This window comes from Pseudomonadota bacterium (genome assembly GCA_039818985.1).
In the GTDB taxonomy this organism is placed as follows: Bacteria; Pseudomonadota; Alphaproteobacteria; order Sphingomonadales; family Sphingomonadaceae; genus Alterisphingorhabdus.
Genome location: JBCBSU010000001.1, coordinates 115,344 through 1,038,089, shown reverse-complemented (window position 1 = coordinate 1,038,089; position 922,746 = coordinate 115,344). Strand labels below are relative to the sequence as shown.

The following is a 922,746-nucleotide window of genomic DNA, read 5'->3' as shown; positions in this document are numbered from 1 at the left end:
CAACGAAACAGCACGCACGGCACTGCCTTCGGGCTTTGCCGGGCTACAGGCTGCGATTGTGGTTTCCATTCTTGTCGGCTTGTGGACGTGTCAGCGCGCTATTGCCAAAGGCTCCATGCGATAGGCGGAGCCAGACAGTCACATCTCGCCGCGCTGACGCCGGATTGCAAACCAGCGTTCAACATTGCGGTTATGTTCTTCCAGCGTATCGGCGAAAACATGACCATTATTGCCATCGGCAACCATATAAATCGCGCTGGTCTGCGCCGGATTAAGCACTGCGGCGATAGAAGCGCGACCGGGATTGGTGATCGGTCCCTTGGGCAGACCCAGGCTGGTATAAGTGTTGTAATCGTTCACCGCATTGAGCTCGGAGCGCAATATGCGCCGTCCCAGCGGCTTGCCCCTGGTCACCGGATAGATCACCGTAGGGTCAGCCTGCAGCATCATGCCGCGTTTCAGCCGATTGGAATATAATCCGGCGACGGTGCGGCGTTCCTCGGCAACACCGGTCTCCTTCTCGACGATCGAGGCGAGCACGACCGCTTCTTCAGGCGATGACACCGCAATATCGCTGCTACGTTTATCCCACAAATCGGTCAGTGTCTCGCGCATCGCTTCCTGCATCCGTCCAAGAACCGCAGCGCGGCTCTCACCGCGTTCAAAACTGTAGCTTTCGGGCAGCACCGACCCTTCAGCCGGAATCGCGATCTCGCCCGTCAGCAGCGGCTCGGCCATCAGCGTTTCGTGTACCAATATGCTGGGCATGCCTTCGGGTATGGTGACCAGCCGCAGCACGAAATCATTGCCCTGCAATATCGCCAAAATGTCGGCATTGCTGGCCCCGGCAGGGATCAGGAATTCGCCCGCCTTGATCGGGTCGCCATTGCCGAGAATCTTTGCCCGGTTGAGAAAGGCGCTGGCCGAACGCACCGCGCCCGCCTCTTCTAGCAGTGCAGCGGCCTCGGTCAGGCTGGTGCCTTCAGGCAGGATGAAGCTGATCTCTTCTTCCGCAGGTCCGGCACCGTTCCAGCCCCAGAGGAAGTTGCCGGCGAGCACCCCTGCGCCGAGAACCGCGAGCAGCAGGATAAGGCAGCCGACGCGCCGGGCCATGAGCGTTACACAGCCTTCATGATCAGGCTGGCATTGGTACCGCCAAAGCCGAAGCTGTTGTTAAGCACCGCGCGCACTTCGCGCTTCCTCGCCTTGTGCGGTACCAGATCAACAGCTTCCGTGCCTTCATCCGGATTATCGAGGTTGAGCGTCGGCGGCACGATCTGGTCGCGCAGTGCCAATATGCAGAACACCGCTTCCACCGCACCTGCACCGCCGAGCAGATGACCGATAGCCGATTTGGTGCTGCTCATCGAAGCCCCCGCCAGATCATCGCCCAGCACCCGCTTCACCGCGGCCAGCTCAATGGTATCGGCCATGGTTGATGTACCATGGGCATTGACATAATCGATGTCGCCAGGCCCCATGCCAGCCTTTTTCAGCGCCATTTCCATCGCCAGCTGCGCACCGATACCATCGGGATGCGGTGCAGTGACATGATAGGCATCACCCGACAGACCATAGCCGACGACTTCGGCATAGATGGTCGCGCCGCGTGCCTTGGCCCGCTCATATTCCTCGAGCACCACAACACCGGCACCCTCACCCATGACGAAGCCCTCCCGGTCCTTGTCATAGGGGCGGCTCGCCGCTTCGGGGCGGTCATTATAACCGGTGTTGAGCGCACGTGCCTGGGCAAAACCGGCAACACCAAGCGGATTGATCGTGCTTTCCGCACCACCGGCCAGCATCACATCGGCATCGTCGAGCGCGATCATTCGTGCCGCATCGCCGATGGAGTGCGCACCGGTGGAACATGCTGTCACCACCGCATGATTGGGGCCCATAAAGCCATATTTGATCTGCACCTGACCGGTGACAAGGTTGATCAGACGACCATGGACAAAATGCGGGCTTACCCGACCGGGACCGCGCTCGTGGAGAACGATCGATTCCTTCTCGATACCCGGCAAGCCGCCAATACCGGCACCGATCGAGCAGCCGGTACGACGTTTCTCTTCATCGCTCATATCGGTCAGCCCGGCATCTTCAAGCGCCTGACCGGCGGCATCAATGCCGTAGACGATAAACGGATCGACCTGACGCTGGATCTTGCTGTCGACCCGTTTGTCGGGGTCGAAGCCCCAGTCATGGTCGGCCGGTTTGACCTCACAGGCGATCTTGCATTTTTGATCAACCGGATCGAACCGGGTAATCGGTCCCGCGCCCGATCTTCCGGCAATCAGGTTTTGCCAGCTGGTTTCCACATCACCGCCCAGAGGCGTCACCAAACCCAATCCGGTCACCACCACACGACGCATTGCTTGTTCTCCAAATCGCTCGGCCGGGATACCGCCTGTTCACAAGCGGTCCCAATCACAATTGCGTGATCAGCCGATAAAAAAGGGCCTTCCGCCCGACGCTATAGCCCGAAACGGAAGACCCGGAAATATCTATCAATCGATCTTCTTGGCAAAAGCCTCTCTGCGTCTGCCCGCTTGCGCGGTCGGCGAGACGCGGAAACGCAATCAGCCCTTATTGTTGTCGATATAGTCGATTGCATCGTTGACGGTGCTGATCTTTTCAGCCGCGTCATCGGGGATTTCGACACCGAATTCCTCTTCGAATGCCATGACCAGCTCGACAATATCGAGGCTGTCTGCGCCCAGATCGTCAATGAAGCTGGCATCGGTCGAGACCTTGTCCGCTTCCACGCCGAGATGCTCGACAACAATTTTCTTTACGCGATCAGCTGTATCACTCATCGGGGTTCCTTCTGGCTTGTTGATTTGTCTGTTGTTGATTGTGTTTGATTTGCAATCTGCCCTAAAGCCCTGCGCGGCCTCTGGCAAGTCCCGGCTGATATAGCAGATAGAATGCGATTGTCATCAGGCCCGGCCAAATGCCGGTATCAGAGCATCGCCATGCCGCCATTGATGTGCAACGTTTCCCCGGTGATATAACCAGCCTCATCGCTGGCGAGAAATGCCGTGGCGGTGCCAATATCGTCGCCCGAACCAAGCCGTCCGGCAGGAATTTTCTGCATCAGCGCCTCTTTCTGCGCATCGGGCAATGCATCGGTCATTGCCGACTGGATAAAGCCCGGTGCGATGCAGTTGACGGTGACCCCGCGCGAGGCCAGTTCCTGCGCCATGGCCTTGGACATGCCAACCAGGCCGGCCTTGGACGCGGCATAATTGGCCTGACCAGGATTGCCAGTGGCACCGACCACCGAGCTGATCGAGATGATCCGGCCCGAGCGCGCCCGCATCATCGGCTTCGCCGCTGCCCGCATCAGCCGGAACGCAGCCTCCAGATTGACACGAATGACATCGGACCATTCCTCATCCTTCATCCGCATCGCCAGATTATCCCGGGTGATCCCGGCATTGTTGACCAGGATGGAAAGACCGCCAAGTGTCTCGACCGCTGCCGGTACCAGCGCATCGACCGCATCCGAATCGGAGAGATTGCACAACAGCGCGACATGGTCGCCGCCCAGATCGTCACGAAATGCGTTGAGCTTCTCTTCGCTGGAACCCGACAGTGCCAATCGCGCACCACGCGCCGCCAATGCCTTGCTGATGGCGCTGCCAATACCCCCCGATGCGCCAGTTACCAGCGCGGTTTTTCCTGTAAGATCAAACATGCAGATATCCTCATCCATTGGCCCTGAGCTTGCCCTAGGGCTATTTCCTCCGCTGCGGGACTTCGACAAGCTCAGCCCGAGCAATTTGATTATCAGCCCTGTGAAAAAGCCTCAATATCGTCTGCGGTCACAAGGCTGGTGGTCGCTGCCTCGGGAGTAATGCGCTTGACCATCGGGGTCAGGACCTTGCTGCCAAATTCGACAAAATGGTCAACACCCTCATCATGCATCACGGTAATCGATTCACGCCATCGCACCATGCCTGTCACCTGTTCGACCAGCAGCTTGCGTATGGCATCGCCATCGTTGACTGCTGACGCAGTGACATTGGCATAGAGCGGAACATCCGGTGCATTGATGGCGACATCTGCCAGTGCCTCGGCCATCCTGTCCGCAGCGGGCTGCATCAGCGGACAGTGAAACGGTGCCGAAACCGGTAACGCCATGGCCTTGCGTGCGCCCGCTTCCTTGGCCAGCGGCAAGGCGCGTTCCACCGCTTCCCTGTGCCCGGAAATTACCACCTGCCCAGGCGCATTGTGATTGGCGGCAACGCACAGGCTGTTTTCCGTACTCGCCTGTTCGGTCACCGTGACCGCCTCTTCGAAACCAATGCCGAGCAACGCCGCCATGGCCCCCTCACCCACCGGCACTGCTGACTGCATTGCTGCGCCGCGCAGCTTGAGCAACCTGGCGGTGGTCGCCAGATCGAGCGAACCGGCTGCGCACAAGGCGGTATATTCGCCAAGGCTGTGCCCGGCGACACAGTCGGCATGGCCCGCCAGCGGGCCACCGGCGCGATCCAGCCATAACCGCAATGTCGCGATGGAATTGGCCATGATGGCCGGTTGCGCATTTTCTGTCAGCATCAGTGCATCATCAGGGCCGTCAAACATGATCTGTGACAGATTCATGCCCAGCGCTTCGTCGACTTCATCGAAAACCTGCTGCGCAACAGGATGATTTGTCGCCAGTTCGGCACCCATGCCCACTTTCTGGCTGCCCTGTCCGGGGAAGAGAAAAGCCCGTGTCATCGCAATGTCCTTTATCAAAACTGGCGGGGGATTACCGGCACCATGGCGATTAGGCAATAACCCAGGGCAATGATGCACAGCAGGACATCCGTGTCAGCGGCTTTCGCTTGCCCTGATTTAATCGTTCGCTTAACCTTCTTCGGACATGGATAAAAACATGCTGGGAGAGGCACTGGGCCGCTTGTGCGCACGTCTTTGGGGCGGCGATGCTGTTATCGCCGGTCTGCGCCGGCTTTCCGGTGGCGCCAATATGGAAAGCTGGAAATTCAGCTATCAGGACGAAGAATATGTCCTGCGCCGCGCGCCCGATGGATTTGCCGATATTGAAGCCGAGGATAGCGCTCTGTCGCTGGCAGATCAGGCTGCGCTGATCGATTATGCGGAAAAATCCGGGGTGATGGCACCCGCGGTCGTGGCAATACTGGTCGAGGCAGACGCCATGGGCGATGGCTTCGTCATGCGTTGCATCGAAGGCGAGACACTGCCGGGGCGAATATTGCGCAAACCGGAATTTGCCAAAGCACGACCAAAGCTGGCGCACCAATGCGCGGCAGAGCTGGCCAGATTGCACGCCTTGCCGATGGCGGAACTGCCTGTCACGCTGAGCCATATCGACACAGCGGAAATGGTCGAGCAACTCGCCGAACGTTACTCCCATTATCGCGCGGTTTTGCCCGCCTATGCGCTGGCACTGCGGTGGCTAAGCGAAAATTGTCCACCGGATGTAGCAGCCGTGCTGCTGCATGGCGATTTTCGCATGGGCAATTTGATGGTCGATGCGGACGGTCTGAGCGGCGTCCTCGACTGGGAACTGGCGCATCTTGGTGATCCGACACAGGATCTCGCCTATCTCTGCATGCCGAGCTGGCGTTTCGGCCATTATGACAGGCCGGTTGGCGGCTTTGCCCAGATCGATGATCTGCTTGCGGCCTATAGCGCAGCGGGCGGCAGCGAGATCAGCCGGTCACGTTTCGATTTCTGGCTAGTGTACAGCACCTTGTGGTGGGGGCTATGTTGTCTGCAAATGACCGAAATCTGGCGCGATGGTCGAGACACCAGCCTCGAGCGTGCGATTATCGGTCGCCGTGCATCGGAGGTGGAGGTCGACTTGCTGCTGCTGCTTGAACAGCTTATGCACGCGCCCGAAACGTCTTTGGACCAAATATCGGGTCAGACCATCCCAACCGGCCAGACCAGCGATAATGAACTGGCACAGGCCATTCGCTACTGGCTGGAAAGCGACGCACTGGAGGGGCTTTCGGGCCATCACCGGTTTGAACGCAAAGTTGCCATCAATGCCATGGGCATGATCGAACGCGCGGCGCGTGAAAATCCAAAAGCTCGACGGGCTCGGCTCGACCGCGCCACCCATTGGCAACAGCATATAGCCGCTGGCGGTGGCATTGCGCAAAATGCCGACCTTTGGCGCGATCTGCGCCGCGATGCGCTGGCAAGCTGCGTCATCGACCAGCCGCACTATGCCGGCCTGAAGGTCGCTCAACAGAAGTGGATAACTGTATGACCCCATTCGCCATCCCGCAGGACATCACCGATTATCTCACCGAACTCGACGCTTTTATCAAAGCCCAGATCAAGCCGCTGGAGCAGGCGGATGACAATATTCGCTTTTTCGACCATCGCCGCGAGCATGCGCGCACCGACTGGGACAATCATGGCCTGCCCCGCCCCGAATGGGAGGAATTGCTCGCCGAGATGCGCCGCCGCGCCGATGTCGCCGGGCATTACCGCTTTTCATTGCCCGAGGAATTTGGCGGCAAGGACGGTTCCAACCTCGCCATGGCGTGCATCAGGGAACATCTTGCCACCAAAGGTCTCGGCCTGCACAACGACCTTCAGAATGAAAGCTCGATCGTCGGCAATCTGGTCCAGCCACTGATGGTGCGCGATTTCGGCACCGAGCAACAGAAACGGGAATTCATCCCTGCAATGCTCGAAGGCCGGATGCTCTGGACCTTCGGCCTGACCGAAGAGGATCATGGCTCGGATGCGACATGGATGGACACTCGCGCCGTTCCCGAGACACGCGATGGTGTGGATGGCTGGCTGATCAACGGTAACAAGATGTGGACCACCGGCAGCCATATCGCCACCCATTGCATGGTCTTTGCGCGGCACAGCGGCAAAGACGGTGATGCTCGCGGCATTGGCTGCTTCCTCGTCCCCTATGACACGCCGGGGGTGGAAATTGGCGAATATCTCTGGACCTTCAACATGCCCACCGACCACCCCAAGGTAAAGTTCACCAATGTCTGGATTCCCGCACATGCCGTACTGGGCGATCTCGACATGGGCCTGGCCTGTGCACAGCATTTCGTCCATGAAAACCGGATCCGCCAGGCCGCATCCTCGTTGGGTGCGGCGCAATATTGCATCAATGAATCGGTGGCTTATGCTCGGAAGCGGACGCCTTTTGGCAAGCCGCTCGCCGCCAATCAGGCGATCCAGTTCCCGCTGGTCGAGCTGCACAGCGAAGCAGCGATGCTGCGCGCGCTGATCCACCAGACAGCGGCTGCTATGGACACCATGCCCAAAACCGAAGTCGCCAGGCGCCTCTCCGACCGCATCTCGATGTGCAACTACCGCGCCAACCGGCTGTGTTGCGACGCCGCGGACCGCGCGATGCAGGTGCATGGCGGCATCGGTTATTCGCGCCACAAACCGTTCGAGCATATTTACCGTCACCATCGCCGCTATCGCATCACCGAGGGTGCCGAGGAAATCCAGATGCGCAAAGTTGCGGGGCATATGTTCGGCTTTATAGGCAAAAGCGATTAGATCGGCGCACTCATTTCACTGCTGTAACCTTCGCGCAGAGCCACGCGAACCATCATTATTGCGCGCACCCGCGTGCGTCTTGCCATGCCTTATCATTTTGGGGGATTTCTCATGAACAGCCTTCTTTCCAACGGTCGCGCCGTTGCCCTGACCCTTTTTGTGACCATTGCCACGCAGATTCTTTATATCGCGACGCTGAGTGGTGTCGGTATTGTCGAAGGCTGGCCGCTACGCTCGACCATCTGGACGGTAGAAACTGTCGCCTTCACGATGATGGCTGTGGCGGCAATGGCAGCCATGGTCGAAGACCAGACCCGCCGGGTAATATGGGCGATGCTCGCCGTTTCAGCGCTGTTCAACGCCTTGCAGGCGGGGATCGGGCTTTCCATGTTCCTGCCCGCAACCCAGGCCGGAGAAGATTTCGCGCCATTGATGACGACAGTGCTGGCCGGTGCGTTTCTATTCTATTTCCTCGCCAAGGTGTTGATCGGCATGGCCGGAATCGGTTTCGGGCTGTCGCTGTGGAACGGCGGCGGCATTGCCAAGGCTCTTGCGGTTCTTGCAATCCTCACAGGCCTTGCTGCAACGGCAGTCAACATTCTTGCCCTGCCCCAGGGTCTCGCGCTTATCCAACCCGCCGGTGCAACCGGCACATTGGCTACCCTGTTCGTTGCGCTCGCGATCTGGGCTTCGCCATCGCACACCGCTTAATCGGACGCCTGGCTGCGCGCGTCTGGTAGCGCGCCGAACGGGCCCTAATCGTCCGGTCTGTCGCTGCCTTCAAGGAAGGATTTGACCGTTTCCGGCAGCTTCGCCCGCTTTTCTGCCGCGATCTTGTCCCATTTCTCACGCTCGATCAGCTCAGGCACATAGCTGCCGCCATCATCAACCTCGAACTGGCGCCCAATCTCACCCTCGCGCGGCTCACGCTCCCTCACCGTGCCGCTAAGCAGGCCCTGCATCATCTGCTGCATCCCGCCGGTGCAGAGAAATTCGGCGTCGAAATCCTCTGCCCGTTTTTCCGCTGTCAGCTCATCGAGCATCAGCACGATATTGGTAACGCTCTCTTTCTCCTCTTCGGTCAGGCTCTGGATGAATTGCATGCGGTCACCGCGCGACGACATGATTTTCAGCGAGCGGTCACTGGGTGCGGTGCGGTCGACGCAGCGCGCCCCGTCAATGTCGAAGACGATCAGGGTGTAGAGCAACATCGCCGCCGATGTAGCGAGAATCGGCCGGGCGGCATCGCCATGGTCAGAAAGCGCCTGCCACAGATAGTCACTATAGGTCAGGTTGATAAATGCCGACTGCCCCTTCAGGCTCTGTTCGCGCAGCCACAGCGCGTCCTGCTCGGCCACGGCGGCGTCACGGTTGCTGTAGAGGATTTCGGTGATCTTGCGATATTCGGCAGCGTCAAGATGGCGTTTGAGAGTGGCATAGCGCTCGTCATCCTGCTCGGCCGGCGCTTCCGCGGCTATATCCGGCGTGTCATCTTCCTGCATTTCAGCAATGGGGGCAGCAGCGGCCCCGGTGAGCATCAACAATGCAGAAACAACAAGCATGACAGCCCCTATATGCTGCAACTTTGTCAGGGCCATGACCCTAGAGATCATGGCCATGGGCAACAAGCACATTCAGCGCATGACAGCTCGCCAGATTATCCTTTGCCTCGCCATCAGCGCGTCTGACCGTACGTTCAGACCGTGCCGAACGGCACTACCTTGTTATCGGCATCATGGCCGATATCCATGGCATCAAGTAAAGCAATGCCGCTGCGTTCGCACCAGTGTCGCGCAATCTGTTCCACATCGATGCCGAAATCGATGGTGTTTTCCGGTATGGCGCTGAAGCGGCCCAGACTGATACCCCTCAATCGAGCGCCTGCCAAAGCGCTGGTGATGGCAAAAAATGCCCGGTCAATGGCATAGAGATGTTCATCCACCTCTTCGACAACCAGCACATGGCCTGAAAGGTCAGGCAACAGATCGCTGGCGGCCAGCATGGCCAATGTCATCAGATTGAACGCGGCATAGGGCGTGTCCGGCTCCAGCCCCGGCGCCAGCGCCTCGGACGCACGGTCGCATAGCCAGTCCAGCGCGCGGGTGATCGCCATATCGCCTCCGGTACGACCGATATCGGCAACCATCGGCCCATGTGCCACTGTACCAATGCCATGACGATACAGCGCCGCAAGCATATTGCCGCCATCGCTATAGCCCATATAGGTTTTGGTGCGCGCCGCTTCACCAAGATCGCCCACGGCATCGCCGGCAATGCGGCAGGCACCATAGCCGCCACGGGCGAACCATATGGCGTCGATATCGGGGTCATTGGCCAGTTCAACAAAGGCACTGCGGCGCTGTTCGTCCGTCCCTGCAAAATGGCCGTGGCTGGCAAAACACTGATCGTGAAACACAAGCTCCGCCTCGCGGTGTCCGGTCGCGGCAATGGCGAGCACATGGTCGGCGGTCGAGCGGTCGATCCGCCGCGACGGCGCACAGACACCAATGGTCATCTTCTCCACACCACACCCCGCTTCCCCATTGCCAAGTCCATGCAAAGGCAATAGCGCGACGCGGATGAACGACAAATCCTATTTTTTCTGTGGCATTGGCGGATCGGGTATGTTGCCGCTGGCCAGCATCATCGCAGCGCATGGTGGACACGTCGCCGGATCGGACCGGGCACACGACCAGGGGCGCAGCGCCGCCAAGTTCTCCTGGCTCGAGGCACAGGGCATGAAGCTGTTCGCGCAGGATGGCAGCGGCCTCAGCGATAGCGAGCAGATATTGGTAGCCTCGGCAGCGGTGGAAGACACGGTGCCGGACGTAAGTGCCGCCCGTGACCTGGGCTGCAAACGCATGACCCGCGCCGAATTGCTGGCGGCGCTGTTCAACCAAGCCGGACAGCGCATCGCCATTGGTGGCACCAGCGGCAAGTCGACCGTCACCGGCATGACCGGCTGGATATTGCATCGGGCCGGTAGTGATCCAACGATCATGAATGGCGCGGTAATGAAGGATTTCACCAGCGATGATGCGCCCTTCGCCAGCGCACGGATCGGCAAGGGCGACGCTTTTGTCAGTGAGGTCGATGAAAGCGACGGTTCCATAGCCCTGTTCCAGCCCGATATCGCGGTGCTCACCAATATCAGTCTCGACCACAAGTCGCTGACGGAGTTGCACGCGCTGTTCGGCGATTTTGCCGACAAGGCGCGACATGTGGTGTGGAACCATGACGATGCCGAGAGCCAGTCACTGATGGTCGGACGCGAGCATCCCGGCGCGATCAGCTTCGGTTTTGAAGATGGTGCAGATTTTCGTGCGGTGGACGTGATTGAGGAACCGCTGGCGGCGCGCTTTACGCTAAAAACGGCAGACACCACACTTCCTGTCACGCTGCAGGTGCCCGGACGTCACAATATCGCCAATGCTCTGGCTGCTATTACCGCTGCACATTGCGCCGGCCTTTCACCCCAACAGGCAGTGACAGCCATTGCAACATTCTCCGGCCTTGCCCGGCGCTTCGACATTATGGGCACCGCCAATGGCATCAGCGTGATCGATGATTTCGGCCATAACCCGGAAAAAATCGCGGCGACATTACGCACGGTCAAAGCCTTTCCCGGCCGGGTGATCGCCTTTTTCCAGCCGCATGGCTTCGGCCCGCTACGCGTCATGGGGCAGGAACTGGCAGCGATGTTCGCAGCGGAACTGGATGCAGAGGATCACGTCATCTTCTGCGACCCGGTCTATTTTGGCGGCACCGTGGATCGCTCGGTGAGCAGTGGCGATATTATCGCGGCCATCACCGAAGGGCCAACAGCGACCCATATCCCCGACCGCGCAGCATGCGGAGAACATATTGTGGCCGTGGCCCGCCCCGGCGACCGCATTCTGATCATGGGTGCACGTGACGATACGCTGAGAGGCTTTGCGCGGAATATTCTGGCGCGTCTGACCGGATGAAGCGCGCTAGTCTGACGGCTTGCGCGCTTCGTAATAATGGCTCCCGCCCTCATCCCTATGATCAGCCACGACCTCCATCCCGCAGCCCGAGAGGATGCGGCAATATTCCGCAGAGCCGAGCGAGAAGGACTGCTGGCCGGTGAGCAAATCATCCCAGCTACCCGTCTGTTCCGGTGCAGAGAATAGCAGCCTGCCGCCCGGCTTCACCACCTCGGCCATGCGCGGGATGAGGCGGCGCTGCGCACCCTCAGGCAACAGGAAGACCAGCCCCACCGCCACCACCGCGTCGAAGCAGCGGTCGAAAAACCGGCTGGTCTCGGCTGGCTCGCAGACAATCTCGACATCGGGGAAATTCCGGCGAAAAGCCGCAACCATATTCGGTGACGCATCGATCGCCGAGACAGAAAAGCCTTTCTCAACCAATATGCGAGTCAGCGGTTCGCCAGATCCTGCCCCGATATCAAGCACAGTGGCCTGTCGCCGCAAGGCGGCTGCCACAGTCTCGATAACCGCAACCCCGGTCGCCGACCGTACGCGGATAAATTCCCCTGCCACCGCATCCCAGCCATAAGATGTGTCATCGGGCAATGATGTTCCTTCCAAAAACTTTCGGCGCTGCCACTATAACAGCCTTTGGCCTATGCCTGATTGGCTTTTTGAAAGCCTGCTTTTTCCCTTGCACCAAGGTGCGCCGCAATGGATCATGCAGGGCAATGCCTGCCCAGTACAGCAAGCCATGCAATGTCACCCGCCTTGTGGATTGCCCGTGAGGCGGCTGTTCGTACCTAGAGCAAAACCAATTCGTGCCAATCACGCACCGATTCCAGCTATTCAACCATGCCCCTTACTGGCATGCTCCTCTGCCACCATGCATTGTGAACAGGGCGAACGGCTTTGACAATATTATCGGGTGAAACGGGGGCTTTTGTACTTGGCCCGGGCCGATGCGGCTCGACGATGCTTTCGGACATTCTGAACCTGCATCCTGACATTCTCAGCCTGTCTGAATTCTTTTCTATGCAGGGCGCAAAAAGCCTGTTGCCGGGCACAATCAGCGGAAGGCAGTACTGGAAGCAATTATCCACCCAGACGCGGTCGATGCGAGTCATGTTCACCCCCGATACGGCTCCGAGGGAATTCCTGTATCGCGAGGACATGGGGCGCTTTTCGATTGATAATGTACCGCCCCTGATGGTTTCGGCGCTGCCGCATCTCAGCGATGATCCGCAGACACTGTTCGACAAACTTGCGCAAATCGTGCCGGGCTTTCCTGTCCAGACCATTGAGAAGCATCATGCTATGCTGTTCAGGACATTACAGGAAAAGCTGGGCCGCAAAATCTGGGTTGAGCGCACAGGGCTATCGCAAATGTATGCGAAGCTTCTGCCCGGCCTGTTCCCGGGCGCAAAATTCATCTTGCTCTATCGCGACGGCAGGGATGTCAGCCTGTCGATGCAGGCCTTCAAGCCGATACGGCCGGCAATCTGGAACTGGAAATGGTCACGCAGATTTGGCCGCAGCCCTATCGATATCGATGATCCAGCAGGACGAAGCCGTTATTTGCGGTTCAATGACATGCTATTTGGCGTCAAGCCGCTCGTCAGATGGATGGTCAACACACCACCCTCGCTCAAAGACTGTGCCGGTTTCTGGAGCGATCTGATGCTGAGCAGCATCCCGGAATTTCTGTCTCTGCCCACAGAAAGCCGGCATTATCTGGAATATGAACGGCTGGTCGAAAACCCTGAGACGGAACTCCGCCATATGATCCGGTTTCTGGATGCTGACCCGGATCCGGACTGGTTGATCGCAGCGGCCGCCATCCCGAGACGTCTTGAGCCTCGCTGGAAACGTCTCGATGCAGAAACCCGGACCAGGCTCTGCAACTGGACGGCTGAGGCAAGAGACGCCGCGAAAGCCCTTGCCAAAGCGGCATAACCCCGCTAAGCGCCGCGCTTCTCGCAAAAACGGGAAATACGAAAGCCGGAGGGGCGTATGCATGGTGCTGCGTCAGCGATCGGCAACAGTGAAGGAAACGCCCATGCCGCTTTATGAGCATGTTTTTCTGGCGCGTCAGGACTTGAGTCAGGCTCAGGTCGATACACTCGCCCAGACCGCGACGGACATCGTCGAAAAAAATGAAGGTAAGGTCACCAAGACCGAAACCTGGGGCCTCAGAACCCTCGCCTACAAAATTCAGAAGAACCGCAAGGCGCATTATGTGCTGCTCAACATCGACGCGCCGACCAATGTCGTCGCCGAGCTTGAGCGCCAGACCGCGATCAATGAAGATGTTGTCCGCTATATGACCATCCGTGTCGACGAGCATGAAAACGGCCCGTCGGTGATGATGCGCAAAAATGATCGTGACCGCCGCGGCCGTCGCGACCGTAACGACTGATCCGGAAACAGGAGACAAGACCCATGGCACGCCCATTTTTTCGCCGCCGCAAATCTTGCCCCTTCTCCGGCAAGAACGCTCCCAAGATCGATTATAAAGATGTCCGCCTGCTCCAGGGCTTCATGTCCGAGCGCGGCAAGATCGTCCCCAGCCGCATCACTGCGGTTTCCGCCAAGAAACAGCGCGAGCTGTCCAAGGCCATCAAGCGCGCACGCCAGATCGGCCTGCTGCCCTTCATCGTGAAGTAAGGAGCAAGAAACATGGATATCATTTTGCTCGAACGGATCGAGAAGCTCGGCACGATCGGTGATGTTGTCACCGTGAAGGATGGCTATGCCCGCAACTTCCTGCTGCCGAACAAAAAGGCTCTGCGCGCCAACGAAGCCAATAGAAAGGTTTTCGAGGCCAATCGCGAGCGCATCGAGAAAGAGAATAAGGACCGCGCCGAAGCCGCCGCCAAGCATGGCGAAAATGTCGACGGTACCCAGATCGTCCTGATCCGCGCCTCGTCGAACAGCGGCCAGCTTTACGGTTCTGTCGCGGTGCGCGACATTGTTGAAGAGCTCAACAAGACCGGCGCCGATATCGACAAGTCGATGGTCATTCTCGAACGTCCGATCAAGACATTGGGCGTGTTCGATGTCCGCATCGCGCTGCACCCCGAAGTCTCGGTCACGATACAGGTCAACGTTGCCCGCTCGGAAGACGAAGCCGAGCTGCAGAAAGACGGTGTCGATGTAATGGCACAGATGTTCGACACGGAAGAAGCCACCGGCTTTGTCGAAAATATCGACCAGAACCTCGAACCGGGTGAAATCGCCGGTGAGGAAACCGGGGAAGAGATCGCTGCAGAAGAAGAAACTGCTGCGGATGACGCTGAAACCCCGGCAGAAGATGCCGAGGAAAAGGCCGAAGACGCCTGAAGCACAAATTCTTGCTTCTGACATCATGAAACGGGCCGGATTTTCCGGCCCGTTTTGTTTTTGCGGAGACGCTGTTATAGCGCCTGCGGTGCGCTGCTGACGGCGCCCCGGTGATAAAGAGAAACAGCATGATTAAGCAGATCCCGAACCTGCTGACGCCCCAGGAAATCAGCCAGTTGAAGGAGATGGCGGCGAGCGCGCAATTTGTCGACGGACGGATCAGCAACCCGCACAGCAAGGTCAAGAAGAACCTGCACCTTCATGACGACACGGCTGGTGACCAGTCGGCCCAGCTGCTTGAAACGGCACTGATGCGGCATGAGGATTTTCGCAATTTCGCTTTCCCGGTCGGCATTACCGCGCCGATCCTGACCAAATATGAAGCTGGCATGCGCTATGGCCTGCATCCCGACAGCGCGATCATGGTGGTTCAGGGCAAGACCTTCCGCACCGATTTGAGCTGCACCATCTTTCTCAACGACCCGGCCAGCTATGAAGGCGGTGCTTTGCGCATGCTGTTTGGCGATTCGCAGATGCGGTTCAAAGGCCAGCCGGGTTCTGCGGTGATCTACCCCTCGACCACGCTGCACGAGGTCGAGGAGGTGACCAGCGGCGAGCGACTGGTTGGCCTTTGCTTCATCCAGAGCCGCATTGCCGATACCGCACGCCGCAACCTGCTCTACGAGCTCAACGAGGTCGCCGCGCTCGAAGGACTGGGCATGAGCGATGCCAATTACACCCGACTACAATCGGTGCAATTCAATCTGCTGCGCATGTGGATGGAAGGCGAAGGCTAGAGCCGCAACACCGTCAGCCCATGGTCGGCAGCTATTTCGTAGCTGCCGTGATCTGCGCGTCATATTTCTTGGCCAGCGCCGCCAAATTGGTGAATTCCGCACGCAAATTGCCCAGATTGCTGCCATGATCGGCAATGGTATAGCGGGTGATCGATACACTGCCATTGGTGTTCATCACCGCCTTGGGGAAATCATAGCTCCGGTTGAACTTGTTGATCTCCGTGAGAATTTCCGCATCGGACATGCTGTCCGACCTGCGGTATATCACTGCAATACCAAGCCCGATGCATCGCGTCTTGTCCGGCTTGCAGCTGGACGGAACAGCCAGCATTTTCAGACCGTCATAATTGACCAGATAGAATGTACTGCCATTATTGCCGGTGCGTTCCTCGACCGTACCGCCTTTTGGTTCCATCGCATTACGGATAACCTGCCCGTCAAAATATTGTATCGGACTGCTGTCATTGCCACCGCTTTGCGCCACGGCGGTCGAGGCCGAAGCAATGCACATTATCGCGGTTGCTGCAGATGTGATGGCTGAAAGTCGCATGAATACTCCCCAATAAACACGACCCTCCACAGACGTAACACAAAAGTCCGCCTCGAGGATATGATTAATCTTCATCATGGATGCTCTGCTGCGCATTTGCGTAATGACAGCACATCATTTTCCCGATACATCGCCATCCATGCACACAATCGATACCGTTATTGAACAACTGCGCGCGCAATATGATGCCGCAGTCAGCGCCTTGCAGGATGCGCTGCAGGCCTATTGCCGCGACAAGACAATACCCGATCATGCGGCACGTACCGCCGGGCTGTTTTCCTATCCCAAGCTCACCATCCGCTATTCCGGCGATGAGCGCAGCACCAAGCCCAGCCTGTCCTTCGGCCGGCTGGAAACTCCGGGCGTCTATGCCGGCACGGTCACCCGGCCCGATGTCTTTGCCGACTATCTGCATGAGCAGTTGCAGATCCTCGCCGAGCAATATGCTATCGACATGGAAGTATCGCCCAGCGACCAGGAAATCCCCTTCCCCTATGTGCTCGACGGCATTGACGGGCTCGAGCTGGGGGATATTACGCCGCAGGAATTGTCGCGCTATTTCCCGACGACCGAGCTGGCCGATATCGGCGATGAAATTGCCGATGGCAATATCCATAGCAATGAAGAGGGCGCAGCGCCCCTGTCGCTATTCGATGGCCTGCGCACCGACTTCTCGCTGGCACGACTGAAACACTATACCGGCACCCCGGCGGAGCATACGCAGCGCTTCATATTGTTCACCAACTATCATCGCTATGTTGATGAATTTGTAAGCTGGGCCTGTACCCAGGTCGGCCAGGGACGCTATACTGCGCTTTCTGGCGCCGGCGGTCTCTATATTGAAAAGCCGACAGACGATCCCAAAAAGCTTATCGCCGACAGCGCCTGGCGCCGCATACAGATGCCCGCCTATCACCTGATGGCGCCCGATGGCAGCGGCATCACCCTGGTCAATATCGGTGTCGGCCCGTCCAACGCCAAGACAATCACCGATCATCTGGCGGTGATGCGCCCCGAGGTGTTTCTGATGATCGGCCATTGCGGCGGCCTGCGACCAACCCAGCGTATCGGCGATTATGTGCTGGCCCATGCCTATCTGCGCGACGATCATATCCTCGATACCGTCCTGCCGCCGGAAATTCCGATCCCGCCCATCGCCGAAGTGCAGCAGGCCCTGGCCGAAGCCGCCGAGACCATTTCCGGCTCCAGCGGCGCCGATCTCAAGCGCCGCATGCGCACCGGAACCGTAGTCACCACCGATGACCGCAACTGGGAGCTGCGCTACAGCGCCAGCGCGCTGCGTTTCTCGCAGTCACGCGCCGTCGGCATCGATATGGAATCAGCGACCATCGCAGCACAGGGTTATCGCTTCCGCGTACCCTATGGCACCATGTTGTGCGTTTCCGACAAGCCCTTGCACGGCGAGCTGAAACTGCCGGGACAGGCCAACCGCTTTTATGACGAGGCGATTTCAGCGCATATGCAGATCGGCACCCTGACCTGCGAATTGCTGCGCAAGCAAGGTGATCGGTTGCACAGCCGCAAGCTGCGCGCGTTCAACGAGCCTCCTTTCCGCTGATCATGGCGGACAAGCACAAAGAACTGCACCCGCAAACCGCTGCTATCCATGTGCCTGCCATTCGGCGCGACGGCGCTATGGCGCCGCCCATCCATATGGCCACCACCTTCGAGCATGGCCCGGCCTATGAAAATCTGCATGGCTTTGACTATAGCCGTTCGGGCAACCCCAATGTCGACGACCTGGAGGCACGACTGGCGGCACTTGAACAGGGCAGTTTTGCTCTCGTCTATGCCTCGGGCATGGCCACGGGCATGGCGTTGCTAGACACCTTGCCGACAGGAGCACGGGTGGTGTTCCACAACAGCCTGTATCATGGCTTTCGCGCACTGGCCGGGTTGCTGGCGGAGCGTGGGCGCATTGTTCCTGTTTTTGTCGATTGCAACGATGAAACCGCGCTCGATTCCGAACTGAACGAGGAACCGGCACTGGTGTGGATCGAAAGCCCGACCAACCCGACATTGGAGATCATTGATATCGCGGCGCTGGCCAGCAAGGCGCATCAGGCAGGCGCTGCGCTGGCGGTCGACGGCACCTTCGCCTCACCAGCGCTGCAACAGCCGCTGGCGCTGGGCGCCGATTATGTCATCCACTCGCTGACCAAATATATTGGCGGCCATAGCGATGTCATGGGTGGCGCATTGATTGCAAACAGTGCGGATCGCCGTGAGGAACTGACACTGGCGCGCAGCCTCACCGGCGCGATATTATCGCCTTTCAGTGCATGGCTCGCCGCTCGCGGCCTGCAGACATTGCATTGTCGCATGGCAGCGCATTGTTCTCATGCCATGAAAGTGGCGCAGGCGCTGAGCGGTCATGCCAGACTCAGCCATGTGCATTATCCAGGCCTTGTCAGCCACTCCGGCCATGGCATCGCGGCGCGGCAGATGCGCGATTTCGGTGGTATGGTGTCAATCGAATTGGCGGGCGGAGGCAAAGCAGCACTGGAAATGGCCAGCAAGGTGCGCCTCTTCACCAATGCGACCAGCCTGGGCGGAGTGGAAAGCCTGATTGAGCATCGCGCCTCGGTCGAAGCGCCGCATATCACTTCGCCACCAGGGCTGTTACGGCTGTCCGTCGGATTGGAAAACCCTGACGATCTTGTCGATGATCTGCTACAATCACTGGCAGACTGACCGCTTCGCCACCAAAACCGGAACGATCGGCCAGGGCAAGGGTGTATTCATGCAACAGCGTTAGGCATGGTTTAAGAGGAGGACAATATGGCCCAGAAACCCAAGAGCAAGACCCCAGCCAAAGCGGCAACCACCGATGATCTGAAACACAAGGCCGGTGAAACTGCCAAGGTGGCATCCGAACTGATCGGCAAAAAGGCGAGCGAGACCGGCAAGGTCCTCGCCGAAAAGGCAGGCAGCGCCGCTGAAACAGCCCGGGAACAGGCGAAAATCGCTTCCGAAAAAGCCGCCAGCCAGGCGCGTGAAGCCAGAGACAAATTTGTCGACAATATCCCGGCGATGAAAGAAGCCGCGCGTGATACCGCCAAAAAGGCCGGTGAACAGATGAGCAAGGGTGCCGCTGCAGCGGCCCACATGGCCAGCGATGCCGGTAAAAAAGCGGCGCAAGCCGCCAGCGACGCATCGCGCGCCACTGTCGATGCCGCGAAGCGCAATCCGGGCAAGACAGCCGCCATTATTGGGGGCATCGCCGCAACCGCAGCGACCGTCGGCATCGTCGCCTCGCAGAAACGTAAAAGCGAGCCCGACGACAACGCCGATGACGCCGACAGCAATGACGAGGTGGCCGAACGCTCGACCGAGTCATCGGAATAGAGCACAGGATGTCATATATTCACAAGGGGCGCTGCGGCGCCCCTTTTTGTGTCCGCTCCGCCGATATGCGCCGCTTTTACTGCACGTGTTGAGCGCAGTTATCAGGCAATCCTATATATTCAAATATCTGCATATACGTTGACTTAAATATATATGGTCCTTACTCTCCCGCCCGACTGAGGAGGCCGCACCATGCCGATCAGGGAAGACGAGGCCCGCGAACTTGCCGATATCTTCAAGATTCTTGCCCATCCTGACCGTATCAGGATGATTGAGGAATTGCGTAATGGCGAGCTTGATGTCAGTGCATTGGCAGTCAGGATCGGCATCAGCGCAGCGCGGATCTCGCAGCATTTGTCGCTGCTTCGGTCGCAGCGGCTGGTCAGCCAGCGACGCGATGGCCGAAATCACCACTATCGACTGACCGAGCCCGATATCGCCGGCTGGATCGCCGACGGTATAGATATCCTGTCATCACAGGCTGTGACGCTCGAATCTTCGGGCTGCCATTAATGGCCGGGATCGCCGCTATTCGAACACCATCTTGGCAAAGTCGGCGACAGCAAATTCATAGCGCGATATAACCGATTCAAAGACTGCATAGGGAATGCCCTCTGTACCGGTGACCACATCCCAGAAAATAAACGGATCGCCTTCTTCATCGAGGCCCACCGCGCCGAATCGCTTGCGGGCCGACCAGCCTACCGCTAGGGCCGCCGGAAGCGGTTCCGGACGGTCGAAGATCGCGTAGAACTGCACCGATTCACAATTCTTGTTATTGGAACAATCGTAAAACACGACCGAAACATTCCAACCGCTCATGCTCGTCTCAACCAACGGATCGCCGCTATTGTCGACCGTCAGCTTTGCCTTATATCCCGCCGATTGCAGCGCCTCGACAACGGTTTGCGGATTGGATGCGGTTACCATCCTCGCATCACCATCCGCTTGAGCCTGTGCTGCCCATGGCATGGCCAGTGCGAGAGCCAGCAAGGCAGCCTTGATAAATGTCTGTGTCATAGAATAACCCTGTCCTTCCCAGATTATGTTACCAGCCACATTGCTTGCCGGCATTCTGTTCCTTCAGCCACGTCTGCAGCGGCGCAAAATATTCCACCATCGCGGTTCCATCCATTTCACGCGTACCGGTAAACGCCTCGAGCGCGTCGGGCCAGGGTTTTGAGGCCCCCAGTTCGAGCATCGCATTCAGCTTCGCGCCGACCTCCTCATTACCGTAAAAAGAGCAGCGGTGCAGCGGTCCTTCCCACCCGGCAGCATCGCATGCTGCCTTGTAGAACTGGAACTGCAGGATGCGCGCGAGGAAATAGCGCGTATAGGGCGTATTGCCCGGGATGTGGTATTTCGCACCCGGATCGAAAGCGGTATCGGGGCGATCGACCGGCGGGACAATCCCCTGATATTGCAGCCGCAACGCGGTCCATGCATCATTATAACCATCGGGCCGTATGGTGCCCTCGAATACGCCCCAGCGCCAGCGATCAACCAGCAGACCGAAAGGCAGAAACGCCACCTTGTCCATCGCCTGACGCAGCAACAGCCCCAGATCCTTGTCGGCGCTCGGCACCTGCTCGGCGGGCAGCAGGCCGATCTCGACCAGATAATCGGGTGTGATCGCCAGAGCGATCATGTCGCCAATCGCCTCGTGGAAACCATCATTGGCGCCATCGAGATGCAGATAGCTCTGCGCCTTATAGGCCCGCTGATAATAATTATGGCCCAGCTCATGGTGGATGGTGATGAAGTCATCACCATTGACCTTGATGCACATCTTGATGCGGATATCGTCCTTGTTGTCGAGGTCCCATGCGCTGGCATGGCAAACGACTTCACGATCAGCGGGTTTCACAAATTGTGAGCGCTCGTAAAAACTGTCCGGCAGCGGTGCAAAACCGAGCGAGGAGAAGAAATTCTCGCCCGTTTTCACCATCTTCAGCGGATCATAGCTATTGGCATTGAGCAGTTCGGTAACATCATAACCGATATCGCCTGCGCCTTCGGGCGCGACGATGCTGTAGATATTGCCCCATTCCTGCGCCCACATATTGCCCAGCAGATCCGCGCGGATCGGGCCGCTGGCGGGCTGCACCTCGTCGCCATATTCCTCGTTGAGCTTGGTGCGGGTATAGCAGTGAAGATCATCGTAAAGCGGTTTGACCTGCTGCCACAGTTTTTCGGTCAGCCTGGCAAAATCATCAGCGGGCATGTCATAGTTGGAGCGCCACATCGCTCCGACATCCTTGAAACCCAGCTCACGCGCGCCCTGATTGGCGATATCGACCAAGCGGACATAATCATCCTTCATCGGCGCACCGACATTGTCATGCCAACTGGCCCACATTTCGCTGAGCAGTTCCGGATCGCGCACTGTACCCATGGCGGCCTCGATGTCGGATCCGTTGACCTCCTCACCGCCCCGGGTACCGCGACCCTTGCCATATTGCGACTGCAATTTGGTGGAGATGGTACTCAACTCTGCTGCAGCGCCTTCGCGTGTTGGTGCCGGCAGCACGATACCGCCGCGCAGCTTGTCCAGCTTGCGTTTCTCTTCGGGCGAAAGTCCTTCGACATCGGCATATTTCGCTGCTTCCAGCGCGAAGCGCACCGACATTTCCGTGCCCTTGGCCCCGGCCGCCGCCGCCAGTGCATCGGTGTCGGTCGTCAGATAGGTCGCATTGATCCAATATACCTTGCTCGCCTCGATCGAGAAATCAAACAGCTCCTTCTCGGCCTTTTCCAGAAAGGCACGTGCCTCGCCCAGCTCGCTGCTGACCACTTCCCCCTGCTGCGGCGCGCCCTCTTCGGCAAACGCCGCGTGTGGTAGCGCAGCGGCAAGCGCGAAGGCGGAAATGCTGAGCAGTTGGCGTTTCATGATAAGTCCCCGATTATATTCTTATATCTTGACCTGCACGATGCGGCGCGGCCGCGATGGCGTCAAGGCTTGCCTCAGCCTCTCCGGGAAAGGATACGAGAAGCACTATGGCCAAGGATCAGCGCTGCAAAACCGATCAGGAAGACCTGCATCTTTATGGGTCGGGCAAAGGCTGCAATGCCGGCCAGCATATCGCTGCCCTGCCCCTGTACCATCTGGACAAGCTGGCTCAGCGTTTCAGTATAATCGACCAGTGCAAAAACGATATGTGCAATGACGGCAAGCAGGCCAATGGCACGAACAGCAGCAGCACCATGTTGTTGCAGCAACCGACCACCCAATATACCGCCGATCGCGATCGCCGTAATGAACAGAAGGTCGATCACAAGCGACAGCATAGCGCTGCTATAAACGCCTTCAGCGCGCCATTGGTCATGGATGCTATTGACGGCCATAGCCGTGCCGGCTCGGCGGTGCTGTTCCATATCGATGACACTTGTCCCGGCAAGCTCGGAGGGTTGTACGAAACCGATCAGGAAAAACAGGGCCCAGCCGGAAAGCCAGAAGATCAGAAAATTCCGTTTTGTTGCTTGCGGCATATCAGCGTCCGTCCAGAAAAACCTTGATGGCGACGCCTAATTCCACCCGCGTCACACTGCTCATATGGGTGCCGGGAATCTCCATATGGCGGCCCCGTACCAACCTCTCGGCCAAGGTTGTTGGCGACCCATTGTCACGGTCCTGCTTGCCGCAGATCACCATCACCGGCGTGTCGATCGCGGTCAGCGCCTGGACGTCCACTGATCCAAAGCTGTTCAGCAGCAATCGTGCAGCGACGGGATCAATACCCTGTGTCTTCATAAACGCCGCCGCAAAAAAATGGCGGTCGCCACGTTTGACGCTGTTTCTTTTATCAATGGCGTCGATGAAAAACCGCTTGCGGCTATCCCATCCCTGCAGCCCCTCCCAGCCCATGCCGCACAGGGCGGTGCGTCGCGGTCGCAACCCCATGGTCAGCAACCTGGCCGATGTGCGCGCGCCAAGCGAAAAACCGACCAGATCAAAGCGCGCCAAAGCCAATGTGTCGATCAGATGCATCACGTCGTCGGCGAGAATATCGGTGGGATAAGCGGCCGGATCATGCGGTGCATCGCTTTCGCCATGCGCCCGGAAATCAGGCATGATGACGCGATAACCCGCATCCGCCAGCCGCGCGGCATGGCCATATTTGATCCAGTTGGTCCCGGCACTGGAAAACAAGCCATGCAGCATCAGCACCGGCGCGCCATCTTCGGATCCGGTCTGGTGCACCGCCAGTTTTACGCCGTCGGGCATGGTCATGGATGCTGTCTGCATATCGGTCATTGCGGCTTCAGCAATTCCAGCCATTCCGTCTCGTTCATCGGTTGCGTCTCAACGGTCGGAACACCATCGGGCAAAATGATCCATGGCTGCTTGCTGCCGACCCAGATATGAGCTGCCGGTGATAGGTGCTTGCTATTGTCCAGAGTACCGCAACGCAGCGAAGCGAAACCCGCTCGCCGATCATTGGTCGCATAAATCCTGGCCATGCATTTTGCACAGCCATAGACGCGAGAGACTGCGCCACTTGGCTGCACCATAGTGCCAATGGAAAGCGGCCCCTCAATATCCAGATCGTCTTCACGGAACAGCATATGCTCGCTAAACGCACTGCCGGTGCGGGTCTGGCAATCGGTGCAGTGGCAGGCATAGGGCGACAGACGGAACCCTTCACGCAGGCGATAGCGCACCGCACCACAGTTGCAGCCGCCCTCCAGTTCACCCTGAAGCAGCGCGCTCACCGCTTTTTCAATCCCGCCTGCTCCATGCGCCACAGTGCCAGATCGATACGGTCCTGACCGAAAAATGGTTCATCGTCGAATACCAGCGTCGGTACACCCCAATGCCCGGCGGCTTCAAGCTTAGCCTGATTGGCAGCGATTTCCGCATCGAGCTGTTCCGGTTCGGCGGCAACCACAGCATCAAGCGCGGCCAGATCCAGCCCCGCACGCTCGGCCGCCCTGGCAAGATGCTCACCCTGATCCCAGCCCTCGGTACCACCCCAGATCACCTGCGACACCTCATCGGCAAAGGCCAGTCCCCTGCCTGCACGCGACGCCGCCTGCCCCAGCCGCACCAGCCGGAAAATATAGGGCTGTTCCGCCGCGATTTTGCGGGTTGCGATATCCTGCACAATCGGGTCGGGCCGTGGGGGCGCCATTGTGATGCCGAGAAACTGGCTCAGCCGCATCACATCGCGCAGCGTATAGCCGAGCCAGTTCGGGTGGTTTTTTTCAAAGAAATCAGGCTCGCGCACTGCCAGCGGATAAACCACCTTGAGGTTGATGGTGAGATCATAGTCTTGCGTCATCTGCACATAGCGTGCAGTTGCGAGATAACTATAGGGCGAGCGAAAGGACCAGTAGAGGTCAGCTTGTAGAGTCATAACACCCCTTTTACCCAGCGAAATGCGCGCCGCAACTCTGCTGTTCCGTTTTCCAGATAGGGCTTGCCATGGGCCATGATTACACGGCCCGGCTGCCAGTCGATCATCTGATGCACCTTTCTGGCCAGCACACCACGCTGGCGCCAAAATGTCATACGCATATCCAAAGGCATCTGACCATCAGGATGGACAATACCCACTAGGCCGAGAAACCAGCGCAAGAATCCGTTGCGGATTTTGTCCGGTTCAAAATTCTCGATCAGATCAGTAACGATCAAAGTGCGCGACGGTCGGTGCAAAAACACCGCTTCGGCAATCACGCTGCCGCTGAAGATGATTGTCTCGAACATATCCTGCCAATCCGCAGGGGCGGCTTCGGACAGGGTTTCATCTAAGCGGATTTCCCGCTTTGCGGTGTCCGTCAGTCCTTGAACGCCATATGTGCGGGCTTCGGGATAACGCTCCGTCCAATAGGGCAGATACCAGTAATGGATACTGTTGGGGGCAACCAGATGCCGCACCAGACCAAGCGCATCGATCTGCGCAAACAGATCATCGGTCGGCTCAGTCGGCGAATGCACCCACAAATCGCCATTGGGCAACCGCGCAATCACCATCCGTGTCGGGAATGGCATTTTGAAGCCCAATGGAAAATCCATCTTGATGATCGGCCCATCGACCATCCACAGATTATCGGCCAACGGTTTCAGCTGGTTGAGCGGTTCATAGGTCTGCATCCAAGAGGAAGACATGGCAGCGCTATAGGCCGTTATTGCAAGGTGCTACAAGTCAGGGTCAAGACGACATATGGCTGTCAAAACATTGCGTGGAGCGATATCTGTACTGCGAGTCAAAACCCTAACACCCAGGTGCCCTCAAACTCCAGAAAATGATATCTACGTTCAGCCGATTGACTGCATAATCCTCAAACTCCGCACGCGTGAATTTCTTACCAGTTTGCGGGTTGTTATAGGTTAGTGTGGGTCCCTGCACCGCCATCGCAACGAGCGGTAGTTCATCGCCTAATGCCTCAAGAAACCGATAGGAATTGCGCTCCTGCGCTCGCCGATACGGGATGATATCAGGGCCGCCAATGCCAACGCCCTCAGAAACCGCAAACGCGAAAATACGCGACATATAGCCTTTACTATCGTTCCATTCGCAGGGCCAAAAGTTAACATATTGAACAACATGCGACCGAGTAAAGGCGCTTTTTGCCGCAGCAAGGTTTTCCATGGTAGCCTGGAAATAGGCATCACAGGAAAAGCCCGACTTCTCGGCAGTGTCAGGCAGCAATTCGATCGCTGTTTCGGGGAGATTTATACCGTGTATCGAACCGTCAAAACGCTTGCCCAATGCCCCAAGAAGTGCCTGATAGCGCGCCCGAACCGCCGAATTCCATTGTGCGGCAACCCAGCCGGAGCCCTTTGGCTTGCCCTCACCGGCATTATCCATCTGTCTTACCAGCCCACCTCCATATTCGGGCTCTGTCAGGATGTACTCCGGCAGATTACGATTTCCAGGCAAAAAGAACCGATCCTGTAGCTGCACAAACAGCTTCTTGTTCAGGCTATCAGCGAGGGCAAGATCGCGTTCAATCTTGGTAAAATCATATTCACCTTCACGCGGTTCCAATGCCCGCCATGAATAAATGACTTGTGCCCCATCAAATTCATCGGAGGCCAGTAACCTCCGATGCAGTTCCAACTCTTCGCCACCAATAAAGACGAAGTGCGACAGACTATCGCGGCTTGGCTGGTTTCCCTGAGCCGAAGCAGCGAAAAGCGCGACAAACAGAATCCACAGCGCGCATACCAGCCAATGTGCTCGAATCATAAACCTTACGCCTTCTGCAAATGCTTCCGCCCAAGCAACTCCGCAATCTGCACCGCATTCAGCGCTGCGCCTTTGCGCAGATTGTCAGAGACGCACCACAGCGCAATGCCGCTATCGACCGTCGGGTCATCGCGCACGCGACTGATATAGGTGGCGCTGTCACCGACGCACTCGACCGGGGTGACATAGCCGCCATCCTCGCGCTTATCGACCAGCATGATGCCCGGCGCCTCGCGCAGGATCTGCGATGCTTGTTCGGCAGACATCTCGTTCTCGAACTCGATATTCACCGCCTCGCTATGGCCGACAAATACCGGTACGCGGACACAGGTGGCCGAGAGCCTTATCTTCGGGTCGATGATCTTCTTGGTCTCGGCAACCATCTTCCACTCTTCCTTGGTCGAACCGTCATCAAGGAACACATCAATATGCGGAATCAGGTTGAACGCGATCTGCTTGGTAAAGCCTTTGGGCTCTACCGGATCACCGACAAAAATGGCACGCGACTGTTCGAACAACTCGTCCATACCACCCTTGCCCGCACCCGAGACCGACTGATAGGTCGCCACCACAACACGCCTGATGGTCGCGGCGTCGTGCAGCGGCTTGAGCGCCACCATAAGCTGCGCTGTCGAGCAATTGGGGTTGGCGATGATGTTCTTTGCGACATAGCCCGATATCGCCTCGGGGTTAACTTCGGGCACGATCAGCGGAACATCCGGGTCCATACGGTAGAGTGAGCTGTTGTCGATCACCACACAGCCCGCCGCTGCGGCCTTGGGCGCATAATCCCTAGCTACAGCAGAACCGGCGGCGAAAAGCGCAATATCCCATCCGGAAAAGTCGAAATGCTCGATATTCCTGACCTTGAGCATCTTGCCGGTTTCGCCAAATTCAATCTCGCTTCCGGTCGAGCGCGGCGAAGCCACAGCGGCGACTTCCGCCAGCGGGAATTCACGCTCGGCCATGATGGTGAGCATTTCACGTCCGACATTTCCGGTCGCTCCGACAACGGCAACACGATAGGCCAAGAAAAATCTCCAAAATCTTGCAGGGAATATCCGCGAGCCGGTTCCATGGCCCAGCGGGCAGCGGCAGACAAGCCAAATATCACAGGTCAAGTGTCGCCAGAATCGATGTATGACGCATCCTGTCAGGCGCAAGAGTGGAATGATCCGAAAGAGGAAATTTCGTTACGGCATACTGGTGCTTGATTGCTCATAGACATCATTATGCTGCAAATTGCCACGACGGCGGAACGATTTGTTCGCTCATGTCTTGGTTTTTGATATGCGATATGAATGGAAAGCCAGCGAGCCGTAACGTCGGCCATGCTGCGCCAGCCATTCCAACAACAATCATATCAGCGGCACCATCGCCGCTACCATAATCGCACCATAGGGGAGTAAAGCATGGCTCAAGAAATTGCAGCGGAAATTGCCGCCAAATTTCCGCCCGTCCGCATCAACAGTATCGACAGTGACGATCTCAACACCTCGCTGAAGGCGGGCTATCAGGACTTTCTCAACAAGCGCGGCGATCTCATCTTCATCGGCGCACTCTATCCTCTCATCGGCCTGATTGCCGCGACCTTTGCCCTTGGTGGCGCCAGCCTGCCGCTGCTATTCCCGCTGGCTGCCGGCTTGTCGATCATGGGACCGGTTGCTTCCGCCGGCTTTTATGAACTGGCACGCCGTCGCGAGGCTGGTGAGGATTCCAGCTGGACCCATTTCTTCGACGTGTTCTCCAGCGCGAATTTTCCCAATATCATGTTCGTCGGCACCATATTGCTGGCGATCTTCGCCTTTTGGGTGCTCTCTGCCTTCATCATCCATAACGTCTTCATGGGCGCAATGGTGCCGGTATCGGTCGGCGACTTTCTGACCCGGGTGTTCACCACCAGTGGAGGCTGGGCAATGATTGTTGTCGGCAATCTGGTCGGTCTGTTTTTCGCCATCGCCGTGCTGGCGGTCAGCTTTGTCTCGCTACCGATGCTGGTCGACAAGAATGTCGGGGCCGGACGGGCCATTCGCACCTCGGTCAAGGCGTTCAACAAGAACCGCAATGTGGTACTGCAATGGGGCATTACCGTCGCGATGCTGCTGATCATCGGTTCGGTGCCGCTGTTCCTCGGCCTCGCCGTCGTGCTGCCAACGCTGGGCTATGCGACATGGCATCTCTACAGCCGGGTCATCGAGCGCGATGACCTGCCCGATGCGGTGCGCGGCTGATCGACAACGCCGAAATGGCATAAAAAAGGGCGGCTCGCGGACCGCCCTTTTGTTTTGACATAAAGCCTGTACTTATTTGCTCTCGGCAGCAGCCTTGGTATCGCGACGCTCGGCGATGCGGGCGCGCTTACCGGTACGGCCCCGCAGATAGTAAAGCTTGGCACGACGCACAACACCGCGGCGGACCACGGTGATGCTGTCGATATTCGGCGAATAGAGCGGGAACACACGCTCAACGCCCTCACCGAACGAGATTTTGCGCACGGTGAAGTTGGAGCCGAGGCCACGGTTCGAGCGAGCAATGCACACGCCCTCGAAATTCTGGACACGGGTACGTTCACCCTCGACCACGCGGACACCGACACGCAGCGTGTCACCAGCCCGGAAATCGGGGATTTCTTTCTTCGCGTTAAATTCCTCGATCGCTTCCGCTTCGAGGGTCTGGATGAGATTCATGTCCCATTTTCCTTCTTGTCGCGCTGCGCACCAGAGGGCGACCGATCCGCAGCGCCCCCGTGGCGCTGCCATAAATCCGGCCGCCTTAGCCGTGTAATCGCTTCCGCCTGTTCGCGTCGCCAGGCGGCGATTTTCGCATGATCCCCCGATCGCAGCACTTCAGGGATCGTGCGCCCTTCCCACTCAACGGGCCGGGTATAATGTGGATATTCCAGCAATCCGGTCTCGAAAGACTCGTCATCTCCACTGGAAGACGCGCCCATTACACCGGGAAGCAGCCGAATGCAAGCATCAAGAAGCACCATGGCCGCCACCTCGCCACCGGAGAGGATATAGTCGCCGATAGAGACCTCCTCAATATCGCGCGCCTCGAAGATACGCTCATCAAAGCCTTCGAAACGGCCGCATAGCAGCGTAACGCCGGGGCCGGATGCGATTTCGCGGACGCGGCTCTGGGTGAGCGGTGTGCCACGGGGGGTTAGCGCGATGATGGGCGCGGTATTAATCCCCCCCGGCACGGGGGGGTGGCTCGCGAAGCGAGACGGGGGGGGCGGGCCATCATCACTAACGTCGCGGTTTAGGACAGCCCCCTCCACCGTGCTTTGCACGCTCCCCCTCCCCGTCCCGGGGAGGATTTTGTCCACCATCCGCGCGCTCGCAAAATCCACCGCCTTGCCCAAAATATCGGCGCGCAGCACCATGCCCGCACCACCCCCTGCCGGCGTATCATCAACACTGCGATGCCTGTCGGTGGCAAAGTCACGCATATTGATCGCCTCGCACGACCACAGACCCTGCTCCAGCGCCTTGCCCGCCAGCGAAGCCCCGAGCGGTCCAGGAAACATCTCCGGATACAGGGTAAGGATTTGCGCGTGAAAGGTCATCTAATTCGAGACAAGAACAGCCATATACCAATGGCGTTCCCGATACATGCCGACGCCCAGATAACAAGCATACCTGCAGAAAAAGCAAGCCAGCCCCCACTATCACATCTATCGACGTCTGGGCATAGGGGCGAGAATATATAGCCCGAGCCTGCCCCCCAAAGTAATAACAATCCGCCAACTGGAAGGAAGGCCAATGTCCACGGCGCCCAATTCAACCACCGCGCCATTAGGCATCCGCCATATGCGACTACGAAAGCTAAAAGAATGATTACAAGCGAGCCAATCATCCCACAAAATCAACCGGCAGTGAAAGTGACGTATCTTTTATATCACATACCCCAATCGGCACCATAAACGCTTTGCCATCGGGCTTTTTAATCTCGACCACATCGCCAGCACCGAAATTTTCCACCGCAATCACATGGCCCACAGCCTCACCTTTTTCGGTAACCACTGGCAGGTCGATCAGATCGGCATAATAATATTCGCCCTCTTCCAGCGGCGGCAGGGCGGAGCGGGGCACGGTCAGCTCGGTACCGCGTGCGGCCTCGGCGGCGTTGCGGTTGGTGATTTCGGCGAAGCGGGCAATGGCGCCTGCCTTATTGGAGCGCACTGTTTTCAGGGTCAAACTACCCTGATTATAGGCTTTGTGCGCTTTCAGGCTGTCCACACTCTCGCTGAACAACTTCAAACGGACCTCGCCCGCCACTCCATGCGCGCCGATAATGACGGCGAGAGTGACGGGTTTGTCTGCATTAAGCCCCTCCCGCTTGCGGGAGGGGTTTGGGGAGGGAGTGGAGGGCTCGCGCATAATTTACAGGTCCTCCCCCGGCCCCTCCCGCAGGCGGGAGGGGAGATATTGTATTAGCCTTCGGCCTTTTCTTCGGCTGCGTCTTCAGCAGGAGCTTCCTCGGCTTTAGCTTCTTCAGCAGGAGCCTCTTCAGCAGGAGCTTCCTCAGCGGGTGCTTCTTCTGCAGCCGGCTCTTCTGCCGGGGTTTCTTCAGCAGCAGCTTCTGCAGCCTTGGCTTCTTCCTCGGCAGCCTTGGCGGCTTCTGCAGCTTCGGCTTCCTTGGCTGCTTTCTCTTCAGCGCGCTCCTTGGCTTTCTCGCCCGGTTCAGCCTTTTGCGGATTGTTGCGCGCCGTGCGCTCCTTCAGACCAGCGGCATCGAGGAAACGGGCGACGCGGTCGGACGGCTGGGCACCAACGGCGAGCCAGTGCCTGGCGCGTTCTTCATTGAGCTTCACGCGCTCCGGATCGTCCTTGCCGAGCAGCGGGTTGTAGCTGCCGATCTGCTCGAGATATTTGCCGTCACGCGGCGCGCGGCCATCGGCGACAACGATCCGGTAATAAGGGCGCTTCTTTGAACCACCGCGCGAAAGACGCATTGCAACTGCCATAAATATTTCCTTCTAAGATATTCTGTAATTTGGATTAAGTGTGAGATTCCTGATTATTTCTTGAACGGCCCAGGCGGCATGCCACCGGGCAATCCGGGCAGACCCGGAGGCGCTGCACCGCCCGGTCCACCGAGCAACTGCGACGGATCACCGCCACCGCCGAACATCGCGGCCAGACCTTTCAACCCGCCCATTTTGCGAATTTTCTTCATCGCCCCGGCCATTTCCTTGTGCATCTTGATCAACTTGTTGACCTCCTGCACCGTAGTGCCGGAGCCCATGGCGATACGTCGCTTGCGTTTGGCGTTGAGCAGGCCGGGCCTGGCCCGTTCTTCCAGCGTCATCGAGCTGATGATCGCGTCCATATGGACCAGCACCTTGTCGTCCATGCCGCTCTTTTCCATTGCAGCCTTGGCCTTTTTCATGCCCGGCATCATGCCTGCCAGCGCACCAAGGCCGCCCATTTTGGTCATCTGCTGCAGCTGAGAACGCAAGTCGTTCATGTCGAACTGACCCTTGGCCATACGCTCGGCCAGCCGATCGGCATCTTCCTTTTTGACCGTCTCGACCGCGCGCTCAACCAGGCTGACAACGTCACCCATGCCGAGAATGCGGTTGGCGACACGGTCAGGATGGAACAGTTCGAGCGCGTCCATCTTTTCGCCGGTGCCAACAAATTTGATCGGACGTCCGGTAACCGCGCGCATCGACAGAGCAGCGCCACCGCGCGCATCGCCGTCCATGCGGGTGAGCACGACGCCCGTGAGATCAACCTGTTCAGAGAAGTTCTGCGCCACATTGACCGCGTCCTGACCGGTCAGCGAGTCGACCACCAGCAGCGTTTCCTTTGGCTGCGCCTCGGCGGACACTGCCCGCATCTCGTCCATCAACTGCTGGTCGACATGCAGCCGACCCGCCGTATCGAGCAGCAGCACGTCAAAGGCCTGCAGCTTCGCCGCCTGCAGCGCGCGCTGCGCAATCTCCACCGGCTGCTGCCCCGCTATGATCGGCAGCGTGGCGACCGAAACCTGTTTACCCAAGGTCGCCAACTGTTCCTGAGCCGCTGGGCGGTTGACGTCGAGCGAGGCCATCATCACCTTTTTGTGCTCTTTTTCGCTGAGCATCTTGGCGATCTTCGCGGTGGTGGTGGTTTTACCCGAACCCTGCAAGCCGACCATCATGATGATCGCAGGCGGTGTCGTCGCCAGATCAAGCTCGCTGACATCCGAACCCAGCATCTCGACCAGCGCGTCATTGACGATCTTGATTACCTGCTGGCCCGGTGTCACCGATTTCAGCACTTCCTGACCGATTGCCTTGTCAGTGACCTTGTCAATAAAGCCGCGCACAACAGGCAGCGCGACATCAGCCTCGAGCAGTGCGATCCGCACCTCGCGCATCGCGGCGCGGACATCATTCTCATTGAGCGCGCCACGGCCCTTGAGGCGGTCAAATATCCCGCCCAGCCGGTCCGATAATGTATCAAACATGGCGCGTCTCCCAAGAAAACAAAATCACGTCAGAACCTGCACAATATACGCAAAAAGAGCCGGTGGGCGAAACCTCGCTGACCGGCTTTCGCGGATACCCGCTTCTCAATATGGGTGCCCTTTGTCGGATATTCCCGCAAAAAGCAAGCCCTGTTTGCCCCATGTGCTACAGCCGGAATCGCGCAGTGCGCAAAATAAACCGAATATTTACGCTAAGTGGATAGGTGTCTGGCCAATGGGGCAAAATCATCAATGCTCTGCCACCAACGGACCACGATGATTACGGATTTGGCATCAAGGATGAAGAACCGGTTTTTCAAAGGTGTGTATATCGATGTCGTCGCCGGCGGCATTGTCTGCGCCGCGATCATGATGTTTGTCGGCACCGGCAGCTTCGTAATGCCGGAGATCATGCGCGCATTGAATGGACTGGGTCCCGGCCCGGACCAGGTACTGGCCACCGCCATGCTCATCAATATCGCGCTGATCATGTTTGGCTGGCGCCGCTATAATGATCTGCGCGTCGAAATGGTGCATCACCGCGAAGCGGAGGCCGAAGCCAAGGCACTGGCGATCACCGACCCGCTGACCAATTGTCTCAACCGACGCAGTATCAACGAGCGCACCGCCGATCTGATTGCAGAAGCCGACAAGCGCAGCATGTCGGTCGCCTTTCTGATGCTCGATCTCGACCATTTCAAGACGATCAATGACATTCATGGCCACGAAGCAGGGGATACGGTGCTGCGCACCGTTGCCAACCGGCTGCGCACGGTAATCCCGCCCAGAGCATTGCTGTCGCGTCTTGGCGGTGATGAATTTGCCGTCGCTTTCGTTTTCGACGGCAATAACCGCAACGCTGTCGAGCGTGTCGCGGAAGACATTATCGAAGAAGTGGCGCGGCCAATTGACGGCCCTGCCGGCGAGCTGGCCATCAGCACTTCCATCGGTATCTCCGCTGCCAGCCATCATGAGGAAACCGCCGAGAGCCTGATGCGCCGGGCTGATATGGCGATGTATCACAGCAAGAAGCAGGGGCGTAACCGCTTTGCCTGGTTCGCCACCTCGATGCAGACCGAAATCCAGACGCAGAACATGATCGAAAAGGGCCTGCGCCAGGGCATCCCTGCAGGCGAGTTCCTGCCTTTCTATGAGCAGCAGATTGATCTTGAAACCGGTCGACTGGTCGGCTTCGAGGTGCTGGCGCGCTGGCAGTCACCCAATCTGGGCCTGGTATCCCCCGAAATATTCATCCCCATTGCCGAGGAATGCGGCCTTATTGGTGAGCTGTCGGAGTGCATCATGCGGCGCGCGCTGAATGATGCCAAATCCTGGGACAGCAGCCTGATCCTGTCGATCAACATCTCGCCGCTGCAACTGCGCGATCCATGGCTGGCGCAGAAGATCCTCAAGCTGCTCACCGAAACCGGCTATCCGCCCGAGCGGCTCGAGCTGGAGATCACCGAAAGCGCCTTGTTCGAGAATATCACCTTGGCCCAGTCGATTATCGGCAGCCTGAAGAATCAGGGCGTCAAGATTGCGCTCGATGATTTCGGCACCGGTTACAGTTCTCTGTCGCACCTGCGCGCCCTGCCTTTCGATCGCATCAAGATCGACCGCAGCTTCGTCACCACCATGGATGACAATATGGAGAGTGCGGCGATTGTCGAGGCGATCGCCCAGCTTGGCCAGAGCCTCAAGTTGCCGATCACTGCCGAAGGTGCGGAAAGTGCCGATATCGTCAACCGGCTGCGTTCACTCGGTTGCGGCAAGGTGCAAGGCTATCATTATGGCAAGCCACTGACCGTGGAACAGACACGCTGGATGCTGGCCCGGGCCAATTTGCTTCCCGACGAGATCGGTGTTGCCGGTACCGGAGAAGCCGTGTCCAGCGATATCACAACGGACACCAAGACAGCCAGCGGGCAAACCGGCTGATCCATAGACCCGGGGCGACCCTCGCAAATACCCCGGCATATGGACAGCGCCGCAACGGCACCGTAAAGCGCGAGCCATGACGGCAACCGCGTTCACCAAAATGCACGGCCTGGGCAATGATTTCGCCATTTTCGATGCGCGGAATGCGCCGGTGCGTCTGGATCCAACACGAATAAGACAGCTGGCCGACCGGCGACGCGGCATCGGTTTCGATCAACTGATTGTCATTGAGCCTCCCGGCGACTTTCGTGGTTCCGCCGATATCTTCATGCGCATCTTCAACGCTGATGGCGGTGAGGTCAGTGCCTGTGGCAATGCAACGCGCTGCGTCGTCGCGCTGCTCGGACGGGATGCCATAATTGCTACAAGGGCGGGCCTGCTGAGCGGCGAATTGCTGGGTGACAATGTGGGCATCAATATGGGCAAACCGCGTTTCGACTGGGATATCATCCCGCTGGCGCAACCGATGGACACCGCCGACATGCCGGTCGGATGGGACAGTCTGGCGCGGCCCATGGCGGTAAATGTCGGCAATCCGCATGCGGTCTTCTTCGTCGATGATCCCTATGCGGTCGACATGGACACGCTCGGCCCGCTGATCGAGAATGATCCGCTCTTCCCCGAAGGCGTTAATGTCAATGTCGCACGCATCGCCGATGGTGGCATTACCCTGCGCGTCTGGGAACGCGGTGCGGGGCTGACCCAGGCCTGTGGCACCGGTGCCTGCGCCACAGCCGTCGCCGCGATCCGGCGCAAGCTCGTGACCGGCCCAATCACCGTGCATTTGCCTGGCGGACCGCTGACCATCGCATGGGCAGCAGGCGGCGACATTCAAATGACCGGCCCCTTTGCCACCGCCTATCGCGGCGAGGTGGAGCTATGAGCGCAGTGCAGGAAAAGGCGACCTTCATCTCCATGGGCTGCCGATTGAACATTGCCGAAACCGAGACCATGCGTGAACAGATGCCCGCTGGCGACGAGCCGCTGGTGGTAATCAATAGCTGCGCCGTCACCAATGAGGCTGTGCGCCAGACGCGACAAGCGATCCGCAAGGCTCGGCGCGCCAATCCGCAAGCCAAGGTCGTGGTGACCGGCTGCGCGGCACAGATTGATCCGGACAGCTTCGCAGCCATGCCCGAGGTGGACCGGGTGCTCGGCAATATCGAGAAGATGCAGCCCGATGCGCTCTCCTTTGACGCACCCAAGGCCGAAACCCTGGTGCAGGATATCATGCAAGTGCGCGAAACCGCGCCGCATATGGCCAGCGCATTTGCCGATCATGCCCGCGCCTTTGTCGAGGTGCAAAATGGCTGCGACCATCGCTGTACCTTCTGCATCATCCCCTATGGCCGCGGCAACAGCCGCTCAGTGCCCGCAGGCCGGCTGGTCGAGCATGTGCAAGAGCTGGTAGACAAGGGCTATCAGGAAGTCGTCCTCACCGGCGTCGATGTCACCAGCTATGGCCATGACCTGCCAGGCCAGCCCAATCTCGGCATGCTGGTCGAGCGCATCCTGAAACACGTCCCCGCCCTGCCGCGTTTGCGTCTGTCCTCGCTCGATGGGGTCGAGGTCGATGCCCGGCTGTTCGATCTGATCACCGGCGATGCGCGCGTGATGCCACACGTCCATATCTCGCTGCAATCGGGCGATGACATGATCCTGAAGCGCATGAAGCGCCGCCATAGCCGCGCACAGGCAATCGATCTGGTCGAGCGGCTGAAAGCGCGCCGCCCGGAAATTGCCATCGGTGCCGATATTATCGCCGGTTTTCCGACCGAGACCGAGGCGATGCACGCCAATAACTGCTCGATCATCCGCGAATGCCAGATCGTCCACGGCCATATCTTCCCCTATTCGCCGCGTGAGGGCACCCCCGCCGCGCGCATGCCGCAGGTTGATCGCACCATTATAAAACAGCGCGCCAGGGAATTGCGCGAACTGACCACCGCGCGGCGCCAGAGCTGGCTGAAATCGCAGATCGGCACCACCGCCAGCCTGTTGGTCGAAAAGGATGGTCTATCCGGCCATATTGCCAATTTCGCACCAATACGCCTTGCAACCCAGGCCCCTTCGGGCCAGATCAGAAATGTGAGGATCACCGGCATGACCAAGGGTCGGCTGGACGCAGAGATAATAGAAGAAAGACAGGCACGTCTATGAGTGCGAATAGCTGGAGCGACAGGCTCCGTCTCGGGTTCAGCAAGACCAGCAGCAGGCTGACCGGTAATCTGGCCGGTATATTGGGCGCGGGTCGTCTGACCGATACAGCGCTCGACGATATTGAGGACGCGCTGATCGTTTCCGATCTCGGCCCCAGCACCGCAGCGCGCATCCGCGACAAGCTGGCGACCGAGAAATTCGATCGCGACGTTACCGAAGACGATATCCGCGCCGTAGTCGAACGCGAGATTGCCGCGATCCTGGGTGAAGTCGCCGAGCCGCTGGAAATCGACGCCTTCCCGCGGCCGCAGGTGATCCTGGTGATCGGCGTCAATGGCTCGGGCAAGACCACCACCATCGCCAAGCTGGCGCATCTGTTTCAGGAAGAAGATTATGGCGTGATGCTGGCCGCGGGCGACACCTTCCGCGCCGCCGCTATCGGTCAGTTGAAAATCTGGGCCGAGCGTCTTGATGTGCCGATTGTCACCGGCCCCGAAGGCGGCGATGCGGCGAGCATTGTCTTTGATGCGGTGAAACAGGCGACCGAGACCGGCATTGACGTGCTGATCGTCGACACCGCCGGGCGGCTGCAGAACAAGCGCGAGCTGATGGACGAGCTAGCCAAGGTGCGTCGCGTCCTCGGTCGGCTCAATCCGGCGGCACCACATGATGTGGTGCTGGTGCTCGATGCTACCAATGGCCAGAATGCGCTGTCGCAGATCGAAACCTTCAAGGAAGTCGCGGGCGTTAGCGGCCTGATCATGACCAAGCTGGACGGCACCGCGCGCGGCGGTGTGCTGGTCGCGGCTGCGGAGAAATTCGACATGCCGATCCATGCCATTGGCGTCGGCGAACAGATTGATGACCTGCGGCCCTTCGACCCCGGTTTTCTCGCCAAGATTCTTGCGGGGACGATCTGATGGCCGAGGGTGACAATAACGATCAAGCCGAAGGTGCCGTCGAACTCGATGCTGCCAAGGCCCCAAAGCAGGCGCCGGGCTGGCTCAGCTTCGCAATCGATTTCGGCCCGTTGCTGATCTTCTTCCTGACCTATCGCTATTTCGCCCCGGCCGATGACGCGCCCAATACCGTTACCGCCACGCTGGCAGCAATCACCTACAGCACCGGTGCGTTCATGGTCGCGGTGCTGGTAGCGTTGGGTGTGTCACAATGGAAAACCGGCAAAATCTCGCCGATGCTGTGGCTGTCAACGATCCTGATCCTCGGCTTTGGCGCGCTGACGATCTATTTTCAGGATGAGACCTTTATCCAGATCAAGCCGACGATCATCTATGCCTCGCTCGCAACGATATTGTTTATCGGCCTGTGGCGTGGCAAGCCACTGCTCAAATATCTGCTCCACGCTGCCTTTGACGGGCTGTCCGATGAAGGCTGGCGCAAATTGTCGCGCAACTGGGCGCTGTTCTTCGTGTTCCTGGCGGTGCTCAACGAGGCCATGCGCGCGCTGCTCAGCTTCGAGACCTGGCTTACACTCAAGGTCTGGGGGGTGACCGGCCTGTCCTTTGTCTTCACCTTCACCCAGCTACCGATGCTGATGCGGCACGGGCTGGCGGTTGAGGATGACGAGGCTGACGAAAAAAGCGGATAAGCTAGTGCGCTGTTACCAATATCTTATCACATGCGCCGGTATTTTCAGCGTCGCGATAAATGCAGTGGTGAAAAAATCGGAAATCTTATACGCGCTTACGCATATCCCTGCGACGTAATATAAGACTGCATCGTGGAAATACGGCTTTGGTCCGAAGGATGCGTCGACATGAATTCGAGCGGTTGACGGGTTGCGCGCTGCGTCATGCCATCCCAGAACCGAATGGCTTCGTTCGCCCGATAATTTGCGTCGACCATGAAGTCCGCCCCCAGCCGGTCGGCTTCATACTCGTGCTTGCGTGAATAGGGCAAGATCACGCCAAAGGACACGCCCGCACCTAATATGCCGGCGATCAGTCCACGATTCTCATTGTCTGCAAGCGCCACATTGGCGAGAGCTAATCCGCTGCTCGCGGCCATTTGTTGCGAGTAGCGCTCTGCAGCATGGCGGCCGACAACATGGCCGACCTCATGCCCCATGACCGTTGCGATTTGATCGTCATTCTGCGTGATGTCGAGAAGTCCGGTGTGAAACCCGACCTTTCCTCCCGGCATCACCCACGCATTGACGGTATCATCCTCAAAAACCGCAAACTCCCAGTTTCTCTGGGTCAACCCGAATCCAGGCAGTCGCTGATCCGCGCCGCGCACGATGCGGTCGCCCACGGCCGCAACCTGGCGGCGCAGGGCGGAATTGGAAGTCTGGCGGTTCTGCTGAAGCGCCTGCGTCCAAGAGGCTGCTGCAAGCTGTTCGAGTTGTTCATCTGAAACCAGCAGTAACTGCTTGCGCCCAAGCGCGGTATTTGTGGTGCATCCTGTGACAGCCGCGCCAGAAAAGGCAACGACTGCTCCCGATGCGAGGCCAGCGATTATATCGCGCCGTGACATGGTCACAGTCGGACGATTTTGGAATTGATCCATAGTAGCGTTCCTGTTCTCGCTCACTCTATATTCCTCACATCGCAGACGCACATCGAGGCTATACCACGATGCTGATTTCGACAAGTACCGGTCAGTCGTGTTGCATATGAATTTACGATTATTGCAGGCCGTTTCCAGCCAGGGTGCTTGATTTTCCCAGCCGGCACCGGAGTAAGGCTAAACCACCGCTAGCGGCTGATGCTGACTATAAGGGTCAGCGAATTGGCAGGCAGTTGATCGAAGCGCTTGGATGAGACGATATACCACCCCTTGTCTCGATATCAGAAGCAGCAAGCATTTATGAGCGCATAGAATAGCAAAGCATGGCATTTGCCTATCCCTGCAAGCACCAAGCCAAGCTCTGCTCTAAATGCATATACCAACTTGTATATCTGATTGCGCTCTGGCAAAAATCGATCGCCGATAAGGGGCGGCCATATTTTGAAACAGACCGAGGATGCCGCGCCGACTTCCGTTCAAAAATCTTCCTGGCTGGAGAAGATACCCCATCCCTTCGCGCTGATTTTCGGTATTATCGTTGTCGCGGCGATCCTTACCCACATCATTCCTGCAGGTGCGTACGACAAGGTCACACTCGCAAATGGCCGCGAAGCGGTGGTGCCCGGTTCATTTCGCTATATTGAAGGCAATCCGGCCAGCTTCATGGATGTTTTCCTCGCGATACCAGAGGGTCTGATCAGTGCAGCCAATATCATCTTCCTGGCGTTCATCTCGGGAGCGACATTCCAGCTTCTGGAGTATAGCCGAACACTGGAAAATGCGGTCGGAAGCGCCATCCGCGTAATCGGGCGGAGGCGCGCCATGCTGTTGATCGTGATGACGACGTTCCTCTTTGGTGCGCTCGGCGTGTTCGTGGGATATGAGAGCAATATCGCACTGGTGCCAATTGCTGCGATCATCTGCCTTGCGATCCGTGGAGACCTTATCCTGGGGGCTGGCGTTTCGCTCGGCGCCATCGGCATCGGATTTGCCACTTCGCCGATCAATTTCTTTACCGTTGGTACTTCGCATATGATTGCCGAATTGCCGATGTTCTCCGGAGCCCTTCTGCGATCGGCCTTTTGCCTTACCTGTTTGTCTGTTCTCGCCTGGTATAATTGCCGTTATTATGCGGGTCTCCTTAATGGCAGGATCACCTCTTCTGTGGGTTCCATCTCAACCGAAGGACTGCAGCTTGAAAAGGATATCGATACGTACAGGATGCGCCCCCGGGACATAATGACACTCGCCGCGTTTTTCGGCCTTTTTGCATTCCTTCTCTTCGGCGTCTTCAACTATGGCTGGTATATCAATCATTTCTCGGCAATCTTTGTCATGATTGCAATCGCCACAGCGATTATTCACCGCATTCCGGTGAACATGGCTGTCGATCAGATGATACAAGGCGCCGCAGCAATCGCAGGCGGTGCGCTGGTCATCGGCCTTGCCCGTGCCATTCAGATAGTGCTCGAAAACGCGTTAGTGGGTGAGACCATAGTCAACGCTCTGGCATCGCCACTGGCAGAATTCCCGCCCTATCTGTCGGCTGTGCTCATGACCCTGGTCAATTCGCTAATCAACATATTCATTCCATCGGGCAGCGGTCAGGCGATGGTGACCATGCCCATATTGATACCCCTGAGCGATCTGATTGGAGTTACGCGCCAAACGGCGATTCTGGCCTTCCAGGTCGGCGATGGCCTGACCAACCTTCTTGTGCCCACATCCGGCGGCATGATGGCGATGCTCGCCATGGCCCGCGTGCCCTATGACCGCTGGCTGCGTTATATCTTCCCGTTAATCGGGCTGTTATTCCTGATTTCCTGGATATTTCTGGGCATCGCGACCGCAATTCACTGGGAATAGACCGGAACGAACGTCATGCCTTGAAGGCCGGACTTCTTGTCACTGGGTAGCAGGATACTTTATTTCGGCGCGAACACGCAAAGTTTGTTCCCATCCGGATCGCGGGCATAAGCGACATAATGCGTGCCTTCACGAATACCCGGTTCACCCGCATCGGAACCGCCATGCGCCAAGGCAGCGGCATGAAAAGCATCAACCGAAGCACGATCCGACGTCTCAAAGGCAAGCATTGGTCCATTGCCACTTTTCGCCGCCTGCCGGTCATGGGGCGGTGTCAGGCAGACTTTTGCACGTTCTCCCTCACGCCCGTAGCGCGTCCAGCTCGGGTCAGTCTCTTCCCGCACGCCACCTATGGCACCGAAAACGGCATCATAGAACCGGATGGATCGGTCCATATCATTGGTGCCGAGTGTAGAATAAGCAATCATGCGCCGGGCCTTTTCACGATGACTTGGGCTAGAATTTTAATCTCGTGAGAGAGCAAATGTCTATGGCAAAGATCGGCAAGGCCGCGTACCAGCGAGGCTTCCGCAGATAACCGTGGATCAGGCATCAAAGCCCAAAAAGAAGGGCGGAGCAACGCGGCACCGCCCTTCTCTGTGTCATGTCTGTGAGGCTCAGCCCTGATCGGCGCGCGAGACACCTTCGCCGTCGAGATTCTGGGCGACGAATTCCCAGTTGATCGCCTTGTCCATCACCGTGTCGAGATAGTTGGGGCGGGCATTCTGGTAGTCGATATAATAGGCATGCTCCCACACATCGAGGGTCAGCAGCGGCTTCATGCCCTCATGCGCCACCGGGCTGTCGGCATCGTGCAGCGAGGTGATTTCCAGCTTGTCGCCGTTGAGCACCAGCCAGCCCCAGCCTGAGCCGAAATGGCCCGCAGCCTCGGCCTTGAACGCGTCCTTGAAGCCGTCGACCGAGCCGAAATCGGCGGCGATGCGGTCGGCGAGCGTCGTCGGCATGGCGACATTTTCCGGGCTCAGGCAATGCCAGAAGAAACTGTGGTTCCAGATCTGGGCGCTGTTGTTAAACAGACCCTGATTGCCGCTTTCCTTGGCGGCGATGATGACCTCGGAAAGCTTCTTGCCGTCATGATCGGTTCCGGCAATCGCGTCATTGGCCTTGCCGATATAGGCATTGTGATGCTTGCCATGGTGGAAGTCGAATGTACGCGCCGACATGACATCGCCAAAGGCGTTTTTGTCGAACGGCAGGTCTGGAAGGGTAAAGGCCATCTTGCATCTCCATCTTGGGGGTAATGTTGCCACATATATAGCGCCAGATCGGGACTCTCCAACCCTGTCGCAAAGATTAACGCATGTCATTTTAATAGGTTGCGATCATGACGCCTTCATGTCGCGATATTCCACCCAATGCGCCAGGGCGGATAGCGACGGTTTTCCCCGGCATGATAGAGGCAGATACGATGGCCCGAAGGGTCGGTGGTCCAGGCTTCGCGCCATTTCCACGACTTGTGCTCAGGGTTCCCATCAAATGCCCACCCGTTTTTGCGCAGCTTCTCCACAGCCTTGTCCACATCGGGAAATTCGAAATAGAGCGCTGCGGATGCCGACACCATCTCTGCTTCATGCAGCGAGAGTGTCGCGCCATTGGGTGCCTCGAACCGGGCATAGCTCGGCGGGTCATCGACAATATGGGTCAGGCCCAGTTCGGTGTAGAAGGTGACCGAAGCATCATAATTGGTACAATCGAGCGTCACCTGATTGAACAGCGGCCCCGGCAGCACCGCATCATTGCGTACCGTCTGATGCCCCATCGGGCCGTTATCGTCGACCAGATCGGGTGCATCGTGCAACGCGAGACGGACAAAGTCGCGCGCTATCATAACGGCGTCAAACAGCTCATGCCCCTGCCCCAAACCGACCGCGATGGCGCTCGACAGGGTGCATCCAGTGCCATGTGTGTGCGGGGTTGCGATCCGCTTGCCCAACATCGCTGCCTGACCGCTATCAGTAACCAGCCGGTCCTCAAGCAGGTCGATGTCCGGCCCGGCAACAACCGGAAGGTCTTCGGGTGCGCCATGCGCTCCATGCCCGCCCTTGATCAGCAGCGCCCTGCATTTGCCTCGCATAGCGGCCTCACCACCCAGTATCTCAAGTTCAGGCAGATTGGGCGTGGTAACGGTTGCCAGCGCCAGCAGCCTGTCAAACGCCGCAATAGTGTCATCATCAGCCAGTGCGGCCCCGCTGGTCGCGACCATGACCGGATCGAACACCACAGGCATTTTGGGCAATTTCTCCAGCCGGTCAGCCACGACTGCGGCAATGGTGGCGCTGCCGAGCATGCCGATTTTGATCGCATCGACGCCGATATCGCCGGTCACTACATCGATCTGCGCCGCCACCATGTCAGGATCGGTCGGCGCTATCGCGGAAACGCCTTGTGAGTTCTGCGCCGTCAGTGCGGTAATCGCGGTCATCGCATGGCCGCCCATCATGGTGATGGTCTTGATATCTGCCTGAATGCCCGCGCCGCCGCCGCTGTCCGACCCGGCAATGCTCAGCACCCGGACAGGCTGCATCAGGCAGCAACCTCTTCGATCACACCGCATAGCCGGTTGACCAGCAACTCGACCTGTGCCGCATCGTCCCCCTCGGCCATCACCCGGATCACCGGTTCAGTGCCCGAGGCGCGGATAACGAAGCGACCATCGGCACCCATTTCGTCCTCAGCCTCGGCAATGGCGGCTTTCACACGGTCATCCTCAAGTGGTTTGCCGCCGCCAAAGCGGACATTTTTCAGCAGCTGCGGCACGCGATCGAATATGTGCAACAACTCGCTTGCCGGCTTGCCCGACTGTACCAGTTCGGCCAGTACTTGCAGCGCTGCCGTAGTGCCATCACCGGTGGTGCCATGGTCGAGCAGAATCATATGCCCCGACTGCTCACCGCCGACATTGAAATCGCCGCGGCGCATCTCTTCCAGCACATAGCGGTCACCGACCTTGGTACGCTTCAGCCGCAATCCCTGTTCGGCAAGAAAACGCTCGAGCCCAAGATTGGACATTACTGTCGCCACCACGGTGCTGTTCTTCAGCCGTCCGTCACGCGCCCAGCCAGTGGCGATCAGCGCCATAATCTGGTCTCCATCGACCTGCTCGCCCTTCTCGTCGACCACAATCAGCCGGTCGGCATCACCATCGAGCGCAATGCCGATATCCGCACCTTCGGCGACTACCCGCTGCTGCAATGCCGATATGTGGGTCGAACCGACATTGTCGTTGATATTCTTGCCATTGGGCGACACCCCCATGGCGATGACCTTCGCACCCAGCTCCCAAAAGGCCGAGGGCGCCACCTGATAGGCGGCACCATGCGCGCAATCGACCACGATGGTGAGGCCATCGAGCCGGATATGATCGGGCAGTGATTTCTTCACCGCATGGATATAGCGGCCGCGGGCATCGTCGATCCGCCGCGCACGTCCGATATCGGGCGCCGATGCCAGCACCGGCTCTTCCTGCATCAGCGCTTCGATACGCAGTTCATCCTCATCCGACAGCTTGAAACCATCGGGGCCGAACAGCTTGATGCCATTATCCTCATAGGGGTTGTGGCTGGCCGAGATCATCACCCCCAGATCAGCGCGCATCTCGCGCGCGAGGAGCGCAATGGCCGGGGTCGGCATCGGCCCGACCAGGATCACATCCATGCCGACACTGGTGAAACCGGCGACCAGCGCCGATTCCATCATATAGCCGGAAAGCCGTGTATCCTTACCGATGATCACCCGGTGCCGATGCGCACCGCGCTGGAAATGCTTGCCCGCTGCCATGCCGATGCGCATCGCCATAGCGGCGGTCATCACCCCGGCATTGGTCCGTCCCCTGATCCCGTCAGTTCCGAAAAAAGCCTTGCTCACAGGCCCTCCATTGTCTTGCGGTCGTTTTGCCTGCCCTGATTACGTCATTGCGGGTTAGCCCGCTTCATCCTAACGATAAAGACTTTATAACCAGTTTTCGGACATTCATGGCCAATCCCATTCTCGCCTTCCTGACCGATGCAATCGATGCCCTGAACAGCGCCGTATTCTCACCTATTCCCTTTTTCGGTGCAGAAATCCCTTGGATCGTGCTGTGGCTGGCGCTGCCGATGCTGATCTTCACCGTCTATTTCGGCTTTCTCAACCTGCGTGCCATTCCGCTATCGCTGCGCATATTGCGCGGCGATTATGACGAGCCCGATGCACCGGGGCAGATATCGCAATTTTCGGCGCTGACCACCGCGCTGTCGGGCACTATCGGCCTCGGCAATATCGCCGGCGTCGCCATTGCCATTGCCACCGGCGGACCCGGCGCGGCCTTCTGGATGTTCGTCATCGGCTTTTTCGCAATGACAGTGAAATGCGTCGAGGTCACAATGGGTCTGAAATATCGCGTGGTCGACGCCGATGGCAGCGTACGCGGCGGACCGATGTATAATCTCAAAAACGGCTTTGCTCTGCGCGGTCTGCCGCGTCTCGGCTTTGCACTGGGTGCCTTTTACGCGGTGATGACCTTTATCGGCGCTATCCCGCTGGTGCAGGTCAATCAGAGCATGGCCACCCTGTCCGAAGTCACCGGCTATGCGACCTTTTCCGAGGCCGGCGACCCCAATAGCTTTGCCTTTATCTACGGGCTGGTCATGGCGTTCTTTGTCGGGCTGGTGGTGATTGGCGGAGTGACATGGCTGGGCCGGGTAACGGCGGTCCTCGTGCCGATGATGGCGGCTGTCTATATCACCGGCGTGCTCACCATTATCGTGGTGAATTTCGGCGAACTGCCCGCCGCTCTGGGCCTGATTATTTCCGATGCCTTTTCCGGTGAGGCGGTCGCCGGCGGCATGGTCGGCACCTTCATTGTCGGCATGCAGCGCGCGGTCTATTCCTCCGAGGCAGGAGTCGGTTCGGCGGTGATCGCGCATGCCCAGGCGAAAACGCGCGAACCTGCCTCCGAAGGTCTGGTGGCGCTGCTCGAACCCTTTTGCGACACGGTTATCGTCTGTTCGATCGGTGCCATCGCCATCGTGCTGGCCGGTACCTGGACCGGCGAGAACCAGGATATCCGCATCACCGCCGAGGCCTTTGGCCAGATTGCGGACTGGTTCCCCTGGCTGCTCACCGCAGCGGTGATGCTGTTCGCACACAGCACTTTATGCGCCTGGGGCTTTTACGGACTGCAGGCGTTCCAGTATCTCTTCGGCAAGGGCCGTAACCGCGAGATGACCTTCAAGCTGATCTATATCTTCATCCTGCCTTTGGGGGCTTTGCTGCAGATCGATGCTGTCATCGCGCTGGTCGACAGTGCATTTTTCCTGATGGCGCTGCCCAATGTTCTGATATTATACCTGTTCGCACCGGAGCTGCGCCGCGACATATGGGGCTATATCGATGGCAAGCGCGACAATAACAGGGCACAGGAGAACAAGGATGCAGCAGCGCAAACTGGGTAGTGAGCTGACCGTCTCGGCACTGGGGCTGGGCTGCATGCCGATGGCAGGCATCGGCAAGGGCATGTATGGCGAGGCCGACCTGACGGAATCGCTGGCCACGCTGGACCGCGCCATAGAGCTGGGCGTCACCCTGTTCGATACCGCCGAGGTCTATGGCCCGCATATCAATGAAGAGTTGCTGGGGCGCGGCATTTCTGGACGCCGCGACCGGCTGGTGATCGCCACCAAATTCGGTTTCAGATTCAATGAAGACGGCTTTCAGGGTGTCGATTCCACCCCGGCCAATGTGCGCCGCGCCTGTGAAGGATCGCTGCAGCGGCTCGGCATTGACGAGATCGACCTGTTCTACCAGCACCGGGTCGACCCCGATGTCCCGATCGAGGAGACGGTGGGCGAAATGGGACGGCTGATCGAAGAGGGCAAGGTGCGCTTTCTCGGCCTGTCCGAAGCCGGGCCGGAGACCATCCGCCGGGCGCAGGCAACACACCCGATTGCGGCGCTACAATCCGAATATTCGCTATGGGAACGCGAGGTCGAAGAGGAAATCCTGCCATTATGTCAGGAGCTGAACATCGGCTTTGTACCCTATAGCCCATTGGGCCGGGGCTTCCTGACCGGCCAGATCACCTCGCGCGAGGATCTCGACGAGGATGATTATCGCCGCCGCGATCCACGCTATTCGGAAGAGAATTTCGACCAGAATCTCAAGCTGGTCGATGTCGTCAAGGACATTGCCGCCAGCCATAACCGCTCGGCGGCGCAAGTGGCGCTGGCCTGGCTGCTGCACAAGGGCGAGGATATTGTCCCCATCCCCGGCTGCAAACGTCGCGCGACGCTGGAAGACAGCATGGCCGCCGCCGATCTGGCGCTCGGCGAAGACGATATGTCCCGGCTCGACGCGGCTGCACCGATAGGCGGCACCGCCGGTCCCCGCTATGGCGAGGCGATGCTGAAGATGACGCGGCTGTAGAGTGCGATCAGGGGGCGCTAATGCCCCACAAATTGGTCCAGGGCGGGACCATGGCAAAGCCAAGGCCATGATGCGCCCAGCTGGCAATCAGCCAGACCGCGATCCCGGCGATAATGATGCCCGATCCGGGCGTAACCAGTCCCTTGCCAAAGGGCAGGAAGCTGGTCTTGTTCTGCCAGTGCTGCCAGGACAGGCCCATCTCCTCGACCTTGCGTCGATCCTGCCCCGCCGCGCCGACAACAGCCAGCACCAATATGCTGCCCATCAGCCACAAATTGGCGCCTGTCGGTCGAGCCAGGATATGCGCCAACGCCCAGATCGCGAAAGACCACATCATCGGGTGGCGGGTGATCTTGAACACGCCATCGGGTTTGCGTTCGGCAAATTCTCCTGCCTGGGGGGCGGGCATGGCCGGGTTTTTCCAGACCGAGCCAATAAACAGCACGCTGGCAAAGAACATCAGGAACGCACTGACCGCAGGCATCCAGCCGGGAACGCTCCATAAGGACGCAGTCGACGGCAGCTCGCGATAGGCATGGATCGCCAGTCCCAAGGTGGCGAAGGAAACCAGCGAATAGACAATCTGATAACCCACCGTACCGAGCAGGCGCAGCAACGTGCCGCGCAGCAGGTGGGAGAAGCCCAAATGGGTGACGACAAAACCGACCGAGCCGGCGATCAGCAATATGCTATAATCCATGCAACCCTCCGCCTTTGTGGCTTTTACAACAGCGTTAGTGCATCTCACCGTGCAGGGCAATTGCGCATAATATTCCCTGGGGAATTGACCGGCATCCCCGAAGCAAAAAGGGCGCCCCGATGGACGCCCTTTTGTCTGTCGAGAGTTGTGAACGGCTATTCCGCCGGGCGCGTCGCCGGACGGATACCCCCAGCCTGTGGCTCGGCGATTTCCTTCTGGCCGAGCAGGTCGTCATCGATGGTGTCGTCGGTCAGGGTGTCGAGGTGCATCAGCTTCTTGATCAGGGGCGATACGACCAGAACACCGACACCGATGCCGACGGCATAGAGACCGACAGTGGAATAAACGCCCAGCACAACCTGCTTGCCCGCTTCTTCACCAACGCCTTCCGCGCCGGTGGCGGCGGCGATCAGACCGGCAGCGAAATTGCCGGTAGCCGAGGCGAAGAACCAGGTACCCATGATCAGCGAGGCCATATGCGCCGGAGCAAGCCGGTTCATTGCCGACAGACCGACCGGAGAAAGGCAGAGCTCACCGGTGGTGTGCAGCAGGTAGATCAGGAAGATGAAAATCACCGGCGTGGCATTTTCCATGCCCACCGCCTGCGCGCCCCAGACCAGCACCAGAAAGCCGAGACCGACCTGGATCACGCCAAGGCCGAATTTGAAAGGTGCCGAAGGCTCCAGCCCTCTCTGGCCGAGGAACTGCCAGACAATGGCAAATACCGGGGCCAGCAGGATGATGTAGATGGCATTGATCGACTGGAAGGTCGATGCCGGGACGCCGCCGCGATCGACATGGCGGTCGGTGAACAGGTTGAGCGATGACCCGGCCTGCTCGAACAATGCCCAGAAGACGATAGAGGTCAGGATCAGGAACATCGCGGCGAAAATGCGGTCGCGCTCTTCCGATGGCAGCTTGGCCACCGCGGTGAACAGCACATAGAGCACCAAAGCGCCGCCAAAGCCGCCGAGCACATAGCCCACAAGGTCCTGAAACTGGATCGCGGCCCAGCAAATGCCGACCATGCCAATGCCGATGGCGTACATGGTCCACTCGGTATTTTTGGCCAGCGGTTTGGGCGGTTCGCCGCGACCGAGCAGCAGCGGCTTGCCCCAGACGAACACCACCAGCCCGAGCAGCATGCCGATGCCGGCAAGGCCAAAACCATAGGCCCAGCCATAGGTCTCGCCAATATAGCCGCAGAGCAGCGAACCGATGGCCGCACCCAGGTTGATGCCCATGTAGAAGATCGTGTAAGCGGCGTCGCGGCGGGTATCGGTGCGTGGATAAAGCTGACCGACGATCACCGAGATATTAGCCTTGAGGAAGCCAGAGCCGACAATGATCAGCGCCAACGCCAGCCAGAAGACATAGATTACCGGATTGTCGACATTGCCGACCGCCGGTTCACCTTCAAAGGCCATAAAGCCATGCCCCAGCGTCAACAGGATAGCCCCGAACATCACCGCCTTGCGCTGGCCGAGATACCGGTCGGCGAGATAGCCACCAAGCACCGGGGTGATATAGACCAGAGCGGTATAGGCCCCGTAGATGACACCGGACTCGCTGTCCGAGAACAGCCAGTGCTTGGTCAGGTAGAAGATCAGCAGGGCGCGCATGCCATAATAGGAAAAGCGCTCCCACATCTCCGCGAAAAACAGGACATAAAGTCCTTTGGGATGCCCCAGAAATGTACCGGCTGAATCGCCGTCCTGCTGATATGTTCCGGCCAAAGCCCACCTCCAGATATGATTATTGTCAGGCCAGCTTCACCGCAGGCCATATTTTGCAGCGCACCTTAAACAAAAATGTCATGCTGTGAAGCCAATTGTCATGAAAAGCCCACAGCGCATTGCAATTCGCTGAACGCCGAACAATATGCGGAACCATGTATAATGACCTCTCCTCGCTGTCCGGCTATCTCGCCTCACGTCGGTCCTGCCGCCCGCGCGACATGGTCGCGCCCGGCCCCGATGCCGATACGCTCGCCCGGATCGTGACGACCGCGCTGCGCACCCCCGATCATGGAAAGCTCTCGCCATGGCGCGTGGTGCATGTGACCGGCGACCAGCGTGAGACGCTTGCGGAAAAGCTGCGTCAGGCTTATAGCGCGGAAAAGCCCGATGCCGGACGGCTTGAACTCGAAGCGATGGACCTGTTCGCGTCGCATGCGCCGGAAATGCTGGTGGTGCTGTACAGCCCCAAAGCCTCAAGCAAGATTCCCGACTGGGAACAGCAGCTCTCCGCCGGAGCGTTCACCATGAACCTGCTACACGCCATCCACAGCGCCGGTTTTGTCGGTGGATGGATTACCGGCTGGCCCGCTTATAATGACCGGGTGCGCGATCTTTTCGGTACCGAACCGGAAACGATTGTCGGTTTCCTCTATATTGGCACCCCGTCCAAGGCGCTGGAAGAACGCCCGCGCCCCGGCCTCGATGCGGTTTTCAGTCAGTGGGCACCGGACGACACCTAACCGGCGATCATCGGATAACACTTGACCTGACCCGCTGTGTTATGCCAGTGATGCACTATGGCTGAAACCAAACCCGTATATCTCAAGCTGCGCGACCTGATCGCGGCATCCATTCTCGACGGCACCTATAAAGAGGGCGAAATGCTTCCCTCTGTGCGTGCTTTGGCGGCGCAGGAAGGTGCCAACCCGCTAACTGTGGCCAAGGCCTATCAGGGGTTCCAGAATAACGGTCTGGTCGAGGTGCAGCGTGGTGTCGGCATGTTCGTGGCCGAGGGCGCAGTAGCACGGCTGCGTTCGGATGAGCGCGACAATTTCTTCGAGAATGTCTGGCCGCCTGTAGTGGCGCAGATGAAACGGATCGGTATCACGCCGCAGGAACTGCTTGAAGCCGCCGAAGACTGAGTCTCAAGCCTCACTTTGCGCGGCATAGCGCTTCTTGGTCTCGTTCAGTGTTTCGCGATAGTGCGGATTATCCGGCGCCAGCGACACCGCCTTTTCCAGCAAATCGATGGCATCGCGCAGACGATTGTCGTCATCCCCCAGCACCTGGCCATAGACATAGGTCACCACCGGGTTCATCGGCAGAGTGCGGTAGGCCGTCGCTGCTGTTACCTCTGCCTGCGGATCACCGGCCATATGTTCGGCCAGGGCCAGATCGGCGAGCAACAGCGGAACATTATCGCCCAGTCGCGCCCGCACTTCTGCCAGCGTGGTGCGTGCCAGTTCCCAGCGTCCGGCATCGAGATAGGCCGTCCCCAGCATGTGCGTGGCCCGCAAATGCGCCGGGTTGTTGGCAAGGAAGCGGCGCAATATCTCGGCTTTGGCGTCATTGCGCCCCAGATTGGCCATGGCATCGTGCAGCCGGACCATGACATCGAAGGTGAAACGCAACCTGACCGCCTCTTCATAGGCAGTGAGCGCCTGATCCCAGCGATTGCCCAACGCATGAACATCGCCAACCAGCAAATGGGCATCGGCCACACCGGGGAAACGCTGCTGCAGTCGTCGCGCACGTGACAGCGCCTCCCCATTGCGCTGCAATGTCAGCAATTTGCGGATCAGCCGGACCTCGGCCCGGGCATCACCGGGCGCTGACTGCACCGCATTCTGCAATTCGGAGAGCGGCAATATCTCGGGTACCAGCATCAATGCCGCATGCGGTGCCTGCGACGCGGCATTGATATAGCGCGCCGCTGCATTGCGGTCCCCCGCCGTCTCATGCACCCGCGCCGCCAGCATTAGCCGATAGCTGTTCGGCGTAACCAACAGGCCATTTTCGGTAACCAGATCGAAGAACGGCTTGGCCTCGCTGGTTCGCGCCATGCCCTGCATCACCAGATCCGCCGCCAGCGGATTGTTGGGCTGCAGCCGCAGCACCGTCTCGCAATGCTGCTGCGCCATCGCCAGATTATCCGCCTCCAGTTCCAGCGCACAGCGCAGCAATGCCGGTGCCGCCTGACCGTCGAGCCGATCCTGTGTCTTGAGCATCAGCGACCGCGCCAGCGCATGCTGGCCAGCACGCGCGGCGAGCACCGCCTGAAGGAAATAGCCACGGTCATTGCCCGGCTCGAGTGCGATAATCCGCCGCGCTGCCGAAAGCATATCGGTCATACGGCCGGCATCACCCAGTGTTTCGGCATAGGCAATGAGCGCCGGGATATGGTCAGGATCGATCTCCAATGCCCGCTCAAACCACGGCAAGGATGGCACCAGCCCGAACTGGCTGCGCGCCAGTTCACCGCGATAGAGCAGCGCCTCGACACTCTGCGGCGCCAGCGACACGGCAAAATCGGCGGCCTCGATCGCGCCTTGCTGGTCACCGCCCATGAAACGGTAGCGCGCAATCGACACCCATAGCATCGGATCACGGTCATCGGCGGCAATAGCGGCGTCATAGGCAGCACGAGCGCGGTCACGATCACCCTCGGCAAGATTGACTTCCGCCAATATCCTCTGGGCATAGCCCAGATGCCGCCGCGCCACCGGCCCTTCGGTCAGCCAGTTGCGGGCCCGGTCAAGCTGCCCCTGCAACAGCAGTGCATGCCCCATCAGATGGCGCAATTCCTGATCCTCAACACCAAGTTCACGCGCCCGGCGCAGCTCGGCCTCGGCGCCAAGCGGGTCGCGCAGGCGCAGATACACCATCGCCTGCATCAGTCTCGCCTCGGCCCAGTCCGGATCATCAGCAATGGCGTTGAGCAATTCTATCCGCGCGGTACGGTAATCGCCGCCGGCAATGCTCTGCTCCGCCCGCGCAAAGGCTTCCTGCGCCGCGCTGTTGTCCTGACCAACGACCGGAGCCAAAACCAGCGTCGAGGCAGTAACGACAGCCAGTGCCGCCATCGGCCAGCGCATCGGCGGCTTGTGTCTCATGCGTTTGCGCGAAGCCATTGGCGGCTCATTTCACCGCTGTTTTTGCGGTGGCTCCGGGCTGCAGCTCATATTGTTTCAGCAGATCATACAGCGTCGGGCGACTGATTCCGAGCAACCGCGCGGTGCTGGAGATATTGCCCTCGCTGCGGGCCAGTGCACGGCGGATAACCTTGCGATCCGATTCCTCGCGTGCCGCCTTGATGTTGAGCGGCATGTCGCCGTCATCATCATCGGCATCATCGCCCGGCAGGTCGAGATCCTCGGCATGAACCAGCTTGCCATCGGCCATGATCACCGCACGCTTGACCCGGTTTTCCAGTTCGCGGACATTGCCCGGCCATGGCCATTCATCGATCCGCCGCAGCGCATCAGCGGCAAAGCCCTTGACCTTGGGGTTGAACTCCTGCGCCATGCGGTTGAGGAAATGGCGCGCCAGCAGGATGGTATCGCCGGGCCGCTCGGCCAGTGTGGGAATGGTGACGACAATCTCGGCAAGGCGGTAGTAAAGGTCTTCGCGGAAAGTACCGTCGCGTTGCATCTGGTCGATATCCTGGTGCGTGGCGCAGACGATACGGGTGTCGACAGCGATTGGCTTGCGGCCGCCAATGCGCTCAATCACCCGCTCTTGCAGAAAGCGCAGCAATTTCACCTGCAGCGGTAACGGAATATCGCCGACCTCGTCGAGGAACAGCGTGCCACCATGCGCCTGTTCGATCTTGCCCTCGGTGGTCTTGATGGCACCGGTAAACGCCCCCTTCTCATGACCGAAAAGCTCGGCCTCGAGCAGGTTTTCCGGAATTGCCGCACAGTTGATTGCGATAAAGGCGTTGGCCCGGCGGTCGCTATGATCGTGCAGTCCGCGCGCCAGCAACTCCTTGCCGGTGCCGCTGGCACCCAGCAGCATGACCGAAGCGCTGGTCGGCGCGACCCGCTCGATAGTATGTGCCACTTTCAGCATTTCCGGTGCTGCGGTGATGATCCGGCCAAGCACCTTTTCGCTGCCGTCCGAGGCTTCAGCCAGCCGCGCATTCTCCGCCTCTATTGCATGCAGGTGAAAGGCACGGGCAACGATATGGCCCAGCTCATCAATATCGACGGGCTTCTGGTAAAAATCATAGGCACCCTTGGCGATGGCATCGAGAGCGCTCTGCCGCGCTCCATGACCGGAGGCGACGATCACCTTGGTATCCGGCTTGAGCGCGATAATCTCCTCCAGCGTGGCAAAGCCCTCGCTGGTGCCGTCCGGATCGGGCGGCAGGCCGAGATCGAGCGTCACCACCGCCGGTTGCTCGGCGCGCAACAGGGTGATCGCTTCCTCACGATTATGCGCCTGGAGCACCTGATAATCGTCATAAGCCCATTTCAGCTGGGTCTGCAGCCCTTCATCATCCTCGACGATGAGCAGTTTGGGCAGCTGTGCGTCATGCGTGTTGTCGTTATCGCTCACTGACCTGCTCCTATGGTGCGTTTTTTATCGGAATGTGTGTCTGTCCCGACCTGTTTTGCCGGTGCCACTGGCTGTTGCTCCCCAATCACCAGTGGCAACCGCAAGGTAATGCGGGTGCCCATGCCCTCGCGGCTTTCAACATGCAGGCTGCCATCCATCGCCTCGACCAGCGATTTCGCTTCGAAAGCACCGATGCCGAAGCCACCATCCTTGGTCGAAACGAACGGCTTGAACAGGCTGGTGCGGATGAAATCGGCGCTCATGCCGGTGCCGTGGTCGACAACTTCGATACAGCCGTTCATGCCGTCCGTGAACCATTTGACCAGCACCGGCTCGGCATTGTGTCGGCTGGCATCGAGCGCATTCTGCACCAGATGCAGCAACACCTGTTCGAGTGCCGGGCGATCAGCCCTGACCGTCATCGGTGCACCCGCCAGCGCATCAACCCGGTGCGCCGGGGTCGATTTGACTGTTGTAACATGCTCCACCAGCGCCTTGGTCTCGACCGGTTCGATCTCGTTGTCGCGGGCCGTGCGATAATTGGAAAGCCGCGACAAAGTGGCGTTGAGCTTCTCCACCGTGCCCTGCAATGTTTCGACCATGTCTTTGCGAAAAGCGGGTTTGTCGGCATGCTTTTCGGCATTGCGTGACAGCAGTGCCAGCTGGCTGACAATGTTCTTGATGTCGTGCACGACAAAAGCAAACCGGCGGTTGAAATCCTCGAACTGGCGCGATTCCAGGAGCGCATTCTGCCCGCGCTGCTCGGCAACATAGCTCGCGGCCTGACGCCCGACAACGCGCAGCATGTCGAGATCTTCCCAGTCCAGCGTCCGGCTCAGCGGCGGTCGTGCCAGCATCACCAGCCCGACCAGCTGGTCGAAATGGATCAACGGTACGATGACCCAGATTTTCCTGTCCTCGATCATCCACTCGGCAATCGCCTCACGCTGCACCGCATCGGCGGCGCCTTCGCGTATCTTGTCGAGTTCGACGATATAGCCGGATTTGGAAAAGAAATTGGCCGTCGATGTGGTGCAGGCCGGAGCCGGCACATCGATGGTCGACCAGTTCCAGCGTTCCTGCAGCATGAAGCGACCGCTCTCGTCCGGCGTCAGCAACAGGCCTGCCCCGCTTTCGGTGATATCGGCGACCGCCTGGATAATCCGGCTGTGCAGCGTCGAAACGTCCTGCTCGCGCGCGCTCATGGTATCGGCAAAGCGCATCCATTCGGAACGGTAATCATAGCGGTGCTGGAAGAAATGCTTTGCGATCTTGACCTTGAACCAGGCCCGGAAGCTGTTCGACGGTAGCAGCACCAGCGCCGCGATCGATACGCCAAAGACAAAACTGACCTGGGTCAGCCGGGCATAATCACCGACAAGATAGGACAATAGCTGTACCGCCAGCGTCATCGCGGCGAGATAGAGGCCGATAGCGAAAAGCGAGAAGGAATGGAAAGCAACGGTACGCGAAAGCTGGATTCTCCATTCGCCATTGCGTTTTGCCGCCAGCGCGAAAAGCGGCATCAGCCCGGCAATAACAAGCCCGCGCAGCGCCAGCAGCTCGGGAGGCAATTCACGCAGCAGATAGGCAACGGCATAAAGGTTGAGATCGAAGAACCACAAAGTCGCCAGCGCCGCCATCGGCAAGCGGATCGCGAAACGGGCCTGTGGTGCCGATATCGAATAGAGATTGTGCACCAGCACCAGCGCGCCCACGGCAAAGATCATCCGCAATATGGTGGAGGTGTAGAACAGCAGGTCCGGCGCGCTGGCCGCATCGAAGCTGAGTATTGCACCATCGACCACCGGCTGCAGGGCCAACACCACCGCCAGAACCGCATAAAGCGCAGTCACCGTCGGCGGCTGACGCAGGCTGTCATCCGAGCGCAGCAACCGGAACATCAGGAACAGCAGAGCGGCATTGCGCAGCGTCTCGACAAACAACGAGATCGATGCTTCGGGCCCTTCCCATGCGACGGTCAGCGCCCAGAAGCTGAGCAGCGCCAGCGCCGATACCAGCGGCAATTGCTGCCAGTGGTTCTGGCGCATATTGCGGCTGAGCCACACCGCCAGGCCGCCATGCAGCGCGGCGGCGAGCAGATGACCAAAAAAGCCGGCAAGTCCGAGATAACTACCCAGCCCCATCACCGCGCTCCATCGGCCCAGAGCACCACACGCAGCGTCTGCAGCAGAATCAATATATCCAGAAACGGCGTGTAGTTTTTGGCGTAGTACAGATCATATTCAAGCTTGTGGCGGGAATCCTCGATCGATGCGCCATAGGGATAGTTGATCTGGGCCCAGCCGGTAATGCCCGGCTTGACCATGTGCCGCTCCGCATAGAAGCGCATCTTGGTTTCGAGATCAGCAACGAATTCCGGTCGTTCCGGTCGCGGCCCGACAAAGCTCATCTCGCCCTTGAGCACACTCCATGCCTGCGGTAGCTCGTCAATTCGCGTCCGCCGGATGAATCGGCCGATCCGGGTGATGCGCGGGTCGTTTTTCTCAGCCCAGACCGCCTTGCCATCACCCTCGGCATCGGTACGCATCGAACGTAGCTTGATGATGTTGAAGGTCTGCCCGTATAGCCCGACACGCTCCTGTCGGAAAAAGGCGGGCCCCTTGCTGTCGAGCTTCACCAACAGCGCGAACAGCAGGATTACCGGCAGGAAGATGACCAGCAATATCAGGCTGGCAATGATGTCGAACAGGCGCTTGGCGATGCTCGATAGCCAGCGGCCCGATGAAAAGCCGTCCGAAAATATCAGCCAGCTGGGGTTGACCGAATCCAGGTCGACACGCCCGGTCTCGCGCTCGAAAAAGCTCGACAGATCGTTGACATGGACGCCGGTGGTCTTGATCCGCAACAGATCCTGCAGCGGCAGCGCATTGCGCCGCTCCTCCAGCGCCAATACCACCTCGCTGACATTGAGGTTCTCGACATATTTGGCGAGATTGTTGATCGCCGAACGGTTGATCGCCTCGGTGATGGCATGTTCACCATCGCCCATGCCGACAAAGCCGACAACAACAAAGCCGCTATCCGGGCGTTCGCCCAGTTCCTGGATGCGCTGCGCCCGGCGACCGGCACCGAGAACCAGCAGCCGGCGGCGAAACGCACCGGTGCCCAGTATCCCGCCCAGTATCAGCCGGTTCGCGACCAGCAGCACAATAGCCATGATCATCGCGTAGAGCAGGATCGAGCGCCACAGAGTGGTGCCCGGCAACAGGAAGAACATCAGCGACAGGAATATCACCCCGAGCGACACCGCCACGGCCAGTCGCGCCATGGCGAAGCGCAGTCGTAACACCGCATCGGTGCCGTAGGTGCCGACCGCAATCATCGCCACCTGCTGCAATATGGCAAAGCTCAATACCGGAACCGCGCGATCGGCAAATGGCCCTTCATCAAGTCCCAGCTGGGCGGTACGGAACTGCCATGCTGCCTCTGCCGAAATCAGCAACAGCACAAAGTCGATAAGCCCCATGAGAACCACGGCATGCGGCACATAATGTTTGAACAGGCGAAACATGGATCGGGGCAGACTCTTTCGATGGTCTCGGGTCGAAACAAACTATAGGGCCAAGAGGTAAAGTGTCGATTAACTTTACACCTCTGCAACGATAGCATGAATCGATGCCGATCTCACTCGCCACTAGTCGGCAAAGCGGCAGAAATCGGCGATCGCGGGTCATTATGAGGCCTATTCGGAATGAAAGATAAATGGTGCCGCACGGCGGGCACGATCGTCAAACAACAAGGTTTTACCTGCTGGCGGTGTCGCGCGCTGGGTGCAGTCGGGACGATGGCAGCCGTGGCAGCCCGGGCCGATGAGAGTCGGCCCGCTCGCCTCAGCCACCCGCGCATAATGCGCGCACAGCCGACTCGCATGTTCCGCCGCAATGCCGATGCCGATGGCATAGGCCGGTTCCTCGCCGTTCATATCCGGCGTATTGCCGCGTGCCGGGCTGCTATTGCCATTCACCGTACGCGACAGGGTCAGCCATTGTTTGCCATCCTCGCTTTCGACCAGCTGCACCTGCAGGATCGATGGCCGGGCAAAGCTGTGGTGCAGATGCCATAACGGGCAGCTGCGACCGCTTTCCACAAAACTGGCACCACTCGCGCCGCTATAGCGCTTGGAAAACTGCCCTGCCCGGTCAACGCGGACCATGAAAAAGGGCAGGCCGCGCTGGCCGACACGCTGCAATGTTGTCAGCCGGTGGGCGATTTCCTCCAGCCCGGCGCCAAAGCGGCGCTGGAGAATGGCAATGTCATAGCCGGTCTGTTCACAGGCACGCAGAAAGCGACCATAGGGCATGATGATGGCTGCGGCGATATAGCCGTAAAGGTGCCGCTGGAACAGCCGTTCGGCACCGCGATTATCAAAAGCCGCGCCTGCAGCAAGCGCCTGCACCGCATCGCGCATCTCAAGCTGGGCAATCATATAGGCCGCACGAAAAGTACGCGACGAAGTGTCGAGCATCTCGGAAAGCTGCAACTGCCGCGCATGCATGTCGAGGCGGTAAAGATGGTCGGGCAGCACCTCGACCGGCAACACCCGCACCATGATCTGATGACGGCTGCGCAGCCTGTCGCTCAGTGCCGCATAGAGGTCGCTATTGGCCAACCGCAATTCATCGGCCATTTCCTCGGCCGCAACATCGAGGTCGCCATAATAGTTGCGCCATTTTTCTATCTCGCGCCGCACCAGCGCGATGGCGGGATGGCTGTTATCACCAGCATCGTCGGCATTGCCAGACACCGCCCTGCTGTCATGCAGCCGGGCAAAGGCCTGCATCAGTTCAGGCGCGTTGACCGCCCATTCGGCCAGGCGCTGGCGATCAATGGCAAGATCGGCAAATTGCGGATCGTTGAACCGACGCATCATCGCCTCAACGCCGCCACCCGGCTCATCCGCCAGCAGCAGCCGCGGATCGAAATCGAAGCGTTCGCTCAGCGCCAGCATCAGCCGGGCGGTCAGCGGACGCTGGTTACGTTCGAGCAGGTTGAGATAGCTGGCGGAAATGCCCAACGCCTCGGCCATGGCGATCTGCGTCAGCTTGCGCGACAGGCGGAGACGACGCAGCGCGGCACCGGCGAAGACTTTATCCTGAGACATGCTGATCTTTTGTAATGGTATTTACAAAATTACAATATATTCCTGAAGAAATATCATTTTGACAGAAAAATCATGTCAATTTTAGAGACACACAGCCCTGCAACGGCGTATGACAATGCCATGATGTCGCCGCAAAGGCGTCTTCCTCCCTGCAGAAAGGCAAATAACATGACTGATTTCAACACCCTTGTCCCGGCTGTTCCGGGCCGCTTCAATGGTATAAACCGTCCCTATTCCGCTGATGATGTCGCCCGGCTGCGCGGCTCGGTCGCGGTCGAATATACCCTGGCCAAGCGCGGTGCCGAGAAGCTGTGGGACCTGCTCCGCACCGAGGATTATATCAACGCGCTCGGCGCGCTGTCGGGCAACCAGGCGATGCAGATGGTGCGCGCCGGTCTGAAAGCCATCTATCTCTCCGGCTGGCAGGTCGCCGCCGATGCCAATGTCGCCGGTGCCATGTATCCTGACCAGTCGCTCTATCCGGCCAATAGTGGCCCGGAACTGGCCAAGAAGATCAACCGTACATTGCAACGAGCCGATCAGATCGAGCATAGCGAAGGCGGAGCGACACGCGACTGGTTCGCGCCAATCGTCGCCGATGCCGAAGCCGGTTTCGGCGGCCCGCTTAACTGTTTCGAGATCATGAAAGCCTATATCGAAGCGGGCGCTGCCGGTGTCCATTTCGAGGATCAGCTGGCATCGGAAAAGAAATGCGGCCATCTCGGCGGCAAGGTGCTGATCCCGACCCAAGCGCATATCCGCAACCTCAATGCGGCGCGCATGGCTGCCGATATCTGCGGTGTGGCGACGGTAATCGTCGCCCGCACCGATGCCGAAAGCGCCAAGCTGATCACCTCGGATGTCGATGAGCGCGACCACGAATTCCTCACCGGCGAGCGTACGCCCGAAGGCTTTTTCCGTCTCAAGGAAGGCACTGGCGTCGACCATTGCATCAAGCGCGGCATCGCTTTCGCCGAACATGCCGACCTGCTGTGGTGGGAGACCTCCAAGCCTAATCTCGACGATGCCAAGCGCTTTGCCGAAGCGGTGCAGAAAGCGCATCCGGGCAAGATGATGGCCTATAACTGCTCGCCCAGCTTCAACTGGGAAGCCAATCTCGACAAGGACACCATCGCCAGGTTCCAGCGCGAGCTGGGTGCCATGGGCTACAAGTTCCAGTTCGTCACGCTGGCCGGCTTCCACCAGCTCAATTACGGCATGTTCGAGCTGGCCCGTGGCTATAAGGATCGCGGCATGGCAGCCTATTCGGAGCTGCAACAGGCAGAATTCGGTGCTGAAGACAATGGCTATACCGCCACGCGCCACCAGCGCGAGGTCGGCACCGGCTATTTCGATGCCGTTGCCACCGCCATCGGTGGCGGTCAGAGCTCAACCACGGCTCTGGCTGACAGCACCGAGGCTGACCAGTTCAAGAAGGACGCTGCCTGATCACCCGATTGACCGCTGGCAGACACCGTACCGGTCACTGCCAGCGCGTCTGACCTGCTTTCCTGGGGAGGAAAGTCCGGGGTTCGCCCCACCCGCCGGAGCCACTGTGCTCCGGCGGTTTTAATGTTTGTTTACGCCCATGCGCTATGGCCACACGCCACCATTTTATCGCAAAGGGCGACCATCATATGCTCAAATCGGTTCTGATCGCTGCCGGAGGCTTTCTGGTGCTTATCGCCTTGATGGCCGACAATCTGTCGAGCGATATCAAGGTCAAGGGCAATGCGGCGGCAGCGGTTGAAGCAGCCAAACCTGCCGACGAAAAGCTCTTTGCCGCTCCGCCATCCGGCGCTGTGAGCAATGCCGCTGGCCCCAGCGCAGAAGATATTGAGGGCACCGGTGCCGATCCCGATATCAATACCGACCCGTTCGCCGCGGAAGGCTTTGCCATTGACCCGTTCAGCGCTGCACCGATCGATGATTTTGGCGAGAGCGCGGACACCGATCCGGAACCGACAATTGGCGAAAACAGCGTCGACAATAATCTCAACCAGGGACCTCGCGGTAAAGCGGGCGATGGCGGAACCGGCGGACCTGAGCCGGTCACGCTCAAAAAAGCAAATCGCAGCGAAATCAAAATCTAGGCTGCAAACCTTTAATAAGGCTGCTCAAGCCATTACTTCGCCATCAGTTTCAGCGTGGCCGCGGTCATCGCCTCGGTAGCGGTAGCCACCACTTTCTCAGCATCCGGAGCCCAGAACGGGCTGTGCAACGACGGCAATTTGCTCGCATCACCATCGGCTTTCGCCCAGTCTTCGTCTGATACACCGCCGACCCAGAAAATCAGACTCTGGATATTGTCCGGATCGGCGCGACGGAACTGGCTGAAATCTTCGCCCCCCATCACCGCCGGAGTCTGGAGCACGCGCCGATCGCCAAAACGTGCCTTGAACAGGCTGGCGACATCGCGGGTAAATTCCGGGCTGTTATAGACTGACGGGGTGAAATCGTCGTCCATCGTCACCTCAGGCATCAGCTCTTCGGGAAGGCCAGCGGCAATCGCCTGACCGCGCGCGATACGCGCAATGCCGTCAATCAGTATCTTGCGGGTTTCATCGCTATAGCTGCGCACTGTGATCAGCAGATTGGCTTCATCCGAGATGATATTATGCTTGGCCCCGGCGCGGAAGCTGCCGACCGTCACCACAGCCGGTTCCTGCGGATCGACCTCGCGGCTGACCAGCGTCTGCAACGCCATCACGATCTGGCTGCCCAGTACCACAGGATCCTTGGCGGTAGCGGGATAGGCACCATGGCCGCCTATGCCCTTAACCTTGATACTGACACTGTCGACATTGGCCAGCGCATAGCCCGGTGTATAGCCGATCATCCCGGCCGGAATCTGCGCCGCATCATGAAAGCCCAGCACATAGTCCGGCTTGGGAAAGCGCTCATACAAGCCGTCCTCGAGCATCGCCTTGGCGCCTGAACCGATCTCCTCGGCGGGTTGAAGAATCATCACCAGCGTGCCCGACCATTGATCCTTGCGCGCCGCCAGCTGGCGCGCGGCGCCGACCCAGGCGGTCATATGGGTATCATGGCCACAGGCGTGCATCACCGGGCTTTCGATGCCCTTGGAAGTGGTCGCCTTGACGGTCGAGGCATAGGGCAGCCCGGTCTGCTCTTCGACCGGGAGGCCGTCCATATCGGCGCGCAGCATCACCACCGGTCCGGGGCCATTTTCCAGAACGGCAACCACCCCGGTCCGGCCGACTTTCTCGGTTACGGTAAAGCCGAGCCGCCGCGCTTCCTCGGCCAGCTTGGCGGCGGTACGGAACTCCTGAAAGCTGAGCTCCGGATTGGCATGGAGATCGCGATACAGCGCGATCAGCGAGGGCATGTCAGCAACCACGGCATCGCGCAGTTCATCCGCCGACGCCACAGGTGCAGCTACAGTCATGGCGATCGCAGCCAATGGCGTCACAGCGGATAGCAGGATCTTCTTGATAGTCATGGTCAGACGCCCTCCAGCAGTTTCTTGTTCTATGGAATTGAAGCTAGCTGCTCATTTACAGGCTGTCAGCGGTTATCTGGCCAATCGTCAGGTAGTTTACCCCACCGTTCGGGCTGAGCCTATCGGAATCGAAGACGGTGCAAAGCACCAACCCCTGTTCTTCTCTCCACAGAAAGTGCAGCCCTTCGACAGGCTCAGGACGAACGGATGTCGCTAGTAAAATATAGAGAAACAATCGTCACTGCGCCGTCCAGCCGCCATCCATGCTGAGATTGGCGCCGGTAATCGCGCTGGCTTCGTCACGGCAAAGATAGACCACCAGCGACGCCACCTGTTCCTTGGTGACAAATTCCTTGGTCGGTTGTGCTTTGAGCAACACATCATCGATCACCTGCTCGCGGGTCATGCCGCGGGTCTTCATGGTGTCGGGTATCTGCGCCTCGACCAGCGGCGTCCAGACATAGCCGGGGCTGACCGCATTGACGGTAATGCCATGCTCGGCGGTTTCCAGCGCCAGCGTCTTGGTAAAGCCGTCAATGCCATGCTTGGCGGCGACATAGGCGCATTTGCCCGGGCTGGCGACCTTGCTGTGCGCCGAAGCCGTGGCGATGATCCGGCCCCAGCCCTTGGCCTTCATCCCTGGCACCGCATGGCGTGCGGTGTGAAAGCTTGAACTCAGGTTCAGCGCCATTATCAGATCCCATTTCTCGGGCGGGAATTCCTCGATACTGGCAACATATTGGGTACCGGCATTGTTGACCAATATGTCGACGCCGCCGAAATCCGCATCAGCCATGGCAAACATGCCGGCAATGGCTTGCGGGTTGGTGAGATCAGCATCGCTATAGGCCGCCTTGCCGCCGCTCGCCGCCGCCAGCGCCGCGCGTTCCTTTTCTATTTCATCCGCATCGCCAAAACCGTTGATAATGACATTCGCGCCTTGCGCCGCCAACGCCTGGGCGCAGACCAGGCCAATGCCCGAGGTCGAACCGGTAATCAGAGCGGTTTTGTCTTTGAGAAACATGGGAAATTGCCTGTCCTTTTGTGATGGATATTCAGGGATAGCCGCCGCGCTCAATTGCCGAGATCAAAAGCGGCGGTGCGGCCATCGAGAATATTCTTTGCCAGCAGGCCGCGTTTCTCAATCACCGCGAGCACTGCATCCAGGCCCTGAGCCCAGTGCCGCTCCATGGTCGGACGTGAAAACTCGAAATCACGCGCACCGCTCTCCCACTCATCCACCTGGCAGATGAGATGGACGATGTTGACCGCCTTCTCGCTGACCATGGCGCGCAATTTGGCGACATCCTCATCGGCGCAGACTTCGGGCGGCAATTTGTTGAGCACCGAGCAAATGGTTTCATGCTCGCGCCGCAGCTTGAGATATTGGTCGGTGACGGCGCGGGTGCGGCTGGAATAGCGAATATCCTTCATCCGGCTGAGCACATCATCGAAATCCTGCGGCAAGGGCCCGCGCGCTGGGAACAGGTCGACCTGGAACACCAGCATGTCGGTGGTCTGGTTCTCCAACACATGCGCCAGCGGCGTGTTGCTGACAATGCCGCCATCCCAATAATGCCGCCCGTCAATCTCGATCGGCGGAAAGCCCGGCGGTAACGCGCCCGAGGCCAATATGTGGCGCGCGTCGATGCGCGTCGGATGCACCGGATCGCGGGTGTCGAAATAGATGAAGTTTCCACTTTCGACATCCACCGCCCCGACCGACAGCCGCATCGGCCCGTCATTGAGCCGGTCCCAGTCGACATGGGCATTGAGCGTATCGATCAGCGGCGCGGTGTCGTAAATGCTCACTGCATTGTCGCTGCCCGACAGGGCAAAGCCGGGCGGCAGCAAATGTGGCCGGTAAAAGCCTGGAACCCCGGTAGTGGCGGCGGCAAAGGCGCCGAAGCGATGGTTGAGCTGGCGCCAATAGCCATTGTCGGCGAACAACCAGTTCGGGCCACCACTGGTGATCTGTTCCCAGAATGCGCGCAGCCGTTCCCATGCGGTATCGAAAGGATTGCCGGCGATAATCGCGCTGTTGATCGCTCCGATCGATATGCCGGCGACCCAGTCTATGCGGATATCCTGCGCCGCCAGTGCCTCATAGACTCCGGCCTGATAGGAACCGAGCGCGCCGCCGCCTTGCAGCACCAGCGCCACCGTATCGGGCAACGGGATGACCTTCTCGCCGTCCAGCCCCTTGGGCTTTTGCCGCGCCTCACGCCGCTTGCGCAACAGCATGTCATCGACGGCTTTGCTGTCATAGCCGAGATTCTTGGCCATATTCCGGGTCACCCTTGGTCTTTTGCCTGTCCTGTCCTACTGTCTTTGTGCCGACACGCAACGGGGAATCACGACATGCGGCTTGATGATTATCGCACCAGCGAAAATATCCGCGACCAGCGCGGTCGCGGTGGTGGTTTTCGTGTGCCTGTTGGCCGGGGCCGGTCGGTTGGTGGCGGGAAACTGGGTATCGGAACCATCATCATCGCGCTGATCGCAATATTTGTCTTTGGCGCCGATCCGCAGACCCTGTTGCAGGGCCTCGATACCGGCGCACAGGCGCCGGCGAGCCAACAACAGGCCGGCGGCAATACTCCGCTGGAAAGTTGTGCCGTGGACGAGCAAAGCCGGTTTGTCTGCCAGGTACTGGCCAGCACCGAGGACACATGGCGCGACATTTTCGCCAGCAATGGCGCACGCTATCAGGCACCCTCGCTGACCTTTTACGACCGTTCCGGCCAATCCGGCTGCGGTGCAGCACAGTCAGCTATGGGACCATTTTACTGTCCGGCAGACAATGGCATCTATCTCGACAACAGCTTTTTCGATGATCTGGCGCAGCGCTTCGGCGCTTCGGGCGATTTTGCCCAGGCCTATGTCGTGGCGCATGAAGTCGGGCACCATATTCAGACGATCACCGGCCGCACCGCCAATGTGCGCCGCGAACAGCAACGGGCGGGCCAGGCGCGCAGCAACGACCTGCAAGTGCGGATGGAACTGCAGGCCGATTGCTATGCCGGTGTCTGGGCGGCCCGCAATGCGGCGCGGATCGAGCCCGGTGATGTACAGGAAGGCATGACCGCGGCCAATGCCATTGGCGATGACACATTGCAGCGCAATGCCGGTCGGCGACCGATGCCGGAAAGTTTCACCCACGGCACATCCGAACAGCGCATGCGCTGGCTGCGCCGCGGGCTGGAAACCGGGGATCCGGCCAGTTGCGACACATTTTCGGCGCGCAGCCTGTAATGCCGCGCTCACCAATCATCGACGGACAGAAAGGGCTAATCATGACCAAAGCCAGGAGTTTCACGCTGATGCTCGGGGCCGGACTGGCACTCGCCATCGCCACGGCTGGACAGGCTCAGACTGCGAGTCCCGAAAAGGATGACAAGGACACTGCAATGGACGTCGCGACCACACCCGCCAATGATCTCAACCTGAAGAAAACCAAGATTCCCAAGGAATTACAGGAGATTGAACAGGCACCCTATTCGCTCGACGGGATACGCAGTTGCGGCGATATCCGCAATGCGGTGAAACGTCTCGACAAGGTTCTCGGCGATGATCTCGATGTCGTCGAGGAAGACAGCAAGGCCGACAAGCGACGCAAGACCGCCGGTTCGATCGGCAAGTCGCTGGTTGGTGGGCTGATCCCGTTTCGCGGGCTGGTCCGTGAAATTACCGGCGCTGCGGCCGAACAGCGCCGTTATGACCAGGCGGTCTATGCCGGGGTGGTCCGTCGCAGCTTCCTCAAAGGTATCGGGAAACAGCGCGGGTGCCGCTTCCCGGCAGCACCGAAAAGCTGATAAATACGCCTCGCATGCACCTGAAAGATTGCCACAATATTGCGGACTTCCGCCGCATGGCTAAGGCGCGACTGCCCTATCCGGTGTTCCACTATATCGACGGCGCCGCCGATGATGAGGTGACCAAAGCACGCAACAGCAGCGCCTATGACAGCTGCGATCTGGTGCCCGATGTGCTGGCCGGCGTTGAGGATATCGATCTTTCGGTGCGGATTATGGGGCGCGATATTGCAATGCCGCTGTTCCTCTCGCCCACTGCATTGCAGCGGTTGTTTCACTGGCAGGGAGAGCGTGCGGTGGCTGCAGCGGCGCAGGCCTTCAATACCTGGTTTGGCATTTCTTCGCTGGCGACGGTCAGCATCGAGGAGATTGGCGAGAGCATCTCCACACCCAAGATGTTCCAACTCTATGTTCACAAGGACAAGGGCCTCAACCGGATGATGATCGAGCGCTGTCAGGCGGCGAAATTCGATGCGCTGGCGCTGACCGTCGACACCATTGTCGGCGGCAATCGCGAGCGTTGCCTGCGCACCGGGTTCAGCTCTCCGCCGCGCCTGACCCCGGCATCGGCGATCAGCTTTGCGGCGCATCCGCGCTGGACGCTCAACTATCTGTTCCGCGAGAAATTCCACCTGCCCAATCTCGACACCCATGTCGCCGAGGGCAGCAATGTCGCGATCTCGGTCGCCGATTATTTCAACACCATGCTCGATCAGTCGATGAACTGGTCCGATGCCGCGCAAATCCGAGAGCAATGGGGCGGCACTTTCTGCCTGAAGGGGGTGATGTCCGCCGCGGATGCCCGCCGAGCCGTCGAAATCGGCGCCGATGCAATCATGGTCAGCAACCATGGCGGCCGCCAGCTCGACGGCAGCCGCGCGCCGTTCGACCAGCTACGCGAAATTGTCGATGCGGTGGGCGGCGAGATAGAGATTATCTGCGATGGCGGTATCCAACGCGGTACACATATATTGAAGGCGTTGAGCAGCGGGGCAACCGCCTGTTCGGGCGGGCGGCTTTATCTCTATGCTCTGGCCGCTGCCGGACAGGCTGGAGTCGAACGGACGCTGGGCAATCTGCGCGCCGAGATAGAGCGCGGCATGAAGCTGATGGGCAAGACCGCGATCGGCGAACTAGGCCCGGACAATCTGCGCTGGCGGTGATTGCAGGACGATCGGAGCAGGGCTAGAGGCTGGTGATCAAATCCACCAACGGCGGCACTGCGCTGGCGATAACCGGCGCACCCAGAAGCAGAAGCTGTTTTATGACCGTCAGCCCGGCTTCGGCCTGATTGCCATCATCCACAGCTTCATCGCCGAACAGCTCTCGCTGCAATATGCGGACCGGCATATAGTAGGAGAGAAGCACCAGGGAGAAATTGACGCCAAAATACAATCCGATGGCATTGATCAGGAAATGATATTGTTTCAGTCCGGCAGAACCGCTTTCATAGAGGAATGTCGGCCAGTGCAGCCACGCCATCAGGAAAATCACCCCGGATGCAAGATACAGAGCAGAGTGGTTGAGGTATATTTGAAGCCTTCGTCTCTGGATCACGAATATCGTCTTCGCGTTGTTTCGGCCGGTGGCCAGAGTCGATATCGTGCCCATTATCAATATCGCGACACAGGGTAGCGAGAGAGACTGAAAGACACTGATCAGTCCGCGCAATGTGGAGAGCAGACTGGCAGACTTTCCGGCGCGTGCCACGCTGCTTGCTTCAACCGCCTTATTATTGCCGCTTGCAGGAATGTCGTCTCCTGCAAGCGGAAACGATAACGCTTCATGGAAAAAACCTGTGCCGGTGTAGCTCTCCATCTTTGGGATCAGGTCGGTCCTTGCGGTGATGACGAAAGAGACGATAACTGCTCCGACGATGAGAAGACTGCCCAGTATCAACTGTTTGCGCATTTGCGGGCCGAACATGGTAGTCAATTCAAGCGCCATCACGACAATGATAAAAATCATTACGCTCATGACGAGCAAAAATGATGTGAGCACAATGGCTCTCAGGCCGGCCTCGATGCGCTCCCATCCCTGGGGAGGCAGGCTCTCTACGCGAAACTCATCATGCCATCCCAGCAGACCGTAGAGAATGTCACCGCCCAGAAACACGAATATCGGAGGCAGGGTCAGCCACAGCGCATATTTGGGCAGTTGAAGAGTGTCTTTGCGCCGGGCCACCATGTCATTTTCATATCTGAAAAGCGTTTGAATTCAAAAGAATTCAATCGGAAGTTTGCTGCGCCAGTCGGCTCATCAATATTGCCGCGCGCTTGGCCTGACGCTTGATGCTGGGCAGATGCACGGTTTCACGCTCGCTATGCGCGCCGGAGCCTGCAGTACCCATGCCCGCCAGCGCATCGACATATTTCGCCACGAAAGACACGTCGCCGGCGCCACGCTTCAACGGGTCCAGCTCTGGCTGCTCGGCCAGCCCCAGATCACGGTTGATGGCATTGAGCTCAGCCAGCAGGGCGCGATTGCCCTCAGTCGGCGCCATGGGCGGATAAGAGCCTTCATCAAAGGTGATGCTGGCTTCGGTCCTCGGCAGATGATCGGCGACAATGGCGCGCATCCTGTTACGCACCCGCTCGCTCTGCTCCTCGGAGAGCGTTCGAAAATCCCCCCGTGCCAGCGCCATGGCCGGGATGATATTGGTCTTTCCCGATGCCGCCGTATGCAGGCCGGTCTCATGCAGTTCCACCCGCGCACCACCCGATATCAGACCGACATTGAAGGTCAGATTGGGTTCGGGCAGCTCCTCGCGAAACCGGGCGATGATGCGTGCCAGCTCGAAAATCGCGCCATCGCCGGCATTTTCCGAGAAGATGCCCGAGCTGTGACCACTACGGCCGGTGGTGCGCAATTCCCAGCTGTTCGAAGAGCGCCGCGCCACTACCCCCATATCCCTGCCGTCCTGAACCGACAGCCCTTCGAAATCGAGCGCGACATCGGCCCATTGACCCCAGCGGACCAGATCGGCACGAGAGATGCTGATCGGGTCACCGGCATCTTCTTCGTCACCGGTGATCGCCACAACGATATCGGCACCCTCCAGCGTTCCTGCCACCTGCATCGCGCGCAGCGCGGCCAGAATGATGATGATGCCGCCCTTGTCGTCACCAATACCGGGACCGGTTGCGGTGTCGCCATTGCGGACAAAGGTCTGGAAGTTCGAATCCGCCTCGAACACCGTGTCGGTATGCGCGATGAGCAGCATTTTGCGGCCCTGGCCATTGCCTTCACGAATGGCGAAGAAATGCCCGGCGCGCCCGACTTCGGACTGGTCGACAATCTCGACGCGAAAGCCCAGCCGTTCAAATTCGGGGCGTAACATCGCCATTACCGCGCGATTGCCCTCGATATTGCGGGTGCCGCTATTCTGGTTGGTCAGCTTTTCCAGTAATGCGACATGATAGCCATATTGCGCTTCGACAGTGGTATCGATTGCCTGTTCGGCAGCGGTCAGCTCGGCCTGTACGGTGGCTGGAAGCATGGCCGCGGCACATAGAGCGCAAAAGCCGGTGATCCATTTTGCGCCCATCATCGTCTCCATTCCCGGTGCAATCGGGGTTCGAACCCTAGCCAATATCCAGTTCACGCACGCCGCGCTGCTGCCGCACCATCTCGACACGGTCGCGGATCTCGCCACGGATTGAGCGCGCATCGGGCACATTGCGCACGATGATCGCATTGCGGCCATCGGTCGAAAGGCTGCTCTTGTCGCTTGACGACATCACCAGATCGCCATTGTCAAACATCTGCTGGATGATCGAAAAGGTCACCTTCACATCCTTGATACGATAGAGTTCGACTTCCTCTTCGGCGCGCATGATAATGCCGCGGCGCATAAACAGCCGGTCGCCATCGAGCCAGTAGATCGAGGTACGGTTGCGCAGAAATTTATAGGTGAGATAGGGAATCGCCAGCACGGCAACAGCAATCGCGGCATAGGCGGCATATTCGAAATAGGCAGCAATGCCGAAACCGACCGCAGTGGCGGCAAGTATCTGCCAGCCCTGCCCCGATTTGAATAGCCAGGCCATGGTCGAGGAACGGAACTCGATGACCGGCAAGTGCCTGCCCTTCATCCGCCGTGGCTTGTGCTGGCGTTTGTCCTGATTGCTGTGGGACCCGTCACCGGGCAGAATAGTGGCCATTTGCGGCCTTTCTCATCATGGCTGTTTCTTGCCACAAGACTATCCCGCCCGATCACGGCTGTCCATCATTGCCCGAGACAATCGGCTTTCGGCCATGGTCAACCGTCGGGCTTTAAGTCATTGACGGGATCAATACCCAATTGCGCCAGCCGCGGGGCCGACCAATCATGATATTCGGCATAGGAAACCTTACCGTCACCGTCTCGATCGGCTTCGCTGTAGAATTCGGCAAGCTGGACAGTGTCCTGGGATGTCGTCTTTTCAAGGGCGCGTTCAATCTGCTCTTCGGCATCCAGTAAGGCGCTCGAAGTAAAGACAGCAAATTGTATGGAGGGCGATTCCGGTTGTTCGAGAAAGCCCGAACCGTCCGTGTCCAAATACTCGAACGTTCTTTGCGTAACCTCAGCGATCCTGGTGACCGTCGCTTCATCGATCAGGCGGTGCGCTTCTGTTTGTGAAGCGGATGCAGCCAGGTCACCGTCCGGGGCGGCTTGCTGATAAAGAACGAGGGCAAGTGCGGTACAAAGAAACATGGCAACTACTCCAATAGCGATAGAATGAGGAGTCCATCCATGCTTTGCCGGCACAACATTCGGAAGGTCCGTCGATTGGGCTACTTTGCGCTCGCACCCTTCGGCCTGTGCGAGCAGCCGTGCCGCCTCGAGCGAGGAACTGACCCCCAGCTTCATGCGCGCCATTTTGAGCCGCTTCTCCACCGCGTGATGCGAAACTCCCAGCTCCAAAGCGATTTCCTTGGCGGTCTTATGTTCAAGCCAGCGGCGTAGACAGTCTTTTTCCCGCTCGGTCAGTCTGGTTGTATCGTTTTCCGCCTTCATGGCATGTGTCTTAGCCCCGCAAACCGTAATCGCAAAGTACGGTCAGACCGTAAAATGCGTGACTCCCCGCATTGGCTGTTCAACGGTAAACGGAAAAGATTTGGGATCGGGTTCCAGATAGAGGGCCGGAAGACGAATGTCCCCGGCCCCATCATCACTTGCGAGTCAGGCTGTTTCCGCTACAGCCTGATCCGGCGTTGTCCCGCCCTTATGGCCAAGCCCCGACCAGTCGACATTGCGGGTGACATACATCACCGCAGCAAGGGCTACGAAGAGCAGCAGCGAGCCGACCAGCAAGGCATAGGCTTCCATGTTGAGCAGCACGTAGAGCAATGCATAGAGACCAGTCAGTATCGCGCCGACAAAACCGGCACGTCTGACCCCGCCCAGCACCGCTGCGCTATAGGCGCTGATCAGGCCGATCATCGCCGCAGCCGCGCCGAAATAGGCGAAGCTGAAACCGATCACCTCGGCAAAGGCCAGCAGCAGCACAAAGAACAGCACCAGTCCGAAACCGGTCAGCAGATATTCCGCCGCCGCAACCCGTGCACCGGCGATAATATCGAACAGCAGGAAGGTCAGAAAGGTGAAGCCGATGAACAGAAAGCCATATTTCACCGAACGGTCGACCTGGCTGTAGATATTGACCGGCTCGATCAGCGAGATAACCGGGCTGTTCTCCAGGCTCTCTGCAGAGCGTCCGCCAAAGACTTCATATTCATAATCCACCGCAGGCGCATTGTCCTCAAGCTGCACCAGCGCCTGGCCCAGCGCCAGATTGCCGATGCTGTATTTCGCAGTGAAGCCAGTGTCATCGATGCTGCGCTCATCGGGGAGGAAATCCCCTGCAAAATTGGGGTGCGGCCAGCTGGAGGTGACGGTGAAGTTCGTCTCTCCGCCACGCGGCACCAGGGTCAACCGACCGTTGCCGCGCATGCCATAGCTATAATCCAGTGTCAGTGGCTCACCATCGGACCAGTCGAGAAAGGCAAAAAACCCGGCGCCATTGCTCACCGCCAGACCATTGCCCGGACGCAGCTCGGCAACCTCGCCATTGACCATGAGGGTGTTGCCGGAATTCAGCCCGCGCGGATCGGCCACGGCAAAACGGATTTCCGCCTGGTTGAGCTTCAGCTTTTCCGGATCGACGCCATAGCGCGCCAGATCCTCGGGGATGGCAAAGCGCGCCTGCCCCTTGACCCCGGCATCATAGACAACCGACTGGTAGATGGATTTCTGCCGCACTTCCTCGGCGATATCGACACTGGTGCTGTTCTCCAGCGGCGACAGATAGAGCGAGCGGGTAACGGTGACGGTGCGCGATTTCTTGACGCCGTCCTCCTCATAGGTCTCGATATTGTCCTTGTCGAAGGGAATTACCAGCACCGGTCCGGCAACAATCTGGGCGTCACCCCAGCCTTCGGCGATAGCCTTACGCGCGGTTTCGGACTGGTTCTGCCGGTCATAAACCAGCGCATAGACCATCACCAAAGGTATGATCAGCAGTCCGCCGATCAGCACGGTTATTGCCAGTTTGAAACCCGGACTGCGCTCTTTGCGCTCACCATCATTATCTCTGCCAAAGGCCATCATATACTCCCAACGATTCGTCGCTCACACGGAACGCTTCGTCTATGGAAAGAAAGCTGAATTGGGGGTGAAGGCGATCCTGTCGCGGCGAGAAATCCACTTTTTCAGGACGCTAGGATAGAATGACAGTGGATATAAATTATCAATTGACAATAATTAATTGTCTTTTTAATCGTTTTTCCGCCATCCCTTCCCCCTAAGGAGATCCTCCATGTCCGTAAAATCTATCAAGATCATTCTCGCGCTGTCGCTTATCGCTGCTCCGCTGTCTCCTGCCGCCGCCCAGGCACCGCAAGCTGCGGACGCGGAGGATAGATCCGGCCGCATCGAACGCGCACTAGAGGCATCGGCAAAGATCATATCGTCGATGAAATCGGTCGAGGGCGTTTATGATGTCCACACCGCACGCTCGCATGACGGTGTCGAGCTGATCATGGCCTGGTTCGAGAACCGCGACGCGGTGTTGCGCTGGTTCAACCACCCCTATCATCGCAAATTGCTGCGTGATGCCGGCCGTCCGGAGGACGGCGTTGCAGCCGAGCATTTCGGTGATGATGTCGGGCCGATACTGATCATCGCCTCGGTTGCCTATCACGATCAGCCTGCATCGCTCAAAGGATCAATGTTCGATGATCCCGATGGCCGAAGGCCGACGCGCTTCAGCGTTGAATATTATGTCCCTCTGCCCGGCGGTGCCTATATGAGCGAAACATTTGCACCGACAGCAGTCACTGCTAACATTCCCGGCATGCGGGATGTCTATGATGATGACTGACACGACCGGCAACGGCGATAGCGGGGCCAGTGCGCTTGATCGCTCGGCGGCAAGCGTCGCCAGTCTCGCCCACCGCTACGCCCAGTGGACCTCGATGATCCTGTTGCTGGTAACCGCCTATTATGTCTGGGAGGAAATCGGCGAACCGGTCATCTCCTCGCTGTCGAGCAGCGGCTATTATCCCATGGACACCGCGCTAGGCCATGTCGCCAACAATCTGGCGACATCAATAGCGGTGGTGCCGCTGCTCTGGGGTGCTTGGGAGCTACGCTGCTTTCTGCACCGGCTGGCCGCCACCGAGCTGTGGGCCGCGGCGACAGCACAGCATCTGAAGCGCGTCGGCATCGCGATAGCGCTGGCAGGGCTGGCCGCGCTGTTCGTCTCACCGGTCCTTGTCGCACTGGTCCATGCCGAACCCTTCTCGATCCGAAGCATCGACTATGACCCCATCTATCTCGCTCTGATCGTGGTCAGCGCCCTGCTCTACCTCGTCGCGCGCGTCTTCACCTTTGCCTCACAGGCGGCGCAGGCACTCAACGCCGAAAACAGCCAGTTCATATGATGCAGATTGTCGTCCGCCTCGATGTCATGCTGGCCAGGCGCAAGATGCGCGCCAAGGCGCTGGCGGCCGAGATCGGCGTGACCGAGGCCAATCTGTCATTGCTGCGCACCGGCAAGGTGAAGGGCGTACGCTTCGAAACACTGGCGAAAATATGCGAGGCACTGGAATGCACGCCGGGGGATATTCTCGATATCGAGGAGCTGGCGGATAGCACCCCGGAGAGCAAAATAGTCAAGTTCGAAGGTCAGAAACCAGGCTGAGCCAGCGCTAAGGGTAGCCGCTTCCGCGAGACCCTGCCCCGATCAATATACCCGCGCCTTCGGCTCGATATACTCAGCCTCGTCCGACAGTGTATATTCATGCACCGGGCGATAGCCGATCTCGGTCTTGCCGCCATTCCCGCCCCAGCCTTCGAAGGTGATGACGCTGTGCTTCATCCAGTTCTGGTCATCGCGATCGGGATGGTTTTCATGCATATGCGCGCCGCGGCTTTCCTTGCGGTTGGCGGCGCTTTCCATGGTGCACACTGCCTGGGCCATCAGATTGTCGAGCTCGAGCGTTTCGATCAGGTCGGTGTTCCAGATCAGCGAGCGGTCAGTGACATGGACATCGCCCATGCGCTGACATACCTTGGCCATAGCCTCCTGACCTTCGGCGAGCAGTTCATTATCGCGGAACACAGCGCAATGCTTCTGCATCGTTTTCTGCATTTCGGTGCGGATTTCCGCCGTTGGCGATCCACCGCTGGCGTGACGGAAATGGTCGAGACGGGTCAGCGCCTGCTCTTCCGAACCACCTGGCAGCGGCTTGTGCGCCGTGCCCGGCTTGATCGTCTCGGCGAGGCGATGGCCGGTGGCACGGCCAAAGACCACCAGGTCGATCAGCGAGTTGGAGCCGAGACGGTTGGCGCCATGGACGGAAACACAGGCCGCCTCACCTACGGCGAACAGGCCGTGGACAATCGCATCGGGATCATCCTGGCTCGGATTGATCACCTCACCATGATAGTTACACGGAATACCGCCCATATTGTAGTGCACTGTCGGCACCACCGGCAGCGGCTCGCGGGTCAGGTCGACCCCAGCAAAGATTTTTCCGGTCTCGGTAATGCCCGGCAGACGCTGGGCCAGCACGTTGGAATCGATATGATCGAGATGCAGGAAGATATGATCGCCTTCCTTGCCAACGCCTCGGCCTTCGCGAATTTCGGTCGCCATGCAACGTGAGACAACGTCGCGGCTGGCGAGATCTTTCGCCGATGGCGCATAACGCTCCATAAAGCGCTCGCCTTCGGAGTTGGTGAGGTAACCGCCCTCGCCGCGCGCGCCCTCGGTAATAAGAACGCCCGCGCCATAAATGCCGGTCGGGTGGAACTGAACAAACTCCATATCCTGCAACGGCAAGCCGGCGCGCAGCACCATGCCGCCGCCGTCACCGGTGCAGCTATGTGCGCTGGTGGCGGAGAAATAGCAGCGGCCATAACCGCCGGTGGCCAGGGTGACCGCATGGCTGCGGAAACGGTGGATCGAGCCGTCTTCCAGGCAAATCGCAATTACGCCACGACAGACCTTACCCTCGGGCGAGTCTTCCATGATCAGGTCGATGGCGAAATACTCGACGAAGAAGTCTGCATCATATTTGAGGCTCTGCTGATACAGCGCATGCAGCATCGCATGGCCGGTGCGGTCTGCTGCGGCGCAGGTGCGCTGCACCGGCGGGCCCTCGCCCATATTCTGCATATGACCGCCAAAGGGCCGCTGATAGATGGTACCATCGTCATTGCGCGAAAACGGCACGCCGGCATGCTCCAGCTCATAGACCGCCGCCGGTGCCTCACGACAGAGATATTCGATTGCGTCCTGGTCACCGAGCCAGTCCGAGCCTTTGACCGTATCATACATGTGCCACGACCAGTGATCGGGCGTGTTATTGCCCAGCGATGCGGCAATACCGCCCTGCGCCGCTACGGTATGACTACGGGTCGGGAAAACCTTGGTGATACAGGCGGTTTTCAAACCCGCCTCGGCGCTGCCCATGGTGGCGCGCAGGCCCGAACCGCCAGCGCCAACAACGACGCTGTCATAGGTATGATCGATAATCTTGTAGGCAGGCTGGGTCGACTGATCCGTCATGCTCAGAGAGCTCCTGTAAAGGCAATTTTGGCAACCGAGAAAATGGCGAGTGCTGCACCGCCAATGGCATAGATGTTCAGCAGCATCAGCACCCCGAATTTGAGGCCGTGATCATGGACATAGTCTTCGATCAGGACCTGCAGACCGAGCCGCAAATGCCAGAAAACCGAGATTGACAGCAGGATCATCGCCACTGCCGCCAGCGGTGAGGACAGCCAGGCAGTAACGGTCACATAATCATAGCTGCCCAGTTGCAGCATCGACACGATAAACCAGGTCAGCAACAACATGTTGCCGATCGCGGTGACGCGCTGCACGATCCAGTGTTGCGCCCCATGGCGGGCAGACCCCAGTCCGCGCACCTTCCCCAATTGCGTTCCGTTACCCATGTCTCAATCCCTGTTGTCTTTGCTCTTGCTGGGCGCCTGTACCGTTACAGCAGGATCAGCGCCCAGAAACCGGCGGTGAGAACCAGCGCCAGCAGCGGTATCACTGTCGACCACATATTATTGGCGTCGACTTCATATCCGGCACCGACATCGAGCACGAAGTGGCGAAGGCCGGAGAGCAGATGCTGGAAAAAGGCCCAGCTCAGGCCGATCAGCACGACATAGCCGACCCAGCTGCCCATGATATCCTCGAACATGCCATAATATTCAGGACCGCTCGCAGCAGCGAACAGCCACCAGCTGAACAGCAACCCACCGACAATCGCCATGCCGTCACCGGTAATGCGGTGCAGGATGGAAACCGCCATCGCCGGCCCCCATTTCCAGATCGAAAGATGCGGCGATAACGGCCTGGGATTTTTTTGTGTCATGGTTCTCTCCAGTCCCACCTGACAAGCAATTGGCCTTCATGTAGCGATTTGCGGACATGTTGCAAATGGCCTTTCACCGAAAATCCGCCGCTTTCCGGACTATCGCTACGGCATCGTGCGAACGGCCCCTGCGGTTTCGCAAAAATGCCGTGTTTGCAGGGCAATAATAACCGGCTGTTAACCACAGCGGCATAGAGTGCAGGCCAGTCTCATTGTTCGAGGGTTTTCATGTCGCTACAAACGCCTGCTTCCGGCAACAAGCGCTCCAAGCATATTTCGCGCGCGGATATCGATCGCGAACTGTCGATCGACAAGCGGTTGCGCCAGTTTGACCCGGATGGTGCCCTGCCCGATCAGGGCCGCGAAGTGTTCAATGCGCTTGCGGACCGGCTGGAAGAGATCGCCGAGACATTTTGGGAGCATTATTGCCGAACCACCAGATTCGGACCGAAATTTGGCAATAATCCGGAGGCAAGAAAAGCCGGTATCCGTGAGATAGCTGACTTTACCCGTGAAAAATTCAACAATCTCGATGGTCAGAAATGGGTGCATACCGCATTTCATAATGCTGTTGTCGCCAAGGATATGGGCATCGACCATTGGCAGCTTATTGCCTCGGTCGCCCATACTTATGAAAGGGCCCATGGCATATTGTTCGACAATCTGCGCGACGAGCCGGAGAATTTCGCCCGGCTGAGCGCGGGACTCAACCAGATCCAGGTTATCGAGGTCGAAATCATGTCTTCGGCCATTGCCATGCTGGACCAGCAGGATGCCGGCAATCGCATTTCGGAAAATTCGAACCTGTTCAAGTCGCAGGTCGATGCAGAAATCCAGGCGACCGCAAGTCTGGGTGAAACGCTGCACGGCCAGGTCAATGATGCGTCGGGCGCGGCACGTGGGATGCTCAGCAAATCATCCGAGGTTGCAGCTGCCGCTGAACAGTCGGCCATTGCCATGCGCGAGGCGGCACAGACCGCTGCTGGCCTGATCCGTGCAATAGAAGATGCCCGGGTCGAAGTTGAAACCGCTGCCGACATCGCCAATCGTGCCGCCAGCGGCGCCACAGATGCGGTGGCCAGCACCGAGAAACTCTCTGCCCATGCCCAGTCGATCGAGTCGATTCTCGGCCTGATCCGGGAAATCGCAGGACAGACCAATTTGCTGGCGCTCAATGCCACCATCGAAGCGGCACGCGCCGGAGAAGCCGGGCGCGGCTTTGCGGTGGTGGCGCAAGAGGTCAAGAGCCTCGCCAACCAGACCGCACGCGCCACCGATGATATTGCCGGCAAGATTTCCGCAATACAGGAAGCCACAAAGGAAACCGTCGATTCCAACGCCGCGATCCGCGACACTGTCGGCGATGTCCAGAAATCCGCCGACCGCATCCGTGAGGCGATGGAAGCCCAGGCACAGACGGTCACGATGATCACCGCCGCGGTCGACGAGACAGCACTCGCCGCCGACTCGATGTCGGGCACCATCGCCACCATCCGCACCGATACTGAAAATATGGCAGCCGAAATGGACCGGGTCGGCGATGGCTTTACCAAGCTTGATGGCCAGCTCAACCAGCTGCGCGACCGTTCGGAGCGTTTTGCCGACAGCATCGGCTGACGCAGCATCAACACTTTCCTTTGACGGTTCAGGCGCATAAGCTTGGCCGATGGAACGCAAACAGCATATCCTGGTGACCGGCACCAGCCGCGGCATTGGTGCCGCCATTGCCGAAAAGCTCAGACACGCAGGGCATCATGTCGTCGGTCAGGCTAGAAGCGCCGCAGAAGGGCAGCTTGCCGCGAATTTCGCCAAGCCTGGCGCAGCCGCGGCCCTGTGGCAAAAATCGCTCGACCAGCTTGATGGCCGTATCGATGTGGTGATCAACAACGCCGGACTGTTTGCCGCCAGTCCGCTTGATCAGGACCATAAGGACTGGCTCACTGACTGGCAGCAGACCATGGCGATCAACCTTACCGCATCAGCGGAGCTATGCCGCCTCGCGGTGCGCCATTGGCAAAAGGCGCAACGCGGCGGTCGTATCGTCAATATTGCCAGCCGCGCCGCCTATCGCGGCGACAGCCCGGCGCACTGGCATTATGCTGCGTCCAAGGGCGGCATGGTGGCGATGACCAAGACCATCGCCCGCGCCTATGCCGCCGAGGATATCCTCGCCTTTGCCATCTGCCCCGGCTTCACCATGACCGGCATGGCCGAAGACTATCTCGCCAGTCGCGGCGGTGACAAGCTGTTGGCGGATATCCCACTGGGCCGCGTCGCCCAGCCAGAGGAAATTGCCGAAATCGCTCTATTCTGTGCCCTCACCGCCCCGCCCTCGATGACCGGCGCGGTACTCGACGCCAATGGCGCCAGCTATGTGCGCTAAGCCTAGGATATACCAATGATTATCGATGCCTGGGGCCAGCACCCGACCCTGCGCCATTCACAGGATCCGGTTTTTGACTCGCTGCGCCGCTGGACCAAAGAGGCCGCGCCGGAAACCGATATTCCGGTGGCAATAACCGTCGCCAGCATGGATCAGGCCGGCGTTGATTTCATGCTCAGCAGCGCCTGGTATGCGCCCGGTAATGTCATGATCTCCAATGACGAGGTTGCACAATTTGTCAGCGAGTCCAGCGGACGCCTGATCGGCATTGCCGGTGGTGATTATGCCAGGCCGATGGACGCGATCCGCGAGATCCGCCGCGCGATTACCGAACTCGGCTTCAAGGGCGTGCGCATCATACCCTGGCTGTGGCAGGCGCCGCCGACTGACCGTCGCTTCTACCCGATCTATGCACTGTGCTGCGAGCTTGGCGTGCCCTTTTGCACCCAGATTGGCCATACCGGGCCGCTAATGCCTTCAGAGCCGGGACGCCCCATCTATCTCGATCAGGTCGCGCTGGATTTCCCCGAACTCACCATCATCGCCGGGCATATCGGCTATCCATGGACCGAAGAGGCGATTGCGATTGCCACCAAGCATGAAAATGTGTTCATCGATACCTCGGCGTATACCGTGACGCGCTACCCGCGAGAGCTGGTACGCTACATACAAGGCCATGGGCGGCACAAGATCCTGTTCGGTACCAACTATCCGATGATGACTGCGGCAAAGGCGCTGCAAGGATTGGAACAGCTTGGCCTTGACGAAGAGGCAAGCGCCCTGTTTCTCGGCGGCAATGCGGCACGGATTTTCGGGATTGCATCATGAGCGAGAGCTGGAAAATTACCTTGCCCTGTTCGCGCGACCAAGCCGAGGCGCTGGGCATCGATGATCTGCCACTAGCCGTTGGTGGCACTTTGCCGACGCTCGTCACCCGCCGCGCCGACAGGGGCAGCGAGGATGACTGGATCATCGAAATCTACAGCGATGCCAAGCCCGACAAGGCCATGCTCGCGACACTGGACGGCATAGCTACAGACTCGGATGTGAAGCCTGAAGTGGAAAGACTGGAAGACGAGGACTGGGTCACGGTCAGCCAACAAGGGTTGGAACCGATACGTGCCGGGCGCTTCCATGTGCACACCCCTGACCATGATCCGAGCGACCAACAGGGCGTGGTCAATATCCGTATCGGTGCGGGTCTCGCCTTTGGCACCGGCCACCATGAGACCACCACCGGTTGCCTCGCCATGCTCGATCATATCCGCCGCAGCGGCGCGCGCGCCGATACCATTCTCGACCTTGGCAGCGGCACCGGCCTGCTCGCTTTTGCAGCGCATCATCTCTGGCCCCGCGCCTATGTCACTGCCAGCGATATCGACCCGGTCTGCGCCGATGTCATCGCCGAGAATATTGCCGCCAACGGCCTGAAAGCGGGTATGCGCCAGGGTGAGATCACCACCGTCATCGCTAAGGGCATGGATGACCCGCTGCTCGATGCGCGCGCACCCTATCAGCTCATCGCCGCCAATATCCTTGCCGGACCGCTGATTGATCTGGCCGGGGATATCGCTCCCGCCCTTTCATCCAAGGGCAACCTGGTGCTGGCCGGCCTGATGAACGACCAGACTGAGCACGTGCTGCACGCTTATCGCCAGCAGGGGCTACGGCTGGCGCACCAATTGGTCGATGGCGAGTGGAGCATATTATGGCTGCGCAAAAGACTGATGGTCTGAACCTGATTGCGGCTATTGCCCGACTGATCGGCAAGATAATCGCCTGGATTTTTCTCGGATGCGGTCTGTTCTACGCCGCCGCAATCATGGGCGGACTGATCGGCACCAATGCCGAGTGGCGCGAGCCGGAGAGCGGCGTCGACATATTCATCGAAACCAATGGCGTACACACTGCGATCATCGTGCCGCGTATTCATGGGGCGCATGACTGGGCCGACTTCCTTCCCTCTTCGGACCTGCCTGATCCCTCACGGCTGGGCCGATATCTCTCTTTCAGCTGGGGTGAGCGCAGCTTCTATCTCGAGACCGAACGCTGGGCCGATGTGAAACCCGGCCCGCTGCTCAATGCCGCCTTTGGCAGTGATGAGACGCTGATGCATATCTATCATTATCAATATGTCAGGGACGGCCCCTATGCCCGCCGCGTGACCATCAGTGAGGACCAATACGCGGAGCTGATCGATCTTATCAAGGCCAGGTTCGCCAGCACTGATGGGCAACGTCCCGAGCCGATAGCCGGCTATGGCGCCACCGATCTGTTCTACCCGGCACGAGGCTATTATTCGCTGCTCTATGGCTGCAACAACTGGACCGGCGGCACGCTGGGCGAGATTGGTGTCACCGTCGGGATATGGACCCCGATGGAGAGCGGCGTGATGCGCTGGTTCCCTCAAGAAGCAGCGGAATAGCCTAGCCGGCCGCGGCGACAATCTCGGCCCAGCCCGCTTCATCGGTTGTCTCAATGCCCAGTTCCGCGGCTTTCTTGAGCTTGGAGCCGGCGCCGGGACCGGCAACCACGAGGTCGGTCCTGGCCGAGACGCTGCCCGCCGCCTTGGCCCCCAGCCGTTCCGCCTGCGCCTTGGCCTCGTCACGGCTCATCGTCTCCAGCTTGCCGGTAAAGACAATGGTTTTGCCGGTCCATTCGGTCTGTTGCCGGTCATCGACAAAATCGGGCGGCGACACTTCGGCCATCAGATCATCCCAGGCGGTGACATTATGCGGCTCGTGGAAGAAATCGCCCAGCGCTTGCGCCACGGTCGGGCCGATACCGTCGATGGCGGTAACCTCAGCAGTCGCTTCTTCATCGCCTGCCGCTATTTTATGGCCAATCTCGGCTATTGCACTCATGCTTTTGAAATTACGTATCAAATCACGCGAAGTGGTGGCACCGATATGGCGGATACCGAGGCCAAAAAGCAGCCGCGCTGCGTCGGGTTCACGCTTGTTTTCCACCGCCGCCAACAGATTATCTACAGACTTGTCCTGCCAGCCATCCTTGGCCAGCAGCGCCTCGCGATGCTGTTTGAGACGGAAAATATCCGCCGGACTTTCAAGCCAGCCATAGCCGATAAATTCGGCAATGCTCTTCTCGCCTAACCCGTCAATATCGAGCGCGCCGCGCGAGACGAAATGTACCAGCCGCTGGAAGCGCTGCGCCGGGCAGATCAGGCCGCCGGTGCAGCGGACATCGACCTCGCCCTTTTCGGCCACCGCTTCGGAGCCGCATTCGGGGCAGCGATCGGGGAATATAAACGCCTCGCGCTCCTCATCGCGGCTGCGATTCTCGACCACCTGCGGGATGACATCGCCGGCGCGCTGGATCACCACCCGGTCACCCGGGCGGACACCCAGCCGCTCGATCTCATCGCGATTGTGCAGCGTGACATTGGAGACAACCACGCCACCCACGGTCACCGGGGTCAGCCGTCCGACCGGTGTCAGCTTACCGGTGCGGCCGACCTGGATATCGATGGCTTCCAAAGTGGTTTCGGCACGCTCGGCGGGGAATTTATGCGCCAGCGCCCATCGCGGCGCCTTGGCGACAAAACCGAGGCGCTGCTGCCAGTCGAGCCGGTCGACCTTATAGACCACGCCGTCAATATCATAAGCCAGGTCAGCACGTTGCGTCTCGATATTGCGATAATGCGCCAGCACTTCCTCAAGCGTTTCCACCCGGAGCAGCAGCGGCGACACCGGCACGCCCCAGCTGCGAATGGCATCGATCACCGCCATTTGCGTCTCGCCCGGCAGTGCGCTGATCTCGCCCCAGCCATGGGCCCAGAATTTCAGCGGTCGCGAGGCGGTGACACCCGGATCCTTCTGGCGCAGCGACCCGGCAGCTGCGTTGCGCGGATTGGCGAACTGGCGCACTTTCTCAGGATCGAATGTCTCGCCCTTGCGCTCCGCCTCGGCTTCACCTTCCTGCATCAGCCGGGTGTTGAGCGCGGTAAAATCGTCCTTGGCCATATAGACCTCGCCGCGAATCTCGAAGATGTCGGGGATTTCTCCCCTCCCGCCTGCGGGAAGGGCCAGGGGAGGGTCTGTATCTGGATTGGCACCATGCAGGCCCTCCCCTAACCCCTCCCGCAAGCGGGAGGGGGACAGAGTCTGCGGCACTTCCGCAATTGTCCGCACATTGGCGGTGACATCCTCACCAACCAGCCCGTCGCCGCGCGTCGCCGCCAGCACCAGCTCGCCTTTCTCATAGCGCAACGAGCAGGACAGGCCGTCAATCTTGTCCTCCGCCGTCACCGCCACTGTCTCATCCTCGGCGAGGTTGAGATAACGCCGCACCCGCGCCAGCCATTCGGCGATATCGTCATCGGAAAAGCCGTTATCGAGGCTGTAGAGCCGCTCGGCATGGGTGACCTTGGACAGCGGCGACGCCGCCACCGCGGCACCGACCTGCTTGCTCGGGCTATCATCGCGCACCAGATGCGGAAACGCCTCTTCCAGCGCGGCGTTGCGCTTGACCAGCGCATCATAGTCAGCGTCGGATATCTCGGGCGAATCCTCGGCGTGGTAGAGACGGTTGTGCCTGGCAATCGCCCTGGCCAGCCGCATCAGCTCATTTGCGGCATCGGCTTCGGACAAAGAAGAAATATTCGTCATTATGGCTTATATGCCTGCCACAGGCGTAACTTCGAAACGCTGACCAAAACCTTCTATACGGCTGCGGCCTTTGGCAATCGCCGCTTGAACCGAAGGCAGTTGCAATGATGCTGCATGGGCATCTTGGCTTTCCCAAAATTCGGTAATCCAGATTGCATTTTCATCGGACTGATCTTCAGAAATGACATAGGCCATATTGCCCGGCATATCTTTTGTACCTTCTGCAAGTATAGCAATCAGCTCATTTCGCTTGCCAGCTACGGCTCGCATTTGTCCGATAATGCCATAGGCCTTTTCTTCTTCCATTTCGCTTACGCTCCTGGTCAACACGCTATGCGGCACGGCAGCGATGATACTAGTTGTCGCCATCCAGCGCATTACATCTCTTCTGCTTTTCATACCCGCTCCAGCAACCGATCCGCCTGCGCCCGCGCCTCCTGCGTCACTTCGGCGCCCGAAAGCATCCGCGCAATCTCTTCCTGCCGGGTGGCCGCATCCAACGCCTGGACATTGGTGCGCGCGACGGTGCCGTCAGAGGCTTTGCTGATCAGCAGATGATGGTCGCCCTTGGCGGCGACCTGCGGGCTGTGGGTGACCACCAGCAACTGCGTTTGGCGCGACAGGCGGGACAGGCGTTCGCCAATCGCGGAGGCCACCGCGCCGCCGACGCCGCGGTCTATTTCGTCGAAGATCATTGTCGCCGCGCCGCCCTGCTCGGCCAGCGCCACTTTCAGTGCGAGAATGAAGCGCGACAATTCGCCGCCGCTTGCGATTTTCATCAGCGGCGCGAAATCGCTGCCGGGATTGGTCGAGATCAGAAACTCGACCGCGCTAATGCCGTTCAGCCCCCAGCGCTCCTCCGGCAATTCGCTGATCGCGGTGCGGAAGCGCGCAGCGTCCAGCTTCAAAGGCTTGAGCTCGCCTGCTACGGCGGCATCGAGCTTTTCCCCCGCATCGATCCGCGCCCGATGCAGCGCCTGTGCCGCATCGACATAATCCTGCCGCGCCGCCTCACATGCCTTTTCCAGCGTCGCCAGATTGCCACTGCCGCTTTCCAGCGCCGCCCATTGCGCCTCCATCCGTTCGAGCAAGGAGGGCAGGTCATCGCCGGCAACATCATGCTTGCGCGCCAGCGCCCGTAGCGCGAACAGCCGGGTTTCCACCGCATCCAGCCGCTCGGGATCGAACAGCAGCGCTTCGGCCGCCGCCGCAAGCTTCTCCTCGCCCTCGACCGCCTCGATCAGCGCCCGGTCGAGCGCCGAAAGCGCCTCAGCCAGCAGCGCATGATCAGGAGCAATGCGGTCGAGCCTGCGGGTGAGGCTGCGCAGCGCCGCCAGCGGATTGTCCGACCCTTCGAGCATGGCGGTGATTTCGGACAGACTTTCCGAGAGTTTCTCGCCCTTTTGCATCGTCGCGCGTTCCAGCGCCAGCGCCTCCTCCTCACCCGCTCCGGGCGCAAATTCGCGCAATTCCTCAAGGCTGTGCTGCAGATAATCGCGGTCGCGCTCGGCTTTGGCCATGGCGGTACGCGCCTCGGCCAACCTGCTTTCAGCCTCGCGCCATGTCCGATAGGCCGTAGCCACCGGACTCAGATCGGTGCGGGCAAAGCTGTCGAGCAGCTGGCGATGACCGGCAGGATTGATCAACCCGCGATCATCATGCTGGCCGTGGATTTCCACCAGATGCGCCGCGACTTCACGCAGCAGCGAGGCGGATACCGGCTGATCGTTGATATGGGCGCGGCTGCCGCCATCGGCGCGCACTTGCCGCCGGATGATCAGTGGTTCACCCGGATCGATCTCGACATCATTGTCTAACAGCAATGCAGCCAGCGGCCCGTCACCCGGATCCACCTCGAAACCTGCGGTCACCCGGGCCCTGTCGGCACCGGCGCGCACCAACCCGCTATCGGCGCGATTGCCCAGCACCAGCCCCAGCGCATCGAGCAATATCGATTTGCCGGCCCCGGTTTCCCCGGTCAGCACGCCAAGGCCGGATGCGAAATTCAGCTCCAGCGCCTCGATAATCACCAGATCGCGGATCGACAGACTTGCCAGCATGTCGATGCTTTAGCGCGTCAGGCGCAGCTTGCTAAGGAGAATTATCGGGTTATCACCCGCCGACTGAATTAGGCATCACAACCACCCAGTTCGTCATTCCGGACTTAGCTTTGCCCGGAAAACGTCAGTTTTCTGTTGGTAATGCTTGATCCGGGAAGCGTAGCTGATCGAATATCAATCCAGGGCCACAGGCGATGGCGCTTGTGGCCCTGGATTCCGGACAACTCGCTTTTCTAACCAAATCAGAGATTTGGCGAAAACAGGCTTCCGGAATGACGAGTTGAAGGTGTGCAGTCAGCTCTCGCTGCCGCCATCGCCGTGCTTCTCGACCAGCTTATAGGCTTTTTCATACCATTTCGACCCGGGATAGTTGACCCCGAGCACAGCCGCGGATTTTTTTGCCTCGTCCGGAATACCGAGCGAATAATAGCATTCTACCAGCCGGTACAGCGCTTCGGCGGTGTGGCTGGTGGTCTGATATTTGTCGATGACATTCTGAAACCGCAGCGTCGCCGACAGCCAGCGTGAGTCGCGCTGGTAGAAACGCCCGATCTCCATTTCCTTGCCGGCGAGATGGTCGTTGACCAGATCGACCTTCAAAACCGCATCGGCGGCATAGCGGCTGCCGGGATAGCGGCGGATGACCTCACCCAGTGCGGCCAGCGCCTGTTCGGTGATGGCCTGATCGCGGGTGACATCGCTGATCTGCTCATAATAGCTGAGCGCGATCAGATAATAGGCATAGGGCGCGTCCTTGTTACCCGGATGGATCGACAGGAAGCTTTGCGAAGACTGGATCGCCTTGGAATAATCGCGCGACAGATAATAGCTGTACGCGCCCATCAGCTTGGCACGACGGGCCCAGGGCGAATAGGGGTGCTGGCGCTCAACCTCGTCAAACAGCGCCGCCGAAAGCTGATACTGGTCACGGTCGAGCCGTCCCTTGGCTGCCGTGTAGAGCGTGTTGACATCACGCGCGACATAGCTGGTATCAATTTCATTGCCGCCACCGCCAAGGGCATTACAACCCGAGAGCAGGGCAAACGCGGCAATGGGGCCGAGAATATGTGTCGTTCTGATCATGGGCATCGCCATATCCGTTCATTCGCCAAGCGCCAAGGGGGTATGCAGGATATTATCCCCAAACCGTTCTCACCATGGTTATGCACTTCTAGCTAAACCTGGGCTGAATTACCATTGCGGCGGCGCAACTAGAGCGTGTCCTGAAGGGCCAGATACATTGTCATCGTGTCAGGAGGTGCGCTGGCGTCGTCACGTCACTTGCATGGGCATCTAGCCCTTCAGGACACGCTCTATCGCGGGTTGACGAGGAACACGACATAGCCCCGAAAATCGGGATCATCGCGCAACCCCGCCGGTTCGGCCCATTGGCCGTGCTGCACCAGGCCGATGCGATAGGGTATGTCGAGCCGCCCCAGATGTTTCAGATAGGTCGCATAGCCGGGAATAGTCTGCCGTCCCTGATAGGTCTGGATAACAATATCATCGACGCTGTCGCTTAACGCTGCCAGCGCCGCCGGGTCACCATTGGCGCTCCAGTCCATCAGGCCGGTAATACCGAGACGAAAGCGCGATGGCAGGCGGCGGCGCAAATCGCCCAGAAAAGCTCCATATTCGTCGAGACCATGGGTCGCGGCATCGAAATCGACCTGCAGCCCAACCAGCCGGTTACGCTGTTCCCACAACCGCAACCGCCGTTGCAGACTGGCATGGACCTGCTCGCTCCAGTCGAGCGTCTCAACCCGTACAACGATCCAGATATCGGTATCGCCCACGGCCGGAATTGCGGGACGCAGTACCGTCGGCAGCCTATCACCCCTGCGCAATTCGCTATCGAGAATATAGACGGTTTTGGCGCTTTCCAGCACCGGTTGCGGCCTGACCCCGGCCCACAGCCAAAAAGCGTCATGATCAGCGGCATCGACAATCGCGGCTTCGGGCGGTGTGGCATTTTGCGAGACATTATCGCAGGATGTCAGCGACACGCCACAGCACAGGGCGATGATCAGTCGCAGGACGATGCCCCTTCTCACCAATAATATTTCAGTTCTTTGGCCCATCGCGATTCAGGATAACGCCGCTTCAACTCGCGGAACCAGTCGCGCCGTTGATTCTCGGTAACATCCTCACCGCCGCAGCTATTGCCACCCGATGGTGCATAGCAACGCACCGCGCGGTACAACGCATAGCTGCGCCATTTTGCCGGTGCAGCTTTGTCGGCGATAATATCCTGATAGAATTGCTGCCGCGGTATTTGCTCACCGGGGAACAGCTCTTCGGAAGAACCCAGTACCGGCGATGCATTTTCCCCGCGATCCAGCCAGCGCCAGCGTCCACGCGTGCGCAGATCGAAATAGTCAAACCCGTTGCGCCGCCAGAAATCGCCAAGGCATAGTCTGCCCTTATAATCCTGTTTATTGGCCGCCAATGCCCGCGCAACATCGACAAGCGCCGGGCAGTCGATATTTTCCGATCGCTTACCGGCGCTGAACAGCCCCAGCGGAATATCCTGCTGATAGCTGATTGCGCCAACCCAGGCGTCGCTGTTACCGGCGCCTTTGAGCCGCTGCGCACTATCGCGGACAAAAGCACCATAATAGCCGCGGCTCAGCTGTTTGTAGAACAGTGTAAACAGCGCGACATCGCGCTCATTTTGCGGGCGCTTATCATTATCCACCACCCGGCGCAGCATGTCCGGGCCGGCAACAGTGGTCAGCAATATATTGCGAATAACCGGTTTGGTAATCGGTGAAGCAGGGGCAAAAACCCTGTCCAACTGGCCGTTGCGTTCATAGAAGCTGGCTAACCCCAGTTCGACAACCGCCTGCTGATAGCGCGCCTTGCTGCCACCCAGCATATCGCGCCAGAAACCGCCCTCATTACGATCCTCAAGCATCGCCAATGCATGACCGCGCAGCGCCTGACGGGAGAATTGCAAATAGGAAAAGTCTTCCTGCCGCGCCGCGTCGGGGATCAGCGTCAGCACCGAGCGATAATCGTGGGCGATGTAGAAATCATAATTGGCGAGAATGAATTCGTAGAGCGCGGTCTGCGTCCCAAATTGGTCTTTCTGGCCGGTGATAAAGGCGCGTTTCAGCTTCGGCTCATCATCTGAAACGGCGAAGCGTATCTGGAGCAATAAACGCGCCGCGCGCAGCATCGGCGGTTCATCATAACCCGGCGCGCTTATCTCTTCCGCATAAGGATCGATATGTGCGTATAACAGATTGTTATCGATCTCCTCGATCAGCCTGGCCCGGTCGGCCAAAAGGTCCGCACTGCCCAGTGCCCGATAATATGCACGGGCCAGCTTGCCAAAATCCCGTGACAGCCAATAGGCACGGCGCACCAGCCCTGACGCAGAGGCGGCATATCGCCCTTTCGGATAGTCTTTCAGATAGGCCTTGAAGGCAGCTTCGGCAGCGATGGCGTGTTGCCTGTCCGCCTTGCCAGGGTCAAAATAGCCCCATTTATCATTGGCATTGGCCTGCGCCAGATTGACCGCCACTCTGCCCAGCATATAGCGCGATGCCTCTCTGACCCAGGGGTCTTTGGCATTTTTCAGGCTTTTGAACATGGTCTGGGCACGCGCAAATTGTTCGCTGTAAAATGCCCCTGCGCCATTGAGATAGAGTAGAAATTCACGCGCCCGGCCAGGCGCAACATCGGCCTGTATCATGGAGAAGGGCGCAACCTCTTCGGGTTCTTCGCGCTGCCAGCTATAGCGGCTGCCGCCACTGCGCAACTCGCAGATGGCATAAAGCGCAAAACGCGACTCGATCAGCGTGATGCGATCCTTGGGGCTGATCCCCCGCGCCGCTTTCAGCGCCGCTTCGAAATCCTGCGTCCCCTGCACATAGCTGCCACAGCGCGTGCCGTAAAATTCGGGATATTCGCGATCCGGATCACCACGCCATAGCCGGCTCAATATACGCCAGTTGAAATAGGTCTCGCCAAACTGGTCCTCCCAGCCATTATCCGGTTGGCTGATACGGTCGCTTTGCGGATATCTGTCCGACAACAGCAGAAACAGGTTGACCCGGCTGTCATTGCCCGGTGAAATCACCCCCAAATTGGCACAATTGTCGCTGGCATTGGTGATCGCCCATTCAGGATAGCAGGTGGAATCGGCGCTGGCGCTGGCTGGTTCGCTAGCGAGGAGCAGCATCAACGCCGCCACGATTGCGTATGCACCTGTTCTGAACAGCATCGCCCCCTCCTTCGCCCCATTCCGCTTATGCAAGTCTAAGCGTAAATCGCTGCGTTGCAAAACAGCAATTTGGGAATATTGGCGAATATAAAATGAAGCGGACGTGAAAAAGGCCGCCAGATCGCTCCGGCGGCCTTCTCATGAATTCTTGCCCTGATCGTGCGATCAGTCGTCATCACCTTTGATGAAATCGGGCAGCGGGGCGTCGCCGCCCTTGTCACCACCGTCATTGTCACCGCCGCGACCACGACCGCGTCCGCGACCTCGGCCACGACCGCCTTCACGGCCACCATCACCATCGCGACGCGGGCCACGGCCGCCGCGCTTGTTCTCGCGGGGCGGACGGGTGTCTTCCAGCTCTTCGCCGGTTTCCTGATCGACAACGCGCATCGACAGGCGAACCTTGCCGCGCTGGTCGATCTCGAGAACCTTGACCTTGACTTCCTGCCCCTCGGACAGTTCGTCAGAGACCTTCTCGACACGCTCATTCTTGATTTCGGAGACGTGCACCAGCCCGTCCTTGCCGCCCATGAAGTTCACGAACGCGCCGAAATCCACCAGATTGACGACCTTGCCATTGTAGATTTTGCCGACTTCGGCTTCCTCGACAATGCCTTCAATCCAGGCCTTGGCAGCCTCGATCTGCGTGCCATCGGACGAGGAAATCTTGATCAGGCCTTCATCGTCAATATCGACCTTGGCGCCGGTTTCCGCGACAATCTCGCGGATCACCTTGCCGCCAGTTCCGATCACGTCGCGGATCTTCGCCTTGTCGATCTGCATCGTCTCGATACGCGGCGCGTGCTGCGACATTTCGGTGCGTGATGCACCGAGAGCCTTGGTCATCTCACCCAGAATGTGCGCCCGGCCTTCCTTGGCCTGGTTCAGCGCAGCCTTGAAGATTTCCTCGGTGATACCGGCAATCTTGATGTCCATCTGCATGGTGGTGATGCCGTTTTCGGTACCCGCCACCTTGAAGTCCATATCGCCGAGATGATCTTCATCACCCAGAATATCGGAGAGAACCGCAAAGTCATCGCCTTCCAGGATCAGGCCCATGGCGATGCCAGACACCGGACGCTCGATCGGAACACCGGCATCCATCATCGACAGACAGCCGCCGCAAATGGTCGCCATGGAGGACGAACCATTGGACTCGGTAATGTCTGACAAGATACGGATGGTGTACGGGAACTCCTCGGCATCTGGCAGAACCGGATGCAGCGCCCGCCATGCCAGCTTGCCATGACCAATCTCACGACGGCCCGGCGCGCCGAAGCGGCCCACTTCACCGACCGAATAGGGCGGGAAGTTATAGTGCAGCATGAAATTGCTGTAGGTCAGGCCATCAAGGCCATCGATCATCTGCTCGGCATCCTTGGTGCCCAAAGTCGTGGTACAGATTGCCTGGGTTTCACCCCGGGTGAACAGCGCCGAACCATGGGTACGCGGCAGGAAGCCGACCATGCTCTCGATCTGGCGCACTTCGTTGGTCTTACGGCCATCGATACGCTGGCCATCTTTCAGGATTGCGCCGCGCACAATGCTGGCTTCCAGCTTCTTCACCAGCTTCAGCGTGCCGAGATATTCCGCCGGGTCTGTTTCTTTCAGCGGTTCGAAATGCTCGCGTGCCTTTTCGCGCGCATCATTGATCGCATCCTGACGCGCTTGCTTGTCGGTGATCTTGTAGGCGGCTGCCAGATCGTCACCGATCAGACCGCGCAGTTCTTCCAGCTTGGCCGATTTGTCCTCGACAACGTCCAACTCCCAAGGGTCTTTGGCGGCCTGTTCGGCCAAGTCGATGATCGCTCCGACAACGGTTTTAATCTCGTTATGCGCAAACAGAACTGCGCCGAGCATTTCATCTTCGGTCAGTTCCTTGGCTTCGGATTCAACCATCATCACCGCGTCTTGGGTCGCGGCAACAACCAGATCGAGGCGACCATCTTCCAGAGCGGTTTCCTGCTTCGGGTTGAGGACATATTCGCCATCGATAAAGCCAACGCGCGCCGCGCCAATCGGGCCCATAAACGGCACGCCGGAAATGGTCAGCGCAGCAGAGGCCGCAATCATCGCAACGATATCGGCCTCGGTCTCGCCGTCAAAGCTCAGCACCTGGCAGATACAGTTGATTTCGTTGTAGAAACCTTCGGGGAAGAGCGGACGGATCGGACGGTCGATCAACCGGCTGGTCAGCGTTTCCTTCTCGGTCGCGCCGCGCTCACGCTTGAAAAAACCACCGGGTATACGGCCGGCAGCGGAGAATTTTTCCTGATAGTGGACAGTCAGCGGGAAGAAGTCCTGGCCTTCCTTAACCGAACGTGCGGCGGTGACCGCACAGAGAACAACGGTTTCGCCATAGGTCGCCAGCACGGCGCCATCGGCCTGACGGGCAATACGGCCCGTTTCCAGAGTGAGGGTTTTTCCGCCCCATTCCAGAGATACAGTTTTCACATCAAACATAGATTTTCCTTCTCAACCCGCGCGACCCTAATGCCGGGCGGGGCCTCTTTGGTTGCGGCACTGTCCGGTGCCGCGCGGTTCGGGGCGTGTTTCTGTTGCCCCATGGCATTCGCCGCCGAATTGCGTGCGATATGCCCCATAAGCAAAGCGGCCCGAAATGGGCCGCCCGCTTGAAAGTCTTATTTGCGAAGACCCAATTTGCCAATCAGGTCGGTATAGCGTTGCGCGTCCTTGCCACGCAGATAATCGAGCAGCGAACGGCGCTTGTTGACCATCATCAACAGACCACGACGCGAATGGTTATCCTTGTGGTGCGATTTGAAGTGATCGGTGAGCGTGTTGATACGCTCGGTCAGGATCGCGACCTGGACTTCCGGGGAACCTGTATCGCCCTCTTCGCGGGCATATTCCTTGATCAGTTCCTGTTTGCGTTCAGCAGTAATCGACATGGTTTCATTCCTCGAGCATCATATGTTCATATTGAAGCCGCGAATGACGCGAAGCTCGCAAGCTTCCAGCGAAACCAGCGCCAGCGGGACCATATCGCCGCCATGCACCCAATATTCGCCGTCATCACTGGCTATCCCGGTCACGACCTGGCCCTGACGGACCCGCCTTGCCTGATCGGGGGTGAGGGAAAGAGCCGGGATGCCGTCCAGCCCTGCCTCAAATGGCAAGATTATGTCTTCAAGTGGCGCGCCTTTACCGATTTCGTTGAGCTTGTCCAGCGAAATCGCTTGTTCCAGCGCAAAAGGCCCCGCTTTTGTCCGCCGCAACATGGTGACATGGCCAACCGTGTTCAACGCACGCGATATGTCGCGGGCGAGTGAGCGGATATAAGTGCCCTTGGAAACATGGGCTGTAAGGGTGATATCCGTTAATTCCTCCCCGGGACGGGGAGGGGGACCAGCGAAGCTGGTGGAGGGGGACATGCCGCTTGAATTGTGGTTCTTGAAAGCCCCCTCCGTCAGCGCTGACGCGCTGCCACCTCCCCGTCCCGGGGAGGAATTTAGGGACAGGCTGTGAATTGTCACCGCCCGCAGCTTCATCTCCACCTGCTCGCCCGCGCGCGCCCGATCATAGGCCCGCTGGCCATCGACTTTCAGCGCCGAATAGGCCGGCGGCACCTGCTCTATCGGCCCGGTAAAGCGCGGTAGTACCGCCTCAATATCCGCCAAGGTCGGACGATGAGCGCTCTTGGTCACTACAGCGCCTTCGGTATCCAGCGTATCCGTCTCCGCGCCGAACTGGATAGTGAAATCGTAACTCTTGGCCGCATCGAGCATCCGCCCGCTCAGCTTGGTCGCCTCGCCCAGCGCAATCGGCAATACCCCCGTGGCCAGCGGATCGAGCGTACCGCCATGCCCCACCTTGGTGACACCACCACCCTTGCCAGAGACCTTTATTCCGGCCTCGCGCAAATTGCGCTTCACCGCCCCTACCGCCTGGGTCGAACTCAGCTCCAGCGGCTTGTCGAGAATGATCCAGCCATGCGGTCGGGTCATGTTATTGCCCCTGCCACTCATCCCTGAGCAATCCGAAAACATGGGTGTCACGGACATAACCGGTCCAAGTGATGCGGTTCTTGCGCAGCACGCCCTCGCGCATCGCGCCCAGCTTGAGCACCGCCGCTTGCGAGCGGGTGTTGCGCCCGTCGACGCGAAATTCGATCTTTGTGAAGCCGCTGGCAAAGGCACGATCGATCATCAGGCGTTTCATGCTGTCATTCACCCCGGTGCCACGCGCGGCGGGTTCGATATAGGTGCCACCAATTTCAACGACCTTGTTGACCGCATCGGGGTTAATGTAATTGGTCATGCCGATGATTTTGCCCTGATGCAGCACCGCAAAGCGCACCCAGTTGCTGGTCCGGTGAAACCGCTCCATCGCTGCCTCGAATTGGTCATCAAGCATAGAAAAGGGATAAATCTCCCATATCTCCCGGTCACGTGCACAGGCAGCACGCAGGGGTTCAATATGATGCGCAGCCAGCGGCTCCAGCCGGACCAGTGGGTCTTCCAGCACCACCGAAAGCGCCTCAACCGTCACCGAGACGCTCCATGAAATGCTTGCGGCACAGCGCGACATAGCGGTCATTGCCACCAATCTCGGTCTGCGCACCTGCGCGGACAGGATTACCATCGGCATCGACGCGCAGGTTCATAGTTGCCTTTGCCCCGCAAAAACATATCGCTTTCAGCTCCACCAGCTGGTCTGCAATGGCGAGCAATTGTGCACTGCCGGGGAAAAGCTCGGCCTGGAAATCGGTGCGCAGGCCATAAGCCAGCACCGGGATTTTCAGCCGGTCGCAGACCAGCGCCAGTTGAAACACCTGGGCCTTGGACAGAAATTGCGCCTCGTCGATCAGCACACAGTTAAGCGACCGTCGTTCATGTTCCGCACCAATGGCGGCGAGCAGGTCGGTTTCTTCCTCAAAGCAATGCGCTTGCCGCTCCAGCCCGATGCGAGAGCTGATAATCCCCTGCCCGCTGCGATTATCGAGTGCGGCGGTCCACAACATGGTTTCCATACCGCGCTCTTCATAGTTGAATGCCGCCTGCAACAAGGTGGTCGATTTGCCGGCATTCATCGAGGAATAGTAGAAATAGAGCTTGGCCATGGGGCCAACCCATAACCGTTAGCCCTGAGCTTGTCGAAGGGCGCTTATCGATTATACACGAGCTTGCAAAACGTGCTTCGACAAGCTCAGCACGAACGGTTTGGATCAGTCCAAATCCCGCGCAACCTTGGGATCACTGAGTAGAGCCTCGACCCGGCTGGCCTCATCGAAACTGTCATCAGCGACGAATTTCAGCTTGGCCGCATATTTGGTGCGCACGCGCGACGCGACTTCGCGCTGGAAATAGGCGGTGTTGGTCCGCAATGCCTTGAGGATCGCCTCCTCATCCTTGCCCAGCAACGGTTTGACATAGACCGTCGCGTTGCGCAGGTCGGGCGTCATCCGCACCTCGGTAATCGCGATATGCGTCGCGGTCAGCATTTCATCATGCACCTCACCGCGCATCAGCAGCTCGGACAGCACATGGCGCACCTGCTCGCCGACGCGCAATACGCGCACCGAGCGGCCTTCGGGTGAGCTGTCATTATACTTTGCCATCGGGTATCCCTGTCAGCAATGCTGTGGTTGTCGAACGCACCAGCGTCACGCCCTGCATGTCCTGCAGTTCGCCTTCAACAAACACCACATTGCGGCCCATTTTGACCACCTGCGCCTTGCCGACCAACTGACCGAGCGGCACCGGGCGCAAATAGCTCATGCTCATCTCCAGGTTCAGCGGCAGCAGCCTGTTCTGGCTGTAACCAAAGGCTGCCGCCCCCATCACCTCGTCGAGAAAACCGCCAATCAGGCCGCCCTGAACGAAGCCGCGCGGGCTGGCGAACACCTCAGGCACATCGAAATGCATCGTCGCAACGCCGGTGTCACGGTCATAATCGACCGACTTAACGCCCATAAGCTCGGACGATGGCGATGCCAATGTGCGCTGTTCGGTCATCGCCCTGCCCCTGTTCTGCTATCACGCCTGATCAGAGCGTGCGCTCCTTCATCTCGACATCGAACACTTCGAGGGTATCGCCCGGCTTGATATCGTTGGTGTCTTCCAGAACCACGCCGCATTCGAGACCCGAACGAACCTCGTCGACATTGTCCTTGAACCGACGCAGCGAAGCGATAGTGGTTGCCGAGACAATGACATCCTCGCGCATGAGACGGGCATGGTGGCCCTTTTTGATGACGCCATCGAGGACCAGCAGGCCGGCTGCCTTGTCCTTCTTGCCCGCCGGGAAAACTTCCTTGACCTCGGCCTGACCGACAATCGTCTCGATCCGCTCGGGACCAAGCTCGCCCGCCATCTCGCCTTTGATGTCCTCGATCAGGTCATAGATCACATCGAAATATTTGAAGCGGACGCCATCGCGCTGGGCGATCTCGCGGGCCTTGGCATTGGCGCGGACGCCGAAGCCGATAATCGGGGCGTTCGATGCCTTGGCCAGCGTCACATCGGACTCGGTGATGCCGCCAACGCCCGAGTGCAGCACCCGCGCCTTGATATCATCGGTCGAGATATTGTTGAGGCTGCCGATAATCGCTTCGACCGAACCCTGCACATCGGCCTTGACCACCACCGGATATTCGATCGCCTTGTCGCCCAATGCAGAGAACATATTGTCGAGCGAGGCCGGTGCCATGGCGGTACGCTGTTCGAGTGCCTTTTGCTGGCGATATTCGGCAACTTCGCGGGCACGAGCTTCGTTATCGACCACGGTCAGCTTGTCACCGGCACCGGGGACACCCGACAGGCCGAGTACCTCGACCGGCAGCGACGGGCCTGCTTCCTTGACCTGCTTGCCCTTGTCGTCAATCATCGCACGCACCTTGCCGGCATGTTCGCCGACCACAAAGGTATCGCCACGCTTGAGCGTACCGCGTTCGATCAGCACCGTTGCCACCGGGCCGCGACCCTTGTCGAGCTTGGCCTCAATCACCACGCCTTCGGCGGCGCGATCTGGATTGGCCTTGAGTTCGAGCAATTCGGCCTGCAGCGTGATCGCCTCGATCAGCTTGTCGATATGGGTACCCTTCAGCGCCGATACCTCGACATCCTGCACCTCACCCGACAGCTTCTCGACGATCACCTCATGCTCGAGCAACCGGTTGCGAACATTGTCCGGCTCGGCGCTGTTCTTGTCGATCTTGTTGATCGCCACAATCATCGGGACATCGGCCGCCTTGGTGTGGTTGATCGCCTCGATCGTTTGCGGCATCAGCCCGTCATCGGCGGCAACCACCAGGATCACAATGTCGGTGACATTGGCACCGCGCGCACGCATCTCGGAGAAAGCCGCATGGCCCGGCGTGTCGAGGAAAGTGATCTTGTCGCCCGATTTCAGCTTCACCTGATAGGCGCCGATATGCTGGGTAATGCCGCCCGCTTCACCGGCGACAACATCGGTACCGCGTAGTGCATCAAGCAGCGAGGTCTTGCCATGGTCGACATGGCCCATGATGGTGACCACCGGCGGACGTGACTTGAGCGTGTCTTCCGGATCGACATCGGCTTCGGTATCGATCTCGACATCGGCTTCGCTGACGCGTTTGATCTTGTGGCCAAACTCCTCGACCAACAACTCGGCAGTATCCTGGTCGATGGTCTGGTTGACCGTCACCATCGACCCCATTTTGAACAGCGACTTGACCAGATCCGCGCCCTTTTCGGCCATGCGGTTCGCCAGTTCCTGTACTGTGATAGCCTCAGGCACGACCACTTCGCGTGACTGTTTGGGTTGCGCTTCACGCGGCTGACCCGACATTTGCGCCCGCTTTTCTTTTTCGCGCGCGCGCTTCAGCGCTGCCAGTGAACGCGCCCGTGCGCCACCATCGCCCTCGCTGAGCGCGCGGTTGACGGTGAGCTTGCCCGACTGGCGCCGTTCCTTGCGGTCACGGCTCGGCTTGGGAGCCGGTTTTTTCGGCTCGGGCCGCTTAGCCGGTGATACCGGGGTAAACTTGCGCGGTGCGGGAGCACTGGTTTTGGTCTCTTCCGGCGCCTTTTCGCTGACCGGTTCCGCTTCGGGAACAGGGGCATCGGCAGCTTTCTCGGCTTCGGCGCTGGCCTTGCGATTCTGCTCGGCGCGCGCCTTTTCCTCTTCTGCCTTGCGTGTCTTTTCCTCGGCCTCACGGCGGCGGGCATCTTCCAGCGCAGCCAGCCGCGCCTCTTCGGCTTCGCGCAGCAGCTTTTCCTGCCGCTCCTTGCGGCTCAGAACTTCGTCACCGGCAGGCTTGGCCTTTTTGGCCGGAGCCTTGGCCTCGGGCTTCTTCGCTTCCGGAGCAGGTGCGGGGGCAGGTGCCGGTGCTGGCTCGGGCTTGGCCCCCGGCTTGCCGACCAGCTTGCGGCGCTTGACCTCGACCACCACCTTGTTGGTGCGGCCATGGCTGAACGTCTGCTTCACTTCGCCAGACTCGACCGACCGCTTCAGTCCCAGCGGTTTACGGCCCAGCTTTGGCTTTTCTTCTTTGTTATCACTCATGGAACAGACTTAACCCTTCATCACTATATCTTCATGCATCCGATTGCCGGACGCATCACCGTCTGTTGGAACGGCAGACCCACGAAACTGCAACAGACGGAAAAGTATGGCTGTGACCCGGTCAGCCGCCGCGCTGTCGGTCAGAGCCAAATGCACAGTATTTTCGCGCCCCAATGCCACAGATAAGGCGGTGCGGTCCAGTGGCAAGATAATGCCTGCCTGGCCGCTGCCTTCCCTGTCACTGCCGACACGCCATGCCTGGTCGAGCGCGGCGCGGCCATTATCCCGGGCGTCGCCGGCATGGAGCAGCAGGCAAACCGCGCCGCTCCGCGCCGCTGTTTCGACCTTTTGCGCACCGCTGAGCAGCGTTCCGGCGCGCGCTTCCAGCCCCAGCCGGTCGAGCAGCGCACGGCTCAGCGCATCGTCGATATGCTGCACCAGATCATCGCTGATCACGACGTCTCCCGCCTTATAGGCGCGTTTCAGTGCGGGCAGCAATTTCCTGCCACGGATTGCGTCACGCAACAGTGCCGCGGACGGCGTCACCCATGCGCCGCGTCCCGGTGCGCGCGCGTGCACGTCCGGGGCGACATGATTATCGGGGCCAAGAGCCAACCGGATCAGAGCGCGGCTTTCGGCGCGCTCACCGGTCAGAATGCAGCGTCTTACGGGCGTATCGGCCGTATCATTGGGGAGTTTCCGCATCCGCGACCTCCCCATCGGCACTCAAGCCTTCTTCATTGGCATCACCGGCTGCCTCTTTCGCTGCCGGCTCTTCCTCATCGTCGAACCAGTGCGCGCGTGCGGCCATGATGATCTCATTGCCCTGCTCTTCGCTCAGGCCATATTCGCCCAGAACACCGACCACTTCCTCGCTGCGGCGATTTTCGCGGCGACGATTGTCGGCGCGCTTCTTGGCGATCAGCTCATCGGTGGCCAGATCAGCGAGATCATCAAGCGTCTTGATGCCTCCCTCGCCCAGCGTCACCAACATCTGCTCGTTGAGATGGACGATATCGGCCAACGCATCCTCGACACCAAGTTCACGCCGCTTTTCACGCGCAGCAGCTTCCTTGCGTTCCAGCGCCTCGACAGCACGGCTCTGCAGTTCGGCGGCCAGCTCCTCGTCAAAGCCCTCAATGCCCGAAAGCTCTTCGGGCGCAACATAGGCAACTTCCTCCAGCTCACTAAAGCCCTCGGCCACCAAAAGCTGCGACAGCGTCTCGTCAACATCGAGCTCGTTCTCGAACATTGCCGAGCGCTCGGTGAATTCCTTCTGACGCTTCTCGCTCGACTCTTCCTCGGTCATGATATCGATCGCGGCATCGGTCAGCTGTGAGGCAAGACGGACATTCTGGCCGCGACGGCCAATGGCGAGCGACAGCTGATCATCCGGAACGACCACCTCAATGCGGCCTTCTTCCTCGTCAATCACCACGCGGCTGACCGTTGCCGGCTGCAGCGCGTTGACGATGAAGGTCGCGGTATCCTCGGACCAGGGAATGATATCGATCTTCTCGCCCTGCATCTCCTGCACCACGGCCTGAACCCGGCTGCCCTTCATGCCAACACAAGCGCCGACCGGGTCAATCGAACCATCATGACTGATCACGCCGATCTTGGCGCGGCTGCCCGGATCACGCGCCGCGGCCTTGATCTCGATAATGCCGTCATAGATTTCAGGTACTTCCTGCGCGAACAGGCGGCGCATGAAATCGGGATGCGAGCGGCTCAGATAAATCTGGTGACCGCGATTTTCACGTACCACCTTGAGGATCAGCGCCCGGATGCGATCACCGACCCGGACCACTTCGCGCGGAATCTGCTGGTCGCGACGGATCACACCATCGGCACGCCCCAGATTGACGATGACATGGCCGAATTCGACCGATTTGACGACACCGGTGATAATCTCGCCGGCGCGGTCCTTGAATTCCTCGAACTGCCGCTCGCGCTCGGCATCGCGCACTTTCTGAAAGATCACCTGCTTGGCAGCCTGGGCGTCGATACGGCCAAGATCAACAGCAGGCAGCGGATCGACGATGAAGTCGCCCAGCTTGGCATCTTTCTCAAGCTTCTGCGCGCCTTTCAGATCGACCTGCTTGAAATAGTCTTCGACCTCCTCGACCACCTCGACAACGCGCCACAGCCGCAGATCGCCGGTATTGGGATCGAGCTTGGCGCGAATATCATTCTCCGCGCCATAGCGGGCCCGCGCCGCGCGCTGAATGGCTTCCTCGATCGCTTCGATCACAATCGTCTTGTCGATCATCTTCTCCGATGAAACGGCATTTGCAATTGCAAGCAGCTCAGCCTTGTTGGCAGAAATGGCGTCGGCCATGGTCAGTCTTCCTGTTCTTCGATCTGTTCTTCGGTTTCGGTTTCGATCTCGGCGTCGCCGGTGTCCAACGGCGCCGTGGCGGCAATCAGCGCGTCGGTCAAGACAAGTTTCGCCGAATGCATGATATCGAGCGGTATCAGGACGGTGTCGCCATCTGCCTGTTCGATCCCTGCAGCGGCTTTGCCATTGCGTGTATCAAGGCCGATGAGAATACCACGAAAATTGCGCTGGCCATCAAGCTTTTCGGTGACCGATATTTTTGCTTCATGTCCGGCCCATTGGGCAAAGTCCTTCTCACGCGTCAACGGCCGGTCGATACCCGGCGAGCTGACCTCGAGATGATAGGCATCCTCGATCAATATATTGCCCTGTTCCTCAGCCGCATCGAACTGTTCGGAAACGCGGCGCGAAATCGCGGCGCACTGGTCGATGACAAGCTGGCCGGTTGCCGGATCCTCCGCCATGATCTGCAGTGCCTGACCACCATCACCGGCTTCGGACGGCATGATTTTGACACGCACCAATTCGAAACCCAGGGCCTGCACCTCGGGTTCGATCAACGCTGTCAGCGTGGCAATATCGGCACTGTTCCCGGCCACAATAGTATCGCAATCCTGTCAGGCCCCGCAGGGCGGATTAAAGTGTCCAACAGGCAATGGCATTTGCGTCGGCCCCTCGCGGCGCCAACATCCCAATCACCAATATTGTCGGAATGTATATTATATAGACGCGATGGTGGCGTATGACAATGGCCGATCAGCTGGAGGGCCTATTTCTTTGCCAGTCAGCCGAGCAGGTCGTGCTTTTTCAATGCATGACGCAGCTGATCATAGCTGAGATTGAGCGCCTTGGCGGTCTGCCGCTGATTATAGCGGTTGCGCGCCAAGGCATGTTCGAGGATCGTGCGCTCATGTGCCTCAACTGCGGTTTTCAGACAGGTCACATCTTCCATCTGCTCCATCGGCAGCATCCCCGGGGCTGCCGCAGTGGCAACGCCAGCAACGGCGGCACTGCCATTGGCCTCAACCGCATCATTGGCCGTTTGGGGCGCGGGCGTTGCGGTACTGACCGGATCACCATTTTGCGAGGCCGCCGCCTCTCCCCTGGGCCGCCAGGGCGATTCGAAGGGATCGAACACCACATGGTCGACCGGCCGCGTCGCATCGTCCCAGCGATAGACAGCTCGCTCGACGACATTCCGCAATTCACGAACATTACCCGGCCATGGATAGCGTTGCATTGCCTGCAGCGCGAGATCACCAAAGCCGGGCCATTCTTCCCAGCCCAGCTCGGTGCCCATGCGGCGACCGAAATAATCGGCCAGGATCGGGATATCGCCATCGCGCACGCGCAACGGCGGCAGTGTCACCACCTCGAACGACAACCGGTCGAGCAAATCGGCCCGGAAGCGATGCTGTTCGACCAGCTTGGGCAAATTCTCATTGGTGGCGGCGACGATGCGGACATCCACATTGACCGGTCTGGAAGAACCGATGCGGGTCACCTCACCATATTCGACCGCGCGCAGCAGCCGCTCCTGGGCGCCCATGGATAAAGTGCCGAGCTCGTCGAGAAAGAGTGTGCCGCTATCGGCCTCCTCGAACCGTCCGACACGCGCCTTGGTGGCGCCGGTAAAGGCACCCGCCTCATGACCGAACAGTTCCGCCTCGATCAGTGTTTCGGGCAAGGCGGCGCAGTTCATTGTCACCAGTGGTCCATCCCATCTCAGGCTCAGGCGATGCAGACGTTCGGCGATCAGTTCCTTGCCGGTACCGCGTTCACCAATGACCAACACCGGACGATCCAGTGCCGCAGCACGGCTGGCGCGCTCGACAGCGTCGAGAAACGCCCCGGACTCGCCGATAAACTGACTTGCGCGCTCCATATTCCAACCTCAATGATGTGCCATATCATGGCAATACAGCAAATTTTCCTAACTTATAGTATATTTTCCCAATATACCGCAACTCCTACGCTGCCGAAATTTGGATTAAATATATTTATCTCATTTTATCAATAGTTTGTAGAAACTGGCACATAGCCTGCTTTACCATTTGTAAATTCGATACACTGAATTTGAGATGAGTGGAGGACAACATGGCACACAATCAGGACTTCCCGATGGATGATAACCAGCCCGCCAGCAAGGCAACCGTAATGGGCTGGATGATTGCTCCCGCCCTGCTGTTCGCCACGCTTTATCTCAGCAGCGTCGGCCCGATGGTCGTGGTTGACGATGCCGCCGATACTGGCACTAATGTCAGTCAGGTCTTTTCGGTCAGGTATTTTTCCTGACGAAATAGGGCGGCCGGGACGTTAACCCCTTGCCCCGTCCCGGCCGCTTAATTGTTTCTTACCCTGGAGTAGCACAAATGGGAATATTTTCACGAACCCGCGATATCATCGCCGCCAATGTCACCGACATGCTGGACCGCGCCGAAGACCCGGCCAAGATGATCCGCATGATCATCCTCGAAATGGAGGAGACACTGGTCGAGGTTCGCGCATCTGCCGCGCGCACCATTGCCGACCAGAAGGAAATGCGCCGACATATCGACAAGCTGGACGCATTGCAGGCTGACTGGTCCGAAAAGGCGCAGCTGGCATTGTCCAAGGGTCGTGAAGATCTCGCCCGCGCGGCGCTGGTCGAAAAGAAGAAAGCCGGCGACATGTCGGCCCAGCTGAGTCAGGAAATCCTGGTTCTTGATGATGCCTTGCGCGCGTCGGAGCAGGATATTGCCAATCTGCAGAACAAGCTGCGCGAAGCACGCAGCCGCCAGACGACGATCATGTCGCGCCTCGAAAGCGCGGAGAACCGCATCAAGCTCAAGACCATGTATAATGGCGACAAGGTTCAGGAAGCATTTTCTCGCTTCGACCTGCTGGAACGCCGTGCCGACATGGCCGAAGGCGAAGCCGATGCGCTGCAGCTTGGCCATGACGGACCGCCGACACTGGAAGACCAGATCACAGCGCTGGAATCGAGCGACAAGGTAGACGAAGAATTGGAGGCGATGAAAAAAGCGCTGAACAAGCCATCAGACAAAGGGGAATAAGCGATGGAAGATATTCTGGTACCAATCATGGTCGTCGGCATGCTGTTTATCGGCCTGCCCTGGATCATCTTCCACTATATCACCAAGTGGAAAACCGCCGCGACGCTGACCAATGAGGATGAGGGCCTGCTCGAAGAGCTGTATGTCATGGCCCGCCGCCTTGACGACCGGATGGACACAGTCGAGCGCATCATCAAGGCGGACAATCCCGACTGGCGCCCGGCGCGGCTGTCCAGCCCGGAACCCGAAGAAGACGATCCATCGATCGGTCGTATTGAACAAATGATGCAGGAAAGGGCCCGCAAATGAGCCGTCGGACAAAATTCTATCGCGACAAGCAGAATGGCAAGCTGGCAGGCGTATGCGCCGGGATAGCAGATTATACCGGCATCGATGTGGCCTGGGTCCGTATCGCCGCTGTCTGCATCACCCTCTTCGTGTTCCAGCCGCTGATCATCGCCTATATCGTCGCCGCCATGGTGACCGAGAAGAAGCCGAACAGCCTCTATGTCGATTATGACGAACAGAAATTCTGGCAGGGTGTCCGCCAGTCGCCATCGCGCACCGCCCGCGACGTCCGCTCACGCTTTCGCGATATCGATCGCCGACTCGCCGATGTGGAAATGTACTACACCAGCAACAACCGCCAGCTTTCCGACGAGATAGAGCGGCTACGCTAAGCGACAACGACGGACAGAAAAGAAGAGATCAGAAGGGAGAACAGCAATATGTCATGGGGTGGACCATCATTTGTCATATTGATTGTAGCGCTGATGACAGTCGGCTGGCTGGTCAACAACTGGATCCGTGCCAGGCACGGCTATCCGCTGGAAGATGAATGGGGCGGAAAGACCGAAAAAGGCGATATAGATTCGCAACGCAAGGTCGAACTGCTGACCTCCGAAAATGAGCAGCTCACCGGGAAAATCTCCCGCCTTGAAGAACGTATCTCGGTGCTCGAGCGCATCGCTACCGACAAGGAAGGCAGCGCTGCGAAACTGTCCGATGAAATCGAGAAGCTGCGCTAGGGAGTGCGGATATCATGGAAGCACTATTTTTCGGTATAGGGATAGGCATTGTCGGCATGAGCGCCGCCGCCTGGGGCATGTTCGATCGCTGGGTCGAGCATAAGGAAAAGCTGGCCGAGAAAGATGATGTTGCGAGCCAGAAGATCGCAGCACTGTCATCGGAAAATGAGCAGCTGAGCCAGCATATTATCGCCATGCATGATCGGGTTGCCATGCTGGAACGCATTGCAACTGACAGGGAAACCAGCAGCGCAAAGCTGTCAGATGAAATCGAAAATCTCAGGAGCTAAGGCAATGGAACCGGAAAAATTACAGGTCATCCAAACCGTTTTACCTTTTATCGCAGTGCTCGTCAGCGTTGGTGTTGCCGGCTGGGTCGCCACTACATGGCTGCGGATCAAAAATGGCTATCCGCTCGATGGTGCCTGGGGCCAGGCGGTCTATCCCAAGAAAGACCGCGAGGCGGTCGAGCGGGTCAAGCTGCTGACCCAGGAAAATGCCGAGCTGCGCGCCGAACTGGGTTCGGTCAAGGACCGGCTGGCCAATGTCGAACGCATCGTCACCGACAGCAGTCACCAGCTGACGCATGAGATCGAGGCGCTGCGCGACAGGCGGATCGAACAGAAGCGCGACGATCGCACCAACGAACCGCTGTGAGCACCGGGAGGGAAGAGAGGATTAGCCGATGAAAGAATTCGCCATATTGATCCCATTTGTCGGCATGTCGATTCCGATCATTGCCATCATCGCGACCACGGTGAACAAATGGCTCAAGGTCAAGGAAAAGCAGATCGAGGCGGTCAGCAGCGAAACCGCGGAGAAAGCCGCGCGCTATGCGGCCCAGACCGAGCGGCTGGAGCAGCGGGTGCGGGTGCTGGAGCGGGTGATTACCGACAAGGGTTACGACCTGTCGCAGCAGATAGAGGATCTGCGCGACGAGTCACTAAACTGATAAACGGCCGCACAGCGGGCCTGAAGACAGGAAGATAGAGGGAAGAGACATGAATCCGTTTGAAATGGTCATTGGCATTGTTCTGATCGTCTCGATCGCTGGCGTGCTGCGCGCCCGATACCGCGCCCAGCACGGCATTTTGGAGGATGAGGACGGCAACCAGTTCCGCTCCGACAATAGCGAGGCCAAGGCATTGCAGGCAGAAGTACACCAGCTCAAGGAACGGATCGCAGTGCTCGAGCGAGTCATTACCGATGACCGCGGATCGCGCGACCTGGCCCGCGAAATAGAAGATTTGCGCAACAGCTAAGCACCGAATGCAAGGATGAAACCTTAAGGAAGATATCATGCAGGAACCCACTACGATCTTGATTGTGACTGCGGCGGCCTTGCTCGGCCTCACAATCCTCGCAGCGACGCTGTTGCGTGCCTGGAACGACTGGATTGCGCTCAAGCAGATGGAGCTGCGCCAGCAACGCAGCGGCGATGACGAGACGCATGACCCGCACAACACCAATACCCGCATAGAGCTGGCCGATCTGCGCGAACGGCTGCGCAAGCTGGAAGCCATCGCCGCCGGGGTGGAGCTATAGGCCGGTTCTCTTGGCTCCGCCCGTCTTTCCCTCTTTCGCATCGGACTGCGTCTTGCTAAGCGCGCCGCCATGCAAAGTCTTGATGACATTGTCGACGAATATGCGTTTCTCGATGGCGACGAACGCTATCGGCTGCTGATCGAGCTTGGCCGTCAACTGGAGCCGATGCCCGATGCGCTGAAGACCGATGCGACGCTGGTGCGCGGCTGCTCGGCGGCGGTATGGGTTTATCCCACCCGCGGCGATGATGGCGATCTGCACTTCCTCGCCGACAGCAATGCGGCAATCACCAAGGGCATTATAGCATTGGTGCTAACCACTGTGCAGGATGGCACCCCCCAGCAGATACTCGATACCGACATTCCGGCGGCGCTGGAACCGTTTGACCTCAAGAACCAGCTGTCATCCAACCGTACCCAGGGCATCCCCAATATGATCGCGCTGATCCGCGAAACGGCGCAACGTTACGCGGCGTGATAGCAGATATTCACCGTCATACCGGGTCTTGAGCCCAAGTGAATTTTACCCGTTCCCTGCTGTTTTTCGGTCTGCCGGGGATCGCCATAATCGCCGGGGTATATCTCGGCGTTCCATTGGCAACCGACCATGGCATAGCGCTGATTATCAGTTGGACAGCCGCAATATGGTTGCCGATTGTCACCATGCTGGCCTGGGTGGTTTTCCAACATCGGCAAAGCGCATCGGCATTGTCCTTTCGTGAAAGATTCTGGCTGACAAAACCCACAAAAGAGGCATGGATTGCCATTTTCGCTGGTTTTCTGACTCTCCAGCTATGTGAAATCCTGCTGGCGAGTACCGGCACCTATTTTGCACAATTTCCTTTTTTTGCACCGCCTGAAATCATTCCCGAATTATTTGACCCCAGACTTGATATTTCGCAGGGGCTGGCAAGTTTTTTGGGTGTCCCCGTCCGCGGCAACTGGTGGCTCGTGCTGTTCTGGCTCGGATGGCTGGTGATCAATATCGGCGGCGAAGAGCTGCTTTGGAGAGGCTATGCCCTGCCGCTGCAGCAGCGCTATTTTGGTAAATGGGCCTGGCTGATCAACGGGCTGTGCTGGAACCTTCTCGTCCACGCATTTATGCGCTGGAATTTTTTAACGTTGATGCCGATCAGCCTCGTCATCCCGTTTCTGGTGCAGCGCTATCAGAATAGCTGGATTGGTATCGCCATCCATGGCCTTGGCAATGCGCTGGTGTTGGCGATCCTGATCCCCAGCATCGCCGGCTGGCTCTAAGCTACAATATTATTCCGGCTTCCACTCGCGCCGCTCTTCTGCGGATTTGAGCACCTGATAGCTGAGCTGGATCGCCTGGAAGCGTTCGGCGGCCTCCTGGTCGTCGGGATTGGTATCGGGATGGTTTTGCTTGGCGAGCAGGCGATAGGCTTTCTTGACCGCCGAAAATTCCACATCCGGATCGAGACCCAGCACTTCCAGCGCCCGCATCTCATCGGCCGAGCGGCTACCATCGCCAGAACCGGCCCAGCCATAATGCGATGCCTCGCTATAACCTTCGCTCTCGCGCGTTTCGTCACGGGCCCGCGCCGCCGCTTCTTCCTTGCTCAGCCCCTCGAAATAGTCCCAACCGCGATTATATTCTGCTGCATGCTTCTCGCAGAAATACCAGCGGTCGGGGCTGTTGGGTGATTTCGGCGCCGGGCAGTTTCCCGGTTCCTCACAGCCATGGCGATCGCAAATACGGACCTTTTCCGCCTCACGCGAAGCGCCATAGCCGCGCCAGCGGGGAAAACCCCAGTCAACCGATCTGCGTGAATGTGCCATCACCTGAATTTAGGCGTTACTCGCCCGAATATCCAGCCTTGAGTGACAGCATCTTTGCCTTTCTGCCCGGTTGCAGGTCCGGCTGGCCCAGCGCAAGCTCGGCCCAGAACAACGCCTCTTCGCCGGATTTGGCGACCCCCCGCCCTTCGGCATAGAGGCTCGCCGTGATGGCGCGTGAATCGGCAAAACCTGCCCTGGCCGCCTTCACGCAGTCTTCCGCCGCTTCACTGGCGCGATAATAATGGTCATAGAGCGAGCATATCCAGTGATGTCCTTCGAGATTGCCGTCACCGGCAAGCTGACGCAGCCGTGTCTCGGAACCGGTAAAGTCGTCGCCATAGGTGCCCAGCGCATAAATGGCGAAGGGATGGCCTTTATCGGCGGCCGAGCGAAACAGCGCGAGCGCTCTGGGCTTGTCATTCAGACCATATTTGCCGAGCCAGTAAAGCGATGCCAGATGCGATTGCGCCTTGGCATAACCCTGCTCTGCCGACGCATGGTACATTTGCAGCGCGGTATCGATATCTGCATCGCTGCTTTTGTTGGTGATCAGGAAATAGCCATATTCCAGCTGTGCTGCCGGATGGCCCTTTTGCGCCGCCTGGCGCAGCATGGTGCGCGCGCGTGACAAATCCTTGGGCACGCCGACGCCGAAATGATACATATAGCCGAGCAGATATTGCGCCAGCATATTGCCCGACATTGCGGCATTGATCACCTCTTCGGCTTTGAACCGGGCGAGCAGTTCATCGATGATGACCGGTTCATCGGTCACCGCAAGACGGTCTATCGTCAGTTCTGAAAGCCAGGCGAGCAATACCGGATCGATCTGGCGCGGACGCGAACCACCGATTATACCACCAAGCGCGGAACCCACAGGGTTGGGCCGCTGTTCACGCGACGCTTCAACGAAGTAGAAATCGTCGTAGAAAATGCCATAGGGAAAGGGATATTGCGCATCGGGCTGCATATCCTTGGTCAGGGCATAGACATCGCGTCCGACCGCTTTGAAGAAATAGCTCAGTTCAAGCCCCGGCGTATCGATCCGCTGAATGATCGCTTTGGCGAAGGGGCTGACCCTTGACCCTGCGGGTGCATCATCAAAGGCAGGTCTGCCTTTGGCGGTCGAATAGAAAACAACGCCACGGTCAAGCCGCAGCAGCCCGACAGGATGCACACCACCATCAGGCCCGGCCGGTTCAACATCGCGCAGCTGCACAACCGCGTCCTCGGTGCGACAGGCATCCATGAAGAACAGCGAAAATGTGCTGGCATTACTGGCGGCATCCATCACCTGCTGCAACGGTATAAAGGCGCTAGACAACTCAGCCTTGCTTGCAACCGCTGGCGCATCAACGGGAACAATATAGTTGTTGCCGCCATATTCGAAGCCATGACCAGCATAATAAACCAGGGCAGTTTCGGCGATGGCGGCCTGTCTGCCAAATACACCCAGATTTTCGCGAATGTCCGTGCTGCTGGCATTAAGCAGCAGGGTCACCCGGAAACCCGTTCCCGCCAGTGCCTTGCAGACCTGCTTGCCGTCATTGGTGGCATTGGCGAGTTGCGGCCAGTTGAAATCGGGATAGCGGCCATTGGCAATGATCAGGGCAACGCGGGCGTCTTCATTGTCGCTGCCGCATTCCAGTCTTTCACCCGCGCTGGCAATGCCTAGCTGCAGCACGCCGATGGACAGCAGGATTACGGCCCGCCAGAGCCATTTGCTCAGCCCTGATATATGCAATCCTACCCCCATGAGGACATCCCTGCCATGGTTACAGCCTAATCCGCATGGGGCATGGAGGCAATGCCGGTGACATTGCTATCGGCAACCGGCGCTTTACCGAATGGAATTACTTTCCGCCGTCATCCGTATTCAGATAGTCGGTGAAGAACTGGCGCATCGCCGAACGCTGGCGCGCCGATCGCACATTTACCGGTGCCTTGTAGAGCGCGGTCAGCAGCGCCACGTCCCAGTCACGGACGCTGAGCGGCCTGTCATCGGACCGCAATTCGGGGTCGAACAGTTCGAGCACCGACTCGATATTCGCCTTTTTCGGGCCTTCCGGGTCGGTCTGTATCAGACCGCGCATCAGCGCATAATCGGCAAGCTGCACCGTCGTCATGCCGGCCACCGCATCCTGCTCTATAATGACAAAGGCATGGCGCAATTCCTGCCGCACCGGAACGCCTATCAGCGACTTGGTGCTGGTGCGCGCGGCATTGACCGCTTCGGAACCAATGACGCTGTTGCCCCCGCCGGGAACAGGCACGCCCGCACCCAGCCGTGATCGACTGGTGCCGTCCTCATTGGAGATGGTATCGGTGGTGTGCCAGGCATAAACTGGCCCTTCATTCCGCTGCAGCCGGTCGCGCTGCCATAGCGGCATCTGGCCGAAGGCGGCGCGATACCGCCTCCGCAGCGTTCTGAGCGCCGACTTGCCGTCATCAACGATCAGTAAATGGATATTGGGACTGCACTCGGCATCGGCGACTTCGACACCGGCATGTTTGGCGACCTGCCTTATCCGCTTCTCGATGAGAGCATTATTCTCTTTCGAAAAGCCGATCGCCGAGGGGCAGACCGGATCGGTGAAGCGGGCATATTGGTCGCCCGGGGTCTCGCTGATCACCGCATCAATATAGCCGAGTATCGCCTTGCGCTGCTCGAGCTGGCCGGTGACGGTAATGGCATCGGTATCATCAGGGGCAGTGTCATCACGGGCTTCATCGCCCTGCTGCACCGTCCGTGCTTCTACAGGAGGACTCTCCTGCGCGATACCGGCTTGTTGGGCACCCGCCAGGGCAAAAGCAAGAAAAGCTGTCTTTGCAAGCATATCTCTACACATCCTTTTGGCAGCGATTACGCCGGAGCAACTATCATGATAACGGACAGGCCTGAATATCGCTCCCATCAACAAAGCATATTATTCGATCCATGCCGTTTATCGGCGGTCAGCGGATTTGGTCGAAGCCCTGTTGCGCACTCAACATGGCTACCTATGTTGCAGTGCAATATTGACAGACGAGACCGTAATGAGCCGCCAACTGACCCTTTCTGCCTTGCTATCCAGCCTCATGGTGCTGGGCTTTGTGCTGGCCAGTGTGCCTGCACCGACCGGTGTAGCTCTTGCTGCCGGTTCAGCGCCGCTGTTCCAGGCCAGCGCCGCGCGCTGAGAATATTTCCGCAAGACTATATGCCAGAGGGCCTGTAAGCCGGGTTCTGTTCCCCTGCTCCATAATATAGAGCGGGTTCGACAGCCATTCCTCTCGGCGCATCATTGCTGATACGCTCCAGCAACCAACCCGGATGGCATGGACCCGAAACCGTCCGGCAGCTTGCGCTGCCCCGCCATCCCTATTTGGTCTTGCTCCAGATGGGGTTTACCGTGCCGCGGCCATTGCTGGCGCGCGCGGTGCGCTCTTACCGCACCCTTTCACTGTCACGTGACCAAAGCCTTCGCGACCTGCTTTCTGTTGCACTGTCCCTGATCCTTCGACATGCTCAGGATCGCCGGACGTTATCCGGCATCTTTGTTTCGTGGAGCCCGGACTTTCCTCGAGCCTTTGCAAATGCGCCGGCGCGCGACTGTCCAGCCCTCTGGCTGGGTTGCGCATAACAGATCATGCTGCGGCGCGTCCAGCCTTGGTTGATTGTGCGTATGTTCTTGAATGCCTGATTACAATCCAAGAGCGGGATGGCGGTGGCGGCGGTAATTTATCCACTTGGTGCCGCAGCGATAGCTAGGTCAGTGCGGGCCGTCGGAGGGCCGGACTGGTGGTAGACGAGCGCCGATAGAGCGAGCCATACGGTGAACATTATCAGGTAAGGCCAGCGGCGCGGCCATAGCCAGACCACCAGCAGCGTAGCAGCTGCGGTGCCACCAAGAGCGATCAGGGCAGAGCTTGCCGCACGAGTGCCGGTACCGGTGAGCGCGGTCTGGATCGCAATGCTGGCCCATTGCGCCGGCAGAAGAGCTAGCAGCCAATCCGGCAACAAACCCGGTCGTGCAGAGGCTGTGAGGACGACAGCAGCCTCGCCGGCGACCACAAAGACGGCAATCCACCAACCTTTACCGGATGCGCTACGGGCAAACAGCGTGCCCCGCGCAGCGAAGCTAATGCCGGCGATAATGACAGCTAGCCCGGTTGATAGCGGGTGCAGCAAGGTTGGCATAGCTAGCATGCGCGCGAACAGTATGAGGCCGGCGCTGGTCAGGAGGGCAAGAAGGAGGCCAAACCACAAGCGCCCGGCAGCGGCCGCCCCAATCATACCGGCTCCCATAAGGCCTATCGCCAATATCGGGCCGCCAACCGGGGCCAGCGGAGTGGGAGCAGGCGCATTCACGAACCAGAACATGGCGATGGCAGGAGCCACAAACCCCGCCAGCGCCACCGACAGCCAAGCCATGAAAGGCCAGGTAAGGGTTTGAGCTTGCAAAAAGGATTTCATTGGACGGACACTGGTTCAAACACCCGCCATTGTCGAGCACGAAGCATCACTGTCTATCAGCTTTTGCAGGAGTGACGATGATTGAGCCGATTGCTGACCATCTGCTCCGAGCTGGTGAGCTTGACAAATCGGGCAATCAGCGCTGGCCCCACTAACCGACGGTCTGCTTATTGACGGCAGAAGCAACAAAGCCGCCTTTCAGCTCACGGCTCTAACAGTCGACAGGATTGCCCGCCTTGAAGAGCGACAGAGCTCTTTCAATGAAGGTATCGAGCCCGGGATCTTTCAAGTTTGCTGTTTTGCGGAAACGAATACAGCCTTTGCCGAGGCTAAACGCCGAGAGCAACGCGCGTTCGGGGTCGATGGTTTCGATATTGCCAACGTACAAGCTCACATAGCCGCGTTGCGCGTTCAAGTGAAACAATTCGATATCATCGGTGCCATATGCGAGCATCTTGAAATTGATACGCTCAACCAGTCCTGGTTCGCGATCGAGAATTTTGGCGCGTATCTCCAACAGATGCGCTTTACGCCAATCATCCTCCAAGGCAGCGAGATATTCGGACGGAGTGAGGACATCGTAAAGCATAAGGGAAAAGATAGCCCGGCTGCGGTCAGATCGCAAGAGCCCGGATGACTACAAGCTGGGTGCGATTGAGCAGCTCAACCGCCAACTTTCGGATTGACCACCGAGCATCTCAACCGCTCACCCTGGACTCCAATTCCGGATCATCGACAAGGCCCTAAATTCGAGAATATGGTTCGTCTCGCTTTCCGGCAGGATAGCCTAATCTTATGTGCGAACAGTCAGGCAGCATCGAAAACCGGTCATTCCGGTATCGACCCAGAGGCGGACATCCCCGCACACTCTTGCAATGCCATAAAGCGGCCATTTCTCGGCTATGGGAATAGGAAAAAGAAGCAAACCGCGACGCAGGTGAGAAGCATCGACACAGAACTTCCGAGGGTCAAGATCGAGACGGTGCGCTCCTTCGCTTTGGTGCTGCTAAAACCCTTTCCCGCAATAGGTAGCGTTTCGCTCGCGCCAAAGGATGCGGCCAAAACAAGACCAACAATCAGGATGGCGAATGATGCGATAAGCGAAATGGCTAAGGGCATCGCGGCCCAGCTAGCAATCTCAAGATGAGGCCAAAAAAGACCAAAGGCGATGAGCGCGGTTCCTGTTTGGACCGCAGTGGTATGCGCCGAAAGACCCATACGCGAATTGCGGAAATGCGGAATGACGGCGCCGATTGCTAAGCCCAGCGTAAAGATCACAAAGCCAGCTTTACCGAGAAGTAGTTCGATTGCGCCCATATTGAATTACCCCGATGACATGGTTATTTTTGACTGATGGTCAGTATTTATTGACCAACAGTCGGTAAGTCAAGTGGAGAGTAATGATGGTGCGGCAAGAAGAGCGACGATCGAGAACGAGGGCTGCCATACTGGTTGCGGCCACAAAGAAGTTTGGAAACGCTGGTTTTGCCGAAACAACCGTCGACGCCATCGCTTCTGATGCGTCCGTTGCGAAGGGCGCTGTCTACCACCACTTCCAGAATAAAGAGGAGCTGTTCGAATGTGTGTTCGAAGAGGTTTCAACGGACTTGGCGAAAACCGTCGCCTCTACAGCACAGACGGCACGAGACCCGCTCGAAAATTTAATGGACGCCACAAGGACCTATTTCCGGCTCTGTTCTGAGCCCTCCGTAAGTCGGATCACTCTTCAAGATGCCCCGAGTGTCCTCGGCTATGAACGTTGGAGAGCTTTGGACAACTTACATTTTGGAGGCGTTGTTGCCGGTGGACTGGGTCTTGCGATGCAAGCCGGGGCGATTGCATCGCAACCTATTGAGCCGCTTTCCAATATTGTTCTTGCTGCAATACAGGCAGCAGCCCTTGATTGCGCAGCGCAAGCCGACTTCGAAGCAGCAGCATCGACATATCTCAAAACGCTCGAAGGGCTTCTCGCTGGGATCGCAACTCGCGGTTAGGAGTTCATCGCGAGGGTGATGTCTACTTCCTAAATCTCGCAACCCGAAACCAGACTTTCCGCTTCCACCCCCAAAAGCTGACAATCATTGAGTTGCCGTTCCCGCCGATGATCGGTCGGTCAGCTTAGTCTGCTGTTTCGCAAAAAGCCGACTGTCTATTCACGACCCAATTGCGGACGCGGGTCTCTCGACCGGCTATCTTTCTGTGTGGCCGAGGGTTCTGCCGGAGCTTGCTTCACCGTCCCGCTGAGAGCAGGGAGCCAGGCCGACTTAGCCGAACATGTTAAACATGCGTTTATCGCTGATCGGGGAGCGTAAATGCCATTCTCCTGCCAGTGTCGAACGACGTTCGACAAACGCACGGAAAAGCACATTGACGCGCTGGCTCTTTTACGCATAACCGACAGGCATGACACATATATCCAAACCCACCCGCTTTTTTTCTTCCACGCTTCTTGCCGCATCGGCGCTGGCCTTGGTCACGAGCCTTGGCACGACCGCTTGCTCGGAAACGGGACTTCTCGCCACCAGCGGTGAGACCGAAAACTACTTCGCCTCGGCCAGCACACTCCCTTTCCAGGCGCCCGATTTCAGCAAGATCAGCGAAGACGATTATATGCCCGCCTTCGAACAGGGCATGGCGATTCAGAAAGAAGAAATCCAGGCGATCATCGATAACCCGGACGCTCCTACATTCGAAAACACGATCGTGGCCTATGAGAAATCCGGCCGCATGCTTAGCCGCGTCGCCCGTGTGTTCTTTCAACTCACCAGCGCCAACACTACCGACGGGATCGACGCGATCAACACCGAGGTGAGCCCGATCCTCTCCGAGCACGGATCCTCGATCACGCTCAACCCCGATCTTTTTGCTCGCGTGAAAGCGGTATACGAGCAGCGCGATGAGCTGGAGCTTGATCTCGAGGACGCCAAGCTGCTCGAGAAGACCTATGAAGACATGGTCAAAGCAGGCGCAGAACTGTCTGACGAGCAACGCGAACGGGTCAAAGAGATCAACTCCGAATTGGCCACTCTGACAACCGAGTTCGGCCAGACAGTCCGCAACGGAACGAATGATCAGCCGCTGGTGGTCGACACCGCCGAAGAACTGGCTGGGCTTTCCGAAAAGCAAATCGAGGCCGCCGCCGCGCTCGCGTCTGAAATGGGCATGGACGGCAAATACGCGATCGCGCTCCAGAACACGACGCAGCAGCCGCTCCTCCCTGAGCTTGAGAACCGCGCCGTGCGCGAGAAGTTCTTCAAGCTTTCCTATGCGCGCACCGACGGCACCAATGCCGCGTTCGATACCCGCATGACAGTCGCAAAAATCGCCGCATTGCGTGCCGAGAAAGCCGAGCTTTTCGGCAAGCCCGACTGGGCGAGCTATATCATGCAGGGCAATATGGCCGACACACCCAAACTCGCGCTCGATTTTATGGCGCAGATGGTGCCTGCGCTCGCTCAAACGCAGCGCCGTGAAGCCGCCGTGCTGAACGAGGCAATCGCTGAACAAGGCGGCGATCACACTGTCAAACCGTGGGACTGGTATCGCTTCGCCAACAAGGTGCGCCAGGAACGCTACAATTTCGACGAATCCGAAGTCACCGAATATCTGTTGCTCGAAAACGTGCTCGAAGACGGCGTCTTCTACATGGCGAACCAGATGTACGGCCTGACCTTTAAGCGCCGCGACGACATCCCGACCTACCACCCAGACGTGTGGGTCTATACGATCTTTGACGCGGATGGTTCAGAGCTCGCGCTGTTCTATTTCGATCCGTTCCAGCGCCCCTCCAAGCGTGGCGGTGCATGGATGAGCAGTTTTGTGCCGCAGAACTATCTCAATGATGAAAAGCCGGTGATCATCAACACGCTGAACGTGCCGAAAGCGGCCGAGGGTGAGCCGCAATTCATCAGCTGGGACTGGGTGCAGACCGCGTTCCACGAATTTGGTCACGGCCTGCACGGCATGTTCGCCGAGCAGAAATATCCGAGCCTGTCGGGCACCGCAACGCCGCGCGACTTCGTCGAATACCCGGCACAAGTACACGAAATGTGGCGCAACCAGCCCGCCGTGCTGCAAAACTATGCCAAGCATTTTAAGACCGGCGAGCCTATGCCGCTCGAACTGCTTGAGCGGATCGAAGCGGCGTTCAAGTTCAACCAGGGCTATGATTTTGGCGAGGTGATGGAAGCGGCGCTGCTCGACATGAAGTGGCACTCGCTTTCTGCCGAAGAAGCCGCCGCGATCGACACGCCTGAAAAGGTGATCGCATTTGAGAATAAGGCGCTTTCGGAGCTGGGCCTTGAAGTGGAAGTCGTGCCGCCACGTTATCGCAGCACCTATTTCAATCATATCTTCTCCAGCCCAACCGGCTATTCCTCGGGCTATTACAGCTATTTGTGGACCCAGATGCTCGACCATGACAGCCGTGACTACATTCTCGCCAATGGCGGTCTCACGCGCGAGAACGGCCAACGCCTGCGCGAGAAAGTCCTGAGCCGCGGCGGGACGATGGATTATGACGTGGTCTATCGCAATTACGCTGAGCGCGATCCGGATGTGAAATATATGCTCGCCTCGCTCGGCTTGCTGCGCGAATAAAAGATTAGCCCGAAAAAGCCAATGAGGCTGTGGAATGCCCCGTTGTCTCCGAACGGGTCCGCGTCCCCAGGCAGTCTTGCGTTCAGGTCACTGCAAAGGGCACCGCCTATTGCGACGTCCGGACCATCATTGGTCACTGTGCCGATCATGGGGTCACACCTTGAGGTCGAACTTGCCGGAGTGTCCGAGCCGCTGGCTAAGACCCGGATGGGCTGAAGACACTTGTGGGTTTGAAGGCGTGGCTCTGTCGCTTTGTCCGCTTTCACCCCCAGCAACCGACATTCACCCCTGACGGTATAAGCGGCCATTCGGTCAAGAAGAGGACGCCATAGGAAGCTGTCTTGAGTCCGCAGCTCTATTACACCCGTCGCAACAACGACGCGGCTGCTACAAATGTTTGACCAGAAAGGTCTCACGCGCGGTCTGTATGGTCGGGATTGCAATATCGCCGGTCGGAGCAAACCCCTGTTTCCTGTACCAGTTAAGCGGCTCCTGCTCATCGCTCTCGCATGAGGTCATGATTATCTGCGCGCCCTGTGACACCGCAATATCTTGCAAATGGCCCAGAAGCAGCGTCCCTATGCCGCTCCGTTGCAGCGCAGGCTCGACACGGATCATGTCCATATAGGGCACCTTGCCCCAGAACCAGCTCCACCGGACAAACCCTGCCGGCTCATGGTCGCGCTCGGCAATCAGATATTCGCCCAGACGAATACAGCGCCCGATCCAGGACTCATCGACCCATTTGTCCCGGGACATGAGCCAGGCCTTGTGGCGCTCTTCCGCGATGCAGATTGTGTCAGCCATGGCCCCGTATATCACAGCGCCATGCCATATGGGCCATCCCGATTGCTTACTGTCCCTGACCGAGCGAATAGCCCGGCTCGCCATCGAACTCGTAGAGATTTTCGGTCTTGATGACATCGATGCCCTGATCGACCAGACGGCCCAACAGATCGACGATGGCGCGCGGGGTAACCGGGGTATCGCCAGCGAACTGGAAGCGACAGCGCCAGTGATCGGTACAGAAGGTTGCCGGATTGTGCGCCGGCCAGACCTTGATGCCGCGATTGGTCAACATGGTCAGCGTTTCCGCATCCCGGATCGCCTTTCGCAGAGTTGCGGCCAGGTCTTCGGGGATTAGCGTACTCATCACGAAAATATCGACGCCGATGAGCTTGCGAGCCGCAAGGTCTGCCGATGCGGGGCGCTCATAGGGTGTGATCTGCACCGCGCTGTCTTCGCCATAAGCGACCGCAGCAAAGTGCTCCGGCGCGGAGCCGAGCCGTTCAATCACCGCATCGGCAAATTCCTGTGTGCCGAGGCGTGCCTTGGAAGTCTCTTCCTTGTAGATGTCGCCGGTGTGCAAGCCATCCTCAATGGTACGCAACCAGGCATTGTGTACTTTGCTTGCGACATCGCCCTGGCCGAGATGGTTCATCATCATCACGCCCGCGAGAATCAGGCCCGAGGGGTTGGCAATCTTCTGCCCGGCAATATCGGGCGCGGAGCCATGGATCGCCTCGAACATGGAGAGGGTCGCGCCGATATTGGCCGATGCGCCGAGGCCGACCGAGCCGGTCAGCTCGGCCGCGATGTCGGAGACAATATCGCCATAAAGATTGCTGGTCACGATCACGTCGAAATCCTGCGGCCGCGCGGCAAGGCGGGCCGAGGCAATATCGATAATCATATGATCCTGCTCAATATCGGGATATTCTGCGCCGATCTCTTCGAACACGCTCTGCATCAACCCGTCGGTCAGCTTCATGATGTTCGATTTGGTAAAACAGGTCAGCTTCCTGCGGCCATTGGCGCGGCAATAGTCAAACGCATAGCGGATGATCCGCTCGGTACCCGGACGGCTGACAAGTTTGAGCGTTTGGAACACCTCATGCGTCTGGCGATGCTCGATGCCGGCATAAAGGTCTTCCTCATTCTCGCGCACGATAACGATGTCGAGCTCGGGATGCAGAGTGGCGACCGCCGGGTGAAGTGACCGGCAAGGCCGAACATTGGCAAACAGGCCGAGTGTCTTGCGCAAGGTGACGTTGAGGCTTTTATAGCCCGAACCCAGCGGAGTCGTGATCGGGCCTTTGAACAGCGCATGGCTGCGGGCGAGATCATTCCACGTGTCCGGGCCGATGCCCGAAGTGTGTCCACTCTTGTAAAGTTCCTCACCCAGCTTGATCGGCAGCGTTTCGAAACGCGCGCCTGCGGCTTCGATGACACGCAGTGCTGCGTCGGTGATTTCAGGGCCAATTCCATCGCCCGGAGCAACGGCGACAATCGGTGTTTCCATATGTGCATCTGTCATGGGGCTGAGCGTATAGCGACTGAAACCGAACACACAACCGAATCTCGCCGATAATTCATCCGGTCTTTTGGCGGCTGACTATATCGGGAGCATGACCGATGTGCAGACCATTTGCGATTGCGATGGAAACCGCCTAAGCAGCATCATCAAGATATAAGATAACATTCGCACAGACATTCTTGCTGACATCGGAGAGCATCTTGAGGTTTATCGCCTTCATCGCCGCATTCGTCATGGCTGCACCCGCGCTGGCGCAAGGGATACAACAGACCAAGGGCGATTTCGAAGACAAGTTCCGCCAGCTTGACGAGGTTCTTCCCGACCCCAATGTCTATCGCAATGCCTCGGGCGCGCCGGGTCATCAATATTGGCAGCAACAGGCGGATTATCGCATTGCCGCCCAGCTGGATGAAAAGAAGCGCCGACTGACAGCAACAGCCAGCATTCGCTATACCAACAACTCCCCCGACACCCTGCCCTGGATCTGGATGCAGCTTGACCAGAATGTCTTCCGCAAGGATTCCATGGCGGAACTCACCAATACCTTTGGCGGGCCCGGTCGGCGTGGCCCCAGCGTTACCGCACCCAATGGCGACAAACCCGCGAAACTCTCGATTGAAGAACTACGTCGCCAGCAGTCCATGGCGGATAACGATTTTGGCTATGATATCGGCTCGGTCCGGTTATCCGACGGAACCGCCCTGAAATATACCATTGTCGGCACGCTGATGCGGATCGATCTCCCAACCGTGCTCGCGCCCGGGCAAAGCGTCGAGTTCGAGATCGACTGGGCCTATAATATCGTCGAGGAAAACTCGGTCTATGCACGTTCGGGCTATGAGCATTTCCCCGATGATCCGCGTCCCGGCGGCAATGATATCTTCCTGCTCGCCCAATGGTTCCCGCGTCTGGTCGCCTATTCGGACTATGAAGGCTGGCACAATAAGGAGTTTCTCGGCCGCGGCGAATTTACGCTGGAATTCGGCAATTATGATGTGACGATGACGGTGCCCGACGATCATATCGTCGCCTCGACCGGCGTGTTGAATAACCCGGAAGAGGTTCTGACAGCGACCCAGCGCCAGCGGCTTGCGGCTGCGCGCACCGCTGGTGAGCCGATGTTTATTGTTACCCCGCAGGAAGCCGCCGCCAATGAGCGTACCGGACCTTCCGGTACCAGGACCTGGCGCTTCAGCGCGGAAAATGTCCGCGATTTTGCCTGGGCCTCCAGCCGCAAATTCATGTGGGATGCACAGGGGCATCAACAGCCCGGTGCCGAAAACGAAACTGTCATGGCGATGTCCTTCTGGCCCAAGGAAGGCGGCGAGCTATGGCGCAAATATTCCACCGCTGCCGTGGTTCACACGATGAAGGTCTATTCGCGTTTCAGCTTTGATTATCCCTATCCCACGGCGCAATCGGTCAATGGCCCGGTCGGCGGCATGGAATATCCGATGATCACCTTTAACGGGCCACGCACGACGCTGAACGATGATGGCACGCGCACCTATTCGCTGTCGGAAAAGGTCTATCTGGTCGGCGTGGTGATCCACGAAATCGGCCACATTTATTTCCCGATGACGGTCAATTCGGACGAGCGGCAATGGACCTGGATGGATGAAGGCATCAACTCTTTCCTCGACTCCGTCGCCGGTTATGAATGGGATCCGGACATGCCTTGGGGCCGCAGCATCGCGCGTGACCTTATCCCCTATATGACCTCCGATCAGCAGGTGCCGATCATGACACAATCGGACAGTGTGCTGAACCTCGGCCCCAATGCCTATGGCAAACCTTCGGCCGCCTATCACATTTTGCGCGATACAGTCATCGGGCGCGAGCGCTTTGATTTTGCGCTGAGGGAATATGCCCGCCGCTGGAAGCACAAACGGCCGACTCCAGCCGATTTCTTCCGTACCATGGAAGAAGCCTCGGGCACCGATCTCGACTGGTTCTGGCGCGGCTGGTTCTACACCACCGATCATGTCGACATATCGCTAGACACCATCCACAAGTTGCGTATCGACACTGAAGACCCGGATATCGATCTGCCACGCCGCCGTCAGGAACTGGCGGATGAGCCGGAGAAAGTCGGCGTCCGCCAGAACCGCGAACAGCGCCTGCCGATCTGGGTATTGGAAAATCCGGGTGTAACCGACTTCTACGACAAAAATGACCGGTTCACCGTCACGCCCAAGGATCGCAAGGATTATAGCAAATTTCTTGAATCGCTCGATGAAGCCTGGATGCGCACTGCCTTTGACCGCGCGGTCAGGGAAGATGCCAATTATTATGTGCTGAGCTTTTCCAACAAGGGCGGGCTGGTCATGCCCATCATCCTCGGCCTGACCTTCGCTGATGGCAGCAGTGAGAAGATCACGATCCCGGCGGAAATCTGGCGTCGCGATTCGCGTCACGTCAAGAAGCTGCTGGTCTTTCCCAAAGGCAAGGAGCTGACCCAGGTTGTTGTCGATCCCGATTGGGAAACGGCGGACGCGGATATTGAGAATAATCACTATCCGCGACGCATTATCCCCAGCCGGGTCGAGGCGTTCAAGTCGCCCGATCCCAAATCACGCACCGGACGTGACCTGATGGCCGAGACACAGGGATCGAAAAAGAGCTCCAAAAAATGACGCGACTGCTGATCGTGATAACCGCGCTGCTGCTGGCTGTGCCGGTGGCGGCGCACAAGCAGAAAATCACCATCTCAACGGTGTCGCATAATCCGCGCACAGAGATGTTGGAGGTGGTGCATCGCGTGCCGCTGCATGACGCCGAGCATGCGCTCGAAGCACAGGGCAGGAAGGCGCCCGATATCATCACCGATATCGAAAGCCGTCGTGCCTTTGCCAATTATGTTGCCGAGAATTTCTCGATCAGCAGCGAGGGTGAAGTGATTGCGCTCACGCTATTGGGAACAGAGATTGAAGGCGGCAATCTGATTGTCCTTCAGGAGGGCTCTTCACCAGGACGTGGGGCAGAGTTGCTGGTGCGCGCGCAAATTCTCTCCAACATATGGTCGCGGCAGGAAAACCGGGTCAATCTGGGATCAGGCACCAGCGTAAACACGCTGATATTCCGCGCCGGAGACTCAGCGAAAAGCGCTGTTCTGCCTTGAACGGTCTGCCTGGGCAAATGTCAGACCATTAGCCGCCTCTCAATACTCCTCAACCAGCAGCGCAAACAATAACGCCCGGCATTCGCCGTCAATCACCCCGTCGACATTATCCTGCCGGAAACGTCGTTGAAAGGCGCGCACTGCGGCTGGGCCATCGGCGATGGCATAGCCGAAACGCTCCAGAGCCAGCAGGAAGGCACCGTCGCTCCAATAGGGATCAACCAGCCGCGCATCGGGTTTGGGTACCACGAGTTTGAGCCGCGCCAGCCGTTCCCAGTCGAACAGTTCGCCCGGGTCTTCCTTGCGCGCCGGGGCGATGTCGCTGTGACCGACGACATTGATCGGTTTGATGGCGTATCGCTGGACGCAATCGGCGACGAGGTCGCAAACCGTCTGCATCTGCGCTTCGGGGAACGGGCGATAGCCGAATTCATGGCCCGGATTGACGATCTCTACGCCGATGCTGGCGCTGTTGACGTCATGTATGCCGCGCCACCATGAGCGCCCGGCATGCCAGGCGCGCTTGTCCTCATCGACCATCGCGATAAGCTGGCCATCTTCCTCAACAACATAGTGCGAAGAAACCTTCGATTCCGGATTGGCCAGCCAGTTGATCGCTGACGGGCCATCCTCCATGCCGGTATAATGCAGCACCAGCATCGAGATCGGCAGGCTGCGCTCGTCATAATTGGGCGATGGTGTCGCAATCGTTTTGAGACTGGTCACGGCGATATGAGCATCCTGATTGCTGCGAATGCCCAAGGTGTATGGACATCAGCCGCGCATGGCAAGCGGCTGGTCACCCGCACCGGCTTGCCTGGGCTGGCGCTGATAGCAGCCGCGAAACTGCGAACTGACGCGAAATGCGGTGTCATGCCCGATTACCGTTTCCGCCGCGCCGAGCACCAATATACCGTCATCGCGTACCCCTGACGCCAGCCGGGCATAAGCACGGTGCCGCGCTTCGGGCGAGAAATACATCAGCACATTGCGACACAATAGCAAATCGAATGCGTCCTGTCCGGGGACACGTTGCAGCAGATTTTCCTGACGGAACGAAACCATATCACGAATGTTCTGCTGCAAGCGCCAGCTAGTCCCTTCCTGGCGGAAATAACGCAACATGCGCTCCGCCGACAGGCCGCGCTGAATTTCGAACTGGGTGTAGAGCGCCTCCTCAGCGCGGGCGATAGCATGGTGCGAGATATCACTGGCGACAATTTCTATCGTCCAGCCTTTCCAGCGGTGCCTGACTTCGTCGAGCAGAATCGCCAGCGAATATGGCTCCTGCCCGGTGGAGCAGCCAGCGCACCAGATACGCAAATGCCGCTCGCGCGCATTGCGTGCGGCGATATGGTCGAGCACCTGCTGCTGCAACAGGGCGAACAGGGCTACATCGCGGAAAAAACTGCTCTCATTGTTGAGCATCGCTTCGACAATGTCGCGAACCAGACTGTCGCTTTCCACCCCGAGCAACACTGCAGTCAGAGCATCGAGGTCAGGAATATTGTGCTGGCGCAACACCGGTTTGAGTGATGTCTCGATACGCCAGAAGCGATTGGGGGCGATCACCTGCCCGGTCCGCGCTTCGAGCAGGCTGGCAAGCACCTTGGCTGCGGGATGGGGTGGATTGTCGTCTGCGGAGGGCAGCATATTGTCCATGTCAGACATTGTTGCGCCTCCGTGTCTCGGCGGCAGCGGCAATTGCATCGCGATAGGTGGCGGCAATGTGCGCGGCTATCTGTCGCGGCGGCAATATTGCCGAGGCGATGCCGGCGCGGGCGACGACACCGGGCATACCCCAGACAACACTGGTCGCCGGATCCTGGGCATATACCCTGCCACCGGCATCGGCTATTTGCTCGACGCCGAGCAGACCGTCCCGTCCCATGCCGCTCAGGATGATGGCCACCGCCGCCTTGCCATAGCGTTTGGCGACAGAGGCCAGCATCGGGTCAACTGCAGGCATATAGCGCCCTGCTTCATCCTCGGTAATGGCGAAACAGGCGCCTGAACGGCCGGGTGCGATCTGCATATGGCCGTTGCCTGGCGCGACATAGATGCTGTCCCGCTGTACCGGCATGCCCTGCTCTGCCAGCCATACCCGGCGCGGCGTATTCTCCGCAAGCTGGCGCACCAGAAACGGCAAAAACGCCGCCGGCAGATGCTGGGTCAGCAGGATCGGCGCGCGGATATCGTCGTCGATCTCGGCGATGAATTCGAGCATCGCCGGTATGCCGCCGGTCGATGACCCGATGGCGATACAGTCGAGTGTTCCGCCGGGATCATCATATTCGCGTATCACCACCGGCTCGGCCGGGATCAGCTCGCGCGCAACCGAACGGCCGAGTGAAGTCAGTTTCTCGAGCAGAATCTCGCCGAACTGTCCGGCAAAACTGCTGCGCCCTGGCTTGGCCAATGTGTCGCAGGCACCGATGCTGAGCGCGCGAACCGCCGCAGCGCCGCCAGGCTCGGCCCGTGACGAAAGCACCAATATCCGCGCTTCGGAAAGCGCCAGCAATTCCGGCATGGCATCGAGCCCGTTGCCACAGGGCATCTCGATATCGAGGACAATAATATCGACGCTGTCGCGCTGGAGATATTCGAGCGCCGGTCCGGCGCCGGCGAAGGAAGCAACAACATCGAACTGCGGATGCGCTGAAATCACCCGGTCGAGAATCGAGCGCACAACCGAGCTGTCATCGATCAACATCACCCGGGTTGATTCAACCGCCTTCCAGTTGCGCCGGGATGGCCGGACCGAAGATGATGGCGGATGTGCGGCGACGCCGTGTGTCATCACATGCTCCGCTATGTCAGTTGGCGACTGCAGCAAGCTGCAGCTTGGACTCCAGTGTTTCCCGGTCAAAGGGTTTCATGACATATTCATTGGCTCCGGCGCTAAGTGCCGCTTCGATATGGTTGCGGCCATTTTCGGTGGTACAGAAAACCACCTTGGGGCCGTCGCCATTCTCTTCCTGGCGCAGCGCGCGAAGGAAATCCATGCCCGACATCACCGGCATGTTCCAGTCGAGCAAGATCACATCGGGCATGCTCTCGCGGCAGTGATGCAGGGCCTTCTGGCCGTCCTCGGCCTCATCGACATGATAGCCGAGTGTTTCGAGAATATGGCGGGCTACCTTGCGGATAACCTTGCTGTCATCGACAACCAGACAGTTTTTCATGCTTGCATTCCCTGTTCATGCACCCGGACGGTTTGCCATGGAAATACACCCCAATAGTAAGGATCGGCTTAACGAGCGACCACATGTATCGCGATGTTACCTGCCTGTGCTTTCGGCGATTCAGGCGGCAAGTCCTGCTGCAGCGGATGGCGGCGGATTGACGGCATTGGCGACATCCAGCACCAGCAATGACCGGGCAGCTTCAATGGCATCATCGACATGCAGCATGGTGTCGCCCAGCATGTCCCAGCCACGGCCCACTCCGCCGGTCGCAGCCACCGGATCGCTGTCTATGGTGAGGATATCGTCAACGGCATCGACCAGCAGGCCATAATGATGATTGTCTATGGTGACGACGATGGCGAGGCTGGTATCGGCAATATCGCCTTTGCTGCCATGGATAAACCAGGCGCAGTCGACAATGGTGAGTACCCGGCTGCGCAAGGCAAACAGCCCCGCTATATGCGGCGATACCGCCGGGACCGGCACGATATCCGATATCTTCACCACACTTTCGACACAGGCGGCGGGAATGGCGATATCGCGGCCGGCAAGCCGTGCCCTGAGATAGAGATTGTTCACGCTGTGGTCCCTCCCCCGTCGTCACCGGCTGACGATCTCCGGTTCGCTTGCAGCGCGCCGATCAGGCCGATACGGTCATAACGATAGATGCTGTTCGATCCCGGTTCTGCCTCAGGCTGCTGTCTCAGGCGGATGACATTGTCCTTGCCGGCCAGATCATCTGCGGCCTGGTCCGATATAACCACGACATCGGCGCGGTCAGCGGCGCTGCGGTCATGGCTGACATCATAGCCGGCGCTGATGATCAGCGGCTCGAGCATACGGCGGGTCCAGCCATCGTCGCTGTCATCGAGCACACAAAGCGGGCGTCTGCCGGCAAGCACCGGCCCGGCACTACCGGCATATTGGCTGAACAGCCCATAGCCATCGACAATCTCGACCTGCTCGCCATCGATGACAATCACCCCGGTAATGCAGGCATCATCGGCATCTGCCACTGTTCCACTGGCCAGCGAGCCGCTGCTGGTGCGGTGAATATCGGCAATATCGTCAATGGCATAGAACAGGGTGGTAATCCCGTCGCTGAGTTGCAGCAATTTGATCTGACCTCTCTGGGGTGGACGATCAATGCCGAAAACGGGATAGGTCTGTTCGCCCTTGGTCAGCCGCAACTGGCCAGCGGAAAAGGCCAACGCATCGACCGGGAAATCCTCGACCCGCTCGATAATGTCGAGCGCCAGTGCCCGTCGCCGCCGCTGGCAATCGCGGAACACCAGCATCGACAGCCGTGTCTCGTCCCCCCTGTCACCGATGTCCTCGCCGTCATGGCGGGTATCAGCAGCAGCAATCTGGCCGGCATATTGGGTAATGCCAACCTTCTCGCCGATCCCGGCGGGATCGAGCAGCAGCATCGGGCGGCCATTGTCGGGAAGCGTGGTGCCGGCAAAGATATTGGTGGTCATGATCGCCGGGGCACCCGGTCGAACGACCAGATCCTCATGATCGGTGACGCTGTCGACTGCCAGCACATAGCGCGAGGCGATATGCGCATCGATAACGATCAGTACGGTATCGACGCTGTCAGCAGCACTAAGTGCAGCCTGCTGCTCGCCGAAAACCTGCCCGAGCCTGACCACCGGCAGATGTTCGCCCCGGATGACCGCAAAATCGGCATCGCCGACATGATCGATCCGTACCTGCTGATTGACCGGCGAGGTGATTTCGCGCACCGCAGATTGCGGCAGGGCGAAGCGATGACCCCCGCTCTCGAATATCAGGCAGGAAATAATCGTCAGCGTTAGCGGTACGCGGATTACCACCTTCAGCCCTTGGCCGGGGCGATTCTGAAGATCAATCGCGCCGCCAACCCGTTCGATATTGGCGCGCACTACATCCATGCCGACACCGCGACCGGAAATCGCGGTCACCTTTTCGGCAGTGCTGATACCAGGCGCGAAAATCAGATTGAGCAGATCATTCTCGCTCATCGCGTTTATTTCGGCGCGATCATATATGCGCGCGGCAATCGCCTTTTCACCCAGATGCCCGGTGTCGATCCCGGCACCGTCATCATTGATGGTGATCAGTACCTGGTTACCCGATTGCGAAGCGCTGATTTCCAGCCGCCCGGCAGAGGGTTTGCCCGCCTGTTCACGGGTATCGGGTGTTTCGAGGCCATGATCGATGGCGTTACGGATGATGTGAACCAGCGGATCGCGGATCATTTCGATCAGTTCGCGGTCAAGCTCGACGTCCTGGCCACTGCAAAAGAGTTCGACCTGCTTGCCCAAATCCTTGCCGAGATCGCGCACGATACGCGGCAGCGGCGCAAAGATGCTGTCCATGCGCTGCATCCGGGTGCGACCGATACTGTCGCGCAGGTCACCGACACAGGCCGACAGTCGTTCAAACGCGCTGTCGAGGCCAGGGGCATCTTCCATTTCGCGGATCTGGCGAGCCACTTCATTGCGAGCCAGCACCATGTCCGAAACGCTGTTCATCATCTGGTCGAGCAGCGACAGCGGCACGCGGATGGTGCGCAATTGCTGCTCTGAACGGGCTGGATGGGTGGCGTCGCCGGTGTCGGGCTGCACCGCATCATGCTTGCGCCGGTCATCACGCTGCGCGGCAATATCATTATCATCCGATGTTGCGTCCCAGGCGATATGCAGCGCCTGAATGCGGTCGACATCGTCGCCATGATCGAGCGGCAACCCGTTTTCCAGCGCCACAATCAGTTCAGCAATACGATCAACCAGTGCCAATATTGCCGAGACAAGCTGTGATGTGATCGGACGTCTGGTTTCACGCAGCATCGCCAGCACATTTTCCGCCTCATGCGCCAGCCGCTCGAAACGCGGCAGCGACAGGAAGCCGGCACTGCCTTTCACGGTATGGAAAAAGCGGAAAATCGCATCCAGATGCTCGCCATGATCGGGTTCGCTTTCCCAGGCGACAAGCTCGCTGCTGAGAGCGTCGAGTGTCTCGCGCGTCTCCGAAATAAATTCCTGCTGCAGATCGTCCATGGTTCCACCCGGCAATTGGCGTCACACCATTTGCCGCGATCATGGTTAAAATATCTTTAAGCGCGGGCACGCTTAGCGCAGGGGATCAGCGCTTTACGCCGCCATCATCGCACCGAGAACCAGGCTGTCATCCTGCAGCGCCACCTGCACCGCGCCATCATGCTCCTCGGCGATGGCGCGTGACAGATAAGCAGCGGCGGTTCGTGGATTCAGCTCTTCCTCGTCACTGCCTTCACCGCCGGCCAGCATCGCGAGGATATGGCTGTCCGCGGCGATCTTCTGGCCGTTGGCGCGCACCACTATCTCGATGCGTCCGGCGCTTTCCTCGGCAGCGACCGCCAGATCACCACCACGCACCAGCGCCTCATTGGCGATCAGCACCAGGTTGAGCAGCAATTTTATCGCCGCCTTGGGCAATGTCTCCGCTGCGACATCCCATTGCAGCGAGGTCGAGGACTTGCCTGCAATCAGACCTATGATCAGCTGGTGCGCCTCATTGACATCGACGTGATCGTCAAAGCCGCCAGCCGCGCCAAAGGCAAGACGATAATATTTCAGCTTCTGCGCTGCGGCACGGGCACTGTCCTCGAGAAGGTCGATGCAGCGGCGGCGCATTTCGGGATCGGTCTCGTCGGCCAGCAGCTCGAGGCCGTTGTTGAGCGCACCTACCGGGCTGAGCAGGTCATGGCACAGGCGTGAACATAACAGGCTGGCAAGATTGGTTTCCGATACGGGCATAGCTGGTCCCTGTTGCAAAGCCGAAACCGGTGCGAGATGCATCCGGCTATTGTGTCATTTGACGATTTCCGCGCATCGGCGCAAGACAGTTATCGGTCCCTATCCGCCCTTTATGCCTTTGTAACCGGCATGAAGGCCACCAAGCCGTTATTATCTTGGTCCGCTACGGCTTTCCAGAACCGTACATCGCCATTGGCGATGATCGCCCATATCCGGTCATCGGGGAGTGCCTGAGCCCGGTCACACGGTGACGGCCCGGTGCGGCCATTTGGGTGCGAATGATAATAGCCGACAATATCCGCGTCGCCCGCACGTGCTGTCCGCTGCGCCTGTACCAGTACCGCAGGATCGATCAGAAAGGCGGTCTCCGACGTTTCATGAACATTGCGTGCCGGCAGGATCGCCGAAATGCTGTCGCCACTGCCAAGCAGCAGGCCGCAGCACTCCATCGGTGCCGCCGCCTCAGCCTCGCGCACCATCGCGGCGCATAGCTCGCTTGTTATTGTCAGGGTCATCGGCCATGAGCGTAGCGATGCAGGACAGCCATTCCAATCATGATCATGCCGGTATTGATGCGGCAGGCACCGTCCATACAGGCCGTTTTGGCACGGAACATATCGGACAGCGGGTCGACCAGCTGTTGCCGCTGCTCCATCCGGAACTGTCGCGGGCACGGGCCCAAAAGCTGATCCAGGCCGGGCGGCTTTCGATTGCAGGAAACACCATTACACAGGCATCGCATATAGTCCGCGCCGAGCAGGCTTATGCGCTGACCATACCTGAAGCCGCACCGCTTGATGTCCGGCCCGAGGCAATTGCGCTCGACATTATCCATGAGGATGCGGCGCTGGTGGTGGTCGACAAGCCCGCCGGCATGGTGGTCCACCCTGCCCCTGGTCATGAAAGCGGCACATTGGTCAATGCCCTGCTGTACCATTGTCACGGCTCGCTCTCGGGCATAGGCGGGGTGGCGCGTCCCGGCATCGTGCACCGCATCGATAAGGACACATCGGGATTGCTCGTCATCGCCAAGACCGACGTCGCGCATCAGGCGTTGGCAGCGCAATTTGCCGATCATTCCATCAGCCGCCACTATGCCGCCATTGTCAGCGGCATACCGGTACCCCCCAGTGGCACCATCAGCGGCAATATCGGCCGCTCGCCGCATGACCGGAAGAAGATGGCGATGGTCGCTAATGGCAAGGGCAAGCCGGCAACAACCCATTATCAGCTGATAGAGCCATTCGACAGCGCTGCGCTGGTTCGCTGCACACTGGAGACCGGACGCACCCATCAGGTGCGGGTACACATGACCTCACGCGGCCATCCACTAATCGGTGACCCCGTCTATGGGCGTGTTGGAAGAAAGCTTAACAAGCTATTGAGGAATATAGATTTCGGTCGACAGGCCTTGCATGCCGAACATCTGGGTTTTATACACCCGACAAGCCAGAAGCCGGTAGCATTTTCCAGCGACTTTCCTGACGATTTCAGGGAACTTTTGGCGCATTTAGCCGTTTAATATTTGAGTTCATACTCTGATCGAAACGTGGGCACTCTCTGCCGAATGCTTGATGAGGTTCGCATGAGCGCCTGACATATGAGGAAAATATGGCAAATACTGTACCCGCAACAATACCGGCTCTGGGTGGCGAAGCCAGCCTGAACCGCTATCTCTCGGAAATCCGCAAATTCCCGGTTCTTACCGCGGAACAGGAATATATGCTGGCAAAGCGCTATTCCGAACATGAAGACCCCGAAGCTGCAGCGCAGCTGGTGACGTCGCATCTGCGTCTGGTATCGAAAATCGCCATGGGCTATCGTGGCTATGGCCTGCCGGTTTCGGAACTGATCTCCGAAGGCAATATCGGCCTGATGCAAGGTGTGAAGAAATTTGAGCCTGATCGCGGTTTCCGCCTCGCCACTTATGCGATGTGGTGGATCAAGGCATCGATCCAGGAATATATCCTGCGCAGCTGGAGCCTGGTGAAAATGGGCACCACCGCAGCGCAGAAGAAGCTGTTCTTCAATCTGCGCCGGATGAAAAACAATCTCGAAGCGTTCGAGGAAGGCGATCTGCATCCCGATGATGTCGAGACTATCGCTACCAAATTGGGCGTATCCGAGACCGAGGTGGTCAACATGAACCGCCGCATGTCGATGGGTGGCGATGCGTCGCTCAACGTGCCGATGCGCGAGGATGGCGAAGGCCAGTGGATGGACTGGCTCACCGATGATGGTCCGCTGCAGGATGAAGTCGTCGCCGATGCCCAGGAAGCCGATGTTCGGCACGAAATGCTCGGCGAGGCGATGCAGTCGCTCAATGATCGCGAAAAGCATATTCTCACAGAACGTCGCCTGACCGACAATCCCAAGACGCTGGAAGAACTGAGCCAAGTCTACAAGGTCAGCCGCGAGCGTGTGCGCCAGATCGAAGTGCGCGCCTTTGAGAAGCTGCAAAAGGCGATGCTGCGCATCACCAGCGAACGCAACATGGCCACGCTGACCGCTTGAGTGCAGGCGTCAAGCACACAGCACCAATAATTGCAAAGGGCATGGCTCCATCGGGGCCATGCCCTTTGCGCATATGCACGTCCTTGAAACAATGAGCAGGAACCCTCCCGGTCTGTTGCGGCGTTTCATCGGTCTGGTCCTCAAGCTGATCCTCTATTTCGTGCTGTTGTCGCTTGCATTGGTGCTGCTGTTCAAATTCGTCAATCCGCCGACCACCATCACCATGCTGACCGACACCAACGGAGCGACGCGGCAATGGTCCAATATCGGCAATATCGATCGCGATATGGTTTCCGCTGTTATTGCGGCCGAAGACAGCAAGTTTTGCAGCCATAACGGATTCGACCAGGAGGCGATCGTCGAAGCCATGGAACGCAATGCCAAGGGCGGACGCCTTCGTGGCGCTTCGACAATCAGCCAGCAGACCGCAAAAAATGTCTTTCTGTGGCAGGATGGCGGTTATGTGCGCAAGGCGCTGGAGGCATGGTTCACGCTTTTGATCGAACAGATCTGGGGCAAAGAGCGGATCATGGAGGTGTATCTCAACATCGCCGAGACCGGCATCGGTACCTATGGCGTCGAGGCCGGGGCGCAGCGCTATTTCAACAAGGGCGCTTCCAGTCTCAGCCGCAGCGAAGCGGCGCGTATGGCCGCGGCGCTGCCGCTGCCCAAAGAACGTGCGGTGATCAATCCGACCGGCTTTACCCGACGCTATGGCAACACCATTGCCGCCCGGATCGCGGTGGTGCAGCGCGACAAACTCGACAGCTGCGCCCGCTGATCGCCGCAGCCGCGACAACAGCCCGCATAGAGACAAAGAAAAAGGCGCGAGAGGTTGCCCTCCCGCGCCTTTTGTCTGTGGGGTTACGGTCAGATCAGAATTCGTAACGGACACCCAGCTGGATGCGCCATACCGAAGCCGAGAAACCGATAAATTCCTGGTCGTCAGGGCTGAAGCCGCTGATGACATAACGGCCCTGATTGTCGACGGCCGGAACGTTGATACGGTCGTCAGGATCAGCGCTGTTCGGATCATCCAGATTGTTGCCGGCTTCGACCAGATCAACGAACTGGTTGCGTGTGCGGAACACATTGGCATCCGAGTCGATGAAGTTCAGGAAGTTGTCGAAGTCGAGATACAGGGTGATGCGATCGTCGACACCGAAGAACGAGCCCGGTCCGGGCAGCTCCTGACTGAAGCGGAAGTCGAGATCGAACACCCAGTCATTGCGACAGGTGTTACGACGGATCGTCATACCCGGCGTGAAGTTACACTGTTCGGCAACGCCATTGGTATTGTTGGCGAGATAGTCGACCAGTGCCTGTACCGCAGCCAGATCGGAACCGCCAATCTGGTTACCCATAGTGTCGAAAATCGGCGGTGCGATGTTCGGATCACTGATGCCCGTCGGGATGTAAAGCAGGGCATTGTCGTTACCCGAAGAGCTGTCGGCAAAGTCGCCACCGCCATCGAAGGTCAGGCTGTACGGACGGCCCGAACGTGCCTGGAAGAACAGGCCGAAGCCGGTCTGGTAACCCTCGAAGAATTCCTCCCGGAAATTCGTCGCAAAGGTGATGTTGTGACGCGTTTCGAAGTTGGAGGTCGCGTTGGCCGGGTTCTGACGGTCGAACGCCGCGGTAACGTCGAAGTTCGACGTTGCGGTCGAGCTGCCGACATTACGGAAGTTGGTCGAGTCGGTGAAGGCATAGCCGAAGCTGACATTGACACTGCCGCCTTCGGTGAAGATGCCCCGACCGAACCGCTTGGCCAGAGTGAACGAGGCCACATGGCTGTCGAAATCACGACCGTTGGTCAGCTGGATAAAGTCATCCAGACGGGTACCGAAACAGGCCGGAGACACATTGGTGTAGGTCGGCGGCGTGCCACCGGTTCCGACAAGCCGGGCATCACAACCATTACGCAGCGGATCGATTGCTGCAAGGATCGGACGGCCATCGACGGTGAAACCGTTCAGGCCCTGGGTGATGTTGGGTGTCTGGACCAGATCGACAAAGTTCAGCGGGTTGTTGAACCGCGAATAGATATAGTCGAGGGTCATATTCCAGCCGGAGAAGAAACCGGTATCCGTACCAATGGTCGATGAGAAGCCGAGATTGGCGCGCCATACGGTCGGGTTCTCCAGGTTCGGATCGGTCGACTGCAGGTCACCACCACCGGCAGCAGCGCTGTTGGACGCTGCCTGAACCGCGCATCCCGGGAAGCCGGTGAAGTTGCCGTTGCCGTCGAGAACGCTGAAGCTGCCATCCGCATTGGTGAAGCCTGCGCATTCACCGTCGAACGTATCACCATCAACCGATGCGAAACCGTCATTCGAGAAGGCGTTGGAGAAGAACACCACCGGGTCACCGCCGGTGAACAGACCAACACCTGCGGTCAGCTTGCTGTTGCTGAAGAAACCGGCATCATCGAAATTATAGGTCGCAGCCAGTCGCGGCATCAGCAGCGGATCGAGGTTACTGAACGGGTTGGCGTTGCTGAAGCCGAAGCGCTGAACGAAAGACGGGTTGTTGCGCGGGGCATCACCGTCATAGATCTGCGCACGGGCACCGATGTTCAGTGTCAGTTGATCGCTCACCTGCCACTCGTCCTGAATGTAGAAAGAGTAGATCTGACGCTCGAACAGAGCAGCCGCTTCATTGATATCACCGGTTGGCGTGGAACGAATGGTCGCACCACCAAGGTTGCCGGCAGCCAGTTCATCGGCGACATCGCCGAAAACGCTGGCAAAACCGCCGCTGGCAACGATACCGTTGCGGAAGTCATCCAGATTGCGGAAGTAGATCGTGCCCGTAGCGTTGATGGCGAACAGATTGAACACTTCGAGCAGATTGGCTTCGGCACCGATCTTCAAGTTGTGGTCGCCAAAGTCGACATTCATCAGGAAACGCGCCTGGTCGATCTGGGTGTCGAGCTGGTTGGCCGAGCGGAAGATACCAGGGCCGGTCGAGAGAACACCGTTCTGCGTGGTCTGGCCGGCAACCGGCGTGACGCCTACGGCCAGACGGGTAATCGGGTTGGCCGACTGGGCTTCACCACCACCGACCGGGCCCTGAACGTCACCGACATCGGCGCGTGACAGACGCAGTTCGGTCGAAACCGTGTCACTCCACTCGGAGAACAGACGGAGCGAGAAATAGTCGGAAACCGTACCTTCATCCTCGAAGCTGTTGAGACCGGTCAGGTTCTGGCCGCCAAAGTCATCTTCGACATTGGTTTCTTCAAGACGTTGATAGGTACCTTCCAGACGATGCCGGTCATTGATGTACCAGTCGAGACGACCGAAATAGCGGACGCTTGATTCGGGCAGATTTGTCGGGAAACCACCAGTCTCAATGCCGTATACATCACGGGCGATCTGCGAGAATTCGTCAAACTGTGCCTGGGTGACGAAATTCTCTTCATTCGGGAAACCGCTGCCGAACGGACCGTCTTCATTGGCATTGCCGAGATCGGTTTCTTCATAGCCGGCGAAGAAGAACAGGCGATCCTTGATGATCGGACCCGAAAGCGTGGCGCCCCAGCGCTGCTCTTCAAAAGGCGGTACGACGGAAGGCGAGCTGCCTGCCTGGTCGCCGCGAATATCCTGGTTGGTGAAGGTGTAGAAGGCACTGCCATGGAATTCATTCTGACCCGATTTGGTCACAACGTTGATGGCGCAACCGGTAAAGTCGGAATATTCCACGTCGAACGGCGCGAATTCAACCGAAGTTTCACGGATCGCATCGAATGGCAGCGGCAGTGAGTTACGCGCAGCGAACGGCGTGCCGTTCAGGCCGAAAACGTCAGCCTGGACGATGCCGTCAACGGTGAACACGTTGGACCGGTCATTGCCACCGAGACAGGAGATACGGTCGACCTCGTTGGCGCGGTCAAGGCTGACGCGCGGGTCGATACGGATGATGTCGCGAACGTCACGCGAAATCGACGGGAAGCCTTCCAGCGTTTCAATGCCGAAGGACTGACCCGGACCAACAGCGAGCTGCGACACATTGGCGCGCGCCGCACTGACGACGATAATATCGGCATCGGCGCCCGAGGTCAGATTGAAACGATATTGCTTGTTACCCTGCAGGGTGAGGAACTGTTCCTCGACCGACTGGCCCTCAAAGCCCGGGGCTGTTGCGGTGATGGTGTAAGGACCACCGGTAACCAGGTTGTCCGAACGGAAACGGCCATCGGCACCGGTGCTGCTGGTGCGGGTCGAGCCGGTACGCGTATCGGTGATGGTCACCGTCGCACCGCTGATGGGCTGACCCGATTCGTCGTTAACGGTACCTTCGATACCGGAAACGATCTGCTGTGCGGCAGCCGGTGTGGCCAGTCCGCAAGCCAAAGAAAGCGAGGCGGCACTGGCCGCCAGATAATAGCGTAATTGCATGTCATTTCCCCTTAGGAGGCCGACGCCCACCGCGCCGGCACGAATGAAACTCACCCGTATTTGAGTCAGGAGGCGCTCTAGAGAGCGAAAAAGACAAAAGCGATGCTTTTTTGTGACACCAATATTACAGTAGCAATATGATATATTACGCCATTGCGAAGCTTCTGTAATAATAGATTAAATACATGATTCATATGATAAATTTATATGATAGCATGCTGCTGCTGGATAGCTGCGCAAGGCGGATTATTGCACTGCGGCAAGATTTGCAGTGATGTGCGGCAAAAATACAACGCTCAGGGCTGATATGTGCAGAGCGCGTGCAAAGGAGTGTAAAATAATGGTCCCGTGCCACAGCTGGCCGCGCCTTGTCAGCGCATAGCGACCGGCCTTTACGGATAACTCTTACGCACAGGGCCAAGAAGCATGGGCATCAGATGGAATGGATTACGATATTCGAAGCACGACTCGCTCTGCCGACAAGCGACTGGCGATTCGCTGGAATAATGGAAGCGGCGCCGCTCAGGCGGCGTCGTCGGCTTCGACCTTATCCTTGTTGGCGAACACCTGCACCGGCGCCTTGCGGCCCTCGACCACATCCTTGTCGATGACAATCTCGTCGACCCCTTCCATTTCGGGCAGGTCGAACATGGTATCGAGCAATATCGCCTCGACAATCGAACGCAGACCACGCGCGCCGGTTTTGCGCTCGATCGCCTTTTTGGCAATCGCCTCGAGCGCGTCCTCGGTGAAGGTCAGGCCGATATTCTCCAGATTGAACAACTTGGCATATTGCTTGACCAGAGCATTTTTCGGATCGCGCAGGATCTTCACCAGAGCGTCGACATCCAGGTCTTCCAGCGTTGCAATCACTGGCAGGCGACCGACAAATTCCGGAATCAAACCGAATTTCAGCAGGTCTTCTGGCTCGCCATCTTTCAGCAATTCACCGACCTTGCGCTCTTCCGGTGTTGCCACATGCGCGCCAAAGCCAATGGATTTGCCTTCCAGCCGGTCGGCGATGATCTTTTCCAACCCGGCAAAGGCACCGCCGCAAATGAACAATATGTTAGTGGTGTCAACCTGCAGGAATTCCTGCTGCGGATGCTTGCGACCACCCTGGGGCGGCACACTGGCGGTGGTCCCCTCCATTAGCTTGAGCAGCGCCTGCTGCACGCCCTCGCCCGAAACATCGCGGGTGATGGACGGGTTTTCGGCCTTGCGGCTGATCTTGTCGATCTCGTCGATATAGACAATGCCCCGCTGCGCCTTTTCGACATTATAGTCGGAAGCCTGCAGCAGCTTGAGGATGATGTTCTCGACATCCTCGCCGACATAACCGGCTTCGGTCAGTGTCGTCGCATCGGCCATGGTGAACGGCACGTCAAAAGTGCGCGCCAGCGTCTGTGCCAGCAGCGTCTTGCCGCAACCGGTCGGTCCGACCAGCAGGATGTTCGACTTGGCGAGTTCGACATCATCGGCCTTGCCGGCATGGTTGAGCCGCTTGTAGTGGTTGTGCACAGCGACTGACAGCACCCGCTTGGCACGGTCCTGGCCGATGACATAATTGTCCAGCGTGTCGCAGATCTCCTGCGGGCTGGGTACGCCGCCATCCTTGCGACCGACGGTGCCCGCCTTGGTTTCCTCGCGAATAATATCGTTGCACAGCTCGACGCATTCATCGCAGATGAACACCGTCGGACCGGCAATAAGCTTGCGGACCTCATGCTGCGATTTGCCGCAAAAGGAGCAGTATAATGTGCTCTTGGAGTCAGATCCGCTCAGTTTCGTCATAACATTTCCCATGCCCGCTATATTCAGGGCCATCCGCCATCGTAAGACGCTGACGGGATATTTCAACAGATTAAGTGGCCATCACGGCCAGCGCTATTTGCTAGCAGAAGAATCTTAATCCCGGCTGATCGCCGACAGCAAAATGTGCAAAGACGGTGACCGCCAATCGCGACCAACCGCTCGATCAGGCGTCGTCATCCACCGGTTTGGGCCGCTTGTCGAATACCTCATCGACGATGCCAAAGGCCTTGGCCTCATCGGCTTCGAGGAAGGTGTCGCGATCCATCGCCTCTTCGATCTCCTTCAGCGGCTTGCCGGTATATTGCGCATAAAGGTCGTTCATCCGTTTGCGGATGCGCAATATTTCCTGTGCCTGGATTTCGATGTCCGAAGCCATGCCGCGCGCGCCGCCGGAAGGCTGATGCACCATCACCCTGGCATTGGACAGAGCGACACGCATGCCGGGTTCACCCGCCGCGAGCAGGAAACTGCCCATGCTCGCCGCCTGGCCGACACAGACGGTGCCGACGCGCGGACGGATATATTGCATGGTGTCGTGGATCGCCATGCCCGCGGTCACAACACCGCCCGGAGAATTGATGTACATGAACACGTCCTTCTTCGGATTTTCCGACTCAAGGAACAGCAGCTGCGCCACCACCAGCGAGGCCATATTGTCCTCAACGCCGCCGGTGACGAAGATGATGCGCTCGCGCAGCAACCGCGAGAAAATATCGAAAGAGCGCTCACCGCGGTTCGACTGCTCGACAACCATGGGAACAAGAGCATCGCGAATTGGCGTCATAAAATCGCCATTGTCGAAGGGATTCATGAAAGGTCCTTTTTTCTTTGATGCCTATATCTGGTGTATCGCCGATGGTATCAAGACCTGATTGGATATCCGACATTTTATAGGCGGTTATCGCCGATATTGCGGCACAGCTATTGCCCGCAGGCGGTGCCGCGCATAGATGGGAAGAAACAGCTATAAGCAAGGACCCAATAGCCATGACCGAATTGCCGTCGTCACAGCCAATCTTCCGCGCCGAAGAAGAGGAAAAGGAAGACACCGCCCTGCCCGGCGCCATGATGACCAAGTTTCTCGACACCCGCACGGTGATGATCTTCGGCGGCGTCGACCAGAAGCTGGCCGAGCGCGTATCGGCACAGCTGCTTTATCTCGACCATGTCAGCCACGACCCGATCCGGCTGATCATCAACTCCCCCGGCGGCCATGTCGAATCGGGTGACACCATCCATGACCTGGTGGCCTTCATCAGCTCGCCAGTTGCGGTGATCGGCACCGGCTGGGTCGCCAGCATCGGTACCCATATCTTCCTCTCGGTGCCGCCCGAACGCCGCTTCTGCCTGCCCAATACGCGCTTCCTGATCCACCAGCCTTCCGGCGGTGCCGGTGGCAAGGCTTCGGATATTGCCATTCAGGCTCAGGAGATCGTCAAGATGCGTGAGCGCATCGCACACAAGATTGCCGATGCCACCGGCCAGTCTTATGATCGCGTGATCAAGGACATTGATCGCGATTACTGGATGTCTACCGAAGAGGCCAAGGAATATGGCATTCTCGGCACCGTGATCTCGAGCGCGAGCGAGGTGAAGTTCAAGTAAGATATTCATGAAGTCGTCATGCTGGACTTGTTTCAGCATCTACGGGCCCGAGCTATACAGCCTGTTGTATGAGATCCCGGATCAAGTCCGGGATGACGATTACAAAAAAGGGGGCTTTAGGCCCCCTTTTCCTTATCTGTCACGATCCGCTGAGCCAACTCAGTCAGCCTTTTTGGCGGCCGGCTTCTTGGCTGGTGCCTTTTTCGCCGCAGTCTTTTTGGCCGGAGCCTTTTTCGCGGTGGCGGTTTTCGCCGCTGTCGGCTTTTTGGCGGCAGGCTTCTTCGCAGGGGCCTTTTTGGCGGGTGCTTTCTTCGCCGCTGGTTTTTTGGCCGTGGTCTTTTTGGCCGTGGTCTTTTTCGCCGCAGGCTTCTTCTTAGCCGCCGGTTTGGTTTCGGCCTCATCCTCGGCTTCGATTGCCGCTTCCAGTTCCTCACGGGTCACGGTCTTCTCACTGATCTCCGCCTTGTCGAACAGGAAGTCGACGACCTTGTCCTCATAGAGCGGCGCGCGCAGCTGGGCGGCAGCCATCTGGTCCTGCTGGATATACTGGATGAACTTTTCGCGGTCCTCGAGGCGATATTGCTGCGCCGCCTGGCTCATCAGCATCTGCATTTCCTGCTGGCTGACCTCGACGCCATTGACCTGACCGATCTCGGAGAGCAGCAGGCCGAGACGCACACGGCGCACAGCGATATCGCGATATTCGTCCCGATCATTCTCCATGTCGGCTTTTGCCGCTTCCGGATCTTCTTCCTTGACGGCTTCCTGCTCAAGCTGCTGCCATATCTGGTTGAACTCGGCCTCGACCATGCTCGGCGGCACCTCAAAATCATGGGCTTCTGCCAACTGGTCGAGCAGCTTGCGCTTCATATGGGTGCGGGTCAGGCCGTTCAGCTCCTGCTCCAGCTGGCCCTTCATCAGCTCGCGCAGCTTGTCGAGGTCCTCCAGACCCAGCGACTGGGCAAATTCGTCATCGATTGTGTTTTCGCCCGGCTTCTTTACCTCGCCAACGAGAATATCAAAGGTTGCGTCCTTGCCCTTGAGATTTTCGGCATTGTAATCCTCGGGGAAAGTCACGTTGATAACCGTCTCGTCATTGGCTTTCAGGCCAACCAGCTGATCCTCGAAGCCCGGGATAAGCTGACCCGAGCCGATGACCACGGCCATGCCTTCGCCCTTGCCGCCTTCGAACGGCACACCGTCAACCTTGCCCTCGAAATCGATGATGATCTGGTCACCCTGCTTGGCCTTGTACGTCTTGGCCGCGGTCTCGTAACGCTTCTGGCTTTCCGCCAGCCTGCCCAGCGCCTCGTCAATCGCCGCATCTCCGGGCTCGACCACCAGACGCTCAAGCGCGAGATCGTCGAGCGACGGCACAGTGATCTCCGGCAGCACTTCGAGCTCGACCGAGACTTCGGCATCCTTGCCCGGCTCATAATCATCGTTGAGATTGACCGAAGGCTGGATCGCCGGGCGCAGCCTGTTCTCGGCAATGGTGGTGTCAACGCTCTCGCGCACCGCATTGTTCAATGCGTCCTGCGCCAGCGCTTCGCCATGCATTTTGCGGATCAGGTTCGGCGGCACCTTGCCAGGGCGGAAACCCGGCATCTTGACCTGCGGCGCCAGTTTCTTGACCTCGGTCTCGACGCGGGCATCAAGATCCTTGGCGGTGATGGTGATGGTATAGGCGCGCTTCAGGCCTTCATTGGTGGTTTCAACAATCTGCATGATGTCTCTTCAGCTTTCCGTATCGTTATGCGCATCGCGGCGAGGCTGTCCTGTTCCGGAAAATCCGCGCCAGAGCAAATATGAGGTGCAGCAGTGAAATGGTGCGGGCGAAGGGACTCGAACCCCCACACCTTTCGATACCAGAACCTAAATCTGGCGCGTCTACCAGTTCCGCCACGCCCGCACACTGCCGGTCAAGCGCGTGCGTCTATACAAAGCCGCGCCAAAGGGCAAGAGGGATAGCGCCAACATGATGGCGCATTCTGTCGCCAGGGTCAGCCCGGAGTGCAATTTCGCTGGAGGGGCCGAAAATCCATGAGGCTGTGCCAGTTGAAGGTCAGATTTTCACGGTTTCGACCAAATCCCGAAACGTCTCGATATCACGGTCATAATAATGGATGACCGGTGCCACATAGGTGACCATGTAGAGCTCGCCGTCGATGATCGTGGCCACGGCCTCGCCATTGCGGCGCAGCTCGTCGCCCCTGATGGTATAGTGGAAGTTGAAGCGAACCGCGTCATTGCCAGAAAGCTTTGCCGGCTCGATATTATCGACCTCGAACAGCGCGGTATCGAGCACGATACGGCTGCTGCTCTCATAAAGATCGACAAGATCGGTCAGCAGCATGTCACCAGTGAATTTCGGCAGCGGTTTGGTCTTTTTCTGCCGCTCCTTGAAGATCGGTTCACCTTCCTGCACACCGCCGAAAAAGGCGACTTCATTGAGGCCGGTACCGTCGAGCGTCCACACCTCGACGCGCTTGCCGGGACGGCGTGTCCAGCGATTCCATTGCTGCGCTGGTGTCACCGTCATTTTCTTCTTCGCAACCTCGACCGGCACATCTTTCTCGATCAGCCGCCAGCCGGCCTGTACCATCACTGGCGTCACCATCAGCGCACCTGCCATGGCTATCGCAATCATTCCCCGCATCATGTTCTTAAACTCCCCCTGCCATCATCGACAGCATTGCCCGATCCGAGGCATCAGGCTGCCTTTTGAGATATTCGCGCAGCGCAAGCCGCCCCTCTTCCTTCTGACCATTGCGCATTTGCGCCAGCCCAAGGCCGCGCCAGTTTTCCGGAATGTCGATACCGGTTGCGATCGACTGCTGATAGGACTGGATGGCAAGCGCGAAATCGCCTTCCCGCCCGCGCGCGCGATACAGCTCGCCACGCGCAAAGGCGATGACGCCATTCTCTCCATCCTCCGCCAGCTGGTCGAGAAGGAACAAAGTGCCGCCAAAATCATTGCGCTTTATCTGGTCATCGATCAGACGCGGCCACCATTCGGCCAGCGCTGCACGATATTCGGCTTCACCGACAAAACCGCCTTCAGGCTGCTGCCCGGCAAGGTCGGCGAGATAGGTCATGCGGTCCAGAGTGTTCGGGTGGGTCGCGAAAAAGCCACCATTCTTGTCCTTGCGGCTCTTCTGCTTGCGCGCTTCGGCAGTGGCGTCCTGTTCGGCGCGCAGATTCTTCCAGATCAGCGATACCTGGCGTGAATCGTAACCAGCCTCGGTGATATAGGCGATGGAATGGATATCGGCCTCCTTCTCCATTTCGCGGCTGAAGCTGAAAATATCACCGAGAAAGAAGATCGAACCGAGACCGAGGGTGAAGGCACCGACCCACATCGCCGCATCCGATTTTGCCTTGGCTGCACGAAACTGTTTCAGCCCATGTTGCTCCTCGAAATGGGCAAATTCATGCGCCAATATCCCCGCCAGCTGCGCCTCATTCTGCACCCGCAGCAGCAATCCGGTCCACACCTGCATCATGCCATTAGGGGCCATGGTGGCGTTGAAGTCCGGGGTGCGTACCAGATAGACGCGGGTACGCTGACAGCGATCCGCCCCCACGGTGCGGCACAGCACCTGATTGACATAGTCATTCAGCGCCTCATCGCGGATGATAAAATCGGATGTCTGGAACTTCCGCTCCTGCTCATCCATGCGCATCCACAGACCGCGCTCATCCTCTCCCTGGGGGACATAATCGAACGAGGATGGCGTCGGATCAACTTCGGCCTGGGCTTCGCTATCGGCCTGCTGCGCAGCCGCAATGGGCTGTACCGACAGGGACGCTGCGATAAGTGTGAGAAACAGCGCTCTCAGCATGAGGGCTACCTTATTGCGCCGAGACGGTCAGTTCACGCAGCGGGAAGCCCTCAAGCAACTGCTTGATCCGCTTTTCCGCCCCATCCGGCTCACGGACATCGCCACCCATTTGAATATCGGCATTGATCCATATCAGATCACCGGTGCGCAGGTCGACAAGTCCGGCATAGCCGATATGCCGCGGCGGCACCCCACCCATCAGGAAACGCATGACCTTGAGACCAGCCGAGCTATAGGCGTCGTCGGTATAGACGAACAGGCCATAATCACCGCCGCCAATTTCCGCGAGGCGCGACACGCCCGGACCAAGAGTCCAGTCAAAGGCATCCTTCTTGGTCGGCAACTTGTCGGTGAATAGCTTGTGCACCACCACGGCACCGGTAACGGCGGAGAAGAGGTTCTGGTAATCGGCGAGATATTCCGCGTCCGCGCCTTCGAGTTCATCCAGGAAGATGAGCTCATTACCCTTTTCGGTCTGCGCACGTTTCAGCGATTCGGTAAGGTTGCGCCGCGCCGCTTCGGTCCAGTCGGCATTGGGCTCATCAATCCCGGCTGTGGACAGGGACGACACCGAAACATCGGGGCGAAAGACGACAATCCGTACCTCTTCATCTTCAGCAAAAGTGAAACCTTCCTTGATCGCCGTTTTCTCGGTGCCCCCGAAAAGCTGCGCCTGTGCTGCAGGCGCAACGGCAAGGCTGGCCATCGCGACCAGCACGAAAAATATTCGATGCAACATGAATACGCCCCCCGTTTCAATGCCGCCAGAATAATGCCCTGTTGGTACGGAGCAAGCCTGAATCACTGATCATGTTATATTTCTGCTTACGAAGCCGAAACGACCAGTCGGGAACTAGTCGTCATCGCAGGGTACCGGGCCTGCTGGTCAGCCCAATGCCTTTTTCAGCAGTTCATTGACGATCTGGGGGTTGGCCTTGCCCTGCATCGCCTTCATCGTCTGACCGACGAAAAAGCCGAAAAGTTTGTCCTTGCCGCCCTTATATTGCTCGACCTTGTCGGCATTGTTGGCGAGTATCTCGCCGATAGCAGCTTCGATCGCGCCTGTATCCGATGTCTGCTGCAGCCCTTCGGTCTCGGCGATTTCGGCCGGGTCGCGGCCGGTCTTGAGCAGGATTTCGTAGATTTCCTTGGCCTGCCCACCCGAGCTGCTGCCTTTGTCGACCATCGCCAGGATAGCCGCATTGGCAGCGGCGCCGTTGTGATCGAGATTGGCCTCTTCGCCCAGCGCCTTGATAACCCCCGGCGCAACCGAGAGAATCCAGTTGGCGACCTGGGTCGCGACCTTGGCCTCGGGTTTGCCGATCTTGCTCGCCGCCTCGGTCAGCAATTCCTCGAAACGCCGCGCCGTCTCGACCTCAGCGGTCAGCACTGCGGCATTATAGGCAGTCAGCCCGAGATCGCCCTCATAGCGCGCGCGCTTGGCATCGGGCAGTTCGGGCAGCGAGGCCTTGCACTCGTCAAGAAAATTATCATCGAGCTCGACCGGAAGCAGGTCGGGATCGGGGAAATAGCGATAATCATGCGCGTCTTCCTTGGAGCGCATCGAGCGGGTCTCGCCCCTGTCCGGATCGAACAGCCGCGTCTCCTGCACCACACGGCCGCCGCTTTCGAGCACATCAACCTGGCGATTGGCCTCATATTCGACGACCTGCTGCAGGAAGCGCACCGAATTGACATTCTTGGTCTCGGTGCGGGTGCCGAATTCTTCGCCCGGCTTGCGCACCGAGACATTGACATCGGCGCGCATCGAGCCCTGTTCCATATTGCCGTCGCATGAGCCGACATAGCGCAGGATCGAGCGCAGCTTGCGGACATAGGCGCCGGCTTCCTGCGGTGAACGCATATCGGGACGCGACACAATCTCCATCAGCGCCACGCCCGAGCGGTTGAGGTCGACATAGGACATGGTCGGATGCTGGTCGTGCATCAGCTTGCCGGCATCCTGTTCGACATGGATGCGTTCAATGCCAATGGTCTTGCCCGGCGCGTCCGGGTTCTTCTCGTCGAGCGAAACTTCGATCTCGCCCTCACCGACAATCGGGTGGAAGAGCTGGCTGATCTGATAACCCTGTGGCAGATCGGCATAGAAATAATTTTTGCGGTCGAAACGCGACCATTTGTTGATCTGGGCATTGAGCGCCATGCCGGTGCGCACTGCCTGACGAATGCACTCCCGGTTCGGCACCGGCAGCATTCCGGGCATCGCTGCATCGACCAGCGATACCTGACTGTTCGGCTCGGCGCCGAATTCGGTCGCCGCGCCGGAGAACAGCTTGGACTGGCTGGTGATCTGGGCATGCACTTCCAGGCCGATCACGACCTCCCACTCGCCGGTTGCGCCCTGAATTCTGTACGTCGATTCTGTCATATCTCATTCCCAAATTCGTCACCCTGAACTTGTTTCAGCATCTGGCTGACAAGCTAAGCGCTTGTGGCCGTAGACCCTGGAACGCAGTCACCGGAAGGTGAAACAAGTTCAGGGTGACGATAATGTGTTACCCAATCCCCTATGGCCCGACCTTGCCGATCGGTGTATCGTCCGGAAAATCATCGCAGCGGTTCGAGGCGAAAGAACCACGATCCCATGGCCACACCGGCGCATGATAGAATGTCGCCACACAGGCCGGCACTTCATCCTCGGTGACGCGGCCCTGCAATTGCAGCCAGGTGCATTGCGCCAGCCCACCCATGACATAGCTGCCCGTCGTGCCCTTGCGCCGCGAATAAAAGGCGTCGGCGCCCTCATCGATCATGACGATGGCACCATCTTCATCGACCAGCGTATGCGACGTCTCATGCGCGATGGTGTTGATGGCACAGCTGCGCTCGACCACATCTTCGGACGCCCATTGCGCCAGCGTCGCCGGGGGCACTTCCATGCGCCAGCCCTTGCGGTCATAGCCGGTAAAGGCGTGCTTCTTGCCCAGCATGAGCGGGGTCGCGTTAAAGCGATAATCGCCCACCGGGTCCTGAAAATTGCTCGCGGTCCAGGCCGCCGAGCGATAGCCAAGCTGCCCATTGATAAAAAGTTCGGGATATTGCCCGCTCATTGCCATGGCATTGTCGAGAAACTGGTCCGAAGTCAGCACCCGCAGCGTCTCATCAGCCAGCTTCTGCAATGCCGGTGCTGTTTCGGCAGGAACATCCTCCCCGACTGAAAGCACCGGACCATAATATTGGTCAACTTCGGCACTGCCCGCCATGGTGCCGATATGGGTCGGCCGCTGCACCAGGGTGCAACTGGCAACCAGCACGGCTGCAACAGCAATGAGAGTGAAGCGCACAGCGATCACCACCACTGCTCCGGCCGCGCGGTAAAGCCGGCGCGCTGTTCGATGGCGAGACCGGCATTGAGCACGCCCTGCTCGTCAAGCTCTCGCCCGACAATCTGCAATCCCAGCGGCAGGCCCTGGCCGTCGAGACCGCCGGGCACCGACATCGCGGGCAGTCCCGCCATCGAGGCGGGCACCGCGAAGACATCGTTGAGATACATCGCAATCGGGTCGTCGCTTTTCTCGCCAAGTCCAAAGGCGGCGCTGGGTGCGGTCGGGGTCAGCAGCACATCGCATTCGCTCCATGCTCGCTCGAAATCATTGGCAATCAGCTGGCGTACCTTCTGTGCCTGGGTGTAATAGGCATCATAAAAGCCAGCCGAGAGCACATAGGTGCCGATCATGATGCGGCGCTTGACTTCTGCACCGAAGCCGGCCTCGCGCGTCTCGGCATACATATCCTGCAGCCCTGCGCCATCAGGCAATTCACGATGGCCGTAGCGCACACCGTCATAGCGCGCGAGATTGGACGAGGCTTCGGCCGGCGCAATGATATAATAGGCGGGCAGCGCATATTTGGTGTGCGGCAGCGATACCTCGACAATCTCAGCCCCGGCATCCTTCAGCCATTCGGCACCCTGATCCCAGAGCGCGTTGATCTCAGCGGGCGTGCCATCAATACGATATTCTTTAGGGATGCCAACGCGCTTGCCCTTCAGATCGGCATTCAGCCCGCCTTCCCAATTGGGAACCGGGGCATCGAGCGAGGTTGAATCCTTGGGGTCGAAACCGGCCATGGCTTCGAGCATGATCGCGCAATCGGTGACGTCGCGCGCCATCGATCCGGCCTGGTCAAGCGAGCTGGCAAAGGCGATAATGCCCCAGCGCGAGCAGCGGCCATAGGTCGGCTTGATGCCGCTAATGCCGGTAAAGGCCGCGGGCTGGCGGATTGAGCCGCCGGTATCGGTGCCGGTCGCCCCCGGACACAGCCGCGCCGCGACTGCTGCCGAGGAACCGCCCGAGGAACCGCCCGGCGACATATCGGTATTGCCACCATCATTGCGCCGCCAGGGCGAGACGACATTGCCAAAAGCACTGGTTTCGTTCGACGAGCCCATGGCAAACTGGTCCATATTGAGCTTGCCAAGCATCCCTGCGCCCGCGGCGAACAGCTTGCCCGAGACAGTTGATTCATAGGTCGGAGTAAACCCGTCCAGAATGGCACTGGCGGCGCGCGCCTCCACGCCTTCGGTGCAGAACAGGTCTTTCATACCGATCGGTACACCGGCCAGCGGCGCCAACTCCTCGCCAGTCGCTTTGGCTTTGTCTGCGGCATCGGCGGCAGCCAACGCATGGTCGGGTGTTTCGATCAGAAAGGCGTTGAGCGATTTCGCCGCAGCGACTTTCTCGATATGCGCCTCGGCCACTTCGCGTGCGCTGAAACTGCCTTCGCGCACGCCATCACGGATTTGCTTGATGCCAAGATCTGTTATATTCGTCATCTTATACTCTCGTTACAGTCATGCTGAACTTGTTTCAGCATCTAGCCAGTAAGCCCGGAGCCTGTGGCCTGAGACCCTGGAACGCAGTCACCGGAAGGTGAAACAAGTTCAGGGTGACGAGCGGGTTTTTATTCGATCACCTTCGGCACGCCGAAAAAACCGTGTTCGGCCACCGGCGCGTTGGCCAGCACCTTGTCACGCACACCGCCAGCGGTTTGCGGGTCGGCATCGACGACATCATCGCGCAGCCGCAGCTTGTTATGGATTACCGAGGCCATCGGTTCGACACCCTCGACATCGACTTCGCCAAGCTGTTCGACCCAGTGGAGGATGTTGTTGAGTTCGGGCACCAGTCCGGCGATTTCTGCATCGGGCATGGCAATGCGTGCCAGGCTGGCGATTTTACGCACTTCATCTTCGGTTACGGACATGTTTTCTCTCTGACAGGAGGATCATTTTGCGGCTAGCATCGCGCTTTCTTCGCTTCAAGCGCAATTCATCCATGATGCGCCATTAGCGGCTTGGCCTTGCGGCCACACCCCATTATATCGCTGGCACAAACAGATGCCGACCATCTTTTCCGGAGACCCTCTTGGCGCGCAAATTCCTCTATATCTTCGCCGCATTGATCGTGCTGGTGATTATTGTCCTCAGCGCGTTGCGGCTGTTCCCCAAAGAGCTGTCGCAGCTCTATTTCGTGCCGCGCGCAGACTTTGTCGAACAGCCGCTGATGGCGGAAACCGCCTATGCCCCGGTCGATATGTGGTTTTCCCGGCCCGAGATCACCGAAAACAACCCGGTGCTGTGGACGCCCGATGGCTTTGAGGCCACCGACACACCAAAGGCCTATACCTTTTTCGTCCACCCCACCTCCTATCTCAAGGCCGATAGCTGGAACGCCGCGCTCGACGACAAGGAATCGCAGGACCGGGCCCGCATCTTCCTGCGCAGCCAGGCCAGCGTGTTCAACGGTGTCAGCCAGATCTGGGCACCGCGTTATCGCCAGGCGGCGATTGGCGCCTTCCTGACCGACCAACCCGAAGCGGGCATGGCACTGGATGCGGCCTATAAGGATATCGACACCGCCTTTGCGGAGTTTCTACGCGACATTCCGGAAGACGCGCCGGTGATTCTTGCCGGGCATAGCCAGGGCGCGCTGCACCTGACCTATTTGCTGCAGAACCGGGTCGCCGGACAACCGGTCTCCGAGCGTATTGTCGCCGCCTATATTGTCGGTTGGCCCGTATCTGTGACCAATGACCTCGACGCGCTGGGCATGAAAGCCTGTGAAGCGCCCGATGAAACCGGCTGTGCGCTGAGCTGGCAGAGCTTCGCCGAACCGGCGGATACCGATCTCATCCTTTCAGCCTATGATTCGACCATCGGTTTCGATGGCCAGCCGCGCAAGGGCCAACCGGCACTGTGCGTCAATCCGGTCAGCGGCATCGTCAATGGCGAGACGGCGGCGGAAGACAATATCGGCACGCTGGTACCCAATGAAAAACTGACCGATGGCGAGATCATTCCAGCGGCTGTCCCCGCGCGGTGCAATGATCGTGGTTTCCTGCTCATCGGCGACCCTCCCGAACTGGGCAATTACGTGCTGCCGGGCAATAATTACCATGTCTATGACTATCCGTTGTTCTGGGCCAATATTCGCGCCGATGCCGAACGAAGGGTGGCGGCATTTCTGAACCAATGATCAGCGGCACGGCGGAATTTCATGCAGCTTTGCCTGCTGGCGGGCGGCTGATGGCGCTGGATGTGGGCAGCAAGACCATCGGTGTGGCGTTTTGTGACGCCGGGTGGAGCTTTGCCAGCGCCGACAAGACGCTGAAGCGTGGCAAGTTCAGCAAGGATCTGGATAAACTGCGCGCACTGATCGCCGAGCAGGATATTGCGGGAATCGTTATCGGCTTGCCGCTGTCGCTCGATGGCCGCGACACGCCGCAGACACAATCGACCCGGGCCTTTGCCCGCAATCTGACGGTACTCGAACTGCCAATCCTGCTATGGGATGAACGTTGGTCGACCATGGCGGTCGAACGGCAAATGATCGATGCCGATATCAGCCGCGCCAAACGGGCGGCGCAGGTCGATGCCAAGGCGGCGGAATATATCCTTCAGGGCGCCATTGATGCGCTGGTGCAGAATGCACCCGAGCAGTAGGGTAGATCACTCTGTTCTTGCTGTTGGGTCGATGGATTAGACGGGGAAGTATCAATGTCCGCCATATGTTGCATATCCGGTATTGTTTTCATGCTCGCCATCGCGGGCCTGCACATATCGGGCTTTGGTGATTTCACTGCCGAGATGAATGCCAGCAATGCTTCGGATTTTCTCAAGGATATGTTCCCGATCCTCTACGCCATGCCCAGCCTTTATCTGCTTGTGCTTTCGCTGTTTGCTGTTGTCGCGCTGTTCTTGCCGGCAGCTCGGCGACCGCTTTGCTTGATCCTGGCCGCTGGGGTCTTTGCCTGTGGCGCCCTGGCGCTGATGCTCAACGAATGGATACCGATGGTGGTGATGGGCTTTGGTGCGCTATTGTTCCTTGTCTCGGCGTTTACAGGCAGTGCAGGGAAAAGCCGACAGCCTTAATCCTTGCGGTTATCATCAACCGGGCCTAATGCTCCCACTTTAATGACAGCAGCAGATTCTCCCGCCTATCCGCCCTTCCCTGAAGGTTCGGATGCCTTTCCGCACCGCAATCTGCTGGGCATTGCCGGTTTGCAGCCCTGGGAAATCCAGTATCTTCTGGCCGAGGCCGAGCAATGGGTGGCGCTGAACCAGCAGTCATCCAAGCATGATGACCGGCTGGCGGGGCTGACCGTCATCAACGCGTTTTTCGAGAATTCCACCCGCACATTGCTGTCTTTCGAGATAGCGGGCAAGCGTCTGGGCGCCGATGTCGTCAACATGCATGCGGCGCAGTCGAGTATCAAGAAAGGTGAAACGCTGATCGACACCGCGATGACGCTCAATGCCATGCGTGCCGATGCCATCGTCATCCGCCATGGCAGCTCGGGCGCGGTGCAGTTGATTGCCGACAAGGTCGATTGCCCGGTGCTCAATGCCGGTGACGGCAGTCATGAGCATCCAACCCAGGCGCTGCTCGATGCGCTTACCATCCGCCGTCGCAAGGGCGAGATTGCCGGCCTGAAAATCGCCATTTGCGGCGATATCCTGCACAGCCGTGTTGCCCGGTCAAATATTATCTGCCTGACGACATTGGGCGCGGAAGTTCGCGTTGTCGGGCCACCATCCTTGCTGCCCCGCTCTGTCGAGCAGATGAATGTCACCGCCTTTACCAATTTCGACGCCGCGCTCAATGGCGTCGATGTAGTGATGATGCTGCGTCTGCAAAATGAGCGGATGCAGGGCCAGTTCATCCCCTCCACCCGTGAATATCATCGGCTGTACGGGCTAACGCACAAGCGGCTCGAACACGCAGCACCCGATGCGCTGGTCATGCATCCCGGACCGATGAATCGCGGTGTCGAGATTGACAGTGATGTCGCCGATGATGCCAGCCGCTCCAGCGTTACCGAGCAGGTGGAAATGGGTGTCGCCATGCGTATGGCCTGTCTCGACGTGCTGACCCGCCGCGCGCGCAAGGTGGAGGGCTGGGCATGAGCGACCCGACACTCGCCATCACCAATGGCCGGCTGATCCTGCCCAATGGCAGCATCGCCGATGGTGCCTCGCTGGCCATGACCGGTGACCGGATCAGCGCGATAGGCAAAGGCATCACCACCCTCCATGCCATAGATGCCGGTGGGCATTATGTCGCACCGGGCATCATCGATCTCGGCGTCTTTGCCATCGACAAGCCCGCCTTTCATTTTGGCGGCATCACCCGGGCTGCGGTCATGCCCGACCAGAACCCGCCGCTCGACCATCCGGCGCGCGTGCGCTTTGTCGCGCAATCGGGGAAGCCCGATTTCTGGGTGCATCCGCTGGGCGGCGCGACGCGCGAACTGGCGGGCGTGGAAATGGCCGAACTGGCGCTGATGCAGGATGCCGGTGCGCGCGGTGTCGCAACCGGACGCGGCTGGATCGCCGATAGCGGCACCATGTTGCGGCTGATGCAATATTGCGCCGCGCTCGACCTGCCGCTGTTCGTCCATAGCGAGGATCAGGGGCTCACCGGCAAGGCAGTGGCCACCGATGGCGAAATGGCGCTGCGGCTGGGTCTCGCTTCGGCACCGGCCGAAGCCGAAGCCATTGCCATTGCGCGTGATCTGGCGCTGGTGCGGCTGAGCGGTGCACAGGTCCATTTCCGCCAGGTCACCACCCGTGCCGGGCTGGCGTTGATCCGTGCCGCCAAGGCCGAGGGGCTGCCCGTTACTTGCGGGATTACACCGGCGCATTTCATGCTCTCGGATGTCGCATTGGGTGGCTTCCGCACCTTTGCCAGGCTGTCGCCCCCCTTGCGCAGCGAGGATGATCGCCAGGCAGCACTCGAGGCACTGGCCGATGGCACCATTGATGTCATTGCCTCGGGCCATGATCCGCGCGGCCCCGAGGACAAGCGCCTGCCCTTTGCCGATGCCGAACCGGGCATGGCGGGTGCCGAAACATTGCTCGCGCTGACGCTCAATCTGGTGCGCGACAAGGTGCTCACTCTTGGCGATGCCATCGCCCGGCTGACCTCCAACCCCGCTGCCATTCTCGGCGTCGAGGCCGGGCAGCTGGCACAGGGCATGGAGGCCGACATCATGGTTTTCGAGATGGACCGGCCATGGATCGTCGATTCAGCCAAGATGGAAGCCGCCGCCGGCAACACCCCCTTCGACAAGATGCCAGTTCAGGGACGTGTCACCCACCTGTTAAAGGGCGGTAAGGAAATTGCCCTATAACATCCCCATATTACCGGGAGACAGACCATGGGTGCATGGGGTACAGGCAGTTTCGAAAATGATGATGCGCTCGACTGGGCTGCGCGCATCAAGGCATTGGAAGATATAGAGAAGTCCTTTGCCGCTCTGAAGGACGCCATCGAAGCTGGCGACGAAGAGCCATATTATATCGAAGCCACGCAAGCGGCGGAACTGGTCGCGGCAGCAGATACCATCGCCATGCTTATGGGTCGGCCATCGCGCGATGTTCCGGATGATCTGAAGCAAAGGCTCGCAGATGCGGGCGAGCCGGACATCAATCTTGTCGCGCGCGCGCAAAATGCGCTTTCGCTGATATTCCGCGATTCCGAGTTGGCCGAACTCTGGGCCGAGGCCGATGGTGAGATCAACCAGTGGAATCTGGCGATGACCGACCTTATCGCGCGCCTCAATCCGGAAAACGCGCCGCCACCATTATCTGTCGAGGAAATCCAGGCCGCCGCCAAAAATGACAGCCCGCCCATTTGCGTGTTCTGCAACGAGCCGATAGCGGCGGAGGAACTGCTGGAAGTCGCGGTCATCGACCATCGGCATCTGGGTACCAGCACCCATTATATGTGGGCGCATCTGCGCTGCCTCAACGCACGTGTGCATCACAGCCGGGCGATTCAGGACTTTCAATATGACCCCGACAATCTGCCGGATATCGATGATTTCTAGCGCCGCTTGATCGGCTCACAAAGTGATTTCTGGCGTATCGGGTCGATCTGGTCAAATTCACCACGATCCTTCATCAGCACGCGAATTAACGCGATGCCCTTATTGCCGGGCATCTGCACTTTTTCGCCATTGCGGTTGCCCAGCTGGTCGAAACGGCCGACGATGATGTCGATCGGTTCACCGCCCGTATCGCGGTCGCTGCGGACATAGACTGCATTGGTCTCGTCATCGAATATGGTGAGCGACCAGTAATGATCGGGAACCGGCTCGGCATGGATACGCAGTGGTGCCTTATGCAGATCAAAAGGACAGACCGAATAGATCAGGTCCGGGCTGGGCCGGACAATATCGCGCGCTGTGGCGTTGATCAGTGGCGAATACGTCATCCTGTTGGGTTCGCCAACGCGTTCAGTAACGCTATCCCAGGCACGCCCCATGATGTAGCCGGGCGCGCGATCGAACAGGCCAAAATAGCCGGCAATGCCGGAGATCAGCGCCAACGCGCCACCCATGACCAGACTGCGTGTGGTCATTCGAAACACTCCAGCAAGATAATGGTCGGCAGCGCCACGCTATCCCTGGCATCGAGCAGTTCCTCACCGGGATGGTAGGCGCGTAAAGTCAGTTCAAAGGGCTGGTTCTCGGCAACCGGAATCCATTTCTCGTCCGGATGGGCGAGCGCATGGGGGCCGACGGTAAATGACCAGTCATCCTGCTGCTCTTCGGACAGGGCGCCGCTCCCGACCGAATAAATGCCGCTCCTATTGGAGATAAGATAGCCATCCGGCGCATAGGCGGTGACACTCCACCAGCGCGCCGGCAGGCGGCCGCCACTGACGCGGTAATGACAGGCACCGTTGAGCGGCTCGCCATCACTGTCGAAAGCAGCGTTGTAATAGACCGCCTCGCTGTCGGGCAGCGCCAGCAAACCACGCAATGCAATGATCGCTCTGGTCCGCATATCGGCATCTCGGGTGCCGACATGCTGCGCAGTGCGCCATGGCCCGTTGCTGATGTCGAGAGCACTCATGCCGCTGCGCAACTGCCAGGCCGCAACACCGCCGCCAGCAGCAAGGCCCAGCGCAATGCACAGTAGATAACCCAATAAACGCAACATCGATACGCCCCTGTGCTGCCCTTAGCTTTTCAGTGCAGCCTGTGCCGCCGCCAGCCGCGCAATTGGCACGCGATAGGGCGAGGCGCTGACATAATCGAGGCCAACTGCATCACAAAAGGCGATGCTGGCCGGGTCGCCGCCATGCTCGCCGCAAATGCCCAGCTTGATATCGGGACGGGTCTTGCGGCCTTTTTTAACAGCGATTTCAATCAACTGACCGACGCCTTCGACATCGAGACTGACGAACGGATCACGCGGATAAATGCCCTTGTCGACATATTGACCGAGAAAACGCGCTGCATCATCGCGCGACACGCCCAAAGCGGTCTGGGTCAGGTCATTGGTGCCGAAGCTGAAGAAATGCGCCTCATGCGCAATATTGTCGGCCATCAGCGCCGCGCGCGGCAGCTCGATCATGGTGCCGACCAGATAGGGGATCGCCTGTCCCTTCTCCTCGAACACCGCCTTGGCAGTGTTGTCGACAACCGCGCGCATCAGCTCCAGCTCCTTGCGGGTGGCCACCAGCGGGACCATCACCTCGGGGATCGGCGCTTCGCCGGTGGCCTCGGCGACATCGCACGCCGCCTCGAATATGGCCCGCGCCTGCATCTCGTAGATTTCCGGATAGGTCACACCCAGACGACAACCGCGATGGCCGAGCATCGGGTTGAATTCGTGCAATTCTGCGACGCGACGTTTCAGCGTTTCCACACCAACATCGGCGGCCTCCGCTACTTCGGCAAATTCTGTTTCACCATGTGGCAGGAATTCGTGCAGCGGCGGATCGAGGAGGCGAATAGTCACCGGCAAGCCGACCATGATCTCGAAGATGCGGGAGAAATCGGCACGCTGTTCGGGCAACAGCCTGTCCAGCGCGGTGCGCCGGCCCGCTTCATTCTCGGCCAGAATCATCTGGCGCACGGCAGTAATCCGCTCGCTGTCGAAAAACATATGCTCGGTGCGGCACAGGCCGATGCCTTCGGCGCCGAAATCGCGCGCGGTCTGACAATCGAGCGGTGTTTCGGCATTGGTACGCACCGCCAGACGGCGCACCTTGTCGGCCCAGCCCATTAGCGTACCGAAATCGCCGACAAGCTCGGGCTGGATGGTCGGCACTTCGCCTGCCATCACCTCGCCGGTCGAACCATCAATGGTCAGTACGTCCCCTTCCTTGAACTCGCGCCCGGCAATCGCCAGCGTCCCCGCTTTGGCATCGATGGTCAGGCCACCGGCACCCGAGACACAGGGCCGCCCCATGCCGCGCGCTACCACGGCGGCGTGGCTGGTCATGCCACCGCGTGCAGTCAAAATGCCCTTGGCCGCGTGCATGCCGTGAATATCCTCTGGCGAGGTTTCGACCCGCACCAATATCACGCTGTCGCCCAGCTCATTTCGGCGTTCTGCCGTATCCGCATCGAAGACCACCACGCCCGAGGCCGCGCCGGGGGATGCCGGCAGGCCACTGGTCAGCACATCGCGCGCCGCTTCCGGGTCAAGCGTCGGGTGAAGCAGCTGATCGAGTGCCATCGGGTCGACGCGCAGCACCGCCTCCTGCTCGCTGATCAGGCCCTCGCCGGCCATATCCACCGCGATTTTCAGCGCCGCTTTGGCGGTGCGCTTGCCGCTGCGGGTTTGCAGCATCCACAGCTGGCCGCGCTCCACAGTAAACTCGATATCCTGCATATCGCGATAATGCGCCTCGAGCAGATCAAATACCCGCGCCAGCTCGGCATAGGTCTCAGGCATTGCCTCTTCCATGGAGAGCGGCTTGGCCCCGGCTTCTTCGCGTGCAGCCTTGGTGAGATATTGCGGCGTGCGGATACCGGCAACGACATCCTCACCCTGCGCATTGACCAGCCATTCGCCATAATAGGCATGGGTGCCATCGGAGGGGTTGCGGGTAAACGCCACACCGGTGGCCGAAGTCTCGCCCATATTGCCGAACACCATCGCCTGCACATTGACCGCGGTGCCCCAGTCGGCGGGAATGTCGTTCAACCGGCGATAGACCTTGGCACGTTCCGACTGCCATGAGCCGAACACCGCCGAAATCGCGCCCCAAAGCTGCTCCTCTGCATCCTGCGGAAAAGGCTTGCCCCATTCACGCTCGACGATTTCCTTATACTCGCCCACCAGCGCCTGCCAATGGCTCGCTTCCATCTCTGTATCGAGGAAGAAACCATTGTCTTCCTTGATGATTTCCAGCGCTTCCTCGAACAGATCATGCTCCAGCCCGAGCACGACATCGCTATACATCTGGATGAACCGGCGATAGCTGTCCCAGGCGAAACGTTCATCATCCGAGGTCGCGGCAAGGCCAGCAACGGTGGCGTCATTCAGGCCCAGGTTGAGCACCGTGTCCATCATGCCCGGCATGGAGACGCGCGCGCCTGAGCGCACCGACACCAGCAGTGGATCGTCCGCGCCGCCAAATGTCTTGCCGGTAATCGCCTCGATATGTTTGACGCCCGCCGCGACATCGGCCTTCAGGCTTTCGGGGAAGCGCTCGCCATCATCATAATAGCGAGTGCACATCTCGGTCGAGATGGTGAAGCCCGGAGGCACCGGCAGGCCGATCGCCGCCATCTCCGCCAGATTCGCGCCCTTGCCGCCGAGCAGATTCTTGTCATCCGCACTGCCCTCAGCGACGCCGCCGCCAAATTTGTACACATATTGGGTCATGAAATATTCCTGCGTTGAAGCGCACGGCACCGGCCCGCACCCCCTCCCGGCCCCCCATGAGTATAATCTGCGGAGGTCGGGAGGGGGTGCGGGCCGGTGTCGGATGTGAGCATAGCGAACATGGAGAGAATATTACCCCTCAATCTTCGAGAAATCGGCAACAGTGTGGATGGTATTGCGAATATCCGCCAGCAAGGCCAGCCGTGCGGCGCGTTTATCCGCATCCGGGTCGTTCACGGTCACATCATCGAAAAACGCATCAATCGGCGCGCGGAGCGAAGCCAGCGCGGTCATCGCATCCTCGAAGCGCTCTTCTTCGACGGCAGCCGCCGCAGCAGGCTTGGCTTCGGTCAATGCGGTAATAAGCGCGGCTTCGGAGGGTTCGGGCGTATAGGGCAAGTCCCTAAAGCCCTCTCCCTTAAGGGAGAGGGTTGGGTGAGGGTGTTCTGCACCTTCTGGCTTGGGACGCTCACCCCGACCCTCTCCCCGCTGGGGAGAGGGAGTTTCCTCTTTCTTTAGTATGTTCGCCGCGCGCTTATAGCCCGCGAGTAAATTGGCGCCGTCCTCGGTTTCGACAAAGCCCTGCAACGCCTTCACTCGGGCCAGCAGACGGACCAGATCATCCTCGCCGCCCAGCGCGAACACTGCATCGATGAGGTCGTGACGAACGCCTGCCTCGCGCTGTTGCACTTTGAGGCGATCAACGATGAAAGCAGATATGTCTGCCAAAGATGCTAATTCGTCCAATTGAGACCAAGTTCGACTTAGCAAATCAAGCCTTTCATTGAGCTGCGATAGGTCTTTACGAACAACTTCTACTGAAACTGGTTCAGGGAGAACCCATTCGCCTGCAGTCTCTGCTCTTTGATTAGCCGCAATTTCTTCAACAGTATCATCTGCGAGTTTTTGGTTCATCGATTGACGCCCCAAAAGACTCATTTCTGTTTTAATCTGAAATTCTAGATCTTTAAAAACGGTCTTAAAAATTACGTTGAGTGAGGCGCGATACCCATTGTTCATAAATAAAGAAATGATCGCCAGCGCTGCCCTTCTGAGCGCAAACGGATCCTTGGACCCCGTAGGTTTTTCATCAATCGCAAAAAACCCAACCAGCGTATCCAGCTTATCCGCCAAACTCACCGCCACCGTCACCGGCGCAGTCGGCACCTCATCGCCCTGCCCCACCGGCTTGTAATGGTCGCGGATGGCGGTGGCGACTTGCGGGTCGAGACCTTCTTTCTCGGCATAATAGCCGCCCATAAGGCCCTGTAATTCGGGGAATTCACCGACCATCTCGGTCACCAGATCAGCCTTGCACAGCCTGGCCGCCTGTTCGGCGAGGTCAGCGAGTTCCTCCCCGCTTGCGGGGAGGGGGACCGCGCTTGCGCGGTGGAGGGGGGTATCCACTTGCGCTGTGCCCGATGGAGAACCCCTTCCGTCAGCCGCGTTCGCTGGCGCTACGGCGCCTGCCACCTCCCCGTCCCGGGGAGGAATTATCCCCTCCTCACACAACCACCGCGCCAGCTTGGCGACGCGCTCCACCTTGTCGGCGACGGTGCCCAGCTTTTCGTGAAAGACGATATTGTTCAGTTTCTCGGCATGAGCCTCCAGCGGCGTTTTCTGGTCCAACTCCCAAAAGAATTTCGCATCGGCGAGCCGCGCGGCGAGCACCTTTTCATTGCCCGCGACCACCGCCTTGCCGCCATCGCTGGCGTTAATATTAGCGGTGCAGACAAAGGCCGGGGCCAAGTCCCCCTCTCGCCTGCGGGAGGGGTTAGGGGAGGGTTCGTCAGCCGTTGCAGGCCCTCCCCCGCCCCCTCCCGCAAGCGGGAGGGGGGCGCGGCAGATAAAATATTTCTGGTTCACCCGCGCCGTCAGCTGGATCACCTCTTCGGGAACATCGAGAAACGCCTCGTCATAGCGCCCGAGCAGCGGCACCGGCCATTCGGTGAGGCCGGCATTCTCGATCACCAGTCCCTCATCCTCGACCAGCACCAGACCGGCATCTGCGGCAGCTTTGGCTGCGCCCTCGCGGATGATGTTCTGCCGCTCTTCATGATCGACAATCACATGCCCGCCGCGCAGGCTGTCGGCATAATCATCGGCGCTGTTGATGGTGATCAGCGGCACATCGCTATGCGCTGAACTGCTGGCGGCGATGCGTTCCAGCGGGATCATATCCGCCATGTCTTCGACCAGGCGCGTCGCAGGCGCGCCATAGTGGAAGCGGTGGCCGACGGTGACGCGGTCGGCTTTGATGCCATCCACTTCGCATTCCACGACATCGCCGCCGAACAATGCGATAATGCCCTGCAAAGGCCGCACCCAGCGCAGGCTTTCGGTGCTGATGCTGGCTTTGCCCCAGCGCATTGATTTCGGCCATGGGAAGGCGCGGATAATCGCGGGGATTGCTTCGGCCAGCACATCGCTGGTGGCACGGCCCGGGGTGTTGATCACGGCGAAATAGGTCGCCCGCCCTTTAACTTCGCGCACTTCCAGCTGGTCACGGGTGACACTGTTCTTGCGGCAGAAACCATCCACCGCCTGATCCGGCGCGCCTTCGGGTGGACCTTTGACCTCATCATGTACCGCCTCGGTCTCATCCGGCAAGCCGCGCGCAATCAACGCCAGCCGCCGCGGGGTGGACCAGGTGGTAATGCTCTCGGCCTTGAGCCCGGCCTCGTCCAGTTGCGCGGTAAACAGCCGCTCCAGATCGGCCCGCGCCTTGCCCTGCATCCGCGCCGGGATTTCTTCGGAGAGCAATTCGAGGAGGAAATCGGTCATTATATATCCTCCCCGCTTGCGGGGAGGGGGACCGGCCGTAGCCTTGGCGAAGGCTGGTGGAGGGGGCCATCCACTTGCGCAGCAATAGCGATAATCACCGCCTCGAAATCAGAAAGAATGGTCTCCGCAGCGAAGCGCAAAACAGTATAGCCCTGTTCTTTCATATAGTTATCTCTGGCCGCATCGCTTTCAGGCTTTTCGCCCATGCCATGCACTTGCCCATCCACCTCGATAACCAGTTTCTTCTCGTTGCAGAAAAAATCCGCGACATAGGGACCAATGGGGTATTGCCGACGAAATTTCACGCCAAGTTTCTTGCCACGCAATGCTTGCCAGAGCTTAATTTCGGGCAGAGTCATTTCTTTTCGCAGGCGACGAGCTTTGTAAACGGTGGGCTTGCGTAAAGACGCAGCGCTCCCTCCACCACGCTTCGCGCGGTCCCCCTCCCCGTCCCGGGGAGGATTTTGCTGGGCAACCATCACACCGACCACCCCGGATATTGCTCGGCCCAGCGGTCCTTCTCCTTGGCCATATGCGCCTCGCATGAGCCCCGTGCGAGATCGCGGACGCGGCCCATATAGGCCTGGCGTTCGGCGACCGAGATCACGCCCCGAGCCTGCAACAGGTTGAAGATATGGCTGGCTTTGATCGCTTGCTCATAGGCCGGAAGTGGCAGCTGTTTCTCCAAGCAATTTTCGCATTCCGCCGTGGCTTTTTTGAACAGATCAAACAGCGCCTCTGTCTCCGCCACTTCGAAATTCCAAGTGCTCATCTGGCGTTCGTTTTCGAGGAAGACATCGCCATAGCTGGTGGGCTTATGCTCGGCGGTGGCGTCGTTGAAGGTCAGGTCATAGACGCTGTCGACCCCCTGAATATACATCGCCAGCCGTTCGAGGCCGTATGTGAGCTCGCCCGCCACCGGCTTGCAGTCATAGCCGCCCATTTGCTGGAAATAGGTGAATTGCGTCACCTCCATGCCGTCGCACCAGACTTCCCAGCCCAGTCCCCAAGCGCCGAGTGTGGGGCTTTCCCAGTCATCCTCGACAAAGCGGATATCATGCAGCAGCGGATCAATACCGATGGCGGTAAGGCTATCGAGATAAAGCTGCTGGATATCGCTTGGCGATGGCTTCAATATCACCTGATATTGATAGTAATGCTGCAAGCGATTGGGGTTCTCGCCATAGCGGCCATCGGTCGGGCGGCGACAGGGTTGCACAAAGGCGGCATTCCAGGGCTCAGGCCCCAGCGCGCGCAAAGTCGTCGCCGGGTGAAAGGTACCCGCCCCCATCTCCATGTCATAGGGCTGCAGGATGACGCAGCCCTGCCTGGCCCAAAAGGCGTGCAGGGTGAGAATGATTTCCTGAAAGCTGAGCGGCGTAGGGTCGGCCACCGGTTTATCCTTCGGCTTGCTGACGATAAAGTCACAAAATGTGAAGCCGCGCTTTGGCGGATGGCGTGCATCGGGTCAAGACGCGCACCGTGGCGATTCACCCGGTTTTTGGGAAAATTACTTGACGGATACGCTTCTGGCGCTGTTTCTGGTGTATGACAGAGATCATCAATCACAATGGGAACGCCCCGCCTATGCCGGCCATTCATCGTCTGATCACCAAAATCGCGGCCATGACGCTGGCTGTAGCACTGTTCCAGACGCCGCTTGTTCAGGCACAGGTGAAAAACGGCCCCGACCAGACGCAGCAGGGCAGCGAATTTACGCTCAAGGGTCAAGGCGACACTTCCGTTGACAGCCCGGGTGATGGCGACAGCAGCGCTTCGCGGACAGCATTTGCCGACAAGGCACGGTTGGCACTGGCGCTGCGTCAGGATTATGAACCCAATCCCGCAATCTGGCGCCTCTCCGATGACGACACCACCATCTATCTGTTCGGCACCATCCATATCCTGCCAGAGGGTTTCAAATGGCGCTCCAGCAAACTCGACGCGATTATCGAGGAAGCTGATGAACTGGTAATGGAGACCAGCGAGGATGAGGACGATCTCGACGCAATGATGATGGAAATGATCGGTACCATCTTCAACGCCACTGCCGAGCGCGGCCCGCTGAGCAGCCTTGTCGACGCCGAAAACAGACCCAAGCTGGAAATGCTGGCAGAGCAGATCGGCATGCCGAAAGACTTTATCGACATCATGCCGGTCTGGTTGCTCGGCTTTTTCAGCTTTTACGATGGTGCCGCCGATTTTGGCTCGGTCGATGAATATGGCGTTGAGACAGTTCTCGGCAAAATCTTCAAGAGCAGCAACAAGCCGATCAGCGCGATCGAGGACGGCAATGCGGTGATGGCGGCGATGAGCGCCATCGACGAAACTGCCATGATCGCCGAACTCAATACCGCGCTGAGCAAATGGGACGGCAAAGGCCCGTTATTCGGAACGCCTGAGACCAATCCGTCGCTGGCCGACCCGATTGCCTATTTCGCAGACGATCATGGCTGGGCTCAGGGCAAGACCAGCGCCATGGCATCGGGGCTGTCGCGCGAGGAACTGGGTGACGCCTTTTACGATGTGCTGCTGGTTGATCGCAATCGTGCCTGGGCTGAATGGCTCGACGACCGGCTCGATGCACCAGGGACAGTTCTGGTCGCAGTCGGTGCGGGCCATCTTGCCGGCCCCGATTCGGTGCAGGTGATGTTGCGCAAGCGCGGTCTGGAAACCGAGCGCATCCGCTAGGCCCGCATCGCACGGCAACGCGCAGACGTTTGCGCATCCCCCAAAATGTCTACAAATCATCACTTTATGACATCTACCCATGCCATAAAGACATCTCTCCATTACCAAAAGTCATGCTTACTTGACATCGATCAGAATCATCGGCATATAGTCATGGAAACCTGACATCGTGTCAGGGACTGATGACTGGGAGAAACACCATGCAATGCTGTAAACTGTCGCCGTCCAATCGCAACACCGTGTGGCTCGGTGCCGGAGCAATTATCGGTCTGGCGCTGATGAAGAAGGCTAATGAAGGTCTGATCGGCTGGTATGACCGCGGGCTGGAAACGCTCCAGCTCTTTGCCACCATGGTCGCCTGAACCATAACCACGCTACAGGGGAAATGATAATGTCTACACAAGGCCGAAACGGCTTCTGGAACAGCAAATATACCTTCCGCAACCTCAATGTGATGTTCGTGTTGCTGATGGTGATCGGTATAGTCAGCCTGATCTCCGATCTGGGCGATACCCCCGATGTGGAGCGGATAGCTGCCAATGCCGAAGCCGTGCAACCTGTCATCGCCGCTGCGATACTGATCCCGGTGATTGCCATTTTCGCGGTTATTTTCTCCATCGGCACCGGCATCGACCGGCGCTGCAGCGAGGATTATGCCTTTCAGCTTATGGCGACGGCGGCGCTGGCGACTTTGCCCACTATATTGTTCAGCCATGCTGCTTGGATGTTGCTGGCGAAATTCGGGCCGGGCATACCGGTACCCATGGGGAATGATATCATCGCACTGCTGATGATCGGTTTCTCATCGGCCTGGTTCACCCTGCGCGTGAAAGGCCTGTAGCGATGAAGAACCGGCTCAAGGTCTTGCGCGCCGAGCGCAACTGGAGTCAGGCAGAGCTGGCCCAGCATCTCGATGTCTCTCGACAGGCGGTCAACGCTATCGAGACCGGCAAATATGATCCGTCACTACCACTCGCTTTTCGCATTGCGCGGCTGTTTGGCCAGGCAATAGAAGAAATTTTCGATGACGGCGTTCAACCCGGATAATCTATGACACCACCGCCCATGTCCGGTTCATCCTTTCCCTTCCATAGGGTGCCTCACCGGATTTAACGCAGCCCAGTTTAAGGCAATGGCAAGATTTTATCCCCATTCCCCACCCATTGAAGGAAATTCGCGTGAACATCAGCTTTTTTACCCGCTCCATCCCGACACTTGGCCTGGTTATGACCAGTATCGGCGCCGCATTTGCCACCCCCGCTCCTGCACTTGCCGAGCAGGAGTCAGCCCAAGCCACACCGGAAGCCACGGATATGACCGATGTCGATCCGGCTCTGTGGATAGTACAGGATGAAGACACCACCATTTACCTTTTCGGTACGCTGCACCTGCTGAGGCCGAAACTGAGCTGGTTCGACGAGGCAGTACGCGATGCATTTGATGCCTCGGATGAACTTGTGCTCGAAATGATCGAGCCTGACCCTGCCAAGATGCAGGAAATTATCACCAGCAGGGCCATCGACTTCAACAATCCGCTGCGCGGCAAGCTGGACGAGACAGAAAAAGCCACCTTTGACCGTGCCATGACCGCCATTGGCATGCCGGTCGCAGCATTTGACAGGATGGAACCCTGGTTCGCTGCAATCAATCTTGGCGTGCTGCCACTGGTTCAGGCAGGCTATGACCTCAATAGCGGCGTCGAAAAGGTGCTGATCACCCAGGCCAAGGCCGATGGAAAGACGCTGGTCGAACTGGAAAGCGCCGAACAGCAAATCGGCTTTCTCGATAACCTGCCCGAGAAAACCCAGATCAACTATCTGATCAGCACCGCCGCCGGCGTTGACAGTGTCGCCGAGCAGAGCGATGCCATGATCACCAGCTGGGGCGATGCTGATATTGATGCGCTGGCTGCGATCATGCATGCCGGATTCGCCGATCCGCTGCTCTATGACACAATGCTCACCAACCGCAACATCGACTGGGCCGGCTGGATCAAGACCCGGCTCGATACGCCCGGAACGGTGTTCATTGCGGTGGGAGCCGGCCATCTCGCCGGCGACAAAAGCGTACAGCAACAGCTTGCCCGGCTGAATATCACGACACGGCGTGTCGAATATTGATGACCGCGCAGCACCCGGCAGGCCACCATCGGGGCAGTGCAGCATTCCCATAGGCACAACGCTCGGCTAAGGCGTCGCCATGCGCGTTCTTGTTACCGCCCTTTGCCTCGCCTTGCTTGGGCCGTTGCTCGCTGCATGTGAGCGCGAGAGTTCGGTCACCCGCGACTGGACCGATATGCCAAGCGAGCACCGCCCAGCGCTGTGGCGGATCAGCCGCGATGGCCAGAGCGGCTATCTTTTTGGTGCCGTCCACGCCCTGCCGGACCGTTTGCACTGGTATGATGATGCCATCATCGCAGCGCTCGACGCCAGTAAGACCCTGGCGCTGGAAATCGATCCGTCTCAGGAGCCCCAGCCGGTGCCGGACACCTTCAGGGCAATGGGCGCCACCCCCGGCATTCCCCCTGTCAGTCAGCGCATTGATGACCAGTGGCAGGATGAATATGCAGCACTGGCCGAAACCGCCAGCCTGCCCGACAATGCCTTTACCGGCCGCGAAAGCTGGGCCGCGGCGCTGTCACTGGCAGGCATAGCCACCAGTGGCCTCGGCGTCAGCCGGACCTATGGTGTCGAGGCAGTGCTGTCGCAATATGCCTATAAGCGCAACATGCCTATCATCGCCCTGGAAAGCGCCGCCGAGCAATTCGGTTATTTCGATCGGTTGACCGAAGCACAGCAGCTGAAAATGCTCGAGGCGGTGATCGCCGATGCGGCAACGGCACGCAACAGCTATCGCACCCTTCTGACCAACTGGCTCAACGGTGATGTGGCATCACTGGCTGAAACGACGAAATCGGGACTGCTGGCCACCGAACCGGTGCGCAATGCGCTGCTGGTCCAGCGCAACCGCGCCTGGATTGCCGAGATCAGCGGTCTCGTCGATGACGGCAAACGCCCCTTTGTTGCCGTCGGCGCCGCGCATCTTGCCGGACAGGACAGCGTACAGGCGATGCTGGTGGCCGAAGGTTTTGCCATAGAAAGGGTGCAATAGTGACCGCAGACAGGACCGAATTCGCGCTGGACAGAGCGCTTCAGCTGCAGGCGCTGGACGATAGCACAAGCCATTGGCGCGCCGGGGTCACCACCGATTACTGCAACACACCCAAAGCGGCCTTTGGCGGCTGGATCAATGCACTGGCTTACCGCGCCATAGCCAGCCATTCCGATTCTCGCGGGACGCTGCAGACAATGCAGACCAGTTTCATGGGCGGTCTCGCCGAGGGCGATGTCACCATCAAAGCCCGTCTTCTCGTCAGCCGCAGGGCCACCGATTTCTGGCGCGTCGACATGATGCAGAATGACGCTCTCATGGTCTCGGCCCAGCTCGTCTTCGGCCTCCCCCGCAAGAGCGGACCGGAGGTGCAGATCGCGATGCCTGAGGCCGCTCCTGCTGAAGAGTCACAACCTCTCGAACCTGCCCCGCCATTGACACCCTTGTGGATGGGGCAATATCGCCAATGGCTCGCCCGGGGAACGCCCTTCAGGGTCAACCCGCGCCCGGAGAGCTGGCTGTGGATCCAAGACAGGGACGAACGCCCGCTCGACCTGCCGGGGCTGATCGCGATGGTCGATGCTCCCATGCCCCGAACCTTCTTCGTCGACAGCCAGTTGCGCATGGGCTCGACGATCCAGATGCAGAACCATGTTGTCGCAACCCCTGAACAGATTGCCGCCGCCGGTGCGAAACCGATAATGTTGCGCGCGGACAGCAGCAGCATCGCCAATGGCTTTTACGATCAGCGCGTCGATGCATGGTCGGCTGACGGTCAGTTGCTGATGATCAGCAACCAGATGGCGGCGCACCGCTAGATACCGGCCTGATGCAGGCGGCGATCAGCAGGTAAGGCTTGCACAGGCGCCGCTTTTCCCCTAAGCGCGCGCATCCCTGCCATCTTGGTCATCCCTGGAGGCGAGATGGATATCAGGGCTTTTGACAACCACCGATTTGGAGACAGACCATGAGCGATCAGCTTACCCTGTCGGCCGAGCAGCGCGAAAAAGCAGGCAAGGGAGCCTCTCGTGCGCTGCGTCGCGAAGGCCGCGTACCCGCCGTGATTTACGGCAATAACGAAGACCCCACCCCGATCCATCTGGAAGAGCGCGAGCTCAACAAGATGCTCGGCACCGGACATTTCATGAACTCGCTGGTCATGGTCAATGTCGGCAAGGACAGCATCCGCACCCTGCCGAAAGATGTTGCTTTTCATCCGGTTACCGACCGGCCCCTGCATGTTGACTTTCTGCGTCTCGCCAAGGACGCCACGGTCGAAGTTGCGGTACCGGTAATCTTCGTCAATGAGGAAGCTTCACCGGGTTTGAAACGCGGCGGTGTTCTCAACGTTGTCCGGCACGAACTGGACCTGGTCTGCGATGCGGCGCGTATCCCCGACCAGATCGAGATCGACGTTACCGGTCTTGAAGTCGGCGACTCCGTGCACATTTCTTCCGTCAGCCTGCCCGAAGGCAGCGAATCGGCAATTACTGATCGCGACTTCACCGTTGCCACTGTCGTCGCACCGTCGGCGCTGAAGCGTTCGGACAGCGAAGCAGAAGCGGAAGCTGCAGAAGGCGGCGAGGAAGCAGAAGCTGAAGGCGGCGAAGAAGGCGAAGCCACAGACGGCGAGTAATCGCTAAAGGGAAACAACACCGTGCAACTCTGGGTCGGCCTTGGCAATCCGGGAGCGGAATACGCCCTCAACCGCCACAATGTCGGCTTTATGGCGCTCGACGCCATAACCGAGGTGCACGGTTTTCCCCCACCGAGGGTGAAATTCCAGGGCTGGGTCGCCGAGGGGCGGCTCAGCCTTTCGCATGGCGGATCGCAAAAGCTGCTGCTGCTCAAGCCCGCCACCTTCATGAACAAGTCGGGCCAGTCAATCGGCGAGGCTATGCGTTTCTACAAGCTGTCGCCTGAAGATGTGACGGTGTTTCACGACGAACTCGACCTGGCACCGTTCAAGATCAAGGTAAAGCGCGGCGGCGGCACCGCGGGACATAATGGCCTGCGCTCCACCGATCAGCATATCGGTCCCGATTTCCGCCGCGTCCGCATCGGCATCGGTCATCCCGGCAGCAAGGCCCGGGTGCATGGCCATGTACTGGGCAACTATGCCAAGGCCGAAATGGACCCGCTGAGCGACATGCTCGGTGCCATCGCCTCTGCGGCGCACCGGCTGGCCGAGGATGACGATGCCCGCTTCATGAGCGATGTGGCGCTGCGGCTGCAGGAGTGATAAGCTGCAAAGAAAAAGGATCAGGCCCCGTTCACAAGAAAAGCTTAGCCTGATCCGGGGAGAGCGGACATGGCCTTTGGTCAATCGATATTGCTGCTTCTTGCAGCTGGCGCCGTGCAACAGGCCTATGCGCAAGATGAACCCGGCACACCGTCACCACTCCCCGCATCTGCTGCCGCTCCGGCGCGCATGGCCCTGCCGCAAAAGGTGCCGAACCGGCGTCGGGAGCCGGTTCCGCTGATCGCGCCCGAATTGTGGATCACCACCACCGATTATCCGATGAAGGCCGCGCTTGATGGCAATGAGGGCGATATAGAGGCTGAGCTGTTCGTGTCGGACGACGGCAAGGTCACAGGGTGTGACATCATCAAGAGCTCGGGCGACAGCCGACTCGACATGGCGACATGCCGTTTGCTGCGCAAGCGCGCCCGTTTCAAACCGGCGCTCGACGAACAGCGCCAGCCCATCTCCGCCAGTTATATTTATAGCTATAGCTGGCGGCTACCGCCACCATCCTTGTCGCCTCCCTTCCGCCGCCAGGGCGAACCATAGACGTCACCACCACATAGCATAAAGGAGAATCCTTATGGCCGATATCAGTCGCCGCGACATGCTCGCAGGAACCGCCATTGCCGGCGGTGCGATAGCGCTCACCGCCTCCGGCGCAACGGCAACGCTGACCGGAGAAGACGCGGGCAGCGGCACATCAATGGCAGGCAAATCGGTACTGATCACCGGCTGTTCCTCAGGCTTCGGACGGCTGAGCGCGATGCACTTTGCCGGACTGGGGGCCCATGTCATCGCCACCATGCGCAACCTGCCGCGCGAGGAAGCCGCCAGCCTTGCCGCCGAGGCGAAGAAACAGGGGTGGAAACTGGACATAATCGAGATCGATGTCCTTTCCGATGAGCAGGTCAAAAACGGCGTCGCCGAGGCCGAACGCCTCACCGGCGGGCCGATCGACATATTGGTCAACAATGCCGGTATCGGGATTACCGGGCCGATTGAATTGCAGGACATGGAAGCCACCAAGCTGATCTTCGATACCAATGTCTATGGCTATCACCGGCTGGTGCGCGCGGTACTGCCAGGCATGCGGACACAAAAATCGGGGCATATCTTTGCCGTCTCATCCCAGCTTGGCCGCGTGATCGTGCCCGGTGCCGGCCATTATTCACCGACCAAATTCGCGGTCGAGGCCATGGCCGAGCAAATGGCTTATGAGCTGGTGCCACACAATATCGGCGTCACGGTGATTCAGCCGGGCGGATACCCCACCGATATCTGGAAGAAACGCAACGTCTATACCAAGGCGTTGCGTGACCGCATTTCAGAGGAGCGCAAGGCCGGCTATCCGGCGCTGGTGGCGCGCATGGGCACCGAGGATGGATCGGGCCGCAACGCCGACCCGATGGATATACCGCACGCCATGGCAGAAATTGTTGCCATGCCCGCTGCGGAGCGACCGGTCCGTCGCGCCGTCCATCCCGGCAACAAGCCGCAAATGGCAATCAACTCGGTCTCGGCAGAAACCCAGGTGAAGTGGCTGGGCCAGACACCCTTTGGCCCGTGGATCAACGCAGTACACAACAAGGCATAAGCATTCATGCAGCACCAAAGAATACCGGCCCTGCTCAAGGGCATGCTGGCCTTTGCTGTCCTTGCAGCCGTCGGCACATCCCCGGCGCTGGCACAGACCGCATCGCAATCGCGTGTCGACGCTACGGCTGAGACTCCGCTTTACCGTCCCGTAAAATGCAAGGAGCGCAAGGCCTATAACGGCCGCAAACCCTATTTCCGCACAATCGAGTCCCGCGCCGATTTCGCACCATTGGGCGGGACAGCATTGCCCACCGCCGATGCAGCAGCGCTGGACCGCGCCTTTGGCGAAGCGCAGCGAAATGCCAAGGCCAAGGCGATGACCGTGGCACTGGCCTGGCCCGATGGCCGCTTGTGGCAGAAGAGCAGCGAGACACCGGAAAGACTGTTCTACTGGGCCAGCGCGACCAAGACTTTTACCGCTGTTGTGGCGCTGCAACTGGTCGAGGAAAAGCGCCTGTCGCTCGATGACCGGCTGGCAAAATGGCAGCCCGACCTGCCCAATGCCGAGCATATCACCGTCCGCGACTTGCTGCAGCATACCAGCGGTCTGTTTAGCGCCAATGAAGATCCGGAATGGCGCGCGAACGGACAACGCTCGCTGACTGCGAGACAGCATGACGATATCCTGAAAGACCGTGGTGCGATGTTCTGCCCCGGCCAGTATTGGCGCTATTCCAATTCGGGCTACACGCTGCTCGGTCGCATTGTCGAAGCGGTCGAAAACCGGCCCTTTGCCGATGTGGTGCAGACGCGGATCATCGACCGTCTGGGCCTGGCGCAGACGGTGATCGTCTCGCCCGCCAATCTGGATCGCATTGTGCCGTTGGCGACTGATGGTGAGGAGCCGGTTCTCGACATTACCGGCCCCGGCACCGCTGGCCCGGTTGCCGCCAGCGCCGGCGACATGGCGCGCTTCTGGGCCGCATTGCTCAACGACCGGCTGGTCAGCGCGGAAACCCGCCAGCAAATGTTCGCCGAACTGCTGCCGATGTTCGATGTCACCACCTATTACGGTCTGGGTGCGATGCTGGTCGACGCACCGGCAGCTGTCGGGCGCCTGATCATGCTCGGCCATTATGGCGGCGCGCCGGGCGTCAGCGCGTGGATCGGCTATGATGTCAATCGCAGGATGATTGTCACTGTGGCGCTGACCGGCGACGGCTCTTCAACCGCGGTCGCCAATTACATGCTGAAAGCGGGTGAAAAAGCACAGGGCGCAAATCGATAAAACGCACTGGCAAGCCTATCATGGGAGCATGAACCAGAGCCTGACCCACTCTTATCGCGGCAGAAGCCTGTCATTATTCGGCCTGATATCGGGACTATGCGTCGGCATTGGTGCCTATCTGATGATATCCGGAAATGTACTGACCTCGGCATCGCTGGGCACCGCACTGGCATGGGCCATCGGGGCGGTTCTGGCGATCGCTTGCGCCTGTACGCGACTTGCGGAGCGAGGCTTGACAGTCCTAACCTGTATTGGCGGCGCAGCATTGACGCTGACCCTTTTCCAGTCCGGTCAGGATGACGTTACACGCTGGCTCGCCATTGGTTCGGTCCGTCTGAATGCCGCGATGCTGACACTGCCATGGATAGTGGTTGCGATGGCACAATCCGGTTTCAGAGGGCGTATCTACCCTGCCATCGCTGTGGTCCTGGCCATCATTCTCGCCATACAGCCCGACCCCTCCCAGGCATTCGCATTCGCCGCCGCAATGGGCGTAGTGGCATTGCATGAGAGGAACACAAAGGCGCTGCTGATCGCCGCAATTTCTATCGGCACAGCGCTGGTCGCGATATGGCGCAACACGCCGCTGCCGCCAATTCCCCATGTCGAGCTGATTATCGAAATGGCTTTTGAGACGTCGTCCCTGCTCGGTTTTCTGCTGATCCTGCTATTGGCTGCCGGCGCCCTGTTCCCGGCGCTGCTGGCGCGTCAATCTGGCCGCAGCGAAGGGCTTGCCCTAACCGCATATCTTGCCGTTGCTACCATCGCACCGGCATTTGGCTGGTTTCCCGTTCCATGGGCGGGCGCAGGAATGAGCTTCCCAATCGGTATCTGGTTGGCTATCGGGCTGTTGCTCTCGGCCAGTAAGCCAGATTGAAGGATTGCGAATATGGGTTTCAAATGCGGTATTGTCGGCCTGCCGAATGTCGGCAAGTCGACGCTGTTCAATGCACTGACCGAAACACAAGCGGCACAGGCGGCCAACTATCCCTTTTGCACTATCGAGCCGAATGAGGGCGTCGTCGCGGTACCCGATGACCGGCTCGACAAGATTGCGGCGATTGCCGAGAGCAAGAAGGTCATCGCGACCCAGCTGACCTTTGTCGACATTGCCGGGCTGGTAAAGGGGGCAAGCAAGGGGGAAGGTCTGGGCAACCAGTTCCTCGCCAACATACGCGAAGTTGACGCCATCGTCCATGTGCTGCGCTGTTTCGACGATGACGATATCCAGCATGTCGACAACCGCGTCGACCCGATCTCCGATGCCGAAGTGGTGGAGACCGAATTGCTGCTCGCCGATCTGGAGAGCCTGGAAAAGCGCGTCCCCAATCTGCAGAAGCGCGCCACCGGCCAGGACAAGGAGGCGAAGATCGCCGCCTCGGTGCTGGCCAAAGCGCTCGACCTGCTGCGCGAGGGCAAACCGGCGCGCCTGACCGAACCCGCCGATGCCGAGGAGGAGAAGCATCTGGCACAGGCGCAACTGCTGACATCCAAGCCGGTGCTCTATGTCTGCAATGTCGATGAAGACAGCGCCGCCAACGGCAATGATTACAGCGCCACAGTATTTGAGAAAGCGAAGTCCGAGGGCGCCGAAGCGGTGGTCGTATCGGCTGCCATCGAGTCCGAACTGGTCGCCATGGAGGCCGAGGAAAAGCAGATGTTCCTCGAGGAAATGGGGCTCAGCGAGACCGGCCTCACCCGCGTCATCCGCGCCGGCTATGACCTGTTGAACCTGCAAACCTTCTTCACTGCCGGGCCGAATGAGGCGCGGGCATGGACCGTCGAACGTGACGCCAAAGCGCCGCAGGCTGCAGGCGAGATACACAGCGACTTCGAACGTGGTTTCATCCGCGCCGAGACCATCGCCTATGACGATTATGTCGCACTGGGCGGCGAAAGCGGAGCGCGTGAAGCGGGCAAGCTGCGCCAGGAAGGCAAGGACTATGTGGTGCAGGACGGCGATGTCATGCTGTTCAAGTTCAATGTCTGACGGCTTGCCTGCAAGAAGGCTTTGACCGAGCCGGAAACGGTTCGCCGCACACTGCTCTCAAACCATCCGGGCTGCTGGCGATTCTGCAACAGCCATTCACCTGCGAGAAAGCGTCACCGTAACATTGGGTGTCCAGTGGGGTGCGAGCGCGATAATAATCGCACAATTTTCCATAAAAATGCAGGGGACTGAGCTGCCGGACGTGCCTTGGCGCGACTGGCCCGAACAGTTTGAAGGAGCAGTATAATGAGTGTCATCTCCAAACGGCCGGCAGGTCTGTTGCTGGTCACAGCGCTTGCCATGGCAGCGCCCCATGCCCTGTCCGCACAGCAGCAGGACATGCCGGGGAGCGCATCTCAAACCACGGTATTCGGTACACCGCCTGCCGACCTCAGCGAACTGACTGAAGGGCCCGAAATCGAAGGCCTTATTTCGGCACGAAATGGCGACATGCTGCTGGTAACAAGAGAAGATGGCGCGGACGAGCAGATCCGCATCAGCGACGGAACCGAAATTCGCGGCACGGGCGGTTTCCTGGGCCTTGGTCGCGACAAGCTTGCCGCGGATTCGCTGCTCAACGGCCTGCCGGTGACAGTCAGGACCGTGGAATGGGGCGGTGGCCTCGTCGCCAGCCGCATCAGGTTCCGCAACAAGGATCTGAAGACGGCATCAATGATACGCAGCGGCACCGAACAGCAATTTGCGCAACAGGGCGCCGCCATCGACCAGAATGCAGCGGCCACCGAAGCCCTGCGCGGTCGGGTCGGCGATATCGACAAATACAACATCAAGCGGACGACAAATGTCTATTTCGATACCGGCAGGGCCGTGCTGTCCGCGCAGGACAAGGCCGAGCTGTGCGCCACCGCCAGCGAAGCCGAGGCAACCGATAACGCCCTGATGCTGGTTGTCGGCTATACCGATTCAACCGGAAGCCAGGAATTCAACCAGCAGCTCAGCGAAAAGCGCGCCAGCCGTGTCGTCAACTATCTGCAGCAGGCCTGTGGCTGGAAGCCCTATCGCATGCTGACACCGACTGGCATGGCCGAAGCCGATCCGGCAGCAAGCAACGACACCATCGAAGGCAAGGCGCAAAATCGCCGCGTTGCGGTCAATGTGCTTGTCAGCAAGAGCGTCGACGGCCTTTAAGCCCGGATTGCAGGCGACCTCGGTGCGACTTCATCCGCGCCGGGGCCCGGTGCCTATGATGATTACATCGCGCTGGGCGGCAAAAGCAGCGCACATTTATGCACAATGAAGATGGTTTGACGACTTTCGCTTCAGTGCTTCTGCAGATCTCTCTGCATCACCCCTGAGAATGTCAGAATCAGAAGTGATGTGATGACCCAGCCCATTAACTCATACAGCGCTTTGAAGAATCGCCAATGCAGATAGGGGTCTGGCTGATCGCTGTCTTCTACGTCCCTGATACGACATCTCTTCCGTTGATCCAGATCAAGTAAAGGGATAAACACATCGGCCGCGTACAAAAGGCTGTTAACGCCAAGGTTGCACGGTGACGCAGCAGCAATACCCGCGGCGCCAATTTGTCGCACGTCATCATTTATACCGGTATCATCACCAATTTGGGGTTCGTAGTGAACGTCCAATACCAGAACAACATCTTGGTCGAGCCTTGTCATACCGTTCTGGCCGGAGACCTCGTGCGTCAGTGCCTGCCAATCCGTGTCATAGGACCAGAAATCTCCAGTGCGCAAACCATGAACACAAAAAGCCCCTATCAAGAGGAAAAAGCCGAAAGTGGCCAAACCACGAGAGGGTGACAAGGCATATCGGAATCCATAACGGAATATATAGGCTCCGACGCCAAAGAAAACGGCAAAGAAATGATAGATCAGAATCAGGCCGAGCAAGGTGAAGATCATTATCTGCCAATTCGAAGCGGCAAGTTCCCAGGGAGTATAACGGTTAAGCCATTCAACTCCGAATTGACGCCACCCTATCGCATAGAAAGCAAATGATGATATCGCCAACCAGAACAGCGAGGCCAGGCTGAGAAAAGGGAAACGGACGCCAAACCATTCCGTCCGTATGATCGAAAAACCTTGCTCTTCCTTGACGGGCCTAAGGAATATTCGCGTCAGCATTGTCCTCAACCATGGGGAGCGTTTGGCTGAAAAGTCTTTAAACGCCAAAGTGTTCTCAATATTTTTCCGTTCCAGCAACAACTCCTGGGCTTCTTCATTTTCCCCTGCGCGCTGGTGTGCCGCTGCAAACATATTATAGGCATAGGGGACGAATTGGTCACGGCTGACATGGGTCATACGGGCTATCGGGTTGATGAATCGGGAAAACGATTTTTCCCTTAAAACGGGTTTGGGGCTATATTGATAGGCCAACCATTCTCGACGTTTTTTTCCAGCACCGCCCAAACTGGTGCCATTACTCGTTCCGTACCGATCAGTGTTACTACCGTTGTCTCCTGCATTTTCCCATATGAAGCTCGCACTCAAGGAATTGCTCCCAGGGTTTTCTCCAGTTGCCTCGACGCGGCCACAGGACAAGCCAGCCGCCTTCAGACGCAAGCCGGGCTGAAACCGCCAACCTAGTCCATTATTGTCCTTCAGGTAAGCACAGGACATGCTGGATAAATCCACCAGATAATCTGCATCACCGCGGTTGGGAATAATAGTGGCAATCAAATACTCATATCTCTTTGATACCGCATTCCGGCAACTGTGAAAAATGCCACATATATATTCCTTAGCCCTGATATATATATTTATCTCAGTAGATATAGTTCCAAACTTTGAATTTTTAAAAAGGTCTAGATTAGCAGTAACTACGCGCTCCCTTTCCTGTAAATACTTTCGTGCCGCCTTATCTTTCTCGCTCGGGATTTTATCACGGATCCCGGAAATCAATGTTGAATAAGTATCAACCAATGTCGATATTTGCTGGCGGAGTTTCGGAACGGTCAGGCTACTGTCCGTATAGCTATTTACGTAACTCGCATGATGAACTCGCGCTTCCCTGAATCCGAATATCTTTTTGGTATTTTTGACCTCATCAAGGCCCGCTGCAATCGCGGAATCTTCGACCATCTCGATCTTTCCGTCCGGATAAAGGTGGAAATTAGCAAGAAACAGAGCGTCTGCATAATGAACTATGCCTGTGTATTTCCACCCATTTAAGCTATCTGATACTTCGTCGGAATTTGTGCCTTGATTATCTGAAGAGATGGTAATTTCATCGGTGGTGGTGTCTTGATCGTCTGGACCATTTTCATATCCCGACGCTGCGTCAGCTTTTTCCTCGATTGGCCGCAGCTCGTCATAATATGCTTTCGCCTCCAATTCATTCAGTAGTCCATCTCCCAATGCGACCGCCTCGCCCGCACCGAGCTTGAATGCCAATATATAGGCCAAACGGTCGATATCGAGATGCTTGCCCGTATCATGTTTCAGCTTCTCCAGAATATCAGGCGGCATTTCCTCATGCTTCAACTCCAGCTTCTTGGGGCGGTTCTTGCCATCAAAAATGCCTTTATCGATGCAGTCCACAATATAGAAAGGTCCGCCCTGCCCCTCAACAATGCCACAAAAAAAGGATAAATAGTCGCGTCGTTTTTTGTCAGTATTCAGATCCAGGTTACCCGCTTGTTCATTCAATGAATGAATGAGAGCAGACTTTCCTGTTATTGGATAAAATTTTTCATCATATTCTACGTATTTTATAGGATCATCTTCCTTGCCAATTTTGCCAATTTTGGTTTTTTTGTAAAAGGAGAGTTCAGCGTGACTGACAGGCCGGCCCAATTGTAAATTGCGGTGCATTTCAGACCAAATATAAGCCTCGCTTGTATTTGGTTGATCACTCGCGGGAAATGTCCAGCGCTTGATGTCGATCAGCAACACGCCCTGAATATTGCATGAAGCAAGCTCGAGAACGGCAGGATCAAATTTGGGTTCCGATTCACCAATCCTGACTCCTTGCAATATCGCTCCGTTATCAGAATTGAGTTGATCTGTGGAAGGAAGGCTTTCTACCGACTGGCTAACTTTTTTATTGCTTCGACGTTGAAACGCACCCAGGTCGATCTCAATTCCGCTGAGGCGTAGATCTCCGCTTACTTTCATCCCCCCCATTATGACTGCGCCTTTAACGGTTGAGTTGAAGTCTGTAGAGGACCAGCGTGAGGATTTTGTCCCGATCTTGATATCGCCATCGATCTGTGCACCACTCAGATCGATCGCGGTGCATATCAAATAAGGGTTTTTGGCTAGACGAACTGTCTCGATCCGCCGGCACTTTATTGAAACCTCACGGCTGATTTCTGAGCGATTCAGCATCAGCGCGCCATCCAGATAGCTATGCTCACCAATACGGAAGCCGGTGTGCAGGCTTGACTTCCAGAGGTCGATGGCAGCACGCTTTCGAGGCCTGTCCGCCTGCAGGTTCAAGGCTGCAAAATGACAATAGCTAATGTAAAAGCGACGACCGGTCTTTAAGCCCTTCGCCCTAACGGTTAACCCGAGTCCGTAAAGATGTGCCTTGCCGTCTGCGTACTGTTTTTTCCGATCCACCAACTTTTCATCGAGATCTTTCAAAGTGCGGGCGGTGCAATCCCCTTCCGTCGCCTGCAGATCGCGATTGTCCGGTGTAACATGATTGAGAAACCATGGGCAAAATAACGATTCGCCGCGCTTGTCCGTACCTCTACGACTGATGCGATTGGCTGGTTCATAGCTGACATGATGGAACTCAACATTCTTGCCTATCGATGCGTTTTCAAAACTGATAACGCCGTTGGCCAAAACCCTGTTATGGGATTCTTCAGTTGTATACCCGCCAATGGTAATGCTCTGTTCTATATTTGCTTTTGGACACCAAATTGCAGTCGCGTCTCGCGATGTTCGACAAAGCACAGCGCGAGCCACCCAAATTTCCCGTGCCTGTATTCCTATTCCGAGAATGGGGCCACGGATAAGCGTATGATCAAAGCCTTCGCGCTTTGCACCACTCTCATTTTTACGAATTCCAAGCAGCCCACCGATTTTTGTGAGTTGCAGCCTGATTGCGGGACCGAGGTCGACCTCATTATCACTGGTATCTGAAGAAAATTCCGCATCCTCACCGCCACAAAATATTCGGGAGGATTTGAACCAGATATCATCATCAATATCCGCTGACGATAAATTGATTCCTCCGAGAACAACCGACAGCGAAAAATCGATACTATCCCGAACCTGTGCGTGGGACAATTCTATCGCATAGTTGATATTCCCCTCACTCGGAGAAAACGGGTTCTTCTCGACATGATTCCGGCAGAAATTGGAATTTTGTATATGGATCGAACCCAGAACCGTTGCTGCTCGCGCGTCTAATATACAAGGGCTTATCTGACATTTTTCTGGTAGAATATGCGGCAGGGGCAATGGGTCGTTCTGCTTTTCGTTAGAAGAACCCAACGCCTTGAACATATAATAGTCAGGGACAGTGGATTTATCCGACTTTCCTTCATCTTCAATTCGCTTGTTTTCTTTCTCGTCTATACAAAACTCGAAAATCTGTCCCGAAAATGGGAAATATTCCAACTGTTCCAGCCCGCCAATCTTATGGGGCGGCGGCCCGCAAAAACTAAGATTGAGTTCACCGGAAATGTGTGCGTCGCGCACGCAGACGCCTGGAAAGCGCGAACCATAGAAGGAGACCGAACTTAGCCTTGCCTCACGCATCGTAATGATCTGCTCGAAATCACACCACTCCAGCAAAAGAGGCGGAAGCGGCGCTCCGTCATCGGCAGTCAGATGCGCCAGGTCGAGGCAGCCTTTGATCGGGACGCGTGGCGCCGCCAACCATTCAGTAGAGTTGGTCGGGTCGGCATGCGGTATGCAGGTGCCATCGGATATTTTCTTTGCTGCCCCAATATGAATACCAAATGGTGTGAGTACAACATCCTCCAAACTTGGGCGCCCAGGCTGTTTTGCCAAGTTGAGGAGCAAATTTCGTATGAAATCCGCTCGGATGTAATCATCAGGATATGAACTCAGATACTCATGGTCAGGATTGAATTTTTGTCCACGTTCAACAGCATCGACGAGCTGTTGCTCAAGACTTAGTGGAATTTCCCTAGATGAAGATTCAAACGATCTTGGGATTATCGCCTGTTTATCTTGATGAAAACTCATTTTGCCCCCTATAACAGCAAAATTTACTATAATATCATCACACAGATTTCATATTATAATCAATGAAGAAATGCGCCGGAATAACCTGGCAATATCGCTCTATTCTGTGAATACGCGATCATATCGCACAGCCATTGAAATCGCTCGGCCTCGCGCTTTACATGCAACAGCCGGGTCGCTACCCGGTCGCGTGATGTTCGATACCGCTATCCAGACTTTCACATCCCCGGTTGTCCTGTTCTTCGTGCTCGGACTGCTGGCCGCCTTTGCGCGCTCTGATCTTGCCATTCCCGAAGCGATTGCCAAAGCGATGTCGCTTTATCTGATGGCGGCTATCGGCATTAAAGGCGGTGTCGCGGTTTCAAAATCGGGGTTCGATGCAACGGTGCTCTCGGCGCTGGGCGCAGGCATAGCCGCCGGGTTCCTGCTGCCCTTCTTCGCCTATGCGGTGCTGAAGACTTTCGGCAGGCTCGACCGGATTAATTCGGGCGCAGTCGCAGCGCATTATGGATCGATCAGCGTGGTGACCTTTGTCACTGCAGTGGAAATCCTCACCGGACAGGCACGCGAGCCGGGTGGCTATATGGTCGCCGTGATGGCGACGATGGAAGCCCCGGCGATATTGAGCGGGCTGCTGCTGGCGCGCGGCCTGGGCAGCAAGGATGGCGGCGCACAAAGCACCGGCGAGATGCTGCATGAGGTGCTCACCAATTCCTCCATCGTCCTGCTGCTCGGTGCCTTTGCCATCGGTCTGGTTTCGGGCGAGAGCGGCTTTGCTGCGGTCAAACCGTTTTTCGAAGTCGGCTTCAAAGGCGTATTGTGCCTGTTCCTGCTCGATATGGGCCTGATCGCGGCGCGCAGAATCATGGATTCCCGGGCCATCACCTGGCGTCTCACCGCTATTGCGATCTTCCTGCCGATTGTGAACGGGCTGGTCGGGACTGCGCTTGGTGTCGGTGTCGGTCTCGATACAGGGTCGGCGGCGGCACTTGGCGTTCTTTGCGCCAGCGCCAGCTATATCGCGGTGCCCGCCGCCATGCGTCTCGCCCTGCCAGAGGCCGATCCCGGCATCTATCTGACCATGTCCCTGAGCATCACCTTCCCCTTCAACGTACTTATCAATATCGGTGTCATCAGTGCATTTGCTGCCTATCTCAGCAGCGGCGCAGGAGTTGTCGGACCATGATCGAAACGGTTATCCGCAAACGGATTGAAATCCTCGCCGACAAGGCACTGCAGAAGCGCGTCACCGATGCCATTGACGCGGCGGGGATCACAGGCTGGACTATTGTCCCGGTAACCGAAGGCAAAGGGCGCGATGGCCATTGGCGTGAGGAGCGGGTCATGGGCACCGACAAGGTTTTCGTTCTGACAATAGCTGCGGAAGACAGGGCGATGGCGCTTGCCGAGGCCATTGCCCCGATGCTGACCAAATATGGCTTCCTTCTGTCGATGTGGGATGTCGAGGTAATCCGGGGCGAGCGTTTTTAGCTTCGCCGCCCCCCAACATTATTTGCATGATGATGGAGCAGTAACCGCCAATGATCCATTTCGAAGACATAGAAGTCGGCGCAAGCCACAGTTTTGGCCATTACCGGGTCACCCGCGAAGAAGTCCTCGAATTTGCGCAGAAATATGATCCTCAGCCCTTTCATCTCGATGACGAGGCGGCGGCCAAGACCCATTTCGGCCGGATATCGGCCAGTGGCTGGCATACATGCGCGATGGCGATGCGAATGATGGTGGAAAATATGAAGGTCAACCGCCAGGCGGGGCTCGGCTCACCCGGCGTCGACGAGATTCGCTGGCTCAAACCGGTCTATCCCGGTGATATGCTGCGCTGTGAGAGCACGACCCTTTCCAAACGACGCTCGCGCAGCCGCCCGGAAATGGGCAGCATGCAAGGCGAACTGACGGTGTTCAACCAGAATGACGAACCGGTGATGCGGATGAAATCCATCGGGCTGATCGCGGTACGCGATCCCGAGGCGCCGATCAGCGATGAGGATTAGGGTCCGCGCCTAAGCGCCACAGCTATAGCGGCCGCCTTCATAGACGGTTGTGCCACCCTCATCCTGCGATACGCTGAGCGAGGCGGGCCATTCCATTGTCTCGATGCCCACGGTCTCGCCTTCGCTGCTGGCGCGCTCAATGGTGACGCTGAGCGCCTCGCTGGCATAGACACCGCCCTGTTGCAGCGCCCCATAGCCGCCCAGTGTTTCGGCGGTCAGTGCCACGATTGTATCGTTGAGCTTGACGGCAGCGCTGGCGGCGCTGTCGGTCTCCGTAGGTGCCGAGGCCAGGAACAGCGTCTCGTTGTCAGAGTTGATATAGGCACAGCCAAGGCCCGCTTCGACGGCATCATCGGCTTCACCCAGCGCAATCGCCTGCAAGGCCGGGCCATCGCCTTCGGACTGTTCGGTCTCGGCGGCGGCCTGTTCGTCCTCCACCGGCGCGGTATCGGGCTCATCGGTGGTGGGGCTTGGCAGATCGGGCAGACGCTGCAATTCCTCCTCGGTAATCGGCTCCTGCTTGGCGCAGGCACCAACCAGCAGGGCACCGCCCAACACCAGAGTGATCGCCATAGTCCGCATCGTCATTTCCTCCCGAACAATTTCTCGATATCATCATGCGCCAGCTTGACCCATGTCGGCCGGCCATGATTGCACTGCCCTGAATGTGGGGTCTGCTCCATCTCGCGCAAGAGCGCATTCATTTCTGCGACATTCAGCACCCGTCCGGCCCGCACCGATCCATGGCAGGCCATTGTCGCGGCGACGTGCTCGATCCGCTCGTTGAGGCTGAGCATATCGCCCAGACCAGCCAACTCATCGGCAAGGTCCTGCATCAGCCGGGCAATATCAACCTTTTTCAGCATCGCCGGAACCGCGCGCACCGCCATCGCGGTCGGACCGAAACGCTCTGCTTCCAGTCCCAGCGCCGCCATATCCTCTATCCGCGCCTCAAGCCGGTCACAGGCTGTTTCTTCCAGCTCGACAATCTCCGGCACCAACAGACCCTGAGACGGGATGGTTGTGCCCTGTTTCGCCGCACGCATCCGCTCCAGCACCAGCCGCTCATGCGCCGCATGCTGATCGACAATCACCAGCCCGTCCTCGGCCTCGGCGACGATATAGGTCTTGTCCACCTGCCCGCGCGCGACACCGAGCGGGTGTTCAATCGCCTGCGGGACGGGCGCGGTGGACGGTTCGGCACGGCCCAGCGGCTCGGCATAGACATAGCTGTCCGGGTTCTCGCAAACGGCGCCATAGCCTGGCCCCTCCTCCTCAGAGGACGGGTTGGGATGGTGTCTTTCCATTTGCACCGCGCCTGCGGAACCTTCCCACCCCCCGGTCGTCTGTCCAGAAGGCGCAGAGGAGAAGAATGACGGATCAGGCGTGACAGGCTCGCTCTGCCATCGCTCCAGCGCACTTTCCGCAGGGCGCTGGACTGCACGGAAACCGTTTTCATCCAATGCCCGGCGCAAACCGGATACGATCATGCCGCGGATCATCGCCGCCTGGCGAAAGCGCACCTCGGTCTTGGCCGGATGCACATTGACATCGACCTCGCTCGCCGGAACGGAGAGATAAAGCGCCACCACCGGATGCCGGTCACGTGCCAGCATTTCGGCATAGGCGGCACGCACCGCACCGGTGAGCATCCGGTCCTTGACCGGGCGGTCATTGACGAACAGGAACTGGTGATCGGCGACACCGCGGTTGAAAGTCGGCAGTCCAGCCACCCCGGTCAGCGTCACGCCCTCGCGCTCGAGATGGATGGCAATGCTGTTCTCCGCCAGCCCCCGCGCGGTGAGCGCCGCGACCCTTGCCAGCTTGTCCTGATCCAGCTGGACATTGATCGCGGTGCGGCCCTCATGTTCGAGGCGGAAACCGATATCGGGCCGTGCCATGGCAAGCCGCTTCACAACATCGCTGCACGCGGCATATTCGCTGCGCGGCGTACGCAGGAATTTGCGCCGCGCCGGCACCTTGGCGAACATATCGGAGACGACAATCTCGGTACCCTTCATCGCCGCCGCCGGGCCATCGGCAATCTTCTGGCCATGGTCGATGGCAATCGTCCAGCCATCGCCTTGCGAAGTGCGGCTGGTCAGCTGCATTTTGGCAACGCTGGCGATGGAGGGCAGCGCCTCGCCGCGAAAGCCGAGTGTCGTCACCTGCTCGATCGCATCATCGGGTAATTTGGAAGTGGCATGGCGCTCCAGCGCCAGCACCATTTCCTCGCGCGTCATACCGCAGCCATCATCACGCACGGCGAAGCTCTCCAGCCCGCCACCCGAAAGACGAATCGCGATGTTCTTCGCGCCGGAATCAACCGCGTTTTCGATGATTTCCTTGAGCGCGCTGGCAGGCCGCTCAACCACCTCGCCGGCAGCAATACGGTTGATCAGCGCATCGGGAAGTTTGCGAATAGGCATATTGGCAAGTGTAAAAGGACGAATCGCCTCTGACGAGTGGTGAAAAGCCTTTCGTCCACCGCTTTTCTTTGGCATTGGGGCGCAATCCGTCTATGGGGCAAATATGTCACACGGCAAGGGTTTTGTCCTGCGGGATTCCTACCCTTGCTGTGCCAGCCCTTTCATCCGATTCTTGTTTACGGAAATGTCTATCCCATGTCGTTTTTATCCAGCCTTTTCAAATTCGGTTCGCAAAATATCGCCATTGATCTCGGAACCGCCAACACCCTTGTTTATGTCGAGGGACAGGGCATCGTCCTCAACGAGCCGTCAGTGGTGGCGATGGAAACCATCAACGGTGTGATCAAGCCCAAGGCCGTGGGCGACGACGCCAAGATGATGATGGGCAAGACCCCGGACAGCATCGAGGCTATACGGCCGCTGCGCGACGGCGTGATTGCCGATATCGAAGTCGCCGAACATATGCTCAAATATTTCATCACCAAGGTGAACGGCAAGAAAAGCATGTTCAACCCGCCCGAAATCGTGATCTGCGTGCCTTCGGGCGCGACTTCGGTCGAGCGTCGCGCGATTCGCGATGCAGCCTCCAATGCCGGCGCCAGCCAAGTCTATCTGATTGTCGAGCCTATGGCGGCGGCAATCGGCGCGGGTATGCCGGTGACCGAGCCGATTGGATCTATGGTGGTCGATATTGGTGGCGGCACAACCGAGGTTGCGGTGCTGTCGCTGCGTGGCCTTGCCTACACCACATCAGTGCGCACCGGCGGTGACAAGATGGACGAGGCCCTGGTCTCCTATGTCCGCCGCCACCACAATCTGCTGATCGGTGAAGCCACCGCCGAGCGCATCAAGAAGGATTTCGGTGTCGCCCGTCCGCCTGCCGATGGCGTTGGTCACACCATTCAGATCAAGGGCCGCGACCTGGTCAATGGCGTGCCCAAGGAAATCTCGATCAACCAGGCACAGATTGCCGAGGCCATGGCCGAACCGATCAGCACCATCGTCGAGGGCGTTCGCATCGCACTGGAAAATACGGCGCCAGAACTCGCTGCCGATATTGTCGATCAGGGCATTGTGCTCACTGGCGGCGGCGCCATGGTCGAGGGTCTGGACGCGCATATGCGCGATGAAACCGGCCTGCCGGTGATCGTCGCCGACGACCCGCTGAGCTGTGTTGCGCTGGGCACCGGGCGGGCAATGGAAGACCCGGTTTATCGCGGCATATTGCAGACCGCGTAACATAGCGGCCCATGCACTAGGGGATTGGCACAAACGCCGGTGACAGGCGTTTGCTCGACAAGGCTATTGAGTCCGGAAAGGAGAACAGAATGGCGACGCCCGACAAACGGCGTCTCGGCTTTAACCGCAAGGCCCATTACCGTGCCTTTACCGGCTATGTGCTCGCCATTTTAGGCGGCTTTACCGGGCTATTCCTGCTGGTCCTGTCCTATGTCGATCCAACCGGTTTCTCGGTGTTGCGCGGCGCCGCGTCCGAAGCCACGGCACCCGTCTCCGGAACCCTGGCCAGTGCCAGCTCGGGCAGCCGCAATAGCTGGCAGGAAATCGCCGCCTATTTCGATGCCGGATCGAAAAATGCCGCGCTGCAACGCGAGCTTGAAGACACGCGCAACCAGCTGGTCGAGGCACGCGCACTGAAACAGGAGAACCAGCGGCTGCGCAGGCTGCTCGACCTGCTCGAATCCGAACCCGAACCGGTGACACTGGCACGACTGATCAGTTCCTCGGCCACAAGCAGTCGGCGCTATGCCACCATGGGCGCCGGATCACGTCAGGGCGTCGAACGCGGCCAGCCGGTGCGCTCACCCAAAGGTCTCATCGGCCGGGTGATCGAGACCACCCCCAATACAGCGCGGGTGCTCCTGCTCACAGACCCGCGCAATGTGGTGCCGGTAAAACGTGCCAGCGATGGCGTCGTCGCCTTTACCGAGGGGCTGGGCAATGGCGATATCGCCATCCGACTGATCAATGTCGGGGTCAATCCATTCGAACAGGGTGACATATTGGTAACTTCGGGCAGTGGCGGCCTTTATCGCCCCAATATCCCGGTGGCGGTGATCCGCAAGACCACCAGTGACGGCGCGCTGGCGACCCTGCTCAGCGATCCGGCAGCCGCCGACTTCGTCATGGTGCAGCGGGTCTATCTGCCCGATATTGTCGATGCCGATGGCGGTGAAACCCCTGCCTCTGCCGATAATGACGATGCAGAAGAAACCACCTCCGGCAATGGCAGCCCCCAAAATCCCGTCGCCGATGGCGTCGGCCAGAGCGAATAATGGCGCGGCGCTATGAACCCCGGATCAACCGCCAGAAATCGGGCCTGAAGCTCCGGCTCTATCCGCTGCTGTCGGTGATTATTTCCAGCGCGCTGCCGATGCTGCTGCCGTTGATCGCCACCATGCCGGTGATGCCGCCGTTCGGCTTTATGCTGCTGATCGCATGGCGGATGCTGCGCCCCGGCCTGTGGCCGATATGGATCGGTGCGCCGCTGGGTCTCGCCGATGATCTGTTCAGCGGCCAGCCATTCGGCTCTGCTATCTTTATCTGGTCGGTGACTATGGTGTTGCTTGATCTGGCCGATCAGCGCTTCCTGCTTCGCGGCTTCTGGCAGGAATGGATTATCGCCAACCTGTTGATCCTCTTCGCCATTGCCGTGGGCTATGTTATCAATATGGTCAACGGCGCCCCGATCGCGCCGGTTTTCCTGTTGCCACAGATTTTGCTGTCCATGATCCTTTTTCCGCTCATTGTGCGCCTCACCGCCCGGATTGACGGCTGGAGGCAGCGTGTATGAAACGCTTTGGGGGCGGCCTGTCCAAAAACAATGCGCCCAGAATCATCTCGGCGGCATCGCAAAATATCACCTTTAACCGCCGCTCGCTGCTGATCGGTGGTGCCCAGGGTGCCATCGGCCTGCTGCTTGCCGGACGCATGGCCTATATCGCGGTGGCGGAGAATGAGCGTTACCAGACGCTATCGGAGAGCAACCGTGTCAATCTGACGCTGGTGCCGCCGCGCCGTGGCTGGATTATTGATCGCAACGGCAAGCCGATTGCCAGCAACCGCGCCGACTTTCGCGTCGATGTCATTCCCGACCGGCTGCTCGATCAGGACCGGACATTGGACGAACTGGCGCTGCTGCTGAACCTGCCCGATGGTGAACTGGCGCGCATCCGCAGCGAGCTGAAACAGGCGCGCGGTTTCCAGCCGGTAGAAATCGCCTCGGGCCTGCGCTGGGAGGATTATGCCGCAGTCAGCGTCCGCCTGCCCGATCTGCCCGGCGTCGCCCCGATTCAGGGCTTTAGCAGGCAATATCCCATCGGCGCCGCAGTCGGCCATCTGGTCGGCTATGTCGGTACCGCCAGCGCCGAAGAATATGATGCCGAACCCAATCCGCTGCTGATCACACCGGGCTTCAAGATCGGCAAGGACGGGCTGGAAAAGCAGTTCGAGCAGGAGCTGCGCGGTGAGCCGGGTGCCCGCCGGGTCGAAGTCACAGCCCGCGGACGGGTTGTCCGCGATCTCGACAAGCGCGACGACGTGCCCGGTGATCCGGTCAAGCTGACCATCGATTCCGACCTGCAGCATTATGCCGCACGGAGGCTGGGCGAAGAGTCCGGCTCGGTCATCGTCATGGATTGCCGCAATGGCGATATATTGTGCCTGGCTTCAATGCCGAGCTTCGATCCGAACAGCTTTTCCGACGGTATCGGCTTCGACGAATATGCCATGCTGCGCGAGGACGACCATGTGCCGCTGCGCAACAAGTCGTTGCTCGGCCTCTATCCGCCCGGCTCCACCATCAAGCCGATGAATTGCCTCGCCTTTCTGCAAGCCGGAATTGATCCTGAGGAAACCATTTCCTGCGGTGGCGGCACGCGCGTCGGCAACCGTTTTTTCCGCTGTCACAGCAATCATGGCACGGTGAATATGGACAAGGCCATTGCCCAGAGCTGCGACACCTATTTCTACAAAATGGCCCAGCGCGTCGGCATGGACCGGGTGGCGGCGATGATGCGCGACCATGGCCTGGGCGAGGAATATGACCTGCCCGTGCCCAACCAGTTTTACGGCACCGTGCCGGACCCGGTATGGCTTGAACGCAAATATGACCGGAAATGGACCCGTGCCGACACCGCCAATTCCTCGATCGGTCAGGGCTATGTGCTGACCAACCCCCTGCAACTGGCGGTGATGACCGCACGCATAGCCAGCGGCCAGAAGCTCGTGCCGAACCTGCTGGTGAGCAGCCGCAGAAAGCCGCTAACAGCGATGCAGGTTGATCCGGAGCATCTGCAGGTGGTGCGCGCTGGCATGCGCAATGTCGTCCATGGTGCCGGCACGGCCCGGCGCGCGCGGCTGCCGGTCGAGAATGTCGAACTGGCTGGCAAGACCGGGACCGCCCAGGTGGTCAGCCTCTCACGCGGCGACGGTCGCAACGTGCCGTGGAAGTTCCGCGACCATGGCCTGTTCGTCTGTTTCGCCCCCTATGACAATCCGCGTTACGCCTGTTCGGTGGTCATCGAGCACGGCGGCGGCTCGGGCGCCGCCTATCCGGTGGCGCGTGATGTCATGACCTTCCTCTATGACCGCCAGCGCGCGCTGGCCGATCTCGAGGCGATGGAGGCGCAATGGGGCGGCACCATCGAGCAGCGCGCAGCGCGCAAATTCGCCGCTTTTCAGGCACGCAATGCGGGCACCGCCGCCGATAGCGACGATGGCACCGACGAGACCGGATAGCCATGGACATCTCGATCATTCCCCAGCCGATCCGGGCCCAGCCCTGGGGCATCATACTGTTGCTGGTGGTGTTAAGCGGCTTTGGCTTCGCGATCCTCTATTCGGCTGCGGGCGGCTCTGTCAGTCCATGGGCCGGGCTTCACGCCGCGCGCTTTACCGTGTTTCTCATCATGGCGCTGGTCATCAGCTATATGCCCGAAAGCCTGTTCCGATTTTCCGCGCTGCCGGTCTATGTCATATTGCTGCTGATGCTGTTGGGGGTGGAAATTCTCGGCCAGGTCAGGGGCGGCAGCCAGCGCTGGCTGGAGCTCGGCTTTATGCGCATCCAGCCGTCCGAATTGATGAAACCGGGGATTGTGCTGGTGACGGCGCGCTTTTACGCCACCCTGCCGCGCGGCATGATCCGCGGCTGGGCCGCGATCTGGCCGCTACTGGTGATGATGGGGCTTCCCGCCGCACTGGTGTTGCTCCAGCCTGATCTTGGCACCACCCTCACCATCTGTATCGGCGCGGTCACCGTGGCTTTTCTCGCCGGCCTGCCGATGCGGCTGTTCGTCGGTGCCAGTGCCGCCGCTGCCGTCGCCATTCCACTGGCCTATCTGTTCCTGCTCGAACCCTATCAGCAGCGCCGGGTAAGCACTTTTCTCAACCCGGAGAATGACCCGCTGGGCTCGGGCTATCACATCACCCAGTCGAAAATCGCCATCGGATCGGGCGGCATTGACGGCAAGGGCTTCCTCCAGGGTTCGCAAAGCCATCTCGACTATCTGCCCGAGGGCCATACCGATTTCGTCTTCGCCACCATGGCCGAGGAATGGGGCCTGATCGGCGGGCTGGCGGTGATCTTCGCCTATTTCCTGCTGCTGCGCTGGGGCTGGCGGCTGTCGTTCAATGCGCCGAACCGCTTCACCAAGCTCCTCGCCGGCGGCCTCACCATGACCATCTTCCTCTATGCCGCGATCAACATGATGATGGTGATGGGTCTGGCCCCGGTGGTCGGCATTCCCCTGCCCTTTCTCAGCCATGGCGGATCGTCGATGATGACGGTGATGATCTGCATCGGCATGCTGATGGCCATAGACCGCCAGCTCCGGCAGCGACCGGGCACCAGCACTTTCAGCTAATTTGGGCCGCCATTAAAGAAAACCCTTTTCATCGGCGCAAAAATGCCTATTTACGCCGCTCTGCCCGACGAATCGGTAGCCCCGAAACGGGAACGCCAAGTGGATAAGGACGCATAGCTCAGTTGGTAGAGCAGCTGACTCTTAATCAGCGGGTCCTAGGTTCGAACCCTAGTGCGTCCACCATCTTTTCAATGACTTATGGGTGATCAACTAGTAGGTGCCTTATCGAACTACAACTTCTGACTATTAAGCGGCTAGCTGGCTACTACGATAGATGAACAGGGCTTTGCTAATTATCAGAGGATTATAAGTCGTCTGCCACCACTCAACGTTTAGCAAGCCATCGAAAATACAGGCCCGCCATGCGGGCCATGGCGGTGACCCCTCGCAACTCCAGACCGTCCCCAGCGAAAGATACCGGTCCTTTTGGTGTATTGAGATTTAGGCCGATACGGTGCGGACCTTTACTTACATGCTGATTGATCCCCAACACCTTAAACGCACTATTAAGCCGATCTGCCTCAGGGTGTGCCAGCTCAAGGCTAACAAACTCGGGGCCATCCCCTTCGGTTAGCGCCGCGAAACGTGATCGCCATTCGATGACATTCGGGCTAACGCTTAAAAAGCCTGGACCGATAATACCGCGCGTATAATCCGTTATAGTCCCATGGACCTCGTGGGAAACGGTCTGTACTCGCTCGACCGGAGCGCCGGCTGCCTTGGCCGCAGCTTCAAAACGCGCAAAATTATCAGTTGCCACATACCAGAAAAGCGGCTGTGGCTGCTCCAGCCGACGCACTATCTCGATAAACGGATTGAATTTCCGGTATTCCGGATTCGGTCCAAGTATCTCCAAAAAGCGACCGGCGCCCAGAGGCAACGATCCACTCCAATAAAACTGATCCGGCTCAGGCTTCGTCAAGACCGGTTTATAGCCCAAGACCTCGCCTAGCTCTTCGACGCCACGCTCGGTATCAGGAACGCCAATCGCTATATGATCGAGTGGTGTCCCGCCTCTGTCCAGCACATACCCCATAGCGTCCCCCTCACCTTTTTGCGACAATCAAGACCTCATTCTGGGCCACAAGGCCCCTGCATGTTTGCGATAATCATCGTAACCCTTGCCGAATTGCTCTTCCATCATTCGCTCTTCGCGCGGCAGCCGACTAAAATAGAGCATGGCCCAGACCAGTATCACGGGCGGCCCGGCGATCCAGTTCTGGAACAAGAGAGGCTGTGCCAGTGCATAGAGCCAGAGCGCGCTATACATGGGGTGGCGGATGCGTGCATAGACGCCATTGGTGACGAGCTGATGTTCCTCGCCTATCTGTAATGTTGCCGACCATTGTTTGCCGAGATCTGCATGGCTGCGATAAAACAGCCAGAGCGAAAAGATGCTGATAATCACGCCCATCACTGCGCTGGCTGATCCAAGCTGATAATCAAAGGTATCAAGCCAGGGCGTTACGAGCCTTGCTGTTGGTAACAGAACCATGGTGACAAACACCCCGAACATGATGATCAGATCAAGGCGGTAAACATAGTCGCGGCTAACCGTGACAGAGCCAGCCTTTTTGGCGAAGGGGCCGCGGATAAACATCTGGACCAATATCAGCACTGCGCCGATAATCATCGGCCAACGTGGCGCAAAATCGCTACGCCACAGATAAATAGCAATGGCGGACAGGATAATGATCAGCGGCACGAGTGGCGTCTGACTCTTCTGCGCGCCGATGATGGCAGTTCTTCCAGAAGCAGCATCGCTGCCTCCTGTTGCAGGCTGTGTAGCGGGGTCATCCATTTCGTGCTTGATCCGCAGTCATGCCAGACGGCCGGGTTATCGGAATGACTTTTCCTGTTTCGCGTGCAAGTCGTGATGTGCAGACCTCTGGCTGCGCGGGCAGCGCGGTATCAAAAGGACAGGTGCCAGCGCTCACATAAAGCTCGGCGTTTTCAGGATCGGGAGACAGCACATCGCCCAGTGCACGCAGCACTGACCAAGCGGCACATTGTAATGCTGTTGGCAGTCCATGCGGAATGGCGCGGCTGGTGTGGATATGCCCGGCGGAAGGCGTAAGGCGCAACAACAGCAACAACGCCCGCTCATCCCGCGAAAGAGTGGGGCTGCAGCTATAGCCAGGCTCCAAGATGCGGCCAAGCAGTGCCTCGGTGAGGCAGAACAGGCTTTCACAGGCCGAGCCCAATTCCGGCGCCGGTTTGAAAAAGGCAATGGCGTTATGCATTTCCGGCAGAGGATTGCAGCCCATGCTGCGCGCCGCCGACCAGCAGCGGAACAGGCGCACAATGATTTCGCTGCGATTGGCTTCAGTATTGCGTGCCATAGATCAAAATCTGCATGAGCGTGATTGCTAATGCGAATTATTCTCATATTTTCCATGTAAGGTCAAGCATCCCCGGATAAATCTATATATTCTGTTCTATATCAATAATTTATGACAGGCTTTGCAAGATATTCGGACTTTAGGAATTGCTGTCTGGCCATCGCTGGAGGACAAGAATATCTCAATATAAGTTGTTAATGCAACTCATTCTCGTTAGTGAAAGGCGAATCCAGAATATGGGAACTGGATTACGAGACGAGATTACGAGGGGGAAATTGTGAGCAAATCTTTGTGGGCTAGTCGGCCACACTGGCTGGGTGGGACGGCTATTGCTGCTATCATTGCCGCTGCGTCACCTGCGAACGCTGAGACTGCATCCAGTGATGCGGTCGCGCTTGAAGAACTTGATACGGCATTGGCGCAAACCAACAGCGAAGAACCCGAACCACTTCAAGACAGGGATAGAGACGACGATGATGTGGTGATCGTAACTGGCACAAAAACTTTCCAGTCTATTCAGAAGACCGAAGCCTCGGTCGCCGTCATCACCGAAAAGTCAATCGAGGAACAGGCGCTTTTCGATCTGCGTGATGCCTTGTTGCGTACTGCCAATGTCTCCACCCTGGGCGGCGATGCTATCAACCAATTGTCCATTCGCGGCGTCCAGCTTGGTGGCGTCGGCAATGCCGGCACCGGAGCTACAGCACAGGTTTATGTTGACGGAGCACCAGCGAGCTTCAACGCCAATCAGGGTGTATCCAACCTTTGGGATGTAGCGCAGGTAGAGATATTGCGCGGACCACAATCGACGGTGCAAGGGCGCAATGCCCTGTCCGGTGCTGTCGTTATCAATACCGCTGATCCCGAATATGATTTTGGTGCCAGAGTACGCGGTATCGTTGGCACACAGGATACTTATCAGATTTCGGGCATGGTGACCGGGCCTATCGTCTCGGATCAGGTCGCATTCCGCATTGCTGCGGATTATCGCGAGAATGATTTTGGCGTCATTGACCAGACCAGCGGACAACGCGCGCAGTTTATCGAGGCGCTGACCTTGCGCGGCAAGCTGCTGTTCGAACCGGAATTCGCCGAAGGCCTGCGGCTCGAACTGATCGCCAGCTATGCCGATACCAGCTTCGGCCAGTTCAATATTCTGCAGTCCCCAGTGCCAGTCGATGATCCAGCTTTTGCCGATTTCGACATTTTTGGCAGCGAGACCTTTCCTGCTGCATCTCGCCTCGAATTCAATGAAGTGATCCGTGGCATCGCTGACCTCAGCTATGACATTTCCGATACATGGTCGATCAACGCATTGGCGACAGTTGAGGATGTCAATCGGACCATCGACTTTGCGCCTGCTGGCGCGGGCGACAATTTCGACCGTACCTATTCGGGCGAGCTGCGCGCCAATTTCAACTATGGTGATGTCACCGGCTGGATCGGTGGCTATTATTTCGACACCAACACGACCAGCGATACATCATTTATAACGCCACTCTCATTGATTGGCCTACCGGTCGACCCACCTGACTCAGTAGTCGATCTGGCGATTCTGCAGGGCAGCGCTACGGAAAATTTCGCAATATTCGGTGATATCAACTGGGATATCAGCGACAAATGGACGATCAATATCGGCGCACGCTATGACTGGGAGACATTCTCGTCCATCGGGTTGCAAGGGTCAGTAACCGTCGACCCACCGACTTGCACTGTCTCGCCCGTGGTCCCCTTTATTGGCGGACTGCCCTGTGTGAATATTATTCCAGTCACCAGTGAACCGCCACTCGAAACCAACTTTGAGGCTTTCCTCCCGCGCGCTGCAATCACCTATAATATCAGCGATGATGTCTCGATTGCCGCGACCGTCGCGCGCGGCTATCGGGCTGGCGGCGCTGTGTTCTTTGCCCCACCGGGTGCAACGCCGACGCTGCTCGAATTCGGACCGGAATTTCTCACCAATTATGAGATAGCGTTCCGCTCGCAATTCTGGGACCAGCGCATCACGCTTAATGCCAACTTCTTTTATTCCACATGGGATGACCAGCAGGTTTCCATTCCCGATCCGAGCGGTCTGCCCTTTTCGGCACAAACGCTGAATGCCGGCCAGTCCGAGCTTTATGGTGCGGAGATCGATCTGTTGATTGAGATTGTGCCGGAGTTTGACGTGTTCGCTTCGGTTGGCCTGCTGAGCACGGAATTTGTTGACTTCCCGTTCGCGCAGGATGCAGACGGCAATCCGCTCAACCCGGACTTCCCACAATTCGCCAATCTCGCTGGAAATTCCTTCCCCGGCGCGCCCGAGTTTAATCTGTCCTTCGGTTTCAACTACACCAGTGACAGCGGGTTTTTCGTCAATGCCAACGGTGCCTTCTCGACCGAGCAATTCTCCGAAGTTGCCAATCTCCCGGAAAACCTGGGTGATCCAATCATGCTGGTCAATGGCCGCATCGGCTATCGCAGCGACAATTGGGAGATCGCGATATTTGCCAACAATCTGTTCAACGAACGCGCACTCACCCGGCCTCTGGTTTCAACGGTTGATCCGGCCACAGGGACGCCAACGCTCAATGATCAGCCCAGTTTCACCAGCACCGACAGAAGCGTGATCGGCATATCGCTGGGCTGGCGTCTGTGATGGCGGCTTCAGGTAACAGCCCAAACAGGAGGGATAGATGACGGTAGAAAAGAAGTTGGGTGGCACATTGGCGCTTTTGCTGATGCAGGCTGGTGGCGTTCTGGCACTCATCCTTATGGAAGTTATTCGCGGGGTCGAAAAAGGGGCGAATGATCTCTCAGTGCCTCCGGTATCAATGCTGGTCGGCCTGCTTTGCGTCAGCGCGCTGCCGATCATAGCGCTGTCGACAAGCCGTGCCGCATGGGCGCGCTGGTCGGCAATGGCAGTGGCCGTGTTGCTGGCGCTGTTTCATGCCTTGCACATTCTTGAGCACGCCATGGCCAGTGACAGCGAGCTCACCATGCTCATCATTTTTACGATGTTCCTGCCCTGTCTGCTCAGCGTGATCCTGTTGTGGCAGGCACGCCGGGCTGAAAGTGCGCAAACCCCATAGCCAGGCCAGAATTTCCGTCGCGTCGGATGAAATATGCGCAAGGAGAAGAGAAAGATGCCGAGTACATCCCAATCTGTTGTCGACAAGCTATGCTGGACAAAGCCACTCGCCGACATGTCGGAGGGCCAAAAAGCGCTGATCCTCGCATTGCGCACTTGTGTTCTGGCGAATGTGGAAGGGCGTTGCTGCTGCGGCCATCTGGCGCAATATCTCGGCAGTGCGCACAGCGTTGGCACATTCATGAATATGCTACGCACCATTGTTGCAGCATGGCCGGAATCTCTCATTGTCCACCGACCTTTTTGCTACACCACGACTTATGATGAAGTGCTGATCGTCGATCTGGTCACGGCAACGATCAAGAATGACAGCCAGCGCTTTCACGCCATGCTGCGCGACATGATGCCCAGGGCAGCAATTTTTTCGATCCAGCGTACGGTCCGGGAATTTGTCGACACGCTGCCAGGGCGTGACATTGCGCCCGCTGAATCCCCTTAATTTGCATCGCATAAAGGAAGATATGCATGAAAAAATCAGAGATGTTGAAATGTGGCGTAGCCACATTGGCCATATTGACCTGCCCATCGGTGGCGGTCGCGAGTACCGGTGTTGAGGGCCTCCAGCTGCAAGCTGCAGAGACAGCACCAAGCGAAGAAGCTGCCGATACAGATGACAAAAACCTTGTTATCGTGACCGGCGAGAAGCGGGAACGCTCGGTCCAGGATACGCAGTCAAGCATCGTCGTTGTTACCAGAGATGACATTGAAAGCACATATACGCCCAATCTGGAACAGTTGCTGGACCGTATCCCCAATGTGAACAGTGCCTTTGGCGATGCCGGCTTTACCATTCGCGGCATTGCGCAAAATGGCGTCGATGCTGGTCTCAACACCATCAGTTCCAATCTGACACTGACGGTCAATATCGATGACATCCCACTGACAACAACGCAGCAGAATCTGCTCTCTCCCACGGGCGCATGGGATCTTAATCGCATCGAGGTCTTTCGCGGCCCACAATCTACCGTGCAGGGTCGCAACGCATTAGCAGGGGCTATCCTGCTTTACAGCCAAGACCCCGGTTATGAATTTACCGCTGATGCACAGGCCGTTTTTGCCAATTTCGATACGCGGCAATATTCCGCTGCAGTCGGCGGCCCTATCATCGAAGACGTTCTCGCCTTCCGCATTTCCTATGACCATCAGGAGGCCGATGGTTTCGTCTTCAACCCGACGCTCGACAGCGATGAGGTTGCAGGGAATAACGACGAACTGGCAAGGCTGAAGCTGCTGTTCCAGCCGACCGGCAATCTCTCGGTCAAGCTAACGGGTATCTATGCTGACTCTGTGGGAACGGTTTTTCAGGGCTTTGAGTTGGACACTTTCGAAGCCACTGGTGAGCGGGTGAACAGTCTCGACAGCCCGCAGCGCCGCTTCGATGAAAGCTGGCTGTTTGGCAGCCGGATTGACTGGGACCCCAGCGATACTGTGTCGCTGAGCTCCATCACCAGCTATGTCGATTCTGAAAGCGGGCGTAATCAGGATGGTGACGGCACATCGCAGCCATTGGGTTTCTTCACCCAGGACAATGAAATCGAGTCCTTCACTCAGGAATTGCGGGCCGTCTTTACACCCGCAGATGACTGGAATGTGCTGCTAGGCGGCTTCTACGCTAACATCGATGCTGCTACAGCTGTGGTGGGAGAGTTTCCCGGTTTCATTTTCGGTGCCGCGCCAGATTCCATTATCAACATTGTCAGCAATACCGATGAGGCGACTGAAAACTTCGCGTTCTTCGGTGAGGTGGAATGGCAGGCAACAGATAATTTACGGCTGCTCCTCGGCCTGCGTTACGACAACGAAACAGTACGTGTGGCCACCAGCAGCGCCACGATTATCACTCCTGGCCCGACACTTACCAACCCGGATACATTGGCCGATACCGAATTTGACGCGTTCCTTCCCAAGGCGCAGATCGTTTATGATTTTAATGATCGTATTTCGGCCGGATTCACCTATTCGCGCGGTTATCGTTCTGGAGGCGCCGAACAGAATGTTCTTGGCAACACCATAACTTTTGATGCTGAGTTCATAAACAACTACGAATTCTCGCTTCGCACCAGCTTTTTGGATGGACGTATCACCCTCAATGCGAATGCTTTCTATCTCGACTGGACCGACCAGCAGGTGCAGGTGCCGTTGCTGGCTGCTTTTCCAGAGCTTGCAGGTCAGATCCCGGACGGTCTCGATCCCAGCACACTTTTTGCCACCGTCAATGCGGGGCAGAGCGAGCTTTACGGCTTTGAAGGCGAGCTTGTTATCGTTCTAACGGACACGCTGCGTCTCAATGGTGCGCTGGGATATAACCGTACCGAATTCCTCGATTTCCCTGTCGGCGACGGCACCAATCTGGCGGGTAACCAGTTCCGCTTTTCGCCGGAATTGTCGGGCTCATTGGGCGCTCAGTTTGAGCATCCTTCGGGTATCTTTGCCAACGCCAATGTGAATTACCAGAATGGGCAATTTTCCGATAATCTGAACTTGCCGGGACAATTCTCGGAGAGCTTCGCCGTGGTCAATGCGCGCATCGGTTATCAATATGAGAAGTTCAGCATTTCTGTCTTCGCCAACAATGCCTTCGGCAATGATTTCACCACTTTCGTCAACCCGCAATTCAATCAGGGTCAAGGCGGAACCGAGGGCGTTTACGGCGTGCAGATTCGCGCAGGTTTTTGACCCGACCCAATCGGCGAGAGAAGAGATACGACAATGTGCCTGCAACACAGCCGGGTTTCTGTGACAAAATAGCGACAGAAAGACGGCTGTGTTGCAAAAAGCATGAACAAGACATCTCTCCATTGTTATTGCAAATCATTCTCGTTATTAGCTTTACCGAATCGGGAAGGCCTTTGCCCTTCACGGCCGAGTGGGAATTTCTGGGGAATTGAGTGTGTCCAAATCTGTATCAACCAAGCGCAGCTACTGTATGGCTGGAGCAGCGATCATCGCGCTGGCCGGTTTTGCCGGGACGGCGCAGGCACAGGATCAAGCTATTACGCCTATTGCTGACGACCAGCCGCAAGACGAATTTGATGATGAGAATGTCGTTATCGTCACCGGGCAGAAGATCACGCGATCACTCCAGGATACTGCCGCTTCGGTAAAAGTTTTTGATGAGGAAACCATCGACGAGCAGAACTTTATCGATCTTGCCGATCTGTTGAATCAGACTGCCAATGTGAATACCGGCTTCGGTGAAGAGGTTATCACCATTCGCGGTATCCGTAATGCTGGTGCTGGCCTGGGGGAAACTACCAGCGATACGTCAACAGTCTATATTGACGGGGTCTTCATACCCAGCGCGCTGTTTACCGCTGGCGGCGCGCTCAACCTGTTCGATGTTTCCAGCGTCGAGATTTTTCGCGGTCCACAATCGACAATTCAGGGGCGTAATGCGCTGGCGGGTGCCATTGTTATAAATACGATTGATCCGGGCAATGATTTTTCCGGTCAGGGCCAGATTTCCTATGCCGAGTTCGACACCTTTCGTGGCTCGGCGGCGCTAACTGTACCGGTGGTGCAGGACTTGCTCTCGCTGCGCGTTTCTGGCGATTACACCAGCAGCGATGGTTTTATCTTCAACCCAACGCTGAACACCGATGAGTCTGACGCACAGGAAGCCGCAACAATCCGGGCCAAGGCGCGCCTTACGCCCGCCGAAGGTTTCGAGTTTATTGCCAGCTACACCTACATCGATGCCAATCAGGGCGAGGGGCGGATAGATGATACATTTTTCCCGCCTGACCGGCTGAATTTTGAGAATATTCAGAGTCTGACCGAAACCCGTGCCGATATTTTTTCATTTGAAGCCAATATTGATATCGCGGATGGCCTCTCGCTGACGGCAGTTACCGGCTATATCGAAAGCAGCAACATAACCTTTCTAGACACCTCGCGCGATGAAACCGGCGGCGATATTACGGTTGGCAACAACAGTACAAATGACGAGGTCTTCAGTCAGGAATTGCGGTTGTCCTATGTCAGCCCTGATGATCGTTTGACCGGTCTGCTGGGTTTTTACTATTTTGACAGCAGCAGCGCATTTGAGAATACCAGTTCTGCCGTAGTCGATACCGATTTGGCACTCCCTGATGCGGGCACCATTGCCAGCCTCTTGTTTCAGACACCGGCACCTAACCCAATTCAGATTGGCCAAGGCCAGTTTGTTCGAGATACAGCAGTCGCCAGTGTTCCTAGCTTTCAGGTCGATTTTGCCGCCGACAACCCCACAGATATTGAGAATTTCGCATTCTTCGGTGAGGTCAACTACAAGTTGACCGACCGCCTCTCTATTACCGTAGGTGCTCGCTATGATGATGAGAGCATCACTCAGTCCGTGCTCAATTTCACCGGCGTACCACCGATTGGCGAAACCGGCGTTCCCATTGTTGATGGCGCGTTGCAGCTGCTTGCAAGCCAGTTCACCAGCGCTGTCACGATCAATAATGCACAGAATAATTTCAGCGCATTCCTGCCCAAAGGCGTCATTACCTATGACTGGTCGGACGATGTATCCACCAGCTTCAGTGTACAGCGAGCTTATCGCGCCGGAGGTGTATCGGTTAACGCTTTCCGCGGAGCATTGCCGATACCAGGTGGTGGCGATGCAACCGACCAGGAAGTGCTGGAAGCTAATGCGATCATCAACACCTTTGATCCTGAATTTTCGACCAACTATGAATTCTCTTTCCGCTCACAATTTGCTGATCGCAAAGTGACACTAAACGCAAATGTCTTCTTTATCGATTATTCCGATCAGCAGGTCACGGTACAGCTCTCGGCTAATCCGCTCGACAACCTTACCGACAATGCCGGGGCATCGGAACTATTCGGCTTTGAAGTCGAAATGTTTGCCCAGCCAACCGATGAGCTGACCTTCAATGTTGGCGTCGGCTTTACCGACACGCAATTTACAGAAGCCCAGAGCGATCTGGGTCCAGTCAGCATAGACTTTACCGGCAACCAATTCACCTTTGCACCACGCTGGACCATCAATGGTGGGGCACGGTACACGCATGACAGTGGCTTTTTCGCCAATGGCCGTTTTCGGTTCACCGATGAGAGCTTTGCACTCATCGGCAATGAGCCAGATGCGGTAAATGACAGCAATATGGTCGTCGATCTGATCGTGGGCTACCAAACCGACGACTTCCGCGTTGAGCTATTCGGCACCAATGTTCTGAATGAGGAATTCCTTACCTTCAACAGCGTCGATACGGTTGTGGGAGCCGTCAATATTGCAGGTCCACCACAAGTGTTCGGTGTGCGCTTGGTCGGAGGGTTCTAAGGCCTGCCATGATGCTGCTCTTCGCCACTGCGCTGCTCTATATTGGCTGCTATGCCTTTTATCAGGCAGGCAAACACCGCACGACATTTCCTGCGCTCAAAAACTCGCTGGCGGCGCGACGCGCTGTGCATGCTGCCGGCTGGGCATTTGCCATCGCAGCACTGATGACGTTGGCCGAAATTTATGGCTGGGAGCTGGGCATCCCACTATGGCTGGCGGTTTTCGTGGTCGCTGGAATCTCCGGTCTGCTGATATCGGCGTTATGGCCGAAACTGCATTTTCCCAGCACAGTTGCATCGGCGGTGATCGGTCTGGCAACCGGTGCTCTGCTGTTCATGGGAGGCGCCGCATGAGCCCGGTGGTTATTGGCATTATCGCAGCGGTGGTTCTGGCACTCGCCTTCTTCACCTGGAAAGGCCCGCGCCTCACCGGTGCCATTATCTGGGCCTTCATCACGACAATGGCCGTCTGTTCGGCCTTTGTCATGATCGGCCCATGGGGATTTGCTGACAGGGTTCTGATCGTCGCGCTGATTTCCCCGTTCATCTGGGTAGGGTTACAGTTCTGGCTCTACTGGAACCCCTCAAAATGGCGGGTTTTGTCAGTAATGATTGGCATTAGCGCTATCAGCACCGCCATAATTTTGCTAAGTGAACCGCCAGTGTAATTCATCCGACAGACCAGAGGACCGTCCCCGCCATGGCCAATCGCGAACGTCAGATCCGTATTTACGACATGCACAGCTGGACCGGCATTGCGCTCGGTATCATGCTGTTTGTGGTTTGCTTCACCGGATCGATAGCGCTTTTCTACAATGAGTTCAGGGGCTGGGAAGACCCGGCCGCGCGGATTGAGCCGACCGAGCAACCGGTCATTATGCATGGCGTTTTCACCGAATGGCTTGCCGAGAATATGGACGGACGTGAAGTCACCTATGTCGGTTTCACAGCGCCGGGCAACCGCCATCAGGACTTTTTCGAGGGCTTTCTCAACCTGCGGGGCGAGGATGGCGAGATCGAATTTTTGCGCCAGCGCTGGGACCCGAATACGGGCGCGGCAATCGCGACACGCGAAGAAGGCGCCAACCGCTTCCTCTATGACCTGCATCGGGATCTCTCATGGCCCGAAGTGCTGGGTGGCCGCACTGTCGGACGCGCCATTGTCGGCATTGTCGGCATCGCGTTCATGCTGCTCGTGCTGACCGGGATCATCGCGCACACCAAGATTACCAAGGAGCTGTTCTCGCTGCGCTATCTCAAATCGGTACGGCTGAAATGGCAGGATACGCACAAGGTCTTCGGTCTTTGGACTGTGCCTTTCTCTTCGATGATTGCCTTTACCGGGGCTTATCTTGGCGTCATAGCATTGCTGGCACCCTTGCTGGCCGCAATCACCGTCAAGGGCGATACCGAAAAGCTCGTCGAGGCCATTGGCCTGGGCGTAGCGGAAAAAGCCGGTATCGAGGCAGAAATGATGCCCGTCGATCAGGCACTCACTATCCCTCATCCCGAGACGGGTGCAAAAGCCGTTTCCATCAATGTCGAGAATTGGGGCGACGCCAATGCCGCGTACACTATCAACTACCCGGTTGATGATCGTCTGGTCTATTATGATCAGCACAAGATCAGCGCCGTGGATGGCAGAGCGCTGCCCACGCCCGAATTCCTGTCTCCCACCAAGCCATTGCCCCGCACCCTGGCGGCACTCTCACCGCTGCATTACGGGATTTTTGGCGGTATCGCACTGAAGATCGGCTATTTCCTGATGGGCATGGCGATTGCTGTCATGGCCGCGCTGGGCAATATGATGTGGGTCGAACGGCGACTGCATGGCGGTGAAGGCAATAAGAGCGAGAAATTCTATCGCCGTCTCAGCGCACTGACCACCGGCGTTTGCGGCGGCATGCCACTGGCCAGCGTCGCTATCCTGCACTTTGACAAATTCTACTGGGGCGCGGAAGCCGGTCGGATGAGCAGCGTCATTAGCGCTTTCTTCATCGTCTGGCTGGCGACACTGGTCTTCGCCTTTACGCGGAGCAATCAGTATCGCACCGCACGTGAGCTTTTGGCGGCAACCGGTCTCACCATGCTCGCGCTGCCGATCAGCAATGGACTAGCCACAGGTGACTTCCTCTGGTCCGCTTTCGGTACCGCAGCCAGCGTATCAGCCTGGTTCGATCTTGCGTTCCTCATTTTTGGTGCGATAATCTGCGCCGTCGCAATGAAAATGCCGGCCAGCCGGCCGATCGATTTGCGCCGCGCCAAAAAGGCATCAGAAATCATCGAACCTGATGTTGATCCTAGCTTACAGCCTGCGGAATAACGTAAGTTCAGTAGCCATTTGATTAAGCTAAAAGCACCGCTTCACAGCGGTGCATGTTAGTTGTTTTAATAGAGACTATTGCAGGAAAGATGCTCTTAAGCCCTTCTAGTCGTGGCTTATAGTAGAGGCCTCAAACCGTTGTTAGCTATGCGCTTTATAGATGAAATGGTCATTTAGCACTTAGATACCGATCGGCGTTCTTCAGACTTTATCACGAGATATATCTGTGTCCTGCAATGGGTCTCTCTGGGGTCACAAACTCCTGAACTTGCCTGCTTGGACCTGAAAGAGCCTGCGACAAACTGCGCACCTCAACCGCATGATTTCTGAACGAAATGAGGTCATTAACAACAATATAACAAGAGCTTAAGCCACGCTCTTAATCAGCGCGTCCTAGGTTCGAACCCTAGTGCGTCCACCATTCTTCCATATTGCATCCTCTCCGCAGATCGGCTTCAATTACCGTTTAAGTCGATAGGCAGGGACGCGCGCTTATGGGGCAGGAAATTGACGACGCGGATTTCACCGCCGCTGACCGCGAGGAATTTCGCAACCGGTTGCGGCGCGAAACGGCGACGTTGAAGCAATGGTTTGACGAGCGCGCTTTTGATCAGGACGATGTGCCCACGGTCGGGCTGGAGCTGGAAGGCTGGCTGACCGATACCGATTGCCTGCCGGCGCCGCAAAATGCCGAATTCATCGCCACCGCCGATGACCCGGACATCGTTACCGAGCTTTCCAAGTTCAATTTCGAGCTCAACGCCCCCATCCGCACCCTGACCAGGGATATGCTGTTCCAGACCCAGAATGACCTGTCACTCAGCTGGCAGAAATGCGAGCGCGCCGGGCGGCCGCATGATCTCTCCCCGGTAATGATCGGCATATTGCCGACCATCCGCAACGAGATGCTGAAACCCGACTGGATGTCGGATTCCGAACGCTATCGCGCGCTTAATCGCGAGGTTTTCCGACGCCGCGACCATCAGCCGCTGCATATCACCATCAAGGGCTATGATACGCTCGATTATGTCGCCGAGGATCTGATGCTGGAGGCGGCGTGCACCTCATTGCAATCGCATCTCAAGGTAAACCAGGGTGATGCAGTGCGGCTGTATAATGCCGGTATTCTGATCTCTGGCCCGCTGGTGGCGGCGACCGCCAATTCGCCGTTCCTGTTCAGCAAGTCGCTATGGGACGAGACGCGCATCCCTGCTTTTGAACAGGCAACCAGCATGGACAATTTCCGCGAGCCCAGCGGCCGCAATGCCCAGCGGGTGACGCTTGGCACCGGCTATCTGAAAGAGTCGTTCCTCGAGCTGTTCCTGCTCAACATGCATTATGGCGACCTGCTGCCAGCACTGTCCGATGATGACCGCAAGCTGCCGCATCTGAGACTCCAGAATGGCACCATATGGCGCTGGGTACGGCCGATATTGGGCTTTGACGGTGCGGGATCACCGCATCTGCGCATCGAGCACCGGGTAATGCCCGCCGGCCCCAGCATCGCCGACACTGTCGCCAATCTGGCGCTGTGCCATGGCCTGATGCTGGCGCTGGCCGAAGCCGAGACTCCACCCGAGAGTGAAACCCCGTTCGAGGATGCGCGCGCCAATTTCTACGCCTGTGCCCGCCATGGCCTGCACGCCGATGTCCGCTGGGCCGGGAAGACGGTGAATGTCCAGGCGCTGCTGCTCGATCACCTGATCCCCATGGCCTGTGACGCGCTGACAAAAGCGGGGATCGACAAGGGCGATCTCAACATCTATTTCAATGACATATTGGACGACCGGCTGCGCAACGGCCAGACCGGCGCCGCATGGCAACGCAGTTTTGTCAATTGCCATGGCACCAATTATCAGGCACTGACACAGCGTTATGTCGAGATGCAGCGGACGGGCAAGCCGGTGCATGAATGGACGATCTGACCCGCCTGACCCACAAAGAATAATGCACCCTGATCTGATCGATTATATTCCGCCCGAACTCGCCAATATCGGTCCGCGCGATATCAAGCAGCTGTTCGAGCGCCCGACGCTGATCGCGCTGGAGGGCGGTCGCGACGAGACGCTGTTTATCTCCACCCTGCTGCACGGCAATGAGACCACCAGCTTTCAGGTGCTGCAATATCTTGAGCAGCGCTTTCGCAATGTGAAGCCAAGACGCAATCTGATGATCTTTATCGGCAATGTCGATGCCACTGCGGCGGGTGTACGGATGCTGGAGGGCCAGGAGGATTTCAACCGTATCTGGGCACATGGCACCACCGACTATCATGCGCTGGCGCAATCGGTGATCGACATTGTCCGGCGCGGCAATCTGTTCGCCAGCATCGACATTCACAATAATAGCGGCACCAATCCGCATTATGGCTGTGTCAATACACTGCGCCCTGCCGACTTGCATCTGGCCTCGCTTTTCGGACCTTTAAGCGTGTTCTACCGCAACCCCAGCACCACCCAATCCATCGCCTTTGCCGAACTGTGCCCGGCAATAACGCTGGAATGCGGCCAGAGCGGCGATGAATCAGGCCTGGAGGCGGCGATCCGGCTGATCGACCGGGTGCTGGCGCTCGATGCCTTTGCCACCACCCCGCTTGAGGAGCCGACCCGGCTGTTCGAGACAGTGGGCCGCGTGGTGATCGCGCCCGATTGCACCATATCCTTTGATGGCGGCGACAGCTACGAAGCCGCCGACCTCAGCCTGCAGCCCGAACTGGCAGGGCTGAATTTCACCCATTTGCCTGCGGGTCATGTCTGGGGCACCAGTCGCCGCGCACAATCGCCGCTCCGGGTGGTAGACGAACATGGTCAAGACCTTACAGAAGAATTTTTCCGCTATGATGGGGGCACGATCCGGCTCAGTCGCGACAGCACCCCGTCGATGATCAGTTTCAGCCACGATGCCATCCGCCAGGATTGTCTGTGCTATCTGATGCAGGCGATAGAAGCTTGATGTGCTGCGTGATAGAATAAGGCTGGCCTTTTGACAGCCAGGGGCGAGTTTTGTAGCGCCCTGACAGTCGCAACGCACCGCCCAAAGGGACAATGCCGTGCATCCCGAAATTCCCTATCTGCGTGAAATCATCGTCTTTCTGGTCGCTGCCGGACTGGTGGTGCCGCTGGTGCGGCGGCTCGGAGTCAGCCCGGTGCTTGGGTTTCTCTTCGTCGGGCTGGTTATCGGGCCCTATGGCGTCGGCCGGCTGGTCGGGGAGACGCCGGTGCTGGAATATATGGTGTTCAGCGATCTGGAGGGCGTGCGCCAATTTGCCGAGCTGGGCGTGGTCTTTCTGCTGTTCACCATCGGCTTGGAACTGTCGGTTGCACAGCTATGGGGGATGCGGCGGCTGGTGTTTGGCTTTGGTGGCGCGCAGGTTGCCGTCAGCGCGCTGGCTATTGGTGCCATCGCTTACTGGTATGGCAATGCGCTGGTCGCTGCGACGACCTTCGGCCTGTGCCTAGCCCTCTCCTCAACCGCGCTGGTGATGCAGTTGCTTACCGAAAGCCGTCGCCTCAGCACCCCGGCCGGTCGCGCCAGCTTCGGCGTTCTTCTGTTGCAGGACCTTGCGGTGGTGCCAATCCTGTTCTTTGTCGGCGTCGCCGGTGCCACGGTCGAGGGATCAATGGCGCTGGCTGCCGGCAAGGCCATCGGCCAGGCGGTGCTGGTCATCGCCGCCATCTTCCTGATCGGGCGGATGATCGTGAGGCCATTTCTGCGCTTTGTCGGCAGCACCGGCAGCCGCGAGGTGTTCATGGCCGCGGTCGTGTTGCTGGTGCTGGTCACCGCTGCGGTCACCGCCCAGGCGGGGCTATCGATGGCGCTCGGCGCATTCCTTGCCGGGCTGCTGTTCGCCGGGACCGAATATCGTCACCAGATCGCCGCCGATATCGAACCGTTCAAGGGCCTGTTGCTCGGCCTGTTCTTCATCTCGGTCGGCATGAGCCTCGATATCGTCGCGGTCTGGACCGATATCGAGATGGTGCTGCTCTCGGTTGTCGGGCTGCTGCTGCTCAAGGGATGCATTCTCTATGGCCTCGCCCGGGCGTTCCGCCTGCCAAAAGATGTCAGCGCCGAAACTGCCGTGCTGATGAGCCAGGGCGGTGAGTTCGCCTTTGTCGTCATCACCGCCGCGCTGTCGCTGTCGTTGCTCGATCCCGATGCGGCGCGGTTCATTTTGCTGGTGGTGGTGGTCACGATGTTCCTCACGCCGTTCCTCGCCATTGCCGGCCGGCAGTTGGGCGAAGCAATCCGCACGCGCAATGCCGATATGCCGGGCAGCGATGCCCCAATCGATGACGAGCATCCGGTGATCATCGGCGGCTTTGGCCGGGTCGGCAAGATGCTGGCCCAGCTGTTAGATGAGCAGCGTATCCCCTATGTCGCCATCGACAATGACCCGGCGCTGGTCGATCGTGAACGCCAGGCAGGAGCTAATGTCTATTTTGGCGATGCCAGCCAGCCCGAATTGCTTACCCATCTCGGCATCGAAAGCGCCGCCGCCTTTGCCACCACCATGGACCAGCCGGGTTCTGCCGCACCGCTGATAAAGACGGTCAAGGGCAACTGGCCGCATGTGCCGATCATGGCCCGCGCCCGCGATGTCGACCATGCACGCCACTTGCTCGACCATGGCGCAACCAATGCGGTACCCGAGACGGTTGAGGCCAGTCTGGAGCTGTGCGAACGGCTGCTGACCAGCATCGGCATCCCCGAAGATGCCGCGCGCAGCATTGTCGATGAGCAGCGCAGCGCGATCATTATCGGGCGCGAAGGTTAGGCATCTTCTCTGTTCACGGAGAAGTGGCTCGCAATAGCTTTAGCGAAGGCGAAACGGAGGGCCTCCAATTGCGCTGTGCAGGGTTGCCCGCCCCCTCTACCGGCTTTGCTGGTCCACCTCCCCGCGAGCGGGGAGGATAGCAGTTGCACGTTCTGCAACTCACTCTTATCCTTTCGCAACGGAACTTACCGCGCGCTGCCTCGTAATTGCCGTAATGCAGCGCCATATAAGCCTGCAACGGAGATATTGCATGTTCGATGGTCTCGACGCCCTGTTGCTCGCGCGAATACAATTTGCCTTCACCGTCAGCTTTCATTTCATCTTTCCCGCCTTCTCTATCGGTCTGGCGAGTTTCCTGGCGGTGCTCGAGGGGCTGTGGCTGAAAACCGGCAAAACGCTCTATCTTGACCTGTTCAAATATTGGCGAAAGATATTCGCCATCGCTTTCGCCATGGGCGTCGTCTCAGGTATCGTCATGTCCTATCAGTTCGGCACCAACTGGTCGGTATTCTCCGACAAGGCGGGACCGGTGATCGGACCGCTCATGGCGTATGAGGTACTCACCGCCTTTTTCCTTGAGGCCGGTTTTCTCGGCGTGATGCTGTTCGGCATGGACAAGGTCGGACGCAAACTGCACTTTACCGCAACGCTGATGGTCGCCATTGGCACCTGTATCTCCGCCTTCTGGATCCTCTCGGTCAATAGCTGGATGCAGACGCCAGTCGGCTATGAGATTGCCGAAAATGGCCAGTTCGTGCCCGGTGAGAGCTGGTGGGCGATCATCTTCAGTCCCAGCTTCCCCTATCGCCTGGTGCACACGGTGCTGGCGGCCTATCTCACCACCGCCTTTGTCGTCGGCGCGGTCGGGGCCTGGCATTTGCTGCGCGACAAGGCCGAACCGCATGCGCGCAAAATGTTCTCCATGGCGATGTGGATGGCGGCTTTGGTAGCGCCGATCCAGATTTTCGCCGGTGACATGCACGGCCTCAACACGCTGGAGCATCAGCCGCAAAAGGTGATGGCGATGGAAGGCCATTATGAAAGCCATGCAGAAGGCGCGCCGCTTTATCTCTTCGGCATTCCCAATGACGACGAACAACGGCTCGACTGGGCCTTTGGCATTCCCAAATTGTCCTCGCTCATCCTCAAACATGATCTCGACGCACCGCTGGAAGGCCTCGACACCATCCCCGATGACGAACAACCGCCTGTGGGCATCGTCTTCTGGTCGTTCCGTATCATGGTCGGCTTGGGGCTGTTGATGATGCTGATCGGCGCGGTCAGCCTGTTCGCACGCTGGCGCAAAAAGCTCTATGACTGGCCATGGCTGCACAAATGGGCGTTGCTGATGGGCCCAAGCGGTTTTGTTGCTGTCATTGCCGGATGGGTGACCACCGAAGTCGGTCGCCAGCCCTATACCATCTATGGTGCGCTCACCACGGCAGAAAGCGTCTCACCACTTGATGCACCAGCTGTCGGCGCATCACTGCTGGCGTTCGTGGTGACGTATTTCATCATGTTCGGCGCCGGTACCTGGTACATATTGCGCCTGATGCACAAGCCGGTGACCGGCAAGGAAGAAGTGGCCGAAAAGGGCCCGATCCGCACCGCTGGAATGCGCTCGGGCAATAATCTGGCGGGGCAACCGGCATGAGTAGTTGCCTACGCCATCAAAACCCGTTCGTCCTGAGCTTGTCGAAGGACTGTACTTACTCGAAAAAAGAACGGCACTTCGACAAGCTCAGTGCGAACGGTAATGAGAGGTATGTGCCTTGACCATTGACCTCTCGCTGATCTGGGCGTTTATCATCGCCTTTGCCGTCTTCCTCTACGTCGTTCTGGACGGCTTTGACCTTGGCATCGGCATTATCTTCCCGACACTGAAAGACAAAGCGCAGCGCGACAAGGCGATGAACTCGGTCGCGCCGGTATGGGATGGCAATGAAACTTGGCTCGTGCTCGGCGCAGGCGGGCTGTTTGCTGCCTTTCCGCTGGCCTATGCGGTGATCCTACCCGCCGTCTATCCGCCGATTACCGCGATGCTGCTCGGCCTGGTTTTGCGCGGTGTCGCCTTTGAAGGCCGTTGGCGTGACCCAGGGCATGAGAAGTTCTGGGACTTTGCCTTTACCGCCGGATCGCTGGTCGCGGCGCTGTGTCAGGGCATTACTCTGGGCGCGCTGCTCCAGGGCATTGAGGTTGAAGGCCGCAACTATGCAGGTGGCTGGCTTGACTGGCTGTCGCCCTACAGTCTGCTCACCGGTGTCGGCACGACGGTTGGCTATGCTCTGCTCGGCAGCACCTGGTTGATTATGAAGACCGACGGCCCGATACAGGAGCGCGCCTATTGGCTCAGCTGGCGGCTGTTTCCGGCAACGCTGCTGCTGCTCGGGCTGGTCAGTCTCACCACGCCATTTCTTGATGCGGAATATTGGCGGCACTGGTTCGATTTCCCGAACATCATCTTCACCGCGCAAGTGCCGTTGCTGACGCTGATCATCACGGTACTGCTGTTTCGCGGCCTCAAAAAGCGACAGGAATATACCCCTTTCCTGCTCACGCTGGCGCTGTTCCTGATGGGAATGATCGGTCTGGGTATCTCGATGTTTCCCTATATCGTACCGGAGAGCATCACCATCTGGGATGCCGCCACCGACCCCAGCAGCCAGCTGTTCATGCTGGTCGGTACGGTCATCATCGTACCGGTCATCCTGGCCTATACCGGCTGGGCCTACTGGGTGTTCCGCGGCAAAGTATCGGACGCGGGCTATCATTAGAAAGGTTCTGATATTGCACGGATCATTAGCCCTCTCCCTCGAGGGAGAGGGTTGGGTGAGGGTGTGCCATGCTGATGGCCAGGACGCTCACCCCGACCCTCTCCCCGTCAGGGAGAGGGAGAAGCAGGCGAATCTTGCAATCTCGGAAACGCTCTAATGGCTAAACGCAATACCCCGCTACCCCCCGACCCCGCCGCCAATACGCCGCTGTGGAAGCGGCTGGGCTGGATGGCATTGATCTGGGGTGCCAGCGTCACGTTTATCGGCGTGGTGGCCTATCTGATCCGCTGGTGGATCAACAGCTAGTCTATCCATCCTCAAATCCCTCTGGACATTGCTGCCAGCCTCCCGCATTCTCCAGTTTAATCGAACGATTAAATGCACAAAAGAATCAGCAGGAGAGCATTATGTCCAAGCCGAGCGAGGCGGAGCTGAAGGACTTTGAGGCCCAGGCCGATGCCTGGTTCAAGGAGAACACCGTCACCGATCCCGGTTTCATGCTGCCGCTGACCTTTATGGAAGTCAGCACCGATGAACAGTTTGATTTCCTCTGCGACTGGCAGCGCAAGGTCTATGAAGCGGGTTATCTCGGCACCAGCTGGCCATCCGAATATGGCGGCCATGGGATGCACCCGGACTTCCAGCGCGTCGCCACCCGGGCGATGAAGAAATATGACGGCCCGATCATCCTCAACGCCATCGGCATTGGCTGGGCCGGACCGCTGCTGATGGATATCGGCAGTGAGGAAGATAAAAAGAAATATATCAAAGGGATGTTGAGCGCAGAGGACATCTGGTGTCAGGGTTTCTCCGAGCCGGAACATGGCTCCGACCTTGGCAGTGCGCAATTGAAAGCCGTGCGGGACGGCGATGAATATGTCCTCAACGGCTCGAAAATCTGGACCTCGCTCGGCGACCGCGCCAAATATATGATCCTGCTGGCACGCACCAGCAATGACGGCCCGAACAAATATGCAGGTCTAAGCTTCTTCCTGATTCCGATGAAAATCCCCGGTATCGAGACCAGGCGGATCAAGAAGCTCACCGGCGAATATGGCTTTGTCCAGACCTTCTTCACCGATGCCCGCGTGCCCGCCGAAGGGCTGGTCGGCAAGGAAGGTGATGGCTGGATGGTGGCGATGAAAACGCTCGAATATGAGCGCGGCGCCAAGGTCAATCCGGCGGGCGGCTATTATATCAAGGAACTCGACGCGATGGGCGTGGTCGATCTGGCGCGTAAAGCGGAACGCGCGGGCAAGCCTTTGCTCGACGATCCGGTGATGCGCGACAAGATGGTCGAGCAGATGATGGAAATCCAGGCGCTCAACCTCAACAACCAGCGCCGCCGCATGGCGCCGCTCAATCAGGACCGGCCCATGGGTCTGGCGATGATGAACAAGCTGGCGCGCACCGAAATGATCCGCGATCTGACCGAATTTTCTCTGGCCTTTCAGGGAAGCAGGGCCGGCTATTATGTCGGCGACGAGAATGCGGTCGATGATGGCTATTGGCACCGCAGCTATTTGAACAGCTTCTCCGCCACCATTGGCGGCGGCACATCGGAGATTCAGCGCAATATCGTCGCCGAGCATGTGCTGGGCCTGCCCAAAGGGCGCTAAAGCAAGAATCAATCGTCATTGCGAGGAGCGAAGCGACGCGGCAATCCAGTGAACCAGGCGCAAGCGACTCTGGATTGCTTCACCCTCCGGGTTCGCAATGACGGCAATAAGAATAGAACAGAGGATATCATGGAAAATCTAGGGTCTATCGGATATTCCGAAGAGCAGATCGAGCTGATGAATGTCGCGGCCAGCTTCTGCGCCGAGAAATCCCCCATCGAAAAAGTCCGCACCCTGCTCGACGATGCACAGGGCTATGACGGCGATGTCTGGCAAGAAATTGCCGAGCTCGGCTGGCTCGCCATCGCCATCCCCGAAGCGCAGGGCGGCGTGGGACTGTCACTGGGCGAGGTCGTGCCGATTGTGGAGCAAATGGGCCGCCGACTGATGACCACGCCCTTCGCCGACACCAGCTTGGCCGCACAGGCACTGGTTGCAGGTGGCACTGAGGCGCAGCAGGAAGAATATCTGCCCAGGATCGCAGAAGGCGCAGTCGCGACATTGGCGCTCAATGAAGCGCATGGTGACTGGGACCTGCACAATATCACCGCCAGCGCCAGTCAGAGCGGCGACACTGTCACGCTCAGTGGCGAGAAGCTGCTGGTGCCCTATGCCGCGCAGGCAGAACTTATCATCGCCTCGGTAACGCTGGATGGCGCGCCGCGTCTCGTCATCATCCCGCAAGACGCGCTGCCCGACAGTGCGCTGCGCCGCGAGACCATCATCGACGAAACCCGCCGTACCTATGCGCTGAAGCTGGATGGTATCACCCTGCCCGCCTCTGCGCTGCTTGACGAGGCCAAAACCAAAACCAGTTTCGAGCATATCCATCTTACCGCCGTGCTGCTGCAAGCGGCGGAAATGGCGGGCGGCACCCAGGCAGTGATCGACTACACGCTGGATTATCTCAAAACCCGCAAACAGTTCGGCAAGACCATTGGCGAGTATCAGGCGCTCAAACACCCGATCACCAATGCCTATGTCGATTATGAAAAGGCGCGCAGCCATGTCTATTCGGCGGCGCATTGCTTCAACGATCAGGGCATGGGCGAGATCGCGACGCGCATGGCCAAGGCGGCGTGCGACAAGGTCTATGGTTTCGCCGCAGACCGGGCAATCCAGTTCCATGGCGGCTTCGGCTTCACCCATGATTGCGATGCCCAACTTTATCGCCGCGCCGCCATCTGGCACGCCTCGCAACATGGCGACGGTGCCTGGCACCGTGCCAAGCTGGCCGATTTGCTGTTCTAGTACACATCGTCATCCCGAACTTGTTTCGGGATCTGGTGCGTTATGTGAGGAGATCCTGAAACGAGTTCAGGATGACGAGATAAAAGAAGTTAGGAGACCTCCAATGTCTGAAGTGCTTACCGATGAGCAGGACGGCGTCCTTGTCATCACCATCAACCGCCCCGAAGCCAAAAACGCCGTCAACAAGGCAGTAGCCGAAGGCGTACGCGCCGCGATGCAGCGGCTTGATGACGATAATGGTCTCAATGCCGGGATCGTCACCGGTGCCGGCGGTACCTTCTGTTCGGGCATGGATCTCAAGGCCTTCCTCAAGGGCGAAGTGCCGTTTGTGAAGGATTATGGCTTTGCCGGCTTCGTCCAGCAGCCGCCGGAAAAGCCATTGATCGCCGCGGTCGAAGGCTATGCGCTGGCCGGGGGCATGGAGGTCGCCATTGCCTGCGATCTGTGCGTCGCCAATGCCAAGGCGCAGTTCGGCATTCCCGAAGTCAAGCGCTCGCTGGTCGCCGCCGCCGGTGGCCTGCTCACCCTACCCTCGATCATCGGCAAGCGCATGGCGATGGAGCTGGCGCTGACCGGCGACTTCATCGATGCCCGGCGCGCCTATGAGGTTGGTTTCGTCAACCACGTTACCGAGGGTGCGGCCATCGACGCGGCTATGGAGCTGGCCGCGCGCGTCGCCGCCAATGGCCCGCTGGCGCTGAAAGCCACCAAGCGGATCATCAATGAACGCCCCGACTGGACCAGCGACGAGATGTGGGACAAGCAGGCGGCGATCACCAACCCGGTCTTTGCCAGCGAGGACAGCAAGGAAGGCGCGCGCGCCTTTGCCGAAAAACGCAAGCCCAATTGGCAGGGGAAATAGTCGACACGATTGATCACTCCTGTTAAGTTGCATTTTGCAACTATAATAGGAGAGTTTCCATGCCAGCGATCGAAGCGATCAACCCGGATACCCTGCCCGATGCCCCTTCCATGGGCTATTCCCAGATCACCACCGTAACCCCGGGCAAGATGATTTTCATCTCCGGTCAGGTGGCGTGGCAACCCGATGGAACACCGCCACCTGCGACGCTGACCGAGCAGGCCACAATTGCTGCGAGCAATCTCGGCAAGGCACTGGAGGCGGCAGGCGCTACCCCGGAGAATATCGTATCCGCACGCATGTTTGTCGTCGATTTTACGCTGGAGAGAAGCCAGCAGGCATTTGGCCCGATAATGGCTCTGTTCAACGGCCATAAGAGCGCCTTTACTGCTGTGGGTGTCACTTCGCTGGCAGCACCTGATTTAATGATTGAAATCGAGGCGATTGCTGTTGTCTAGGAGCCGAACCTATCAAATCCATGGGCCTCTTTATTGTCATTTGACTGTCTATGTCGCCGGTCCCGCACAGGCGGAGCTGACGAAACATAGTGTGAGGACCAATGGGTTCTGAGCCTGGACCATGTGCCATATAGCGGCGCCCAATCGTTGCAGCAGGGAACAAAAGCCGTCGGCCATCATTGGCTGATTACTGACTCACACGCATGAAAGGCGCATCGATGACCCATCCGGCCCCCGCCGCACCCATATGGCAGGACTATTTGCGCGCATCGCTGCTAATCATCGGCGCGGTCGGGCAGATGCTGTTTGCCTTTTTCCCCGAGCTGGCAGGCCTGGGCGAAACCATCACCAGCCGGTCTCGCGCCAGCGATACGGTGCTTATCCCGGCGGGTTATGCCTTTGTCATCTGGCTGCCGCTCTATTTCGGCTCCATCGCCTTTGCCGTCTATCACGGCCTGTCCCGCAATCTTGCCGACCCGATGCTGCAGCGGATCGGTTGGTATGTCACCGCCTCCTATTGGGCCAATCTGGTCTGGGCGATCCTCACCCCGGCACTGGGGCCAGGCTGGCTCAGTTTCATCCTGCTTGAGCTGATATTACTGCCGTTGCTCTTCGCCATCTACCATCTGCGCTCGGCTGCTGCGCTGTCGAGAGCCCGGCAATGGGCGCTGGCTCCGGTCTATGGACTGGCGGGCTGGCTGACAGTCGCCTCGCCGGCGGGTCTGTCGGTCGCGATCAATTTCGAGCAGCCCAATATCTGGATGCAGTCGGCGATGACGCTGGCGCTGGTGATCCTCGGCATATGGGCGGTGCTGGCGGTATTTGCGACGCGTTTTTCGCGCTCATGGGTCTATGCCGGCGCTGTGTGCTGGGGTCTGCTCGCGGTAGCGCTGGTCAATGTCGCGCGCGAGGAGGACATATTGGCGGTTATCGCCTTCACCCTGTTTGCCCTGATCGCGATCAGCGCCTACACCAGCCGCAGAGCCGCAATCCAGCCGGCCTGAGGACAGGCTATTGACCGACCAGACCCGCACCGTCTCTATTGTCCAGGCGGGCAGCGACTCGTTCGATACCGATACCACCATCGCAAAATTCGGTGACTGGCTGTCACAGGCCAAAGTGGTGGGCAGCGAATTGGCGGTCTTCCCTGAGGCCTTTATCGGCGGCTATCCCAAGGGCGTCGATTTCGGCGCCCGGGTCGGGTCGCGCGATGCCGCCGGGCGGGAGCTGTTCCGGCTCTATGTCGACAATGCGGTGGAACTGGGCAGCGAGCGGTTTCAGGCGCTGTCCGAGGCCGTGGCCGCCAATGACGTGGCCTGCATCACCGGGGTGATCGAGAAGCGCGGCGGCACGCTCTATTGCTCGACCTTCGGTTTTGAGAAAGACGGCAGCCTGCTCGGTGTCCATCGCAAGCTGATGCCGACGGCGATGGAGCGGCTGATCTGGGGCATGGGTGACGCGAATGACCTTCCGGTAATGGACAGCAGCGCCGGGCGGCTGGTCAGCGCGATCTGCTGGGAAAATTATATGCCGTTGCTGCGCAACCATTACTATGCGCACAACCCGGATTTCTATTGTGTCTCGACCGTTGATGACCGACCAGTCTGGCTGCCCAGCATGCAGATGATCGCGCTGGAAAGCCGCAGCTTCGTTCTTTCTGCCTGCCAATATCTGGAGCGTGGCAATATATCGCTCAGCACAGAGCAATTTGACACCATTCAGGGCAACACGCCGGAAACCGTGCTGATCTCCGGTGGGTCCTGCATCATCTCCCCCATGGGTGAAGTATTGGCCGGGCCTGTATTTGGCGCGGAGACCATTCTCACCACTGAGGTCGATCTGAATGATCGTACGCGTGGCCAGTTCGATATGGATGTTGCTGGTCACTATGCGCGCCCGGATGTGTTTGCTTTTCAGCTGCGTGACTGAATAGGTTTACCGTCAGACTCCAATAATCCCATGGACTATGATGGTGCGTTGCGGCTTGGCCAAGAAAGCGGCTGGCCCCATCAGAGAATTTTCATCCCAGAGTTCGCGCTTGGGCAAAAACAACAGAATGAAGGCGTCATACCAACTAGCCGTGATATTTGCCGGAGCACCATCTGCCGCAATGCCATCTTCCCAGATCGAGACTGCAAAGGAAGGTGACAGATCCGGTTTTCTGATAGTATAGACAGCAACAACCAGACCGACGAAGCCGCATCTCAAATGGATTATAACAGCTCCCAGAAAATCATCGCCGAAGCTCTGGGTACGGGGCTGCTTCTCGCTACGATTGTCGGTTCGGGAATAATGGCGGAAACGCTGTCCTCGGGAAACATCGCATTGGCTTTGCTTGCCAACGTCATCGCCATCGGAGCCATGCTCTACGTGCTTATAACCACGCTTGGTCCTGTTTCCGGCGCGCATCTCAATCCAGCTGTCAGCACCGTTTTCGCATTGCGGGGCGACCTTCCATGGAAAATGGCAGGCCTGTTCATTGTTGCACAGATTATTGGCGGCATAATCGGCACTTTGACTGCCCACGCAATGTTCGATCAAGCAATCATCCAAGTCTCCATCGAAGATCGCTCAGGGGTTCCGCTTATTTTCTCGGAGGCGGTCGCAACCTTTGCTTTGATATTCACAATCCTGATGACATTGCGGGCACGACCTGCCGCAGTTCCGGCAGCCGTGGCCCTTGTTATAACCGCCGCTTGCTGGTTTACGGCCAGCACGTCTTTTGCAAACCCGGCTGTCACCATCGCCAGAATTTTCACCGACACCTTTACCGGAATTTCCGCCACAGATGCGATTCCGTTTGTCCTGATCCAGTTCGTCGGGGCAGCCCTAGCATGGTGGCTGGCCGACAGAATTCTAGCACCGGGCAAGACCAAATGAACGCGATCTTTTGGCAGCTAGCGGTGAAAGTAAGAACTTTTTTGAAAACGCTGACAATAATCATCACCACGCCCATGGTACCCGCCATGCAATAAGCCTGGCGGAACACCATAATGGGCTGGATGATGCAGCTTGACCTTACGCTGCCTTGAGGAATCCACCCAGACGCTGATTGATGATCTCTTCGGCCTCGGCCATGATCCGGTCGATTAGCTCCTGACAGGTCGGGATATCGTTGATCAGCCCGGCGACCATGCCGCACGACCAGGCACCCTTGTCCATCTCGCCTTCCATCATGATCGAGGGATAAACGCCCGCCACCTGCTCGATGATATCGGTGAATTGCAGGTCGGCGCCCTTCTCCTTCTCGATCTCCAGAAGCTGTTCGACCGCAGCGTTGTTGAGCACGCGTTCGGTGTTCCGCAGCGGTCGCATGACGAGGCGGGTATCGAGCTCGGATGCGGCAACGATCGCCTGTTTCACATTGTCATGCACAGGGGCTTCCTTGGTGGCGATGAAGCGGGTGCCCATGTTCATGCCATCGGCCCCCATTGCGAGCGAGGCCACCAGCGAGCGGCCATCGGCCTGCCCGCCCGAGGAGACGAATGGAATTTCCAGCTCATCAGCAGCACGCGGCAGCAGGATCATGTTCGGCACGTCATCCTCGCCCGGATGACCGCCGCACTCAAAGCCATCAACGCTGACCGCGTCACAGCCGATAGACTGTGCCTTTAGTGCATGGCGCACACTGGTGCATTTGTGGATCACTTTGATGCCCGCGCCCTGCAGCGGCGGCAGCACCTGTTGCGGGTTGTTGCCGGCGGTCTCGACCACCTTGACCCCGCCCTCGATAATTGCTCGCACCATGCCTTCATAGTCCGGCGCATTGACCACCGGCAGGAAGGTCAGGTTCACGCCAAACGGCTTGTCGGTCATGTCCTTGCATTTGGCGATCTCGTTGGCGAGATCGGCGGCGGACTTCTGCGTCAGCCCGGTGATGATCCCCAGCCCCCCGGCATTGGAGACCGCTGCCGCCATTTCAGCGAAACCGACATAGTGCATGCCGCCCTGGATGATTGGGTTCTTGATGCCGAACATCTCGGTAATGCGGGTTTTCATGATGGGCTCCTCCCTTATGTCCTGTCTTTTCCGACTCTGCGCTAAACGAACAGTGCTACCGACTGCATGCCGGTCATGACCGGTTCGAGGCGGCTGTTGCGCACTGTCATATATTGGCTGCTGGCACCATTTTGCGCGTGATGCGTCTCAGAGGTCAACAGCCACCAGCCATCTTCGGTCTCGGGTGTGTCGGTGAGCAGGTTGACCTGCCAGTTCATCGAGCTGACCGGACCGGACTCGGTCATCAGTCCCATGGCCGAAGGCGGCAGCGCGTCACCAATGCACAGCAATTCGGTCATCACGTCATGATCAGCGTCATCGCGCAGCCGGTGCCATGCCTCAAGTCGGCTGCTGCGCTTGCTGAGGTCGAGCCGCTTGTCGGGATAGTCGAAATGATAGGTGAAAAACTCTTCCGGGCCATTGCGAAGCTCGTCCGCTGCAGGAATCGGCGGCACCTCGCTGCGATCCAGCCCGTGATATACGACATGGCTGGCGCGCGGATTCATGAAGATGAAACTGGTCATCATACCGACGCCCGCATCCGATGTGGTGCGGGCGCTGACAAAGGCGGTGTTCTTGCCCCGGCGCAGCAGTTCCACGCTGATGGTGCATTCGCCGGCAATCGGGCCGACAAAGGCGATCTGGGCCGAGCGTAGCGGCGGTGCATCGGGAAGGACCTGGCGCGCGACATGATGGCCCAGTGCAGCGGACAGGCCGCCATAGCTGGTGCGGCCCTGCATCCAGCTCGACGGTACGGTCAGGGTCGCGGCGCTGTCGCTGACGCGGACAGTCTGGAGAAGATCGGACAGTTGCATGACGCCGTTTAAGCGCAGTTTTGCGCCCTTGGCCACGGCTTTTTGTGGCCGGGCAGAGGCAGGCAGCAAGCCGTAGCGTCAGGCTGTGTGGTGAATGTCCGCCCTTGCTTTCACCCCGTGAAGCCGTCATCCGACTCCGGTAGCGCAATATGGCTGCAACATAGCGCGCGTAACGCCATCGGCATGAACAAAGGGGTTCCATTACGGTGACAGATGATCGCAACAAACGGCTGGAATTGAGCCGCCGCCACGCGCTGATGACATTTGGCAGCACAGCCATTGCCGGACTGGCGCTGGTCACGGGAACGCGTGCCATCGCATCGCCTACCTTTCTCTCCTATCCGTTCCAGTTGGGGATCGCTTCGGGCGAACCTGAAGCCGATGGATTCGTGATCTGGACCCGGCTCGCGCCCGAGCCGCTTGCCATCGGCTATGGCATGCCCGCTGCCCCGGTCGAAGTGGAGTGGGAAGTCGCCAGCGATGAGCGGATGCAGGGCGTGGTCGCAAGGGGCACTGCTGTCGCCAGACCCGAACTTGGCCATGCGGTCCATGTCGAAGTCACCGGGCTCCAGCCCAATCGGCCCTATTGGTATCGCTTTATCGCCGGACGCGAGCGTAGCGCCATCGGTCACAGCAAGACGACCCCTGCTATCGGACAGCCAGTCGACCACCTCCGCTTCGCCGTCGCAGGCTGCCAGAATTACGAGCAGGGCTATTACACCGCGCACCGCTATCTCGCCCGTGAGGAGGCCGATTTCGTCTTCTGCTATGGCGACTATATCTATGAAGGGCGCGGCAGCCGTTTCCGCAACTATCGCGAAGGCCCGGTAGAGACAGTACGCCAGCATTTTGGGGCCGAGATATATTCAATCGACGATTATCGCCGCCGTTATGCGCAGTACAAGATGGATGTCGACCTGCAGGCGGCACATGCCGCCGCACCCTGGTTTGTCACATGGGATGATCATGAGATCGACAATAACTGGGCCAGCGATGTCGATCAGGACACGACACCGCACACCATTTTCAAACTGCGTCGCCAGATGGCAATGCAGGCCTATTATGAACATATGCCTTTGCGCGCGTCAGCGTTGCCCATCGGCGCCTGGATGCAGCTCTATCGCCAGGCCCGTTTCGGCAATCTGATTGACTTCAATATTCTCGACACAAGGCAATATCGCACCAACCAGCCATGTAACGACCGATGGGGCATGGTCTGCGACGACACCTGGAATGAGGGCGCCGATATGCTGGGACAGCAGCAGGAGCGCTGGCTGTTCGAGAAACTGGGTACGTCGAAAAGCAAATGGCAGGTTCTGGCCCAGCAAGTCATGATGATGGACCTTGACCGGTCACCGGGCCCTGACCTTACCGAGAATCTCGACAGCTGGGCAGGCTATCGCACCCCGCGTAAAAGGCTGTTGGGGCAGCTGCGCGATCTGAACCTCGACAGCGTCGTTGTCCTCACCGGAGACGAGCATCAGAATTATGCCGGTGAGTTGCACATGAATGGTCAGCGACCGGAACCAAAACCGCTCGCGACCGAATTCGTCGCCACCTCGATCACGTCAGGTGGAGACGGCGAAGACCAGCGTGGAGACACAAAAGCAATACAGGCTGAGAATGAATGTCTGAAATGGCACAATGCGCAGCGCGGCTATGTGATCTGCGATGTCACCGCCGACCTATGGACCACAGAGTTCAAGACGCTCGACCGCGTCAGTTCACGCGGCGGAGCAATAGCCACACGCAAACGCATGGCGGTTGAACGCAAAGCGCCAGGCTCGCTCGCTAAAGCCTAGCCCCCGTTCGCCAAAGGACCGGTCTATCTGGAGGGGGATGATGGTGGGCGTAGGAAGAGTTGAACTTCCGACCCCTGCGATGTCAACACAGTGCTCTACCACTGAGCTATACGCCCACATGAATCATCACGGCCGTCGGGCCGGGCTGCGTCTCTAGCCAGCGCCTGCATGCTTGGCAAGCGCCTTTTTAGTTGTGTGGACCGCTTGCTGTCAAAGCGCGGACGCTAGAGTCCACTGGGGTCCATCTTGTCCAGCGCCCGGTCGACCTCGAGCACCAGATCCTTGAGGTGAAACGGCTTGGACAGCACCCGTGCATCGGGTGCCGCCTGCCCGGCTTTGAGGCTGACTGCGGCAAAGCCGGTGATGAACATCACCTTGGTCTTGGGCGAAACCCGGGCGCAATGCTGCGCCAGCTCAATCCCGTCCATTTCGGGCATCACGATATCGGTGAGCAGCAGATCATAATATTCCTGCTCGAGCAGCGGTGCTGCAGCGGTGCCGCGATCCACATCGGTGACATGATAATCGGCCTTCTCCAACGCACGCTTGAGATAGGCGCGCATCGCATCCTCATCTTCTGCCAAAAGGATTCGTTCCATGCCAACCCCGGATATCATTGCAAAATGCCGCACAATCAGGGTTGCGCGGCCCAGCCCTTATATGCCGGGACCGGTTAATTTTTTCCAGCCACAGCACGGCTTTTTCACCATCGCCGGACACAGTTTCAGCACCGCCCCTTGATAAGCACCCTGTGCTGGGCCATGTCGCTATCAATGGCCCTGCAAAGATACAGCTTTTCCGGACAAAACAGCTATTGGCGCTCGACCGACGCCGGTTTTGCGGCCGAGCGCTCACCGGTACTGCTTTCGGTGCCGCATGCCGGACGGCGCTATCCCGACGCGCTGCTCGACAATCTGCGCATCCCTGCTCAGGCGTTACAGAAGCTCGAGGATCGCTATGCCGACCTGCTGATCAGCGAAGCGCTGGAGCAGGGCGAGGAGGCACTGGTGGCCATGGCACCGCGCGCATGGATCGACCTCAATCGCCACCCCGATGACCTCGATCGGCGCGCGATCAGTGGCATCGCCGCCAGCGCCGCCATCGACCGGGTCAAAGGGACGCGGCGAAAAGCACCGAACAATCCCTATGGCAGCCAGCGGCGCGCCAGTGTCGGCCTCGGCCTGGTGCCGACACGACTCAACGATTATGGCGATATCTGGCGCAATGGCTGGACCATGGCCGACATCACCCATCGTATATCTGCGGTCCATGCCCCCTATCATGAGGCAGTGACCGAGCGGCTGGAACAAAGGCGGGCGATGTTTGGTTGTGCAATTCTGCTCGACGTGCATTCAATGCCCAGCCTGCCCGCCGAAGCCGGGCGACCCGATTCACCGGCACAGATCCTTTTTGGCGATCGCTATGGATCCAGCGCCCCCGATGCATTGGTCAGCCGGCTGGAACAGCTGGCGCGCGATCACGGCTTTCGTGCCGACCGCAACCGGCCCTATGCCGGCGGCTATATTCTCGACCGCCACAGCCACTGCGATGCCGCAGTCTATGCGGTACAGGTTGAGGTGGACCGGGCGCTGTATCTCGATCGAGAGGGCGTACCCGGTCGCGCCATCGAATCTGTGCGCAGACTGATCGCGGCGCTGTCCCGGGCCGCAGCGGACTATGCCGGCGGAGTGGAGTGGGTCGAGGCCGCCGAGTAGTTTTTCTATTGATAATCATTATCAGTTATGCCATCTCTTGATCCTCACCACGGGACAGGAGACAGCATCATGGACAGGCAGATCAATGACAACACCGACAGCGACGCGGTGACTGCAAAAAGCATTGCACAGCCTGACCCAGCCAGCGCGGACTATTATGTCGGCAATATAATGCTCGATGGCCTGTCGCCGCTCGAACGGCGGCTGCTGCTGGCCTTTCGCTTTGCCATCATGGCGGGAAAGCGTGATCTTGACGGTGTCAGGATGCTGCAGATGCGCACCGGGTCGCTGGAGACCGCAATTCAAATGAACCGACTGGTGCGTCGCCTTGGAGATCATTGGGAGGGGCCGTTCATGATCGCCCCGCCCTGCTATCAGCAACTCACTGTCGATGAGGCGGTGGTCGCACAGATGCTGCGCGCCGCCATGGCCAATGACCGCACCGCATTCAATACCGCTTTGCAACCCATGTTCAACGACCCCGTGATTACCGGTTTCTGGTGGGTCACCCGCGCCATCGCCAGAGCGGCACTCGACGCGGTCAGCTAGTCCTGCGCAGCCAGCGAGAGGGAGCAGTCAGCAAAAAGGCGCTACCGCAAGCGGTAGCGCCTTTTTGCTGTGCAGCTTAGATTAGTTGAGCTGGGCGTCGCCTGCGGTCGGTGCGTTTGTCACCTGCGGCACCTTGCCTTCGGCAACCTGCTGGGCGAAAACTTCACGCATTACCTGCAGCGAAAACAGATGCGCATGGATCAGCGGCAGCATACCGTTCTGGTTGATCTTGCGCAGCTCATCCCCACGCAGCTCGCGCAGCTTTTCCTCGCTGACCATCTGGAAGCCGCGATAGATGAACGGCTTGTCATTGCCTGTCTGCTGGATCGAAACTTCGCCGTCCATGAGCAGGTCATATTTTTTCAGCTCGGTCATGAAAGCACCGGTGCGGGCACCGGCTTCCTCAAAGCTTTCACAGAATTTGAGGATGTTTTTCGTGGTTTCGGTGGTGTTGCCGTCATCATCGAACAGCGCGTCACCATCGTCAAATTCCCCAACTGCACCGCTCGACGGATCAAAGCACAATGACAGCTCCTGCGAATCGGGCTTAAGCTTGGCAAGGAGGAATGGATAGCGGCGGATATAGGCCGGCACATAGACCGGGTTCTTCATCCTGCCATCTTCGCCCATGTAAACGTTGACACCCTCATTGAGACCCATCAGCGCCAGTGGAACCGGGTTTTCACCAACCGTGAAGATGATCGGATAATGGCGCTGCGCCTGCGGAAATTCTTCAACCGTCAGCGGGATGGCATGGGCGTTTTTCAGAAACTCGGCATTGTCTATGCCACGCACCTTCCATTTGGCGTGGTCTTTACTGCTGAGCGGAACAAGTTCCTTGAAGAAAAGCGGCAGATTTGAGGGCTGTGGCTGGCTAGCCATTATCATTCTCCGAAAATGCGATGAAATATGGCTTGGGCCTTAAGAGTTGTCGCCAGAAGACGCAAGGGGAATGAGTTTGCCCGGGTTCATTATATTGTGCGGATCGAGCGCGTTTTTGATCGCCGCCAGCGCATAAAGCCGGGCCGGGTCGCCAAGGCGCGCCAGCTCGTCGCGCTTGAGCTGACCAATGCCATGTTCGGCCGAGATCGAGCCGCGCCATTGCTGCACCTGATCATAGACCCAATGGCTGATGTCATGCGCCGGACCGGCATGCCAGCTCTCGGCATCGCTGCCGGACGGGGCGAGCACGTGAAAATGGACATTGCCATCGCCCATATGGCCAAAGGCAACGGCGCGGGTGCCGGGGAAGCGCTTTTCAACCTCGGGACTGATACTGCTGATGAAGCTGGCCATATCGGCGACGGGCACGCTGATGTCATGCTGTACTGCCGGGCCGGCGGCGCGTTCTGCTTCGGCAATGGAGTCGCGGATCTTCCAGAACGCCTCGGCCTGTGCCTCGCTGGCGGAAAGCACGGCATCGTCGATCAGCCCTGACTGCATCGCCGCAGCCATCACTGTTTCGGCACGGTCGGCCGAGGCCATGTCCGCGTCATCATCGCGCACAATCTCGATCAGGCAGTGCCAGCGATGCGCAACTGCGAGGGGGGCACGGGTGTCGGGGATATGCCGTACTACATTGTCGATACAATGCTGCGGCATGATCTCGAAGCCTTCCATATAGGCCCCTGCTTCGCGCTCCAGAAACAGCAGCAATGCCCGCGCCGCCTCGGGGCTGTCGACACCGGCCCAGGCGACAGTGCGGTCGATTATCGCCGGACTCAGCCGCAAGCGCGCGGCGGTGACAACGCCCAGCGTACCCTCGGCCCCGACCAGCAAATGGTTGAGATCATAACCGCGATTATCCTTTTTCAGTGCCTCCAGGCCCTGATGGATACTGCCATTGGGGAGCACTGCCTCAATCCCGGCGACCAGCGCCCGCATGGTGCCGTGGCGCAGCACTTGCGTACCGCCAGCATTGGTCGACACCAGTCCACCCACCGTGGCTGACCCCTTGCCGCCGAGGGTCAGCGGGAAGCGCAGGTCCATGTCCGCAACATGCTCATGCAATGTCTGCAGGATCACCCCAGCTTCGGCAATCACCGCGCGTTCGTCGGGCAGGTCGATGCGAATGCGATTCATCCGCCGCATCGACAGCAGCACTGCAGCGCCGTCGGCATCGGGGGTGGCGCCACCAACCATGCCGCTATTGCCGCCCTGCGGTACCAGCGCCACGCGGTGTTCCGCCGCCTTGGTCACCAGCCAGGCAGCCTCTTCGGTCGAGCGTGGCGCCAGCATCGCCGCAGCGCACCCATGAAACCGCCCGCGCCAATCGGTAAGCCAGGGCGCCATCGCTTCACGATCGGTGGTAATATGCGGCGCAAGATCGCTGGCGCGCAGCGCGTCGAGAAAGCCCCCTACCCTGTCTGTCACGATGGATTCATGCTGGTTCATTGTCTCATTCCGGGCAAGCGTTGCAGCGATGCAACAGTGACCCAACAATCTGAGTCACGGGTTAATCACATGTTCAAATGGCGATAGTAAAGCAAGCCGATAGTGGATGGGTAGAGCATCAAATGGCTTTTTCGGCAGCTTTGCTGCTTTTTTTCGGACTCGGAGCGGCAACAGACGAGACTGCGCCGGCGGACGCGGAAACACCACTCGTCCCCGCAGCCGAAATGGTGCCGACCGAACAGCCAGAAACCGACACCGGGCGGCAGCAGTGGCTCGAATGGATTGCCGAATGGAAGAATAACCAGCGCGCGATGCAGGTGCGGATCGAGCAGCGGGTGATTATCCGCATTCCGCGCACCAGCCGCCGACGCCTGCCCGCTGCAGACCTGCGCGCCGGGCAGGTCAGTCAGGACTGGCAGGAACGCAAGATCGGCAAATGCCTGCCGATGAACAGCATTGCCGGGGTGCAGATCGGCCGCGACGATCAGATGCTGCTCTATCTGCGCGATCGGCGCATCATCCGCGCCCAGCTGGAAAAGGCATGCCGCGCCCGCGATTTTTATTCAGGATTCTATCTCGAACAGAGCAATGATGGACGGCTGTGTGTCGACCGCGATGTGCTGCAGGCACGATCAGGCAGCAAATGCGAGCTGACGCGTATCCGCCAGCTGGTACCGAAAGACGACTGACGGGGCAGTCGATATGCCCGCCCTGCCACTGCTGTCTGCTGCGTAACAATTGACTTTTGCGCATTTAATCCGCAAAGCCCGCAACTGTGTTCGCATGCGCAGCAACTTGCCGCGCCCGATACCCATTTTTTCGGCCCATTTTTCCGGATAGACTATGAACTTCGCCGATCTCGGCCTTTCTCCAGAGTTGCTCAAAGCCGTGGATGACGCCGGCTATAGCGAGCCGACGCCGATCCAGGCACAGGCCATTCCCTCGGTGTTGATGATGAAGGATCTCATCGGCATCGCCCAGACCGGTACCGGCAAGACCGCGTCCTTTGTTCTGCCGATGATCGATATATTGGCGCAGGGCCGTGCCCGCGCGCGCATGCCGCGCTCGCTGATCCTAGAGCCGACACGCGAACTGGCAGCGCAAGTCGCCGAGAATTTCGAGAAATACGGCAAATATCACAACCTTTCCAAGGTATTGCTGATCGGCGGCGTGTCGATGGGTGATCAGGTCAAGGCACTGGAAAAGGGCGTTGATGTGCTGATCGCGACGCCGGGTCGGTTGATGGATCTGTTCGAGCGCGGCAATATCCTGCTCACCGGTTGCGATCTGCTGGTTATCGACGAGGCTGACCGGATGCTCGATATGGGTTTCATTCCCGATATCGAGCATATCTGCACCAAATTGCCGGCAACGCGGCAGACCATGCTGTTCTCTGCGACCATGCCGCCACCGATCAAGAAGCTGGCGGACAAGTTCCTCAACAATCCCAAGAATATCGAGGTGGCACGCCCGGCGACTGCCAATACCTCAATCGCCCAGGCCAAGATTCCGGTGACGCAGCGCGGCAAGCGTGCTCTGCTGCGGCATTTGCTCGACGCCGATGACATGCGCACAGCGATCATCTTCTGCAACCGCAAGACCACGGTACGCGAGCTCAACAAGAGTCTGAAACGGCATGGTTTCGATTCAGGCGAGATCCATGGGGATATGGATCAGTCCAATCGTCTTGCCGAACTGGACCGGTTCAAGGCCGATACCATCAACATCCTGGTCGCCTCCGATGTCGCTGCGCGCGGCCTCGACATCAAGGGTGTCAGCCATGTGTTCAACTTTGACGCACCCTGGCACCCGGACGACTATGTTCACCGCATCGGCCGTACCGGACGCGCCGGGGCAACCGGCAAGGCGTTCACTTTCTTCACCGACGAAGACAACGAGAATATCGCCAATATCGAAGGCCTTACCGGCCAGCAGATCGAGGAAATCCCCAACCCACTGAAAAACGCGATGCGCGCGCCCGGGGATGCCCCCAAAGGCAAGGGGCAGGACCGGGACAAGCCAAAATCCAAAGGCAAACCGCCGTCAGACGAAGCCCCATCCAGGCCGAAGCCGGAGAAGAAATCGCGCAAGCAGCGCAAGGGCAAGACAGGCGATGACTCCGCGCAACAGCATGACAGTGACGCAGATCAGGATGATGGCGGCTGGAACGGGCCGGTGCCGGACTTTCTTTCGATCCCGTTTAAGCAATAACGGTTAGCGAAATCAGGAAGCGCAAGCGCTGTTCTGCGGCGCCATCATATCGCTTTCGTCATCCAGGCACGATACCACAGAGATTGAAAGAACAGCTGCGGTGCGCCGAAACCGGCGGCCTGCAACAGCGCGGCTGTCCGGTGTGATGAGATTATCGGCATGGCCTGTATGATTCCTGGACCTGCCTCAACTTCTTCTTCAGCTAGTCCAGCAAGTGCACCATAGCGTCGAAAAACGGGCACAATCGTTTGGAAATCCTCGGCATTATCAAAGCTGACATCAGCATGCAGCAGGACTGCACCGGGTTTAAGCCGTTCTCTGATGGCATCACAATAGGCGCGCTTGCCATCAGCACCGTCATCATCTTGGAGAAAATGCATCACCAGAAGTGATGTAGCGGCATCAAAGCGGGTATCTGTAAGCGGCAAATCCGCTACCGTTCCCGTGACCAGCTCTATACGCGCACGCTGTTGGCAAATACTGGCATAATAACGCGCAATTTCGAGCATCTGCTCCGATGGATCGACACCGGTTATGGCGTAATTGCTCTCGCTCGCACCTAGATTCTCGATCTCACGCCCGCCGCCTGCGCCGACAACAAGGACTTTCGCGGCTAAAGGCAAATAGGTTTCCAGCTGGGCGCGGCAGAGTTGATAGAGCGCATCGGCTCCCGGGAGAGCCTTTTGCATTTCTCTGTAGCGTTGGACTGCAAAGGGGGCGTCATCATAATTCATGACAACACCCCCTTTGCCAGTGGCCTTAGAAGCTGACCTTCGCCGAAACCCGGAAATCACGACCGGCCAGCGGTGCGAAATCTTTGGTGAAACTTGCTGCACGACGACCGACAACATCGAAAATATTGTTGGCCGATGCCAGCAGTGTCACAGCGCCGTCGGCGCCCAGCGGCTTCCATGCAACCTGGGCGTTGACCAGGGTGAAGCCGTCGGTCTCGGTTTCGAAGGTGGCGTTGCGGTTCTGGTCATCAAACCATTCGACCTCGACACGACCGTTGAGCGTATCGCTCTGGGCTTCCAGGCCACCGAGCAGCCGCAGCGGCGGGATGCGCGGCACCGGCCCCAGACCGTCAAGCGAGGCCCGGGTATAGTCGGCAACGCCGTCGACCACGAACTCGAAGCCGCCAGAGCGGGCAAATATAGCCGAACCCTGAGCTTCAAAGCCGTAAAATTCGGCGTCGTTCTGGATGAACTGGAACACCGGCAGGCCATCTTCTTCCGCACCGGTCGGTATGTCGATGATGAAATTGTCGAAATCATTATAATAGGCGGTAATGGCGAACTGCCAGTTGGGCTGGTCAACCCGCAGGTAGATCTCACCGCCAATGCTGCTCTCGGTATCGAAATTCGGGTTGCCGATTTCAAATGCCTGGGTCGCGATGTGCGGGCCGTTGGAGAACAATTCTTCCGGTCCGGGCGCGCGTTCGGCACGCGACAGGTTGACGCCAGCCTTTACGCCCTCGGCAAAGTTGTAACCGGCGCCGATGGCGCCCGAAACGCTGTTGAAGTTGCGCTCGATACCCAGAACACTTGAATCGCTGTCTACGCGGTCATAACGCAGCGCACCCTCAATATCCCAGTCGCCGGTACTGATTTCCTGCACCGTGAAGATACCAAATTGCGACGTCAGGTTAGGCGGAACAAAGGCTTCCGCGCCAATGGCGGAGAAGTCGCGGAAGCTGTACTGGATACCGCTCGCGCCACGCCATCCATTGCGCTCGCGCTGGATCAGCTCGGCACGCGCCTCGATACCCTCATTGCTGAACACGGTACCGACTTCATCACCTTCAAATTCGATCTGCTCGAAATTGGCATAGGAGGTACGCAGGCGCAGTTTCTCGAAAAAGCCCGACAGATAGACCTCGCCGACAAAGTCCACCTTGACCTGCTCCAGGCCGATGGTGACGGGGCCTTCTTCTTCCTCTTCCTCACCTTCCTCTTCTTCGCCTTCTTCATGGGCGTGTTCGGCGCCCGGACGCTCGGGCACACCATAAAGGCTGTCGAAATAGCTGACCGACATGCCGAGCATACCGCCATCGCCAAACCAGCTCAGACCGCTGCCGAAGCTGTAGGTCTCGGTGGCGGTATTGGGGATGCGGTTGCGCAGTTCGGCCAGTTCCAGCGCTTCGGCGGCTTCGTCGAGATTGCCTTCCTCGGTTTCTTCGGCCGCCACTTCGAGCTGTTCTGCACGCAGTTCCGGCGACAGCACAAAACCGCCCACTTCCAGGTCGTCAGTGTTGCGATAGTTACCATCGACATGGAGCACGAGATTGTCGGTGATCGGAAGGTCGAGCGTTGCACCAATGCTGCGCTCATTGGCGGCGGTACCATAGCTGCCCAGAATATCGACGTGCAGATCATCGGGCACAGCGCGCGGGATACGCTTGTCGAAGCTGTTCACCGCACCGCCAATGGCATTACCGCCGTAGAGCAGGACTGCCGGGCCGCGCAGTACTTCGATGCGCTCGAGCAGCAGCGGCTCCACCGTCACGGCGTGGTCGGCCGAGGTCGTCGAAACGTCGACAAGACCGACACCATCGTTGAGCACGAGGATGCGCGGTCCCTGAAAACCGCGCAGCACCGGACGAGAAGCACCCGGGGTAAAGCTGGTTGCCGAAACACCCGGCAGCTTGGTCAGTATCTCACCGATTTGCGGCTCGAGTTCCTGGGTCAGATCATCGCCTTCGATAACCGATGTACCGGCGAGAATGTTGAGGTCGTCAAGATAGCCTGCGGAGACAATGATGTCGGGCAGGGTATGGATATCATCCTCGTCAATGTTCCTGGAACGGTCACTGCCGGGCTGATCTTCAGCAGCTTCCGGAGCGGCTGGCTGTTCCTCGGCAAATGCCGGTGTGGCAAGCGCACTGGACGCCAACAGCGCAGTAACAAAGAGAGAATGTGTGCGACGCATGGTCTGACCCCTTCAATACGGATATTTTTACAGTGGGTGTGGCGTCTATTTTTAATGTTATACTATATCAAGGCCAATTTATCGCTTTCCGATGAAAGGCGATCATATTACGATAAAAGGCGCGATATTCCGCGCCTGATGTCACCATTTGGCAACAGGCTCAAAAGCGCGACAAACGCTCGCTGCTGTCGTCAATTTCAGGATATTCGCGTGCCAATTCACCGGCCAATGCCTGCTCTATCCCCTGCCCCGCTTCGGCCAGCTGATAGAGATCTTTCAGCGCCGCAATAGTAGCGGGGGAATTGGCGATGATCTGGGTGCAGCGTTCTTGTACCAGTGTATCAAGCGCCGCTTCATCGGCGGCAGCTTCATTGGTGAGACCGATAGCGGCGGCCTCCTCGCCCGACAGCGTCCGCGCGGTGAAGGACAGTTCGCGGGCGCGCCGTACCCCGATGGCCCGAGGCAGGTTCTGCGTCATCCCCCAAGTCGGGCGGATGCCGAATTTCGCATGGGTATCGCCGAATTTGGTGACTTTGGTGGTGAAGATCATGTCGCAATGCAGCGCAATCTCCAGCGCCCCGGTAAAGCAAAAGCCATGTACCCTGGCGATTACCGGAAAGGGTGCTGCGCGCACTGCGGCGCCGAATTCGGCGCTCGGCCGATCGAAGACATCACCAATCTTGCCCGCCTCCGGCTCGATGCCCTGAAGCACCTTGAGATCGACGCCGGCGGAAAATGCCCTGCCTGCTCCGGCAATCACCGCCACACGCACATCGGACCCCGCCTGCGCAATCGCGTCGCGCATCGCTTCGAGCATTTCGGGGCGAAAGGCGTTGAGTGCATCGGTGCGGTTGAGGGTCAGCTTCAGTACACCATCCTCGTTATCGATCAGCACCATATCGGTCATCCGCCTTCTCCCGCTGTCCCGAGCCTCTCAAGCACCCGTCGCAACGCATGATCTATAGGCACCGGCCGACGGTTTTCACGGTCGACATAGACATGGGTGAACGCACCATGCGCCGATGCCTGCGGATCATCATTAGTGAACAGCGCCACGCCATAGCGCACCGCGCTGGTACCGATATGCTCGACCCGCACTCCGGCGAATATCCGGTCAGGAAAAGCCATGGGCTTGTGATAGGAACAGTGCGTTTCCACCACCAGCCCGATGGTCTCGCCGGCATGGATATCGAGCACGTCATGGCTGATCAGCAGCTGGTTCACCGCGGTATCGAAATAGAAATAGGCCACCGCATTGTTGATATGGCCGTAAATGTCATTGTCCGACCAGCGTGAGGTAATTGTGACAAATTCGGCATAATCGCTGCGCTTTGGCGGCTGCGGGCGCGCTTGCCGTTCGCCAGCTTCACCAGGCGGCATCGTAGATCTCCCGCGCCGCGTCGCGTGTCATTTCACGCGGATTGTTGACGAGCAGCCGCTCCTGCAGCATCGCGTCGTCGGCGAGCCGGTCGAGCGCGGCTACCGGAATATCGATATCACGCAGCCGCTGTGGTGCTCCGGAATCGCGCGATAGCGCTTCCAGATAGCCGATAAAGCTCTCCGCCTGCGCCGCGATCCCTACAGGTGCCGCCAGACCAAGTGCCAGTGCAAGCTCAGCATAAAGCGGCGCTGCAACCTCGAGATTGAAGCGCAGCACATGCGGCATCACCAGCGCATTGGAAAGGCCATGCGGAACATGGAAGATACCGCCTAAAGGATAGGCCAGTGCGTGCACCGCTCCGACGGGTGAATTGGCGAAGGCCTGACCTGCCAGCATCGATCCGCGCAGCATCGCCTCGCGCGCCACCATGTCATCACCATTCTGACAGGCCTGTACCAGATTGCAGGTGAGCAGCCGCAGCGCTTCCCTTGCCAGCATGTCGGACATCGGGTTTTTCTTCAGTCGACCGGTATAGGCCTCGATCGCGTGCACCATTGCGTCAATGCCGGTCGCAGCGGTGATCGCCGGTGGCAAGCCGCGGGTCAGTTCAGGATCGAGAAACGCCGCATCGGCATAAAGGCGCGGTGAAACGATCCCGGCCTTGCTGGTCTCGCCTGTGGTGAGAATGGCGATTGGTGTCACTTCCGAACCGGTGCCCGCCGTGGTCGGAACCATGAACAGCGGCAGCCGCGACGAAGTGACATTGCCGACACCATACATGGTGGAGAGTTCCTGCGGTTCAGGCCCGGCAAGCACCGCAATCACCTTGGCGCTGTCCATCGGGCTGCCGCCGCCAAGACCGATCACCGCATCGGCACCGAAATCACGCACCCTGTCGGCCATGGCGAGCACCACATCTTCGGGTGGGTCGGCAACTATGCTGTCGAACACCGCCGGTTCGCACCCGGCAGTCCGCAGCACTTCGCACAATTGTTCAACAGTGCCGGTGGCGACCAGGCCTTTGTCGGTGATGATGGCGGGACGGCTCAGCCCGGTCGAGGCAAGATGGCCACCAAGCTGGTCCGTGGCACCGCAGCCAAAGACCAGCATCGGCACCGTCTGGAAAGGAAATGAATCGGTCATGGCGCTCTCCCTGCCCCGCAAAGGCCGAAACTGTCAAAGATATTTGCACGGCCTAAAGCGCAGGGTGAGCAATAACGAAATTCCATGCAACCATGGCCCGAACGATGCGTAAGCCGGATCAGCAGCAGAAATTTCAACAGGCGTCGCAGCATTATTGCGGCGTGGCGCAACATATTGCACCGCAGCAATTCCTGCCTTTACAGGATGTAATCCGCCTGATTTAATGATGACCTTCAACACCGGCGGCTAAAGTGTGGGGGAAGCAGACGTGTATGACGAAATGTTCGGATCGGACGACACGCTGCGCGCTCCCTATGCTGACTATCAACAATGGTTCGAAAATGAGGAAGCCGACCGGCTGAAACGCAAATCGCGCGAGGCGGAGGCCTTTTTCCGCAAGACCGGGATCACCTTCAACGTCTATGGCGAGGAAGAGGCCGATGAGCGGCTGATCCCGTTCGATATCGTACCGCGCATCCTGACCGCGCGCGAATGGCGCAAGCTGTCGCGCGGCATCGAACAGCGGGTACGCGCCATCAACGCGTTTCTCTACGACATCTATCACCGTCAGGAGATATTGCGTGCCGGACGCATCCCGGTCGAGCTGATCGCCCAGAATGAGGCTTTTCTGCCGCAGATGATCGGCGTCGATCCACCCGGCGGCATCTATACCCATATTATCGGCACCGATATCGTCCGCACTGGCGATGATGCATTCTATGTCCTCGAGGACAATGCCCGCACGCCTTCGGGCGTGTCCTATATGCTGGAAAATCGCGAGACGATGATCCAGATGTTCCCCGAGCTTTTTTCTCAGGTTCCGGTTCAAGAGGTCGGCAATTATCCGCGTGACCTGCGCCGTTCGCTCGCCGCTTGCGCGCCTGCGGCCTGTAACGGCAAGCCAGTGGTCGCGGTTCTGACCCCCGGCATTCACAACAGCGCCTATTTCGAGCACAGTTTTCTCGCCGATCAGATGGGTGCGGAACTGGTCGAGGGCCATGATTTGAGCGTACGCGATGGCCGCATCGCCATGCGCACCACCCAAGGCTATCAGCCGATCGACATACTCTACCGGCGTATCGATGATGATTATCTCGATCCGATGAATTTCAAGCCGGAATCGCTGCTCGGGGTCCCCGGCATACTCGATGTCTATCGCGCCGGCGGCATCACCATCGCCAACGCACCGGGCACCGGTATTGCCGATGACAAGGCGCTCTACTCCTACATGCCGCAGATCGTCGAATTCTACACCGGCGAGAAACCGCTGTTGCAGAATGTCCCGACCTGGCGCTGCAGCGAACCGGACCAGCTGGCGCATGTACTCGACAATCTCGACCAGCTGGTGGTCAAGGAAGTGCATGGGTCGGGCGGCTATGGCATGCTGGTGGGGCCGGCCGCCAGCAAGCGCGAAATTGCACGTTTCCGTACCAAGCTGAAGAAATATCCCGCCAATTATATCGCCCAGCCAACGCTGTCGCTCTCCACCGTGCCGATCTTCACCAATGCCGGGCTGGCACCGCGTCATGTCGACTTGCGTCCCTTTGTGCTGGTGTCCCCCCAGGGAATCAGCATCACCCCGGGCGGGCTGACCCGGGTGGCGATGACAAAGGGTTCGTTGGTGGTCAATTCGAGCCAGGGCGGCGGCACCAAAGACACCTGGGTGCTGGAGGAATAGCTATGCTGGGGAAAACCGCTGGCGGCCTGTTCTGGATGTCGCGCTATCTCGAGCGCAGCGAGAACAGCGCGCGGCTGCTCGATGCCGGTTTCCGCATCGCCCTGACCCGCTCGCAATCCGCCGCTGATGAATGGGGCTCGGTGCTGACCACGGTCGGCGCGCGCGACGCCTATGCGCAAAAATATGACGACTTCACCTCGAAACAGGTGATCGACTTCCTGCTGCGCGACGCCGGCAATCCGGGCAGCGTCCTGTCGATCACAAAATTGGCGCGCGACAATGCGCGGCTGGTGCGCACCGCGCTGACCCGCGAGGTGTGGGAGGCGACCAATGAATGCTGGATGACATTACAAGACTTGCTGCGGCGCCAGGTGCGCGAACAGGATCTGCCCGATGTGCTCAACGTCATTCGCAAGCAAAGCGCGTTGGTGCGCGGCGCGGTTATGGGCACGATGATGCGCAACGATGCGTTCAACTTCTCGCGGCTGGGCACCTTCATTGAACGCGCCGACAACACCGCGCGCATCCTTGATGTGAAATATTATCTGCTGCTGCCGACCAGCGCCAATGTCGGCTCATCGCTCGACAATGTGCAATGGGAGACGATCCTGCGTTCGGTCTCGGCGCAGCGCAGCTATCGCTGGCTCAACGGACCGGACACCAACCCGGTCCAGGTGGCGGAATATCTTATCCTCAACCAGCAAATGCCCCGCGCACTGGCCTTTTGCTACAACAAGATCGACGATAATCTGGGCCATTTGGAAGGCAATTATGGCGGAAGAACCGGGGCCAGCCAGATGGCCGACGACATATGCGAAGAATATATGGACCAGCCAATCGAGACGATATTCGAAAATGGCCTGCACGAATTCCTGCTCGATTTTCTCAGCGCCAATAACCGTCTCGCCGCACAGATCGAGCGCGACTACCGTTTCCAGCCATCGGGAGGCTGAACCATGCTTCTCCATATCAACCATGTCAGCCGCTATCATTATGACACCCCGGTACATTATGCGCTGCAACAGGTGCGGCTGACTCCCAAGCGCCGCCAGGGGCAGAATGTCATCGACTGGTCGGTGGAAATAGAGGGCGGCAAGAAGGAGCTGAAATTCGAGGACCAGCACAGCAATACCGTCGATCTGATCAGCACCGAGCCGGGAACGCAGGACATTGCTGTCATCTGCACCGGCACCGTCGAACTGACCGATGGCAGCGGTATTATCGGCCATCAGGGCGGTTTTGCGCCTTTATGGTATTTCCAACGCGCCACCGACCTGACCCGGCCCGGCAAGGCAATCCGCAAGCTGGTCAGCGAAGTGCGCCGGCAGGACCTGTTCAGCCTCGATCAGGCGCATGCCCTTTCCGCCATGATCCATCAGCGCGTGGCCTATGCTGCCGGCGAGACCCATCCGCGCACCACTGCCGAAGAAGCGCTGAACCAGGGCGAAGGCGTGTGCCAGGATCACAGCCATATCTTTGTCAGCGCGGCACGGCTGCTCGGCCTGCCGGCGCGCTATGTCTCAGGCTATCTGATGATGAACGACCGGGTCGATCAGGACGCCACCCATGCCTGGGCTGAGGCGCATATCGACAATCTCGGCTGGGTCGGTTTCGACATTTCCAACGGCCATTCGCCCGATGAGCGCTATGTCCGCGTCGCTACCGGGCTGGACTATAAGGAGGCGGCACCGATTTCCGGCATGCGCTATGGCAGCGGCATGGAAAGACTATCGGTGGAATTGCAGGTGCAGCAGTGAACCGGAGCAAATGTCAGCTGGTGCTGGTCACAAGTTTGGCATCGGCTCCGATGCCAAGACCAGCCATGACATTGTCGATTTCCTGATTGAGCTCAGTAACAACCGGCGCAGTCCATTCTTTCTTGCCACCATTATTGCCCGTTACAGGCCTAGCGCCTGATTTTACGTTACTTTTCATAATGAAAAAGCCTTATAATAGAATAAATATACAAATTCTATTGTAATAATATTTGCCCGTCAGTCAATTGCCTGACTGAACTTTTACCATTGCTAACATTTGATTTTGCTGGCTTTCCATTGATATTTCGACATCCGCACCTGCACTAACCGTTATCGGCTCAAGCACCCTGTTGGCAATCATATTGCGGCAGGACGTGTGTCCGACACCGTTATTCAGCACCGTGCCGTCCGGAAATCGCATCTCGAGCCAGCGCAGCAGATAGTGGATTTCTCCAGCCGCAATCGTCGACACTGTCGTGCTTTTGTCGAAAGCTTGCGGATCGAATGTTCTGCGCAAGTCGATATCCGCGATGGCAAATGGGTTCGTCAGCGGCTTTTCTGGCAGAAATTCACGTGGGTAGGTGACCTGATGCGAGGCAAAGATCGACATCGGCGAAAAATCGAACCCATGCACATCACGATAATCCCGGGGCGCGAGGTTGCGCTGCGCATCGATATACATGCCGCACATGGTCAGAGACTCCGGCAGAAACAGGGCATTGTCCGTCAAAAGCGTATCACGGCAATAGTCGAGCAGGTGATGAATATCCTTGGACAGCGGTTCAGGCCAGATAATGTCCTGCACCACCAGATTGCAGCGCTCGGATATGTCCTCGCCCAGCCTGACATCACGGATATCCTTGCCGATAACCGTGATACGGTCAGCATAGCCGTTGCGCGCAACGATTTCACGCGCTGCCTCGGCCACCAGTGGTTCGATTTCAACAGCATAGACATGTTTCGCCCCCGCCCTTGCCGCCAGCAATGACAACAGGCCGCAACCTGCTCCAACATCCAGAACGATTGTTTCGGGTGTAACGAGGGCGTTAAGGGCCCGCTCATAAGCGGCGTTGCGCTCCGTGTCATTGAGGCAGGCAAAATGCCAACCGGGAACCGCCTTATCGAGCAGCTTGCCGGTCAGCTTCAGCACCACCGGATCATTCGGCGCGAGCCGACGCACCGCTGTTGCAAAATTATTGGCATCTGCAAGTGCCAGCTTGTCGCTCAGCACCACAGATATTTTTGCCGCCGCGCGGGCATAGTCGGCACGCCCCTCTATCGCCTTGAGCAGAGGCACGGCCAAAGGCGGTACAGTCGAAAGATCAAGATAGGGTTCTGCCATCGCCAAGCCTTGAAACACATTGCGCCGATGCGCAACATAGCCATGTAACAGCAAAATTATTTGCAGTGGAATGCGCCGTCGCGGGGCAAGGCCGGGCCCGCATTTTCTGCTAGGCATTTGCGTATTGAGAATCACTTCCGCCAGGGGACCGGAGACATGACATATTGTGTGGGTATGCGGCTGGATCGCGGGCTGGTGTTCATATCCGACACCCGCACCAATGCCGGTGTCGACAATATCTCCCGCGTACGCAAGGTGAAGATATGGGAACAGCCGGGCGAACGGGTGATCACGCTTCTGTCGGCGGGCAATCTGGGCACCACACAGGCGGTGGTCAGCCTGCTTGATGAACGCTCCAAGGCACCGGAGGAGCGCGACCCTTCGATCCTCGGCGATCCCAGCATGTTCGAGGTCGCCCGCCGAGTCGGCGCAACGCTGCGCGAAGTGGTACGCAGCCATAGCGAAGAGGGGCAGGAAGCCGCCTCCCCCTTTGGCGCGACACTGATATTGGGGGGCCAGATCAAGGGCAGCGAGCCGAAACTGTTCCTGATCTACCCGGAGGGTAATTTCATCGAGGCGGGCGCGGACAACCCGTTTTTCCAGATCGGCGAATCCAAATATGGCCGGCCGATACTAGTGCGCGCCTATGACCCTGCCATGTCGTTCGAAAATGCCATCAAGCTGTTGCTGGTGTCGTTCGACTCCACCATCCGCGCCAATGTCGCGGTCGACCTGCCCTTCGATATCATGGTCTATGAAAAAGACACGCTGCAGGTCGGACACGAACAGCGCATCGAGGCAAATGACCCCTATTTCGCCCAGATATCCGATGGCTGGGGCGAAGCGCTGAAACTGGCGTTCAACGCCCTGCCCAACTTCACTTTCGAAGACTGATCAGCGCTTTGGCGGGAACTGGCACTGCGCCGTAGCCTCATAGGTTGCACGCCAGGTGGTGTCCGTCGCTTTAAACGAGTTGGTCGGTACACTGTTGACCCGCAGCACCTTGCCCCCGGCATTTGTGCAGCGGTCACGCGCGTTTCGCTCGGCACTGCTCCGCGCCTGATTGCTGGCGGCAGACGAGCTCGACATCAGCCCCGATGTTGCCGAGGCTTTGACAAGCTCCATCTGGGGCCGGTAATCAGCCGCATTCTGCCCGGCATAACCGGCATAGCGCGCCGGTACGCGACCCGCCGCCCGGACAAATTGCTGCTGCGGTATCTGATCGGCCTTGCCTGTTGTCACAGCCGCATCGATGGCCACCATATATTCCTGATCGTCAAAGGTGGAGGTGTCACCGCTATCGAGCGAACGCGATGCGATATCCACCGCACGCACAAACTGCCCGTTCATCATGGCCGTAGCATAGCTGTCCCAGGCTTTCCGGTCCCTGGCCCAGACGGGATAGCTCTGCTCATAAGGCTGGTTGGTGATGGCATTGAGGAAATGCTCGGCGCGCACCAGTCCTTCCGGATGCATCTCCACCTTGCCATGCGGCACGGCACATCGCCCGATTTCCTCGACCATGTTCTTGACTTCCTTGTCTTTGGCCATATCGCGACTGGCAAAATCCTGCGAGACCGACATGAAGATACCACGCCATGCATCGCCATTGGCATATTCGGTGACGAACTTGTTGCCATAATGGTGGAACTGATATTGGGTATAGCCATAACCCAGCTCGCCATGGGCATAGGCAAGGTTGATGTCATAGCTGCCTGAATTCATCCCCGCCCAGACGGTGTAGAGAATCATGCAGCGGATATCGCTGTTTATGTCCGAGCGCCCATAATGGCTCTTCTTCTTGCCTTTCAGATAGGCCTTTCGCACGTCGGACGATTTGATCTTTGCCTCGACTGCAGTTGGTGCAACCACTGACGTCAGTGCCAGCGCGGCTATGATATGACGGTATTTCACTCTGCCCTCTCCCGATTTGCTCCTCAAGGAGCAAGATAACGGTTGCGAGAGACAAAAATTGTAAGAACCAGACAAATCCTGACTGGCCTGCCAGCCGAAGCTTTGGTGAATGATGGTGGACAGGGCTGGATTCGAACCAGCGTACGCTCACGCGGGCAGATTTACAGTCTGCTGCCTTTAACCACTCGGCCACCTGTCCATCAGGGGCGACTCCCGCAGTGCCGGGATCGCTCAGGCAAGGGCGGCTCAATGGCGAAAAGCGCGGGCTGTGTCAATGCCGGGAAACACTGTTTTGCCGCGCTGGCCGATCATGATTGGCATGGCGGCATGAATATGCCACAGCAAGCGCCATGAAACGGGGAAGACAGGCACGGCAAAAAAAGGCATCGCGCCAGCGCGGGCGTGGCGGATCGGCGATTGCGCCGCGCTTTTGGGGGCATCATGCGGTGGAGGCGGCACTGGCCAATGCCGACCGCGATGTGCGCAAGCTGCTCGGCACCCGTGCGGCGCTGGCGCAGTTCGATATTCCCGAGGCTATGCCGGTGCAATATTGCGAGGCCAGCGACCTGGCACTGCTGGTACCGCCCGATGCACCGCATCAGGGCGTCGTTGCCGAGGTTGCGCCGCTGGAGGATATCGGCCTGCCCGAATGTCTCGACCGCGCCGCTGGCAAGCCTCTGGTGGTGCTCGATCAGGTGACTGACCCGCGCAATATCGGTGCAATTTTCCGCTCGGCGCTGGCCTTTGGTGCCGGAGCCATCATCACCCAGGACCGCCATGCGCCCCCCGAATCCGGAGTCATCGCCAAGGCCGCATCTGGCGCGCTCGACCGGCTGCCCTGGATCCGCGTCGTCAATCTGTCGCGGGCGCTGGAGGAGATGGCCGATGCCGGTTACTGGCGCGTCGCGCTGACCGGCGATGGCGACAAGGTCTATGCCGATGCCGTGGGCACTGGTCCGGTGGCGTTGGTGCTCGGCGCCGAGGGCGAAGGTCTTCGTCCCAATGTCATGGCGCATTGTGATATAGCGGCCTATCTGCCAATCGATACGGCGATGGAGAGCCTGAATGTGTCCAATGCCGCTGCAGTGGCGCTTTATGTCCTGAGCGCTCGCGAAACCAGTTGAACGCCGTTTGCGGCCAAGAGAGGGGAGAAACAAATGACAATACGCTGGATAGCTGCACTGATGGCAGCTCTGCTCGCCACCGGCTGCATGATAAGCCCTGGCACCTTCACATCGGAGCTGATGCTTGACAAAAGTGGCCGTTTCGAATTCGCCTATCAGGGAGAAATCTCGATCCTCGGTTTCAGCAATCTGCTCGACATGGCGGCCGCTGCAGAGACCGAGGATTTCGAGGGCGAATGCATGGATGACAATTTCGAGGAACGGCCCTGTACCGAAGCCGAAGTCGAGGAACAGCGCGCCGCCAAGGCCGCCGAAAATGCGCGTGATGCAGAGATGTTCAAGGCCATGCTGGGCGGGATCGACCCGTCAAGCCCGGAAGCCATCGATACCTTTATCGAGCGGGTATCGCGCCAGAAAGGCTGGAACAGCATCAGCCACAAGGAAAATGGTGTGTTCGATGTCGATTTCCGTATTACCGGCATGGCCGATCAGGGCTTCACTTTCCCGCTGATCGAGAAGCTGCAGGGGGTCAATCCCTTTGTCACCGTCATTGCGCGCAAGGACGGCAAAGTGCGGATCGAGGCACCGGGCTTCGCCTCCGGCGAGCAGGGGGCAATGGGAATGGGTTCGCTGGCCATGCTGGCAGGCATGGGATCACCTGAAACTGGCGGCCCTGATGTCCCACCCAAACTGACATTGCCCAATGGCACCTTTACCGTGCGCACCAATGGCAGCATTCTCACCAACAATACCGAGGAAGGCCCGATGACGGAGGATGGTGAGTCGGTACTGCGCTGGGAGATCACGCCCAGTACGTCACAGCCGCCCGAAACGCTGATCGGGCTCGACTGAACCACAGCCGCTGGCAACTGCAACCGGAAGGACAAGGTCTATGCTGATCCGTATCGCCGCCACATTGCTCGGCTGTCTGCTGCTCGCAGGTTGCTTTCTGATACCCGGCGAATTTGAGGCCTATCTGGCGATAGACCCGGATGGTCGCTATCGCTTCGCCTATAAGGGACAGATGCAGCTGGTGCTGCCCGATGACCGCGAATTGCGCCCGCCAAAGCCACGCCAGTTCAACCCGGAAAATGAGGTCTGCCGGCGCAGGATCAACCGCAAGACCGGGGAGATTGATAATCCCGAAGCAGATAATGGCGGTGTAGAGCTCGCAAGAGACAGCATTGCTGTTGAAGTCGCGACAGAGCGGGGCGAATATGACGAAAACGGCGTCTATCAGCCGCTCTACCGCTATGAAAATCGCGAGTGTACCGAGACTGAGCTGGCGAAGCGCAAGGAGCGGGTCGACCTGGAAAACCAGGCACGGCAGGCGCGTTATGAGGAGCGTGTCGCGATGCTCAACGCGCTATTCGGCGGTACCATTCCGGGCGATGATGCGAGCATGGAGAAACTCGCCGAAAAACTGCAGGGCTATGCCGGGTGGAACAGCGTCGCCTATCAGGGCAATGATATCTTCATGGTCGACTATAGCGCTGAAGGACAGATTTCCGGTGGCTTCAGCTTCCCGCAACTGCCCGATGCCGCTATCTCCATGCCGTTCGTTCAAATCCTGCCAAAGGATGAGGGGCGCTATGAGATTATCGCCCCGGCACTGGGCGGCAAAGGCAGCGTCGCAGCCTTTTCGGCGCTCGACAAGGGCATGTCGCGGCGAATGGGGGAAAAGGCAATTCTCAAGCCTTCGGGTAGCTTCACGCTAACTACCAGCGGTGAGCTGCTCGCCAATAACAGCCAGAACGGGTATCGCAGCGAATATGGCCGCAAGATTGTCGAATGGACAGTCATCAAGGGCATGGAAAGTCCACGCGCGCTGATCGGCCCGGCACAATAATAATATGACGATACAGGGTAAAATAAAATGGAGCAGGGTTGCCCCTGCTCCATTTGGATGTCCGCGAAACCATATATCGCCGCGCCAGGGCGGCGATATCATTACTTGTTTACGGCGTCTTTCAGGCCCTTGCCGGCCTTGAACTTCGGCTGGGTCGAAGCCTTGATCTGCATCGGCTCCCCGGTGCGCGGATTGCGGCCTGTCGAAGCCTTGCGCTCGGTGACGGAGAAGGTGCCGAAACCGACGAGACGGACTTCACCGCCCGAGCTCAGGGTAGAGGTGATGGAATCGAATACGGCCTCGACGGCCTTGCCGGCGTCGTTTTTGCTGAGGCCACTGTGATCGGCGACTGCGCCGATAAGATCATTTTTATTCATGTTACGGGTATCCCCCCTTGATGATTTTTGCACCTGATTCGCGGGATCAGATGAGATTGCTAACCACCTTTTGGCTGTGTCTGTCAAAGGGAATCGCCAGCTTTTCCGCCAGTTTTTGCCTTTTTGTTGCGATTCTATAACACTCTTTACAATCAGTGCGGCAACTGCGGATCGCTATTGTCGGCGGCAAAGCCCGCAGGCCGCGCCGCCAGCTCGTCAGCCTCGGTCCAGTCGATCGCCTCAAGCGTTTCGATCAGCGCCTCACTAAGCACCGCATCGACATGCGACACCGGGATAATCTTCAAGCCTTCGGTAATATTATCGGGAATATCAGCCAGATCCTTTTGATTTTCCTCGGGAATCAGCACAGTGGTGATACCACCGCGCAACGCCGCAAGCAGCTTTTCCTTGAGTCCGCCAATCGGCAATACCCGACCGCGCAGCGTTACCTCGCCGGTCATGGCAACGTCCTTGCGTACCGGAATGCCAGTCAGTGTCGAAACCATCGAGGTCACCATGCCGACACCGGCAGACGGGCCATCTTTTGGCACTGCGCCTTCAGGAAGGTGGATATGTACATCCTTGCGATTGAAGATATCCGGTTTGATGCCATAGGACGGCGAGCGCGCCTTGACATAGGACCAGGCGGCCTGAACCGATTCCTGCATCACCTCACCCAGCTTGCCTGTAGTCTTGATCTGTCCCTTACCCGGAACGGTGACCGACTCAATCGTCAGCAATTCACCACCGACCTCGGTCCAGGCCAGCCCGGTAACGGCACCGATCTGATGCTCTTCCTCGCCTACGCCGTGGCGGAATTTGCGCACTCCTGCAAAGTCGGCAAGATTGTCCGAGGTGATAATCACCTGTTCGTCCTTGCCTTCGATAATCCGGCGCAGTGACTTGCGCGCCAGCCGCGCAATTTCCCGCTCAAGCGTGCGCACGCCGGCCTCGCGGGTATAGTAGCGGATCAGGTCGCGCAGCGCGCCGTCCTCAAGGGCAAACTCGCCTTCTTTCAGGCCATGCGCCTCGATCTGCTTGGCAAGCAGGTGACGTTTGGCGATCTCGACCTTCTCGTCCTCGGTATAGCCTTCGAGCCGGATGATCTCCATGCGGTCGAGTAGTGGCTGTGGCAGGTTGAGCGAATTGGCTGTGGTAACGAACATGATGTCCGAAAGGTCAATATCGATCTCGAGATAATGATCCTGAAACTTGCCGTTCTGTTCGGGATCAAGAACCTCAAGCAGTGCCGAAGCCGGATCGCCGCGAAAATCCTGTCCCAGCTTGTCAATCTCGTCGAGCAGGAACAGCGGATTGGATGTGCCTGCTTTTTTGAGGTTATTGACGATCTTACCCGGCATCGAGCCGATATAGGTGCGTCTATGGCCGCGAATTTCCGCTTCATCGCGCACGCCGCCCAATGACTGGCGCACAAATTCTCGTCCCGTCGCCTTGGCTATCGACTTGCCGAGCGAAGTCTTGCCGACACCAGGAGGGCCGACGAGACACAATATCGGGCCTTTCAGCTTGTTGGTGCGGCTTTGCACCGCCAGATATTCGATGATGCGTTCCTTGACCTTTTCGAGCGCGAAATGATCGGCATCGAGAATATCCTGCGCCTTGCTGATATCTTTTTTGAGCCGCGACTTCTTGCCCCAGGGCAGGCCAAGCAACACATCGAGATAGTTGCGCACCACCGTCGCCTCGGCCGACATCGGCGCCATGGAACGCAGTTTTTTCAGTTCGGCCTCGGCCTTGGCCTTGGCGTCCTTGGACAGCTTCAACTCGCGGATTTTCTGCGCCAGCTCAGAAAGCTCGTCGCCATCTTCACCATCGCCGCCGCCCAGTTCGCTCTGGATCGCCTTCAGCTGCTCGTTCAGATAATATTCGCGCTGGGTTTTCTCCATCTGGCGCTTGACTCGACCGCGGATTTTCTTCTCGACCTGGAGCACACCGAGCTCACCCTCCATAAAGCCGAACAGCAGCTCAAGCCGCTTCACCGGATCGAGTTCCATCAGCAGCGACTGCTTGTCTGCCACCTTGATGTTGAGGTGCGCCGCCACTGCGTCACCCAGTGCGCTGGCATCATCTATTTCCGATAGCTGCACTGCGGTCTCGGCAGGCATCTTCTTGTTAAGTTTGGCATAGTTCTCGAACTGCTCGACAACCGAGCGCATCAGCGCGGCGACCTCGGTGCCGCTTACACTGGCCTGATCCTGCGGCTTGACCTCGGCAAGACAGACGCCTTCTTCCATGCGCAGCGCCTCCAGGCTGGCGCGACGCTGACCCTCGACCAGCACCCGCACCGTGCCATCGGGCAGCTTCAGCATCTGCAGCACCGTGGCGACCACGCCCATATCATAAAGGTCGTTCTGGTCGGGATCATCGCATGCCGGATCGAGCTGGGCGACAAGGAAGATTTCCTTGTTCGCGGCCATGGCCTGTTCCAGCGCCGCGACCGATTTGTCGCGACCGACAAACAGCGGCACAATCATCTGCGGGAAGACAACAATGTCGCGCAGGGGCAAAAGTGGGTAGGTCTGGTTCATGGGGTCTCTGTGCAATCCAAATGAATAAAAAAGTTCTTCTGCAATATTGGCATTGGCCGATTGCGCTTCAACCATGGCCCGGCGCATTAGGCCCCCGAAACAGGCCCAAACGGGGGGAATATGCCCGCAGGATCAGCTGAAAGGCATTTTGAAGCCCGGTGGCAGCGGCAGAGTCGAAGACATTTTGGACATTTCCTCCTCGCTCACCTTGTCCGCCTTCATCCGTGCGTCGTTGAACGCCGCAGCAACCAGGTCTTCCAGCATCGCCTTGTCATCAGGGGTGATCAGACTGTCATCGATCGCAACACTGAGGATGCGGCCCTTGGCCGTTGCCCTGACCTTGACCATGCCGCCACCCGAAACGCCTTCGACCTCCAGCGATTCGAGCCGCTGCTGCGCCTCCTGCATCTGGTCCTGTACCGTCTGCGCCGCCTCCTGCGCCGCTTTCATCATTTCTTCCATGCTTTTCACGCGCGTAAACTCCTGTCCGGGCGGGCTCCTGACCCGCTATTGTCGCCGCTATTATCCTCGCCATTCTGCTTCAACTCGGCATCGGGAAATGCCTCCAGCGCGGCCTGCACCAGCGGTGTCTGCAAAATCGACGCCTTGCGCGCCTCTGCTGCCGCCAGTTCCTGTTCCCTTATACTCGGTTGGGCATTGCCCTCACCTTTTTCAACCTGCCAGCGCTGCCCCGTCAGACGCAACAACGCATCGCGCAATTCGGCATCGAATGCCGGGCCGACTTCGCGCGCCAGCTGATAGAAGATGCGACCCGGCGCATAATGCACCAGCCGCAGCTGATCGTGCAATATCTGCGCCAGCCGCAGGTCACCCTGACGATCAAGTCCCTGAATTATATCGACAAAGCCAAGATCCAGCATCGCCGATTCCGCAGCTTCATTAGGTGCTTCTGGCTCGGATGACGTCGGTTCGGCAACCGGAATCTGGCCAGACTGAGCGGCGCTGGCTGCCGGGCCTGTGGCCGGGGCACTGGTGCCGGGCGCGGCCTGCTCGGCGCTGCCACCGCCCTGCTCCACTGCCTTCGCCACGGCACCCGGATCGGGCAGCGAGGCGGCATAGACCAGCCGCAGCATAGCCATATCCATCGCTTCACGCGGATCAGGCGCTTCAGCGATCTCGCCATGCGCCTTGAGCAGCATCTGCCATAGCCGGTGCAGTGTGCCATGGCTCATCTGACTGGCCAAATCGCTCAGCATCGCCTGTTCTTCGCGGCTCAACCCGTTACTACCGGCCGATGATCCATCAATCTTCGCCAGAGTGATGGCGTGCACCATGTCCATTAGCGAGCGCAGCTGCGCCAGCGGTTCGACACCCAGGTCATGCTGCTGGTCGAGCAGCGTCAGCATCGCCTGATCCTCGCCGCGCAGCACATGACCCAGCAGTTCGCGCACCACAGTGCGGTCGGACAGGCCGAGCATGGCACGCACAGCAACGGCAGAGATGTGCGGCCTGTCGCCATCGCCGCCCTGCTCATCCAGCGCCATGTCGGCATGGGCAATTGCCTGGTCCAGCACCGACAGGCCGTCACGCACCGAGCCATCCGCGGCACGGGCAATCATCGCCAGGGCATCCTGGTCGGCATCGACCGCTTCTTCAGTGCAGATGGACGCAAAATGCTCGACCAGCATTTCGGCTGGAATCCGTTTTAAATCAAAGCGCTGGCACCTTGACAGCACGGTGATCGGGACCTTGTCCACCTCGGTAGTAGCGAACAGGAATTTGACATGTGCCGGTGGCTCTTCAAGCGTCTTGAGCAACGCGTTGAATGCGTTTTTCGACAGCATGTGCACTTCGTCGATAATGTAAATCTTGTAACGCGCCGAGACGCTGGCATAACGCACCGCCTCGATAATCTCGCGTACATCGTCGACGCCGGTATGGCTGGCGGCGTCCATCTCGATCACATCGATATGCCGCCCCTCGGCAATGGCGACACAATGTTCGCATACCCCGCAAGGGTCGATGGTCGGGCCGCCCTTCCCGTCCGGGCCGATGCAATTGAGCGACTTGGCGATCAGCCGCGCCGTCGAAGTCTTGCCGACACCCCGCACACCGGTCATCAGAAATGCATGCGCCAGCCGGTCACGCTTGATCGCATTGCTGAGCGTCTGGACCATCGCCGACTGGCCGATCAGCCCCGAAAAACTCTGCGGCCGGTATTTGCGCGCCAACACCCGATAAGGCGTGCTGGCTCCTGCGGCGGCGCAGCTGCCGTCACCATCACCCTCATTTTCCTCTTTTTTTACAAGTCGTTGTCCCGTTCGCGATTCGTCAATGGGTATGTCAGGCGCTGGCGACTTCTTCTCATCGACGCCGGATTCAGATGCTGGCGCACCAAACAGCGCCGATTGCCCTGCCTCTTCCAGTTCGGCGGCGCTGGGCGGCGTATCCTTGTCCGTCTCGGCATCCCGGTCAGGGGTGCCGGCGGTGACATGGCCGGTGTCTGAATCGCTCATTCTGGCAGTTATAGGACGCTGCCGGCGCACCCGTCGATAGCCATTGCAAATTAGCTCGGGATAAGATACCTCTGAAGGACTATCAGAGGTATAAAGAAAACTGCCGCAAAATTTGTGCGGTCGTGACTGTTGCATGATGACCTGATCGATTTTGGCAATAGGGGCAAACCGGGTCGTCATGAGGGACGGAGACAGGATCAGATGAAGCGGCGCTATTTTGACACGCGAGCAGCGGTGCATATCACCGGCGTCAGCCGTGCGCGGATCGACCAGATGATCTCGAAAGGCCTGGTAGCTCTGCGCAAGCCGCCAAAAACCGGGCATGCGCGGCAATTATCGATGAACGAACTGGCGGAAATCATGGTGCTCGACCGGCTGACCAAGCTCGGCCTCGACGTTGCCGGACATAATCTGCTGCACCATATGCCGCTCAAGCTGGTCTACCATGCGCCTGATCCGGCACTGCTGATCGCGCGGCTTCACGTCATGGCTGAAGAGGATGACAACCGCGCCGCCTCTCCCGGCTTTCAGACGGTGCAAAGCCTGCGCTTCACCACTGTAACCCATGCCAGGGAACTGCTTGAGGACCCCGATCTGATTGGAATCACCATCATTCCGCTAAAGGAAATACTCGATCATATCGAGCGCGCGGCAGAGGAACTGGGGATTTTGTGAAAAGGAGCCGGGCGACCCGTAGAAAAATCGTTGTGGCTGCTTCCTTCCGGACCTGACCAGGTTGGCGAAGACCACGTCCGCCCGACTCCCAAGGGCCATATGGCGTCGTGCGCAGCAAAAAGCAAGCCTGGCAAATGGCTCAAACGCGGGCGATCCGCTCGGCCGCATGGGCCGCTACTTCGGCGATCGCGGCGCTGGCCGCATCATAGCTGACAACAGCCCTGTCACTATAAATCACTAATATATAGCCTTTTTCCGGCGTTTCGAGAAAGGCGATATCGTTCACTGCCTTGGCCTCCGGATAGCCGGTGCCGGTCTTGTTGCCGACATGCCAATGCTCGGGCACACCGGCACGAATGCGGTCGGCGCCAGTCTTGCTGCCGGCCATCAGCCGCTTCAACTCATCGCGGGCATTGCATCTCAGAGCGGTGCCGAAGCAGAGATCCGCCATCAGCCGCGCCATGGCAAAGGGGCTGCTGGTATCGCGTGGATCGCCGAGGGCATTTTCGTTGAGCTCAAGCTCATACCGGTCAAGCCGGGTGACGCTGTCACCCTTGCCACGATAGAAGCGCGTCAGCTTCTGCGGACCGCCATAGACCTTCAGCAGCGCGTTGGTGGCGACATTATCGCTCAGTTGCACCGAGGCTTCGAGCAATTCCACCACGGTAAAATCGCGCTGCGCCAGCCGTGGCTCGACATAGGGCGCATAGGTCACCAGATCGTCGGCGGTAATCGTGAGCAGTGTGTCGGCGCGCAGCTGGTCAGCACCGATTGCTTCCAATATTGCCGCCGCCAGCGATGCCTTGAAGGTGGAGCACATGGCAAAACGCTCGTCAGACCGATGCAGCATCAGCGGCTTGCCGGCTGCATCAACCAGCGCAACGCCCAGTCGACCGCCAATACGCTTTTCGATGGTGCCCAGCGCCGGTTCGCCATTGGACGAGGTTTGTGGCAGCGCCGCGCCAAAGCCCGGTCCGGCGATTGTTCCTGCAAGAAACAGCGGTGTTGCGGTCACCAGTCTCCGGCGGCTGAGGAAAAATGGCCTTCTCACCCGGCTTAAGCCCCGGTCATATCGCGCACTTCGGTGGGGATTCGCACCGTCATGCCGTCCATGTCTGGCGACAGCACGATCTGGCATGACAGCCGGCTCGTCGCGGTGACTGCGCTCGCGAGATCGAGCATGTCCTCCTCCATCTCGCTTGCCTCAGGAAGCTGCAGAAAATCTTCTTTCTCCAGAATGACATGGCAGGTCGAACAGGCCATCTGCCCTTCGCATGTGCCTTCGAGCGGCTGGCCATTTGCCTGGGCCAGGCCGAGCAGCTTCTCGCCGACAATGCCGGTAGCGACCTGCTCCTGCTTGCCATCGGCGCTGACAAAGCGGATCGTTACCATGTCTGCATTGTCGCTCACATCATGCTCCTGCATCATTGCGCGTCGGCGGCGGCGTTGATCAGCGCGGCTGCGCGGATAACCTCATCATCGCTTGTATAACGCCCAAAGCCAAGCCGTATCGACGATGTAATCTGTTCGCGCGGCAATCCCAGCGCGCTCAGCACATGGCTGGGCCGTCCCGAACCGCTGGCACAAGCAGAACCGGCAGAAAAGGCGACTTGGCGCACATCGGATATCAGTCGCGCCACATCCAGCCCGTCGCGGCGGATATTAAGATTGCCCGGATAGCGCGTGTCGGTGGCGCCGTTGATCGTCCAGCCGGCAAATTGCGTCCGTGCCAGTTCTGCCAGATCCGCGACATGTTCCGCATCCTCATCACGCCGATCCACAGCCAGCTTTGCGGCCACCCCGAAACCGACGCACAATGCCGGCGACAATGTGCCCGAGCGTACCCCCTGCTCCTGTCCGCCACCATGGAGCAGCGGTGGCAATTCGATCCCGTCGCGCAACCATAGCGCGCCAATACCTTTGGGTCCGTGTATCTTGTGCGCAGAAATTGCTACCATATCAACGACTTCGGGAATATCGATCCGGCCATAGCCCTGTACTGCATCGCACAGCATCAGCGCGCCGTGATCATGCGCCAGCGCCGCCATTTCGGCGACTGGCTGGATAGTGCCAATCTCGTTATTGACCAGCATTACCGCCACCAGCGTATAGCTCTGGTCAATCATCGCCTCGGCTGCAGCCAGGTTGAGCACACCATCGGCACAAACCGGGATAATCGCGTGTTTCGCTCCAGCCGTATGGCCGTGCACCGCATCGATCACCGCAGCATGCTCGATGGCGCTATAGGCGGCGCGGCCATCATCGCGGCAGACGCCATGCACCGCCATGTTGATCGCCTCGGTGGCACCGCTGGTGAAAATCACCTGGCCGTCCGACGGCATCAACGCCGCAACACGGTCGCGCGCCCATTCGACCATCGCCGCCGCCTCGCGTCCGGCGCGGTGCGCACTGTGCGGATTGGCATGCTTCTCGGATAACCATGGCAGCATCGCCTCGAGCGCCTCGGGCGCCAATGGTGTCGTCGCCTGATAGTCGAGATAGATGCTCGCAGCCATGATCAGCTATTGGCCTTATGCATCGGCGCGTGCCCTGGCGGCGATTTGCTGCCACATTTCGAGGAAACGATAGATGCCGGCACGGCTGGTATCCGGGCCGAAACTGACACGTATTACCTCACCCGCAGACTTTTCGTCCCAGCCCATGGCACTCAGCACATGGCTGGTCTTGAGCGTGCCCGAAGAGCAGGCGCTGCCCGCGGAAACCGCAATTCCGGCAAGATCGAACTGTATCAGCTGCGCATTGGCGCTGACGCCGGGCATCTGGTAGCTACCAATGGTCGGTAGCCGATCAGCCTGTTTCGCGACCACCTTGCCACCCGCCGCCTCCATCTGGCGGTCGAGCTGATGGCGCAGATCCTGAATCCGCTGATGCCAGGGCGTCGGCTGTTCGAGCGCAGCAACCATCGCCGCCACGGCCGGCAGGTTTTCAGTACCCGCACGATAGCCTTTTTCCTGGCCGCCACTGGGATGTAACATTGCGAGATCCCTGACCAGCAGCGCGCCGATACCTGGCGGACCGCCAAATTTATGCCCCGACAATGTGATGAGATCGGCATCGGGTAGCGGCAGCTTGCCAACGCTTTGCGAGCAGTCACAGAGCCAGGCGCCACCATGATCATGTACCAGATCACCGATCTCGGCCAGCGGCTGGATCACCCCAGTCTCGTTATTGACGCTCTGCACCGCCACCAGCTGCGACCCGGCTCCGTCTTCCAACGCCCGGGCGATGCTCGACAGCACCACGCGCCCCTGCAGATCGACCGCGAGCTTCACCGCATCGGGCACCGGACGCAGCACCGCATCATGCTCGACCGGGCTGACAATGTGCCGGTCCCATTTGCCGCCCAGCGCAATTGCTAGCGCCTCGGACGCGCCGCTGGTGAAAACCACCTCGCCATCCCATAGCAGCAGCTCTTTCAGGCGTTTGCGCTGCACCTCGAGCGCCTGTCGCGCGGTGCGGCCGTCGAGATGTGGCGAGGATGGATTGGCCCAGGCCTCAATCGCCTCCGCCATCGCCGCGCGTGCCGCAGGGAGCACCGGCGTTGTCGCCGCATGATCGAGATAAAGGCGTTGGGATACAGGCATATTCGGCTCTTTAGCGTCGCATTTTCCAACTGCCACGCATTTTATTGCGTTTTTCATGTACAATTTTGTATAGGCATGCAGTTTCCAATCGAACCGGAGCGCATGGACCCAGTGTCAGCAGCTGGGGCCGGGCACCGTTTGATTATCATTTCTAGCTGGACCAGAGTTTATGCCCGAAGTTATTATTTCCGGCCCGGAGGGCCGTCTTGAAGGTCGTTTCAGCCTCGCACCGCGCCCGCGCGCTCCGGTGGCGATCATCCTCCACCCGCACCCCCAGGGCGGCGGCACAATGAATGATCGCATCACCTTCGATCTCTACAATAATTTCGCCAAGCGCGGCTTTGCCACATTGCGCTTCAATTTTCGCGGTGTCGGCCGAAGCCAGGGCAGTTTCGACAATGGCATTGGTGAGCTTTCCGATGCTGCTGCCGCGCTTGACTGGGTGCAGAGCGTCCACCCCGAGGCCGAGACCACCTGGGTTGCCGGGTTCAGCTTCGGGGCGCTGATCGGCATGCAGCTGCTGATGCGGCGACCGGAGATTCGCGGCTTCATTTCGATCGCGCCGCCGGCGAACATGTATGATTTCAGCTTTCTCGCGCCCTGCCCTGCCTCGGGCATCATCATCAATGGTGCCAATGACCAGATCGTCGCTCCGGCGGCGGTGCAGAAGCTGGTCGACAAGCTGCGCACGCAAAAGCACATCACCATCCATCATGACCAGGTTCCACGCGCCAACCATTTCTTCGAAAATGAAATGGATGACCTGATGGCCGCGGTCGACACCTATCTGGATATGCGTCTGGCACCGGATTCACCGATTCGTTAATTCTGCGCTACAGCCTCCACCGGGGCGATGCCCCGGTCGTTGGGCAAAGCCCAGATCGCGACATTGCCAAACATGATGCCGGCCAGCACCAGCATCAGCACCGGCTTGCGCGTCCAGCCTTCACGGCGTGACAACACGAGCGCGCCGATAACCAGCGCAAAGGCCAACAGCATCATTATCGAGAGAATGGTCGCCACCATGGCGGTGGATCAGCGCGCAATGGCGGATATCAGATTTTCCCGCTGAGCGCGCGCATCAAGCGCCAGATTCTGCCGGTAAATCCCGATCAGCAGCTTGGCATCCCATTCGGTGATCTGGTTGGTCGCCTGTTCATAGCTGAAGGCCTGGAGTATCGATTCGGGGCTGATCCCCGAAGGCCATGCAAACTCGGCCATCCCGACATAGGCGGCAAAGTCCGACATCGTACCGATCGACTTGCCGGCGAGCGTGGTCCTGTCAATAACCACCGAGGCATAGGTGATATCGCGTCTGTCCTCACCCTTGATGTCATAAAGCCAGAACACCGATGCACCGGAATTGGCGATCTGCTCCAGACGATTGATCGGCATATTGTCGAATAGACGCTTCTTGGTCGCACGCAGCCCGGAAAGGGTGCGGGCAAATTCGGAGGTCAGGTAGACATTGTAATTGGCGCGGCATTTTCCGCTGGCAACCGGAGCACCCACTGCCTGGGCCACCTCCCTCACACGCGCTTCGACCTGATTTGCCTGCTCGTCTGTAAAGCCATAGGCTTTCGGGCATATCGGCGTTGTCCAGCGCGCCAATGTCCGGCTTTCATTGAACAGCCCAGCCTGTTTGACCATGGCGCGCGCCTTGGCAACGCGATCTTCCTCTTCGGACGCCGCACTCACCGCAGTCTCGGCACTATCCGATGTCTGCGCCACAGCCGGTGCGGCAATGCCTGCCGCAAGCAAAGTCGATAAAAGCGTTACAAGCGTCCGTCGCACCATAACCTCCCTGTGCATTACCCTTTAAACTTGGAAATTAGCCTAAGCTCCGGGCGACCGCAAGCGGTGTACCGTCCTGTATCGGCATCGGTTTTGCGCTGAAAAGCAAAGAATTTTCGGGCTATTGACATTATAGTCTCAATTGATACATAAATGTCTCATGCAAGATTCGTTGCGCCCTCCATCAAAAACCGCCCTGATTGAGGCAGCCTTTGCCGTGCTCGCCGAAAATCCCGTCGCGTCGCTCGCCGATATTGCCGAGCGCGCCGGTGTCGGACGCGCGACGCTGCACCGCCATTTTGCCGGCCGCGATGACCTTATTCTTACCCTCGCCCGCACCGCGCTCGAGGAGATGGATATAGCGGCGGAGCAAGCCTGTGCCGATGTCGCAACCCATGGCGAGGCGCTGTACTATACGCTCGATGCCCTGATCCCGCTTGGCGACCGTTATCGCTTCCTGATGCGCGAGCCGATTGGCGACCATCCCGATATCGCCGCCGCGATTCAGCGCCAGGATCGCGAGACCCATGCCATGGTCGAAGCGGCCAAGGCCGAAGGTCTGTTCGATGCCACCATACCGACAGAATGGATCGTCCACGCCTATGGCAGCCTGCTCTATGCCGCCTGGGAGGCGGTGACGGCACAGGATCTTACCCCCGCACAGGCCAGCCGACTGGCATGGCAGACTTTGATATCCGGACTGGGACAACAGCAAGATGAACAGTGAAACTGTCGCACAATTGGCCGAATCCTTCGAGAATGGGTTCTACCTTATCGGTATCGTCATGCTGCTGATCGAAATCGGCACGCAGCTGCTATCGGGAAGCTTCAAGGGTCGCAAACTGCTCGACATCATCGCCAGCTTCTCGACCCAGATACCGACCGTACTGGCGGAGACCTTCCTGTTGTCCTTCGTCTATACCGGCTATGTCCTGCTCGACGAGACGCTGATCGGCTGGACCATGCCGATCAATGTCTGGACCTTTGCCCTTACCTTGCTGGCGGCGGATTTCATCTATTATTGGGAGCATCGCATTGCCCATGAAGTCCGGCTGTTCTGGACCCAGCATGCGGTGCATCATTCCTCGCGTCACATGAATGTCGCGGTTGCGATACGCTTTGGTCCCCTTGAAGGTGTTATCTCCGCCATATTGCACCTGCCCTTGATAGTGATCGGCTTCCCGGCAGAACTGGTCTTTGCCAGCATCATCATCGTGCTCGCCTATCAGGTGTGGATCCATACCGAGATGATCGGCAAGATGCCGCTGCTTGACGGTTTTCTCAACACACCGGCCAATCACCGGGTGCATCATGGTTGCGATGCGAAATATATCGATAAAAATTATGGCGGCATCCTGATCATCTGGGACCGGATCTTCGATACCTATCAGGCCGAAGAGGAAACCCCGCGATATGGCCTGAAGCGCGATTTCGACAGCGTCAATCCGCTGGTCATATGGTTTTCCGAATGGCCGCAACTGCTGCGCGATCTTGCCGGGGCGCGTTCGCTGCATAATGTCTGGATGCATCTCTTTGGCCCGCCGGGATGGACGCCGGACAAGCGCAAAACCCCGGCAAAGCGGAACCCCGCCTGATCGCTCATGCCCTTACACGACCGGAAACTGTCCATCGCGTCGCTGATGCGCGTCTTCTGGAAACAGGTGGCGGTCACAAATGGCCTGACCCTTGCCGAGACTGCGATGCTGGCATCGCTGCCACTGCTGCTGGGCTGGTCGATTGACGGGCTGCTCAACAATGATTGGACCGCCTTTATATGGCTTGCCGGCACCATGGGGCTGTTGCTGCTGCTCGCCATTGACCGGCGCGTCTACGACACCCGCGCCTATGGCACTGTCGGTGTCGAGCTGGGCATGGCGGTGGTACACAATACCCGCAAGCAACCGGTATCCACCATCAACGCCCGGCTGGATATGAGCCATGAACTGGTGACCTTCCTGGAAAATGAAGTGCCGGTCGTGCTCACCGCAACGGTGCAACTGGTGGCATCATTGGCGGTGCTGTTCGTCTTTCACAGACTGCTGGCAGCCATGGCTGGAGGTGCGATCCTATTGGTGCTGGCAATTTATGCGCTGTCGGGCAGCCGCTTTTTCGCACTCAACAGCAATCTCAATGAACAGGCTGAACGACAGGTATCTGTGCTCGAAAATGGCAGTGGCACCGCCATTCGTCACCATTTGTCATTGCTGCGCGGGCATGTTGTGCGACTCTCCGATACCGAGGCAATTGTCTATGGTGCAATTTTCGCTGTGCTGCTGGCGATGCTGGGGGTCAATTTGTGGTTCGCCGCAACCCAGATAACCGCCAGCGCCGGACAGATATTTGCGATTGTGGTCTATTCCTATGAAATGATCGAGTCGGCAGTCATCCTGCCCGCCGCACTGCAAAGCCTGACCCGCATTGCCGAGATAACCCGGCGGATAAACGGCGACAGCGCCTAGAGCGTGTCCTGAAGAGCCAGGTACGTTGGCACGGAACCGATTTTGGCCCAGAGCGAGGCGCGAGGAAGGAGCCATGCCACAGCATAGTGACTGACGAGTAACGAAGCACTGGGCCAAAAGCAGCCCGCCCCGCAGGGGGTCGTATCTGGCTCTTCAGGACACGCTCTAGGAAGGACAGCTTTTGCCGCTGGCACTATTATTTATGGCGGCCCCCGTTTCAACAAGAGCACAGGCCAGATCTTCTTTCTCCCGGCCAAAGACACACTCAGCCAATCTTGGGGCGTCCTCGCCTATTGGTGCGGATGTGACCGTGCAATCTATTGTGGCACCGCTTACGGGGATGAATGTTGTACCTTGGGCACCGCTTCGCACAGGTCGCGTGCTTCCAGTCCAGCTGAGCAGTCTGGCCAGTTCTCTGCGCGCCTCTGCGCCGGACATCTCGGGACAGCTATCAGGGTCATCGCAGCGATTGTCCAGCGATCGGGTGATGACGTCGGAAAGGCTGAAGTCATCAGCTTCAGAACATTTGATCGGGCCAGCAGGGCCATAAACCGCCACGGGCGTGCAGGTAAAAGTCTCTTTTGCCGCAATGCTGACCTCTTCGTCGGTACCCCCTGCTCCACCTCTGTACCCTCGTCGCTATCCTGCCAGAGCGTGCTGATAATCCAGGCGGTTGCCAGCACAGCAATCAAAAGCCCGGCACCTGCCAAAACAGGTTTGCGTTGCACCCAGGCCATAAAGTCAGAGACTTTTGTTTCGGCCCCGGAATCGAGACCTGCAGAGGCATGCGGATCGTTATTGGGCGGGCCGGGTTGCCGCCAATTTTCATTGCCTTCGGTTACGGAAGTCACTGTATTCGACAGGCTGGACTTGATGGAACTTTGCGCCGTTTGAATGGTGCTCGCTGTGTCCCTGAAGCCCTTCATGGCCGTCTGCTGTAACGCATTGAGCTGTCTGGAAAGATCGCCGTAGAGATTGACCAGCTCAATATGGCGTTTGTTCTCTGCATTTTCCGAAAGCATCTCTTGAAAATGGGCAGCAGACTGCTTTTCTGTTTTCAGATTGGAAGTCAGCTCGGCATTGTCGGACTGCAGCTTCGCCAGCTGGTTTTGCAACGCGGAAGTCGCTTCTACCTGTTGCTCATAGGCGGTGTTGGCTGCAGCAACACTATCCTGCAGTTTTTCAAACGCCCCGGGTAGTGTCTTCAATAAAGAACGCGTGAAATCAACGGTTTCCATCTTGCGATAATCATGTCTGCTGGCCGTTGCGCCGTCAGATAACATGATAAGCAAGCGCGGTGCGGACATATCTTTTCGGGAAATAAACTGCGCCTGCAAAAGGAAAGCGCATAGCTTGCTCTGGAAACGCTCATGACCGGTATCGAGATGATAAACGACATCCTTTGTAAGAGAGGATTTTGCCAGTGGCAGGCCGGCCAGCGGCTTGGGCAGGCGGCTTGCAGCGATACAATAGCTCGGCAGTGCCCCGTGTAGCAGATCATCCGCCAGAGCAGCAGCACCGGTAAAATTGCGCTTCTCTAGAGGTGGGAAAAACTCCTTGAGCGCCAGATAGACATAGTCCGGTGCAGTAATCGACTGGTTCAGCAACCAGACGCCAATGCCTTCATAATTCTCGCGATCACCAAATTGCGCATCGATCCCGCCGATATGCAGCCCCATCCATGTGACACGGCCGGCCGGCATCTCGAAACGGATAAATTCTACACAGCTGTCCTCACCGGATAGTCTGTATTTCTGCGGTAACCCTACCGCATCGATCGGCGGTGCCCAATCAGGCCGGGCGATATTGGGCAGCACCTGGCCTTTCAGACCCCCGTCATAATAATGATATTCCAGAAATGCCGTGGGTGGCGATGTGCCGCTGGTGGAATCCTGAGCCATCTTAACCGCCCGAAAGAGCGTCTAGCGCCTTTTCAAAAAACCGTATGAGTGCTGGCCTGCGTGGTGGTCTGGGAAATGGACTGACCGGCGTTTTTTTCCTGGTCTCGAGGGCGTGCTTATAGAGCCATATCCACATTTCTTCAGGATAGGAGTCAACGACATCCTTCTGATCCGACCCCTGCTCCAGGGGCAGCAAGCCATTCTCGTCCATGACACCGGAAATATAGGCCTGTATACGCCAATGCTTTTCTGAAACAGGAAGGCCCTGAAGCTCGGAATAGGCTTCGTTATAATATTCCTTGAAAAACTGGTATGCAGCCCCCTCATCCTGGGCAAGAAATTCCGGATCATCTATCGGAGCATTGGTTTGCTCACCTCTTTTCCTCGCATCCCATTTGGTAATCAGGGTGACAAAGCGATCCTTTTCACGAGAAAATTTTCTTATTCTTTCATAGCTTTTAAGAACGCCCACCAAAGCTTCGGAAGCACTTTCCAACCTGTCAATGTCACGCCCGATCCGTGCCGGCCCATGCACCCTTTCCTGGGTCGCGGGTGCGATGAAGATAAAACTGATACCGCCGCGAAACTCGCCGACAAACTGTTCGATTTCCTTTCTCATCGCGGGATAGAGTTTTTTCACACCGGTCAACTCGGCACCGGGCTCGACCAACGGGCGATACCATTCGCCATTACTCTCCATAAAAGCAAAGCGAATATTTTCTTCTTTTTGTGGTCGAAGCTCTACGGGTATGAAAAACGGCAGCTCGAAGCGTGTCACCGGAATTTTCTCGCGCCTCATGAAAGCCTTCGTCTTGATTTCGAAGGTGTGCTGGGCCTCTTCATAGAGCAGCCCGCCCGTCTCGGTATTATCGTCGAGCAGCGGCTCGCACAGAACCAGACCGGCTTTCAGCCTGTCGGCTTCATTACGCAATATGGAAAATAGCGACATCAGCAGCGCAGTCTTGCCACTGTTGTTGGTGCCAAAGATTACCACAGGGTGATAACCCTGTTCCTTGACCGACATGGCTTTCGCCAACTCCATACCCAGCCTCGAGACATCGATATCGGGCGTTTGCTGATCATCATCGGTATCAGCTCCGTCGAGCCTCCCGGCAGACCATGGTTTACTCCCGAACGTATCCGATGCGTTGCTTCCACCTGAAGGCGAGTCATCATCTTCATCGCCTGGCGGCAAGCCGGAACTATATATGGTGTCGCCCGATTTTGGTGAGGCTGACGCGGACTCATCATCGTCGAGCGGTTTGGGCTTGAACGGTTTTGGCAGGTCTTCGTCTTGCATCAAACTATCCTTGGAATTGCGGTGGTAGTTTGACACGGCTGACCTTGTTGGTTCTCACCAGCTCAAACAGCGAAACGAGAAGAAAATCAAAGCCTGCGGCCAACAGCAGATAGGCCCATGTCGAGAGATATTCTATGCGGCTCCAGATCAGCCCGGGCAGTTTGTAGATATTCCCCAAGCTCTTGGCCGCCACGATGGGGAGGGACGGCGGAATGGAACCAATATCAGTCTCTTTGCCGAGCTTTTTGCGTGTCTTGCGATAAACCGCGTCGGCATCTTCCAGGATATTGACGAACTGTTTGAGCTGTAATGGCGTGTAGCCCGACGAGACATCCTGCCGCAGATTCTCCATCTCGTTTTGTGCGCGTAGCGACACTTCCAGCACGTCCCTGAGGTCACGATTGTTCCACGACGCCCGATCCAGAAGCAGCGAGATGCGTGTATTATAGTCGGCAATGACGGGTTCAAGGTAGCTGCAATCCTGCCCCCTGCGCTGACTCCTGCCGCTACTGACGGGTCGAAACTCGGGCAGCTCATTGCGCAACTGCGAGATAATACGCGCAGCCTCTGGCCCCTCACCACAATTTCGCGGGTTGCGCATTTCACTGAAAAGCGCATCTTTCAATGATTCTATTTGCCCGACACGCTCTTCTATGCCGCTGGTCTTCAACTCGGTTTCTGCAGAACCCTCCAAAACCGCGAAAGCATCCTCTGATTCCGTTGCAGCATCAGCAAGAATTTGCTCGCCTTCAAATTGTAGCATCAATGTATTGTAGATACCGGCAGCGCTAACAATGAGCAGAACCGCCATCAGAAACCAGTTTTTGCCGCTTTTGAACGCGCCATCGGGTGTCAAACCAATGGTGCGAGCAAGCAAAAAGGCAAAACCTGATATCGCAAAGCCAATGACTACAGCGACAAACCACCCGAAGCCAAGAAACAGATTTACGTAACCGAATGTAATTCCTGCAAAAAACAGAAAAGAGAAGAGGAACAGCATGATCTGCATCCCCCGATATCGACTTATATCCTGCTCTCGTTGAGTATTCATGACTTTCCCCAGTTGTCAAAAGCCATCGCTGCCCAGCGGCCCATGAAGAGTCAACGCAGATAGAAGCCATATTAGTATCAGTTATCTATCGCTATAATTTTATGGCGATATAATGGTGTAATATCTGATGCTTTTATTGAAAACTCCGTGTTCTAAATATCGGACACTATTGAGAGAATCATGCGATCGGATGTCGAAACCAAAAAACATCCATTATGGATATAATGATATTATCGGGCTCTGGGGGCGCGAGTCTTCAGCAGGCGGCGATGAAGCCCAAAGCCAAGCCATGGCAAACCATGGGACTGGACGGCACCAGCAACCATGAGCGCTGCTACGCTTTGCCTGTTGTGGAAGGGATAATCTCACCAAAAAAATGGTACGGGTAGTCGGACTCGAACCGACATGTCCTAGGGACACCGGATTTTGAATCCGGCGCGTCTACCAATTCCGCCATACCCGCATCATATGGTCTCGGGCCAGATGCCCGCAGACGCGCTCAGATAGCGGAGCATGCTGTCTGTTGCAATCCGCTTATTTCTTCAGTTCGCGCTTGATCGTGGCCCAGGTTTTCTTGCCATAGGGTGGCTTGAACCCGGCCATGCCCGCGACATCCATGCTCGCCTGCTTGTAAACGGCGCGCATATGGCTGAATTCCCTGAAACCATCAAAGCCGTGATAATGGCCCATGCCCGAGGGGCCGATACCACCGAAAGGCAGGTCTTCCATGGCATTGTGGAAGATCACATCATTGACGGTGACGCCGCCGGAAATGGTCTTGCCGAGCACCCGCTCCTCCTCACCGCTGTCGCTGCCGAAATAATACAGGCCAAGCGGCCGGTCATTTTCATTCACATAATCAATGGCTTCATCGATGGTGTTATAGGTTTTGACCGGCAATATGGGCCCAAAAATCTCTTCCTGCATTACCTTCATGTCGTCATTGACATTGCGCAGGATGGTCAGCGGCATTTTATGGCCGTTGGAGCTGGAGAAGTCCTCATCGCCCGGATTGACTTCGATCAGCTCCGCACCCTTTTCCTTGGCATCATCAAGATAGCCCTGCAACCGATCATGATTGCGGCCATTGACCACCGAGGTGTAATCATCATTGCTCAGCAATGTCGGGTACATGGCTGTTGCCGATTGCGTGACCGCGCCGATCATCTCGTCTTCCTGCTCTTCGGCGACATAGAGATAATCGGGCGCGAGGCAGATCTGCCCGGCGTTCATCATCTTGCCCAGCGCAATACGGTCGGCCGCCTTGGTTTTGTCGGCGCTGCGGCCGATAATCGTCGGGGATTTTCCGCCCAGCTCGAGCGTCACCGGCACCAGATTTTCCGATGCCGCGCGCATGATATGTTTGCCGATACTGGTGGCGCCGGTGAAAATCATATGGTCGAAGGGCAAGGACGAGAACGCCATGCCGACTTCCGGTCCGCCGGTGAACACCGCCATTTCGGTCTCGGCGAAATATTTCGGGATCACCTCGACAAACAGCTCGGAGACCCGCTCGGTAAATTCCGACGGCTTGACCATGGCGCGGTTGCCCGCCGCCAATATACCCGCCATCGGCACCATCACCATGCCGACCGGGAAGTTCCATGGCGCAATAACGCCGACCACGCCCTTGGGCTGATAGGCTATCTCTGCCTTGGCCCCAAGCAGGCCGAGCGGAAATGTCGGCTTGCGCCGCTCGCCACGCGCCCAGCTGCTGAGATGCTTTTTGGCATGTTTCAGCGCCGAGATGCTGGGGACGATATCGGTCATCAGCGTCTGTTCTTCACTGCGATGGCCGAAATCCTCGCTCACCGCTTTGGCGAAATCATCGGCATGATCGACCAGCAGGGCAATGGCGCGATTGATCCGGTCGGTCCGCACCGACAGCGCCTCGGGCATGGAGGCGGTGAAATCCGCACGCTGCTTGTCCAGCACGGTGTGCATATGTGCGGCAGGGTCGTCCTGTTTAATCGCGGTGGCCATCTATCCTACTCCTTATATTTTCATATCGGCTATAGAACTCCTCCGTTCGCTCTGAGCCAGTCGAAGGACTGTTCTTCACTTCCAACCAGGAAAGTACAGGGCTTCGACAAGCTCAGCCCGAACGGAATTTGGTTGTTCCATAACCAAGCTTTACCGGCAGCATAGCCAAACAGGTAGCGTTTTGAAATGGGTTTCAGGAAAACAGCGCAGGAGCGTCCGCAGCGAGCAATATCCAGGCCGGGATCGCCATCAGCGTCCCGAAGGGGAATTGCGACGTGCCTGTCATGTCGCGCCCGCCGATCATCGCCACCAGCGCCAGGATCAGGCCAAGGCTGGCGGCCATGAACAGCAATACCGGCAGCACCTGCCAGCCAAGCCACAGGCCGATGGCAGCGAACAGCTTGGGGTCACCTTCGCCCAGCCCGTCGCGCCCGCGCAAGGCGCGATAGCCGATGCTGACCAGCGCTAGCAGGGCAAAGCCGCCAACGGCGCCGACAAGACGGTCGGCCAATGGCGGCGGGAACGATCCGGTCGCAGCGATGGCCAGACCGCCGAGCGCCAGCACGATCACCAATGGGTCGGGCAGCCAGTAATGGCGGAAGTCGAGCCAGGCCAAAGGCAGCAACAGCCAGCCGAACAGCGCCAATGTTACGCCCTCCCATCCGGGTGCGATAATCAGCGACAGCGCCCCGACCAGCGCCGCGATGACCTCGATGCTGATAGCGTCCGCCTCGATCGCTGCGCCGCAGCGACGGCATTTGCCACGCTGGATCAGATAGGAGACAATCGGGATCAGCTCATGCGACCGCAGTTTTGCACCACAGGCATCACAGGTCGAGCGCGGCTCGAAAATGCTGCGATTGACCGGCCAGCGGCTGACCAGTGCCGCGATAAAACTGCCAAGGACGGCGCCGAGAATGGCAGCAAACAGCGGCGCATAGACCGGGTGGGTGAGGAGTTGGTTTAAGATGAGAAGCAGCCCCTCCACTCATTACCCCGAACGTGTTTCAGGGTCTATTTCGCTACCCTGATGCCAGTGCTAGCTGCTGAACAGATGCTGAAACAAGTTCAGCATGACGAACCGTTTGACGGTATTTAGTCGTCAGCAGCGGAAATCTCGACCAGCGCCATACCTTCGCTGACCTGTGCGCCTTCGCTGGCGGAGAGGCTGGCGACGGTGCCATCAAACGGCGCGGTGAGCGTATGCTCCATCTTCATTGCCTCGAGCGTCACCAGCTTGTCGCCCTTGGCTACGCTGTCGCCCTCGCTAACGGCAACGGCGATAATTTTCCCCGGCATGGGGGAGAGGATGGTGCCGTCGGAGGCAGATTGACTACCTTGACCATCAGCCCCCCTGATTGAGAAAGCATATGTCTGACCACGCTCAGTTACAAAAATATCGTTTTCAGTGGGCATGGTCGCGCAAACGCCAAAAATATGTTGGAAGTTAGTAGTATCTCCAGAGACGGCTTGGCCCTTTGTATAAAGAGTGACCGACTTTCGTACTGGGGCATTCAGGCGAAAACCAAATTGCTTCTCTTGCAGACTGTTGTCACGTGTGAAAAGTTCTCCCATCCATCCGGTGGGTTCACGACGATAGCACCTTGCGGCTGCATCTATAGCTGACTGGCTGGGGATTTCGGCTGGCAATAATTCTTCCGCCTTAGTGCCTATAAGCCCCGTGTTCAGCTCTGCATTTTTGAATTCGTCGAGTGCGAGGCACTCATAAAGGAAACCCTGGTTGGTACTGAGTGGCGAGACATAGCTAGCCTCTAGCGCTTCCAATAGCTCCTCAATAGTTGCATCTCGCTCGTCTTGATGCGCTACCAATTTCGCTATCATCGGATCGTAAAAAGGGCTGACAAAATCCCCTTCTTCGACACCCGTTTCGATCCTTATACGGTCATCCAGCGCCAAGTCGTCAATACGCCCGGGACTAGGAAGAAACCCGCTTGCCGGGTCCTCAGCATAAAGCCGTGCCTCAATCGCATGACCTTGTATGCTCAAATCTTCCTGCGCCACCGGGATCGGCTCGCCACCAGCGACGCGTAACTGCCATTCGACCAGATCAACCCCGGTAATCTCCTCAGTCACCGGATGCTCGACCTGCAGCCGGGTGTTCATCTCCATAAACCAGATTTTGTCGGCGCTCAGCCCCGCCGAGCCATCGGCGATAAACTCGATCGTGCCCGCGCCTTCATAGTTTACCGCTTTCGCCGCGCGCACTGCGGCGCCGCAGACAGCCTCGCGGGTGGCCTCATCCATGCCGGGTGCGGGGGCTTCCTCGATCACCTTCTGATGGCGGCGTTGCAGCGAGCAGTCGCGCTCGAACAGATGGACGACATTGCCGTGACTATCGCCGAAAATCTGCACCTCGATATGGCGCGGGCTCTCAATCCATTTCTCGATCAGGCAGACATCATTGCCGAAACTCGCCATCGCCTCGCGCTTGCAGCTGGTCAGCGCATCGGCAAAATCCGCCGCTGTATCGACCTTGCGCATGCCTTTGCCGCCGCCGCCCGCGACCGCCTTGATCAGCACCGGATAGCCGATACGCTCGGCCTCGCTGGCGAGGTGGTCGGGGTCCTGATTATCACCGAGATAGCCCGGCGTGGTCGGCACACCGGCCTCATCCATCAGCTTCTTCGCCGCATCCTTCAGCCCCATGGCACGGATCGAGTCCGGCTTGGGTCCGACCCAGATCAGCCCGGCTTCGAGAACCGACTGCGCAAAATCGGCATTTTCCGAGAGGAAGCCATAGCCCGGATGGATCGCCTCGGCTCCAGTCTCTTTGGCAGCCGCAATGATCTTTGCGCCCACCAAGTAGGACTCTGCTGCCGGAGAAGGCCCGATATGCACCGCTTCATCCGCCTGTCGCACATGCAGCGCCTTGGCATCGGCATCGGAATAGACCGCAACAGTGCGGATACGCATATCGCGCGCAGTGCGGATGATGCGGCAGGCAATCTCGCCGCGATTGGCGATAAGCAGGGAAGTTATCATGATGGCTCGCGGCACTGGTTTACACGGACGGAAAAGGCGAGATTGGCGATCTTCCAGACGCCATCCTCACGCGTCAGGCTGAAATGGTTGACACCGCAATGGCTGAACGCGCCATTGCGTTTGAAGGTATAGAAGCCCCAGACCATGGCGATATTGCCGTCAATGCCCATGGCGGGGTCGGGCATGATCTCCTCATATTGGTCGGTCGAAGCGGCAATCTGCGCCGCCCATTGGTCGAAACTGATGCGCCGGACCTCGTTTGACCGTCCGGTTGCGATGGTGATGGTCGCGCCATCCTGAATATATTGGCCGATCCCCGATGTATCACGCGACGCCAAAGCCGCGAACAGCGCGTTGATGGGTACCATGATCGCATCAACCTGCGCTTTGGCATCGGGAACCTCTTGTGGCGGTGGTGGGGATTCCTGCGCGATTGCGGGCGCGGCGATCAACAATGCGGAAAGAATAACGATATATTTGGCAATATTCATGGTTATCACATCCTGAACACCCCGAACCGGGGCGCCTCCTCTACCGGGGAATTCAACGTCGCCGCAAACGCCAGGCCCAGTACATCGCGGGTCTGCGCCGGGTCGATAATGCCGTCATCCCACAGCCGCGCGGTGGCATAATAGGGGTTGCCTTCATCCTCATATTTCTGGCGGATCGGGGCTTTGAACGCTTCGGCCTCTTTCTCGCTCCATGTGTCGGCATCGCGGTGGACGGTGGCGAGGACGCTGGCCGCCTGTTCGCCGCCCATGACCGAGATGCGGCTATTGGGCCAGGAAAACAGGAAACGCGGCGAATAGGCGCGGCCACACATGCCGTAATTGCCTGCACCGAAGCTGCCGCCGATCAGCACCGTGATTTTCGGCACGCTGGCGGTGGCGACGGCGGTGACCAGCTTGGCGCCGTGCTTGGCGATGCCTTCCGCCTCATATTTGCCGCCGACCATAAAGCCCGAGATATTCTGCAGGAACAAGAGCGGGATACGCCGCTGGCACGCCAGCTCGATAAAATGCGCGCCCTTTTGCGCGCTCTCGCTGAACAAAATACCGTTATTGGCGAGGATCGCCACCGGCATGCCCCAGATATGGGCAAAGCCGCAGACCAGCGAGCTACCATAGAGCGCCTTGAACTCGTGAAATTCACTGCCATCGACCAGCCGCGCGATGATCTCCTTCACATCATAGGGCGCGCGGACATCTTCGGGCAGAATGCCGTACAGCTCTTCGGCGTCATATTTGGGGGGGCGGGGTTCATGCAGATCAATATCCGGCGCGCGGCTCTGCGGCAGATGGCTGACAATATCCCGCACAATGGTCAGGGCATGCTCGTCATTCTCGGCGACATGATCAACCACACCCGATTTGCGGCCATGCAGATCGCCACCGCCCAAATCCTCGGCGCTAATCTCCTCACCCGTCGCCGCCTTCACCAGCGGCGGACCGCCGAGAAAAATCGTGCCCTGATTGCGCACAATCACCGTCTCGTCAGACATGGCGGGGACATAGGCCCCGCCCGCGGTGCAGCTGCCCATGACGCAAGCGATCTGCGGAATCTGCTTCGCCGACATATTCGCCTGGTTGAAGAAGATACGGCCAAAATGCTCGCGGTCAGGAAACACCTCATCCTGATGCGGCAGATTGGCGCCGCCACTATCGACCAGATAGATGCACGGCAGATGATTCTGCTCGGCAATTTCCTGCGCCCGCAGATGCTTTTTCACCGTTAGCGGATAGTAAGTGCCCCCCTTTACCGTGGCGTCGTTGCAGACGATCATCACCTGCCGCCCCGAAACGCGGCCAATGCCGCAGATTAGCCCCGCACCAGGCACCGCATCATCATAGAGACCATTGGCGGCCAACTGGCCGATCTCGAGAAACGGCGACCCCGGATCGAGTAACCGCTCTACCCGCTCCCGCGGAAGAAGTTTCCCGCGCGACACATGCCGCTCGCGCGACTTCTCGCTGCCGCCTTTTGCAGCCTTGGCGACCTTGCCCCAGAGCTCATCTTTCAGCGCAACATTATGCGCCGATTGTGCGCGGTAAACTTCTGATTGTGTGTCAATTTCTGTCGGCAGCACAGGTGCGGTCATGATGGTTCCTGTTCAAGGCTGAGCCACAATCTCAGCAGATGGCGCATGCGGCTCTTTTCGGGCCAGTCTTCATAGGCGGTGCGCGAATGGATCGTCACATGGTTGGAGATAAACTGCATATCGCCGCTGGCCAGATCCATGTCGAGATGAAATTCCGGGTCCATGGCGAGCGCATCATAGCGGTCGAGCAACGCCGCGCCCGTTTCATCGAGCGGTGGCAGCCCGTCATGGCGATAGGCGGAGCGGAAATAGTCGCTGTGCCAGAAGGTTTTTAGCTTGCCATCCGCATAACAGCCCGGCTGCATCGGGAAGACCGGAGCCTCGCCTTCGGATTCCTCACCCCGACGATCAACCAGTATCGGTTCAAACATGCGCTGAGCGAGATCGGGATTATCGCGCAGCAACCGGTTGAAGATAGAGACCGAGGATGCAATGCGGCTCTCCCCGCCCTTGCGCGCCGGATAGAGACAGAGCAGACCGACCACATCGGCGGCATCGCAGTGAAAGGCAATATCGCCCGCGGTACGATAGCGGCGGACATTGGGGTCGGCATCCTCCTCGCCATAATCGCGCACATGGCCGAGCAACTCGCCTTGCGGATTCTGCGCCCCGGGGATACCGAGATGATGGCCAATGCCCCAATAGGCGCGTGCCGCCTTTTCCTCGCCCCATTGTTCGACCGGCAGGCCCGAAACCAGAACAAAGCCACGCCCGTTCATCAGCGTATCGCGCCAATCGGCAATGCGCTGCTGCAATTGCGGCAAGGGGAAATTGCTGCGGCTGATCTCTTCCATCGGCAGTTCAGACACCGCGTCGAGCGCCTGCTCGAGCTCGGCCAGATCCGCATCGCTCAGATTATATTGCCAGCTTTCCGGCGCCGCGCGCATGGCATCGGCATCCCAGGCCGCATCATGGGCAATGGGCGCAGCAGCAACATCCTCATGCGGCCGCATAAAATAATGCAGCGCCTGCGCACGAAAATCGCGATATTCGGGCATGGCATTCTCTCCTATATTTGATGCGATCCCTATTTTGACGCTATTCAGTTGGCCCCGATCAACTCCCGCCCGATCAGCATCCGGCGGATTTCATTGGTGCCGGCGCCGATATCGAGCAGCTTGGCATCGCGCATATAGCGTTCCACCGGCCAGTCCTTGGTATAGCCTGCACCACCCAGTGCCTGCACCGCTTCGCCGGCAACCTTGAATGCGCTCTCGGATGCCAGCAGAATCGCGCCTGCTGCATCAAAACGGGTCGTATTGTCGACATCGCACGCCTTGGCGACGGCATAGACATAGGCGCGTGCGGAATTGAGCGCGACATACATATCGGCGACCTTGGCCTGCATTAGCTGGAATGAGCCGATGGGCTTGCCGAATTGCTGGCGCTCGCGGACATAGGGGACGACGCAATCGAGACAGGCCTGCATCACGCCGAGTTGCAACCCGGAGAGCACTACGCGCTCATAGTCAAGGCCGCTCATCAAAACCCCGACACCGCCGCCGACCGGACCCATGACATTGTCTTCCGGCACTTCGCAGTCACTGAACACCAGCTCGGCCGTTGGCGAGCCACGCATGCCGACTTTCTCGATCTTCTGGCCAATGGAGAAGCCGGGCATGTCCTTCTCGATCAGGAAGGCGGTGATGCCGCGCGATCCGCCGCCGGGGTCGGTCTTGGCATAGACCACCAGTGTATCGGCATAGGGTGCATTGGTGATCCAGAATTTGGTGCCGTTGAGGATATAGCCACCCTGCACCGCCTCGGCCTTCAGCTTCATCGAGACGACATCGGACCCCGCATTGGCTTCCGACATGGCGAGCGATCCGACATGCTCGCCACTGACCAGACCGGGGAGATATTTGGCTTTCTGTTCGGCATTGCCCCAACGGGCGATCTGATTGATACACAGGTTGGAGTGTGCGCCATAGCTCAACCCAATAGAGGCGCTGGCACGGCTGACTTCCTCGACCGCGACGACATGCTCGAGATAGCCGAGGCCGAGTCCGCCATCCTCTTCCGCAACAGTGATGCCGTGCAGACCGAGTTCGCCCATTTGCGCCCATAGCTCTTCGCGCGGGAACCAGTCTTCGGCATCAATCTTCGCCGCCAGCGGCGCGATCTTGTCGGTGGCGAAACGGCGCGTGGTATCGCGAATCTGGTCCGCCATTTCACCCAGCTGGAAATCGAAATCGGGATAGGCGCTCATTGCTCATGTCTCCTGGGGATGCTGTCGGTCATATTGCTGGCGCTTGTGAAAGATTATTTCGCGCTCGCCAAGAGCGTTTTCTTTGAAATCTGCTTTGCGAGGCACTACGACTAAGGCATATATTCCCAACAATCGGCAGAGGCTATATCGACCAGACCGCAATCCCCAACGGTTAAGGTCGGCCGCAAGCCAATCTGCACAACAAAAAGGACACTCCCCATGGCAGCATTCTCCGAACAGGACCCGGTCGTTATACTCTCCTATGCCCGCACCCCGATGGGAGCGATGCAGGGCGCACTCGCCGATGTGAGCGCCACCGATCTGGGCGCCACCGCGGTCAAGGCAGCGGTCGAGCGGTCGGGCGTTGCCGGTGAGGATGTCGACCGCATCTATATGGGCTGCGTGCTGCCCGCCGGCCTGGGCCAGGCTCCAGCGCGTCAGGCAGGGGTTAAAGCCGGTCTGCCCAAATCGGTGCAGGCGACCACGGTCAACAAGGTCTGCGGCTCCGGCATGCAGACGGTGATTATGGGCACTGAAGCCATTGCTGTGGGCAGTGTCGACACCGTAGTTGCTGGTGGCATGGAGAGCATGACCAATGCGCCTTACCTGATGAAAAAGCACCGCTCGGGCGCGCGTATCGGTCATGATACTGCCTATGACCATATGTTTCTCGATGGTCTGGAAGATGCCTATGAGGAAGGCCGCGCCATGGGCACTTTTGCGCAGGATATGGCCGACAAATATCAGCTGACCCGCGAGGCACAGGATGATTATTCCATCGAGTCGCTGCGCCGCGCCAATGCCGCGATTGAAAGCGGTGCCTTTGCCAAGGAACTCACCACCGTCACCTATGCCACCCGCAAGGGTGAGCAGACAGTCGATGTGGATGAAGGCCCCGGCCGTGGTCGCCCTGACAAAATCCCGTCGCTGCGCCCGGCTTTTGCCAAGGACGGCACAATCACCGCCGCCACCTCAAGCTCGATCTCTGATGGCGCCGCCGCCGTTGTGCTGACCCGTCAGAGCAAGGCCGAAGCCAATGGCCAGAAACCGGTGGCGAAGATTGTCGGCTATGCCGCGCATGCGCAGGAACCATCGGAATTCACCATCGCCCCGGTCGGCGCGATCAACAAGCTACTCGAACAGACCGGCTGGAGCACCGATGATGTCGATCTGTGGGAAGTGAATGAAGCCTTTGCCTGCGTCACCATGTTTGCGATGCAGGACATCGGCATCCCGCATGAGAAGATCAACGTCAATGGCGGTGGCACCGCGCTCGGTCACCCCATCGGCGCCAGCGGCACCCGGATCATCACCACCCTGCTCGGCGCGCTGGAAACCCGCGGCCTGAAACGCGGCGTCGCCAGCCTGTGCATCGGCGGCGGCGAGGCTACCGCTGTGGCGGTGGAGCTGGTCTAGGCAGCCACTAAAGAATCAAGGTTCTCCGGTGCCGAACAAATGTTCGGCCCGGACAAAGCCTGAACGACCGTTGACATCAAAGCCGCACCAGCCACTTTCGGTGCAATCGCCCAGCTTGCCGACAACGCCGGGCTCCAGCCGCCAGGCAATCTCCGCCTCGGCGCTGGGTGCGGTGTGCATGGCCCGGATCTCGCCGATAACCATCGCGGTGCGGGTGCGGCTGAGCAGCCGGGCATGCATCCAGCCCTGCGTGCCGTCCGGATCCTCGATCTGCCGCCACACGCCATAACGCTTGATGATCTTGACCGGCAGATTCTTGCGCTCATAAACCCACATGATCTTATATTCGGTGCTTGGCCCGGTGCGGGTGCGCGCAACATCTTCATCGATCGAGGCCCAATAGGGCGGCTGGCTGGTCTGGGCCGATCCACTCACAGGTGCCGCCACCATGGCGCACAGGCTGAGCATAAGGGCGATGGATTTCCCCCATGCGCGCCGATATATCGCTTTCTGGCTCATGATGTCTGACACTCCCACAATCGGGTTGACTATCAGCACCGGACGTCTGTGATCAAGCGGGTTAGTTGACATCAGCGACGCTGCAGCGAAATTTTACCATTACACCATCGATACGAACCGCAGGGCCATCCAAGCCAGGGCTTGACCTTTGCCGGTGATCGCGCAAAGCCATGGCATATGTCGAGCAAACCAAAAGTCATTGTCACCCGGCGTCTCGCACCTGCTGTCGAGGAGCGTATGGCCGAGCTTTTCGATGTCGAGATCAATGCCGACGATAGCGCCATGGATAGCGAAGCGCTGGCCCGGGCAATGCGCGAATGCGATGTGCTGGTGCCGACCGTCACCGACGATATCGCCACATCCCTGTTCGAACAGGACGGCATTCGCACAAAGCTGATCGCCAATTTCGGTGCCGGGGTCGATCATATCGACCTGAAAGCAGCCCGCACCGCCAATATTATCGTCACCAACACCCCGGGTGTGTTCACCGATGATACTGCCGATATGACCATGGCGCTGATCCTCGGTGTGCCGCGCCGGCTTAGCGAAGGCTCGAAACTGTTGCGGTCCGGCAAGTGGCGGGGCTGGTCGCCCTCGGCGATGCTCGGTCATCGCATAGGCGGCAAGACGCTGGGTATAATCGGCATGGGGCGGATCGGTCAGGCAGTCGCGCACCGTGCCCGCGCCTTTGGCCTCAACATCCGTTATCATAACCGCAGGCGATTGCCCGAAAGCCTCGAACAGATGCTCGGTGCGAGCTATGAGCTCGATCTCGATACGCTGATTGCCGCCAGCGACATCATTACCCTGCACTGCCCGCACAGCGAAGAAACGCACGAGATGATCAACGCAGAACGGATCGCGTCGATGCGCCCCGATGCCTATCTGATCAACACCGCACGCGGCGAGCTGATCGATGAGGAAGCACTGATCGAAGCGCTGGAAAATGACCGCATCGGGGGTGCGGGTCTCGATGTCTATACCCATGAGCCGGCGATCAATCCGCGACTGCTCGAAGTCGATAACACCGTCTTGATGCCGCATATGGGCAGTGCCACCTTTGAAGGGCGCGAGGCCTCGGGGATGCGGGTGGCCGCCAATATCCGCATCTGGTCCGACGGCCATCGCCCGCCCGACCAGGTGCTGGAAGGCTGGGCCTGATCGCCCGCCTGTTGATAAGACAGCTTTTGCAGCTTGCATTAACCGCAATTTGTAGAAATCCTGTCATGACCATTTACATGCGTGGGTGATGCCGGACGGAACCGGTACAGGGGCAGGACATATCAAGATGATTGCAAAGGGTGCAGTGACACCGAAACTCTCTGTTGCGCGGATGGCCAAGACTGTGATCGGCTGTTGCGCTTTGTTCGGTGCCGGTCAGGCCATGGCCCAGGCACCGCTCGATCCGGTGCTGATCGACCCCAGCGACAGCGGCGATACGGCATGGATTCTGACCGCCAGCGCGCTGGTGCTGCTGATGACACTGCCTGGCCTTGCCCTGTTCTATGGCGGACTGGTGCGCGCACGGCATTTTCTTTCCGTGCTGCTGCAATGCGGCGCGATCGCGGCGATGGTATCGTTGCTCTGGGTGGTGGTCGGCTATACGCTGGCATTTGGCGCGGTGACCAATGGGATTATCGGTTCGGGCAACGCCTGGATGCTGATCGGTCTCGGCAATGTGCGCGAAGGGCTGACCATCCCGGAGAGCAGCTTCGTGGTGTTCCAGATGACCTTCGCCATCATCACCCCGGCGCTGATGGTCGGAGCCTGGGTCGAGCGCGCCCGCTTCGGCTGGGTTATTGCTTTTTGCGCGCTTTGGAGCCTGATTGTCTATGCCCCGGTGGCTCATTGGATCTGGGGCGGCGGCTGGCTCGCCGATATGGGCGCGCTGGATTTTGCCGGCGGCATCGTCGTTCATACCACCGCCGGGGTTTCGGCACTGGTCGCTGCGATCATGCTCGGCAAACGGCAGGATTGGCCCAAAAAACTTCGACTGCCGCACAGCCCGGCACTGACTGTTGCCGGGGCCGGGCTGCTCTGGGTCGGCTGGTTTGGTTTCAATGGTGGCTCGACACTGGGTGCCGGCGATGATGCCGCTGCCGCGATCATCAACACCCATGTCGCCGCCAGCGTCGCCGCATTGCTGTGGCTGCTGATCGAAAAGATAAAGGCCGGCAAGCCTACGGCGGTTGGTTTTGCTACCGGCGCCATTGCGGGGCTGGCGACAATCACACCGGCGGCAGGCTATATCTCCCCCGGTGCCGCGATTATCATCGGCGCGCTCGCCGCGCCGGTCTGCTATTATGCCATTGGCCTGGTCAAGAATGTCTTCGCCATTGATGACTCTCTCGACGTCTTCGCAGTGCACGGCGTGGGTGGCATTTTGGGCAGCCTGCTCGTGGCAATCTTTGTCAGCACCCTGTTCAATGGTGTCGGCTATGCCGAGGGCAGCGGCATGATCGGTCAGCTGGTGATTCAGGCCACCGCCATCAGCGCGGTCGCCATCTGGTCGATCATCGGCACGCTGATCATCGGGCTGGCGCTGAGCATGGCACTGCCGATGCGGGCGGAAAAAGACGACGAGCAGGAAGGTCTCGACATCACCCAGCATGGCGAACGCGCCTGGGAGCTGGATTAACCCGACGCGCTAAAGCGTCAGGTGCAGAAACTGGTTGAACTCGGTCCTTACATAATCGGCAAAAGCCGGTCCATTTGCGAAACCGCGTTTGCGATAAAGCGCCAGCGCTGGCTCGAACGGCTCGCCTGACCCGGTTTCGAGGCTCAGCCTCTCATAGCCTCGCTCTTTGGCGACGGCGATGATATGCTCGAGAATATCCGCCGCCACACCCCGTCGCAAAAAGATCGGATGGGTCCGCATCGACTTAATCTCGCCATGCACGGTATCGATCTGGCGCAGCGCGCCGATGCCGCTGAGATGGCTATCATCCCATGCGCTATAGACGCTGACATCAGGCGTCTTCAGCGCCGAAGCATCGAGCGCATGGACCGAGCCCGGCGGCGAATATTTCTGCATCTCGGAGAGATGTAGCGCCAGCAACTGAGTCACTGCGGCGCTACCCAGATCATCTTCACGGATATGGCGCATCAATTGCCTGCAAAAGCGCGCCAGGCGGCATAAGCAAGAAAAGGCAACCCGGTCATATCTGCGACAGCGATTGTCCGCAGCGATGGTGACATGCCGTTCATCGCGTAAATTGCGAGAAAACTGAGCACCGACAACGCCGTCACCACCGCCGCGAGTTGTCGGACCGAAGGGTCGAATGTCGCCCAGGCACAGGCGATCACTACACACCCGAACAGCGCCGCACGATGATGCAGCAGCGGGAAAGCCCCGCTGCCCGGCGCGACTGCATAGAGCCGTTCGATCATCGAAGGCGCGAACAAAGCCGCAAAGGGCGCCAGGTGGATCAGCGCCAATACACCCCAGCAGATCCGCTCGGCCATCAGGCTCAATCCCCTGTCAGGATGCGATCCACGAGTTGCTTGACCGTCGGGACAAAGCCGTTGGAGTAAAAGGGGTCGCGGCCGAATTCATAGGCCGAATGCCCGGCAAACATCAGATTCTGATGCACATCGCCACCATGGGCGATGTCCTGCAGCGATTTCTGGATGCAGAAGCTGCGCGGGTCGGCCAGACGACCAGTGGTGAAATTGTCATGGTCTTTCCATGACGAAAAACCACAATGCGACAGACATCCCATACAATCGGCCTGGTCCTTGCGGATGGTGGTGCGCTCTTCGGGCGTGACAAAAACCACGGTATTGTCCGGGGTTTTCAGCGCAGTGGTAAAGCCCAGCGCATCCCATTGCCGCGCACGTTCCAGATCGGCCGGGGCAACCCAGAAATTCTTGCCCTTTACGCCAACATCGAGCTGCGCGGTATGCTCGCCCGCCATTTCGGTCGAAAACGGTATCTGCCGCTCCGACCGCGCCTCGAGACTGCGCAGAAACGCGTTGCGCACCGCGCTCGAGTAAAAGCCGGTCGGGCTGAACTTGTGCAGCAGCACATCGCCTTCCTCGATCCTGGTCAGTTCATCCTTCCAGACATCGGGGATCGGGCTTTCCTTGGTCAGCAACGGCCGGGTGCCGAACTGGAACGCGATCTGGCCGAGCTCGGGATTGTCGATCCAGTCTTCCCAGTCGCGCAGATACCAGACGCCACCGGCCATGATGATCGGCACATCATCGGAAATACCCTGATCGCGCATCGTTTCACGCAGCAATTTGACGCGCGGATAAGGATCTTGCGGCTGTTTCGGGTCTTCGGCGTTGGACAGGCCATTATGCCCACCGGCAAGCCACGGGTCTTCATAGACAACAGCGGCCATCAGGTCGGAAACCTTGTGATAGGCGCGCTTCCACAAAGCGCGAAAGGCACGTGCCGAGGAGATGATCGGCAGGTAATTAACGTTATACTGTGCCGCGATCTCGGAGAGCTTATAGGGCATGCCGGCACCACAGGTGACACCCGCGACCATGCCCTTGGTCTTTTCCAGCACGCCGTGCAGCACCTGCTGGGCGCCACCCATCTCCCACAGCACGTTGATGTTTATCGCGCCTCGCATGCCATTTGGGCCGCTGGCCATGTCATAGGCGCGGCGTACCTGCTCAACCGCGCCGTCAATGGCATAGCGGATCAGTTCTTCATGCCGCTCCTCACGCTTGCGACCATGATAGACCTGCGGGATAACGTTGCCGTCGGCATCATAGCTGTCGGCATTGACGGCCGAAACGGTGCCGATACCGCCGGCGGCGGCCCATGCGCCCGAACTGGCATGATTGGTGGCGGATACGCCCTTGCCACCTTCGATCAGCGGCCATACCTCGCGGCCATTATACTGGATAGGCTTGAGACCTTTGAACACGCTTCGCTCCCCGGTTTATCTATTTTCGCTATAGGAGAAGTTGCGATGAAAATCGCGGGAAAAAACCCCAGCATATTCAAGCAATAAGCTGTTTCTTTGCTTCTCCGGCGTCATCAAATACGCCATTTTCCGTCATTATACCGTCACATAGCGCCGCTGCGGCACCATTGTTCAGGATGCTTCGCGCCGCGGTTTATCGGTGCGCTGTCCCTGGGCATTGCAGGCGTGAATCTCATCCGGCTCCGGCTTGTCGCCACCCGGAACGAAACGGGCGAAATAGCCCTGAATGTCGGGACGCTGGGCAAATTCAACAAGCTCGAACCCCACCGCCTCGAACTCGCAGAATACCTGTTTCGGGGAAATGCCATGGCGACCATTGGGGCGATCGACATCGACAACGATGATCTGCCCGTCCTCGGCTAGCGCATCATGCATCCGCCAGACAAAGGCATAGGGTTCGGTCACCTCATGGTACATATGCACCAGGAATATCCGGTCGAAGCTGTTGGCCGGAAGCCGGGGATCGGCAATCGCACCGGGTTTGATCGAGACATTGTCGAGCCGGTCGCGCGATACGCGCTGGCCCAACCGCGCCAGAGCATCGGCATCGATATCCTGTGCCAGCACCCGGCCGGTCTCGCCGACACGCTCTGCCAAACGCACAGTGTAATACCCTTCGCCAGCGCCAATATCGGCTACCGTCATGCCTTCGACAATGCCGGCAAGGTCCATCACCGTTTCCGCCTCATTGCGATTGTCACGCGCGGTCTCGGTAGAAAACTGGTTGCCCACCACTGTGGGGACGTCGCGCTCTGCACGGGGAAAGGCGCGGGCATCTTCGGGCCGGTCTTCATCCAGCACAACCGGCTTGCAGCCGGTGAGCGCCAGCATTGCCGTAGCCACCAATAGGATACCCGCTTTCATGCCTTTTGCCCTGTGCCGTTGCGCCATCATGGAATCGGCAATGCCCGCATGCCGCCGACAAAGACATTAAACGGCAAATCGCCCTGACGCCATGGCGATTGACGGCCATCAGTCTTCTCATTCACCTCGATTGCGGTCTTGCGGAACGTCTCATCCAATGACTGACGGCGCTTGATCTGCTGTGCGAACACTGTGGCAAAAGGACTACCCTTGCCGGGGGTTGCGCCATCTTCGGCGACATTGCCCGGATCGGTGGAAAAGAACACAACTGCCGACAGTCCGCGCAAATTGCCGAGCTGCGCAAGACCGGGACCCGCATTGGCGACATCATAGAGCGTAATCGATTCTGCCGAACGCGCTGCACCCGCAATATTGAGCGCCAGCGACCGTTTTGTCGACTGCGCCTGCTGCGCGGCCAATGGGTTGTTGCGACAGGCATCGACAATCACAATCGCGCCCCGGGCCTTTTCGGTGAGTCTGCGGATAAGATCTTCCAAGGGTATCAGTGATACGCCATCGGCAGCGAGAAAATAGTTATGTCCTTCAATCTGGAAACCATGGCCGGCATAATAGAGCAGCGCGATATCATCGGGTGCGAGGGAATTGACGAACAGGTCAAACTCGCTTTCCCAAATCCTGGCATCCGGCTCTTCGAGCAATGTCACTTCGGTCACTGCCGAGCGTTTCAGCGATGCGGTGACCATGCGTGCGTCAACCACCGGATTGGCCAGCGCCAAGCGTGGATCATCCGCCTCAATATAATCGGTGCCGATCACCAGAGCATGAACATCCGCATGGGCATGCGGCGTCACAGCAAAGATACCGAGCAGAAGGAAAAAAATGCGCTTGAACATTATAGCCGGAATGACACTCCGATATTCACACCATGATTGACGCGAGCATCGCTGAAATTGTTCTCCCCCGATAGCGGAAAAAACAGGACAGCACGATAGCGCACATCAAGAGCGATGGAGTCGGACAGTGCAAATTGCGCACCCACCGCAATATCCGGTCCGAAACTGGCTTCTTCGCCGCTACGATCGACGAAAGGCGGTGCCAGTGTACCATCGGGCTGTACCACGCTCGTCCTTGTCCTGAAGTCAGGCTGATAGCTGGCATGCACCATGCCATTGAAAAACGCTGTACCCGTCTCGGAAAACGGAACAAACGCCGTCACACCGGCACGTATGCTGAATGTTTCCTGCGTCGCCGATTCCCGCAGCATCTGCGGTGGGGTTTCTTCCGGCACCAGCGGCGGCGGCGGGTCCTGGCCGAAGGCCTCGGCCAGTCTTGTCCCAAGCAGATTATCCACGTTGAAGGTTGTGTTGAAATTGAACGCGATGGGACCGGATCTCTCCAGGCGTTCATAACGCGCACCTGCAAAGAACGCGAAGCGCTCGCTCGTCCGGCGCTGCCAGGTTACTTCCAGATCGTAGCGGTTATAATCGAATTCGCCCGTGGCCAGGGCATTGCCGAAGTCGGTTGCTGTATCATTCTGGATGGCTAGCCTGCGGCTGATCGCAATGGTCTGCTCGATACCGCCTGAACCTTCGCCATACATGCCAGTGATCGTGAAGCGGTCGCGATCATCACCGAAGTTGATCATCGCCCCCACCATCGGGATGGCGATCTGTTCGGCCAATATCCCTGTGCCATCCTGCTGCGAGCGAAAATCAACCTCGCCGGGAAAAAGGTCCTGCGCCAATTCCAGCGCTTGCTGGTCGATAAGCCCGCCCTCTTCCACCTGGCCGCCCTCGATTGATGAGGTACGCAAATTGCTATTGTCGAAAAAATAGGAAAATCTGGGACCAATAACGACATCGGCATGGGCAAGGGATGGCACCAATGCCGCCACAGCCGTGACGACGCCCGCTGCGGTATATCTGCCAGGTGGTTTAATCGACATCCTCGACCTCCACCTGCTCGCCGGTAACCCGCTGCGACAATGCTGCGGCCATGAACGGGTCGAGATCGCCATCAAGGACATCGGAAGGTGCCGAGGACGTCACGCCGGTGCGCAAGTCCTTCACCATCTGATAGGGCTGCAGGACATAGGAACGGATCTGGTTGCCCCAGCCAATATCCGATTTGCTGGCATGCTCGGCCATGGCGCTTTCCTCGCGGCGGCGCAGCTCCTCTTCGTAAAGCCGAGCCTTGAGCATCCGCATCGCCTCTGCGCGGTTCTTGTGCTGCGACCGGTCATTCTGGCTCGCCACGACAATGCCGCTGGGCACATGGGTGATGCGCACCGCGCTGTCGGTAGTGTTGACGTGCTGACCGCCTGCGCCCGAGGCGCGGTAGGTATCGATCTTGAGGTCGCTTTCATTGACATCAATGGCGATGTCATCGTCGATCACCGGATAGACCCAGACGCTGGAAAAGCTGGTATGTCGCCGCGCCGAGCTGTCATAGGGTGAGATACGGACCAGCCGGTGCACGCCGCTTTCGGTCTTGGCATAGCCATAGGCATTCTCGCCCTTGATCAGCAAAGTCGCCGATTTGATGCCCGCCTGCTCACCAGCATGATAATCGACCAGTTCAACCCTCAGCCCACGGCGTTCGGCCCAGCGGGTGTACATGCGCTGTAGCATCTCGGCCCAGTCCTGGCTCTCGGTGCCCCCGGCACCGGCGTGAATTTCCAGATAGGTGTCATTGCCATCGGCCTCACCCGCCAGCAGCGCTTCGATCTTGTCCTTCTCGGCGCGCTCGGCCAGTTTGGCCAGTGATGCCAGCCCTTCGCTGATGATCTCATCGTCGCCTTCGGCTTCGCCCATCTCGACGAATTCGACCGCGTCGTCTTTTTCCTGACTGATCTCGTTGACCGCCGATATCGCGGCGTCTAGCCGACGCCGCTCACGCATTACCTCTTCCGCCGCCTTGGGGTCATCCCACAGCGTCGGATCCTCGACACGCGCGTTCAGCTCGTCGAGCCGGCGAAGCGCCTTTTCCCAGTCCAGGAATTTGCGCACCAGCGCCAGCGCGGCGTCAATCGTGTCAACATGGGCCTGCCCTTCGGCACGCATAGTTTTTCTCCTGCCCTTTAAGGGTGTTGTCTGCGATTAGGGATTTCGCCGCCAATGTAAAGCGGGCGCTGTGGATGGTTGGGCCGGGACAAGCCGGTAAATCAGTAAATACCGCCCTGCTGTTCCAGGAAGTCATTGTCATCGCGTGGCCTTTCGGTCCGGCGCTGCCGGGTGCGTGTCTCGGCCTTGTTATGCTCGACCACTTCCTCGACCCGCACCGATCGGCGCGGCTCGGTTTCCGGCTTGAACGCTTCCCAGATAATCGATGCCCTGGGGTCGCTGGTTGGCCATTGCCCGAAAACGCGACGCCCGCTGCGTCGTTCGATCCGCACCATGCGAATGCCACGCGGCGCCACAAACTGGCGCACCGGCATATCGGGCAGAACCGCCCGGGCGAATTGCTTGAAGATCGGTGCGGCCAGCGTGCCGCCCTGGGCATAGCCACCCATGTTGCGCGGCGTGTCGAAACCCATATAAACGCCGGCCACCAGATCCGGGGTGCCACCGACAAACCACACATTGGTCGGGCCGTTGGTGGTACCCGTCTTGCCGAATACCGGGCGGTCGAGGTCGCGCAGCGTCTGCGCCGTGCCGCGCTGGACCACACCCTGCAATATGTGGATCATCTGGAAGGCGGTCATCGGATTCATCACCTGCTTGCCTACCGGCTTGAGCCGCGGCATGGGCGAGCCATCATATTCTTCCATACGGCAACCGTCGCAGACGCGATTATCGGCACGATAAATCACCTTGCCATTGCGATCCTGGACATAGTCAATCACCGTCGGTGTCAGCTCACGCCCGTGATTGACAAGGATAGAATAGGCATTGGTCATCCGCTCAACCGTGGTTTCCCCCGCACCCAGCGCGAAGGAAAGATAAGGCTGGTAATCACCGATGCCGACATCGCTGATCGTTTTGACAACATTGCGCATGCCGCTGTCGCTGGCGGCGCGCACCGTCATCAGGTTACGCGACTGCTCGATCCCCCAGCGCATGGTCTGCGAACCGGCACCGCGCGAACCGCCGAAATTGCGGAAACATTTGCGCGCTCTTGCCGCACCGTCATAGACGCAGAAAGTACCGTCGACGATCTTGGTCGCCGGAGTCATGCCATTGTCCAGCGCGGTGGCATAGACGAAGGGCTTGATCGTCGAACCCGGTTGACGTTCGGCCTGGGTCGCGCGGTTGAACGAGCTGACACCATTGTCGAAGCCGCCCTGCATCGCCAGAATGCGCCCGGTATGCGGGCTCTGCACCACCATGCCACCGGATATTTCGGGCACGCTGCGCAGGCCATAGACATTGTCACCGCGCTCCAGCGCCACCGCAATGACATCGCCTGGTTTCAATGAGGAGAAAGCAGTGCCGCCACGCCCGCGGCGCGGCATGCTGGCGGCAGAGGCGGGCAGTGTACCGTTGTCGCCATTGGCGAAGCCGATCAGCGCCTCGCGCCCTTCCTTGCGCAGCACCACCGCGATGCGCCAGTCCTTGTAATTGATGGTGATATTGGCGGAATCGAGAATACCCGACCAGTTCTCGCCAAGCTCGACGGTGTTCACCGGACCAGACCAGCCACGGCCACGGTCATAACGCACCAGCGCATCACGCAGCGCCTTGGTCGCGGTCTGCTGCATGCTGGTGTCAAGCGATGTGCGCACCCACAGACCACCGGAATAGACGCTATAAGGATTGCGGCCGTCATCAGAGCTCTCGCCATAGCGCTCGATCAGCTGACGGCGAACCTCTTCCATGAAATAGCCACCGGCGCTGGCATAGCTGGTGCCACGACGCGGGCGGGTGCCAAGTGGTTGCGCCCGGGCTGCCTGCATCTCCGCTTCGGTAATCCAGCCATTTTCCTGCATTTCACCGAGCACCCAGTTGCGCCGGTCAAGCGCGGCCTGGGCATTGGTTTCCGGGCGGTAATTGGATGGTCCCTTGGGAAGAATTGCGAGATAGGCCGACTCAGCCAGTGTCAGATCACCGACATCCTTGTGGAAATAGGCCTGCGCCGCCGCCTGTACGCCATAGGCATTGCGGCCGAGGAAAATCTCGTTGAGATAAAGCTCGAGAATCTCCTCTTTGGTCAGGGTGTCTTCAATGCGATAGGCGAGGATCGCCTCGCGGATCTTGCGGGTGATCGCATATTCGTCATCGAGCAGCAGATTCTTGGCAACCTGCTGGGTGATGGTCGATCCGCCCTTGGCTCTCTGACCGCTGCCGATCTTGCTGACATAATCGACCACCGCGCCGACAACGCCGGGATAATCAAGCCCGCCATGGGTAAAGAACGTCTTGTCCTCGGCGGCGAGATAGGCGTTGACCAGCTTTTCCGGAAAATCGACATATTGCAGCTGCACCCGGCGCTGGCGCGCAAAGCTGTTGACGATCTCGCCATCGACGCCGCGCACCATGGTCGGCACCGCCGGTTCATAGTCGAGCAACGTTTCCACCGATGGCAGGTTACGGGCAAATATCAGCCAGAATATCAATATGCCCAGCAGAATCAGGCCGAGCAGATAGACGAGCCAGCGCACCGGCCGTCGCTGCCACAACAGCCCCAGCCGCTCGCGTGCTCCCATGGCCTGCCGCTTGAGGCGATAGGCAAAATCCGATGTATCTTCGCCCCCGGGGCCGGGAGCAACAGCACCACTCTCACTCATGCGTCGCCGATTAGCACAGCCAATCTGAACGTTTCCAGCATGAATACGGATACAACCGATAAATCAGGGAAAGTTTTTACGCTACCGCCCTGTCAGCGCGAGGCCGACCACAGCCTCAGCGCATGGCCAGCTGGCGTGCGAAATAGACCTGCACTGCACTGGCGACCGACTTTGCAATCTGCGTCTGACCTTCTTTGGACTTCAGCATGCGCACATCGTTGGCATTAGTGAGATAACCGGTTTCGAGCAGGATAGAGGGCACGTCTGGAGCTTTGAGCACAACAAAAGATGCAAAGCGATGTGCTTCTGAACGGAAACGCATCCGATCGCTGCCTTCCCGCACCAGCAGTTTGGCGAAATCTGCCGACAGGTTCATGGTCTCACGCTGGCGCAGATCAATAAGGATCGGGCTCACACTTTTCGGAGTCTGAGCAAGATCAAGACCGCGTATGATGTCTGCTTTGTTCTCCCTCGCAGCCAGCTTCTCTGCTTCGCGGTCAGACGCAACCTCTGAGAGAGTATAGACCGTAGCGCCGCGTGCCCCTTGATTGCTGGCAGCGTCGGCATGAACCGAGATAAACAGGTCTGCACCCAGCCGTCGCGCAATGCTGAAGCGCTCGCTAAGCACGAGATATTTATCGCTATCCCGGGTCAACGCAACTCTGAAGCGGCCCGACGCAAGCAATTGTTCTCGAATAGCAAGCGCAATTGTAAGCGCGACATTCTTTTCATATGTGCCATCATGCGGGCTGATTGCCCCCGGATCATGGCCACCGTGACCGGCATCGATAACTACTAAAGGACGGCTGCTATCTCTGGGCCCAAGCACATCAGGTAGATCTACTTGCGATTTGGATGCAGGCAACGCGACCGTAACGCTATAAGGCTTGCGCACAGGTTTGGCGCGAAAACCGATTGGTGGTGAAAATTCTTGCGTGTTGGGCAGTTTTGCAGCCGAAGCGCCCGCATTGCCATTGCGTGCAAGTGACAGGTGCAGCTGCCGTCCATCCGACGAAAAATAGCCTGAGCTGATTACCGCTGGTACATCGAGATCGAGCACGATACGTGCGGTGTCCGGCTGGAACTGCGCTGCACGAACCGAGCGCACTGTACCTTTGGCAGTGAAGTTTTTGCTCCGTGTCGTCGCGCCGCGTACATCAATGGCAATACGATCAGGGCCGCGCAGCGTGAAACTACGGGCATCGACCACCAGACCGTCAAAGCTGATGGTCAGCTTGTCACCGCGTAGCGTTACATCCTCAACCTCACCGCCATGTGCAAGCCCCGGAGTTAGTAATGCCAATAATGCAGTCAGGATAACCATGGCTTGACCTTTATGGCGCATGGCATCGCTTTTGGTCCAGTGTAATTTCACCGCAATCCCTTCCTCGAACACGATGAAAACGCTGTTAAGCAAAAGCCTGTAAGAAGCTGTCAAATGACACGGTTAACGGCGAATTCACCGTGTTTTCCAGCTGCAGGCACCGGCGAGCATTGGCGCAAAGAAACCGCTTTGCAGGCGTGTCATTTTTGTTGCGGGACGGCATTTGTGGTGCTAGCAAAATTGTCAGGGGATGTATCCGGATACCACAAGTGTTTTGGCCAAGCCCCTCATAACGCCCTGTTTTCCAGAACGGGGATAGACAGGTTGACGCTGAATGACACTTCCCGCCCACCGCCAGCAATCGCGCTGTAATGCAGCGGCGATGATGCTCGCGGGCAGGCATGACGGCACAATGCCGGGAATGGATATTCAGGCAGACACACAGCCCCGGCATCACCATGCCGGAGATTTCCGAACCACGATCCGGCCTTTTGCCCATTTTTACCGGCGGCCGGAGATTGCCAACAGAACATCGCGCGGCAGCGTGGCAGGTCCACCTGCCGCCGCGATGTGGAGACTTTATCATGACAACGCGTATGCTGATCGATGCGCGCCACCAGGAAGAAACCCGGGTGGCGGTAATCAAGGGAAACCGCATTGAAGAGTTCGACTTTGAGTCGGCTGAACACAAACAGATAAAAGGCAATATCTACCTCGCCAAAGTGACCCGGGTAGAGCCCTCGCTTCAGGCGGCCTTTGTCGATTATGGCGGCAACCGCCACGGCTTTCTGGCGTTTTCCGAAATTCACCCCGACTATTACCAGATTCCCAAGGAAGACAAGGACGCGCTGCTGGCCGAGGAAGCGGCGCATGCCGCCGAGGAGGCCGCCTTGCGCGCCGCCGAGGAAGAGCGCGGCGAGACCAGCGAGGATGACGAGGGTGATTACAGCCGGGCCTTTGCCGATGAACTGGCGGAAGATCACGGGCCACTCGATGAAAAGGCGGAGCAGGCGCTGAGCGACCCGGAGGCACCGGAATTGCCCGACGACGATGAGGATGAAGACGAGGACGAGAACGAAAGTGGCGATGACGGTGCAAATGGCGACGCCGAAGCATCGGACACTGCCGATAGCGAAGACAGCGATAGCGGCAAGAAAAAGCGCCGTGGCGGTCGCTCGCGTCGCGGCAATCGCCGTGGCAAGGGTGCCGCTCGCGCCAGCGATGAAGTGCGCAGCAAGCGCATGGCCCTGCGCCGCCGCTACAAAATCCAGGATGTGATCCATCGCCGCCAGGTCGTTCTGGTGCAGGTGATGAAGGAAGAGCGTGGCAACAAGGGTGCGGCACTCAGCACCTATCTGTCGCTTGCCGGACGCTATTGCGTGCTGATGCCCAACAGCGCCCATGGCGGCGGCATCAGCCGCAAAATCTCCAGCGCCAGCGACCGCAAGCGGCTGAAAAGCATCATTGCCGAGCTCAATCTGCCTAACACCATGGGCTGCATTGTCCGCACCGCCGGCCTGTCGCGCACCAAGACCGAGATCAAGCGCGATTTCGATTATCTCGCACGGCTGTGGGACGGCATTCGCGACAAGACGCTCAAGGCCTCTGCACCGGCGCAGATTCATAGCGACAGCGACCTGATAAAGCGCGCCATCCGCGATATCTATAATCGCGAGATTGAGGAGGTGATGGTCGAGGGCGATGACGGCTATCGCGCCGCCAAGGACTTCATGAAATTGCTGATGCCGAGCCATGCGCGGCGGGTGAAGCATTATTCCGACCCGATCCCCCTGTTCCAGCGCTATGGTGCCGAGGACCAGCTCAACGCCATGTATGAGCCGGTGGTACAGCTCAAATCGGGTGGTTATCTGGTGATCAACCCGACCGAAGCGCTGGTCTCGATCGACATCAACTCGGGCCGCTCGACCCGCGAACATGGCATCGAGGCAACGGCCGTCAGCACCAATCTGGAAGCCGCGCGCGAAATCGCACGTCAGTTGCGGCTGCGCGATATGGCGGGTCTAGTCGTCATCGACTTTATCGACATGGAACGCAGCGGCAATATCCGCAAGGTCGAGAAGGCGATGCGCGATGCGCTGAAATCGGATCGGGCACGAATTCAGGTCGGTCGGATTTCCGGCTTTGGCCTGCTCGAGATGAGCCGCCAGCGATTGCGCACGGGTGTCCTTGAGGCATCAACCCGTACTTGCCCGCATTGCAACGGTACCGGGCTGGTACGCACCGCCTCGTCCTCGGGACTTGCTGCGCTGCGGATGCTCGAGGAAGAGGCCGCCAAGGGCAAGGGCTCGCAACTGGTGATGCACACCAGCCAGGAAGCCTCGATCTATGTGCTCAACAACAAGCGCGCCGGTATCACCGATATCGAGCAGCGCTATGGCGTTTCTATCGAGATCCTGCCGACCGGCGATGCCGAAGGCGCCAAGATGACGGTCGAGGTCAGCGGACCCAAGCCGGGTATTACCGTGGACTATGCGCCCATCATCGATACCGATGAGGAAGAAGAAGCGGCACCAGAAGTGCGCGACGATGAAGACACCGAAGATCGCCCCAAGCGCAAGCGTCGCCGCCGCAGCCGCCGTGGCAAGCGCGGTGGTCGTGATCGCCGCGAGGACAGTGCCGATAACGCCCAGTCGCAGGAATCCGAAGACGCTTCGGCCGAGGCACAGACTGTCCAGGAGGATGACGAGGCACAGCAAGAAAAGCCCAAACGTCCGCGTCGCAGCCGCCGCCGCAAGAACGATGATGCGCCCACAGCGGAAGAACAGGCCGAGAGTGGTGATGGTGAAAAGGCCGCAACCGGGGGCGCTGATGACCCTGAGGGCGAAGAAAAGCCGAAAAAGCGTACACGCCGGCGCAAAAAGGCCGACAGCGATAGTGGCGATATAATCAGTGATGAGGGCGCCAAAGCGGAAACCGCCGAGGAAAAACCCAAAAGGCGGCGGCGCAAAAAGACCGACAGCGACGCTGAGACGAATGGCTCTGCAGAGGCAGCCCCTGAGGCGGCCCCAGAAACAACCGAGGAAAAGCCCAAAAAGCGGCGCACCCGCAAGAAGGCTGCGGCCAAGAGTGCCGATGACGAAACCGGAACTGCCGAAGTTAGTGGCGAAAAACCCGTCGACGACAAACCCGCAACCGCCCCGGCGGCCAATGACGCCAATGGCGACAGCAGCGATGCCGATGGCAAGCCGAGAAAAGGCTGGTGGCAGCGGACTTTCGGCAATTGACGCAAAGGTAACGCTATCCTGCTTTCCATATCTGTCGGAGCGTGATCGCGCTTTGCTTAACCGTCATTGCGAAGAGCGAAACGACGCGGCAATCCAGAGCAGCTGCGCGCCGCTCTGGATTGTTTCGCTATGCTCGCAATGACGTGGAATATGTAGTGCTGTTATAGCTACTGCGCCGCCATCGGCGCGGCTCTGGTGGTGTAATAGGCGCCTGCGATCGCGTCCATATCGGCTTCCAACTGAGCTGCAATCGCTGCGTCATCGAGTGTTGCGAGCCGCACCATTTGCGGCATCGAAAGACCAATGCGCAGCGTTCCGGCATGACCGCCTTTGGCTATCTTGCGGCAACGCACCGGCTGGCCGAGCCGAACGCCACGTCGCATCATGCCCTGATGGATCACAGTCGCTGCAGCGAAGTCGATGCGCGCATTATCGTGATCATCGGGACCGCCATTGAGATCGAACGTGACCAGTGTCTGCATCTCAATCGGATGGGTGATCGCGTCGAGCTGATGATGCGGGGCATAGGCGAGAATCCGGTGTCCTTCTATACGGTCGATCAGCGATCCCGTCGCCTTTTGGAATATACCGACCATGCGCATAATATCGGCCATGGCAAGTTGCTGGAAACGTGTCAGTTCGAACAGTGAGGCACTGAGCCGCAGCACCAGGCCGAGATTGCCGCTGTCCGGCAATATGTCACGCCCCGGCCACGCGGTCGGCCATTCGGCACGATGGAAAATCCGGGCATAGCCCTGTGGCATCGGCGCCGCCTTGGCCATCAGCAAGGGCGGCACGACGGCAAAGCCGTTAAACGGCGGCCCACCCATGAATTTCGACCCAGTGAGCAACACCAGCATGTCGCGCTCAAGATAGGCCTTGAGCGCCGCAGTGGTAATCCGCGCCTGACAGGCATCGACGACAAAGGCAATGCATTCGCCATAATCGGCGCGCAACGCATCCACATCGTCGAGCACCGGCAGGATCAGCCCGGTCTTCGACCCGTGCACGACATGCAATACCGGCTTTTCGCCGCGCGCCAGCGCCGTTTCTACAGCCTTGCGCATTGCGACGGTCATGGTCGCGCTGTCATGCGCCAGACCATCCGCATCACGCACCGGGATTTCGCTCATCGTCACCGGCGGCAGCCCTTCGACTACATCACCCTTTCGACTGGGCAGGCCGAGTGACGTCTGCGCCGCGAAATACTGGCCCTGAGCGCTGTAGATACAGCCACTGCCGACCTCATCGGCACCGAGCAGGATATTGTGCACCGGGGCACGATCCGCCCCTGCCGCCACCAGCAGCGCAATATATTCGAGATCGGTGCCCGAAGCGGCGAAGATCACCTGATTGTCGTTCCCCAGCTGATAAGCGGCGCGCAATTCGGTGCGAATGCGCTCAAGCTCATGCGCATATTCAACACCATTGACGGTACTGTCTTTCGTGACCTGCGGCCAGCGTGACCGCAGATAGCGCCAGGCATCGCGGCTGATATCGTTCGCTGTCGACGAGGCATAGGCAATGGTGTCACGCGGATAAGGCGTGGCGAAATAGCGATTGGTACCCGTCTCCGGGTCAACCGTAATCCGTTCGTCGCCGCCTTGCGTCAGCAGATATGCCAATGGCTCCATAATGATTCTGCCCTTCTTCCGGTCCCAGTCCCGCCCTGTTAGACCGGGCGCACGGGCGAAACAATCTTCTGCGGACATAGCGACAGGCTTTCGCGATGGCCGGTATTTTCCCAAATTGCACTTTGCGCAAAAGACTCTAAATGAAGGTCCGAGGGCCGCATGCAGAATACAGCTTTACGTAGCGACCCGTCCCGATTCTGACGGAGAACATTCGAAAATGACCAGCTATCCGCAGCCGCTGCAGATCAACCCGGAAGTGCGTGAGCGCATTCGCCTGCTGTTCATCGCCAAGCATGCGCTGGGCGATGGTAGCCTGCATGCCGAAGATGGCAATCATGCAGTCTATCACCATGAGGTGCGCACCATTCTCGAAAGGCTGTTCCCACAGCTGCTGCTGGCCAACAGCTATGATGCGCTGTTCGAGAAGCCCGAGGCGGATTTCCTGTTCCCGCTGCTCAATCGTGGCGGCTTCGTCAACAGCGAGATGTTCCTGCCGCTGCTGTGTCAGCGTATCGGTCTGCCCTATCTGGGTGCAAGCCCGATCCTGCGCGGTCTCTCCGACGACAAGCATCTCAGCAAGCTGGTGGCGCGCAATCGCGGTATCCCCACCGCCGACTGGGCGATTTACCGCCATGGCGCCCCTGTCGAGGAGCGCAAATGCCCGATGGCCGAACGCATGGTGATCAAGCCCAACGCTTCCTCCGCCAGCTGGGGGGTGCAAGACGCGCATGACTGGCCCGGGGTGAAGGAAGCCGTCGCCAATATCCATGGAGAGGGCCATGACGCGATTGTCGAACCTTTCCTCAACGGCAGCGATGTCGAAGTGCCGGTGGTCACCATCAGTGACCAGCCGGTAATCCTGCCGATGATGCTGTTCGAGCAGACCGACCCGGAGCATCTGCGTACCTATTGGGAAAAGCGCGACTTGGTCGAACGGGGCCATAAATACCAGCTGGTGCATTTTGAAAATCCCGATTTCACCGCACCGATTGCGACCCATACCCTGAACCTGGCGCAGGAATTCCTGCCCTTCGACTATGGCCGTTATGAATTCCGCTTCGACGAAGCCACGGGAACGCTGAACTTTCTCGAGCTCAACCTCAATTGCAATTTATGGTCGGAGAAGGTGTTCGGCCAGTCGGTCAAGCGCGCCGGCTGGAGCCAGGAACAGCTGATCGAGACCATTGTTGCCGAAAGCCTGCGCCGCAACGGTCTGTTATAGCCGTCCCATGCCGCTACGGCGCGCATATGCGATGGCCGAGCCATGCCGATGATACGCAAAATGGGCTGGCAAACAGCGACAATTCGCCTTAGATAGCGGTCACGGACAATAACGGCAAAACCGTAGGTGACCGGTGGTTCTGCACCGGCGGAAAGACTGAGGGATCATCATGGCGACCTTTACATTGCCCAAGAACAGCAAGATTTCCGGCAAGGGCAAAAGCCATGCCGCAGGCGGCGATGGCAAGAACACCAAGATTTTCAAAGTCTATCGCTACGATCCCGACAGCGGTGAAAATCCCCGCTATGACACATTTGCCATCGATCTCGACGAATGCGGACCGATGGTCCTCGACGCACTGATCAAGATGAAGAGCGACCAGGACTCGACCCTGACCTTCCGCCGCTCCTGCCGCGAAGGCATTTGCGGCTCGTGCGCGATGAATATCAATGGTCGCAATGGTCTTGCCTGCACCACCGCGATCGAAGACTGCAAAGGCGAAGTGCGCATCACTCCGTTGCCGCATATGGAAGTGATCAAGGACCTGGTGCCCGACTTCACCCATTTCTACGCGCAATATGCCTCGATCAAACCCTGGCTGCAGACAATGACGCCGGAGCCTTCGGGCAAGGAACGGCTGCAGAGCCCGGAGGACCGGGAGAAGCTCGACGGCCTGTATGAATGCATATTGTGTGCCTGCTGCTCGACCAGCTGCCCCAGCTATTGGTGGAACAGCGACAAATTCCTTGGCCCGGCAATATTGCTTCAGGCCTATCGCTGGCTTGCGGACAGCCGCGACGAGATGACAGGTGAGCGGCTCGATGAGCTGGAGGACCCGTTCCGGCTCTATCGCTGCCACACCATTATGAACTGCGCCAATGTCTGCCCCAAGGGCCTGTCTCCGGCCAAGGCCATTGCCGAAACCAAGAAAATGGTGGCCGAACGGCATATCTGACCCAGATATGTGAGGCGCATATGCAAGACGCCACGGCGAATATCGAAGACGATCAATGGTTTATCAGTCAGCCTGTGCCCGATCGGCCGGGCTGGTCGACTTGGGCTCCGCGCGACACTGATAATTACAACGCGTTTCTCGGCATAATGCACAAGCGCGCCGGAGGTGACGGCCTGCCCGACACCATGGCGCGGGTACGGATGTTCCCTGAACGCCGGCACCGCAATCTTGGTGATGTTGTGCATGGCGGCACGATGATGGGCTTTATCGATTGCGCACTGTTCGGTGCAATGCGGGTGCTGCGGCTGGGTCAGGCGGGACCATCGGTGACTGTCGAATTGCAGACCCATTTTGTCGGCCCAGCACAAATGGACAGCCATCTGGAAGCACAGGTGGAAGTGATCCGCGAAACCGGCAGCATGCTGTTCATGCGTGGACTGGTTGTGCAGGGCGAGGATGACAGGGCGGTGGCCAGCTTCTCCGCAATCGTCAAGAAAGCGGGCGCCAGGAAAACAGACCAGAGCATATCACGGCAATCGGCATGAGGGATGCGCCGGTCTCCATCGATGCGCAATATCGCAAGATGCTCGACAATGACGAGCTGAAGCCCGATCCCGACCAGCAAAATACTGTTACTTCACTCAACCGCTTGCAGCAGGAACTGGAAGCTGTGCCGCCGCGCGGATCAATGCTGTGGCGGGTATTCGGCAAGAAACCCGAACCATTGCGCGGCATCTATATGTGGGGGGGAGTCGGGCGCGGCAAATCAATGCTGATGGATCTGTTTTACGACAGCCTCGCTATTGAACGCAAACGCCGGGTACATTTTCACGAGTTCATGCAGGAAATCCATGGCCGGATTAAGGAACAGCGCAAAAAGGCCGAGGGTGATCCGATCGTGCCGGTGGCCGAAGCGCTGGCCGGGGAATGGCGGCTGATCGCCTTTGATGAGATGGTGGTCAACAACAGCGCCGATGCGATGATCATGTCGCGGCTGTTCACCGCGCTGATCGAAGCCGGAGTCACCATCGTCACCACCTCCAACCGGCCACCCGATGATCTCTATAAGGATGGCCTCAACCGCGAGCATTTCCTGCCCTTTATCGCCCTGTTGCATGATCGGCTTGAGGTGCTGTCGCTTAACGGCCCGACCGATTACCGGCTCGACCGTATGGCCGGCAGCAAAAGCTGGCACAGTCCGGCGGACGACACTGCCACAACCGCATTGCGCGAGACCTTTTTCCGCCTCACCGACTATCCACCCGAAGATGCCGCCAAGGTGAAAACCGCAACGCTGGATATTCCTGGCGGGCGAACCCTGCATGTGCCCAAGTCGCTCAAGGGTGTTGCGGTATTCTCGTTCAAGCGGCTGTGTGGCGAACCGCGTGGCGCTGCGGACTATCTGTGTATCGCGCGGCATTATCACACGGTTCTGATCGTTGGCATTCCCAGGCTGGGGCCGCAAAATCGCAATGAGGCCGCCCGTTTTGTTACCCTGATCGACGCGCTTTACGAGCAGCGGGTCAAGCTGTTCGCCAGCGCTGCAACCGAGCCGGATCAGCTCTACACCGAGGGCGACGGCAAATTCGAGTTTGAACGCACCGTTTCACGGCTGATGGAGATGCGCTCGGACACTTATTTGGCGCTCGGCCATGGCAGCCGCGAGACGGCAGAGGTGGCCTAGATGGCGCTGGCCGAGACCATCAGCCGCAATTTCGGCAGCTGGCGCGGTTTCGGACGACTGATACTGTCCTATCCGCAGGCGCTGGTGCTGGGCCATGGCCTGTCGAGCAAACCCGAAGATGTGTCGCGGCTGGTATTTGTTTGCCATGGCAATATCGGCAGCAGCGCCTTTGCCGAAGCGGTGTGCCGCAAGCGCGGAATCAACGCCGCCTCTTTCGGCGTTGCAGCAGCAGCGGGGGAACCTGCCGACCCGGTGGCACAGAAAATCGCCCGCGACGATTTCGATATCGACCTGATCTGGCACCGTGCCAGCGACACCCGTTTTCATGCCCTGCCCGGCGACCTGCTGCTGGCGATGGAGGTCCGACAGCTCAACCGCATTGCCAATCTGCCTGCCCTTTCCATCCCGCCGCGGGCGCTGCTTGGCAGTATCATCGGCGTGCCGCATATCCATGACCCTCTGGGCAAGCCGGAAGACTATTATCGCATCTGCTTCAACCGCATTGTCAGAGCGGTTGACCGGCTGGAAACGCGCTTTCCCGGTTTGAAGGCGAAAGCGGCGGCAACACCAGTCTGAAGAGCAATATCCGAGCCCTGAAAGTGTATCGGTACAAACAGGCTATGGCAAGTAATTGCTATTAGTTCTCATTATTAATAACCGCTGTAAATTAGCCATTTTGATGGTTGAAAATCCACACAATCAACAGTAGGTCGGCTATATGTTCCAAACGGGCAATCGCCCGCAAACCGCATCATTCTGCAAAGCTGTAGTTTCTCTCTGTTTTATCCCGTTAAATGAAAGGCATAGACATGGCCCGCAACAAAATCGCGCTGATTGGCGCTGGCATGATCGGCGGCACCCTCGCCCACCTCGCCGCAATGAAGGAAATGGGTGATGTCGTCCTGTTCGACATTGCCGAGGGCATGCCAGAGGGCAAGGCGCTTGATCTGGCCCAGGCAGGCCCGGTCGAAGGTTATGACGCGAAGCTGAAAGGCACCAATGACTATGCCGATATCGCCGGTGCCGATGTCATCATTGTAACCGCCGGTGTGCCGCGCAAGCCGGGCATGAGCCGCGATGACCTGCTCGGCATCAACCTGAAGGTGATGAAGGCCGTTGGTGACGGCATCAAGGCGCATGCGCCGGATGCGTTTGTCATCTGCATCACCAACCCGCTCGACGCCATGGTCTGGGCGCTGCGCGAATTTTCCGGCCTGCCGCACAACAAGGTGGTCGGCATGGCCGGCGTGCTGGACAGTGCGCGCTTCCGTCACTTCCTCGCCGAGGAATTCGACGTATCGGTCGAGGATGTCACCGCATTCGTGCTTGGCGGCCACGGCGACACCATGGTTCCGGTCCCGGCCTATTCAACGGTGGCCGGTATTCCCATTCCCGACCTGATCAAAATGGGCTGGTCGACCCAGGAGAAGATTGACGCGATTGTCGCGCGCACCCGTGCAGGCGGTGGAGAGATCGTCAAACTGCTGGGTAATGGCTCGGCCTATTATGCTCCAGCGACGAGTGCGATCATGATGGCCGAGAGCTATCTCAAGGACAAACGCCGCGTACTGCCCGCCGCAGCGCATCTCACCGGTCAATATGGCGTCGATGATCTCTATGTCGGCGTTCCGGTGGTAATCGGCAAGGACGGCGTGGAGAAGGTCGTCGAAATCGAACTCGGCGACGAAGCGAAAGCCAATTTCCAAGTCTCGGTTGATGCCGTCAAGGAACTGCTTGAGGCGTGCAAGGGGTTAGACGCGAGCTTGGCATGATGCGTTCTGCAATAGCTGGTCTGCTGGGCCTCTTTCTGCTGTCGTCGCAGGCGTCGGCACAGTTAAGGACGGCTCCGCTGCCGCATATATTTGAGAGCTATAATGCATGCTTTGCAGCGACACCGCAGAGCGGCTTGGACCCGAAAGCACTCGAAAGCCTTGGCTGGAACAGAGCAACGATTGAAGCCGACGGAGAAAAGCAGGAAACCGGTCTCATCATTTTTGGTCATGCCGAATATGCGCCATTGATCATTCTGAGCGCTGAAAGTGGTAGCGGGATATGCTCCGTAACGGCCAAGCTATCCGACGCTGGCGATTATGACCAGTTCCTCGCAGCCTTTGGCGACGCTTTGCCCGAGGCTGACAAGGATGGGAATATAACCTTCAGAGCCCAGGGCCATTTGGTTCAGCTTGCCCGAACCGGTTCTAGAAGTGACCCTGCCATGCGGGCCATAATCCTGACACCGGAGGCAAATTGATGCCGACCCTCGCAAACCGGAACAGCAAGGTCTTCACACAGGAGGCGGCAGGCAATATCGCAACTGAAACTTGCGATGGCGTGGAGGTGAGGCTGGCGTGAGCCTGACTGCCGCTCTTTTGCTGGCGACCAGCACGCCATTGGCGGTCCAGGATGTGGCTGACCAGCCATATCCGCTGGATGCGGTATTGCAGGCTTTTGCCACGGCCTGCGCCACTGTCGAGGACCCGGCTGTCAATATCGCTGCGGTCAAGGCCGGTGGCTGGGAAGCCTATACGCCGGAGAGCGACACGATAATGGGCAGGATCATCGCCTTTGGCCGTAACGCGGTCGAGAATGAGACACTGGCAGAAGGTGAGGAGCCGACAGAAATCCTCGATAACGGGGTGTATCGCCAAGAAGTGGCAGGCCGCTCCCTCCATCTCGTCCTGTCGGGCGCGAAAGTGGGCACTGTCACCACCACCGGATGTCGCCTCTATGATTTCGAAGCAACTATCGAACCCGAAGCAACAGCCCTCGAAAGATGGGCCCGCCGCGCACCGGATGCGGAGACCCGCCCGATCGAGAACATGGCGGTCTGGACATGGAATGGCGGCATGAAACCGGGCCATTTCGACATGCAGATCTATTTTGTACAACCCGGCGCAACGCTGCCCGGAAATTTGCCGATAACGGGGCTTGTTCTCACCGCAAGCAGCATGGAGATTGAAGGACTATGAGCATCATCCGTGCTTTCCTAATCTCGCTCGTTGCGCTTGCCCTGGTTCCGGTCACATCGGCGCTGGCACATCCCCAGGGCCATCGCGATACGCGCCTTGTCGTGCTCAATCGCGCCGGTGAGAATTGGGATGACAGGGAAGAGGCCACAGAAGAAATCAACCAGCATGCCGCTATTTATTTCAGGCTCGCTGCAGAGGGCCAGATCGTTGTTGGCGGCAATCTCCGCGGCGAATCGCCGCTTGGCATTTCGATCTTCGCAAAAGATGTCGATCGCGAGGAGATACGGGCCATCCTCGAAAGCGATCCTGCGGTCCAGCGCGGCATTATCGCGCTCGACTTCCGCGAATGGGACATACAATTGGGTGAATTTCCGCAAGAGGAAAAGGATAAGAAATGAGCATTCTCGTTAACAAGGACACCAAGGTCATCACCCAGGGGATGACCGGCAATACCGGTACTTTCCACACCGAACAGGCGCTGGCCTATGGCACGCAGATGGTCGCCGGCGTGACCCCCGGCAAGGGCGGCACCGAGCATCTGGGCTTGCCCAATTTCGACACCGTCGCCGAGGCGAAAGAGGCTACCGGTGCCGATGCTTCGGTCATCTATGTTCCGCCACCCTTTGCTGCCGATTCGATCCTTGAAGCCATTGACGCTGAAATCCCGCTGATCGTTGCGATTACCGAGGGTATTCCGGTGCTCGATATGGTCCGCGTCAAGCGCGCGTTACAGGGCAGCAAGTCGCGGCTGATCGGCCCCAACTGCCCCGGCGTCCTCACCCCGGATGAATGCAAGATCGGCATTATGCCGGGTTCGATCTTCAAAAAGGGCTCGGTCGGCGTCGTCTCGCGTTCGGGCACCCTCACCTATGAAGCGGTCCACCAGACCACGGCGGTTGGCCTTGGCCAGACCACTGCGGTCGGCATTGGCGGCGATCCGGTCAACGGCACCAACTTTATCGACGTGCTCGAGCTTTTCCTCGCCGATGATGATACCAAGTCGATCATCATGATCGGCGAGATCGGTGGCAGCGCCGAAGAAGAAGCCGCGCAGTTCCTTGCCGATGAAACCAAGGCGGGTCGCTCCAAGCCGACTGTCGGCTTTATCGCCGGTCGCACCGCACCTCCGGGACGCCGCATGGGTCATGCCGGTGCCATCGTATCCGGCGGCAAAGGCGGCGCGGAAGACAAGATTGCGGCGATGGAAGCTGCTGGCATCCGCGTTTCGCCAAGCCCGTCCGAACTCGGCACCACACTCGATGCGATGCTGAAAGAGACGGTGTAACGATGATTTCCTTCTCCCTTCAAGGGAGAAGGATAGGGAGCCTCGGCCGCCGTAGCTTTAGCGTAGGTGGCTTAGGTGATCTTGGATGAGGGTGTACGATATCTCAAACACCGCACACCCTCTCCTAACTGCGACTAAGACGCTTCGCGTCTAAGTCTTCGTATTCCTCTCCCTTGAAGGGAGAGGAGAAGCAGGTTGGAAGTGAAATGACCGATTTTGAATGGAATGGCACCCAGGAACCCGAGCCCGGCCCAAGCTGGGAACGGAGCCATTGGCCGCTCGACATGGATGATGATCTGACCTCTGCGCTCGACCCGACGCAGATGGAAGCCATGGTCAAAGCCTCGGCAAAAAAGTCCGGGGACAGCATCGCATCGGCGGATCTCGCCTATGAAGCGGAAAAATCCATTCGCGCCATGATGCTGATCCGCACCTATCGCGTGCGCGGCCATCTGGCGGCCAATCTTGATCCGCTCGGTCTGTCCAAGATCGAACTGCCTGCCGACCTGACGCCCGAATTTCATGGCTTCAAGCCCGACGAGCTTGACCGCCCGGTCTATCTCGGTGGTGCCATGGGTTTCGAAAAAGTCACGGTCAACCAGCTTATTGCGACGCTGCACGCTAATTATTGCGGCAATGTCGGCCTCGAATATATGCACATATCCGATATCGAGGAGCGGCGGTTCTTTCAGGACCGGATGGAGGGTGCAGACAAGGGCATCGAATTTACCGCCGAGGGCAAGAAAGCCATTCTCTCCAAGGTGATCGAGGCCGAGCAGTTTGAGAATTTCCTCGGCAAGAAATATGTCGGCACCAAGCGTTTCGGCCTTGACGGTGGCGAGTCCATGGTCCCGGCGCTTGAAGCGGTGATCAAATATGGTGGCCAATATGGCGTACGCGAAATCGTCTATGGCATGCCGCATCGTGGCCGATTGAACGTGCTCGCCAATGTGATGGCCAAGCCCTATCGCGTCATCTTCCATGAATTTTCCGGCGGCAGCGCCAATCCCGATGATGTTGGCGGCTCGGGCGATGTGAAATATCACCTCGGTACCTCGACCGACCGCGAATTTGACGGCATTTCGGTGCATATGTCGCTGGTTCCCAACCCGTCGCATCTCGAGGCGGTGAACCCGGTGGTGCTCGGCAAGGTACGGGCACAGCAGGTCCAGCGCGATGACATTGATGACAATGATGAAGTGCTGCCCGTTTTGCTGCACGGCGATGCCGCTTTTGCCGGACAGGGCATTGTCTGGGAGTGCCTCGGCTTCTCAGGCATCCGCGGGTACAATACCGGCGGATGTATCCATTTTATCGTCAATAACCAGATCGGCTTTACCACCAGCCCGCAATTTGCGCGCTCCTCGCCCTATCCTTCCGATGTGGCCAAGGGGGTTCAGGCGCCGATCCTCCACGTCAATGGCGATGACCCGGAAGCGGTGACTTTTGCCTGCAAGCTGGCGATCGATTTCCGCCAGAAATTCCACCGCGATATTGTCATCGACATGTGGTGCTATCGCCGCTTCGGCCATAATGAGGGCGATGAACCGAGCTTTACCCAGCCGCTGATGTACAAGGAAATCCGGCAGCACCCCAAGGTGAGCAAGCTCTATGGCGACCGGCTGATCAGCCAGGGTGTTATCGACCAGCAGTGGATGGATGATACCGCCAAAGCCCAGACCGACGAGATGGAAGAGCAGTTCCAGGCCGCTAAGAGCTATAAGCCGAACAAGGCCGACTGGTTCGCAGGACGCTGGTCCGGGCTGAATATTCCGGCCGACCCGGAAACCGCGCGACGCAATGTCGAAACCGGCATCGAGAAGAAACTGCTCGACAGTTTGGGGCAGACACTGACCACTATCCCGGACAATGTGAACGTCCACAAGACACTGGCACGGATTATCAAGGCCAAGGGAAAGATGTTTGCCGATGGTGCCGGCTTCGACTGGGCCACCGCAGAGGCTCTGGCTTATGGCTCGTTGCAGAGCGAGGGCTATAATGTCCGCCTGTCGGGGCAGGATTCCGGCCGTGGTACTTTCTCCCAGCGCCATGCCGTCTGGGTCGATCAGGAGGATGCCAGCCGCTACATTCCTTTAAACAATGTGCCGCATGGCGATTTCGAGGTGCTCGACAGCCCGCTGTCCGAATATGGCGTGCTCGGCTTTGAATATGGCTATGCCATGGCCGATCCCAAGACGCTGGTATTGTGGGAGGCGCAGTTCGGCGATTTCGCCAATGGCGCGCAGATCATGATCGACCAGTTTATTGCATCGGGCGAAGCCAAGTGGCTGCGTGCCAATGGTCTCGTCCTGCTGCTGCCGCATGGTTATGAGGGTCAGGGACCGGAGCACAGTTCGGCGCGTCTGGAGCGTTTCCTGCAGCTCTGCGCCGACGACAATATCCAGGTGTGCAACATCACCACCCCGGCCAATTATTTCCATGTGCTGCGGCGCCAGATGCACCGCAATTTCCGCAAACCGTTGGTGATCATGACGCCGAAATCGCTGCTACGGCACAAAATGGCAGTCTCCAGCGCTGAAGAATTTACCGGCGACAGCCATTTCATGCGCATCAAGTCGGATACCAGCCCGCCCAAGGACGAAGATATCAAGCGGCTGGTGCTGTGTTCGGGCAAGGTCGCCTATGACCTCATCGAAGCGCGTGATGCGTCGGGTGACACAAACACCAGCATCGTTCGCATCGAGCAGCTCTACCCCTTCCCCGGCGAGCCACTGGTGGTACGTCTGAAGCGCATGAAGAATCTGGAAACCGTGGTCTGGGCGCAGGAAGAACCGAAAAACAATGGCGCATGGAGCTTTGTCGATCCGCTGATTGAGGAGTGCCTCGCCGAGGCCAAGGTCGGACCGGCCCGGGCAGTCTATGCCGGCCGCGCCGCTTCGGCTTCGCCGGCGACGGGACTCGCCAAACGCCATGCCGAACAACAAAAAGCGCTGGTCGCACAAGCTCTGGGCCATGCAGCGCCGCAATAATCGCCGCCATAAGGAAAGACTGAGCATATGAGTATCGATGTTACCGTCCCCCAGCTGGGCGAATCCATTACCGAAGCGACTGTAGGCGAATGGCTGAAGCAGCCCGGAGACGCCGTTGCCGCCGATGAACCGGTGGCCAGCCTCGAGACCGACAAGGTCTCGGTCGAAGTCCCCGCCCCGGCTGCAGGGGTGATGGGTGAACACGCCGTCGCCGAAGGTGATACCGTCGAAGTCGGCGCGCTGATCGCTACCATCGACACCGATGGAAGGGCTGCACCCAAAGCGGCTCCGGCAGCAGAAAAGACGGCAGCACCTGCCGCTGCTCCGACAGAGGAAGCACCTAGCGGCGAAGTTCCCACCCTGTCCCCGGCGGTGCGCCGGCTGGTATTGGAGCATGGCGTTGACCCGACCAAGATCAAGGGCACTGGCCGCGATGGCCGCCTGACCAAGGAAGATGTTCTCGCCGCCGCGAACCGGGCCGATGACCCTGTCCCTGGCGGATCGGCAAATGTCGCAGTAACCGATGTCGGCAATCCGCCGGACAAGCCCGGGGCCAAGCTGCGCGAGGTTGAGCGGGTGCGCATGACCCGTATCCGCCAGACCATCGCCAAGCGACTCAAATCGGCCCAGGACAATGCCGCACTGCTCACCACCTTCAACGATGTCGACATGACCGCGGTGATGGAAACGCGCGCCAAATATAAGGACCTGTTCGAGAAGAAGCATGGCGTCCGCCTCGGCTTTATGGGCTTTTTCACCAAAGCTGCCTGTCTCGCACTGAAGGACGTGCCTGCGGTCAACGCGCAGATCGAGGGCGATGAGATCGTCTATCACAATTATGCCGATATTTCGGTCGCGGTCAGCGCGCCCAATGGCCTGGTCGTGCCGGTAATCCGCAATGCCGAGAGCCTATCCTTCGCCGACATTGAAAACACCATTGGCGATTTCGGCAAGCGCGCCAAGGCGGGCACGCTGAAAATGGAAGAAATGCAGGGCGGAACCTTTACCATTTCCAATGGTGGCGTGTTCGGATCGCTGATGTCGACCCCGATCATCAACCCGCCACAATCTGCCGTACTCGGCTTGCACCGCATCGAAAAACGCCCGGTGGTGATGCCCGACGGCTCGATCGCCGCACGGCCGATGATGTATCTCGCGCTGAGCTACGACCATCGCCTGATTGACGGCAAGGAAGCAGTGACGTTTCTTGTGCGCATCAAGGAAGCAATCGAGGATCCGGCGCGGCTGCTGATTGATTTGTAAGGACCAGCACTCATGCAAAAGCTCATCAAGGCATCAACTCTCTGCGCGATATGTGCGCTTTCCCTGACGGCTTGCGGAGAAGAATTCTCCAAAGGCTTCAAGGAGGGAGCCTTGCCTGCTTTCGTTGAGACATGCACGACCGAGGCAGTAAAAGCCGGAACCCCGAAGCCAGTCGCCGATGCGCTCTGCCAATGTACAGGCGAACGCGCGATTGAAGAACTCGATATTTCCGATTTCATCACCGGCGATGAAGACAAGTTCATGCCCTTCATCGAGCAGTGCACAAGCGAGCTGTTTGATGAAGCAGGCAATTTGAAGGCTGCCAATTGATTTTGAATTTCATGTCCCAGCTCGGGCTGAGCTTGTCGAAGCCCTGTCTTTCCTGGGGATATGATGAAAAACGGCCCTTTGACAGGCTGAGGGCGAACGGAGTTAGAGATGAGCAACGAATTCGACTATGACGTACTGGTAATCGGTTCTGGCCCAGGTGGTTATGTCGCCGCTATTCGCGCTGCACAGCTTGGCCTGAAGACCGCCTGTGCCGAGAGCCGCGATACTCTGGGTGGTACCTGCCTCAATGTCGGCTGTATCCCGTCCAAGGCGTTGCTGCATGCATCAGAGCTTTACGAAGAGGCGCATAGCGGCGCGCTGGAGAAATTCGGCATCAAGTTGAGCGGCGCCAAGCTCGACCTGTCGCAGATGATGTCAGAAAAGGACAAGGCAGTTGGCGAGCTTACCGGCGGCATCGAGTTTCTGTTCAAGAAGAACAAGGTGACCTGGATCAAGGGCCTGGCCAGCTTCGAGGATGCTCATACCGTCAAGGTGGGCGATGAAACGGTGCGGGTGAAGAATATCGTTATCGCCACCGGCTCGTCGGTGACCCCGCTTCCGGGTGCCGAGATCGACAACGCCAAGGGCATCGTCGTCGACTCCACCGGGGCACTGTCGCTGCCCAAAGTGCCCGAGCATCTGGTGCTGATCGGCGGCGGGGTCATCGGGCTGGAGCTCGGCAGCGTCTGGCGGCGTCTGGGTGCAAAGGTCACCGTAGTCGAATATCTCGACCAGATCCTGCCCGGCATGGACGGCGAAGTCCGCAAGGAATCGGCCAAGATTTTCAAGAAGCAGGGCTTTGATATCAAGACCTCGACCAAGGTCACCGGTGTTACCATCAAGGGCAAGAAAGCCACGGTGACGGTCGAACCGGCCGCTGGCGGCGATGCCGAGGAAATGACCGCCGATGCGGTGCTGGTGTGCATTGGCCGCAGCCCGAATACCGAGGGACTGGCGCTGGAAAAGGCCGGTCTGGCTACCAATAATCGCGGCCAGATCGAGGTCAATCACGATTTCGCAACTTCGGTGCCCAATATCTACGCCATTGGCGATGTTATTCCCGGCCCGATGCTGGCGCACCGCGCCGAAGATGAAGGCATTGCGGTGGCCGAGAACATCGCTGGCCAGACCGGCATCGTCAATCACGACCTGATTCCCGGCGTGGTCTATACCCACCCGGAAATCGCCAATATCGGCAAGACCGAGGAAGAGCTGAAAGAGGCAGGCGTCAACTACAAAAAGGGCAAATTCCCGTTCATGGGCAATAGCCGCGCCAAGACCAATCGCGACACTGACGGCTTCGTCAAGGTTCTCGCCGATGCCGAAACCGATCGGGTTCTCGGCGTGCACATCATCTCGTCGCTCGCCGGCACGATGATCGCCCAGATAGTGCAGGCAATGGAATTCGGCGCGACCAGCGAGGATATCGCCTATACCTGCCATGCCCATCCGACGCACAGCGAAGCGGTGAAGGAAGCGGCCATGGCAGTCACCGGCAAGCCGATCCACATTTAGGCCCGATGCCATCGCATAGACATTGACATCTAGCCCCTCTAGTGTTTTACAACACTAAATCACTAGAGGGGGTTGTCATGCAATCTGTCTATCAGGGCGCTGTTGCCATGCTTCTGGCGAGCAGCATAGTCTTTACTCCCGTGTCGCTCGCAGCAGTTGAGCAACAGGCGCAGGAGCCATCACTCGGGAGTGATGTAGATGTCGCTGCACTTGCTGCGGCGGCTGGCAAAGTTGCGGAACAACCCAATGTCGGCGGCGTTGCCATTGGCGTGATCCGCAATGGCAAGCTGGTGCATACAGCTTATGCTGGCGAGGCAGCACCGGGCGTAGCGGTAACCGGGGATCATTGGTTCAACACCGCATCGGTCGCCAAAACCCTGATCGCGGAGACCGTTCTGCACCTCGTCGCGCGCGGTGCCATGGGCCTTGATGATCCGATTGGAGAGCATTTCCGCCATCCGCACCTCACTGATGATCCGCGCTACGACCTGCTGACCCCGCGCCTCATCCTGTCGCATCAAACAACACTCAGAAACTGGCCCGATAGCTATGATGACAACCGCCTCGCCTTTCTCGGCCAGCCGGGTAACGGCAAGATCAGCTATTCCGGCGCCGGGATCGAGATCCTCATGCGCTATCTCGAAGCGCGGTTCGGAACGACTTACCCCGAACTTGTAGAAACGGAATTGTTCAAGCCGCTTGGCATCACCGGGATCAGTGTTGGCCGTAGCGCCGCCGTCGAGGCCAATGTGGCGCACGGCGTCAACAGCGATGGTGAATGGCAGGATGCCTTTCGCCGATCACAGGGCGGCAGCATCATCGAGGTGGATGACTACAGCGCTGCCGACAATATGTACGCCACCGTTCCCGGCTATGCCTCGCTGATCTCAGCGCTGGTCGCAGGAACCGGATTGCCACCCCATCTCATTGCCGAGCGTCAGCGACTGCTGTCTTCGGGCTCCGAACGCGATCTGGGCTATGATTGTCCCCCCGATATCGGCTTTTGCCCGGACCGTTTCGGCTATGGCCTGGGCTGGGCGGTTTTCGAGCATGACGGCCTGACCGTACTCAACCATGGCGGCAATGATTTCGCGGAACATGCTCAGGTCTATTACAATCCGAAAAGCGGTGATGGCCTGGTGCTGTTCGTGACGGGCGGCAATGCTTTCCGGCATGGGCTGGAGATCATTGCCGCGGTTGATCCGGAGCTGCCAATGTACCGCTATTATCGCGCATTGATCGCCTCTATGCAGGCGCGGCAGGGCGGCTGACAATCGCGGCACAGCCGGGTAAATCAGGGCTGGATTTCTGGCGTCGGGCGCTTAACAGGGCGCCATGGCAACACCGCTTCCCTCCACCGAGATTATCGGCCCAATCCTGACCGCGCTCGACCTGTTCGGCATTGCGGTATTTGCCGCTTCCGGCGCGCTGGCAGCGGCGCGCAAGGGTCAGACACTGGTGACATTCAGCTTCTTCGCGCTGGTCACCGGTGTAGGCGGTGGCACCATTCGCGACCTGCTGATTGGCGCACCGGTCTTCTGGATTGTCGACAGCCGCATATTGATCGTCATCTTTGCCGTGGTCGCGGCGATCTGGATCACCCCCGAACGCTGGTGGAAGGGGCGGATGCTCGACTGGTTCGACGCGGCGGGGCTGGCCGCCTATGGCGTATTCGGCGCGGCCAAGGCGCTGGAATATGGCATCGCGCCATTGCCGGCCATGGTGATGGGCGTGGTTACCGCCTGTGTCGGCGGCGTGATCCGCGACGTGCTGGCAGGTGAGCCATCGATCCTGCTTAAGCCCGAGCTCTATGTCACGGCCGCAGCGCTGGCCGCCAGCCTGTTCGTGCTGCTCGAAAGCCTGGGCGTAATGGCCCCTGTGGCCGCGCTGATCGCGGCAATATCCGGCTTTGCACTGCGCGGCATTGCCATCCAGTTCCAGCTCGGCCTGCCACGCTATCGCGGTGGCGAAGCCGAACAGGACGGCTAAAACTCTTCCGCGCTGTTGCCGGTGCCGATCTGGACATAGTCGATCTGTCCGGCGGTGACACCGCACAGGAAGCTGTCGCGGCCATTGGGATAGGCCAGCAGTCCCTCGACCCGCCAGCCATTGCCGTCGCGGGCAACAGTGGTGATGCGGTCGATCCGGGCGTCATTGCCCGCCTGTCCCTGCACTGCAAAGCTGCACTGGTCAGCCGCCTCGCTAAGCTCGCTCGCGCCCGAACGCCGATCATCGAAGCGGCGATCATCAAAGCGCGGATCAATCCGGGGATCGGGGCGCGGCACTTCGCGCACCACGACATCGCGGTCGCGACGGCGGTTATTGTTGCTGGCGGCACTGGCAATGGCGACAATGCCACCCAGGATCAGCGCCCCCGCCAATATGTCGCCACCGCGCACACCACGGCGGCAACGACCCCAGCCGCAACGGCGCCCGCGACGCCAGCGGTCGGCGGTTTCGTCCGACGGATCCCATTGCGCGCCTTCAATCGGGTTCTGGCGCAGTTGCTGCAGGTCATAGGACTGCTGTATCCCGGCACTGACCGGTGCGGCCTGGGCCGGCGCAGCCATGGTAACCGCCGCCGCCATCATCAGTCCGCCACTGAGTGTTTTGGTAATCATAATCTCTTCCCTGTTGTCATGCCGGGGCCGGAACCGGCCCGCATTGAACACGCCCCATGGGGCAGCTTATAGCCGAACGGGGCTGGCTCTTACATGAACCAGCCCCTGCCCCCGGCCCCGTGATCTGCACGCCGCTATTGGCCATATCAGCGACCATTCCCCAAGCGCCGCAGACGGACATTGCTGACCCGGTTGCCATCGATGCGGCAGGTAAAGCGGCCGCGATCAAGGTTGCGGAAGCCGCGGAAATTGTCCTGCACGACGATGCGGCCACGGATGCGATAGCCGAAGCGGGTGCGGTCGACATCGCGGATCTGGGTCACATTGGCCGGACCGAAGATACGACCGGCGCGACGCTCTGCGGCGCGGACACAGCGGTTGATTGCGCGCCGCGGACCGATAAAGCCGCGGTTGAAACCGCGATGGCCACGGCGGAAATCACCGCGGAAGCCGGCACGTTCAAATTCATAGCCGCGGTTACGGTCGCCATCAAAGGCACCCGCCAGCGCGGCGATACCGCCAATCACCACGGCACCGGCAATAACCTCTTCCGCACCGATGCCGTCATCGGCAAAAGCGGGGGTTGCGGAAACGGCCATCGCAGCAGCAGCGGCAGTTCCAGTGAGGGCCTTGATCATCTTTTTCATCGTCAATGTCCTTTCCTTCGCCGCTCGAGAACCATTTCCGAGCTTGCAATCAGGGTTTAGTTCATATTCGATGAGGTTTTCCTGAACATCAATGTTGCCGATTGTTCAGGTTTATGGACTTTTAGATGAACACTCCCCCAGCCTAAAGTGACAAAGGTGACACCCTGTCACCTTCAGGCATTCCGACAGGCTGCTGTAATTACAGTCGTTTTCAGCCGAATTGGGAAGTTGGCACCATGAAGCGCCCGAAAACCCTCCATGCCGGTCAGGGCATCAGCAGATTTTTCCTCAAAACCGCATGGTGCCTCTTATCACCGCTGTAGGACAGGTTGCGGGATGAAGTTCGCCGCGCGCCCCAGCAACCGCGTCAGTCGCGATAGGCGCTGGTGGCGACATAGCGGTCGCTGAAATGGGCCAGCACATCATCGACCATGACCAGACGCCATAAAGACGCGCTATATTGCGGGTCGGGATTGGCGCTGTCGATCAGCGCTATGCGCATCTGCGATTCGAAACCGGCGCTATAGGTACCGGCGGAGAAATATCCCGTCTGGGTTATCTCGCGCGGGAAGCTGCGCTGCGCCAGCACCAGAAAGGCATCCTTGCCCTTTTCCTTCGCCAGCCTGGCCGCGCCATAGACCACCATCTCCTCGGCTACGACGCGCAGCGACTGATCACTGCCATAACGCACCGTCCAATGGTCCTCATCCTTGTGATAGCTTTTGCTGAAACCGCTGGCATCACCGAAGATAAGCTCCGATCCGGCATTTTCGAACAGCGGCCGCATCGGCGCGGTTTCCGCCTGGGGCAACAACCTGACCAGCGTTTCAACATTGACCGCCGATGCCTTGCGGATGCGCTCCTTGATCAGTTCCGGGATCGCCGCCAGCGCCTCTTCCGCCTCGGGATTGTCCTTGTCCGAAGTCGTGGCCGGCAGCAACAGCAGGTCAATCGCCGCCATGCGCGGCAGATTCTCCGTATCGTTCACCATTTCGCCAACCGCTTCCATCGGCATCGTCGCCGCCTGGTCACGCAGCACCGTGGCATCGCGCCAGCCCTGCACCGTGCGCTGTGCCCGCTCGACAAAGGGCAGTTGCCGCTTATAGGCCTTCATCGCCTTGCGGCTGGGCTTTTTGCGCCGCCCCTTTGGCTTTGGCTCGGTGGCCAGCTCGGCAAGCCAGTCCTCAAGCTCGGTGAACACCGCTCTTGCTTCCTCGACCTTGCCATCGGCATGCAGCGCATAGGCCGATGCACCGCCAAAATCGCTTTTCCTGATGATGGTCTGCAGCTCACGCAGGGCGGCATTGGTCATCCGCCAATTGCCGCGCATCGACGGCTCGACGAAGAAGAACTGGTCGCGATATTCCGCTGCACCGGTGACCTGATTGCCGACAAAATGCAGCCAGAACACCACCGGCAGGATATCGGGATCAAGGATCGCCTGTTCTCTCAGACTGGCCGCATAATTGTCAAAATCGTCCACATCCTGCAGGCCCATGAGCATGAACGCCGCCTGCACTGTCGGTGAGTAACGACGCACATCCCTGAGCTCGGCAAGCGTCGCCATCGCCTCTTCGGTCTTGAACTGCTCGAGCAGAATATAACTGCGCAGCATCGCGTTGGTCAGGGCCACCGATTCATCAAATGCCTCCTGCTCGGCACCGCTCAGGGCGCTGCGGACTGCATCCGACTGGGCAAAACTAGCCAGCGCCTCGTCATATTTGCCGCGCGCGGCCAGATGGATCGCCTTGCCCTGGTAAAGACTGGCCCGGCGCAGATGAAAATGCGGCTGCAGCAGCGGGTCCGCCAGCGCCTTGTCGCAGGCGTCGATGCCGGCACCGGCCTGGAATGACCCGCGCTTGGCATCCTTGGTCGTGGTACCGATACCCAACCAGCCGGATGTTACCGACAGGCCGTCATCCTTTTTGCGTGGCGCCTGAAAGCCGTCACATTCGAAAAAATGCCGTGCTGGCGGGTCTTTCTTGGCCAGCGCAGGTTGTGCCCCCGCCAGCATGGCAAGGCCCAGCCCCCAATAGAGATATTTCATCAACGCCCCCTTTGCGTCGTTACTGGTCCCCGGTATTTACCTCCAGCCCGGTATGGTGCGCCAGAAACGCATAAATGTCGGAAAATTCCTCGATGATCTTCTCGGTCGGTTTGCCCGAGCCATGGCCTGCCCGGGTTTCGATGCGGATGATCTTCGGTGCCGTACCGGTATCCGCCGCCTGCAACGCCGCAGTATATTTGAAGCTATGCCCCGGCACCACACGGTCATCGGTATCGGCGGTCGAGACGATTACCGCCGGATAGTCGGTGCCGTCCTGAATGTTGTGATAGGGCGAATAGGACAGCAGGTTTTTGAAATCGGCCTCGCGGTCGGGATAGCCATAATCATCGACCCAATAGCGCCCGGCGGTGAAGCGGTCGAAGCGCAGCATATCCATCACCCCGACAGCCGCATGGCCGGCGGCGAACAGGTCGGGCCGCTGGTTGACCACCGCACCGATCAGTAGGCCGCCATTGGACCGGCCCTCGACCGCGAGCTGGTCCTTGCCGGTAATACCCTCCCTGATAAGATATTCACCCGCAGCGATGAAGTCATCGAACACATTCTGCTTGTTGAGCAGGCGTCCGGCATCATGCCATATCTTGCCATATTCACCGCCGCCACGCAGATTGGCCATGGCGAACACGCCACCCGACTCCATCCACGCCATGCGAGTCGGCGAGAAACCCGGCGTCAGCGAGATGTTGAAGCCGCCATAGCCATAAAGCAGCGTCGGCGCGCCTTTGCTAAGGTCGATATCGCCGCGATGAACGATGAACATCGGTATCTTGGTGCCGTCCTTTGACGGGTAGAAGACCTGACGGGTGACATATTCCGCCGGATCGAAGGCCAGATCCGGCGCGGTGAACAAGGTGCTCGCGCCGGTATCGGTATCGAGCCGGTAAATCGCACCGGGCTGGGTAAAGCTGGAAAAGCGGTAAAAGGTCTCGGGATTGCCGGGCTTGCCGCGAAAACCGGCGGCAGTGCCGATGCTGGCCAGATCGATCTTGCCGACCTCGCGTCCATCGAGCGAGTAAAGTTCGGCCAGCGATTTGGCATCTTCGAGATAGCTCACAATCATCCTGTCACCGACAATCGAGGCCGCCGACAGCGTTGCTTCGCTCTCAGGGACTATCTCTGCCGGCGGCTTGCCGGTATCGGCCATGTCAAAGCGCACGACACGCAGCCGCGGCGCGCCGCTATCGGTGATGAAGTAGAGCTTCCCGTCGACGGAATCGATCAGCTGCCAGTCATGCTCGAAGCCGCTGATCAGCCTGGTCGGTGTCCAGTCATTCTTGCCGATGGGAATGACCGTGATCTCATATTTCTCGTCGGTGCCCACCGAAGAGGTGATCACCACCCATTGATTGTCCGAAGTGGTCGCGGCGCCATGTCCGGTCTTGGGTGTATCGGGGGTGGAATAGACCAGACGGTCTTCCGCCTGTGGCGTGCCGACCTTGTGATAATAAACCGCCTGATTGAGATTGAGCGACTGGAACTCGGCGCCTTCCTTCGGCTCGGGGAAGCGCGAATAGAGAAACGCATCATTGCCGATCCAGGCCATGCCGGAAAATTTGACCCATTTAATGGTGTCTTCAAGCGTTTCACCCGTGGCGACGTCGAGCACTTTCACCGTGCGCCAGTCCGAACCACCATCCTGAATGGCATAGACCAGCTTCGATCCATCCTCGGACGGCCACCAGCCGGCCAGCGCCGTGGCCCCATCATCGGACCAGCTATTGGGATCGATCAGCGCCCGCGCCTTGCCCTCCAGACCGTCACGGACATAAAGCACCGACTGGTTCTGCAGGCCGTCATTGCGGCTGTAAAAATATTTGCCATCGCGTGCGACCGGCAGACCGAAGCGCTCATAATCGTAAAAGGCGGTCATCTTCCTGGCCAGCGCCTCGCGTCCGGGCAGCACGTCGAGATAGGCATTGGTCACCGCATTTTGCTGTTCCACCCATTGGGCAACGGCGGAATCCTCGCGAACGTCATTTTCCAGCCAGCGATAAGGGTCGGCGACATCGACACCGAATTGCGGCTCCACGACATCCACTGTCCGAGTCTCGGGATAGTCGAGCTGGCCTGAGAGGATATCGATCGCCGGGGCTGTGGCGGTATCGTCATTGATGCTGTCATCATCGGCGCGCGCTTGAGACGGCGTGGCGATCATGGCAGCGCTCCCCAAAATCATGGCAAAAAAGCGTGTCGAACGCATATCGGACTCTCCTGTTTATGTTTGGGCAAAGATTAGGGCTGGGCCATGCCAAGCGCAAGGCCATGCTGATACCGACAGGGCCGGACCAAGGCTCTATCTTGATCATTTTACGACTGGTAGATGTGCGTCATGGCACAGCCCTTCATCCCACCCTGTCAGGAGAGCCGCATCAGGGCTGAAGACTGCCCTCGCGCCGCCAGGCGTGAGCCGGGACGGCGAGTGCGTGCGATCACCCTCACCGCCTGTATCCTCGCCTCTTCCATGGCGTTTATCGACGGCTCGGCGCTGACCGTGGCGCTGCCGCAGCTCCGGACCGAATTTGGCGGTAATATCACCGCCGTTCAATGGGTGCTCAACGGCTATATATTGGCGCTGGCCGCGTTCACAATGATCGGCGGCGCGCTCGCCGACAGCTATGGCCGCGCCCGGATGCTGATATGGGGTTGCGCCGCCTTTGGGCTGGCATCTTTGGCCTGTGCGCTGTCGTCCGGTGCCGCCATGCTGGTCACGGCGCGCATCTTCCAGGGCCTCGCCGCCGCGATTGTCACCCCGTCCAGCCTGGCGCTGATCGGCGAAGTCTTTGCCAGGCAGGACCGCGCGCGTGCTATCGGCATATGGGCCGGGGCATCAGCGCTGACCACGGCAGCGGGGCCGGTACTCGGCGGCTGGCTGACCGAGACGTTCAGCTGGCGCGGCGTGTTCTGGATCAACCTGCCCATTGCCGTCGCCGCGGTATCACTGCTGCTCGCAACGCGGCGCCCGGCGCTGACCAATGCCAGAGCGTTCGATGTTGCCGGGGCAGTATTGCTGGCGCTGGCGCTGACCGGCCTGGCCTATGGCCTGTCGGCACTTGGGCCGGGCGAAGGCGGGTCCGGTGAGCCGCCGGAGATTAGGCTGGCGCCGTCGGCTCTTTCGGGCTTGCTGCTTGGAGTGTTGCTATTTGTGGCATTCCTGTTCTGGGAGCGCCGCGCAACGCAACCGATGGTCCCGCCCGGGCTATTCGCTTCGCGCTGCTTTTCCGGGCTCAATCTGGCAACACTGTTGATCTATATCGGCCTTTCCATCACCTTCTTCTTGCTGCCCTTTCATCTGATCGAAAACTATAACCTCACCGCAACCCAGGCAGGCATGGTGTTCCTGCCCTTTACCCTACTGGTTGGCGTGACCTCGGGCTATTTTGGCGGGCTGGCCGACAGGATCGGCACCAAAGCTTTACTGATCGCTGGACCGCTACTGGCGGCGGCAGGATTTGCACTGTTTGTCGTCAATGCCGGACTAGATCTGGTCTATGCCGCCTTGCTGCCCATGGGCGTGGCCGGGCTGGGCTTTGCCGCGATTGTTGCGCCGCTGACCTCAGCGGTGATGAACAGCGTCGATGGGAGTGATGAAGGACTGGCCTCGGGCATCAACAACACCGCCAGCCGAATCGCCCAGATGGTCGGGATAGCGCTGGCGGCGCTGTTCGTCACGGCAGGTAGCGGCTTTGTCACCGGCATGGCCATTGCCGCAACGCTGTGCGCCGCCGGAGCGTTGGTCATCCTGCTCACACTGCCGGGGCAGAGGCAGCCCGACGCCGGACAAGCAAAAGGGGCGGAAGGATAGCCCTCCGCCCCTGATGCAATTTTCGATATTTCAAAGCCGCTTACGCCTCGGCATATTCATCTATGGCGTTCTGGTCCGGACCGCTGTTTTGACCCTTGGCGTCTTCGTCGCGATCCACCAGTTCGATCACTGCCATGGCAGCGCTGTCCGAAGCGCGGAAACCGGCTTTCAGCACCCGGGTATAGCCGCCCTGACGATCAGCATAGCGCTCGGCCAAAACGTCGAAAAGCTTTTTGAGCTGTTCATCGTCTTTGAGCCGGGCATCGGCGAGACGGCGGTTCGACAGGCCACCCTTTTTGGCCAGGGTGATCAGCTTCTCGGTATAGGGACGCAGTTCACGCGCCTTGGCCAGCGTCGTGGTGATCTGCTCATGCTTGATCAGCGCCGCCGCCATATTGCGCAGCAATGCCACGCGATGCGAAGAGGTGCGCTGCAATTTGCGTTTGCCGATTTTGTGCTTCATCTGTCTTTTCCTTCGTTCGTTATGGGCCCGTATCAGGTAGCCCGTAGCTGGCGATCCTATTCAGGCGATCGCCTTTTCCCAAAACCTTCTCTCCCCCTCGAGGGAGAGAATTTATCTTAACCCAGCAGCTCCTGTTCGAGCTTCTTGGCCATTTCTTCAATGTTTTCAGGCGGCCAGCCTGGGATATCCATGCCGAGGCGCAGACCCATGCTGGACAGGACTTCCTTGATCTCGTTCAGCGACTTGCGGCCGAAATTCGGCGTGCGCAGCATTTCGGCTTCGGTCTTCTGCACCAGATCGCCAATATAGATGATATTGTCGTTCTTCAGGCAGTTGGCCGAACGCACCGACAGCTCCAGCTCGTCGACCTTCTTCAGCAGATAGCGGTTGAGCTGGTTTGCGTCGCTTTCTTCCTGGCTCTGCGCGCCCTGATTGGCAGGGGTTGATGCTGCCAGCGAATCTTCGAAATGGACGAACAGCTGCAACTGGTCCTGCAGGATGCGTGCAGCATAGGCAATCGCGTCCTCAGGGCTCACCGTACCATCGGTCTCGATGGTCAGCGCCAGCTTGTCATAATCCAGTTCCTGGCCAACACGGGTGTTTTCCACCTTGTAGCTGACCTGACGGATCGGCGAGTAGAGCGAGTCGACGGGGATCAGACCAATCGGTGCATCGGCCGGACGGTTGGCGACAGCCGGAACATAGCCCTTGCCGATATCGGCGGTCAGTTCGGCGTTAAGCGACGCACCTTCATCAAGGTGGCAGATCACCAGATCCTTGTTGAGCACTTCAATGTCGCCGGAAACAGCAATATCACCAGCCGTGACGGTCGCCGGTCCGGTAGCGGAAAGCTGCAGCCGCTTGGGACCACCATCGCCTTCCATTTTCAGCGCGATCTGCTTCACATTGAGCACGATATCGGTGACGTCCTCGCGCACACCGGCGAGCGAGGAGAATTCATGCAGCACATTCTCGATCTTGATCGAGGTGATCGCCGCACCCTGCAGCGACGACAGCAGCACCCGGCGCAAGGCATTGCCCAGCGTCAGGCCGAAGCCACGTTCCAGCGGTTCGGCTACAAAAGTCGCCTTGCGGTTGGGATCGCCGCCAGCTTTCATTTCGAGGCTGTTCGGCTTTTTCAATTCCTGCCAGTTCTTGATGTTGACAGTCATGGACTTCCCCTAAATTTGGGCGGGAGCGGATAGCTGAATATCGGCACGTTCAGCGCGCTCCGGCCAGAGACAAGCAGGAATGGCACGTCTGCCATCCCGTTGGGACAAAGGCTGGAGGTTAGACCCGGCGGCGCTTTGACGGACGGACACCATTATGCGGGATCGGCGTAACATCGCGGATCGAGGTAATGGTGAAGCCCTCAGCCTGCAATGCGCGCAGGGCAGATTCACGTCCGGAGCCGGGTCCCTTAACCTCGACTTCCAGCGTGCGGACACCATGTTCGGCCGCCTTGCGGCCGGCATCAGCCGCGGCGACCTGTGCGGCATAGGGCGTCGACTTGCGCGAGCCCTTGAAGCCCATCATGCCTGCCGAGGACCAGCTGATCGCATTGCCCTGGGCATCGGTGATGGTGACCATGGTGTTGTTGAAGCTGGCGTTGACATGGGCCACACCAGAAGAAATGTTTTTGCGCTCGCGCTTGCGAATACGTTGCGGTTCACGTGCCATAATTACTATCCTTCATAGTCGAAGGGGGTTTTGCCATTTCCGTTTTGCCGTGAGGAAAGCTGCCTCCGGCGGAGAAGAAATAGACAAACAGTCCCCCGGACTGTCTGTTTTCCTACTTCTTCTTGCCAGCGATCGGCTTGGCCTTGCCCTTGCGGGTGCGGGCATTGGTGTGCGTGCGCTGGCCGCGAACCGGCAGGCCCTTGCGGTGGCGCAGGCCACGATAGCAGGCAAGGTCCATCAGACGCTTGATGTTCATCGCGGTTTCGCGGCGCAGATCGCCTTCAACCGTATGATCGGCGTCGATGGTTTCACGAATCTGCAGAACTTCCGCATCGGTCAGATCCTGAACCCGGCGCGTATGGTCGATACCCAGCTTGTCGGCAATTTCGACAGCCTTGGTACGGCCAATTCCGTGAATGTAGGTGAGCGCGATGATTACGCGCTTATTGGTGGGGATATTGACCCCGGCAATACGTGCCACTTAACTCGTCTCCTGCTCCACAGGCGAGGCACCATTGCCACGGCCCATCTCATAGCGTTCCATAAAAATGCAAAATACCAGCGGCGCGCAGACGCACGGGCTGGTTGATTCGCACTGTCATGTAGGGCGCGCATAGGCCGCGTACAAGGGTCTGTCAACTGCAGGCAGAATGATATCTTGTCGACGCTACAGTGTCTGGTTCAAAACGGACCTTTTCCCTTGCGAATGTGAAGGACTGTATGGTCGCACTGCCTCCCGCGGGGAATTTGTTACAGGAGATCGCCCAGAAGTTACAGGTTTCAGGCGCTTATGGTAAATATTGGTTAACCCGGAACACATATTTTTGCCCGGCTATGCGTATTATGGGCACGATATTGGCAGTGTTCGCGGCAGTCATGTTGCTGCGGCCGGACCCGGCCTATGCGGGGCGGTTGGAGGCCGGAACCTATACCGCAGGCAATACCCTGAGCGGGCCGCGCGCGCCAACCCGTATCAATTTTCAGCAAAATTTTGACACGGTTCCTGTCGTCATTGCCCTGGCTGACTCCCAGGGCAATAATTCCGCTTCCATTCGCATCACCAATATCACCACAACCGGTTTCGACTCACTCATTCTGGAACCCGATAACTGGGATGGTCGGCACATTTCGCAGATTGTGCACTATGTTGCGATTGAGCCAGGACGCCATATCCTGCCGGGTGGCACGGTTATAGAAGCCGGTCGCACCGACACCAGTGCCGTTCAGTTCGGGCCTGGAGTCAGCGGCAGCGCGAGCTTTACCAATGTCAGCTTCTCCCAACCGCTAAGCGGTATCACGACAGTGATTGCCCAGATACAGACAGCAAATAGCGAAACCCGTAACGTGCCCTCGCAAAGCTCGCGTCCGCATATTACCGCGCTCACCGTCAACCAGAACAGCAATGGCTTCCAACTCGCGCTGGAACGCAGCCAGTCATCAATTGGCACCGTCCTTGTCGAAACGGTCGGCTGGATTGCCTTCCCCGCTGGCGCGAGCGACAATTTTGAGGATATCGCCGGAAATACTATCAGCTGGGGTGCGGATAACAGCGGCAATGTGGTGCGCGGCTGGGATGATGGCTGCTTTTCGGTCGTCCTGCCGATCACATCGGCAAGCCGTGTCGTCGTGGCCAAGAAGCGCAGTCGCAACAATGGCGATGGTGGCTGGTTTCGCTATTGCAGCCTGACATCGTCGACAATCTCCCTTCGTGTCGACGAGGACCGCGCAATTGATAATGAACGCCGCGTAGCCGCTGCGGATGCAGAATCAGCCGCGATCATCGCCTTCTCCCAACCCTTTCACGCCAACCTTCGCGGTGAAATACAGGTGACCAAGACGAGCGTCACTATCGCTAATGCCGTGAATGAAGGCTTTGCCATTCCCGGCTCGACTGTGGAGTATCTGATAACCGTGGAAAATATCGGCAACGCCCCGGTCGATCAGGGCTCGCTGATCATCTCTGATCTGCTGTCGCAACACACCGCCCTGTTGGTGGGCGATATCGCCGGTACCGGTTCCGGACCGATTGAAGCGAGCGGGAGTGCCCTTGCGCTGGGGCTTGGCTATACATTTCTGGGGCTTGGTTCGGGCGGAGACAATATCGATTTTTCCGACATATCGGGATTTGGCTACACCCCCTCGGACGGCGGGGATGGCAGTGACAGCAATGTCCGGGCCTTCGTCATTGTGCCATCAGGCCATTTTGAAGGCGACAGGGGCAGCGGCGCGCCGCAGCTAAGCCTGCGCTATCGCGTGCTTATCGAATAAGCGGTCATTGCGGTCGCGCGACGAGCACCTGCCGCATCGCCGCCAGCCATTCGCTGCCATGTTGCGCTGAACCTGCAGGCGATGCGGCAAGCCCGGCGCATTCCAAACACTCTGCCTGAACATCCTGCACCGATACCAGTCGCTCCAGATCGAGTGCCAACCGACCGAACTGCATATATTGGCGCTGCGACAGTTGACCAACGACGCCCAGCGCCTCGCCTTGTGCAGCATTGTCATTGCGGAACAGGCCAGACACAAACTGTGCGAAAGGATCGGGCACAGGATCCAGATAGACCGGATGGTAATCACCATCAATACCGGCAAGTTTAGCAGCTTCAGCGAGAGCATCATCCATGCCGCCAAAGCGGTCTATCAGGCCAATTTGTCGTGCCGTACCGCCGTCCCATATACGGCCCTGGCCGATGGCATCGATCTGATCGACGGTCTTGTTGCGCGACTGCGCCACCAGACCGAGAAAACGGTCATAGGTGCTTTCGACACCGGCCTGAATCAGCGTGTTCACGCTGTCGTTGAAGCCGTTGAAGATATCGGGCTGACCGGACAGTGGTGTGGTTTGCACGCCATCGGCATTCACGCCGATATCGGCAAGCGCCCGCTCGAAGCTCGGCAGCACCGCAAACACGCCGATCGACCCGGTAATGGTCGAAGGTTCGGCAAAGATGACATCACCCGGGGTCGCGACCCAATATCCGCCACTGGCAGCGACATTGCCCATGGAGATCACCACCGGCAGGTCGCGCTCCTTGTAAAGGTTGATCGCATTGCGGATGCGCTCCGATGCCAGCACCGAACCACCGGGAGAGTCGACGCGCACCACCAGCGCCTTGAGGTTCTTGTTCTCCAGCCCTTTGTAGAGCTGGTCGGCAATGCGCTCGCCCGCGGCAACGCCCGGCCCTGCCTTGCCATCGACAATCGTTCCGGCAATGGTGACAACGGCAATGGCTTCGCCGCTGGTATCGGGGGCATTGGCCGCAAGCCAGACATCCAGCCTGGTGGCATTATAGCTGCCCGGTGTGTCTTCCTTCTCCACGCCAACGGTCTCGGCGACATGCTCGCCAAAGGCTATGCGGTCACCCAGCGTGTCGACCAGCTTGCTCTCCAACGCCGCCTTGGCAAGATCGCCCTTTTGCGATGTCGCATAGCCGGCGGGGTCCTCGGCCACGGCCTGCACCAGTGCCTGAGATCGTGCGGCTTTCACATCCTCGAGATACTGTTCCCACAAAGCATCATAGACGGCCTGCAACGCTTCCTTGGCTTCGGGCGACTGGTCCGAACGCGCATAGGGCTCGACCGCGCTCTTATAGGTGCCGACCTTGTAGATATGCGCGGTAATTTTCAGCTTGTTGATCAGGTCGGCATAGTAAAGCCGGCTGCCGCCGGGGCCGGCAAAGGCGACCCCGCCCAGCGGATCGACCCAGATTTCATCGGCATGGGCGGCAAGCTGATAGGCGTCATCGCCATAGGCCGTGGCAAAGGCATAGACCGGCTTGTCCGATGCACGCACCGCATCAAGCGCATCGCCAATCGTGGTCAGGCTGACCTGCCCCGCACCGAGAAAACGGTCGAGATCGAGCACCACGGCCTTGACGCGATCATCATCGACCGCACCCTTGAGCGCCCGGACAATGTCGCGGCGGCGATATTCCTTGATCGGCGGTGTCGCGCTGGTCAGCGCTGCAAAGGGATCAACCTCGGACTGTTCTTCGACAATGATGCCGTCAATATTGAGCAGCAGCGCGCCATCCTTGACCGCTGCAACATTGGGGCGACTGTTCAAAATGCCGAGTAGTGCAGCAAAGAACAGCAGCAACAGGAGCAGCACCAGCGCGTCCTTGATGCCCACCAGTATTTTCCAGGCGCTTTTGAAAAATGCCACGATAATTATTCCTGAATATGCGGGTATTCTACCCTGTCCCTGTTGGCGCAGATGCGCTTCGTCGCAATTTACGTGGTAATCGGGTCGGTGCAAGGCAAGAAAAAAGGGGCGAAAACGCCCCTTCCTTCGACCGATTGCACCGCCCTGGACGCGTGGAAATGCTTACCAGCGCAGAAGCTGCGGCACGATCAGGCGACCGGCAATGGCGCTGATCACCACTGCAGCGGTGTACCAGGTACCAATATAGACAACCGTATTGATCGGGCAGTAAATGCTGTAGGCAGCAGCGCCAAAGCCGCCTGCGGCGAGGCCGACAAGCCAACCGGCGCGTTCGGGCGCGGTAACCGCACCACGACGCAGCCACAGCACAATGCCGCTGCCGACGATCAGTGCTGAAATACCACTATACGTCAGGCATTCGCGGGCAACAGTGCGGGTGTAAAGCATTCGGTCGAGCTGATCGGCCGAGGGAATATCGGAAAAGATATTGACCAGCGCCAGCAGCGGGAACAGCGCCGCTATACCCAGCGCTGCGCGCCATGCCACGGTTTCCGTAGCGCGGCGCGTGGCATCGATTGCAGGACGCGCCATAGACATTGCAGCATAGCCGCTGACCCCGCCAACAAGCAGCAGTGCAGCCAGACGCATCAGGTAAATCGTCTCGATCCGACCCGAGGTCAGTCCATTGCGCAGGCCAAGGAAGAAGGAAATGCCGACGCCGACGAACAGGGTCAGCGTCAAAGCCACTGCCATGCCGTCGCGAATGCGCAGCGGATTGACCGGCGTCAGGTCATCGACCAGCTCGCTCAGGCTGAAGCCGGTATCGACCGCAATGGCACCTTTCTGTGTTGTTTCTCGATCAGACATTACGCGTATTTACTCTATCAGTTGCCACAGTTTCAATCCCGCATTGTCATCGCACATATTCCGCTGACGCGGCGCGCAGAAACACGGACTCACACTCAATTCGCATCCCCTGCATCGATGGTTACACCCATGCTATATTTTTTATCACTGTCATGCAGGCCATGCTCATGACAGCCTGCCTTATTCCGAACTTTCGACCAGCGCGTTCATCTTCTTGATGCCACGATGGATATTGACCTTGACCAGCGATTCCGACTGGCCGCTCTTTTCTGCCGCCTCGATGATCGACAATCCCTGGATTTTGACCATGCGGATCACCACCGCCTGTTTTTCCGGGATCATGTCGAGCAGACGTTCAAGGCTGACCCTGGCCGAGACCGTTTCTTCCTGCGGGTCAGCAACCAGCTCTTCCTCCAGCCCCGTCTCATCGGCGCGATAGACTTTGCGCAGCTGGTCGATCCAGCGATAGCGTGCAATCGCGGCGAGCCAGGGCAGGAAAGCGCGCGACGGATCATAGCTGGCGCGTTTGCGGTGCAGCGAGATCAGCGTTTCCTGGACGATATCCTCGAGCTGCGACGGCGCGATCTTGCGTGCATAATAGCGCCGCAGCCAGATCTGGCACTCCTCCAGCAACCGGGCATAGGCGCGCTTGTCTCCCTGTTGTGACAACGTCATCAGGTGCCGCAATTCTTCTTCGCGCGATGCCACTTGGTTCAGAGCCTTTGCTATTTCGGGAAAAACTGCCTGCTTTGGAGGCTAAAGGTCAAGGGCTAATAGATTTCACGGGCCGCGCAAGACACATTTATGTTGTTACGATAGCGCAACATTTTTGCCTTCTCAAGGCAGTCACAAAGCCATGCACACCGCTGAATCAGCCCGACACAGCAAGGGGCAGACTGCAATCAGCAGCGCCTGCCCCTTACCGTCCTGTCGCGTTTCAGCGAAGCCGGAAAGGCGTTACTTCCAGACCAGCTTGTCCGCCGAAAGCAGACCACCACCATGGGCAATCAATATGCCCGCCAGCGCGAACCAGTACAGGTGCACGGTCCAGAAAGCGTCGGGGAAGACCATCTGGATCACCAGGGTCATGACGAACAGTCCGGCAGCAGCAAAGCGTGTGCCCAGGCCGAGGATCAGCAGGATCGGGAAAAGATGTTCGGCATACATCGCTATCGGCGCTGCGATTTCCGGGTAGGGCATGCCAAATTCATTTTCGAATATCAGCACCTGCACATCGTTCAGCGTCAGCAATGTTCCCTCTTCCACCTTGGTTCTGGCCGAAAACCAGAAGGGTGCGGCAAGGGCAATACGGGCACCAAGCAGGGCCAGGGCTTTGACAAACTGGTTATCAACCAGTGCAATCAGCTTGTTGATCAGGTCTTTCATGTCGGTTCTGCCTTTATCTCTATTCGTGTGTATCGAACCACATCGTGCAGAGCATATTCCCACCTAGCCCGATATGCTGCGCTTCAGGGCACCGGCCCCGACCAGAGCAAAAATCTGCTCCAACGCGCTGTTCTCGCTGAACTGTTCGCAAGCCGTTTCGAGAAAGTTACGCATCCTTATCGATTTTTTTGCAATGGCAAAAGCCGCTTGTGCAATAGCGTCCTGCGGGTGCAACAGAACCTCGGCATCGGGACGCACCAGCAGCATCGCTTCAGCCGGATTTTCACTGTCGAAGCCGGGGCCAAGCTCGGGCGCTATCGGTGCAGACAGTCTGACATGCTGCACCGTCGGATGAAAGTGCAGCGGCAGGTCAAGCAGGCTTTGTTCATCAAGTGCGGCAATATCCTGCATTGTCAGATATTCGGCCTCGGCGGCATGATAGCTTTGCAGCCAGGCCCATTCGATGCGCGCCAGATCAGCGCTCGCGGCGTCGCTGCCATGATCGCCGATATAATCGCCAAAGCCTTCTCCGATATGGTTGAGCGGACGCGCCACCACATCATCGCGCTCGACAAAGGCGCGACTGACCTGGTTGAACGCATCATCGCCCAATCGTTCGCGGGTTTTCGGATAAGTGTCTTCCAACGCTACTAGCCGTGCATGGGAAATGGTGTTGGCATGGGCCTTGAGTCCGAGCAGTGCCCGCGCATCGCTGCCGGCAAAGACGCCATCGGGAAAAGCCCCCGGCCCCTTGCGCAATACGGTCATGAAATCACGCTGATCGGCGCTGTAACTGAGATCCGATGTGTCAGCCATGGTCAGGCGGCGTTGTTTTCCAGCGCCGGAGCGGCATGCTGCGCCATGATCGCCGCTGCTGCTTCAGCTTCGGCCATCAGCACTGCATATTCAGGAATATCGGTATCCCATTCAATCAGCGTCGGCTTGGGGCCAGCACGTTCGATGAAGCGGGCATAGAGCGACCAGCAAAGGTCATTGACCGGACTGCCATGGTCATCGATCAGCAGCGGGCCGTCATCATGCTGTTCTCGAGCATGGCCGGCCAGATGGATTTCGCCGACCAGCGCCGGATCGATGCGGTCGATATAGTTCTGCGGCTCCGGCATGGTGGTCACACCATCCAGAACGGCCATATTGGTGGCGCTGACTTCGACATTGTTGATGTCGAACAACAGGCCGCAGCCAGTCATGGTGCAGAGGCTGTGAATGAAATCGATCTCGTCCATCTCGTCACCAGCAAAGGCGAGATAGCGCGACGGGTTCTCGACCAGCATCTGCCGGCCGAGACGGGCCTGCACCCGGTCAATCTGGCGCGCCAGATGATCAAGCGCAAATTGGGTATAGGGTATGGGGAGAAGATCGGGATAGCGGTCATCCGCCTGCCCGCTCCAGCTGATATGGTCGGAAACGCTGGCGACGTCATAGCGTTCACACAACCGCGCCATGCCTTCCAGATCATCCTCGCTCAGGCCATCGGCCGAGCCGAGCGACAGTCCGACACTGTGCAGACTGAGAGGGAGATGGGCATTGATCGCGGTCAACCAGCGATGCGGTGGCCCACCGGCACCAAAATAATTTTGCGGATGAACCTCAACCCAGCCCGGAGCCGTTCCATCTTCCATGGCGGCCAGCACGTCGCGATAATGCTGCGACTTGAGACCAATACCCACCGATGCCGGCAGGCTGGGGATTTGCATGGAAGATGCTGCTCCTGTCGAGCTGACCTGGTTCATCCGCAAAGAATAGCCTAATTAGCCGCGACGCGGAACCGGCTTCTTATTGCCTTTACGAGCGGTCAGCGAACCACCCATTTTGACGCAGCTGCCCTTGTTGACATATTTCCAGGCATTGCCTTGATAGTCGACGGTCGAGGTGCCGGCGCATGAGGTACCCGGACCTGCAGCGCAGTCATTCTTGCCGGCGAGCGATACGCCATAGCATTTTTCCTTGGCGCCGGCAGCAGCGGCCGGAGCGGACGCCATCGAAGCAGCGGCGGCAATTGCAGCAGCGGCAGTGGCAATGCTGCCGATCTTGGTCATTGTCTTGGACATGGTCTTTCCTTTCACAGTAAGAAACGGGGAGTGAAATCAGCATCGACGCCGCGCGTCATTGCCTACTCTCTCCACCGTTCGTCCGCGAAAGGAGCAATGTTACAAAAGTCTGAAATTAATCCCGCCAGTCGGGGACTGGTGGGAGGTTGCTATCATCGGGCTCCAGCGCCCCGCCCTGCTGTGCACATTCGCCCAGCCCGACATATTTCCAGCTATTGCTCTGATAATCGATTACCGCCGTGCCGGCACAGCTTGTTCCCGGTCCAGCTGCACAGTCATTCCGGCCCGCCAGAGCAATTCCGAAGCATTTTTCATAGGCGACAGGCTCTGCTTCATATCCCTCGACGACATAGTCATCATCCTCAAGCGCCCCGCGCCACGGTGCGTCATATGACATTTCCCCGCTCGCTTCCGCTGCGGCGGCAGCTTCAACCGCCGCAGCCGCAGCCTCGGCTGCCGCTTCCGCTGCCTCGACAGCACTTCTGGCATAGTCATGGTCAGGATCCGGCAACGCCCCGTCCGCATAATCCCTCCGGCGCGGTACACGCTGCCGGTCGCGCGGATCGATATGCCCATATTGCCTTGCGCACTCCTCAGCCGTCACATAGCGCCAGCGATCAGGCTGGTAATCACGCGAGGCCGTGCCGGCACAGACTGTCCCTGGCCCGGCGGCGCAGTCATTTTCTGCCCTGCGGGCGATGCCATAACACCGAACCATGACATCCGGATCGAAATAGGGGCTGGGCCGGTCGCCATCACACACGCCGCGCACAGGACCAGTCAGGCAATCCCCCTGCTGCGCTGAGGCCGCTGCGAGCAATGTTGCCGCCACTGCCTGAATATAGGCCATTTCCCGCCTCTCCTGCTACCTGTTTTAGAACAGTACCGAGCTGCAGATTTTTTGGCAATTACGGTGTTGACGCAGCCTGAGTCTGCACCATATAGGGCGCCGCTAGCACTCTTATTAAGCGAGTGCTAACACAAGCATTTCGCAACACACTTAAATTCAGAAAGGGTAAGTTCATGAACTTTCGTCCTTTGCATGACCGGGTTCTGGTGCGCCGCATCGAAGCCGAAGAAAAAACCGCTGGCGGGATCATCATCCCCGACAGCGCCAAGGAAAAGCCGTCTGAAGGCGAAGTCGTCGCCGTTGGCGAAGGCCTGAAGGATGACGATGGCGATCGCATCGCGCTCGACGTCAAGGCTGGCGACAAGATCCTGTTCGGCAAATGGTCCGGCACCGAGATCAAGATCGACGGCGAAGACCTGATCATCATGAAGGAAAGCGACATCATGGGCATTCTTGCCTGATCTGACGCTTTTCCCTCCCCACACAATCAACGCTAGAGAAGGAACAATCTCATGGCAGCAAAAGACGTTAAATTCGGCCGCACGGCGCGCGAAGGCATCCTCAAAGGTGTCGATACCCTCGCCGATGCCGTAAAGGTCACCCTCGGCCCCAAGGGCCGCAATGTTGTGCTCGACAAGAGCTTTGGCGCACCGCGCATCACCAAGGATGGTGTTTCGGTTGCCAAGGAAATCGAACTGAAGGACAAGTTCGAGAATATGGGCGCCCAGATGGTCAAGGAAGTCGCTTCCAAGACCAATGATGTTGCCGGCGACGGCACCACCACTGCCACCGTATTGGCGCAGGCCATTGTCCGCGAAGGCATGAAATCGGTTGCCGCTGGCATGAACCCGATGGACCTGAAGCGCGGCATTGATCTGGCTGTCACCAAGGTTGTCGAAAACCTCAAGGGCCGTTCCAAGGACGTTGCCGGTTCTTCCGAAATCGCACAGGTCGGCGTTATCTCTGCCAATGGTGACAAGGAAGTTGGCGAGAAGATCGCTGAAGCCATGGAAAAAGTCGGCAAGGAAGGCGTCATCACCGTTGAGGAAGCCAAGGGCCTCGAATTTGAGCTCGATGTTGTTGAAGGCATGCAGTTCGACCGCGGTTACCTGTCGCCTTATTTCATCACCAACCCGGACAAGATGGTATCCGAACTGGATAACCCCTACATCCTGATCCACGAGAAGAAGCTCAGCAACCTGCAGGCGATGCTGCCGATCCTCGAAGCGGTTGTGCAGTCTGGTCGTCCGCTGCTGATCATCGCCGAGGATATTGAAGGCGAAGCCCTAGCTACGCTGGTGGTCAACAAGCTGCGCGGCGGTCTGAAGATCGCTGCCGTCAAGGCTCCTGGCTTTGGCGATCGTCGCAAGGCGATGCTCGAAGACATCGCGATCCTGACCCAGGGTGAAATGATCTCCGAAGACCTGGGCATCAAGCTGGAAAACGTCACTCTCGGCATGCTGGGTGAAGCCAAGACCGTCACCATCGACAAGGACAACACCACCATCGTCGACGGTGCAGGCAATGCGGACGACATCAAAGCCCGCGTCGAAGCCATCCGCACCCAGATCGAGAACACCACCAGCGATTATGACCGTGAGAAGCTGCAAGAGCGTCTGGCCAAGCTGGCCGGCGGCGTTGCTGTGATCAAGGTTGGCGGTGCTACCGAAGTCGAAGTGAAAGAGAAGAAAGACCGCGTTGACGATGCGCTGCACGCAACCCGTGCTGCGGTTGAAGAAGGCATCGTCCCTGGCGGCGGTACCGCGCTTCTCTATGCCACCGCAGCGCTGGACGGCGTTGACGGCGACAATGACGACCAGACCCGCGGCGTCGACATTGTTCGCCGTGCGCTGCAGTCTCCTGTACGTCAAATCGCCGAGAATGCAGGTCATGACGGCGCAGTCGTCGCTGGTAAGCTGATCGACGGCGGCAATGAGAGCCAGGGCTTCAACGCCCAGACTGACGTTTATGAAGATCTGGTGGCTGCCGGCGTGATCGACCCGACCAAGGTTGTCCGCGCCGCACTGCAGGACGCAGCCTCGGTTGCCGGTCTGCTGATCACCACCGAAGCGGCTGTCGCAGAAATCCCCGAAGACAAGCCGGCTGCTCCAGCCATGCCTGACATGGGCGGTATGGGCGGCGGCATGGGCTTCTAAGCCAACCGCTTTCCAACCGGAAAAACAAAGAGGCCGGGGCAGCAATGCTCCGGCCTTCTTCGTGTCCTGGGCAGTCGATGCGGCCATTGGCCTGAATGTTCATCTCATAGCAAGGGTCTTTAAATTACCCGTAAAATCAATTAAAATATCTATGGTCGCGCAGAATTGGCAGGGATGCGAATATGGCGGCAACGGCTTCAAACACAGCAGGGGATTCCGGTTCGGGCGAGCGCTATGTCCGCCCGAAACAGTCGGCCATTGTCCGGCTGGGCAAGCGGTTGCGTGCGCCGATGAACCGCTTTCTGGCTCGCCAGTCGCTGACCTCGACCGAGCCGGTGATACCCGCCGGGACACTTCCCGGACTGGAGAATCTACAACGCAACTGGCCCATCATTCAGGCCGAGGCGCTGGCGCTGCTGCGCGAGCGCGGCAACATCCCCGCCTTTGGCAAGATATCCCCCGATCATCGCCGGATCGCCAATGGTCCGCAATGGAAGAGTTTTTTCTTCGAAGGCTATGGCTTTCGCTCGCCGGGCAATTGCGCCCAATGCCCTGAAACCGCGGCGTTGCTGCGCCAGGTGCCGGGTCTGGTCGTCGCCTTTTTCTCGATCATGGAGGGCGATACCCATGTGCCGCGGCATAAGGGACTGACCAAGGCATGGCTCAATTGCCACTTGCCGCTGGTGGTGCCGCGCGCCGAAGGACGCTGCGAAATGCGCGTCGATGACAGCATCACCGTGCGCTGGAGCGAGGGCGAATGGCTGGTGTTCGACGAAACCTATCCGCATGAGGTGTGGAACGAGACTGGCGAGCCGCGCGTGGTGCTGATGTTGCAGGTGCGGCGACCCATGCGCTGGCCCGGGCGAGCACTGGCAAGGCTGCTCTACGAAACAGTGCGACGGACGAGCTTTGTCCAGGATATCCGCCGCGCCATCGGGGCATAGCCGGTATCTGACACCACTTGCTTGCCTCATAATCTTTTGCGTGTTACCGTTATAATACGGTAGATCATGTAGAAGGGCTTAACCCGTGTTCATTCCCTTTACCCGCCTGATAGCCGCTGCTTTGCTGGGGTTGCTATGCGCGGCGATACCATTTGCAGCCCGGGCACAAATATCCGCGCCTGCAGCCGAACTGACCGCTGAACAGGTCGCCGCCGATCTTGACGAATGGCTGCAATGGACACGCGCGACTCATCCGGACCTCGATTATTCGGCGTCTGCGCAACAGGTCGATGCCGGGGCAGCAGCGATCAAGGCCGATCTGCCCGAACGCATGAGCCGCCGCGAGGCCTGGCTCCAGCTCGCCAGGCTCAACCGGTTATTCAATGATGCCCATATAGGCCTGATGGCCCCCGATGCGCCCGATACCGATGGTGAAACAACGCCATTGGGTATCACCCTTTCGGACAAAGGCGTCTCCGTGGTCAACGGCGCGGGACTGGTTCCCGATGGCACCACCCTAACCCGGCTCGGCCCGATGACTACCGATGCGGTCATGACCCGGTTGCTGCCGCTTATCCGGGGCGAGAGCGACAGCCTGCGCCTGCGCATATTGGAACTGCGGTTCAACGCCTATCTCGACTTGCTGCTGCCAGGAGAAGAGCTACGCACCCTGACCTATCGTGATGCCAGCGACGTGGAAACCAAGATCGCGCTGACTGAAGCGGTTCGCTTTGTTCCGGCCCGTTCGGCAGACTACGCTCTGCGCTGGCAGGGCAACACCGCCATTCTCGACATACCCAGCTTCGCCCGCGACCGGGAAGAGGCGTTTGCCCGCTTTCTGCCATCGGCCTTTGCCGAGATAGCGACGCGCAATGCCGCCAGCCTGGTCATCGACCTGCGCAAAAATGGCGGCGGCGCGCATGACCTGTCGGACAGGCTGATGGCTTATCTCACCGACAAGCCTTTTGCCTCGACCTCGGCCGTGACCGCGCGCATAACAGCCGCCAATCAGGCACTGATACCGGGCAGCACCATTGGCGATGTGGTCTCGGTGCCCTTCAGTGAGACGGTGACCCCGCCCGAAACTCTGGCGGATCGTTTTACCGGTGATGTGTCGATCCTTATTGGCCCGCAAACCTATTCGCAGGCGATCGTATTCGCGGCATCGGCACAGGACAATGCGGTGGCCCGGCTTGTCGGGGCACCAACACAATCCCCGGCCAACCAAACCGGACAGGTACAGACACACAAGCTTGGCCATAGCGGCTTCACCGTGCGCGCGCCAATCTACATCATATACCGCCTATCGGGTGATCGCAGTCGCAAGCCGCTCATGCCTGACCGGGAAAATACCGAAATTCGCTGATCACTTACAGCACCAGATAGAGCAGCATTGCGCCCAGTGCGAGACCGCCGAAAAAAGTACTGAACGCACCGATGGCGCGCGCCGCGACAAAAAACCTGTTGCCAGCATCGCCATGCGAACCGGTAAGCGAGCTGAAACCGATGGCGTGGAGCGCGCGGCCAATGACAAAGACCAGTGCAATCGTCATGACGAAGCCACTCGGGGCGCCGATAATCTCGGCAAGCGCGAGCGCAACGATGAATATCCCGGCATTTTCGGCGAGATTGCCGTGCCGACGCGCCTTGCGTTCGAGATCACGATCGCCCTCAAGGCCGACAAAAACCCCGCTTTTGGTCCGATGCAGGCCGACAGCAACCATCAGCATGAGTTGCAGAATCAATATGGCTCCTGCGGCAGCAGCGGAAATAAGCGGTAATGTCATGGTGCAGGCTCCTTCATCGCGCACACATGATAAAATGCAGAAACGCACCTGAAACCCAGTTATTTTGCACATTATAGTTGCATATACGCACCACATATCTGTGCAAATCCTGCTAACAGGTAGCATGGACTGGGAAGATATTCATGTGTTCGAGGCGGTGATAAAGGAAGGCACCGTGCGCCGTGCCGCAGCTGCACTGGGTGTTCACCACAGCACCGTCAGCAGGCGTATCGAGAGCCTGGAACAAACCATGGGCACGCGTCTGTTCGACCGCAGGCCGGAAGGGTATAGAGTGACCCGCTCGGGTGAGGAGCTGGCGGCAGCGGCGACCCGCTTCTCCGACGACCTCAACGATGTCGCCCGTCATATCGCCGGTCGCGACACCATGTTGACCGGCAAAGTCACGCTAACCATGGGAGAGCCTCTGGCATCGCAGATTATCGCACCGCGCCTGGGCGAATTCTGCGCCGAATATCCCGGCCTCGAAATCACGATCAAAGAAACCTATGACCTGCTCGACGTCGCTCGCCGTGAGGCCGATGTCGCGATCCGCGTTGACAACAACCCGCATGAGACACTGGTCGGCAAACGGCTTTTCCCTTATTTTCTGTCGGTCTATGCGACACCCGATTATGTCGAGAAGCATGACCTGCATAATCATCCGGAAAATGGCCGCTGGATCGGATGGGGCGAGCAGGAAACGCCCTTCCCGCCATGGACTGCAGACACCGATTTCCCGAGAGTTCCGGTCTGGGGTGGATTTCCCAATCTTTCGACGCAGCTTGCATTGACAAAGGCAGGCGTCGGCATCGCAATGCTGCCCTGCTTTATCGGCGATGGTGAAAATAGTCTGGTGCGGATCACCGACCGACCGCCCCAGCCTTCGCGCGATATCTGGATATTGACCCATAACGACCTGCGCCGCACCGCGCGCATCCGGGCGGTGATGGACTTCGCGGAAGCCGTGTTGCGCGAGAACAACGCTGCGTTTCTTGGCAAGAATGTCGCAGAACTGTAATAACAGCAGGATAGATTGTCATAATTGCGTGCTATTACTGTTCTGCAATTTTAATGGTTGTGAATTTTGATTTGTCTTCAGTTTTCAATAAATATCTATAATAACTTTACATGATTCGGTCATGTAAATCATTTGTGGAGATTGAAATTGAGCCATTTTATTCGTATGATCGCCATAATTATCTCTATATCACTAGCTGGGACACAGTCATATGCCCAGACTACCGAAGATTACCAGCTGCGTAATTTCATGGAACTGGAACTGCGGGAATTAAGCAAGAAATGGGTAAAGAACTACAGATATGACAGTGCCGGATTCCCTGTAGTGACCGAATTATCGGATGATGGATTCTCGGCGGTAATCAAGACAGATTATCTTTACACCGATGGTAAAACAGATACCATCTGGATGACTTACAGAAATGGCAAAAGAACATGCCTTGCGTATAAATATTGGGGCGAATATTGTACGCTGCAAGGCAAGAAGGGTGGTAATGGTGCTAAAGAAATAGCAATTGCCGGTGGCATATTAGCCCTTCTGGCAATTGGTAGCAGTATGAGCAACAGTAACAACAGCAATGGCAGTAAATCAAAATCCGGCCAAAACTACAATGATGAACCTACTAACCGGGAAAAACTTCGTCAGTGCACTCTTAATGCCTCAAATGATCGCGAATATACTAACTGCCACAACAAATATGGTTATTAGAGAATATCGCGCCAGCAAATTCTACATATGATTTTAGTGATAAAGTGCAGTAAAATTAGCCAGTTTGCATAGTGTGAGCCAGCCCTGATCGCAGATCGTTCCTGCTGTATCGTAACCCCGGATTAACCGTGCTGTGCGATGAAGGTGAAACTTCCGTACAGCATGGATGCAGTATGACCGAGAAGCTGGCCATTACCAATATGTCGCCCATCCGCCAGATATGGGTGATCTCGGCCGTGGCGGTGCTGTCATCCTTCACCCTTACAGGGGCATTTTATTACAGCTATTATGGGGTGGACGACCGCTTCTGGGAGGCCATGGCCATGGCGCTGATCGTGCCCTGGGGCATCGCCATACCGATCAGCTGGTATATGATCCGCCAGCGCCAGAAGCTGGTGGATCTGACCGGTCAGCTGCGTCAGACCGAAGAGGAGCTGCTTCGGGTCAACAGCGCGCTTGCACACAAGGCGAGCTATGACGCGATGACCAACATGCTCAATCGCGATGCCTTTTTTGAGCGGCTGGCGGAAATACGCAGCCCCGACAAGCCGCACATATTGATGATTGTCGATGTCGACCATTTCAAGAAAATCAACGACAGCTTCGGTCATCTGACCGGCGACCAGGCGTTGATCCTGCTCGCCGATGCATTCCGCCGCATCCTGCGCAAGAATGACATGATCGGGCGTATCGGCGGCGAGGAGTTCGGCATCTTCCTGCCCGATACCAGCGCCATCGAGGGCCAGGTGATCGCCGAGATCATCCGTCACGAGATCGAGAGTACGGTGTTCGAACCGCATCCCGGCTTTCGTCATGTCATCACCGTCAGCATTGGCATTGCCGATGCCAGCGCCGAACATGACCAGTCGAACGTCATGCGCAATGCCGACAATGCTCTGTTCGCCGCGAAAAATAGCGGTCGCAATCAGGTGGTGCAGTTCGAGCCTGGAATGCGCGGCAAGCCCCGGCCTGTCTTCTCCGCCGCCCAGTCGGCAAGAGCCGATGGCCAGATCGACAACCAAAAGACCGCTACCAGCCTGTAAACAATACCAATAGACCGGCAGCACGTCTGTTGCGCCGTCACTCAGGCTGCTGCGGTGATACGCAATGCGGAATTGCCCATTTCGGCACGGTTGCGCCCCAGTTCCTTGGCACGGTACAGAGCATCATCGGCAGCGTTGAACGCGCTGGCGGGGTTGGTGCCATCGATCATCGCTACGCCGAAGCTGGCCGTTGCAGGCCGGTTCAACCCGGTAACATCCTGCCACAGAAAGGTCTCGAAATTGAGCCGCACCATATCGGCGAGGATCATCGCCTGGGCCGGCTCGCCTGTATTGATGATGAGGGCAAATTCCTCGCCGCCAAGCCGGTAGACGCTGTTACACCATTCCTCCGCCGACAGCGCCGCCAGCCGATGACCAATGGCCCTGAGCAATTCGTCGCCCTTGTGATGGCCGTGATGATCATTGACCTGCTTGAAATGGTCGAGATCGGCAATGATAAGCGCGCCGCCGGTACATTTGGGCAGCATCGCATCAAAGACGCGTCGGTTGGCGATCCCGGTCAGGCCATCGGTATCGGCCAGGCGTACCAGCTCCTGCTCGCGCAGCCGCGCAATGTCGCGCTCGCGCCGGATCGCCATCACCCGATAGGCCACACCACAGGCAGTGACAATGACCTCGATCGCAAGACACAGATAGAGCGAAAAGTCAAACTCTGCCGGCAGCAAATAGACATCCAGCCCGCGCAGGATGCGGTCGATCGCCGCAACCCCGGATAATATCCATCCGCCGGCAAAGAACCAGATCACCCGGCTGCCATTCTTCATGCCATATATCCCTGCCAGCAGGAATGCCGCGATAGCGGGCAGATAGGCCGCATGATAGATATTGCGTGCAAGGAACGGCAGATAGGGGCCGATGAATACGATAAATACCGCATTGGCCAGCAGCAGGTTACTCGCACCAAGCACCGCATAGCAGACCCATTTCGGCAGAATATCGCGTTCGACAAAACTGAGCAGGAAATAGCCTGCCAATCCGACAGCCACGCTGAGCGAAGAATAGGACGCCAGCATGCGATGCCAAAGGGTCAGGTCAGGTACGAAATGGAACAGCAGGCTGGACGAGCACAATGTGTAGAGCAGGAAGCCCGAGGCCATAGCAGCATGCCACATCATGAACGGGTATCGCAGCGCCACGAAGAAGGCGAGGCTATAGATGATCGGGACCACACCGAGACCGAGATAGATGGCGAACAACAGGCTGCGGTTGAACCGCTCGGTCTGCGCCCGCTGCTGTGACATGATTTCCACACCGTTGACCGCCAGCCGTGACCATGGCCGGTCGATACCCAGCCAGAGGGTTTCGCTGCGGCCTTCTGCTGTAGTCAGCGGAATGGAAAACCGCGTACCGGCTGTCCATGCCCGCATCACGTCATCAGGCAGTATCAAGCGCGACTGCAAAGTCGCCGCGGCGTCGCGATGCACGATCCTGAGCAGGGTAAAGGGCGCGCTATCGCCTTCCAGGTTGAGCAGACCGGAGGGAAGATGCGCTTTCTCCATCGGAATCCTCAGCCACAGCTGACGGGTATCCGAAGCAATGGAATAGCCATTGCACTGAAAGCGGCGCTCGCTATCGGCCAGTTCCGTTGCGTCCATGATGGTCGGACTGGCGAGTACGCAGCCTTCGGTTCCGACGTGCAGCACCGGGCTGTCATGCCGCTGGCCGAGCGACAATCCGGCGATGATCAGCATCGCCATCAGGATCGCGGCAGCAACAGCAATGGCAACCCATCCCGATAACCAGGATGTGGTATCATCCGGCTGCTGCCGGTCCGCCGCCATCTGACCGCTTGTCTGCACCCGTCAAAGCCTCGTTCAATGTCCGCAAGGGACGCTCCCGACAACAGCGGTATCAGTTTGGATTTTACAGTCGGTTAACATCGTTTGCATGGCTGGCATTCTGCAATGCAAACTGTCGTGTTTCGCCTGTCGTTCGCAATGCTCACCACATATGGAGTCATCGGTCGCCAGACGCTTTTCCGAAAGCGCTCTCCACAGCCTGAAACATGGCAGGCATCAGCCGGTGACGCCCTCACCCAACATTGCTATCCCTGTCATCATGTCTGAACAGAATCATCTCTATCTGGTCGATGGATCGGCCTATATCTTCCGCGCCTATCACCGTCTGCCGCCGCTCACCAATCCCGAAGGCACTCCGGTCGGTGCGGTTTATGGTTATACCACCATGTTGTGGAAGCTAGCCGATGAGCTGAACAAGGCTGATGGCCCAACGCATCTTGCCGTGGTGCTCGACAAGTCTTCCAAGAGCTTCCGCAACGAGATTTACGATCAGTATAAGGCCAACCGCCCGCCGCCACCCGAAGATTTGCGGCCGCAATTTCCGCTGATCCGCGATGCCACCCGCGCTTTCTCGCTGCCGCTGATCGAGGAGGAGAATGTCGAGGCCGATGACATGATCGCCAGCTACACCAAAGCAGCACAGCGCGCCGGGTGGAAGGTGACGATTGTCTCTTCGGACAAAGACCTGATGCAGTTGATCGAACCCAAGGACGACAGCGCTGTCGATATGCTCGACACGATGAAAAATGTCCGCACCGCGCGTGACGGCGTGGTCGAGAAATTCGGCGTCGGACCGGAGCTTGTGGGCGATATGCTCTCGCTAATGGGCGACAGCGTCGACAATATCCCCGGCGTCAAGGGCATCGGTCCCAAGACCGCGAGCAAATTGCTGCTGGAATATGGCGATCTGGAGAGCGTTCTCGCCGCTGCGCCGGAGATGAAAAAATCCAAGATGCGCGAGAACCTTATCGAATATGCCGAGGATGCAAGACTGTCGCGGGTGCTGGTAACGCTCAAGGAAGACTGCCCGCTGCCGATGGAATTGGACACGTTCAAGCTCGGTGATATTCCCCCCGACCCACTGGCGGAATTTCTCAATGCGCATGGCTTTTCCAGTCTGCTGCGCAAGCTGGGCGCAGAACCGGCAAAACCCAAGGCTGGTGACAGCTACGGCAAGGCGGAGGCCGGACAAGGCACCACTGCTCCGCTGCCGCCGAAAATGCCCGAGATTGACCGCAGCGGTTATGCCTGTGTCACCGATGCCGAGACGCTCGATCACTGGATCGCCCGGGCGCATGAAACCGGGCATGTTGCCTTTGATACCGAAACCACGTCGCTCAACCCGATGCAGGCCGATCTGGTCGGGTTCAGCATGGCGGTTGCGCCGAATGAGGCATGCTACGTCCCGCTGGCGCATGGCGGCACGGATTTGCTGGCGGAGAAGCCCGAACAAGTGCCGCTAGATGTGGCACTGACGAAACTCAAGCCGCTGCTCGAGGACGGCAGCGTCCTCAAAATCGGGCAGAATATCAAATATGATATCAACGTTTTGGCGCGGCACGATATCGCCATCGCCCCGGTCGATGATACCATGGTCATCAGCTTTGCGCTTGATGCCGGGCGGACGCAAATTTCCGGCGGTCATGGCATGGACGAACTGGCGCGCCAGCATCTGGGGCATGAGTGCCTCAGCTATAAATCGCTCACCGGCACCGGCAAATCGCAAATCGGCTTTGGCGAGGTGCCGCTCGACAAGGCCACCGAATATGCCGCCGAGGACGCCGATGTGACACTGCGGCTGTGGAAGCTGCTCACACCGCGGCTCAGCGCCGAGGGCGGCACGCGGATTTATGAAACGGTCGACCGCCCTACCATCGCTGTGCTCGGCCAGATGGAACGGCACGGCGTGCATGTCGACCGCGAGGTGCTGGCGCGGCTATCGGGCGAGTTTGCCAGTGAGATGCAGCGGCTCGAGGGCGAAGTGCATGACATTGCGGGTGAAGAATTCGCGCTGGGCAGCCCGAAACAGCTGGGCGAAATCCTGTTCGGCAAAATGGGCCTGAAGGGCGGCAAAAAGGGCAAGTCCGGGCAATATTCTACCGATGTCACGGTGCTGGAGAAACTCGCGCGCCAAGGCCAGTCCATTGCCACCAAGGTGCTCGACTGGCGGCAGATGGCAAAGCTAAAATCAACCTATACCGATGCGCTGCAGGCGGATATCAACCCGCGCACCGGGCGGGTGCACACCAGCTACAGCCTGACCGGGGCTCAGACAGGACGGCTGTCCTCGACCGACCCGAATTTGCAGAATATCCCGATCCGCACCGAAATGGGTCGCCAGATCCGCTTCGCCTTTACCGCCGAGCCGGGCAATGTGCTGCTCGCTGCCGATTATAGCCAGATCGAGCTGCGTCTGGCGGCGCATATGGCCGATGTCGATACGCTGAAAACCGCCTTTGCCGATGGCGAGGATATTCACAACCGCACCGCGCAGGAGCTGTTCGGCGCAATCAACCGCGAAACCCGCGGCCGCGCCAAGACGATCAACTTCGCCATTCTCTACGGCATCTCACGCTGGGGGCTGGCCGGGCGGCTGGAGGTTGACCCCGATGAGGCACAGGCGATGATCGATACCTATTTCGAGCGCTTCCCTGGCATCAACCGCTATATCTCCGACACGCTGATGCAGGCCAAGGAAAAGGGCTATACCGAGACGCTGTTCGGCCGCAAAACCCATTTCCCGCGGATCAACGCCAAGAACCAGACCGAACGCCAGGGCGCCGAACGCGCCGCGATCAATGCCCCGATCCAGGGCACCAGCGCCGATATTGTCAAGCGCGCCATGACCCGCATGACCCCGGCGCTGCGCAACGCCGGGCTCGACAAGGTGCGCATGCTGCTACAGGTGCATGACGAGCTGGTGTTCGAACTGCCCGAAGGCGATGTCGAAGCGGCATCGGCCATCATCCGCGAGGTGATGGCCAAGGCGGCGGAGCCAGCGGTCAAACTCTCGGTCCCGCTCGGCGTCGATATCGGCACCGGCCCAAGCTGGGGCGAGGCGCATTAACTCCTAATCCAGCAAGATCAGTCCGCGTGACAGCGCTCTCAGGCTGGCCTTGATACGGTCATTGACCTCCAGCTTTTCGAATATCCGCCGCAAATAGGTGTCGACCGAGGCGTTGGAGATGGCGAGGATGGTGGCGATGTCGTTGCGCGACTTGCCGGCGATGACCCAGCTCAGCACCTCAGTCTCGCGCATCGACAGCTGGGTACCGTGGTTGATCTCCTCAAGCACCAGATGCGCGGTGCGCAGATGCGTGGTCTGGGCGACTTCGCGGATGCGCCGGATCAGCGGACGGTCTTTCTGGGTAAATGGCCGTCCGATGGCAAAGGCGCTATAGGCATCGCGTCCGCCCGGTCCATAGACCGGAATGCCGATGCCATCGAGCAGATCAAACTCCGCCAGTTCGGCGCGCCAACGCTCGGCCCGTGTCCTGTTGGGACACAGCGCCAATGCCCGCTCCCAACTCATATAATCATGCTGGGCCATGATGATGTCGGGGATCGGATCGCGCTTGCGAAATTCCGGATCATTATATTTGCGCAGCCACGCTTCGGGAAAACCCAGAGAATAGATGATGGTGCGCTCGGAGGTCTGCGAATGGAAAGGCGGGGTGAAATGGTAGCTCATGCGGATGACGCCGAGATCGAGAAGGATTTGGCGCGCCATGGCATGCACAACATGGACGTCATCTTCCTGCGCCATGATGTCGACACAGTCGGGATCGGTCTCCCGCATCAGCATAAATCTGGCATCCGCCATAGCGTGCCCTGCCTTTTCTGTCGGCATTTCACCGACACACTGATGATACAGCATGGCAATAGCATATGACAATGGCCGCGCCGGATACTGCTTGCTGCAGGTGTAAATGCGAGTTGGTTCTTGTCACGCACTAACGGGACTACCGCTTTCAATAGAGCATACCTATTTCGCCTGCGTATCGAATAATCGGTCCGACATGACGGGGCGGTTTCGACGGTGGGAGTCCATGATGCTGAAGAGAATTGGGCGTATATTCAGCCCTTTACTCCGCTACCGCGTCGCACATGCGGGCGCGGCACAGCACTTTGACGGCTCCACCGTCTGACCCCAAATCGATGTAACTGAGCGCAGCATCCTGCTGGACCTGTGGATTGCTGCGGATACGGGACAAGCCATGAGTAAGGACAGATTGAAACAGAGCATCAAACTGGATGGCAACGAACATGATGTTGCCATCGACACGCTTGTCCGACTCGAGCTGGTCACCGAATGCGAACGCTCGGAGAACCATGTCACCTATTGCCTGACTGATAAGGGCAAGGCGCTGATGCAGAAAGTGTTGCGCTACCAGCGGGACTAGCGCCCGGGGCAAGGGTCTAGCCCCGCTCTCTTGCGCGCGGATAGCTGCCGAGCAGCCGGACCCATTTGCTGTGAAATGCCAGTTCCTCAAGCGCCCGGTCGACAGCCGGATTGCCCGGCATGCCCTCAATATCGGCGTAGAATTCCGCTGCGGAGAATTTCCCGTCGCGCTGATAGCTTTCCAGCTTGGTCATGTTGACATTGTTGGTCGCAAAGCCGCCCAGTGCCTTGTACAGCGCGGCCGGTATGCTCTTCACCTCGAAGGTCAGCGTCGTCATCACCGGGCCGCTATCCTCATCGGGCATGGTGCCCGTGCGTGACAGCACAACGAACCGCGTCATGTTATGATCGGCATCCTCGATATTCCTGGCGATAATCTTCAGGTCATAAAGCTCTGCCGCCATTTCCGGCGCGATCGCGGCCAGGCCAGCCTCTTGCGATTCCGCAACCCGCGCCGCTGCCCCGGCGGTGTCGGCATAGGCGATAGGCGTCATGCCGTGCTGTTTGAGATAATGTCGGCACTGGCCCAGCGCCTGGGGATGGCTCAGCACCTCATGATGCGGCCCGGCACTGCGCGCCATCAGGCAATGATGAATAGGCAGGAAGCTCTCGGCGATGATCGACAATCCGGATTCGGGCAACAGGAAGTGAATATCCGCGACCCGGCCATGCTGCGAATTCTCAATCGGGATGATGGCGCGGTCGGCGTCGCCATGCTTTACCGCATCTATGGCATCGGCAAAGGAGAAACACGGCATCGGCAGCGCAGCACTGTCATAGCGGCTGCAGGCGATATGCGAATTGGCCCCGGGCGCACCCTGAAATGCGACAGCGCGCGCCGGTTCTGCTGCGGCCATCGCCGCCATTTCACGCACTTTTTCAAGCGCAATTCCCGGATAACTTTGCATATTCTTTCCTGTCATCACGGCGATAGGCGAGCCGCCCCCCGGATGCCAAGCCAAAATGCTTGCACCCGTGTCTCTGGCGCATTAAGTGGCTCCCGTGATGGTGGCCCATTGCGACCACCATAGCAAAATTTCAATGGCATAGTTCGTCACGACAAAGGTTTACAAGCGCATGTCCGATAGCAGAAACACGATTTACGGCTGGGTTCTGGCTGGTGCCGCAACCGCACTGGGTCTCAGCATCGTGAGCGGCAAATATTTCCATGCCGGCAGTCCGGAAGCGCCTGAAAAACCCGGTTTCTTCGTTGCCAGTGCTGGCGGTGGTGCAGGCGGCGGCGAGGAAGAAGCGGTCTCGATCGGCGACATGATGGCGCTGTCGAGTGCAGATGCCGGTGCCAAGGTGTTCAGCAAGTGCAGCAGCTGCCACAGCATCGAAAAGGGCGGCGCTACCGGCATCGGCCCGAATCTCTATGGCATAATGGGCAAGCCGCATGGCGCTGCTGCCGGTTTTGCCTATTCGGATGCCATCAAGAGCATTTCCGAACCCTGGGGCTTTGAGAATATGGACGCCTGGCTGACCTCGCCCCGGCGCTATGCCGATGGCACCAAGATGAGCTTTGCCGGACTCAGCAAGGCCGAAGACCGGGCCAATATCATCGCCTATCTCAACCAGAATTCAGACAACCCGTTGCCGCTGCCCGAGCCGACGCCTGCGGAAGCCGAAGCCGAAGTGGAAGCGGCTGACGCCGCCGATGAGGCCGATCTCGAAGCAGGTGAAGATACAGCAGCGGAAGCCGCGACCGAGAGCTGAGTCCGGTTTCGCCATTTCATGTCAGTCTGGATGATAGTGCCCCACTGAATTGTGTCGCATCGGGTTGGCGCCTGATCGGTATCAACGCTTGAACAAGCTGCGCCTGTTGATAGACTTCGCGCATCTTGCAGAAAGGATATCGACTATGCGCGCCGCTTTGTTTCTGGCTCCCTTGCTACTTCTCGCCTCACCCGTCATGGCCCAGGAGTCCTGGCCGGAACTGTCAGGCCCCTATCTCGGGCAACAGACGCCGGGCATGGAGCCGGAAGTCTTTGCGCCGGGCCTGATTTCGCTCGAAAACGAACGCGAACTGAATTCCGTCTTTTCGCCTGATGGCAAGATTTTCATGTTTTCGCGCATCGTGAATGGCGTTTTCAAAATGTTTTACAGTCGGCTGCGCGATGATGGCAGCTGGCAAGAACCGGGCCTCGCCGCTCCGTCGAAAACCTATCCCGGCCATGCCGATGTCGACATGATGTTCTCACCCGATGGCGACTGGCTCTATTTCATATCCGATCGGCCGCTGGCGGGATATTCGCTCGAACAATTCAATATATGGCGCAGCCGGATCAGCCGTCATGGCCTGTCTACTCCCGAACCGCTAGGCCCGGAGATCAATACCCCCGGCCATGACCTCTATCCGATGCTGGTGGCCGATGGCAGCCTCTATTTCTCCGCCAATCGCGACGACAGCATCGGCGCGCGCGACAGCTATCGCGCGCAATATACCGATGGTCGCTTCGAAACGCCGGTCAATCTGGGGCCGGGAATCAACAGCAAGATCGACGAAGGCGATATCTATGTCAGCCCGGATGAGAGCTATATCATTCATGTCTCCGCCGCGCGACCGGACAGTCTGGGCGGTGCCGATCTCTATATCAGCTTCAAACAGGCAGACGGGTCATGGGGCCAAGGTGTCAATATGGGGCCACTGATCAACACGCCGGAGACCGACTATTGCCCGATGGTCACGCCGGACGGCAAATATTTCTTCTTCACCCGCGGCAATGACATCATGTGGGTGGATGCGGCGATTATCGAGACCTATCGGCAATAGGGATTGGCCTCATGGCCTATTCGTCGAGGACAAGGAAATCGCGGTCGATATGGATGTTCTTCTCGGCCAACCGGACCTCGAACAGAAACAGAGACAGGCCGATAATCACAAAGGCCATGGCCAGGATGAAACAGACCGAGATGGCGATCGTCAGGTCGATCTGCGCCAAACCGGTGACGAACAGCATGGCGATGACGATGCCCACCGTGATTGCACCGCACACGCCCATAAGAATTGCACCATTGACCACCGTCATCCGCCGGTCGAGGCCGCGCAATTCACAGACAATGCGTCGCCGACCGTCATCACAGCTATCGGCATGAGTGCGTGTCAGTTCGCGTGAGCGGTCAACTACCCGCCCCAGCCGTGCCGAAAACAGCTGCAGCATCGCGCCAATAGCCACCAGCAGAAAAGCCGGGGCCATGGCGAGCTGGATCAGGCTGGCAATTCCTGAAATATCGGCATTATCCATCATGGAACGGGCGCTCCGGTTGCTCGGTAACTGCCCGCGGCTATAGATCATCCCGGCTGTGCGTCAAAGCCAGTTGCCGGACCTGCCCCGCCACCAGGGCGCTGTCGGATTGCATGGCGCGTTCCAGCAATCGCGCTTGCGCCTGCGGCTCATCACTTAGATGCCGGTGCAACGCGTCGAGCGCGACACCGCGCAACCGACCGCTCGGGTGCAGGTGCAGCACCGTCTCCGCCAGTTCCAGTCCTTCATCCAGTTCTGCTTCCACTGCCAGCCGCAGCAACACATCGCTTGCGCCATGGCTCACTATGCCGTCGATCCGGTCGCTATCGAGATCATGGCGATATTGATCATACCAGTGCTGCTCGGGTGCGGTGAACATCAGGTTCAGCGATATCGACAATTGCTCGGGCGGATATTGGCAATGGACATCGCGATGTTTGCGATAATACAATATCCGACCCTTGTGCAGCGCCGAGCGCTCGATAAAGCGCAACCGCGCCGGCTCACCACGATAACCCGCCAGCGCGTCATAATCTTGCTCATAATAATCGCTGACATAGCCGGGGCCGTGATAGCCGATGGTGAGAAAGTCGAAATTATGGTCATGCGCCAGACCATAGGAAAAGGCGGTATCACCGCTGGCGCGAAGGGCATAGTCCGACTGTGCCGGCCAGATATTGGCGCGCAGAAACCACCCCGGTCGTGGTTCACCCAGCATCAGCACCTGTGGACCATAGCGCCGGTCAGCGAGGGTGCCGCTTTTGGCATTATCGCTAGCGCCATCATCGATCATCCGGTCATCAGTAAAGCCCTGTTCGATTTCTGCCAGCGCCGCATTGGCGACACATTCGCGATCGAGCGCCAGCCGCGCCATTATGCCCGCCGCGCGATTGCGCGTTTCCTCGCTTCTCACCGATGGCGGATCGGCATCAAACGCTGCCAGCACGTCGTCGAGGCGCATCATGCTGTCGGCGGCGCGGCTGATATCCAGCGCCATCAGGCGGCATCCGCTGCGGCGTTATCCGCAGACGACGTGCACTCCGCCATCTGCTGCACCAGTGCTCCTGCCATGGCGCGAATTCGGGTATCGGGATCATGATGCGCCATCTGCTTCGCCCGGGGCAATACCGCCATCACATCGGTAGCGGCACATTCGCGCAGCGCCTGCCAGCGCAGCGGTGCCAGCGGCTGGCCAGTCATGGCCAGCATGGCAGGCATAGCGTACTTTGCCTGCAGCGCGCGCAAGGCCGAGAGTGCCAGCATCTGCCGGGTGGTCTGCGAGTCCGCAGAAGTGGTACCCAGCGGACGTCCATCGCTCGCGGCATAATGGCGCTGGCGCAGCCCGTTACTACCCTGCGGCACCCATGTCAGCCGCAAAAGCAGCTGCGTCTTGTCTGTGGGATGGAGCTGGACCGAGCAGCGGTCAGTATCGATCACCCTGGCCCTATCACCCAACGCAATCGGTTCGCCCTCAGGCACGGCGCATAAACCCTCCGAAGCGCTGGTCTCGCGCCAGCTCTGGATCATGGTGGCAGCATCGTTGACCGGGGCAAAGGCCGACGCGCCGGGTGCGAAGCTTATCGGGGCCGTAGCATCGCCATGCTTCTGGCCCGGAAGGCTAAGCAGCGAGAGCGTCAGCGACCCCTTGCGATACAGCATCGCCGAAGTGCCCTGCGCCCCCATATGCACCGATAATGCAGGAACCATAAGCGGATCATCGCGGATCGCCGCCGTCCAATGTATCAGAAATGCCCTTGCAAGCGCCCTGTCCTCAACAATCGGTGCCGCCCTGCACAGCGCGGAATATCCATTGTCCGTCCTGGCCGCAGCGCCGGTTTCGTCCAACAGCTCCAGCCATGGCGTCAGCGCCGGATGCGTTCGCCATGCCTGCATATGTTGCCGGGCCTTGTCTCCCAGAGCACGTCGCCATGCCGCATCCGAGGCATAGTGCACCAGTTCTTCTTGGCGCTGCATCGCGCGACCAGTCCGGCTCAATTATGCTCGAACACATAGATTGCGATGATGATCCAGATATCGTCACCTGCAAGCATGTTCGCGCCCTCGCTTGCCATCGTGCCATAATTTCCGACAAGCTCGGGAAATTCGGGAATATCCTGCAATGTCATCATGCTGCTCCTTTGCCTTTCGCTCTTTCAATGGTCCGTTTGTGATAAACCGCTTGGATTTGACCCGGATCAGGATATGAGAGCGAGGCAATGGCGCCGAATGAACTTTGCGTCATGAATGTGAACGGCTGGCGGCTTGAAAGCCTGCGCCACGGGGAGGAAGGCAGTGATGGCGGACGCGAAGAATGGCGAGTTCGACCCCAGATTGTTTACCGAAACCATCTCCAGCCATGGCCATGGCGGTCATATCGGCCTAGAATATCATGACCATGGCACGGGTTGGGTTGAGCTGAAGCTTCCCTGGCGCGAGGAGCTGGTCGGCGATGTCGAGACCGGCATCCTCGCCTCCGGCCCGATTATCAGCATGATGGACAATGCCACCAGCCTGTCGGTGTGGACCAAATTGGGTACGTTTCGGCCGCAAGTCACGCTCGATCTGCGCGTCGACTATATGCGCGCAGCAAAACCCCGCGCCACCGTTTATGGCCGCGGCGAATGCTATCAGGTCAAGCGTTCGATCGCATTTGTCCGCGGTATCGCCCATGATGGCGACCCGGACGACCCGGTAGCGCATGTCGTCGGCACCTTCATCAATCTGGATGTCTCCGCATCATGACCCAGCATGACATGACCGAACACGACCCCGACATCGACAGCATCATCGCGATGCTGCCGCCCTTTGCGCAGCATATGGGTATGACTGTTTCCGGGCTGGAGGACGGTCTGCCGGTGATCAGTTATGATTTCGGCCCCGGTGTCACCGGACGCCCCGGTTTTCTGCATGGCGGAGCGCTTTCGGGTCTGCTCGAAATCGCCGCCTATTCGGCCCTGCGCACGCGCATTGCCCAGGACGGTGCCAAAGCACGGCTCAAGCCGGTCAATATCACTGTCGATTTCATGCGCGGTGGCCGCCAGCATCGCACCTTTGCGCTCGGCAAGATCACCCGACTGGGCCAGCGGGTTGCCAATGTCGAAAGCATTGCCTGGCAGCTCGACCGCCGCAAGATCATCGCCGCAGCACGGTTGAACTTCCTGCTGAAGCGCGAGGGTTAGGCCGGCGCGTAAAGGCTGATAATCAGCGCATCCTGATCCTGCTCGGCCCGCACTGTCTGCGCCGCTTGTATGTCCGCCGCCAGCACCATCGCATCGGCGCGTATTCTTGCCTGAATCTCGGCCATGACATCGCCATGCAGCAGCACCAGATCCGCACCGGCCAGCAGTCGCGCCTGGCGCAATGTCAGATCATCAGGGTCGTGGCTGGTCAAAAGAATATCATATTCGCCGCCGCTGCTTCCCGGTCCGTCCTGCCGCATCCAGCCGACAATATCGTCCGGGCCGGCATCGCCAAGCGGATCAAGCGTCCCGCCTTCGCTCAATGCTGCGTCGATCACTCGTCGTCGTGCCAGACCATCGGGCCAGCGCAGCTTCATCGCGCTGCGCGCTTCGGCCAGAGCTGCCGCCAGGCGGCCCAGACCTTGTGGCAACATCGCCTCGAACCGCTGGCGCAGCGCCTTGGCCAATCCGGCGGACGCGCCGCCAGTGCCGATGGCGATAGTCACGGGGTTGCGATCGACAATGGCCGGGGTGGTATAGTCGCACAGATGCGGGCGGTCGACGGCATTGACCAGCAGCCCGCGCGCCTTCAGCCGCACCACCGCCGCTTCCGCCTCGGCATCGTCCTCCAGCGCGACTACGGCAATTTTGGCACTGGCGGTCTCGTCATCGGTAAACACCGCTCCGGCGCGGGCATAGAGTCGCCGTTTGGCTTGCGCTGCCTCGCCGGTGCCGAGCAGGATCACCGTCTGTCCCTCAAGCTCGAGAAAGATCGGAAAGCTGCGCATCACACCGGCCGGATCAACCCCGGCGTAGCCATTCGGGCACACGTTCGGCAGCCATGATTGTTGCCGGGTCAATGCGGTCGGCGACCAGCGCATGGTTGCTGCCATCGACCAGCACCTCCGGCACCAGCGCACGGCTATTATAGGTACTGGCCAGCGTCGCGCCATAAGCACCTGCGGTGCGGAAAACTGCCAGGTCGCCAGCCTGCACGACATCTATCTCGCGGTCGCGGGCAAAGGTGTCGCCAGTCTCGCATACCGGTCCGACAATATGCGCCATCATGGTTTCGCCCGTCGGCTGCACCGCAACGAAATCATGCCAGGCGTCATAAAGGGCGGGCCGCGCCAGATCGTTCATTGCGCCATCGACGATAACGAACGGATGGCCCAGCGCCTGCTTCACCCGGATCACCCGGGTCAGCATCACCCCGGCATTGCCGGCAATGACCCGACCCGGCTCAAACATCAGCGTCACATCCCAGTCGCGCGTGACCCGCGCTACCATCACGCCGTAATCGGCAGGCGATGGCGGTATTTCGCCCGGAGCATAGGGCACGCCAAGCCCTCCGCCGAGGTCGATATGACTGACGGTCAGGCTCTGATCGCGCAGCGCGCCTATCATCTCGCCCAGCTTGCCGAACGCCTGTTCCAGCGGATCGAGAGACAGCAGCTGGCTGCCAATATGCACCGCGACCCCACGTACATTGAGCGAAGCTTCCCGTGACAGACGGGCATAGAGCGCCACCGCCTGGTCGATCGGCACGCCGAACTTGTTTTCTGCCTTGCCAGTGGAGATTTTGGCGTGGGTGGCGGCGTCGACATCGGGATTGACGCGCAGCGCCACTGCCGGCCGCAATCCCGTTTCGGCGGCGATGGCGGCAAGCTCAAAGCCCTCTTCCGCTGATTCGATATTGAACTGGCCAATGCCCTTGGCCAGTGCGTGGCGAATTTCATCACCGGTCTTGCCCACACCTGAAAACACGATATCACCGGCCGGTACCCCGGCTTCGAGCGCACGGTTGAGCTCTCCGGCGGAAACGACATCGGCACCATAGCCTTCATCGGCGAGGATATTGAGCACCGCCAGATTGGGATTGGCCTTGACCGCAAAGGCACAATGCACCCGCCCCGCTGGCGCCAGTGCCTCACGGAAGACCCGGGCATGGCGGCGCAACGTCGCGGCGGAATAAATATAGACCGGCGTGCCGTAAATCTCGGCAAGCGTGGTCAGCGGGATATCCTCGGCGTACAGCACGCCGTTGTTGAGCTGAAAATGGTCCATAAGCGCCTATTTCGGGGGCAGATCGAAGGGATCGTCCTCACGCACCTCCGAACGGCGCCTGAGTTCGACGGAGCGTCCGGGCCGCGCCTGCGTCGAGGGTGTCAGCAGGTCGTTGGCGGTGGGCGTTTCTTCCGCACCATAGGGTTTGGGCGGCAGCATCGAGTCGGGCGCCGGTGTCAGCTCATTCTTTGCAGCCGGGCGCAATTCACGCTTGGTGCCACAGGCGATCAGCAGAGCCGGAAGTGTCAGCACGGCGATGGCCTTGAGGGCGGCATGGGAGCGATGATGTGTCATGATGCGATCCAAGTTGCGGGCCATGTTGCAGGCGGCGAGTCAGCCTGATTGCAGCCGCGTCCGGGCAGCTGCAATCTGTTCCCTTACGCGATCCGGCGCGGTTGCGCCATAGCAGTTACGGCTGGCCACCGAGGCATCGAGCGACAGCACCGAGAATAACCGCGCATCGATACGGGCATCAATGGCCTGCAGCGCCTCAAGTGACAGCGCGTCGAGCGCCACGCCTTCGGCCTCAGCCAGCCGCACTGCCTCTCCGGTGATATGGTGTGCCTCGCGAAACGGGATATCGGCCTCGCGCACCAGCCAGTCGGCAAGGTCGGTGGCCGTGGCATAGCCGCGCTCCGCCGCTGCGCGCATCGCCTCGGGCCGGAAGCTCATGTCGCGCATCATGCCGGTCATCGCCGCGAGCGACAGCGCCAGCAGCCCCTCGGCCTCGAACACCGGCGGCTTGTCATTCTGCATGTCCTTGGAATAAGCGAGTGGCAGGCCCTTCATGGTCATCATCACCGCATGCAGGCAGCCAGTGATTCGCGCCGAATGCGCCCGCACCAGCTCGGCGGCATCGGGATTGCGCTTTTGCGGCATGATCGACGAACCGGTGGAAAAGCTGTCGGGCAGGGTGACAAAACCGAAGGGCTGGCTGGCCCAGAGGATGATTTCCTCCGCCAGCCGGGACAGGTGCAGCGCGCACTGGCTTGCCGCCATCAGATAATCCAGCGCGAAATCACGATCGGATACGCTGTCGAGCGAATTGCGCGTCGGTTTATCAAAGCCCAGCGCCGCAGCGGTCTGCTCGCGGTCGATCGGGAAACCGGTGCCGGCCAGCGCCGCCGCGCCAAGCGGGCACTGGTTGAGTCGGATACGGGCCGCGGCGAACCGCGAACGGTCGCGGTCGATCATCTCATAATAGGCCATGAGATGATGGCCGAGCGTTACCGGCTGAGCCGATTGCAAATGGGTGAAACCGGGCATGATCGCCGCAGCATGCTCCTCGGCACGATCGACAAGTACGGACTGGAACACCGCCAGCGCGGCATCGGCCTGATCAATGGTATCACGTACCCATAATCTGAAATCGGTCGCGACCTGATCATTGCGCGAGCGCGCTGTGTGCAACCGGCCGGCAGCATCACCGACAATCTGCTTCAGCCGCGCCTCGACATGCATGTGAATATCTTCCAGTGCCCAGTCCTCGGTGACACCATGAGCGGCAAACTCCTCGGCGATCTGGTGCAGGCCGGCGGTAATGGCCTCGGCATCGGCGCTGCTGATAATATCCTGTTTGGCGAGCATCGCGACATGCGCCAGCGATCCCGCGATATCCTGACGCCACAATGCCTTGTCGAACGGGATCGATGCATTTATCTCCTGCATGATGGCGGACGGCCCTTCGGCGAACCGCCCGCCCCACATGGTGTTGGAGCCCTGATTCATGTTCACGTCCCGTTTCCCGTCATTGTCGCGCATATTCTCTGCTGCCCTGTTGCCGACGCTGCTGCTGTTGCTCGGCGCCTGCGATACGCAATCGCCCGGCGGGGAGCAAGAGACCGCCGATGCAGTGGCTGGCGAAACTGTCCCGCCGCCGCCCGAACTCGGCCCCAGCGGCAAGCTCGATATCTCGAAGCGCGGCACACCGGCACCGGAAGGCAGCTTTACCGCGCCCGATGGCAGCGCGGTGTCACTCGCCGATTTTCGCGGCAAGCCACTGCTGGTCAATCTATGGGCAACTTGGTGCGGCCCCTGCGTGTTCGAAATGCCAACCCTTGACAAGCTGGCTGTCCGCGAAGAGGAACGGCTGCAGGTGTTGGTGGTGTCACAGGACAATAAGGGCGCCGAGGTGGTCGGGCCGTTTTTTGCCGAAAGGGATTTTCAGAAGCTGCAGCCCTATCTCGACACCGAAAACACATTGGGCTTTGCCATCGGCACCGGGGTGATGCCGACCACCGTGCTCTATGATTCGCAGGGGCGCGAAGTGTGGCGCATGCTCGGCGGCATGAACTGGTTCGGCAGCCGCGCGGCGACGATGCTCGAGGATACACTAGCAGGAACAGAGGCTGGGGCCGGAGCTGACGCAAAAACGGGCTGAAGAGCCGCTTCCGGAGATAGCGCAGCGGCGATTACGCTGGCAAAGGTGCATATATCGGGGAAAGATGGTGGGCGATGACAGGCTCGAACTGCCGACCCTCTCGGTGTAAACGAGATGCTCTACCAACTGAGCTAATCGCCCATCTTGCCAGCAAATGCCGGAACGAAGCCGCGTATTTAGGCGTTTTGACGCGCCGGTCAAGTGTCAACCAATAACCGAAACAGATTAATATCCGATGATGCGCATCGGTGAGGTGATTCAGATGCCGGGCAGTGCCCCCGGTTTCTTGCCATTGCCATTGCCGGGAGTGCGCGAGAAATAGCCCTGCATCGCCCCTAGTGCATCAGCGGACAATACCACATGCACCCGGCGGCGGTCGTCGGGATCAGGCCGACGTTCGAGCAGGCCCGAACGGGTCATCAGCTTGACCCAGCGCAGCGCGGTTGTCGGCGGCACCGCAGCGGCAATGCACAGGCTCGACACCGATACTGCCAGCTTCTCCAGATATGCGGCGTAGAGATCAAGCAAGATATCCCATGCCGGATCGGCGAACAGGTCGCCGGGGAAAAACGCATCACGCATACGCCTCTGGGCAATGATCTGGCGGATATCAGCGGCACGCAAGCCGCGCCCCGGTCCACTCGGCAGGCCATGGGCATAATCGCTGTCGGGGGCAGCGAAGGACTGGTCGGGGCTGGCCAGGCGCGGTGGCGATGCCCTGCCCGAAGCAAGCCCGTCCACGGCATCGCGCATCTGGCTGATCTGCTCGGCAAAACTGGCAATCTGTTCACCCAGCCGGCGCAGCTGCTCAGCAGTTTCGTCGCCTTCCTCGCGCAGGCCGGTGCGTCGCGCCAGCGTCGTCAGCGCCATGATGCGCTCGGCCGAGTCGGGTCCGACCAGCACATCGGCCTCGAGCGATTCGGCAAACAGGAACAGGTCATCGAGCGTTTCCAGGCTGCACTGTACGATCAGCGAGGGTCGTGCGGTGATCGGCTGTTCCGCAAGGGCCGAAAGTATCTTCACGCCATCGACCAGCCGCTGGTCGCATTGCAGGAATATCAGATCATAATCGCCCGACAACATGCTGGAGGCAGAGGCGTCAAGCGCGGCGCGCGCCGGTTCGGTGCCGAACACCGTATCGATATCCGAAGCTACGGCATCGCCCATAAGCGAATCATCGCTGAGCAGCAGCGTCGACAGTGCACGTGAGGCCGGAAATCTCTGCCATCCGTCGCGCGGGGAAGCGATAAGGGAAACCATATCCAACTCCTGGTGTTCTTGCCTTGTTCCGATTCTTTATCATTGGAACAAAACAAGATCAAGGATATGTTGGATTTACGGAACTGGTGGTCCTGTCAGCCACGCCCCCGATAGCCGGGTACCTCCTGTGGCGGCAGCCAGACATTGGCGGGTGGCGAGCCCGACTGCCAGAACACATCGATGGGGATCCCGCCGCGCGGATACCAGTATCCACCGATGCGCAACCATATGGGCTGCATCTCGCGGCTCAACCGTTCGCCAATGCCCACGGTGCAATCCTCATGAAACCCCTGATGGTTGCGAAAGCTGCCGAGAAACAGCTTGAGCGATTTGGACTCGACGATGGTGGCATCGGGCACATAGTCGATCACCAGATGCGCGAAATCGGGCTGGGCCGTCACCGGGCAAAGCGAGGTGAATTCCGGCGCAGTGAACCGCACCATATAGGGATTGTCGCGGCGCGGATTGGGCACATAGTCAAGCACTGCCTCATCGGGTGATGCGGGAAGCGGCGTTTCCTTGCCCAAAAACTGGGGGCTGTTCGATTGCGGGTTCGGGCTGTCGGTCATGCTGGCAGCCTTTAGCGTGACGCAAACGATCTGTCATCATCCGCAAGCAAGAGACGAGATCGCAAGCGCAGGACCGGTGATGACGGCCCATTCTCTCGTCTAAGACTAATTGAGGGGCTGCCCCCATCGCCTGTGGCGCTCAGAATATCCCGGCCGCAGCAACTGACACAATTTTGATCGCGATCAAGGTTACGACGGACAATGGCATGTAGATTGCCGATGCAATCAAGGAGAGGAGAGAGATGTTATGAACGAGATGAGCCAGATAAAGGCGGAATACACATCGCCTTTCAAGCCCCGTTACGACAATTTTATCGGCGGCGCATTTGTTGCTCCGGTCAACGGCAAGTATTTCGACAACATCACCCCGATCAGCGGCGAAAAGGTCTGCGAAGTCGCACGTTCGGATGCTGATGACGTTGCACTGGCGCTGGACGCCGCCCATGCCGCCAAGGATGGATGGGGCAGTACCAGTGCTGCAGAACGCTCCAATATCCTGCTCAAGATTGCCGACCGGATCGAGGCAAATCTTGAACTGATCGCCACCGCCGAGACATGGGACAATGGCAAACCGATCCGCGAGACCATGGCCGCCGATATTCCGCTGGCGGTCGACCATTTCCGCTATTTTGCCGGCGTATTGCGGGCGCAGGAAGGCAATATGTCGGAAATCGACGCCGACACCGTGGCCTATCACTTCCATGAACCACTCGGCGTGGTCGGCCAGATTATCCCGTGGAATTTCTCGGTGCTGATGGCGGCATGGAAACTGGCCCCGGCGCTGGCGGCCGGCAATTGCGTGGTGCTGAAGCCCGCCGAGCAGACACCGGCGGCGATCATGGTGCTCGTCGAGACCATCGCCGATCTGCTGCCCGATGGTGTGCTCAATATCGTCAACGGCTATGGCGGTGAGGTCGGCGCGGCGCTGGCCCGTTCCAACCGCATCGCCAAAATCGCTTTTACCGGCTCGACCGAAACCGGACGCAAGATCATGCGGGCGGCGACCGAGAACCTTATCCCGGTCACGCTGGAATTGGGTGGCAAGTCACCCAATATCTTCTTCAGCGATGTCATGGCCCAGGATGACGCTTTTCTTGACAAGGCAGTCGAAGGCTTTGTGCTGTTTGCCTTCAATCAGGGTGAGGTTTGCACCTGTCCCAGCCGGGCGCTGATCCAGGAAGATATTTACGAGGAGTTCATCGCCCGCGCGATCAAGCGAGTCGAGGCAATCAAACGCGGCGACCCGCGCGACATGGAGACCATGGTCGGCGCCCAGGCCAGCCGGGAGCAGCAGGACAAGATCCTCTCCTATTTCACCATCGGTGTCGAGGAAGGGGCCGAAGTGCTGACAGGCGGCAAGCTGGAAACCGTCGCAGGGCTGGAAAACGGGTTTTATATCCAGCCGACGATCCTCAAAGGCCATAACAAGATGCGGGTCTTCCAGGAGGAAATCTTTGGACCGGTCGTCTCGGTGACCACCTTCAAGGACGAAGAAGAGGCACTGAGCATCGCCAATGACACCATGTATGGCCTCGGCGCCGGCGTGTGGTCACGCGATGCCAATCGCTGCTACCGCTTTGGCCGCGCGATCGAGGCGGGCCGGGTCTGGGTAAACAATTACCACGCCTATCCAGCGCACGCAGCCTTTGGCGGTTATAAACAATCGGGTATCGGGCGCGAAACACACAAGATGATGCTCGACCATTATCAACAGACCAAGAATATCCTGATGAGCTATAATCCGAACAAGCTCGGCTTTTTCTGATTGGCCTGACGGCGGTTCACTACGACATGGCTTGAGCGCCATGTCGGTGCTGTCATGATGTGAAAGGGCGGTCGGTAAAGATTTCTGATCTTACCAACCGCCCGCTTCATGTCCATGACAGGTACACAACCCCGGCGGTCACAAGCACGGCGCCTGCAATTTTGCGGAAGGTTATCGCTTCACGCAGCGCCACCACACCCAGCAAGGCGGCAAATAATATGCTTGTCTCGCGCAGCGCCGATACGCCGCCCAAGGGGCTTTCGCTCATTGCCCATATTGCGATGCAATAGGCCAGAGTCGACAATATCCCGGCAACGACGATCATGACGCCTTCCCTGCCCCGGGGCATTACCGGCCTTCTCCGCCTGATGGCGATGAATGTCAGAGGAATCAGAAAGCCGGCGACAACAGCTTGCCAGGCGGCATATCCGGCAGCGCTGCCTGCGAGACGGACGCCCAGTCCATCGACAACCATATAGCTGGCGATGAATGCACCAGCAGCCAGCGCCGAAAGCAGTGACTGTGTGTCCGCGCGGTGGTTGCCAATCGCCAGGGCAAATATGCCGAGCGACACCAGAGCAATACCGGCCAGCCCATAGGTTCCCGGCAATTCACCGGCAAACAGCGCTGCTCCGACAGTGACAAGAAGCGGCGCGCTTCCCCTGGCAATCGGATAGACCTGCGCCAGATCACCATGATCATAAGCCCGCACCAGAAACAGGCAGTAGCCAATCTGGAGGCCAGAGGAGAAAGCAATATAGGGCAGGCTGGCCGCCGCTGGCGGCTGGAGACCAATGGCGAAGGGCAAAGCCGCAATCGCGCCGAACAGGGAAATCACCGCTATCGACCAGAGGCGGTCTTGACCGCTTTTGACCAGTGCATTCCATGCCGCGTGGATGACGGCCGATGCAAGAAGCAGCATGATAATCAACGGCGACATGACTGTCCGTCATTCCTCGTCAACAAGGCCGCTGCGATCACGCAAGAATAGTGTTCATGCAGGTTCGGGCGAGCATCTTTGTAATTTGTGCAAACGGCTCTTGTGGCAGATTGCGCAGAAACGCAATCCGTCTGTGCCAAGATGTGCGCGATCAGCCTGCTTCAGACCACCAGCCTGTCGCCGACCAGCTCTTCACTGACCTGCCACAGGCGTTGTGCGACCGCTTCGTCAAGCGCGCGCGGTTCGACATAGCTGTCACCCACCGGGCCGCGCATGTCCATCAAGCCGGTCGGGCCATAATAGGCACCGGAAATCGCCTCATCACCCGCTGCGGAAAGAACGGTGGGATAAGCACCAAGTTTGCCCGGTTGCGCCATCAGGGCGTTGGTGAATTTATAGAGTGCGTTCAGAAACCCTGTCGGCCCGGTGCTTTGCAGCTCGGTGTCGGAATAGCCGGGATGGCACGCCACCGATTTGATGTGCGAACCTGAAGCTATAAGGCGACGGTGCAGTTCCTGGGCAAACAGCAGGTTGGCAAGCTTGCTCTGAAAATAAGAGGCGCTGGGGTCGTATGATTTATCGAGCATCAGATCATCAAAATGAATTTTGCCATATTTATGCGCAATGCTCGAGACAGTGACGATGCGTCCTTGCGCCGGGTCGACCTGACCGATCATCAACGCAGTCCAGAGGAAATGGCCGAGATGGTTGGTGCCCAACTGCATCTCGAACCCGTCCCTGGTCTGCTGCTTGGGGGTCTGCATGATACCGGCATTGTTGATCAGCGCGGACAGCGTGCCAAAGCGGGGCTTCGCCTCCTCTGCCGCCGAGCGGATCGAAGTCATGTCCGCCAGATCGATCTGCAGCATCTCAGCGCTACCAGTTCCCAGTGACTCGATCGCCGCCACGGCGGTCGCGCCCTTGGTGGCGTTGCGCGCGCCGATAACCACATCCGCATTGCGCTCGGCCAGCATCTTCGCCGCTTCAAGGCCGATACCGGAATTTCCTCCGGTGATAAGATAGCGCTTCCCTGTCAGATCAGTCAGGCGATCTGGAGTCCAGTTCCTGACACCGGTGGCGTTTACGAGAGGCATGTGCAATTCCTTGTAAGTGATATGTGTCTTTGCGTAATTGACACTTTATGCATAATATGTCAAGATTGAAATATGGATCGATCAGAAGACCTCAAAGAAATTGTCCGTGTTTTCGCGCAATATGGCTTTCGCAAAACCTCGATGCGCGATCTTGCCGATGGGCTCGGTATCTCGCGTCAGGCGCTGTACAATCGCTTCAGTTCCAAGGAGGAAGCCTTTGGCTGGGCTGCGCGCTCGCTGATCGAGCAGAGCTGTGAGGATTGCCTTGCAAAGCTTGCGGATTCGGGGGCCTTGCGCGAGCGCATCGTGAACGCGGTCCATAGCTGGATCGGCCAATATGTCGATCTGCTGAAGGCGGCGCCGCACAGCGCCGAGATCGTCGCGATGGTCAGCGATGTGTCTAGCGAAGAAGCGGATCTGGCGACAGCACGCATCCGACTGGCCATGACCGATGCGCTGAACCAGGCCCTGCCCGATATATCGCAGCAGCAGGCAGAGACGCTGGCCTTTACCATCCATATGATCGCAAAGGGGCTGCTGGGCGCTGCCGGCAGCAGCGCAGAATATCGCCAGGAACTGGAGCGGATTATCGGTGCGCTGCCGCTGGACTGAACATTCGGCAGCTTGAGCCGAAAGGCCATGCCATCGGTCAAACCGGAAATCTTGTTGATTATGCAGCCCTTTGCCGCGTGACGCGTTAGGCGCTTTATGAACAATAAAGTGCTTATTCCCGTGCTGGGTGACCAGCTCAGCCATGATCTGTCCAGCCTGGCCGGTGCCGATCCGGAACACGGCATCATCCTGATGATGGAGGTCGCCGACGAGACCAGCTATGTCAAACACCACAAGGCCAAGATCGCGTTCATCCTGTCGGCGATGCGGCATCATGCCGAGGATCTGCGCAAACGCTGCTGGACGGTCGATTATGTGACGCTCGACGATCCCGATAATCGCGGCAGTTTTTCCGGTGAGGTCGCGCGCGCCATTGAGCGCCATGGCCCTGATGCCATCCGCGCCACCGAACCGGGCGAATGGCGTGTGCGTGAAATGATGGACAATTGGCAGGACCAGTTCGGCCTGCCCGTCACCATCTGCCCCGATGACCGTTTCCTCGCCACACACCAGGAGTTCGAAGACTGGGCCGAAGGCAAGAAGCAGCTGCGCATGGAATTCTTCTACCGCGAGATGCGGCGCAAGACCGGCATATTGCTCGATGAAGATGGCCAGCCCGAAGGTGGCAAGTGGAATTATGATGCAGAGAATCGCAAGCCTGCGCCCGCCAAAAACGGGGAGCGCGACCGGATGATGCCGCAGCCGATCCGCTTCCAGCCGGATGCCATCACCAGCGAAGTGCTGGATATGGTGGCGACGCGTTTTGCCGATCATCCCGGCAGCCTCGACCATTTCCACTTTGCGGTGACACATGAAGAGGCGCTGCGGCAGAAGCGCAATTTTCTCGATCATGCCCTGCCGCAATTTGGCGACTATCAGGATGCTATGCTGACCGGCGAGCCGTTTCTGTGGCACTCGCTGTTGTCACCCTATATCAACGCCGGACTACTCGATCCGGTGCAGCTCTGCCGCGAGGTCGAAGAATGCTACCATCAGGGCAAAGTGCCGCTCAATGCCGCAGAGGGCTTTATTCGCCAGATCATCGGCTGGCGCGAATATGTCCGCGGCATTTATTGGCGCGAGGGTCCGGACTATGTGACCCGCAACCATCTGAACGCGACCCGCGATCTGCCTGCTTTCTATTATGATGGCGACACCGACATGCATTGCCTGTCGCAGGCCATCGGCCAGACTCTCGACCACGCCTATGCGCACCATATCCAACGGCTTATGGTTACCGGCAATTTCGCGATGCTTGCCGGTGTCGATCCGGAGCAGGTGCACCGCTGGTATCTCGAAGTCTATGCCGATGCCTATGAATGGGTCGAACTGCCCAACACGCTCGGCATGAGCCAATATGCCGATGGCGGGCTGCTGGCGAGCAAGCCCTATGCCGCCAGCGGCAACTATATTCAAAAAATGTCCGACTATTGCGGTCATTGCCGCTATGATGTGAAGGCCAAAACTGGTGAAACAGCATGCCCGTTCAACGCGCTTTACTGGGATTTTCTGGCGCGCAATGAAGCGATCCTAAGGGGCAATAACCGCCTCGCCATGCCTTATCGCAACTGGCTGCGGAAAGGCGATGCCGAAAAACAGGCCCTGCGCGATCAGGCACGAGGCTTTCTCGAAACCCTCAATTGAGTCATGGAAAGACGCATTTCTTCTCTCGACGCCCCGGTTTCGAGTCACTAATAAATCAGAGAACACAATTCATCCGGACCAGAAGCGCGCCGCACAACCAAGTGTATGATCAGCGTGAAATTATGGGGAATATTATGGACTTGCTCGTATCTACCGAATGGCTGGCCAATGAACTCGGTGCCACCGACCTGCGCATTGTCGATGCCACCAAATTCCTGCCGGACAGTGGCCGCAACGCAGCTGCGGAATATGAAGCAGGGCATATCCCGGGCGCCGTGTTCATGGACCTGGCCGAGCTGGTCGATAACAACTCCCCGATCGAGAACACCCTGCCGCGGCCCGAGAAATTCGCCAGCCGCATGCAGTCACTCGGACTTGGTGATGGCAGCCGGATCGTGCTCTATGATGACAGCCCGTTGAAATCCTCAGCCCGCGCCTGGTTCATGCTCACCATGTTCGGCGCGCATGAAGTCGCGATCCTCGATGGCGGCATCGCCAAATGGAAGGCCGAGGATCGCCCGCTGGAAGGCGGCAAGCAGCAACTGCGCCACCGCCATTTCACTGTGTGGAAGGACGACAAGAATCTGCGCGACAAGGCGGCAATGCTGGCCAATCTGCACAGCAAGGACGAGCAGGTCGTCGATGCCCGCCCCGCCGCCCGGTTCAGCGGTGTCGAAGAAGACCCGCGCCCCGGCATTGCCAGCGGTCATATCCCCGGCTCGGTCAACGTGCCGCATATGGCACTGTTCAACAGCGACGGCACCTGGAAAACCGGCGATGATCTGCGCGCCGCCTTTACCGATGCCGGTGTCGACCTTGAAAAACCCATCGTCACCACCTGCGGCTCAGGCATGACCGCCTCGGTACTGGCCTTTGGCGCCACGCTGCTCGGCAAGGGCGATGTCGCACTTTACGATGGTAGCTGGGCCGAATGGGGCGCCGATGCGGATACTCCCAAGGCAACCGGTTAATATAGACCGTTAGCCCTGAGCCTGACTGTTAAGAATTTGGCTGAAGACAAAACACCATCCAACCAAAGACCCGCCACCCGTGCAGTCACAGCCGGGCGGCGAAAAGGCTGGACCGGGCCGGTGGTCAACACCCCGATATGGCGTGCCAGCACCCATCTTTATGACAGTGTTGCCGATCTGCGCGACGGCCCCAAGGCCAATGAAGATGGCCGCTTTTTCTATGGCCGTCGCGGTTCGCCCACCCAATGGTCGCTGGCTGATGCGCTGACCGGCATGGAACCTGGGGCACACGGCACCATGCTCTACCCCTCAGGTGTTGCCGCCATTGCCGGATCGCTGCTCGCGGTGCTGTCACCCGGCGATGTGCTGCTGATGAGTGACAACAGCTATGACCCCAGCCGCGGCATGGCCAATAGTCTGCTCAGGCGCATGGGTGTCGAAACCCGGTTTTTTGATCCGCTTGCCGGTGCCGCCATTGCCGATCTGGTCTGTGAGCGAACCCGCGCCATCTGGATGGAAAGCCCGGGCAGCCTGACCTTCGAGGTCAGTGATATTCCGGCCATGTGCCAGACGGCAAAAGCCGCCAATCCCAAAATCGTCACCCTGCTCGACAATACCTGGGCGACGTCGCACTTTTTCACCGCGATCGAAAAGGGTGTCGACATTGTGATGAACGCCTGCACCAAATATATTGTAGGCCATTCGGATGTGATGCTGGGCGCAGCAACTGCCAATGAGAAACACTGGTGGCGGCTGCGGCGCACTGCGCAGGCACTGGGCCATGTAATCTCACCCGATGATGCCTATCTCGCCGCGCGCGGCCTGCGCACGCTTGATGTCCGGCTGGAACGGCATCAGGGCAATGCACTGGCGCTCGCCCGCTGGCTGGCGGAGCAACCCGAGATAGCGCATGTGCTTCACCCCGCCCTGCCCTCTTGCCCTGGCCACGATATCTGGGCGCGTGATTTTACCGGTAGCAGCGGCCTGTTCTCCTTTGTCCTCAAAGGCGGCAGCGCTGCGGCGCGTGACGCACTGGTCGATGCACTGACGCTGTTCGGAATCGGCTATAGCTGGGGCGGCTATGAGAGCCTGGCCATCCCTGTCGATCCGACACCGGACCGCAGCGCAACGCCATGGCCACCGGCGCACTATGATCCGGGCGACCGGCATCTGGTGCGGCTGCAGGTCGGCTTGGAAGACCCGGATGACCTGACCGCCGACCTTGCTTCCGGGCTTGAGGCGTTTAGACTGGCTCTATGATGGACCAGATTACCACCCAGTTGCGATCAGCAATGATCGATTCGCCAGGTGACATCATTTATGTTCAGGGGGTTATCGCCGCCATACTGGTCATTGCCGCACTGGTTGTTGGTTGGCTGGTAAGCCGGTCCATCGGGCCCCTGCTCGGCAAATTATGGGAGCACAGGGCCGGTTATGAAAGCGAGCTGGCACAGCGGCGCATTCGCAATATGTGTCGCCAGGCCGTTGTCTTCATCCTCGCCAGCATATTTCTGTCGGTCTATAGCTGGGAAGTCATCGCCCATGTCATTTTCGCACTGACAGTGGCAATAACGGCCGGACTGTTTTCCAACAATCTGGTTCGCGGTGTGCGCATGCCCAACTGGCTTGGTACGGTGGTCGGCATCATCATAGCGCTGGGCACCGGCTTCGCGCTGGTCGAAGAGATACAGGAAATCTACATCGCGCTGGAAAGCGTCGGCATCAACATCGGCACACGCCGGATTACCCTGTGGTGGGTGGCCACCATATTGGTCACCACCGTAATTTTGTTTGCCATTGCGCGTGTCATCATCCGCGTCGCAGGTCATGTCATCAACACGACTGATACGCTCGACAGCTCGCAAAAAGTGCTGGCGCAGAAGCTGGCCACCGTAGCGATACTCGCTGTGGCTTTCGTCCTGGGCCTCAATGTCCTGGGCATCGACCTGACAGCACTGGCAGTCTTCTCGGGTGCCTTTGGCCTCGCCATCGGCTTTGGCATGCAAAAGACCGTCGGTAACCTGATTGCCGGGATCATCCTGTTGATGGACCGTTCTATAAAACCGGGCGACATCATCGTCGTCGGTGACAGCTTTGGCTGGGTCAACAAGATCGGGGTGCGCGCCGTTTCGGTGCTCACGCGTGACGGCAAGGAGCATCTGATCCCGAACGAGAATTTGATGACTACCGAGGTTGAGAACTGGTCCTATTCCGACCCCAATGTGCGGATGAAGATCCCGGTTGGGGTCAGCTATGACAGCGATATGAAGCTGGTACAGAAACTGCTGCTCAAAGCGGTGAACGAGTCGCCCCGGGTGCTGAAAAACCCCAAGCCGGTCGCGTGGCTGCTGGAATTTGGCGACAACAGCGTCAATTTCGAGATCCGCGCCTGGATCAATGACCCGCATAAGGGCGTCGGCAATGTCCGTGGCGACATCATGATGCGGGTCTGGGACCTGCTCAAGGAAAATGAGGTCGAAATCCCCTTCCCGCAGCGCGACCTGCATCTGCGCTCGGTCGATCCGGGCGCGGCCGACACGCTAATGTCAGCGCGTGCGGCGCAACAGGACCCCGACGCGGAATAAGATCTGCCGTTTTCTTTACTGGCCCTTACTGGCCACGATATCGACTTCGGTCGCGCCACCCTTCAGCGTTCGCAAAAAGATGACATAGGCTCCGTTATCGCTGTTACGGATGCCGCCCAGCATATGATCGCCATCATCGCGAACAAGATATTGCGCCGTATAACCGCCGCGCTGTGCCTTGGTGAAATAATAGTCGACAATGTCCTTGATACCGGCCGGTGAGGTGAAGCTGACGGCGCGCAGATCGCATTGGCCGTTCTCGACACCCGCTGCCTCGCGGACATTGGCCTGGGGATAGACATTGAATTCGGGCGGCATGCGGGTGGCCCATTTGGCATCATATTTCAGCTTGGCATCGCAACCGCCCTTACCCTGCTGCATTGCCGCCTTGGCACCCAGCGTCACGCCGCTGCGGCCGCCGTCACAGCCACGGCAATCCTCATCACTGGCCTTGTCGGGCCTGGGCGCGCCAAGCATGCCCTCTTCGGCAAATTCGGCATTGGCTGCTGCCACCGCTGCGCGGCTGTCGGCAGCGGTCACCGGTACCGCGCCGCTATTGGCACCCTGAGGATCAAGCGCATTATTCTGGTTCGAGCTTTCGGCAAGATCGGGATCGACCAGCAGCTCGTCTTCCAGCGCGCCTGCTACCGCCGGGTCACGTGCCGCATCGGTTTCCTCTTCGGCCTCATTGCCGACACCACAGGCCGAAAGCAGCAGCGCCATGGCACCGGCCATCAGCAGCGAGCGCAGCGGCAATGCCGGCCCTGTAGCAAATGCTACATTCCTGTCGATCATGATAGCTGTCATCGTCTCGCTCCCGGTCCGCGCTCACGGGCTACCCGATTCATCCCTCCAGGGAACAGCCCGGCGCAAAGATTAATTTTGCGTTATCCATGGCACTCAAAGTGTTAAATTACTGTTAGGCAAAATGGTTAATCTGGCGAGTAAAATCACGCAAATGTCCCATATCGGGAGGAGCAGGGTTCAGGCAAAGGCGCCGTCGGCGCTGAGTCCGTCAGGCATCTCGCCGCAGCGGATCAGCCGTGATGTTGCCACCGCCGCCTGGCGGTTGACCACTGCATTGCGGTAATCGGGATCGGTAACCATTTCGAGAAACGCCGCCGCGGCCGGATAGCGGGCGATAAACACCGCATCCCAGCGCTCTTCGTTCGGCCCGATCAGCATCGTCTCGAACGCACCGCGCCAGATGATACTGCCACCGACACGCTGGAATATCGGCGCGCTTTCCTTGCCATAATGCGCATAGGCCTCGGCCCCGCTCAGCCCCTCAGCAACGCGCGGATGATCATCGGGATAGGCAGCATGCTCACGGAAACGCAGCATGTTGATCATGTTGATCGGGGTATCGCGCGGCAGGTCCTTGAAGGCGGTGAACAGCTCGCGGCCGGGGTCGACATAATGCTCATCGGTCATTGTCCTGCTCCTGCAAAGTTCTGGCGATTGGCGCGCCATTCATCGCGTGTCTGTTCATAGCTGTCGACACGGAAATCCTGCAATGGCGGCGGCAACCGGGTCGGCCCCTTATTGGTCGAGCCCAGCCGCTCAGCCAGCTTGATCGAGGCAATGTTCTCCGGATCAATAGTGTGGATAACCTTGTCCCATTTCAGCAGATCGAAGACGAAGTCCATACAGGCCACAGCCGCTTCGCGGGCATAGCCCTTGCCGACATGCTCCAGGGCAATGCCCCAGCCAATCTCCTTGTCCGGCCAGCCTTCCGGCTCCCATGGACCGATCCGGCCGATCCACTGGCCATCGTCGCGCAACAGCACCGAGAACATCGAAAATCCGCGCAGATGCCAGGCACCCGCCATACCCGCCCAAGCGCGCCATGCCGCGCCGCGTTCCAATACCCCGCCAATGAAGCGCGTGGTTTCCTCATCGCTGGAGAATTCAGCAAAGGCTTCGAAATCTTCGGGCGCAGGCGGTCTCAGGATCAGCCGCTCGGTCACGAGTATCGGACCGTTGATCATCATCATTCCCCTTCGCGATCACAGCATTTCGGGCGGCCCGATCACTATCGCACCGCCCGATGCAGAGAGGAATGACAGAAAAGCCGATCAGCGGCAACGATATCCGTCGCGATCAATTTCACGGCCCAGAAACGCGCCGCCAACCGCGCCCAGCAGAGTGGTCAGCGTCTTGTCGCCGCGCCGGCCCAGCTCATTGCCGATCAGCCCGCCCACCACGCCGCCGATCAGCAGGCCGGTGGTGCCGTCATCGCGGCGGCAGCGAAAGCGGCCATCGCGCCCGCGCCAGATGCGGGTGTTGCGACGAATGCGCTGGTCGCGTCGGAAACGGCGGCCCTCGCGAAAACGGCGCCGGTCGCGACGATCCCAGCGGTCATCGTCATCATACCAGTCATCGTCGTCAAATGCCTGCTGCGCCATCAGTGGCAAAGGTCCGAAGGTGGCGACGCTCACAGTTTCGGCCGTCAGGCTGTGCGATGCAGGCGCAATCGTCATATCAGCGGCCTGCGCGCTCATGGGGACTACAAAAAGGGCTATCGGTGCCATCAGCCTGGGGATCACAGTCTTCATATTGCATACTCCATCGATCAGCCCTGTTCTCAATCGCCCCACATGTTCATGTTTAGCAGTATTATTATGAACAATCAGCAACTATGGCGTCAGTTTTCCGTCAAGTTGCACTTGCATCTCAGTGTAACACTGATATAATACAGCAATGCTCAATCTACTCTCCATACTCATCGGGCTTGTTGCCCTCGTTCTCGCCATTCCGGCGTTCCTGCCCTTTCTGGGCGCACTTAACTGGATGATCGTACCGATCGCGCTTTTCGGTACGCTGATCGGGGCGCTGTCATCGCAAAATGGCGGGCGCAATTTCTGCCTGATCGTCACCGCGATCTGTATTGTCCGGCTGTGGCTGGGGGCGGGAATTTTCTGATCATCTGACTTTGGGCTGCAAGAGATTATCTTGCGTGCAATATCTCTCGCAAGCGCCTAGATGGCGCTCATGGCGCGCGATGACACCCCCATAGAAACAGCGGTAGAGACCGAAGACAATTCGGCGCGTACCGGACTGGTCCATGCGCTCGCCGCTTACACCATCTGGGGTTTCATGCCGCTGTTCTTCAAACAGCTGGTGGAAATCTCCGCGCTCGAAGTGGTGGCGCACCGGATCATCTGGTCAGTGCCGCTGTTGCTGGTGATATTGTGGCTGCGCAAACGGCTCGGAGAGTTCGGCCGGGTGATGCGTGATCCGAAGACATTGCGGCTGATGCTGATCAGCGCGACGCTGATCGCGACCAACTGGCTGATCTATATCTGGTCGATCTATCATGACCAGATACTGGCCGCGAGCCTAGGCTATTATCTCAACCCGCTGCTCAATGTCGTGCTCGGCTATTTCTTCCTGAAAGAACGGTTGCAGCCGATACAGTGGCTCGCCGTCGCCATGGCGGCACTGGGGGTGGCGGTGCTGGCGGTGGAAACGCTGGAATCGATCTGGATCAGCCTGGCGCTGGCGGCAAGCTTCGGCCTGTACGGCATGGTGCGCAAGGTCGCGCCGGTGAAATCGGTACCTGGCCTGACCGCAGAAACGACGCTGCTGCTCCCCATCGCCGCTACGTTTGCCGGCTGGGCATTTCTATACGATTCCAGTCCGGGCATGGGCTATTCCCTGCGCACCGACATCTATCTGGTGCTGGGCGGTGCGATCACCGCGACACCTTTGCTGTTCTTCGCTTCAGCGGCAAAAAGGCTGTCGCTGGCGACTCTCGGCTTTGTGCAATATATCGGCCCGACCATCCAGTTCCTGCTCGGCGTCTTTCTCTATCGCGAGCCGCTGACCATGTCGCACCTTATCTGTTTCGGGCTGATCTGGACCGCGCTGATTCTCTATTCGGGCAATGCGCTGCTCATGGCGCGCAAAAGCTATCGGGCACGAACCGGTTAGGTGGCAAATTCCCAATCAATGGTATCGCCGGCATGAAACGGCACCACCACCGTCCCCGCAGCAGGCAACCCTTCCATCACCGTGACGGCTTTCCGGTTCAGCGTTATGCTGTCTGTGTTCCTAGGAAGGCCGTAAAAATCCGGGCCGTGAAAGGAAGCAAAGCCCTCAAAACGGTCGATAGCGCCTTCCTCTTCAAACACCGCCAGATAGCTTTCCAGCGCATAAGGCGCGCTGAAGATACCGGCACAGCCGCATGCCGACTCCTTCGCCTCGACTTCATGCGGCGCGCTGTCTGTGCCAAGGAAAAATTTCGGCGAGCCCGAAGTGGCGGCACGGCGCAGTGCCTTGCGATGCTGTTCGCGCTTGGCCACAGGCAGACAATAGGCATGCGGCCTTATGCCGCCTTCGAACATGGCATTGCGGTTGATATGCAGATGATGTGCGGTGATCGTCGCCGCGACATTGGGTCCTGCGGCTTTGACAAATTCCACCGCATCCTCGGTGGTGATATGCTCGAACACCACTTTGAGGTGCGGCAGTTCCTCGATCAGCGGACGCAATATCCGCTCGATAAACACCTTTTCCCGGTCAAATATGTCGATATCTGCATCGGTGACTTCGCCATGCACCAGCAACGGCATGCCGATATCCGCCATCCGCGCCAGCGCACCCTTGATATGGGCAATATCCGTGACCCCTGAATCCGAATTGGTCGTTGCCCCGGCGGGATAGAGCTTGGCCGCAGTATAAATGCCCGCTTCAAAGCCATACGCCATGTCGTCGGCATCAGCATTATCAGTCAGGTAGCAGGTCATCAGCGGCGTAAAATCCTGCCCTTCATCGAGCGCCGCGATGATCCGCTCGCGATAAGCCGCAGCCATGGCGCTGCTGGTCACCGGCGGCGTGAGATTGGGCATCACGATGGCGCGGGCAAATTGCCGCGCGGTATAGCGCGCCACCGCCTGAAGCATCGCGCCATCGCGCAAATGCACATGCCAGTCATCAGGGCGGGTAATCGTCAGTGTTTCGGTCATGACAACATGAATTGACACGAGACAGGCGAAAGTCAACTTGCATTGACGCAGTTGACGATTACTTATTCGGCATGGCTGCAACACATCTTTCCGAACGGGCGATCATCCGCCTCACCGCCAATGGCGATGACGACAATGTCGTCGAATTCCTCCAGGGACTGGTGACCCAGGATGTCGGCAAGCTGACCGCCGGTGAACCGCTCTGGTCGGGGCTGCTGACGGCGCAGGGCAAGGCGCTGTTCGATTTCATCCTCTGGGTCGATGGCGACGATGTCCTCGTCGATTGCGAGGCCGAGGCACGCGACAATCTGATCCGCCGCCTCACCATCTATCGCCTGCGCCGCGATATCAGCATTGATGCTGATGACAGCCTGTCGGTGCATTGGAGCCTCGATCCGCGCGACGGTGCTGTCTCTGATCCACGCATGCCGGCCTTGGGCTGGCGCTGGCTCGCCCCGGCTTCTGAAGACAGTGACAGCGCTGATGCGGCCTGGCACACCCATCGCCTTTCGCTTGGTGTTACCGAGGGGCGGGTCGAACTGGGCGATGACAAAACGCTGTGGCTCGAATGCAATGCCGAGGAGCTCAACGGTGTCGCCTATGACAAGGGCTGCTTTATCGGGCAGGAAAACACAGCGCGCATGCACTATCGTTCGCGGATCAATCGGCGGCTGGCCGTTGTCCCGAGCGACATGGCCGAGGAAAAACGGCTTCGTCACAGCCATGAAGACCATGGCCTGTGTGTCGTGCATATGCGCGTCGAGGATCTAACCGACCTGCCCATTCCTGCATGGCAGAAACAGGCGATCATCGATCACGAGCAGAAAGCGGATACCGGCAAGACCGAATCCTGAGCGTTATTTCGCAGTTGCACAAATCTGCATCCTGTGTTGCAAAAATGATAATTGATAAATACTCTCATTTATCATATAACTGTCGTATGACATTAGGACGGCAATGTGTGGAGTGCGGGACAAACCCGCCGGACACGCACCTTCTATGCATGCCGGGGGCAGTACGCGCAGGGAGTTTGCGCAAGGGAGTAATACATGCCACGTCCACAAATTGATCCTGACAAGATCCGCAACGAAATCATGGAAGCTGCGGAAGACCTGATCCGCCAGCGCGGTGCTGTCGACTTCAACATTTCCGAAATTGCCACTGCCTGCGGCATGTCGCAGTCCAATCTCTATCGCTATTTCGAATCGAAAGAGGCCTTTTACGAGGCCATGGCCGGGCGCTGGTTTGAAGAACTCAACACCATCATGGAAGAGGTCATCGCCTCCGACATGTCGGCCAAGGAAAAGATGTTCGCCTTCTTCTCCCGCCGCCTCGGGTTGAAGCGCAGCCGCTTCGAGGCCGATCCCAAGCTGTTCGAGAGCTATATGGAAATCGGGCACCAGCATTTCGAAGTCATTCGCGGCTATATCGACCTTGCTGATCACTATCTTTCGGTGATCGTTGCCGAAGCCATGGCCGAAGGTTATTTCCGGGACATGGAAATTGACCATGTGGTGTCGCTGATCAACCTGATGCTCCAGCCATTCTGCAATCCGGACATCATGATGAACATGTGGAATACATCGACCGACGCCAATCTGCACATTGTGCTGGATACGGTATTTGACGGTCTGCATGGCGGCCAGGACAAACCGGGGTTGAGCCAGCCCGATCTCAGAATCGCGTCCTGATCATTCCTCCTCCGCCGCCGCATCGGGCGGTAGCCAGTCAAGCAACAACCGCCCGGGTTGCGCCCGGCCGCGGCCGGTATAACGCGCGGTAACACCTGCCGCGCCTAACCGTTCGACCAGCGTTCGCGCAGCAGCGCCATCGCCGGACACCGCCACCGGCGCATCGATGCGCTGGATCGCCCATAAAGCCAACGCATAATCCTGCGGATCGGGCGTCGGCGGATCCCCTGCGGTCAGCAGCAATTCGGGCAACGCCGCTGCCGGCGGCTCAATAGTCACAGCCCAGTCGGGCTTCATCGCCGCCAGCCGCTGCTCCAGCACATAATAGCTGCCCAGCCCGGCATTGGGTAGCGGCTCGGCCTTGACCACCGCGCGCTTGGCAGTGCGATCGACCAGCACCTTTTCCGGTGGTACACCGGCGACCATTGCCATTGCGGTGACCAGACCGCTGACACGGCGGTCTTCCTCGATATTCTGTGCCTGCAAGCGGGCCGCGGCCAGCTCCGCCGTCTTCACTGCATCGTCATTGTCAATGCCGACACGATACTGGTTGATCACCACCTCGAACGGTTCGCCCAGCTCGTTGCTCAGCAGTCGCTGCACCCGCTCGCTGACATCGGGTTGCAACTGCGGGGTCAAAACGGTGGCGTTGATCCGGGTCGGATCGCTGATGAAATCGAGATCGATCTGGCTCACTCGCGCCTTGTCGCCAAACTGGTCCGCGACAACAGCGTTGGCACGGCGATAGGCATTGGCTTCCCAGGCGATCTGCTGCAGCGACAGGCCCAGAGGCACTGCGAGCAACAGGAAGATGCCGACCACCACCAATGACTGCCACAGTGTCTGCTGCGACGACAGTGACGAGCGAAAACCGTTGAGCCGTGCCATGATCGCTGCGGTGAGCGCGATGGTCATCAGGTTGGTGAAGAACAGCAACAGCGAGCCGCCCAATACCACGCCGTTTCCGGTGGCGAGACCAAAACCGACCACGGCCAGTGGCGGCATCAGCGCTGTCGCAATGGCAACGCCGACAATCGTGCCCTCGCGGCCCTTGATCATCGCATAGGCACCAGCCAGCGCCGAAAAGAATGCAACGCCAAGGTCGAACAGGTTGGGCCGGGTGCGTGCGGCGATTTCCGGCGTCACGGAGTCGAGCGGACTGAACAGTACGATGAAGGCGCAGAACAGAATCGACAATATCGTCCCTACCAGCAGCGCCCAGCAACAGGTTTTGAGCCATCGTATATCGCCAATCGCCAGTGCGAAGCCGGCGCCGATGATTGGACTCATCAGCGGTGACAGCAGCATTGCGCCGATGACTACCGCCGGCGATGACAGCAACAGTCCGAGAATGGCGATGCCAGCCGACATTGCGGTCATGAAGATATAGCGCCCGGTAATGCCCGATTCCGCCTGTACCTTGTTGATCACTGCAATGTGGTCGATTTCCTCAACCGAATCCTGCCACCAGTGCAGCAGCCAGTGCCAGGCCTCGCGCAACGGATCGGGGGATCTGTCCCGCTTGTCCTTGTGTTGCGAAGGCGCTTCTTTTGGGGTGTCAGCCGAAGCAGCTTGCAAATCCTGGTCAGCCACAAGCGCACCCATGACAGGGTTTCAGCCTGTATTCATGACAGAGCGTAGATCGCTCGTTGTAACGGGTGCATATCATTCGGCATGGATAGACCAGCGCCAAAGCGAAGGCCAGCCATTGCCGCAACGACATGTCGAATATTGGTATTTATGATTTTCCAGGGGAGGAAATGGTAATGACCACAGGCACAAAGCAACCTTCGAGCGGCAATGAGGCCATTGATTTCAGGCAATGCCTGGCCATGACCTTGGGCAGCGCGCTGCTATTGCTGATGGCGTGTACCGGGCAAGCCGAGCCGATCACATCTGCCCCGACTGATAGTTTGCGTGCGTTTCAGTCGGAAGAAGAGCTGAGCGAATTTCTCACTAGTCAGCGCAAAATGCGCGAGCGCCGTGCTGCAAAGTACAACTATGATTTCGAAGACGCCACGGAAGCGGCTGCAGATGCCTCAGCCCCCGCCGAGGAAAGCATTACCAACAACCAGACAGCGGGTGTCGATGAAGGCGGTATCGTCAAACGCAAGGGCGATATCATGGTCGTGCTGCGCCGTGGCCGCATCTTCACCATTTCGACGGCGAACGGCGATATGCGCGCCATCGACCATATCAATGCCTTTCCGCCTGATGCCGATGGCCGTGGTTCCTGGTATGACGAGATGCTGATCTCCGGCAATCGGGTCATTGTGATCGGTTATAGCTATTCGCGTGGCGGCACCGAGATTACACGCTTTACGCTGAGCGATGATGGCAAGCTGACCTATGAAGATGCCTATCATCTGCGTTCCAATGACTATTATTCGGCAGAAAACTACGCCTCACGCCTGATCGGCTCCGAGCTGATTTTCTACACACCGCTCGACCTTCACTATGGCGAGCAGCCTCTTGATGCCCTGCCCGGTGTCCGCCGCTGGGGTGGCGACAATGGCAAGCGTGCCTTCAACCGGATTGCCGGACCAAAACAGGTGTTTATCGCAGGCGACCTGTTCGATGATCCCGACGACAATGTCTCGACCCTGCACAGCGTCACCCGCTGCGATGTAGCCAGCGATGATTTCGACTGCGATGCCACCGCCGTTATCGCAGGATGGTCGCGCGAATTCTATGTTTCGGGAGATGCTGTCTATCTCTGGATGATGGACAATAGCCGGAGCAGGCAGGGTGATGATAACAAGGGCAAGACCAACGCCCATCTCTATCGCCTCCCGCTTGATGGTTCACGCCCTCAGGCGATCCGCGCACAGGGTATGCCGGTCAACCAATTCTCCTTTCTGGAAGAATCCGACAAGCAGCGCATCAATGTTCTGGTCACCAGCGAGAGCATCGATCCGGCAATCGAGATTTCGCGCGGATCGGGCGGCGTTGTCAGCCTGATCCAGTTGCCGCTTGATGCGCTCGGCGATGGCTCGAACAGCATTGCCGCCGACTATTACCGCGCCCTGAGCGATGCCAATGGCTATTATTGGGAGATGGAGAACCGCTTTGTCGGCAACCACATCGTCTATGGCCATGGCCGCCAGCAAGGCTATGGCCGCGAAACCAGACCGACCGCCTATGTGGCCTCTTTAGGCGGAGGCGATGCCGTCCGCATTCCGGTGAAACATGGCATCGAACGGATTGAAAAACTGGGCAGCGATGCCGTGATCATCGGCAGCGGCACCAGCGATAATCTGGGTTTCAGCGCGGTTACGCTGAACGGCGCAAAGCCGCATATCTCCAATGTTTTCACCATGCCGGCAGCCGGTCAGGGAGAGTCGCGCAGCCATGCCTATTTCTACCGCCCGGACAGGGACTCGTCCGATGGCGCCTCAGGGACGCTGGGCCTGCCCATTGCCCGGCAAGTGGAACGTCGCTTCCACCAGCAACTCGGGTCATCGGCGGCGATGCTGTTCCTGCGCCGCGACAACCGCCAATTCTCAATGGCGGGTGAACTCGACGCTGATCCCGGGAAATGGGTCGATGATGGTTGTCAGGCAAGCTGTGTCGACTGGTATGGCAATGCCCGACCGATCTTCCTCGGCGACCGCATCTTCGCGCTGATGGGATATGAACTGGTCGAAGGCCAGATGCGCAATGGCCGGATACGGGAGGCGGCGCGGCTCAACTATACGCCACAGCGCTATGGCCGTAAGGAACGGGGCCTGGATGGGCCAGCACTTAGCCCTTATCCTGTAGATTGAAAACCTTCCAGCTATGCCATAATCATATTCCTCTCCCCGGCGGGGAGAGGTCAGGTGAGGGGGAGTGAGGCGCAGCCGAGCGTCCAAGCTATCAGCTTTGTACACCCCCATCCAACCTTCCCCCTCCAAGGGGGAAGGCTATGGCGCAACTTCAGGGTAATGCAGTCTAATCGCGACGCGAATACAACCAGGCCGCCCAGAGCCATCCGGCGATAATCAGTGTACCGCCTATCGGCGTGATCGCCCCGAGCCATGTCGGTGCACCAAGGGCCATGGCGTACAGGGTCAGCGAGAAAATAGCCGCGCCAACCAGCAGCATGATCGCCGGACCGCGCGCTGCACGCATCACCACCAGCGCTGCGACGGCATGAATCAGCTGATAAAAACCGCCAGTCCGCAGCCATTCCGCTTCCTGCTCCCCCGCTGCGCCATGTGCCCCAAAGGCACCGGCGGCGACGGCGAGGGCCGCGGATAAAGCTGCGACTAGACCGATCATTACCCCGCCAGCTTACGCAGAACGTAATGCAGGATGCCGCCATTGCGGAAATATTCCATCTCATTGGCGGTATCGATGCGGCACAGCGTCTCGAATGTCTCGGTGCTGCCATCGGCGCGGGTCATGGTGACGGTGACCGTCTGACGCGGTTCCAGATCAGCGACACCGGTGATGGTGAAGCTTTCCGTACCGTCAAGATTCAGCGTATTGCGGTTGACGCCTTCGGCAAATTGCAGCGGCAGAACGCCCATGCCGACCAGATTGGAGCGGTGGATACGCTCATAGCTTTCCACGATCACGGCTTTAACACCGAGCAGATTGGTGCCCTTGGCCGCCCAGTCGCGTGAAGAGCCGGTGCCGTACTGCTCACCGCCGATGACCACCAGCGGCGTGCCATTGTCCTTATGGCGCATCGCGGCGTCATAGATCGGCATGATCTCGCCATCATATTTGGTGTAGCCGCCTTCCTTGCCATCGGCCATCTGGTTCTTGATGCGGATATTGGCGAAAGTGCCGCGCATCATCACATCATGATTGCCGCGACGCGAGCCGTAAGAGTTGAAGTCCTGACGCGCGACCTGGTGGCTGGAGAGATATTCACCGGCCGGGCTGTCCGCCTTGATCGCGCCTGCGGGCGAGATATGGTCGGTGGTGATGCTGTCACCGAGCAGCGCCAGCACCTTGGCATCGTTAATGTCGCTGATCGGTGCCGGGGTCATCTCCATTCCCTCAAAATAGGGCGGATTGGCGACATAGGTGGACCCGGCACGCCACTGATAGGTGTCCGATCCGGTGACGTCGATGGCGCGCCATGCATCATCGCCATCATAGACATTGGCATAGCGCGCCTCGAACATTTCACGGCTGACCGCGCCCTGCATCGCCAGCGTGATCTCGTCATTGCTCGGCCAGATGTCTTTCAGGAAAACCGGCTCGCCATCGCTGCCAGTGCCAAGCGGAGTTTCATACATATCCTCACGCACCGTGCCTTTCAGCGCATAGGCAACCACCAGCGGCGGCGATGCGAGATAGTTGGCGCGCACATCCTGGCTTACACGGCCTTCAAAGTTGCGGTTGCCCGATAGCACCGAGGCGGCGACCAGATCATTGTCGTTGATCGCCTTGGAAATCGGCGCGGGCAGCGGGCCGGAGTTGCCGATACAGGTGGTGCAGCCATAGCCGACCAGATTGAAGCCGAGATAATCGAGGTCATCCGACAGGCCCGCCTTATCGAGATAATCGGTCACAACCTGCGAACCCGGAGCCAGTGAAGATTTCACCCATGGCTTGCGCTGCAGACCCTTTTCGCGCGCCTTGCGCGCGACCAGGCCGGCGGCGATCAGCACATTGGGGTTGGAGGTGTTGGTGCAGCTGGTAATCGCGGCAATGGTGACATCACCATGGCCAAGATCATAATCCTCGCCCTCAACCACAACGCGCTTGTCGGGATCGGAAGAATCGAACACCTCGGTAATATCGTTGTTAAAGCCTTCGTCCAAGTCTTTCATCGAGACGCGTTGCTGCGGCAGTTTCGGACCCGAAAGCGATGGGACAACGCTGGCCATATCGAGCTCGAGTGTCGCGGTGTAAATCGCCTCAGGCGCATCGTCGAAGCGCCAGAAGCCCTGTTCCTTGGCATAGGCTTCGGTAATCGCAATCTCGTCTTCGCCACGGCCGGTGAGGCGCAGATAGTCGAGTGTCTTATCGTCAATCGGGAAGAAGCCACAGGTCGCGCCATATTCAGGTGCCATATTGGCGATGGTCGCGCGATCCGCCAGCGATAGTGCAGCAACACCCGGGCCATAAAACTCGACAAAGCGACCGACAACGCCAACTTCACGCAGCATCTGCACACAGGTGAGTACCAGGTCAGTCGCGGTGATGCCCTCGGCGAGTTCACCGGTGAGCTTAAAGCCAACCACTTCAGGGATCAGCATCGACACCGGCTGACCCAGCATCGCTGCTTCCGCCTCAATACCGCCCACGCCCCAGCCAAGAACGCCAAGACCGTTGATCATGGTGGTGTGACTATCGGTACCGACACAGGTGTCGGGATAGGCGACTTCGGTGCCGCCCTGATCCTTGCTCGACCAGACCCCGCGTGCGATATGCTCGAGATTCACCTGGTGGCAAATACCGGTGCCGGGAGGAACAACCGCGAAATTGTCAAACGCCTTGGAACCCCATTTGAGGAACTCATAGCGCTCCATATTGCGCTGATATTCCAAGGCGACATTGTTTTCAAAAGCCTGCGGCGTGCCGAATTCATCGACCATCACCGAGTGGTCGATCACCAGATGCACCGGCACCAGCGGGTTGATCTTCTGCGGATCGCCACCCAGCGCCTTGATGCCATCGCGCATCGCGGCGAGGTCCACCACGGCAGGAACGCCGGTAAAGTCCTGCATCAGCACACGGGCCGGGCGATACTGAATTTCAGCGGTCGATTTGGCCTGTTTCTGCCAGTCAACAACCGCCTGCGCATCCTCGGCCGAAACAGTCTCGCCGCCATCTTCAAAGCGCAGCATATTCTCCAGCAGCACTTTGAGGGTCATCGGCAAACGCGACACATCACCCAGTTTTTCCGCCGCCGCTGCCAGTGAATAATAGGCAATCTCCTTGCCACCGACAGTCATCGTCTTGCGGGTGCCAAGGGCGTCATTTCCAACAGCGGTCATAGGGGTTCTCCATCTGGGGGCCGTTCGTCAGGGGGATGCCAGTGCAGTGCGCTGCGACAGACGAAAAGCCGGAATCGTGAAATCTGAGCGCGCTTTACCGCAAGGGTGTTGACCGCGCAACGGAAAGCGGCGGCAAATCCGGGCAAAATTGGCGAGAGGTGACGGCGCTCTTTACCAATGGTTAACCATGAACACGGTAAAACCCGGATAGCCATGGGTCACAGACCCAGCCACATGAAGGACCAGATCATGTCATCGAGCCACAAGCGTCGCAAATTCGTGCCATCGGCCAATACCCTGTTCTATGCTGTAGCACTGGCTACCGCAGCCGCCACCGGCAGCCTGTTTGCCGTCAGCAGCGCGCAGGCCCAGACCGGCACCAATGTCCAGACCACCAGCGAGATCAAGATCGAGCGGGTACAGACCGACAGCAGCGGCCGCGAAACCAGAGTCCTGACCAGCCCCGAAACCGCACCTGTGGTGCCGGGCGATACCGTTGTGGTGATCAACAGCTATCACAATGTCGGCAGCGAGCCAGCCACCAATTTTGTCTCGGTAAACCCGATCAACCCCAATCTGGCCTTTGTCTCGGTTGCCGAAGACTGGGCCGAAGTCTCGGTCGATGGTGGCAAGACCTGGGGTCAGTTGAACCAGCTGACAATTCTGGCCGATCCGCCGGAGCAGGACGAAGCCGGACCGCCGGCAGCGTCACCGCCAACACTGGTACGCCGCTCTGCATCCGCTGCCGATGTGACCCATATCCGCTGGCGTTTTCCCCAGGCCATTGCGCCTGGCGAGAAGGGCAAGCTGTCCTTCCGCGCCACTGTGCGGTGATATTCTGACCGGCCCGGTCCGGCTCAGCCGGAAACCTGTCCGTCCAGCGTCTCGGGTTTCTGGTGTTCATGCGGCTGGCTGCGGGTGGCGAGATAGCAGCCCGCAACAATCAGCAGCGCCCCGACAATCACGCTCTCGCTCAGCGGCTCGGCAAAGAACAACCAGCCGAACAGCGCCGCCCATAGAAACATGCTATATTCGATCGGCACCAGTGCCTGGGTCTCGGCGCGGGCATAGGCCCAGCTCAGCAGCAGCACCGACACAATCGACAAAGCCGCCCCCAGCCCGATGAGCGGCATCGCTGCGGTAACCGGGAACACCGCAAACCATGGCGCGAACAGCACCAGCCAGAAGCTGACAATGCCATTCTGGAACAGCGCAATCTCCTCCGGTCGTGCAATCTGGGCCTGTTGCCGTTGCAGCACCAGATTCCAGGCATAAAGACAGGCCGAGACCAGTATCGCGGCTATGCCCAGCTGTGCCTCATCGGAGAAATCCTCGCCCAGCTTCCCGGCAACGATCACCCCGACCCCGGCAAGGCCAAGCAGCGAGGCGATGATGGCATAACGGCTGATCCGCTCTCCCAGCACCACCGCGGCGAGGTAAAGCGCGATCAGCGGTGCGATAAAGCTGATGGCAACCGCCTCGGCCATCGGTGTACGCGCCAGACCCCAGAAAAAAGTGAAGGCCATGACCGCGGTGATGCTGGCACGGATGACGTGCAGCTTGAGCGCACGGCCACGCGGCATCGGCCCCGGGCGCAGTAAAAACAGCAGTGCCGCCATCGCCGCTGCCGCCAGACAGCGCCACAGCAGCGCATTATAAGTGCCAATGTCGAGCGACAGCGCCTTCATCACCGCGTCCATTGCGCCAAAGGTCATGATGCCGCCGGCACAGGCGATAAAGGGGAGCAGTTTTGCGGCCGGTCGAGTCATAAGGGCGCATTACGCCCTTCGCCAGCCAAGTCCAGAAAATAGCAGTGCCCACTGGCCGGTTGCGCCGTCCCGCCCGATGGCCAGGTCGCACCGATAATGAACCGGTATTTTTACAATAGCCCCCTTTACAGACGATCTGCGGAATATATTCCGTTTTTCGGGGAGTTATTCATGAAGTCCATGATCAGGTTCTTTATCATCGTCGCTTTGTTGCTGCCGCTGTCAGCATATGCAGACGAGCCATCGGAAAGCGCAGAGCAGGCGCCAGTAACCGTAGAATTCATACCTGCTGAAGCCTTTGCCGCGCCGCAACATATTGTCGGCCCACAACTGTCCCCCGACGGCAACAGCATGGTCTATCGCGAGCGGCTCAAGGACAAGTCTTATCTGACAATCCACAATTTCGAGACAGCAAAGCTGGGCCGTCTGTCGGTACCGGAGAAGAGCCACATCAAATGGTATCGCTGGGCAGGTAATGACCGGATATTGATGAGTATCAGGCAAATCGAGATGTGGAAAGGCGACGAGCTGGCCGCAACAGTGCTGTATTACTACCAGGTATCGACCGGCAAATTTCACGAGATTGGTGGCAGATTGCGAGTCTTCGACAACGATAATGTGCTCTATGTCGCGCGCGACGGCAGCTACATGATCCAGTCGATCCGCGAGTCCTTCTTTGATTATCCCGGTGTCTATCGCGTCGATATATCCACTGGCGAAGCGACCGAGATCGTCAAGCCGCAAAAGAAGATATGGAAATGGGTCACCGATAATCAGGGCGTGGTACGAATGGGCATCTCCTACGGCCCACGCCGGGCGAAATATTATTATCGCAGCAGCGAAGGGGAAAAATTCGAATTTGCCGGCAAGGTCAAAACCAATGCCGAAGAGGACGAACGCGAGGAAGCGATAACCGATATTGTCCATGTCGTCAGCGGCAAGGATGAAGGCTATGTGCTGTCCAACAAGGAAACCGGGCGCTTTGCCCTATACCGGTTCAACTATCTCACCAAGGAAACCGGCGAAATGGTGATGGGGCATCCGGAAAACGACATTACCGGGTATAGCCTGAACGATGATGGGACGGCACTGGAAGCCATCTATTACACCGATATGCGCGACCGGGTGAAGTGGTTCGACCCGACAATGCAAAAACACTATCGGGGCCTGGAAAAAGCGCTCCCCGGTCGGGAAGTTTGGGTTGTGTCGCGCAGCCGCAACAACGCACGGATGATCATTTTCACCACATCGGCACAGGAACCGGGCAGCTATTATCTCTATGAACCGGCAAAACGCGCGATGCAGCGGCTGGGGGGGATCAATGATGCTATTGATCCGGCGCAGATGGCCGACACCCGATATGTCAGCTATGAAGCACGCGACGGATTGCGGATTTTCGGCTATCTCACCCTGCCCAAGGGGCGAGAACCGGAAGACCTGCCGCTGATTATATTGCCGCATGGCGGCCCGTTCGGCGTTCGCGACACGCTCGATTTCCACCCCGAGGTCCAGTTCCTCGCCAATCGCGGTTATGCGGTATTCCAGCCCAATTATCGCGGTTCAGAAAGCTATGGCGAGGATTTTTACAAAAGCGGTGAAGGAGAGATTGGCCGGGCGATGCAGGATGATCTGGACGATGCCATGGACTGGCTGGTGGCCGAGGGGATAGCCGACCCGGATCGTGTCTGTCTGGTCGGTGGGTCCTATGGTGGATATGCAGCACTGTTCGGGGTTATCCGCAATCCGGAACGTTACCGCTGTGCGGCAAGCTGGGCAGGTGTGACCGATTGGGGCAAAATACTCAAATATGACAAGAAATTCTTCAAAAGGAGCCGCCATTTCCGACAATGGCGGGAAAAGATACGCGGCGAGGACGGATTTGATCTCGACGATGTCGCCCCGGCGAGACTGGCTGACCGTCTGACCCGACCGGTGCTGCTGGCACAGGGCAAGCAGGACACGATCGTGCCCTATAGCCAGTATGAGAGGATGCTGGACGCCGCAAAGCAGGCGGGGAGTGACCGGCTCATAGAAACGATGGTCTCAGAGGAATCGGGGCACAGTTTCGACGGACCCGAGACAGAGGCCGAATGGTATAGGCGGCTCGAAGCCTTCCTGACCAAGCATAACCCTGCATATGTCGAGCAAGAAAGCTATAGCTCAGCAAAATAGGCAAAAATATCATCCGCATCGCGGCTGGCGGCGTTGCGCCAGCTCTTTGCGTCTTCTGCCGAGTTGCGCAGCGTGCCGTCAGGGGTAACGATCAGCACATTGGGGGTGCCGCTGATATTCTCGACACCAAAGCGCGCGGCTATGTCGAGATTGCGTCCTTCATTCGTCTGTGGGCTGCCGATATCGACATAGACCAGCTCATATCTTGCCGCGATCATTGGCGCGAAGCGCGCGCTTTGCAGATGCCCGGCAAGGCCACGGCTGTCATGGCACCAGTTCGCCCCCATGATGATCAGTGTATCGACGCCACGCATGGCGGCGCGTGCCAGCGCCGCATCGACATCGGCCAAGGCATCACGTCTTTCATCATAGGGCTTTGCTTCGGGATGCGCGTCTTCGCTGCTTTGCGCTGTCTTGGAATGGGCGCTATCCGAAAGCTCCACCCTTGCTGACGCATCGAGCGGTGATGCCACGCTCAGCGAAGTAGCAAACAGGGCAGAGAGCAATGCAGTAGCGATGACGAGGCTCTGGTCTGACATAGTGCCGGGTTCCTAGCGTCGATCTGGCATAGGCCGCAACCGAAGTGACGCCGCGCAGCCCAAAGTCATTCCGCCTAGACTGTCAGTCAATCCTATCCAGCGATTTACGCAATCACGCCGCTTCCAGCGCGTGGGTCTGCGGGCCCCAATCGGGGAAGGGATCGTCGAGATGCGCCCATTGTTCGGGCACATAATCGTCCTCATCGACCAGACAGGCATCCAGCCGCTTGCGGATCAGGGCCTCGTCCATATTGATACCGATAAACACCAGAGACTGGCGCCGGTCGCCCCATGTCTCATCCCACTGGTCAGCGACATGCTCTTCAAAGCTGCCATCATGGGGCCACTGGTTTTTCGGCACAGCCGCCCACCAGCGGCCAAGACGCGATGTCACGGTCTGGCTCCCGGCAACCGCCAGATCACCAACCCACCAGGGCCGCGTCGCGAGCCAGAACAGACCCTTGGCGCGCACCACATTGTCCATGCCACCCTGAGTCAGGAAAAAATGAAATTTGCCCGGATCAAAGGGGCGACGGGCACGATAGACAAAACTTTCAATGCCATATTCCTCGCTCTCCGGCACATGGTCGGCAAAGCCATAGAGCTCCTTGAACCACAGCGGGTGTTCCTGCGCCTTTTCCTCATCGAACAGGCCGGTGTCGAGGATCAGGGACAGTTCGACATCGCTATAATCGGTGGTCACGATCTTCGCACCTGCATTGAGCGACGCGACCAGCTTCTTCACAATCGTCAGTTGTTCAGGCGAAACCGCACTCGCCTTGTTGATGACCACGATATCGGCAAATTCGATCTGCTCGACCAGCAGCCCGACCAGCGACCGGTCATCGTCATCGCCGAGAGATTCGCCGCGATCGGCGAGAAAATCCTGGCTTGAATAATCCTTGAGCAGATTGATTGCATCGACAACCGTCACCATGGTGTCCAGCCGCGCCACATCGCCGAGGCAATCGCCTTCCTCATCGCGGAAAGAGAATGTCGCTGCGACCGGCAAGGGCTCGGAAATGCCAGTGCTTTCAATCACCAGATAGTCGAACCGGCCTTCCGCAGCGAGGCCACGTACCTCTTTCAGCAGGTCATCGCGCAAGGTGCAGCAGATGCAGCCATTGGTCATCTCCACCAGGCTTTCCTCGGAGCGCGACAGCGCTGCCTCGCCGCCGCGAACCAGCTCGGCATCGATATTCACTTCCGACATATCGTTGACGATCACCGCAACCTTGCGGCCCTCGCGATTGGCGAGAATGCGATTCAGCAGCGTGGTCTTGCCCGCGCCCAGAAAGCCCGAAAGGACGGTAACCGGTAGGCGATTGTCATTCTGCATCGCGATACGCTCCTCTGTTCAGCATGAGATTTCCAAATGATATACTGTATCATTGCGCATATGGATAGGGCCCAGGCTGCGGTCAAGGGCTGGAGGATCGATCGGCAATCCTAGCCGTGGCGCATATTTTCATCCGCCATGGTCAGCATGGATGCTGCATGGCGTGCCGCGACCTGGCGCTGGTCATGGCCATAGCCACCGCCCAGCGCACTGGCGACAGGCAGGCCGCGCCGCCGCGCCTGATACACGACGAAACGGTCGCGCGCCACGAGACCGGCATCGCTCAACGCCAGCCGACCAAGACGGTCATCCATATGCGGGTCGACACCGGCCTGGTAGAAAATGAAGTCGGGCCGGAAATCATCGATAATCGCCGGCAATTCACGTTCGAGCAGCGCCATATAATCACTGTCGCCAACGCCGTCGGGCAGGCCGATATCGCGATTGGACCGCGCCTTGCGCACCGGGAAGTTCTTCTCCGCATGCACCGACAGGGTGAACACATCCTCCCGTCCCGCCAGCAGCGAGGCCGTGCCATCGCCCTGATGTACGTCGAGATCGATCACCAGCACCCGGCGTGCATCACCCTCGGCGATCAGCCGGTTGCTGGCGACCGCCAGATCGTTGAACACGCAATAGCCCGCGCCGGTATCGTGCAGCGCATGATGACTTCCCGCGGCGCTGTTGGCGGCATAACCGTGCTGCATCGCCAACTGCGCCGCAGCCCAGGTGCCGCCATTGGTATGCTGCACGCGCGATGCGATATGCGGCGTCACCGGGAAACCGATGCGCCGCTCCTTGTCATAAGGAACGCTGGCACTGAGAACCTCGTCGACATAGTCCGGGCTGTGCACCGCCGCCAGCCAGTCGCGCGGCATCGGCTGCGGCGCATGTTCGGTAATCGGCGCGCCGCTCTGGCGCAGTTCTTCCATCACCAGATAATATTTGTCGAATTTGAATGTGCCGCGTTCTGGCCGGGGCGCCATATAATCGGCATGATGAACGACATGGAGCATATCGGCTATTTAAGAACCCCGAGCCACTTCCACCACCCTTCCACCTCCCGATTATCCATGCGCGTGCAGTGATAGCTGTCATGCGCCGATAGCAAGTCCGTTCTATACAATAACCGCAGAGTAAATAATTGCATAAGCATCGTATCGATTCGCGAAAACATGAACAATTACTATCATTTTTGATGTTTTGTCTGTGTCGCATCGATGTTGAGACGCCCTGGATGCGCCTCGAACAATAAACTCCGGTCGCAAATCAATGTGATGGCCTGCAGCCGTTCAAGCGCCAAGCCCCTGCTTGCGCCTGCAATAGGGCCATCTGGATAGAACAGGAGGAGAGAATGACTTTGTTGAACAACCCCATATTGCACCACACAATATTCCATGACACCCTGATCGCCGATCTGGTGATCGATCGGCGGATAGGCTGGTTTCGCGACTGCAAGCCGAGAATATTGATCGTTGCCGATGGCTCACTGGGCTTTGACACCAATGGTTTCGGCCTCACGCGCTTTATCGAAGCGCTGACCGTGCACAACAGCACGACCCTGCAACCGACGATCAAGCTGGCGCATCGCGGACCTGGCGCGGACACCAGCGTGACCATTGCCGGCACCACATATGATCTTGACCGGGACTTTGATTTCGCCAGTGCCTCACCATCGGTCACCACCGGCAATTATGACCAGATATGGATGTTCGGCATCAGCACCTCGGCGATCAGCAACAGCGAAGTCGAGACTATCGCCGAATTCATGAACGCTGGAGGTGGCGTCTTCTCCACCGGCGATCACGCTGCACTGGGTGCCGGCATGGGCAACCGTCTGCCACGCATCCGCCATATGCGTGAATGGGCCGGCGTCCCAATGGGTACCGAGACCCTGCCGACCGCGCTCAACCGTATCGATACCGTTGTCGACCCGGGTGCGAACGATATTTATGAATTCTCTGATCAGGGCGATGATATTCCCCAGCGTATCTACCCCAATTATTCGGTTACGGGACCCGGCGGCTCTGGTGGCTGGACGGCGACCGTCCACCCGTTATTATTGCTCTCCGGTGCTCCCTTGAGCCGTCTTAGCGGTGACCCGGCGCTGTTTTCCAACGATATGGATGTGCTGCCCGATCACCCGCATGAAAGCGAATGCTATGCAGTCACCGATCCCAATGTGCTGGACGATGACTATACCGAAGCCGGCATGAACTTTAAGGAGTTCCGCCGCCGGGCCGGGTCAACAGACCGCGTTGGCAGCGAGATCGTCGCCTTTGCCGTGTCGGGCGGTCGGTCGGTATTCAATGGTGTCTGGAAGCCGCCGGTCACACCGCGCATGTTCGGGGTGATTTCTGCTTATGACGGGCATCAGTGCAACCCCTATCCCAACCAGAATGCCCGCCCCGGTCGTATTGTCTGCGATGCGACATGGCATCACTTCGTCAATGTCAATCTGGAAGGCATGGGGACGACCGTCGGCGGCAGCTTCATGCCCGATATCAACCTGTCGAAAATCTATCGCTATTATCAGAACACAGTGAAATGGCTTATGCCGTCCAATCGGCGGCGCTGTTTCATTTTCACGATCCTGACCGCAACCCGTTTCCATTTCGAACTGATCGAGGAGATCACGACGATCGGCAAGATACGCGAGATGGAAGACCTGCTGACCATCGGTGCAGGCGCGTTCCAGATTATCGAAAACGCGATCGGACCGGGCACGGCGGAGAATATGGTCGCCGAACTGCTGCGGTCCGATGAATCGACTGCAGAAATCGGCGACCGACTGGTTTCCGCAACAAACGGCCTTGGCGCCGATGACAAAAAGCGCATCGTCGACATGACGCTGGGCAATGCAGTCGCCATGCTGGTCGAGGCGATGCCGGCGCATGACGACGAGCGTACGCTGAAGCTGATCGGAGGCGATGCGGCCGAGGAGATGGAAGAGAGGCTGCAAAAGCAGGCGGTCAAATCTGTCGAAATGGCGGTCAAGGTCAGTCGCGAGCGGCTTGAGGCCCGGGCCAAGGCGCTCGAACGGTTTGCAGGCAAGAAAGCGCGATAAAGACCTGCCGCTACGCTCTGACCTTCTCGGATCGAGCCATAGCGGCAGCAACAAATCCGGCAGCAGCGGCCAACCGCGCGATAGCGATCAGGCCGCTGCTGCCTTTGCCTGTTGTGCCTGCATGATCAGCTTCGGGATATTCTGTGCCGCCAGCCCGCCATATTCGCGGAAACGCTTCATGATTTCGGTCTTGTCCTGATCGTCCGGGCCAATGGCAGCGATGGTGGCACTGAAGCCATCGAGACGGCTCCCGAGCATCCAGTCGCGGATTTTGCCCTCCTGGGTCCAGTTCATCTGGTTGACCAGATTGCCCATGCACGCGGCGGGATACTGATCCATGGTATCGGGCAGCGGCACCGGCATGGCGAGGCGGTTACGCTCCGCATCATCTTCATAATTGGCCTCAATAAAGGCACATAAAGCCGCGCTGAATGCCGGTTGCGGAATACGCGCCATTTGCAGCACGATTTTGCCCGGCTGGTACATCGGCACGGTGTCGCGCAATTCGACAGCGGTGGCGGTACAGTCGATATAGAGGGTATCGGCGGGCATGGGGTGCCGTTCGCCATTGGCAAAGGTCAGGCCATCGGCATCGACGCTCGCCACCCGGCCCTTGCGGACGACATCGGTGATCCGACGCAAGATATCGACTTCGCCCTGCGAGATGGTGGCATAGTGGAACATGCCCGGCTCTACCCCGGGGTCGATGCGTAGCATAAAATTGGCGGCTTCGAGCCGGTGGAACAGATCGGTAATATCTTCGGCCTCGGCCAGTGCCTGCATCAGCGATGCCTGACCACCTATGGCGCTGTCGAAGAACTCGATCCCTGGCTGGGTGCAGGCACGGTTGAGCAGCCAGCTGTCGCGCGGCACCACCCAGCTGATCTGCTCGGGCGAAGCACCCGAATTCATCAGCCAGACGCCGACATCCATCGCCGTCTTGCCCGCGCCGACAATGCAGAAATGCGACGGCACCGCATCCGGATCCTTCCAGAGCTGCGGCAGATCATTGGGCGGGATACATCGGACGCCATCGGCGACACCATATTTGCGATCATGGGTCGAGGGCACCGAAGTGCCATAATGGGTGGCATCAACCAGTTTCTTCCGCACGGTAACCGACTGCTTTTCGCCCGAAAGCAAATGGGTAAAGCGGTGATCCGCACCGTCTTCGGGCCAGTGATATTCGCTCATCGGGAAATAGCGCACCCGACCCGATGGTATCAGCCGCTGATGCATGACCTTGTAGAAATAGCCGCTGACCTCGGGCCCGCTCGCAAGCTCATAATAGCCCTTGTTATAGCCCGCCTCGTCGATGCGGTTTGTACCCAGATCCATCGAATTGACACCGTAAAAGGCCGAGGGCTGGTGCAACGCAACAAAGCTGTAGGCATCATTCCAGTGCCCGCCCGGCTCACCATGACGGTCAACGATAATGATATCCGCGTCAGGGTCTTCCTCGATCAGGGTATCGGCAAAGGCAAGGCCGACAGCACCCGCGCCAATGATAAGATAGTCGGTTTCTAGAGTGGTCATGGTTAAAGCCCTGAATGAGGTTTCGCTTTGCAACCCATAACCGTAACTGGCGAGTCTGTCGAACGGCGTTTATCGCTTTGTGCAAACCTGGTTAAAAGCTAATCTACGAGGCATGCGCTCTCGTCTTCGGTTTCAACCGTCTCCGGTACAAAACCGCAGCGCAGGGCAAAGAGCAGGTCATCGACTTTCGGATTGTAATCATCGAGCGGGGACAGCTCGAATACAAAGCTGTTTTCAGGAATGATATTATAGCATTTGCTGTCATCGCTATTGAAAGAGTCACAGGGCCAGACCACGGCACGGCCAGGTTCCGAGCCGATGACGATGGAGAAGCTGTCATATTCGTTGAGATTGGCAGGCTCCAATATGTTGTCTTCGGCACATGCCTGAACCACGGCTTTGCGGACGGCTTCCATCACCGCGGCTTTGTCCAGAGTGCTGTCATCAAAATCGTTGACCGCATAGAAGCGCATTTCCATGTCAAAGCTGCACGCCTCGCGGGATGCGCTGCCTTGTGACTGCACGTCATCCTGCTGCGCCTGCAGCGCACTCGGGCATTGGCAGAGCAGCAACAGTGCAATCACCGCCTGTATCAAACGCATCGAAACCTCATTGATTACTATACATAATCGCCGACTTTATCGCTGGGAAGCTGACCAGAAGATTACTGTTCGGTAAGAGACTGGACCTCGAGCCGGTCGACCCGCAGCCGTCTGACATGCAGATCATCAATCTGCGCCTTGCGCAGCTTCAGCCTGCCGATGCTGAGCCGTCCGATAGCCAGCGCGCCTATGGCAAGCACTCCCAGTGCCACTGCACCGATGGCCAATGCGCCGATAGAAGTTGCGCCCTGCGCAACCGCATCGGTTGCACTTGCGCCCATGGCTTCCGAGCCCACCTTGACTTTAATGGCAGAGATTGCCGGCTGAATGACTTCGGTTTTCTGTTGTTCCACCATAGTCATGTCCATGTGCTGTTCACTCCGCCGCTTCCACCTGCTTTTGCGGTTCGGCATGGGGGTCAAAAGCTACGGCCTCGCCGGCCTCAATCGCGGCGGCCTTTTCCTCGACCAGCCTGACGATATGATCGAGCATATCGCCATCCTCGACCGTGTGATCGGTGATGCCGGAGAGATAGACCATATGCTTGCCCTTGCCGCCCCCGGTCAGGCCGATATCGGTCTCGCGCGCCTCGCCGGGGCCATTGACGACGCAGCCAAGGACCGAGAGCGACATCGGCGTGTTGATATGCTGCAACCGCTCTTCCAGCGTCTGCACCGTGCGGATCACGTCAAAGCCCTGCCGCGCGCAGGACGGGCAGGAGATAATCTTGACGCCACGGGTGCGGATGCCGAGCGATTTGAGGATTTCATAACCGACGCGGACCTCGTCCTCAGGCTCGGCCGAAAGCGAGACGCGGATGGTGTCGCCAATACCGGCCCAGAGCAGATTGCCCATGCCGATGGCGGACTTGACCGAACCGCCGATCAGGCCGCCTGCCTCGGTAATGCCGACATGCAGCGGGCAATCCACCGCATCGGCAAGCTGACTGTAAGAAGCGACCGCAAGGAATACGTCCGACGCCTTCACCGCCACCTTATATTCATGGAAATCATGGTCCTGAAGCAGCTTGATATGGTCAAGCGCGCTCTCGACCAGTGCCTCGGGGCAAGGCTCGCCATATTTTTCCAGCAGGTGTTTTTCCAGTGACCCAGCATTGACGCCGATGCGGATCGCACAGCCATTGGCCTTGGCTGCATTGACCACCTCTTTGACGCGGTCATCGCCGCCGATATTGCCCGGATTGATGCGCAGACACGCCGCGCCATTATCCGCGGCTTCCAGAGCGCGCTTATAGTGGAAGTGAATATCCGCCACTACCGGCACCCGCGCGGCACGGGTGATCTGCTTCATCGCCGCGGTCGATGCCACATCAGGGCAAGAGACGCGGATAATGTCCACTCCTGCCTCTTCGCAACGGCGGATCTGGTCCACTGTGGCTTTGACATCATCTGTCGGCGTGTTGGTCATGGTCTGCACCGAGACCGGCGCATCGCCACCCACGGCGACATCGCCGACCATGATCTGACGGCACTGGCGGCGCTCGATATCGCGCCATGGACGCAATGAAGGATTTCCAGCAGACATTAAAGGCAACCTTTGTTCAGTGTTACGCGTTGCCTCCCATATAGCGGATAAGAAACGGATATTCGAGACTAAAGCGGTCTGATTAGCGATATTGAAGGAGACTATCATGGCGACAGTTTTGATCACAGGCGCCAATCGCGGCATCGGTCTGGAGCTGGCAAAGCAATATGCTGCGGCGGGGCATGAGGTTATCGCCACCGCGCGCAATGTGGATGCAGCGAACGAACTGCGCGCGACCGGAGCGCAGCTTGAACAACTCGATGTCAGCGAGAGCACAGGCTATGCCGATTTCGTTACTAGGATCGGTGGCAAACCGATTGATATCTTTATTAACAATGCCGGTATTGGCGGCGCAGAAGGGGATGACCCTGAGGGTTGGCTCAACACCTTCATGGTCAACACCGTCGCCCCCTCCATGTTGGCGCAAGCGCTGAAAGCCAATGTCGCCGCCAGCGATCAGAAAAAGCTGATAGCGATCAGCTCCACTCTAGGCAGCATTGCCATGAATGATAGCGGCGGGATGCTGCGCTATCGCTCGTCCAAAGCAGCGCTCAACGCAGCATGGCAGTCGCTTGCCATCGATATGCGCGATGATGGCATCACCGTTGCGACGCTCCACCCCGGCTGGGTGCAAACCGATATGGGCGGGCCCAATGCCAGCATCACCACACAGGAAAGCGCAAGCGGCCTGATACAGGTGATTGATGTCCTGACATTCGATGAGACCGGCGCGTTCAAGGACTATACCGGCAAGACACTGCCCTGGTAACTCAACAAATAACCATACCATAAAGGAAACCGTCATTGCGAGGAGCGCAGCGACGCGGCAATCCAGAGTCTCGCACGAAACGCTCTGGATTGCTTCGCTTCGCTCGCAATGACGCGGTTAATTTGACCGATCTCGCTCGTATTTGCAGCACTTATTGCCTGTGCGCCAATCAATGCTAGACCTGTCTCTCACAAAAGGGAGTCGTGTTTATGCGCATATATTTGATCATTATGCTCGCCTGCGTCGGGCTGGTTTCTCCAACACTCGCGCAAGAGACGACAAGCGCCGCGCCTGAGCCAGAAAAACGCTGGTCGCTGGTGATCCATGGCGGCGCGGGCACCATAGCGCGCGACCGGATTACGCCGGAGCAGGATACCCGCATCCGCGATGCACTCAACCGCGCGCTTGAGGCTGGCTCTGCAATATTGGCGGAAGGCGGCGATTCCACTGATGCCGTCACCGCGGCCATTACCGTTCTGGAAAATGATCCCAATTTCAACGCCGGCTTTGGGGCGGTGTTCACATGGGACGAAACCAACCGGCTCGACGCCTCGATCATGGACGGTGCCACCCGCAATGCCGGGGCGGTGGCCGGGATCAGCGCCACCAAAAACCCCATATTGCTCGCCCGCGCAGTAATGGAGAAAAGCCCGCATGTGATGCTTGCCGGCGCCGGCGCCGATGCATTTTCGCGCGAACAGGGTCTGACCCAGGTCGATCCGGGCTATTATTCCACCCCTGACCGGCTGCGCGCGCTGCGCAAATTCAAGGCAAAGCATGCCGAAGACACATCGGTGACCGCGCTCGATTATGACCGCAAATTCGGCACTGTGGGCGCAGTGGCACTGGACATGCAGGGCAATATCGCCGCAGGCACCAGCACCGGCGGCATGACCGGCAAGCGCTATGACCGTATCGGCGACAGCCCGATTATCGGTGCTGGCACCTATGCCGACAATCGCAGCTGCGGTGTCTCGGCCACGGGTTCGGGCGAATATTTCATCCGAGTCGGCGTAGCACAGGAAATCTGCACCCGCTTGCGGCTGACTGCGGAGTCCAACGTCCTGGCTCTGCTCAATCAGGCTGCTGCGCGCAACGCAGAACCGGATCCGGAGATGCTTTCCAGCCTGCAGCGCAACCCGCTCAGCGGTGATGAGGTGCAGGATATTGCCGACAATGTGATCGGTGAAATGGGGAACCTTGGCGGTTCTGGTGGCATTATCTATCTGACCCCCTGGGGTCATGCGGGATACAGCTTCGACACACCGGGCATGTATCGCGGCATGGCGACCAGCAGTGGCTCACACAGCGTCGCCATTTACGGGGATGAATAAATATTGAAGGGAACGGAATATTTCATGCGCACAGTTTTGACCTTGTTTGCAGCCACAGCGCTGCTCGGCACCACCGCCTGCAACAAATCGCCCGGTGAAAGCGCCGCAGCCGAAGCTTCAGGCGATGCGGCCGAAGCCACCGCAGAAACCGCAGCGCAGGACCCCGGCACACCGCTGGCAGTGGGTGCCGCAGCACCGATGTTCACCACCGAGGGTGCGCTGGCGGGTGAAGCCTTCACCCTGGATCTGGCAGCGCAACTGAAAAATGGCCCTGTGGTTCTGTATTTCTTCCCCGCCGCCTTCACTTCGGGCTGTACCCTGGAGTCGAAGGAATTTGCCGATCGCAATGATGACTTTGAGGCGATGGGAGCAAAGGTCTTCGGTCTGTCGGGCGATGATGTGGAGACGCTGGCGCGTTTCTCCACCGAAGCCTGTCGCGACAAATTTGCCGTAGCGCAGGCAACACCAGAGATCATGTCAGGCTACGGCGTCGCGCTCGACCCGGCGAATCTCATCACCGCCAGCCGCACCAGCTATGTCATTGGTCAGGATGGCAATGTCGCCATGGTGCACAGCGAGATGGATTATCGCGATCACGTGCGGCTGACCTATGAAGCAGTGGAGAAGATGAAGGCGGAAAGCTGATCAGCATGGCAGGACAGAGATGACCACCAACCACTCTCCCCAGCCCAATTTCTGGGACCGGCATGTGGTGCCGCGGTTGATCTGTTTTGCCTGCGGCCAGCCGCAAATCATGAAGCGGCGCAGCCAGATCGTGCCGCTGGCACGCGGCAAGGTGCTGGAATTCGGCGCCGGCGGCGGCATCAACGCGCAATTTTACGATGGCGACAAGATCGATCATATCACCGGCATCGACCCGTCGCCGCAACTGCTTGACCGTGCCCGTGCCAATGTCGCGGCAGCACAAATCCCTATGGACCTGGTTGGCGGCATCGCCGAGGCTCTGCCCTTTGCGGATAATAGCTTCGACACTGTGCTGATCACCTTCACCCTGTGCTCGGTGCAGGATCAGGCCCAGGCGCTCAAAGAAGCACGCCGCGTGCTGCGACCCGATGGTCAGCTATTGTTCCTCGAGCATGGCGCCGCGCCCGACCCCGGCGTCCATCTCTGGCAGCGCCGGGTCGAGCCGATATGGAAGCGCATGGCCGGCGGCTGTCACCTCACACGCCCGATCGCCGATGCGGTGCGTCAGGCCGGTTTCGCGGTCGACAATCCAACCGGCGAATATATGCCCAAAACACCACGCATCCTCGGCTGGGTGGAGAGCGGCGTGGCACGGATGGTCAGCTAGTCCCGCCCACCCAATTCACAGCCGCGCGCCTTCAATATCGGCAGCATTTCACGATAGGCTGCGGGTGTCTGGTAGAGCGGGATATAGGGATGGAGATGATGCACGATATGATATTGCATCCCCATCGAGCCGATATTGCCCAATGTCGAGCGCCAGCTGCGCGTATCCTTATAGCGGCCCTGGCCTTTGCCCTGATGCGGTGCCCAGCTCAGGAAAAAGATGATGTAGCTATAGGCAATGCTATAGGGCAGCCACCACAGAAAGAAGGCCTCCAGCGCATAGCCGTTCCATGCCAGCGCAGAGAGAATAGCGATATAACCGAGTTGATAGGCCAGGGCCACAAGCAGCAGGTCTTCACGGCCTGCACGCACCAGCGCAGCGACATAGTCACGGTTGCGCTTGGCATTCGGCTGACGCCCGCGAATGGTTGCCCAGATGGCAGACCATGGCCCCGGCGCGTGGGATTCGATATCGACATCCAATTCCGGATCATTGGTGTGTTTGTGATGCTCCATATGGGTGATGCGCAGCACCTGAAACGGATAGATAAGCATCCAGCTCGTTGCATGGCCGACCAGTTCATTGAGCCAACGCAGCTTCTGGCCCGGACGCGCGATAATGTCATGCTGCGCATCGTGCGTTGGCAGATAAACCAAAGCCATGTTGATGGTGGCAATGATGAAACCCAGCCATAAGGGGATGATATCGAGCATCACCAGCGGCCACAGCGCCAGCCAGCAGACCATATTGGCAAAACCCCAAATCACGATCATCCACGGGAACATCCCGGAATATTTGCGCGCAATTTTGAGCTCCATCTTTTTCAGTTCAGCCTCGGTGAGATCGCTCAGATTCTCGGGCACGGTCACACTCTGGTGCATATTCATATCCAGCGCCCCTTAATCTGCGCGAACAAGCCCCAGCCACCGCCGACGATTAGCGCAAAAACCAGCGCCGTCAGACCGAATGGCGGTGTGATCTCCAGCGCCAGCATCATTTGCATGATCAGCGGTACCAAAAAGCCAAAAGCGAACAGCAATGGCAGGATTTTGGCAATGAAATGGGCAACGGATTGCATGGCTCTAACCTCTTCCTTCACAGGCCGCTCTATTTGTGGCTTCATCCTCTTCGAGCGCCGCCAGTTTTCCCAACAGGCTGGCGCGAAAATCGGGTGCGGCATCAGCCGCCAATACCAGGTAAAAACCGCGAAGCTGACGGCGGCGCATTTCCTGTGGGCTGATCACGCCATGGGCCCAGTCGCGCAAAGGCCCGCGATAGGAAATAAACATCTGCAGCCCAAGGATTTCGGGCGAAAGAGTGCCTTGGAGCATGCCTTTCGCCAAGGCGGCGCGGCAAGCGGTAATCGCCATTTCTGCTGAACGCTGGCCGGCTGCACCATGCGCAAAACCCATATCGCCGCGCGCGGCAAAAGCACCGGGAATTTCTTCGCTGGCGATGACGGTGGCCCGAACATAAGCCCCGTCGGTCATGATCTGATCGTAAACGGTGTCGATGATATGGTCCGCCATATCCGATGGCGATTCAATCGCTTCAAAGTCCAGTTCTGCCCAGACCTCTTCAACATTCTCGTTGATCAGCTCGCGGATGATATCCTCTTTGCCGCCGATCAGATTATACAGTGTCGGTGCCGTGACATTGGCGGCGGCGGCCAGGCCGCGCGTAGTCAACCCTTCCACCCCTTTCTCGGCAATAATAGTGCAAGCGGCCTGCAGAATACGCTCGCGCCGTTCCGCCATATTGCTGGCGCGTGTGTCCACCATGAGATGCCGTCCCTTTCTGAGTCGCACATAAGGTAAAACAAATCCGATAACTTTATCAACGATAAAATTTTATCATTGATAAAAATTTGAACCTCTTTCTCATCTGATTGGTACTTTTCCCGTTGGCGTGGCTCGGTTACAGCTTGGGCATGAGTTGGGAAAAAGAACTGGAAGAGCTGCGTTTTCGTCAGGATGCAGCCGAGAAAATGGGCGGCACTGACAAGGTCAAGCGTCAGCATGGTCGCGGCAAAATGGATGCGCGCGCACGGCTTGATGCGCTGGTCGATGCCGACAGCTTTCGCGAGATTGGCAAGATTGCCGGACGCGGCGAGTATGACGAGAGCGGCCAGTTGATCGACGCCTCACCTTCCAATTTCATCTTTGGCCGCGCCGATATGGATGGCCGTCCGGTGGTCGCCAGCGCCGATGATTTTACCGTGCGCGGCGGCGCGGCGGACGCGGCGCTGCATCGCAAATTCGTCCAGTGCGAGGCGATGGCGCACGAGATGCGGCTGCCGCTTATCCGGATGATTGACGGCACAGGCGGTGGCGGATCGGTCAAGATGCTGGAGGATATGGGCTATACCTATGTGCCCTATGTCCCCGGCTGGGATGATGTCATCCGTAACCTCGAAACGGTGCCGGTGGTGGCACTGGCCTTGGGACCGACTGCGGGCCTTGGCGCGGCGCGGACGGTGGCCAGCCATTATTCGGTGATGGTCAAAGGCCTGTCGCAACTTTTCGCTGCTGGTCCCGCAGTCGCTGCCGCGATTGGTGAGACGGTCAACAAGGAAGAGCTGGGCGGATCGGATATCCACACGCGCAATGGCGTGGTCGATGAGGAAGTCGCCAGCGAGGCCGAGGCGTTCGCGGTGGCGCGGCGGTTCCTCTCCTATCTGCCCTCTTCCATCGATAGTCTGGCCGCGCGCATAGACAGCACCGACCCAACGGACCGACGCGATGAAGCGCTGCTCTCTGCGGTGCCGCGGGAGAGCGATCAGGTCTATTCGATGCGCCGAATTATCGAGAGCGTGTGCGATACGGGTAGCGTGTTCGAGATGGGCAAGCGCTGGGGGCGCGCGGTGATCACCGCCTTTGCCCGGCTGGATGGCTGGCCGGTGGCGGTGCTCGCCAGTGACCCGAGCTATCTCGGCGGCTCATGGGAAGCCAAAACCTCCGAAAAAGCCGAGCGCTTCGTCAAACTCGCCGACCAGTTCCGACTACCGATTGTGCATCTGGTCGATAATCCCGGTTTCATGATCGGCAGCGAGGCTGAGAAAGCGGGCACCATTCGCTATGGCGTTAATGCAATGAACGCGGTCTATCGCGCGCAGGTGCCGCTCGCCTGCGTCATTGTCCGCCGCGCCTATGGCATTGCCGGCAGCGCGATGAGCAATGCGGAGAGCTTCCAATATCGCTTCGCCTGGCCCTCGGGCGATTGGGGCTCGCTGCCGATATCGGGCGGGCTGGAGGTTGCCTATAAGGCTGAACTGGAAGCCGCCGAAAACCCGGAATCGCGCTTGCAAGAGATAAAGGCACGGCTTGATGCCGTAACGTCGCCCTTCCGCACCGCCGAGAAATTCGCGGTCGAGGATATCATCGACCCGCGCGATACGCGGCCATTGCTGTGCGAATTTGCCGATCTGGCGTGGCGGAAACTCCGGGGCTGAGCCGGAACAAAGCCCAGCAGTCTGCGTTATCTGCGACATTGGATATGCCCATGAAACCGGGCAAAAAGTGACAATAGAGGGCAAAGCGTGAGCACAATAACGACCAACAACAATAGCGAACGCAAAAAGGCCATCGTTATCGGTTCGGGCATTGGTGGCATTGCCTGTGGCATAAGACTGCAAAGCCTTGGCTTTGATACAACCATCGTCGAAAAGCTCGATGCGCCAGGCGGTCGCGCCTATGTCCGTAAGGCTGAGGGCTTCACTTTCGATATGGGCCCGACGGTGCTTACCGTACCCTATTTTATCGAAGAACTGTTTTCGCTTGAACGGGATTGCGCTGCCCTCGGTGATCCCGACTTCCCACCAGAGATTATGGGCGATAATCAGCGCATCACCATTGGTGTCAGTGGCGGGCCGAATACCAGCAAATATGTCGAAATCATCCCGGTGCTGCCTTTTTACCGGGTGTATTTCGATGATGGCACCTATTTTGATTATGACGCCGACCCGGACAATCTGCGCGAGCAAATCCGGAAGCTCGCCCCGGAAGACCTTGAGGGCTATGAAGAATTCCACAAGGCGGCGCGCGCTATTTTTGATCGCGGCTTTATCGAGCTTGGCTATACCTATTTCGGCAATGTCGGTGCGATGCTCAAAGTGGCGCCCGATCTGGTGAAGCTGAAGGCAGTGCAACCACTGTTCAGCCTGGTGAAGAAGTTTTTCAAATCCGACAAGATGCGCCAGGTGTTCAGCTTTGAACCGCTACTGGTCGGCGGCAATCCGCTCAAAGTGCCTGCCATTTATGCAATGATCCATTTTGTCGAGCGCACCTGGGGCGTGCATTTCGCCATGGGCGGCACCGGCGCGCTGGTTAACGGACTGGTCCGCAAGTTCGAGGAGCTTGGCGGCACATTGCGGCTTAACGCCGAGGTCGAGCGCATTGATGTCGAAAAGGTAGATGGCAAGCGCACCGCGACTGGTGTGGCCTTGAAGTCGGGTGATGTTCTCAATGCCGATCTGGTGGTGTCCAATGGCGATTATGCCAGCACCTATCTCAACCTGGTCGACAAGAAGCACCGCAAGATCAACCGCGATGCGCTGGTCAAATTCCGCAAGCAGAGCATGTCGATCATGGTCATATATTTCGGCTACAAGAAAGCCGATGGCGACCCGGATTTGCGGCACCACAATATCATTTTGGGGCCGCGCTATGAGGAGTTGCTGACCGATATTTTCGACCGCAAGATCCTTGGCCCTGACTTCTCGCAATATCTGCATATCCCGACACTGACCGACCCCAGCCTCGCGCCTGAGGGCCATCATGCCGCCTATACGCTGGTGCCAGTGCCTAATAATCAGAGCGATCTCGACTGGGACGAGATCGGCGAGGAATTCTGTGAGACGGTGCTGCGCTTCCTTGATGAACGCGGCCATATCCCCAATTTGCGTGAGCGGCTGGTCTATAAGAGCTTTGTCACGCCCAATTATTTCCAGCAGACGCTCAATTCGCATATGGGCAATGGCTTTGGGGTTGAGCCGGTGCTGACCCAGACGGCATTCTTCCGACCGCACAACCGCAGCGAAGACATCACCAATCTCTATCTCGTCGGACAGGGCACCCAGCCGGGCGGCGGCACCCCGTCGGTGATGATGTCGGCGAAAATGACAGCCCGCGAAGTCGCCAAGGATTTCGATGTTCCCGATACCATCGTCAATGGCAGCCCACGCGGCATCGATGGCGAAGAAGTACCGCCTATCGCTGCGGAATAGTCCGGCACCTAATCGGCATCGTCAAATTTGTCGGCCCGCCTCTTGCCGAAGCGCATACCGCTTTCGAGGCGCTGGCGCAGTTGGGTATAATAGTTTTCAAGGAAAGCGCGTTCATCGCCCTCGCCCGGCTCCCAGCCCAGCTTGTTGCAGATAGTGACATAGACGGTGCGCTCACTCTCTTCCGAACCATCACGCAGCACCTGTTCCAGAGCCTGCAACTCATATTCGCCGTAAATGCCCAGCTCTTCATCGGTAAAGCGGTAATCTGAACCACGCGCGGCGGCAGCCACCATGGTTTCGCGTGGTGCCACCACCTCGGTCAGCTTCTGCTTCGGCGCCATTACCACCCACGTCCCTGCCAGCAGGTCGCCACAGCGCAGCCGGTCGCGATTGAACAGCAGAAAGGTGGCGAAGACCAATACCCACAAAGTACCGGCGATCAGCGTGAAGGTGCTGCTGTCCTGCTCGGTTGCCAGCACGATGAGGAACTGCATCGGCAGGAATATCTCGACTTCGCGTATCAGGTTGCGCGCAATCACCGCCTCGGGCGCCAGCCGCCCACCATCGCGCGCCGCCACCCGGATGCCGATAATCCGCTTGCCCCAGGTGGCTCCGCGCGGACCCAGTTCAAATGCCAGAAAATAGCCGTTGCGCAGGAGAAACAGGAAGATGATCGAGATGACCAGCAGAAATTCGACAATGCCGCTCTCGCGATCATTCTCAAGCCCCAGGCCAAAGACCAGCGCAAAAAGCCCGATCAGATAGCCGATATAGATTGCGGTGAGAAAGGTAAGGTCGAGCAGCAATGCTCCGAGGCGCGCGCCAGCACCGGCAACATGGATGTTGAGCGTCACGCCTTCGGGCGTCACCAGCCGCCGCTGTAATTTGGGCGAGAGGCCGGCAGACAGCCGACTACGTATTACAGCTGCACCCCCGATAGCCGGATCAGAAGCCATTGTTCGTCTCGCTTGCTTCACGCCGGGCCAGCATCTCGCTGCGCCGTCCGGCAAAGGCAAAATAGCCGGCCCACAGCGCCAACAGGCCATAGCCGATGAAAAAACGCGCCGATGTGCCGGTGATAAGCTGGCGTGCGTAGCCTTCGAGCAACCCGGCGAGCACCAGCATCAGCACCACCCCGGTCATCACCATGGCGCTGGTCACCCCGGCCTGTTGCAACGCTTGGAGATAGGTTTTGCGACCGGGAAAGGCCATGGCACGCCCGATATGCAGTCCGGCCGCGCCCGCAAGCGCGATGGCCAGTAATTCGGTGGTACCGTGGATTGACAGCCAGCCGGCAAATTCAACCCCCAGCCCGGCATCGTTGAACACCCAGAACATCGCCCCCAAAAGGGTGAGGTTATGGACCACCAGCAACACCGAGGGGATACCGAAGGCAAAGCCCAGCGCGAACGCAAAGATCGCCACCTGGGCATTGTTGCTGAACAGATAGGCGGCGAATACCGACATCGCCTCACTCGCTCCCTCGGCGCCACCAATAGTCTGGCGCAACAGTTCGGGATCGGCACCGGGCACCCGCCCCCCGGCGAGTCCACCGGGCACCAGCGAATAGAACCAGTCATTGTCCTGATCGACCAGCAGATAGCCGACCAGCGCCCCGGCGACCATGACCACCAATATGACAAGAATATCGAGCCAGATCGCGCGCACAGCGCCACTCCAGCCACCGGCGAAAAAACCCGCCAGCCAGCGTATGAAACCGGTGCGCGGACCATAGACCTGATAATAGGCACGCGCGGTCAGCGCCTCGAGATAGGCGATCAATCCGGCATCTAGTGAGCTTTCGCGTGCAATCGACAAGGCCGAAACGGTCTTGCGATAGAGAGTCGGCAAAGCCAGCGCATCGGCATCGCTGACCCGACGGCGACGGCCTTTTTCCAGATCGGTGATGATCTCGTCGAGCCGGATCCAGTCATCTTCACGCTCAAGGCGGAAACGATCCGAACGCAGCAATGCCATGTCGTCAAGTGCCTGTTGCGCACCCATCACCATATGCTGTTCAACCTGCAGTTCCGCCATTACAGCGACCCTCTTTTCTTGATGCGCAGATAGGCATTGAGCAGGCGGGTACCGATATCCTGATAGGGCGCCTCGATAACATCGACCCCCATGTGCCGCAGCCGGGTTATCACCAGCTGTTTCTCGGTGATCAGTGCATCGGCGGTCACGCTCTCGGCCAGACGGTCGATATCGCGCGGCGCATGTTCGGCAATGTTCTCCAGCGTCGCATCCTGCATCACCACGAACAGCACCAGATGCCGATCAACCAGCCTTCCCACTGACTCCAGCATTAATTCAGCACTGGTGGTGTCGGCAAAATCGGTCAGAATGACGATCAGCGAACGCCGCTTGAGCCGCGCCGCCAGTGTTGCCATTGCAAGGGTGAAATTGGTCTCCTGATGGCGATATTCGATCGCTGCAGCTTCGCCCTGAAAGCGGTGAAACTGACGCGTGCCGTTAACAAAGGGAGAGAAGATTTCGGGCTTGGCGGCAAAGGCCATCAGCGCCGCGCGGTCACCCGATTTCAACGCGGCAAAGGCGGTCAGCAGCGCCGCCTGCACCGCCCGGTCGATCCGTGCCAGCCCGTCAATCGGCTCACACATGGCATTGCCGCAATCGAGCGCGAAGACGATCTGATTGTTGCGCTCGGTGTCATATTCCTTGGCCAGCAGCCTTGTGTGCCGCGCCGAACCTTTCCAGTCGATGCTGCGCCTATCCATGCCTGGCTGATAGTCGGCCAGTGCGTCGAATTCGGTGCCCTCACCGCGGATCTTGCGCGCCACTATGCCATAGAGCGCATCGCGCAGGAACAGCTGCACCGTGGGGCTGCGGATCGGCGATACATCGGGCAATATCCGCACTTCGCGGTCGCATTGCCGTTCCTGTTGACGCCAGACCAGACCCAGCGGTCCGGTCCAGCGCGCACCGATATGGCTGACCAGCCCCGGTCCCCGGCGGTTCGGCGTCAAGGTGACAGTGGCAGACCAGACATTGCCGGCGTCATCCTCGACCGGCAGTGCTGCGAGATCATGATCGAGATCAAACAGTGCCCGACCACTGGCATCGACCCGACTGTCGACACCAATGAAGCCCTGCATTGTCCGATGAACCGGGCGCGATGCCAGTTCGACCTGCATCTGCGCCTCCAGCGGTTGGCCAACCTCGCCAAATCCGGGGATGTCGATGCGCATCGTCCGCATTTTCGGGATCAGCAAAGCATCGGCGAGCATCAGCAACAGGATCGTCCCCGACCAGGCAAGACCGATGCCCCAGGCTGCGGGCATGAGCGTGGCAATGACCAGCGCCAGCGGCGCGCCAGCGGCGACCAGAACAACCGCACGCTGGGTCGGCGCAATCAACGCGGTGCTTCCGTCTGTTCGATCAGGGTGTCAACGATATCCTCAATCTGGCGGCCCTCTATCTCGGCACCCGGCGACAGCATGATGCGGTGGCGCAGCACCGAGGCCGCCAACGCCTTGACATCATCGGGGATGGCATAATCGCGGCCATGCAGCACCGCGCGTGCCCGCGCCGCATTGGCCAGCATCACCGCGGCGCGAGGGCTGGCACCGTTTTCCAGTGCGCTGTCATCGCGGGTCGCACGCACCAGCCGGACGATATAATCGACAATATCGTCGACCAGCCGCACCTGGCGCACCGTATCCATGGCAGCCGCGAGCCTGGGCTTGTCGACAATCGCCTCGACACCCAGATCATTGGGTCGCTGCACCCGTGCCCGCTGGCCATAAGTCGCGACGATATTGCGCTCCTCTTCGGCACCGGGATAGCCCACCACCACCTTGAACAGAAAGCGGTCGAGCTGCGCTTCGGGCAGTGGATAGACGCCCTGCTGCTCGATCGGGTTCTGAGTCGCCACCACCATGAACTGCTCGGGCAGAGAATAGCGCTCGCCATCGATGGTGACCGCACGTTCCTGCATCGCCTCGAGCAGTGCCGCCTGTGTCTTGGGCGGGGTGCGGTTGATCTCGTCAGCGAGCAGCAACTCGCAGAAAATCGGCCCCCGTGTCAGGGTGAAACTGCTGGTCTGGAAATTGAACAGATTGGAGCCGAGAATATCCCCCGGCATCAGATCCGGAGTGAACTGGATACGACCATATTCGAGCGACAGCGTGGCGGCAAAGCACTGCGCCAGAAAGGTCTTGGCCGTTCCCGGAGGCCCTTCGAGCAGGATATGGCCGCCGGAAAACAGCGCGATCAGCAGGTGATCGATAACATCATCCTGGCCGACAATCGCCTTGGCGATCTCGCTGCGGATATCCTGTGCCAGTGCCTGCACCGCGGCGGTATCGGTCATAAATAGTCCTTCTTCCATGCATGGAGTTCCGCCGCAGCTACGGCGATGTCTTTGGGCTTGCGTGCCGCCAGCAGCCGGTCACGGCGAACGCTATAGGGCATCACGTCATCAGGAGTCTCGGCATCGAGCCGGGCAGTGATAGCATCGGCATCCATGGTTGGCGGCAGCCCCAGACGCCGGATCGCCATGCGGCGGATCAGATTGGCATAGGGCTCGCGCAGCAGATGCTCGCGCCGCAACAGCCGCATTGTCGCAGCGCTGTTGCTGACCAGCGTTTCCTTGCCGAAATCGATCACCCTTGCCGCGAGCATGGGCGGGGCAAAGCGGGTAAAGGCGACCCAGCCGACCATGAATGCAGCGACAAGAAAACAGATGGTCGCCGCGAGAAAAGGCGGACGAAATGCCAGTGTCAACAGATTGTCGGCGCGGCCCAGGCCATTGGCTGTGAGGTCGAAGACAATCGGCAGGTCATCGTCTCGATCAAGCGCCTCGAACAGCCGCAGCGCGTGCAGCGCTGTTTCCTGCTCGGCCAGCCCCATATTGTTGAAAAGATCGGGATCGGCAACCAGCACCACCGGCCAGGCGTCGTAATATTCATATTCCTCGGGGTCGCTGCCCGATGGCGGCGGCGCATGCGGCTGCAGCGTGTTGAGCCAGTCAAAACCGTATGTATCATCGACATAGCCGATTACCGGCTTCCCTGTCCTGGCATCGCTTACCATTGGATGGACGTCATCGCTGTCGAACGTAGCCAGTTTCTCCGGCGTTTTTGGGACCGCCCCCAGTCCTGTCATCAACCGGCGGTTACGGCTGTCCGCCTGGGATATGGTGGTGGTAAAGCCGATCTCATCATTGGTGATTTGCTGCTCCAGCGTATCGACGAGGCGGACCCAGCCACGCTCCAGTTGACGATCGCGCATAACGATCCATTTGGGCAGGATAACAAGCGTCGGCCCGTTAAACCGGTGGCGCGATATCAGGCCACCAACCTCTTCCCAGTCGGCGCGAAAGTCTGGTGTAACCACCAGCAGTGAATAATCACCTGCCGCCGCCGGTGTGCGCGACAGCGACACATCTGCACCGGTATCCCGCAACAGGTCGACCAGGCCATGATAGCCGATCAGGCTTTTCGATGCCGCATGACCGCTGTCACCATCCTGGTTGGAAAGCGGATTGCCAGCGCCGAGGCTGTACAGCATCGCAAGAAATGCAAGACAGCCGACAAGCACCATGGCAAGCAGTGTCGGGCGCGTAAACGGTGCCGCTACACCACCATCGCCAGCACCGGAAGTTGGGGCAGAAGCAGTTGCCTCACTCATCGCGCGTCTCCGGCAATGGCAAAGCTGTCATAGGCGCTGCGCGCTTCTTCCCAAGCCTCGCGGCCCAGCGACTGGCCAGCGAAGATGCCGCGCTCGACATGACCGGCGATCATGGTGAACACATTGCGCGCATGATCGGACAATATGGTGAAGCGGCTGATCTCGCGTGCGGTATTGGAAGGGATGATAGCGCGTGGCTCGGCCTTGGTGATATCCTCGATCGAGCGCCACAATATCAGCCTGATCGCCTCGGCAAACTCGCCTTTTGCCGCCAGCGCATCGGCTTCTTCAAGCAGCGCCCGGGCAGCCTTGGCATCGGGTCGCCAGCCGGTATCGACTGTGGCATCATCCAGCTTGCGCCTGTCGGCAATGATGTTGCTCCCGATATAGACAATCAGCGCAAACACCCCCACCGCGAGCAGCGCCAGCAGGACATATTGCAGTACCGGCCAAATCCCCGTCAAAGCAGCGCCCAATCCAGCAAATGCGTCACTGATTGATTCGCCAGTAGCTTTCAGCCATTCGGGTGTTTCAAAGGGCGGATCAGGCGGCTCGGGCGGCGGCGGCTGGTCGAACTGTATCGAACTGTCGTCACGGACACCGCGCCATGCGGCAACCGCTTCCTGGGATGCGCTTCCCGCTGCTGCACTACCCTCTACCACGCCATTATCTGTTGCAAAATCCAGTGTTGGCAGCAAGCGCTTTATCCCGCCGGACCACAGACAACAGCGGCATTTTACCTCTTCAGCCTGCAACAAAAGCCCGATAGGAGCAGCGCATGATCAGAATTACATGCGTATAGATGCGCAAGTCGGGGGCGCACATCGCCATATTGATCAGCCGTGCGTCAGAACGCTAATCGGCTTTCGTTTTTGCCGTGATGAAACCGGCAATGCTGTCGGCGACACCCGGCGCCAGAGGCATATCCGGATTTTGATAGCTCATCAGATTGGCGGCACGGTCACCGTCCGGCACAGCTTTCAAGACGTGGTTGACATCGGGCAATATGATCAGCTTCGCCCTGTCGTTGGCGGTTTTGAGTAGCTCTCCCTCTTCCTGCGTGACCTGGATATCACTGGTGCCATATAGCAGCAGCACCGGCTTATCGGTATCGGCGATAAGCGCCTGAGGGTTATAGCGCATCATGTCGATCAGGAAGGGCTGTACGCTGCGGTTGAACAGCGGTAGCAGCCCAGGATGCAGGCTGCTGTCATCAAAGGTCTGTCCAGCCTCCAGCGTATCGATAGCCTGCATTGCCTGGTCGAGTATCGGAGCATTGGCCGGATTGGCCCTCAGCTGATCGCGCAGCAAAGCGCCAATTGTCCGCCCCGGCGTTGCCACCAGCACCAGGCCACATATGCTGGCTGACCGGGCTGCGGCAAGCGCAATCAGTCCACCCTCACTATGCCCCAGCAGCCAGGCACATGGCCGCCCCGAGGACGCCATATCCTGTTCCGCAAATGCCAGCGCATCGGCGGCATAATCGGCAATGGTGACGGCGTTGGCATCTGCAATAGCCCCTTTACTGGCGAACATGCCGCGTTTGTCATAACGAATGGTGTCGATACCCCTTTCCGCCAGCGCCTCGGCCAGCAATTTATAGCTCTGCGCCCGCACTCCCAGCGGGTTGTTGCCATCGCGGTCCGTGGGACCGGATCCGGGGATGATGATCACAAGCGGCGCATCTTCGGCACTGCTGGTCGTAAGGCTGCCGATAATCGGCGCTTCAGGCCCGTCAATGCTGACCTCGCTTTGCCCCGCCTGTTTATCCTGCAGCGCCATAGCCGTGGTACCGGACAATGCCAGCACCAGCGCAATCACTCTTCCCGCCCTGATCAACATGGTCTCATCCTCCTGATGCGAAATGGACTCAGTCGTTCCAACGCCAGCGCCAACCGCCTTCGGTACGGCTATGGACAATCCGCAGCATCAGCACCGAGACAATGATCAGCAGGGCAATCCCGGCGAGAAACCGCGCTCCCCCCGAAGCCATCAGCCCTTGGGCAATGCCGATCACCACCAGCAGATAAGAGGCCATCAGCACCCAGCCCTGCCATTTGATCGGCCAGCCGGCACCATAGCCATAGCTCTTCTGGCGGAACCATTTTTCATCACCGGTAAACAGGTGGATCATCCTTTGTCTCCTTTCGCATCATCGCTCTTGCGAGATGGGCTTTCAGGCGGGTTTTTCGGTGGGCGACCACGTTTGCGCTTGACCGGCGGCGCCAGCTTGACCCCGCGCCGTGCCAGCGCATCGCGAAGCAGCACCTCTATTTGCGCGTTGACGCTGCGCAATTCGCTCGCCGCCAGCCGTTCCAGCGCATCATGCAGTGCCGGATCCATCCGCAGGGCGAATGCCTTTTTGGCCGCGAGCTTGGGTTTGTCGGGCACCGATGGCCGCCTTCCGCAAGGTTATTGATAGAGCGAGCCGGTATTGACCACTGGCTGGGTATCACGCTCGCCGCACAGCACCACCATGAGGTTCGATACCATCGCCGCGCGGCGCTCATCGTCCAGTTCTACCACATCTTTATCGCTCAGCTTTTCCAGCGCCATTTCGACCATGCCGACGGCGCCATCGACCAGCCTGGTGCGCGCCGCAACCACCGCTTCGGCCTGTTGCCGCCGCAACATTGCCTGCGCGATTTCCGGGGCATAGGCGAGATGTGTCAACCGGCATTCATCAATAATCACGCCGGCCTGACCAACGCGCTCCTGCAACTGTTTTTCCAGCTCATGGCTGACTTCTTCGGCATCGCCGCGCAACGTCACCTCATCATGCTCGATATCATCATAAGGGTAGCGCGCACCGATGACGCGCACCGCACTTTCGATCTGGATGTCGACAAATTCCTTATAGTCTTCGACATCGAAAAGCGCCTTGGCGGTATCGGTGACGCGCCACACGACGTTAGTGGCGATCTCGATCGGGTTACCACGCAGATCATTGACCTTCACCGTTTCCGAGGTGACATTGTGCACCCGTACCGAGATTTTCCTGCGGCTGAGCCAGGGCAGCCGCCAGCGCAATCCGGTATTGCGATCGGTGCCGCGATAGGCGCCGAAAAGCTGGATCGCCGCAGCTTCATTGGGGTTGAGCAGGTAAAAGCCAACGGCAACGAACAGAAAGGCAAAGGCCGATAGGACCACGCCGAGGACAAAAATGCCGCCGCCATCAATATTGACCAGGCAGAACAGCAACGCCGCCAGGAACACCAGCAGCAACACCAGCATACCATAGCCATTGCTGGTACGGGCCCGCATCTCGACTGTCGCCACCAGCCCGGTATCGCGCATGTCACTCATGCGAATCTCCTCTCCGAAAATCCAATAAATTATGATATCATAATTATATCATTTTCAGAATTTTGCAATAGCGATAGGCTGACCGGCACGAATGGAACCGGCCAGGACTGTCAGAAGGGCCCATGGATTGGCTGTCAGCAAGACAGCGCGCAGGCTTAGATATCCCCGAAATGCTTGAGCGCCGCACGGGCAATCGGCTCGCCCCATTCCTGCACGAAATGGCCGCCATCCTCGATAATCATCGGTTCGGCACAGCCTTTTATATATTTGTGCAGGCCCAGCATCGCCTCGGTGCCCAGTACCGGATCCGCGGCGCCGATGGCCATAAAGCTGGGGCCTTCAAAATCCTCCGACCAATAGGCAGCAGCCTGTTTGGAGACATCAACGCCTTCCATATCCGGCTCGACCGGCACCAGTGCGGGAAACACCTGCGCTCCGGCCTTGTAGCTGGCATCGGGGAACGGTGCATCATAGGCGGCAATCTCGGCCTCGCTGAGATGCGGTGTACCGCGCGCGATCAACGCACCAATGGGCAGGTCGGGCGTCGATAACGCATAATTCTTCCATGCCTTGAACCCCTCGGTCATGCCGCGCCCCAGCCCCAGCCCGGTGTTCATCACAATCAGCCGTGAGAAGCGCGCGCGGAATTTGGCATCGACCGGCAGCGTCAACCCCAGCAGCCCGCCCCAATCCTGTACCACCAGGGTGATGTTCTTGAGGTCGAGCCGTTCGACCAGCGCCAGCAGATAGTTACGGTGGAAATCGAAGGTATAGTCAGACTGTTCCGCCGGCTTGTCCGAGCGGCCAAAGCCAAGCAGGTCGGGCGCGATCACCCGCGCCCCGCTTTCGAGAAAGACCGGGATCATGCGGCGATAGAGAAACGACCAGCTAGGCTCGCCATGCAGGCAGAGAAAGGTGTGCTCCGCGTCTTCCGGCCCGGCATGCACATAGGCGATGCGCAACCCCTCATAGCCCGCCAAGTCATCGACATAGCCGACCGGATAGTCAAAATCGGGCAGATTGGCGAAACGCTCTTCGGGGGTGCGCAGGGCCTTGATGGTCATCGGTAATCTCCTGAAACGTGTTTTTCAGGAGACTGTCAGCCCGGCAATGGCCGGTCAACCGATTCCGGTTATTCGCCGTCCCCACCTGCGTCCGACTGTTCAGGAATGTCGGGCAGATATTCCGGCTTCAAAGAGAAATAGCTGACCCCTCCACGGCGCCTGATGGCCGCGCCACCGAGCAATGACACGGTCGATGGCTGGCTTGCTACCAGCGAGAATTTCTCCTTCATCTCGTCATCGGTCTCAAACTCGCCTTCATCATCGGCACCCGAAAGGTAATCGTGATATTTCACATTGGCGCTGTCCACGGTGAATATATCACCGTTCAGAGTGCCAGTTTCGAGGTCATATTTCTGCATCCACAGACGCAGTTCGATGCGGGCAAAAGATCTGTCATATCCCGGGATCTTTTTGGCCTTGCGCAGTCCGGCACCCACTATGACAAAGCGCTCGGAAGGCCCGCAATCGGTATCGACACCGTCCTGCACCACGCCGTTGGCAACATCGATATGGCCGGTATTCACATGATGCGTATTGCCATGGCTGAGCTTGAAGCATTTGGTAGGTTTTTCAAAATTTTCGCTGCCATCATCGCCGATGGTGACGGTTTTGATGTCGCTGTCCGAGAGCAACGCCCCTGAAAGCACGTTATCGATAGCGGCGAAATGGAGCCTGAGAGAGACCGACTTTACCGGCCTGTCCACGCCCAGAAGGGTATAGGTTGCGTCGGCCTTGACAAACTCCAGACCGATAACGGCGCAGCCATTGTCTGCAACGGCTTTGCCCTCCAGCGCGTAAGTCGAATAGCTATAGGTCTTATAGGACCCATTGCTCTGATTCTCGGGGTCGCGATAGTCGGTGGTTTCGCAGCTCTCTTTCCAGCTGAGAACATCGCTCCCAGATCTGTCCGGTTCCCTTGCCGCGCTGCTGTCGAAATCCCTGTCGACGCTGTCACTTTCGGCGATAAACGCAAAGCCATTGTCGCGCAACGTGTCGAACATCTGGTCGAATTTGTTGGTGTAGCCATCGGCCAGCTCACCATCCCATTCATCGTTGATCATCGCCTCGATCTGGTCTTGGGTAATCTCGGGCTTGTCGGTTTTTGCCCGCCATTCATCATCGGGAATGTCGCCCTGATTGTTGCGGTCGATCTCCATCATATAGCGCGCGACAAGGTTGCACTGTCCGCGTTTCACGATGTTGAGGGCATCGTTCCAGAAAAGCTGGGCCGCATAGCCCTGACTCTGGGTCTTGTGGTCGTTTGACAGCGTGTCGCAATAGAGCGCCAGCAGCGATCCGTCGGGCGCATCGGGATCGAAGCTGATCTTGTCATGGAAGTTGCGCAGATTATCCAATGCGCAACGCGATCCATCCATCTGCACGCTGGTCAGCCACTTTTCGATTTTCTGCTGGCTGGTGGTATCTTCTGCTGAAAAATCCAGCCCTGTCAGATCCTTGAAGACATTGTTGATGTTGTTGACATAGGTCTCCATCAATCCCTGTTTCTGGCCGAACAGGATCTGGTTCATGATCTGGCCCAGCGCAGCCATTTCCTCCTCATGATAGTTTTTCAGCGTGTCCATCAGCTCGGCATGACGCCTGGCGCTCTGGATCGCGCCATAGATGGAGATGCCGACCGAAACCGCCTTGAACGCCCAGCCTGCATAGGTGGCGGAAGATGCCGCATCGGCAGCGGCATTATCCGCCGCATCACCGTCGCGAAGCGATGTCATAGATGTGTTCATGTAAATCTCCCCGGATCCAAGGGACCATTTTTCCTCATAGTTTGCAAACGCGATAATTTTCGCCGTAACGCAAAAAGGCGAGCCGCAATGGCCCGCCTTTTCTTGCTTTCCTGCACTAATATTGCAGTCGTCAGCGGCTATGCCATGGCCAGGGTAAGAAAGGATGCGCCGGTTTTCAGGATAGTGGGTGTCATTTATCTGCCTCTCCAGTTTATCGCGATACTCGCGCGAAGGAAATTGCAGGGAGACTTACCCAGAAACGCGAGCCAAGGCAAAAACCGACGGCTGAACCAATCGAAATCCTGAGGACATTGGTCGATTATGTCTGGAAAAAGCCCTAATCGCCTGGCCGCTCGGCGAGCAGGCTGCGCACCAGCGGCTGCATTTTCTCGTCGAAACGTGCCAGCATCACATGTTCTTCGGCGGTCTGGATATGGCTGATCAGCTGGCGACCGTTCCACCAGTGCAGCGCATAGGATGGCGGGTCGGCAATGATCATGTCACGGCCATCAGGCTGCTCCGGGTCGATGTCCGCCAGGTTGAGCGCCACCTGTGGCGCGCTGGACGGGCAGACAGCAATCGGTATGCCATGCCAGGACGATTGTATGGTGCGATGAACATGGCCGCACAGCATGGCGACGATATTGGGTCGACCATCGAGGCACTCGCCGAGCCGCGCCACCCAGGGTTCTTCGGGATGGGTGTTCATCCAGGCAATACCGACCTCGACCGGCGGATGATGCTGCACGATCACCGTCGGTGTCTCACTGTCTTCATCAAGCCGCGCATTGAGCCAGCGCGCACGCGTCTTGCAAAAGGCACCGCCATGGCGACCTTCTTCCAGCGTATCGAGTACCAGCAGCCGCAGCGGTCCGGCTTTCACCTCATATTGCAGGAAACCGTCTGCGAATGCCGGTTTGGGAAACTGGGCAATATAGGTGGCACGCATGTCATGGTTGCCGAGCGCCATGTGCACCGGGAACGGGCATATGGAAAAGGCGTTGGCAAGACGACGATAGCTCTCGGCATCACCGCGATCGATCAGGTCGCCCGTTGCCAACAGCATGTCGGGCGGCGTGTCGAGTGACAGCATATCCTCAAGAATCCGGTCCAGCCGCTTGCGGTTGAACTCGGCTGGATTATCGGGGTCGAAGCCCAGATGAATATCGGTGACCTGCGCGATCAGCATCTGTATTTCCTTCGGTCGCCCATATAATCGTCCTTGCGCCCGGTCATCATCTTTGCGCCACGGTTTTTGGTTCCGGTCCGGTTTCGCGCCTTTGCCGTTTCTGCTTTTCCTTCTTCTGCTGGCGCACCAGCCAGGGGGCACCACCATCGGCATGATATTCATGACACAGCGCACATGTCGAGGGCACATCCTTGTCCGATGCCTCACCGCCATGACATTCGCGGCAGGTGGCAATGCCCGGCAGCAACAGGTCGCTGGCCTTGTCGGACGTTGTCGCCTTGTGGCATTCGGTGCACTCTTCTTCCTCATGCGCATCATGGGCGAACCAGCCCTTGGCCATATAGCGGTCGGTCTGCGTCACCGGGTCGATACTGTAATTCAGGCCGCCCGTCGCGTTGACGCCGTGGCAGTCGTAGCAGGCACCGCCCTCTGAGAAGACAGCCTGTATCGCCTGGCTTGCCCGGGTCGGGCGGAAACGCACGGCGCGGGCATAATCGGCTGCGGTGCGCTGGCGGTTGACCTCACCGGGGCGCTGGCGCGGCAGACTGCCAAGGTTAAGCGGGCGCGCGGGACCGGTTGAGCGGAAATAGGCGCGCAAATCGGCTTTCACCAGATCGGGCTTGCCATGCGGCAATTGGCGGAAGGTACCGTCAATCTCGTCATAGGAGAGGCTGTGGCACATGGCACAGTTTTCTTCCATGTCGACAGGCTCGAAGCGGACCCCATTGGGGTCGGGCGTGTGACAGTCAGCGCAATCGAGCGCATCGCCAAAGCCATAGCGTGCCGAGAGCCGCCGTCCCATTTGTGCCACGCCGCCGGTGCGGTCGAGATGCAGGTCGTGCGGGAATTTCAGGCCATTATCCTCACTCGGCATGCGGTCGAGCGAGATGCGCCGGCGCGGCGCCTTGTCGGGATCATTGCCCTCGACCGCTTTGATCAGCACCGCCGGGCGGAACTGCGGATGCGCCTTGCCGAAATCGGCGGCATTGAGAATCTCGGTATCGGTCAGGCGGGTATCCAGTCCGTCATGGCATTCTGCACAGAATCGTTGCGCAGTGGGTTGCATAGCACCGGCGCTTTCATGCTCGGTGTGACATTCCACACAGCGGCCCTGGGGTTTGTTGAAGGCGCTGGCTACAGCCCGCTGAAATGCGGCAAAGCCTTGGAGCTCGCCACGGGCACCGGCCAGCCGCGGCTTGGGGGCGTGGTCATGCGCATCATCGTCATGACAGGTCATGCAGGCCCGGTCACGCACCGAGACAAAAGCATCGACATGGCAGGCCTGGCAGTCATCCCTGAGACTGTTATGCGCCAGGCTGAGGCTGCCCGAACTCCAGAACTGATCGCCATGCAGATCGCCCGGACGCTTGGCATCTTCATCATAGGCAAGGTCGCGATAAGTCGCCCAGGTATAGACCGGCCAGGCAAGACAGGCGATCAGCACCAGCGCGACAAAACCCCAGGCGCTGCCACGCTTGCCGGGCAGCTTGCCCATGAGCGAGTAAATCTCGCGCTCGTCCTTCTCTTCCTCGCTGTCAGCAACGGCCTCGGTGCGTCGCACCGTCAGCGTTACCGCCGCACCATCGGCATCTAGACCAACAGCTATGCGATGGCCGCCAAAGCCCAGCTCGGCACCACGGGTCAGCTTGACGGTCGCGGTCGTGACGTCAATGCCGTCGACCTGAAATGGCTGGCCGGAAACCGCTTCGACAATGACGCTATCGTCACCATCGCGGCGGATGCTGGCATGGACCGGATTAACCGCAAGGTCGGGCAGATGGATAGCATTGTCGCTATTGCGACCGATGGTAATCTCCGCGCCCTCTGGCGTGGTTTCGCGGACAATCTCGCTGCCATCGGCCTTGAGTGCGATCTGGCGGACAATGAATGACATGCTCTATTCGCCCCGCCTCACCAGTAGAAAAACACACTGACAATATGCGCCGACAGCGCCGCGAGCAGCGCGAAGGTCATCGGTACATGGATGTAGAGCCAGATCTGCAGCAGCCCCTTGATCTGCAGATGCTTGCGCAACCGGCCCAGCGTCGCCTCCTTGCGCTCGAGCAGATTGTCGATCTTGTCGAGCGGATCATCGCCCATGCGCGGCTGATAGGCGCGGGCGCGGCGCAATTCAGCCTGGGCCGCGCGGGTGGCGCAGCCGGGATATTTGTTGGTCAGCCGCTGGACCAGCCCGCTGGCAAAGGGGTCCTGCTCGAGCGAGGACTGAACCAGCGCGGCTGCCTCGGGATCAAGTGGCTGCGCGGCATCGTGCAGCTGCCGGTCAAGCGAGCGCAGCGCCTCGATCATCTGCGTCTCGGTCATTTCATCGCGATTGCTCGACAGCGATTGTGGCAGTGTCGCATAGGCATAAATGCCGTAAATCCCGGAAATGATGACGACCATCATCAGCGCCCAGGCCAGCGTATGGACATTCCAGCCAAGCTGGAAACCGGTGTGCAGCGTACCGATGACGATCAGCGACAGGCCGAGATAGACATGCGCACTGGTCCAGGCCTTTAGCGACCATCCACCCGGCGTCATCGCGCGTTTGCGCAAGCCCAGCATGGTCAGCCACAATATCAGCAGCGCACCGATGGTGCCCAGCGTATAGCCATACCAGCTGCCGCCATTATGGCGCGGCTCGACATCGATGAGAAAATAGCTAACCAGACACAACAGGCACAGAAAAACCGCGATCTTGAGCCATTTGAAACCGGCATGGCCGAGAAAGCCGACATGCTGGCTCTGGCGCTGGCGGCCGGTGCTGGCCCGACGCGCGGGTTTTGCTGCGCTGGCCATTATTTCAACCTTCCCAAAACCAAGCCGTCCGTGTCGAGCGCAGTCGAGACACCTTTGCCTGATTGCCTGTCTCTCGACTGCGCTCGACACGAACGGTTCTGGGAGGTGGTGTTAAAACCCATCACGCATCCTCCCCTTCCAGCCGAGCGACGGTCAGAAACTCATCCGGCGCAACGCGGATTGCTGCGCCCGTCGGGCAGGCGCGGACACAGGCCGGGCCACCATTGATCCCGGCGCACATGTCGCATTTGATTGCCTTTTTCGGTTTCTCGACATCCGGGTCGCTGTTCGCACTTGCCCAGGCCTTGTCGGGTTCGCCCGGCCCCGGCCCCCAGCCGAGGAACAGCCAGCTTAGCAGGTTCGGCTTTTTCGGCGGCACCTTGTCCATACGGATCACGCCATAGGGGCAGTTGCGCTGGCAATTGCCGCAGCCGATACAGGTATCGTCAATATAGACCTCGCCATCGGGGCCGCGATGGATAGCATTGGGCGGACAGTCGGCCATACAGTGCGGATGTTCGCAGTGACGGCAGCTGGTCGGCACATGCAGATGCGCATAGGTCTTGCCCGCCTCGCGATCGAGCCGCGACAGCCCCTCATGGCTGTCGGCACAGGCCTTTTCGCAATTGTCGCAGCCGACGCAAAGATTCTCGTCGATCAGCAGCACATCAGTGGCTTCACCAATGCCCTGATCGACCAGGAAGCTGGCAACCTCGGAATACATGTCGACAACGCCGGAAAAGCTGTCCTTCTTGGCTTCTACGAAAGCGTTGACGTCCTGACGCGAGGCCATGTCGCGCTTGGCCTTTTCCATCAGGTCGGGATGCTGCGCCAGCACCTTGGCGAAAGCATCGCCATTGATCTTGATCACTTCCGACTTGATCGCCGCCTTTACCGTTGCGGTGCGCTGGCCGCCAGCGATCAGCGACATCTCTCCGACATAGGAGCCGGCGGGCAGATAGGACAGGAACACCGGCTTGCCACCGATCAGCTTCTCCACCACCATCGAACCGACGCGAATGACATAGATGTCATTGCCCTCTTCACCCTCGGTAATGATCGACTGCCCCGCGCGCACCGCGATAATCTCGCTGGTTTCCACGACCTCTTCAATGTCTTCAGGTGTCAGGCCCGAGCCGAACATCTGCAGCAATTGTCGTTCGGTCGAAATGCGCTCAATGCGTTTCTTCGCCGCCTCGGACTGCGATTGCAGCTTGAGCGCGGCAAGCCGCGAGATCTCGACACAGATGGTGTCCTCGGCAGCAACGATAGTGGCACCGCGCTTTCGCCCGGAGATCAGGCCAACCTCACCGAAGATCGAACCGCTCTCGATCGGCACCGTGATCCGTGGGTCATTCGGATCGACCTGCACATCGACCAAGCCATCGGCGATGGCAAACAGCGATGACCCGGGCGCATTGCGTTCAAATATCACATCGCCACTGCGGTAGAATCTGGCATCGCTGTCGAGCATGAACTCGCGCATCTGCAGTGGGTTAAGCCCATTCAATATGCGAATGTTCGCACGCAGAAATTCGAGCCATTCGGCAACGCTTTTCTGCCCCGGCAGATCGGCAAACTTGGCCTCGAGAATCGGTTCATCCGCCGGTTTCAACTCGGTATTGCCATTGATGAATTCGATGACATCATGGCCCTGATTCATGCAGTGCTTGATCAGCGGATAGCCTGCCAGTGCACCGATGACGAATATCCCGGGGGCGGTGGACTCGAACACGGGCGAAAGCTCGGGAAAAGCGGTACGGTCAGGCCCGGTAAAAGCAATACCACATTCCTCGACAAACATACGCGGCGGGGCAGAGCCGATACGGGCAATCACGCGATTGCAGGGAATACGCTCCTCGCCATCGCGGGTATTCAGGGTGATAAAGCCTTCCTCGATCTTCGCCGTCTCGGTTTCAAGCCGTATCGTCAGCTTACCCGCCTCATGATCGGCCTGCAGCGCCTTGACATTGGCGTCCTTGGCGGTGGCGAAATCAACCTTGCGGTTGAGAATGCTGACGGTATTGCGCTGTGCCGGGTCTTCGGCGAGGCCACGCGCATTCTCAATCCCCGCATCCCCGGTTCCGACAATGACAATATGCTCGTCAATATATTCGGTCGGGTCATCGAGTTGATATTGCACATGCGGCAGGTCGGCCCCTTCACAGCGCATGCGATTGGGGTTGCCCTGGGTGCCGATGGCCAGCACGACATTTTCTGCAATGATCGTCTCGCCATTGGTCAGCGTCAGTTCATAAGGCGGTTCATGGCGCTGGACTTCCCTGGTTTCCTTGGTCCCATCACGCTTGCGGATTTCGATGACATGGACGCTGCCCGATATCGCCGGGCCGGTGCCTTTGATCGCCTTGACCTCGGCATTATATTTCACATTGACTTTGAGCGCGGCGGTCTGCTCATCCCATGTCCCGAGTATCGCCTCGCGTTTGCCCGCCTCGAAATCCATGTCGGAGCGCAGAATCAGCTGCGATGGCGTCGCCATCACATGCTTGCCCTTCTGGTATTTGTAGATGGTATCAGACAGGTGGTCGGTCTTTTCCAGCAGCACATGGCTCAGGCCCAACTCAGCGGCGCGCCCGGCAGCGCTCATCCCCGCCGGCCCCGATCCGATAATGGCTACTTTAAAGGTTTCGCTCACCGGTTCGCTTTCCCCCAAAGCCCGGCGCACATCGCGAAAAGAAAGAGATTTTTGCGGTCTTGACGCTCACCGCAAATCCACTGGCCCTATCGCGTTGCGCGCTCAAAATGCGCTGCTGCGGTCTTTGTGCCGCATCATCTCGCGAACCCTCGCACGGACATTACGCAATATCTGTGACGATTGCCACAGGCTTTTGGCAAAATAACTGCATTACTCAGACACATGGCCCGTTGCGGGATTATTCGCGCCAGTGGGTTGCGCGGCATGGCCCGGACACGATAGGCAGTAATCGAGGTAGCACCTGTGACAGGAGCGGGATGAGGATAGCGGCAAATGGCGCAAAAGCAGGATGAGCAACAACCAGCCCAGTCCGGCGGGACGATGAGCCGCTGGATCATGGTGGGTGCAGGGGTTATCGCCCTGGCAGCCGTGGGGGTAACACTGATGCGTCCGGATGGCAGCGACAGTAATACGCAAGCAGGCGACAGTGCCGTCACCGCTGCAAATGAACAGGCACCGCCGGTAAGTGAAGTCATTGCCGCACTCGAGCAGAAGCTCCAGGAAAATCCCGATGACGCGCGCGGCTGGAGCATGCTCGGCTGGTCTTTCTTCGAGACCTCTCGCTTTGCCGAGGCGGCAACCGCGATGAAACGGGCGGTGGCACTCGAGCCCACCAATGCCGAATATCATTCGATGCTCGGAGAGGCACTGGTGCTGGCGAGCAGCGAGGGTGATATCCCCGCCGATGCACGCTCTGCATTTGACGAGGCGTTGAGGCTCGACCCGAAAGATCCACGCGCCCGCTATTTCCGCGCTGCGGCAATGGACATGGACGGTGAGCATGAGGCGGCGATCAATGCCTGGTTCGCGCTGCTTGCCGAAACCCCGGCGGACGCCCCCTGGGCTGAAGATGTGCGCAATGTCATCCGCAATGTCGCGGCAGAACGCGGCATCGATGTCGCGACGCGACTGGCCAGTGCGCAATTTGCACCGCCCACGGGCGGCGTCAAAACCGATGGCGCAGCGGTCGCCTCATCGGCCATTCCCGGTCCCAGCCGCGACCAGATGCAGGCGGCCGCCTCGCTACCCCAGGGGCAGCAGGAAGCCATGATCCGTAACATGGTCGACGGACTTGCGGAGAAGCTCAAGGCCAATCCGGACAATGTCGATGGCTGGATCATGCTGATGCGCAGCCGGATTCAGCTCGGTGAAAGCGGCAAGGCGGCAAAGGCGCTGCAAGATGCCAGTACCGCTTTTCGCAACGATGCCGACAAACTGCGGAAAGTGCGCGAAGCGGCTGCTGCACTCTCGGTCCCCGGAGCCTAGCCGCACTATTTCAACGGCTTGATTTCCTGCCCTTCGGCACTGGTGAAGGTAAAGGCCGATATCTCCGATTTCGCCAGCAGATTGACGAAGGCTTGCGCCTCGCGCTTGCTACCAAATGGGCCGGCCAGCACCCGGTTGGTGCGGTTTAGCGGCGTGGTCCAGCCTTTCTTCCCGGCAAAGGCCTTGGGTGCTGCTTTCACCAGCCGCCGCCATTCGCGGCTGAGTCCGGCAACATTGGCACCGCCCGCCACCTGGACCCAGTGACGGCTGGGATGTTTCGGTTCCTTCGGCTTGGGCGCGGGCTTCGGTTTCGCCTTGGCGGGGGTGATGCTGGTGATGTCCACCGCATCCTCATCCGGAGCCATTTCGGACTCGGGAACCGCGATATCCGCCATCAGGCTGGCAAAACTGGCCGGTGGTGATGTCTGCGCTTCGGCTGTGTCGGCCTCTGCCGCAACACTGCCAGCACCTGGTGTGGTATCAGTGCTCGCAGCACCATTGGCATCAGCCAGATCAAAGCTGCTGGTGGCCGGATCGCCCAGGCTTTCAAAGCCCGGTACCGGCACGGTTTCTTCGGCACTGGCCATAGCCTGGTCCTCAGGCTCCGGCAGCAGATTTTCAATCGCGCTGGACGTGCCCGGCGCATCGGTCGATACGCTTTGCGTCAGCGTCTCACTATCCTTGGCAGCTGCTGTCTGCTCGGGCGCAGCGATGACGTCGGCAACCACAACCTTCTCCTGCGGCGCATTCTCCCCAGCGGCTACAGCCTCGGCAGCACTGGCAGATACCCGGCGCTCGGCGGGGGAGGAGCCGCGTCCAGGGCGGCGGCGCGGTGCCCTGTCGACAACACGCGCCGGCTTCTCCCGGGCAGCATTGCCACCTCCCAGCGGTTCGCCGACCGGGATCAGTCCGGCATCGGCACGGCTGGTGCGCCTCGATGATCGCGCGCTACGGCTGGCAAATTCAGCATTGCGCGGATTATCCCGCCCGATATTCGCTTCCTGTGGGAAATGACCGAAATGCGCTGCGGCGGCCTGCTGGCTCGGCGTCAGCCTGGGGAAATAGCGCAGGAACGGACGGATGGCACGGGCACCACGCGGCTGCATAGTGGCGTCGGATATCGCAATCGCGCCGTCAATATCCTCATTGATTGCCAGCACAAAGGCACGGATGCGCCAGGCATCGACATCACGCCGGTTCAATAACGGCGTCAGCAGCGCCTCGGCTTCTTCGCGCTGGCCCGAAATGCCGAGCGACAGTGCATAGCGGCGGGTGACCTCGTCACTGCTGCGACGACGCAACGCCAGCTTGTAATCCTGTTGTGCCAGATCCTGCTTTCCCACCAGATCATAGGCGAGGCCGCGATCGGCGGCGACACGGCTGTCAGACACTCCCAGCGCCACTGCCTGATCGAAAAGGCGCAGCGCCTCATAAGGGTTCTCGCTGCCCAATACTGCCGAGGCCAATCCGGCCTTTACGCGGCCATTGCGTGGATCGATTTCGTCGGCACGCGCAAAAAATCCAATGGCTGCAGTCGGATCACCGAGCACCAGTGCCGCATTGCCGGCATCGATAAGCGCATTGAGATCGCGCGAATTGCGTGACAGGCGGCGCAGTGCATCGCTTAACTCGCGGGTGCCTTCAGGGGATTTTACCTCCAGCGAAGACTGCGCACGGCCCTGTGCTGCGGCACTGTCAAGCTGTGCCACAGGCAGCAACAGCGCGCCGACCGCCAGCGGCAGCCACGCCTTTGACAGGCCCGCTACATAGCTGCGCCCATATCTGCGTCTGTACTTGCCGGAAATATCCGCGAAAAACTGCACCATTGCCCCTATCCTATCGCAATCATGCCGCCACGGCGAGCAAAAGCACCGCCTTTTGTCGCAATTGCTGCACATTCAGGGGAAAGTGCAGGGCGTCTGGCGGCAGCATCATGCGGATATAGCAATAGTGAAGGGGCGGACCACAGCCATGCCGCGCCCGCCCCTGCCTGTCCGGTAATGGCCGATTACTGGTTGTTCTGGCGATTGAGAAAACGCGGGATATTGAGCGGCCCGCTGTCATCATCACCGTCGTCCTCTTCAGCGCGTTCACTGCGCGAAAGATTGGCCATACGCTCGAACAGCGTGCCACCGCCACTGGCAATGCGGGGCGGCTTCTTGGCCAATATATCATCGCTGCCGCTATCATCTTCATCGCTGGCCTGGGCAGCGGCTTCAGCAACCGGCGGTGTCTCCTCGACAGCATCTTCAATCGCCGCATTGTCGAGCAGCAACTCCTCGTCGCCAGCATCGGCAGACGGTGTTTCAGGAACACCGTCGCCATAGACCGCGACCGGCTCAGTATCGGCCTCGATGCTGGCTTCGGGTTCTTCGGGTGCCGCTTCCTCGCTGAGACCAAGATCAAGCGGCGTCGCCGCATCGTCGGTCAGGCTGTCATCGCCCGAAGGCGTGACCAGCGGCATCTGACTGTCTTCGGCAGAGGTTTCCGGCGTCTCCACCGGAGCGGCTTCAACCGGGGTGGCGGTCTCTGCCGGCGGAGTGCTGCGGGCGAAGGAGAATGGCCGCGCATTGTCGTCGCTGACGGTGCCATCGCTGTCGATACCGGTGGCCACCACCGAAACGCGAATCTTGCCGGCCAGCTTGTCGTTGAAGGCCGACCCCCAGATGATGTTGGCATCTTCGTCAACCAGCTCGCGAATATGATTGGCAGCCTCGTCGACCTCCATCAGACGCATGTCTTCGCCACCTGTGATCGAGATGATGACGCCCTTGGCACCCTGCATCGACACGCCGTCGAGCAACGGGTTGGCGATCGCTTTCTCGGCTGCCTCGAGCGCACGGCCATCGCCTTCGGCCTCGCCCGTACCCATCATCGCCTTGCCCATTTCGCGCATTACCGAGCGAACGTCGGCAAAGTCGAGATTGATCAGACCGGGCATCACCATCAGGTCGGTGATAGAACGGACACCCTGTTGCAACACCTCGTCGGCCAGGGTGAAGGCTTCCTTGAAGGTGGTATCGGCATTGGCGATGAGGAACAGGTTCTGGTTCGGAATGACGATCAGCGTATCGACATTCTTCTGCAGTTCCTCAATGCCGGCTTCGGCGGCGCGCATCCGGCGCGTGCCCTCAAAGGTAAACGGCTTGGTGACGACGCCAACAGTCAATATACCCTTGTCACGGGCAATCTTGGCGATCACCGGCGCGGCGCCGGTGCCGGTGCCGCCACCCATGCCGGCGGCGATGAAGCACATATGTGCGCCCTCAAGCGTCTTCTCGATCTCGTCGATCGTCTCTTCGGCGGCGGCACGGCCGACCTCGGGCCGCGATCCTGCGCCCAGGCCCTGGGTGATGTCCGGACCAAGCTGAATGCGCTGTTCGGCAACCGAACTGTTCAGTGCCTGTGCGTCGGTATTGGCGATGATGAAATCGACACCTTCCACCTTGGCCGCAATCATATTGGCGATGGCATTGCCCCCTGCCCCGCCAACGCCCACGACGGCAATGCGCGGTCTGAGCTCGTCCATTGCCGGAGGACCAATATCGATACTCATAGTCTTCACTCCCTGATCGCTGTTCTGCGATGCCCTTCTATACTTTCTCATTGCACAGAATGATTCGCCGAATCACGTAAAAAGTTAACCTTTCCCCAGTTGAGTGATCTTTGCCTCTGTCAACCGGGCATATTACTTCAATATTCCTCTTTCAACGCCCGCCACAGCCGGCGAAATGCGGCTAACCCCGAATAGCCATGCACCACCTGCTGTTTGGGCAGCATCACCCGAATATCGCGCGGATCACGGTCGGCATAGCGCACCAGCCCGGCCAAAGTGGCAAAGGCCGGGCCGCTATGCGCCTCGGGCAGCCCCTGCATCTTCAGCGGCGTGCCGATACGCACCGTCTGGCCAAATACGCCCTGGGCGTAATCGGCAATACCCTTGAGCTCGGCACCGCCGCCGGTAAGCACCACCATCTTGCCGCGCGGCGCGGAGAAACCCAGCTGTTTCAAGCCGCTGGATACTTCACCGAGCAGATAATCGAGCTGTTGCACGATCACGCTCACCAGCTCGGCACGTGAAATCCGGTCATCGCTGGCGCTGTCATTGTCGCTGCCGGTACCGGCAATACCCGCCACCGAGCGCTTGATCGGAATCATTTCGCGATGATCGGCGGGACTGGCAATGGCCGAGCCGTAAAAGCATTTGAGCCGCTCCGCTTCGGCGCGGCGGATGCCAAAAGCCGAGGCGATGGCATCCGTCATGTCCGAGGCGCCATAGGGAATGGAGTGCAAGCCGACCAGCATGCCTCCTGCATAGAGCGAGATATTGGTTACTGCGGCACCCAACTCGACCAGCGCCACACCCAGTTCACGCTCTTCGACGCTGAGACAGGCGAGACCACAGGCAATCGGTGCCGCAACCACAGCGCGAACATCGAGATGCGCGGCGCGCACGCACATATCGATATTGCGCACCGGTGCGCCATCGGCGAGCACGACATGGATATCGACACCCAAGCGATCGGCATGCAGACCTTTGGGTTCTTTCACCTTGGCCTGGCCATCGAGAGTATAGAGCGCGGGTTCGGCGTGCAGTACCATGCGGCCATCGGGCTCGATCGCGTCGCGGCCATGGCTCAACAGATAATCGACATCATCCTGCTCGATCCGCTCGCCATGCAATTCGGTCTCGACTGTGGTGATGCGGCTGAGCAGCCCGCCCGAGGTGCAGCCGACCCAGATCTGGTCGACATTGAGCCCGGCCATGCGCTCGGCCTGTTCCACCGCATTGCGCACTGCATGTTCGGTACGCTCGACATCGGTGACATAGCCGCGCTTGACGCCCTCGCTGGCATGCTGACCTGTGCCGAGAGCGATCAGCGCCCCCTCTTCATTGCGCCCGGCGATCAGCGCACTGACCTTGGACGAGCCGATATCGAGCGCGGTATAGACCTTGGTAATCGGTGGTGGATTGCTCATGGCTGCGCCTCTTTCCCAGCACCGGCATTGTCGCGCGGCAGGCGGAAATAGGCGCGATCCGGGTCGCGCAGGTCGAAATAGGTCACGCCCTTGCCGAGCAGCCGATTGATGCCCTCCATCCGCGCGAAGGTGACATAGGCCGCTTTCGATGCCTCCTCACCTTCGGGCAATGCCAGCGTCTCGCCCGACTGGAACACCAGGTCCCAGCGGCGATTGCCGACCCATTTGGCTTTGGCCACCATCGGCTCGAGCGCCGGGGCCTCATTCATCAATTCATCCAGTGCCGCTGCCTTTTCATTGGCATTCTCGCCGCTGATCAGCGGCAGATCGATACCGCGCGCATCAGCAACAACCTCGAGCACCCTGCCTTCGCGGTCAATCATCGCCAGCCGCTTGCCATTATCCCACAGTGCATGGGGCTCGCGCTCGACAATATCGACGATCAGCGTGTCAGGAAGCTGGCGCGATACCCGGGCATCGCCGATCCAGCCAAACTGCATCAGCTCGTCGCGGAGCGCATCGAGATCGACCAGCGGCATGGCACGGTCCTTTTCCGCCAGCACGATCTCATAGACTTTGAGCTCGTTGACATTATCCAGCCCGCGCACCTCGACATGTTTCACCTCAAACCCGGCCCGCCCCGCCATCTCGGCCATTTGCTGCCCGGCCCGGTCGGTGAGACCGGCAACCTTGGCAATAGCAAGCGCGCCGAGCAGAACGCCGGTGACGATGGCAAAGGTCATGGCGCGTTGCACCTGCGCCGGGGTAAAGGGCAACACCGCCAGCAGCCGATCGAACATGCTCTTGCGCTTGACCGTACGCCTGCGCGGCGCCGATTTGCGTGCCTTTTGCGGTTTACCGCGTTTTGTCTTTGCCGCCGTCATAAGGCTGCCTCCACTATCGCTTCGACCAGTGCGGGATAATCCATGCCCATTTGCGCTGCCTGTTCGGGGACGAGGCTGAGCGGTGTCATCCCCGGCTGGGTATTGACCTCAAGCAGGAACAGCCCATCCGCGCCCTTGCTGTCATCCCAGCGATAATCGCTGCGCGACACGCCCTTGCAACCGAGCAGGCGATGCGCTTCGAGCGCATATTTCAGGCACAGATCATGAATGGCCTGCGGAATATCTGCCGGACAGATGTGCTCGGTCAGGCCATCGGTATATTTGGCGTCATAATCATAGAAACCCGATTTGGCGCGCAATTCTGTTACCGTCAGCGCCCGGCCGTCATCGGCATCGCCGATCACCGCCGTGGTCAGCTCCCGGCCTCGAATAAAGGGCTCGGCCAGCAGCTCGTCAAATTCCTTCCACGGCCCGCTGCTGTCGCGCGAAACGGGGTCGCCATAATTGCCATCCGCCCTGATGATCGCGACACCGACCGAGGAACCCTCATTCACCGGTTTCAGCACATAGGGGCGCGGCAGCGGATCGGCGCTGTAAAGGCTCTCGCTGTTGACGATCTGGCCGTGCGGCATCGGGATACCATGCGGCACCAGCGCATCCTTGGTCAGTTCCTTGTCGATGGCGATAACCGATGTCGCCATGCCGCTATGGGTATAGCGGATCTGCATCAGGTCGAGCATGCCCTGGACCCGGCCATCCTCGCCCGGCGTGCCGTGCAGCGCGTTGAACACCATATCGGGCCGGATATTCTGCAGCACCATGGCGACATTGCGGTCCATATCGACGCGCGTCACCTGATGACCCAGGCTTTCCAGCGCCTCGGCAACGCCCTCACCGGACATCAGCGAAACCTCGCGCTCGGATGACCATCCGCCCATCAGCACAGCAATATGAAGTTTGGCGAGGGTCATTTAATTGATCCCATCAGATCAAAATTAAATCCGTTCATGTCGAGCGTAGTCGAGACACAGCTCTCCGCATGTAAAAGCCTCTCGACTTCGCTCGAGGCGAACGGAAGGGGAAATGCATTCATGGCTGTCTCTCTCCCACGCGCTGGATTTCCCATTGCAGGTCGACACCCGTCTGCGTTTTCACCCGCTTGCGTACCTCTTCGCCCAGCGCCTCGATATCGCTGCTGGTCGCATCACCAGTGTTGATCAGGAAATTGGTGTGCTTCTCACTCACTTGTGCACCACCGACAGTCAATCCACGGCAGCCAGCAGCATCAACCAGTTGCCATGCCTTATGGCCTTCCGGGTTCTTGAAGGTCGAACCACCGGTTTTCGAGCGTAATGGCTGTGAATCCTCACGCGCCTTGGCGATGCGGTCCATCTCGGCCTGGATCGCATCGCGCTCGCCCGGCGCAGCGCGAAACAGCGCGCTGACGACAATCGCACCTGCGGGCAATGCACTGTGGCGATAGCTGTAATCAAGCTCGGCCACATCGAGCGTCGCCCGCTCACCCGAGGGCAGAACCACACCGCAACTTACCAGCACATCGCTGACTTCGCGGCCATAGGCGCCGCCATTCATCCGTACAAAGCCGCCCACCGTGCCGGGAATACCGCGCAGAAACTCCAGACCCGCCAGACCGGCATCGCGCGCCCTGGAGGACACCAATATGCCCGAGGCCCCGCCACCGCAGCGCAGCATATGTTCTCCCGCAGCTTCGACCGTGGCAAAAGGCTTGCCGAGGCGGACCACGACGCCGCGCACCCCGCCATCGCGGATGATACAGTTGGAACCGAGGCCGAGCGGCCATACCGGCAGCGCGCCATCAAGCTGGCGCAGGAAATCGGCAAGATCATCGGCATCTTTCGGCTCGAACAGCCAGTCGGCCGTGCCGCCCGACTTGAACCACACCAAGGGTGCCAGCGGCGCATCCGCTTTCAGCTTGCCGCGTACCGATGGGAGGGTGAGGCTTTCACTCATTGCATTGCCTCCGTCACCGCATCAGGCAGACCCGCCGCCCATTTGGTGATATCGCCTGCACCGAGGCACACAATCATGTCATCGGCGCGAACGATATCAGCAAGCACGCGCGCCAGTTCATCGCTGTCGACAACCGTCGCCGCCTCGCGATGGCCGCGCTGTTTGAGGCCCGCGACCAGCGCTTCGCTGTCGACGCCTTCAATCGACTCTTCGCCGGCTTTGTAGACCGGCGTGACCAGCACGATATCGGCGTCGTTGAAGCAACCCTGAAACGCCTCCATATGATCGCGCAGCCTTGTATAGCGGTGTGGCTGACACACCGCGATTACGCGGCCCTTTGCGCCCTCGCGCGCGGCGGAGAGCACTGCCTGTATCTCGACCGGATGATGGCCATAATCATCGATCACAACCGCTTTGCCGCTATCGACCGATATGGTGCCGACTTTGGTAAAGCGCCGCTTCACCCCGTCAAAGCTGTCAAAGCCATTGCGCACAGCATCATCGCTCATGCCCATTTGCAGCCCTACCGCGACGGCGGCGAGCGCGTTCTGGACATTGTGCCGGCCCGGCATTGGCAGAGTGACGCCTTCAATGGTCCGTGTCTCGCCATCACGATCGCGCACCACCACATCAAAGCGGTTGCCGCCCGGTATCGGAGTGACATTGTCGCCGCGAATATCGGCCTGAGCCGAAAAGCCATAGGTGACGATCCGTCGATCCTTCACCCGTGGCAGCAGCGCCTGCACCTCGGGATGATCGACACACAATATTGCCGCCCCGTAAAAAGGGACATTTTCGATGAACTCGACAAAGGCAGATTTGATCGCATCGAAGCTGCCATAATGGTCAAGATGTTCGGGATCGATATTGGTGACGACAGCAAGTGTGCCATCGAGGCGCAAAAAACTGCCATCGCTCTCATCGGCCTCGATCACCATCCATTCGCCAGTGCCAAGCCGGGCGTTGGAACCATAGCGGTTGATAATCCCGCCATTGATCACCGTCGGGTTGATCTCACCGGAATCGAGCATGCAGGCAACCATCGAGGTGGTCGTGGTCTTGCCATGCGTTCCGGCAATCGCAATGGTCGATTTCAGCCGCATCAGCTCGGCCAGCATCTCGGCCCGGCGCACTACCGGAATACGGTGTTCGAGCGCATGGGCGACCTCGACATTGGTACGGCGCACCGCCGTTGACGTCACCAGCACCGCCGCTTCGCTGACATGTTCCGGATCATGACCGATATGCACGGTGATGCCCTTGCCGCGCAGCCGCTCCACCGTCGGGCTGTCGGCAATGTCGCTGCCCTGCACGCTATAGCCCAGATTGTGCATCACCTCGGCAATGCCCGACATGCCGATGCCGCCAATGCCGACAAAGTGTATGGTGCCGATATCGGTGCCGACCGCCTGCATCAGACGCTCTCTTTCTTGTCGGTGCTGTGCGCCAGCGACTCCTTCGGCCGCACCGCGCCCTGGGCGGCAGGGCGGATGCGGATGGCATCGCTGAGCGGATCACCACCGGCACTTTCAACCAGATCGGCCAGATCACGGGTGGCATTGGGATAGCCGCATTTATGCGCTGCGAGCGCCGCATTCTCCAGCGATGCCGGGTCCATGGCGATCTTCTGGATCTGCTTGCACAGCTGCTTCGCCATTTTCTGATATTCATCGGCCTGCTGTTTGCGCAGGGCATTGGCCTTGTCGCCGCCCAGCGCATCGGGATCACGGGTGGTGATCTTTGGCTGGACAATCGCGCGTGCACCACCGGCGTCAACCATCTCGCGGGCATTGGCGGTCTGATGATCATCGGTGGCGAAAGGCAGCGGCACCAGGATCGCTGGTCGCCCGGCGACGGTCAGCTCGGCAATGGTCGAGGCCCCGGCGCGACCGATAAACAGATGTGCCCAGGCCAACCGGTCGGGCAGGTCGTCAATATAGGTGGCGAGTTCCGCCGGTATCTCATGCGCGGCATAACGCTCACGCACCAAGTCGATATCTTCCTCGCGGCATTGCTGCGTTACCTGCAAGCGGCGTCGCAGATGCGTCGGCAGCATGGCAAGGCCATCGGGCACCATTTCGGACAGCACCTTTGCACCCTGGCTGCCACCGGTCACCAGCACCCGGAAAATGCCGTCGGGCAGGAAAGGCGGGAAATCCTGGGTGCGGATGTCGAGGATCGCCTGTCGCACCGGATTGCCCACGACATGCACCTTGTCGGCATATTTGCTGTCGAGCCGTTCGACCTTTTTATAGGCAGTGGCAATCGCCCCTACCTTGCGCGCCATAAGACGGTTGACCCGGCCGAACACCGCATTCTGCTCATGCACGATGGTCGGCAGCTTCGCCTTGTTCGCTGCCAGCAATGTCGGCAGCGCCGGATAGCCGCCGAAACCGACTACCGCGGTGGGCTGAAAGCTGTCGAACAGCCGCAGCGCCATTTTGCGCCCCTGCCAGATGCTGCGCAGCCCCTTCAGCCTTGCCAAAGGTCCGCCGGAAAGCCTTGCGGTCGGCAGGATGTGCACCTGGCCTTCCTCGAAAATACCGGGAATCTTTGCGCCGCGCTCATCGGTGAGCAGCGCCACACGATGGCCGCGCCGCATCAGTTCCTCGCCCAGCGCATAGGCCGGAATCATATGCCCGCCCGTGCCTCCGGCGGCGAGAACATAGTGGCGGTTGATAGTGGTCACTGTTGCCAGCTCCTGTCGAATGAGGAGCGGTCAAGATAGGGGTTTCTGCGGCTCAAGGCGAGCAGCAAACCGGCCGAGAAACACAGCGCCAGCATCGAGGACCCGCCATAGCTGATAAATGGCAGGGTCATGCCTTTGGAGGGGAAAAGCTGGAGATTGACGGCAAGGTTGATCATCGCCTGACCTCCAATCTGCGCCGCGAGACCAGTGACAGCGAGCGAAAGGAACAGATTCTTTTCCTCCTGCAACCGCAGCAGCACCCGTGCGATAAACACCAGATAGAGTATCGCGATGGCGGCGCAGGCGAGCAGGCCGAATTCCTCACCGATGACCGAGAAGATATAATCGGTATGCGCCTCAGGCAGGCGGAACTTGGCGGTGCCCAGCCCCGGCCCGGCGCCAATAAAGCCACCATTGGTCAGCGTATTGTGTGCCAGCGCCACCTGGTCATAGCTCTCGCCGCCAAACAGCCAGGCATTGATGCGCTGGGTCGCCACCGGATAGAAGAGATAGGCAGTGGTCAGCCCGCCAATCCCGGCAACAATTGAGCCAGCGATCACCTGGAAGGACAGCCCGGCGAGCAACGCCAGCACGAACCAGATGCCGAAGAAAACGATGGTACCGCCAAGATTGGGCTGGGCCATCAGGAAAAAACCGACGATGCAGGTGATGCCGAAGGTCACACTCATAACCGGCAGTTCGGGATCACGCGCCTTGAGCGACAATATCCAGGCAATGGTCACGGCAAAAGCGGGCTTGAGAAATTCCGATGGCTGAATGGTCAGGCCATAGCCGATCCAGCGCTGTGCGCCGTTCTTGGTCTCGCCAATCACCGGTACCAGGATCAGTAGCATGCCGAAAAAGACCATGGCGGCAATCGCCAGCCGCCGCGCCTGGGTCTTGGGCAGCATCGAAATGACGATCATCCCCGGAACGCCGAGGATCAGCCAGCGCAGCTGGCGATAGAAAAAATAGAGCGGGTCGAGCGTGACGCTGTCGGTCGAAAGGCGTGCCGCGGTAGCCGGAGAGGCGGCAGCCACCGCAATCAGTCCAATGGCCATCAAAATGCCGATCAGGGTCAGCGTCACCCGGTCCAGCTCCCAGAACCAGATCGCCAGTTGTGAGCGGTCCGAGCGGCCGAGCCTCCGGTTGAATCGCTTCGACAGGCCGCGTGCGACAATAGCCGGCGCAGCAGATGCCGGTGCGTTGCCCTTGTCGCTGACCGTCTGTTCGCTCATGCCACCTTCTCTCCCTCACTCTTTGTTTCAGCGATAAGCTTGTCGACCATCTTGCGGAAACACGCGCCACGCGCCTCGAAATCGCGAAACTGGTCAAACGAGGCACAGGCCGGCGAGAGCAGCACCACATCGCCCGGAACTGCGCGCTCAAAAGCCTGTTTCACCGCATTGCCCAACATCTCCGAACGGCTGATCGGCATGTGCGGCGCCAACAGCTCGGCATAATCCGGCCCGGCCTCGCCGATGACATAGGCATGCTTGATGCGGTCAAAATAGGGCGCGCAATCATCAAGCCCCTTCTCCTTGGCCAGGCCGCCAGCGATCCAGTGGATATCGCGATAGGCGGCCAGCGCCGGCGCCGTCGCAGCCGGATTCGTCGCCTTGCTGTCATTGACAAAAGTGACGCCTTCAAACTGGGCGATCACCTCCATCCGGTGTGAAAGGCCCTCAAAACCGGCAAAGCTCGCGGCAATGGCGGGGCTGCCAAGGCCCAGCGTTTCGCCAATCGATATCGCGGCGGCGGCATTCTGGCGGTTATGCGGCCCGGCGAGCGCTGGCCAATTATCCTGACCTGTGACTGAGACTGCATCGAGAAAGCGCACCATCAGGTCATCCCGGCTGCCGATCACGGCAAATTCATCCTCGGTGGCGCGGTTGACCACTGCGTGACGTCCGGCCGACTGCATCGCGAACAGCCGCGCCTTGGCGGCAGCATAGGCGGCAAAATCGTCATAGCGATCAAGATGATCCGGGGTGATGTTGAGCAACACCGCGACATCGCAATCGAGCGAGAGGGTGAGATCGATCTGGAAGCTCGACAGTTCGAGGACATAGACCGCCGGGCCTTTGTCATTCGGCTGTAGCGGCGGCTGCGACAGGATCGGCAGGCCGATATTGCCCCCCATCAGCGTGCTGTAACCGGCATGGCGCAGCATATGGTGCACCAGCGCCGTGGTCGTCGACTTGCCGTTGGTGCCGGTAATGCCGACAACCTTGTGCACCGGCAATTCACCCCGCGCCATGGCAAACAGTTCGATGTCGCCGATCAGCGGCAGGCCGAAGGCCCGCGCCCGGTCGGCAATGGGATGGCGGTTGATCGGTACCCCAGGCGAAACGATAATCGCGTCATAGCCGGTAAGATCGGTGGTCAGCGGATCGCCAAGCTGCACACCCTCGGGCAGGTTGTCGCGCGCCGCCTCTCTATTGTCCCAGGCCAGCACCTCGGCCCCCGATGCCGACAGCGTCTCTACTACGGCGCGTCCCGACCGGGCCAGCCCGAGTACGGCATAGCGTTTTCCGGAAAAGGCGCGCGCGGTAATCATCTCAGTTTCAACGTTGCCAATCCGGCCAGCGCGAGCACCAGAGAGATGATCCAGAAACGGATCACCACGGTGGATTCCGGCCAGCCAAGCTGTTCGAAATGGTGGTGAATTGGCGCCATGCGGAAGACACGGCGGCCGGTGCGCTTGAAGAAGAATACCTGGATGATCACCGACAGCGCCTCGAGCACGAACAGACCGCCGACAATCGCCAATACGATTTCATGATGCGCCGAAACCGCGATAGCGCCCAGCGCCCCGCCCAGTGCGAGAGAACCGGTATCGCCCATGAACACCGCCGCCGGCGGCGCGTTAAACCATAAAAAGGCAAGGCACGCACCGATCACCGCGCCGCAGAAAATCGCCAGCTCACCGACGCCCTCGACATAGGGAATGCCGAGATAGCCGGAGAATACGGTGTTACCGACAAGATAGACGATCAGCAGGAAGCTGCCGCTGGCGATGATTACCGGCATGGTTGCGAGCCCGTCCAACCCGTCAGTGAGGTTGACCGCATTGCCAGCACCGACGATCACAAATGCGGCAAACGGATAATAGAGCAGGCCGAGCTCAAAGGCGAGATTGCTGAAGAAGGGGACATAGAGAAATGTCCCGGTCTGGTTGAGGATCAGCCAGGTTGCAGAGCCAGCGATGACAAATTCGGCGAGCAGCCGCACCTTGCCCGATACACCTTTGTGGCTGGCCTTTCGCACCTTGTCATAATCATCGAGGAAACCGATGGTCCCGAAACCCAGCGTGACGAAAAGACAGGCCCAGACAAAGATATTGCTGAGATCCATCCACAATAGCAGCGAAGTGGTTAGCGCAATCAGGATCATCAGCCCGCCCATGGTCGGCGTGCCGCGCTTGGCCAGATGGCTTTGCGGCCCGTCCTCGCGGATAGGCTGGCCCTTGCCCTGCCGCATGCGCAGCATCATGATGAAGCGCGGCCCAATCGCCATGCCGATGAACAGCGCAGTGACAATGGCGGCGCCCGAGCGAAAGCTGAGATAGCGGATCAGGTTGAACACGCCCTCAAATTCCATCAACTCGGCGAGATAATAGAGCATTATGTTTCCCCGTCGGTGAGCGCCCGTACTACCGACCCCAGATTAACGCTGTTGGAACCCTTGATCAGAATGGTGTCACCATCGGCCATGATAGCCTTGAGCCGATCAAGCGCTACGGACGCATCGGCCACATGGTCGAAACCGCCCTGATACTCAACCGCAGAAGCGAGCCTTTTACCCAGAATCTGCATCTCCTCACCGACTAGGATGCAATGATCCACACCCGCATCTGTTACTGGCCCGGCAAGTTCAGCATGGTACCTTTCGCTGAAATCACCCAATTCTCCCATCGTTCCCAGAACGGCGATTTTGCGGCCTGCGGCTTTATCTGCGAAGGTCTTGAGCGTTGCCGCCATGGATGCCGGATTCGCATTATAGCTTTCATCGACGAGACGGACGCTGCCGCCGTCCTTCAGCTTGACATCATGGGTAGCGCCACGCCCGGCAAGCCCGGGCAGTTCGGCCATGGCCAGTCCGGCCAGCGCCAGATCGCCACCAGCGGCATGGACAGCAGCCATCACGCTCAAGGAATTCATCGCCCAATGCTCGCCCGATTCCGCGACACGATAGACCAGCATCCGGTCCAGCAGCCGCGCTGTCACCAAAGTGCCCCCCTCCATCGCAGGGACAGCATCGATCAGACGGATATCGGCCTCTTCATGCCGGCCGAAGGTCAGGATGTGCGTTGCGCAAGTTTCCGCCTTGGCACGCAAAATGGGATAATGCGGATTATCGATCGGGATGATCGCAGTACCATCCGGCTCGAGCCCTTCAAAAATCTCCGCCTTTGCGTGAGCAATACCGCTCTCATCGTCAAAATGCTCGATATGTACCGGCGCGACAGTCGTAATAATCGCAATATGCGGGCGGACAATCTGGGTCAGCGCGCTCAGTTCAGCGGCATGGTTCATGCCCATTTCGAACACGCCATAATCAGCCGCCGGGTCCATCCGCGCCAGGCTCAGTGGTACGCCAACATGATTGTTATAGCTTTTGACCGAACGATGCGCGCTGCGCGCCGGGGCACGATCGAGGCTGAGATAGAGCGCTTCCTTGGTACCGGTCTTGCCCGCCGATCCGGTGACACCGATGATCACCGCCCGGCTGCGGGCGCGGGCGGCATGGCCGAGCGCGTTCAGTGCGGCAAAGCTGTCTTTCACCAGCACATGCGGCGCATCGCCGAACGGTTTTTCGCTGATCACCCCGGCAGCACCATTGTCGAGCGCTCCGGCGATATAGTCATGGCCATCGGCCTGTTCGCCGCGCATCGCGATAAACAGATCGCCGGGACCAACCTCGCGCGAGTCAAAAGCGACGCCGGAAATAGCAAAATCGCCATGCGCCGTGCCGCCTGTCGCTTCGGCAATTTCTGCAGCGGCCCAGATTGTGCTCATACGACCGCCTCCCCGGCCACTTGCCGCGCAACCTCGACATCATCAAAGGGTAGCACCCGTTCCTCCTCGCCACGACCGACAATCTGTCCCTGTTCATGCCCCTTGCCCGCGAGCAGGATGATGTCGTCAGGCCCGGCCAGCTCTATCGCCCGGGCGATAGCGGTACGACGGTCGCCAATATCCTCGGCGTCCGGGGCGGCGGCGAGTATCTCGCCACGGATCGCCGCCGGATCCTCGCCGCGCGGATTGTCATCGGTAACGACCACCCGGTCGGCATTGTCATGCGCAATCCTGCCCATTTCGGCGCGCTTGCCGGTGTCGCGGTCGCCGCCGGCGCCGAAGACACAGATCAACTGCCCTCCAACATGCGGACGCAGCGCGGCAATGGCTGATGCCAGAGCATCGCCGGTATGGGCATAGTCGACATAGACCGGCGCACCATTGGCGCAGATAACCGCGCGCTCGAGCCGGCCACGCACCGGCTGCAACCGGGCGACATGGTCGAAAACCTGCTGCGGCTCGCCACCCGAGGCCAGCGCAATACCAGCAGCGGTCAGCGCATTGGCCGCCTGATAGGCACCGATCAGCGGCAGCGCGATGCGATAGGTCTTGCCCTCATACTCGACCATGAGCACCTGACCGAGCTGGGTCGGCGTGCGCGACTCCAACACGATGTCGTCTCCGGCTTCGCCGACAGTGAGCACCTTCAGGCCGCGTGCCTCGCAGCGTTCCTGCACCTCGATTGATTTGGGATCATCGGCCCAGATCACAACGCTGCCATCAGCATCGACCACCTCGTCGAACAGCCGCATCTTGGCCGCGAAATAAGCCTCCATGGTGCCATGATAGTCGAGATGGTCGCGGCTGAAATTGGTGAAGGCGGTGATTTTTACCGACAGGCCTTCGGTGCGATATTGCGACAAGCCATGGCTCGACGCCTCGAAAATCGCATGGCTGACACCCTGTCGTGCGAGGCCGCTCATATTGCTGAGAAAAGTCACGATATCAGGTGTCGTCAAACCGGTGCGGTTCTGGTCGAATGAGGTGGTGACGCCCAGCGTGCCGATCGACGCTGCACCATGGCCCGCCATGTGCCAGAGCTGGCGCGTCATCTCTGCGGTCGATGTCTTGCCATTGGTCCCGGTAACAGCCGCCACGGTCCCCGGAACCGGACGGAAATAGCGCGCCGCCCCTTGGGCAAAGGCCCGGCGCGGTTCATCATCGGCGATATGGGCGACACTGGCAGGCACCGGTGCATCGGGCGCAGCGACCACGGCAATCGCTCCCGCCTGGACCGCGCCTTCGATAAAATCTTCACCATTGAAGCGGCTGCCGCGAAACGCCCCGAATACCGTGCCCGGCGCGACCTTGCGATGGTCGATGGCAAAGCCGGTGACGGGCTGCTCGGCCAGGGAAGCCGGAACAGCGGAGAAGATCGTACCCAGCTTCATCAGCTTGCGTCCCTGGGCGACCAGAGCAGTGGCGTCAGTTCGGAAATGTCGACATCGCGCCGATCATCGGGGACCACACCAAGCATTGGCCCGATGCGCGGTACCAGACGGCCGACCACCGGCGCTGCGGTCCAGCCGGCGGTGCGCTGGAACGATGATGCAGCGGTTCCTTCCGGCTCGTCGAGCATGGTCACCACGACATAGCGCGGATTGTCCATCGGAAAGGCGGCGGCGAAGGTGGATACCAGCGAGCTGCGCTTATAACCGCCTTCATGCGGCTTTTCCGCGGATCCGGTCTTGCCTCCGATACGAAAGCCCGGAGCATCGGCCTTGCGCCCGGTGCCATGAACAACGATCATCCGCAGCAACTGGCGCATGCGGGCGCTGGTCGCTGCCTTGAACACGCGTCGTCCGGCGGGCACTTCATCGGCGTTGAGCTTGCGTACACTGGCGGGGCGCCAGATGCCGCCATTGACCAGCGCCGCATAGGCCGAAGCCAGATGCATCGGAGTCACCGCAATGCCATGGCCATAGGCAACGGTCATATTTGTCGCCCTGCCCCAGCTCTGCGGCCAGAGCGGCTGGCCGCGCTCGACCAGTTCGATCTGCGGCGGCGCATCGAAGCCGAGCGAACGGATCATCGCCTCCATCCGTTCACGGCCGAGATTGTCGGCCAGCCGCGCGGTGACGATATTGGAGCTGTGCACCAGCGTTTCCGGGACATTGAGATAGCGTCGCTGCGGATGATCATCGCTGATCCGGAAGCGACCGACCTGCAACGGTTCTGTGGCGTCATAACGGGTGGCGAGGTTGGTCACCGTACCGGCGTCAAGCGCCGCGGCGACAGTCAGCGGCTTGAACGTCGAGCCCAGCTCATAGACATTATAGGTAACATCATTGGTCTGGCGTGGAATGTCTTCCTTGCTGATCTTGTTGGGGTTGAATTCGGGCAGCGAGGCCAGCGCCACCACCTCACCATTATTGGCATCGAGTACGATCCCGGCCGCCCCCTTGGCCTTATAGGCCCGCATCGCCGTGCCCAGCTCATGCTCCAGCGCTGCCTGCACCCGGACATCCATGGCAAGCCGCACCGGTTCGGCGCGGCGGCCATCATCGACCAGCCTGTCGTTGAGCACCCGCTCCATGCCCATCACACCCTTGCCATCGGCATTGACATAGCCAAGCAGATGCGCGCCGAGGCCATGCTGCGGATAGAAGCGCTCATTTTCGCGCGGAAATTCAAAACCGACCTCGCCCAGCGCATGCACCTGGTTGGCAAAATCGGGCACCACACGGCGGCGCAAATAGGTCGGACGCTTGCGATTGAGCTTATCGAGGAAATCACTGGCGCTGGTGTCGGGAAAAATCTCCGCCAGCTGGCGCGCCAGCTGCGGCTTGTCGCCGATAACCCGATCCGGCACAACGCGAATGGCAAAGGCCGGAATGGTGCGCGCCAGCGGCACACCGTTGCGATCAACCAGGTCGGCCCGAGGCGGGATGTAAAGGGTGCCGGTATCGCGTGCGACCCGATGCTCCTCAAACACGCCGAGATAGAATAGCCGCGCGATCATCACCAGAACCGTGAAGCCGAGCAACAGCAGCACAACCAGTGCCCGTAAATGGGCGACGGAAAGTGCATGGGCCGACAGACTGGCGAGACGGACACGTTCCTTGCCCTGCGCAATGGCCATCATGGTTGCGGATCTTCCTTCTCGGGAGACTCATCGGTAGCGGCGGGGATTTCGGGCTCGCTGCTGGAAGAGACATTGCTGGCTTCGAGCAAGTCCTCAATAGTGGGGGCGTTGACCGGCATGGCGATTGCCCTGCCCGCGCTTGCAGTTTCGCTATCGGAGCCGGTGGTTTCAGCTGCTGCTTTGGCCTCATCAACGTTATTGGCAGCAGGGATGGCAATGCCGTCGCCAAAGGGGGAGCCGATACTGCCGGCAGCATTGTCGACGCTGACCATGGCAACCTCGACAATGTCACGCATATGTTCACGCCCCTTGCCGATATTGGCCAGCGCGCGTTCGCCGCTGATATATTGCTCTGCCTCGGGGGCCTGATAGCCATAATCCAGCGCATTCCACAGCTCGAGCTGGCGCATGCTGGCACGGGTGGCGAATTCGGTTTCAAGATAGCGCAGTCGGGCCTTGGCGGCGACGATATCGGATTCGGTACGCGCGAGGTCGCTGCGCAGCGTGGCGACGCTGAGCGACAATGGATAGAGCGAAATTGCCACCACCAGCACCAGCGCCAGCCAGCCAAGATTTTTCAGCCTTCTAATCGCGAGTTTCATGCCGCCTCCTTCCATGCCGGAGCGGCAGTACGGATGGCCGCGCGCAGAGTTGCCGAGCGGGCACGCGGATTGTGGACGCATTCGGCCTCACTGGGACGCACCGGCTTTGCAGGCTTGTCAAAGCTGGGCGCGGCGCCGGCATCAGCGACCGGCAGATGGCGCGAGCCACCGCCCTGCCCGCCAGAGCGGGTGCGCAGAAACTGTTTGACGATGCGGTCTTCCAGGCTGTGAAAGGTAACAACTGCCAGCCGACCGCCAGGTCTGAGCATGGCTTCGGCGGCGGTGAGACCAGCGCGCAACTCGTCCATTTCGCCATTCACATGGATGCGGATCGCCTGGAAGCTGCGCGTTGCGGGATCCTTTTTCATGCCCGGATGATGGCCCAGCGCCTTGCGCACCACCGCCGCCAGTTCCCCCGTGGTCTGCAACGGGCGCGCAGCGCAGATAGCGCGGGCGACCCGACGCGACTGACGCTCCTCGCCGTAAAGATAAAGGACATCGGCGATGGCGTCGGCATCGGCACTGTTGAGGAAATCAGCTGCACTGGTACCGCTTTGCGCCATGCGCATATCGAGCGGACCATCCTCCCGAAACGAGAAGCCGCGCTCGGCCCGGTCGAGCTGCATCGACGATACGCCGATATCGAAGACGATACCGTCAATCGTCTCGACTCCGGCCTGACGCAATATGCTGGCAAGCTGCGAGAATTCCGCCGGGTGGAAGCGGAAATTCTCGCCATACTCGCCAGCCAGCGCATCGGCAAATGGCCGCGCATCCGGGTCGCGGTCAAAGGCATGGACCATGCCACCCGCCGTGAGCATCGCCCGGCTATAGCCGCCGGCACCGAGAGTGGCATCGACATGCCGCTCACCCGGGTGGATGGCGAGGGCTGTCAACACTTCATCGAGCAACACGGAGATATGAGATGCAGCTTTGGGCGCGGCGGGGTCGCGGGTCATCTGCGCCCTCCTGCCTCTTCGGCAAAATGCGGGATCAGCATCTTGGCATCGAGCAGGCGCGGAATATCGGTATCATAGGCCAGCAGCACATCGGGATCCCATATCTGGAACTGGCTGCCGCTGCCGATAAACAGCGCCTTGTCGGAAATCTTGGCAAGAATGCGGGCATGCAGCGGAAAGATGAAACGCCCGGAAGCATCGAAACCGGTCTCGAACACCATGGCCGAGCTCGACAATTCGGCTACCTCGCGATCAAACATTTCGCCGCGCTGTGTTGCCAGCTCTTCCTGACGGTCGATTTCGTCGTCAATCTCGTCCTGGCGACTGAGGCCATAGCCGACAAGACAGGGGAAACGGGTGTCACGCGACAGGCACAATAGACGCTTGTCGCTGCTCTCGGTAACGGTCTTGCGGAAATCGGCGGGCAGGACAAAGCGGTCTTTCTCGCCACGGGCGGAGAAATATGTGCCCCGATACCGATATTTCGGCTTCCCGCTCAACGTCCTCACCCCAATCGTCCGGTCCCAGCGACCCAGGGCAAGCGCTCCCGTTCCGGCAAGCGCCATGCGCCAGCGGTGCTGCGATCAGCATCTGGAAACAATCCACCCTATAGTTAAGGATTTCCTAACAGCGTCTGCTGCGGGATGGAAGAGGGAATAGACGGGATTTTACGGGCTAAAAAAATATAATACTGATTTTAAATAATAATTTTACTCTGCCTTGATCGATAGTGTGATAATTCCGTAGTGATATTCTATATATGTTCTCTTCAAAAGTCTTTTTGATGCAGAATCACATGGTTAGATGCTGCTCTTTTCGAAGATTGTCGCTGCGACAAAAGCCGTGAAATCACGGGAACCCGGCCGATGACCGGGCGCGCACCATTATCCGGCGTCGTTCATCAGGGCTCCTGCCCTTCCACCGGCATCTCTTCACCAGTCCCATCGGGGGCAGCCGGGAGGTCGGGCAGGTTATCCTCGGTCAACACCTCGTCAGGGTCGGCAAGGCTCTCTTCGGGAGCAATATCGGGCACCACGCCGAGATCGACCAGCGGCTCATTAGGCTGCGCATCGGCCTCAGCCGCCTTGGCCTCATCGGCCGTGCCCTCGGTAACGGCGATATCATCCGGCATCTGGTCGCTGGCGCTGTTGAGGACGAGACTGGCCATCGCCACCATTAACAGCACCGCTATCACTCCGACCGAACCGATCTGCAGGCGCTGCAGCACGTGATTGTCGCTTTTCAGTCGGATGCGCGGCTGATCCATGATCGTCTATTCCTCTCCACCCGCCAGCCAGGGAAAAACCGGCAGGCCCTTTGTCCGCAGCCATTCGGGATTATACAGCGTCGACAGATAACGAAAACCGGTATCGCACAATATCGTTACCACCTTCGCGCTGCTGCCGCGCTCCTGCGCCAGCTGCTTGCCCAATGCTATCGCACCGGCGACATTGATGCCCGATGAAAGGCCGAGGCACAGCCCTTCTTCGGCGAGTAAACGGCGCACCCAGAGCAGACCTTCTTCATCCGAAATGCGATATTGGGTATCGATCGGCGTACCCTCCAGATTGGCGGTGATCCGACCCTGGCCAATGCCCTCGGCCACCGATGAACCTTCCGATTTCAGCTCGCCATGGGCAAAATAATGATACAGCGCCGCGCCATGCGGATCGGCAAGGCCGATCATCACCTTTTCATCGCGCTCTTTCAATCCCAGACCGACCCCGGCAATGGTGCCGCCAGTGCCAGCCGCGCAGATAAAGCCGTCAACGCGTCCTCCGGTCTGGGCCCAGATTTCCGGTGCCGTACTTTCAATATGGGCCTTGCGGTTGGCGATATTGTCGAACTGGTTGGCCCAGACGGCATTATCCGTCTCCTCGGCCATGCGTCGCGAAGTGTGCACGAAATGCCCCGGATTGGCATAGGGCGCCGCCGGCACCGTCACCAGCTCAGCCCCCAGCGCGCGCAGCGTATCCATCTTCTCCTTGGACTGGGTCTCGGGCATGACGATAACCGATTTATAGCCGAGCGCATTGGCCACCAGCGCAATGCCGATACCAGTATTGCCGGCGGTGCCCTCGACAATCGTGCCACCGGGTTTCAGCAGGCCGCGCGCCTCGGCATCGCGAACGATCCACAGCGCCGCCCTGTCCTTCACCGAAGCGCCGGGATTGGCATATTCGCACTTGCCGTAAATATCGCAACCTGCGGCTTCGCTCGGGCCTTTCAGCCGCACCATCGGGGTATTGCCGATCAGGTCGAGGGTCGATGCCAAGACCGCCGGAGAAGATGCTGTATCACTCATAGCACATGACATAGGCCGCGATAGCGGACACGGCAAGAAACTAAGCCTTACCTACCATCAAGCGCGGCTGTTGGTACGTGGTGAACCAGCGCTGGAAATCCTTGCGCTGCTTTTCGCTCATATGCAGGCCGCATTTGGTCCGCCGCCAGAGAATATCCTCCGCCGCGCGTGCCCATTCCTGGTCGATCAGATAGCGCACTTCCGCCTCGCTCAACCCGCCGCCAAATTGCTCGCCGAGCTGGTCTTCACGGTCGCAATTGCCGATGATGCGGTCAATGCGGGTGCCGTAACAGCGCGCCATGCGCCACAGCATGTCGCGCGGCATCCAGGAATAGCTTTGCTCCAACCCGGTGAAGAACGCGTCAAAATCCGCACCGGCAATATCGCCGCCGGGCAGTGGGCGAAACGCCGTCCAGCCCGGCTCTTCCGGACCGCTGCCATCCTCCAGCCCCAACGGCTCGGCCAGCTTCTCCAGCGCATGTTCGGCGAGCTTGCGACAGGTGGTGATTTTGCCACCAAAGATTGACAGCAAAGGCGCTGCACCTTCGGGTGCGTCGAGGTCGAAAACATAGTCGCGGGTCACGGTCGAGGCATTGTCAGCCTTGTCATCATAAAGCGGCCGCACCCCCGAATAGGTCCAGACAATATCCTGTTGCGTCACCGGTCGGGCGAAATACTCGCTGGCAATGGCGCAAAGATAGCCGGTTTCTTCGGCGGAAATCTCAGGCGGCCCGGCGGCAGGGTCATAAGGCGCATCGGTGGTACCGATCAGGGTGAAATCGCGCTCATAGGGAATGGCGAAGACGATCCGCTTGTCACGGTTCTGGAACATGTAGAGATGATCGCCATCATAAAGCTTGCGGGTCACGATATGACTGCCTTTGACCAACCGGAGATTCTGGCGGTCACTGCCGGGAAAGGCGCTGTTCCAGATATCGTCAACCGCAATACCGGCGGCGTTGACCACAGCGCGCGCCTGATAGCGCTGCGGCCCGGCCTCCCCTTCGGTATCGATCATCCAGTGCGCGCCCTGGCGCACCAGCCCTGTGCAGCGGGTCCGCACCTTGATATCGGCGCCGCGTTCGGCGGCATCGAGCGCGTTGAGCACGACCATCCGCGCATCATCGGTCCAGCAATCGGAAAAGGCAAAGCCCTTGACCAGCCGTTGCTTGAGGATTCCGGCATAAGGCGGCCGGTTCAGCTTCACCGTCTCTGCGCCGGGCAGTATCTTGCGGGTGCCCAGCCAGTCATAGAGAAACAGCCCGAGCCGCAGCATCCAGGCCGGGCGCAGGCCCTTGTCATGCGGTAGCACGATGCGCAGCGGCCAGATGATATGCGGTGCGGTGGTCAGCAGTGTCTCACGCTCCAGCAGCGCTTCACGCACCAGCCGGAACTCGAGATGCTCGAGATAGCGCAATCCGCCATGGACCAGCTTGCTCGAGGCGCTGCTGGTGCCGCCGGCAAGATCGCCGTTTTCCAGCAGCAGCGCCTTGAGACCTCGCCCGGCAGCATCACGGGCGATCGCGGCACCATTGATACCACCGCCGATTATCGCGAGATCATATGTCGGTGACGTTTTTTCGGCCATAATATTCAATCCCGCGCCGCGCGGATGGCGGCACCGGCGGCAATCGGTGAAATCGCCACCAGAAACAGGCTGACCGCAGCAAGCAGCAAATGGCCATTGTCACCACCCTGGACATTGCTGCCGGCACCGAAGATCAGCATCGGCAGTGCCAGCGGCAGGAACAGCAGCCCGCCAAGCGCCGTGCCCGAGCGCAGCCCGGCCATCACCGCCGCGATAAGCACCGCCAGCGCTGCCAGACCCGGGGTCGCCAGCAACAGGCCAGTGATCAGCACCACCAGTTGCGCGCCACTCTGGCCAAGCAGCGTCGAGGCAATCACCGTGGCCAGCAGCAGCGGCGGCGCAAAGCTGAGCCAGTGGGCGATGATCTTAGCCACCATCACCCATTCCTCGGCAAGCCCGCGCACCGCATAGAAATCATAATGGCCCGATTGCCGGTCGGGCAGCACCAGCCGGTCGATCGGCAGGATCGCCGCCAGCAGCGCCGCGACCCAGATCACTCCGCCCCCGGTGCGTGCCAGCAGCGGCGCATCAGGGCCGACGGCAAAGGGGTAGAGAATGGCGACAGTGAGGAAGAACAGCACCGGTAACAGGAAACCGCCCTGCCCGCTGTCACCTCCGCCCAGGCCATAGGCGCGCGCGACATCACGGCGGATCAGCCGCAGGATGATGGTGGTCAGCCCCGGCTGGCTCATAGCGTCTCTTCCACCGGACAATAATCGCCGACATTGAGCCTGGCCGCACCCAGCCCCGGCAGCGGCAGGTGCGAGGCAGCTAGGATGATACCTCCTGCCGAAAGATGCGCGGCGAACAGCTCATCGAGCAGCGCCAGCGCCACCTGATCGAGGCCATTGGCCGGCTCATCCACCAGCCAGATCGGGGCATGCCCCATCGCCATCAGCGCCAGTGACGCACGGCGGCGTTGTCCGGTTGAGAAAATCCGTACCGGTATATCGCTCAGCGCCTCCAGCTTGAGTGCCGCCAGCGCGGCATCGCGGCGAGCATCGCTGACACCATCCAGCCCCTGCCAGAAGCGCAGCGCCCGAAGCAGAGTCTGGTCGCCATCGAGCGGCAGCCGGTCATCGCACAGCGCGACAGCACCCGATATGTCCAATTCTCCGGCAAAGACCGGCAACAGCCCGGCAATCATGCGCAACAGGCTCGACTTGCCGATGCCATTTGGCCCGGTCAGGGTCAGTGCCTCGCCCGGTTGGAGCACAATATCGAGACCGCGAAACAGCACCCGGTCGCCACGGCGACAACCCAGGCCATGGCCTATCAGCCCGTGGCCTTTGGTGCTGAAATTGTGCAGATCCGCCATCATGCGCCGGGGCATGGCGCAATGCCGGTCAAAGCTCAAGCCTGTTGCTGATGGCGACCCGCCAAAAAGCGGTTTATGGTCGCCACTTGATCGATGATTCGTCTCCAATAGCCCAAGGAAGAGTGATATGGCCGAAATCAGCACGCTGAGCGAAGACGAACGCAACACCGCCCTGCGTGATTTGCCGCAATGGAGCTATGACAAGGACAGCAAGGGTATCCGCCGCAGCTGCGCCTTTGGCAATTTTGTCGAGGCGTTCGGCTTTATGACGTCCGTGGCTCTGCTGGCGGAAACGGCCGATCACCATCCGGAATGGTCGAATGTCTATAACCGTGTCGAGATTCTGCTCACCACGCACGATGCCGGCGGCCTGTCGGAGCGGGACATTGCTCTGGCCAAGCAGATTGATGCGCTGATTTAGGTTCAGGCACGGGTCATATACATAACCGTTCGTGCTGAGCCTGTCGAAGCACCGCTCTTGTTTTTCAAAGAGAAGTGCAGCCCTTCGACAAGCTCAGGGCAAACGGTTGAGGGTTTCTCAATTCCCGCCAACAACATCGCCGATATTCGCCAGTTCGAGCTGCTGCTTGCGCAGGCGGCCGGGCATCCAGCGCGACGCGAACCATAGCTGCTTGGCCATTTTGTTGACCGGGGTGTGCACCTTGTCGCCATGCACCGCGGCCCATGCGGCAGGTCCGATAATCTCCACCGGGCTGACCTCGACGCCTGCACTTTCCAGTCGCTGCTTTCCGGTCTCATTGGTGCCTTCGACAACCTCGCCGATAATCGCGGTATCGATAAAGCCCGGCATCAACGAACGCGAGCGGATGCCATATTTGCGCAGTTCGATATCATGCGCTTCGGCCAGACCGCGCACCGCAAATTTTGTAGCGCTGTAGACACTGAGATCGGCGACACCGTAAATCCCCGCAGCCGAAGCGGTGTAGAGAATGCAACTGTCGTCGCTGGCCTTGAGCAGGTCGAAACAGGCCCGGGTTCCACTGATCACACCGGTCAGGTTGACCGCAATCTGCTGGTCGATATCGGCATCGTCCATATCCTGGATCGGCCCACCGGCGCCAATGCCGGCATTATTGAACAGCACATGCATCCTGCCGCCGGTCTTCTCGGCAAATTCCGCCACCGCGCGTTTCCACTGCGCCCGATCGGTGACATCAAGCATATGGCTGGAGCTCTGGCCTTGGGGGATCAGCGCAGCGCTTTCCGCCAGCCCTTCAGCATTGATATCGGCGAGTCCGACAAACCATCCACGCTCTCCGAAATAGCGCCCGACCTCGCGGCCGAGACCCGAAGCACCGCCGGTGATGAAGATTGTTTTCTGTGCCGTTTCTTTCTGGGCCATTCTCGCTTTCCTCTCGTGCAACTCGCATTCCTGACATTTGTGTCAGTAGCTATAGACTCGCAGAGGGAAAAACAATTGCGTTCTATGAGGCGTCGCTGCGTTTCAGATCGATTTTCTGTGACGCGACCGCACCGGCTTTCACGGCAACCGGATAGCATCTTTCTATCTGTTTACCGCCCTGTATGGTCCATTGCGCTTTCAGCACCCGCATACCCGGCGAAACACCTTCAAATATACAGTTTTCCGGCACATTTTCAAAGTTTAGCGCATTTTCACCAACGGACAGCGTCAGACCATCAACCGCGCTGTCACCATTTTCCAGCTCGACCTGGATCAGACCCGGAGCATTGGCCTGGCTGTGCAGGCTCTCGGCATGCAGCATTTCATTCAATTTCTCCTGGGTATGCTGCTGCTGCTTGTCGATTTTCTCGGTCAGGGCCTGACGCGATGCGATGACGTCATCGCCCCATTTCTCAGTCTCCTGCAGCACCAGCTTGTTGACCTCCGACAGCGTCGATTTGAGCAACTCTATCGCCTCGGTCGCGACCACGGGATTGACGATATCCCCGGTGAATTTGAGTTCGATTATCGCCCAGTTCAAATCCAGTTCCTCGCAGGCGGATTTTATCTGATGTGCCACGCTCGAGCGCTTCACCCAGTTTCTGGAAAACAGGAAATGCCGGTCGAACAACATGGCTACCCCAGCAAGAATGGCAGCAAGATAGGCCCATCGATAGGCATCTTGCGAGAATTGCTGGAACCAACCCGTGTCGGCTTTCACAAGTCCGGAAAGCGCCGGAGAAATCAGTGAAATGGCCAACAGGACTATAGCGATAAGAGCTATGACATTGGCGTATTCTTTGGCCGATTTCTTGTTGGTCTCATAGAACAGATAATGCCCTGTCAGCAAGGCTTTGGTTTCATCTTTCAGCCGATTGAGCGATGTACGGGAAAGCGGGTGATCAGAAAGGACATCATGCAAATCTCGTAATTGCCGGTTTGCGGGCGCGGTCATCGTCAGCCTCCTTGAGCGATGCAAACAGTAACAGAAGCGACCGTCTTTGCATTACTGTATCACAGAAATAATGATTTCGGAATGTGCCTGAAATCCTGCATTGCGTTCTCGGTTTTTGTGCAATTCTTCATACCAAAGCTATGGAAAGACGAAGTGCATCGCTGCGGCTGGTCATCGGTGTATTTTCCCGTCTATACCGGGGCCATGTCAGTTTCGACCGAAGCTTCATCCGGGCCAGATCGGGCACCGCATGGCACCCGAATGCGCGGTCCGGCGCTGGATTATCGGGACATTGCCAAATCCTATGGCGCGACCATCGCGGTCGACCGGCTCAACAAGCGGATCGAACCGGGCGTTTTCGTGGCGCTGGTCGGTGCCTCGGGCTCGGGCAAGTCGACCCTGCTGAAAATGACCAACAGGCTGATCGAACCCAGTGCCGGACGCATCCTGATCGATGATGCCGACATTACCGCCCAGGACGCACATCAGCTGCGCCGCGCCATCGGTTATGTGTTTCAGAATATCGGCCTGTTCCCGCATATGACTATAGCCCAGAATATCGCTATCGGGCCGAAACTGGCGGGCACCGAAAGGCTTTCCGCTGCGGCGATTGGCGAATTGCTGGCGCTGGTCGACCTGCCCGAGGATTTCGCTACCCGTATGCCCGACCAGCTGTCCGGCGGCCAGCAACAGCGCGTGGGTGTCGCACGGGCGCTGGCGGGTCAGCCAGGGCTGATGCTGATGGATGAACCCTTTGGTGCGCTCGATCCGGTGACGCGTGAACTGCTGGCGCATGAATATCGCCGCCTGCATGATGCTATGGGGCTGACCACCATCATGGTGACGCATGATATGGCCGAGGCGCTGCTGATTGCCGATCGCATCTGGGTGATGGCGGGCGGGCGCATTGCCGCTGATGCCACACCGGGCGAATTGCTGGCAGGGGGTTGCGGGCCAGAAGCCGAGGAACTGGTCGCCGTACCGCGTGGTCAGGCGGAAAAGCTGGTCGAAGCTCGGCACGCGGCATTGGCTAATCGACAGGCCGCATCATGAGTGATCTGTTTGGCGAGGCTTTTATCGAGAGCTTTGGCCGCGTGCCCGATTTGCTCGCCGAGCATGTTCAACTCGCCTTTTCCGCACTGGCGCTGGGACTGATTATCGCGCTGCCGCTTGCGGTATGGGCCGCGCGCAATCCGGTGGTGGCACGGATAGCACTCAGCTTTGCCAGCCTGATCCAGACCATCCCGGCGCTGGCGTTGCTGGCGCTGTTCTATCCGCTGCTGCTCGTTCTCAATACACTGCTCGGCGATATCATCACACCGCTCGGTTTTCTCCCATCGTTGCTGGCGCTGATCCTTTATGCGCTGCTGCCGGTCCTGCGCAATGCGGTCACCGGACTGCATGCGGTGGACCCTGCCCTTACCGAAGCCGCTGATGGCATCGGCATGACCTCGGCGCAGAAATTGCGGCTGGTCGAGGCACCGCTGGCGGCACCCACCATCATGGCAGGTATCCGTACCGCCTCGGTATGGACCATTGGCGCCGCAACACTCTCCACCACCGTTGGTCAACCCAGTCTGGGCGACCTGATCTTCGCCGGACTGCAGACACAGAACTGGTCGCTGGTGCTCGCCGGATGCCTGTCCTCCGCCGCGCTGGCGATCCTGGTCGACACGCTGCTCGGCGCGGTGGAGACCGGCATCGCCAAGCGTCGACGCTGGCAGATATGGGGCGGCCTCGGCCTGCTGGCGCTGGGCCTGGTGCTGGCGCTAGTGCCACGCGGCGGTAGCGATGAAGACGCCATCGTCATCGGCACCAAGCGCTTTTCCGAGCAATATATCCTCGCCCGTGTCATCGGCCAACGGCTGGAGGAGGCCGGCTATGCGGTGCAATATCGCGAGGGACTGGGCTCGGCGGTGCTGTTCCAGGCGGTGGCCAATGGCGATGTCGATATCTCGGTCGATTATGCCGGCACCATCTGGACCAATGAGATGGACCGCACCGACCGCAAGCCGCGTAGCGAGATGCTGGCGGAAATCGGCCAGTGGGTAGAGGCGGAACATGGCACATTGCTGGTCGGCGCGCTGGGGTTCGAGAATACCTATGCCTTTGCGGTGCGTCCTGAGGATGCCGAGCGGCTGGGGCTGGAGAGCCTTGACGATCTTGCGCGTGTGTCACCGCAATTCACCTTTGGCACCGATCTGGAATTTCTGGAGCGGCCTGAATGGAAGGCGGTCAAGGCCGCCTATCCGCTGCGCTTTGCCGAGGAGCGCGCCTTTGAGCCAACCTTCATGTATCGCGCCCTATCCAGCGGTCAGGCCGATGTCATTTCCGCCTTCTCTTCCGATGGCCGGGTTGCCGCCTATGATTTCGTGGTTTTGAGCGATCCCAAAGGCGCGGTGCCGAGCTATGATGCCATGCTGATGCTTACCGGCAAACGCCGAAATAATGCCAATCTGCTGGCGGCGCTGGAACCGCTGGCCGGGGCCATTCCGGTTGAGAAGATGCGCGCCGCCAATTATCGCGTTGATCGCGATTCGGACAAACAAAGTCCCTCCGAAGCCGCACGCTGGCTCAGGCAGGAATTGGGGTTGTAGTAAAAGGAATAATCGTCATGCTGAACTTGTTTCAGCATCTGCTTCTCCGTTTTCGATGCCGTGTCAGATAGAGGAACAGACCCTGAAACAAGCTCAGGGTGACGAAAGAGGGTAAGCCATGATCGCAATCAGAACTCTCATCCTATTTCTCATCGCACCGCTGCTGCTCTGGGCCAGCGCGGCGCAGGCCGCCGTCACCATCACCTTTTACAGCCATGATTTCGGCAGCCGCTTCCCGCACGCCTTTGTCGTGCTGCAGGGCACGGTTGATGAGACAGGCGAGGTGGTCAATACCAATTACGGCTTTACTGCCGTCAATGTATCGCCGGGAATATTGTTCGGCTCGGTCAAAGGCAAGATCGAGACCAGTAAGGCAAAATATATCGCCAAGAGCGACCCGCATTTCTCGATGGTGCTGAGCGATATGCAATATCGCGCGGTCATCGCCAAGATGGTGGAATGGCGCGACCGCCCCCAGAAAAGCTATAATCTCAACAAACGCAACTGCGTCCATTTCGTCGGCGAAGTGGCGACATTGCTGGGGCTGCAGATCAACCCGAAGACCAAATACTGGAAAAAGCCGAAAAGCTTTCTGCGCGAGGTGCGCAAGCTCAATCCCGGGGTGCAGGTTGCGCCGGGTGCGCCGGACTAGCACTCCGGGCGCAGACCAGCCTCACAACGCTGCATTGTTATAGCAATGCCAGGTCAGGATCGCGATGCTGCCGCGATGCGGTGACCAGCTTTCGGCCAGTGCGCGCGTTGCCTTTTCGGACGGCCGCTCATCGAGCTTGAGGATCTTGCCGATGCCTGCCTGCACCGCCAGATCGCCCGCTGGCCAGATATCCGGACGCCCGACGGCGAACAGCAGGTAAATCTCCGCCGACCAGCGACCAATGCCCTTGATCTGGGTTAGCTCGGCAATCGCCGCCTCGTCATCATCCGGCAGATGATCGAGATTGACCGCGCCTGACAGCACCAGTTCTGCCAGCGACCGGGCATAGCCCTGTTTCTGGCGCGACAAACCGCAACCGCGCAAGGCATCGAAATCCTGCGCAATCAGCGCTTCGGCGGGACAGCCCTCGCCAAGCAGGCCTTCCAGCTTGTTCCATACCGAGCTGGCAGCGGCGACGCTGACCTGCTGGCCGACAATCGTTCTGAGCAGCGTTGCATAGCCGGTGGGCCGGATGCGCGGTTCGGGATAGCCGGCGAGATCGCGTACCCGGGCAATCTCCGGCTCCATCGCCGCGACAGCGTCAATGCCATGGCGCACCTGATCCGCAGTCAAACCCATTTCCCGTTCCCTTCGCGCCATCGGGTGATCACGATATGATCACACCCTTGCAAAAACCCTTGCGGAGCGACATATCGGCGCGACGCATGTTTGCCGAAAAGATAACGGGGTAACCAGATTATGCCACAATTGATTGTTGTCGACAGGGCCGGAAACGAAAAGGCCGTCGAGGCCGAAGCCGGACTGTCGGTGATGGAAGCCATTCGCGACAATGGCTTTGACGAACTGCTCGCCCTGTGCGGCGGCTGCTGCTCCTGCGCCACCTGCCATGTCCATGTCGACCCGGCATTTCAGGACAAGCTGCCGACGATGGACGAAGATGAGGACGACCTGCTGGAAAGCTCCGACCATCGCAACGACCATTCGCGGCTGAGTTGCCAGATCACCATGACCGACGATCTGGCCGGCCTGAAAGTCGCGATCGCGCCAGAAGACTGAGCGCCACTTCCGCTACATATTCAGTCCAGCATCTGCTCTGCCGCCCCGACAATCGCGGCGAGCGGGTTCTTGCCCATTTCCACAGCAAATGACTCTGCCATTTCGCGCGCCTTTTGTTGCGGTGCCTCGGCCTCGTAAAGCTGGCGCACGCCCTGGCCAAGGGCTTCGGCATTCAATGCACTGAGCGAGACATAGCCACCCGTGCCCATGGCGGCGATACGCTCGCCGGTGAGCCGCTTCTCCAAGTCATAATAGGTAACGATCTGCGGCAACCCGGCCAGCATCGCGGAGCAGGTAAAGCCATGGCCGCCATGCGACAGCACGATACGCGAACGCCGGGCTATATCGGCAAATGGCAATGGCTCGGGCTCATAGGCAAAGCCGCGATCAGTGAGCGCACGTGCCATGGCCGGTGACAGGCGCGGGATATGCACCCGCACCGGCAGACCCGAGCGCTGCAGCCCATCCCATAAGGAGGTCGCGGTCATCGCCCGCTCAAAGCCATAGACGAAAATCTCGTCACCCGGCCCATCATCATGCGGTTGCGGCACGGGATGCGCGACCGAGGGCGGATTCAGCGGACCGGTGCGGAAGGCCCCATAAGGGTCGAGCCGAGCAAATTCACCGGGCATTTGCTTATCGGCGGCAAAGATTGCGGGCAGTGCCTTTAGCGCCGGTTCGCCAATAGCCTTCAGCCCGTCATTGCTGCGCGACAGTGCCTCTGCTTCATCATGCACCGCCTCATTCGCCGATAGTGCCGGGAAATGGTCCATATCCGATGGCGGCACGGTAAAGCCGGTGCCCAGCTGGATTACCGGCATGCGGCCACGCGCGGCGACGCCGAGTGCCGGAGCAAAATCCCCGATTACCAGCTGCGGCCGGAAGGCGGCGAACAGCGTGTGCCAGCCCGCCACCAGCCCTGCCAAAGCCAGTGGATCATCAAGACCGAGACGGTAGAGAATATCGCCCATGGTCTGGGCTTCCCGGGGATAGGAACGCGCCGTGCTGGCCAGGAGACGCGGCCATAAAGGCGCCTGATACAGGGTGAAACTGCCAAAGCACGCTCGCGGCATCAGGCTCAGATCCTGCAGCGCCAGCGCGACCTCATGCCCCTGATCTGCAAGCGCGTCCGCAAGGGTGAGCAGCCGGACAATATGCCCGCGATTGGCCCCCAATTCCCAGCCGAGCAATATGCGCGCCATGCTGTTCCTCTCTCTGGCGACGTCTCCAACGCCTAGCGCAGATTGATGCCGCCTTCGGTCACCGGATAGCCTGCAGTATCGAGCCGTGCGGTGAGCTGCTCCACACATTGCGCCAGTTGCGCACTATCGGTGGAGCGGACCACGAAATTGGCACCGACCCGCCCGTCACGGAAAAACGGATAGCTGCCAATCTGGCAATCAGGATGGGCCGCAACCACTTCGCCAAGCAGATCGGCAACCTCGCTCTCCGCAGTCCAGCAGCCCAAGGTCTCGGAGATCAGCGGCGCACCACCTTCGAGCGTGCCGGTCAGCGCATCGAGCATGCCGGCCATGATATGTGGTACCCCGGCCATGATGAAGATATTGTCACGCCGGATACCTGGCGCCCCCGACATGCGATTCTCGATCAGCTCAGCGCCATCGGGTACCCGCGCCATGCGCAGCCGCGATTCGCTGATGCCGCCCTTGTTGGCATAGTACGCTTCCAAGACTGCCCTGGCCCGGGGATGCACCACGACATCGACAGCCAGCGCCGCCGAAATCGCATCAACGGTAATGTCGTCATGTGTCGGGCCGATGCCACCTGTGGTGAACAGATAATCATTGCGCGCGCGCAGCGCGTTGACCGCCTCGACAATCGCCGCTTCGTCATCCGCCACTACCCGCACCTCGGCCAGCCTTATGCCCTGCACATTGAGCCACTGCGCCAGTTGGGCGACATTCTTGTCCTGGGTCCGGCCGGAGAGAATTTCGTCACCGATGACCACCATCCCGGCGGTCCATATTTTTGCATCGCTCATGGCCCTGTCTTAGACGACACAATCCCCCTCGCAAAGCCGGATATAATTCTCTATATCCTTTTCCATGACACAATATGCCCAACTCGCCGCGGACGGCCCTGCACCTGTCCGTGATGGCACCATAAAGCTGCACGATGCCGCCGGTTTCGATGGCATGCGCCGCGCCGGCCGACTGGCTGCGGAGATTCTCGATGCGCTCGCCCCGCATGTCGTGCCCGGCATCACCACCGGTGAAATCGACGACATGGTGCGCGAACATATGCTTCGCGAGGGCGGCATCCCCGCAACTTTGGGTTATCGCGGCTTCACACATAGCTGCTGCACCTCGATCAACCATGTTATCTGCCATGGCATTCCGGGCGACAAAAAGCTGAAAAACGGTGATATCGTCAATATCGACGTCACGGTGATCCTCGATGGCTGGCACGGCGATACCAGCCGCATGTATCTGGTCGGTGATGTGCCGCTGAAAGCCCGCAAGCTGGTCGATGTCACCTATGAGTGCCTGATGCTGGGCATCGAGCAGGCTAAACCGGGTAACCATCTCGGCGATATCGGCCATGCGATCCAGACGCACGCACAAAGGCATCGCTATGGCGTGGTCCGCGATTTCTGCGGCCATGGTCTGGGACGGGTGTTCCATGACGAGCCCGAAGTGGTGCATCTGGGCAAACCAGGCACCGGGCCGGAGCTGAAATCCGGCATGTTCTTCACCATCGAACCGATGATCAATATCGGCAAGCCGGCGGGCAAGATCCTCAATGACGGCTGGACCGCAGTGACCCGGGACAAGTCGCTATCGGCACAGTTCGAACACAGCATCGGCATTACCGAGACCGGCTGCGAGATATTCACCAAAAGCCCTGCGGGATTGCACCAGCCACCCTATTGATGCACGGCCAATAGGCTGCACGCTTTAATCGCCCGGCTAAATTCCCTCTGGACCTTGCTCCTGTCCTCGGCATAGTCTCCCGTAAAAAGAAAACGGGAGAGAACATAATGTCAGGGAAAGGCTTGATGCGCCTGTGTGCGGTCGCCATGGCCGTGGCCATGCCGCTGAGCGGATGTGGCGATCAGACGACCAGCGACAGCGAAGACGCCAAGATCGGTGCCAGCGCCATTGACGGCGAATATCTCAAAACCGGCGGTGACGGCAGTAACTGGGCCGCAATCGGCTTCAGCTATGATGAACAGCGCTACAGCCCGCTTGACCAGATCACCACCGAAAATGTCGGCGAGCTGGGTCTCGCCTGGTATGCCGATCTGCCCGATGCGCGTGGCCAGGAAGCCACCCCTGTTGTGGTCGACGGGGTCATTTATATCTCCACCGCCTGGTCCAAGGTCTTTGCCTTCGATGCAGCGAGCGGCAGGCAGTTGTGGAGTTTCGATCCGGAAGTACCGAAATCGGTCGGCGTCAATGCCTGTTGCGATGTCGTCAATCGCGGTGTCGCAGTCTATCAGGGCAAGGTGTTTGTCGGCACGCTCGACGGACGGCTGATCGCGCTCGATGCCGGCACCGGAGCGCGGCTATGGTCGAAACAGACCACCGATCGCAACCGCCCCTATACCATCACCGGCGCGCCGCGCGTGGTCAAGGACAAGGTGCTGATCGGCAATGGCGGCGCTGAATTCGGTGTGCGCGGCTATATCAGCGCCTATGACATCACCACCGGCAATATGGAGTGGCGTTTCTACACCGTGCCCAACGCCGATGGCGAGCCCGATGGCGCCGCCAGCGATGAGGTAATGCAGCAGGCCGCCGCACGCACCTGGTCCGACAGCGGCGACTGGAAGGAATCGGGCGGTGGCGGTACTGTCTGGGACGCCATTGTCTATGACCATGAACTCGATCAGCTCTATATAGGCGTCGGCAACGGCAATCCGTGGAACCATGGCCTGCGCTCCAATGGCGAGGGCGACAATCTGTTCCTGTCTTCGGTGGTCGCGCTGAAACCCGATACCGGCGAATATCTCTGGCACTATCAGGAAACCCCGGCCGAAACCTGGGACTTTACCGCGACCCAGCCGATTATCCTCGCCGACCTCGTGATCGAGGGTGAAGAGCGCAAGGTACTGATGCAGGCGCCGAAAAACGGTTTCTTCTTCGTCATAGACCGCACCGATGGTTCGCTGATCTCGGCCGAGCCGTTTATCGAGGGGATTAACTGGGCCACCGGCTATGATCTCGAAACCGGACGTCCGGTCGAAAACCCTGAAGCGCGGTTCTACAAGACCGGTGAGCTGTTCATCTCGCTGCCCTCGGCGCTGGGGGCACATAACTGGCACCCGATGAGCTATAATCCGGGGGCCGGGCTGGTCTATATTCCGGCGCAGAAGATCGCATCGGGCTATCTCGCTCCGATCACCGAGCTTGATAGCCAGCGCAAACCGATTGGCTTCAACACCGGCGGCAGCAATGAGGGCGTCTCGATGCCCGACGACATCAACTTCATGAAGGCCGCCATCGCCGCGACCACAGGCCAGTTGGTCGCCTTCGACCCGGTCAGGGGAGAGGTTGCATGGTCTGTGGACCATCAGACACCGTGGAATGGCGGCACCATGACCACCGCAGGGGGTCTGGTATTCCAGGGTACATCGCTGGGCGAGATGCGTGCCTATAATGCCGAAACCGGAGAGCAACTCTGGTCATGGGACAGCCAGTCGGGCATTCTCGGTGGTGCATCGACATTCCTTGTCGATGGCGAACAGCATATCGCCTTTCTCACCAGCAAGGGCGGCGCCTTTCCGCTGGTCGCCGGTGCCGCCGGTGGCGCGGCCAATCCGGTGCCCAATATCCCGCGGCTGATCGTGATGAAGCTGGGCGGCAGTGCCAGCCTGCCCGATCTTCCTCCAACCGAGGCACCCGACTGGACCAGCGTTCCGGAACAGTTCGCCACCGAACCGCAAATCGCCCAGGGCCGCCAGCTTTATCTGCGCTATTGCCTTGTCTGCCATGGCGACAATGCCGTGGGTGGTGGCGTGCTGCCCGATCTGCGTCGTTCCGCCGCGACAGGCGATGCCGGGACGTGGAAGTCGATTGTCCATGACGGCGCGCTGAGCGAAAACGGCATGGTCGCCTTTTCACCGGTGATGAGCGAGGAAGAGATCGCCACCATCCGCGCCTATGTCATCAACCGTGCCGAATGGGGCCGCACTGTCGCAGAGGCGGAACAACAATAGCACCAGCAAGGTCATAACAGGCATCGGAATAAGCAATAATAGTGCTAGGCGGCACGTCAAAATGGGGGAATAACATGATAAACAGGGCCTTGGTTACGCTGGCGGCAATATCGCTGCTTGGCGGCTGCACCGTTCAAAGCGAGAAACCGGTATCGGAAGAACAGCCGATTAAGCCGCTTCCATCCGACACAGCCTCGGCACTTCGCGATTTCCAGGCCAAGCCGAGCCGCGAAAACAAGCTGGTTTTCGAACGCGGCAGCGATGGTGATTTTGCATCACGGGTTGAGCCGGTTGCCAAGGAGTTGCCGCTGGATCCTGACATCATGGCGGCCTATCCCGGCATTGTGATCTGCTATATCGGCGATCAGACCATGACACTTGTTCTCAACGATGTAGAAATGGGGACGGCATTGTGCGCCGGGGTCGCGCAACGGATGGAAATCTATATCTTCCCGAATGCCAGCAGATAACTCGCTTGCCTAGCCAATGGCTCTGCCAATATCACAACGGAGCCAGATGAGAGGCCAGTCTGCCTATTCTTGTGGCACTGCCAAGACGTAGAACGCCCAAAAAATAGGCAGGATAAGGATGACTCTGCTGTTAGACTAAAGCAATTCTGGCGCTTTGCCATTTGGCACGGTAATTGTTTGTCTAACCTGTGAGGGACTCGCCTTTTTCCGCCGCACCCTTGAAAGCCAAGTGAAAGCCAGATGAAAGATTGCCCATGAAAAAAATCGAAGCAATCATCAAGCCGTTCAAGCTCGACGAGGTCAAGGAGGCGCTGCACGAAGTCGGTGTTTCTGGCATCACCGTCACCGAAGCCAAGGGGTTTGGCCGCCAGAAAGGGCATACCGAACTCTATCGCGGCGCCGAATATATCGTCGACTTTCTGCCCAAGGTGAAGCTTGAGGTGGTGGTCGAGGATGGCCTTGCCGACCGCACCGTCGAGGCGATCGCCAATGCGGCGCAGACCGGACGCATCGGCGATGGCAAGATTTTCGTGACCGCGATCGAGACGGTTTTGCGTATCCGTACCGGAGAGCGCGATGCCGACGCGCTGTAATCGCGCCTCGGCAAATACCCAGCGTCACAGATCCGGAATATCTTTCGCCTAACATTCGAACCCCAAGCAATCACAATGAGGAAAGCCCATCATGGCCAAAAGCGCAGACGAGATACTGAAACAGATTGCAGAGAACGACATTGAATGGGTTGATCTGCGCTTCACCGATCCGCGCGGCAAATGGCAGCATCTTTCCATGTGCGCCGATGTCATCGACGATGATGCGCTTGAGGACGGGCTGATGTTCGACGGTTCGTCAATTGCCGGGTGGAAGACAATCAACGAGTCCGACATGATCCTGCGGCCCGATCTCGACGCTGCCTATGTCGACCCCTTCTCGGCGACACCGATGATGGTACTGTTCTGCGACATTGTCGAGCCCGGTGACGGTTCGCTCTATGCCCGCGATCCCCGCTCGACCGCCAAGCGCGCCGAGGCCTATCTCAAATCCACCGGCATCGGTGACACCGTCTATGTCGGCCCGGAACCGGAATTCTTCATGTTCGACGATGTGCGCTATGAGGACGGCTATGCCGGATCGGGCTTCCGCATCGACGATATCGAGCTGCCGACCAATACCGGTCGCGAATATGAAATGGGCAATATGGGCCATCGTCCCACCGCCAAAGGCGGCTATTTCCCCGTTGCACCGGTCGACAGCGCCATGGATATCCGTGGCGAGATGGTCTCGACGCTGATGGCCATGGGCCTGCCGATGGACAAGCATCACCACGAGGTCGCCGCGGCACAGCATGAGCTGGGCCTGACCTTTGGCGAGCTGGTCGAGACCTGTGACCGCATCCAGATCTACAAATATGTCGTCCATCAGGTGGCGCATCAATATGGCAAGACCGCGACCTTCATGCCCAAGCCGATCAAGGACGATAATGGCTCGGGCATGCATACCCATATGTCGATCTGGAAAGAGGGCAAGCCACTCTTCGCCGGCAATGGCTATGCCGGACTGTCGGAAACCTGCCTGCATTTCATCGGCGGTGTCATCAAGCACGCCAAGGCCTGCAACGCCTTCACCAACGCCACCACCAACAGCTACAAACGGCTGGTCCCGGGCTTTGAAGCACCGGTTCTGCTCGCCTATTCGAGCCGCAACCGCTCCGCATCGTGCCGCATCCCCTATGGTTCGGGTGAAAAGGCAAAGCGTGTCGAGTTCCGCTTCCCCGATGCCCTGGCCAACCCCTATCTTTCCTGCTCCGCACTGCTGATGGCCGGTCTCGACGGCATTGAGAACCGCATCGATCCGGGCGAGGCTATGGACAAGAATCTCTACGACCTGCCGCCGGCGGAGCTCGCCGAAGTGCCGACCGTCTGCGGCTCGCTGCGCGAGGCACTGGAAGCGCTGGAAGAGGACCATGAGTTCCTGCTCAAGGGCGATGTCTTCACCCAGGACCAGCTGGAAGGCTATGCCGAGCTCAAATGGGAAGAGGTGATGCGCATGGAAACCACACCCTGCCCGGTCGAGTTCGATCTCTATTATTCGAGCTAAACGAGAAGTCTCCCTCCCCTTCAGGGGAGGGGTTAAGGGAGGGGGCTATCAGCTAGCGCCGCGCTTGCGGAACGCCCCCTCTCCCTTCGCCGCTTCACGGCTCTTCCCTCTCCCCTGAAGGGGAGAGGGCATTATTAATCACTAAACGGATCGCGCACCAAGATGGTGTCATCACGCTCGGGCGAGGTTGAGACCAACGCTACCGGGCATTCGATCAGCTCCTCGATACGACGAATATATTTGATCGCCTGTGCTGGCAGATCAACCCATGAGCGGGCACCAGCCGTCGTCTCCTGCCAGCCTTCCATTTCCTCGTAAATCGGCTCAACCCGCGCCTGATCGGCGGCATGGGCGGGGAGATAGTCGAGCACCTTGCCATCGAGGCGATAGCCGGTGCAGATGCGCACCGTATCGAAGCCGTCAAGCACATCGACCTTGGTCAGGGCGATGCCGGTCACTCCCGACACCGCGCATGTCTGGCGCACCAAAACCGCATCAAACCAGCCGCAACGCCGCTGACGTCCGGTGACGGTGCCGAATTCATGCCCACGCTCGCCCAGCCGCTGGCCATCGGCATCGTCCAACTCGGTCGGGAACGGGCCGGAGCCGACACGGGTGGTATAGGCTTTGACGATGCCGAGAACGAAGCCTGTCGCCTGAGGACCCAGACCGGAACCACCCGCCGCGGTGCCCGATATGGTGTTCGATGAGGTGACAAAAGGATAGGTGCCATGATCGACATCGAGCAAAACGCCCTGCGCGCCTTCAAACAATATCCGCGCCCCTGCCTTGCGCACCTTTTTAAGCTTGCGCCAGGCCGGATAGGCAAAGGGCAGCACGAAATCGGCAATACCGCGTAGTTCTTCCAGCAGCGCCTCGCGGTCCACCGGCGGCTCGCCAAATCCGGCGCGTAACGCATCATGATGCGCGCAGAGCCGGTCCAGTTGCGGCGTCAGTTTATCGAGATGCGCCAGATCGCACACCCGGATAGCGCGGCGACCGACCTTGTCCTCATAGGCCGGACCGATCCCACGCCTTGTAGTGCCGATCTTGCCCTTGCCGCTGGCGTCCTCACGCAGCGCATCAAGATCGCGGTGCAGCGGCAGGATCAATGCACAGTTATCGGCGATGATCAGCGTTTCCGGGTCAACCTTCACCCCCTGCCCTTGCAGTTTCTCCACCTCAGCTTTCAGCGCCCAGGGGTCGAGCACCACGCCATTGCCGATCACCGACAATGTGCCGCTGACAATGCCCGAAGGGAGGAGCGACAATTTATAAGTGGTGCCGTCAATGACCAGCGTATGCCCGGCATTGTGACCGCCCTGGAAGCGCACCACCGCATCGGCGCGCTCGGCGAGCCAGTCGACAATCTTGCCCTTGCCCTCATCGCCCCATTGGGCTCCGATCACAGTTACATTGGCCATGCTGCATATCCTCTGGATGGATGACAAACGCAGGTTGCGTAGGGGCAAGCAGCGGCAAGGTCCAGTGGGGTTTTGAAGAATTCTTCCTCCCTGCTTGCGCGGAGGATTTATATCGCCTCTGGCCCATCCGCGCCGAGCACATAATCGCAGCACAGCGCCCGTGGATCATCGCTGCTGTCGAGCGCCGCAATGGTACGCCAGCCTTCGGCACGCAATGCCATGGCGGCGGCCCGGTCATGGCCCAGCGGCAAGAAGATGCGCTTGTGCGTCACCTGACCAATACCGGCGGCGACCAGCGCATCGGGATAGAGCGAAAAGCCGGTGGCGACTTCATCTTCGCCATGGGTGACCGAGTTTTTCTGCGACCGGATGGTATAGGTGCCGCCGCGGCCCAGTGCCGAAGGGAAGCCTTCGGCATAGAGGGTGAAGCCGAGCCAGCTCTGATATTCAAAACCATGCAGTTCGCTCGGGTCGAGCATCAGCGTCACATCGTCTGCCAGCGGCGCTGCTATCTGCTGCAGCGCCTCGATACGGCTGGCCAAGGCACCTCCGGCATCTATTGCATCAAGCCGTCCCAGTGCCTCGTCAAGCGGACCCAAGGCATAGAGCAGCGGGATATAGGCTTCTGCATCCAGCGCCGCGAGGCCACCGGCATCCTTGGTATCGAGTTCGCGCTGCACCGCCGCGACACTTCTCTCATCGGCCAGCGGAAATGCTTTGGCCGCCAGTGTCGGCACCAGATCCGGCAGGGTGAAGTCGACAGTGATATTCTCGAGCCCCACCGCTTTCAGCGCTTCGACCGCGAGGCTGACCATCTCCACCGCGGCGGCAACGGTGTCGCGGCCGATCAGCTCGGCCCCAATCTGGAACTTTTCGCGTTCGGGGTGCAGTTGCCCGGCGCTCAGTGTCATCACCGGCCCGGCATAGGACAGACGCAACGGTCGCGCCCGATCGGCCAGCCTGGTGGTCGCAATCCGCCCGACCTGAACCGTCATGTCCGAGCGCAGCGCCAATGTGCGCAGCGATTTGGGATCAACCGCGCGCACCATCCGGTCCTTGGCATAGCCATCAGTGCGGAAAGCGAGCGAACGCTCATATTCCATCAGCGGCGGTGCCACCCGCTCATAGCCATAGGACGCCAGAACGGCGAGATAACGCTGAGTCAGCAGCGCCGCTGCCTCGGCATCGGGCATCAACCTGTCGCGCAAGCCTTCGGGGAGAAGATCAGGATTCATGGCGCAGTCCTTACTCCCCCCCTGAGCCAAAAGGCAACTCTCTCACTCTAAGCGTCATTGCGAGCGTAGCGAAGCAATCCAGGGCAACACGCACCCGCTCTGGATTGCCGCGTCGCTTCGCTCCTCGCAATGACGGATTAACCAAAGCTCAGCGCTTTGACCTCTTTCACACCCGGAATCTGGCAGACATTCCACAGCACCGGCTCTTCGACGCGATTGTCGATCGAGAGCAGCAGCGCCGCATCACCGCCGGGCTCTGCATCGCGGCGTCCCAGGTGGAAGGTGCCGATATTGACATTGGCCTCGCCCAGCGTGGTGCCCAGCCGCCCGATAAATCCCGGCTCGTCGCGGTTGACGATATAGAGCATATCACCGGTCAGATCGGCCTCTACGGTTACGCCGAAAATCTCCACCAGACGCGGCCGGCCATTACCGAACAGCGTGCCGGCAACCGATTTGACGCCTTCATCGGTGGTGACGCTAACGCGCACCAGCGTGTGATAATCGCCTTCGCGGTCATGCCTAACCTCGCGCACATCCAGCCCGCGATCCTTGGCGAGGAATGGCGCATTGACCATGTTCACACTGCTCGAATAGGCGCGCATCAGGCCCGCAAGGACAGCAGCGGTGATCGGCTTCTGGTCAAGCTCGGCCGCAGCGCCCTCGACTTCAATCGAAACGCCCTGCACCTTATCGCCGAGCAACTGTCCAGCCAGTGCGCCGAGCGCGGTTGCCAATTCCATATAGGGTTTCAGCTTGGGCGCCTGTTCGGCCGACAGGCTTGGCATGTTGAGCGCATTGGTAACACCGCCCTTGACCAGATAATCCGCCATCTGCTCGGCCACCTGCAGCGCCACATTGACCTGCGCCTCGCTGGTCGAAGCTCCAAGGTGCGGGGTGCAGATCAGGCCCTCGGTGCCGAAAAGCGGGTTTTCCTTGGCTGGTTCCTCGGCGAACACATCCAGCGCTGCGCCGGCAACATGGCCCGATTCCAGCGCTTCTTTCAAAGCCCCCTCATCGATCAGGCCGCCTCGCGCGCAATTGATGATCCGCACGCCCTTTTTGGTCTTGGCCAGTGCCTCGGCATTCAAAATGCCGCGCGTCTGGTCGGTCAATGGGGTGTGCAGAGTGATGAAATCGGCGCGTTCCAGCAGTTCGTCGAGCGTGACCTTCTCGATGCCGAGTTCCACCGCGCGTTCGGGCGTCAGGAACGGGTCATAGGCGATGACCTTCATCTTCAGGCCCAGCGCGCGCTCGGCGACGATCGAGCCGATATTGCCTGCACCGATCAGGCCCAGCGTCTTGCTGGTCAATTCGACGCCCATAAATTTCGACTTTTCCCATTTGCCCTCTTGGGTTGAGGCATCAGCTTTCGGCAGCTGACGCGCCAGTGCGAACATCATTGCGATGGCATGTTCGGCGGTGGTGATCGAATTGCCAAACGGCGTATTCATAACCACCACGCCTTTGGCCGAAGCGGTGGGAATGTCGATATTGTCGACACCAATCCCGGCGCGGCCAATGACTTTCAGGTTGGTTGCGGCTTCGAGAATATCCGGCGTAACCTTGGTCGCGGAACGCACCGCAAGACCATCATAATTGCCGATAATTTCCTTCAACTCTTCCGGCGTCTGACCGGTGATAACGTCAACTTCACAGCCATTTTCACGGAAAATATCGGCGGCTTTGGGGTTCATTTTGTCAGAGATTAATACTTTGGGCATGATGAAATCCTTTTTGGGATTTCGTCATCCCGGACCTGATCCGGGATCTCGGGCGTCTGGGCTGAACCGCTCCATAATGTCGCACGAGATTCCGGCTTTCGCCGGAATGACGAGACTATGGGGAATTAGGCGGAAAACTCGGCCTGGACCTTGGCATAGGCCCATTCGATCCAGGGCAGCAGACGCTTGATGCTTTCATGGTCCACGGTCGCACCGCACCAGATGCGCAGGCTTGGCGGCGCATCGCGATAGCCATTGAAATCATAGCCAATGCCCATCTCTTCGAGCATCGAAACGATTTTCTTCGGCACTGCGGCCTGATCTTCCTCGGACAGGCTGTCATACCAGTCGCCCTGAAACACCATGCAGACACCGGTATTGGTGCGTTTGGCCGGATCAGCCACCATGTTGCGCAGCCAAGGCGTCGCCTCGATCCAGTCGAGCACGACCGCAGCATTGGCATCCGCCCGCGCATGCAGCGCTTCAAGGCCGCCGATGGATTCCGCCCATTCGAGCGAGGCGATATAATCTTCGGTCGCCAGCAAGGACGGGGTGTTGATTGTCGCGCCTTCAAAGATTGCTCGATTCAGCTTGTCGCCCTTTTTCAGGCGGAACAGCTTGGGCAGTGGCCATTCGGGATCATAGCTCTCAATCCGCTCGATAGCGCGAGGCGAGAGGATCAGCATGCCATGCGCGGCCTCAGACCCCATGACCTTCTGCCAGCTATAGGTGGTGGCATCGAGCTTGGGCCAGTCCATAGGCTGGGCAAAAACAGCGCTGGTGGCGTCGTTGATGGTGACACCTTCGCGATCCTCGGCGATCCAGTCGGTATTCGGGATTTTTGCGCCCGATGTCGTGCCGTTCCAGGTGAAAACGATGTCATCGCCCTTGTCGATGGTGGTCAGGTCGGGAATTTCGCCATAATCGGCATTCAGGACGGTCAGATCCTTCAGCTTGAGCTGTTTGACCGCATCCTGAATCCAGACATTGCCGAAGCTCTCCCAGGCAGCGACCGTCGCCGGACGCGCCCCGAGCATGGTCCACATGGCGCATTCCAGCGCACCGGTGTCCGAACCGGGCAAAATGCCGATCAAATAATCATCGGGAATGCCGAGGATTTTCCGGCTCAGGTCAATGGCGTATTTCAGCCTGCCCTTGCCGGTCTTGGAACGGTGCGAGCGCCCAAGCGATTCGGTCTTCAGAAGGTCAAGCGACCAGCCGGGGAATTTGGATGTAGGTCCAGAGGAAAAAAAGGGTCGTTCAGGGCGGAGCGTCGGCTCCGCCGGTACAGTATTGCTCATAATATTCTCTCCTTGCAGAGAGCACGCGCGGCGTTGGGACCGCGTGGCCCGTTGACGGCATTAAGCGTCTGCGGTTGCGGGGGCAAGGAGGAATTTTATCACTGCGATGCGTTACAGCTGATCACGTTGGTTAAGACAGATTTACCAACATATAAAGTATTTGGTCATTCCATGATGATAGGGCGACAGATGCAACCCCGGGATTCACATCCCCCGAACAGGAAAATGAAACAGCAATGAAGCGGCTCACGCGCGAGATTCTCAGCTATTGGCTGATAATTCTGCCAGCATCGGTGCCGTTGGTTGTCGAGCAGAATCTTTACCGCCAGACCCTTATCCAGTGCCTTTACATTGCGCTGGTTACCGCCATCATTGCAATGATCCAGCGTCGGCGGATTGCGGAAAAATATCGGCGCCAGCGCAGCAACCAGCAGGCAATTCGCGCGGTCAGCCTGATCGAGGATTTCGAGCGGCGCGGCCTCGGCTGGTTCTGGGAGACCGACCGGCATGGCAATCTCACCTATATCTCGGCCCCGGTGGCGGAAAAGATCGGCAAGACTGCCGATGAACTGATCGGCCTGCCGTTCAAGGACCTGATCGCCAAAGACGTCACACATGATGACGATCGCGAGGAGCGGACGCTGGGCTTCCACCTGTCCTCGCGCACTTCGTTCAGCGACCTGTCGCTCAAAACCGCATCGGATGCAGAGCGCTGGTGGTCGATTTCGGGTAATCCGATTGTCGACAGCTATGGCAATTTCCGCGGCTTTCGCGGCAGTGGTACCGACCTGACCGGCATCCGCGAATCGCAGGACGAAATCCAGAAGCTTGCGCGCTATGACACGCTGACCAGCCTGCCCAACCGGTTGGAAATCAACCGCTCGCTCGAAAAGGCACTGCGTGGCCCGATGGGCAAGACTGCACCATGCGCGCTTTTCCAGCTCGATCTCGACAGGTTCAAGCAGGTTAATGATACACTGGGTCACCCCGTCGGCGATGAACTGCTGAAACAGGTAGCAGAACGTCTGCTCCAGGTGGTGGGCAATGACGGACAGGTCGGACGCCTGGGCGGTGACGAATTTCAGGTGGTGGTGCCGAAGTACAACCATCAGAAGCAGCTGGCGCAAAAGGCCGATGCGATCATTGAAAAGCTGTCCCAGCCCTATAGCATCTCGGGCAGCCAGATACGTATCGGCGCCTCTATCGGCATCGCCATATCGGACGAGAAATCGAATACCGCCCCGGCGCTGGTGCGTAATGCCGACCTGGCGCTCTATGCCGCCAAGGATGCCGGCCGCGGCGCCTTCCGCTTCTATGAGTCGGACATGCACAGCCGGGCGTCGGAACGCCAGGCACTGGAAAATGACCTGCGCGAAGCGCTGAACCGCAACGAGCTGTTCCTTGTGTATCAGCCGGTGATCAACGTCGCGACCGAGACGATCAGCGGCTTCGAGGCATTGGTGCGCTGGCGGCATCCGGTGCAGGGAATTATCAGCCCCAAGAAATTCATCGCCATTGCCGAGGAAGCCGGGCTGATCTCGCAGATCGGGGAGTGGATCATCCGCACCGCCTGCGCCCAGCTGGCGCTATGGCCAAGGGATATCCGCGTTGCTATCAACGTTTCAACGGTACAGTTTGCCACCGGCAATCTGCCGCTGGTGCTGACCAACGCCCTGGCCGCAAACAAGATACGCCCCAGTCAGCTCGAGCTGGAAATCACCGAAAGTGTGTTCCTCGACGAACGCGAGAGCAACATCGATACCTTTAACCGTATCAAGCGGCTCGGTGTGCGGCTGGCGCTGGATGATTTCGGCACTGGCTATTCAGCACTCGGCTATCTGAAGCGCGTTCCCTTCGACAAGATCAAGATCGACCAGAGCTTTGTCCGCGGCGCAACCCAGCGCGGCAATATGAACTCGGCGATCATCACCTCAATCGTCTCACTGGCCAATGCGCTGGATATGGACACCACGGCGGAAGGCGCGGAGACGCTCGACGAGCTCGACCTTGTGCGTGAACTGGGCTGTTCGCACATTCAGGGTTATATCTATGGCAAGCCAATGCCGGGCAAGGACGCCACGGCGCTGTTGGCCAAAGAGGGTCGCAAGCTCGAACCGCAGGGCTTCCGCACCAATCGGGAAAAACGCCACCGCACCTATCGCAATATCCGCATCTGGCATGACGGCATGGAATATCCGGCTCTGGCGCGCAATGTATCACGCCACGGCATCATGGTCGATGGCGGGCCGGTGCTCGATACCGGGGATGTCGTCACCGTGATTTTCGATGAAACGCTGATGCTCGACGCCGAGGTGCGCTGGTCAGAAGGGATACACAACGGCCTCGAATTTCACGGCGTCCTCGACCTGTCGAAGCTCGGCAAGGAACAGCAACCGCTTACCAATGATCTGGGGGTCAATATCAAGGACCCGCACATGCGTCGGCTGCGCGGGGTGTGATCGGCAGTCTGATCTGCTCAGGGCGTTAGTCGGCCTTGCGGAACAGCACCTTGCCGCCGCGCTTGGTGACCAGCAGCTTCTCCAGCGTCACCGGATGAAAATAGGCTTCGACACGATCACCTTCGGGCGTGGTGCCATAAACTTCGTAGCAGCCGCCATCGACCTTCGACTTGCGCACCTGCCAGCCCTCCGCCTTGAGCTTGGCCTCCAGCCGCTCGCGGCTGGTCCATCCGGATTCGGGGCCGGCTTCGCATTTCATCTTGCCGGTTGCGTGCGCGGGTTCGCTCACAGCGACCTGCATCGCGGTCGCGGCTGCCACCGCCATCATCGCCTGGGTAAACTTCATAATCTTCCCTCTTCCTTCGGGCTCGTCTCCGTTTTCAGGCCGACATATTCCCCTGTCGCCATGAACCGGAATTGAACCGCCTCTTTCTCCAGCTAAGCACAAGCCTGGCGATTTCCAATATCAATAGTGGAATAAAATGCGCCGCCGCAGCGCGCCACTCATTATCGACAAAGACCCAGTGGATCGCGACCAGAATCGCCGCGCCATAGACCAGGCGCTGCAAACGCTTCCAATGACGTTTCATGATTTTTTGTGCGCTATTGTTGCTGGTCAACGCCATGGCGAACATGATTGCAAGGGCAGCATAGCCGGTCCAGATGGAGAATTGCGCCGCATCTTCGATCACCAGGTCGATACCGCCGGAGAATGCCTCGAAATCGATCAGATAGACCATCAGGTGCAACGCGCCATAACCAAAAGCAGCGACTCCGATGGCGCGACGCCGCTGCATCAGCCATTCGGTCCAGCCTCGGCGACCGAGAATCGCCCGCAACGGGCTGACCGCCATCGCCGCGATCATCAGTCGTACCGACAATTCGCCGGTACCATGTTCGAGATCAAAGGCTAGTGCCGGATCGAAACCACTGGCGGTGAGACGCCACAGATAGATCATTGCGGGCACCGCCAGCAGCGCCCAGAAGACATGGATATTGCCGATCAGCCTGCGCATCGGCGCTGCCTAGGGCATAATATGCGGTTATGCCAGAATTTGATCGCCACTGACCGGTTCAAAATCCCATGCAGCTGCAGGTTAACCATATCCGCTCGGCTGGGGTTAAGGCCAATATGGTTAAGAAGGCGGTGATGCCGTTACGACAATCCCATATGCCGCACCCGCATGGACGCATGATGCTGCTCGCACCTTTGGCGGCGCTGCTGCTCGGCGGCTGCGGCGCCATACCTCAGGTCGCAGGACGCAGTCAGGACGCGCCGCCACGCCCGGCCAGTGCCTCGGCACCGTCGGCACCGGCAGCGCGTATCGCTGCCAGCGGGCCGCTGCGCCAGTGTCACAGTGAATTGCAGAAGGCACAAGTCCAGTTCACACCGCTGCCTGATCGCTATCTTAATGGCGGCTGCACCCAGCTGGGCGCAGTGCGTATGGCCAGCCTTGATCTCAGCCGCTTTGTCCGTGGTGCCGGACGGCTGAATGTTGCCAATCTGGGCCCGGTCACCTGTCCTATGGCGCAGCGCTTTGCGCGCTGGGCGCAATATGGCGTCGCCCGCGCCGCACGCCAGATTCTTGGCAGCGATCTGGTCGAGATCGAGACCTTGGGCAGCTATAATTGTCGCAAAATTGCCGGTAGCCTGCGCCTGTCGCAACATGCCCATGCCAATGCCATCGATGTTGCCGCCTTTGTGCTGGCCGATGGTCGCCGCATCACGGTGAAGAATGGCTGGAATGGCAGCCGCGCCGAACGCAAGTTCCTGCGCACCGTGCATGGCAGCGCCTGCAAGCGCTTCGGCACGGTGCTCGGTCCGGAATTCAACGCTGCCCACCGCGACCATCTGCATCTCGACATGGCCAAAAACAAGAATTTCTGCCGCTGAATATCCTGGTCAGGGTCAATCGGTCATTGCCCAAAGCGCCGCGCGCGCCTAACTGATGCGCATGACAAAAAAGGATTTGCACGAGCGCCGCTTCCGCCGCGCTGCCGAAGACGCCCGCAGCGCCGATGAGGTGCTCTCTACCCCGCAAACCAGCGATCCGGCCTATATGCTGGCATTTCGCGACACCGATTTTCTGCTGCGCGAGGAATTGCGCCCGGTGCGGTTCCAGCTCGAACTGCTCAAACCGGACATGCTGCTCGACGAGGCAGGTATCGGCTCGACAATGGTATTTTATGGTTCGGCGCGAATTCCCGAACCATCCAAGGCTGAAGCCATGCTGCGTTCGGCCAAGACGCCGCAGGAAACCCGGGTTGCCGAGAGACTGGTAGAAAAAGCAAAATATTATGATGAGGCGCGCCAGCTGGCACGACTGGCCAGCAATTGCGAGCAGACCGAGGACGGCAAGCGCCAGTTTGTTGTCTGCTCCGGCGGTGGCCCGTCGATCATGGAGGCCGCCAATCGCGGCGCCGATGATGTCGGCAAGGAGTCGGTCGGCCTCAATATCGTGCTGCCGCACGAACAGGCCCCGAACAGCTATGTTACACCGCATCTCTCGTTCCAGTTTCACTATTTCGCGCTGCGGAAGATGCACTTTTTGCTGCATGCCCGCGCGGTGGCCGTATTCCCCGGTGGTTTCGGCACACTGGACGAGTTTTTCGAGCTGTTGACGCTGATCCAGACCGGCAAGATGGAACCGATACCGATCCTGCTCTATGGCAAGGATTTCTGGAATCGCATCGTCAACTTCGAAGCGCTGGCCGAGGAAGGCACGATTTCCCATCGCGATCTCGCGCTGTTCCAAATGGTCGAGACCGCCGAGGAAGGCTGGACCATGATCCGCGAATATTACGGGCTGGATTGCAGTTAGGGCCTAGCAGAACTCGCGCGCCATTTCTTCGTCGCGCGCCGTCGCTGCAGCCAGTGTTTGCGTGACCAGCCGCACCAGCGCCTCGTCCTGATCGAGTATATTCAGCCCAGCGCGGGTCACCCCGCCAGGGCTGGCGACCTGGTCCGCCAGCATGCCCGGATCATATTCCGAGCCCGCCGCAAGCTGCGCCGCTCCCTCGACCATTGCCAGCGCCATGCGCTGCGCCTTTTCCGGAGCGATGCCTGCCGCCTCGGCGCCCTGGCTGAGGGCATCGATAAAGCGGAACAGAAAGGCCGGACCCGATCCCGCCAGCGCAGTGGCAGCGTGCATATCGCTCTCCTGACCGAGCCAGTTGAATTGGCCGAGATACCGCATCATCACCGCCACCTGGGCACGAATGGCATCGTCATCGCCATTGCCGATAAAGCCGGTGCTGACCGATTTGCCGATGCCCACTGCCATATTGGGCATCACCCTAACCACTGCTCTTGCCTCTGGGAAACGCGCCGCAAGCGCCGCATGCTTTACTCCGGCGAGGATCGAGAGAACCACCGTATCCCGCCCGGCCAGCGCCCGGACCCAGTCGGCGACTTCGCCAAGTTTCTGCGGCTTGACGCCCAAAAGCAACCATTCGGGTAGTGGTGTGTCATCGGGCCATTGCCGATGCACCGCAATATCGCCCGGCCCGTAATCGCGGTTCGGGCTGATGAGCGTCACCCGCTGTTTCGGCAGCCCGGCATCGAGCCAGCCGCGCAGCATCGCCCCGGCCATATTGCCGCAGCCGATGAATCCGATTGAGCGGGGGAACGGGTCGGTAAAGGGCATGCATACCTCCGATACAGCGAAATCCGGAAGCTGTTTACGCTTCGCCCATGGTATCAATCAGTGCATTGGCGAGCGCTTCCTGCGGGCTCTTATCACCCCAGAGAATGAACTGAAACACCGGGTAGAAACGGTCAAATTCGCTGAGCGCGGTTTCGACCAGCGTCTGTGCCTGTTCCAGCTCGAGCAGGCCGTCATCGCCGAGCATCAGGCCATGGCGATAGAGCAGCATGCCGTTATTCGACCAGAGATCGAAATGGCCGAGCCACAGCTGCTCGTTGATCAGCCCCAGCGCCTCATAAATCGCTTGCCGCTTGTCATCGGCGATCTTGAGTTCGGGGAGCAGCAACAGCTGCAACACATTGTCTTCCTCGCGCCAGATCGCACGCAGCGAATAGCGCGTCCAGTCGCCCTTTATCTCCGCCGCGATTTCATCATCGCCATCGCGCTCGGTCGGCCAACCGCGCGCCTCGAACAGCGCGACCAGCATCTCCATTGGCGGGGCTTCCTGGCTGTCGAGGTCGATCTGGTCGGAAATCATCATAAGGTCATCCAATTGGGGAGTGTGACGACACATTGGGGCCTTGGCCTAATCATGGCTTAACCATGCGCCGGGATAGGACACAAAGGCAAGCCGTCCGGCAATTTCGCCGGGGACAACTGGAAAAGGCTGTTGAAAGGCTGTTGAAAAGCTGGGGCTGTTTATACGCTAAACGGTTCAGCTATCGCTCTTTTTTGCCGCGGTGCTGCGGCGGGCAGCCTTGGGCTTGGCGGCAGCCTCCAGTTCGGCGACGCGTTGCTTCAGCGCTTCGGCCTCTTCGCGAGCGGTTGCCGCCATCTGCTTGACCGCGTCGAATTCCTCGCGACTGACAAAGTCCATGCCGGCAAACCACTGTTTCGCCCGCTCGCGCGCGCCTTCACTGGCCTCACGCCCCATGCCGGCAAATGTGCCAGCCGCACCGTTCATGATACGGGCGAAATCGGCGAATAGCTTGTTGTCACTCTGCATGGGATCGGTCTTCCGTCATTCGATTGATCTCGTCATTATATGGGCAGGTCAGCGTTTGAAACAAGCCATATTGACGGGTGAGCCGGTTGGTTATTGCGGCGGTGGCAATGATTGTGATGGCGGCAACGCACCACCGCTCTGACTGGCTGGAACGATCAGCGTTTCGGCATCGGGATTGAGCGTGTCAATCTGCTTGTTGAGGATCGAAGCAAAGCAAAGCCAGGCGAGATAGGGCACCATAAGCCACGCCGCCAGCGCCCGGATTCGCCCGAACATCAGCGTCGTGATCATCGCCAGCACGAAGATCGCCAGCAGCAGGTAAAACGCGCTCGTTACCTGGTGCATGCCGAAAAAATAGAGCGACCAGAACAGGTTGAGCGCCAGTTGTGCAACCCAGAAGCCGACCGCGACCCAGCGCATCGGCGCATTGCGTGCATTCAGCACCAGCGACACAGCAAAGCCGATCATGACATAGAGCACGGCCCAGGCCGCGCCAAAGGCCCAACCAGGCGGCTGGGCATCGGGCTTGACCAGCGCCGCGAACCAGGGATTATCCTCGCCCGTCCCGGCAATCTGCGCCGAGGCAAAGCCAAGCAGCGCTGTCAGTGGCACGATGAACAGCGCCCAGCGCCAAAAGGCCATGCGCAATTGCCCCGGTGATGCCAGTTCGTTCATATCCGTCCCTCATCCACGCATATATACTTTCATTCGGTCTTAGGAAGAACCGAGCGATTGTGCCAGTTTGCTAAGCATCTTTTCCCGTGCCTTGTTTCCGTGCCGCGACGAGAAACTCGACATTGCCGCTGGGCCCAGTGATCGGGCTGGTGGTTACCCCCGCCACCTCCCAACCATGATCCTCCAGCCAGGTGCAGACCCGGTCGCAAACAGCCTGATGCAAGGCCACATCGCGCACCACCCCACCCTTGCCGACCTGGTGCCGTTCAACCTCGAATTGCGGCTTGATCAGCGCCGCCGCCCAGCCGCCCGCACGGACAAAGCCGAGCGGCACCGGCAATATCTTTTCCAGCGATATGAAGCTGGCATCGCATACCGCAATGTCCAGCAGCTCGGGAATATGCTCACCAGTCAATATCCGCGCGCTGGTCTGCTCATGCACGATCACCCGTTCATCCTGACGCAGCTTCCACGCCAGCTGGTTGGTGCCGCTGTCGACGGCATAGACCCGCTTCGCCCCGCGCGACAGCAGCACATCGGTAAAGCCACCGGTCGATGAACCGATATCGATCGCGGTCATGCCGGTGACATCAAGGTTGAAATGATCAAGTGCATGATCGAGCTTGAGCCCACCGCGCGACACCCAGGGGTGATCACGCCCACGCACCTCCAGCGGTGCATCCTCAGGCAATTGCTGGCCCGGCTTGTCGATGCGCTGCTCGCCGGAAAACACCAGGCCTGCCAGCAGCAATGCCTGGGCCCGACTGCGGGTTTCGGCCAGTTCGCGTGCCACCAGCATCTGGTCAACGCGCTGTTTCCTGATCTTGGGGGACTTTGCCATGGTGCCGACGCCATGGGCACATATCGGGGCAAAGTTCAAGCTTGAGAGATGATCCGCAAAGCGCCATCATATGCCCATGATCCGCGCCCTGATGCTCTTCACCTCGCTCTCCGTCGCCGCTTTTGCCATGCCACAGGCTACGCCCGAAGCGATATCGCAACCCGAAGCCGTACCACAATCGGCAGGGACACAAACCACGCTGCCCGAACCGCCCGCCGACTGGCGCATCTGGCCGCGCGTCAATGGCGCGTGGAGTTTTGACAGCCGCAAGGCGGAACTGACCGACGGTATTGGTCGCGCCGTCATCACCATTCGCTGTGACCGACAGGATGATGCGGTTTACCTGACGCGGCATCTGGTGATCGGCGACGGCAATGCGCTGACACTGATGACCAGCTTCAACGAATGGACCATCGCCGGGACCCGTGAAGGCCATGACGACGATGCCGATATCCGCATCAGACTGCCAAAAGATGACCGGTTGCTCGACCAGATTGTCTATAGCCGCGGCTATTTCGGGGTGCGGACCCCGGCTAATCAGGCGGTGCGTATCCCCGCCGCGCCGGAGATAGCGCGCATCGTCGAACAGTGCCGCGCATAGTCACAGCCTAAGCCATTGCGAAGATTGCAAAAGTCGCAGTTTAGCGGCGTTTTTCGGTTTTGCGGAAGATGCGTTTCGGGTTCAATCAGCGCGAATTCCGATTATTGTCCGCAAAAAAAATTAAATCAAGTCTTGTTGTCTGACTCGCAATGATTCACCTTGAGTCTTGTCAGGCAGTAGCGGTCCAAAACGGACGATTAAAGCGAGGGCAAGGCAATGGTTTCCATACAAGCGAAAGGAGGTGATCCGATGTCTCATGGTTCAGCAAAGAGGTCGGAGAAGTCCATTCGTGGAGATGCCTTTTAACCGGTCTTTCAAGGACCAAAAGGCATAGTCACGAAGGCGGCACTTCCGGCCGCTGACCATGCGATGGGCCGTGCGCTTGTTCCTGCAGGGACGAGTCACGGCCCCTCTCATTTTGGCTCGCAGGAAAGACGGCCGTTAGCCATCATTGAGCATACAGACAGAAGGCTCTGGCAGCAGGCCATTTTCCAGAAAGCCCTGCACCGACGCGGTAAAGCATTTTGGTGCGGTCATCAGGATGAAATGCGGCGCGCCCTTGATGGTGGTCAATCGGACTCGGCCGACAGCCCCGATGCGCCTCACATTCGCCTGCGCGCCGGGATAGGCGGTTTTCGGGTCGAGATCACCGTGGAGAACAAGCATGGGTGGTATACTCCCCGGCAATCGGGCAAAATACTCATCGCGGTCATAGCTCGGAATCCCGCCTGCAAGCAGCAATGAGGGCAAGGGACTGGCGAAGAGATAGGCCGCTTCCTCTGTTGCAATCTGCTCTGCCGTCAGGTCCGGGCGCGGATTATTCTCCGAGCGGCTGATCAGGCTGACCAGCGGCACCGAGGAAAAGCCCTGCTTAAAGGGGGCAAACTTCGCGCCAAGCCCGGCAAGCCGCGCCTTGGCATGTTCCAGCCATGCCGGATCACCAACACGCAATCCGGCAATGACATAGGGCAGCATCGCCCGGGTCTCTGGCAGGTCGAGCAGGCTGGAAAGGGTATATTTGGGCTTCGGACCGAGCATCTCCACCACTGCCGGATCGGCAAGCAGTGCCTCTAATTCGGTCACTACCGGGCCGGCAAAAAGTTTGCGGCACGCGTCGTCCTGCTCGCAATCGCTCAGCGCCTGCCGACCGACCATATCGGTCACGGCCGAGCGATGGCTGAGATCCCATTGTGTGTCATCTTCGGGCGGGATGACGGAATCGAGGATCACACCGTCGAGATTGTCCGGCGGTGCGATGGCCAGCGTCCGCAGCACCAACTGGGTGCCATAGGAGACGCCATAGAGGTAGCGCTTCTGGCCATTGTCGTGACGCGCCATGAGCAGTCTCAGATCATGCGCCGCATTGGAGATGGTGAAAGCCTTGGTGCGTGCGGCATTGGCGTTGAGGGCACCAAAGCAACTGCCCCATTCTGCGCCTGCCAGAGCCGAGCCGCCATCGCTTTCGGGGTTTTCTTCCTCGGGGCACAGCCGGGTGGAAAAGCCAGTGCCGCGATGGTCGGGAATGAACAGATCAAAGCCCGGCGCCGCTGCACGGATGGTGTCAATAAAGGGATAGAAGGATGCACCCGATTCTCCCGGACCGCCGGCCACCAGCCAGAGCTGACCCCGGGGATGGCCATCGGTCGGAAATTTTCGGACGAAAAGCCGGATATCCTCATCGCCACTCCTCTTATGGTCCAACGGAACCGTCACGGTGGCGCATAATGTGCCGTTTAGTACCGGATGTACTGCGGCATCTTCGCAGACGGCAAAATCGCTGGGGGCCGACACCGGTCTATCATCCTGGGCGAAGGAAGCCGGGGCGAGAAAAAGAGCAAAGGCAGGCACCATAAGACGCATGAGCGGTTTCATGAGCTTCTCCGGATTTGATATAGAAATAAATCAGTCAACTATGGAATGAGGATAGAATTCAGCGGTCGCGCAGCTTCTCGCCGAGATCGCTGACCAGTTCGCGGTCCTCCTCGGGCACCAGCCCTTCGAGCACACGCCAGAAACCAGTGACGCTCTCCTGCCCCGCTGCGGCATAGGCGCTCGACAGGCGCACGCGCAACGCATCGAACAGCTCAGCCTCGAGCCGCTCACCCTCAGCTGTCAGCCGCAACAGCTTCTGCCTGCGATCGACAATACCCGGACGCGTCTGGATCAGGCCGCGCCGCTGCAGCTCGGTCAGCACCCGGCCGAGCGACTGTTTGGTGATCGCCAGCAGCCGCAGCAAATGGCTGACGGTCAGGTCCGGCTCGCGTGCGATGAAATAGAGCGCCCGATGATGCGCCCGGCCCAGGCCCTGTTTGGCAAGGCCTTCATCGATGGCGCGGGTCAGCCGGGTATAGCCGAAATAGAGCAGCTCCATGCCGCGACGGATTTCCTCCTCACGCAGGAACATGGGTGAAGCGGCCGGGGCAGCAGGTGCCGGAATACGGGCAGATGGGTCAGTCATATTGACGTAATCTGCCAGCGCGCATAGAGGATTGCAACCTCAAGCGGCGATAGCCAATTGCTATGATCATGCAACGGCGATATGGCTTCGCTAAAGGCATAATCCTGGCACTAAAAACCACCCGTCCACAGGCCGCGGCCTGCAAGGAATACGGGGCAGAAGGAGCAGGACAGATGGCGCAACAGCCCGATTTTACCATTCACCCCAATAGCGACCCCATGCCTGCCGCAGAGCGCGAGGAGCGATTGAAGAATCCGGGTTTCGGTACGCTGTTTACCGATCATATGGCGCTGGTGCGCTATACCGAACGCAAGGGCTGGCACGACGCCGAGATCAGCGCCCGGCGGCCGCTGTCACTCGACCCGGCAGCGGCGGTGCTGCATTATGCGCAGGAAATCTTCGAAGGCATGAAAGCCTATAAGCAGGTCGATGGATCGATCGCGCTGTTCCGCCCCGAACAGAATGCCCGCCGCTTCCAGCGCTCGGCCGAACGCATGGCGATGCCGCAATTGCCCGAGGAGATTTTTCTCGACTCGATCACCCGCCTGACCGAAGTCGAGCGCGACTGGATCCCGCCGCAGGAAGGCGGGGCATTGTATCTCAGGCCCTATATGTTCGCCAGCGAGGCCTTTCTCGGCGTCCGCCCGGCAAAGGAATATCTCTATCTCGTGATCGCTTCGGCGGTCGGCGCCTATTTCAAGGGCGACGCACCAGCGGTCACCATCTGGGCCTCGCAAAATTATTCGCGCGCTGCGCCCGGCGGCACCGGTGCCGCCAAATGCGGTGGCAATTATGCCGCCAGCCTGCCGGCCCAGGCCGAGGCGATCGCAGCGGGTTGCGACCAGGTGGTGTTTCTCGACGCCGCGGAAAAGCGCTGGGTCGAGGAACTGGGCGGCATGAACCTGTTCTTCGTGTTCGATAATGGCGAGGTCATCACCCCGCCTCTAACCGGCACCATTCTCCCCGGCATCACCCGTGATTCGCTGATCCAGCTGCTGCGTGACGAGGGGCTGACGGTGCGCGAAGAGCCCTATGCTTTTGAAGACTGGCGCAAGCATAGTGAATCCGGGCAACTGGTCGAGACCATGGCCTGCGGCACCGCGGCGGTGGTAACAGCCGTCGGCACCGTAAAATCGGTCGATGGCGATTTCACCATTGGCAGCGGCGGACCGGGGCAGATCACCGAGAAAATGCGCGCCCGGCTGGTCGATATCCAGCGCGGATCGGCCCCCGACCCGCATGGCTGGGTGCGCCAGATCGGTTAGAACCGTATTGACGTGAAAATCGGCTGATCGGGGTCTTGCCCCTGTGACACAAAGCCGATAAGAGCGCGTTCACCGATGGTTATGCGCGGTTGCGACGGGCCATCTGCCAGCCAGATACAAGGCTGGCTGCTGGGGTGTAGCCAAGTGGTAAGGCAGCGGTTTTTGGTATCGCCATTCGCAGGTTCGATCCCTGCCACCCCAGCCATTCTTTCCTGAAACTGACACTGTCCGCAAGCGGAGAATATTTACCCCACAAAGGCCCGTTCAATCACGAAATCGCCGGGCTTGGAATTGGCGCCTTCCTCGAAGTTCAGTCCTTCGAAATACTCCGAGAACTGCTTGATCATATCCATACTGCCGCACATCATGATGCGGTCATTCTCCGGGTCGAATTGCTTGTCGCCAACAGCGAACAGCGTGCCGTCTTCGATCAGCTTGTCGATGCGGACAGTGTTGCGGAATTCCTCGCGGGTCACGGTCGGGACATAGTGGAACTGGCTTGCAGCCTCTTCCGAGATCAGCGGATCGTCCGCCAGCCGCGATTCCAGCTCGTCATAAAAGGCTAGATCGCTGACCTGACGCACGCTGTGGGTCAGGATGATATGGTCGAAACGCTCATAGATGTCCGGGTCACGGATGATCGAGAGAAACGGCGCCAAGCCGGTGCCGGTGGAGAGCAGGAACAGCCGCTTGCCGGGGCGCAACGCCTCGGACACCAAAGTGCCGGTGGGTTTGCGGCCAAGATAGAGCTGGTCGCCGGGCTGGATATTCTGCAATCGCGAAGTCAGCGGGCCGTTGGGCACCTTGATCGACAGGAATTCGAGCTCTTCAGCATAGGCTGGATTGGCCACCGAATAAGCACGCACCAGGGGCTTGCCATCAATCGGCATGCCGATCATGACAAACTCGCCCGAACGAAAGCGAAAGCTGCGCGGACGGGTGACGGCGAAGCTGAACAGCCCCTCATTCCAGTGCTTGACCCACAGAACTTCGACGGTTTCAAACGCCTTGGACTCGGGGATCAGCATCGGCGTTCTGGTTTCCATATCCATTTTTTCTTACCTGCACGCATATTATTCGGAATCGGCTTTGCGACGCTGCATATAGTCGCATTGGCGGCAAAAGCGATTATAAATATTCTACGCCCGCCCATGGCGCAGCTTTGTAATGCTGAGAGGGACAACCAGCTTGGCAGTCCTATATATTAGGGCAAGGGCTCGCCGCGACTGGCGACCAGCACATCATACCATTGGTCGCGAGTCCATTGCATCGACAGCGCTCTGGTCACATCGGCAATACGCTTGGCATTTTGCGATCCGATAATCGGGATCACTTTCGCCGGATGTGCCATCAGCCAGCCCATGGCGGCGGCGGCGACTGAGACGTTCTGGTCATCGGCAATGCTTTGCAGTGCCGCAGTGACCTCCTGTTCGTGCGCTGTTTTCGGCTGGATCAGCCGCCCACCAGCGATAGGCGACCAGGCCAGAACCGCGATACGGTGCTGCATCGCCTGGTCAAGCTGGCCGTCCTCTATCGGCTGCAGGTGCAGCGGCGAGAATTCGGGTTGCGTTGTCACTAGTGGAGCATTCAGAAATTCGCGCAGCGCATTGATCTGGGCTGTGGTGAAGTTGGAAACGCCAATAGCGCGCACCCGACCGCTGGCCACCATCGAGTCGAGCGTAATAGCCAGCTCCTGGGGGTGAGTCAGGATATCCGGGCGATGGATCTGGTAGAGATCGAGATAGTCGACATTGAGCCGTCTGAGCGAGGCATTGAGCGCCTTGTCGAGATAGTCGCGCGAGCTGTCATAAGGCACTGGCGGGGTGATGCCGCCCTTGCTGGCCAGCACCATGCGCTGGCGCAGTGAAGGATTGAGGGCAAAGACCTGCCCCAACAACTCCTCGGCCGCACCGAAGCCCTGCTCGCCAAAGCCGTAAATATCGGCGGTGTCGAACAGGGTGATGTCGCTGTCCAACGCGGTTTCCACCAGATGCTGTGCCTGCTCCACACCCTGTCCGGCAAAGCGCCACATGCCCCAGGCCATTGGGCTGACGGAAATATCTGTCCCTGTGAGGGTGTAGGGTGCGCTGTCTATGCCGAAATCTATCATGTCCTTGCGATGCCGACAGTCCTGGCCGCCGTCAAGGGATCAGACTAGCGGCTCCGCTTTGCCTTGGCGGTGCAGTTTGTGCATAACCATCGCGATGCTTAGGGGAAGCAGCCTTGTTCTTGGTGCCGTGTCTGCACTGCAGATAGTGGCCTGCCCCGCATTGGCGCAGGATGATCCAACAGCAACCGATGGCGGTCTCACACTGTCGGGCGAATATCGTATCCGCGCCGAGGGGCTGAACAACCGTTTCCGCGCCAATGCCAGTGACGATAGCGGGATTGTCGTCCAGCGTACCATCGTAGCAGCCGAATATCGCAGCGGTGATTTTGTTATCGGCGCCGAACTGATGGACAGCCGCGCGCTGATCGCCGACAGTCTCGTCCCGATTGGTAATGATGATGTCAATCCGCTCGACCTGTTACAAGGCTATATCGGCTATCGCGGCAGCGACGTTCTGGAGCGCGATGACAGGCTGGCGCTCACCGCCGGGCGCATAACGATGAATATCGGCAGTCGCCGCCTGATCGCGCGCAACGGCTTTCGCAACACCATCAACAATTTCACCGGGCTGCGCGCGACCTGGGACCGCGCCAATGGCAACCGGGCCGAGATCTTCTATATGTTCCCGGTCAATCGCCGCCCCGGAGACCCGGCCCGGCTGTTCGACAATGAGCTGGTACTCGATGAGGAAAGCGGCAATCTGCGCTTTTACGGCGCGCGCTATGTCGCCGGGCTGGATGCCGCGAACACCGATCTGGAACTGTTCGCCTATGGCCTGGACGAGGAAGACAGCGTCGCACGCGCCAGCCGCGACCGGTCTATCTGGACCCTGGGCGGCCGATTGCACCGCGCGCCCGCTCCCGGCAAGGTCGATTTCGATATCCAGGCCGCCTATCAGTTCGGCCGCTCGTCGCTTTCCGCTGCGGCAGCCACGCCCCGGCTCGACCATGATGCCGGCCTGGTCCAGGCGATTATCGGCTATAGCTTCGGCGATGGCTGGAATAGCCGCATCGGCATCAGCTATGATTTTGCCAGCGGCGACAACGATCCGCTCGACAATCGCAACAACCGTTTCGACACCCTGTTCGGTGCGCGCGGGCAGGATTTCGGCCCGACCGGCATTTACGGCCTGTTGGCACGCAGCAATCTCAATGCACCCGGCATGGTCATCACCACTCATCCCGGTAAGCGATTGCGCCTTACAGGCCGCTATCGTCCAGCATCGCTGGCATCACGCCGCGATGTTTTCACCACCGCCGGCGTTGCCGATCCGAGTGGCGCGGCGGGTGACTTTATCGGGCACGAATTTATCGGGCGCATTCTGTGGCGACCCTTTGGCGACAATGTACAGATCGAAATTGGCGGGGCATGGCTGAGCAAGGGCCGGTTTCTAGAACAGGCCCCCAATGCACCAGCACAGGGCAATGTCGCTTATGGCTTTGGCCAGATTCACTGGACCTTTTGAAACGATATCGAAACGACTTGCCAATGCAGTAGCGCAACTGACTTGTAGAGCAAGGCAGCAATGTAAATGCATGTAACGCAAAATGTAAATGCTGGTAACTTGCAGTGTTGCTGGCTGGATTCGCCACCATGTCGGGGTGTAATAGAGTATATAGAGCAACAATAATTTACATCATTTAGGACGAAAGACCTGATCCATGCGTATTGCCATTGCCGATGATGATCCGGAAATCATTACATTTTTATCCAATATCATTGAGGATATGGGTCATGTTTCGGTCTCTTTCTCGGATGGCGACAAACTTGCTTCGGCACTATTGCGCGACACCTTCGACCTGATTCTCGTCGATTGGAACATGCCGGGCAAGACCGGCATCGAAATTGTAAACTGGGTGCGCGACTCGATGGATGAGCCGCCGGCGATCATCATGATGACCAGCCGTTCGGCCAAACAGGACATTTCCGATGCGCTCAACGCCGGGGCCGATGACTATATCACCAAGCCCGAGGACGAGACCGTCATCGCCGCGCGCATTGCCGCGATCTTGCGCCGCTCGGCACCCGCTAATGCCATGGCCAAGACGGTGACCTATGGCCGTTACACCTTTGACCGCATGGAGCAGGAAGTCTCGTTCGACAGCGAGACGGTCAAACTGACATCGAAAGAGTTCGACCTCGCCGAATTGCTGTTCCGCAACCATGACCGGACATTGTCGCGCGCCTATATCATGGAGACGATCTGGCGCACCAATGCCGATCTCGCAACGCGCACCCTCGACATGCATATTTCGCGGTTGCGCTCGAAATTGTCGTTGCGTCCGGAAAACGGTTTTCGGATTTTCACGGTCTTCGGCTATGGTTATCGTCTGGAGACGATGAAAGAGACCGAAACGGTGGGCACATAAGCAAGATGCAATTTGCTGTCATGAAATCCATCCATCCGGGCGACGGGCCTGCAAGCTGATGCAGTTGCGGCTGCCCCATGTGCTGATCGTGCTGATCGCGCTGCTGATAGCGATCATTCCCCTGGCGCCCAGCTTTGCCAAGGGCGATGCCGGCAGTGACGACAGTGTTCGCTATACTGTCGAGCCCGGCGATACGCTGATCGACCTGGCCAGAGACTATTTTCGCCAACCACAGGATTACCGGGCGGTGCAAAAGCTGAACCGTATTGCCAATCCGCGGCGCATACCTGTGGGGATGATACTGACCATTCCCTATGATCTGCTGAAATATCGTCAGGAGACGGCACAGGTCGCAGCCTTTCGCGGCATGGCGCGTATTTCCGCTGATGGACAGGGCGCACGCATGCCTGAGCTGAACCAGACTATCAGCGAAGGTACCGGACTTGCCACCGGTGCCGCCTCTTCGCTGTCGCTGGCGGTTAGCGATGGCTCGATCCTGACCATGCCATCGAACAGCGTGATGCGCATTACCCGCTTGCGCCGGATCATCCTTACCGACAGCCTTGACTTTGAATATGCCCTGGACAAGGGCGCGCTGCGCTCGATAGCCGCGCCTGCCCGCAACAGCGAGGACCGCTTCCGTGTGCGCACCCCTTCGGCGGTCTCTGCGGTCCGCGGCACCGATTTCCGTACCCGCTTTGACGATGGCGCCAACCGGTCCTTCGCCGAACTGGTCGAAGGCGGCCTTGATGTTTCCGCCAGCAGTGGCGACAGCGCCCGTCTCGAACCCGGTTTCGGCGCCACTATCGGCGCCGCCGGCCTCAACACCGAGCCACTGCTGACAGCACCAGAAGTTGCGCAAGGCAGCGGCATTCAGCGTGATCCGCAACTCACCTTCCGCGTCGATACCCTGCCCAGTGCCAGCGCCTATCGTCTGCAGATCGCGCGCGACAGCAGCTTTATCGATATTGTCGAGGATGTGCAGTCAGATGGGACCAGCTTCACTCTGGATGCGCTTGAGGACGGCAACTATTTTGCCAAATTCACCGCAATTGCCGCCAGTGGCCTTGAAGGGCTGCCGGCCAATATCGCCTTTCGCCGCCGACTCAACAGCGTCAGCGGATCGGCAGGACCAAGCGATGACGGTTTTCTGTTCCGCTGGCTTGCCCTGGGCAGCGGCGAGCGACGCTATCGCCTGCAGATATTCGCCGACAATGACGCGGCACAGGCGCCAATTGTCGATGAGGCAGGTCTTGTCGAAAGCGGTATCAGCCTGTCCGATCTGCCCGCTGGAGAATATCGCTGGCGCGTTGGCACGATCGCATTTTTTGAAGGCGAAAGTGAACAGGTCTGGACTGAATTCCAGACGCTGCGCATCGATGCCGACTAGGCACAGTAACCCCGGACAGAGGCTATCGACAGCAATGTGCGGTAGCGCCGATCCGGGCTACAGGCTATAGCCCGCTCGCCATGACACTGCGCACCCGCCTTATTGCCGAATGGCTGCTGATCGCATTGTTTTCCAGCCTGCTGGTAACGGTGCTGATCCTTGGCGGATGGACCCAGCGGCTCGACAATCTGTTCTATGATATCGGGCTTTCCTTTCAGAGTATCGATCCGGCAGACGAAATCATTGTTGTCGCCATCGACGAACCCAGCCTGGCGCGTGAAGGCGGCTGGCCCTGGTCACGGGACCGCTATGTGCCGCTGCTCGATACGCTGGGTGAAGCCGGTGCCGCTGCTGTCGTCATCGATGTTCTGTTCACCGAACCCGACAGCAGTGTTGGCATCCCCAATGACGCTGCAGACCAGGGCACCCATCCCGATCAGCAATTGGCCGACGCGATGCGGCGTAATGGCCGGGTGCTGCTGCCGCTGCAGTTTTTGCGTCCGGGCAGCAATGGACGGGACCAGGACCGGATAGAACCGGTCGAACCGATATTCGGTGCCGCCGCCGGTACCGGCCATGTCGAACTGCCCACAGACGATGATACGGTTGTCCGGCGCGTCGCCCTGTGCCTCGATAAAAATGCAGACCGAAAGACCCGGCACCTCATGGTCAAAGCGCTCAACCTGCTGCGCAGCGATAGCGGGCAAGCTGCACTCGACCCGGCCTGTGACAAGACAGTTGCCATGCCGTTCCTGCCGGCATCGGCGTTCCGCACCATATCGTTCGGCAACGCTGCAAAGGGCGAAGTACCCAATGCCTTTTTTGCCGACAAGATCGTGCTGGTGGGTGTCACCGCATCGGGTCTGGGTGACCGGCACCGCATACCTGCAGTTCGCGGCGAACTGGCCCCCGGCACCATCGTCATGGCCAATGCGCTCAACGCGCTGATACAGGATCGTTTCATTGCCCCTGCTCCGGTCTGGGCCCAGATCGGACTGGCACTGCTACCCTTGTGGATATTGCTGGCGATGCTGTGGCGCGCCCGGCCCTGGACCATCATCATCCTCGCGCTGGTACTGCTCGCTCTGACGCTCGCGGCCAGCTTCGCGCTGTTGCAGATGCAGATATGGTTCGCGCCGGTGGCAACGCTGTTCGGGCTGATCCTGGTCTATCCTTTATGGGGCTGGCGGCGGCTGCAGGCCGCAAGCGACTATATGGGACGCGAGCTTGACCGCATGGACGATGGTGTCGCCGAAGTGCCGATCATCGACCGCCGCTTCCGCCCTGCGGATATCGTCACCGAACAGGCGGAGAAGCTCGCCAATGCCATTGCCCGGTTGCGCGACATGCGCCGCTTTGTCAGCGATACGCTGGCCAATCTGCCCGACCCGATGGTGGTGATCGACGAGGATGCACATATCGTCATGGCCAATGCCGATGCCGAGCAGATGCTGGGGACCGGGCTGGTGGGTGAGGATGTGCGCCAGCGGCTCACCGTATTGGCGCGAGCCGATGCGCGGCAACCGCTACTCGACCATATCGCCTCGGCCGAACAAAGCGATGAGGAGAGCGTATTCGAATTCCGCACGCGCCAGGACCAGCATTATGCGATACGGCGCAGTCCGGTGCTGTCCGACAATGGCGAACAGCTCGGTACGATCTTCTATTTTGCCGATATCACCGATATCCGCCGCGCCGGGCGCGAACGCGAAGAGGTGCTGCAGCTATTGTCACACGATATGCGCGGACCGCAGGCGGCTATCCTTGCCCTGCTCGACCAGAATCGCAGCCAGACGCCGGATACATTGCGCCACCGCATTGCCCGTCAGGCGCGGCGCACCCTCTCGCTCGCAGACAATTTCGTCGATATTGCGCGGATGACGGCACAGCCCTTCACACCGGAAGACATATTATTCGCCGATCTGGTAGCCGAAGCGAGTGAGGACCTCTGGCCGCTCGCCTCGGCGCGTGGCATCCGCTTTACCCTTGACGACCAGAGCGGCGCCGCCTTTATCGCCGGTGAGCGTGCCAGCCTGTCGCGCGCCTGCATCAACCTGTTCGACAATGCGGTGAAGTACAGCCCGGACAATGGCACTATCCGCGTCACCATCGACCGTATTGCCATTGGCACGATCGATCACGTCCGTTGCATCATCGAGGATGAAGGCGAAGGGATTGACAAGCCGATCATGGACCGGCTGTTCACTGCCTTTGCCAGCACCGGCGATACCGGCAAAGCTGGTAAGGTGACCGGCATCGGCCTGGGCCTGCACTATGTCCAGACGGTGATATTGCGCCATGGTGGCGAGGTCTCCGCCGACAATGCAACCGATGGCGGCGCACGCTTCACCTTGTTACTACCGATGCTGGCCGAACAGATGGAAGAAGCGGCCTGAGCCTGAATTTTCGCGGCTATTGGCTATTCCACACCCTTGCGGTGAACCACTCTCTGGCCACCCGGCCGACCGAAGTCCGCAAGCGCTGCAGCGACAAGGTGCGGCATGCTTTCGGCAAGCCCGGCCTTGCAATGATGTTCGGCGGCACTGCCGTTATAGGCCGTGCTGCCATCACTCTGGCGCAGCAACGATATGGTCAACCGGTGCTCGACATCCTCACAGGATTGCAGAAATTCCTGTTCCTTGGGCGTTGCGATCGTACGAGCGGTGTCATCGCCGACTGCTTTGAGACCAATGGCTGCCGACCGCTCTGACAGGGTCACCAGCAGCATATAGTCCGCTGTTTCATCGCCATGTTGCCAGCCCTGTCGTGACAGGCTGGCAATCACTTGCTGCTGCGCTGCATCCAGCATGGGAACAGTGTCGCCCGGAGCCTCGGCCAGCATATAGCGCCCCTGCTCCGGCAACGCCTCTGCACTGCGGCTGTCGATCCGGGTGGCCACCGGCCCCGCACAGCCGGCGAGCATGGCCGTGACGATAATCGTGGTTCCCAGCGTGCGTATCATGAATTGTCTCCTGCTGCGGCAATGACAATCTGAAGCCCGGCATCGAGCCCCTGCATGAATGCCTCGCGCTCGACATTGAGATATTCGTCCAGCGCATGGGCACGACCGCCACCGCCACCTGTGCCGATGGTAATCGAAGGAACGCCCAGGCTCATGCCGATATTGGCATCGGTCGATGACGCAACAAACCTTACATTATAGCCCGAAGCCAGCAATATGTCGCTGGTCTGCGTTACCAGCGGATCGGTTTCGGCGGTTCCCCCGGCAGGCCGGTCGCCAATGCGTTTTTTCTCGGCGCTGATCTCACCGGCACGATTCGAACGGGCGAGATTCTCCGCTGCTACCGCCTCATCGACTATGGCGAGAAACTGTGCTTCCAGCGAGGCCAGTTCTTCAGGATCGGGCGAGCGCATATCGACCAGCAGAACGATGCGATCGGGAATGGTGTTGACCGAGCGCCCACCATAGACAACGCTGGCCGAATAGGTGGTCTTCGGGTCACTGGGCGGTGCAATGCGATAGAGCCGCTGAACGGTATCGGCCATCGCCACCATAGGGTTGACGATGCCATAGGCACCAAAGCTGTGTCCCCCCGGCCCGTTAAACGCAATCTCATAGCGTTTGGACCCCACGGCCCGGTGCACCAGTCGTGCCACATTGGCACCGTCGACCGAAATAAAACGCGATATGCGCCCGGCATAGGCGCCCTTGGTCATCAGATGACGTACTCCGCGCAGATCACCGCGCCCCTCTTCACCAACCGTACCGACGAACAATATCGGCCGGTCGGTTCCGACATTGCCGGCATCCAGTGCACGAATCCAGCCCAGCAGCGCTGCCAGACCAAGGCTGTCATCGCCAATGCCAGGGGCCAGCAGACGATCGCCCTCGCGACGCACCGTTACGTCCGTATCCTCCGGAAAGACCGTGTCGAGATGGGCTGAAACCACCAGCAGATTGCCGTCAATGCGGCCATTTCTGTCCGGGCGGATACCGGTAACATTACCCTCGGCATCGGTGGTGACATCGCGCAGACCCAGCCGCGCAAATGCCTCGGCCAGATGACGCCCACGCTTTTCTTCGCCAAAGGGCGGCGCGGGAATCTCGGTAATGGTGATCAATTGCTCTACAATCCTGTCATAGTCACCCGCGAGCGATGCGCGCGCTTTGGCTTGCGGATCATCTGCCGCATGGACCGGAGTGCCGATCAGTGACAGCAGGACAGCGAGAAAAACAAGACCATGCCGCATGACATCACCGCGTAAGCAGAAAATAGATGATGTAGAACCAGCTGAAAAAGCCATGGATGATCGCCCAGAGCACCGACTGATGCGTGGTATAGCTGATGGCGATGGCCAATGCGCTGCCGAATGACAGACCATTACGCACCACCTCTCGCTGCACGATTACACGCCGTTCCGACATATTACCCTCCCCGGTTAAGCGGCCTCACGGGTGCGGACATGCATCTCGTCATTGAGCATTTCGGCGAGGGTAAAGGCCAGCTCCAGCGACTGCCCGGCATTAAGCCGCGGGTCGCAATGGGTGTGATAGCGGTCCCCCAGCGCATCATCGGTGATCGCCACCGCACCGCCGGTACATTCGGTGACATTCTGCCCGGTCATCTCGACATGGATGCCGCCGGCATTGGTGCCCTCGGCGCGATGCACTGCGAAGAATCCGCGTACCTCGGCCATGATCCGTTCAAATGGTCGGGTCTTGTAGCCGCTTTCCGACTTGATAACATTGCCGTGCATCGGGTCACAGGACCAGATCACCGGATGACCCTCGGCCTTGACCGCACGCACCAGTGCCGGCAGGCCCTTTTCGACCTTGTCATAGCCAAAGCGAGCAATCAGCGTGATCCGGCCCGGAATGCGTGCCGGATTAAGCGTGTCGAGCATCTTCAGCAGCGCATCGGGCTCGAGCGAAGGGCCGCATTTCATGCCAATCGGGTTACCGATGCCGCGCATGAACTCGACATGCGCCGATCCCTCAAACCGGGTGCGGTCACCGATCCACAGGAAATGCGCCGATGTGTCATACCATTCACCGGTCAGCGAATCCTGCCGTGTCATCGCCTGTTCATAAGGCAACAGCAGCGCCTCATGGCTGGTGTAGAAAGACGTCGCCTTGAGCTGCGGCACGGTGTCGGGATTGATGCCACAGGCCTCCATGAATTCGAGCGCCTCGCCGATACGATCGGCCATGGCGGCATATTTCTCCGCCCACGGGCTGCGTGCCATGAAATCATGGGTCCAGCCATGCACCTGACGCAGATTGGCATAACCGCCACTGGCAAAGGCACGCAACAGGTTGAGCGTCGCTGCAGCCTGGCTATAGGCACGCAGCATACGGCTCGGATCAGGCTCACGCTGGGCAGCATCGAAATCAATGCCGTTGATGATGTCACCGCGATAGCTTGGCAGCTCATGCCCATCCTTGACCTCTACCGGCGAGGAACGCGGCTTGGCAAACTGGCCCGCCATACGCCCCAGTTTCACCACCGGAAGCTTTGAGGCATAGGTCAGCACTACCGCCATTTGCAGGATGACCCGAAAGGTGTCACGGATATTGTTGGGGTGGAATTCAGCAAAGCTCTCGGCGCAATCGCCGCACTGCAGCAGGAACGCCTTGCCTTCGACAACATTGGCGAGGTCGGCCCGCAAATTGCGTGCTTCACCAGCAAATACCAGCGGCGGATAGGATGTGAGTGTCTCTTCCGCGTCTGCCAATGCATCGCCATTGGGATATTCCGGGATATGCAGCGCTTCAAATCCGCGCCAACTGTCCTTCTGCCACTGTGTCACTTCATGTCCTTAGATACTATGTGCCGCCGCTATGGGCGCGGACTGCCAATATGCGGGGAAATCCGGCCCAATGCAATTGGGCAGTGAAATCGGGCTGCTGCGACGGCCTTGTCTAGTCTGCGGTGCTACCGTCTGTCTCAGGCAGCACATGCCAGCGCAGGGCCGGCGCGCGAGACAGGTATTTTTGCGCCAATGCCTGCATTTCTTCCGGCGATGTCCGGGTATAGTCACCAAGCAGGGTGCGGATCGCGGTGATACGCCGCCGATCGAGCGTCGCGCCTTCAAGCTGCCACATCCAGAACTGGTTGCCAGTTGCCGCGCGGCGCACCTGCTGACCCAGCGGCTCGACCGCACGGCTGAGCTCATCGGCATCGACCGGATTCTCGACGAGATCGCGGGCAATGGCGGCGGCGGTATCCTCGAATATGCTGATCGCCGAGGGTTTAAGCTGGGTGATGGCAGCGAGATAACCGCCCTTGTCATAGCTTACCGGCCAGTTGCTGAACACTTGCGGTGCATAGCTCGCACCAGCCTTTTCACGTAGCTGCTCGAACAGACGATTGTTGAACAGGGCTGCCAATATCTCGAGCTGACGCGACTCGCGTACATTGTCGAGCCCGCCCGATGTTGGCCATGCAAGCAAGGCTGCGGCCTGTTCCGGATCGCCGCGGTGGCGGCTGACAACCGGAAGGTCGGTGATATTGCCGAGGCCGAGAACGGTTGAATTGGCTACCGGTGCCACAGCCTCTCGCGGCGCCAGGGCACCCACGGTCTCGGCGAGATAGGTGATGGTTACCTCGCGGTCGAAATCGCCAAATACCAGAACCTCGATCGGCCCCTGCGCCAGCAATGGTTCCCAGGTGTCGCGGAAGCTTTTCGGGTTAAGCCGTTCAATCTCTGTGGGTTCTGGTGTCTTGTAGCGCGGATCGCGGCCGCGCAACAGCCATTGCAGATCACGATCGATCAGCGTCGCTGGCGATGCGAGATAGCTTTGATAACTCAATTTTGTGCCTGCTTGCGCCCGTGTCACCGGCGCCGCATCCCAGCCCGGCTCGGCCAGCTTGGCGGCGAAGAGCCGAAGCTGGTCTCGCAAATCCTCTGCCCGGGTATCGGCGCTGAATTCGAACGCATCATCATCAATGCCGAAGCTGAAACCGATACGGCGTCCGGTGGTGAGCTGGTCGAGCTCTTCCTGACCAAGATCACCAATGCCACTGCCGACCAGGGCCGATTCACCCGCCCAGAGCAGTGTTGATTGGTCATTGCGCAGCGCCTGATAGCCGCGGCCGAAACGCACCCGCACCGAGACTTTGTTGACCTCGGCATCATTGGGATAGAGCAGCGCCCGCACACCATTGGAAAAGGTAACAATCTCCATGCCCAGCAGCTGGATATCCTCACGGCTCGCGACCGCTGCCGGCGCGCCGAGATCGGGCAGGTCATCGAAGCTGGCACGCGCGCGCTGTGTCTGCCCGATATCACCACTGACCGGAGCGGCGAGTGCGCTAGCCAGCCGCTGTTCCAGACCGGCCGTTTCAGTCGGCGCGAGCAGCAGCGCACGCGTTGCCGTGCCGGTGAAGAGGGCATTCACCGTTTCGCGCACCCGCTGCGGCGTAATGTTTGCTTTCATGCCGCTGAAAATGTCGAGCGCCACTTGCGGTGTCGCTATCGCCTCACGGATATCGACAGCGTTAACGATGCTGTCCGCCTGCTTGGTCGCGGCTTCGGTGTCATAGGTCTCGACCCCGATTTTGAGCGCGGCATCGAATTCCGCCACTTCGCGGGCAATGTCAGCCTCGTCAAAATCATTGGCCCTGGCGCGCGCAATCACCGCCCGGACATCGGCCAGAGCAGCCTCCCAGTCATCGCCTATGGGAACAATGGAGACGAAAGTACCATCGATCGAACGGCCGACATCTTCCTGGTTTACCGAGGCCTGGAGATAGGAACCGCCAGCCCGTGCGCGCCGTTCCAGCTCACGGTTGATCACCTGCATGGCCAGCAGGTTCATAAGCAGCTGCTCATTATAGGCCACGGTGTCGTTGACATAATTCCAGGGCCGGATGATCGCCTGATTGATGACGAAGGGCAGTGTCGGCTCAACATGTACCCGCGTCGCCGGTGCAGCGGGATCGGGATTGCCGAAATCGGGATGCTCGGGCGTCGGCCCGGCAACGTCCCAGTCGGCAAAATATTTTGTCAGCATCTCTTCAAACAGCGCCGGATCGGCATCGCCGGCAATCGCAATCACCGTATTTTCGGGCCGATACCAGCGTCGGTGAAACGCCCTGACCGCTTCGGGTGTTGCCGCGTTGAGCGTTTCCACCTTGCCGATGGTCGGGCGCCTGGCATAGAGTTGACCGGCAAAGAACAGTTCGCGCGTGGCATCGCCGATACGCGCCTGCAGCCCTGAACTCTCACGCAGTTCCGCCAGAACAACCGGACGCTCGGCAGTCAGCCCCTGCTGACTCAGCGACGGTTCACGGATCATGCCTGACAGAATCTTCATGCTTTCATCGAGGGTCTCGACGGTGAAGCTCGGAACATCGAGCTTGTAGACGGTATGGGTCGGCGTGGTTTCGGCATTGCTGTCGCTGCCGAACGTGATGCCAAAGCGCTGCCAGATGCGAATGGCCTCGCCATCGGGCACATATTTCGAGCCGCGAAAAGTGAGGTGTTCGAGCAAATGGGCGAAGCCAAGCTCATTTTCCTGCTCCATCAGCGACCCGGCATCGATGCGGATACGGATAGTGACCTGGCCCGGGGGCACACCATTGTTGCGCACGGCATAGCGCACGCCATTGTCGAGCTCTCCCCAGGTCCAGGCCGGATCGACCGGAACGTTGCTGTTCTGGTAAAGCCAGGGCAGGTTCTCATTGTCGACACCCTCGGGCGGCGGCAGCGGATTCTCCCGCTGGGCCAGAGCGACAGGGGATGACAGCGCGAAAACAAGCGCAAAGGACAGGGCGAAGGCGCGAAGCCAATGGGGAACGTTCATGGCTGATATATATGGCTGCTATTGCTGACTGGCCAGTGAATAAACCCTGCCATAATGACGGGGTTGCCGCTCTCTTGTTGCCAACTGGCGCATGACAACCATGCGGAACCACCCGGTCACGACAGAAAAAGTACGGCAAAATGAATATTTACAGCATGGCGGGCCTTGCAAATCAGACCAGATTACTCCAAATTACGAATCATGCTGATAGAAACCGAACAGACACCCAATCCCGCAACCCTGAAATTCTCCCCAGGCCGTACTGTGATGGCCACAGGGACGCGCGATTTCGCCACCCCCGAAGAGGCGGAAGCATCGCCTCTGGCGAAGGCGCTGTATGACCTCGGTGATGTCATCGGCGTGTTCTACGGCTATGATTTCATCTCGGTCACCGCTGCCCCGGGCGTTGACTGGACACATCTCAAGCCCGATGTCCTGTCCGTTCTTCTTGACCATTATTCTGCCAACATGCCCCTGTTCACCGGCGGTTCGGCAGCCGACATATCGGTCCCCGCCGAGGTCGAGACTTTCCCCGAAAACCCCGAGGACGAGGACATTATCGTTCAGATCAAGGAACTGATCGATACGCGTGTTCGCCCCGCCGTCGCCCAGGATGGTGGCGATATCATCTATCGCGGCTTCAACAAGGGTGTGGTTTTCCTGCAGATGCAAGGCGCCTGTTCGGGCTGCCCATCCTCGACGGCAACGCTCAAACATGGCATTGAATCGCTGCTCAAGCACTATGTCCCCGAGGTGCAGGAAGTCCGCGCCGCCTGATACCGGTCCATTCGGTTATCCCGTAGATGACAGCGAAACGGATTGACGCGACGGACGTTTTGCGGCCAGCATCGTTTTCCTCGTTCTTCCTGAATAGAAAGCACTTCCCATGGGCAACCCTCTTTCCGATGCCGCGCTCGATCAGCTGTTTCGCACCGCGCGCACCTATAATGGCTATCATGACAAGCCAGTCACCGAGGCGCAGCTTGAGGCCATATGGGATCTGATGAAAATGGGGCCGACATCGGCCAATATGCTGCCGGCACGTATGATCTGGTGCATCAGCGATGCCGCCAAGGAGCGGCTGGCCCAGCATGCCATGGACAGCAATGCCGACAAGATCCGCAAGGCACCAGCCAGCGTGATCATCGCCACCGACGAGAATTTCCACGAGCATCTGCCTGAACTATTTCCCCACACCGATGCAAAGAGCTGGTTTGAGGGCAACCCGGGGAAGCGCGCCAATGATGGCTTTCGCAACAGCTCGCTCCAGGGGGCCTATTTCATCATGGCGGCCCGGGCGCTGGGTCTCGACACCGGTCCTATGTCCGGGTTTGACAATGCCGCAGTGGATAGCGAATTTTTCGGCGACACGCCGGCAGTCAAGTCAAATTTCATCTCGACCCTGGGCTATGGCGATCCAGCCACGATATTCGATCGCAGCCCGCGACCGGCTTTTGACCGCTTCAACAGCATCGTTTAAAGTCGTATTTGCGTCCGATCCACGGGCGACACGGGATATACGCAGGACATCACAGGCAAATGACAAAATTGCTGGTCATTGATGCGGTAACCCCTGCCTGCTCCGTCGCTCTCTTCGCCAATAACATGCTGATCGCCAGCGATTATGCCGACCTCGGGCGCGGGCATGCCGAAAGGCTGGTGCCGATGATCGCAGCGCTCCCCGATAGGGGCCATGCCGACACTATTGCCGTAAATTGCGGGCCGGGCAGCTTTACCGGCATTCGCGTCGGTCTGTCCGCCGCCAAGGCACTGGGCATTGCCTGGAATGTGCCGGTACATGGCTATTCATGCCTGGCGCTGGTGGCACATATGGCGGCGCAATCGGGGGCCGATGGTGCATTGTCCGTGGTGATGCAAGCGGGACATGGCGAGCTGTTCGTGCAGAATTTTCTTATCCGGAAGGGACAGGCCATGACCGAACCGGAAACCGGCATTGTTTCGGTGGCGCCAGGAGAAGCGATGCAAATCACTGCAGGCAGGCCGGTTTACGGCAGCGGCATCGACATGCTCGATGGTCATCCTTCGACATTGCATGGCAAATCGCTGCTTCCCGATGCACGGCTGTTCCCGGCAATGCAGGCAGGCTTTGCCGATCAATCACCCAGCCCGATCTATGTCCGTGCACCCGATGCAAAACCGGCATCCGCAAATCCTGTCAATCGTCAGGCTTCACCACAGGCAAAATCCGCACATGGCTAAGTCACTGGCAACTGGTAATGGTGTATCGGCAGATCCCGACCCCATCGCCGAAGTCGCGGTCAGCCGGATTGCCAATGGCCCGGAGCAGCTGGCGCAGATCAATGCTGTGATGACGGTGATGGAAACAGCTTTCGATCCTGCTTATGGCGAGGCGTGGAATCACATCCAGACCCGGTCGATGCTGATGATGCCGTCGTCGAAATTGTGGCTGGCATATGCTCCCACAGACACCGATACGAGCCCGGAGCCGAGCATTGTCGGTTTCGTTATTGCATCGGGATATGGCGACGAGCAGGAGATCATGCTGGTCGCGGTCAGTCCTGAATGGCGGCTGCGGGGGGTCGGACGGACGCTACTGCAGGCTGTATTTGATGATGCCAAGCTCGCAGGGATTACCAAGCTTTTCCTGGAGATGCGGCACAATAATCCTGCCGCCCATTTCTATAATAGCCTGGGCTTCACAACCATCGGTCGCAGAAGACAATATTACACCGGCAACGACGGCCAGAAATATGATGCTGTTACACTTAAGAAGTCCACAGCATAGGTATTTTGGTTGCTTCCTATATTGCGCTTATCGAAAACCCGGTATAGTGGCGGCTGAATCATAGTATCGCAAGCTATGTACAGCACAGGGTCGCACCAAAAAAAAGTTCTGGAGAATTGAGAATGAGCACGGATACCGAAATCCTGCAGGAGACACTTATCACGCTGACATCGGATATAGTTGCGGCCCATGTCAGCAACAACAGCGTTGCCGTCTCGGATCTGCCGCTGCTGATCGGCAATGTTCATGAGGCACTGACCGGTCTCGCCAGCAGCAATCAACCTGCCGAAGAGGAGCGCCCGGAGCCTGCTGTTTCCGTCCGTGCCTCGGTCAAGCCCGATTATATTGTCTGTCTTGAGGACGGCAAGAAGCTGAAGATGCTCAAGCGCCACCTGATGACCCATTATAACATGACGCCCGACGACTATCGCGCACGCTGGAACCTGCCTTCCGATTATCCCATGGTTGCGCCAAACTATGCCGAAAAGCGCCGTGAACTGGCGAAGAAAATCGGCCTCGGCCGCAAGCCCGGCGCCCGCAAGAAAAAGGCGGGCTGATCGCCTCGATCACAGGTTTATTCGACAAAAACCGGCTTTCGCTCAAATCATTCCCATGATTTGGCAAAAGCCGGTTTTTTGTTTAGAACCAATGCTGGGCTGAAATGGTCCATGACACACTGTTAGCTTGGGGACTGTGACGCCGTATCATTATCGGCTAGACATATTTTATGAGGCAAAGAATCGATCTTGAAGCGCTCTGTGCGGAACGCGGATTGCGTATCACCGACCAGCGCAAGGTTATCGCCAAGGTACTGTCCGACAGCGACGACCATCCCGATGTCGAGAAGGTGCATGAACGTGCCGTCGCCATCGACCCGCGCATCTCCATCGCCACCGTCTACCGAACGGTACGCCTGTTCGAGGAAGCGGGCATATTGGACCGCCACGATTTTGGTGATGGCCGGGCCCGCTATGAAGCGGCACCCGAAGCGCATCACGACCATCTGATCGATGTCGAGACCGGCAAGGTAGTCGAATTTGTCGATCCCGAGCTGGAAGCGCTGCAAAAGCAGATTGCCGAGAAGCTCGGCTATCGTCTGGTCGACCACCGCATGGAACTTTACGGCGTTGCCCTTAACCGAAAAAACTGACGCTGCGGATAACGCGCAATCGGCTGATAACGCAAAGTCGACCGACAGCGCTGCCCGCCCATGGGACAGTGAACCCATGGCCTATCAGCAATGGCGAGGTGCATCGCCACTAGGCTATGTCCGCTTCGCGCTGCGCGTGCTGACCATGTTGGTGTCACTGCTGCTATGTGTACCGCTTTACTATAGCTGGCGTATATTGCGTATCTCCAATCCCTGGCCCAGGCTTTTCCTGAAAAGTGTTGCTTTTGCCTGTGGGGCGCGGGTGCGCGTCATCGGCACGCCGATCAAACGCGATGTGTTTTTTGTCGCCAATCACCTCTCCTGGGTCGATATCCCGATATTGGGCGGGTATAATGGCAGTGCCTTTGTCGCCCAGGACGGCATAGCCTCATGGCCATTTATCGGCTGGCTGTGTACGCTCAACGACACCGTATTTGTGTCACGCGCCGACCGCATGGGCGTCGCCAAGCAGATTAACCAGCTGCGCGATGCGCTTCAGGAAACCTGGGCGGTGACTGTTTTCCCCGAAGGCACAACCACCGATGGATCATTGCTGCTGCCTTTCAAGGCACCGCTCCTGGCCGTGCTCGATCCGCCGCCACCGGGCATATTGGTACAGCCGGTATTTATCGACATGGGCGAGGCCGCCCGCGAAGTCGCATGGATCGGCGAAGAGGGCGCACCGGACAATGCCTGGCGACTGCTGACGCGGCCCGGCAACTTCCATGTCGACCTGCATTTTCTCGAGCCGTTCGATCCGCAGGATTACAAGGGACGCAAACGTATTGCCGCTGAAGCGCGTGACCGGATCGATGAAGCGCTTTCAGCTTCCCTCGACGCGAAGCACAGATTATAGGCCCTGCCCTATGGCTGACACATCAGAGAATCAAAAACAGGGTAGCGCGCAAAACTCTGCCGCCAAAAGCAAACGCTATTTCGTTAAATCCTTTGGCTGCCAGATGAACGTCTATGATGGCGAGCGCATGGGCGAGATGCTCGACGCCGAGGGCATGGTAGCGACCAGTAATGCCGAGGATGCCGATGTGGTGGTGCTCAACACCTGCCATATCCGCGAAAAGGCGGCCGAGAAGGTCTATTCCGATATTGGCCGGTTGCGTCGTCCCGATGGCTCCAGCCCGACCATTGCTGTGGCCGGATGCGTTGCCCAGGCAGAGGGCGCGGAAATCACTCGCCGTGCGCCGAGTGTCGATGTGGTGGTCGGCCCGCAAGCCTATCACCGCCTGCCCTCCATGCTGGAGAGCGCCGCCAGGGGCGAGCGCGCTATCGATACCGATATGCCGCCCAATTCCAAATTCGGTGTCCTGCCCTCACGCCCGAAACAGCCACGCCCTACCGCCTTTCTGACGGTGCAGGAAGGCTGCGACAAATTCTGCACCTATTGCGTTGTGCCCTATACCCGCGGCGCGGAAATTTCACGCAAATGGGGTGCGATTGTCGATGAAGCCAAGGCACTGGTCGATGGCGGGGTCAAGGAAATCACGCTGCTTGGCCAGAATGTGAATGCCTGGATCGGCGAGGATGACAAGGGACGCGAACAGGGTCTGGATGGCCTGATTCGCGAGCTCGACACCATCGCCGGGCTGGAGCGTATTCGCTACACCACCAGCCACCCCAATGATATGACGCAAGGCCTGATCGATGCGCATGGCGAGGTCGAGAGCCTGATGCCCTATCTGCACTTGCCGGTACAGTCGGGCAGCAACCCTATCCTGCAGGCAATGAACCGTAGCCACAGCGCGGAGAGCTATCTGGCCATATTGGAGAAGGTGCGCAAAGCGCGCCCCGGCATCGCCATTTCGGGGGACTTTATCGTCGGCTTCCCCGGCGAGAGTGACGAGGACTTTGAGGCAACGATGGCGATTGTCGAGGCTGCGAATTACGCACAGGCATTCAGCTTCAAATACAGCCCGCGCCCCGGCACCCCGGCGGCGACCATGGACCAGCAGATTCCACGCGAGGTGATGGATGAACGGCTGCAACAACTACAGGCGCTGCTGAACCGGCAACAGTCCGACTTCAACGCCGCAACTGTCGGCAAGCGTACCCGGGTCCTGCTCGAACGCAGGGGCAAGAAACCGGGCCAGCTGATCGGCAAGTCGCCCTGGCTGCAATCGGTCCACATTGATGGTGCTGGCCATGCTATTGGCGATATGGTGACCGTTGATATCATCAGCGCCGGCCCGAACAGCCTGGCCGGTGCATTAGCCGAAAGGAACGCCGCCTGATGGCGAAAAGGCCTAATAAAGAGCCCCATCCTGCCGATCTGGCAATGGCCCCCGAAGAGGGCCGCGCCCATATCGAACTGACCTTTGCCGATTCCCATTTGCTCGGCCCGCTATTCGGCCAGTTCGACCAGAATCTGGTCGCTATCGAGAACCGGCTCGGCGTCTACATCTCGGCGCGCGGCAATCACATCAAAATCGAGGGCGACAGCGACACCATTGCCCGCGCACGCGATGTGCTGACCGGGCTGTATAACCGGCTCGAAAAAGGGCAGGAAATCGATGCCGGTGCGGTCGAGGCGCTGATCAGCATGTCTTCGGAACCGACGCTGGACGGGATTATCCGTAAGGAAGTCTCCGAAGCGCCGACGGTGATGATCCGTACCCGAAAAAAAACCATCGTACCGCGCTCGGCGACGCAGCTGCCCTATATGCAGGCGCTGGCGCGCGACGATATCATCTTTGCGCTCGGTCCGGCGGGCACCGGCAAGACCTATCTGGCGGTAGCACAGGCAGTGGCACAGTTGATCACCGGTTCGGTCGACCGGCTGATCCTGTCACGCCCGGCGGTCGAGGCGGGTGAGAATCTCGGCTTCCTGCCCGGCGATATGAAGGACAAGGTCGATCCCTATTTGCGGCCGCTTTACGACGCGCTTTACGACACCCTTCCGGCCGAACAGGTGGAGCGGCGCATTGCCAGCGGCGAGATCGAGATTGCACCGCTGGCCTTTATGCGCGGCCGCACACTTGCCAATGCCTTTGTCATTCTCGATGAGGCGCAGAACACCACACAGGCGCAGATCAAGATGTTTCTTACCCGCTTCGGGCTAAACAGCCGTATGGTCATCTGTGGCGACCCAAAACAGGTTGACCTTCCGCGCAGCCAGATTTCCGGACTTGCCGATGCGGTCGACCGTCTGGAAGGTGTCGAGGGCATCAGCGCCATTCGCTTCAATTCCGGCGATGTCGTTCGCCATCCCATCGTCAGTCGTATTGTCGATGCCTATGAGGGGCCGAATGCCAAAGACTAATCCACCAGCAGCGGCCCGGGCCATATCATGCTGGAGATAATGGTCGACGATCATGCAGGCTGGCTACAAAATGTCGATTGGCAGGAACTGGCACAGCGCGCAGGAACAGCAGCGCTGAGCCACAGTCCGCATGCTTCTCTTGCCAATGCGGCGATGCTGATATCGGTGAGCATCGCGCTCTCCGACGATGCCGCAGTACGGCAGCTCAATGCCCAATATCGCCAGAAGGACAAGGCGACCAATGTGCTGTCCTTCCCGATGGTCCAGCCCGACCTGCTGGAATCACTGGCCAATAGCGATGACGGCGAAGTGCTGCTGGGCGATATCATTTTGGCGCGGGAAACCTGCGCCCGCGAGGCGAGCGAGAAACAGGCCACGCTGGAGCAGCATGTCAGCCATCTTGTGATACATGGCATGCTTCATCTGCTCGGCTATGACCATATCGGCGAGGCCGAAGCCGAAGCGATGGAGGCGCTGGAAATAAAAGCGCTTGCCAGCATCGGCCTTCCCAATCCATATTTGGACCATCCACAACAGCACAGAGGTTAAGAAACCGCCCAAAATGCCCGAGGGAGACAGTAGGCGCAGCCACAATGCGCAAGACGAGGAAGACAGTAGCGGCGGATTATTGCGCTCGCTCAAGAACCTGATCTTCGGACCGGATCGTGACCAGTCACTCAGGCGTCAGCTTGAAGAAGCCATTGACGAGCATGAGGATAATGGCGGTGATACGCCGCTCGAGCCGGATGGTGACCTTTCCCCGCTGGAGCGTGAAATGCTGCGCAACCTGCTGCATTTCAGCGAACATGATGCTGATGATGTCGCGGTGCCGCGCAGCGAGGTGGTGGCGATTCCCACCAGCGCGCCCTTTGCCAAGGTGGTGGATATCTTTTCCGAACATGGCCACAGCCGGATACCGGTCTATGGCGAGTCGCTCGATGACATTATCGGCATGATCCATATCAAGGATGTCTTCGCCATCCTCGCCAAGGGATGTGAATATCCCGATGACTGGTCGGGCCTGATCCGCCAGCCACGCTTCGTACCGCAATCGATGGGCGTGCTCGACATGCTCGCCGATATGCGCGCCAACCGCACACATTTGGCCATCGTCCTGGACGAATATTCCGGCACCGAAGGGATCGTCACCATCGAGGATATTGTCGAGGAGATTGTCGGCGAGATCGAGGATGAGCATGACGAGGAGCCCGAAGCGCTGCTGCAGCCATGTAATGACGGCAGCTGGGATGCCGATGCACGGGCAGAACTCGACGATGTTGCCGAACAGATCGATCCACGCCTGGGCGAGATAGAAGAGGATGTCGACACGCTGGGCGGCCTCGCCTTCGTCCTTGCCGGGGAAGTGCCGGCTGCCGGGCAAAGGCTCGAACATCCCAGTGGCTGGACCATCCATATCATGGAAAGCGACGGACGGCGGGTCAGCCGGTTGAAGCTGGCACCCCGGCATCATGACGCGGCACCATCCACAGCTGCGCCGGAAAAGCACGCCACAGGATAGGCGTTGCTGCGGGCCGATTTAGCTTTTGGACAATCGGTCCGGCTTGTGCCAAAGCGAATCGCATCATGGACATTTCCGATCTCCGCATCGCTCTTTTCAGCGGTAACTATAACTATGTGCGCGATGGCGCGAACCAGGCGCTGAACCGATTGGTGGCCTATTTGCTGCGGCAGAATGTCGCGGTGCGCGTCTATTCACCGACCACCGACACCCCGGCGTTCGAGCCGGCGGGTGATCTGGTCAGCGTGCCCAGCTTTGCCATACCAGGGCGCGCCGAATATCGCGTGCCGATGATGCTCAGCCCCCGGGTCAAGAAAGACATCAAGGCCTTCGCGCCGAATATCGTGCATCTCGCCAGCCCGGACATTGTCGCGCACAGCGCCACGCGCTGGGCCAAGCGGCATGATGTGCCGATGCTCGCCTCTGTGCACACCCGCTTCGAAACCTATCCGCGCTATTATAATATGGCGTTTCTCGAGCCGCTTCTGGTGGCCGCGCTGCGCCGCTTTTATCGCCGCTGCGACGCGATTGTCGCACCGTCGGACTCGATGGCACAGCTGCTGCGCGACCAGCGGATGAACTATGATGTCGGCATCTGGTCGCGCGGTGTCGATCGCGACATTTTCCACTCCTCCAAGCGCGACATGGAATGGCGCCGCAGTTTCGGCATCGATGACGAGGACCAGGTCGTCGGCTTTGTCGGGCGACTGGTTATGGAGAAGGGTCTCGACGTGTTTTCCGATGCCGTCGACCGGCTCAAGCGCCGCAAGGTGCCGCACAAGGTTTTGATTGTCGGTGAGGGTCCGGCACGCCAATGGTTTGAATCGCGCCTTCCCGGCGCAACCTTTGCCGGTTTTCAAAGCGGCCCTGATCTCGGTCGTGCGGTGGCGAGCATGGACATGCTGTTCAACCCTTCAGTGACCGAGACCTTCGGCAATGTGACGCTTGAGGCCATGGCCAGCGGCATCCCCGTGGTCGCCGCACGCGCCACCGGCAGCCAGAGCCTGGTCGATGACGGCAGCTCCGGGCGGCTGATCCGCCCCGGCGCAGTGCAGGATTATGCCGATGCGCTGCAAAGCTATTGCGAAAACCCGGCACTGGCGCGCGAACATGGTGTCGTCGGCGAGAAGCGGTCCGAAAAATATAGCTGGGACCGTATCAACCATGGTCTGGCCGAGACCTATGTGCGGCTGGTGCGCCAGCGCGCCGAGGGTACCAAGCACTTGCCCTATGAGGCGCTGCGGTAGACACAGTCTACGTAATCCGTCTGCCTTACAGCCGCTCTATCTTCTGCGCCGCCTCGTCGAGAATCTCGGCAATGGCATGGCGCATCTCGTCATCCATATCGCTGCGCGCAACGCGGTTGCCAAGTGCCGACATCAGATTGCCGATCGCTCGCCCGACAGGCGCGCCCGCCTTGCGTGAGCGTTTGCGCTTGCGGTCGCCGGTGCGGTCGAGCCGTTCCATCAGACCCGCAATCGCTTCTTCCTGTTCCTCGATTTCACTACGGCCATCATCGGTTATGGCAAAGACCTTGCGCGAACCATCAGCCTGTTGCGGCGCGATCAGGCCGCTATCCTCAAGCAGGCTGAGCGTCGGATAGATAACCCCGGGGCTGGGTGCATAGCTGCCCTCGGTCATATCCTCGATAGCACGGATCAGATCATAGCCATGGCGCGGCTCGTCAGCGATCAGTTTGAGCAGCACCAATCGCAGCTCGCCGCTGTCGAACATCCGGCGTCGCCGACGGCCCTGACCGCGCCGACCTTCAGCGCGCGCGCCATAGGCCCATTGGCCACCATCCCAACCTTTGCGCGTCTTGCGTCGCCCGCTGCCGGACCAGTTTCCGCCAAAGGCATTCATGATCGCCTCGGGGATGGCGGCGATCTCCTCGGCAAATTCCTCAGGGTCGAACCCGTAATCATATCGGCGTGTCATTTTCTACTCCTGTGCATCACCCCCTGCGATACTATAAGATATATCTTTTTATATCATAATCAAGACGCACACCCGGTTTTGTCTTTGCAAGCACCGTCAACGCGGTCTAGCGTCGGGCCATGGCCGATCTTTTTGCGGATGAGGGCATACAACCGGCACGGGCAGCAGCGGCGACCGATACGGCACCGCTGGCCGACCGGTTGCGGCCGCAAAAACTGGATGAGGTGGTCGGCCAGGATCACCTGACCGGAAACGATGGTGCCATCGGCAGGATGGTTGCCGCAGGCAAGCTGTCCTCAATCATCTTCTGGGGGCCGCCGGGCACCGGCAAGACCAGCATTGCACGGCTGCTCGCCGACGCCGTAGGCATGCGGTTCCAGGCGATATCGGCAGTGTTTTCCGGCGTTGCCGACCTCAAAAAAGCCTTTGCCGATGCCGACAAAATGGCCATAGCAGGCCAACGCACCCTGTTGTTCGTGGACGAGATTCACCGCTTCAACCGGGCGCAACAGGACGGCTTCCTGCCTTTTGTCGAACGCGGCACTGTCGTACTTGTTGGTGCCACCACCGAGAATCCCAGCTTCGCCCTCAACTCGGCGTTGTTAAGCCGAACCCAGGTGCTGATCCTCAACCGGCTCGACCATGCAGCGCTGGCGCAATTGCTGGAGCGCGCCGAGGCATTGGTGGCCAAGCGCCTGCCCGTCACTGATGAGGCGCGCGATGCGCTGATTGCATCGGCCGATGGTGACGGCCGCTTTCTGCTCAACCAGGCGGAGACATTGTTCGCAGTGGACTTGCCCCGGCCACTAGATCCGGCTGGCCTTGCCGATTTTCTGCATCGCCGCGTACCGGTCTATGACAAGGATCGCGAGGGGCATTACAATCTGATCTCGGCGCTGCACAAATCGCTGCGCGGCTCCGATCCGCAGGCCGCGCTCTATTATCTGGCGCGGATGCTGGTCGCGGGAGAAGAGCCGCTTTATGTGCTGCGGCGCATGACACGTTTTGCCAGCGAGGATATTGGTCTCGCCGACCCGGAAGCGCTGCACCAGTGCCTTGCGGCCAAGCAGGCTTATGAATTTCTCGGCTCTCCCGAGGGCGAGCTGGCCATTGCGCAGGCCTGTCTCTACCTCGCCACCGCGCCGAAATCGAACGCTGCCTATGCGGCGCAGAAAGCGGCGTGGAAATCGGCTAAGGCAACCGGATCATTGATGCCGCCGAAGAACATCCTCAACGCCCCGACAAAGCTGATGAAAGATGTCGGCTATGGCAAGGGCTATAGCTATGACCATGACAACGATAAGGGCTTTTCCGGCGATAATTACTGGCCTGAAGAAATGCAGCCCGAAACCTATTACCAGCCGGTCGAACGCGGCTTTGAACGCGAGATCGCCAAGCGGCTGGCCTATTGGGAGAGACTGAGAAATGCGAAAAACCATCAGCCTGATCACCACGGCGATGCTGCTGATATTGCCGGCAGCGGCACAGGAACAGACTGAAGCCAAAAAGAGTCAATATAGCCGTACCGACCGCGCCTATGCCGCCGGGTACAAGGCGCAGTTTATCTGCTCCGGTCTATGGAATGGCGGCAAGTCTCTGAAAGACATTGAGGCCGATGAACTGACCGGCATCTATGATCGCATCGCCGATATCGTGCCGACGCTGGAACCGGTGATCAACGAGCAGGACCATATTGTCAGCGTCCCCTTTGCCGATAACATGCCGCCGCGCATGGCGCGTTGGGACCGGATGCGCGGCTGTATATCGGCACCCATTGGTGCAACCGATTTTGGCCCCTATTTCCATGGCCCTACCCGGCCCGATCTGGATGACAAGGCGTGGCCCTGGGGTGATCGCGAAGCGCAACTGCCGCGCAGCGCCGAATATGGCGCGATTGACAAGGTCGCTGCCAGCGCCTTCCGGCCAGAGGATCGCGAAGGCGGCGAGAAACGCTTTGGCGGCAAGACCAGCGCGGTGCTAATCGCCAGCAGCAGTGGCATTGTCTGGGAAGGCTATAAGCCAGGCCATGACAAGCATACGGCGCAGCGCACATGGTCGGTTGCCAAATCGATCGCCGGTACGCTGGTCGGCCATTATATCGATGACACCGGCGAACCCGCCCCCGTGCCCGCCTGGCAAATGACCAGCGATCCGCGCGCGACGATCCGCTATGATGACCTTTTGCGTATGGCCAGCGGCCTGCAATCGGATACCGCCGGCAATCGCACCGACCCGGTCTATATGGGCGGTGCCAGCGTGGTGCAGCGTACGTCCGGCTGGCCGCTGCTGCATCCGCCGGGCACACGCTTTCGCTATGCCAATAATGATACTCTGCTGGCCGTGTTGGCAGCAGTCGAAGAACGCCGACAGATGAATGCGGATGTCAACAAGGTCAGCCGTGGCATCACGCAAGAGTTCCTGTTCGATCCCTATAGCTTCTTTTTCAGGCTCGGCATGACCCGGACCTGGGCCGAGCATGACTGGCACGGTAATTACATCCTTTCCAGCCAGGTCTGGACAACGCCACGTGACCTTGCGCGGCTGGGTTTGCTCTATCTGAATGACGGGATGTGGTTTTACGACGGCAGTACTCAGGGACGCCTGCTTCCCGAGGGCTGGCGCGACTATGTCAGTGCGCCCTCCGGGCCACAGCCCGATGGCCGTTTCGGCTATGGCGCGACATTCTGGCTGATGAACAGGTCGGAAGGCATTCCTAAAGACACGATCGCTGCCTTCGGGAATCGCGGACAATATCTCGTCATCATCCCGTCGCGTGACCTGATTATTGTCCGGCGCGGCTATGATACGCGTGAAGACCGTTTCAATATAGAAGAGTTTACGCGAAACCTCGTTTTTGCGCTGTCCGGGCAAGGCTGAGCGCCTTGTTCGGGCAATGTCTCCCATGGTAAAAAGCCGGTGTTTTTGACGCGGCGAATGTCCGTCGCGCGCACCATCCTCTGGGGGAGCATAAATGGAAAATTTCAATATCATGGGCTATACGCTCGACCTCGACATATTGGTGGATTGGGGCACAAAGCTCCTTTTTGCCATCCTTATCTATATCGCGACCAAGTTCATTGCATCGGCCTGCAAATGGGCCTTTGCCAAGCTGGTCAACCGTATCGAGCTGCTGCAGCGCGACACCGGTTCAGGTAGCAGCATTGGCGCTTCACTCGGCACCATTGTCGGCCTGATCGTCTGGCTGTTCGGCTGGATTGCTATCCTGAACGTATTCCAACTCAATGAGGTTACCAGCCCGCTGAAGGCGCTGCTCGACACGGTGATGGGCTTCATCCCGAATATTGTTGGCGCAGGCATCATCTTCTTCATCGGCATGATTGTTGCGAAGATCGTGCGCGATCTGGTCACGACCTTCCTGCAGACGGTTAACTTCGATAAATGGTTTACCCGCGCAGGCGGTGATGAAGTTACTGGCAACACCGCGATCACCAGCACATTGGCGAATATCGTTTATGTGTTGATCATCGTTCCGGTTGCGATTGCCGCCCTGCAAGCGCTGAAGATTTCTTCCATCAGCGATCCAGCGGTCACCGTATTGGAAATGATCCTCGGTGCCATCCCGCTTATCATTGGCGCGGCACTGGTTCTGGGCATTGCTTATCTGATTGCACGCTGGGTTTCCGGTTTGCTGGAAGATATCTTGCCGGGACTGGGCGTCGATCGTTCGGTTAATGCCATGGGAATTCTACCAGAAGGCACCTCGGTGTCGGGAGTTGTATCCAAGCTGGTCATGATTGCAATCATGCTGTTTGCCGCCATCGCCGCAACGCGTCTGCTCAACTTCCCTGAGCTGACTGCAATCCTGGACAACATTCTCGAACTGGGCGGCCGCGTATTGTTCGGCGGTGTGGTTATCGCTGTTGGCTTCTTCATCGCCAACCTGCTCGCCCGCTTCATGGGTGCGCAGAACCCGCTCGCGGCTTCGGTCGTGCGCTATGCAGCACTGATCCTGTTCGCTTTCATGGGTCTGCAGTTCATGGGCGTCGGCAATGAGATCGTCCAGACAGCATTCACCGCACTGGTCGCCACCATCGGTGTCGCCGCTGCCATCGCCTTTGGCATGGGTGGTCGCGATGCCGCTGCGCGCCAGCTGGAGAAAATGCAGGACGGCGACAAAGCCAAAGACTAACGACAAAGCCGCAAGGCTCTCTAACACAGGGTCGGGTGCCTGAGATGGTGCCCGGCCCTTTTTCTTTGTCGCCACTGTGCCTAACTATTGCGCCATGCGCACCTTCTCTCGATTTGCCTGTTTCGACTGGTCCGGCCAGGCAGTGCAATATCCCGGCGGGATAGCATTGTCGGTGCTCGAAACAGGCGATGCGGCGACACCCCGGTCCTTCGCGCCACCAACGGGCTGGAGTCGTGAAGCGGTGCGGGACTGGCTTCTGCAGCAGGCCGTAAAGGGCACCGATATGCTGATCGGCTTCGACCTGTCACCGACACTGCCCTATTGCGACGAGGGTGCCTATTTCCCCGGCTGGGTCAAAAGCCCCGGCAATGCCCGACAGCTATGGGCGATGATTGACAGACTGGCCGGTGACGAACCGCATATGGCGGCATCAAAAATGGTCCATCAGCATTCCGAAATCCGCCGCTATTTCCGTCATGGCAAGGGCGATGTCGGTGACCGTTTCGGCACTGCGGGAACCGGTCGGCTGCGCGTTGTCGAACATCGCCAACGCGACACCGGTCAGGCGGCGAGCGCCAGCTGCTTCAATCTTGTCGGTGCGGCACAGGTCGGCAAGTCGAGCCTCACCGGCATGCGACTGTTCCATCAGCTTGCCGGACATATTCCCATCTGGCCGTTCGACCCGATACCCGAAAGCGGTCCGATGATCGTCGAAATCTATACCAGCATCGCCGCCATGGACGCCGGATTGCGCAAGGGGCAGACCAAGATCCGTGACCGGGCAACGCTGGTGCGCGCACTGGAACAGCTTGGCTGCCGGCCGCCATCACGGTTGCCCGACTATAGCGACCACCGCACCGATGCCATCATCACCGCGGCCTGGCTGCGCCGGACGGCGTCGCAACCGCTATATTGGCAACCCGAAGCGCTGACCGGCCATATTGCCGCTACCGAAGGCTGGACCTTTGGCGTAACATAGCTATAGAGCGCTGGAATCGGCGCACAGAAGCACCGGGCCGCTTTAGCTCAGCTGGTAGAGCAACCGCCTTGTAAGCGGTAGGTCGTCCGTTCGAGTCGGACAAGCGGCACCATTTCCCCATTATTTACGCTGATTCATGCTGCGCCGCAGCATCGCGCAACATCCGTTCAACGCCACGTCATGATCAGGGAATCCTTACCCGGAAACGTTGCAAATATATCACTCACGGGTGTGAAGTGCGCAATTAACAGCTTTTTTCAATTGTCGGATTCTTCAGGGAAACCTATCAGCGAAAGGTCTGAAAGGGCACAAAATAGCCCGTTAACATAATCGCGCACATCGTATCTCGGGGAGAGACAATAATGAAAATCCGTAACTCTGCAATCAAGGTTGCGCTGCTCTCGGGCGTCGGCATCGGCTCGCTGGGCTTCTCGGTCGCAGCGCATGCCCAGGACACCGGCGCTGCAGCAGCACCGCAGGCCGACGACCAGAGTGTCGACGAATTCGATGATGAATTTGATGACAACGTTCTCGTCGTGACTGCCACCAAGCGTCAGACGACGCTGCAGGAAACGCCGATCTCGGTTTCCGTGACCTCTGCAGAAACACTGGACAATGCACTGATCCGTGACGTTCTCGACCTGCAGACAGTGACTCCGTCGCTGCGTGTCAGCCAGTTGCAGAACTCTTCCAGCACCACCTTTATCATTCGCGGCTTCGGCAATGGCGACAACAACTTCGGCATCGAGCCATCGGTCGGCGTGTTTGTCGATGGCGTGTTCCGCTCACGTTCGATCGGCGCTCTGGGCGACATCGCCAATGTCGAGCGCATCGAGGTGCTGCGCGGCCCGCAATCGACACTGTTCGGCAAAAACGCTTCTGCCGGCGTCATCTCCGTCGTCACCCGCGCGCCGCAATATGAATGGGGCGGCAACATCGAAGCCGTTTACGGTAATTTCAACCAGTTCCTGATCAAGGGCGACATCACCGGCCCGATCACCGATACCCTCGCCTTCTCGGTCGACGCCAACTACAACCGTCGTGACGGTTTCTTCGATATCGAGAATCTGAACCAGGACATTAATGACCGTAACCGCTGGAATGTTCGTGGCCAGTTGCTGTTTGAACCGACCGACAGCCTGACCATCCGCGCCCAGGCCGACTATTCGCGGATCGATGAAGTCTGCTGTGCCGTCAACACCCTGGTTGCCGGGCCAACCGCGCCTGCCGTTGTCGGTGTCGGTGGTACGCTCAACACCGACTTCTTCAGCGACGATGTTTTCCTCAGCCAGGTCCCGGTCAATGAAGTCGACAATTATGGCGGATCGATACAGGTCGATTACGAGACCGGCCCGATTACCATCACCTCGATCACGGCCTATCGCGAGCTCGACAACTTTGTCGACCAGGATGTTGATTTCACCAGCGCCGACATTGTCAGCGAGATTCGCGATCAGAGAGTCCAGACATTCACCCAGGAATTTCGGATTGCATCCGATTTCGATGGTCCGTTCAACTTCCTGCTCGGCGGTTTCTATTTCGATGAATCGATCGAGCAGAACAGCGACCTGACCACAGGCCAGGTGGCGCGGCCGTTCTTCGAACTGCTGACCCCCACCGGACAGGGCACATTCCTGGGCGTGGAAAACGCTCTGGGCCTGCCGCTGAACAGCATTTTCTCACCGGGTCCGCTGACCACCGAGCGTTATACGCTGGACAACACCTCCTGGTCGATCTTCGGCACCTTTGATTTCGAACCGGTTGAAGGCCTCGTCTTTACCGCCGGCTTCAACTACACCGATGACGAAAAGGATTTTGCGCTGACCCAGACGTCCTTTGACGAACTGGCCAATGTCAATCTCGTCGATGCCTTTATCGTTGGTGGCATAGCAGGCGCAACAATGACACCGCCCAATCAGATCGGGCCTGCGGAAATCGCCGCGTTCCAGACCGCACAGCCAGATGCGTTCGCCGCAATTGCTGCTGCTGCGCTAGATCCTGGCCAGAACCAGCTTCTCGGCTTGGCACCGTTCCAGTTCCAGCCGCCTTTCCTCAACATCCCAAATTCTGTTGAAGACGGTCGCACACGGGATGACGAGCTGACATACACCTTCCGCGTCGCCTATGATGTTTCCGATCAGGTGAACGTGTATTTCTCCTATGCCACCGGCTTCAAAGCCAGCTCGGTCAACCTGTCGCGCGACAGTCGGCCGCTGTTCGGGGACTTCATCCCCGGCCCTGGCAACAGCACCATCCTGGCTCCCGCCTCACCGATCCTCGGTGCCGGTCTCGCAGTTCCGAACCTGACCACCGGTTCGCGCTTTGCCGGTCCGGAAGAAGCCGAAGTCTATGAAGTCGGCCTGAAGGCTCAGTTTGACGGCATCGGTTTCAATCTGGCGCTGTTCGACCAGACCATCGAAGGCTTCCAGTCCTTCCTGTTCACCGGCACCGGCTTCCAGCTCAACAATGCAGGCCAGCAATCGGTGACGGGTTTTGAGTTCGATGCCACGATCATACCGGCTGACGGTCTGGTATTTACATTCGCAACCACCTATCTCGACCCGATCTTCGACAGCTTTGTCGATAGCCCGGTCGGTGACCTCACCGGACAGCGCCCCGGCGGTATTCCGGAATGGAGCATCGCAACCTCGGCAACCTATACGCATGATTTCGGTGGATCGGGTAACAGGCTGATCACACGTCTCGACTATCAGCATGAGAGCAATGTCAACGTGAATAACGGCCTTCCGACATTCAACGCATCACTCGGCAACACCCAGATTTTCCGCCGTGCGGTTAATCTGGTGAACGGTTCGATGACGTTGCAACTGGACAATGGTTTCGAAATCGGTGCCTTTGCGCGTAACCTGCTCAATGACCGTTACATCCTGACGGTATTTGACGGTGTGGCCCAGGCCGGCACGGTTTCCGGCTATCCCAGCCCGCCGCGTACCTTTGGCGGTCTGGTCCGTTATCGTTTCTGATAACAGATCCATTTACCTGATACTGAAAGGGGCGTCGGCAACGGCGCCCCTTTTCTTTTGCTGACCTGAGTCACATGCGGTCTGCGCCCGGCCCATGGCAGCACAATTACAATCCGCTGCCTATCGCAGCGGTCGCAATGCTGATTATTGCTCTGATCGTCCTGTCGGCGTTTGGGAGCAGACTGAAATGGCGCAGCCAGTCAGTACTGGTGCAGCAGCAAAGACGCTGGCTTATAGGCTAACAACTCCAAAAAAAGGGCCACCCCAAAGGATGGCCCCCATGCCTTCCCGCTTTTACGGGCAGGCCCTCTCCTGCATTGGTTAGAATTTGGTGCGGATCGTCGCCCCGTAAAAGGCCGGGTCCTCAATAAAGGCACCACGCGACCGGTCACCCGCCACGCCGCGCAACGGCGTGTTGAAGGTGATACCACGGGTACGCTCATCGAAGATATTGGTGCCCCAGAATTCGATGGTGAAGCGCTCATCCGGCGAGGTAAAACCGAAGCGCAGGTTCATCTTCACATTGGCCTCCTGCACATCGAACGGAATCAGCGCCGCCGGATTCATCGGATCGGCCGGATCGAACAGGGCGGGCTCGACCGGGTTGGTGCTGGTCCGTCGTGCAGACTCATAGCGCACCGTCGCATTCGCCAGGAACGTCCAGTCGGTGCCGCTGCTGATCGGACCGTCATAGGTGAAGCCGAAAATACCTGTAAATTCAGGCGCGTTAACCAGCGGGAAACCGCACAAGCCCAGCGCCAGAGCGGCAGAGTTACCGGTAAGGCCGGCATTACAGCCTTCGCCAAATTCCGCATCGGCATAGGTGATGGCAACATTGGTGGTGATATAATCATTCCACTGACCGACAATCTCCAGTTCGGCACCGGTCGATGTCACGTCATTGACGTTGAATGTCTGGAACTGCACTCCGGTAAATTCGAGCACCTGAAAGTCCTCAATCTCGGTGTGGAACAGGGCCAGATTGGCGCGAACCTTGCCGTCGAACAATGTCGATTTGATGCCGAGCTCATAAGCATCGACAACTTCCGAATTGAACGTCGGATCGGCGCCCAGCGCAGCGGCTGTCGGGTCAAGGTTGAAACCACCCGCCTTGAAGCCGCGCGAAACACCGCCATAGATCAGATAGTCGTCACTCGGCTCCCAGGCCAGCTGCAGCGTCCAGGTGAGCTGATCATCCCGGAATGTATCGTCAAACTGGTTTGGCAGCGGCAATACTGTCGAAAGATCGACAGGCACCACTGCACCACCCGGCCCGATGGGCAGATTGGCGATGGTATTGGCCTCGGCGGCGAACGGGAAACAGGTAAGACCCACGGCGCCTGCCTGTAACGGCCCCGGAATCGCACCGGTGATCGCACCGCTGGCTACCGCGGTACAGGCATCGCTGCTGGCAGCGAGCTGGACGAAGGCGCCATCTTTCCGCTCTTCCACATAACGCGCGCCAGCGGTGAAGCTGAGTGTATCGGTAATGTGGAACACATTATGGGTAAAGATCGACCAGCTTTCGGCATCCTGGGTGAACAGGTTGTTGGCGAAGGACCCGCTGGCATTCACACCACCAGCCAGTGCCAATAGCGGATTGGGACCAAGGGTGGTGCCCACCGCCGGGAAGAAGGCCGTGCCTACGGCAGCCTGAAAGTCATCGCCCAGAGTCAGTGACTGGACTTCACGAATATCCTCATTGGCGTAAAAGCCACCAACCAGCCAGTCGATCCTGTCATCGAACAGCGATCCCTGGAACCGCAGCTCTGCGGTAAATGTCTGGATATTGGTGTCATTGGGTCGCGAACCCGCCGGATTGAAGTTGGAACCGGCACCCGAAGTAAACAGGTTGAGGCCGACAAAGTCCGACTCCTGCCGCGATTGCGCGTTGAAATCACGATAGGCAATAATGGTCGTTGCCTGTACTTCGCCCAGATCCCATTTCAACTCGCCTGAAATACCCCATTGGTCATTGGGGTTTTCAAATTGTTGCGAATTGGAGTCACGGCCTTCAAACGCCTGAAAACCGGAGGTGACGACACCGCCATTGGCCGGCAGGCCATAGGCAGCGAAAGCCCCCGCAGCAACCAGACCGGTCTCACGCAGAATGACAGCATCGCAGCATTCGTCATTGGCGTCGATATAGTCACCAATGACCCTGAGGCTGATCTCGGGCGCAGGCTCCCACAGCAACTGGCCGCGTACCAGGATGCGGTCGCGGGTACCACTTTCCGCACCGGTCACCTCGCTGGTGAGGATGCCGTCACGATGGCGATAGGCGCCGGACACACGAATACCCAGCGTATCCTGCACCAGCGGAACGCTGATACCACCCTGCACATTGATCTGGTTGAAATTGCCATAGGTGGCATTGGCAAAGCCCTCAACATCGGTGAGGCTGGGGCGTTTGGTGGTGATATTCAGCGCACCGGCCGAAGTGTTGCGGCCAAACAGCGTACCCTGCGGACCACGCAGGACTTCAAGCCGTTCCAGATCCACAAGGTCGCCCAAGGCAACGCCGGGTCGTGACTGATATACACCATCGATGAACACGCCGACCGAGCTTTCCAGACCGGTATTGTTACCGGTAGTGCCGATGCCGCGAATACGGATCGAGGTGCCCTGGGATTCGGTTTGGGATGACTGCAGGTTGAAGCTCGATGACAGCGAACCGAGGTTACGAATGTCGACAATGCCCTGTCGATCGAGTTCGACCTGGCTGACTGCGGTGACCGCAATCGGAATATCCTGAATGTCCTGTGCCCTCAGGGTTGCTGTCACAATGACGACATTGTCGTCATCGTCGAAATCGTCTTCAGCTTGTGGTGTTATATCTGAATCCTGAGCATAAGCTGTGCCACAGGCAAGCGAGGCTAACGACGCCGAACAGCATAGCCCCAGTACAGGTTTCCAAACCTTACGCATCCTCATCTCCCATGAAAGATTGCTATGTTTTGGCCACCACCTGCGAACTTTTGTCTCGTCAGATGGCAGTTGAAAGAAATTTGTCACAGATAGGGATGCGATGCAATTTTTTTTCTTGAATCTGCGGTTCTTGGCAAAATCAGAACGAATTGACGTTACGGTATAGGGACTTCATGCCGCCAATGGCATCGGGGACAAAACCGCCTGTAAAGCACTGTAAGGAAAACTGATGCGTTTGTGCAACAAGGCCAGGCGCAACCGGGCTTGCATTTCCATCATCGGCAGATAGCGTGCGCCGACGACAGGATAATGCAAAATACGACAAGGGAGAGCAACATGCCCGGCGTGCTGGATGGGGTGACGATCATTGAAATGGCCGGAATCGGTCCGGGGCCGTTTGCGGCGATGATGCTGGCCGATCATGGTGCCCGGGTGATCCGGGTCGAGCGTCCCGGTGCGCCGCAAATGCGGGATATACTCAACCGCTCGCGCGAAATCGTCACCGCCGACCTCAAAAGCGGGGAAGGCGTTGCCAAGGTGCGCGAGCTGGCATGTGATGCCGATGGCCTGATCGAAGGTTTTCGCCCCGGGGTGATGGAACGGCTGGGTCTGGGCCCCGATATACTGCACAGCAACAACCCGGCTTTGGTTTATGGCCGTATGACGGGCTGGGGCCAGACCGGCCCCTATGCCCCCTTTGCCGGGCATGACATCAACTATATCGCGCTATCCGGTGCGCTGCATGGCTATGGTCGTGCAGGCCAGAAACCGACCCCTCCGATCAACGCCGTGGGTGATTTTGGCGGCGGCGGCATGATGATGGCCTTTGGCATGGTGGCAGGGATATTATCGGCACGCCAGACCGGCAAAGGCCAGGTGATCGATTGCGCCATGACCGATGGATCCGCCATCCTGTCGGCCATGACCTATACTTTTCTCGCCAATGGCCAGTGGCGCGATGAGCGCGGCGTCAATCTGCTCGATACCGGCGCGCATTTCTATGACAGCTATGAGACCGCCGATGGCAAATATGTCTCTATCGGCGCGATTGAGGCGCAATTCTATGCTGAACTGCGCGCCCGCGCCGGTCTGGCTGAAGACGCGGATTTCGATCCGCAGATGAACCCGGCGGAGTGGCCGAAGCTGAAGGAGAAACTGGCCACTATCTTCAAGAGCAAGACCCGGGATGAATGGTGCGAACTGCTGGAGCATAGCGACGCCTGTTTTGCCCCGGTGCTGAGCCTGACCGAAGCGCCCGACCATCCGCACAATGCCGCGCGCCAGACCTATATCGCGGTCGACGGCATGGTGCAGCCGGCCCCGGCACCCCGCTTTTCCGAAACCCCGGCGCCCAAACCGCGCATGGGGTGAGATAATTTCCTCCTCGTTTACGGGGAGAGGGACCGTCAAAGACGGTGGAGGGGGGATAGCGGCTTGGTACGGCGCAAGTGGAGCCCCCCTCAGTCTCGCCTTTGCGAAAGCTACGGCGAGCCACCTCCCCACAAGCGGGGAGGATTTACACAAACACCGACCAGCCGGTTTGCTCCACCAGTGCCTCGAGCGCTATGCTGCCGACGGTCGAGGTCCCCGCATGGTTGAGTCCCGGTGACCAGACGGCAATCGCGCCATATGTCGGCGCGATCACCAATATCCCGCCACCGACACCGCTTTTGCCCGGCAGGCCGATGCGAAAGGCAAAATCGCCGCTATTGTCATAATGGCCGCAGCTCATCATCACTGCGTTGATGCGGCGGCATAAAGAGGCGGTGACCACCTGTTCACCGGTTTCCGGATCGCAGCCGTCAAACGCCAGGAACAGCGCCGCGCGCGCCAGCTGGCGGCAGGTCATGCTGATGGCACAATGGCGAAAATAGGCCGATAGTGTCTGCTCGACCTCATTGGTCATATTGTCGCAGGAGGCCATGAAATTGGCCAGCGCCCGGTTGCGGGCACCGGCCTTCGCTTCCGAAGCCGCGACCTCTTCATCAATCCCTATGCTGCCATCCTGAGCCAGATAGCGCAGCCGTTCGACAATTTCATTGACCATGGTGTCGCAATCATCATTGCGCACCAGATGGTCGGTGACGACGATCGCGCCGGCATTGATCAGCGGGTTGCGCGGAATGCCATGCTCATATTCCAGCTGGACGATGGAATTGAAGCTGCTGCCTGAGGGTTCGCGTCCGACCCGCTTCCAGAGCTCATCGCCGATCAGGCGGAGCACCATGGACAGGGTGAACACCTTGGAGATGCTCTGGATGGAAAATGGCGTTTCCGCATCGCCCAGCGTCTCGACAGTGCCATCCCTGAGGGCAATTGCCATGCCGAACTGATCGGGATCGACCGCCGCCAGAGCCGGGATATAGTCGGCAACCTTGCCGCTGCCGATATGCGGACGGGTTGCCTGATCGACATTGTGCAGAATCTGGTCCCAGTCGGTATTCATCATTGTCTCCCGGCAATATTGGCGCTGCCAGGGGAGTAGGAAATTATTGCACCCGTGTCAGGGAAAATGCAGGAGGGCGCGATGAACTGGCGCGCATTGATCCCGGACCGCTTTGTAATGGTGCTGCTGGCGACGATTATCGTTGCCAGCCTGCTACCGCTGTCAGGCGTTGCAGCGCAGGCAGGAGAGATTATCGCTGCCATGGCGATCTTCCTGCTGTTCCTCCTGCATGGCCTTCGCCTGCCGCGGACCGAGGTGCTGCACGCCATTCGTGACTGGCGCTTGCAGGCGATGATCGCTTTGTTCGTATTCGGAATCATGCCGCTGGTTGGGTTGGGAGCAGCGACGATGATGCAGGGTCTGCTCCCCGCCGGTCTGATTACCGGGCTGATCTTTGTCGGACTGCTGCCCAGCACCGTCCAATCGGCTATCAGCTATGCCTCGCTCGCCGGTGGCAATATCGCCGCATCGGTGGTGGCATCGGCGCTGCTCAATCTCGCGGCAATCATCATCACCCCGCTGCTGGTGATCCTGACCATTGGCCCTGGTGATGCGCAAGACGGCGCTGCGACCGGCGGCGCGCTGATCGGCAAGATCATGCTGATCCTGTTGCTGCCCTTCTGCCTCGGTCAACTGCTTCAGAGCCGACTTGGGGCATGGGCCAGAAAACAGGCAAGACTGCTCGGTTTCATGGACAAGAGCGCTATCGCCATCGCCGTCTATGTTGCCTTTGGTTCCGCCGTGGCCGGCGGCCTGTGGCAGCAGGTCGATGCCCGTGAACTGGGACTGCTCTGCGTTATTATCGCGCTGATGCTGATATTCGCCTTTGGCGGAAGCTGGGCGCTGAGCAGTACGCTCGATCTGGCGCGCAGTGATCGCATCTCGCTGATGTTCAGCGGATCGCACAAGAGCATCGCCACCGGCGCACCAATGGCGGCGCTGATCTTCGCCGGCCCTGAAGCGGGGATGGTGATCCTGCCGGCGCTGATCTATCACCAGCTGCAACTGATCATCTCGGCGCCACTGGCCAACCGTCTGCAAAGGCCGGTGCTGAAATCCCGTCTCTAGAGATGCCGCAATGCCTGTGCCGGTTTGGCCGCAAGCACCGGTAGTGCCCCGACCAGCCCGACGACCAGTGTCAGCAGCGCACCGCCGCCGAGGGTCAACATGACAATAGTCCAGTCGGGCGCAAAGCCGAACTGGAAGATCTGGGTCATGACATACCAGGAAGCAGCATAGCCCAGCCCCAGCGCCACCAGCGCCAGGATCAGCGACAACAGGCCATATTCCATCGCCTGCACCAGCAGGATCTGGCGTCGCGTCGCGCCCAGCGTCTTGAGGATGACGCTGTCATAGGTCCTTGCCTGGCGCGAGGCAGCGATGGCACCGATCAGCACCGCCAGACCCGAAAGGATGGTGATCGCCGCAGCCGCGGTGATCGCTGTCGCCATCTGGTTCAATATGGTGCGCACCTCGCCGATTATCTCGCTGACCTCGATCACTGTTGCCGAGGGAAACAACTCCAAGATGACATTGGACGCCTTGCGCTCCAGCAGATCATTGCCGGGATCGGACAGGCTCACCGTAGCGGCGAGATTGTGCGGCGCATCACGCAGGGCATTGGGTGAGAACACCATGGTATAGTTGAAACCCAGCGTCTCCCAGTTGATCTTGCGCAGCGACGCGATTTCGGCCGTCATCTCGCGACCGAGCAGGCTGACGCTCAGGGTATCGCCGACTTCAAGCCCAAGCACACCGGCCATCTCTTCATCGATCGAAACCAGTGGCGGACCATTATAGAGCAGCGGCCACCATTGCCCGTCGATCAACTCGCTTCCCTGGGGCAGTTCGGCGGCATAGGTCAGCCCGCGTTCGCCACGCAGATACCAGGCGCCTTCGGGCAGCTCCTCCAGATCGGCGACACGCGTATCGCCATAGGCGGTGATGCGGCCACGCAAAGCGGGCACGGTGGCGACCTCTGCATCGGCATCGACTATAGCTACACGCTCGCGCAGCTCAGCTTCGCGATCCACCGGAATGTCGAGCGCAAACAGGCTTGGCGCGCGTTGCGGCACCGACCGGGTGATCTCACCGGTAAGGCTGGTCTGAATCGCGGCGAGGATGACGAACAGCGTCAGCCCCAGGCCCAACGCTACCACCAATGCACCCGTCTGCGCGCCGGGACGGTGCAGCCCGGCCATGGCAAGGCGGACCAGTGGCTGACGCGGACGCGGCAGGCGCGCGGCAATCCAGCGGATGGCAACGCCCAACAGCGCCAGCAGCAGCAACATGGCTAGCGATGCACCGAGAAAACCCGCAGAGAATAGTGGCTCGCGCGCGGTCAGCATTGCCAATGCGACAATTGCGGCAAAAGCAATCATGACCAGCACGACCGTCAGCGGGTCGAAGCGGCGCTGGCCATCGACGAGGTCGCGGAACAGCCCGGCCGCAGGGACATAACGTGCCCGCGCCAGCGGCGGCAGCGCAAAAATGATCGCGATCAGCAGCCCGTAAAGCGCCGCCGCCAGCAGCGGTACCGGATGCAGGCTTATGCCCGGGCTGACCGGCAGCACATCGCCCAGGGCAGCAATGATCAGGGGCGGCACCAGCGCACCGAGTAGCAGCCCGGTCACAATCGCCAGCGCCGCGACTGCCGCCAGTTGCAGCAGATAGATACGGGCAATATCCCCGGTCTCGGCTCCCAATACCTTGAAAGTGGCAATGCTGCCGCGCTTGCCAGCGAGGTAGGAAGAGACACCATTGCCGACGCCGATGCCGGCAACGATAAGCGCCGTCAGACCGACCAGCCCGAGAAACTGGCCCAGCCGCTCGATAAAACGTGTGGTTCCGGGCGCCCCTTCCTCACGATCCTTCACCTCCCAGCCGGCGGTCGGGAATTGCGCTGTCAAATTTTCCGCAACTGCTGCGGGATTGGCCCCTGCCGGGGTCTTGATGCGGTATTTTGTCTCATACAGACTGCCCGGCTGGACCAAGCCGGTACGCGCCAGCCCGTCGAGCGATACCAGCGCCACCGGGCCAAGGGTAAAGCCCTCGCCTATCCGGTCCGGCTCCTCGGTGACAATATGGGTGATGGTGAATTGCGCCGTACCGAATTGCAGCCGGTCACCGATACCCAGATTGAGCCGATCGATCAGTCCCTGCCCGACCACTACCGACTGGTTATCCAACGGCGCGTCGAGCGTGCTGCCATCGGCGAAAAGCACAGCGCCATAATGCGGATAGAGCGCGTCGACGCCTTTCAGCTCGACCAAAACCCGCGACGGGCCTGAATCCGTCTGTGCATCATCACCCACAGCCCGCGCCATGGCACGCATCCGGTTGGTCTCGGAAACGCTGCCGGCGCTGTCAAAGGCGACACGCTCTTCCTCGCTGGCATAACGCTGCGATATGGCAATCTCGACATCGCCACCCAGTATCTCCTGCCCGCGCTGACTCAGCTCACTGGTAATAGAGGTCGTAAGGCTGCCAATTGTCGCCAGTGTCGCGACACCAAGGAACAAGCAGATGAACAGCAGGCGAAGACCGCGAAACCGGCCGTTGAGATCACGCCGGGCAATGGTCCAGATCCGGCCCCAGCTCATGCCGCATTCTGTCCGGCAACGGTGGAGGCAGGGGTGGAGGTCGGGGCGGAAGCGGTGGCAGCCGCGGTTCCGCTATCATCAACGATCCGGCCATCACCCATGGTGATGATGCGACCGCATTTCGCCGCCAGCGCCGGGTCATGGGTAATCATCACCAGCGTCGCCGCGCTATGGCGGTGGCGTTCGAACAAGATGTCGATGATCTCGCTGCCAGTCTCGCCGTCGAGATTGCCTGTCGGCTCATCGGCGAACAGGATATCAGGCCGTGACACAATCGCGCGGGCAATGGCGACGCGTTGCTGCTCGCCGCCGGAAAGCTGGGTCGGATAATGGCCAAGCCTGTGCCCGAGGCCGACTTTTTCCAGCGCGTCGCTCGCCCGGGCGCGAATATCTTCACCGGAGTCCAGCTCCAGCGGCACCATGACATTCTCCAGCGCCGTCATGGTTGGCAGCAGGTGGAACGCCTGAAGGATGATTCCGATGGTGCCGCGCCGTGCCCGGGCCAGTCCGTCCTCATCCATATCGGCGATCGGTGTACCGCTGACGATGATCTCGCCCGATGTCGGTTTCTCCAGCCCGGTGAGGAGCGCCATCATCGACGATTTGCCCGAACCCGATGGCCCCAATATCGCTACACTCTCGCCCCTGGTGACGGCCAGGTCGATGCCCTTGAGAATTTCCACCGGCGCGTCGGCGGCACCCAATGTGAGGGTGACATTGCGCGCTTCGAGCACTATCTCGGCTGCAGGCGCTTCATGGTCTGTTGATCGGGCCATAGGGGGCAGGCTTTCTTAAAGGATGAGTCATGACAGGTGGCAATATGAAACCATATAGCGTTCCTCTGCTGCTATGCCAGCTATCGCTGCTTCTGCTGTCGGCCTGCGGGCCATCGGCTTCGACCAACGACAATGCAGCGCGCCCTGGCACCGAGGCGACGGAAAATACAGGCTCTGGCAAGGCACTGACCGGCCCGCAAAGCGCCGAGGAGGCCGAAACGCTGGTGCTGGCTCTGGGGGACAGTCTCTATGCCGGCTATAATCTCGATCGCGGCGAGGGTTTTCCTGAAGAGTTGCAAAATGCACTGGTGGCGAATGGCCTGAATGTCTTTGTCGCCAATGCAGGAGTATCGGGTGATACCAGCGCTGCCGGGCGCCAGCGGCTCGGCTATGCGCTGGACGGACTGCCGCGCAACCCCGATCTGGTGGTGATGGGCCTGGGCGGCAACGACATGCTGCGCGGCATAGAGCCGGAAGAAACCCGGGCCAATCTCGACGCGATGCTGGAGATGCTCGCAGCGCGCAATATCCCGGTGGTGCTGACCGGAATGCTGGCCGCACCCAATCTTGGGCCTGATTATGAACAGGCCTTCAACCCGATCTTTCCCGATCTGGCGAAAAAATATGATGCCGCGCTCTACCCGTTCTTCCTCGACGGCGTGGTAACTGACCCGGAACTGATGCTGGCCGATGGCATCCACCCCAATGCGGAAGGGGTGGACAAGGTGGTCACACGGGTCGCGCCGATCGTTGCGGCGGCATTGGGTGGCAATGCCGGCGGCGGTTAACGGTCGAGCAGTGCCACCGCGACAGCCGCAATGGCGCCCAGCCCGAGACCGGTGAGCAGGCCGATCACCGGCTCACCGAACAGCGCGCCGCCGGCAATTGCGCCACCCATTGTACCCAGCGCAATAAACACGCCGCCCGCCGCCGCCGGGCGTCGCGGCGGGGTATCGGCAGAAAGCGGCTTCAGTTCATCTCGATCGGTCATGCAGCGTCAGGTGGCGATGATTACGGCCAAAGTCCAGTGATTATCTGGTGCCGCTCGATATCAACCCTGCATAGTCTGGCTAGTGGGAAACATGGCTAAAGCTGCGTTTACCAACACCATGAAAGAACCATCCACCCGCTGCTGCTACAAGCGCGACTGACAGATTCCATGAAAAGGCCCGATATGCCCCTGACAGAAAGCCGCAATGACGCTGGCCCGCTGACCAGTGTCGGACGTGCATCGCAACACGCTGCCATCACCACCAGCCGCAAGGCGTTTGAAGAGGCGCTGAACATGGTGGAGGTGCTGGCCGATGCTGCAGGCGACCAGGCTGAAGACAATGCCCGGCGCGCGCGTGATCTTGGCAACCATATCCATTTCTGCCACTGGCGCGAGGTCAGGCGGATTATTGCCACACTTGGCGCCCGGACGATCAGCGGCACCGTCAACTAGACAAAACTGATCCACCCGCGACATTGAAGAAGCGGCTGTCGCCTGGAATGGCATTGAACAGTGCATCATCGGTGCCGGTCATCCAGACCTGCGCGGGGCGTGACGCCAGCTGTTCGTAGAGTGCGGCGCGGCGACGGGCATCGATATGCGCCGCAATCTCATCGAGCAGCAGCACGGCGGGCACTCCGGGACGCATTTCCGCCACCAGGTCATTATGTGTCAGCATCAGCGCGATCAGCATCGCCTTTTGCTCGCCGGTGGAGCATTGCGCCGCTGCCGCACCCGTCTGACGCATGCTTACCGCCAGATCATCGCTATGCGGCCCATCAAGCGTGCGGCCAGCAGCCGCATCACGGCGACGTGAACTGCGCCAGATTTCCGCAAGCGCATCAAGATCCCCGACGCGGCTCTCCAGTTGCAACGCAGGTTTGGCGAATATCCCGGTTTGCGAAGCCTCGAGAAAACCGTCAAGCTGGTCGATCACCGCCGAGCGCGACGCGGCCACCGCCATAGCATGGGTCGCCATCCGTGCCTCGATCGCATCGAGCCACAGTGGATCGGCGGGTTCCTCGGTCGCCAGCAGCCGATTGCGCTCACGCATGGCGTTTTCATATTGCTGGCAATGGTGCGCATGCGTCGGACGCACCGCTGCGACCATGCGGTCGAAATAGCGCCTGCGCGCGCCAACAGTATCGACGAACAGCCGATCCTGTGTCGGGGTTAGCCAGCTGATAGCCAGCACATTCTGGAAATCGCCATGGCTTGCCGACTGGCCGTCGATACGCGCCAGCCGCCGGCCCGGCTGATCCGCCTTGATACCGGTGCCGATTGCTAGCCGACCGGACCGGCTGTCAAGCCGCACTGCAACCGCAAAGCCACCGGCTCCGCCCTGGCGCGCCATCTGTGCCGGAGGGACGCCGCGCAGGCCCCGGCCCGGCGCGAAAAGGGATACCGCCTCGAGTATGTTGGTCTTGCCGGCGCCATTGTCACCGGTGAGCACGACGATCTTTGCCAGGCCGTCAAGATGGCTTTCGCCATGATTGCGAAAATCGGTCAGGGTGAGGCCAGAAATCGTCATGGCATCAGCCTCTAGGACAAAGAAAAGCCAGCGCACAGTCCCTTTTCACAACGGCTCATTCATACACCATTCATGAAATCCCAACAGATGGGAAATTTTCCCAATTTGTAGGATTTTACAATTTGCTAAGGATGGCAGCTTTTCATTAAGCTGTTGATATATATCTATTTTATAAAACTGGCACGCCTGATGCTATGTAGTGGACAACCGGGAAATGGTTCTCGGGATCAAACAAAGAGACAAGGAATTCACTATGACCATCGATTTTTCACAGGCCGCTTTCGTTTCCATCATGACCGGCGTCGTTGCCCTGTTTGCTTCGTTCGCTTCGGTTATCTGAACCAACCCGATTACAGAAAGGACAATATCATGAGCACCATCGTTTCCCAGGCCGCATTCGTTTCCGTAGCCGCCAGCATCGTCGCCGTATTCGCTTCGTTCGCAGCGGTCATCTGAACCACATCACGAACCAACCCATTACTCGAACACAGGAGGACATCATGATGACAAGCGATATAAGCAATCTCGCTTTCACCACGCTGGTAAGCTTCGTTGTCTTTACGACAGCACTGTTTGCAGCAACGATCTGATCTATCGACACATGACCGGCAATCGGTCATTATCCGGGCAACGCAAATGCCCTGAACACAAGAGGAAAGAAAAGCATGAAGAACAAATTCCGCCTCGACAAGCAGAACGCCAAGCTGATGGGTGTATGCGGCGGTATCGCAAACTGGGCCGACATCGATGCCAGCATCATCCGTCTGCTCTGGGTACTGGCTACATTGTTCGGCGTAGGTTCGCCGATACTGATTTACCTGATCATCGGACTTGTGGCAGACTGACGCAGCCGATCACAGACCAGAATAACCGTGTCTGCTGATCGGTTGCCGCCAGAAAGGCCCGACAGATGACACACCAACTTAGAACCAGACACTTCCCCAAAAATCTTTTCGCGCTACTGACCGTTTTCCTCGCACTGTTTCCCCTCACAGCATGCGGAACCGGCGGCGCCACCCAGGACAGCCGGACAGCCCAGCCGGGCATCCCCGCCGCGCAGCGCGGCGGCAAGACCGAAGTCATCATAATCGGCATGATCCACGGCGGTCACCGCACCGCCCGCAACTATCCGCTCAGCCGCATAGAAACTGTCGTTCGTGCCATCGCTCCCGACCTAGTCCTCACCGAAATCCCCCCTGACCGCATCGATGCAGCGCTGCAATCCTGGCGCGACACCGGCCGCGTCACCGAACAGCGCACCCGCGCCTTCCCGGAATATACCGATGTCATCATCCCGCTTCAGGCAGAGCTGGGCTTCGCCATGAAGGGCACCGCCGCCTGGACGCCGGAGATCGCCGCATCGCGCCGCGCAAAGCTGCAAACCATAGAAGCCGATCCCGATCGCGCCGACCAATGGGCCGCCTGGCAAGTATCGCAGGCGCAGTTCCGTGCAACACTGGATGGCCGTGGTTCCGACCCGCTTTACATTCACACTACCGAATATGACGTTGCGGTCGAGGCTCGCTACCAGCCCTATATCCGCTATTTCGATCCTGAAATCGGTGCCGGCGGGTGGGAAGCGATCAACCGCGGACACTGGGCCAATATTGCTGCCGAACTCGATGCTGTCTCGGGGCAGGGCAAGCGCGTGCTGATCACCTATGGCGGCTTTCACAAATACTGGATCCTGCGCCAACTGGCTGAGCGTGACGATGTCATTGTCACACCGGCGCGCGACTATTTCCTGCTTGCGCCATCCTGACCGGCGAGCCGCCCGCTGCCGGGCCGATAAAAGGCGCGCAACAGGATGAACAACAACAGCGGCAGGCCGGCTGTGGCAACAATATCCTCCCAGTGCCAGGGCCAGTAAATATCGCCCCAGCCCCAGCCACGCACTGCGATCAGTTCATAGATATCGAGTATCTCGCCGAGCAGAGCGACAAAAAGAGCCACGACAAGCGGCAGCCATGATCGCGGCTTGCGCTGCGCCGCCAGCACCAGCACAAAGGCCAGCAGCCCGACGACAATATGCAACTGCATCTTGTCGAGCCCGGTCATATCCTCGATCCACACCTTGGACTCCTGAAACGGGCCGAGATGCGCCAACATGGTCGAAAGGATCATATGACGGGCCTGCGATCAGACATCGGCACGAAACGGGGTGAAATCGGTACCTTCATCATAGACATCGACACCCTCGGCGCGTTTCAGCGTGCCGACGACCCAATAGGTCACCGGTGTCAGCACCGCCTCCCAGACAACCTTCAGCAGCCAGTTGGTGACCATTACCGTGATCACCGCATCGGTGGTCCAGATGCCGAGAAAGGCGACCGGATAGAAGATCAGACTGTCGACGCCCTGCCCCACTACGGTCGAGCCTATGGTGCGGGTCCATAGCGCCCTGCCCTGCGTCCAGACCTTCATCCGCGCCATGACATAGCTGTTGACGAACTCCCCGGCCCAGAAGGCGGTGATCGAGGCGAGAACAATGCGCCAGGTGCTGCCGAACACCGATTCATAGGTTTGCTGGCAGATGGAGCCGGTCACCGCATCGGGGGCATCCGCCATGCGCAGACTGTCGCTGGCGGCACAGGCCCAGCCATCGAAAGCGGGCAGGCCAACCACGACCCAGCTCATAAAGGCGAGAAAGAGCATCGCGGCAAAGCCAGTCCAGATGACGCGACGAGCGCGGGCAAAGCCGTAAATCTCGGTCAGCACGTCGCCGATGACATAGCCCAGCGGGAAGAACAAAATACCGGCACCATAGATGAAGGTGCCATCGGGCGCAGGCCACCAGCCGTCGGGCCAGATGGCGATGTCGACATAGGTCAGCTTGGCCGCGCCGATGATATTGGACAGCAGCAGGATGGCGACAAACGCCGCCATGACAAAGTCATAATAGCGGAAATGGTGGTCGGCCAGCGCCGCCCCGCCCAGTCGCGCCTGCGACTGTGCGCCGCTATCGGAGAGGTTGTCATGCATCAGAGCGCCATATCGCAGTTTGCCACAAGCGCAAACATGGCTATGAAGCGGCGCAATGCAATGGCATTATGCGCGCCCGTAGCTCATCTGGATAGAGCGCGAGACTTCTAATCTTGAGGCAGCAGGTTCGAGTCCTGCCGGGCGCGCCATTTTTTAATCCTCGCAGCCATTGCAGCCATTCCCTTCGCTCCGCTTCGGGGCTGCTGCGGACGCGCGGTCGCGCTTGCGAACCTTTCAAGTTCGAGACTGGTCAGCCTCGAAGCGTCACCATTCGTTTGACTCTCAAAAGCCGACCGCTGGCATCCTCCAGCCTGGCTTCGCGCCAATAAGGCGCGACAGCCAGTCCTGCACAAACCGGGAAGTGACCGGTCTTGCTCAGGATATCAGGAGGAGAGGCAATAGCTTCTCCTATGCGACATGGTGCAACCTCCAGGAGCCTATAAATCGTTCCGGTCGCAAGTCAGGAATATCGCCTGAATATCAGTCATCCAGATCGGCATCGAGTATTTCTGCAGAACGCCCGCGGGTCGCCGACACGGTGGAAGACCGCACCACCACCGATACTGCCGGACGTGTTCCATTTGTCGCTACACGGACCAGAACTGCAGGCACCGCAGCCACGCTCAGCTCTGCATCAACAGGGCCCTTGCGCAGCTCTTTTCGGGCACGGTCATCCAGGTCGAAGCCCAGTCGCTCCAGCGTACCTTCCGGATCTTCCTCCAATGCCTTGCGCGTTTCCGGATCAGAAAATATTTTCTGCATCCCTTCGACATAGGCTTGTTCACTTTTCTGTATTTCCTGCATTTCTTCCTCCCATCAACAAAGCGACACTCATTGCAACCCTTCGAAATGGCGTAATGGAATCCCGACCTTTACCGGGGGTTCGGCGGCAGACTGCTTCACGGGCTCACGATATTGCGCTGCAGCTTTGGAGCCTGGACCGGCAACTTCCCTGAGGCTTGCCAGACCGTTATCCTCGATGGATTCAAGCAATCTTGGAAAATATTTCGCCACCGCCTCGGGAAAGGCATATTCTATCATCTTCTTGCCCGGATGCTGCGCCCGGGCAAGCATCAGCAACGCGGACACCTTGTCCGAGATTTCATAGATCTCCTTTGCCGGTATCTTCACTCCAGACTGGAAAAGATAATAATTGCCGAAGAAACCAAATTCGTCATACATCGCTTCGGTCACTATTCCATTGGCATGTGCCTCGTCCCAAAGCTTTGATCCCGGTATCTGGCAATACCATTGCAGCAAAATCCGGACGCCGTATTTGGCGTGCAGACCCGTGGCGAACAGGATCGTTTTCTCGATTTCCTCCCGCGTCTCCCAGGGCAGGCCGAGCACGAAGGAAAAGTCCGCACGATCCGCGATCCCGAATTTTTTCAGGATCGACGCAGCCTTGTCGAGCTTTTCGCAAGTCGTTCCCTTGCCGATCAGCTTGAGCCCGTCATCATAGCCGCACTCAGCCCCGACGAGAAATTGGGACGTGAAAGGGGCGATCGCTTCGACATAGTCTTCATTGAGCAGGTCATTGGCACGCGAATCGAACACCAGTCCCGGAGAAATACCCCGGCGGTCGATGATCCTGGCGATCTCGGTCGCCCTTTTGACATTCATCGAAAACTCATCGTCGATGATATGGACCACACCGCCCTCGGTCAGATCGCAAAAGGGCAGAATTTCCTCAAGCCGATCGACAAAGCGTTCGGAGTCCATTCCCCGCCAGGTACGGCGATAGGATGTCGAGCAGAACGAACAGTCAAAAGCACAGCCGCGGGATGACTCGATAGACAGCGCATAATAGATGTTGTCGGGCAGGCTGCTATAGTCGGGGACTGGAAACTCCGGCAGCTGTTCTTTGGGAATAAGGGTCTTGATCGTGTTTCTGACGACGCAACCTTCATCGTCTTTCCACGACAGGTTGGGAACCTCGGACAGCGATATCTTGCCGCCAAGGGCATCCACTAGCCGGCAAATGGCGATCTCGCCTTCACCCCTTACGATAAATTCGACCGGAAAAGCGCGCAGTATATATTTGTCGAACATCGTCGGATGGATGCCGCCCAGCACGATCGGAAGGTCGAGATTCACCCTGCGAATCTGCTCGATCAACGTAACCGCTGTCGGCCAGGACATGGAGGTAGCGCCTATTCCTACCAGATCAGCATCTTCAAGCTCGGGCAAATAGGATGCGATACTATTTGTGCCTTCGGCGATAAGATCGACGAAAATAACGTCATGGCCCTCTTCGCGCAGCGCTGCAGTCAACAGATACATGCCATAAGGGGGACATTCCCTGTGCGCATCCATTCCTATCGGAACGAGCTCTCCTGCAACTTGATCCATTATTGGCGGTGCGAACAGGACTACCTTCATCTCTATCTCCAGAATACAAACAACATAATGGATTAAGCAAAAAGACTCGGTATATTCACTTATATTAACATATTTTAATGATTTAATGAAATTTGCTGTAAATCAAAGCCTTATGATCTTGGATGAACGCATGAATAGAGCATTCTCTGCTTGTTACCGATGCAAGCTCCAACTATGCATGTCTTCTGCAGCCGGAACGTCAACATGCTGACCGCACTTGCTATTGGTGCGCTTTCATGGTGCATCGCAGTGTTCCTCAAAATAGCTTTATCCAAAACAGCTGTTTACAGAATGCTATCCGATGCAGGCCGTTGGGGATGCGCGACATGGGGAGCCATATCGGGTGTTTTCGAACTGGGTTTTTTCCTCATCACCGCTGCGCTTCTGGCATCTCCGAATAGCCTGACGGGCGGTGCTTGGGCCGGACTGGGCGCAGCCATTGCCGAGCTGGCCTATTTGCTGGCAATGGGAATCTGGTATCCCGATGACGACCAGGAGGCCAGGATAGCCGCATGGCAACGCGGTGCCAGACGTTCGGCCTGGGTCAGGAACATCTTTCTGGTCGAGCGGTCAAGCGCCAGCCTGATCCATATCGGCACCAGGATGCTCGCCACCTTGGCGCTCATCTCACACACTATCTGGCCGTTGCTGATAGCATTGGCCAGCTTTACCCTGGTCGATGGCGTCGCAACCTATGGCGTCAAGGCCAAATGGAACTGGTTCAATCCAATATTGTGCCGCGCCTTTTACAAATTCGTTTTTTTGTGTGGTCTGATGAACTTTCTGGCCGTTGCGGCGCTGTCCTTGTCTGCTCTGCCCGGTCTAGCCTGAGACTATGGGACAGAATATCGTCGGGTGTGCCAATTACCCATCAGAATATCGCGTTATGCTGGCCGCCGTCGATGACGATATTCTGGCCGACGATGAAACGCGCCAGTTCGCTGCAGAGAAACGCGGCCATGGGTGCAAGGTCATCCGCCTGACCGGCAAAGCCTGTTGGAATCCGGTTATTGGCGAGAAAATGCTCACGGATGACGGCAGGGTCCGGCTCGAGCCCGAAGGCCGCAGCATATTGCCCCATAATCTCGTTTGCACCTTCGGTCTGGAACATGCCGGGCAGCAAATTGTTGAGCACTACGCCGTGCTGCGCGATTTCGCGCGAGACGCTGGCGGTATAGTTGAGCAGCGCGGAGCGTGCCGGGCCGGACAATAGCCGCCAGATCATCGGATTCTTGGCCGAGAATGTGGCGATATTGACGATGCGGCCCCAGCCCTTGTCCTTCATCACCGGAATATAGTGGCGCATAATCTCTATCGGGCCGATCAGCGCGGTCTCGATGGAATCGCGCCACATATCGGGCGTGACCTGCAGGAAATCCCCATTGGGTGCGGGTGGCTTGATGGTGATCGCCAATATGTCGGGATCGGGACAGGCGTCGAACAGCGCTGCGCGCCCCTCTTCGGTCGAGGAATCAGCAACGACCGGCTCGACGCTGGTGCCATATTTCTCGGCGATCTCCTGCGCTGCCTTGACCAGCCGCTCTTCTCGCCGCGCGGTGATAACCAGATCGGCCCCGGCCTCGGCCAGCCGCTCCGCCGTTGCCCGCCCCATACCAGCGCTGCCACCGGCCATGATCGCTTTCTTGCCCTGTATCTGAAGATCCATGCCTTCTCTCCTGTCATTGTGCTTTCATCTTGCGGGCGACTCTCTCGGCGATCATCACACAGCCGAGATAGGTGTTGCCCGAGGGAATGGTCGGCATCACCGAGGCATCGACCACGCGCAGCCCGTCAATGCCGAGGACACAGCAATCGGCATCGAGCACCGAACCCATGGGGCAGCTGCTCGTCATATGGCCATAGCTGATCAGACCCCGGGCGATGGCGGCCTCTACCGCATCGTCCTTTGTCAGGTCATAGGGAATATGCGGTTCGCAGCCGGACTCCCGAAATGCCGGGGACTTTTCCCAGGCGGCGAGCTGACGGAATGCGTGGCGCAGCCGGTCGATGCCATCATCCGGCAGTGGCGGCGCGGTGACGACGGGGTCGGCATCGGGCGTATCACCGAGCTTCACCTTGCCCCTGCCCGATGACCGCAACAGAAATGCACCCATGTTGAAGTCGGTCGGGCCATCGCCAATGGGCGGCGCTATCGGGAACAGGTGATAATCGACGTCATGGCCATTGGAGGCACCGATATAGAGCGATTGCGCCGGACCGGCAGTGCCGCCGCGTGGCCCTTGATGGCGATAGGGTACGCCCGGGCCGAGATGGTCATGCAATGTTTCCCCAACCGGCAAATCAGCCTTCACCGCAATATCATGATCGGCCAGATGCTCTGCCGGGCCGATGCCCGAGCGCATCAGCAACACCGGTGACCATAAGGCACCGACCGAGACCACGACCTCATCGGCTGCAATATCCTCCCCATTTGCCAGCGTCACCCCTGCTGCCTGCTGGTCCTCGATATGAACAGCGGAAACCGGGCTTTCCGTACGGATGGTGAGGTTATCGCGCTGCCTGACTTCGGGCGTCAGATAAGCAAGGCTGGTCGTCAGGCGATTGCCCTCGGCATCCACGGTGACCGGGAACACGCCGATACCGGGCAACTGGCCAGGATCATTGATATCGGCGACGACATCGGCGCCCGCTTCGATCATTCCGTCGAGAAAGGCGATCTGCGCATGGCTCATTTCCTTGCGCCGCCAGCGGCGCACCGTCAGCGGCCCGTGATCGCCGTGAAGCGCAGCGGCGCCGAAATCCGTGTCGGTCTCGGCCGCCTTGAAGGTATCGACCACATCTTCCCAGCCCCAGCCATTAAGCCCCGAGGCGGCCCAGCCATCATAATCCTCGGGCAATCCGCGCAACGTGGCAAGGCCATTGACCGCGGATGTGCCGCCCAGCATGCGCCCCTGCAGAATGGGAATGACATTGGTCTCGCTATGCATCAGCGTGCGGGCAATGGGGCATACGCCCAACCAGGCTTCAGGCGCGCGCGCCGGATCATAGACCGAGCCATCATAGGCCGCTTCGTCAGGCCCAGCCTCCAGCAGGGTGACCTGCATTTCCGGGTTTTCGCTGAGGCGCGCGGCCAGCACCGACCCTGCGGTGCCGCCGCCGATAATGACAATATGCCGGCTTGCTGTGTCAGTCATGGATCAATCCCGAATCACTGAATAGGTAGCATTACCTAGAAATAGGTATTATATACTAATTTTGCAACCCCGACCCGCACCAACCACCATCCTCTGGGAAACCATCGCCAATGAAACAGCGCTCCGCCACCGCAAACCGCATATTGGAAGCCAGCCTGAAGATGTTTAATGCCCGTGGTTATAGCGCCACTTCGGTGACGGAAATTGCCGCTTCGCTCGGCATGTCACAGGGTAATCTGACCTATCACTTTCCGACCAAACGCGATCTTGCCATGACGCTGGAAAATGATGCGCTGCAGCTGATGAAGGACCGCCGCAACAGGCTTAACCCCGGAACCGTAGCTGATGACTATGCCGAACATCTCCTGTTCGGCATGGAGCTGACATGGCGTTACCGGTTCCTGATGCGCGATCGCATCCACTATGCTGGCGAACCGATCGGACGGCGGCCCGATTCCGAACTGACCGCAGATTATGGCGAACTCCTCATTTTGCTGAAGCGCATGCACGAAGCGGGACTGTTCCTGGCGGGCCATGACGATAATATCGAGACACTGGCCAGATCGCTGTGGATCGTCAGCCGCTACTGGATCGATCATCTGCGCGAACTGGAGGGGCTAGAGCAGACAGGATGGGCCGATCAAAAGCGCGGCATTGAACATCACATCGCCATCCTCTCCCCGTTTCTGAAAACCTCGGCCCGAGAGCAGTTGCAGGCGGCGTTGCAACACGCTCTGACGCAGAGGATGGCCGGGAATATGGCGCCCTGACCGAGGTCTGTTACGCTTTGTCCAGCACCCGACCCGCGACCGCATCCAGCCTTGCCAGCACCTCAGGATCGCGCGCATCGGGGGCGGTAATCATCGCATAGTCGAGACAGGTGTCGATCGGGCTGGTAGCGCGCTGCTGTGGCAACGCCTGTGCCAGATGGTGCAGCATCTGGCGCGCATTGGCCGCATTGGCATGCATCTGCGCAATCACCGAATCCACCTCGACCGGTGCCTCATTCTCGCGCCAGCAGTCATAATCGGTAACCATCCCGACCAGCGCATAGGGCAGCTCCGCCTCGCGCGCCAGCTTGGCCTCGGGCATTGCCGTCATGCCAATGACATCCGCGCCCCAGCTGCGATAGAGATGGCTCTCGGCGCGGCTGGAAAATTGCGGACCTTCCATCGCCAAATAGGTGCCGCCTTCAGTGACATTCGCACCTGCTTTGCGCGCCGCCTCTCCCACTTGCGCGGAAAGCCGCGGGCAGACCGGATCGGCCATCGAGACATGCGCCACCATGCCGCTGGTAAAGAAAGTCGAGGCCCGCTGTCGGGTACGGTCGATAAACTGGTCAGCAATCACAAATTGCCCCGGCGGCAATTCCTCACGCAAGGAACCGATAGCGGAAATGGCGACAATATCGGTGCATCCAGCACGTTTCAGCACGTCGATATTGGCACGCGCATTGAGTTCAGTCGGTGTGATCCGGTGGCCAGCGCCATGACGCGGCAGAAAAACGAAGCGGTGTCCTTCCATTTCGCCGATAACCAGCGGCGCCGATGGTTCGCCAAAGGGACTTTCCACCGCGATTTCCTGTACATTTTCCAGGCCATCAACGGCGTAAAGGCCGGAGCCACCAATGACTCCGATTGTCCATTCGCTCATAAATCATCCTTGCTGATAGCGCCGCGGGCAGGTTCCAGGCTGGCAATCCATTCGCGGATCAGCGCCACGCCCTGCTCGTCATTCATACTGCGACCGAGTTCGGGCATGGCAATGCCGGGTTCGGTAGTGCTCATGCGATAGAGCATGATCGAGCTGTCGGGATGCCCCGGATGTACGGCAAATTCGTGCCCGCCGCTGCCACGACCGGCGGCGACCGGACGCTTGTATAGCCCCAGAGCGGTGTTATCGCTTTCCTGATAGCTGAGATAGAGGCCGGAATTGCTCGCCGGACCCTGGCGGTTATGACAATGGGCGCAATTGATATCGAGATAGGCGCGCGCGCGCGTACCGATCGGCGCACTGTCGCTATCGAAGCGTGGCATCACCGGATAATCAGGCAATATATCGGGCAATAGTCCGGCCTGTTGCCAGCGGCCAATCTGGTTGCTCTCATCAGCCATGCCATTGTCGAGATTGCGCAGCTTGGGCCCGATTGGTGTGACCTCGCCATCACGCTCGTGACAGCCCTTGCACTGGTTTTTATTGGGCACCGAATAGGTGAATATCTGCCGCGCTCCAGCGGGTCCGACCGGAGCATCGATATCGAACCGGCCACCGGTTACCTTCAACGTCGCATCCATACCATCCGCGTCCCAGATATAGGGCAGGGCCAGCCAGCCATCGGCGCGGTGCAGCAACAACCGGGTCTCGATCGGCTCGAACACGCCATCGGCATTGTCATAGCCGAAGGTCTTTATCAGCGCGCTGCCCACGGGAAGCTCGAGCAGTCCGTCACGTTCGGCAAAGGATACTGGCTGCCCCTCAGGTACATAGAGGAAACGCCGCTTCTCCGCCTTGTCGGAGAACAGCGCGGCATTGAGCGTATAGGGGCGGACGCTGTCCACCGGGACCTGTTTTGGCAGGTCGGCGAAAAACCCGTAGTCGGAGAGCTTTTTGGGAAAGCCCTTTTCGACAATCGCCGCATCCTGCACCGGGCCCATTGCCACAGGCGCATAGGCCGCGATCAGTGCCAGCCCCGACAGTCCGACAAGCAGTCGCATCATTGCCCGACCAGAGCCTCCATGGCAGTGGGCATGACCACCGGCTTGACCGTCATCTCGGCGCTGGCCCCGCTCAGATCGGCCAGGCTTGGCTGGGCCTCGGTAATCGGCTGGTCCGGGCTGCTGAGACCAAGGGTCAGCGCGGGTACCGGATCGGCAGACGCGATACCGGTCCCGGTACCGTCCCAGACGATTGGCGGCAGAGCACCGCCCATGGCCCCTGCTAGAACATCTCCACCCGGAAAGCCCGGCGCATAGCCAGCCTTGCCATGGCTGTTGTCGGCGAGCCGGATATTCGTTGCCAGCGGCTGATAATTGGCATCGTCATAGGGCTGCTGATAGCCGACGATGATCACATTGGCGGTGCCGTGATCCTCCATGCGGTTGTCGAAAATCTCGACATCACGATTGGCCATCACCATGATCGCCGATCCGCTGGGCACGCTGGCGACAATATTGCCTGCCGGGGCGAAATTCGGGGTGTTGTTGTCGCGCAGCATATTGTCGAAAATCCGGACATTATGCCCACCCTGCTGCGGCAGGTTGGGCAGATCGAACACCAATATGCCGCCGGTATTCTTCTCGGCGAGATTGTCATGGACATCGGCATTGAAGCTGTTCTCGATCTCGATGCCCGCAACATTATAGTCGACATGGCTGTTGCGCACGATGATGTTGCGCGACTGGCCGACATAGATGCCGGCATCCGAGGCACCGGTAACACGCACCGAGTCTACCAGCACATTTTCGGATTCCACCGGATAGACACCATAGGCGCCATTGGTCTCTTTCGGTCCGCCGGTCCATTCGACGCGCAGCTGATAATAGACGATATTGTCGGCGCCCTTGGACTTGATCCCGTCGCCACGACTGTCCTGCACCGCGAAATCGCGCAGCACCACATTGTCCGACGTCACCAGCAGCCCCTCGCCACTGCCCTGCTGCCCGGAGAAATCGAGAATGGTCTTGTCAGCTCCGGCACCGCGCACAGTGACGTTATCGACGTCGAGCGACAGTCCATCGGTCAGAGCATAGGTGCCCGCTTCAAGAACAATCTCATCACCGGGCTCGGCGAGGATAAGGGCTTCCTGCAACTTTTCCTGGACATCGGCACCGGGTGAAACGCTGTGGGTCTCTGCCACGGCCGGAGCCGCCATCACCGCCAGTGATGCAGGGCACAGCAAAGCTGCCAGATAAGGGTATTTCATCGAATATGTCCTCCCGCCGTAATCTTATATGTATGTCTTGCGAACTGTCTGGTATGCATCGCGCAATTCGGTCGCAGATGCAATGCCATCACAATCGTTAGCCATCACGATTCCGGAGAATTGACACGATGTTATCGCCGACACGAATATTGCTTGCCATAATGCTGGCCGCAACACTGGCATCACCGCTCTGGGCGCGACCGGCCAGCGTCAATGGTCGCTGGCTGACCGCAGAAAAGGACGCGATTATTGTGATCAGCCAGTGCGGTAAGACTGTGTGCGGCAAGATCAGACGGATATTGGTGCAAACGCCTGACGACAATCAGAAAGATGTCAACAATCCCAACCCCAAATTGCGTTCGCGCCCGGTATTGGGGCTACCGGTGCTGACCGGTTTTCGTCCCGACGATACAAAATGGCGTGGTCGAATTTATGATCCGAAGAGCGGCAAGGATTATCGCTCGGTGCTGACGCTGCTCAAAAACGGCAAATTGAAGGTCCAGGGGTGTATCGGCCCCTTCTGCCAGACCCAATATTGGACCCGCGCCCGCTAGAGGTGCAGGACCTGTAGCCGACGTTGCAGCCTGTCACCCGGCCTGGCGTTTGAAGGTGGTTCGGCGATAGGCCGCGAGTTCACGCCTGATATTCTGTAACGCACGGGTCCTGACTGCGAGCTGGCTGATCTCGGAAGTTGGCCGATCACCATTCCCTATCGGCTGGGATCCGTGCTGCGCCATTGCGTCATCGCCAGCGGCTTCGTCCGGGCGGCTTTCCGGTCGCGGTCTGGATCCGCTTTCGATAAGGAAGCGATCAGCCCTGCTCAGCAACTCGATCAGCTTCCGCAAGCGGCTTGCCGCATCGCGATCCCGCATCCAGCCACTATCTTGCCGCAGCACCGCATAATGGCGGCGCACATCGGCATGGGCTGCACGCACAGCAGCCAAATCACCCGCCTGCAAACCGTCGGACAGCGCCTTGGCCGCCTGGCCAAGCTCACCCGGAATCGACTGCTGTATCTTCTGCTGATCCAGTTCGGAGAATATACCGGTCACACAATCCGCCCTCATCTTGCCGAGCCTGCCAACAGCGGCGGCCAACAGCTATCCATAGACGCAGTAACGGCCTGACGGATTTGCGATTAAGGGGTTTTTCCGAACTTTTTGCTGTTCCTGCAGGGTCCCATCTCAGGCACCTGCGCGCCGTGATTCAGTGCTGTTGTGCTTCGATCATGATCCCGCGCATGATGATCTCGACGGTCTGGTCGGCATAGGCATCGCGCATCGTTTCGGTGAGATTGTCCTGGTTGAAACAGTGCCGCAGCACCAGTCGCGCCGAGAAAAAGCGGTCGGCCGAGCCAGTGACGGTGAAATAGAAGAGCTGCGGATCGATATCGCGAAACACGCCCTGCTCGACACCATCACGGATCAGCGCGTCATAGGTCTCGGAAAGCGGGCGCAGATACTCATCGGCAATCTTGCCGGCGTCCTCGGGAGAGGCATCGCGCACCAGCCGCATCAGCAGGCGATTGAGATAGGGATAGTCATAATAGGTCGAAATGGTGGCGCGGATATGCAGCCGCATCTTGTCATCCGGTGACATATCCTTGGCAAGCAGTGCCTCAAGGCTGGCGAGAATACGCCGCATGTCGCGATCAAGCAGTGCCAGCATCAGGCCCTGTTTGTTGCCGAAATAATATTTGACCAGCGCGCTGTTCAGCCCCGAACGCAGTGACAATTCGCTCAATGAGATATCGACGGTATCACCCTCGCGCATGATCGCGCCCGCCGCTTCGAGCAGTTGCTCGCGCGCATTGCCGCTGTCGCTGTCGGCGCTGTTGCTGTTGGCCGCGTCGGGCTGGGGTGCGTTCTTGCTCATAGGTGCTGGCTATCACTTATAGTCAGGTTCTTCCCACCAGGGAAAGAAACTGGGCAAATCTGTCGACACCTTGTCGGGATAGCTGGCGGCACGTTTTTCAAGAAAGCTGGCAATACCCTCCTTCGCATCGGCCGAACGGGCACGGGTGAAGATGGCGCGGCTGTCGATCCGGTGTGCCATCATTGGATGCTCGGCTGCGGACAGCCGCCACAACATTGCCCGTGTCAACGCTACCGAAACAGGCGCGGTATTATCGGCAATTTCGCGTGCCAGTGCATAGGCGGCAGGAAGCAGATCATCGGGCGCATGGATCGAACGCACAAGCCCGCCGGCCAGCGCTTCCCCGGCATCGAAGACCCGACCGGTCATGCACCATTCCATTGCCTGCTGCACGCCCACCAGCCGCGGCAGGAACCAGCTCGACGCCGCTTCGGGGACGATGCCGCGCCGGGCAAAGACGAAACCGAATTTCGCCTTTTCGCTGGCCAGTCGGATATCCATCGCCAGTTGCATCGTCGCACCGATGCCGACCGCCGCACCATTGACCGCCGCAATGACCGGTTTTTTGCACTGGAATATCCGCAGCGTCAGCCGCCCACCGCCATCGCGAACGCGCTCATCCGAGAGATCGGGTACTTCTTCGCTGCTGGCAAAGACCTGACGTCCGTCATCGGGAGTAAGATCGGCACCGGCACAAAAGGCTCTGCCTTCGCCGGTTACGATCACCACCCGTACCGCATCATCGGCATCGGCAGCATCAAAGGCGGCACACATTTCCTGCTGCATTGTGCCGGTATAGGCGTTCATCTTGTCCGGGCGATTGAGCGTGATGGTCGCAATGCCATCGGCAACCGAATAGAGAATCTGGGTGTAGTCGGTCATTTATTACTCCGTCATTGCGAGCGACCAAAGGGAGCGCGGCAATCCAGAGCGATTATGATCTTACCCTGGATTGCTTCGTCACTGCGTTCCTCGCAATGACGTACAAAAACAAGATCACCGCGGTGCCATGCGGATAGCACCGTCGAGCCGGACATCCTCGCCATTGAAATAGCCGGTCTCGATCATGCACAGTGCCAGCCTGGCATATTCATCGGGAATGCCCAGACGCGGCGGATGCGGCACCATCGCGCCAAGTGCATCGCGGACATTTTGCGGCGCACCGGCGAGCAGCGGTGTATCAAAAATACCCGGCAAGATAGTGTTGACGCGGATGCCCTCTCGCGCCAGATCGCGCGCAATCGGCAAGGTCATGCCAACCACGCCACCCTTGGATGCGGAATAAGCCGCCTGACCAATCTGGCCATCTTCAGCCGCGACCGATGCGGTGTTGACCATTGCGCCACGATCGCCGCCTTCGAGCGGATCGAGCGTCAGCATGCCCGCTGCCGATTTGGCAATGCAGCGGAAGGTCCCGACCAGATTGACCTGGATTACGAAGTTGAATGCATCAAGCGGGAAATGCTTGATCGAACCATCTTCCTTGGAGCGGCTGGCGGTCTTGATCGCATTGCCGATACCCGCACAATTCACAAGGATACGCTCCTGGCCATTGGCGGCGCGGGCCTTTTCAAAACCGGCGTCGACACTGTCTTCTTCAGTGACATTAACCTTGCAGAATGTTCCACCGAGCTCAGCCGCCAGTGCCTCGCCCTTTTCTTCGTTGAGATCGAACAGTGCGACCTTAACGCCTTTTTCGGCGAGGCGTTTTGCGGTGGCTGCGCCAAGGCCAGATGCGCCGCCGGTGATGACGGCTGAAATGCTATTATTGAGTTCCATATTCATTACTCCCTTCGCCCTGAGCTTGTCGAAGGGCTGTATTTATTTTGAAAAGAAAAGCAGGGCTTCGACACGCTCAGCCCGAACGCTTTCGGAGGCTTATCCCAGCCGCTCGATAATCGTGACATTGGCCTGACCGCCACCTTCACACATGGTTTGCAGGCCATATTTACCGCCACGTGCCTCCAGTGCGTTGAGCAGGGTCGCCATCAGCTTGGTGCCCGAAGCACCGAGCGGGTGGCCAAGCGCAATCGCGCCACCATTGACGTTGAGCTTATCATGCTGACCACCGGTATGCTTCATCCATGCCAGTGGCACCGGGGCAAAGGCCTCATTGACTTCATACAGATCAATATCGTCGATATTCATCCCCGCCCGCTCCAGCGCGCGGTCCGTCGCGAAAAGCGGTTCTTCAAGCATGATTACCGGATCGCCGCCGGTCACAGCGAGGTTATGGATGCGCGCACGCGGTGTCAGGCCATGATCTTTCAGCGCCTGCTCACTCACCACCAGCACCGCCGAAGCACCATCACAAATCTGGCTGGCATTGGCCGCCGAAATATAGCCATCTTCCTTGATCGTCTTGACCCCGGATATGCCTTCGAGCGAGGCATCAAAGCGGATGCCTTCATCAACCCTGTGCATCTCCTCACCTTCAGGAGTTTCGACCTTGACCGGGACAATCTCATTGTCGAATGCGCCGCTTTCGGCTGCTTTCGCCGCACGCTTATGGCTTTCGAGCGAATAGGCATCGAGATCATCTTTGGTCTGGCCATATTTTGCAGCGATCATTTCCGCGCCATCGAACTGGCTGAACATCACGCCGGGATAAGCCTCTTCCAGCCGCTCCGACTTATAATTGCCCAGGCCCTCTTTCATAAACAGCGCCGCAGTCGAGCCCATGGGCACGCGGGTCATGCTCTCAATGCCACTGGCCAGCACCACATCCTGCGTGCCGGACATCACCGCCTGTGCGGCAAACTGGATCGATTGCTGCGACGAACCGCATTGCCGGTCAATCGTCACGGCGGGGATCGAATCGGGCAGATTGGAAGCCAGCACCGCATTGCGGCCCACATCCATGGTTTGCTGCCCGCCCTGCATGACACAGCCGGTGATCACATCATCGATCGCCTTGGTATCAAAGTCGTTGCGCTCGCCAATTGCATCGAACACTGCTGCGCCCAGATCCACCGGATGTACCCCGGCCAGCCGGCCTCCGCGTCGCCCGCCAGCGGTGCGCACGGCATCGACAATATAGGCTTCTGCCATCAAGACTCTCCTCATATGATCGTGGATTTAATCGAACGATTAAACTGCGGATAAGGAGGGGTCAACGATAAACGCCAAAGTCCTTCCTCGATAGCAGGGAGGGTGGATGGTGTGGCCGACCAGCGCATTTTCGCGCTCAGATACAGAAGATGGTTGCGAGACGGAAAAAGGGAGGCACAGCGCCTCCCTTTTCTTGCTCGACGTTACGGTGAGGCAATCAGCTATTGGGCCTGAACTCAGCTGGCTTCAGTGCAGCATAAACCACCTGGATTGCATCCAGCCTCGCACCGCTGCGTCCCTGAAAGCCGAGGACAACCGCACCATCAGGAACCGACCATGTATGCGGGCCTCCACCACCGCCGCCGCCTTGGGTCGATGCGCCGCGATTGGTGGTGATCTTGAGATTGTCGATACGACGACCGCTGCGCACATCAACCTGGGTAACAAATTCTCCTGGATCGAAGCTCAGGGCATTCTGGTCGCTGCCGCCGCCGCCGCCATGTTTCTGGGCCGCCAGATCGCCATGCATGTCGCGATAGCCGAGCGTGATGGCATCGATCTCGCTGCCCGAACGGAGGCGTATCACCCTCAGTGTCTGGCGATTGCGCAGGCTCTCCTGGATCGGCGGGAAATCAAACGGTCCGCCACCGCCGCCGCCCCAGAGAGCGGACGTCCCCTTATCGAAGGTGAGCACTGGTGTGCCCTTGTCGAGTGAAGGCAGATCGGGCGGTGTGAAATCCTGTACCGGATCGTCCTCATACGCAACGAACTGGGCACTGATAGCTTTGCGGTTTTCTTCCAGAAGATCGCGAAATTCTCTCAATCCGGTGTCGCCATCATAGCCATAAGTGCCGTAGATTTCTTCGAGCACCGCGACCGAATTCTGCAGCGAGGCAATTTTGACCAGAGGCTCGGTAAGGCCACCATCGATCCGGCTGCCGACAAAATAGCGGCGATTTTTGATGATTATTGCAAATTTCTCTTTGAACTCGGGGTCGAGGTCGGGGACATGTTCATATCCCGTAGTCGTCATGCCGATCACTACGGGTGCATCAAGCGGGATCGAAGGAAATTTGATCGCAAAATCGACCATGGTATCGCGCGTCGGCAGGACAGGATTCTGGATGCCAGAAATCTCCTGATCGAATGTCCATGCGGTGTTTGTCGTCTTGACGAAATTGTCTATCGCGATTTCCAGCGAGCCCGACGCGCTGACACCGGAATATATCCCGCTGGCCTTGAGTGACGCTTTCAGTGCGGTCTGCTCGCTCTTGGTTTCGGTAAAGAAGGTATAGACAGCATAATATTCACCGCCTTCGTCGACGGACTCGATATAGGAATCGCCATAGGCATCGACAAAGTCCGCCACCTTCATATCCTGGGTATCGACCGTCATTTTCGGGTTGCGTGCCGAACGCGAGGCATTTTCGTGTCGGGCATATACCACAATATTGATGCTGGTGCTGGTTGCCTTCTGCTTGCGCACAAATTGCATCTTCTGGTCGACCTTGGCGATGCCTGCATAGTCCACTGACAGTGACTGATCGATTTGCAGCGCCTGACTAAGCTCGACAACGCCTTCAGTAACCGAAACATTCACTTTTGAAGAAGCGCCCCCGGTTTTGGTTTCTCCCGATGTCGCCGAAGACCGGAGGCTACCACCAATTTTGTCATATCCATCAAATAATGATGCGACGGGACCCGCAGCAAGCGGTTGAGCCGTATCTGACACTGCATCTTTTTCCATATTATTACTCCTATATGACAATATGTTTTGTGAGTCGTTATAGAACTCAGACATATATCATATTTGGGTTATTCAGTGTCTATGAGTATTGATAATCGTGAATTAATCAGTCCTATTATTTAGGACCGGATTTTTTATATTTTATCTTTGAAAAATGTTGCCCTGCAGATTCTGTGACAAAATGACAGCCATGCAAGGGAGGCTATAGTGCTCGGGCTGTCAGCTTTTCGATGATTGTCGATCAGTCCCGCTTTACATCAGAGGCGAAACGCGCGGCATTTTCCTTGAGGAATTCGCTGTCATCAGCCTGCCCCCAAAAGACCGGTTGCGCTTTGGGGATGGTCAGTGCCCTTTGCACCATAGGCCGCGCGTCAATGCGGTCAAACCAGCCTTTCAGATTATCGAGACCATCAACCGAGACCTTTGCCCAGACATAGGCACGTGCCCAGGGGTAGGTTGCCATGTCGGCGATGCTGTACTGATCAGCAGCCAGCCATTCGCGCCCTGCAAGACGGGTGTCGAGCACTTCCAGCAGACGCCGGGTCTCATCGACATAGCGCTTGATAGAAAATGGCTCCTCATGCCCATTGGGCGCGGCGATACGCTGAAAATACATCGCCTGGCCCATCATCGGGCCGATGCCGCCCATCTGGAACATCAGCCATTGCAGCACTTCCGATTTCGCATTGGCGTCTTCCGGCAGGAATCTGCCGTATTTCTCGGCCAGATACCAGAGGATTGCTCCGCTTTCGAAAACCGCAAAATCACCATTGGAACGATCAACAATGGTCGGAATCCGGCCATTGGGATTGAGCTGCATATAGTCTGCGGCCTTTTGCTCCTTTTTGGCAAAGTCGATAAAAGTCAGGTCATAGGGAATTTCGGCTTCTTCCAGGAAAATGACCGGCTTGTACCCGTTCATCGTGGCGGCGGTATAAAGATGGATATCAGCCTCAGCCATTGATCGTCTCCCTTGCAAAAATGTCAGCGAGATGCGCGTCAAAGCGCTTGAAGTCATTTTCGATATCGGGATTTTTCATGACATCGAAAGCGGCAAATGTGGGCAGTGGAGTCATGTCGAAAAACTTCGCATTGAGATGCACGGGTCGCAGCAGATCATCGAGCGACATGCCTGCAAAAAACGGTTCCGTCGGGTCGTCAAACGCTTCTGCAGGCGCATTGAGTGTTGCAGAAATCATATAATGGGTGCCGGTCAGCGTTCCGCCTGTGCCATAATTGGCCTTGGGGCTTTCTGTCGTGCGACCGTCTCCGGCGCATAGCCGGCCATCCATGCCAGCCGAGTAGACGTCATCCATATATTTCTTGAACGACCAGGAAACGCCCATCCAGTTGACCGGGAACTGCATCAGCACCGCATCGGCCCATTGGTGGTTGGCGATTTCCTGCTCGACATCGTATGTCTCTGCGACATGGGTGATGCGGATGTCATGGCCTTGCGCGGACAGGAATGTCTGTGCCCTTTCGATCATCGCTGCGTTCAGTGCGCCCTTTGAAAAGGGATAAGGCTGGTGCCCATTGATAATGAAAATGTTGCGCATCCTGCTGTGCCTTTGCTGTTGGGGTTTCTTGACGGAATCACTTTGGCCGCTAATGTCTGCAAGCAGATTACGATTTGCAACCAGTATACTTTTGGTAACCTATAAAGAGTGACTTCCATGCGCGCCAGAATAGTTGAGGATGAGAGAGGACGCCGACAGGTAGAAAACCCCTGCTACCAACCCTGTTCCATCGAACGGGGCATGCGGATTATCGGCGGCAAATGGACTGGCTCTATCCTGTGGCATCTCAGGGACGGGCCGGTGCGCTTCAATGATATTGCCCGCATGATGAGCGGCGCCAGCAAGAAGATGATCACCGAGCGCCTGCGGCATCTGGAGAGGGAAGGTCTGGTCCGGCGCGAGGTTCTGGAGACCTCACCTGTGTCGGTGGAATATTCGCTGACCAGCTTTGGCGAGACGGCTCTGGTCTTTCTCGCCCAGCTGCGCGCATGGAGCGACAGCCTGCCACAGGATATCCTTGCAGAAGACAGCTAAGAAAGAGCCGCAACGGGCATGCTGACCGTCATATTATGGCCGGGCCTTGCGATAGCCCTGATTTATGCTATTGAAATCGCTTATCGAAAATCGGGATTGTCAAAGATGAAGCCTATCGAAAGCAAAAAGACTCCACGACATACTGTCGCCGGGCCATATGAACAGCAGGTCTGGTCAAGGCCCGAGCTTGTCGAGTTGAATAGCGCAACCGATGATATTGCGTTTTCCATATATGGACCCAATGCGGATTCCATAACCCGTCCGACAAGCTAATTCCCGGACTGGCAGCAAAGCCAGCCAAAGCTCATGCAGATCAGGTCACAGTGAAGCCATAGACCTCACTGTGACCTTTCGTGTTGGATCGGTTTTGCCGTGCAGCCTGGACGGTCAGGCTCCAACCGCTTCGCGCTTCACCGTTATTACCTGCGGATAGGTAAATTCCAGCAGGCCTTCCTTGCCATATTCGGCGCCAAAGCCCGATTGCTTGTGGCCACCAAACGGCACAAAGGGTGAGAGGTGCATAAATTCATTCACCCAGACAGTGCCGGTTTCCATCTGTTCGGCGACTTCGACGCCTTTATCGGCATCCGAGGTCCAGACCGCACCGGCCAGGCCATATTCGCTCGCATTGGCGCGTTCAATGGCTTCATCGACGGTGGAGAATTTCATCAGCGGCATCACCGGGCCGAACTGCTCCTCGGCAACGATGCGCGCGTCTTCGGGCGGATTGTCGAGAATAGTGATCGGCACATAATAGCCGGTGCCTGACGGGTCAGCACCTTCCTCGCCAACCAGGAATTTATAGCCATTGTCCTTGGCGTCCTGAATCAGCTCGAGCACCCGCTCATATTGTTTCTTGTTCTGGATTGGGCCAACCGCTGTGCCCTGCTCGCTGCCATCGCCGACCTTCACATGCTTGGCATATTCGGCAATCGCGGCGGAGAGATCATCATAGATATCCTCATGGATATAGATGCGCTTGGCGGCGATACAGACCTGTCCGGCATTGGTGAAGCTCGACCAGAAAAGCTGTTCGGCGACCTTGGCAACATCGGCATCGGGCAGCACGATCGAAGCGTCATTGCCGCCCAGTTCCAGCGTGATACGCTTCAGGTCTTTCGACGCGCCCTCCATGATCTTCTTGCCGGTCGCGGTGGAGCCGGTGAAGGTGATCTTGTCGATATCGGGATGCTCGGTGATCAGCGGGCCGAGGCTGTCCTCGCCGGTGATGATGTTGACCACACCGGCAGGCACCACATCCTTGATCAGTTCCGCCAGACGCAGTGTCGCCAGTGGGGTGAACGGCGACGGCTTGAGCACGATGGTGCAGCCTGCCACCAGCGCCGGAGCGATTTTCTGCACCGCCATCATCACCGGGAAGTTCCACGGCACGATGCCGCCAACCACGCCGACGGGCACGCGGCGGGTGCGCGACAGGCGGGTGTCATTATCCTCGTTGATCTCGTCTTCCAGCGTCAGCATCGCCTGTGCGCCCGACATGGCAGCGGCACCGCCAATTTCCTGTTGCGCCTGCGCATGCGGCTTGCCCTGCTCGCTGGTGAGCAGGCGGAACAGCTCATCCATATTGTCGCTGATGGTTTTGGAAATGCCCTGGACCACCTTCTGACGCTCCTCAATCGGGGTTTTCGACCAGCTCTTGAAAGCCGCGCGCGCGGCGGCGACAGCCTGGTCGAGCTCTGCGGCACCACAGCTGGGCACCAAACCAATGACTTCCTCATTGGCCGGGTTGAGCACTTCGAGCGTGGTGTCGGTGGAGACCATCTCGCCATTGATCAGATTTTTATAGAGTGTTGTCATTGTCTCTCTCCTTGGGGAATTTCAGCTTGCGGTAATTTTGAGCGGTAATGTCTTCAGGCCACCGACAAAGATCGACTTGGCCCGTTGCGGTTTACCCGCCAGTTCCAGAGTCTCTATACGGTCGAGCAATTCGTTAAACAATATCCGCATCTCCAGCCTGGCCAGATGCAGGCCGAGACACTGATGCGCACCGGCGCCAAAGGCGAGATGGCGATTGGGTGAGCGTGCCGCATCGAAACTGCGCGGATCGTCGAAAACCGCCGGGTCGTGATTGGCGGCAACATAGTTGATCATCAGCCAGTCGCCCTTGGCAATGGGAACACCGCCAATCTCGCAATCCTCTGCTGCCGTGCGCATGAAGTGCTGCACCGGCGTGGTCCAGCGGATCGCCTCTTCGACAATGCCGGGAAGCAGCGACCGGTCTTCCCTCACCCGCGCCCATTGCTCCGGATCTTGGGCCAAGGCCTGCATCGCACCGGCGGTCGAGGCGGAAGTGGTGTCATGCCCGGCGGTGGCGACGATGATGTAATAGCCCGCCATTTCGCGGTCGCCCAGCGGCTCGCCATCGACTTTGGCATTGGCAATCACGCTGGCGACATCATCGGTCGGATTGGCGCGCTTTGCGGCGGTGACCTGAGCAAAATAGGCTTCAAACGCGGTGACCGATCCGGAGACGATCTGGATAATCTGCTCCTCGGTCATATTGGCCATGCCGCTGCCCGACAAATCCTCATCCTGGCCGCCGAACATCTGCTGGGTGAGGAACAGCATCCGTTCTTCATCCTCTTCCGGCACACCCAATATCTGCATCACCACATGCAGCGGGTAGGGCGCGGCAACCTGTTTGACGAAATCGACTTCGGGGCCCTTTTCGACCAGCCTGTCCACCGTCCTTTTGGCCAGGGCGGTGATCTCGGCCTCCAGCGTGCCGAGATTTTTGGGCATGAACCATTGCTGGGTCAGCTTGCGGTATTTCATGTGGACCGGCGCGTCGAACACCACCAGCGAGTCGACCAGCATGTTGCTGCCCGTAGCCTTGCGCGAAAATTCGGTCATCTTCTTGCTGGCAAACACCACGGGACGCGGATTGTTGAGAAATCCGGCATTGTCCTTGGAGATACGCATCACATCATCATAGCGTGTGACCAGCCAGAACGGATCGAAACTGTTATCGCTGGCGACCACCCGTCCCACCGGCATGTTTTCGCGCAGCCAGTCGAAATGATCGAGCGCACTGCCCCAATCGGCATAGGTTTCAGGCAGCAGCACCGCCTCGGCATGTTCTTCTGGAATGGTAGGTCCACTGGCGGTCATGATGCTTCTCCTTCCCCGCCTTGTCCGGCGTAGAATAGCGGGTGAAAGTCGATAATCCCCTGAGGCGCCGAACGGCCCATGGGCCGCAGCTGATAATATTCTGCAGGCTCCTGCTCGGGACAGTTTTCGGGTGCCGGCGCAAAACCAAAACGCCGGTAATATTCGGGTGCACCTACCAACACACAACCGGCAGCATCGCGGCTGCGCAATATGTCCAATCCCCGGTTGATCAGACGGCTGCCAATGCCTTGATTCTGCAACGGAGGCGTAACCGAGACCGGCCCCAGCGCATACCAGCCACCACTGCCGTCAGCGGCAATGGCTGGCGAGAAGGCGACATGCCCGACCAGCTGACCCGACTGCTCGGCAACCAGCGACAGAGCCAGTGCTCCCCCATCACGCAGGGCATCGACCAGATCCTGCTCATTGCCATCGGCATAGGGCATGGTGGCAAAGGCCCGTTGCGTAAGATCATATATGGCGGCTTTGTCGCCCGGCTGTTCGGGGCGAATGGCGAGGTCAATGGCCGCCAGCCCGCTCATACGATGCGGCTGTCCGTCTTGCCCCAATATTCATCGCGCAGCAGCCGCTTGTAGAGCTTGCCAGTGGCATGGCGCGGCAGTTCCTCTCGGAAATCGATCTGCTTGGGCATTTTCACCCGCGACAGACTCTCCGCCATAAAGGCGTGCAATTCATTAGCCAGCGCATCCCCGGCATGCGCCGGATTGAGTGGTTGCACCACGGCGACCACCTTTTCGCCAAAGTCCGGATCGGGCGCGCCGATCACCGCGGCATCGGCAACCTTGTCATGCGTCACCAGCAGATTCTCGATTTCCTGCGGATAGATATTCACCCCGCCGGAAATGATCATGAAGCTCTTGCGGTCAGTGAGATAGAGATAGCCCTCCTCATCAACCTTTCCGACATCGCCGAGTGAGGTCCAGCCGTGCTTGTTGGCCGCGCTCTTCGTCTTTTCCGGGTCGTTATGGTATTTGAAGGCACCACCGCCTTCGAAGAATATCTGTCCCTCCTCGCCGACCGGGACTTCATCGCCTTCTTCATCGCAAATGCGGATGGTACCGAGCAGCGACTTGCCGACCGAGCCCTTATGCGCCAGCCAGTCCTCGCTGTTGAGAAAGGTAAAGCCATTGCCCTCGGTACCCGCATAATATTCATAGAGAACCGGCCCCCACCAGTCGATCATCGCCTGCTTGATCGGCACCGGACAGGGCGCAGCGGCATGCACCGCACAACGCATCGTCGAGACGTCATATTTGCCGCGCACGTCTTCGGGCAGCTTGAGCATGCGGACAAAATGTGTCGGCACCCACTGGCTGTCGGTTACCTGATATTTCTCGATCAGCTGCAATGCCTCTTCAGGGTCGAACTTCTCCATCACCACGACCGTTCCGCCCAGCTTGTGGATTGTCATACACCAGCGCAGCGGTGCCGCATGATAAAGCGGCGCCGGCGACAGATAAACACTGTCCCCGCTCAGCCCGAAGGCACCGATAGCGAGCATGACCAACGCATTGGTCCCGGCGATGGCAGGGTCTTCGGGCAGCGGCAGACGGATACCCTTGGGCCGTCCGGTAGTCCCTGAGGAATAGAGCATGTCCATACCGGCGCGTTCATCGGCAATCGGCACATCGGGCATGGTACGGAACACCGCATCGGCTTCGCCATCGCCCTCCGCTCCGAATATCAGCTGCTCGACATCGGGCGCGAGCTGCTTCACCTCATCGAGCACAGGCCCTATGGCCGTCGAGGTCACCAGCAGCCTGGCGCCACTGTCTTCCAGGATATAGGCGATCTCCGGTGCTGTGAGGCGGTTCGAAATGGCGACATAGACCAGCCCCGATCGCTGCGCGCCCCAGACAATATCGAAATAATGCGCCTGATTCTCCATGCAGATGGCAATGGTGTCGCCAATCTCCAGTCCGCGCGAACGGAACAGATGCGCCACCCGGTTGGACCGGCGGTCAAGCTGGCTATAGGTCACAGTCTCGCCGCTACCCGCCATGATCAGCGCCGGCTTGTCACCCTGCGCATCGGCATGCACCGAAGGATGCATTTGCGTCTCCCATATATGTCCGGCTTATGGTGCCGATTCTCATCTATATTGTTATGCTGCAATCATTGTTTAATCACGCGATTAAATCAATGCCATTATGCGCCTGTCCCCGTGACGGCATAGGCCGGACCGATAACCATGAAAAAAGGGGCCGAAGCCCCCTGATTTCCCGAATAGCAATGTGGTTGGCGACTCAGTCTCCGCTGGTCTCTGCGCTTTCGTCACCGGTTTCCGGGCCGCCCAGGCCATTATTGAGTCGGCCCTGCATGGCAATAAGATAATCGGACGAACGCAAGAACGGCTCCGGATTGACCGGCTCGCCACCAATGCGTACTTCATAATGCAGGTGACTGCCGGTGGAACGACCGGTCGAACCCATAAAACCGATCAGGTCGCCGCGCTTGACCTTCTGGTTGGCGGCAACGTTGAGGCGCGACATGTGACCATAGCGAGTCTGGATGCCGCCACCATGCTCGATTTCGATATATTTGCCATAGCCACTAACCCATTGGGCGCGGCCAACGACACCGTCTGCGGTGGCATAAATCGGCGTGCCAATCGGAGCAGCCATGTCGATGCCCTTGTGACGGGCACGGCGGCCACGGAACGGGTCCTCACGATAGCCATAACGGCTGCTGATGCGGAAATTGTCTACCGGGAGCCGCGACGGAATGGCAACCGAGCCGATGTCACCATCGCTGCTGTCGCGCCAGGATGCGAAGAGCTGGCGAAAGTCGCTGTCGGCGGTGCCGAGTGGAGTAACGTCTTCATCGGCATCGACGTGGCCGGCAATATCGGTAACGGCCGGTGCCGAAGAGCTGTTGGCCAGGGCAGGACCGGCAGCGACGAGCGTCGCAACGCCGAGCATGGCGCTCATGCTCTTGAAAAATGCAATGATCCGGCTGGATGTTTTTGTCATGCGACCCCGTGCTCTGTTCTCGGCTCTGCGTTTTCAGCTCTGCGACTTAAAATATTACGATCAAGAAACCATTTATGATCATGGCCGTAATCTGGAATGAGACGTAAAATTATATTTCACGATTGCGCAAGGGGTGCGTAATATTCTCGCGTTAAACCGGCTGCCTCGCGCGCTGAGTCGTTGAATGGTGGCTTCAAAGCCCCGCGAAAGTAGACAGAAAGCAGTTCCCGCCAGCATGTCGCGGGATCAAGATTTTGTGCTTGACAGCCATATTCAAACCACCGCGTTCCGGCCAAAACATGCCGTATTTCATCGTGATAGATGCGATTCAAAATGCGGGCCGAGATATGATCACCCTGTTTTTCGAATCGTTCAACGGTTGTCGGTGTGATGTCCAGGCCGCGCGCCTCGAGCACCATCGGCACCACGGCCAGCCGGGCCTGAACGTCGTGGCGGGTGGTAAAGGCTGCCTCCCACAGGCCATCATGCGCCGGCAGGGCACCATAATGGCTGCCCATTTGCTGCAACCGTCGGTCGAGCAACGCGAAATGCATCGCCTCATCGGCACCAACCCGCATCCAGTCGTCGACAAAGCCAGTGGGGAAATCGCCACTGAAACGTCCGACCAGGTCAAAGGCCAGATCGATGGCCGAGAATTCAATATGCGCCAGCGCGTGCAGCAGCGCGATGCGCCCGCGCTCCGACCCGGCTTTGCCGCGCTTGGGCATATGGTTGGGCGGCAGCAATTCGGGTCGCTCCGGGCGCGCCGGATGGTCGGGCATGGCGACACTGCAATCATGTTCCAGCCGCCCCAGCCGCCATTGCCGTGCGACAAAACGCGCCGCCATTACCTTGTCACGCGGATCGGCAGCCGTCAGCACTGCGCGACAGGCTTCACCAACCGATTGCATTCTTATGCGCCTCAGCCAACCAGTTCGCGCGCGGCTTCCAGAACAGCGGCGCCATGTTCCTTGACCTTCACCTTGCGCCAGGCCGTGGCGATCTTGCCCTCGGCATCGATCAGGAAGGTGGAACGCTCCAGCCCCATATAGGTTTTGCCATACATGCTCTTCTCGACCCACACGCCCATGGCCTCAGCCATTTCAACTTCCTCGTCCGAAGCCAGATCAATGGCGAGATCGTGCTTGTCGATGAATTTCACATGCTTTTTTGGCGGGTCCTTGGAAACGCCCAGAATGCTTACACCCAGCTTGTCGAAGTCAGGCTTCAGTTCGGTAAATTGCAACGCTTCCTTGGTGCAACCGGGTGTATCGTCCTTGGGGTAGAAATACAGCACCCAGGGCCTGCCCTTGTAATCCGATGCCGACACTTCGGACCCATCGGGTCGTATCATCGTCACATCCGGAACTGCCTGTCCTACCTGCTCTTCGCTCATATTCTGCTCCCTCAAAACCTAGATGCCGTCCAATGTGGGTATCGTGCCCAATATCGCAATGCGCGTCTGGCGGACAATATCCGTATATCGGCGATAATGATCGATCACCTCATCCCAGCTTGCCAGACCACAGGCCAGCGCCACCAAAGGCCGTGAGGCAATGGCAGGGCTGTTTTCCACCGGCGTGACCAGACGCGACATCACCAGCAAGCGGGTAAGGAAATTATGCGCCTCGGTCAGATCGGCTGACAGCAGCTTATGGTCGACCAGAATCTTCAGTGCGTCGCCGAGATGCGGGCACAGGCCCTCGCCATGCACGAGCTGCTGCGTGTGGATGCAGAATTCCAGATCCACCAGCGCGCCGCTGGCAAGCTTGGCATCCCACGGCCCTTTGGGTGGTTTGGCCCTGGCCATATCTCCGCGCATCGCCAGAGCATCCTTGACGATGGCCTCGGCCACACGGCCGCTGCCCAGCAAACCGGCGATGCCGTGCGAAAGACCATTGCGCGCTGTTCTTGACCCGTAAACCGGGCGGGCACGGCACAGCGCCATATGCTCCCAGGTCCAGGCCTTGTTGCGCTGATAATCCCAGAAGCTCTCGACCGAGGCCGCGAGCAGGCCCTGCATCCCCGATGGCCTGAGCCGGGTATCCACCTCATAGAGAGCACCGGTTGCTGTCGGCAGCGACAGGCCGGCACTCACCCGCTGGGCCAGACGGTTGAAATATTGTGTGGCGCTCAGCGATTTCGACCCGTTGGAACGCGCGTCATGCGGACCGGTAAAGAGGTACACCAGATCAAGGTCCGAGGCGTGGGTCAGCGCCTCGCCGCCCAGCCGCCCCATGGCCAATATCAGCAGCTCGCCGCCAGGCAATTCGCCGTGCTGCTGCCTGAACTCCTCCGTTACCTTGTCCGTCACTATGGCAATCGCCGCTTCGGCAATGCGGCTGTAATCGTGCGCTGCGTCGAGCGGATCAGTGCGTCCCTCGATAAGCTGCACACCGATGGCAAAGCGTCGCTCCGCTATATCGGTCGCCACACGTTCGAGCATCAGCCCCAGATCATCGGCGCTGCTGCGCCGTTCCAGCTCGACTATGATGGCATCAAGATCGCTCTGCCGGTCGAATATGCTGGCATCGACAATGCCGTCGAGCAGGCTGGCGCGCATTGCCAGCGCCTTGGAGAGCGCGGGAGCATGGCATAAAAGCCGCGCCAATATGCCGATCAACGCCGGGCGGGCCGCCAGCAGGTTGAACAGGTCGAGCACGCTGGGCAATTGGCGGAGCATGGCATCGAGACGGTTGATCGCACCGACATCACCGGCATGGCGCCGGATTGACGCAAAAAGCGCGCCGATCTGCTGCTCAAAGGCAGCGCGGCTTTGCGGTGTGCGTAGCGCCCGCACCTGACCCGCGCGCCAGTCGGCAATGCGTGCGGCAATCGCGGCAACATCGGAAAAACCCAGTTTTCCGAGCTGTGCGATCAGCAGCGGTTCCTCATCGGCAAGCAATAATGCGCCATCATCCCTGTCACCGGCAGCGGCCTGGTCTGGCCCGCCCTGCCGTATCAGCAGCGCGTCATAATAATGGCTGGCAGTGGCACAGACCGGATGGAGCAGTTCCAACAGCGCCGCACTATCGGCAAGCCCATGCAGCCGGGCGACATTGTCCAGCGCCGTGCCATCTTCGGGCAGCTCATGGGTCTGACGATCCTCGACCATCTGCAGCCGGTGCTCGATGGTGCGCAGCGTGATATAACCTCGCGACAGATCGGCGGCCTGGTCGGCCGGGATGATCTGCTCCGCTGCCAGCGCCGATAGCGCATCCAGCGTATTGCCAGAGCGAATATTGGGATTTCGTCCGCCATGAACGAGTTGTTGCGACTGGGCGTAAAATTCGATTTCCCTTATGCCGCCACGCCCGCGTTTGAGATCGAAGCCGGGTGTCGGTTCGTCTGGCCCCTGATGGTGGGCACGGATACGCCGTGTCAGCTCGGCAATGGCATCAATGGTGCCGAAATCGAGGCTCCGGCGCCAGACAAATGGCCCGATTTCGCCCAGAAAATACGCACCGAGTCCGGCATCCCCTGCTGCAGGCCGTGCCCGGATAAACGCCGCCCGTTCCCAGGTCAGCGCCCGTGATTCATAATGGCTGATGGCACTGCGGATTGGTAGCACCATGGGGCTGACCTCCGATTCCGGCCGCAGCCGCATATCGACACGGAACACATGGCCATCGCCATCACGCTCGGAGAGCATCGCGATCAGCTCGCGCCCGACACGCTGCGCCGCATCATGCGGCGTCTCCTTGCGGCGGGACGGTATGGTTTCCGGGTCGAAGAGGAAGATCGGATCGATATCACTCGAATAGTTGAGCTCGTGCCCGCCCAGCTTGCCCAGCGCAATCACCGCAAAACCGGTTGGCGCACAATCATAGCGCCGCGCAAAAATGCTGGTCAGCGCCGCTTCGAGACAGCGATCGGCAAAGTGCGACAGCGCCCGGCTGACCTGCTGAAAAGACAGCAGCTCAGCGAGATCACCCAGCGCCAATGCCAGCATCACGTCGCCGCGTGCCAATCGCAACCGACGAGGCATAGCCAGCGAGTCGACTTCACCAGAAGACAATCCAGCAGGCTCCAGCGCCAACGCTGCTTGTATCGCCTTATCCAGCCCAGTCTCACCGATAGTCGTGATCAGATCCGGACGGCTCTGCATCATGCGGCGCAGAAACGGCGCATGCGCGGCGGCCCGGTCGATTACCTGCTGCGCAATTTCAGACGCACCGCCTGCCATATGCTCATTCCTCTTCGGAGGCGCTTCCGGACTGCCCGGCCTCGACCCGGCCACCGCTCAATATGTCGAGTTCCGCCATGATCTCGCGCAGCGGATTGTCGCCCCGCTTTCCGGCCTGGGCCAAGCGCTGCAGATTATCGCCTTCGAGAATTTTGGCCAGTGCCGCACGTCCCCGTGCCACCCGACTCTTGATCGTGCCAAGTGCGACATCGCAAATCTCTGCGGCTTCTTCATAGGAAAAGCCGCCAGCGCCGACCAGGATCAGCGCCTCGCGCTGGCTGTCAGGCAGCAGGCCGAGCGCGCGTTGGACATCGGCGAGGTGCAGCTGGTCATCCTGTTGCCCCGATGCCGCCAATATGCGGTCGCTGGTCAGTTCATCCCACTCGCCGACAAATTTTTTGCGGCGCATCTGCGACAGGAAAACATTGCGCAATATGATGAAGGTCCAGGCGCGAATATTGGTCCCGGCCTGAAACCGGTCGCGCGCGCTCCAGGCGCGCAACAGGGCCTCCTGCACCAGATCGTCGGCGGCATCGCGATTGCCCGAGAGGGATCGCCCATAGGCACGCAGATGCGGCACGGTTTCCGCCAGCGCAGCCTTGAACTCGCTATCCGAAAGACTGGCTTTTCTGGCGTTCACAATAGTCCCCGATAGCCCCGACAGCGGGTTTGCTGCGCGCGCCTTGCACAATGCAATATGTGTCCCCGGGCGTCACCGCGCAATGGCTTGTATCGCACCGGAGCTTCTGGCAAGCCGCTCTCAAAGCCTTAAAGATAATGGATTTGTGGAGATAACAGGATGCGGACGCCCTTGGCAACTTTGGCAGCAGTCGCCCTGCTTGTCGGTTGCTCTTCCGAAACTGGCAAGGGCGGCGGCGCATCTTCCGCACTCGATATCCCCGCCGTACAAGCCGGGGATATCTCGATCGACACGATGAAGTCGGTCACCGAAACATTATCGGGCGACGATTTCGAAGGCCGGGCGCCGGGCACTGTCGGCGAGGAAAAAACATTGAAGCTGCTGAGCGAGAAATTCGCCGCTGCAGGGCTCCAGCCGGGCAATGGTGACAGCTGGTTCCAGCAAGTGCCGTTGGTGGAAATCACCGCCAATGCCGGCACCGTATCGCCGCTTACCGTTACCGGCGGCAAAAGCGGTGGCATGGCCTTTTCCTATGGTACGGAAATGGTGGTGACCAGCCATCGCGAGCAGGAGTCGGTCGCGATCAACGACAGCGAAATGGTGTTTGTCGGCTATGGCATCAACGCGCCGGAACTGGGCTGGAACGATTATCAAGGCCTTGACGTAAAGGGCAAGACGGTGATCATCCTGGTCAACGATCCGGATTTCGAGAATGCAACCCTTGACGGCGATTTTGGCGGCCGGGCCATGACCTATTATGGCCGCTGGACATATAAATATGAAGAAGCCGCGCGCCAGGGTGCGGCGATGGCGCTGATTGTGCACGACACTGAACCGGCGGCCTATGGCTGGAATGTCGTTGAATCGGGCTGGACCGGGCCACAATTCTATGCCCAGAGTGCCAATGGCGGTGCCAACCAGACCATGGCCAATGGCTGGATACAAAAGGATGTCGCAGCGAAAATCATGACCGCAGCCGGGCGCGATCTTGATAGCGAGATGGCAGCGGCAAAGGAGAAGGCTTTCACCGGTAAGCCGCTGGGTCTCAACGCCTCGGTTTCGTTCGAGAACAGTATTACCAGAACCCTGTCGAACAATGTCATCGGCATCTTGCCGGGCAGCGAGCGACCCGATGAATATGTGTTCTACACCGCACATTGGGATCATCTCGGCCGCTGCAAGCCTGCGCCCGATGGCGACGATATCTGCAACGGCGCGATCGACAATGCCACCGGCACTGCAGCGCTGGTGGCACTGGCGGAAGCACATAACAAGGCCGGTGCGCCCGATCGCTCGATCGTCTTCCTGGCGGTGACGGCGGAGGAATCAGGCCTGCTTGGATCAACCTATTATGCCAATAATCCGGTCTATCCGCTGGCGCAGACAGTAGGCGGCGTCAATATGGATGCGCTGCTACCCGCCGGACCATCTAAAGACGTTACCGTGGTCGGTCAGGGCAAATCCGAACTCGACCGGTATCTCGCCGCAGTATTGGAGCAGACCGGTCAGACCGCGACACCCGATCCATCCCCGCAAAATGGCTATTATTACCGCTCCGACCATTTCAGCCTCGCCAAGCGTGGTGTGCCGATGCTCTATGTCGATGCCGGCCCCGATCTGGTCGATGGCGGCATCGAAGCGGGCAAGGCGCTGGCCGCAGACTATACCCAAAACCGCTATCACAATCCCAAGGATGAATATGATCCTGATTGGGACTGGAGCGGCGTCGCGGCACAGCTACAGATATTCTATCGCGTCGGGCGCATGCTGGCGATGAGTGAAAGCTGGCCTAACTGGGTCGAGGGTGACGAATTTCGCGCCGCTCGCGACCACAGCCGGGAGGGTGCAGACTGATTGCCCGCCGCCTGCCCGCCGAATGGGAGCCGCATGCCCGGCTGTGGATCGGTTTTCCGCATGATGCCGAGGAATGGCCGGATCAGCTGGCGTCGGCACAGCGCGAAATTGCCGGCTTTGCCAATGCCGTTGCCGCCAGCGGCGAGGCGGTGATTCTGGTCTGTCGTGATGCCGACAATCATGCCCTTGCCCGCGCACTGATCGAGCCGGCGGTGCAGTGCCAGATTGCCAGCTATGGTGATATCTGGCTGCGCGATACCGGGCCGCTGGTGGTGCGCACCGCCCATGGCGATCATCGCGCCCAACTGTTCCGGTTCAATGGCTGGGGCGGCAAATATCCTATGGCCGGCGACGAGACCGTTGGTGCCGATCTGGCCGACATGGCCGGACTGCCCACCGACCGGCATGACTGGATCCTCGAAGGCGGTGCCGTCGATGTCGATGGCCATGGCCTTGGCGTAACCACCGAGCAATGCCTGCTCAACCCCAATCGCAACCCCGGACTCAGCCGTGAGGATATCGAACTTCGCCTGCGCAGTGCTCTCGGTATAGAGCGCCTGCTATGGCTGGGTGACGGGCTGATCAACGATCATACCGATGGCCATGTCGACAATTTGGCGCGCTTTGTTGCACCAGGCGTCCTCGCGCTGCCCGAACCATCGGGCGATAATGACCCCAATGCAGCGGTCTATGCCGATGCCCGGTCGCGTGCCCATGCCTTCGGGCTGGAGACCATCACCCTGCCCTCACCCGGAAGAGTCGAAACGGGAGGCATGGTGCAACCGGCATCGCATATGAATTTTGTCATCGGCAATCATGCTGTTTTTGTACCGGTTTACCAGACCGACTATGATGTTGCGGTCGTCGCAGCGTTGCAGCCCTTATGGCCAGGCAAGGTGGTTGTGCCACTGCCCGCTTCAGCGATATTGAGCGGGGGCGGCAGCCTGCACTGCGCCAGCCAGCCACTCTTCGCATGAGAGCGTAACCTTTTCCATTACCCGGGCGAAATGAGATGGACTCAAGCGATTAGGGAGGGATGACAATGAAACAGAATTTTCTGCGACTGGTAAATGAACTAGACGCGCTCAATACACTGAGCACGCTGACCTCGATATTTGTTTTCATCATCGGCCTTGTGCTGGCGGCCATCGCCGTGATGTTCGTCATCGACATCACCCAGACAAAGGATGCGGTGCGGCGCAACTATCCCGTCATCGGTCGTTTCCGCTATCTGTTCACTGAGCTGGGTGAGTTTTTCCGGCAATATTTCTTTGCCATGGACCGCGAGGAAATGCCGTTCAACCGGGCAGAGCGCGATTGGGTCGGCCGCGCCGCGAAGGGCGAAAGCAATACCGTCGCCTTCGGATCGACCAAGAATCTCAGCCCCGCAGGAACCGCCATCTTCGTCAACTGCCCGTTCCCGGTGCTCGATCAGGACAGCGCCAAGACTAAGCCGCTGACCATCGGTCCCGATTGTGCCACACCCTATGAGGCACCATCTTTCTTCAACATTTCGGCGATGAGCTTTGGCGCACTGTCCGTGCCTGCCGTCCGCGCGCTCAGCCATGGCGCGAAAATCGCCGGATGCTGGCTTAACACCGGAGAAGGCGCGATCTCGCCCTATCATCTGGAAGGTGGCTGCGATCTGGTGTTCCAGATCGGCACCGCCAAATATGGCGTGCGCAATGATGATGGCTCGCTCAATGATGACAAGCTGCGCAAGGTCGCAGCGCATGAGCAGGTGCGGATGTTCGAGATCAAGCTGAGCCAGGGGGCAAAGCCGGGCAAGGGCGGCATATTGCCCGGTGCCAAGGTGACGCCGGTGATCGCCGAAACACGGGGAATCCCGGTAGGTCAGCCTTCCATCTCACCCAACCGTCACCCCGAAATCGACTCGATCGATGATCTTCTCGATTTCATCCAGCATGTACGCACAGTGACCGGCAAGCCGGTGGGCATCAAGGCAGTGCTGGGTGCCTATGGCTGGGTTGAAGAGATGTGCACCAAAATCCATGAACGCGGCATCGAAAGCGCGCCCGATTTCTTCACCCTGGACAGCGGCGATGGCGGCACCGGGGCGGCGCCTATGCCGCTGATGGACAATGTTGGTCTGCTGCTGCGCGAAAGCCTGCCCATGCTGTCCGATATATTGCATCGCTATGGCCTGCGCGAACGCATCCGCATCATCGCCTCGGGCAAGATGATCACGCCCAGCGGTGTGGCGCTGGCCCTCTCCGCGGGTGCCGATTTTATCAACACCGCGCGCGGCTTCATGTTCTCGCTCGGCTGTATCCAGGCACTGAAATGCAACAAGAATACCTGCCCTACCGGCATAACCACCCATAATAAGCGGCTGCAGCGTGGCCTCAACCCGGAGGACAAAAAGGCCAAGGTCGCCAGTTATCACGCCAATCTGGTGCATGAGGTCGAGGTGATCGCCCATAGCTGCGGCGTCGGCGAACCGCGCGGCCTGCGCCGCAAGCATGTGCGCATTGTTCAGGACGACGGCAAATCGGTACCGATGGACGAGCTTTATCCGCGCCCCGAACCCTTGTCGCAATATGCGAATGGCAATTGAGCCAGAGGCCGTAAAGCCATATAGAGCCTAGCAGACCCGCTAATCCATGATATCCAGAAGAGAGGATGATTTCATGAAAGCTCTGCTTGCCCTGCCTCTGGCCTTTGCGCCTCTGGCAATGATCGGCGCTGCTACGCCACTTTCCGCCCAGCAGGCCACAACCAATGACGCCGCATTGGATGCGGCTCTGGCCAGTCCCGCGCGCGACAAGGACCGGGCGCGTGACCAATATCGCCACCCGGCGGAAACCCTGCGCTTTTTTCAGATAAAGCCTGACCAGACAGTGGTCGAATATGCGCCGGGCGGTGGCTGGTATACCCGGCTGCTCGCGCCCTATCTCGCCGGTACGGGCCGCTATATCGCGGTTGATGGCGATAGCGATGCGCGCACCTATCGTGATCGCGCCAGCGAAGGCCGCACCAAGAGCTGGCCTGAGCGCTTCCCCGGCATTGTCGCCGAATGGACAGGACTCGACGCAGAGAGCATCACCGCTTTTGAAAGCGATGAAGTCCCCGAAGACATTGCCGGCACCGTCGACCGGGTGTTGATCTTCCGCTCGATGCACGGCCTGCTTAATGGCAATCGCGCCGATGCCGAATTGCGCGCGATCCGCGCCATGCTCAAGGATGATGGCATGGTCGGCGTGGTGCAGCATCGCGCCAAGACCGATGCGCCCTATTCCGCTTCCAGCGGCACACGCGGCTATCTCAAACAGCAAAATGTCATCAACCTGTTCGCCCTGCACGGTTTCGAGCTGGTCGACAGCTCGGAGGTCAATGCCAACCCGAAAGACCCGGCCAATTGGAAAGGTGGCGTTTGGACTTTGCCCCCGGTGCTGCGCTATGGTGACGAGAATAAGGATCAGTATATGGCGATTGGCGAATCCGATCGCATGACATTGCTGTTCCGCAAGGCACAATAATCCCCATCACTTTTCAAGGATATCACGATGCGCAATCACTCCGAACTGACCCTTCTCCCGCTCCTGGCGCTGCCTTTGGCCCTCGCCGCCTGTGAACCGGTTGAAGTCAATAACGACAATGCCGACAATGCGGCGACCGCAGACGCCAGCGAAAACGCCGCACTCAATGCGGTTCTGGCTGCTGATCTGCGCGCCGATGACAAGGCGCGTGACCAATTCCGCCATCCCGCAGAGACACTGGCTTTCTTCCAGGTCGATGCTGATGACACAGTGATCGAATATGCGCCGGGCGGCGGCTGGTACACCCGCATTCTGGCCCCCTATGTCAGCGAAAATGGTAGCTATGTCGCCGTCAGCTTTGCGCCAGAGGCGGCAGAAAGCCTGGGCGAGGATTTCATGGCCCGTGTCCGGGAAGGCGGCGAGACATTCTCCGCCAAGCAGAGCGAAAGCCTCGGCATCGAGGCCGAAAAACTGCCTTTCCATTTCGGCAACGCGATCCCGGCCGATCTTAACGGCCAGGTCGACCGTGTCCTGATTTTCCGTATGATGCATAATCTGATACGCTGGGGCATCGCTGACGGCGAAATCGAAGCGCTGAAGGCCACGCTCAAGCCCGATGGCATGATCGGTATCGTCCAGCACCGTGCCAAGGCCGATGCGCCCGATGACTATGTGGATGGCAATAGGGGCTATCTCAAACAGACGGATCTGGTGGCGTTTATGGAAAAGCACGGTTTTGAACTGGCCGCCGAGTCCGAGGTCAACGCCAACCCCAATGACACTGCTGACTATCCCAATGGCGTCTGGACCTTGCCGCCCAGCTATGCCGAAGGCGAAGAGACCAAGGACAAATATGATGCCATTGGCGAAAGCGACCGGATGACGCTCCTGTTCAAGCTGGCCGATGCGGGTGGCGAAAGCACCGAGAGCTGAATTCCAATAGCGTCATTGCGAGCGTAGCGAAGCAATCCAGAGCGGCACGCACCTGCTCTGGATTGCCGCGTCGCTTCGCTCCTCGCAATGACGATGATAGCTAAGAAGTACAGTCTCATGAACGCCATCACCATAGCCGCGATGCAGCTGCCACTGGCCGGTGGCGAGATGCAGAATATCGCAGCCGTCAGCGATATGGTGGTGACCGCCGCGGACAAGGGCGCGGAAATCATATTGCCGCCCGAGCTGTTCAGCGGTCCCTATTTCTGCACCATCGAGGATGAGGCGCTGTTCGCGCTGGCACGGCCGACAGCCGACCATCCCTCGGTGAAAGCAATGCAGAAGCTGGCAAAGGACAAAAAGGTCGCGATCCCGACCAGCTTTTTCGAGCGTGACGGCCAGCATCATTATAACTCGCTGGCGATGATCGGCCCCGATGGCGAGATCATGGGTGTCTATCGCAAAAGCCATATCCCTGACGGGCCGGGCTATGAGGAAAAATTCTATTTCCGCCCCGGCAATAGCGGCTTCAGGGTCTGGGATGTCTTCGGCACCAAAATCGGCGTCGGCATCTGCTGGGATCAATGGTATCCCGAGTGCGCCCGCGTCATGGCGCTGATGGGGGCGGAGCTGCTGTTCTACCCCACCGCCATCGGTTCAGAGCCCTATGACGCCGCGCTCAACACCGCCGATATGTGGCAACGCGTGATGCAGGGCCATGCCGCTGCCAATGCCATGCCGGTCATTGCCAGCAACCGCATCGGCAGCGAGACCGATGCCAACGGTAACAGCCAGAGCTATTATGGCCACAGTTTCATCAGCAACGAAAAGGCGGATCTGATCGCCGAATTCGGCGCCGATGAGCAGGGCATATTGGTCGCCTCCATCGATATTGAGGCAGCCCGGCTGTTTCGTGCCGGCATGGGTTTCTTCCGCGACCGTCGACCAGAGCTTTACGGCCGACTGGTCGAGGATATCTGAGACCTAGCCATGCACCTCAACCAGCCAGAGTGACTTGTCGACGGCACGGACAATTTCGGTGAACAGGTCCGCCGTCGCGGCATCTCCAATTTCTTCGGCCTGCGCAATCGCCTCACGAACGCCACCGCCAAAATGCGCCAGCGCGCCCGAAAAGGCCTCGACATGCGCGGCCTGGTCGCTGGCATCGAGCGGATATTCGGGCATTTTCGTCTGCGCCGCAGTGGCGCGCACCGTAGCTGCGGTCTGACCGCCCAGCGCGACCATCCGCTCGGCCAACATGTCGGCCTGATCGAGCGTCTCGGCATGGATGCTGTCGAACAGTTCATGCAGCGCAACAAAGCTGCTGCCCTTGACGTTCCAGTGCGCCTGTTTGGCCTGGCTCGCAAGATCGAGGCTGGCGGCGAGATGCTGTTGCAGCAGGTCGATCACCGCTTTGCGGCTGTTATCGGGAAGGGTGTTTTTCGTCGGATGCATGGTGCTTTCCTTTCTGCGGACTTCGGGGTTTTGCCCGCTGCTGTCCGTTACCTTTTTCAGATGGGGGCTGATTACCGGAAGTGTAACGGTTTTTGCCAATCAGAGTGATCGGTTTTTCTGCCGCTCGCCTATTGCCAGTAAGGTTTGGCGATCATCAGATACATAGCGATCATCAGCGGTACGAAGCTGATCAGCCCCCAGGTAATCCAGATGCGCGACAATCGACGATATTCGGGGGTCAGCGAATGATCGCCATCGAATTGGCGCGCCAGCCGCGCCTGCTTGATCTGCACCGGCACCAATATGCCGAGCCATATCAGCCCGGCGGCGACAAACATGATCTGGCTCCACAACAGCCATTCGGGTTCCAGCAAGCCATATTGCGCCTCCCACACCAGGCCATAGCCGCCGACCATGGTGAGGAAGATACCGGGAATGGTGAGGCCGAAATCGGTGCCGGTCACCATCGCCTGGCCAAAGGCGATGATCCGCCAGTCTTTCGAGCGGTCGGCAAACACCTTCCACACCGCGGTGACAGTGACATTGCCGAGCAACAGCACCACGCCGAAAATATGGAGATATTTGAAGATATAATAGCTGGTCATGAGGCCGATGCTGCGTCGCGCTCCTTGGGCGAAACATAGCTGGCATCATGGGCATAGGGCAATGGCATGTCATCGCGCAATGCCGAGAGGATAGCGGCAAAATCCGTCTCCGGCTGCCAACCAAGCAGGCGCTGCGCCTTGGCTGGATCATAGACCCGGTCAATATGGTCGGGCAGCTGCCAGCCGCGCGCCGCATATAGCGCTGCCGCATCCGGGAAATAGCGCGCGATCACCGCTGGCGCGCCGTCAATAAGGTCCGCCGCTTCATCCGGCTTAAAAGGCGGCGGCGCAGAGAGGATGAATGTCTCGCACCCCAATCCAGGTGCCTGATCCAGCGCCTGCAGATGCGCCATCGCCGCATCTTCGACGGTCAGCCGGCGATTGAGAAACTCATTCGCCTTGCGGTTGGGGCCGGAAAGATCACGATGGGTATCATCTTCTTCGGGAAAAAAGCGCCCAGTGCGCAATATCGCGACATTGATCCCATGCAGCTCGTGATAGAGACGGCAGAGATGCTCGGCGGCCAATTTGGTGACACCATAGATATTGCGCGGCTTGAGCGGGCCAAAATCCTCATCAAGCCAATAGGCCTGTTTCGCCCCGCCTGCCTTGCCGGCGCGGACATCGGCGCGGATCATCAGCGAGGTGGTCGAGGTAAAGACGAAGCGGTCATGCCGCGCCGCGACCGCCGCTTCGAGGAGGTTGAGTGTGCCGGTTACATTGACATCGACAAAGCTCTGATTGGGGTAGCGGACAATATCCGGCTTGTGGAGCGCCCCGCCATGGATGACCGCCTCTATGCCATGATCGGCAAAGGCCGCGTCGATCGCGGCGCGGTCGGCGACCGAGGCGATAATCTGTGTATGCTCGCCCGGTGCAACATCCAGTCCTATTACGGTATGACCATTCTGCACCAGCAACGGTGCCAGATACCGCCCCAGCCAACCCGACGATCCGGTGAGCAATAATCGCATGATTGTTATCCTATGGCTCTGCGGTCAGAAATAACATCAGCGACACTTATAATGTCGGCTTCATGGCTGGGTTCTCGTTCGGTCTCGGCCAAAGCGGCTGCTTCCCATATCTGCATTGCCGGGTGCGCCAGTACGTTATTGACCCAAGCTTCCCCGGACGCGCCCATATCGAGGTCAAAAGTACGCGCACGATAGGCCACGGGCGCATAAAAGGCATCGACTGCAGTAAAGCTCTCGCCTGCCAGCCATGGTCCGCCAAAACGCTCCTGTCCTTCAGCCCAAAGCTCGGCAATGCGTGCGATATCGCGTGCCAATCGCGCTGGCGGGTCTTTCAGCTTTGCTCGTACGCCGACGTTCATCGGACAGTTAGCGCGCAATGTACCAAAGCCGCTATGCATTTCCGCAGCAGCACAACGCGCCCAGGCGCGTGCCCGACCATCCTCGGGCCATATGCCATCATGCCGTTCCGCGAGATACTCCGCTATCGCCAGCGAGTCCCAGATAACATCTTCACCATCATGCAAACACGGCACCATGCCATTGGGCGCAAAAGCGCGAAATTCGTCGAAATGGTCATCTCCGGTGAACAAAACCGGCTTTTCTTCAAACGCGATCCCTGCCGCCTTCATCAGCACCCATGGCCGCAGCGACCAGCTGGAGTAGTTCTTATTGCCGATGACCAATATATACTCTGACATTTAGCGCCCATGCTCCCTGATCCAGTGCGGCCAGCTTTTCCAGATACCGATGGCGTGCACCAGCCCATAGACCAGCACAATGGCCGATGACCAATAATCGAAAGCCCCTTCGGGATAGGGCACATAAAGGATCGCGGGAACCAGCAAAAGGCCGCGCAAAAGATAGATGCCAGTAATGGCCAGCAACCCAAGCCGCAACAATGGCAGGCGGCGGATCATCCCTGCCCCCGAAAGCGCATACAGGCCCCAGACCGTCAATACCGCTGTGATCCCCATAGTGAACCAGAGCAGCCGGTTATTGCCATTTTCATAGCCTGCAACCAGGGGTTCGGGCGCACCGAAAAAGCGGAACCAGTCCGGTCCCATGGCGATGCAGCCAATGTGCAGAAGCGCAGCCAGAAAGCTCAATATCGCGCCTGTTATGAGCCAGCGCGCACCGCCTGTCTGTTTCCATGCAGCGTTCAGAGCGCCACCTCATATTTCGCCGTGGTCTTTTCCGCCACCTCTTCGACAGTGACGCCCGGCGCCAGTTCGATCAACCGGAAGGGGCTGTCATGGTCGGTGCGGTGGAACACGCCAAGATTGGTGATGATCATGTCGACGACATTCTGACCCGTCAGCGGCAATGTGCATTCGGGGATGAATTTCGGGCTGCCATTTTTGGCATTATGGTCCATCACCACGATGATTTTCTTGACGCCCGCGACCAGGTCCATCGCGCCGCCCATCCCCTTGATCATCTTGCCCGGGATCATCCAGTTGGCGATATCGCCATTTTCCGCGACTTCCATCGCGCCCAATACGGTCAAATCAATATGCCCGCCGCGGATCATGGCAAAGCTGTCGGACGAGCTGAAATAGACCGATTGCGGCAATTCGCTGATCGTCTGCTTGCCGGCATTGATCAGATCGGGATCAACCTCATCCTCGGTCGGGAACGGGCCGATGCCGAGCATGCCGTTTTCCGACTGCAGCGTCACCTCCACCCCGTCGGGAATATGGTTCGCCACCAAAGTGGGGATGCCGATGCCCAGATTGACATAATAGCCATCCTCCAGTTCCTGCGCCGCGCGCGCCGCCATCTGGTTGCGGTCCCATCCTGTGCTGTCCTGAGCCATTATTGTTCCTTTTCTGTCCTGGTGACGGGCATGTCTGAAGCTGTATCGGCACCCGGTCGGGCCGTGGGTGTCATGCGAAAGAAAGCCGATCGCTCGGCCACCGCTTCCTTTTGTGGCGGGGCCGGCATGGTCTGGTTTTGCGCCTGCTCGACATTGCCGACGACAAACCAGCCCTGGCCGAAATTGCGCTCGAGGGCGATGGCATATTCGGGCTTGAGCAGATAATCGTAAAGCTCGTCGAAATCGCCGCGCGCATCGCCGGCAACGGCGAGAATGCAGAACAGCTCGGCAGTCTCCCAGCGCCGCAGCTGCTTGCGGTCACCGGGCCCGCGATCGAGCGAGAGATAATCCGCTGCGCCTTGCGGCAGCAATTCCATAGCGCGCAATTCGCGCTGCAGCGCGGGCGCATCGGCGGCATCGCGCGCCGAAAGCCAGATGACGGTGATCTTCGCCGCGCGCAATTGCTCCACCGCAGCGCGCAATGACGCGACATCCGAAGCATCGAGCATGGTGCCGTCCAGCTGGTCTCCGGGTTTCTGGCTGCCCGGGTCGAGATCGATCATCACTGCCGGCGGTTTGCCTTCACAGGATATGGTCTGCGGGCTGACCAGCGAAACATTGGGCACCAGCACCGCCGACGTCACCTCAAGGCCCTCATCGAGCCGGGTATTGCCGGCCAGCGCGAAGCGTGCCCAGTCATGATAGGGGCTGTCGAAATCGATACCAATGGCGGCACCGCCACTCTCCATCATCGCAAAGGGGTCGAGTGTACCCTCTCCGCTTTCGGCCGCTTCCGCATTGACAGTGGCTGCACCTGCCGCGCCGGGAGCGATCTCCGCCGAGGCAATCAGCCCGGCCTCGCGCCGGCGGTCAATCTCCCCCTTGCCAATCACCCCGGCCGCTGCAAGCGGCAGCGCCGCAGCGATACAGCCTGAAAGCATGAGGCTGGCCAGGCTGGACAGCAGGAGAGAAGCGGCGCGATGCATCAGGCGGCTTCGGCCTCGCGCACGGTGCGGAATTCGATCTTCTTGTCATAGGGCGCGCCGAGAAGCAGCCGTTTGACATAGATGCTGGGCAGATGGATGCAGTCCGGGTCGAGCTCTCCAACCTCGACAATTTCCTCGACCTCGGCGACGCAGATCTTGCCTGCTGTCGCCATCGGCTGGTTGAAGTTGCGCGCGGTCTTGCGGAAGATCAGGTTCCCCGCCTTGTCCGCCTTCCAGCCCTTGACGATGCACAGATCGGCATAGATGCCGCGCTCCATAATGTACGTCTCACCGTCGAATTCCTTATGCTCCTTGCCCTCGGCAACCTGGGTGCCGACGCCGGTCCTGGTGTAGAAACCGGGTATGCCCGCACCACCGGCGCGGCAGCGTTCGGCCAGCGTCCCCTGGGGGCAGAATTCCACCTCCAGCTCACCGGCGAGGAACTGGCGTTCAAATTCCTTGTTCTCGCCGACATAGGAGGAGATCATCTTCTTCACCTGGCGCGTGCGCAGCAGCTTGCCCAGCCCCTCACCATCGATACCGGCATTGTTCGAGGCAATGGTGAGATCCTTGACCCCGCTATCGCGTACCGCGTCGATCAGCCGCTCGGGTATGCCGCACAGGCCGAAACCACCGGCACAAATATGCATGCCGTCGAACAACAGGCCATCGAGCGCCGCATTGGCATCGGGGTAGATTTTCTGCATCGTCAAATATCCTTGTCTGCGGGTGGACCGGCAACGGCAACCGGGGCTGCGGCCTTTATCGCCGCCATTACCCCCGATTGCCCGCATTTTCCAGTCATAGGCGACGGCTGATAGAGAAAATCCATGCTATTTGATGCCGATCAAAGCAGCACAGCCGGGCACGACCCATGGTATCACCCACAGCGAAACGATTCGCCGGTCCCGATCAAGCGGAAGCATCGCGGAGAATCAGGATCGGACCGGCGCTCAAGCAGGGAGAGAAACGATGAAATCCATTGTGGTCTATGCCGATACCAGCCCCTCAATGGTATCGCGCACCGAAGCGGCACTTGATCTGGCTCGGGCGCACGATGCCCATATCACCTTTGCCGTTGTCACCCCCTATTCCAGCTATGTCGCGCTCGACCCGATGGGTGGCGTGTTCGTCGCCAATGCAGCGCTGGAAAGCATCCGCGAGGAGGAAACCCGGCTCGACGAGATGATCAAAAAGGAAATGGCCAATGAGGACATAGGCTGGGACGTGCTGCACTATGATGGCGACGCCGTGGATTGTGTGCTGAGCGCGTCACGGCTGGCCGATATCATCGTGGTATCGCTCGGTTATGCCAAGGACAGCCCAAAGCCGCACAGCTTTCTCGAAGTCTCCGATCTCGCCGAGCATAGCGGCTGCCCGATCCTCGCCATTCCGCACGACCAGACCCGCTTTGCCGCCAATGGCGTCGCCGCCATTGCCTGGAATGGCAGCCATGAATGCGCCAATGCGGTGCGCAGCGCCATCCCGATGCTGCGCATGGCGAGCACAGTGCATATCATCACCGCCGACAAGGAGCCGGAAAACTATCCGTCGACCGCGCTGGCGCGCTATCTGTCGCGCCATGACGTCAGTGCCGAAGTGCATGAAGTCGCGGCCGGATCGCTGTCGATTGAGGAAGCGATTGAAGGGCGGGTCAAGTCGCTCGGCGCCGAATGGATGGTGATGGGCGCATGGGGTCATAGCCGGTTGCGCCAGACCCTGCTCGGCGGCACCACCCGACATTTTCTGAGCGAGAGCAAGGTACCGCTGGTGCTGGCGCATTAAAGCCCGTCCCGTTCGTGTCGAGCGCAGTCGAGACACAGCCCTCTGACCGCACCGGCCTCTCGACTGCGCTCGAGGCGAACGGAATATTTGGAGCAAGAGTTAATCTAGCTGAATAACCGATCTCGCTATCACCATGGCCGCATCATCGGCATTTGGTCGGCGTCCTGATGACGCAGTAAAGACCAGCAGATGGTGGTCGGCGAAATAGGACCAGTTGGAACTGAACCACGGATTGCCGCCATTGTGCCAATAGATCCGCCCCAGACTGGGGTGATCCTCGACCACCATGCCATAGCCATAATGGGTCGGGGCCTTTTCGCCTTCGCGCTGCATCGGAGTGCGGGCGAGCTCGGTGGCGGCAGGAGAAACCAGCCGGTGCCCCATATAGCTTTGCAGCAGGCGGATCATATCCGGCGCTGTCGCCACCAGGCCGCCATTGCCGATCAAGGCCCAATGCGCCGTTCCGCCCCAGCTGGCCTTGTCAATCACCTCGCCTTTTGCGGTGAGCAATGAGCGTTGCGGATCGAACACGCTGTCATAGCCGGTCCGGGTGATATCCTGCCCCGCGAACAGCACATTGCGGAGATAATCTTCATAGGCCATGCCGGTGCGCGCCTCGATAATCGCCGCGACCAGCGAATAGCCGATATTGGAATAATGATATTTGGTGCCCGGCTTAAAACGTAGCGGTTCAGACATCACAGTCCGGAAAAACGCCTCCTTGCTCAAATGGATCAGATCATCGCCCGCCGAGCCTGAAAGCCCGGCGGAATGTGTCAGCAGTTGATGCACGGTAATACCGGCCTTGTCGGCGGGAACATCAGGGAAGATATCCCCCAGCCGTTCGGCGGTGGAAAGCTTGCCCTGATCGATCAGCTTCATCGCGGCGGCAGCGGTAACGGTTTTGGTGATTGAGAGAATGTCGACCTGCGTCATGGCATCGGGCAGGCCGGACGCCGAAGCCTCATCCCCGAAACCACGGACAATGGGTGTTCCGGCATCGCGTGAAACCGCGATAACGCCCTGATAGCCCTGTGCCTGCAACGCCTCCACCGCTTCGGCGATGTCGTCAACGGTGAGTTGCTCGAAAAATTCGGTTTTGCCGGTTTGCGGCAAGGCCTGTGCGGGTGTTGCCGGTTGAAATTCCTTCTGTGTTGGCGATGCCATGGCTGCCTGGCCCGAGGGCAGTACCAGAGCCAAAGTCCACGCCAGCGCATAGCCAGCCAGCTTTGCCAGTCCCGATGGATTGGGCCTGTGCCGAAGATTTTTCATTTGGTCATCCTTCCTCTATTGCGATTCGCCATGGCTTTTGGCCAAGAGCGGCGACAAAAGTCCTGAGGAAATATTTCGAGATGTTGAGAGATAGCAACGAATGTCAGACGTTCCGCAAAAAGCGTCGATGAAAGCATCACCTGTTGCGATCGGTAGCGCGACATATTTCCCGGATGCGCGGGAACTTGTCGTCGCGGACAGTGCAATGGTGCTGGAACCTCGCCTCGCCGACCTGCTGTCCTGTCTTGTCGCTGCTCCGGGTGCCGTCGCGCGCGACGAACTGCTCAACACCGTCTGGGGCGATGCCGGATCGGATGAAGCGCTGACCCAGGCCATTTCCAAATTGCGGCGGCATTTGGGGGATGAACAGCGGCCCTATCGGCTGATCCGGACCATACCCAAATTCGGCTATGCGCTAGAGACAGCGGCCACCATAGAAGAACCCGCAGATGCCGATCGAAATAGCACCGCGCCGCTAAACCATCCGGGGCGCAATCGCAGCTTCTATCTTGGCATGGCGGCCGGAGTCGGATTGATATGTGCGGTCATATTGCTCTATTCGCTGCTGAGTCGGCCAACCGTTATCGAACGGGAAATGATCCTCTGTCCGCCCGATGCACCGCAAGAGAGCTGTGCGGAAATGCTGCAGCCGCAGAACTGAAACGCATCACGCAGCCTGACCCAGTGTATCCTGCGGCAGGCCGAGCGCCCGTTCAAGATCGGCCAGGGCCTGTTCGCCACTGACAACCTTGATCGCCTGCATGCCCAGCGCCGCTGCCGGTTTGCAGTTGATGCCCAGATCATCGAGATAGACGCATTGTTCCGCCAGGACATCCAATGACTCGCACATCATCTGATAGATACGCGGATCGGGCTTGCGCACGCCCACCTTGCTGCTCTCGATCACATGGTCGAAGCGGTCCATGATCGCCGCGATTTCGGCGGCTCGAGTCTCGGTCAGCGCCATGCCTGCGCCTTTGCCCGCAGGCACATTGTTGGTGATGCATCCCAGTGCGAGGCCGCGCGCCTTCAGGTCATCCAGCGCTGCCACCATGGCCAGGCGGACATCGCCCGCCAGACAGGCCAGCACATCCTTGCCGGTCAGGCCGGTGATACCCAAGGCCTCGGCTTCCTGCGTAAACAGGCGGTCAAACGCAGCAGCATCAATCTCCGCCCGCTCAAACCGGGCCCAGGCATTGCTGTCCGGATTGGTGCTGTTGACGCGCCGGACACTATCCTTCGAGACACCGCGCTCTGCCTCCAGCCGGTTGAAGGCTTCAAAAGGCGAGGACGTAATCACCCCGCCAAAGTCGAAAATGATGGTGGTTATGGGCATCAGTAATTCAGCCGCAGCCCCGCTCGTTTCCAGTCCATTTTCAGCAACTGGCCGGTGGCCGAGAGACAGATATAGGCGGTTTGCATATCCTCGCCGCCAAAGGCGATATTGGTGGTAAAGGGGTCAGTGGTCTGCACAAACTCGACCAGCTGACCCTCGGGTGAAATCACGCTGATGCCGCATTCGCCGATAGTGGCGACGCAGATATTGCCGTCGGCCTCGACACCCAGCGAGTCGAAATAGGTGAAGCCGCCCGGGCTGTAGAGAAACTGTCCCTGCGGTCCCAGCAGCCCCTGCTCGAAGGCGATTTCCCCAGGCGAGGCGATATTGTACGCCCACAGCTTGCAGGTATAGGTCTCGGCGACATAGAGCCGCTTGCCATCGGGTGACAGGCCGATGCCATTGGGGTTTTCCGAGGGAAAAATCACCTCTTTGAGCAGGCTGCCATCGGCCCTGGCATAGAATACGCCGGTAACATCGCGCTCGCGCGGGCGGGTCTTGCCATGGTCGGTGAACCAGAAGCCGCCGGCATCATCAAAGACGATATCATTCGGCCCGCGCAGCACACAGCCAAAGTCGCCATCCTTGTACAGTATCTCGACCTCGCCAGTCGCAATATCCACCCGCTCGATGCGGCCGCCCGAATAATTCTCGGCCTGGCCATGCGGCACCAGAAACGGCGCCTCGTCCGTGCCGCCGTTAATATAATGAAAGCCGCCATTGTTGCAGATATAGAGCTTGCCATCGGGGCCGACCGCGGCACCATTGGGTCCACCGCCGGTTTCTGCGACGGTGGTTTTGGCGCCATCGGGGGTAATCCGGGTAATGCGCCCGGCCTCAATCTCGACCACAATCACCGAACCATCAGTCATCACCACCGGCCCTTCGGGGAAGCGCAAACCTTCCGCGATTATTTCCATTGTTCATCCTCTCTTTTCTTTGCGTATGAACATTGCCGGGACATGATCAACTGTCTAGATAAATCTGGGACAGTTTATAGCAGCGTCATTGCGAGCGTAGCGAAGCAATCCAGAGGGTCTCGTGCGGCCCTAGATTGCCGCGTCGCTGCGGTCCTCGCAATGACGCGTTACAGAAAGGACGGTCAGCTCCATGACCACAGCTTACCCTGAAAAACTGCAACTCCATATTGACGGCGAATGGGTCGATATTGGCAATCGCGGCGGCATTGATGTCGTCAACCCGGCAACCGGTGAGACCCTGTCGATCCTGCCCAAGGCAGAGGCCAGCGATCTCGACCGGGCGCTGGATGCGGCGGCGCGGGCATGGCCAGAATGGCACGCTACGCCGGTAAATGAGCGCGCGGCAATATTGCACAAGGCAGCCGCCCTGATGCGCGAGCGGGCTAAGGCCATTGGCGCGCTGATGACGCTGGAACAGGGCAAGCCGTTAGCGCAGGCGGTGGGTGAGGTCATGGGCGCGGCGGGCCAGCTCGACGTGATGGCCGAGGAAGCCAAGCGTTGCTATGGCCGGGTACTGGTGCGCCAACCGGGCGAGAACAGTTTTGTAAAATATCAGCCAGTTGGTCCGGTCGCGGCGTTCAGCCCGTGGAACTTCCCGGTTTTTACCGCGATCCGCAAGGTCGCGCCGGCGCTGGCGGCGGGCTGTCCGATCATCCTGAAACCCGCCGAGGAAACCCCGGCCAGCCCGCTGGAGATGCAGCGCTGTCTGGTCGATGCGGGACTGCCTGCGGGCGTCATGCAGACGGTTTATGGTGATCCGGCGCAGGTGTCGGAGCATCTCATCGCCTCGGATGTGATCCGGAAGATCAGCTTCACCGGATCGGTGCCAGTGGGCAAGCATTTGATCAAACTCGCCGCCGAGGGCCTGAAGCGCACCACTATGGAGCTGGGCGGCCATGCGCCGGTGCTGATTTTCGATGACTGCGACCTCGACAAGACGCTCGACATGGTCACCACCGGTAAGTTCCGCAATGCCGGACAGGTCTGTGTCTCGCCGACGCGCTTTTATGTGCAACAAGGAATCTACGACGCCTTCACCAAGGGCTTTGCCGAGCGCGCGGCGAAAGTCTCGGTCGGCGATGGCAGCGAGGCAGGCGTCGATATGGGGCCGCTCGCCAATCCGCGTCGCCCCGATGCGATGGCGCGGATGATCAGCGATGCCAAATCCGCCGGGGCCGAGGTGGCACTCGGTGGCGAGCAAGGCGAGGCAAATGGCGGCTTTTTCTATCAGCCCACAGTCCTGACCAATGTGCCGACCGAGGCGATGATCATGAATGAAGAGCCATTCGGTCCGGTCGCGGCGATGCAGCCTTTTGCGACGCTGGATGAGGCGATTGAACAGGCCAACCGCCTGCCGCTGGGCCTCGCCGCCTATGCCTTCACCACCCATTTGCGCACCGCCAATCTGGTCGGCGACGCGATTGAATCGGGCATGGTGGCGATCAACAACCTCACCGTCTCACCCGGCGATGCGCCCTTTGGCGGGGTCAAGCATTCGGGCCATGGTTCGGAAGACGGGCCCGATGGGCTAAAGGCCTATATGGTCACCAAGGCGATCCATCAGGCGTGACGTCACTCCCTCTCCCTTTAAGGGAGAGGGTCGGGGAGAGGGTGCACGAAACCATCAGCATCGCACACCCTCATCCAACTGCGCCTAACCGCCTTCGCCCTTCGACAAGCTCAGGGCTTCGGCGCCAAGGCTTCGTATCCTTCTCCCCTTAAGGGAGAAGAAAGAAAGGGCCAATATGACCAAACGCACAGGCGGTGAAATCCTTGCGAATCAGTTGATCATTCAGGGCTGCGACCGGCTGTTCACCGTGCCGGGAGAGAGCTTTCTCGCGGTGCTCGATGCGCTGCATGACCGCACCGCCGATATCGACACGATCGTCTGTCGCCAGGAAGCGGGCGTCACCTTTATGGCCTGTGCCGATGGCGCGATGACCGGGCAGCCGGGCATCGCCTTTGTTACCCGTGGCCCCGGTGCGACCAATGCGAGTATCGGCGTGCATGTGGCGATGCAGGATTCACAGCCGATGATCCTGTTTATCGGCGATGTCGCGCGCGGTGATCGTGATCGCGAGGGCTTTCAGGAAGTCGATTTCTCCGCAATGTTTACGCCGCTGGCGAAATGGGCCGCGCGGATTGATGATGCGGCGCGTATCCCGGAATATGTTGCGCGCGCCTATGCCACGGCGCTTTCAGGGCGGCCCGGGCCGGTAGTGTTGACGCTGCCGGAAGATATGCTGCGCGATCAGGTTGAGGCCATAGATCGCCCCAAGATAATCCGCCCGGCCCAGCCACTCTGCCCCGATGCGATGACCGCTCTGGAGGATTTGCTGCGCGATGCCACCGATCCGATTGCGATTGTCGGCGGCGCAGATTGGGATGCGGAGACCCGCGCCAATTTCCAGATTTTTGCCGAGCGTATCGGTCTGCCCGTCGCCTGTGCGTTCCGAAGACAGGATGCCTTCCCCAATGACAGCGCGGTCTATGCCGGCAATCTCGGCTATGGGCCTAATCCCAAGCTGGTTGAGCGGGTCAAGCAGGCCGACCTGATCCTTGCCGTTGGTGCGCGGCTGGGTGAGGCAACCACTGATGGTTATACGCTCATCACTCCCGATCATCCGCATCAGACGCTGGTGCATGTGCATCCAGACCCCAACGAGCTGAACCGCGTCTATCACAATGATCTGCCGATCTGCGCCGATATGTCCGAATTTGCCGAGACCGCGGCGCTTTGGGATCATGATCTGCTGAGCTTTGACGCGGGTGCAAAAGCCCATGCCGAATGGCGCGAATGGTCCACCCCGCAACCGAGCGATGCCATGCTCGATCTCGGTCAATGTGTCGCCGCGATGCGCGAGTTATGCCCGGCGGACAGCATTATCTGCAATGGCGCAGGCAATTTCTCCGGCTGGTGGCATCGCTATTGGCGCTATGGCGATATGCCCAGCCAGTTAGCTCCGACTGCAGGTGCGATGGGCTATGGCGTACCGGCTGCTGTGGCGGCGGCGTTACGTTTCCCCGACCGCTGCGTTGTTGCAGTGGCAGGCGATGGCGATTTTCTGATGAACGGTCAGGAACTCGCGACCGCCGCGCAACATGGTGCGAACCTGTTGGTGTTGGTGGTCGATAATGGTGGCTATGGCACCATCCGCATGCACCAGGAGCGCGATTATCCGGCGCGGGTCAGCGGCACCGAATTGTCAAACCCCGATTTCGCCGCCTTTGGCGCGGCATTTGGCGCATGGACTGCAACGGTCGAGAAAACTACTGATTTCACCCCAGCGCTGGAACAGGCAATGGCGCGCAATGGCATAAGGCTGCTGCACCTCAAAACCGATATCGAGCATCTGACTGCCGGCGGGGTGCGGGTGAGTGCGTTGCGGAACGCTTAGCGCCAAGACAGGCTTCACGCGAAGGCCGCGAAGAAGCGAAGAGCGCGAAGATCATATAAAGCCCTCTCCCCTTCAGGGGAGAGGGAAGAGCCGCGAAACGGCGAAGGGAGAGGGGGCATCCCGCAAATAGCCCCCTCCCTTAATCCCTCCCCTGAAGGGGAGGGAGACTGGTTTGCCATCACCGCAATGTCATGCCGCCATCGACGGTAAACTGCGATCCGGTGACATAGCTGGCCTGATCGGAGAGCAGGAACAGCGCGACCTGCGCCGCTTCTTCCGACGAGCCGAAACGGCCCAGCGGGACCATTGCCGCAATATTCTTGCTGAATGCTTCGATCTGCTCATCGGTGAGGCCCATGCCGTCGAAGAAATTGGTTTCGATCGGACCTGGCGCTACTGAATTGACACGGATATTGCGCGGCGCCAGATCGGATGCCCAGGAGCGTGTCAGCGCCGTGACCGCACCCTTGGTCGCGGCATAGACCGCGCCCTGCGCCTGACCGAGATAGGGCGCGACCGAGGCGGTGACGACAACCGAGCCGCCTTCATGGATCGCCGGGATCAGTTCCGCCATCTGCAGCACAGGCCCGCGCACATTGACATTGTTCATCGCGTCGAAGCTGTCGACTGCCTCATCAGTATTGTTGCGGAAGGTGCCGAAGCCGGCATTGAGCCAGACGCCATCGACGCCGCCCATATTCGCTTTGACCGCTTCCGCCAGCACTTTGGCAGCTTCGGGGTCGCCGGCATCGTTGATCAACCCGACGCTACCCTCGGGCAGCGCTTCAAGAGCCGCGTCCAGCCGACCCTGATTGGTACCGGTAATCGCAACGGTACCGCCTTCCTCTGCGATGACCTTCGCTCCCGCCAGACCAATGCCGCTGGTGCCACCTGTAATCAGGACTTTTTTGCCGTCAAAACGTGCCATTGTCTTTTCCTTTCTCTCATGCTGCGCTTGCGCAGCCTCCAAACAGTGATCAGCACATGGGAATGACGATGCCGTTACGCCGCGTCATTCTGCTTTGGCCATCGCAAGAATTTCTTGCCATTGCGCCTCGGTCACCGGTGCCACGGAAAGTCGCGATTGGCGGATGATCGCCAGCTCCGAGAGCCTGGGGTTGGTCTTCATCGCTTTCAGACTCACTGGATTGTCCAGTTTTCGCTCCGGCTTCACCTTCACCGCAATCCAGCGACCGGTGTCATCGGTCGGATCGGGAAAGGCCTCTTCGGACACTTTCATGATCCCGACAATCTCCAGACCCTGGCGTGAGTGATAGAAGAACACGCTGTCGCCGGTCCGCATCGCTTTCATATTGTTGCTGGCCTGGGCGTTCTTCACGCCATCCCAAATGCCCTCCCCTTCGGCGACCAGATCATCCCAGCCATATTCATCGGGTTCGGATTTCATCAGCCAATAGTGCGTAGCCATGCTTTTCAGGCTCCTCTTCTGCGGCTAGAGACGGTGGATAACATTCTTATCAGGACAATATCCATGGACAAGCTGCCCGTTCTTTCTCTCAATGACGACAAGCACAGCTTTGCTGATGCCATAGGCGCCAGCTTCCGCCAACATGGTTTTGCGCTGGTGCGCGACCATGGTCTAGATGCTGATCTCGTGGCAGAAGCCTGGGCCAAAACCAGCGAATTCTTTGCTTTGCCAGTCGAGGAGAAACTGCGTTACGACAGTTCAGCGGGCGGCGGGCAGCGTGGCTATACGGCCTTCGGTACCGAGATTGCCAAGGATGCCAAGCTGCATGATCTGAAAGAGTTCTGGCATGTCGGCCGCGAATTGGCTGCTGATAGCCCTTTGAAAGGTTCGATGCCTGCAAATGTCTGGCCCGATCAGCCTGCGAGTTTCCGTGAGGTTTTCGAGCCGCTTTTTGCCGAGTTCGACCGGGTCGGCAATATCATCCTGTCGCGCATTGCGCTGCATCTCGGCTTGGCGGAAGACTGGTTTGCACCCACGGTAAAAGACGGCAATTCAATCCTGCGCTTGCTCCACTATCCGCCGGTGGCGGATGCCGAGCCGGGTGCGATCCGTGCCGGGGCGCATGAAGATATCAACCTGATCACCCTGTTGCTCGGCGCCGAAGAGGCCGGACTGCAACTGCTGACACGCGAGGGCAAATGGATCCCCGCCAATCCGCCTGAGGGCGCGCTGGTGATCAATGTCGGCGACATGCTGCAGCGGCTGACCAACCATGTGCTGCCCTCGACCACCCACCGCGTGATCAACCCGGCATCCGACCGCGCCGCACACAGCCGCTATTCCATGCCCTTCTTCCTGCACCTGCGTTCCGATTTCCCGATCGAGACGCTGAAACAATGCATCAGCGCCGACAATCCCGACCGCTATCCCGAGCCGATGTTGGCTGATGACTATCTGCACGAACGACTGGTCGAGATTGGCCTGGTCAAGGCCTGAGCCATCTGGCACAAAAAGGGCGGCACGACCGAGATCGCACCGCCCTTTTTCAGCCATTCTTATCGAACCTATTATGCCCCGGGCATAACCACCGTATCGATGACATGGATAACGCCGTTCGAGGCTGCGAGATCGGTGGTGGTCACCGTCGATGTGCCGCCATTGGCATCGGTCAAAACCACATTCTCGCCGTCGAGCTTTGCGGTCAGCGTGCCACCCTGAACGGTTTCAACCGTAGCTTCGCCCTCGCCTTCCTCAATCAGCTTGACGACATCGGCAGCCATCACCTTGCCGGCAACGACATGATAGGTGAGAATACCAGCCAGCATTTCCTTGTTCTCCGGCTTGGTCAGCTCGGCGACCTGATCGCCCAGCTTGTCGAAAGCCGCATTGGTCGGCGCGAAAACGGTGAACGGACCTTCGCCCGACAGCGTTTCGCCCAGTTCGGCAGCGGTCACGGCGGTGACCAGAGTCGAGAAATCGTCATTGCCCGAAGCGATTTCGACAATGGTGCCGGCCTCGGTAGTTTCCTCGGTCGCGGTTTCTTCGCCCTCTACGCTGGTGACTTCTTCGGGGGAACCACAAGCGGCCAGGGAGAGCGCGCTTGCGGCGATGAAAAGTGATGTGAATATAGTACGCATAAATCCTTCCTCATTGAAACAAAATGTCTCAACCGGTTAACGCTGCACTGCAGCATGCGTTCCAACAGATATGCTATTTTCGGCAATTTTTTTGCCGGATTGTCAGCCGCCGACACTATCGGCAAGATTGAGGAAATCGGCGGCATAGCTTTCCATATGTGCGCCGCCATCGACATGGAGCATCTGCCCGGTCACGGCCTCGGCATGGGCAAGATAATGCACCGCTTCGGCAATGTCCTGCGGCGTGGAATTGCGCTGCAGCGGCATCATCGCAGCAATGCTATCCATCTGCCCGGGGGCATAGTCCTCGGTCTCCAGAGTCATCCCCGGCGCCACGCCATTGACCCGCAGACGTGGTGCTGTCGCCCGCGCCAGAGTACGGATCGATTCAGCCATGGCCTGTTTCGACAGCGTATAGGAAAGCTGGTCGCCATGCGGATTGCGCACCCGCTGATCGACAATATGGACCACCGATGACCGCCCGTCCTCGTCCAGTGACTGGAACAGCGCCCGGGTCAGCAGCGTCGGTGCCGCCAGATGGATGCGCCAGTGCCGCTCGAGCAGCGCGGCATCGAGAGTATCGATGGTATCATGCTCGAACAGCGAGGCATTGTTGACCAGCAAGGCCGGTGCAGCACCAAAATAAGCCACAATATCGGCGATCAGCCGTGCCGGGGCTTCGGCGTCGGTCAGATCGGCGGTGAACCCGTGCCATGGCGTATCATGCGCTGCCAGCGCTTCGGTCAGGGCATTATCGGGATCGGCATTGCTATGGCCGTGCAGCGCCAATGCGTAGCCCTGGGCAGCCAGATGTGCCGCAATAACCGCACCGACCCGGCGGCAGCCGCCGGTCACCAGCGCCAAAGGGGCTGATGCTGCCATTATCGCCGCCGGGTCATGGTGATACCGATCGATTCATCGGCCTCGGCTATGGCGAGCTTGACGATCTTTACCTCCACCGCGCTCACCCGTTTGTCCTGCAGGAACAGCGTGTCGATGATATGGTCGGCCACGCCCTCGATCAGGGTGAAATGCACTCCTTCGGGCAAGGCAGTCGAGGCGGCATGCTTCAGGTCCATATAATTTTTCGATGCGCTGAGCGGCGTATCGGGATCATAATGATCCTGTATTACCAGCTCGGCACGGATGGTTATACGCAGCGGCTGGGGCAGCTTGGTTTCTTCCGAATAGATGCCGGTCAGCACCGGCACCTCGAAATCGGCAACCTCCAGGATCAGCTGGTCTGTAGGGTGGAGCGTCATTGTTTTCCTTTATCTTGTGCCGCCGACCAGCGCGCAAACAGTGCGGTGGGCAGAATCAGCCGTCCGCCCTCTTCCGCCACCGCCAGCTCTCCCGCCTCGATGGTCCCGGGCAGATCGCCAAAATGCTGCCGCATCAGGGCTTCCAGCGCCAGCGGCGACATACGCACAGCGTAGACGGTGAGGAAAACGAAACGCGAATCCGCATCCACCAGCTGGCGGCAATCGGCAATCAGGCCGGGCAGGTCGGTTTCGATGCGCCAGGTTTCGCCATTCGGGCCACGCCCGAATTTGGGCGGGTCAAGCAGGATGCCGTCATAGTGCCTGCCGCGCCGCACCTCGCGCGCGGTGAATTTGGCGGCATCCTCTACCAGCCAGCGTATCGGCCGCTCGGTCATGTCCGAAAGCGCCGCATTGTCGCGCGCTTGTGCCACAGATTTTTTTGACGCATCGACATGCACCAAATGTGCGCCTGCCGCCGACAGCGCCAATGTACCGACACCGGTATAGCCGAACAGGTTCATAACATGGGACGTCTCAACCCCGGCAATCTGCTCGCGCATCCAGCGCCAGACCGGATCCATATCGGGAAAGAAGCCGAGATGACGGAACGGGGTACAGGAGGCATGGAAACGCACCTCGTCATTCCATGTCAGTTCCCAGCCATGCCGCGCACCGTCACTGTCATAATGCCAGCGCCCGCCGCCATCCTCGTCTGAGGCCGGGATGAATTCGGCATCGGCGGGCCAGCTGTCGAGGCGCGGCGACCACATGGCCTGCGGCTCGGGGCGGATGAAATGATAATCGCCATAACGTTCATATTTGCGGCCATCGCCGCTGTCGACCAGTGCGTAATCAGGGCGCGGCGCGCTGGTCATTACCATCAGATCGGGGGTGGCAGTCGTCATCAGGCAGCGGCTCCGGCGCGGGCATGCTCCAGCACATGGGCGCGTACCGCATCATAATCACTGGGCAGCTCGGCATAGCGTTCGGCACGGTCGAACAGATTGCCCATGCGCGAGGGCAGCGCCGGACGCACGCCACAGGCGCGCTCGACCGCATCGGGGAATTTCGCCGGGTGCGCCGTCGCCAGCGTCACCAGCGGCACCGCCGGATCGCCATCATCCTGATGGGCTGCGGCAAGGCCGATGGCGGTGTGCGGATCGATCACCTGGCGCGTTTCCTCATGCGCCCGACGAATGGCGCGCGTCATGCCGTCATTGTCGATGCGCGCGCTGGTAAAGCGCTCGGATATGCTGGTGCGGAGTTTGTCATCAATCGCCAGCGCACCACTGGCATCGAAATCCTGCATCATCGCAGCTATAGCCACCCCGTCACGGCCACTCAGATCGAACAGCAGCCGTTCGAAATTGGACGAGACCTGGATATCCATGGACGGGGTCGCGGTCGGGGCAAGCTCGGCGCGCGAATAATCGCCGCTGCTCAGCGCGCGGTGGAGGATGTCGTTGATATTGGTGGCAACGATCAGCCGCTCCACCGGCAGCCCCATGCGCGATGCGACATAGCCGGCAAAGACATCGCCGAAATTGCCGGTGGGCACCGAAAACGCCACCGAGCGGTGCGGCGCGCCGAGTTGCAGCGCTGCGGCAAAATAATAGACGATCTGCGCCATCAGCCGCGCCCAGTTGATCGAATTGACCGCCGACAGGGTCAGGCTGCCGGTCAGCTCGGGATCGCCGAACATGCGCTTCACCATCGCCTGGGCATCGTCAAAACTGCCCTGGATCGCGATATTGTGGACATTGGGTGACAGCACCGTGGTCATCTGGCGCCGCTGCACATCCGAAATCCGCCCCGCAGGGTGGAGCATGAAAATCTCGATAGCGTCGCGCCCCGCCACGGCATGGATCGCCGCCGATCCGGTGTCGCCCGAAGTCGCACCGATAATCGTCAGCGGTTTGTCATCCCGACCGAGAAAATGCGCAAAGCACTGGCCGAGAAATTGCAGCGCGACATCCTTGAACGCTAGTGTCGGACCATGGAAAAGCTCGAGCAACCAGTGTCGCTGATCGAGCTGGACCAGCGGCGTCACCGCCTTATGGGCAAAGCCGGAATAGGCGTCATGGCATAGCGCGGTCAGCTCCGCATCGGACAGGCTGCCGGCGACGAAAGGGCGCATGATCCGCACCGCCAGCGACGGATAGTCGAGACCAGCCATGGCGGCGATCTCCTGACGACTGAACTGCGGCCAGTGCGACGGCAGATACAGCCCGCCATCACTGGCCAGGCCAGCCAGTGTCGCGCCGCGAAAATCCTTGGCGCTCGCCGCGCCCCGGGTGCTGATATAGTCCATAGAAGAAGCGGTTAGCGGCGGATCAGGCGCGGCGCAAGAGACGCTGGCGCAGGGCAAGCGCATAGATGATGCCGGCCATCGCGGCGAACAGGAACCACTGCACCGCATAGGAGAGATGGTTATTGGGCAGGTCCGCCGGCGAGGGTTGCGCCGAAGCCTCCAGACCAGCCACCGCAGGATCGGCAACCAGACGGATCAGCGCATTGCCATCGGGCGCGATAATCCCGGTGACCGCACCGCCCTGCCATGTCGGGGTTTGCGGCTGCAGCGACCAGCCCGTCTGAAGCTGCGCCTCTGCGTCACCGGCGATGCGGCAGGTGGCGATATGCACCCATCCTGCACGTCCCTTGGCATTGCGGCCACTGGTGGAACGCCAGCTGGTCACCTCTGCACAGGCAAAGCCCGAGCGCCGATAGAGCGGCAGGTCATCAGCATCGGGCATTTGCGGCCAGTCGTGCACCGGCTGCCCCGCCGCAGCAGCTTGATAGCGTGCCAACAGCGCCGCCTTTTCATCCGCACGGCCAAGCTGCCACACGCCCAGCGCGATCATGGTGGCGATTGCGGCGGCGACGATGATGGTCGGGAGAATCGGGATACGGGTCATCGGTTATGAATCCTGGCTGCAAAGAAAAGGGCAGCCGAACCATCGTCCGGCCGCCCCTTCTTTGTTTTGGATACGCACCCGATCAGTGCACCGGCGCGCCCCAGCCGCCCCAGACATAGACCACGGCGAACAGGAACAGCCAGACGACATCGACAAAATGCCAGTACCAGGCTGCCGCTTCGAAGCCGAAATGCTGTTTCGGGGTGAAGTGGCCCATATAGGCGCGCACGAGGCAGACGATCAGGAAGATCGTGCCGACCAGAACATGGAAGCCGTGAAAGCCGGTCGCCATGTAGAAGGACGAGCTGTAGTTCAGTCCGGCAAAGGGAAACGGCGCGACGCTGTACTCATAGGCCTGCACCGCAGAGAACAGGATGCCGAGCAGGACCGTGACCCAAAGTCCCTTGATCAGGCCATCACGATCGCCATTGAGCAGCGAATGGTGCGCCCATGTGACGGTGGTGCCCGAAAGCAGCAGGATCAGCGTGTTGAGTAGCGGCAGTTCAAAGGCGTTGAGCACCTCGACACCCACTGGCGGCCATTGCGCCAGCGCAGCCGCGCCTTCCTGACCGATCTTGTTCTCGGTAAAGCCTTCCATGAATTCCAGCGGTTGCGGGAAGAGCGAGAAATCGAACCACGCCCAAAACCAGCCGACAAAGAACATCACTTCCGATGCGATGAACAGGATCATGCCATAGCGCAGATGCAGCTGAACCACCGGTGTATGGTCGCCGGCATGTGCCTCGCGCACGACATCGCGCCACCAGCCGAACATGGTGAAAAGCACCCCGGCGAGACCGGCAAAAAACACCCAGCCGCCGCCATTGGCATTTTCCGGCGACACATTGGCGCCATGCATCCACATGATTGCCCCGGCCGCCATTACCAGCGCCGACAGCGAGCCGATCAGCGGCCACGCGCTGGGCGGCAAAATATGATAATCGTGGTTCTTGGTTCCAGCCATTTTCTTTTTCGTCCCTTTGTTCCCCGCCATGCCTAGATGGCCAGGATCATACTCTCTTTTCCGATGCCTTAGCTGCCATTGTTTTCCGGGTCCACCGGGTAAAATGTATAGCTCAGCGTTATTTCCTCGATGCCCTTGGTATCTTCATCCTCGAAGATCGCCGGGTCGACATAATAGATGACGGGCATCCGCACCTCTTCCCCCGGCTGCAGCGTCTGCTCGGTAAAGCAGAAGCACTGAATCTTGTTGAAATATTTGCCTGCCTGCACCGGCGTGACATTGTAACCGGCAGTGCCGGTCACTGGCGCGGTCGACAGGTTCCTGGCGACATAGATAGCCATGTCGCGGGCGCCCACGGTCATCCGGTCCTTGGTGCGCTCGGGGCGGAATTCCCACGGCATTCCCGGCTGAACATTGGAATCGAAGCGCACCGATATCGTCTTGCTGCCGGTCTTGACCGACGCAGCTTGTGTAGCATCGGCCACCTGTGTGGTGCCGCCAAAGCCGGTGACACGGCAGAACAGGTCGTATAACGGCACGGCGGCAAAGCCGAGCGCGGTCATCCCGGCGACCAGCGCCGCCGCCATCAGGGCGGAGCGCAAATTGCGCCGCTGCATCGTCTGCGGCAAGGCCTGGGACGCGCTCATCCCCACACCCCGATCTTGACGATAGTGATCAGGAAAAACAGCACGCACAAGGCCACAAGGCCGAGCGCCATGATGCGCGAGCGCGCACGCTGACGCTGCTGAATCTGTGCGGTTTCCGCGTGCGAGACATTCTCGCCGGTAAAGCGCCCTTCGCCCGGGACCTGTGGCGTAACGCTATTGGCGCCCGACGAGTTCACCGGCTCGCTCATGCAATCAGCCCGATCAGATAGTGATCGGCGACCACGGCACCGAACAGCACGAAGAGATAAACAATCGAAAAGGCGAACAGCCGCTTTTCCGGCTTCATTTCCGACGGCTCGGTGGCGGTGTTGCGATAGACGCGAAATGCCAGCCAGACAAACAGCAGCGACAACGCGGTCGCCGGAACGCCGTAAATCCAGTCGGCCAGCCCCAGCAGCGTCGGAGCGATGGCGATCACCGCAAGCAGCACCGAATAGCCGAGAATCTGCTTGCGGGTATTTTCGCGACCGGCAACGACCGGCAGCATCGGGATACCGGCATTGGCGTAATCGGATTTGACGAACAGCGCGAGCGCCCAGAAATGCGGCGGCGTCCAGATAAAGATCAGTGCAAACAGCAGCAGCGGCATCAGCGTGACATCACCGGTGACTGCGGCCCAGCCGATCATCGGCGGGAACGCACCGGCGGCACCGCCAATGACGATATTCTGCGGAGTGCTGGGCTTCAGCCACATGGTGTAGATGACGACATAGAAGAAGATGCAGAAGGCAAGGATGGCCGAAGCGACCCAGTTGACGCCGACACCCATGAGGAACACCGACAGCGCCGACAGGCCCATGCCGAAATGCAGCGCCGATTCACGCTCCATCCGCCCGCCGGGGAGCGGCCGTTTCGCGGTACGCTTCATCTGCGCATCGATATCGGCCTCATACCATTGGTTGAGCGCCGCCGCGCCGCCCGAACCCAGCGCGATGCACAATATTGCGGTAAAGCCGATAATCGGATGAATACTGCCCGGTGCCGCGAGCAGGCCGCACAGGCCGGTAAATACCACCAGCTTCATCACGCCCGGCTTGGTGAGCGCATAGAAATCGCGCCACTCCGCCGTAATCGGCGTGGTGCTGACGCTTTCTGTAGAGGCGGTTGTCGTGTTCATCTCACTGCTTTCCCTGTTCACCCTGAGTCTGTCCAGGAGTCGTTCTTCTTTTCAAGAACAAGGCTTCGACGAGCTCAGCCCGAACGGTTTTATACATCTGTCTTTTCTGCGGCTTCGGCTCGCCTGACGGACAGACGAGCCAGAAACCTTGTCACAATCAGACCTGCCTTATTTGATCTTCGGCAGGGTCTCGAACTGGTGGAATGGCGGCGGGCTGGACAAGGTCCATTCCAGCGTGGTTGCGCCCTCGCCCCAATAATTGCCCTCGGCGCGGCGGCCCGCCATCAGCGCATAGCCGATATTGACGAAGAAGATCAGCGTGCCGACAGCCATGATGGCATAGCCAAGCGTCGAAATCTCGTTCCAGTAGCTATAGGCCTCGGGATAGTCGGGATAGCGGCGTGGCATGCCCTGTACCCCCAGGAAGTGCTGCGGGAAGAAGATGATGTTCACGCCAATGAAGAACACCCAGAAATGGATGTGGCCAAGCAGCTCGCTATAATGGCGACCGCTCATCTTCGGGAACCAGTAGTAGAAACCGGCAAAGATGGCGAACACCGCACCCAGCGAAAGCACATAGTGGAAGTGCGCCACGACATAATAGGTGTCGTGCAAATTGTCATCGACACCGCCATTGGCGAGCACGACGCCGGTCACGCCGCCCACGGTGAACAGAAAGATGAAGCCCAGCGCCCAGACCATCGGCGTCTTGAAGCTCAGCGAGCCGCCCCACATGGTGGCGATCCAGCTGAAGATCTTGATGCCGGTCGGCACTGCGATCACCATGGTGGCGGCGGTGAAGTACATCTTCATATTGACCGTCAGGCCGACGGTGAACATGTGGTGCGCCCAGACGATGAAGCCGACCACGCCGATGGCGACCATGGCATAGGCCATGCCGAGATAGCCGAAAACCGGCTTCTTGGAGAAGGTCGAGACGATGTGACTGATCATGCCGAAACCGGGCAGGATCATGATGTACACTTCGGGATGTCCGAAGAACCAGAACAGGTGCTGGTATAGCACTGGATCACCGCCACCGGCAGCATCGAAGAAGGTGGTGCCGAAATTACGGTCGGTCAACAGCATGGTGATCGCCGCGGCCAATACCGGCAGCGCCAGCAGCAGCAGGAAGGCGGTGATCAGCACCGACCAGACGAACAGCGGCATCTTGTTGAGTGTCATGCCCGGAGCGCGCATATTGAAAATGGTGGTGATAAAGTTGATCGCGCCGAGGATCGACGAAGCACCGGCTAGGTGCAGCGACAATATCGCCATATCGACCGCAGGGCCGACCGAACCGCTGGTCGCCAGCGGCGCATAGACAGTCCAGCCGGTACCAGCACCAAGGCCGGTGCCACCGGGGACGAAGGTCGAACCGAGCAGCAGCAGAAAGGCCGGGATCAGCAGCCAGAAGCTGATATTGTTCATCCGCGGGAATGCCATGTCGGGGGCGCCGATCATGATCGGCACGAACCAGTTGCCGAAACCGCCGATCATCGCCGGCATCACCATGAAGAACACCATGATCAGGCCGTGCGCGGTAATCAGCACATTCCACAGGTGCAGCGCCTCATTCTCGGTCGCCACCGAACCCTGCAGGCTGCTTGCCCACTGGCCGAGATACTGGATGCCCGGCTCTGCCAGTTCCATCCGCATCATGCCCGAAATCGCGCCGCCGATAATGCCGGCAACAATCGCGAAGATCAGGTAAAGCGTGCCGATATCCTTGTGGTTGGTCGACAGGAACCAGCGGGCGAAAAAACCGGGCTTGTGATCTGCATGGTCGTCATGCGCGTCGAGAACACCGGCATCTGCTGCAATCGTTGTCATACTCTCTTACCCTCGAATCGAATTCAGTTGGTCAGCAAAGCGGTTTCGACCGCTTCTTCGGCGCCTTCGTCGGCAGGCGCTTCGCCATCGACCGGAGCAGCATCGGCGACGGCGTCATCGCCGACAGTGCCGCCCTGGGCCAGAACCCATTGCTCCCATTCTTCACGCGGCAGTGCCTCAACGGCTATGGGCATATAACCGTGACGCGCGCCACAAAGTTCCGAGCACTGGCCATAATAGACGCCCGGCTTGTTGATCTTCATCACCTTCTCGTTGAGGCGGCCGGGAATCGCATCCATCTTGAACCACAGCGACGGCACGGCGAAGCTGTGGATCACATCGGCACCGGTGATGACCACTTTGATCGGCTCGCCAACCGGCACGACCATGCGATTGTCCACCGCCAGCTGATAAGGCTCGCCATTGGCCTTGGCGGTTTCCTCGTCGAGCATGTTGGAAACAACCTCGAAATCGCCGTTATCCGGATAGCTATAGCCCCAATACCACTGATAGCCGGTGACCTTGACCGTCACCGCGTCGGCGGGTGCCGTCTCATATTGCTTGGCCAGCAGGCCGAGCGAAGGAAAGGCGATCGCAATCAGGATCAGCGCCGGAACCCCGGTCCAGATAACCTCGATCAGCGTGTTGTGGCTGGTCTTGGACGGGTTGGGATTGGCCTTGGCACGATAGCGCAGAATGACCCACACCAGCAGCAGCAGCACCAGCAGCGAAATCACCGTGATTACCGGCAGCAGCACCGAATTGTTGAGCCAATAGGCATAGGCGCCGATATCGCTATACTGAGTCTGGAAATCGATGCCGCGATCAACCGGCATGCCGACACCCGGCTCCGGTGCCATCGGCGTGTAGGAACCGGCGGTCTCGGCAGCCGGTGCCGACTCAGCCGCAGCCTCGGCGCCCGGATTGACGGCCGGGGCGATATCGCCAACCGGCGGTGCGATGGTATCGGCTGTGGCCGGATCGGCCTGTTGCGCCGATGCGGTGGCGGGGAAAAGTCCAAGGGCCGAAGCGGTTATCATTGCCCTGGTAGAAATCTTGGTCTGGATATCCAAAAGAAACTGCATGTATTCCTCTGTATGATGACCGGGGAGCCAAGACGCGGGATAGCGTGTTACATTCTGACTCTGGCCGGGTTTCTGGCGCGGCTTATACGCAGGGTTGTCGCCAGTCTCAAGCCAATCTAGGGATATTTTTCCGCTTGAAAAGAACGCCATCCCTCCCAAATTGCGCCGACGCTACGTAAAGGATGATATTTTTATGACCGACGAGGAAATATTGGCGGAATTCCGCGCCAGCAAAGCATTGCTGGAAGGGCATTTTCTGCTCTCCTCGGGGCGTCACAGCGCCCATTATCTGCAATGTGCCCGGGTTTTGATGAACCCGATGCGCGCGGGACGCCTGGCGAGTGCAATGGTTGCAAAAATCCCGCGCGAGCTGCGTAACGGCATCGATGTCGTCGTTTCACCCGCCATGGGCGGTGTGATTATCGGCCATGAGGTCGGTCGCGCGCTCGATGTCGACGCAATGTTTCTCGAGCGGCCCGAAGGCGTGTTCCACCTGCGCCGTGGCTTCGCGCTCGAACCGGGGCAGAAGGTGCTGATGGTCGAGGATGTCGTCACCACCGGGCTGTCATCGCGCGAAGCGATCAAGGCCATAAGCGAGGAAGGCGGCGAAGTGGTGGCTGCGGCATCGCTGGTCGACCGGTCCGCGGGATCGATCAGCTTCGATGTGCCCTTCTACCCGCTGATCGCAGTCAACTTCCCCAGCTATGCCGCAGATGAGGTACCCGACGAACTCGCCGCGATTCCTGCCACCAAACCGGGCAGCCGCAAGGCGTGAGTACATGAACGGCGTATATCATCAGGCCGGCCAGCACCCGCACAGACTGAGACTGGGCGTCAATATCGACCATGTCGCCACCATCCGCAATGCGCGCGGCGGCGATCATCCCGATCCGGTGCGCGCGGCGGAAATCGTGTCGCGCGTCGGTGGCGACGGCATCACCGCACATCTGCGCGAGGACCGGCGCCATATCCGCGACGGCGATCTGGAACGGATCATGCAGGCTACCGACCTGCCGCTCAATCTGGAGATGGCGGCGACCGGAGAGATGCTGGAAATCGCATTGCGCCATGAACCCCATGCCGCCTGTATCGTGCCCGAAAAGCGCCAGGAACGCACCACCGAAGGCGGGCTTGATGCCGCCGGGCAGCACAACCATCTGGCACCGATTGTCACCCGGCTGAGCGATGCCGGCATCCGGGTGAGCCTGTTTATCGAACCCGACCCGCGGCAAATCGAAGCCGCGATCCGGCTCGGCGCTCCGGTCGTCGAATTTCACACCGGACGCTATGCCCATCTGCTGCTCGACGGTGAACACAAAGCCGCTGAGGAAGAGTTGCGCACCATATCCGACGCTGCCGCGCTCGCCGCGAAGAACGGCATCGAACCGCATGCCGGCCACGGCCTGACCTTCGAAAATGTCCAGCCGATTGCCGCGATCCCGCAAATCGCCGAGCTGAATATCGGCCATTATCTCGTTGGCGAGGCAATCTTTATCGGGCTGGAAGACGCGATACGCAAAATGCGCAATTTGATGGATGATGTGCGGTGAACGAAGCGCCACCCGCCTCTCCAGCCGGGGAACGGCTGATGATGGCCGCTGCGGCCATTCCATTCCTCGCCAGCATATTCGTGCTGGGCCTGGCGTGGAGCAACCAGGTGCTGGTGATTTTCGGCACCGCCTGGCCGCTGATACAGATCGCCGGATATGGCATGATGCTGCAATCGGCCAAGTGGCGCTTTGCCCACCCGCTGGTGACGACACAGATCGCACTGCACTGGCTGGTGATGTTCCTGCTGATCGCGCTGGTGCGGAAGGCGTTGTTGTGATGGAAAAGGTTGCCAGCCTCATCATCGAAGACAATTTTCTTGTCATCCCAGCGAAAACTGGGATCTCAGGCCAGTTGTCACTACCGCTCCGGAATAGGGCTGGAGATCCTGACTTTCGTCAGGATGACGGCCTGTGGTGGCCGTCATGATCATCGGCATGGGATCGGATTTGTGCAATATCGAGCGGATTCAGAATTCGCTCGACCGCTTTGGCGAGCGTTTCGAGAATCGTGTCTTTACCGAGATTGAGCGCGCCAAGGCGGCACGGCGGCCCTATACCCGCGCCGGCACCTATGCCAAGCGTTTCGCCGCCAAAGAGGCGTTTTCCAAGGCTGTCGGCACCGGCTTCCGGCGCGGCGTGTTCATGCGCGATATTGGCGTGGTCAACGGCGCTTCGGGCGCGCCGACACTGCATCTCACCGGCGGGGCAAAGCTGCGGCTCGACAGCATGATTCCCGCAGGCTATAGCGCCGCCATTCACCTGACGCTCACAGACGATCACCCATGGGCGCAGGCATTTGTCATCATCGAAGCATTGCGCAATGAAGGGTCATAGGCCCGCAAGCGTGATGGCTTCGCCACAATTTGCGGGATGCCATGGCCAAGGATAAAGCCAAAGACAAAGACAGCGAGCCGATCAACTGGTGGCATGAGATACGCGGCCTGTTGCTGTTGCTGCTCGCGGTATTTGCCGTCCACAGCCTGATCGCCAAGCCATTCTATATCCCCACCGGGTCGATGATCCCCAATATGCTGATCGGCGACCGGCTGATAGTCAGCAAATATCCCTATGGCTATTCCTGGGTCTCGGCCTCTTTTCACATCCTTCCCGAATTTCCCGGCAAGATCTTCGCAAGTGACCCGGAATATGGCGACATCGTCATCGTCGCACCGCCGGGAGTCAAACAGGATTATATCAAGCGGGTCATCGGCCTGCCCGGCGATACCGTTGCAGTGCGCGATGGCCAGGTAATCCTCAACGGCAAGCCGGTGCCACAGGAGGTCCAGCCCAATCTGGTGCTGCCGGTCGACAGCACCTTGCCATGCAGCGATTTCAGCTATCCCGGCGCGCGGATGACCGGCCCCGATGGCAAGGATTATTGCGAGCTGCCGATCCTCACCGAGACCCTGCCCAATGGCGCCAGCTATATCATCATCGATGCCAAACCCGATCACCGCTCGGACTTTTTCGGGCCGATTACCGTACCTGAGGGTCATGTCTTCCTGATGGGTGACAATCGCGACAACAGCGCTGACAGCCGCCTGCCGCTGGAAGAACAGGGTCTGGGCGGCCCGGTGCCGCTGTATAATGTTGGCGGTCGTGCCGAATTCATCATGTATTCGCTCGACGGCAAGGCAAGCTATAACCCGCTGACATGGTATGGCGCGCTGCGCGGCGAACGCGCCGGGATGAGCCTGCGTCCGGAGCGCAAGGAACTGCCCGCTGCAACCGCTGAAAGGCCAGCGCCTTAGCCACCGCCAATCGCCCGCGCCTTGCACCCGCCATTCCAGGTGTTTTAAACCGCCAAGCCACACAGCATGGGGAGTGACATGGCCGAGAGCGAGCAGGAACGGCGCGGCCCGACCGAGATCAGCGATCCGGTCATGCGCAACGAGGTCAAAAAAGCGGCTATCTGGCTCGGTATGGCGGCGTGCCTTGCGCTGGTGGTCATTCTCGCATCGCCGCTGCTGCTGATCATCGGCGGTCTAATCGTCGCCATAATGCTCGATGGCGGTACCCGGCTGCTCGGTCGTATCCTGCCCATCGCACGCGGCTGGCGGCTGGCACTGGTACTGATACTCGCGACCGGTTTTGTCGCATGGACACTCTATTTCACCGGATCGCAACTGGTATCACAGGCGGCGCGACTGCAGATTGTCGTCGAGGCCCAGATCGACCAGATTGGCCGCTGGGCCGCGAGTGTCGGCATTACCGCCACGCCCGATGACCTGAAGCAGCTGGGCAGCGAGATTGCCAGCCGCATCGGCCAGTTTACCGCCGCAGTCACCTCGGTCTTCGGCGCCATTGCCAGCTTCGTGTTGATGTGCGTGCTCGGCATCTTCATCGCCATCGAACCCAAGCTATATGAGCGTGGCCTGGGCTGGATGATCCCGCTCAAAAAACGCGCCTATTTCTATGGCACGCTCGATCATATCGGCTTTACCATGCGGCGGCTGCTCGCAGGTCGAATGCTGGGCATGGCGGTCGAGGGCTTTGGCACATGGATATTGCTGTGGCTCGGCGGTGTGCCGATGGCGGCACTGCTTGGACTGCTCACCGGAGTGCTCGCATTCTTGCCCAATATCGGCGCGATTGTCTCGGGCGTGCTGATCGTGCTGGTCGGCTTTTCCGCTGGAGTCGAGACCGGGCTGTTCGCCGTCGGCGTCTATCTCTTTGTCCAGATCATCGATGGCTATGTCATCGTGCCGATGGTGGCGAAGAAAACCGTCGACCTTGCCCCGGCGCTGGTTCTCGGCGCACAGCTGATATTCGGCGCCTTGTTCGGCATTGTCGGGCTGGCGCTTGCCGATCCGATCGTCGCGATTATCAAGATCGCGCTGGAACGCGGTGCCTCGGAAGGTGAAGCCGAAAGCGGCTAAAGAGGAATTGTGATGCAACAAGCCGTGCCAGAGCGTCCGACCATAGTCGCCATTGCCGGCTTTGGCGACAATGCCGGCATGTTCACGCCATTGCTGACGACGCACCTTGCGCAATCATACAGGCTGGTCCCGCTCGACCTACCGGGTTTCGGCGCGCCGAAAATGCGCGGCATCACGACTTTGGCGGCGCTGGCCGAATATGTCTCCGACCAGGCCCGGGAGCAGCAGGCGGATATCGTGCTGGCGCACTCGGTTGCGTCGATTATCGCGTCTCTGGCTGCGGCTCGAAAAGACTCACGTATAACCACCATCCTTTCGATCGAGGGAAATCTCACGCCGGAGGACGGTTATTTTTCAGGGTTGGCAGCAGATTATCCGACACCGGCTGTCTTTCGTGAAGCATTTCTGGAAAAGCTGGATGCGATGGCCCGCGACGAACTGGTTATTGCGCGCTATCGTGACAATGTTGCGCTGGCCGACCCGGATGCCCTTTGGGAGCTGGGCAATGACTCCCGGGCGTTCAGCGCCAAGCATATGCCCGGCAATGTACTGATCACATCCGCCGACATTGCCTATCTCTACAATCCGGATAATTGCCCGGCTGCAAGCCTCGCCTGGCTGGATAAACACCCGGTGCGGCGCCATGTCCTGCCCGGCGCATCACACTGGCCCAGCGTCACGCAACCGGATATGCTGGCCGATGCGATCAAGGCTGCTCTCGAGCCTGACCGGTCACCCGAAAAGGCAGGATAATAATGCGTTAGGGATGTAGCAGCGGGAAATCCGGGTCGCCCGGTTTATATGGCTTACTGGCCGGGTAACGGCTGTGGCAGCGGAACCGGCGCACCTCCCGGACCACCGGCACCCGGCGGCAGGAGCTGCTGCTGCATCTGCTGTTGCTGCTGCATCGCGCGGAATTCCGCCTCGAGCTGCGCCAGCGAGCGGAAATCGAGCAGTTCGATCTCGAACTCCAGATCCGAATTGGCCGGTATCGACGGTGTGCCCTGCGCGCCATAACCCAACTCAGCAGGGATCAGCACCCGGTAGCGACCGCCCTTCTCCATCGTCAGCATGCCCTCACGCAGGCCGGCGATAATCGGACCCGGACCGCCAGGAATCGGCGGATCATCCGGACCTGCAAGCGACAATGGTGTGCGGTCAGCACCGTCAAACACGGTACCATCGGTCAAGCGACCCTCATAATTGACCAGTGCAATATCGCCGCTGGACGGGCTTTCCCCCGCCTCACCGTCTTTCAGCGTGATTACCCGGACGCCATTTTCGGTGGTGGTGAAGGCATTGCGCACTTCAGCGGTGCCCGCCCAGGCCAGTCCGGCCCCTGCCAGCAGCACAATGATGACACCGAGCCACAATTTGGTAAGCGATCCCTTGGCAATCGGGTGAAGCGGAACACGGGTTACCGACATGGATTTTTCTTCCTGTGATCTGGTGATGATCGATACTGCGGCGCCTTTTCGGCCAGCCGCGCGGTGCAATCAAGCCCCAATATGCCTGCCGTGCAAGAAAAGAGGCACGAAAAAGGGCGGCAAAAGCCGCCCTTCATCTGCTGCCCGAATGGCAGCCTTTGGCCATCGCGCTTATTTGATGCCGTCGCGCTCCATGCGCTTGCGCTCCATCTTGCGGGCGCGACGAACGGCGGCGGCTTTCTCGCGCGCACGCTTTTCAGACGGCTTTTCATAATGGCGACGCAATTTCATCTCGCGATACACGCCTTCACGCTGCAGTTTCTTTTTCAGCGCCCGCAGCGCCTGATCGACATTGTTATCGCGAACAGTAATTTGCATAGGTCTCGTCAGCTCCAGTCAGAATATGTCTTGCCGGGCGACAGGGCCTCGGCGATGGCAATAAAGTTAATCCGATTATGTGCGATCTGCTGCATAATGCCAGAAAACCAACATTGCGTTAGCGAATCACAAATGCTCCGCGCCTGTCGGCACAGCTCATGAGCGGCGCGGCTTACAGCAATATAGGCATTTTTCAAGCATTTTCCACTGTAGCCGCTGCCAACGCGCTTGATTTCGGTGCTTTAACGGCACCTTGATCGGTGCGGACATGGTTGCCGCGCATGATTGCTTGTTCTAGACTTCGTTCTAACAATTTCCCAGTCTCAGCGAAAAATGGAGAGTTCGCCATGGCCACTGCCATCAAGACCGATAACCAGATGTCCACCGATGAGCGCGAGGCACGTAAGCTGCTCGCTTCCTGTTATCGCGTCTTCGCCATGCTCGGCTGGGACGAGATGATCTACAACCATATTACGCTCAAGGTGCCGGGTGAGGAAGATGCTTTTCTGATAAATCCGTATGGGCTGCACTTCTCCGAAGTATGCGCTTCCAATCTGGTCAAGATCAATTCCGACGGTGAGACGCTTGATGGTTCACTCTATCCGGTCAACAAGGCGGGTTTTGTGCAGCATAGCATGTTCCACCGCGAACTGCCCGATATGCACTGTATCATCCATACCCACACCACGGCGACCATGGCGGTATGCTCTGTCGAGGGTGGATTGCAGCCGACCAATTTCTATGCCTGCAATTTTGTCGGCCAGATAGGCTATCATGATTTTGAGGGCGTAACGGTACGCGAAGAGGAAGGTCCGAGGCTGGCGGCAGCATTGGGAGACAAGCGTGTGCTTATGTTGCGCAACCACGGCCCGGTGGTCATGGGCCGCACCCTGCCCGAGGCATTCATCACCTATTGGGCACTGCAGCGCGCCTGCGAAATCCAGCTTGCCACCGCTTCGATGGGCGCGCCGATTGTCGTCCCGCAGGAAGTGGTTGATGTGCACCAGCGAGATATCAGCCAGACACAGCTGCCCACCGGTCCTGGCGTACCTGATTTTGCCGCCATGGTGCGGCTGGTCGACAAGATCGACACCAGCTGGCGGGATTGATTGTACAACCCACACAAATTCGTCACCCTGAACTTGTTTCAGCATCTAAGGCATTTTGCGCCGTTCTGTTTGGCCTGAAACCCTGAAACAAGTTCAGGGTGACGATGTGCAGGATCAGGCTTATTAGCGGAGCCCGATGACCAAGCTTACCGTCAATGACCGCCCGGTCGAATATCGCATGGACCCGGAGACGCCGCTGCTCTGGGCCTTGCGCGATGCGTCGAACCTGACCGGCACCAAATATGGCTGCGGCAATGGCGATTGTGGTTCCTGCATTGTCGACATCGATGGCGCAGCAATCCGGTCATGTCTGGTCACGCTGGCCGAGGTCGAGGGGCGGTTCGTCACCACCATCGAGGCGCTGAGCCGCGACCGCAGTCATCCAGTGCAGCAGGCCATGGTCGCCGAACAGGCGATCCAGTGCGGTTTCTGCACCCCCGGCATCGTCATGGCGGCCTCGGTGCTGCTGCGCAAAAATGATCGCCCCTCGGACAGCGATATCGACGAGGCAATACAGAATATCTGCCGCTGCGGTGTCTATCCGCGGCTGCGCGAGGCGATCAAACGCGCCGCCCGTGTAGCCCGACGCGAGGAACGCATCTCCGCCGCGCCGCCGCCGGGCATATCGCCCGAAGACGCGGCGCGCGCAGTGCCGACGCTGGTGGTGCCGAGTGCTGAACCAGCGGCGCCGGAAGAATAGCCCGCCAAATAAGTCCACGAGCCGCCGATTCCGGCATTGCATGGCCCGCGCCAGCGCCATAGACAACATAGACTGATGACAGTCCAATGAGAGAGGGGTACCGGTGAAAGCGACCATCTGGCACAATCCGAAATGCGGCACATCGCGCAAGACACTCGCCATCCTGCAGGAGCAGGATGGGATCGACCTGACCGTCATCCAGTATCTCAAAGACCCGCCAAGCCGCGACAAGCTGGCCCAGCTCTACAAGGACGCCGATATGACCCCGCAACAGGGGCTGCGGGTGCGCGGATCGCCGGCCGAGGAGCTGGGACTCACGGCCGATGATGTGTCCGGCGATGCGATACTCGATGCCATGGCCAGCGAGCCGATACTGATCAACCGCCCGCTGGTGGAGACCGAAAAGGGCGTACGCCTGTGCAGGCCTCAGGAAGTGGTCCACGAAATCCTGTAATCATAAGGGACAACCGCATGTTCAGAGTTCTCAAGTGGCTGTTCGTTCTCATCGTCATCGCCGCAATCGGCATCGGTATATGGGCCTATGCACCCGACCGCGATGTTGCTGAATTGCGCGCCGAATATGGTGGCGAGCCATCGCAATTTATCGATCTGCCCAATGGTCAGACAGTACATGTGCGCGACACCGGGCCGCGTGATGCCCCGGTCCTGCTGCTGATGCACGGCTCGGGCGCGTCGCTGCACACATGGGAAGGCTGGGCCGAGGCGCTGGGCGACAGTTATCGTGTCATCCGCTATGACCATGCAGGCCATGGCCTGACCGGTCCGCATGTTGCCAATGACTATAGCGCCGCCGGCCAGTCCGACATGGTGCATATGCTGATGCAGAATCTCGGTATCGAAAGCTATATTGTCGCCGGAAATTCCATGGGTGGACGTATTGCCTGGCACCATGCGCTTGACCACCCCGAGGCGGTACGCGCGCTGATTCTGGTCGATCCCAGTGGCGCGCCGCAGCCTGCCGATGCCTCACTGCCCATCGGCTTCCGTCTGGCGCAGAACGATATGCTGAAGCCAATATTGGGGGTCATGACCCCGCGCAGCATTATCGCGGAAACGCTGAAAGGCTCGGTCGCGGAGCCGGAAGCGATTACCGATGAGCAGATTGACCGCTATTGGCATTTGCTGCGCTATCCCGGCAATCGTGAGGCGATGTTCAATCCCGGCACCGGCGATCCATCACGCAAGCACGATTCCGAGCAGATCGCCAGTATCAGCGTGCCGGTGCTGCTGCTCTGGGGCGCGCAGGACCAGCTGATCCCGGTGGAATCCGCAGAGTGGTTTGACAACATTCTGCCCGACAGCACCCTGGTGATCTATGGCGACCTCGGTCACATCCCGATGGAAGAAGACGCTAAGCGAACCGCCGGTGATGTGCGCGAATGGCTGACCGCCAGGGGTCTTGATATCATGCCACCGGCACGCACACCGGGCGGCATCATGAACGGGGCCACCGATACCGCCAAGGCGGCGCTGACCGGCAAAACCGGCGAGAATGACGGCAAAACCGCGATAGAAAATGACGCTGAAGGCCAATAGCGGGAAAAATCGTAAGATTTGTCTGCTAATAGCGGGAGTCTTGACGCAACAGAAAAGAGCAAGATGACGGTCATTGCCGTATATAATCTGAAAGGCGGGGTGGGAAAGACCAGCACCGCGGTCAACCTGGCATGGTGTTCGGCACAGATGAGTTCGCGCCGGACCCTGTTATGGGATCTTGATCCACAGGCCGCAGCCACCTTCCTTGTCGGCAAGGACAAGGAGCTGAAAGACGAGGCGCAGGCGGTGTTTTCCCGCCGCGTCACGGCGCAGAAATTGATCCGCAAATCGACAGTCAAGGGGGTGGATATTCTCGCCGCCGACAGTTCATTGCGCGGTCTCAACCATCTGCTGTTCGATATCGGCAAGAAGAAGCGGCTGAAAAAGCTGCTCGCTGCGCTCGGCAAGGATTACGACCGCATCATTCTCGACTGTCCACCGGGCCTGACCGAGACCAGTGAGCAGATATTGCGCGCCGCTGATCTGGTGATTGTTCCGGTCATCCCCTCGCCACTGTCGCAACGCGCCTTTCTCGAGGTGCAGGAATATCTCAACCGCCAATCGGGTCGCCATGCACCGATGCTGCCGGTGCATTCGATGGTTGACCGCCGCCGGGCACTGCACAAACAGGCGCTGGAGAATCATCCCGACTGGCCGGTCATCCCGATGGCCAGCGCCGTCGAACAGATGGCGAAGCGGCGCGCGCCGATAGGCACATTCGCACCATCGAGCCCGGCACAAAAAGCGTTCAGCAGACTCTGGACCGGGATTGAACGGAAAATTACCAAGCTTTGAGCCGCGCTCAGTAAGGCAGCGGCTGGCCCGCGCCAATCAGCACCAGCGCACACATCAGGCACAGCGCCATCCGCGCAGCATCGAGCGGCGTCTCGGGCAGCAGTGCCCGCATGGTTAGCGGCATGGTTTCGGCTTTTGCAGCAGTCATGGCGCAAAAATATCCGCTAAATCGCTAACAAAGCGTTAAACCGGCAGCACCATGCCCAGACTATGCGGCATAAATGTGGATAGGCCGCGCCTTGCATCTGGCGAACCGCCCGGCGATGCACTACATCGGGCGCGAAAGGGAGCCTGACCATGCACCCAGCTATGAAAATTGCCATTTCCTCCGACCATGCGGCCAATGCCATGCGAGCCGAATTGCGTATCTGGCTGAGCGAACAGGGACATGATGTCAACGATCTCGGCCCCGCCGGTGACAACAGTGTCGACTATCCCGATTATGGCTATAGGCTGGCCGAGGCGGTGGCCGCCGGGGACGCCGATTATGGTGTCGCGCTGTGCGGATCGGGCATTGGTATATCGATGGCGGTCAACCGCCACCCCGCCTGCCGCTGCGCTCTGGTCAGTGAGCCACTTTCGGCCAGCCTCGCACGCGAGCATAATGACGCCAATGTCATTGCCATGGGCGCACGGCTGATCGGCATCGAACAGGCCAAGGCCTGCCTTACCGCATTTCTCGACACCGATTTCGCCGGTGGCCGCCATCAGCGGCGCGTCGACAAATTAGGGTCTCAGCCCCAAGGAGCCACAGCATGACCAGCCAGCCCGATAATGACTTCCGCCCCGATGGATTTTTCGATTCTGCAATAGGCGACGCCGACCCCGATATCGCCACGGCCATCACCGCGGAGCTGACGCGCCAGCAGAAACAGATTGAACTGATTGCCTCGGAGAATATCGTCTCGCGCGCGGTGCTTGAGGCCCAGGGTTCGGTGTTCACCAACAAATATGCCGAAGGCTATCCCGGTCGCCGCTATTATCAGGGCTGCGCGCCGTCGGACAGCGTCGAGCAGCTCGCCATCGACCGGGCAAAGCAACTTTTCGGTTGCGCCTATGCCAATGTCCAGCCGCATTCGGGCGCACAGGCCAATGGCGCGGTGCTGCTGGCGCTGATCAAGCCAGGCGATACCATTTTGGGCATGTCGCTGGATGCCGGCGGGCACCTGACGCACGGCGCCAGGCCGGCACAATCGGGCAAATGGTTCAACGCAGTGCAATATGGGGTTTGTGAAGACACGCATCTGATCGACTATGACGAAGTTGAGCGCCTGGCTCTGGAGCATAAGCCGCAACTCATTATCGCCGGCGGCTCGGCCTATCCGCGCCAGATCGATTTTGCCCGTTTCCGTGAAATCGCCGACAAGGTCGGCGCGTATTTCCAGGTCGATATGGCACATTTTGCCGGGCTGGTCGCCAGCGGCCACCATCCCTCTCCGCTGCCGCATGCGCATGTCGTCACCACCACCACGCACAAGACATTGCGCGGCCCGCGTGGCGGCCTGATCCTCACCAATGACGAGGCTTTGGGCAAGAAGTTCAACAGCGCGGTGTTCCCGGGCCTGCAGGGTGGCCCGCTGATGCATGTCATCGCCGCCAAGGCAGTGGCTTTTGGCGAGGCGTTGCGTCCCGAGTTCAAAACCTATTCCGCTGCGGTTATCGAAAACGCCAAGGTCATGGCGGCGCGGCTGGAAGAGCGCGGCGCGGCTTTGGTCGCGGGTGGCACCGACACCCATGTCGCCCTGATCGATCTGAGGCCGCTCGGCGTCACCGGCAGGGATGCCGATGAAGCGCTCGAGCGTGCGGGCATTACCTGCAACAAGAACGGCATCCCCTTCGACCCGCTGCCACCGCTCAAGACCAGCGGCATCCGCATCGGTTCCCCGGCAGGAACCACACGCGGCTTCGGGCCGGCCGAGTTCCGCGCCATTGCCGATATGATCGCCGATGTCCTCGACGGCCTGCGGCTCAAGGGCGAAGCGGGCGATCCGGCGGTGGAAGCCGCGGTGCGCAGCCGCGTCGAAGCGCTGTGCGATCGCTTTCCGATTTATTCATAGCTGCTGATATAGGCTATATACGCTTCGACGGACGGAGTTGACTTTTCAGCGTATTATCACGATAATACACACTGAAGGAGCGTATAATAATGGCACAGACCTGCAACAACTGCAGTGCGGAACTTGAAGACGGAATGAAATTCTGTCCGCATTGCGGTGCCAAGACACCGGAACAGATCCACGCCGAGAGCGTGGTTGAGCAGACCAAGCATTATGTCGGTGAAGCTGCGGAAGAGCTATGGGGCGCGACCAAAGACGCCGCCAAGGAAACCTATAAGCATGGCAAGCATGTCGCCGATATGGATTCGGCGAAAAAGCTGGCAGGTGGTGCCGCTCTGGGTGCGGCTGCCGGGCTGATCGCACCGGTGGGTGTCGCCGCAGGTGCTGCTATTGGCGCAGGCATTGTTGCCTATCGCCATATCAGCAAGAAGCAGGAAGAAGAGGAAGAGAAGAAGAAATCGAAATAGCGCATCGGCGGCGGGCAGATGCCGGGCGCAGACAGTTTTCCGGGCAGGGGACAGGAACGGGACAGTCACATGGATTTTGAACAATGCAATGCTTGCGGGGCAACGGTCGAGGCCGGCCAGAAATATTGCCCGGAATGCGGCGCACCGCTGAGCGCAGCAGCCGATGACGGCTTTTTCGAACAGAGCAAACATTATTTCTCCGAGGCCGCCGAGGAGTTGCTCGGTGCAGGCAAGGATGCGGTCCAGGCGGTGAAGAGCCCGAACGGCAAGAAGATCGCCAGCGGTGCCGCAATCGGTGGACTGGCCGCCCTTGCCCTGCCGGTCGTGGGTGTTGCCACCGGAGCCCTTGCAGGCGCAGGCATAGTCGCCTATCGGCAGTCGCAGAAAAAATCATCCGGTGACGCTGCACCCTCATCCGTTGCCAAAAAGCCGGTCGAGGAAAAGCCCAAGGCCAGACCCAGGACCCGCAAGACATCATCGGGGCGCAGCACCAAGAAGAAGTAACATGCCCTTATGCGCTGTCCCTTTTGTGCCCATGAAAACAGCCAGGTAAAGGACAGCCGACCGACCGAGGACGGCGCCGCAATCCGCCGCCGCCGCCAGTGCGAGAATTGCGGCGCGCGCTTTACCACATTTGAGCGCATCCAGTTGCGCGAGATCATGATCGTAAAAAGCGCCGATCGGCGCGAGCCGTTTGACCGCACCAAGCTGGAAAATTCGATCACACTGGCCTGTCGCAAGCGCGATGTCGGCCCGGAGCGGATTGACCTGCTGGTCTCGAGCATACAACGCCAGCTGGAAACCAGTGGTGAATCCGAAATTCCGTCGCAGAAAATCGGCGAGATGGTGATGGACGGGCTGCGCCAGCTCGACAGCGTCGCCTATATCCGCTTCGCCAGCGTCTATCGCGATTTCAACGAGGCAAAGGATTTCGAGGAATTTGCCGCCAATGTGAAAGATGTCGGTCAGGCATGACCGCCACTTCACCGTATAAACCCATCATGGTGCTGGTACGCCCGCAACTGGGCGAGAATATCGGCAAGGCTGCGCGTGCCATGCTCAATTTCGGTCTCACCGAAATGCGGCTAGTGGCCCCGCGCGACGGCTGGCCCAATCCCGATGCCGGTCCGGCAGCGTCAGGCGCCGACCAGATCCTCGCCGAGGCCACGGTATATGACAGCGTTGCGGACGCGGTTGCCGATTGCGCCCATGTGTTTGCCACCACGGTGCGCAAGCGCGGTGTGACCAAACCGGTGCTCGATGCCGAGCAGGCCGCTGCCGCCATGGCCGCTGAGCCGGGGCGCAGCGCGGTGTTGTTCGGACCCGAACGGTCCGGCCTGGAGACTGACGATGTGGCGCTGTCGCGTTCGATTATCACCATCCCGATCAATCCGGAATTCGGTTCACTCAACCTCGCCCAGGCAGTAATATTGGTGGCCTATGCCTGGTCGCGCACCGGTACGGGCATGCCGTCACTGGCCCAGCCGACACGCGGCGAGGATGAAGCGGAATCGATGACGCCCGCACCGCAAGGTGAGCTGGACGGGATGATCGGCCAGCTGTTCGCCATGCTCGACAAGCGTGGCTATTTCTTCCCCGAGGACCGCATTGTCGCGACCCAGCGGACATTGCGGACGCTGATGACACAACCGGGATGGAATAGTGGTCAGGTCAAGACCATGCGCGGCGTTTTGCGTTATCTTGATCGCCCTGAAAAGGATTAACTCCTCCCCGTCAGCAGGGCGGGTTAGGGTCAGGAGCTAACGCCGCAAGCTGTCCCACTTTTCGAATTCATAGGCGATCGAGGCCTCGACCAGCCGCTCCCAGAAATCCTCGACCAGCGCCACCGGCAGGCCATTTTGCAGTGCTCGCGCCTTGGCATTGCCGATGACCTCGGCCTTGCGCGCTTCATCACGGACACTTTCGCGGTCGCTCTTGATGCGTGCCGCTGCCGCCATATAGCCAAAGCGCCGGGTCAGCAGGTCAACCAGCTCGGCATCGAGCGTATCGACACCGGCGCGCACTTCGGCCATGCTCTCACACTGTTCGGGGTTGCGGATTTCGCGGGTCATATCGGGTCCGGGTCGCTGCTGATATCTTGCTCGCGACTGGCTAACGGCAATCACCCGGCATGACCAGCCCATAATTGCAATTCGCACACGCCATCATTGACATTCGCCCGCATGTCCGCCATAGGCCGCGCTTCGCAATTGGCTCCGTACCCCGGTGAAGCGGCAGCCGCGCCGGAAATCGACCGATACAACGGTCCTCCGGCGGTGCGTTCCGGGACATTATGAAACAGCAAATTGGAGCATGATCCATGTCAAAGCGTACGTCCGCTAAATATAAACTCGATCGCCGCATGGGCGAGAATATCTGGGGCCGCCCGAAATCGCCGGTCAACCGCCGCGAATATGGCCCCGGCCAGCATGGCCAGCGCCGCAAGAGCAAGCTCTCCGACTTCGGTATCCAGCTGCGCGCCAAGCAGAAGCTGAAAGGCTATTATGGCGACGTTACCGAAAAGCAGTTCAAGCGCGCCTATGCCGAAGCGGCAAAGATGAAGGGCGATACCTCACAGAACCTGATCGGCATTCTCGAACAGCGTCTCGACATGATTGTCTATCGCGCCAAATTCGCGCCGACGATTTTTGCCGCGCGTCAGATCGTCAACCACGGCCATATCCTGGTCAATGGCGAAAAGTGCAATATCCCGTCGCGCCGCATCAAGGTGGGTGAGATTGTCGGCCTGAGCAAAAAGGCGCAGGAAATGGCCCTCGTCATCGAAGCCCAGGGTCTCGCCGAACGTGACATTCCCGACTATGTTGTTCCCGACGGCACCGACAAGGTAACCTTCAGCCGTATCCCGACGCTGGACGAAGTGCCCTATCCGGTGAAGATGGAACCCAATCTGGTCGTCGAATTCTATTCGCGCTGATTCTTCCATCAGACGATAGAAAGGGCGGCCCCAAAGGCCGCCCTTTTTGTATCTGCATATTGCTTATCGTTCTCTAGACCTGATGAAAGAACAGCGCCTGTGAGATCGCGGCGCGGACCGTGTCGCGCTGGAAAGGTTTGGTGATCAGGAAGGCCGGTTCCAGCTTTTCGCCGGTGAGCAGCCGTTCGGGGAAAGCGGTGATGAACACCACCGGCACATTGGCAAAGCCCAATATGTCGGCCACCGCGTCAATGCCCGAGCTGTTATCCGCAAGCTGGATATCCGCAAGGATCAGGCCCGGCTTGTCCTTTTCTGCCAGCGCCACCGCTTCATCACGGGTGACCGCGATGCCGGTCACATCATGGCCCATATCCTCGACAATGGTTTCGATATCCATGGCGATAATCGGCTCATCCTCAATGATCAGCACCCGGGTACGGATCTGCTTGTCGATCTCGCCCATCGCATCCTTGACCAGACCGTCGATATCGGGCTCGTCACGCTGCATCAGCAGCGCCGCATCGGCACTGGAAAAGCCTTCCATGGCCGTCAACAGCAGCGCCTGCCGCGCTTCGGAAGGAATCGCCACCAGCCGCTTCTGTGCCACTGCCTCGCGCAGGTCCGAACTCGGTTCCTTGTGATGGTCTTCGCCATCGCCGCCAGATGAGGACCATATCGCCTGGAATGTCCGATACAGACCGAGCCGGGTGTCGATATCCCGGGGAAACTGGTCAGGAGCGGAAACAATCGCTTCCAGCGTCGCCTTGACATAGGCATCGCCGCGCTGCTGTTCGCCGGTCAGGGCGCGGGCATAGCGGCGGAGAAAGGGCAGATGCGGTGCAAGCTCTTGGCCTAGTGACATAAACTTCATAACTCCTATTGGCCGCGCATGTTCCCAAAGCGGGCAATATGGCACGACCATCCCTGAATGGTGTTCCTTGGCATTTTTTGCAAGTCCGCTGTTCCGGCAGCGAAATGCAACGGATGTTGCAGCTTTGCGGAACCTTATTCATCGCAACGGGTTCTTGGATTAAGTTCCATTGGCTGCCGATAGTGATAACGATTATCAACTCCTGCAGGGACAGGCAGACTGAAAAGCGGAATGACGTGAACACAGGCAGTGGTTGAGTTGCCGATGATGCCGATTATATATCGGGCTTGAGAAGACAGAGCAGTTTGCATGACGCGCGAAAACAAAAAGCCAGAAAGCGGAAGCGCCGATGTCAGCGCGCGCTCCGACGCGCGTGCAGAATCGCGACCGGATCACAGCATCACCATGGGCAGCATGGGCTGTGAGGCAGAATATTCGTCAGATAATGACGAATTGATCGGCGAGGCTTTGAAATCGGTATATCGACAGACCATCGACGAAGCACTGCCGAGCGAGTTTCAGGACCTGCTGGACAAGCTGGCCTGACATTGTCACCCGCCTTGGCCCAGCACGATTGCCACTGCCATGACTGACACACCCGAATCCGGCTGGCACCCCGGCGAGGAATTCCCCCGGCGCTCGACCAGCCTCAAGCTGTTTGCAATCCTGCTGGTGGCGCTGGCACCGCTGGCGCTGATCGCCTATCTGGCATCGGAACAGATTGAGAGCAGCGAGGAAGCCGCGCGCAACGACGCGGCGGCCAATGCCCTCAATCTTGGTGCGTTGCGGTTGAACAGCGCCATAGCTTCACAACGCGCCATATTGCTGCGCGCCGCCAATGCGATTGCACTGGGCGGTGACGAGGGAGCGCTATGCGCCGATCTGCAGCAGGAGTTGCCTGCGGCAATGACGGGCCAGGTGCTGGCCTATGCCAGCCGCAGCGGCGAGTCGGTTTGCGGCCTGCAGGGGCCCGAAGGGATTATCGGCAATGCCATGCGTGCCGGTTCGGCAGGCAATGATACACTGATCGCACCGGCGCATGACGGGCTGATCATATTTTCGCAGGGTCGCGTACCCCTGACGCGCGTCGCCGCCTTTTACAGCATCGAAACGCTGATGGAGATTGCCGACCCGGAAGGTACCATGCCGCTGGCGCGACTGACACTGCACGATGGTGATTATGTGCTGACCCTGAGCGAGCTGACCGGTCGCAATGAGCGCCATTTGGGCAACAGCATCACCGCGCAGCAAAAAGTCGCCGGCCTCGACCTGACCCTGAGGCTGCCGGCAGAGCGGAAAAGCTCGTCGCAATATCTTATCCGGATCATCCCGATCATGATGATCCTTGCCGCAGCGATTATCGGCTGGCTGGTCGTCAATGGCATGCTGATGCACCCGATCCAGCAGCTGCAGAACAAGATGCGCAGCTATAAACCCGGCAACAATGTGCAGCCAATGCACCAGGACAGCATGGTCGCGCATGAGATCATCGAACTGGACGGTGTATTCAACCGGCTTGCCGCTCTGGTCCAGGCAGACAAGGAAGCGCTGGCGCACGGCCTGAGCGAACAGGTGAAGCTGACCCGCGAAGTGCATCACCGGGTCAAGAACAACCTGCAGATCATCACCAGCCTGCTCAACCTGCATGCGCGCGGCGCCGAGAATGAGGAGATTGCCCGGGTTTATGCCTCGATCCAGCGCCGGGTCAACGCGCTGGCGGTGGTGCATCGCCACCATTTTGCCGACACTGAAGCAAGACGCGGTATCTCGCTGCGCGAGTTGATCTGCGAGGTCGTGTCCAGCTTTCGCGCGCGCGCACCGGACAGCGACCTTAACAGCCGCACCACGATTCACGTCAGGCAGATGCTGGTCGACCAGGATGTCGCCATGCCGGTAACCTTCCTGCTCACCGAAATTCTCGAGCTGATCCAGAATAGCGGCGCGCCGGGGCCGATCACCATCAGCGTCACCCCGGATGACCGCGCCGGCTTTGCCCGGCTGGCGATCACATCACCCGCGCTCGGCGACAATGCGGGGATGGACGCGATACTCGATGGCGGGGTCGCCAAGATCCTTCAGGGCCTGTCGCGCCAGCTCCGCAGCACGCTCGATCAGGACCGGGAGGATGGCCGGTTCAGTCTCGCCATCCGCCTGTTCGATACGCCGGCGAGCGAACGCCATAGCGATATCTCCGCATCGGTCGCCGCAGCGATGGAGCAACAGCGCGAAAAGCGCGAGGACGACGCTCATTCACCCGAACGGTAGCGCTCCAGAAAAGCTGTCTGAAAGGCGTCGAAGCGGCCTTCACTGATAGCGTCACGTATCCGCTGCATCATCGACTGGTAGAAATGGACATTGTGCTGTGTCATCAGCATCGCCCCTAATATCTCCTTCGACCGGATCAGATGATGCAGATAGGCGCGGCTGTAATTCTGACAGACCGGGCAATCGCAATTCTCATCCAGCGGCGCCTGGTCCTCGGCGTAGCGGGCATTGCGGATATTGATCGGGCCGGTACTGGTAAAGGCTTGGCCGTTGCGGCCCGACCGCGTCGGCAGCACACAATCAAACATGTCGACGCCGCGCGCGACCGCACCGATAATATCGTCGGGCTTGCCAACACCCATGAGATAGCGCGGCCGGTCATCGGGCAGCTGCTCCGGTGCGTAATCGAGCACGTCGAACATCGCCTCCTGCCCCTCGCCCACAGCAAGGCCGCCAATGGCATAGCCGTCAAAGCCGATCGCCATCAGCTCTTCCGCCGATTGCCGTCGCAGATCCTCGTACAATGCGCCCTGCTGGATACCGAATAATGCTGCGCCTTCGGCATGGTCGCGGCCTGAATCAAAACCGTCACGCGAACGCTTCGCCCAGCGCATCGACATCGCCATCGAACGCGCCGCCTCCTCATGGTCGGCGCCATTGGCGGTGCATTCATCAAACGCCATGACAATATCGGACCCGAGCAGCCGCTGGATTTCCATCGAGCGCTCGGGGCTGAGCATATGGCGCGAACCGTCGAGATGGCTTTTGAACGACACCCCCTCTTCGGTGACCTTTGTCAGATCGGACAGGCTCATAACCTGATAGCCACCGCTATCGGTGAGTATCGGCCGGTCCCACTGCATGAAGCGATGCAGCCCGCCCAGTCGCGCCATCCGCTCCGCGCCGGGGCGCAGCATCAGATGATAGGTATTGCCGAGGATGATATCGGCACCGGTGGCGCGGACATCGCTGGTGGTCATCGCCTTGACCGTGGCAGCGGTGCCTACCGGCATAAAGGCCGGGGTTCGAATATCGCCGCGCCGCATGGCAAGGGTGCCACGACGCGCCTTGCCGTCACGGACATGGATGGTGAAAGAAAATCGTGGTTGCATGATGCGCGCCACCTAGAGTGCCCATGGCCCGCGGTCAATCTCACCGCTCGGCAGGGGAAAATATCGACTGCGTAACGATAATTGACCTAAACCTGCAATTCTGCGAATTTGTGCTTTGCACGCTGGCTATTATGCGAGTCTGCATATGAGATGGTGACCAACACCGTGGGAGACGAGAATGACCAAGACCACCCGTATGGGATCAATCGCAGCTTCAATGGTCGCAGCTGCATCACTGGCTGCCTGCTCGGGCGGCGCTTCAGGCGGCGGCGAAGAAGCGGCTTCCGGTGAAGCGGAAACCACCGAAGTGGCCAAGGCCGAAAAAGAGAAATGCTATGGCATTTCGCTCGCTGGCAAGAATGACTGCGCTGCAGGCCCGGGTACATCGTGCGCCGGCACCTCGACCGTCGATTATCAGGGCAATGCCTGGAAATATACGGATGCCGGCACCTGCGCCGATCAGGGCGGCACGCTGGAACCTCAGGACAATGACGATCCGGGCGTTCCTGCCTGATCGCAAAAACCTCTGATTACTGAAAAGGCGGCCCATCGGGTCGCCTTTTTGTTGCCGTCACCGGTTCAGTTGGCTGAGGGATTGACCCAGAGCAGCGAGGAATCGCCATAGCTGTAAAAGCGGTATTTCTGCGCCATGGCATGGGCATAGGCCGCCTTCATCGTTTCCAGCCCGGCAACAGCGCTGACCAGCATGAACAGCGTCGAGCGCGGCAGGTGGAAATTGGTCATCAGCGCATCGATCATGCGGAAGCGATAACCCGGGGTGATGAAGATATCGGTATCGCCGCTCCAGGCCGGGATATGGCCATCTTCGTCCGCGGCGCTCTCCAATACCCTGAGGCTGGTGGTGCCCACGGCGATGATCCGCCGACCCGCGGCCTTGGCCTGTGACAGACGCGCGGCGACATCGGCGCTGATCTCACCCCATTCGCTGTGCATCTGGTGGTCATCGGTATCATCCGCCTTGACCGGCAGGAACGTCCCGGCACCGACATGCAGTGTCAGCGTCTCGGTCTGGATACCATGCGCCGCAAGCGCCTCCATCAGCCCGGGTGTGAAATGCAGCGATGCGGTCGGCGCCGCCACCGCGCCTTCACGCTCGGCGAAGATCGTCTGATAATCCTGCTTGTCCTGCTCGTCGATGGCGCGCTTGCTGGCGATATAGGGCGGCAGCGGCATCGACCCGGCGCGATCAAGCAATAGCGGCACCGGCTCGTCACCCTCGAAATACAAGGTGAAGCTGCCATCTTCATGCCGCGCCTCCGCCAGCGCTGATACATCTGGACCGAAATCCACATGCTCACCGACACGTAGCCTCTTGGCATTGCGGACAAAGGCCAGCCAGCGGCGGTCATCGATCTGCTTGTGCAGCGTCGCACCGATCCTGGCATCGCCGCGTCGGCCCTCGAGCTGGGCCTGGATCACCTTGGTATCGTTGAACACCAGCACATCGCCACGACGCAGCTGTTGCGGCAATTGCCCGACGCTGCTGTCCTGCAACGCCCCGTCCGGCGGCACAACCAGCAGGTTTGCTGCTTCGCGCGGCTCGGCCGGGCGCAGCGCGATCAGCTCTTCTGGCAGATCGAAATCGAACAGGTCGACACGCACGGCTTCCCCCCATCATCCGGCCCAATAACCCGTTGGTAGCGCAGTCAGCCGATCGGCGCGTTGAGATCGTCGACCGAAATCTCCGGCTCGTCGTCTGCGGTGGCGGTGAGATCGGGGATTGGCTTGTTCTGCGATGCCAGCGACGCCTGAACGATACGCGATGGCTGGGTCGGCGGCTCACCGCGGCTGATCATGTCGACATATTGCATGCCCGATTTGACCCGACCGAAATTGGTATATTTGTTATCGAGCGAGAAACGCGGATAGAAAACGATAAAAAACTGGCTGTTGGCGCTGTCTGGATCGCTGGTGCGCGCCATCGACACAGTGCCGCGAATATGTGGCAGGCGGTTGAATTCAGCCTTGAGGTTGGGAAGCTCCGATCCGCCCTGTCCAGTACCGGTGGGGTCACCGGTCTGCGCCATGAAACCGTCAATCACGCGGTGAAAGATGATACCATCATAAAAGCCCTGGCGTGCCAGTGTCTTGATGCGTTCGACATGCGTCGGAGCGACATCGGGGTAGAGCTGGATCGTGACCCGGCCACCGGTGGAAAGGTCGAGATGCAATATGTTGTCCGGATTGTCGCGCATCGCCTTGCGCTGCTCGGGCGTGATCTCCGGTACGCTGGCTTCGGTCTCGCCCTGCGTTTCGCTTTCCTGGGCCATGGCTGCGGGCATTGCCAGGCAGATCGCCGCAAACACGGCGCATAGCCTTGCCCATAGTGATGTGCGCAACATTGCTTAAACTCTCCAAATATCTGTCTGGCGCCGGTTCATCCGATTTCAGCTGCAACGCCCGCTGTGCCCGATGCGATACGGCGTCAATGCTGTCAACATGATGAATGATGGCGCATGTCCCTTAACCGCCCTTGAGGCCCAGTTCCCCGACCCGCGCCATTACCTGTTCGCGAACCGTCGGCGTCACAAACTTGCCGATCTCCCCGCCATATAGAGCGATTTCCTTGACCAGCCTTGAGGCGATGGGCTGCAGCGCGACATCGGCCATCAGGAACACCGTGTCGATATTGTCATTAAGCTGGCGGTTCATGCCGGTGAGCTGATACTCATATTCGAAATCGGTGACGCCGCGAATCCCGCGAATAACCACCGATGCCCCCTGATCGGCGGCAAAATCCATCAGCAGCGAATTGAACCCGACCACTTCGATATCGCTATTGCCGATAGCGGCCACTTCGCGGCGCACAGTCTCGATGCGCTCCTCATCAGTGAACATCGGCGATTTGCTGATATTGGTGGTAACACCGATAATCAGCCTGTCGACCAGATTGGCCCCGCGCTGAATGATATCCATATGACCGAGGGTGATGGGATCGAATGTCCCTGGATAGACGCCGATGCGCTGAGCCATTAGCGATCCCTTTCCACAATAAACCGCGCAAGCGCGCGCAACACATTGGCTTCGTCGCCGAAATCCTGCAAATGGCCGACCGCCTGGTCGACCAGGAAAAAGGCCTGTTCGCGCGCGCGGTCGACACCGAGAAGCGAGAGGAAGGTCGCCTTGCCCGCATCTTCGTCCTTGCCCAGCGCCTTGCCCGCCAGTTCCTCGTCACCTTCGACATCGAGCAGATCATCGGCGATCTGAAAGGCGAGACCAATATCGCGGGCATAAGCACGCAGCGGCGCGCGACCCTCTTCAGGCAGGCGTCCCAATATTGCCCCCATCTCGACCGACACACCGATCAGCGCACCGGTCTTCATCTGCTGCAGCCGGGTCACGGTGGCGAGGTCGAATTGCTGTCCATCGGCGGCCAGGTCCATCATCTGCCCGCCAGCCATGCCCGAAGGCCCGCTCGACGTAGCCAGTGCCGAGACCAGCTCGACCCGCACAAAGGGATCGCTGTGCACATCGACGGAAGACAGGATTTCGAAGGCCAGATCGTGCAGCGAGTCTCCGGCCAGCACGGCGGTCGCTTCGTCAAACGCCTTGTGTACCGTCGGCTTGCCACGACGCAGGTCATCATCATCCATGCATGGCAGGTCATCATGAATCAGCGAATAGACATGGATCGCCTCGACCGCCGTAGACGCAAGCAGCGCAGCATTGCGATCGACACCGAACAGTGAAGCGGTTTCGGTGAGCAGCAGCGGCCGCACCCGCTTGCCGCCACCAATGGCGGCATGGCGCATTGCTGCGAACAGGGGTGCACGCGGATCTTCGGGGATCGGCAATATCCGGTCGAAAACCGCGTCGATATCCTCGGCAATCCCGGTAAAGGCTTCCGACAGAAGCGAAGTATCAGATAGCGCCGGTGAAGATTCGTCCGTCATATATCCCTGCTTCTAGACCCATATTCTGGCCCATATCATGGCATCCCCAAACCAGTGGCGATGGCACTGACCGCCCGCCACTGTCAGTCGTCAAACGGCTCGGTGCCAGGCTGGCCATCCGTCCCGATGGTGATTTTCTCGATCCGGCTTTTGGCATCATCGAGACGCTTCTGGCAATGGCTGCGCAAGCGCTCCCCCAGCGTATACAGCGTGATCGACCTGTCGAGCGTCGCCTCGCCGCTCTCGAGCTGGCGGACCACGGCTTCGAGCCGACCCAGCGCGTCCTCGAAACTCAGCGCGGCAATCGCCGCTTCATCCATTTCCGATATCTCTTGTGTCATGGCTCCATGCTTTGACGGGCAGGCCGGTCCGGGTCAAGGGCGGCAGCCATATTGCCGCCAATTTGCATGGCGGTGCGATCATGCGCATAGTGACCCGCATAATGTCATCACCGGGGGAAAGACATGTTCATCGGCCATTATGCACCGGCCTTTGCCGCGGCAGCGCTGGCAACAGGTGATGAAAAAGGCGCGGTCAGCACAGTGGGGCTTGGTACGATGTTCATTGCCGCCCAGCTGATCGACTATGCCTTTTTCGGTTTCGCGCTGGCCGGTATCGAGAATATGCGCATCTCGCCGGGCATGTCGATGATGAATCCGATGGACCTGTATGACATACCCTATAGCCACAGCCTGTTGGGTACGTTCGGCTTCGCCTTTGGTTTCGGCCTGCTGGTGATGCTGGCCAGCGGTAATCGCCGTGCCGCGCTGGCCGGTGCGCTGGTAGTTATATCACACTGGTTCCTCGACCTGTTGGTGCACGTACCTGATCTGACCCTGTTCGGCAGCGAGCCGAAACTCGGGCTTGGCCTGTGGAACCATCCGCTGATCGAAATGCCGCTGGAGCTCATTCTGTGTTTCGGCGCATTTTATTGGTATCTGCGCGCAACCCGGCCAAAGCCGGTGAACAGCCAGGTCAGACGCGCTTGGCTGGCACCTCTGGTGCTGGCGCTGGTCTTGCTCGCGGTGCAACTTTATAACTGGTTCGGTCCTCAGCCTGAAAGCTATGGCCCCAGCATCGCATGGACCGCGCTAGTGGCATTTACCATTCTCGCCTTGCTTGCCCATTGGGCAGCGCGCCAGCGCACCGCCTGAAAAATCAGGAACGGCTGCGGTCGAGCCATTTGTAGATGAAATAGATAAACTCGCCGAACAGCGCGAGCGAGGCCAGTCCCAGATACCAGGTCAGCAGCGTGAAATTGAAGGTCAATATGCCGATAAACACCGTTGCCGCGAAGCAGCCGAAATACAGAAAGCCGATGCTGCGATCGTTCAGATAAAGCCGGTGTATGCCAATGGCACCGAAGAGGAGGAGCAATATGATGGCCACCGGGTAATTGCGGTCATCGACCCGTTCGTAAACATTGCCCACTTCATACATCATGTCGCCATGATAATCGGCCATTGCGCACTCCCCTGTTACGACAGAAAAGCGCTTAGCATCGCATAATTAAGGAAAAGGTAATACCGGACCCTAGCAGCACTGGCATCATGCAGCTATGGAGCGACGCATGACCCAGAATCAGCCCGCGCCAGCACCCGAAATCACCCCGGAGATCGTCGCCGAACATGGCCTCGCTCGGCAAGAATATGACCGCATATTGAACGCCTTGGGCCGTGCACCCAATCTGGTCGAACTGGGCATCTTTTCGGTGATGTGGTCGGAGCATTGCTCTTATAAATCCTCGCGCATTCACCTGAAGAAACTGCCGACCGAAGGGCCGCAGGTGATTTGCGGGCCGGGCGAGAATGCCGGGGTGGTCGATATCGGCCCCGGCCCCGATGGCAAGCCGCTGGCGGCGATCTTCAAGATGGAGAGCCATAACCACCCCTCCTACATCGAGCCCTATCAGGGCGCGGCGACCGGGGTCGGTGGTATCCTCCGCGATGTCTTCACCATGGGCGCGCGGCCGGTGGCGCTGATGAATGCTTTGCGTTTCGGCTCGCCCGACCACCCCAAGATGAAGCATCTGGTGAAGGGCGTGGTCGCGGGCATTGGCGGCTATGGCAATTGCGTCGGCGTGCCGACAGTCGGCGGCGAGACCAATTTCGACCCGGCTTATGACGGCAATATCCTGGTCAACGCCATGGCGGTGGGCATCGCCGAGCAGGACAAGATTTTCTATTCCGCAGCCAGCGGCGTCGGCAATTCCATTGTCTATGTCGGCTCAAAGACCGGGCGCGACGGCATCCATGGCGCGACCATGGCCAGCGCCGAATTTGACGAGGACAGCGAGGAAAAACGCCCAACGGTGCAGGTCGGTGACCCGTTCACCGAAAAGCTGCTGATCGAGGCCTGTCTCGAACTGATGGCGACCGATGCGATTGTCGCTATTCAGGATATGGGCGCGGCGGGACTGACCTCGTCCAGCGTTGAAATGGCAAGCAATGGCGGTGTCGGTATCCGCCTCAATCTCGACCATGTGCCGCAACGCGAAACCCATATGACCGCCTATGAGATGATGCTCTCTGAGTCTCAGGAACGGATGCTGATGGTGCTGAAGCCCGGCCGCGAGGATGAGGCCCAGGCGATTTTCGAGAAATGGGAACTCGATTTCGCGGTCATCGGCGAAGTCACCGATACCGGCCATATGGTGCTGGAGCATCTGGGCGAAGTGGTGTGCGATATCCCGCTGGCGCCGCTGGCCGATGATGCGCCGTTGTATGATCGCCCGCATGTGCCGACCAAAGCCGCCGAGCCGCTCAAGGCAGAGGATATCCCTGAAAGCACCAACATCCGCGCCGATCTTTTGAAGCTGATGGCCAGCCCCAACCTTGCCAGCCGCCGCTGGATATGGGAGCAATATGACCATCAGGTGATGGCCGATACGGTCCAGAAACCCGGCGGCGACGCGGCGGTTGTCCGCATCCACGGCACCAATCGCGGCCTCGCCATCACCACCGACTGCACCCCGCGCTATGTTCATGCCGATCCCTATGAGGGCGGCAAACAGGCCATCGCCGAAGCCTATCGCAACCTGATCGCCGTCGGCGCCAAGCCGCTGGCGGTGACCAACTGCCTCAATTTCGGCAACCCCGAACGCCCGGAGATTATGGGGCAGTTCGTAGGCGCGCTGCAGGGTATGAGCGAGGCATGCAAGGCACTCGATATGCCGATCGTTAGCGGCAATGTGTCGCTGTATAACGAGACCACCGGACCGGATGGCGTACCGCGTGCAATCCTGCCGACGCCCGCGATTGGCGCGATTGGGTTGATAGACAACCTCGATCAGATGATGACGATGGGGTTTAAGGATGAAACTTCGCTACAGTACGAAGGAACCCGAAATGAGCGTGAAGTGGGAGCAGGCATTTTCCTAGCGGGTTCTTTAACCGGACACATTGAGCAGTCATCATGGTTGCGCGAGGTCCATGGGCTTTCGACAGGCCGCGCACCGAAAGTTGATCTTAAGGCTGAAAGGCGGACAGGTGAGTTTGTAAAGGCGCTCATTGCAAAAGAGCTTTTACACGCAGTGCATGATGTTTCTGATGGTGGGATCGCTGTTGCATTGGCCGAAATGTGTTTGGCAAGTAACTTGGGAGCCTTCATCCCGGGCGGCATCGAATTGGGAGTAAATGGACTGTTTGGCGAGGATCAGGGCTTATACGTTTTTAGCTCAACTGAGCCAAAAGAAAAGCTGACCGAGGCAGCGAAAGCGAACGATGTAGAACTATCCTGGCTTGGCACTGTTTCTGACCAACCAAGGCTAATTTTCGACATGCCAGGCGGCGATGTTGTTATTGATCTCGCCGACCTCTGCGCCGCGCATCAGAGTTTTTTCAAGGACTGGATGGAGGATTGACCCCTCGAGCGTCATTGCGAGCGTAGCGAAGCAATCCAGAGCATCTTGCGCGGCTCTGGATTGCCGCGTCGCTTCGCTCCCCGCAATGATGACGGTTTCATAAATGCTCCAACCCATCCTCCACTATTCCGGCCATTTTATCGCGCCCTTCCTGATCGCATGGATCATCTGGCACAACGCCGATGACCCGCGCCGCTGGTGGCAGGCGGCGCTCATCATGGTCGCCACCATCGCGATTGACCTCGACCATCTGCTCGCCGATCCGGTGTTCGATCCCGATCGCTGTTCCATCGGCTTTCATCCGCTGCACACCATCTGGGCCGCCTTGGTCTATGCCGCGCTGTTGCTGGTGCCGCGATGGTGGGTGCGGGCGATCGGACTGGGATGCTTATGGCATCTGGTGACCGATGCGGGCGACTGCGTTATGATGGTGTTATGAGCAAAGCACCACCATCCGGTTATTCCGGCACGCCGCTGGCCAAGAAGCTGACCTTGAAGGACGGGATGCGTGTCTGGTTTAACGCCATGCCCGACAGCGTCCGCGCCGAGATTGCCGATTACGAGCTGGACCTTGCCGAAGAGGCCGAGCCTTCCGATGGCCTCAACGCAGCGCATATCTTCGTCACCGAACGCGCGGTTCTGGAGGACCGCCTCACCATGCTGCGCACCACCATCGCGCCCGACGGCCAGATCTGGGTGAGCTGGCCGAAAAAGGCCGCCAAGATGGACACCGATATCACCGAAGATGTGATCCGTATCGTCTGCCTGCCCATGGGGCTGGTCGATATCAAAGTGTGTGCCGTCGATGCGACCTGGTCCGGACTCAAACTGGTGATCCGCAAGGAATTGCGCTGAGCGCCCGCTCTGTTCAGGCCGCCACCAGCAGGTTGTGCGGGTTGACCCCGGCATCGGCATAGATGCGCATTGCTTCCTGATAGCGTGTCGGCGGCACGATGTTCATCTCGGCACGCACTTCCTCTAACGGACGCGCCAGCAGCGCCGAGATATCCGCATGGCCGATATTGGCCGCCGCTTTGCCATGGCGCTGCGCCTCGCGAATGGCGGAGAATACCGGCGCCTTGGCCTTGGCCGGCATCCGGCGCTTGACCTCAAAACCCCCAGCATAGGCGATAAACAGAAAGCCGAGCGAGAAGTTCTGGCTGTAGGAAAAAGCGAGAACGCATTGCTCGCCCAGCGGGTCGCGGCCATAGCCGGTCAGCACATGCACCAGATCATGGGTGTCACGCAGCCGATGGCCGAACCATTCCAACTGGTCCGGATAGCTGGGAATCTTCGAGGCGAATTTGGCGTTTTCCTCGACCAGGCCCTGCGCCGTGATATTCTCACGCTCCATAAACTCGACATAGGCACAGCCCAGCGATCCTGCGGGCATGGCCTTCAGCGTCTCATGATCATCGAGAATGGCGACAAGGTTTTCGTTGCGTGCCATCAGTTCGCGCCCGGCATCGCTGCTGAGAAAGCGCATCGCATCGTCAAAATAGCGCTGGCTGCGCAAATTGTTGGTGATGTGGAACACCTGCTCGGTGTCTTCCTTATCGGCGATCAGCTTGCGGAAATGGTGCAGTGCCTTCAACGGCTGAAAAGCCGCGCGTTCGCGTTCGGGATGCACTAGCGGAAGGTCAGATGTCGGCATGGCTGGTCTCACATGAATACTATATGAGAAATAGCACTACTGACATTTATGTCAATAAATCGTTAGCAGCAGGGCTTTTGTCCAACGCGACACCGCGCTAGGCAGGGTGCAGAGCAACCAACCGGATACCGATAATGAAACCGCATGATACCCTGCCCTACACTCAGCTGCCCGATTATAGCGATGCTCAGCGCATCGAACGGGCACATGATTTTTATGAGGCGATAAAGACACGGCGCTCCTGCCGCTATTTTGCACCTGATGCAGTACCGCGCGAGGTGATAGAGCAAGCGCTGCTGGCGGCGGGAACAGCGCCCAATGGCGCCAATCATCAGCCCTGGCATTTCGCGGTGATCACCTCGGCGGAAAAGAAAGCCGCGCTGCGCGCCGCCGCCGAGGAAGAAGAGCGCGCCTTTTATGCCGGCAAGGCCAGCGATGAATGGCTCGAGGCGCTCGACCCACTGGGCACCGATGCCGACAAGCCATTCCTTGAAATCGCGCCCTATCTCATCGTCATCTTTGCTCAGCGCAAGGGCGGTATCGAACCGGGTGACGCCAAGCAGAACTATTATGTCAATGAGAGCGTCGGCATCGCTACCGGGATGCTGATCACAGCGCTGCATGATGTCGGTCTGGCGACGCTCACGCACACCCCCAATCCGATGAAGTTCCTCAACGAGCTGTGCGAACGCCCGGCCACCGAAAAGCCGATGATGGTTCTGGTGGTCGGCAAGCCTGCCCCGGACGCGACAATCCCGGTGCATGCGACACTGAAAAAGCCGCTGGACCAGATTTCCAGCTGGCTGTAACCATGCGCTGATACAGGAGGGTTCGGGGGAGCAACCAATGGCTACAACCGCACCGGCAGCTACGCGCTATTTCGAACTCGATGCCGTGCGCGGCTTTGCGGTTATGGGGATATTGGCGATGAATATCGTCAATATGGCGCTGCCCGGCGGTGCCTATTTCAACCCGCTATCCTATGGCTATGACAGCATGGTCGATGGCATTGCCTGGCTGTTCAATTTCATCTTTGTCGATTCAAAGATGCGCGGCCTGTTCTCCATGCTGTTCGGGGCCAGCGCGGCGCTGGTGATCGAGCGCGCAGTCGCGGGCGGCAAGTCCGCCGTCCATGTGCACTATGCCCGCATGATATGGCTGCTGGTCTTCGGCCTGCTGCATTTCTACTTCATCTGGGAGGGCGACATATTGGCGCTTTATGCCCAAGCTGGCCTGATACTCTATTTCTTCCGTAACCTTCCGGTGAACAAACTGCGCGCCTGGGCCGTGGGACTGCTCGTAGCGCAATTCCTGTTCCTGGGTGGGGTCTCCGCGATATTCTTCACACTTGAGGGAATGATCGCCAGCGGCACGGCCAGTGCCGAACAGATTGCCGAAGCACAGACCGCGCTTGCCGAGATCGAGAGGGATTTCGGCAGCAACCCGCAAGATGCTGCCGATGATCTCGAACGCCACAAGGGCGGCTATGCTGGCATTTTCAGCTATCGCACAGGCGCGCTGGCGCTGCTGCCCTTCTCCTCATTGCTAAATGTCGGCATGGAAACGCTGGGGCTGATGCTGATTGGCATGGCGCTATACAAATCCGGAATGCTGACCGGTCAGTGGGAGATAGCACGCTATCGCCGCTGGGCGCTGACCTGCTTTGCCATCGCGATACCGCCGCTGGCCGCGCTCGCCTGGCTGCAATATGCCAGTGACTTTTCGGCGGTGAGTGTCTTTGCCTCGTCGCTGGCGTTCAGCATCCCGTTCGATGTGGTGATGGCCATTGGCTGGGCTGCGGTGCTGGTGATCTGGGCGAAGACCCGTGCAGGTACCGCATTCATCCGACGCGTCGCCTGTGCCGGACGCGTGGCATTCACCAATTATCTCGGCACAAGCATTGTCATGACCAGCCTGTTTTACGGCTATGGTCTCAATTTGTACGGCGAGATCAGCCGCGCCACGCTCTATCTTTTCGTCATCGCCATGTGGGCGTTGATGCTGGCATGGTCGCAGCCCTGGCTGATGCACTTTCGCTATGGCCCGCTTGAATGGCTGTGGCGCTCACTGGCGCGCGGCAAGGCGCAGCCATTGCGCAGGGGGCAGTGACGCAAAAATAATTGCAAAAGCCTCGCAATAGCTCTTGCAAGCCATTCTCATTATCGCTATTTCTATTCCTGTAAGGAGTCGAAATATGGTTGTTTGCGTCTGCAATGCCATCAAGGAAAAGGATCTCAAGGCCGCGCTTCTCGAAGCAGGCCCGGGGCGTCCGGCAGATGTCTATGCCCGGCTCGGTCGGCGTCCTAAATGCGGCCAGTGCTTGAAATTTGCGCAAAGCATTATCAATACAGAAGCTGCGACCGCCTAGCATTATCACCTTAAAAAACCTACGTTTTCTGCGGCTTTGAGGGTTTTATTCCGGTTGCTTCGTCGCTATATAGAGCGCGAACAACAAAGGAACGGAATCTATGCGTGGCGATCAAAAGGTCATAGAACTGCTTAACGAAGCGCTCAAGAATGAGCTGACTGCGGTCAACCAGTACTGGCTGCATTACCGCCTGCTTCATGACTGGGGTGTGACTCGCCTCGCCGCATTCGAACGGCATGAGTCGATCGACGAGATGAAGCATGCCGACCAGCTTGCCGAACGCATCCTTTTCCTCAACGGCCTACCCAATTTCCAGCTGCTGGGGCGGCTGAAGATCGGTGAGTCGGTCGAAGAGATCATCGATGCCGATCTGGCGCTGGAATATGAAGCGGTTGAGATGCTGAAAGGCGCGGTCGCCTATTGCGAGAGCATTAGCGATTATGTCAGCCGTGACCTGTTCGCCGCGATCCTGACCAGCGAGGAAGACCATGTCGACACGCTGGAGACCCAGAAGGACATGATCGAGCGCATGGGTATCGAAAATTATATCCAGTTGCAGTCGCGACCGGCAGACGAAGAGACCTGATCGGGAAGGGAAACGTAACCGGAAAAGCCGACCGTCAGATACGGCCAAAGCTGTTATCGACCGGCTCTTCGGTACGACGTCCGAATGTGCGGCGCTGAACCAGCGGATTGGTTTCCTTTTCCAGCGACGCCAAAGTCTGCTCGAACAGTTGCCGCAGCACCACCACCTGTTGCAGCAGTTCGTCCGGCTCCTGGCGCAGTTCGACAAGGCGGCGCGCCGCCATCTCGATATTTTCCGACAGCAATGACAGCCGTTCAGCACCGAATTGCGCAGAATCGCCCTTGAGCGTATGCGCCGGAATCACCAGTCCTGCAGCGTTGCGCGCGCGCATCGCCTCTTCGATCTGTGCCACTGATTTGGTGCCGTCTTCACGGAAATAACCGAGAATGCGAACGAAATCCGCACCCAGCCCCGAGCGGGTGTCGGAAAATGTCGCCCAGTTCACCAATGGTGTGTCTTCGTGCGTCACCTGATAACTCCGTCATGAACGCCTGTCGTTCACCGTACGGAATGATAAATGGCAGAGGTAAAGAGAATGTTGACGAACCGCCGCTTTTGCGCGGGAAGCACAATGGGAAACCCCGCCTAGTCGCGGTCTTTCTGGCGCGTATGATAAGGATTTTTGGGGCTGCGCAGTGTCAGCCGCACCGGAACCGCATCAAAGCCCAGGTCGCGCCTGATGCCGTTTATCAGATAACGTTTATAGCTTTCGGGCAGCGCGTCGAGCCGGGTACCGAACAGCACAAAGCCGGGCGGTCGCGTCTTGGCCTGGGTGATGAAGCGCAATTTGATCCGCTTGCCGCCGGGCGCTGGCGGCGGATTGGCGTCGAGCGCATCGTCGAACCAGCGGTTCAACAACGAGGTTGGAATACGCCGCGACCAGCTGCGTCGCACCTCGAAGGCAGCAGAGAGAAGCGGATCGATACCCTTTCCCGTCATCGCCGACACGGTGATCACCGGAACCCCGCGTATCTGCGCCAGCCCGTCATCAAGCGCGGCGCGTATGCCATTGAACAATGCACTGGCATTCTCCGCGACATCCCATTTGTTGATCGCGACGATCAGCGCCCGCCCCTCCTGCAGCACATGATCGGCAATTTTCAGGTCCTGCGCCTCAAGCCCCTTGGTGGCATCGAGCAACAGCACCACAACCTCGGCAAAATCAATAGCGCGCCTGGCATCGGCAACCGACATTTTTTCCAGCTTCTCGATCACTTTGGCGCGCTTGCGCATGCCGGCGGTGTCGATCAGCCGCACCTCGCGGACGTCACCGTCCCTGTCGGTCCATTCCCAGTTCACCGCGATACTGTCACGGGTAATGCCGGCCTCTGGTCCGGTAATCAGCCGGTCCTCGCCGAGCATTGTGTTGATCAGTGTCGATTTACCGGCATTGGGGCGCCCGACAATCGCCAACTGCAAGGCCCCCAGCTCTTCCTCGCTGGGCACGAACTCCTCATCGGGCGCGTCCTCGGCAACCACCACGTCAAGCTCAGGCTTCTGCAACGCTTCAGCCGCGTCAGAACCCTGCTCCAGCGCCAGCATTGCCTGTTCCACGGGCTCACGAATAGCGCCGAAGAGATCGGCCAGGCCCTCGCCATGCTCGGCGCTCAGCGCCACCGGATCGCCAAAACCGAGCGCATAGCTTTCCAGCAGACCGCTCTCTGCGGCCTTGCCCTCGGCCTTGTTGGCGACCAGCACGATCGGCGTCTTCACAGTACGCAGCCAGCGGGCGATTTCCTCATCCAGCGGCGTGATCCCGGCACGGGCATCGACAACGAACAGCGTCGCCGCTGCTCCGGCCACCGCAGCCTCGGTCTGCTGGCGCATCCGGCCCGGCAGTGTCTCGGGATCCTCATCTTCATAACCGGCCGTATCGACGATACTGAATTTCAGTCCCAGCAGTTCGGCCTCACCCACGCGGCGATCGCGGGTTACCCCCGGCTGGTCATCGACCAGCGCCAGCCGCTTGCCCACCAGCCGGTTGAACAGCGTCGACTTGCCGACATTGGGACGGCCGATAATGACTATTTCGGGCAGCATGTTTTCTTCCCGGCAGCGTTGGGAGCGCGCGCATAGCCGCTCCCCGAGCCATCAGCGATAGGCGCTGAGCCGCCCGCTGTCATCCAGAACAATCAGCGTATTGTCGACAACGATCGGCGGCACGGTGATCGGCTTGTCGAGATCGAACAAGATGTTGATTGCCCCTTCATTGGGGGAGACAGCGGCGATCTGGCCATCCGAAGACGCGGCAATCAGGCGATTGCCGGCGAGAACCGGGCCGGTCCAGCTGATTGCACCCTGCTTGTCCTTCTCGTCGCGCCATTGCTGCAATTGCGCGATCCAGCGCACCTTGCCGGTCGACCGGGCGATACACAGCATGCGCGCATCATCGGTGAGCACGAAAAGCCATTCGCCCGCCAGTGCCGGGGTCGAGATACCGGCAATGTTGATCTCCCAGATACGCTGGCCCACCGTCAGCTCATAGGCCGCCATGCGTCCACCTTCGCCCAGCGCATAAACACGGCCGCGATCGACAATCGGGTCGGCGTCGATATCGGAAAGCGTTGCAACCGAAGTCGAAATCCGGGTCCGCGCCAGCGCGTCGGACCACAGCTCGCGGCCATTTTCATAGCGATAGGCGTTCAGTTCGCCCGACGAATAGCCGGCGATGATCGTGCCCTGACCAACTGCAGGGGCGGCAACGCCGAACACACCAGCACGCCCGGCCGTACCCTGACGGCTCCACTGCACCGAGCCATCGGTGGCGGAGAGCGAATAAAGCTGGTTGTCCTGGGTCATGACATAGACCGAGTTGAACGCCACTGTCGGTGCGCCGCGCAGCGGTCCGGCGGGTTTGACGCGCCATAGCAGTTCGCCGCTATCGGTATTCAGCGCCGCGACTTCACCGAAACCCGTGGTCGCATAGACACGGCTGCCGTCGACGCTGACACCACCGCCAAAGACGGTGTTGCTGCCATCGCCCTCGACCGAGAGGGCAGAGCTCCAGACCCGGGCACCGCTGGCGAGATCAAAGGCATAGACCCTGGCGGCGGTATCATAAACATACAGACGACCATTGGCAGACACCGGCTCCGAGGCGAGGCGCTCACGCTTGCTCGATCCTGCTATCTGCGCTCTCCAGGCTAGCGACAGGCTGTCTCCCAGCGCAACATGGCCGACCGACTTGGCAGCATTGCCACCAGGCTGGGCCCAGGCAGTGTTGCGCGCCGGTGCCGGAAGCAGTACCGACAGGCCGCTAATTGTCGAGTCCACCTCGGCACTGGCTTCGGCATTGCTCAATATCGCGGTGCGATTGCCGATAGTCGGGGTCTGTTTCGGCTTGTCGCTGCCGCCCAATACACCACATCCGGCAAGCAGCAGCGCCAGAGCGCCAGCGGCCACCGATTTAGCGGAAATCATTCTCATCCCTCTTCCTCTTGATCTGCGGTTGCAGCGCCCCCTTGATCATCCTCCAGATCGATCACCGCATCGATCCCAAGCAGCCCGGCCATCTGTTTCGATCGCTCGCGGATGGTTTCGATAACCTTTTCATCCTTCGCCAGCTCGGCGAATAATGGGCCTGCCAGCTCTGGCTTGTCCATCTGCAGATGCGCCAGTGCCACCATTTCGCCAGCACTACCGAACCATGGATTGCCCGGTACGGCCAGCGGCTCAAGGCGGCTGATGACGGTTTCGGGTTCCACCGTGTCGAACTCGATCGCGGTCTGGCGGATCAGTGCGAGATTGCGATAGGCTTCTGGCGCGTCCTCATTGGCGGCCAGCCCGGCAAAGGCAGCGACCGCCTCCCTGGTCTTGCCCTGTTGGGCCAATATTCCCGCGCTGGTCAACGCTGCAAGCGCCTGATAGCCTGGTTGATCCGCGGATTCGAGTGGTTTCAGCGCTGTCATCGCGCCTTCGAGATTGCCGCGCTTCATGGCATCGACAGCGGAGACAAACTCCTCGCTTTTGACCCCGGCCGCCTCCTCTACACTGTTCTGGTAGAACAACCAGCCAGCGAGCGCGGCGAGCCCGAGAACGACTGCCGTAATCAGCCAGCGGCCATAGCGCTGCCAGAACATCGCCAGCTCGTCGCCGCGCAGCGCGTCGTCAACTTCGCGCATGAAAACATCGCTTTGGCTTGATGCTGCACCGCCCGGAGCATTGCCCGGCTGCGGCGTATCCGGTTTACGCGCCACCTGAAATCCTTTTCTGTATGATGATGCAAATTGCTGTCATTACACGATTTACCCCTGCAAAGCCTGTATCATACCAGACGCTCGGTGCGGCATTGCAGGACAGGCTCTGCTCTGTAAACGGTTCCTTAGCTGGGCAGCGACCAGCTTTCCATGACAAATTTCCCCTGCAGGCCGGTTATCAACATTATCGCCGAAAACTACGCATCCGGGCTGAACCTGAAATGAAGCGCTCAGCCGCGATTGACCGGCAATAATGTACGGCCCGATGCGCGGTTATAGATATCGCCATAGCGGGCAATCATTTCACCAATGTCATAATCCTCGCGCGCCCGCGCCATGTTTGCAGCGCCGGTTTCGGCCCGCAATGCCGCATCGCCGGCCAGCCGGTCGAGCGCCTCGACCAGCGCCTGTTCATCCCGGGCAGGGGCAAGAAATGGCAAATTCTGTTCGGTGACGATGCTGCGCACATCACCGACATCGCTGGCCACCACCGGCCTGCCCGCCGCCATTGCCTCGACCAGCGAAATCGGGAATTGCTCGCTGTCCGATGTGAGTGCGAAAATATCAAACAGCCCGACAAACCGCTCGGGTCGCCCCAGAAAGCCGGGCATCACCAACTGGTCGGCAATGCCGTGTTGCTCGGCTTCGGCGGCAATGGCTTCTTTCTCCGGGCCATCACCGACGATCACCAATCGTATCTGCTCGCGATGCGCTGAGCGGGCGATCACCCGCACCAGCAGCGGCAGATTCTTCACCGGGCGCAACCCGGCCAGCGTACCAACTATCAGCTCGCCCTTGCGTTTGCGCAGACCGGGTATTGCGCCTGACCCGGGCTTGCGCGCATAGGCTTTGACGTCAATGCCATTGGGTATGCGATGCACCCGCGAGCTGGGCTGACGCCACACGGTATAGGCAATGCTTTCCAGCCGCCGCGACGGCACCACCAGGGAATGGGTGCGCCCCAGTGCGATCATGCGGAACCAGTTTCGGCGGCGCTTCAGCCTGACCGCTTCATCGGCGTTGAAACCATCCTCATGATGCACCAGCATCGGCAATTTGTGATGCCCGGCAAACAGCGTATGCGCCATCACTGCATCCATCGCGCCCCAATTATAGGTCAGCACAAGGTCATGGCGTTTCATCGCCTGCGCCAGCCGGTCATAGCGTCCCAGGCCTGGCCGACCGGCCAGCGCCGGAAAATCTTCGGGAAAGTCCACCTTCACATTGTTGGCAATGGCCTTGCGCGCGCCCAGCGCACCCGGAACCGCACTGACGATGCGGTGCTGCACCTTGCTGCCCATGGCGTTCATCAGGCGCACCGCCCGATCCTCCTTGCCGCCATGATCGAAGGTGCTGTGAAGATGAAGAATACGCGCAGGCCGGGGCATTATGGCGCGGTACTGTCCTGTGTCTCGACCTGACGCGCTTCATCTGGCTCGTTGGCCATGACCTCGGCGAGCAGCGCATCGATCGCCTGCTGCACCACCGGTTCATCGAGCGTCGGCGCATGGCCGCGCCCGGGCACCGTCACCAGCTTCGCCTTGTTGAGCACGGTGCGCATCTTGTCGGCGGTTTCAGGCGCAAAAATATCCGATGTTTCTCCCCGCACAATCAATGTTGGCACCTCGGCCAGGCCAGCAAGCGTCGGCCATAAATCAACCCCGGCCTCGCCGCCGGGCACTTGAAACGGTTCGGCAATACGCATGTCATAGTCGAGAACGATGCGCCCGCCGCCGCTCAGCTTCATCGTCCGCTTCGCCATGGCCAGCCATTCGGTCAGGGTGAAATCGGGGAACACCATGCCCTGCAGCTCGTTGAGCCAGCGCGCCGCATGCATCCAGGTCGGGAAGCTGCGGCCCTGGCCGACATATTCGCGAATCCGCTCCAGCCCCTCGGGCGATATGTCGGGGCCGACATCGTTGAGCAGCGCACCGACGACCCGGCCCGGACGCATCGACGCCAGCAACATGGTGATCAGCCCGCCCAGCGAGGTGCCGATGCTGACAAATTTCTCGATCTTCTCCTGCGCCAGCAATGCCTCGACATCCTGGACATAGGTCAGCGGCATATAGCTCATCGGATCCTTGGCATAGGCGCTCTCGCCACGGCCGCGAAACTCGACACAGATCACCCGCCATTCACCCGCCAGCCGCGCCGCAACATCTTCATAGTCACGGGCATTGCGGGTCAGGCCGGGCATGCACAATATCGGCGGCCGGTCGGCAGGCCCGGCATAATCCCGGAAATGCAGCCTCAGGCCGTCATTTGACCACCAATAGCCATCTTCAAAATCTGTGGTTGTAACCATCGTGCTTGCACCATGCTTGCTTCATCTCCACTAATGCCCCCATGACTTCGCAATCGCAAGCGCCGAGCGCCGAAACCCTGATACTCGCAATCGCTCCGAAACTGGCGGATGCCGTCGAGGCCGCACGTTTTCCAAAGACCACGCTTCGCTTCCGCAATGATCGCGCAGCGGCTTCGCTGGGCCTCGACACCCTCCATGATGCGGCATGGATAAACCATTTTGGCCGCTTCCAGCCCTTGCCGGACAATCTGCAACAGCCGCTGGCGCTGCGCTATCACGGGCATCAGTTCCGTGTGTACAATCCGGAAATCGGTGATGGCCGCGGTTTCCTCTTCGCCCAGTTCCGCGATATGGACGGACGGCTGATGGACCTTGGCACCAAGGGATCGGGCACCACGCCATGGAGCCGCGCCGGCGACGGTCGGTTGACGCTGAAAGGCGCAGTACGCGAATTGCTGGCGACCGAAATGCTCGAGGCACTGGGCGTCAATACCAGCCGCACCTTCTCGATCGTGGAGACGCATGAGGAATTATGGCGCAGCGATGAACCGTCACCGACCCGATCGGCGGTTATGGTGCGTCTCAGCCATGGACATATCCGCTTCGGCAGCTTCCAGCGGCTGGCGTTCGAGAGTGACGCCGAGAGCATGGCAGCGCTGGTCCGATATTGCCTGACGCATTATTATGATGATGACGAGGCCGATAATCGCGACGACGCCGACAATGCGGCACATCTGTTCGATCTCGTCGCTACACGCATGGCCCGGCTGGTTGCCAGCTATATGGTCGCCGGTTTTGTCCATGGCGTGCTGAACACCGACAATATGAATATCTCGGGCGAAAGCTTCGACTACGGCCCTTGGCGCTTTGCGCAATATTGGCAGCCCGGCTTTACCGCCGCCTATTTCGATCATCAGGGGCTATATTGCTTCGCCCGCCAGCCCGAGGCTTTTCACTGGAATCTGGGGCAGCTGGCGACATGTCTGCGGATGCTGTGTGAGGCCGAGCCGCTGATCGCGACGCTGGACGGCTTCGGCCTGCGCTATCAACAGGCGCTGATGCAACAATTTTGCTGGCGCCTCGGCGTTGTTTCGCGCGGCGATGAGCAAGACCGGGCGCTGGTCCAGGCGAGCGAAAAGCTGCTCCTGACCGAGCGTCACACCATCGATGAATTCTTTTTCCACAGCCGTCAGCTGGTGAGCGGCGGGGGAACGATACCCGATATGCTGAAGCCCATGGGCGATGATGAGAAGGACGCGGCCCTCGCCAACTGGATAGGCTGCCTCAAGCCCTATCAACCTGTCGCCAATGACTGCGCCCATGGCTATTGGCAGGGCGAGGCACCACAGGGCATGGCGATCGAGGAAGTCGAAGCGCTATGGGAAGCGATTGCCGAACGCGACGAATGGCAGCCATTGGAGCAGAAGATTGCAGCGCTGCGCGATATGGGTGCAGCGCATGGCGCTCCCCTCGACTGGAGTTGAGAAGTTAATCCTATGGTATTAGGGGCATTAGCCACTACACTATTTGCACAACTCCATCGCATTTGGGGTGGCACGGAGTCGATGCGTTGAGCGAGATCATATCCTATGCGCCCGCAACCGGCGAAGAATATTGGCGCCGTGGCACCAGCGACGTCGACGCCGAGGTCGCCGCTGCGCGCGAAGCCTGGCCGAAATGGGCCAGCACCTCGCTGACAGCCCGCATCGAACTGTGCCGCCGTTTCGTCAATGAGGTGCGTGCCCGCGCCGACGATCTGGCACATTGCATCTCCAACGAAACCGGCAAGCCGCTTTGGGAGGCCCATACCGAAGTCGAAACGGTGATGAAGAAAATCGACATATCGGTCAAAGCCTATGCCGAACGGACACCATCGCGCACACTCGACGGTGCGGTGTCGAACAAGATGGCGCTGCGCCACAAGCCGCATGGCGTAATGGCGGTGCTCGGCCCCTACAACTTCCCGGCGCACCTGCCCAATGGCCATATCATCCCGGCGCTGATTGCCGGCAATACGGTGGTGTTCAAACCTTCGGAAAGAACTCCGGCCACGGCCGCGCTGCTGGTCGAGCTCTACCATGCCGCCGGCATACCCGAAGGCGCGGTACGGCTGGTTATCGGCGGGCCGGATGAAGGCAAACAAATGACCATGCATGACGATGTCAACGGGGTGCTGTTCACCGGATCGGCACAGACCGGCATTGCCATCAACCGCGCGCTGGCGGCGCGGCCGGACAAGATTGTGGCGCTGGAAATGGGTGGCAACAACCCGATCATTGTCTGGGACACACCGAAGCATGACGATGTCGCAACCCTGATCGTCCAGTCGGCCTTTACCACCGCCGGGCAACGCTGCACCGCCGCCAGCCGGCTGATCGTCAAGGCCGATATGTATGACGACGTCATCGCCAAGACCAAGAGGCTGGCTGACCGGTTGATCATCGATGAGCCGTTTGCCAACCCGGCACCCTATATGGGGCCGGTGATCGACAATGAGACCGCCGACGGCCTGACCGAGAGCTTCCTGACGCTGATGAGCCAGGGCGGCAAGGCGATCAAGCATATGGCACGACCGAAAAACGAGCTGCCCTATCTCACCCCGGCGATCATCGATGTCACCAATATCCGCGAACGGCCCGATGTCGAGCTGTTCGGCCCTTTGCTGCAGGTGATCCGGGTGGACACATTCGAGGATGCCATTGTCGAGGCCAATGCCACGCGTTTCGGCCTGTCGGCGGCGCTGCTCGGTGGTTCGCCGGAACAATATCAGCAATTTTGGGCCAATAGCCGCGCCGGCATCGTCAACTGGAACCGCCCGACCAATGGTGCCTCATCCGCCGCGCCTTTTGGCGGCATCGGTCTGTCGGGCAATCATCGCCCCAGCGCCTATTATGCCGCCGATTACAGTGCCTTCCCTGTGGTCTCGGCCGAGGCGGAGCAGCCACGCGCCAGTATCGGTGTTGGCCTGAAGGACATTCAGGGCGAGGTTACCGCACGCTAATACAGCCAGCGGCTTCATCACAAATGTTCCGCGACAAGGCCAAAGATTATCTTCAAGCCTGTCAAAAGATAGTGTTTTGCGTGAAACGCGCCAAAGACGCACATGCACATTGTCGATCTGCGCATTGCCGCGCAGCCACGCAAATTGAGGACAGCATGGTACAGACTGCCGAAACAGGAACCGTTTATCTGGTCGGCGCCGGTCCGGGCGATCCCGATCTGCTGACCGTCAAGGCGGCACGCCTGATCGCGAGCGCGCCATTGATCGTGCATGACGGGCTGGTTCACTCGGCGATACTCGCCATGGCGCGAGACGATGCCCGGCTGATCAGTGTCGCCAAGCGCCGCGCCCGGCATACCCTGCCCCAGCCCGATATCAACCAGTTGCTGATCGATGAGGCCCGCAAGGGCCATAATGTCGTGCGCCTCAAGGGCGGCGATCCGTTCATCTTCGGTCGCGGCGGTGAGGAAGTCGATGACTGCCGCGCGGCACAAGTACCCGTCGAGGTCATCCCTGGCATCAGCGCAGCCAATGGCGCCGCTGCCGAAGCCCGGCTGCCGCTGACCCATCGTGATCACAGCAGCGCGGTGACCTTTGTTGCCGGTCAGTGCAAGGGCCTCAGCGATCAGGACTGGTCCGGCCTTGCGGGCAAGGGCCGCACTTTGGTGATCTATATGGGCGTCCATACGGCTCGCGACATCACCGAAAAGCTGATCGCCGATGGCGTTTCACCCGATATGCCGGTCGCGGTGCTGGAAAAAGGCACACGCGATGATAGCCGCGCCTTGCGCACCCTGCTCACCGATCTGCCCGATATGATCGCACGGCATAATGTGGTTAGTCCGGCACTGATCGTGATCGGCGATGTGGTGCAGCAATCCGATGCCGAAGATGCGCTGGCGGCTCTGCGCACCGAAGCAGCAGCAAGAAAGATCGGACAAAACGCATGAAAATCCTGACCGGAAACGATCTCAAGACCGGCGATGTGATCTGGTGGACCGGCTCCGACTGGTCGCGCTATGTCGATGATGCCGCCGATGTCGGCGATCATGGCGAGGAAATCCTGGCCCGCGAAGAGGCAGCGCGCCGCGTCAACGTCCCCTATCTGATAGAAGCCATTCGCGATGAAGATGGCAGCGTCCGCCCGGCGCATATCAAGGACCGGGTCCGCGCGCTCGGCCCCACGGTGCGGCCTGACCTCACATTGAAACCCAAAGACCCCGAAGCGCTCGAGTGGATCATCTAGGAGCAGCCCGCAATGTATCAGTATGACCAATATGATCAGGCCATGGTCGACGCGCGCGTCGCCGAGTTTCGCGACCAGTGCGAGCGCCGCTTGCGTGGCGAGCTCAGCGAGGACCAGTTCAAGCCGCTGCGGCTGATGAACGGCCTCTATCTCCAGCTCCACGCCTATATGCTGCGCGTCGCCATCCCTTATGGCACGCTGAATTCACGCCAGATGAATATGCTGGGCCATATCGCGCGCAAATATGACAAGGGCTATGGCCATTTCACCACCCGCCAGAACATCCAGTATAACTGGATCAAGCTGGAGGACGCCGCCGATATTCTCGAAGAATTGGCGACGGTCGAAATGCATGCCATCCAGACCAGCGGCAATTGCATCCGCAATATCTCTTCCGACCAATATGCCGGAGCCGCTGCTGACGAGATCACCGATCCGCGCCCCTGGGCCGAATTGCTGCGCCAATGGTCGAGCTTCCACCCGGAATTCAGCTATTTGCCGCGCAAGTTCAAAATCTGCGTGATTGCAGCGGATGAGGACCGTGCGGCGATGCGGCTGCACGATATTGGTATTCAGCTGGTGCGCAATGATGCGGGCGAGCTGGGCGCGAAATTCTTTGTCGGCGGCGGCATGGGCCGCACCCCGATGATCGGCCCGGAAATCCGTGATTTCGTCCCCGCCGATGAGTTGGTGCATTATGCCGAGGCGTGCCTGCGCGTCTACAACCGCTATGGCCGCCGCGACAACAAGTACAAAGCGCGGATCAAGATCCTTGTGCATGAGCTTGGTGCGGACGAATATCAGCGGCAGGTCGAAGAAGAATTCGCGCATATGAAGACGCTGGGCCTGAACCCGCCACTGGCTGAACTGGAGCGGATCAGCGGCTATTTCACCGATCCGGCCTTCGACCAGGACGCCAGCGACGACCTGGACCTCAGCGACCCTGATTTCCGCATCTGGGTCGAGCAGAATACCCACCCGCACAAGCAGTCCGGCTATGCCATCGCCACCATCAGCCTGAAGCCGACCGGCGGCATCCCCGGCGATGCGACAGCCGAGCAGATGGAGCTGATGGCCGAACTGGCGCGCGAGTACAGCTTCGATGAACTGCGCGTCACCCATGCGCAGAACATCGTGCTGCCGCATATCAGAAAGGCTGATCTTTATACCGTCTGGCAGAAGCTCGATGCCGCAGGTCTCGCGCCCGCCAATCTTGACCTGATCAGCGATATGATCGCCTGCCCCGGCCTTGATTATTGCAGCCTCGCCAATGCCCGCTCCATCCCGCTGGCGCAGAAGATCTCCAAGCGCTTTGCCGATCTCGACCGCCAGCGTGATCTCGGCGAGCTGAAGCTCAAAATCTCCGGCTGCATCAATGCCTGCGGCCATCACCATGCCGGGCATATCGGCATTTTGGGCGTCGACAAGAAAGGCGTCGAAAACTACCAGCTCTCGCTCGGCGGATCGGGCGCAGAGGATGTCAGTCTCGCCAAGATCACCGGCCCCGGTTTCACCGAAGATGGCGTTATCGACGCGATTGAGACGGTGACCAATCTCTATCTGGAACGCCGCGCAGATGGCGAACGCTTCGTCGACACCTATCGCCGCATCGGCATGGAGCCGTTCAAGGAGGCGCTTTATGGCTGATTCCAATGATCTCGGAACCTCGCCCGACGAAGTCCAGTTCCGTTTCCGCGATGATGAACCGGCCGACCATGGCACGGTCACGGTCGACGCCTGTTGCGACCAGACCAATGCCACCGCCGTGCGGATCGAACCGGGTGATGATGCCCGGGTGCTGCTGCCCTTTCTCGACCGGCTGGCACTGATCGAAATCAACTTCCCCAGCTTTGCCGATGGCCGCGGCTATTCTGCCGCACGGATTTTGCGCGAGGCGGGTTACACTGGCGAACTTCGCGCTGTGGGCGATGTATTGATCGACCAGCTTAGCCATATGCGCCGCTGCGGCTTTGACAGTTTTGCGCCCGACAAGCCGCTCGATGAAGCCGCCGCCCAACGCGCCTTTGCCACTTGGGACAATGTCTATCAGAAGACGGTCGATGGCCGTTCACCGATCTGGGAGCTGCGTCATGGCTGAACAGAAAACCTCAAAGACGGGCGCGCATACGCCCGACTGGCTCGATATCGGCCCGCGTTTCAGCGAGAGCGATGCCATTCGTCTCAACCGCCTGTTCCGCGGCAGTGAGACTCAGGATATGCTGGCCTCGGTGATCCGCGACAATCTGGTCGGTGACTTAGCGGTGGTGTCATCCTTCGGTGCGGAAAGCGCGGTGCTGTTGCATATGATTGCCGAGGTTGATCCGGCGACCCCGGTGCTGTTCCTCGACACGCAAAAGCACTTCCCCGAGACTTTGGCCTATCGCGATGAACTGATAGCGCATCTCGGTCTCACCAATCTGGTCATCCTGACACCGGATGAAGCCGAGCTGGCCACTAAAGACAAGACCGAGTTACGCTGGTCCTATGATCCCGATGGCTGCTGCGAAATCCGCAAGGTCAAGCCGCTCGCCAAGGCGCTGGCGGGCTATGATGCCTCGATCACCGGCCGCAAGGGTTTCCAGTCGAGCACTCGCGCCGGATTGCCTCGCTTCGAGATTGATACATCCGACGCGCAGGGCCGCCTCAAGATCAACCCGCTGGCCAACATGTCGGCTGAGGATATCGAAGCCTATTTTGAGAAGCGCGACTTACCGCGCCACCCGCTGGTGGAGCAAGGCTATCCGTCCATAGGCTGCGCGCCCTGCACCTCGAAGGTCGCCCCCGGCGAAGACCCCCGCTCGGGCCGGTGGAAAGGCTGGGACAAGACCGAATGTGGTATTCACGCACCGGTCGATGGCAGCGATGATGCCGATGACGGCGCAAATGATCCTGTGTTTTAGACTGTTTTCTCCCCTCCCGCTTGCGGGAGGGGAACAGATAATCGATAATCCGGCCTGTCACGATAATCACCGGCCAGGACGCTAACGTTGAATTAGATCGACGATATCATTTACGGCCTTTCCCGACCGTGGCAGATGAAAACCGTTGCTGGCCACGACGACAATCAGCTTATCAGCCGGGATGATACCTACAGCCGCATGTGAGCCAGGCGTCAACCCGGTGTGATATATGTATGTTTCCCCGTTTCGCTCTGCGATGTTGAAGCCTAGGCCATAGCCACCGCCTTCCCCATCAGCAGGGATCACTTCCGTCCATGCGAGGGAACGAGTCTCAGGCGAAACCAGTTCACCGTCCATCAAGAGCTGGAACCATCGAACGAGATCTGACGGAGACATTAAGAGCTGCCCGGCGGCTCCCACATGGCTCAGGTCAACATTTTCAGCGTGAAGAAGCACACCATCTTCTTCGTGGTAATTTTGAGCGCGGTATCGCACTAGGTCCCGCCGATCATCATTGGCTGAGTTATGCAGGCCGCGTGTCGCAAACAGTTCCTGCTCCATATAATCTGAATATGACTCGCCGGAGAGGGCTTCGATCAACATGCCCAGGAGCGTGTAATTGAAGTTCACATATTCATACCGGCTGCCGGGTTCGAACCGGACAGGAGTATCCGCGTGCATGTCGAGTATTTCCTTATTGGACATGCCGCTACGTATGAATGGGAGAATATCGGGATCGAAAACGTGATCAGCGAGACCTGAAGTGTGCGACATGAGTTGAAATGCCGTGACACGGGCCATGTGTTCGGGCAGATCGGGCATATAGGTGCCGATTGGCGCATGCAGCTCCAAGGAACCCTGTTCTGAAAATCGCAATAGCTCTATTGCGGTAATCGCTTTTGATATTGATCCTATACGATAGGCGATATTCGACCCGTTCGGGATATCGAATTCGCAGTTGGCGCAGCCACGGGCTGATTCAAATATCACATGCCCATCACGTGCGACCAATACAGATACGCCCGCACCGTCGCCCTTGTAGCGATCTTCAACATAGGTACGAATCTCTTCTGCAACCTCCGGGGGGAGGGCCTGGGCAACGCCCTCGCGCGCTGATGCCGGATAAATCGAGAACAGAGACCACAGCACAATGAAGGCAGCAAGATGGAAGTACTTCATTGCACAAACTCCTTTCGCGGCATGTCAGTCGCAAACTGGTCCAGATAGCGGTCGGTCAGTGATCGGCTGTTCAACGCTGCCTCTGCCTTTGAAATAGCATCTGCGAGATCGACGCCGATTTCATCCCAGATCAATTGGTAAACAGACTCAAAATTGGTCATCACCGCATGAACCCGCTGCGCCAGGATATGTGCTTCGTCGGTCAGGAAATAAAGCCGACGGCGTGCATCGGCGTCGTCAGTTGCGGAGCTGACCAGGCCCTCTCGCTCCATTTTTGCCAAACGAGTCTCAACCAGCTGCCGCGATAATCCGGTCTGCGATGCAAGTTCGGTGGATGTCGACCTGGTTATCTCGCCCAAAGCGATAATCAGCGAGTTCAGCTTGGCATCCACACGGACATCCAGTGCTGCATAAGCATCCCGGCCTTGCTGCCCAATTGTATCCGCGAGGCGTCGAGCCTTGAGTCCGAAAAGTTTTTCTAATGACGACATTTGGCCGCTCCATTTATGCAAATAATTGCGCATTATTTTGCATAAATGGGCAGACCGGTCAAGTCGCGCAAATTTTTGCGCTTCTCTAGTGCCAACGCACCGCACATTCGGTCGGAGCTCGCTTGGTCGGTTGACACTGTCCGTTTTCGGGCCAGAAGCAGGTGCCAGGACCTCAATCAGAAAGCTGCGCCGGGCAACGGCGTCCTCTGCTTGCTGCAGAGCGTCATGTTTCCATAAGCTGCGCGCCTTACGCCAGCAGGGTGGGCCCCGGCGAAGACCCGCGCTCGGGCCGCGGGAAGGTTGGGACAAGACCGAATGCGGCATTCATTCGCCGGTGGGTAAGGACGATGACGGGGCCAATGATCCTGTTTTCTGATCTTCCCCATTTATGGGGAGGTGGCAGCGCGTAGCGCTGACGAAGGGGGCTCCACTTGCGCTGTGCCAAATAGCCCGCCCCCTCCACCACCTGCGGCGGTCCCCCTCCCCGGAAGCGGGGAGGATTTGGGTGATCAATAATCCGGCCCGTCATAGTCATCGTCGGCCAGATCGCTGAACTTGGTGATCTTCGATTCGAATTTCATCTTCACCTTGCCGGTCGAGCCATGGCGTGACTTGGCGACCACCAGTTCGGCAAGGCCGAAGACTCGTTCCATCTGGGCCGCCCATTGCGCGTGCGCGTCGTGGATCGCCTGATCGTCATCGGGTTGCGGTGTTTTCGGCTCTTTCGACTGGACATAATAATCCTCGCGATAGACGAACAGCACCATATCGGCGTCCTGTTCGATCGAACCGGATTCCCTGAGGTCGGAAAGCTGCGGCGTCTTGTCCTCGCGCTGTTCGACCGCACGGCTAAGCTGTGACAGTGCCAGCACCGGCACGTTGAGCTCCTTGGCCAGCGTCTTGAGGCCACGGCTGATCTCGGAAATCTCGTTGACGCGATTGTCGCTGGCGCGCCCAGTGCCCTGGAGCAGCTGGAGATAGTCGACCACGATCAGCCCGATATCGTGCCGCCGCTTGAGCCGCCGCGCCCGGGTACGCAGCGCCGCAATGGTCAGCGCCGGGGTGTCGTCGATAAACAAGGGCAGGTCCTGTAGTTCCTGGCTGGCGCGAGACAGGTTCTGGAAATCGGTGCGGCTGATCTTGCCCATGCGCAACGCCTCGGAGGAAATGCCTGATTCCTGTGCCAGGATACGCGTTGCCAGCTGGTCGGCGGACATTTCCAGACTGAAAAAGGCCACCTTAGCACCGACCCGCTTGCCAGGCTCGATCCCGTCCAGCTCCTCGCGCTGCCAGCGCTGTGCCGCGTTAAACGCAAAGTTGGTGGCCAGCGAGGTCTTGCCCATGCCCGGACGGCCGGCAAGGATCATCAGGTCGCTGTCATGCATCCCGCCGATTTTCTCATTGACCGAAGCCAGCCCGGTGGTGACGCCCGACAGATGGCCGCCACTGTTGAAGGCCTTTTGCGCCATTTCGACCGCAACCAGCGTCGCCCGGCCGAAATCGACCGCACCGGAGCTGTCGCCCTCGCCTTCCATGACATTGTACAGCGCCGCCTCGGCATTCTCGACCTGCCCTTTGGGGTCGACGCTCTCGCTGGTGTCCATCGCCTCGGTCACCAGGGTGCGGCCGACCCGGATCAGCTCGCGCAGCAACGCCAGATCGTAAATCTGCTGGGCAAAGTCGCGGGCACCGATCAGCCCCGCACTGTCGCCGGTGAGGCGTGCCAGATAGCCCAGTCCGCCGAGACTTTTCAGCGCTTCGTCAGTCTCGAAAAACGGCTTGAGCGTTACCGGTGTCACGACCAGGTTGCGGTCGAGCAGCTTCAATATGCGGTCATAGATGCGGCCATGCAGCGGCTCATAAAAATGGTCGGGCTGCAACGGGATGGTGATGTCTTCGGACACCCGGTTGTCGATCAGCAGGGCACCGAGAAACGCCGCCTCCGCCTCGATATTATGTGGCAGGCTGGTTGTGTCGTCACTGTCGGTCGCACCACCATTGGCGGTGTCATTATCAGGAAATGCGGAAGCCATGCGCTCGCTATGCGGATGCATGCATGCGCTTGCAAGGGCGATGAGGACAAAGCCACTGTGGATAGCGATGATAAGTTTTTCTCTTGCCCCGTGAGACTCGGCGGCTATCCATGCACGGGATGAGCAACCACCGGATTTGTCATATCGCGCTCGACGAGGCGACGATATTGTGGCGCAATGCCGATATCGAGCAGGAGCGGCGCATTGCGATCTTCGACCTGATCGAGGAGAACAGCTTCCGGCCACTATCGGGACGCGGCGGTAATTATCCCGGTCCCTATCGGCTCAGCCTCTCGGTTTCGGAAGGCCGTCTGGTGATGGATATTGCCCGTCAGGACAGCACAGCGCTGGAAACGATCATCCTGGCACTGGGACGTTTTCGGCGACCGATCCGCGAATATTTCGCCATTTGCGACAGCTATTATCAGGCCATCCGTCAGGCCAGCGCACAGGAGATCGAGACCATCGACATGGCCCGGCGCGGCATCCACAATCAGGCGGCGGAATTGCTGATGGAACGGTTGGACGGCAAGGTTGAAGTTGATTTCCCGACAGCAAGACGCCTCTTTACCCTAATCTGCGTGCTGCATATCAAGGGCTAGGGACAACAGGGTATCGGCATGGCACAGGGGCGAAAATCGGGCGCAGCCCGCCTGATGATGGTGATGGGACTGCTCGCGATCGGCGCGCTTATCGTCTGGGTGGTGATCGGCATGGCGCGCGCATGGACACCGCCGCGCGATCAATATCCGCTACAGGGTGTTACGGTCAGTGCCGATAGCGGCCCGGTGAGCTGGCGCGCCCTGGCGGCGCAGCAAGTGGATTTCGGCTATATTGCTGCAACCAGTGGATCGGATGGTCGCGATGAACGCTTCATCGAAAATTATCGCGGCGCCCGCGAGGCCGGAATCGGCTTTGCTCCGGTGCACCGATACAGCCTGTGTCGCCTCGCCAGCGACCAGGCGGAGAATTTCGTCACCACGGTGCCACGTGACGACACGGCGATGCCCAGCGCAATTACACTGGAATTTGAGGAGGATTGTCCTTCCCGCCCGGCACAATCGCTGGTGATGAGCGAACTGATCACCTTTCTCAACCAGGTCGAAAACCATATGGGCAAGGCTGCCATTTTGCAGGTCTCGCCAGAATTCGAGGCGGAATATGGCGTCAGCAGCGCCATTGGCCGCGATGTCTGGCTCACCGGCAATTATTTCCCGCCCGATTATGCCACCAAGCCCTGGGTGATGTGGACCGCCAATGACAGCTATCGCATAGATGGCGTCGAACAACCGGTTGCGTGGAATGTTATTCGCCCGCAGGATCAGGCAACAGGAGAGGCCAGCAGCGATGAGTAATATTATAATCGACCCCGAAGCCCTGATCGCCGAGGCGCATAAGGCTGCAGCACGCGCCTATGCCCCCTATTCGCGCTTCCATGTCGGCGCGGCCCTGCTCTTCGATGACGGTTCGACCCAAGGCACGGTCATCCGCGGCGCCAATTTCGAAAATGCGAGCTATGGCCTCTCCATCTGTGCTGAAACTGCAGCCTTGCTCGAGGCCAATCATCACGGGCTGCGCACCGGGCTGGTGGCGGTTGCGATAGTCGGCGGTCCACCCTCTGATGAGGACAAGGCGACCATCATCGCCAATGCGGTGCCGGTAACGCCCTGTGGCCGCTGCCGCCAGACACTTAATGAGGTGGCGCAGCTTGGCGGCACCGACCCGGTGATCTTCTGCGCCCATGCCGATGGTTATGCACAGCATCGCCTGTCCGAACTCTTGCCACACGCTTTCGGTCCCGCCAATCTGGACTGACAGTCACGCGCACATTCCCGCGCACGTCTGCCGGAGCATTATCCTCATGGCCATTCTTTCCGACAAATGGATTCGCACTCAGGCGCAGGAAAAGGGCATGATCGAACCCTTTGTCGAGGCACAGCGGCGCGATGGCTGTATCAGCTACGGCCTTTCCTCATATGGTTATGACGCCCGGGTCGCGCCCGAGTTCAAGATTTTCACCAATGTCGACAGCTCAGTGGTCGATCCCAAACAGTTTGACCCCAAAAGCTTCGTTGATCGCGAAACCGATGTCTGCATCATCCCGCCCAACAGCTTCGCGCTGGCGCGGACGGTCGAATATTTCCGTGTGCCCGAGGATGTGCTGGTGATCTGTCTCGGCAAGTCCACCTATGCCCGCTGCGGAATTATCGTCAATGTCACTCCGCTCGAACCCGGCTGGGAAGGGCATGTAACGCTGGAATTTTCCAATACCACGCCGCTTCCCGCCAAGATTTATGCCAATGAAGGCGCGTGTCAGTTTCTGTTCCTGCAGGGTAATGAGCCATGCGAGACCAGCTATGCCGACCGCGCCGGCAAATATATGGGTCAGCGCGGCGTGACCCTGCCCAAGCTGTAGCCATCAGCCCGGAAACACTCCACATTTCTATATATATCGAAATGTCTTGACCATGATCTATATTTCGATATATATAGAAATATCGAAATGGAGTCGGAAATGGATAACATACAGGTTGTCGCAATGCTGTCGTCACTGGCGCAGGAACACAGGCTGGCGGTTTTTCGCCTGCTTGTTGAAGCCGGGCAAAGCGGCCTTGCAGCAGGTGCGATTGCACAGAAGCTCGATATCCCGTCCAGCTCCCTTTCCTTCCACCTGGCGCATCTGACCCGCGCCGAACTGCTGACCCAGGAACGCCAGTCGCGCACCCTGATCTACCGCGCCAACTATGCTGCCATGAACAGGCTGCTTGGTTATCTCATGCAGAATTGCTGCGCCGGTGACGTGGAGGCGACTGACTTTCTGGAAACAAAGGGAGCCTGCTCATGAAACGTCTGCATATTCACCTCTCGGTCGAGAATATCGAGAAATCAGTCGCCTTCTACACCCGGTTGTTCGGCACCGAGCCCACAGCGCTCAAGCCGGACTATGCCAAGTGGATGCTCGACGAGCCCCGTGTGAACTTTGCCATGTCGAGCCATGTTGGCGAGAAGCGAGGCGTTGAGCATATCGGTATCCAGGTCGAGCAACCCGATGAACTGACCGAAGTCTATGGCCGCATCAGAGAAGCCGGTGGCGCCATATTCGAGGAGGGTGAAACCACATGCTGCTACGCCCAGTCGGAGAAGAACTGGACCGCCGACCCTGATGGTGTCGTCTGGGAAACCTTCCTGACAACCGGAAATGTCACAGAATATGGCAAACGCATAAACGCCGAAGAGATCGCGGCGCAAAATACCGGTACAGGGGAATGCTGCACCCCATAGCCTTGGCACGGGACTGGCGCAAAAGAGACAAGACATGCTGGTGACAGGCGTCAGGCTGTGATCTACACGAGGGGCATGGCCAGCTATCTCTATGATCAATGGCGCAATAGCGCGCCCTTTTACGACGCAACCCATGACGCCGTAGCCGACAGCGTTCGTGCCTTTGTCACCCGGGAAATCCTGCCGCATGTCGATGCCTGGGAGCAGGCTGGCGAATTGCCGCGCGACCTGCATCGCAAGGCCGCCGATGCCGGCATATTGGGGCTTGGTTATCCCGAAGGACTGGGCGGCAGCGGCAGCGATTTCGATATTTTCCATTCGCTGGTGCAGAGCGAGGAGCTATGCCGCGCCGGTGCGGGCGGCATTGTTGCCTCACTGATGACGCACGGCATCGGGCTGCCACCGATATTGGCGCTGGGCAGCGCCGAGCTGCAGCAGCGCATTGCCCCCGACGTGCTGTCGGGTGAGGCGATAATCGCGCTTGGGATTACCGAACCCTCGGGCGGATCGGATGTCGCCAATCTCAAAACCCGCGCAGTGCGCGACGGTGAGATCTATCGCGTCAACGGCGCCAAGACGCTGATCACATCGGGCATGCGCGCCGACTATATCACCCTGGCGGTACGCACCGGCGATCCTGGCTATGGCGGTATCTCGCTGCTGCTGGTGGAGGCCGAACGCAATGGCGTCTCACGCACGCCGCTGCAAAAAATGGGCTGGCATGCCTCGGACACCGCCACCATCCATTTCGACGATGTTGCCGTCCCCGCCGCTAATCTTATCGGCCCGGAAAATCAGGGCTTTGCCGGAATTATGCGCAATTTCAACGGCGAACGGCTGGGCATGGCGCAACAGGCCGCCGCCTTTGCACGTATCTGTTATGAGGATGCGCTCGAATGGGCACAGCAGCGCGAGACCTTCGGCAAACCGCTGTCGCAGCGCCAGACCATCCGCCACAAGCTGGCTGACATGCTGCGCCAGATTCAGGCAACACAGGCGATGATTGACCGCTGCGCCTGGACGGTACAGCAGGATCGGGCAGCTCCCGGCGACTTTGCCCTGCTCAAGGTGCAAGCGACCCGCACCATGGAATTTTGCGCCCGTGAAGCCTGTCAGATACTTGGCGGTGCCAGCTATGTCCGTGGCAACAGGGTCGAGCGCATCTATCGCGAAGTACGGGTGATGGCGATTGGCGGCGGCTCCGAAGAAATCATGTTTGACCTCGCCAGTCGACAGTTCGGGATCTAGCCGACAGACACAGCAGCCTTTCGCGCCTGCATCCGCTCTTCGCGCATCTGCTTCAGCGCCTCACCCAGATGCTGCTCGAAAAAACGGTCGCAGCCGATGCAGAGATTCTCGAAATCCTCGCCTTTGGGAGTGACCGTCTTCGATTTTACGCGAAAGGCCTCGCGATCCCACCCTGCCTCCAGCCCCATGGCTTCCGGGTCGCCACGATTGAGCGCTTCGAGCGCCGGATGACCGCGCAGGCTGTCAAGCATTGGAATCAGCGGTTCCTCGGCGATATTGCCAATCGGCGTCTTGGTTTTCAGACAACAGGGATAGACTGAACCATCAGGCTCGATCGCCACCTCCGATCCGCGCTGGCCATGGTCAAGAAAATGCCGCCCACCCGAACGCCGGGCGCAGAAATTGGTGCCATAATCAGCTTTGCTCAGGCCATTGGTCCAGGCCCGGCCGCGCGGCCAGATTTCACCTATCCACAATTCGGGCTGGGCGCCGAAAAACACGAAGAACGGGCCGTCATCGGCCTCATAATCGACATCACCGGCAGGATTGCGTGGATTGGGTCCAGCGGCGAGCACCTCTTCGCGCACGCCGAATTTCTCCATCATCCGGCTGACCTTCTCCATCAGCCGCAGCTTTTTGTCGCCCTCCATGCCGACATGATAATCATCGATCGAGGCGATGCAGATCTTCCACATGCCGCGCTCGAGCATCTCCTCGATATGCTGTTCGGTAAGGATGTCGCCGGTGGTCTGGCAGGCCAGGCGTGGCGCATGGGGCGCGTCATAGCCGCCATAGCGTGCACCGATCCTCTCCAGCAGCGGGTAGAATAATGGCTCGCGCACCGCATCTATGAGCGGTTCGCCACCGGCGAGGAAGAGGCTGCCGCGAATACGGCGCGGCTCGGCATCGGCATCCGGCTTGCAGGGATCCAGATAGGTGAAATCATCGGGCAGATGGGCGATAATCCGCTCATAGGCGTGCTGCCCCTCGGCCACCACCTCGTCCAGAGCATCGCGCACATAGGGGCGGAAACGGTCATCATAGCAATGCTTGCATTTGCGGTGGCAGGCCCAGCTGATAACCCAGTAGATATAGTTCATCGGCACACCCTTATCGTGCTGTTATCGTGCCTCAGCCCCTGCTCTCACTGCCGATATCGCATATCGATGCCGCACAGACAATTGATTGATGCCATAGCGGGCGTGACAAATGCCGCCGACAGGTCCATAGACGCGGGCGAAGCTGGCGCTGGCGACTACCCGCGCGCTGCAGCCACGCCTCGAACCATTGATCATTGCACCAAGGAGCACAGCATGGCGGACCGTTCTTCGCGCGAATTTGACATTATCGTTTACGGTTCGACGGGCTTTACCGGGCGACTGGTCGCAGAATATCTCGCCAACCAATATGGCCAGGGTGCGGATGCACCGAAATGGGCAATGGCAGGCCGCTCGGAAGAAAAACTGGCATCGGTGCGCGACGAGATCGGCGCGCCCGCCGATACACCGCTGGTCGTTGCCGACGCCACCGATCCGGCATCGCTCGCCGACATGGTCCAGCGCAGCCGGGTGATTATCACGACCGTCGGCCCGTATCAGCTTTACGGTAATGAACTGATCGCCGCCTGCGCCGAACATGGCACCGATTATTGCGATCTGTCGGGCGAACCGGCCTGGATGCGCCAGAAAATCGACGCGCTGGAGGACAAGGCGAAGCAGAGCGGCGCGCGGATTGTATTTTCCACCGGCTTCGATTCCATTCCCTTCGATCTTGGCGTCTATATGCTGCAGCGCGAATGCAAGGAGCGCTTCGGCCAGCCGGCGCCGCGCATCAAGGGCCGTGTCCGTGCCATGCAGGGCACATTTTCCGGCGGCACGGCGGCCAGCCTGAAAGCAACCATGGCCGCCGCAGCCAAGGATCCGCAGGTGATCCAGTATCTTGTCGATCCGTTCTCGCTCTCGGGCGATTTTGTCGGCCCGGAGCAGCCTAAGGGCAACACCCCGGAATATGACGAGGCTTTGCAGAGCTGGGCGGCACCGTTCATCATGGCACCGATCAACACCAAGAATGTCCACCGCACCAATGCACTGCTTGGCCATCCCTATGGCGAGGATTTCCGCTATGACGAGATGATGCTGACCGGTCCCGGCGAACAGGGCGAGACCATCGCCAATCACCTTGCCACCACCGACATGATGGGCGGCGATGATGCGCCCAAACCCGGCGAGGGGCCGAGCAGGGAAGAGCGGGAAAACGGCTTTTACGACATCATGTTCGTCGCCGAAATGAATGACGGCGCGACCGCCACCTATGGCGTCAAGGGCGACAAGGACCCTGGCTATGGCTCGACCTCGAAGATGATCGCCGAGACCGCCATGTGCCTGGCACGTGACGTGACCGACAGCCAGGGAGGCATTTTCACCCCGGCGGCGCTGCTCGGCGACAAGCTGGTGGCACGGCTGGAGGCCAATGCCGGCCTCAGCTTTGCTGTTGAGGGCTAGCGTAAAAAGCTTTACGGGCCCTCATTCCCCAATATTCGAAACACCCGTACCATGCTCAAGTCACTTTTCCGCCGCAACCAGCAAGATCGTCCGCAATATTCCATCCCTGCGGGACTGCGGGTCTATGCCATTGGCGACATTCACGGCCGGCGGGACCTGCTCGACCGCATGCTCGACATGATCGACGATGATGGCGACCGGCGCGGCGAGTGCGAGACCCACATCATCCTGCTTGGCGATCTGGTTGATCGCGGCCCTGACAGCAAAGCGGTGATCGAACGCGCGATGACGCTGGCCGACAATTATGACAGCGCCAGATTTCTGATGGGAAATCATGAGGAAGTGATGCTCGGCGCGGCCACCGGCGACCCAAAGATGGTACGGTTTTTCTGCCGCATTGGCGGGCGCGAAACCATCCTCAGCTATGGTCTGCCGTCGAGCCAGTATCGCTCGCTCGAGCTGGAAGAGCTGGCCGAAATGATGCCCGAACTGTTCCCGCAGGAGCATATCGCCTTCATTTCCGGTTTCGAGGACCAGATCATCATCGGCGACTATGTCTTTGTCCATGCCGGCATACGCCCGGAGGTTCCGCTCGTCGAGCAGACCGCCAAGGATATGCGCTGGATCCGCGAGGAATTCATCATGGACAAGACGCGGCATGAGAAATTCGTCATCCACGGTCACACCATTTCCGAGACGATCGACCAGAAGCGCAACCGCATCGGCATAGACACCGGGGCCTATCTTTCCGACCAGCTTACCGCCATCGGCCTTGAAGGATCGGAACGCTGGTTCCTGCAGACGAGCAGTCAGGAATAGCCGTTACGCATATGCCCAAAAGAGAATGGGCTGGTCATTCCTCGGAATGACCAGCCCATTTTGCCCCCGGGTAATAAGCCGGAACAGTGTAACCTGTGTCAGCCGGGATTGCCTCAGGCAGCCTGGCTTTCTTCGCCCGATTGCGGGTCACGCAGCACATAGCCACGGCCCCATACGGTCTCGATATAATTTTCTCCATCACAGGCCAGCGCCAGCTTCTTGCGTAGCTTGCAGATGAAGACGTCGATAATCTTGAGTTCGGGTTCGTCCATGCCGCCATAGAGATGGTTGAGGAACATTTCCTTGGTCAGCGTCGTGCCCTTGCGCAGCGACAGCAGCTCGAGCATCGCATATTCCTTGCCGGTCAGATGCACCCGGGCGCCGTCGACTTCGACCGTCTTGGCGTCGAGGTTGACCGCCAGCTTGCCGGTGCGGATGACCGATTGCGAATGGCCCTTGGAGCGGCGCACCACGGCATGAATGCGGGCGACCAGCTCTTCGCGATGGAATGGCTTGGTAACATAGTCGTCGGCACCGAAGCCGAAGGAGCGTACCTTGCTGTCCATTTCCGAAACCCCGGAAAGAATAAGCACCGGCGTCTGCACCTTGGCGACCCGGAGCTTCTTCAGCACGTCATAGCCGTGCATGTCGGGGAGGTTGAGATCGAGCAGGATGATGTCGTAATCATACAGCTTGCCAAGATCGAGGCCTTCTTCACCGAGATCGGTGGTATAGACATTAAAGCCCTCTGTCGTCAGCATCAGCTCAATGGCTTTTGCCGTTGTGGGTTCATCTTCAATCAGTAGCACGCGCATGTGGCAGCCCCTTTTGGTTGCTGGTCCTCGCCAGAGCGAAGACAGCATATGTCTGTCCCCGCATTTAATTAACCATAAGACAGATGAAGATAAAAGGTTAATTTCGCGTTAAACCGCACAACTCCACGAGTCGCGACGAATCACTAATGGCGCAAACCCGCAGAAATGAGTCAGTTTCCAGGGCAAAGCGGTTCGCAATTTTTTTGCTTCTGAGGGTGGTCATAACTGCCCCCAGACCGGTTCTGCCGCCATGACTGTTGCCTGCGTGCAACTATTGACCCGCTGCTTCCAGCCAGGGCGTCATGTCCCAGCCGGGCCAGCGCAGGCGTGTCCGCGCCAATGTCGTCGACGTCCAGAACGGGTCGCCGGGCAGCGGGATACCGAGACAGGCCAACTGTTCCGGCGTAGCATTGTTGATGATGACGTCCCACGGCTTGAGAAAGTGGAACGGCCATGCACTCCAGCCGATCATGTCATTCCCTGCAGCCTTGTAGCTGGCGGTGATCGTGTAGCGATGGCCACCCGGGCGCGTGAGATTGGTGCCGCGATGATAGACATCAATGCCATAGGCGAAAACCGAACCGGCAACGGCCGCCCCTGAGCGTTCTTTCTCCTTGAGCGCCGTCTGCATTTCTCCGGCAAAGCTGCGAATCTTACCTTCAGCCCAGTCATCGCCCATTCCGGAATGCAATTCGGCGCCCAATGCCCCTTCCGGAAATATTGTACGATATTCGCCAACCACTTCCGCACTCTCGCTGTTCGGAACATAGTGGATCGCCCCCAGATCATCGGTCACATCGGTAACATAGATCATGAAGTTGATAGTGCGCTGCGCCGGCATATCGCCCGGAACGGTAAGCGTGTGGTTCTTGAAGTCACAATGGAAGGGCTGATCGTAATCGGCTTCACCGGTATATTTCGCCCATGCATCGCATTGATAGAGACGCACATCATCCGTGCCCAGAGCTGCCCTCGCGAATGCCATCAGCCTGGGGTGCAGACCGATCAGGTTCAGCGCAGGCGAAGTCGGAAAGGGGATGTGGTCCATATTGATGAACTGTTCCGGATCGAACACACCAATATGCCCCTCGCGCTTTTTGATGACAGCGTCTCCGGTCGCTGTCTGGCCTTTGCGTCGTTCGTTGAAGAAACTGTCACAGTCATCGCGCACCGCCATGATCTCTTCTTCATCGATAAAGCGGTCCAGAAGGACAGCACCTTCACGATGCCATGTCTTCAGCGCGCTATTTTCCATAACCATATTCCGAAACTGCCTTCCGGGGTGCGATTATGCCGCTGCGGGGCCAATCAGGCCAGTGTTTTGGCGCTGCGCGCAATAATCCCGTCGAGCGCAGCGCGAATACGCGGCGTGTTGCGCAAATCACGATGCACGCCAAGATGCACGGGCGGCGGTTCGGGCAGATCATCAATCTCGACCCTAGCCAGCCCCGGCAACAGCTGCTCGACCAGTTCCGGCAGCAGTGCAAGCCCCAGACCCAGCGCTACCGCCTGACCCTGGAGCAGCCGGTCATTACTGCGGAAGCACAGATGCGCCTCCGGGAATTGCTGATGCAGCCAGCGTATCTGCGGCAGGTGCATCTGGTCGTCCATCACCGTGACCAAAGGGACATCGCCGCCCCAGTCGCTCCTGTGCGGCTGGCGCGCGGCGCGATCAACCGAGGCATAGAGACGATGCCGCAAATAGCCGACACGACGGGTGATAACGCTCTGCCCCTCAAAGGGCGCAATGCGCAGCGCAATATCTGCCTCGCGCTTGGACAGGCTGAACGAGCGCGAACCCGGAACCAGCTCAAAGCTGATACCGGGATGCTGCTGGCACAGTTCCGCCATGGCCGGAACGACGATATGCCCCGCCAGCAATTCGACCGTGGTAATCCGTACCACCCCCTCCAGCCGCATATCGCCGCCGCTGATCGCGCGTTCGGCGGCATCCATCTGCTCTCGCATCGCTTCCGCATGCGCGAGCACGCGTTCGCCCAGCGGGGTCAGCGCAAAACCGCGCGGCATCGATTGCAACAGCCGCGCCCCGGCGCGTTGCTCCAGTGCTTTCAGCCGTCGCCCCATAGTCGGCTGGGTCACGCCAAGCCGACGTGCCGCAGCGGACAGCGTGCCCGCCTCGGCAATGGCGAGAAATGTCTGGAGGTCGTTCCAATCGAGTTTTTCCATGCATTAACGCATAGACAGTATATAGTTTTCGTCAATTCCATACATTGATAATCATCTCTATCTCCTGTGTATCGCTTCACCGCATTGGGAGACAGATGATGACACAGACAATTTCAGATGACGCAGATTATACGGCCTATGGCGCAGCGCTGCTGCGCGTCTCGCTCGGCACCATGATGGCCGCTCATGGCTTGCTCAAGCTGCTGGTATTTACCCCCGCAGGGACCGCCGCCTTTTTCGAGAGCATCGGCTTTGCCGGCTTTCTCGCCTATCCGGTCATCGCCGCAGAGATTATCGGCGGTGCCGCACTGATCCTCGGCTTCAAGACCCGGATGGTCGCGCTTGCCCTGGTGCCACTCATGATCGGCGCCACCGTGCCGCACATGGCCAATGGCTGGCTGTTCTCCAGCCCCAATGGCGGCTGGGAGTTTCCGGTTTTCTGGGCCGTTGCACTGATCGTACAGGCATTGCTCGGTCGCGGTGCCTTCGCCATCGACAATGCCCGGATCGCCTCTGCGCCACAGGCACAGGCGGCCTGAGCCGATCGATTTCCCCCGGGTGCTGGCCTCCCTACCCTCCGGCCGGCACCCACCCTTTCAACCCATCCATCCACCGAAGGAGATATATCATGTTGGAGAAACGCCCATTTGAAACGCTTGGCCATGCCAACCATGGCTGGCTCAACGCCCGTCACCACTTCTCTTTCGGTCAATATTTTGACCGGGACCGGGTGCATTGGGGCGCGCTGCGCGTGTGGAATGACGATGAGATCGCCGCCAAAAGCGGTTTCCCGACCCATCCGCACCAGGACATGGAGATTATCACCTATGTCCGTCAGGGCGCGATCACCCATCGCGACTCCATGGGTAATGAAGGCCGCACCGAAGCGGGTGATGTTCAGGTGATGAGCGCCGGCACCGGCATACAGCATAGCGAGTTCAACCTCGAGGACGAGGAAACCCGCCTGTTCCAGATCTGGATCATCCCGCGTGAGCGCGGTGGTGAGCCGCGCTGGGACGCCCGCGCGTTCCCGGGCGGTGATCGCTCGGGCAGGCTCGAGGTGCTGGCCAGCGGCTATGCGCAAGACATCTCCAATGGCGCGCTGGAAATCCGCGCTGATGCCCGGCTCTATGCCGCGACGTTGCAGGATGGCGAGAGCGTGACCTATGCCGCGCCCGAAGGGCAGGTCGCTTACGCGGTGCCGTCCAAAGGCACATTGCTGGCCAATGATGTGACGGTAAACACCCGGGACGGCATTGCCCTCAGCGGCAATAGCCCTGTCACCTTTACCGCGCAGGGCGAGACCGAGATCGTTCTCGTCGAAACCGCTGACAATATAACCATGCACTAACCACCTTCGGGGTCAGATCCAGGCCGTCGCGTAGCGATCTGACCCCGGCATTTTTGCTCGACTACCCCCCAAGGAGATTGACCATGACGATTTTGCATATTGATTCCAGTGCTCTGAATGACGGTTCTTCGACCCGGAAGATGACTCAGGCGATTATCGACCAGCTTGGCGATGGTGATGTGATTTATCGCGATGTTGCCAGGGGCCTGCCCTTTGTCACCGCCGACTGGGTCGGCGCCAATTTCACCGATGATGCAGACCGCACAGCGCAGCAAAAGGAGGCGCTGGCGCTGTCGGACAGCCTGATCGAAGAGCTGGAACAGGCCGATATCATCGTGATTGGCGCGCCGATGTACAATTTCGGTATCGCGGCATCGCTAAAAGCCTGGATCGACCTGATCGCCCGGGCGCGGAAGACATTCCGCTATACCGAGACCGGACCGGAGGGTCTGCTCAAAGGCAAGAAGGCCTATGTCGCCATCTCCTCAGGCGGCACCGAAATCGGCAGCGCCATCGACTTTAACAGCGTCTATCTGAAACATATTCTGGGCTTTCTCGGCATTGACGACGTCACCGTCTTTACCGCAGGGCAGCAGATGATGCTGGGTCAGGAGCCTGTCGACAAGGCGATGACCGATATTGCCAATATGTGATCACTGGAAAGAGACCCCATCCTGCGCACGATGGAGAGAATACAAGAATGTACTAACGCAGGATGGGGCCACAAGCTGGCCTGACAGGGATTGGCCTTTACCCCTAAAACGCCCCCCGCCAGCTCAGCGTTGCCTTGTAATTGCGTCCCGGCTGGCTGACGCCAGCTGCGACCACTTCGAAATCGGCATCGGTAACATTGTCGACACCAAGATCGAGCCGGAATCCTTCCAGCGGCCCCGAATTGGGCTGCCACACGGCGTAGATATCCGCCGTCTCATAACCGTCGCGGAACTGCAGCGGATCATCGATCTCGGTAAACTCTGCCGCCACGGTGATACGGGTGCCGATACGGGCATCGGCAAAGGGCAGCTTTACCCCGGTATCGACGAACAGCAGATCGGGGGTAAGCACCCCGACAAAGTCGCCCGTCGCACGGTCGACACCGTCAATAGTGGCAAAATTGGCGCGGATATAAAAATATTCGCTGTCATAGCTGCCCTCGATCTCGAAACCGCTGACCTCTGCATCAGTGAAGTTCACGTTCTGGCTGACATTGTTGAACGCCGGCCCCGATCCGCAGGGCGGGAAGGGCGCGCCGAAACAACCGGCGGGGATGTTGACGTCGAGGCCGATCAGATTGTCGACATCGGATTCATAATAGCTGCCCTTGATGGTCAGCCGGTCACTGCCGAAGATTATATCGGCAAAATCAACACCGGCTCCAAATTCGATGGTTTCCGATTCCTCCGGCTGAAGGTTGCGATTGGGCACAAACAGGTTGGAGACGAATTGCGGCGGTCCCGGAGGACCACCCAGATTGGGGATCTGGAAGTGCACGCCATCAGCAAAAAGCTCGTTGAACGAGGGCGCGCGAAACGCCTCGGCCCAGTTGGCGAACAGGATCAGCTCGGGAACCGGCTTCCACGATACACCGACCTTGGGGGCAAAGGCTTCATCGTCGACATCCAGCTCGCCCGGTGCCTCATTTTCGAAACGGTCATAGCGAACGCCCGGTATGAACGAGAATTGACCAATCGGGCTGTTCCAGTCGAGCTCGGCCTGGATGAAGGCACCGTAAAAACGCCGGGTTGCATCAGGCACACCACCGCGGGTCCCATCAGCTGTGGTATTGTCGAGCCCGGTCTGTTCGTCCTGATAATATTCACCGCCATAGGTGAAACGCAGACCGAGATTCTCATTCAGATCAAAAGCAGAGCGGTTGACCAGCGTGAGGCCGTAGGTTTCGACTTCGCGCGAAATCCGACGCGATGTGCCGACTTCCTGCTCACCAACGCGGTTCTTCGCATAAAAGAAGATCACATCAGCATTGACCAGATCGGTCCCGGGATTGAAATTCAGCGAAGTCTGCAGCGTATTACTGCGGATGTTGCGGTTGACGTTCAGGTTACCCGGCCCGCCCACATTGATGCCCTGGGGGTTGTTCGGGTCGAGCGTATCACTGCTGTTATGCACCCATTGGGTCGACAGGGTCAGCGTATCAGTCGGCCGCCAGGTGAATTTCGCCAGCGAGCTGAAAGCATCGCTCTGGTCGGGCAGGGTCAGGCCGCTGCCGAGATCGATATCGGACGAACTGCGAAAGGTAACGTTGCCGATGAAATCAAATTCGCCATTGGAGGACTGGATAGCGGTGGTGCCGCCCCAGCGAAACTCGTCATTCACGCCCTGATAGCCGGCAACAATGCGACCGCCGACCTGCTGGCCCGGTTCAAGATAATCCTGTGCGGTGATGGTGCGCAGCGAGATAACACCTCCCAGTGCGCCCGAACCATAGAGCGCTGAAGTCGGTCCACGCACAACCTCAACCGCTTGAAGCAATTCCGGGTCCAGGAAAACACGACCGTCATGGCCAGAGACGAAGCTCTGACGTGCGCCATCGATGAAGATCAGGACACCATCGCCGGAAAGACCGCGTACCGTCGGCACCGAGCCGGAGCGCCGTGGGCCACCATCGAAACGCGCACCCGGGATTGCCTGAAAAATCTCGGCCAGTCCTGACGCGTTAAAATCCTCAATTATGTCGCGATCAACGACCGTGACACCGCCTGGATAGTCAAAGGCCGTCGATTCGTTACGGGTAGCGAGCACTGTGATCATGTTCAGATCGCTGCGCGGCGCGGCCTGCTTTTCCTCTTCAGGAGCATCATCCTGCACTTCGGTATCAGGATCGTTCTGTGCCACACTCGTGGAGTCTGTGACCGTCTCACCATTGGCAATGCCGCTATCGGTGGAGGTTTCGACAGCCTGGGCCGGTGCGGCAAAAACTGCCATAGCCAGTATCAGCGCCAGCGATGTTTCGCTCCTGCCGACTTTGCTGTTGATATGTAACAGCATCGAGTGGGGGCTGGTAAACGGCATTTCAATCCTTCTTTGCAAATCATAATGAGAGTCGTTATCAAAATTTCATTAACGGCTTTTGCCAGCTTTGCAACTAAGAATTGTTTGCATTAAATCTTTTCCAGCGCTATTTTGTGTTTCGGAAATTCACCGAGTCCGCAAAAAGGCCCTCGGGTAGTTTTCTCACGGGACAAGCTTCTCATGTGCAAGGATATTTTACGATGAATGTAACCAGATTTCTCCATCAGCGCAGCGTCATCATGGCCTGTGCCGCAGCTGTAGCGCTCGCGCTGCCGACTGGCGCCATGGCCCATCCGCCGATCCCGGATCGCCCCGCTGATGTTGAAAAGGCAGCCTTTGAGGCCGATCGCGCCGATATTCTGGCGATGGCCGGGCATCACAAGGTGCGTTTCGATATGCAGGAATCAACCCCTTGGGTAGGCGACTATGAGCCGCGCGACCGCAAGATTTCCGGCGGCCATGAAACCGTTGTGGTGGTCGAGGACACCGGCACCAAGATTGTGCTGCAACATCTTCTGGTGGTAGAAATCGAAGGCAAAGACAGCTTCATCGTCAAGCACTGGCGACAGGATTGGGAATATGAGCCGGCAGAAATGCTGGTCTATTCCGAGCCCGGCAAATGGTCGATACAACCGGTCAGCGAGAAGCGTCGCAACGGACGCTGGTCGCAGACCGTGTATCAGGTCGATGACAGCCCGCGCTATGCTGGCCTCGGCGAATGGGAAACCCAGGGCGGTGTGCGCCGTTGGCGGTCAAACTGGACGTGGCGTCCGCTGCCACGCCGCGATGCCACCCGCGATACCCCCTATGACCGCTTTTACGGCATCAACCGTCATTCCCCTACACCTGATGGCTGGATTCACTTTCAGGACAACACCAAAATGGGCATGGTCGATGGCGAACTGAAGCCGATTGTGCAGGAATATGTGCTCAACACCTATACCCGCTACGATGATTACGACACTGCCGCAGCCGAAGAATATTGGCAGTCTACCGCGAATTATTGGGATATCGTTCGTGATGAGTGGGAAAAGCTGGCCCGCGGTGGTGGCATTGCTGTTACCGAGGAAGCTGAAACCGGTACCGTCATTTCCGCCGAGCTGCTGGAAATGGGCACCAAGATTCACAAGGGTGAGATGGACGAAAGTGCTGCCATCGCCCGGGCCAAGGAACTGATCGGCAGCGACGCCCTGCGACTTGCTGCCGTCAGCCCGAAAGCAGCCGGCCAGTAAGCAATTATACGGATCACACGCCCCGCCATTATCGGGCATGTCCCATCAAAGCCCCGCCGGTCCCAGCCGGCGGGGCTTTTTATTGCGGTTGCGGAAGCATCTGCAGCCATGTTGACAGCGGCCGGAGCCACTGACAATTTCGGCGGTGTCTTTGAAAATCCCGTCGGGATCAAGGGTTCGCAACCATGATGATTCGCCTGTTTCTGCTGTCGCTTGTCCTGCCCTTACTGGCTGTGCCGGCCGAAGCGGCATGGAGAAAGGCAAGCAGCGAACATTTTGTCGTCTATTCCGATCAGTCGGAAGGCGATATTCGCGACTTTGCCGAGAATCTGGAAAAATACCATTCGGCGATGGCCTATATCACGCAGAAGGGCGAAGGCCCGGTATCGCCATCCAACCGCGTCACGATCTTTGTCCTGCGCAACCAGAGGGCCTTGCGCGGGCTTTATGGCAACCGGTCATCCTTTGTCGCCGGTTTTTACAGCTCCCGCGCCGGTGCCTCGGTCGCATTTGTGACCCGGGTGGAAGACGGTGTCGGCACCGAATTGTCCTTCAGCGAGACGGTGATGCTGCACGAATATGCGCATCACTTCATGTACAGCTATTATGGTTACACCTTCCCGCTCTGGTATCAGGAAGGCTTTGCCGAATTCTACGCTTCGGCCGGTTTCGACTTTGACGGTTCGGTGCGTATCGGTCGCCCCAATAACCACCGCGCCGATGAGCTTTTTGACATCCGCCCGGTGCCGGTCGAAATGTTGCTCGACACCGCAGCCTATAAAAAGGCGCGCAAGGAGCAGGGACGCTATGATTCCTTCTATGTCCGCAGCTGGTTGCTGTTCCATTATCTGACGATGGACAATTTCAGCCCCAGGCCCGAGCGTAAGGGGCAGCTGCTGCGCTATCTGCAGAATCTCGGTCGGGGTATGAAGCCCATAGAGGCCGCCACCAAGGCCTTTGGCCCGCTCGACGCTCTGGAAAAGGATTTGCGCAAATATGCCCGCAGGCGGCCGATGCGTATTTTCGATGTGCCAGCAAAGGACATCAAGATTGGCGAGATTACCGTCCAGACGCTGAGCGAAGGCGCAGGCGAAGTGATGCCGCTGCTGATGCGTTCACGCCGTGGTGTCGATGCGGAGCAGGCAACCGCTCTGCTGCCGCAGGTGCGCGAGGTGGCGGCAAAATATCCCGATGACCCCTTTGTCAACGCCGCGCTGGCAGAAGCCGAATATGATGCCGGCAATGATGCCGAGGCGGTGGCTGCCGCGGATCGTACGCTGGCTGTAGAACCAGGCAATATGGATGCCCATCGGCAGAAGATATTCGCCACCTTCCGCCTCGCAGAGGCCGCCGACGGAGAAGCCGAAAAGCCGGCGTGGAAAACCGCGCTCAGGGCGATCAGCGCCGCCAATGCGCTCGAGCCGGACAACCCAATTCCGCTGATGCACTATTATCGCAGCTATAGCGCCCGCGGAATGCCCGCGCCCGAACTGGCCAAGCAGGCGCTGGAGCAGGCCCTGGGCCTGGCTCCCTATGACAAGGGCTTGCGGATGAATGTCGCCAATCAGCAGATATTTGACGGGCGCTACAGCTATGCACGGTTCACCTTGCAGCCGCTGCTGCTCGATCCGCATAATAGCGGCTTCTCCAGTCTCGCACAGGAGATGCTGACAAAGATCGAGGGCAAGCAGGACCGGGACAAGAGCAACGCGGATAATTGATGCCGCAACGCCGCTGCCGGATTCACCAACTGAAAAGAAAACCGCCGCCGGATCGCTCCGGCGGGGGTTTTCTATGGCTTGCAAAAGGCGCGAAGCCGGATGCGAACTATTCCGCCGCATCCTCCGCAACCGGCGCCTCTTCTTCAGGGGCATTGGCTGCAGCCATGGCTTCGGCCAGTTTCTTTTGCTGTGCCCGCAAAGCGGCGTCGCGACCCGAGGCGGCGATACGCTTGCGGTTCATGCCAGCACCGGTACCCGCCGGGATCAGACGGCCAACGATGACGTTTTCCTTCAGACCAACCAGCGTGTCCTTCTTGCCCTCCACTGCGGCCTGGGTGAGGACGCGGGTGGTTTCCTGGAAGGATGCGGCAGAGATGAAGGAGCGCGTCTGCAGCGAGGCCTTGGTGATGCCGAGCAGTACCGGATTGCCGGTCGCCGGTTCCTTGCCCTTGGGCAGCTTGGCGTTGATCTCGTCCATCTCTTCATGATCGACCTGCTCGCCCGGCAGCAGCGTGGTGTCACCGCCATTGGTGATTTCCACTTTCTGTAGCATCTGACGCACGATCACTTCGATATGCTTGTCGTTGATCTTCACGCCTTGCAGACGATAGACTTCCTGAATCTCGGCGACCAGGAACTCGGCCAGCGCCTCAACGCCAAGGACTTCGAGAATGTCATGCGGGTCGGGTGAGCCGGAGACCAGCGCATCGCCCTTCTTGACATAGTCGCCTTCCTGAACGTCGATAACCTTCGCCTTCGGAATGAGATATTCGACCGAATCTCCCTCTTCCGGATGGATGGCGATTTTGCGCTTGGCTTTATAGTCGCGCACAAATTCGATCCGGCCCGAAATCTTGGCGATCACCGAATGATCCTTCGGTACACGCGCCTCGAACAGTTCGGCAACACGCGGCAGACCACCGGTAATGTCACGCGTCTTGGCAGCTTCGCGGCTGGCACGCGCCAGCACATCGCCGGCCTCGACAGCCTGGCCATCCTCGACCGACAGGGTGGTGCCGACCGCCAGCATATAGCGCGCTGCCTCACCGCTTTCATCATCGAGCAGAGTCAGCCGCGGACGCAGATCTTCCTTGGCCTTGCCGCGACCGGTGGCGCGATATTCGCTGACCACACGCTGGGCGATACCGGTGGCTTCGTCCGTCTGCTCGGTCAGCGTCTTGCCGTCGACCAGATCCTGATATTTCACCACACCCGGCTTCTCGGTGATCAGCGGCATGGTGAACGGATCCCATTCCGCCAGCTTGTCGCCCTGCGTCACCTTCTCGCCGTCACCGACCAGCAGGTTGGTACCATAGGGCACCTTGTGTACCGCGCGCTCGCGGCCTTCCTTGTCGATGATCGCAATCTCGCCGTTACGGGCCAGCGACAGGCGACGGCCTTTCTTGTCGGTGATGGTCGGAATATCGCGATATTCCATCTTGCCATCAGCGACCGCTTCGAGGTTCGACTGCTCGTTGAGCTGCGCCGCACCGCCGATATGGAAGGTCCGCATGGTGAGCTGGGTGCCCGGCTCGCCGATCGACTGGGCAGCGATTACACCGACCGCTTCGCCAATATTGACCGGCGTACCACGGGCCAGGTCACGGCCATAGCATTTGGCGCAGACGCCCTGCTTGCTCTCACAGATCAGCGGCGAACGGATGCGCGCAGACTGGATGCCCATTTCCTCGATCCTCGCCACCGCGGCCTCGTCAAGCAATGTGCCTTCCTTGAACGCGATCTCGCCACTGGCGCTGTCGACCAGATCCTCGGCCAGCGTCCGACCGAGAATACGCTCGCCCAGCGAGGCAATGGTGCTGCCGCCCTGAACGATCGCCTTCATCTCCAGCGCATTGTCGGTACCGCAATCCTGTTCGACGATGACGCAATCCTGCGACACATCCACCAGACGACGGGTCAGGTAACCCGAGTTGGCGGTCTTCAGCGCGGTATCGGCCAGGCCCTTACGGGCACCATGCGTCGAGTTGAAATATTCAAGAACGGTCAGGCCTTCCTTGAAGTTCGAGATAATCGGGGTCTCGATGATCTCACCCGACGGCTTGGCCATCAGGCCGCGCATACCGGCAAGCTGCTTCATCTGCGCCGGCGAACCACGCGCACCCGAATGGCTCATCATGTAGATCGAGTTGATCTCTTTCTCGCGACCATTCTCGTCCTTCGGTGTCGCCTTGATCTCTTCCATCATGGCATTGGCCACCTGGTCGCCGCAACGGCTCCAGGCATCGATCACCTTGTTGTATTTTTCCTGCTGGGTGATCAGGCCGTCTTGATATTGCTGCTCATAATCGGAGACCAGCGCCTTGGTTTCCTCGACCATGGCGTCCTTACTGTCGGGGATGATCATGTCATCCTTGCCGAAGGAGATGCCCGCCTTGAACGCGTGGCGGAAGCCCAGCACCATGATGGCATCGGCGAACAGCACCGTGTCCTTCTGGCCGGTGTGGCGATACACCTGATCGATAACGTCGCCGATTTCCTTCTTGGTCAGCAGGCGGTTGACGACATCGAACGGCACCTTGTGCGATTTGGGCAGGCATTCGCCAATCAGCATCCGGCCTGGGGTGGTCTCGAACCGCTGCATCACAGTGTTGCCCTCGGAATCGGTCTGCGGCACCCGGGTGTGGATTTTCGAGTGCAGCGTCACCGCACCGACTTCCAGTGCCTGATGCACTTCAGCCATGTCGGAGAGCATCATGCCCTCGCCCGGCTCGCCTTCACGGTCCATCGACAGATAGTAAAGACCCAGCACCATGTCCTGCGACGGCACGATAATCGGCTTGCCGTTAGCGGGCGACAGGATGTTGTTGGTCGACATCATGAGAACACGCGCTTCCAGCTGCGCCTCGAGGCTCAGCGGCACATGTACCGCCATCTGGTCACCATCAAAGTCGGCATTGAATGCCGAGCAGACCAGCGGGTGCAGCTGGATCGCCTTACCCTCGATCAGTACCGGCTCAAATGCCTGGATGCCGAGACGGTGCAGCGTCGGCGCACGGTTGAGCATCACCGGATGTTCACGGATTACCTCATCGAGGATATCCCAGACTTCCTTGCGCTCTTTCTCGACCCATTTCTTCGCCTGTTTCAGCGTCATCGACAGGCCCTTGGCGTCGAGCCGGGCATAGATGAACGGCTTGAACAGTTCGAGCGCCATCTTCTTGGGCAGGCCGCACTGGTGCAGCTTGAGTTCGGGACCGGTCACGATGACCGAACGGCCCGAATAGTCGACGCGTTTGCCGAGCAAGTTCTGGCGGAAACGGCCCTGCTTGCCTTTGAGCATGTCGCTGAGCGATTTCAGCGGACGCTTGTTGGCGCCGGTAATGACGCGGCCACGGCGGCCATTGTCGAACAGCGCGTCAACCGCTTCCTGCAGCATGCGTTTTTCGTTGCGCACGATGATGTCCGGCGCGCGCAGCTCCATCAGACGCTTCAGACGGTTGTTGCGGTTGATCACGCGGCGATAGAGATCGTTAAGATCGGACGTCGCGAAACGGCCACCATCGAGCGGCACCAGCGGGCGCAGCTCGGGCGGAATCACCGGAATGATTTCGAGGATCATCCATTCGGGCTTGTTGCCGGATTCGATGAAGCTCTCCACGACCTTGAGCCGCTTGATGATTTTCTTCGGCTTGAGCGTGGACTTGGTTTCCTCCAGCTCTTTCAGCAGATCTTCACGCTCCTGCTCGAGATCAAGATCCTGTAGCATGATCTTGACCGCTTCGGCACCGATACCGGCCGAAAACGCGTCTTCGCCATATTCGTCCTGCGCTTCGAGCAGCTCGTCCTCGGTGAGCAGCTGGAATTTTTCCAGCGCTGTGAGGCCCGGCTCGATGACAACATAGCTTTCGAAATAGAGCACGCGCTCAAGCTGTTTCAGCTGCATGTCGAGCAGCAGACCGATGCGCGACGGCAGCGATTTCAGGAACCAGATATGCGCCACCGGAGCGGCCAGTTCGATATGGCCCATGCGCTCACGGCGCACCTTGGTGACGGTGACTTCCACGCCGCATTTCTCGCAGACGACGCCTTTGTACTTCATCCGCTTATACTTGCCGCACAGGCACTCATAATCCTTCACCGGACCAAAGATGCGGGCGCAGAACAGGCCGTCACGCTCGGGCTTGAACGTCCGGTAGTTGATGGTTTCCGGCTTTTTGATCTCGCCATAGGACCAGCTGCGGATTTTCTCCGGGCTGGTAAGGCCAATCTGGATCTGGTCGAAAGTTTCGGGCTTCTGCACCGGATTGTTGAATTTCGTGAGTTCGTTCATGTTGCTGTCCTCATCGGGGCTCTCGCCCTCAAAAAATCCTCTGGGTTCAGGTGTTCAGGGCGACCATCGCCGCCCCAAGCCCTATTCCGCAGCCTCGGGCAATTCGCCTGCGCTGTCCTCGTCCCCGTCATTGGCGTCATCGAAAGATTTGAGTTCGACATTGAGGCCGAGCGAACGCATCTCCTTGACCAGAACGTTGAAGCTTTCCGGAATGCCGGTTTCGAAGCTGTCATCGCCCTTGACGATCGACTCATAGACCTTGGTCCGGCCGACAACATCGTCCGACTTGACGGTGAGCATCTCCTGCAGCGTATAGGCAGCGCCATAGGCCTGCAGTGCCCACACCTCCATCTCGCCGAAGCGCTGACCACCAAATTGCGCCTTGCCGCCCAGCGGTTGCTGGGTGACGAGGGAGTAGGGGCCGATTGAACGGGCGTGGATCTTGTCATCGACCAGATGGTGCAGCTTGAGCATATAGATATAACCCACGGTCACCTTGCGGTCGAAGCGGTCGCCGGTGCGACCATCATAAAGGTCCACCTGACCCGAGGTGTCGAGACCGGCACGCTCGAGCATGTCCGAAACATCGGCCTCGCGCGCACCGTCAAATACCGGCGTGCCCATGGGGACACCGTTTTTGAGATAGCCGGCGAGTTCGACGATTTCGCCAGCCGAACGCTTCTCGATCTCGTCATGATATTCTTCGCCATAGACGGTCTTGAGCCGGTCCTTGACCGCATCGGGCGGGCTTGCCGCCTCCGGATTGGGATTGGCCTCGCGCCAGTCTTCGAGCGCCTGGGTCACCTGCTGGCCAAGGCCACGCGCGGCCCAGCCGAGATGGGTCTCGAAAATCTGCCCGACATTCATACGACTTGGAACGCCAAGCGGGTTGAGCACAATATCGACTGGGGTGCCATCCTCAAGGAACGGCATATCTTCCTGCGGCAGGATTCGTGAAATCACACCCTTATTGCCATGACGACCGGCCATTTTGTCGCCCGGCTGCAGCTTGCGCTTCACCGCGACGAAGACCTTGACCATTTTCAGCACGCCCGGAGCCAGCTCGTCACCGCGCTCCAGCTTGTCGCGACGGTCCTCGAACTTCTCGTTGATCAGCGTGACGGCATCGTCATATTGCTGCTTGACGGCTTCAAGGTCAGCCTGCCGCGCATCATCGGCGACAGCAAACTTCCACCATTCATGCTTCTCGACCTCGGCAAGATTGTCAGCGGTGATCTCGCTGCCTTTCTTGAAGCCCTTGGGCGCGGCAGTGGCGGCCTGGCCGACCAGCATGTCGCGCAGACGATTATAGGTCGCACGGTTGAGGATAGCACGTTCATCCTCGCGGTCCTTGGCGAGACGCTCGATTTCCTCACGCTCAATCGCCAGTGCACGTTCATCCTTGTCGATGCCGTGGCGGTTGAACACCCGTACTTCGACCACGGTACCGGCAACACCTGGTGGCAGGCGCAGCGAGGTATCACGCACATCCGATGCCTTTTCACCGAATATGGCGCGCAGTAGCTTCTCTTCCGGCGTCATCGGGCTTTCGCCCTTTGGCGTGATTTTGCCTACCAATATGTCGCCCGGATGCACCTCGGCACCGATATAGACAATGCCCGCCTCGTCGAGGTTGCGCAGCGCTTCCTCGCCGACATTGGGGATGTCGCGGGTAATGTCTTCCGGACCCAGCTTGGTGTCGCGGGCCATAACCTCGAATTCCTCGATATGGATCGAGGTGAATACATCGTCCTTCACAATCCGCTCGGAGATGAGGATCGAATCCTCATAATTATAGCCATTCCACGGCATGAAGGCGACGAGGCTGTTCTTGCCCAGCGCCAGTTCGCCGAGATCGGTCGACGGACCATCGGCGAGGATATCGCCTTCCTCGATCACATCACCGACCTTCACCAGCGGCCGCTGGTTGATGCAGGTATTCTGGTTGGAACGCTGGAATTTCTGCAGCCGGTAAATATCGACACCCGACTTGCCGGCATCGACCGCGCCGGTGGCACGGATCACGATACGCGTCGCATCGACCTGGTCGACAATACCGGCGCGCTTGGCGGCAATGGCGGCGCCGGAATCGCTGGCGACGGTCGCTTCCATACCGGTACCGACAAATGGTGCTTCGGCTTTCACCAGCGGCACCGCCTGACGCTGCATGTTCGATCCCATCAGCGCGCGGTTGGCGTCATCATTCTCGAGGAACGGAATCAGCGAGGCGGCAACCGAAACCAGCTGTTTTGGCGACACGTCCATCAGGGTGATGGCATCGCGCGGCGCGATCAGAAATTCACCCGCTTCACGCGCCGAGACAAATTCCTCGGCAAAAGAGCCATCATCATTGAGGTCGGCATTGGCCTGGGCGACGGTGTGCTTCTGCTCTTCCATCGCCGAGAGATAGACCACCTCGCTGGTGACCTTGCCGTCAACGACCTTGCGATAGGGTGTCTCGATAAAGCCGTATTTGTTGACACGGCTGAACGAGGCGAGCGAGTTGATCAGGCCGATATTCGGGCCCTCAGGCGTCTCAATCGGGCAGATACGGCCATAATGGGTCGGGTGCACGTCGCGGACTTCAAAGCCAGCCCTTTCACGGGTAAGTCCGCCGGGGCCGAGCGCAGAAACGCGGCGCTTATGGGTGACTTCCGACAGCGGGTTGGTCTGGTCCATAAACTGCGACAGTTGCGACGAACCGAAGAATTCGCGCACGGCGGCAACCGCGGGCTTGGCATTAATCAGGTCGTTGGGCATCACGGTCGAGACGTCAACCGAGCTCATACGCTCCTTGACCGCACGCTCCATGCGCAGCAGGCCGACACGATACTGGTTTTCCAGCAGCTCGCCAACCGAACGGACACGGCGGTTGCCAAGATTGTCAATATCGTCAACCTCGCCCTTGCCGTCCTTCAGATCGACCAGCGTCTTGACCACAGCGAGGATATCTTCCTTGCGCAGCGTGGTGTGCGTATCGGGCGCATCCAGGTCGAGGCGCATGTTGAGCTTTACGCGGCCCACAGCCGACAGGTCATAGCGCTCGCCATCGAAGAACAGGCCCTCGAACAGCGATTCCGCCGTTTCGCGCGTCGGCGGTTCGCCCGGCCGCATGACGCGATAGATAGCGTCGAGGCCCATGTCGCGATTTTCCGACTTGTCGGCCTTCATGGTGTTGCGGATCCATGCACCGGTGGTGACATGGTCGATATCGAGCAGCTCGAGGTTATCAACACCCGCAGCTTCCAGCTTTTCGAGATTTTCGGCGGTGATTTCGTCACCGGCCTCGACATAAATCTCGCCCGTCTTCTCGTTGATCAGATCACGTGCCGAGAAGCGGCCATAGATTTCCTCGGTCGGGATCAGCAGCTCTTCCAGGCCATCTTTGGAAGCCTTGTTGGCGGCACGCGGCGTGATCTTCTGGCCGGCGGCAAAGACAACTTCACCGGACTTTGCATCGACTATGTCAAAAGTCGGCTTCTGACCGCGCCATGTTTCGGCAACAAAGGGTACTTTCCAGCCATCACCGGCCTTTTTCGAGCCACGTTCATAGGTCACGGTGTCATAGAAATAGTGGAGGATATCCTCCTGATCCATGCCTTGCTTTACGATACGCGCAATCTTGGCACTGTTGCTGGTCTCAGGGATATCGACAGTGCCGCCAATCTCGATGGCGCCAACCGGGTCTTTCACCGTGAGCAGGTCGCCTTCGACCGCAACCACTTCGAGCGGCTTGCGCACGCCGGAGACACGCACCTGATCGCCAACCTTGAACTTGCCCTTCTGGTCGCTGAGCCTGAGCACGGCGTCACCCAGCGCGAACAGCAAAGCTGTGACCGGCAGCTTGCGCTTGCGGTCGATACGGACATTGACAATGTCCTTGGCATCGAACTCGAAATCGAGCCACGAGCCGCGATAGGGAATAACGCGCGCGGCGAACAGGAACTTGCCCGAAGCATGGGTCTTGCCGCGGTCATGGTCGAACAGCACGCCGGGCGAACGGTGCATCTGGCTGACGATAACGCGCTCGGTACCGTTGACGATGAAGGTGCCGTTATGCGTCATCAACGGCATGTCGCCCATGTAGACGTCCTGCTCCTTGATATCCAGCACCGAACGGCTCTCGGTCTCGGCATCAACCTCGAAGACGATCAGCCGCAGCGTCACCTTCATCGGCGCGGCATAGGTGATGCCGCGCTGGCGGCACTCTTCCATGTCATATTTCGGGTCTTCGAGCTCATAATGGACGAAATCCAGCTCGGCGGTGCCGGCGAAATCGCGGATCGGGAAGACGCTGCGCAGTGTCTTTTCGAGGCCCGAGACATAGCCAATCGACGGGTCCGAGCGCAGGAACTGCTCATAGCTCTCGCGCTGGACCTCGATCAGGTTCGGCATGCGGATCACTTCGTGAATGTCACCGAAGATCTTGCGGATGCGCTTTTTCGCCGTCGGGATCAGCCGTGCCGCCGGATTCTTGCCGCCGGCTGACTTTTTTGAGGATTTCGCCTTGCCCGATTTTGCTGTGGTCGCCATGGATGCTTTCGCCTTTTTTCATCGCAACTGCCGCCCGATGGCGTCAGTCTGAAGTGTTCCGGCAGACATAACATGTCGACCGGTTTGAGATTTGCGCCGATCTTTCGGCGCGTCTCCGCGCCAACCGACACTGCAATTTTCTGCGGCGTGAATACGACAAAAGCCGCGTGTTTCCATACGGATGGTTGACCCGTTAGAAATCGCAGCTTTGCGTCGTCAAAGTTTCCGAACCTCATTCCTGTGAACAGCCCCGCGCACAAGCCGCCCATGTCTCGAAATTTCGGAAGGTGCAGGGGATATAGGCAGCTGTAGGATTCGCGTCAAGGGGCAGCGCCAGCGCGATAGTTGCGTGAACACTTGAAAGCGAACCTTTATCGAATTTCGATATTTCGGATTGACAGCAAGCCTGGTTAATATTATTGATTATCAATATGTCTTATATTGAAAGTCGGAAAGATCATGCCCCCTAATCACCTCCAGAACGACAGCCTGCTCAAGACCGGGCGGCTGCTCACCAGCTTCCTGATGATTTTGCTTGCAATCGGCTTTGTCGCGCTGATTATCAGCATACCTGTCATCTACTATTTTCAGGCTGACCTCGCCGAAACCCTGCGGGAGAGCGCGCAGGACAAGCTGCCCATGGTGCTTGCCACGATCACCGGCCTGATGCTCTGGGGCATGGCGCTTTTTGCCGCTGGCTATGTGTTCCTGATGCTGCTGCGCCGGATTATCGATACGGTCGGCAATGGCGACCCGTTCATTCCCGAAAATGCGAGCCGGCTGACAATGATGGGCTGGATTACTCTGCTGACACAGCTTGCGATATTACCGGTGAAGAAGCTTATCGAATATCTTGCGACCCATTTTCCGCCTGATAGTCTCGAACTGGAAGTGGATTTTTCCCTTACCGGCATATTGCTGGCACTTGTGCTGTTCATCCTCGCCCGGGTGTTTCGCCATGGCAGCGATATGCGCGACGATCTGGAAGGAACGGTCTGATGGCGATCATGGTGCAACTTGATGACCTGCTGCACGACAAGCGCATGACGCTGACCGAATTGTCCGAGCAGGTCGGGCTGACCCTGGCCAATCTGTCGATCCTCAAGACCGGCAAGGCCAGGGCGATCCGCTTTTCGACCCTGGAAGCGATTTGTGAGGCGCTGGATTGCCAGCCAGGTGACCTGTTATCCTATCGCGAGGATGTATGATGGACAGCGCGGTTTCACATCATCGTCCGGGCGGACTTGCGGCCCTGTTCTGTGCCCTGAGTTATATTTTCGGCTTTGGCCTTTTTGCCGGCATTCTCGATCGCAACGGCTATGATGGCCTCTCGGGCAGCCTGGCCTTTGCGCTGGACAATCAGGCACTTCTGGCGCTGGCCATGATCGCGCTTTATCTCGCCTTTGGCGTGGCGCTCACCGTGCTCGTGGTTGCACTGCACCGCCATATGGCACGGGATGATGATTTCACCATGCCAATAGCCAGCGCTTTCGGCCTGATCTGGGTCGGGCTGGTACTGGCCAGCGGCATGACCGGGCTGATCGGATTGCAGACTGTCGCCACCCTGTCAGCGGCGGATGCGGATGCCGCAGCGACGATCTGGTCTGCGGTCGGCATCGTCCAGTCGGCACTGGGCGGCGGTATAGAACTGGTCGGCGGCGTATGGATGCTGCTGATCTGTGTAGTCGCGTTGCAGAAGAAGCTGCTGCCCGCATGGCTCAACTGGTCCGGCATGATCATCGCGCTGGCCGGGATCGCAACCTCCATCCCCGGCCTTGGTGACCTTGCGGCGCTGTTCGGCCTTGGCCAGATCATCTGGTTTACTGGTCTGGGCATCATCATGATCCGCCGGCCGGCCATGGTGCGTGCTACCTGACGGACAGCGTCAATGACATCCATAGAAAAAGGGGCAGCCCGCAAGGACCGCCCCTTTTTCTGTATCCCGTCCCGAAGGACGCGAGAACAAAAGCTTATTTCAGCTCGACGGTACCGCCGGCAGCTTCGATCTTGCCCTTGATTTCTTCGGCTTCGGCCTTGGAAGCGCCTTCCTTGACCGCCTTTGGCGCGCCTTCGACCAGCGCCTTGGCGTCGGTCAGGCCCAGCCCAGTGATCGCACGGACTTCCTTGATCACCTGGATCTTCTTGCCGCCGTCGCCGGTCAGGATAACGTCGAATTCGTCCTTTTCTTCGGCCGCTTCGCCACCGGCATCACCGCCACCGGCACCCGGTGCCGCAACAGCGACAGCAGCGGAAGCCGAAACGCCCCACTTTTCTTCCAGAGCCTTGGACAGCTCGGCAGCTTCAAGAACGGTCAGTTCGGAAAGCTGCTCGACGAGTTTTTCAATATCAGCCATTTTTCATATTCCTTCAAAATTCAGTGATGTTTCAAATTCGGATAGTCTTGATCCGAAGAACCTTATGCGTCCTCTTTCGCGGCATAGGCGCCGAAAACGCGCGCCAGCTGACCGGCCGGAGCCTGGGCCACCTGGGCGAGCTTGGTCGCCGGTGCGTTGATGAGGCCGACAATCTTGCCACGCAGTTCGTCGAGCGACGGCATCGATGCGAGCGACTTGACGCCGGCAACATCGAGCACGGTTTCGCCCATGGAGCCGCCAACGATCTCGAGCCTGTCATTGCCCTTGGCGAACTCCACGACAACCTTGGCCGCCGCGACCGGATCGCCCGAGCTGGCCAGAGCGGATGGACCGCTCAGCAGATCGGTAATACCGGCATAGGGCGTGCCTTCGGCGGCGCGCTTGGCAAGGCGGTTCTTCGCAACTTTATAGGACGCACCCGCTTCGCGCATCTTGGTGCGGAGGTCGGTCGATTCCGCGACCGAAAGGCCCAGATTGCGTGTCACCACAACAACCCCGGTCTCCCCGGCAAACAATGCATTCAGCTCGGCAACGGCCTGTTCTTTTTGCGAACGATCCATGCCATTCTCCTTGCTTTGGCTGCAGCGCATGAAATTGGTGCACTGCAACCACGTAACATATGCCGAAACAGGCCAGCAGCCCGGTCCAGCAACGAATGTCCGTTTGGGGAAGAGTGTGTCTGGATATCGGGAGCATTGCCCTATCCAGACAAGCGACAAGGCCGCACGGCCCATCACTGAAAACGCTATCCCCGTCTAGGCTGGACATTAAGAGGGGCCAATTCCCCTCACCAACTGTCTCGGACGGTGACCACCTTACGGTGTCGCCGGTGCCAATGGTCGCGGATACCGGAAATGTCAAGCCAAAAGCGCCGAAATACGGCGATGGCGGCAAACTGGCGGTATTGTAACCAGCGTCATCCGGGCAACGAACACAGTTCGTCCGACCGGACATCTCCTCTTACTATGTGAAAGTCATTCCCCATGACAGTATCTTTGCTGAACCACTCCGCCCTGTATCTTGCCGCGCTGCCCTTTGCTGCCGTTCTGGCCACCGGCACCGCCCATGCCCAGGATGGTGAGGACGCGGGGATATATGTTACCGCCAAAGCCGGTGCCGAGTTTCTCAATGACAGTCGCTTTGTCGGCATTCAGGCACCGGCCGGCGGTGTGCCGGGTATCGCAGGCGCGCCTGCTGTCGTCGATGTCGATTATGATACCGGTTTCTCGATCAACGGTGCGATCGGATATAATTTCGACGACAACCTGTTCTTCGATTTTCTTGCCAGCCGGGTCGAACTCGAGCTCGGCTATATCGAGGCCGATGTCGGCGGTGGCGCGTTTAACGGCGGCAATCAGCTTTTTAGCGGCGACATCAGCAACTTCACTGCGACCATCGGCGTTTACAACGACATCGTCATTTCGGAAAACCAGAAGCTCTTCCCCTATTTTGGCAGCTCCATCGGCATTGCCGTGGTCGATGCCAATGTCCTCTATTTTCCCGACAATGGCGTCGCCACCGCCCCGACATTCGGGGTGTTCGGCGAGGAAACCGCCTTTGTCAGCCGCTCAACTGTCGGCCTGCGCTATGATTTCAGCGATAATATCGGCCTGTTCCTCGAAGGTCGCTATACCAAGGTGGAAGATGGCGATTTCGAGCGCCGCTTCGTCGCCGACGGCTCGGGCGGATTCAGCGCCAGCGTACGCGACGATACCGAATCCTTCGGCGTCGGGGCCGGGCTGCTGTTCCGCTTCTAAACGGAAACGGTCTATGGCTGGATCTGCAATTTGATTGCCCGCCCGCCGATTACCATAGCAGCACAACCCGCTTTATCCGCGGCGTGGCATCAAGCCGTTTAGTCCTCACGCTCGACAAGGCGGATACGCGGTTGTCCTTTCACCAGTTCAATCGCCCAGACGGCTTCATTTTCTGCGGTAATGACGTAGAGCGGGACACGCATGGCCAGAACCGAAAAGACCTGAACCTCGGTCGGCACCGGATCGAGCAGATGGCTGATCGTGAGCGCCGCAGGCCGGTTCCCCTCATTATCGGGTTTGACCGGCAGGCTGATACAGCCCTTGGTGAAGCTGCGTTGATCAATGACTTTGCCATCTTCGACCATAAGCCGATAATGGCGGCCCAGCGGATAGACACCGTTTTCGGTTTGCGGCACCAATATATAGACCAGATCGCGTTCCGGTTTCGCCTCATCGGCAAAGGCAACCATATTGAAAGGTGCCCCGACACAGCGTTCGAGCTCGACTGTCGGTATCAGCTTAACCGCTCGGATACGCTGAATCTGGCGTTCGGTGTGCCGGGTCAACCCGGTTTCTAGCTGCATGTCCATGACCAGAAAACTTGCTCGAAAAAATTACGCAGAAAATCGTTTAAATACAAGTGAGATAGGTAGCGTGGCGCGACAATCGAGCGCTCAATTTTTTTGCGTTTTCGGGTCGGAGGTCGACCACGAATTTCACTATATGTTCTGAATTGGGGACCAAATAGCCAACATGTGTTCGGCAAGTGGTTGCGAGTCCTGCGATTGCTACGGTCTCTGAAAGAATGAGCTGCTACCACTTCCGATGACGTCAATCGCGTGGCTCCATTATGCTCCGCAGAGGCACCCAAAAACGGCCAACCGGTATGTCCGAGTCGAACCTGTCTGACCTTGATAAACGAGCGGATAGGACGCTATTGGCGCCCTGCCCAATACGCCTGAAATTGGGGACCTCTGGAGTCAGGAGGCCACTTTGGCCGTCGCATTCTTAGAGGCAAGGGAGCTGGCAAATCAGGTCCTATGATTATGGCTTCACCTGGAGCGAGCATGGGTATGAACTGGGTGGCCGCGCGATCCAGATCACCGCATGCATGTTCAATAGTATTCCGATCCTGCTCATTGATAAGGCGGTGCACAATAAGCGTGCCCAACTGGCTCAAGACATCTTGCGGAATGTCGCGCGGACGTTGTGTAGCCAAGACACAGGTGAGTCCGTATTTGCGCCCTTCCTTCGCGATAAGCCCGAAGGAATCCAAGCGCACGCTTCCGTACTCGTCACCGATCGTTCTCCCCAAGAATTGATGGGCCTCATCAAGAAACGTTACGATTGGTCTTTCTCTGAAACGACCTTCCCGCGCGACACCCAAGAGATATCGACCTATGATGTCGAGCAGGAGCTCGCGCGTCGAGTGTTCAAACCGGACCTCTTTGAAGGAAATTAGAGCAACGTCTTGATTGTCGTCCGCAAGGAATTGGTCAATTTCATCAACCAATGAGTCTCCCCCAGTTCGGAACAGGCAACTGAGTTCTGGAGAGTTGATCAGAGTAGCAATTCTGGAAACCAACGACTCGCAATAGCTAGCTCCGTTGTTGTCCGGGCCGCCGAAACAATTGGCATTGTTCTGCGACGTGGCCCAAACGCACTCCGCCTTGATTTGCTCAGACAGGCTAGCGATTTCAAAGTCACATTTGGGAGAGTGCACGGCAGCTCCATTGGCGCGCAGTGCATCGAAATAAGGAATCCGCGGCTGGTTTGCCTTTGTGACGACGCCGTTCTGAATTTGGAGCCCTTGGGGAACGGCATTACCTAGCGCTCGAACGAGTTTCAGGCTCTTAATTGCGTCCCTCAATTTTGGCCCCTGACTTTGTCCGGATGGCCGAAAGAGCGAGAACAGATCGTCCTCCGTGATCTCCGTATATGGGAAATGCACATGGCGAGCGTTCGGAACGTTTGCCTCAAACGCAAATATCGTATCGATACCGGCAGTCTCGCAGAATTCTCCGGTGGGATCGAAGATAATTGCCTTGCCTCGGCGTTCTTTTATCTTCTCGATAAGACCGGCGATGGTCCAGCTTTTCCCACCCCCTGTGGCCCCGAAAATCCCGCAGTGGCGACCAAAAATCTTTTCGGGTGGAAGTTCAACGGACACACTTTGGTTACCGGCCTCAATAGCACCAATGATGAGGTTGATTTCACCTGCCTTTGTAGCACTCTTCCCTATCATTTGGCCGAGGATTTCCGCACCAGCGAGATAAACGCCGTCACCAATCTTTGGGTAGATGTTCACACCACGGGTCAACTTGGAATCGCTATCCGTGACTGTCGCAAGCAATTGAATGCGACCTATCGGATTTGGCTCTGACTTGTTCCCGAGTTGAGGTTCAACCGACAGCCGTTCGCCGTCCGGAATCTTCACTTCCGTGATCCTGCCAAGAATTTTGGTTCGTTCGCAATCAACAAAAACGAAATCCCCGACTCCGCCCTTGGAGAGAGCGCGGCGTTCCGGCTGCGCGCTTGCATATGGAAGGTTCGCGTGAACCTGCGCAGCATTAACCTGAGTCACGGTCCCGACGTATTTGTCAGGATCAACAGGACTAATTGTCGTCATGCCTCACCCGCTGGGTTATCGCGCAATACACGTACCCTTTCGACATGTCGTTCCCTGTCAGTTTCCCCAATGAGGTCGGGCATCGCATCTACCAAGTCTTCAAACCGTCCATTGATGAGATGAATGCGGGGATCACCGGCTGCGGCCAACGATGAGATGCGTGCGAGGAAACGGTTCGAATGCGGTTGCTGCTGTAAGATCGTGTGGGCAGGCGGATCCGGATCGACGCCGCGCAGGTCGTTCTCGGACGTGATGAAACTCGGATCGCAAATGACCAACCGAAGCGTAAGGTTGGATTCGATTGCAGAGAGGATGGGACTACTAATATGATCGTCGTTGAAACCAAACCCGGCGACAATCAACGCAGTATCCGGTTCCCGTAACGCCATCTGAAAGGTACCCATCATATCGAGATAGGGCGGATCGAACGCTTCCTGATACTTACTGGATCGAGGATAGATTAGCACCGGTCGATGTTCGTCCGTGTTTTGGCGCGAACGAACTACATCAGAGCCGACACGTCGCCAATCAGCCGAACCGTGTAGCTTATAGAGCTGAAACGCGTTCGGAATGTAGTCTGGTGCCTCCTTATTCGCATCGCGGCGAACAACATCGAACTCAAAATGCTGTCGGTCATATACCTGGTCGAGCGAATGAGAGAAACCGTCAATCACCATGAACCGCAGGCGTCGCGAGGCCTCTTCAAAAGCCAAGTCATAATTTGTCGTGAATAGCTTTGCTCTTGCTTTCCTGAACCCCCGTCGCCCAATCTTCCTGATGTATCGCTGGTGAGAATCAAGGTTAGTCCCAGGGCCTACGAAATCAACCAGTCTAAGAATTGTACTTTCGGCTTTGGCCACGAAAGCTCGGACCCCAGCAACATCTTGATCGTCGTCTTGCGCTCCGTCATTCAAATCCAAATAGATTTTACAAAGGGTGAGAAGCCGCTCGATATTCTCCCCAGGCTGCGCATTTGGGAAACGAGCACGTATCGCAGCAAATTCCGCATCCCCAACTTCATTTCTGACGGCATTCCACAAATCTGACATCGATGGCGCTTGGGCACCGCCATCCTCATTGGTCGCACAAAGCGAGGCCCCGGCTCCCGTCAAAGTCGAGAAATTTGACGCGGATAGCGCGTTTATGAGGGCGCTATCAATTTGCTCTCGACTTCCTCGCTCCTCTACATTGCCCTCGTCATCGAGCTTGTCAGAATACGCGACCCACCCTCGGCCAGGTGTGTAGAGCCGAAGGTTAGTGCGGTTCGCATCAATTGCGTTCCAATAGTCCCAGATGCTCATCGCTAGTTCCCGAAATCAATCTTGGTTTTGAATTCGCCTGCTCTTGGCAAAATTCTTTGCAGTACAGCAACCGTCATGGACTGGAAAAGCGTACAATACCAAGGGGAAATTTGGGACCTTGTTTCGAAAAGTGCCCAGGGCGACCCTATTCAGCGCTGCCGCTAATGCTCTTGGTACTTTGGCTGAATTCTATCAGTCGCTCCGGCTCGGAAGCGAACCATGCGTAACTGCCCCAAGCCAGGGTTCCAACGGTCTTTCGGAAAGTTGTCGACCCGCGATCCAGGAACGCCGTTACGAATGCCACATTCTCAGGTGCAAAGCCTGCCTTGTCAGCGAGCTTGAGTAATGCGGTCTTGCGCGCGTCATTGACCGGACCGTCAGTGTGAACCACCTCGACGAAAACCAGTAGAGGGTGAGCTGGGCCGAGATCGACGAGAGTAATATCGGGCAAGCTCTTATCCGCTGGGATAGTTAGACCAATAGCTTTCGCTAGCTCATTATCCCTAGCAACCACTTTGTTCCCGCTTTCGCTGAGGGTAATCACACCCGGCTTATCAAGGAATGTAGGAGCAAACACCTCGACGACGGCTTTCGAAATATCGGAACTGGGACCCGTCGACATTCGTCGCGTTTCTCCATTCGGGAAAGTGACCAACTGGTGATCGCCTCCTCCAGCAGCTCCGCGTCGGACGATTGCGATCCGAGCTAATGCGCCCGGATTGAGGTGTTTCTTCTGCCAAGCATCCACTTTGGCTTTGAGCCCCGCCTCAGATAGCGCCGGATCAAGCAGGTCAGCAAATTCAGATTGAAGAGCGTATCGGCCAGCTGGAGAAGTCACCGCTACGCCCGGCTTGTCTAGTACAGCGCCGTTCTCAATTAGAGCATATCGGATCGTGTCATCACGAATGGATTCACGGGTGTTTACAGCATACCAACGTCCCGGAATGTCGGCCTTGCTGGGCTTCATCGAGTCCTTGGCCCATTGTTCTCTCGCGGCATCGCCTTTTTGTGCTGCCTGAGCGTCGGTCATTCTTGTGACCTGGTCGGGGCGTATCCACCGTTCTTTGCCTTCGACTGCCCCGACATACTGCATCACAAATATGGTTTTTGCCGCGATTTCCCAAATCGAATGCTCACGGTTTGGCGAACCCTCAGGGAAAATCAGCGGAAGTCGGCGATGAATCTCATCCCAAGGAGTAAGTGGCGGTAGGTTCATGATTAGAGGCCATAAATCTGTCGTAGTGCTTTTTCCAGCTTGCTGCGAGATGCGCCCTTAGAAACCAGTCGCTCAATGTTATTCATTTCCGAGGCAGAAGGCAAAGGAATGGCTTCCAGCTCGAACGCGGAAACTGCTACACTTCCGCTGATGCAGCGAAAAAGTTGATCGACCACGTCGCTATTGAGGACCGCAGCCACTGCGGCGGCGCTGATTTTGGCTGATGAGGTTGCGCGAACCATGTTTAAGTGATTTTCGACGATCACGCCGCCGTGTTTATCCACGAACTCCGGAGGAAGTTCGGCGGCGATCAAACGTCGCGGCTGCTCCTTCGCCGTCGTTCGCTGAACAAGGACCGAGGGTTGATCGACAACAAGCCAATCATCCCCGGCCTCAACCTTAAAATAGGGGGCGTGGTTTTTCTTCTCTGCGCGGAAGATAAACCGGCCATCTGCCGTTACCGCCTCGGCCCAAACTAGCGGCAATGCTCCTCGGACAGCCCGCTCACGCAATTGCGGCTTGAATCTGTTCCAAACTAGCGGACCAGTCGAAACGCGATAACCCCAATCCGATAGCCGAGCAGGCATCCTTGTAGCCGCTTTGATAATCCCAACGTGCTCGGGTTGCCGTGGCGCTAACCAGGGTACGGAAGAGTCATTGGGTAATGTTACCTTTCCGTTTTTCGTCAATCGAGCTTCCCGCTCATTGTCGACGTTCAGATAGTGAACTTGGAAAGGTCTTTGCTCACCACCTTTGCGATAAAGCGCAAGTAGAGTCTCTTGCATCACATCTTCGAAAACACCCCGGCGCGCATGGACGAAGTCGATCGCCTCTGGCGGCGCTTCGCTAGCGAGCAATCGGCGCAGAGCTGTGTAGTATTGTCCGCCGAGAACGCTGGTTGGAGTAAGGTAGGCAATGACGCCCCCTGGCTTGGCCCAACGCAGAGCAACATCGGTAAACAGTCCATAGAGATTTGCGTGACCGTAGAGGCTTCGCGCGAAGCGCTCTCGCTGCTCTGCTGAGAGGCGCACGCGGCCATAGGGCGGATTGCCGACCACTAGATCGAATTTGGGTGATGGCGTGACATCAAGTGTATCGCAGACTTCGATGATTTTTGGTGCTGGACGACCGCTCGCATTGATCAGATCGGAAAGATATATCTCAAGCGCAAGCTGCGAAAGTGCCGCCGCATTGGCGTCAATTTCCATACCGGAGAGGCGCGCCCCAAGCTGCGCCAATACAAACGCCGGTTCGCTACCATCAAGCGCGCTACGCATCCGCGAAGCAGCTTCGAGCAAGAAAGCTCCGCCGCCGCTTGCCGGATCGAGCACACGCGCAGTCGCCCAATCGATGCCGCCCTCCTCGGCAAGATCAAGCAACCGTTTGTTTAGCGATGCCGGTGTGTAGAAGGCTCCGAGCTCGCTCCTTTGCTTAGAGGGAAGGAGCGTGGTGTAGAGGCTCGTCAGGAAGTGGCATCCTTCAAGCAATGGAAGCGATGCGGCCTCGATCCCGATCGACCGAGCGAGCTGCTGGGTTGTCGTATCCAGAGAGTGGCTCTTACCCGCCAGGTGGTCGGCAAGATCTAAATCTATAGCGGCCCTCTCGGCGAATGAACCCATTGCAACGTGCGAGAAATCAGCAGCAAGTCGAGCTCGGTACTGGTCATGCAGGGTTTGCGCCCAAGCGCGCGCGACTGTCCGCGCACGTGCCAGCTCTCTTCGCTTCGATTCGAGCGAAAGCGATTGATCGGCACGTTCGACCGGGTTCAGTTTTCGTGCCGAAATCGACGTCAAAAGCCCCTCCTTTGCACTTGATTAGCAAATTTGCAGACAAAGAGAACCTAGTTTAATGTTCCATTTATGTTCCAATTGCAATAGTTCTCTTGCTGGGCTGTCAGTTGCCACTATTAGCTCCGACCAATGGGTCCCGCTCCGAGCGCTGCGTTTGAAAAAGCGGGCCTTTGTTCCGACAGGCCGTTTTGCCACAATTGACCAGCGCATCGACCAAAATCGCGCGGTTAGTCGACTTGCCTTTGACGCCGGAACACGGAAGGTCCCGTAGTGCGAGAGCTACTCGCCGCAGGCGCGCTTACACCTCAGGCATAGTCATAGGCTCGCTTAGCAGTCGATCCCGCTAGCAAGAAGGACAAAAGGGATACGCACACTCGTGAAGCAAACAGCCGGGGTAGACATCAATCGTCCCAGCCTACGCAAACGCCGCAAGGTTCGATACTTGTTTCGTCGAAGCGCCCATCGGCATCATATTCACAATAATTGCACACCAAAACCACCCCCTTGCAGGAGTTTTGTTTACCAGGATTCAAAATCTTCTCTTGGTCGCCAGTCCCTGTAATAGATCGATCGCACGTTTCTGGTGAGGCACCTTCCTCACCCTCACATCCCGATAAGCACACCGCCAATGCAAAAATCAGAATTCGCATTAGAGGCATCCGCTGGCGCTGCGAGTGACAGTTGCTCGCCCAGTAGTTGTATCGACATTCAGAGATACACCAGCGGCCCTGGAATGTATCTGGCCTGTCGGATCAGCAGGCACCGTTGGGGTGGATACCTTCGCTACTGTATCCTCCATGTATCCTCTCCACCCAGTCATTTTACAGCTTTCGGGAACCGAGCTATCGAAACTGAAGGAGATAGACTCGCCAGGAGCGAGCCCGTTTGGTGCGTCAATTGAGATCGGATCGGATGGCCTAGAACCTTTTTTGATATGTCCGATCAGTTTGCCACGCCAAGTAACTCTGTTGGTTCCACCCTCACCGAAGTTGCGTTTCTCTGCTTCGGCGCTGACTGCGACGCCATTGCCAGAACGGCTTGCTGAGGCGCCCCCGCCTCGGCCTCCGTCCTCGAACGTATATCTATCGAAAACAATATTTGGCTCATTGAACGTATAGGTTCGCGAACATGTCTTGTTGTCGCGCGTACTTCCATTAGTGCAGCTGCCATTAAATGGCTGCTCGACGATCTCTCTAACTTCGCAAATTGGGATAACCGATACTTTGGGCGTGAATAAAACAGGGTCGGCGACCGTTATCGTCGATCCAACTTCGACTCTCGAACCTAAGCACATGCCAAGCCATTTTTCACGAGCTGTAATCGAAACAATATACTGCCCAGCCCGAATGCCAGTTGGCACAATTACAGATATTTCTGCTGGGTCAGAGCCATTTCCGATCTTCAATCGCCTCCAGCTTTCTTCGTCATTTTGGGTTGCTGTCGGGATTAGGTTTGCCGTGATGTCGCAGTAGTCTTCAGAGGTAGGGAGTGACGATCCTTTGGCGACCAGTGCGTATTCCTCACCCGCAAACCTCTCCGAGTTTATTGTGAAGGGAACTCGAACCGCAGGGTCCGCTACGTAATAAATCGTTGGCTTTGTGTCAGCCAAGGGGATTGCATCGAGAGTATTCTGAATGCCCGCATTGAGGTTCGCAAGTGCGACTTCGCCCTCACCCCCCACGCATCTTGGCAGCTCCGAAACAAGAGTTTGGAGGCTTTCAGCGGAACCTAGTATCGCAAAGATTTGCCTTTGCAGCGAAGCATCAAGCTCGCTGATCGGCTTATTGATATCTTCGCCCAGTATTTGTCTTAAAGTATCGATTTGATTGGAAATCTCTAGCGCCGTACGCTGAACTGATTGATCATACTGATCGCTAGCATTCTCTATTGAATTACTAACTAAATCTTGTGCGCCTCCAATCGCTACTGCTGCCGTCACCGGATCTGACGGCCCGGAACAATTTAGGACCATCAAGCTTGAAGCTAATAGCGAGTAACTATACCAAGATTTTTTCATGTCGCCCCTCACCGTCTGTCGAAATACAAATGAACTGACGACCCGTGTTAATACGATAGCACATGGCGAAAAAATGAGCGAGTCTTGGTAGGCAGAAGCACAACAATTTAGCCCCTAGGCGCCATCGCTGCGCGAAACGCGATCGCACTTGGCCAGTGCGAGGAGAGAGGCCTACCCGCTTAGGGACCTTGAAGGTCTGCTAGTTCTCGGTAATCGAAAGCGAGCAAGTATAAGATGCGATCGCGATTGGATGCGGTAGTCAGGCGAGTTCATCTGACGTCTTTTCGAACGGCAGGAGCTAAGAAAGTAGCGATTCTACCTTGCTTCCAATCACCTGGGCCGATTCTAGCAAATAGCCATCATCGAGATGAGCGTAGCGGGCGGTGGTCTGCACATTGGCATGGCCGAGCAGACGGCCGATCATCGGAAGCGTTTCCCTTTTCACCGCAGCATGGCTGGCAAATGTATGGCGTAGATCATGGATGCGAACGCCTTTCAGCCCTGCATTGTCTCTGGCCCTGCACCAGATGCTATATACGTCCCGCAAAGGCTTGCGTTGGCTGTAATTCCAGAACAGGCGGGGAATCCCTTTGAAGCGCGGAAGCGCTGCAATGACTTCGCGGGCACTGGAACCAATCCAGACCGTTCGCGGCCCAGTTTTGCTGTCGCGCAAGTGCAGGCGATTGCCTTTGATGTCGCTCCATTCGAGTGTGAGGATTTCACTCTTTCGGCAACCCGTCAGCAACAGGAGCGTTATGGCCGCGCCAGCACATTGCTTCGTGCGATCTTCTGATGATCGCAGCTTCGCTAGCTCGGCTCCCAACCGAGCGAGTTCTGCCTTTGTCAAAAAGCGTTCGCACTGGCGTTTGCGATTGGGCCTCACCGACCGGCACGGATTGGTGTTTTCGAGCCGGTAGCCCCATTCCTCTGCTTTGTTGAGTATGTGTTTGAGAATCTCAAGAGTTCGATTTGCAGCTCCCGGACCAGTGCGATTGTTGAGGTCCGCAAACCAGCTTGTGACATGCCCTTCGTTTAGTTCGTCGATGTAGATGTCTTTGAATGCATCATCGAGATAGCGATTGCGATAGCCGGTGTGGGTTGCAAGGGTCGATGCTTTCCAATGCGGTGCCCAGCGATCCCAATACTCGCTCAAAAAGTCGGTGAAGCTTGGTGCAGAACGAATGCGCTGTCGCTCGGTCGCCGGATCGCGACCCACTTGCGCATAGGCAATGACACGGCGCGCAACCATCTGCGCCTGGTAGCGTGTGAGAACCGAAGCGGGGCCAATAGTTACCGTGCGCATCCGGCCCGCCATACGAGTCTGCACGATATAGACGTTGCGACCACTCGGATAGTGGCGAATGCCAAAGCCATGCTCGACGCCTAGCCAGGTCGTTGTGCGTGCCCTGCCTTTGGGAACGAGCTTGAAGTTAACGGTTGCGCCAACCTCGGCAAGCGCCTCCTCAACGATCCGCTTGAGACTGGCGGCGGTCATGGTCTGAGGCCAATCGCTTGGGCCAGCGAGCCGGAAACCCGCTCGGCGGCTTCGCCGATCACGTCATCAGAGAGATGCGAATACTTGGCGGTCGTCTCAACCAGCTTGTGGCCCAGCAGTTTGCCGATGGTCGATAGCGGCACGTTGTCCATGATCGCGGTTGACGCGAAGCTGTGGCGCAGATCATGAATTCGAACGTCCGGCAAAGCGCAGCGCCGCCGGAAATTGTACCACCATGTGCTGAAGTTCAGCGGGCGCTTGCCTGTCTGGTTCGGAAACACCAGGTCGCTCTCCCCGCGTCGCTCGATCCCGGCAAGGACACCCTGCGCCTGCGTGTTGAGCCAAATCACCTTGGGGCCGGTCTTGCTGTCAGGCAGCACCAGACGGGGCGGCTTCACCCAGCCCCAGCGTAGGTGAGTGATTTCGCTGACGCGCGCGCCAGTGAACAGAAGCAAGCGCGCGATGGCGACCTGGGCGGGACTGTTTGTCTCAGCCTCACGCAGTGCCGCTCCAACCCGGCGATATTCGGCTGGCGTTAAATAGCGTTCGACGCTCGGTCGCTTGTAGCGCGGCATGCCTCGGCAAGGGTTTGAACCAGGCCGACGCATCTTGAGCGCTTCGGCATATTTGAACAATGCGGACAGAACTGGGACAGCGCGGTTGAACTTCACCTCGCCCTCTCCCGCGCATCCATCGCGCCAGCGGTGGATGTCTGGTGGCATGATGTCGGCCACGCGCGTATCGCCAAACACGGGCTTGATGGTGAGCCGCCAAGCATCCCAGTTCCGCTTGGTGGTCGAAGGCTTCCAGACGCGCGAAAGATCGTCCCAATAGGCTTCTACGAAGTCGGTCATTGTCGGCGTGGCCTTGACCACTGCACGTTTAGGCAATCCATCGAGCGCGGCTTCGGCAAGGATGCGGCGTGCCTGCGCCCTTGCCAGTCCCGCGTTGAGGTCGTCGGATCGTCCAAGGGTGATACGCCGATGCTTGCCGCGATGGCGCAAGCGCACAAACCAAAAGTAATTGCCGCTGGGCCTTACACGCAACCCGAAACCCGCAAGCTCGGTGTCCCAGATACAGTATTCGCTTTCGCGAAGCGGCAGCTTGCGCCGCGCGAAATTACCATCGAGTAGTGCCCGGCGTGCGGGCTTTCGCCGCTTGGGGACCATAAGGCATTCCCCCTTACCCGAACTGACCTCAAAAGTCCCGGAATTACCGTGACTTGCGGGGACCGGGCGGCATTCAACAGCGCCCTCTCCACTGAGCACTTTCAGCGTTTCACGCACTGATTTTATTGCACTTTTTCCCAAAACACAGCAGTGCTACTGCGTACGGTGAACATGCCCTGATCGGGGGCCAGAACGTCCTGCGCAATTATGCCTTCCCCGGGTGACCAGATGGCGCTGTAAATACCGCGAAAGCTGTCACCATCCACGCCATAATAGGTTACGCGATAGCCCGATGCGACCTCATCGACGAGCCAGCCGCGCACCTCCTGCCAGCGTTGACGCGGCAGATCCTCGCGCAGCGTGTCGGTGCTATGCCATGCGGCCTGATCATGATGATAGATGCCCAGACCACGATCGAGCGCCCGTTGTACCGCTGTCTCTTCGGGCGCGGTTATGTTTGCTTCCGCAGTGTCGTCATCCGCCTGCAGCGACATGGCCGGTGTTGTGCAGCCAAGGGCCGCAGCGCCGATCATTGCCCATAACCCACGGATCATCTTCACCATCCTCACGCCATTTCGCGCTGATTGACATAATCCCAGATCTTCGAGATCACCACCGATCCTTCGCCCACCGCCGAGGCGACGCGCTTCACCGATCCGGCACGGACATCGCCCACGGCATAAATGCCCGGATGCGAAGTGGCGAACGGTGAATCCGCGCCAATGGCATCGCCGCACAGCATGAACCCCTTATTGTCCATATCGACCATATCGGCGAGCCAACCGGTATTGGGTGCGGCACCGACCATGATGAACAGCGAGGGCGTCTCCATGCGCCGGGTCTCGTCGCCGCTTGTCACCTCGATATATTCCAGATGATCATGTCCGTGCAGCGCCGAGACCTGGCTGTTGTAATGGATGGTGATATTCGGCTCCGCCTCGAGCCGGCTGCTGAGATAGCGCGACATTGACGCAGCGAGCGAATTGCCGCGCACCAGCAGATGGACATGGCTGGTCGTGCGACTGAGGAACATCGCAGCCTGTCCGGCCGAATTGCCGCCGCCGATAATCGCCACCTCCTTATTGGCGCAGAGCCGTGCCTCCATATCGGTCGCGGCATAATAGACCCCGGCGCCTTCAAATTCTTCCAGCCGCTCCAACGGCAATCGACGATATTGCACCCCGGTGGCGACCAGTACCGAACGGGCGCAGACGGTGCTGCAGCAATCAAGCGTAACGCAGAATAGGCCATCTTCGCGCTGCTCTATACTATTGGCACGACGCGGCACCGCAAAGCGTGTCCCGAACTTCATCGCCTGGACATGGCCGCGCCAGACCAGATCGGCACCGGAAATGCCGGTAGGGAAGCCCATATAGTTTTCGATCCGGCTCGATGTCCCGGCCTGGCCGCCAATGGCGGTATCATCGACAACCATGGCGCACAGCCCCTCGGCCCCGGCATAAACCGCAGCAGCGACACCGGCCGGTCCGCCACCGACGATCAACACATCGAATATATCTTCATCGGCGATGTCCTCATCCATGCCGAGAAGCTGGGCGATCTTCAGCGGGGTCGGGTCCTCGACCAGCTGGTCCTTGCCGAAGATCACCACCGGCTTGTCGAGCGGGATGCTGCAGGCATTGGCCTCTGCCGCGGCTTCATCGCTGCGCAGCGGCACCGCCTTGAAGGGGATTTTGTTGCGGCTCGCGAACACCGCGATGCGCGCGATATTCTGATCCGCTTCGGGACCGATCAGTGTCAGCGAGCTGTCATTATCCTCAAGCTGGCGGCGACGGCGCGCGGCGAATACCGAGATGATGATATCCGACATTTCGGGCGTTTTCGCCATCAGGTCGAGCATCGCCCGGCGCGGTACCTCGAGCGTAAGTGTTGGCTGCGCCGCACGCAGTGGCAAGGTCGCGGTACCACCGCTCAGAAACGCGATCTCGCCCATAAACTGGGTGGGGCCGAGCGCGTCCTTGAGATGTCGCTCATTGGTGAACGGATTGACCACCTCGATCTCGCCTTCGAGGATATAGACGAAACGGTCGATCGGATCGCCCTGCCTGATAACGAATTCACCCTGCGCATATTCGCGCTCGACCGCAATCTCGCGAATCGCTTCGACATGGCTGTCATGCAAGGGGGTGCGGCGCATCTGGCGCAGATCGTCAGCAAGCGAATCCATGTTCGGTCTCCGTAACAAGGTCGGTGCGCCGAATATGGCGACGCCAGACGCGCCACGCAAAAGAAAAACCGGAAAGGTCGCCCTCCCCGGTTTCCCCAATCCTTGATCGTCTTCGAAAAGGCTTATGCGCCCTCGATTTCCGCCAGGTCGATCTTCAGGCCCGGCCCCATGGTCGAGCTGATGGCGACCTTGCGGACATATTTGCCCTTGGCTCCCGATGGCTTGGCCTTGACGACGGCGCCGACCAGCGTGTCGAAATTGGCGCGCAGCGCGTCTTCGCTGAAGCTCGCCTTGCCGATACCGCTATGGATGATACCGGCTTTTTCGGCGCGATATTCGACCTGGCCGCCCTTGGCGTCCTTGACTGCCTGTTCGACATTGGGGGTCACGGTGCCCAGCTTCGGGTTCGGCATCAGACCCTTGGGGCCCAGAACCTTACCGAGACGACCGACCACACCCATCATGTCTGGCGTGGCGATGACACGGTCATAATCGAGATTGCCTGCCTGCATGTCTTCCATCAGGTCTTCGGCACCAACCTTGTCGGCGCCGGCGGCAGTTGCCTTGTCGGCATTGTCGCCACGGGCGAAGACCGCGACTTTGACGTCCTTGCCGGTGCCCGAGGGCAGCGACACCACGCCGCGCACATTCTGATCGGCATGGCGCGGGTCGACGCCAAGGTTCATCGCCACTTCGATGGTCTCGTCGAACTTCGAGGTTGCCAGTTCCTTGACGGTCTTGATCGCTTCATCAACGCTGTAGAGTTTTTCGGCGTCGAGCTTTTCGGCGAGCGCTTTCTGCTTCTTGGTCAGTTTTGCCATTGCTTCAGCCCTCCACCACTTCAAGGCCCATGGCGCGTGCCGAGCCTTCGATAATACGCGTTGCCGCCTCAATGTCATTGGCGTTGAGGTCCTTCATCTTGACCTCGGCAATCTGCGACAGCTGCGAGCGCTTGATTGTGCCGGCAACTTCCTTGCCCGGCGCCTTGGAACCCGATTTCAGCTTGATAGCCTTTTTGATCAGATAGCTGGCTGGCGGTGTCTTGGTCTCGAAGGTGAAGCTGCGATCGGCATAGACGGTGATCTTGGTCGGAATCGGAGCACCCTTTTCCAGATCCTGGGTCGCCGCGTTGAACGCCTTACAGAATTCCATGATGTTGACACCGCGCTGACCCAGAGCCGGGCCGATGGGCGGTGAGGGGTTTGCAGTGCCAGCGGGCACTTGCAGGCTGATATAGCCGTCAATCTTCTTGGCCATGATTGGCCTCCTTTCATTCTGTCTCCACCTCCGCGCTAGGCAAAAGCGGATCAAATCAAGCGGTACAGACGGTGGGGTCGCCCTCACCTCCCGCGCGGATGTCCCTGCACAATGTCAGAGAAGTCAGCGCACATAGCGTGCATCTCAGGATTTGCAAGCGATTCTATAAGGGTTGTATTATACATATAATACACTTAAGGCTGTTCCATTATCGACAAGGAGTCGTCACAGGAGGCCCATGGCATGCTGACCACCGGCGAAGCGCTCTCCCTATCACCCGACCAGCTGTTCGGCTGGGCCAGCAGGGCCGCAATGCTGGGCTGGATCATCCTGATATTCCTGCCGCGACGCTGGCCGGCACTGCTTTTCATTCCGCGCTATCTTATACCCTTTGGTCTCTCGCTGCTCTATGCTGGCCTGGCGCTCAGCCATTTGTTCGCCGTTGAAGGCGGCGGTTTCGGCTCGCTCGATCAGGTGGCGGCTCTGTTCAGCAAGAAAGAGGTGCTGCTTGCCGGATGGGTGCATTATCTCGCCTTTGACCTGTTTATCGGCGGCTGGATCGCGGTCGAGGCAGACAGGCTGGGACTGGCGCGATTGATACAGGCCCCGATACTGGTCGCCACCTTCATGCTGGGACCATTGGGGCTGGCGCTGTTCCTCGCCATGCGCACGGGTTATTTTGTAAAGGAAAGGGCAGAAGCATGAACGACGGCACAACAACCGTCGCGCCCGTCTCAATGCCGCTTATTCCCGCGCTGGATGATGACCATCTAACGCGGTTGCTTATGGCATTGGCGCTCTTTCTGGTAGCCAGCTTCATCGTTTTCATCCCGGCCTGGCTTATGGACCCGCGCATTCTCGACAGCGCAGCGATCTGGACCAAGCCGCAGAAATTCCATGTCTCGCTGGCGCTGCATTTCGCAACCCTGGCATTGCTGGCGCAGCTGCTGCCCCGTGCTACCCGCAGTGGCCCGGTGATGCTGCTGTTCGGCTATCTCTCGGCCATCGCACTGATCTTCGAATATGGCTATGTCAGCTTCAAGGCAGCCGAGGGTGAACGCTCGCACTTCAACACCGAAACAGCCTCGGAGCAAATTGCCTATGGGCTGATGGGCATTGGCGCGGTGCTGCTGATCCTCGTCGCGCTGGTGATGGCGGTCCAGATCTGGCGCAAAGGCGACCGCAGCCGGCGCGGTCTGTGGCTCGGATCGGTCATCGGCCTGTCGACCGGCTTCCTGCTGACACTGCTGCTCGCCGGCTATATGTCGAGCAATGGCCGCTATGTCGGTGCACCCCTTTCAGGTGGTGGCGCAACATTGCCGTTTTTCGGCTGGTCACGCGAATATGGCGATCTGCGCCCGGCGCATTTTTTTGCCCTGCATCTGATGCAAACGGTGCCGCTGGCCGGCTATATTGCCGACCGGCTGAAATGGCCGGCAGTGCCGATGGTGCTGGGCGTTACGGCGCTGCAGATCGCGCTGGCGCTGGCGCTGTTCTTCCAGGCCCGCGCTGGACAACCGATGCTGCCACTGTAGAGATATCTACTTCCCCATTGCTATAGCGCAGGAGCATCATGGCGGCGACCGATCAGGCCGAACTTAAGGCTATCACCGAAAAAGAATATGTCAGGCTGACCGGATTACTCGATACCGTCGATCCTGCCTTTGCAGTGGCAAAGGATACCGACGACATTTCGATCAAAGATGTCATCGGTCACCGCGCGCACTGGATCGACCTGTTTCTCGGCTGGTATCATGACGGTCTGGCGGGCAGGCCCGTCCACTTCCCGGCAGAGGGTTATAAGTGGAACCAGCTCAAGCCCTATAATGCGATGATCCGCGAGCAACAGAAAGATATGGGCTGGGACGAAGCGAGAGCGATGCTGGCCGACCGCCATGAGAAAATCATGGCCTTTATCGAAGCGGGATCGGATACGACGCTTTACGGCGACCCGATGCAGGGCGCAAATAATCACTGGACACCGGGGCGCTGGGCCGAGGCATCAGGCCCCAGCCATTATCGCTCTGCGGCGAAATATATCCGGGCGCGGCTCAGAGAGCGCTAAGCATCAGCCTATTGCTCGTCCTCCACAGCCCGGAATGTGGGGCTGCCATTTTCATCGAGGATCTCAATCACCGGCTCACCCTCGCTGTCGACCGCAATCCTGATGCGGGGCCTGCCTTCAGGGTCGGTAATCTCCAGCGAGGCGGTCTTGTCTTCATTGGCCAGCCAGATACGTTCAACGCCCTGACTGCTGGTGATCGTGCCTGGCGCATAGGCACGTCTGTCAGAGATAAAAAAGCCCGATTTCCAACCACTGCCATCCTGTGCTTCCTGCTTGATGATCCCGATGCCATCGGTAAGCTGGTAATTGTAATCGAAGATCAGGGCGCTCTGATCCTTGTCGCCAAGGCGGGCAACCGCAATCCCTCCGACTTCGTCACCATTATCCTTGTAGAAGACGATCCCGGCGACATCGTCTATGCTGCGCTTGGGGTAGATTTCACCGCGATATCTCAACTCCGGCGGATTGGCCTTGTTGGTGATGGCGAGCCGCACCGTTCCGTCGGGATCAACAATGTTGATGCGCTGCGCTGTCAGCGTATCGAAGGTTCCGTCATGCGCGGCATCGTCCTCCGCCACCGCTGCCGGAACCGACAGATAAGGCCAGGCGGCCAGCCCCATCGCGACAGTCGCCAGTGCGAGGGTGATATGGTTGGTGGTAAGGCGATGTCGCAATTTCATGATCCTGCTCCCGACTATACGAAAAGCAGAATGCTATGGAATAACGCCACTGGTGACAATGGTGGTTTCGATCAGGCAAAGTGCGCGGTCGCACCTCCGGGTGCTTTGAGAAATCGGGCCGCTTACTTCGCCAGTTCGACCTGTTCGAAATCCAGCTCGACCGGGGTCGCACGGCCGAAGATCGAGACCGATACCTTGACCTTGGCCTTGTCGAAATCGAGTTCCTCGACGACGCCGTTGAAGCTGGCAAAGGGACCTTCGAGCACCTTGACCTGATCGCCAATCTCATATTCGACATCGACCTTGACCCGCGGCGCGTTGGCGGCTTCTTCCTTGGTGTTCAGGATGCGTGCGGCCTCGGCCTCGCTGATCGGCTGCGGCTTGCCGCTGGAGCCGAGAAAGCCGGTGACCTTGGGCTGGTTCTTGACCAGGTGATAGACATCATCGGTCATCTGCAGCTTGGCCAGCACATAGCCGGGGAAGAATTTGCGTTCGGTCTGGATCTTCTTGCCGCGGCGCACTTCGGTCACGGTCTCGGTCGGAACCTCGATCTCCTCGACCAGCTGGGTCAGTTCCAGCCGTTCGGCATCGGCCAATATGGCTTCCTTGACCTTGTTTTCAAAGCCTGAATAGGCGTGAATGATATACCAGCGTGCCATAATGTTGGTCTTCTGCAAATTGGATGCGGGAGGATAAGGTTATTCGGCGAGCGAGAGCAGCGACTGGACAACCCAGTTGAAGAAGCTGTCAACGCCGAGGAAGAACAGCGCGAGGATGGTCATCATGATGAACACCATCACTGCCGTCACCAGTGTTTCCTGACGTGTCGGCCACACCACTTTCGAGGTCTCGGTCCGCACCTGACGGACGAATTCACCAGGAGATGTCTTTGCCATTTCGCTTCACTCGCATTTCGCTCTAACGGCCCTGAAAGGGACACAGATTTTCCTCCGCCTTGTCTGCGGAGACTCTCATATATGTCCAATGTCAGGGAATTGCGAGGGCGATAGCGCTGAGCCGCATAAAAGGCAAGCGACTTTGGGCAATCCCCGACTCTGGCGTGAATCTTCGTCCCGTCCGGTTGTTGCTTATCGGACTCTATCGCACGTTCAACCATAGAGCATTGTTCTGATATATTATATCATCTAACGCGCGCGTCAGATTTCAAACAACGGAAAGGCCGATCCCGTGAAACATTTTTTCCTCCGTTCCTTCAGTGCTATTGCTTTTGTAAGCGCCATCAGTATCGGCCCGGCAGCAACGCCTGCTCTTGCCCAGGCTCCGTCGGAGCAGGTCGATGAACGCTATGTCTGGGACCTCACCGATTTCTATGAGTCCAAAGAAGCCTGGGACGCTGAACTGGAACGGCTGCGCGGCCAGGTCGGCGGCCTCGAGCCCTATAAGGGCAAGCTTGGCGATAATGCCGCAACCCTGCTCGCCGCACTGGATGCGCGCTCGGCCTATACCAAAGAACTCGCCCGGCTGTGGACCTATGCCTCCAATTCCCGTGCTACCAATCTGGGCGATCCACAAGGTCAGGAAATGGTCGGCCGCATACAGGCAGTCGCTCAGGCCGCCGGGGCAGCGAGCAGTTTCTTCGTTCCCGAACTGGTAAGCCTCGGCGAAGAGCGCATCATGGCCTTTATCGCCGAGGAGCCCGGCCTTGAGAAACACGCGCTTTTCCTGCGCGATTCGCTGCGCCAGTCCGAGCACGTGCTCTCGCCCGAATCCGAACAGGTGCTGACCCTGCTGGGCACTGCTCTTTCGGCGTCGCAAAATGCAAGAGACCTGCTTTCCAATGCCGAAATCGAATGGCCGACCATAACCCTGAGCGACGGCACCGAGGCGGTTATCAGCAATGCGGGCTATGGTCTTTATCGCCAGGCACCCAATCGCGACGACCGGATCGCGGTCTTTGATGCATTTTGGGGTACCTGGAAGAAATATGAAAGCACATTGGGCGCAACGCTGAACGGCGAAGTGCAGGCCAATGTCGCAACCGCCAAAGCGCGCAAATATGACAATACGCTGCAATATTTCCTGTCCGGCGACAATATTCCCGAGGAAGTCTATCGCACGCTTGTCAAGGTCACCAATGACCGGATCGATGTGCTGCACCGCTATTTCGAACTGCGCGGCCGCATGCTTGGAATCGACGATCTGGGTTATCACGATATCTACCCGCCGCTGGTGGAGACCGATCTTACCTTCCCGATTGATGCAACCCGCGACAATGTCCTCGCAGCGGTCGCAGTGCTGGGCGAGGAATATGCCAACAAATTTGCAGAGGCTTCCAGCAAGCGCTGGATGCATGTCTATCCGCAGCCCGGCAAGCGCTCAGGCGCCTATATGTCCGGTGCCGCTTATGATGTGCACCCGTTGATCTTGCTCAACCATCAGGATGATTATAACAGCGCTTCGACCTATGCCCATGAATGGGGCCATGGCATGCATCAGGTGCTGACCAATGAGAACCAGCCCTATGAACTCGCCGATTTCTCGATCTTCACAACCGAAATCGCGGCCATTGCCAATGAACTGCTGCTTCAGGAGCATATGCTGGCCCAGGCCAAGACCGATGAGGAGCGGCTTTTCTATCTCGGCTATGCACTGGAGCAGATGCGCGGCACCTTTTTCCGTCAGGTGATGTTCTCTGAATTCGAGCTGGCGGTCCATGAGGCGGTCGAGCGCGGGGAAGCGCTGACCGGTGCACGCATGACGCAGATTTATGGCGATATTCTCAAACGCTATCACGGTCACGACAAGGGCGTAATGAACATTGCCGATCGCGACATGGTCGAATGGGCCTATATTCCGCACTTCTATTATAATTTCTACGTCTATCAGTATGCGACGTCGATTGCAGGCGCGGCCTATTTTGTCGATCAGCTGAAGATCGATGAAGACAAGGCCCGTGATACCTATATCGCTTTCCTAAAGGCCGGAGGTTCGAATTATCCGCTCGAAATCCTCAAAGATGCCGGATTGGATATGACCTCACCGACGCCCTATAACGCCGTTATCGACCGTATGGACAAGGTCATGGACGAGATCGAAGCGATACTCGACAAACGTGGAGGGTAAAGCGGCCTCATAAGCCCATGCTGGCCACGGTGCTTCGGATCAGGCTTTTGAGAAAATGAAAATGGCAGGGGTGACAGGATTCGAACCCGTGGCCCTCGGTTTTGGAGACCGATGCTCTACCAACTGAGCTACACCCCTACACATTATTGGCCTGCATGCCGTTGCAGGCAGGACGCCGCCTTTACCGGCTCGTCCGCGCCGTGACAAGAGCGCGATTGCACCGAACCGCAGATTCCGTTGCGCCCGGTGGTAAAGAACCGATCGAGGATGGCCTTGCGCCGGCGCTCTGTCCCGCTAACTATCGGCCTATGCTCATCGATCCCGAAGTCCTGTTGCGCGCCTATGCCGTCGGGCTGTTCCCGATGGCCGATTCGCGCGACGATGAGGAGGTGTTCTGGGTCGAGCCCAAGGACCGGGCGATCCTGCCACTCGATGGTTTCCACCTGTCGCGCTCGCTGAAGAAGACGCTGCGCCGCGATATCTTCACCCTGCGCTGCAACACCGCCTTTGCCGATGTCGTCAATCTGTGCGCCGAGGCAGCCCCCGACCGCAGGGAGACCTGGATCAACCCGACCATCCGCGAGAGCTATCAGCTGCTGCACCGGATCGGCCATGCCCACAGCATTGAATGCTGGCGGGAGGGCAGGCTGGTCGGCGGGTTATACGGCGTATCGCTGGGCCGTGCCTTTTGCGGCGAGAGCATGTTCAGCCGTTCCACCAATGCCTCGAAAGTGGCGCTGTCCGCGCTGGTTGCGGCGATGCGGCATGGCGGCTTCGCGCTGCTCGACTGCCAGTTCATGACCGACCATCTGGCCAGCCTCGGTGCGATAGAAATTGCCCAGAGCGAGTATCTGGAACAGCTCGATGACGCGCTGGAGGGCAGCGCCTATGCCCGGCCTGCCGCCAGGCGGCCCCGCCTTTATGGCAGTGTTACCGGGTCGCGCGCGGCATCGGCATCGATTGCCGGTGTTTCCGGCGGCGCGGATTCGGGTGCCGGCGGTTCGGATGCAGAGCCGTCGCTGCCCGAGGCATTTGCTGCATTATTGGCCGGCGGCGGTGACGCTTCTGCTGCAGGCGGCGCGGTATCGGGAGCCGAGTCTGCAGAACCGGGCAACGCTGCCTCCTCGCCCGGGAAGCTCATTGCGCAATCCTTGACCCAGACATCGTAAATCGGATGCTCGACAACGCTGACCGAAGGTGATTCCTTGAATAGCCAGCCGGAAAATACGCGACGCCATTTGGCGTCCTCATTGCCGCGCGCCCGGTCACGCACGGTGACCTGGACAAAGGCCCCGGTCTCGGCTGGCGATTCCCATGGCGCGGTGCGCTCGCACGCTTCCATCTTGATGATGACATTGCCGATGCGCCGCGATTCGCCCGGCTTCATCTCAAGGTCGCGGGTCTCATTATTGCGCTTGTTGAGAAAGCCGATAGTGGCGATGCGCTCGCCCATAGGTGTGCCATAGCTGTCAGGGCGCGCGATATCGGGGGACAATTCGGCAACATCCTCACCTTGGGCTTCACTCGTCGCGGACGGGTCGCTATCCGCGGCGTTGTCGGCATCATCACTCGCCTGTTCACTGCAGCTACCGAGCAGCAACAGCCCCGCAACCGCCAAGCCTGCAGCGTTTCCCAGTCGGTGAATCAGTCGCCCGGCGACCATGCTTCATAATCTCCGGTGGCCGATGCCCGCTTGGCGCCCCGTTCGAGCGCGCCACCGGGCCGATAGGCCTGGGCGGTGCCGGTCAGATTGGGTACATAATCGCGTTCCCAGATGCGCGGCGGCGGCAAATGGCTTTCCGGTACCTCATCATAGCTGTGATGCAGCCAGCCATGCCATTCTGCCGGGACACGGCTGGCATCATTGGCGCCATTGTAAATCACCCAGCGGCGCTCGCGCTCGCCTTCGGGGATTTTCTTGCTGCGATAATAGACATTGCCGAACGAATCCTCGCCAACCCGCTCGCCCTTGCGAAAGCTGTACCAGCTGGTGCCGATTGTCGCACCGTCCCACCAGGTGAAAATCTTGCTCAAAATACCCATGGCGACCGCTTACCCGCACCGGCCCGTGCGAGGCAACAGAAAAGCGATGCAAATTGCCGATTGCCGCCAATCGCTCCGGGCTATTCTCTCAGCCGCTTCACCGGATCCCAGGTCTCGGTCCATTCGACCTTGTCCCCCGGCCCGACCCCCAGTTCGGCTGCACGACCGGCAATCAGCTCTAGCACACCGGCCACCGGCTCGCCCGAAGGCACGCTTTCGAGCGAATAGGGCGTGGTGTTGGCCGCGATACTCTCGATCGTGCCATCGGCACGGATGAAGATGATATCGAGCGATATCGGCGTATCCTTCATCCAGAAGCTTGCCGGGCGAACCCTGTCAAAAGGGAAAATCATCCCGGCATCGGGGGCCAGCTCGGTGCGGAACATCAGGCCACGGGCCTGCTGGCGCCGGGTGCGAGCCACCTCAACGGTAAATTCATGCGTCTTGCCCTGGCTGCTAATGGTCAGCGGCACCAGTTCAAGGCCCGAAGGCGCTCTGGCCGGTTCTGCTGCCTCCGTCGCACTGCCCGGCTGGCGATCATTTTGTCGCGCATCGGTAGCGGCGGTGCAGGCGGTGAGCAGAATGATGGCGCCGAGAGTAAGCGTGATGAATCTGACCATGATAGTCCTTTATGCTTTGCCAATGCATCGATGTACTGCGCCAGTCTATTGCGGCGGGAGCAGCGCGTCCAGCGCGATATCAAGCTGTTCATCGCCAACGGCACGCAACTGCTCGAGACTGCGGGCGTCGACCAGTGTCGCGGCGATGGTGAAATCATGGCCAGCACGCGCCATGATCTGGATCTGCTTTTGCCGCTGCCTGTGCCGTGCCTCGATATCGGCCTCGCTTTGACGCACCTCGCCGGCATTGGCAGCCTCAGGCGCAAACGGCCCGATCCGCCGCCGCTTTGCCAGCATCAGCGCCGATGACCAGCGCCGCACCTCACCATCTTCATGGACCGCAGCCGCATCTTCGGCACTGATGCCCGCTTCATGCAGGCTGGCATCGATGCGCCGGCGACCATAGCCGCGACGCGACAGGCTCGCAGCCTTGTTCTCGGCATAAAGCGCATCGTCGACAAAACCCTGCGCCACGCAATATTCAATCAGCGCATCGACATCGGCCGCCGTGTCACCGGACCAGCCACGCTCGGCGACTTTGCGCCGCAAATAGCGGTCCAGCTTGTGCCGGGTGGTGGCATAGCGCGCGACATAGCGCAGCGCCATGTCGCGCAGCCGGGTAGCATCGAGCGGACGCGGCGCGCGCCGCTTACGCCGGCCATGGCCGGCAGCATCGGGCGGATCGGCAGTCATCAATAGCTGTCATGCCGGGTACGCCACTGCTTTTCCAGCATTATCCACATGCGAACGACACACCGTCACAGCCGCGATAATCCACAGGCTGATGCGGCTCGCCATCATTATGCCACAGTCGCGTCCAATTTGTGTCGACAGTTACCGTTTAACAGCACGTTTTAAATACGACAGTTTTGTGTATAGTTACCGGTGGTGCGCATATGGGGGGAGCGGAATCACACAATCCACTTCTCTTCACCAATTGGGAGCTTCTTGCACAAGGCTTTGTAAATACGATATTTTTCATGTTGTCATGCGCCGGTCAGGCGATGATCGGCAGATACAGGATTGATGTGAGCGAAACCTATGGATGAATTGCAGCCAACAGCAACCGAGGACAGCCTGCCGCGTATACTGGCAGAATTCGACACGCTGGGCGACGCGCTGGACTATGCTGCCAAAGGCAAGCGCGGCCTCAATTTCCATGATCCGCGCGGCACTTTGGTGCGCCCCTATCCGTTTTCCGAACTGCGCGATGACGCACTCGCCATGGCCTATCGGCTGATCGCCCGTGGCGTAAAACCACAGGACCGCATTGCCCTGATCGCCGAGACCGGTGCTGAATTTGCCGCGCTGTTTTTCGGTGTCGTCTATGCCGGTGGCTGGCCGGTGCCGCTGCCGCTGCCGACCAGCTTTGGCGGCAAAGATTCCTATGTCGACCAGCTTTCGGTCCAGCTCAACAGCTGCGATCCGTCACTGCTCTTCTATCCGACCGAACTGGAAGAGATGGCAGGCGAGGCAGCGCGCCAATGCGGCGTGGCGGCAATCGGCTGGGACGACTTTGCCGGTCACGAGGCACCGGTTGCCGAGCTGCCCCAAGCGGATCCACAGGATATCTGCTATCTGCAATATTCCAGCGGCTCGACCCGCTTCCCGCATGGTGTCGCAGTGACCCACCATGCCCTGCTCAACAATCTGTCGGCGCATTCGCATGGCATGCAGCTGATCCAGAGCGACCGCTGCGTCTCCTGGCTGCCCTGGTATCATGATATGGGGCTGGTCGGCTGTTTCCTCTCACCAATCGCCAACCAGGTCTCTACCGATTATCTCAGGACCGAGCATTTCGCCCGGCGTCCGCTGGCCTGGCTCGACATGATCAGCCGCAACCCCGGCACATCGATCAGCTATTCACCGACCTTCGGCTATGATATTTGCGCCCGCCGCATCGGCAGCCAGTCCCGGGTCGATGAGCGTTTCGACCTGTCACGCTGGCGCCTTGCCGGCAATGGCGCCGACATGATCCGCCCCGATGTGATGCAGAGCTTTGTCGATGCCTTTGCTCCGGCTGGCTTCAACGCCGGCGCCTTTCTGCCCAGCTATGGCCTCGCCGAAGCGACGCTGGCAGTAACGCTGATGCCGCCAGGCGAGGGCATTGTCACCGAGCTGGTCGAGGAAACCCGGCTGTCGGGCGTTCCCGCCGACAATGATGCCGGCAATCCGGTGCGCTATCGCGCTATCGTCAATTGCGGTGTCCCGGCCAAGGACATGACCGTGGAGATTCGCGAGGAAGACGGTACGCCGCTGCCGGAAAATGCGATCGGCAAGATCTGGTGTTCGGGCCCCAGCATCATGCACAGCTATTTCCGCGATCCGGAATCGACCGCCGCCTGCCTCGTCGATGGCTGGCTCGATACCGGCGATATGGGCTATATGTCCGGCGGCTATCTCTATGTCGTCGGTCGCGCCAAGGACATGATCATCATCAACGGCAAGAATCACTGGCCGCAGGATATTGAATGGGCGGTGGAACAGCTGCCGGGCTTCAAGGCCGGCGATATCGCCGCCTTTGCCGTGACTACTCCCGGTGGCGAGGAAACCCCCGCAGTGCTGGTCCAGTGCCGCACCTCGGATGATAATGAACGCGCGCGCCTGCGTGAGGAAATCCGCGAGAAGGTGCGCGCCATCACCGGCATGAATTGCGTTGTCGAGCTGGTGCCGCCGCGCACCCTGCCGCGTACTTCTTCCGGCAAGCTGAGTCGTGCCAAGGCCCGCAACCTCTATCTCTCTGGCCAGATTCAGCCCTATCAGATCGCGGCATAATCGAGGCCGGATCGCACAACGCACCCGCTTTGATCATGGAATGCCGGAATTTAGGGACTTTCAGGCATCCCCGAGACCGCAGAAGCGCATCGCTTTTCCATTGGCATCATATCGTACAATGGTTAGCTTCCGGCGAACAGAGGAATCGCCTGGAGGGATGTTGTGATGCGTATTCTTGCTTCTGCCGTTAGCCTTGCCGTTGTGGCAAGCGCCACCCTTGGCGCCACCGCCTATGCCAATCAGGCCGCAACAGAAGAGGCCAGCAGCAGCGAACGGGTCACGCGCGGGAATCTGGTGATGGAAGGCATACCGGATATTCCCCAGGAAGTGTCAGAGCGGCTGCGCCAATATCAGAATGTCCGTGGCCATGGCTTTCAGGACTGGACCGAAGACGGCATATTGATCTCGACCCGTTTTGGCGAGGTCAGCCAGATTCACCATGTCGCGGCACCGCTGGGTGCGCGCAGGCAGCTAACCTTTTATGACGAACCCATTGGCGGTGCCGATGCCAGCCCGGCAGGCGGCGCTTTCGTTTTTGGCAAGGACACGGGCGGCGATGAATTCTATCAGGGCTATCTGTTCGACATGGCCAGCGGCAAGATATCACAATTCACCGAGCCGGGCAGCCGCAATGGCGGTATTATCTGGTCCGATGATGGCAGTCGCGCCGTCTGGTATCGCGCTACTGAAGGTGAAGCCGATTGGGATATTCTCATGGCGAGCCCGAGCGACCCTTCATCCTTGATGGTTGTTCATGAAGGCAGCGGCGCGATGATCCCTGTCGATTGGTCCGCCGATGGTGAAAGTATCGCGGTTCAACAATATGTCTCCAGCACAAAGAGCCGGTTATTCACCCTCGATCTCGCCGATGGCGGTTTTGATGAAATCAACGCCGATGAGGATACGAGCTATTCAGGCGCTGAGCTTCTCGCCAATGGCGATGTCCTGACAGTCGCGCCGCGCGATGGCGAATTCAACAATATCATCCGGATCGATGGCAAAACCGGCGCGATCACATCCTATACCGACAGTATAAACTGGGATGTATCGAGCTGGGCCGTATCGCCCGACGAAAAAACCGTCGCGTTCACCATTAATGAGAATGGCCTGGGCACGATCAAGCTGCTTGATCTGGCCAGTGGCACCATCAGCGACGGCCCGGACCTGCCAGCAGGCATAGCTGGAGGCTTGGTCTTCAATCCCGATGGCAGCCAGATCGGCTTTACCTTTAATGGCGCAACCAGCCCCGCCGATGCCTGGTCCTTTGACCTCGCAACCAAATCACTGACACGCTGGACCGCAGCCGAAGTGGGCGGCCTCAATCCAGAAACCTTTGTCGAACCGGTGAATTTTACCTTCCCCAATGCCGACAAGATGGACATCCCTGCATTTATCTATCGCCCCGCCAGTGAAGGCCCGCATCCGGTCATCATCTCCATCCATGGCGGTCCGGAAGGCCAGTCACGGCCCGGCTTCTCCTCGACCTATCAATATTGGGCGAGCGAGCTGGGAACCGCCGTCATCGTCCCCAATGTTCGCGGCTCGACCGGCTATGGCAAAAGCTACCAGCTGATGGACAATGGCCTGAACCGCAAGCGCTCGGTAGAGGATATCGGCGCCCTGCTCGACTGGATCGAGCAGCAACCCGACCTCGATAAAGACCGCGTACTGGTGTTTGGCGGCTCCTATGGCGGCTATATGGTGCTGGCCAGCATGATCGATTATGCCGACCGTCTGGCCGGTGGTGTCGACATTGTCGGCATCTCCGATTTCAAAACCTTCCTGACAAACACCAAAGGCTATCGCCGCGATCTGCGCCGGGTGGAATATGGCGATGAACGCGATCCTGAGATCGCCGCCTTTTTTGACCGTATTTCGCCGTTGAGAAACGCTGACAAGATCACCAAGCCACTGTTCATCATTCAGGGTGCCAATGACCCGCGTGTGCCGGCATCGGAAGCCGAGCAAATCCTGTCCGCCGTGCGCGCAAATGGCGGCGAAGCATGGTATCTGCTGGCGATGGATGAGGGCCATGGCTTCCGCAAAAAAGCCAATCGCGACTTTCAGCGCGAAGCGGAGACGCTGTTCCTGAAGAAAGTGTTGGGGCTAGACCAGGTCAGATAGGCACAGCATGAATTTCCAACCCTCTTGCCAAATCTATGCTGTATCACTACCTTAATACAGTGAAAGATTTTGCAACGCGTTTCGCTTGAACCGCGCTGCATTTGCGCGCATTCTGCTGCGCAGCTTATGGACATGAAGAGGGACGAGCAATATGGCGACCAACACCAAGACAGCGGCTGAGGAAATCGGCCTGGAATTGCAGGCACCCGATCCGGTCCCGGCTGTTGCGCCAGAAAAAGCCGCCGGGCTGGTGCCGATCGATGACGAGCAAAAATCCAAGCTGGAAGCCAAGGTTGACGGCTTTATCGAAGATCTGGTGGCACAGGACGCCAATTCCCCCGAATTCGGCAAGCGTGTCGACCAGCTCACCAATATGGGTCGTAAGGAGATTGCCGAGGCGGCGGGTCAGTCCAACCGCTTTCTCGATCGCCCGGTCCGCGCCATGGACGAGAGCGAAGGTGTCGGTGCCGACCTTGCCGAATTGCGCCGTACCGTTGAGGATCTCGACCCGGGCAAAAAGGGCGATCTGCTGACCCCGCGCAAGATTTTCGGGATCATCCCTTTTGGCAACAAGCTGCGCAACTATTTCGACGGCTATAAATCGAGCCAGAACCATATCCAGACCATCCTTGCGCGACTGCAGGGTGGCAAGGACGAGCTGCTGATGGACAATGCCGCCATCGATGTCGAGCGCAAGAACCTCTGGACCGCCATGGGTCGACTCGAACAGATGATCCATATCTCCAAGACCATGGATGCAAGACTAGAGGAAAAGGCGGCGGAACTCGACTCCACCGACCCGGCCAAGGCCAAGGCAATCCGCGAGACGGCGCTATTCTATGTCCGCCAGCGCACCCAGGACCTGCTGACCCAGATGGCGGTGACGGTGCAGGGCTATCTCGCGCTCGACCTGGTCAAGAAGAACAATGTCGAGCTGGTCAAGGGTGTTGACCGCGCCAGCACCACCACTGTCGGTGCACTGCGCACCGCGGTCACCGTGGCCCAGGCACTGGTTGGCCAGAAGCTGGTGCTCGACCAGATCACCGCGCTCAACACCACCACCGCCGGGATCATCGACAGCACCGGCGAGATGCTGAAGAATCAGACCGCACAGATTCACGAACAGGCGGCATCCTCGACCATCCCGCTGGAGACGCTGCAGCGCGCCTTCCAGAATATCTATGACACCATGGACCATATTGACGAGTTCAAGATGAAGTCGCTGGAAACCATGAAAGAGACGGTCAATACGCTGTCCGACGAGGTCGAGAAGTCGAAAGGCTATATCGCCCGCGCCGAAGGCCAGGCTCAGGCCGGAGAAGGCGCGCAGGTCGAATCCATCCTGACATCGCTGGAGAATTGATCTGCGCACCATTCTCAACTCGTCATGCCGAACCTGTTTCAGCATCTCCGGCCACAGGCAACGCGCTTGCCGCACGAGGTCCTGAAGCAAGTTCAGGATGACGAAGTTTGTAAGGACATGCCGAGTTAAGAGATGACCCAGAGTAACTCCGATCAAATCATGGCCGATGCGCGCAACGCACTCAATAATGTGCGCTATGCCCGCTCCATTGGGCTCAAATCGAAAGCACTGAAGCGCAAGCATCTATGGGGCAAGATCGGCCGCGTCGCTATTGCCACCGGTGCGGTGATTGTCGGTGCCGGTATTGTCGGCGCAATCATCGGCGGCATCGGCATTGAAGGTGTCATGATCACGGCACTGGCGGTTGCCGGGGCCTCCTATTTCTTTGGCAAATACCCCCAAATGCCGATCCCCAAGGCAGAAGATCTGTTCAGGGAAAATCTCGATGTGCTGGCGGGCAAGACCGAGATCTGGCTCGAACATCAGCGCCCGGCCCTGCCTGCGCCGGCGGTGCAGCTGGTCGACGGCATCGGTGTCCAGCTCGACCGGCTGGCGCCGCAATTGCAGCAGCTCGACGAGAAGGAACCGGCGGCGATGGAAGTACGCAAGCTGGTCGGCGAGCATCTGCCCGAGCTGATCAACGGCTATAAGAAAATCCCGCCGCATCTGCGCAAGGAAGAGCGCAACGGTTCGACCCCGGATCAGCAGCTTGTCGACGGCCTCGGCGTCATCCGCGACGAGATCGACACTGTCACCCGACAGCTGGCCAATGGTGAGCTCGACAAGCTGGCCGTGCGCGGGCGGTTTCTGGAGCTGAAATATCAGGGCGCGACCGATGAGGAGCCAGCATAGGCAAGCAAGATATTGGCATATGCCCGATAGCGAGATAATATCGCTCCATGACTGAGAAAACCTACACCACATTCGCCGAATTCTGGCCGTTCTACCTGTGCGAACACAGCAAACCTCTGACCCGGGCCTGGCATTATGTCGGCACTTCGCTGGTGGTGGCCATCGGCGTCTATGCCGTCATCAGCGCGCAATGGCTGTTGCTGCTGACGATGCCGGTGGCGGGTTATTTCTTTGCCTGGATCAGCCACTGGAAGGTCGAGCGCAATCGCCCGGCGACCTTTACCTATCCGCTATGGTCGCTCGCTGCCGATTTCAAAATGTGGGGCCTGTGGCTCACCGGTCGGCTCGGGCCGGAGCTGGCAAAGGCCGGCATCGGCAACCGAGCCGCCGAAGCAGGTTAGGCTTTACCCATGAATGCGGCGATTTCGCCAATGGCCTGATTCGCCTCTTTCATCGGCAGGATCATCCATACATGCTGCATATCGGGCCAGATACGATAGGTGAATTCCACACCTGCGGCATCGGCCTTGGCCTTGAACGCCTTGGCATCGACATAAAGAATATCATGCGTGCCGCTCCACAAGCCGATAGGCGGCAAGCTGCGGATATCATGGTTGATCGGACTCACCGGAAATGCAGCGGGATCACCGCCCTCGCCGGCCCACCAGCGGCCCATGGCCTGGATACCGCCAATGCCGATAATATGGTCATGCGGCGCGATCTCCAGCTGTTCCGGATCATCTCCGAGTCCATTCAACCACGGCGATAGCAGCACAATCCGTCCGGGTAGAGGCTGGCCCTCATCGCGCATCATCTGTGCCAGCGCCAGCGAGAAACCGCCACCGGCGCTATCCCCCATGAAGCAGATATTCTTCGCCTCGGTCTGGCTCAGTAGTCCTGCATAGACTTTCGCTGCCATGGCATAGGCCGGTTTCCAGTCATGCTCCGGCGCCATCGGATAGATTGGCACGGTCATCGATGCGCCGGTCGCCTTGATCAGCTTGGCGAGATACTTCCAATGCTCCGGCATGATGTCGATCGCATAGCCACCCCCGTGGAAATAGAGCACATGATGATCTGAACCACCGGTTTTGGGCGTGAGATGATAGACCAGATGGCCATCCACTCTCTCTTCACCAATATCGCACAAGCCATGCAGTGCGCTATGCGGCTTTGCGGGGCCATTTTTGCGGTTTTCGGCGACCCCTTTCAACGCGCCTTCCTCGCTGGAAAAGACTTTCTTGATCCCCCGCAGGCGCAGGACGATATTGACGATCCTGGCGGAAAAGCTGGTCATCAGGCAGCCTTCTGCACGAACACCGTACCGGCGGAATAGCCCGCACCAAAGGAGCAGATCAGGCCCTTCTCTCCGGGTGCGATATCCTGGCTGTGCTTGTGAAAGGCGATGATCGAGCCGGCCGATGAAGTGTTGGCATAGCTGTCGAGTACCGTCGGACTTTCATCGGCGCTGGCCTCATGGCCCAGTACTTTTGCCGCGATCATCCGGTTCATATTGGCATTGGCCTGATGCAGCCACAGCCGCCGCAAATCACTGCTGTCAATGCCCAGTCGCTCCATCTGCTCGAGGATCATCTGCGCCACCATCGGTACCACTTCCTTGAACACCTTGCGCCCTTCCTGCACGAACAGCTTGTCCGCATCGTCACGCGTCTCGGGATGGGTGCGGTTCAAAAAGCCGAAATTATTGCGGATATTGTTGGAGAATTGCGTCTTCAGCTTGGTGCCCAATATCTCCCAATGCGCGGCGGGCGCGATACCCCTGTCCTCGACCAGTATCGCGGTGGCAACGTCGCCGAAGATGAAATGGCTGTCGCGGTCGCGCCAGTTGAGATGGCCGGAACAGATTTCCGGATTGATCACCAGTACCGAACGCGCGCTGCCCGAGCGGATATAATCCGCCGCTGTCTGCAATCCGAAGGTCGCCGAGGAGCAGGCAACATTGAGGTCGAAACCGAAGCCATCCTCCATACCCAGCGCATCCTGAATCTCCACCGCGATGGCGGGGTAGGCGCGCTGCAGATTGGAGCAGGCGACCAGTACGGCGTCAACGTCGGTGGCCTCGCGCCCGGCATTTTCCAGCGCCTGACGCGCCGCCTTGACACCGATCTCGGCGAGGATGGAAATGTCTTCATCGGGCCGTTCGGGCAGACGCGGGCACATCACTTCCGGATCAAGGATTGGGTCTTTCGACAGCACATAGCGCGACTTGATGCCGCTCGCCTTTTCAATGAATTCGACCGAGCTTTTCTCAAGCGGCTGCACCTCGCCTGCGGCGATGGCGTCGGCATGGCGTTCATTGTGAAGATCGACATAGCGGTTGAAGCTCTCGACCAGCTCTTCATTGCTGATCGCCTGTTCCGGCGTGAACAGGCCGGTGGCGGAGATCACCGGAACGGGTTGGGTCGAAGCTGTCATTGATGGTCCTGCAAGAGATGTTTAGGAACGGGGCCAACTCTCTATCGCGCGCCCGGCGGCGAAACAAGTCCCAGCGCCGCTGTCATCTTGCGATTGGCCGGAACAAGGGCCACATGCGCCGGATGAACAGCACTGCCCGCTCAGATCCGATGGCATTTCACGCCGGTCATGTCCGCGCAAAGGAACAGCTGGCGGCGTTCCTGCCGCGCGCCGGCAAGGCCTATGCCGACAGCCGCAATTTCGATTACGGCCCGGCGCGGCGCGAGAATATCTCCTGCCTGTCGCCCTATATCCGTCACCGGTTGATCACCGAAGAAGAAGTGCTGCGCGCGACACTGGAACAGCATGATGCAGGCGCAGCCGAAAAGTTTATCGCCGAGATTTTCTGGCGCGGCTATTTTCGCGGCTGGCTCGAACACCGCCCGGCAGTATGGGCAGACTATGCAAGGCAGGTTCCCGAATGGCATCACAGGCTGGCGGATAATAGCGGGCACAAAACCGCCTATGATGAAGCGGTGCAGGGCCGCACCGGGATTGACTGTTTCGACACCTGGGCAAGCAAGCTGGTGACACATGGTTATCTGCATAACCATGCACGTATGTGGTTCGCCAGCATCTGGATTTTCACCCTGCGCCTGCCTTGGCAGCTCGGTGCCGACTTCTTCCTGAGCCATTTGCTCGATGGCGATGCCGCATCGAATACGCTGTCCTGGCGCTGGGTCGCAGGGCTGCACACCAAGGGCAAGCATTATCTGGCCCGCTGCAGCAATATCGAACGCTACAGCGATGGCCGCTTTTCCCCTACTGGACTGGTCGAAGACGCCGCGTCGCTCAGCGAGGATGTGGAATATCCGCGTCTGATGCCGGACATGCCCGAAAATGCGCCGATCAACGGCGATTTTGCGCTGCTATTGCATGGCGAGGACTGTTCGCCCGAGACGCTGCCGCTGAGTGACAAGACTCCTAAGTTGGTGTTGGGCCTGACGCCGGGACAGACACTGCCCTATTGGACTCCGGAGGTGCCAGTAGCGCAGTTTACCGGCGACGCCATTACCGATGCATTGAAACGGGCGGCTTCGCACTGGAATGCGCCGACAGCCAGCGTCACCAATCCCGGGACGGTGATCGCTGCGATGCAGCAGTCCGGGGTCGAAATACTGGTCATGCCGCACATTCCCACCGGCCCGCTCAACGATATCTGGCACGGCTGGCGGCATTCCCTCACCGATGCAGGGATCAGGGTGCAGACCATGCTGCGCGATTATGATCGCGCCGTCTGGCCGCATGCTTCGCGTGGCTTTTTCAAACTGAAGCAGCGCATCCCGGAGATCCTCGCGACGCGCGGTCTCCTCTAGACGTTGAGACGGTAAATCTCGGTCTCGCCAACCCCCTTGAGCACCAGCGTTTCCGGTCCATCAAAATCCTTTTTCGAAGCAACCTGATAATAGGTTGTGGCGGACACGGCGATGCCATTATGTTCGGCAACACCCTCTATCCGGCTGGCGATGTTCATCGTGTCGCCCCAATAGTCATAGACCATACGGCTGGAGCCGACGACACCGCCGACAACCGGGCCGGTATGGATGCCGATGCGTATTTTGATATCGATCCCCGTCTCCTCGGCCATGCGCCGCATCGCATCGACAAGCTCGCGACCGAAATCGATCGCCGCGTCGGCATCCTTGCCGGGCGAGGCAGTGCCGCCCGAGACCGCGAGATAGGCATCGCCGATGGTCTTCACCTTTTCGACGCCATGGCGTTCGGCACATTCATCGGCGGTGAGGAAGAAGCGGTTGAGCGTCTTTACCAGATGCCCGGGAGACAGCGTTTTGGCGAGACCCGAAAAACCCACAATATCGACAAAAATGACACTGACATCGGAAAAGGCATCGGCCACCGCCTCGCCCGATTTCAATCGTAGCGCGACCTGTTCAGGCAGGACATTGTAGAGCAGATTCTCGGTTTTGCGCTTCTCCTCTTCGAGCGCCAGATTAGCGGTGAAGGTGTTACGCGCACGGCGGTCTATGTCCCAGTTGACGAAAACAGCAAAGGTGAAAAAGGTGGTGAAGTTGGTGAGGGTATAGACCTTGGACACAAAGGCACGATCAGCCTGAATCAGAAAGACGAGATAGAGCAGTAACAGGGTAAACGCCCAGGCGAGAAACAGCCGGGTGGTCGCGACAAAGCCGATACTGGCGAAGACGATCAATATCCCCATATTGATGACCGCCATGCCGAAGCGCGAGATACCGGTGATCTCCGCCTGATTGGCCAGCGCCTCTATCAGCAGCACCATCGACACCGTCAGCCCGCTGAACAGCACCACATCGACCCAGCCGCGCTCGAGATAGAAGCGCTGGAATGTGAACCAGAAATAGAGCGCAAGCACCGCCATGAAGCAGCCGGCGGCGATGGTATATTCGATCACGCCTTCACGCGGAAAATACATCGGGTTGAGCGTGAGATAGGAGATGAAGGTGACGATGCCGATCAGGATCAGCGCGCGCGTCGCCGGAATTCTCGCGTCGCGTTCATGCACCATATAGTCACGCTCGGTGGCGCTGTCCGCAAAGCGGTTGATGATGTTCATTGCCCCCCCGAATCAATCCCTGATACCTGCCATTTTACATTTACCGCCGACTTGACCAAGAGCACGCGATCACCTCTTGCCTTGGCCAGGGGAAATGCCGCATGAAATAGGCGCGAGAAAACGGACCGGAGGAGATGGCGACATGGATTTCAGCGGCAAGACAGTGTGGATTACCGGGGCTTCATCGGGGATCGGCGCGGCCCTGGCACGGGCCTTGGCCGCGCAGGGCGCAAAGCTGATTCTGTCGGGGCGTCGGCAGGATGCACTTGATGCGCTTGCTGCAGAGCTGGACACAGCCACCACCAGTATCACCTTCGACACCACCGACTGGGACGCGCTGCCTGGCGCGGTCGAAAAGGCTGTGGCCTGGCAAGGTCATGTCGATGTCCTCGTCAACAATGCCGGGATCAGCCAGCGCAGTCTGGCGCTTGATACCGAACCGCATGTCTACAAGACGATTATCGACACCGATTTGCTGGCGCCGATCTGGCTGACGCAACTTCTGCTGCCGCATATGGTGCAGCATGGCAGCGGTCATATGATTGCCATCAGCTCGGTCGCCGGGCGCATCGGCGTACCGCTGCGAACCGCCTATTGTGCTGCCAAGCACGGGTTGATCGGTTATAGCGATGCCTTGCGCGCCGAGCTGAGCCAGGCACATGGCATTGGCGTCACCACGGTGCTGCCGGGATCGGTCAAGACCAATGTTGCGCGCAATGCGCTGACTGGCGAAGGCGAGAAGCTCGGCGAATCCGACGAGGCCATCGAAAACGGCCTCGACCCGGCCGAATGCGCCCGCCAGATTCTCGGAGGCGTGGAAAATGGCATCCCGGAAGTCCTCATCGCCGAAGGCATGGAGCGCAACGCCGCCGAGCTGCGCCACAGCAACCCCGATATGCTGTTCACCATGACTGCAGGCATTGGCGCGCAGCTGGCGGGCAAGGCGGCCGAATGACCACCCCGGCAGCCCCTGCCGATCTGAAGAATGTCGCGCTGGAGGATGGCTGGAAAGCCGCACTGGCGGACCAGTTTCGCGCGCCCTATATGGCCGCGCTCAAGGCCTTTCTGCTGCGCGAAAAACAGGCGGGCAAGCGGATATTCCCCAAGGGCAGCCAGTATTTTCATGCCCTCGATCTGACCCCGGTCGACAGCGTCAAGGTGGTGATATTGGGGCAAGACCCCTATCACGGGCCGGGTCAGGCGCATGGCCTGTGCTTTTCGGTGCCGCCCGGCGTCGCGCCGCCGCCCTCGCTGGTCAATATCTACAAGGAGATGGAGCGCGATCTCGGCCTAACCCCGCCGCGCCATGGCCATCTGACCCATTGGGCGAAACAGGGGGTGTTGCTGCTCAACAGCGTGCTGACGGTACAGGCACATCAGGCCGCATCGCATCGCGGCCAAGGCTGGGAACAGTTCACCGATGCGGTGATCCATGTGGTCAATGACCGCGCGCAGCCGGTGGTGTTCCTGCTATGGGGCAGCTATGCGCAGAAAAAGGCCGGTTTTGTCGATACCAGCCGCCATCTGGTGCTGAGCGCACCGCATCCCTCGCCGCTCTCGGCACATCGCGGCTTTTTCGGCTGCGGCCATTTCAGCGCTGCCAACCGCTTTCTTCAGGATAATGGCCGCGGTGCCATCGACTGGTCGCTGCCTGAAAATCCCGACGGCTAGACAGGCATCACGGGCTGGACCGACAGCATGCCGATGACAAATGTCGCGAGGCCAAGGCCGAGCGACAAATGCCAGCGCAGCCGCATCCAGCCATTGGGCAGGACAAGGCTCTGGCCGATGGCGCGATCGATCAGCGGCGATGCGAGGATCAGCCCGCCCAGCGCGATCATAGATGGTCCCGGCCAGTCCTCGCCATAGACCCAGGGCAACCATAGCAGCAGCGCAATCAGGCTGGGCAATACCGCCGCAGCATAAATCCATTTGGGAGCCTCTCGTCGGCCCAGCGCCAGCCCCCACCAAAGGCCACCGAGAAAGCTGAAGATCAGCGCGCCATAGCCGAAGGCGACTGCCTGTGCCGCCCATTGGGTGTCACTATCGGAGAAGATCGCTGCAAGACAGGCCAGTTGCGGCAGCAGCCCGGCATAACCTAGCCAGAGCGGAAGCGGCGTGACGCCCCCATTGCTATCGGTTTCGATTGTCATGGCGACCAGATAAGAGCGAGGGCGCATAATTGCCAGCCTGTACCGCGACAAGCATGGACACCATAGATCAACGGAAAATACAGTTTGTGCCGCCCCATAGATCGGTCACCAGCGCATCATCGCCATCACCGTCGAGCAGCCCGGAGATATGCTGTCCATCGTCAAGGATATAGAATTCCCGGCCCAATGTGCTGTCGCGCTGTTCTTCGACTTGCGGATAGACTGCCTGCACCTCGCTCCAGCGCGAACCAAGGCCGATGCCGCGGTCGGTTCTCAACGCGGATTCGGTACGGAACCACCAGCCGACAAATACGCCCTGCTGGAAATTGAGGCTGACTAGGTCATAATTGACGAACACGATCGGGCCGGCGCCGCATTCCTCATTGGTGGTGATACTCAGTGGCGGGTCGAAATGCGGTTGCAAAACGGCGATGACAGCATCGCGCGGCGTACCATAGCGCAGCGCATCACCGCCAACGCCAGACAGCCCCTTATGCGAAACCGCTATGGTTTCATTCACCACCTCAGGCTCGGACGGCAAGGCGGCATTGCCATTACCCGAAGGTGCGGCGCACGCTGAAAGCGCCGAGAGCAGCAGGAGCGTCTTGAAGAGATGCATTACCCTGTCCCTTATCCAGTGCGGGCTGCCGATGACCGTTCGGCAAGCAGCCTGTCGACATAACCAAATTGTTGCGACAGCAATTCGATGCTGTCACTGACAATCATCCGCTCGACCAGGGTGGCAGCCAGCGGCACCGAGCATGTGACTTCAACTGTAGCAGCGCATCGTGTTTCGCCCGCTGCATCCTCGGTAAAGCGCAGCGTGCCGCTGCCTCTGGCCGGCTTGCCGATCGGGTCCATCATCATCCGCACCGAAATTGCAGCATCCGGCTCACCCGCACCGGCGAGGCCAGTCCAGCGCTCCTGCTGGTGCACTTCGACCCAGTCACCGGTTATCGCCCGGATCAGCGCCGGCGGATCGGCCGACACGGTGCGGATTATGGCAATATCCACCCGGTCGTCATCTTTCGGCTCCACCGTAACGCTGACATCGCGATTGCCGAGATCGACCATCATCTGGCACAATATATCGGCATCGAGGAACAGGTTGACCACATCGGCCAGCGGGTAGGCGAAATGATGTTGCAGGGACTTTTTCAACGGTCGCGCCTGCCCGTCATTCCGCCATGTCTTCAGCCGGGCCTGCATAGGTCAGCGTCACGCGGTTGCGCACCAGCCAGTCATCGGCATCGGGATTATCGACAAAGTGCACTTCTTTCAGCGTCGTGATCGTATCGCCATCGCGTACACTGGTTTCCTTGATGATTGCCGGTCGGTTATCATCCATGCCCTTGCGGGTGGCGACAATGGTCCAGTGGCTGCTGTCGCTTGCGGTGACAACCTGCAGGCTGTTGGTATAGGATACCGGCTCGCGGCCAGTACGATACTGGGTGTAATATTCGGTATCACCGGCATTGGCCAGCATGGTCAGCGTGCTGGTGCGCACTATGCCGCCCGCGCCATCGTCATAGGCGGCCAGGGTGAGATAGGTTACCGGATCGGGCAGTGCGGTTATTGTCACTGCCACGGGCAACGGGAACCATTGATCGCTCTGATAATCGCGATATTCCAGCTTGCCGGCCCATCGCCCGACCATATCAGCACGAATGGCGGTGATATCATCCGGTTGCGGCATTTCCCCGGCAAAACGGCACCGCGTTGTCAGCATGTCGTCGGTCAAAAGGCCTTCATTGCCCTTGGCGTGGAAACTGACATTCTCACCTTCATAGCGGACACCCGATGCGGAGAGTACCTGCCGCATGGCAACGGTGCTGGTCTCCCCCGCGCCGCTATCGGCGGAGCTGGTGAATTGCACCGAGGCATTGCGGCTATCCTCGGACGAGATGATGACAATAGCCTCGACATCACCCAGCGCTTCGCAAACAAACTGATCGTTGAACGAGGCATGAGCCGGGGCGACAAAGCCCATGGTCAGGGCAGCGGCCAGAACAGAGCCAATCAATAATCGGTTATACAGCAAGTGCTTTCCCTCTCATATCATCCGCCCGCTACGGCAATATCACAGCACGCTATGGCTTGCGAGCGCGAAACAAAGCTGCATTATGCCACAGCATTGACAGGAGAATATGGTCATGGTTGCAACCCATGAAGGGTCATTGTTGCGCACCTTGTGCCGCTGGCTGATGGTGGTCTTCTATTTTGCCGCCGGGGTGCTGCACCTGCTCCGCCCCGAGCCGTTTCTGATGATCACTCCGCCCTGGGTGCCGATGCCAGAATTCATCATCGCCTTTACCGGCGTGGCCGAGATATTGGGGGCTATTGGCCTGACTCTGCCACGCTTCCGACGCGCGGCAGGCATTGGCCTGGCGCTCTATGCACTGTGCGTCTGGCCGGCCAATTTCTACCACGCATTTGCCGGAATATCCGTCGGTGGCGAGACGCTCGGCTGGGGCTATCACGGTCCACGGCTATTGGCACAGCCGTTGATCATCATCTGGGCCCTATGGGTTGGCGGCGTGTTCGACCGCCAGGGCGACGGTAAGGCCGCAAATCCGGTTTAGGCTTGTGTCGGCTCGAACGAGTCGAGATGGCGCTGCACCATCGAACGGATATCGACTCTGGCCTTGAGGCGCGCCGCCAGCAGCGCGGTGCCGCTGATCTTGCGCTGCATGAATAGCGTCTCGACCGGCGGGATGTGCCAGGTCTGTCGGTCCTCGGCCATCGCCATCCCCTGATCTGCCAGCACCTTGACAAAGGCACGGTCGCCGAAATCAAACCGTCCGGGGCGATGTATTTCCTCGATAATGGTCGCTATCATCCGGTCGACAATGTCGCGATGCCGCTCGACCGCGACCGGACTCATGAAACCAGCATCGAGCGCGCCCTGCAGCACCGCCTCTGGGTCGCCATCAATCCCGGCCCTGAGCAGCTGGCGATAGGCGGTTACCGCCTCCAGGTCGACCGGGCGTGCCGCCCCGAAATCGAGCAGCACCAGCTGACCGGTTTCGGGACGATAGCGGTAATTGGCGAAGTTCGGATCAGTCTGCATCTGGCCGAAGACATACATTTCCTGCAGCACCAGATCGATCAGCGTCGTCATCACCCGATCACGCAAATCCTGACCCGCCTCGGTCAGCTTCTCGATGGCATGGCCCTCTTCGAAGCTCATCGCCAGCACCCGCTCGGTGGTGAATTCCGCATCGAGCCGGGGCACCACGAAACGGTCATCATCGGCAAGCAATTCGCCGAAACGCCGCATCTGTTCGCCCTCGCGCAGATAGTCGGTTTCCTCATGCAGCTGGCGCTTGGCCTCTTCGAGCAGGGGCGCGATGTCGAGCTCTTTCGGAACCATTCCCGACATGCGCAACAGGGTAACCACATTGTCGACATCGGAGTCGATACTGTCGGTAATGCCCGGATATTGAACCTTTATCGCCAGTTCGCGGCCATCAGGGGTGGTGGCACGGTGGACCTGGCCGATCGACGCGGCGGCCACCGGATGCGCGGTGAAGCGCTTGAAGCGGCGACGCCAGCCCTCACCCCATTGATCGTTCAGCGTCTGCTGCAACTGCTTGGGCGGCATGTGATAGGCCTTGTCGCGCAGCCGTGCCAGCAACGCCGACAATTCGGGTGGCAACATGTCGCCCGAATCCATCGAGATCATCTGGCCCAACTTCATCGCCGCGCCGCGCAAATGCGACAGCTGGTCGGCAATTCGGTTGGCATTGCCCGGGGTCAGCAGCATGTCGCGCATCTTCGGTCGCTCGCCCCTGGCAACGCGGCGCGCGCCCTCGGCCATGACGCCCCCGGCTATGCCACCGGCCAACTGACCGAAGCGCCCGAGGCGCGACAACCGTCCGCGCGGTACTGCCCGCGATTCTCTGCGCGACCCCCGGCCTGACTGCTCGTCTTCGCTATCGTCGCTCAGCGGGTGTCTCCATCAGTAAGGCATCCCTGGGGCCGGTGATGGCGGCGGGCGCAAAGTCTCTATGTCATATGGGGGCGATATAGTCAGGTTCAATCAGCGCAATTCCTGGCAATAGCTTGCCTCCACAATAGGCAGCGCAAAGCGACAATAAACTGTCCATAATGGAGCGGTTGCCCTTTGACGCTGTGTCTGGTCGCACTAATTTCCGGCTGCTCCAGAAGCGCGGGGTGGGCCAGTGCTGGGCTCACCCCGTTTCATTTGCGGCAAAGCCTTCCCGTTACGCCCTTGTCGCGCGACTGATGACGATCAGCTGCCCGCATTCCATTCGATAATGGCAAACTGGTCGATCAGAATGTCTGCCGGCGCTGTACCGCCGTTGGCGGCACGAAGTTTCAATACCGGTCGCATCGGGCGCGTCCTGTCACGGTCGTCCCGTGCCACTTTGAAATCGAAACGGATCTGCTGCCATTGACCCGATTTCAGCGATGTCTCCCCGATGGATAGCAAAGGCGCGGCTTCCAGCGCCTGATAGCGGTCCATGCCTCTGGGGCGGGTCTGGGTAAAGGCCGCAACCTCCAGATCGGATTGCGGTTTGATCCAGGCGGTGAGCGTATAGCTGTCCTGATTGAAGACCCTCAAAAACGTCTTGGGTGCCAGGGTGAACCACGCATCCCGATCATCGGGCGTCAGTTCAAGAGCATAAGCCCCGGTCTTTGCAGTCTGACTGAGAACGGCCTGCGCATTGTCGATCTGCCAGCTGCGATCATTCAGGCCAAAGATATCATGGGTCTCAAAATCGCCGCGAAAGAACAGGTCCTTGCCAAGGCGTGTGCCGGTTTTCCCGACCTCCTCATCGCCATCACTGGCCATCAGCATCATTGGAAGGTCCTGGATTTGGCCATTTTCTGCCTGGACATGGGTAATGCCCGATGGCCCCGCCTCTGCCCTATTGCCCGTTGCCGACAGCACGGCATGCCCGCCGGACAGACGCAAATGGCTGCCGCGCTCGGCGGACAGGCGCATCACCCTTTGCAGCACATAGTTGCGGACATCCGCCATCGCCGGGATCGGCCGATAATCCTTGATATGCAGCGGGATCACCTCGGCGCGATAAAATTGATCGCCGTCCATCCAGACACGCAGTGCCATCGCGCCATGGGTCTCATAGAAAAACTGGTCAAACAGGAAGTTACCGAGCGACCAGGCAATCAGCTTGCCGTTATAAAGCTCCAGCCCGTGGGTCACATGCGGGTGATGACCGATGACAAGATCCGCTCCGGCATCAACTGCCGCCTTGAGCCGGGTTTCGGTTATCTCGGTCGGGGCTTCGCTATATTCGCGGCTGCCATGATATTGGATGACGCTGACCTCACCTCTGGCTTCGGTTTGCGCAGCCGCGGCCTGCATGACCTCTTGCGTCCCCAGCGCCGCGCCGCCCTTGTCCGCTTCGGCCACCTGATTGGGTGTTACCCGGCCTTTCCAGCCGACATAGCCCAGCATGGCAAAGTCCTGACCATTGAGCGAGACACGCCACGGCGCCTCGGCCTGTGCCGCATTCAGCCCGGCACCCGAATAGCCAATGGGTGATTGCTGCAAGGCGTCAAATGTCTGCTCCAACCCGTCATCGAGATAGTCATAGCTATGATTATTCCCCAGCGAGACATAGTCGACGCCCATATACTCCAGCGCTTCCAGAGCATCGGGATGGGTATAGAAAACGACCGACTTTGGCGCATGCTCGGGTGGCTCTGCGGTTGCCAGGATCGATTCCAGATTGACCGAAGCGAAATCGGCGGTCTCGAAATAGGGCTTCATGTGCCGGGTCAGCGCCCGCATATCATCGCCGCGTGTTTCGTCGCGAACAAGCACAGGCTCATTCCATTTCGGCGCAAGATATCGGCGTCCAACCATGAAATCACCGCCGAAGACAAGTTCTACGCGTCCCTCTTTTCTGGCCACCAGCTCAATCGGGGGGACAGTCAGAACGCCAGAGGGTCTCTGGGTCAGTTCGCTCGCCGCGAAGGTCTGGACCGAGGCAAAGATATCCTCTGCCTGAAACGCAATCTGATAAATTGGTGCCTTTTCCAGTGTCATCTGGAAACCGCCGCGTTCATCGGTCGATGTATTCACTCCGTTTATGGTGACCTTTATGCCATTGGGCGAAGACTCGGCATCGGCAATTGAGACACTACCCGTGATTTCGATGCCGGACTGCGCCGGAACAAGCACATGCGCCGCCACAGGCACAGCCATGCTGATCAGTCCAAACACAACCAGTTTTGAGAGGTTTTCGACAATATCCCTGCGCATATTTGACTGTCCCATATACCCCCTGCCTCCCGGGTGTCGTATCATCCAAACGTAACGCATCAGGGCACCACAATCTTATAAGTGTTTCTTACTCGACAATAGCCCCAGGTTATATGCTCAAATGGCAATAGAATTGGAGTCACTGGCGATAATCCCCAATTATGTTGCACAGGTCAGGGGGGCTTGGTTGGCATGCATAGCGGTGGGACGCATAGCAAAAACCAGCGCGTCATCATTGTTGGCGCGGGGGTTATTGGCATGGCCACCGCCTATGCCCTGGCCAGAAAAGGCCGACAGATCGAAGTGATCGATAGCGAAGACGGCCCGGGACAGGGCGCATCCTTCGCCAATGGCGCCCAGCTCAGCTATAATTACACTGATGCCCTAGCCAGTGCCGCCATCTGGCGCAATTTTCCCAAATTGCTGCTCCGCAGGGAAGATGCGTTTCGCCTGCACCTTCGCCCGACATTCGAACATGTCCATTGGCTGTTGAAATTTCTGGGTGAAAGCAATGACAGGCGCTTTCTCGACAACACGGGTGAAGTGCTGAAGCTAGCGGCGGAGTCAAAGCAGGCGATGGAAGCCCTGGCGCACGAGCATGACCTGGAATTCGGTCTCCAGACTGCAGGTAAAATCCATCTGCACTATAGCGAAGCAGGCTTTGATCGCGCCCGGTCGCTGATTGCGCTCAAAAAGAAATATGGCGGCGCACAGAAGGTGCTGCCGCCCGATGAGGCGATTTCGCTCGAACCCGCCCTCGAATATCAGCGCGATCATCTGGCCGGGGCAATCTATTCGCCCGAGGATGCCGTGGGCGATGCCCGCAAATTCTGCGCCGGGATGATGGCATTGCTGCAAAACGAATATGGCGTAGAATTTCGGCTTGGCGAACGCGTTCGGTCACTGCATCTGGATAATGGCCCTGCCCGCCTGACACTGTGTAGCGGCGAAGAACGCCAGGCAGCCATGATTGCCATATGCGCCGGCCATGCCTCATCTGCATTGCTGCACAAGCACGGGATCAGGTTACCGATCCAGCCGATGAAAGGTTATTCCTTCGACATCAGAAGCGGCAACCAATCGCCGAAGATCAGCATCACCGACAGCAAGCGACGGATCGTTTTCACCAATATGGGCGACCGGGTGCGGATAGCCGGACTCGCTGATCTGGGGGATGCCAGCCATGATGTCGATCCGGACCGTATGCAATGCCTTGTGCAATCGGCGAAAATGTCGCTGCCCGATGCCGGAGATTATGAGACGGCGGACAATTTCTGGGCGGGGCATCGGCCGATGACGCCTAATTCGCAGCCGATCATTTCAAGGCCGCGGCAAAACCTCGCGATCAATGCCGGGCATGGCATGCTGGGCTGGACGCTGGCCATGGGTGCGGCGAACCGACTGGCGGCCCTGGTCTGAAGAACTGAACTGTTGTGAAATTGTCGTCGCCGGAGGTCAGACGTCGTCATCGGACTCATATTCCTCGACATCAATCTCGCCGGCCATGCGGCCCACGGCAACCGCGACCGTGGCGTCGCCGGTGACATTGGTCATGGTGCGCATCATGTCCATGATGTGATTGATACCGGCCACAAAGGCGATGGTCTCCAGCGGCACACCGATGGAGGAGAGCACCAGGCTCATCATGATCAGGCCCGAGCCCGGAATACCCGCTGCACCGACCGAACCCAATGTCGCGGTAAGGCCGATCAGTAAATAGGAGGTCCAGCTCAGCTCCACCCCGAAAAGCTGCGCACCAAACAACGCCACCAGGCCAAGATACATCGCGGTGCCGTTCATGTTGATGGTCGCCCCTAGCGCGACAGTGAAACTGGATACGCTTTTGGAGACGCCCAGATTGCGCTGCACACAGCGCAGCGTCACCGGTAATGCGGCATTGGATGAGGCGGTGGAGAAGGCGATCGCCTGTGCGTCAATAACGCCGCGGAAAAAGTCGATGACCGGCAATTTGGCAATGCCACGGATGATAACCGGATAGACGATCAATATGATGATGAAGCAGCCCGCATAGTTGAGCAGCACCATCTGCGCGAGCGGCAGCAATGCCTCCCAGCCAAAGGTTCCCGCCACCCAGGCCATCAGCGCAAACACACCGAAAGGCGTCAGCTCCATCACCAGCATCGTCATCTGCTGCATGATCGAGGCGGCGGCATCGACGTTGCGGATTGTCGGTGCGGCATCCTCGCCCGCACGCAACAGCGCTATACCGAACAGCAAAGCGAAGATAATCAGCGGCAGAATTTGCCCCTGCGCCATCGTCATGATCGGGTTTTCCGGGATCAGCGACAATATCATCTCGGTCGGCGAGGTAATCGCCGGTTCTGGTATCTCCGCCCCTTCGGGCAGCGTGATATTGAGGTTTTCGCCGGGCTTGAAAAGGCTGCCCATGGTCATGCCCAGCGTCACCGAGATCACACCGGTGCTGACAAACAGCAGCAAAGCCCTGCTGCCGACATTGCCGAGCTTCTTCAAATCGCCAATCGCCGCGACGCCGCTGACCAGCGAGAAAAAAATCAGCGGCACCACGAGCATTTTGATAGCCCGGATGAACAGGTCGCCAATCCATTTGATGCTCTCTGCCTCCTGGCCCCATGCAAGGCCGACGGCAATGCCAAGCACCAGGGCGCCGACAACACGCTGCCACAGCGGAATTCTGAACCAGAACCGCATCAGGACTCTCCACCTTTCTCTTGGCCGCCTCTCTGTTGGCCGCCTGCCTTTTGGCACTGCGCCGCATATGCGCTGGTGTCTTTCAGCAGCGGACGACCGGCCAGCGTGCCAGTTAGCGCACCGTCATCAATCGCCAGCTCGCCATTCACCAGCAGATAGCGGACGCCTCGCGACAGTTTTTCCGGCTGCTGATAATTCGCCACGGGCTGGAACTGATCGGGATCGAACAGGACGATATCGGCAAAATATCCTGCGCGAATAAAGCCCCGCCCCTCTAGTCCCAGCAACTCTGCCGTACGGCCTGAAGAACGGTGAACATAGCCTGCCATGTCGAACAGCTTGTCCTGCCTGACGAAACGCTGATAGGCTTTCGGGAAGCTGGCATATTTGCGCGGATGGCCGGTGCTGCCGTCCGAACTGGTCACGACCCAGGGCTGGCGGGCAAATGTGGCGATATCGTCCTCGTCCATGTTGAAAGAAGCCACCCGGCTGTCACCTGCCGCCAATATTTCCAGAGCCGCATCGAGCGGGCCGATATTTTTCTGCCGTGCATAATCGGCCAGGGTTATGCCTGTCGGCGCATCCGCCGCGCCGACAGCGCCGGTAAACAGCAAGGCAGCGGCCCCGCCCCGTCGCTTCAGGCCCTCGGCCATGCCGGCTACAATCCGCTTGCGTATCTGCGGGTCTTTCAGCCGCACACGCAGGCCATCCAGTCCGCCTTCAAGCGCCCAGCGCGGGACCAGCGCGTTGCTGATCCGGGTACCGCTGGCTTCCCATGGATATTGGTCTGCAGTAACCACCTGGCCCGCAGTGCGCGCCCTCTCGACCATCGCGACAATATCACTGCTGGCACCCCAGACGGCGGGACCGAGTGCCTTGATATGCGCGATATGCACCGGGATATTCGCCTCTCGCCCGATATGCAGCGCTTCCTCAACCGCGGCATGCAGGCCGATATTATAACTGCTTTCATCCCGGATATGGCTGTCATAAATGCCGCCCAGACCGCCCGCGACAGAGGCCAAAGCCACCACTTCATCGGTTTGGGCAAAATTTTGCGGCGTATAATAAAGGCCGGTCGAAAAACCGACCGCGCCTTCACACATGCCGCGTGCGACAAAGCCTTGCATCTGCGCCAGTTCATCGGGTGTCGGGGCGCGGTTGGTCTCGGCCAGCAACTCACGACGCACCGGACCAAAGCCGACCATGAATGCCATATTGGTGCCGGTGCCCAGTTTAGACAGCAGCCGGGCCATGGACTGGACATAATAATCGCCATAGCCATCATTGCCCAGAACAACGCTGGTCACGCCCTGGGTAAGATAGGGTGCATTGTTGCGCCGCTCCCGGTTGTCACTGCTCAAATCCTCGACCAGATGCGTATGCGGGTCGATAAATCCGGGCGCGACGATCAGGCCGGACGCATCAATGCGCCGCCTTGCCCGAGGCTCATCGGTTTGCTGTGACGGTGCAATCGAGACGATCCGGTCGCCGATAATGCCGATAGCGGCTTTAGTGCCTGCGGCTCCACTGCCATCGTAGACTGTCCCGTTTTCGATCAGGACGTCGAACTCGGCAGAGGCAGGGGTTGGCCCTTGATGCGTGGCGCAGGCAGCCAGCAAACACAGCGCAAGTCCGCATAGCCCTGCGCGAACAGCCAGTCGCTTTCCTGCCATGGTCAGGGGGCTTCGGTTTTCAGCAATGTTTCCATCATGGCAATGGCGGCTTCCCTGCCTATCCGCTCGATGCGCTTGCGGTCGGTCTCATCACCCAGCTCAAAGGTTGCGCTTGGCGCGCCAAAAGCCTCGTAGATATAGGCCTTTGACACCGGGCGGTCCGCATTATGGCCAGCTTCTATCACCACTTCATAACCCGGCATGCGGTCCTGATAGCGCTTCAGCCAGTTGGTCACCAGCATCGGCGGATCGGTCTCGAACCGATCAGGGATGGTATAGACGACATCCTTCTGGGTGGAATGGAAGTCGATGAAAAGCCGCAAATCCTTGTTCGGATCATTTTCGATGCCGACCAGCACATCACGCAACAGCCGTGTTTCGGGCTGGGTGAATGGACCCCAGTCACGGTTGAGATCGATCCCACCGGTATTGTGACGCCAATGCCCCCTGACCACACCGTCCGGATTCACCAGCGGCACCACGATGGTTTCAAACCGTTCACGATAGCGTTTTGCCAGATCGCTGTCTTCCAGCAGGGTCTCGGTAAAGACGAGATGGGCAATCGCCCCCGTGAGCTCGGGCGGATGTTGCCGGCCAATCAGCACGACCTGCTCTTTCTGGACGCCGGGTCTGGCCGAGATGGTGATCGCGTCAATGGGGCGCTTCTCAGCGGATAATCCCAGCCGCCATTTACGCACATCGCCATGCTTCTCGACCATGGCGAACCAGTCATCATAGTGTTGCGGTGTCAGAAGCTCCTGCCCGGCGATAAAAACCGGGATATCCGAAAGCCTGACTTTCAAGAGCACACGTTTTGTGCGGCCCTCATCATCCTTGACCAGAGACTGCACGGCATCCGGCTGCAACCGGTCCCAAATCCTGTTATCGGTGCTGACCTTAGGCCAGTAGCGATGGGCATATTGCGGATAGTCGATCTCGACCGCGACCATGCCGCTCTCTCCCGGCGCAATGGGCGTTAGCCGAAAGGCATACCAAGGGCTGGGATTGATCGGCGGCGCGTCCTCGGGCGCTATGATGATTCTGATGCGATCCTCGGCAACAGTCACACAGCTGGCCATAGCTCCGGCCGGGAAATCGGTGTCGAGGCTGAACTGGCTGGTCTTGCACTGTCCGGCAAAGGCCGGAGCGGCAGAGGCGATAGCCAGAACCGACACCCATGCTGCTACCCACATCCTCAATATACGAAGCATCAACCCCAATCTCCCAGTCTGTCTTGGCGACAGGATATTGCACCAAAAGCGGCGCTTTGCCGATCAGAAAGCCTTGCGGATATCAAAGGAGAATTGCCGCCCGCGTGCATTGTGCAGACTGCCATAAAAACCAAAGCTTTCATCGGCAATGGGCGGTGCCTCGTTGAAGATGTTGTTGATACCGAAACGGATGCGTGTTCCACTCAATGCGGTGTCGTTGTCGATACGATAGCTGATACCGAAGTTCATGGTGAACCAGTCATCGACCCGGAAAAGCTCGGCCGTATCATTTTGCTGCGCGCTCGGATCAAGCACGCTGCCGACATAGCGACCGAAGACATTGACCCGGACCGGCCCGCTTTCCCAACGTATGGCACCGGTAAAGCGCCATTTAGGGCGGCCATCAATCTCGAGCAATTCGCCGAAGTTGATCGGCTGCAGCGCCGCGACATCGCCGACCGAAAGCTCCGGGATATTCTGCAGCAAGCCGGTCAGCTCGGTGAAGAGCGGCTCTGCATCAGGCCCGGCAAGCTGCTCGAAACCAAGCAGGCGTGCCGCATTGAACTGTAGCTGAAATTCGCCAAGGCTGGTGTCGAAATCGTAGAAAAGGCCAAAGTCCAGACCATCAGAGGTGCGACCGTCGAGATTTCGGTAGGGATTGAGGATCTGGATGATGTCCCCGGCCGGGTTGATCCCGGTGCCGGCATAGAGATCCAGCTCTTCCTGCGTCGGTGCGGCGCGAACGACATTGGGGTTGAAACCGCCCTGAAGCCGCTCGACAAGGTCCAGAAGCAGTGCATTCTGGTTGCCGAAAATACCGATAATCCCTTCCTGTTCGACCCGCCAGTAATCGGCAGTAATCGTCAGACCGGGAATGAAGCTGGGTGTCAGGACAATGCCGAAGTTGAGGCTTTCAGTATCCTCCGGCTCCAGGTCACGTGCGCCGGAGCGGAAGTCGATGGTGCCCTGGGTGCCGCAATCCGGAACATCTTCAGAGATGCCCTGAATGATCTCGGCAACGCATTCCACCGCGCGCCGCACCGAGTTGGAACGCGTCGTGCCGGCATCGTTGATCTGGATCAGGTTCGGCGCACGGAAGCCCTGTGACCAGGCACCACGCAGCAGGATGTCACGAACCGGACGCCACGCCACCGCCGCACGCGGAACAAAAGCGCTGGATGAATCGGAAAAGTCTTCAAAGCGCGCCGCGATCTGCAGTTCCAGTTCATTGATGAGCGGAATGTCCATATCGTCGGAAACGATGGGTATCAGAGCTTCGGCAAAGGCCGAATACACCTCGCGATTGCCGCTGGTATCGGGCGACGGACTGGAACCGACCACGTCGCTGCCGAACGTATCGCCATTGACCGCGTTGGTGAAGGTGATGGTGCCATCGAGCCGTGGGTCACGATCATCCTCAAATGTCTCGCGGCGAAATTCCACACCCGCCGCTATGCCGACACCTCCGGCAGGCAGTTCAAAAACATCGGGACGGGAAACCTTGAAGTCGGCCAGCGCCAATGTCGTCTCGCCCTTGCGGAAGACATCGACAGTGATCGCATCGATGATGGCCTGGTCATTGGGAGTACAATCACCCGAATTTGAAGCAACGCCGACATTTCCGAAACAGCCGCCATTGAACGGATTATAGGCGGTGGCATCGGTGCGGTTGATGGCATCCTGGACCAGCGTGCCCGAAATGCGGTTCCGGGTCAGGTCGGTGGTGTTGGCCTGGGCATAAAGCAGGGCGGTATCATAGTCCCATCCGCCAATCTGGCCGCGCAGGCCGGCAACCAGGCGGAATTCATCCTTGGTTATGGTGCCCTGGCGCGGTCCGGCATCGATAAAGCGATAATCCTCCAGCAGCAGCGCCCGGCCTTCCGGTCCTACGCCCGGGCCAAGCCCGTTGGTGACACGGTTGGGATTGGGCGAACCATCCGCCAGCGTTTCCGGTCCCAGCGGGTTCCAGAAGGCGGTGGCCTCGATGCCGAGGGGAACAGCCGAAAGCATGGTGTTCTGTTCACGCTGGCGCGAGGCTTCCGAACGATAATAGGACCCTTCGAAGAAGAACTCGGTGCTGTCGCTCAGCTCATAGTTGAACAGCGTCTGGACGTTGATGCGCTGTTTCTGACTGAAAAGCTGGCGATCGGCGCCGATATCATAGCGGATATCCCGGTCGATCGTGCCGCCATTATCGGCGCATAGCCCGCCGCCCAGATCGATGAAGCGGCCATCGCCGGGCTGGCCCGATGGACCAAAAAGAGCGCATGGCTGAATGTGAAAGTCATCATCGCGCAACACCGTAGTATTGGATGATGTGGCGCTTGATCCCTGGATATCGAAAGCGCCAAAGGGCGAGTTGATCGAGCGGTTGTCGAACTGGGTATCGCCCTCAAATGGCGTCCCCTCGACGAAGCGCCTGAGGTCACTCGAACGGGAAAAGTCGCGCTCGGTCGCCAGCGCACCATTCTCGTAGAAATAACCGCCATAAACGGTGAAATTGGCGCGGCCTTCGGCAAAGTCAAAGCCCAGTCCGCCATTGAGCTGATAGCTGAACAGGCCGGTGCCGTCCGAGGCGCGGTAATTGCCCTGGAGGAAGCCGCCCTCGCGGTTGCTGCGCAATATGGTGTTGACCACGCCGGCAACAGCATCGGCACCATAGACCGCTGATGCGCCGTCACGCAGCACTTCGACCCGGCGCACACTGGCAGGCGCGATGGTGTTGGCATCGGCTGATACGACCGGGACGAAAAGTTCGGTCTGAAACCCCGGATTCAGAAGCATTCGCCGCCCGTTGATCAATGTCAGTGTGTTGCCGGTGCCCAGGCCACGCAGATTGATCGAGGCAATATCACCCCTGGCACCGTTCACGCCGCCCGCCGTGCTCTGTTCGTTAAATTCCACCGAACCCGCCTGGGGAATGGCGCGGAAAATCTCGTCGCCAGAAGCCGGATCAATATCCTCGATCAGCTTTTCATCAACCACCGTAACCGGCAGAACGTCATCGACCTGCGCGCCACGAATCTGCGACCCGGTAACAACAACAATGTCATCATCGGCCAGCGGTCCGTCGTCAGGCGTAACGCTGGCGCCTGCCTGCGTATCCTGTGTCTGTGGAGCTTCCTGCGCCTTTGCCGCACCGCCCATAGCCACCATAGCTGTAGTGCATAGCAATGCAGCCAGTTTACGGTTCACCCTCATATATTCCCCCATAATTCCCACTTTACCAGGCACTCATGCTCCCCAGCAGGCACCGGCAGTCAGCTATCGTCCCATAATTGATGCCAACACGCAATAATGTTGCGAGATTTGCGGAGTTATAGCAATCCCGATTATGTTATTAAGTTGGATAGAGGATATAGCCTTTGGCTATGGCCTTTTGCTCGCCATATCCCGACCGCCATTCGCTTCATCGATCAGAATATGCCGGATTTGCGCAATTGTGCGGTCAATGCTCTGGATGTCCAGATGGTTGCGCAGCGCAAAGGCGGTAATCGGAAAAGACGACGCGCCTTTGAGCGGATAGCCATATAAATCAGATCCATAGGCCGATTTTGCTGTAAATTCATCGATCACGGCAATGCCGATGCCCTTGCGCACCAGCGACAATGCGGCATGGTAGGTGTGAACCGTGACGACCTCATTGGGATGAATGCCATTTTGGTCGAGAATATCGAGCAATATCGACGCCAGGGGGCCACTGCCCTTGATACCCACAAAATCCCTGCCATCGAGAATATCCAGACCGACCTCGGCACCGGCATCACAGATCGGTTCGGGACTGACGATATGAAAATGCCCGTCGACAAGATGCTCGGTGATCAATCGCTCATCTCTCGGCGCTTCAAAACCAAGGCACAGATCGCACCGTTTCTCGAGAACCGCCTGCAGCAACTGGTCTGAATGCAATGTCGTCAACTCGAAGCTGAGGCTCGAATCCAGCGCCCGCATCTGGGCGATCGCCTCGGGCGCGATCGCCAGCCCCAATGAGGGCAGCACGCCAATCCGCAAATGGCGCCCTTTGCGATGACGGATATTCTTTGCCGTACGGTTGAACGCAGAAATCTTGCGGTAGATATCCTTTATTTCGTCAAACAGCTCATCAGCGGCAGGAGTTGGCGTCAGCCTGCCCTTCTCGCGGACAAAGAGATCGAAACCCAGCTGGTCTTCCGCATGTTTCAGAACCTTGCTGACTGATGGCTGCGAAACATGGAGATCGCGCGCTGCACCGCTGACCGAACCGGCCTTATAGACATGGTAGAATATCTCGATCTGCCGCAAACGCATGGGCACTGTCTGACCTGAAACCGGTTTTTTGGCAAATTTTTCGCACCAGACAATGATGGTGCCCTACCTTCAGGGGTATCGAACTCGGACAGTTCGCAAGCGCGACCGCACGTCCGCAGCAGCTTCGAAGCGGAGCGGAGGAAATGGCTGTGAGGATTGGGAAATGGTGCCCGGGGACAGAATCGAACTGCCGACACAGCGATTTTCAGTCGCTTGCTCTACCAACTGAGCTACCCGGGCCCATGGGGATGGCTTGGATTGCATGGTGCTATGCCTGTGAGCGAAATGCCCGGGGCACCCATGCGGTTGGAGCGACGCCTATAAGCACCCCGATACGGGCTTGTCCAGCCCAAAAAGCATCGCTGTGGGCAGCCGATCAGGCCGTCGTGCCCAGGCTAGCCATAGTCCTCCCCACCCTCGCCGCCATTCTCTCCCGACGGGATGTCGTTCTCGCTGCCGGGAAGGCAGTAATTCTCGCCGAACCAGGCGAGCAGATCACGATCACGGCAGCCGCGCGAACAGAAAGGCGCATAATCCGCGACAGTCGTCTTGCGGCACAAGGGACAGCGCCGGGTCTTCTCGGAAGCGGGAAAGGTCATCACCACCTGTTAGCCGCCGACGCCCAGCGGCTCAAGCCGATAGCCATGCTGGTCCGTGGCGTGCTGGTGTATCCCGACTGCCCGCCCACTGCGCCGCACCAGTGCATCGATCCATTGCGGCATGGCGGAGAGCAGTGTCGCACCCGCCGCATCCACCACCAGCGCGATATCACCAGGCTGGTGCCAGCGTTCAGCACAGCGCAGCAACGCCAGTATCGCGCTTTCCACCGGGCGTAGCTGACACAGCTCGGTCAGCGATGCGCCACAACGACGACGCACCACCTGCATCAACCCGAAACCGTTAACTGCTGTGCGCTCAAACGGTCCGGTCATGGCAGCGTCAAAAGCCTGTGCCACCTGTTGGCGCTCTTCGCGCCGTTGCAGCGTCGGGAAATCGATGGCGATCACGCCGCCAATATCGAAACGATGTATCGCACCGGCAGCGGCAACCGCCGCCTGGCGCGCCAATTCGGCGGGAGCAGTGGTACCATCGACATCAATTACCATCATGGCCGGGGTTGGGGTGATCAGCAGCGTGCCGCCGGGAAAAGCAACCATGCCGCTTGCGGCCTCGGAAATGAGATCGTCCCAGCCGACAATAGCCAAAGCATCGGCCGCCGGCGGCGGCACAGCGATGACTCTCTCCACCGGGTCATCGCCGGTCTCGAACCATGCAGCAGCTTCATCCCCGGTCAGCGCGCTATCCGCTGTCGCCAAATGGCCGCGTGCCGGCTTGATCCGCTGATGCAATCCACTGCGCTCGACAATCGGACCGCGCTGCACCGTCACCCGTATCGCCGCACCCTCGCTGACCCCGGTAGCGGTACGGGACAGCACCACCAGTGCACCATTGGCGAGTCTTGCCTGGGGCGGCGTAGCGGTCTCCAGCATCGCCTCGACAGTCTGTCCGGCATGGGGTTGCAGGCTGTCGCGCCAGATATGCGCCGCGACAATATGGCCATTTTCCACCAGCGCAGCGCGAGTCTCACCTATGCCGTGCTCGACCAGCCAACGGCGCCCGGCAGCATCGTTGTCGGTCATGGCCATCAGGCAGGTCCTGCAGAAAGATAGCCGGACGAGATCAGCAGATTGCGTGTTTCCAGCAGCGGCAGACCGACAACACCGCTATGACTGCCCGACAAATGCACGACAAAGGCCTCGGCATAGCCCTGTATCGCATAGCCACCTGCCTTGCCGCACCATTCGCCACTGGCGATATAACCATCAATCTCTCCGCTTGTCAGACGTTTGAACCGCACTATGGTGGTGCTGGTGCGGTTCAGTGTACGGCCATCCGGGGCGCGGACAGCGATGGCCGAAAGCACCCTGTGCCGACGCCCCGACAGCAATTCGAGGCACTGGCGCGCAGCCGCCTCATCCTCAGTCTTCGGTAGAATCCGTCGCCCGGCAGCGACCACGGTATCGCCTGCCAATGTCCAATAGTGCGTTGCACTGTCGCTGTCTGCGGGCAGCCTGACCGCTGCGGCTTTCTCACGCGCCATGCGGGCGACATACTGCGTCGGCAATTCGTCGCAATGCGGGGTTTCATCGATATCGGCAGGAATGATCGCGTGCGGTGTGACGCCGATGCGCGCCAGCAATTCGCGACGACGCGGGCTGGCGGAACCCAACACCAGATAGCGATGGATTGCCTGCGATGCGGCCTTGCTGTTAGCGGCTGCGGCTGCGGCTCCGGTCATAGACCCGGCCCCGCACTTATTTGAAGCGGTAGGTAATGCGACCCTTGGTCAGGTCATAGGGTGTCAGTTCGACCAGCACCTCGTCGCCGACCAGCACGCGAATGCGGTTCTTGCGCATCTTGCCCGCAGTATGGCCCAGAATTTCATGGTCATTTTCCAGTTTCACGCGAAACATGGCATTGGGCAGCAGTTCGACCACCGTGCCGCGCATTTCAAGAAGTTCTTCTTTTGCCATTGAGTCCGATATCAGTTTCAAAATGAATTTCGTGGGTCTCTAGCGGCATCTCGTCTAAAAGAAAAGCATATAGATTAGGTCCATTCGCAAAGCGCCCTATGTCTTCGACATATTGATACAATCCCCTGCTTGTGCGGCAGGCTGGTGGCGATCAAGAGGGCAAGATGCGGGTTATTGATCACACTCTGCGCATGAGCGCGGCGATGCTGACGGTTGTCACCAGCCTGACAGTCGGTGCCGCGCATGCGCAATCGGCACCGACACCCCAGCCCGAAGACCAGCTGGAACAAGCCGAGCCTGCAGACAATGCGGCCACTGCCCCCCAGGCGCCATTGTCCGAAGAGACCCCGGAAGAGCTTGACGTCGATGTCGTCGTTACTGCCAGCCAGCCACGGGGCGCGGTGATTACCGATATTCCGCCTATCGAAGAGCTCGATACCGACGATATTGCCAGCTATGGTGCCGCCTCGCTCGAGGAGCTGGTCGCCAATATCGCGCCGCAGACCAATTCCGGGCGTGGACGCGGTACGGGACGCCCGGCGGTGCTGCTCAACGGGCGGCGCATTTCCGGTTTTCGCGAACTGCGCGACTTCCCGCCCGAAGCAATCAAGCGGGTACAGATTTTCCCTGAAGAGCTGGCCGTCTCCTACGGCTTCCGCCCCGACCAGCGGGTGATCAATTTCATCCTGGTCGACAATTATTCCAGTATCGCCATGGACAGCGAATATGGCATCGCGACGCAGGGCGGTCGCGGTCAGGGCGAAATCGGCGCGACGCTGACCAATATCAATGGCGGCAACCGTCTGGTGCTCGATGTCGAATATCAGGGTGCGACCGCATTGCGCGAGTCCGAACGCGCCATCATCCAGCCGGAAATCGATCCGACGCTGACCACGGTCGACAGCGATCCCGACGATGCCGCCGCTTTTCGCACCCTGTTGCCAAGCCGTGAGCGCATCGAGGCCAATGCCACAGCCGGTTTCGAGCTTTCGCCGGGCACCAGCCTGACGCTGAATGCGACCTATGGTACCGATGATACCGTCGGGCAGAATGGTCTCAATGCACCCGTCTTTGCGGTCGGCGCCGACAATGTGTTCAACCCCAGCGGCAATGATATCTCACTGCTGCGGCTGCTCAACGATCCGCGCACATTGCTGCAATTGCGCGATGTCGAGACCATCCAGCTGGCGACCAGCCTGAACGGCCGCAATTCGGGCGTGATCTGGTCACTGACCGGCAATTATGACCGGGTGGAGACGACGACGCGTATCGACCGGCTGGCCGATGTCACCGGCTTGCAGCAGGCGATCACCGATGGCACGCTCGACGCCTTCACCCCGGTACTTGGTGCCGGCCTGCCGCCGCCGGAACAGGATGTCGCGCGCAGCGCGGTCGAGACCTTCAGCGTCAAGGGCACGGCATCGCTGCGTCCACTGACACTGGGTACCGGCGATGTGCAGATGACGGTCGATGGCGAATTTACCGACCTGTCGCTCACCGCCAGCGACAGCACCGTACTCGGCTTTGCCAGCAGCAATCTGGGGCGCACTATCGGCGCGGCGCTGGTTAATCTGGAGGTGCCGCTGGCCGAGCGCGACGGCATTAACGGCGCCATTGGCCGGCTGTCGATCAACGGCAATTTCGGCCTGAGCGAGCTCAGCGATTTCGGCACGCTGACACGCTATGGCTTTGGCTTCAACTGGGAGCCGCTGCCGGGATGGACGCTGCAGGCATCGTTTATCGGCTCGGAAACCGCACCCACGGTGAACGAACTGGGCGACCCGGTGATTATCACCCCCAATGTGCCGATCTTCGACTTTACCAATAACCAGACGGTGCTGGCGCAAAGCGTCACTGGCGGCAATGCCGACCTGCTGCGGGAAGAGCAGCGCGATGTCAAAATCGGCCTGACCTGGCGGCCGGAAGGCATTGATGGCCTCAGAGTCATCGCCGAGTTCTTCCGCAACCGCAGCTTTGACACCACCGCCGCCTTCCCGACGCTGACTCCCGAGGTCGAGGCCGCCTTTCCCGACCGGGTTGTGCGCGATGCAGCCGGGACGCTGGTGCAGCTCGACCAGCGTCCGGTCAATTTCGCCCAGATCAGCAGCGACAGCCTGCGCTATGGCGTCAACTTCTCGAAGCGGATCGGCCAGCGCGGCGGCCGGGGCCGCGGTGGACCGCCCGGGCGTCCACCGGGGGCGCAGCCGGGCGGAGTTCCTTCAGGTGCGGGCGCTCCTTCAGCAGGAAGCAGGCCAAGAGCCGGACCACCGGGCGGCAGACCAGCACAGGCAGGGGAACCGCCCAGAGGCCGTCGCGGCGGCGGACCACCATTTCGCCGGCCACGTTTCGGTCGCTGGAATATCTCGGTATTTCACCGTATCCGTTTCACCGAAACCGTACTGGTAGCACCGGGCATCGAGGAATTCGACCTGCTCAACGGGTCCTCGATTAGTGGCGCCGGCGGCGTCCCGCGGCATAGTGTAGAGCTGGAAGGCGGCTGGTTCTATAATGGTCTGGGCGCACGGATCACAGGCAATTTCGAGGGCGGCACCCGCGTCGATGGCGTCGGCGGCAGCGATGATTCGAGCCTTGAATTCAACCCCATCGCCACGGTCAACATGCGCTTCTTCGTCAATTTCGACAATCGCACCAAGCTGACCGAGAAATTCCCCATACTCAAGGGCGTGCGCCTGTCACTCAGGGTCAACAACCTGTTCGACGCGCAACAAAATGTACGCGATGCGCAAGGCAATGTGCCGCTGCGCTTTCAACCCGGCTTTGTCGATCCGGTCGGGCGCTTTATCGAGCTCGATATCCGCAAGCGTTTCTGACGCTGCAACAACCCTAGCCGAACCAGGGGGTACGCCGCAGCAGCTTCCATCCCAGCGCCTTGGCCCGGTTACGACCGGGATAACGGCGCGGCGGTACCGGGGTAAAACCGATGCGGCGCAACACGCTGTTGAAACCATGCGCCTCGGCCTCTTCATAGCTCCATGCCGAACGCCAGGTGATCGATAGCGACAGCGATGCTTCTGGCCCGTTGCGCACAAAATGCGGCGCCATTACCGGCACATAGACCGCATCGCCAGGCGACAGCACATAATCGGTACCATGCGCCATCAGGTGATCTGACCAGGGGAGGTTGCGGGTGTCGCCATGATGGTATTTCTCATGATGCTCGGGGCGGGCAAAGCGCGTATCGCCAGGCGGAAACTGGGTCATGGTCTTGCTGCCCTGCAATTGCAGCAGGATATTGTGCTCCGGGTCGAAATGATAGGGCGTCACCGCTTCGGGTGAGGACAGAAACACAAAGCCCTGCGGCGTCAGCATTTCCCCGGTGCAGGCTTCGATATGCGACCGGATGGTCTCGAGCAGCCCCAGCAGCAATTCGCGATAGGCCGGATTCTGCTCGATATTCTTCAGCACTGCCCAGCTATTGGCATTGTCGATATTGCGAATGGTATCGGCGATGCTCAGCCCGTTAGCGATGTCGCTTCCGGCCTCGGCAGAGGCCACCGGCAGGTCGCCGCGATTATATTCGATTGCCGCTTCGGGCAGCCGCATCGCCAGTTCGGCCAACGCCTCGCGCTCGAGCAGCGGATGTGCCGCAAGGCTGTGGTGAAGGCTGTGCGCCTGTTCGGGATAACACGCGGCGAAGCGCGTCAGCGAGGCGGCATCGAACAGCGCGCCGTCATACTCTGCGCCAGCCGAGCCCTGAGCCAGTCCGGGTGTTGCAACCGTCATCCCCGTCTCCACGCAATGCGATGGCGAATGGCATCCATGGCTTGCTCGGCCAGGTCATGCGCCTTGAGGAACATCCGTCCGCGCCAGCCGTGCAGCGACAGCGACAGCCGCTGTACATGACGCCGCTCACCCCATAAGCTGTCGATCATCGGATGCCCCTCGGCGGCGCAACTGTCGAGCGTGTCGAGTTTTAGCCGGTGCAGCATATCGAGATTTTCCACCTGCAACAGGACCCCTGGGGAAAAGCGGGCGAAGGATTCATCGAAGCAGGTCTTGAAGGCATAGCCCTGACCACCGGCGACAAAGCTGACCAGCATGGCGATCGGTGTGCGCTCAAATTGCAGAGTCGTCAGTTCGACCTGTCCCCGCTGATGCGCGGCGCGGACAATATCACCAAAAAATTCGCGGGTATTGGCATGGTCATCGAGCGCCGAACCCTGGCCGCCTTTCCAGCCCGCCGATTCCAGCTTGAGGAAATCGGCAATCCACCGGTCGATACCGATGTCATCACAGCCCTGCACCAGCGTCACTTCTCCCATATCGCTGAGACGGTTTTTCAGGCGACGCAGTTCCTTGCGCTTCTTTCCGCGCAGGGTGCGGGTATAATAATCCTCTGTCTCGCGCGTGGTTTCCATGATCGCACGCCGTTCATCGGTGACGATGGCGACATGGCGTTTCTGCAGCAATGCCTGATTCCGCAACACCGAATGGCACATCCGGTCAGTAGCAATGCCATAAAGATGCAGGAAATGGCCTGAATCGGGGCTGCTATCCAGCTCGGCGAGCAATATCTCCCAAAAGGCCACTTCATGCCCGGCGCGGATATTGGGGTTGGCCATGAAAAGATTGGGATGCTGCCAGTTGCTGATATAGCGCATCGGCCAGCGGCCATAGTGGCGCTGGAGCAGCATCGGCATCAGGCCGATCAGCTCGCCATTGCCGACAGGCCCGTCCCACAGGGTGAACAGCCGCACCTTGCCGTCGCGGTCAAATTGCTCGAGCGATGGCAGCAAGAACCAGCTCTGATAAAAGATATTGTCGGCACCGGCGGCATTGTCGAAGCGTTGCCACGCAGCCAGAATCTCGTCGTCGAGCGCACTATGTTCGAGCCAGGCGGCAGACAGGCGCGTACGATCCGTCATCCGCTGCTGCAGCGGTGCGGCATTGCCCTTGCGGGACCCAACCGCCCCCGGTCCCACCCAGGAATGCGTATCGAGGCCCGGATTATACTGGCTAATATCAGCCATAACCGAATTTCCCCCTGCTGCGCGCCTTAGCAACGCGAAGCAAAAATCAGGTTAATCCAGATTGACAGGAAAATTAAGCCCCCGGCGCACTACGGATGCAGGATGATGCAATGTGGCACAAAAAACCCGGACCGGCATTATGCCGATCCGGGTCATGGTGATGGGCGTGCGTTCAGGCCGTCAGATCATCAGCCCGCCGCCAATGCCGCCAGTAGCAGCAGCGCAACGATATTGGTGATCTTGATCATCGGGTTGACCGCCGGGCCAGCCGTATCCTTATACGGATCGCCCACAGTGTCGCCGGTGACCGCGGCCTTATGGGCTTCGGAACCCTTGCCGCCATGATTGCCGTCTTCGATATATTTCTTGGCGTTGTCCCAGGCGCCGCCGCCTGCCGTCATTGACAGCGCGACAAACAGGCCGCCGACAATCACGCCGAGCAGCAACGCGCCCAGAGCGGCAAAGCCATTGGCCTGGCCTGCGACCATGGTGATCACGAAATAGACCACAATCGGCGCCAGCACCGGCAGTAGCGATGGCACGATCATTTCCTTGATCGCCGCCTTGGTGACGAGGTCGACGGTGCGGGCATAATCGGGGCGTGATGTGCCGTCCATAATGCCCTTATCCGCCGCAAATTGCGCCCGGACATCCTTGACCACGTCACCGGCAGCACGGCCGACAGCGGTCATGCCCATGGCGCCGAAGAGATAGGGCAGCAATGCCCCCAGCAGCAGGCCGACAATCACATAGGGATTTTCAAGGCTGAAGCTGACATCGAGGTTCGGGAAGAACTCGCCAAGGTCAGCCGTATAGGCCGAGAACAGCACCAGCGCCGCGAGACCGGCCGAGCCGATGGCATAGCCTTTGGTCACCGCCTTGGTGGTGTTGCCCACCGCGTCGAGCGCGTCGGTCTTGTCACGGACACTCTCGTCCAGCTCGGACATTTCGGCGATACCGCCGGCATTGTCAGTAACCGGGCCATAGGCATCGAGCGCGACCACCATGCCGGCGAGCGCCAACATCGAGGTTGCAGCAAAGGCCAGGCCGATCAGACCCGCCAGCTGATAGGCTATAATGATACCGATCACGATTACCACCGTGGGCAGCGCTGTCGCCTCCAAAGAGATCGCCAGGCCCTGAATGACATTGGTGCCATGGCCAGTTTCGGACGATTTGGCGATCGAGCGCACCGGGCGGTAATTGGTGCCGGTATAATATTCGGTGATCCAGATGATCAGACCGGTTACCGCCAGCCCGACGATCATCGACAGGAACAGGTCCATACCATTGAAGGTGATACCACCGGCAGTAAATTCCGCACTCATATCGCCGAGCGAACGCCAGGTGACATAGTAGATTGCCGGGATCGACAACACCGCCGTGGTGATAAAGCCCTTGTAGAGCGCACCCATGATGTTTTGCGAGCCGCCAAGGCGCACCATATAGGTGCCGATGATCGAGGTAATGATGCACACACCGCCGACAATCAGCGGCAGCGCCATCAGGTTGAGCAGCATTTCACTGCCAATATCGGACACCAGCAGCGCGATCAGCACCATGGTGGCGCCGACGGTGACAACATAGGTCTCAAACAGGTCGGCAGCCATGCCGGCACAGTCGCCAACATTGTCACCCACATTGTCGGCGATGGTCGCCGGGTTGCGCGGATCATCCTCGGGGATACCGGCTTCGACCTTGCCGACGAGGTCGGCACCGACATCGGCAGCCTTGGTGAAGATACCGCCGCCGAGACGGGCAAAGATGGAGATCAGCGAAGCGCCAAAGGCCAGCGCCACCAGCGCGTCGATGACCTCGCGGCTATTGGGTTCATCGCCCAAAACGCCAACCAGCACATAGAAGAACACGGCAATAGCCAGCAGCGCCAGACCGGCGACCAGCATGCCGGTCACGGCACCGGCGCGAAACGCCACGGTGAGGCCCGATTGCAGGCTTTCACTGGCGGCCTGTGCGGTGCGGACATTGGCGCGGACCGAGATGTTCATGCCGATATAACCGGCAACACCCGACAGCACGGCGCCAATCAGAAAACCGACCGCCGAGATTGGCCCCAGCGTCACGCCGACGATGATGGCGACCACGACGCCGACAATGGCGATGGTGCGATATTGCCGGCCGAGATAGGCTTGGGCCCCCTCCTGCACTGCGCCTGCGATTTCCTGCATTTTGGCATTGCCCGCAGATGCTGCGAGCACCTGCCGGCTGGTGACGATGCCGTAAACCACGGCAAGCACACCGCAAATAATTGCGATCAAGACAATGGTCATGCCCTGCTTTCCCCTTCCCTGTAGATACTAAACGCCCCGCACTGGAGGCGGGGTTATGCGCGGTATAGGGCGGGTTTGCCGGGTTAGGCAACCCCAATAGCAGCGCTCTGCACAAGGCGGCTGCAGCCGCATTTTCAGCGATGCTGGTAACCCAGCCTGTCGGGCAGTGCCAAGGCCTTGCCGCCGTAGCGTAAGCTAAGGCCTTTGCCTGTGGCGAAATGCCCGACACAATGGGACGTGACCACAGGCGCAATATCAGGTGGTAGCGCGAACAGCAGCTGATAGTCATCCCCCCAGCTCGCCGCAGCAATGCGCGCCTCCGCATCATCACCATGCTGTGCGACACAGGCGGGAGATAGCGGCAGGATCTCAAGATCAATGGTGACGGACAGCCCGCTGGCCGCCGCCATACGGCTGGCATCGAGCAACAGGCCATCGGATATATCCATCATCGCATCCACCTGTCCGGCCAGAGCCTGCCCGGCTTCGAGCAGCGGTATCGGGCGGTGAAATGCAGCCAGAAGCGCCGGGTCGCCGGTTTTTCCCGTTTCAGCCAGCCTGTAGCCGGCGCGGGCATCGCCGAGCGTGCCGGTAACGTAGAGCCGGTCGCCTGCTTTCGCGCCGCTACGTGCGGGCACCGGGTCGCTGGTGGCGCGACCAAAGGCGGTCAGCCCCAACGTCCGTGCCGCCTTGCCCGCTGGCACCGAAACCGTATCGCCGCCGAGCAGCGGCACGCCATATTCGCCGAGTACCGCCTCCAGCCCTTCAGCAAAGCGCGCATCCCAGTCATTATTGCCCGCCAGCACAAAGCCGAGAACAACCCCCAGCGGCATCGCCCCCTTGGCCGCGAGATCGGAGAGGTTCACCGCCACCAGCTTCCACGCAATATCCGCCGAATCGGTACCGGCCAGCCAGTGCACGCCTTCGACCATCATATCATGGGTGATGACGAGCGTTTCATCGCCAAGCGGCAGCACCGCAGTATCATCGTGCAATTCACGTGCTGCAGGGTCAGTGGCGATGCGGCGCAGTTGCTCGATAAACTCCGCCTCGCCGCTTGCCATGGGTTTAACCGCGCTTCGCCTTCGCAACCGAGTCGAGCAAGCCATTGACGAACTTCGCCTCACGCGCATCAAAAAAGGCATGCGCGACATCGAGATATTCGTTGATCACCGTACCTGTAGGAATGTCCGGCATAGCGATCAGCTCAAACGTCCCGGCGCGCAAGATTTGCAGCATGGTCTTGTCGAGCCGCTCTGGCGTCCAGCCATCGGCGAGCCGTTCGAGGATGAGACCATCAATCTCGTCAATCTTTTCTTCGACACCCAGCAGCAGATCATCGAAAAACGCGCGCTCGGCATCAGCATATTGCGCATCCTCAATCTCCGCGCCGAGGCGATGATCGTGAAACTCTTTCAGCAAGCGCGGCAAGGGTGTCATTTCCATCTGCCGCTGATACAGGGCCTGGACCGCAGCGAGCCGCGCGGCAGAACGGGATTGGGAACGGGGAGCGGTGGTCATTTGACAAGCCTTTTTTCAACACTCAGCGCATGGGCGGGCAGACCCTCGGCATGGGCCAGCGCAGCGGTTGCGGGCCCCAGCTTGCCAAGGCTGGCCTCATCCAGACCTATAAAGCTGGTGCGTTTCATGAAATCCAGCACCGAAAGCCCCGAAGAAAAGCGCGCACGGCGTCCCGTCGGCAGCACATGATTGGGGCCGGCAACATAATCGCCAATCGCCTCGGGCGTATGACGGCCGAGAAACACCGATCCGGCATGGCGCACCCGGGTAAATAGCGTATCGGGCTCGGCTACTGCCAGCTCGAGATGCTCGGCCGCCAGCCGGTTGACCAGCGGCACCGCCTCGTCGAGTGAAGCGACAGTGATGATAGCGCCATTGGCATCCCAGCTTTCGCGCGCCACTTTGCGGGTGCTCAACGCCTCAATCTGCACCTGAATGCAATCATCGACATGATCGGCGAAACAGACATCATCGGTGAACAGGATCGACTGGCTGGTCGGGTCATGCTCTGCCTGGCTCAGCAGGTCGGCGGCAATCCATTCCGGATCATTGTCGCCATCGGCAATCACCACAATCTCCGACGGCCCGGCGACCATGTCAATGCCGACCACACCATAAAGCTGGCGCTTGGCCTCGGCGACCCAGGCATTGCCGGGGCCGGTTATGACATCGACCGGCACAATTTTATCCGTACCATAGGCCAAAGCCGCAATCGCCTGCGCCCCGCCAATGCGCCAGATTTCATCGACCCCGGCCAGATGTGCCGCTGCCAATACCAGAGGATTGACCTCGCTTTTGGGTGTCGGCGTCACCACCACCAGCCGCTCGACCCCGGCGACCTTCGCCGGAATGGCGTTCATAAGCAATGACGATGGATAGGCGGCGCGACCACCGGGCACATACAGGCCAGCGGCATCGACTGCGCTCCAGCGCGCGCCGAGCCGGACCCCGGCATCATCGGTATAATCGCGATCCTCGGGGAGCTGCGCCTGGTGATAGGACCGGATGCGGCTTGCGGCGAGTTCCAGCGCTTCGCGCAGTCCGGTATCAAGGCCGTCAAAGGCGCTGTTGCACGCTTCGGCATCGATCTGCCAGCCATGGCCGCTCAGGCTATGGTCATCGAAGCGCGCGGTATAGTCTTCCAGCGCTGCATCACCCCGGCTGCGCACCGCATCGATAATCGTGGCGACATCGCGACGGACATCACTATCACTGTCGCGCCGGGCATTGACCAGCCGATCAAACTGCGCCGCGAAATCGGTCTGTGCGGTGTCGAGACGCAAGGTCATGCTACCGCCTTCCCGGCATTGGCCAGATCACGGAAACGCTCGATCAACGGCGCCAGCGTGGCATGGCGAGTCTTGAGCGCGGTGCGGTTAACGATCAGCCTTGCCGAGACCGACATGATCTCGGCGGTTTCTTCCAGGCCATTTTGCTTCAGCGTTCGACCGGATTCGACCAGATCGACAATATGCCGCGCCAAGCCCAGCGACGGCGCCAGCTCCATCGCTCCGTTCAGCTTGACGCATTCGGCCTGTATCCCCAGCGAAGCGAAATAGCGGCTGGTGAGATTAGGATATTTGGTTGCCACCCGGACATGGCTGACATGGCTCAGCGTATCGGTGACCGCGCGATCCTTCGGTTCGGCGACCGACAGGCGGCAATGGCCAAAATCGAGATCCACCGGGGCGTAGAGATCGGCATAGTCGAACTCGTCAATGACATCGGACCCGACAATGCCGATATGCGCCGCACCATGGGCAACGAATGTCGCGACATCAAAGGCCCGCACCCGTATAATGTCCATATCCTCGCGGCTGGAGCCGAAACGCAGTGAACGGTCCGCCTTGTCGAAGAAATTAGGCTTCGGTTCGACCCCCGTCTGGCGCAGCAGCGGCAGCGCATCGTCGAGGATGCGGCCCTTGGGGATGGCAAAGATCAGCGGCTGTGTCATAGGTGCGGCCATGTAAGCACTGCATGGAGAAAGGGCAATAACGACATGGCCGATGAAACGGATAAGAGATTTCCCAGCGTCGCCGAGGCCTTTGCCAACCAGCTTGCCTATTGCACCGCCAATGGCGCGCCGATCACTGCTCGGGTATGCGAGGCACTGTCGGCGCTGCTGCATCAGGACGAACAGGCAGCAGCTACCGCCTTTGGCCGTCGCGTACTTGGCTGGGCCGGACATCCGCTGGGTGATGGCCTGCCGCTGCGCTGCGCCGGGGGCTTTCATGCACTGCATCTGGCGGGTGAGGAGCCTGATCTTGCTCCACTTTATGCGGGTGAAGCCACAGCGCTCGCCAATGCGGAAAAGCTGATCGGCGCAGCGCTGGCCCGGCATGAAGCGTTTCTGCTGCCCTGGCTCGATACCCCGCCCCAGACCAATGAAGCGGGTCGTTCGAGCAACTTCGCTGCCGCGATGCTGTGGCTGGCACAGCAGGCCCTGCCGCCGCGCTTCGCGCTGAACGAGCTGGGTTCGAGCGCCGGGATCAATCTCATGATGGACCGGTTTCATTTCGATCTTGGCGGTGTTGCGGTCGGGCCGGAGGATGCCGCTATAGAGCTTCGCCCCAAATGGCGCGGCTCGCCACCACCGCGGCAGGATATAGAAATCGTCTCGCTGCAAGGCGCGGATATCAATCCGATCGACCTCACCGATGAGACGGCGGCAGGGCGCTTAAAGGCTTATATCTGGCCCGAGCATCCCGACCGTTTCCACCGCATGGAAACGGCGATTGCGATGGCACGTGCCGAACCACCAGAACTGATCCGCGCCGACGCCGCAGACTTTGTCGACACCCTGCTGACAGGGCCGCAAGCGCCGGGTACGACACGGGTGCTGATGCACTCGATCGTCTGGGTCTATCTGCCCGATGCGACCCGGCAGCACATTACCGAAGCGATGGAAAGCGCTGGCGCGCAGGCTACGAGCGATACGCCGCTGGCCTGGATCATGGTCGAATCGAACCGCGACACGTTACGACACGAACTGAGGGTGCGCTATTGGCCCGGCGGTACAGACTGGACCACGCTCGGCACCGCCCATGCCCATGGCAAATGGGTGGAATGGAGTGACTAGATTGTGGCATAAATCCGTTCGGGCTGAGCCTGTCGAAGCCCTGCTCTTCTTTTCAAGGCAAATACGGCCCTTCGACAAGCTCAGGGCGAACGGGGAATCTTCTAGATTCTAGCTGCTACGCGTCCAGCGCAGCTGAAATTCCAGTTCTTCCACATCACCATTGCGCTCATGCTCAATCGACAGTTGCGCATGGGACGGGACATAAAGCCGCTCGCCATCGACCTGAATGGTATAGGCCTTGCCCGCTTTCAGGCTCTCGACCAGCCGCTGCAGCTTGGCGATATGCTCTTTTTTCAGATAGCTTTTTTCGATATCGCGATCATCGGACATGGCCATTCTCCTTTACCGGAGAATTGGCATCGCTCTATGTCACCGGCGTGACATCCCCATTCAGGAACTCGTCCATAGCATCGGTCACCGCCTCATGATTCTCCCAGGTGACAAAATGCCCGCCGGGTAGCTTTACCAGCATCAGCTTGGCAATCAGCGAATGGATGCCGTCGAGCAATGATGGCCGCAGCGCATGGTCGTCCATCGCCCAGATCAGCAGCACCGGCATTTTCAGCACCGGAAAGGGCTTGTCGAGAAATGCCTGCACCGCAGGTGGCGGCGGTCCATGATAATCGACCGGCGGAATGGTAATCGCGCTGGCACGATACCAGTTGATCATCGCGGTAAAGGCACCGGGCATCTGCCATTGCTGCAGATAGATTTGCCGTTCTTCCTCCGGAATCGGGGTCTGCACATGGTCGGCGAAATTCTCCTTATAATAGGCATCCCAGCCCTTGCGCTCGACATAGGCCTCAAAGTCAGGTCCGCGAAAGGCGGTAATATATTGCGTCGCCGCGCGCTGGTCCGGATCGGTATAAATCGCCTTCTGATAGGTATAGGGATGCGGCGCATTGGCGATGATCAGCTTCTCGACCCGATGCGGATGGGTCAGCGCCGTAGCCCAAGCGCCCGCACCACCCCAATCATGCCCGGCCAGTGCGAATTGATCCACACCCAGCGCATCGGCCAGCGCCACCACATCGCCGACCAGCTTCTGCACTGTATATTCGCTGACGCCCTCGGGCTTGGATGAACCGGCATAGCCGCGCTGATCAGGCGCGATGACGCGATGCGTCCTGGCGAAATGCGCAATCTGATGCCGCCAGGTGCGGTGCGATTCGGGAAAGCCGTGGAGCAGAATCAATGGTGGCGCATCCTCAGCTCCGGCCAGGGCGACGTCCAGTTCAACGCCTGTCGAGAGGGATATACGGGTAAGGTCGAAGGGGGGAATCTGATCGGTCATAGCCTGATCATCCGCATTCGCCCTGCCTTTTGCAAGCCCAAGATCAGACCACAGACGGCAAGCAGCAAATCAGCATTGACATTGCTGTATTATGCACACTACACACCCATCAACTACAGATGTAAACGAAAGATAATCCATGCTCAAAAACTTCCCCAAAGCCATCATCACTCTTTCCCTGATCAGCGCATGTGCGCCTGCCGCACTGGCACATAACGCCCAGGTCCAGCCCGAAGCCACAATTGCCGATAGCGACGGGGCGCGGATTGCGCGTCTTGAAACGCAGCTCAAAAATCTGCGCGAACGCGACAATCCCGATGCCGAACGCTGGACCATAGAGCAGCGCATGGAGAATTATGGTGTCCCCGGCATGGGCGTTGCAATCATCGATAATGGCAAGATCATCCTCGCCAAAGGCTATGGTGTACAATCCGCCACTTCGGGCGAGCCAGTCGATGCAAACACCGTATTTTCCGCGGGCTCTGTCAGCAAGGTCATCAATGCGGCGCTGATCCTGCGCCTAGTGCAGGAAGGAAAGGTCGATCTGGACACCGACCTAAACACCTATCTGACATCGTGGAAAGTGCCGGAGAATGAATATAGCAGCGGCCATAAGATCACATTGCGCATGCTGCTGGCGCACACATCGGGGTTCAGTCAGCATGGTTTCCCCGATTTCAAACCGGGCAAAGCGCTGCCCACTGCGCTCCAGACATTAAACGGAGAAAAGCCTGCCAAACATGAGCCGGTGCGCGTGCTGTTCACACCGGGCAGCAAAATGAAATATTCCGGCGGCGGTATCACCGTCAGCCAGGTCGTGGTCGAAGATGTGACCGGCATGCCCTATGCCGAAGCGGCGCGTAAATATGTGTTCGAGCCGTTGGGGATGACACGCAGCACCTTTGCCAGCCCGCTGCCCGAAAGCCATGGCAATATCGCCAGGGCGCATGACAGGCAAGGCAAGCCCAAGGCCCTGCCGCGAGGCTATGAATCTTTTCCCGAAATAGCCGCATCCGGCCTATGGACAAGCGCAGGCGATATGGCACGCTTTGTCCTCGCGCTGATGCAGGATGAGGACTTCCTCTCCGCTGAACTCAGAGCCGATATGCTGACGCGCGTGCCCTTAAGCTGGCATGGCCTTGGTCCGCGGCTCAATGGCGAGGGCGATATGCTTGTATTCCATCATGGCGGCGCCAATGACCATTATCAGAGCTGGATCGAAGGGCAGCCGACACAAGGCAATGGTTTTATCGTACTGACCAATGGCGAGGCCGGACGCCGATTGGCTTATGAACTGCGCATCTCAGCCGATGAGGCCTTTGACTGGCCGATTACATTTCCCGATGGCTATCGGGAACCGGATTTGGGCACATCTAAAACGGAATAGCGAGATTCCTTCAACCCCGTCCGCGTCAAGCGAAGTCGAGACGCCGTGGCAATCTCCTGTCTCTCGACTTCGCTCGAGACGAACGGGCAAGGGTGCGGTTAGGCGGGCGCTAGCCCCGCCCCCGCGTTAATGGCACATCGGGGATGGGGATGAACTCTTTCTCATCCCCCGGCACTTTGGGGAAGCGCCCGGCATTCCAGTCCTGCTGCGCCTGTTTGATGCGTTCATTCGATGAGGATACGAAGTTCCACCAGATATGGCGGCTGCTGCCAATTGGCGCGCCGCCGAGCAGCATGGCACGACCGCCGCTGATGCTCTCCAGCTTCGGTTTCTCGCCGGGTGCCAGGATATAGAGCGTGAACATCTCCATCGGCAGACCACCGATAGCGGCATCGCCCTCGACCAGTAGCAACGCGCGCTCATCGGCTTCGCTGTCAATCGGGATCGCGCCGCCCACGCCGAGCAGGATATCAGCATAGATGGTCGGGCTATAGCATGTCGTCGGGGCAGACTGGCCCCAAAGATCCCCCATGATCACGCGTGCGCTGGCCCCGGCATCCTCGATCAGCGGCAGGGCATCGCTGCCGATATTCTCGAAAGCCGGGTCAATCTCTTCCTTACCATCGGGCAGCGCCAACCAGGTCTGCATCCCGAACAGGCGGGCACCCTTGTCCATCTCGGTTCGGGGGGAACGCTCGGAATGGACAATGCCCTTGCCCGCAGTCATCAGATTGACCTCGCCGGGGCGGATCGTTTGATGACTGCCCAGGCTGTCGCGATGCTCGATCGCGCCCTCAAACAGATACGTGACGGTCGCCAGACCGATATGCGGGTGCGGTCGCACGCCCAGATCATTGCCGACCGGCAATTGCGCCGGGCCGAACTGATCGACAAAGATAAACGGCCCGACCATGGCGCGTTTGCGCGACGGCAATATCCGCCGCACCTCGAACGCGCCGAGATCATGCGTCACCGGCAGAACCGTCTCGGTGATCGGTGTCATAACCGCTCCAGATCGATGACCGTACGGTCATTGGTGACATTGCCGGTGTTCAGCGTGCTGTTCGGCTCGACCAGCAGCACATGGCATTCCTCGCTCAGCGCCTCGGGGCGATGTGGTACACCATGCGGCACCAGAATCAGCTCACCCGGCTCCAGATCGACGAAACGCTCACTCTCACCATCGCGCAGGCCCATGCGCATCTCGCCGGCAATCACCAGAAAAAGCTCGTCTTCCGTCTCATGATGATGCCAGTCAAACGCACCCTGAAACTTGGCCAGCTTGACCTGCGCATCATTGACATCAGCGGCAATTTTCGGCTGCCAATAGCCGTCGATAGTGGCGAAGGCGGCATCAAGGCGGAGCTTGTCGATGGCCAAGGCTCAGGCTCCGCCTGGTGCGCTGGCCTTGATTGCCAGCGCATGCACGCGCTGCCCCGGCAGATCGCCCAGCGCCTTGTTGACCATGCGCTGGCGTTCGAGCCGCGACTTGCCCTCGAAAGACGCGCTCTCGATCACCACGGTGAAGTGCGATTCGCCGCTGCCATCATCACCCATATGGCCACGATGGCTGGCGCTGTCATTGATGACTTCCAGCTTTTCCGGCGAAAAGGCGTCGGTCAAAAGCTGTTCGATTTCCTGCTGGACGGATATTTTTTGCATGATCGTCAAACTAGGCTCTAGCCACAGCGTCGACAAGCCAAAAGCAGTGCCTATATTATAGCATCCATGCCCATAGTCCTGACCCTCTGCCAGCATGCGCGCTGACCGCTTTCATGGCCGCCATGAAGCCTCGGGCCGTTGCTGCGACTGGCCCGGCTGCAACAAGCCCGGCGAGTTCCGCGCGCCGCCCGATGACCTGCGCGCTGGCGCCTCGCGCTATGATGGCCCCGGCGAATGGCGCTGGTTCTGCCTCGAGCATATCCGTGCCTTCAACCAGGGCTATAACTATTTCGCCGGCATGAGCATGGACGAGATTTACGAGGCGCAACGCCCGGCTAATGGCTGGGACAGCGAAACCCGCGCCTTTTCCAGTACCCCGGTCGATGCCCCGCGCTGGGCCGATTTTCACGACCCGCTCGATGCCATTGGCGCGCGATTCCGGGAGAATCTGCAATCACGCTCACAGACGGCAAAGGATGCCGCCGGGCTGAACGGCGTGCACCCCTTCAACCGCAGCGAAGAGAAGGCGCTGGCCACGCTCGGCCTGACCACCGATGCTGACCGTTCGGCGATCAGGCGGCGTTATTCAGAGCTGGTGCGCAAATACCATCCCGACCGCAATGGCGGCAACCGCGCCTATGAAAAGCAGCTACAGGCCGTGGTCGAGGCCTATCAGCGGTTACGCAAATCGGCAGTGTTTGTATAGCGGTGTTTGTATAATAGCCCTCTCCCCTGAAGGGGAAGGGAAGAGCCGCGAAGCGGCGAAGGGAGAGGGGACGTTCCATAAGCGCTGCGCAAGCGGATAGTCCCCTCCCTTAATCCCTCCGCTGAAGGGGGGGAGACCCTAATTTCACGCAAAGGCGCAAAGGTTTTTAAGAGCTAGCATCTTGATGCCATTTCTTTGTGCCTTTGCGCGATTATCAACTTCTTACAATCACCCCCGCCGCGCCGATTCAATCGCGGCGATGTCGATTTTGTTCATCGCCATCATCGCCTGCATCACCCGGCCTGCCGCCTCGCGATCCGGGTCGGCCATGCCTTCTGTCAGCTTCCGGGGCGTAATCTGCCAGCTAACGCCCCATCGGTCCTTGCACCAGCCGCATCGGCTTTCCTCACCGCCATTGCCGGTAAGAGCATCCCAATAATGATCGGTTTCTTCCTGGGTGTCAGTGGTAATCTGGAAAGAGAATGCCTCACTATGCTCAAAATGCGGCCCGACATTGAGCGCTACACATGGAATACCCGCCATGGTGAAGCTGATGATAAACACCTGACCCTCGCCATCAGCCGACGGGCCACGCTGGACCTCGCCAATCTCGCACATCGGAAAGGTCCGGGCATAATGGCGCACGGCGTCTTCCGCATCTCCATTAAAGCCCAGAAACACTGTCGCCTTGCCAGTCGGTTCGCTCATGGTTTAGCCGTTCCGCGCCCCCACCAGCGCGAAGGGCGCGCCTTGCGGGTCCACGGCATTGACCGAGAAATCGCCACCGGGAATCTCCATCGGGCCCATCATCACCTGGCCGCCCTCGGCCTTCACCGTCTCCACAGCCTTGTCGATATCGGCAACGCGGAAATAATAGTTCCACATCGCCATCGGCGCTTCAGCGGGCTTTTGCATCATGCCGGCGATGCTATAATCACCATGTTGCATCATGTGATATGTGCCCATCGGCCCCATATCCATGCTCTCGCCTGCGGCCCAGCCGAGTTGCTCGCTGTAAAAGCTCTTCGTGGCTTCCGGGTCATCGCACATCAGCTCGTTCCAGGCGCAATGGCCGACTTTCGGCTCATATTTGGAATAGGCCGGGCTGTCGCTCGGCTGCGCACCCTTCATGATATAAAACATCGCCCCCGATGGGTCGGTCACCAGCGACATCCGGCCGACATTGGGGATATCCCATGGCTGCATATGCACCGTGCCGCCCGCCTTGCCGATCGCTTCGGCGCCGGCATCGACATCATCAACCTCGACATAGCCCATCCAGAAGGGCGATGCGCCGCCGCTTTTCATTTCGTCGGTCAATGCCATCATTCCGCCAATGCCCGCATCGCCGGCGGTAAAGAAATGATAGTCGCGGTCAGTCATGCCACTATCGGCAAAATTCCAGCCGACGACCTTGCCATAAAAATCCTCAGCCGCGGCCAGATCGCTGGTCACCAGCTCATACCAGGTAAATTCACCATGGACATTATTTGCCATTGTCTTCCTCCATATTTTCAGCCTTCCGGCCGGTGCCCTTATTGTTCGAGTGCAAAAACCCTGTCAAACCCGCCCATGATCATCCGCCCGCCATCGAACGGCATGGGGTTTTTCTCCATATCAAAGCGCGGGTCGTCCTTGGCCATGTCCTGCATTTTTGCCATCCCGGCATCGCGCGTTGCCTTGTCCGGCCATTCGATAAAGGAGAAGACCACGGCCTCGTCCTTTTCGGCCTTCACCGCACTGAAAAAGTCGGTGGTCTTGCCCTCGGGCACATCGTCCTGCCAGCTTTCGACGACACGCAACGCCCCCATCTCTACGAAAATCGGGTCGATCGCCGCGGCATGATCGATAAAGGCCTGCTTGTTGGCCGTCGGCACCGCCATGACAAATCCGTCAAAATAGCTCATCGCTTCACTCCCTCTCCCTGTTATCGCTACGGCATCCTATAGCATATTTTGGTCGCCATCATGTCAGGCAAACGATGATGCGTCATAACCATGCGGCTATTGGCAAGCCAGCCCTTGCACTACCCCGCGGGGCATGACTATGTGCAGTGCGAAACACCATAACAGGCAGGCACGGCATGACCGATATCCCCAATGAGATTCCCGCAGGCACTGGCGACACGCTGATGGCGGCACCCGACAAGATGGTGTCGGCACGCGATGTCTTCGGTCTCGATAGCGATATGGAAATCCCGGCCTTTTCCGAGGCCGATCCGCGTGTGCCCGATCTCGACCCGGCCTATGTCTTCGATCATGACACCACCCTCGCCATCCTGGCCGGCTTTGCCCATAACCGCCGGGTGATGATCCAGGGCTATCACGGCACTGGCAAGTCGACACATATCGAGCAGGTGGCGGCGCGGCTCAACTGGCCGTGTATCCGGATCAATCTTGACGCGCATATCAGCCGCATCGATCTGGTCGGCCGCGATGCCATCGTGCTCAAAGACGGCAAGCAGGTCACCGAATTTCGCGAAGGATTGCTGCCTTGGGCGCTACAGACGCCAACTGCTCTGGTGTTCGATGAATATGATGCCGGTCGCCCCGATGTGATGTTCGTGATCCAACGCGTATTGGAGACCGAGGGCAAGCTGACCCTGCTCGACCAGAACCGGGTGATCCGCCCCAATCCGTTCTTCCGCCTGTTCGCCACCGCCAATACCGTGGGTCTTGGCGATACCAGCGGCCTGTATCACGGCACGCACCAGATCAACCAGGGCCAGATGGACCGCTGGAACATTGTCTGCACCCTCAACTATCTCCCTGCCGAGACCGAGGCGAAGGTTATCCTCTCCAAGGTCGGCGAGACCGACCCGAGCGTCGTCGACAAGATGGTCAAGGTCGCCGATCTATCGCGACAGGGCTTTATCAACGGCGATATCTCCACCGTGATGAGCCCGCGCACCGTGATCAGCTGGGCCCAGAACGCCGCGATCTTCCACGATGTCGGCTTCGCCTTCCGCCTCTCCTTCCTCAACAAATGCGATGAGGCCGAGCGGATGCTGGTTGCCGAATATTATCAGCGCGTGTTCGGTGAGGACCTGCCGGAGAGCGTTGTCGGAAGGTAAGCCCCGTTCATCCGAAAGCAGACGCGACAGGGGCAGTATGACCCGACCCTAGAATGACATATGGATGCCCACAATCGGTGCATGGCCGACCGTATCCACCTCGCGCTGCTCCAGATCATATTGCATGAGATAGCCAAGTTTCAGCGTCAGATTGTCGCTTGCCCGATGGACGACCGCAATCTGGGTGCGCAGCTCGGTCTTGCCGATGTCGCCGCCGGGACTGGAATTGCGAAAGGTGACGAAGCTCTCAATATCAGGGTTCAGGGTCCAGCTACCGCTCTCATCCAGCGGAATGGCCACGCCGGCGCGGGCGCGAAAACGCAGCCCCATCCTGCCGCCCGCGCCTTCGGCAAAACGCTGTTCGAGCCTGAGGCGCAAGCCGACTATCCCATATTCGCCATAAACCTGCTGCATGGTGCGAATCTCATCGCGTCGGCCATCATTGATGCGCCGCTCCACCGCACCTGCAAGCACAAGCTCTTCGCTCACCCGCTGCTTCATCCAGAGCCTGAAAAAATAGGTGTCAGGTCGACCCTGGCTCTCGCGCCGCAAACGTTGCGCTGTCTCCAGCTTTACACTGGTGTCCTCATCAAGGGCCACCGCAACAGTGGGATTGAACCAGAATTCCAGATCGTCATCGGTGGCATGCGCCGCACAGGGGAGCGCCATCAACAGGCAGGCGCACCCCAAACGGCTGATGAACAAGGCTAGATGCTGCATTTTTGTCCCCTGTGAGCCGTCACCGCCTTGCCCATTTACGCGCTTACACATTGAAACCCTGCGGTTTCAGACGCTGATCGGCGTTTGGGAGAGGCGTGGTGACAGGCGACCGCCGTGCGGAAGATTGCTGTTGCAAGCCATTTAGGACATAGCGCCCGTTAAATGAAATTGATAATCAGAACATTATCTATTAAGAAAATTAATAATGCTATCCGACGATCTCGACCCGGCATGTCTGCGCGCTTTTGTCACCGTGGCCGAATGCGGCAGCTTCACTGCTGCAGCGCAAAGGCTTAACCGCGGCCAGTCCGCCATATCGCTTCAGGTCAAGCGACTGGAGGACCAGCTGGGCGTAGAACTACTCGACCGGCGCACCCGGCAAATCGGCCTCACATCTGCAGGAGAGCGGTTGATTGACCGGGCAAAGGAGTTGCTGGCGCTGCACCGCCAACTTGTCGTCAGCGCAGCATCACCAGAGGTGTCGGGCACGGTGCGGCTCGGCGTACCGGAAGACTTTGCCACCACCCATTTGCCGGGGATGCTGGCGGATTTTGTGCGCGCCCATCCGCGCATCTCGCTCGAAGTCACATGCGAGTTGACATTGCCCATCCTGGAGCGATTCGCCAGTGGTGCATTCGACCTTGCGCTGGTCAAGCGCATGCCGGGCGCCGGCGATGGCGAAACGGTGCTGCACGAAACCCTCGCCTGGGTATCGGCGGGTGACTATGCATTGCCGGCCAGCGATGAATCGGTGCCTCTGGTGTGTGCACCACGACCCTGTGTGCTACGCGATCTGGCCACCAGACAGCTTGACAGGGCAGGACGGGAATGGCGCATTGCCTTCAGCAGCGGATCGCTGGCCGGAAATCTGGCGGCGCTCAGGGCGGGGCTCGGCATCGCGCCCTTGCCGCAAGAGATGGTTCCAACAGACCTACTGGTCCTGCCAGGCGCGGGCTTGCCCGAACTCCCCGATATCGAAACCGCCATGCTCGAGGCACCAGGTCTGGCGCCGGCGGCGCAATTGTTGCGTGACACCATTCGCACCGCGCGCCAACAACAGCGGCTTAACGCGATGCGTGCAGAGGCTTGAGGCGCAGCGTTGCGGGCCGTCGCGAACAATGAACGCTGCGGAAACACACTAACATACTGGTTTCGCGCCCATGTTGCGCCTAACAGATAATCAGGTCGCAAAGGGGATAGTGACTCATGACAAGCGAAGCCCATGGCGTGCATGATTATCTGGACGATCCGCGCAATGCCGATATCCTGATTTCCGTCAATGGTGATCTGAAACGCCGCGAGGAAGCCACCATTTCGGTGTTCGATTCGGGCTATCTGCTCGGCGATGGCGTGTGGGAAGGGTTGCGCGTCAGCAATGGCGGTATTGCGTTTCTTGATGCGCATCTCGACCGGCTTTATGCAGGCGCGAAAACCATTGATATGGATATTGGCCTGACCCGCGCCGAACTGACCCAGCGGCTGTTCGACTGCCTCAACGCCAACCAGATGACGGACGGCGTGCATATCCGGCTGATGGTGACGCGCGGCATCAAGAAGACGCCCTATCAGGGGCCGCGCTTTACCATTGGCGCGGCAACGGTGGTGATCATCCCCGAGTACAAGCAGCCGGTGCCCGCAGTGATCACGCAGGGGCAAAGCCTGTTCACCGTGCATGTGCGGCGCACCGGTCCTGCGGAGCAGGACCAGAAGCTCAATTCGCATTCCAAGCTCAACTGTATCCTTGCCTGTATTCAGGCCGACAAGGCTGGCGCCGATGAGGCACTGATGCTCGATGCCGACGGTTTTGTCGCTACCTGCAACTCGACGCATTTCTTTATCGTCCGCAATGGCGAGGTCTGGACCTCGCCGCCCGAATATTGCCTGGGCGGTATCACCCGCAGCAACATATTGCAGGTCTGCGGCGAGGCTGGCATCCCGGCCTATGAAAAGCGCTTTTCACTGTTCGATGTCTATTCCGCCGATGAGGCCTTTCTGACCGGCACCTTTGCCGGGGTCAGCCCGGTGCGCGAAGTCGATGGACGTGAAATCGCGCAGCTGGGCGGCCCGGTTTCGCAACGAATCAGCACCCTCTACAAAGCGCTGGTGCAGCACAGCCTGACGCCGATCGGATAACGCCATGACCCGCATTTACGAAAAGCCTCTGCGCATCGCGCTCTGGTCGGGACCGCGCAACCTCTCCACCGCCATGATGCGCAGCTTTGCCGCGCGCGATGACACTATCTGCGTCGATGAACCATTTTATGCGCCTTATCTGGCGCTCACTGGTCTCGACCATCCGATGCGCGACGCCATATTGCGCGAGCATGAATCTGATCCGGGCAAGGTGATCCACCGGCTGGCCCATGCCCCAGCTACACGGCCGATCTTCTATCAGAAGCAGATGACGCACCATATGGTCGACGACATTGACCGTGGCTGGATGGGCGAAGTGCATCATGCCTTTCTGATCCGCCACCCGGCGCGGGTCATGGCCTCCTATGCCCGCAAGATGGAGACCGCCAGCCTCGAGGCCATCGGCTTTCCCCAGCAATATGAACTGTTCCATCATGTCACTGGCGAGCTGGGCCAGCCGGCGATTGTCATCGACAGCGATGATATCCTGCATAACCCTGCATCCATGCTTCAGAAGCTCTGCACCGCGCTGGAGATCGATTATCAACCCACCATGCTCAACTGGTCATCGGGGGTTCAGCCCGAAGACGGCATCTGGGCATCGCACTGGTATGACAGCATTATCCAAACCACCGGCTTCGGGGCACCGCCGGGTGACCTGCCACAGCTTGAGGGCGACTATGCCACCATCGCCGAGGCTGCTCTTGCCAGCTATGCACCGCTATGGGAGCAGCGGTTGCGCTGAAAAACATCCTCGCCAAGACCGTTATAGTCAGATAACACAGTAGGGTATGACGGATATCGATTCCTATCTCGCGGAATATCGCCGCGCGCGTGAGGCCGAGATTGCCGAGCGTCAGCCATGGATGCGGCGCAAACGGCCGCTCGATGCGCTGCGCAGCTTTTTCGGCCGCAAGAGCAACGAAGATCCGTCCGCAGCGCCAATCGATTCCCCCTATTACACCCAATATGACACTACCGAGGTCCCGCCAAAAAAGCGCGGTTGGCGGTGGTGGATATTGCGCGGCGCTGGTGTTGGCACGGGGCTGTTTCTCGCGATCATTATCTGGCTGGCGATTACCGCGCCGCTGTCCAAATCGCTCGAGCCGATTGCAGCACCGGAAATCACCCTGACCGCCAGCGACAGCTCACCCATTGCGCGCAACGGCGCCATTGTCCGCGATCCGGTGGTGGCCGAGGATTTGCCCGACCATGTGATCCAGGCGTTCCTGGCGATCGAAGACCGGCGCTTTTACGACCATTGGGGCGTTGATCCGCGCGGTGTCGGCCGCGCACTATGGGCCAATATATCGGGCGGCGGCAGTACCCAGGGTGGCAGCACCATCACCCAGCAGCTCGCCAAGATCAGCTTCCTCACCCCCGAACGCAGCCTGACACGCAAGGCGCGCGAAGCACTGATCGCCTTCTGGATGGAGGCTTGGCTAACCAAGAACCAGATTCTCGAACGCTATCTCTCCAACGCCTATTTTGGCGACAATGTCTATGGCCTGCGCGCCGCTTCGCTGCACTATTTCTACCGCCAGCCGGAAAATCTGAAACCGGAGCAAGCGATCATGCTCGCCGGGCTGGTCCAGGCACCGTCGCGCTATGCGCCGACGCGCAATTGGGAGGCAGCGACAGAACGCGACAGGCTGGTGCGTCAGGCAATGGTTGCTGCGGGCTATATGACCCAGGCCGAGGTCGATGCCCTGCCGGTGCCGGTGCTCGATGTACGCAACAAGCGCAAGGCGGTGCCAATCGGCACCCATTTTGCCGACTGGGCGATGCCGCAGGCCCGCGCCGTAACCGAGACCAGCTATGCCACGCTGGAGCTGACAACAACACTTGATGCCCGGCTGCAGGCGATTGCCCAACGCGTGGTGCAGCGCGGCGTCACCGGCGACACCCAGGTGGCGCTGGTAGCAATGCGTCCCAATGGCGAGGTGGTCGCCATGGTCGGCGGGCGCGACTATAAACAGTCGCAATTCAACCGCGCGGTACAGGCCGAGCGGCAGTCGGGATCGGCGTTCAAACTGTTCGTCTGGCTCGCGGCGTTACGCTCGGGGATGCGACCCGACACGCTGGTTGATGACAGCCCGATAGAAAGCGGCAGCTATCGTCCGAAAAATGCCGGCGAGAAATATCGCGGGATGATCACGCTGGAAGAGGCCTTTGTGAAGTCCAGCAATGTCGTCGCGGTGCGGCTGTTCCAGCAGCTGGGCAGCGAAGCGGTGATCGCCGAGGCGCGCAATCTGGGGGTCACCGCCGATTTTGTCGATGGCGATCCGAGTCAGGCGCTGGGCACCGCCTCGACCAGCCTGATCGAGATGACCGCTGCCTATGCCGGCCTTGCCGCCAATGCCTGGCCGGTCACGCCCACCGCCTTTGCCGCCGAGGAGCCGGGCTGGTTCGACTGGTTCGCCAACGGACCCGACAGCTATGACAGCCGGGTCCATCGCGACATGCAGCAGATGCTGCGCGCTGCGGTCAATCGCGGCACCGGACGCGCGGCGCAGCTGGCCATCGCCAATTATGGCAAGACCGGCACCAGCCAGGACAATCGCGACGCGCTGTTCATCGGCTATGCCGGTGATCTGCCCGATGAGCTGGTGGTCGGTGTCTGGGTCGGCAATGACGATAACAGCCCGCTCGACGGCATCCAGGGCGGCGGCCTGCCGGCACGGATATGGAAGCGGTTCATGGCCGAGGCGCTGCAGGGCGCCCGGCCCGCGCGCCGCGCCAGACCGAAGACCGGGACTGCGGAGCCGGAGGCCGAAGCTGTGAAAGCCGTGCCCGAAAGCGAAACCCCGGAGCAAGAAACCCCGCCCGCCGAGGGTGATGGCGAAGAGGACGGCAAGACACGGATCAAAGCCGATGAGAATGGCGTGACCATCACCACCGAGATTGGCGGGCGTGATGTGAAGCTAAGGCTGGGCGGCGAGGAGGATTAGCGAAGCTATGCAAGAAGAATTTTGGCAATCACGCTGGCAGGAAAACAGGATCGCTTTCCATGAACCCGTGGCGCATCCCTTTCTCGAAGCCCATTTCGATGCCTTGGACCTTGATGCCGGGAACACAGTCCTCGTTCCCCTGTGCGGCAAGACGCTCGATATTGACTGGCTGCTGGCCAGAGGGGTTAAAGTCGTCGGTATTGAATTCCATCAGGCTGCGGTCGAAGAAGTGTTTGCCCGTCTCGGCCTTCTTCCCGAGCAGACCGAAGCCAATGGCCTGAAATGCTTCCATCATGGCAATCTGACGCTCTATGTCGGCGATTTCTTTGCCCTGCCCCAGGCATTGCTCGGCGATGTCCATGCGATCTTCGACCGAGGCGCACTTGTTGCCCTGCCGGAGGAAATCCGCATCCGCTATGCTGCGCAGCTGGCCGATATTACGCAAAATGCACCGCAGCTGCTGATCAGCTATGACTATGATCAGCGGCAGACCGAAGGGCCGCCATTTTCGATACCCCAATCAGCGGTAGAACAGCTTTATGAGAGCATATATCGCTGCAGCCTGCTGGCTGAACGCACCATAGAAGGTCCGCTGGCCGAAAGATGTTCGGGTATTGAATATGCCCTGCACCTCGGTCGCGATAAACGTGGCGATATTGCATGACATGTCCGTGCTTGCTTCACTCCGGCTCATCGGTCCGTTCGGAAAATTCGATCCCGAAGGCCAGCACCGCCCAGACGGAAAGTGTCGGCAGCAGCTTTGACGGAAATTCCAGTTCTATATCGGATCTGGGATTGAGGTGGATATACCAGGCGGCACCCAGAAATATCACCAGCATCAGCATGTTCCATATGCGTCTATGGGTATAGCTAACCAGCAATATCTGCATCACCAGTGCGGACGTCACCACCAGCAGAATGACATAATCCCATGTCGGTATGGTTTCGATATTGCCCAGGCTGACGCCGATAATCGCGCCGAAAAAGATATTCAGCGCGTTGAGCGCGGCCTGATATTCACGATGTGTCATCTTGCCGGGGTTGCCGATTGCACGCATTTCTCCGACCGCCCTGGTCACCCTTTCACGCACCATCTCTGTCCGTCCCTGTTATCCGAAATAATCGCTATGCTAACCGTGGTAGCGTGCATATGTAACTGTTTATGACCGAACGCACCCCGTTAGATGATCTGAAATCCGTTCTTGGCGGCGCCGCGCGTGCCATTTCGCATGAGGATGAGCTGGAGCTGGCCTTTACCGCTGATCCACCGTCGCAATCAGGCAACAAATTGCGGGTGCCGATGCCGCAGCGCACCCTGCCGGCCGATCAGGTCGCCGAGGCGCGCGGCTATGCCGATCTTTATGCCCTGCGGCTGCGCCATCATGATATCGCGGCGCATGGCCGCAATGCGCCGCGCGAAGCGGTAGCGCGCGCCGTCTATGACGCGCTCGAACAGGTGAGGGTCGAGGCGCTGGGCAGCAACGCCATGCCCGGTGTTGGCGACAATCTGGATGCGGCGCTGGAGATGCGCATGCGTTCCGACCCGATTGCCCGCGCAGTGCAGCCCGATGATGTGCCGTTGTCAAGCGCCATATCGCTCATCGCACGCGAGCGGCTGACCGGGCGACCAATCCCCGAACGGGCGCAGCAGGGCGTCGATCTGGTGCGCGGCTGGATCGAGGAGCGCGCTGGCGAAGACCTCGCGGCGCTGTCTGATGTGCTCGACAATCAGCGCGGCTTTGCCGAAATCATGGCCGACCTGCTCGAGCATCTCGACCTTACCGAACCCAATATGGACGAGCAGGAAGGCGAGGACGAGGAACAGGATCAGGAAGACGGCGAGCAGGAGGACGAATCCCCTGATGAGGGCGAGGAAGAAGCCGCCGGCGATCAGGGCCAGGCCGATGCCCGTGGCGAGCAGCAACAGGGCGAAGGCCAGGAGGGCGAGGACCAGCAGACCGAAGGCGAATTTGACGAAGATGGCGATGGCGATCCGGGCGATGCCGGTGACGATGGCATGATGCCGGTACGGCCCAACCGGCCATGGACCGAGCTGCCCGAGGATTTCGATTACAAGGCCTTTACCACACGCCATGACGAGGAAGTCCCGGCTCCTGAACTGTGCGACGAGGAAGAGCTGCTGCGGCTGCGCGCCTATCTCGACCAGCAACTGACGACATTGCAGGGCGCGGTGACCAAGCTTGCCAACCGGTTGCAGCGACGGCTGATGGCGCAGCAAAACCGGAGCTGGGATTTCGACCAGGAGGAAGGCCTGCTCGACGCCGCACGGCTGTCGCGCATCGTCGTCAATCCGGGCCAGTCACTGTCCTACAAGATCGAACGCGACACCGATTTCCGCGATACGGTGGTGACGCTGCTGATCGACAATAGCGGTTCGATGCGCGGGCGACCGATCTCGATCGCGGCGATCAGCGCCGATATCATGGCGCGGACACTCGAGCGTTGCGGCGTCAAGACCGAGATATTGGGCTTCACCACAAAGGCATGGAAGGGTGGCCAGTGCCGCGAGGAATGGCTGGCCGACAATCGCCCGGCCAATCCGGGTCGGCTCAATGACTTGCGCCATATCATCTACAAACAGGCGGATGAGCCCTGGCGCCGGGCGCGCAAGAATCTCGGCCTGATGATGCGCGAGGGCCTGCTCAAGGAGAATATCGACGGCGAGGCGCTGCTCTGGGCGCATAACCGGCTGATCAGTCGGCCCGAAGAGCGACGGATATTAATGGTGATTTCCGATGGCGCGCCGGTCGATGACTCGACTCTGTCGGTCAATCATGGCGGCTATCTCGAACAGCATCTGCGGCAGGTGATCGACTGGATCGAGAACCGTTCACCGGTGCAGCTTATCGCCATCGGCATTGGCCATGATGTCACCCGCTATTATCGCCGTGCGGTGACCATTATGGACGCGGAACAACTTGGCGGCACCATGGTTGAGCAGCTGGCCGAGCTGTTCGATGAAGAATAACGCCAATAAACGTTACTTTACAATTTGATAAATATCGTCATCATGCCCTGTGAAATACACAGGGAGGAAGACATGGGTGTTTGGAAGCTGGGCAGCAAGCCATATGATGACGGTTCACGCGACGTAATTCTTGCCGTCAATGCGACGGGGGCGGGGCCGGTTACCGGCACACTGACCTTCAAACAGGTCGAATATACAGCAAATGGCGACTGGGCTGCGTCAGGTTCGGTCCCGGGCCGGAATTACAGCGCCTTTTATGTCGGCGGCAGCGACAATCAGAGTGCACCGGAATTCATCGTCGCCGCCGGTACGATGAAAGGCTCCGGCGCCGATCCGGATTCGATCTCCATCAATATCGTGCGCACCGACTCCACTGATGGCCTGCAATATGGCTGGGACGGCGAGTTGCTGCCGATGTAATGGCTCCGCTGGCGGCGGTTACTACTACGCCGCTAGTTCTTCCGCGCTCAATGCGTAAAGTAAATCTGCGCCGCCCATAGCGGATGCCTTTAGCCCCAGAGCTTCGGGGACCATATGGTCGCAATAATAGCGGGTGGTGACCAGCTTGGCCTTGCAAAAGGCGCTGTCGCCTTCTCCGGAATCGACACGTTCCTGCGCCACGCGGTGCTGCTTTGCCATCAGCGCGCCCGATGTCGCCACCGCCATCATCGTCATATACGCATAGCTGCCCGCCAGCCGCTCATCGACCGAAGCATTAAGCATCCAGTTGGTGACCTCCTGACACGCCGCGACCAGCTCGGCGACATGCGCCTCATTGCCTGCGATATCGCGCAGTTCGTCGAGAAACTCCTTCATCGCCTCGCCGCCACGCATCGCCAGCTTGCGACCGACCAGATCGGCGGCCTGAATACCATTGGTGCCCTCATAGATCGGCATGATGCGGGCATCGCGATAATGCTGCGCCGCGCCGGTCTCCTCGACAAAGCCCATGCCGCCGTGAATCTGTACGCCGAGTGAGGCGATCTCTATGCCGAGATCGGTGCCATAGCCCTTGGCCAGCGGCGTAAGGATATCAACCTTTTCCTGCGCACCGTCCACGCCCAGTGTCGCACGGTCGACCTGTCCGGCGGCAAAATAGAGCAAAGCCCGTGCTGCCTCGGTGCCTGCCTTCATCCGCAGCAGCATGCGGCGCACATCGGGATGCTCGACAATCGCTACCGGATCGCGGCTATCTCCACCGGCACGGGCTGACTGCACCCGCTCCTGCGCATAGTGCAATGCCTGCTGCGTCGCGCGCTCGGCAATTTCGACGCCCTGCAGCCCGACGTTGAGCCGGGCATTGTTCATCATGGTGAACATCGCGCGGATGCCACCAAATTCGCCACCGATCAGCTCGCCGATACATTCGCCGCGCTCACCATATTGCAGCACACAGGTGGGCGAGGCATGGATGCCGAGCTTGTGCTCGATCGAAACGGTTTCGATATCCTGTTCCTTGCCCGGCGTGCCATCGTCATTGAGCTGATATTTCGGGACCAGGAACAGCGAAATGCCCTTGGTACCCGGAGGCGCATCGGGGGTGCGCGCCAGCACCAGATGGATAATATTATCGGCCATATCATGGTCGCCAAAGGTGATATAAATCTTCTGGCCCTTGATCTGATATTTGCCGTCGCCCAGCGGTGTCGCGGTGGTGCGCAGCGCGCCGACATCGCTGCCCGCCTGTGGCTCGGTCAGGTTCATCGTGCCCGGCCATTCGCCCGAGATCAGCTTGGGCAGATAGCGTTCCTTCTGCTCCTCGCTGCCATGGTGTTCGAGCGCCTCAATCGCACCGACCGAGAGCATCGGGCAAAGGGTAAAGGCCATATTTGCCGCGCCGAGCGAATCCAGCGATACCGTCGCCAGCGCGAAGGGCAGGCCCTGCCCGCCATGATCGGGCGTGGCGCACAGGCTGTTCCACCCGGCCTCGACATAGCCCTTATAGGCCTGTTTGAACCCTTCAGGCATCACCACCCGGCCATCGACCAGCTTGGCACCGACTTCATCACCGACACGATTGAGCGGCGCGAATTCGCCCTCGGCAAATTGGCCCACCCCTTCGACAATCGCCTGCACCAAGTCGGCATCGGCTTCGCCAAAGCGCTCATGCCTGCTCAGTTCGGATATGTCGGTGGCGGTCTCAAGCGCAAAAAGCTGGTCTTTGGTCGGCGCGGTAAAGGTCATGAGTGAGAATATCCCGTAGTATCAGACTATGTTCGGGGCTATGGCCACCCCATGGGTGATGAAAATAGTGCAGAAAAGCCGGAAATCCTAGCCTATTCCGACAGCGCAATTGACCGCGTGGTTGCCACCCTGCGCGCCGGCGAGCCGGTCGCGCTGCCGACCGAAACCGTCTATGGTCTGGCTGCCAATGCCGCATCCACCGATGCCGTAGCGGCGATCTACCGCGCCAAGGGTAGACCCGATTTCAATCCGCTGATTGTGCATGTGCCCAACAGCAATGCCGCGCGCTGCATTACCCGATTCAATGCCATTGCCGAAGAGCTGGCAAAGGCCTTCTGGCCCGGCCCGCTGACCATGGTGCTGCCGCTGAGCCACGTCGGGCATGATTCGGTGACGCCAGCGGTAACCGCCGGGCTCAACACCATTGCACTGCGCTGTCCGGCGCACCGGGCGATGCAAAACGTGCTGCAGCATTCAGGCCTGTTGCTCGCCGCGCCCTCGGCCAATCGCAGCGGCGCAATCAGCCCGACCAGCGCCGCCCATGTCGCGACCAGCCTTGGCAGCCGGATCGGGCTAATCCTCGATGACGGGCCGTGCAGCAGCGGGGTGGAGTCGACCATCATTTCGGTCTGCGATGCCGGATGGCGCATCCTGCGACCGGGGCCGATCACCATGGCGGCAATTGCCACGCTGCTCAACAGCGACCCGCTGTCCGATAGCACCGACAAGGCAATTACCGCGCCGGGCCAGCTGGCGAGCCATTATGCGCCGCAAAAACCGCTGCGGCTCAATGTGATTGAAGCGACGCAGGAGGAATGGCTGATCGGTTTTGGAGAGGTTGCGGGTGACGAAAGCCTTTCGCCGAGCGGCGATCTGGCCGAGGCGGCATCCCGGCTCTATGCGGCGCTACACCGCGCCGATAGCGGCAGCGGCAAGGCCATAGCAGTGGCTCCGGTGCCCGAAACCGGCATTGGTGTCGCGATTAACGACCGGCTGCGCCGCGCCGCAGCCTGAGCCGGTCAGCCACCAGGGCTGTTATTTGGAAATGCTGATCTGATCGGCGATGAACGTCCGGCCCTGTTTGCTAAGCACCCAGGCGCCGTTCGCCAGCAATGCAAACAGACCATAGGTCACAAAGTCGCCTTTATCACCGGTGGCAAAGGCGACAAAAAGCATCACCGAAATCGCCGGCAGAAAGGCAAAGAGAAAGACAGCATGGACATTCAAAACGCGCAAAAAAGTCATAAGCCCAGTATCCCGATGCAACACCCGCGCCATGCGGGCCAGAGAACAACATAGAGCGACAGGAAATAGGTCCGGTCACTTTCCGCGTCGGCGATCAGCAACCGGCAATCAAACAGTCCGGCAAAATGTCGAAGTTATAATAGCATAACTGTGCGTTCAAACAAGGGGACGGCGGATATTGCCGTGCCATCATCGAGAAATTTCGCAACGTGCAGAGGCACCTGGCCGCGCGTTACATCTCTTTACCCGTGCTCCCGCCAGATGCTGCTACACGCTGGGGTATAACATTTCGTCCCGCCTTTCGGGTCAAAAACAGGGGGCAGCGGAAGCGGACGAATGGGCAGTCCGGGGGCCATAACCCTCTATGGTTCCCGGACTTGCTTGACGGATTTTCCATTTTCATCGAGCTTTAAGGGCATTGATTCACGACTGAAAGGGTAGAGCAGTCCATGACACAAAGGGCATTTGCAGAATTATTGGGGACATTCTGGCTGGTATTCGGCGGCTGCGGCAGCGCGGTGCTGTCCGCCGCCTTTCCCGAGGTCGGTATCGGCCTGCTCGGCGTGTCGCTGGCTTTTGGCCTGACAGTGCTCACCATGGCCTATGCCATCGGTCATATTTCGGGCTGCCATCTCAACCCGGCCGTGACGCTCGGTCTGGTCGCGGGCGGACGCTTCCCGATGAAGGACGCACCGATCTATATCATCGCCCAGGTGGCGGGCGCGATTATCGCCGCCGCTGCCCTTTACGCCATTGCCTCGGGGGCAGGTGAGGTCAGCGGCCTCGCTTCCAATGGCTATGGTGACCATTCCCCGGGCGGTTTCAACATGATGGCGGGCCTGATTGCCGAGATTATCCTGACCGCCTTTTTCCTGATCATCATCATGGGTGCCACTGATGGCCGGGCTCCGGCGGGCTTTGCGCCAATTGCCATCGGCCTGGGACTGACGCTGATCCACCTGATCAGCATCCCGGTGACCAACACCTCGGTCAACCCGGCGCGCAGCACCGGCCCGGCGCTGATCGAGGGCGGCGTCGCGCTGCAACAGCTATGGCTGTTCTGGGTCGCGCCGATTATCGGCGGCGTGCTCGGTGCCTTGGCCTATCGCGTCATCGGCGGTGAAGACGATAAGCCGGATGTGACCGACTAATAGTCGAGCGGTGCGGCCTGAAGTTCGGCGATCTCGCGTTCGAGCTTGTCGGCATCCTCGCAGCGGCTTCGCCGGCCCTTGTCGCAATCCTTGAGGGCATCCTTGCGACGGCGTTCGAGGCTGCCGAGCTTCTCGTCACGCTCGCGCATAGCACGCCCCCGGTCTTCATCGGCCTCGGACTGGGTGGTGGTAACCGCGTCAATCGGCGCGGTGACGATCTCGGCGGCAAGACATCCGCCCAGCATGGACGCCCCGGCAAGCACAACAGCCATATGCACGATTTTCATCAGACCATCTCCCTTATAATGGCACGGACCTGGTCGGCCATGTCGTCACGCTGAAGCGCCAGTGCCAGATTGGCCTCTATATAGCCGACTTTCGAGCCGCAGTCATAGCGGCGACCGTCAAAGGTGACGGCATTGAACGCTTGGTCGCCGATCATCTGCGCCATGGCATCGGTGAGCTGAATCTCGCCGCCGGCACCGGCTTCCTGATGCTCCAGCGTCCGCATCACCTCTGGCTGAAGAATATAGCGGCCCGACAGAATCAGGTTTGACGGCGCTTCTTCAACTTTCGGTTTCTCCACCAGTCCGGTAACTTCGGTGAGGTTGCCGTTCTGCGCCCCCGGCGCGATCACGCCATAGCTGGACACCCGCTCGCGCGGCACTTCGAGCACGCTGATCAGATTGCCGCCGGTGGTGGCATAGGCATCGACCATCTGCTTCATACAGCCGGGCGAGCCGTGCATGAATTCATCAGGCAGGAACACGGCAAAGGGCTCATCGCCGACAATATCCCGGGCGCACCACACCGCATGACCAAGGCCGAGCGGTTCCTGCTGGCGGACATAGGCGCAACGACCGGGGCCAAGCCGGGTCGGCGCCAATATATCGAGTGACTTGCCGCGCTCGCTCATCGTCTTTTCCAGCTCGAAGGCGATATCGAAATGGTCCTCGATGGCGCTCTTGCCGCGACCGGTGACGAAGATCATCTGTTCGATCCCCGCCTCGATAGCTTCGTCCACCGCATACTGGATCAGCGGGCGATCGACCACCGGCAGCATCTCCTTCGGAATCGCCTTGGTGGCGGGCAGGAAACGTGTGCCCATGCCGGCGACGGGAAACACCGCCTTGCGAATTGGTTTCATCGATTTCCTCCCCGAAAGATGCGCGCCGCCTGTCGCGGACGGTCTGTAATTATCGACATGCGGTCAGGCGGACTTGACCCTGTTGGCAAAACTCTTGCGCAATTTCTGCAGCTTGGGGGGGATGGTAGCAATACAATAGGGGTTACGCTGTCCCTCACCCTCCCAATATTCCTGGTGATAGTCCTCCGCCGGATACCATGTTGTGGCTTCTTCGATGGTGGTGACAATCGGTGCGGGCCAGCCCTCCGCAGCGCGGATTTTCCCAGCCTCGGCCTCACTATGCTGGGCATCGTTGAGCGGAAAGATCGCCGAGCGATACTGGGTGCCGACATCATTACCCTGACGGTTGAGCTGTGTCGGGTCATGGGTTGCGAAGAAGATGTCGAGGATATCGCCATAGCCGACTGCTTCATCATCAAAGGTGACGCGAATAGCCTCGGCATGACCGGTCCTGCCCGAGCACACCTGGCGATAGGTCGGATTTTCGGTATGGCCACCAATATAGCCGCTCTCGACCTTGCTAACGCCGATGACGTCGTTGAATACCGCCTCGGTGCACCAGAAGCAGCCGCCCGCCAAAATCGCTGTCTGTTCGCTCATGCTTTTCCGTCCTGCCTTGCCATGTGTCGGTTATGCGCCGCCAAGATAAGATCGCGGCCGGTCAGGCTCAAGCCTTTGTCGGCGCGGGTTTGGCCGGAGCCGGTGTTTTCGTATCGCCGCCCTGGCCCGGTTCGTTGCGGGCGATCAGCAAATACATCACCGGGGTGATGATCCGCGACAGCACGGTGGAGGAAATCAGCCCGCCGATAATCACCCAGGCCAGCGGCCCGTAGAGCGACCCGCCGGCAATGGCGAGCGGGCTGAGGCCACCGACAGCGGTCACCGATGTCAGCAGCACCGGCAGGAAACGCACCTCACCGGCACGCTCGATCGCCTCGCGCAGCTTCATGCCGTCGGCGCGCAGCTGGGCAGTGAAATCGACCAGCAGGATCGAGTTCTTGATCTCGATGCCGACCAGCGCGACAAAGCCGATAATTGCCATGTAGGACAGCGAATTGCCGGTTATCAGCAGCGCGATCAGGCCGCCAAAGGTGCCCAGCGGGATCACCCCGGCAACCACGATGGTTTCACGGAAGCGGCCAAATTCGGCGACCAGCACCGCGAATATGCCGAACAGGGCGATGACGATGATCGGGCCAAAGCCGGAAAAGGTGTTGCCGATCGCTTCCGCCTCGCCGCCGACCGAGATGCGATAGCCCTGAGGCAGTTCGATTTCGGATTCGATGCGCCGCAGCGCGTCGTCGGTGACTCGCGATACCAGTGCGCCCGGTTCGACATTGGCCGTGATGTTGACGTTGCGCTCCTGCTGATAACGGGTGATCTGCGGCGGCACGCTCTCCAGCCTGGGCGAGGCGATCTGCCGCAACGGCACCGGATCGCCGGTACGGGTGGCGACATAAACCGCATCGAGCGCAGAAACCGGCTGGTTATTGTCGAGCGGTAGCCGCACCGTCACCGGATAGCTGTCGCCCTCATTGTCGCGGAATATAGCCGCCTGTTCGCCGCTCAGTGCCAGCCGCAGCGCGCGGCGCGGCTCGCCAACAGGAATGTTGAGCAATGCGGCCTTGCGCTCATCGAGACCGAGATTGAGATCGATGCGGTTGGTGCTGACCGGGTTGATGACATCGCGCGCGCCCGGCGTCTCGCGCAAAATCTGCTCAATCTCGCCGGCGTAGCGCCGCAGCGTTTCCAGCTCGTCACCGATGATGCGGATTTCGATTGGCGCGGCGATCGGCGCGCCGTTCTGGAACAGATCGACATTGATGCGCGCACCGGGAATGGCATCAAATTGCTCACGGATACGCGCGATCACATCGGGGCTGCTATTGGGGTCCCATTCGTCGAGTACCACCAGTGTCTCGCCATAATTGGTGCGCTGGCGGTTGGAGAAGACATTGTAGAATACCTGCGGATTGTCGGCACCGACATTTTCCGCCCGCGCGGTCACCGATTCCTCTTTCGCCAATATCGCATCGACCTGTTTCATGATGCGGTCGGTGCGGTCCAGACTGCTGCCCTGTTCGGCTTCGATAGTGACCAGGAAATAGCTGGTATCGGCATAGGGGAACAGACTGAAACCGATAACCGGGATCAACCCGAAAGCCGATACACAGACCAGCATCGCCCCCCAGAAGGTACGGCGCGGATTGTCGAGCGCGCGGTGCAGCAACGGGTTGTAGAAATGCTCGATCTGGCGATTGAGCCATTGCAGCACCGCATTGCCATCCGGATCTTCATGGCGCGACAGCAATCGGCTGGCGAGGAACGGGATGATGGTCAGCGACACCACCAGCGAGGCCGCCACGGTGTAGATGATGGCGAAGATGAACGAACGGGTAAATTCGCCCGCGCCCTCGGGCAGGAACAGCAGCGGGGCAAAAGCGAAGATCAGCACCCCGGTCGAACCGAGCACGGCAGGAGTAATCTCGCGGGTGGCATCGACTGCGGCGATACTTCGTCGCTTGCCCATGCGCAGGTGCCGGGCGATATTTTCGGTCACCACGATGGAATCATCGACCAGCAGACCGAGCGCGACGATGAACCCGGCAATGGTAAGCTGACTGAGATTGAAGCCGGAAAAGTCGATCGCCAGCAGCCCCGAGGCCAAAGACAGCGGGATGGAGATCATCACGATCACCGAGGCGCGCCAGCCCAGGGGCAGAAGCGTGAAGATCACCAGCGTCACCGCGATGGTAAAGTCTCGCGTCAGTTCGCTGAGGCGTTTTTCAATATCACGGCTCTGGTCGAAAATCTGGTCGATCCGTATGTCGCCGGGAAGCAGTTGCTTCTGCTGATCGAGCTCGGCGATAATCTGTTCGCGCAACCGGATGACATCAACGCCGTCCTTCTGGGTCGCGGTGATGAAGACGCTGCGCTGGCCGTTATAGCGGGCGCGATAAAGCTGTTCGCTATTGCCCCAGCTGACATCGGCAATGTCGTCAATGGTCACCACCGTGCCATTGCCGGCGCGCACCGGCAGCTCGCGGATAGTGTCGAGATCGCGAAACGCACCCCCCGCCTCGACATTGAAGCGGCGCTCGCCGCTCTGCACCGCTCCGGGCGGGAGTTCGGCACCGCCGGCGCGCAGCGCGTCGGCAACAGCGGTCGGGGTGATGCTCAGCTCGGCCAGCCTGCCAGGGCGGATCGCCACCTCAACCTCGGGCGCAGCAAGTCCGTCGAGATTGACCGCGCGCACACCGGGATAGCGCACCAGCGCATCGCGGATATCCTCGGCATATTTCTCCATCCGCCGCCAGCTTGCGGTTTCGCTGACCAGCGCCAGTTGCAGCACTGCGGATTCGGTGGTGCGAACCTTGTTATATTCGAGGCTGACCAGCCCCTCGGGCAGCTGATCGCGGATCGCGCTCACCTCGCGCACGACATCGTCGAAATACTGGTCGGCATCGCCGCCCCAGTCGAATTCCGCGCGCACCACCGCCTGACCGTCATAGCTGGTCGAGGCGATCTCATCGATATCGTCCAGCCCCTGCAGCACCTCCTCAATCGGCTTGGCAATAGTCTCTTCCAGATCGGCAGCATCGGCACCCGGCTGGGCCGCGACGACAATGACCACGGGAATTGGGAAGTGCGGGTCAACCGAGCGCGATATGCTGAGCAGCGAGCTGACACCCAGCGCCGCCAGCAGCAAGAACAGCACCAGCGACAATTGCCAGCGGCCGATGGTAAAGGCGGCAGGACTCATGCAGCCATTCTCACGGCGGGCATTATCACGGCTCGCATATCCATCTTACGCCATCACCGCCGTGCCTCATGGCGTCGCTCCGGATGCCTTTTGCGCGGTTTTGGACGGAGCAGGCTGCGACGCTATGGCGACGATATCATCGGCATGCACATCCTGATGCCCGGTGACGATAATGCGCTCGCCGGGTGTCAGTCCATCGCGGATGGTCATGCGGTCATCGAGCAGCGCGCCAATAACGACATTGCGTGATACCGCCCTGTAGCGCACCGGCTTGCCCTCTTCCTTGACCTCGGCAAGGACATAGACAAACCCTTCATCGGCGCGGACATCGAACAGCGCTTCGGACGGGATGGTCACCTGGTCGTCGCCATCGCCTTTGGGCATACGGACAAAGGCGGTGCCGATCTGCCCCGAGCGGAGATCGGGATTTTCGGGCAGCGCGAAAGATACGGTGAAAGTGCCCGAAAGCGGATCGGCGCGACCGTCAATATCGCGTATCTGGGCATCGATTTCTTCACCACCCAGCGCCGCCAGCCGGATTTTTGCCGGCATGCCGATGCTGAGTCCGGCAATGTCGCTGTCGACCACAGGAACCTCGAACACCAGGCCGCGTGATGCCTCCCCGAGGATCAGCACCGCCGTCCCCGGCTGGACGATCTGGCCCGGCTCGGCATTGCGCGCCAGGATAACACCGCTGGACGGCGCGATGATCTGCGATGTCTCGCGTGCAAAACCGGCGCTGCTCACCTGCGCCCGGGCCGCCTTGGCGGCGGCTTCGGCCTGATCGAGCCGGGCTCTTGTCACCCAGCCCTGTTTGAACAGTTTTTCGATACGCCCAAATTCGGCTTCGGCGCGCTCCAGCTCGGCCCGGGCGCTGGCAAGGTCAGCAGACACAGTGGTGGTATCGAGCGATGCCAGCAATTCGCCGCGCCGCACGTTTTCACCGGCGACATAGCGGATGCTGGCAATTTTCCCCGGAGTGGTGAAGCCTAGCGCGGTCTCGGCGAGATAGCGCACCGTCCCCGCCGCTTCGAGCGTACGGGTGGTTTCAGCCGGCTGCACCGTGGTGGTGGTCACTTCGGGCGGCTCGATAGCCTGTGCCGCATCATCGTCCTGCTCGCCACCGCAACCGGCGAGCAACAGCATCGGCAGCAGTAACGGTACAATGGCTATATGCCCTGTTTTTCTGATCTGTCCGAATATGGAAAATGACCGCACAAAGAGCCCCTATAAGACGTAACAACGCACCAAAAGGTATCTGGTTGCCAAATGCAATCGAAAAGACGGTTAACCCCGGCGAAATCGCAATCGCCTGATAGGGTTATGCGCTAGTGCGATTGGGCCAGTCGGCACGGCCTGGTCCATAGCCCCTCGCGACCCAGCGCCGCAGCATTGCGCCGCGCCGGGCGGGTCGCACGCCACATGCTGCGCACAATCCAACCCAGCTTGGCGGCTGTGGTGGTGATGGTGCGATGGTCCCATGCGGTCTCGCCGCGCTGGCGCACCTCGCGGGCAATATCACCATAGATGCCGGCAGCGGCAAGCACCGCCCAGCGTGCCCGATAGGGCAGCTTGCGCGCGCCGATGCGCGCCGATGCCTCATAACGCTCCGACTGGTCGGCCAACCGCCGCGCCAAGCGCGCCAGTGCCGAGCGGAAAGGCGGCTTCATATGCTGGCCCGGCGGAATATCCATCTCGACCAGCCATTCAACCGGCAGATAGCAACGTCCGACACTGTCATCCTCTTCGATATCACGCGCGATATTGGCAAGCTGGAAAGCAAGCCCCAGGTCACAGGCGCGGTCGAGCGTCGATTCCTCCTCAGGATCGACCCCCATGACAATCGCCATCATGCAACCCACCGCGCCGGCGACATGATAGCAATATTGGTGCAGATCGGCCTCGCTGCGCGGTCGCCATTCGGCAACATCGAGCGCAAAACCCTCGATCACATCCTCGGCATAGTATTGCGGTATCTGGCATTCGGCAGCGACCACCGACAGGCAGTCGAACGCTGGTTCGCCGGTCGGCTCGCCGCGAAACGCCATGGCGGTGAGATCGCGGATATAGTTGAGCCGCTCGCGCGCATCCTCGACCGTCTGCATGCCATGGCCCATATCCTGGCCATCGGCGAGATCGTCGCATTTGCGGCACCAGGCATAGAGCAGCCAGGCCCGCTCGCGCGTGGCCTGGTCGAACAGCCGGCTGGCAATGGCAAAGGAGCGCGAACCGCGGCCAATGGCATCGGCGGCATAGGCGACCAGCGCCGCACGGTCATGGCTGGATCGCGGTGCATGCATTACGCTGTCCTACAAATCCTTGGCCTGCATCGAAAAGATCGTCTGGATCGGGCGATAATGCGCCATCTTGTCGACCAGGCCGTCAATTGTCGCATCGATCTGGAGAATATCACGATGTTGCGGCCGGACAAAGCCGACCTCACCCATATGGCGGTTAAAGGCAATCAGATGGTCATAATAGCCGGCGACATTGAGCAGACCGACCGGCTTTTGATGATAGCCGAGCTGGGCCCAGCTGATCGCTTCCCACAGCTCATCCATGGTGCCAACACCGCCGGGCAGGTTGATAAAACCGTCGGACATGTCGGTGAACAGCTTTTTGCGCTCATGCATGCCGGGTACGACATGCAGTTCGCTGCAACCGCGATGCGCGACTTCCGCCTCGCACAACGCTTCGGGGATCACGCCGATGACCTTGCCGCCGGCGGCCAGCGCGCTGTCGGCGACTGCTCCCATCAGGCCGAGCCGCCCGCCGCCATAAACCACGGTGATGCCGCGCTGAGCTAGCACCTGGCCCACTTGTTTGGCGGTTTCGATATAGACCGGATCGGAAGGCGTGGCCGAGCCACAATAGACGGCGAGGGATTTCACTTTAAGTCCTGTATCATCAGAGTCGAACCGCGCCTCTCTAGCGGCTCATGTGCAGCTTGTCGAAGGGGGTTTCAGATTAATCCTCCCCGTTCACGGGGAGGGGGACCACCGAAGGTGGTGGAGGGGGCTGACAATCTCACACGGCGCGAGTGGAGAACCCCCTCCGTCTCGCCTTCGCTAAAGCTGCGGCGAGCCACCTCCCCGCAAGCGGGGAGGATTTTAGGCCATATCCGCAATCATCAAATCCGCCGTTGCCTTGGCGCTGCCGACAACCCCGGGTATCCCGGCGCCCGGATGCGTCCCGGCGCCGACAAAATAGAGATTGTTGATCACATCATCGCGGTTATGGGTGCGGAAGAAGGCGCTTTGGGTCAGCACTGGTTCCAGGCTGAAAGCACTGCCCAGATGCGCATTGAGATCGCGGCCAAAATCAGCCGGCGTATAATGGAATTTGGTGACCACCCGCTCATGAATATCGGGGATCAGGCGGCGGCCGATTTCATCGAGAATGCGGTCGGCCAGCTTTGGCCCTTCTGTCTCCCAGTCAATCGGCAATTTGCCCTGATGCGCTACCGGTGCGAGCGCGTAGAAGGTGCTGTGCCCTTCCGGTGCCATGTCCGGATCGGTGACCGTGGGGTGGTGCAGATAGAGCGAGAAATCCTCGGGCAGTACGCCGTTGGTATAAATATCATCAAGCAGGCCCTTATAGCGCGGGCCGAACAGGATCATATGATGCGGGATGCCTGGCCATGTGCCTTTCAGGCCAAAATGCAGCACGAACAGCGACGGCGAGAATTTCTTGCGCGAGAGCGCTCTGGCTGCCTTTTTGCCACGCGGATTGTTGCTGAGCAAATCGCGATAGCTGTGCATGATATCGGCATTGGTCGCCACCGCATCAAATATCTGTTCGCCATACGCCGCGGTCACCACGCCGGTCGCACGATCGCCATTTATGGTGATCTGCTGGATCGGCGTTGACAGATGCATGGTGCCACCGATGCGCTCAAAATGGCGGACCATCCCGGCGATGAGCTGGTTGGTGCCACCCTTGGCGAACCAGACGCCGCCCGCCTTTTCCAGCTTGTGGATCAGCGTGTAGATCGCACTGGTCTGCATCGGATGGCCGCCGACCAGCAAGGTGTGAAAGGACAGCGCCTCGCGCAGCTTCTCGCTCTTCACATAGGAGGATACGATGGAATAAACCGAGCGCCAGGCCTGAAATTTCATCAGCCCGGGAGCCGCCTTGATCATCGAAGTGAAGTCGAGAAACGCCTTGGTGCCGAGCTTCAGATATCCCTCATCATGCACGCCCTCGCTATATTTGAGGAAGCGCTCATAGCCCGCGACATCATCGGGGTTGAGCTTTGCGATTTCGGCGCGCAGCTGCTCATCATCATTGGAATAATCAAAATTGCTACCATCGGGCCAGTTGAGGCGGTAAAACGGCATCACCGGAACCAGATCGACATCTTCGGAGATATCGTGGCCGGTCAATTCCCAAAGCTGTTTGAGGCATGGCGGATCGGTAATCACCGTCGGCCCGGCGTCAAAAACAAAGCCGTCTTTCTTCCAGTGATAAGCGCGGCCGCCGGGCTTGTCGCGGCCCTCGAAGACGGTGGTCTGGATACCCGCCGACTGTAACCGTATCGCCAGCGCCAGACCGCCAAAGCCTGCGCCGATTACCGCTGCTGTTGCCATCAAATATTCCCCGCCGCTTTCAGGACAAAAGCGCCCGTATCGCCCGGCTTATCGGTATCGGTGGCTCGCCGGTCAAGATGCGTATCTTGTCATAGCGCGTTGACTGACCAGCATAAAATCGCTCGATAAGCTTTTCTGACAGGCCATAAAAGCGCTGGAACACACCATAGCGCTGGTCCGGCTCGGCACCGATAAACAGGAATTTGCCAAGCAGGCGATAATACCAGCCGCTTCGCCATTGTTTGGCGGCATAATCGGCGCTCTCGCGTGCCAGGCTGGCCCCGCCGAGATCGTTCATGGCGGAAATGTGCATCGCAAAACGTACCGCGTCGGGAAGCGAATAGCTGGTGAGGCAGTGGAAAAGACCGGCGCGCGATCCGGCCAGCGCGGTGCCGGCTTCATTGTCCTTGCGAAAGCGCTTGTAATCGCCCTTGTAGACGACCGGTAACACACCCTTTTCCTCACGCGTTATGTCGGTGACTTCCCAACCCTGCTCATCGGCATATTGGGCAATGCGCTGGCGCAATATCCGGGGGTCAAGATCGCTGCTGTCGCTATAATAGGTGTCCTCGACAAACACTTCGGTCGGGCTGAATGGCAGGCAATAGACAAAACGATAACCGTCATGCTGATCAACCGTGGCATCCATGACAATCGGATGCTCCAGCCCGTGCGGCTCGCGGCATTGCAGCAACTGGCCGGTAAATTTCTGCCAGCCGCAATCGAGCGCATCGACATTGCCACCGCCCCGGGCATCGATGACACCGCCGGCCTCTATTAGGGTGCCGTCCTCCAGCGTGACCATATGGGCGTCACTGGCGACAACATTGGCCCCGGTCATGCGCTGTTCGGCGGGAATTTTTTCGCGGATCACCGTATCGAAGCGGTCGGACAGTATGGAATGGTACCGGCTGTCCAGGCTGCGCTTCAATTTGGGGAAGCGGACGCTGTAATCATCCCAGGTGAAACAGATCAGCGGCTCGACCAGCCATTTGGCATCATCGGGGATGTCATTGGCAAAAAATGACCAGACATGGTCGCCGCCAAATGTCTCACCGCTCTCGATCAGCAACAGCCGAACATCGGGCTGGAGACGCGCTATCGCCATGGCCAGCAAGCCGCCGGCCAGTCCGCCACCCAATATTGCCAGATCACAGCTTTTAACGCTCATTGTTTTCCCATTGGGCTTTCCCATCGGGTTTTCCCGTCAGGCTTATGATTTCTCTGTGCCCCTTATTGCAGCAGCTTGCATGGTTACAAGAGCAAAGGCGATATTCGGCCATCAGGCGACCTGTAAATTGGCAATCATGGGGATAAACCCCTTTTGATTTCGCGATATTTCACGCTACAGGGGCGCATGGACATTTTTCTTGCCCTGACATTCTCCGCTCTGGCCATGTCCCTGATCATCGCGCTGCGCTATTTCGCCGCAAGCGGTCTGTTCGCCTGGATCACCTCGCGACTGCGCCCGGGCCTGTATCAGGAGCAATCGCACCAGATCCGTCGGGAAATCGGCTGGTCACTGCTTTCAGTGGGGATTTACGGCCTGCCGGCCGGCATTGTTGCCTGGGGCTGGCGCAGCCATGGCTGGACGCAGATTTACGAGGATTTCTCGGCCATGCCCTTATGGTATGCGCCGCTATCGGTGCTGCTCTACATGCTGGCGCACGACACTTGGTTCTACTGGACGCACCGCTGGATGCACCAGCCGAAATGGTTCCGCATCGCCCATGCGGTGCATCATGAGAGCCGTCCGCCCACAGCCTGGGCAGCAATGAGCTTCCACCCGATCGAGGCGCTTACCGGCGCAATCGTCATTCCGGTGCTGGTGTTCGTCATCCCGATCCATGTCGCGATGCTGGCGCTGGTGCTCACCATCATGACGGTCATGGGGGTCACCAACCATATGGGCTGGGAACTCTTTCCCCGCTGGCTTGTTAATGGCCCCATAGGGAGATGGGTGATTACAGCCAGCCATCATGAACGCCACCATCAGGCCTATAAATGCAATTATGGGCTGTATTTCCGTCACTGGGATCGTCTATGCGGCACCGATCGCGGACTGGGCGACTGGTCTGAACCCCGAAGCCGGGGCAGCCGCGCGACAGCAACTACAAGCAGAACGGCATAAACGACCGCAGCTTGATCACATCGGGTAAACTATTGGGGAAAGACATGATTCGGGTTCGGGCAGGCAGCGCAGACGCAATGCGCAAAATGATAGGCAAAAGCGCGGCACTGGCGGCAGCAAGTCCGCTTCTCATCGGTGCATCACCGCTGCAGCTTTGCAATGTCCATATCGAACTCGACAATATGCGCTCGACCAAAGGTCTGGTGCATCTTTGCCTCACCGCGAATGAGAGACACTTCCCCGATTGCGACAATGATCCAAAGGCACGCCGTATCACCGTCGAAGCGGCGAGCGGCAAGGCGCTGTTCAGCGCCATACCCTCGGGTGATTATGCCATCGCCATCGTGCACGATGAAAACGGCAATTCGCGCCTCGACAAATTCGCTGGTATCCCGCGCGAAGGCATCGGCTTTTCGCGCAACCCCAAATTCACCTTTGGACCACCCAAATTCCGCAAGGCACTGTTCAGCGCAACGCCGGTGGAAAATCGCGAGCGCATCCGGGTCAAATATTATCTCTGACCCTCGGGGCGGAGAACCAATAGCGGCATGTACGCCGCATCACCTGTCCCGGTCATCATCGGTTAATCAATTTTCTGTCTGTTATGCGTATAGACTGGCGCAAACAGGGAGATAATCTTTGCCAGCATCAGGCATCGTCACCATGATCAGGGCTGTCGGCATCGTGTCGGCACTGCTGTTCGCCGCATCAGCTGCGGCCATGGCGCATGCCGCTCCGGCAGACAATGACCGTGATCGCGACAGCGAAGTGACGTTGCAGGAGGCGCCCGAGCTTTCGATCGATGGCAGCGTTTTTGACGGCGACTTCCTGACCATCGGTGCCGGTGCCGTGGTCGCCCCAAGCTATGAGGGATCGAACAATTATGTCCTGTTCCCCGGCCCTGCGGTGATCGGCCGTGTCGAAGGCATTAATTTCATTACACGCGGCACGGGCATTTCCGCCGATCTGTGGACCAATAACCGGGATCGCGATTTCGATCTGGTACTCGGACCGGTGGCACGTGTGCGTTTCAGCCGGGTCTCGCTGGGTAGCATCAACGACCCGGTGGTCGAGGCGCTGGGCGATGTCAGCCTGCCGCTCGAACTGGGCATCAGTGCCGGTTTCCAATGGTCCAAAGTGCTCAACCCGGTCGATAATCTCACCGCCGCTCTGGAGGTGAAACATGACGTCGCCGGGGCGCATAAGGGCATGGTGGTATCGCCCTATCTCACCTATTTCACCCCGGTCAGCCGGGGCATTGCGCTCACCGCCACATTGTCGGCGGAGCTGGTCGACAATGATTTTGCCGATACCTATTACAGCGTCGATGCCGAGGGCAGCGCCGCCAGCGGCCTGCCCGAATTCGATGCTGGCGGCGGATTGAAGAATATCGGCATGTTCCTGCTCGTCGGTTTTGATCTCGATGGTGATCTGACCAATGGCGGTTTCGCCATTTTCGGTGCCGCCGGCTATGACCGGCTGTTCGAGGATGCCCGGCGCAGCCCGCTGGTGAGCCTGCGTGGCGATGACGACCAGTTTGTCGGGGCGCTGGGCATTGGCTACACCTTCTAGACGCCCAGGTCCTTACTTTAACCCCTGCACTGGCCGCTAAAACCGGCGGCAATTTACCCGTAAAGACACGCCACAAGACGCAATTTCAAATTGGTTATTGAACGAATAGTAAAGTAACTCTATGGCTCCAGCCAGCCTATAATGGCGCACATCAAGGATTTCAGACCCATGGCATTTTCCCCTACCACGTGGTCCTGCAGTAAAGCATTGTTGCGAGGCGCAGCCACTCTCCCCCTTTCCGCCCTTTGCATCAGCCTTGCCGCTCCGGCACTCGCCGATGACGACACCGCGCTTATCACCCCCGACCCGGTCACCATCGCCGCGTCCGAAGCAGAGACCGGCGAACAGCCGCTGGCGCTCATCGCCGATGACCAGCCGCAGCGCCCTGCTGCCGGACAGGGCGGTGGCAAGCCGCCCAGCCGCGAAGAGCTGGAGATGCTGCAGGCGATGGCCAATTCGGTCTTTGCCGGCGATTTCATCACCCTCGGCATCGGCGCCGGGCTGATCCCCAGCTATGAGGGCTCGGACAATTATGTGCTGTTCCCCGGCCCGCAAATCGTCGGCCAGGTCAGCGGCTTCCAGTTCGCCTCCCCCGGCGGCGGCCCCGGTATCGTGGTCGACCTGATCCGCGAAAAGCCGCTGTCCAAGACCAATATCATCGCCGGCCCGTTGGTCCGGGTCAATCTCAACCGCGCGATCCAGTCGCAGATCAACGACCCGGTGGTCGAACAGCTTGGCGATCTCGACGTTGCGATAGAGGTTGGCGGCCGTTTCGGTGTCGGCGTCAACGGCGTCTTCAGCCGCTTTGACAGCATCAGCTTTCTCACCGATATCGCCTTTGATGTCGCCGGTGCCCATTCCGGAACCGTGATCCGCCCGTCGATCAACTATCGTCGCCCTATTGGCCGCGCCGCAATCATCCGCGCCAGCGTCGCCGCCAGCTGGGTCGATAATGACTATGCCGATTTCTACTATGGCATTGACGCCGCCGGCAGCGCCGCCAGCGGCCTGCCGGTGTTCGATGCCGGCAGCGGCGTGAAAAGCGTTTCGGCCAATGTCATCGGCACCTACGACCTGTCGGGCAATGCGCTCGATGGCGGCTGGGGCATGTTCGGGCTGTTCGGCTATAGTCGCTTGCGCGAAGCCGCCGCCGCCACACCGATCACCGCGATACGCGGCGACGCCAACCAGCTGCGCGGCGTTGTCGGCATCACCTATACCTTCTGACCGGCACCGCTATTGAGGCTGTCGGGCTGATGGGCCAGCCGGTCGATCAGCCCGCGGCCCCATAATGTCAGTATGATCGAGGCGATGATCACCGCGATGCGCATGACATTGCCGAGCTGGCCGCCCATGGCATTGTCGCCGAGATCGAACAGCGTCCACAGCGAATTCAGCCCGGCATGGAGCAGAAAGGCGGGCCACAGGTTGAAGCCCCATTTCCAGTAGATCCAGCCAAACCATATCCCGCCAAAGCCGGTAATCGCGGCGATGCCCAGGCTCTCCATCAGGCTGTCGCCCTGATACATGTGAAAGACGCCGAAAAACAGCGACGGGATCAGCGCCGCGACCAGAAACGGCCAGCGGAAACGCACCATCAGCACCCCGATGGCGAGGCCGCGAAACACAATCTCCTCGAACATCGGAAACACCACGCCGCCAAAGGCAATCTCGGCGATCCCGGCCCCGGAGGAAAGCTGTGTGGCGAAGAACAATATGGCCGTCACCGGCACGAAGATCAGCGCGCCAAAGATCAACGGCGGTAATATCGGCCTGCCCAAACCGGCAATGCGCCACTGACGGCTAATGCCGACACCGCCGATCAGCCAGAAGCACAGCAGCATGACCACCATATCGGCGGTGTTGAGAAACACCGAGCGGCCATAGGGTATCCCGGCAAACCATGCCTTCGCACCCAGCGCCGTCGCAAAGTCACCGGAATAGGCGTTGAACATCAGCGCCAGCAGGATCGCCAGCAGCGCAAAGGGCCATGGCCGTGGTGAAGCGCTGTTATCGGGGGCGGCTGGGTCTATGGTCACAGGTGCAATATCCTCGTCCGTGATCGCTCCCCCAAGCGGCGCACCATAAACATATGTAGTCGCCAGAGGCAATATGGGTTTGGTTGGGGTGGGGGATTTTCGGGTTGGCGAGTATCAGGTGTGAAATGCTGAGGCGTATTACTGTGCTTTTAGGCGACAACATGCGCTTTATCACGCTTGCAATAGCCCGGCAGCGCTCACCTTCTGGCAGATATTCAACCCCGGCGCATCCAAGGGTGACGTTGAGAAGCAAGGCGCTTTGACGCGTGATGAGATTATCGGCCTGAAGGCGCAGCTAGCGGGTCTGACAGCGCTGCTTGGTGGCAAAGACCCACAACAGGCCGCCAGCTTTGCCAAAGCAGCAACGGCACTTGCCGATTCGGAAGACGCCGATGATGTCGGGCTTGCGAAGAAGATCGTCACCGGCCCCGCACAGAATGCACCCGAGCGCGTCGAGGATGCCGCTGACGAACTTATGGCAGAAGTTCATTCGGGCAAGAAACGCAATGCAGAACGCGCCCGCCAGGCGGCAAGACTCTACGCACCAGTAGCGCCCTCAAAGGCCAAGGCCGCTTATGAGGAAGCCGTCGATCTCGACCCCGAGGACGTCTGGTCATGGATCGAGCTGGGCCGTTTGCACGCGGTGTATAACAACCTTGCCGATGCGCGCCGCTGCTTTGAGATAGCACTGCAACACGTTGCCGATGATCGTGATCGCGGCGTGCTGCATGATGCGTTTGGCAGTATCTTGATCAAGGAAGGCAATCTCGGTGAAGCCATTACCGAGTTTGAAGCTGCAAATACTATTATGCAGCATCGATCTGATCATGACCCGGAAAACAGGGAAAAACTACGCGATCTATCGGTCATCTATAACAAGCTCGGCGATGTCGAGGTCGCTGCGGGCAAACATAACTGGTCATGCCATCCTTTATATGATAATGCTTCTTAATAGCATTTAAGTCGCAGATGAAGAATGGATGATGAAAGGAACAGGCATGATGGCGGATAATCCCAATCTCGTTCTCGATCGCGGCGGTGCGTCGCTCGACCATATCGCGCTGGGCGTGCCCGATACCCGCAAAGGCGCGCGCCATATTGCCGAGCTGACCGGTGTCGAACCGCGGATCGGTCCGCAACCCGGCCCGGAGCAATTTTACTGGAGCGCGGCGATCAGGCTGGGTGCCGGGCGTTTCCTCGAGATACTTGGCCCTAACCCGGACTGGACCGGCTTCCATCCGATGATCGAAACGGTGAAGCAGTTCACCCAGCCGCAGCCGCTTTTCTGGTATGTCGCCACCAATGATATAAACGCCTTTGGCGATGCCGCCGCCGCGCAACGCGCGCCGCTGGAAATGATGCAGAGCTTCGAACATACCCGCGACACAGAGACTGTCAGTTATACCAACGCAGTTATCGGGCCCGGCTTCAGAAGCACCCGCCCCTGTGTCATCCAGTGGCATACGCGATCCAAATGGATGGAAGGCGATGCCGAGCTCGGCCTGAAAAGCCTGCAACTCTCCAGCCCCATTGCTGACACGCTCAATCCGCTGTTTGCCGATCTCGGCATCGTCGAGAGGGTCAGCGAGGGGCCGGAGATGATGATGCTGGCGCTCGACACGCTCAAGGGCGAGGTGGTGCTGTCCGCACCCGGTGTGGTGGTGGAGCATATTCCCGACATGCAGGATGCCGGCGCTGCACAACCGGCAGGTTGAGGGCGGTGTATCCGCGACCGGTTGAACCCGATCCGGCTGACACCGGGCGAGGAAGCGACGGTCCGGGGGTGTATGACCCTGCCCGTACGCCACCCTTTCTGCGCTGCACCATCGCTTTGTCCGAAACTGAACCACTTCGATGATGTCATGGACAGCCCTTACAAATCTTCGTAACGCGCTGTAATCTTGGATCAGCCAAGGAGGATTTCGGGACAATGGCCGCTAGCTATAATCTGACAGCCCTGCTGGCGCTGGCCTTTGGCGGCTATTCGCTTGCCGCCGGTATCGGTCTGTGGCGCCATCCGCGCTGGGGCCTGGGCATGGTCGATGAATGCGAACGCTCGGCGGCGTTGCGTTTTCTCACCGGCTTTGTGGTGTTCATCCTCGGCACCGCCATCGTGCTGGCCCACCCCATGGGCAGCGACTGGCTGTCGATCCTGATCACCGTGATCGGCTGGATCGCGCTGGCCGAGGGCATGATCATGCTCGCCTTTCCCGGCTTTATCTGGCCCATCGCCAAGATGCTCTTCGCCTCGAGCAACACCGTTTATGCGCTGGTGTGCATCGCCATCGGCCTGTTCTTCATCATCGTCGCGCTGATGCGGCTCAACGCCTGATCGCGCGCGTTCACTTTCTGCAGTTTACGAGTCCATATAGGCCGTAACGGTGCCGATCACACTGGACGTGATGCCCGATTGCGCGTAAACTCACGGCTATCCCCGGGGAGCCAGCATGTCATCTGACTTTGGGCTGAGAGGGACAGGTTGCGCTGTCCGACCCGTCGAACCTGAACCGATTAGCATCGGCGGAGGGAGTGGGCGGCTCAACCGACTTGCGCCCGCGCTCCGCCATAAGGAGAGCGAATATGGCCGATATCCCCGCCCGCACCGAAGTCAACGTCACCACCGGACCGATCCGTGGCAGCCGCAAAATCCATGTTTCCTCGCGCGGTGACCATGGTGTCCCCGTGGCGATGCGCGAGATTGATCTGGAGCCCTCCAGCGGTGAGCCGCCGGTGCGCGTTTATGACACGTCAGGCCCCTATACCGACCCCGATGCGCATATCGATATCATGGCCGGTCTGCCCGCCTTGCGCCGCGACTGGATTATGGGCCGCGACGATGTTGAGGAATATGATGCCCGCGAGGTAAAGCCCGAAGATAATGGCCAGCTCGGCCCCGATCGCTCCGGCGGCGTGCGCCCCTTCCCCAATGTCGTCCAACGTCCCTTGCGCGCCAAATCCGGCAGCAACGTCACCCAGATGCACTATGCCCGCAAAGGCATCATCACGCCGGAAATGGAATATGTCGCCGAGCGCGAGAATCTTGGCCGCGCGCAAATGCGCGACCATGTCCGCGATGGCGAGGATTGGGGCGCCGCCATCCCCGATTTCGTCACGCCGGAATTTGTCCGCGATGAGGTCGCCAAGGGCCGCGCCATCATCCCCAATAATATCAACCACCCGGAATCCGAGCCGATGGCGATTGGCCGCAACTTCCTGGTCAAGATCAACGCCAATATCGGCAACAGCGCGGTCGCCAGCGACGTCGCGTCCGAGGTCGACAAGCTGGTCTGGGCGATCCGCTGGGGCGCGGACACGGTGATGGACCTCTCCACCGGGCGCAATATCCATGACACCCGCGAGTGGATCATCCGCAACTCGCCCGTGCCCATCGGCACCGTACCGATCTATCAGGCGCTGGAAAAGGTCGGCGGCGTTGCCGAAGACCTGAGCTGGGAGATTTTCCGCGACACCCTCATCGAACAGGCCGAACAGGGCGTCGACTATTTCACCATCCATGCCGGCGTGCGGCTTCCTTACGTTCCGCTGGCGGCGAAGCGCGTCACCGGCATTGTCAGCCGCGGCGGATCGATCATGGCGAAATGGTGCCTGGCGCATCACAAGGAAAGCTTCCTCTACGAACATTTCGACGAGATCAGCGAAATCTGCGCCGCCTATGACATCGCCTATTCGCTCGGCGACGGCCTGCGCCCCGGCAGCATCGCCGATGCCAATGACGAGGCGCAATTTGCCGAGCTCTACACGCTGGGCGAGCTGACCCACCGCGCCTGGAAACAGGATGTGCAGGTGATGATCGAGGGGCCCGGCCATGTGCCGATGCACAAGATCAAGGAGAATATGGAGAAGCAGCTGGAAGCCTGTGGCGAGGCGCCCTTCTATACGCTTGGCCCCCTCACCACCGATATTGCGCCCGGCTATGACCATATCACCTCGGCCATCGGCGCGGCGCAGATCGGCTGGTACGGCACCGCGATGCTCTGCTATGTCACGCCCAAAGAGCATCTCGGTCTGCCCGACCGCGACGATGTGAAAGTCGGCGTCGTCACCTATAAATTGGCCGCCCATGCCGCCGACCTCGCCAAGGGCCACCCGGCGGCCAAAGTCCGCGACGATGCGCTGAGTAAGGCGCGCTTCGAATTCCGCTGGCGCGACCAGTTCAACCTGTCGCTCGACCCGGATACGGCGGAGGATTATCACGACCAGACGCTGCCGGCAGAGGGCGCGAAGACAGCGCACTTCTGCAGCATGTGCGGGCCGAAATTCTGCTCGATGAAGATCAGCCAGGAAGTGCGCGAATTTGCGGCGAACAATCCCAATGCCGAATTGGGCAGCATTCCAACGAGTGCGGAAGAGGCACAAAAGGGTATGGAGGAGATGGCCGAGAAATATCGCGACGAAGGCGATCTCTACATAAAATTGAAGGAGTAGCACCCACCCCGTTCGTGCTGAGCTTGTGGCGGTTCGCGCCGTCTTCGACTCCGAAGGTCTGTTCTCCTCTTCACTAAAGGACAGGGCTTCGACAGGTTCAGCCCGAACGGATTAGAAAGTGGCCTGAAGGCGAAGCCGAATGAGGTGCGGGTCGGTGGCCGGGATGACCCGCCTGCCGGCCTGTAGCGGGATTAGGGTGCAGAGGAAACGAGCAAGGCGTATAGCGAGAAGGATGAGAAATGGGGTTTAACTCGAGCATGAGTATATTCGCACATTGTTTTGCGATTTCTTAGCGATTTCTATTCGCTCTTGTACGATCGGCGATTTCGTCCTGAGCAGCGATTACAGAGCGGTGAAGCTCTCGCATAAACTCCTCGAATAGGTTTTGACCACGCGATTTAATCAAAGGCAGAATATAGGGATTCATGACCGTGGCCCGAAGGACAAATATTCCGCTCTTCTTGTAATCTGACTGATAGTTTTTAAAGCCACTCCTCTCGAAGAAGCTTCTCAGGGCATCTGCTGGATAATGTTTTATATTGAAGGTAGTCTTGGAAAGAAAGAATGGCTGAGAATAGCTATATTCTCTCTGCCCAAGCTCCGAGCTGATGGAAAATTTTCTATAGACAATTTCGTTTAGCTCATTGAACGCGCCGATTGAGTGATTACCATATCCCTTAACCCCGAAAACTACTAGATTCGTATCCGGCGGCTGTGGTGAAAACAGGACAGTTTCATATCGTTTTTGATCAGACGTCACGTCGTTGATCGAATTCCAGTTCTTGATCCATTCATAAAGATGCCGCGTAGCAATCACCGAAGAGCGAATTACCTCACCATGGTTTTCTTGATCCAAGGGCATTGCCTTGGTTTGAAGATGAAGCGAGCACGCGGCGGAACTAGGACGTGATCCTTCGAGAGTGTAGCTTGCAAAAGCTTCAGTGCTGATCCTCGGTCGATCCATTGCGCTGGTCGGCTCAGAAGCCGTCCGGATCGGTTTATGAACGAGAGAATGCTGCCTTTCCGATGTAATATATGGTGCCTCTTGCCTTATGAAGTGTCTCACGCGGTCGTTTCTGAATGCGATAGCTCCACAAGGATAGGGGGTATATCCCATTTTGTGCGGGTCAATCGTAACCGAATCTGCGCATTTCATAAGGAAAATGGACTTGCCTACATCTGAGTCTGCCGGCCATTGCACCGGCTTCGATACTCTGAAAGTGTCGAATTCGACCAATATTTCATCAGAACAAAATGATTGAACATCCGCCACCCTGTCGTGGACTGAAATCTTAAACAAGCTTGACGATCTACACTCTCTAAATTCCCTAAGGTATTCATGCAGAGAGTTTAGGAAAAACTTATAATTTTCTTTCTGATCTGCATGACTAAACCATCCATCTATAGTATCATCACTTACTCTGGCGATTTTCCTGGCAGCTTTTGAACGTGATTTCTCTTTTAATCGATTAAGTTCACTAAAAAGGAATTTCAAATATTCTCTAGTATCAACTGCCGGATTCAAATCAGTTTGAAACGCATAAGGCGGCTTTGAGAACACATCATCGTGGAGGGCTTTTACGCGCTGAGAGAAGAGTTGCTTCGAAACCAGTGTTTCAGGATACAGCTTCTTGCCGTTGAAAAGAGAGCGGAAATATCCCCCCCAGGCTGCATCGACATGCAGCCAAAAACTGTTGGTAATCCGGTCGTTCCCGCGCTCGAGTTTCGAACGCAGAGTGAGAATTTCGTCGAGCGAGTCAACCGCCCCCTCTTCAGTGGTGCCGGCAATTGCAATTACGCCAAGCACAGCCCTCTTTTCTTTTAGCGCCTTAACTATTTTGCTCTCAAGCTTCTTTGTATCAATACGAAACCTTGAATCGAGATCGACCAGTTCAACGCATTCTCGACCAAGGCCCAAAATATCAGCGGCTTTCGCGATACTGTAGTGAGCAGCACCTGAAACAAAGATAACTGGTGGAAAGTCATTCATCTGCTTCGCGAACCCGCGTGATGGGCTGTATTTGCTTGCCCTGATCAAGTCCCAGGCTTTGTCGGAAGACGCTTCAATTTGTAGTGAGAATTTGCGGCTAACCGCCTCAACAAATCTGGCTAGCAGATAAATGCTTTCATTCGGGCGGATCGCCAAGACCTGATGCCTTGTAAGAGAGCGGAGTTCCCGGCGATTGCCATTCGGCAGTTTTACATCCAGTGATATATTGTTGGATTTACAGGCATCATGGACAGCAAGAGGAAAATACTTCACGATCCTCGCTACCCAAAGAGCTTCAATGTTTGCTATCGTACCCCCGGACGTCAAGTGGCACCAACCAAACTCTCCTTCCAATTTTTCTCGATAGTCTTTGAACTCACTGGCATGCTTGGGAGGATTTGGAGGGACCCCAAAACCCACCATGCTTAGAAGTTCGTTACAACAATCCAGTTCGAGGTCGACTGTTACGACGCCGGATTCAGGTGTTACATTATTGGCGTTGTAGAGAGTACCCGCAAGAAGGCCGGCCAAGGATGCCATTGTTGTGTCTGAATGCTGATGGCCAATATAGCGAGGGCTATATATGGGAAAGCTTCTGCGCAGGTTGGCAATCAGTTCCTGGGTTCTTTTTAAGAGCTCGTCACTTTCAGGATAAAGATCTCGTTTGTCAGCTGGGCTGATAAGTTGTTCGTCATCTGAAAAGTAGTTTTTTCGCCAATGGTTATGATCAGAGACTATCGAATCAATTAGGCTCTTGAGTTGTTGCCCATTTTCGGATTTTGGTCCCAGAAACTGCGCCAAATATCTGAATTCTTTTTCCATTTCTAAGGCCCAATTTCTGCGTATGCTCTGATGCTCCGCAGCCCCTGTTTTGTTATTGACACGAAATTATTCTACCAGAATACACAGTCAAGTTTTCATTTGGATACTTACCAATTTATTCATTCACCTTCCATTAGATGCTGTTTCCTACTCTTTCAAAATATGGCCTAAAATGGCGGATGAACGACACATCTTCACCCTCACCCGATGTTTTCCCTCTGACCCCACCGCCGCTGATATGGCGCAGCCCGCCTCTTGATCCTCTAGGCGCATTTTGACGGTGCGCAGCGGCGGCAAAGCCTGTGCCGGTTTTTGTCGGGTCCTTCCATCGCGCGGCACCGCAATGTGCCTACCAACAATGCGCAACAGGGAGGATTCACCATGCACCTATTCCGTTCCATCACCGCCACAGCCGCCGCTCTGGTGGTCGGCCTGAGCGCAGCGCCCGCGCTGGCCCAGGCCAATTATGATCTGCTGACCGCGCGCATCGCCTATGAGAAGGGCAAGTTCAGCGGCATCCGGGCGCAGACGACCGAGGAATATCTGATGTGCGCCGCTTATTGGGGCGCTGTCGCGACCGCGGCGAAGAAAGGCTATATCTCAGAGGCGGAGCTGGACGAGCTGGGCCCGGCCTTCACCAATGGCCTGCCAGAGACGCGCAGTCAGCTGTTTATTGCCAGGGGGCGCAGCGCCAAAAATGCCGAGGACGTCTATACCGGCTTTCACAACACCGCGTCGGAGCTTTATGTGGCGTTTATCAAGGGCGAACAGAAGGGCACGAAGAGACTCTTCGAGACTTTGGGCACCTGCCGTGGCAAAGACAGCTGATGCGCGCTACACCATGCCTGCGCGAACAGGGAAAAGGAGCGCAGGGTGAAAGTGAAACATATGATACATGGCGCGGCCATGGTGTCTTTGCTGGCGGCGGTGCCGGCACAGGCACAATATCCGGTCTATATCGATGCCATCGCCGCGGTGCTGGCCAATAGCGGACCGAATACCTGCATCACCGGCACCGCGCCGCCGGAAAAGGAGATTGACGAGGCGCGACTGCCGGCACCGCAGGTAATGCAGCGTTATTTTGATGCCGCGCTAAATGGCGGGCGCAAGAGCGCGGCCTTTCGGGACTCGCGCAAAACCGAATGGATAGCCGCTGGTGTCACCGTGCTGTCTGCCGATATCGACGGTGCCAGCGACCCGATCGCCATAACAGGGCATCGGCTGGAGCCGCAGCCGCTGCGTTTCTTCCGCGCCGGTGATTACCGCACTGCGCTGGGCCAATGGGCGGTTGTCAATGATGCGGGAGATATTGTCGGCGTCTATGATGGCCTGTTCCAGCGGCAACAGGGTAAGTGGAAGCTACAGAAGCTGACGGTCTATGGTGCCGATGATGTGGTGGCACCGGCAATGCAATATTGCGCGGAGCCCGGTGATGTGACCGCGCACAGACTATCGGTGTCGCAGCAGCAGCTTGAGGCGCAGAAAAAGCGCGTGGCCAAGGCAGAGGCGAGCCTGGCAAAGGCCGAGATCAAATTGGCAGCGAGCGAGGTGAAGCTCGAGGAACGGCCACAGAGCACACGGCGCAAGACTGCGGTGGAGACCGCCCAGCAGCGGCTGGAAAGCCGACAGGATAAGCTGGAAAAGCGCAGGGAAGAGCTGACCGATCTGCGCGAGTTCCACACCAAGGCCCAGCGTGACGTTGATGAGATTGCCGCGATAACGGTGGCCCCGGCAGAGACCCGGCAGTTCACCAGTTTCGAAACAACCACGCAAAAGGAACTGGCCGAAGAGAAGGCGGCGGCGGGAGACAGATAGGCAGTGTGGTTGATGGCATGCAATTGCGAAAAACGTGGCTAGGGATAGGGGGAAGATGGCCGGATGTATCGCAACGGCGCGGATTTCCATGTAAAATTGACAGGAGCATATGGCCAGGACCATTGCGTCTGAAGCGTTGCTCCCGTCAATCTTTACCAAATGAGCAGATTATCTGGCTCGTCAATGGCTGATCGAGGTCAGGACCAGCCATTGAGATGGAGTCGGAAACCGCCTGTATTGTCACTGTAGTTATCGTCATTGACACCAAAGACGACCTGTGACCGCCCGGCGCCACGCGCCCAGCCGGACATGTGGCAATTTGTGAAAGCATTGCCTCCGACAATCAGGCATGTGGCATGTGGCGGCGAACCCGGGAACGCGAAACCGCGACCTGCTCTGCCGCCTCGCGGACATGGCGTAGTATACCACGGCCAACCTCTACCAGCGCGCCAGCCAAGATTGGAAATGGAGAAATTGAAGTAGTTTGCAACAAGAGGCCTGCCGTTAATGGCCAGCCGCCAAATGTTGTTGGCCGGCAAATCCCAGTAGATACCCCGAAAAGGGCCACCGACAATGCGCCTTTCCTCGACTGCAGCTTCGATCATTTCTACCTTGCTATCCTCAGGCTGCGATAGCGACAGCTCTTCATCGGTATCGATGTGACTGGCTGCATTCTCGAGCAAAAGCTCTTGAGAATCTTGCGTAACTTTGAAACTTTCAAGTAAGTCTTCCATTGTTTCACTCCTTCTTGAAAGTCACAGCACTAAACATGAAACGCCTCGCTACGCGTGACAGCTGTCACGCCTGTCCCCGCTGTTGACTGCAGGCCTACCTGTCCGGTTTCAGCAATAGTGCCGGAGCGGCCTGGCCGGGAATATGGAGGCGACATGGTCATGCTGTGATGTTGGCGTCACGTCCCGCATCGGCCCCGGCTAATGCCAGGCCGATAGCGAGAAAGCGCAATGTGAAACGTGGGGAAACGCCTATTCCTGCCAAAAAACGGCAATTCGGCGCTTTTAAACCGGCAACAAGGAAGAGGGGCTGGCAGAAGAAGGAACCGTCACGCGACGGATAAACAGGCGCTACTGGGCGATAATCGGGCGCAGTTATAAAGGCGCGGGGGCGCGCATAGCGCTCCCCCGCATGCAATGCGCCTTGTTATTGCGCGATTGTCACTTCGACGCGACGCGCTTCTGCAATGGTCATGTTGGAGATTGTGGTGTTATCGGGTCGCACCAGAGCGGTCCGGCCGGCATCAACACCCTGCGCCACCAGAGCCGCCTGGACATTTTCCGCACGGTTCTTTGACAGCTCGGCATTGAATTCGGCATTGCCGCTCGGATCGTTAAACCCGGATATCGCGACGCTGGCGTCCGGATTGGCCTCGAGATAAGTCACCATGTCAGCCGCGGCCGCATCGAATTCGGGGCTGATTCCAGCAGACCCCGTGTCGAAATAGACAGTGAGCATGGGCGCGCCGTCGACTTCGGCCGCAGCCACGCCTGCGCCTGCCGGTGCTGCTGGAGCCGCAGCGGGCGCAGCCTCAACCGCAGCGGCGGCGGGCGCCGCCGCTTCCTCCGACTCGGCCAGGTAAGTAAGCCATGAAGCAGCAGCCATGCCGAAGAACAGCAAGCCGGCCATGCCTGCACCAGCGAGGAAGAGAGTCCCGAAAATTCCGTCATCGGCATAGGCCGGGCGACGGGCACCGGCATCACGGAAGCGGTTGGTGACTGCACCGGCGACCGACGCCGCAGCGGCGCCCGCGGCACCGGCGGCGGCATAGCCGAAGGCACCGAATTTCTCGAAATGCTTGGTGAGAAGATAATAGGCAGTCACCCGGTTCTTGTGCTCGTCTTCCTCCATCTGCTTGCCGACCTCGGCAATTCCGGCATCGAGCTTGGCATCGGATTCGGTCAGGCCCAGCATGCCTTTCAGGAAATTCTCGCGCACATCGGCTGTTGCTTCGGGATCGGAAAAGGAGAGCTGCGCACCTTCGGGGGTTCGCAACGCCAGACCGCAATGGCGGGCAATCGCCGCTACCACCCCGGGATACGGGTTTTGATCATATCTGCGGACATCCGCCAGCCACTTGAATACCATCGCCATTCTCCACTTCTGTCGGCTGCACTGTTGTGCTTGCCGAGTCTGGTGCGTTTGTCAGCCTTTCCCATGCTTCACCCGGAGGACGCACGCTCTGCGCCATAAATGTATCTAAGATAGGAAAAATGTCGACTCTATATTGCAAAATACAGCGAAATTTTTTGGCGCGGCCAAATGGCTGCCGTTGTGCGCCTGTCCTTGCCAAGATAGACTGGGCCCAAGCCAAGAGGAGGGAAAACATATGCGACAACTGACTTGCTGTATCGCCGGCATGGCGCTGATGACCGGAGCGGGCGCAGCACAGGCGCAGGACATTGCTGCGGAAGCTGTAGGAGCAGCAGAAGCAGCCGCAGAAGCCGCTCTCGCGGATGAAGAGGCAGAGTCCGGCAATATCGAACCGAAAATCTCGCTCATGCCTGAAAACCCGCGCGCCCGCGCATTTCAGGAGCAGTTCGGCTATGCCGATGCGGTGATCCATGACGAGAAGGTCTATCTCTCCGGCGTCATCGTGGTGCATGGCAACGACCCGGAGGCAGCCTATGTCGCGGTGTTCGAGAAGCTGGGAGAGACGCTCGAGCGCGCCGGATCGGGCTGGGAACATGTGCTCGACATCACCAGCTTCCATGTCGATGTCGATGACAGCCTGCCGATCATGGCTGAGGTCAAGAATCGCTATGTCAAGGCACCCTTCCCGGCCTGGACGGTGATCGATATCGACCGGCTCTACGTTCCCGAAGGCGCAGTCGAGATAAAAATCATCGCCGCCGCGCCCGACGATTGAGGCGAAGGGAAGCCATAGCGGCGGCCCTCACGCCGCTCACCGGCTGCATCGCCACCCCGCTGCCGCTGCCTGCCAGCGCGCTGGCGACCGTCCTGCCCTAATGCTGTATCTGGCGCTTACAGGCAGCTCTGATTCGGACTATCCGGCAGCCCTAGTGGCGTTGGCGTTTCCTTCACTCATCGGTGGCGATCTCGTGACGCAAAGATCTCGTGACGCAAAGGTGCGGCAGCCGTAGAGGTGAAGCGATGCATTGATGAATTTTACGCAAAAAGTAATGATATAATAAATAAATACTATATAATTCCAATCTCGCTCAGTTCATTTTGCTTCACCAAAAATCTCTTTCATTGATCGCTAAATTAAGTAATAATCATAGCCCAATCGGGAATGTACGATGGCAAATAACAGCGAGAAAAATCCTCCGGACAATCAAGACCGGCTTTCTCTTGAAGATGCGCTGAGTGAAATTCGCCACTCACTGCTTGAAGCCAGCGAAACGGCTAGAAAGGATGGCCGGGGAGCCGTCTTGCATTTGGACAGCGCAGAATTGGAAGTGAAATTCACGGCAGGCCGCGTCGCAAAAGCCGGCGGCAAATTCGCTGCAAAATTCTGGGTAATTGATGCGGGAGTCGAGGGCGGTGGCGAAGTAGCAAGCGAATTGATCCATACCCTGCGACTGAAATTTGTCCCTGCCTATAAAAATACTCCCGCCCCAGCTGGTACTATCATTCTAGACAGGCCTACCAAATCCACCGAAGAAAGAATATCGGGGCACAGCCAAGATACGAAGCCTTATATTTTACCATCCGACGGAGCCGGTGATATCTGGCGCCAAGGAACAACATTCTACCACGATACCAAATCACCATCTTCAATTGTTAACTCACCAGGTCGATTTGATACCACGTTCGATATAACCGGCAATAAGGGTAAGAAAAGCGGCTAAGTGCATCTGCTGATTACGCAACAGCGAACAATATGGGACCTTTCGACCCCGAGTCTCACGCCCGCATCTCAAATCCGGCAAACTCAAACCCCGGCGAGACGATGCAGCTGACCAGCGTGTATCCCGCACCACCTTCCACCGGCAGCGGTTCGGCTGCCTGCCAGTGATGCGCGGGGATACGGATTTGCGGTTGCTGGCCGGCGGCAAGCTCGGTGCCAAGCACGGGATGTCGCGGCGCATCGCCCCATCCAGGCTTGTGCGAAAGGGTCAACGGATCGCCAGCATGCCAGAGCCAGAGCTCATGCGCATCGACACGGTGCCAGGCGGAGCGCTGGCCGGTTTCGAGCAGAAAATAGATCGCCGTGGCACTGGCGCGACCACCGGTATAGGCAGTGTTTTCGCCCAGTTTGACATCACTGCGCCATAGCTCACGATACCAGCCACCCTCGGGATGTGGTGCCAGATCTAGCGCGGTGATGATCTCTTTGGCGGTCATTCGCGCATGCCCTTGCCGGCATCGCCCTTCAGTCCCTCGCCGCGCCGTCCGCTCATCCCTTCATAAAAGGCAAAGGCGGGGGCCATATCGGCATCATAATCGCCGGTCGGGTGGATCACTGGGCCCAGGCCGGCACGTCGGCTCCTATAGTCCATAAAGCCACAGACAATCGGCACCTTGGCTGCCATGGCGATATGGTAGAAGCCGGTGCGCCAGCGAGTGGCGGCGCTGCGCGTGCCTTCGGGCGCGATAGTCAGGATAAAGTCATCACGCGCGGCGAATTCCTCGGCCATTTGCTGCACCATATCCTTGGCCGCATCGCGATCGACCGGCACCCCGCCAACCTGACGCATGAACGTGCCCATCGGCCATTTGAACAGCGAGGCCTTGGCCATGAACCGGGTGCGCAGCCCCATTTCGCGGGTCAGGCCGACATAGTTGGGGAAATCCCAGTTGCTGGTATGCGGCACCGCGATGATGATGAATTTGCGGAATTCCGGCGCCTCTCCCACCGGTGTGAATTTGTGACGGCGATAGATGAACACCAGCAGACGGAACACCATACGTGCCAGCCAGCCCATGGGTGGCTCGCCGGGTACGGTGAAGTCAGAAGTTTTGTGCGACACCTGGGTTCAAGCTCAGCACTGGCACAGGCCATAATGACAGGCATCGATAGGCTTGCACGTCAGGGCCGTAATGACGTTGACCGCGCCGCACAGGCAGTGACCACTAATCGCTTCTGCTGCTGGCTGCTCCGTCATCGCCTGTCTCTCCATGGTGCCGATTCTGCCTGGTCCGGCATAGCATGCAAATGCGGCATGAAAAGCGGATATAACCGAGAAAGGGATGGATGATATAGCACCACCTTGATACGATTGACGCAATGAAACTGACTCTCCCGCCCATCATTATGGCCTGCCTGTTGCTCACCGCCTGTTCGGCCGCGACCGACAAGGACAATGTACCCGGGGATACCAGCGACAAGCGGCCTTATGACGGTATCGCGGCGGATGCGGTTATCCATCTCACCGGCAATGAGCCATTTTGGGGTGGTGAAATATCGAGTGACAAAGATGCCGCGCCGGAGACGCTGCTTTATACCACGCCGGACAATCCCGAAGGGGACCGGGTGACAGTTAAGCGCTTTGCCGGACGCGGCGGTCTGTCGTTCAGCGGTACTTTGGCAAGCGAACGATTGACCCTGGTGATCACCCCGGGCCAGTGTTCGGACACCATGTCGGACCGCGTCTATCCTTTCGTGGTGACATTGCAGCTCGGCGATGAAATCCGCTCCGGCTGTGCATGGACCGATAACCAGCCCTTTACCGGACCGGAGGCACCATGAGCGGTCTGCCGCCCCTGCCCGACAAGCAGGTCCTGCTGGCGCGGGTCAAGCCGGGCCGTGCTCATTGGGACCGGTCTTTCCGGCCACCCGGGGTCGAGCAGGCAGGCAAGGGTGAGGAATCGGTATGGGACTATCCACGCCCACCGATTATGGCGGGCGATATTGGCGGGCTGGATGCGCATATCCGGGTGATGCACGGCGATACGCTGATCGCCGAGACCCGGCGACCGCTGATCGTCAAGGAGACGGCCGGCGCGCCGGTGCCCTATATCCATCCCGATGATGTGGGCACCGCATTGCTGCAGCCAAATGATGGCCTGTCGGTATGCGAGTGGAAAGGGGTCGCGGTCAGCTATGACCTGCTTCTCGACAATGGCACCCGGATTGCCGATGCCGCCTGGACCTATCCCGATCCGTTTGACGATCTTGCAGAAGGCTATACCGCAATTGCCGGCTGGTTCGCTTTCTATCCGTCGAAACTCGCCTGTTTCGTCAAGGACGCCGGTGGCGAATGGGAAAAGGCACGCCCCCAGCCGGGCGGCTTTTACGGCGGCTGGATCATTGACCGGATAAAGGGACCGGTAAAGGGCGCAGGCGCCACCGGGCAGTGGTAAAGGTACCAGGGAGACGTATTTGACTGGCCATAACGCGTGGTGCCTGCTAACCGCCAGTCAGCTGACGTCAGAATTTGTGACGGGCCCATGGAGATGACGCGCCATTGAGGGATATTTTCCCAACGGCCTGTCAGCAGAATTGATCCCTTTCAGAGACTCAACGACTTACGCGACCTGTCCTGCACAATGGTGTGCCAGGCCATATATTGCTTCCTGAAAGGAAAACGAACATGCCAACCGGCAAAGTAAAATTTTTCAATACCGACAAGGGCTATGGTTTTATCGAGCGCGAAGATGGCGCCAGCGATGCCTTTGTCCATATTACCGCAGTGCAGGCCGCCGGGATGCACACATTGCAAAATGACCAGCGGCTCAATTTCGATCTTGAGACAGGCCGCAATGGCAAGGAAAGTGCGGTCAATCTAAGCAACGCCGACTAGTGGAACTCGCTGGCCGATCCCGCAAGGCGCAGCCCGGCTGGGTCGGCCACGACTTTCGCTGTATACCCTAAAACAGCCCCGGAATTTCCCGCTGCGCCGGTGTTGGCGCCTCGGGAAGCAGCAATTCGCCCGACACTCCGCCCGGAACAGGAACAGATTGCCCGCTTTGCCGTGCTGTGCTGCCCTCAACTGATGCGGTCGCACCGGATATCGGGGTGCAGCTCTCGCCCCGCAAGAAGCTCAGCGCCTGGGCAATCGACGCTTCACCGCTATTGCCGAGCGGTGTGGAAAAATCGTCACTGGCGCGACAGGTGGCATCCATCACCCCGGCCAGCCCGTTGAAATAGTCCCCCTCGCGATCGGCATTCTGGACCTGAAAGGCAACTACACGCAGCCGGTCATCGCATTCCGCCCGGTCACGGGCAATCTGGCCCACCGGCTTGCCCGATGTATTGCTGCCGATCAGGCCGATATCGGCGCCGAGATAGGGAATGAAGGCATTGGTAACCAACTCGCTGGCGGAGGCGGTGCTCGACGTAGCGATCACCGCAATTTTTACCGGAGAGATCGACTGGGGTTGCGGCGCAAAATTGCGCGTCTCGTTAAACTGTGACTGCGAGGGGCGGAATACAGTGAACGAGAAGATGTCCGAAGGAAAACGATTGCCGCCAAGGAAATCGCCGAAAAGCTCCGCTGTCGATACCAGGCCGCCGCCATTATAGCGCAGATCGAGAATGACCTCGGTCACGCCCTCGGCGCGGAATTGGGCAAAAGCGTTGCGCAGCGCATCATCGGCGGTATCGATAAAGGTGCGCAGATTGACATAGCCGACGCGGCGACCACCATCGGTGAATATCTCCACCCCGAAACGCGGCGAGATGGGTGGTGTGTCAAATTCCGCTTTGGTCACGGTGCTGGTGACAGTGTTGCCGGCGGCATCACGGAAGCGCAGCACCCGCGCGGTGCCGCTGGTCGACGGCCCCAATGCAGCAGAAACACCGCCGCTGCCATCGCTGGCGATAATCTCTGAAACATCGCGCAGATTATTCATGTTGGTGCCGATCGCCAGCAATTCGGTACCGCGATCGAGACCGGCCGCCAGTCCCGGCGCGCCTTCGATCGCATCGATGATGGTAACGCTGCCCGCTGCCGCATCGATCGACAGACGAATGCCGAAGCCGGCAGTCGCACCTGAGGCGAAAAAGGCATTTTCCTGCTCGATCGAGGTGATGAAGGTGAAAAAGCGATCACGCCCCTGCGCCCGGGCCGGGGCAACCAGCGCGTCAATATAAGCCTGGACGGTGGAAAAATCATCGGGGTTGACATTTTGCGCCAGCAGGTCGGGGAACAGGTAGAATTCGTTGAGCTGCTCCGCCACCCAGTCCTGCCGCGCACGCAACGAACAGGTCTGGTTTGTCGGTGGTGGCGAGGGGGAGGGGGAAGGGCTTGCGGTTGGTGGGGAACCGGCCGTTGGCGGACCCGATCCACCATCGCCACCGCAAGATGCCAGCATTGCGGCCATGGCCAAAAGCGCGCCTGTACGTTTTACCATATATGCTCCCCAGGCCTGTCGATGCTCATCGCTTTACCTGTCCATAAGCGATTGCAACGTCGCTGTCATAACGTTCCGCCCGCGAAACCGAAGGTAAAATCTCATCCCAGCGCGAGATAGCGCACATATTCGCCCGTTGCGACGGCGGCGGCACCCGCCGGGCGATGCAAAAGCGCATTGGCGGCGACAAGCGGTCGCAACAGGCTGCTGTCCTGATCGTCTGCCGCAGCGATGATCCGCTGCCCTTTGCCGTTGTCGCTGACAATGGCCCGGGCAAAGGTCTCACGCGGGCCATTGGCCGGGAGCGCTTTCGACGCCAGCGCCGATTGCAGCGGCAGATCGGCACTGACCGCATCGCCCGCCATATGTTCCACCGCCAGACGGACCAGCAGCTCGGCGGTGACAAAGGCCGAGGCCGGATTGCCCGGCAGACCGATCACCGGCATGGTGCCAAATCGGCCAAACCATGCTGGCTTGCCCGGTTTGACCGCCATGCGGCTGAAAATCTCTTTGCCACCCCCGGCAGTGAAAGCGGTGCGGACAATATCATGCGGCCCGACCGAGGCACCGCCGGCAATCACCAGCAGGTCATGGCCCTTCGCCTGGTTCAACACGGTCGCCATCGCCGCTGCATCATCGCCGCCACGCCCCTGCCACCCGATACTGCCGCCCCAGACGGCAATCTGCGCCGCCAGCCCGTCACCATTGCTGTCATATAACGCACCGGAGCGCAGCGCCTCGCCCGGCTCGCACAGTTCATCGCCATTGGTGAGGATGGCGACACCCGGACGACGATAGACCGCAACCTTGTTGCGTCCGGCTGCAGCGCACAACGCTATCGCTGCCGGGGTGAGGCGGGTGCCGGCGTCGAGAAGCAATGCGCCGGTGCTGAAGTCACGGCCCCTGGCGCGGATAAAGCCATTCGCCGCCTGCGCCACGGTTGCGACCAGCGTGTCGCCGTCGCACTCGGCCTCTTCCTGGATCAGGATATGATCGGCTCCCGATGGCAGCCAGGCGCCAGTGGATATGCGCACCGCCTCACCCGGCCCTATCGCGCGGTCAAAAGCGTCTCCCGCACGGGCTTCACCGATAACGCGAATCGCATTGCCGACATCACAATCCTGCAGCCGTACCGCATAGCCATCCATGGCGGAGATATTTTCCGCCGGCTGGTCATGCCGGGCGATGATATCCTCCGCGAGAACTCGCCTGGTCGCATGAGCGAGCAACACGGTTTCCACCGGCAGGCGTGTCAGCGCATCAAGGATATGCTTCCGCGCTTCGGCAAGGGTAATCAGGCGGCTCACAAAGCCGCTTTGGCCCGTTGTGCCGCAGCCGCCTTGGCCAGAGTCGCAGCGCTGTCCGGGGCGAAGGTCAGCATCTTGTCATGGACCGGCAGCATCGCCCTGTAGTCCTGATCACCAAAGACTTCGGCATAGACCGGGTCGGCAGCATCGAGACCACCGGTCAATGCCCCGAATGCCGGCATGATCAGCAGCGTCTCACTCGCCATATAGCAGCGGCGCGACACCATCCGGCCACGATTCTGTATCCGCAGCTTGGGGTGATAATGGCCGCAAATCTGCGGCCATGACGCGCCACTATCGGGTTGGTGACAGAGCAGGATATTGTCGAGGGTCCAGTGCTCGACCACCTGCCCGCCCCAGCAGCCGTCAAGCTGTTCATCATGATTGCCGGTAATCCAGTGCCAGTCGACCCGCTCCGTCAGCGCCCGCAGCATCATGGCGGCATCGTCTTCGAGCCGCGCCTCACCAGCGCTGTCATGATAATTGTCGCCCAGCGACCAGACAGAACCGACATCAAGCGTATCGACCAGCCATGCCAGCCGCTCCAGCGTCGCCCGGCTGTCATAGGGCGGCAACATCTGCCCCGATGCGGCATACCAGCTGGCCTTTTCCAGATGCAGGTCCGCCACCAGCAGCGCGTTCTGGCGCGGCCAGTAAAGTGCATCATCGGCCAGTGCATGAAATGTCTCACCGGCAAAGGAGAAGCATGCGAACGAAGGGTGAACCATCGCTCCGATATGCGCGAGCCACGCGGCAATGGCAATGGCCGAACCCGACCGTCAGGGATTTTTTCCTGCACATAGTGAACCATTTGGGCTGTGCCCGCCTCTTCTCTATAGATCCATGGCAAAAGGGAGGAGACATGACCGAGCATCTGCGCCCGAAACTGCGCAACGCGATGCAGAATCTCCTCGTTGCCAGGGCACGGCTGGACGGCAAACGCGGCTGGGATGCGCTGTATCGCTATTGGCAACCGCGCTTTCTGGGCTTTGCCATTCGCCGCACTGGCGACAGGGAAGTGGCGCGCGACGCGCTGCAATCGGCATGGATCGATATTTATCGCGGGCTTGCCAGGCTCAAGGATGATCGCGCCTTTGCCGTCTGGGCCTATCGCACCGTCAACCGTCGCTGCCTCAAGGCGATGGCGAAGCAGGCGAGGCATGATGCCGCAGCCGATCCAGGGCTGACCGATAGTGCCGTCACGGACGATCCGGGTGACCGCGCGATCACAGAGCTTGATCTGGGGCGAGCGATTGACCGGCTGTCACCCGGGCATCAGACGGTATTGACGCTGTTCTATCGTGAAGGCTTTCGCGTCGCCGAGATCGCACTGGCGCTCGATATAGCCGAAGGGACGGTCAAGACCCGGCTGATGCATGCGCGCAACCAGCTCAAGACCATGATGCAGGACGAGATTGTAAAGGAGACTGAAAATGGACCAGTTTGACAAGATGATCAGTGAGACGCTGACACAGGAAGAACAGGCGTTGATGGAAGAATTGCGTCATGAACCAGGCTATTTCGCCCAGGCCTTCGGGATGTTCCGCGGCACCGCATCATGGGTTAACTGGGTGATCATGATTGTCCAGTCGGTAATGTTCCTGGTTGCGGTGTGGATGAGCATCGAATTTTTCAACGCTGACGATGCGGTGAGCCAGCTACGCTGGGGCCTGCCCGCAGTGACGCTGCTGGTGGTTGGCGGAATGCTGAAAATGTCGCTTATGCCGGTAATGCAAGCCAATCGGATGCTGCGCGAATTGCGTCGGCTGGAGCTGCTGCTGGTGCAGCAGCGCGGCAGTTGATTTGGGGAGAACCCTCGTCTTCAGAGGAGGGGCTCAAAATCTACCGCCACTGGAAATATCCCGCATCGGACGATATAGCGCGGCGCATGACCGACAGCCCATCACAAAAAGACCGCTATTGCGTCGCCGCGCTCTACCATTTCGCTCCGGTAACGGATCGTAAGGCGCGGCGCGAAGCCTTGCATGACCTGTGCGCCAAACAGGACATTAAGGGCACGATGCTGATCGCCGATGAAGGGGTCAACGGCACCATAGCCGGGGATGATGATGCGGTGGCGGCGGTAATTGCCCATATCCGTGACTGGCCCAGCTTTGACGCTCTGGAAGTCAAATATTCGCGTGCCGATGCCCCGCCTTTCCTGCGCATGAAGGTGCGGCTCAAATCCGAGATTGTCACCATGGGCGTCGCCGGAATCGATGCCGCCAATGACAAGGGCGAATATATCGCGCCAACCGAGTGGAATGACGCGCTGGCCGATCCCGATACGGTGGTGATCGATACCCGCAATGACTATGAAGTGGCGATCGGCAGCTTTGACGGAGCGGTCAACCCGCAGACACAGAGCTTTCGCGACTTTCCCCGCTGGTTCGACGATTTCGCGGCAAAACTGCGCGAACAGGGCAAAGAGCCGCGCATCGCCATGTTCTGCACCGGCGGCATACGCTGCGAAAAGGCCACCGCCTATGTCCGCAACCAAGGCTTTGACGATGTGGTGCACCTCAAGGGCGGCATATTGAAATATCTCGAACATGTGCCTGAAGTGGAGAATCGCTTTGACGGCGCCTGCTTCGTCTTCGATGAGCGCGTCAGCGTCACCCATGGCCTGAAGCCCGGCGAACATGTGCTGTGCCGCGCCTGCCGCACGCCGCTGACGCCCGAGGAAACGCGGCATCCCGATTATATTCCCGGCGAGCAGTGCCCGCATTGCGCCGACAGCCGCGACCAGGCGCAAAAGGCGCGCTATCGCGAACGCCAGCGGCAAATGACGCTGGCAGCCCAGCGCCGGCAACAGCATCTCGGCCAGCGAATGGCACAGCCGCAAAAGCCGGAAATAGCGGATGAACTCTGGGAAGTCCTGGGTTCGGGTGAGGAATGAGCGAGCCACGCCCGATACTCTACAGCTTTCGCCGCTGCCCCTATGCCATGCGCGCACGGATGGCACTGGTTATTGCCGGCATATGCTGCGAACTGCGCGAGGTCAGGCTGAGCGACAAGCCCGAAGCGATGATCGCCGCCAGCCCAAAGGCAACGGTGCCGGTGCTGGTGCTTCCCGACGCCAGCAATGACGAAACCGTCCTTGAGGAGAGCCTGGCGGTGATCCGCTGGGCGCTGGGGCGCGATGACCCGGAGGGCTGGCTGCAGGCCGGGCCGGAGGACGCGGTAAATGCGCTGATCGCCGCATGTGACGGCCCGTTCAAGCACCATCTCGACCGCTATAAATATTATACCCGCTACGACAATGCCGACCCGATGATACACCGCACCGAAGGCCAGGCGTTTCTCGAAAGGCTGGAGACGCAACTGGCGAGCCACGGTCTGGAAGCGGGACAAAGCCAGCTTTTCGGCGTGGCGCGCAGCCTCGCCGATATCGCCATCTTCCCCTTTGTCCGCCAGTTCGCCAATCACGACCGGGGCTGGTTCGACACCCTGCCTCTGCCGCATCTTCATGCTTGGCTGGCGGGCCATCTCGCCAGCGACCTGTTCGCCACCGCGATGCAAAAAGAACAGCCGTGGCAGCCCGGCGATACGACCATTACTTTCCCGCGAATGGCGGCCTAAAACGCCTGCCACTGCATTACCATTGTCTCACCTCAGATAGAGGCATAATATTTCCCAGGAAGAGGAGGGGAGACAGGATATGCTGAAACACACATTTGCGGCGCTGGCCGCTAGCGCGCTGACCATGGCACCGGCTCAGGCGCAGATGCGGATGTCTGCGGATACCGCCGATGACGTCGATTGCATTATCGCGCTCAGCACCATCGATGATGGCGGCGCCACCGACGATATCGAGACCGCGGCAATCTATTTTTTCGGTAAACTCAATGGCCGCAATCCGGAACTCGATCTGGAAGCCGCGATCCGCGCCCGCTTTGCCGCGCTAACCGATGAAAATGCGTCATTCGAGGCAATCGCGCTGGAATGCAGCGCCGAGGTCGTCGAGCAAGGGCAATATCTGGAATCGGTCGGGCAAGCGCTGAGCGAATAAGCCCGCGCCGCCGGCATGTGTGCCTGAGATAAAGCGTCAGTAGCGCTTGTCCTGATACCGCCGCGCGCTGCCGGGGACATCGAACAGCACCCGGCGTTTCTGGAAATCGATCGCGACGCGGTCGAACCGCCGCAACGCGGACATGCCGAGAAACAGCGCCGGTTTGTTCTCCAGCCCCAGCGTCCGGAATGGCGGGGCATCGGCAAAGGCGATGCCGATATGCGAAAACTGCGCCCGACCGATACGGAAATCCTTGGCGACGCCGGAATCGGCGATGATCGTCTGGCCGGTCACGGCGAACAGCTCCGCCTGGAAATCGGTGCCCTGGGCACGGCGGCCGAACAGCCGTTTCTGCAGCGCCCGGTTGCCGATGCTCGACTGCGCCCCGGTATCGATCACCACGGTGACGTCGATCCCCGAAATGGTGGCGTCGGTCAGGATCAGCTGGCCCGATTTGCGCCGCCCGGTGACGATGATCTCATAGCCGCGGTTCGAGGCCTCACCGACATCCTCTATCTCGATCTGATTCTTGCGGAAGTCGAACAGGATGCGCTGATTCTGCAGCCCGTCGAGTCCCAAAATGCCATCGGCGCCAATATCCTCGGTCAGCAGCAGCGGCGCGATCACGCCGCCATAATTTTGCTGGCCGACGGTGAGGTCAGGGAGATAGGCGGTATCGACAATCTTGTTGCCAGCAATGCTCTGCAACCGCACCTGCTCGACAAATTCGAGTTCGAGCTGCCCGGCAAGATCGGTCGAGACGACGCTGCGCTCCGACCCGGTATCGATGAGGAAGCTATAGGGGCCCTGCCCATCAATGGTGACCGGCACCGTCATGCGATAGACGGGATCGATCTCGACGGCGACGACATCGACATCCGAAGCGCTGCTGTCCGTCGACGCAGTCTGGTTGTTGCTTATCTGATCCTGAACCGGAATACCGCTGCCACTGGCGGACAATAGCGCCATTCCGAACGCGTAAAATATATTATGCACATCCTGCTCCTGTGTGGCGATGCTAGGCGAAATCGCGGACAACGGCAATATTTGCAGGGGCGGAACGAGTTTTTTCCAGCCTTTTCAATCGCCCCGCATCGCCGCTTCGGCGAGTGTTTCCGCCTCCAGCAGCAGCGCATCATCGGCAGCGCCCTGGGCCACGGACTCGCGCCCGATCATTGTCAGCACAGGTACCGCCATGGGGGTAACCCGGTCGAGATCGACATGGAGGATGGTGTCCTGGGCGCGGTCGAGCAGGTCGCCGAGCCGACCGACATCGGTCATCTTTGCGCGGGCATCGGCCCAGGCCGCCTGCATCAGCACATGGTCCGGCTCATATTTCGCCAGCACATCGAAGATCAGGTCGGTGGAGAAAGTCACCTGTTTACCAGTCTTGCGCTTGCCCGGATGCTGGCGCTCAACCAGCCCGGAAATCACCGCCACCTCGCGAAAGGCGCGTTTCAACAGATAACTGTTCTCGACCCATTGGGTGAATTCATCGGCGAGGATATCGGCGGAGAACAAGGCACCAGGATCGCTTATTGGCTGAAGCCCGTACACCGCCAGCGCATAATCATTGGCGACAAAGCCCAGCGGTTGCAGGCCCCTGTCCTCCATCCGCCGGGTGATCAGCATGCCCAGCGACTGATGCGCATTCCAGCCCTCAAACGGATAGCACACCATATAATGGCGCTGGCGGTGCGGAAAGGTCTCGACCAATAGCTGCCCCGGCTCGGGCAGGGTCGAGCGCCAGTCCTGCATCTCCAGCCATTCGCGCACATCATCGGGGAAGCGGACCCAGCCGGTGCGATCGGTCAGCAACCCGCGCACCCGGTCAGCCAGATGCGTCGTCAGCGGCATGCGCGCGCCCATATAGCTGGGGATCTGCGCCGCTTTTTTGGTCGCCTTTACCAGCACGTCCATATCCTTGATGCGCTCGACCTCGAGACTCATGCCGGAGAAGAAGAAGGTGTCTCCCGGCGATAGCTGGGCGGCGAAATTCTCTTCCACCTTTCCGAGCTTGCGACCGTTCTTGAACCGTATCTCGAGCATCGGCACATCGACAATCGTGCCGGCATTGAGCCGGTGCTGCGCCGCGAAGCGCGGATGCGCCAGATGCCATGTGCCGTCCGCCTCGCGTCTCAGCCGCTTGAACTTGTCATAGGCGCGCAAGGCATAGCCACCATTTTCGACAAAGCGCAGCACCCGCGCAAAGGCCGCATCATCATAGCCCGAATAGGGCATGGCCGCGCGCACCTCGTCGCGCAGCGCATCCTCATGAAACGGCCCGGCACAGGCCACCGCCATGACATGCTGCGCCAGCACGTCGAGTCCGCCTTCACGAAAGCCTTCGCCATCGCGCTGGCCCGCACCCACGGCATCGAACGCTGCCTGTGCCTCAAGATATTCAAACCGGTTACCAGGCACCAAAATCGCCTTGCTGGCTTCATCGAGCCGGTGATTGGCGCGACCGATACGCTGGAGCAGACGCGACGAACCCTTGGGCGCGCCCATCTGGATGACGCAATCGACATCGCCCCAGTCGACCCCGAGATCGAGGCTGGCCGTGGCCACCAGCGCCCGCAATTCGCCGCGCGCCATGGCGCTCTCGACCTTGCGGCGAGCCTCGACCGACAGCGAGCCATGATGCACCCCGATCGGCAGCGCCGCCTCATTGAGCTCCCACAGACGCTGGAAGATAAACTCGGCGAGGAAGCGGGTGTTGCAGAAGACGATGGTGGTGCGGTTGCGCGCGATTTCCTCAAGTACCTGAGGGATGGCATAATGGCCGCTATGGCCCGACCAGGGCACCCGCCCTTCGGGCAGCATGATGTCGAGATCGGGATCGGCCCCTGCTTCGCCATGGACCAGCGTCACCCTGTCAATATCGCCATGCGGCGCGAGCCAGGCGCGATAGCCATCGGGATCGGCCACCGTTGCCGACAGTGCCACGCGCTGCGCATCCGGGGCCAATGTACCAAGGCGCGCCAGCGACAGCGCCAGCAGGTCGCCGCGCTTGCCCGCAGCAAAGGCATGGACTTCGTCGACAATCACCCGATTCAGACTGGCGAACAGCGCTGCGCTTTCGGGGTAGCTGAGCAACAGACTGAGCGATTCCGGCGTGGTCAGCAATATCTGCGGCGGCTTTTCGCGTTGGCGCTTCTTGCGGTCCGAAGGCGTGTCGCCGCTGCGTGCCTCGATACGGATGTCGAGACCCATTTCGGCGACCGGTGCGGTCAGATTGCGCTGAATATCATGCGCCAGCGCCTTCAATGGCGACACGTAGAGCGTGTGCAGGCCCTCATGATCGCGGCTCTCGATCAGTTCTGCCAGCGTCGGCAGGAAACCGGCCAGTGTTTTGCCCGCACCGGTCGAGGCGACCAGCAAGGCATGGCGGTGCTGGCGTGCGATATCGAGCATCTCCAGCTGATGCCGACGCGGCTCCCAACCACGCGCGGCGAACCATTCGGTAATGGCATCGGGAAGACAGGAAACGGGATCGGACACCCGCCCTATGTCGCGCGCGGCATGGTGATAATCAAGCACCGCAGCACATTGGCTGGGCCTAATGCAGCGGCACACCTTCCACGGTAATCCGATGCATCAGCCGCCTGTGACCATGATAATCGTTCATCGCATAATGCCAGGTCGAGCGATTGTCCCACATCGCCAGCGACCCCGGTTCCCAGTGGAAGCGGAAATGAAAGCGCGGCTGCATGATATGGGCATAGAGTGTCTGCAGCAATTCGGCGCTTTCTGTCTCGTCCATATCGACAATGCCAATGGTGAAAGCCGGGTTGACGTAAAGGCCCTTGCGGCCGGTCACAGGGTGATGCAGCACCACCGGATGCACTGCCTGCTGCCCCGCTTTTTGGGCATTGCCGAAACGGTCACCGATTTCCTTGGCATAATCCGACTCGTCACCGAAGATATGCGCGTTGCTGTGCAGCGCGTTCAGTCCGTCCAGCCGCGCCTTCATGGCATCATCCAGAGCATCATAGGCAGCGGCCATTCCGGCGAATAGCGTATCGCCACCGCTGGGTGGTGTCTCCAGCGCATAGAGGATCGAACCCATGGCCGGCACTGCGTCATAGCTATGATCGGTGTGCCAGCCACCGCCAATATTCACGGTCTGGTCGGGTTCCTTCAACACCTGGGCAATTTGCGGATAATCCGGCACTGCGGCGAAAAAGCGGTTGATATTGATCGCACCCCAGCGTTCGGCAAAGGCGATATGGTCTTCGGGTGCCAGTTGCTGGCCGCAGATAAACAGCGCGCCATGGTCGGCAAAGGCCTGCTGCATGGCGGCAAAATCGGCATCGTCCAGCACGCGCACATCGACATCGCTGACCATGGCGCCGACTGCGTCCGATGCAGGTTCAATATGCATCCTCTCCCTCTCCTCTATTGCGGGCCTTTATTCTCTGACCCGTCTGGTCGCAAATTTGCCATGGATTGCCTTTCTGCACCAGCGTTTTGCGCCGATGCGTACGGCTTCATGACAGTTTCCCATTGCCAAAAGGCCAGAACATCGTCAGCGTGCCGCGCCAACAATATCGCGAAAACAAGAGGTATGTGATGACCCTTCCCGACAGCTATATGAAGATGTACTCCACCCTGCATTCCAATGGCACGCTGACCATGGACATGTCGGAAGAGGCGATGCCGCAGCCCAAAAGCGGCGAGATTCTGGTCCGGGTCGAGGCCACACCGATCAACCCCTCGGATCTGGGTGTGATGTTCGGCTGGGCCGATATGAGTGGTGCCAGAACCGAAGGCAAAGCCAGTGACAGCGTGCTTTCCATGCCGGTGCCGCAACAGGGCATGGGCGTCATGAAGGCACGGATCGACCAGCGGCTCGCCATCGGCAATGAAGGCGCGGGCACTGTGGTCGCCGCCGGCGATGATGATTATTCGCAAAGCCTGATGGGCAAGACCGTCGCGATCATGGGTGGCGGGATGTACGGCCAGTATCGCTGTGTCCCGTCGATGATGGCGCTGCCGCTCAAGGATGAACACAGCGCGCGCGACGGCGCATCGAGCTTCGTCAACCCGCTGACCGCACTGTCGATGGTCGAGGTGCTGAAAATGGAAGGGCACAAGGCGCTGGTGCATACCGCTGCCGCCTCCAATCTCGGCCAGATGCTCAACCGCATCTGCCAGGCTGATGGCGTCGATCTGGTCAATATCGTGCGCAAGCAGGAACAGGTTGATATGCTGAAAAGCATGGGTGCCAAATATGTTGTCAATTCCTCCGATCAGGATTTCCTGGCCCAGCTGACCGATGCGGTGCACGAGACCGGCGCGACTCTGGCCTTTGACGCCACGGGCGGCGGCACGCTGGCCTCGGACATATTGACCGCAATGGAAATGGCCGCAGCACGAACGCCGAGCGAATACAGCATTTACGGCTCCACCACGCACAAGCAGGTCTATATTTATGGCGGCCTCGACACCAGTGCGACGATACTGACCCGCAGCTATGGCTTTGCCTGGGGCATTGGCGCGTTTCTGCTGCCCAATTTCCTCGCCAAGGCGGGCATGGAGGTCGCCGCCCGGTTGCGCGCGCGAGTCGCTGAAGAGCTGACTACCACCTTTGCCAGCCACTATACCGACAAGATTTCCATGATCGACGCACTGCAGGTGGATATTGCCCAGCGCTATTATGCCAAAACGACGGGTGAGAAATTCCTGATCCTGCCGCAACAGGGATTGCAGTCTTGACGGTCTATATCATCACCAGGCTGAACATCCATGATCGCGACAGCTATGATCGCTATCAGGACGGTTTCATGGAGGTATTCGAAAAGTTCGACGGCACGCTGCTCAGCGTCGACGAGGAACCGACAGTGCTTCAGGGTGAATTTGCCGCAACCCGCTCGGTGCTGATCGAATTCCCGTCCAGGAAACAGGCAATGGCATGGATGACCTCACCCGAATATCAGGCGATTGCCAAACATCGTATCGCCGGCAGCACCGGCGATACGATCATGGTGAAGGCGCTTGACCCTGAGGCGGCACTTCCCAGCGGCTGATCGTCGCGCTGACCCGGTCAGGCGCTGATGCGGTTGGCGCCCGCCATGACCCGGTGTTTCTGGTTCATCACCATATTGGTCGAGCGTTCGCGGATGGTCTCCAGCCCGAGCCATTCGGCCTCGGCCATTTCCGGCGTCAGCGTCACCGTCATATAGCCACGATGGCTTGTGTCCGCCCATGTGAGCTGGTCATTGGTGCGCATCAGTGCGCTGGTAACATCCTTTGGCGAAACGCCCGGTGTATAGCTCTCAAATCCCGGTGATGACACGCTGTGCGTCGCGAATTCGACGCCGGCCGCGCGGCCATCGACATCCAGATCGAAGGCCCAGCCATTATGGCTGTCACCCGACAGCACTATAAGGTCCGAATTGCCCTCCATGGCGGCGGTCAGATGCGCCGCGCGCGCCACCGGATAACCATCCCATGAATCCATATTGAACGGCAGACCTGCCTGCGACGCCGCCACCCCGCCCAAAGTGCGGTTGCGGACATAATCGGGGGCATTAGCAGGCACCCAGCCCATCGCCTCGGGCGGCAGTTTGAGCGAGCCCATGACACATTGCTGACCCCAGACCTGCCAGGTGGTGCCACCGGCCTTGGATGCCGCAAATGTCTGCGACAGCCAGCGACCCTGCTTCTCGCCCAGCATCGAGCGACCGGGATCCATCCATATATCATCCCGGAAGGCAGCCAGCTTGGCGGCAAGCTCTCCCTCGCCTGCAAAGGCATCGGCCAGATCCACCTGCTGATCGCGCCCGGCCAACCGGCTTTCGGTCATGATGATCGTCGCCAACTGGCCGATATCATAAGCCGCCCAAAGGTCGCCGCCATCATCAAGATCGCGCACCGGCATCCATTCGCGATAGACCCGTTCGGCGATAAGGCGACGCGCCTGATAATCGCCCTCGTCCGGCTGGTGGTTCTGCGCCCCATTTTTCCAGGCGTCATTGGTGATTTCATGGTCGTCCCACATTGCCAGCATCGGAAAGCTCTGATGCAGCCGCGCGAGATCGGGGTCGGCGCGATAAGCGGCGTAGCGCAGCCGGTAATCGGCCAATGTCAGCATCTCGGTATCGGGCTGGATCACGCGGCCGGGCAAAGCCTGTTCGAGGGAAGGGTAGGTGCCGACAGGATATTCGTAGAGATAGTCGCCAAGATGCAGCACCAGGTCGAGATCCTGCCGCTCGGCGGCATGGGCATAGGCGTTGAAATGGCCAAAAGGCAGGTTGGAGCAGGAGAATACGCCCAACCCGAAGCGCGCCACATCACCAACAGGCAGGGTGCGAGTGCGGCCGACGCAGGATGTGCTGCCATCAGGGGCGACAAAGCGGTAGAAATACCAGCGATTGGGCTGGAGGTCGCGCACTACGGCCTTGGCGGTAAAATCGCGCTCGGCCCGCGCCACGGTGGAACCCGCCTGTCGCGCATTGGCGAAATCGGCGCTGTCGGACAATTCGATGTCAAGCTTGCTGTCGCCGCTGCCGACATAGCGCGTCCAGAGCAGCACCGATGCCGGTTGCGGCTCGCCACTGGCAACGCCATGGGTAAAGCCGGACATGCGCTCAAAGGCGCGGGCGATATCGGGGCCGATGCCCGGCACCGCCAGCGCCGCCAAACCCATCGTGCCTGCCTTGAGGACAAAACGCCGATCCATCATACCGTTCATATGCATTCTCTCCCAAGATGCGATTGATCCTTTGCAATATGCTTTAGGCAGCGATTGCGACTAGAGAATGACTCTTGTCCATTCCGTTCGGGCTGAGCCTGTCGAAGCCCTGCTCTTCTTTTCAAGGCAAATACGGCCCTTCGACAAGCTCAGGGCGAATGGAGAAAAAGAAAACTAATCGCTCACCCCTACCAGATCATTCTTCTGCCCGTCGCTTTCGATAATGACTGTCCGACCCATCGGCTCGCGCGCCGTGTCGGTGAGCGCGGCAATCACCGCAGCAGCACGCTCGTCACGCGGGGTCGAGGCGAGTATCCGCGCCTCACCCATGCGAGCGATAACCACTGCGCGCTCTGCATTGCCGCGCTTATAGCCAATGGTGTAGCTTTCGATTGTTGCTGTACCGCTTTGGCTGATCCGCTCCACTTTGGACTGCGCATCGACCTGTGCCTGGGCCGGATTATCGTCATGGACCGTCCAGCCGGTAACCGGGCGGGCCGAATAGATCCCCACCGCTTCTTTGCTGAGAAAACCGCCATTGGCGAGCACCAGCCCATAGCTGTCACCGTCATCGCGCAGCCGCTCAACCATGGTGGCGATAGCATGCATCGAATAATTATTCCCCGCACCGCCGAAAAAGGGCAGTCCACCGGTGACAGTCAGCGGCTGGGCGTTTTCGTCGAGGCCCAGCGCTTCGGCGGCGATACTGACCGCGCAGGGGAAGCAGCTATAGAGGTCATAATGACCGATATCGCCTGTCGCGAGACCGGCACGGTCCAGCGCTGTTGCCAGCGCCGCTTCCATCGCCAGCGAGCGCGACAGGTCAGGCCGCCGGGTGACCAGATAGTCCGCCGCCTCGGATGTCCCGTGCAGATAAATCCATTTGACCGGATCGACGCCCAGCCGCTTCGCCTCACCCACAGTGGTCAGCACCAGCGCCGCACCCTGATTCACCGCGTCCTGGGCCACATGCCATTTGAGATAGGGATCGGCGATCGGATAGTTGTCCGCCGAGGGAGTCGCCAAAAACGCTTCGTCAAATGTGCGGTCGAACTGGGTTTGCGGATGGGTTGCGGCGACCGCCGCAAAACCGGCCCAAAGCCGCGACATGGCGGTCAGATGCGCAGCCTGATCGCGCCCCAGCCGATGGCGCAGCGCATGCTCAAAATGCGGATAGGTGAGCGGCGGTGCACCCAGGCCATTGCCCAGCTCATAACCGTCGAGCAGCATCGAACCCCAGCCTCTGTCCTCCGTAGGGTTTCTGGCCTCGATCTCACCGCTATGCTCGTCCGACCAGTCGAGCTGCACTCCGCCGCGCAGCGCCGTCTTCATCGCCGCAGTCGCCTCGGCCCCGGTCAGCAACACCGCCCTGGCCTCGCCGCGATGCAGCGCATCGGCAAATTCATTGACCAGCGCCTGCGGCACATTGCCGCCGACATGGCTGTAAATCGCCCGCGCCGGAGACAGACCACAGCGCGCTGCAACCGCATGCGGCAGGGATACGCACTGGTCAAAAGGATGGTGATCGCCAGGCATGGAATCGGGGAAGATACGCACTGCGGTCAGGACATCGACAGCATCACCCACCGCATCCGCCACACCGGTATCGGCAAGCGCCCTCTGCGTCGCTTCGGCCATCAGCCCCTGAGGCGATGGCGCCGCGTCGGCGTCTTGGCCATCCCAGCGGTGCATGACCTGTCCGGCACCAATAATGATCGGGGTGGTGTCGCTGTCCATGCTTATTCCTCAACCGATATATTTCCGGGCGGAACACTAGCCCGGGCGCAGCGAAGCGCAACCATCATCGATCATGGCCGGATAATCAGCGCAACAGGCCCTTTGTGCCCAGCACCATGGCATTACCCGAACGGCGAAAGCCCAGCCCGCGCAGCCCGAAGGCCAGCTCTTCACTTAAACCTTCTATTGCCAGCTCGGCACGATAACGGCCATCAGGCTCGACCCGGAAGCTGAGCGTCTCCAGCCCCGATTGCCCTGCACCGCGCACCATCAGGGCATCACCATCGCATTTCAGGGTGCCTCGCAGACCATTTTGCGCGGCAAAACGCCCGACCCAGCTGCTCAGCACCAGCTGGACTTCGCCCGAGGCGGACTGACAACGGCCTTCATCGAGGTCGACAGAAATGTTGCTGAGCCGCGCCGCCGAGAGCGGCAGGCGTCCGGCTATCCGGTCCAGCGGAATGTCGCCATTGGCCTCGCGCACCACCAGATGCCCGGTCCCACCGCCAAGCATCGCAGCAAAGGGCTGTTCCCCGGCGGTACTGGTCAGGCCTTCCGGACGCGTCACCGCCACCATCGGCGTGGCCAGTAGGGAAGCCGGTTGCAGCGCGGCATCGAACGTCCCCAGAGGGATGTCACGAAACCGTGTATCGATCAGCCGTCCGGACCAGATGCTGCCCTGAATGTCGCGCGCGGCGAGGCCTCGCTCACCCAGATTGCTCCATTCCAGCGCCAGCCGCATCGGCAGAAAAGCGATCAGCAGAGCCAGTCCGAAGAGCAGCACCAGCAACAGGACAAGACGAAAGGGACGGATCATGGTCGCCTGCGTTTCCGCCGCTATTGCGGCTTTATCCGCATCAGATCGGCGCGCACCGCGACATTGCCCTGCGCGATTGGCTGCATAGACAGTTGCTGCACCACCACACCCTGCTTCTCCAGTGCCAGCAGCCATTGCATCAGCGCAGTGGCATTCGCACCGCTAAGGGTGATTGTCGTCATGTCACTGCCACCGGCAACATTGCTCTCCAGCGCAAAACCGCGCTCAGCGGCATCGGCGCTGATCTGGGTTGCCAGTGGTCCGTTCGATACCGGTGCCCGGGGCGGTGGTGCTTCGGCCAGCAGGTCAAGCCGCGCCTGCACCCCGGCAGCACGCAGCGCCGTCTGCCTATAGCTGGTCTCGGCATTCCAGCTGCCCAGCCATAACGGTCGCACTACACCATAGAACAGCGCCGTCAGCGCCAGCAGCGCCGCCAGCACGCCGATCAGTATCTGCTCGCGCAGCGTCAGCGCAGTGAACCATTGTTTTATACCGTCCATCAGCCGCGCACCGTCAAATCGATCACCGTGGCGCCACCGGCTTCCTGTCGCTGGGTGGCGGTGATGGTATAGCCCTGCTCCTGCAAGGGCAGCAGCAGCTGGTTCATCGTGGCGTTGTCGGGTGCCGCCACCACGGCGGTCAGCATGCCATCGGCGCGATAGCCCAGGTCCCTGATGGTGATATTCTCCACGCGCTGGACAATGGCAAACAGCGCTGCGGCCGGTGCGCTGAAAATACGCGGGCCAGTGCCCCGTTCCAGCAAAGCGGCGTCGACCTGCTGTTCGGCGCTGTCGAGATCGGTGACGCTGGGTAGCACCTGCTGCGCCTGACTGACTGTCTCCTCGACGACACTATCGGTGGCGGCCTGATAGCGCAGCAGCCGGATCCCCGGAATCAACAGGGTCACGACCACCAGCACCGCCAACAGTCCGGCGATGATCCGCTTCTCCTCCGGCGCGAGCAAGGAACGATCAACCTTTTTGGCAAAGCCGCCCTGGCGCAGATCGGGGAGCGCCCGCTCCGACAGGCTGCCCAGCGCCGCGACTACAGCATCTTCATCCATCGTTTCGCTTGGCCGATCGCCGATCAGCAATTCGCGCAGCGCCGGATCATCCTCGGCGGCGATGGCGGGTGCGCGCAAAAAGCCATAGGGACCGAGCGTGAAGCGGAAACACTCCTCACCATGGCGTGGCACCACCAACGCTGCCGGGAGGATATGGTCGGGGTCGAGACCGATGGCCTTACAGCCGGATAGCACCGCATCCAGCGTCGCGCTTTCGATCACTACGGTCTGGACATGATGTGCCATCGCATCATCGTCCTGGCCGCTCTCGGTTACGAGGGCACTGACATGCAACGCATCATCGTCACCGATGCTGTTTTCCAGCGCCGCCATGCGTGCCGCCGCCAGTGCCTGTGGCGCGGTGATATCGGAGAAGCGATGCCTCGCCACGGCACAGATGGTGGCAGGCAGCAGCAATATCACGGGCCCGATATCCTGCTCGGGTGAGCGGCTCGCTGCGGCCAGCACATTGCCGCTCTCGCCATGCTGCACGCACTTGCCCTGGACACATTTCCACCACGCGAAACGCATTGCATCACCGCCATCGGCCGCATCATCATGCGGCAGCGGCAGGATGATCAGGCTGTCGGTCTCACCGGTCAATGCTGACCTCCCCCAGATCATTGACGCTGATCGCTGCTCCCGTTTGGTCATTGCGCAGCTGTACCGTGATCGCCCGGCTGGGCAGCCCTGTATTGTCGAAAGCCAGACGCTGCATGCCTTCATCGGGCAGCACAGCCTGGGTACCATTGCGCCAGTCATCGCGGGTGACGCCGCGCGCATTCATCGGCTGCCAGCGGCCATCGACGCGCTGTTCGAAGCCATAGCCCGAGGGTCTGACCCACAGGGCAATGGGCTGACCGCCAACCACGGCGAGATCGCGCGCTGCGGCAACCCGCGCCGCAAACCGGTCGGCATCGGCATAGAGCGTCCGCTCGCTACCGGGCAGCGCGAAGATCACCGCCGCCACCCCAAGGCCGATGATCGCAATCACCACCAGCAGTTCGATCAGGGTAAAGCCGCGCTCTCGCTGAGGACAGGAGGCGGATTTACTCGTTGGCATAGATATCCGCGTTCAGATCGGTGCCACCCGGGGCACCATCGGCCCCCAGCGAATAGACCGCATAGGGCAGGCCATTGGGCCCGGGGGTGACATATTGATAGGGGTTGCCCCAGGGATCATTGGGCAGATCGCCACGAAAATAGCCACCCGGCGGAAAGCGGGTATTGGCGCCCAGCGAGGCCGGTGGTGTTTTCAGTGCCGCCAGACCCTCATTGGTACCGGGATAGCGATTGGTGTCGAGCCGGTAGAGTTCAATCGCCTGTTCGAGTTGCTTGATATTGGCGCGGGCCGAGGTCACCGAGGCGGTGTCCTGTGCCGGCAGCACGTTGATCGCCACAATCGTCGCCAGCAAGCCAAGGATGAAGATCACCACCATCAGCTCGACCAACGAAAAGCCGTTGCGCTTTTTCTTGTTCTGCGGGCGTTTGCCCTCCTGCATATGCTTCGCGACTGTCTTTATCATATCCCTATTCCCATTATATCCCTGCCAGATCCTGCAGCTGCAATATCGGCAGCAGAATCGACAATATGATGATCGCGACCAGTCCGCCCATTATCACGATAATCGCCGGTTCGAGCAAGGACAGGACGGTGCTGGTAAAATTTTCAAACTCGCGCTCGAGATAGTCGGCGGCACGCTCGAGCATCAGATCGAGCTGGCCCGATGCTTCGCCGCTGGCGGTGAGATAGACCAGCAGTGGTGGAAAATATCCGGCATGGCGCAACGCGCCGGAAAGGCTGCCGCCGCCGCGAATGCGCTCGACAATCTCGTCGAGCGAGCGCCGCAAAACCGTGTTCCGCACGGTGCGGCTGGTGAGCTGCAGGCCATCGAGCAGCGGCAGGCGGCTGGCTACCATGGTCGCCAGCGTCCGCGCCAGGCGTGCCGCATGGACATCACGGATCAGCCGGCCGATAAAAGGCAGGCGCAGCAGCATGCCATCAAAGCGATAGCGAAATACCTCATTCTTCAACGCCTGGATCAGTACCAGTGCGGCAATGATAAGCAGTATCAGCAACAGCCACCACCAGCCGGAAAGAAAATTCGAGATGCCGATAACGATGTTGGTTATGGTCGGCAGGCCATCATTTTTGCCGGCATTCTGGAACTGTTCGACGATGCGCGGCACCACCGAAACCATCAGGCCGATAACCACCGCAACGGCAACCACCGCCAGCGCCGCCGGGTAGGCCAGAGCGGCAATGATCTTGCCACGGATCGCCGCCTGTTTTTCCAGCAGATCGGCCAGCCGCTCGGTAATGCCCGGCAGGCTGCCCGAGCTTTCACCGGCGGAAATCATCGCCCGATAGACTGGCGGGAAGCTTTTTGATTCGCGCCGCATCGCATCGGCCAGGGTCTGCCCCTCGACAACACCATTATGCACATGGCCGAGCACCGTGCGCACATCGGCACGCTCGCTCTGACGGCTGATGGTGGCGAGGCTTTCCTCGAGCGGACTGACTTGCATCAGCGAGGAAAGCTGGCGGGTGAACAGCATCAGCTGTTTGGATTTCAGCTTCGGCTTGCGCGACAGGCTGATACCGCCGGATGCTTCGGCACGCCTGACCGCTGCCTGCTCCTCCAGCCGCATCACCAGCAACCCGCGTGCCTTTAGCGCAGTACGCGCCTCAGCGATGTCGCTGGCTTTCAGCACACCCTTTTTGTCGCGACCATCGGGATCGACAGCGGCGAAGCTGAACTTAGCCATCATCGCCTTCCCGACGCGAAATACGGATCGCTTCCTCGGCGGTGGTTTCGCCGCTGCGTACCAGCGCGCGTGCCGCCGAACCGAGATTGGGGGTATTGAGGAAGGCATGGCGCGCAATCAGCGTCTCATCGCCGCCACTGTTGATCAGCTTGCGGATCGTGTCGTCGATCTTCACCGCCTCGAAAACACCGATCCGGCCCTGATAGCCGGTATGGTTGCACTCCGGACAACCTTTGGGGCGGAAGACCACTGTGCCCTGATCGAAACCCAGCAGCGATGCGGTGCTGCCATCCGACTGGACCGGTTCGCGACAATGCGGGCACAAACGCCGCACCAGCCGCTGCGCGATTACCGCGCGCAGCGTCGAGGCGAGCAGAAACGGTTCGATCTTCATATCGCGCAAGCGCGTGATCGCACCGATCGCATCATTGGTGTGGACCGTCGACATTACCAGATGCCCGGTCAGCGAGGCCTGCACCGCAATATCGGCGGTTTCGCGGTCGCGGATTTCACCTATCATCACCACATCGGGATCCTGACGCAATATCGCGCGCAGTCCGGCAGCAAAGGTCAGCCCGACCTTGGGGTTGACCTGGGTCTGGCCGACACCTTCTACCGCATATTCGACCGGATCTTCGACGGTGAGCATATTGCGTGAGCCGTCATTAAGCTGTTTCAGACAGGCATAAAGCGTGGTGGTCTTACCTGAACCGGTGGGGCCGGTGACAAGGATGATGCCATTGGGTTCGGACAGCGCCTCCTGCATGATTTCATGCACCCGTGGGCTCATGCCCAGCAGGTCGAGGCTGATATTGGCATTTTCCTTGTCGAGAAGACGCATCACGACGCGCTCGCCGACCCGGCTGGGCAGGGTCGAGACGCGGACATCAATCAGCTTGCCGCCAATGGTGAGACCGATACGGCCATCCTGGGGGATGCGCCGCTCGGCAATATCGAGCCGCGCCATGACCTTGATCCGGCTGACGATCACCGGTGCGACATGCGGCGGCATGCGCAGCTTCTCGGTCAGCACACCGTCGACACGCATGCGGATCACCAGACCGGTCTCATAGGGTTCGACATGGATATCCGACACGCCCTGGCGCGCAGCATCGGCGATGATGCCGTTGATCAGCCGGATCGCCGGGGCATCGTCCGAACTGTCGAGCAAATCTTCCGCCGTCGGCAAGGTATCGGCGAGATCATCGAGACTCTCGCCCGAAGCGCCGATAGACTGGGCCATGGCAGCGGCATCACCATCCATGGCGTAACGATCGGACAGATGCCGGTCGAAATCGGCCTGAGGCGCGAATTCGACATCGAAGGGCCGCGCCAGATAGCGCCGCACCTCGATCAGGACCAGCGGGTCGGCGCCTTCGCGCAGGGCAATCTGGATGCGGCCATTGTCCTCGCCGACAATGACGATGCCATGCTGTTTGGCAAAGCCATAGGGAATGTCGACAACCGGCTGACCGGTGGCACCCTCATCCATGGGATCAGGCGTATCCAGCACCAGCGCTTCGTCGGTATCACTTTCTTCACCCTTACGAATCTGCATCTCCTGCCTCGCTTTCGGCGCGTAACTCGCGGTCTATTGGCACAGTGTTACGGGTTCCCGCCCTCATCCATGATCCGGGGCGGCTCTGCGCCATTGCCAGCTCCATCCTGTGCTTCGCTCTGCGGCAATGGTGTTGTTTCTATCTGCTGCGGCACCTGTCGCGCACCCGGCCGGATGATCTGGTCATCAGGCTGAATCGTGACCCGTGGCGGCGTAGCCCCGATATAATCGCGCACCAGTGCGTCGATTGACGGTTCAACTTCGGGATTGCGCCGCATCTGCTGGTCACGCACATAGCCATAGCGCCGCGCCGCAAGCTCGCGGGCATCGGCACTGCTGCGCAGGATCGTCGGGCGGATGAACACCAGCAAATTGGTTTTGACCCGCGAGCGTGCACGCGACTTGAACAGCTCACCGATCAGCGGAATGTCGCTGAGGATCGGAATCCGCTGAATGGTGCGGCGCTCATTGTCGTCGAGTAAGCCGCCCAGCGCGACGATTTCGCGATTGCCGACGGTAAGCGTTGTCGAAATTTCACGCTTGTTGATGATCAGTTCCTGGAAGTCATTGCTCACCGGACCGGCGATCGAGCTCACCTCCTGGCGGATCTGCAAACGCACCTCATTGCCGGCGGTGATTTGCGGCGTCACAATCAGTTCGATACCGACATTCTGGCGCTGGATGGTGCGGAAGGCATTGTCGAAATTGTTCGACAGCGCCTCGCCGGTGCTGATCGGGATTTCCTGACCGAAGAGCACGCTGCCCTCGACATTGTTGTCGAGCGAGATGTGCGGTGTCGAAAGAATATTGGAATCGGTGTCTTCCTGCACCGCATTGATCAGCACCCCGAGGATCGAGTCATTGCCGAGATCAGCGGCAAAGCCCGAAAAGCCGCCGCGTGCACCGAGGATCGAATTGACTGCATTGCCGCGCAATATGTCGCCTGCCACGCTGTTGGTGGTGGTGGTCACGGTATCGCCGTTAATCACCGTTGTGGTCTGATCGATCTCATCGGCCAGCAGGCCGCCAGCGACATCGAGGATATTGGGCGATACATTGGAGAAAGGCGTCACCAGGAACGGCAGGTCTTCGCCACCGACAAGGAACTGGACGCCAATCTCACGCGCGACATTTTCCGAAACCTCGACGATGATCGCCTCGACCAGCACCTGCTCCTGACGGATATCGAGCTGGCGCACCAGTTCGGCGAGATTGCGCTGCACATCGACCGGTGCCGAGATGATGATCGCATTGGCACCGGGATAGCGGGTGATGATCGACGGACCACGTCCCGGAGTGCCGGTAATGGCGCGATTGTCACCGGCCTGGCCCGCGACCTGGGCGACGGGTGCCGGTCCTTCGCCGCCAATTGGCGCACTGGGCGGCTGCCCCACCAGTCGCTCGAGCACCGGTACCAGCGTCTCGGCATCGGCATAATCAAGCCAGATAACCCGGATTTCCGAGCCATTGGCAGCCTTGGCATCAAGCTCTTTGGCGATCGCCACCAGCTTTGCCAGTGTCGTCGGATCACCGCGCATGGCGATGGAATTGCTGCTGTCGACCGGCACCACCGACACCGCTGGTGCCGTGTTTTGCCGCGGCGGCACCAATTGCTGCAAAGCCAGCGCAATCTCGCGTGCCCCGGCATTTTCCAGGCTGATCAGCTGGGTCGAGGCATTATCGCGATCGATCCTGGCAATGAGTTCGCGGATGCGCCGCACATTGTCGGCAAAATCGGCAACAACCAGACTGTTGGCGGCCAGATTGGCCGTCAGTGATCCCTCGCGGCTGACCAGCGGCTTCAGCGTCTCGACTGCCGATGTCGCATCGATCGCCTTGAGCCGGAAAACCTCGGTAACAAACTGATCGCGCGCGGCGTTCTGGCTGCCGACACGTCCGGGCTGGGCCGCAGCGGTTTCGGCCGGCTGGATGCGATAGGCACCGCCGCTGGTGGGGACCGCAACCAGACCGTTGGCGCGCAATGTCGACAGAAAGATCTCGAAATATTCCGAGCGTGACAGCGGTCTGTCAGTGACCACCGAAACCGTGCCGGCAACCCGGGCATCGACGATGAAGGTACGCCCTGTAACCTCTGCAGCATCGGCGATAAACGCCCGCACATCGGCATCACGGACATTGAGCACATGCTGCGCAGAGGCAGGGATGCTCAGGCAAAGGGCCGCGCTGGCGACCAATAGGGATAATCTGGAGATCACTGTTCCGGTACTATTATGGCTATGGGAAGGATATCGCCGCCGCGCTCGACCATCACCGAGAAACGGCCGCCTGGACGGCTTTTGGCAACTATGGTTCTGACATCGTCAGCACTGCGCACCGCACGACCATCATATTCGACAATGACATCGCCCGGCTGAAATCCGAATTTCTTGAAGGCTGTGCCCTCACCCTGCGGCGACACCTCGATGCCGGTGACCTGATTGCCTTCCATCCGCAGATCGAAATCGATAGTCGGATCGAGAGCGACGTCAATATCGCCGATGCTTGCGGTCGAGGCTTCCGCCTGGGATGCGGTCGAACTGGCCGGTGCCGCAGCATCATCAGAATCGGACGGCTGTGGCGAAACCGGCGTTATATCACCCGACTGGTCGAGAAAGACCGATTCCCGCTTGCCGTCCCGGTCGAGAAGGACATGGTCGAACTCCACCGCAGCGAGAGTCACGCCGGGCAGCACCTCTTCGCCGACCGAGAAGCTGGTCTGCACCCCGTCGGAACCGGCGAGGATCGCCGAACCGCCACCCGATGCAGCGTTAATGCGGATGCCATAAAGCACCAGATCGAGCGAAGTGACAGTAGCGGTGCCGCTATCGCCGGAAGCACTGCGGCTGCGGTTGAATGGGTTGAAACCGGTGAGCACCGCCTCGCGCGCCGCCATCGGCATCGCTTGTGCTTGTCGCGGCTGCCAGTCACCCAGCGGCGTCACCGGAGTCATCAGCAACAGCACGAGCCGGACCAGCTGGACCATGAGCAGGAGCGCCAAAATGATGGTAACAGGCCAGAAAAGGCTATGCTGGCGCCATTGAGCGATGCGTCGCAAAAGAGTGGTTTCGCGCACACTCACGAATCGGCCTCCCCACCTGTCATAAGCGCGCTATGCGGCATGGTTTACCAGATGGTGACTCTTATATGGCGCTTTTCTTACAATCCCCGCGTCGGACAGGATAACCGGTCATATCCGCCATGGCGAAGCTGAATATGCCTACGTAAAAGGGCGGACCCACAGGCCCGCCCTTTATTGCCGAACCGGACAAGCGTCCGGCATTTCCCGGTCGATCAGAAAGTGACTTCTGCGGTCAATGCCACGGTTGTGCCATAATCATAGCTGTTGGTGATGACCCGCGACACGTCATTCTCCTGGAATTCGATATAATCTTCACCGAGAATGTTGCGCGCCTCGAAGCGTATTTCGATCTGCTTGTCGAACAGATTGAAACCCTCGCGCCAGACAAAGTCGAGCAGGACACCCGGACGTTCGAACAGGTCAGGCTGCCCCTGAGTACCACGGTTGGTAACGCGGTCGCTGTTGTAGGTCAGGATCAGCGTCTGTTGCGACAGGCGATCGCCTGTGCTTTCCAGACCGATCTGGACATTGACCAGATGCGCCGACTGGCCGACGAGACGGTCACCATCATCGAACACACCCGCTGCCGGCGAAGGCACGCCCGGATTGAACGGCGTCAGAATCAGGTCGGTGTCGTTAATGTTCAGCGAGGAGTCGGTATAGGTATAGTTGGCCGCGACCAGCAGGCGCCGCTCTTCCCAGAACGATCCGCCCAGATCGAACAGGTCATAATATTGCACCGCCTCCAGCTCGATACCGTAAAGCTCGGCACTCGGGGCATTGGCGAAAGTGGTAAACCGCGCCGAGTCACCCTGGGCGAAGGCGATCAGTTCGATCGGATCCTCGATGTCCTTATAGAATACCGCAGCCGTAAGACGCTCATCACGGCCGGTATACCATTCATAGCGCGCTTCGAAGTTGGTCAACTGGCTGTTCTGCAAGAACTCGTTACCAAAGAATGTACGGTCGGTCTCGAAGTCGAGATATTGCTGGTTTGCCAGTTCGCGGAACTGGGGTCGCGCCAATGTACGCGATGCGGCGAATCGCAACTGCATGTCTTCGGCAAAGTTCCATGTCAGCGTAGCGCCGGGCAGGAAGTCGCTCTCATTGATATTGGTCGGGATGATCGGAATGCCGCCAAGATCGAAGATATCGTCCGGGAATACGCTTTGGCTGCCATCTTCCCAGCGCACGCCGGCTTCAAGCCGCAAACCGTCAGTCAGTTCGGCATCGATTTCGGCATAAAGGCCATGCACTTCCAGTTCGCCTTCATAGAATTGCGCGCCGGCAACGCCGAAGAATTCGCGAATTTGGATGTCGAAGGCCGATACGTTGAAATCGGACAGCAGGAAGTCGATACGCTGCTGGGTGACCGGGCTTGGCAGCGCCGCACCCGCGGGCGCAAATTCAAAGTCACGGCGCAGCGAGTCACGCGTGTTGCGCGAATAGGCATAGCCGGCTTTCAGCGTAACCGGGATACCGGTGTTCAGTTCATAGGCAAGGTCAATGCCGGCGCCGATAGTCTCGTCATCGAGTTCGGAAAAGGCAACCGTGGCAAATTCGCCATTGGCAATCTGGCCAAGGCTGTTGACGAACCCCCCCTGACCCGATCCGAGGATATTGGGGTCAAAAGAATAGCCGGTGTTGAATTCGAACGGCGAATTACGCTGCGCGTTCGCATAGTTTGCACGAACATTTACATCCAGCGCGCCAAAATCAAGCTCGGCGATGAACTGGGTGTTGAACAACTGGCGTTCAAAGGTGGTGTTCCGCGCTTCCTGCAACCGGCCTTCGGCATCGATACTGGTACGGAAACCCTCGCGGATACGCGCTTCCTTGGCGGTGTCGCGAACGAAGAAGTTGGTCCAGCGGAATTTATGCTCACCCACTTCAGCGGCAAAGCCGAGCAAACCGTTGAGCACGACCCTGTTCTGGGTGGTCAGATAATCAAAGCCGTTGAGCAGGCCGAGCGTGCCGTCGGCTGCCGGAATGCCGGCCAGTTCCTGTCTGCCACCACGCGTACGCCAGCCATTGCGCCAGCCGCCCTGGGCGATGACACCGATATAGGCGTCACCGACATAGAAGTTGGTGCCGGCGGCAAAGCTGATATCGCCATTGGGCGGAATGTTATCGTTGCGCTGGGTCAGGATGAGGTCAGCATTGTTGAGGCCGGCCGTAATGCCGCGTACCTCGGCATCGCTGAGACCACCGGGGCCGGAGAAGACCGGCGTGTTATTGTTGAAAGCCGCCTGCAGCCCGGGAGGTAGATCACGGGCACCATTGTCGAAACCGAGAAAATCGGTATCGCTGCCGAAAAAGGTATAGCCCAGCTCAAATGTCGCTTCCGAATTATAGCCAATACCGGTGCTGATGGTCAAAAACGGCTCGTCGGGAATTGAGCGTGTGGTCAGGTTGATGACGCCACCACCAAATTCGCCGGGATAGCTGGCCGAATAGCTTTTGGTAATCTTGGCCGAGCCGATGACGCTGCTGGGAAACAGATCGAGCGGGACGGTACGGCGAAGCGGCTCTGGCGACGGCAGGGGCATACCGTTCAACAGGGCTGAAGAATAGCGGTCGCCGAGACCGCGGACAAAGACGAAGCGACCGCCAACCGTGCTGAGGCCGGTGACGCGCGACAGCGACCCGGCGATGTCGCCATCCGCCGTACGCGCGATTTCCTCGGCGCTGAGAACGGTGACTACCTCGGCTTCGGTGCGCACCGGATTGGGGATGAAACGACCGATAACGGTAATCGGCTGGTCACCACCTGCGCCCGGACCCAGAACCTCTACTTCCTCCTGAACATCCTCGTCCTCCTGCTGCGCATCGGCCTGAGGTTCGGCGGTGGTATCGGTTGCCTGATCATCGGCAGTCTGTGCAAAAGCCGATGGCGAAACAAGTGCCGAACTCATGAGCAACATGGCGGCGAAGGTAAGCGGCTTCTTCATAGCCCTGGGTCCCCTTAAAACTTTTCTTCAAAACACAGTGGGGCAGCGACGATCTCGCCGCCGCCCCAGCATGTCATTTCCCGAGCTGGCCTCAGTTGTTGAGGCTGATGGCCAGGTCAGTACAGGGCTGGTCGGTATCATAGAGACCGCATGTCCAGCCCTGGAAACGGGTGTCATTGGCATCACGCACCGCGCCGATGAAGTCGACGGCCTGGAAGAAGCTGTCGATCGCCGTGACGTCGAACGGTGTAACCGCCGTTTCATTGGCGCCGTTGATGAAGATCGCCGTCAGGGTCGATGTACCGTTGAGGGTGTTGTTGCTACCGGCCAGGAACGAGTCATCCGCCTCGTCAGCGCCGACATCGCTGTCATCGTTGAACGCGGTAGCGCAGGTCAGGAAGACCGACTCAAACCGAACCGGGCCAGCTTCCTGGATCGTCGGATCGGCGGCACGGACGGTTTCGTCCTCGTCGAAGTCGATACAGGTCTGGAAATTGGCAATGGTGCCGTTGAACAGCGAGCCGTCGGCACCGCCACGCTTCTGGACACCAAAGTCACCCGAGCCGCCATTGCCGACAAAGGTGAAGTTGGAAATCTGGGTGAACTGACGCGGCAAGATGTCCTGGCCAGTTTCCGAGTCCGATTCCCAGCCCTGATCACCACCGCCAGCGCGCTGGGCAACAAGGACATATTGCAGGAAGCCACGATAGCCGACATCGGTATCGATCGAGTCGTCGTCATTGCCGGTCAGGGCGAGGTTGCGTCCGTTGACACTGCCGCCGAACCATTCGATGCCATCGTCCGAGCTGTTGTGGACCTGGACATTCTCGAAGCGTGTGCCCGAACCGATAGCACCCAAGGTGATGCCGTTCAGCTCGTTACCGGCGGAAATGGCGAAGCCGGGATAGCGAACCTGGACGAAGGTCAGGCTGCCCGAATTATCGCTCGGGTCATTGCCGCCATAGAATGCGCCGGTGGTGCCTTCAATCGGCGCCTGACAATCGGTACGGAAGTTACCGTCAGCATCGGCAGGGTTGCTGGGATCACCTTCCGAACATTCAGAAATCGGTGCCTGGCCGAGAATAACCAGACCGCCCCAGGCGCCAATGGTGTCAACGCCGGCATCACCGGTGACATTACTGGCCGAGGTGAAGATGATCGGGCTATTCGCGGTGCCGTTTGCAAAAATCTGCGAACCGCGATTGACCAGCAGGAAGTCAGCGCCCGAGGAACCGAAGACGACTACGCCCGGCTCAATGGTCAGAACCGCGCCATTCGGGTTGGGAACGGTGCCATCGGTGCCGGCATCAATGCCAACGTCGACACGACCGGAGAGCGAGTAGATCGTGTTGCCGCGATCTTCGAGAACAACGTTGCCGGTAACCACGCCCGAAAGCTGGCAGTTACGCGCTTCGGTGCCATTGGCAAGCGTGATCAGGCCAACATTGGCCGTCCCGGCGACACAATCAGCAGGCGGAGTGCCACCAGCAGGAGGCGTCGGCGTCGGAGGCGTCGGCGTCGGAGCCGGCGGAGCCGGTGTTGGCGCCGGAAGGACGATAACGCCTTCGCCCGGCGAGGCCACATCGTCAGCGCCACAGGCTGTAACAGTAACAGCCGCTGCCGTGGCAAGCAGGACTGAACGAATACGTGCGTTCATCATGTCTCAAAACTCCGCATATTTGCTAAATCACTAAAGGCTTGTGCAGACGACGCGGTATGAGTCGGTATCCCCTGCCCCCGCCTTGCGGCGATGCATCTAGGAAGGCGTGATGACGCTGGTTTGCGATTTCGATTACGCAGCCAAGACAAAAGAATGACGATCTTGTTGCAAATGTTACGATGGTGTTTCAGTCGCGAATGATAAAAGTTAACAGTCCTGTAATTCCGCCACTTATATTCGTGCGCCAAAGCGATGACCGTCCTGCTGGCCAAATCGCCATGGCCATTGGCAGTGCTGTAAAACCTCTACTGATCGTCTTATTGGACCAATATATTCGGCAATCGTGTCTTTCAGGACACAGCCTTGCAAACGTTGGAAGGACCGAGCGCGAGGCACCAAAAGAAAAGGGCCGCTGTCGCCAGCGGCCCTTCCTTCGACAGGATCTTCAGTGCTGTTTCAGCGATCGAGCTGTGCCGTCGCTCTTGTCCTGTCGAGCCATTCCAGCGCGGCAATGGCTGCCTGGCGTGAGCTGACCACATCGCCATTGCTCAGCACCATGTCATAGCCACGGCGACTGTCGCGCGCCTTGATGAACAGGCTGCGTGCCTTTTCACGATCACCGGCACGGGCATAGGCCTGCCCGAGGTTGATCAGGATTGCCGGATCATTGCCCTCATTCAGCCGTGCCGCCTCGAGCATCGTGATTGCCTCGGCAATATTACCGCGATCAAGTGCGGCATTTCCCGGGACGCTCTCGCTATCGATATGATCCATATCCATATTGTCTTGCGCCTGGGCGGTCAGTGGCATCGCAGCCATTGCGGCAAGAGCCGCCACAACCGATGCGCGCATCAGTGTTTTTGCATGATTTGCCATAGTGTCTCTCCTTGCTACGGAAGAGCACTGTAGCGGAATTGTCGCTTAATTGAAATATATTTGTAATTATTTTGTCATTGAATTGACATTCAAATGAAATTTCTTTGCAATTTACGCATTCCTGCTACCCAGCGATCCGGGTTTTCGGCACGCCTGACACTGTAATCCGCCACTTCAGGATGCGGCAGAACATGGAGCTTCTCCGCTGCAATTGCGGCGATACAGGCCTGTGCCACCACATCTGCCTCGAGCAGGCCATCGACGCTCGCCACGCCATCCTCATGCCCGGCCGTCATCGCCGAACGCACTGCCTGGGGACATAATATCGATACTTTCAGGCCGGCATCGCCATGGGTAATCGCCAGCCACTCGGCAAAAGAGACAGCCGCATGCTTGGTCACCGAATAGGGCGCGGAACCGATTTGCGACAGCAGCCCCGCTGCCGATGCGGTGTTGAGCATATAGCCACCGCCACGCGCCAGCATCCGTGGCACCAGATGCCGTGCCGCCCAGACATGCGCCATGACATTGATGTCCCAGATACGCTGCCACTCGGCATCGGGCACTTCGGCACCACCGATCATCAATATCCCGGCATTGGAGCAGAACAGGTCAATCGGCCCGTGCGCCGCCTCGGTTTCATCGATCAGCGCGATGATATCGCTCTCGCGGCTGACATCGCAGGCATGTGCCGACATGCGGTCAGACCCTGATGCGACCTGCGCGGCACCCTCCATATCGACATCGGCGCACACCACATGCCGCGCTCCCGCAGCGACGAAAGCCTCTGCCAGCGCCTTGCCGATGCCGCTGGCCGCGCCGGTCACAACAATCACTTTATCATCTATCTGCATGGAATATCCTCTCTGGTTCAAATGATCGGGAAACGGTTCAGTCCTGCACCGTCAGATGCAGCAACAGTGCGGTCTGGGGATGGCTGACGGGCAGTTCTACGCCGATATGCATCAGATCCGCTCCGGGCATGGTAACGCCCTCATCGCACAGCCGGCTGAAGATCCTCTCCGCATCGCGCGCCGGCGAACGCCAGTGCTGCGGCCAGACAAGACGCAACCGGTAACGGCGTTGCGGATCAAGTCCGGCAAACCGCAGCGGCGCAGGAATGGCAAAGGCCGGTTCGGCCAGATTGGCGCGCAGGAACAGCGCTTCCTGCCGGTCGCCAGCGACAACCCCAAAGGCGATATGGGCAGCACTGCGCTCCAGCCGGACAAAATCGCCGCGATGCAGCAGGTCGCGATGCTGTTTGTACAGCGCAACGCCCTGCGCCAGAACCGCCCTGTCCGCATCGCTCTCGCGGCGCAGATCGGCCTCTATCCCCATGCTGCCGAACATCGCCACCGCCACACGCAGCGCCATGGGTAATATCCGCCCGGTAATATGGCATGTGCGCGGCCCGACATGCGCCCCGGCGACACAGAGCGGCAGCATGTAGCTCGCACCCCATTGGATGCCCAGCCGTTCCAGCGCATCATTATTGTCCGAAGCCCAGATGCGGTCGGTACGGTGCAAAATGCCGAGATCGGCACGGCCACCGCCCGAAGCACAGCTTTCAATCACGACATGCGGGTGCGCCACGCGTAACCGGTCGATCAGCGCATATACGGCTTCGGTCTGGGCATGGGTAGCGGCATGGCCGAGTGCATTGGCCGGATGGCTGATATCGCGGTTCATGTCCCATTTGAGATAGCCAATGGCGTTTTCGCGCAGCAGTGCATCGAGCGCATCATGGATATGATCAGCGACCTCGGGCCGGGTCAGATCGAGCACGAGCTGGTCGCGGAACGGTACCGGGTCGCGCGCCATGGATTGCAGAACCCAGTCGGGATGGGCGCGATACAGATCGCTGTCGGGATTGACCATTTCCGGCTCCACCCACAAACCGAACTCCATTCCCAGTGTCTGGACATGATCGATCAGCGGAGCTAGCCCATCGGGATAGACAGCAGGATCGACGCACCAGTCGCCCAGACCGGCGGCATCGCTGCGCCGACCAAGGAACCAGCCGTCATCAAGGACGAAGCGCTCGGCACCGGCTTGCGCCGCTAAATCCGCCAGCTGCATCAGTGTTTCGGGCTGGTGATCGAAATAGACCGCTTCCCAGCTGTTATAGTGCACCGGACGCGCGGGACGTTCGGCGGTGTCAGGCCTTGATGGCAATATGTCCTGACGGACATGGTCGTGATAGCTCCGGCTCAAGCCATTGAGTCCGGCATCGGACCAGCCGAGATGCAGCGCCGGCAAGTCGATATGCTCTCCCGGTTCAAGCACGATCTCGCCCGGTAAAAACAGTGCGCCGCCAGAAACCAGCACACGATTTTCCGGCAGCGTCTCGATACTGATCCGACTGTTGCCGCTCCAGCCCAGATGCAGGCCATAGGCCTCGCCATGATGCTCTCCTGTATCGGTCTCTGCGGCGATGATGCTGGGCCAGCCGTCATGGCCGGCACGGCCACGCCGATTCTCCTTTACCCAGCTTGCGGTGAAGCGGCCGATCCGCTCGGTTTGGAACTCGCCCGCCCAGCGCCCGGAAAAGCCGATAATGTCGCTGATATGCGGCGGCAGCGGCAATGCCGCGGTCTGCGCTCGCTGCACGTCGAGCGGGGTATCGCCACTATTTTCCAGCCGCGTGGTCAGCATAATGATGTCATGCACGGCACTGCTGGTGAATTCATGGGTCAGGCGAACCCCGGCACGGTTATCGGCGCTGATAATCCGCAACTTTTGCTCGTCATGCTCCACCGCCTCAACGCACAGCAATGCATCCCAGTCGCGGCGATTGCGCGCGATCAACAGCCCCGGCTGTGCCGCCAGGCCAAGCCCCGGCTCCAGCGCCAGGGATGGACGCAACACCATATCCTCGCGACCCGGAACCGCATGACGCATGGCCTCGGGATAAAGCGCACCCTGCGCCGCCCTGCCCCAGTGCAGCACATAAGGCGGCTTTCCGGTTTCCGCCTGGATGGCAAGCGCGACATGACGGCCTTTCAGGGTGACGATGCGCATTCTTGTCTTTCCACCACTGCCGCCGGATGCACCGATCATGGGCGATCATATCCTTCGCAGCAAGGGTGGAGGCGCTTCTTGACCGACAGTGTGACATTCCCCATCTTCAGAACATGAGCAAGATCGAAAAGAGCGACGCCGAATGGCGCGAGGAACTGACCCCGGAGCAATATCATGTGCTGCGCGAGGCCGGAACCGAACGCGCCTTCACCGGCAAATATAACAACTTCAAAAGCGATGGCATGTTTCGTTGTGGCGCATGCGGCGCGGAGTTGTTCGATTCAGACGCCAAATATGACAGCGGCTCGGGCTGGCCAAGCTTCACCCACCCCTTTAGTCCCGACGCGGTGATAGAGGAACGCGATGTCAGCTTCGGCATGATACGCACCGAGATCAAATGCGCCAAATGCAACAGCCATCTCGGCCATGTCTTTCCCGATGGCCCCGGCCCCGAGGGCCTGCGCTATTGCATGAACTCGGCCGCGCTCGATTTTGCGGACCGCAAAGACGGCACCGACTCCTGAGCGCTTTTGGGGGATTCCTTCTGTGCCCGGTCTGGGGTAAGAGGCGGTGATCGCACTATCGCCGGTCGCGCGCGCTGTCGGCTGAACCTCTTATTCAGCCGCCATAAAGCCGCAACCGGCATAGCGTCTGGAACGGCCTGCAGGGCTGTTTAGAGGAAACATCTATGGCGGCTGCCAAATCGCGCAAAAAGGCGCGCAAAAGCAAGAAACAGGGACCGATCAGGACATGGTTCTGGCGGCTGACCCGTATCGGCTTGGTCACCGTCATGTTCGGGGCCATCGCCGTTGGTGTTGCGGTGTGGACCGCCATGTCCAACCTGCCCAGCTTCGAGGAACTCAAGGCCTCCCCCAATGGCCAGATGATCCGGGTGCTGGCGGCAGACGGCACTGAAATCGTCTCGATCGGCCCCAGCTTTGGCGACTGGCTCAAGCATGACGAAATCCCCGATGTCATGAAAGATGCGATGATCGCGGTCGAGGACCGGCGGTTCGAAAGCCATTTCGGCATCGATCCGGTCGGCATCGCCCGGGCCGGCTGGGTCGCGTTCCAGAATTACGGCACCGGCAAGCGGCTGCAGGGCGCTTCAACGATCACTCAGCAGCTGGCGCGCAATGTCTTTCTGACCAACAGCTACACCATATCGCGCAAGGGCCGCGAGATGATTCTGGCGCTCGCGCTGGAACGCAAATTCACCAAGAACCAGATTCTCGAACTCTATCTCAACAAGGTCTATTTTGGCGGCGGCGCCTATGGTGTCGATTCCGCCAGCCGCAAATTCTTCAACCACAGCGCCAGCGAGATATCGCTGGCAGAGGCGGCGATTATTGCCGGACTGGTCAAGGCGCCGTCACGCTATTCCCCCACTGCTGATGCCCAGGCTGCGGTCGACCGTGCGTCGGTGGTACTGGAGGTGATGCAGGATGCTGGCACCATTACCGCAGCCGAGGCAGCCGAGACCCGCCCCGCTGAAGTGACATTGACGCCCGAAGGCGGGCAGAACAGCGCCCGCTATTTCACCGACTGGGCCTTGCCGCAACTCGACACGCTGATCGACGAGGGCAATGAGCCTATTGAGGTGTGGACCACGCTCGACCTCGACATGCAGCGCGCCGCGACCAATGCGATCCAGGCCCATGCGCCTGCAGGCGCGCAAGGGGCGCTGGTTTCGATCGATCGCGATGGGGCGGTACGCGCCATGGTCGGCGGCACCGATTATGTCACCTCCAACTATAACCGCGCCACCAATGCGGTGCGCCAGCCGGGATCGGCATGGAAGCTGTTCGTCTACATGGCGGCGCTGGAATCGGGCTATACCAACAGCGACATCGTCACCGACGAGCCGGTGACCATTGCCGGATGGACTCCGCGCAACAGCGGTGACCGCTATGCCGGCGAAATCACGCTGCGCACCGCCTTTGCCTATTCCAAGAATACAGTGGCGGCGCAGATTGGCGATGATCTGGGCTATGGCACCATTGCCAATATGGCGCGGCGCTTCGGCATCTCGACCCCGATCCGCACGACGCCGTCCATGGTGCTGGGCACATCCGAAGTGCGTGTCATCGACATGACCCGGGCCTTTGCCGGGGTCAGCCAGGGCGGTGTATCGGTTGCGCCCTATGGCATTGCCAAGGTCACCACCATCGATGGCGAGATATTGTACCAGCATCGCGATACCGATGCGCAGGTGCTGGTGCCGCCACATGTCGCCGCCGGTATCACCGACCTGCTGCAGACAGCGGTCAATACCGGCACCGGGCGCGCGGCACAGATCGGCCGCCCGGTCGCGGGCAAGACCGGCACCACCAACAGCAATAAGGATGGCTGGTTCCTCGGTTTTTCCAGCGGCCTCACCACCGGTGTCTGGATGGGCCGTGATGACGCCAAGGCGGTTGGCGGACTGCAGGGTGGCCGGGCGCCCGCCCGGGCTTTTGCCGATTTCATGAAGATCGCCGTCGCCCGACGTCCGGTGGAGCAGTTCGACACCGAGGTGGTCTTGCCCGATTGGCAGCTCGAGCCTGACGAGGAAGCCTATTTCGGCGATGCCGGCGACAGCTATTTCGTCGATGAATATGGCAATCCGGTAGCGCTGGGCGAAGCTGATTTCTATGATCTCGATGAACCGGAAGAGGGACCGGAGCAGGAGCGTCCGGTGCCACAGACTCTCGACGAGCGGTGGATCGACCGGGCAACCGGCGGCAATGGCACGCCGGACGCCGCACCACCGCCAGCGCCGCGCAACAATCGCCGTGAGCGTGAGCGAGAAGCCCCTGACCCGGGGCAGCCCGAATCGCTGCTGCCCCCCGGGGTCAGGGAGGATGGCGGCTAGGGGTGTTTCGGGTCACCCAACCTCGCCGCTGAAATCGAGCTGCTGCAGCCCAGGGCCATGCTGTTTGAGCCATTTGTCGGCAGCGATACGGTCTTCTTGAAACAGCGCATCCATCCACGCATAAAATGCGGCGCTGTGGTTCATGTGCCTGAGATGCGCCACCTCATGCGCCACGACACAGCGGCGCACATTGTCGGGGGCCATGATCAACCGCCAATGGATACGCAGCCCGCTATTACTGGAACAACTGCCCCAGCGCCGCCGGGCATTGGTCAGCCCGACACGCGGCGGATCGGCAATGCCGGCCCGCTGGCAATAAAGCGCGGTATCCTGACGGACGGCGCCGAGTGCCTGATCGCGCAGCCAGCGTTCGAGCCGTCGCCCGATATGTGCTTTGTCGCCCCCAATCTCGATCCGGTCATCGACAATCTGCGGCTTGCGCCGGGCCTGTGCATCCCAGGTGATGATATAGGGATCGCCGCGAAATGCGATTTGCGAACCATCGCCGATCACCGGCTGTTCGCGCAAGCGTTCCAGTCTTTCGGTCACCCAGTCCTTGCGCTCATGCACAAAGGCCAGCGCTTCGCGGACCGGGACGCCGCGAGCCACTGTCAGCAACACCCCGCGATGCTTCGGGTCGATACGCAGCGACAGCGAGCGCGAACGCGGGTGGCGGCGAATACGCACCGGCACTTCAAGCCCGTCGAGCATGACACTGAGCGGCTCGGCAGATGGGACAGCCCGGCCCGCACTGCGCGACAGCAATCGTTCGAGCGTCATAATGGTTCTTCCAATATATGGTGCTCCAGCGGCCCGGCCCGGGTTTCGGACACCACCCGACCGGCAACACTGTGACCGCCCTCGATCATCGCTGCATGGTTCCCGGTGAGAAGATAATGCCATTCCGGCAGCGGCTTGCCGGCGGCGCGCAGCTTATATGTGCAGCTCTGGGGTAACCAGTTGATATCGTCGACATTGCCCTTGGTCAGCCGCAGGCAATCGGGGACAAAGGCGCGGCGATGGCGGTAATCTGAGCAGCGCGCTGTCTCTATATCGAGCAGGCGGCAGGCAATATTGGTCGGATGGATCGCGCCGCTATCGGCGTCTTCGACCTTGTGCAGGCAGCATTTGCCACAGCCATCGCACAGCGCTTCCCATTCGCCGCGGTCGAGGCTCGCCAGCGGCTTTTCCCAGAACGGCCGCTCGGTCGCCATCACCCGGCTTGCGGCCCCCAGCGGTCCAGTTCAGCGGCGATATCGTCGGGCACCGAGCTCTGGCCGTCGGGTGTCTTATCGACCGAAAGCAGCGCCAGCGGCTTGCCATCGGGGCCAAGCAGATAAGCCTGGCGGCTATGGTCGACGAGATATTCGGTGGTCTCGTCACTCTCGACCTTTTTCGCATAGACCGCGAATTTCTTCCGCACCGCATCGATATCCTCAGCACTGCCGGTAAGCCCGATCAGCCGCGGATGAAAGGCATCGACATAGGTTTTGATGATATCGGGCGTATCGCGCTCGGGATCGACGGTAACGAAGATCGGTTGGATTTTCGCCGCACGCTCGGGACTGGCTTTCTCGAACGCGGCAAAGCCTTTGGCCAGCTTCTGCAGGTCGACCGGGCAGACATCGGGGCAATAGGTATAGCCGAAATACATGATGCGATACTGGCCGGTAAAATCGCTCTCCGATACCGTCTCGCCATTCTGGTTGGTCAGGGTGAAACTGCCGCCGATATCGGCACCGGCCAGCGGAGCGTCATTGCTGTCGGTTGAGTCGGTTTCGCTGCACGCAGACACGCCGAGGGCAAGAGCGGCAAGGACAGGAAGGAAAAAGAGTCGCATGAAATCGGGTCCGTTCAGATTGGCATCAGCCTGACTGTGCCAGTAGCAGTTTCGCTACAGGCGCTCACTGGCGTCTTCGACAATCTTGTCCTATATTGTGGCCAATTCGCCCCGTCCACCATATCCGGGGCCGTCGTATATGGAAAAAAGGGTATCGCCTCTATCATGACTGCCTTCTCTGCCATCTTGCCGGACCGGTTTTCTCCGCGCCATCTGCTCGCCGCGCTCATCGCGACCATAGCCGCCCTGTCGCTGACCCCACCGGCCATGGCACAATTCTCCGAATCCTACAATTTCCTCAAGGCGGTGCGCGAACGCGACGGCACCACCGTCAACGAACTGCTCGATCGTCCCAGCACCACGATCATCAACAGCCGGGACCTCACCACCGGCGAGACTGCACTGCATATCGTTATCCAGCGACGCGATCTGCTGTGGCTGCGCTACATGTTGCAAAAGGGTGCCAATCCTAATACCGAGACCAAGGAAGGTGCCACTCCGTTGATGATGGCGACAATGCTTCGCTTCACCGATGGCGTCGAAGTTTTGTTGAAGAACAAGGCTCGTGTCGACCAGGCAAACCGTTCCGGTGAGACGCCACTGATCCGCGCTGTGCAGCTGGGCGACCTGGCGACAGTAAGGCTGCTTCTGAAAAATGGCGCCGATCCCGACCGCGTCGACAGCCTGGCGGGAAAATCGGCGCGTGACTATGCCACTGGTGATGCTCGCCGCGCGACGATATTGGGCGCCATTGAGGCGTCTGATGAAGAGCGGTCACAGCAAAAGGCGAAGCCCGAAGTTTTCGGCCCGACCATCCGCTAGACGGCAGCGCCACCGGCGCTGTTTCAGCCTGGGGCACTGCCGACATGGAGCAGCTGCGGGTCGGCAAGCTGTGCCGCCCGGCGCATCGTCACCCGGGCCAGTTCGCGTACCATGACATTGCGCCGTGGCGCCGCCAGCGCGTGACGCGCTGCCGCGCGCACCAGCTCGCCATCATAGCTGTCGGCGACGACCAGCCCGGTGCGCTGTGGCTGAAATACTTCACGATCGACCAGCCCATGCTCGAACTCCGGCGGCAGGGCCCAGTAGAAGCGGTCACAATAATCGAGATATTCGGTCCATTTATCGTCGCCAAGCAGGTCACTGCGTGCGGTCTTGATCTCGATGATGGTCACCGCACCCTTGGGGTCGAGCCCGACCAGATCGCAGCGACGGCCATTGGGCAGCGACACCTCAGGCACCAGCCAGATATCATTGCGCGCAAAAAAGCGTATCGCCCCGCGCGCCACCGCCGCAGCGCCGTTGAGCAGCGTGGTCTGGCCCTGATCGGTACCGGATAAGGGGATAGTCGCGCCGGAAGCAGACGAATCGGCATCTGTTTGTAGAGTCATACAGCAGACTATAGAACATAAAAGGAACAAGGCAAGATGGGGCGTGTATCCCCTTCGCATAGGTAAGTGGTGGACGCTGCTTTCCGCCAGTTTGACTCGAATCGCTAATTGATAAAGTAATCTCTCTGAAACAGGAGGGGTTATGTCCAATAGAACTATAGAGGCAGGCTTTCTTAATATCGTAGCTACTCCCCACCCTGAGGGTGTTTATGAGCGACTGTTGAAAAGCGCGGCTGAAAAGCCCGTAGGATTTTGGGGGCAGCAGAAGGCAGCTATAACTGCCCCATTATCGTTTGAGGATGAATCTTGGCTTTCATTCCAACTTATAATTTGGACGGAAATTGACCCTGATCAGCCTACAATAGACAAGGCTGCGCTAAAGAAAGCTAACTTCCCTCGTGAGGGCCGCAACTTTACGGCTCAGTATGGTGTCAACGGTCGCGTTTTTTATTGTGTTTTTGATATTGAGCGCCATCTTCTGACTGTGGAGCTGATTAACGATGACGGGCAAACCGTATCGCCTAGGCGCCTGGAGCGAATTTTTGATAAGCTATTGAGTCCGAGTGTCCTTGGTAGCCGAGCTGAGCTCGTCGAAGTTACGGTTATCCCGACCGATGACGCCATTGATTACGTCTTGGGCCTCGCTAGGTTAGACAAAGTTGAGATACTAGTTAAGCGCCCTAATCAAGACGACATTACATCTGACACCAACCGTGTGATGCAATCACTGATTGACCAGAACGCCAAAAGTGAAAAGCGAGTTTTGTCGCGTCAGGCAAAAACCGACGGTGTTGATCTGAATGACGAGAATATGACCCTTGCTCAAGTTGGCGCGCGCAGCGGTCACGTTGACTCATCAGGCTTGGATGAGAACGGAAACAGGGATAAGAGATCGACCAGAGAGGTTCCAAAAATTGTCAAACGCACCATTGAAAAAGGCACATCCTTTATGGTCGCTCTTAGAGAAATTGCGCGTAGCGCTAGGGACAAGCGTGACGAGCCTTGAGCCTTTTAGGATATACTGGCGCATTTACGGCGGAATAGGCGGCCTTATAAAGTCACCATATTTTTATGTATCATTGGTCATAACCGCAGGATGCTTCCCCTTTTGGATGGAGCGCGGCTTTTTCCAAGATGAGCGCCCTATGGCAGATATAATGTTGACGGTGGTTCCCGCCTTAATGGCTTTCACCCTAGCGGGGATGGCTATCATCCTTGCTTTGTCCGGGCCAAAGTTTACCGCTGCAATACGCGAAAACGGGAAAGAAGATTCTCTGTTCATGAAGGTGGTTGTGTTATTTTTTCACTTCATTTTAGTTCAAACTATTGCACTGATACTGGCATTTTTTTGCAGTAGCTACAAGAACTCTGATATTTTGGCGGCGGTGACTTTCTTTTTCGGAACCTATGGAGTGGCTTCCGCGGTATCAATAGCTGCAATGCTTTTGAATATCTCAAGAATATACAACATAGCGATTGATGAAGATGAAAAAGACGACTCTTAAGCAAGCCCGAGATTCGGGAAGGCTAGGTGACTTTATCAAGGAGCATCAGCACGACCCGAAGGGTGATGCTGATGCCTTTGACACTACGTTACGCTCAATGGCCGGAAAGTCGACAGAAGCTCAGGAAGCATCGTCTCGGGACGATTCCGACGATTGAAGCGATACTCAAACTCTTTTGCATAGAGCCCGAGATATTTCGGGCTGACGCTAATGTGCGTCCCGGTGATTGAGCATTTCAGATGCCGCCAGAAGTTCTCGATGGCATTTACGGTCGCGCCAGTATGGCGGCACACATATTGCTCGTCGCTGTGGTTACGGTCTGGTGGCGATAACCCATAGTTGCAAGGCCGCCATAGCCCATGTGCTCGTCTGTATGGACGGTGCTAGGGCGCTTCACCGCGGCGCGGATAAGGGGAAGCAATGTGCCGCTGCGGCGATTGGGAACAACTTGTGTAATGACTTCACCGTCAACTTCGAGCATCCCGAATACGGTGGTCTTGTTCACTGAGGGGTCACCACCATGACGGTCCCGGCGGCGCACACCGCCGACATAGGTTTCGTCGATCTGCACTGTGCGACCCAGACCGCCTAGACGATCTTCGCCGTCTACGTCCGCCATATGCTCACGAATGCGTTTCGCCATGCGCCACGCGGTTTTGTATGTCACGCCAAGCTGGCGCTGCAATTCCTTTGCCGACACGCCATGTCGCGTGGTGGTGAACAGGTGGATGGCATAGAACCAGAGTTGCAAAGGGGTGCGTGTTTGCTGGAACGGTGTTCCTACAGTCGGGTGCAAATGATGACCGCACCACTGGCAGCTATAGGCCCGCTCTGCTTTGATCCGATACCAGTTGCTTTCGCGCTTGCATGACGGGCAAACATGGCCTTGGCCGAAACGAACATCGAAAAGATGCTGGAGACACGTTTCATCGTCGGGAAACTGGCGGAAGAATTGGGCGGTTGTAATGGGTTTGGCTTTGTTCATGCCCATTATATACCAGATCAGGTTACGTATCTAAAGGGGATACACACCCAAGATGGGGGCAGGGTGGCGGCGTCGGTAAATCGCGTTATGATGAGAAGGGGGAGAACATCTATGCTCATGCCCGTCCACGCCATGGTCATCGCCCTGCTGGCACTGTCGACGCCCGGCTGGGCGCAGCAAGGGGAAAGTGCCGCAGACGCCGAGAGCCCGGCCCTGCGCGTCAGCGGCGAGCTGGCGCTGGTCTCCGACTATCGTTATCGCGGCATCTCTGAATCCGACAATGACGTCGCCGTCGAAGGCGGCCTCACTGTCATCCATGAAAGCGGCTTCTATACTGCCGCCTGGGCCTCGACACTTCGTGGCTGGGGCACTTTTGGCGGCGCCGATATCGAACTCGACCTGTCGCTCGGATATATCACCGCCATCGGTAATGCCGCTATCGATACAGGCATCACCTGGATATCCTTTCCCGGCGGTGTCAATGAAACCGATTTCTGGGAGGGCTTTGTCCACGTCAGTGGCAGCACCGGGCCACTCGATTTGACGGCGTCGGTATATTACGCGCCGCCGCAGGAGGCGCTGGGCAATTTTAGCGCGACGCCGTTCAGCCGTGGCCAGAGCGAGGACAATCTCTATCTCGCCGGCGATGCGAACCTGCCCATTGCCGATACGCCGATCACGCTGAGCGGGCATATTGGCTATTCCAACGGCAATCCCGGACTTGGTCCCAATAATACCAGCCTCGCCCCGACCGGGGAATATTGGGACTGGTCGCTCGGCGCATCGCTGCCGCTGGCCGGACCGCTGACACTCAGCATCAGCTATATCGACACCGATATCGGCGCTGCGGAATCGGCTTTTCTGCAACCCTTTTTCAGCGAAGGACAGGACGGCACCGGGTCAATTGCCGATGCCAGGCTGGTCATCGGGCTGACTGCAAAGTTCTGAACCGCCTATCCGCGCGCGCTCGCCACCACCAGCGCCTTGGCCGCATCACTCTGCGGCGCTGTCACCAGCGCATCGGCGCCGCTATTCTCGACAATCTCTCCGGCTTCGAGCACCGCAATGCGATGACATAACCGCCAGGCCAGCGCAATATCATGGGTGATGAACAGCAATGCGATCCGGCGTTCGTCGCGCAGCTGGGCCAGCAACACCATGATCTGCTCGGCAATGACCGGATCAAGCGCGGAGGTTGCCTCATCAAGCACCAGCAGCGCCGGTTCACTGATCAGCGCCCGGGCTATGGCGACGCGCTGTGCCTGACCACCCGATAGCTCGCGCGGCTTGCGATCCGCCAGCTTCGGGTCGAGTTCCACCGCCTGCATCGCCTTCTTCACCCGGCCCACACGCTCCCAATAAGCGATATCGGGACGCAAATGAGTCAATGGCTCGGCAATGATCTCCGACACCGGCCAGCGCGGATCGAGACTTGCAAGAGGATCCTGGAACACCGGCTGGATCATCCTCCTCTGGTCCGGTGTGCGCTTCGTTGTCAGCTTCTGCCCGTCGAAAGTCAGCGTGCCGCGCGACACCGGGCCGAGACCGGCCACGGCACGGGCAATAGTCGATTTGCCCGAGCCGGATCCACCGACCAAGGCCAGCGCCTCGCCCTGTGCCACCGTAAAGCCGGCACCGCGCACCGCAGCAAAGGATTCGGAGAACAGCCCGGGCGTCGGGAAGCGGATGCGGAGATCGCGTACCTCAAGCAAAGGCGCGCCGATATCGGGGCGCGACGGCAGACTGGCATCAATGCGCGGAATCGCCGCCATCAGCCGCTGTGCATAGGGCTGTTGCGGATCGGACAATATTGCCCTGGCCGGCCCCTGTTCGACAGATTGACCCTGGCGCAACACCACCATGTGATCGGCATAGTCGCCCAGCATCGCCAGATCGTGCGTCACCAGCAGCAGCGCCATGTCGCGTTCGCGGCACCGTGCCGTCAGCAGCGACAATATCGCGGCGCGCAAGGGTGCATCAAGCGCCGATGTCGGCTCGTCTGCCACCAGCAATGACGGGTGATGTGCCAGTGCGCAGGCGATCATCAGCCGCTGGCGCTGGCCGCCGGAAAGCTGGTGCGGATAACGTTCGAGCAGATTGGCATCGACAAGGCCAACCTCCTCCAGCATCGCGATCATGGCGGCATCATCGGGCGGCGTCGCGCCCCGGCGCTGCATGGCGCATTCGGTAAGATGCGCCCGCACCCGCATATGTGCGGTCAGCGCGGTCAGCGGCTGCTGGAATACAAAGCCAACATTCTCGGCGCTTATCCGGCTTCGTTCCGCTCCGGACACGATGCCCAGATCCTGCCCGTCGAGTGTGACCGCTCCGGTCATCACCGCCGGGCTGAGGCCGAAAGGGGTGAGCGCGCTCAGTGTCTTTCCCGATCCGGATTCGCCGATCAGCGCAACGCATTCGCCACGTGCCACCGAGAAGCGCAACCCCTTGACACGGCGCCGGCCATCGATCACCGCGCCGAAATTGTCATAGACCAGATGGGTCATGCGAAACGGTCCCGCAAATGGTCACCGATCAGCGTCAGCGCCACCAGCAGAGTCACCATGATCCCGCCCGGCAGCAACAGCGCCAAAGGCCGGATATCCATGACTTCGGCACCATCTTTGATCAGCATGCCCAGCGACACCAACGGCTCCTGTACGCCGAGACCGAGAAAGGAGAGGAAGCTCTCGATCATGACCAGTTGCGGCAGGGTCAGCACCAGATAGGCCAGGGCGACACCGGCAATATTGGGCAATATATGCCGCACCAGGATGGTGGTTGCCGGTGCTCCGGCGGCGCGTGCGGCCAGAATATAGGGCCGGTTTTTCAGGGCCAGCACCTGGCCGCGCACAATCCGCGCCATGGTCAGCCATTCGACCAGCCCGATACCGACAAAAACGAGGATGATCGAGCGACCGAACACCACCATCAGGATGATCACCACGAACATGAAGGGCAATGCAAACAGCGCATCGACCACGCGCATCATGAATTCATCCACGCGACCACCAATCCAGCCCGCCACCGCGCCCCAGATGACACCGATGACCAGCGACACCATCGCCGCGGTCAGCGCTACAGCCAGCGTGATCCGCGTCGCCACCGCCAGCCGTGCCAGCACGTCGCGTCCGACATCATCGGTGCCAAGCAAATGGCCGTTCACCCCGGCTGCAGCGCTGACATGATCCCAGTCGATACTGGCGTGATCCCATGGTGACAGCAACGGCACCAGCAGGGCGAACAGCACGATCAGCGCTACAAGGATGGTCGCTATGCGCATCACGCGCGAGCCCGCGGATCGAGCACGGCGTAGAGAATGTCGGCGATGAGGTTGAACGCAATGATCAGCACCGCATAGATCAGCACCACCGCCATGATCAGCGGATAGTCGCGGTTGAGCGCGCCCTGGACAAAATAGCGGCCCAGCCCCGGCAGCCCGAAGACCGTCTCGATCACCACCGCGCCGGTAAGCAGCCCGGCAGCGGCCGGCCCCAAATAGCTGACCACCGGGATCAGCGCCGGACGCAGCGCATGGCGGGTCAGCATCTGCATCGCCGACAGGCCACGCGCCCGCGCAGTTCGGATATTGTCCTGTCGCCAGATATCGGCGAGCGCCGCGCGCACCAGCCGCGCAATAACGCCCGCCACTGGCAGTGCCAACGCGATCACCGGCAATATCCAATGGGTCACGCCACCACTGCCGCCCACCGGCAACAGCGCCAGCCATACGCCGAAGATCAGTGCCAGCAATGGCCCGGTAACAAATGTGGGTAACGCGGTCAGCAAAGTTGCGCTGAGCATAAGGGCATTATCCACCCAACCACCGGGCTTCAGTGCGGCGCGCAGCCCCATGGCCAACCCCAATGCCAGCGCCAAGATGATCGCTGCGCCTCCAAGCATCAGCGACACCGGTAATCCCTGCGCCACCAACTCGGTGACGGTGAAGTCGCGATAGACCAGGCTCGGGCCGAAATCGCCCTGCAGCACCTGGCCGAACCAGCCGGTCATTTGCTGCCATAGGGGCTGATCGAGGTCATAGCTCGCCTCCAGCGCCGCGCGCGTCGCCTCATCAAGCGGCCGCTCGCCATCAAATGGACCACCCGGCGCAAAACGCATCAGCAGGAAAGACACCAGAAGGATCGCCAGCAGCGTCGGAATCGCGGTAAGCAGGCGTTGAAGGATAATCCCCGGCATGGTGCGAGGATGCCCCAGCAAATTGCCAAGGTCACGCAAAAAACAGTTGAACTTGACCCAAGGTCAAGAGGCATAAAGGGCGCATGGATGATTCTGCTGCCAATAGGACCATGGGTATCCGTGAACTGGTGAAACGCACCGGCCTTACCAGTCGGGCATTGCGCTTTTACGAGGCACGCGGACTGCTCACGCCACTGCGCAGCTATAATGGCCAGCGCTATTATGGCCCGCGCGAACTCGAACGGGTGCACCGGATTGTGGTGCTCAAATCTGCCGGGCTCAGCCTGTCGCAGATGAAAGACCTGTTTGATGGCCAGATGGTCGATCTTGACGGCTTGCTTCATGCCCAGCTGGAAATGCTGGAAGAGGAGGCGCAACAGATTGATCGCACCCGCAGTGTCATCCATTTTGCCCTGTCCCGCATCGCCCGCAGCGAGCCGCTCGATGCCGCGACCTTCTGCTCGCTGATCGAAAGCGGAGACAAGATGATGAATCAGGAACCGAAAGAATGGAAACAGGTCACCGACCGCTATTTCTCGCCAGAAGCCAAGGCGGAATGGGCGCAGACATGGGGTGATATGCCCGAGGGCTTTGATCAGGAGGCCTATGCCCGGCAATGGCAGGCACTCGGCGACAAGATCAAGGCGGCCCTGCCGCTGAAGCCCGAAAGTGAACAGGCACAGCGCTTTGTCGATGAATGGTTTGCGCTGCTCAAACCCTTTACCGACATTGCTTCACCGGAAATGATGGCGGGTACCACGCGCATGTATGACGATATGGATCAATGGGCCGGAACCGGTGAGGGACAGGCAGATCCCGGCTTTGATAAAGAGGTCTGGGAGTTTATGAAACTGGCCAGCGCAGTGCGAATGTCCCGCAATGCGGATGGTCCGCAATGCCCCGCCAAAACCCCGCAACAGAAATAGGGATGGAAATAGCATGAACGCCTGGATGCTGCTTGCAGTCGCGATCATCTTCGAGATCATCGGAACCAGCCTGCTCAAGGCCTCGGACGGCTTTGCCCGCTGGTGGCTGGGGGTAGCGTCCATCGGCTGCTATTGGGTGTGTTTTTTCTTTCTGGCGGTGGCGATCAAGACCATTCCGGTCGGTGTCGCCTATGCCATCTGGTCGGGCATCGGCATCGTCGCCATTACCCTGATCGGCTGGCTGCTGTTCAAACAGGGGCTGAGCGTTGTCCAGATCGGCTGTATCGCGCTGATCGCCATCGGCGCGATCGGCCTTAATCTGACCACGCCGCCCGAGCAGGCGGATGGCACGTCGGAGATACAGGCCTAATCGAAAAAGCCGATAATCGTTTCAATCGCCGCGGGCATAAGGAAGAAGAAGATAATTATCGATGCAATCCAGCCGAGCACCATCAGCACACCATCGCGCGCCATAATCGCAAGGCCGAACAGGGCAACGGCGGAGGCAGGCACGGCAACCGCAAAGGGCAGCAATTCCAGTGGAGGCATCAACAGCGCCAGCAAGAGACACAAGATGCCGGCAATGGTGGAGCCGGCGGGCCCTGTGGCCCAGTCCCAGCGCCGACCGATAAGGGCATCGATCTTGCGTAACCAGGAACCCCCCCGGTCGCGTGTCGCCTTGACCAGCTTGCGCGATACACCCTTTGTCTTCAGCCATTTCGGCACCCAGGGATGTTTCGCCCCGAACAGCATCTGCGCCGAAGTAAGACCGATAAGTGCCCCCATGGTAGTCGGAACCAGCGGCACACCGCCCAGTGGCGGCAATAGTGCAACAAGCGCAAACAGCAGCAGCAACGGCCCAAAACCGCGGCTGGAAAAAGCGGTCAGCAAATCGCCGATCGAGATTTTTTCATTGTCCCCGCCGGCACTCAGCGCCTGATCGAGCATATCGGAAATGGCATGGCTCTGGCCTGTGCTGTTCGGTTCATCGTCCATTAGCTGTCCGATCAGGCTATTTCTGCGCAACTATGGTTAAACGCGGCCCCTCTTTGCCATCATAACCAATGGCTGTGAAATCCTCGATTTCCAGCTTCGTCCACGGCCCGGCAGCTTTATATGCTGTCTCCGCCTGTTCATGAGAAACGTAATTGAAATAGCGCCCTAAAGTGTCGCGCCCTTCTGTGCCGCCTGCCTTGTATATTGCCAGATGATGTCCGCACGGTTTGAGTGCAAACCAGACCCGTTGCAGTATATCGGGCAATTCGGTCAAAGGCACATGCAGCAGGCTGTAAGATGCCAGCACCGCGTCATATTCCTCCGATGATACCAGTTCATCAAAACGCATGACCCGTACCGGCTGGCCCAGTCTGCGCTCTGCCTTTGCCGCCATTTCGGCGACCCCATCGGTAGCATCGACGGTGAAGCCGCGCTGTATAAGATATTCGGCGTCCAGCCCGCCGCCGCATCCAAGCTCCAGGATATGCGCGCCGGGCGGTAGCAGCGTTACAAATGCTGGCAGGGCACGATTTATACCTCCCTTGCCACTGGCGGTATAGATCGGCGCTTGCCGGCTATAGAACTCCAGTGTCTGCCGGTCGAAGCCGGTCACCGCGTCGGCACCGGTGCGTCACCCGAATAATCGTAAAAGCCACGACCCGTCTTGCGGCCGAGCCAGCCGGCCTCGACATATTTCACCAGCAGCGGCGCAGCGCGGAATTTCGGGTCGCCGGTGCTGGAATAGAGTACATTGGTAATATGCAAACAGGTATCAAGCCCGATAAAATCGGCAAGGGTCAGCGGCCCCATCGGGTGGTTGAGGCCCATGGTGATGGCGGTGTCGATATCGGGGATGGTCGCCACGCCCTCGCCCAGCGCAAAGCACGCTTCGTTGAGCATCGGCAGCAGGATGCGGTTAACGATGAAGCCCGGCGCGTCATTGGCATGCACCACCTTCTTGCCGATGGCGGCGGCATAATGCTCGACCTTTTCCACCGTCTGGCCGGAAGTCGCAAGTCCGCGGATAAGCTCGATCAGACCCATGACCGGCACCGGGTTGAAGAAATGCACTCCGACAAAGCGCTCCGCATCGGGCGAAGCCTGAGCCATGCGGGTGATCGGGATTGATGAGGTATTGCTCGCGAGCACCGCCTGGTGCCCGAGCACCTTGCCGACTTCGTCGAAAATCGCCCGCTTGATATCTTCACGCTCGGTGGCCGCCTCGATCACCAGCTCGGCCGAAGCCATCGGTTCATAGCTGCCCACCGGGGTGATACGATCGAGCGTCACACTGGCCTGTTGCGCCTCGATCTTGCCTTTTTGGACCGCACGGGAAAGTTGGCGCTCGATAAACTGCTTGGCCTTTTCGGCGATGCCGATCTCGCGATCAGAAAGCATCACATGATAGCCTGACTGGGCGCTCACCTGCGCAATTCCCGCCCCCATTTGTCCGGCACCGATAACCGCAATGCTGCTCATATTAGACTCCGTTTTGCCTTTGTCCGCAGCCCCTAGCCGATCTGGATTGACGGCGCTAGAATGTCTCACATGCCCAGCCTGTTTTTTCTTGCCCTGCTTGCCGCCGCCCAGGCCCAGCCAGCCAGTGCCGGTCCGCAGCCGGGACCGAATCAGGGCTATGACAATTGGCATATCGCCTGTGACAATATCGCCAGCTGCGAGGCCAATGCACTGGCTTCCGATTTCCGCCTCGACCAGCCGGCGACACTGTTGATCCAGCGTCAGGCGGGACAGGTGGGGTATTTCCGCGTCGTGGTGCGGCTGCGCGATCCCGATGTCGCACGGGTCGGCCTGCTCGTCGATGGCCGTAAGCTCGCCGAAGGCGAAGTGGACAGCGATGGCCGCTTCATAATAGCCCCATCGCGTGCGCTGAAAGCCGCCCGTGCCATTGCCGGAGGCAGGCAGGCCACGGTGGTCAACGCCACGCCCGGCGTTGCGCCGATCATATTGGCGCGCATCTCGCTCAAGGGGTCGGCGGCGGCTCTGCGCCGCATGGATGCCGAGCAGGGCCGTACCGGCACCAGCGATGCCATCGTCGCGCGCGGACGCCGCAGCTATCGCGGCAAGGCCGAGATATTACCCGTTGTCACCCAGATCGCGCCAGCACGGTTTGAAAAGCTGCCCGGTCGCAAAGCGATACGCGAACTGGCCGCAACATCGGGTTGCGACGAACAGCGCCGCAATGATGACGAATCATTTGACGACCGGGCCCAGCCGCTCAGCCAGAGCGATGAGGAACAAGTGGCGCTGGTCATGATCGAATGCGGCATCGGCGCCTATAATGTCAGCGCTCTGCCCTATATTGCCCGGCGCGACCGCAGCGACGACGATGCCGAATGGCGCTTTGCACCGGCGCGCTTCGACTATCGCCCGGCATGGAGCGCCAACCCCGACAGGCCATTGCTGGTCAACCCTTATTATAATGAGCAGGAAGGCATTTTGGGCAGCTATGCCAAGGGCCGTGGTCTTGGCGATTGCGGCAGCGGCCAGAGCTATGTCTGGGACGGCGACATGTTCCGCCTGTTCGAGGCCAGTGCCATGGATGAATGCCGCGGCGTGTGGCAGTGGCCGACCGTCTGGCGCGCCTATGTCCAGCGCCGCTCCGCCGACGGATAGCCCGGATCAGGGGGCGGTCTGATAGGGCCGGGCTTCCGCCAGGATCAGCGCGAACCAGTCTTTCGGATCGGTCCACTCAGCCACCGGTACCCAGCCGCCTGCACGCAGCATCAGGCGCGCATCGCGCGGACCATATTTGTGGCTGTTTTCGGTATGAATCGTCTCACCCCGGGTCATGGTGAAGCGTTCGCCCGCGACCTCGAAGTGCATGTCCGCCTGTGCTTCCAGATGCATTTCGATGCGCGCATGTTCGTCATTCCAGCGGGCGACATGGCGGAACTGCTCGACCGCAATGCTGCCGTCCAGCTCGGCATTGATCCGCCGCAGCAGATTATAATTGAACGCAGCGGTGACGCCCTGGCTGTCATCATAGGCGGGGACGAGGATATCGGGCGACTTGATCCGGTCCATACCGATCAGCAGATATGCCCCGGTGCCCAGCGTCCGGCGCATCGAGCGCAACAGGTCAACAGAGGTACGCGCCACCATATTGCCGATGGTCGATCCCGGGAAGAAGCCCAGTCGCCGCTGCCCGGCACAGCCTTCCGGCAAGGTCAGCTCGCCCATGAAATCACCCTCAAGCGGCAACACGTCGACAGCGGGGAAGTCCACCGCCAGTGCCGATGCCGATTGGCGCAGGAAATCGCCACTGATATCGATCGGCACATAGCTGTCTGGCTGTACCGCGCGAAGCAGATGCGGCGTTTTGGTTGAGGAACCGGAGCCGAATTCCACCACACACCCGCCCTTGCCGGTTATCTCCACCGCATCCGGGCAATGCTTTTCCAGCAACGCCGTCTCGGTGCGGGTGGGATAATATTCTGGCAGTTCGGTGATCGCCTCGAACAGCTCTGATCCGGCCTGGTCATAGAGCCAGCGTGCCGGGATGGCGCGGCGCCTGGTGTTGCGAAAACAGTCCATCACCGCCTGGTGAAATCCGGGATCGACATCCTGTGAAACCATATAGGGTGCAGCTTTGCTGGCGCTTGACGATGTCGACATGATGCTCCTGATCGGGGGATTGTCTGCGAGAGGGGAAAGTAGCGAGAGCCGGGAAGTTCTCAGAGATCACGCGCCAGCCGAACACCGGTAAATTGCCAGCGTTGATGCGGATAGAAGAAGTTGCGATAGCTGTGGCGCAGATGGCCGCGCGGGGTGGCGCAGCTGCCGCCCTTGAGCACGAACTGGCCGCTCATGAACTTGCCATTATATTCGCCGACTGCGCCTTCCGCCGGTACGAAGCGTGGATAGGGGCGATAGGCGCTGCCAGTCCATTCCCAGACCGAACCAAAAGGTGCAATCAACCCGGCATCATCGGGCACCGGCATTGCCGGATGCACCGGTCCGGCATCGTCGAGCTGCTGCCCGGCGAGCGGATCCGCATCGCGCATCGCCGTCTCCCATTCGGCCTCGGTCGGCAGCCGCGCGCCCTGCCATTCGGCACCCAATGTCCGGGCGGCCCAGCTAGCATAGGCATCGGCTTCATAAAGGCTGATATGCGTCACCGGCGCATCATCATGCAGGGGCTGTAATCCCGACAGGGTGAACAGCTGCCAGGATGCGTCATCCTGCCACCAGTAAAGCGGTGCGGATATGGCATTTTCCTGCACCCAGGCCCAGCCATCGGAGAGCCAGTGACGATGGTCCTGATAGCCGCCATCGGCGATAAAGGCGCGCCACTCGCCATTGGTGACGGGGCGTGAGGCAATGGCAAAAGGCTGGAGCAATTGCTCATGGCGCGGCCCCTCGCAATCAAAGGCAAAAGCGTCACCCTCATGGCCGATGGCCACGCAACCGCCTTCATGCTGATGCCAGCGCAGCGCGCTGGCGCTGCTGGTCCCGGGAAGCGCGTCCCAGATCGCCGGCATGCACGGGTTCTGCGCGAACAGATGCTTGATATCGGTGAGCAGCAGCTCCTGATGCTGCTGTTCGTGATGCATGCCGAGCGTAAGCAGCGCAGTGATATCCGGATCATCGGATTCGAGCAGCGGTGCCATCGCCGCGTCGACATGAGCGCGGTAATCGCGCACCCGATCCAGCGAGGGCCGGGTGATCATGCCCCGCGCAGGCCGGGCATGGCGCACGCCCTCGGCTTCATAATAACTGTTGAACAGATAGGCAAAATCATCGTCAAAGGCCCGATAGCCGGGCAGATGATCACGCAGCAAAAAGGTCTCGAAAAACCAGCTGGTATGCGCCAGATGCCATTTCGCCGGTGAGGCATCTTCCATCGACTGCACTGTGGCATCGGCATCGCTCAGCGGCCCGGTCAGGGCATTGGTCAAGGCCCGGATGGAGGCATAGCCATCGGCCATATTACCGGCATGCGCCGGGCCATCGCCAACCACTCTCAGCTTTGCACCTTGCGCGGACATAGCATTCCCCTTATCCGCGCCGACCCGCCTCATGCCGGTCGGCTTGCCTCTCAATGCCCCTTCTCTAACGCGACGCGCCGGGCACCCAGAGCGGATCGCCACCACTCGCCCTGTTGATAAAGCGCGCCAGAACGAAAAGAAAGTCCGAAAGCCGGTTGATATAGGCCGATGCCGCCGGGTTGATGCTTTCCGCATCGTGCAGCGCAACGATGCGGCGCTCGGCGCGCCGCGCCGTTGCACGGGCAACATGCACCGCAGCAGCGGCGTGACTGCCACCAGGCAGGATGAAGCTCGTCAGCGGCTCAAGCTGGTCATTGATCCGGTCAATCTCCAGTTCCAGCCATTTGGTCTGTGCCGATACCATGCGCAGCGCCATATCCGACGGCGCGAAATCATCGCCCGGCGTCGCAATATCCGCGCCGAGGTCGAACAGATCGTTCTGGATACGCCGCAATGCCCTGGGTATATCCGCCTGGGCGATTTCGGCGGATGTTTCATTGGCAATCTCGACCAGGGCCACCCCGATCAGGCTGTTGAGCTCATCGACATCTCCAATCGCTTCCATGCGGACATGGGATTTGGCGACACGGCTGCCGTCGACAAGACCGGTGGTGCCATCATCGCCGGTGCGGGTATAAATCTTGTTGAGTTTGACCATGCTGCGCGCCTTGTCGGTAAGTGTTTATGGGCTGCGCCAGCTATGGCCTATTGCGCGAACAGCATCAACAGCACCAGGACACCCACCGCCATGGCCTGATATTTGACGCGGGCAAACATCATCTTGTTCTGCATCTGGTGGCTGCGGGTGATCCCGGGATTTTCCAGATCTTCCTTGGTCATCTGCAAGAAGGCGATCAGCCCGCGCACAAGCGCGAAGACGACCATGCCGGCAAGAGCGATAAAGGCGATGACGAGGATAATATTCATGCTCACCATTTAGGGTGTTTGCAGCGTAATGCCAGCAGGAAAACGCTTTTCCATGAGATCACGGCGCAATGCTATTGCCTCAACCCCCGATTGCCGCAGCGTCGTCAGCGCCATTGAGACACGCGATTTGGCAAGCTTGCGGCCATCGCTGTCGAGCAGCAGCTTATGGTGGTGATAGACTGGCGTGGCGAGGCCGAGCGCTGCCTGCAACAGCCGGTGGATATGGGTGGCCAGCAACAGGTCGGCACCGCGCACGACATGGCTGATCGCATCGGCAGCATCGTCGACGACGACAGCGAGATGATAGCTGGCGGGCCGGTCACGGCTGGCGAGCAGGACATCGCCGAGCAGGCCAGGCTCGGCTATATGCGCCACCCCGTCACTGTCCCGCCAGCTGAGCCGCCCATAGCGGTTCATCGCCGCGCGATGATCAAAGCGCCAGCCATATGGTTCGATCTCGGCGCGTGCTGCAGCGACATCCGGATCGAGACCACGGCAGGTGCCAGGGTATAGCGGCCCCTCAGGTCCGGTTTTAGTCGCCGCCGCGGCAACCTCCTTGCGCGAACAGAAACAGCGATAGGCCAGGCCGTCCGCCGCCAGCCGGGTGATCGCCGCATCATAATGCGCCAGCCGCTCCGACTGCACCACCAGCCGGTCCCAGCCAAAGCCCAGCCAGGTCAGGTCTTCGATAATCGCCTCGGTGAATGCGGGCCTGCAGCGGGTGGCATCGGTGTCCTCGATGCGCAAGGTCACAGCGGCACCGAGACGCCGTGCCTCAGCCTCGACCATCAGCGCGGCATAGCCATGGCCGATATGCAGATGGCCGGTCGGGCTGGGTGCAAAACGGGTGCGCAGGGTCATGAGAAAAGATTCAACCGGCGGTATGGTGTGACGATATTTCTCCCCATATTTTGTCGAGAAGCCTTAAATTTATACACAGGGCGGTTGTGGCGTCCAAATGGCGCAGAGATGTTGTGAAACCGTCCGCAGGGCGTGCCGGTGGCACGTCCAAGAGCGGTTTTGCAGCAGGTCAAAGCCATTTGGACGTCCTGAGCCAAAGGCTCAGGATATGGCCTATTTGGCTTCTCACTGCGTCGGAAAGCGTGGACAATGCACCACATCGCGCTGCGCTTCCCTCCTGTTGACCAGCCAAATAGTCTCATACCACAATCCGTTCTGTGTATAAATTTAAGGCTTTGGGGGGTTGACCTCACTGCGGCAACACGATTCATTGCTGTCAAGATTCGTCATAAGCATGTCATGATTTTGAGGTTAACACTGCGGGCATGAAGCACAGCCGGGCGCAATTTGGTATCAGACGGGCCGCCTACAGATCGGTCGATTACCGGCTTGCGCCCAGTAGCCCCGCATTGCCAAGGCCCGAGCACAGTATCGTGCCGGAGCCCCTGTTCAAGCGCATGTCCCTCAAGCCCATATCCCACACATATCAGCGCCATAATGTCCGCCTTGCGGGCATTTTTTTTGCCCTTTTTTACGCCCAGACCAATGACCAGCAGGGGATCCTGACACCATGTATCACAGCGACCTGATCGACCGTGCCATTGCCGAGAAGCACAGCGATGCGACGCGCCACCCGGACAGTTGCCCGGCGCTGGTGCTCAATGCCGATTACACGCCGCTCAGCTATTATCCGCTCAGCCTGTGGCCATGGCAGACCGCGATCAAGGCGGTGTTCCTCGACCGTGTGGACATCGTTTCCAGCTATGAGCGCGAGGTGCACAGCCCCAATCTCGACATGAAAATCCCATCGGTGATTGCGCTTAAGCAATATGTCAAACCGTCGGAATATCCCGCCTTCACCCGGTTCAACCTGTTCCTGCGCGACAAGTTCACCTGCCAATATTGCGGTTCGACCGAGAACCTGACTTTTGATCATGTCGTGCCGCGCCGCCTTGGCGGCAAGACCACCTGGCAGAATGTCGCCACCGCCTGCTCGCCCTGCAATATGAAAAAGGGCGGTCGCACCCCGGAACAGGCGCATATGAAGCTGATGGTGCCGCCGATCCGTCCGACCAACTGGCAGCTGCAGGAACGTGGCCGCGCCTTCCCGCCCAACTATCTCCACGAAACCTGGCGCGACTGGCTCTACTGGGATGTCGAGCTGGAGGCGTAGCCGCTAAGGTCTACTCCGCTACGCCATTGGCAACATTATATTCGCGTGCCTCGGCAACGCTGAGGCAATAGCGGGTGGATTTGTCGTCCTCGGTCTTCACCGCTTTCTGGCGATACATCACCTCGGACAACAGCCGGCGCGACACACCCATGCGGATCAGGAAATCATTGTCCTCGGTCGCCAGCAGCGCACTCTCCTGTTCGATATCCCCGATCAGCTCGATGGTGGAATCGGTGCCCATGGCAACGCTGTAATCGATGGCATCGCGATCGCCGGTGCTGGTGAACATATGCACCATGAAATGTCCGCCTTCCTCGACAATGCGGATATCGCCGCCCATAAAGACGAAGTTGCAGGCGCTGAAGCAGGCCCAGCCGGAGGGGATGCGGGTAACGATGAAATTGCCGTCTTTCCTGAGGCCCAGCTGTTTGCGGATCATCAGGCCGGCGGCGTTGCCGGCACGGGCATCGCCACCGGGTGAGCGCACCCAGATCTCGTCAATATCGGGATGGGCCTTGATGACCTTTTCCAGCCGCTCGGGAACGCCGGCATCGACAATACCCTCGGCGAGCAAAATCTTGAATCCTTCCAGTCCGGTATCAGTCTGGCGGCCCGAAGCATCGGGAGCGAAGCGATAGACCGGCTTGTCCCCGGCGACAATCGCATCGCCCTTTACCGTGCCGACGGTCAGGGTCATATCCTTGTCGCCGGCCCAATTGGGTTCGCGCGGGCAGGTCGGGTTATCCGGATCCCTGGCACCATCCTGTGCGGGACCATTGGCGACCAGCAACGCCGCCGCACATAGCGTCAGGACGGTACGGCTTTGTATATGTTTCAGCATCATGCTCATAAGATTAAGGGTAAACCTGCGTGCCGCCAGTCACAAGGGCTATTGCGCGATGCTATATCATCACGGGGTGGTTTGCACATTACCGGCTTTGTGTCTAAGCCATTGCAGGAGAGGAAAAAATGCGTCCTTCACTGGTTCTTGCGCCTGCCCTTTTAGGAGCACTACTCGCTGCCGGATTGCCCGGTCCGGTAAGCGTAGCGGCACAGGAGCGCAATGCCGCAGGCGAGATCATGGTCATACCCGAATTGCCGACGGCACCCGCACTGTCTGCAGAGGGTTATCCCGATTGTCGCGAGGACTGGCAAAAGCTGGACCCGCCATGGGAACGCGCCGAAGCGGTCAACCAGTGCACCGCAACAATCGACGCCTATTATAACGATGTGTTGCTACCCTTTGCCGAAGCGATGATCGCGCACCAGACCGAAATCGCGCGCATCTATTCCACCCAGGTGCAAGGCAATGCAACACTCACCCCTGCGGTACAGCAGCGCTTTTACGCCGAGATGCGCGCCGAGCATGCCGCATCAGAGCCCGATGGAGCGAATATGGCCGATTATCGCATCGCGGTCGCGCACTATGAGGAGGATCGTGCCTATCTGCAGGACCGTTTCTGCTTCAACACCGGGTGCAATGGCTATCCGGTGCCCGAATATACCCTGCCAGAGGCGCAGATCGCCGAGGCCGACGGGAAGAAGAAAAAGACAAAATCGCAGGGTTGCGGCAAGGCGCGCAAGCGTGGCGGCCTGCTTGGCGGACTGGTTGGCGGCATTGCCGGACAGGCGGCGGGTCTGGACGGACTGGAGACGGTTCTGGTCGCTGGCGCCTCGGCGGTACTGGTCGGCGAAATCGCTTGCCAGTTGACCAGAGAGGAGCAGGAAGAGGCGGTCAAGGCGACGGAAAAGGTAACACAGGAAGAACGCGTCGGTGCCACTGCCAGCTGGCAGAGTCCGACGCGCCAGGGTGTATCCGGCTCATCCACCGTAACCGAATTGGTGGCGCGGCCCAATGGCGGGCGCTGCATGACCATCACCGATATCGCGATTATCGAGGGTGAGGAAACCCGGATCGAAAAGCGTATGTGCCGCAATCCCGGCGAAAGGGCCTATGTCCTGGCCTAGCCAGTGGCCTCAGCCGACAGCCCCAGCATTATCGCTGCCAATGTGCGGCATATCACCGCAAATTGCTTCCCCCGACGCCATGCTTGTGACATGATCAAGCTCTGTCAGGGAGGAACAGCATGGCCTTTTCGCATCGGATCGTTACCGCATTATCCGCTGCTGCGCTGATGATGCCGGCCCCGCATATGGCGGCATGGGCAGCCGAACCCGCCACCGGCTTCTCTTCGGCGACAAGCACGTTCCAGTTTCTCGGGCGCATCGGACGCGAAGCCAAAAGGGCACGCGAACGCGAGCGCCGGAAAAAAGAGGAAGAGCAGCGCAAGACCGACATGACTGCGGCTGAGAAATGCCGTGCCGCGCGGCGCGACAATAATGCCGCGCGGGGTCTGCTCGGCGATGTCAGCCGCGCCGCCGGCCTCAGCGAGCTTGATGATATCATCAACAATGATTTCTCCGATATATTGGCCGATGAAATTGCCTGTCAGCTCGATGCCGAGGAGCAGGCCGCCGCCGCCGAGGCCAGCCGCCAGGCCACCGAGAAGGAAGAGGTCGGCGCCAGCGCGTCATGGGAAAGTCCGACACGTCAGGGCGTGTCTGGGTCATCGACGGTGACGGCGGTCAATTCACGTCCCAGCGGCGGCAAATGCATGACGGTGACCGATATCGCGATCATCGAAGGCGAGGAAACCCGCGTCGAAAAACGCATGTGCCGCAATGAAGGCGAGAAGTCCTATGTGCTGGCGGCATGATTTCCGCTTGAACCAGCCCTTGGCACAAACCGCGAGACGCGCCATATTGGGTCGGTGAACGCGCAGCCAGAAACGCCGGTCATTCCCGACGGACCGATAATCGTCTTTGACGCCATGTGTGTCTTGTGCAGCGTCAACGCCCGGTTCGTGCTGAAATATGACAAGCGGCACCATTTCTATCTTGCCTCGATGCAGAACAGCGTTGGCGAAACGCTGTATCGCCGCAACGGCATTGATCCGGCCAATCCCGAAACGCTGATACTGGTCAATGGCGATACCGTGCTGCGCGATAGCGATGCGGTGCTTGCAATCTATACCGGCCTGGGCTGGCCCTGGAGAGCATTCGGCATTTTCAAACTGGTGCCGAAATTCCTGCGCGACCCGCTCTATCGCTTCATCGCGCGCAACCGTTACCGTATTTTCGGCCAGCGCGAGACCTGTTGGATGCCATCGCCCGAGCAGCGGGCGCGGGTGCTTTAGGGCATCATCCTGATTGCTCAATTGGCATAGCACGCGGTGCGAAACCTTTTCGGATTACTCGCGCGCTAGCCGGATCGCATCAGTCAAGGCTGTGCATCATCGCAAATCGTTTCAGCTTTTCAGCGCCGATTGCAACCGCCTCTTCCTCCTCTACGACAAAGCCCATGGCGGCAAAGGCCGGCTGCGCGGCAAGACTGGCATGGGTGTTGAGCCGTGTCAGCCCCGCATCGCGGGCATGCTTCTCGATCTCCGCATAGATCCGGCGAAACAAACCGCTGCCGCGCGCTTCGGCACGGATATAGGCAAAATCGACATAGCCATGACCCGGATCATCCCCGGGTTCGAGGCTCATAAAGCCCTGGGCAATGCCTGCACCATCTTCGGCGACGACCACATGCTGCCCGGCAAGGCGCGCATGCCAGTCAGCGCCATGGCGCGGCGCTGGCATCCAGGCGGCGCGCTGTGCGGCATTATAGGGGCTGGGTTCGGCGTGGACTGCATCATAGACCAGCTGGCCCAGCGCATCATAATCGTCCGGCTGCGCTACGCGAAGCCGCATCTCTTGCGGCTGTATGCCGCCAGCCCCGGCCATCAGCCAGATGCGGATGGCACTGGCCAGTCCCGGCGGTGTCTCTGCCTGCATCCGCTCGACATCGATACGACCGACCAGCGCCGCCACCGGAATGCCATGCGCCGCCGCCGCGGCTTTCAACCGGTCCCAGAATAGCGGCTCCAAGCTTATCGAGGTAGCATGACCGGAAAGCGTGATGCTGCGCTTGACCGGCGGGTGATAGGGGATTTCGGGCATATCGCTCTATACGCCTCTTACCTTGAGATTGCCCAAGAAAAAGAGCGGGGCTTCGACAAGCTCAGCCCGAACGAAGAATATACCAGGCGTCAATTTCGGGTTTGGGCTTCGGCGAAAAAGCAAGGCCGTGAGAACCGGAGCGCAGGCTATTCACAATAGCTGAGCACCGGAAGCACAACGGACTTGTTTTTGCAGCCCAGCACAAACCCGAAATTTAGTACATATGCTGGCCGCCATTGATCGAGAGGGTCGACCCGGTGACAAAATTGGCATCCTCGGAAGTCAGGAAAGTCACACCGCGGGCAATCTCCTCGGCTTGGCCCAGTCGTCCGACCGGGATTTGCGCGACGATCTTCTCCATCACCTTTTCCGGAATGCTGGAAAGCATCTCGGTGGCGATATAGCCAGGCGCAATAGCATTGGCGGTAACGCCATAGCGCGCGCCTTCCATCGCCAGCGATTTGGTGAAGCCGTGAATGCCCGATTTGGCGGCAGCATAGTTTACCTGGCCGATCTGACCTCCCTGGCCATTGACCGAACCGATATTGACGATGCGTCCCCAGCCCCGGGTGCGCATGCCGGGGAACACGCCCTTGGCCATGTTGAAGCAGCCGGTAAGGTCGACGCGGATCACCTCGTCCCACTGCTCCCAGCTCATCTTCATCATCGTCGCGTCGCGGGTGATGCCGGCATTGTTCACAAGAATGTCGATATCGCCATGATCGGCAGTGATTTTCTCCACCGCCTCCATGCAGGAAACGAAATCGCCGACATCCCATTTCTGCGTTGCGATGCCGGTGCGCTCGGAAAAGGCCTGTGCCGCTTCGTCATTGCCGCCATAGCTGGCGATTACCGTGCGCCCCTGATCCTTCAGCGCCAGACTGATCGCCTCGCCAATGCCGCGCGTACCGCCGGTAACCACTGCTACTCTGCCCATAGATACTCTCCTGCCTGGCGTGGCTGCATGCCCGCCTGATTTTGCAGCAGACTAGGAAGGGGGCGGGCGAGTCACAAGTTGACGCAAGCGGCAACTCCCCGCCGATTATCAGGGGACAAGCAAAAAGGCGGCACGGCCCGAAAGCCGAACCGCCTTCTGGATTATCGCATGGCCGCGCCCGGGGCTCAGTTGTCGCGGATACGCACCGGCACGAATTGCGGGCGGGCGCTGCGGCGCTGCACCCTGAGCAGCACGGCATCACGACCATCCGAACGGGCGGCATCGACTGCCCCGGACAGTGCATCGGGCGTGGTGGTTGCCTGGCCATTAGCGGAAAGGATTACATCCCCACGACGCAGCCGCTTGCGCGCAGCATCACTGTTCGGATCGACAGCGGCGATGACAACGCCCTTGGTTTCTGTCGGCACGCCGACCTGGCGTGCAATTGCCGGTGTCAGCTCGACCACCGCAATACCAAGCACCTCGCTTGCCGCGGCTTCATTCTGCTCCGGATCTTCTTCGCTAAAGTCCTGATCGGGAATACCGAAGGCCTCTGCCATCTGCTCCGGTGCCGGACGTTCGGCAACCGTGGCACGCACTGTCTGGCGGCGACCGTTGCGGATCAACTCGATCGGTACCGTCTGGCCGGGTGCGATATTGGCAACGATGAAGGACAGTGTCTGGTCCGGCGTGATCTCCTTATTGTCGACCGAGATAACAACATCACCGGCGCGGATACCGGCCTTGGCCGCCGGTCCGTCTTCCTGGACACTCTGGATGAACTCGCCGCGATTCTTCGGCAGGCCGAGCGAATCGGCCAGATCTTCGTTGAGCTGCGAAATCTGCACCCCGAGGAAACCACGCTCTACCGCTTCGCCGCGTTTCAGCGTCTCGACAATCGGTACCGCCACTTCCGACGGAATGGCAAAGCCGATACCGACGCTGCCGCCGGTGGGCGAGATGATCGCGTTGTTGATGCCGATGACATTGCCGTTGAGATCGAACATAGGGCCGCCCGAATTGCCGCGGTTGATCGAGGCATCGGTCTGCAGATAGCGGTCATAGGCGCCACCCTGCCCGGTGTTGCGATAGACGGCCGAAATAATGCCCGAGGTCACGGTACCGCCAAGACCAAAGGGGTTGCCGATGGCAATGACCCAGTCACCCACGCGGGTCTGTGTCGAATCCCCGAACTTCACAAAGGGGAAGGGATCGCTGCGCTCGATCTTCAGCACCGCAAGGTCGGATTCAGGGTCGCGCCCAACCAGCTCGGCCTCATATTCCTTGCCGTCGGGCATGGTAACAGTGATTGATTCGATCGTCGCATTGCGCTGATCGGTGGAAACCACATGGTTGTTGGTGACGACATAGCCATCAGCGGAGATGATGAAGCCCGAACCAAGCGATTGCGCCGGGCGGGTCCGCTCCTGATTGTTATTGCCGCCACGGCGATTGCCGAACAATTCGCCAAAGGGCGTGCCCGCAAAGGGATTGTTGCGCACCCGGATGCGCTGCTTGGTCGAGATATTGACCACCGCAGGCTGGAGCTGTTCGGTGAGATCGGCAAAGCTGAGCGGCGCGCCGGCGCGCGGCACCGCGGCGCGCATCGCCTGTTCGTCATTCTGCGCAACCTGCGCCCCCAGAGGCTGCCCGGTTGCCAGCGCCACAGCACTTCCCGCCAGCAGCAGGGCTGTCGTCACTCCATAAGCATAACGCACAATATTTTCCTCTCATTCTGGCGGCGCGGGCCGGTCACTGCCGATATGCCCACGCGGCGCTTTACAATATGCAAAGTTTCGAACCATCTCTGGCCAGATGCGGCTTAACCCGGATTGAATAAACAGTTGTCGACGCAATCCTGTCAGCCAAAACTTCTATGCGCCGGGTCAGCGCTGCCCGCGGAACTGCCGCAGATATTCGCTGTCGGGTGACAGTACCATGGACGCGTCGCCCTCACCGCGCACAAAAGTCTGGTCATAGCTTTGCATGGCCCGATAGAAATCATAGAAATCAGGGTCCTTGCCATAGCTTTCAGCATAGATACGCGCGGATTCGGCTTCAGCCTGGCCGCGGATCACCTGGGCATCCTTGCGGCCTTCGGCGCGGATGGCCGTCGCTTCCTGCTGCCGTTCGGAACGCATACGCGCAAAGGCCGAATCGAGCGGCGTGCCCTCGGGCAGATCGGCGCGCTTGATGCGCACGTCGATAATCTCGGCGCCATATTTGCGCGCCTGCACGTTGAGTGCAGTCTGGATATTCTCCATAACCTGGCCGCGCTCGGGGCTGAGCAATGTGGCGAAGGAGCGCTTGCCGAGCTCGTTACGCAGTGACGAACCGAGAATGGTACGCAGCTGGGTCTGCAGCGCATCTTCGGTGCGGATCGAGCGATACATTTGCAGCGGGTTGGTGATGCGGAACCGGGCAAAGGCATCGACCTGCAGCCGCAGCTTGTCGGTCGACAGCACTTCCTGCCGCTCCATCTGCACATTCAGCACCCGCTTGTCGATATACTGGATCTGTTCAACAAAAGGCACGCGGAAGGCAACACCCGCAGTGGTGCCGAAAGCCTCATTGGACTCATAGACATTCACCTTGCGCACCGGTTCACCGTAACGCAGGATCAGTGCCTGTTCGGTCTCCTGAACCACCGAAACCGACAGCGCCAGCAGCACCAGCAGGACAATGGCACCGGCACCGAGAAAGACGGGATTGGTAAAACGTCCGTTCACTGGCCGCCTCCTGTCACAACCTGGGTATTGCCGGAATCAGTTGGAGGTGATGGAGGATTCTGCGCCCGGCGACGCAACTCGGGAAGCGGCAGATAAGGAGTGACATTGCCGGTTTCGACGATCGTCTTGTCGACATTGCCAAGAACCCGTTCCAGTGTCTCGTAATAGAGCCGCTTGCGCGTCACTTCAGGGGCTAGGCGATATTCCTCATAGACCTGATCGAAACGCGAGGTCTGGCCTTCGGCTTCCTCGATAACCTGGCGCGCATAGGCACGGGCATTGTTCTTCGCGGTCTCGGCATCCTGTTGCGCCACATTGACTTCCTTGAACGCCTCATTGACTGCCTGGGGCGGATCGGACTGGCGAATGGCAATGCCCTGTATCGTCACCCCGGCGCCATAATCGTCAAGAATGGTCTGCATCCGGCTGCGCACCTGGGCCTCAATGTCCGAACGACCCGGGCCAATGGCATCATCGAGCGAAAAATTGGCAATCACCGCACGCATGGCGCTCTCGGCGGAATCGCGAATGGCATCCTGCGGGCTGTCGAGCTGGAACAGGAACTGCTCCGGATTACGCACCGACCAGCGCACTTCATAGGCCATGTCGATGATGTTCTGGTCGCTGGTCAGCACGAAATTCTCATCGCTCGCGCTCGGGCTGCCGATCGGCATTTCGCGGATCGCCTGCGTGTCGACCTTCTCCATCGTCTCGAACGGTGCAGGCAGTGTGAAATTGATACCCGGTTGGACAGTGCGTGAATAGCTGCCGAGCAGCTTCACCACACCCTGTTCACGCGCATCGACACGCCAGACACTGGTAAAGCCGATCCACAGCAGCACAGCCAGCACGATAATCCACGGCACATAGCTTTTGCCGTTGGGTCGCTTGGGAAGGCCGGAAAAGCCACCGCCCTTATTGCCGCCACCGCCGCGGCGGAACAGGTCTTCGATCGAACCGGACTTGCCGCCCGAACCGCTCGAACCGCCGCCCGAAGGCTGCCACGGATTGCTCGGTCCGCCGCCATTGGAACCGTTGCCCGAACCGCCTTTGGATGGACCGTCGCCCCAGGGATTGCCTGCCGCCATAAGAGAACCGATGCGAGAAAAAACATTCGAAAATTTCGTCATGTGATCTTTATAGGTATTGGTTTTTGAGAAAAATAGTGTCTTTGCCACCTTTCTCGCTGCTAAGATGCAAATCGCTATCAGTTTTCGATAAAAACCGCGTTCGGCAGTTGCGTGTTGCCGTTTGCGCATACGGTTCATAAGAAGCAGCGGACGAAGATACAGGAGCACAGGTCCGACATGGCCGATATGTCAGCCGACAGCAGCGAAAACGACCAGGTGGTACGCACTGCGGTCGAGACCATCGCCGGAGAGCGCGCCCGCAATATCCGTTTCAAACATGGTGTCGTGATGCTGGTGCTCGATGTCAGCGGCATGGAGCAATTGCAGCGCGACAAAATGGATATCGCGCTCAGGGACACGCTGCGCCAGATTGACGGTGTCAAAGATGTCCGCATCGCCATGACCAGCGAAAAGGTCACCCGCCGCATTATCGCCATTGGCAGCGGCAAGGGCGGCGTCGGCAAGTCCACCGTGTCAGCCAATATCGCCATTGCGATGCACCGGCTGGGTCGCAAGGTCGGCATGGTCGATGCCGATATCTATGGCCCGTCGCAGACGCGACTGCTCGATTGCGCCGATAGCAAGCCCGAAGTCTCCGACCAGAAGCTGGTGCCGATGATGACCGGCGCCGGTATCCCGCTGCTGTCCATGGGTCAGCTTGCCAAGCCAGGACAGGCCATTGCCTGGCGCGGCCCGATGGCGGGCAAGGCGCTGGCGCAGCTGATCGATGCGCATTGGGGGGAGACCAGCGATCTGGTGGTCGATCTGCCGCCGGGCACTGGCGATGTGCAAATGTCACTGATGCAGCAGTTCAAACCCGATGGCGCGATCATCGTGTCGACGCCGCAAGACCTTGCCCTGCTTGACGCCACCCGGGCGATCAACCTGTTCGATCAGGGCAATATTCCGGTTGTCGGGATGATCGAGAACATGGCCGGCTATCTGTGCCCGCATTGCGGCGAGATCAGCGATCCCTTCGGTTCCGGCGGAGCCGAGGCGGCAGCGAAAACCATGGAGCTGCCGTTTCTTGGCCGGGTGCCGCTCGACATGGTCATCCGCAAGACCAGCGATGCCGGTACACCGATTGCTGGTGGCGACAGCCCACAGGCCCAGTCCTTTATCGCCATCGCGCAAAAGCTGATCGACTGGCTGGAGGCGCAAAAGCCGGGGGCAGTGTCTGCAAAGCAACCCTCCGGCTCCCCTTTTGCCCAGCTGCGCGGCCAGGGCTGAGCCGCAAAGCTCATGGTCTCCATCACCCGCAGACAGATACTGATTGGCGGCGGGGTCGCGGCGGGGCTGCTTGTCGTCTGGACCGCCTTGCCCACCGAACTCGACAATCCAATGCAGGCCGATGGCGATGAGAGCCTGTTCAACCCCTATATCCGCATCGCGCCTTCCGGCGCAGTGATCATCGCCATTCCGCAACTCGAAATGGGCCATGGCGTTTCCAGCCTGCTGGCCCAGATCATAGCGCAGGAAATGGGGGCCGACTGGCGCGCAGTGGCGATTGAACCCGCCCGACCCGGCGCGATTTATGGCAATAGCACGCTGATCCGCCGCTGGGCCCCGATCATCGCCCCGGCAGACAGCGGTGAGACGCTGGCCGACAATGACTATCTGATCGCCCGCTATCGCGAAAATGTGCCGTTCATGATCTCCGCCGACAACAGTGCGCTGGCCGGCTATTACCGGCCCTGTCGCGAAGCCGGAGCCGCAGTCCGGGTAATGCTGGCGCGCGCCGCTGCCGCCCGCTGGGGCATCGACTGGGAACAATGCAGCGTCGACAATGGCTTTGTCCGCTATCAACCCGACGACGCGGCAGAGGGCAGCACGGAAAAAGCGCTGAGCTTCGCCGAGCTTGCCGCCGAGGCTGCAGAGCTGCCGCCGCCGGACATCATCGCATTGCGGCCCGAGCCACCGGGTGAGCGCGGTCTCGCGATCCCGGAAGGCAGCCGCACCGCCTTTCCCAGGCTCGACCTGCCGACAAAGGTCGACGGCTCGGTCAATTTCGCCGGCGATATACGCCTGCCCGACATGCTGTTTGCAGCAGTGCGACAGGGGCCGCCGGGCGACAGTCGGGTGGTCGGCATGGAGCGTGACCGCGCCAATGGCATTACCGGGCTGGTCGATGTAGTGCAGCATAAGCGCTGGGTCGCCACGCTGGCGAGCAACTGGTGGGCCGCCAATCAGGCGCTGACAGCAATCCGGCCGCGTTTTGTCACCTATGGTGGCCTGGCCGGCGACGAAAGAACGGATACAGCACTCGAGACGGCACTAAGGGAGCGAACCGGATATCGGCTGCATGGCCATGGTGATCTCGACACCGCATTTGATGGTCGCAAGCCCTATATCGCCGAATATCGTGCTGCGGCGATGCTGCCGGTGCCGGTGGAAACCATGGCGGCAACCGCGCGCTGGACCGAGAGCAGCGCCGATGGCAATAACCGGATCGAGATATGGTATGCCGCGCAGGCACCATATCAGCTGATCCAAGCAGTAGCCAAAGCACTGGCCATCGATAGCAGTCATGTCACGCTCTACACCCCTCCGGCTGGCGGTTCTTTCGGGGTGCGTTTCGACAGCCGCGCTGCGGTGCAGGCTGCAATATTGGCGCGTCACAGCCGCCGCCCGGTACAGGTGACATGGTCGCGCGGCGAGGATCAGGTGCAGCAATTGCCGCGCCCGGCGATGCTGGCACGGCTGCGCGCAGTAAGCGGCAGCGACGGTACAATATCGGGCTGGGAACACAAGATAGCCACCCCCGCCAGCGGGCGTGAGACAATGGACCGGCTGTTCAACGGCAAATCACCCGATCAGGCCCGACACGACAATGATAGGGCATATGATCGCTCGATGATCGGCGGTGCCATCCCGCCCTATCGTCTGCCGTCACTGGCGGTGGATCACCATCCGGCGGATATCGGCTATCCCAGCGGCATGGTGCGCGGCCATGCCGACACGCTCAACGCCTTTTGCCGCGAATGCTTTATCGATGAACTGGCGCACAGTGCCGAGCGCGAACCGCTCTCCTATCGCATGCAGATGCTGGGCGATGCGCCAAGGCTGGCGGCGTGCCTGACCATGGTCGCCAGCATGTCGGGCTGGGACGGTGGCAGCACCGGCAGCGGTCAGGGCCTGGCCTGCCATGCAATGGACGGAGCGATGATCGCCATGGTGGTGCGGGTGCGGCGTGGCGCTGAAGGCGTCAGGCTGCGCGAGATCAGCGCTGCGGTCGATATCGGTCAGCGGATTAACGAGGATATCGCCCGACAGCAGATCGAAAGCGGCATATTATTCGGTATGGCGCAGGCACTGGGAAGCAGCAGCGGTCATGCCGATGGTCTCGCTGTGGCGCGGCGTCTTGGCGATCTTTCTCTACCCCTCCTTGCCGATACGCCCGAGATCACCATATCCTTCATCGATAATGACCAGATGGCAATTGATGCGGACGCGATCGCCGTGCCTGTTGTCGCTCCTGCGATTGCCAATGCGCTGTTTTCCGCTACTAACGTGCGCTTCCGGCAACTGCCGCTGATCTAGGCGGCATCGGGGCGAACAGATGCGCGCACCGCGCAGGAATTGCAAGTGAACAGGGACCATGGCTGAGAATATCGCAATTCCGTCCTTTGCCGATATGGCAACGCCGGCCGATCATCCAAAGGTGAAGCGGCCACGCATCGGCATATTGCTGATCAATCTCGGCACCCCGGATGCGCCCGACATACCAGCGCTCAAACGCTATCTGCGCGAGTTTCTCTCCGATCCCCGGGTGGTCGAGATTCCACAGCTTATCTGGCAGCCGCTGCTGCGCGGGGTGATCCTCAACACAAGGCCGAAACAGTCGGCCAAGGCCTATTCCAAAATCTGGATGGGTGAAGGCTCGCCGCTGCTGGTCTATACCAAGCGGCAGGCCGAAGCGCTGAACCGGAGCATGGGCGACCGGGTGATGGTCGATTTCGCCATGCGCTATGGCAAACCGGCCATCCCCGAAAAACTGCGCCATCTCAAGGAGAGCGGCTGCGACCATATCCTTGTCGCGCCGCTCTATCCGCAATATTCGGGTGCCACCACCGCCACTGTTGTCGACAAGGTGGGAGATACGCTGATGCGGATGCGACACCAGCCGACGGTGCGCTATCTCGCACCCTATTATGACAATGATGCCCATGTCACCGCGCTCGCCGACAGCGTGCGCGAGGGGCTGGCCGGGCTTGATTTCACCCCCGATGCGGTGATCACCAGCTTTCACGGCATGCCGCTGCAAACCCTCTATGATGGCGATCCCTATCACTGCCAGTGCCGCAAGACGGCGCGGCTGGTCTCGGAAAAGCTCGCCGATATCCTTTCCCAGCCGCTGATCGTCTCGTTCCAGTCGCGTTTTGGTCGCGCCAAATGGCTCGACCCCGCAACCGAGGACACGCTGGAGACGCTGCCTGAGAAGGGCATCAAAAAGGTCGCTGTTTTCGCACCCGGCTTTGCCGTCGATTGCGTCGAGACACTGGAAGAGCTTGCAATTGAGGGCGAGGAACAATTTGCCGAAGCCGGCGGCGAGCGCTTCGCCTATATTCCCTGCCTCAATGACAGTGAGCGCTCCATCGCCATGCTCGAAACGCTGATGCGCGAGGAACTGGGCGGCTGGCTCGACTGAACGCTGCCCTCCTGGCTGTCGCAGGCGAAGGAAGTTACATCAAACCTCTTGACCGTAATCCCCCAGCCGGACAGGGATAGGCTGGAATTACGGATGGGGGACGGACAGGTGAGCGATATTTTTCTGGGTCTGGGCGGCGGTGAGCGGCAAGCGCTCAATCTGGAGCGGGCCAACCGCCACGGGCTGATCGCCGGCGCCACCGGCACCGGCAAAACGGTGACGCTGCAAGGCATGGCCGAGAGCTTTTCCGCACAGGGTGTCCCGGTGTTCGTTGCCGATGTCAAAGGCGACCTGTCAGGTATCTCCATGGCTGGCTCCTCGACTTTCAAACATGCCGACAAGCTGGAAGAGCGGGCCCGTGAACTGGGCATGGACGATTATGACTATTCGGATAATCCAGCGATCTTCTGGGATCTTTATGGCGAACAGGGCCATCCCATCCGCACCACCATCAGCGAAATGGGGCCGATGCTGCTGGGCCGGCTGATGGATCTTAACGATACCCAGGAGGGTGTGCTCAATATCGTCTTCCGTTTCGCCGACGAAGAGGGGCTGTTGCTGCTCAACCTCGAAGACCTGCAGTCGATGCTGGCCTATACCTCTGAGCATGCCAAAGAGCTGTCGGCGAAATATGGCAATGTCTCGCGGCAGAGTGTCGGTGCCATCCAGCGCCAGTTGCTGCGGCTGGAAAGCGAGGGCGGCGGACAGTTTTTCGGCGAGCCTGCACTCGAAATCGATGACTTCATGCAGACCGACGAACAGGGGCGCGGCTATATCAATGTACTGGCCGCCGACAAGCTGATGCGCAGTCCCAAGCTTTACGCCACCTTCCTGTTATGGCTGCTGGCCGAACTTTTCGAGAGCCTGCCCGAAGTCGGTGATCCGGAAAAACCAACGCTTGTTTTCTTTTTCGACGAGGCGCACCTGCTGTTTGACGACGCCCCCAAGGCGCTGCAGGAAAAGATCGAGCAGGTGGTGCGGCTGATCCGGTCCAAGGGTGTCGGCGTGTTCTTCGTGACGCAAAACCCGATCGACATCCCCGAGGAAGTTGCCGGGCAGCTGGGCAACCGGGTGCAGCATGCGCTGCGGGCCTTCACCAAGCGCGACCAGCGCGCCATCCGCGCCGCGGCGGAAACCTTTCGCATCAACCCCGATCTCGATGTCGAAGAGGCAATTACCGAATTGCGCGTCGGTGAGGCACTGGTGTCGACGCTCGATGAGGATGGCGCACCATCAGTGGTGCAGCGCACGCTGATCAAGCCGCCACGCTCACGCCTGGGGCCGGTCACCAAGAAAGAGCGTGCCATTATCCGTTCGATCTCACCGGTCGAGGGCAAATATGATGAAGAAGTAGACCGTGAATCGGCCGAGGAAGTGCTGCTGAAAAAGGCCGAGGATGCCGCCGCGACCGCTGCCGAGGTGGAAGAGAAAGGCGCTGAAGAAGTGGCCAGGCGTGAGCGCAAGACGAAATCGATCTGGGACGGCCTTGCGGGCAAGGCGGCCAAGGCCGCAGCCGGTGCCGCAGCCGCTTCGGCGGGCACCATCCTTGCCGGCAAGCTGAGTGGGCGCAAATCACGGTCCAAGCCGACAGCCCGCGCCGCCAGCGCCGCGGCAGGAACCGTCGCCAATGAAATCGGCAAGGCAATCGGCATTCCCGGTCTGGGCCGCTTTGCCCGCAATCTGATGGGCGGACTGATGCGCTGATGCAACGCTTTGACGCGCGTCGATAAGCATCCTGATTCTTACGACGAAATAAGTTGCAAAAAGATACTTGCTATTTATTGTCGCTACGTAACGGAGGATATAGCACCACGCGTGGCGAGAGATTATAACCATATTCCATAACCTTGCTCACATGCGGTGACGCTATCACAAGTTTCAGCCAGTGCGTTTTCGTCGATCGGGCGGAGCCGTTATTGCGCATATAGACACAATAAGAACACAAGCCTTTCGGGCGCATATAATGAGGAGAGGATATATGAAACTGACCGCTGTATCGCTGCGCGCGCTGGCCCTGGGCGGCGCGGGTCTGGCCATGCTGCCGCAGGCCGCCATGGCCATGGACGCCGCAGAGAGCGCGGAGGACGTTGCCGAGAGCGCAGATGTCCAGGCCACCGAAGCACAGCAGGATAATGCCGACGACCAGGACAGCGCGATCGATACGCTGGGCGATGTCATCGTGGTTACCGGTACCAAGACGCGTAACCCTGAAGATGTGCAGGATGTCCCGGTTGCAGTTACCGCGTTTAACAACCAGAGCCTCGAAGCGCTCAAAGTACGCGATATTCAGGGTCTGAGCCTCCAGGCACCCAATATCTCGCTCGACCAGATCGGCACCAGTCGCGGCACCGCGAACTTCTCGATCCGTGGACTCGGCATCAACAGCTCGATCCCGTCGATCGACCCGACCGTCGGCGTCTTTGTCGATGGCGTCTATCTCGGTTTCAATGGTGGCGTGGTGTTCGACCTTTTCGACCTTGACAGCGTCGAGATTCTGCGCGGTCCGCAGGGCATTTTGTTCGGGCGGAACACGACTGGCGGTGCAGTTCTGATCAACACTGGCAACCCGACCGAAGAATTTCAGGGCAAGTTCCGTGCAGCGGTCGAAGGACCGGTTGATGGCAATCGTGGCGGTGCCAACTATTTTGCCAGCGGCGTGGTCTCCGGCCCGATCATCGAAGATGTGCTGCTGTTCAAGGTCGGCGCCTATTATAACGAAGACGAAGGCTATTTCCGCAACCAGTTTGACGGCTCCAACCAGGGCGCGGCAGAAACCTACATCCTGCGCGGCGCACTCGAGTTCCGGCCGACCGACAATCTGACCTTCGTCGCCAAGCTCGATTATTTCGACAGTGAGGGCGATGGCCCTCCGGCGCAGAACCGCGGCATTTTCGATCGCGACAGCTTCAACCTGTCGATCGACGAGCCGGGCAATTACGACACCCAGATCTGGACCGGCAGCCTGCGCATGGATTGGGAGATCGGCCCGGGCGTTCTGACGAACATCTTTGGCTATCGCGACTATGCCGCCACCACATTGGCCGATATCGACGCCACCCCGCTGTTCCTGTTCCACTCCAATACCGAGACCGAGCAGGACCAGATTTCCAACGAGCTGCGCTATGCGATGAGCTTTGACGGCATCGAGATCACTGTTGGCGGTTTCTATTTCGACCAGAGCATCGCCTATACCGAGGTGCGCGATCTGCCGCCGCTTTCTGCACTGACCTTCTTCGGCGGCGGTCAACAGGACCATCAGGTGCTGGGCCTGTTCGGCCAGGGCCAGTTCTATATCACCGACTCTTTGAGCCTGATCGGCGGCATCCGCTGGTCGCGCGAGGAGAAAGATGCGGCCGTCACCTATATCCGCCCGCGTCCGGAATGCTCGGTGGTTGACGGCACCTGCCCGACCGCAGGCACCAACCCGTTCATCCCGACAGAGAATAACGGCTTTGTCGACGATGTGGTGTTCACCAACTGGTCGCCCAAGCTCGGCTTCCAATATGAATTTTCCAATAGCCAGATTTATGGCCACTGGACCCGTGGTTTCCGCTCGGGCGGCTATAATTTCCGCATTACTGACGCGAATTTCTTTGAGAATGTCGTGGTACCAAGCAATGGTGGCAACCTGAATTTCGACGAGGAACGCGTCGATACATTCGAGATTGGCGCCAAGTTCCAGTCGGTGGATGGCGCCTTCACTCTCAATCTCGCGACCTACGTCACCCAGATCAATAATATGCAGCGTGAGGTGAACGTCAGCGATCCCAATGCAGGCGGCGTATTGCAATCCATCCTCAATACTGCCGATGCCACGCTCTTCGGGATCGAGGGAGAAGCCCGGATGCGGGTGAGTGACAGTCTGCTGTTCACCGCCAATTTCGGCTATATCAACGACAGCTATGACGAAGTGCGCTTTGACATTTCCGGCGATGGTGTCGTCGATGCCGGTGATGAAGCGCTGCGTATTCCGCGTGTGCCGGAATATACCTGGGGCGTTGGTGCGGTGCATGAGCTTGATCTGGGTAACAGCACGATCCTCAGCCGTTTCAACCTGCAATATCGTGATGAGTTCGCTTTTACCGACGACAATCTGGGCTTCATCCAGGATATTGTTCAGCTTGAGGCCAATATCACCTGGCAGACCCCGGTCGAAGGGCTGAGCTTGTCGGTCTATGGCCGCAACCTGTTCGACCAGGTGCAGGCTGGTGGCGATACCCAAATCCCCTTTGGCGGGCCGCTGTCAACCGGTGTGCGTCAACCCTTTGCCCAGTTCCCGACCGGCGGCACCTTCTCGCCGCTGGCAAGGGGGCGCCAGGTCGGCGCCGAATTGCAGTTCGAGTTCTGAACGCTCTATATTCCCGGGCTGGTCAATCCGGCCCGGGATGATAGAAGACGATAATGATCGTCTACGGCTCCCGTGTCTCCTATTATACCGGCAAGCTCGAAGCCTATCTGCGCTACAAGCAGATCAGCTATCGGTCGGAACCGACACCCTATGGCAATGCCGACAGGCTGATACAAAATGCCGGCGTCGTGCAGATGCCGGTGGTCGAATGCGGTGATGGGCGCTGGATGTCCGACACCACGCCGATATTGCTGCAGCTTGAGCGAGAGCATCCGGAAACCAGCATCATGCCGACCGATCCGGTGGTCGGCTTCATTGCCCGGATGATCGAGGATTATGGCGATGAGTGGCTGTGGCGCGCGGCAATGCACTTCCGCTGGAGCTATCCTTATGACCGGATGCTGATTTCCAATGTGCTGGTCGACGAGGTGACGCAGAATATCCGCGCACCGCGCTTTCTCAAGCGGCGCAGGATCGAGCGGCGACAGGTCAATGGCTATGTGCTGGGCGATGGTGTGACGCCACAAACGCGTGCCCATGTCGAGCAGGGCTATCACAATGCCCTGGCCCATATGAGCACCATGCTCGAACAGCGCCCCTTTCTGCTGGGTGGCGCCCCTTCACTTGCCGATTATGGCATGATGGGGCCGATGTTCCGCCATTTCGGCCAGGACCCGACCCCGGCGGAGATTATGCGCAACAGCGCGCCGGCCGTGTTCGAGTGGGTTGCCAGAATGTGGAACGCCAGGCCCACCGGCACGCCGCATTTTGTCGATTCTGTGCCGGCAGATGTCGCGCCGATGCTGAAAGAGATTTGCGAAACGCATCTGGTACAGCTTGAGGCCAATGCGCGTGCCTATGCCAATGGCGCAGAGAAATTCGCGATGGCGGTGCAGGGCTGCGCCTATAGCAACATGCCAGTATCGCGCTATCGTGTCTGGTGCCTCGAAAAGCTGCGCGAGGCCTTTGCCACTCTGGATCCTGCCGGTCAGCAAAATGTTCGCGACCTGCTGCCCTTCCCCGAGGCCGAGATATTATGGGCAGACACAAACGCTGCTCAGTCGGGCTATGATCCCGATGACCGTCTGCCCTTCGGCAAGGCGATCAATGTCTTTGACGGCGGAACACCATGACCACATCTCCCGCCGGGCAGCAGCGCTATTCCGGTATCGCCATGGCGCTGCACTGGATGATCGCTGCGATGCTGGCGTTCCAGCTCGGGCTTGGGCGTGGACTGGAAGAGTTGACCATCGCCACCGGGCTGTTTGACGTCACCCAGCTGCACAAGTCCATTGGTATCACCATCCTGGTCCTGTCGGTACTGCGGCTTGTCTGGCGCTGGCTCAATCCGCCACCACCGGCCCTGCCCGATAACCGGCTCAACCATGCGCTGGCCAAGGCTGTACATATCGGCCTTTACGCCTTCATGATCGGTGCACCTCTGACCGGTTGGCTGATGGTATCCACCTCAAAGCTCGATATTGACACGCTGCTGTTCAATACTCTGCCCTGGCCCGATATTCCATGGGTCGGCAGCCTTGAGGCGGGGTCAAAGTCCGCGCTCAACGACGCAGCGGAATGGACCCATGGCGCGCTGGGCTGGGTCGGCGTTGCATTGTTTGCGTTGCACATTGCCGGAGCGTTACGGCATCAATGGCTACGCCGCGAACCCTTGCTGGCGCGGATATGGCCCGGGTCGCTGGGGCACAGAGCCAATTCCGGAGCAGTGATCATAGCATTGCTGGTCGCCGCCGCGTTGAGTCTGGCACTATGGGGGCAGAACCGGGCTGGACTGCAGCAGCAGGGCCGCAACGGAAGCCCGGCTCCCGACACCGCCTCCACGCGCGAAAAACCGGTTAGCAGCGCACCAGTCAGCGACGAAACCGCCCCTGAGGACGCTGTCGAGGGAGCCGGGGATGATCCTGAAGACACCGAGGAGAATGACACCGAAGCAGAGACAGTCGCGGAAGAAGCGGATAAACCCGAACAACCTTCTGCCACCGCCTATGACTGGTCCGTCAGCGACAGACAGCCGATCGGCTTCGCCTTTGACTGGAATGGCGAGACGGTGCGCGGCACTTTTTCCGACTGGCGCGCCGCGATCCGCTTCGGCGCGGACGCGCTCGATCAGTCCAGCATCGACGTCACCATCGGCCTTGCCTCGGCGCGCACCGGCGAAGCCCAGGTCGACGAAGCCCTGCCAGGCGCCGATTTCTTTGCCATTGCCACCAGTCCGCAGGCACGCTTCCGCTCCAGCTCCATCCGCTCGCTGGGCGGCAACCGCTATGAAGCACCGGGCACGCTCAGCCTGCGCGGCGTCAGCCAGCCGGTAACGTTGCGCTTCACCCTCGATATCCAGGGTAACAGCGCCCGCGCCAATGGCAACGCCAGCATCAACCGCGCAGCTTTCGGCATTGCCGAGGGCAATTACGGCGCTCTCGGCGACACGGTGCAGGTGCGTTTCACCTTTTCGGCCGAGCGATGAAACAACAGGGCGGTGCGCCTATGCACCTATTGCGCTCTGGCATGCTCTGCCCGTGCTGCTAGATTTCGGGCGAAAGGATGAGATAATGCCAATTACACTGGTTCAGTTCCGCTCGGGCATGGGTGTGCCCTGCCCCAGCCCATTCTGCATGAAGGCAGAGATATTGCTGAAACTGGCAGGGCTCGACTATGCCGTCGAGATCATCGATGATCCGCGCAAAAGCCCCAAGGGAAAGCTGCCCTATATCGTCGATAACGGACAGGATATCGCCGACAGCCATTTCATCCAGCGCCATCTGGAACAGCAGCATGGCGCGGATTTTCATACCGGCCTGTCACCGCAGCAACGCGCCGTCAGCCACGCCATGGCGCGCATGATCGAGGAGCGGCTCTATTGGGCGCTCGTCCACAGCCGCTGGATCGACGACGCCAACTGGCAGATAACGGGGCAATTCTGGTTTGGTCAAATGCCACCTTTGATGCGCAACATCGTGCCGGTCATTGCAAGACGTCAGGTACGGGCGGCGCTGCATGGCCATGGTCTGGGGCGCCACAGCGCTGCAGATATATACCGTCTCGGTGCCGAAGATATTGCCGCATTGGCGGCCCAACTGAATCAGCAAGACTATATGTTCGGCGATAACCCGACCGCACTCGACGCCACCGCCTATCCGATAATTGCCAATATCCTTGCACCTGCGGTATCGAGCCGATTGCGTGAGTCGGCACTGCAGCATCCTGTGCTCAGCGCCTATACCGAGCGCTGCACCGCATTGTGGTTTCCCGACTTTGCGTGACGCCGAGACGGATAGGCCTAGCGCCGTGCCCGTCGCGTCGGAGCGTGGAAATCGGGCGGTTTATCTCCAATCCAGGCGACAAAACGGGCAATATCCGGGTGGCTACGCAGCGCCTCCGCACTGGCATATGATCGCGCCAGTTCGGCATTGTTGAAAGTGGCGTGGATGGTGCGATGACAGATCGGATGCAGTGGCACTGTCTCGCGACCACCCCGGCTTTTGGGCACCGGATGATGCCATTCGACCCGCCGTCCCAAGGGGCGTGAACATAGCCAGCAATATTGTTCGTCAGCCTCGCTCACGGACAGTGCTTAAGACACGCTCCCTCAGGAGTGGCCTCGTCGACCATGGTGACGATGGTCACCTTGACCTCGCCCGTCTGGCGGTTGGCCCAGAGCCCGGCGCGTAGGCCATAGGCATTGCCCGAATGACCGATCCAGCCCCCCGGCTGCAGCTCCAGCCCCAGCGCCCATTGCTGCGGGCCATCGGTGTTCTGGTCGCTGGCGCGCCATTGCACCGCGCGCATTTCCTGCCAGGCTTGAGCGGAAAGGAAATCACGATCATCGCTTGCCAACAGCTTGCCGATAACCATCAATTCGCGTGCCGAAACCCTGAGTCCGCCCTGGGGCGAGAAAGTCGAGCCATTTTCACCGAGAACATAAAATGCCGGATCGCAGCGGCCATCCGCTGCAGGCACAAAGGCGCATTCGGCTTCGCCACCGGCAAGGGGCGGATCCTTGGCCAGCGCGCCATCGGGTCGTAAGAGGGTAATCGCTTTGTCACGCTGCTGCCGTGAACAGCCGCTCCAGTTGAAACACGCCCGCAATGCCAGCGGATCAAATACCTGCTGCTGCATGATCATATCGAAACGCTGGCCGGTCACCCGTTCCATCACCGCCGCGATCACCGGCGAAGCGCTGTTGGCGTAATGAAAATGACCGCTGCCCGGCGCATGGTCGGGATCCCATGCTGCAGGGTCTTCGAACAGCGGGCGCAGCTTGCCATCGAGCGGCAGATAATAGCCGGCAGCATCGGTCAGGCTTGCGGTGTGCGACAACAGCATGCGCAGCGTCACCGGCATATCGGGAAAGGCGGGGTTACGCAGCGGCCAGCCGAGATAGGCAGAGACATCACGGTCGAGATCAAGTTGGCCCTGATCGACAAGCCGCATCACGCCAAGTGCGGTGACCAGCTTGGAAATCGAGGCAATACGCACCGGCATATCGGCGCGGACGGGCCGTCCCGCCAACCCGGCATCGCCAGACACTGCAACTGACACCGGCGCGCCCGGCTGATGGTACAGCACCATGTTTACAGGCGATGGCGGCGCAGACCGTGCCGGCGTCTGCGCCGTGGCCGGAGACGCCAGCGCGGCCAGCACCAGCATGGCCAGCGCTCTCAGCATCACCGGTTCAGCCATCCGGGCCGATCTTATAAGCGCACAGCTTGTTGCCATCCGCATCGCGGAAATAGGCGGCATAAAAGGCCATGGGTCCATCATCACCGCGCAGGCCCGGTGCACCTTCGTCGCTCCCGCCCAGCTCTATCGCCTTGGCATGAAAGGCATCGACCTGAGGCCGGTTTTCCAGCATCAGCGCCACCATATTGCCATTGCCCTTGTCCGCCGGTTCGCGGTTATACGGCCGGGTAATGGCAAGGCCCGGCTTGTCAAAACCGGTGCCCCAGATGGTGAAGGAACCATCCTCCTCCGACATGGTCATCAGCCGCTTGGCGCCAATGGTGGCGAGCAGGGCGTCATAAAATGCCTGGGCCCGGGCAATATTGTCGGTGCCCAATGTGACATAGCCGATCATCATTTTCTCCTATGGCTCGGGAGCAGGGTTAGCCGCACTCTCCCACGCGTTTGCCGACGACTTCTGCTGTCATCCGCACAGGGCCCATCTCGCCGGAGTCGCCATCTACCTCCATGTTCATGGTGAAGCTGGTGTCGGCATAGGTTCCGGTCAGCACCATATCTGCAGCGGTCCCGTCCCTGTTCTTGCAGCTCATCTCCATGCGCATCTTGCCGCCGGACATGTTGAAGTCCTTATAGTCACAATCCTGATTATTATTGCCGCTGAAAAATTTGGCTTCCGGCTTACTGGCTTCCTCCGGTGTGATGCATTCGCTGGTGGTCATTTTCTGGCCGACCATGCCCTTCATCATGGCATCGACCATGCCTTTTGCCTCGGGCGGGATCTTGCTTTCATCAAATTCGAACGAGGTGAACTCGACGGTATTCTCCCATTTACCCGGCTTGATCGACACCGACCCCATCTCGCTCTTGATCTTGGCGTCGACTTCTTCCTGGGTGATGGTACCGTCGCCATCGGCATCGGCGGACTCATTGCCGCAACCGGCCACGATCAACGCGGCAACGGAAATGGCAGACAAAACAGACAGGCGCATATGGATTCTCCCCAATATCAGGATGATGGAAACGCGACCTGTTTCCACCCTACCATGCCAGACGCGCGCGGCAAGTATTGTCGCAGTCGATACTGTGCTGTCGATACTGCGGCAAAACCATTGCGGTCGCCGCCTGCTGTTCGCATATTGGCGGCATGAGCGAGTTGATTATCCGACGCGGGCTGGACGAGCCCAATACCAGCGGCGAATTTGTGCCGCATAAACCTGCCCGGCCGGACAAGGCTGAGGGCGGGCAACCGTTCAAGCTGGTCAGCGATTATGCACCCGCTGGTGACCAGCCGACCGCGATAAAGGAGCTGGTGGAGACCGCGCGCGACGGGGAGAAGGATCAGGTGCTGCTCGGCGTTACCGGATCGGGCAAGACCTTCACTATGGCCAAGGTGGTCGAAGAGTTGCAGCGCCCGGCACTGGTGCTGGCGCCGAACAAGATATTGGCGGCGCAGCTTTATGGCGAGTTCAAGCAGTTCTTCCCTGACAATGCGGTCGAATATTTCGTCAGCTACTATGACTATTACCAGCCCGAGGCCTATGTGCCGCGCTCCGACACCTATATCGAGAAGGAAAGCTCGGTAAATGAAGCGATTGACCGGATGCGCCACTCGGCGACACGGTCCTTGCTGGAACGCGACGATGTGCTCATCGTTGCCTCGGTCTCCTGTCTTTATGGCATCGGCTCGGTCGAGACCTATTCGGCAATGATCTTCGAGATCAAAAAAGGCGAGACGGTCGATCAGCGCGAGTTGATCCGCAAGCTGGTGGCATTGCAGTATAAGCGCAATGATGCGGCCTTTGCGCGCGGCACCTTCCGTGTGCGCGGCGACAATCTGGAGATTTTCCCGTCGCACTATGAGGATATGGCCTGGCGCATCTCCTTTTTTGGCGACGAGATTGAGGAGATTGCCGAATTCGATCCGCTGACCGGCAAAAAGGGCACCAGGCTCGACCGGGTCAAGGTGTTCGCCAATTCGCACTATGTAACCCCGGGTCCAACGATGAAACAGGCGACCGAAGCGATAAAATTCGAGCTTTCGGTGCGGCTGAAAGAGCTGGAGACCGAGGGACGTCTGCTTGAGGCACAGCGGCTGGAGCAGCGCACCCATTTCGATCTCGAGATGATCGGGGCTACGGGTTCCTGCGCAGGTATCGAGAATTACAGCCGCTTCCTCACCGGTCGCCTGCCTGGCGAGCCACCGCCGACATTGTTCGAGTATTTGCCCGATAATGCGCTGCTGTTCGTGGACGAGAGCCACCAGACCATCCCACAGGTCGGCGCGATGGCGCGCGGCGACCATCGGCGCAAGATCACACTCGCCGAATATGGCTTCCGCCTGCCAAGCTGTATCGACAACCGCCCGCTGCGCTTCAATGAATGGGACGCTATGCGGCCACAAACCGTCTGCGTCTCGGCGACGCCCGGAAGCTGGGAAATGGAACAGACGGGCGGCGTGTTCTCCGAACAGGTGATCCGCCCCACCGGCCTGATCGATCCGCCGGTCGAGATCAAACCGGTTGAGGAGCAGGTCGATGACCTGATCAACGAAGCGCGCAAGACCGCTGAAAAGGGCTATCGCACGCTGGTGACGACACTGACCAAGCGCATGGCCGAGGACCTGACCGAGTTCATGCATGAGGCGGGGATCAAGGTGCGCTATATGCATTCGGACGTCGAAACGCTGGAGCGTATCGAACTGATCCGCGATCTGCGCCTTGGCGTTTATGACGTGCTGGTCGGCATCAACCTGCTGCGCGAGGGGCTGGATATTCCCGAATGCGGGCTGGTCGCCATTCTCGACGCCGACAAGGAGGGTTTCCTGCGCTCCGAAACCTCGCTGATCCAGACCATTGGCCGCGCCGCGCGCAATGTTGATGGCCGGGTGATCCTCTATGCCGACCGCATCACCGGCAGCATGGAACGTGCCCTCAACGAAACCAGCCGCCGCCGCGAGAAGCAGCTCGCTTATAATGAAGAACATGGCATCACGCCGCAGACGATCAAGAAAAATATCGGCGATATTGTCGGCCATGTCACCAATCAGGACAGCGTCACCGTCGACACCGGCGATGAGGAAACCCCGCACCTCGTCGGCCACAATCTGCGCGCCTATATCAAGGACCTCGAAAAACGCATGCGCGATGCGGCGGCGGATCTGGAGTTCGAGGAAGCCGGGCGGTTACGTGACGAAATTCGGCGGTTGGAGGCGGATGAGCTAGGGTTGCCGGAGGGGGAACATAAGACGCCGGTGAAAGGCCGCGCCACCGAGGGCAAGCCGGGCACGCGCAAAATGCGCTATGGCAAGACGCAGCGGAAGATGGGGTGAAAAAATTTTCTTCCCTCCATCTTCGCATTAAGTTTATGATTTCATTGGATATAGAATCTCTGTGATCACTTCATTTCTGCGGAAAGATACAGAAATGCACTGGTGTCAACGGATTCTCCTACTGTTGCATAATCTTCAATTTTCTTATCAATAGAAGGCTGCACATTAAAAGAGGCAGTCATGATCCGCAGCTTTTCTGACAGAGAAACCGAGCACATCTGGAATTATCAACGCAGCCGCAAGCTGCCGCCTGATATCCAGCGCACGGCGCTGCGCAAATTGCTGCAACTCGATGCCATTGAACAGCTTCAGGAGCTGCGCCAGCCAAGGGGCAACCGCTTTGAACAGTTGAAGGGCTATGACCCTTTGCGCTATAGCATCCGCATCAACCAGCAATGGAGGATCACCTTCAACTGGTCGGATGGAGGCGCAGAAAATGTCCGCATCGAGGACTATCACCGAGGGTAATGACCGGCTGGATACTATCCATCCCGGCGAGATACTGCGCGAAGAATTCCTTATCGGAAGCGATATACCAACAGAGAAAGTGGCCCGTGAAGCCGGTATTAATCAAGCCAAGCTGCAGCGTTTACTGGATGAAGAAATCGCTGTTGATGCTGACCTTGATCTGCGACTTGGGCGCTATTTTGCGATGTCGCCCGGCTTCTTTCTTCGCTTGCAGAACCACTTTGATCTTGAAGAGTTCCGCCGCGAGCATGGCGATGAGCTCGACAAGATTACGGAATATGCCGAATAGCGCTTTGGCCAGAGCATAAGCACGTCAAACTTTATCGTCATTGCGAGCGCAGCGAAGCAATCCAGGGCAACTCGCGCAAGCTCTGGATTGCTTCGTCGCTTCGCTGCTCGCAATGACGATTCTGTGCGATTAGAGTCGAGTAATCTAACCTGATTTAAGACGCATATTTCACCGAACAGCCATAGGGCCGGCTGCTGGCGACCGATACCGCCTTACCCGCTTTGATCTCTTTCAGCGCCTCGGTGACATGGTTGCGCGCGCCGGGGATATCGGCCTGATTGGCGGTGGGTTTATCGTCAATACCGCCCTGATAAACCAGCATGCCGGTGCCATCGATGATATACATATGCGGTGTGGTCTTAGCGCCATAGGCTTTGCCTACGCGGCCATCGCGGTCGAACAAATAATGGGCAGAATTGAAATCCTGATCGGCAATCATCGCCCTCGCTTCATCGGCGGTGAGGTCGCCCTGCTTGCCCGCGGCACCCGAGTTGATCGTCAGCCATACCACGCCATCGGCCTTCGCGGCAGCCTGGGTCTGCTGCATATTGCCGCTGTTATAATGTTTCTGCACGAAGGGGCAGCCGGGATTATGCCATTCGAGCACCACCGTCTTACCCTTGAAATCGCGCAACGATACCCTCTCGCCATCGGCATTGGTGAGCATGAAACCACGTGCCTCTGCGCCGTTCTGCACCGCTGCCTGTGACGGCGCGATCAGGGCATAGCCGCCCAGCGTGGCACCGGTGATGGCGGTAGCGATCAGAGTCTGTTTCAGCATCTTGTTTCTCCCTTATGTAACGCGGTCAGGACACCAACGAGGTCAGCGTATCCACGGTCAGCACTTGCGGCAATATTTTGGCTTCGCCGCCCGGCGCATAATAGACATAGAGCGGTACGCCCGAGCGGCCATGCTCTTCCAGATAACGGGTAATCTCGGCATCGCGGCGGGTCCAGTCGCCTTTCAGCACCGCGACATCGGCCCCGGCAAAGGCGTCTGCGGTGGCCTGACGCTGCACTGCCGCGGCTTCATTGGCCTTGCAGGTGATGCACCAGTCGGCGGTAAAATAGGCGAAGACCGGGCGACCCTCGGCGCGCAGGCTGGCCAATCTGGTCTCGCTGAACGCTTCACTCGCCAGCGTCTCGCCGGCGGTCTCGGCAGAGACACCGGCACTGCCCCCCGCAGCCACCGGGAGCACCAGCAGGGCCGCTACAGCCGCCGCCAGCGCCGGAGCGGCCGGCAGCCAGCTGCGCTCTGCACCGCGCTGCTGGCGGCGGCCGACCCACCACAGGAACAGCGCGAAGATCATCGCTCCGGAAAGGCCTATCATCAGGCCCTCATTGCCGGTCTGCTGACCCAGCAGCCAGGCCAGTGCCAGCACCGAGATGAACATCGGCACCGACATGATCCGGCGGAAAGTATCCATCCATGGCCCGGGTCGCGGCATCATCTTGCGCAATGGCGGGGCGAAGCCGAGGATCAGGAAAGGCAGCGCCAGGCCGAGACCAAGCCCGACAAAAATCAGCATCCCTGCCAATGGCGGCAAGACAATCGCCGCACCCATGGCGGTGGCCATAAACGGCGCGCTGCACGGCGTCGCCACCAATGCCGCCAATGCCCCGGTCCAGAAGGCGCCCCTGGCACCGCTCTGACTGGCCAGGCCGTCACCAACGGCAACAGTGCCAAGCTCGAACAGCCCAGCGAGATTGAAGGCAATGGCGGTGAACAGGATCAGCAGCACGAAAATGATGCGTGGATCCTGCAGCTGGAAGCCCCAGCCGATCTCGGCCCCGAAAGCACGCAGTGCCAGCATCGCCCCGCCCAGTGCCAGACAGAAAAGCACGATCCCGGCAGTATAGGCCAGCGCATCGCGGCGGGCATGGCTTTCCGCACCGCCCGCCTTGGCCAGGCTGATCGCTTTCAGGCTGAGGATCGGGAAGACACAGGGGAAGATATTGAGCAGCAACCCGCCGATAATCGCGCCGCCAAAGGCCAGCAGGAAGGTCGCCATGCCGGCATCGGCTAGCGCCGACCCCGAACCAGCGCCATCCATGGCAACTGCACCGTCACCCAGTCCGGCAAAGCCGTCCGCGCCGATATCCCTGGCTGTCAGACTGAGTCCCTGATGCGCGCCGATGCGCAACACGCCCTGGAGCGGCACACCACCGATTGAACGCGCTCCGGTCTCGATCACCAGATTATCGCCCTGACGCAGCACCGTCTGCGGCGCGCTATAGTCGACCACACCATCGGTGAGCGGGAAAAAATAGGGCTCTTCAATTTCGCTGGTGGCCGGAAAAGGGATGCTGATGCGGATCGTTTCGCCCGAAACCGCATAGCTGGCCTCATTACCCAAAGGCGCGGGAAGCCGCGCACGCCAGCCATCAAAACGCGCGCGCGCATCATCGGAAACCGTCCCATCGCCAGCAATGACGGTGAAGCTGAGTTCATCCTCTTCCGGTACGCAGATTTCATCGGTGCAGGCGAGCCATTCGGCCTTGACCGAGACCGGCAATTCGGTTCCCGGCGCAATCGACGCGTCGAGCGTCAGCGGCATCAGCAGCGCATAATCTTCTTCATAGATGAAGTTCATGATACCGCCGATGACCAGCGTGTCGGGTACCGGATAGCTGAGTTCACCAATGCCGACGCCTTCGGGCAGAGTCCATTTCAGCGTTGCCGGAATGCCGGCATCACCGGGATTGGCCCAATAGCCATGCCAGGTCGGTGCCGGTGACATGGTCAGCGCCAATGTCACCGTTTCACCCGGCTTTGGTGCCTCGCTCTCCAGTTCGAAAGCGGCGGTGATATTGGGTTCACCGCCACCAAAGGCATTTTGCGCCTGTGCCGGAATGATAGGCATAAGCATCGTCAAAAGCGCCAGTAGCAGCGCGACGGGCTGGATCAGCGGGAAGGGCATGGTGCGATTCATCGGGTCGGTATTTCCTGCATCAATCGGCTATATAGCGTTTCCGGACGTGTCGCCAAGCCGCGTTGCCAGCTATGCCCGGCAGACACGACAACAAGGCGGCAGCGGCAATCACCCCGTACTTATAGTCTGATTAGCGTCAATGCAGGAAAATGTTACAGCCGCGCAAAGATATTGCTGTGAAGAACGGTGCGGAGCGTCAGTGCCTAGCGCTTCTGATAGCGTGTCAGGCCCCGCCCCAGCTTGTTGCCGCTGATATTCAGCGGTTCACCGCGCCAGTCGGCGACGAACCAGGTATTGCGGTCGACGCCGGGAGCGATCCGCGCATCATTACCGGTGATGGTCAGTCCATTGCTCGGATTCTGCTGACCCTCGGGACCGACAGCAATGAACGCGCTCCAGTTTTCCTTGTTGCGGCCCTGGACGAAGAGATTGTTGCTGATCTCACCCACCGCGCCGATCGACAGATCGATCATGTAATTGGTGGTGACACCCTTGGTATCGTCAAAGCTGTTGCCGATGATCCGTACCCTGGGTGCCCGGGTTTTGACATAGTGGCCACCCGTGCCCTGTTCGAAACGGCTGCGGGTGACGGTCAATGAACCGAGCTGGCCGATATAGATGGAATGGGCACAGCCCCGGCCACCGCCACAGCGGCCAAGGCCGGAAAAGGTACTCTTGTCGATGGTCAACGACCCCTGCGGATCATTGGCGGTCAATATGCCTTGTTGTGAATTGCGGAACCAGCTGTTGACGACAGTCACCTGGCCGCGCTCGTGACGAATACCCGCGCCATTAAGGTCGGGAACCTGCATGTTCTGAAAGATCAACCCGCGAATCTCGGCACCCTGACCACGCAGAACAAGCGCCGCCTTGCTCTCACAAATACCACCATCGAAAATCACGCTACCCGGCTGGGCGGCCTGATAAACCACATAGCCGCCAGTCTGTACCGCACAGTCGCGATAGGTACCCGGTGCGATCTCTATGGTGCCTCGGGAATTACCGATGCTTTTCACCGCCTGGTCGAGGCTGTTGAAGCGCTTGCCGGTCTCGGCGACGGTAAAACCGCCACCCTGCTGCGCCTGCGCGGTATTACTGGTCAAGAGCGGTGTAGCAACCAGCGCGGACGCTGCAGCAAGCGAGAACAGGGACAGAAAGCGGGGGAATGCGCGGGCCATCAGACATCTCCGGCGACAAATGGGGTTATTTCGAAGACTATCGCCTTATCCGCAGTACGGCCAGCCCTGACAACGCGCTGTGCCATTTTGGGTGCGCTTTGCCAGAAGAGGTTAAGGCCCGCCGACGATCAGGTGCACTGATAGGATTGCGACAGGGCCGGAATGCGGACTGTCTCGCCATCGACGCTGAGCACCGCCTCGCCAATGCTCCAGCCGCCATAAGAAATCTGGGCATAGGCGGTTTTCTCGCGATATTCGAAGCTGATGCTGCCCGAACTGTAGCGGGTGGACTTTGTTTCAGGGTTGAACTCGGAATTTGGCAGATTGCGGAAGCGGCCATCCAGAACCAGCCCGGATGTGGTGTCATCAACGCCCAGCAGTCCGCCACTGGCGAATATCAAGCCACCCGAGCGCGCAATCAGCACCTGGATATCCTCGATATTGCCCGGAGAACCGGCATTTTCCGGAGCGAGATAGATTTCGGTCACACAATCCGGCTGTTGTCGGAAATGCGGTGGGCCGAGAATGACCATGCCAAGACGGTCGGTCAGCGCCACCACATCTGCACCACTCGATGGATCGAGGCCTAATAGGCTGCGATATTCCGGCTTTACTGCTGCCAAAAGGCTGTCGTCCAGCGGCATTTTGACATCATAAGGGCCTTCGGCATAGCTCCCGGCGATATAGGCCAGCGCCGAAAACACCAGATTGCGTTGCCCAGCATCACCTTGCTCAAAGCCAATCAACAACTGGTCAAAATCAGGGCAGGATGTGTTCCGCTCTGTCCCACGCTTTATACGTTCGGCCTGGAGGCTGGCGCAATATTGCCGCCTGACCTTGCCGTTCCACAGCCGTGCATCAAACACATCGGTCCAGCTTATCTCACGGTCGAGTTCGCTGTCCCACAGATAGGCATCGAGAAACTGCCCCTGAGGCCGGTTATTGGTGGAACCGGTAACCGATACGGTCAGCAAGCGGTCGAGACTGCCATAGGTGGACCAGCCATGCTGGGTATAGGGGCGAATTCTTTCCTGTCTGTCATAGGTTTTTCGCCATTCCGCCAGCTCTTGTTGCCCGCGCTGTTTCGCTTTGGAGAACAGGCCCGGACTGTCAGCAATGCCCTCGTCATAGCCAAAAACGAAATCGAAATTGGTCAGCTTGTAAGTCTCTTCGATAATATCGGGACCGCCGATATTGCTCTTGATAGTGTTTGTGATCACCGCAATGCCTGACGGCACCGAAAGCGCCGCTGTGGAAGTGGCTGAACCGGCTTGCGTTGCTGCAACAGCCGGTGCCGGCGTCTCCACCGGCACTGGAGGCGGAACTGCTCCCGGCATTTGTGGGCGCATATTGGCCGGAACACCAGGCAAAGGATTGCCGGGGCTGATCCCCATGCTCGCCATGGTGGCTTCAGCGATGCATTGCGCCTTGACTTGCCAGAAGCGGCCATAAACAGCCTGATCGACTGGTGTACTGTGGCCATCATCGGTGAACAGTGATTGCATGTCGCTGTCCGAGACTTTGGCTGCGCGCGCCTTGGTGATGGTGCAGGGGCAGCTATCCGGTGCAGTGATTTCGGTTGAACGGCAGAGCTTTTCCAGCGCAGCGTCATCGCTTTGCAGAGCCGTTGCGCCAACTGGCAGTGCCAAGATCGTTGATGCTGCCAAAACACTGCGAAACCGCATCATATTGCCTGCCCCTTTTCATCGCCATCGACTCAGTATCTACTATATATTGGCGTCAACTTTATGGCGTCAGTGCCCGGGTGCAAGCCTGTATTCAGCTCATCGGATGAGATATTTATCTATGCTTCGCCCACCAGTTCCCGGTCGATCAGAACGGCCAGCAGCAGCGCCGGGCCGCCATGTGCTTCCCAAGCATGGTTGGTGCCGCGCTGGATAACGACATTGCCGGGTTTCAGCCGTGTCGGTTCGCCGCTTTCGAGGATCAGCGACACCTCGCCCTGCAGCAGGCAGATAACATCGATACTGTGCGTCTCGTGCATCGCCGGATGGCGCGACTGGTCGATCATATGCCGGTCACCATCGGCCTGGGCAAAGGCCTGTTTGACCAGCGCATCGAGCTGCGGCTTGGGCACGCCTTCGGGCAGCGGATTGACGACAAACCAACGCACCTGAAAATTGCCCTTGCGGGGTCCCAGCACCGGCCTGGCGGTACCCAGATCGTCACCTGCCTTGGGGTCAAGCGCACCGCTCGAAGCATCTTCCCAGATTTCGAATAGCCCGCCGGCATCCACATCACCCATGCTCGAGGACGGACCGTCATCGATCATGATGAAGGACTCACCCCCGGGCGTGTCACCGGTAATGATGCGCCTCAGCGCGTCGTCAAATGCTGCCATGGTCATGCTCTCCTGTCTGTTATGCATGACGCTATCATGGAGCCCGAAGCCCGACAAACGGGTTCTGGTGACTAATCCATATTGGGCCGCAGCCAGCGGCGGGCGATATCGATATCCACGTCGCGCCGGGAAGCATAATCGGTGAGCTGATCCTCGCCGACACGCGCTACACCGAAATAGTCCGATTGCGCATGGCCGAAATAGAAGCCGGAGACCGCCGCTGTCGGCAGCATGGCGAAGCTTTCGGTGAGCGTGATGCCGGTATTCTCGGTCGCGTTGAGCATATCGAACAGGACCGGCTTCTGGCTGTGATCGGGACAGGCAGGATAGCCCGGTGCAGGCCGGATGCCGCGATACTGCTCACGGATCAGCGCCTCGTTGGTAAGCTGCTCATCGGGCGCATAGCCCCAAAGCGTGGTGCGGACATGCTGGTGCATCCGCTCGGCAAAAGACTCGGCCAGCCGGTCAGCCAGCGCCTTGAGCAATATGTCCGAATAATCGTCATGATCGGCCTTGAACCGTTCAAGATGCTCGTCAATGCCATGGCCTGCGGTAACGGCGAAGCCACCCATCCAGTCCCCTTCCGGATCAATGAAGTCAGCTAGGCACATATTGGCTCGGCCTTCGCGCTTTTCGACTTGTTGGCGCAGGAACGGCATACGCACCTTTTTGCCATCCACATCAATCAGCACATCATCACCGTCACGCTTACAAGGCCACAAGCCGACCACGCCTTTAGCGGTGAGCCATTTCTCGGAGATGATTTTATCGAGCATCTTCTGCGCATCATCAAACAGGCTGCGCGCACTCGGGCCGACCACCGAGTCATCCAGGATTTTCGGGTAGCTCCCCGCCAACTCCCAGCTGCGGAAGAATGGCGTCCAGTCAATCGTCTCGACCAAGTCTTCCAGATCCCAGTCCCCATAGACATGCAGCCCCGGCTGCTGCACCGGCGTTGCCTTCATGCTCATATCGGCGACAAAACCATTAGCGCGCGCGGTTTCGAGCGGGACCAGTTGCGACTTGCCGCGCCCTTCCCGCTTGGCACGGACTTCGGCATAGTCATTGGCGGTGCGCTCAATAAAGCCTTCAGCCTGTGTCTCACTGACCAAAGTTGATGCCACACCCACAGCGCGACTGGCATCGAGCACATGCACCGTCGGGCCCGAATAGGTCGGCGCGATACGCAAGGCCGTGTGCACTTTGGATGTGGTCGCACCGCCAATCAGCAAAGGCCGCGTCATGTCAGCCTTTTCCATTTCCTCGGCCACGGTCACCATCTCGTCAAGCGACGGGGTAATCAGGCCCGAAAGCCCGATCATATCAGCGTCATTCTCGTTCGCGGCCTTGAGGATATCCTGCCACGGCACCATCACGCCCAGATCAACGACCTCAAAGCCATTGCACTGCAGCACCACGCCGACGATGTTCTTGCCGATATCGTGCACATCGCCCTTTACAGTGGCCATGATGATCTTGCCTTTGCCCTTGGCGCCTTCCTCTTTCTCCGCCTCGATAAAGGGGAACAGATGCGCCACGGCCTTCTTCATCACCCGCGCGGATTTGACCACTTGAGGCAGGAACATCTTGCCCGATCCGAACAGGTCGCCGACGACATTCATACCGTCCATCAACGGCCCTTCAATCACCTCAATCGGTCTGCCGCCGCGCTCTTTGACAGCCAGCCGCATTTCTTCGGTATCATCGACGATATGCGCGTCGATGCCCTTGACCAGCGCATGCTCCAGCCGTTTGGGCACATCATAGCTGCGCCATTCCGCCGCGGCCTTGTCCTCTTCCTTGGACTTGCCGCGGAAGCTCTCGGCCATTTCGATCAGGATTTCAGTCGCATCGCCGCCATTTTTCGGTTCGCGGTCGAGGATAACATCCTCGCACGCCTCGCGCAGCGCCGGGTCAATATCGTCATAGATATCGAGCTGACCGGCATTGACAATCGACATATCGAGCCCGGCAGGGATAGCGTGATAGAGAAATACGCTGTGCATCGCCCGGCGCACCGGCTCATTACCGCGGAAACTGAACGACAGGTTGGACAGACCGCCAGAGAAATGCACATGCGGGCAAGCAGCTTTGATCTCTGCCACCGCCTCGATAAAATCCAGCCCATAGCGGCGATGCTCGTCAATGCCGGTGGCGACAGCAAAGACATTGGGGTCAAAGATGATATCTTCCGGCGGAAAACCGATGCCGGTGAGCAGCTTATAAGCGCGGATGCAGATTTCGACCTTGCGGTCCTTGGTGTCCGCCTGCCCGGTCTCGTCAAACGCCATCACCACCACAGCGGCGCCATAGGCCATGCATTTGCGCGCATGGGCGAGAAACTCCTCCTCGCCTTCCTTCATGCTGATCGAATTGACGATCGGCTTGCCGGAAACGCATTTCAGCCCCGCTTCAATCACCGACCATTTGGACGAATCGATCATAAACGGCACCCGGGCAATATCGGGCTCGGCAGCGATCAGCTTGAGGAAGCGCGTCATCGCCTTTTCCGCGTCGAGCAGGCCCTCGTCCATATTGATGTCGATAATCTGGGCGCCATTTTCCACCTGCTGGCGAGCGACCTCGACAGCAGCATCATAATCGTCATTCATGATCAGCTTTTTGAAGCGCGCCGACCCGGTAACATTGGTGCGCTCGCCGATATTGACGAATTGGGTGGAGGATTGGGTCATATCTCTTTTGTTTCCTAATTCCTCCCCGTTTTCGGGGAGGGGGACCATGCAAAGCATGGTGGAGGGGGTTGGCAACAGGAGAAAGCGCTTGTGGCCCGCCCCCTCCACCACGCCCTAGAGGCGTGGTCCCCCTCCCCTTTGCAGGGGAGGATGTTACGCCGCCATGGTGAAGGGTTCGAGGCCCGATAGCCGGGTTTGTACCGCAAGTGACGGGATCGTGCGGGGGGAAGCGCCTTCGACCGTACCGGCCATTGCTGTAATATGCTCGGGTGTGGTGCCGCAACACCCGCCGACAATATTGACCAGACCGTCCTCCAGCCATTTGCCGATCAGCGCCGCCGTTTGCTCGGGCGTCTCGTCATATTCGCCGAGATCATTGGGCAGGCCGGCATTGGGATAGGCCATGACCAGTGTATCCGATGCATTGGCGAGAGCAGCGAGGTGCGGCCTCAACTGGTCCGCGCCGAAAGAGCAGTTCAGCCCGACGGTCAGTGGCTTCACATGACGAATGGCGTGCCAGAAGCCCTCGACGGTATGACCCGACAGATTGCGTCCGGCCATGTCGGTAATCGTCATAGAAATCATCAACGGCACATCACGACCGGCAGCCAGCGCCGCTTCCTGCGCTGCCATCGCCGCCACCTTGGCATTCAGCGTGTCGAAAATCGTCTCGACCAGGATGAAGTCAACACCGCCCTCGATCAGCGCGTCGCATTGCGCACGATAAACCGCCAGCATCTCATCAAAATCCACCTCGCGAAACCCGGGATCATTGACATCGGGCGACAGCGACAGCGTCTTGTTGGTCGGACCGATAGCCCCGGCGACAAAGCGCGGGCGGCCATCCCTGGCGGTGGCGCGGTCACAGGCTTCGCGCGCCACCCGCGCCGAGGCGATATTGATGTCGCGCACCAGATGCTCGGCCGCATAATCGGCCTGGCTGATCGAGTTGGCGCTAAAGGTGTTGGTTTCGATAATGTCCGACCCAGCGGCGAGATATTCATCATGGATAGCGGCCAGCACATCGGGCCGGGTCAGCGCCAAAATGTCGTTATTACCCTTCTGATCGGCTGTCAGTTCAAGGTCCCCGCGATAGTCCGCCTCCTGCAGATTGCGGTTCTGGATTGCGGTGCCATAGCCGCCGTCGAACAACATGATGCGCTCTTTGGCGATAGTCTTCAGTTGCTCGCGTGCGCTCATTCGGCTGCCTCCTTCAGGGGAGATGCCTTGGCGCGGATGCCGAGCAGATGGCAAATGGCGAAGCTCAGATCCGCACGGTTCAAGGTATAGAAATGGAAATGGCGTACCCCACCAGCATAGAGGCGGCGGCACATTTCTGCCGCGACTGTGGCCGCGACCAACTGGCGGGTGGCGGGGTGGTCATCCAGCCCCTCGAACAGATCGTCCATCCATTGCGGTATCTGCGCGCCGCACATGCCGGAAAATTTGCGTGTCTGCGCGACATTGGAGACGGGCAGGATGCCCGGTGTGATCTCCGCATCGATGCCCGCCGCTGCCGCCGCATCACGGAAACGGAAATAGGCATCGGGCGAAAAGAAAAACTGGGTGATGGCACGGCTGGCCCCGGCATCCAGTTTGCGTTTGAGATTATCCAAGTCCGCCTGCGGACAATCAGCCTCCGGGTGTGTCTCGGGATAGGCGGCCACCGAAATCTCAAACGGTGCAATCTCTTTCAACCCTGTCACCAATTCAGCCGCACTGGCATAGCCTTCAGGATGTGGCTCAAACGCACAGCCCTCCTTGGGCGGATCGCCCCGTAGTGCGACAATATGCCGCACACCCGCAGCCCAATATTGCTCGGCCACTTCGCGGATTTCATCCTTGCTCGCCTCGACACAGGTCAGATGCGCCGCTGCAGGCACTTCGGTCTCACGGATAATCCGGGCCACCGTGGCATGGGTGCGCTCGCGCGTCGAACCACCGGCACCATAGGTCACCGAAACGAAACGCGGACCCAGCGGTGCCAGCGTCGTCATCGTGTTCCACAACGTCTCTTCCATCTTCGCGCTTTTCGGCGGGAAGAATTCGAAGGACACTTCGACATCATCGCCCGAAAGGCCCGCAAAGAGCGGGGTATCGAGCGCGGTGCGCGCTTCCCTGAGCTGATCGAGCGAAAGCGGAGTCGGGGACGAAGTCATACGGATCGGGCCTTTCGCCGGTTGGCGGTAACGGGAGAAATCATGTCATCCTGACCGGAACCAGGATGGCGGTTACGCTTTTGCGTTTCACTGCCAATCCATATGCGGATCGTCAGCGGCGCGCCTTTGAGTTCGCGGCTTTCCGACAGGGTAATACCGGCAGCAGCCATGAAATCACGCATCTGTGAGTCGGCGAAACCAAGACGCGCATGGGCGTCGCGACTGCGCAGTTCCTCCAGCGCATGCGGTGCAAAATCGATAATGGCCACAGTACCACCCGGAGCCAACACCCTGCCAATCTCTGTCAGAACGGCACCCGGATTATCGGCATAATGCAGCGCCTGGTGCATCACGACACAATCGAAGCGGTCATTATCGGCAGGCAGGCTGTAAAAATCGCCAAGCAGCCATTCGACCTGATCGGGGCCGAATTTTTCCAGCTTGGCCCGGGCGAGGCGCAACATCTCCGGGCTCTTGTCGAGAGCGGTGGCGTGGTCGGCACGGTCGGCAAGCAGTTCGATCATCCGCCCGGTGCCGGTGCCGACATCGAGAATATCGCCCAGATCATCGCCGAGCATCGCCAGCAACGCCGCCTCGACCTTGTCCTCGGGCTGGTGGAGCATCCGGATCGCATCCCATTCATCGGCATGGGCAGCAAAATAGCGTGCCGCCTGGTCCGCCCGCTGCGCCCGGATTTCCTCGAGCCGGGCGATATCGGCATCGCGCTGCGCTGCCATAGATGGGTCGAGAAAGTCGTGCTGACACAGCAGCTGCCGCAACAGTTCAGCGCTGGAAACACCCGATGAGGCGATTTTGAGCCGCAGGAAAACCCAGCTGCCCTCCTTGCGGCGTTCGGCGAGGCCAGCCTCGACCAATATGCGCACATGGCGCGAAACCCGCGGCTGGCTCTGATCAAGCACCAGCGCCAATTCGCCCACGGCCAGCTCCATCTGCTGCAACAGCAGCAGGATTCGCAGCCGAGTCTCGTCGGCAAGGGCACGAAAAGTGGTCAGCATATCCATTGCGGCAATCATATAAAGATTTCTTTATATCCGGTCAATCGCTCAATAACCGCGGTTTTGAAACCCCATGAAGGCACATGTTACATGATTTCACAGCGCACAGACCGCAACGGCCATTGCCTTGCCCCGCCGTGTCGATTATCCACAGGCTGATTTTTTTCCAGGGAGTATTGAGACATGACCAAATTCCACCGTTCACTGATGATCGCAACCCCGCTTGCACTGGCCCTCGCTGCCTGTGGCGGTGCCACCGAAGGCGAAACCACCGAATCGGAAACCAATGCCGAAGACACCATGGGTGCCGCTGAAGGTGCCGGCGATGCCATGGCACCGGCAGAAGGTGCTGGCGACGCCATGGCTCCTGCCGAAGGTGAAGCTGCGGCAGAAGGTGAAGAAGGCGAAGCTGCTGCCGAAGGCGAAGGTGAAGGCGAAAAGTCTGCCATCGAAGCTGCTGCAGAAGACAAAGCCAATGAACTGCTGAAAAAGGCAGAAGAAAAGGCTGACGAAAAAGCCGCCGAAATGATCGGCAAAATCGGCAACTAAGGTCCGGTAATGGGTTTCGACCCCAGGCTATTCCCGCATGCCGTGGCAGCAACATTGCTGCTGACGGCATGCGGACCAGCTGAAAACGACCCCGGCCCGGGCGGTGTCACCGTTGGCGAGGCCAAGATGCTCGATGAAGCGGCCGAAATGCTTGATGCACGCCAGGCCGATTATGGCTCTGCCGCGCCGCAACAGGCGCCAGCCGCCGCTGAGGATATCGAGAGCAGCGACCAACAGGCAGGCGCTGCAGAATAGGCCATTAACGGCCAAATCCACACTATCTGACGATATGCTGCTTTAGACTTCGGTCGACCTTTAGCGCCGGTGCGATGACGCAACCGCGCGTGACACATTCTGCATCAGCTGCATACGCTCGGGCACCGGCGCCGTGGTATCGCCCAGCATCACCACCACAGCATAGCGTGTGCCATCGGGAGCGGTCATGATACCGACATCATTATAGCCGGTGGAGATGGGCGGCAAATCCTGCCCGGTGCCGGTCTTGTGGCCAAATTGCCATCCTGGCGGAACCCCGCCCTTGAGCCGTTTCGGGCCGCTGCGGGTGCGGCTCATCGTCTGCAATATCAACTGGGTCGATTGCGCCGACAAAAGATCCCCACGGGCCAGCCGCGCCAGCGCATTGGCAATCGCTTCCGGGCTGGCGCCATCGATAGGATCGTTGAGATAGGCGTATAGCGCCTTGCGCCGCGCCTCATAGGGCTGGCGCGCGCGTTCGGCCTGAAAAGCGCGTCCTTCGGAGAGATTCTGTCGCCATTCGATACCGGCAATCCGGCTTTGCAGCAGCCGCTCACCAGGGCCGAAACGGATGCGGCCAAGATCCTTGCGGTCAATAAAATCGCGCACCGCATCGGGCCCGCCGACATGGCGAAGCAGTGCATCATTGGCGCTGTTGTCGCTGCGGGTAATCGCCAGATTGAGCAATTCACCTGCGGTTTCGACGATACCCCCTTCACGGCGTACCCGCCGTGCCATGGGCTGGTAGAACACGGTCAGATCGCTCGGGGTTATGCTGATCGGATCATCCAGACTGAGTTCGCCGCGATCAACCTTGTCAAGCAGGGTCAACGCCACCCACAGCTTGGACACGCTTTGCTGTGGGAAATACTGGTCGCCACGATGCGACACCAGCCAGTCGCCATCGATCCGTCGCACCGCAATCCCGGTCTTGCCAGGAAAGCCACGCCACAATGCGAAGAGCCGCTCGCGCAATTCAGACGGAGCCTCGGCACGACGCGGTAGCGACAATGGCGGCGGCACTGGCTGCACCCTTTTCGATCCGGTCGCCACCGGCTCGGGTGGCACCGGTCGCGCGACCTGTTCATCAACCGACCCGGATGCACAGGCACCCAGCGATACTATCAGGAACAGGCCGATGATACGGCGCGGCAGGGACGATAAAACGGGCATCGATCTCTCGGGCATCACATGGGTGTGCACAAAGGCGGTAAAGCTGTCTCATGGCCTAACCGACAGCGCCGGTTGAGCGGATTGCGACAAAGGATTCTATAGTTGCGGCAAGCTGTTACCGGGATGAACGGCGAATGCTTGCGATACCGTGCCAAGACCTATCCGCAGCTGCCGACGTGACGGGCCTCTACGGTGAACTGGAACGGGGCATTGTTGAACAGACCCTGCGAGCTGATCTGCGCGAGATGCGAATTCTCGGTTTTCAGCGAGGTATAGCCGTGCCCCTTGCGGCCACATTCGTAATAAATATAACCCTTGTCATCGCTTTCGCGCAGCGTCTTGCGCTGACACAGCGGACCGCGATGGCGCAATTGCAGCAATTGCTTGACGTCACGGACGCAGACGCGATCTACCGTTTCACCACTGGAACGGTCGCGAATCTCCCACAAGCCAGGCTCAAGCGAATTGAGCCAAGGCATGCCACCTTGCGCCAGAAGCGGGGCCGCCAGCGGACTTGCCAATAATGCAGCCGCCAAAACTGTTTTGCCCCGAAACTTCATATATGCGCGCCTCAAATTGCTGATAAACCCAAATTTCTACACTGCTTATATAGTGCAGAATTGCGGCGATTTCATGGTAATTTCCGGCAAAAGCCTGTCTTCAAAGCGCTTCTGGCCCGGAAAAACCTTTATAATCCATGGATTTCGAAGATTCGCGAGCAAAAAGCACAATCGACTTTGATAACCCCGTTTTCGTCGCGCATTTCGCTGCGATCGGCTTCGGAGAAACGCTCCAATATCTCGCGATAGCGCTCCAATGTGCAGCGACATCCACGGCTGAGCATGCTGCCCGGTTCGACCCGGATTTCATGCTCTTCATGGAACAGCCGCCACACCAGCTGCTCCATGCTGAGGCTGTTGTCGAGCAATTCGTCATGGCCCAGCGTCTCGGCGAGAATCGCGGCATGTTCCCATTCAGGGTGGTCGTGACGAACGTGCAGTCGCTCGCGCCCGATTTCACCATCGGGAAGATGCTGAAGCAGCAGGCCGGCACCGCGGCAATCGTCTTCATCGGCACTGATCGCGACCTTGATCAGCGTCGGGATCTGCTCAGACTGGAAGAAATAATGCTGACACGCCGCCGCCAGTGAATCACCTTCGATCGGGACAATGCCCTGATAGCGGCCTTCGCCCTCATCGCGATCAAAGGTGATCGCCAGATATCCGGTACCGAACAGCGTTTCCAGCGAGGCATTGGCCCCCAGTTCTGCCGCCCGATCCGCGTCAAACTGGGCATAGCCGCGCAATTGGCCGGCGCGATAATCGACCACCAGCAGGCTGATGACACCGGTTTCGGACTGGGCTTGCCCAGATTGCGCCTGCATGGTCAGCTGGCCACCTGCCGATTTCAGCAGCGAGCCGAGCAATGTCGCCAACACCAGCGCTTCGGCCAGGACCAGCTTGATCGCAACTGGATAGTCATGCGCCGCCAATATTTCGTCAAGCACTGCATCGAGCCGTACTGCGCGGCCGCGCACGGCACGCTGCGGCAGGAAGAAGCGCAGCGGCTGATCGCGGAAAATCTCGTTTCCCGTTTCGGATGAAAGAATGTCAGTCATAGCAAGCCATATAGGCACTAAATCTGGCCGAACACCCAGCGCAATACCGATTTCTGGGCGTGGATACGGTTTTCCGCTTCATCCCATATCGCCGACTGCACGCCATCGAGCACCGCATCGCTGGCTTCCTCGCCGCGATGCGCCGGCAGGCAGTGGAGGAACATCGCATCCTCGCGCGCATGCTGCATCAACGCCTCATTGACCTGATAGGGCATCATCGCTGCCAGCTTGGCTTCGGAATCTTTCTGACCCATTGAAATCCAGGTATCGGTGACGACAACATCGGCACCGCCGGCTGCTGCAACCGGATCATCGGTGACGGTGATGATCGACCCGGCCGCGCGCGCAGCGGCAATAAATCCTGCATCGGGCTCATAGCCTTTGGGTACGCCGACACGGACGTTGAAGAACATCATCCCCGCCGCCTCGATAATGGAGTTGGTGACATTGTTGCCGTCGCCGAGCCAGGCCAGTTCCAGTCCGGGCAGCGCCTTGCCCGCTTCGATAATCGTCAGCAGGTCGGCCATGATCTGGCATGGATGCGACAGATCGGTGAGACCGTTGATTACCGGTATATCGGCATGATGCGCCATCTCCTCAACCTTGGCATGGTCATCGGTGCGCAGCATGATCACATCGGCCATGCGCGACAATACCCGCGCGGTATCGGCCACCGTCTCGCCGCGTCCCAATTGCGTCGTCCCGGCGTCGAGTACCAGCGCCGAGCCGCCCAGCTGGCGCATTGCCATGTCAAAGGAAACACGGGTGCGGGTCGAGTTTTTCTCAAACACCATGGCGAGAACATGACCATCAAGCGGTGCATCGCTGTCGGCCCGGCCGCGCGGCCAGTGCGCCCGCGCCGCCTTGCGGTCAATGGCGTCGTTAAGCATCGCCGCCACCGCATCCGGGCCTGCATCGCCAAGATTCAGAAAATGCCGCATCTCGGCGGTCATTGTGCCGCTTCCAGCTGCGCCTGATAGCTGCGCGCACCGGCGGAGAGCTTTTCGATGCACTCATCGATATGCGTCTGCCCGATGATCAGCGGCGGCAGCAAACGCACGACATTGTCACCGGCTGCGACCGTCAGCAGGCCATGATGATCGCGCAGATGCGCCACGAACGGACGGCTCTCGACCTTCATCTTGAGGCCCAGCATCAGGCCTGCACCGCGGACATGATCAAACAGCGTGTCATGATTGGGGATAAGCTGGTTGAGCGCCGCAGTCAGTCGCTCACCCATGGTGCGGACATGCGCCAGGAATTCGTCATTATTGACGACATCAAGCACCGCCTCGCCCGCTGCCATTGCCAGCGGACCGCCGCCATAGGTGCTGCCATGGCTGCCAAAACCCATACCGCGCGCCGCCTTTTCAGTGGCGAGGCAGGCACCGAGCGGGAAACCACCGCCAATACCCTTGGCGCTGGCCATGATATCGGGGACAACACCATAATGCTCATAGGCATAAAGCTGTCCGCTGCGCGCTACGCCGCACTGCACCTCGTCGAATACCAGCATCATGTCCTGCTCGTCGCAAAGCTTACGCAGGCCCTGCAGGAATTCAGCGCTGGCCGGGCGGATGCCCCCCTCACCCTGAATCGGTTCGACCAGGAAGCCGGCTGTATCGGGGCCGACCGCGGCAGCGGCCGCCTCGAGATCATCAAATTCGACATAGCGGAAACCGTCCAGCAATGGCTGGAAGCCATGATGCATCTTCTCCTGGTTCGAAGCGCTGATCGTCGCCATGGTGCGGCCATGAAAGGCGTTTTTGAAGGTTATCAGCACCCGTTTCCTGTCATCACCATCCTCATGCTGGTGATAGGCGCGCGCGGTCTTGATCGCGCATTCGACAGCTTCGGCGCCCGAGTTGGTGAAAAACACCGTATCGGCAAAGGTGCTGTCGACCAGCCGCTGGGCCAGCTTCTCGCCCTGCGGGCTGCCATACATATTCGAGACATGCATCAGCGTCGCCGCCTGATCCTGGATCGCCCTGGTCAGATGCGGATGGCCATGGCCCAGCAGATTGACCGCAATGCCGCTGGCGAAATCGAGATAGCGCTCATCCTTTTCGCCGATGAGATAGCAGCCTTCGCCCCGAACGGGTCGCACGTCGCAACGTGGATAGACGGGCATGAGCGGGGTGATGGACATGAATGGCAAACTCCTGAAACACAGCCTCAACCAGGGCCTGAAATATGCGGACGCAACGAAATACGCCAGAAAAACAGCAAAGGCGGCCCGGAACGATACCGACCGCCTTTCAAGATTGACAGCAATATAGCGATGCCGGTCAAGCCGGGTCAACACATGTCGCAACGCTGCAAAGACCATGGCAAGAACATGGTCGTTCCGGGATGATCATAGCGACTTGCAAAGGTACAAGATTCCCACTGGCGCGGGCCGCGTGCTTTTGCTAGGCGCGATGCCGCTGACACATCAGCGACACGCACCCGTAGCTCAGCTGGATAGAGCGCTGCCCTCCGAAGGCAGAGGCCAGAGGTTCGAATCCTCTCGGGTGCGCCATTGCATCATGATGATGCGCGCGGTCCGTTTCGCCTCAACGTTCGCGCCCGGCTTCGTTGACGGCCTGTGATATCGGCGACAGCAAATACTGGATAATTCGCCGCCTGCCCGTCTTGATCTCGGCCTGAACCGACATACCCGGCTGTACCCGGTCGCACAGGCCGCTGCGCTGTGATGCTTCGGAACTGCAGTCGAGCCGGATTTTCGCGGCGTATACCAGCCCCTGTTGCTGCGGCTTGCCGCGTTCGTCCTGAATGCTGCCCGCCGGGCGCTGTGCCAGATCGATGGCATCGCGGCTGATAAACTCGACCTCGCCGTCGATCAGGCCGTAATCGGTGAAATTGAACGCCTCGAGCTTGACCGCAACACGCTGGCCGACATTGACGAAACCGATATCCTTGTTCTGGACAAAGGCCTCAACCTCAACGGCGCTGGTGCAGCGGCTGGGGTCGGGGGCCGGTTGCCCCGGCCGCGCGGCACAGGGCACGATCACCATCAACGCCTGGGCTGGCTGGACAACGCCGCCGACAGTGCTGATCGCCAGCTGCTGGACCACGCCGTCAACCGGAGCGCGCAATTCCTGAAACTGGCGGCGACGAGCGGCCTTGCGCAATTCCTCGCTGGCCATGGTAGCCCGGTCATTGGCCTCGGCGAGATCGCTTACCGCTGTCTTGCCAAAGGTTTCGCGCAGCCGGCGCAATTGCGCATTGAGCGTACCAATGGCTGCGCTTGCACGGATCCGGTTCGCCTCCTGCACATCGATATTGCGCATGTGTTCGGCCTGCGCCTGTTCGAATTCGAGCAGGCGCAGCTTCGAAAAATACCCCTTGTCCGCCAGCTCCTGCCGCGCCACCATTTGCTGCTCGATATAGGGCAGTGCTTCATTGAGCTTGGCGATTTCCGCCTCCGCCGCCTGCAGCTCGGCCTGGCGCTCGGCGCGCTGCTGCATCAGATTGGCTTTTTCCGCCTCATATTCGGCAATAGCGGTGCGGACAAATTGCCGTTCGGTTTCGACAATGTCCTCGGGCGCGCCCTCGGGCGGCACGAACTGGCCCGATCCGGTCTGGACATAATCGAGCAGTGCATCGTTGCGCGCCTGCAATATCCGTGCGGCGAGCAGGGTCTGGCTGCTTTGTGCTTCATCGGCGGTCGCGAGGGTCGGATCGAGCTCGATGAGCAGGTCGCCCTTTTTGACATATTGGCCGTTACGCACATGAATTTTGCGCACCGCGCCAATCTCTATCGACTGCACCAGCTTGGCGCTGCCCGCCGGGACTGTCTTGCCACCTGCTACCGCGACCACATCGACCTTGCCGATCACCGCCCATAGCAGTGCAATGACGAACAGACTGCACAGCGACAGCATGAGGAAACGCAGGCCTGGGCTGGGCGGTTTTTCGATAATTTCAAGCGCTGCGGGCAGAAACTCATGGTCGCTGCGCGGCTTGGTCTTGCCCTCATTGGCATTTTGCTGGCGCCAGCTTTCGGCAAAAATCGCCAGATGCTTGTGCAGCGTCGGGAAACGGTCAGCCAATACGCCCATCATGCCGCTCCGGTGACGCCCATTTGCTTGTTGTACAACTGAGCATAGCGCCCCCCGGCCGCAAGCAGCTCCTCATGGCTGCCGATCTCGGTAATCTCGCCTGCCTCCACCGTCATGATGCGGTTGCACTGGCGCACCGCGGACAGCCGGTGGGCGATGATCATCACCGTCCGGCCCATGGCGATGGCGTTGAGGTTGTTCTGGATGATTTCCTCGCTCTCGGCATCGAGCGCACTGGTCGCCTCATCCAGGATCAGGATCGACGGGTCTGTAACCAGTGCCCGGGCAATGGCGAGCCGCTGGCGCTGACCACCGGACAGGTTGCTGCCGCGCTCTTCGATCATCGTGTCATAGCCATGCGGCAGTTCGAGGATAAAATCATGCGCGCCGGCGAGCTGGGCCGTCTTGATGATCCGGTCCATCGCCATCGCCGGATCGGACAGTGCGATATTCTCGCGCACCGAGCGATTGAACAGGATGTTCTCCTGCAGCACGACGCCGACCTGCCGCCGCAGCCAGGCTGGGTCGACCAGCGACAAATCGGTGCCATCGACGAGTACCCGTCCCTGCTCCGGCACATAGAGACGCTGCACCAGCTTGGTCAGAGTCGACTTGCCCGAACCCGACGGCCCGACAATACCGATCATCTCGCCTGGCTGGATGGTGACGCTGACGCCGCGCAACGCCTCGGGTGCATCGGGGCGATAGCGAAAGCGTACCTTGTCAAACTCCACCTGCCCCTTGATCGGCGGCAGGCTGGCGCGATTGGGATTGTGCTCGGGTTCGGCCGGCGCATTGAGAATATCGCCCAGCCGGTCGACCGAAATGCGCACCTGCTGAAAATCCTGCCACAATTGCGACAACCGCAGGATCGGCTGCGCCACACGGCCCGCCAGCATGTTAAAGGCAACCAGTGAGCCGACGGTCAGATCACCGGCGATCACCGCCGACGCGCCAAAGAACAATATGCCCACAGTGGTCAGCTTGGAAACCATCTGGATCAGATGGCTGCCCCAGTTTCCCAGCACGGTGACATCGAAACCCGTCTTCACATAGCCGGAGAACTGCTTTTCCCATTTGTCGCGCATGCGTGGTTCGACCGCCATTGATTTCAGCGTGCCGATCCCGGTCACCGTCTCGACCAGAAATGCCTGATTTTCCGCGCCGCGCTTGAATTTCTCGTCAAGACCCTTGCGCAGCGACGGAGTGATGAACACCGAGATTGCGACATAGACCGGGATGGTCAGCGCCACGAGCAGTGTCAGCATCGGCGAATAGAGATACATCACTGCGAAGAAAACGATGGTGAAGAACAGGTCGATCACCACCGTTACCGCATTGCTGGTGAGAAAATTGCGGATATTCTCCAGTTCACGCACACGCGCTACACTGTCACCGACGCGTCGCGCCTCGAAATAGGACAGCGGCAGATTGACCAGATGGCGAAACAGCGACGCCGACAGCTCGGCATCGACCTTGGATGTGGTATGCGCGAACAGCCAGGTCCTGAGACCCGACAATATCGTCTCGAAGATCAGCACGACCGCGAGGCCGAAAGCCAGCACCTCCAATGTGGTCATCGACTGGTGCACCAGCACCTTGTCAATAACCAGCTGGAAAAAAATCGGTGATGCCAGCCCGACAAGCTGCAGGAAGAAGCTGCCGATCAAAACATCGCGCAGCGCCCGGCGATATTTCACCAGCGCGGGAATGAACCAGCCAATATCGAAAGCACGCTTTTCACCGGCCATGCGTTCACGCGATGTCATCAGCAATATAGCGTTGGAGAAGCGATCCTGCATCTCCTCCAGCCCCCAGATTTCCGGGCGCTCGCCATCATGCCGCTGAACAAGATAGCGCGGGATTTCGGCCTGGTCGTCGACCTTGAGCAGGATGACGGTGTTGCCATCGGCGAGACCCATAAGACACGGCACCGGCAGTTTGTGCAGCTCGTCAAGATCAGCCTTGCGCTGCCGTGCAATCAGCCCCAGCCGCTTCGCGGTACGCACCAGGTCGCCAAATTCATAGGGCCGGTCTCCAGCGCCACGATCATGGTGAATTTGTCCGGGGTCGGCAGGCATGCCGAGAAACTTGGCGAGCAGAATAAAGCACGCCAAGGCAGAATCGATGCGCGGTGCGTCACCGATATCCTGTTGATTTTCTTCGTCAGTCACCTGGGTGGAGGGCCCCCGTATCAATGCGGGATATTTTTACCAAAGCATATCGGCTCGGACCAGCATCATTTCGTAACCGCAACATGATGCTCAGGCGACACAGAGGCCGCATCATGTGTAGAAGTCCGGGGTAAAGACATTGGAACCATCTTCCGGCTTGCGATCACTCTCACCATCACCCGTATTGAAGGCGGCCATATCCTGGTTCATGAGCAGCAGACGGAACTGGTCCGGGTCCATATAGCCCCGATTATTGTACACGCCCTGATCGCGGGGCAGGAATTCCGGGGTCTCGCTATCGCCAGTATCGGTCGAGCTGTCGGTTTCGGTGGCTGATGCGCCCTCCCCGTCGCTATCGCCGGTCGTCGCCGGGCTTGCGTTTTCAGCGGCCTGGGCAGTCGCACCTGCATCATCATTGGTGGAGTCATCAGCCGGTATATTATCACCGGCTGCGGTCTCGCTGGCATCACCGGTCACGGGCGCAATGTCTACGCTCACCGGCAGCGGCGAGTTCTCGACCATGGTGATGTCGAGCACCGGAGCGGCAGACGGGTTATCGCTATGGCCTGTCTCTGCCATCTCGTTTTGCGCTGCGGCCAGTTCCTGCTCGACCAGCGCAAAGCTGTCGACCCCTTCGGCATAGAGACGCGGATCAATCGCCGCATCGGGAGACAGCATGGCTGGCCCCGTACCAAAGCTGCCGCCAAAGGCTGAAGGTGCCTCGACAGCCATGGTTGCGGGCTGCATCGTGTCAATGCTGCTATCGGCATTCTCCAGATCAACAGGCACAGCAGAGAACACATCCTCGCCAAAACTGGCCTGCCCGATCTGCCATGCGCCGCCACTATCGGTGACGTCAGCGGATGCGTTGGCTGCGATTTCCGGTGCCGCGGCCTCTGCCTCTGCAGGGCGGAAGGAAAAAGCGATATCGGCCATGCTGGCCGTGCTGCCATCGGCACGGGTAAAGCCTGCCGTGGCCACGGTGATGTTCTTGCGGATCTTGCGCCGCTCGCCAGTGCCCTGTGCCACCAGATCGAACGATGTGATGCCGACCTGCTGCAGCGTGCGCAGCTCGCCCTCATCGGTGACGCCATTGCTATTGGCATCGACCCAGACGCGCAGCTCGTTGAACCTGAGATCGCGCTCATCCAGCACGCCATCGCCATTATTGTCAAAGGCACGCAGCGCCTCGATCTGGTTGCGCGCTTCGGGGTTCTCGGTGAACAGGTTCATCTCTGCACTGCTGGTGATCAGCCCATCGCCATTGCGGTCGATGACCAGCAGGCCGTCATCGGCACCAACCCAGCCGGTACGGTCCGCCGCGCCATTGCCGTCATGATCGAAGCTGACCCCCGAGCGACCACTATTATCGATCTCGATACCGTCGCCATCGAGATCAAGCACAATAGCCGAGGACAGGCCATAGCTCAGACCACGGAAGTTAAGGATGGTCGCCCCGGTGACGCTGTCGCGTGCGACACGCTTGGAACCGATCATCAGCGCGCCATCCTCGCTGTGCAGACGATAACGCCGCGCCCGGCGGTCAAAGTTCATAACCGCAAAGTCCATATTGGCGACATTGGGCGTACCGCTCGAGAAATAGGTCAGTGCCGCATCGAGAAACTCAGCATTGCTGCCATCGGTACGGACGAAACTTCCTGTATTGATCACTGCTACCTCACCTATGGTCACCGAACCCTCAACAGGGGTTCCGGTCAACCCGATTTCCAATATACCTGCAGCTTCAAGCGTCAGTATTTCACCGTCATCGGCGATTCCGTCGCTATTGATGTCCTGCCAGACAAGGAAATTAGCAAACTCGTCATCCGCTGCCGAGAAAATATTGTCACCATTGCTGTCAAAGGCACGCAGGCCTTCCAGATCCGATCGCGCATTGGGCACATCATCGATAAAGCTCAGTTCGCTGACACCGCTTACTGTACCGTTACTGTCACGGTCGAAGAACAACAGCCCCTCACCCGATCCGATCCAGCTGGTATCGTCACCAACACCGTCATCATCGAGGTCGAACAGTGCATCGCTTTCGGCTGCTGATACGGTTTCGACCCCGCCACCATCAAGATCGAGAATGATCGGGGAAACGATCGACAGCGTCTCACCACCAAAGAAGGACAACCGTTCAATCGAAATCAGCTGGTCACGGCCGTCATCACCATTGGTCTGCGGCGCATCGTCGCGGGTGCGGATGAAGAAATTGCCGAATGAGGTGGAGAGGGTATATTCATCGCGTGTGCCGGCAAAATAGGCGGTGTCGAAACCGGTGCCGCCGAGAATCAGGTCATTACCTGCATTGCCCCAGAGATGGTCGTCACCACGGCGGCCGAAAATGGTGTCATTGCCATCGCCACCGGCAAGATAGTCACCCCGGCGTCCACCGAAGATCCAGTCATTGCCACCACGGCCATAGATGCGGTTTTCACGGCGGAAATTCCCGAACAACAGGTCAAAGCCCTCGCGGCCCTGACGCCATCCGGCAAAGGCTTCGTCTATCCTGACCTGCGCCGTGGCGGTGGCCGTCGTCTCGCCATCGCTTACGGTATAGCTGAAGCTGTCAAGTCCTTCGAAGCCGAGATTCGGCGTGTAAAGGATCATGCCTTCGTCATCGATGGTCACGCTGCCATTCACGCCATTGCTGACCTGGGTGATGGTCAGCGTATCGCCATCGACATCGATGTCATTGTCCAGCAGGTCGAGCGGATCGATGACCAGCGCATCACTGCCTTCGGAAACAAACAGCCCGTCATCAAAAGCCTCGGGCGCATCATTGACCGGATTGATGGTGAACAGGAAGGCATCGCCAATGGTGAATTCGCCGTCGCTGGCGGTGACACTGACATCGAAGCTGCCATTGAAGTCCTGCGGCGGGGTGCCGGTGAAACGACCATTGTCGAAACTCAGCCATTCGGGCAGCGGCGAGCCGTCCACCAGCGTCGCCGCCAGGGTCAGCGGATCGCCATCGGGATCGCCAAAGGCATTGGCTGGCAGGGTGATATCGATCACGCTATCTTCATCGCTGTCCAGATCAGGCAGCGGCGTCAGCAGCACCGGTGCCTCATTGCCGGTTTCGAGCGCCAGGGTAAAATCGGCACTGGCAGTGAGCGCACCATCAGAGGCGGTCACGGTGACCGCATAATCGGCATCCTCGCTTGGCGGTGTTGCGGTGAAGCGCTCGCCATCAAAGTCCAGCCAGTCGGGCAAGGGTGAACCATCGGCCAGTGTAGCTGTCAGCGTCAGCGCATCGCCATCGACATCATCGAACAGGCCATCGGGCAGATCGATCGTCACCGGATCGCGTTCGGCAATGGTGATATCGTCCAGCGCGAGCAATGTTACCGGTGCGTCATTGACCGGATCGATGGTCAGGCGGAAATTGTCGCTGACATCGAGCGTACCATCGGTTGCGGTAACGGTGATATCGAAACTGCCGTTGAAGTCCTGTGGCGGAATGCCGGCAAATTGCGCACCGTCAAAGCTCAGCCAGTCGGGCAGGTCCGAGCCATCGGCCAGCATCGCCGTCAGGCTGAGGCTGTCACCATCGACATCGCCAAAGGCGTTATCGGGAAGCGCGGCCAATATCGGCGCATCCTCGTCGCTGCTGATATTGGGCAATGGCGTCAGCACCACCGGTGCATCATTGACCGGGGCGATGGTCAGGCGGAAATTGTCGCTGACCTGCAACTCGCCATCGCTGGCCGTGACGGTGATATCCAGGCTGCCATTGAAGTCGCGCGGTGGAATACCGGCAAAGCGGCTGCCGTCAAAGCCAAGCCAGGCGGGCAGGTCGCTGCCATCGGCCAGCGTTGCTGTCAGCGTCAGCGCGCTGTCGACATCGGTAAAGCTGTCTTCAGGCAATGTAATATCGAAGGCGCTGTCTTCGGCAATCGACTGATCGGCCAGCGCGATACCCACAATCGGGGCATCATTGACCGCCGTCACGGTGAGGCGGAACATATCCGCTGCTTCGAGAGCACCATCACTCGCGGTCACCATGATGTCGATATTGCCGTTGAAATCCTGCGGCGGCGTACCGGTGAAGCGGCTACCGTCGAAATTCAGCCAGGCCGGCAGGTCGCTGCCATCGGGCAAGGTCGCGGTCAGTGCCAGCGCATCACCGTCGACATCGGTAAAGGCATCATTTGGCAGCGCAATATCAAAGGCGCTGTCCTCGGGCGTCTCAACATCGGCCAGCGCAATAGCCGCCACCGGCGCATCGTTGATAGGTGTAATCGTCAGCGCGACATTGCTGGTGACATCCAGTTCGCCATCGGAGGCAGTGACCGCAATATCGAAGCTGCCGTTAAAGTCCTGAGGCGGCGTGCCCGTGAAGCGGCTGCCATCGAATTCGAGCCAGTCAGGCAGATCGCTGCCATCCACCAGAGCCGCAGTCACTGTCAGCAGGTCGCCATCAACATCGGTGAAGGCATCAGCCGGAAGCGCAATATCGATCGCCATATCCTCGGCAACGCTGCGTTCCAGGGTGCCGAAGCTGGCAACCGGCGCATCGTTGACCGGGGTAATGGTGAGACGCAGGCTGTCGCTCACATCCAGCACGCCATCGCTGGCGGTGACGGTGATATCCAATGCGCCATTGAAATCCTGCGGTGGGGTGCCGGTGAAACTGCTGCCGTCGAAATTCAGCCAGTCCGGCAGGTCGCTGCCATCAGCCAGCGTTGCGGTAATGGCCAGAACGTCGCCGTCGACATCGGCAAAGACATTATCGGGCAACGCAATATCGATGGCGGCATCTTCCGCGCTCTCGGCATCAGACAGGGCCAGCAATTGCACCGGTGCGTCATTGACCGGATCGATGATCAGCGCGAAGCTCTCGCTGGCGCTGAGTTCGCCATCGCTGGCAGTCACGGTGATATCGAAACTGCCGTTGAAATCCTGCGGCGGCGTGCCGGTGAAGCCAGTGCCATCAAATGTGAGCCAGTCCGGCAGGTCGGAGCCATCAGCCAGCGCCGCGGTCACCGTGAGCACATCTCCATCGACATCGCCGAACAGGCCATCGGGCAGCGCTATGTCTATAGCGGTGTCTTCGTCGACATTGACATCGGCAAGGGCAAGCAGCGCCACCGGCGCATCATTGACCGCAGCAATGGTCAGGGTGAAGCCAGTGCTGGCCTCCAATTCACCATCGCTGGCGATGACGCTGAGGTCGAGGCTGCCGTTGAAATCCTGCGGCGGCGTGCCGATAAAGCGCTCGCCATCGAAAGCCAGCCAGTCAGGCAGATCGCTGCCATCGGCGAGCGTCGCGGTGATCGCCAGCGTATCGCCATCCACATCGCTGAATGTATCTGCCGGAAGCAGCACATCAATGGCGGTGTCTTCGTCAAAGCTCTGATCCGAAAGCGGCGCCAGCAGCACTGGTGCATCATTGACCGGGTCGATAGTCAGGGTAAAGCCGGTGCTGGCCTCAAATTCGCCGTCGCTCGCGGTCACGGTGATGTTGAAACTGCCGTTGAAATCTTGCGGCGGGGTGCCGGTGAAACCGGTGCCATTAAAGCTCAACCAATCGGGCAGGTCATTACCATCGGCAAGCGTGGCAGTGAGCGTCAGCGCATCACCATCGACATCGCCAAACAGGTCGTCAGGCAGAGCAATATCAACCGACATGTCTTCATCCAGCGCGACATCATTCAGCGCCTGCAGCGCCACCGGTGCATCATTGACCGGATCGAAGGACAGCGCAAAGGCTGCAGTGGCGCTGAGCGAACCGTCAGATGCCTCGACCACGATATCGATCACGCCGTTAAAGTCGCGCGGCGGGGTGCCGGCAAAGCCATTGCCGTCAAAGCCCAGCCAGTCGGGCAGGTCCGAACCGTCGGCCAGCGTTGCCGACAGCGCCAGCGTGTCGCCATCGACATCGCCGAACAGGCCATCGGGCAGGGTGATGGCCACCGGCGTGTCCTCATCAACCGACACATCATTCAGCGCCAGCAAGGCGACCGGCGCATCATTGACCGGGGTGATGTCGAGAGTAAAGCCGCTGCTGGCCTCTGCCTCGCCATCGGATGCGGTGACAGTGATGGCGAAGCTGCCGTTGAAATCCTGTGGCGGGGTGCCGGTAAAGCGTTCGCCATCGAACGCCAGCCAGTCGGGCAGATCACTGCCATCAGCCAGCGTTGCGGTGATCGCCAGATTATCGCCATCGATATCGGTAAAGGCACCTTCCGGCAGGGCGATATCGATGCCATTATCCTCTTCTACCGCGACATCGGCCAGCGCCAGGGCCGCCACCGGCGCATCATTGACTGGCGCGATATTGAGATCGAAAACATCGCTCACCGACAGTTCCCCATCGCTGGCGGTGATGGCCAGCGACAGCGTGCCATTGAAATCCTGCGGCGCGCGGCCCGAAAGCTGCTGGCCGTCAAAACTCACCCAGTCGGGCAGGTCCGAGCCATCGGCAAGGGTGACGCTATATTCAAGCGCATCGCCATCGACATCGCTGAAGCGATCAGTCTGCAACAGGAAGGTGAAGTCGCTGTCCTCATTGCCGGTCAGGTCATCAAGCGGTGTATCAAGCTGCGGCGCGTCATTGACCGGGGCAATGGCGATGACGACATCCTTGATCGTCTCGACCTCGCCATCGGAGACCGACAGTTCGAGCGCGACATTGCCGTTGAAATTCGCCGGCGGCGTGCCCGAAATCTGCTGGGTCTGACGGTCATAGTCGAGCCAGTCGGGCAAGGCCGTGCCATCGGCGCCGCGCAGTTCGACAATCAGCGCGTCATTATCGGCATCCTCGATCAGGTCGAGTGGCAGGGTTGCGGCGAACGGCTCGTCCTCGGTACCGCGCAGCGATGGAATCACACCAATCACCGGCGCATCATTGACCGGAGCGACCGAGACCGAGACCCGCGCGGTGGTGGCGATACCGCCCGAATCCTGCAGCTCGTAATCGAACCATGCCTCGCCATTGAAATTCTCGTCAGGTGTGATGATCAACTGGCCGATGCCATTATCCTCAACGGTGACGCCCTCGGTCTCGAGGATACGCGTCAGCAGTACCGCCTGGCGATCGACATCGAAGTCGTTTTCGAGCAGTTCACTGGTGAAGATGGTCAGCGGCGTATCTTCATCGGTCGCCAGGCTGTCATCGCCGGCAACCGGGTCATCGCTCACCGGCAACACCTCGATGGTAACCGTGGTCGGCACCGCGAAACCGCTCTCATTGGTGATCGCATAGGTGAGTGTCAGAGTGCCGAAGAAATCGGCATTGGGGGTCACCCGGAAATTGCCATTATCGAGCTCGGTCACGCCTTGGCCGACAAGGCCGAGGAACTCCGGCACGGTGCCTTCAGGGATAAAGTCATTCGCCAGCAGCACCGCCGGATCAATATCGATAAAGCTGTCTTCGAGCACTTCGAACCCGGCATCGGAGACAGCAATCGGAACTTCGAATTCCGGCAGCACGATGACCGTGACCTGACCGACGCTGGTCGCGCCATTTTCGTCGGTCACGCGATATTTGAATCCGCCATCACCGAAATAGCCTTCGCGGCCCTGATAAACGGCCGTATCGCCATCGCGGAACACAGTGCCATTATCGGCATCGAAAATCTCGACCAGTTCGAAACTGTCGCCCTCGACATCACGGTCATTGGCGATCAGATCGGCGAGATCGATAACCAGCGGCACATCCTGATCGCCGAAGAAGATGCCGTCGGGATTGGCGATCGGTGCGTCATTGACCGCCGCGATATCGAATTCAACGACGCCGCGGCCGGTGCGGCGGCCATCGGTGATGCTGTAGTCGAACGAGATCAGGCCGTTGACATTCTCGTCGGGGATGAACTGGAAGCGACCGCCCGGCAGCTCGAGAATACGGCCATCAGGATGCGAGCGCGACAGCGACACGAAGCGGAAGTCGTCGCCATCCGGATCGCTGTCATTGGCCAGCAGATCGGCAATGGTGAATTCGAACGGTGTGTCCTCGACAGTGGCGAAGGTATCGGTCGCGGCAATCGGCGTCCGGTTGGTGTTGATGACATCGACATTGACCCGGCCGACATTGGAGCCATGGACATTGTCAGTGACGATATATTCAAAGCCTGCCGCGCCATTATAATCGGCATCTGGCGTGAAGATGATCTGGCTACCGTCAAACTCGACCGTACCACGGCTGGCGTTGAGCGCATCGACAAAGATGATCGGATCGCCATCGACATCAAAGTCATTGGCCAGCAGCAAGGCCGGATCAATGATCAGCACGCCATCTTCGAGGACGCTGAGATTGTCGGTCACAGCCGAGGGCGGGTCTTCCAGCGGCAGGACATTGAGGTTGATCCGCGCGGTGCCAAAGCCCTGGGCATCATCGGTGATGGTGTAGATTGCGGTGTCGAGACCCGAGAAGCTGGCATTGGGCGTATAGGTGACTGTCGCGCCCTGATTGCCGTCAAAGCTCTGGCTCACCGTCTCCTGCAGCACCGTGGCGCCATCGCTATGGGTGAACAGGATATCCAGCGTGTCGAGAATATCGAGCGGCACTGTGGCGGTGATCTCACCGGTGGTACTGTCGATGGACAGCCAGTCGGGCAAGTCCGAACCATCGGCCAGCGTCGCGCTCCAGCTACCGCCCGCAAGCGGGGTGATGCTGTCAGGCGCGGCGATGGCGATAGTCGACAGATTGACCGTCAGGCCACCATCGCCGGCATCGTCGATGCCTGTGACGCGGATCGGATCGCCATCATCATCTCGGTCATTGACCAGCAATGCGGTGATAGCAAAGCTGACCTCGCCATTTTCGAACAGCTCGAAACTGTCGGCAAAGGCATCGGGCGTTTCGGCATCGGGCCGGACGTTGAACACGATGATCGCCGGTTCGTCGGATATGCCGCCTTTTTCGTCATTGGCGGTATAGGTAAAGGCAATCGAGCCGTTGAAATCTTCTGGCGCATTGAGGTTGATGCGCTCTGCACCGTTGCTGACAGAGATACCGCTGCCGAGCCGGCTGTTCACGGTGAAGCGGTTGTCTACCACGGCCTCGGTTATTATCGACATGGTCGGCAGTCCGCCGCCATCGCCGGTTACGTCGAGCCGGATCGGCACACCGCCAACATATTCCGAAGGCGGCAGCCCGGTAAGCGACAGGGTCTCGGCATCGAAGGACAGCCAGCTATTGAGCGGAGCCCGGCTCTCGCGTGCCGCTTCGATCGACTGCGCCGCGCCAAGATCGAGCGCGAACAGGCCCTGTTCGGCGAAGAAGGCATCATTCTGCAGCAGCGCGTTGATTGCCGGATCGATCGGCTGGTTGGGGTCGATGACGAATTCGAGCGTAAAGCCGCGATCGGGCATGGCATAGGTGCGATTGGGCAGCGAACCCTGATCGTCATCGGGGGTGAAGATGATCTGCAACCGGGCAACCGGGGCATCGGCATCGGGTTCGAAGCCGGACAGGCCGACAGTCATCGTCTCGCTGTCGAATTCGAGCCAGTCGGGCAGATCGCGACCGCTGGCAAGCGACGCGCTGAAGCTGCCGCTGCTGATATCGAACAGCGCGATATCGCTGTCATAGGCAATGCCGCCGGCCAGTGCCGCGCTGTCGGTCGGGTCAATGGTCAGCGTCTCGTTGAACAACACCGGTTCGGTGGCACCTTCCGGGGTGAAGGTAAAGGCGATCGCGACATCGAGGGGATCGGTGGCCTCAACCGGCGGCGTACCGGTAAAGGTCAGTGTATCCGCATCGAAGCTCAGCCATGTCGGCAGCGCACTGCCATCGGCCAGGGTCGCGGTGACGCCGATATCGTCGTTGAGGCTCTCGGCGCCGAATTCGTAATTCTGCGCAAAGGGTTCGCGGATGGTGAAATTGTCAAGAATATCGGCAACCGAGACGCCACTCGCCAGATCACCCGCATCTTCGGCACTGAAATTGTAGCGATAGGTGTGCGTCGCGCCGTTGGAAGGATCGCGCACAAATACCGCAACCCGGGCTATGCCGTCCAGGTCCGCCGGAACGGTGCCGCTGAAAGTCAGCGTATCCGCATCGAAGCTCAGCCATTCGGGCAGATCGGTATTGTTGCCTGATTTCGCCTCGACGGTATAGCCGGGGTTGAGGAACTTTCTGGTGAAACCGCCAAGCAGATTGGTTTCGCGGAAGAAGATGACATCACCGTCGCGGTCGATATCGTTGCCAAATGCCTCGGCCGGAATGACGAACAGCGTCCGGTCCTCGATACCGGCGACCACGTCACCCCGCAGGATCGGTCCCTCATTGCGCGGCAGCACGGTGATATTGACAAAGGCGCTGTCGAAACCACCCTGCCCATCGGAAATGAAATATTCGAAGCCGGCCGCGCCATTATAGTCGGGCCGCGGACGGAATTCGATAAAGCCGTCTTCATTGACGCGGACCTTGCCATTTTCGGCAAAGCGCTCGACACCGTCGAAGATCAGCGTATCGCCATTCTCGTCGGTATCATTGGCGAGCAGCGCCGCCGGGTCGATAACAAGCAGCGTATCCTCTAGCGTGCGGAAACCGAAATCGTCGCGCGCCCGTGGCGCATCGTTGAGCGGCCGCACCCGGATCCTGTAATCAAGCACCGCAGACGCGCCGCGCTCGTCAATCACCTCGAACTGCAGTGTGCCGTCACCCAGAGCTGCCGGGGTATAGGCGATTTCGCCAGTGGCTTCGTCGAACACCACGCTGCCATTGGACACCGGATTATTGTCCGCACCGCCCACCAGGCCGACAAAGGTCACCTCGTCACTTTCGACATCGAAGACCGACGCCATGAGCTGATCGACGGTTATGATCTCGGTAGTCTCCAGCCGGACCACACGCTCCTGCTCGCCGATGCGCGGCGCGTCGTTGACCGGGTTGAAGAAGATTTCCACCGAAGCGCGCGACTGCGCCCCCGAGGCATCCTCCAGCACATAGGTGAAACCGGCAAAGCCGAAATGGTCGCCCTTGGAAATGATCTCGATATTGGGGCCGGCGATGCGCGCTGCCGCATTGGTCGCGCGGAACTGGAAGTCAGTGTTGCGATGCGGGTCAATCTGGCTGCCATCGTCACGCGTGAGCGGTTCAATAGCAACGATACGCAGGCCTTCCTGCTCATTGTCGCCATCAACGTCGAAATCGTTGAGCAGCAGATTCTCGATGCGGATGCGCAGTAGCTCGTCCTCGACGCCCAACACCAGCGGATCATCGATTGCCACCGGCGCATCATTGACCGGCGACAGATTGACCTCGACCCGGGCCGAGGATTCGCGGCCAAATTCATCGCGTACGGTATATTCAAAGAACGCGTCGCCGTTGAAATCCTGGTCACCCAGAAATTCGATCAGGCCATCATCATTGAGGTTGACCGTGCCCGAAACCGCATTCTGGACCGAAACAAATTCGAGTTCCTCAACGCCTTCCAGCTCCAGATCGTTGACCAGCAATGTCGCCGGATCGATCAGCGCCACCTCGTCCTCGACGCCGAAGCGGAAAATGTCATCCTGTGCATTGAACCGGCCGACCCGCACCAGCGTTTCGATCTGGTCGCGATCCCACACCGTGCCATTGGCAAAGACGATTTCCTCAATGCCGGTCTCGCGGCCAAGGAAATGATCGGTGACCAGCACCGTATCGATCAGGAAGCCGTCATCGCGCTCAAATTCGATGAACAGGTCATCGCCCTGTTGAAGGAAGGAGACATCCTTTGGCGCCAGTTCTGAGTCGAGCACGAGGCGGTCGATATCGGCGGCAGCGCCGATTTCGGTGATGATGTCCTCGCCACTGTCAAAGCCGAAGAGATAGCTGTCCGATCCCAGGCCGCCGCGCAGATCGTCATTGCCGAATTCACCCTCAAAGGTGTCATCGCCATCGCTGCCGGTAAAGCTGTCGTCAAAGACCGATCCGACCAGCATCTCGATGCCCGAAAGCACATCGCCCAGCGCTTCGCCGGCAAGGCCGAGGCCCGTGGACAGATCGACAATCACTGCCTCGTCGGCGCGCGAATAGTCGGCGATATCGAAGCCGCCACGACCATCGATGATATCGGCGCCACGGCCGCCGCGAATGCGGTTGTCGCCGTCATCGCCACGAATTTCGTCATCATGGAAAGAGGCCTGGATGATCTCGATTCCCGAGAATGTATCACCCTCGGCGTCACCGCCCCCGGCGGTGCCGTCGATCATGTCGATAACCACACCCTCGGCGGAGAGGGTATAGTCGGCAATATCCACGCCTTCGCCGCCAATCAGCTGGTCGCCGCCACGGCCGCCGATGAGAATGTCATCGCCGCCATTGCCGATAAGAATGTCGTCCTCGCGACCGCCATTGATCAGGTTGGCGGCATCATCGCCCTCAATATTGTCGGCAAAGTCGGTACCGATGACATTTTCGATGTCGATCAGGCTGTCGCCCTCGGCCCAGCCGCCCGACGCGGTTCCTGCGACCAGCGAAATCGTAACCGCTGCGTCGGAGAAGAAATAGGTAACGGTATCCGCACCTTCACCGCCGTCAAGCGTGTCACCATCGGCGCCGCCATCAAGCTCGTCATCGCCTTCGCCGCCGATCAATATATCGACGCCGCCGCGACCCTCAAGCGTATCATTGCCGCCAAAGCCTACCAGACGGTTGTCATTGCCGTCACCGCCGAGACGGTCGCGGAAGACGGTGCCTTCCAGCGCCTCGATGCTGACATATATGTCACCCTGGGCGACATCGCCCTGGCCGACACGGCTTTCCAGATCGGCGCGCACGCCGATATTGATCGCGGTAAAGCGGACAGTGTCGAAACCTTCACCACCATCAATCTCGTCGCCGCCATCACCGCCATCGATGATGTCGTCACCGTCGCCGGCGTCGATCTGGTCCTGCCCATCGCCGCTGGAGATGATGTCATTGCCGCCACGGGCAAGGATCAGGTCGTCGCGGCGGAAGCCGTTGATCGTCTCGGACAGGTCATTGCCCTCGATATAGTCGATCTGCGGCGTGCCGTTGAGCTCACCGGTATAGATTTCGGCAATGGTCGCGGTGGCAAAGCCGGTGTCCTCCAGCCCTTCACTGTCGGCAATCCGGTATTCGATTGCCACTTGGCCGGTAAAGCCGGGGTCGAAGCGGGCCACGATGAACTCTTCGCCGCGGAAATTGACAATCTCAAAGGCCCCCACGCTGACGCGGTTGCCATTGGCCAGCTCGGTCGGGTCAAGAATTGCGTCAACGCCGACAAAGGTCGGGCGCGGTCGGCCGGGATCGTTGAGATCGACACTGACCCGGCCATCGCCGTCGAGATCGGCCTGTTCGATATCGAAGTCGTTGAACAGGATATCATCAACGCGGATCACCAGCGGGATATCGAGCGGGGTGATAAAGCCTTCGTCATCAACCACCGTCGGATCGTCATTGGACGGGATGATCTCGATATTGACAAAGGCTTCAGCAGTGCCGTCGGCATTGTCGGTAACGGTATAGTAGAAACCGGAAGAGGCGGTCGCGTCGATGAACGGCGTGAACAGCAGGTCGCCATCCTCGTTGAACTCCAGCGTCCCGTTAAGCGGCCCATCGGCAGTGCCAGGCAGACGGAAGGAGACAAATTCCAGCTCGTCGCGGTCAATATCGGTGTCATTGCCCAGCAATGCGCTGATTGGGATAACGGTCGGAATATCCTCAAAGACGAAGACTTCATCATCGGTGGCATCGGGCGGCCCGTCGCCGACATTCTCGAAGAACAGGGTGACGGTGGCACCATCGACGGCGCCCTCAGGGTCGGTAACGGTGTAGCTGAACTCCGCCTCACCCCAATAATCCTGATCGGGGGTAAAGATGATGGTGCCACGGTCCGTGACCTCAATATCGCCGTTGATCGCCTCACCGGCATTCTCAAATGTCAGGGCAAAGCCTTCGATATCTTCGTCATTCTTCAGCAGCTCGATGATCGGAATCTCGATCGGTACATCTTCGAGCCCGCGCAGGAAGAAGAATTCATCATTGGTATAGCTGTCGTTGCGGGCGATCGGGCGATCATTGACCGGCTGGTAGATGATACTCGCGGTCGCAGTGCCGGTGTCCCCCTGGCCGTCATTGACGGTATATTGGAACCGCGCCTCGCCGTTGAAATTGGCACCCGGCTCGAACAGTACCGTGTCATTATCGAGCAGCCGCGCAGTGCCACCATTGAGACTGCGCACCGAAGTGATGGTCAGCGTGTCATTGTCGCGATCAATATCATTGGCCAGCAGCCGCGCGGCGCTGATGACAATCGGATTATCCTCGAGAATCGGGCCGCCCTGCTGGGTCTCGTCGAATAGGTCGTCCTGCGGCTCGGGTGCGTTGTTGACCGGGTTGACGAACAGATTGACCCGACCGGTTGAAGCCTCACCGGCCTCGTCAACAATGGTATAGTCAAAAAAGGCATTGCCGAAGAAGAAATCGGTCGGTGTCACGGTTATGATACCGTCGTCACCGAGCACCGCCTGGACATTCGCCGAAGACTGGACCGATTCGACAGTCAGAATATCGCCATCGATATCGAGATCATTGTCGATAAGCTCGAAGGCATTGATGGTAAACGGTACGTCCTCATCGGTGACAAAGCCGCCATCATTGCGCGCAACCGGGGCATCATTGGTCGGCAGCACATCGATAAACACTGTGGCCTCAGCACGGCCGCCCTCAGGCGTATTGGCAACATAGGTGAACCGTGCCTGGCCATTGAAATTGGCATCAGGGGTAAAGGAGACCTCGCCATTGCTTGCCAGCGATACAGTGCCATTTTCGGCACCAAGCACCTGGCCGATGATCAGCCGGTCGCCATCGATATCGTTCGACAGCAGACGTTCGGAGCGGATGATCAGGAAACCATCTTCATCGACAGCAAATCCGCTATCGTCGAGCGCCTCGGCAATCGGGCGGACATTGATGTCGACCTCGGCTTCGGCAAAACCGTTCTGGCCATCGGCAATACGGTAGGTCAGCGTTGTCGGACCGGTAAAGCCGTCACTGGGCGTGAACAATATGTTGCCATTATCGTCGATAATAGCGGTGCCATTGTCACCACCATCGACACCGATCAGTGTGATCGGGTCTTCATCGGCATCAAAGTCGTTGCGCAGCAGATCTGCCGTCGCAATTTCGATCGACGATCCGGTGACAACATTGAAATAACCATCGCGCTCGGCCACCGGCGAACGGTTGTCGAGCAGATTGCGCAGTGTCTCACGGGTCCAGATCACACCATCGGCAAAGATATAATTTTCGATGGACCGGCTATCGGGCGCCAGCGCATCGACGATGGTCAGGCTGTCGTCGTCATTGCCGGCAAAGCGTATGACAACCGTGTCGCTGCCACGGAACAGTCTCTCGACCGAAGCCTCGGTGGAGTCGATGCCGAGAAGCTCGACATTATCGAGCTCAAGCGCCGACGCACCATCATCGGTGATGATGTCATTGCCGCTGCCTGCCGAGAACAGATAGCTGTCCGAACCGGCTTCGCCAAAGATGGAGTCATCACCTGCGGCAAGGGTGTAGACGTCATTGCCGTCAAAGCCGTAAATATTGTCGTCGCCCGCCGTTTCGGTGTCAGCCAGAACACGCTCGCGCATTGCCGCACGGTCCCAGCGGGTGCCATCGGCAAAGACAATCTCAAGGCTGGTGCCACCGCTGCCATTGGCGCTGCCCAGCGCATCGAGCAGGGTGATCCGGTCACCGTCACCGGCAAAGGTGACGACCAGATCATTGCTGGACGGCCCGGCGCGGACCGCCGAGACGATATCGGATATGTTGTAATCGCTCAGCCGCAATTCGTCATTGCCACTGCCAAAGGCGTCGATGCGGTCATCGCCATCGCCGCGAGCATAAAGATAGACGTCATTGCCGCTGCCGCCGGCAACCAGATCGTCGCCAAGACCGGCGGTGATGACATCATTCCCGCCAGTGCCGTTAATGGTATCGGCACCATCCGACTGTTGCGCCGCCAGCAGCGTCTGCTGGATATCGGTGACGGTGAAGCTGCTGGCATCATCGCTTAGCGTGATCGTCTCGATACCGCGATTGCCGCCGCGCAGCGCATCGACGATGACGATTTCATCATCGCTGCCGACAAAACGCACTGCAATATCATTGCTATCGGTGCCGAGACGGTCGAAGCGAATATCCTGCGCGGTGTAGCCGGAGATGATCAGCTGGTCATTGGTCGAGACCGCATTATCGTTGATCAGGTCGCGGCCATCGCCGCGCTCGAAGATATAGCTGTCGTCGCCGCCATTGCCGATCAGCCGGTCATCGCCCAACCCGCCGGTAAAGCTGTTGTCGCTGTCATCGCCGCGGATAATATCATCGCTGGCGCTGGGCAGCCGGTCGAACAGGTCGGCAGTGGTCCATTCGCTGCCATCGGCGAAGCGGATCGTCTCTATCTTGCCGCCGACAAGCGCATTGTCGATGCGGACACGATCGCCATTGTCGCCAATGTTCAGCACGAACGCATTACCATCACTGCTTTGCGCAACGCGAATATCATCGGCGGTAATGGCAGCGCCTAGTATCAGAACATCGGCATCACCCGAAGCATCGTTGATGCGGTCCTGGCCATCGCCCAGGCCGAAGCGGTAGATATCATCGCCGGCACCACCCTCGAGCCGGTCGACACCGGTGCCACCGCTGAGATCGTCATTGCCGGCCTCGCCGATAAGCCGGTCATCACCGGCATCACCGAGCAACGTCTCGTCATTGGCGGTGCCGAAAATCCGGTCATCGCCGGCGCTCGGTGCCAGCGCCCGATCAACCAGATCATCAGCGCTCCAGACAGTGCCATCTTCGAAGCGCACCTCGCGGATCGCCATGCCGCGATCGGCATCCCAGCCAAGGTCGATCCGGTCGCCAGTGCCGATGATTTCCAATATGACGTTGCGCTGGCCGCGGACAAGGCGGATCTGGTCAGGCGCGATATCGCTGCCCAGGCGGATAACATTGGCGCCTTCGCGATCATCAATGACATCCTGCCCGTCGCCACGGTTGAAGACATAGACATCATCGCCGCCAGCACCGCGCAACACATCGTCGCCAGTGCCACCAATCAGCGTATCGGCAGCAAAGGAACCGGTCAGCATATCATTGCCGGCACCGCCATCGATGACATTGTCGCGCGTCGCGAAATCGGCGGGCAGCGTGCGCAGCAGCACATTGTCGATCGATGCGCCATCCGAATCGATGGCGCCAAAGCTGCGCAGGCGCAGAATATTGTCGCCGGCAATCGCGCTGACCATCAGGCTGGCGGTGCGGAAGCTGGTGTTGCGCTCGCTGCTGCTGAACACGACATCACCGTTCCACAGCACCTCAAAGGCGCCCGATTCAGCCGGATTGGCCCGATTGGCATAATCGAATTGCAGCAGCAGTTCCTGTCCCGCATCAAGGCCGCCAATAGTCTGCACGATATCGGAATTGGTATCGGACTCGAGGTCAAGCCAACGGCTGCCATCGGGCGTGGTTATGCCTTCGATACCGCTATCGATAAGCTGTATCCGGTTGCCGTTAATGTCGTTCCAGCCGGGCAGGCTGGTGCTGAAAACAGAATTGTTCTCGAAGCTGACCTGATCGGGATCGAACGCGTCGAAACGGCCATTGACGAGGAGATTGTCCGACAGGCCATTTTCGACCGTCACCAGACGCAGCACATCATCACCGGCGCTGGCGGTCATGGAAAGGCTACGCAACTCGTCGATGCTCAACGTGCTGCCATCGGCAAAGCGGACCTGCTCCACATCGCCATTGCCATATTGGGTGATGGCATTATCGAGCCGTATCCGGGTGGTGCCGCCACGCACCCGCAATTCGAGATGCCGGTCATCGATTTGCAGCACATCGATATCGCCTGCGGCAATACCCTCGGCAAATTCGATCCTGTCGTCACCACCGGCGTCGATAATGACATCGCGGCCATCATCGGCGCCAAAGACATAGACATCATTCTGCGCGCCACCGATCAGCCGGTCATCGCCGCCACCACCGGAGAAAATATCATTGCCGGCAATCGAGGTGGCATCATCGCCGCCGCGCAAAATGTCATCACCGGCACCGCCGGAAAGGATGTCATCGCCTGCGCCACCAAGCAGCTCATCATTGCCTTCCTCGCCAGCAATCAGATCATCGCCAAAGCCGCCGCGAATGATATCGCCATCAGCGCCGCCGGCGAGCTGGTCATTGCCACCAAAGCCGTCAATGATATCGGCGCCGCCATTGCCGAAAATGCGGTCATCGAGCGGACCGCCCTCAAGGCTATTGCCTTCCTCACCATCGGCGATGTTGACCGAGTTATCGATACCAAAGGGCACGCCGCCGAAATTGGCCGGGGTCAGGTCGGTTGCAGTCACACCCTCCAGCCGCAGCACAGTGCGGCCAAAGCCCTGATCATCGACCAGCTGGATGATGGTGTCATCGCCGCTCTGGCTGATCTGGAGCCTGCCGGTTTCGAACGGATTGGGATTGCTCGACGACAGACGGATAACATCACCATCATCGCCTGCGGCAAAGTCGGTGATCACATCGGCGGCGAAATTGTCCGGCAGTTCAAAGGTCGGCAGATAGAGATAGGTGTCGCGGCCTTCGCCACCTGTCAGCGTATCGGTCGAGGCGTCATTGACGATATCGCCGAAGACATCATTCCCGGCACCGCCGTCAAGCGTATCCGCACCGGCACCGCCATTGAGGAAGTCATCGCCATCACCGCCGGTGAGAATATTGTCATTCTCGTCACCGAACAGTGTTTCCCCGGTGGTCGCGACATCAGGCTCGATACGCGTCTCGATATCGGCGAGGCTGAGGGTAATGCCGCTATCGGCAATCTCGAACTGCTCAATGGCGTCTTCATCGGTCCCGGCAAGAGCATTGCGCACCACCACGACATCGCTGCTGCCGCCGAAGCGGATGGTCAGGTCATTGCCGTCTATCCCGGTCGCGCTGAAGCGCATCGCGGCCAGCGTATAGCCTTCGATGCGCAGCGTATCGACCGTCGCATCGCCATTGTCCTCGATGCTGTCGCGGCCATCGCCAGCAGCGAAGATATAGGTATCACCACCGGCGCCCCCGACAACAGCGTCATCGCCGGTGCCTCCGGTCAGTTGGTCAGCCCCGGCGCCACCATCGAGCACATCATCATCGGCACCGCCGTCGAGAATGTCGTCACCGCCATTGCCGGTCAGCGTATCGCGGCCGCCCTGCCCCCGCAGCACATCGGCGATATTGGAGCCGTTATAGACATCATCGCCTGGTGTTCCCGCTGTGGCCCGGCGCGCAATCTCATCCGCATCCCAGCTGCTGCCATCAGCAAAGAGCAGCTGTTCAATGACATTGTTGCTGTTACCCAACACATTGCGCAGCGTCAGGCGGTTGTCATTGCCGGCGATGCGCAATTGCAGATCGGAAGTGCCGACGCGCACCACCTCGACGTCATCAACGGTGATGCCCACACCCAGCTCGATGCGGTCAAGGCCCGAACTGTCGGTAATCTCATCCTGGCCGTCGCCAAGATTATAGCGATAGACATCATCGCCCGAGCCACCGAGCAGATTGTCACCACCCGTGCCACCGGCGAGAATGTCATTGCCCGCACCACCATCGAGCGTGTCGTTACCGGCATCGCCGCTCAGCTCGTCATTACCGCCCAGCCCGTTGAGACGGTCATCGCCGCCGCCACCAGCCAGCACATCATCGCCCTCGCTGGCATTGCGTGTATCATTGCCGTCGCTGGTCTGGAGCGCCAGCGCCAGCAGATCGGCATGGGTCAGCTCCGAACCATCGGCAAAGCGCACCGTTTCAATGGCGTTATTGGCATTGTTGAGCGCACCGACCAGACGGATACGATCCTCGCTGCCGGTAAAGCGCAGCACCAGATCGGCGGTGCCACTCTGGACGACATAAAAGTCCTGCGCCGCAACGCTGGCATCGAATTCGATGGTGTCGACACCCGATGTGTCGGTCAGTGTATCCTGGCCATCACCCGCAGCGAAGCGATAGACATCGTCGCCGGCACCGCCGGTCAGCGTGTCGATACCGGTGCCACCGGTCAGTATGTCATTGTCGTTGCCGCCATCGATATTGTCATCGCCCGCGCCGCCGGTAAGATCATCATCGCCCGCCAGGCCGGTAATCCGGTCATTGCCGGCCCCGGTATCAATGACGTCAACACCGTCCGAGCCGGTAATGATATCGTCGTCCCCTGTCGGCTCTATCGCATTGAGCAGCAGGTCTCCATGACTCCATATCGTGCCATCCTCGAAGCGGATTTCCTCGATGATGCTGTTGCTGTCGACCAGCACATCGACCAGCGTCAACCGGTCGTCACTGTTGCCGACACGCAGCAACAGGTCGTCATTGTTGATCTGGATGACGTTAAGATTGGCGGCGGTGATGCCAGCACCCAGTATCAGCGTCTCAACACCCGATGAGTCGTCGATCAGATCCTGACCATCGCCCAGATTGTAGCGATAGGTGTCGTCGCCGCTGCCACCGAACAGGCGATCGGCACCGGTGCCGCCGGCCAGATCGTCATTGCCGATATCACCGGTCAGCGTGTCCGAACCGCCGCCGCCGGCAAGGACATCATTGCCGCCAAGGCCATTGATGCTGTCATTGCCGGCCAGGCCGTCGATGCTGTCATCACCCGATGTGCCGCGGATGGACTGCGAGCTGTCGTCACCCGCGATTATCCGTTCGACCAGCTGCGCATGGGTCCAGACCGTGCCATCGGCAAAGCGGACTTCCTCGATGACATTATTGGCGTTGGCAAAGGCTCCGGAAATGGTCAACCGGTCGCCACTATCCCCAAAAGACAGCACAATATCGCTGTCATTGCGCTGGAAGACGATGACATCATCGGCCGAAATACCGGCACCCAGTTCGATCCGGTCAATGCCGATCACATCGGTAATGCGGTCCTGACCATCGCCTGTATCGAAGCGGTAAATCTCGTTGCCGCTCTCGTCGCTCAGGACATCATCGCCGCCGCCACCAATATGGATATCATTACCGGTACCGCCGATGAGCCGATCATTACCCGAAAAGCCCTGCAGCGTGTCGTTTCCGGCGACGCCGTCAAGCGTGTCATCGAACGGCGTGCCCTGCAGCAGGTCATCATCCGCCACCTGGTTCTGCAACCTGCCGGAACTGGCCTCGACTGCGGAGGTGACCAGATCATTGTGCGTCAGCGACGTGCCATCGGCAAAGCGCACCAGGGCAATAATCGGGTCCTCGGAATAACCGTTGCGTATGGTTATGCGATCCTCGGTCCCGGCAATGCGCAACACCAGATCCCCTTGCGCAAAACCACCATCACTCCCCGGCTGAGTGACAATATATTCAACCACCAGCTGTGACGGATCGACCGAAGCGTCGAACTCGATGATATTGTCATCGCCCGACCAGCCGCTATCGTCGATCAGATCCTGACCGAAGCCGGCAGAGAAGCGGTAGATATCGTCACCACGAGCACCATCGAGCTGATCATCACCGGCACCGCCGACCAATATGTCATCGCCCCGACCGCCGTTAAGCACATCATTGCCGCCATTGCCAACCAGCTGGGCGCCGCCATCAGGAGCGGTGATGATGTCGTCAAAGTCACCGCCCTCGGGCAAGTCCGCCGTGTCGCCATCAATCTCGATACGCGGCGTCACAATGGCATTGGCGAGCAGGTCATCGGTGGTCCAGACAACGCCATCGGCAAAACGGATTTCGTCAATGCCGAAGCCGGGGCCAGAGCCCGGCCCGATTATTTCTATCGGCGGTCCTTCTAGCGGCGGCCCATCGAGCGGCGGCGGCCCTTCGTTGAAACCGCCGCCTGCCGCATCGGCACGCAGGAAAATCCGGTCTTCGGTTCCAGCAACGCGGAGCACGAAACGGCCTTCAAATTCGGGCATTTCGACAATCAGGTCATCGGCGGTGACCGTTGCATCGAAGACGATGGCGTCGATCGAGCCATCATTCAGCACATTGTTGATTTCGTCCTGGCCGAAACCGGCGGAATAATTGTAGATCGTCCCACCGCTGCTGTCGGATAGCTGGTCATCACCGCTGCCGCCGGTGATGATATCATCGCCCGCACCGCCTTCGATCACGTCATTGCCGGCACCGCCATCGAGTATATCATTACCGCCTACGCCGTTGATCGCATCGTCACCAGCACCGCCGGTAAGCGTATCGTCGACAATCTGGCCGTTGAGGATCTGGCCTGCAGACGGCAACGCCATGATCAGCAGGTCGGCATAGGTCCAGATGGTGCCGTCGGTGAAGCGGACCTCGGATATGGTCTGGAAGTTCTGTGCGTCTCCCAAAGTGACGACATCACCGGCACCGTTCACCTGCAGTTCGATATCGATACCGTTGATCGCAGAGACCACAGCAATATCACCAGGGGTGAAGCTGGCATCGAATTCGACAACATCGAACTCACTGACATTATCCGGGTCGGAACGGACGTCGAAGCTCAGATTGATATAATCGGCGCCAAAACCGGCCGAGAAGATATAGGTGTCATCATCCTCGGCGCCGTCGAGGAAATCATTTCCGGCACCGCCAATAATGGTGTCATTGCCAAAGCCGCCAAAGATATCGTCATCGCCGCCCAGGCCGCTGAGCACACCATCAACATCGTCGCCGTCGATATAGTCGGCAAACTCGCTGCCCGTGAGGACGGTCTGGCCATCATCAGCGAAGATATCCACCCCGCCATCAAGCGTGGACATCGCCTCCAGATCGGCAAAGGTCCAGACGGTGCCATCGGCAAAGCGGAACTCGTCGATTGTCGGCGAGCTGAAATTGATGCCGATACTCAGCCGATCATCGGTGCCGGCGACATAAAGGATATGCGTCGACAGGATATCGCTTTCCAGAACGGTGATATCGCTGGCAGCAATCCCGGCACCGAATTCGACAACATCAAAACCCTGATCGGCAGCGCCGGGGCCGAAACCAGAGGCGAATATCTGATCCTGCCCAAAACCGCTGTCGAAACGGAATATGTCATCACCGGTGCCGCCGAACAGCGTGTCGACACCGGCACCGGCAGTAATGACATCATTGCCGGCACCACCGAAAATATCGTCATTACCGGCACCACCATCGAGCACATCGTCGCCGGCACCGCCGTCAATGATATCCCTTTCTGCGGTCCCGGTCAGCGTGTCGGCTACATAATCGCCCTGCAATTCGAAGGTCGGCATGGGGACCGCCGCGAGCAGCAGATCATTAAAGCTGAGCACCGTGCCATCGGCAAAGCGCAGCTCGGAAAAGGGTGCGAAATCGCTGGGGCCATCGTCCTGGTCATAAAAGGCGGTGATGCGATCTTCGGTGCCGGCAAAGCGCAGCACGATCTCTTCATCGGACGGGTTAAGTGCCATGATCACATCAGCGGGATCAATACTGGCGTCGAACTCCAGGATATCGGGCTCACTATCGCCATCGGAGCCGATAAAGTCGCCGAAGCTGTTGATCCGGTCCTGCCCGAAGCCGGCGGCGAAGCGATAGATATTGCTGCCCCTGCCGCCCGAAAGCACATCATTGCCGCTGCCGCCGATCAGAACGTCATCGCCATCATCACCGTCAAGCCGGTCATTGCCGCCCTGGCCATCCAGTATATCATTGCCGGTCAGACCATTGATCCGCTCATCTGCCCCAGTGCCGGTCAGAACATCATCGGCCAGCGCGCCCAGACCATCGATGGTCAGGCCATTGGAACGGAACGGCACCGCCGCAGCCAGCAGGTCATCGAACGTCCATATGGTGCCATCGTCGAAATGCACTTCGTCGATATTCGCGCCAGTCAGATCCTGAGCGCCATGGTTGATAAGAACCAGCCGGTCTTCGCTGCCCTGCACCCGCAACACCAGATCACCGGCGGGGCCGCTGCCATCGGCGCCACTGGCCAGTTCGACCACGATGTTGGCAGCGGCTATGGTCGCATCAAATGCGATAATGTCGAAATTGCTGCCGTCGCTGCCAAAATCCTGGCCACTGTCATTGAGGATATCCTGGCCGAAACCGATGGAGAAACGATAAATATCATCGCCGCCATTGCCGATCAGCAGGTCATTGCCGGCACCACCGGTGATGACGTCATTGCCCTGGCTGCCACGCAGCTGATCATTGCCGCCCAGACCGCGAATTTCACTCGGGGTCAGCAAGTCTGTTGATGAATCATCGCCTTCGCTGCCGATCAGGACATTTGCCACGCCAGTGTCACCTGTCACGGTGATGCCGGAAACCGGATCTGTCATGCGTGCGACGAGATCGGCATGGGTCCATTCGGTGCCATCGGCAAAGCGGACAAACTCGATGCGATAATCGGTATCGTTCAGCGTCCGGTCGATGACCAGCCGATCATCGGTTCCGGCAATACGCAGCGTCAGATCATTGCTGTCAGGGCCAGATTCGACGATGATATCATCGGGGGCGATGGTGTCGTCAAATTCGATAGCATCGGCGGTGTCGTTGCGATCCCAGCCGGCGTCGGACACGATATCCTGACCGAAGCCGCGGCTGAAGCGGTAAATGTCATTGCCATCGTCACCGCGCAGAAAGTCATTACCGGTGCCGCCGATCAATATGTCGCTGCCGCCATTGCCGTCGATCGTGTCATTGCCAGCGCCACCATCGATGGTCTCGCTGTTATAGCCTGCAACAAGATTCTGATCGGTATTGTCACCTGCAAAAGCCCGTGCAAACAGATCGGCATGGGTCCATTCAGTGCCGTCGGCAAAGCGGACAAATTCGATGCGGTAGTCGCCGTTATTGACCGTCTGATCGAGGATAATCTGATCGTCGGTCCCGGCAATGCGCAGCGTCAGATCATTGCTGTCGGGGCCGCGCTCGACGATGACATCATCGGGGGCGATGGTATCATCGAATTCGATAGCATCGGCGGTGTCGTTGCGATCCCAGCCGGCATCGGAGACAATATCCTGACCGAAGCCGCGGCTGAAGCGGTAAATGTCATTGCCATCGTCACCGCGCAGGAAATCATTGCCGGTGCCGCCTATCAGCGTATCGCTGCCGCCATTGCCGTCAATCGTATCATTGCCAGCGCCACCATCGATGGTCTCGCTGTTATAACCGGCGACAAGGTTCTGGTCGGAATCATCGGCGGCAAAAGCCCGTGCAAACAGATCGGCATGGGTCCATTCAGTGCCGTCGGCAAAGCGGACAAATTCGATCCGGTAATCACTGTCATTGACCGTACGATCAAGGACGATCTGGTCCTCTGTGCCAACGATACGAATGGTCAGATCATTGCTGTCGGGGCCGCGCTCGACGATGACATCATCGGGGGTGATGGTATCATCGAATTCGATAGCATCGGCGGTGTCGTTGCGATCCCAGCCGGCATCGGAAACAATGTCCCGGCCAAAGCCGCGGCTGAAGCGATAAATATCATTGCCGTCATCGCCACGCAGGAAATCATTGCCGGTGCCACCGGTCAGCGTGTCGCTGCCGCCATTGCCGTCGATATTGTCATTGCCACCGCCGCCATCGATGATCTCGCTATTATAACCGCCAACGAGGCTCTGATCGGATTCATCGCCAACAAAGGCACGCGCGAACAAATCGGCATGGGTCCATTGGGTACCATCGGCAAAGCGGACAAATTCGATGCGGTAATCGGAATTGTTGAGCGTCCGGTCGAGGACGATGCGATCTTCGGTCCCCGCAATGCGCAAGGTCAGGTCATCGCCATCGGGTCCGCGCTCGACGATGACATCATCGGGGGTGATGGTGTCGTCAAATTCGATCGCATCGGCGGTGTCGTTGCGATCCCAGCCGGCATCGGAGACAATATCCTGACCGAAGCCGCGGCTGAAACGATAGACATCATTGCCGTCATCGCCACGCAGGAAATCATTACCGGTGCCACCGATAATCGCGTCGCTGCCAGCATTGCCGTCGATATTGTCATTGCCGGCACCGCCATCGATGGTCTCGGCATTGTAACCGCCGGTCAATCTCTGGTCGGCATCAGTCGGTGCGGTGGCACGACTGAACAGGTCAGCGTGCGTCCATTGGGTACCATCGGCAAAACGGACAAATTCGATGCGATAATCGGCATTGTTCAGACTGCGGTCGAGAATGATGCTGTCATCGGTTCCGGCAATACGTATTGTCAGGTCGTCCGCATCAGGGCCAGCCTCAACGATAATGTCATCAGGGGTGATGGTGTCGTCAAATTCGATCGCATCGGCGGTGTCGCTGCGATCCCAACCAGCATCGGACACGACATCCTGGCCGAAACCACGGCTGAAGCGGTAAACATCATTATCATCGCCGCCGCGCAGAAAGTCGTTGCCCTCGGCACCATCGATGACGTCATTGCCGTCATTGCCCGAGATATTGTCATTGCCCCAGCCACCAGTCAGCGTATCCGCTCCGCCAGTACCGGAAATCGTCTGATTGGCTGCGGATTCGAACGGAGCGCCATTGAAATTGGCGAGGGTCAATGCGGTCTCGGTAACCCCCTGGAGCCGGATCAGCTGCCGGGCATCATCGAGATTGGTAACGCCGTTATCGGCGAAATAGATATAGGTATCAGCGCCTTCCTGCCGGCTGACCACCTCGCCCTCCAGCCCGTCGGCAAGGCGGATATCGAGGATATCACCGAGATCGCCGCTTTCGAAATCGGTAATCGTGGTCAGCGCTTCGCCCGCCGCCAGCAGCGGCACGAAGAAATCATAGGTATCGACTTCGCCTACCGTGCCGGTGAGCGTTGTGGGCTGGTTGGCCGGGGGCGGCGTTGCGGTGCCACCATCGCCGGTATCGCCACCATCGCCCGTATCCCCGCCATCTCCGGCATTGTCGAGTGCGAAGAGCGGGTCGGTGAACGGATTATTGTCGGCCACCGATGGCGCCAGCAGGCGCTGTGCTGCTTCCTCGCTGACAATCGCGGCGGCGAGATCGCCCGATGTCCAGATGGTGCCGTCATCGAACACGATCTCGTTGACCGGCTTTTGCGAGAAATTGATCTGGTTCTGGATGGTGACCCGGTCATCGCTGCCGATGAAGCGGATAAGTACATCATTGCCGGTCTGGGTGACCACCAGATCGGCCGCCACGATACCGGCGCCGAATTGCAGACGATCAAAGGATTGCGACCAGTTCTGCCTCTCGACAATGTGGTCAC

856 protein-coding genes, 12 tRNA genes, 2 other RNA genes, 6 pseudogenes and 1 riboswitch (2 of these 877 running past the window's edge) are annotated in these 922,746 nt (G+C 59.1%); of the genes and pseudogenes, 378 read left to right on the top strand and 498 right to left on the bottom strand.

Translation table 11 applies throughout. The features are described from left to right. A protein-coding gene (locus AAFX04_04880; GenBank protein MEO1044756.1) for a hypothetical protein crosses the window boundary here: on the top strand, positions 1-124 show its end. The gene continues 293 nt to the left of window position 1, outside the view; the window shows 124 of its 417 coding nt (coding positions 294-417); the start codon falls outside the window, past its left edge; its stop codon occupies positions 122-124. Between the two features lie 14 nt (positions 125-138). On the opposite strand, the gene mltG is transcribed toward AAFX04_04880, so the two are convergent. The 5 genes from mltG to fabD all read right to left on the bottom strand — a co-directional run bounded on the left by mltG (position 139) and on the right by fabD (position 4,734). Continuing rightward, a complete protein-coding gene (gene mltG / locus AAFX04_04875) occupies positions 139-1,113 on the bottom strand; it encodes an endolytic transglycosylase MltG (GenBank protein MEO1044755.1) in 975 nt (324 codons plus the stop codon). A gap of 5 nt (positions 1,114-1,118) precedes the next feature. Beyond that, positions 1,119-2,375 carry a beta-ketoacyl-ACP synthase II gene (gene fabF, locus AAFX04_04870; protein ID MEO1044754.1) on the bottom strand — a complete coding sequence of 419 codons (1,257 nt, stop codon included), beginning with the start codon at positions 2,373-2,375 and terminating at the stop codon, positions 1,119-1,121. A gap of 207 nt (positions 2,376-2,582) precedes the next feature. Then, entirely contained in the window at positions 2,583-2,819 is a 237-nt protein-coding gene (locus tag AAFX04_04865) for an acyl carrier protein (GenBank protein MEO1044753.1), read from the bottom strand. Between the two features lie 146 nt (positions 2,820-2,965). After that, on the bottom strand, positions 2,966-3,703 hold the full coding sequence (gene fabG / locus AAFX04_04860) for a 3-oxoacyl-[acyl-carrier-protein] reductase (GenBank protein MEO1044752.1): 738 nt from the start codon (positions 3,701-3,703) through the stop codon (positions 2,966-2,968). Positions 3,704-3,795: 92 nt separating this feature from the next. Next, a complete protein-coding gene (gene fabD / locus AAFX04_04855; protein ID MEO1044751.1) occupies positions 3,796-4,734 on the bottom strand; it encodes an ACP S-malonyltransferase in 939 nt (312 codons plus the stop codon). A gap of 145 nt (positions 4,735-4,879) precedes the next feature. Between fabD and AAFX04_04850 the strand changes: the two genes are divergently transcribed. The 3 genes from AAFX04_04850 (at position 4,880) to AAFX04_04840 (ending at position 8,241) form a co-directional block, all read left to right on the top strand. Further along, positions 4,880-6,256 carry a phosphotransferase gene (locus AAFX04_04850; GenBank protein MEO1044750.1) on the top strand — a complete coding sequence of 459 codons (1,377 nt, stop codon included), beginning with the start codon at positions 4,880-4,882 and terminating at the stop codon, positions 6,254-6,256. Next, positions 6,253-7,530: an acyl-CoA dehydrogenase family protein gene (locus AAFX04_04845; protein ID MEO1044749.1), complete on the top strand. Its 1,278-nt coding sequence runs from the start codon at positions 6,253-6,255 to the stop codon at positions 7,528-7,530. The genes AAFX04_04850 and AAFX04_04845 overlap by 4 nt, the downstream gene beginning before the upstream one ends. A gap of 111 nt (positions 7,531-7,641) precedes the next feature. Continuing rightward, entirely contained in the window at positions 7,642-8,241 is a 600-nt protein-coding gene (locus tag AAFX04_04840; GenBank protein MEO1044748.1) for a hypothetical protein, read from the top strand. A 44-nt stretch (positions 8,242-8,285) separates the two neighbouring features. Here AAFX04_04840 and AAFX04_04835 read toward each other — a convergent pair whose 3' ends face one another. Together AAFX04_04835 and AAFX04_04830 are read right to left on the bottom strand one after the other, a co-directional pair. Beyond that, entirely contained in the window at positions 8,286-9,092 is an 807-nt protein-coding gene (locus AAFX04_04835) for a hypothetical protein (GenBank protein ID MEO1044747.1), read from the bottom strand. A 134-nt stretch (positions 9,093-9,226) separates the two neighbouring features. Further along, on the bottom strand, positions 9,227-10,045 hold the full coding sequence (locus tag AAFX04_04830; GenBank protein MEO1044746.1) for an LD-carboxypeptidase: 819 nt from the start codon (positions 10,043-10,045) through the stop codon (positions 9,227-9,229). Positions 10,046-10,109: 64 nt separating this feature from the next. Here AAFX04_04830 and AAFX04_04825 point away from each other — a divergent pair, with 64 nt between their 5' ends. After that, complete coding sequence (locus AAFX04_04825; protein ID MEO1044745.1) at positions 10,110-11,498, top strand: Mur ligase family protein; 1,389 nt, start codon at positions 10,110-10,112, stop codon at positions 11,496-11,498. Between the two features lie 6 nt (positions 11,499-11,504). On the opposite strand, the gene AAFX04_04820 is transcribed toward AAFX04_04825, so the two are convergent. Beyond that, positions 11,505-12,053 (bottom strand): class I SAM-dependent methyltransferase, encoded by a 549-nt coding sequence (locus AAFX04_04820; protein ID MEO1044744.1) that lies wholly within the window; start codon positions 12,051-12,053, stop codon positions 11,505-11,507. Positions 12,054-12,392: 339 nt separating this feature from the next. On the opposite strand from AAFX04_04820, the gene AAFX04_04815 reads away from it, so the two are divergent. From AAFX04_04815 to AAFX04_04795, 5 genes are all read left to right on the top strand, one after another. Further along, positions 12,393-13,436, top strand: coding sequence for a sulfotransferase (locus AAFX04_04815; protein ID MEO1044743.1), 1,044 nt, complete (start codon positions 12,393-12,395; stop codon positions 13,434-13,436). Positions 13,437-13,539: 103 nt separating this feature from the next. Further along, positions 13,540-13,899: a 30S ribosomal protein S6 gene (rpsF, locus tag AAFX04_04810; GenBank protein MEO1044742.1), complete on the top strand. Its 360-nt coding sequence runs from the start codon at positions 13,540-13,542 to the stop codon at positions 13,897-13,899. Positions 13,900-13,922: 23 nt separating this feature from the next. Next, positions 13,923-14,147 carry a 30S ribosomal protein S18 gene (gene rpsR, locus AAFX04_04805; protein ID MEO1044741.1) on the top strand — a complete coding sequence of 75 codons (225 nt, stop codon included), beginning with the start codon at positions 13,923-13,925 and terminating at the stop codon, positions 14,145-14,147. 12 nt (positions 14,148-14,159) lie between these two features. Beyond that, a complete protein-coding gene (gene rplI / locus AAFX04_04800) occupies positions 14,160-14,822 on the top strand; it encodes a 50S ribosomal protein L9 (GenBank protein MEO1044740.1) in 663 nt (220 codons plus the stop codon). Positions 14,823-14,950: 128 nt separating this feature from the next. Next, positions 14,951-15,619: a Fe2+-dependent dioxygenase gene (locus tag AAFX04_04795; protein ID MEO1044739.1), complete on the top strand. Its 669-nt coding sequence runs from the start codon at positions 14,951-14,953 to the stop codon at positions 15,617-15,619. Between the two features lie 31 nt (positions 15,620-15,650). Here AAFX04_04795 and AAFX04_04790 read toward each other — a convergent pair whose 3' ends face one another. After that, a complete protein-coding gene (locus AAFX04_04790) occupies positions 15,651-16,169 on the bottom strand; it encodes a YbjN domain-containing protein (protein MEO1044738.1) in 519 nt (172 codons plus the stop codon). Between the two features lie 139 nt (positions 16,170-16,308). On the opposite strand from AAFX04_04790, the gene AAFX04_04785 reads away from it, so the two are divergent. From AAFX04_04785 to AAFX04_04770, 4 genes are all read left to right on the top strand, one after another. After that, a complete protein-coding gene (locus AAFX04_04785) occupies positions 16,309-17,748 on the top strand; it encodes an AMP nucleosidase (GenBank protein ID MEO1044737.1) in 1,440 nt (479 codons plus the stop codon). Between the two features lie 2 nt (positions 17,749-17,750). Beyond that, on the top strand, positions 17,751-18,884 hold the full coding sequence (locus tag AAFX04_04780; GenBank protein ID MEO1044736.1) for a PLP-dependent aspartate aminotransferase family protein: 1,134 nt from the start codon (positions 17,751-17,753) through the stop codon (positions 18,882-18,884). A gap of 87 nt (positions 18,885-18,971) precedes the next feature. Next, entirely contained in the window at positions 18,972-19,538 is a 567-nt protein-coding gene (locus AAFX04_04775) for a hypothetical protein (protein MEO1044735.1), read from the top strand. Positions 19,539-19,730: 192 nt separating this feature from the next. After that, entirely contained in the window at positions 19,731-20,051 is a 321-nt protein-coding gene (locus AAFX04_04770) for a metalloregulator ArsR/SmtB family transcription factor (GenBank protein MEO1044734.1), read from the top strand. Between the two features lie 15 nt (positions 20,052-20,066). Here the strand turns inward: AAFX04_04770 and AAFX04_04765 are convergent, their stop codons facing one another. From AAFX04_04765 to AAFX04_04725, 9 genes are all read right to left on the bottom strand, one after another. Next, on the bottom strand, positions 20,067-20,558 hold the full coding sequence (locus AAFX04_04765) for a YbjN domain-containing protein (GenBank protein ID MEO1044733.1): 492 nt from the start codon (positions 20,556-20,558) through the stop codon (positions 20,067-20,069). A gap of 28 nt (positions 20,559-20,586) precedes the next feature. Beyond that, positions 20,587-22,428 (bottom strand): M2 family metallopeptidase, encoded by a 1,842-nt coding sequence (locus tag AAFX04_04760; protein MEO1044732.1) that lies wholly within the window; start codon positions 22,426-22,428, stop codon positions 20,587-20,589. 74 nt (positions 22,429-22,502) lie between these two features. Next, positions 22,503-23,027: a hypothetical protein gene (locus AAFX04_04755; GenBank protein MEO1044731.1), complete on the bottom strand. Its 525-nt coding sequence runs from the start codon at positions 23,025-23,027 to the stop codon at positions 22,503-22,505. 1 nt (position 23,028) lies between these two features. After that, complete coding sequence (locus AAFX04_04750; protein MEO1044730.1) at positions 23,029-23,784, bottom strand: alpha/beta fold hydrolase; 756 nt, start codon at positions 23,782-23,784, stop codon at positions 23,029-23,031. Positions 23,785-23,789: 5 nt separating this feature from the next. Beyond that, positions 23,790-24,251 (bottom strand): GFA family protein, encoded by a 462-nt coding sequence (locus AAFX04_04745; GenBank protein ID MEO1044729.1) that lies wholly within the window; start codon positions 24,249-24,251, stop codon positions 23,790-23,792. Next, on the bottom strand, positions 24,248-24,895 hold the full coding sequence (locus AAFX04_04740) for a DsbA family protein (GenBank protein MEO1044728.1): 648 nt from the start codon (positions 24,893-24,895) through the stop codon (positions 24,248-24,250). The genes AAFX04_04745 and AAFX04_04740 overlap by 4 nt, the downstream gene beginning before the upstream one ends. Further along, positions 24,892-25,647, bottom strand: coding sequence for a DUF4336 domain-containing protein (locus AAFX04_04735; protein MEO1044727.1), 756 nt, complete (start codon positions 25,645-25,647; stop codon positions 24,892-24,894). The genes AAFX04_04740 and AAFX04_04735 overlap by 4 nt, the downstream gene beginning before the upstream one ends. A 106-nt stretch (positions 25,648-25,753) precedes the next feature. Further along, the gene (locus AAFX04_04730) at positions 25,754-26,731 is read right to left on the bottom strand and encodes a hypothetical protein (protein MEO1044726.1); all 978 of its coding nucleotides are present in this window, start codon (positions 26,729-26,731) and stop codon (positions 25,754-25,756) included. A 5-nt stretch (positions 26,732-26,736) separates the two neighbouring features. Next, positions 26,737-27,762, bottom strand: a complete 1,026-nt coding sequence (locus AAFX04_04725) for an aspartate-semialdehyde dehydrogenase (protein MEO1044725.1) — start codon at positions 27,760-27,762, stop codon at positions 26,737-26,739. Positions 27,763-28,143: 381 nt separating this feature from the next. Between AAFX04_04725 and AAFX04_04720 the strand changes: the two genes are divergently transcribed. Continuing rightward, entirely contained in the window at positions 28,144-28,962 is an 819-nt protein-coding gene (locus AAFX04_04720) for a DUF2189 domain-containing protein (GenBank protein MEO1044724.1), read from the top strand. Positions 28,963-29,034: 72 nt separating this feature from the next. Here AAFX04_04720 and rplS read toward each other — a convergent pair whose 3' ends face one another. The 5 genes from rplS to ffh form a co-directional block, all read right to left on the bottom strand. Then, positions 29,035-29,418, bottom strand: a complete 384-nt coding sequence (rplS, locus tag AAFX04_04715; GenBank protein MEO1044723.1) for a 50S ribosomal protein L19 — start codon at positions 29,416-29,418, stop codon at positions 29,035-29,037. After that, a complete protein-coding gene (trmD, locus tag AAFX04_04710; protein MEO1044722.1) occupies positions 29,415-30,302 on the bottom strand; it encodes a tRNA (guanosine(37)-N1)-methyltransferase TrmD in 888 nt (295 codons plus the stop codon). Before trmD ends, rplS begins: the two co-directional genes overlap by 4 nt. A 286-nt stretch (positions 30,303-30,588) precedes the next feature. Then, positions 30,589-31,116, bottom strand: coding sequence for a ribosome maturation factor RimM (gene rimM / locus AAFX04_04705; GenBank protein MEO1044721.1), 528 nt, complete (start codon positions 31,114-31,116; stop codon positions 30,589-30,591). A 53-nt stretch (positions 31,117-31,169) separates the two neighbouring features. Further along, positions 31,170-31,703 carry a 30S ribosomal protein S16 gene (gene rpsP / locus AAFX04_04700; GenBank protein MEO1044720.1) on the bottom strand — a complete coding sequence of 178 codons (534 nt, stop codon included), beginning with the start codon at positions 31,701-31,703 and terminating at the stop codon, positions 31,170-31,172. 53 nt (positions 31,704-31,756) lie between these two features. Further along, the gene (gene ffh / locus AAFX04_04695) at positions 31,757-33,193 is read right to left on the bottom strand and encodes a signal recognition particle protein (GenBank protein MEO1044719.1); all 1,437 of its coding nucleotides are present in this window, start codon (positions 33,191-33,193) and stop codon (positions 31,757-31,759) included. Between the two features lie 324 nt (positions 33,194-33,517). On the opposite strand from ffh, the gene AAFX04_04690 reads away from it, so the two are divergent. From AAFX04_04690 to ispZ, 5 genes are all read left to right on the top strand, one after another. Then, positions 33,518-35,131: an EAL domain-containing protein gene (locus tag AAFX04_04690; protein MEO1044718.1), complete on the top strand. Its 1,614-nt coding sequence runs from the start codon at positions 33,518-33,520 to the stop codon at positions 35,129-35,131. A 76-nt stretch (positions 35,132-35,207) separates the two neighbouring features. Then, the gene (gene dapF / locus AAFX04_04685) at positions 35,208-36,014 is read left to right on the top strand and encodes a diaminopimelate epimerase (GenBank protein ID MEO1044717.1); all 807 of its coding nucleotides are present in this window, start codon (positions 35,208-35,210) and stop codon (positions 36,012-36,014) included. Then, positions 36,011-37,291: a tRNA (N(6)-L-threonylcarbamoyladenosine(37)-C(2))-methylthiotransferase MtaB gene (gene mtaB, locus AAFX04_04680; protein MEO1044716.1), complete on the top strand. Its 1,281-nt coding sequence runs from the start codon at positions 36,011-36,013 to the stop codon at positions 37,289-37,291. The genes dapF and mtaB overlap by 4 nt, the downstream gene beginning before the upstream one ends. Further along, positions 37,288-38,211: a signal recognition particle-docking protein FtsY gene (gene ftsY / locus AAFX04_04675; protein ID MEO1044715.1), complete on the top strand. Its 924-nt coding sequence runs from the start codon at positions 37,288-37,290 to the stop codon at positions 38,209-38,211. The genes mtaB and ftsY overlap by 4 nt, the downstream gene beginning before the upstream one ends. Beyond that, positions 38,211-38,900 (top strand): septation protein IspZ, encoded by a 690-nt coding sequence (ispZ, locus tag AAFX04_04670; protein ID MEO1044714.1) that lies wholly within the window; start codon positions 38,211-38,213, stop codon positions 38,898-38,900. Before ftsY ends, ispZ begins: the two co-directional genes overlap by 1 nt. 95 nt (positions 38,901-38,995) lie before the next feature. Here ispZ and AAFX04_04665 read toward each other — a convergent pair whose 3' ends face one another. Beyond that, positions 38,996-39,820, bottom strand: coding sequence for a M48 family metallopeptidase (locus tag AAFX04_04665; GenBank protein MEO1044713.1), 825 nt, complete (start codon positions 39,818-39,820; stop codon positions 38,996-38,998). Between the two features lie 441 nt (positions 39,821-40,261). Between AAFX04_04665 and AAFX04_04660 the strand changes: the two genes are divergently transcribed. Then, positions 40,262-41,686: a TIGR00366 family protein gene (locus AAFX04_04660; protein MEO1044712.1), complete on the top strand. Its 1,425-nt coding sequence runs from the start codon at positions 40,262-40,264 to the stop codon at positions 41,684-41,686. A 59-nt stretch (positions 41,687-41,745) separates the two neighbouring features. Here the strand turns inward: AAFX04_04660 and AAFX04_04655 are convergent, their stop codons facing one another. From AAFX04_04655 to glmM, 4 genes are all read right to left on the bottom strand, one after another. Beyond that, positions 41,746-42,114 carry a VOC family protein gene (locus AAFX04_04655; GenBank protein MEO1044711.1) on the bottom strand — a complete coding sequence of 123 codons (369 nt, stop codon included), beginning with the start codon at positions 42,112-42,114 and terminating at the stop codon, positions 41,746-41,748. A gap of 189 nt (positions 42,115-42,303) precedes the next feature. Then, on the bottom strand, positions 42,304-42,924 hold the full coding sequence (locus AAFX04_04650) for a superoxide dismutase (GenBank protein ID MEO1044710.1): 621 nt from the start codon (positions 42,922-42,924) through the stop codon (positions 42,304-42,306). Positions 42,925-43,040: 116 nt separating this feature from the next. Continuing rightward, complete coding sequence (gene thiD / locus AAFX04_04645; GenBank protein ID MEO1044709.1) at positions 43,041-44,231, bottom strand: bifunctional hydroxymethylpyrimidine kinase/phosphomethylpyrimidine kinase; 1,191 nt, start codon at positions 44,229-44,231, stop codon at positions 43,041-43,043. Next, on the bottom strand, positions 44,231-45,571 hold the full coding sequence (gene glmM / locus AAFX04_04640) for a phosphoglucosamine mutase (GenBank protein MEO1044708.1): 1,341 nt from the start codon (positions 45,569-45,571) through the stop codon (positions 44,231-44,233). The genes thiD and glmM overlap by 1 nt, the downstream gene beginning before the upstream one ends. Before the next feature lie 107 nt (positions 45,572-45,678). On the opposite strand from glmM, the gene AAFX04_04635 reads away from it, so the two are divergent. Both AAFX04_04635 and AAFX04_04630 read left to right on the top strand, forming a co-directional pair. Beyond that, positions 45,679-47,139 (top strand): amino acid carrier protein, encoded by a 1,461-nt coding sequence (locus AAFX04_04635; protein ID MEO1044707.1) that lies wholly within the window; start codon positions 45,679-45,681, stop codon positions 47,137-47,139. Next, a complete protein-coding gene (locus AAFX04_04630) occupies positions 47,117-48,109 on the top strand; it encodes an aldo/keto reductase (protein MEO1044706.1) in 993 nt (330 codons plus the stop codon). Before AAFX04_04635 ends, AAFX04_04630 begins: the two co-directional genes overlap by 23 nt. A 7-nt stretch (positions 48,110-48,116) precedes the next feature. On the opposite strand, the gene AAFX04_04625 is transcribed toward AAFX04_04630, so the two are convergent. Both AAFX04_04625 and AAFX04_04620 read right to left on the bottom strand, forming a co-directional pair. Next, a complete protein-coding gene (locus AAFX04_04625) occupies positions 48,117-48,809 on the bottom strand; it encodes an NnrU family protein (protein ID MEO1044705.1) in 693 nt (230 codons plus the stop codon). Between the two features lie 155 nt (positions 48,810-48,964). After that, the gene (locus tag AAFX04_04620) at positions 48,965-50,545 is read right to left on the bottom strand and encodes a peptide MFS transporter (GenBank protein MEO1044704.1); all 1,581 of its coding nucleotides are present in this window, start codon (positions 50,543-50,545) and stop codon (positions 48,965-48,967) included. A gap of 155 nt (positions 50,546-50,700) precedes the next feature. On the opposite strand from AAFX04_04620, the gene AAFX04_04615 reads away from it, so the two are divergent. Next, positions 50,701-51,288 carry a nitroreductase gene (locus tag AAFX04_04615; protein MEO1044703.1) on the top strand — a complete coding sequence of 196 codons (588 nt, stop codon included), beginning with the start codon at positions 50,701-50,703 and terminating at the stop codon, positions 51,286-51,288. 57 nt (positions 51,289-51,345) lie between these two features. Then, on the top strand, positions 51,346-51,690 hold the full coding sequence (locus AAFX04_04610) for a GntR family transcriptional regulator (protein ID MEO1044702.1): 345 nt from the start codon (positions 51,346-51,348) through the stop codon (positions 51,688-51,690). 3 nt (positions 51,691-51,693) lie between these two features. Here AAFX04_04610 and AAFX04_04605 read toward each other — a convergent pair whose 3' ends face one another. The 5 genes from AAFX04_04605 to AAFX04_04585 all read right to left on the bottom strand — a co-directional run bounded on the left by AAFX04_04605 (position 51,694) and on the right by AAFX04_04585 (position 60,233). After that, positions 51,694-53,679, bottom strand: coding sequence for a tetratricopeptide repeat protein (locus tag AAFX04_04605; GenBank protein ID MEO1044701.1), 1,986 nt, complete (start codon positions 53,677-53,679; stop codon positions 51,694-51,696). 7 nt (positions 53,680-53,686) lie between these two features. Then, positions 53,687-55,108, bottom strand: coding sequence for a PEP-CTERM-box response regulator transcription factor (gene prsR, locus AAFX04_04600; protein ID MEO1044700.1), 1,422 nt, complete (start codon positions 55,106-55,108; stop codon positions 53,687-53,689). Then, entirely contained in the window at positions 55,105-57,255 is a 2,151-nt protein-coding gene (gene prsK, locus AAFX04_04595; GenBank protein MEO1044699.1) for an XrtA/PEP-CTERM system histidine kinase PrsK, read from the bottom strand. Before prsK ends, prsR begins: the two co-directional genes overlap by 4 nt. Next, entirely contained in the window at positions 57,255-58,643 is a 1,389-nt protein-coding gene (locus tag AAFX04_04590) for a TIGR03013 family XrtA/PEP-CTERM system glycosyltransferase (protein MEO1044698.1), read from the bottom strand. The genes prsK and AAFX04_04590 overlap by 1 nt, the downstream gene beginning before the upstream one ends. 171 nt (positions 58,644-58,814) lie before the next feature. Next, the gene (locus AAFX04_04585; protein MEO1044697.1) at positions 58,815-60,233 is read right to left on the bottom strand and encodes a short-chain fatty acyl-CoA regulator family protein; all 1,419 of its coding nucleotides are present in this window, start codon (positions 60,231-60,233) and stop codon (positions 58,815-58,817) included. Positions 60,234-60,401: 168 nt separating this feature from the next. Here AAFX04_04585 and aceA point away from each other — a divergent pair, with 168 nt between their 5' ends. Beyond that, positions 60,402-61,682, top strand: a complete 1,281-nt coding sequence (gene aceA, locus AAFX04_04580) for an isocitrate lyase (protein ID MEO1044696.1) — start codon at positions 60,402-60,404, stop codon at positions 61,680-61,682. Between the two features lie 188 nt (positions 61,683-61,870). Continuing rightward, the gene (locus AAFX04_04575) at positions 61,871-62,326 is read left to right on the top strand and encodes a hypothetical protein (GenBank protein MEO1044695.1); all 456 of its coding nucleotides are present in this window, start codon (positions 61,871-61,873) and stop codon (positions 62,324-62,326) included. 32 nt (positions 62,327-62,358) lie between these two features. Here AAFX04_04575 and AAFX04_04570 read toward each other — a convergent pair whose 3' ends face one another. The 3 genes from AAFX04_04570 to AAFX04_04560 all read right to left on the bottom strand — a co-directional run bounded on the left by AAFX04_04570 (position 62,359) and on the right by AAFX04_04560 (position 65,982). Then, a complete protein-coding gene (locus AAFX04_04570; protein MEO1044694.1) occupies positions 62,359-63,696 on the bottom strand; it encodes an amidohydrolase in 1,338 nt (445 codons plus the stop codon). Between the two features lie 238 nt (positions 63,697-63,934). Further along, positions 63,935-64,720, bottom strand: coding sequence for a 3-hydroxybutyrate dehydrogenase (locus AAFX04_04565; protein MEO1044693.1), 786 nt, complete (start codon positions 64,718-64,720; stop codon positions 63,935-63,937). 50 nt (positions 64,721-64,770) lie between these two features. After that, the gene (locus tag AAFX04_04560) at positions 64,771-65,982 is read right to left on the bottom strand and encodes a patatin-like phospholipase family protein (protein MEO1044692.1); all 1,212 of its coding nucleotides are present in this window, start codon (positions 65,980-65,982) and stop codon (positions 64,771-64,773) included. A gap of 75 nt (positions 65,983-66,057) precedes the next feature. Between AAFX04_04560 and AAFX04_04555 the strand changes: the two genes are divergently transcribed. From AAFX04_04555 to AAFX04_04545, 3 genes are read left to right on the top strand one after another with little or no spacing between them, the layout of a single operon-like run. After that, positions 66,058-66,951 carry a neutral zinc metallopeptidase gene (locus tag AAFX04_04555; protein MEO1044691.1) on the top strand — a complete coding sequence of 298 codons (894 nt, stop codon included), beginning with the start codon at positions 66,058-66,060 and terminating at the stop codon, positions 66,949-66,951. A 41-nt stretch (positions 66,952-66,992) separates the two neighbouring features. Next, a complete protein-coding gene (locus AAFX04_04550; protein MEO1044690.1) occupies positions 66,993-67,511 on the top strand; it encodes a hypothetical protein in 519 nt (172 codons plus the stop codon). A gap of 14 nt (positions 67,512-67,525) precedes the next feature. Beyond that, entirely contained in the window at positions 67,526-68,674 is a 1,149-nt protein-coding gene (locus AAFX04_04545) for an alpha-hydroxy acid oxidase (GenBank protein ID MEO1044689.1), read from the top strand. A 22-nt stretch (positions 68,675-68,696) separates the two neighbouring features. Here AAFX04_04545 and AAFX04_04540 read toward each other — a convergent pair whose 3' ends face one another. The 5 genes from AAFX04_04540 to creD all read right to left on the bottom strand — a co-directional run bounded on the left by AAFX04_04540 (position 68,697) and on the right by creD (position 74,103). After that, positions 68,697-69,698, bottom strand: coding sequence for a hypothetical protein (locus AAFX04_04540; protein ID MEO1044688.1), 1,002 nt, complete (start codon positions 69,696-69,698; stop codon positions 68,697-68,699). Between the two features lie 40 nt (positions 69,699-69,738). Further along, the gene (locus AAFX04_04535; GenBank protein ID MEO1044687.1) at positions 69,739-71,058 is read right to left on the bottom strand and encodes a M20/M25/M40 family metallo-hydrolase; all 1,320 of its coding nucleotides are present in this window, start codon (positions 71,056-71,058) and stop codon (positions 69,739-69,741) included. Positions 71,059-71,095: 37 nt separating this feature from the next. Next, positions 71,096-71,674 carry a PH domain-containing protein gene (locus AAFX04_04530; GenBank protein ID MEO1044686.1) on the bottom strand — a complete coding sequence of 193 codons (579 nt, stop codon included), beginning with the start codon at positions 71,672-71,674 and terminating at the stop codon, positions 71,096-71,098. Between the two features lie 98 nt (positions 71,675-71,772). Beyond that, positions 71,773-72,510 (bottom strand): LuxR C-terminal-related transcriptional regulator, encoded by a 738-nt coding sequence (locus AAFX04_04525; protein ID MEO1044685.1) that lies wholly within the window; start codon positions 72,508-72,510, stop codon positions 71,773-71,775. 165 nt (positions 72,511-72,675) lie between these two features. Further along, positions 72,676-74,103: a cell envelope integrity protein CreD gene (gene creD, locus AAFX04_04520; GenBank protein ID MEO1044684.1), complete on the bottom strand. Its 1,428-nt coding sequence runs from the start codon at positions 74,101-74,103 to the stop codon at positions 72,676-72,678. A 208-nt stretch (positions 74,104-74,311) separates the two neighbouring features. Between creD and AAFX04_04515 the strand changes: the two genes are divergently transcribed. The 3 genes from AAFX04_04515 to AAFX04_04505 are packed head-to-tail and all read left to right on the top strand — an operon-like array spanning position 74,312 to position 75,697. Next, positions 74,312-74,875, top strand: coding sequence for a hypothetical protein (locus AAFX04_04515; GenBank protein MEO1044683.1), 564 nt, complete (start codon positions 74,312-74,314; stop codon positions 74,873-74,875). Next, a complete protein-coding gene (locus AAFX04_04510; protein MEO1044682.1) occupies positions 74,862-75,437 on the top strand; it encodes a hypothetical protein in 576 nt (191 codons plus the stop codon). The genes AAFX04_04515 and AAFX04_04510 overlap by 14 nt, the downstream gene beginning before the upstream one ends. After that, positions 75,437-75,697 carry a helix-turn-helix transcriptional regulator gene (locus tag AAFX04_04505; GenBank protein MEO1044681.1) on the top strand — a complete coding sequence of 87 codons (261 nt, stop codon included), beginning with the start codon at positions 75,437-75,439 and terminating at the stop codon, positions 75,695-75,697. Before AAFX04_04510 ends, AAFX04_04505 begins: the two co-directional genes overlap by 1 nt. A gap of 42 nt (positions 75,698-75,739) precedes the next feature. Here the strand turns inward: AAFX04_04505 and sdhA are convergent, their stop codons facing one another. The 3 genes from sdhA to sdhC are packed head-to-tail and all read right to left on the bottom strand — an operon-like array spanning position 75,740 to position 78,389. Beyond that, the gene (gene sdhA / locus AAFX04_04500) at positions 75,740-77,569 is read right to left on the bottom strand and encodes a succinate dehydrogenase flavoprotein subunit (protein ID MEO1044680.1); all 1,830 of its coding nucleotides are present in this window, start codon (positions 77,567-77,569) and stop codon (positions 75,740-75,742) included. Positions 77,570-77,571: 2 nt separating this feature from the next. Next, entirely contained in the window at positions 77,572-77,958 is a 387-nt protein-coding gene (sdhD, locus tag AAFX04_04495) for a succinate dehydrogenase, hydrophobic membrane anchor protein (GenBank protein ID MEO1044679.1), read from the bottom strand. A 44-nt stretch (positions 77,959-78,002) separates the two neighbouring features. Further along, positions 78,003-78,389 carry a succinate dehydrogenase, cytochrome b556 subunit gene (sdhC, locus tag AAFX04_04490; GenBank protein ID MEO1044678.1) on the bottom strand — a complete coding sequence of 129 codons (387 nt, stop codon included), beginning with the start codon at positions 78,387-78,389 and terminating at the stop codon, positions 78,003-78,005. 228 nt (positions 78,390-78,617) lie between these two features. On the opposite strand from sdhC, the gene AAFX04_04485 reads away from it, so the two are divergent. Genes AAFX04_04485 through AAFX04_04465 form a run of 5 tightly spaced genes read left to right on the top strand, consistent with a single transcriptional unit; the run spans position 78,618 to position 83,197 of the window. Beyond that, entirely contained in the window at positions 78,618-80,006 is a 1,389-nt protein-coding gene (locus tag AAFX04_04485; GenBank protein MEO1044677.1) for a methyl-accepting chemotaxis protein, read from the top strand. 49 nt (positions 80,007-80,055) lie between these two features. Then, positions 80,056-80,772 (top strand): SDR family oxidoreductase, encoded by a 717-nt coding sequence (locus tag AAFX04_04480; protein MEO1044676.1) that lies wholly within the window; start codon positions 80,056-80,058, stop codon positions 80,770-80,772. A gap of 9 nt (positions 80,773-80,781) precedes the next feature. Next, positions 80,782-81,600: an amidohydrolase family protein gene (locus AAFX04_04475; GenBank protein ID MEO1044675.1), complete on the top strand. Its 819-nt coding sequence runs from the start codon at positions 80,782-80,784 to the stop codon at positions 81,598-81,600. Then, positions 81,597-82,508: a 50S ribosomal protein L11 methyltransferase gene (locus AAFX04_04470; protein MEO1044674.1), complete on the top strand. Its 912-nt coding sequence runs from the start codon at positions 81,597-81,599 to the stop codon at positions 82,506-82,508. Before AAFX04_04475 ends, AAFX04_04470 begins: the two co-directional genes overlap by 4 nt. After that, positions 82,481-83,197, top strand: a complete 717-nt coding sequence (locus AAFX04_04465; protein MEO1044673.1) for a TIGR02117 family protein — start codon at positions 82,481-82,483, stop codon at positions 83,195-83,197. Before AAFX04_04470 ends, AAFX04_04465 begins: the two co-directional genes overlap by 28 nt. 1 nt (position 83,198) lies before the next feature. On the opposite strand, the gene ligA is transcribed toward AAFX04_04465, so the two are convergent. The 18 genes from ligA to pspF all read right to left on the bottom strand — a co-directional run bounded on the left by ligA (position 83,199) and on the right by pspF (position 104,425). After that, the gene (gene ligA, locus AAFX04_04460; GenBank protein MEO1044672.1) at positions 83,199-85,400 is read right to left on the bottom strand and encodes an NAD-dependent DNA ligase LigA; all 2,202 of its coding nucleotides are present in this window, start codon (positions 85,398-85,400) and stop codon (positions 83,199-83,201) included. A gap of 6 nt (positions 85,401-85,406) precedes the next feature. Then, complete coding sequence (locus AAFX04_04455; protein ID MEO1044671.1) at positions 85,407-85,706, bottom strand: putative quinol monooxygenase; 300 nt, start codon at positions 85,704-85,706, stop codon at positions 85,407-85,409. An 89-nt stretch (positions 85,707-85,795) separates the two neighbouring features. After that, the gene (recN, locus tag AAFX04_04450) at positions 85,796-87,460 is read right to left on the bottom strand and encodes a DNA repair protein RecN (protein MEO1044670.1); all 1,665 of its coding nucleotides are present in this window, start codon (positions 87,458-87,460) and stop codon (positions 85,796-85,798) included. Positions 87,461-87,754: 294 nt separating this feature from the next. After that, positions 87,755-88,543, bottom strand: coding sequence for an outer membrane protein assembly factor BamD (locus tag AAFX04_04445; GenBank protein ID MEO1044669.1), 789 nt, complete (start codon positions 88,541-88,543; stop codon positions 87,755-87,757). A 230-nt stretch (positions 88,544-88,773) separates the two neighbouring features. Then, positions 88,774-89,466 carry a DUF3142 domain-containing protein gene (locus AAFX04_04440; GenBank protein MEO1044668.1) on the bottom strand — a complete coding sequence of 231 codons (693 nt, stop codon included), beginning with the start codon at positions 89,464-89,466 and terminating at the stop codon, positions 88,774-88,776. Between the two features lie 44 nt (positions 89,467-89,510). Then, the gene (locus AAFX04_04435) at positions 89,511-91,691 is read right to left on the bottom strand and encodes a hypothetical protein (GenBank protein MEO1044667.1); all 2,181 of its coding nucleotides are present in this window, start codon (positions 91,689-91,691) and stop codon (positions 89,511-89,513) included. A 165-nt stretch (positions 91,692-91,856) separates the two neighbouring features. Further along, positions 91,857-94,154, bottom strand: a complete 2,298-nt coding sequence (pnp, locus tag AAFX04_04430) for a polyribonucleotide nucleotidyltransferase (protein ID MEO1044666.1) — start codon at positions 94,152-94,154, stop codon at positions 91,857-91,859. 179 nt (positions 94,155-94,333) lie between these two features. Beyond that, a complete protein-coding gene (gene rpsO / locus AAFX04_04425; GenBank protein MEO1044665.1) occupies positions 94,334-94,603 on the bottom strand; it encodes a 30S ribosomal protein S15 in 270 nt (89 codons plus the stop codon). Positions 94,604-94,621: 18 nt separating this feature from the next. Then, positions 94,622-95,659 carry a tRNA pseudouridine(55) synthase TruB gene (gene truB / locus AAFX04_04420; GenBank protein ID MEO1044664.1) on the bottom strand — a complete coding sequence of 346 codons (1,038 nt, stop codon included), beginning with the start codon at positions 95,657-95,659 and terminating at the stop codon, positions 94,622-94,624. Position 95,660: 1 nt separating this feature from the next. Beyond that, positions 95,661-96,251: a GNAT family protein gene (locus AAFX04_04415; protein MEO1044663.1), complete on the bottom strand. Its 591-nt coding sequence runs from the start codon at positions 96,249-96,251 to the stop codon at positions 95,661-95,663. Then, on the bottom strand, positions 96,193-96,774 hold the full coding sequence (locus AAFX04_04410; protein MEO1044662.1) for a thymidine kinase: 582 nt from the start codon (positions 96,772-96,774) through the stop codon (positions 96,193-96,195). The genes AAFX04_04415 and AAFX04_04410 overlap by 59 nt, the downstream gene beginning before the upstream one ends. A 105-nt stretch (positions 96,775-96,879) precedes the next feature. Next, positions 96,880-97,272, bottom strand: coding sequence for a 30S ribosome-binding factor RbfA (rbfA, locus tag AAFX04_04405; GenBank protein ID MEO1044661.1), 393 nt, complete (start codon positions 97,270-97,272; stop codon positions 96,880-96,882). Further along, complete coding sequence (locus tag AAFX04_04400; protein MEO1044660.1) at positions 97,259-97,669, bottom strand: PaaI family thioesterase; 411 nt, start codon at positions 97,667-97,669, stop codon at positions 97,259-97,261. Before AAFX04_04400 ends, rbfA begins: the two co-directional genes overlap by 14 nt. A 31-nt stretch (positions 97,670-97,700) precedes the next feature. Further along, a complete protein-coding gene (gene infB, locus AAFX04_04395) occupies positions 97,701-100,199 on the bottom strand; it encodes a translation initiation factor IF-2 (GenBank protein MEO1044659.1) in 2,499 nt (832 codons plus the stop codon). Between the two features lie 9 nt (positions 100,200-100,208). Continuing rightward, positions 100,209-100,904 (bottom strand): DUF448 domain-containing protein, encoded by a 696-nt coding sequence (locus AAFX04_04390; protein ID MEO1044658.1) that lies wholly within the window; start codon positions 100,902-100,904, stop codon positions 100,209-100,211. Next, the gene (nusA, locus tag AAFX04_04385; protein MEO1044657.1) at positions 100,885-102,540 is read right to left on the bottom strand and encodes a transcription termination factor NusA; all 1,656 of its coding nucleotides are present in this window, start codon (positions 102,538-102,540) and stop codon (positions 100,885-100,887) included. Before nusA ends, AAFX04_04390 begins: the two co-directional genes overlap by 20 nt. A 2-nt stretch (positions 102,541-102,542) precedes the next feature. Continuing rightward, positions 102,543-103,139 carry a ribosome maturation protein RimP gene (gene rimP, locus AAFX04_04380; protein ID MEO1044656.1) on the bottom strand — a complete coding sequence of 199 codons (597 nt, stop codon included), beginning with the start codon at positions 103,137-103,139 and terminating at the stop codon, positions 102,543-102,545. Between the two features lie 185 nt (positions 103,140-103,324). Further along, the gene (gene pspF, locus AAFX04_04375; GenBank protein MEO1044655.1) at positions 103,325-104,425 is read right to left on the bottom strand and encodes a phage shock protein operon transcriptional activator; all 1,101 of its coding nucleotides are present in this window, start codon (positions 104,423-104,425) and stop codon (positions 103,325-103,327) included. Between the two features lie 212 nt (positions 104,426-104,637). On the opposite strand from pspF, the gene AAFX04_04370 reads away from it, so the two are divergent. The 12 genes from AAFX04_04370 to AAFX04_04315 all read left to right on the top strand — a co-directional run bounded on the left by AAFX04_04370 (position 104,638) and on the right by AAFX04_04315 (position 109,425). Next, positions 104,638-104,835 carry a hypothetical protein gene (locus AAFX04_04370; GenBank protein MEO1044654.1) on the top strand — a complete coding sequence of 66 codons (198 nt, stop codon included), beginning with the start codon at positions 104,638-104,640 and terminating at the stop codon, positions 104,833-104,835. 77 nt (positions 104,836-104,912) lie between these two features. Further along, a complete protein-coding gene (gene pspA / locus AAFX04_04365; GenBank protein ID MEO1044653.1) occupies positions 104,913-105,596 on the top strand; it encodes a phage shock protein PspA in 684 nt (227 codons plus the stop codon). A gap of 3 nt (positions 105,597-105,599) precedes the next feature. After that, positions 105,600-105,905, top strand: coding sequence for an envelope stress response membrane protein PspB (gene pspB / locus AAFX04_04360; protein ID MEO1044652.1), 306 nt, complete (start codon positions 105,600-105,602; stop codon positions 105,903-105,905). Next, positions 105,902-106,276 carry an envelope stress response membrane protein PspC gene (gene pspC / locus AAFX04_04355; GenBank protein ID MEO1044651.1) on the top strand — a complete coding sequence of 125 codons (375 nt, stop codon included), beginning with the start codon at positions 105,902-105,904 and terminating at the stop codon, positions 106,274-106,276. Before pspB ends, pspC begins: the two co-directional genes overlap by 4 nt. A gap of 48 nt (positions 106,277-106,324) precedes the next feature. Continuing rightward, positions 106,325-106,624: a hypothetical protein gene (locus AAFX04_04350; protein MEO1044650.1), complete on the top strand. Its 300-nt coding sequence runs from the start codon at positions 106,325-106,327 to the stop codon at positions 106,622-106,624. A gap of 14 nt (positions 106,625-106,638) precedes the next feature. Next, entirely contained in the window at positions 106,639-106,914 is a 276-nt protein-coding gene (locus AAFX04_04345; protein MEO1044649.1) for a hypothetical protein, read from the top strand. Between the two features lie 4 nt (positions 106,915-106,918). Continuing rightward, positions 106,919-107,281, top strand: coding sequence for a hypothetical protein (locus tag AAFX04_04340; GenBank protein MEO1044648.1), 363 nt, complete (start codon positions 106,919-106,921; stop codon positions 107,279-107,281). Between the two features lie 28 nt (positions 107,282-107,309). Further along, entirely contained in the window at positions 107,310-107,576 is a 267-nt protein-coding gene (locus AAFX04_04335) for a hypothetical protein (GenBank protein MEO1044647.1), read from the top strand. A gap of 49 nt (positions 107,577-107,625) precedes the next feature. After that, the gene (locus AAFX04_04330; GenBank protein ID MEO1044646.1) at positions 107,626-107,886 is read left to right on the top strand and encodes a hypothetical protein; all 261 of its coding nucleotides are present in this window, start codon (positions 107,626-107,628) and stop codon (positions 107,884-107,886) included. A 37-nt stretch (positions 107,887-107,923) separates the two neighbouring features. Continuing rightward, positions 107,924-108,169 carry a hypothetical protein gene (locus AAFX04_04325; GenBank protein MEO1044645.1) on the top strand — a complete coding sequence of 82 codons (246 nt, stop codon included), beginning with the start codon at positions 107,924-107,926 and terminating at the stop codon, positions 108,167-108,169. A 69-nt stretch (positions 108,170-108,238) separates the two neighbouring features. Continuing rightward, positions 108,239-108,646: a SufE family protein gene (locus AAFX04_04320; protein MEO1044644.1), complete on the top strand. Its 408-nt coding sequence runs from the start codon at positions 108,239-108,241 to the stop codon at positions 108,644-108,646. A 38-nt stretch (positions 108,647-108,684) separates the two neighbouring features. Next, the gene (locus tag AAFX04_04315) at positions 108,685-109,425 is read left to right on the top strand and encodes a CPBP family intramembrane glutamic endopeptidase (protein MEO1044643.1); all 741 of its coding nucleotides are present in this window, start codon (positions 108,685-108,687) and stop codon (positions 109,423-109,425) included. A 9-nt stretch (positions 109,426-109,434) separates the two neighbouring features. Here AAFX04_04315 and AAFX04_04310 read toward each other — a convergent pair whose 3' ends face one another. The 3 genes from AAFX04_04310 to AAFX04_04300 form a co-directional block, all read right to left on the bottom strand. Further along, positions 109,435-109,971 (bottom strand): J domain-containing protein, encoded by a 537-nt coding sequence (locus AAFX04_04310; protein ID MEO1044642.1) that lies wholly within the window; start codon positions 109,969-109,971, stop codon positions 109,435-109,437. Between the two features lie 16 nt (positions 109,972-109,987). Beyond that, positions 109,988-111,727, bottom strand: a complete 1,740-nt coding sequence (locus AAFX04_04305; protein MEO1044641.1) for a caspase family protein — start codon at positions 111,725-111,727, stop codon at positions 109,988-109,990. 97 nt (positions 111,728-111,824) lie between these two features. Next, positions 111,825-112,808, bottom strand: a complete 984-nt coding sequence (locus tag AAFX04_04300; protein ID MEO1044640.1) for a hypothetical protein — start codon at positions 112,806-112,808, stop codon at positions 111,825-111,827. 199 nt (positions 112,809-113,007) lie between these two features. On the opposite strand from AAFX04_04300, the gene AAFX04_04295 reads away from it, so the two are divergent. Further along, positions 113,008-113,148, top strand: coding sequence for a hypothetical protein (locus AAFX04_04295; protein MEO1044639.1), 141 nt, complete (start codon positions 113,008-113,010; stop codon positions 113,146-113,148). A 19-nt stretch (positions 113,149-113,167) separates the two neighbouring features. On the opposite strand, the gene rnpB is transcribed toward AAFX04_04295, so the two are convergent. The 4 genes from rnpB to AAFX04_04275 all read right to left on the bottom strand — a co-directional run bounded on the left by rnpB (position 113,168) and on the right by AAFX04_04275 (position 115,741). Beyond that, positions 113,168-113,576, bottom strand: an RNA gene (gene rnpB, locus AAFX04_04290) — RNase P RNA component class A. Positions 113,577-113,689: 113 nt separating this feature from the next. Beyond that, on the bottom strand, positions 113,690-114,424 hold the full coding sequence (locus AAFX04_04285; protein MEO1044638.1) for a hypothetical protein: 735 nt from the start codon (positions 114,422-114,424) through the stop codon (positions 113,690-113,692). Between the two features lie 211 nt (positions 114,425-114,635). Then, the gene (locus AAFX04_04280) at positions 114,636-115,013 is read right to left on the bottom strand and encodes a DUF1801 domain-containing protein (protein MEO1044637.1); all 378 of its coding nucleotides are present in this window, start codon (positions 115,011-115,013) and stop codon (positions 114,636-114,638) included. Positions 115,014-115,324: 311 nt separating this feature from the next. Beyond that, positions 115,325-115,741 (bottom strand): hydrogenase, encoded by a 417-nt coding sequence (locus AAFX04_04275; protein MEO1044636.1) that lies wholly within the window; start codon positions 115,739-115,741, stop codon positions 115,325-115,327. Between the two features lie 83 nt (positions 115,742-115,824). Between AAFX04_04275 and AAFX04_04270 the strand changes: the two genes are divergently transcribed. Together AAFX04_04270 and AAFX04_04265 are read left to right on the top strand one after the other, a co-directional pair. Next, positions 115,825-116,418 (top strand): TetR/AcrR family transcriptional regulator, encoded by a 594-nt coding sequence (locus AAFX04_04270; protein ID MEO1044635.1) that lies wholly within the window; start codon positions 115,825-115,827, stop codon positions 116,416-116,418. 409 nt (positions 116,419-116,827) lie between these two features. Further along, the gene (locus AAFX04_04265) at positions 116,828-119,023 is read left to right on the top strand and encodes a M3 family metallopeptidase (GenBank protein ID MEO1044634.1); all 2,196 of its coding nucleotides are present in this window, start codon (positions 116,828-116,830) and stop codon (positions 119,021-119,023) included. 387 nt (positions 119,024-119,410) lie between these two features. On the opposite strand, the gene AAFX04_04260 is transcribed toward AAFX04_04265, so the two are convergent. Together AAFX04_04260 and AAFX04_04255 are read right to left on the bottom strand one after the other, a co-directional pair. Continuing rightward, on the bottom strand, positions 119,411-119,830 hold the full coding sequence (locus AAFX04_04260) for a GNAT family N-acetyltransferase (GenBank protein MEO1044633.1): 420 nt from the start codon (positions 119,828-119,830) through the stop codon (positions 119,411-119,413). A gap of 46 nt (positions 119,831-119,876) precedes the next feature. Continuing rightward, positions 119,877-121,340, bottom strand: a complete 1,464-nt coding sequence (locus AAFX04_04255) for an NADP-dependent isocitrate dehydrogenase (GenBank protein MEO1044632.1) — start codon at positions 121,338-121,340, stop codon at positions 119,877-119,879. 233 nt (positions 121,341-121,573) lie between these two features. On the opposite strand from AAFX04_04255, the gene AAFX04_04250 reads away from it, so the two are divergent. Next, on the top strand, positions 121,574-123,976 hold the full coding sequence (locus AAFX04_04250) for a M1 family aminopeptidase (GenBank protein MEO1044631.1): 2,403 nt from the start codon (positions 121,574-121,576) through the stop codon (positions 123,974-123,976). After that, a complete protein-coding gene (locus AAFX04_04245; GenBank protein MEO1044630.1) occupies positions 123,973-124,461 on the top strand; it encodes a DUF6702 family protein in 489 nt (162 codons plus the stop codon). Before AAFX04_04250 ends, AAFX04_04245 begins: the two co-directional genes overlap by 4 nt. Positions 124,462-124,500: 39 nt before the next feature. Here AAFX04_04245 and AAFX04_04240 read toward each other — a convergent pair whose 3' ends face one another. The 8 genes from AAFX04_04240 to AAFX04_04205 form a co-directional block, all read right to left on the bottom strand. Beyond that, on the bottom strand, positions 124,501-125,187 hold the full coding sequence (locus tag AAFX04_04240; protein ID MEO1044629.1) for an N-acetylmuramoyl-L-alanine amidase: 687 nt from the start codon (positions 125,185-125,187) through the stop codon (positions 124,501-124,503). Positions 125,188-125,235: 48 nt separating this feature from the next. Continuing rightward, on the bottom strand, positions 125,236-126,132 hold the full coding sequence (locus AAFX04_04235; GenBank protein MEO1044628.1) for a protein-glutamate O-methyltransferase CheR: 897 nt from the start codon (positions 126,130-126,132) through the stop codon (positions 125,236-125,238). Further along, complete coding sequence (locus AAFX04_04230) at positions 126,125-127,261, bottom strand: chemotaxis protein CheB (GenBank protein ID MEO1044627.1); 1,137 nt, start codon at positions 127,259-127,261, stop codon at positions 126,125-126,127. The genes AAFX04_04235 and AAFX04_04230 overlap by 8 nt, the downstream gene beginning before the upstream one ends. A 16-nt stretch (positions 127,262-127,277) precedes the next feature. Further along, positions 127,278-127,646 carry a response regulator gene (locus tag AAFX04_04225; protein MEO1044626.1) on the bottom strand — a complete coding sequence of 123 codons (369 nt, stop codon included), beginning with the start codon at positions 127,644-127,646 and terminating at the stop codon, positions 127,278-127,280. A 120-nt stretch (positions 127,647-127,766) separates the two neighbouring features. Further along, entirely contained in the window at positions 127,767-128,228 is a 462-nt protein-coding gene (locus AAFX04_04220; protein MEO1044625.1) for a chemotaxis protein CheW, read from the bottom strand. Beyond that, on the bottom strand, positions 128,225-130,693 hold the full coding sequence (locus AAFX04_04215; protein ID MEO1044624.1) for a chemotaxis protein CheA: 2,469 nt from the start codon (positions 130,691-130,693) through the stop codon (positions 128,225-128,227). Before AAFX04_04215 ends, AAFX04_04220 begins: the two co-directional genes overlap by 4 nt. Before the next feature lie 93 nt (positions 130,694-130,786). Beyond that, entirely contained in the window at positions 130,787-131,431 is a 645-nt protein-coding gene (locus AAFX04_04210) for a histidine phosphotransferase family protein (protein ID MEO1044623.1), read from the bottom strand. A 110-nt stretch (positions 131,432-131,541) separates the two neighbouring features. Then, the gene (locus AAFX04_04205) at positions 131,542-131,946 is read right to left on the bottom strand and encodes a M67 family metallopeptidase (protein MEO1044622.1); all 405 of its coding nucleotides are present in this window, start codon (positions 131,944-131,946) and stop codon (positions 131,542-131,544) included. 5 nt (positions 131,947-131,951) lie between these two features. Here AAFX04_04205 and AAFX04_04200 point away from each other — a divergent pair, with 5 nt between their 5' ends. The 3 genes from AAFX04_04200 to mtgA all read left to right on the top strand — a co-directional run bounded on the left by AAFX04_04200 (position 131,952) and on the right by mtgA (position 134,726). Next, positions 131,952-132,953: an RluA family pseudouridine synthase gene (locus tag AAFX04_04200; GenBank protein ID MEO1044621.1), complete on the top strand. Its 1,002-nt coding sequence runs from the start codon at positions 131,952-131,954 to the stop codon at positions 132,951-132,953. 89 nt (positions 132,954-133,042) lie between these two features. After that, the gene (rpoH, locus tag AAFX04_04195) at positions 133,043-133,945 is read left to right on the top strand and encodes an RNA polymerase sigma factor RpoH (GenBank protein MEO1044620.1); all 903 of its coding nucleotides are present in this window, start codon (positions 133,043-133,045) and stop codon (positions 133,943-133,945) included. Between the two features lie 91 nt (positions 133,946-134,036). Beyond that, positions 134,037-134,726 (top strand): monofunctional biosynthetic peptidoglycan transglycosylase, encoded by a 690-nt coding sequence (gene mtgA / locus AAFX04_04190; GenBank protein MEO1044619.1) that lies wholly within the window; start codon positions 134,037-134,039, stop codon positions 134,724-134,726. A 94-nt stretch (positions 134,727-134,820) separates the two neighbouring features. Here the strand turns inward: mtgA and AAFX04_04185 are convergent, their stop codons facing one another. From AAFX04_04185 to AAFX04_04175, 3 genes are all read right to left on the bottom strand, one after another. Then, entirely contained in the window at positions 134,821-138,345 is a 3,525-nt protein-coding gene (locus AAFX04_04185; GenBank protein ID MEO1044618.1) for a TonB-dependent receptor, read from the bottom strand. Positions 138,346-138,867: 522 nt separating this feature from the next. Next, complete coding sequence (gene clpX, locus AAFX04_04180; protein ID MEO1044617.1) at positions 138,868-140,139, bottom strand: ATP-dependent Clp protease ATP-binding subunit ClpX; 1,272 nt, start codon at positions 140,137-140,139, stop codon at positions 138,868-138,870. Positions 140,140-140,323: 184 nt separating this feature from the next. Further along, a complete protein-coding gene (locus AAFX04_04175) occupies positions 140,324-140,971 on the bottom strand; it encodes an ATP-dependent Clp protease proteolytic subunit (protein ID MEO1044616.1) in 648 nt (215 codons plus the stop codon). Positions 140,972-141,147: 176 nt separating this feature from the next. Between AAFX04_04175 and AAFX04_04170 the strand changes: the two genes are divergently transcribed. After that, positions 141,148-141,765 (top strand): ATP-dependent Clp protease proteolytic subunit, encoded by a 618-nt coding sequence (locus AAFX04_04170; protein MEO1044615.1) that lies wholly within the window; start codon positions 141,148-141,150, stop codon positions 141,763-141,765. A gap of 159 nt (positions 141,766-141,924) precedes the next feature. Here AAFX04_04170 and tig read toward each other — a convergent pair whose 3' ends face one another. The 9 genes from tig to gatC all read right to left on the bottom strand — a co-directional run bounded on the left by tig (position 141,925) and on the right by gatC (position 150,836). Then, the gene (tig, locus tag AAFX04_04165; protein MEO1044614.1) at positions 141,925-143,493 is read right to left on the bottom strand and encodes a trigger factor; all 1,569 of its coding nucleotides are present in this window, start codon (positions 143,491-143,493) and stop codon (positions 141,925-141,927) included. A gap of 99 nt (positions 143,494-143,592) precedes the next feature. Further along, a tRNA-Leu gene (locus AAFX04_04160) sits at positions 143,593-143,677 on the bottom strand. Between the two features lie 153 nt (positions 143,678-143,830). Then, entirely contained in the window at positions 143,831-144,427 is a 597-nt protein-coding gene (locus AAFX04_04155) for a hypothetical protein (GenBank protein MEO1044613.1), read from the bottom strand. A gap of 4 nt (positions 144,428-144,431) precedes the next feature. Next, positions 144,432-145,610 (bottom strand): M48 family metalloprotease, encoded by a 1,179-nt coding sequence (locus AAFX04_04150; protein MEO1044612.1) that lies wholly within the window; start codon positions 145,608-145,610, stop codon positions 144,432-144,434. A gap of 10 nt (positions 145,611-145,620) precedes the next feature. After that, on the bottom strand, positions 145,621-146,349 hold the full coding sequence (locus AAFX04_04145) for a hypothetical protein (GenBank protein ID MEO1044611.1): 729 nt from the start codon (positions 146,347-146,349) through the stop codon (positions 145,621-145,623). Between the two features lie 147 nt (positions 146,350-146,496). Then, on the bottom strand, positions 146,497-147,999 hold the full coding sequence (gene gatB, locus AAFX04_04140; GenBank protein MEO1044610.1) for an Asp-tRNA(Asn)/Glu-tRNA(Gln) amidotransferase subunit GatB: 1,503 nt from the start codon (positions 147,997-147,999) through the stop codon (positions 146,497-146,499). Positions 148,000-148,138: 139 nt separating this feature from the next. Continuing rightward, positions 148,139-148,927 carry a hypothetical protein gene (locus AAFX04_04135; protein ID MEO1044609.1) on the bottom strand — a complete coding sequence of 263 codons (789 nt, stop codon included), beginning with the start codon at positions 148,925-148,927 and terminating at the stop codon, positions 148,139-148,141. Further along, entirely contained in the window at positions 148,921-150,405 is a 1,485-nt protein-coding gene (gene gatA / locus AAFX04_04130) for an Asp-tRNA(Asn)/Glu-tRNA(Gln) amidotransferase subunit GatA (protein MEO1044608.1), read from the bottom strand. Before gatA ends, AAFX04_04135 begins: the two co-directional genes overlap by 7 nt. Positions 150,406-150,533: 128 nt before the next feature. Beyond that, a complete protein-coding gene (gene gatC / locus AAFX04_04125; GenBank protein MEO1044607.1) occupies positions 150,534-150,836 on the bottom strand; it encodes an Asp-tRNA(Asn)/Glu-tRNA(Gln) amidotransferase subunit GatC in 303 nt (100 codons plus the stop codon). A 161-nt stretch (positions 150,837-150,997) separates the two neighbouring features. Between gatC and AAFX04_04120 the strand changes: the two genes are divergently transcribed. The 6 genes from AAFX04_04120 (at position 150,998) to AAFX04_04095 (ending at position 155,963) form a co-directional block, all read left to right on the top strand. Beyond that, positions 150,998-152,107, top strand: coding sequence for a DUF3089 domain-containing protein (locus tag AAFX04_04120; protein MEO1044606.1), 1,110 nt, complete (start codon positions 150,998-151,000; stop codon positions 152,105-152,107). Then, positions 152,104-152,574, top strand: a complete 471-nt coding sequence (gene ruvX / locus AAFX04_04115; protein MEO1044605.1) for a Holliday junction resolvase RuvX — start codon at positions 152,104-152,106, stop codon at positions 152,572-152,574. The genes AAFX04_04120 and ruvX overlap by 4 nt, the downstream gene beginning before the upstream one ends. Positions 152,575-152,664: 90 nt before the next feature. Next, positions 152,665-153,003 carry a hypothetical protein gene (locus AAFX04_04110; GenBank protein MEO1044604.1) on the top strand — a complete coding sequence of 113 codons (339 nt, stop codon included), beginning with the start codon at positions 152,665-152,667 and terminating at the stop codon, positions 153,001-153,003. A gap of 42 nt (positions 153,004-153,045) precedes the next feature. Continuing rightward, complete coding sequence (locus AAFX04_04105) at positions 153,046-154,038, top strand: aspartate carbamoyltransferase catalytic subunit (protein ID MEO1044603.1); 993 nt, start codon at positions 153,046-153,048, stop codon at positions 154,036-154,038. Continuing rightward, positions 154,035-155,264, top strand: a complete 1,230-nt coding sequence (locus AAFX04_04100; protein MEO1044602.1) for a dihydroorotase — start codon at positions 154,035-154,037, stop codon at positions 155,262-155,264. Before AAFX04_04105 ends, AAFX04_04100 begins: the two co-directional genes overlap by 4 nt. Positions 155,265-155,291: 27 nt before the next feature. Continuing rightward, on the top strand, positions 155,292-155,963 hold the full coding sequence (locus AAFX04_04095; protein MEO1044601.1) for a DUF4259 domain-containing protein: 672 nt from the start codon (positions 155,292-155,294) through the stop codon (positions 155,961-155,963). On the opposite strand, the gene AAFX04_04090 is transcribed toward AAFX04_04095, so the two are convergent. From AAFX04_04090 to AAFX04_04065, 6 genes are all read right to left on the bottom strand, one after another. After that, a complete protein-coding gene (locus AAFX04_04090; protein ID MEO1044600.1) occupies positions 155,960-156,496 on the bottom strand; it encodes a DUF1254 domain-containing protein in 537 nt (178 codons plus the stop codon). The genes AAFX04_04095 and AAFX04_04090 overlap by 4 nt on opposite strands. Next, complete coding sequence (locus AAFX04_04085) at positions 156,493-157,080, bottom strand: DUF1214 domain-containing protein (protein ID MEO1044599.1); 588 nt, start codon at positions 157,078-157,080, stop codon at positions 156,493-156,495. The genes AAFX04_04090 and AAFX04_04085 overlap by 4 nt, the downstream gene beginning before the upstream one ends. Before the next feature lie 21 nt (positions 157,081-157,101). Continuing rightward, entirely contained in the window at positions 157,102-159,762 is a 2,661-nt protein-coding gene (gene ppdK, locus AAFX04_04080; protein ID MEO1044598.1) for a pyruvate, phosphate dikinase, read from the bottom strand. A gap of 132 nt (positions 159,763-159,894) precedes the next feature. Beyond that, positions 159,895-162,546, bottom strand: a complete 2,652-nt coding sequence (locus AAFX04_04075; GenBank protein MEO1044597.1) for a glycine--tRNA ligase subunit beta — start codon at positions 162,544-162,546, stop codon at positions 159,895-159,897. Further along, positions 162,546-162,917: an endonuclease domain-containing protein gene (locus AAFX04_04070; protein ID MEO1044596.1), complete on the bottom strand. Its 372-nt coding sequence runs from the start codon at positions 162,915-162,917 to the stop codon at positions 162,546-162,548. The genes AAFX04_04075 and AAFX04_04070 overlap by 1 nt, the downstream gene beginning before the upstream one ends. Before the next feature lie 107 nt (positions 162,918-163,024). After that, on the bottom strand, positions 163,025-163,939 hold the full coding sequence (locus AAFX04_04065) for a glycine--tRNA ligase subunit alpha (protein MEO1044595.1): 915 nt from the start codon (positions 163,937-163,939) through the stop codon (positions 163,025-163,027). Positions 163,940-164,133: 194 nt separating this feature from the next. On the opposite strand from AAFX04_04065, the gene AAFX04_04060 reads away from it, so the two are divergent. The 15 genes from AAFX04_04060 to AAFX04_03990 all read left to right on the top strand — a co-directional run bounded on the left by AAFX04_04060 (position 164,134) and on the right by AAFX04_03990 (position 176,559). After that, complete coding sequence (locus AAFX04_04060; protein ID MEO1044594.1) at positions 164,134-165,237, top strand: TraB/GumN family protein; 1,104 nt, start codon at positions 164,134-164,136, stop codon at positions 165,235-165,237. Positions 165,238-165,437: 200 nt separating this feature from the next. After that, positions 165,438-165,599, top strand: a complete 162-nt coding sequence (locus tag AAFX04_04055) for a hypothetical protein (GenBank protein ID MEO1044593.1) — start codon at positions 165,438-165,440, stop codon at positions 165,597-165,599. 29 nt (positions 165,600-165,628) lie between these two features. After that, a complete protein-coding gene (locus AAFX04_04050; GenBank protein MEO1044592.1) occupies positions 165,629-166,078 on the top strand; it encodes a hypothetical protein in 450 nt (149 codons plus the stop codon). Positions 166,079-166,080: 2 nt separating this feature from the next. Beyond that, complete coding sequence (locus AAFX04_04045; protein ID MEO1044591.1) at positions 166,081-166,284, top strand: helix-turn-helix transcriptional regulator; 204 nt, start codon at positions 166,081-166,083, stop codon at positions 166,282-166,284. 131 nt (positions 166,285-166,415) lie between these two features. After that, the gene (locus AAFX04_04040) at positions 166,416-167,357 is read left to right on the top strand and encodes a TraB/GumN family protein (protein MEO1044590.1); all 942 of its coding nucleotides are present in this window, start codon (positions 166,416-166,418) and stop codon (positions 167,355-167,357) included. 79 nt (positions 167,358-167,436) lie between these two features. Further along, on the top strand, positions 167,437-168,348 hold the full coding sequence (locus tag AAFX04_04035) for a TraB/GumN family protein (protein MEO1044589.1): 912 nt from the start codon (positions 167,437-167,439) through the stop codon (positions 168,346-168,348). Next, positions 168,348-169,166, top strand: coding sequence for a thioesterase family protein (locus AAFX04_04030; GenBank protein ID MEO1044588.1), 819 nt, complete (start codon positions 168,348-168,350; stop codon positions 169,164-169,166). The genes AAFX04_04035 and AAFX04_04030 overlap by 1 nt, the downstream gene beginning before the upstream one ends. Before the next feature lie 149 nt (positions 169,167-169,315). Then, positions 169,316-169,984, top strand: a complete 669-nt coding sequence (locus AAFX04_04025) for a 50S ribosomal protein L25/general stress protein Ctc (GenBank protein ID MEO1044587.1) — start codon at positions 169,316-169,318, stop codon at positions 169,982-169,984. Positions 169,985-170,005: 21 nt separating this feature from the next. Continuing rightward, on the top strand, positions 170,006-170,590 hold the full coding sequence (gene pth, locus AAFX04_04020) for an aminoacyl-tRNA hydrolase (protein ID MEO1044586.1): 585 nt from the start codon (positions 170,006-170,008) through the stop codon (positions 170,588-170,590). Positions 170,591-170,659: 69 nt separating this feature from the next. Then, positions 170,660-171,142, top strand: coding sequence for an energy transducer TonB (locus AAFX04_04015; GenBank protein MEO1044585.1), 483 nt, complete (start codon positions 170,660-170,662; stop codon positions 171,140-171,142). Positions 171,143-171,176: 34 nt separating this feature from the next. Then, complete coding sequence (locus tag AAFX04_04010; GenBank protein ID MEO1044584.1) at positions 171,177-172,190, top strand: SDR family NAD(P)-dependent oxidoreductase; 1,014 nt, start codon at positions 171,177-171,179, stop codon at positions 172,188-172,190. 6 nt (positions 172,191-172,196) lie between these two features. Continuing rightward, the gene (locus AAFX04_04005; protein ID MEO1044583.1) at positions 172,197-173,420 is read left to right on the top strand and encodes a serine hydrolase domain-containing protein; all 1,224 of its coding nucleotides are present in this window, start codon (positions 172,197-172,199) and stop codon (positions 173,418-173,420) included. Between the two features lie 28 nt (positions 173,421-173,448). Then, complete coding sequence (locus tag AAFX04_04000; GenBank protein ID MEO1044582.1) at positions 173,449-174,297, top strand: hypothetical protein; 849 nt, start codon at positions 173,449-173,451, stop codon at positions 174,295-174,297. A gap of 12 nt (positions 174,298-174,309) precedes the next feature. After that, on the top strand, positions 174,310-175,410 hold the full coding sequence (ychF, locus tag AAFX04_03995; GenBank protein MEO1044581.1) for a redox-regulated ATPase YchF: 1,101 nt from the start codon (positions 174,310-174,312) through the stop codon (positions 175,408-175,410). A gap of 246 nt (positions 175,411-175,656) precedes the next feature. Further along, on the top strand, positions 175,657-176,559 hold the full coding sequence (locus tag AAFX04_03990) for an OmpA family protein (protein MEO1044580.1): 903 nt from the start codon (positions 175,657-175,659) through the stop codon (positions 176,557-176,559). Between the two features lie 131 nt (positions 176,560-176,690). On the opposite strand, the gene AAFX04_03985 is transcribed toward AAFX04_03990, so the two are convergent. Further along, on the bottom strand, positions 176,691-181,562 hold the full coding sequence (locus AAFX04_03985) for an ABC transporter permease (GenBank protein ID MEO1044579.1): 4,872 nt from the start codon (positions 181,560-181,562) through the stop codon (positions 176,691-176,693). A gap of 193 nt (positions 181,563-181,755) precedes the next feature. On the opposite strand from AAFX04_03985, the gene AAFX04_03980 reads away from it, so the two are divergent. From AAFX04_03980 to AAFX04_03970, 3 genes are read left to right on the top strand one after another with little or no spacing between them, the layout of a single operon-like run. Continuing rightward, the gene (locus AAFX04_03980; protein ID MEO1044578.1) at positions 181,756-182,748 is read left to right on the top strand and encodes a sodium-dependent bicarbonate transport family permease; all 993 of its coding nucleotides are present in this window, start codon (positions 181,756-181,758) and stop codon (positions 182,746-182,748) included. Continuing rightward, entirely contained in the window at positions 182,745-183,053 is a 309-nt protein-coding gene (locus tag AAFX04_03975) for a transcriptional regulator (GenBank protein MEO1044577.1), read from the top strand. Before AAFX04_03980 ends, AAFX04_03975 begins: the two co-directional genes overlap by 4 nt. Before the next feature lie 50 nt (positions 183,054-183,103). Beyond that, on the top strand, positions 183,104-183,574 hold the full coding sequence (locus tag AAFX04_03970) for a MaoC family dehydratase (GenBank protein MEO1044576.1): 471 nt from the start codon (positions 183,104-183,106) through the stop codon (positions 183,572-183,574). A 9-nt stretch (positions 183,575-183,583) separates the two neighbouring features. Here AAFX04_03970 and AAFX04_03965 read toward each other — a convergent pair whose 3' ends face one another. Further along, positions 183,584-184,162 (bottom strand): hypothetical protein, encoded by a 579-nt coding sequence (locus AAFX04_03965; protein ID MEO1044575.1) that lies wholly within the window; start codon positions 184,160-184,162, stop codon positions 183,584-183,586. Next, positions 184,159-186,003, bottom strand: coding sequence for a DNA mismatch repair endonuclease MutL (mutL, locus tag AAFX04_03960; protein MEO1044574.1), 1,845 nt, complete (start codon positions 186,001-186,003; stop codon positions 184,159-184,161). The genes AAFX04_03965 and mutL overlap by 4 nt, the downstream gene beginning before the upstream one ends. A 195-nt stretch (positions 186,004-186,198) precedes the next feature. On the opposite strand from mutL, the gene AAFX04_03955 reads away from it, so the two are divergent. The 6 genes from AAFX04_03955 (at position 186,199) to AAFX04_03930 (ending at position 192,068) form a co-directional block, all read left to right on the top strand. Continuing rightward, positions 186,199-187,242 carry a rod shape-determining protein gene (locus AAFX04_03955; GenBank protein MEO1044573.1) on the top strand — a complete coding sequence of 348 codons (1,044 nt, stop codon included), beginning with the start codon at positions 186,199-186,201 and terminating at the stop codon, positions 187,240-187,242. An 89-nt stretch (positions 187,243-187,331) separates the two neighbouring features. Continuing rightward, complete coding sequence (gene mreC / locus AAFX04_03950; protein MEO1044572.1) at positions 187,332-188,297, top strand: rod shape-determining protein MreC; 966 nt, start codon at positions 187,332-187,334, stop codon at positions 188,295-188,297. After that, positions 188,297-188,815 (top strand): rod shape-determining protein MreD, encoded by a 519-nt coding sequence (gene mreD, locus AAFX04_03945; protein MEO1044571.1) that lies wholly within the window; start codon positions 188,297-188,299, stop codon positions 188,813-188,815. The genes mreC and mreD overlap by 1 nt, the downstream gene beginning before the upstream one ends. Next, a complete protein-coding gene (gene mrdA, locus AAFX04_03940; protein MEO1044570.1) occupies positions 188,812-190,761 on the top strand; it encodes a penicillin-binding protein 2 in 1,950 nt (649 codons plus the stop codon). Before mreD ends, mrdA begins: the two co-directional genes overlap by 4 nt. Before the next feature lie 2 nt (positions 190,762-190,763). Then, positions 190,764-191,885, top strand: coding sequence for a rod shape-determining protein RodA (rodA, locus tag AAFX04_03935; GenBank protein ID MEO1044569.1), 1,122 nt, complete (start codon positions 190,764-190,766; stop codon positions 191,883-191,885). Between the two features lie 107 nt (positions 191,886-191,992). Next, positions 191,993-192,068: transfer RNA gene (locus AAFX04_03930), tRNA-Lys, on the top strand. 142 nt (positions 192,069-192,210) lie between these two features. Here AAFX04_03930 and AAFX04_03925 read toward each other — a convergent pair. The 3 genes from AAFX04_03925 to AAFX04_03915 are packed head-to-tail and all read right to left on the bottom strand — an operon-like array spanning position 192,211 to position 194,227. Next, positions 192,211-192,921: a VOC family protein gene (locus tag AAFX04_03925; protein ID MEO1044568.1), complete on the bottom strand. Its 711-nt coding sequence runs from the start codon at positions 192,919-192,921 to the stop codon at positions 192,211-192,213. Positions 192,922-192,948: 27 nt separating this feature from the next. Further along, positions 192,949-193,686 carry a protein-S-isoprenylcysteine O-methyltransferase gene (locus tag AAFX04_03920; protein MEO1044567.1) on the bottom strand — a complete coding sequence of 246 codons (738 nt, stop codon included), beginning with the start codon at positions 193,684-193,686 and terminating at the stop codon, positions 192,949-192,951. Next, positions 193,679-194,227 (bottom strand): hypothetical protein, encoded by a 549-nt coding sequence (locus tag AAFX04_03915; GenBank protein MEO1044566.1) that lies wholly within the window; start codon positions 194,225-194,227, stop codon positions 193,679-193,681. The genes AAFX04_03920 and AAFX04_03915 overlap by 8 nt, the downstream gene beginning before the upstream one ends. A 277-nt stretch (positions 194,228-194,504) precedes the next feature. Here AAFX04_03915 and AAFX04_03910 point away from each other — a divergent pair, with 277 nt between their 5' ends. The 21 genes from AAFX04_03910 (at position 194,505) to AAFX04_03810 (ending at position 219,584) form a co-directional block, all read left to right on the top strand. Continuing rightward, complete coding sequence (locus AAFX04_03910; protein ID MEO1044565.1) at positions 194,505-196,865, top strand: TonB-dependent receptor; 2,361 nt, start codon at positions 194,505-194,507, stop codon at positions 196,863-196,865. Positions 196,866-196,902: 37 nt separating this feature from the next. After that, positions 196,903-197,298, top strand: a complete 396-nt coding sequence (locus AAFX04_03905) for a hypothetical protein (protein MEO1044564.1) — start codon at positions 196,903-196,905, stop codon at positions 197,296-197,298. A 54-nt stretch (positions 197,299-197,352) separates the two neighbouring features. Further along, positions 197,353-197,796 carry a hypothetical protein gene (locus AAFX04_03900; protein MEO1044563.1) on the top strand — a complete coding sequence of 148 codons (444 nt, stop codon included), beginning with the start codon at positions 197,353-197,355 and terminating at the stop codon, positions 197,794-197,796. 26 nt (positions 197,797-197,822) lie between these two features. Further along, the gene (locus AAFX04_03895) at positions 197,823-200,033 is read left to right on the top strand and encodes a TonB-dependent receptor (protein MEO1044562.1); all 2,211 of its coding nucleotides are present in this window, start codon (positions 197,823-197,825) and stop codon (positions 200,031-200,033) included. 190 nt (positions 200,034-200,223) lie between these two features. Next, positions 200,224-202,644 carry a TonB-dependent receptor gene (locus tag AAFX04_03890; protein MEO1044561.1) on the top strand — a complete coding sequence of 807 codons (2,421 nt, stop codon included), beginning with the start codon at positions 200,224-200,226 and terminating at the stop codon, positions 202,642-202,644. An 8-nt stretch (positions 202,645-202,652) separates the two neighbouring features. Next, the gene (locus AAFX04_03885; protein ID MEO1044560.1) at positions 202,653-202,997 is read left to right on the top strand and encodes a hypothetical protein; all 345 of its coding nucleotides are present in this window, start codon (positions 202,653-202,655) and stop codon (positions 202,995-202,997) included. After that, positions 202,994-203,311, top strand: coding sequence for a hypothetical protein (locus AAFX04_03880; GenBank protein MEO1044559.1), 318 nt, complete (start codon positions 202,994-202,996; stop codon positions 203,309-203,311). The genes AAFX04_03885 and AAFX04_03880 overlap by 4 nt, the downstream gene beginning before the upstream one ends. 32 nt (positions 203,312-203,343) lie before the next feature. After that, on the top strand, positions 203,344-204,966 hold the full coding sequence (locus AAFX04_03875; protein MEO1044558.1) for a PepSY-associated TM helix domain-containing protein: 1,623 nt from the start codon (positions 203,344-203,346) through the stop codon (positions 204,964-204,966). Between the two features lie 494 nt (positions 204,967-205,460). Further along, positions 205,461-206,891, top strand: a complete 1,431-nt coding sequence (locus AAFX04_03870; protein MEO1044557.1) for a hypothetical protein — start codon at positions 205,461-205,463, stop codon at positions 206,889-206,891. Between the two features lie 22 nt (positions 206,892-206,913). After that, a complete protein-coding gene (locus tag AAFX04_03865; protein ID MEO1044556.1) occupies positions 206,914-207,918 on the top strand; it encodes a M14 family metallopeptidase in 1,005 nt (334 codons plus the stop codon). 97 nt (positions 207,919-208,015) lie between these two features. Beyond that, on the top strand, positions 208,016-209,740 hold the full coding sequence (locus tag AAFX04_03860) for a cation:proton antiporter (protein MEO1044555.1): 1,725 nt from the start codon (positions 208,016-208,018) through the stop codon (positions 209,738-209,740). 250 nt (positions 209,741-209,990) lie between these two features. Next, positions 209,991-211,394, top strand: a complete 1,404-nt coding sequence (locus AAFX04_03855; GenBank protein MEO1044554.1) for a cytochrome ubiquinol oxidase subunit I — start codon at positions 209,991-209,993, stop codon at positions 211,392-211,394. Between the two features lie 118 nt (positions 211,395-211,512). Then, positions 211,513-212,514, top strand: coding sequence for a cytochrome d ubiquinol oxidase subunit II (gene cydB / locus AAFX04_03850; GenBank protein MEO1044553.1), 1,002 nt, complete (start codon positions 211,513-211,515; stop codon positions 212,512-212,514). Between the two features lie 156 nt (positions 212,515-212,670). Further along, positions 212,671-212,820 carry a DUF2474 domain-containing protein gene (locus tag AAFX04_03845; GenBank protein ID MEO1044552.1) on the top strand — a complete coding sequence of 50 codons (150 nt, stop codon included), beginning with the start codon at positions 212,671-212,673 and terminating at the stop codon, positions 212,818-212,820. A gap of 101 nt (positions 212,821-212,921) precedes the next feature. Continuing rightward, positions 212,922-214,133: an acyl-CoA dehydrogenase family protein gene (locus AAFX04_03840; GenBank protein MEO1044551.1), complete on the top strand. Its 1,212-nt coding sequence runs from the start codon at positions 212,922-212,924 to the stop codon at positions 214,131-214,133. 129 nt (positions 214,134-214,262) lie between these two features. Further along, positions 214,263-215,384, top strand: coding sequence for an acyl-CoA dehydrogenase family protein (locus AAFX04_03835; protein MEO1044550.1), 1,122 nt, complete (start codon positions 214,263-214,265; stop codon positions 215,382-215,384). Between the two features lie 103 nt (positions 215,385-215,487). Beyond that, positions 215,488-216,246 (top strand): crotonase/enoyl-CoA hydratase family protein, encoded by a 759-nt coding sequence (locus tag AAFX04_03830; GenBank protein MEO1044549.1) that lies wholly within the window; start codon positions 215,488-215,490, stop codon positions 216,244-216,246. A gap of 59 nt (positions 216,247-216,305) precedes the next feature. After that, entirely contained in the window at positions 216,306-216,704 is a 399-nt protein-coding gene (locus AAFX04_03825; protein MEO1044548.1) for a RidA family protein, read from the top strand. A gap of 218 nt (positions 216,705-216,922) precedes the next feature. Continuing rightward, positions 216,923-217,708 carry a hypothetical protein gene (locus AAFX04_03820; GenBank protein ID MEO1044547.1) on the top strand — a complete coding sequence of 262 codons (786 nt, stop codon included), beginning with the start codon at positions 216,923-216,925 and terminating at the stop codon, positions 217,706-217,708. 10 nt (positions 217,709-217,718) lie between these two features. Then, complete coding sequence (locus tag AAFX04_03815) at positions 217,719-218,633, top strand: carbon-nitrogen hydrolase family protein (protein MEO1044546.1); 915 nt, start codon at positions 217,719-217,721, stop codon at positions 218,631-218,633. A 279-nt stretch (positions 218,634-218,912) separates the two neighbouring features. Continuing rightward, on the top strand, positions 218,913-219,584 hold the full coding sequence (locus AAFX04_03810; GenBank protein MEO1044545.1) for an MIP/aquaporin family protein: 672 nt from the start codon (positions 218,913-218,915) through the stop codon (positions 219,582-219,584). A gap of 138 nt (positions 219,585-219,722) precedes the next feature. Here the strand turns inward: AAFX04_03810 and AAFX04_03805 are convergent, their stop codons facing one another. Beyond that, positions 219,723-220,703, bottom strand: coding sequence for a nitronate monooxygenase family protein (locus tag AAFX04_03805; protein MEO1044544.1), 981 nt, complete (start codon positions 220,701-220,703; stop codon positions 219,723-219,725). Between the two features lie 41 nt (positions 220,704-220,744). Beyond that, complete coding sequence (locus AAFX04_03800; protein MEO1044543.1) at positions 220,745-221,518, bottom strand: thioesterase family protein; 774 nt, start codon at positions 221,516-221,518, stop codon at positions 220,745-220,747. Between the two features lie 257 nt (positions 221,519-221,775). On the opposite strand from AAFX04_03800, the gene AAFX04_03795 reads away from it, so the two are divergent. Beyond that, positions 221,776-223,320 (top strand): alkaline phosphatase D family protein, encoded by a 1,545-nt coding sequence (locus AAFX04_03795; GenBank protein ID MEO1044542.1) that lies wholly within the window; start codon positions 221,776-221,778, stop codon positions 223,318-223,320. A gap of 41 nt (positions 223,321-223,361) precedes the next feature. On the opposite strand, the gene AAFX04_03790 is transcribed toward AAFX04_03795, so the two are convergent. Both AAFX04_03790 and AAFX04_03785 read right to left on the bottom strand, forming a co-directional pair. Next, positions 223,362-223,436, bottom strand: a tRNA-Val gene (locus AAFX04_03790). Between the two features lie 108 nt (positions 223,437-223,544). After that, positions 223,545-223,919 carry a response regulator gene (locus tag AAFX04_03785; protein ID MEO1044541.1) on the bottom strand — a complete coding sequence of 125 codons (375 nt, stop codon included), beginning with the start codon at positions 223,917-223,919 and terminating at the stop codon, positions 223,545-223,547. Between the two features lie 174 nt (positions 223,920-224,093). On the opposite strand from AAFX04_03785, the gene AAFX04_03780 reads away from it, so the two are divergent. Both AAFX04_03780 and AAFX04_03775 read left to right on the top strand, forming a co-directional pair. Beyond that, positions 224,094-225,035: an N-formylglutamate amidohydrolase gene (locus AAFX04_03780; protein MEO1044540.1), complete on the top strand. Its 942-nt coding sequence runs from the start codon at positions 224,094-224,096 to the stop codon at positions 225,033-225,035. A gap of 69 nt (positions 225,036-225,104) precedes the next feature. Beyond that, positions 225,105-225,584 (top strand): hypothetical protein, encoded by a 480-nt coding sequence (locus AAFX04_03775; GenBank protein MEO1044539.1) that lies wholly within the window; start codon positions 225,105-225,107, stop codon positions 225,582-225,584. 81 nt (positions 225,585-225,665) lie between these two features. Here AAFX04_03775 and AAFX04_03770 read toward each other — a convergent pair whose 3' ends face one another. Both AAFX04_03770 and AAFX04_03765 read right to left on the bottom strand, forming a co-directional pair. Continuing rightward, positions 225,666-226,466, bottom strand: a complete 801-nt coding sequence (locus AAFX04_03770) for a SapC family protein (protein ID MEO1044538.1) — start codon at positions 226,464-226,466, stop codon at positions 225,666-225,668. A 39-nt stretch (positions 226,467-226,505) separates the two neighbouring features. After that, entirely contained in the window at positions 226,506-227,978 is a 1,473-nt protein-coding gene (locus AAFX04_03765; protein MEO1044537.1) for an FAD-binding oxidoreductase, read from the bottom strand. 122 nt (positions 227,979-228,100) lie between these two features. Between AAFX04_03765 and AAFX04_03760 the strand changes: the two genes are divergently transcribed. Together AAFX04_03760 and AAFX04_03755 are read left to right on the top strand one after the other, a co-directional pair. Then, on the top strand, positions 228,101-228,667 hold the full coding sequence (locus tag AAFX04_03760; GenBank protein ID MEO1044536.1) for a hypothetical protein: 567 nt from the start codon (positions 228,101-228,103) through the stop codon (positions 228,665-228,667). A 154-nt stretch (positions 228,668-228,821) separates the two neighbouring features. After that, on the top strand, positions 228,822-230,189 hold the full coding sequence (locus tag AAFX04_03755) for a DEAD/DEAH box helicase (protein ID MEO1044535.1): 1,368 nt from the start codon (positions 228,822-228,824) through the stop codon (positions 230,187-230,189). Between the two features lie 44 nt (positions 230,190-230,233). On the opposite strand, the gene AAFX04_03750 is transcribed toward AAFX04_03755, so the two are convergent. From AAFX04_03750 to AAFX04_03725, 6 genes are all read right to left on the bottom strand, one after another. Next, on the bottom strand, positions 230,234-230,923 hold the full coding sequence (locus AAFX04_03750) for a class I SAM-dependent methyltransferase (protein MEO1044534.1): 690 nt from the start codon (positions 230,921-230,923) through the stop codon (positions 230,234-230,236). Positions 230,924-230,948: 25 nt separating this feature from the next. Continuing rightward, the gene (locus AAFX04_03745) at positions 230,949-233,117 is read right to left on the bottom strand and encodes a TonB-dependent receptor (protein ID MEO1044533.1); all 2,169 of its coding nucleotides are present in this window, start codon (positions 233,115-233,117) and stop codon (positions 230,949-230,951) included. A 160-nt stretch (positions 233,118-233,277) separates the two neighbouring features. Beyond that, positions 233,278-234,024, bottom strand: a complete 747-nt coding sequence (locus tag AAFX04_03740; protein MEO1044532.1) for an enoyl-CoA hydratase/isomerase family protein — start codon at positions 234,022-234,024, stop codon at positions 233,278-233,280. Continuing rightward, a complete protein-coding gene (locus AAFX04_03735; protein ID MEO1044531.1) occupies positions 234,021-234,497 on the bottom strand; it encodes a thioesterase family protein in 477 nt (158 codons plus the stop codon). Before AAFX04_03735 ends, AAFX04_03740 begins: the two co-directional genes overlap by 4 nt. After that, positions 234,484-235,641 (bottom strand): iron-containing alcohol dehydrogenase, encoded by a 1,158-nt coding sequence (locus AAFX04_03730; protein ID MEO1044530.1) that lies wholly within the window; start codon positions 235,639-235,641, stop codon positions 234,484-234,486. Before AAFX04_03730 ends, AAFX04_03735 begins: the two co-directional genes overlap by 14 nt. A 33-nt stretch (positions 235,642-235,674) precedes the next feature. Continuing rightward, entirely contained in the window at positions 235,675-235,878 is a 204-nt protein-coding gene (locus AAFX04_03725; GenBank protein ID MEO1044529.1) for a hypothetical protein, read from the bottom strand. 43 nt (positions 235,879-235,921) lie between these two features. Here AAFX04_03725 and AAFX04_03720 point away from each other — a divergent pair, with 43 nt between their 5' ends. Genes AAFX04_03720 through AAFX04_03710 form a run of 3 tightly spaced genes read left to right on the top strand, consistent with a single transcriptional unit; the run spans position 235,922 to position 239,076 of the window. Beyond that, a complete protein-coding gene (locus tag AAFX04_03720; protein ID MEO1044528.1) occupies positions 235,922-237,319 on the top strand; it encodes a circularly permuted type 2 ATP-grasp protein in 1,398 nt (465 codons plus the stop codon). Between the two features lie 2 nt (positions 237,320-237,321). Next, entirely contained in the window at positions 237,322-238,272 is a 951-nt protein-coding gene (locus tag AAFX04_03715; protein ID MEO1044527.1) for an alpha-E domain-containing protein, read from the top strand. A gap of 3 nt (positions 238,273-238,275) precedes the next feature. Then, on the top strand, positions 238,276-239,076 hold the full coding sequence (locus AAFX04_03710; GenBank protein MEO1044526.1) for a transglutaminase family protein: 801 nt from the start codon (positions 238,276-238,278) through the stop codon (positions 239,074-239,076). Positions 239,077-239,089: 13 nt separating this feature from the next. On the opposite strand, the gene AAFX04_03705 is transcribed toward AAFX04_03710, so the two are convergent. Continuing rightward, entirely contained in the window at positions 239,090-239,254 is a 165-nt protein-coding gene (locus AAFX04_03705; protein ID MEO1044525.1) for a hypothetical protein, read from the bottom strand. Between the two features lie 63 nt (positions 239,255-239,317). Then, positions 239,318-240,226 carry a 50S ribosomal protein L11 methyltransferase gene (locus AAFX04_03700; GenBank protein MEO1044524.1) on the bottom strand — a complete coding sequence of 303 codons (909 nt, stop codon included), beginning with the start codon at positions 240,224-240,226 and terminating at the stop codon, positions 239,318-239,320. 348 nt (positions 240,227-240,574) lie between these two features. On the opposite strand from AAFX04_03700, the gene AAFX04_03695 reads away from it, so the two are divergent. Beyond that, entirely contained in the window at positions 240,575-241,312 is a 738-nt protein-coding gene (locus AAFX04_03695) for a peptidase (protein ID MEO1044523.1), read from the top strand. Here AAFX04_03695 and AAFX04_03690 read toward each other — a convergent pair whose 3' ends face one another. Both AAFX04_03690 and AAFX04_03685 read right to left on the bottom strand, forming a co-directional pair. Then, positions 241,313-242,332, bottom strand: a complete 1,020-nt coding sequence (locus tag AAFX04_03690) for a hypothetical protein (GenBank protein ID MEO1044522.1) — start codon at positions 242,330-242,332, stop codon at positions 241,313-241,315. It abuts the gene before it with no gap. Positions 242,333-242,445: 113 nt separating this feature from the next. Next, positions 242,446-242,531: transfer RNA gene (locus AAFX04_03685), tRNA-Tyr, on the bottom strand. A gap of 151 nt (positions 242,532-242,682) precedes the next feature. Here AAFX04_03685 and AAFX04_03680 point away from each other — a divergent pair. From AAFX04_03680 to AAFX04_03670, 3 genes are read left to right on the top strand one after another with little or no spacing between them, the layout of a single operon-like run. After that, the gene (locus tag AAFX04_03680; protein MEO1044521.1) at positions 242,683-243,456 is read left to right on the top strand and encodes an RNA methyltransferase; all 774 of its coding nucleotides are present in this window, start codon (positions 242,683-242,685) and stop codon (positions 243,454-243,456) included. A gap of 33 nt (positions 243,457-243,489) precedes the next feature. Further along, positions 243,490-244,308 carry a hypothetical protein gene (locus AAFX04_03675; GenBank protein MEO1044520.1) on the top strand — a complete coding sequence of 273 codons (819 nt, stop codon included), beginning with the start codon at positions 243,490-243,492 and terminating at the stop codon, positions 244,306-244,308. A 40-nt stretch (positions 244,309-244,348) separates the two neighbouring features. After that, positions 244,349-245,305 (top strand): hypothetical protein, encoded by a 957-nt coding sequence (locus AAFX04_03670; protein MEO1044519.1) that lies wholly within the window; start codon positions 244,349-244,351, stop codon positions 245,303-245,305. Between the two features lie 101 nt (positions 245,306-245,406). On the opposite strand, the gene AAFX04_03665 is transcribed toward AAFX04_03670, so the two are convergent. The 4 genes from AAFX04_03665 to AAFX04_03650 form a co-directional block, all read right to left on the bottom strand. Continuing rightward, entirely contained in the window at positions 245,407-245,682 is a 276-nt protein-coding gene (locus tag AAFX04_03665; protein MEO1044518.1) for an HU family DNA-binding protein, read from the bottom strand. Between the two features lie 152 nt (positions 245,683-245,834). Beyond that, on the bottom strand, positions 245,835-248,231 hold the full coding sequence (lon, locus tag AAFX04_03660; GenBank protein MEO1044517.1) for an endopeptidase La: 2,397 nt from the start codon (positions 248,229-248,231) through the stop codon (positions 245,835-245,837). Positions 248,232-248,363: 132 nt separating this feature from the next. After that, complete coding sequence (locus AAFX04_03655) at positions 248,364-248,702, bottom strand: YbaB/EbfC family nucleoid-associated protein (GenBank protein MEO1044516.1); 339 nt, start codon at positions 248,700-248,702, stop codon at positions 248,364-248,366. Beyond that, positions 248,699-250,708 (bottom strand): DNA polymerase III subunit gamma/tau, encoded by a 2,010-nt coding sequence (locus AAFX04_03650; protein ID MEO1044515.1) that lies wholly within the window; start codon positions 250,706-250,708, stop codon positions 248,699-248,701. Before AAFX04_03650 ends, AAFX04_03655 begins: the two co-directional genes overlap by 4 nt. 201 nt (positions 250,709-250,909) lie before the next feature. Between AAFX04_03650 and AAFX04_03645 the strand changes: the two genes are divergently transcribed. Continuing rightward, the gene (locus AAFX04_03645; protein ID MEO1044514.1) at positions 250,910-251,383 is read left to right on the top strand and encodes a hypothetical protein; all 474 of its coding nucleotides are present in this window, start codon (positions 250,910-250,912) and stop codon (positions 251,381-251,383) included. Here the strand turns inward: AAFX04_03645 and ffs are convergent. From ffs to AAFX04_03620, 5 genes are all read right to left on the bottom strand, one after another. Further along, positions 251,381-251,475, bottom strand: an RNA gene (gene ffs / locus AAFX04_03640) — signal recognition particle sRNA small type. The two genes, AAFX04_03645 and ffs, sit on opposite strands and share 3 nt — an antisense overlap. Positions 251,476-251,522: 47 nt before the next feature. Then, entirely contained in the window at positions 251,523-252,398 is an 876-nt protein-coding gene (gene bla / locus AAFX04_03635) for a class A beta-lactamase (protein MEO1044513.1), read from the bottom strand. A gap of 41 nt (positions 252,399-252,439) precedes the next feature. Then, positions 252,440-252,775, bottom strand: coding sequence for a 2Fe-2S iron-sulfur cluster-binding protein (locus AAFX04_03630; GenBank protein MEO1044512.1), 336 nt, complete (start codon positions 252,773-252,775; stop codon positions 252,440-252,442). A gap of 32 nt (positions 252,776-252,807) precedes the next feature. Then, positions 252,808-253,899, bottom strand: a complete 1,092-nt coding sequence (locus tag AAFX04_03625) for a cysteine desulfurase family protein (protein MEO1044511.1) — start codon at positions 253,897-253,899, stop codon at positions 252,808-252,810. Positions 253,900-253,914: 15 nt separating this feature from the next. After that, positions 253,915-254,988: an aminotransferase class V-fold PLP-dependent enzyme gene (locus AAFX04_03620; protein ID MEO1044510.1), complete on the bottom strand. Its 1,074-nt coding sequence runs from the start codon at positions 254,986-254,988 to the stop codon at positions 253,915-253,917. Between the two features lie 169 nt (positions 254,989-255,157). Between AAFX04_03620 and AAFX04_03615 the strand changes: the two genes are divergently transcribed. Beyond that, the gene (locus AAFX04_03615) at positions 255,158-255,814 is read left to right on the top strand and encodes an alpha/beta hydrolase (GenBank protein ID MEO1044509.1); all 657 of its coding nucleotides are present in this window, start codon (positions 255,158-255,160) and stop codon (positions 255,812-255,814) included. On the opposite strand, the gene AAFX04_03610 is transcribed toward AAFX04_03615, so the two are convergent. Both AAFX04_03610 and AAFX04_03605 read right to left on the bottom strand, forming a co-directional pair. After that, on the bottom strand, positions 255,811-256,014 hold the full coding sequence (locus AAFX04_03610) for a hypothetical protein (GenBank protein MEO1044508.1): 204 nt from the start codon (positions 256,012-256,014) through the stop codon (positions 255,811-255,813). The two genes, AAFX04_03615 and AAFX04_03610, sit on opposite strands and share 4 nt — an antisense overlap. 9 nt (positions 256,015-256,023) lie before the next feature. Then, positions 256,024-256,719 (bottom strand): hypothetical protein, encoded by a 696-nt coding sequence (locus AAFX04_03605; protein MEO1044507.1) that lies wholly within the window; start codon positions 256,717-256,719, stop codon positions 256,024-256,026. A gap of 223 nt (positions 256,720-256,942) precedes the next feature. On the opposite strand from AAFX04_03605, the gene AAFX04_03600 reads away from it, so the two are divergent. The 3 genes from AAFX04_03600 to AAFX04_03590 are packed head-to-tail and all read left to right on the top strand — an operon-like array spanning position 256,943 to position 259,241. Continuing rightward, entirely contained in the window at positions 256,943-257,509 is a 567-nt protein-coding gene (locus AAFX04_03600; GenBank protein ID MEO1044506.1) for a helix-turn-helix domain-containing protein, read from the top strand. Next, on the top strand, positions 257,499-258,377 hold the full coding sequence (locus AAFX04_03595) for a sterol desaturase family protein (GenBank protein MEO1044505.1): 879 nt from the start codon (positions 257,499-257,501) through the stop codon (positions 258,375-258,377). Before AAFX04_03600 ends, AAFX04_03595 begins: the two co-directional genes overlap by 11 nt. Before the next feature lie 6 nt (positions 258,378-258,383). Beyond that, entirely contained in the window at positions 258,384-259,241 is an 858-nt protein-coding gene (locus tag AAFX04_03590; protein ID MEO1044504.1) for an ABC transporter six-transmembrane domain-containing protein, read from the top strand. A gap of 332 nt (positions 259,242-259,573) precedes the next feature. Here AAFX04_03590 and AAFX04_03585 read toward each other — a convergent pair whose 3' ends face one another. From AAFX04_03585 to AAFX04_03535, 11 genes are all read right to left on the bottom strand, one after another. Next, a complete protein-coding gene (locus AAFX04_03585) occupies positions 259,574-261,142 on the bottom strand; it encodes a hypothetical protein (protein MEO1044503.1) in 1,569 nt (522 codons plus the stop codon). Between the two features lies 1 nt (position 261,143). Continuing rightward, a complete protein-coding gene (locus AAFX04_03580) occupies positions 261,144-262,442 on the bottom strand; it encodes a hypothetical protein (GenBank protein ID MEO1044502.1) in 1,299 nt (432 codons plus the stop codon). Positions 262,443-262,446: 4 nt separating this feature from the next. Beyond that, positions 262,447-263,442 (bottom strand): hypothetical protein, encoded by a 996-nt coding sequence (locus AAFX04_03575; protein ID MEO1044501.1) that lies wholly within the window; start codon positions 263,440-263,442, stop codon positions 262,447-262,449. Positions 263,443-263,870: 428 nt separating this feature from the next. Continuing rightward, positions 263,871-263,956: transfer RNA gene (locus tag AAFX04_03570), tRNA-Leu, on the bottom strand. A 71-nt stretch (positions 263,957-264,027) separates the two neighbouring features. Beyond that, positions 264,028-265,476 carry a coniferyl aldehyde dehydrogenase gene (locus AAFX04_03565; GenBank protein MEO1044500.1) on the bottom strand — a complete coding sequence of 483 codons (1,449 nt, stop codon included), beginning with the start codon at positions 265,474-265,476 and terminating at the stop codon, positions 264,028-264,030. Between the two features lie 193 nt (positions 265,477-265,669). Beyond that, a complete protein-coding gene (locus tag AAFX04_03560) occupies positions 265,670-266,464 on the bottom strand; it encodes an A24 family peptidase (protein MEO1044499.1) in 795 nt (264 codons plus the stop codon). A gap of 107 nt (positions 266,465-266,571) precedes the next feature. Beyond that, positions 266,572-268,479 carry an acetyl/propionyl/methylcrotonyl-CoA carboxylase subunit alpha gene (locus tag AAFX04_03555; protein MEO1044498.1) on the bottom strand — a complete coding sequence of 636 codons (1,908 nt, stop codon included), beginning with the start codon at positions 268,477-268,479 and terminating at the stop codon, positions 266,572-266,574. After that, positions 268,476-268,970 carry a nuclear transport factor 2 family protein gene (locus AAFX04_03550; protein ID MEO1044497.1) on the bottom strand — a complete coding sequence of 165 codons (495 nt, stop codon included), beginning with the start codon at positions 268,968-268,970 and terminating at the stop codon, positions 268,476-268,478. The genes AAFX04_03555 and AAFX04_03550 overlap by 4 nt, the downstream gene beginning before the upstream one ends. A 5-nt stretch (positions 268,971-268,975) precedes the next feature. Next, a complete protein-coding gene (locus tag AAFX04_03545; GenBank protein ID MEO1044496.1) occupies positions 268,976-270,577 on the bottom strand; it encodes a carboxyl transferase domain-containing protein in 1,602 nt (533 codons plus the stop codon). Further along, positions 270,574-271,575, bottom strand: coding sequence for a TauD/TfdA family dioxygenase (locus AAFX04_03540; GenBank protein MEO1044495.1), 1,002 nt, complete (start codon positions 271,573-271,575; stop codon positions 270,574-270,576). Before AAFX04_03540 ends, AAFX04_03545 begins: the two co-directional genes overlap by 4 nt. A gap of 44 nt (positions 271,576-271,619) precedes the next feature. After that, a complete protein-coding gene (locus AAFX04_03535; GenBank protein MEO1044494.1) occupies positions 271,620-272,786 on the bottom strand; it encodes an acyl-CoA dehydrogenase family protein in 1,167 nt (388 codons plus the stop codon). A gap of 219 nt (positions 272,787-273,005) precedes the next feature. Here AAFX04_03535 and AAFX04_03530 point away from each other — a divergent pair, with 219 nt between their 5' ends. Further along, complete coding sequence (locus AAFX04_03530) at positions 273,006-274,202, top strand: acetyl-CoA C-acyltransferase (protein MEO1044493.1); 1,197 nt, start codon at positions 273,006-273,008, stop codon at positions 274,200-274,202. Between the two features lie 15 nt (positions 274,203-274,217). On the opposite strand, the gene AAFX04_03525 is transcribed toward AAFX04_03530, so the two are convergent. Beyond that, positions 274,218-274,721, bottom strand: a complete 504-nt coding sequence (locus AAFX04_03525) for an SH3 domain-containing protein (protein ID MEO1044492.1) — start codon at positions 274,719-274,721, stop codon at positions 274,218-274,220. A 177-nt stretch (positions 274,722-274,898) separates the two neighbouring features. Here AAFX04_03525 and AAFX04_03520 point away from each other — a divergent pair, with 177 nt between their 5' ends. Then, positions 274,899-275,882: a D-glycerate dehydrogenase gene (locus AAFX04_03520; protein ID MEO1044491.1), complete on the top strand. Its 984-nt coding sequence runs from the start codon at positions 274,899-274,901 to the stop codon at positions 275,880-275,882. 223 nt (positions 275,883-276,105) lie between these two features. Then, complete coding sequence (locus AAFX04_03515; protein MEO1044490.1) at positions 276,106-277,359, top strand: ammonium transporter; 1,254 nt, start codon at positions 276,106-276,108, stop codon at positions 277,357-277,359. A gap of 9 nt (positions 277,360-277,368) precedes the next feature. Here AAFX04_03515 and AAFX04_03510 read toward each other — a convergent pair whose 3' ends face one another. From AAFX04_03510 to AAFX04_03470, 9 genes are all read right to left on the bottom strand, one after another. Then, the gene (locus AAFX04_03510; GenBank protein MEO1044489.1) at positions 277,369-277,827 is read right to left on the bottom strand and encodes a GNAT family N-acetyltransferase; all 459 of its coding nucleotides are present in this window, start codon (positions 277,825-277,827) and stop codon (positions 277,369-277,371) included. Beyond that, positions 277,827-278,186: a hypothetical protein gene (locus AAFX04_03505; GenBank protein ID MEO1044488.1), complete on the bottom strand. Its 360-nt coding sequence runs from the start codon at positions 278,184-278,186 to the stop codon at positions 277,827-277,829. The genes AAFX04_03510 and AAFX04_03505 overlap by 1 nt, the downstream gene beginning before the upstream one ends. A 5-nt stretch (positions 278,187-278,191) precedes the next feature. Beyond that, the gene (locus tag AAFX04_03500) at positions 278,192-279,607 is read right to left on the bottom strand and encodes a nitronate monooxygenase (protein MEO1044487.1); all 1,416 of its coding nucleotides are present in this window, start codon (positions 279,605-279,607) and stop codon (positions 278,192-278,194) included. Positions 279,608-279,778: 171 nt separating this feature from the next. Then, the gene (locus AAFX04_03495; protein ID MEO1044486.1) at positions 279,779-280,498 is read right to left on the bottom strand and encodes a class I SAM-dependent methyltransferase; all 720 of its coding nucleotides are present in this window, start codon (positions 280,496-280,498) and stop codon (positions 279,779-279,781) included. Positions 280,499-280,557: 59 nt separating this feature from the next. Beyond that, a complete protein-coding gene (locus tag AAFX04_03490; protein MEO1044485.1) occupies positions 280,558-281,385 on the bottom strand; it encodes a caspase family protein in 828 nt (275 codons plus the stop codon). Next, positions 281,385-282,437, bottom strand: coding sequence for a hypothetical protein (locus tag AAFX04_03485; GenBank protein MEO1044484.1), 1,053 nt, complete (start codon positions 282,435-282,437; stop codon positions 281,385-281,387). Before AAFX04_03485 ends, AAFX04_03490 begins: the two co-directional genes overlap by 1 nt. After that, on the bottom strand, positions 282,427-283,554 hold the full coding sequence (prfB, locus tag AAFX04_03480; protein MEO1044483.1) for a peptide chain release factor 2: 1,128 nt from the start codon (positions 283,552-283,554) through the stop codon (positions 282,427-282,429). Before prfB ends, AAFX04_03485 begins: the two co-directional genes overlap by 11 nt. 101 nt (positions 283,555-283,655) lie before the next feature. Continuing rightward, complete coding sequence (locus AAFX04_03475) at positions 283,656-286,136, bottom strand: PBP1A family penicillin-binding protein (protein ID MEO1044482.1); 2,481 nt, start codon at positions 286,134-286,136, stop codon at positions 283,656-283,658. Between the two features lie 196 nt (positions 286,137-286,332). Next, the gene (locus AAFX04_03470) at positions 286,333-287,655 is read right to left on the bottom strand and encodes an N-acetylmuramoyl-L-alanine amidase (protein MEO1044481.1); all 1,323 of its coding nucleotides are present in this window, start codon (positions 287,653-287,655) and stop codon (positions 286,333-286,335) included. A gap of 470 nt (positions 287,656-288,125) precedes the next feature. Between AAFX04_03470 and AAFX04_03465 the strand changes: the two genes are divergently transcribed. Beyond that, positions 288,126-290,786, top strand: coding sequence for an Rne/Rng family ribonuclease (locus tag AAFX04_03465; protein MEO1044480.1), 2,661 nt, complete (start codon positions 288,126-288,128; stop codon positions 290,784-290,786). Between the two features lie 167 nt (positions 290,787-290,953). Here AAFX04_03465 and AAFX04_03460 read toward each other — a convergent pair whose 3' ends face one another. After that, the gene (locus AAFX04_03460; GenBank protein ID MEO1044479.1) at positions 290,954-292,420 is read right to left on the bottom strand and encodes a hypothetical protein; all 1,467 of its coding nucleotides are present in this window, start codon (positions 292,418-292,420) and stop codon (positions 290,954-290,956) included. Between the two features lie 217 nt (positions 292,421-292,637). On the opposite strand from AAFX04_03460, the gene AAFX04_03455 reads away from it, so the two are divergent. The 16 genes from AAFX04_03455 (at position 292,638) to AAFX04_03380 (ending at position 308,622) form a co-directional block, all read left to right on the top strand. Further along, positions 292,638-293,642: a phosphoribosylglycinamide synthetase gene (locus tag AAFX04_03455; protein MEO1044478.1), complete on the top strand. Its 1,005-nt coding sequence runs from the start codon at positions 292,638-292,640 to the stop codon at positions 293,640-293,642. 169 nt (positions 293,643-293,811) lie between these two features. Continuing rightward, on the top strand, positions 293,812-294,597 hold the full coding sequence (locus tag AAFX04_03450; GenBank protein MEO1044477.1) for a succinate dehydrogenase iron-sulfur subunit: 786 nt from the start codon (positions 293,812-293,814) through the stop codon (positions 294,595-294,597). Between the two features lie 20 nt (positions 294,598-294,617). Further along, the gene (locus tag AAFX04_03445) at positions 294,618-295,142 is read left to right on the top strand and encodes a PaaI family thioesterase (GenBank protein ID MEO1044476.1); all 525 of its coding nucleotides are present in this window, start codon (positions 294,618-294,620) and stop codon (positions 295,140-295,142) included. After that, on the top strand, positions 295,139-296,281 hold the full coding sequence (zapE, locus tag AAFX04_03440) for a cell division protein ZapE (protein ID MEO1044475.1): 1,143 nt from the start codon (positions 295,139-295,141) through the stop codon (positions 296,279-296,281). The genes AAFX04_03445 and zapE overlap by 4 nt, the downstream gene beginning before the upstream one ends. Then, on the top strand, positions 296,282-296,857 hold the full coding sequence (locus AAFX04_03435; protein ID MEO1044474.1) for a phosphotyrosine protein phosphatase: 576 nt from the start codon (positions 296,282-296,284) through the stop codon (positions 296,855-296,857). Positions 296,858-297,090: 233 nt separating this feature from the next. Then, positions 297,091-298,053 (top strand): malate dehydrogenase, encoded by a 963-nt coding sequence (mdh, locus tag AAFX04_03430; protein ID MEO1044473.1) that lies wholly within the window; start codon positions 297,091-297,093, stop codon positions 298,051-298,053. Continuing rightward, complete coding sequence (locus tag AAFX04_03425; protein ID MEO1044472.1) at positions 298,050-298,532, top strand: hypothetical protein; 483 nt, start codon at positions 298,050-298,052, stop codon at positions 298,530-298,532. The genes mdh and AAFX04_03425 overlap by 4 nt, the downstream gene beginning before the upstream one ends. 97 nt (positions 298,533-298,629) lie before the next feature. After that, complete coding sequence (locus AAFX04_03420; protein ID MEO1044471.1) at positions 298,630-299,250, top strand: hypothetical protein; 621 nt, start codon at positions 298,630-298,632, stop codon at positions 299,248-299,250. Further along, positions 299,247-299,648 carry a hypothetical protein gene (locus AAFX04_03415; GenBank protein ID MEO1044470.1) on the top strand — a complete coding sequence of 134 codons (402 nt, stop codon included), beginning with the start codon at positions 299,247-299,249 and terminating at the stop codon, positions 299,646-299,648. Before AAFX04_03420 ends, AAFX04_03415 begins: the two co-directional genes overlap by 4 nt. Further along, the gene (gene sucD / locus AAFX04_03410) at positions 299,645-300,535 is read left to right on the top strand and encodes a succinate--CoA ligase subunit alpha (protein MEO1044469.1); all 891 of its coding nucleotides are present in this window, start codon (positions 299,645-299,647) and stop codon (positions 300,533-300,535) included. The genes AAFX04_03415 and sucD overlap by 4 nt, the downstream gene beginning before the upstream one ends. A 206-nt stretch (positions 300,536-300,741) precedes the next feature. Continuing rightward, entirely contained in the window at positions 300,742-303,525 is a 2,784-nt protein-coding gene (locus AAFX04_03405; protein ID MEO1044468.1) for a 2-oxoglutarate dehydrogenase E1 component, read from the top strand. Between the two features lie 27 nt (positions 303,526-303,552). Continuing rightward, complete coding sequence (odhB, locus tag AAFX04_03400; protein ID MEO1044467.1) at positions 303,553-304,788, top strand: 2-oxoglutarate dehydrogenase complex dihydrolipoyllysine-residue succinyltransferase; 1,236 nt, start codon at positions 303,553-303,555, stop codon at positions 304,786-304,788. A gap of 12 nt (positions 304,789-304,800) precedes the next feature. Next, entirely contained in the window at positions 304,801-305,118 is a 318-nt protein-coding gene (locus AAFX04_03395; GenBank protein MEO1044466.1) for a hypothetical protein, read from the top strand. A gap of 108 nt (positions 305,119-305,226) precedes the next feature. Then, a complete protein-coding gene (gene lpdA / locus AAFX04_03390; protein MEO1044465.1) occupies positions 305,227-306,633 on the top strand; it encodes a dihydrolipoyl dehydrogenase in 1,407 nt (468 codons plus the stop codon). Between the two features lie 77 nt (positions 306,634-306,710). Beyond that, a complete protein-coding gene (locus tag AAFX04_03385) occupies positions 306,711-307,904 on the top strand; it encodes a serine hydrolase domain-containing protein (GenBank protein MEO1044464.1) in 1,194 nt (397 codons plus the stop codon). A gap of 64 nt (positions 307,905-307,968) precedes the next feature. Continuing rightward, entirely contained in the window at positions 307,969-308,622 is a 654-nt protein-coding gene (locus AAFX04_03380) for a trimeric intracellular cation channel family protein (GenBank protein MEO1044463.1), read from the top strand. Here AAFX04_03380 and AAFX04_03375 read toward each other — a convergent pair. The 4 genes from AAFX04_03375 to AAFX04_03360 form a co-directional block, all read right to left on the bottom strand. Further along, positions 308,619-309,254 (bottom strand): hypothetical protein, encoded by a 636-nt coding sequence (locus AAFX04_03375; protein MEO1044462.1) that lies wholly within the window; start codon positions 309,252-309,254, stop codon positions 308,619-308,621. The two genes, AAFX04_03380 and AAFX04_03375, sit on opposite strands and share 4 nt — an antisense overlap. Positions 309,255-309,400: 146 nt before the next feature. After that, complete coding sequence (locus tag AAFX04_03370) at positions 309,401-309,901, bottom strand: hypothetical protein (GenBank protein MEO1044461.1); 501 nt, start codon at positions 309,899-309,901, stop codon at positions 309,401-309,403. Positions 309,902-310,268: 367 nt separating this feature from the next. Next, positions 310,269-311,948, bottom strand: coding sequence for a hypothetical protein (locus tag AAFX04_03365; protein MEO1044460.1), 1,680 nt, complete (start codon positions 311,946-311,948; stop codon positions 310,269-310,271). Positions 311,949-311,967: 19 nt separating this feature from the next. Further along, complete coding sequence (locus tag AAFX04_03360; GenBank protein ID MEO1044459.1) at positions 311,968-314,169, bottom strand: prolyl oligopeptidase family serine peptidase; 2,202 nt, start codon at positions 314,167-314,169, stop codon at positions 311,968-311,970. Between the two features lie 129 nt (positions 314,170-314,298). Between AAFX04_03360 and AAFX04_03355 the strand changes: the two genes are divergently transcribed. After that, on the top strand, positions 314,299-315,771 hold the full coding sequence (locus tag AAFX04_03355; protein ID MEO1044458.1) for an MFS transporter: 1,473 nt from the start codon (positions 314,299-314,301) through the stop codon (positions 315,769-315,771). Positions 315,772-315,811: 40 nt separating this feature from the next. Here the strand turns inward: AAFX04_03355 and rplQ are convergent, their stop codons facing one another. The 4 genes from rplQ to rpsM form a co-directional block, all read right to left on the bottom strand. After that, the gene (gene rplQ / locus AAFX04_03350; protein MEO1044457.1) at positions 315,812-316,234 is read right to left on the bottom strand and encodes a 50S ribosomal protein L17; all 423 of its coding nucleotides are present in this window, start codon (positions 316,232-316,234) and stop codon (positions 315,812-315,814) included. Positions 316,235-316,350: 116 nt separating this feature from the next. Further along, on the bottom strand, positions 316,351-317,406 hold the full coding sequence (locus AAFX04_03345) for a DNA-directed RNA polymerase subunit alpha (GenBank protein MEO1044456.1): 1,056 nt from the start codon (positions 317,404-317,406) through the stop codon (positions 316,351-316,353). 118 nt (positions 317,407-317,524) lie between these two features. Beyond that, positions 317,525-317,914 (bottom strand): 30S ribosomal protein S11, encoded by a 390-nt coding sequence (rpsK, locus tag AAFX04_03340; protein MEO1044455.1) that lies wholly within the window; start codon positions 317,912-317,914, stop codon positions 317,525-317,527. Positions 317,915-318,026: 112 nt separating this feature from the next. Next, the gene (gene rpsM / locus AAFX04_03335; GenBank protein MEO1044454.1) at positions 318,027-318,395 is read right to left on the bottom strand and encodes a 30S ribosomal protein S13; all 369 of its coding nucleotides are present in this window, start codon (positions 318,393-318,395) and stop codon (positions 318,027-318,029) included. 353 nt (positions 318,396-318,748) lie between these two features. Between rpsM and AAFX04_03330 the strand changes: the two genes are divergently transcribed. Continuing rightward, on the top strand, positions 318,749-320,182 hold the full coding sequence (locus AAFX04_03330) for an H-type lectin domain-containing protein (GenBank protein ID MEO1044453.1): 1,434 nt from the start codon (positions 318,749-318,751) through the stop codon (positions 320,180-320,182). Between the two features lie 4 nt (positions 320,183-320,186). Here the strand turns inward: AAFX04_03330 and sppA are convergent, their stop codons facing one another. From sppA to AAFX04_03285, 9 genes and pseudogenes are all read right to left on the bottom strand, one after another. Next, on the bottom strand, positions 320,187-322,079 hold the full coding sequence (gene sppA / locus AAFX04_03325; protein ID MEO1044452.1) for a signal peptide peptidase SppA: 1,893 nt from the start codon (positions 322,077-322,079) through the stop codon (positions 320,187-320,189). Between the two features lie 162 nt (positions 322,080-322,241). Beyond that, a complete protein-coding gene (locus AAFX04_03320) occupies positions 322,242-322,946 on the bottom strand; it encodes a DUF1109 domain-containing protein (protein ID MEO1044451.1) in 705 nt (234 codons plus the stop codon). Between the two features lie 180 nt (positions 322,947-323,126). Continuing rightward, the gene (locus AAFX04_03315; GenBank protein ID MEO1044450.1) at positions 323,127-323,654 is read right to left on the bottom strand and encodes a sigma-70 family RNA polymerase sigma factor; all 528 of its coding nucleotides are present in this window, start codon (positions 323,652-323,654) and stop codon (positions 323,127-323,129) included. Between the two features lie 249 nt (positions 323,655-323,903). Continuing rightward, positions 323,904-324,332 (bottom strand): DoxX family protein, encoded by a 429-nt coding sequence (locus AAFX04_03310; protein MEO1044449.1) that lies wholly within the window; start codon positions 324,330-324,332, stop codon positions 323,904-323,906. 63 nt (positions 324,333-324,395) lie between these two features. After that, the gene (locus tag AAFX04_03305; protein ID MEO1044448.1) at positions 324,396-325,148 is read right to left on the bottom strand and encodes a putative DNA-binding domain-containing protein; all 753 of its coding nucleotides are present in this window, start codon (positions 325,146-325,148) and stop codon (positions 324,396-324,398) included. A gap of 2 nt (positions 325,149-325,150) precedes the next feature. Beyond that, a complete protein-coding gene (locus tag AAFX04_03300) occupies positions 325,151-326,047 on the bottom strand; it encodes a DUF692 domain-containing protein (GenBank protein ID MEO1044447.1) in 897 nt (298 codons plus the stop codon). Between the two features lie 54 nt (positions 326,048-326,101). Continuing rightward, a complete protein-coding gene (locus AAFX04_03295) occupies positions 326,102-326,401 on the bottom strand; it encodes a DUF2282 domain-containing protein (GenBank protein ID MEO1044446.1) in 300 nt (99 codons plus the stop codon). 115 nt (positions 326,402-326,516) lie between these two features. Continuing rightward, positions 326,517-326,720: pseudogene (locus AAFX04_03290) on the bottom strand (DUF2282 domain-containing protein). A 273-nt stretch (positions 326,721-326,993) separates the two neighbouring features. Beyond that, positions 326,994-327,119, bottom strand: a pseudogene (locus AAFX04_03285) (DUF2282 domain-containing protein). A gap of 305 nt (positions 327,120-327,424) precedes the next feature. Between AAFX04_03285 and groES the strand changes: the two are divergent. The 4 genes from groES (at position 327,425) to AAFX04_03265 (ending at position 331,717) form a co-directional block, all read left to right on the top strand. After that, complete coding sequence (groES, locus tag AAFX04_03280) at positions 327,425-327,712, top strand: co-chaperone GroES (GenBank protein MEO1044445.1); 288 nt, start codon at positions 327,425-327,427, stop codon at positions 327,710-327,712. Between the two features lie 51 nt (positions 327,713-327,763). Continuing rightward, complete coding sequence (groL, locus tag AAFX04_03275) at positions 327,764-329,407, top strand: chaperonin GroEL (protein ID MEO1044444.1); 1,644 nt, start codon at positions 327,764-327,766, stop codon at positions 329,405-329,407. A 182-nt stretch (positions 329,408-329,589) separates the two neighbouring features. Continuing rightward, positions 329,590-330,351 carry an aspartyl/asparaginyl beta-hydroxylase domain-containing protein gene (locus AAFX04_03270; protein MEO1044443.1) on the top strand — a complete coding sequence of 254 codons (762 nt, stop codon included), beginning with the start codon at positions 329,590-329,592 and terminating at the stop codon, positions 330,349-330,351. 85 nt (positions 330,352-330,436) lie between these two features. Then, complete coding sequence (locus tag AAFX04_03265) at positions 330,437-331,717, top strand: S41 family peptidase (protein ID MEO1044442.1); 1,281 nt, start codon at positions 330,437-330,439, stop codon at positions 331,715-331,717. A 4-nt stretch (positions 331,718-331,721) separates the two neighbouring features. On the opposite strand, the gene AAFX04_03260 is transcribed toward AAFX04_03265, so the two are convergent. Beyond that, complete coding sequence (locus AAFX04_03260; GenBank protein MEO1044441.1) at positions 331,722-332,138, bottom strand: MAPEG family protein; 417 nt, start codon at positions 332,136-332,138, stop codon at positions 331,722-331,724. Between the two features lie 124 nt (positions 332,139-332,262). Here AAFX04_03260 and AAFX04_03255 point away from each other — a divergent pair, with 124 nt between their 5' ends. The 3 genes from AAFX04_03255 (at position 332,263) to AAFX04_03245 (ending at position 334,907) form a co-directional block, all read left to right on the top strand. Continuing rightward, a complete protein-coding gene (locus AAFX04_03255) occupies positions 332,263-333,156 on the top strand; it encodes a LysR family transcriptional regulator (GenBank protein ID MEO1044440.1) in 894 nt (297 codons plus the stop codon). A 147-nt stretch (positions 333,157-333,303) separates the two neighbouring features. Beyond that, positions 333,304-333,864 carry a hypothetical protein gene (locus tag AAFX04_03250; GenBank protein ID MEO1044439.1) on the top strand — a complete coding sequence of 187 codons (561 nt, stop codon included), beginning with the start codon at positions 333,304-333,306 and terminating at the stop codon, positions 333,862-333,864. Positions 333,865-334,037: 173 nt separating this feature from the next. After that, entirely contained in the window at positions 334,038-334,907 is an 870-nt protein-coding gene (locus AAFX04_03245) for a GGDEF domain-containing protein (GenBank protein MEO1044438.1), read from the top strand. 41 nt (positions 334,908-334,948) lie between these two features. On the opposite strand, the gene AAFX04_03240 is transcribed toward AAFX04_03245, so the two are convergent. Further along, positions 334,949-336,727 (bottom strand): diguanylate cyclase, encoded by a 1,779-nt coding sequence (locus AAFX04_03240; GenBank protein MEO1044437.1) that lies wholly within the window; start codon positions 336,725-336,727, stop codon positions 334,949-334,951. A gap of 259 nt (positions 336,728-336,986) precedes the next feature. Here AAFX04_03240 and polA point away from each other — a divergent pair, with 259 nt between their 5' ends. Continuing rightward, positions 336,987-339,794 carry a DNA polymerase I gene (gene polA / locus AAFX04_03235; protein ID MEO1044436.1) on the top strand — a complete coding sequence of 936 codons (2,808 nt, stop codon included), beginning with the start codon at positions 336,987-336,989 and terminating at the stop codon, positions 339,792-339,794. 3 nt (positions 339,795-339,797) lie between these two features. Here the strand turns inward: polA and AAFX04_03230 are convergent, their stop codons facing one another. Further along, positions 339,798-340,577 carry an autoinducer binding domain-containing protein gene (locus AAFX04_03230; GenBank protein ID MEO1044435.1) on the bottom strand — a complete coding sequence of 260 codons (780 nt, stop codon included), beginning with the start codon at positions 340,575-340,577 and terminating at the stop codon, positions 339,798-339,800. 367 nt (positions 340,578-340,944) lie between these two features. Here AAFX04_03230 and AAFX04_03225 point away from each other — a divergent pair, with 367 nt between their 5' ends. Continuing rightward, complete coding sequence (locus AAFX04_03225; protein ID MEO1044434.1) at positions 340,945-341,130, top strand: hypothetical protein; 186 nt, start codon at positions 340,945-340,947, stop codon at positions 341,128-341,130. A 16-nt stretch (positions 341,131-341,146) separates the two neighbouring features. Here the strand turns inward: AAFX04_03225 and AAFX04_03220 are convergent, their stop codons facing one another. Continuing rightward, on the bottom strand, positions 341,147-342,037 hold the full coding sequence (locus tag AAFX04_03220) for a prephenate dehydratase (protein ID MEO1044433.1): 891 nt from the start codon (positions 342,035-342,037) through the stop codon (positions 341,147-341,149). Between the two features lie 169 nt (positions 342,038-342,206). Between AAFX04_03220 and AAFX04_03215 the strand changes: the two genes are divergently transcribed. Continuing rightward, positions 342,207-342,845: a cytochrome c family protein gene (locus AAFX04_03215; protein MEO1044432.1), complete on the top strand. Its 639-nt coding sequence runs from the start codon at positions 342,207-342,209 to the stop codon at positions 342,843-342,845. Positions 342,846-343,041: 196 nt separating this feature from the next. After that, a complete protein-coding gene (locus AAFX04_03210) occupies positions 343,042-343,902 on the top strand; it encodes a hypothetical protein (protein MEO1044431.1) in 861 nt (286 codons plus the stop codon). A 16-nt stretch (positions 343,903-343,918) separates the two neighbouring features. Here AAFX04_03210 and AAFX04_03205 read toward each other — a convergent pair whose 3' ends face one another. From AAFX04_03205 to AAFX04_03190, 4 genes are read right to left on the bottom strand one after another with little or no spacing between them, the layout of a single operon-like run. Then, positions 343,919-344,377 (bottom strand): DUF2721 domain-containing protein, encoded by a 459-nt coding sequence (locus AAFX04_03205; protein ID MEO1044430.1) that lies wholly within the window; start codon positions 344,375-344,377, stop codon positions 343,919-343,921. 37 nt (positions 344,378-344,414) lie between these two features. Then, complete coding sequence (locus tag AAFX04_03200) at positions 344,415-345,371, bottom strand: transposase (protein MEO1044429.1); 957 nt, start codon at positions 345,369-345,371, stop codon at positions 344,415-344,417. Next, positions 345,371-346,348, bottom strand: coding sequence for a hypothetical protein (locus AAFX04_03195; GenBank protein MEO1044428.1), 978 nt, complete (start codon positions 346,346-346,348; stop codon positions 345,371-345,373). Before AAFX04_03195 ends, AAFX04_03200 begins: the two co-directional genes overlap by 1 nt. A 17-nt stretch (positions 346,349-346,365) precedes the next feature. Next, positions 346,366-346,503, bottom strand: coding sequence for a hypothetical protein (locus AAFX04_03190; protein ID MEO1044427.1), 138 nt, complete (start codon positions 346,501-346,503; stop codon positions 346,366-346,368). Positions 346,504-346,669: 166 nt separating this feature from the next. Between AAFX04_03190 and AAFX04_03185 the strand changes: the two genes are divergently transcribed. Beyond that, positions 346,670-347,116, top strand: coding sequence for a PaaI family thioesterase (locus tag AAFX04_03185; protein ID MEO1044426.1), 447 nt, complete (start codon positions 346,670-346,672; stop codon positions 347,114-347,116). Further along, positions 347,113-347,553, top strand: a complete 441-nt coding sequence (locus AAFX04_03180) for a PaaI family thioesterase (protein ID MEO1044425.1) — start codon at positions 347,113-347,115, stop codon at positions 347,551-347,553. The genes AAFX04_03185 and AAFX04_03180 overlap by 4 nt, the downstream gene beginning before the upstream one ends. Here the strand turns inward: AAFX04_03180 and AAFX04_03175 are convergent. From AAFX04_03175 to argH, 4 genes are read right to left on the bottom strand one after another with little or no spacing between them, the layout of a single operon-like run. Beyond that, positions 347,550-348,341: a siroheme synthase gene (locus AAFX04_03175; protein MEO1044424.1), complete on the bottom strand. Its 792-nt coding sequence runs from the start codon at positions 348,339-348,341 to the stop codon at positions 347,550-347,552. The genes AAFX04_03180 and AAFX04_03175 overlap by 4 nt on opposite strands. 13 nt (positions 348,342-348,354) lie before the next feature. Continuing rightward, positions 348,355-349,620 carry a diaminopimelate decarboxylase gene (gene lysA, locus AAFX04_03170; protein MEO1044423.1) on the bottom strand — a complete coding sequence of 422 codons (1,266 nt, stop codon included), beginning with the start codon at positions 349,618-349,620 and terminating at the stop codon, positions 348,355-348,357. A 6-nt stretch (positions 349,621-349,626) separates the two neighbouring features. Beyond that, a complete protein-coding gene (locus tag AAFX04_03165; protein MEO1044422.1) occupies positions 349,627-349,914 on the bottom strand; it encodes a hypothetical protein in 288 nt (95 codons plus the stop codon). 39 nt (positions 349,915-349,953) lie between these two features. Beyond that, positions 349,954-351,327: an argininosuccinate lyase gene (gene argH / locus AAFX04_03160; protein ID MEO1044421.1), complete on the bottom strand. Its 1,374-nt coding sequence runs from the start codon at positions 351,325-351,327 to the stop codon at positions 349,954-349,956. 19 nt (positions 351,328-351,346) lie between these two features. On the opposite strand from argH, the gene AAFX04_03155 reads away from it, so the two are divergent. Further along, a complete protein-coding gene (locus tag AAFX04_03155) occupies positions 351,347-352,000 on the top strand; it encodes a TlpA disulfide reductase family protein (GenBank protein ID MEO1044420.1) in 654 nt (217 codons plus the stop codon). Between the two features lie 65 nt (positions 352,001-352,065). On the opposite strand, the gene AAFX04_03150 is transcribed toward AAFX04_03155, so the two are convergent. The 3 genes from AAFX04_03150 to queF form a co-directional block, all read right to left on the bottom strand. Next, positions 352,066-352,141, bottom strand: a tRNA-Val gene (locus AAFX04_03150). Positions 352,142-352,258: 117 nt separating this feature from the next. Next, on the bottom strand, positions 352,259-353,260 hold the full coding sequence (locus AAFX04_03145; GenBank protein MEO1044419.1) for a hypothetical protein: 1,002 nt from the start codon (positions 353,258-353,260) through the stop codon (positions 352,259-352,261). A gap of 95 nt (positions 353,261-353,355) precedes the next feature. Beyond that, positions 353,356-353,829 carry a preQ(1) synthase gene (gene queF, locus AAFX04_03140; protein MEO1044418.1) on the bottom strand — a complete coding sequence of 158 codons (474 nt, stop codon included), beginning with the start codon at positions 353,827-353,829 and terminating at the stop codon, positions 353,356-353,358. Positions 353,830-354,076: 247 nt separating this feature from the next. On the opposite strand from queF, the gene adh reads away from it, so the two are divergent. Further along, positions 354,077-355,594, top strand: a complete 1,518-nt coding sequence (gene adh, locus AAFX04_03135) for an aldehyde dehydrogenase (GenBank protein MEO1044417.1) — start codon at positions 354,077-354,079, stop codon at positions 355,592-355,594. A 106-nt stretch (positions 355,595-355,700) separates the two neighbouring features. On the opposite strand, the gene AAFX04_03130 is transcribed toward adh, so the two are convergent. Both AAFX04_03130 and AAFX04_03125 read right to left on the bottom strand, forming a co-directional pair. Then, positions 355,701-356,534, bottom strand: coding sequence for a DMT family transporter (locus tag AAFX04_03130; protein MEO1044416.1), 834 nt, complete (start codon positions 356,532-356,534; stop codon positions 355,701-355,703). A gap of 161 nt (positions 356,535-356,695) precedes the next feature. Continuing rightward, positions 356,696-357,628, bottom strand: a complete 933-nt coding sequence (locus AAFX04_03125) for an oxidoreductase (GenBank protein MEO1044415.1) — start codon at positions 357,626-357,628, stop codon at positions 356,696-356,698. Positions 357,629-357,700: 72 nt separating this feature from the next. On the opposite strand from AAFX04_03125, the gene AAFX04_03120 reads away from it, so the two are divergent. The 5 genes from AAFX04_03120 (at position 357,701) to AAFX04_03100 (ending at position 363,440) form a co-directional block, all read left to right on the top strand. After that, complete coding sequence (locus tag AAFX04_03120; protein ID MEO1044414.1) at positions 357,701-358,240, top strand: helix-turn-helix domain-containing protein; 540 nt, start codon at positions 357,701-357,703, stop codon at positions 358,238-358,240. Between the two features lie 96 nt (positions 358,241-358,336). Beyond that, the gene (locus tag AAFX04_03115) at positions 358,337-359,884 is read left to right on the top strand and encodes a cryptochrome/photolyase family protein (GenBank protein MEO1044413.1); all 1,548 of its coding nucleotides are present in this window, start codon (positions 358,337-358,339) and stop codon (positions 359,882-359,884) included. Positions 359,885-360,018: 134 nt separating this feature from the next. Beyond that, complete coding sequence (gene sseA, locus AAFX04_03110) at positions 360,019-360,855, top strand: 3-mercaptopyruvate sulfurtransferase (protein ID MEO1044412.1); 837 nt, start codon at positions 360,019-360,021, stop codon at positions 360,853-360,855. 36 nt (positions 360,856-360,891) lie between these two features. Then, complete coding sequence (gene metC, locus AAFX04_03105) at positions 360,892-362,115, top strand: cystathionine beta-lyase (protein MEO1044411.1); 1,224 nt, start codon at positions 360,892-360,894, stop codon at positions 362,113-362,115. Then, entirely contained in the window at positions 362,112-363,440 is a 1,329-nt protein-coding gene (locus AAFX04_03100; protein MEO1044410.1) for a mechanosensitive ion channel domain-containing protein, read from the top strand. The genes metC and AAFX04_03100 overlap by 4 nt, the downstream gene beginning before the upstream one ends. Before the next feature lie 15 nt (positions 363,441-363,455). On the opposite strand, the gene AAFX04_03095 is transcribed toward AAFX04_03100, so the two are convergent. The 4 genes from AAFX04_03095 to AAFX04_03080 form a co-directional block, all read right to left on the bottom strand. Next, positions 363,456-364,247, bottom strand: coding sequence for a hypothetical protein (locus AAFX04_03095; protein MEO1044409.1), 792 nt, complete (start codon positions 364,245-364,247; stop codon positions 363,456-363,458). 177 nt (positions 364,248-364,424) lie between these two features. Continuing rightward, positions 364,425-364,874 (bottom strand): DUF1330 domain-containing protein, encoded by a 450-nt coding sequence (locus AAFX04_03090; GenBank protein ID MEO1044408.1) that lies wholly within the window; start codon positions 364,872-364,874, stop codon positions 364,425-364,427. Continuing rightward, entirely contained in the window at positions 364,871-365,431 is a 561-nt protein-coding gene (locus AAFX04_03085; GenBank protein ID MEO1044407.1) for a GNAT family N-acetyltransferase, read from the bottom strand. Before AAFX04_03085 ends, AAFX04_03090 begins: the two co-directional genes overlap by 4 nt. A gap of 87 nt (positions 365,432-365,518) precedes the next feature. Continuing rightward, positions 365,519-365,944 carry a glycine zipper 2TM domain-containing protein gene (locus AAFX04_03080; GenBank protein ID MEO1044406.1) on the bottom strand — a complete coding sequence of 142 codons (426 nt, stop codon included), beginning with the start codon at positions 365,942-365,944 and terminating at the stop codon, positions 365,519-365,521. Between the two features lie 199 nt (positions 365,945-366,143). Here AAFX04_03080 and AAFX04_03075 point away from each other — a divergent pair, with 199 nt between their 5' ends. Together AAFX04_03075 and rarD are read left to right on the top strand one after the other, a co-directional pair. After that, a complete protein-coding gene (locus AAFX04_03075; GenBank protein MEO1044405.1) occupies positions 366,144-366,365 on the top strand; it encodes a hypothetical protein in 222 nt (73 codons plus the stop codon). Between the two features lie 69 nt (positions 366,366-366,434). After that, entirely contained in the window at positions 366,435-367,376 is a 942-nt protein-coding gene (rarD, locus tag AAFX04_03070) for an EamA family transporter RarD (protein ID MEO1044404.1), read from the top strand. Here rarD and pyrC read toward each other — a convergent pair. Then, entirely contained in the window at positions 367,373-368,410 is a 1,038-nt protein-coding gene (pyrC, locus tag AAFX04_03065; protein MEO1044403.1) for a dihydroorotase, read from the bottom strand. The two genes, rarD and pyrC, sit on opposite strands and share 4 nt — an antisense overlap. A gap of 71 nt (positions 368,411-368,481) precedes the next feature. Here pyrC and AAFX04_03060 point away from each other — a divergent pair, with 71 nt between their 5' ends. Both AAFX04_03060 and AAFX04_03055 read left to right on the top strand, forming a co-directional pair. Then, positions 368,482-369,264 carry a folate-binding protein gene (locus AAFX04_03060; protein ID MEO1044402.1) on the top strand — a complete coding sequence of 261 codons (783 nt, stop codon included), beginning with the start codon at positions 368,482-368,484 and terminating at the stop codon, positions 369,262-369,264. Between the two features lie 195 nt (positions 369,265-369,459). Then, positions 369,460-370,101, top strand: a complete 642-nt coding sequence (locus AAFX04_03055; protein ID MEO1044401.1) for a TetR family transcriptional regulator — start codon at positions 369,460-369,462, stop codon at positions 370,099-370,101. On the opposite strand, the gene AAFX04_03050 is transcribed toward AAFX04_03055, so the two are convergent. After that, the gene (locus AAFX04_03050; protein MEO1044400.1) at positions 370,102-371,694 is read right to left on the bottom strand and encodes a DUF389 domain-containing protein; all 1,593 of its coding nucleotides are present in this window, start codon (positions 371,692-371,694) and stop codon (positions 370,102-370,104) included. Positions 371,695-371,867: 173 nt separating this feature from the next. Between AAFX04_03050 and AAFX04_03045 the strand changes: the two genes are divergently transcribed. Further along, the gene (locus AAFX04_03045) at positions 371,868-373,868 is read left to right on the top strand and encodes a beta-propeller domain-containing protein (GenBank protein MEO1044399.1); all 2,001 of its coding nucleotides are present in this window, start codon (positions 371,868-371,870) and stop codon (positions 373,866-373,868) included. A gap of 166 nt (positions 373,869-374,034) precedes the next feature. On the opposite strand, the gene AAFX04_03040 is transcribed toward AAFX04_03045, so the two are convergent. Further along, on the bottom strand, positions 374,035-374,364 hold the full coding sequence (locus AAFX04_03040) for a DUF423 domain-containing protein (GenBank protein ID MEO1044398.1): 330 nt from the start codon (positions 374,362-374,364) through the stop codon (positions 374,035-374,037). Next, a complete protein-coding gene (gene acnA, locus AAFX04_03035; GenBank protein MEO1044397.1) occupies positions 374,364-377,042 on the bottom strand; it encodes an aconitate hydratase AcnA in 2,679 nt (892 codons plus the stop codon). Before acnA ends, AAFX04_03040 begins: the two co-directional genes overlap by 1 nt. Positions 377,043-377,291: 249 nt before the next feature. Here acnA and AAFX04_03030 point away from each other — a divergent pair, with 249 nt between their 5' ends. After that, entirely contained in the window at positions 377,292-377,876 is a 585-nt protein-coding gene (locus AAFX04_03030; protein MEO1044396.1) for a hypothetical protein, read from the top strand. A gap of 23 nt (positions 377,877-377,899) precedes the next feature. On the opposite strand, the gene AAFX04_03025 is transcribed toward AAFX04_03030, so the two are convergent. Further along, on the bottom strand, positions 377,900-378,811 hold the full coding sequence (locus AAFX04_03025; protein ID MEO1044395.1) for a DMT family transporter: 912 nt from the start codon (positions 378,809-378,811) through the stop codon (positions 377,900-377,902). Positions 378,812-378,982: 171 nt separating this feature from the next. Between AAFX04_03025 and AAFX04_03020 the strand changes: the two genes are divergently transcribed. Continuing rightward, a complete protein-coding gene (locus AAFX04_03020; protein ID MEO1044394.1) occupies positions 378,983-380,983 on the top strand; it encodes an alpha/beta fold hydrolase in 2,001 nt (666 codons plus the stop codon). Here the strand turns inward: AAFX04_03020 and AAFX04_03015 are convergent. The 3 genes from AAFX04_03015 to AAFX04_03005 form a co-directional block, all read right to left on the bottom strand. Beyond that, complete coding sequence (locus AAFX04_03015; GenBank protein ID MEO1044393.1) at positions 380,965-381,522, bottom strand: thioredoxin family protein; 558 nt, start codon at positions 381,520-381,522, stop codon at positions 380,965-380,967. The two genes, AAFX04_03020 and AAFX04_03015, sit on opposite strands and share 19 nt — an antisense overlap. Before the next feature lie 112 nt (positions 381,523-381,634). Continuing rightward, a complete protein-coding gene (locus AAFX04_03010) occupies positions 381,635-382,861 on the bottom strand; it encodes a GTP-binding protein (GenBank protein ID MEO1044392.1) in 1,227 nt (408 codons plus the stop codon). 110 nt (positions 382,862-382,971) lie between these two features. Beyond that, on the bottom strand, positions 382,972-383,877 hold the full coding sequence (locus AAFX04_03005) for a histone deacetylase (GenBank protein ID MEO1044391.1): 906 nt from the start codon (positions 383,875-383,877) through the stop codon (positions 382,972-382,974). Between the two features lie 338 nt (positions 383,878-384,215). Here AAFX04_03005 and AAFX04_03000 point away from each other — a divergent pair, with 338 nt between their 5' ends. Next, positions 384,216-385,928 (top strand): hypothetical protein, encoded by a 1,713-nt coding sequence (locus AAFX04_03000; GenBank protein MEO1044390.1) that lies wholly within the window; start codon positions 384,216-384,218, stop codon positions 385,926-385,928. An 87-nt stretch (positions 385,929-386,015) separates the two neighbouring features. On the opposite strand, the gene AAFX04_02995 is transcribed toward AAFX04_03000, so the two are convergent. The 4 genes from AAFX04_02995 to ispG all read right to left on the bottom strand — a co-directional run bounded on the left by AAFX04_02995 (position 386,016) and on the right by ispG (position 389,611). Then, the gene (locus AAFX04_02995; protein ID MEO1044389.1) at positions 386,016-387,464 is read right to left on the bottom strand and encodes an NAD(P)-binding protein; all 1,449 of its coding nucleotides are present in this window, start codon (positions 387,462-387,464) and stop codon (positions 386,016-386,018) included. A 98-nt stretch (positions 387,465-387,562) separates the two neighbouring features. Then, positions 387,563-388,066, bottom strand: a complete 504-nt coding sequence (locus AAFX04_02990; protein MEO1044388.1) for a hypothetical protein — start codon at positions 388,064-388,066, stop codon at positions 387,563-387,565. Positions 388,067-388,128: 62 nt separating this feature from the next. Further along, the gene (locus AAFX04_02985; GenBank protein MEO1044387.1) at positions 388,129-388,434 is read right to left on the bottom strand and encodes a hypothetical protein; all 306 of its coding nucleotides are present in this window, start codon (positions 388,432-388,434) and stop codon (positions 388,129-388,131) included. 7 nt (positions 388,435-388,441) lie between these two features. Then, a complete protein-coding gene (gene ispG / locus AAFX04_02980; protein MEO1044386.1) occupies positions 388,442-389,611 on the bottom strand; it encodes a flavodoxin-dependent (E)-4-hydroxy-3-methylbut-2-enyl-diphosphate synthase in 1,170 nt (389 codons plus the stop codon). A gap of 106 nt (positions 389,612-389,717) precedes the next feature. Here ispG and AAFX04_02975 point away from each other — a divergent pair, with 106 nt between their 5' ends. The 4 genes from AAFX04_02975 (at position 389,718) to AAFX04_02960 (ending at position 393,026) form a co-directional block, all read left to right on the top strand. Further along, positions 389,718-390,380, top strand: a complete 663-nt coding sequence (locus tag AAFX04_02975) for an SDR family oxidoreductase (GenBank protein ID MEO1044385.1) — start codon at positions 389,718-389,720, stop codon at positions 390,378-390,380. Positions 390,381-390,589: 209 nt separating this feature from the next. Then, positions 390,590-391,714 (top strand): isoaspartyl peptidase/L-asparaginase, encoded by a 1,125-nt coding sequence (locus AAFX04_02970; protein MEO1044384.1) that lies wholly within the window; start codon positions 390,590-390,592, stop codon positions 391,712-391,714. Positions 391,715-391,738: 24 nt separating this feature from the next. Then, positions 391,739-392,359 carry a peroxiredoxin gene (locus AAFX04_02965; GenBank protein MEO1044383.1) on the top strand — a complete coding sequence of 207 codons (621 nt, stop codon included), beginning with the start codon at positions 391,739-391,741 and terminating at the stop codon, positions 392,357-392,359. 19 nt (positions 392,360-392,378) lie between these two features. Further along, complete coding sequence (locus AAFX04_02960; protein ID MEO1044382.1) at positions 392,379-393,026, top strand: class I SAM-dependent methyltransferase; 648 nt, start codon at positions 392,379-392,381, stop codon at positions 393,024-393,026. On the opposite strand, the gene AAFX04_02955 is transcribed toward AAFX04_02960, so the two are convergent. The 3 genes from AAFX04_02955 to AAFX04_02945 are packed head-to-tail and all read right to left on the bottom strand — an operon-like array spanning position 393,023 to position 394,807. Continuing rightward, positions 393,023-393,913, bottom strand: a complete 891-nt coding sequence (locus AAFX04_02955) for a fatty acid desaturase (protein ID MEO1044381.1) — start codon at positions 393,911-393,913, stop codon at positions 393,023-393,025. The two genes, AAFX04_02960 and AAFX04_02955, sit on opposite strands and share 4 nt — an antisense overlap. Further along, a complete protein-coding gene (locus AAFX04_02950; protein ID MEO1044380.1) occupies positions 393,910-394,104 on the bottom strand; it encodes a hypothetical protein in 195 nt (64 codons plus the stop codon). Before AAFX04_02950 ends, AAFX04_02955 begins: the two co-directional genes overlap by 4 nt. Positions 394,105-394,108: 4 nt before the next feature. After that, positions 394,109-394,807 (bottom strand): TetR/AcrR family transcriptional regulator, encoded by a 699-nt coding sequence (locus AAFX04_02945; protein ID MEO1044379.1) that lies wholly within the window; start codon positions 394,805-394,807, stop codon positions 394,109-394,111. A gap of 149 nt (positions 394,808-394,956) precedes the next feature. On the opposite strand from AAFX04_02945, the gene AAFX04_02940 reads away from it, so the two are divergent. Then, positions 394,957-396,477, top strand: coding sequence for a carboxyl transferase domain-containing protein (locus AAFX04_02940; protein ID MEO1044378.1), 1,521 nt, complete (start codon positions 394,957-394,959; stop codon positions 396,475-396,477). A gap of 87 nt (positions 396,478-396,564) precedes the next feature. Then, positions 396,565-398,250 carry a phytoene desaturase family protein gene (gene crtI, locus AAFX04_02935; protein MEO1044377.1) on the top strand — a complete coding sequence of 562 codons (1,686 nt, stop codon included), beginning with the start codon at positions 396,565-396,567 and terminating at the stop codon, positions 398,248-398,250. An 8-nt stretch (positions 398,251-398,258) separates the two neighbouring features. Here the strand turns inward: crtI and AAFX04_02930 are convergent, their stop codons facing one another. The 16 genes from AAFX04_02930 to AAFX04_02855 form a co-directional block, all read right to left on the bottom strand. Continuing rightward, positions 398,259-399,206 carry an RDD family protein gene (locus AAFX04_02930; GenBank protein ID MEO1044376.1) on the bottom strand — a complete coding sequence of 316 codons (948 nt, stop codon included), beginning with the start codon at positions 399,204-399,206 and terminating at the stop codon, positions 398,259-398,261. Further along, positions 399,196-400,287: a stage II sporulation protein M gene (locus AAFX04_02925; protein ID MEO1044375.1), complete on the bottom strand. Its 1,092-nt coding sequence runs from the start codon at positions 400,285-400,287 to the stop codon at positions 399,196-399,198. The genes AAFX04_02930 and AAFX04_02925 overlap by 11 nt, the downstream gene beginning before the upstream one ends. Further along, positions 400,287-401,627 (bottom strand): DUF58 domain-containing protein, encoded by a 1,341-nt coding sequence (locus tag AAFX04_02920; protein ID MEO1044374.1) that lies wholly within the window; start codon positions 401,625-401,627, stop codon positions 400,287-400,289. Before AAFX04_02920 ends, AAFX04_02925 begins: the two co-directional genes overlap by 1 nt. Then, positions 401,624-402,583, bottom strand: a complete 960-nt coding sequence (locus tag AAFX04_02915; protein ID MEO1044373.1) for a MoxR family ATPase — start codon at positions 402,581-402,583, stop codon at positions 401,624-401,626. The genes AAFX04_02920 and AAFX04_02915 overlap by 4 nt, the downstream gene beginning before the upstream one ends. Then, positions 402,580-403,902, bottom strand: coding sequence for a DUF4350 domain-containing protein (locus AAFX04_02910; GenBank protein ID MEO1044372.1), 1,323 nt, complete (start codon positions 403,900-403,902; stop codon positions 402,580-402,582). The genes AAFX04_02915 and AAFX04_02910 overlap by 4 nt, the downstream gene beginning before the upstream one ends. Beyond that, on the bottom strand, positions 403,899-404,564 hold the full coding sequence (locus tag AAFX04_02905) for a hypothetical protein (GenBank protein ID MEO1044371.1): 666 nt from the start codon (positions 404,562-404,564) through the stop codon (positions 403,899-403,901). The genes AAFX04_02910 and AAFX04_02905 overlap by 4 nt, the downstream gene beginning before the upstream one ends. A 193-nt stretch (positions 404,565-404,757) precedes the next feature. After that, positions 404,758-405,744: an alpha/beta fold hydrolase gene (locus tag AAFX04_02900; protein MEO1044370.1), complete on the bottom strand. Its 987-nt coding sequence runs from the start codon at positions 405,742-405,744 to the stop codon at positions 404,758-404,760. A gap of 28 nt (positions 405,745-405,772) precedes the next feature. Then, positions 405,773-406,036: a hypothetical protein gene (locus AAFX04_02895; GenBank protein ID MEO1044369.1), complete on the bottom strand. Its 264-nt coding sequence runs from the start codon at positions 406,034-406,036 to the stop codon at positions 405,773-405,775. After that, positions 406,033-406,293, bottom strand: coding sequence for a toxin-antitoxin system HicB family antitoxin (locus AAFX04_02890; protein ID MEO1044368.1), 261 nt, complete (start codon positions 406,291-406,293; stop codon positions 406,033-406,035). Before AAFX04_02890 ends, AAFX04_02895 begins: the two co-directional genes overlap by 4 nt. 21 nt (positions 406,294-406,314) lie before the next feature. Further along, entirely contained in the window at positions 406,315-407,208 is an 894-nt protein-coding gene (locus tag AAFX04_02885; protein ID MEO1044367.1) for an SPFH domain-containing protein, read from the bottom strand. 155 nt (positions 407,209-407,363) lie between these two features. After that, positions 407,364-408,272, bottom strand: a complete 909-nt coding sequence (locus AAFX04_02880; protein MEO1044366.1) for a haloalkane dehalogenase — start codon at positions 408,270-408,272, stop codon at positions 407,364-407,366. Between the two features lie 68 nt (positions 408,273-408,340). Next, entirely contained in the window at positions 408,341-410,017 is a 1,677-nt protein-coding gene (locus AAFX04_02875; GenBank protein MEO1044365.1) for a hypothetical protein, read from the bottom strand. 337 nt (positions 410,018-410,354) lie between these two features. Further along, complete coding sequence (locus tag AAFX04_02870; protein MEO1044364.1) at positions 410,355-411,206, bottom strand: phosphodiesterase; 852 nt, start codon at positions 411,204-411,206, stop codon at positions 410,355-410,357. A gap of 46 nt (positions 411,207-411,252) precedes the next feature. Further along, the gene (locus AAFX04_02865; GenBank protein MEO1044363.1) at positions 411,253-413,100 is read right to left on the bottom strand and encodes a cytochrome c3 family protein; all 1,848 of its coding nucleotides are present in this window, start codon (positions 413,098-413,100) and stop codon (positions 411,253-411,255) included. A 17-nt stretch (positions 413,101-413,117) separates the two neighbouring features. Next, positions 413,118-414,005, bottom strand: a complete 888-nt coding sequence (locus AAFX04_02860) for a hypothetical protein (GenBank protein ID MEO1044362.1) — start codon at positions 414,003-414,005, stop codon at positions 413,118-413,120. A 121-nt stretch (positions 414,006-414,126) separates the two neighbouring features. Next, positions 414,127-416,661 carry a cyclic nucleotide-binding domain-containing protein gene (locus AAFX04_02855; GenBank protein ID MEO1044361.1) on the bottom strand — a complete coding sequence of 845 codons (2,535 nt, stop codon included), beginning with the start codon at positions 416,659-416,661 and terminating at the stop codon, positions 414,127-414,129. Positions 416,662-416,994: 333 nt separating this feature from the next. Here AAFX04_02855 and AAFX04_02850 point away from each other — a divergent pair, with 333 nt between their 5' ends. Then, on the top strand, positions 416,995-417,987 hold the full coding sequence (locus AAFX04_02850; protein MEO1044360.1) for a tetratricopeptide repeat protein: 993 nt from the start codon (positions 416,995-416,997) through the stop codon (positions 417,985-417,987). Positions 417,988-417,992: 5 nt separating this feature from the next. Here AAFX04_02850 and AAFX04_02845 read toward each other — a convergent pair whose 3' ends face one another. The 22 genes from AAFX04_02845 to ccmA form a co-directional block, all read right to left on the bottom strand. Next, positions 417,993-419,813, bottom strand: coding sequence for an SPOR domain-containing protein (locus AAFX04_02845; GenBank protein MEO1044359.1), 1,821 nt, complete (start codon positions 419,811-419,813; stop codon positions 417,993-417,995). Between the two features lie 182 nt (positions 419,814-419,995). Then, a complete protein-coding gene (gene ftsZ, locus AAFX04_02840; GenBank protein MEO1044358.1) occupies positions 419,996-421,543 on the bottom strand; it encodes a cell division protein FtsZ in 1,548 nt (515 codons plus the stop codon). A gap of 137 nt (positions 421,544-421,680) precedes the next feature. Then, complete coding sequence (gene ftsA / locus AAFX04_02835; GenBank protein ID MEO1044357.1) at positions 421,681-422,967, bottom strand: cell division protein FtsA; 1,287 nt, start codon at positions 422,965-422,967, stop codon at positions 421,681-421,683. Then, positions 422,964-423,851 (bottom strand): cell division protein FtsQ/DivIB, encoded by an 888-nt coding sequence (locus AAFX04_02830; protein ID MEO1044356.1) that lies wholly within the window; start codon positions 423,849-423,851, stop codon positions 422,964-422,966. Before AAFX04_02830 ends, ftsA begins: the two co-directional genes overlap by 4 nt. After that, entirely contained in the window at positions 423,848-424,783 is a 936-nt protein-coding gene (locus AAFX04_02825) for a D-alanine--D-alanine ligase (GenBank protein MEO1044355.1), read from the bottom strand. The genes AAFX04_02830 and AAFX04_02825 overlap by 4 nt, the downstream gene beginning before the upstream one ends. A 118-nt stretch (positions 424,784-424,901) precedes the next feature. Continuing rightward, positions 424,902-425,804, bottom strand: a complete 903-nt coding sequence (gene murB, locus AAFX04_02820) for a UDP-N-acetylmuramate dehydrogenase (GenBank protein MEO1044354.1) — start codon at positions 425,802-425,804, stop codon at positions 424,902-424,904. Further along, entirely contained in the window at positions 425,801-427,219 is a 1,419-nt protein-coding gene (gene murC / locus AAFX04_02815) for a UDP-N-acetylmuramate--L-alanine ligase (GenBank protein MEO1044353.1), read from the bottom strand. The genes murB and murC overlap by 4 nt, the downstream gene beginning before the upstream one ends. Next, entirely contained in the window at positions 427,219-428,493 is a 1,275-nt protein-coding gene (gene murG, locus AAFX04_02810) for an undecaprenyldiphospho-muramoylpentapeptide beta-N-acetylglucosaminyltransferase (protein ID MEO1044352.1), read from the bottom strand. Before murG ends, murC begins: the two co-directional genes overlap by 1 nt. Continuing rightward, entirely contained in the window at positions 428,490-429,731 is a 1,242-nt protein-coding gene (locus AAFX04_02805; GenBank protein ID MEO1044351.1) for a putative peptidoglycan glycosyltransferase FtsW, read from the bottom strand. Before AAFX04_02805 ends, murG begins: the two co-directional genes overlap by 4 nt. After that, the gene (gene murD / locus AAFX04_02800; protein ID MEO1044350.1) at positions 429,728-431,053 is read right to left on the bottom strand and encodes a UDP-N-acetylmuramoyl-L-alanine--D-glutamate ligase; all 1,326 of its coding nucleotides are present in this window, start codon (positions 431,051-431,053) and stop codon (positions 429,728-429,730) included. The genes AAFX04_02805 and murD overlap by 4 nt, the downstream gene beginning before the upstream one ends. Continuing rightward, complete coding sequence (gene mraY / locus AAFX04_02795; GenBank protein MEO1044349.1) at positions 431,050-432,120, bottom strand: phospho-N-acetylmuramoyl-pentapeptide-transferase; 1,071 nt, start codon at positions 432,118-432,120, stop codon at positions 431,050-431,052. Before mraY ends, murD begins: the two co-directional genes overlap by 4 nt. Further along, on the bottom strand, positions 432,120-433,514 hold the full coding sequence (gene murF / locus AAFX04_02790; protein MEO1044348.1) for a UDP-N-acetylmuramoyl-tripeptide--D-alanyl-D-alanine ligase: 1,395 nt from the start codon (positions 433,512-433,514) through the stop codon (positions 432,120-432,122). The genes mraY and murF overlap by 1 nt, the downstream gene beginning before the upstream one ends. After that, positions 433,511-434,965, bottom strand: a complete 1,455-nt coding sequence (locus AAFX04_02785; GenBank protein ID MEO1044347.1) for a UDP-N-acetylmuramoyl-L-alanyl-D-glutamate--2,6-diaminopimelate ligase — start codon at positions 434,963-434,965, stop codon at positions 433,511-433,513. Before AAFX04_02785 ends, murF begins: the two co-directional genes overlap by 4 nt. Further along, positions 434,965-436,659: a penicillin-binding protein 2 gene (locus tag AAFX04_02780; GenBank protein ID MEO1044346.1), complete on the bottom strand. Its 1,695-nt coding sequence runs from the start codon at positions 436,657-436,659 to the stop codon at positions 434,965-434,967. Before AAFX04_02780 ends, AAFX04_02785 begins: the two co-directional genes overlap by 1 nt. Then, positions 436,656-437,261 (bottom strand): hypothetical protein, encoded by a 606-nt coding sequence (locus AAFX04_02775; protein MEO1044345.1) that lies wholly within the window; start codon positions 437,259-437,261, stop codon positions 436,656-436,658. The genes AAFX04_02780 and AAFX04_02775 overlap by 4 nt, the downstream gene beginning before the upstream one ends. Beyond that, on the bottom strand, positions 437,258-438,220 hold the full coding sequence (rsmH, locus tag AAFX04_02770; protein MEO1044344.1) for a 16S rRNA (cytosine(1402)-N(4))-methyltransferase RsmH: 963 nt from the start codon (positions 438,218-438,220) through the stop codon (positions 437,258-437,260). The genes AAFX04_02775 and rsmH overlap by 4 nt, the downstream gene beginning before the upstream one ends. Beyond that, positions 438,217-438,786, bottom strand: a complete 570-nt coding sequence (locus AAFX04_02765; GenBank protein MEO1044343.1) for a division/cell wall cluster transcriptional repressor MraZ — start codon at positions 438,784-438,786, stop codon at positions 438,217-438,219. Before AAFX04_02765 ends, rsmH begins: the two co-directional genes overlap by 4 nt. A gap of 335 nt (positions 438,787-439,121) precedes the next feature. After that, the gene (locus AAFX04_02760) at positions 439,122-439,487 is read right to left on the bottom strand and encodes a hypothetical protein (GenBank protein ID MEO1044342.1); all 366 of its coding nucleotides are present in this window, start codon (positions 439,485-439,487) and stop codon (positions 439,122-439,124) included. 6 nt (positions 439,488-439,493) lie between these two features. After that, entirely contained in the window at positions 439,494-440,525 is a 1,032-nt protein-coding gene (locus tag AAFX04_02755; GenBank protein ID MEO1044341.1) for a cysteine synthase A, read from the bottom strand. A 40-nt stretch (positions 440,526-440,565) separates the two neighbouring features. Continuing rightward, positions 440,566-442,113 carry a glycerol-3-phosphate dehydrogenase gene (gene glpD / locus AAFX04_02750; GenBank protein ID MEO1044340.1) on the bottom strand — a complete coding sequence of 516 codons (1,548 nt, stop codon included), beginning with the start codon at positions 442,111-442,113 and terminating at the stop codon, positions 440,566-440,568. 5 nt (positions 442,114-442,118) lie between these two features. Continuing rightward, a complete protein-coding gene (locus AAFX04_02745) occupies positions 442,119-442,805 on the bottom strand; it encodes a heme exporter protein CcmB (GenBank protein MEO1044339.1) in 687 nt (228 codons plus the stop codon). Next, positions 442,802-443,434 (bottom strand): heme ABC exporter ATP-binding protein CcmA, encoded by a 633-nt coding sequence (gene ccmA, locus AAFX04_02740; GenBank protein MEO1044338.1) that lies wholly within the window; start codon positions 443,432-443,434, stop codon positions 442,802-442,804. The genes AAFX04_02745 and ccmA overlap by 4 nt, the downstream gene beginning before the upstream one ends. A 124-nt stretch (positions 443,435-443,558) precedes the next feature. On the opposite strand from ccmA, the gene AAFX04_02735 reads away from it, so the two are divergent. Further along, on the top strand, positions 443,559-443,852 hold the full coding sequence (locus AAFX04_02735) for a 4a-hydroxytetrahydrobiopterin dehydratase (GenBank protein ID MEO1044337.1): 294 nt from the start codon (positions 443,559-443,561) through the stop codon (positions 443,850-443,852). A 117-nt stretch (positions 443,853-443,969) separates the two neighbouring features. Here AAFX04_02735 and AAFX04_02730 read toward each other — a convergent pair whose 3' ends face one another. Together AAFX04_02730 and AAFX04_02725 are read right to left on the bottom strand one after the other, a co-directional pair. Next, the gene (locus AAFX04_02730) at positions 443,970-444,794 is read right to left on the bottom strand and encodes an SDR family oxidoreductase (GenBank protein MEO1044336.1); all 825 of its coding nucleotides are present in this window, start codon (positions 444,792-444,794) and stop codon (positions 443,970-443,972) included. An 82-nt stretch (positions 444,795-444,876) separates the two neighbouring features. After that, complete coding sequence (locus AAFX04_02725; GenBank protein ID MEO1044335.1) at positions 444,877-445,809, bottom strand: SLATT domain-containing protein; 933 nt, start codon at positions 445,807-445,809, stop codon at positions 444,877-444,879. A gap of 261 nt (positions 445,810-446,070) precedes the next feature. On the opposite strand from AAFX04_02725, the gene AAFX04_02720 reads away from it, so the two are divergent. From AAFX04_02720 to AAFX04_02710, 3 genes are all read left to right on the top strand, one after another. Further along, on the top strand, positions 446,071-446,862 hold the full coding sequence (locus AAFX04_02720; protein MEO1044334.1) for an ATP-binding cassette domain-containing protein: 792 nt from the start codon (positions 446,071-446,073) through the stop codon (positions 446,860-446,862). Further along, the gene (locus AAFX04_02715; protein ID MEO1044333.1) at positions 446,859-448,406 is read left to right on the top strand and encodes an ABC transporter permease/substrate-binding protein; all 1,548 of its coding nucleotides are present in this window, start codon (positions 446,859-446,861) and stop codon (positions 448,404-448,406) included. Before AAFX04_02720 ends, AAFX04_02715 begins: the two co-directional genes overlap by 4 nt. 118 nt (positions 448,407-448,524) lie before the next feature. After that, positions 448,525-449,058 carry a hypothetical protein gene (locus AAFX04_02710; GenBank protein MEO1044332.1) on the top strand — a complete coding sequence of 178 codons (534 nt, stop codon included), beginning with the start codon at positions 448,525-448,527 and terminating at the stop codon, positions 449,056-449,058. Between the two features lie 21 nt (positions 449,059-449,079). Here the strand turns inward: AAFX04_02710 and AAFX04_02705 are convergent, their stop codons facing one another. After that, on the bottom strand, positions 449,080-449,697 hold the full coding sequence (locus AAFX04_02705) for a DNA-3-methyladenine glycosylase 2 family protein (protein MEO1044331.1): 618 nt from the start codon (positions 449,695-449,697) through the stop codon (positions 449,080-449,082). A gap of 120 nt (positions 449,698-449,817) precedes the next feature. On the opposite strand from AAFX04_02705, the gene AAFX04_02700 reads away from it, so the two are divergent. Continuing rightward, on the top strand, positions 449,818-450,135 hold the full coding sequence (locus AAFX04_02700; GenBank protein MEO1044330.1) for a 2Fe-2S iron-sulfur cluster-binding protein: 318 nt from the start codon (positions 449,818-449,820) through the stop codon (positions 450,133-450,135). A gap of 20 nt (positions 450,136-450,155) precedes the next feature. On the opposite strand, the gene AAFX04_02695 is transcribed toward AAFX04_02700, so the two are convergent. Both AAFX04_02695 and AAFX04_02690 read right to left on the bottom strand, forming a co-directional pair. Then, positions 450,156-451,337: a nucleotide disphospho-sugar-binding domain-containing protein gene (locus AAFX04_02695; protein ID MEO1044329.1), complete on the bottom strand. Its 1,182-nt coding sequence runs from the start codon at positions 451,335-451,337 to the stop codon at positions 450,156-450,158. Positions 451,338-451,369: 32 nt separating this feature from the next. Then, complete coding sequence (locus tag AAFX04_02690; GenBank protein MEO1044328.1) at positions 451,370-452,137, bottom strand: molybdopterin-binding protein; 768 nt, start codon at positions 452,135-452,137, stop codon at positions 451,370-451,372. A 64-nt stretch (positions 452,138-452,201) separates the two neighbouring features. Here AAFX04_02690 and map point away from each other — a divergent pair, with 64 nt between their 5' ends. From map to glnA, 5 genes are all read left to right on the top strand, one after another. Next, positions 452,202-453,029: a type I methionyl aminopeptidase gene (gene map / locus AAFX04_02685; protein MEO1044327.1), complete on the top strand. Its 828-nt coding sequence runs from the start codon at positions 452,202-452,204 to the stop codon at positions 453,027-453,029. Between the two features lie 125 nt (positions 453,030-453,154). Continuing rightward, complete coding sequence (locus tag AAFX04_02680) at positions 453,155-455,317, top strand: PQQ-dependent dehydrogenase, methanol/ethanol family (protein MEO1044326.1); 2,163 nt, start codon at positions 453,155-453,157, stop codon at positions 455,315-455,317. 74 nt (positions 455,318-455,391) lie between these two features. Next, positions 455,392-455,787, top strand: a complete 396-nt coding sequence (locus AAFX04_02675; GenBank protein ID MEO1044325.1) for a hypothetical protein — start codon at positions 455,392-455,394, stop codon at positions 455,785-455,787. Between the two features lie 254 nt (positions 455,788-456,041). Next, entirely contained in the window at positions 456,042-456,380 is a 339-nt protein-coding gene (locus AAFX04_02670) for a P-II family nitrogen regulator (protein ID MEO1044324.1), read from the top strand. 91 nt (positions 456,381-456,471) lie between these two features. Continuing rightward, the gene (gene glnA / locus AAFX04_02665) at positions 456,472-457,884 is read left to right on the top strand and encodes a type I glutamate--ammonia ligase (GenBank protein MEO1044323.1); all 1,413 of its coding nucleotides are present in this window, start codon (positions 456,472-456,474) and stop codon (positions 457,882-457,884) included. A gap of 134 nt (positions 457,885-458,018) precedes the next feature. Here glnA and AAFX04_02660 read toward each other — a convergent pair whose 3' ends face one another. The 4 genes from AAFX04_02660 to AAFX04_02645 form a co-directional block, all read right to left on the bottom strand. Continuing rightward, positions 458,019-459,308, bottom strand: coding sequence for an adenylosuccinate synthase (locus AAFX04_02660; protein ID MEO1044322.1), 1,290 nt, complete (start codon positions 459,306-459,308; stop codon positions 458,019-458,021). Between the two features lie 107 nt (positions 459,309-459,415). Further along, complete coding sequence (locus AAFX04_02655; GenBank protein ID MEO1044321.1) at positions 459,416-460,543, bottom strand: ATP phosphoribosyltransferase regulatory subunit; 1,128 nt, start codon at positions 460,541-460,543, stop codon at positions 459,416-459,418. 137 nt (positions 460,544-460,680) lie between these two features. Next, positions 460,681-462,267 carry a phosphoglycerate dehydrogenase gene (serA, locus tag AAFX04_02650; protein ID MEO1044320.1) on the bottom strand — a complete coding sequence of 529 codons (1,587 nt, stop codon included), beginning with the start codon at positions 462,265-462,267 and terminating at the stop codon, positions 460,681-460,683. A 125-nt stretch (positions 462,268-462,392) separates the two neighbouring features. Beyond that, on the bottom strand, positions 462,393-463,568 hold the full coding sequence (locus tag AAFX04_02645; GenBank protein MEO1044319.1) for a phosphoserine transaminase: 1,176 nt from the start codon (positions 463,566-463,568) through the stop codon (positions 462,393-462,395). Between the two features lie 236 nt (positions 463,569-463,804). On the opposite strand from AAFX04_02645, the gene AAFX04_02640 reads away from it, so the two are divergent. Beyond that, positions 463,805-466,027: an EAL domain-containing protein gene (locus AAFX04_02640; GenBank protein ID MEO1044318.1), complete on the top strand. Its 2,223-nt coding sequence runs from the start codon at positions 463,805-463,807 to the stop codon at positions 466,025-466,027. 25 nt (positions 466,028-466,052) lie between these two features. Here AAFX04_02640 and AAFX04_02635 read toward each other — a convergent pair whose 3' ends face one another. Together AAFX04_02635 and AAFX04_02630 are read right to left on the bottom strand one after the other, a co-directional pair. Beyond that, a complete protein-coding gene (locus tag AAFX04_02635) occupies positions 466,053-466,373 on the bottom strand; it encodes a PepSY domain-containing protein (protein ID MEO1044317.1) in 321 nt (106 codons plus the stop codon). 34 nt (positions 466,374-466,407) lie between these two features. Further along, positions 466,408-467,043 carry a ferric reductase-like transmembrane domain-containing protein gene (locus AAFX04_02630; protein ID MEO1044316.1) on the bottom strand — a complete coding sequence of 212 codons (636 nt, stop codon included), beginning with the start codon at positions 467,041-467,043 and terminating at the stop codon, positions 466,408-466,410. 68 nt (positions 467,044-467,111) lie between these two features. Between AAFX04_02630 and AAFX04_02625 the strand changes: the two genes are divergently transcribed. Further along, positions 467,112-467,921 carry an extensin family protein gene (locus AAFX04_02625; GenBank protein MEO1044315.1) on the top strand — a complete coding sequence of 270 codons (810 nt, stop codon included), beginning with the start codon at positions 467,112-467,114 and terminating at the stop codon, positions 467,919-467,921. A 61-nt stretch (positions 467,922-467,982) separates the two neighbouring features. Then, positions 467,983-468,849 (top strand): LOG family protein, encoded by an 867-nt coding sequence (locus AAFX04_02620; GenBank protein MEO1044314.1) that lies wholly within the window; start codon positions 467,983-467,985, stop codon positions 468,847-468,849. Between the two features lie 3 nt (positions 468,850-468,852). Here the strand turns inward: AAFX04_02620 and proC are convergent, their stop codons facing one another. The 5 genes from proC to AAFX04_02595 form a co-directional block, all read right to left on the bottom strand. After that, positions 468,853-469,674 carry a pyrroline-5-carboxylate reductase gene (gene proC, locus AAFX04_02615; GenBank protein ID MEO1044313.1) on the bottom strand — a complete coding sequence of 274 codons (822 nt, stop codon included), beginning with the start codon at positions 469,672-469,674 and terminating at the stop codon, positions 468,853-468,855. A 34-nt stretch (positions 469,675-469,708) separates the two neighbouring features. Further along, positions 469,709-470,215 (bottom strand): YbjN domain-containing protein, encoded by a 507-nt coding sequence (locus AAFX04_02610; protein MEO1044312.1) that lies wholly within the window; start codon positions 470,213-470,215, stop codon positions 469,709-469,711. 174 nt (positions 470,216-470,389) lie between these two features. Continuing rightward, entirely contained in the window at positions 470,390-470,680 is a 291-nt protein-coding gene (locus AAFX04_02605; GenBank protein MEO1044311.1) for an accessory factor UbiK family protein, read from the bottom strand. A gap of 90 nt (positions 470,681-470,770) precedes the next feature. Then, on the bottom strand, positions 470,771-471,355 hold the full coding sequence (locus AAFX04_02600) for a TspO/MBR family protein (GenBank protein MEO1044310.1): 585 nt from the start codon (positions 471,353-471,355) through the stop codon (positions 470,771-470,773). Positions 471,356-471,425: 70 nt separating this feature from the next. Continuing rightward, positions 471,426-472,178, bottom strand: a complete 753-nt coding sequence (locus AAFX04_02595; protein MEO1044309.1) for a TlyA family RNA methyltransferase — start codon at positions 472,176-472,178, stop codon at positions 471,426-471,428. Positions 472,179-472,272: 94 nt separating this feature from the next. Between AAFX04_02595 and AAFX04_02590 the strand changes: the two genes are divergently transcribed. After that, positions 472,273-472,797 carry a hypothetical protein gene (locus AAFX04_02590; protein MEO1044308.1) on the top strand — a complete coding sequence of 175 codons (525 nt, stop codon included), beginning with the start codon at positions 472,273-472,275 and terminating at the stop codon, positions 472,795-472,797. A 441-nt stretch (positions 472,798-473,238) separates the two neighbouring features. Here AAFX04_02590 and AAFX04_02585 read toward each other — a convergent pair whose 3' ends face one another. Continuing rightward, positions 473,239-474,669 carry an alpha/beta hydrolase gene (locus AAFX04_02585; protein MEO1044307.1) on the bottom strand — a complete coding sequence of 477 codons (1,431 nt, stop codon included), beginning with the start codon at positions 474,667-474,669 and terminating at the stop codon, positions 473,239-473,241. A gap of 58 nt (positions 474,670-474,727) precedes the next feature. Then, positions 474,728-475,255 carry a MarR family transcriptional regulator gene (locus tag AAFX04_02580; GenBank protein MEO1044306.1) on the bottom strand — a complete coding sequence of 176 codons (528 nt, stop codon included), beginning with the start codon at positions 475,253-475,255 and terminating at the stop codon, positions 474,728-474,730. 173 nt (positions 475,256-475,428) lie between these two features. On the opposite strand from AAFX04_02580, the gene AAFX04_02575 reads away from it, so the two are divergent. Beyond that, positions 475,429-476,520 carry a branched-chain amino acid aminotransferase gene (locus tag AAFX04_02575; protein ID MEO1044305.1) on the top strand — a complete coding sequence of 364 codons (1,092 nt, stop codon included), beginning with the start codon at positions 475,429-475,431 and terminating at the stop codon, positions 476,518-476,520. A 130-nt stretch (positions 476,521-476,650) separates the two neighbouring features. Continuing rightward, positions 476,651-476,725 (top strand) — tRNA-Gln (locus tag AAFX04_02570). Positions 476,726-476,765: 40 nt separating this feature from the next. Here the strand turns inward: AAFX04_02570 and AAFX04_02565 are convergent. Together AAFX04_02565 and AAFX04_02560 are read right to left on the bottom strand one after the other, a co-directional pair. Then, a complete protein-coding gene (locus AAFX04_02565; GenBank protein ID MEO1044304.1) occupies positions 476,766-477,566 on the bottom strand; it encodes a ferredoxin--NADP reductase in 801 nt (266 codons plus the stop codon). A gap of 158 nt (positions 477,567-477,724) precedes the next feature. Beyond that, positions 477,725-478,564: an aldo/keto reductase gene (locus AAFX04_02560; protein MEO1044303.1), complete on the bottom strand. Its 840-nt coding sequence runs from the start codon at positions 478,562-478,564 to the stop codon at positions 477,725-477,727. Between the two features lie 160 nt (positions 478,565-478,724). Here AAFX04_02560 and AAFX04_02555 point away from each other — a divergent pair, with 160 nt between their 5' ends. From AAFX04_02555 to AAFX04_02540, 4 genes are all read left to right on the top strand, one after another. Beyond that, positions 478,725-480,095 carry an alginate export family protein gene (locus AAFX04_02555; GenBank protein MEO1044302.1) on the top strand — a complete coding sequence of 457 codons (1,371 nt, stop codon included), beginning with the start codon at positions 478,725-478,727 and terminating at the stop codon, positions 480,093-480,095. A gap of 196 nt (positions 480,096-480,291) precedes the next feature. Continuing rightward, positions 480,292-480,999, top strand: coding sequence for a response regulator transcription factor (locus AAFX04_02550; protein ID MEO1044301.1), 708 nt, complete (start codon positions 480,292-480,294; stop codon positions 480,997-480,999). A 58-nt stretch (positions 481,000-481,057) separates the two neighbouring features. Then, positions 481,058-482,389 (top strand): FecR domain-containing protein, encoded by a 1,332-nt coding sequence (locus AAFX04_02545; protein ID MEO1044300.1) that lies wholly within the window; start codon positions 481,058-481,060, stop codon positions 482,387-482,389. Positions 482,390-482,469: 80 nt separating this feature from the next. Next, a complete protein-coding gene (locus AAFX04_02540; GenBank protein MEO1044299.1) occupies positions 482,470-484,785 on the top strand; it encodes a CHASE2 domain-containing protein in 2,316 nt (771 codons plus the stop codon). Between the two features lie 23 nt (positions 484,786-484,808). Here the strand turns inward: AAFX04_02540 and AAFX04_02535 are convergent, their stop codons facing one another. The 5 genes from AAFX04_02535 to AAFX04_02515 all read right to left on the bottom strand — a co-directional run bounded on the left by AAFX04_02535 (position 484,809) and on the right by AAFX04_02515 (position 491,159). After that, positions 484,809-485,351 carry a hypothetical protein gene (locus AAFX04_02535; GenBank protein MEO1044298.1) on the bottom strand — a complete coding sequence of 181 codons (543 nt, stop codon included), beginning with the start codon at positions 485,349-485,351 and terminating at the stop codon, positions 484,809-484,811. Next, positions 485,348-486,601 (bottom strand): M20/M25/M40 family metallo-hydrolase, encoded by a 1,254-nt coding sequence (locus AAFX04_02530; GenBank protein MEO1044297.1) that lies wholly within the window; start codon positions 486,599-486,601, stop codon positions 485,348-485,350. Before AAFX04_02530 ends, AAFX04_02535 begins: the two co-directional genes overlap by 4 nt. A gap of 4 nt (positions 486,602-486,605) precedes the next feature. Beyond that, positions 486,606-486,776, bottom strand: a complete 171-nt coding sequence (locus AAFX04_02525; GenBank protein ID MEO1044296.1) for a hypothetical protein — start codon at positions 486,774-486,776, stop codon at positions 486,606-486,608. A 14-nt stretch (positions 486,777-486,790) separates the two neighbouring features. Then, positions 486,791-488,161 (bottom strand): 3-deoxy-7-phosphoheptulonate synthase class II, encoded by a 1,371-nt coding sequence (locus AAFX04_02520; protein ID MEO1044295.1) that lies wholly within the window; start codon positions 488,159-488,161, stop codon positions 486,791-486,793. A gap of 112 nt (positions 488,162-488,273) precedes the next feature. Then, a complete protein-coding gene (locus AAFX04_02515) occupies positions 488,274-491,159 on the bottom strand; it encodes an insulinase family protein (GenBank protein ID MEO1044294.1) in 2,886 nt (961 codons plus the stop codon). 201 nt (positions 491,160-491,360) lie between these two features. On the opposite strand from AAFX04_02515, the gene AAFX04_02510 reads away from it, so the two are divergent. From AAFX04_02510 to AAFX04_02455, 12 genes are all read left to right on the top strand, one after another. Continuing rightward, positions 491,361-491,936: a NifU family protein gene (locus AAFX04_02510; protein MEO1044293.1), complete on the top strand. Its 576-nt coding sequence runs from the start codon at positions 491,361-491,363 to the stop codon at positions 491,934-491,936. A gap of 109 nt (positions 491,937-492,045) precedes the next feature. Beyond that, positions 492,046-492,639 (top strand): malonic semialdehyde reductase, encoded by a 594-nt coding sequence (locus tag AAFX04_02505; GenBank protein ID MEO1044292.1) that lies wholly within the window; start codon positions 492,046-492,048, stop codon positions 492,637-492,639. Between the two features lie 59 nt (positions 492,640-492,698). Beyond that, complete coding sequence (gene tsaB / locus AAFX04_02500; GenBank protein ID MEO1044291.1) at positions 492,699-493,379, top strand: tRNA (adenosine(37)-N6)-threonylcarbamoyltransferase complex dimerization subunit type 1 TsaB; 681 nt, start codon at positions 492,699-492,701, stop codon at positions 493,377-493,379. Further along, positions 493,372-493,926 (top strand): GNAT family N-acetyltransferase, encoded by a 555-nt coding sequence (locus tag AAFX04_02495; GenBank protein ID MEO1044290.1) that lies wholly within the window; start codon positions 493,372-493,374, stop codon positions 493,924-493,926. Before tsaB ends, AAFX04_02495 begins: the two co-directional genes overlap by 8 nt. A gap of 122 nt (positions 493,927-494,048) precedes the next feature. Further along, a complete protein-coding gene (locus AAFX04_02490) occupies positions 494,049-494,483 on the top strand; it encodes a MucR family transcriptional regulator (protein ID MEO1044289.1) in 435 nt (144 codons plus the stop codon). Between the two features lie 170 nt (positions 494,484-494,653). Then, positions 494,654-495,076, top strand: coding sequence for a Fur family transcriptional regulator (locus AAFX04_02485; protein MEO1044288.1), 423 nt, complete (start codon positions 494,654-494,656; stop codon positions 495,074-495,076). A 76-nt stretch (positions 495,077-495,152) separates the two neighbouring features. After that, a complete protein-coding gene (locus AAFX04_02480; protein MEO1044287.1) occupies positions 495,153-495,932 on the top strand; it encodes a lysophospholipid acyltransferase family protein in 780 nt (259 codons plus the stop codon). 10 nt (positions 495,933-495,942) lie between these two features. Further along, positions 495,943-497,322, top strand: a complete 1,380-nt coding sequence (gene miaB, locus AAFX04_02475; protein MEO1044286.1) for a tRNA (N6-isopentenyl adenosine(37)-C2)-methylthiotransferase MiaB — start codon at positions 495,943-495,945, stop codon at positions 497,320-497,322. Next, positions 497,322-498,350, top strand: coding sequence for a PhoH family protein (locus tag AAFX04_02470; protein MEO1044285.1), 1,029 nt, complete (start codon positions 497,322-497,324; stop codon positions 498,348-498,350). Before miaB ends, AAFX04_02470 begins: the two co-directional genes overlap by 1 nt. Before the next feature lie 27 nt (positions 498,351-498,377). Beyond that, a complete protein-coding gene (gene ybeY / locus AAFX04_02465) occupies positions 498,378-498,899 on the top strand; it encodes an rRNA maturation RNase YbeY (GenBank protein MEO1044284.1) in 522 nt (173 codons plus the stop codon). A gap of 13 nt (positions 498,900-498,912) precedes the next feature. Next, entirely contained in the window at positions 498,913-499,869 is a 957-nt protein-coding gene (locus tag AAFX04_02460) for a hemolysin family protein (protein ID MEO1044283.1), read from the top strand. Between the two features lie 65 nt (positions 499,870-499,934). Further along, positions 499,935-501,116 (top strand): glycosyltransferase family 1 protein, encoded by a 1,182-nt coding sequence (locus AAFX04_02455; GenBank protein ID MEO1044282.1) that lies wholly within the window; start codon positions 499,935-499,937, stop codon positions 501,114-501,116. 25 nt (positions 501,117-501,141) lie between these two features. Here AAFX04_02455 and AAFX04_02450 read toward each other — a convergent pair whose 3' ends face one another. After that, positions 501,142-501,807 carry a PadR family transcriptional regulator gene (locus AAFX04_02450; GenBank protein MEO1044281.1) on the bottom strand — a complete coding sequence of 222 codons (666 nt, stop codon included), beginning with the start codon at positions 501,805-501,807 and terminating at the stop codon, positions 501,142-501,144. Between the two features lie 119 nt (positions 501,808-501,926). Here AAFX04_02450 and AAFX04_02445 point away from each other — a divergent pair, with 119 nt between their 5' ends. From AAFX04_02445 to AAFX04_02420, 6 genes are all read left to right on the top strand, one after another. Further along, positions 501,927-503,306 (top strand): replication-associated recombination protein A, encoded by a 1,380-nt coding sequence (locus AAFX04_02445; GenBank protein ID MEO1044280.1) that lies wholly within the window; start codon positions 501,927-501,929, stop codon positions 503,304-503,306. Continuing rightward, positions 503,233-504,684, top strand: coding sequence for a serine hydrolase (locus tag AAFX04_02440; protein MEO1044279.1), 1,452 nt, complete (start codon positions 503,233-503,235; stop codon positions 504,682-504,684). The genes AAFX04_02445 and AAFX04_02440 overlap by 74 nt, the downstream gene beginning before the upstream one ends. 94 nt (positions 504,685-504,778) lie before the next feature. Then, positions 504,779-505,957 carry a mechanosensitive ion channel gene (locus AAFX04_02435; GenBank protein ID MEO1044278.1) on the top strand — a complete coding sequence of 393 codons (1,179 nt, stop codon included), beginning with the start codon at positions 504,779-504,781 and terminating at the stop codon, positions 505,955-505,957. Positions 505,958-506,051: 94 nt separating this feature from the next. After that, positions 506,052-506,936 (top strand): hypothetical protein, encoded by an 885-nt coding sequence (locus AAFX04_02430; GenBank protein MEO1044277.1) that lies wholly within the window; start codon positions 506,052-506,054, stop codon positions 506,934-506,936. A gap of 36 nt (positions 506,937-506,972) precedes the next feature. After that, positions 506,973-507,048 (top strand) — tRNA-Thr (locus AAFX04_02425). Between the two features lie 250 nt (positions 507,049-507,298). Further along, positions 507,299-509,920, top strand: a complete 2,622-nt coding sequence (locus tag AAFX04_02420; protein MEO1044276.1) for a TonB-dependent receptor — start codon at positions 507,299-507,301, stop codon at positions 509,918-509,920. Positions 509,921-510,241: 321 nt separating this feature from the next. Here AAFX04_02420 and AAFX04_02415 read toward each other — a convergent pair whose 3' ends face one another. Next, on the bottom strand, positions 510,242-512,848 hold the full coding sequence (locus AAFX04_02415) for a TonB-dependent receptor (protein ID MEO1044275.1): 2,607 nt from the start codon (positions 512,846-512,848) through the stop codon (positions 510,242-510,244). 336 nt (positions 512,849-513,184) lie between these two features. On the opposite strand from AAFX04_02415, the gene AAFX04_02410 reads away from it, so the two are divergent. Continuing rightward, positions 513,185-514,219: a CaiB/BaiF CoA-transferase family protein gene (locus tag AAFX04_02410; GenBank protein MEO1044274.1), complete on the top strand. Its 1,035-nt coding sequence runs from the start codon at positions 513,185-513,187 to the stop codon at positions 514,217-514,219. A gap of 145 nt (positions 514,220-514,364) precedes the next feature. On the opposite strand, the gene AAFX04_02405 is transcribed toward AAFX04_02410, so the two are convergent. After that, positions 514,365-515,297, bottom strand: a complete 933-nt coding sequence (locus AAFX04_02405; GenBank protein MEO1044273.1) for a glutaminase — start codon at positions 515,295-515,297, stop codon at positions 514,365-514,367. Positions 515,298-515,375: 78 nt separating this feature from the next. On the opposite strand from AAFX04_02405, the gene AAFX04_02400 reads away from it, so the two are divergent. Then, positions 515,376-516,362, top strand: coding sequence for a bile acid:sodium symporter family protein (locus tag AAFX04_02400; GenBank protein MEO1044272.1), 987 nt, complete (start codon positions 515,376-515,378; stop codon positions 516,360-516,362). Here the strand turns inward: AAFX04_02400 and AAFX04_02395 are convergent. Together AAFX04_02395 and AAFX04_02390 are read right to left on the bottom strand one after the other, a co-directional pair. Further along, positions 516,359-518,896, bottom strand: coding sequence for an FtsX-like permease family protein (locus tag AAFX04_02395; protein MEO1044271.1), 2,538 nt, complete (start codon positions 518,894-518,896; stop codon positions 516,359-516,361). The genes AAFX04_02400 and AAFX04_02395 overlap by 4 nt on opposite strands. After that, positions 518,893-519,672, bottom strand: a complete 780-nt coding sequence (locus AAFX04_02390; protein MEO1044270.1) for an ABC transporter ATP-binding protein — start codon at positions 519,670-519,672, stop codon at positions 518,893-518,895. The genes AAFX04_02395 and AAFX04_02390 overlap by 4 nt, the downstream gene beginning before the upstream one ends. 44 nt (positions 519,673-519,716) lie before the next feature. Here AAFX04_02390 and AAFX04_02385 point away from each other — a divergent pair, with 44 nt between their 5' ends. Continuing rightward, positions 519,717-520,460 carry an arylesterase gene (locus tag AAFX04_02385; GenBank protein MEO1044269.1) on the top strand — a complete coding sequence of 248 codons (744 nt, stop codon included), beginning with the start codon at positions 519,717-519,719 and terminating at the stop codon, positions 520,458-520,460. Here AAFX04_02385 and AAFX04_02380 read toward each other — a convergent pair. Next, positions 520,457-520,663, bottom strand: a complete 207-nt coding sequence (locus tag AAFX04_02380; protein ID MEO1044268.1) for a hypothetical protein — start codon at positions 520,661-520,663, stop codon at positions 520,457-520,459. The genes AAFX04_02385 and AAFX04_02380 overlap by 4 nt on opposite strands. Before the next feature lie 183 nt (positions 520,664-520,846). Between AAFX04_02380 and AAFX04_02375 the strand changes: the two genes are divergently transcribed. Next, a complete protein-coding gene (locus AAFX04_02375; protein MEO1044267.1) occupies positions 520,847-521,116 on the top strand; it encodes a hypothetical protein in 270 nt (89 codons plus the stop codon). Here the strand turns inward: AAFX04_02375 and recF are convergent. Continuing rightward, positions 521,109-522,194, bottom strand: coding sequence for a DNA replication/repair protein RecF (gene recF / locus AAFX04_02370; protein MEO1044266.1), 1,086 nt, complete (start codon positions 522,192-522,194; stop codon positions 521,109-521,111). The genes AAFX04_02375 and recF overlap by 8 nt on opposite strands. Positions 522,195-522,859: 665 nt before the next feature. Here recF and AAFX04_02365 point away from each other — a divergent pair. Both AAFX04_02365 and AAFX04_02360 read left to right on the top strand, forming a co-directional pair. Then, positions 522,860-523,039: a PspC domain-containing protein gene (locus tag AAFX04_02365; GenBank protein ID MEO1044265.1), complete on the top strand. Its 180-nt coding sequence runs from the start codon at positions 522,860-522,862 to the stop codon at positions 523,037-523,039. Between the two features lie 65 nt (positions 523,040-523,104). Further along, positions 523,105-523,956: a hypothetical protein gene (locus tag AAFX04_02360; GenBank protein MEO1044264.1), complete on the top strand. Its 852-nt coding sequence runs from the start codon at positions 523,105-523,107 to the stop codon at positions 523,954-523,956. On the opposite strand, the gene AAFX04_02355 is transcribed toward AAFX04_02360, so the two are convergent. Together AAFX04_02355 and AAFX04_02350 are read right to left on the bottom strand one after the other, a co-directional pair. After that, entirely contained in the window at positions 523,932-524,318 is a 387-nt protein-coding gene (locus AAFX04_02355; protein MEO1044263.1) for a hypothetical protein, read from the bottom strand. The genes AAFX04_02360 and AAFX04_02355 overlap by 25 nt on opposite strands. Positions 524,319-524,333: 15 nt before the next feature. Further along, positions 524,334-525,176: a queuosine precursor transporter gene (locus AAFX04_02350; GenBank protein ID MEO1044262.1), complete on the bottom strand. Its 843-nt coding sequence runs from the start codon at positions 525,174-525,176 to the stop codon at positions 524,334-524,336. 72 nt (positions 525,177-525,248) lie between these two features. Between AAFX04_02350 and AAFX04_02345 the strand changes: the two genes are divergently transcribed. Next, positions 525,249-525,325, top strand: a tRNA-Arg gene (locus AAFX04_02345). 331 nt (positions 525,326-525,656) lie between these two features. Here the strand turns inward: AAFX04_02345 and AAFX04_02340 are convergent. Both AAFX04_02340 and AAFX04_02335 read right to left on the bottom strand, forming a co-directional pair. Continuing rightward, positions 525,657-525,980, bottom strand: coding sequence for a hypothetical protein (locus AAFX04_02340; protein MEO1044261.1), 324 nt, complete (start codon positions 525,978-525,980; stop codon positions 525,657-525,659). A 27-nt stretch (positions 525,981-526,007) separates the two neighbouring features. Next, positions 526,008-527,492 carry a radical SAM protein gene (locus AAFX04_02335; GenBank protein ID MEO1044260.1) on the bottom strand — a complete coding sequence of 495 codons (1,485 nt, stop codon included), beginning with the start codon at positions 527,490-527,492 and terminating at the stop codon, positions 526,008-526,010. A 357-nt stretch (positions 527,493-527,849) separates the two neighbouring features. Here AAFX04_02335 and AAFX04_02330 point away from each other — a divergent pair, with 357 nt between their 5' ends. Next, on the top strand, positions 527,850-528,389 hold the full coding sequence (locus AAFX04_02330) for a hypothetical protein (protein MEO1044259.1): 540 nt from the start codon (positions 527,850-527,852) through the stop codon (positions 528,387-528,389). 40 nt (positions 528,390-528,429) lie between these two features. On the opposite strand, the gene AAFX04_02325 is transcribed toward AAFX04_02330, so the two are convergent. Together AAFX04_02325 and AAFX04_02320 are read right to left on the bottom strand one after the other, a co-directional pair. Next, the gene (locus tag AAFX04_02325) at positions 528,430-529,224 is read right to left on the bottom strand and encodes an SDR family oxidoreductase (GenBank protein MEO1044258.1); all 795 of its coding nucleotides are present in this window, start codon (positions 529,222-529,224) and stop codon (positions 528,430-528,432) included. 13 nt (positions 529,225-529,237) lie between these two features. Beyond that, a complete protein-coding gene (locus tag AAFX04_02320; protein MEO1044257.1) occupies positions 529,238-530,713 on the bottom strand; it encodes a GMC family oxidoreductase N-terminal domain-containing protein in 1,476 nt (491 codons plus the stop codon). A gap of 110 nt (positions 530,714-530,823) precedes the next feature. Between AAFX04_02320 and AAFX04_02315 the strand changes: the two genes are divergently transcribed. After that, positions 530,824-531,483: a TetR/AcrR family transcriptional regulator gene (locus tag AAFX04_02315; GenBank protein MEO1044256.1), complete on the top strand. Its 660-nt coding sequence runs from the start codon at positions 530,824-530,826 to the stop codon at positions 531,481-531,483. A gap of 10 nt (positions 531,484-531,493) precedes the next feature. Here AAFX04_02315 and AAFX04_02310 read toward each other — a convergent pair whose 3' ends face one another. From AAFX04_02310 to AAFX04_02300, 3 genes are read right to left on the bottom strand one after another with little or no spacing between them, the layout of a single operon-like run. Next, complete coding sequence (locus AAFX04_02310) at positions 531,494-532,366, bottom strand: S-methyl-5'-thioadenosine phosphorylase (protein MEO1044255.1); 873 nt, start codon at positions 532,364-532,366, stop codon at positions 531,494-531,496. Further along, positions 532,363-533,430 (bottom strand): SO2930 family diheme c-type cytochrome, encoded by a 1,068-nt coding sequence (locus AAFX04_02305; GenBank protein MEO1044254.1) that lies wholly within the window; start codon positions 533,428-533,430, stop codon positions 532,363-532,365. The genes AAFX04_02310 and AAFX04_02305 overlap by 4 nt, the downstream gene beginning before the upstream one ends. Continuing rightward, positions 533,427-534,635, bottom strand: coding sequence for a parallel beta-helix domain-containing protein (locus tag AAFX04_02300; protein MEO1044253.1), 1,209 nt, complete (start codon positions 534,633-534,635; stop codon positions 533,427-533,429). The genes AAFX04_02305 and AAFX04_02300 overlap by 4 nt, the downstream gene beginning before the upstream one ends. A 161-nt stretch (positions 534,636-534,796) precedes the next feature. On the opposite strand from AAFX04_02300, the gene AAFX04_02295 reads away from it, so the two are divergent. Then, positions 534,797-535,189, top strand: coding sequence for a DUF2147 domain-containing protein (locus AAFX04_02295; GenBank protein ID MEO1044252.1), 393 nt, complete (start codon positions 534,797-534,799; stop codon positions 535,187-535,189). Between the two features lie 33 nt (positions 535,190-535,222). Here the strand turns inward: AAFX04_02295 and AAFX04_02290 are convergent, their stop codons facing one another. The 8 genes from AAFX04_02290 to AAFX04_02255 form a co-directional block, all read right to left on the bottom strand. Continuing rightward, entirely contained in the window at positions 535,223-535,687 is a 465-nt protein-coding gene (locus tag AAFX04_02290; protein MEO1044251.1) for a hypothetical protein, read from the bottom strand. 154 nt (positions 535,688-535,841) lie between these two features. Beyond that, positions 535,842-536,510, bottom strand: a complete 669-nt coding sequence (locus AAFX04_02285; protein MEO1044250.1) for a TetR family transcriptional regulator — start codon at positions 536,508-536,510, stop codon at positions 535,842-535,844. A gap of 12 nt (positions 536,511-536,522) precedes the next feature. Continuing rightward, on the bottom strand, positions 536,523-537,392 hold the full coding sequence (locus AAFX04_02280; protein MEO1044249.1) for a crotonase/enoyl-CoA hydratase family protein: 870 nt from the start codon (positions 537,390-537,392) through the stop codon (positions 536,523-536,525). Positions 537,393-537,506: 114 nt separating this feature from the next. Beyond that, positions 537,507-538,289 (bottom strand): SDR family NAD(P)-dependent oxidoreductase, encoded by a 783-nt coding sequence (locus tag AAFX04_02275; protein MEO1044248.1) that lies wholly within the window; start codon positions 538,287-538,289, stop codon positions 537,507-537,509. A gap of 99 nt (positions 538,290-538,388) precedes the next feature. Next, positions 538,389-539,561 carry an acetyl-CoA C-acetyltransferase gene (locus AAFX04_02270; GenBank protein MEO1044247.1) on the bottom strand — a complete coding sequence of 391 codons (1,173 nt, stop codon included), beginning with the start codon at positions 539,559-539,561 and terminating at the stop codon, positions 538,389-538,391. Positions 539,562-539,778: 217 nt separating this feature from the next. Continuing rightward, the gene (locus AAFX04_02265) at positions 539,779-541,161 is read right to left on the bottom strand and encodes a jacalin-like lectin (GenBank protein MEO1044246.1); all 1,383 of its coding nucleotides are present in this window, start codon (positions 541,159-541,161) and stop codon (positions 539,779-539,781) included. Between the two features lie 388 nt (positions 541,162-541,549). Continuing rightward, on the bottom strand, positions 541,550-542,269 hold the full coding sequence (locus tag AAFX04_02260; GenBank protein ID MEO1044245.1) for a glutathione binding-like protein: 720 nt from the start codon (positions 542,267-542,269) through the stop codon (positions 541,550-541,552). After that, the gene (locus AAFX04_02255) at positions 542,262-542,867 is read right to left on the bottom strand and encodes an NAD(P)H-dependent oxidoreductase (GenBank protein MEO1044244.1); all 606 of its coding nucleotides are present in this window, start codon (positions 542,865-542,867) and stop codon (positions 542,262-542,264) included. Before AAFX04_02255 ends, AAFX04_02260 begins: the two co-directional genes overlap by 8 nt. Positions 542,868-542,984: 117 nt before the next feature. Here AAFX04_02255 and AAFX04_02250 point away from each other — a divergent pair, with 117 nt between their 5' ends. Continuing rightward, positions 542,985-543,362, top strand: a complete 378-nt coding sequence (locus AAFX04_02250; GenBank protein MEO1044243.1) for a helix-turn-helix domain-containing protein — start codon at positions 542,985-542,987, stop codon at positions 543,360-543,362. Positions 543,363-543,749: 387 nt separating this feature from the next. On the opposite strand, the gene AAFX04_02245 is transcribed toward AAFX04_02250, so the two are convergent. From AAFX04_02245 to AAFX04_02205, 9 genes are all read right to left on the bottom strand, one after another. Beyond that, the gene (locus tag AAFX04_02245; protein ID MEO1044242.1) at positions 543,750-545,180 is read right to left on the bottom strand and encodes an aldehyde dehydrogenase family protein; all 1,431 of its coding nucleotides are present in this window, start codon (positions 545,178-545,180) and stop codon (positions 543,750-543,752) included. Between the two features lie 21 nt (positions 545,181-545,201). Further along, positions 545,202-546,494 (bottom strand): cytochrome P450, encoded by a 1,293-nt coding sequence (locus tag AAFX04_02240; GenBank protein ID MEO1044241.1) that lies wholly within the window; start codon positions 546,492-546,494, stop codon positions 545,202-545,204. After that, a complete protein-coding gene (locus AAFX04_02235; GenBank protein MEO1044240.1) occupies positions 546,491-547,036 on the bottom strand; it encodes an N-acetyltransferase in 546 nt (181 codons plus the stop codon). The genes AAFX04_02240 and AAFX04_02235 overlap by 4 nt, the downstream gene beginning before the upstream one ends. Beyond that, entirely contained in the window at positions 547,033-548,568 is a 1,536-nt protein-coding gene (locus tag AAFX04_02230; protein MEO1044239.1) for an acyl-CoA synthetase, read from the bottom strand. The genes AAFX04_02235 and AAFX04_02230 overlap by 4 nt, the downstream gene beginning before the upstream one ends. 193 nt (positions 548,569-548,761) lie before the next feature. Continuing rightward, positions 548,762-549,445: a M23 family metallopeptidase gene (locus tag AAFX04_02225; GenBank protein ID MEO1044238.1), complete on the bottom strand. Its 684-nt coding sequence runs from the start codon at positions 549,443-549,445 to the stop codon at positions 548,762-548,764. A gap of 158 nt (positions 549,446-549,603) precedes the next feature. Continuing rightward, positions 549,604-550,398 carry a ferritin-like domain-containing protein gene (locus AAFX04_02220; protein ID MEO1044237.1) on the bottom strand — a complete coding sequence of 265 codons (795 nt, stop codon included), beginning with the start codon at positions 550,396-550,398 and terminating at the stop codon, positions 549,604-549,606. 11 nt (positions 550,399-550,409) lie between these two features. Next, a complete protein-coding gene (gene bcp / locus AAFX04_02215) occupies positions 550,410-550,883 on the bottom strand; it encodes a thioredoxin-dependent thiol peroxidase (protein ID MEO1044236.1) in 474 nt (157 codons plus the stop codon). Between the two features lie 18 nt (positions 550,884-550,901). After that, entirely contained in the window at positions 550,902-553,673 is a 2,772-nt protein-coding gene (gene glnE / locus AAFX04_02210) for a bifunctional [glutamate--ammonia ligase]-adenylyl-L-tyrosine phosphorylase/[glutamate--ammonia-ligase] adenylyltransferase (GenBank protein ID MEO1044235.1), read from the bottom strand. Positions 553,674-553,677: 4 nt separating this feature from the next. Continuing rightward, entirely contained in the window at positions 553,678-554,316 is a 639-nt protein-coding gene (locus AAFX04_02205) for a sigma-70 family RNA polymerase sigma factor (GenBank protein ID MEO1044234.1), read from the bottom strand. A gap of 156 nt (positions 554,317-554,472) precedes the next feature. Between AAFX04_02205 and AAFX04_02200 the strand changes: the two genes are divergently transcribed. The 6 genes from AAFX04_02200 to aguB all read left to right on the top strand — a co-directional run bounded on the left by AAFX04_02200 (position 554,473) and on the right by aguB (position 561,581). Continuing rightward, entirely contained in the window at positions 554,473-556,167 is a 1,695-nt protein-coding gene (locus AAFX04_02200; protein ID MEO1044233.1) for a M28 family metallopeptidase, read from the top strand. Then, positions 556,167-557,144, top strand: coding sequence for an agmatine deiminase family protein (locus AAFX04_02195; protein ID MEO1044232.1), 978 nt, complete (start codon positions 556,167-556,169; stop codon positions 557,142-557,144). Before AAFX04_02200 ends, AAFX04_02195 begins: the two co-directional genes overlap by 1 nt. Positions 557,145-557,209: 65 nt before the next feature. After that, positions 557,210-558,745 carry an FMN-binding glutamate synthase family protein gene (locus AAFX04_02190; protein MEO1044231.1) on the top strand — a complete coding sequence of 512 codons (1,536 nt, stop codon included), beginning with the start codon at positions 557,210-557,212 and terminating at the stop codon, positions 558,743-558,745. 73 nt (positions 558,746-558,818) lie between these two features. Further along, on the top strand, positions 558,819-559,667 hold the full coding sequence (locus tag AAFX04_02185) for a hypothetical protein (GenBank protein MEO1044230.1): 849 nt from the start codon (positions 558,819-558,821) through the stop codon (positions 559,665-559,667). A gap of 27 nt (positions 559,668-559,694) precedes the next feature. Continuing rightward, a complete protein-coding gene (locus tag AAFX04_02180) occupies positions 559,695-560,600 on the top strand; it encodes a methyltransferase (protein ID MEO1044229.1) in 906 nt (301 codons plus the stop codon). Positions 560,601-560,717: 117 nt separating this feature from the next. Beyond that, positions 560,718-561,581, top strand: coding sequence for an N-carbamoylputrescine amidase (aguB, locus tag AAFX04_02175; GenBank protein ID MEO1044228.1), 864 nt, complete (start codon positions 560,718-560,720; stop codon positions 561,579-561,581). 3 nt (positions 561,582-561,584) lie between these two features. Here the strand turns inward: aguB and dps are convergent, their stop codons facing one another. From dps to AAFX04_02135, 8 genes are read right to left on the bottom strand one after another with little or no spacing between them, the layout of a single operon-like run. Further along, positions 561,585-562,154 (bottom strand): DNA starvation/stationary phase protection protein Dps, encoded by a 570-nt coding sequence (gene dps / locus AAFX04_02170; protein MEO1044227.1) that lies wholly within the window; start codon positions 562,152-562,154, stop codon positions 561,585-561,587. Positions 562,155-562,183: 29 nt separating this feature from the next. Next, positions 562,184-562,660, bottom strand: coding sequence for a DUF2269 domain-containing protein (locus AAFX04_02165; GenBank protein ID MEO1044226.1), 477 nt, complete (start codon positions 562,658-562,660; stop codon positions 562,184-562,186). Further along, the gene (locus AAFX04_02160) at positions 562,657-563,634 is read right to left on the bottom strand and encodes an NAD(P)-dependent oxidoreductase (protein MEO1044225.1); all 978 of its coding nucleotides are present in this window, start codon (positions 563,632-563,634) and stop codon (positions 562,657-562,659) included. The genes AAFX04_02165 and AAFX04_02160 overlap by 4 nt, the downstream gene beginning before the upstream one ends. A 5-nt stretch (positions 563,635-563,639) precedes the next feature. Then, a complete protein-coding gene (locus AAFX04_02155) occupies positions 563,640-564,332 on the bottom strand; it encodes a glutathione S-transferase family protein (protein MEO1044224.1) in 693 nt (230 codons plus the stop codon). After that, positions 564,333-564,740, bottom strand: coding sequence for a hypothetical protein (locus tag AAFX04_02150; protein MEO1044223.1), 408 nt, complete (start codon positions 564,738-564,740; stop codon positions 564,333-564,335). Between the two features lie 53 nt (positions 564,741-564,793). Continuing rightward, positions 564,794-565,450: a CoA transferase subunit B gene (locus AAFX04_02145; GenBank protein ID MEO1044222.1), complete on the bottom strand. Its 657-nt coding sequence runs from the start codon at positions 565,448-565,450 to the stop codon at positions 564,794-564,796. After that, the gene (locus AAFX04_02140; GenBank protein MEO1044221.1) at positions 565,450-566,436 is read right to left on the bottom strand and encodes a hypothetical protein; all 987 of its coding nucleotides are present in this window, start codon (positions 566,434-566,436) and stop codon (positions 565,450-565,452) included. Before AAFX04_02140 ends, AAFX04_02145 begins: the two co-directional genes overlap by 1 nt. Next, complete coding sequence (locus AAFX04_02135; protein ID MEO1044220.1) at positions 566,436-567,143, bottom strand: CoA transferase subunit A; 708 nt, start codon at positions 567,141-567,143, stop codon at positions 566,436-566,438. Before AAFX04_02135 ends, AAFX04_02140 begins: the two co-directional genes overlap by 1 nt. Before the next feature lie 265 nt (positions 567,144-567,408). On the opposite strand from AAFX04_02135, the gene AAFX04_02130 reads away from it, so the two are divergent. Further along, a complete protein-coding gene (locus AAFX04_02130; protein MEO1044219.1) occupies positions 567,409-568,221 on the top strand; it encodes a universal stress protein in 813 nt (270 codons plus the stop codon). 99 nt (positions 568,222-568,320) lie between these two features. Here AAFX04_02130 and AAFX04_02125 read toward each other — a convergent pair whose 3' ends face one another. Next, on the bottom strand, positions 568,321-569,493 hold the full coding sequence (locus AAFX04_02125; protein ID MEO1044218.1) for a serine hydrolase domain-containing protein: 1,173 nt from the start codon (positions 569,491-569,493) through the stop codon (positions 568,321-568,323). 127 nt (positions 569,494-569,620) lie between these two features. Between AAFX04_02125 and AAFX04_02120 the strand changes: the two genes are divergently transcribed. Further along, positions 569,621-570,154 (top strand): winged helix-turn-helix domain-containing protein, encoded by a 534-nt coding sequence (locus AAFX04_02120; GenBank protein ID MEO1044217.1) that lies wholly within the window; start codon positions 569,621-569,623, stop codon positions 570,152-570,154. 6 nt (positions 570,155-570,160) lie between these two features. Here the strand turns inward: AAFX04_02120 and AAFX04_02115 are convergent, their stop codons facing one another. Next, positions 570,161-570,829 carry an HAD-IA family hydrolase gene (locus AAFX04_02115; GenBank protein MEO1044216.1) on the bottom strand — a complete coding sequence of 223 codons (669 nt, stop codon included), beginning with the start codon at positions 570,827-570,829 and terminating at the stop codon, positions 570,161-570,163. Further along, positions 570,829-571,749, bottom strand: coding sequence for an SMP-30/gluconolactonase/LRE family protein (locus tag AAFX04_02110; protein MEO1044215.1), 921 nt, complete (start codon positions 571,747-571,749; stop codon positions 570,829-570,831). Before AAFX04_02110 ends, AAFX04_02115 begins: the two co-directional genes overlap by 1 nt. A 190-nt stretch (positions 571,750-571,939) precedes the next feature. Here AAFX04_02110 and AAFX04_02105 point away from each other — a divergent pair, with 190 nt between their 5' ends. Together AAFX04_02105 and AAFX04_02100 are read left to right on the top strand one after the other, a co-directional pair. After that, complete coding sequence (locus AAFX04_02105) at positions 571,940-573,379, top strand: NAD-dependent succinate-semialdehyde dehydrogenase (protein MEO1044214.1); 1,440 nt, start codon at positions 571,940-571,942, stop codon at positions 573,377-573,379. A gap of 175 nt (positions 573,380-573,554) precedes the next feature. After that, the gene (locus AAFX04_02100; protein MEO1044213.1) at positions 573,555-575,207 is read left to right on the top strand and encodes a thiamine pyrophosphate-binding protein; all 1,653 of its coding nucleotides are present in this window, start codon (positions 573,555-573,557) and stop codon (positions 575,205-575,207) included. Positions 575,208-575,385: 178 nt separating this feature from the next. Here the strand turns inward: AAFX04_02100 and AAFX04_02095 are convergent, their stop codons facing one another. Both AAFX04_02095 and AAFX04_02090 read right to left on the bottom strand, forming a co-directional pair. After that, positions 575,386-576,135 (bottom strand): SDR family oxidoreductase, encoded by a 750-nt coding sequence (locus tag AAFX04_02095; GenBank protein MEO1044212.1) that lies wholly within the window; start codon positions 576,133-576,135, stop codon positions 575,386-575,388. Positions 576,136-576,219: 84 nt separating this feature from the next. Beyond that, entirely contained in the window at positions 576,220-576,636 is a 417-nt protein-coding gene (locus AAFX04_02090) for an EVE domain-containing protein (protein MEO1044211.1), read from the bottom strand. Positions 576,637-576,699: 63 nt separating this feature from the next. Between AAFX04_02090 and AAFX04_02085 the strand changes: the two genes are divergently transcribed. After that, on the top strand, positions 576,700-577,632 hold the full coding sequence (locus tag AAFX04_02085; GenBank protein MEO1044210.1) for a 2-oxoglutarate and iron-dependent oxygenase domain-containing protein: 933 nt from the start codon (positions 576,700-576,702) through the stop codon (positions 577,630-577,632). Between the two features lie 71 nt (positions 577,633-577,703). Here the strand turns inward: AAFX04_02085 and AAFX04_02080 are convergent, their stop codons facing one another. From AAFX04_02080 to coxB, 12 genes are all read right to left on the bottom strand, one after another. Next, entirely contained in the window at positions 577,704-578,273 is a 570-nt protein-coding gene (locus AAFX04_02080; GenBank protein ID MEO1044209.1) for a fasciclin domain-containing protein, read from the bottom strand. Between the two features lie 102 nt (positions 578,274-578,375). Further along, on the bottom strand, positions 578,376-579,155 hold the full coding sequence (locus AAFX04_02075) for an SDR family oxidoreductase (protein MEO1044208.1): 780 nt from the start codon (positions 579,153-579,155) through the stop codon (positions 578,376-578,378). Further along, a complete protein-coding gene (locus tag AAFX04_02070; GenBank protein MEO1044207.1) occupies positions 579,155-579,535 on the bottom strand; it encodes a dihydroneopterin aldolase in 381 nt (126 codons plus the stop codon). The genes AAFX04_02075 and AAFX04_02070 overlap by 1 nt, the downstream gene beginning before the upstream one ends. After that, positions 579,532-580,440 (bottom strand): class I SAM-dependent methyltransferase, encoded by a 909-nt coding sequence (locus AAFX04_02065; GenBank protein MEO1044206.1) that lies wholly within the window; start codon positions 580,438-580,440, stop codon positions 579,532-579,534. The genes AAFX04_02070 and AAFX04_02065 overlap by 4 nt, the downstream gene beginning before the upstream one ends. Then, positions 580,440-581,846 carry a threonine synthase gene (gene thrC, locus AAFX04_02060; GenBank protein MEO1044205.1) on the bottom strand — a complete coding sequence of 469 codons (1,407 nt, stop codon included), beginning with the start codon at positions 581,844-581,846 and terminating at the stop codon, positions 580,440-580,442. The genes AAFX04_02065 and thrC overlap by 1 nt, the downstream gene beginning before the upstream one ends. Before the next feature lie 22 nt (positions 581,847-581,868). Next, positions 581,869-582,450, bottom strand: a complete 582-nt coding sequence (locus AAFX04_02055) for an SURF1 family protein (protein MEO1044204.1) — start codon at positions 582,448-582,450, stop codon at positions 581,869-581,871. A gap of 82 nt (positions 582,451-582,532) precedes the next feature. Continuing rightward, positions 582,533-583,414, bottom strand: a complete 882-nt coding sequence (locus AAFX04_02050) for a cytochrome c oxidase subunit 3 (GenBank protein ID MEO1044203.1) — start codon at positions 583,412-583,414, stop codon at positions 582,533-582,535. Between the two features lie 68 nt (positions 583,415-583,482). Continuing rightward, positions 583,483-584,061: a cytochrome c oxidase assembly protein gene (locus AAFX04_02045; GenBank protein ID MEO1044202.1), complete on the bottom strand. Its 579-nt coding sequence runs from the start codon at positions 584,059-584,061 to the stop codon at positions 583,483-583,485. After that, entirely contained in the window at positions 584,058-584,270 is a 213-nt protein-coding gene (locus AAFX04_02040) for a hypothetical protein (GenBank protein ID MEO1044201.1), read from the bottom strand. The genes AAFX04_02045 and AAFX04_02040 overlap by 4 nt, the downstream gene beginning before the upstream one ends. Continuing rightward, positions 584,267-585,199 carry a heme o synthase gene (locus tag AAFX04_02035; protein MEO1044200.1) on the bottom strand — a complete coding sequence of 311 codons (933 nt, stop codon included), beginning with the start codon at positions 585,197-585,199 and terminating at the stop codon, positions 584,267-584,269. The genes AAFX04_02040 and AAFX04_02035 overlap by 4 nt, the downstream gene beginning before the upstream one ends. Positions 585,200-585,367: 168 nt before the next feature. Then, complete coding sequence (ctaD, locus tag AAFX04_02030) at positions 585,368-587,032, bottom strand: cytochrome c oxidase subunit I (GenBank protein ID MEO1044199.1); 1,665 nt, start codon at positions 587,030-587,032, stop codon at positions 585,368-585,370. A 23-nt stretch (positions 587,033-587,055) separates the two neighbouring features. Then, the gene (coxB, locus tag AAFX04_02025) at positions 587,056-588,117 is read right to left on the bottom strand and encodes a cytochrome c oxidase subunit II (protein MEO1044198.1); all 1,062 of its coding nucleotides are present in this window, start codon (positions 588,115-588,117) and stop codon (positions 587,056-587,058) included. A 193-nt stretch (positions 588,118-588,310) separates the two neighbouring features. Between coxB and pyrE the strand changes: the two genes are divergently transcribed. From pyrE to AAFX04_01990, 7 genes are all read left to right on the top strand, one after another. Continuing rightward, the gene (gene pyrE, locus AAFX04_02020; GenBank protein MEO1044197.1) at positions 588,311-588,892 is read left to right on the top strand and encodes an orotate phosphoribosyltransferase; all 582 of its coding nucleotides are present in this window, start codon (positions 588,311-588,313) and stop codon (positions 588,890-588,892) included. A 4-nt stretch (positions 588,893-588,896) separates the two neighbouring features. Further along, positions 588,897-589,667, top strand: coding sequence for a pyridoxine 5'-phosphate synthase (locus tag AAFX04_02015; GenBank protein ID MEO1044196.1), 771 nt, complete (start codon positions 588,897-588,899; stop codon positions 589,665-589,667). Continuing rightward, positions 589,664-589,945: a hypothetical protein gene (locus tag AAFX04_02010; GenBank protein ID MEO1044195.1), complete on the top strand. Its 282-nt coding sequence runs from the start codon at positions 589,664-589,666 to the stop codon at positions 589,943-589,945. Before AAFX04_02015 ends, AAFX04_02010 begins: the two co-directional genes overlap by 4 nt. 145 nt (positions 589,946-590,090) lie before the next feature. Further along, positions 590,091-590,501 (top strand): holo-ACP synthase, encoded by a 411-nt coding sequence (acpS, locus tag AAFX04_02005; protein MEO1044194.1) that lies wholly within the window; start codon positions 590,091-590,093, stop codon positions 590,499-590,501. Positions 590,502-590,542: 41 nt separating this feature from the next. Next, a complete protein-coding gene (gene lepB / locus AAFX04_02000) occupies positions 590,543-591,418 on the top strand; it encodes a signal peptidase I (GenBank protein ID MEO1044193.1) in 876 nt (291 codons plus the stop codon). 66 nt (positions 591,419-591,484) lie between these two features. Continuing rightward, positions 591,485-592,546, top strand: a complete 1,062-nt coding sequence (locus AAFX04_01995; GenBank protein ID MEO1044192.1) for an AI-2E family transporter — start codon at positions 591,485-591,487, stop codon at positions 592,544-592,546. Positions 592,547-592,558: 12 nt separating this feature from the next. Then, positions 592,559-593,299 (top strand): alpha/beta hydrolase, encoded by a 741-nt coding sequence (locus AAFX04_01990; protein ID MEO1044191.1) that lies wholly within the window; start codon positions 592,559-592,561, stop codon positions 593,297-593,299. A gap of 53 nt (positions 593,300-593,352) precedes the next feature. Here AAFX04_01990 and AAFX04_01985 read toward each other — a convergent pair whose 3' ends face one another. Further along, on the bottom strand, positions 593,353-593,973 hold the full coding sequence (locus AAFX04_01985; GenBank protein MEO1044190.1) for an FKBP-type peptidyl-prolyl cis-trans isomerase: 621 nt from the start codon (positions 593,971-593,973) through the stop codon (positions 593,353-593,355). 171 nt (positions 593,974-594,144) lie between these two features. Then, positions 594,145-594,351 (bottom strand): 30S ribosomal protein S21, encoded by a 207-nt coding sequence (rpsU, locus tag AAFX04_01980; protein ID MEO1044189.1) that lies wholly within the window; start codon positions 594,349-594,351, stop codon positions 594,145-594,147. 347 nt (positions 594,352-594,698) lie between these two features. Between rpsU and AAFX04_01975 the strand changes: the two genes are divergently transcribed. The 5 genes from AAFX04_01975 to AAFX04_01955 all read left to right on the top strand — a co-directional run bounded on the left by AAFX04_01975 (position 594,699) and on the right by AAFX04_01955 (position 598,512). After that, positions 594,699-595,460, top strand: coding sequence for a class II aldolase/adducin family protein (locus tag AAFX04_01975; protein MEO1044188.1), 762 nt, complete (start codon positions 594,699-594,701; stop codon positions 595,458-595,460). Positions 595,461-595,596: 136 nt separating this feature from the next. After that, positions 595,597-596,160 (top strand): (2Fe-2S)-binding protein, encoded by a 564-nt coding sequence (locus AAFX04_01970; GenBank protein ID MEO1044187.1) that lies wholly within the window; start codon positions 595,597-595,599, stop codon positions 596,158-596,160. Positions 596,161-596,263: 103 nt separating this feature from the next. After that, a complete protein-coding gene (arsC, locus tag AAFX04_01965; GenBank protein ID MEO1044186.1) occupies positions 596,264-596,614 on the top strand; it encodes an arsenate reductase (glutaredoxin) in 351 nt (116 codons plus the stop codon). A 17-nt stretch (positions 596,615-596,631) separates the two neighbouring features. Then, positions 596,632-597,717: an alpha/beta hydrolase gene (locus AAFX04_01960; GenBank protein ID MEO1044185.1), complete on the top strand. Its 1,086-nt coding sequence runs from the start codon at positions 596,632-596,634 to the stop codon at positions 597,715-597,717. Between the two features lie 63 nt (positions 597,718-597,780). Then, positions 597,781-598,512 carry a ParA family protein gene (locus AAFX04_01955; GenBank protein ID MEO1044184.1) on the top strand — a complete coding sequence of 244 codons (732 nt, stop codon included), beginning with the start codon at positions 597,781-597,783 and terminating at the stop codon, positions 598,510-598,512. 7 nt (positions 598,513-598,519) lie between these two features. On the opposite strand, the gene AAFX04_01950 is transcribed toward AAFX04_01955, so the two are convergent. Next, positions 598,520-598,660: a hypothetical protein gene (locus AAFX04_01950; GenBank protein ID MEO1044183.1), complete on the bottom strand. Its 141-nt coding sequence runs from the start codon at positions 598,658-598,660 to the stop codon at positions 598,520-598,522. A gap of 161 nt (positions 598,661-598,821) precedes the next feature. On the opposite strand from AAFX04_01950, the gene rpiB reads away from it, so the two are divergent. From rpiB to AAFX04_01920, 6 genes are all read left to right on the top strand, one after another. Next, positions 598,822-599,271: a ribose 5-phosphate isomerase B gene (gene rpiB / locus AAFX04_01945; protein MEO1044182.1), complete on the top strand. Its 450-nt coding sequence runs from the start codon at positions 598,822-598,824 to the stop codon at positions 599,269-599,271. After that, positions 599,268-600,569: a serine hydroxymethyltransferase gene (glyA, locus tag AAFX04_01940; GenBank protein ID MEO1044181.1), complete on the top strand. Its 1,302-nt coding sequence runs from the start codon at positions 599,268-599,270 to the stop codon at positions 600,567-600,569. Before rpiB ends, glyA begins: the two co-directional genes overlap by 4 nt. 89 nt (positions 600,570-600,658) lie before the next feature. Continuing rightward, complete coding sequence (locus AAFX04_01935) at positions 600,659-601,036, top strand: zinc ribbon domain-containing protein (GenBank protein MEO1044180.1); 378 nt, start codon at positions 600,659-600,661, stop codon at positions 601,034-601,036. Positions 601,037-601,105: 69 nt separating this feature from the next. Then, entirely contained in the window at positions 601,106-601,540 is a 435-nt protein-coding gene (locus AAFX04_01930; protein ID MEO1044179.1) for a zinc ribbon domain-containing protein, read from the top strand. Between the two features lie 9 nt (positions 601,541-601,549). Then, complete coding sequence (gene nrdR, locus AAFX04_01925) at positions 601,550-602,011, top strand: transcriptional regulator NrdR (protein ID MEO1044178.1); 462 nt, start codon at positions 601,550-601,552, stop codon at positions 602,009-602,011. Then, positions 602,008-602,760, top strand: a complete 753-nt coding sequence (locus AAFX04_01920; protein MEO1044177.1) for an RNA methyltransferase — start codon at positions 602,008-602,010, stop codon at positions 602,758-602,760. Before nrdR ends, AAFX04_01920 begins: the two co-directional genes overlap by 4 nt. Before the next feature lie 36 nt (positions 602,761-602,796). On the opposite strand, the gene AAFX04_01915 is transcribed toward AAFX04_01920, so the two are convergent. Then, entirely contained in the window at positions 602,797-603,108 is a 312-nt protein-coding gene (locus AAFX04_01915; protein MEO1044176.1) for a chorismate mutase, read from the bottom strand. 248 nt (positions 603,109-603,356) lie between these two features. Between AAFX04_01915 and rpsD the strand changes: the two genes are divergently transcribed. Continuing rightward, positions 603,357-603,971 carry a 30S ribosomal protein S4 gene (gene rpsD, locus AAFX04_01910; protein ID MEO1044175.1) on the top strand — a complete coding sequence of 205 codons (615 nt, stop codon included), beginning with the start codon at positions 603,357-603,359 and terminating at the stop codon, positions 603,969-603,971. Between the two features lie 73 nt (positions 603,972-604,044). Here rpsD and AAFX04_01905 read toward each other — a convergent pair whose 3' ends face one another. Further along, positions 604,045-604,833, bottom strand: a complete 789-nt coding sequence (locus AAFX04_01905; protein MEO1044174.1) for a response regulator — start codon at positions 604,831-604,833, stop codon at positions 604,045-604,047. A 318-nt stretch (positions 604,834-605,151) separates the two neighbouring features. On the opposite strand from AAFX04_01905, the gene AAFX04_01900 reads away from it, so the two are divergent. Continuing rightward, complete coding sequence (locus AAFX04_01900; GenBank protein ID MEO1044173.1) at positions 605,152-605,388, top strand: NepR family anti-sigma factor; 237 nt, start codon at positions 605,152-605,154, stop codon at positions 605,386-605,388. Between the two features lie 39 nt (positions 605,389-605,427). Next, positions 605,428-607,107, top strand: a complete 1,680-nt coding sequence (locus AAFX04_01895; protein ID MEO1044172.1) for a sensor histidine kinase — start codon at positions 605,428-605,430, stop codon at positions 607,105-607,107. Here AAFX04_01895 and tgt read toward each other — a convergent pair. Beyond that, positions 607,089-608,222 (bottom strand): tRNA guanosine(34) transglycosylase Tgt, encoded by a 1,134-nt coding sequence (gene tgt, locus AAFX04_01890; GenBank protein ID MEO1044171.1) that lies wholly within the window; start codon positions 608,220-608,222, stop codon positions 607,089-607,091. The genes AAFX04_01895 and tgt overlap by 19 nt on opposite strands. A gap of 193 nt (positions 608,223-608,415) precedes the next feature. Here tgt and AAFX04_01885 point away from each other — a divergent pair, with 193 nt between their 5' ends. Continuing rightward, positions 608,416-608,733, top strand: coding sequence for a DUF2282 domain-containing protein (locus AAFX04_01885; GenBank protein MEO1044170.1), 318 nt, complete (start codon positions 608,416-608,418; stop codon positions 608,731-608,733). Between the two features lie 65 nt (positions 608,734-608,798). On the opposite strand, the gene queA is transcribed toward AAFX04_01885, so the two are convergent. From queA to AAFX04_01860, 5 genes are all read right to left on the bottom strand, one after another. Beyond that, on the bottom strand, positions 608,799-609,842 hold the full coding sequence (gene queA / locus AAFX04_01880) for a tRNA preQ1(34) S-adenosylmethionine ribosyltransferase-isomerase QueA (protein MEO1044169.1): 1,044 nt from the start codon (positions 609,840-609,842) through the stop codon (positions 608,799-608,801). A 44-nt stretch (positions 609,843-609,886) separates the two neighbouring features. Next, positions 609,887-610,510, bottom strand: coding sequence for a peptidylprolyl isomerase (locus AAFX04_01875; protein ID MEO1044168.1), 624 nt, complete (start codon positions 610,508-610,510; stop codon positions 609,887-609,889). A 193-nt stretch (positions 610,511-610,703) separates the two neighbouring features. Then, entirely contained in the window at positions 610,704-611,213 is a 510-nt protein-coding gene (coaD, locus tag AAFX04_01870) for a pantetheine-phosphate adenylyltransferase (protein ID MEO1044167.1), read from the bottom strand. Next, a complete protein-coding gene (locus AAFX04_01865; protein ID MEO1044166.1) occupies positions 611,213-612,133 on the bottom strand; it encodes a farnesyl diphosphate synthase in 921 nt (306 codons plus the stop codon). The genes coaD and AAFX04_01865 overlap by 1 nt, the downstream gene beginning before the upstream one ends. An 83-nt stretch (positions 612,134-612,216) precedes the next feature. Then, positions 612,217-612,474 carry an exodeoxyribonuclease VII small subunit gene (locus AAFX04_01860; protein MEO1044165.1) on the bottom strand — a complete coding sequence of 86 codons (258 nt, stop codon included), beginning with the start codon at positions 612,472-612,474 and terminating at the stop codon, positions 612,217-612,219. A gap of 123 nt (positions 612,475-612,597) precedes the next feature. Here AAFX04_01860 and AAFX04_01855 point away from each other — a divergent pair, with 123 nt between their 5' ends. Next, positions 612,598-613,287, top strand: a complete 690-nt coding sequence (locus AAFX04_01855) for a hypothetical protein (protein ID MEO1044164.1) — start codon at positions 612,598-612,600, stop codon at positions 613,285-613,287. Between the two features lie 4 nt (positions 613,288-613,291). Here AAFX04_01855 and AAFX04_01850 read toward each other — a convergent pair whose 3' ends face one another. Then, complete coding sequence (locus AAFX04_01850; GenBank protein ID MEO1044163.1) at positions 613,292-613,597, bottom strand: NINE protein; 306 nt, start codon at positions 613,595-613,597, stop codon at positions 613,292-613,294. A 106-nt stretch (positions 613,598-613,703) separates the two neighbouring features. Here AAFX04_01850 and purL point away from each other — a divergent pair, with 106 nt between their 5' ends. From purL to AAFX04_01835, 3 genes are all read left to right on the top strand, one after another. Then, positions 613,704-615,995 (top strand): phosphoribosylformylglycinamidine synthase subunit PurL, encoded by a 2,292-nt coding sequence (gene purL, locus AAFX04_01845; protein ID MEO1044162.1) that lies wholly within the window; start codon positions 613,704-613,706, stop codon positions 615,993-615,995. Between the two features lie 103 nt (positions 615,996-616,098). Beyond that, positions 616,099-616,434, top strand: a complete 336-nt coding sequence (locus tag AAFX04_01840) for a DUF6122 family protein (protein MEO1044161.1) — start codon at positions 616,099-616,101, stop codon at positions 616,432-616,434. Next, a complete protein-coding gene (locus AAFX04_01835; protein MEO1044160.1) occupies positions 616,431-616,850 on the top strand; it encodes a hypothetical protein in 420 nt (139 codons plus the stop codon). The genes AAFX04_01840 and AAFX04_01835 overlap by 4 nt, the downstream gene beginning before the upstream one ends. Positions 616,851-616,863: 13 nt before the next feature. Here the strand turns inward: AAFX04_01835 and AAFX04_01830 are convergent, their stop codons facing one another. Beyond that, a complete protein-coding gene (locus AAFX04_01830; GenBank protein ID MEO1044159.1) occupies positions 616,864-617,649 on the bottom strand; it encodes a Coq4 family protein in 786 nt (261 codons plus the stop codon). Positions 617,650-617,783: 134 nt separating this feature from the next. On the opposite strand from AAFX04_01830, the gene AAFX04_01825 reads away from it, so the two are divergent. From AAFX04_01825 to bfr, 4 genes are all read left to right on the top strand, one after another. Further along, entirely contained in the window at positions 617,784-618,458 is a 675-nt protein-coding gene (locus AAFX04_01825) for a nitroreductase family protein (GenBank protein MEO1044158.1), read from the top strand. 37 nt (positions 618,459-618,495) lie between these two features. Further along, complete coding sequence (locus tag AAFX04_01820; protein ID MEO1044157.1) at positions 618,496-619,758, top strand: DUF418 domain-containing protein; 1,263 nt, start codon at positions 618,496-618,498, stop codon at positions 619,756-619,758. An 85-nt stretch (positions 619,759-619,843) separates the two neighbouring features. Further along, positions 619,844-620,017, top strand: a complete 174-nt coding sequence (locus tag AAFX04_01815) for a (2Fe-2S)-binding protein (protein ID MEO1044156.1) — start codon at positions 619,844-619,846, stop codon at positions 620,015-620,017. Between the two features lie 100 nt (positions 620,018-620,117). Beyond that, positions 620,118-620,603 carry a bacterioferritin gene (gene bfr, locus AAFX04_01810; GenBank protein MEO1044155.1) on the top strand — a complete coding sequence of 162 codons (486 nt, stop codon included), beginning with the start codon at positions 620,118-620,120 and terminating at the stop codon, positions 620,601-620,603. A gap of 34 nt (positions 620,604-620,637) precedes the next feature. Here the strand turns inward: bfr and AAFX04_01805 are convergent, their stop codons facing one another. The 6 genes from AAFX04_01805 to AAFX04_01780 form a co-directional block, all read right to left on the bottom strand. Beyond that, entirely contained in the window at positions 620,638-621,072 is a 435-nt protein-coding gene (locus tag AAFX04_01805; GenBank protein ID MEO1044154.1) for an Hpt domain-containing protein, read from the bottom strand. A 116-nt stretch (positions 621,073-621,188) separates the two neighbouring features. Next, positions 621,189-622,643, bottom strand: a complete 1,455-nt coding sequence (gene der / locus AAFX04_01800; protein ID MEO1044153.1) for a ribosome biogenesis GTPase Der — start codon at positions 622,641-622,643, stop codon at positions 621,189-621,191. Positions 622,644-622,694: 51 nt separating this feature from the next. Next, entirely contained in the window at positions 622,695-624,023 is a 1,329-nt protein-coding gene (locus AAFX04_01795; protein ID MEO1044152.1) for a PQQ-binding-like beta-propeller repeat protein, read from the bottom strand. Positions 624,024-624,025: 2 nt separating this feature from the next. Beyond that, positions 624,026-624,799: a tetratricopeptide repeat protein gene (locus tag AAFX04_01790; GenBank protein ID MEO1044151.1), complete on the bottom strand. Its 774-nt coding sequence runs from the start codon at positions 624,797-624,799 to the stop codon at positions 624,026-624,028. A 230-nt stretch (positions 624,800-625,029) separates the two neighbouring features. Beyond that, positions 625,030-626,187 (bottom strand): glycosyltransferase family 4 protein, encoded by a 1,158-nt coding sequence (locus tag AAFX04_01785; GenBank protein ID MEO1044150.1) that lies wholly within the window; start codon positions 626,185-626,187, stop codon positions 625,030-625,032. Continuing rightward, positions 626,187-627,107 (bottom strand): alpha/beta hydrolase, encoded by a 921-nt coding sequence (locus AAFX04_01780; GenBank protein MEO1044149.1) that lies wholly within the window; start codon positions 627,105-627,107, stop codon positions 626,187-626,189. The genes AAFX04_01785 and AAFX04_01780 overlap by 1 nt, the downstream gene beginning before the upstream one ends. Before the next feature lie 41 nt (positions 627,108-627,148). Here AAFX04_01780 and AAFX04_01775 point away from each other — a divergent pair, with 41 nt between their 5' ends. The 7 genes from AAFX04_01775 (at position 627,149) to AAFX04_01745 (ending at position 634,254) form a co-directional block, all read left to right on the top strand. After that, the gene (locus AAFX04_01775; protein ID MEO1044148.1) at positions 627,149-628,591 is read left to right on the top strand and encodes a YdiU family protein; all 1,443 of its coding nucleotides are present in this window, start codon (positions 627,149-627,151) and stop codon (positions 628,589-628,591) included. Between the two features lie 86 nt (positions 628,592-628,677). Continuing rightward, positions 628,678-630,108, top strand: coding sequence for a succinylglutamate-semialdehyde dehydrogenase (gene astD, locus AAFX04_01770; protein ID MEO1044147.1), 1,431 nt, complete (start codon positions 628,678-628,680; stop codon positions 630,106-630,108). Positions 630,109-630,263: 155 nt separating this feature from the next. Continuing rightward, a complete protein-coding gene (gene cobA / locus AAFX04_01765; GenBank protein ID MEO1044146.1) occupies positions 630,264-631,058 on the top strand; it encodes a uroporphyrinogen-III C-methyltransferase in 795 nt (264 codons plus the stop codon). Then, positions 631,055-631,354 (top strand): DUF2849 domain-containing protein, encoded by a 300-nt coding sequence (locus AAFX04_01760; GenBank protein ID MEO1044145.1) that lies wholly within the window; start codon positions 631,055-631,057, stop codon positions 631,352-631,354. Before cobA ends, AAFX04_01760 begins: the two co-directional genes overlap by 4 nt. A 12-nt stretch (positions 631,355-631,366) precedes the next feature. After that, a complete protein-coding gene (locus AAFX04_01755) occupies positions 631,367-633,001 on the top strand; it encodes a nitrite/sulfite reductase (protein ID MEO1044144.1) in 1,635 nt (544 codons plus the stop codon). Then, entirely contained in the window at positions 632,994-633,452 is a 459-nt protein-coding gene (locus AAFX04_01750; GenBank protein MEO1044143.1) for a DUF934 domain-containing protein, read from the top strand. Before AAFX04_01755 ends, AAFX04_01750 begins: the two co-directional genes overlap by 8 nt. Next, positions 633,445-634,254 (top strand): phosphoadenylyl-sulfate reductase, encoded by an 810-nt coding sequence (locus AAFX04_01745; protein ID MEO1044142.1) that lies wholly within the window; start codon positions 633,445-633,447, stop codon positions 634,252-634,254. Before AAFX04_01750 ends, AAFX04_01745 begins: the two co-directional genes overlap by 8 nt. 81 nt (positions 634,255-634,335) lie before the next feature. On the opposite strand, the gene AAFX04_01740 is transcribed toward AAFX04_01745, so the two are convergent. Both AAFX04_01740 and AAFX04_01735 read right to left on the bottom strand, forming a co-directional pair. Then, on the bottom strand, positions 634,336-635,433 hold the full coding sequence (locus AAFX04_01740; protein ID MEO1044141.1) for a serine hydrolase domain-containing protein: 1,098 nt from the start codon (positions 635,431-635,433) through the stop codon (positions 634,336-634,338). After that, entirely contained in the window at positions 635,430-635,957 is a 528-nt protein-coding gene (locus AAFX04_01735; GenBank protein MEO1044140.1) for a MarR family transcriptional regulator, read from the bottom strand. The genes AAFX04_01740 and AAFX04_01735 overlap by 4 nt, the downstream gene beginning before the upstream one ends. Before the next feature lie 164 nt (positions 635,958-636,121). Here AAFX04_01735 and AAFX04_01730 point away from each other — a divergent pair. After that, a pseudogene (locus AAFX04_01730) lies at positions 636,122-636,300 on the top strand (phosphoadenosine phosphosulfate reductase). Between the two features lie 133 nt (positions 636,301-636,433). On the opposite strand, the gene AAFX04_01725 reads toward AAFX04_01730, so the two are convergent. Next, entirely contained in the window at positions 636,434-637,957 is a 1,524-nt protein-coding gene (locus AAFX04_01725) for a replicative DNA helicase (protein ID MEO1044139.1), read from the bottom strand. A 119-nt stretch (positions 637,958-638,076) separates the two neighbouring features. Between AAFX04_01725 and AAFX04_01720 the strand changes: the two genes are divergently transcribed. The 7 genes from AAFX04_01720 (at position 638,077) to AAFX04_01690 (ending at position 642,487) form a co-directional block, all read left to right on the top strand. Further along, positions 638,077-638,559 carry a UPF0262 family protein gene (locus tag AAFX04_01720; protein MEO1044138.1) on the top strand — a complete coding sequence of 161 codons (483 nt, stop codon included), beginning with the start codon at positions 638,077-638,079 and terminating at the stop codon, positions 638,557-638,559. Positions 638,560-638,577: 18 nt separating this feature from the next. Beyond that, positions 638,578-639,312, top strand: a complete 735-nt coding sequence (locus AAFX04_01715) for a GH25 family lysozyme (protein MEO1044137.1) — start codon at positions 638,578-638,580, stop codon at positions 639,310-639,312. Continuing rightward, positions 639,305-639,772, top strand: coding sequence for a cytidine deaminase (locus AAFX04_01710; GenBank protein MEO1044136.1), 468 nt, complete (start codon positions 639,305-639,307; stop codon positions 639,770-639,772). The genes AAFX04_01715 and AAFX04_01710 overlap by 8 nt, the downstream gene beginning before the upstream one ends. A 46-nt stretch (positions 639,773-639,818) precedes the next feature. Then, positions 639,819-640,373 carry a dCTP deaminase gene (gene dcd, locus AAFX04_01705; protein ID MEO1044135.1) on the top strand — a complete coding sequence of 185 codons (555 nt, stop codon included), beginning with the start codon at positions 639,819-639,821 and terminating at the stop codon, positions 640,371-640,373. 99 nt (positions 640,374-640,472) lie between these two features. Next, positions 640,473-640,802, top strand: a complete 330-nt coding sequence (locus AAFX04_01700) for a metalloregulator ArsR/SmtB family transcription factor (GenBank protein ID MEO1044134.1) — start codon at positions 640,473-640,475, stop codon at positions 640,800-640,802. Then, the gene (locus tag AAFX04_01695) at positions 640,799-641,239 is read left to right on the top strand and encodes an ArsI/CadI family heavy metal resistance metalloenzyme (GenBank protein MEO1044133.1); all 441 of its coding nucleotides are present in this window, start codon (positions 640,799-640,801) and stop codon (positions 641,237-641,239) included. The genes AAFX04_01700 and AAFX04_01695 overlap by 4 nt, the downstream gene beginning before the upstream one ends. Before the next feature lie 75 nt (positions 641,240-641,314). Then, a complete protein-coding gene (locus AAFX04_01690) occupies positions 641,315-642,487 on the top strand; it encodes an acyl-CoA dehydrogenase family protein (protein MEO1044132.1) in 1,173 nt (390 codons plus the stop codon). Here the strand turns inward: AAFX04_01690 and AAFX04_01685 are convergent. Next, on the bottom strand, positions 642,484-643,587 hold the full coding sequence (locus tag AAFX04_01685) for an SPASM domain-containing protein (protein ID MEO1044131.1): 1,104 nt from the start codon (positions 643,585-643,587) through the stop codon (positions 642,484-642,486). The two genes, AAFX04_01690 and AAFX04_01685, sit on opposite strands and share 4 nt — an antisense overlap. Before the next feature lie 213 nt (positions 643,588-643,800). Between AAFX04_01685 and AAFX04_01680 the strand changes: the two genes are divergently transcribed. Both AAFX04_01680 and AAFX04_01675 read left to right on the top strand, forming a co-directional pair. Next, positions 643,801-644,988 (top strand): saccharopine dehydrogenase NADP-binding domain-containing protein, encoded by a 1,188-nt coding sequence (locus AAFX04_01680; protein MEO1044130.1) that lies wholly within the window; start codon positions 643,801-643,803, stop codon positions 644,986-644,988. A 51-nt stretch (positions 644,989-645,039) separates the two neighbouring features. Continuing rightward, positions 645,040-645,807 carry a metallophosphoesterase family protein gene (locus AAFX04_01675; GenBank protein ID MEO1044129.1) on the top strand — a complete coding sequence of 256 codons (768 nt, stop codon included), beginning with the start codon at positions 645,040-645,042 and terminating at the stop codon, positions 645,805-645,807. A gap of 113 nt (positions 645,808-645,920) precedes the next feature. On the opposite strand, the gene AAFX04_01670 is transcribed toward AAFX04_01675, so the two are convergent. From AAFX04_01670 to AAFX04_01660, 3 genes are all read right to left on the bottom strand, one after another. Next, positions 645,921-646,622: a response regulator transcription factor gene (locus AAFX04_01670; protein ID MEO1044128.1), complete on the bottom strand. Its 702-nt coding sequence runs from the start codon at positions 646,620-646,622 to the stop codon at positions 645,921-645,923. A 271-nt stretch (positions 646,623-646,893) separates the two neighbouring features. Further along, the gene (locus AAFX04_01665) at positions 646,894-647,883 is read right to left on the bottom strand and encodes a phytanoyl-CoA dioxygenase family protein (protein MEO1044127.1); all 990 of its coding nucleotides are present in this window, start codon (positions 647,881-647,883) and stop codon (positions 646,894-646,896) included. A gap of 47 nt (positions 647,884-647,930) precedes the next feature. Continuing rightward, a complete protein-coding gene (locus tag AAFX04_01660) occupies positions 647,931-648,809 on the bottom strand; it encodes a LysR family transcriptional regulator (GenBank protein ID MEO1044126.1) in 879 nt (292 codons plus the stop codon). 98 nt (positions 648,810-648,907) lie between these two features. Here AAFX04_01660 and AAFX04_01655 point away from each other — a divergent pair, with 98 nt between their 5' ends. From AAFX04_01655 to AAFX04_01645, 3 genes are all read left to right on the top strand, one after another. Further along, positions 648,908-649,348: a DoxX family protein gene (locus AAFX04_01655; GenBank protein MEO1044125.1), complete on the top strand. Its 441-nt coding sequence runs from the start codon at positions 648,908-648,910 to the stop codon at positions 649,346-649,348. Between the two features lie 89 nt (positions 649,349-649,437). Further along, positions 649,438-650,160 carry a pirin family protein gene (locus AAFX04_01650; GenBank protein MEO1044124.1) on the top strand — a complete coding sequence of 241 codons (723 nt, stop codon included), beginning with the start codon at positions 649,438-649,440 and terminating at the stop codon, positions 650,158-650,160. 83 nt (positions 650,161-650,243) lie between these two features. After that, positions 650,244-650,813, top strand: coding sequence for an NAD(P)H-dependent oxidoreductase (locus AAFX04_01645; GenBank protein ID MEO1044123.1), 570 nt, complete (start codon positions 650,244-650,246; stop codon positions 650,811-650,813). 103 nt (positions 650,814-650,916) lie between these two features. Here the strand turns inward: AAFX04_01645 and AAFX04_01640 are convergent, their stop codons facing one another. Next, positions 650,917-653,166 (bottom strand): TonB-dependent receptor, encoded by a 2,250-nt coding sequence (locus tag AAFX04_01640; protein MEO1044122.1) that lies wholly within the window; start codon positions 653,164-653,166, stop codon positions 650,917-650,919. A 224-nt stretch (positions 653,167-653,390) separates the two neighbouring features. On the opposite strand from AAFX04_01640, the gene AAFX04_01635 reads away from it, so the two are divergent. Together AAFX04_01635 and AAFX04_01630 are read left to right on the top strand one after the other, a co-directional pair. After that, positions 653,391-654,422 carry a DUF6607 family protein gene (locus AAFX04_01635; GenBank protein ID MEO1044121.1) on the top strand — a complete coding sequence of 344 codons (1,032 nt, stop codon included), beginning with the start codon at positions 653,391-653,393 and terminating at the stop codon, positions 654,420-654,422. A 185-nt stretch (positions 654,423-654,607) separates the two neighbouring features. Then, positions 654,608-656,143 carry a hypothetical protein gene (locus AAFX04_01630; protein MEO1044120.1) on the top strand — a complete coding sequence of 512 codons (1,536 nt, stop codon included), beginning with the start codon at positions 654,608-654,610 and terminating at the stop codon, positions 656,141-656,143. Between the two features lie 106 nt (positions 656,144-656,249). Here AAFX04_01630 and rpoC read toward each other — a convergent pair whose 3' ends face one another. Both rpoC and rpoB read right to left on the bottom strand, forming a co-directional pair. Further along, on the bottom strand, positions 656,250-660,434 hold the full coding sequence (rpoC, locus tag AAFX04_01625) for a DNA-directed RNA polymerase subunit beta' (GenBank protein MEO1044119.1): 4,185 nt from the start codon (positions 660,432-660,434) through the stop codon (positions 656,250-656,252). Positions 660,435-660,515: 81 nt separating this feature from the next. Then, the gene (rpoB, locus tag AAFX04_01620) at positions 660,516-664,829 is read right to left on the bottom strand and encodes a DNA-directed RNA polymerase subunit beta (protein MEO1044118.1); all 4,314 of its coding nucleotides are present in this window, start codon (positions 664,827-664,829) and stop codon (positions 660,516-660,518) included. A 597-nt stretch (positions 664,830-665,426) separates the two neighbouring features. On the opposite strand from rpoB, the gene AAFX04_01615 reads away from it, so the two are divergent. The 3 genes from AAFX04_01615 to AAFX04_01605 are packed head-to-tail and all read left to right on the top strand — an operon-like array spanning position 665,427 to position 666,843. Continuing rightward, the gene (locus AAFX04_01615; protein MEO1044117.1) at positions 665,427-665,966 is read left to right on the top strand and encodes a DUF2975 domain-containing protein; all 540 of its coding nucleotides are present in this window, start codon (positions 665,427-665,429) and stop codon (positions 665,964-665,966) included. After that, positions 665,966-666,175 carry a helix-turn-helix transcriptional regulator gene (locus AAFX04_01610; protein ID MEO1044116.1) on the top strand — a complete coding sequence of 70 codons (210 nt, stop codon included), beginning with the start codon at positions 665,966-665,968 and terminating at the stop codon, positions 666,173-666,175. Before AAFX04_01615 ends, AAFX04_01610 begins: the two co-directional genes overlap by 1 nt. Beyond that, complete coding sequence (locus AAFX04_01605) at positions 666,172-666,843, top strand: DUF4386 family protein (protein ID MEO1044115.1); 672 nt, start codon at positions 666,172-666,174, stop codon at positions 666,841-666,843. Before AAFX04_01610 ends, AAFX04_01605 begins: the two co-directional genes overlap by 4 nt. 94 nt (positions 666,844-666,937) lie before the next feature. On the opposite strand, the gene rplL is transcribed toward AAFX04_01605, so the two are convergent. Then, positions 666,938-667,321, bottom strand: coding sequence for a 50S ribosomal protein L7/L12 (gene rplL, locus AAFX04_01600; GenBank protein MEO1044114.1), 384 nt, complete (start codon positions 667,319-667,321; stop codon positions 666,938-666,940). A 62-nt stretch (positions 667,322-667,383) separates the two neighbouring features. Then, positions 667,384-667,902 carry a 50S ribosomal protein L10 gene (gene rplJ, locus AAFX04_01595; protein MEO1044113.1) on the bottom strand — a complete coding sequence of 173 codons (519 nt, stop codon included), beginning with the start codon at positions 667,900-667,902 and terminating at the stop codon, positions 667,384-667,386. Positions 667,903-668,325: 423 nt separating this feature from the next. Here rplJ and AAFX04_01590 point away from each other — a divergent pair, with 423 nt between their 5' ends. After that, positions 668,326-669,099 (top strand): P44/Msp2 family outer membrane protein, encoded by a 774-nt coding sequence (locus tag AAFX04_01590; GenBank protein ID MEO1044112.1) that lies wholly within the window; start codon positions 668,326-668,328, stop codon positions 669,097-669,099. A 98-nt stretch (positions 669,100-669,197) separates the two neighbouring features. Here the strand turns inward: AAFX04_01590 and AAFX04_01585 are convergent, their stop codons facing one another. The 12 genes from AAFX04_01585 to rplK all read right to left on the bottom strand — a co-directional run bounded on the left by AAFX04_01585 (position 669,198) and on the right by rplK (position 684,161). Further along, positions 669,198-669,689, bottom strand: a complete 492-nt coding sequence (locus AAFX04_01585; GenBank protein ID MEO1044111.1) for a hypothetical protein — start codon at positions 669,687-669,689, stop codon at positions 669,198-669,200. A 344-nt stretch (positions 669,690-670,033) separates the two neighbouring features. Next, entirely contained in the window at positions 670,034-671,728 is a 1,695-nt protein-coding gene (locus AAFX04_01580) for an ATP-binding protein (protein MEO1044110.1), read from the bottom strand. After that, the gene (locus tag AAFX04_01575; GenBank protein ID MEO1044109.1) at positions 671,725-673,029 is read right to left on the bottom strand and encodes an SIR2 family protein; all 1,305 of its coding nucleotides are present in this window, start codon (positions 673,027-673,029) and stop codon (positions 671,725-671,727) included. Before AAFX04_01575 ends, AAFX04_01580 begins: the two co-directional genes overlap by 4 nt. A 145-nt stretch (positions 673,030-673,174) precedes the next feature. Then, entirely contained in the window at positions 673,175-674,245 is a 1,071-nt protein-coding gene (locus tag AAFX04_01570) for a BsuBI/PstI family type II restriction endonuclease (GenBank protein ID MEO1044108.1), read from the bottom strand. A 2-nt stretch (positions 674,246-674,247) separates the two neighbouring features. Next, entirely contained in the window at positions 674,248-676,038 is a 1,791-nt protein-coding gene (locus tag AAFX04_01565; GenBank protein MEO1044107.1) for an N-6 DNA methylase, read from the bottom strand. Between the two features lie 646 nt (positions 676,039-676,684). Further along, positions 676,685-678,052, bottom strand: a complete 1,368-nt coding sequence (locus AAFX04_01560) for a hypothetical protein (GenBank protein ID MEO1044106.1) — start codon at positions 678,050-678,052, stop codon at positions 676,685-676,687. A 298-nt stretch (positions 678,053-678,350) separates the two neighbouring features. Further along, the gene (locus tag AAFX04_01555; protein ID MEO1044105.1) at positions 678,351-679,547 is read right to left on the bottom strand and encodes a tyrosine-type recombinase/integrase; all 1,197 of its coding nucleotides are present in this window, start codon (positions 679,545-679,547) and stop codon (positions 678,351-678,353) included. Continuing rightward, positions 679,544-680,716, bottom strand: a complete 1,173-nt coding sequence (locus tag AAFX04_01550; GenBank protein ID MEO1044104.1) for a tyrosine-type recombinase/integrase — start codon at positions 680,714-680,716, stop codon at positions 679,544-679,546. Before AAFX04_01550 ends, AAFX04_01555 begins: the two co-directional genes overlap by 4 nt. 122 nt (positions 680,717-680,838) lie before the next feature. Continuing rightward, on the bottom strand, positions 680,839-681,279 hold the full coding sequence (locus AAFX04_01545; protein MEO1044103.1) for a hypothetical protein: 441 nt from the start codon (positions 681,277-681,279) through the stop codon (positions 680,839-680,841). Positions 681,280-681,281: 2 nt separating this feature from the next. Further along, positions 681,282-682,904: an FAD-dependent oxidoreductase gene (locus tag AAFX04_01540; protein ID MEO1044102.1), complete on the bottom strand. Its 1,623-nt coding sequence runs from the start codon at positions 682,902-682,904 to the stop codon at positions 681,282-681,284. 122 nt (positions 682,905-683,026) lie between these two features. Next, positions 683,027-683,725 (bottom strand): 50S ribosomal protein L1, encoded by a 699-nt coding sequence (gene rplA / locus AAFX04_01535; protein ID MEO1044101.1) that lies wholly within the window; start codon positions 683,723-683,725, stop codon positions 683,027-683,029. Positions 683,726-683,729: 4 nt separating this feature from the next. After that, the gene (gene rplK, locus AAFX04_01530; protein ID MEO1044100.1) at positions 683,730-684,161 is read right to left on the bottom strand and encodes a 50S ribosomal protein L11; all 432 of its coding nucleotides are present in this window, start codon (positions 684,159-684,161) and stop codon (positions 683,730-683,732) included. Between the two features lie 243 nt (positions 684,162-684,404). Here rplK and AAFX04_01525 point away from each other — a divergent pair, with 243 nt between their 5' ends. The 3 genes from AAFX04_01525 to AAFX04_01515 are packed head-to-tail and all read left to right on the top strand — an operon-like array spanning position 684,405 to position 686,226. Then, on the top strand, positions 684,405-684,866 hold the full coding sequence (locus AAFX04_01525) for an ABA4-like family protein (GenBank protein ID MEO1044099.1): 462 nt from the start codon (positions 684,405-684,407) through the stop codon (positions 684,864-684,866). Next, positions 684,863-685,696: a hypothetical protein gene (locus AAFX04_01520; protein ID MEO1044098.1), complete on the top strand. Its 834-nt coding sequence runs from the start codon at positions 684,863-684,865 to the stop codon at positions 685,694-685,696. The genes AAFX04_01525 and AAFX04_01520 overlap by 4 nt, the downstream gene beginning before the upstream one ends. Positions 685,697-685,734: 38 nt before the next feature. Next, positions 685,735-686,226 carry a ClbS/DfsB family four-helix bundle protein gene (locus tag AAFX04_01515; GenBank protein ID MEO1044097.1) on the top strand — a complete coding sequence of 164 codons (492 nt, stop codon included), beginning with the start codon at positions 685,735-685,737 and terminating at the stop codon, positions 686,224-686,226. Positions 686,227-686,234: 8 nt separating this feature from the next. Here the strand turns inward: AAFX04_01515 and AAFX04_01510 are convergent, their stop codons facing one another. From AAFX04_01510 to secE, 3 genes are all read right to left on the bottom strand, one after another. Next, the gene (locus AAFX04_01510; protein MEO1044096.1) at positions 686,235-686,906 is read right to left on the bottom strand and encodes a hypothetical protein; all 672 of its coding nucleotides are present in this window, start codon (positions 686,904-686,906) and stop codon (positions 686,235-686,237) included. A gap of 122 nt (positions 686,907-687,028) precedes the next feature. Continuing rightward, positions 687,029-687,565, bottom strand: coding sequence for a transcription termination/antitermination protein NusG (nusG, locus tag AAFX04_01505; protein ID MEO1044095.1), 537 nt, complete (start codon positions 687,563-687,565; stop codon positions 687,029-687,031). A 39-nt stretch (positions 687,566-687,604) separates the two neighbouring features. Continuing rightward, positions 687,605-687,802, bottom strand: a complete 198-nt coding sequence (secE, locus tag AAFX04_01500; GenBank protein MEO1044094.1) for a preprotein translocase subunit SecE — start codon at positions 687,800-687,802, stop codon at positions 687,605-687,607. Positions 687,803-688,094: 292 nt separating this feature from the next. Here secE and pepF point away from each other — a divergent pair, with 292 nt between their 5' ends. Continuing rightward, on the top strand, positions 688,095-689,990 hold the full coding sequence (pepF, locus tag AAFX04_01495; protein MEO1044093.1) for an oligoendopeptidase F: 1,896 nt from the start codon (positions 688,095-688,097) through the stop codon (positions 689,988-689,990). A gap of 62 nt (positions 689,991-690,052) precedes the next feature. Here pepF and AAFX04_01490 read toward each other — a convergent pair. Further along, a tRNA-Trp gene (locus tag AAFX04_01490) sits at positions 690,053-690,128 on the bottom strand. Between the two features lie 170 nt (positions 690,129-690,298). Here AAFX04_01490 and aat point away from each other — a divergent pair. Next, positions 690,299-691,159 carry a leucyl/phenylalanyl-tRNA--protein transferase gene (gene aat, locus AAFX04_01485; GenBank protein MEO1044092.1) on the top strand — a complete coding sequence of 287 codons (861 nt, stop codon included), beginning with the start codon at positions 690,299-690,301 and terminating at the stop codon, positions 691,157-691,159. A 35-nt stretch (positions 691,160-691,194) separates the two neighbouring features. Here the strand turns inward: aat and AAFX04_01480 are convergent. The 4 genes and pseudogenes from AAFX04_01480 to AAFX04_01465 form a co-directional block, all read right to left on the bottom strand. Next, positions 691,195-691,377: pseudogene (locus AAFX04_01480) on the bottom strand (DUF2155 domain-containing protein). A 257-nt stretch (positions 691,378-691,634) separates the two neighbouring features. Continuing rightward, positions 691,635-692,033: an NADH:ubiquinone oxidoreductase subunit NDUFA12 gene (locus AAFX04_01475; protein MEO1044091.1), complete on the bottom strand. Its 399-nt coding sequence runs from the start codon at positions 692,031-692,033 to the stop codon at positions 691,635-691,637. A gap of 80 nt (positions 692,034-692,113) precedes the next feature. After that, complete coding sequence (locus AAFX04_01470) at positions 692,114-692,653, bottom strand: DUF192 domain-containing protein (GenBank protein ID MEO1044090.1); 540 nt, start codon at positions 692,651-692,653, stop codon at positions 692,114-692,116. Positions 692,654-692,698: 45 nt separating this feature from the next. Further along, on the bottom strand, positions 692,699-693,346 hold the full coding sequence (locus tag AAFX04_01465) for a RecX family transcriptional regulator (GenBank protein ID MEO1044089.1): 648 nt from the start codon (positions 693,344-693,346) through the stop codon (positions 692,699-692,701). A gap of 348 nt (positions 693,347-693,694) precedes the next feature. On the opposite strand from AAFX04_01465, the gene AAFX04_01460 reads away from it, so the two are divergent. From AAFX04_01460 to AAFX04_01440, 5 genes are all read left to right on the top strand, one after another. Next, positions 693,695-695,428 carry a fatty acyl-AMP ligase gene (locus AAFX04_01460; GenBank protein MEO1044088.1) on the top strand — a complete coding sequence of 578 codons (1,734 nt, stop codon included), beginning with the start codon at positions 693,695-693,697 and terminating at the stop codon, positions 695,426-695,428. Between the two features lie 165 nt (positions 695,429-695,593). Beyond that, the gene (locus AAFX04_01455; protein ID MEO1044087.1) at positions 695,594-697,552 is read left to right on the top strand and encodes a prolyl oligopeptidase family serine peptidase; all 1,959 of its coding nucleotides are present in this window, start codon (positions 695,594-695,596) and stop codon (positions 697,550-697,552) included. A gap of 151 nt (positions 697,553-697,703) precedes the next feature. Next, positions 697,704-698,915, top strand: a complete 1,212-nt coding sequence (locus tag AAFX04_01450) for a toxic anion resistance protein (protein MEO1044086.1) — start codon at positions 697,704-697,706, stop codon at positions 698,913-698,915. A gap of 132 nt (positions 698,916-699,047) precedes the next feature. Beyond that, positions 699,048-699,767, top strand: a complete 720-nt coding sequence (locus tag AAFX04_01445) for a hypothetical protein (GenBank protein MEO1044085.1) — start codon at positions 699,048-699,050, stop codon at positions 699,765-699,767. Positions 699,768-699,814: 47 nt separating this feature from the next. Further along, complete coding sequence (locus AAFX04_01440) at positions 699,815-700,168, top strand: DUF962 domain-containing protein (protein MEO1044084.1); 354 nt, start codon at positions 699,815-699,817, stop codon at positions 700,166-700,168. Here AAFX04_01440 and AAFX04_01435 read toward each other — a convergent pair. Together AAFX04_01435 and AAFX04_01430 are read right to left on the bottom strand one after the other, a co-directional pair. Then, complete coding sequence (locus tag AAFX04_01435; GenBank protein MEO1044083.1) at positions 700,165-701,064, bottom strand: alpha/beta hydrolase; 900 nt, start codon at positions 701,062-701,064, stop codon at positions 700,165-700,167. The two genes, AAFX04_01440 and AAFX04_01435, sit on opposite strands and share 4 nt — an antisense overlap. Then, entirely contained in the window at positions 701,064-702,203 is a 1,140-nt protein-coding gene (locus AAFX04_01430; protein ID MEO1044082.1) for a beta-ketoacyl-ACP synthase III, read from the bottom strand. Before AAFX04_01430 ends, AAFX04_01435 begins: the two co-directional genes overlap by 1 nt. 122 nt (positions 702,204-702,325) lie before the next feature. On the opposite strand from AAFX04_01430, the gene AAFX04_01425 reads away from it, so the two are divergent. Then, positions 702,326-703,558 carry an FAD-binding domain-containing protein gene (locus AAFX04_01425; GenBank protein ID MEO1044081.1) on the top strand — a complete coding sequence of 411 codons (1,233 nt, stop codon included), beginning with the start codon at positions 702,326-702,328 and terminating at the stop codon, positions 703,556-703,558. On the opposite strand, the gene AAFX04_01420 is transcribed toward AAFX04_01425, so the two are convergent. Beyond that, positions 703,555-704,793 (bottom strand): adenylate/guanylate cyclase domain-containing protein, encoded by a 1,239-nt coding sequence (locus tag AAFX04_01420; GenBank protein ID MEO1044080.1) that lies wholly within the window; start codon positions 704,791-704,793, stop codon positions 703,555-703,557. The two genes, AAFX04_01425 and AAFX04_01420, sit on opposite strands and share 4 nt — an antisense overlap. Positions 704,794-704,935: 142 nt before the next feature. On the opposite strand from AAFX04_01420, the gene AAFX04_01415 reads away from it, so the two are divergent. Both AAFX04_01415 and ung read left to right on the top strand, forming a co-directional pair. After that, the gene (locus tag AAFX04_01415; protein MEO1044079.1) at positions 704,936-705,748 is read left to right on the top strand and encodes an SDR family NAD(P)-dependent oxidoreductase; all 813 of its coding nucleotides are present in this window, start codon (positions 704,936-704,938) and stop codon (positions 705,746-705,748) included. Continuing rightward, positions 705,745-706,464 carry a uracil-DNA glycosylase gene (gene ung, locus AAFX04_01410; protein MEO1044078.1) on the top strand — a complete coding sequence of 240 codons (720 nt, stop codon included), beginning with the start codon at positions 705,745-705,747 and terminating at the stop codon, positions 706,462-706,464. Before AAFX04_01415 ends, ung begins: the two co-directional genes overlap by 4 nt. On the opposite strand, the gene AAFX04_01405 is transcribed toward ung, so the two are convergent. From AAFX04_01405 to AAFX04_01390, 4 genes are all read right to left on the bottom strand, one after another. Further along, positions 706,461-706,946, bottom strand: a complete 486-nt coding sequence (locus AAFX04_01405) for a DUF3429 domain-containing protein (protein ID MEO1044077.1) — start codon at positions 706,944-706,946, stop codon at positions 706,461-706,463. The two genes, ung and AAFX04_01405, sit on opposite strands and share 4 nt — an antisense overlap. Before the next feature lie 67 nt (positions 706,947-707,013). After that, the gene (locus AAFX04_01400) at positions 707,014-707,565 is read right to left on the bottom strand and encodes a hypothetical protein (protein ID MEO1044076.1); all 552 of its coding nucleotides are present in this window, start codon (positions 707,563-707,565) and stop codon (positions 707,014-707,016) included. Positions 707,566-707,576: 11 nt separating this feature from the next. Further along, a complete protein-coding gene (locus tag AAFX04_01395) occupies positions 707,577-708,107 on the bottom strand; it encodes a DUF2505 domain-containing protein (protein ID MEO1044075.1) in 531 nt (176 codons plus the stop codon). A gap of 16 nt (positions 708,108-708,123) precedes the next feature. After that, a complete protein-coding gene (locus AAFX04_01390) occupies positions 708,124-708,969 on the bottom strand; it encodes an MliC family protein (GenBank protein ID MEO1044074.1) in 846 nt (281 codons plus the stop codon). 130 nt (positions 708,970-709,099) lie between these two features. Here AAFX04_01390 and AAFX04_01385 point away from each other — a divergent pair, with 130 nt between their 5' ends. Beyond that, on the top strand, positions 709,100-709,528 hold the full coding sequence (locus AAFX04_01385; protein ID MEO1044073.1) for a DoxX family protein: 429 nt from the start codon (positions 709,100-709,102) through the stop codon (positions 709,526-709,528). On the opposite strand, the gene AAFX04_01380 is transcribed toward AAFX04_01385, so the two are convergent. Together AAFX04_01380 and AAFX04_01375 are read right to left on the bottom strand one after the other, a co-directional pair. Next, a complete protein-coding gene (locus tag AAFX04_01380; GenBank protein MEO1044072.1) occupies positions 709,525-710,766 on the bottom strand; it encodes an AarF/ABC1/UbiB kinase family protein in 1,242 nt (413 codons plus the stop codon). The two genes, AAFX04_01385 and AAFX04_01380, sit on opposite strands and share 4 nt — an antisense overlap. A 435-nt stretch (positions 710,767-711,201) precedes the next feature. After that, entirely contained in the window at positions 711,202-713,205 is a 2,004-nt protein-coding gene (locus AAFX04_01375) for a CapA family protein (protein ID MEO1044071.1), read from the bottom strand. Between the two features lie 192 nt (positions 713,206-713,397). Here AAFX04_01375 and AAFX04_01370 point away from each other — a divergent pair, with 192 nt between their 5' ends. Beyond that, positions 713,398-714,624 (top strand): FAD-dependent oxidoreductase, encoded by a 1,227-nt coding sequence (locus tag AAFX04_01370; protein MEO1044070.1) that lies wholly within the window; start codon positions 713,398-713,400, stop codon positions 714,622-714,624. 36 nt (positions 714,625-714,660) lie between these two features. On the opposite strand, the gene AAFX04_01365 is transcribed toward AAFX04_01370, so the two are convergent. The 10 genes from AAFX04_01365 to infA form a co-directional block, all read right to left on the bottom strand. Beyond that, entirely contained in the window at positions 714,661-715,896 is a 1,236-nt protein-coding gene (locus AAFX04_01365) for a dicarboxylate/amino acid:cation symporter (protein MEO1044069.1), read from the bottom strand. Continuing rightward, the gene (locus tag AAFX04_01360) at positions 715,896-717,572 is read right to left on the bottom strand and encodes an amidohydrolase family protein (protein ID MEO1044068.1); all 1,677 of its coding nucleotides are present in this window, start codon (positions 717,570-717,572) and stop codon (positions 715,896-715,898) included. Before AAFX04_01360 ends, AAFX04_01365 begins: the two co-directional genes overlap by 1 nt. 2 nt (positions 717,573-717,574) lie before the next feature. Continuing rightward, complete coding sequence (locus AAFX04_01355; GenBank protein MEO1044067.1) at positions 717,575-718,783, bottom strand: M14 family zinc carboxypeptidase; 1,209 nt, start codon at positions 718,781-718,783, stop codon at positions 717,575-717,577. Positions 718,784-718,846: 63 nt separating this feature from the next. Continuing rightward, positions 718,847-721,939 carry a TonB-dependent receptor gene (locus tag AAFX04_01350; GenBank protein MEO1044066.1) on the bottom strand — a complete coding sequence of 1,031 codons (3,093 nt, stop codon included), beginning with the start codon at positions 721,937-721,939 and terminating at the stop codon, positions 718,847-718,849. Between the two features lie 213 nt (positions 721,940-722,152). After that, positions 722,153-723,070 (bottom strand): LysR family transcriptional regulator, encoded by a 918-nt coding sequence (locus AAFX04_01345; GenBank protein ID MEO1044065.1) that lies wholly within the window; start codon positions 723,068-723,070, stop codon positions 722,153-722,155. A 164-nt stretch (positions 723,071-723,234) separates the two neighbouring features. Next, positions 723,235-723,310, bottom strand: a tRNA-Phe gene (locus AAFX04_01340). A 155-nt stretch (positions 723,311-723,465) separates the two neighbouring features. Then, positions 723,466-723,669 (bottom strand): DNA gyrase inhibitor YacG, encoded by a 204-nt coding sequence (gene yacG, locus AAFX04_01335; protein MEO1044064.1) that lies wholly within the window; start codon positions 723,667-723,669, stop codon positions 723,466-723,468. Between the two features lie 9 nt (positions 723,670-723,678). Then, a complete protein-coding gene (locus AAFX04_01330) occupies positions 723,679-724,716 on the bottom strand; it encodes a ribonuclease E/G (GenBank protein ID MEO1044063.1) in 1,038 nt (345 codons plus the stop codon). Continuing rightward, positions 724,716-725,369 carry a Maf family protein gene (locus tag AAFX04_01325; protein MEO1044062.1) on the bottom strand — a complete coding sequence of 218 codons (654 nt, stop codon included), beginning with the start codon at positions 725,367-725,369 and terminating at the stop codon, positions 724,716-724,718. Before AAFX04_01325 ends, AAFX04_01330 begins: the two co-directional genes overlap by 1 nt. A 16-nt stretch (positions 725,370-725,385) precedes the next feature. Further along, positions 725,386-725,604 (bottom strand): translation initiation factor IF-1, encoded by a 219-nt coding sequence (gene infA, locus AAFX04_01320; protein ID MEO1044061.1) that lies wholly within the window; start codon positions 725,602-725,604, stop codon positions 725,386-725,388. Between the two features lie 191 nt (positions 725,605-725,795). On the opposite strand from infA, the gene AAFX04_01315 reads away from it, so the two are divergent. Next, positions 725,796-728,435, top strand: a complete 2,640-nt coding sequence (locus AAFX04_01315) for a TonB-dependent receptor (GenBank protein MEO1044060.1) — start codon at positions 725,796-725,798, stop codon at positions 728,433-728,435. 13 nt (positions 728,436-728,448) lie between these two features. Here the strand turns inward: AAFX04_01315 and AAFX04_01310 are convergent, their stop codons facing one another. The 7 genes from AAFX04_01310 to hisG all read right to left on the bottom strand — a co-directional run bounded on the left by AAFX04_01310 (position 728,449) and on the right by hisG (position 736,358). Then, positions 728,449-729,348, bottom strand: coding sequence for a cupin-like domain-containing protein (locus tag AAFX04_01310; GenBank protein ID MEO1044059.1), 900 nt, complete (start codon positions 729,346-729,348; stop codon positions 728,449-728,451). After that, positions 729,345-730,595, bottom strand: a complete 1,251-nt coding sequence (locus AAFX04_01305; protein MEO1044058.1) for a GNAT family N-acetyltransferase — start codon at positions 730,593-730,595, stop codon at positions 729,345-729,347. The genes AAFX04_01310 and AAFX04_01305 overlap by 4 nt, the downstream gene beginning before the upstream one ends. Before the next feature lie 188 nt (positions 730,596-730,783). Then, complete coding sequence (locus tag AAFX04_01300; GenBank protein ID MEO1044057.1) at positions 730,784-732,883, bottom strand: sodium-translocating pyrophosphatase; 2,100 nt, start codon at positions 732,881-732,883, stop codon at positions 730,784-730,786. A 134-nt stretch (positions 732,884-733,017) separates the two neighbouring features. Further along, positions 733,018-733,947, bottom strand: coding sequence for a thiamine-phosphate kinase (gene thiL / locus AAFX04_01295; GenBank protein ID MEO1044056.1), 930 nt, complete (start codon positions 733,945-733,947; stop codon positions 733,018-733,020). Positions 733,948-733,951: 4 nt separating this feature from the next. Next, the gene (gene nusB, locus AAFX04_01290) at positions 733,952-734,404 is read right to left on the bottom strand and encodes a transcription antitermination factor NusB (protein ID MEO1044055.1); all 453 of its coding nucleotides are present in this window, start codon (positions 734,402-734,404) and stop codon (positions 733,952-733,954) included. Continuing rightward, positions 734,401-735,693: a histidinol dehydrogenase gene (gene hisD / locus AAFX04_01285; protein MEO1044054.1), complete on the bottom strand. Its 1,293-nt coding sequence runs from the start codon at positions 735,691-735,693 to the stop codon at positions 734,401-734,403. Before hisD ends, nusB begins: the two co-directional genes overlap by 4 nt. Continuing rightward, entirely contained in the window at positions 735,690-736,358 is a 669-nt protein-coding gene (gene hisG / locus AAFX04_01280) for an ATP phosphoribosyltransferase (protein ID MEO1044053.1), read from the bottom strand. The genes hisD and hisG overlap by 4 nt, the downstream gene beginning before the upstream one ends. A gap of 45 nt (positions 736,359-736,403) precedes the next feature. On the opposite strand from hisG, the gene AAFX04_01275 reads away from it, so the two are divergent. Further along, on the top strand, positions 736,404-737,483 hold the full coding sequence (locus tag AAFX04_01275) for a DUF2332 domain-containing protein (GenBank protein MEO1044052.1): 1,080 nt from the start codon (positions 736,404-736,406) through the stop codon (positions 737,481-737,483). 108 nt (positions 737,484-737,591) lie between these two features. On the opposite strand, the gene AAFX04_01270 is transcribed toward AAFX04_01275, so the two are convergent. After that, positions 737,592-737,813: an amphi-Trp domain-containing protein gene (locus AAFX04_01270; protein ID MEO1044051.1), complete on the bottom strand. Its 222-nt coding sequence runs from the start codon at positions 737,811-737,813 to the stop codon at positions 737,592-737,594. Positions 737,814-737,847: 34 nt separating this feature from the next. Then, positions 737,848-738,777 (bottom strand): alpha/beta hydrolase, encoded by a 930-nt coding sequence (locus tag AAFX04_01265; protein MEO1044050.1) that lies wholly within the window; start codon positions 738,775-738,777, stop codon positions 737,848-737,850. Between the two features lie 139 nt (positions 738,778-738,916). Between AAFX04_01265 and AAFX04_01260 the strand changes: the two genes are divergently transcribed. Beyond that, complete coding sequence (locus AAFX04_01260; protein MEO1044049.1) at positions 738,917-740,164, top strand: serine hydrolase domain-containing protein; 1,248 nt, start codon at positions 738,917-738,919, stop codon at positions 740,162-740,164. Between the two features lie 109 nt (positions 740,165-740,273). On the opposite strand, the gene AAFX04_01255 is transcribed toward AAFX04_01260, so the two are convergent. The 3 genes from AAFX04_01255 to AAFX04_01245 are packed head-to-tail and all read right to left on the bottom strand — an operon-like array spanning position 740,274 to position 741,826. Beyond that, positions 740,274-741,167: a pirin family protein gene (locus AAFX04_01255; protein MEO1044048.1), complete on the bottom strand. Its 894-nt coding sequence runs from the start codon at positions 741,165-741,167 to the stop codon at positions 740,274-740,276. Beyond that, a complete protein-coding gene (locus AAFX04_01250; protein MEO1044047.1) occupies positions 741,164-741,538 on the bottom strand; it encodes a cupin domain-containing protein in 375 nt (124 codons plus the stop codon). Before AAFX04_01250 ends, AAFX04_01255 begins: the two co-directional genes overlap by 4 nt. 9 nt (positions 741,539-741,547) lie before the next feature. Next, positions 741,548-741,826, bottom strand: a complete 279-nt coding sequence (locus tag AAFX04_01245) for a BolA family protein (protein MEO1044046.1) — start codon at positions 741,824-741,826, stop codon at positions 741,548-741,550. Positions 741,827-741,920: 94 nt separating this feature from the next. On the opposite strand from AAFX04_01245, the gene AAFX04_01240 reads away from it, so the two are divergent. Continuing rightward, complete coding sequence (locus tag AAFX04_01240; GenBank protein ID MEO1044045.1) at positions 741,921-742,532, top strand: J domain-containing protein; 612 nt, start codon at positions 741,921-741,923, stop codon at positions 742,530-742,532. 228 nt (positions 742,533-742,760) lie between these two features. Here the strand turns inward: AAFX04_01240 and AAFX04_01235 are convergent, their stop codons facing one another. The 3 genes from AAFX04_01235 to AAFX04_01225 are packed head-to-tail and all read right to left on the bottom strand — an operon-like array spanning position 742,761 to position 744,439. Next, the gene (locus tag AAFX04_01235; GenBank protein ID MEO1044044.1) at positions 742,761-743,240 is read right to left on the bottom strand and encodes a VOC family protein; all 480 of its coding nucleotides are present in this window, start codon (positions 743,238-743,240) and stop codon (positions 742,761-742,763) included. 3 nt (positions 743,241-743,243) lie between these two features. Then, positions 743,244-744,029, bottom strand: a complete 786-nt coding sequence (locus AAFX04_01230) for a VOC family protein (protein MEO1044043.1) — start codon at positions 744,027-744,029, stop codon at positions 743,244-743,246. 38 nt (positions 744,030-744,067) lie between these two features. Continuing rightward, positions 744,068-744,439, bottom strand: a complete 372-nt coding sequence (locus AAFX04_01225; protein ID MEO1044042.1) for a DUF1428 domain-containing protein — start codon at positions 744,437-744,439, stop codon at positions 744,068-744,070. Positions 744,440-744,615: 176 nt separating this feature from the next. On the opposite strand from AAFX04_01225, the gene cobS reads away from it, so the two are divergent. Further along, complete coding sequence (gene cobS / locus AAFX04_01220) at positions 744,616-745,605, top strand: cobaltochelatase subunit CobS (GenBank protein ID MEO1044041.1); 990 nt, start codon at positions 744,616-744,618, stop codon at positions 745,603-745,605. A 48-nt stretch (positions 745,606-745,653) separates the two neighbouring features. On the opposite strand, the gene AAFX04_01215 is transcribed toward cobS, so the two are convergent. Next, on the bottom strand, positions 745,654-746,274 hold the full coding sequence (locus AAFX04_01215; GenBank protein ID MEO1044040.1) for a DUF2490 domain-containing protein: 621 nt from the start codon (positions 746,272-746,274) through the stop codon (positions 745,654-745,656). Positions 746,275-746,530: 256 nt separating this feature from the next. Between AAFX04_01215 and AAFX04_01210 the strand changes: the two genes are divergently transcribed. The 5 genes from AAFX04_01210 to tmpT all read left to right on the top strand — a co-directional run bounded on the left by AAFX04_01210 (position 746,531) and on the right by tmpT (position 752,073). Continuing rightward, positions 746,531-747,415, top strand: a complete 885-nt coding sequence (locus AAFX04_01210; protein MEO1044039.1) for a LysR substrate-binding domain-containing protein — start codon at positions 746,531-746,533, stop codon at positions 747,413-747,415. 116 nt (positions 747,416-747,531) lie between these two features. Further along, positions 747,532-748,458, top strand: a complete 927-nt coding sequence (locus AAFX04_01205; protein MEO1044038.1) for an aminotransferase class IV — start codon at positions 747,532-747,534, stop codon at positions 748,456-748,458. A 4-nt stretch (positions 748,459-748,462) separates the two neighbouring features. Further along, a complete protein-coding gene (locus AAFX04_01200) occupies positions 748,463-749,203 on the top strand; it encodes an HAD family hydrolase (protein ID MEO1044037.1) in 741 nt (246 codons plus the stop codon). A 46-nt stretch (positions 749,204-749,249) separates the two neighbouring features. Then, positions 749,250-751,409: a transglycosylase domain-containing protein gene (locus AAFX04_01195; GenBank protein MEO1044036.1), complete on the top strand. Its 2,160-nt coding sequence runs from the start codon at positions 749,250-749,252 to the stop codon at positions 751,407-751,409. Between the two features lie 7 nt (positions 751,410-751,416). Beyond that, entirely contained in the window at positions 751,417-752,073 is a 657-nt protein-coding gene (tmpT, locus tag AAFX04_01190; GenBank protein MEO1044035.1) for a thiopurine S-methyltransferase, read from the top strand. Between the two features lie 16 nt (positions 752,074-752,089). Here the strand turns inward: tmpT and AAFX04_01185 are convergent, their stop codons facing one another. Next, positions 752,090-752,503, bottom strand: a complete 414-nt coding sequence (locus AAFX04_01185; protein ID MEO1044034.1) for a hypothetical protein — start codon at positions 752,501-752,503, stop codon at positions 752,090-752,092. 68 nt (positions 752,504-752,571) lie between these two features. On the opposite strand from AAFX04_01185, the gene cobT reads away from it, so the two are divergent. Continuing rightward, positions 752,572-754,398, top strand: a complete 1,827-nt coding sequence (gene cobT / locus AAFX04_01180; GenBank protein MEO1044033.1) for a cobaltochelatase subunit CobT — start codon at positions 752,572-752,574, stop codon at positions 754,396-754,398. A 72-nt stretch (positions 754,399-754,470) separates the two neighbouring features. After that, on the top strand, positions 754,471-754,818 hold the full coding sequence (locus tag AAFX04_01175; GenBank protein ID MEO1044032.1) for a hypothetical protein: 348 nt from the start codon (positions 754,471-754,473) through the stop codon (positions 754,816-754,818). 24 nt (positions 754,819-754,842) lie between these two features. On the opposite strand, the gene AAFX04_01170 is transcribed toward AAFX04_01175, so the two are convergent. Beyond that, entirely contained in the window at positions 754,843-756,582 is a 1,740-nt protein-coding gene (locus AAFX04_01170) for an acyl-CoA dehydrogenase (GenBank protein MEO1044031.1), read from the bottom strand. Between the two features lie 51 nt (positions 756,583-756,633). Here AAFX04_01170 and AAFX04_01165 point away from each other — a divergent pair, with 51 nt between their 5' ends. Then, positions 756,634-757,596 carry an L-threonylcarbamoyladenylate synthase gene (locus tag AAFX04_01165; protein ID MEO1044030.1) on the top strand — a complete coding sequence of 321 codons (963 nt, stop codon included), beginning with the start codon at positions 756,634-756,636 and terminating at the stop codon, positions 757,594-757,596. A 21-nt stretch (positions 757,597-757,617) separates the two neighbouring features. On the opposite strand, the gene AAFX04_01160 is transcribed toward AAFX04_01165, so the two are convergent. Continuing rightward, on the bottom strand, positions 757,618-757,860 hold the full coding sequence (locus AAFX04_01160) for a hypothetical protein (GenBank protein MEO1044029.1): 243 nt from the start codon (positions 757,858-757,860) through the stop codon (positions 757,618-757,620). Positions 757,861-758,276: 416 nt separating this feature from the next. Here AAFX04_01160 and aqpZ point away from each other — a divergent pair, with 416 nt between their 5' ends. Beyond that, on the top strand, positions 758,277-758,978 hold the full coding sequence (gene aqpZ, locus AAFX04_01155) for an aquaporin Z (protein ID MEO1044028.1): 702 nt from the start codon (positions 758,277-758,279) through the stop codon (positions 758,976-758,978). Here aqpZ and AAFX04_01150 read toward each other — a convergent pair. The 9 genes from AAFX04_01150 to crtY form a co-directional block, all read right to left on the bottom strand. Beyond that, complete coding sequence (locus AAFX04_01150; protein MEO1044027.1) at positions 758,975-759,265, bottom strand: hypothetical protein; 291 nt, start codon at positions 759,263-759,265, stop codon at positions 758,975-758,977. The two genes, aqpZ and AAFX04_01150, sit on opposite strands and share 4 nt — an antisense overlap. Then, positions 759,265-760,125 carry a UTP--glucose-1-phosphate uridylyltransferase GalU gene (gene galU / locus AAFX04_01145; protein ID MEO1044026.1) on the bottom strand — a complete coding sequence of 287 codons (861 nt, stop codon included), beginning with the start codon at positions 760,123-760,125 and terminating at the stop codon, positions 759,265-759,267. The genes AAFX04_01150 and galU overlap by 1 nt, the downstream gene beginning before the upstream one ends. Before the next feature lie 63 nt (positions 760,126-760,188). After that, on the bottom strand, positions 760,189-760,725 hold the full coding sequence (gene msrA, locus AAFX04_01140; protein ID MEO1044025.1) for a peptide-methionine (S)-S-oxide reductase MsrA: 537 nt from the start codon (positions 760,723-760,725) through the stop codon (positions 760,189-760,191). Positions 760,726-760,792: 67 nt separating this feature from the next. Beyond that, positions 760,793-763,888: an efflux RND transporter permease subunit gene (locus AAFX04_01135; protein ID MEO1044024.1), complete on the bottom strand. Its 3,096-nt coding sequence runs from the start codon at positions 763,886-763,888 to the stop codon at positions 760,793-760,795. A 66-nt stretch (positions 763,889-763,954) separates the two neighbouring features. After that, the gene (locus AAFX04_01130; protein MEO1044023.1) at positions 763,955-765,106 is read right to left on the bottom strand and encodes an efflux RND transporter periplasmic adaptor subunit; all 1,152 of its coding nucleotides are present in this window, start codon (positions 765,104-765,106) and stop codon (positions 763,955-763,957) included. A 110-nt stretch (positions 765,107-765,216) separates the two neighbouring features. Further along, complete coding sequence (locus AAFX04_01125) at positions 765,217-766,188, bottom strand: phytoene/squalene synthase family protein (GenBank protein MEO1044022.1); 972 nt, start codon at positions 766,186-766,188, stop codon at positions 765,217-765,219. 9 nt (positions 766,189-766,197) lie between these two features. After that, complete coding sequence (locus AAFX04_01120; protein ID MEO1044021.1) at positions 766,198-766,779, bottom strand: TIGR00730 family Rossman fold protein; 582 nt, start codon at positions 766,777-766,779, stop codon at positions 766,198-766,200. Between the two features lie 219 nt (positions 766,780-766,998). Then, entirely contained in the window at positions 766,999-768,477 is a 1,479-nt protein-coding gene (locus tag AAFX04_01115; GenBank protein ID MEO1044020.1) for a phytoene desaturase, read from the bottom strand. 19 nt (positions 768,478-768,496) lie between these two features. Continuing rightward, complete coding sequence (crtY, locus tag AAFX04_01110; protein MEO1044019.1) at positions 768,497-769,648, bottom strand: lycopene beta-cyclase CrtY; 1,152 nt, start codon at positions 769,646-769,648, stop codon at positions 768,497-768,499. A gap of 192 nt (positions 769,649-769,840) precedes the next feature. Between crtY and AAFX04_01105 the strand changes: the two genes are divergently transcribed. The 4 genes from AAFX04_01105 (at position 769,841) to AAFX04_01090 (ending at position 773,407) form a co-directional block, all read left to right on the top strand. Beyond that, entirely contained in the window at positions 769,841-770,608 is a 768-nt protein-coding gene (locus AAFX04_01105) for a sterol desaturase family protein (protein MEO1044018.1), read from the top strand. Between the two features lie 77 nt (positions 770,609-770,685). After that, positions 770,686-771,129 (top strand): DUF2141 domain-containing protein, encoded by a 444-nt coding sequence (locus AAFX04_01100; GenBank protein MEO1044017.1) that lies wholly within the window; start codon positions 770,686-770,688, stop codon positions 771,127-771,129. 118 nt (positions 771,130-771,247) lie between these two features. Continuing rightward, positions 771,248-772,180 (top strand): MipA/OmpV family protein, encoded by a 933-nt coding sequence (locus AAFX04_01095; GenBank protein MEO1044016.1) that lies wholly within the window; start codon positions 771,248-771,250, stop codon positions 772,178-772,180. A gap of 210 nt (positions 772,181-772,390) precedes the next feature. Then, positions 772,391-773,407 (top strand): MipA/OmpV family protein, encoded by a 1,017-nt coding sequence (locus tag AAFX04_01090; GenBank protein ID MEO1044015.1) that lies wholly within the window; start codon positions 772,391-772,393, stop codon positions 773,405-773,407. Here AAFX04_01090 and AAFX04_01085 read toward each other — a convergent pair. Beyond that, the gene (locus tag AAFX04_01085; protein ID MEO1044014.1) at positions 773,395-774,219 is read right to left on the bottom strand and encodes a CPBP family intramembrane glutamic endopeptidase; all 825 of its coding nucleotides are present in this window, start codon (positions 774,217-774,219) and stop codon (positions 773,395-773,397) included. The genes AAFX04_01090 and AAFX04_01085 overlap by 13 nt on opposite strands. A 259-nt stretch (positions 774,220-774,478) precedes the next feature. Between AAFX04_01085 and AAFX04_01080 the strand changes: the two genes are divergently transcribed. The 4 genes from AAFX04_01080 (at position 774,479) to thiC (ending at position 778,665) form a co-directional block, all read left to right on the top strand. Further along, positions 774,479-775,171: a hypothetical protein gene (locus AAFX04_01080; GenBank protein ID MEO1044013.1), complete on the top strand. Its 693-nt coding sequence runs from the start codon at positions 774,479-774,481 to the stop codon at positions 775,169-775,171. A 28-nt stretch (positions 775,172-775,199) separates the two neighbouring features. Further along, complete coding sequence (locus AAFX04_01075) at positions 775,200-775,934, top strand: VOC family protein (protein MEO1044012.1); 735 nt, start codon at positions 775,200-775,202, stop codon at positions 775,932-775,934. A gap of 215 nt (positions 775,935-776,149) precedes the next feature. Continuing rightward, positions 776,150-776,551 (top strand): hypothetical protein, encoded by a 402-nt coding sequence (locus AAFX04_01070; protein ID MEO1044011.1) that lies wholly within the window; start codon positions 776,150-776,152, stop codon positions 776,549-776,551. A gap of 93 nt (positions 776,552-776,644) precedes the next feature. Continuing rightward, positions 776,645-776,765, top strand: a riboswitch (TPP riboswitch). Between the two features lie 34 nt (positions 776,766-776,799). Continuing rightward, the gene (gene thiC / locus AAFX04_01065; GenBank protein ID MEO1044010.1) at positions 776,800-778,665 is read left to right on the top strand and encodes a phosphomethylpyrimidine synthase ThiC; all 1,866 of its coding nucleotides are present in this window, start codon (positions 776,800-776,802) and stop codon (positions 778,663-778,665) included. Between the two features lie 289 nt (positions 778,666-778,954). Here thiC and AAFX04_01060 read toward each other — a convergent pair whose 3' ends face one another. Next, positions 778,955-781,477, bottom strand: coding sequence for a pyridoxal-dependent decarboxylase (locus AAFX04_01060; GenBank protein MEO1044009.1), 2,523 nt, complete (start codon positions 781,475-781,477; stop codon positions 778,955-778,957). Between the two features lie 381 nt (positions 781,478-781,858). Here AAFX04_01060 and AAFX04_01055 point away from each other — a divergent pair, with 381 nt between their 5' ends. Together AAFX04_01055 and AAFX04_01050 are read left to right on the top strand one after the other, a co-directional pair. Continuing rightward, complete coding sequence (locus AAFX04_01055) at positions 781,859-782,305, top strand: hypothetical protein (protein ID MEO1044008.1); 447 nt, start codon at positions 781,859-781,861, stop codon at positions 782,303-782,305. Between the two features lie 51 nt (positions 782,306-782,356). Further along, positions 782,357-783,292: a hypothetical protein gene (locus tag AAFX04_01050; GenBank protein ID MEO1044007.1), complete on the top strand. Its 936-nt coding sequence runs from the start codon at positions 782,357-782,359 to the stop codon at positions 783,290-783,292. Between the two features lie 197 nt (positions 783,293-783,489). Here the strand turns inward: AAFX04_01050 and AAFX04_01045 are convergent, their stop codons facing one another. Beyond that, the gene (locus tag AAFX04_01045; GenBank protein ID MEO1044006.1) at positions 783,490-784,026 is read right to left on the bottom strand and encodes a hypothetical protein; all 537 of its coding nucleotides are present in this window, start codon (positions 784,024-784,026) and stop codon (positions 783,490-783,492) included. Between the two features lie 424 nt (positions 784,027-784,450). Beyond that, positions 784,451-785,398 (bottom strand): DUF2853 family protein, encoded by a 948-nt coding sequence (locus AAFX04_01040; protein ID MEO1044005.1) that lies wholly within the window; start codon positions 785,396-785,398, stop codon positions 784,451-784,453. Positions 785,399-785,633: 235 nt separating this feature from the next. Between AAFX04_01040 and AAFX04_01035 the strand changes: the two genes are divergently transcribed. Together AAFX04_01035 and AAFX04_01030 are read left to right on the top strand one after the other, a co-directional pair. Continuing rightward, complete coding sequence (locus AAFX04_01035; GenBank protein ID MEO1044004.1) at positions 785,634-786,173, top strand: Rid family hydrolase; 540 nt, start codon at positions 785,634-785,636, stop codon at positions 786,171-786,173. A 394-nt stretch (positions 786,174-786,567) separates the two neighbouring features. Further along, a complete protein-coding gene (locus tag AAFX04_01030) occupies positions 786,568-787,119 on the top strand; it encodes a trypco2 family protein (protein MEO1044003.1) in 552 nt (183 codons plus the stop codon). Between the two features lie 55 nt (positions 787,120-787,174). Here AAFX04_01030 and AAFX04_01025 read toward each other — a convergent pair whose 3' ends face one another. Beyond that, entirely contained in the window at positions 787,175-787,615 is a 441-nt protein-coding gene (locus tag AAFX04_01025) for a cupin domain-containing protein (GenBank protein MEO1044002.1), read from the bottom strand. Then, positions 787,612-788,241, bottom strand: a complete 630-nt coding sequence (locus AAFX04_01020) for a 1-acyl-sn-glycerol-3-phosphate acyltransferase (GenBank protein ID MEO1044001.1) — start codon at positions 788,239-788,241, stop codon at positions 787,612-787,614. The genes AAFX04_01025 and AAFX04_01020 overlap by 4 nt, the downstream gene beginning before the upstream one ends. A gap of 257 nt (positions 788,242-788,498) precedes the next feature. On the opposite strand from AAFX04_01020, the gene AAFX04_01015 reads away from it, so the two are divergent. The 3 genes from AAFX04_01015 to AAFX04_01005 all read left to right on the top strand — a co-directional run bounded on the left by AAFX04_01015 (position 788,499) and on the right by AAFX04_01005 (position 790,014). Then, positions 788,499-788,960 (top strand): hypothetical protein, encoded by a 462-nt coding sequence (locus AAFX04_01015; protein MEO1044000.1) that lies wholly within the window; start codon positions 788,499-788,501, stop codon positions 788,958-788,960. Continuing rightward, complete coding sequence (locus AAFX04_01010; GenBank protein MEO1043999.1) at positions 788,957-789,574, top strand: DUF427 domain-containing protein; 618 nt, start codon at positions 788,957-788,959, stop codon at positions 789,572-789,574. Before AAFX04_01015 ends, AAFX04_01010 begins: the two co-directional genes overlap by 4 nt. A 230-nt stretch (positions 789,575-789,804) precedes the next feature. After that, entirely contained in the window at positions 789,805-790,014 is a 210-nt protein-coding gene (locus tag AAFX04_01005) for a cold-shock protein (protein MEO1043998.1), read from the top strand. 67 nt (positions 790,015-790,081) lie between these two features. Here the strand turns inward: AAFX04_01005 and AAFX04_01000 are convergent, their stop codons facing one another. The 3 genes from AAFX04_01000 to pdeM all read right to left on the bottom strand — a co-directional run bounded on the left by AAFX04_01000 (position 790,082) and on the right by pdeM (position 793,601). After that, positions 790,082-791,566, bottom strand: coding sequence for a S41 family peptidase (locus AAFX04_01000; GenBank protein MEO1043997.1), 1,485 nt, complete (start codon positions 791,564-791,566; stop codon positions 790,082-790,084). Between the two features lie 101 nt (positions 791,567-791,667). Further along, a complete protein-coding gene (locus AAFX04_00995; GenBank protein ID MEO1043996.1) occupies positions 791,668-792,873 on the bottom strand; it encodes a molybdopterin molybdotransferase MoeA in 1,206 nt (401 codons plus the stop codon). Then, entirely contained in the window at positions 792,870-793,601 is a 732-nt protein-coding gene (gene pdeM, locus AAFX04_00990) for a ligase-associated DNA damage response endonuclease PdeM (GenBank protein MEO1043995.1), read from the bottom strand. Before pdeM ends, AAFX04_00995 begins: the two co-directional genes overlap by 4 nt. Positions 793,602-793,735: 134 nt before the next feature. On the opposite strand from pdeM, the gene AAFX04_00985 reads away from it, so the two are divergent. The 5 genes from AAFX04_00985 (at position 793,736) to AAFX04_00965 (ending at position 796,885) form a co-directional block, all read left to right on the top strand. Beyond that, entirely contained in the window at positions 793,736-794,320 is a 585-nt protein-coding gene (locus AAFX04_00985; GenBank protein ID MEO1043994.1) for a sigma-70 family RNA polymerase sigma factor, read from the top strand. Beyond that, a complete protein-coding gene (locus AAFX04_00980; protein MEO1043993.1) occupies positions 794,307-794,675 on the top strand; it encodes a DUF6768 family protein in 369 nt (122 codons plus the stop codon). Before AAFX04_00985 ends, AAFX04_00980 begins: the two co-directional genes overlap by 14 nt. A gap of 86 nt (positions 794,676-794,761) precedes the next feature. Further along, a complete protein-coding gene (locus AAFX04_00975) occupies positions 794,762-795,772 on the top strand; it encodes a rhodanese-related sulfurtransferase (GenBank protein ID MEO1043992.1) in 1,011 nt (336 codons plus the stop codon). Continuing rightward, positions 795,769-796,455, top strand: a complete 687-nt coding sequence (locus tag AAFX04_00970) for a glutathione S-transferase (protein ID MEO1043991.1) — start codon at positions 795,769-795,771, stop codon at positions 796,453-796,455. Before AAFX04_00975 ends, AAFX04_00970 begins: the two co-directional genes overlap by 4 nt. A gap of 79 nt (positions 796,456-796,534) precedes the next feature. After that, positions 796,535-796,885, top strand: a complete 351-nt coding sequence (locus AAFX04_00965; GenBank protein ID MEO1043990.1) for a hypothetical protein — start codon at positions 796,535-796,537, stop codon at positions 796,883-796,885. A 36-nt stretch (positions 796,886-796,921) separates the two neighbouring features. On the opposite strand, the gene AAFX04_00960 is transcribed toward AAFX04_00965, so the two are convergent. The 3 genes from AAFX04_00960 to AAFX04_00950 form a co-directional block, all read right to left on the bottom strand. Continuing rightward, positions 796,922-797,881 (bottom strand): aspartyl protease family protein, encoded by a 960-nt coding sequence (locus AAFX04_00960; protein ID MEO1043989.1) that lies wholly within the window; start codon positions 797,879-797,881, stop codon positions 796,922-796,924. An 84-nt stretch (positions 797,882-797,965) separates the two neighbouring features. After that, entirely contained in the window at positions 797,966-800,389 is a 2,424-nt protein-coding gene (locus AAFX04_00955; protein MEO1043988.1) for a ligase-associated DNA damage response DEXH box helicase, read from the bottom strand. Between the two features lie 58 nt (positions 800,390-800,447). Beyond that, on the bottom strand, positions 800,448-801,272 hold the full coding sequence (locus tag AAFX04_00950) for a TauD/TfdA family dioxygenase (protein MEO1043987.1): 825 nt from the start codon (positions 801,270-801,272) through the stop codon (positions 800,448-800,450). Between the two features lie 188 nt (positions 801,273-801,460). On the opposite strand from AAFX04_00950, the gene AAFX04_00945 reads away from it, so the two are divergent. Next, the gene (locus AAFX04_00945) at positions 801,461-802,606 is read left to right on the top strand and encodes a zinc-binding dehydrogenase (protein MEO1043986.1); all 1,146 of its coding nucleotides are present in this window, start codon (positions 801,461-801,463) and stop codon (positions 802,604-802,606) included. After that, positions 802,603-802,917, top strand: a complete 315-nt coding sequence (locus AAFX04_00940) for a DUF1330 domain-containing protein (GenBank protein ID MEO1043985.1) — start codon at positions 802,603-802,605, stop codon at positions 802,915-802,917. The genes AAFX04_00945 and AAFX04_00940 overlap by 4 nt, the downstream gene beginning before the upstream one ends. A 17-nt stretch (positions 802,918-802,934) precedes the next feature. Here the strand turns inward: AAFX04_00940 and AAFX04_00935 are convergent, their stop codons facing one another. The 16 genes from AAFX04_00935 to AAFX04_00860 form a co-directional block, all read right to left on the bottom strand. Continuing rightward, positions 802,935-804,584, bottom strand: coding sequence for an alkaline phosphatase D family protein (locus tag AAFX04_00935; protein ID MEO1043984.1), 1,650 nt, complete (start codon positions 804,582-804,584; stop codon positions 802,935-802,937). A gap of 174 nt (positions 804,585-804,758) precedes the next feature. Beyond that, complete coding sequence (locus AAFX04_00930) at positions 804,759-806,321, bottom strand: acetyl-CoA acetyltransferase (GenBank protein MEO1043983.1); 1,563 nt, start codon at positions 806,319-806,321, stop codon at positions 804,759-804,761. An 85-nt stretch (positions 806,322-806,406) separates the two neighbouring features. Beyond that, on the bottom strand, positions 806,407-807,138 hold the full coding sequence (gspN, locus tag AAFX04_00925) for a type II secretion system protein N (GenBank protein ID MEO1043982.1): 732 nt from the start codon (positions 807,136-807,138) through the stop codon (positions 806,407-806,409). Positions 807,139-807,158: 20 nt separating this feature from the next. Beyond that, complete coding sequence (gene gspM, locus AAFX04_00920; protein ID MEO1043981.1) at positions 807,159-807,638, bottom strand: type II secretion system protein GspM; 480 nt, start codon at positions 807,636-807,638, stop codon at positions 807,159-807,161. After that, positions 807,638-808,804 (bottom strand): type II secretion system protein GspL, encoded by a 1,167-nt coding sequence (gene gspL, locus AAFX04_00915; GenBank protein ID MEO1043980.1) that lies wholly within the window; start codon positions 808,802-808,804, stop codon positions 807,638-807,640. Before gspL ends, gspM begins: the two co-directional genes overlap by 1 nt. Beyond that, on the bottom strand, positions 808,794-809,264 hold the full coding sequence (locus AAFX04_00910) for a GspH/FimT family pseudopilin (protein ID MEO1043979.1): 471 nt from the start codon (positions 809,262-809,264) through the stop codon (positions 808,794-808,796). The genes gspL and AAFX04_00910 overlap by 11 nt, the downstream gene beginning before the upstream one ends. Next, positions 809,251-809,727, bottom strand: a complete 477-nt coding sequence (gene gspG / locus AAFX04_00905; protein MEO1043978.1) for a type II secretion system major pseudopilin GspG — start codon at positions 809,725-809,727, stop codon at positions 809,251-809,253. The genes AAFX04_00910 and gspG overlap by 14 nt, the downstream gene beginning before the upstream one ends. A 13-nt stretch (positions 809,728-809,740) precedes the next feature. Continuing rightward, complete coding sequence (gene gspF / locus AAFX04_00900) at positions 809,741-810,970, bottom strand: type II secretion system inner membrane protein GspF (GenBank protein MEO1043977.1); 1,230 nt, start codon at positions 810,968-810,970, stop codon at positions 809,741-809,743. Further along, entirely contained in the window at positions 810,963-812,462 is a 1,500-nt protein-coding gene (gene gspE, locus AAFX04_00895) for a type II secretion system ATPase GspE (GenBank protein MEO1043976.1), read from the bottom strand. The genes gspF and gspE overlap by 8 nt, the downstream gene beginning before the upstream one ends. 113 nt (positions 812,463-812,575) lie before the next feature. Further along, positions 812,576-814,741: a type II secretion system secretin GspD gene (gspD, locus tag AAFX04_00890; GenBank protein ID MEO1043975.1), complete on the bottom strand. Its 2,166-nt coding sequence runs from the start codon at positions 814,739-814,741 to the stop codon at positions 812,576-812,578. Further along, positions 814,741-815,601 (bottom strand): type II secretion system protein N, encoded by an 861-nt coding sequence (locus AAFX04_00885; protein ID MEO1043974.1) that lies wholly within the window; start codon positions 815,599-815,601, stop codon positions 814,741-814,743. The genes gspD and AAFX04_00885 overlap by 1 nt, the downstream gene beginning before the upstream one ends. Before the next feature lie 218 nt (positions 815,602-815,819). Further along, a complete protein-coding gene (locus AAFX04_00880) occupies positions 815,820-818,522 on the bottom strand; it encodes a TonB-dependent receptor (GenBank protein ID MEO1043973.1) in 2,703 nt (900 codons plus the stop codon). Positions 818,523-818,649: 127 nt separating this feature from the next. Further along, positions 818,650-820,215: a hypothetical protein gene (locus AAFX04_00875; GenBank protein MEO1043972.1), complete on the bottom strand. Its 1,566-nt coding sequence runs from the start codon at positions 820,213-820,215 to the stop codon at positions 818,650-818,652. Positions 820,216-820,674: 459 nt separating this feature from the next. Further along, entirely contained in the window at positions 820,675-821,094 is a 420-nt protein-coding gene (locus tag AAFX04_00870; GenBank protein MEO1043971.1) for a tetratricopeptide repeat protein, read from the bottom strand. A gap of 89 nt (positions 821,095-821,183) precedes the next feature. Beyond that, a complete protein-coding gene (locus AAFX04_00865; protein MEO1043970.1) occupies positions 821,184-821,948 on the bottom strand; it encodes an SDR family oxidoreductase in 765 nt (254 codons plus the stop codon). Between the two features lie 37 nt (positions 821,949-821,985). After that, a complete protein-coding gene (locus AAFX04_00860) occupies positions 821,986-824,154 on the bottom strand; it encodes an alpha-galactosidase (protein MEO1043969.1) in 2,169 nt (722 codons plus the stop codon). A gap of 74 nt (positions 824,155-824,228) precedes the next feature. Between AAFX04_00860 and msrB the strand changes: the two genes are divergently transcribed. Both msrB and AAFX04_00850 read left to right on the top strand, forming a co-directional pair. Continuing rightward, positions 824,229-824,639 carry a peptide-methionine (R)-S-oxide reductase MsrB gene (msrB, locus tag AAFX04_00855; protein MEO1043968.1) on the top strand — a complete coding sequence of 137 codons (411 nt, stop codon included), beginning with the start codon at positions 824,229-824,231 and terminating at the stop codon, positions 824,637-824,639. A 164-nt stretch (positions 824,640-824,803) separates the two neighbouring features. After that, on the top strand, positions 824,804-826,969 hold the full coding sequence (locus AAFX04_00850) for a PBP1A family penicillin-binding protein (protein MEO1043967.1): 2,166 nt from the start codon (positions 824,804-824,806) through the stop codon (positions 826,967-826,969). A 12-nt stretch (positions 826,970-826,981) separates the two neighbouring features. Here AAFX04_00850 and AAFX04_00845 read toward each other — a convergent pair whose 3' ends face one another. Genes AAFX04_00845 through AAFX04_00835 form a run of 3 tightly spaced genes read right to left on the bottom strand, consistent with a single transcriptional unit; the run spans position 826,982 to position 828,809 of the window. Further along, positions 826,982-827,749: a SprT family zinc-dependent metalloprotease gene (locus AAFX04_00845; GenBank protein ID MEO1043966.1), complete on the bottom strand. Its 768-nt coding sequence runs from the start codon at positions 827,747-827,749 to the stop codon at positions 826,982-826,984. Next, positions 827,746-828,183: a YcgN family cysteine cluster protein gene (locus AAFX04_00840; GenBank protein MEO1043965.1), complete on the bottom strand. Its 438-nt coding sequence runs from the start codon at positions 828,181-828,183 to the stop codon at positions 827,746-827,748. Before AAFX04_00840 ends, AAFX04_00845 begins: the two co-directional genes overlap by 4 nt. After that, entirely contained in the window at positions 828,183-828,809 is a 627-nt protein-coding gene (locus tag AAFX04_00835; protein ID MEO1043964.1) for an SCO family protein, read from the bottom strand. The genes AAFX04_00840 and AAFX04_00835 overlap by 1 nt, the downstream gene beginning before the upstream one ends. A gap of 165 nt (positions 828,810-828,974) precedes the next feature. On the opposite strand from AAFX04_00835, the gene AAFX04_00830 reads away from it, so the two are divergent. Then, positions 828,975-829,631, top strand: coding sequence for an ankyrin repeat domain-containing protein (locus AAFX04_00830; protein ID MEO1043963.1), 657 nt, complete (start codon positions 828,975-828,977; stop codon positions 829,629-829,631). A 23-nt stretch (positions 829,632-829,654) separates the two neighbouring features. On the opposite strand, the gene AAFX04_00825 is transcribed toward AAFX04_00830, so the two are convergent. Then, a complete protein-coding gene (locus AAFX04_00825) occupies positions 829,655-830,200 on the bottom strand; it encodes an MmcB family DNA repair protein (protein MEO1043962.1) in 546 nt (181 codons plus the stop codon). A gap of 142 nt (positions 830,201-830,342) precedes the next feature. Between AAFX04_00825 and AAFX04_00820 the strand changes: the two genes are divergently transcribed. Both AAFX04_00820 and AAFX04_00815 read left to right on the top strand, forming a co-directional pair. Next, positions 830,343-831,206 (top strand): DUF4747 family protein, encoded by an 864-nt coding sequence (locus AAFX04_00820; protein MEO1043961.1) that lies wholly within the window; start codon positions 830,343-830,345, stop codon positions 831,204-831,206. Between the two features lie 106 nt (positions 831,207-831,312). Next, entirely contained in the window at positions 831,313-831,705 is a 393-nt protein-coding gene (locus tag AAFX04_00815; protein MEO1043960.1) for a hypothetical protein, read from the top strand. A gap of 83 nt (positions 831,706-831,788) precedes the next feature. Here the strand turns inward: AAFX04_00815 and AAFX04_00810 are convergent. Further along, positions 831,789-832,690, bottom strand: a pseudogene (locus tag AAFX04_00810) (IS1595 family transposase). A gap of 111 nt (positions 832,691-832,801) precedes the next feature. Between AAFX04_00810 and AAFX04_00805 the strand changes: the two are divergent. Next, complete coding sequence (locus tag AAFX04_00805) at positions 832,802-833,638, top strand: TorF family putative porin (protein MEO1043959.1); 837 nt, start codon at positions 832,802-832,804, stop codon at positions 833,636-833,638. A 5-nt stretch (positions 833,639-833,643) separates the two neighbouring features. Here the strand turns inward: AAFX04_00805 and AAFX04_00800 are convergent, their stop codons facing one another. The 3 genes from AAFX04_00800 to AAFX04_00790 are packed head-to-tail and all read right to left on the bottom strand — an operon-like array spanning position 833,644 to position 836,884. Then, positions 833,644-835,194, bottom strand: coding sequence for an ABC transporter ATP-binding protein (locus AAFX04_00800; protein ID MEO1043958.1), 1,551 nt, complete (start codon positions 835,192-835,194; stop codon positions 833,644-833,646). Then, positions 835,191-835,970: an ABC transporter permease subunit gene (locus tag AAFX04_00795; protein ID MEO1043957.1), complete on the bottom strand. Its 780-nt coding sequence runs from the start codon at positions 835,968-835,970 to the stop codon at positions 835,191-835,193. Before AAFX04_00795 ends, AAFX04_00800 begins: the two co-directional genes overlap by 4 nt. Next, on the bottom strand, positions 835,970-836,884 hold the full coding sequence (locus AAFX04_00790; protein ID MEO1043956.1) for an ABC transporter permease: 915 nt from the start codon (positions 836,882-836,884) through the stop codon (positions 835,970-835,972). Before AAFX04_00790 ends, AAFX04_00795 begins: the two co-directional genes overlap by 1 nt. 83 nt (positions 836,885-836,967) lie before the next feature. Between AAFX04_00790 and AAFX04_00785 the strand changes: the two genes are divergently transcribed. Further along, positions 836,968-837,810, top strand: coding sequence for a MerR family transcriptional regulator (locus AAFX04_00785; protein ID MEO1043955.1), 843 nt, complete (start codon positions 836,968-836,970; stop codon positions 837,808-837,810). Between the two features lie 13 nt (positions 837,811-837,823). Then, positions 837,824-838,180, top strand: coding sequence for a multidrug efflux SMR transporter (locus AAFX04_00780; protein MEO1043954.1), 357 nt, complete (start codon positions 837,824-837,826; stop codon positions 838,178-838,180). Here AAFX04_00780 and AAFX04_00775 read toward each other — a convergent pair. The 3 genes from AAFX04_00775 to AAFX04_00765 are packed head-to-tail and all read right to left on the bottom strand — an operon-like array spanning position 838,177 to position 840,285. Further along, positions 838,177-838,836, bottom strand: a complete 660-nt coding sequence (locus tag AAFX04_00775; GenBank protein ID MEO1043953.1) for an exopolysaccharide biosynthesis protein — start codon at positions 838,834-838,836, stop codon at positions 838,177-838,179. The genes AAFX04_00780 and AAFX04_00775 overlap by 4 nt on opposite strands. Continuing rightward, positions 838,823-839,419, bottom strand: coding sequence for a class I SAM-dependent methyltransferase (locus AAFX04_00770; GenBank protein MEO1043952.1), 597 nt, complete (start codon positions 839,417-839,419; stop codon positions 838,823-838,825). The genes AAFX04_00775 and AAFX04_00770 overlap by 14 nt, the downstream gene beginning before the upstream one ends. Continuing rightward, entirely contained in the window at positions 839,416-840,285 is an 870-nt protein-coding gene (locus tag AAFX04_00765; GenBank protein ID MEO1043951.1) for a 3-hydroxyacyl-CoA dehydrogenase NAD-binding domain-containing protein, read from the bottom strand. Before AAFX04_00765 ends, AAFX04_00770 begins: the two co-directional genes overlap by 4 nt. Positions 840,286-840,354: 69 nt before the next feature. On the opposite strand from AAFX04_00765, the gene AAFX04_00760 reads away from it, so the two are divergent. Continuing rightward, on the top strand, positions 840,355-841,440 hold the full coding sequence (locus AAFX04_00760; protein MEO1043950.1) for a DUF1176 domain-containing protein: 1,086 nt from the start codon (positions 840,355-840,357) through the stop codon (positions 841,438-841,440). Between the two features lie 6 nt (positions 841,441-841,446). On the opposite strand, the gene egtD is transcribed toward AAFX04_00760, so the two are convergent. The 5 genes from egtD to gluQRS all read right to left on the bottom strand — a co-directional run bounded on the left by egtD (position 841,447) and on the right by gluQRS (position 845,603). Further along, positions 841,447-842,361, bottom strand: a complete 915-nt coding sequence (gene egtD / locus AAFX04_00755) for an L-histidine N(alpha)-methyltransferase (protein MEO1043949.1) — start codon at positions 842,359-842,361, stop codon at positions 841,447-841,449. 140 nt (positions 842,362-842,501) lie between these two features. Next, positions 842,502-843,755 (bottom strand): ergothioneine biosynthesis protein EgtB, encoded by a 1,254-nt coding sequence (gene egtB / locus AAFX04_00750; protein ID MEO1043948.1) that lies wholly within the window; start codon positions 843,753-843,755, stop codon positions 842,502-842,504. 124 nt (positions 843,756-843,879) lie between these two features. Further along, a complete protein-coding gene (locus AAFX04_00745; GenBank protein ID MEO1043947.1) occupies positions 843,880-844,473 on the bottom strand; it encodes a cob(I)yrinic acid a,c-diamide adenosyltransferase in 594 nt (197 codons plus the stop codon). 47 nt (positions 844,474-844,520) lie between these two features. Beyond that, positions 844,521-844,742: a hypothetical protein gene (locus tag AAFX04_00740; protein MEO1043946.1), complete on the bottom strand. Its 222-nt coding sequence runs from the start codon at positions 844,740-844,742 to the stop codon at positions 844,521-844,523. Positions 844,743-844,751: 9 nt separating this feature from the next. Then, positions 844,752-845,603, bottom strand: coding sequence for a tRNA glutamyl-Q(34) synthetase GluQRS (gene gluQRS / locus AAFX04_00735; protein MEO1043945.1), 852 nt, complete (start codon positions 845,601-845,603; stop codon positions 844,752-844,754). Between the two features lie 670 nt (positions 845,604-846,273). Between gluQRS and AAFX04_00730 the strand changes: the two genes are divergently transcribed. Next, the gene (locus AAFX04_00730; GenBank protein MEO1043944.1) at positions 846,274-846,876 is read left to right on the top strand and encodes an HNH endonuclease; all 603 of its coding nucleotides are present in this window, start codon (positions 846,274-846,276) and stop codon (positions 846,874-846,876) included. Between the two features lie 10 nt (positions 846,877-846,886). On the opposite strand, the gene AAFX04_00725 is transcribed toward AAFX04_00730, so the two are convergent. Continuing rightward, positions 846,887-847,720, bottom strand: coding sequence for a hypothetical protein (locus AAFX04_00725; protein MEO1043943.1), 834 nt, complete (start codon positions 847,718-847,720; stop codon positions 846,887-846,889). Between the two features lie 125 nt (positions 847,721-847,845). Here AAFX04_00725 and AAFX04_00720 point away from each other — a divergent pair, with 125 nt between their 5' ends. The 3 genes from AAFX04_00720 to AAFX04_00710 all read left to right on the top strand — a co-directional run bounded on the left by AAFX04_00720 (position 847,846) and on the right by AAFX04_00710 (position 850,073). Beyond that, positions 847,846-848,844, top strand: coding sequence for a hypothetical protein (locus AAFX04_00720; protein MEO1043942.1), 999 nt, complete (start codon positions 847,846-847,848; stop codon positions 848,842-848,844). Positions 848,845-848,963: 119 nt separating this feature from the next. Then, positions 848,964-849,593 carry a hypothetical protein gene (locus AAFX04_00715; GenBank protein ID MEO1043941.1) on the top strand — a complete coding sequence of 210 codons (630 nt, stop codon included), beginning with the start codon at positions 848,964-848,966 and terminating at the stop codon, positions 849,591-849,593. 54 nt (positions 849,594-849,647) lie between these two features. Then, complete coding sequence (locus AAFX04_00710) at positions 849,648-850,073, top strand: DCC1-like thiol-disulfide oxidoreductase family protein (GenBank protein ID MEO1043940.1); 426 nt, start codon at positions 849,648-849,650, stop codon at positions 850,071-850,073. Between the two features lie 79 nt (positions 850,074-850,152). Here AAFX04_00710 and AAFX04_00705 read toward each other — a convergent pair whose 3' ends face one another. The 6 genes and pseudogenes from AAFX04_00705 to AAFX04_00680 form a co-directional block, all read right to left on the bottom strand. Next, positions 850,153-850,665 carry a GNAT family N-acetyltransferase gene (locus AAFX04_00705; GenBank protein MEO1043939.1) on the bottom strand — a complete coding sequence of 171 codons (513 nt, stop codon included), beginning with the start codon at positions 850,663-850,665 and terminating at the stop codon, positions 850,153-850,155. Beyond that, positions 850,663-850,881: pseudogene (locus AAFX04_00700) on the bottom strand (ribbon-helix-helix domain-containing protein). Before AAFX04_00700 ends, AAFX04_00705 begins: the two are co-directional and overlap by 3 nt. 214 nt (positions 850,882-851,095) lie before the next feature. Continuing rightward, on the bottom strand, positions 851,096-851,818 hold the full coding sequence (gene phbB, locus AAFX04_00695; GenBank protein MEO1043938.1) for an acetoacetyl-CoA reductase: 723 nt from the start codon (positions 851,816-851,818) through the stop codon (positions 851,096-851,098). 185 nt (positions 851,819-852,003) lie between these two features. Beyond that, on the bottom strand, positions 852,004-853,536 hold the full coding sequence (locus AAFX04_00690; GenBank protein MEO1043937.1) for a Do family serine endopeptidase: 1,533 nt from the start codon (positions 853,534-853,536) through the stop codon (positions 852,004-852,006). 168 nt (positions 853,537-853,704) lie between these two features. Further along, positions 853,705-854,547, bottom strand: a complete 843-nt coding sequence (locus tag AAFX04_00685; GenBank protein MEO1043936.1) for a protease modulator HflC — start codon at positions 854,545-854,547, stop codon at positions 853,705-853,707. Next, positions 854,544-855,635, bottom strand: a complete 1,092-nt coding sequence (locus AAFX04_00680; protein ID MEO1043935.1) for a protease modulator HflK — start codon at positions 855,633-855,635, stop codon at positions 854,544-854,546. The genes AAFX04_00685 and AAFX04_00680 overlap by 4 nt, the downstream gene beginning before the upstream one ends. Before the next feature lie 219 nt (positions 855,636-855,854). Between AAFX04_00680 and AAFX04_00675 the strand changes: the two genes are divergently transcribed. The 8 genes from AAFX04_00675 to AAFX04_00640 all read left to right on the top strand — a co-directional run bounded on the left by AAFX04_00675 (position 855,855) and on the right by AAFX04_00640 (position 867,954). Then, positions 855,855-856,907: an Mrp/NBP35 family ATP-binding protein gene (locus AAFX04_00675; protein ID MEO1043934.1), complete on the top strand. Its 1,053-nt coding sequence runs from the start codon at positions 855,855-855,857 to the stop codon at positions 856,905-856,907. Positions 856,908-856,919: 12 nt separating this feature from the next. After that, positions 856,920-859,217 carry a molybdopterin cofactor-binding domain-containing protein gene (locus tag AAFX04_00670; GenBank protein ID MEO1043933.1) on the top strand — a complete coding sequence of 766 codons (2,298 nt, stop codon included), beginning with the start codon at positions 856,920-856,922 and terminating at the stop codon, positions 859,215-859,217. 58 nt (positions 859,218-859,275) lie between these two features. After that, a complete protein-coding gene (hemH, locus tag AAFX04_00665) occupies positions 859,276-860,325 on the top strand; it encodes a ferrochelatase (GenBank protein MEO1043932.1) in 1,050 nt (349 codons plus the stop codon). 108 nt (positions 860,326-860,433) lie between these two features. Beyond that, complete coding sequence (locus tag AAFX04_00660) at positions 860,434-862,029, top strand: helicase HerA-like domain-containing protein (protein ID MEO1043931.1); 1,596 nt, start codon at positions 860,434-860,436, stop codon at positions 862,027-862,029. Positions 862,030-862,303: 274 nt separating this feature from the next. Beyond that, positions 862,304-864,673, top strand: a complete 2,370-nt coding sequence (locus AAFX04_00655) for a TonB-dependent receptor (protein MEO1043930.1) — start codon at positions 862,304-862,306, stop codon at positions 864,671-864,673. Between the two features lie 53 nt (positions 864,674-864,726). Next, on the top strand, positions 864,727-865,806 hold the full coding sequence (locus AAFX04_00650) for a glutathione S-transferase family protein (GenBank protein MEO1043929.1): 1,080 nt from the start codon (positions 864,727-864,729) through the stop codon (positions 865,804-865,806). Next, a complete protein-coding gene (locus tag AAFX04_00645) occupies positions 865,803-867,158 on the top strand; it encodes a YceI family protein (GenBank protein MEO1043928.1) in 1,356 nt (451 codons plus the stop codon). Before AAFX04_00650 ends, AAFX04_00645 begins: the two co-directional genes overlap by 4 nt. Before the next feature lie 85 nt (positions 867,159-867,243). Next, positions 867,244-867,954 (top strand): glutathione S-transferase family protein, encoded by a 711-nt coding sequence (locus AAFX04_00640; GenBank protein ID MEO1043927.1) that lies wholly within the window; start codon positions 867,244-867,246, stop codon positions 867,952-867,954. Positions 867,955-867,971: 17 nt separating this feature from the next. On the opposite strand, the gene AAFX04_00635 is transcribed toward AAFX04_00640, so the two are convergent. The 4 genes from AAFX04_00635 to AAFX04_00620 are packed head-to-tail and all read right to left on the bottom strand — an operon-like array spanning position 867,972 to position 870,363. Continuing rightward, the gene (locus AAFX04_00635) at positions 867,972-868,256 is read right to left on the bottom strand and encodes an HNH endonuclease (GenBank protein ID MEO1043926.1); all 285 of its coding nucleotides are present in this window, start codon (positions 868,254-868,256) and stop codon (positions 867,972-867,974) included. Then, complete coding sequence (locus tag AAFX04_00630) at positions 868,253-869,374, bottom strand: serine hydrolase domain-containing protein (protein MEO1043925.1); 1,122 nt, start codon at positions 869,372-869,374, stop codon at positions 868,253-868,255. The genes AAFX04_00635 and AAFX04_00630 overlap by 4 nt, the downstream gene beginning before the upstream one ends. Next, positions 869,367-869,768: a VOC family protein gene (locus tag AAFX04_00625; protein MEO1043924.1), complete on the bottom strand. Its 402-nt coding sequence runs from the start codon at positions 869,766-869,768 to the stop codon at positions 869,367-869,369. Before AAFX04_00625 ends, AAFX04_00630 begins: the two co-directional genes overlap by 8 nt. A 28-nt stretch (positions 869,769-869,796) precedes the next feature. Next, positions 869,797-870,363, bottom strand: a complete 567-nt coding sequence (locus AAFX04_00620) for a DUF3617 domain-containing protein (GenBank protein MEO1043923.1) — start codon at positions 870,361-870,363, stop codon at positions 869,797-869,799. Positions 870,364-870,518: 155 nt separating this feature from the next. On the opposite strand from AAFX04_00620, the gene uvrB reads away from it, so the two are divergent. The 3 genes from uvrB (at position 870,519) to AAFX04_00605 (ending at position 873,459) form a co-directional block, all read left to right on the top strand. Continuing rightward, positions 870,519-872,702 carry an excinuclease ABC subunit UvrB gene (gene uvrB / locus AAFX04_00615; protein ID MEO1043922.1) on the top strand — a complete coding sequence of 728 codons (2,184 nt, stop codon included), beginning with the start codon at positions 870,519-870,521 and terminating at the stop codon, positions 872,700-872,702. A 180-nt stretch (positions 872,703-872,882) separates the two neighbouring features. Next, positions 872,883-873,170: a type II toxin-antitoxin system RelE/ParE family toxin gene (locus AAFX04_00610; protein MEO1043921.1), complete on the top strand. Its 288-nt coding sequence runs from the start codon at positions 872,883-872,885 to the stop codon at positions 873,168-873,170. After that, entirely contained in the window at positions 873,139-873,459 is a 321-nt protein-coding gene (locus tag AAFX04_00605) for a HigA family addiction module antitoxin (GenBank protein ID MEO1043920.1), read from the top strand. Before AAFX04_00610 ends, AAFX04_00605 begins: the two co-directional genes overlap by 32 nt. Positions 873,460-873,613: 154 nt before the next feature. Here the strand turns inward: AAFX04_00605 and AAFX04_00600 are convergent, their stop codons facing one another. The 9 genes from AAFX04_00600 to AAFX04_00560 form a co-directional block, all read right to left on the bottom strand. Then, positions 873,614-874,240, bottom strand: a complete 627-nt coding sequence (locus AAFX04_00600; GenBank protein ID MEO1043919.1) for a thioredoxin family protein — start codon at positions 874,238-874,240, stop codon at positions 873,614-873,616. A 25-nt stretch (positions 874,241-874,265) separates the two neighbouring features. Further along, positions 874,266-876,392: a protein-disulfide reductase DsbD domain-containing protein gene (locus AAFX04_00595; protein MEO1043918.1), complete on the bottom strand. Its 2,127-nt coding sequence runs from the start codon at positions 876,390-876,392 to the stop codon at positions 874,266-874,268. A 203-nt stretch (positions 876,393-876,595) separates the two neighbouring features. Further along, positions 876,596-877,495: a right-handed parallel beta-helix repeat-containing protein gene (locus tag AAFX04_00590; GenBank protein MEO1043917.1), complete on the bottom strand. Its 900-nt coding sequence runs from the start codon at positions 877,493-877,495 to the stop codon at positions 876,596-876,598. Between the two features lie 203 nt (positions 877,496-877,698). Further along, positions 877,699-879,219, bottom strand: coding sequence for a hypothetical protein (locus tag AAFX04_00585; protein ID MEO1043916.1), 1,521 nt, complete (start codon positions 879,217-879,219; stop codon positions 877,699-877,701). Positions 879,220-879,374: 155 nt separating this feature from the next. Then, a complete protein-coding gene (locus tag AAFX04_00580) occupies positions 879,375-879,932 on the bottom strand; it encodes a cupin domain-containing protein (protein MEO1043915.1) in 558 nt (185 codons plus the stop codon). 71 nt (positions 879,933-880,003) lie between these two features. Further along, entirely contained in the window at positions 880,004-882,625 is a 2,622-nt protein-coding gene (gene metH, locus AAFX04_00575) for a methionine synthase (protein ID MEO1043914.1), read from the bottom strand. A 153-nt stretch (positions 882,626-882,778) separates the two neighbouring features. After that, the gene (locus AAFX04_00570) at positions 882,779-883,825 is read right to left on the bottom strand and encodes a homocysteine S-methyltransferase family protein (protein ID MEO1043913.1); all 1,047 of its coding nucleotides are present in this window, start codon (positions 883,823-883,825) and stop codon (positions 882,779-882,781) included. Beyond that, on the bottom strand, positions 883,822-884,784 hold the full coding sequence (gene metF / locus AAFX04_00565; GenBank protein ID MEO1043912.1) for a methylenetetrahydrofolate reductase: 963 nt from the start codon (positions 884,782-884,784) through the stop codon (positions 883,822-883,824). Before metF ends, AAFX04_00570 begins: the two co-directional genes overlap by 4 nt. Then, positions 884,781-885,818, bottom strand: coding sequence for a metalloregulator ArsR/SmtB family transcription factor (locus AAFX04_00560; GenBank protein MEO1043911.1), 1,038 nt, complete (start codon positions 885,816-885,818; stop codon positions 884,781-884,783). Before AAFX04_00560 ends, metF begins: the two co-directional genes overlap by 4 nt. A 165-nt stretch (positions 885,819-885,983) precedes the next feature. Here AAFX04_00560 and AAFX04_00555 point away from each other — a divergent pair, with 165 nt between their 5' ends. After that, positions 885,984-886,349 carry a hypothetical protein gene (locus AAFX04_00555; GenBank protein ID MEO1043910.1) on the top strand — a complete coding sequence of 122 codons (366 nt, stop codon included), beginning with the start codon at positions 885,984-885,986 and terminating at the stop codon, positions 886,347-886,349. Positions 886,350-886,358: 9 nt separating this feature from the next. After that, entirely contained in the window at positions 886,359-886,604 is a 246-nt protein-coding gene (locus AAFX04_00550; protein ID MEO1043909.1) for a hypothetical protein, read from the top strand. Positions 886,605-886,664: 60 nt separating this feature from the next. On the opposite strand, the gene AAFX04_00545 is transcribed toward AAFX04_00550, so the two are convergent. The 5 genes from AAFX04_00545 to AAFX04_00525 all read right to left on the bottom strand — a co-directional run bounded on the left by AAFX04_00545 (position 886,665) and on the right by AAFX04_00525 (position 891,544). Further along, positions 886,665-887,777, bottom strand: coding sequence for a serine hydrolase (locus tag AAFX04_00545; protein MEO1043908.1), 1,113 nt, complete (start codon positions 887,775-887,777; stop codon positions 886,665-886,667). A 158-nt stretch (positions 887,778-887,935) separates the two neighbouring features. Next, positions 887,936-888,256 carry a hypothetical protein gene (locus AAFX04_00540; GenBank protein MEO1043907.1) on the bottom strand — a complete coding sequence of 107 codons (321 nt, stop codon included), beginning with the start codon at positions 888,254-888,256 and terminating at the stop codon, positions 887,936-887,938. A gap of 209 nt (positions 888,257-888,465) precedes the next feature. Then, positions 888,466-889,395, bottom strand: a complete 930-nt coding sequence (locus AAFX04_00535; GenBank protein ID MEO1043906.1) for an Hsp33 family molecular chaperone HslO — start codon at positions 889,393-889,395, stop codon at positions 888,466-888,468. Positions 889,396-889,412: 17 nt separating this feature from the next. Then, positions 889,413-890,348, bottom strand: coding sequence for an ornithine carbamoyltransferase (gene argF, locus AAFX04_00530; protein ID MEO1043905.1), 936 nt, complete (start codon positions 890,346-890,348; stop codon positions 889,413-889,415). Continuing rightward, complete coding sequence (locus AAFX04_00525; GenBank protein MEO1043904.1) at positions 890,345-891,544, bottom strand: aspartate aminotransferase family protein; 1,200 nt, start codon at positions 891,542-891,544, stop codon at positions 890,345-890,347. Before AAFX04_00525 ends, argF begins: the two co-directional genes overlap by 4 nt. A 295-nt stretch (positions 891,545-891,839) precedes the next feature. Here AAFX04_00525 and AAFX04_00520 point away from each other — a divergent pair. Further along, positions 891,840-891,916 (top strand) — tRNA-Arg (locus tag AAFX04_00520). Positions 891,917-891,950: 34 nt separating this feature from the next. Here AAFX04_00520 and AAFX04_00515 read toward each other — a convergent pair. From AAFX04_00515 to AAFX04_00505, 3 genes are all read right to left on the bottom strand, one after another. Then, a complete protein-coding gene (locus AAFX04_00515; protein MEO1043903.1) occupies positions 891,951-893,462 on the bottom strand; it encodes an HlyD family type I secretion periplasmic adaptor subunit in 1,512 nt (503 codons plus the stop codon). Then, positions 893,459-895,633, bottom strand: a complete 2,175-nt coding sequence (locus AAFX04_00510) for a type I secretion system permease/ATPase (GenBank protein MEO1043902.1) — start codon at positions 895,631-895,633, stop codon at positions 893,459-893,461. Before AAFX04_00510 ends, AAFX04_00515 begins: the two co-directional genes overlap by 4 nt. 111 nt (positions 895,634-895,744) lie before the next feature. After that, positions 895,745-922,746, bottom strand: the 3' portion of a protein-coding gene (locus AAFX04_00505) for a tandem-95 repeat protein (protein ID MEO1043901.1). It continues 8,359 nt past the right edge of the window; the window shows 27,002 of its 35,361 coding nt (coding positions 8,360-35,361); its start codon lies off the right edge, out of view; the stop codon is at positions 895,745-895,747.

Coding starts and splice junctions, on each gene's coding strand:
- AAFX04_00725 (MEO1043943.1), bottom strand. CDS start 847,720: ATGATGCTGAAACATATACAAAGCCGTACCGTCCTGACGCTATGTGCG.
- AAFX04_00980 (MEO1043993.1), top strand. CDS start 794,307: ATGGACCAGTTTGACAAGATGATCAGTGAGACGCTGACACAGGAAGAA.
- AAFX04_02720 (MEO1044334.1), top strand. CDS start 446,071: ATGCGCGGTCCGGCGCTGGATTATCGGGACATTGCCAAATCCTATGGC.
- AAFX04_03840 (MEO1044551.1), top strand. CDS start 212,922: ATGTCCAAGCCGAGCGAGGCGGAGCTGAAGGACTTTGAGGCCCAGGCC.
- AAFX04_02095 (MEO1044212.1), bottom strand. CDS start 576,135: ATGGCACGTTTTGACGGCAAAAAAGTCCTGATTACAGGTGGCACCAGC.
- AAFX04_02090 (MEO1044211.1), bottom strand. CDS start 576,636: ATGGCTACGCACTATTGGCTGATGAAATCCGAACCCGATGAATATGGC.
- AAFX04_03435 (MEO1044474.1), top strand. CDS start 296,282: ATGGCGCTGGCCGAGACCATCAGCCGCAATTTCGGCAGCTGGCGCGGT.
- AAFX04_02830 (MEO1044356.1), bottom strand. CDS start 423,851: ATGACGGCGGCAAAGACAAAACGCGGTAAACCGCAAAAGGCACGCAAA.
- AAFX04_02040 (MEO1044201.1), bottom strand. CDS start 584,270: ATGAGCGAGCCGGTGAACTCGTCGGGCGCCAATAGCGTTACGCCACAG.
- AAFX04_01380 (MEO1044072.1), bottom strand. CDS start 710,766: ATGGCCGAGGGCGCGCGCCGCGTTGCCAGGGGCGAGCGACCGAAGATG.
- AAFX04_01160 (MEO1044029.1), bottom strand. CDS start 757,860: ATGGCGCGGGTGTTGCATCGGGATACTGGGCTTATGACTTTTTTGCGC.
- AAFX04_01270 (MEO1044051.1), bottom strand. CDS start 737,813: ATGTCCGATGATCGCGATATCGAAAAAAGCTATCTGAAAAAAGAGCAT.
- AAFX04_02430 (MEO1044277.1), top strand. CDS start 506,052: ATGCGCACCTTCTCTCGATTTGCCTGTTTCGACTGGTCCGGCCAGGCA.
- AAFX04_01210 (MEO1044039.1), top strand. CDS start 746,531: ATGCTATCCGACGATCTCGACCCGGCATGTCTGCGCGCTTTTGTCACC.
- AAFX04_00795 (MEO1043957.1), bottom strand. CDS start 835,970: ATGCGCATAGCGACCATCCTTGTAGCGCTGATCGTGCTGTTCGCCCTG.
- AAFX04_00550 (MEO1043909.1), top strand. CDS start 886,359: ATGGGTTTCGACCCCAGGCTATTCCCGCATGCCGTGGCAGCAACATTG.
- AAFX04_03375 (MEO1044462.1), bottom strand. CDS start 309,254: ATGATTACCAAAACACTCAGTGGCGGACTGATGATGGCGGCGGCGGTT.
- AAFX04_01955 (MEO1044184.1), top strand. CDS start 597,781: ATGACGGTCATTGCCGTATATAATCTGAAAGGCGGGGTGGGAAAGACC.
- AAFX04_01370 (MEO1044070.1), top strand. CDS start 713,398: ATGCATAGCGGTGGGACGCATAGCAAAAACCAGCGCGTCATCATTGTT.
- mutL (MEO1044574.1), bottom strand. CDS start 186,003: ATGCCTATTCGCAAACTTCCCGATGCGCTGATCAACCGTATTGCTGCC.
- tig (MEO1044614.1), bottom strand. CDS start 143,493: ATGCAGATTGTTGAAACCACCAATGAAGGCCTGAAGCGCGCCTATACC.
- AAFX04_04260 (MEO1044633.1), bottom strand. CDS start 119,830: ATGGCTGACACAATCTGCATCGCGGAAGAGCGCCACAAGGCCTGGCTC.
- AAFX04_02605 (MEO1044311.1), bottom strand. CDS start 470,680: ATGCAGAGTGACAACAAGCTATTCGCCGATTTCGCCCGTATCATGAAC.
- msrA (MEO1044025.1), bottom strand. CDS start 760,725: ATGAGCGAACAGACAGCGATTTTGGCGGGCGGCTGCTTCTGGTGCACC.
- AAFX04_02115 (MEO1044216.1), bottom strand. CDS start 570,829: ATGCCCATAACCACCATCATTTTCGACTTTGGCGGGGTGATTACGTCC.
- AAFX04_03525 (MEO1044492.1), bottom strand. CDS start 274,721: ATGAGCCAGAAAGCGATATATCGGCGCGCATGGGGGAAATCCATCGCC.
- AAFX04_02155 (MEO1044224.1), bottom strand. CDS start 564,332: ATGTCAGAGTATATATTGGTCATCGGCAATAAGAACTACTCCAGCTGG.
- AAFX04_03580 (MEO1044502.1), bottom strand. CDS start 262,442: ATGCAAGACGAAGACCTGCCAAAACCGTTCAAGCCCAAACCGCTCGAC.
- AAFX04_04650 (MEO1044710.1), bottom strand. CDS start 42,924: ATGGCCTTTACCCTTCCAGACCTGCCGTTCGACAAAAACGCCTTTGGC.
- AAFX04_02105 (MEO1044214.1), top strand. CDS start 571,940: ATGACCACAGCTTACCCTGAAAAACTGCAACTCCATATTGACGGCGAA.
- argF (MEO1043905.1), bottom strand. CDS start 890,348: ATGACCGCCGAGATGCGGCATTTTCTGAATCTTGGCGATGCAGGCCCG.
- AAFX04_01580 (MEO1044110.1), bottom strand. CDS start 671,728: ATGACGACAATTAGTCCTGTTGATCCTGACAAATACGTCGGGACCGTG.
- AAFX04_03990 (MEO1044580.1), top strand. CDS start 175,657: ATGAGTGTCATCTCCAAACGGCCGGCAGGTCTGTTGCTGGTCACAGCG.
- AAFX04_03770 (MEO1044538.1), bottom strand. CDS start 226,466: ATGGCTAGCCAGCCACAGCCCTCAAATCTGCCGCTTTTCTTCAAGGAA.
- pdeM (MEO1043995.1), bottom strand. CDS start 793,601: ATGGTTCACCCTTCGTTCGCATGCTTCTCCTTTGCCGGTGAGACATTT.
- AAFX04_03395 (MEO1044466.1), top strand. CDS start 304,801: ATGCAAAAGCTCATCAAGGCATCAACTCTCTGCGCGATATGTGCGCTT.
- creD (MEO1044684.1), bottom strand. CDS start 74,103: ATGATGGCCTTTGGCAGAGATAATGATGGTGAGCGCAAAGAGCGCAGT.
- AAFX04_00525 (MEO1043904.1), bottom strand. CDS start 891,544: ATGTCCATCACCCCGCTCATGCCCGTCTATCCACGTTGCGACGTGCGA.
- AAFX04_03585 (MEO1044503.1), bottom strand. CDS start 261,142: ATGGCTCAGGATTCCACCAGCGGCACATCGCCACCCACGGCATTTCTG.
- AAFX04_02975 (MEO1044385.1), top strand. CDS start 389,718: ATGGCGACAGTTTTGATCACAGGCGCCAATCGCGGCATCGGTCTGGAG.
- AAFX04_02415 (MEO1044275.1), bottom strand. CDS start 512,848: ATGCGTAAGGTTTGGAAACCTGTACTGGGGCTATGCTGTTCGGCGTCG.
- AAFX04_01835 (MEO1044160.1), top strand. CDS start 616,431: ATGAGCAAAGCACCACCATCCGGTTATTCCGGCACGCCGCTGGCCAAG.
- AAFX04_02630 (MEO1044316.1), bottom strand. CDS start 467,043: ATGCGCAGGCTGATCGGCAATATCCATGTCTTCTGGGCGCTGCTGGCG.
- AAFX04_04305 (MEO1044641.1), bottom strand. CDS start 111,727: ATGGGGGTAGGATTGCATATATCAGGGCTGAGCAAATGGCTCTGGCGG.
- AAFX04_04410 (MEO1044662.1), bottom strand. CDS start 96,774: ATGGCCAAGCTCTATTTCTACTATTCCTCGATGAATGCCGGCAAATCG.
- AAFX04_02850 (MEO1044360.1), top strand. CDS start 416,995: ATGGCGCAAAAGCAGGATGAGCAACAACCAGCCCAGTCCGGCGGGACG.
- AAFX04_00705 (MEO1043939.1), bottom strand. CDS start 850,665: ATGGCCGGGGCTGGCGGCATACAGCCGCAAGAGATGCGGCTTCGCGTA.
- AAFX04_03965 (MEO1044575.1), bottom strand. CDS start 184,162: ATGACGATGCGGACTATGGCGATCACTCTGGTGTTGGGCGGTGCCCTG.
- zapE (MEO1044475.1), top strand. CDS start 295,139: ATGAGGGATGCGCCGGTCTCCATCGATGCGCAATATCGCAAGATGCTC.
- AAFX04_00850 (MEO1043967.1), top strand. CDS start 824,804: ATGGCGGCTGCCAAATCGCGCAAAAAGGCGCGCAAAAGCAAGAAACAG.
- AAFX04_04735 (MEO1044727.1), bottom strand. CDS start 25,647: ATGTCTTCCTCTTGGATGCAGACCTATGAACCGCTCAACCAGCTGAAA.
- rpsP (MEO1044720.1), bottom strand. CDS start 31,703: ATGGCAGTTGCAATGCGTCTTTCGCGCGGTGGTTCAAAGAAGCGCCCT.
- AAFX04_01305 (MEO1044058.1), bottom strand. CDS start 730,595: ATGGCTGATATTAGCCAGTATAATCCGGGCCTCGATACGCATTCCTGG.
- rpsK (MEO1044455.1), bottom strand. CDS start 317,914: ATGGCACGTGAACCGCAACGTATTCGCAAGCGCGAGCGCAAAAACATT.
- AAFX04_02765 (MEO1044343.1), bottom strand. CDS start 438,786: ATGGCGCTTGCCGGAACGGGAGCGCTTGCCCTGGGTCGCTGGGACCGG.
- AAFX04_03185 (MEO1044426.1), top strand. CDS start 346,670: ATGGCGGACGCGAAGAATGGCGAGTTCGACCCCAGATTGTTTACCGAA.
- AAFX04_02140 (MEO1044221.1), bottom strand. CDS start 566,436: ATGCATCGCGCCGCTTCTCTCCTGCTGTCCAGCCTGGCCAGCCTCATG.
- AAFX04_00835 (MEO1043964.1), bottom strand. CDS start 828,809: ATGCGACTCTTTTTCCTTCCTGTCCTTGCCGCTCTTGCCCTCGGCGTG.
- AAFX04_01015 (MEO1044000.1), top strand. CDS start 788,499: ATGAAACTGACTCTCCCGCCCATCATTATGGCCTGCCTGTTGCTCACC.
- AAFX04_04525 (MEO1044685.1), bottom strand. CDS start 72,510: ATGAAGGCGGAAAACGATACAACCAGACTGACCGAGCGGGAAAAAGAC.
- AAFX04_02870 (MEO1044364.1), bottom strand. CDS start 411,206: ATGCTGATCGCGCAGGTCACCGATATTCATCTGGGCTTCGACCCCGAT.
- AAFX04_00800 (MEO1043958.1), bottom strand. CDS start 835,194: ATGACCCATCTGGTCTATGACAATTTCGGCGCGGTGATCGATGGCCGG.
- AAFX04_00950 (MEO1043987.1), bottom strand. CDS start 801,272: ATGCATATTGAACCTGCATCGGACGCAGTCGGCGCCATGGTCAGCGAT.
- fabG (MEO1044752.1), bottom strand. CDS start 3,703: ATGTTTGATCTTACAGGAAAAACCGCGCTGGTAACTGGCGCATCGGGG.
- AAFX04_03015 (MEO1044393.1), bottom strand. CDS start 381,522: ATGTCAGACCAGAGCCTCGTCATCGCTACTGCATTGCTCTCTGCCCTG.
- AAFX04_00965 (MEO1043990.1), top strand. CDS start 796,535: ATGCTGAAACACACATTTGCGGCGCTGGCCGCTAGCGCGCTGACCATG.
- AAFX04_01205 (MEO1044038.1), top strand. CDS start 747,532: ATGACAAGCGAAGCCCATGGCGTGCATGATTATCTGGACGATCCGCGC.
- AAFX04_02100 (MEO1044213.1), top strand. CDS start 573,555: ATGACCAAACGCACAGGCGGTGAAATCCTTGCGAATCAGTTGATCATT.
- AAFX04_01860 (MEO1044165.1), bottom strand. CDS start 612,474: ATGACACAAGAGATATCGGAAATGGATGAAGCGGCGATTGCCGCGCTG.
- AAFX04_02995 (MEO1044389.1), bottom strand. CDS start 387,464: ATGACCACTCTAGAAACCGACTATCTTATCATTGGCGCGGGTGCTGTC.
- secE (MEO1044094.1), bottom strand. CDS start 687,802: ATGGCAAAGACATCTCCTGGTGAATTCGTCCGTCAGGTGCGGACCGAG.
- AAFX04_04590 (MEO1044698.1), bottom strand. CDS start 58,643: ATGTTTCGCCTGTTCAAACATTATGTGCCGCATGCCGTGGTTCTCATG.
- AAFX04_02715 (MEO1044333.1), top strand. CDS start 446,859: ATGAGTGATCTGTTTGGCGAGGCTTTTATCGAGAGCTTTGGCCGCGTG.
- miaB (MEO1044286.1), top strand. CDS start 495,943: ATGGCTGACACATCAGAGAATCAAAAACAGGGTAGCGCGCAAAACTCT.
- AAFX04_02450 (MEO1044281.1), bottom strand. CDS start 501,807: ATGACACGCCGATATGATTACGGGTTCGACCCTGAGGAATTTGCCGAG.
- AAFX04_04265 (MEO1044634.1), top strand. CDS start 116,828: ATGACACATATATCCAAACCCACCCGCTTTTTTTCTTCCACGCTTCTT.
- AAFX04_03260 (MEO1044441.1), bottom strand. CDS start 332,138: ATGACATTACCGCTTATTTCCGCTGCTGCCGCAGGAGCCATATTGATT.
- AAFX04_02250 (MEO1044243.1), top strand. CDS start 542,985: ATGCGCGCCAGAATAGTTGAGGATGAGAGAGGACGCCGACAGGTAGAA.
- der (MEO1044153.1), bottom strand. CDS start 622,643: ATGCTGCCCGAAATAGTCATTATCGGCCGTCCCAATGTCGGCAAGTCG.
- AAFX04_03305 (MEO1044448.1), bottom strand. CDS start 325,148: ATGGCTGACACATCGGATCTCAGTTACAGCGCCGATCAGCGTGATTTC.
- AAFX04_00555 (MEO1043910.1), top strand. CDS start 885,984: ATGACCAAATTCCACCGTTCACTGATGATCGCAACCCCGCTTGCACTG.
- lepB (MEO1044193.1), top strand. CDS start 590,543: ATGGCCAAGGATAAAGCCAAAGACAAAGACAGCGAGCCGATCAACTGG.
- AAFX04_03085 (MEO1044407.1), bottom strand. CDS start 365,431: ATGATCAACGGTCCGATACTCGTGACCGAGCGGCTGATCCTGAGACCG.
- AAFX04_01630 (MEO1044120.1), top strand. CDS start 654,608: ATGATGATTCGCCTGTTTCTGCTGTCGCTTGTCCTGCCCTTACTGGCT.
- AAFX04_04785 (MEO1044737.1), top strand. CDS start 16,309: ATGCACACAATCGATACCGTTATTGAACAACTGCGCGCGCAATATGAT.
- rpoB (MEO1044118.1), bottom strand. CDS start 664,829: ATGCCGAACCTGATCGAGGTCCAGCGCGAGAGCTATGAGCAGTTCCTG.
- AAFX04_02900 (MEO1044370.1), bottom strand. CDS start 405,744: ATGTTGATCAGGGCGGGAAGAGTGATTGCGCTGGTGCTGGCATTGTCC.
- AAFX04_03360 (MEO1044459.1), bottom strand. CDS start 314,169: ATGCGTTCGACACGCTTTTTTGCCATGATTTTGGGGAGCGCTGCCATG.
- AAFX04_02885 (MEO1044367.1), bottom strand. CDS start 407,208: ATGAGTGACATGCGCGATACCGGGCTGGTGGCGACAGTCGAGATGCGG.
- AAFX04_03490 (MEO1044485.1), bottom strand. CDS start 281,385: ATGTTCAAGCGCATTTTTTTCCTTCTGCTCGGTATCTTTGCTGTGACG.
- prfB (MEO1044483.1), bottom strand. CDS start 283,554: ATGCGTGCCGAAGGGCAGGCCCATGTTGACACGATTGACGCCGCGCTG.
- thrC (MEO1044205.1), bottom strand. CDS start 581,846: ATGGACTATATCAGCACCCGGGGCGCGGCGAGCGCCAAGGATTTTCGC.
- AAFX04_03745 (MEO1044533.1), bottom strand. CDS start 233,117: ATGCGTCGCACACATTCTCTCTTTGTTACTGCGCTGTTGGCGTCCAGT.
- AAFX04_01355 (MEO1044067.1), bottom strand. CDS start 718,783: ATGCTTCGTATATTGAGGATGTGGGTAGCAGCATGGGTGTCGGTTCTG.
- AAFX04_03705 (MEO1044525.1), bottom strand. CDS start 239,254: ATGAAAAGTAACGTAAAATCAGGCGCTAGGCCTGTAACGGGCAATAAT.
- AAFX04_03715 (MEO1044527.1), top strand. CDS start 237,322: ATGCTGGGGAAAACCGCTGGCGGCCTGTTCTGGATGTCGCGCTATCTC.
- AAFX04_01605 (MEO1044115.1), top strand. CDS start 666,172: ATGATGGACAGCGCGGTTTCACATCATCGTCCGGGCGGACTTGCGGCC.
- AAFX04_02985 (MEO1044387.1), bottom strand. CDS start 388,434: ATGGACATGACTATGGTGGAACAACAGAAAACCGAAGTCATTCAGCCG.
- fabD (MEO1044751.1), bottom strand. CDS start 4,734: ATGACACGGGCTTTTCTCTTCCCCGGACAGGGCAGCCAGAAAGTGGGC.
- AAFX04_03775 (MEO1044539.1), top strand. CDS start 225,105: ATGGACAGGCAGATCAATGACAACACCGACAGCGACGCGGTGACTGCA.
- AAFX04_03600 (MEO1044506.1), top strand. CDS start 256,943: ATGCAAGATTCGTTGCGCCCTCCATCAAAAACCGCCCTGATTGAGGCA.
- rplA (MEO1044101.1), bottom strand. CDS start 683,725: ATGGCAAAACTGACCAAGAAGCAGAAAGCGCTCGCCGAAAAGCTCGAC.
- AAFX04_03920 (MEO1044567.1), bottom strand. CDS start 193,686: ATGGATGACCCCGCTACACAGCCTGCAACAGGAGGCAGCGATGCTGCT.
- AAFX04_04755 (MEO1044731.1), bottom strand. CDS start 23,027: ATGCCGCAAGCAACAAAACGGAATTTTCTGATCTTCTGGCTTTCCGGC.
- AAFX04_01245 (MEO1044046.1), bottom strand. CDS start 741,826: ATGCAAAAAATATCCGTCCAGCAGGAAATCGAACAGCTTTTGACCGAC.
- AAFX04_02575 (MEO1044305.1), top strand. CDS start 475,429: ATGGCGCAACAGCCCGATTTTACCATTCACCCCAATAGCGACCCCATG.
- AAFX04_03025 (MEO1044395.1), bottom strand. CDS start 378,811: ATGACTCGACCGGCCGCAAAACTGCTCCCCTTTATCGCCTGTGCCGGC.
- AAFX04_02825 (MEO1044355.1), bottom strand. CDS start 424,783: ATGACCCTCGCCAAACTTCATATTGCTGTGCTGATGGGCGGATGGTCA.
- AAFX04_03180 (MEO1044425.1), top strand. CDS start 347,113: ATGACCCAGCATGACATGACCGAACACGACCCCGACATCGACAGCATC.
- AAFX04_02910 (MEO1044372.1), bottom strand. CDS start 403,902: ATGAGTGAGGCAACTGCTTCTGCCCCAACTTCCGGTGCTGGCGATGGT.
- AAFX04_02915 (MEO1044373.1), bottom strand. CDS start 402,583: ATGACCGATACCGCCGCGGTGCAGGCACTGGCACAGGATATCCGCAGC.
- AAFX04_01930 (MEO1044179.1), top strand. CDS start 601,106: ATGGATTTTGAACAATGCAATGCTTGCGGGGCAACGGTCGAGGCCGGC.
- AAFX04_01825 (MEO1044158.1), top strand. CDS start 617,784: ATGAAACCGCATGATACCCTGCCCTACACTCAGCTGCCCGATTATAGC.
- AAFX04_02710 (MEO1044332.1), top strand. CDS start 448,525: ATGATCGCAATCAGAACTCTCATCCTATTTCTCATCGCACCGCTGCTG.
- ychF (MEO1044581.1), top strand. CDS start 174,310: ATGGGTTTCAAATGCGGTATTGTCGGCCTGCCGAATGTCGGCAAGTCG.
- acpS (MEO1044194.1), top strand. CDS start 590,091: ATGATCATCGGCATGGGATCGGATTTGTGCAATATCGAGCGGATTCAG.
- sdhC (MEO1044678.1), bottom strand. CDS start 78,389: ATGACACAAAAAAATCCCAGGCCGTTATCGCCGCATCTTTCGATCTGG.
- AAFX04_00930 (MEO1043983.1), bottom strand. CDS start 806,321: ATGGACAGCGACACCACCCCGATCATTATTGGTGCCGGACAGGTCATG.
- AAFX04_04255 (MEO1044632.1), bottom strand. CDS start 121,340: ATGACAGATGCACATATGGAAACACCGATTGTCGCCGTTGCTCCGGGC.
- AAFX04_04145 (MEO1044611.1), bottom strand. CDS start 146,349: ATGTTGCATCGAATATTTTTCGTGCTGGTCGCGATGGCCAGCCTTGCC.
- AAFX04_03120 (MEO1044414.1), top strand. CDS start 357,701: ATGGATCGATCAGAAGACCTCAAAGAAATTGTCCGTGTTTTCGCGCAA.
- AAFX04_02565 (MEO1044304.1), bottom strand. CDS start 477,566: ATGGAAACCAGAACGCCGATGCTGATCCCCGAGTCCAAGGCGTTTGAA.
- AAFX04_01775 (MEO1044148.1), top strand. CDS start 627,149: ATGACTTCGCAATCGCAAGCGCCGAGCGCCGAAACCCTGATACTCGCA.
- AAFX04_02645 (MEO1044319.1), bottom strand. CDS start 463,568: ATGAGCAATACTGTACCGGCGGAGCCGACGCTCCGCCCTGAACGACCC.
- AAFX04_02185 (MEO1044230.1), top strand. CDS start 558,819: ATGAAAGCTCTGCTTGCCCTGCCTCTGGCCTTTGCGCCTCTGGCAATG.
- AAFX04_01350 (MEO1044066.1), bottom strand. CDS start 721,939: ATGGTGGCTATGGGCGGTGCGGCAAAGGCGCAGGAAGCTCCACAGACA.
- murC (MEO1044353.1), bottom strand. CDS start 427,219: ATGCAGGCGGTCGGCACCGATATCGGCACCATACACTTTGTCGGCATT.
- pyrC (MEO1044403.1), bottom strand. CDS start 368,410: ATGACCGAAACACTGACGATTACCCGCCCTGATGACTGGCATGTGCAT.
- AAFX04_01310 (MEO1044059.1), bottom strand. CDS start 729,348: ATGACGGTTGCAACACCCGGACTGGCTCAGGGCTCGGCTGGCGCAGAG.
- AAFX04_01265 (MEO1044050.1), bottom strand. CDS start 738,777: ATGACCGATCAGATTCCCCCCTTCGACCTTACCCGTATATCCCTCTCG.
- AAFX04_04335 (MEO1044647.1), top strand. CDS start 107,310: ATGAAAGAATTCGCCATATTGATCCCATTTGTCGGCATGTCGATTCCG.
- AAFX04_04075 (MEO1044597.1), bottom strand. CDS start 162,546: ATGACCGATTTCCTCCTCGAATTGCTCTCCGAAGAAATCCCGGCGCGG.
- AAFX04_02230 (MEO1044239.1), bottom strand. CDS start 548,568: ATGCATCCTTCGGTGCATGCCGATGCGCAGGGTGACAAGCCGGCGCTG.
- AAFX04_04555 (MEO1044691.1), top strand. CDS start 66,058: ATGCGGCTTGATGATTATCGCACCAGCGAAAATATCCGCGACCAGCGC.
- metH (MEO1043914.1), bottom strand. CDS start 882,625: ATGACCCAATCCTCCACCCAATTCGTCAATATCGGCGAGCGCACCAAT.
- AAFX04_01230 (MEO1044043.1), bottom strand. CDS start 744,029: ATGGCAAATAATGTCCATGGTGAATTTACCTGGTATGAGCTGGTGACC.
- murD (MEO1044350.1), bottom strand. CDS start 431,053: ATGATTACCGCGCGCGCCTTTTCCGGAAAACGCTATGCCGTACTCGGG.
- AAFX04_04085 (MEO1044599.1), bottom strand. CDS start 157,080: ATGTTGCGTTTATTGGGTTATCTACTGTGCATTGCGCTGGGCCTTGCT.
- AAFX04_03405 (MEO1044468.1), top strand. CDS start 300,742: ATGACCGATTTTGAATGGAATGGCACCCAGGAACCCGAGCCCGGCCCA.
- AAFX04_03365 (MEO1044460.1), bottom strand. CDS start 311,948: ATGAAATATCTCTATTGGGGGCTGGGCCTTGCCATGCTGGCGGGGGCA.
- AAFX04_03545 (MEO1044496.1), bottom strand. CDS start 270,577: ATGACCGCACCTGTGCTGCCGACAGAAATTGACACACAATCAGAAGTT.
- AAFX04_04320 (MEO1044644.1), top strand. CDS start 108,239: ATGCAAAGTCTTGATGACATTGTCGACGAATATGCGTTTCTCGATGGC.
- mreD (MEO1044571.1), top strand. CDS start 188,297: ATGGCGCGGCGCTATGAACCCCGGATCAACCGCCAGAAATCGGGCCTG.
- AAFX04_01650 (MEO1044124.1), top strand. CDS start 649,438: ATGTTGGAGAAACGCCCATTTGAAACGCTTGGCCATGCCAACCATGGC.
- AAFX04_03530 (MEO1044493.1), top strand. CDS start 273,006: ATGGCAGCATTCTCCGAACAGGACCCGGTCGTTATACTCTCCTATGCC.
- AAFX04_00805 (MEO1043959.1), top strand. CDS start 832,802: ATGCTCATGCCCGTCCACGCCATGGTCATCGCCCTGCTGGCACTGTCG.
- AAFX04_02675 (MEO1044325.1), top strand. CDS start 455,392: ATGATAAACAGGGCCTTGGTTACGCTGGCGGCAATATCGCTGCTTGGC.
- AAFX04_02545 (MEO1044300.1), top strand. CDS start 481,058: ATGCAGTTGCGGCTGCCCCATGTGCTGATCGTGCTGATCGCGCTGCTG.
- AAFX04_02410 (MEO1044274.1), top strand. CDS start 513,185: ATGCCCGGCGTGCTGGATGGGGTGACGATCATTGAAATGGCCGGAATC.
- AAFX04_04050 (MEO1044592.1), top strand. CDS start 165,629: ATGTCTACACAAGGCCGAAACGGCTTCTGGAACAGCAAATATACCTTC.
- gspN (MEO1043982.1), bottom strand. CDS start 807,138: ATGATCCGTCCCTTTCGTCTTGTCCTGTTGCTGGTGCTGCTCTTCGGA.
- AAFX04_00780 (MEO1043954.1), top strand. CDS start 837,824: ATGAACGCCTGGATGCTGCTTGCAGTCGCGATCATCTTCGAGATCATC.
- mltG (MEO1044755.1), bottom strand. CDS start 1,113: ATGGCCCGGCGCGTCGGCTGCCTTATCCTGCTGCTCGCGGTTCTCGGC.
- AAFX04_03730 (MEO1044530.1), bottom strand. CDS start 235,641: ATGACCGATTCATTTCCTTTCCAGACGGTGCCGATGCTGGTCTTTGGC.
- AAFX04_01840 (MEO1044161.1), top strand. CDS start 616,099: ATGCTCCAACCCATCCTCCACTATTCCGGCCATTTTATCGCGCCCTTC.
- AAFX04_04540 (MEO1044688.1), bottom strand. CDS start 69,698: ATGGTGGCCCGGCGCAAAGACACTCTTCAACTGCCCAAATATGCGCTG.
- AAFX04_03980 (MEO1044578.1), top strand. CDS start 181,756: ATGTTCGATACCGCTATCCAGACTTTCACATCCCCGGTTGTCCTGTTC.
- AAFX04_02785 (MEO1044347.1), bottom strand. CDS start 434,965: ATGAAGCTGGGTACGATCTTCTCCGCTGTTCCGGCTTCCCTGGCCGAG.
- AAFX04_04840 (MEO1044748.1), top strand. CDS start 7,642: ATGAACAGCCTTCTTTCCAACGGTCGCGCCGTTGCCCTGACCCTTTTT.
- AAFX04_00650 (MEO1043929.1), top strand. CDS start 864,727: ATGATCGTCTACGGCTCCCGTGTCTCCTATTATACCGGCAAGCTCGAA.
- AAFX04_00720 (MEO1043942.1), top strand. CDS start 847,846: ATGCGTCCTTCACTGGTTCTTGCGCCTGCCCTTTTAGGAGCACTACTC.
- AAFX04_01515 (MEO1044097.1), top strand. CDS start 685,735: ATGGCGGCGACCGATCAGGCCGAACTTAAGGCTATCACCGAAAAAGAA.
- AAFX04_03985 (MEO1044579.1), bottom strand. CDS start 181,562: ATGAGTTTTCATCAAGATAAACAGGCGATAATCCCAAGATCGTTTGAA.
- AAFX04_04055 (MEO1044593.1), top strand. CDS start 165,438: ATGCAATGCTGTAAACTGTCGCCGTCCAATCGCAACACCGTGTGGCTC.
- AAFX04_02055 (MEO1044204.1), bottom strand. CDS start 582,450: ATGACCCGTATCCCGATTCTCCCGACCATCATCGTCGCCGCCGCAATC.
- AAFX04_00570 (MEO1043913.1), bottom strand. CDS start 883,825: ATGAGCGCACGCGAGCAACTGAAGACTATCGCCAAAGAGCGCATCATG.
- pspB (MEO1044652.1), top strand. CDS start 105,600: ATGGAAGATATTCTGGTACCAATCATGGTCGTCGGCATGCTGTTTATC.
- AAFX04_03415 (MEO1044470.1), top strand. CDS start 299,247: ATGAGCATCATCCGTGCTTTCCTAATCTCGCTCGTTGCGCTTGCCCTG.
- AAFX04_02930 (MEO1044376.1), bottom strand. CDS start 399,206: ATGGCTTCTGATCCGGCTATCGGGGGTGCAGCTGTAATACGTAGTCGG.
- AAFX04_03210 (MEO1044431.1), top strand. CDS start 343,042: ATGGCCCAGGAGTCCTGGCCGGAACTGTCAGGCCCCTATCTCGGGCAA.
- AAFX04_03195 (MEO1044428.1), bottom strand. CDS start 346,348: ATGCAGCGCCAAGAAGAACTGGTGCACTATGCCTCGGATGCGGCATGG.
- lpdA (MEO1044465.1), top strand. CDS start 305,227: ATGAGCAACGAATTCGACTATGACGTACTGGTAATCGGTTCTGGCCCA.
- AAFX04_04285 (MEO1044638.1), bottom strand. CDS start 114,424: ATGAAATCCTTTTTGCAAGCTCAAACCCTTACCTGGCCTTTCATGGCT.
- AAFX04_00640 (MEO1043927.1), top strand. CDS start 867,244: ATGCCAATTACACTGGTTCAGTTCCGCTCGGGCATGGGTGTGCCCTGC.
- AAFX04_02085 (MEO1044210.1), top strand. CDS start 576,700: ATGGACAAGCTGCCCGTTCTTTCTCTCAATGACGACAAGCACAGCTTT.
- AAFX04_04245 (MEO1044630.1), top strand. CDS start 123,973: ATGACGCGACTGCTGATCGTGATAACCGCGCTGCTGCTGGCTGTGCCG.
- AAFX04_03555 (MEO1044498.1), bottom strand. CDS start 268,479: ATGATAACTTCCCTGCTTATCGCCAATCGCGGCGAGATTGCCTGCCGC.
- coxB (MEO1044198.1), bottom strand. CDS start 588,117: ATGCAGTTTCTTTTGGATATCCAGACCAAGATTTCTACCAGGGCAATG.
- AAFX04_01990 (MEO1044191.1), top strand. CDS start 592,559: ATGCAACAAGCCGTGCCAGAGCGTCCGACCATAGTCGCCATTGCCGGC.
- AAFX04_03805 (MEO1044544.1), bottom strand. CDS start 220,703: ATGAAAACCCGCATTACCGAGATGTTCGGCATCAAGAACCCAATCATC.
- AAFX04_01725 (MEO1044139.1), bottom strand. CDS start 637,957: ATGGCTTCCGCATTTCCTGATAATGACACCGCCAATGGTGGTGCGACC.
- AAFX04_03505 (MEO1044488.1), bottom strand. CDS start 278,186: ATGGCCGAGCGGATCTGCTGGGGTGTATTGGCGCTGATCCACCTGGCG.
- pspF (MEO1044655.1), bottom strand. CDS start 104,425: ATGGAGCGCGCAAGTCAGTTTATCGGCGAGTCCGGGGCGTTTCTCGAC.
- AAFX04_03425 (MEO1044472.1), top strand. CDS start 298,050: ATGATGCGTTCTGCAATAGCTGGTCTGCTGGGCCTCTTTCTGCTGTCG.
- AAFX04_02580 (MEO1044306.1), bottom strand. CDS start 475,255: ATGACTGACCCATCTGCCCGTATTCCGGCACCTGCTGCCCCGGCCGCT.
- AAFX04_03115 (MEO1044413.1), top strand. CDS start 358,337: ATGAACAATAAAGTGCTTATTCCCGTGCTGGGTGACCAGCTCAGCCAT.
- AAFX04_02400 (MEO1044272.1), top strand. CDS start 515,376: ATGAACTGGCGCGCATTGATCCCGGACCGCTTTGTAATGGTGCTGCTG.
- AAFX04_02260 (MEO1044245.1), bottom strand. CDS start 542,269: ATGGCTGAGGCTGATATCCATCTTTATACCGCCGCCACGATGAACGGG.
- AAFX04_03630 (MEO1044512.1), bottom strand. CDS start 252,775: ATGGTAACGATCCGCTTTGTCAGCGCCGATGGCAAGCAGGAGCAGGTC.
- AAFX04_01950 (MEO1044183.1), bottom strand. CDS start 598,660: ATGACTGCTGCAAAAGCCGAAACCATGCCGCTAACCATGCGGGCACTG.
- AAFX04_01215 (MEO1044040.1), bottom strand. CDS start 746,274: ATGGCGCTCCCCTGTGCGGCGCATGCCACCGATGACGATCTGGAATTC.
- AAFX04_03835 (MEO1044550.1), top strand. CDS start 214,263: ATGGAAAATCTAGGGTCTATCGGATATTCCGAAGAGCAGATCGAGCTG.
- AAFX04_04455 (MEO1044671.1), bottom strand. CDS start 85,706: ATGGAAGAAGAAAAGGCCTATGGCATTATCGGACAAATGCGAGCCGTA.
- ligA (MEO1044672.1), bottom strand. CDS start 85,400: ATGACGAATATTTCTTCTTTGTCCGAAGCCGATGCCGCAAATGAGCTG.
- AAFX04_02555 (MEO1044302.1), top strand. CDS start 478,725: ATGCTTAGGGGAAGCAGCCTTGTTCTTGGTGCCGTGTCTGCACTGCAG.
- AAFX04_03540 (MEO1044495.1), bottom strand. CDS start 271,575: ATGCCCGAATATCGCGATTTTCGTGCGCAGGCGCTGCATTATTTTATG.
- AAFX04_02330 (MEO1044259.1), top strand. CDS start 527,850: ATGCTATCCGATGCAGGCCGTTGGGGATGCGCGACATGGGGAGCCATA.
- AAFX04_02965 (MEO1044383.1), top strand. CDS start 391,739: ATGCGCACAGTTTTGACCTTGTTTGCAGCCACAGCGCTGCTCGGCACC.
- AAFX04_01795 (MEO1044152.1), bottom strand. CDS start 624,023: ATGATTTCCGCTAAATCGGTGGCCGCTGGCGCTCTGGCGCTGCTGCTT.
- AAFX04_03905 (MEO1044564.1), top strand. CDS start 196,903: ATGACGGTAGAAAAGAAGTTGGGTGGCACATTGGCGCTTTTGCTGATG.
- AAFX04_02480 (MEO1044287.1), top strand. CDS start 495,153: ATGGCCTATCAGCAATGGCGAGGTGCATCGCCACTAGGCTATGTCCGC.
- AAFX04_03740 (MEO1044532.1), bottom strand. CDS start 234,024: ATGACCGATATGGTGCTGATCGATAACGAGGATGGTGTACTGAAGCTG.
- AAFX04_02065 (MEO1044206.1), bottom strand. CDS start 580,440: ATGACGACTGCCACCCCCGATCTGATGGTAATGACCAGCGCGCCGCGC.
- AAFX04_01785 (MEO1044150.1), bottom strand. CDS start 626,187: ATGCCCCGGCCTGCGCGTATTCTTCATCTTCACAGCACCTTCGATCAT.
- AAFX04_03845 (MEO1044552.1), top strand. CDS start 212,671: ATGGCTAAACGCAATACCCCGCTACCCCCCGACCCCGCCGCCAATACG.
- AAFX04_01660 (MEO1044126.1), bottom strand. CDS start 648,809: ATGGAAAAACTCGATTGGAACGACCTCCAGACATTTCTCGCCATTGCC.
- AAFX04_03465 (MEO1044480.1), top strand. CDS start 288,126: ATGACAACGCGTATGCTGATCGATGCGCGCCACCAGGAAGAAACCCGG.
- AAFX04_02990 (MEO1044388.1), bottom strand. CDS start 388,066: ATGCGTTTGATACAGGCGGTGATTGCACTGTTGCTGCTCTGCCAATGC.
- AAFX04_02460 (MEO1044283.1), top strand. CDS start 498,913: ATGCCCGAGGGAGACAGTAGGCGCAGCCACAATGCGCAAGACGAGGAA.
- AAFX04_04485 (MEO1044677.1), top strand. CDS start 78,618: ATGTCGCTACAAACGCCTGCTTCCGGCAACAAGCGCTCCAAGCATATT.
- AAFX04_04250 (MEO1044631.1), top strand. CDS start 121,574: ATGGCTGCACCCGCGCTGGCGCAAGGGATACAACAGACCAAGGGCGAT.
- AAFX04_02610 (MEO1044312.1), bottom strand. CDS start 470,215: ATGATGATTTCCGACCAGATCGACCTCGACAGCCAGGAAGCCCCGCCA.
- AAFX04_03005 (MEO1044391.1), bottom strand. CDS start 383,877: ATGCTCCATGTCGTTCATCATGCCGATTATATGGCGCCCCGGCCAGAA.
- AAFX04_00845 (MEO1043966.1), bottom strand. CDS start 827,749: ATGACGCTCGAACGATTGCTGTCGCGCAGTGCGGGCCGGGCTGTCCCA.
- clpX (MEO1044617.1), bottom strand. CDS start 140,139: ATGACGAAACTGAGCGGATCTGACTCCAAGAGCACATTATACTGCTCC.
- AAFX04_04235 (MEO1044628.1), bottom strand. CDS start 126,132: ATGTCTGACATGGACAATATGCTGCCCTCCGCAGACGACAATCCACCC.
- adh (MEO1044417.1), top strand. CDS start 354,077: ATGAACGAGATGAGCCAGATAAAGGCGGAATACACATCGCCTTTCAAG.
- AAFX04_01070 (MEO1044011.1), top strand. CDS start 776,150: ATGGCCGCTAGCTATAATCTGACAGCCCTGCTGGCGCTGGCCTTTGGC.
- AAFX04_04845 (MEO1044749.1), top strand. CDS start 6,253: ATGACCCCATTCGCCATCCCGCAGGACATCACCGATTATCTCACCGAA.
- AAFX04_01100 (MEO1044017.1), top strand. CDS start 770,686: ATGCGCAAAATGATAGGCAAAAGCGCGGCACTGGCGGCAGCAAGTCCG.
- AAFX04_01175 (MEO1044032.1), top strand. CDS start 754,471: ATGGGTGTTTGGAAGCTGGGCAGCAAGCCATATGATGACGGTTCACGC.
- AAFX04_02680 (MEO1044326.1), top strand. CDS start 453,155: ATGCGCCTGTGTGCGGTCGCCATGGCCGTGGCCATGCCGCTGAGCGGA.
- AAFX04_04170 (MEO1044615.1), top strand. CDS start 141,148: ATGACCGAATTGCCGTCGTCACAGCCAATCTTCCGCGCCGAAGAAGAG.
- AAFX04_00560 (MEO1043911.1), bottom strand. CDS start 885,818: ATGATTGCCGCAATGGATATGCTGACCACTTTTCGTGCCCTTGCCGAC.
- recF (MEO1044266.1), bottom strand. CDS start 522,194: ATGACGATTTCTGGCCTCACCCTGACCGATTTTCGCAATCATGGCGAA.
- AAFX04_03520 (MEO1044491.1), top strand. CDS start 274,899: ATGTCGAGCAAACCAAAAGTCATTGTCACCCGGCGTCTCGCACCTGCT.
- AAFX04_04205 (MEO1044622.1), bottom strand. CDS start 131,946: ATGACCCTGACAATAACAAGCGAGCTATGCGCCGCGATGGTGCGCGAG.
- pspA (MEO1044653.1), top strand. CDS start 104,913: ATGGGAATATTTTCACGAACCCGCGATATCATCGCCGCCAATGTCACC.
- polA (MEO1044436.1), top strand. CDS start 336,987: ATGTCTGAACAGAATCATCTCTATCTGGTCGATGGATCGGCCTATATC.
- AAFX04_04300 (MEO1044640.1), bottom strand. CDS start 112,808: ATGCTTGCAAAGACAGCTTTTCTTGCTTTTGCCCTGGCGGGTGCCCAA.
- rpsF (MEO1044742.1), top strand. CDS start 13,540: ATGCCGCTTTATGAGCATGTTTTTCTGGCGCGTCAGGACTTGAGTCAG.
- AAFX04_04100 (MEO1044602.1), top strand. CDS start 154,035: ATGAGCGACCCGACACTCGCCATCACCAATGGCCGGCTGATCCTGCCC.
- AAFX04_03030 (MEO1044396.1), top strand. CDS start 377,292: ATGTCATCGAGCCACAAGCGTCGCAAATTCGTGCCATCGGCCAATACC.
- AAFX04_04515 (MEO1044683.1), top strand. CDS start 74,312: ATGTCCGTAAAATCTATCAAGATCATTCTCGCGCTGTCGCTTATCGCT.
- AAFX04_01405 (MEO1044077.1), bottom strand. CDS start 706,946: ATGACAATCGAAACCGATAGCAATGGGGGCGTCACGCCGCTTCCGCTC.
- rsmH (MEO1044344.1), bottom strand. CDS start 438,220: ATGACCCGCGACCCCGCCGCGCCCAAAGCTGCATCTCATATCTCCGTG.
- AAFX04_03595 (MEO1044505.1), top strand. CDS start 257,499: ATGAACAGTGAAACTGTCGCACAATTGGCCGAATCCTTCGAGAATGGG.
- AAFX04_00515 (MEO1043903.1), bottom strand. CDS start 893,462: ATGATGGGCGTATTGGCTGACCGTTTCCCGACGCTGCACAAGCATCTG.
- gspM (MEO1043981.1), bottom strand. CDS start 807,638: ATGGACGGTATAAAACAATGGTTCACTGCGCTGACGCTGCGCGAGCAG.
- AAFX04_02880 (MEO1044366.1), bottom strand. CDS start 408,272: ATGACCATCAAGGCCCTGCGCACCCCCGAAGAGCGTTTCGCCAATCTG.
- AAFX04_03885 (MEO1044560.1), top strand. CDS start 202,653: ATGATGCTGCTCTTCGCCACTGCGCTGCTCTATATTGGCTGCTATGCC.
- AAFX04_02635 (MEO1044317.1), bottom strand. CDS start 466,373: ATGAAGTTTACCCAGGCGATGATGGCGGTGGCAGCCGCGACCGCGATG.
- AAFX04_01010 (MEO1043999.1), top strand. CDS start 788,957: ATGAGCGGTCTGCCGCCCCTGCCCGACAAGCAGGTCCTGCTGGCGCGG.
- AAFX04_02235 (MEO1044240.1), bottom strand. CDS start 547,036: ATGAGCGGGCTGGCGGCCATTGACCTCGCCATTCGCCCCGAACAGCCG.
- AAFX04_04350 (MEO1044650.1), top strand. CDS start 106,325: ATGTCATGGGGTGGACCATCATTTGTCATATTGATTGTAGCGCTGATG.
- bcp (MEO1044236.1), bottom strand. CDS start 550,883: ATGAGCGAAGAGCAGGTAGGACAGGCAGTTCCGGATGTGACGATGATA.
- AAFX04_02760 (MEO1044342.1), bottom strand. CDS start 439,487: ATGGATCAGCCGCGCATCCGACTGAAAAGCGACAATCACGTGCTGCAG.
- AAFX04_04575 (MEO1044695.1), top strand. CDS start 61,871: ATGCTCAAATCGGTTCTGATCGCTGCCGGAGGCTTTCTGGTGCTTATC.
- AAFX04_01435 (MEO1044083.1), bottom strand. CDS start 701,064: ATGACCAGCTTTTCCGCCAGGATCGTCAATATCGTCCTGCGCCTGCGG.
- AAFX04_01060 (MEO1044009.1), bottom strand. CDS start 781,477: ATGGAAAAAGAATTCAGATATTTGGCGCAGTTTCTGGGACCAAAATCC.
- AAFX04_04630 (MEO1044706.1), top strand. CDS start 47,117: ATGCAGCAGCGCAAACTGGGTAGTGAGCTGACCGTCTCGGCACTGGGG.
- AAFX04_01325 (MEO1044062.1), bottom strand. CDS start 725,369: ATGACCGGAGCCGCAGCCGCAGCCGCTAACAGCAAGGCCGCATCGCAG.
- AAFX04_03955 (MEO1044573.1), top strand. CDS start 186,199: ATGTCGTTTTTATCCAGCCTTTTCAAATTCGGTTCGCAAAATATCGCC.
- AAFX04_00740 (MEO1043946.1), bottom strand. CDS start 844,742: ATGAATATTATCCTCGTCATCGCCTTTATCGCTCTTGCCGGCATGGTC.
- AAFX04_01125 (MEO1044022.1), bottom strand. CDS start 766,188: ATGCATGCACCGCGATCCAGCCATGACCGTGCGGCGCTGGTCGCCTAT.
- sdhD (MEO1044679.1), bottom strand. CDS start 77,958: ATGGGTAACGGAACGCAATTGGGGAAGGTGCGCGGACTGGGGTCTGCC.
- nusA (MEO1044657.1), bottom strand. CDS start 102,540: ATGGCCGACGCCATTTCTGCCAACAAGGCTGAGCTGCTTGCAATTGCA.
- AAFX04_03710 (MEO1044526.1), top strand. CDS start 238,276: ATGCTTCTCCATATCAACCATGTCAGCCGCTATCATTATGACACCCCG.
- AAFX04_04155 (MEO1044613.1), bottom strand. CDS start 144,427: ATGATGCGGGGAATGATTGCGATAGCCATGGCAGGTGCGCTGATGGTG.
- AAFX04_02925 (MEO1044375.1), bottom strand. CDS start 400,287: ATGGCGGAACTGCAGGTTGAACAGCATATGGTGATGGGTGCGCAACAG.
- yacG (MEO1044064.1), bottom strand. CDS start 723,669: ATGACCTTTCCCGCTTCCGAGAAGACCCGGCGCTGTCCCTTGTGCCGC.
- AAFX04_02125 (MEO1044218.1), bottom strand. CDS start 569,493: ATGAAAAATCTTCGGCACAGGCCCAATCCATCGGGACTGGCAAAGCTG.
- AAFX04_01345 (MEO1044065.1), bottom strand. CDS start 723,070: ATGCGTTTGCGGCAGATCGAGATATTCTACCATGTCTATAAGGCCGGT.
- AAFX04_01300 (MEO1044057.1), bottom strand. CDS start 732,883: ATGACCATTGTCTTGATCGCAATTATTTGCGGTGTGCTTGCCGTGGTT.
- hisG (MEO1044053.1), bottom strand. CDS start 736,358: ATGACACAGCCGCTGATCTTTGCCATCCCCAAGGGCCGCATCCTCGAC.
- AAFX04_04740 (MEO1044728.1), bottom strand. CDS start 24,895: ATGACTCTACAAGCTGACCTCTACTGGTCCTTTCGCTCGCCCTATAGT.
- AAFX04_02335 (MEO1044260.1), bottom strand. CDS start 527,492: ATGGATGCGCACAGGGAATGTCCCCCTTATGGCATGTATCTGTTGACT.
- AAFX04_01745 (MEO1044142.1), top strand. CDS start 633,445: ATGGCTGAACAGAAAACCTCAAAGACGGGCGCGCATACGCCCGACTGG.
- ftsA (MEO1044357.1), bottom strand. CDS start 422,967: ATGAGCAATCCACCACCGATTACCAAGGTCTATACCGCGCTCGATATC.
- gspF (MEO1043977.1), bottom strand. CDS start 810,970: ATGGCTAAGTTCAGCTTCGCCGCTGTCGATCCCGATGGTCGCGACAAA.
- AAFX04_03695 (MEO1044523.1), top strand. CDS start 240,575: ATGACATATTGTGTGGGTATGCGGCTGGATCGCGGGCTGGTGTTCATA.
- AAFX04_02225 (MEO1044238.1), bottom strand. CDS start 549,445: ATGAGCGCCATGCTCGGCGTTGCGACGCTCGTCGCTGCCGGTCCTGCC.
- mreC (MEO1044572.1), top strand. CDS start 187,332: ATGGCGACGCCCGACAAACGGCGTCTCGGCTTTAACCGCAAGGCCCAT.
- AAFX04_01360 (MEO1044068.1), bottom strand. CDS start 717,572: ATGGCAGGAAAGCGACTGGCTGTTCGCGCAGGGCTATGCGGACTTGCG.
- AAFX04_01275 (MEO1044052.1), top strand. CDS start 736,404: ATGGCCGATGAAACGGATAAGAGATTTCCCAGCGTCGCCGAGGCCTTT.
- AAFX04_04435 (MEO1044667.1), bottom strand. CDS start 91,691: ATGCTGTTCAGAACAGGTGCATACGCAATCGTGGCGGCGTTGATGCTG.
- AAFX04_04535 (MEO1044687.1), bottom strand. CDS start 71,058: ATGGGCGCAAAATGGATCACCGGCTTTTGCGCTCTATGTGCCGCGGCC.
- AAFX04_03610 (MEO1044508.1), bottom strand. CDS start 256,014: ATGGTGGCGACCATTCTCTCGATAATGATGCTGTTGGCCTTTGCGCTG.
- bfr (MEO1044155.1), top strand. CDS start 620,118: ATGCGTGGCGATCAAAAGGTCATAGAACTGCTTAACGAAGCGCTCAAG.
- AAFX04_04330 (MEO1044646.1), top strand. CDS start 107,626: ATGAATCCGTTTGAAATGGTCATTGGCATTGTTCTGATCGTCTCGATC.
- AAFX04_03895 (MEO1044562.1), top strand. CDS start 197,823: ATGAAAAAATCAGAGATGTTGAAATGTGGCGTAGCCACATTGGCCATA.
- AAFX04_01150 (MEO1044027.1), bottom strand. CDS start 759,265: ATGAAAATCGTGCATATGGCTGTTGTGCTTGCCGGGGCGTCCATGCTG.
- AAFX04_00825 (MEO1043962.1), bottom strand. CDS start 830,200: ATGACTCTACAAACAGATGCCGATTCGTCTGCTTCCGGCGCGACTATC.
- AAFX04_01855 (MEO1044164.1), top strand. CDS start 612,598: ATGTTCATCGGCCATTATGCACCGGCCTTTGCCGCGGCAGCGCTGGCA.
- AAFX04_01710 (MEO1044136.1), top strand. CDS start 639,305: ATGAGTAATATTATAATCGACCCCGAAGCCCTGATCGCCGAGGCGCAT.
- AAFX04_02050 (MEO1044203.1), bottom strand. CDS start 583,414: ATGGCTGGAACCAAGAACCACGATTATCATATTTTGCCGCCCAGCGCG.
- AAFX04_04230 (MEO1044627.1), bottom strand. CDS start 127,261: ATGACACACGGCGTCGCCGCACATCCGCCATCATCTTCGGTCCGGCCA.
- AAFX04_04095 (MEO1044601.1), top strand. CDS start 155,292: ATGGGTGCATGGGGTACAGGCAGTTTCGAAAATGATGATGCGCTCGAC.
- AAFX04_02540 (MEO1044299.1), top strand. CDS start 482,470: ATGACACTGCGCACCCGCCTTATTGCCGAATGGCTGCTGATCGCATTG.
- AAFX04_00715 (MEO1043941.1), top strand. CDS start 848,964: ATGGCCTTTTCGCATCGGATCGTTACCGCATTATCCGCTGCTGCGCTG.
- AAFX04_01330 (MEO1044063.1), bottom strand. CDS start 724,716: ATGGCCATGACCGACAACGATGCTGCCGGGCGCCGTTGGCTGGTCGAG.
- AAFX04_02730 (MEO1044336.1), bottom strand. CDS start 444,794: ATGGCCCAGAAAGAAACGGCACAGAAAACAATCTTCATCACCGGCGGT.
- rplS (MEO1044723.1), bottom strand. CDS start 29,418: ATGAATCTCATCCAGACCCTCGAAGCGGAAGCGATCGAGGAATTTAAC.
- AAFX04_01200 (MEO1044037.1), top strand. CDS start 748,463: ATGACCCGCATTTACGAAAAGCCTCTGCGCATCGCGCTCTGGTCGGGA.
- AAFX04_03380 (MEO1044463.1), top strand. CDS start 307,969: ATGGCAACACCGCTTCCCTCCACCGAGATTATCGGCCCAATCCTGACC.
- AAFX04_04275 (MEO1044636.1), bottom strand. CDS start 115,741: ATGGGCGCAATCGAACTACTTCTCGGTAAAGCTGGCTTTGTGATCTTT.
- AAFX04_02420 (MEO1044276.1), top strand. CDS start 507,299: ATGAAAATCCGTAACTCTGCAATCAAGGTTGCGCTGCTCTCGGGCGTC.
- AAFX04_02340 (MEO1044261.1), bottom strand. CDS start 525,980: ATGCAGGAAATACAGAAAAGTGAACAAGCCTATGTCGAAGGGATGCAG.
- AAFX04_03220 (MEO1044433.1), bottom strand. CDS start 342,037: ATGCAAAGTTATCCGGGAATTGCGCTTGAAAAAGTGCGTGAAATGGCG.
- AAFX04_00820 (MEO1043961.1), top strand. CDS start 830,343: ATGTCCAATAGAACTATAGAGGCAGGCTTTCTTAATATCGTAGCTACT.
- AAFX04_03565 (MEO1044500.1), bottom strand. CDS start 265,476: ATGGCCACCGCGATTAAACAGGACGACCCTGCCGCACATATGCACACC.
- AAFX04_00935 (MEO1043984.1), bottom strand. CDS start 804,584: ATGAACGGTATGATGGATCGGCGTTTTGTCCTCAAGGCAGGCACGATG.
- thiC (MEO1044010.1), top strand. CDS start 776,800: ATGGCCGATATCCCCGCCCGCACCGAAGTCAACGTCACCACCGGACCG.
- tsaB (MEO1044291.1), top strand. CDS start 492,699: ATGACAAAATTGCTGGTCATTGATGCGGTAACCCCTGCCTGCTCCGTC.
- AAFX04_04730 (MEO1044726.1), bottom strand. CDS start 26,731: ATGATTCGAGCACATTGGCTGGTATGCGCGCTGTGGATTCTGTTTGTC.
- AAFX04_03445 (MEO1044476.1), top strand. CDS start 294,618: ATGCAAGACGCCACGGCGAATATCGAAGACGATCAATGGTTTATCAGT.
- AAFX04_03515 (MEO1044490.1), top strand. CDS start 276,106: ATGGCCCAGGCACCGCTCGATCCGGTGCTGATCGACCCCAGCGACAGC.
- rbfA (MEO1044661.1), bottom strand. CDS start 97,272: ATGGCAAAGTATAATGACAGCTCACCCGAAGGCCGCTCGGTGCGCGTA.
- AAFX04_02075 (MEO1044208.1), bottom strand. CDS start 579,155: ATGGCAGCATCAGCCCCTTTGGCGCTGGTGACCGGCGGCTGCCGCCGG.
- AAFX04_02270 (MEO1044247.1), bottom strand. CDS start 539,561: ATGGCAGAAGCCTATATTGTCGATGCCGTGCGCACCGCTGGCGGGCGA.
- AAFX04_03090 (MEO1044408.1), bottom strand. CDS start 364,874: ATGACCGATGAGCATTATGTCGACCCCGGCCGCGAGCTGTTCACCGCC.
- AAFX04_02525 (MEO1044296.1), bottom strand. CDS start 486,776: ATGTCGGAACGGCGTGTAATCGTGCAGCGAGAGGTGGTGCGTAATGGT.
- pyrE (MEO1044197.1), top strand. CDS start 588,311: ATGACCGACGAGGAAATATTGGCGGAATTCCGCGCCAGCAAAGCATTG.
- AAFX04_01570 (MEO1044108.1), bottom strand. CDS start 674,245: ATGAACCTACCGCCACTTACTCCTTGGGATGAGATTCATCGCCGACTT.
- AAFX04_02530 (MEO1044297.1), bottom strand. CDS start 486,601: ATGCGGCATGGTCTTGTTTTTCTCGCTGTCCTGCTGTCACTGATCGGC.
- AAFX04_01645 (MEO1044123.1), top strand. CDS start 650,244: ATGACGATTTTGCATATTGATTCCAGTGCTCTGAATGACGGTTCTTCG.
- AAFX04_03645 (MEO1044514.1), top strand. CDS start 250,910: ATGAAGCGGCGCTATTTTGACACGCGAGCAGCGGTGCATATCACCGGC.
- AAFX04_01385 (MEO1044073.1), top strand. CDS start 709,100: ATGGTTGCAACCCATGAAGGGTCATTGTTGCGCACCTTGTGCCGCTGG.
- AAFX04_01685 (MEO1044131.1), bottom strand. CDS start 643,587: ATGAACTATATCTACTGGGTTATCAGCTGGGCCTGCCACCGCAAATGC.
- AAFX04_03795 (MEO1044542.1), top strand. CDS start 221,776: ATGACATTTGGCAGCACAGCCATTGCCGGACTGGCGCTGGTCACGGGA.
- AAFX04_04510 (MEO1044682.1), top strand. CDS start 74,862: ATGATGATGACTGACACGACCGGCAACGGCGATAGCGGGGCCAGTGCG.
- AAFX04_04105 (MEO1044603.1), top strand. CDS start 153,046: ATGACAGCAGCAGATTCTCCCGCCTATCCGCCCTTCCCTGAAGGTTCG.
- ung (MEO1044078.1), top strand. CDS start 705,745: ATGACCACCCCGGCAGCCCCTGCCGATCTGAAGAATGTCGCGCTGGAG.
- sucD (MEO1044469.1), top strand. CDS start 299,645: ATGAGCATTCTCGTTAACAAGGACACCAAGGTCATCACCCAGGGGATG.
- AAFX04_00610 (MEO1043921.1), top strand. CDS start 872,883: ATGATCCGCAGCTTTTCTGACAGAGAAACCGAGCACATCTGGAATTAT.
- AAFX04_04750 (MEO1044730.1), bottom strand. CDS start 23,784: ATGCAGACAGCATCCATGACCATGCCCGACGGCGTAAAACTGGCGGTG.
- AAFX04_03320 (MEO1044451.1), bottom strand. CDS start 322,946: ATGTCTGATCGAGAAACAACACAGAAAGGTGCCATTGCGGTCGATACC.
- AAFX04_02080 (MEO1044209.1), bottom strand. CDS start 578,273: ATGCGTACTATATTCACATCACTTTTCATCGCCGCAAGCGCGCTCTCC.
- AAFX04_02775 (MEO1044345.1), bottom strand. CDS start 437,261: ATGAAACTCGCGATTAGAAGGCTGAAAAATCTTGGCTGGCTGGCGCTG.
- AAFX04_01695 (MEO1044133.1), top strand. CDS start 640,799: ATGAAACGTCTGCATATTCACCTCTCGGTCGAGAATATCGAGAAATCA.
- rplL (MEO1044114.1), bottom strand. CDS start 667,321: ATGGCTGATATTGAAAAACTCGTCGAGCAGCTTTCCGAACTGACCGTT.
- fabF (MEO1044754.1), bottom strand. CDS start 2,375: ATGCGTCGTGTGGTGGTGACCGGATTGGGTTTGGTGACGCCTCTGGGC.
- AAFX04_03205 (MEO1044430.1), bottom strand. CDS start 344,377: ATGATGGATAATGCCGATATTTCAGGAATTGCCAGCCTGATCCAGCTC.
- AAFX04_03830 (MEO1044549.1), top strand. CDS start 215,488: ATGTCTGAAGTGCTTACCGATGAGCAGGACGGCGTCCTTGTCATCACC.
- AAFX04_01975 (MEO1044188.1), top strand. CDS start 594,699: ATGGCCACTGCCATCAAGACCGATAACCAGATGTCCACCGATGAGCGC.
- AAFX04_01415 (MEO1044079.1), top strand. CDS start 704,936: ATGGATTTCAGCGGCAAGACAGTGTGGATTACCGGGGCTTCATCGGGG.
- rplI (MEO1044740.1), top strand. CDS start 14,160: ATGGATATCATTTTGCTCGAACGGATCGAGAAGCTCGGCACGATCGGT.
- mraY (MEO1044349.1), bottom strand. CDS start 432,120: ATGCTCTATTATCTCGCCGAGTTGATGGAATTTGAGGGCGTGTTCAAC.
- AAFX04_02515 (MEO1044294.1), bottom strand. CDS start 491,159: ATGAACGTTCCCCATTGGCTTCGCGCCTTCGCCCTGTCCTTTGCGCTT.
- AAFX04_02365 (MEO1044265.1), top strand. CDS start 522,860: ATGAAGAACAAATTCCGCCTCGACAAGCAGAACGCCAAGCTGATGGGT.
- AAFX04_02325 (MEO1044258.1), bottom strand. CDS start 529,224: ATGGATCTTCAGATACAGGGCAAGAAAGCGATCATGGCCGGTGGCAGC.
- AAFX04_01455 (MEO1044087.1), top strand. CDS start 695,594: ATGCGTATTCTTGCTTCTGCCGTTAGCCTTGCCGTTGTGGCAAGCGCC.
- AAFX04_04200 (MEO1044621.1), top strand. CDS start 131,952: ATGAGCGTAGCGATGCAGGACAGCCATTCCAATCATGATCATGCCGGT.
- AAFX04_03680 (MEO1044521.1), top strand. CDS start 242,683: ATGAAACGGGGAAGACAGGCACGGCAAAAAAAGGCATCGCGCCAGCGC.
- AAFX04_03345 (MEO1044456.1), bottom strand. CDS start 317,406: ATGACTGTCAACATCAAGAACTGGCAGGAATTGAAAAAGCCGAACAGC.
- AAFX04_01025 (MEO1044002.1), bottom strand. CDS start 787,615: ATGACCGCCAAAGAGATCATCACCGCGCTAGATCTGGCACCACATCCC.
- AAFX04_02440 (MEO1044279.1), top strand. CDS start 503,233: ATGCGAAAAACCATCAGCCTGATCACCACGGCGATGCTGCTGATATTG.
- AAFX04_01465 (MEO1044089.1), bottom strand. CDS start 693,346: ATGACTGCCGATCCGCCCGATGCTGCCGGCCATGGCCGGCGTAAGCGG.
- AAFX04_02955 (MEO1044381.1), bottom strand. CDS start 393,913: ATGAATATGCACCAGAGTGTGACCGTGCCCGAGAATCTGAGCGATCTC.
- AAFX04_01820 (MEO1044157.1), top strand. CDS start 618,496: ATGGCTACAACCGCACCGGCAGCTACGCGCTATTTCGAACTCGATGCC.
- AAFX04_01760 (MEO1044145.1), top strand. CDS start 631,055: ATGAAAATCCTGACCGGAAACGATCTCAAGACCGGCGATGTGATCTGG.
- AAFX04_00975 (MEO1043992.1), top strand. CDS start 794,762: ATGACCGACAGCCCATCACAAAAAGACCGCTATTGCGTCGCCGCGCTC.
- AAFX04_04780 (MEO1044736.1), top strand. CDS start 17,751: ATGGCGGACAAGCACAAAGAACTGCACCCGCAAACCGCTGCTATCCAT.
- AAFX04_03785 (MEO1044541.1), bottom strand. CDS start 223,919: ATGGAACGAATCCTTTTGGCAGAAGATGAGGATGCGATGCGCGCCTAT.
- AAFX04_03255 (MEO1044440.1), top strand. CDS start 332,263: ATGGACTGGGAAGATATTCATGTGTTCGAGGCGGTGATAAAGGAAGGC.
- AAFX04_01560 (MEO1044106.1), bottom strand. CDS start 678,052: ATGAAAAAATCTTGGTATAGTTACTCGCTATTAGCTTCAAGCTTGATG.
- AAFX04_04770 (MEO1044734.1), top strand. CDS start 19,731: ATGCCGATCAGGGAAGACGAGGCCCGCGAACTTGCCGATATCTTCAAG.
- AAFX04_01225 (MEO1044042.1), bottom strand. CDS start 744,439: ATGAGCTATTTTGACGGATTTGTCATGGCGGTGCCGACGGCCAACAAG.
- AAFX04_02180 (MEO1044229.1), top strand. CDS start 559,695: ATGCGCAATCACTCCGAACTGACCCTTCTCCCGCTCCTGGCGCTGCCT.
- AAFX04_02640 (MEO1044318.1), top strand. CDS start 463,805: ATGAAGCGGCTCACGCGCGAGATTCTCAGCTATTGGCTGATAATTCTG.
- AAFX04_04090 (MEO1044600.1), bottom strand. CDS start 156,496: ATGACCACACGCAGTCTGGTCATGGGTGGCGCGTTGGCGCTGATCTCC.
- AAFX04_01690 (MEO1044132.1), top strand. CDS start 641,315: ATGGCCAGCTATCTCTATGATCAATGGCGCAATAGCGCGCCCTTTTAC.
- AAFX04_01510 (MEO1044096.1), bottom strand. CDS start 686,906: ATGAAATTGCGACATCGCCTTACCACCAACCATATCACCCTCGCACTG.
- AAFX04_00630 (MEO1043925.1), bottom strand. CDS start 869,374: ATGGCTGAACCGGTGATGCTGAGAGCGCTGGCCATGCTGGTGCTGGCC.
- AAFX04_02390 (MEO1044270.1), bottom strand. CDS start 519,672: ATGGCCCGATCAACAGACCATGAAGCGCCTGCAGCCGAGATAGTGCTC.
- AAFX04_02485 (MEO1044288.1), top strand. CDS start 494,654: ATGAGGCAAAGAATCGATCTTGAAGCGCTCTGTGCGGAACGCGGATTG.
- AAFX04_03535 (MEO1044494.1), bottom strand. CDS start 272,786: ATGAGCGCCTATCCCGATTTCGATTTCCAGCTGGGTGAAATGGCGGAC.
- AAFX04_03130 (MEO1044416.1), bottom strand. CDS start 356,534: ATGTCGCCGTTGATTATCATGCTGCTTCTTGCATCGGCCGTCATCCAC.
- AAFX04_00620 (MEO1043923.1), bottom strand. CDS start 870,363: ATGCGCCTGTCTGTTTTGTCTGCCATTTCCGTTGCCGCGTTGATCGTG.
- AAFX04_01425 (MEO1044081.1), top strand. CDS start 702,326: ATGAACAGCACTGCCCGCTCAGATCCGATGGCATTTCACGCCGGTCAT.
- AAFX04_02160 (MEO1044225.1), bottom strand. CDS start 563,634: ATGCGATTATTGCTCACCGGATCGTCGGGTTGGCTGGGGCGGTATCTG.
- AAFX04_02360 (MEO1044264.1), top strand. CDS start 523,105: ATGACACACCAACTTAGAACCAGACACTTCCCCAAAAATCTTTTCGCG.
- AAFX04_03190 (MEO1044427.1), bottom strand. CDS start 346,503: ATGATGACATTGCAGGATATTCCCGAATTTCCCGAGCTTGTCGGAAAT.
- AAFX04_03735 (MEO1044531.1), bottom strand. CDS start 234,497: ATGCCGCCTGGTGAAGCTGGCGAACGGCAAGCGCGCCCGCAGCCGCCA.
- AAFX04_02405 (MEO1044273.1), bottom strand. CDS start 515,297: ATGATGAATACCGACTGGGACCAGATTCTGCACAATGTCGATCAGGCA.
- AAFX04_01030 (MEO1044003.1), top strand. CDS start 786,568: ATGGCAAATAACAGCGAGAAAAATCCTCCGGACAATCAAGACCGGCTT.
- purL (MEO1044162.1), top strand. CDS start 613,704: ATGACCCAGAATCAGCCCGCGCCAGCACCCGAAATCACCCCGGAGATC.
- glyA (MEO1044181.1), top strand. CDS start 599,268: ATGACCAGCCAGCCCGATAATGACTTCCGCCCCGATGGATTTTTCGAT.
- rplQ (MEO1044457.1), bottom strand. CDS start 316,234: ATGAAGCACAAAATCGGCAAACGCAAATTGCAGCGCACCTCTTCGCAT.
- AAFX04_03855 (MEO1044554.1), top strand. CDS start 209,991: ATGTTCGATGGTCTCGACGCCCTGTTGCTCGCGCGAATACAATTTGCC.
- AAFX04_02660 (MEO1044322.1), bottom strand. CDS start 459,308: ATGGCCAATGTAACTGTGATCGGAGCCCAATGGGGCGATGAGGGCAAG.
- AAFX04_04465 (MEO1044673.1), top strand. CDS start 82,481: ATGGCTGCGCAAAAGACTGATGGTCTGAACCTGATTGCGGCTATTGCC.
- AAFX04_00785 (MEO1043955.1), top strand. CDS start 836,968: ATGGATGATTCTGCTGCCAATAGGACCATGGGTATCCGTGAACTGGTG.
- AAFX04_01545 (MEO1044103.1), bottom strand. CDS start 681,279: ATGGTGAAGATGATCCGTGGGTTATGGGCAATGATCGGCGCTGCGGCC.
- AAFX04_00540 (MEO1043907.1), bottom strand. CDS start 888,256: ATGCCTTGGCTCAATTCGCTTGAGCCTGGCTTGTGGGAGATTCGCGAC.
- AAFX04_03755 (MEO1044535.1), top strand. CDS start 228,822: ATGAACTTCGCCGATCTCGGCCTTTCTCCAGAGTTGCTCAAAGCCGTG.
- AAFX04_03670 (MEO1044519.1), top strand. CDS start 244,349: ATGCTGATCCGTATCGCCGCCACATTGCTCGGCTGTCTGCTGCTCGCA.
- AAFX04_03810 (MEO1044545.1), top strand. CDS start 218,913: ATGGATTATAACAGCTCCCAGAAAATCATCGCCGAAGCTCTGGGTACG.
- AAFX04_04835 (MEO1044747.1), bottom strand. CDS start 9,092: ATGCTTGTTGTTTCTGCATTGTTGATGCTCACCGGGGCCGCTGCTGCC.
- AAFX04_02280 (MEO1044249.1), bottom strand. CDS start 537,392: ATGACCGACTACACCCAGATTCTCTATTCGGTTGCCGATGGCATTGCG.
- AAFX04_00815 (MEO1043960.1), top strand. CDS start 831,313: ATGGAGCGCGGCTTTTTCCAAGATGAGCGCCCTATGGCAGATATAATG.
- AAFX04_01135 (MEO1044024.1), bottom strand. CDS start 763,888: ATGAGTCCTGCCGCCTTTACCATCGGCCGCTGGCAATTGTCGCTGGTG.
- dapF (MEO1044717.1), top strand. CDS start 35,208: ATGACGGCAACCGCGTTCACCAAAATGCACGGCCTGGGCAATGATTTC.
- AAFX04_02295 (MEO1044252.1), top strand. CDS start 534,797: ATGCTGGCCGCAACACTGGCATCACCGCTCTGGGCGCGACCGGCCAGC.
- AAFX04_02845 (MEO1044359.1), bottom strand. CDS start 419,813: ATGGTGCAGTTTTTCGCGGATATTTCCGGCAAGTACAGACGCAGATAT.
- AAFX04_00535 (MEO1043906.1), bottom strand. CDS start 889,395: ATGACTGACATTCTTTCATCCGAAACGGGAAACGAGATTTTCCGCGAT.
- galU (MEO1044026.1), bottom strand. CDS start 760,125: ATGAAACCAATTCGCAAGGCGGTGTTTCCCGTCGCCGGCATGGGCACA.
- AAFX04_03215 (MEO1044432.1), top strand. CDS start 342,207: ATGTCCGATAGCAGAAACACGATTTACGGCTGGGTTCTGGCTGGTGCC.
- AAFX04_01195 (MEO1044036.1), top strand. CDS start 749,250: ATGACGGATATCGATTCCTATCTCGCGGAATATCGCCGCGCGCGTGAG.
- AAFX04_04865 (MEO1044753.1), bottom strand. CDS start 2,819: ATGAGTGATACAGCTGATCGCGTAAAGAAAATTGTTGTCGAGCATCTC.
- ybeY (MEO1044284.1), top strand. CDS start 498,378: ATGCTGGAGATAATGGTCGACGATCATGCAGGCTGGCTACAAAATGTC.
- AAFX04_04720 (MEO1044724.1), top strand. CDS start 28,144: ATGGCTCAAGAAATTGCAGCGGAAATTGCCGCCAAATTTCCGCCCGTC.
- AAFX04_03495 (MEO1044486.1), bottom strand. CDS start 280,498: ATGCTGGCGCTCACCGGCTGCAAGCCGGTTGTGCTGGATGAAGACCGG.
- AAFX04_04270 (MEO1044635.1), top strand. CDS start 115,825: ATGATGGTGCGGCAAGAAGAGCGACGATCGAGAACGAGGGCTGCCATA.
- AAFX04_01375 (MEO1044071.1), bottom strand. CDS start 713,205: ATGCGCAGGGATATTGTCGAAAACCTCTCAAAACTGGTTGTGTTTGGA.
- AAFX04_04340 (MEO1044648.1), top strand. CDS start 106,919: ATGGAACCGGAAAAATTACAGGTCATCCAAACCGTTTTACCTTTTATC.
- tmpT (MEO1044035.1), top strand. CDS start 751,417: ATGCAAGAAGAATTTTGGCAATCACGCTGGCAGGAAAACAGGATCGCT.
- AAFX04_02135 (MEO1044220.1), bottom strand. CDS start 567,143: ATGCAGAAAATCTACCCCGATGCCAATGCGGCGCTCGATGGCCTGTTG.
- AAFX04_04400 (MEO1044660.1), bottom strand. CDS start 97,669: ATGACCGAACAGCGCACATTGGCATCGCCATCGTCCGAGCTTATGGGC.
- AAFX04_03020 (MEO1044394.1), top strand. CDS start 378,983: ATGAAGTCCATGATCAGGTTCTTTATCATCGTCGCTTTGTTGCTGCCG.
- thiL (MEO1044056.1), bottom strand. CDS start 733,947: ATGGCAAGCGGCGAGGCGGAGTTTATCGAGCAACTGCGCCGCATCGCC.
- AAFX04_01165 (MEO1044030.1), top strand. CDS start 756,634: ATGGGTGATGAAAATAGTGCAGAAAAGCCGGAAATCCTAGCCTATTCC.
- AAFX04_01115 (MEO1044020.1), bottom strand. CDS start 768,477: ATGGCAACAGCAGCGGTAATCGGCGCAGGCTTTGGCGGTCTGGCGCTG.
- sseA (MEO1044412.1), top strand. CDS start 360,019: ATGGACTTGCTCGTATCTACCGAATGGCTGGCCAATGAACTCGGTGCC.
- AAFX04_04825 (MEO1044745.1), top strand. CDS start 10,110: ATGAACGACAAATCCTATTTTTTCTGTGGCATTGGCGGATCGGGTATG.
- AAFX04_01185 (MEO1044034.1), bottom strand. CDS start 752,503: ATGGTGCGTGAAAGGGTGACCAGGGCGGTCGGAGAAATGCGTGCAATC.
- AAFX04_03765 (MEO1044537.1), bottom strand. CDS start 227,978: ATGAACCAGCATGAATCCATCGTGACAGACAGGGTAGGGGGCTTTCTC.
- AAFX04_04545 (MEO1044689.1), top strand. CDS start 67,526: ATGCACCTGAAAGATTGCCACAATATTGCGGACTTCCGCCGCATGGCT.
- AAFX04_03620 (MEO1044510.1), bottom strand. CDS start 254,988: ATGCCTGTATCCCAACGCCTTTATCTCGATCATGCGGCGACAACGCCG.
- AAFX04_01850 (MEO1044163.1), bottom strand. CDS start 613,597: ATGGCCGATTATCATGGCGACATGATGTATGAAGTGGGCAATGTTTAC.
- AAFX04_01735 (MEO1044140.1), bottom strand. CDS start 635,957: ATGCGCAATTATTTGCATAAATGGAGCGGCCAAATGTCGTCATTAGAA.
- AAFX04_04790 (MEO1044738.1), bottom strand. CDS start 16,169: ATGCGACTTTCAGCCATCACATCTGCAGCAACCGCGATAATGTGCATT.
- metF (MEO1043912.1), bottom strand. CDS start 884,784: ATGACTTCGTCCCCGACTCCGCTTTCGCTCGATCAGCTCAGGGAAGCG.
- ffh (MEO1044719.1), bottom strand. CDS start 33,193: ATGTTTGATACATTATCGGACCGGCTGGGCGGGATATTTGACCGCCTC.
- AAFX04_04830 (MEO1044746.1), bottom strand. CDS start 10,045: ATGACCATTGGTGTCTGTGCGCCGTCGCGGCGGATCGACCGCTCGACC.
- AAFX04_02550 (MEO1044301.1), top strand. CDS start 480,292: ATGCGTATTGCCATTGCCGATGATGATCCGGAAATCATTACATTTTTA.
- AAFX04_04005 (MEO1044583.1), top strand. CDS start 172,197: ATGCAGCACCAAAGAATACCGGCCCTGCTCAAGGGCATGCTGGCCTTT.
- mrdA (MEO1044570.1), top strand. CDS start 188,812: ATGAAACGCTTTGGGGGCGGCCTGTCCAAAAACAATGCGCCCAGAATC.
- groL (MEO1044444.1), top strand. CDS start 327,764: ATGGCAGCAAAAGACGTTAAATTCGGCCGCACGGCGCGCGAAGGCATC.
- AAFX04_02490 (MEO1044289.1), top strand. CDS start 494,049: ATGAGCACGGATACCGAAATCCTGCAGGAGACACTTATCACGCTGACA.
- AAFX04_00645 (MEO1043928.1), top strand. CDS start 865,803: ATGACCACATCTCCCGCCGGGCAGCAGCGCTATTCCGGTATCGCCATG.
- AAFX04_03010 (MEO1044392.1), bottom strand. CDS start 382,861: ATGCAGAATGACAATCGCCTACCGGTTACCGTCCTTTCGGGCTTTCTG.
- AAFX04_01365 (MEO1044069.1), bottom strand. CDS start 715,896: ATGCGGTTCTGGTTCAGAATTCCGCTGTGGCAGCGTGTTGTCGGCGCC.
- AAFX04_03865 (MEO1044556.1), top strand. CDS start 206,914: ATGCACCCTGATCTGATCGATTATATTCCGCCCGAACTCGCCAATATC.
- AAFX04_02535 (MEO1044298.1), bottom strand. CDS start 485,351: ATGATACGCACGCTGGGAACCACGATTATCGTCACGGCCATGCTCGCC.
- AAFX04_04045 (MEO1044591.1), top strand. CDS start 166,081: ATGAAGAACCGGCTCAAGGTCTTGCGCGCCGAGCGCAACTGGAGTCAG.
- AAFX04_04470 (MEO1044674.1), top strand. CDS start 81,597: ATGAGCGAGAGCTGGAAAATTACCTTGCCCTGTTCGCGCGACCAAGCC.
- AAFX04_04615 (MEO1044703.1), top strand. CDS start 50,701: ATGTATAATGACCTCTCCTCGCTGTCCGGCTATCTCGCCTCACGTCGG.
- AAFX04_03590 (MEO1044504.1), top strand. CDS start 258,384: ATGCCCTTACACGACCGGAAACTGTCCATCGCGTCGCTGATGCGCGTC.
- AAFX04_02940 (MEO1044378.1), top strand. CDS start 394,957: ATGAGTTGGGAAAAAGAACTGGAAGAGCTGCGTTTTCGTCAGGATGCA.
- gatC (MEO1044607.1), bottom strand. CDS start 150,836: ATGTCCGTAACCGAAGATGAAGTGCGTAAAATCGCCAGCCTGGCACGC.
- AAFX04_02315 (MEO1044256.1), top strand. CDS start 530,824: ATGAAACAGCGCTCCGCCACCGCAAACCGCATATTGGAAGCCAGCCTG.
- AAFX04_04295 (MEO1044639.1), top strand. CDS start 113,008: ATGAGCCGCCAACTGACCCTTTCTGCCTTGCTATCCAGCCTCATGGTG.
- AAFX04_00945 (MEO1043986.1), top strand. CDS start 801,461: ATGACCCTTCCCGACAGCTATATGAAGATGTACTCCACCCTGCATTCC.
- AAFX04_03125 (MEO1044415.1), bottom strand. CDS start 357,628: ATGCCTCTCGTAAACGCCACCGGTGTCAGGAACTGGACTCCAGATCGC.
- rimM (MEO1044721.1), bottom strand. CDS start 31,116: ATGCGCGAGCCCTCCACTCCCTCCCCAAACCCCTCCCGCAAGCGGGAG.
- rplJ (MEO1044113.1), bottom strand. CDS start 667,902: ATGGATCGTTCGCAAAAAGAACAGGCCGTTGCCGAGCTGAATGCATTG.
- AAFX04_02860 (MEO1044362.1), bottom strand. CDS start 414,005: ATGGCCAGCGCAGCAAAACCCGCGCGTCGGGCCAGCACCGGCCGCCAG.
- AAFX04_00840 (MEO1043965.1), bottom strand. CDS start 828,183: ATGGCGACCGAGCGGCCGTTCTGGGAAAAGCCGCTGGCGAGCCTCGAC.
- AAFX04_03245 (MEO1044438.1), top strand. CDS start 334,038: ATGACCGAGAAGCTGGCCATTACCAATATGTCGCCCATCCGCCAGATA.
- serA (MEO1044320.1), bottom strand. CDS start 462,267: ATGCCCAAAGTATTAATCTCTGACAAAATGAACCCCAAAGCCGCCGAT.
- AAFX04_02070 (MEO1044207.1), bottom strand. CDS start 579,535: ATGACGCTCCACCCTACAGACCAGCTGATCCTGGAGGTTGCCGATTTC.
- AAFX04_02255 (MEO1044244.1), bottom strand. CDS start 542,867: ATGCGCAACATTTTCATTATCAATGGGCACCAGCCTTATCCCTTTTCA.
- AAFX04_01610 (MEO1044116.1), top strand. CDS start 665,966: ATGGCGATCATGGTGCAACTTGATGACCTGCTGCACGACAAGCGCATG.
- truB (MEO1044664.1), bottom strand. CDS start 95,659: ATGACCCGACCGCATGGCTGGATCATTCTCGACAAGCCGCTGGAGCTG.
- rpsD (MEO1044175.1), top strand. CDS start 603,357: ATGTCAAAGCGTACGTCCGCTAAATATAAACTCGATCGCCGCATGGGC.
- AAFX04_04560 (MEO1044692.1), bottom strand. CDS start 65,982: ATGGCCAAGAATCTCGGCTATGACAGCAAAGCCGTCGATGACATGCTG.
- AAFX04_04325 (MEO1044645.1), top strand. CDS start 107,924: ATGCAGGAACCCACTACGATCTTGATTGTGACTGCGGCGGCCTTGCTC.
- nrdR (MEO1044178.1), top strand. CDS start 601,550: ATGCGCTGTCCCTTTTGTGCCCATGAAAACAGCCAGGTAAAGGACAGC.
- AAFX04_02970 (MEO1044384.1), top strand. CDS start 390,590: ATGCGCATATATTTGATCATTATGCTCGCCTGCGTCGGGCTGGTTTCT.
- AAFX04_00730 (MEO1043944.1), top strand. CDS start 846,274: ATGTATCACAGCGACCTGATCGACCGTGCCATTGCCGAGAAGCACAGC.
- AAFX04_00655 (MEO1043930.1), top strand. CDS start 862,304: ATGAAACTGACCGCTGTATCGCTGCGCGCGCTGGCCCTGGGCGGCGCG.
- AAFX04_01960 (MEO1044185.1), top strand. CDS start 596,632: ATGTTCAGAGTTCTCAAGTGGCTGTTCGTTCTCATCGTCATCGCCGCA.
- AAFX04_02395 (MEO1044271.1), bottom strand. CDS start 518,896: ATGAGCTGGGGCCGGATCTGGACCATTGCCCGGCGTGATCTCAACGGC.
- hisD (MEO1044054.1), bottom strand. CDS start 735,693: ATGACCTTGCGTCTCGACACCGCACAGACCGATTTCGCGGCGCAGTTT.
- nusB (MEO1044055.1), bottom strand. CDS start 734,404: ATGACCACCGCTCCCCGTTCCCAATCCCGTTCTGCCGCGCGGCTCGCT.
- AAFX04_00860 (MEO1043969.1), bottom strand. CDS start 824,154: ATGATCGGTGCATCCGGCGGCAGTGGTGGAAAGACAAGAATGCGCATC.
- AAFX04_01255 (MEO1044048.1), bottom strand. CDS start 741,167: ATGACACCGATCACCGAGACGGTTCTGCCGGTGACGCATGATCTCGGC.
- AAFX04_03385 (MEO1044464.1), top strand. CDS start 306,711: ATGCAATCTGTCTATCAGGGCGCTGTTGCCATGCTTCTGGCGAGCAGC.
- AAFX04_01635 (MEO1044121.1), top strand. CDS start 653,391: ATGAATGTAACCAGATTTCTCCATCAGCGCAGCGTCATCATGGCCTGT.
- gspG (MEO1043978.1), bottom strand. CDS start 809,727: ATGATAAAGACAGTCGCGAAGCATATGCAGGAGGGCAAACGCCCGCAG.
- AAFX04_01440 (MEO1044084.1), top strand. CDS start 699,815: ATGACTGAGAAAACCTACACCACATTCGCCGAATTCTGGCCGTTCTAC.
- AAFX04_04175 (MEO1044616.1), bottom strand. CDS start 140,971: ATGAATCCCTTCGACAATGGCGATTTTATGACGCCAATTCGCGATGCT.
- AAFX04_01815 (MEO1044156.1), top strand. CDS start 619,844: ATGGTTGTTTGCGTCTGCAATGCCATCAAGGAAAAGGATCTCAAGGCC.
- AAFX04_04585 (MEO1044697.1), bottom strand. CDS start 60,233: ATGTCTCAGGATAAAGTCTTCGCCGGTGCCGCGCTGCGTCGTCTCCGC.
- AAFX04_01055 (MEO1044008.1), top strand. CDS start 781,859: ATGCACCTATTCCGTTCCATCACCGCCACAGCCGCCGCTCTGGTGGTC.
- AAFX04_04850 (MEO1044750.1), top strand. CDS start 4,880: ATGGATAAAAACATGCTGGGAGAGGCACTGGGCCGCTTGTGCGCACGT.
- AAFX04_01670 (MEO1044128.1), bottom strand. CDS start 646,622: ATGCGCGTGCTACTGATTGAAGATGAACCCACAACGGCAAAAGCCATT.
- AAFX04_04570 (MEO1044694.1), bottom strand. CDS start 63,696: ATGACTATCAAGAAGATCCTGCTATCCGCTGTGACGCCATTGGCTGCG.
- AAFX04_03800 (MEO1044543.1), bottom strand. CDS start 221,518: ATGCAACTGTCCGATCTTCTCCAGACTGTCCGCGTCAGCGACAGCGCC.
- AAFX04_01900 (MEO1044173.1), top strand. CDS start 605,152: ATGACGCGCGAAAACAAAAAGCCAGAAAGCGGAAGCGCCGATGTCAGC.
- AAFX04_02620 (MEO1044314.1), top strand. CDS start 467,983: ATGACAAAAAAGGATTTGCACGAGCGCCGCTTCCGCCGCGCTGCCGAA.
- AAFX04_02350 (MEO1044262.1), bottom strand. CDS start 525,176: ATGCATGACAACCTCTCCGATAGCGGCGCACAGTCGCAGGCGCGACTG.
- AAFX04_01525 (MEO1044099.1), top strand. CDS start 684,405: ATGCTGACCACCGGCGAAGCGCTCTCCCTATCACCCGACCAGCTGTTC.
- AAFX04_02355 (MEO1044263.1), bottom strand. CDS start 524,318: ATGATCCTTTCGACCATGTTGGCGCATCTCGGCCCGTTTCAGGAGTCC.
- AAFX04_04635 (MEO1044707.1), top strand. CDS start 45,679: ATGGCCAATCCCATTCTCGCCTTCCTGACCGATGCAATCGATGCCCTG.
- phbB (MEO1043938.1), bottom strand. CDS start 851,818: ATGGGCAGAGTAGCAGTGGTTACCGGCGGTACGCGCGGCATTGGCGAG.
- AAFX04_01750 (MEO1044143.1), top strand. CDS start 632,994: ATGGCTGATTCCAATGATCTCGGAACCTCGCCCGACGAAGTCCAGTTC.
- AAFX04_01935 (MEO1044180.1), top strand. CDS start 600,659: ATGGCACAGACCTGCAACAACTGCAGTGCGGAACTTGAAGACGGAATG.
- AAFX04_01550 (MEO1044104.1), bottom strand. CDS start 680,716: ATGGTCCCCAAGCGGCGAAAGCCCGCACGCCGGGCACTACTCGATGGT.
- AAFX04_01780 (MEO1044149.1), bottom strand. CDS start 627,107: ATGGTTACAACCACAGATTTTGAAGATGGCTATTGGTGGTCAAATGAC.
- AAFX04_01430 (MEO1044082.1), bottom strand. CDS start 702,203: ATGACAGCTTCGACCCAACCCGTTCCGGTGATCTCCGCCACCGGCCTG.
- AAFX04_04035 (MEO1044589.1), top strand. CDS start 167,437: ATGCGCGTTCTTGTTACCGCCCTTTGCCTCGCCTTGCTTGGGCCGTTG.
- AAFX04_03475 (MEO1044482.1), bottom strand. CDS start 286,136: ATGGGAGCACGCGAGCGGCTGGGGCTGTTGTGGCAGCGACGGCCGGTG.
- AAFX04_00875 (MEO1043972.1), bottom strand. CDS start 820,215: ATGAACGCACGTATTCGTTCAGTCCTGCTTGCCACGGCAGCGGCTGTT.
- AAFX04_02110 (MEO1044215.1), bottom strand. CDS start 571,749: ATGGAAATAATCGCGGAAGGTTTGCGCTTCCCCGAAGGGCCGGTGGTG.
- glpD (MEO1044340.1), bottom strand. CDS start 442,113: ATGGCCGAAAAAACGTCACCGACATATGATCTCGCGATAATCGGCGGT.
- AAFX04_02805 (MEO1044351.1), bottom strand. CDS start 429,731: ATGAGCGAACAGACGGTCAGCGACAAGGGCAACGCACCGGCATCTGCT.
- AAFX04_03075 (MEO1044405.1), top strand. CDS start 366,144: ATGCTCAATCTACTCTCCATACTCATCGGGCTTGTTGCCCTCGTTCTC.
- AAFX04_00880 (MEO1043973.1), bottom strand. CDS start 818,522: ATGAGTTCGGCACTTGTTTCGCCATCGGCTTTTGCACAGACTGCCGAT.
- AAFX04_01740 (MEO1044141.1), bottom strand. CDS start 635,433: ATGAAGTACTTCCATCTTGCTGCCTTCATTGTGCTGTGGTCTCTGTTC.
- AAFX04_00985 (MEO1043994.1), top strand. CDS start 793,736: ATGACCGAGCATCTGCGCCCGAAACTGCGCAACGCGATGCAGAATCTC.
- AAFX04_02700 (MEO1044330.1), top strand. CDS start 449,818: ATGCCACAATTGATTGTTGTCGACAGGGCCGGAAACGAAAAGGCCGTC.
- AAFX04_04665 (MEO1044713.1), bottom strand. CDS start 39,820: ATGGATCAATTCCAAAATCGTCCGACTGTGACCATGTCACGGCGCGAT.
- rodA (MEO1044569.1), top strand. CDS start 190,764: ATGGACATCTCGATCATTCCCCAGCCGATCCGGGCCCAGCCCTGGGGC.
- AAFX04_04625 (MEO1044705.1), bottom strand. CDS start 48,809: ATGGATTATAGCATATTGCTGATCGCCGGCTCGGTCGGTTTTGTCGTC.
- rpsR (MEO1044741.1), top strand. CDS start 13,923: ATGGCACGCCCATTTTTTCGCCGCCGCAAATCTTGCCCCTTCTCCGGC.
- mtaB (MEO1044716.1), top strand. CDS start 36,011: ATGAGCGCAGTGCAGGAAAAGGCGACCTTCATCTCCATGGGCTGCCGA.
- rarD (MEO1044404.1), top strand. CDS start 366,435: ATGGCGCGCGATGACACCCCCATAGAAACAGCGGTAGAGACCGAAGAC.
- AAFX04_02320 (MEO1044257.1), bottom strand. CDS start 530,713: ATGACTGACACAGCAAGCCGGCATATTGTCATTATCGGCGGCGGCACC.
- AAFX04_03780 (MEO1044540.1), top strand. CDS start 224,094: ATGGCCCTGCAAAGATACAGCTTTTCCGGACAAAACAGCTATTGGCGC.
- AAFX04_03175 (MEO1044424.1), bottom strand. CDS start 348,341: ATGCGCAGCTTTCCGATCTTTCTCGAGCTTGAGGGACAGACGGTGATC.
- AAFX04_03055 (MEO1044401.1), top strand. CDS start 369,460: ATGCCACGTCCACAAATTGATCCTGACAAGATCCGCAACGAAATCATG.
- AAFX04_02655 (MEO1044321.1), bottom strand. CDS start 460,543: ATGAATCCTGATCTTCTCCCCGAAGGCTTGCGCGACAGGTTGATGCCC.
- AAFX04_03460 (MEO1044479.1), bottom strand. CDS start 292,420: ATGGAGCCATTGGCATATCTGCTGACGCAAGGCGGCGACGAACGGATT.
- AAFX04_01905 (MEO1044174.1), bottom strand. CDS start 604,833: ATGTCACTAGGCCAAGAGCTTGCACCGCATCTGCCCTTTCTCCGCCGC.
- AAFX04_03270 (MEO1044443.1), top strand. CDS start 329,590: ATGGCGGCAACGGCTTCAAACACAGCAGGGGATTCCGGTTCGGGCGAG.
- AAFX04_01240 (MEO1044045.1), top strand. CDS start 741,921: ATGCGCGCTGACCGCTTTCATGGCCGCCATGAAGCCTCGGGCCGTTGC.
- AAFX04_04060 (MEO1044594.1), top strand. CDS start 164,134: ATGCCGGCCATTCATCGTCTGATCACCAAAATCGCGGCCATGACGCTG.
- AAFX04_02590 (MEO1044308.1), top strand. CDS start 472,273: ATGATCCGCGCCCTGATGCTCTTCACCTCGCTCTCCGTCGCCGCTTTT.
- argH (MEO1044421.1), bottom strand. CDS start 351,327: ATGTGGGGCGGGCGGTTCGCCGAAGGGCCGTCCGCCATCATGCAGGAG.
- AAFX04_03825 (MEO1044548.1), top strand. CDS start 216,306: ATGCCAGCGATCGAAGCGATCAACCCGGATACCCTGCCCGATGCCCCT.
- AAFX04_03970 (MEO1044576.1), top strand. CDS start 183,104: ATGATCCATTTCGAAGACATAGAAGTCGGCGCAAGCCACAGTTTTGGC.
- AAFX04_02780 (MEO1044346.1), bottom strand. CDS start 436,659: ATGATGGCCATTGCGCAGGGCAAGGAACGTGTCCGTCTCGCCAGTCTG.
- AAFX04_03875 (MEO1044558.1), top strand. CDS start 203,344: ATGGCCAATCGCGAACGTCAGATCCGTATTTACGACATGCACAGCTGG.
- uvrB (MEO1043922.1), top strand. CDS start 870,519: ATGAGCGAGTTGATTATCCGACGCGGGCTGGACGAGCCCAATACCAGC.
- AAFX04_01715 (MEO1044137.1), top strand. CDS start 638,578: ATGGCACAGGGGCGAAAATCGGGCGCAGCCCGCCTGATGATGGTGATG.
- thiD (MEO1044709.1), bottom strand. CDS start 44,231: ATGCAGCCTGTCCGGGTGCTGAGCATTGCCGGGTCGGACAGCGGCGGC.
- recN (MEO1044670.1), bottom strand. CDS start 87,460: ATGCTGGCAAGTCTGTCGATCCGCGATCTGGTGATTATCGAGGCGCTG.
- murF (MEO1044348.1), bottom strand. CDS start 433,514: ATGAGCACAATCTGGGCCGCTGCAGAAATTGCCGAAGCGACAGGCGGC.
- AAFX04_01540 (MEO1044102.1), bottom strand. CDS start 682,904: ATGGATTCGCTTGCTGACGATCTGCGCCAGATGCGCCGCACCCCCTTG.
- msrB (MEO1043968.1), top strand. CDS start 824,229: ATGAGCAAGATCGAAAAGAGCGACGCCGAATGGCGCGAGGAACTGACC.
- AAFX04_03880 (MEO1044559.1), top strand. CDS start 202,994: ATGAGCCCGGTGGTTATTGGCATTATCGCAGCGGTGGTTCTGGCACTC.
- dcd (MEO1044135.1), top strand. CDS start 639,819: ATGGCCATTCTTTCCGACAAATGGATTCGCACTCAGGCGCAGGAAAAG.
- AAFX04_02705 (MEO1044331.1), bottom strand. CDS start 449,697: ATGGGTTTGACTGCGGATCAGGTGCGCCATGGCATTGACGCTGTCGCG.
- sdhA (MEO1044680.1), bottom strand. CDS start 77,569: ATGACGGATCAGTCGACCCAGCCTGCCTACAAGATTATCGATCATACC.
- AAFX04_00605 (MEO1043920.1), top strand. CDS start 873,139: ATGTCCGCATCGAGGACTATCACCGAGGGTAATGACCGGCTGGATACT.
- aguB (MEO1044228.1), top strand. CDS start 560,718: ATGAACGCCATCACCATAGCCGCGATGCAGCTGCCACTGGCCGGTGGC.
- AAFX04_02375 (MEO1044267.1), top strand. CDS start 520,847: ATGCCCCTGACAGAAAGCCGCAATGACGCTGGCCCGCTGACCAGTGTC.
- AAFX04_03450 (MEO1044477.1), top strand. CDS start 293,812: ATGGCGACCTTTACATTGCCCAAGAACAGCAAGATTTCCGGCAAGGGC.
- AAFX04_03040 (MEO1044398.1), bottom strand. CDS start 374,364: ATGATCGGTCTAGTCGCAGCTTTATCCGCGGCCCTCGCCGTCGCCGCC.
- AAFX04_03060 (MEO1044402.1), top strand. CDS start 368,482: ATGGCTGCAACACATCTTTCCGAACGGGCGATCATCCGCCTCACCGCC.
- AAFX04_02600 (MEO1044310.1), bottom strand. CDS start 471,355: ATGAACGAACTGGCATCACCGGGGCAATTGCGCATGGCCTTTTGGCGC.
- lon (MEO1044517.1), bottom strand. CDS start 248,231: ATGAACCAGACCTACCCACTTTTGCCCCTGCGCGACATTGTTGTCTTC.
- AAFX04_01700 (MEO1044134.1), top strand. CDS start 640,473: ATGGATAACATACAGGTTGTCGCAATGCTGTCGTCACTGGCGCAGGAA.
- AAFX04_03510 (MEO1044489.1), bottom strand. CDS start 277,827: ATGCGCCATATCCGTGAAGATGATCTGGGTAGCGCCGCAGTGACTCAG.
- AAFX04_04150 (MEO1044612.1), bottom strand. CDS start 145,610: ATGCTGAGAGCGCTGTTTCTCACACTTATCGCAGCGTCCCTGTCGGTA.
- AAFX04_02950 (MEO1044380.1), bottom strand. CDS start 394,104: ATGCAATCCGTTGCCCATTTCATTGCCAAAATCCTGCCATTGCTGTTC.
- AAFX04_03310 (MEO1044449.1), bottom strand. CDS start 324,332: ATGAAAGACCTGATCAACAAGCTGATTGCACTGGTTGATAACCAGTTT.
- ctaD (MEO1044199.1), bottom strand. CDS start 587,032: ATGACAACGATTGCAGCAGATGCCGGTGTTCTCGACGCGCATGACGAC.
- AAFX04_00600 (MEO1043919.1), bottom strand. CDS start 874,240: ATGCTGAAACAGACTCTGATCGCTACCGCCATCACCGGTGCCACGCTG.
- AAFX04_03870 (MEO1044557.1), top strand. CDS start 205,461: ATGGGGCAGGAAATTGACGACGCGGATTTCACCGCCGCTGACCGCGAG.
- AAFX04_03915 (MEO1044566.1), bottom strand. CDS start 194,227: ATGGCACGCAATACTGAAGCCAATCGCAGCGAAATCATTGTGCGCCTG.
- AAFX04_03760 (MEO1044536.1), top strand. CDS start 228,101: ATGGCTTTTTCGGCAGCTTTGCTGCTTTTTTTCGGACTCGGAGCGGCA.
- AAFX04_01895 (MEO1044172.1), top strand. CDS start 605,428: ATGACTGACACACCCGAATCCGGCTGGCACCCCGGCGAGGAATTCCCC.
- AAFX04_01400 (MEO1044076.1), bottom strand. CDS start 707,565: ATGCATCTCTTCAAGACGCTCCTGCTGCTCTCGGCGCTTTCAGCGTGC.
- prsK (MEO1044699.1), bottom strand. CDS start 57,255: ATGGGGCTGGGTAGTTATCTCGGACTTGCCGGCTTTTTTGGTCATCTG.
- AAFX04_02035 (MEO1044200.1), bottom strand. CDS start 585,199: ATGAACACGACAACCGCCTCTACAGAAAGCGTCAGCACCACGCCGATT.
- rpiB (MEO1044182.1), top strand. CDS start 598,822: ATGAAAATTGCCATTTCCTCCGACCATGCGGCCAATGCCATGCGAGCC.
- AAFX04_02585 (MEO1044307.1), bottom strand. CDS start 474,669: ATGAAACCGCTCATGCGTCTTATGGTGCCTGCCTTTGCTCTTTTTCTC.
- ispG (MEO1044386.1), bottom strand. CDS start 389,611: ATGTCTGCTGGAAATCCTTCATTGCGTCCATGGCGCGATATCGAGCGC.
- infB (MEO1044659.1), bottom strand. CDS start 100,199: ATGAGTGATAACAAAGAAGAAAAGCCAAAGCTGGGCCGTAAACCGCTG.
- ppdK (MEO1044598.1), bottom strand. CDS start 159,762: ATGACCCAATATGTGTACAAATTTGGCGGCGGCGTCGCTGAGGGCAGT.
- infA (MEO1044061.1), bottom strand. CDS start 725,604: ATGGCAAAAGAAGAACTTCTTGAAATGCGCGGCACGGTGGTCGAACTG.
- AAFX04_01260 (MEO1044049.1), top strand. CDS start 738,917: ATGCTCAAAAACTTCCCCAAAGCCATCATCACTCTTTCCCTGATCAGC.
- AAFX04_02285 (MEO1044250.1), bottom strand. CDS start 536,510: ATGAGCAAGAACGCACCCCAGCCCGACGCGGCCAACAGCAACAGCGCC.
- AAFX04_01005 (MEO1043998.1), top strand. CDS start 789,805: ATGCCAACCGGCAAAGTAAAATTTTTCAATACCGACAAGGGCTATGGT.
- AAFX04_02510 (MEO1044293.1), top strand. CDS start 491,361: ATGCTGATAGAAACCGAACAGACACCCAATCCCGCAACCCTGAAATTC.
- AAFX04_02755 (MEO1044341.1), bottom strand. CDS start 440,525: ATGAGTGATACAGCATCTTCTCCGGCGGTCTTGGCATCGACCCTCGAC.
- AAFX04_04370 (MEO1044654.1), top strand. CDS start 104,638: ATGGCACACAATCAGGACTTCCCGATGGATGATAACCAGCCCGCCAGC.
- AAFX04_01040 (MEO1044005.1), bottom strand. CDS start 785,398: ATGGCGATGGTATTCAAGTGGCTGGCGGATGTCCGCAGATATGATCAA.
- lysA (MEO1044423.1), bottom strand. CDS start 349,620: ATGGACCATTTTCAGCTCAACAACGGCGTGCTGTACGCCGAGGATATC.
- AAFX04_03900 (MEO1044563.1), top strand. CDS start 197,353: ATGCCGAGTACATCCCAATCTGTTGTCGACAAGCTATGCTGGACAAAG.
- ruvX (MEO1044605.1), top strand. CDS start 152,104: ATGATCAGCGGCACGGCGGAATTTCATGCAGCTTTGCCTGCTGGCGGG.
- AAFX04_01585 (MEO1044111.1), bottom strand. CDS start 669,689: ATGGACATGCAGCTAGAAACCGGGTTGACCCGGCACACCGAACGCCAG.
- AAFX04_03925 (MEO1044568.1), bottom strand. CDS start 192,921: ATGGGGTATGTGCTGGACAGAGGCGGGACACCACTCGATCATATAGCG.
- AAFX04_00870 (MEO1043971.1), bottom strand. CDS start 821,094: ATGGCAAATCATGCAAAAACACTGATGCGCGCATCGGTTGTGGCGGCT.
- AAFX04_04000 (MEO1044582.1), top strand. CDS start 173,449: ATGAACCAGAGCCTGACCCACTCTTATCGCGGCAGAAGCCTGTCATTA.
- AAFX04_04185 (MEO1044618.1), bottom strand. CDS start 138,345: ATGCAATTACGCTATTATCTGGCGGCCAGTGCCGCCTCGCTTTCTTTG.
- AAFX04_03080 (MEO1044406.1), bottom strand. CDS start 365,944: ATGAGCGCGCAGGCCGCTGATATGACGATTGCGCCTGCATCGCACAGC.
- AAFX04_01985 (MEO1044190.1), bottom strand. CDS start 593,973: ATGTCGGTAACCCGTGTTCCGCTTCACCCGATTGCCAAGGGATCGCTT.
- AAFX04_01655 (MEO1044125.1), top strand. CDS start 648,908: ATGACACAGACAATTTCAGATGACGCAGATTATACGGCCTATGGCGCA.
- AAFX04_02445 (MEO1044280.1), top strand. CDS start 501,927: ATGGCCGATCTTTTTGCGGATGAGGGCATACAACCGGCACGGGCAGCA.
- AAFX04_01720 (MEO1044138.1), top strand. CDS start 638,077: ATGAGCAACCACCGGATTTGTCATATCGCGCTCGACGAGGCGACGATA.
- AAFX04_02735 (MEO1044337.1), top strand. CDS start 443,559: ATGGCCGAAATCAGCACGCTGAGCGAAGACGAACGCAACACCGCCCTG.
- rplK (MEO1044100.1), bottom strand. CDS start 684,161: ATGGCCAAGAAGATTGACGGCTATATCAGCCTGCAAGTGCCCGCTGGC.
- AAFX04_01885 (MEO1044170.1), top strand. CDS start 608,416: ATGGGATCAATCGCAGCTTCAATGGTCGCAGCTGCATCACTGGCTGCC.
- AAFX04_03820 (MEO1044547.1), top strand. CDS start 216,923: ATGACCCATCCGGCCCCCGCCGCACCCATATGGCAGGACTATTTGCGC.
- AAFX04_00580 (MEO1043915.1), bottom strand. CDS start 879,932: ATGGCAGCATTTGACGACGCGCTGAGGCGCATCATTACCGGTGACACG.
- AAFX04_01920 (MEO1044177.1), top strand. CDS start 602,008: ATGACCGCCACTTCACCGTATAAACCCATCATGGTGCTGGTACGCCCG.
- AAFX04_04210 (MEO1044623.1), bottom strand. CDS start 131,431: ATGCCCGTATCGGAAACCAATCTTGCCAGCCTGTTATGTTCACGCCTG.
- AAFX04_01865 (MEO1044166.1), bottom strand. CDS start 612,133: ATGACGGACGAATCTTCACCGGCGCTATCTGATACTTCGCTTCTGTCG.
- AAFX04_02380 (MEO1044268.1), bottom strand. CDS start 520,663: ATGACCGATCGAGATGAACTGAAGCCGCTTTCTGCCGATACCCCGCCG.
- AAFX04_02435 (MEO1044278.1), top strand. CDS start 504,779: ATGGAAAATTTCAATATCATGGGCTATACGCTCGACCTCGACATATTG.
- AAFX04_01170 (MEO1044031.1), bottom strand. CDS start 756,582: ATGACCTTTACCGCGCCGACCAAAGACCAGCTTTTTGCGCTTGAGACC.
- AAFX04_01555 (MEO1044105.1), bottom strand. CDS start 679,547: ATGACCGCCGCCAGTCTCAAGCGGATCGTTGAGGAGGCGCTTGCCGAG.
- AAFX04_03720 (MEO1044528.1), top strand. CDS start 235,922: ATGTTCGGATCGGACGACACGCTGCGCGCTCCCTATGCTGACTATCAA.
- AAFX04_03485 (MEO1044484.1), bottom strand. CDS start 282,437: ATGTCGATTAAACCACCTGGCAGATATACCGCAGCGGGCGTCGTCACG.
- AAFX04_01000 (MEO1043997.1), bottom strand. CDS start 791,566: ATGGTAAAACGTACAGGCGCGCTTTTGGCCATGGCCGCAATGCTGGCA.
- AAFX04_03665 (MEO1044518.1), bottom strand. CDS start 245,682: ATGAATAAAAATGATCTTATCGGCGCAGTCGCCGATCACAGTGGCCTC.
- AAFX04_02455 (MEO1044282.1), top strand. CDS start 499,935: ATGGACATTTCCGATCTCCGCATCGCTCTTTTCAGCGGTAACTATAAC.
- AAFX04_01590 (MEO1044112.1), top strand. CDS start 668,326: ATGACAGTATCTTTGCTGAACCACTCCGCCCTGTATCTTGCCGCGCTG.
- AAFX04_01470 (MEO1044090.1), bottom strand. CDS start 692,653: ATGGTCAGATTCATCACGCTTACTCTCGGCGCCATCATTCTGCTCACC.
- hemH (MEO1043932.1), top strand. CDS start 859,276: ATGGCTGAGAATATCGCAATTCCGTCCTTTGCCGATATGGCAACGCCG.
- AAFX04_04530 (MEO1044686.1), bottom strand. CDS start 71,674: ATGGCCACTATTCTGCCCGGTGACGGGTCCCACAGCAATCAGGACAAA.
- AAFX04_03000 (MEO1044390.1), top strand. CDS start 384,216: ATGACTTTGTTGAACAACCCCATATTGCACCACACAATATTCCATGAC.
- map (MEO1044327.1), top strand. CDS start 452,202: ATGACACAATATGCCCAACTCGCCGCGGACGGCCCTGCACCTGTCCGT.
- AAFX04_03200 (MEO1044429.1), bottom strand. CDS start 345,371: ATGGCGCTGGATATCAGCCGCGCCGCCGACAGCATGATGCGCCTCGAC.
- AAFX04_04505 (MEO1044681.1), top strand. CDS start 75,437: ATGCAGATTGTCGTCCGCCTCGATGTCATGCTGGCCAGGCGCAAGATG.
- aat (MEO1044092.1), top strand. CDS start 690,299: ATGCTCATCGATCCCGAAGTCCTGTTGCGCGCCTATGCCGTCGGGCTG.
- rpoH (MEO1044620.1), top strand. CDS start 133,043: ATGGCAAATACTGTACCCGCAACAATACCGGCTCTGGGTGGCGAAGCC.
- AAFX04_03975 (MEO1044577.1), top strand. CDS start 182,745: ATGATCGAAACGGTTATCCGCAAACGGATTGAAATCCTCGCCGACAAG.
- AAFX04_03095 (MEO1044409.1), bottom strand. CDS start 364,247: ATGACAGCTATCATGATCGACAGGAATGTAGCATTTGCTACAGGGCCG.
- AAFX04_04765 (MEO1044733.1), bottom strand. CDS start 20,558: ATGACACAGACATTTATCAAGGCTGCCTTGCTGGCTCTCGCACTGGCC.
- AAFX04_01640 (MEO1044122.1), bottom strand. CDS start 653,166: ATGCTGTTACATATCAACAGCAAAGTCGGCAGGAGCGAAACATCGCTG.
- AAFX04_01665 (MEO1044127.1), bottom strand. CDS start 647,883: ATGGTTATGGAAAATAGCGCGCTGAAGACATGGCATCGTGAAGGTGCT.
- AAFX04_04015 (MEO1044585.1), top strand. CDS start 170,660: ATGGCCTTTGGTCAATCGATATTGCTGCTTCTTGCAGCTGGCGCCGTG.
- AAFX04_00910 (MEO1043979.1), bottom strand. CDS start 809,264: ATGCCAACGAGTAAATCCGCCTCCTGTCCTCAGCGAGAGCGCGGCTTT.
- gspE (MEO1043976.1), bottom strand. CDS start 812,462: ATGGATGAGGGTGCCACCGGTCAGCCGGTTGTCGACATTCCCTATGGC.
- AAFX04_04760 (MEO1044732.1), bottom strand. CDS start 22,428: ATGAAACGCCAACTGCTCAGCATTTCCGCCTTCGCGCTTGCCGCTGCG.
- AAFX04_01680 (MEO1044130.1), top strand. CDS start 643,801: ATGGCGGACCGTTCTTCGCGCGAATTTGACATTATCGTTTACGGTTCG.
- AAFX04_03355 (MEO1044458.1), top strand. CDS start 314,299: ATGGCACAGCCCTTCATCCCACCCTGTCAGGAGAGCCGCATCAGGGCT.
- AAFX04_04390 (MEO1044658.1), bottom strand. CDS start 100,904: ATGCGGAAACTCCCCAATGATACGGCCGATACGCCCGTAAGACGCTGC.
- AAFX04_01995 (MEO1044192.1), top strand. CDS start 591,485: ATGGGGAGTGACATGGCCGAGAGCGAGCAGGAACGGCGCGGCCCGACC.
- odhB (MEO1044467.1), top strand. CDS start 303,553: ATGAGTATCGATGTTACCGTCCCCCAGCTGGGCGAATCCATTACCGAA.
- nusG (MEO1044095.1), bottom strand. CDS start 687,565: ATGGCACGCTGGTATATCATTCACGCCTATTCAGGCTTTGAAAACAAG.
- AAFX04_02245 (MEO1044242.1), bottom strand. CDS start 545,180: ATGACAACACTCTATAAAAATCTGATCAATGGCGAGATGGTCTCCACC.
- AAFX04_00865 (MEO1043970.1), bottom strand. CDS start 821,948: ATGCAGATAGATGATAAAGTGATTGTTGTGACCGGCGCGGCCAGCGGC.
- AAFX04_02240 (MEO1044241.1), bottom strand. CDS start 546,494: ATGACCGCCAGTGGACCTACCATTCCAGAAGAACATGCCGAGGCGGTG.
- AAFX04_00680 (MEO1043935.1), bottom strand. CDS start 855,635: ATGGCGGCAGGCAATCCCTGGGGCGACGGTCCATCCAAAGGCGGTTCG.
- AAFX04_03370 (MEO1044461.1), bottom strand. CDS start 309,901: ATGAAAAAGATGATCAAGGCCCTCACTGGAACTGCCGCTGCTGCTGCG.
- AAFX04_01460 (MEO1044088.1), top strand. CDS start 693,695: ATGGATGAATTGCAGCCAACAGCAACCGAGGACAGCCTGCCGCGTATA.
- AAFX04_04480 (MEO1044676.1), top strand. CDS start 80,056: ATGGAACGCAAACAGCATATCCTGGTGACCGGCACCAGCCGCGGCATT.
- AAFX04_03100 (MEO1044410.1), top strand. CDS start 362,112: ATGATGGACCAGATTACCACCCAGTTGCGATCAGCAATGATCGATTCG.
- AAFX04_03230 (MEO1044435.1), bottom strand. CDS start 340,577: ATGCCGACAGAAAAGGCAGGGCACGCTATGGCGGATGCCAGATTTATG.
- AAFX04_02670 (MEO1044324.1), top strand. CDS start 456,042: ATGAAAAAAATCGAAGCAATCATCAAGCCGTTCAAGCTCGACGAGGTC.
- AAFX04_00670 (MEO1043933.1), top strand. CDS start 856,920: ATGGTCTCCATCACCCGCAGACAGATACTGATTGGCGGCGGGGTCGCG.
- AAFX04_02015 (MEO1044196.1), top strand. CDS start 588,897: ATGAACGGCGTATATCATCAGGCCGGCCAGCACCCGCACAGACTGAGA.
- proC (MEO1044313.1), bottom strand. CDS start 469,674: ATGCCCTTTACCGACCCGTTCCCCCGCTCAATCGGATTCATCGGCTGC.
- AAFX04_03295 (MEO1044446.1), bottom strand. CDS start 326,401: ATGTCCAAGACAATGACCAAGATCGGCAGCATTGCCACTGCCGCTGCT.
- cobT (MEO1044033.1), top strand. CDS start 752,572: ATGACCGAACGCACCCCGTTAGATGATCTGAAATCCGTTCTTGGCGGC.
- AAFX04_00830 (MEO1043963.1), top strand. CDS start 828,975: ATGACTGCCTTCTCTGCCATCTTGCCGGACCGGTTTTCTCCGCGCCAT.
- AAFX04_03330 (MEO1044453.1), top strand. CDS start 318,749: ATGCGTATTATGGGCACGATATTGGCAGTGTTCGCGGCAGTCATGTTG.
- AAFX04_02945 (MEO1044379.1), bottom strand. CDS start 394,807: ATGGTGGACACACGCGCCAGCAATATGGCGGAACGGCGCGAGCGTATT.
- AAFX04_02895 (MEO1044369.1), bottom strand. CDS start 406,036: ATGATCCACCTGTTTACCGGTGATGAAAAATGGTTCCGCCAGAAGAGC.
- AAFX04_00595 (MEO1043918.1), bottom strand. CDS start 876,392: ATGAATCGCACCATGCCCTTCCCGCTGATCCAGCCCGTCGCGCTGCTA.
- AAFX04_02130 (MEO1044219.1), top strand. CDS start 567,409: ATGAAATCCATTGTGGTCTATGCCGATACCAGCCCCTCAATGGTATCG.
- AAFX04_02310 (MEO1044255.1), bottom strand. CDS start 532,366: ATGAGCGAATGGACAATCGGAGTCATTGGTGGCTCCGGCCTTTACGCC.
- AAFX04_02275 (MEO1044248.1), bottom strand. CDS start 538,289: ATGGAACTCAATAATAGCATTTCAGCCGTCATCACCGGCGGCGCATCT.
- queF (MEO1044418.1), bottom strand. CDS start 353,829: ATGACCGACAGCCCGAACCCGCAATCGAACAGCCCCCAGTTTTTGGGC.
- ftsY (MEO1044715.1), top strand. CDS start 37,288: ATGAGTGCGAATAGCTGGAGCGACAGGCTCCGTCTCGGGTTCAGCAAG.
- rpsO (MEO1044665.1), bottom strand. CDS start 94,603: ATGTCGATTACTGCTGAACGCAAACAGGAACTGATCAAGGAATATGCC.
- AAFX04_00625 (MEO1043924.1), bottom strand. CDS start 869,768: ATGATCGGCTATGTCACATTGGGCACCGACAATATTGCCCGGGCCCAG.
- AAFX04_02745 (MEO1044339.1), bottom strand. CDS start 442,805: ATGAGCCAGCCGGGGCTGACCACCATCATCCTGCGGCTGATCCGCCGT.
- AAFX04_01445 (MEO1044085.1), top strand. CDS start 699,048: ATGACCCAGAGTAACTCCGATCAAATCATGGCCGATGCGCGCAACGCA.
- AAFX04_04605 (MEO1044701.1), bottom strand. CDS start 53,679: ATGGCTTCGCGCAAACGCATGAGACACAAGCCGCCGATGCGCTGGCCG.
- trmD (MEO1044722.1), bottom strand. CDS start 30,302: ATGACCTTTCACGCGCAAATCCTTACCCTGTATCCGGAGATGTTTCCT.
- AAFX04_04310 (MEO1044642.1), bottom strand. CDS start 109,971: ATGGCACATTCACGCAGATCGGTTGACTGGGGTTTTCCCCGCTGGCGC.
- AAFX04_03675 (MEO1044520.1), top strand. CDS start 243,490: ATGACAATACGCTGGATAGCTGCACTGATGGCAGCTCTGCTCGCCACC.
- AAFX04_02560 (MEO1044303.1), bottom strand. CDS start 478,564: ATGGCCTGGGGCATGTGGCGCTTTGCCGGACAGGGTGTGGAGCAGGCA.
- AAFX04_03455 (MEO1044478.1), top strand. CDS start 292,638: ATGACCAGCTATCCGCAGCCGCTGCAGATCAACCCGGAAGTGCGTGAG.
- rpoC (MEO1044119.1), bottom strand. CDS start 660,434: ATGAACGAACTCACGAAATTCAACAATCCGGTGCAGAAGCCCGAAACT.
- aqpZ (MEO1044028.1), top strand. CDS start 758,277: ATGACACAAAGGGCATTTGCAGAATTATTGGGGACATTCTGGCTGGTA.
- glnA (MEO1044323.1), top strand. CDS start 456,472: ATGGCCAAAAGCGCAGACGAGATACTGAAACAGATTGCAGAGAACGAC.
- AAFX04_00790 (MEO1043956.1), bottom strand. CDS start 836,884: ATGCCGGGGATTATCCTTCAACGCCTGCTTACCGCGATTCCGACGCTG.
- pnp (MEO1044666.1), bottom strand. CDS start 94,154: ATGTTTGATGTGAAAACTGTATCTCTGGAATGGGGCGGAAAAACCCTC.
- ccmA (MEO1044338.1), bottom strand. CDS start 443,434: ATGATGGCGGATCTGCACAATTTCAGCACCAAAGGCCACGGGCTGATA.
- AAFX04_02725 (MEO1044335.1), bottom strand. CDS start 445,809: ATGACCGCGCCCGCAAACCGGCAATTACGAGATTTGCATGATGTCCTT.
- AAFX04_03225 (MEO1044434.1), top strand. CDS start 340,945: ATGAGTAAGGACAGATTGAAACAGAGCATCAAACTGGATGGCAACGAA.
- mtgA (MEO1044619.1), top strand. CDS start 134,037: ATGAGCAGGAACCCTCCCGGTCTGTTGCGGCGTTTCATCGGTCTGGTC.
- AAFX04_04025 (MEO1044587.1), top strand. CDS start 169,316: ATGAGCGATCAGCTTACCCTGTCGGCCGAGCAGCGCGAAAAAGCAGGC.
- AAFX04_03145 (MEO1044419.1), bottom strand. CDS start 353,260: ATGGTTTCCCTTATCGCTTCCCCGCGCGACGGATGGCAGAGATTTCCG.
- AAFX04_04345 (MEO1044649.1), top strand. CDS start 106,639: ATGGAAGCACTATTTTTCGGTATAGGGATAGGCATTGTCGGCATGAGC.
- cobS (MEO1044041.1), top strand. CDS start 744,616: ATGACCGATATCCCCAATGAGATTCCCGCAGGCACTGGCGACACGCTG.
- murB (MEO1044354.1), bottom strand. CDS start 425,804: ATGAGTGAAAGCCTCACCCTCCCATCGGTACGCGGCAAGCTGAAAGCG.
- AAFX04_02690 (MEO1044328.1), bottom strand. CDS start 452,137: ATGAGCGATGCAAAAATATGGACCGCCGGGATGGTGGTCATCGGTGAC.
- AAFX04_00765 (MEO1043951.1), bottom strand. CDS start 840,285: ATGAGCAGCATTGCGGTTATCGGTGCCGGACAAATGGGGGCGGGAATT.
- AAFX04_04550 (MEO1044690.1), top strand. CDS start 66,993: ATGACCAAAGCCAGGAGTTTCACGCTGATGCTCGGGGCCGGACTGGCA.
- aceA (MEO1044696.1), top strand. CDS start 60,402: ATGACTGATTTCAACACCCTTGTCCCGGCTGTTCCGGGCCGCTTCAAT.
- AAFX04_02220 (MEO1044237.1), bottom strand. CDS start 550,398: ATGCAATCGGTTGGTGAAGCCTGTCGCGCAGTGCTGACGGCTGCCGAT.
- AAFX04_01615 (MEO1044117.1), top strand. CDS start 665,427: ATGCCCCCTAATCACCTCCAGAACGACAGCCTGCTCAAGACCGGGCGG.
- AAFX04_03300 (MEO1044447.1), bottom strand. CDS start 326,047: ATGCAAATCCCCAGCCTGCCGGCATCGGTGGGTATTGGTCTCAAGTCG.
- AAFX04_03615 (MEO1044509.1), top strand. CDS start 255,158: ATGCCCGAAGTTATTATTTCCGGCCCGGAGGGCCGTCTTGAAGGTCGT.
- AAFX04_01045 (MEO1044006.1), bottom strand. CDS start 784,026: ATGGAAGACTTACTTGAAAGTTTCAAAGTTACGCAAGATTCTCAAGAG.
- AAFX04_03750 (MEO1044534.1), bottom strand. CDS start 230,923: ATGAATTATGATGACGCCCCCTTTGCAGTCCAACGCTACAGAGAAATG.
- AAFX04_02300 (MEO1044253.1), bottom strand. CDS start 534,635: ATGAAATACCCTTATCTGGCAGCTTTGCTGTGCCCTGCATCACTGGCG.
- AAFX04_02145 (MEO1044222.1), bottom strand. CDS start 565,450: ATGGCTCAGGACAGCACAGGATGGGACCGCAACCAGATGGCGGCGCGC.
- AAFX04_00745 (MEO1043947.1), bottom strand. CDS start 844,473: ATGGTCAAACTCAACAAGATTTATACCCGCACCGGCGATGATGGCACC.
- AAFX04_02165 (MEO1044226.1), bottom strand. CDS start 562,660: ATGACCAGCTATTATATCTTCAAATATCTCCATATTTTCGGCGTGGTG.
- crtY (MEO1044019.1), bottom strand. CDS start 769,648: ATGAGCGTTAAAAGCTGTGATCTGGCAATATTGGGTGGCGGACTGGCC.
- AAFX04_01235 (MEO1044044.1), bottom strand. CDS start 743,240: ATGAGCGAACCGACTGGCAAGGCGACAGTGTTTCTGGGCTTTAATGGA.
- AAFX04_01875 (MEO1044168.1), bottom strand. CDS start 610,510: ATGGCCCAGGAAAGCGAAACGCAGGGCGAGACCGAAGCCAGCGTACCG.
- AAFX04_04010 (MEO1044584.1), top strand. CDS start 171,177: ATGGCCGATATCAGTCGCCGCGACATGCTCGCAGGAACCGCCATTGCC.
- egtD (MEO1043949.1), bottom strand. CDS start 842,361: ATGGACTGTTTTCGCAACACCAGGCGCCGCGCCATCCCGGCACGCTGG.
- AAFX04_02045 (MEO1044202.1), bottom strand. CDS start 584,061: ATGAGCGCGTCCCAGGCCTTGCCGCAGACGATGCAGCGGCGCAATTTG.
- ftsZ (MEO1044358.1), bottom strand. CDS start 421,543: ATGAGTATCGATATTGGTCCTCCGGCAATGGACGAGCTCAGACCGCGC.
- AAFX04_04795 (MEO1044739.1), top strand. CDS start 14,951: ATGATTAAGCAGATCCCGAACCTGCTGACGCCCCAGGAAATCAGCCAG.
- AAFX04_02200 (MEO1044233.1), top strand. CDS start 554,473: ATGCGGACGCCCTTGGCAACTTTGGCAGCAGTCGCCCTGCTTGTCGGT.
- AAFX04_01915 (MEO1044176.1), bottom strand. CDS start 603,108: ATGACCCGCGAAATCCGCAACCCCGAACAGTGTGAGAGCATGGCCGAA.
- AAFX04_03045 (MEO1044399.1), top strand. CDS start 371,868: ATGACCACAGGCACAAAGCAACCTTCGAGCGGCAATGAGGCCATTGAT.
- cobA (MEO1044146.1), top strand. CDS start 630,264: ATGGTACAGACTGCCGAAACAGGAACCGTTTATCTGGTCGGCGCCGGT.
- AAFX04_01315 (MEO1044060.1), top strand. CDS start 725,796: ATGAGCGCGGCGATGCTGACGGTTGTCACCAGCCTGACAGTCGGTGCC.
- AAFX04_01450 (MEO1044086.1), top strand. CDS start 697,704: ATGGCGACCAACACCAAGACAGCGGCTGAGGAAATCGGCCTGGAATTG.
- AAFX04_00675 (MEO1043934.1), top strand. CDS start 855,855: ATGGCCGATATGTCAGCCGACAGCAGCGAAAACGACCAGGTGGTACGC.
- AAFX04_04610 (MEO1044702.1), top strand. CDS start 51,346: ATGGCTGAAACCAAACCCGTATATCTCAAGCTGCGCGACCTGATCGCG.
- AAFX04_04775 (MEO1044735.1), top strand. CDS start 18,972: ATGGCCCAGAAACCCAAGAGCAAGACCCCAGCCAAAGCGGCAACCACC.
- AAFX04_02305 (MEO1044254.1), bottom strand. CDS start 533,430: ATGATGCGACTGCTTGTCGGACTGTCGGGGCTGGCACTGATCGCGGCC.
- AAFX04_01755 (MEO1044144.1), top strand. CDS start 631,367: ATGTATCAGTATGACCAATATGATCAGGCCATGGTCGACGCGCGCGTC.
- AAFX04_04110 (MEO1044604.1), top strand. CDS start 152,665: ATGCTCGCCATCGCGGGCCTGCACATATCGGGCTTTGGTGATTTCACT.
- AAFX04_01575 (MEO1044109.1), bottom strand. CDS start 673,029: ATGAGCATCTGGGACTATTGGAACGCAATTGATGCGAACCGCACTAAC.
- AAFX04_04655 (MEO1044711.1), bottom strand. CDS start 42,114: ATGATTGCTTATTCTACACTCGGCACCAATGATATGGACCGATCCATC.
- AAFX04_04415 (MEO1044663.1), bottom strand. CDS start 96,251: ATGACCGCTATGTCGCGCTGTGCCGCAAGCATTTCATGGAGCGTCTCG.
- AAFX04_02190 (MEO1044231.1), top strand. CDS start 557,210: ATGAAACAGAATTTTCTGCGACTGGTAAATGAACTAGACGCGCTCAAT.
- acnA (MEO1044397.1), bottom strand. CDS start 377,042: ATGACCGCTGTTGGAAATGACGCCCTTGGCACCCGCAAGACGATGACT.
- AAFX04_03550 (MEO1044497.1), bottom strand. CDS start 268,970: ATGAATATTGCCAAATATATCGTTATTCTTTCCGCATTGTTGATCGCC.
- AAFX04_03650 (MEO1044515.1), bottom strand. CDS start 250,708: ATGAGCGATTCAGACACCGGCCATGTCACCGCCGGCACCCCTGACCGG.
- AAFX04_04225 (MEO1044626.1), bottom strand. CDS start 127,646: ATGAAAAACTGTCTGGTTGTCGATGACAGCAAGGTTATCCGCAAGGTA.
- AAFX04_02625 (MEO1044315.1), top strand. CDS start 467,112: ATGCAGCTGCAGGTTAACCATATCCGCTCGGCTGGGGTTAAGGCCAAT.
- AAFX04_02695 (MEO1044329.1), bottom strand. CDS start 451,337: ATGGCGCGCATATTGCTCGGCTGGGAATTGGGGGCCAATCGCGGGCAT.
- AAFX04_02505 (MEO1044292.1), top strand. CDS start 492,046: ATGGGCAACCCTCTTTCCGATGCCGCGCTCGATCAGCTGTTTCGCACC.
- AAFX04_02495 (MEO1044290.1), top strand. CDS start 493,372: ATGGCTAAGTCACTGGCAACTGGTAATGGTGTATCGGCAGATCCCGAC.
- AAFX04_02385 (MEO1044269.1), top strand. CDS start 519,717: ATGAAACCATATAGCGTTCCTCTGCTGCTATGCCAGCTATCGCTGCTT.
- AAFX04_02960 (MEO1044382.1), top strand. CDS start 392,379: ATGACCACCAACCACTCTCCCCAGCCCAATTTCTGGGACCGGCATGTG.
- AAFX04_01830 (MEO1044159.1), bottom strand. CDS start 617,649: ATGCCGACATCTGACCTTCCGCTAGTGCATCCCGAACGCGAACGCGCG.
- AAFX04_00970 (MEO1043991.1), top strand. CDS start 795,769: ATGAGCGAGCCACGCCCGATACTCTACAGCTTTCGCCGCTGCCCCTAT.
- gluQRS (MEO1043945.1), bottom strand. CDS start 845,603: ATGACCCTGCGCACCCGTTTTGCACCCAGCCCGACCGGCCATCTGCAT.
- pspC (MEO1044651.1), top strand. CDS start 105,902: ATGAGCCGTCGGACAAAATTCTATCGCGACAAGCAGAATGGCAAGCTG.
- AAFX04_01675 (MEO1044129.1), top strand. CDS start 645,040: ATGCTCAAGTCACTTTTCCGCCGCAACCAGCAAGATCGTCCGCAATAT.
- AAFX04_01475 (MEO1044091.1), bottom strand. CDS start 692,033: ATGGGTATTTTGAGCAAGATTTTCACCTGGTGGGACGGTGCGACAATC.
- AAFX04_01035 (MEO1044004.1), top strand. CDS start 785,634: ATGCGACAACTGACTTGCTGTATCGCCGGCATGGCGCTGATGACCGGA.
- AAFX04_01075 (MEO1044012.1), top strand. CDS start 775,200: ATGATGAAAGGAACAGGCATGATGGCGGATAATCCCAATCTCGTTCTC.
- mdh (MEO1044473.1), top strand. CDS start 297,091: ATGGCCCGCAACAAAATCGCGCTGATTGGCGCTGGCATGATCGGCGGC.
- AAFX04_03625 (MEO1044511.1), bottom strand. CDS start 253,899: ATGGCTGCGAGCATCTATCTCGACTATCAGGCGACGACACCATTGGCG.
- AAFX04_01420 (MEO1044080.1), bottom strand. CDS start 704,793: ATGAACATCATCAACCGCTTTGCGGACAGCGCCACCGAGCGTGACTAT.
- AAFX04_02875 (MEO1044365.1), bottom strand. CDS start 410,017: ATGAACACATCTATGACATCGCTTCGCGACGGTGATGCGGCGGATAAT.
- egtB (MEO1043948.1), bottom strand. CDS start 843,755: ATGGCCGATGGCTATGCCTCCATCCGGGCCTTGACCAATGCCCTGACC.
- AAFX04_02865 (MEO1044363.1), bottom strand. CDS start 413,100: ATGTCATTCATTGTCCGCCAGATCGCACTCAAGGCCGATGGCAGCGAG.
- AAFX04_04280 (MEO1044637.1), bottom strand. CDS start 115,013: ATGCTTTACGATGTCCTCACTCCGTCCGAATATCTCGCTGCCTTGGAG.
- AAFX04_03165 (MEO1044422.1), bottom strand. CDS start 349,914: ATGACACATCATCGCTCCCATGCCGCCCTCAAGGCCATCGCCGTGCTG.
- AAFX04_02470 (MEO1044285.1), top strand. CDS start 497,322: ATGGCGAAAAGGCCTAATAAAGAGCCCCATCCTGCCGATCTGGCAATG.
- AAFX04_00545 (MEO1043908.1), bottom strand. CDS start 887,777: ATGCCCGTTTTATCGTCCCTGCCGCGCCGTATCATCGGCCTGTTCCTG.
- AAFX04_03155 (MEO1044420.1), top strand. CDS start 351,347: ATGTTCACGTCCCGTTTCCCGTCATTGTCGCGCATATTCTCTGCTGCC.
- rpsU (MEO1044189.1), bottom strand. CDS start 594,351: ATGCAAATTACTGTTCGCGATAACAATGTCGATCAGGCGCTGCGGGCG.
- gatA (MEO1044608.1), bottom strand. CDS start 150,405: ATGACGAATATAACAGATCTTGGCATCAAGCAAATCCGTGATGGCGTG.
- AAFX04_02120 (MEO1044217.1), top strand. CDS start 569,621: ATGAAAGCATCACCTGTTGCGATCGGTAGCGCGACATATTTCCCGGAT.
- gatB (MEO1044610.1), bottom strand. CDS start 147,999: ATGACAGAATCGACGTACAGAATTCAGGGCGCAACCGGCGAGTGGGAG.
- glnE (MEO1044235.1), bottom strand. CDS start 553,673: ATGGCAGGCGGTGCGTCTGAAATTGCGCAGCAGGTAATCGACCGGGCC.
- groES (MEO1044445.1), top strand. CDS start 327,425: ATGAACTTTCGTCCTTTGCATGACCGGGTTCTGGTGCGCCGCATCGAA.
- coaD (MEO1044167.1), bottom strand. CDS start 611,213: ATGGCTCAGCGCATCGGCGTCTATCCAGGGACATTCGATCCCATCACC.
- ispZ (MEO1044714.1), top strand. CDS start 38,211: ATGGCCGAGGGTGACAATAACGATCAAGCCGAAGGTGCCGTCGAACTC.
- AAFX04_01520 (MEO1044098.1), top strand. CDS start 684,863: ATGAACGACGGCACAACAACCGTCGCGCCCGTCTCAATGCCGCTTATT.
- AAFX04_03575 (MEO1044501.1), bottom strand. CDS start 263,442: ATGCTGTTCCTCTTCTCTTTTCTGTTTTTTGCAGGAATTACATTCGGT.
- AAFX04_04215 (MEO1044624.1), bottom strand. CDS start 130,693: ATGGACGATCTGCAGCAGGAATTTATTTCGGAGACGCGCGAGACACTC.
- AAFX04_04565 (MEO1044693.1), bottom strand. CDS start 64,720: ATGTTTCTCAAAGACAAAACCGCTCTGATTACCGGTTCGACCTCGGGC.
- AAFX04_00760 (MEO1043950.1), top strand. CDS start 840,355: ATGCCCAGCCTGTTTTTTCTTGCCCTGCTTGCCGCCGCCCAGGCCCAG.
- AAFX04_04445 (MEO1044669.1), bottom strand. CDS start 88,543: ATGATCAGAACGACACATATTCTCGGCCCCATTGCCGCGTTTGCCCTG.
- AAFX04_01970 (MEO1044187.1), top strand. CDS start 595,597: ATGACCAAGCTTACCGTCAATGACCGCCCGGTCGAATATCGCATGGAC.